The following is a 920,038-nucleotide window of genomic DNA, read 5'->3' on the forward strand; positions in this document are numbered from 1 at the left end:
GCCGGGACACAACGGCATCACCGCGTTCTTCGTCGACATGGACACCCCCGGCATCACCGTCCGGCCGCTGCGCACGATGCACGGCGTGGACGAGTTCGCCGAGGTGTTCTTCGACGACGTGGTGGTGTCCGCCGACCGGATGCTCGGCCGCCCGGGCGACGGCTGGCGCCTGGCGATGGACCTGCTCCCGCACGAGCGCTCCACCTGCTTCTGGCACCGGATCGCCCATCTCTACACGCGACTTGACCGCCTGCTGGCCGAGACGAGCGTCCCGGACGACGCCGAACTCGGCGCCGCCTACCTGGCGTTGCACACCGTCCGCTGCCGCTCCCACGGCACACAACGACGCCTGGCCGCGGGTGAGCGGCTGGGCCCTGAGACGTCGGTCGACAAGGTACTGCTGGCCACCGCCGAGCAACGGCTCTTCGAGACCGTGCGCGATCTCCTGCCCGGCGTACTGGAGTTGACGGACACGCCATGGCGCTCGGAGTACCTCTACGCGAAGGCGGCCACCATCTACGGCGGTACGGCGGAGATCCAGCGGAACATCATCGCGCGCCGACTGCTCGACCTGGGAAGGGAGTAGCCGTGGACGCCGCCGAACGGGACCTGCTCGCCGAGACGCTCCGCAAGACGATGACCGCGGCGTCGGGGCAGGCGCTGGACGCCGCCCTGACAGACCTCGGCTGGGCCGAACTGCTCGCCGAACAACCGGACATCGCGGTACCGCTCACCTTCCGCCTGCTCGGCGAGACGGGCGCCCACGCGCCGCTCCTCAACGACGTCCTGCTGCATGCGGCGGGCGGTGCGGTCGGCGGCACGCTGCCGCTGCCGTACACGGGCGGGACATGGGTTGTCTGGGAGCGCGACGACACTGCCGCCGGGACGACACTGGACACCGAACTGCCCCTGCACACCACGCACACCACGCACACGCGACCTCCCGTTCCGCTCGCCGCCGGCCGTGTCGCGCTCGGCTGGTGGCTGGTCGGGACCGGTCGCGCCATGCTCACGCTGGCTCGCCAACACGCCGTGGACCGCGTGCAGTTCGGCCGCCCGCTCGCCTCCTTCCAGGCCGTACGGCATCGGCTCGCCGAGACTCTCGTGGCGCTGGACGGCGCCGAGGCGACCCTGGTGGCCGCCGCCGACGATCTGGGCGCGCTGCTGGCCAAGGCGGCTGCCGGACAGGCGGCGCTGACGGCGGCCCGGCACTGCCAGCAGGTGCTCGGCGGGATCGGTTTCACCGCCGAGCACGATCTGCACCGGCAGGTGCGGCGGGCCATGGTGCTGGACGGACTGCTGGGCAGCGCACGGGAGTTGACGCGCGAGGCGGGGGCACTGCTGCGGGCCGGCGGGTCCGCGCCACGGCTCGTCCACCTGTGATCGACCGAGGAGTGACATCAGTGACCGATCTGTGGAGCGACCTGCTTTCCTGCCTGGCCCTCGACACCCGCCCCGATGGCGCGTTCGAGGGCCGGAACCAAGAACTCGGCTACCACCGCATCTTCGGCGGGCAGTTGCTCGCCCAGAGCATCCGTGCCGCCCAACTGGCCTGCCCCGACAAGGCGGTCAAGAGCCTTCATGTGCAGTTCGCGCGGGCGGGACGGCCGCAGGAGCCGGTGCGGTACGAGGTGACGCGTCATCATGAGGGCGGTTCCTTCGCCATGTTGACGGTGATGGCGCGGCAGACACAGGGAGTCGCTGCCGTGGCGGCCGTATCGCTGCACTCCCACGAGGAAGGTCCCGACCAGCAGATCGCGTTCCCGCTGCCTGCGGTGCCGGGGGCGGAGCACGACGTGGATCTCTCGCTGCTTCCCTGGGACACGCGGGCCGTCGTGGATGTGGACTCGCCGAAGTCGGAGCCGCCCGAGTACGACCTGTGGATGCGCACGCCGACCGTCGCCCCGGAGCTGGCCCCGGCGTTGACGGCGTACGCGAGCGACCTGAGCCTGATCGGAACGGCGCTCCGCCCGCTGGAAAGCGTCACCCAGCACGACTCGGGAACGGCGTTCTCCTCTGCCGTCACCGCGCACACGGTGTGGTTCCACCGCCCTTTCACCACGGACGAGTGGCTGCTCCTGCGCCATCAGAGCCCGCTGCTCGCCCACGGCCGCTGTTACGGCCGGGGCGATGTGCTCACCGCGCGGGGGTCCCTGGTCGCCTCGTTCGCGCAGGAGGCGTTGTTGCGTTTCCGTACGATCGCGTAGCCGCCCGTCTCCGCACGGCGCTCAGCGTTCAGCGTTCAGCGCATGACGGTGCCGCCGTCGACGTTGATGACCTGCCCGTTGATCCAGGCTCCCTCGTCGGACATGAGGTGGGCCACCATGCCGGCGACGTCGTCGGCCCGACCGTGCCGGGTGCTGCGGGTCCGGGCGAGCAGCGCCTCCAACAGGTCGGGTGCCGCGCCTTCTTGGATGGCCTGCGTCAGGATCAGGCCCGGCGCGACCGCGTTGGCACGGATGCCCGCCCTGCCCCAGCGGGAGGCGACATGGCGGGCGAGGACGTTGATGCCCGCCTTGGTCGCCGAGTACGCGGGGCGCGCGGCCTCGCCGGTGAAGGCCGCGATGGACGAGGTGTAGACGATCGCACCGCCGCCTCGGGCCAGGAGTTCGGGAACGGCGTTCCGGGTGACGAGCATGTGGCCCCGCAGATTGACGGCGAACGTCCGGTCCCACACCGCGAGGTCCATGTCGACGACGTCGGTGTCCTGGGAGACGGCGCCCATGTCGCCCGCGTTGATGTGCACGGCGTCCAGACCGCCGTACGTCCGCACGGTGGTCCGTACGAGTTCGCGGACCGAGGTCCCGTCGACGATGTCGAAGCCCACCGCGACCGCCTGGCCACCGGCGTCAGCAATGACCGAGGCGGTCCGCCGAGCTCCGTCGAGGTCGAGGTCGCCGACGACGACTCGCGCGCCCTCGTCGGCCAGCCGCCGGGCGGAGGCGGCCCCCAGCCCGGTGGCCGCGCCGGCGACGAGAACGACCTTCTTCTTCAAGCCTTCCACGCAGTTCCCTTCACTTCGCCCACTTCGCCCACTTCGCCAACGCTCTCCGCTACCGGCACCGGCACCGGCACCGAGAACTCGCCCGTTACGGCGCCGGTACCTCGATGACCGTGGCCGAGCCCATGCCGCCGCCCGCGCACATCGCGGCGACGCCGATGCCGCCACCACGGCGACGCAGTTCGTGCACGAGCGTGACCAGCATCCGGGCGCCGGTCGCGGCGACCGGGTGGCCGAGGGAGCAGCCGCTGCCGTTGACGTTCACGCGGTCGGGGTCGAGCTTGAGCAGTTTCACCGCGGCGACGGGCACGGCGGCGAAGGCCTCGTTGATCTCGAAGAGGTCGACGTCGGCGGTCGAAAGTCCGGCGCGGGCAAGGGCTTTGGGGATCACCTTCACCGGGGTGAGGCCCGTCTCGGCGGGGTCGGCGCCGATCGACGCCCAGGACCGGACGACGGCGAGGGCGGGCAGGCCCAGCCGGTCGCTGGCCACCACCAGAGCAGCCGCACCGTCGTTGGCACCGCCCGCGTTGCCGGCCGTGATGGAGAAGCCGTCGATCTCCGGGTGGAGCGGCTTGAGCGAGGCCAGTTTCTCCAGGCTCGTGGTGCGGCGGGGGTGTTCGTCGACGGAGAAGAGGCCGTGCGGTGTGTCGATGGGCACCAGCTCCGCGTCGAAACGCCCTTCGTCGATGGCGCGAATGGCGTTCTGGTGGGAGCGCAGGGCCCATGCGTCCATGTCGGCGCGGGTGAGTCCGGCCCGTACGGCGGTGTTCCAGCCGACCGTGATCGACATGTCCAGGTTGGGGGCGTCGGGCCGGTCGGGGTGCGTGGGCGGGCTCCAGGGTTCGACCCACTCCCCGTCGACGCGGAAACGCTGTTTCGGGGAAGTGGAAGCCGAGTTGACGCCGCCGGCGATGACGAGTTCGTCCATGCCCGCGCGGATGCTCGCCGCAGCGCTCTGCACGGCCGCGAGACCCGCGGCGCAGTGGCGGTTGTGGGCGAGGCCCGGTACGGCGGTGAGGCCGACGGTCAGTGCCGCGTGCCGGGCGACGACCCCGCCGCCGTAGAGGCCCTCGCCGAGGATCACGTCGTCGATCGCGTCCGGGTCGAGCCCGTCCGTGACGGCGGCTGCGGCAACGATGTGGTGGGCCAGGTCGAACGCGGTGGTGTCGCGCAGGGTGCCCTTGACGGCGGTGCCGACAGGGGTGCGCAGGGCGGACACGAGGACTGCTTCAGGCATGGGTGGTCTCCAACTCGGCCAGCAGGGTGCGGCGCAGCAGCTTTCCGGTCTCGGTCTTGGGGAGTTCGGCACGGAACACGATCGTGTCGGGGGTCTTGGAGGAGCGCAGTCGCTCCTTGACCCATTGGCGGACCTCCGCCGGGTCACCCTCGCCGACCACGACGGCGACGATCCGCTGCCCCCACTCGGGGTCGGGCACGCCGATCACCGCCGCCTCGACGATCCCGGGGTGGGCGACGAGAACGTCCTCTATCTCGGCGGGAGCGATGTTCTCGCCGCCGCGAATGATGGTGTCGTCGGCGCGTCCCTCGATGAACAGATAGCCGTCGGCGTCCAGTCGACCCCGGTCCCGGGTGGAGAACCAGCCTCCCCCAGCCCCAGGGGGCTGGGAGGTGCCCCCAACGTCCAGGGCACTGCGTCCGCCGTACTCGCCGGAGATCTGCTCCCCGCGCACGAACACGAGCCCGGTCTCCCCGGCAGGGGCCGGCTTTCCGTCGTCGGCGCGGATCTCGATCTCGACGCCGGGCAACGACCGTCCCACGGAGCCGAGTCGGTCCCGTACGGCCGGGTCGGACGCCGCGAGTGCCTCGCGGTGGTCGTCGGGCCCCAGCACGGCGACCGACGAGGTCGTCTCCGTCAGGCCGTACGCGTTCACGAACCCGGTGCCGGGGAAGATCTCCAGCGCCCGTTCCACCACCGGCCGCGGGGTTCTGGCCCCGCCGTAGGCGAGGCTCCGGAGCGTGGGTGTACCGGCGTCGCCGGCCGGGACCTCGGCGACGATGCGGGCCAGCATGGTGGGCACGACGAGTGCGTGTGTGACCTGCTCGCGGCGCGCGGTCGACAGCCACTCCCCCGCGTCGAACGCGGGCAGGTACACGAGGCGGCGGCCGGAGTAGAGGTTCGTGAGCAGGTTCATCAACCCGGCCACGTGGTACGGCGGAACGGCCACCAGCGCCGCGTCGCCCTCGCCCGCCGAGGCGAACTCCTGGGTGTTCAGGACGTAGGCCATCAGGTGTCGGTGGCGCAGCAGTGCGGCCTTGGGTTCGGCGGTCGTGCCGCTGGTGTAGAGGACCACCGCGACGGAGTCCTGGTCCAGGGAGTCCTGGTCCGGGGCCAACTCTGGTGCCTCAGCGTCCTCTTCGGCGCTGAGCAGGGCGTCGAGGTCGACGGGGCGCAGTACGAGGGCGTCGGGGTGACGGGCCAGGAGGCGGGCCAACTGGTGTTCGCCGAGGCGGTAGTTGAGGGGGATGAACGGGATGCCCGCCAGGGCGGCGCCGAACAGGGCGACCGGGTAGGCGAGGTGACTGGGGCTCAGATAGAGCACGGCCGGGCGGCCCTGGAAGCGGTGCGCGGCGGCGCGGGCGCGGGCGAGCAGGTCCGAGGCGGTCAGGGAGCGGCCGTTCGCCGTGACCACCGGTCGGTCGCCGCCCGAGGCCACCATCTCGAGAATCATGGTTATATTCATGAGAATGCTATTCTCGTCTCACTAGAGCGCTGTTCGCAAGAGAGGAAATCCTTGATGCAGATCAGTGGGAGCTCCGCGGTGGTCGTCGGCGGGGCGGGCGGCCTGGGCGAGGCCACCGTCCGTCGACTGCACGCGGCGGGAGCGAAGGTCGTCGTAGCCGATCTGGCCGATGAGAAGGGCAAGGCCCTGGAGCAGGAGTTGGGTGTGCGCTATGTGCGCACCGACGCCACCTCCGAGGACGATGTCCAGGCGGCCCTGGCCGAGGCCGAGTCGGCGGGACCGCTGCGGATCTCGGTGGACGCGCACGGTGGTCCGGCGAGCGGTGGCCGGCTCGTCGGCAAGGACGGCTCGCCCCTCGACCTCGCGGGTTTCCGCACGACGATCGACGTGTATCTCACCGGCGTGTTCAACGTGATGCGGCTGGCCGCGGCCGCCATCGCCCGCCAGGAACCGCTGGACGGCGGCCGGGGCGTCATCGTCAGCACGGCCTCGATCGCCGCGTACGAGGGCCAGATCGGCCAACTCCCTTACGCGGCGGCCAAAGGCGGGGTCGTCAGCATGACCCTGGTCGCCGCCCGCGATCTCTCCCCGCTCGGCATCCGGGTCGTCACGATCGCGCCGGGCACCTTCAACACACCGGCCTACGGCAAGGCGGGCGACCAGTTGGAGGCCTACTGGGGGCCGCAGATCCCGTACCCGAAGCGCATGGGGCTGCCGGTCGAGTACGCGGGTCTCGTGCAGCACATCGTCGAGAACGACTATCTCAACGGCGAGGTCGTCCGTCTCGACGGCGCCCTCCGGTTCCCGCCGAAGTAACCGGGATGAGTCAAGTGACGGGCGTGAGCGGGCAGTTGAAGGGCAAGGTCGCGTTCGTCGCGGGCGCCAGCCGTGGCATCGGCCGTACGGTCGCGGTGGCGCTCGCGGAGGCGGGTGCCTCGGTCGCCGTGGCCGCGCGTTCCGAGCGGGAGGGTCGGCTGCCCGGGACGATCCACTCGGTCGCGGATCGGATCACCGCGGCGGGCGGACGTGCCCTGCCGGTGCACTGTGACGTGAGCGACGAGGCGTCGGTCGACGCGGCCGTCGCCGCCACGGTCGCGGAGTTCGGCGGAATCGACATTCTCATCGCCAACGCCGGGGTGCTGTGGCTGGGCCCGGTCGAGTCGACGCCGCTCAAACGCTGGCAGTTGTCGCTGGACGTCAATCTGACCGGGGTGTTCCTGGTGACCCGGGCGGTGATTCCGCACGTACGGGCGCGTGGCGGCGGTTCGTTGGTGGCCGTGACGACCGGCGGGGTGGGCATGACGGACCGGGGCGCGAACGCGTACTGGGTGTCCAAGGCGGCAGTGGAGCGCCTCTACTTGGGGCTCGCCGCCGATCTGGAGAAGGACAACATCGCCGTCAACTGCCTTGCTCCGTCACGGGTGGTGCTCACGGAGGGCTGGCAGGCGGGTGGCGGGGGCCGGGAGATTCCGCCGGAGATGGTGGAGCCTCCGGAGGCGATGGCGCGGGCCGCCGTCCTGCTCGCGGGCCAGGACGCCACCGGGATCACGGGGACCGTCCAGCGCTCGGAATCCCTTGCCTGAACGGCAGTTGGCCTGCGGGCGACGCGGGACGCGCATGACTGTTCGGCATCTTCCGGGGCACTCGGGAGACAACGGCGCAGCCACCGGGATCACCGGTGGCTCGCCGTCTATCCGTAGGGGTTAACAGATGCTTGCATTCGTGGCGGCCGCACTCTTCTTCATCGCCTTCATCATCCGTGTCACCGAGACGTCGACCCAGATCGTCTTCAGCTCGACGAGCCTCATGCTGCTCGGGCTCGCCTTCCTCGCCGCGCACTCGGCCGGTGTGGGGTCCGGCTGGTCCGCCCGGCGCAGCAGCGGCCGTCGGCGCTGAGGAAGCGGCGCGCTCCCTCAGCAGCGCGCCTCCTTCGACAGCCGCCGACCGGTCACCGTCCGGCGCGTTCTCGCACCGCCGCACAGACCCCGCCGTCGACGAGAACGTCGATTCCGGAAACGAAAGCGGCCTCGTCCGACAACAGGAACGCCACCGCAGCCGCGACGTCCTCGGCCCGGCCCACCCGCCCGAGCGGCGTCTGCTCCACCAGAGCGGCCATGGCGGGCTGGGCCGAGGCCTCCTGCTGTCCCTGCGGGGTGTCGATGACACCCGGCGAGACGGAACAGACCCGGGCTCCGTACGGCCCGAGCCGCACCGCCTCCCGCCGTACGAACCGGTGCACCCCGTGCTTGGCCCACGCGTACGCGAGACCGGTGTTCTCCACCGCAGGCCCGAGGGCCGCGCGCAACCGGTCGAGAAAGTCGTCCCGGAGCGGATCGTCGAGGATCGCCGCTACGGCGGGATCGGCCTCCAGGTTGCCGAGGAGCGGGGCCATCGAGGCGAAGCACACCATCGCGGTCCCCTCGGTGGCGAGCGGGCGGAGTGCCTCGGCGAGGCGTGCGGTGCCGACGAGGTCGACCTCGAAGATGCGTCGCCAGTCGGCCATGGTGGGCGAGATCCCGGCGGCGTGGGAGACGGCTCTGAGAGAGCCCAATTCGGCTGCCCGCGCAGCGAGTTGGGTCAGTCCGGCCGGGTCGGTGACATCGAGGACGAACGGCTCGACCTCGATCTCGTCGTCCGCGGCGGCCAGTTCCTTCGCGGCGGTGGTCACGGCCGACTCGTCCCGGTCCACCAGCAGCACTATGTCCACCAGGTCGGTGAGCCGCCGCGCGCAGGCCAGTCCCATGCCACGCCCGGCCCCGGTCGCGATGCCTACGGTCCTCATGCTCCCTCTCCTCCCTGGCCCCACAACTTCTCCAGCCCCGGCTGCGCCACCCGGTCCACGAGTTCCACGAGCAGTCCGCTCGGGGCGCGCAGGAAGGCGAAGGGCGCGCCGCCGGAACCGGCCCGGGTCGCCTCGGTCGTGAAGCCCTGCCGGGTGAGTTCGGCCGCGTCCGCGGCCACGTCGTCGGACCAGTAACCGACGTGGTGCACACCTCCGCCGTCCACCGGCTCCCACAGCGTTCCCGGGACACGTCGGACGATCTCCAGTCGAGGCAGCGTCCGGGAGTACGCGCAGCTAATGTCGAGAACTGCGTTTCCGGTCGGCAGCGTCAGCGGAACCACCCCGCCGATCTCGGCACACCACTCGTACCCGAACGCGGCCGAGTACTCGGCCAGCGTCCCCTCGAAGTCCTCGACGACAAGCCCGAGATGGAACTGGTCCTCCGCCCTCACGACTCCCCCACCACCCCGGAAACGTCATGCTCACCCAGTCGGGGCGGCGGCCCGTACTCGGGCTCGTACCCCTCGACCCGCACGGGACTGCGCACCAGCCGGAAGTCCCCGGCCCTCACCACGGCCTCCGGCGTCGCCGCCAACGCCTGCGGCAGCGTCCGTACGGCAGCCGCCGGCACCCCGAGTGGGCGCAGCCGCGCCTCCCAGGCCACGGCGGTGTCGCCCGCCAGGGCATCCGTCACAGCGGCCAGCACCTCCTCGCGCCGCTCCGCGCGTTCGGCCATGGTGGGGAAACCCTGGACGCCCGCCTCGGTGGCGAAGGACTTCCAGAAGCCGTCGTGGGTGATGAAGAGCGCCAAGTAGCCCTCGGCGGTGGGAAAGAGCTGGGCCGGCACGTAGTAGGAGTGCGCGCCGAGCGGCAACCGACGTGGCTCCACGCCCTCGTTGAGGTAGGCGGAGGCGCGGTAGTTGAGCTGAGACAGCATCACATCCCACAAGGACACCTCGACTTGACCGCCGTGCCCGGAGACGATCTGGGCGAGGAGGCCCAAGGCAGCTGTCAGGCCTGAGGAGTTGTCGGCCGAGGAGTAACCGGGCAGCGTCGGCGGCGCGTCCGGGTCGCCGGTGAGGGCGGCGACTCCGGTGGCGGCCTGGACCACGTAGTCGAAGGCGGGCTCGTCGCCCGCCTCCAGTCCGTATCCGGTGAGCGCGACGCACACGATCCGGTCGTTCCACTTGCGCAGCACGTCGTACGTCAGGCCCAGCCGGTGGATGGCCGTGGGTTTGAGGTTGACGAGCAACGCGTGGGCGTCGGCGACGAGTTCGCCGAGCCGGGCCTGTCCTTCGTCGGTCGTGAGGTCGAGGCGGATGCTGCGTTTGCCGCGGTTGAGGCTGGCGAAGTAGGCGTCGCTCACCTGGCGGGAGATGTCACCGCCCGGCGGTTCGATCTTGGTGACCTCGGCGCCGAGGTCGGCGAGCATCATCGTGGCGTAGGGGCCGGCCAGCATGTGGCCGACCTCCAGGACGCGGATGCCGGCGAGCGGTCCGGCGGTCATCGCAGGTCCGCGGCGAGGGCGGCGAGCATGTCGCGGGTGCGGTACTTGGAGGCGACGAGTTCGTCGCGGTTGTCGCCGATGGGCAGCAGCCGTACGGAAAGGTCGGTGACCCCGGCGTCCGCGAACCGTTTGAAGCGGGCGGCAATGGCGTTCTCGTCGCCCGCCGCGCACAGATCGCCGATGTCGCGGGCGTCGCCGTACTCGAGAACGCGTTGGTAGTTCGGCGAGATCTCGGCCTCGCCGAGGATGCGGTTGGCGCGCTCGCGGGCCTCGTCGACCCGGTCGGGGCTGCACAGGCAGACCGGGATGCCCGCGACGATCCGCGGTGCCGGGCGTCCGGCGCTCTCGGCGGCCTTGGTGATGCGGGGGACGACGTGTTCGGCGACGGCGCGTTCGTCGGCCATCCAGAGCACGGTGCCGTCGGCCCGTTCTCCGGCGAGGCGCAGCATGACCGGGCCCAGGGCCGCGAGCAGGACCGGCAGCGGGGCGACGGGGGCGAGGGTGAGCGGGTTGTGGACGGTGAAAGTGTCGTTCTCGACATCGACCATGTCCGTTCCGCCGAACGCGGCGTCCAGGACGTCCAGGTAGTCGCGGGTGAGGGCGGCCGGTTTCTCGTACGGCAGTCCCAGCATGTCGCGGATGATCCAGTGGTGGGACGGTCCGAGGCCAAGGGCGAGCCGTCCGCCGGCCGCCGCCTGGGCCGAAATCGCCTGCCGGGCAAGGGCGATGGGGTGCTGGGCCTGCAACGGGACGACAGCGGTGCCGAGTTCGATCCGTTCGGTGCGTGCGCCCATCAGCGCGACCGCGGTGAGCGCGTCGAAGTCGGTCGGGATCTGCGGCACCCACACGGTGTCGAAGCCCGCCTTCTCGGCCCATGTCACGTCGTCGATCATCCGCGTGACCTTGCGGACCGAGTCCCCGCGTTCGGGCCCGATCATCACTCCGATACGCACGCTGCCTCCAGGTTTTCGGATCGCCGCCGGGTCATGGCGAGGTGACGGATGTCAGGGCGCGCATCTTGGCCACGAGGGCGTCGAGCGGTGTGCCCGTGGGGAAGACCGCGGCGGCTCCCGCCGAGAGCAGCTTCGGCACGTCGGCCGGCGGGATGGTGCCGCCCACCACGACGGCGATGTCCTCGGAACCCGTGGCGCGCAGTGCCTCGATCACGCGGGTGGTGAGCGCGAGGTGCGCGCCGGAGAGGATGCTGAGGCCGACGACGGCCACGTCCTCCTGGACGGCGACGGCCACGATGTCGTCGACGCGCTGCCGTATGCCGGTGAAGATCACCTCGAAGCCCGCGTCGCGCAGTGCCCGCGCGACGATCTTGGCCCCGCGGTCGTGTCCGTCGAGGCCCGGTTTGGCGACCAGTACGCGGGCGGTCATCAGAACACCACCGGCTGCTGGAACTCGCCCCATACCGCCTTGAGCGCGGCCACCAGCTCGCCGACCGTGCAGTAGGCGTTGGCGCAGTCGATCAGGATGGGCATGAGGTTCTCGGTACCTTCCGCGGCGCGGGCCAGTTCGGTGAGGCGTTGCCGTACGAGGGCCGCGTCTCGGGTGGCCTTGACGTCGGCGAGCCGTTTCAACTGCCGGTCACGGCCCTCCGCGTCGAGTTCGTACGTGGCGAGGTCGTGCGGGGGTTCGTCCGCGACGAAACGGTTGACGCCGACGACCGGCCGGGTGCCCGCCTCCACCTCGCGGTGCAACTGGTAGGCCTCGTCCGCGATGAGGGTCTGCAGATAGCCGTCCTCGATGGCGCGGACCATGCCGCCGTAGCGCTCCAGGTCGTCCATGATCTCGACGATGCGGGCCTCGGTGGCGTCGGTGAGCGCCTCGACGAAGTACGAGCCGCCGAGCGGGTCGGCGACCCGGGTAACGCCCGTCTCATGAGCGAGAATCTGCTGGGTGCGCAGCGCGAGTGTCGCCGACTCCTCGCTGGGCAGGGCGAACGGTTCGTCCCAGGCCGCCGTGAACATCGACTGGACGCCGCCGAGGACCGAGGCGAGTGCCTCGTAGGCGACGCGCACGGTGTTGTTCTGTGCCTGCGGCGCGTACAGCGAGGCGCCTCCGGCCACGCAGCCGAAGCGGAACATGGCCGCCTTGTCGCTGCCCGCCCCGTACCGCTCGCGCACGATGGTCGCCCAACGCCTGCGTCCGGCACGGTACTTGGCGATCTCCTCGAAGAAGTCGCCGTGCGTGTAGAAGAAGAAGGAGACCTGCGGGGCGAACTGATCGATCGTCATACGACCGCGGGCCAGCACCGTGTCGCAGTAGGTGACGCCGTCGGCGAGCGTGAACGCCATCTCCTGTACTGCGTTGGCGCCTGCGTCGCGGAAGTGCGAGCCGGCGACGGAGATCGCGTTGAAGCGGGGTACCTCGGCCGCGCAGAACTCGATGGTGTCGGCGATGAGTCGCAGCGACGGTTCGGCCGGCCAGATCCAAGTGCCCCTGGACGCGTACTCCTTGAGGATGTCGTTCTGGATCGTCCCGGTGAGTTTCGCCCGGGGTACGCCCGCCCGTTCGGCCGCCGCGACGTAGAAGGCGAGCAGGATCGCGGCCGTTCCGTTGATGGTGAAGCTGGTGCTGATCCTGTCGAGGGGAATGTCCTCGAAGAGGATCTCGGCGTCGGCGAGCGTGTCGACGGCGACGCCCACCCGGCCGACCTCCTCGCCCACTTCGGGGTCGTCGGAGTCGTAGCCGCACTGGGTGGGCAGGTCGAGCGCCACGGAGAGTCCGGTGCCGCCCTGTTGGAGGAGGTAGTGGTAGCGACGGTTGGAGGACTCGGCGGTGCCGAAGCCGGAGTACTGGCGCAGTGTCCACAGCCGTCCCCGGTAGCCGGTGGCGTAATTGCCGCGCGTGAAGGGGAAGTTGCCCGGCGCGGGTGGCTCGGCGGCGATGTCGTCGGGGCCGTAGACCGGTTTGAGGGGCAGGCCGGACGCGGTCCGGATGAGGTCGTCGCCCTGGGGCGGTGTGGGAGGCGTCATCGCAGGAGGTCCTTCATCACCTTTCCGGTGGCGTTCAGCGGCAGTTCCGTCAGGAACTCCACCGTCCGGGGCACCTTGAACCCGGCCATCCGGAGCCGGCTCCACTCGATCAACTCGTCGGCGGTCACCGGCTGTCGGAGGACGACGAAGGCCTTGCCGACCTGTCCCATCCGTTCGTCGGGGACGCCGATCACGGCGGCCTGGGCGACCGCCGAATGTTCCATCAGGAAGCCCTCGATCTCGGCCGGGTAGGCGTTGAAGCCGCCGACGATGAACATGTCCTTCTTGCGGCCGACGATCCTCAGGTAGCCACGCTCGTCGAGCGTGCCGAGGTCCCCGGTGTGCAGCCAGCCGTCCTCGTCGATGGCTTCGGCGGTGGCGTCGGGGTCGTTGAAGTAGCCGCGCATCACGCTGTAGCCACGGACCAACACCTCGCCGTCATCGGCGATTTGGACCTCTACGCCGTCGCAGGGGGTGCCGACAGTGGTGGCGATGTCCTCGAAGGAGTCGCCAGGACGGGTGGCCGTTGCTGTCCCCGCCTCGGTCAGGCCGTAGCCCGTCATGATCGAGGTGAAGGGCAGTTCGGTCATCACGCGGCGGACCAGCTCGACGGGGATGTCGGCGGCTCCGGTCACCGCAACTCGCAGTGAGGACAGGTCTCTTGTGCCGCGGTCGGTGAGCAGTGAGTGGTAGAGCGTGGGCGGGCCGGGCAGGACCGTCACCTTCTCGCGCTCGACCAGGTCGAGGACGGTGTCCACGTCGAAGACGGGCACGGGCAGGATGGTCATGCCGCGGATGAGCGACGCGACCATGCCCGCCTTGAAGCCGAAGATGTGGAAGAACGGGTTGACGATCAGATAGCGGTCGCCCTCCCGGACCCCGGCCAGGTCGCACCACTCCGCGTACAGCCGGAGTGTCTGGGCGTGGGTCATCAGGACGCCCTTGGGCCGGCCGGTGGTACCCGAGGTGAAGACGATGTCGCTGACCTGGTCGCCGGTCACCTTCCGCTCGAAGGGTGAACCGCTTGCCAGGAAGCCGGACTTGAGGTCGATCACCGGCACACCGGGCGGTGCTTTGAAGTCCAGGCCGAGGAAGCCCTCCTGGACGAGAACGGCCTTCGCACCACCGCGCACGATGATGTCGTGCGCCTCGTCCGCCTTGAACCGGGTGTTGACGGGCACCACCACACCGCCCGCGGTCATCAGACCGAAGGCGGCGACGATCCACTCGGCGGAGTTGGGCGCCCAGATCGCGACCCGGTCGCCCTGCTCCACCCCGGCCGACGCGAACGCACCCGCAGCCACACGCACCCGCTCGACCAGCTCGGTGAACGTGAGGCGGAGCGGGCCGTCCACCACGGCTTCGGCATCACCGAAGCGGTCGGCCGCGCTCAGCACCATCTGCGGGATGCTCTCCCAGGTCATACGCCGATCAACCGGGCGAGGTTGCCGCCCATGATCTTGGCCTGGTCGGCCTCCTTCATGCCCTGGAGCGCGTCGATGTAGGAGACCGGGTCGGCCAGCCCCTCGGGGTGCGGGTAGTCGGACCCGAACAGGACGCGCTCGACTCCGACGACCTCGGAGAGCGCGGCCATGTCCTCCTCCCAGAACGGGCTGATGTGGATCCGCTTCCTGACCTCCTCGACCGGGTCGCCCAGGAAGCCCTTCGGCTGCTTCTTGTAGGTGCTGCCCAGTTGGTCGAGGAGCGGCAGCAGCCAGGAAGAGCCGTTCTCGATGACCGAGACCTTCAGTTCCGGGAAGCGGAACAGGGCTCCGTGGCAGACCCAGGACGCGACCGCATCGGTGACCGGGCGCCACTCGGACATCATCCGGAAGACCTGCGCCTGGAACGGCGTCATCTCCTGGCTCTTGCCCTCCCAGTCGCTGGAGTAGCGCGAGTAGCCGCTGTCGGAGGAGTGCATGGCGACCAGCACGCCCGCCTCCTCGACCCGCTTCCAGAAGGGGTCGAACTCCGGCAGCGCGAAGGACCGCGATCCGCCGTAGCCCGGGACCGGGGCGGGCCGGATGAGAATCGCCCTCGCGCCGCGCTCCAGGCACCACTCCAGTTCGGCGATCGCCTTGTCCAGGATCGGCAGGCTGATCACCGGGGTGGTGAAAATGCGGTTCTTGTAGTTGAACTGCCAGGTCTCGTGCAGCCATTGGTTGAGGGCGTGCACGACGACATGGATCAGCTCCGGGTCGTCCCGCATGCGTTCCTCGACCAGGCTGGCGAGGGTCGGGAACATCAGGGTCTGCTGGATGCCCAGGTCGTCCATGAGCGCCAGGCGTGGGCCGGGCTCGCGGAACGCCGGGATCGACCGCATCGGCTCGCCGAACAGCTCCCGGTGGGACTTGCCCTCCGGGTTCCCCTCGCGGAAGTAGTCCTCCCACGCGCCGGGCCGGGCTACGACCTCGAAGGTGGGGTTGGGGATGTAGTCGCTGATCTGACCGCGGATGGCGATCTTCGTACGGCCCTTCACCTGCACGTACTGGATGGCGCTCGCGTACTGCTTGGGCAGGTACCGAGTGAGCGCATCCTCCGTCTCATACAGGTGGTTGTCCGCGTCGAACAGTGGATACGGCGGCACACGCGATGGCATGAGATTCTCCTTCGCAGATTGCGAGAATCATATTCTCACTCTTGATGGGCGGCAATGTCCTTGCGGAGAACGAACTTCTGGACCTTGCCGCTGGCGGTCCGCGGGAAGTCCTCGACGAGGTGCAGTTCCTCCGGCCACTTCTGGCGGGCCAGGCCCGCCGCGGCGAAGTGGGCGCGGAGGTCGTCGAGGGTGGGTTCGGGGTGACCGGGCCGCAGTCGCACGACGGCTGCCGCGTGCTCGCCAAGGCGGGCGTCCGGGGCGGCCACAACGGAGGCCTCGGCGACGGCCGGGAGGGCGAGGAGAACCTCCTCCACCTCCAGCGCGCCGATGTTCTCGCCGCCACGGATGATGACGTCCGCCTTGCGGTCGGTGATGGTGAGGTAGCCGTCCTCGTCGAACTCACCGATGTCGCCGGTGCGGTACCAGCCGTCCGCGTCGAAGGCCCGCTCGGTGAGGGCCGGGTCGGTGTAGCCGAGGCACAGGTCCGGGCCGCGGCTGAGGATCTCGCCGTCCTCCGCGAGCCGGATCTCCACTCCGGCCAGCGCGTCCCCGTCGGTGTAGAGCCGCTTGTCCTCGGGCGCCGTGTGGGCCGAGGCGGTGATCGAGGGGTGCTCGGTGCTGCCGTAGGCCCGGAAGACCGTGATGCCGAGGTCCGCGAGGCGTCTGGTCACCGCGTTCGGTACGGCCGCGCCGCCGAGGCCCGCGTACTTCATCCGGGTCAGGTGGCCGGGCGTGAAGTCGGGGTGGTCGAGGAGGCTCGTCATGTAGTAGGCGGCGCCGCCTCCGACAGTGAGGCCGTCGCGGGCCATCAACTCCAGGGCGAGGCCCGGGTCCCAGGTGTCGGCGAGGTTCACCGGGCTGCCGTCGAGGACGGGGATCAGGAAGGCGTTGACCATGCCGATGAAGTGGCCGACGGGTGCGGAGGTGAGCTGGTCACCGCGGTCCGGCGGGTAGCGGCCGGCGAGTTGGCGGGTCTCGAAGCCCAGGGTGCGGTGGCTGTGCACAACTCCCTTGGGGTCGCGGGTCGTTCCGGAGGTGAAGGCGATCAGTGCGGGCGCGGACGGGTCCGTCGGTATGACGCCGGGCAGCGGTTCGTCGGCGAGCAGCTCGTCGAAGTCCCGGCCCACGACGCCGACCGCGGGGATCTTCGCGCTCAACTCGGGGTCGTAGCGCAGGTGTCCGAAGCGTTCGGCGGTGACGAAGACCTTGGGCCGGACCGTGTCCAGGATGTAGCCGACTTCCTTGCGTCCGTAGAAGTGGACGATCGGCACCACGACCGCGCCGAGGAACGCCGAGGCCCAGAAGACGGCAGCGGCCTCCATCCAGTTGGGCAGTTGGAGCGCCACGACGTCACCGGGGCCGACACCGCGTTCGCGCAGTCCGGCGGCCAGTCGGCGGGCCGTCGACTCGACCTCACCGAAGGTCCCTTCCCAGGGGCGTACCGCCGAGTGCACGCGGAACACGGCCCCCGGGGCGGCCGTCAGTCCCCGCGTCAGCAGGTCACCGATCGTCTCACTGGTCCACCAGCCCTCCGCCTCATAGCGGTTGACGAGTTCAGCGGGGATCGTTCGCACGACAGGAACTTCCTCTCGTCATTGAGAATTGCACTCTCTCAGAGCGAGAAGGTAAATTCCATACATGGGACGAGACCACGGGTTCCACCCGGTGCGGATCACACGGATCATCCAGGAGACGCCCGACACACGGACGTACGTACTCGACGCGCCCTTCCCGTACCGGGCGGGCCAGTTCGTGACGATCAAGGCCTGTGGCACGCTGCGCAGTTACTCCATGTCCAGTTCGCCCGAGACGGACGCCGAGTTGATGACGACGGTGAAGCGGGTTCCGGGGGGCCTGGTGTCCAACTGGATGCACGACCATCTCGCACCCGGCGACATCGTCGAAACCACGTTGCCAGCAGGGGTTTTCTGTCTGCGGGAGGGCGACGAGGCAGGCGGTGCACGGGAGTTGGCCACACCGGTGGTGGCGTTCTGCGGGGGCAGCGGGATCACCCCGATCCTGTCGCTCGCCAAGTCGGCGCTGGCCGGCAGCGGGCGTCCGGTGCGGGTCCTGGCCGCCGACCGGGACGCCGGTTCCGTCATCTTCGGCGTCGCGCTGGGCGAGTTGGCCGTGCGGTACCCGGACCGGTTCGAGGTCCGGCACCATCTCGACGACCGGCAGGGGTTCGTCACCGCGGACCAGGTCCGGGAGTTCGCGGGCGGTGACCCGGACGCGGATTTCTACCTCTGTGGGCCCGCGCCCTTCATGGAGTTGGTGGAGAACGCGCTTCTCGCCCACGGAGTCGCCCCGGAGCGGATCTTCGTCGAGCGGTTCGCGCAGGCCGCCGCCGATCGCCCGCTCCAGGAGAACCCCGAGCAGGAACCCGAGGAACCTGCCGAACAGGACGGCACCCTCACGCTCGTGCTCTCCGGCAAGCGGCACACGCTCGCGCAGCGCTCCGGCGAGACGTTTCTGGAGAGCGCGCGTCGGGCGGGTCTGGCCCCGCCGTTCTCCTGCGAGGCGGGCAACTGCGCCACCTGCATCGCCCAAGTCACCGAAGGCGAGGCCAAGATGCGCGTCAACAACGCGCTCGACGACGACGAGATCGCCGAGGGCTGGGTCCTGACCTGCCAGGGCGAGCCGACCACCCCGCACGTCACTGTCGCATACGAGGACTGAGGCCATGGACGTAGATCTCGAACTCGACGAGGGCCTGGCGGTCGTCACCATCGACCGACCGCACGCCCGCAACGCCATCGCCCCCACCACCATGGACGAACTCGACAAGGCGCTCGACGCGGCCGCGGGCGCCAAAGCCCTGGTCGTCACGGGCGCCGGCGACCGGGCGTTCGTCTCGGGCGGGGACCTGAAACAGCTGAGTGCGATCCGGACCGAGGAGGACGCGATGGCCATGGCCCTGCGGATGAGGGGGATCTGCGATCGCATCGCGGCCTTCCCCGGACCGGTGATCGCCGCGTTGAACGGGCACGCGTTCGGCGGCGGCGCCGAGGTAGCGGTGGCCGCTGACATCCGGGTCGCCGCCGACGACATCCGGATCGGCTTCAACCAGGTCGCCCTGGCCATCATGCCAGCGTGGGGCGGCGCCGAGCGCCTGGCCCAACTGGTCGGCAAGGGGCGGGCGTTGATGCTCGCCGGTGCCGGGACCGTGCTCGACGCGGCCGAGGCCCAACGCGTCGGACTGCTCGAACTGGTGCTCCCGCGCGCCGAGTTCGCCGAGGGCTGGCGCACCCTGGCCAGATCCCTGGCGACCAATCCGGCGCGGGAGATCAAACGCGTGATGAGCGGAGCCGTCCCGGAGGAGGAGGCGGCCCGCGCCTTCGCCCGCCTCTGGGTGTCCGACGAGCACTGGCAGGCAGCGGAGAGGGTGATGTCCCGTGGGTGACACACGAGTTGGGGCGACTGGAGCGAGCGCCGACCTGACCGACGTACGCGCGGACACGGACCGTGCGGCGGCCGGCGACGGGCGGGTACGGGTCGAGTCGAGTCCGGTGGGGCCGATCGTACGGCCGCCGGACGCGAGCGATCTCGTCGTCCTGTATCTGCACGGGGACCGGCAGTTGTCGGGTTCGCCGGAGTCGGCGGTGGACCTCGCCGAGCGACTCGCCCTGCGGACAGGGGCAGTTGTGGTGTGCCCGCGGTACCGGTCGTCGTTTCCGGGGGCGTTGGACGACGTGCACGCCGTATACAGCTCGTGTCAGGCGCGTGGTCCGGTCGCGTTGGCCGGTGAGCGGTTGGGGGCCGGGCTCGCGGCCTCGCTGCTGGTGCGGCTGCGGGACATGGGGGCGCCGGAGCCGGAGTGTGCGGTGCTGATCTCGGCGCTGCTCGATCTGACGTTGGACGCGCCGAGTCTGCTGTTCAACGCGGCTGCCGATCCGGGCTTCGACATCGACGAACTCCGTTTGCACGCGGCCCGGTTCGCGGGCGGCGCCGACCGGACCAACCCGCTGCTGAGCCCGCTGCACGCCAATCTGCACGGGCTGCCGCCGATCCAACTCCTGGTCGCCGGTACCGATCCGCTGCTGGACGACTCGCTGTCGTTCGCCGCCCGCGCGGCCCACTCCGGTGTCACGGTGGATCTCCGGGTACGGCCGGACACGGTGAGTCTGCACCCGGAGAGCGTGACGGCGATGGCCGATTTCATACAGGCGTGGGCCCCAGCAGCACGCCCATGACATCGCGGATGATCTCGGGGTAGTCGGTCTGCTCCTCGTCGAGCATCCACTGCTGCTGGACCCCTTCGAGCATCGCCACCACGGCGGTGGCGGCGGCTCGGGGGGTCAGGCCGCTGGGTACGCGGTCGCCGTAGAGCGCGGTGAGGTGCTCGACGGTGTGGTCCTGGATCGACCGGTAGTAGTCGTGGCAGAACCGCTGTGCCTCGTCGCTGCCGGTGACGCCCTCGGCCACGAGAACGCTGTGTATCTGGGCGAGACCGGGGTTCTTGTGGTCGTAGGTGATGACCTCGGCGAGCAGACCGGGCAGGTCCTCGCCGGAGTCCGTGTGGAGGGCGGCAAGGTGTTCGCGGGCGAGGTCCTCGCGGAGCTGGACGAGGGCGAGGAGAAGCCGCTTCTTGCTCGGGAAGTAGTGCAGTACGCCCTGTCGGGTCAGGCCGGCGCGCTCGGCCACGGCGTCGATGGATGCCTTCTTGTAGCCCCGCTCGGCGAACACCGCCAGCGCGGCGACGAGGATCTCCTCATGTCGGGCCGTCGTCATTGAGCACCCCTTCCGCCACGGCAACACCCATGTGACATTACGGTTGCCGTCGCGATCGGGCGAGCCTTCCGGCCATAGCGGAACCATTGGCCGTACGGCGGCGCCGGGGCCGGTCGTCGCGGTCGGGAGGGTGTCGGGAGGGCGGGTGTACGCGGACCGGGCCGCCGGCAGCGGCAGCCGGGGCCCGGTGACGACACTCCGGACAGTGCCTTCTCACGCACCCCGGGACGGCGGCTCGAAGCCTGCGATGATCACGGCGTTCGTGTCGGCCGCGGCCTGCCGCAGGGGCTTGGCCCGCTCGTACGCCTCCGACTCGTACCAGGCTCGCGCGGCTTCGACGCTCTCAAATTCGAGAACGACGGTCCGGTTGCCGTGCCAGTCGCCTTCGAGGAGCTGCGGCCGGCCGTCGACCGCGAGGACGGAGGCGCCGCCCTGGGCCATCGACGGCCCGACCGCCCGGCTGTAGGCGTCCATCCCGGCCGGGTCCTTGATCGACTCGGTCAGGATGACGTACCCCTTGGGCATCCGGTTCTCCTCAGCTCACTGTGATCGCGCGTTCGGGGCAGCTGCCGATGGCCGTGCGGACCTGCTCCTCGTACTCGGCGGGGACTTCCGGGGTCAGCACCTCGGCGTATCCGTCGTCGGTCAGGTCGAACACCTCGGGGCAGATCGACCAGCAGATCCCGTGGCCCCGGCAACGGTCCGCGTCGACGACGGCCTTCATCGGGCGGACTCCTCGGCCTTCTCGGACGCCTCGGCGAGCGTGAACTCCAGGTTCAGATGGGTGAGTCCGCGCAGGATGTACGTCGGCAGGTAACGGAAGTTCCGCGCGTCGGCAGGGCCGTGCGCGCTCTCCGAGATCCTGATGTCCGTCGTACGGTCGAGGATGCGCTCGATGCCCACCCGGGCCTCGGCGCGGGCCAGCGGGGCGCCGGGGCAGGTGTGGGGGCCGCGGCCGAAGGCCAGGTGGTGGCGGGCGTTGGCGCGGGCCGGGTCGAAGACCTCAGGGTCCTCGAAGTGGCGCGGGTCGCGGTTCGCGGCGCCGTTGAGGACCATGAGCGTGGTGCCGGCGGCGATGTCGACGCCGCCCACCGTCGTCGGTACGCGGGACAGCCGGAAGTCGCCCTTGATCGGGCTCTCGGTGCGCAGCGTCTCCTCGATGAAGTTCGGGATGCGGTCGCGCTCGGTGCGCAACAGGAGCTGCAGATCGGGGTCTTCGGCGATCAGCTTGAGGGCGTTGCTCAGCAGCCGGACGGTGGTCTCCTGGCCGGCCGCGAAGAGGTTGGTGGCGACGCGGGCCACGTCGGCGATGTCGGGGGTCGAGCCGTCGGTGAACTTGGCGAGGGCCAGGCCGGTGATCACGTCCTCGCGAGGCTCGCGGCGGCGCTCCTCGACGTAGGCCGAGAACTGCCCGTACAGGTACTCCAGCGGCGAGTGCGCCACCTCGCCGTCCGTGCTACCGATGCCGCCCTGCGGCTGGTGTTCGAGGCCCTCCACGAACGAGTTGCGGTCCTCGTCGGGCACGCCCAGCAGATCGGCGATGACCCTCAGGGTGAAAGGACCGGCGAAGCCGCTGATGAAGTCGCCCTCGCCGCCCGCGAGATACGTGTCCAGCTGCGCGTCGGCGAGGTGCCACATCGACGCCTCGTTCTCCTTCAGGCGGCGCGGGGTGATCATCCGCATCAGCAGTCCGCGGTGGTCCGTGTGCAGGGGCGGGTCGAACGTCGGCAGTTGGTCGCTCATCGGGAGCTGGTCGCGGTACTGCTCGATCAGCGCGCTCACGTCGTCACCCTCGAGCGGGACCGGGAACCCGGGGAAGGGGCCGGTCACCGAGATGCAGGACGAGAACGTGTCGGCGTCGTTGAGGACCTGTATCGCCTCGTCGTACCCCGTCACCATCGTCACGTCGTGGTGGCTCTCGCGTTGCACCGGGCACTTCCCGCGCAGGGCCGCCAAGTAGGGGTAGGGGTCCGCGACGACTTCGTCGTCCTGGAAGAAGTCGATCGCCTCGAAGTCCTTCACGGTGTGCACGGTTCCCTTCCGTCACCAGTCTGACGACGAGCGACGATATCAATGTTCTCCGTTGGCGAGAAGCTCGTATTCACTTTCGTGGAACGGGAGTTGAGGATGCCGTCAGGCGCCCTTGGCCCATGTGGTCGAGGGCCGCGTCGGCCGCCGTCAGCACGGTGCCCGTCGGGGCACCCGCCGAGTCGGCGAGGTCGGCCAACAGCCTGACGTCCTTGCGCAGCAGCGGTCCGGCGCGCTCCGCGAGCCGGTCCAGCGTGCCGCCCGCGGCCTTCACCCGGTCGAGCGCGAAACTCGATCCGCTGCCGTGCAGGACGACTTCGGCGAGGGCACCACGGTCGATGCCGAACCCCGGCGCCAGAGCGAGTGTGTCAGCCGCGGTCGCCAAGTTGGCGGTGAACAGCAGGTTGTTGAGAAGTTTGGCGATCTGTCCCGATCCGAGCGACCCCATGTGGACGACGGGATCGCCGAACGTCTCGAACACCTTGCGGCAGTACGCGACCGTGCCCGACTCGCCGCCCGCCATCACCAGCAACCGGCCCTCGGCGGCGGCCTTTCCGCCGCCGCTGACCGGCGCGTCGACCACGGAGACGCCGTGCGCCTTGGCCCGCTCGGCGAGCCGCCGGCAGGTGTCGGGATGGACCGTGCTGTGTACGGCGATCACCCCGCCCCGGCGCAGACCTCTCAGCACGCCCTGTTCGCCCGTGACGACCTGCTCGACGTCGGCGTCGTCGACGACACAGACGCACACCAGGTCGCTGGCGGCGGCCAGTTCGACGGGGGACGTGGCCCGCTGTGCCGCGGTGTCCGCGAACGCGGCGAGGGTGCCCGGGCGGCGCGCCCAGAGCGTCGTGGCGAAGCCTGCCTCGACGATCCGGCGTGCCATGGGGGCGCCTTGGCTGCCCAGCCCGATGAATCCGACGCGCATCAGCGGGCCTCCTGATCGGCCGACTCGGGGGTGTTCTCGGACTCCGGCCCGGCTACGCCCTGAACCCCGGCGTCGGCCTTCGGCTCCGGTCGCCAGAACGTGCCCAGCAGTCCCCCGGTCGCCACCACGGCCGCGCCCAGCGCGATGCCGCCGCCGGTCCAGCCGGTCAGGTCGATGCCGGCCGCGTGGTCGACGGACCAGCGGCCGGGGCCCAGTACCGCGAGTGCCAGGGCGACGACGGCGAGCGTGAGGACGTACTCGTAGCCGTCCTTGAAGACGAAGAAGCCGTTGGGCCGGTGCGCGAGCAGTCCCGCGACCAGCATCACGGAGATCACGGCGGCGCAGGCCAGCGTGGTGAGGAGACCGAGGATCAGCAGGACGCCCGCGCCGACTTCGGTGAGCACGCTCATCCACGCCTGCAACACACCCTGTTTCAGGCCGAGTCCGGTGAACCAGCGGGCGGTGCCCTCGATGCGGCCGCCGCCTCGCCAGTGGTTGAGCCCGTGCATGATCATGATCAGTCCTACGGCCACGCGTACAAGCAGCAGTACCGCGACGTCGGCGTCACTCATCCGGCCCTCCTCGGGAGACGGTCGATCCCGTCGTTGTCGTATCCACCGTTCCCGGAGTCGTATCCACCGCTCTCGGATGCGAGAACGCACTCCTCGACGAAGGAGAGGATCTTCAGGTGGTATCCGGTGGCGGTGTGCCCGATGCTCAAGTTGTGGCCGCTGTCGGCCTGTTCGTCGGTGACGACCCGCGGGGAGTCGATGAACAGACTCGCGATGTCGGCCATGGCCTCGGGCCCGGAGCTCCACACGCGTTCGTGGTCACCGAGCGTGTAGTGGACGGGAATCCGTACGCGGGCGGCGACTTCGGGGAACTCCAGTGGCCAGCGGCGAGCCACGGTGGATTCGTACGGCGGCCCCGAGGACTGGATGCGCGGGGCGCCGATAACCTCGTCCGGGTACAGACGCGACGGCTCCCACAGCAGGTCGCGCAGGCCGGGTCCGGAGCGTCGCGGCACGGCCGGGTCGCGCCGACGGAAGTCGAGGATCTCGACGGCGCCGGGAGCGTGGTGGCGCCCGGTGCCGGCGATCTCCAGGCCGAGAAGGTCGTTCCGCCGTTCGTCGCCGGCCATGTGGACACCCAGGGCGCAGCCGATCGAGTGCGCCCAGAGGAAGAGTCCCGCTCCGCGCGGACGCGAGGCGAGCAGTCGCTCCACCGCCGCATAGGCGAGGTCGACGCGTCGCGCGGGAGACGCCATGGTCTCGCCGTGCGGAGCCGAACTGCCGTATCCCGGGCGGTCGATGGCGACGACCGTGAAGCCCAGTGCCGCCGCGGTGCGCAGCAGGGACAGCCGGGGCTGGTCCGGGTAGTCGAAGTAGCTCGACGTCACCGCTCCCCCGTGCAGGGCGACGACGACCGCGCGCGGTTCGGGGACCTCGCACAGCAGCCCCGACATGGGGATGCCGTCGACGTCGACGACGCGCGAAACGACCTCCGTCGTACGGGAGTTCATCCGTCCGCCCGGAAGAGGATCACGCCGCTCGGGGTGAGTCCGCCGCTGCTCGCCACCGCGACCCGCGCGCCGGGTATCTGGCGTGCCCCGGCCGCACCACGCAGTTGGGTGATGGCCTCGTGGACCAGTCCCATGCCGTGGGTGCGGCCGTGGGAGAGCTGTCCGCCGTGGGTGTTCAGTGGCAGTACGCCGTCCCGTGCGATGTTCTTGCCTCCGTCCAGGAAGTCCTTGGCCTCGCCGATGCCGCAGAACCCCAACCCCTCAAGCCAGGACAGGCAGTTGAAGGTGAAGCCGTCGTACAGTTCGGCCACGTCGACGTCTTCGGGGCGCAGCGCGGTGCGTGACCACAAGTGGGCGGACTGGCCTAGGACTTGGGGTTCGTGGGTGAGTGTGCTCTGGTCCCATTCGAGCCGTTCCAGGATCTGGGTCCCAACTGCCTCGACGAAGACGGGGGGTTGGGCGAGGTCCCGAGCCGCGTCCACCGCCGACACGATCACGGCGACCGCTCCGTCGCAGGGGACGTCACAGTCGTAGAGGCCGAACGGGGTGGTGATCGGTCGGGCGCCCAGGTAGTCGTCCATCGTCATCGGATCGCGGTAGACCGCCGTGGGGTTGAGTGCCGCGTTGGCACGCTGGTTGAGGGCGATCCAGCCGAGGGTCTCGCGGGGGGTGCCGTAGCGGTGGAAGTGGCGTTGGGCGTTCTGGGCGAGGGTGTGGGCGGCCGAGATCGCTCCGAACGGCTTCATCCAGCCGTCGAGTCGGCGCGGTGGGTCCTGCGCGATCCGGCCGCGGCGCACGAGTTCGCCGTACGACGCCTCCCAGACCGTACGGAAGCACAGCACATGGCGGGCCAGGCCGCCCGCGACGGCGAGCATCGCGGAGATGAGGGAACCGCCGGGACCGAAGGTCTCGCCGCCGCCGTTGTACCAGGTCGGTTCCAGGCCTAGGGCGGACTCCAGTGCGGTCACTCCGCCTTCGCCGAAGCCGCCGTAGGGGCCGGCACCGGGGTAGGTGGCGAGGCCGTCGATGTCGTCGACGGTGAGGCCGGCGTCGGCGATCGCGCCTTCGCAGGCCCGCACGGTCAGCGACAACGGCGGGACCATCAGGCGGCGGCCGATCTCCGACATGCCGATGCCGGAGATCGCTACCTTGTCCTCGAACTTCTCCGTGGTCACCATCGGCCGTACGCGACGGGCGAGTTGACGGGTGTCGACCTCGGCGAGCGGTAGGGGGTCCGTCGCCGGGCGGTCGCGGGCCGGGCGGAACAGGGGCAGCCAGGCGTCCTCGACCGGTTCGAAGACGACCTCCATCCGCATGCCCAACTCCAGCTCGTCCGGGGCGCATTGGACGGCGTTGGTGGTGAGCCGGACCCTGGGGTCCTCCTCCAGGGCGACCTGGGCCACGACGTAGGGCGCGGGCAGGCCGGGCAGGGCGAAGCGGTGGTTGACGGTGAAGCCGATCAGCGTCGCGTGGCCGGAGACGGCCCGGACGCCGATGTCGTGCCCGCGGCAGTACCGGCAGACCGGTTGCGGCGGGTGGATGAGGGCCGCGCAGGACCCGCACTCCGCCACCCGCAGCCGGCCGTCCGCGCCGGCGGTCCAGAAGAACTCGTTCTCCTCCGTGACCACCGGGCCGGGACGCTGATGATCCGTCATGTGCCGATCCGTGCCGTGGACTTGCGGACGGTGACGGGTTCGGCGAGGCGCTGTTCGTCGCAGACCTTCTGCAGTTCGGCGAGGGTCTCGTCGAGTCCGGCGCCGAGCCGCTTGCCTGGCGTGAAGGTCGCCGGGAGGTGGCGCATGCCCTGGATGACGCCGATGGTCTCGTAGTGGACGGCGCCTTCGGGGTCGCACGCGTAGTCGGGCATCCGGTCGAGTACGGCTGTCACCATCCGCTTGAACACCGTGCGGGCCACGTTGGAGCCGATGCAACGGTGGATGCCGAGGCCGAAGCTGCTGTGCCGGTTGCCCTTGCGTTCCATGTCGACCGTGTCGGGGTCGGGGAAGACCGACGGGTCCCGGTTGGCCATCGCCCAGGAGAGCCAGAGGCGTTCGCCCTCCTTGAACTCGGTGCCGGCGATCTCGCAGTCCGCGGAGAAGGTACGTCCGTCGCCGGGGGCCGGGGTGTAGAAGCGCAGGAACTCCTCGGTCGCGGAGTCCAGCAGGGTCTTGCGCTCGCTGCTGAGCCGGTCGCGTTCCCCGGGGTTCTGCGAGAGCCATTCGAGCGCGTGGGCGGTGAGCGCGGTGGTGGTGTCGAAGCCGCCGCCGATCAACAGGGCCAGTACGCCGAGGAGTTCGCCGTCGTCCGGGGTGCGGCCGTTGAGGTCGGCGCGGACGAGCGCGTCCACCAGGCCCGGGCGGGGCGCCTTGCGGATCCCCATGAGCTGGCCCATGAGGTCCATGCCCATCTTGCGGCTGAGGTCCAACACCCGTGCCCGGTCAGGGGAGTTGGGGGGCGTGTAGACGGAGGCGTGGGCCGGTTCGTTGTAGATGGTCCAGCGCTCGATCGGGATGCCCATCATCGCCAACGTCAGTACGGCGGGGACGATGTTGGCGAGGTCGTCGACGAAGTCGATGTGCCCGGACTCGATCTTCTCGTCGATGCTCGCGCGCACGACCTCGTCGACGAACGGGATCCAGCGCTGGATGGCCGCTGGCGACAGATACGGGTTGAGGGTCTGCCGGTAGTAGCGCTGGTCCGGCGGGTCCATCTCCAGGAAGCCGCCCTGGGCCTCGCTGGCGCGCGGCGGCGGGGGGATGGAGATGCCCTTGTAGCCGCGCCGTTCCCCTTTCACGTCATGGTCGTTGGAGAGGAACTCGGCGGACCTCGCGAGTTCGAAGACCTCCCGGTTGCCGCTGGCGACCCAGTGGCCGCCGTGGGTCTCCGTCCAGGCGATCGGGCACTGCCCGTGCAGCTCGTGGGTGATGTCCTCGAACCGGTCACGGTAGTCGGGTGTGTGCCGGTCGAAGTGCACCTGCGGGTGCTTGCGGCCGGCGTCGTCGTCGACGGCCGCGTCTTCCGTGGTCATGCGGAGTCCTCTCCTGCTCGGTGGATGAGGTGGGGGTCAGGAGATGAGGGAGATCGCCCGCTCCGGACAGGACAGGACCGCCTCGCGGACGGCCGCCTCCTGGTCGGCGGGGACCTCTTCCTCTACGACCGAGGAGTGCCCGTCGATCTCGCTGAGTTCGAAGGTGTCCGGCGCGCGCATCGCGCAGAGCGTGTGGCCCTGGCAGCGCTCCGGGTCGACTCGTACCTTCACGGTCCTTCCTTCCTGCCGTGGTGAATGCCGTAGTGACCGCCGTGGTGCCCGGCGTAGTCAACGGGTGCTGTGGCGTGGCTACTTGAGGTCGGTGAGGGACTTGCCGACGTCGGCCAGTGTCGGCGGCTTGCCGTAGTTGCCCTTGTACTTGTAGACGGGCGCGTCGCACCGGTAAGCGCCGTCAGTTGGCTTGAAGTCGGCGGGGACCCAGCCGGTGGTGGTGGCCTTCTCGACGTTGAAGCACTTCACGGGCTCGTCGGGCTTGGTCAGGTTCACCGGGGCCTGGAGGCCTCCCCCGGTCCACTCGGTCTGCTTCTCGGCGTTGGCGAGGACGCAACTGCGGGTCAGTTCCGCGCAGTCGCGGGCCGAGGTGGCGAACAGCAGCCAGGCGGAGAAGGCGTGCACGGCGGGCAGGGTGATCTGCGCGTCGGGCGCGTACTCCTTGAACAGGGCGACCATCTCCTTGGTCGCCGGGTTGTCGTCCGCCTTCTCCAGCGGGTAAGTCCCGTCGATGCTCGCGAAGTTGGTCTGCGAGCTCAGCGCGGTGTCGGCCAGCTTGAGGAACGCCGGGCCGTAGGCGTTGTTGTTGGCGTCGACCCAGTCGAGCTTGTAGTCGATGTTGGTGAGCGCCTGCTCCAGCTTCGCCAGCTGGGTGAAGTCCCCCAGGAAGACAAGGCCTTTGACCTTCTTCGTCTTGATCGACTGGGCGTACGGCGTCCAGTCGGAGACGCCCTGCGCGGGGTAGAGGTCGGAGTAGGTGACCTTGCCGCCCAGCGCGGTGAGGACTTCCTTGTCCTGGGCCGCGATGGCCTTGGTGACGGGTACGTCTCCGGTGATGATGCCGACGGCGCTCGCCGACGACGGGTACGCCTCCTTCAACAGCCAGGAGTAGTAACCCGTGTAGGGCGCGTATCCGGACGAGGCACCCTGCGTCATCACCTGAAGGTCGGCGCCGACCTCGGAGGTGACCTGGGCCGGGAACTCGGGGAGCAGGCACTTGAGTCGGGTCTTGACGCCGAGGCCGTCGAGCGCGGCGCCGCCGCCGACCTCGAAGAAGTCGGTGCGGCAGGCCTCGATCATCTGCTGGTTGACCTGCATGAGCTGGGCGTCGTGCGTCTCGGGCGTGATCTTGCGTCCGTTGATGCCGCCGGCGGCGTTGCACCAGGAGGTGAAGACCTTCGCCGCGTTCTCGAACTCCGGGTTCTTGGTGAAGCCGACGTCACTGAAGACGCCGACCTTGATCTCGGAGCTGGTGACGCCCTGACTGGCGACGGACTTGGCCGTCCCCTTGCCGCACACGGACTTCAGCGTGCCGAAGTCAGCGGTGGCCGTGTCGGCGGCTCCGGTGGTGGAAGGGCTGCTGGTGTCCGCGGACTTGGCGCGGCCGGAGCATCCGGCCGCAGCCGCGAGGGCCAGGACCAGCGCGGGGATGAGCAAGCGTCTCATCGGTTCTCCTCGTTGAGAATGAATCCCGCCGACAGGTGATCAGGTGACCGCGCCCGCCGCCTTGAGCGCGATGATGCGGTCCCAGTCCAGGCCCAGTTCGAGGAGGATCTCCTCGGTCTGGGCGGCGAACTCGGGTGCGGGCCCGAGTTGTGGGGCGTGCACGTCGAACTGCACGGGGCTGGCGACCAGTTCGAGTTCTCCGGCCTGCAGGAGGTACTCGTTCGCTCTGATCTGCGGGTCGTCGCCCACTTGCAGGGAGTCCTGCACCGGGGCCCACGGCCCGGCCAGGGTGGCAAAGCGACTGCTCCACTCCGCGAGGGTGCGGGTGGCGATGACCTCGCGCAGGATCTTGACGGCCTCGACCGTGTGGGAAACGAGGTTCTCGGCCGTGTCGAAGCGTGGATCGTCGGCGAGTTCGGGGCGGTCGATGTGCCGGCACACGTCGGCCCAGAACTTGCCGGGCTGCATCATGACGAACGCCAGATGGTGGCCGTCGGAGGTCTCGTACAGACCGGACAGGGGGTTGGTGACGGAGCCGTGGGTGCCGACGGGCGGCGGGAGCCAGGGCTTGCCGAGGTGCAGGGAGAGCGCGGTGGCGTGGCCCATCGCCCACAGTCCGCTGCCGAGCAACGAAACGTCCACGACCGAGGGTTCACCGGTGCGTTCGCGCTTCAGGAGCGCGGCCGCGATGCCGCCGGCGAGGTTGGTGCCGGAGATGGTGTCGCCGTAGGCGGGCGAGGGCGGGTTGATGATGCCGTCGGTGCCCTCGGGGGTGATGCTCGCGGCGGTGCCGGCGCGGGCCCAGAACGCCGTCATGTCGTAGCCGCCCTTGCGCGCTTCCGCTCCGCGCGGGCCGAAGGCGCTGCCCCGGGCGTAGATGATCTGCGGATTGACGGCACGGATGTCGTCGACGTCGATGCCGAACCGCTCCCGGTGACCGGGCAGGAAGCTGGTCAGGAACACGTCCGAGCGGCGGGCGAGGTCGTAGAGAACGTCCTTCCCCTCGGGGCGGGAGATGTCCAGGCCGAGGCTGCGTTTGCCGCGGTTGGCGTGCTCGACGTTGGGATTCGGGTCACCTTCGACACGCATCGTGCCGGTCTGGCGGAGACCGCGTTGCGGGTCGCCGGTAACGGCGTGCTCGACCTTGATGACGTCCGCTCCCCAGTCGGAGAGGACGGCTCCCGCCGAGGGCACGAAGCCGTACATGGCGACTTCGAGGACGCGGATGCCTTCGAGCGGCATCATGACCGGACCACGACCGCGAACGCCTTGTACTCCAGGAACTCCTCCAGGCCGGCCACGCCGCTCTCGCGGCCGATGCCCGACTGCTTGTAACCGCCGAACGGCACGTCGGCCGCGAAGTAGTTGCCGCCGTTGATGCTGAAGGTGCCGGTGCGGATCCGGCGGGCGAGCGCGATGGCCCGCTCGTCGTCGGCGCTCTGGATGCCGCCGGAGAGGCCGAAGATGGAGTTGTTGGCGATGCGGACGGCGTCGTCATCGTCGTCGTACGGAATCACCACGAGGACCGGGCCGAAGACCTCGTCCTGGGCGATCTCGCTGTCCGGGTCGACGTTGCTGAGGAGGGTCGGCTTGTAGAAGAAGCCGGGATCGATCTTCTCGCCGCCGGTAACGAGGTTCGCACCTGCGGCTACGGCCCTCTCGACCATGCCGTCGACCTTCTCGCGCTGGCGCTCGCTGATGAGCGGGCCCGCGAAGGTCTTGGGGTCGGCGGGGTCGCCGAGCGGGATACGGCCGAGGCCCGCCGCCACCATGGCGACGATCTCGTCGTGGTGCTCCCTGGGCACGAGCAGCCGGGAGGTGAGCGCGCACCCCTGCCCGGAGTGGGAGCAGATGGTGCCGGCCGCGAACATGGCGGCGGTGGCGAAGTCGGCGTCGTCGAGGACGATCATGGCGGACTTGCCGCCGAGTTCGAGGAAGACCTTCTTCACCGTGCGGCTCGCGGCCTCCATGATGCGGCGGCCGGTCGCGGTGGATCCGGTGAAGGTGATCATGTCGACGTCGGGGTGCGTGGTGAGCGTCTCGCCGACGTCGGCGCCGGAGGAGGTCAGGACGTTGACCACGCCGGGCGGTATGTCCGTGTGCTCGGCGATGAGTTGGCCGAGGAAGAGCGTCGTCAGCGGGGTGTCCGGGGCGCCCTTGAGGACGACCGTGCAGCCGGCCGCGAGCGCGGGTGCGAGCTTGGCCAGGGCGAGTTGGTTCGGGTAGTTGTAGGCGATGATCGCCGCGACGACCCCGGCGGCCTCCTTCTCCACCCAGCGCCGGTGACGTTGGCCGCGGCTCTCGGACTCGCCGAGCTCCTCGGTCAGCGGGTACTTGCGCAGCAGGTCCGCGTAGTAGCGCACCAGCTTGACGGGGTCGTCGAGTTGGGGGCCGTAGGTGAGCATGCGGGGCGCGCCGACCTCGGCGATGGTCAGCTCGCGCAGCTCTTCGACGTGGTCGGTGAGCGCCTGGTGCAGCTGGTCGAGACAGCGGATGCGCAGCTGTACGTCGGTGGACCAGGCGGTGGTGTCGAAGGCGGTGCGCGCCGCTGCTACGGCGGCCTCGGCCTGGGCGGTGGTGGCGTCCGGGGCGTGGCCGTAGACCGCGCCGGTGGCAGGGTTGAGGGAGGGGAACGTCCGCTCCCCCTCGACGAGTTGACCGTCGATGAGCAGGCGGGTCACAGCCGCACCACCTGTCCGCCGTCCACGCTGATGGTCTGGCCGGTGAGCCAACTCGCGTCGTCGGAGAGCAGGAACAGCACGGTGGGGGTCAAGTCGCCCGGCGTGCCCATCCGTTTGAGCGCCAGGGCCTGGGTCATCCGCTCCTGGAACTCGACCGGTACGACGGTGGCCGTGGCCTCGGTGTCGGTGGGGCCGGGGGCGATGCCGTTCACGCGGATGCCACGGCCGCCGAGTTCGGCGGCGAGGGACGCGGTGAGGTGGTTGATGCCGATCTTGGCCAGGCCGTAGTAGCCGCTCGCCATGTAGGCGGCGGCGGAGGACTGGTTGACGATCGCGGCGCCCTCCGTCAGGTGCGGGACGACGGCCCGGGTGACGTAGAGGGCGCCCATCAGGTTCACCTGGATGAAGCGGTTGAGGTAGTCGAGGTCGACGGTGGTCAGGCCCTCGCGCCGCATGCTGTGGTAGATCGCGGCGTTGTTGATCAGGTAGTCGATGCGGCCGAATTCGGCGACGGTGGCGGCGGCCAGCGCGTCGGCCGAGGCGGGGTCTCCGACGTCGACCTTGACGAAGAGCGCGGAGTCGAGTTCCTTGGCGACCCGCTGTCCCTGCTCCTCGTTGATGTCGGCGACCACGACCCGTGCTCCCTCGGCGGCCAGCGCCCGGGCGTAGTCCTCGCCGATTCCCTGTCCCGCTCCGGTGACGATCGCCACCTTGTCCTGGAACCGCATCCTGTTCTCCTCGCATGGATGGGCGGCTTGCTCCAATGAAGCGGAAACTACATTCTCCTTATACGCGAATCAACCATCCGGCAGCGAGAATGTCATCCTGACGACTTGCTGACAGCCCCACGGAGTTCGGCGAACAGCCCCCGCCTGCGTGGGACTTCCGGAAGCACCGGAGACGAGAATACGCTTCTCAGATCTGGAAGGGAGATTTTCATGATCGAGACGAAGGGGGTTCCGGCATGAGGACAGCCCTCGTCACAGGCGGCGGCTCCGGCATCGGACTGGCCATCGCACAACGCCTGGAGGCCGACGGTCTCCAGGTCGCCACCCTCGACCTCAATCCGTCCGACAGAGGCTTCTCCCGGAAGGCCGACGTCTCCGACCGGGCCCAGGTGGACGAGGCACTGACCGAGATCCGGGAGCAGCTCGGCCCGGTCACGGTACTGGTCAACGCGGCCGGGATGGAGGGGTACAAGCGCTTCGCCAACCTCACCTTCGAGGCCTGGCAGCGGGTCATCGACGTCAATCTGCACGGTGTCTTCCACTGCGTGCAGGCGGTGCTGCCGGACATGGTGGAGGCCGGCTGGGGCCGGATCGTCAACATCTCCTCGTCCAGCGCGCAGTCCGGCCAGCAGTTCATGACGCACTACGTGGCCGCCAAGTCCGCGGTCAACGGTCTGACCAAGTCGCTGGCCCTGGAGCTGGGCCCGCAGGGCATCACCGTGAACGCGGTTCCGCCCGGCTTCATCGACACACCCATGCTGCGCCGCTCGGAGGAGCGCCAACTGCTCGGCGGGACGGTCGAGGAGCACATCCAGCGCACTCCGGTACGGCGGGTCGGGCGCCCGGAGGACATCGCCGCGGCCTGCGCCTTCCTCACCTCCGAGGAGGCCGGCTACATCACCGGCCAGATCCTGGGCGTGAACGGCGGGCGGAACACGTGAGCGAGCAGAGCGAGCATGGCCAGCACGACGGACCCGGCGAGACGGCCACCGAGCACAGCGGGCACGGAGAGCACGGAGAGCACGGAGAGCACGGCTTGCATCACGGCACCACCGGCGACACCGTCGCCGAGAACGCCGTTCGCATCGCCCCGGTGCCGTACGACGACTGGGACCACGAGCTGTTCTCGGTCATCAACCATCCGCGGAAGCTGCCGCAGGCCAACGTCCTGGGGATCTTCCAGCGGCACCCGGCCCTGGCGCGGGCGTTCCTGACGTTCAACATGCACCTCAATACCTCGACTCTGCCGGTGCGAGTCCGTGAGCTGGCCGTCATGCGGGTGGCCTGGCGGCGGGGCAGCAGGTACGAGTGGGCGAGTCATGTCCTGATCGGCCGGAAGGTCGGGGTGACCGAGGCCGAGATCGAGGAAGTCCGTACGAACGCCGACACCTTGCTCAACCGGGCGGTGGACGAACTGGACACCGACTCGGGCCTGTCGGACGCAACCTACGCGGCGCTCGCCGTCGACCTGGACGAACGCCAGCTCATGGACCTGGTCTTCACCATCGGCGCCTACACGATGCTCACGATGGCCCTCAACACCTTCGGCGTGGAACTCGACCCTGCGATCTCGGAAGAGAACTTCAGTTTCCCAAAACGAGAATGGTATTCTCACAAGCGAGAGGGGTGATCCCATGCCACACTTCGCCAAGCCCGAGGCCGGGAGCTGGACCGAGAACTACCCCGAGCTGGGCACCAGCCCGGTCAACTACGAGGACTCCATCGACCCCGCGTACTACGAGGCCGAGAAGGAGGCGATCTTCAAGAAGACCTGGCTGAACGTCGGCCGGGTCGAGCAAGTGCCCAAGGTCGGCAGCTACTTCACGAAGGAGCTGGCCGTCGCCGACACCTCACTGGTGATCGTGCGGGGCAAGGACAAGGAGATCCGCGCCTTCCACAACGTCTGCCGCCACCGCGGCAACAAGCTCGTGTGGAACGACTTCCCGGGCGAGGAGGTCAAAGGCACCTGCCGCCAGTTCACCTGCAAGTACCACGCCTGGCGCTACAGCCTCGACGGCGATCTGACCTTCGTCCAACAGGAGAAGGAGTTCTTCGACCTGGACAAGGCGGACTACGGCCTCAAGCTGGTCCGCTGCGAGATCTGGGAAGGCTTCATCTTCGTCAACCTGGACCAGAACGCCCAGCCGCTCAAGGAGTACTTGGGCGAGTTCGCCAAGGGACTGGAGGGCTACCCCTTCCACGAGATGACCGAGGTCTTCACGTACAAGGCGGAGATCGGCAGCAACTGGAAGCTGTTCATCGACGCGTTCGCGGAGTTCTACCACGCGCCCGTCCTGCACATGAAGCAGGCCGTCAAGGACGAGGCCGACAAGCTCTTCAACGTCGGGTACGAGGCGCTGCACTACGAGATCCACTCCCCGCACTCGATGATCTCCTCCTGGGGAGGCATGTCCCCGCCCAAGGACCTGAGCATCGTCAAGCCCATCGAACGCGCCCTGCGCAGCGGCCTGTTCGGCCCGTGGGAGGCGCCCGACATCGAGGGCCTGGGCAACCTGCCGACGGGCCTCAACCCGGGCCGGCACCGCGCGTGGGGCAACGACTCCTTCGAGTTCTTCCCGAACATGACCCTGCTGATCTGGAAGCCCGGCTGGTACCTGACGTACCACTACTGGCCGACGGCGGTGGACAAGCACATCTTCGAGGCCAACCTGTACTTCGTGCCCGCCAAGACGGCGCGCGAGCGGCTGAAGCAGGAGCTGGCGGCGGTGACCTTCAAGGAGTACGCCCTCCAGGACGGCAACACCCTCGAAGCCACCCAGACGATGCTCAAGAGCCGGGTGGTCACCGAATTCCCGCTCTGCGACCAGGAGTTGCTGCTTCGCCATCTGCACAAGACGGTCGCCGACTACGTCAAGGAGCACACCGATGCTGCCCAGTGAGTTCGCGGCACTAGAGCCGTTCAGCGAGTGGGTCCTGGAGTCCGAGCGCGACCGCTACAGCAAGCGCCTGGCCAGCTCCATGGAGGAGATGCAGGCCTTCTACGACGCCGCGTTCCCGCTCCTCGAACAGGCCTCCGACCACCTCGACAAGTTCCCGCTCCCCGAACTCCCGGAGCAGGAGCGCAACTTGCTGCTGCTGATGTTCTCCCTGGTGAACGTGTCGTTCCCGGTCGAGGTCTGGAAGCAGGCCCGGGTGCCGGACAGCGGGGCCGCCTATATGGACCTCGTCGTCGAGCCGAAGGTCTGACCGGTCGTGCTCACGCTCAAGGCAGCGCGTGTACTGCACGTGGAGACGGGCGAGTTCGAGACGCCGGGCCTGGTGACGGTCGAGGGCGACCGCATCACGCCCGGCGGCGGCAAGGGCGGGAGCGCGGGCGAGAGCGAGGTTCTCGACCTCGGCGATGTGACTCTCCTGCCCGGCCTCATGGACATGGAGGTCAACCTCCTGATGGGCGGCCGGGGGGAGACGCTCGCGTTCTCCCCCGTCCAGGACGATCCCCCGCTGCGGATGCTCCGTGCGGTGGGCAACGCCCGGCGGACCCTGCGGGCGGGGTTCACCACGGTCCGCAACCTCGGCCTGTTCGTGAAGACAGGCGGCTATCTGTTGGACGTCGCGCTGGCGAAGGCCATCGACGCGGGCTGGATAGACGGCCCGCGCATCGTGCCGGCCGGGCACGCCATCACACCCACCGGCGGCCATCTGGACCCCACGATGTTCGCCGCGTACGCCCCCGGAATCATGCCTCTCTCCCTGGAAGAGGGCATTGCCAACGGCGTCGACGAGGTACGCAAGGCGGTCCGGTACCAGATCAAGCACGGGGCGCGGCTCATCAAGGTCTGCGCGTCCGGGGGCGTGATGTCCCACACGGGCACCCCCGGCGCGCAGCACTACTCCGATGAGGAACTGCGCGCCATCGTCGACGAGGCCCATCGGCGCGGACTGAAGGTGGCGGCCCACACCCATGGAGCCGACGCCGTCCGGTCGGCGGTGGAGGCGGGCATCGACTGCATCGAGCACGGCTTCCTGCTCGACGACGACACCATCGCGCTGATGGCGGAGCGCGGCACTTTCCTGGTGCCGACCACCGCTCTCATCGACGGGATGGACATGTCCCATGCCGCGCCCGAGCTGAAGGAGAAGGCCGCCGAGATCTTCCCCCGGGCGAAGACGGTGGTGGCCAGGGCCGGCAAGGCCGGTGTCCGGATGGCGCTGGGCACGGACGCGCCGGCGATTCCGCACGGCCGCGGCGCCCAGGAGCTGATCGCCCTGGTCGACCGCGGGATGACTCCCCTGGAGGCGCTCCAGGCGGCGACCGTCAACGCGGCGGAGCTGATCGACGCCGACGACCGGGGCCGTATCGCGGAGGGCCTGCTCGCCGATCTGATCGCGGTGCCGGGCAATCCGCTGGAGGACATCTCCGTGATGGCGGACGTCCGGTTCGTGATGAAGGGCGGGAAGGTGTTCCGCGACGAACGCCGCTGAGCCCAACGCCAAGACAGGACATGGGAGTTGGTCACACCGGCCCGTCGAGCGGCCGTAGCATCCGCAGGATCATCTCCACCGTGCGCTCGACGGGGCGGTTGCGGGCCGTGACCGTGGACAGGAGGGTGCGGGTCAGTACGGCGCCGAGGAGCATGTCGAACACGTCGTCCGGGTCCACGGCGGGGTCGACGCTCCCGGTCGGCGCGGCGCGCAGGATGTCCTGGAACTGCGGTCGCGCCGACACGCGCAGCAGCATCTCCGGCGGCCGGGGGCGGCTCGGCGTCTGGGAGTGCGCGAAGAGACCGGCAGCGGCGGCGCGGGCGGCCGGGGCGCCGAAGGCCGCCAAGTAGGCGCGGATGAACCGGCGGAGGTCGCGTCGCAGGTCCCCCGTCGGTTGGACGCTCAATGGGCTGAGCCCGGGGAACGTGGCTTCCTCGATCAGCTCGATGCGGGACGGCCAGCGGCGGTAGATGGCGGAGGCGTGGACGCCCGAGTGTTCTGCCACCGCCTGGATCGTCGTCGCGTCGAAGCCGCGCTGGACGAGGAGTTCGCGCGTCGCCGCGAGGGCCCGTTCGTTGATGCTCGTGTCCCGTGGACGGCCCGGGGCGCGGCGCGGTTCTGCCATGCCGTGATTGTAATGACCGGGCGGCGTACCGGTGTTGCCGCGTTCTCTCAATTATAGGAGACCGTCTTCTGTAATTACCGCTGTGTGGCTACAGTCCCGAAGGAGACGGACTTCGGAGTGCGGAGGAGAGTCTGATGCGTGCTGCTGTGCTGCGGGGCGGGAGCGTCGAGGCGCGGACCGTCGACGATCCGGTCCCCGGACCGGGCCAACTCCTCGTCCGTTCGCTGGCGTGCGGGATCTGCGCGTCGGATCTGCACTTCATGGACCATCCGGGGGCGGGCGCCGACGACGACAGCGGTATGTCGACGTACGACCAGGACGTCGACATCGTGATGGGTCACGAGTACTGCGCCGAGGTCGTGGACTACGGCCCCGGCACCGAGCGGCGGATCCCGGTCGGGACACGGGTGAGTTCGCTGCCCGTGCTGGCCACCCCGGCCGGCCGCAGGATCATCGGCCAGAGCCCCGAAGCACCGGGCGGGTTCGGTGAGTTGTTCCTGCTGACCGAGGCCATCACCCGGGTGGTGGTGTCGGACCTGCCGAGCGAGATCGTGTGTGTCGCCGACGCGATCTCGGTGGGCTGGTCGACGGCGTCCCGCGCCCAACTATCTTCTAGCGAGGCCCCATTGGTCATCGGCTGCGGGGCCATCGCCCTGTCGGCGATCGGCCGGCTCAAGAACCTCGGTGTCGGCCCCATCGTGGCGGCCGACCTCGTCGCGTCGCGTCGTGCGACCGCGCTGGCGATGGGAGCCGACGTGGTCGTCGACCCGGCCAAGGTCTCACCGTACGAGGCGTGGCGCAACGCGGCCGGTGGCCAGGCGAGTTGTGTCGTGTTCGAGTGCGTCGGCGTCCCCGGCGTTCTCGATTCGATCATCAAGGGCTGCGAGCGCGGTACCCGGATCTTCTCCGTCGGCGGTCCGCCGGAGGGCGACCATCTGCACACCCTGACCGCGAAGCGGAAGGGCATCAACATCCAGTTCGGGGGCGGCCCGTCGATGGACCACTGGGACGAGGCGTTCCGGGCGGTCTGTTCCGGCGGCCTCGATGTCGGGCCGATGCTCGGCCACACCGTCGGGCTCGACGGGGTGCCGGCCGCGCTCGACGCCGCACGGGACGCCAACGGCCCGGCCCGCATCATCGTCGTACCAGGGAGCTGAACACCCATGAGCGAGACTGACGAACTTGCCCAACTCCGCGCCACCGTCGAGACGTTGGCGGCGAAGGTGCGAGCCTTGGAGGATCAGGTCGAGATCACCCAACTCGTCGCGCAGTACGGGCCCGCGGTCGACAGCGGCTCAGGCGAGGCTGCTGCCGCCCTCTGGACCGAGGACGGCGTTTTCGACGCGATTCCCCATCTGCGGATGGAGGGCCGGGACGGCATCGTCGGCATGGTCCACGGCGCCGGGCACCAGAGTGTGATCCACAACGGCTGCGGTCACGTGCTGACCGCGCCGCACGTGGTCGTCGACGGCGACCACGCGACCGGCCGCAGCCACGCGCTCCATCTGCGCTGGGACACCGACGCGGGCCGGTTCTGGGTGTTCCAGGTCTCGGCCAACACCTGGCGCTGGGTGCGCACTTCGGAGGGCTGGCGCATCGCCGAGCGGGTCAACGCCAACCTCGACGGCACCGAGGGGCCACGCGCGATGCTGGCCTCGTCTTCCAACTCACTACACCTGGAGGAGAGTTGAAGATCGGGTTCATCGGGTCGGGCCGCATGGGGCAGCCGATCATCGAGCGCCTCGCGGCCGCGGGGCATGACGTCACCGTCCACTCCCGCCATCCGGAGACGCGCGCCAACACCGGTGCAGACGGGCCGAGTTCGGCCGACACGATCGAAGCGACCGTGCGCGATGCGGACGCGGTGTTCGTCGTCGTACTCACGGACGAGCAGGTGCGATCGGTGTGCCTCGGCCCCTACGGCGCCATCGCGGCCATGGCGGCGGGGTCGACGCTCGTCCAGCACACCACCTCCGCCCCCGAGACCGCCGGACTGCTCGCCGAAGCGGGCGCGGAGCGCGGTGTCCGGGTGTTGGACGCCGCGCTCTCGGGCGGCCCGCACGACATCGCCGCGGGCCGTCTCACCCTGTGGGTCGGCGGGGACGAGGCCCAACTGGAGGAGATGCGCCCACTGTTGGAGACGTACGCCTCGCCGGTCATGTTCGTGGGACCGGCCGGCAACGGTCAGCGGGTCAAGCTCGTCAACAACGCCCTGTTCGTGGCGCAGGTCGGTCTCGCGGTCGACGCGGTGCGGGTGGCGGGGTCGCTGGGGATCGACGAGAAGGTGATTCTCGCCGCGTTGCAGCACGGCAGCGGTGCGAGTCGGGCGCTCGGTGTCGTCGCGAGTGGCGGGTCGGTCGACTCGGTCGCGGTGCGACTGGCGGACCTGATGAGCAAGGACGTGGCCGTGGTGCGCGAGGTGGCGCGGAGCACCGGTGCGGACCTTGGAATCATCGGGGCGGTGCTGTCGTCGGACGCGGTCGAGAAGAAGGTTCTCCGCCGGTCGTCGTCATGACAGAGATTCCTGAACTCCCACCCCATGCAACCGAGTTGCTCTGAACACCCCGGAACAAGGAGTACGAAGTGGCTGAATCGCTCACGAGCAAGTACGGGCCGTGGGGTGTCATCGCCGGTGGGTCGGACGGGGTGGGTGCCGCGTTCGCCCACCGGCTGGCCGCCCAGGGGATGAACGTCGTGCTGGTGGCCCGGCGCCTGCCCGTGCTGGAGGCGTCCGCCGAGGAGATCCGCGCACGCTACGGCGTCGAGGTCCGGATCGTCGCCCTCGACCTCAGCTCGTCAACTGCCCTGGCGGAGTTGGAGGATGCGACCGCCGGGCTGGAGATCGGGCTGTTCGTGTACAACGCGGGCAGCGACGACCGTAGCGTGCCGTTCCTCGACAAGGACCTCGACACCCACCTCGGCCTGGTGCGGCGCAACTGCACCGCCGTACTCGAAGCGGCGTACCGCTTCGGTGGCCCGATGGTGGCACGCAAGCGCGGAGCCGTGGTCCTGGTGACCTCGGGCGCCGCGTGGGCGGGTGGCGCCACACTCGCCGCCTACGGCGCGTCGAAGGCGTTCGACCTGATCCTCGCGGAGAGCCTGTGGGCGGAGTGGAAGGACAGCGGGGTGGATGTCCTGGGGCTGGTGCTCGGCAGGACCGACACCCCGTCCCTGCGCCGGACCGAAGGTGTCCAAGGCGGTTCCTACGGTGGCAACTTGGCCGACCCCGACGACGTGGCCGCCGAAGCGCTCGACCATCTCTCCGACGGCCCGACCTGGATCTGCGGCAGCCCCACCCCGACCGGCGGTTCACCGTTCGGGGCGTTGAGCCGCCGTGACGCGGTGCTGGCGATGAGCCGGGGCGCGACCGCGCACAAGGATCAGTGACGGTCGCGGTCCGGCCCATCGAGCCGGCGGCCTACTGGCCCTTGATGCGTTCCTTCATGGCGTCGAGCTGCGTGAGAATGGGATATCCGCTCACGCTCAGCGCGTTCCCGTGTCCTGTCTCGTGAATGTCGAACACGGACTGGATGGCAGCGTAGAAGCCCTGGACGTCGAGGCTCTGGTTGACGGCCCGCTTCGCCTGACGGAGACCGAAGGACGGCATCCGGGCGATCCGGTGGGCCAACTCAAGGGCCTCGGTGCCCAGTTGTTCCAGCGGGACGACCTTGTTCACCATGCCGACCTTCTCCGCCTCCTCGGCGGTGACGGCTCGTCCGGTGAAGAGGATCTCCTTCGCCTTGCGCGGACCCAACTCCCAGGTGTGGCCGTGGTATTCGACTCCCCCGATGCCCATGTGCACGACGGGGTCGGAGAATTCGGCGTTCTCGGCGGCCACGATCAGGTCGCAGGGCCAGCAGAGCATCAGTCCGCCCGCGATGCACTTGCCCTGCACGGCGGCGATCGTCGGCTTCGGTACGTTGCGCCAGCGCAGGGTGTACTCCAGGTACCGGCGGGTCTCGGCGCTGTAGATCCACTCCAGGGTGATCTCCTTCGGCGCCGGCCAGCGGTCCTTCAGGTCGTGTCCCGACGAGAAGTGCTTGCCGTTGGCCTTCAGGAGAATGACCTTCACGTCCTCGTCGGCCGCGGCCCGGCTCCAGGCCGCGTCCAGGGCGTCGAGGAGTGCGCTGTTCTGCGCGTTGGCGACCTCGGGCCGGTTGAGGGTGATGATCCCCACCCGGCCGTCGACCTCGTACAGGATCTCGTCCATGCGTCTTGTCCTCTGTCGGCTCTGGGTGTCGGCTCTCTGGACCGACCGGCTCTAGCGGGGCAGGCCGAGGATGCGCTCGGCGATGATGTTGCGCTGGATCTCGGAAGTACCGCCGGCGATCGTCCCGCCGAAGCTGCGCGCATACCGCTCGAACCAACTGGCGTTGAACGTCTCCAAGTTCATATGGGTGTACGGCCCTGTCTGCACCGGGTGCAACAGCGCCTCGGCGCCGTGCTGTTCGAGGGCGTGCAGCTCGGCGCTCTGCGCGGCCTCGGAGCCGAGCAGTTTGAGCACCGAGATCTCCACCGGGTTCCGGTCGGGTCCGAGGAGCCGGTAGCCGAGCAACCGCAGTGCCTGGACGTCCATTTGGAGGGTCGCGTGCCACTCCTCGTCGCAGGCCGCGTCGTGGATCAGGGCGTCCATCCGCTCGGCGTAGTGCACCCACAGCAGGGTCCGTTCGTGACCGAGTGATCCGTTGGCCACGCGCCAGCCCTCGTTGAGGGGGCCGACGAGGTTCTCCTTCGGGACGTGGACGTCGGTGAAGAACACCTCGTTGAAGTCGAAGTCGTCCGGCGCGGCGATCGACCCGAACGGCCGCCGGACCAGGCCTTCGGAGTCGGTGGGGATGAGCAGGACGCTGATCCCCTTGTGCTTGGGGGCTTCCGGGTCGGTGCGGACGAAGGTGAGCAGGACGTCGGCGTCGTGCGCGCCCGAGGTCCACACCTTCTGCCCGTTGACGACGAAGTGGTCGCCCTCAAGCACCGCGCGGGTACGCAGCCCGGCGAGGTCGGAGCCGGCGCCGGGCTCGCTCATGCCGAGCGACGCGGTGATCTCGGCGCGCAGCAGGGGTAGGGCCCAGTCGCGTTTCTGTTGCTCGGTGCCGAAGGTGAGCAGTGAGGCCGCGATGATGTTGAGGCCCTGCGGGTTGAAGCTGTGGTAGATCCGGCGCCGGGACAACTCCTCCAGGTGGGCGACCACTTGGGGCAGCGTGGCGTTGCGGCCGCCGTACTCGGGCGGCTGGGCGGGCAGCAGCCAGCCCGCGTCGAAGAGTTTGCGCTGCCAGCGCCGGGCCCAATCCGGTATGTCCGCACTGGACTTGGAGCGGACCGTGGCCTCTTCCGGTGCGGGCAGGTGGGCGTCGAGGAAGTCGCTGAAATCGGCGCGGAACTTCTCGACCTCGGGGTCGGGGGCCAACCTCATACCAGCAGCGCCTTCCTGTGCTCGGACGCCGTACCGAGGAGCAGGTCCCCGGCCTTGGCCCGCTTGAGATGGATCTGCAGCTCGTTCTCCCACGTGTAGCCCATGGCTCCGAAGAGCTGGAACCCGTTCTGGAAACACACCCGTTGGCAGTCTCCGGCGGCTGCTTTCGCCATCGCTGCGGCCCGGCCGCGGCGCGGGTCGTCCTCGGCGATGGTGAGCGCGGAGAAGTAGGCGAGCACCTTGGCGCGTTCGATGGCTACGTACATGTCGGCGGCCTTGTGCTTCACGGCCTGGAACGAGCCGATGGGGACGCCGAATTGGTGCCGTTGCTTCACATGGGCGACGACCAGGTCGAGGATGCGCCGACAACTGCCGACCGTGCTGACCGCCAGGCCCATGAGTGCCAGATCCGGCACTCCGGAGACCAGGTCCGGCACGTCCACCCGGGCGACATGCAGGGTCGGATCGAACACCGACAACCGCTCGGGCGCAAGGTCCTTTCCGTCCCGTACGACCACGCCCTCGGAGGTGAGAATCGCGATCTCGTCGGCACGGTCTGCATCAAGGACGAACTTCCCCTCCCCGTCGAAGACACCGGTGCCCGAGCCGTGCGGAAGCCGTCCGGCCAGCGGCGCGAACCAGGTCGCCGTGGCGAGGAAGGGCGTCGGATCGGCGGCGTACCCCAACTCCTCCAGGACGATGGCCAGTTCTACCGGCGGGGCTTCGAGCCAGCCCAACTCCAGGTAGGTGTCCCAGAGTTGCTTCTCGGGCAACGACCGTGACCTGGTGACCGTTTCGCGGACCACTCGCTGGAGCAGCCGCTGTTCGTCGTCGAACTCAAACTCCATGCGCGACCTCCAGAAGGACCTTGCCGATGGCGCGTCGCCCCAGACTGAGGGCCTCGGCGACGTCGGCGAGCGGATACACGGCGTGGACACGGGGCCGGATCTTCCCGGCGGCGAACAGTCCGTGGAGTTCGGTGCGGGCGGCGACAAGGTCGTCCCGCCGGTGCCGCGCCCAGCCGCCGAGGTCGAAGCCGTGCAGGGTGACACCTTTGAGCATCGGGAGGTTGAGCGGGATACGCGGGATCTCCCCGCTCGCGAACCCCACGCTCACGAACCGTCCGCCCCAGCGCATGGCCCGCAAAGCCTCCTCCGCGTACGGCCCGCCGACGGGGTCGATCACGACATCGGCCCCGCCCGCGTCCCGCAGGCTCCGCTTCAGATCGTCGTACGGCAAGGTCAGCGACGCGCCCTGCTCGGCGCACACCGCCCGCTTCTCCTCCGTCGAGGCGACGCCGACGACCTCCGCGCCGAGCAGCGCGGCGAGTTCGACGGTCGCGAGGCCGACCCCGCCGGCCGCGCCGAGGACGGCCACCCGCTCACCGGGCTGTACCTCGGCAACCAGGCGGAGGGCGTCGAAGGCGGTGGCGTGGCTGACGCCGAAGGCCGCCGCGCGCTCGGTGGGGATGCCCTCGGGGATGCGGCTCAGTCCGGCCGGGCGGGCGGTGACGCGTTCGGCGAAGGCACCGACGAACATCGAGCCGAAGACCCGCTCGCCCTTCTCGAATCCGTTCGCGGACGAGGCGACCACACCGGCGAACTCGCTGCCGGGGGTGAAGGGCGGCTCCGCCTTCACCTGGTAGGCGCCGTCGATGACGAGGAGGTCGGCGAAGTTGACGGCGGCGTAGTGCACGTCGACCGGGATACCGCTCTCCGGCCCGGCCAACTCCCCGTCAGGTACGACCGGTTCGGGGATGTCCTCGACGACCACCGGGCCGCCGACGGCGTTGCAACGGGCGGCTCTCATAGCCGGGTCGTCGCGGCGAGTTCGGCCGCCTGGGCGGCCATCTGGAGCACGACGTCGCCGTAGTGGGCCATCTTCGGGTTGCCGCCCTCGCCCTTCATGTGCCGGGCGTAGCCACCTTCGAGGACCACGGCCATCTTGAAGCGGGCGAGGATCACGTAGTAGTCGATCTCGCTGACGTCGCGTCCGCTGACCTTGGCGTAGTGCTCCAGGAGGTCGGCGCGGTCGGGCATGCCGGTGTAGTCGACGTAGCCCTTCTGGGTGCGGTCCTCGTCGGCGTGCGGCCAGCCCATGACGACCCAGCCGAGGTCGAGCAACGGGTCGCCGACGGTGGCCATTTCGAAGTCGACGAGGGCCGCGAGCTTCGCGGGCGCGCCGTGCTGGAACATGACGTTGGCGAATTGGTAGTCGCCGTGGATGATGCCGGGTTCCCAGTGGGCGGGACGGTGTTCCCGCAGCCAGGCAGCGGCGTTCTCCAGGCCGGGTATCTCGCGGAACTTGAACTTGGCGAGGTGGGCGAGCCAGCGGTCGACCTGTCGGTCGTGGAAGCCGTCGGGGCGGCCGAAGCCTTCAAGGCCCTGGGCCCGCCAGTCCACGTTGCCCAACTTGGCTATGCCCTCGACGAGTTGGTACGCGAGGCCGGAGCGCAGGGACAGGTCGCTCAGGAACGGCTCGGGCCAGCCGTCGGTGTTCATCGGTGACCAGCCGTCGACGTGTGCCATGAGGTAGAAGCAGGAGCCGAGCACGCTCGTGTCGTCGCACACGGCGATCGCCTCGGGGTGCGGGACGTCCGTGCCGTTGAGCGCGTTGAGAACGCGGTATTCACGGAGCATGGTCTCGTTGCGCCCCGGCGGAACCTTCTCCGGCGGTTTGCGCAGCACCATGCTGCGGTCGCCGCGCCGGATGCCGTAGATGTCGTTGGAGGTGCCGCCGGAGATGTACGACGTCTCGACGGGTTCGCCGGGGGCGATGCCCTGGTCGTCCAGCCAGCGGGCGAGTGATTCCGTGTTCGCGAGCGTCACAGCAGGTCCTCCAACTGCTTCCGGGCCCATTCGCGGCGGGTGGGCAGGTGCTGGGTGGGCCACAGGCCGGGGGCGGCTTCGTAGCCGCGCAGGACGTCACGGGCGACGGTGATCTTGTGGACCTCGGTGGGGCCGTCGACGACCGCCATGACGGCAGCGCCGTTCCACATGTCCGCGAACGGCATTTCGTTCGACACACCGAGTGCTCCGTGCAGATGCATCGAGCGGTACACGAGGTCGTGCAGCACCTTCGGGGTGAGGAACTTGATGGCGGCGATGTCCTTACGGACCCGCTTGTAGTCCTGGTACCGGTCGATCTGCCAGGCGGTGTAGAGCACGAAGAGCCGGAACTGGGCGAGCTGGGCGTAGGAGTCGGCGAGGTCGGCGCGGACGAGTTGCTTGTCGGCGAGCCGTTCGCCCTGGGTCTCGCGGGACAGGGCGCGCTCGGCCATCATGTCGAGCGCCTTCTGGCTCTGGCCCACGACCCGCATCGCGTGGTGGACGCGGCCACCGCCGAGCCGGGTCTGGGCGATCGCGAAGGCCTGGCCCTCGCCGCCGAGCAGTGCGTCGGCGGGGACGCGGACGCCGTCGTAGGCGATGAGTGCGTGCATTCCCTCGTCGGTGGCCTCGCCCATGATGCCGAGGTGGCGCTCGATGCGGACGCCGGGGGTGTCGCTGGGTACGAGGAACATCGACATGCCCTTGTAGGGGCTGACGTCGGGGTTCGTCACGGCCATCACGATGACGAACTTCGAGGTGCGGGCGTTGGAGGAGAAGAACTTGCGGCCGGTGATGACCCAGTCGTCGCCGTCGCGTTCGGCGCGGGTGGTGAACATCGTGGGGTCGGCGCCGGCCTGCGGCTCGGTCATGGAGAAGCAGGAGAAGCACTCGCCCTCCAGCAGTGGTTGGAGGTAGCGCTCTTTCTGTTCTTCGGTGCCGTAGCGGGCGATGATCTCGGCGTTGCCGGTGTCGGGTGCGGCCGTGCCGAAGATGACGGGGGCCCAACTCGACTGGCCCAGGATCTCGTTGATGAGCGCCAGCTTGACCTGGCCGAAGCCGCGGCCACCCAGCTCGGGTCCGAGGTGCGGTGCCCACAGGCCCTCGTCGCGGACCTGTTGCTTCAACGCCCGGACTGTCGGGCCGAGTTCGCCGTCGAGCGGGTGGTACGCCCGGTCCGGATAGAGCAGGTCCAGTGGTTCCACGCGCTCGGAGCGGAACCGCCGGATCCACTCCAGTTTCTCCTCGAACTCCGGCTCGGTGGAAAAGTCCCATGCCATGTCAGACGAACCTCCTGCCAACCCGGACGGATGACGGCGAGAATATCATTCTCATCTCACGCAAGTAAGGGTCTCGAAACTTGCAGTGCGTCCTTCGGTAGGGGAAGCCGAGGTGTTACCGCTGAAGTGGAGTATCGTTCTTCATGTGACAGCTGTCCCCGAAGAACAACCAGCCTGGCGCCAGCGCGCCGTTGAGCGTTCCACCCGTGCCGCCAAGCTCCGCGCCGAACAACGGGTGCAGCGCTTCCTGGACGCGGCGCAGGAACTCATCGCGGAGAAGCGGACGACGGACTTCACCGTCCAGGAGGTCGTGGACCGCTCCAAACAGTCACTGCGCAGCTTCTACCAGCACTTCGACGGCAAACACGAGTTGCTGCTCGCCCTGTTCGAGGACGCGCTGTCCAAGTCGGCGGCGGAGATCCGCGAAACGGCCGGCTCCCAGTCGGATCCGCTCCAGGCGCTGCGGCTCGGCGTGAAGATGCTGTTCGAGCAGTCGCTCTCCAACCCCGGCGTGGAGCGCCCGCTGTTCAGCGACTTCGCTCTCCAACTCCTTGTGAAGCATCCGGCGCAGGTGGCGACCGCTCATCTCCCTCTGCACCAAGTGTTCACGGAGTTGGTCGAGCAGGCCGAGGACGCCGGAGTCATCCCCGCCGGCAAGCCTCGCCGTCAGGCCTCGATCCTGATGCAGACGGTCATGTTCGTCGCGCAGGGCAACGGAGTTCCGGCCGGCAGCCATGCGGCCCCGGTCACCGCCGAGGAGGTCTGGCAGTTCTGTCTCGGCGGCCTCTCGGGCGTCCCCGTACACAACTGACGAACGACTGACGGGCAGCCAACGAGTAGCTGGCACCGACCCCGACCGCCGGTGGCGCTCCCCGCACGTGGCTGGCGCAATTGACGCTCTCCATAGTGGAGAGTACGGTTCTCGCCCACCGGAACGAGAGGTGGGCGATGACCGAGCCGCTTCGACATGGAGTGCAGCGCTACCGGGTCGTGCAGTGGGCCACCGGGAACATCGGCGCCCGCACGATGCGTGCCGTACTGGAGCATCCGAACCTGCTCCTGGCCGGGGTGTATGTCCACACCCCGGCCAAAGCAGGCGTGGACGCAGGTGAGTTGAGCGGCGGCGGGTTCGGCACCACCGGGGTCGTCGCGACGCACGACATCGACGAGATCCTCGCGCTCGGCGCCGACTGCGTCCTCTACACTCCGCGCGCCTGTGATGTCGACGAGGTGTGCACGCTGCTCTCGTCAGGCGTGAACGTCGTGTCGACGCGCGGCGAGTTCCATCACGCGCCCAGCCTCGACCCGGTCACGCGGAAGCGGATCGAGGACGCGTGCGAGCGGGGCGGGACCTCGGTCCACAGCACGGGCAGCAGTCCCGGATTCATCACGGAGGCCCTGCCGCTCGCACTCACCTCGATCCAGCGGCGGCTCGACGCGCTGACGATCGACGAGTTCGCGGATCTTTCCCAACGGGACTCCCCCGGGCTGCTGTTCGAGGTGATGGGCTTCGGCCGATCCCCTGCTGAATTCGGCGAACAGCGCCTGGCCGGCCTGCGTGACAGCTTCGGCCCGTCGTTGCGGCTGCTCGCCGAGGCGCTCTCGACACCGCTCGACTCGGTGGAGGCGGTCGGCGAGGTGGCAACTGCCCGGCGCACCACGCGAATTGCCGCGGGCACGCTACCTGTGGGCACCGTGGCCGCACAGCGGATCACCGTGTCTGGTCTGCGCAAAGGCCAACCCCTGCTGCGGTTCCGGGCCAACTGGTACTGCACCACCGACCTCGACCCCGCCTGGGATCTCCGTGCGACCGGCTGGCATGTCTCGGTCGAGGGGGACGCACCGCTCGACGTCGATCTGAGGTTCCCCGTGCCCCTCGACCGGATGGCGGCGATGTCCCCGTCCTACACCGCGAACCGTGCGGTGAACGCCGTGCCGTTCGTCTGCGCGGCAGCCCCCGGAATCCGCTCCACGACCGACCTCCCGCAGATCGTCGCCGACCTCGGATGATGTCGGCGCGATCCGGGCCCGGAACGCGGACGCTCCCCACCGGCACGGAGACGACCCGGGCCCGAAACTCAGACCGTGCCGGCCTGCGCCGCGATCTCCGGCTCGCCGTCGTCCTCGATCGAGTACTTCAGGAAGTCGTCGACCATGCGGTGGAACAGCGTTGCCAGTTGCTGCAGTTCGTCCGTCGACCACTCCGAGAGGGCCATTTGCATGCCGCGCGCACCGGCGTCCCGGACACTGCTCACGGCTTTCCGGCCGGCCTCGGTCAGTTCGATCCGCTGGGCCCTGCGGTCGTCGGGGTCGGGCACGCGGGTGACGTAGCCGGACTTCTGGAGCTGCTGCACCGTCCGTGTCACATGCGAGGCCTCGACCCCGAGGCGATGCGCCAGCTCCCCCGGGCGCAGCGGGTCGGAGTCGGCGACCTGCCGCAGCAACGCCACCGCCGCGCGGTCCAGCGGCACACCGGCGAGGGCCATCAGCCGGTCGTGCTGGCGCGCTCGCGTGCTCAGGTAGGTGATCCGAGTGAGGGCTCGCTCGATCTCGGTCACCTCCGGGGAGGCGGGGGCGGTGGGGAGCGGTGGTGTGGACATGGGGCTCACTTTACCATGTTGTTGCGTAACTCAAGTAAATTGCTGTGCTCGTTTGCCACGGCTACTGCCGAGAGCCTACTTCTCCCGGTCTCCGGCAGTTCACAGTCGTGCGGCGCGCCGCTCGCGCCGTAGCAGCCAGGCCAGATACAGCCCGCCGCCCACGCCCGTCACCACGCCGACCGGCAGCAGGGCGGAGCCGGTGACGCGTTGGGTGGCCAGGTCCGCGGCGGAGACGAGGAGTGCGCCCGTCTGATCGCTCAGCGGCCGAGCAACTCCACCAGCCCGTCAGCCAGTTCGGTCCGCCAGCAGAGGTAGTCGTGACCGCCGTTGAACTCTCGGTAGGAGGCGTCGTGATAGCCGGCGGCGGCCAGCGTCTCGCGCAGTCGGCGGGCCGCGGGCAGGGCCACCCATTCCTGTTCGCCGAAGGAGAGCCGGAAACGGACCGGTAGCCGTGGGGTGTTGGCGAGCTGGCGGGTCAGCCACTCCGTGTCCGGGCCGACAGGCCACCAGAACGAGCCCGACTGGGCGAGGACGTTGCCGAACCGGTGCGGGGCAGAGACCGCCGCGTAGGCGGCGGTGAGACCGCCGAGGCTCTGCCCGGCGATCACCGTGCGGGCGGGGTCGTCCGTGACCGGCAGCCGCTCCGCCGCCCACGGCAGCAACTCGTCCGCGAGGAAGCCGACGAACTCGGGACGGCACGTCAACTCCGCCCAGCGGGTGCCCGCGTCCACGGAGTCGGGCAGTACGGCGGCGAGCGGCGGGACACGGCCGTCCGCGATGAGGTTGTCGAGCAGGTGCGCGAGGCCGAGTCGTGGCCCCCAGTGCTCCCCGTCGAGGAGGACGAGGACAGGTAGTTCCGACAACTCCTCTGCGGCGGCAGGCGGTTCGTAGAGCCAGACCCGCCGCTCGTCGCCGAGGTGTGCGCTCGCCACCTTGTGCTCGGTGAGGGTTCCGTGCGCGATCTCCCGCCGGGGCCCCCAGTCCACCGCACGTGGGGCGGCCGGGAGTTCGACGTACGGGACCGTCCCGCCGCCCCAACGGCGGGGCAGCGTGCGGGGGTTGAAGGGGTCGATACGACTCCGGGCGCGCAGCCACCGCCAGTACTCGGGCGTGGCCGGGTCGGGGCCGTCGCCCTCGTCGACGTAGAGGTCGTAGGTGCCGCGCCAGTCGTGGCGCAGGCGGAGCGTCCAGTGCCAGACATCCGTGTCGGGCAGGCGTTCCATCAGGTTGCCCTCGGGGGCGCGCGGGTCGCCGAGCTTGTTGGGCAGGACCTGCACGGCGCGGGTCTTCGGGCCGCCTCGCCACAGGAACGTCACGGCCAGGTGGTCGTCGCTGCCCAGCGGGTCGGGCGACACGAGCGGTGTGCCGCGTCGTCGTACGTCCGCCCAGAACTCCGCCACGCCGTCCGGCGCCGGCAGGACGGCCGCCGGTGTCGTGAGGCGGGGCACCGGGTTCGGCCTGGCCAGTCGTGGCGGGTGGTGCGGGGCGCCCCCTGGTGGTGGGGGCACGGACGCGGTCATGCGGGCGGACTCCTCCGACTGAACGACACCTTCCATTAGGCAAGCCTAACTTCGCCCGCTCGCGTGCTCCGTCCGGCCCCGCCCAGTCGCCGTGGTCAGCCTGTCACCAGAGCTTCTGGCTCGCGAAGAACCGCTCGAAGAAGTCCACCTTGGCCGCGTCCGCGAGGGCGAGCGTGCCGAACCGGTCGCCGAGTTCCATCGTGGTCGCGAAGCGGTGGTTCGCCGCGGGCCAGCGGGTGAGGCCGTGGCCGTTGGGGTCGCCGTGGGTCGCGAAGTTCACCACGTAGTCGGAGAGGGTGTCGGCGACCGTGCGGTCCGCGTCGGTCCAGGGCAGGTCCGTGGCGTAGAGGTTGTCGAAGATGTAGTTGATCTCCGAACCGTGGTAGGCGCCACGGGAGTTGGCGCCAGTAGCGGTCGGCGGGACGTGCTCCCAGTAGTACGTGAAGACCGGGCTCTTCGCCGTCTTCGCCCACTCCGCCGCCCACAGGTTCGCCGAGACGCGTGAGCCCTCGCGGGCTGAGGCGTTGCGGGCCTGGCCCGCCTCCGTGTCGGTGGTGGCGGGGTAGAGCTTCAGGAACTCGTCGGCGAGAGTGCCGTACTCCTTCTCGGCGGTGCTCTCGTAGTCCGCGAGCTTCACGGTCGGGCTCGGGGAGGCGCCGTTCTCGTCCTTGTTGCCGCCGGCCAGTACGGGCACGTCGTTCAAGTGGCCGCCCGCCAGGGCCTGTTCGTACGTCCACGGCTTGACCCAGCCGTCGAGGACCGGGCGGAACTCCGGCGGGTTGCCGTTCACCGGCCCGCTGACCGAGGTGTCGTTGGCGTTCTGACCCGCCATCAACTTGGTGCTGTCCAGAGCCCGGAGAGCGGTGAGCGAGGTGACGCCGAGTGCTTCGGCGTACGCGGTGCCCTGGCTCTCCGCTGTCTCCAGCGTGCGGTACGACGCTGCCAGCGCCGCGATCTCGGGGTCGCCGGTGGCGCGGGCGCCGGCGCTCTCGGAGATCGCGCCCTGGAACAGGCCCTTGGCGAGCGGGGAGTAGATGAGGTGCATCACCGAGGCACCGCCCGCCGACTGGCCGGCGATCGTCACACGGTTCGGGTCGCCGCCGAACGCGGAGATGTTGCGCCGGACCCAGCGCAGGGCCGAAATCTGGTCCAGGAGACCGTAGTTGCCGGACGCCCCGTGGCCGGACTCCGCGCTCAGCTCAGGGGTGGAGAGGAAACCGAACGCGCCGGTGCGGTAGTTGAGGGTCACCACGACCAGGCCCTTGGCGGCGAGTCCCGCGCCGTCGAAGCCCGGGTCGGAGGCGTAGCCGCCGGTGAACCGGCCGCCGTAGATCCAGACCAGGACCGGGCGCTTCTCGCGTGAACTCGCGGCGCCGGTCCAGACGTTGAGGTTGAGGCAGTCCTCGCTCATCGTGACCGAGGCCGAACCCATCATCTGCTGCGGGCAGATGTCCCCGAAGGTGTCCGCGACGCGCACGCCCGTCCAGGAGTTGGCCCGCTGCGGCGGACGCCAGCGGTTGGCGCCCGCCGTGGTCGCCGCGTACGGCAGTCCCTTGAACACGGTGACGCCGGAGACGAGGGAGGCCACACCGGACACGCGGCCGGTGTCGATCCGGAGCGGGCCGGTGAGCGGGGTTCCGGAGGTCGCGCGGTCCGCCGCGTCGACGCTCGTTCCCGTACCGACGAGTGCGGCCGTCGCGGCGACGGTCAGCGACCCGTTGAGGAAGGTCCGACGGTTCATGGCGTTCGAAAGCATGGGGGGCTCCCTGGTCTAGGTACTTGCGAACGTAAATTCCGCCGACCGGGAACGCCAACAATATTGTCAACTTCAGAGCGGATCCACAGCATGCTCCCGCAGCGGCCCCACGGACAGGCCCCGCGTCGCGCAGGTGTCGAGGATGCGGGGCACGGCGCCGAGCGTGGCGCGCCAACTGCCGGGTGCCGAGGTGCAGTCGGAGTCGTGCAGCAGAACGGTGCCGCCGCCGCGTAGGTCCTCGATGACCGTCCGGTGCACCGACTCGGCTGTGGCACGCGCCCGCCAGTCCTCGCCCCAGGCCGTCCACAGCACCGGCGTGAGGTCCAGGCGGCGGGCCGCGAGGTGGGCGGCGGTCGACATCACGCCATAGGGCGGCCGGAAGAGCCGTGGCGCACACCCGGTGAGGTCGCCGACCGTGTCGCGGGCGCGGGCCAGGTCGTCGTGGGTGGCGCGGGGGCTACGCAGCAGCAGCGGGCGGTGGAGCCAGCCGTGAACGGCGATCTCATGTCCGGCAGCGGCGATCTCGCGGACGAGACCCGGGGCGCGTACCGCCTGGTTGCCGAGGAGGAAGAACGTGGCGTGGACCCGTCGCTCGTCAAGCAGCCGTAGGAACAACGGAGTTGACAGGGGGTCCGGCCCGTCGTCGAAGGTGAGCGCCACGTGGTCCGGCCGGCCGCGACCGGAGAGGCGGGGCATGACGCGGTTGCGCAGCGGGCCGTAGGTGGAGAGGACGGGGGCGGCGTACGCGGCGGCGAGGACCGGGAGTGCGGGCAGGGCTGCGCGGGCGGTCGTGCGGAAGAGGCGGGTGGCGGTCATTGGGGGCGACCCTTCGTGGAACTCGCGGCGGACGCGGTGTGGACGCGCGGCGCGGCACAGGCGGGCGCAAGCAGAAGGCCTACGGTCGTCATGCTTGGCCCCCACCTCGCGCAACCCGCGGCGGACGGGGTGCGCGCGACAGCGGAGTTGCGCGGCGCGGCACACGCGGCCGTAAGAAGAAGGTCCACGGTCGTCATACTTGGCCCCACCTCGCACAACCCACGGCGGACGGGGTCCGCGCGGCAGCGGAGTTGCGCGACGCGGAACCCGCGGCCGAAAGAAGAAGGCCCACGTCGCTCATGCGTGGCACCCCTTCGTGTAACCCCCGTGGGGCCCGTGCCCCGCGTGGTGTGCGTGGCCCATGTCGTCGAGGTCGAGGTCCTGGCCTATCGCGTGCATCAGGCCCGGGCCCGCCTCGGTCGTGGCGACCGCCGTGCCGACCGCGCCCGCCCAGACCGCGCAGGCCAGGGCAGTGGTGGCCGCGAGCCGCCGGACGGTCGGACGGGTGGTCCGGCGAGCGGTGGGCTTGGGCGCGGACCCCGCAGTGAGTGGCGCGGCGGGAGCGACGCCCGCCCGGCAGATCATGGCCGTCTCGGCGGCCGGGCCCCGGTCCGGGCCGAGCGGCTCGTCCGCGAACAGGGCGAGGCCCGCCTCCCGTTGCACCAGCCCTCGCGGACCGTCGATCAACTCGCCCAGTACGTACTTGAGTTGGGCCGGGTCCCGGATCCACGCGGCGACGCCCGCCTCGTCCAGGGCGGCCGCGTTGGTCAGTCCGTGGCCGGGTATGCAGCCGTAGCTGGCGACGGGCAGGCCGGTGGCGAAGGCCTCCAGGGAGGTCAGACCGCCGGCGTTCTGGATGAGGACGTCGGCCGCGTGCATCAGGCCTGGCATGTCGTCGACCCAGCCGTGGACGTGTTCGATGCCGTCCGCGCGGAGCTGGTCGGCCAGTGTCTCGTTGCGGCCGCAGACCACGAGCGGTACGGCCGCGCCGCAGTCCCGCAGGTCCCGGGCGACCTGTCGGACCGGGCCCACACCCCAGGAACCGGCAACCAGCAAGGCCAGTGCGGCAGTTGAGGGCAGACCGAAGCGGGCGCGGGCCGCGGCGCGTTCCGGCGGGCCCACGGGGTGGAAGCGCGGGTCGGCCACCGGGCCGCACACGCGGACGTCGCGCGCACCGGCGGCCCGGGCCTGCGCGGCGGGCACGGCGTGCAGCGCGAGGTGGACGTCGACGCCGTCGGCCACCCACAGCGGATGCACCGAGAAGTCGGTGAGGTAGGTGAGGACGGGCACGGTCAGCCGACCGTCGAGCCGGAGGTTGCCCAGGACCCGGCTCGCACCCGGGTAGGTCGACACGACGGCGCCCGTGTCGGCGGGCAGGGCGCGCAGCAGCCGTTCCTCGGCGGAGCGCAGCAGCGCCTGCGCGACGCGGCCGCCGCCTCCGGCGCGCTCGGTGCTGCTGTAGATCCGCTGGTAGGCCCACGGCGCCCGGACGAGCAGGCCGTGGTAGCCGTCCCGCACGAACCGGCCGAGCCGGGCGGGCAGCACGTCCAGCAGGTCGAGCCGGTCGACCGTGAGACCGGCCGCCACCAGCCGCCGCTCCAGTTCGGCGGCGGCACCGTCGTGACCGGCTCCGACGCTCGCCGAGACGATCACGACACGCTCGGCCGCCAACGGACGGCGCACCGCATTTCCGAGGTGGGGCATGGGCTTCTTTCCTCCGCAGGTGGAGTGGAGCGGCGAAACTCTACAACATGTAGTAGATCCACTCGTACAACATGTAGTAGGTCGACGGGTAGGCTGTGACGCCGAGCGGTGAAAGGCGGTGGGGTGAACAGTGCACGACCGGAAGAGCGACGAACCCGGCGCGACATCCGGCAGGCGGGCGCGCGGTGAGCTGGAGAGCGGGGTTCTCGCCGCGCTCTACGGGGCCGACGAACCGCAGACCGCCCGCCAGGTCAGGGAGCGGCTGCCGGGAGACCTCGCGTACACCACCGTGCTGACGATCCTGTCGCGCCTGCACGACAAGGGGATGCTCGTCCGGCACCGCGCGGGTCGCGGGTACGCGTACGCGCCGGCCCGGGACGAGGCGACCCACACCGCGGAGCGGATGCGCTCGCTGCTGGAGCACGGCACCGACCGCGAGGCGGTGCTCACCCGCTTCGTCTCCGAACTCTCCGAACAGGACGAGCAGTTGCTGCAGCGACTGCTCGCCGGACACGACGGACCCCATCACGCCGACGGCACCGACCGCACCGGCGAAGGACCGTGAGCCGGTGCTGATCAGCGTGTACGTCCCCCTCCTGATCGCCATGGTCCTCGCGGTGTTCGCACCCCGCGCCGCCCGTCGACTGGCCCCGCGCCCGGCCGCCTGGTCGCTGGCCTCCGCCGCGCTGGTGGCGTCGCTGGGCTGGCTCGGCTCACTGGCGCTGCTCGCGTTCGCCGGGCTGGTGCAGATCCCCGAGGTCGCCGAGGAGGGACAGTGGTCGGTCGCGGCCGTGCGCGCCTCCGACCCGGTCCACCTCACCGTCGCCGGGGCCGCCGCGCTCACCCTCCTCGCGTCCGTCACGGGCCTCACCGTCGCCGCCGCCCGGCAGCTACGGCATCTGCGCTGGGCCCGCCGCGAGTGCCGACTGCTGCCCGGCGACACGGAGTTGGCCGTCCTGGACATGGAGTCGCCGGAGGCGTTCGCGCTGCCGGGGGCGCCCGGGCGGATCGTGGTGTCGAGCGGGATGCTGCGCTGCCTCGGTGACCGCGAACGCGAGGCACTTCTCGCCCACGAGCGGGCGCATCTGCGCGGCCGCCACCATCTCTTCCAGACCCTCTGGCGACTCTCCGCCGCCGTGAATCCTTTGCTACGACCGCTGTCCAACGCGGGTGGCTTCGTCCTGGAGCGCTGGGCCGACGAGGAGGCCGCGGTGCGCGTCGGCGATCGTACGGTCGTCGCCCACGCGGTGGGCCGGGCCGCGCTGGCCGGCTCGGCTAACCGTTCCCGCCCGGCACTGGCCGCGACCGGCGGAGCGGTGCCGCAGCGGGTGCGGGCGCTGCTCGCACCGCCTCCCCCGCGCCGGGCCCTGCCGTTCGTCGCGGGCGCCGCACTGCTCGTCGTGTGCTGCGTGAGCCTGGCCGACGCCGCGACCGACAGCGAGGAGATGATCGAGACGGCGCAGCGGGCGGCGTGCGTGACGACGGAGGCACGGGCCGTTTCGGCGCCATCGGGCCCGCAGCACGAGGTGTGCTGTGAACACAGACAACTGGACGGGCCCGCCCAACACCGCTGACCACTGGGCGGCACCGTCACAGCGTCGTCGGCGCCGGCCGGCCACCGCTGCGCCACCCGCCTCTCTCACCACTCCCCCGCCACCCCTGAACAGCGCCGATCGCAACATCCACCCGAAATACACCCGTGTTATCGTCGCCCTACCAATCGCCAGGAATCCTGTTGATCGACCCCGGCTATCGGGCGGAAGTCCCAGCCCCCTTCGCGCGCACCCCACGAATGGAACGGCATGTCTGTTCTGGCCCGGCCCGCGGTGGCCGCCCTCGCCGCCAAGTCCTTCCAGCGTCTCGCCGTGATGGCCGACCGGCGACCGAGCGGGCGCGGTTCCGCCACCTCCTCGCATCAGCGGTTTCCTGAATTCCCGCGCCGGACACGGGAGTTGACGATCCCGACCAGCATCGCCCCGGCGCGGGCCACGGTGTATCTGCCGGCCGGTGAGGGGCCGCCACCGCCGGTGCACGTGAACTTCCACGGCGGCGGCTATGTCGTACCGCTGACGGAACTCGACGACCCGCTGTGCCGTTTCCTCGCGGCGGAGGCCGGTGTCGTCGTGGTGAACGTCGACTACGTCGTCGCGCCGCAGCACCCGTTCCCCGCGCCGACCCGGCAGGCCTTCGAGGTGGTCCGGTGGATCGCGGAGCACGGCGGCGAGCAGGGCTGGGACGGCGACCGGCTCACCGTGGGCGGGCAGAGTGCCGGGGGCGGACTCGCGGCGGCGGTGGCCCGGCAGGCGCTGGAGGAGGGCGGGCCCTCGATCGCGCTCCAGGTGCTGCACTATCCGCCGCTGGACCTGGTGACCAGCGCGAAGGACAAGCGGTCCGCCATCGCCAAGCCGGTGTTGAAGCCCTGGATGGCCGAGATCTTCGACACCTCGTACGTCCCCGATCCGAAGGTGCGTGCCGACCGGCTGGTGTCACCCGCTCATCCGTCGGACACCGCGGACCTGAAGGGCATCGCCCCGGCCCTGGTCATCACGGCCGAGTACGACCTCCTCAAGGCGGAGGGCGTCGCCTACGCCGACCGGTTGCGGACGGCGGGCGCTCTGGTCGAGCACGTCGATGTCGCCGGCGCCGACCACGGCTACGACGGCCAGGACGACGAACGGGCCCTGCACTCCTACGCGCTGATCGCCCGTCAGGTGCGGGAAGCCGTGGGCACTGCCTGAACTCCCCTCCCTGACAAAGCACTTCGCCGACCGTCCCCTCAGACAGTCGGCGAAGTGCCGCTGGGTCACGCCGACGGCACCGGCTCCGGCAGCGTGAGGCCGAACTTCCCCGCCGCCTCGGTCAGTTCACGCCAGACCTTGGGCGCGACGGGGATGCCCTTCGTACCCCGCCCCTCGGCTACCGCCGCGCTGCGCTCGCCGGGGTAGAAGACGCCCTCGGCGCCGTCCGCGGGCGGCAGTTGCTTGAGGGTGGCCAGCGTTTCGTCGACCGCCGCGGTGAAGGCGGCCGGGTCGCCGAAGGCCGCCGGGTCGAGGGCGATGAGCAGGGCGTTCTGGCGGTGCTTGCGGCCCTGCGGGTCGTCCGAGTGGAACGCGGCGAAGATCGGCGCTCCGACCAGCACGCTGGTGAGCAACTCGAAGGCCAGGGACATCCCGGACCCCTTGACGCCGCCCAACGGCAGGGGCATGACGGCCAGTTCGGGGTCGGTGGTCGGGGTGCCGTCCGCGGTGGCCGCCGCGCCCTCGGGCAGCGGAGTGCCGCTCGCCTTCGCCTGGCGGATCTTGCCCAGCGCGATGGTCGCGGTGGCCATGTCGAGGAGCAGCGGGGCGTGGGCCTCGGCCGGTACGGCGATGGCGAGCGGGCTGGTCGCCACGGCGGCGCCCTTGACGCCGGTGTAGCCCATGTTGGGCATGCCGGAGACGTAGCCGATGCCGACGAGACCCTGCTCGGCGATCTTCGACACGTAGTAGCCGATGGCGCCGGTGTGGACGGTGCGACGGACTCCGACGGCGGCGACTCCGCTGATCCTGGCCCGGGTGACCGCCTCGTCGGCGGCGGCGCTGAGGGCCACCGGGCCGGGGGCGCGGTCGGCGTCAAGAACGGCCGCTGCCGGGGCAGTCGACTCGATCGTGATGTCGGCGTCGGCGTTGGCCACGCCCTTGGCCAGCAGCTCCAGATAGGCGGGGACGCGGGCGATGCCGTGCGAGTCGACGCCGCGCAGCGCGGCCCACACGAACACGTCGGCGGTGGTGCGCGCCTGCTCGGCGTTCAGGCCGCCCTTCTCCAGGAGTGCGGCGGAGAAGGTGCGCAGATCGTCGGCGGCGACAAGTACCTTGCCCGGCTTGGGCGTTGCGGTGTCGGACATGGTGGCGGGTGCCTTCCTGGTTCAGCGGGTGACGAGTACGTCGACGACGGCGGTGGTGCCCTCCGCCACGGCCTTGAGCGCACGCTCCAGCGCGGGGGCGAGGGCCTCGGGCGCGTCGACCGTCTCGGTGTGCATCCCGAACGGCTCGGCGAACGCGGCGAGTCGGGGCAGCCGGTGCAGATCGGTGCCGAGCCACTCACCGGTGTCGGCGGCGGCGCCCTCGGGGTAGAACCTGCGGTGGTTCATGTTCATCGACTTGTAGACGCGGTTGTTGAACACCACGATCAGCAACGGGAGTTCGTAGGCGTTGGAGGCGTCGTACGACGGGATCACCGGGTTGTACGCGAACGCGCCGTCGCCGATGGTGAGCACCACCGGGCGTTCCTGGGCGGCGAGTTTGACGCCGAGCGCGACCGCGATGCCCTGGCCGAGGCCGCCCTGGACGTAGAAGTACGAGTCGGGGTCGGCGGTTTGGACATGGCGCTTGACGACACGGCTGTGCGTGATGGTCTCGTCGACGACGATCCCGCCCTGGCCGTCCAGCAGCTTGCGCAGCGTCGCGGCGACGAGGACCGGGTCAACGCCCTCCGCCTGCGCCGCCTTTGCCTCGGCGGCGGCGATCGCGGCCTGTTCGTCGGCGTGCCGCTGCTCCTGGGCCGCACGGCGTACGGCGACGGCCGCTTCGTCGAGGTCCTTCGCGCGCTTGGCCAGCTGACGCAGGGTGTTGGCGACGTTCCCTTCCAAGTACTTGTCGGCGAACAGGACTTGGTAGACGACGTGCGGGCGCTGCGGCACCTCGTCGATGACGACGATCGTCGCCTTGGAGGGCCGGCGCGACGGCGGGTAGAAGGGGGCACGGCAGTTGACCAGAAGGATCAGGTCCGCCTCGTCCATCCACGGGCCGATGTCGCTGCCGGCGTGCAGCGGGTGGGTGCGCGGGAAGTTGCCGCAGACCGCCGAGTCGGGTTCGACGACCGGGATGTTCCACGCCTCGGCGAACGCGACGAGGGCCTCGAAGCCGCCCGCCTCGCGCCCGGCCGTCTCCGTGACGATGACCGGATTCTCGGCCTCGCGGATCAGCTGGGCGACAGGATCGACCTCTTCGGGCGAGCTGTGCGTCGAGCCGGGCGCGACGATCGACTTGGCCTCGCGTCCGTCCCACTCCTCCAGCAGGATCTCCAGCGGGACGTTCAGGTACGCCGGTCCCGCCGGGGCCCGCCAGGCCAGTTCCGCCGCCCGCGTCACCATCGTAGGAAGGGTGTGGACGCTGGCGGCCTCGTTGGACCACTTGGTGAAGGGCTGTGCGATCTGGTGCGGGCCGCCAACGATGGACAGGTTGCGGTACCACTGGCCGCCCGGGTCCTGGCCGGGGCCGTCGCCGTACGTGGTCGACTCCGAGGAACTGACCACCATCGGGACTCCCGCGAGCAGCGCCCCGTGCACCGCCATCGAGCCCTGGAGCAGACCGGGGGCCGCGTGCAGCAGGACACCCTGCGGCCGGCGCTTGACGAGGCCATAGCCGGTGGCCATGCCGACCGCGACGGTCTCGTGGGTGAGGTCCAGGTACTGCGGGCAGGGCAGTCCGTCGCGGTGGCGCCGGGCGAGGGACTCCCAGACGGGGGCCCACTCGGAGCCCGACGAGCAGAAGATGTAGTCGGCGCCGACGGCGTTGAAGGCGGTGACGAGAGCGTCGCCGCCGTCGGCGCCGGGGGTGTTGGTGATGTCGGTCATCTCTCGTGTTTCCTCAGCCCTCGATCGGCCAGTTCAGGACCTCGGAGATACCGCGGCCCATGATCCATTCAAGCTCCTCGGGCGTGAATTCCCAGTGCTTGGTGAACTGCTCGATCGTGTCGGTGTAGGTGATGCCGTGCCCGAGCAGCCGGGTGATGTCGGTGCCGTAGAAGCAGCGCTGCGGGCCCATCTTGTCGACCATCTCGCGGACGTACTTCTGGATGTTGTTGTTCGGGAACGGCTGCGTGGAGTAGCCCGGGAGCGCCGAGAGCTTCACGTAGATGTTCGGGTGGGCGGCCAGGTCGGCGGTCTCCGCGACCCAGTAGCCGATCGCGTCGTCGACGCAGCGGGCCATGATGCCCATGTGGTCGATGATGATCTTCAGCTCGGGGTGCTTGGCGGCGATCTCGCCCAACTCCCGCTTCCAGATGGGCGCGTGGACCATCGTCGGGACGCGGAGTTCCTCGGCGATCGGCCAGTACCAGTCGTTGGTGCCGTCGATCATCCAGTTGCGGTCCTGCGGCCGGTGGAAGGTGAGGCGCGTGCCCTTCACATGCGGGTTCTGCGCGAAGTCCGCCAGCATCGCCTTGCCCTCTTCGGGCTTGTTCTGCGGGATGCGCGCCATGATGCCGAAGCGGTCCGGGTACGCCTCGCAGGCCTCCAGGGCGTAGTCGATCCGGTCGCCCTCCCAGGACGGCGGCAGGATCAGGGCCCGGTTGACGCCGGCCTCGTCCATCAGCTCCAGGGCCTCTTCGTACGAGAAGGGGTCCTCGCGGTGTCCGTTGAGGCGGATGCGCTCCCGCGCTCCCGGGACCCAGGGGCGGTCCGGGGTCTCTTCCTTCCAGATGTGGATCTGCGTGTCGACAACGAACATGTCATGAGCTCTTTCTCTCGAAGGTCTTTACGGAAGGAACGCTAGGCGGGCGACAGGGCCTTGCCGAGCCCCGGGAGCGCAAGCAGTAGTTGCGCGAAACACCGCTGCACGCAGGGCATTCTCAGTGTGCGGACGGGGTGTCGAATACGGCGCCGACGATGTGCTCGGCGATCGCCATGGACGCCGTGGCGGCGGGCGAGGGCGCGTTGCGCACGGCGGTGATCCGGCCCACCTGATGGATGCGGAAGTCGTCCACGAGGGTGCCGTCGGGGTCCAGTGCCTGGGCGCGGACGCCCGCACCGCCGCGTACGACGTCGGAGACGCCGACACCAGGGACGTACAGCTTCGCGTCCTTCATGAAGGCCTTCGCGGACAGTGAGCCGCGGTACTCCTTGATGCCGGTCCGCCAGTGCTGGGCGGCCATCTTCCAGGAGCCGGGGTACGCGGCGAGTCCTGCGAGGTCCTTCAGGGAGAAGCGGCTGAGCTTGTAGCCCTCCCTGGCCAGGGCCAGGACGGCGTTCGGGCCGACCTCGACGGTGCCGTCGACACGCGGGGTGAAGTGCACGCCGAGGAAGGGGTAACGGGGGTCGGGCACCGGGTAGATGAGCCCGCGCACGAGGTTCGTGCGGTCCGGCTTGAGGAGCATGTACTCGCCCCGGAACGGGATGATCTTCGGTTCCCTCTTGTCCTGCGCCAATTTCGCCACGGCGTCCGAGTGGAGGCCCGCACAGAGGATCAACCGGTCGACGCGGACGCGTACTTGACCCGACGCGACCTCGATACCGCCGGGCACATTGGTGATCGACGTGACCGGGAAACCGAGCTTCACCTCGCCGCCGGAGGCCTCGATGTCCTTGGCGAACTCCCGGGCGATCGCCGGGTAGTCGGTGATCGCGGTGCGTGGCGAGTGCAGCGCCGCGATACCGCCCGCGTGCGGCTCCAGCTCCTTGATCTCCGCCTGGGAGATCCTGCGGAGTTCGGGCACGTGGTTGTTCCTGGCCCGCTCGTAGAGGCTGTCCATCCGGCCCAACTCGTCCTGGCGTACGGCCACTACGAGCTTGCCGATCTCGTCGTACGGCAGCCCGCGGTCCTGGCAGTACTCGCGCAGGATCCCTACGCCGCGTACGCACAGGTCGGCCTTGAGGCTGCCGGGCGCGTAGTAGATGCCGGCGTGTACGACACCGGAGTTGTGGCCGGTCTGGTGGACGGCGACCTCGTGTTCCTTCTCCAGGACCACGACCCGGGTGCCGGGGCGGCGCAGGGCGATCTCGCGGGCGGTGGCCAGGCCCACGATGCCGGCGCCGACGATGCCGATCGTCTCGTCAGCCATCGGCATCCTCCTCTCTGTCGTACCGAATCTCTGTCGTACCGACTTGCTCAGACCCCGAAGTGGATGGCAACGGTTTTGACCCGGGTCGAGAAGCGCAGGACCTCGTCGCCCTGCTCCTTGTAGCCGGTGCCGGAGTCGTGGAAGCCGCCGAAGGGCAGGTGGACGTCCCAGCCGGGGGTGGTCGCGTTGACCGCGATCTGCCCGCACTCGGCCTCGTCGGCGAAGCGGTACGCGGAGGCGAGGTCGCGGGTGAACACGGCGGCGGCGAGGCCGAAGTCGGAGTCGTTGACCGCGTCGACGGCCTGCGTGAAATCGTCCACGGCACGGACGGCGAGGACCGGTCCGAAGACCTCCTCGCGCCAGATCGCCGTCTCGGCGGTGACGTCGGCGAGCACGGTCGGCTGGACGAAGCAGCCGTGCGCGTGGTCGCCGTCGGTGTCCGCTTGGCCACCGGTGAGGACGGTGGAGCCCTGTTCCACGGCCCCCGCGAGATGGGCGAGGACGCTGTCACGCTGCTTCGGGCTGGACAGCGGGCACAGGGTGGTCGCCGGGTCGCTGCCCGGGCCGACCTTGAGGGCCTCGACCTCCGCGACCAGGAGGCGGGTGAACTCGTCGTACACCGGCCGCTCCACGACGACCCGGCTGGTGGCCGTGCAGCGCTGGCCGGCCTGACCGAACGACGCCGCTACGACGGTCTTCGCGGCGAACGGCAGGTCGGCGTCCTTGAGGACCACCGAGGCGTTCTTGCCGCCGAGTTCGCCCTGGAAGCGGACGTTGCGGTCGGCGAGGCGGCGCCGGATGCGGTTGCCCACCTCGTTGGAGCCGGTGAAGGTGATGGCGACGATGCGCGGGTCGTCGAGGAGCGCCTCCTCGATCTCGGCGGTGCGGCCGGTGACGACGTTCAGGACACCGGCGGGCAGACCCGCATCGTGCAGGGCGCGGGCGAAGTGCAGGCCCGACAACGGTGTCTCGGTGGCCGGCTTGAACACGGCCGCGTTGCCGGTGGCGAGCAGCGGGGCGAGCTTGCGGGCCGGGGTGATCAGCGGGTCGTTCCACGGGCTGATCACGAGGATCACGCCGATCGGCTCGCGCTGGGTGTGCACGCGGGTGTTCGGGCGGGCGTCGTGCAGGAGGGTGCCGTAGCCCTGGCGGGCCAGGCCCGCGTAGTAGTCGAGGAAGTCGGCGGCCTTGAGGGTCTCGCCGCGGGCCTCGGCGCCGGTCTTGCCGTTCTCGGCGGTGACGTCGGCGGCGATCTCCTCGACCCGGTCGCGGATCAGCCTGGCCGCCTCGGTGAAGACGCGGGCCCGTTCGAAGGGGCTGGTGCGCTTCCATACGGCGAAGCCGCGCTCGGCGTGGTCGTAGGCGCGGGTGACGTCCTTGGCGGCGAGGGCGGGGATGCGCGCGAGGGGGGTGCGGACGTCGGCGGGGTTCTGTACCTCGATCCACTCGCCGGTCGCCACCCACTCTCCACCGGAGAGGGTTTCCAGGCTTCGCATGAAGATCACTTCCTTCGTCCGCCGCGGTGCGGGTCCGCGGTCTGCACAGTCAGCGGCCACAACGGGCCGAATGCGACAACACACCATGTGAGGGCGATACCACCAGCCCCGCGCAGGCAGGCATTGCTTGCGCCGTGCGCAGGTCGGCGGCGGGTTGATCCGTGCTGGAATCGGCGGACCGGACGGCACGTTTCCGGCCGCCGGGAGCCGAGTTTCCGCTGAGGAGAACCAGACATGGCCTACGCAGTCATCGCCCGCTACTTCTGCGAGCCCGCCGACGAGGCCACGGTGCGGGCCGCGTTGCTGAAGGTGCGCGAGCTCACCCGTGCCGAGCCGGCGAACCTGGCGTACGAGGTGCACGCCGAGGCGGACGTACCGGGGAGTTTCGTGCTGTACGAGCAGTACGCCGACCGGGCCGGTTTCGACGCGCACAAGGCGGCCGAGCACTTCGACGAGCTGATCGTGCGGACGATCTGGCCGCTGCTGACCGACCGCAAGGTGACCTTCGCCGAGGTCCTCTGACGGATCCCGCCGGGAAGCGCGCCGCAGCGCTTCCCGGCTCGTCCGTCTTCCTCAGAACTCGTTGCCCCAGACATACCGGGCGACCGTCTCCACCAGCTCGATCTTCCGGCGCTGTTCCTCGGTGGTCAGCAGCGGCCGGCTCGCCACATCGGCGAAGCCCCGCGACGGCGCTACGGCCCCGTCCTCCAGGTCCTTGAACTCCCCCACGGCGTCGACCCTGGCCATCACCGTGTCGATGTCCTCCAGCGCGGGCACGGTCGCGTCGACGACACCCAGGCAGAAGTCACGGCCCTCCGGCAGGGCCTTGACCAGGGCGAGTTCGGCCGGGGTTCCCTGGTCGAACGGCAGGATCCAGCGGTCGGCGCCGATCGCGCCGTAGAGCTTCTCGGCACGGGCCCAGTCCACCGCGGCCGGGGCGACCGGGCCGGGGGCCACGCCGATCCGCACGCCCTCGGGGCGCTCGTCCAGGCGTACCGCGAGGGCGTCGACGGCGAGGGCGTCCTCAAAGGAGAGCGCGCCGGGGTCGGCCGGGTCGGTGGCCAACTGTCCCAGCAGAAGGGGGTTGTTGAGCTGGATCAGGCGTACACCCTTGGCGACCAGCGACTCGATCTCCGCAAGGATGATCTCCGCGAGCGCCTCCCCCAACTCCCGTGCGGAGGACGGGCCGAGGCCGGGCTGGAAGGTGGTTGCGGCGAGGTACGCGGGCGAGGGCAGCGAGACCTTCGGGGCGATCACCGTCAGCTCGGCGAGCCGTGCCACCCAGTCCGCCAGCAGCGGGCCGCTGGCCTTCGGCAGGGATTCCGCGACCCAGCGCACGAGCCCGTCGGCGTCGGTCTCGTCCGTGCGCCGGAAACCTGACACCCCGTCAAGGACCACGCTGCGGAAGTCTTCCCGGGGGAAGTCGCCGTCGGTGACGACGGTGGAGCGCAGCTTGCGCTGGAAGACGACCGCGTCCTTGACCGCCTGGAGTTCCGCCTCTTTCAGCGCCTCGGGGTCGCCCGCTGCGCGTGCGGCGATCAGCTCGGCGGGGCGGACCAGGCTGCCCTGGTGGTCGATGCGGTAGTTGAACGTGTCCGCCATGAGTTATGCGTCCTTTCCGGACGAGGCCGGCTTGCCCGCGACGCCCCAGGCAGCGAACTCGAGTTCGTAGCCGAGGGAGGCGAGGACCTCTTCGGCGATCTGCTGGTCCTCGTCCGCGGTGCCGCCCGCGATGCCGAGGCCGCCGATGATCTCGCCGTCCTTCTTGATGGTGAGGCTGCCCTCGGTGGCCATGATCGGCATGGCGGCGCCGGGGAGTTGGGAGAGCTGGGAGAAGAAGACCGGCTGGCTCTCCTGCCACTTCTTCAGCATGTTGCCAGGGCGCTGCATGATGGCCGCCGTGTACGCCTTGGCGCGGGCGATGTCCGGGGTGAGCGGGCGGGCGCCGTCCAGGCGGCGGATGGCGATGGGGAAACCGCCCGCGTCCACGACGGCGACGCTCACCGCCTTCCCGACCGACTGGGCGCGCTTGTGGGCGGCGTCGATGATCTCCTCGGCGGCGGCCAGGGTGAGGCTGCTCATGCTGCTTCCTTCGGTGCGGTGAGGGTGCGGCGCAGGTGGGCGACGGCGGCGTTGTACTTCTCCGGCGTCTCCCAGTACATGGAGTGCGGGGCGTCCGGGACGATCTCCAGGTGCGAGCCGGCCAGCAGTTCGTGGGCGCGGGTCACGGTTTTCACACTGAGCACCGCGTCCTTCTCGCCCGCGAGGAAGGCGACCTTGACGCCCGAGTCCCGGATGTCGTCCAGGGAAGGCCCGTTGGTGTCGAGGTTGCGCAGGTCCTGCATCCTGGCGACGTTGAACGTGCCCATCTGCTGGAAGAGGAAGGTGAGGTCGGCCCGCTCCTGCTGGAAGCCCTTCGTCAACAGGCGGTCGATGACCGGCAGTTTGACGGCTTCGGCACGGTCGGCGGCGGCGAGTTCCTTCAGCTCGGGGTGGCTGATGCCGCCCAGCGAGTGGCCGAGGACGACGGAGCCGACCCGCTCGGGCCGCAGCAGTCCGGCGCGCAGCGCGGCGACGGAGCCGATGGACTGGCCGACCAACATGACGTCGGTCAGGTCCTCTTGGTCCAGTACGGCGACGACGTCACCGGGGAAGTCCTGGCCGTCGAACTCGGGCATCGACGAGTCGGACTTGCCGAAGCCGCGCAGGTCAACGGTGACGACCGTGAACTCCTCGCGCAGCGCCGCCACTTGCTGCCACCAGGCGGCGTGGTGGCCGCCGCTGCCGTGCACGAACAGGATCGCCGGACCGCTGCCGTGGCGCTCGTAGTAGATGGAGGTGCCGTCGGAGTCGGCGATGGGCATGGGGATGAACTCCTGTACGCGCGGGATTAGTTGGGGCGGCGGCCGTGGAAGACGAGCTCGATCATGGTGTGGTCGGGGTCGTGGATGTAGCAGAACTTCGACTGGTTCTCGGGCCGTTCGATCGGCCGGGTGTGCCGGATACCCAGCTCCGTGATGTGGGCGAGGAACTCGTCCCAGTCGTCGACCTCGACGGCGAAGTGATAGGGCGCCATGCGCTCCATCTCCTCGACCGGCGTGAAGTGGAGGTCGAAGTTGCCGCGGGTCATCAGCACCACACGGGAGTTGGACTTGGGCATGATGCGCTTCATCCCGAAGACCTTCGTGTACCACTCGGCGGTCCGGTCGGGGTCGGTGGTGGGGAAGTTGACGTGGTGGATGTAGCGGGGTGCGCTGCTCATGACGGATTCCCTTCGCTGTGTACGGGGTTGGACAGGACGCCGATACCGCTGATCTCGATGTCCACGGTGTCCCCGGGTTCGAGTTGGCAGGTGGACTCGGCGCCCATCCACAGCACGTCCCCCGGGTGCATGGTGATGTGCTTGGTGAGTTCGACGATGTGGTCAAAGGGGTCGAAGACCATGTCGCCGGTGGCGAACGAGGCGCGGACCTCCCCGTTCACACGGAGTGTCGTGGTCTGCGCCAGGGCATCGACGTCGGTTTCTATCCACGGGCCCATCGGCTTGAACGTGTCGCTGTTCTTGCTGCGCCAGAACGAGCGGTCCTGGTGCTGCCAGGTGCGGGCGCTCACGTCGTTGCCGATCGTCCACCCGAAGACCGACTTGCGGGCCTCGTCGTAGGAGGCGTGCTTCAGGGTGCGGCCGATGACCGCGACGAGTTCGGGCTCGGCCTCGAAGCGGCCCTCGACCTCGGCCGGCTTGACGATGGGCGAACGGTGGCCGGTGAGCGCGTTGTTGGCCCGGTAGCCGACCTCGGGGCGGCTCGGGATCTCGGCGCGGGCGTGCGCGATGTGGCGCGGGTAGTTCATGCCGACCGCGTAGAACACGGGCGGGACGACGACGGGCAGCCACTGCGCGTCGGCGACCGGCACCGTGCCGAGGACCGAGGGGTCGCCGTCGAGGGGCGACTCGGACAGCAGCTCGATGTCCTCCTCGCCCACGCGGCCCCACACCGCCCGGCCGCCGACCGCAACTCGGGTGTATCTCATGGCGGTTCAGCCCGCCAGCAGGTGGGAGACGCGCTTGGTGATCAGGTAGGCGTCGAGGGCTTCCGGGCCGCCCTCCCTGCCGTAGCCGCTCTCCTTGACGCCGCCGGAGGGGGCTTCCGCGACGGACCCACCGCAGTGGTTGATGGAGAGGATGCCGGCCTCCAGCGTGTCGGCGAGCTTCTCGGCGGTGGCGGCGGACTCGGTGAAGCCGTAGGCGGCGAGGCCGTAGGGAAGGGAGTTGGCGATGGCGAGGGTCTCGTCCAGGTCGGTGAAGGGCACGATCGGGGCGAGCGGGCCGAAGGGTTCTTCGTGCATCAGCTGCGCGTCCGCCGGTACGTCGGTGAGGACGGTCGGGGCGTAGAAGTAGCCGTCGCGGCTGAGGCGTTGGCCGCCGGTGAGCACCTTGGCGCCGCGTTCGACGGCGTCGGCGACCAGGGTCTCGATCGCTTGCAGTCGGCGCTCGTTGGCGAGTGGGCCCATGGTGGTGTCGGCGTCGAGGCCGTCTCCTACGGTGACTTCCCGGGCGGCCTTCACGAACTCGGCGGTGAACTCCTCGACGATGCTCGCGTGGACGAAGAAGCGGCTCGGCGAGGTGCACACCTGGCCGGCGTTGAAGAACTTCGCCTGGGCCGCCTTGCGGGCGGACTTCACCGGGTCTGCGTCCGCGCAGACGATGACCGGGGCGTGGCCGCCGAGTTCCATCAGGGTGGGCTTCATGACCTCGCCGGCCTGGGCGGCGAGGAGCTTGCCGACCGGGACCGAGCCGGTGAAGGCGACCAGGCGGATCCGCGGCGAGGGGATCAAGTGGGCTGATACCTCGGCCGGTTCACCGAAGACGAGGTTGAGGACACCGGCCGGGAGTCCGGCGTCGGCGTAGCAGGCGACCAGCGCGGCAGCCGTACCCGGAGTCTCCTCGGACGCCTTGATGACGATCGAGCAGCCGGCGGAGAGGGCGGAGGACAGCTTGCGGTTGGGGCCGCCGACGGGGAAGTTCCACGGCACGAACGCGGCGACGGGGCCGACCGGTTCGCGGCGGACGGTGAGGACGGTGCCGGGTGCGGACGGGATGATCCGGCCGTAGGCGCGGCGGGCGTCCTCGATGTGCCAGCGCAGGGTGTCGGCGGTGCGCAGGGCCTCGGTGGTGCCCTCGCGGAGGGGCTTGCCCTGTTCCTGGGCCATGATCCGGCCGATGTCGGGGGCGCGTTCGGTGATCAGGTCGGCGGCGGCGTGCAGGATCGCGGAGCGCTTGGCGATCGGCGTGGCGCGCCAGACGCGGAAGCCCTCGGTGGCCGCGTCGAGGGCGCGGTCGAGGTCGGCGGTGGTGGCGAGCGGTACTTCGCCGATCACCTTCTCGGTGGCCGGGTTCACGATCGGGGCGGTCCGTCCGGTGCCGCCCTGGCACCACTCGCCCGCGATGTACATGCGGACGGCGGGGTAGCCGTGGTCGGAGGTCATGAGTCGGTGCCCTCTCAGGCTGGAAAGGCGGGAGTGGAGGTCAGGTGGCGGGGGCGTCCTGCTGGTCGCGGTTGGAGCGCAGGGCCCAGATGTGGTGCGGCGGGGTGGTCTCGTGGACGCGGGTCTCGTAGGTGTCGTCGACGCGGTCCATGTCCGCCGCGTACTCGACGCGCCCGCCGCACGGGGCGTGCAGGAAGCGGAAGACGTTCGAGCCGACGGTGTGGCGGCCGAGCTTGCGGGCCTCCCGCCAGCCGCGCTCGATCATGAAGTTTCCGCCTTCGATGACGTCGTCGAAGCCGGGGACCTCGTAGGCGATGTGGTTGACGCCGGCGCGGTCGGGACGGTGGCACAGCAGCACGGTGTGCTGGTCGTCGTCGCCCGGTGCCTGCATGAACACGCCCATCGGTTCGACGATGTCGGTGGGCCGGAAGCCGAGCCGCTCGGTGTAGAACGCGACGGCTTCCTCGCGCCCGGCCTTGACGATGTTCAGCGCGACATGGCACATGCGCAGCGGGAACGCCCGGGTCAGGGGTTCCAGCCCGGTGTTCCAGCGGTCGACGTTGCCGAGTGCGTTGGCCGGGCGCGGGGTGACGTCCGCGTCCTTCGGGCGGGCCAGCGTGAGTCCGACGCCGAAGCCGCTCTCGTCCACGGTGTGGTGGACGCCGTCGGCGCTCTCGTGGACCTTGCGGTCGCGGCCCAGCTCGGCGACCAGCCGGGCCAGCTCCGCCGGGGTGTCGACGCCCCACACGACCTCGCGGATCGTCGGGCCCGCCTCCACCGGCGGCGGCAGCAGGGGGCCGGGCACGGTGTCCAGATGGAGGGTCTGCCCGGTGAGGGTCTCGAAGACCGCGTGCTCCTCGGTCCGCTCCAGCAGGAACAGCCCGAAGTCGCCGAAGAAACGGACACACTCGTCTACGTCGTCGATCCCGTAGGTGACGGATTCGATTCTCTGGATTCCCATGGATGCCTCGTTTCGCGGGTCGCCCGGCGAGCCTAGGTTTCCGGTCGTGAAACCCTCAATGGTCCGGGCTCGTCTTAATTCGCAATCGTTTCTTGCGACCTGATCCGCCGGACCGGTCCTACGACTCGATGGCCGGAATGGGGTTCTGTGAGAACCATTCGGCGAGGAAGTCCAGGAACACGCTGACCTTGCGCGGGGTGGCCTGGCCGGGGCCGTAGATCGCGAACAGGGGGCGGTCGGGGACCGCGAGTTCGGGGAGCAGGACCTGGAGGGCGCCGGTCATCAGGTCGTCGTAGGCCGGGCGCTGGGGCAGCAGTGCGATGCCGCGGCCGTGGACGGCGGCCTTCTGGAGGGCGATGTACGAGTTGGACGAGAAGGCGATGTTCCGGATCTTGTGCAGGGTGGAGGCGTGACCGTGGCCGATGCGCCAGACCGGGTCGTTGACGTGGACGAGGCAGTCGTGGTGGGCCAGGCCGTTGGGTTCGGTGAGCGGGCCGCCGCGCTCCAGGTACTTCTCGGAGGCGCAGAGCACGAAGGGCAGCGAGGCGATCTTCTTGAGGCGGACGCTGGAGTCGCGCAGGTCGCGGGTGTGGAAGGCGACGTCGAAACCACTGTCCAGGAAGTCGTACGTCCGGTCGGACATGCCACCGAGCTCGAAGCGGACGTGGATCTTGGGGTGGGCGGCGGAGAAGGCGGCGATCGCGTCCCCGAGGTCCAGGCTGCCTATCCACTTCGGGCAGATGATGCTCAGGGTGCCCTCGGCGCGGTCGTGGAGGTGCGAGATGACGGCGTCCTCGGCCTCGATCTCTTCGAGGATGCGGGCCGCGAACTCGGCGTACTTCAGCCCCGGTTCGGTGAGGCTGACCGAGCGGGCGGTGCGGTTGACCAGGCGGACGCCCACCTGCCGCTCCAATTCGGCGACGTGGCGCGACACGAGTGAGCCCGACGAGCCCAGCTTCTTGGCGGCGCCGCTGAAGCTCCCGGCCTGTGCGACGGTGACGAAGCTGTGCATGAGGAGCAGTCGATCCATGATTCCTCCGGAGGCCCACGAGTGCCAGGGGTGGGCCCCGGCGGCGGTGCCGGTCGTACGTAAGGGTCCGGCGGATCCGGAAAATCCCCATAGCGGCTCTACCAGGATATTCCGGCACCGCGGCGGACGGGCGGCTCGGGACAGTGCGGGGACAGACACGCCGCCCACGCGGCTGTGTTACTTGGGGCAGTACTGGGGTGCCTTGCTCAGGTTGTCCTTCGTGACCAACAAAAGAGGAATGTTGGCAATCTTGTCAACCTTCTTCTTGGCCAGCAGACCGACCGCGTTCTTCACCGCGGTCTGTCCTATCGACATGGCCGAATTCGCCACGGTGGCGGAGAGGCGGCCGTCCTTGACGGCGGCCAGGCCCTCGGCCGTGCCGTTGGCGGTCACGATCTTCACGTCCTTCTTGCCGGCCGCGTCGAACGCCTTACGGGCCGCGAGGGCCATGTCCTCCGAGGCGACGAACGCGTACTGCAGGTTCGGGTGCGCCTGGATCATGTTCTCGGCCACGTCCTGCGCCTTCACCGGATTGAACATCCCTGGCTGGTTCGCGACCACCTTCGCGGTGCTCGGCAACGCCTTCGTGAAGCCGCCCACCATCAGGTCGGAGGCGGCACCGGGCGCACCCGCGATGACCCCGACCTGGACGCTCTTGCCGCCTGCGTCCTTCGCGATCCAGCCCGCGTCCAGGGCACCGAGCTTCCCCAGGTCGACGACGGCCGCGCCGAGGATGTCGTTCACGTCGCTGGTGGCCACGGAGGTCAGATAGATCGGTATGTTCGCGGCCTTCGCCTTGGCGATGTCGGCCTTCAACGCGTCCACGTTGACCGTCTGCACGATCAGCGCGCTCACGCTGCGCGAGGTCATGTCCTCGATGTTGGACAGTTCGGTGGTGGAATTCTGGTGCGAGTTGGCGGTGAAGACCTTGGCGTTCTCCGTCTTCGCCTCCTGCTCGACCGCTTTCTGGAGACAGCTGTGGAACTCGGTGTCACCGCCGTTGACGAACCCGAGGGTGACATCGCCGGAACTCCCGCTGCCGTCGCTCGTGCCACAACCGCTCAGTACGAGGGTGGTGCCGGCGAACGCGGCGAGCATTGCTCCGCGGGAACGGACCGAAATCCTCATGGCGTGTGTGCCGCCTTTCACGTTTCATGGGCGCTGTACGTAGCGGAAATCAATGACGTGCGGAACGTGCCTTGTGCATCTCGTTGGCGATGGCCGCGATGAGCAGCACCGCGCCGACGGAGACCGACTGGTAGTTGCTGGAGACCTGGAGCAGGTTCAGCGCGTTGGCGACCACCCCGAGGAGAACCACGCCGAGCGCGGTGCCGATGATCGTGCCGTAGCCGCCGGCCAGGGCGGTGCCGCCGATGACGACCGCGGCGACGGCCTGGAGCTGGAGCGAGAGTCCGCCGGTACCGGGGCTGCTGCCGCTGAGCCGGGACAGCAGCATCAGGCCGGCCAGGCCCGACAGGGCGCCGGTGAGGGCGTAGAGCGAGAGCTTGCGGGCGGTGACGTTGATACCGCTGAGCCGGGCCACGTGCTCGTTGCCGCCGATGGCGAAGGCATCGCGGCCGAACACGCTGAACCGCATGACCAGGGCGGTCGCCACCAGCACGAGGATCGCCACGACCAGCAGGTAGGGCACCCCGAGGATCTTGTTGTTGCCGAGGGCGAACATCTTGGTGCCGGTGGAGACGCTGACGCTGTTGAGCACGAGCAGGGCGACGCCGTCCAGCAGGGTGGCCGTCGCCAGGGTCGCCACGAACGGGGCCACGTTCGTGAACGTCACGACCACCCCGTTGACCAGACCGATCAGCGTGGCCAGCACGAGTGAGACGACGACGGTGAACGCGGTGGAGTGGCCGTGGGCCAGCAACTGCGCCCCGACCGCGGTCGTCACGGAGACATTGCTGCCCATCGAGAAGTCCATGCCGCCCGCGGTCATCAGCAGGGTGAGGCCGGCCGCGATCACGGCGACGACGCTGACCTGGCGCAGGATGTTGATGACGTTCGTGTCGGTGGCGAACGAGTCGGTCCGCAGCGAGGTGGCGACGATCACGACGATCAGGACCGCGATCAGCCCGGTGTGCGGGGCCCTGCGGAGTGCGGTCGGCGAGAAGCGGGGGCGCGCCTTCTCGGGCGGGTCCGAGACGCCTGGGGCGTCGGGAAGTGCCTTGACGCTCACTGCGGTTGACCTCCGAGGGCGGTGGCGACGAGTTCGTCGTGGGTGATGGTGTCGATGTCGTGCTCGGCGACAGTCCGGCCGGCGCTGACGACGACGACCCGGTCGGCGAGGCGCATGACCTCCTCGGCGGACGAGGAGGCGAGCAGTACGGCGACACCGCGCGAGGCGAGGTCGTCGAGGAGGGCGTGGATGTCGGCCATGGCCGCGATGTCGACCCCGTTGGTGGGGTCCTCCAGGAAGCAGGCGACCGGCTCGGTCTGCAGCCACTTGGCGAGCAGCACCTTCTGCTGGTTGCCCCCGGACAGCGCGCCCACGGGCGGGTTCCCGGCGAGGGAGACCACGCCGTAGCTGCGGCGCAACGGAGCGGCGCGGCGGGCGAGTTGAGCACGTCGGTGGGTGCGGCGGCGGGCGAAGCGGTCGCGGGCCAGCATCAGGTTCTCGTCCAGGGACAGCTCGGGGACCAGGCCGAGGGCCCGGCGGTCGCCGGTGACGCAGCGCAGGCCGCTGGCGAGCGAGGCGTGAACTCGGCCGAAGGGCACGGGAGTTCCGTCCACGGCGAGTCGGCCGGTGTCGGGGCGGCGGCGGCCGGAGAGCAGGTCGAAGAGGCGTGACTGCGCGTCCCCGGCCGGGCCGAGCACGGCGACGATCTCGCCCCTGCGCACCTCGACGGTGAAGTCCCGCACGGCCCGTCCGTCGGTGAGGTCGTGCACCGCGAGGCCGATCTCGACCTTGGGGGCGGGGCGTTGGGCTCGCTGCGAGACGACGTCCCGGCCGACCATGCTGCGTACGAGAGCGGCGGCGTCGAACTCGTCGGCCGGGGCGCTGCGTACGACCGCTCCGTCCCTCAGGACCGTGATCCGGTCGGCGACGGCCAGCACCTCGTCGATGTAGTGCGAGATGTAGACGACGGCCACGCCCTCAGCGCGCAGCGTGCGCACCAACTCCCTGATCTGGTGCGCCGCTTCGGAGCTCAGACAGGCGGTGGGCTCGTCGAGGACGAGGATGCGGCCGCCGCGGCGGACCTCGCGGGCCACCTCGACCATGGTCTGCTCGGCGACGGTGAGCGAGCCCGCGGTGCGTGTCACGTCGATGTCGATGCCGAGGGCCTCAAGTGCCTTCCTGGCCTCGGAGTTGACCGCCTTCCAGCGCACGGCGCCGCCGCGGGTCGGCAGGTCGCCCAGCAGCACGTTCTCGGCGACGGTGAGCCCCATCGCCAGCTCCCGGCGCTGGGGCACCGACGCGATGCCGAGCCGGCGTGCCTTGCGGACCGTAAGTCCGTGCTGCGCCTGCCCGTTGACCTCGACCGTGCCGGCGTCGGCCTGATGAACCCCCGAGAGGACCTGCACCAGCGTGGACTTGCCGGCCCCGTTCATGCCCATCAGCGCGTGGACCTCACCCGGGTGGAGGTCGAGGTCCACGCCCTTGAGCGCGGCGGCGCCACCGAAGCTCTTGGTGACCCCTCGGACGCGAAGTACCGCGTCTGTCCTCGGGGTTGTCACGGACGCGGCTCGGAGCCGTCGGTGCCGACAGAGCCGTCGGCGTCGTCCGAGGCGACACGGGCGTAGCCGCGGATGTCCGGGAACGGGGGTTCCTTGTCGGCCTGGAGGTCCACCTGGAAGGTGTTGAGGCACATGCCGAGCATGGTGAAGTTGCCGAGTGCGCCGATGGTGTCGACCAGGCCCTTGGAGCCGAAGTGCGCCAGCGCGGCGGCGAAGGTGTCGTCGGTGACGAAGTGTTCGTCGAGGATCTCGCGGCAGAACTGGTAGAAGGCCTGGTCCGCCTCGTTGTCGAAGACGGCCTCGCGCTTCTCGGCGATCGCCTTGACGACGGCCTCCGGGATGCCGGCCTCGATCGCCTGATGCACATGGGCGTTCCAGGAGTACTGCGCGTCCCAGTTGCGGGCGGCCATCAGCAGCGTGAGTTCGCTCAGGTGCTTGGGAAGGCTGGAGTCGAACCGGGCGAACGCGCCGAGCGATTCGGCCCGTTCGCACATCTCCGGGCTGTGCAGCCAGACCCGGAAGGGTCCGCGGACCGCGCCGCGCCGACCGGCGATACGGGCGGCCAGTTCCTGCTGGCGCTGGTCCATTTCCTCTTCGGTGAGAACGGGGAGCCTCATGGGGCCGATACCTGCCTTTTCTTTCCGGCGCGTTACGTGCACGAATCGGGAAGCCGTGCGACGCGAGCCGACGCTACAGCCGGGTTCGGCAACCTCACCCCTCCGGAAATGCAAGGTAAAGCTGCACGCCAGAGGGCACCCATTCGCCCGCGCGAGGCCTAACGTCATACGACGCAGAAACGTGTGAGCGGAAAGGAACTCCGGATGACCACGATCGTCAAGGTCGCGTCCGTGCCCGTGCTCGACCGGGGCGGTGCCGTCGTCACGACCCCCCTCGTCACGACGCCGTCGGCGGGCGGGGAGAACCTCATCACCAGTGGGATGAGCGTGTATCCGGTCGGTTCCGGGGCGCCGTTGCACTCGCACAACTGCGACGAGCACGTGACGATCCTGGAGGGCCGGGCGGAGGTGGTGGTCGACGGCGAGGTGACGAAGCTGGAGCAGTACGACACCACGTACGTCCCCTCGCCGATCCCCCACCTGTTCCGGAACATCGGCGACACCCCGCTGCGCATCCTCTGGGTGTACTCGTCGGGCTATGTGACCCGGACGTTCACGGAGACGGGCCGTACGGTGGAGCACTTGTCGGCGGAGGACCAGATGGGCTCGGACGACTAGGGCCGTCCGTAGACACCGACAAGCGAGGGTCACCTGACCAGCGGCACCCGCCGATCTGCTCCGCCGGACCGGGGGTCTCAGCGGAAGAGATCGGCGTTCTCCGCGGCCCACTGCCGGAACGGCCTGGCCGGGGAGCCGGTGACCCGCGAGACCGCGTCGCGCACTGCCAGCAGTTCGTCGTTGACGTCCCCGCCGGTGACATCGAGCACCGCGTCCGCGCCCTCGTCCCCGAAGACAGCGCTCATTCGGGCGTGCGCCTCCTGCCGGCCGATCTCGACGAAGGGCACGTCCCGCCCGAGTATGGCCGCGATGGCCTCGACCTGCTGCCGGGCCGTCACCGGCGCAGGACCGGTCAGGGCGTACGTCCGCCCCTGGTGGCCGGGCTCGGTCAACGTCACCCGTGCCACCGACGCGATGTCCGCGGGGTGGATCGTGGGCAGGCCGGTCTCCGCATAGGGCGCACGGACCGTCTCACCGGCGCGGATCGACGCCGCCCACATCAGCGCGTTCGAGGCGAACTGCGTCGGCCGCAGGATCGTCCAGGCCATACCGCTCTCCTTGAGCAGCCGCTCGACCGCCAGGTTCTCGGCGGCGGGACCCAGATGCGGATGGGTCTGGACGGTGATGGACGACACCAGCACCACGTGCTCCACACCCGCGAGCCGGGCCGCCTCGATGAGCTGAGCATCCGGGCCCAGGCGCGACACGAGGAACAGCGAGCGCACCCCGCCCAGAGCGCGTTCCCATGACTCCGGCTCGCCGAAGTCGCCCTCGGCAGCCTCGCCCCCTTCGGGGAACGTGGCCCGTTCGGCGTCACGGGTGAGCCCTCTCAACGGCCGCGCACCGCATGCGTGCAGCTCCCCCACCAGGGCGCTGCCTATGTTTCCGGTGGCTCCGGTCACGAGGATCATGAACGTGTTCCCTGTCGTCGGGTGATCAACTCGACGACACGCTAGAAGCTCAATCGCGCTTCAGGTCAAGGAGATTCCCGACGCCGGCCCCCGCATCCCCTGCGGTGGCCGACGTCCGGTCCTGCCTCTGCACACCCGGTCCTGCTAGTGGGTGCCGACCAACTCCTGCTCCACGCCGACCCGTTCGCCCTGCTTCGAGCTGCGCAGTGCCGCGATGCCGATGAAGACCATGGAGGACAGACCGGCGATGGCGAAGGACGTGAAGCCCCAGTCACCATTGCCCGAGGCCAGCAGCTGGCCGCCGAGCCACGGGCCGAAGACGGCTCCGAAGCGGCCCATGCCGGAGGTCCAACCGACCGCGGTGGCACGGTTGTCCGGGGTGGAGCGGATGGAGACGGTCGCGTAGATCATCGTCTGGGCGCTGTTGAGGAAGACGCCGGTGAGGAACACGACCAGCATCGTCACGGCCTGGTTCATGTGGACACCGAGCAGGAAGACGCCGACGGCGGTGAGCGCGAACCAGATCGCCGAGATGCGCGGGGCGCCGAAGCGGTCGGCGGCGCGGCCGGCGACGAGCATGCCCACGATGCCGCCGAGGTTGAACACGACCACGAACGTGAGGGCGTTGGCCAGCTCGTAGCCCTCGGCGCGCATGAGGGTGGGCAGCCAGGTGGCGACGCCGTACACGAGGAGGAGTCCGCCGAAGGAGGCGAGCCAGTACAGCAGGGTCTGGAGCCATTCGCCGCCGCGGAAGAGGGCGAGCAGGGCGTCCCAGCGGTCGGCCGCCGTCTTCTTGCCCGCCGCGGCGGGGAGTTGGACCTCGAAGCGCTCGGCGAGGGCGTGGGCCTCGTCGGTGCGGCCCTTGGCGACGAGGAAGCTCAGCGACTCGGGGAGGAGCTTCAGCAGCACCGGGACGAAGAGCAGCGGGAGGACGCAGACCCAGAAGGCGGCGCGCCAACCGACCGGCTCCACCAGCCACTTGGCCACGTAGGCGGAGAGGATGCCGCCCGCGTGGTGAGCGGTCATCAGCATGCCGATGGTGAGGGCGGTCCGGCCGCGCGGGGCGTAGTCGGAGACCATGCTGATCGCGGTGGGCAGCAGACCGCCGAGGCCGACGCCGGCGAGGGTGCGGCCGAGTCCGAAGACCTCGACGCTGCCCGAGACCGCGCAGATGCCGGACGCGAGCGAGAAGAGCGTCACGCAGCCGATCATCAGCTGCTTGCGGCCGATCCGGTCCGCGACCGTACCCGCGGTGAGGGCGCCCACCAGCATGCCGAAGGTGGCGTAGCTGCCGAGGTCGCCGGCCTGGTCCGGGGTGAGACCGAAGGTCTTCGTCTCCAGCAGGTGCGGCAGCACCGAGCCGTAGATGAACATGTCGAGGCCGTCGAAGAGGACGGCCAGCCAGCACAGACCGATGACCAGGAGGGCCAGTCTGCTGGCGCGCGCGGACACCGCGGGCGACGGGGATGAGGAGGGGGAGGAAGACATCGTTGGTTACCTCTCGTACTTGGTGCGCTAGACGCTAAGGAGCCACCCCCCGGATAGTCAACGTTTTTGTCAACAATCTCATCGACAATCGCGTGAGGGTGGCTCCGGCGGCTCTCGCGCGCCACTCAGTGGCTTCCGCGCACCGCTCAGCCGACCGGCGGAGTTCCGTGCGTGTGGAAGGACTCGATGGTCTTCAGGCCCCAGGCCTGCCCCTTCTTCCGCTCCTCCTCGGTCCAGGTGATCAGCGGCCAGTCGGGCGCCAGGACGAGTCGGGTGAGGGGGTTGCACAGCTCGATGCGGTTGCCGCCGGGCTCGTAGACGTAGAGGAAGAACGTCTGCTGGATGGCGTGCTTGTGCGGGCCCGTCTCGATGAACACGCCGGTGTCGATGGCGAGATCGGCCGCGCGCAGAATGTCCTCGCGGGTGTCGGTCGCGAAGGCGATGTGGTGCAGCCGCCCGGTCGAACCGGTCCAGTCCTCGGTGTAGACGACGTCGTACGACTTGTTCGTGTACGTCAGCCAACGCGCCGCGATCCGCCCGCTGTTGAGCCGGATCTGCTCCGTCGGCCGGGCGCCCAGCACCTGTTGCTGGAACTCGGCGCTCAACAGCACGTCCGCGGCAAGGAAGTTGATGTGGTCCAACCGCCGTACGCCGACACCCTTGTTGGGCTTGGCCTGCGGCTGGTTCTTCAGCGCCGGCTTCAGCTCGTCGGGGGCCTGGTAGTACTCGCTCTCCCAGTACAGGGCGTGCTCGTGGCCGTCCGGGTCGGTGGTGACGTAGAGCTTGCCGAGGCCGGGTTCGTCCTCGACCCACCTTCCGGTGCCGCCCGCCTCCTCGATCGCCTTGATACGGCGCTGGAGTGCCTCCTCGCTGGAGGTGCGCAGGGCGAGGCGGCCGAGGCCGGGCTGTTCGCGGGCGGTGAGGACCAGGCTGTGGTGCTCGTAGTCGTCGTAGGTCCGGAGGTAGACGGTGTCGCCGTCCTGGCCGTTGACGGTGAGGCCCAGGTAGTCGGTGAAGAAGGCGACACTGGCGTCCAGGTCCGGGGTGAAGAGCTGGGCGTGGCCGATATGGGCGATGTCACCGAGCGGCGGAGCCATCGTTGCCTCCAAGGGGGCGTGCGGGTGCGGGAGTCGGGGCGGTGTCGGTCGGTGCGGTGTCGGCGGGCCGGGGGAAGACCGTGCCGTCGAAGATCTTGCGTGCGGTGCGTACGACCGCGGTTCTGCGGACCACCGGGGCGGAGCCTGCGGATCCGGCGTCCACGCTAGTTTCGATGTCTAGGAATCCGCTGGGATGCTCGATGCGAATTCGGTCACTTTGTGCGGGTACCTCCGCGATGCCCTCCCCCACCCCGCCGGGGACGAGGAGCCCCGCCGCCACGCTCGCGGCGCCCAGGACGCCGATGGAAGTGTGGCAGCGCACGGGGATGAAGGTACGGGTCATGACCGCGCCGCCGTCCGTGGGCGGTGCCAGCAGGCTGAGCTTGGGGATCGTGGTGTGCTCGACGTCACCGAGGCCCATCAGCTTTCCCGCCGCCAGGCGGATCTCCCGTAGGCGGGCGGCGAGAGTGGCGTTCTCCTCCAGGTCAGTGGGCGTCTCGTACCCCGTGACGTCCAGTGCGGTGGCCGGGATCAGGACGACCGGCATGCCGTTGTCGACGCACGTCACCGCGGTGCCGGCGATCACGTCACGGACGCGGCCGGTCGGGAGGAGCGGGTTGCCGCCCTGCGGGAACTCGATCACCACCGGTGCCGCGGTGCCCGGCACGCCGGAGATCTCCGCGGTGCCGGTGTAGTCGACCCGCCCGCCCGGCGTGGGGAAGCTCGCGATCGCCAGTTCCCCGGTGTTGAGCATCCGGATGCGGACCGACGTCTCGCCGTCGACGGGGGCCACGAGCCCCCGCTCCACGGCGAACGGGCCGATGCCGGCGAGGATGTTGCCACAGTTCTGACGATCAGTCACCTCGGGCCGGTCGACCCCGACTTGCAGGAACAGGTAGTCGACGTCGGCCTCGGGGTCGGCCGAGGCGGAGACCACACCGACCTTGCTGGTGAGTGGGTGGGCGCCGCCCAGGCCGTCGATCTGGCGCGGGTCGGGGCTGCCCATGACCCGCAGCAGCAGGTCGTCGCGCTCGGCGGGATCGGCCGGGAGGTCCTCGGCCAGGAAGTAGGCGCCCTTGGAGGTGCCGCCGCGCATCAACATGCAGCACACCTCCGCGGGCCCGGTCACGACCCGGCTCCGGTGTACTCCTCGTACGACCGGTACTCGACGCCGAGTTGCTTGAGGGTGTCCCGCAACCCGTAGCGGTCCAGGCCGAGTTGACCCTCCAGGAAGGCGGCGCGGGTGGCGGCCTCCTTGGCCTCGCGGGCCTCGGACCTCTCGGCGGTCTCGCGGGCCTTCTCACGCGGGACGACCACCACTCCGTCGTCGTCGGCGACGATCACGTCACCGGGGCGGACCACCTGGCCGTCGATGGCGATCGGCACGTTGACCGAGCCGCCGGTGGCCTTGACGGTGCCCTGCGAGGAGACGGCGCGGGACCAGGCGGCGAAGCCCATGTCGCGCAGTTCCTGGGTGTCGCGGATACCGGTGTTGAGGACGACTCCACGTACCCCGCGCTTCTGGAGCGCGGTGGCGAAGAGCTCGCCGAACAGGCCGTCCGTGCACGGGGAGGTGGTGGTGACGACGAGGATGTCACCCTCGCCGCACTGCTCCACAGCCGCGTGGATCATGAGGTTGTCGCCGGGCCAGCCGAGCACGGTCACGGCGGTGCCCGCGACCCGAACTCCCTGCTGCACAGGGCGGATTGAGGGCCCGAGCAGACCGGTGCGACCCATGGCCTCGCTGACAGTGGCCACACCGAAGGCGGCCAGCGCCTCGACGTCCTCGGTAGCCGCCTTGGGGGGATTTGTGACGATCACGCCGCCCATGGTTATGCCAGCTCCTTCGCGATCTGCGGGTACGGGCGCATGTACGCCTCGGCCATGGTCTTGTGGGCCAGGCCCAGGTTCGGGCCGGCGTTGCGCTTGAGCTGGACGCCTCGGCGGACGGCCAGGTCGGTGTAGTAGTCCCACAGGTGCTGCTGGGCGCCGAGGCACTCCATCGCCTTGCGCTTGGTGTCCCAGACCTCGGTGATGTCGAGGAGGACCTCGGGCTTGAAGCCGCTCATCTCGGGCTGGTGCGGCTCGAAGTAGAAGACCGGCGGGGCGCCGATGATCTCGCCCTCGCCTGGATAGCCGATGGCCTGCGCCAGGACGCGGGCCTCCAGCGCCATCCGGTTGGCCGCCGGATGGTCACCGTTGTACGGGTCCTCGGTGGGGTGGGTGAGCACGACGTCGGGCTGCGTGGCGCGGTAGACCTCGACGAGTTTGTCGGTCAACTCGGCGGTGGCGACCAGGGGATAGTCACCGGCGTCGAAGAAACGGACCTCGGCACCGAGGGTGGCCGCGGCACGCTCGGCCTCGTCCCGGCGTATCGCCTTGATCTCGTCCAGCTTCTTGCCCTCGCGCCAGGCCTTGGCGGACTCGCCGCGCTCGCCGAAGGTCAGACAGGCGATGGTGACCTTCTCGCCGCGGGCGGCGGCCAGGGCGATGCCTCCGCCGGCCCGCCAGACGAAGTCCCCGGCGTGCGCCGTGACGACGAGTGTCGATCGTGGGGTGGCGGGCGCGTTGCCGTGCGTCATGACTCGAATCTCCTTGATGGACAGGTGTGCGCCCGCCCCCGGTGTGCCGCCGCGCCGCGCGTCAGTCGCGCAACGCCTCGATCACACTGGTGAGATGGGCGCGGACGGCCGCCTCGGCCGCCTGGGGGTCCCTGGCGGTGATCGCCTCGATCATCGCCAGATGCTGACTCAGGGACTGCTGCGGACGCCCCGGCCGCAGCGCCAACTGGAAGCGGTGACGCACCAGTTGGGCGTTGAGCCGCTCCAGCAGGGTCACGGCCGTCTGCTGGCCGGAGAACTCCCGTACCTTGTGGTGGAGTTCGCTGTTGAGTTCGGAGTAGGTGACCGGCTCGCCGTCGGCCACGGCCTTGGTCATGGCCCGGCCCAGGTCCGTCAGTTCGGTCAGCTGCTCGTCGCCGGCCGCGACGGCCGCCTTGGCCGCGCACAGTCCCTCCAGGACCATGCGGCACTCCGTGATGGCGACCGCTTCCTCCACGGTCACCACCCGCACCCGGGAACCCCGGTTGCGGATCCGCTCGACCAGTCCTTCGGCCGCCAGATCGATCAGCGCCGCCCGGATACTGGCCCGCGTCACATCGAACTGCTCGGCGAGCTCGTTCTCCACCAACCGCTGTGCCGGTGCCATGTCGCCCTGCAGGATCGCCTGCCGCAGCTGCGTGAGCGCATGCTGCTTGGCCTGCTCCCCGGTGCTCGGACGGGCTTCTTTCGGCATCGTTGCCCTCCCTGAGTGAGTGCCTGTCGAACCTAAATCTAGCCAAACAAGATTGTCAACAATTTTGTCCGCCGTATTGCACGCATGCTTCCGCCCATACTTACCGCAGACACGCCACTGCCCGCCCATGGACCGGCCATGGACGGGCAGTGGACAGCGGATTTCTACGATCTTCTCATGCTGTCTACGGCTTGTGACGGCTGCAGCTCATCGACTTGCCGTCCTTCGTCCCGCACCACTCCTGGTAGCCGGAGGTGAAGGAGCCGGCCCACTTGTAGTGGTCGTCGGGCAGCTTGTCGGGCGTGTAGGCACGGTAGTTGGCCGCGTCCTTCTTGTCGCCCGAGCCGTCGTAGGCGACGAGTTGCGGGTACGGGTAGACGGGCCGCGTGTACTCGACGGTGGCCGCGGCGCTACTGGCACTCGCGGAAGCCTTCGCACCTCCCCCTCCGAGCTGGCCGCCCGCCGGTCCCCCGGGCTCGCTGCCGCCGCTGGTCTTGGAGGCGATGACGGCGCCGGGGGTCTTGCCGGTCTCCCGCCAGTCGATCAGTTTGCTCAGCAGGTCGAAGTTGTCGGGCCCGTCACCGCCGCCGCAGTGGTTCACGCCGGGGAACAGGTACAGGCGGTAGAAGTCGTCGACCTCGTCCTGCCCCATGGTGTCGATCATGGCCTGGCGGTAGACGCGGGTACCGGTGGGCGGGATGTTCGGGTCGGTCAGCCCGTGCCACTGGATCAACTTGCCGCCTGCCTCATGGAACTTGGTGAGGTCGGGGTCGGTGGCGTCGTAGATCCCGGAGACCTCGCGCTGGTAGGCCTTGAAGATGTCCACGGTGAACAGCGACGCGTCGAGCTTCAGCGTGGGGTCCGCCTCCCACTTGCCGACCCACCGCAGGAACCCGAGCCCGATCCCGTACAGCTGCACCGAGCTCTGCCCCTGACCGGCCTTCGGGATGAACAGCCCCTCCCAGGCGGCCTCGGAGCCGTAGGGCTGGCCGCCCGTGTACAGATGGGTGCCGTCCGGGGCGGTCACACCCGCGTACGCCTTCCGCACGACGTCGACCTGTTCGGAGGTGAGACAGCTCGAACTGTCCTTGTTCTCGGCGCACTTGAGGCTCGCCGGATCGAAGGCGCAGGTCGCCGGATCCTGGATGAGGTCGTTGTTCAGCTTGGGGTCGGCGCACTTCGCCATGACGGCCTTGTGCAGCATGCCGAGCTTCGAGGCGGGCAGGATCGTCGAGCCGTCCGCGCGGAAGTCGATCGTGGAGAGGTACGCCTCCTGCATCGCGTTGAGCGCGGTCTGGTTGAAGGCCGGGGCGCCGACCAGGGCGGCACTGAAGTCGCCGGGGTAGCGCTGCACCTCCATCAGCGTCTCGCGCCCGCCGTCCGAGCAGCCGTCGTAGTAGGAGTACGTCGGCTCGGCGCCGTAGAACGACTTCGTGATCGCCTTGGCGGCGGTGGCGAAGGCGTGCTCGGAGCGGTAACCGAAGTCCACCTTCAGCTGTGGGTTCGTCGCCCAGACCTCGGCGGAGCCGCCGCCCATGCCCGAGGTGGAGACGTGTCCCTGGTTGTCCTGGCCGAGGGCGAAGGAGCCGTCGGTGACGGGGACGCAACCGGTGGAGGCGGCGGGCTGGGCGCTGACGCCGACCATGCCGCAGTAGCCGCCGCACCCCTCCTGGAGATAACGCTGCCGGTACGTCTGCGTCGGCAGCCGCAGTTCGAACTGGATCTGCGGGGCCACCGTGCCCTTGACGTCGCAGTACTCGTACACGTTCGCGTCGCCCTTGGCCACCACGCTCGCCGAGGCGACGGACGTCGCCGCGTCGTCGAGGGCGCCGAAGTCCTTCTGCAGCAGGTCGGCGCAGGAGATCTTCGGTTTGGTGACCGGCAGGTCCTTCCCGACGTCACCACCGGCGGTCACCCTTGTGACGCTCGCGCCCGCGTCGGCGTCCGCCGAGAACGTGTCGGGCAGCAGCGCGAGGCCGGTGACGAGGGCCGCGACGACGACGGCCACCAGGATGACGATCCTCGTCCGTTTCGACGAGTGGGCAGGACCAGGGCTCATGGTTTCAGCGTCGAGTGGACCCTGGCGGGAGGCCACCGCCGTGGGCCACATGGGTGACCCGCTCAGGCTTCGCGGTAGAGCGTGCTGAGCAGTTCCAGGACGGGCTGGGTGGCGGGGTGCGGGTCGTCCTTCCACCAGGCGAGCCGCACGGCGATGGGCTCGCCGTCGCGCACCGGGCGGTAGACGACTCCGGGGCGTGGGTACTGGTTGGCGGTCGACTCCGCGGTCATGCCGACGCTGCGGCCGGTGGCGATCACGGTGAGCCAGTCGTCCACGTCGTGGGTGTCCTCGGTGGCCGGGCGGGAGTCGGGCGGCCACAGGTCGGCGGTCGTGGTGCCGGTACGACGGTCGACGAGGAGGGTGCGCCCCGCGAGGTCGGCCAACCGGACCGAGCGGCGCCGGGCGAGGGGGTCGTCGGAGGCCATGGCGCACAGCCGCCGCTCCAGCCCGACGATGGCCGACTCGAACCGCCGGTCGTCCAACGGCCTGCGGACCACGGCGAGTTCGCAGGCGCCTTCCCCGAGTCCCGCGGTGGCCGAGTTGACGCGGACCAGGTGCAGGTCGGTCTCCGGGTGGGTCCGGCTCCAGCGGCGCTGGAAGGGCAGCGTGTGCCGGCCGAGCGCCGACCAGGCGTAGCCGACGCGGAGATGGGCGTGGCCGGAGGTGGCGTCCCGGACCAGGTCGTCGACCTCGGCGAGGACCCGCCGGGCGTGGGCGACCACCCGCAGCCCGGTGCCCGTCGGGGTCACCGATCGGGAGGTTCGCCTCAACAGCCTTACACCCAGGGCCTGTTCGAGCGAGGAGAGGGTGCGGGAGACGGCCGCCTGGGAGACGCCGAGCGCGACGACGGCGTTCTCGGTGACCTTCTCGACGCCGCCCTGGTCGGCGGTGTCGACGAGGGTGACGTTGGGCCGGTTGAAGGTCTGAAGGTAACTGTCTCTGAACGTGGGCCTCTTGCACAAATACCGGTACCAGGGCTTGAGTGCCTCGGCGGTCGCCGGGTCCTCGACGAGCGCGTCCACCCGGGCCCGCAGCTCGTTCATCTTCCGGTAGTCGGCGACCTCGGCCGTGCTCGCCGAGTCCGCCGCCCCGCCGCTCCCGGACAGAAACGTCCGCAGCAGCGCGGCACTTGTGGTCCAGCCGTCGTCGACCAGGTCCTCGGCCGCACCCCCACCGGCCACGTGCGCAAGGAAGTTGTCCCTACGACGCTGCTGCCAGCCGGGGCCGAGCGTCCGGGCGAACTCCGGATCGGTGCGCCGGTTGCCGCGTACGTCGACGGAGGACGGGGTGCGCTGGAACACGTACAACTGCTGTGCGTCGCGCCCGAGATGGGGCACGACCTGGATCGCGGTGGCACCGGTGCCGATGAGCCCGACGCGCTTGTCGGCGAGCCCGGTCAGGCCGCCGTCCGCGTCGCCTCCGGTGCAGCCGTAGTCCCAGCGGCTGGTGTGGAAGGTGTGACCCCGGAAGGTCTCCATGCCGGGGACGCCGGGCAGTTTGGGGCGGCTGAGCGTGCCGAGTGCGACGACGACATACCGGGCCCTGATGCGGTCGCCCCGGTCGGTGGTGACGAGCCACTCCAACTCGTCCTCGTCCCAGGTGAGTTCGGTGACCTGGGTCTGGAAGCACGCGTCGCGGTAGAGGTCGAAGTGGCGCCCGATCGCCCGCGCGTGCCGGCGGATCTCCTCCCCCGGCGCGTACTTCCACCCGGGGAGCTGGCCGACCTCCTCCAGCAGCGGCATGTAGATGTACGACTCGATGTCGCAGTGGATGCCGGGGGAGCGGTTCCAGTACCAAGTGCCCCCGAAATCACCGCCCTTCTCGATCACCCGGATGTCCTGGACACCGGCCTGGCGCAACCGTGCGGCGGCGAGCAGTCCGCCGAAGCCGCCGACGACGATCGCGACCTCGACCCGGTCGTCGAGCGGTTCGCGGGTGACGTCGATGTCGGCGTACGGGTGGTCCGCGTAGTAGCCGAACTCGCTGGTGGCGCCGCGGTATTGGGCGCTGCCGTCCGGACTGATACGCCGGTCCCGCTCGGCCCGGTACTTGGCGCGCAACGCCTCCGGGTCGAAGCCGAGGTCGGTGTGGGGGGTGACGGACATGCTGGTCCTCTCAGTCGTCGAGGGATGCGATGCGGTACGACGGAGCCCGACGCCGGTGTCCGTGGGGTGACCGGCGTCCGGGGCGGGACGGTCAGCGCCGCATGTGCCGACGCACCCAGGCGGCCTGTCCACCGTCGACGAGGAGGTCGGTGCCGGTGATGAACTGGGCCTGGGACCCGGTGAGGAAGGCCACCGCGTCGGCGATCTCGCCCGGTGTGCCGGTGCGGCGCGCTCCGCAGTCGTCGATCGTCTTGAGCATGTGCCCGCCGTGCGGCGACTCGGCCTCGGCCTTCGACATCGCGGTCGAAATGACGCCGGGGCTCACGGAGTTGATGCGGGCGCCGCGCAGGTTCCAGGCGAGCGCGGCGGCCTCCACGCGCACGTGGTTGGCGCGCTTGGCGACCATGTAGGCGCGCAGCGAGTCGTCGCCCACGGCGGTGACGACGGGCAGGGAGAGCAGTTCCTCCGCCGGGGCGGTCGCGAGGGCGGCTTCGTCCTCGGGGCTGAGCGAGGCGTAGTGCCCGGCCATGCTGGAGACGGCGACCAGCGCGGTGCCCCGCCCTGCCACCGCCTCGAAGGCGTCGATCACATGGACCGTGCCCAGCAGGTCGACCTCCAGGACCGTCCGCGCCGAGGCGATCGAGGCGGAGACCCCGGCGGTGTGCGCGACGGCGACGACCCGGCCCTCACCGGCCGCCGTCTGGGCCAGCTTCTCGACGGCCGTACGGTCGGAGACGTCGGTGAGGACGCCGTGCGCCGCGTAGCCCTCGGCGGTCAACGCGGCCACGGTCCGGTCGAGTTGGCCGCGTGAGGCGTCGGCGAGGAACAGGGTCCGGCCGCTGCCGATACGGCGTGCGATCGCCGCCCCCATGCCTCCGGCACCGGTGACCACGACGACGTCGCGGGGTTCCTCAGACGGTCGTAGCGCCATGGACGGCCTCCTGCCAGCTCGCTCCTGCCACGATGGCCTGTCGCCATACGCGGATCGCCTTGGGCGGCATACCGACCGCGAGAGCGCCGGTGAGCCGGTCGCCGGTGCGGTAGGCGGCCACGAACCGCCGCTCGCCCAAGTCCCCGTCCACCACGGCGACTTCGTCGTGGCCGCGCAGATAGCCGTAGGCCTGGATCTTCATGTCGTACTGGTCGGACCAGAAGTAGGGCACGGGCGCGAACGCCTTGCGTGCCTCCGAGTCGAGGAGGTTGCGCGCGGCTGCCATGCCCTGTTCGGCGGCGTTGGTGCGGTGCTCGATCCGCATCGACGTCTCGAACAGCGGGTTGTACCAGCGGGCGACGTCACCGGCCGCGTACACGTTCTTGGCGGCCTCGCAGTACTCGTCGCACACCACGCCGTCACCGACGGAGAGTCCACTGTCGGCGAGCCACTCGGTGTTGGGCAGCGAGCCGATCGCGACGAGCACCTCGTCGGCCTCGATCTCCTCGCCGGTCCCGAGCCGTACGCCCTCGTCGGTCACCTCGGTGACGGAGACGCCGGTGCGCAGCTTCACGCCGTGGTCCACGTGCGCCTGCGCCAGCACCTGCCCGACCTGCTCACCGACGGAGTGTGCCAAGGGCACGGGGGCCGGTTCCAGCAGGGTCACTTCAGCCCCCAGCCGCCAGGCCACGGCGGCGGCCTCCGCGCCGAGGAACCCGGCGCCGACCACCACCAACTTCCGCCCGGCACCGAGCCGTTCGCGCAGCGTCAGCGCGTCGTCGAGCGTGCGCAGCACATGCGCACCCTCGCCCGGCAGCCGCCGGGGCCGCACCCCGGTGGCGATGACGAGCCGGTCGTACGACACCTGCGCGCCGTCCGACAGCCACACCTCCTGCGCGGCCAGATCCAGCGCGGTCGCGGCGACCCCGAGACGCAGGTCGAGGTCGAGCCCGCTCAGGTCGGCCGGGGTGCGCAGGGCGACCCGGTCGGGTTCCCACTCGGCGGCGAGGACCTGCTTGGACAACGGCGGCCGGTCGTAGGGCGGATGGGGTTCTTCCCCTACGAGGGTGAGTGAGCCGGTGTAACCCTCGCGGCGGAGTGTCTCGGCCGCCGCGAGTCCGGCGGCCGAGGCTCCGACGACGACGATCCGGGTCACTGCTCCACCAGTCGGATGGCCGCGGCCGGGCAGACCGCCACGGCTTCCCGTACGTCGTCGAGGAGTTCGGCGCCGGGCTGGTCCTCCAGGAGGATCGCCACGCCGTCGTCGTCACGCTGGTCGAAGACGTCGGGGGCGGCGACCACACACTGTCCGGAGGCGACGCATTTCGGTTCGTCGAGTTCGACCTTCATGGTGTGTCCTCTGCTCTCTGTTCGTTCGTGTGGGGGGGTGGTCACCAGGCGACGGGCAGGCAGGCCACGCCGTAGGTCGTGCCGGTGCGGTCGAAGGCCAACTGCTCGACGGGGGCGGCCAGTCGGAGGGTCGGGATGCGGCGGTAGAGGGTGCCGTAGACGACCTGGAGTTCGAGGCGGGCGAGGTTCTGGCCGAGGCACTGGTGGGGGCCGTAGCCGAAGCCCTGGTGCTGGCGGGCGGAGCGGGTGATGTCGAGGCGGTCGGCCTCGGGGAACGCTTCGGGGTCCCAGTTCGCGGCGTGCAGGTCGAAGATCATGCCCTCGCCGGCGCGGATGGTGACGCCGCCGATCTCGATGTCCTCCTTGGCGACGCGGCGGACGCCGGTCTGCACGATGGTGAGGTAGCGGAGCAGTTCGTCGACCGCGCCGGCGATGACCTTGGGGTCGTCCGTGTCGCGTACCAGGGCGAGTTGGTCGGGGTTCTGGAGCAGGGCGAGCGTGCCGAGGCTGATCATCGTGGCGGTGGTCTCGTGCCCGGCGATGAGCATGGCGACGCCCATGTGGACGGCCTCGGTGCGGGTCATCTCGCCGTTGTTGACGCGCCCGGCCATCTCGGACAGCACGCCCTCGGCCGGGCTCTCCAGCCTGAGCCCGATGAGCTTGTCCAGATAGGCGGCCAGCGCGCCGCTCGCCGCCCGTGCCTCCTCGGGCGACGCGGCGCTGTCGAGCGCGATGCTGCTGTTGCGCTGGAAGAAGTCGTGGTCCTCGTACGGCACGCCGAGCAGGTCGGCGATGACCAGCGAGGGGACGGGCAGGGCGAGTGCGGTGAGCAGGTCGGCCGGGTTGGGGCCGGCCAGCATGTCGTCGATCAGCTCGTCGACGATCTTCTGGACCGGGGCCCGCATGGCCTCTATCCGCTTGACGACGAACGGCGCGTTGACCGTCCGGCGCAGCCGGGTGTGCTCGGGGGCGTCGGTGTTGGTGATCATCCGCGGGCTGCGCGGGGCGATCTCGGCGCGGTGCGCGTTGACGTAGGGGAAGCCGGTTTCCAGGTCGTCGTCGCTGACGCGGGGGTCGGTGAGCAGGGCGCGCTGATCGGCGTGGCGGGTGATCAGCCAGGGCGTGGTGCCGTTCCAGATGCGGACCCTGCTGATCGGTTTCCCGTCGCGCAGGCCGTGCACGGCGGGCGGCGGGGCGAGGGGGCAGCGCGCGTCCCGCTGCATCGGGTATTCGGGGACCGCCGCTGCCGCGTCGGGCGCGGTGTCGGTCAGGGTGTCGGCCATGTCTCTCCTCGGTGGTGGGGGGCTCTGCGTGGGGCGGAGCGCCGGGGTACTGGGATCGAGGCCTCGATGAGCACATGCAAACAGAGTGGGCTGACTCCTTCCGGTCAGTTTCCTGACAACAACCTGACGTGACCCAGATCACGTGGCGACACTGTTGCCATGAACCGGACAGAGATGTCAAGGAGTGTCAACTCAGTTGAATTGCGAGGGAGTTGAACGATCGTGACGCCATGGAACCGACTCGCGAGCGCAACGAAAAACGGGCGGCGCCACGTCACCGTGACACCGCTCGGCACCCCCGCTTCACGGGGTGTCCATATTTGCTCCGCGCATCCCGTGCAATTCCCCCGGCGGGGCGCTCACCGCTCGTCGGCCGCCCGCCCGAGCCAGTAGCCGAAGCCCCGGCGCGTGTGGATCAGGGGCGCGCCCTCCTGGTCCACCTTGCGGCGGAGGCGGGAGACGAGCTGTTCCATCGCGTTGTCGCCGCGGAAGTCGCCCCAGACGTACCGGCTGATCTGTTCCTTGGACAGCACCTTGTGCGCGTTGACGAGGAGGTGGCGCAGCAGCCGGTACTCGGCGGGCGTGAGGTCGAGGGTGTACCGGCCGCGCCGCGCCTGACAGGTGGTGTCGTCCAGGACCAGGTCGGCATAGCGCAGGGCGCCGTCCCGGCCGCCGCCCCGGCCACGCAGTAACACCTGGATACGGGCGAGCACTTCGGCGATCCGGAAGGGCTTGGTGACGTAGTCCCGCTCCCCCGCGCCCAGTTCGGGCAGCAGTTTGTCGAGGGCGTCCCAACCGGTGAGCAGGAGGACGGGCGGGCGGTGCGTGACGAGTCGGCGGCCCTGCGCGAGGGCGTCCATCTCGGGCAACTCGGCGTCGATGACGACCAGTTCGAACCGCTGCTCCGCGAGCCGCGACACCACCTCGGTGCCGTTCCCGGCCGTCCCGATGCGGTACCCCGCCAACTCCAGTGTCGTGGAGAGGAGTTCGGCGTTGTCCGGCTCGTCCACGGCGACGAGCAGATGCTGCCCGCCACCGCGGGCGAGTGATCGTGTCTCACTGATGCTGTCGTACGTGGACATGGGCGTCACCCTAGCGTCCTGCTTGCCTGACTCAAGCAATATACATTCGATTGCTTGACTCAAGTAAGTCAGATACGCTTGCCTAACTCAAGGAAGCCCGCTGTGAGGCCGGGCCGACTGGAGTCAGGAGCACAGCTGAGCCCTCGCTCACCAGAACCGGGGCCGCCTTGAGCGGAAGGCGGCCCCGCGCCGAACCCGTGGGGACGGGGGTCGGCGCCGTCCCGGACCCGGTCGCCGGCCACTCCCCCGGCTCGGCGCCGGGTCCGCGGACAAACCACCTCCCCACCTCGGGATGACCGGAGCGGACCTGCTGAGAACCAAGGAGTACGCCATGCGCGGCAGTGGTCTTGAAGGACGCGGTGTCGTCGTCACCGGGGCGGGGTCCGGGATCGGCCGGGCCGCAGCCCTCCAGTTCGCGCTCGCGGGTGCGGAGGTGCTGGTGGCGGACCTCGACCGGGCGGGCGCCGAGGGGACCGTCAAGGAGATCGAGCACGACGGCGGTCGCGCCGTACGCGTCGTCGGTGACCTGAGCGAGCCGGCGGTGGTGGACGAGGTGGTCGCCACCGCCGTCGACGCGTTCGGCGGGCTGGACGTGCTGGTGAACAACGCCGGGATCCTGGACCGGATGTCGGCCCTCGCGGACACCGACGACGCCGAGTCGGAGCGGGTCGTCCTGATCAATCTGACGGCGCCTTTCCTGCTGACCCGGGCCGCGCTGCCGCACATGCTCGCCGCCGGGCGCGGCGCGATCGTCCTCACCGCCGGCGAGGCAGGACTGCCCGGCAGCGCGGCGGGCGCCGCCTGTACCGCCGCCAAGCACGGGATCGTGGGCCTGGTGAAGTCCCTCGCCGTGATGTACCGGGGGCAGGGAATCCGCGCGAACGCCATCGCCCCCGGGGCCACCGCGACCGGCATCACCTACGACGTCGACGCGCGGGCCCACGGCCCCGGGGTGATCGGCCCCGGCCTCGTGCACTGCGACCGCATCGCCTTCCCGGAGGAACAGGCAGCCGCGCTCATCTTCCTCGCGTCCGACGCCGCCCGGCACATCACGGCGCCGTGCTGCCCGTCGACGACGGCTGGTGCGCCGTATGACGGGCACGCCGGGCTGTCGCCTCGGGCGGGTCAGAGTTGCCCAACGGTCGCCATTCGACGAGGACTTAAATGGCGTCAAGTTCCGGCCACGCGGGTCTCGACGCGAGCAGCGGCTTCGTGAGCGCTTCCCTCAGGCTCACGTGTGGTTCCCTCCGGCTCACGCGTGGTGTCCTCCAGATCGAACAGACTTGGATCTTGGCTGACGTGCTGCCTCAACCATTCCGTCGTCCGCCCGCCCGCGCCCGGGCCGATGCGCCTAACCTGATCTTCATGCGCGCTACCGTGCGGCAGGCGGCCCGGGCGACAGTCCAGCTGGTCGTGTCCGCCGCGATGACCTTCGGGTCGTACATCTTCGTCACCGTGCTCCTGATCACCGCGATCCTCACGGCCACGGTGGTCGGCGCGTTCATGCTGCCCGAGACGGTGCTGCTGATACGGCGGATCGCCGGGGCCAAGCGGCAGCAGGCGGGCGGGTGGACGGGCCGGAAGATCCCCGAGGCGTACCAGCCGCTCACCGGCACCGTGCGCGAGCGGCTGCGCACGGCGGTCCGCGACCCGGGCACGTTGACCGACTTCCGCTGGATGGTCGCCTACTACGCCTACGGCACGCTGCCCGTGCTGATGCTGCCGTTGTGGCCGCTGGGTCTGGTCGTCGACGGGGTGTGGTGCGGGCTGCTGCGCCGCCGGGCCGTCGTCCTGCCGTTGATCAGCCGGCTCGCGGACCTGGACGCCCACTGGTCCACCGTCCTGCTGAAGCCCTCACCGAAGGCCCAACTGGCCGTACGCGTCGAGGAGTTGACGCAGACCCGGGCGGGCGCGATCGCCGCGCACGAGGCCGAACTGCGCCGGATCGAACGCGATCTGCACGACGGCACGCAGGCCCGGCTGGTCTCGCTGTCCATGCGCATCGGGCTCGCCAAGCGGGCCTACGACCAGGACCCGGCGGCGGCGCGCAGGATGCTCGACGACGCGCAGACGCTGGCCGAGGAGGCGCTGACGGATCTGCGGCATGTCGTACGCGCCATCCATCCGCCGATCCTCACCGACCGCGGCCTCGTCGGCGCGGTGCGCGCGCTCGCCGCCAGCAGTGCGCTCTCCGTCACCGTGACCGTGGACGGGCTGACCGACGGACACGACGGGCCGCGGGCCCCGGCGGCGGTGGAGGCCGCCGCGTACTTCGTGGTCGCCGAGTCGCTGACCAACGCGGCCAAGTACAGCGGCGCCGACCGCGCCGACGTCCACCTCGCCCGCGCCCGCACCGGACTCCGCGTCCGGGTGCGCGACGAGGGCCGGGGCGGAGCCGACGAAGCGGGCGGATCGGGGTTGCTGGGTATGCGCCGCCGGGTCGCCGCGCTCGACGGCGGTGTGACTCTGACCAGCCCCGTGGGGGGACCTACCGTGATCGAAGTGGAGCTGCCGTGCGTCTGGTGAGTGTGGTTGAGGCGGAACTGTCGTGAGAGTCGTGATCGCCGAGGACAACGCCCTCCTTAGGGAGGGATTGGTCCTGCTGCTGACATCGGCCGGACACGAGGTGGTGGCCGTCGCGGGCAGCGGGCCCGAGGTGCTGCCCGCGCTGCTCGAACACCGGCCGGACGTGGCCGTGCTGGATGTGCGGATGCCGCCCGGTTTCCGCGACGAGGGTCTGCGGGCCGCGTTGGAGGCACGGGAACGGATCCCCGGGCTGCCGGTGCTGGTGCTGTCGCAGTACGTCGAGGAGTCGTACGCCGCCGAGCTGTTGGGCGTCGGGGCGAGCGGGGTCGGCTATCTGCTCAAGGACCGGATCGGCCGCGTGGACGAGTTCCTCGACGCGCTGGACCGGGTGGCGGCCGGCGGTACGGCGCTGGACCCCGAGGTGGTGACCGAGCTGCTCACCCGGCGCCGCAACTCACCGCTGGACTCGCTGACCCCACGTGAGCGCGAGGTGCTGAAGCTGATGGCGGAGGGCCACGACAACACGACGATCGCGGGGACCCTGGTCGTCACGGAACGCGCGGTCAGCAAACACATCGGCAACGTGTTCCTGAAGCTCAGCCTGCCGCCGAGCGACAGCGGGCACCGCCGGGTGCTGGCGGTACTGGCGTATCTGCGCAACGTGTGACGTGCGCGCCGCCGCTCTTCGCGCCCGGGGACGACAGCGGCGGCGGCGCGTACGCACACCCCGCGCCCCTGTCGCCGAACCACCCCCGTTCAGGCGAACCCACCCCGAAACACGCGTGCCACCGCGCCACCCCGTCGACACCTCTGCCGTGACCCCGCCACCGACGCCACTCCCCCACGTTCCACCCATGCTCGCCACCCCCGGCCCCCTCCCGCCGACCGCGCAGGACACCCAGTGGGCCTACGAGACCAAACAGGACGGCCAGCGCGTGCTGGCGTACCTCCCAGGCGACGGCAGCGTCCTCCTGCGCGCCCGCTCCGGGGAGGACATCACCGCCGCCTACCCCGAACTGCTCATCCTGGGCCGCGAGTTGGGCACCACCCCGGCGATCCTCGACGGCGAGGTGCTCGCCCTGGACGAACAGGGCCGCGCCGACTTCCAGTTGCTGCAAGGCCGGATGGGCCTGGCCGGATCACCGGCGCAGGCAGCGCGCCGAGCCGCCGAAACGCCCGTCCATCTCGTGCTGTTCGACATCCCCCACCTCGGACAGCCACTCCTCGCGCTCCCCTACGTCCGCCGACGCGCCGCGTTGGAGCAGCTCGGCCTGGACGGACCGTACTGGTCAACTCCCGCCGCGCTCACCGGACATGGGGCCGAGGCACTGCGAGCCACCCGTGAGCACGGGCTGGAGGGGCTGGTCTGCAAGCGGCTGGACTCGGGGTACGAACCGGGGATGCGTTCCCGCGCCTGGATCAAGATCCGCAACCTGCGCAGCGAGGACGTGCTGGTCGGCGGCTGGGTGCCCGGCAAGGGGCGGCTGACGGGTCTGCCGGGTGCGGTGCTGGTGGGGCAGCGCGCGGGCGGGCGGCTGCGGTACGTCGGCAATGTGGGCACCGGCTGGAGCGAGGCCGAGCGTGCCGAACTCGCCGTGCTGCTAAGGGCGGCCGGGACCGACACGTGCCCCTTCGACCCCGTACCGCCGGTGGCCGGCGCGCGCTGGGTGGTTCCCAGGCTGGTCGGCGAGATCCGTTACAGCACGCGCACCCGGGCCGGGATGCTGCGCCAGCCGTCCTGGCTGCGGCTGCGCCCCGACCTCGCGCCGGAGGAGTCGGCGGCGGACGTACCAGACTCCATGTCCGAGGATTTTCCGGACAGCTGAGGAAGTTGCGTAGATCAAGTATTGGGTCGCCCGTTACCGGAGTGACACCCCCACCCCTTGGCGCGTACATGAAAAGTCGGGATCATGAAAGCCCTTTCCCTCCACAGCCGTTGGGCTGCGCCGAAGAGGAGGACGCAGTGTCGTCCCAGAAATCCCGAACCCGCCGTACCCGGTGGTTCGCCGGTCTCGGCGGTGCCGCCGCCCTGGTCATCGCCTTCCCCAGCGCCGCCTTCGCCGCGCCGCCCACCGCGCTGCCCGCGAACGCCGAAGCCGCCGAGCAGACGTATCTGCCCGCCTTCGACTACGACACGGACGGCTGCTATCCGACGCCCGCGATCGGCCCGGACGGGACGATCAACGGCGGCCTGAACCCGACGGGTTCGCTCAGCGGCGAGTGCCACGACGCCTCGGATCTCGACAACACCAACAGCTACTCGCGCTACAAGTGCAACAACGGCTGGTGCGCGTACATGTACGGCCTCTACTTCGAGAAGGACCAGGCCGTCGCCAACTCCAGCATCGGCGGGCACCGCAACGACTGGGAACACGTCGTGGTGTGGGTACAGAACGGCACGATCCAGTACGTGTCGACGTCCAACCACGGTTCGTTCACCGTGCACGCGGCCTCCGACGTCCGCTTCGACGGCACGCACGCCAAGATCGTCTACCACAAGGACGGCATCGGCACGCACGACTTCCGCCTCGGGAACGCGAACGACGAGCCGCCGGAGAACGCCAAGCACACCTGGCAGTACCCGCCGCTCGTCGGCTGGAACGGCTATCCGGCGGGCCTGCGCGACAAGTTGAGCGCCTATGACTTCGGCAGCGCCAACTTCGGTCTCAAGGACGCGAACTTCGCGGCCCACCTCACGTCGGCCAAGCCGTCCGGAATCACGTTCGACCCGGCCGCCTGACCGAACCGTCCAGGGGGCACCATCGTTCTCAGGGCTCCCGGAGTCACCTCGACCCCGGGAGCCCGAGAGGACGGAACGTGGCAGCTGAACGCGGGATCTCGCGGCGGGCTCTCCTGATCGCGCTGGGCATCGCCGGGGCGACGGCGGTCCCGGCGGGTGCGCAGGGCCCGGCTCCCGGGAACGGATACACCATGCCCACCCTCGCCTTCGACGACCAGGTCGTCCAACGCCGCCTCGGCACCGTCTACGCGTCCGCGCTCGGATCCGTCTCCGGCGCCAACACCATCGGCGCCGACCGCGCGGTGTACGACAAGGCGGGCCTGCTCAGCTACCCGCCCGGCACCGTCGTCCGGGCGGGCGGCGGCTATCCCGCGCCGCAGCGCTGGACCCGGGACGCGGCCGTCAACGCGTGGAGCGGGGTGAGCCTGCTGGCGCCGGACGTCGGCCGCAACACCCTGTGGTCCGTGGTCGACCGCGCGCGGGACGGGTTCGTCGTCCAGCAGGACAACCAGTGGTGGGACCAGATCGTGTGGGTCCTGGCCGCGCACCACCACTACCTGGTCACCGGCGACCGCGACTTCCTCACCCGGGCCCACGAGACGTCCGCGCACACCCTCGCGGCCCGCCGCGCCCAGCACTTCAACCCCGCCTTCGGCCTCTTCGAGGGCCCGGGCTTCATGAACGACGGCATCTCCGGCTACCCCAGCCCGCCCGCCTCGACGTCCGTCCACTCCTCCTTCGTCCTGGACCACCCGCACGCGGCCACACTGATGTGCCTGTCCACCAACTCCCTCTACTACGGCGCCCATCAGGCCCTCGCCGCCATGTCCGAGGCCCTCGGCCACCCTGTACAGGCCGCGTCGTACCGCTCCGACGCGGAGCACCTGCGCGCGGCGATCGACAAGCACCTGTGGCGGGCGGACGCCGGGACCTACGGCTACCTCGTCCACGGCGAGGGCCCTCTCGCCGGACGCCTGGACACCTCCCAGGAGGGCGCGGGCCTGGCCCTCGCGATCCTCCTCGGCGTGGCCGACCCCGATCGCGCCGTCCGGATCCTCGACTCCACGCACTGGCAGCCGTACGGCATCGTCAACGTCTGGCCGCACTTCCCGCGCTTCGACGACCGTCGTCCTGGACGGCACAACGTGATGGTCTGGCCGATGGTCCACGGGCTGTACGGCCAGGCCGCCGCCGACGCGGGCCGCACCGAGCCGTTCGCCCTCGCCACCGACACCCTCGCCGGTCTGGTCACCGCGAGCGGCGGCTTCTACGAGCTGTACGACTCCGTGAGCGGCGCGGTCGACGGCGGCTGGCAGGGCGGCGCGAGCGGGCACGCCGACCACTTCGTGTCCCAGCCCGACCAGACCTGGTCCGCGACGGCGTATCTGCGCCTGATCCACGACGGCCTGTTCGGCCTGACGTTCACGGACGAGGCCCTACGGCTGAGGCCGTGCCTGCCGTCGAACTGGGGCGCGGTACGGCTGCGCGGGCTGCCGTACCGGGGCATGACGCTCGACGTGACGCTGAGCGGGGGCGGGAGCCGGGTGCAGTCCTGCGCGGTGGACGGGGTGTCGGGCGAACCCGTCGTGGCGGCGGACGGGCGGGGCCATCGCGCCGTCGACATCGTGCTGGCCTGAAAGTCCGGGCCCCAGGCCTCACTTGGTGAACCCATCCGTGCCCCCGCTACGTGTCCGGTGCAGTGCCCGCGGTGATCCCGTGGGCCCACCGATCGTCGACGGAACAGGAACGGATGGACTCGATGATGAGATCTTCAACCGCGACACGACTCCCGCTCGACCGTCCCGCCCGCTCGCTCACCGGACGCGGGCGCACGCTGGGCGTGGCGCTGGCCCTCGGCGCGTTGCTGGTGTCGGGCGCGACCATGGCGCTCGCCGCTCCGGCGGTCGCCGCGACGGGTGACATCACCTGCCCGTCCACGGACTGTGTGCGGATCGCACCGGCGGCCGGTGCCCCGGTCGCCATCGCCCCCGTCGACGCCGGCACGGCGTATCTGGCGTACTCGGGCGGCGATCTGCTCAAGCTCGACCTGGCCACCGGAGCGCTCACCACGGTCACCACCGGTCTGGGCAACCTCCGCGGAGTGGCCGTCGCCGACGGCAACGCGTACATCACCGCCTTCGACGGCACGCTTCAGCAGGTCAGCCTCGCCACGGGCGCCCGCCGTACCCTGGCCGCCGGTCTGCCCTCGCTGTTCGGCGTGGCCCGCTTCGGCACCACGACCTATGTCACCGACGGCAACGGAGAGATCGTCGCCGTCCCGGACGGCGGGACTGCGCACGTGGTGGCCACGGGGCTCGGCTTCTCCTACGGCCTCGCGTTCGACAAGGCGGGCTTCGCCTACACCGCCGACATGGGCCAGGGCCGCATTCTGCAGACGAACGTGGCGACGGGTGCGACGCGGGTGCTGGCCGGTGAGAGCTACGAACCCACGTCGATCTCGGTCGGCGGCGACGGCCTGGTCTACTTCATGGTCGGCGACGAGGTGAAGCGGGTGAACCCCGTCACCGGGGTGCAGTCCCATGTCACCAACTTCCGCGGGATCAACGGATTCAGCTTCTCGCTGGCGGCGTCCGGAGACGCGTACATGGCCGGTGGCGCCGGCGACGGGCTGTGGCGGATCTCCGGTCTGACCTCGCGCTGAACCGGTAGACACCTCGCCCGAGGGTCCGGGACACCGGAACCGTGAACGCCCTCGCGCACTCGTGGAGCGGGTCACCTTGCTCGCTCCACGAGCGCGCGAGCCCCTCGTCAGATGCGCGTGGTGCGACGGGTCTGAGTTGTGGGGTGTTGCGTCGGGGGACGTCCGGAAGGTCTATCGTGTCCGCATGTCCGTGCCCGAACTGATCCGTATCGTCTCCCGCGACTCGCCCATGGCGCTGGCCCAAGTGGAGCGTGTGCGCGCCGAGTTGGCCGTCCTTCATCCGCAGGTGCGCACCGAGGTGGTGCCGGTCAAGACGACCGGCGACAAGTGGATGGGCGATCTGGCCCTGGTCGAGGGCAAGGGGGCGTTCACCAAGGAGGTGGACGCCGCGCTGCTCGCCGGTGTGGCGGATCTCGCGGTGCACTGCGTGAAGGACGTGCCCGCCGACCGTCCGCTGCCCGCCGGTACGACGTTCGCCGCGTTCCTGAAGCGTGACGACATCCGCGACGCCCTGATCCACCCGGGCGGACTGACCCTCGACGAACTGCCGCCGGGCACCCGGATCGGCACCTCATCGGTCCGACGGGTCGCTCAACTCGCCACCACGCACTCGGAGTTGCAGTGCGTGCCGTTCCGCGGCAACGTCAACCGGCGGCTGGAGAAGCTCGCGGCGGGCGAGGCCGACGCGCTGCTGGTCGCGATGTCCGGCCTGGAGCGCATCGACCGGCTCGACGTGGTCAGCGAGGTGCTGTCCCCCGAGGTGATGATGCCGCCGATCGGTGCGGGCATCCTCGCTTTGCAGTGCCGCGAGGGCGACACCGAGGTCATCGACACGGTCAGCGGGCTCGGTCACCCGGAGACGCACCGGGAGGCGACCGCGGAGCGCATGTTCCTGCACGTCCTCCAGGGCCACTGCAACAGCCCGATCTCCGGGTACGCGCAGGTGGACCGGAGCGGTGAACTGTCGCTGCGCGCCTGTGTGTTCACCCCGGACGGCAAAACCCGGCTCAACGCCCACGAGTGGGCGGGGCGACTGGACCCGGCGACGCTGGGCACCTCGGTGGCCGTCGCGCTGCTGCGGCAGGGTGCCCGGGAGATCATCGACGGCATCCCGCACTGAGCAGGGAGCCTCGGGGGCCGGACCACACCTGGTCCCGGAGTCTCAGGGAGTGCCGGGCCCACGCCTGGTCCCGGAGGTTCAGGGAGTGCCCGGTTCCGCCTGGTCCCGGAGGAACTTGCTCACCTGGTGGGCCAGGCCGTCCCGCCCCGCACCGGCGGCGACGGCCGCCTCGCACAGACCGATGCCGCCCGCCCACAGGCGCCGCTCCGTCCACTCCTCCTCCACCCGCAGCTGGACCTGTACGTCCACCTGCTTCAGGGAGGCCTCGGGACCGGCCGCGTAGACGACGGCGGTGGCGCGGCGCAGCGGATGGACGTCGAAGCCCTCGATGAACTGCGAGCTGCGCCAGTCGATGAAGGCGCTCTCGCCGTCCGGGCCGACCCTGACGTCGATCTGACCGTCCTCCAGATGGATGCCGTAGTGCCGCGCGCCGCGGTTCTCGACGGTGACACGGAGCGTGAAGTAGGTCAGCCCTTCGGCCGCGTCGTCACGTCCACGTGGCGGCTCGGCAGCCGCCAGGCTGTGGACGCGGACACGCAGACCGGCATGTTCGTCGTACTCCTGCCAGTCCCCGACCACGTTCGGCTCGTACACGGTGCACCCTCTCGGCCTCAGAGAGCTGCTTCCTATCTGTGTGCTCAGCGCACTGTCAAATGAGCGGAATGCGCTGTGGCCAGCGTTTTCGCCCGCTTGATCACTGATCAAGCCGTGCGCAGCAAGAATCCGCTTTCCGGCCGTCGAATCCTGGTCAGGAGCGTGCCGCACATCACGTTCCGGACAAGATCAGCGGGCGAGCCGGCCGAGCAGGGAGGAGGCGGCCGCGATGCCCAGTGCGGCGGCCACCAGCAACACGGCGAAGTCGGTGCCCAGATGGGACGGGGTGCCGAGCAGCAGCCCGCGCAGCGCGTCCACTTCGTAGCTCAGCGGGTTCACCTTGCTCACCGCCTGCAGCCAGCCGGGCATGATCGCCACCGGGTAGAGGGCGTTGGAGCCGAAGAACAGCGGCATGGTGATCGCCTGGCCGAAACCCATCAGCCGGTCCCTGCTGAGCACGATGCCGGCGATGGTCATCGACAGACACGAGAAGAAGGCCGAGCCGAGGATCACGATCGCCCCGACGCCGATCAGCTTCAGCGGGTTCCAGGTCAGCGCGACTCCGAGGATCGCGGCGATGACGATCACGACGACGGCCTGGATCAGGGACTTCACCCCGGCCGCAAAGGCCTTGCCGGTGATCAGTGCCGAGCGCGGGGTGGGGGTGACGAGGAGCTTGTTGAGGATGCCGGCGTCCCGTTCCCAGATGATCTGGATGCCGTAGAAGATGGCGATGAACATCGCGGACTGGGCGATGATGCCCGGGGCGAGGTAGTCGATGTAGGGGATGCCGCCGGTGGGGATCGCCTTGATGCGGGTGAAGGTCTGACCGAAGATCAGCAGCCACAGGGCGGGTTGGACGGCGCGGGTGTACAACTCGGTGCGGTCGTGGCGCAGTTTCTGGAGTTCGACCGCGCACATCGCGATGACGCGGGCGGGCAACAGCCGCCATCCGGCCCGGGGTTGGGGCGGGGTCAGGAGAAGGTGCAGGTCGTACTCGGGGGCTGGGTCAGCCGACGCGGTTCGCGGTGCGGCGGGTGCTTCGGACATCGCGGAAACCTCCTGACTGGTCTTCGAGACCGCTGCCGGCTATGTCCCGGAAGACGTCCTCAAGGGTGGGCAGCGGATCGGTGGCGGGGGCGCCCTCGGCGCGGCGGCGTTCGCCGAGGCCCTCGCGGAGTTGCTCGGGGGTGCCCAGGGCGCGGATGCGGCCGCGGTGCATGAGGCCGACGCGGTCGCAGTACTGGTCGGCCTCGTCCATGTAGTGGGTGGTGACCAGGACGGTCATGCCGGTCGCCTCGCGCACGGCGTTGATGTGTTCCCACACGCTGGTGCGGGCGATCGGGTCGAGGCCGATCGTGGGCTCGTCCAGGATGAGCAGGCGGGGCGCGCTGACCAGGGCTTGCGCGAGTTCGAGCCGGCGGACCATGCCGCCGGAGTAGGTGTTGGCGAGCCGGTCGGCGGCGTCGGTGAGGTCGACCGCCCGCAGCGCCTGGGCGACGCGGGCTGCGCGTTCCTTGCGCGGCACGTCGAAGACGCGGGCGAAGAGAGCGACGTTCTCGCGTCCGGTGAGCCCACTGTCGGCGGACAGCTGCTGCGGGACGTAGCCGAGCATGCGGCGCACCGACATCTGTTCCTTGGCCGTGTCGCGGCCGAAGACGTGCACCATGCCCGCCGGGACCGGCAGGAGGGTGGTGATACAGCGGATCGCCGTGGTCTTTCCGGCGCCGTTGGGGCCGAGCAGTCCGAAGACCTCGCCCTCCCCCACGGACAGGTCGAGCCCGTCGACCGCGGTCGTCTCGCCGAAGGAATAGGCGAGCCGGGTACAGCTGACGGCCGCGGGCCGCCCGGTGGCGGTCGCGGTGGCAGTGGCGGTGTCGATGTCCGTGTCCGTGTCGATGTCCGGCGTCATGACTCCTCGGCCTCCTCGTGCAGATTGACGGCCAGCTGGCGCAGGGCCGGGAGCGCGGCGCGCAGCGCGTCCCGGTCCGCCTGGTCGAGACGGTCCACCTGGCCGCGGACAAGCTCCGCGCGCCGCGCGTGCCAGTCACTGAGGCGCGTCTTGGCCGCCTCGGTGAGCTGGAGGCGGGCAGCGCGCCGGTCGGCGGGGTCCGTCTCGCGGATCATGAAGCCGTCCCGGACCAGCTGGTTGACGAGCGTCGACACTGAGTTGCTCGCGAGGAACAGCTCCTTGGCCGCGTCCGAGATGCCGATTCCCGGCCGGACCTCGACCAGCCGCAGCAGCTCCACCTCCGCGCCGCGCAGTCGCGGCATGGTCATCTCGCTGCGCAGTCGCCTGCGGATCAGCCGCTGGACACCGACGAGCGCGTCGGCCAGCTCTTCCGGGAAGTTCTCCGTCTCCACCCTCGGAGATTACCTCTTTAGCAGAGGTAACTAACCCAAAAGGATGGTCAAGACACCTGCTCGGGAGGCAGCGGGACCGTTTCCGGTTGGACACTGGTGGAGACCGGTGGCCGCCGGTCCACGAGATCGGAACGCGACTGCCATGAACCACGACTGGAAACCGTCCCCCGGAGAACCCGACTCCGTCTCGACCCGTTCGGTGTTCGGCGCCCCCTGCTGGGTGAGTCTCACGAGCCGCGATGTGGACACCACGGAGGCCTTCTACGAGGCCGTCTTCGGCTGGAAATGGCGCTCCGCCAGTCTCGGCGACCGCTTTCGGATCGCCACGGCGAACGACATGCCGGTGGCCGGCCTCGCCGCGGTCGCCTCCATGTGGCAGGTCGCGGTGGCGTGGACGCCGTACTTCGCCGTGCCCGACGCCGATGTGGCCGCGGCCCGGGTCCGGGAGCGCGGCGGCACGGTCGCCGTGGGTCCGCTCTCCTTCCCGCCCGGCCGCGCGGCCCTGCTCGGCGACCGGGACGGCGCGACCTTCGGTATCTGGGAGGGCGACCTCATCCGCGGCTGGGAGACCTGGCGCCGCTCCGCCCCCGCCTTCGTCCGGTTGCGCACCCGCGACGCTTTCGACGCGGCGATCTTCTACGGCGAGGTCCTCGACTGGGCCTCGGCGGACCCGGCGAGCTGCGACGTGCAGTACGAGGGCGGCGAGGTCGTGCTGCGCAGCGGCGGGAACGTCGTGGCCCGCATCGAGTCGGGCGCGCTGGAGGCGGCCCCCGACCCGACCGTCCGCCCGCACTGGCAGGTCCACTTCTCGGTCTCGGACATCAGGTCCTGCGCCCGGGTCACGGAGGCGCACGGCGGGAGCGTCCTGCGGGAGAACGCGCACGAGGCCGTGCTCCGCGACCCGGACGGCGCCCGCTTCACGGTCACCTCCCGCAACGCCCCCTGACCTTCACCGCCGGGCCGGGCGCGACAACAGCACGAGACTGCGCGCCGCTACGGCCATCTCCGTGCCGGCCTTGTGTTCCGTCTCGTCCGGGGTGCCCTGCGGCTCGGCGGTGTCGATCAGGGTCGTCCAGCGCTCGCCGTAGGTGACGTCGGGCAGCCGGAAATCGACGGGCTCCCAGTAGCTGTTCAGCAGGAGCAGGAACGAGTCGTCGACCACGGGCCCGCCGTGCGGGTCGCGTTCGGCGATGGCGTCCCCGTTGAGGAAGACACCCACGCAGTGCGCGTCGGAGCGCTGCCAGTCCAGGTCTGCCATCTCACGCGCGTCGGGCAGCAGCCACACCAGGTCGGGCAGCGGCTGTCCCGCGTGTACGGCGGTCTCGCCGCGGAAGAACCGGCGCCGGCGCAGCACGGGATGGGCGGCGCGCAGCCCGATGGCATACCGCGTGAAGGCGGCGAGTTCGCGCTGTTCCTCGCTCAACTCCCAGTCGATCCAGGAGACTTCGTTGTCCTGGCAGTAGGCGTTGTTGTTGCCGCGCTGACTGCGGCCCAGCTCGTCGCCGTGGCTCAGCATCGGGATGCCCTGCGAAAGGACCAGCGTGGCAAGGAAGTTGCGCTGCTGACGGGCACGCAGTTCCAGCACGCCGGGGTCGTCGGTCTCCCCCTCGACCCCGCAGTTCCAGGACCGGTTGCTGCTCTCGCCGTCCCGATTCCCTTCCCCGTTGGTCTCGTTGCGCTTGTCGTTGTACGAGACCAGGTCGCGCAGCGTGAACCCGTCGTGGGCGGTGACGAAGTTGACGCTGGCACGCGGACGCCGACGGCTGTGCTGGTACAGGTCGGAGGAGCCGGTGAGCCGGGACGCGAACTCGCCGAGCGTGTGCTCGCCGCCCCGCCAGAAGTCCCGTACGGCGTCCCGGTACTTGCCGTTCCACTCCGACCACAGCGGAGGGAAGTTGCCCACCTGGTAGCCGCCCTCGCCCACGTCCCACGGCTCGGCGATGAGCTTGACGCGGCTGATCACCGGGTCCTGCTGGATCAGGTCGAAGAACGCCGACAGCCGGTCCACCTCGTGGAACTGCCGGGCCAGCGTGGCCGCGAGGTCGAAGCGGAAGCCGTCGACGTGCATCTCGGTGACCCAGTAGCGCAGCGAGTCCATGATCAGCTGGAGGACGTACGGGTGCCGCATCAGCAGGCTGTTGCCGGTGCCCGTCGTGTCGTAGTAGTGGCCCCAATCGCCGTCCACCAGACGGTAGTAGGAGGCGTTGTCGATGCCACGGAAGGACAGGCTGGGGCCCTGTTCGTTTCCCTCGGCGGTGTGGTTGTAGACGACGTCGAGGATGACTTCGAGCCCGGCGGCGTGCAGCGCCTTCACCATGGACTTGAACTCGGTGACCTGGCCCCCGCGTTCGCGGTGCGCGGCGTAGGCGTTGTGGGGCGCGAAGAAGCCGATGGTGTTGTAGCCCCAGTAGTTGGACAGCCCGCGGTCCTGGAGCACTCCGTCCTGCACGAACTGGTGTACCGGCATCAACTCGACGGCGGTCACCCCGAGTTGGGCGAGATGCTCGACGACCGCCGGGTGCGCGAGTCCCGCGTAGGTGCCCCGGAGTTCCTCGGGGACCTCCGGGTGGGTACGGGTCAGCCCCTTCACATGGGCCTCGTAGATCACGGTGTCGGCGTACGAGCGCCGGGGCGGACGGTCCTCGCCCCAGTCGAAGGCCGGGTCGGTGACCACGCCGAGCATGCCGTGCCCGGCGCTGTCACCAGGTGCCGGCCCGGCCGAACGCTCGTACAGCGAGGGGTCGTTGTCGATCTGGCCGTCCACCGCCCGGGCGTACGGATCGAGGAGCAGTTTCGCCGGGTTGCAGCGGTGTCCGGCGGCCGGAGCCCACGGACCGCGCACCCGGTAGCCGTAGCGCTGCCCCGGTCCGATGCCCGGCAGATAGCAGTGCCACACGAAGCCGTCGGCCTCGGTGAGCCGCACGTCCCGGTGGCTGCCGTCGTCGCCGACGAGGACGAGGTCGACGCGCTCGGCGACCTCGCTGAACAGGGCGAAGTTGGTGCCGTTCCCGTCGAAGGAGGCACCCAATGGATAGGGGTGCCCGCTCCACACGGACACCCCTTTCCTGCGCGGGCTCGCGGTCACCGGGCGTCCTCCAGGACGTCGCGCGTCGGGCGGGCCGGCGGGGCGGCCGGCACCTCGCGGGGAAGTTGGAGCATCTCCCGCAGGCGCGGCGCGGGCGTCCTCGGGACACGCGGGACGCGTTCGCCGCTGCGGGCCCGCTGCGAGAACCAGATGACCTTGCTTCCGGTGTCGGTGGCGCAGCAGCCCCAGCCGTCGCTCATCGCGGCGATCCGGGCGAGGCAGGCACGCAGGTCCTGGTCCGGACGGAGATCGCGGTCGTTGTCGCCGATGGCGGTGATCAGGTGCTGGCCGTTCCACCACAGCTCTATCGACGTGTGCTTGTCGGTGGCGCGCTCGTCGATGGCCCGCAGCAGCAGCTCGGCGCCGCGGCAGACGGGATTCACCAGGATCTCCAGGTCCCAGAGGCGGAGATGGGCGGCCAGGATGCGTCTGACCTGCCCGACCCGTTCCGGACTGACGTCCACATCGAGGTGGTAGTAGCAGGGCACTGCGGTCTTCATCTTCGTTGGCTCCCTACCGGCGAAGCTCGCGCTTCCCCTCGCCCTGCGGGGCCGGGGCCCCGAACACGAAGCGTGAGCAATGATCGCTTCTGAGTCAGCTCCAGAGTGCGAGCGCTAGGCCATTCGTGCAACACGAGCGACGGGTGAGGTAGTTGAAGAACCAACAAGACGCTTGGTCATCACCTGTGCACCATGAGTGAAAGCCTCGACTGCCGTGACGGAGCCATGACCCTCCGCGCACGGCCGCCACCCGACGGTCGGGAACCGCGGTCCGCCGAGGCGAAAGGTGAACAGCGCCATGCTGCTACCCGCCAAAGCCGAAGTCGCCCGCCACCTGCGGCGCTATCGGGCGTGGGAACGCGTGATGCTCGCATCGCCGGGCGACCGGACGGTACGGGCCACCTTCGAGGACTCGGGCTACACCTTGTGCGTGCTGCTGGGGAAACGCTGCGCGCGCGAGGCCGCGGAAGCCGCCGAACGCTATCTGCGCGGCGGCCAGAGCACGTACCAACAGGAGCAGAACGCCCGCCCCCGTACGACGGCCGTCGTGCACCGCGGGCCGCCGGTCGCCGTCGACCAGCGTTCCCCGGCGGGAAGGTAGTCCCCCTTCCGGCGCAGCCTGGACCCCGGCCGGGCGAACAACCCGGCCCCGAGCACGGCGGAGGTGAGACCCATGAACGCGACCCCGGCAGCCATCGGCCGCATTCCGGTACGTGACGTACGCCCGTCCGTGGACAGCGGCGCACGCCCGGCCAAGGCGGTGGTCGGCGAGACGTTCCAGGTCACCGCCACCGTCTTCCGCGAGGGCCACGACACGATCGGCGCCAACGTCGTCCTCTACGACCCGGACGGCCGCCCCGGCCCCTGGACCCCGATGCGCGAACTCGCCCCCGGCAGCGACCGCTGGGGCGCCGAGGTCACACCGACCGTGACAGGCCGTTGGTCCTACGTCGTGGAGGCCTGGGGCGACCCCATCGCCACCTGGCGCCGGGCCGCCCGCATCAAGATCCCGGCCGGCATCGACGTCGGCCTGATGCTGGAGGAGGGCGCGGAACTGCACGCCCGGGCCGCCACCGGGGTGCCCGAGGGCCCGGCCCGCGCCACGGTGCTGGCCGCGGCGGACGCGCTGCGCGACGACACGCTGGCGGTGGGGACACGGTTCGTGGCGGCGTTGACTCCGGGTGTGGAGGGGGTGCTGGAGGCCTGTCCGCTGCGGGAGTTGGTGACGGTTTCCGAGCCCAGGTCTCTGGTGGTCGAGCGGGAACGGGCGTTGTACGGCGCCTGGTACGAGTTCTTCCCGCGCTCCGAGGGCACGGCCGAGATCCCGCACGGCACCTTCCGTACGGCCGCACGGCGGTTGGACGGGATCGCGGCGATGGGCTTCGACGTCGTCTACCTGCCGCCGATCCATCCGATCGGGAGCACGTTCCGCAAGGGCCCGAACAACACCCTGTCGGCAGGGCGCGAGGACGTCGGCGTCCCGTGGGCGATCGGCTCGCCGGAGGGCGGGCACGACGCGATCCACCCGCAGCTGGGCACGCTGGAGGACTTCGACGCGTTCGTCGCGCGGGCCGCCGAGCTGGGCATGGAGATCGCGCTGGACTTCGCGCTCCAGTGCTCCCCCGACCACCCGTGGGTGGAGAAGCACCCGGAGTGGTTCCACCACCGCCCCGACGGGACGATCGCGTACGCGGAGAACCCGCCGAAGAAGTACCAGGACATCTACCCGATCGCCTTCGATCGGGACATGGACGGCCTGATCGCGGAGACCGTGCGCGTGCTGCGGCACTGGATGGACCACGGGGTGCGGATCTTCCGCGTCGACAACCCGCACACCAAGCCGGTCGTGTTCTGGGACCGGGTCATCGCGGAGATCAACGGCGCCGACCCGGACGTGATCTTCCTGGCCGAGGCGTTCACCCGTCCCGCGATGATGGCCACCCTCGCGCAGGTCGGCTTCCAGCAGTCGTACACCTACTTCACCTGGCGCAACACGAAGGAGGAACTCACCGAGTACCTCAGCGAGTTGTCGGGCGAGGCGGCTGCCTACATGCGGCCGAACTTCTTCGTGAACACCCCGGACATCCTCCACGAGTTCCTCCAGGAGGGCGGTCGACCCGCCTTCGAACTGCGCGCGGTACTGGCCGCCACGCTCTCCCCCACCTGGGGTGTCTACAGTGGCTACGAACTGTGCGAGAACGCCCCTCTCCGGCCGGGGAGCGAGGAGTATCTCGACTCGGAGAAGTACCAACTCCGCCCGCGCGACTGGGAGTCCGCCGAGCGGGATGGACATGGCATCGCGCCCTTGCTGGGCAGGCTCAACGACATCCGGCGCCGTCACCCGTCGCTGCACCGGCTCAGGAATCTCCGCTTCCACCGGACGGACAACGACGCGCTGATCGCGTACAGCAAGACCACGGGTGTGGACACGGTTCTGGTGGTCGTCAACCTCGACCCGCACCACACCCAGGAGGCCATGGTCTCGTTGGACATGCCGCAACTCGGCCTGGAATCAAACGAATCCATGTCGGTGTACGACGAACTGACGGGTGAGTCCTATCAGTGGGGCAGGACCAACTATGTGCGTCTCGAACCCGGCCGGGCTCCCGCGCACGTGCTCCACGTCCGGCGGTCCACTCAGAGCGGAGGGTCAAGAGCTTCATGACTGTCAACGAACCGGTCCACGACACCTTCGAGGACACTCCCGCCAAGGACCGGGACCCCGAGTGGTTCAAACGCGCCGTCTTCTACGAGGTCCTGGTCCGCTCCTTCCAGGACAGCAACGGCGACGGCATCGGTGACCTCAAGGGCATCACCGCCAAACTCGACTACCTCCAATGGCTCGGCGTCGACTGCCTCTGGCTACCACCGTTCTTCAAATCCCCGCTGCGGGACGGCGGTTACGACGTCTCGGACTACACCGCCGTACTCCCCGAATTCGGCGATCTCGCGGACTTCGTGGAGTTCGTGGACTCCGCCCACCAGCGGGGCATGCGCGTCATCATCGACTTCGTCATGAACCACACCAGCGACCAGCACCCGTGGTTCCAGGAGTCGCGAAAAGACCCCGACGGACCGTACGGCGACTACTACATGTGGGCCGACGACGACAAGCAGTACCCCGACGCCCGCATCATCTTCGTCGACACCGAAGCCTCCAACTGGACCTTCGACCCGGTCCGCAAGCAGTACTTCTGGCACCGCTTCTTCTCCCACCAGCCGGACCTCAACTACGAGAACCCGGCCGTCCAGGAGGAAATCCTGGCCGCCCTCCGCTTCTGGCTCGACCTCGGCATCGACGGCTTCCGCCTCGATGCCGTCCCCTATCTCTATGCGGCCGAAGGCACCAACTGCGAGAACCTGCCCGCCAGTCACGAGTTCCTGAAGCGCGTCCGCCGAGAGATCGACGCGATGTATCCGGACACGGTGCTGCTGGCGGAAGCGAATCAATGGCCCGAGGACGTCGTCGACTACTTCGGCGACTACCAGAGCGGCGGGGACGAGTGCCACATGGCATTCCACTTCCCCGTGATGCCACGGATCTTCATGGCGGTCCGCCGGGAGTCGAGGTATCCGGTCTCGGAAATTCTCGCCAAGACCCCGGCCATTCCCACCGGTTGTCAGTGGGGCATCTTCCTCCGCAACCACGACGAGCTGACCCTGGAGATGGTCACCGACGAGGAACGCGACTACATGTGGGCGGAGTACGCGAAGGACCCCCGCATGCGCGCCAACATCGGCATCCGCAGGCGCCTCGCGACCTTGCTGGACAACGACCGCAACCAGATCGAACTCTTCACCGCCCTGCTGCTCTCCCTCCCCGGCTCACCGATCCTCTACTACGGCGACGAGATCGGCATGGGCGACAACATCTGGCTCGGCGACCGCGACGCCGTACGCACCCCCATGCAGTGGACACCCGACCGCAACGCGGGCTTCTCCACCTGCGATCCCGGCCGGCTCTTCCTGCCGACGATCATGGACCCCGTCTACGGCTACCAGGTCACCAATGTCGAGGCGTCGATGTCGTCGCCTTCGTCGCTGCTGCACTGGACCCGCCGCATGATCGAGATCCGCAAGCAGAACCCGGCGTTCGGGCTGGGGTCGTACACCGAGCTCCAGTCGTCGAATCCGGCGGTGATCGCGTTCCTGCGTGAGTACGAGGACGATCTCGTGCTGTGCGTGCACAACTTCTCGCGGTTCGCGCAGCCCACCATGCTCGATCTGCGGGAGTTCGACGGCCGGCATCCCGTGGAGCTGATCGGCGGGGTGCGTTTCCCCGCCATCGGTGAACTGCCGTATCTGCTGACGCTCGCGGGACACGGCTTCTACTGGTTCCGGCTCTCGCGAGCCGCTCCCCGCATCGGCCGACGACTTTGAGGATGGGCCCGCGAAAGGACGCGTCATCATGCCGAAGACCGCACCCCTCCGACTGAGCAGCCCCGGCGTCGACAGGCCTCCGGCCACGCTCGCCGGGCTGCTGCGCGCATGGCTGCCCGGGCAGCGCTGGTTCGCCGGCAAGGACCGGCCGGTGGCCGACCTCGATGTGCTGTCCACGACGGAGCTGTTCCCCGGCTGCCTCCATCTGCTGGTCCGCGCCTCCCACACCGGGGTCCCCGCGCCGGTCGGCACTCCCCCGCCCGGCGACTGCTACCAACTCCTGCTCGGCGTAAGGGAGTACGTCTCGCCGCGTCTCGCCCGGGCCTACATCGGGCGGGTGCAGGAAGGTCCGTTGGCCGGGCTCGCGGTCTACGACGCGCTGCAGGATCCGCGGTCGGCGGAGCTGCTGTTGGAGCGGTTGCGGCATCCCGGTACGACGGGTCCCCTGCACTTCGAGGCGGACCCGTCAGTGTCCGTGCCCGCCGGGCTCTCGCCTCGGCTGCTGGGCGCCGAGCAGTCCAACTCCTCGCTGGTGTACGGCGATCGGTTCATTCTGAAGGTGTTCCGGCGCATCCAGCCCGGCGTCAACCCGGACCTGGAACTGCCGGGCGCGCTGGCCGCGCAGAGTTGTACCCGGGTGCCCGCGCCGGTGGCCTGGTTCCGGACGGCGGAGCCGCGGGCCGCGACGCTCGGTGTGCTCCAGCCGTTCCTGCCGGACGCCTCCGACGGCTGGGCGCTCGCGCTGCGCGCGCTGGCCGACGGTGCCGAATTCACCACCGAGGCCCATGAGTTGGGGCAGGCCACCGCCGAGGTCCATCTCGCGCTGGCCGCGGCTTTTCCGTCCGAGAGCGGTACCGGAAACGAACACACGGCGACCGCGATGACCGAACGGCTGGAGGCCGCCGCGCACGCCGTGCCCGCGCTGCGGCCGTTCGTGCCGGGGTTGCGGACCGCGTTCGGCGCGCTGGTCGGCCGGGATGCCGGGCCGCCCGCGCAGCGCGTCCACGGCGATCTGCATCTCGGGCAGGTGCTGCGGGCCGGACGCGACTGGTTCGTCATCGACTTCGAGGGCGAGCCGTCCAAGCCGCTGGCCGAGCGGCGCAGCGCGCAGTCCCCGGTGCGGGACATCGCCGGCATGCTGCGCTCCTTCGACTACGCGGCCCGGCAGCGCCGCCCCTGGCGCCCGGAGTGGGCCCGTCGCTGCCGCGAGGCCTTCTGCGCGGGCTATGCGGCCAGAGCCGGCTGGGATCCTCGCACCCAGCACGCCCTGCTGCGCGCGTACGAGACGGACCGCGCTGTGTATGAAGTGCTGTACGAGGCCAGACACCGTCCGGACTGGCTTCCCGTACCCATGGCGGCGATCGAGCGTCTCGCCGTCCGAGGAGGCTGAACTCCGTGGCCCTGCGCGACACTTCACCTCAGGAGGCGGGCGGTCCGTCCACGACCGCCGACCCGGACACGGGCGAATCGACCGAGCCCGCCGCGCCGGAGACCGGTGGCCCGGCCACGCCCGGCGTACCGGAGACCGGCGGCCGGACCCCGAGCCAGACACCGGGGACGAGCGGCTCGCCCACGGCATCCTCCGCACTGGACCCCGCCGACCGCGACCGCCTCCTCTCCGGCGCCCATCACGACCCGCACGCGCTGCTCGGCGCGCATCCGGTGCCGGGCGGGATGGCCTTCCGGGCGCTGCGTCCGTACGCCCGTGCCGTGAGCGTCGTGATCGACGGAACGCGCACCCCGCTCACCTCGGAGGGCGGCGGCCTCTTCTCCGGCGTACTCCCGCTCGACGCGATCCCGGCGTACACGCTGCTGGTGTCGTACGCGGAGGGCGACGAGCACGAGGTCCACGACCCGTACGCCTTCCTCCCCGCGCTCGGTGAACTCGACCTGCACCTCATCAAGGAGGGGCGGCACGAGGAGCTGTGGAAGGCGCTCGGCGCGGAGCCGATGACGCACGGCGGAGCAGCCGGCACCCGGTTCACCGTGTGGGCGCCGAACGCCCAAGGGGTGCGTGTCGCCGGGGAGTTCAGCTCCTGGGACGGTACGGCGTTCCCGATGCGGTCGCTCGGTTCGTCCGGGGTGTGGGAGCTGTTCCTGCCGGGTGTGGGCGAGGACGCGCGCTACAAGTTCGAGATCACCTCTCGGAGTGGCGAGCGCTTCCTCAAGGCCGATCCGATGGCCCGCCGTACGGAGGTGCCGCCCGCCACGGCGTCCATCGTGACCGCCTCGCACTACGAGTGGGGCGATGAGAACTGGCTCGCGCGGAGGACGGAAACCCCGGTCCATGAGGCGCCGTTCTCCGTCTATGAGGTGCATCTCGCCTCCTGGCGACGGGGATTGACGTACCGTCAGCTCGCCGTCGAACTCCCCGCCTACGTGAACGAACTGGGCTTCACCCACGTCGAGTTCATGCCGGTGACCGAGCATCCCTTCGGCGGCTCGTGGGGCTACCAGGTCACGGGCTTCTACGCGCCGACCTCCCGCCTGGGCACCCCGGACGACTTCAAGTTCCTCGTCGACGCCCTGCACCGGGCCGGTATCGGCGTGATCATGGACTGGGTTCCGGCGCATTTCCCCAAGGACGACTGGGCGTTGGCCCGGTTCGACGGGGAGCCGCTGTACGAGCCCGGGGACGCGCGGCGGGCCGAGCATCCGGACTGGGGGACGTACGAGTTCGACCTCGGACGGACCGAGGTGCGCAACTTCCTTGTGGCGAACGCCGTCTACTGGTGCCAGGAGTTCCACATCGACGGCCTGCGCGTGGACGCGGTCGCCTCGATGCTCTACCTCGACTACTCACGCGACTCGGGCCAGTGGACCCCGAACGTCCATGGCGGGCGCGAGGACCTGGACGCCATGGCCTTCCTCCAGGAGATGAACGCGACCGTGTACCGCAGGGTGCCGGGAGTCGTGACGATCGCCGAGGAGTCCACCGCCTGGGACGGGGTGACCCGGCCGACCGACACCGGCGGGCTGGGCTTCGGGTTCAAGTGGAACATGGGCTGGATGCACGACTCGCTCGACTACATGTCGCACGAGCCCGTCCACCGGAAATTCCACCACCACGAGATGACCTTCTCCATGGTGTACGCGTACAGCGAGAACTACGTGCTCCCCATCTCGCACGACGAAGTCGTCCACGGGAAGCGGTCGTTGGTGTCGAAGATGCCGGGCGACTGGTGGCAGCAGCGCGCCGACCACCGGGCGTATCTGGGCTTCATGTGGGCCCACCCCGGCAAGCAACTCCTCTTCATGGGCCAGGAGTTCGCCCAGGGCGCCGAGTGGTCCGAGTCCCACGGCCCCGACTGGTGGCTCCTCGACCCCGCCTACGACGCCGCACCCGACCACCGGGGCGTCCAGCACCTCGTCCGGGACCTGAACACGGTGTACCGCGCGACCCCCGCCCTCTGGCAGCTGGACACCCAACCCGCCGGTTTCCGCTGGGTTATGGGCGACGCGGCCGAGGACAACGTCTTCGCGTTCCTGAGGTTCGCAGCCGACGGGTCCCCGCTCCTGGCCGTCAGCAACTTCTCCCCGGTCGTGCGCCACGACTACCGGCTCGGCGTCCCGGACGACATTCCCGCGTGGCACGAGGTACTCAACACCGACGCCGCCGAGTTCGGTGGCAGCGGTGCAACCAACCCCTACCCGGCCAAACCGGAGGACGGCCACATCCGGCTCACACTCCCGCCGCTCGCGACGGTTTGGCTGACACCGGAGTGACAGGTGAATCGTAGCCAAAATCGGTAAGGGCACTTCCCGGTTCCCCTCACCAAACGCTCACACCTGGGCTACATTCGAGCACCGTCGATAACAGCAATGATCGGCAGAGTCACGCCCCGTACAACCCAGGAGCAGCGCATGCGCGACTTCGCCGTCGCTCCACCCCCCACCTCCACCGCCATCAACGGCGGCCTCGCCGACAGCATCTTCGAGACCGCGGTCCTCCATCCCACCCTTCCGCTGGTCGCCCGCAGGCCCGACCCGACCTCCACCGAGTGGGAGGAGGTGACGGCCGTAGAGCTGCGGGACGAAGTCGTCGATCTGGCAAAGGGGTTGATCGCCTCCGGGATCTCGCCGGGCAGCCGGGTCGCGATCATGGCCCGTACCCGGTACGAGTGGACCGTGTTCAGCCACGCCCTGTGGGCGGTCGGCGCCGAGGTCGTGCCGGTGCATCCGACATCCTCGCGCGAGCAGGTCGAGTGGATCCTGCGGGACGCCAACTGTGTGGCCGTGGTCGTGGAGGACGAGCAGGGCATCATGACGGTCGGTACGGTGTGTGCCGCGCTGCCGCTGCTGCGGCACGTCTGGCAGTTGGACTCCGGTGCCCTGGCCCAACTCGCCGAGCGGGGCACGTACATACCGCAGACCACCGTGGACTCGCTGCGCCGGATCGTGATGCCGGACTCGACCGCGGTCGTCGCCTACACCTCGGGCACCTCGGGCCGCCCCATGGGCTGCGCGCTGAGCCACCGCAGTCTCGCCAGCCCCTGCGACACGCTGCTCGCGGGCTGGTCGCACACGGTGGCGCCCCCGGGGGAACAGCCGGCCGTGCTGGCCTTCCTGCCCTTCTCGCACGTGTACGGGCTGATGATCCAGGGGCTGTGCATGCGCGGCGGCTGGCTGATGGCCCACGAACCGGAGATGACCGAGGCGGCGCTGGTGTCGGCGCTGCGCACGTTCCGGCCGACCTATCTGTACGCCGTGCCGTCGATCTTCGAGAAGATCTACAAGAACTTTCTCCGTACGGCCCAACAGACCGGCCGGGGCGCCCTGTTCGAGCGCGCCGCGTCGACCGCGAGGGAGTTCGCCGCGGCCGAGGAGAGACAGAGACTCGGCCGGGGCTCGGGTCCCGCCTTCGATCTGCGGCTCCAACACGCCGTGTTCGAGCGGACGGTGTACCGCAAGCTGCGCTCGGCGCTGGGCGGCCGGGTGGTCCGCGCGACGTCGGGCGGTTCGCCCCTGAACCGTGAACTGTCCTTGTTCTACTCGGGTATCGGCATCCTCGTGCACGACGGCTACGGCCTCACGGAGACCGCCGGCGGGATCACGATGCAGCCGCTGGGCCGGGAGAAGATCGGCACGGTGGGGCAGGCGCTGCCGGGCACGGAGATCCGGGTCGCGGAGGACGGCGAGATCCTGGTGCACGGCCCTTCGGTGTTCCAGGGCTACATCAACGACGAGCGGGCGACCCGGGCCGCGCTGCACGCGGGCTGGCTGGCCACCGGGGACATCGGGCGGCTGGACACCGAGGGGTATCTGACGATCACCGGCCGCAAGAAGGACATCCTCATCACCAGCAGCGGCAAGAGCGTCGCGCCGGCCGCTCTGGAGAACCGGCTGCGGATGCATCCCCTGATCCATCAGGCGGTGGTCGTCGGCGACGACCGTCCCTGTGTGGGGGCGCTGCTCACGCTGGACCCGGAGTTCGTGGCGCACTGGCGGGCCGGTCTCGCGCTGCAGAGCGACGCGCGGGGCCGGGAGGCGCGGGAGGAGAACGCGCTGCGGGAGGAGATCACCCGGGCCGTCGCGGCCGCCAACAGCCCTGTGGGGCGCGCCGAGTCGATCCGGGTGTTCCGGGTGCTCCCGCAGCCGTTCGACGTCGCGGGCGGGCTGCTGACGCCGTCGATGAAGCTGCGCAGGGACGCTATCGTGCGGCACTACGCGTTCGAGATCGACGCGATGTACCAGGCACGCGCACGTGTCCCGCAGCAGTCGGCGGAGGAGCAGCTCGCGGGCTGGGACGACGCGGACAACGTGTTCCGTTAGGGGCATGTCCGGCCGGGGGTCATTCCGGGCGGTGGGCGACGACCGCGAACATCGTCACGGACATGTGCAGCGCGCCGCGCTCGGCGGCCTCGGTGAGGTCGGCGTAGGCGCGGTCGCGCTGGGCCTCGGTCAGTGCGCCGCGGCGTACCGCGGACTCGCCGAGCATGCGGATCAGCGGCCAGGCCACCGACCGGTGGTCCTGGTGCAACGCCTGCGAGCCGCGGTCGTCGACGACGAGTCCGGCGGCGCTGAGCTGGCCGACGAGTCGGCGTCCCGAGTAGGGGTTGGCCGCGCTGGTGAGGGCGCCGGAGGTGAACGCGGCCGTGACCTCGGGGTCGCCCGGGTGCAGGATCGTGGTCGCCCAGTCGGTGTCGAGCAGGGCCACACGTCCGCCGGGGCGCAGCACGCGGGCCATCTCGGCGACGGCCTTGTCCGGTTCCGCGAGGTGCTGGAGCACCCGTTCGCACCAGACGACGTCCGCGGAGGCGTCGGGCACGGGCAGGGACAGCGCGTCGCCGTCCGTGAAGCGGGCCGGGCTGCCGGCCTTCGCGGCGCGTTCCTCGGCGACCGCGCGCAGTCCGGGGTTGGGTTCGACGCCGAGCGCCGACCCGTCGACACCGACCGCCGCGGCCAGTTCACGGGTCGTGGAACCTGTCCCGGCCCCGATGTCGAGGGCGCGTTCCCCGCTGCCCGGGGCGAGCGCCTCGTGCGCCCATGCGCGCAGTCGTCGTACGCCTGGATTGGCTTCCTGGATGTCGAGCGCGGCCACCAGCCGCGTCACATTGCCGGTGTCGATGTTCTGGGTGCGGAAGCCTGACCCCGGCTCGGGCTGAGTGTGCGACATGGCCAGCACTCTACGGTCCGGAGCGATCGCCGACTGATCGGTCAAAGGTCATTCAGGTACGCCATTTGTTCACGCGTCCGCGGCGTACGGACGGCGTCGGCGGGGCATGCTGGTGCCCACGCGTTCGTCTGCCTGCCGCGCTCAGCTGGCGGAACGGCTCCCGGCACGGTGGGATCGATGTGGTGCGAGGCAGCGATCCAGGGGCAGGCGTACGGCGTCGAGGCAGACCGCCTGGAGCCGCAGAAGGGATGAACACCGTGACACGACCGAGGATCCTGGTGGTTGGCGCAGGCTTCGCAGGAGTGGAGTGCGTTCGCCGTCTGGAGAGGAAACTGAACACCGACGAGGCGGACGTCACCCTGGTGACACCGTTCTCCTACCAGCTCTATCTGCCCCTGCTGCCCCAGGTCGCCTCCGGCGTCCTGACCCCGCAGTCGATCGCCGTCTCGCTGCGCCGCAGCAAGAAGTACCGCACCCGGATCATCCCGGGCGGCGCGATCGGTGTGGACATCAAGGCCAAGGTCTGTGTGATCCGCACGATCAACGACGAGATCGTGAACGAGCCCTACGACTACATCGTGCTCTCCCCCGGCAGCATCACCCGCACCTTCGACATCCCCGGGCTGACCGATCACGCCTTCGGGATGAAGACCCTCGCGGAGGCCGCCTACATCCGCGACCACGTCATCACCCAGCTGGACCTCGCGGACGCGAGCGACGACCCGGCGGAGAAGGCGTCGCGGCTGCAGTTCGTGGTCGTGGGCGGTGGTTACGCCGGCACGGAGACGGCCGCCTGTCTGCAGAAGCTGACGCACGCCGCGGTCAAGCGCTACCCCCGGATCGACCCGGGTCTGATCAAGTGGCACCTGATCGACATCGCGCCGAAGCTGATGCCCGAGCTGGGCGACAAGCTCGGCAAGAGCGCGCAGGAGATCCTCACCAAGCGCGGTATCGACATCTCCCTGGGAGTGTCCATCGCCAAGGCGGGGCCCGAGGAGGTCACCTTCACGGACGGGCGCGTGGTGCCCACCCGCACGCTGATCTGGACAGCCGGTGTGGTCGCCAGCCCGCTGATCGCCACGCTGGGCGCGGAGACGGTGCGGGGGCGGCTCGCGGTCACCTCCGACATGAACCTCCCGGGCCAGGACGGCGTGTTCGCGCTCGGCGACGCGGGCGCGGTGCCGGACGAGGCCAAGGGCGGGGACGGCGCGATCTGCCCGCCGACCGCGCAGCACGCCATGCGGCAGGGCAAGGTGGTCGCCGACAACGTGATCGCCACGCTGCGCAACCAACCGCTGAAGCCGTACGTGCACAAGGACCTCGGGCTCGTCGTGGACCTCGGCGGCAAGGACGCGGTGTCCAAGCCGCTCGGCATCGAACTGCGTGGCCTGCCCGCCCAGGTCGCCGCCCGCGGCTACCACTGGGCGGCACTGCGCACCGGCGTCGCCAAGGTCCGCGTGGCGACGAACTGGACGCTGAACGCGCTGGCCGGTGACGACTTCGTGCGCACCGGCTTCCAGGCCCGCAAACCGGCCACGCTGAAGGACTTCGAGTACACCGACTCGTACCTCTCGCCGGAGCAGGTGCGGGACCGCATCGAAGGGGCCAAGACCCAGGAGCCGTAGCATCGGTGTCACGGATCTTGAGGTGAACCTGGGGAGAGTACGGCGGCGTGAGGGCAGTGGGACGGGCGGCGTGGGCACGGGTGCGGTATCGCGTCGCGGCGTCCGATCCCGGACTGCTGCGGCTGACGGCCGGGCTGCGGACGGTGGCCTCGATCGCGCTCACGCTGATCGTGCTCTCCCTGGTGCGTGCCTCGGTGCCGCATCTCGTCGCCGGGGCGATGGCGGCGATGGTCTCCACGTTCGCCATCCGCGAGAAGCAGCGCGGGCAGCAGGCGGTGACGCTCGCGCTGGGGCTGCCGGTCGCGCTGGCCTCGGTGTCGCTGAGCGCGCTGCTGAACTCGCGGGTGGTCGCCGGTGACGTCTTCTTCGTCCTGCTGATCTTCGGCGCGGTCTACAGCCGCCGCTTCGGCGACCGCGGCACGGCCCTCGGTCTGATCGGCTTCCAGATCTACTTCCTGTCCCTGTTCGTCGGCGCGACCGTCTCCGCGCTGCCGCGGCTCTACGGCGTGCTCGGCGTGGCCTTCGTGTGCAGTGCGCTGGTGCGGTTCGCGCTGGTGCCGGAGACACCGGCCGGGACGCTGGACCGGTTGCGGCGGGCGTTCCGGGCGCGGTTCGCCCAACTCGTCACCGCGCAGCTCGCGTTGCTCGACGCGGGTCCCGATGACATGGAGAAGGCCCTCGACGACGTACGGGAGGGCACCGCGCGGCTGCACGAGACGGCGCTGCTGATCCAGGGGCGGCTGGAGGACGGGACCGCCGACGAGACGGTGGCGCGGCTCGTACAGCGGCGTATCGCCGACGCCGAGGTCGCCGCCGAGCGGCTCGGGCTCCTGCTGCTGACCGCGCGCAGCGCCGAGCGGGGTCACACGCTGACCCTGCATCTGCCGGGCGCGCCCGTGCCCGCCGGTGATCTACTGCCCCAGCGGGACGAGACGACCGACACACTGCGCCGCGATCTGGAGGCGCTGCGGCTGCTGGTCCTGCGGCCCGTGGGCGAGGACTCGGGCACCGGGCTGGCGCATGTGCGCAACCGGCTGCTGGGCTATCGCGAGGAGGAGAACCTGCCGCCCGCCTCGGACGCCGTGCAGGACGTGTTTCGGGGCATCGGCGAGGCCGGGCGTGCGGTGCTGGGGCTGCGGATCGCCGTGGACGGGCCGCAGGACGAGTCGGAGGACACGCCCGCGACGACCCGCTCGCGCGAGGAGCTGGACGCGGAGGACATCGCCATCGCGGGCAGCGAGGAGAGCGAGGCCGAGGACGCGGAACGCACCGGGCTGCGGCGGCCGACCACGCGCGCGGCCGTGCAGGTCGCCGTCGGATCCTCGCTGGCGATCATCGGCGGCGAGTTCCTGTCCAGTCAGCGCTGGTACTGGGCGGTGCTGACCTGCTGGATCGTCTTCATCAACACCTCGTCCACGGGCGAGATCCTCGTCAAGGGCTACCGGCGGCTGCTGGGCACGGTCCTGGGTGTGGTGGCCGGTATCGGCCTCGCGGGCCTGGTCGGGCATCACACCTGGACGGCGTTCGCGCTGGTGCTGCTGTTCATCTTCGCGATGTTCTACACGGCACCGCTGTCGTACACCCTGATGTCCTTCTTCGTCACCGCGATGCTGGGCCTGCTCTACACGCTGCTGCACACCTACAGTGCGTCGGTGCTGCTGCTGCGGATCGAGGAGACGGCCCTCGGCGCGGCCTGCGGGGTGGTCGCGGCGGCGCTGGTGCTGCCGGTGCACACGGACCGCCGTACGAACGAACTGCTCGGCACCGTGCTGCTGCGGCTCACGGACGTCACCGAGGCCGCCGTCGACCAGCTCAGCGGTGGAGCGGCGGCCGAACTGCTCGACAAGGCACGGGACTTGGACCAGGCGCTGGCCGATCTGAGCGCGTCCACGCAACCGTTGACGCACCCGATCACGCCGTTGCGGGCGCGCCGGGACACGGCGCGGTATGTCGTCGCGCTCCTGGAGACCTGTGCCTATCACGCGCGGTATCTGGCGGCGACCGCCGAGCTGCTGCCCACGCATCCGTCGATCGCGGCCGATCCCCGGCTGAGCGAGGCGGGGCGCCGGATCGTGCACAACATCGGGGTGATCGGCGCCCATGTCGCCGGCGGGGACGCCGTCGGTGAGATCGAGACCGGGCCGAGCATCGCGTCCCTGCTGCGGCCCGGGACGCCGGGGACCCCGCGCTACGGGCGGGTCACCGACCGTGTGCTGCGGCATCTGCAGCGCCTGGACGAGGCCGTGGTCGGCCTGGCCCGGCCGCTCGACGTACCGATCGCGACGCCGGTGAAGTGAACTCCGCGTGCCTGGGTAGGCGACGGACATGAGTGAAGTCGTGGACTCGGACGAACTGTTGCGGCGCATCCAGCGGGCCCGGGCCTTCGCCGCCCAGGAGGTGCAGACGTGCTCGCAACAGGGCGACGCCGTAAGGGAAGTGGCCTACGAGGTGGTCCTGCGGGTGCTGGACGAGATCGTGGCCCCCGGACGGCATGCCACGAAGTGAAACCGGTCACGCGACCGGTTGAACTGGGTACGAAATGCCCGTACATGGTTTACGGTTCATTCATACGTGGATACGGGGTCGACCTCACCGTCCCCCGAGCCACCGCTTACGGCCCTGGCTGGTCTCCCCCGTCCAGCCAGGGCTTTTTCATGCCCGATTCCGTCCCCCGAGGTGCCCGGGACGGCGGCAGCGGCTGAAATGGGCGTAGGGAGAATTCCGGATCCGCTGCCGGCGAGGAGCCCTGTGCCATGACCCAAGCGATAAAACTGCTGACCGCCCTGCCCCAGACCCAGCGCGAACGGCTGATGGAGCTCGCGCAGGAGGTCTCGTTCGCCGAGGACTCCCGGATCTTCGAGGCGGGCGGCACCGCCGACCGCTTCTGGGTCGTCCGCTCCGGCGCCGTCTCGCTCGACCAGCAGGTCACCCCGCAGCAGCGGGTCACCGTGGCCACGCTCGGCGCGGGCGACCTGCTCGGCTGGTCGTGGCTGTTCCCGCCGTACACGTGGGACTTCGGCGCGGAGGCGTTCAGTGCCGTGCGGGCCTACGAGTTCGACGCGGCGGCCGTGCTCGCCCTGAGCGTGGAGGATCCGCTGCTCGGGCTGTCCCTGGTCCGGATCGTCGCGGAGATCCTCGCGCACCGGCTGGCGATGACCCGGAGCAAGCTGATGGAGCACTACGCGAGCCATGGGCCCGTCTGAGCGCCCTCAGATGCGGTAGCGGCGCAGCGCCGGGACGGTGGCGGCCAGGGTCAGCATGATGACCACGACCAGGATGCCGCCGCCCGCGACCGCCGTACGGGGGCCAAATGCCGAGCCCGCCGTGCCGTGCAGGACGTCGGCGAGGCGCGGGCCGCCCGCCACGACGACGGTGAAGACGCCCTGCATACGGCCGCGCATCTCGTCGGTGGCGGCGGACAGCAGGATCGCCCCGCGGAACACCATGGAGACCATGTCGGCGACTCCGGCGGCGGCCAGGAAGACCACGCCGATCCAGAGATTGCTGCTCAGCCCGAACCCGGTGATGGCCACGCCCCAGGCGACGACCGCGCCGATCACCATCCAGCCGTGCCGGCGCGCCCGCGAGAACGTGCCGGAGAACAGTCCACCGACCACCGCCCCGATGGGAATCGCCGCGAACAGCATGCCGAGGGCGAGGCCCTCGCCGTAGGGCGCGTAGGTCTGGGCGGCGAGCTGGGGGAACAGGGCGCGGGGCATGCCGAAGACCATCGCGATGATGTCGGCGAGGAACGACAGCAGCAGCACCTTGTGCAGCGAGATGTAGCGGAAGCCGGCGGCGACCTCGCGCCAGCCCGCGCGGCGCGGTGTCGCGGACTCCAGGGGCGGCAGCGAGGGCAGCTTGACAACCGCCCAGAGCGTGACGCAGAGGGCCAGCGCGTCGATGAGATACAGCTCGGGCAGGCCGATGACCGGGATGAGGACGCCCGCGAGGAGCGGCCCGACGACCTGGCCCGTCTGCATGACGGTCGAGCCGAGGGCGTTGGCCGCGGGCAGCTGCTCGGCGGAGACCAGGCGGGCGATGGAGGCGTTGCGGGCGGGCGCGTTGAGGCCCCAGAACGCCTGCTGCAGCGCGAGCAGCACCATCAGCGCGGCCACCGAGTCGAGCCCGACGGCGGCCTGCACCCAGAACAGCACCGAGGTCACGGCTATGCCGCTGTTGGTGATCAGCAGCAGTTTGCGGCGGTCCATGCTGTCGGCGAGCGAGCCGCCCCACAGCGCGAACACGATGAGCGGCACCAGGCCGGCCATGCTCGCGGCGCCGACCCAGGCGGAGGAGCCGGTGATGTCGTAGATCTGCTTGGGTACGGCTACCGCGGTGAGCTGGCTGCCGACGGCCGTGACGATGGTCGAGGACCACAGGCGGCGGTAGGCGGGGATCTGCAGAGGGCGGGTGTCCATCGCCCAGCGGCGCCAGCCGCGCCGGGGGCCGGTCGCGGGTTCCTCGGCCTTCGCCGACTCCGGTTCGGTGCCGCTGTCGGTGCTCTCGCTGGTGTCCACTGGCTTCCTGATTGCTCGCTACATCTAATCGGCCGGGGTTCACTATCGCAGGAGCGGCTGTGGCTGCCGAATCCGCCGTCTCACGCACCGGCGGCGAGCATCGCGCCGAGACCGATCATCGTCGCGGCGACCAGGCCGTCCAGCACCCGCCAGGCCGAGGGCTTGGCGAGGAAACGGCTGAGCAGGCGGGCGCCGAAGCCGAGTGCGGTGAACCAGCACAGGCTGGCGCAGACGGCGCCGAGTCCGAAGGTCCAGCGCAGCGGGCCGCGGGCGGCGGCGATGGAGCCGAGCAGGAAGACGGTGTCCAGGTAGACGTGCGGGTTGAGCCAGGTCATCGCCAGACAGGTCAGGACGGCCCGGCGGCGCGAGCCGGTCGTCTCGCCCTCGGTCCGGAGGGCGGCGGGGCGGAAGACCCGGCGGGCGGCGAGCACGCCGTAGCAGAGCAGGAAGGCGCCGCCGATGAGCCCGACGGCCTTGAGCGCGCCCGGCCAGGCGACCACGACCGCGCCTACCCCGCCGACGCCCAGCGCGATGAGGAGCGCGTCGGACAGGGCGCAGATGCCGACCACGGCGAGGACGGCGTCGCGGCGGATGCCCTGGCGCAGGACGAAGGCGTTCTGGGCGCCGATGGCGACGATGAGCGAGAGGCCGGTGCCGAATCCCGCGGCGGCGGCGGAGAGTGCGTTGGTCACGCCCTCGACGCTAAGGACACCGGCATCAGGAGTACAGCTAAAGATTCTTACGTAACATTAGCGCTCGTGATGGTTTCGGAGCTGCCCCTCGATCAGGTGCGGACGCTGCTGGCGGTGGTGGACGAGGGCACGTTCGACGCGGCTGCCGCCGCGCTGCATGTGACACCCTCTGCGGTCAGCCAGCGCGTGAAGGCCCTGGAGCAGCGCACGGGCCGGGTCCTCCTGCTGCGCACCAAACCGGTGCGCACGACGGAGTCCGGCGAGGTGGTCGTACGCTTCGCCCGCCAACTGGCCCGCCTGGAACGGGACGCACGCGCCGAGCTGGGCATGAGCGAGGCGGGCGAACCGACCCGCGTATCGATCGCGGTGAACGCCGACTCGCTCGCCACCTGGTTCCTGGACGCCCTCACCCGCGTCCCGCGCGAACTCCGGGTCTGCTTCGAACTCCGCCGCGAGGACGAGGACCATACGGCGGCCCTGCTGCGCGAGGGCCTGGTCATGGCGGCGGTGACCTCGTCACCGGACGCCGTCCCGGGCTGCTCGGTACGTACGCTCGGGCGGATGCGCTATCTGCCGGTGGCGAGCCCGGAGTTCAGGGAGACGTATCTGGGCGACGGTCCGCTGCGGGACGCCCTGGCCGAGGTCCCGGTGATCACCTTCGACCGGCGGGACGACTTCCAGGACTCCTTCGTACGACGGCTGCGGCGGGGGCAGGGCGGCGCGAGTGCGGTACGGCATCTCGTGCCGACGTCGGAGGGCTTCGTGGCCGCCGTCGCCGCCGGGCTGGGGTGGGGCATGGTCCCGGAGATGCAGGCGCTGCCGCTGCTGGATGCCGGGCGGCTGGTGAACTTCGCGCCGTCGCGGTCGGTCGATGTCCCGCTGTACTGGCAGCAGTGGAAGTTGGACTCGCCTGCGTTGGCGGCGGTGGCGGAGGTGGTCGTGGGGGCGGCGACGGAGGCGTTGCGAGGCTGAGCGCGCCATCGGTCGTGTAGATGTGCGGCTCCGTTGCGGGGGGCTGTGTGTCGTTTTTCCGCTGCGGCGCCGTTGTGGCTGGTCGCGCCCACGCGGCGGAGCCGCATATCGACACAGTCTCGCGCCCCTTTAGGGCGCCTCCGCATCGCGGTGGAACTTGTGCGGGCTGCTCAGGGACGCCCGGACTTCAGCTGGGCGGCGGCGCTGTCCAGGAGCATCTCCAACGCCGTCGGATACGCGCTGTCGACCATGCGGGCCGCCAGGAGTGGAGCCGCCTCGGCGATGCGGGGGTGGGTGGTGCGGGGTAGACGGGCGTAGGTCGAGCGCCACATGGCCTCGTCGGCGCGGAGGGACGCGGTCGGGAGGGCCAGGGACGCGGCGTCCAACGCGGCGAAGGCCAGGGTCTGGTCGATGAACGCGTGGTAGATCCGTACGGTGTCGGGGAGGGGGAAGCCGGCTGTGCGCAGGACGTCCAGTACGGCCTCGTCGGCGGCCAGTTCGTTGGGGCGGCCGGTGACACGGCTCGCCGTCAGTTGGGCGGCCTGCGGGTGGGCGACGTACGCGGCGTGGATGCGCAGGCCGATCGCGCGCAGGTCGGCCCGCCACTCCCCCGTCGGCTCCCAGCCCCGCAGCGCCTGCCCGACCAGGGCGTCGCCGATGGCCAGGGTCAGCTCGTCCATGCCGCGGAAGTAGCGGTAGAGCGTGCTGGGGTCGGCGTCCAGGGCGAGGCCGAGGCGGCGGGCGGTGAGGCCCGCGCTGCCGTGTTCGCGGAGCATGCGCAGGGCCGTGTCGACGATCAGCTGCTCGGAGAGGACCGTGCCGTTCTTGGTGGGGCGGCGCCGTCGGCGCTTCTCCTCGGACACCACCGGTTTCGGCATCGCGGCCTCCCTGCACGTCCATACGCGTCCCTGCGCGTCCTTATGCCAACGCCATTGACCTTATCCGCGCGACCGGCGTTGTATCTCCGCCAGGGCCCGGTCGACTTTCGTGACTCTCTGTGGTGAAGGAGTTCTTGCCATGCGTGTACTGCTCGTGGGAGCCGGTGGTGTGGGTACCGCGGTCACCCGGATCGCGGCCCGGCGTCCGTTCTTCGACGCGATGGTGGTCGCCGACTACGACCTGTCGCGCGCGCAGGCCGCGGTCGCCGCGCTCGGGGACGCCGGCGCCCGCTTCCGTGCCGCGCGGCTGGACGCGAGCGACGAGGACGCCGTCGTAGCGGCACTGCGGTCGCACGAGTGCGACGTGCTGCTCAACGCGACCGACCCGCGCTTCGTCCTGCCGCTGTTCCGTGCGTCGCGGACCGCCGGGGCCAACTACCTCGATATGGCTATGTCGTTGTCCCGGCCGCATCCCGAACGGCCGTACGAGGAGTGCGGGGTCAAGCTCGGGGACGCGCAGTTCGCGGAGGCGGAGGAGTGGGAGAAGGCGGGTGCGCTGGCGCTCGTCGGGATGGGGGTGGAGCCGGGGCTCTCGGACGTGTTCGCGCGGTACGCGGCCGATGAACTCTTCGACGAGATCGAGGAGATCGGCATCCGCGACGGCGCGAACCTCACCGTCGACGGCTACGATTTCGCGCCCTCCTTCAGCATCTGGACCACGATCGAGGAGTGTCTGAACCCGCCGGTGGTCTACGAGGCCGACCGGGGCTGGTTCACCACCGAACCGTTCAGTGACCCCGAGGTGTTCGACTTCCCCGAGGGCATCGGTCCGGTGGAGTGCGTGAACGTGGAGCACGAGGAGGTGCTGCTGGTCCCGCGCTGGGTCGACGCGCGCCGGGTCACCTTCAAGTACGGTCTGGGCGGCGACTTCATCGAGACGCTCAAGACCCTGCACCTGCTGGGCCTGGACCGCACCGAGCCCGTCACCGTGCCGAGTGCTGCGGGGCCGACCGCCGTGTCGCCGAGGGATGTTGTCGCCGCCTGTCTGCCCGACCCGGCGACGCTGGGCGACCGTATGCACGGCAAGACGTGTGCGGGCACGTGGGTGCGCGGCACGAAGGACGGGGCGCCGCGCGAGGTGTACCTCTACCACGTGGTCGACAACCAGTGGTCGATGGCGGAGTACGGCTCCCAGGCGGTGGTCTGGCAGACGGCCATCAACCCGGTGATCGCCCTGGAGTTGCTGGCCACGGGCGCGTGGACCGGCTCGGGCGTGCTGGGCCCGGAGGCGTTCCCGGCCGGTCCGTTCCTGGACCTGTTGACGGAGTACGGGTCGCCGTGGGGGCTGCGGGAGCAGTGATCGCGCTCGATCGCGGGGAGCGGTGGGGAGTTGAGAGGGCGTCAATCGCCGTCGGAGGGCGGTCTGGAGTTGAGGCGTCGCCGATCTCCGCCCAGTGGAAGGGAGTTGAACGGGCTCCAATCCCCTTTCGCTGAACCAGAGTTGATCGGCCACCAATCCCCGTCCAACAGCCGCGAGTTGGGGGACCACCAGTTCCTGGCCGGTGTACGGGGGTCGAGCAGTCACCACCCCCCGCCCAGCGAACGCGAGTCGAGCCGTCACCGACTCCCGTCCAGTGGAGGTGAGTCGAGTTGCCGCTAATCCCCCTCCGGTGCCGCGGAGTTGGGCAGCCGCAACGTGAACACCGACCCCGCGCCGGGCTCGCTCGCCGCCTCGACCGTGCCGTCGTGCGCGGCGACCAGGTCTCGGACGATGGACAGGCCCAGGCCGCTGCCTCCCGTGCGGCGGCTGCGGGACTGGTCGGCGCGCCAGAAGCGTTCGAAGACGTGCTGGAGGTTCTCCGGCGCGATGCCGATTCCGGTGTCGGCGACGGTCAGGACGATGTCGTCGCCGTCGCGCCACGCGGTCACGGTGACGGTGCCGTCGGCAGGGGTGTGGCGCAGCGCGTTGGACACGAGGTTGCCGAGCACCTGGCGCATACGGACCGGATCCGCCTCCAGCCAGAGGGAGTTGTCCGTCCTGCCGGTGAGGGTGACCCCGGCCGCGTCGGCGGAGACGCGGTGGGCGGCGACGACCTGGTCGACGAGGTCCTCGACGCGCACCGGTTCGCGGTGCAGGCGCAGGGTGCCGGCGTCGGCGGCGGCGAGGTCCTGGAGGTCGTCGATGACGCGCTGGAGGACCATCGCCTCCTCGTGCAGGGAGCCGAGCAGCGCCGAGTCGGGTTCGACGAAGCCGTCCCGGGTGACCTCCAGCCAGCCGCGGATGTTGGTGAGGGGGCTGCGCAGTTCATGGGCGATGTCGCTGACCATGGCCTTGCGCTGGGCCTCCATGCGTTCCCGGCGTTCGGTGAGGTCGTTGAACGCCTCGGCCAGGATGCCGGTCTCGTCCCGGGTCTTCACCGGCACCCGGACGTGCAACTCCGGTGGCTGCTGGGCCGCTTCGGTCAGTGCGCGCAGGGGTCGTACGAGTCTGGTGGCGACGACGGCCGTCACCAGGACCGTGAGTGCCAGTACGGCCGCCGCCGCGCCGACGACCTTGGCCTTGTTCGCCGGGGAGACGTCGAAGCGGGGGGCGGTGGTGTCCCCGCCGCCCAGGAAGAGTTCGGCCACCGGCGCTACGTAGGGGTCGAGTTGGGCGCGGCGGGCGTTGTCGGTGCAGGCCTGCGCCTTGCGTATGTCGGCCGCGTCGCCCAACTTGTTGTACGCGCCCATGACGTAGCGGGACCCGAGGCTCTTGTCGGAGATGTCGACCCCGAAGTACGGGACCTTGAAGGTCAGGCCGCCCCGCACCAGGCAGGGCTGGGCGCTCACTATCAGGCTCTTCAACGCCTTGTTCTCGGTGGCGGTCGGGGTGTTGAGCTTCCCGTCGGCGCACGGCTCCGGCACAGAGTCATTGGCGTTGTTGCCGTTCGCGTCGGTGAGGACGGGACGTCCGCTCGGCGTCATCGTGATGGTCGTGTCGATTCCGCTCTGTCTGAAGCACGCCTGGCGGTCCTTGGCCAGCTTCGCCAGCCGGGCCCGCTCCTTCGCCGTCAGCCGGTACGGTCCGACGACCCGGGGGTCGAGACCGCTGAGCTGTGCGCCGGGTTCCGTGTAGGTGTCGGTGTGCAGGGGGTCGACGCTCGCGGCGGCGCGGGGCGGCAGGGAGGTGCCGTGCGGTGCGGAGTCGGCGATGAGGGCGCGGTCGGTGGTCGTGAGGGCGATGCGGCGGCCCATCTTCTTCGACAGTGCGCGGACGGTGGGCGCGACGCCCTTCCAGTCGGGGTGGGTCGCGGCGTATCCGCTGAGCTGCGCGAGGATGCGCATGTCGTCGGCGAGGTCCTGGCCCTGTTCCTCCCGGATGGCCCGGGTGGTGGTCTGCACCGCCAGCCAGGCCGTCGCGCCGACCGAGCAGAGCGCGATCAGCACGGTGGCGACCAGCAGCCGGACCAACAGCCGCTTGCGCAGCGGTATCCGGGGCCTCACGCGCGCCCGCCGCGCAGCTTGTAGCCGACGCCGAACACGGTCAGCAGCCGGACCGGGCGGCGCGGGTCGGCTTCGATCTTCTTGCGCAGGTTCATGATGTGGACGTCGACGGCCCGCTCCGTGGACGCCCGGTCCAGGCCTCGGGTGTACTGGAGCAACTGCCGCCGGGAGAAGACCCGTTCGGGCTCGGCGGTCATGGCGAGCAGGATCTCGAACTCGGCCGGTGTGCAGTCGACCGGCGCCCCGTCGCAGCGCACCTCGTGCCGTACCGCGTCCACGGACAGTCCCGCCGCCCGTACGACGGTGTCCTCCTGCCGGTCCTCGGTGGTCCGGCCGCTGCGCCGCAGGACCGTGCGGATGCGGGCCATCAGCTCGCGCGGGCTGTACGGCTTGGTCATGTAGTCGTCGGCGCCGAGTTCGAGGCCGAGCAGGATGTCGTCCTCGGTGGAGCGGGCGGTGAGCATCAGGACGGGGATGTCGTCGTCACCGCGCAGCACCCGGCACACCCCGAAGCCGTCGATCACCGGCAGCATGAGGTCGAGCACCACGAGGTCGGGTCTCAGTTTCCGGGCCGCCTCGATGGCGGCGGCCCCGTCGTGGACCACGGTCGCGGTGTGGCCTTCCGTCAGCAGGGAGCGTCGTATCAGCTCGGCCTGCATCTCGTCGTCCTCGGCGACCAGCACATGTGCGCACACCTGGCGGATCCTAAGCGGTCAGTGGTCGAGGGCGGCTGCGTCGCCCATGACGACGACGGGGTGCCGGGCCGGGTCCAGGGTGCGCAGGAGTTCCTTCATGTGGTCCTCGGCGATGCTGACGCAGCCGTGGGTGGGGCCGCCGTGGTCGACGTGGATCCAGATGCCGCCGCCGCGCGAGGCGCCGAGGGGGCGGGTCCAGTCGAGGGGTGAAGTGCCGGGCCGGCGGTTGTAGTTGATGGCGATCACGTAGTCGAAGGACCCGGCGAGGGGTTCGCCCTCGAAGCCGGTGCCGGGCGAGACGAAGCCCGACCCGTGGTCGTACGACAGCTTGGTGCCGGGGTCCTTGAGCAGTCCGCCCGCGTCGGTGAGCGAATAGACACCGATCGGCGAGCGCAGGTCACCGGCCATGTGGTGGTCGGACCAGCCCTTGAGCGCGTTGTGCGCCGCCCAACTGACGGTCTGCTCCCAGCCGTCGTCGGTGCGCTCGTACAGGGCGAGGGTGGAGAGGGGCGAGTCCTCGCCGCGGCCGGTGACCAGGACGACCTGTTCGGTGGTCGCCGGTATGCGGGCCAGCATCTTGGGCCCCACGCCCGGGAGTTGGCGGGGTGCCGCCTCTGCGGATATCTCCGACGAGGGCGACGGCGCGGACGAGGAGGCGGCAGGGGGAGCGGACGTGTGGTCCGTCGCCGCCAGGGCACCGCCGCCGCATCCCGTGAGGAGAACGGATGCGGCGACGAGTGCGACCGAGGGAATACGAGTGATCATGAGTCGACGATGACCGACACATGTGAGGAACTCGTCAGCTCCTACGGCTGGGTCGGCTTGCCTTTCGTGTAGAGCCAGGTGTGGAAGAGGGCATCCAGGCTTGTGCCCGATTTCCGCTCCGCCAGGCTGATGAACTGCGCCGTGGTTCCGTGGCCGTAGCGGTGTGCTCCCGCCCAGGCCCGAAGGATCGCGAAGAAGGTCTTGTCGCCCACGGCCAGGCGCAGTTCGTGCAGGGCCATGGCTCCGCGGGCGTACACGGGCGTGCCGAAGATGTTCGCGCCGCTGCCCGGGTCGCCGGGCGGGAACGCCCACAGGCCGTCGGTCGCCTTGCGGGCGTACAGGGCGTCGAAGGTCTGCTGGGCGGTCTTGCCGCCGTGCTGTTCGCTGTAGAGCCACTCCGCGTAGGTCGCGAAGCCCTCGTTGAGCCAGATGTCCTTCCAGGAGGTCAGCGACACGGAGTCGCCGAACCACTGGTGGGCGTTCTCGTGCACGAGGGTGCTGAGGTCCGGCGCCGAGTCGTAGATCGGCCGCCCCTGCGTCTCCAGGGCGTATCCGACGTCCGGGGCGTGGTCGACGATCGACCCGGCCGAACGGAACGGGTACGGCCCGAACAGCTTGCTCTCCCACTCCAGGACGGAGGGCAGCTTCTTCAACACGGGCGCGGCGGCGGCCACTTCACGGGGGTCGACGGCGTTGTACACCTTGATCCCGTCGCGGGTGGTGTACTGCTCCACCTTGAACTTCCCGACCGTCGCCGTCGCCAGATAGGCGGCCATCGGCTCCGGCGCGTGCCAGCGGAACGTGGTCTTCCCGTGCGCCGTCTTCTCCCCGAGGAGAACGCCGTTGGCGACCGCGGTGCGCCCCTGCGGGACCGTGATCGTGAAGTCGTACGACGACTTGTCCTTGGGGTGGCTGTTCGCCGGGAACCACGTCATCGCGCCCTGCGGCTCACCGGCCACGAAGGCGCCGTCGTCGGTGGCGATCCAGCCGTCCGCCGAGCCGTCCGGGTCGGTGACCTGCTCGGGGACGCCGTTGTAGGTGACGGTGACCTGGAACTTCTGTCCCTTGCGGACGGCCCGGCGCGGGGTGACGACGAGTTCCTGTCCGTCGCGGCGGTAGTCGGCCTTGGCGTGGTCGACGGTGAGGCCGGTGACCTTGAGGCCCTTGAAGTCGAGGTCGAAGCGGGTGAGCTTCTCGGTGGCGCGGGCGGTGAGGACCGCCTTGCCGTCCAGATGGCGACTGGTCGGGTCGTAGCGGAGCGTCAGGTCGTAGTGGGCGACGTGGTAGCCGCCGTTCCCGGAGAGCGGGAAGTACGGGTCGCCGACGCCGGCCGAGCCGATCGTCGTGGCGCCGGCGGGTGCGGCGGCCGCGAGCAGGGCCGTGAGGGCGACGGGGACGGTGGCGACGACGGCGCTGCGGCGGAGGACAGCGGTGCGTCTTGTGGACTGCCGTCTGAGGTGCGTCACATGCGCTCCTAGGGGTGAGGGGGTGATCATCCGTCTCAGAGACTAGGCCGCCCCCTGCCTCGGAATCCCTCTTGTTGAAGCAAACTTGTCGGGCGAGGCCGCCGAGCTTCGGTACGGACCGCCGCCGTAGTTAACCTGTATTCGTTCGCGACCGACGAGACCGTCCCGAAGCGAACCGTCCCGAAGCGAAAGGTGGAAACGCGGCTTGAGGTGTGATAGGTGACCGTTACCGCAAGCCGCAAGCCGCAAGCCGCAAGCCGCAAGCCGCAAGCCGCAAGCCGCAAGCCGCAAGCCGCAAGCCGCAAGCCGCAAGCCGCAAGCCGCAAGCTGATCGGTGTCGGGGAGCCGGCCGAGGGGCGATGCCATGATCGGTAGGGCACCACTCCGTGTGCCGGTGGGGCAGGACGCCCATCGGTGGAGCACCTTTCCCGGCGAGCGAACCCTCGTGGTGGCCGCCCGCACGGTCACGTCGACCGTCCGTGTCCTCGAAGCGCTCCCGGCACTGCTGCGCGGCGACCACCGTGTCACCGTCGTCTTCGCGCACGACCCGACCTCGGCCTTCGACTCCGGTGTCCTGGGTCTCCTGCACGATGCCGGGTGCCGTGTGCTGCCCTGGGAGCAGTTGGACGACATCGCTCCGGATCTCATCCTCTCCGCGAGCGAGAACATCGACGTACCGGAGGGCGACTGTCCGGTCCTCGTGCTGCCGCACGGCGTGGGGTTCCAGAAGTTCGTGCCCGACTCGCGCGGTCCGGGTGAGCGGTTGTCCGGTGTCGTCCCGGACGCGCTGCTCGAATCGGGCCGCGCTTGGCTGGCCATCTCGCATCCCTCGCAGGAGGAACAACTCCTCGCCACCCACCCGAAGATCGCCGGGCGCACCCTCCTGGTGGGCGATCCGTGTTTCGACGAACTGACGAACAGCGCGCCACTGAGATCGGCCTACCGGGAAGCACTGGGCGTCGCGGAACACCAGCGACTGGTCATGGTCAGCTCCACCTGGGGACCGACCTCCCTGCTGGGCACCCAGCCGGACCTTCCCGCCCGCCTCCTCACCCAACTCCCCTACGACAGCTACCGAGTCGGCGCGATCGTCCACCCCAACGTCTGGGCCGCGCACGGCTCTTGGACGCTCCGCACCCTTCAGGCGGCGGCCCTGGACGCGGGGCTGCTGCTGATGCCCGCGGTGCACGCCTGGCGCCCCGCCCTCGTCGCGGCCGACGTCGTCATCGGCGACCACGGGTCGGTCAGCCTGTACGGCGCGGCCCTGGGCACCCCGCTGCTGCTCGCCGCGTTCGGTGCCGACGCCGTTCCGGGTACGGCCGCTCACGCGCTGGGGGACCTGGCGCCCCGGCTGGACGCGCGCGGAGACCTGCGCACCCGGATCGAGGACGTCGTACGGGAGCACGAGCCGGAGCGCTACGCGGAGGTCACCGCACGGGCCTTCGCCGAACCGGGCCACGCGCCGGCCCGGTTGCGCACCGCCCTGTACCGCCTGCTCGGGCTGACGGAGCCCGCCTCGGAACCGCCGTATCCGCTCGCCGTGCCCCGCCCCGAGCCGGCCACCACGCCCGTCACCGCGTGGCGGGTGACCACCGACGTCCACGACGAGGACGGCGGGCCGACCGTCACCGTGACGCGCGTCCCGGCGGCCGTCGCCGGAGGCGGCGGTTCGGTGGTCGACGACTCCACGTCCTTCTCCCATCTCATGTGCACGGACGACGAACGCGACGGTCGGGTGTCCGCGAGTGCCTCGGTCATCGTCCGGCGCGGGGCCGAATCGACGACGCCGGGTGCGCTGCGCTGGGTTCGGGAGACGCTCGACCGGCTGCCCGGCAGTCTCCTGGCCGTGTCGGACGTACACGGGCGGACCTGCCTGGCGGGGTTCCGGGACGGACCGGTCGTGGAGGCGTCCGGCACCGGGGCACTCGGTGATCCGCAGCTTCTGGCCGCTGTCGTCTACGCCTGCTTCCGCGCGGGTCTCCCGCTGGACGACCGCGCGGTGACGGTACGGACGGGCGACCGGCCGGCCGAGGATGTCGTCCTGCGGGTCCGGCCGGACGCCCGGTGAAGGACCGCGCGCCTCAGTCGTCGGCGTCCAACTCCGCGATTCGGCGCCGCAGTTCCTCCGCCGCCGGGCTGCCCTCGCCGTCGTGGATCGCGAGCGCCTCGGTGAGGAAGCCGCGCACCACGTCCTTGTCGGCGCCGGTCCGCCGCGCGATGTCGGCGAGCCGCATCAGGGGGTCGGCCGCGTAGTGCAGCGCATCGCGCTCCCGCAGGATCGCGACCGCCTCCCGCAGCTCGCGGTCCGCCGCCGCGGTGTCGCCGAGACGATCGTGTACGGCTCCGATGGCGGCCAGCGCCCGGGCCGCCATCCGTACGTCCGGTTCCGCGTCGGCCAGCAGGGCGTCATGGGCCCGGTGCAGAGCGGTCAGCGCCTCGACGTCGTCGCCGCGGGCGTCCAGCGCGCAGCCGAGGAAGAACGCGGCGATCGCCGCGCCGCGGGTCTGTCCGGCCTGTTCGTTCAGAGCGAGGGAGCGTTCGTAGACGGCGACCGCGCTCTCGGGGTCGTACCTGTCGAGATAGCGGCCCTGGAACTCCAGTACCGAGGCGATGAGTTGGATGTCTCCGGCGGTTTCGGCGGCGGTGACGGCCGACTCCAGGGCGATGCGCGCCTCCTCGCGCCGGCCCAGGTCCAGGAGCGGACGGGAGAGCAGGCTGCGCAGCCGTGCCTCGGCGGCCGTGGCCTCGGTGATCTCGCCCGCTGTGGTGGCCGAGCGGGCCACGGCGACGGCCCCCGCCACGCCCAGCTCCAGGGACTCCCGCCACGCGTCGAGGTAGCGGCGGTTGAGGAACAGGGCCGTGAACGCCTCGGCCAACGGCCAGACCAGGGAGTTCCAGCCATGCCGGGAGGCGGCGCGCAGGACGCCCAGGATCGCGGCGCGTTCGGTGTCCAGCCAGCCGAGCGGGGACGGGCCGCCGACGGCGGCGAAGGGGTCGGTGACGTCGGCGAGCAGCGCGCTCAGGTCGGCGATCCGTAGCCGGTTCCTCTTGATCGCCCGGTCGGCGAGCGCGGCCAGTACGAGGTAGTGCGTGGCCACCCGCCCGACCAGTGCCGTTTCCTCGGTTGCGGGTTCTTCGTCCGTGGCCCGCTCACGCGCGTGCAGTCGGATCAGGTCGTGCATCGCGTACCGCTTGTCCGCCCTGCGCTCCACGAGGCTCGCGCTCGCGAGCACCCCGAGGAGCCGCTTCGCCTCCCGGACGTCGATGTCGGCGGCGACCGCGGCCACCCCTACGTCGAACAGTCCGGTCGGCAGCCACCCGAGCAGGCGGTGGAGCCGTGCCGCGTCGGGTGGCAGCAGTCGGTAGGAAGGTCCCAGGGCGGCGGACACGGAGAGCTCCTCGGCGGGCAGCGACAGTCCGGCCAACCGGTCCGTCTCGTCGGACAGTTCCTCCACCAGCTCGGCCACGGTCAGACCGTCCTCGGTCACCAGCCGGGCCGCCACGATCCGCAGGGCGACGGGCAGGCCGCCGCACAGGCCCACCAGGCGTTCGGCGCCCGCGCGGTCGGCGGCCACGGTGCCCGGTGGGCAGAAGTCGTCGAGCAGGGCCAGGCCGCCGTGCGCGTCGAGCGGTTTGAGGGCGATCAGCTGCGCGCCGTCCCTGACCGCGAGTTCGCCGAGTTTCGCGTGGGTGGTGACCAGCACCCCGCTGCCGGGTCCCTTCGGGATGAGCGCGCGCACGTGTGCGGGTTCGGCGACGTCGTCGAGGACGAGCAGGATACGGAGGTCGGTGGTGCAGGACCGGAACAGGTTGCGGCGGGCCTCGACCGTCTGCGGCATGGCGTCCTTGCCGACGCCGAGCGAGCCCAGGCAGGTGGCCAGCGCCTCGGAGACGTCCGAGACGGCGGCGGGCGCGGACCCCGACTGGTCACGCAGCGCGGCGAAGTCCACGTACAACTGGCCGTCCGGGTAGTCCTCTTGGACCAACTCCGCGAACCGATGGGCCGTCGCGGACTTCCCTACGCCGGAGACCCCCGCGACCACCCCGAGATCGACGGTTCCGGAACCGGCCCGCCCTGCGGTGAACACGGCGCGGAGCCGGTCGAGATCGCTGTGTCTGTTGACGAACTCATAGGTCAGGGCGGGTACTTGGTTCGGCCGGACCCGCACGCCCGGCGGCGGTGGTGCCGGAACCTCGAAGGTGACGTTGCCGGTGATGTGCGCGCCCTGGAGAGCGGGGCCGTGGTATACACATCCGCTGACCGAACTGACGTATGTGACCGGTGTGTCCGGTGCGAGTTCGGTGATCAGCCGGGCCAGTTCCCGTGCGGTGTCCGGGTCGTCCCGCAGGGTGTCCAGCAGTCGGTCGCGCAGTCGCTCCCCCACCCGCTCGGCGGCACGCTCGTCCCCGTCCGCACGGGCCCGCGTCAACTCGTCGCTCGCCGCCTGGAGTTCACCCTGTGGGTCCTGATCCGTACCGCGCCGCCGGAGCAACCGGGCGATTCTCAGCTTGGCCTGCTCCCACGACTCCGACACCATCAGCCCGGTCAGAGCCGTCACCGCCGTCGTCACGAACGCGGTCAACTCGGCGTCCACGGAACCCCCTTCGTGCCCAATGCCCCCGTGGGGCGACCGGTCCCACCGTAAGGAGATCTTGGCCGTTTGCACAGTCGAACTCGCCCGTATGGAGGCGGCCTTCCTTCCGGCAACCGGTGTGTCTACGTGTGCAGGGCCTTCTCCAGGCCGTCGATCACGGATGTTGTTGGCGGGGGAATCGTCGTTGTTCGTGTGTCGAAGCCGCCCTGGATCACGTCCTAGTGGCCGTCGGCCAGTTGCGAGCCGTGGATCTTGCGTACCGCCGCGATCCGGTCCTCGTACTTCCGCTTCAGCGCGGCCAGTTGGGCCGTCCGGTTCACGAACCGGACGGTCGCGTCCGGGTGTGCGGGCACGGACACCGTGCCGTGTGCGGTGGCGACCGTCCGGGTCGCGGCCGTTCCGCCGGACGAGGTGAAGGTGGAGGAAGAGGAGCCGCAGACTGCCAGGGTCAGCGCCATCGCGGTGGCGGCCACGGCGGTCAGCGGTCGGCGCGGGCGCGATGCCTTGGACTGTGGCGAGTTGGGCATGGGTGACCCAAAGTCGGTCGTGAGGAAGGGCGTTGGAGGAGGCCCGCGAGAGTGGAGACGGTACGACCGGTGGGCCGGGGCTGCGGACGAGACGGCGGCACAGTTGCGACGCCCGGCTGTGGGCCGCCAACCGCAGCGACCACCTGTGAGCCACTCCGCGCGAGAGCTCCAGGGGCGACGAGCCCGGCTCCAGGTCGTGTCCGCAAAGTCCCGTGGTCTGCCCGAAGGGCGGAACCCGCAGCGTCCGGTGCGCGCCCTGGGGTCCCCCGGCCCGAGGTTGGCGGAGTGCCGGGCGAAAGTCGTCGTACTGGACGTACTTGGGCTTTCGCCCGGTGCGGCGAGTGGGGGCACCGGCCTTGAGACAGTAGGAGCACGGCCCAGGAGTCGCGGGACAGGCGGGACTCTGCGGACACGGCCTAGCGGCCGGGCGCGGACAACTGCCTTTCCGGGGCCGGAGTTTCGCCGACCCGGTCGATGGCGCGCAACTCGTCGAGGCTGTCGGCGAGGGTGCGTCCCGCCAGCGCGGCGAGGACGGCCGCCTCGGTCTCGTCGGTGAGCCTGAGGAAGTACTCGGCCGAGTGGTTGGTGACCAGGCACTCCCGGGGCCCCTCCGGCCGGGGGGCCCACAGCGGCTTGTCGCCGATGGCCGAGCGGTAGATCTCCTCCAGCGTGATCCGGTCCGCCGGCCGGCCGAGGCGGACACCCCCGCTGCGGCCCTTGATGGACGTGACCAGAGAGTCCTGCACCAGCGGGACCATCAGCTTGCGCACCAGGCTCGGGTTCGTGTCCAGACTCCTGGCGAGCTGGGTCGAGCTGAGGACGGGACTGCCCTGCTCCTCGGCATGACCCAGCAGGAGCATGGCCTTCAGCGCGCTGGAGAACCTCACGTCCAGCATGCTCGTACCTCTTTCTTCCGCCGCTCGGTCCGGGTGACTCCCGACGCCTCCATATTAGCAACTCTTACAGTTGCACTTCCGCTCAAGGATATGTACTTTTCACTCATGCAGATTGCGGCCGTCCGAGGCACCTGCCCGTCTGCCGCACCAGCCCGGAAACCGACGGGCACACCACACGGAGAACCGGAGAACGCCATGAGCACCGAGACCGAGATCAGGCAGATCGTTTCCCGATACACCCGGGCCGCGGACCAGCGCGACGGCGAGGCGTTGGCACAGCTGTACGAGGCCGACGCGGTCGTCGAGGTCCACTACCACCGCGGCCCCGACGGGACGGAGCTGCTGGGCAAGCTCTCCGGCGGAGCGCAGATCGCGGCGGCCATGTCCACGGCCATGGCACCTCACCCGCCCCTGGGCTGGAGCCACCACACCACCTACGACCACCTGGTCTCCGTCGACGGCGACGAGGCCAGCATCGACACCCAGTTCATCACCTTCGACGTCGTCGGAATCAAGAAGCCCGAGGGCGGGTGGCCCGCCGGCACCTTCGGCGCCCAGGGCACCATCAAGCCGATCGAGTCCGGGTACTACCGCTTCTCCTTCCGCCGCACCGACGGCGTCTGGCGCATCAGCCACCAGGACGTCATCCACGACATTCCCTACGTCTACTGAGCGCCACGTCCTGCGACCAACCCCGCGGCGGCCGTCCGGCGTTCACCGGCCGGCCGCCGTCCCGCAGCCGCACAAACAAAGGCTCCGCCCACAAGGGCGGAGCAGGGCCTGCCCGACCCGACGGCTCCCCAGCGGCTCCACAACAACGGCACCCGACCAGGAGGCAGTCCCAGACATGGCGACACTTGGACTCATCGGCAGCGGCAACATCGGCAGCACGCTCGCCCGGCTGGCGGTCGGCGCCGGCCTGGACGTCGTACTCAGCAACTCCCGGGGGCCGCAGACGCTTTCCGGCCTCGTGGACGAACTGGGGCCGCGCGCCCGTGCGGCAACTCCCGTACAGGCGGCGGCAGATGGGGACTGGGTCGTCGTGACGATCCCCGTCGGCGCCGTAGGGGCGGTTCCCCGGGAGCCCCTCGCCGGCAAGACGGTCATCGACACCGGCAACTACTTCGCCCCGCGTGACGGCACCATCCCGGAACTCGAGGCACGGGAGCTCACCGACAGCGAACTGCTCCAGCGGCACCTGGCCGGGGCGCACGTCGTGAAGGCGTTCAACAACATCAACCACCAACACCTCGGGGCGTTGCCGCGCCCCGTCGACGCGGCCGACCGCACCTCCCTGCCGATCGCCGGCGACGACCCGGGCGCGAAGAAGCACGCCGCCGAGTTGCTTTCGCTGCTCGGATTCGACGCCGTGGACATGGGACCGCTCACTGAAGGCTGGCGCTCGCAGGTGGGCGCTCCGGTGTTCTGCGCGCCGTACTCGGTGACCAAGGACGACCGGTACAGGAACCAGCCGGCCGCTCCCGCCTCCGCCGCCGAGATCCGCGCGGCACTGGCGGCAGCACGCCGCTGAGCCACGAACGCCTGCCGAGCAGCGGTACTTGTGCTCACGACGGCTACTTACGCGTAGCCCTTTACGTGGTTTCCCCGAAGTCCCCGCCCGCCGGCACAGGGGCAGCGGACGCCTGACTCGGCCACGAGGGGCCACGCGCGAGTGAGGTCGGGCCCCGGAGTCGCCCGCAGGTGGCGGGCTACCAGGGAATGGCCCCGTCGTCCTCGAAGAACGAACCGGTCGGGCCGTCGTCGGGCAGGGTGGCGAGGCGGATCGCGGTGGCCGCGCCCTGCTCGGGGGTGCGGGGTCCGTGGAAGCCGGTGAAGTCGGTCGCGACCAGGCCCGGGCAGGCGGCGTTGATCAGGACGTTCGTGTCGGCCAACTGGCGGGCGTACTGCACCGTGACGGCGTTGAGGAACGTCTTCGACGGGGAGTAGGCCGCCATCACGGGGCCGATGTCGATGTCCGGGTCCGCCTGCCGGGTCAGGGAGGCGACGGCGCTGGAGATGTTGACGATGCGGGGCGAGGCCGAGCGCCGCAGGAGCGGCAGCATCGCGTTGGTCACCCGGATGACACCGATGACGTTGGTCTCCACGACCGTGCGGACCAGGTCGAGGGCGAGTGTGGTCGGGTCCTGGATCCATCCCGGGCCCATGTCTCCTGAGATACCGGCGTTGTTGACCAGGACGTCCAGACGCCCGGCCTGCCGTTCGACCAGTTCCGCGGCAGCGGTGACGCTCCGGTCTCCGGTCACGTCCAGCGGCACCCCGAACGCGTCCACCCCGGCGGCACGCAGCTTCTCCACGGCGCTCTCGCGCCTGGCCTCGTCGCGGGCTCCCACGCCCACGCGGTACCCGAGTGCGCCCAGCCCGGCCGCGATCTCGTATCCGATTCCCTTGTTCGCGCCGGTCACCAGCGCGGTCTTCGTTTCGCTCATGCCGTTGATGGTCACTCGCGGACGAGCGGCGCGGCCAACACCGATACGGTGCCCTGTCATACCCGGTGGGTATCACCCGGCAGATACGCTGTGGCCATGGACGCCCTGGAGACCCGCGAGTTGAGGTACTTCGTGGCCGTGGCCGAGGAACTCCACTTCGGCCGCGCCGCCGAGCGTCTCGGCATGGCCCAACCACCGCTGTCCCGGGCGATCCAGCAGCTCGAACGGCGCCTCGGCGTCCGCCTGTTGGAACGCAACCGCCGCGGAGTCGCCCTGACCGGCGCCGGAGAGGTGCTGCTGCACGAGGGCCGTGCGGCCCTCGACGCGAGCGCCGCCGCGGCTCGCCGCGCCCGTCGCGCCGGTGGCGCCGACCGTCCGGGCGGCCCCCGCGACCGCCTGGTGCTGGCGGTGAAGGCCGCCGCCTCCCACGAACTGCTGCGGAAGCTTCTCGACGCCTACATGTCCGAGCCCGGCGCCGCCGAGATCGAGGTGCTGCCGTGCGGCATGTGCGAGCAGCCGGAGTTGCTGCGCGACGGCCGCGCCGATGTGGCGCTCATGCACGCGCCGTACAACTCCCTCGCCGGGTTCGACACCGAGGCACTGATGTCGGAGGGACAGATAGCCGTCCTGCCCGCCGGGCACCCGCTCGCCGCACGCAGGACGTTGACCCTGGCCGACGTCAGCGACATCCCCGATCTTCCACCCGCCCGCTGGCCCAACGAGGGCATGTACCCACCCGGCCCGGGCCCCGAGATCCACGACCAGACACAACTGGCCCAGCTCATCGCCCTCGGACGCACCATGGCCGTCTTCCCCGAATCCGCCCGCTCCTGGCTCTGGGCCGGGCACACCGCCGTACCCCTCACCGACGCACCCCCTGTCGTCACCCACATCGCCTGGCCCGCACACAGCCGCTCCCTCGCCCTCGCCGGGCTGATCCGCACCGCCGTACGGCTATGACCTTCGGGGTGTCGCCGTAGCCGTCGATACGGGCGCAGGTGCGGACGAAGCCGTACGACTGGACTATTCGAGCGCGTTCGAATTCATTGCGAGCCCGCAGCCCGTCCCGAAATCTGTCGGTGCAGGGGAAGAGCCGGCCGTGGCCGACGCGATGGTGGAACAGGCTCAGAGATTCACCCACAGCTACGACGGCGACCAGATCAACGGCGATCACACGGAACGCGTCACCGCATCCGTCGCCAGCCGCACCACCGGCCTCGGGACCGATCATGACCATGAGGAGACACACGTGAGGAACACCGCGAAATCGTTGGCCGCAGCGTTAGCCGTCATGGCGGCGGCCGTCGCCACGGCCCTGGGCGTCACCGCCGCCCCGGCCTCCGCCGCCCCGGCCGGGGCGCAGTACGACACGGCCTGCAACGTCACCTACTCCTACATCTCGGCCGGCTCCCACCACGGCGCCGGCGAGGTGAACTACTGCCGGCTGTGGGGCGGCAGCATCGGCGTGCGTTCGGCACCCGGGTCCAGCACCCTTGTGGGCACCGTCAACAGCGCCAACATCAACTGGTTCCGGGGCGACGTACTGAGTCACACGTTCTGCTCCGGCAGCTACTGCAACGACGCCTGGGCCTTCACCGAGGCGGACAACGGCAACTGGGGCTGGGTGCCGGAGGTGTACTTCTCCAGCTCCAACACCACCTGGGACCCGAACCTCCGCGCCTGCGGCTCCGATCCGACTCTCTGCGCACCGTTCTAGTAGTGCTTCGTTAGGTTGTGGGCTGTCTGCGGCTGCTCCGGGGGCTGGGCAGGGGGCGTCCGCAGGTGGTGCAGGTACCGGTCCAGCACCTCAGCAGGTCCTGGAGAACGTCGAGGACCTGGTAGAGCGTCAGGCCGGTGTGCGGACTTTTGGGTCGAGCCGCCGGAGGGTGAGGAAGGCCTGAGCGGCGGTGACAAGGGTGACGTGGTGGTGCCAGCCGCGCCAGGTGCGGCCTTCGAAGTGGTCCAGCCCGAGGCCGTGCTTGAGCTCGCGGTAATCGTGCTCGATCCGCCAGCGCATCTTGGCCCACCGCACCAGGTCGGCGGCCGGTGTGGTGGCGGGCAGGTCCGATATCCAGTAATCCGTCGGAGTGTCCTGGCCGTCCGGCCATTCGACGAGGAGCGTCCGGACGGGCAGGACACCGTCCCAGCGGGTGCGGCCGCCGCCCGCCTCCTGAGCTGCGGCCAGGGACTGCTTGCCCGCGGGCCGCACTGTCAGCACCGCGAACCGTGAGGTCATCGTGCCTTTGCTGCCCTGCCTCCAGGTCACCTCGGTGAAGCGCTGCGCACCCGCCTGCGCTGCGAGGACGCAGACGGCTCGCGGTGGGGTGCGGTAGCGGGGAAGGGTGGGCGGCCCGAGCCCGCCGTAAGCGGGCTGGTGCGGCTCCACATCCTCCGGGTGGGCGACTTCCTTCCCGTTCAGGGCCAGGACATAGGACAGCCCTCGCTCCTGGAGACCGAGCCGGAACGGGGTGCTGACGCCGTAGCCGGCATCAGCGACCACGACCGGCGCCTTCAACTGCCAGTCCGCGAGTGTGTCCAGGAGGCCGAGCGCGAGACGCCACTTCTCCCGGTGCACCACGTCGTCGGGGACTCCTGCCCTGCGGCACCGGTCGGGCTCGTCCGTCCACTCACGCGGCAAGTACAACTGCCACTCCAACGGGCACGAGGCGGTGTCGGTGGCGGCATGGACACTGACCGCGACCTGGCAGTTCGCCCGTTTGCCGACCGCTCCGCAGTACTGGCGGGCCACCCCGGCCGACGCTGTGCCGCACTTGGGGAACGACACGTCGTCGATCACCCACACCTCGGGCCTGACAACTGCGGACAGCCGCTCGGCGATCCGCTGCCTGACCGGCAGCGGATCCCACGGCGACTGGTTCACGAACTGCTGCAGGGCCTGCATGTTCCCGTCCGGCAGACGCCCGGCCATCGGCTGGATCGACTTGCGCCGACCGTCCAGCATCAGCCCCCGCAGATAACACTCGCCCCACCGCCGCTGATCCCGCCGCGGCAACGACCCGAACACCTCGCCAACGAACTCCGCCAACTCACCCCGGAGCCGCTCCACTTCCCCCAACCTCACTCCGGGAAGCTGCCCACGATCAGCCAAGATCACCCAACGTAACGAAGCACTACTAGAACCCGCCCGACGGAACCGGACACCAGCGGCAAAGGCCGCGGCGCATCGGCGCCGCGGCCTTTCCGGACGGACGGTGACCGTACACCGCGACCGCACCGCGTCCGCCTCGACGACATGCGTCAGGCGCCTCTACACCTCGATGTGCCACCCCATGATGATCGTCCGGTCGCGCGGCAGGCCGAAGTGCTCGGCGGCGTCGGCCGTGATGTGGGAGGTGGCGATGAACAGCCGTTTCCGCCAGGGAGCCATCGTCGGTGCCGGACCGCGCCGGAGCTCGATCGTCGACAGGAAGTAGGACGCCTGGTCGAGCAGCAACGGGCCCTCGGTGTCGGCCGGGTCGAGCATCGCCAGCGTGCCGGGCACGTCCGGTGTCTCCATGTAGCCGAACCGCGCGGTGACGTGGACGATCCCGTCGTCGGCGTACCCGAGGCCGTCGACGACGATCCGCCGGTCGGCCGGTACGCGGGGCACCGGCTCGGTCTCGATGGAGAGGATCACGACCTGCTCGTGCCGCACATGGTTGTGTTCCACGTTGGCCCGCATGGCGAGCGGCGCCGTCTGCTTGCCCCGGTTGAGGAACACCGCCGTGCCCGGGACCTGGAGCACCGGCCGCTCCCCGCTGCGGAGTTCGTCGACGAACTCGCGCAACGAGCCCTCGTGGTCCGCTCGTTCGGCGGTGACGACCTCACGGCCGCGCTGCCAGGTCGTCATGACGGTGAACGCGGTGAGACCGATCAGCAGCGGCAGCCACGCGCCGTGCACGAGCTTGGTCAGGTTGGCCGCCACGAACAGCAGGTCGACGCAGAGCAGCAGGGTCGCGCCGGTCGCGATCAGCCACACCGGGGTGCCCCATTTCGCGCGGGCGACGTAGAAGAACAGCAGCGTGGTGATGGTGATGGTGCCGGTGACCGCCATGCCGAACGCGAAGGCCAGCGCGGCGGAGCTGCGGAACGCGAAGACCAGGGTGAGGACCGAGACCATCAGCAGCCAGTTGATCCAGGGGACGTAGATCTGGCCGATGGTGGACTCGGAGGTGTGCGCGATCCGCAGCCTCGGGAGGTAGCCGAGCTGGGCCGCCTGGGAGGCGACCGAGTACGCGCCGGTGATCACGGCCTGCGAGGCGATCACTGTGGCCGCCGTGGCCAGCAGGACCATCGGCCACCGTCCCCAGTGGGGCACGAGCAGGAAGAACGGGCTGCTGATGTTGGCCGGGTCGTCGAGGATCAGCGCGCCCTGGCCGAAGTAGCTCAGGACGCAGGCGGGGAAGACGAGGAACAGCCAGCCGCGCGTGATGGCCCGGCGGCCGAAGTGCCCCATGTCCGCGTAGAGCGCCTCCGCGCCGGTGACCGCGAGCACGACCGCGGCGAGCGCGAAGAAGGCGGTGCCGAAGTGGCCGAAGAGGAAGCCCAGCGCGTAACTCGGCCACAGCGCCCGGAGGATGGCCGGGTGATCGGCGATCCCTACGACGCCGCACGCGCCGATGGACACGAACCAGAGGATCATGACCGGCCCGAACACCCGGCCCACGGCCGCGGTCCCCCGGCGCTGCACCAGGAACAGCAGCACGATGATCACCGCGGTGACGGGCACGACCGCGTCGTCCAGCGACGGTTCGACGACCTTGAGCCCCTCGACCGCGGACAGCACCGAGATCGCCGGGGTGATCATGCTGTCGCCGAAGAACAGCGACGCGCCGAAGATGCCCAGCGCGGTCAGCACGACGGCGGCCCGTCCACCTCCCTGCGAACTCCACCGCCGCACCAGGGTGATCAGCGCCATGATGCCGCCCTCGCCCTCGTTGTCGGCGCGCATCGCCAGCAGCACATAGGTGACCGTGACGATGACCATCACCGACCAGAAAACCAGGGACACCACCCCGTACACGTTCTGCGTGCTGACCGGCACCGGGTGCGGATCGCTCGGGCTGAACACGGTCTGGAGGGTGTAGATCGGGCTGGTCCCGATGTCACCGAAGACCACGCCCAGCGCACCGATGACGACCGCGAGCCGTACCGCGTCCCGCGCGCTCGCGGGACGGGCCTCCGGCGGCCCCGACCCGGCTGCCCCCTCCGCCGCTGCCCCGTCCCGACCGTCGGCCATGGTGTTCCTCCTCCTCGCGGACCGCGATGCCGCGGGCCCGGTGCATCGGGGCGGACACTACCCATGCACCTGCCGCTACCCATGCACCGGCACGCTCGCCCGCAGGGGCACGCCCCCGCGCCGCAGGCCGCGTCGCCAGACACCCTCGTCCAGGCCGGGTCACGCCGCGTCGCTCCTCCCCCGCTCCCCACCCGGACGTAGGCTCGCCGCACCACCGCCACCCGAGGGAGCCCCGCCCGTGACCGTCCGAGTGCGCCGTGTCTACGATCCGCCCGAGCCGCAGGACGGTGTGCGCGTCCTGGTCGACCGGCTGTGGCCGCGCGGCCTGTCCAAGGACGCGGCCCGGGTCGACGAGTGGCCCAAGGCCCTCACCCCGTCGACCGAACTGCGCCGCTGGTACCACGCGGGCGAGGGCTCCTACGACGAGTTCAGCAGCCGTTACGAAGCCGAGCTCGCCGAGCCCGAGGCGGCTCAACTCCTGCACACCTTGCGGAACTTGGTCCGGATGGGACCGGTGACCCTGGTGACGGCGGTCAGGTCGCCGGAGCAGAGTCACGCCTCGGTGCTGGCCCGCCTCCTGGAGGGGTGAGGAGACGGGCCGCAGGGCCGACCGAGTACCGCTAGGCCGTCTGCTTCGCCGCCGCGCGTCCCGCCGCCCGGCCCGAGAAGAGACAGCCACCCAGGAACGTGCCTTCGAGGGCGTTGTAGCCGTGCACGCCACCGCCGCCGAAGCCGGCGACCTCGCCCGCCGCGTACAGTCCGGCGATCGGCTTTCCGTCGGCGGCCAACGCCCGTGAGTCCAGGTCCGTTTGAATGCCGCCGAGCGTCTTGCGGGTCAGGACGTGCAGCTTGACGCCGATCAGGGGTCCGGCCGCCGGCTCCAGGATGCGGTGGGGGGTGGCGACCCGGCCGAGGCGGTCACCGATGTAGCGGCGGGCGTTGCGGATGCCCTGGACCTGGGAGTCCTTGCTGTAGGGGTTGGCCATCTGGAGGTCGCGGGCCTCGATCTGGCGGCGCACGACGGCCGCGTCCAGGAGCGGCTTGTCGGTCAACTGGTTCATTTTCTCCACCAGTTGCTCCAGATTCCCGGCGGTCACGAAGTCCGCGCCCTTGCGCAGGAACGCGTCCACCGGACCGGGGGCGCCCTTGCCGAGCAGCCGGTCGCGCAGCACCGCCTTCTTGTCCTTGGCGGTGATGTCGGGGTTCTGCTCGGAGCCCGACAGCGCGAACTCCTTCTCGATAATCTTCTGCGTGAGGATGAACCAGGAGTGGTCGTGCTCCGCCAAGTCCGCCGTCGTACGCAGGTACTTGAGGGTGTTGAGGGTGTCGTAGCCCGGCAGGCACGGGTCGGGCAGGCGGCGGCCGAGGGCGTCGAACCACAGGGAGGACGGGCCGGGCAGGATGCGGATGCCGTGGCCGGGCCAGACCGGGTTCCAGTTCTGCAGGCCCTCGGTGTAATGCCACATGCGGTCACGGTTGACGAGTCGTACGCCCGCCTCGGCGCTGATGTCGAGCATCCGGCCGTCGACGTAGGCCGGGACGCCGGTGACCATCTCGGCGGGCGGGGTGCCCAGGCGCTCGGGCCAGTACTCGCGGACGATGTCGTGGTTGGCGCCGATGCCGCCGGTGGTGACGACGACGGCCTGCGCGGTGAGTTCGAACGCGCCGATCGCCTCGCGGCTGGAGGAGACGCCCCGGGCCGCGTTGTCCTCGGCGAGGACCGTGCCCCGGACGCCGCGCGCCTCGCCCTCCTCGACCACCAACTCGTCCACCTGGTGGCGGTAGTAGAAGGTGAGCAGTCCGTCGCGGGCGGCCTGCCTGGCGTAGTTCACGAAGGGTTCGACGACTCCGGTACCGGTGCCCCAGGTGACGTGGAAGCGCGGTACGGAGTTGCCGTGGCCGTGGGCGCGCAGGTCGCCGCGTTCCGCCCAGCCGACCGTGGGCAGCAGCTTGATGCCGTGCCCGTCGAGCCAGGTCCGCTTCTCACCGGCCGCGAACTCGACGTAGGCGCGCGCCCAGCGCACCGCCCACGAGTCCTCGTCGTCGACGCGGTCGAAGCCTGCGCTGCCCTGCCAGTCGCTCCAGGCGAGGTCGAAGGAGTCCTTGATGCCGAGGCGGCGCTGTTCCGGCGAGTCGACGAGGAACAGGCCGCCGAAGGACCAGAACGCCTGCCCGCCGAGGTTGTTGGCGTTCTCCTGGTCGACGAGCGCGACCCGGCGTCCCCGGCTGGTCAGTTCATGGGCCGCGACCAGACCGGCCAGCCCGGCTCCGACGACGATGACGTCCGCATCCATGGCGACCGTTGCCTTTCTCATTCGAGGCCGCGGCTGCCGTCCGTCAGCAGCGCGGTGAGTAGTTGCTTGAGCCAGACACGGGCGTGCTCCACGTCCTTGTCCAGCAGCAATTGGGTGGTGACTCCGTCGTACGCGGCGATCACCGCGTGGGCGGCGCTGTCGACATGGTCGAGCACAGTGGGCAGTTCGAACCGGCCGGCCGCCAGGGCGAGCCGATCGGCGATCACCGCGCGCAGTCGCGCCCGGTGGTCGAGCAGGCTCTGCGCGACGGCCGGGTCCCGGGCCGCGTGCACCAGGAAGTCCGTCTTGACCAGGAGCCAGTCCAGGTCGAGGAGGAGCACGTCGGTGACCCGGTCCACAGCGGCCGGTACATCGAGGTCCGGTCCGTCGAGGGCGAAGGCCTCGGACACCTGGTCCGCGATCAGCTCGGCCCGCTCCTGGTAGAGGGCGAAGAACAGCTCGTCCAAGCTGTCGAAGTTCGAGTAGAAGGCGCCTCTGCTGTAACCGGCGGCTTCACAGACCTCCTCGATGGAGACCCGGCCGTATCCCTTGGCGGCGAACACCGCGAACGCGGCGGCCAGGAGGTTGGCCCGTGTGCGGACACGGCGCCTGGTCACACGCTTGGGCGTCACCTCAGTCGCCATGCCCGGACCTCCAGTCGATACGCGAATGTATCCGATACACCGATGTATCGAAAGAGCGGAGTTCGCATGGGAACAGATATTCGAATAAGGAGTACGCTGGTCCCATGACCGCGCACCACCTCCAGCCCTCCCTCTTCGACCAGACCGACCAGCTCCGCCTCGGCCCCCTCCACGGGATACGCCGTACGACACTGGGGCTCGGCGCCTGGATCGACGTACTGCCCGGCTGGCTCGGCGGCGCCGACGCCCTGTTCGAGGAGCTGGCCACCGAGGTGCCGTGGCGCGCGGAGCGCCGTCAGATGTACGACCAGGTCGTGGCCGTACCGCGACTGCTCGCCTACTACGGCGCCGACGACACGCTCCCGCACCCGGTACTGGCCGAAGCCCGGGACGCGCTCTCGGCTTACTACGCACGGGAGTTGGGCGAGCCCTTCACCACGTCCGGACTCTGCTACTACCGCGACGGCCGGGACAGTGTCGCCTGGCACGGCGACCGGATCGGGCGGGGTGCCCGCGAGGACACGATGGTGGCGATCCTCTCCGTGGGCGCACCCCGTGATCTGCTGCTGCGTCCCGTGCGCGGCGGCGAGTCGGTGCGGCGCCCGCTCGGGCACGGCGACCTGATCGTGATGGGCGGCTCCTGTCAGCGGACCTGGGAGCACTGCGTCCCCAAGACCACCCGCGCCTCGGGACCGCGCATCAGCGTGCAGTTCCGCCCGCACGGCGTGCACTGAGGCGGAGAGGCGGCCGCTTCGGATGCGCGCGGGGGCCGCCCCCGGCGGACGGCGCCGGAGGCGGCTTCCCCCGCGCGAGCCGTGGTCATCCGCGTCTGGTTGGCTGTCCTCGTACAGGGCACCACCTCACGAGGGACGATCATGCGGGCAGATGTACGCCAAGTCGCCGACGGCACCTACCTGGTGCACGGCAGCAACACCAACTGGGTGATCCTCACGGAGGGCGACGCGGTCACGCTGGTGGACACCGGGTACCCCGGGGACCGGCAGCTGGTGCTCGACTCCCTTGAGCAGGTGGGGAGTTCGGCGAAGGCCGTCACGGCGGTGCTGATCACCCACGCCCACAACGACCACCTCGGTTCCGCGGAGTACCTGCGCGACACCTACGGCACACCGGTGTACCTGCACGAGGCCGAAGTGCCGCACGCCCGCCGGGAGTTCCTGCAACAGGTGACCGTCGGGGACGTGCTGAAGAACATCTGGCGTCCGGGAGTGCTGCCGTGGCTGGTGCACACGATCCGCGTCGGCGGCACCGAACAGCATCCCCTCGCCACCGCCGAGGCGTTCCCGGGTGCTGGCGGCCCGCTCGACCTGCCCGGTCGGCCCGTCCCCGTGCACACCCCCGGCCACACGAGCGGGCACTGCGTCTTCCATCTCCCGGAGCGCGGGATCGTGATCTCCGGAGACGCGCTGGTGAGCGGCCACGCGACCTCCCGGATCAAGGGGCCGCAGCTGCTGCCCGACATGTTCCACCACGAGCGCGACCGGGCCGTGACCTCGCTGGACATCCTCGAAGCGCTCGACGCCGACACCCTGCTGCCCGGCCACGGCCCCCTGCACACCGGTCCGGTCCGTGAGGCGGCGCAGCGCGCCCGCGAACACGCGCTTTAGGGTCACCTCATGGCACTGCAGATCAACGCGACCAATCCGGAGCATCCGGTCCTCCTGCTGGAACTGCCCTGGGACGTTCCCCTGGAGGAGTGGCCCGACGAGTACCTGGTGCCGCTGCCGCGCGGCATCTCCCGCCACGTCGTGCGCTACGCCCGCGCCGGCAGCGAGGTCATAGCCGTCAAGGAGCTGGCGGAGCGGCCCGCGCTGCGCGAGTACGAGCTGCTGCGCGACCTGGACCGGCTCGGCATCCCGGCGGTCGACCCCCTCGCGGTGGTCACCGGGCGCGTCGACACCGCCGGCGAGCCGCTCGAGCCGGTGCTGATCACCCGGCACCTGGGCGGCTCGATGCCGTACCGCTCGATGTTCGAGACGACGCTGCGCCCGGCCACCATGCACCGGCTGATGGACGCGCTCGCGGTGCTGCTGGTGCGGCTGCACCTGGCCGGGTTCGCGTGGGGCGACTGCTCGCTGTCGAACACGCTGTTCCGGCGGGACGCGGGCGCCTACGCCGCGTATCTGGTGGACGCGGAGACCGGCGATCTGCACCCCACGCTGAGCAACGGGCAGCGGGACTACGACCTCGACCTCGCCCGCGTCAACATCAGCGGCGAGCTGCTCGACCTGGAGGCGTCCGGGGCGCTGCACCCGTCCGTCGACCCGATCGAGTTCGGCATGGAGATCTGCGCCCGCTACCAGAGTCTGTGGGAGGAACTGACCCGCGTCTCGGTGTACCCGGCGGGCAAGTACCACTTCATCGAACGCCGGATCCGGCGCCTGAACGAACTCGGCTTCGACGTCGCCGAGATGCAGATCGAGCACTCCTCCAACGGCGACACGGTCACCTTCGTCCCGAAGGTCGTCGACGCGGGTCACCACCAGCGTCAACTCCTGCGCCTGACCGGCCTGGACGCCGAGGAGAACCAGGCCCGGCGGCTGCTCAACGACCTGGAGTCCTGGATGGCCACCCAGGACGACTACGCCCCGGGAGATCCCCTCGCCGCCCGGCCCGAGGTGCTCGCGCACCGGTGGGTGCGGGACGTGTTCCGGCCCACCGTGCGTGCCGTACCGCTCGAACTGCGCGGCGCGATGGATCCGGCCGAGATCTACCACGAGCTGCTCGAACACCGCTGGTACATGTCCGAGCACGCCCAGCACGACATCGGCCTGGACACGGCGGTCGACGACTACCTCACGAACATCCTGCCGAAGGCCCGCGAGACCCTGGAGCCGACGACGCCGGAGTGACCCGGATCAGCCTGCGGCAGGCGGGGCTGTGGTGCCGCGGACGACGAGGTGGGGCGCGACGACCTGCTCCCCGTCCGGTACTGCCTCGCGGTCCAGGCGGGCGATGGCGCGGCCGACGGCGAGTTCCGCCAGCCGCGGAACGTCCTGGGCGACGGTGGTGAGGTCGATGTGGGCGAGCCGGGACAGGCTGGTGTCGTCGAAGCCGACCACGGAGATCTCCCCGGGGACGGACACCCCGGCCCGCAGGAAGGTGTCGAGGACACCCGTGGCGCAGCGGTCGTTGAAGGCGAGGACCGAGCTGGGCCGGGTCTTCTCCGCAAGCAGGGTGCGGGCGGCCCGGGCGCCGTCGTCCTCGGTGAGCCCGCCGGGCAGCACACGGACGTGGCCGTCGAGGCCGTGGCGGTGCATCGCGGTGCGGTAGCCGCGGCGGCGGTCGGCGGCGCCGGGCGCCTTGCCGCCGTCGATGTGGGCGATGGCCCGGTGGCCGAGCGCGACCAGGTGGTCCACGGCCTGCCGGGCGCCCTCGTCGTCGGCGGTGCGGACGACGTCCACGGCGGGTGGGGCGGGCCGTAGCCGCCGGGCCACCGAGACCACCGGCACCTGGGTCGCGAGGTGGGCAAGACGGGCGGCCGGGACCTCGGGGCCGAGCAGGACGAGGGCCTCGCACCGGTCCGCGAGCAGCGCCTCCACGGCCTGCCGCTCACCGCGCGTCGGGGCGACCGCGCTGAGGGCGACCTGGTAGCCGGCGGGTTCGGCGGCGGCATAGATGCCCTCCACCAGGTCGGTGTGGAACGGGTGACGCAGCCCGAACTGCACGCCGAGCAGGCGTGAGCGGTTGCTGCGCAGCACCCTGGCCCGGGTGTCGGGCCGGTACCCGATCTCCTCGGCGGCCTTGAGCACCCGCTCGCGAGTGGTCGCGCTCGCGCCGTAGGCCCCGCGCATCACGATGGAGACCAGCGCGACGGACACGCCCGCCCGGGCCGCGACATGGGCCAGGGTGGGCCGCTTGCCGTCGGGGACCGCGGGGATGGTCGGCACGGTGGTCCTTCCGGTCGAGGTGGCGTTCCGTTCGGGGAGGGTAACCGCTCCCAAGGTGCTGGTCCGAAGGTACTGCAACGTTCTAGAAACCTGCCCGGCGAGGGCTTGACACGGGAATCCAGTAGTGGGGTACTACTGCCATCTAGAACGTTCTAGAAGAGGGCGAGCAGTCATGTACACGTTGGCGGTCTGTGCCGAGATGGTCTTCCGGGATCTGCCGATCCACGAGCGGGCCCGGCGCATCCACGAGGCCGGTTTCCAGGTCGAGATCTGGGACTGGACCCGGCACGACCTGGACGCGCTCACGCGGACCCCGGCCGAGTTCTCGTCGATGACGGGCTACATCCGGGGCAGCCTCACCGACGAGGCGGGCGCCGCCGAACTGCTGCGCACCGCCGAGGAGTCGGTGAAGGCCGCCGATCAACTGGGCTGCCCCCGGCTGAATCTGCACGGCACCGGCCTGGACTCCGAGGGCCTGCCGGTGGTTCCGGTGACCGGCGAGCCCACCGGCGCGATGTGGATCGCCGCCCACCACACCCTGACCCGCCTCGCCGAGCTGGGCGAGAGCAACGGGGTCACCTTCACACTGGAGAACCTCAACGCCGCGGTCGACCACCCGGGCGTCCCGTTCGCGACGGCCGCCGACACCCTGGCCCTGGTCAAGGCGGTGGACCGGCCGGGCCTGCGGATGAACCTGGACCTGTACCACGCGCAGATCGGCGAGGGGAACCTCATCGAACTCGTCCGCAAGGCCCACGAGTTGGACCTGATCGGCGAGATCCAGGTGGCGGACGTACCCGGCCGCCAGGAGCCCGGCACCGGCGAGATCAACTACCCGGCGATCGCCCGCGCCCTCGCCGACATCGGCTACGACGGCACCGTCGCGATGGAGGCCTGGGCCTCGGAGAGCGAGAGCGAGCGCGCCCTGGACCGCTTCCGCACCGCCTTCACGGTCTGACCCGCCCCGGCATCACACGCCCCCAGGGAGAACGCCCATGACCACCCAACTGCCCCTCGCCATCGGCCTGGTGGGCGCGGGCCGCATGGGCTCCTTCCATGCCGAGACCCTCGCCCGCCGCCTGCCCGGCGTCCGCCTCGCCGCCGTCGCCGACCCGGCCCCGGGCGCCGCACGGCGCCTGGCCGACCGGCTCGACTGCCCGACGGCGTACACCGAGATCGGCGACCTGTTCGCGGATCCGGAGGTCGCCGCGGTGGTGATCTCCACACCGGCCCGCACCCACGCGGACCTGGTCGTGGCGGCGGCGCGCGCGGGCAAGGCCGTCTACTGCGAGAAGCCGATGGCGACCACGCTCGCGGACGCCGACCGCGCCATCGCGGCCGCCGCCGAGGCGGGCGTACCGCTCCAGGTCGGCTTCAACCGCCGCTACGACGCCGGGTTCCGGGCCGCGCACGACAAGGTGGCGGCGGGCGCGATCGGCACCCCGCAGCTGCTCCGCTCACTCACCCGCGACCCGAAGCTCGCCGACCCGGCCCCCATCCCGCCGTGGACAATCTTCCTGGAAACCCTCATCCACGACTTCGACACCCTGCGCTACCTCAACCCCGGCTCCGAACCGGTCGAGGTCTTCGCCATGGCCGACGCCCTGGTCCGCCCCGACTTCAAGGACCGAGGCCTGCTCGACACGGCGGTCGTCACGATCCGCTTCGACAACGGCGCCCTCGCCACCGCCGAGGCCAACTTCCAGGCGGTCTACGGCTACGACGTACGCGGAGAGGTCTTCGGCTCGGCGGGCATGCTGACGATGGGCGACATCCGGCGCACCCATCTGACGTCCTACGGCATAGACGGCATCGCGGCCGAGACCGTCACCTACGACCAGGACCTGTTCCACGAGGCGTACGTCGCCGAGCTCGCCGACTTCGCCGAGGCCGTCCGCGCCGACCGCACCCCGTCGGCCACCGGGGAGGACGCGCGCGCCGCGCTGACGATCGCGCTGGCGGCGATCCGGTCGGTGGAGAAGGGGGTCCCGGTACGCATCGAGGACGTCCTGGCCGAGGCCAACTGACCGACTTCTACTGAGGGTTCAGGAAGCCGGCACCACGGCCACCGGGCACTCCGCGTGGTGCAGCACCCCGTGCGCGACCGAGCCGATCCGCGCGCCCACCGCCGTACGGTGGGCGCGCCGCCCGACGACCATCAACTGGGCGCGCCCCGCGACCGACAGCAGCACCTGCCCCGCGCTGCCGATCTCCACGTGCTCGACCACCGGCACATCGGGGAAGCGCTCCCGCCACGGCTCCAGCGCCTCGGCCAGCCCCTTCTTCTCGTACGGCTCCAGGCCACCGGCCTCGTCGAGGAGCCGCATGGAGCCGGGGCTGTAGGCGAACACCGGCGGCAGGGTCCACGCCCGTACGGCCCGGACCGTCGCTCCCCGCGCCGCCGCCGTCTCGAAGGCGAAGCCCAGCGCGGCGGCGCTGTCCTCGGGGTCACCGTGCTGGCCCACGACGATCTCGCGCCCGGCGGCCTCCTCGGCGGCTTCGTCCCCGGCGCGCACGAGCACGACGGGCCGTACGGAGTCGGCGATCACCTGCTGCCCGACGGAACCGAGCAGGAACCCCACGACGGGACCGTGGCCGCGCGAACCGAGGACCAGCAGTTCGGCGTCGGCAGCGGCGGCGGTCAGCGCGTCGACGGGGTCGCCCTCCAGGACGTCGGTGGTGATGTCGAGACCGGGGTGGCGTTCGGCGACCTCCCGGGCGGCCTCGTCGGCCGCGTCCCGCACCCAGCGGTCCTGGGTCTCCCGGTCCCCCGCGTCGAGGGCCTCGTGCTCCTCGTACCGCCAGACATGCACGACACGCAGCGCCAGCCCCCGCCGTACGGCCTCGCGGCCCGCCCAGGCGAGTGCGGCGAGGCTCTCCGCCGATCCGTCGACGCCTGCGGTGATCGGTCGTGTCATGCGGTGGCCTCCCGGTGGTGCGGTCACGTGCGTCGGGCCCAGTCTTCACTACGGTGCCCGCATGACCTTGGAGTGGGAGCAGGTAGTGGTGGACGCGGCCGACCCCGTCGCGCTGGGACGCTGGTGGGCGGAGGCCCTCGGGTGGGTGGTGGTGGGTGAGGAGACGGACGAGTTCGAGATCAGGCCGGAGCCGGAACGGCTGCCGGGGCTGCTGTTCGTGCCGGTGCCCGAGGGCAAGACGGTCAAGAACCGGCTGCATCTGGACTTCCGGCCCGACGACCAGGAGGCCGAGGTCATCCGGCTGCTGGCGCTGGGCGCGCGGACCGCGGACGTCGGGCAGGGCGAGGAGTCGTGGGTGGTGCTGATGGACCCGGAGGGGAACGAGTTCTGCGTGTTGCGCTCCCGGCGCCCCTGAGGCCCCCGTCTCGGGTGTAGCGGAGCGCCGCGCGGCGATCGACCATACGATGGTGGGGAGCCGGCGCGGTGACAACGGCGCCGCCGTGCCGTGAAGCCGACCACTCGGGGTGGGAGACGTATGGCACAGGCCGCCGAAGCCGCGCGGACCGTCATCATGACCGTGGACGACGATCCGGGAGTCTCCCGTGCCGTCGCCCGTGACCTGCGGCGGCGCTACGGCGAGTCGTACCGGATCGTGCGCGCGGAGTCCGGCGAGTCCGCGCTGGACGCGTTGCGTGAGCTGAAGCTGCGCGGGGATCTCGTGGCCGTGATCCTGGCCGACTACCGGATGCCGCAGATGAACGGCATCGAGTTCCTGGAGCAGGCCCTCGACGTCTATCCGGGTGCGCGCCGGGTGCTGCTGACCGCGTACGCGGACACGGACGCGGCGATCGACGCGATCAACGTCGTGGACCTCGACCACTATCTGCTGAAGCCCTGGGACCCGCCGGAGGAGAAGCTCTACCCGGTCCTGGACGACCTCCTGGAGGCCTGGCGGAACAGCGACTACCGGCCCGTCCCCGCCACGAAGGTGGTCGGACACCGCTGGTCGGCGCGCTCCTCGGACGTGCGCGAGTTCCTGGCCCGCAACCAGGTGCCGTACCGCTGGTACTCCGCCGACACCCCGGAGGGGCTGCGACTGCTGTCCGCCGCCGGGCAGGACGGGCAGCGACTGCCGCTCGTCATCACCGCCGAGGGGAACGTGCTGGTCGAGCCGGAGGCGACCGAACTGGCCGCCGAGGTCGGGCTCGCGACCACACCGACGGCCGACTTCTACGACCTCGTCGTCATCGGCGGTGGCCCTGCCGGACTTGGCGCGGCCGTATACGGGGCCTCGGAAGGGCTGCGGACCGTTCTCGTCGAGCGGTCGGCCACCGGTGGGCAGGCCGGGCAGAGTTCCCGCATCGAGAACTACCTCGGGTTCCCCGACGGGGTGTCCGGGGCTCAACTCACCGACAGGGCACGGCGGCAGGCCGGAAAGTTCGGCGCCGAGATCCTGACCGCCCGCGAGGTCACGGGACTTGAGGCCAACGGGTCAGCGCGGGTGGTGCATTTCGCGGACGGCTCGACGGTCGCCGCGCACGCCGTGATCCTGGCGACCGGCGTGTCGTACCGGCAGTTGCAGGCGCCCGGCACGCCCGATCTGACGGGCTGCGGGGTCTACTACGGCTCGGCGCTGACCGAGGCGGCCTCCTGCCAGGGGCACGACGTGTACATCGTCGGCGGCGCCAACTCGGCGGGCCAGGCGGCGATGTACCTGGCCCGGGGCGCCAAGTCGGTGACGCTGCTGGTGCGCGGGCCCTCGCTGGCCGCGTCGATGTCGTACTACCTGATCCAGCAGATCAACGAGGCCGAGAACATCTCCGTGCGCACCGGCACGGTGGTCGACGCCGCGCACGGCAGCGACCATCTAGAGCAGCTCACCCTGCGCGACACCGAGAGCGGGACGACCGAACTCGTCGACGCGCAGTGGATGTTCGTGTTCATCGGCGCGGCCCCGCTGACCGACTGGCTGGACGGATCGGTGCTGCGGGACGAGCGCGGGTTCATCCTGTCCGGACCGGACCTCAGCGCGGACGGAAAGCCGCCCGCGAGCTGGGAGTTGGACCGGGCGCCGTACCACCTGGAGACCAACATTCCCGGCGTGTTCGTGGCGGGCGACGCGCGCGCCGAGTCCGCGAAACGCGTCGCGTCCGCCGTCGGAGAGGGAGCCATGGCCGTGATGCTCGTCCACCGCTACCTGGAGCAGTCATGAGCGGGCAGGTGCTGCCGTGCAGCCCGCAGGAGATCGGCACGCTGTTCCTGTTCGAGAAGCTGACGCCGGAGCAGCTCGGCCGGCTGTGCTGCGACGGGCAGGTGGAGCAGTTCGAGGCCGGTCCCGTCTACACCGAGGGTGACCCGGCCACCTGCTTCTACGTCATGATCGAGGGCACCGTCGTGCTCTCGCGCCGGGTCGGCGGCGACGACGTGGAGGTCGCCCGGACCTCGCAACGCGGGGTGTACACGGGCGCGATGCAGGCCTACATCGGGGACCGGGTGCAGCAGGTGTACCTCAACTCGATGCGGGTGACGGAGCGGACGCGGTTCTTCGTGCTGCCCGCCGAGACCTTCGCGGCCATCATGAGCGAGTGGTTCCCGATGGCGGTGCATCTGCTGGAGGGGCTCTTCTTCGGCCAGAAGAGCAGCCAGTTGGCGATCAGCCAGCGTGAACGGCTGCTGGCGCTGGGCTCGTTGTCGGCCGGGCTGACGCACGAGCTCAACAACCCCGCCGCCGCTGCCGTCCGGGCCACCTCCACGCTACGCGAGCGGGTGGCGAAGATGCGGCACAAGCTGCGCGTCATCTCCTCCGGCCCGTACTCGCGGGAGGACCTCGCCAACCTCATCGACATCCAGGAGCGCACGGCCGAACGGGTCGCCAAAGCCCCGTCGTTGAGCCCCCTGGAGGCCTCCGACCGCGAGGACGCGCTCACCGACTGGCTCGACGACCACGGCATCATGCAGGCCTGGCAGATCGCGCCCGTCTTCGTACAGGCCGGTCTCGACATCGACTGGCTGGACCAGGTCGCGGCGGCCGTGGACGAGGACGTCCTCCAGGCGGCGGTCGGCTGGCTCAGCTACACGGTCGAGACCGAGCTGTTGATGACGGAGATCGAGGACTCAACGACCCGGATCTCGAACCTGGTCGGCGCCGCCAAGCAGTACTCGCAGCTGGACCGCGCGCCCTACCAGGTCGCCGATGTGCACGAACTCCTCGACAGCACCCTGCTGATGCTCGGCGGGAAGACCGGCGACCGGATCAAGGTCGTCAAGGACTACGACCGTACGCTCCCGAGGATCCCGGCCTACCCGGCGGAGCTCAACCAGGTGTGGACCAACCTGATCGACAACGCGGTCTCCGCCATCAACAGCGCAGGCGGGGAAGGCACGTTGACGGTACGGACGGCGCTGGTGCGCGATCAGCTGATGGTGGAGTTCCGTGACACGGGGCCCGGTGTGCCGCAGGAGATCCGCAGCCGTATCTTCGATCCGTTCTTCACCACCAAGCCGGTGGGCGAGGGCACGGGGCTCGGTCTGGACATCTCCTGGCGGATTGTCGTCAACAAGCACCACGGCACCCTCCAGGTGGAGTCGGTGCCGGGCGACACCCGCTTCCAGGTCCTGCTTCCCCTCACCGCCGCCGACAACGAGACGCCCGAGGAGTCCGCATGAGCGACATCGCCGGAATCGACCCCACCGTCCCGCCGAGCGGCGCGGGTTGCGTGGAGTGCGACGCGGCCGACGGCTGGTGGTTCCATCTCCGGCGGTGCGCGCAGTGCGGTCACATCGGCTGTTGCGACGACTCCCCCGCCAAGCACGCCACGGCCCACCACCAGTCCACGGGACACCCGTTCATCCAGAGCTACGAACCCGGCGAGGACTGGTTCTGGAACTTCACCACCTCCGAGCTCTACGACTCCGGTCCCGAACTCACCGCCCCGGTGAGCCACCCGAAGGACCAGCCGGTGCCGGGCCCGGCGGGACGGGTGCCGGCGAACTGGGCCGAGACACTGCGCTGAACCGGCGTGCCACCGGGCGGAAACCGTCGCCCGCCCGGTGGCCAGGTGCGTTGTCAGTGGCGCGTGCCAGGATGGGAACGTGTCGCACTCCGTAGCAGCAGCGCCCCTCATCGGCCGGGACGAGGAACTCGCCCGCCTCGCCGGTGTGCTGGAGCGCGCCCGCGCGGGTACGGCGGGAGCGGTGCTGGTCGCCGGGGACGCGGGCGTCGGCAAGACACGGGTCCTGGACGAGGCGGCGGTCCGGGCGGCGGGCGCGGGGATGACCGTGCTCACCGGGCACTGCGTCGACCTGGGTGACGTAGGTCTGCCGTATCTCCCCTTCACCGAGATCCTCGGTGTCCTCGCCGACGACGAACGCTTCGCCGCCGCGCTGGCCGCGCATCCGGCGGTCGACCGGCTGCTGGGCGCCGGTTCGGACGCGGCCCGGGACGCGGGCGGCCGACTGCGGCTCTTCGAGGGCATCGCCGGACTCCTCGCCGACCTCTCCGACATCGCTCCCCTGCTCCTGGTCCTGGAGGACCTCCACTGGGCCGACCAGTCCTCCCGCGACCTGCTCCGCTTCCTCCTCAGCCGGGGCATCCTCCAGCGCCCGGCGGGCGGGGCACCCACCCACCGTCTCGCGGTGCTCGCGTCGTACCGCGCGGACGACCTCCACCGTCGCCATCCCCTACGGCCCCTGCTGGCCGAGCTGGTGCGGCTGCCCGCGGTGGAGCGCCTGGAGCTGCGGCCCATGGGGGACGCCGAGGTCGCCCGGCTGGTGCGCGCGCTGCGCACGGGTCCGGTGCCGGACGGCACGGTCCGCCGGATCGTCGAGCGCGCCGAGGGAAACGCCTTCTACGCCGAGGAGTTGCTCGCGGCGAGCGACATGGAGGCGGGCGGGGTGCCGAGCGGTCTGGCCGACGTCCTGCTGATCCGTTTCGAGCAACTCTCCGACACCGCCCAGCAGGTGCTGCGCACCGCCGCCGTCGCCGGACGCCGGGTCGAGTACGACCTGCTGCGGGACGCGGTCCGGCTCCCCGAGGACGAGCTGGAGTCGGCGCTGCGCGAGGCCGTCGAGCGGCAGCTCCTGGTCCCCGGGCGCGGTGACACGTACTCCTTCCGGCACGCCCTCGCCCGCGAGGCGGTGTACGCCGATCTGCTCCCCGGTGAGCGCTCCCGCCAGCACGGCGCGTTCGCCCGCCTCCTCGCCTCACGCGGTCACCCCGCCGAGAGCGCGGCGGAACGCGCCCACCACTACCGCGAGAGCCACGACCTGGCCGAGGCGCTGGCCGCCTCCCTGGAGGCCGCCGACCACGCCCAGCGGGTGGGCGCACCCGCCGAGGAGCTACGGCAGTTGGAGACCGTCCTCGATCTGTGGTCGTCGGTCGACCCGGCCGCCCGGCCGGCGGGTGAGGGCATCGACAGCGTGACCCTCACCCTGCGCGCCTCGGCCGCCGCCGCGCACGCCGGGGACGCGCACCGCGCGGTCTCCCTCACCCGCTCCGCGCTCGCCGGGATCGGCCAGGACACGGACTCCGAACTGGCCGCCCGGGTCCGCTACACGCTGGCCGGCAACCTCATGGGCGTCGACAGCCTCACGGCCGCGTTTGAGTACAGCAGCGAGGCCCTGGCGATGATCCCCGCCGAACCCCCCTCGCGGACCTGGGTGTGGGCGGCGGCCACACATGTACTGACGGCGCGTCAGATCGGCGACGACGAGACCGCCCTGCGGGTCGCCCGCCAGGCCCTGCGCACCGCCGAGGAACTCCAAATGACCGACGCCCGGGCCGACTTGCTGATCTCGCTGGCGACGCTCGAAAAGGGCGGCCGGCGCACCCGGGAGGGCCGGGAGCGGCTCGCGCAGGCACGCGAGCTGGCCCGGCAGGCCGGGCACGCGCCCGTGGAGATGCGCGCCCTGTTCCACCTCGCCATCGGCAGTTTCGAGTCCGGGGACCTGGAGGAGTCGCTGCCCTGGCTCGCCGAGGGATTGGACCGGGCCCGTCGCGCCGGGCTGCTGTCCTCGCCGTATCCGCTGGAGATGCGCTATCTCCAACTTCTGGTGCTGTACACGCTGGGCCGCTGGGACGAGTGTGTGAAGGCCGCCGAGAGCGACGCTGACGTGCTGCCGCACGCGGGCGGTTTCACCATGGGACCGGCGCTGTATGTGGCGCTGGCGCGCGGTGACTTGGGGGCGGCGGAGCGGGCCCGGGCCCTGCTGGACGGGCCGTTCGACTGGATGGCCGCGATGGTGGCGGGGATCGCGCTCATCGACGCCGCCGCCTTCGAGGGCGACCCGGAGGCGGCCGTGGAGCGGATGCGTACCGCGGTCGCCGCGCTCACCGACGACTCAGGGTGCCGTCCCGACCTCACGGTCCGGCTCGCCGCCCTCGCCCTGGCCGCGGTCGCCGACAAGGCCACGGCGCTACGGCTGACCGGTGACGAGACAGGCGTGCGCCGCTGGACGGACACCGCGACGGAACTCGTCGAGCTCGCCCGGTCCGTGGCCGGCGCGGGCGGCGCCGCCCGACCCCAGGGTCCGGAAGGACAGGCGTGGCTGGCCCGCGCCGAGGCCGAGTGGACAAGGGCGGCCACGGGACCGGACACGGAGGCCTGGGAGAAGGTGGTGGCCGCGTTCGACTACGGCGATGTCTACGAACGGGCGCGCTGCCAATTCCGGTTCGCCGAGGCCCTGTTGGCGGCCAATCGCCGTGAGGAGGCGGCCGCCCAGGCCCGTGCGGCACGGGAGACGGCCGCCAGGCTCGGCGCCGCTCCCCTGCTCGCACGGTTGGACGCGCTGATCCGCCGTGGCCGCCTGGGCGAGCAGGCGCCGGACGCCGGGGACCGCCCCTCGCCGCTGACGGCCCGCGAGCGGGAGGTGCTGCGGCTGCTCGCTCTTGGCCGCAGCAACCGCCAGATCGGCGAGGAGCTGTTCATCACCGGCAAGACGGCGAGCGTCCACGTCTCCAACATCCTCGCGAAGCTGGGCGCCGCGAGCCGTACGGAGGCGGTGGCGATCGCCTACCGGCAGGGGCTGATCACCCCGGAGGCCACGGCGTCCGGCTGAACCTCACGGCACTGAACATAACTTCACTGAACGTCACTTCGCGCAGTCGAGGCTCTTCAGGTCGACCGCGTCGGCCATGGCCGCCATCCCCTTGTCGTTGGGGTGGATATGGTCGCCGCCGTCGAAGAAGGGAAGCATCCTCTCCTGGTCGTAGGGGCTGCGGAGGATGTGATCGAAGTCGGTGACGGCGTCCAACTCCCCGCTGCTCCTGATGAATTGGTTGACCTCCTGGCGTACGGCCTCGGCCGCCGGGTCCCATTCGGGCCAGCCCTTGAACGGGCCGACCGTGGCGCCGACGACACACTTACCGGCCGCGTGCGCCCGGTCGATGATCTCGCGGTAGCCGGCGATCAGGTCCTGGGCGGTGACGCCGGAGTGGGCCTTGAGGTCGTTGACGCCTTCGAACAGGAACACCGTGCGGACGCCGGGATGGGACAGGACGTCACGCTGGAGCCGGTTGAGCGCGCTCTGTCCGGCGCCGTCGGCGAGAACCTTGTTGCCGGATATCCCTTCGTTGGCCACACCCTTGACGGTCGTGTCGGACTTCTGGAGCCGTCGGGCCAGGTAGTCCGGCCAGCGCCGGTTGAGGTCCGACGTCGACGCCCAGCCGTCCGTGATGGAGTCGCCGAGCGTGACCACCGCGCCGATGCCCGCGCTCGGCCGTACGGAGACGGCGTCGAGGTAGTACCAGGAGCCGGTGGTGTCGGTCCAGGCGGTGGCGCCCTCCTCGCCGGTGTGGTCGCCCTGGGTGGCGTACGACGTCTGCATGGCCATGCCGTGGCCGGTCGCCGGGCCCGCCGCGTCCGGGGAGTGGATGCTGACCACCAGGTTGGTCGCGGCGGGCACCTTGCCGGGGAGCGGGTCGCTGTAGGCGACCGCGCCCGCGGGGATCGTGACCGACTTCGCGCCGTCGAAGGTGAGCCTCCGGTTGGAGCCGGGGACGAGCGCGGCGCCCGTCCGCTGCACACCGGCGTAGACGTCGTCGAAGGTCAGCGGCCGGTCACCGAAGGCGTTGGAGAGCCGGATCCGCAGATCGCCGCCCGCGACACTGGTGTGCACGATCAGGCGGTAGCTGCGGTCGGCGACGCCGTCGCCCAGGTGGTCGGCGCTCGCTCCCCAGGTGATGACGGATGTCGGGCTGTTCAATGCCTTCACCTGTGTCGGTGCCTGGGGTTGCGCGTGTGCGGGTCCGGCCTGGAAGGCGGCGGCGAGCAGGAGGAGTGCGGCCGTACGGCGCAGTCGTGCCCGTCCGGCGCTCACCGGGCGAGGTCCTTCAACGTGACGGATCCGCCGGGCTTGACGGTCACGGTGCGGGTCTTTCCGCCGTAGGCGACGGTCGTGGTGCGACCACCGACGCTGCGGATCTTCGCCTCGGTGGGTTTGCCGTTCTTCCAGCGTAGGTCGACGACGAAGCCGCCGCGGACACCGGACCCGGTGATCGAGCCGGACTCGGCCCAGGCGTCCGGGAGGGCGGGCAGGAGTTCCACATAGCCCGGGCGGGAGTACAGGAGCATCTCGGTCACGGCCGCCGGGGTGCCGAAGTTGGCCTCGATCTGGAAGATGCCGCGGCCCTGTTCTACCTCGTAGATGTCGAAGAGGTTGAAGGCGGTGCCGTTGCTGCCGTTCTCGGACGGGCGGAGGTTGTTCACGACCAACTGGTAGGCGTTGTCGGCGTTCTTGAGGCGCGCCCAGCACAGGCTGCGCCAGGCGTTGGCCCAGCCGAAGCTGTTCATGCCGCGCGCGGTGAGCAGGGCGGTGGCACCGTCGACGATGTCCTTCGGGGTGGAGCCGTCGGGGCGGATGCGGTCGCCGGGGAACAGGTTGATCAGCGGGGAGAGGTGGCGGTGGGTGGTCTCGCCGAGGTTGTCGGGCGACATCCACTCCTCCAGCCAGCCGGACGTCGGGCTCACCTCGGGCAGGTACAGCCGCCTGCGCAGACCCGAGATCGTGTTCGCGAACCCGCTGTCCCGCTTCAACTCCGCGGAAGCCGCCGCGTAGTTGCCGAAGAGGGTCCACACCACTTCCTGGGCGTAGGTGTTGCCCCTGCCGTCCTGCGGACCCTGCTCCGGTGACCAGTCGTGGTCCGCGACCAGTACCTCCTTCCCGTTGTCCAGGGTGGTGGTGATCAGCCGCGCCTCCCAGAACTCGCAGGCGCCCTTGAGGAGGGGGTAGATCTTCTCCAGGTGGGTGCGGGAGTGCGTGAACTCGTAGTGCTCCCAGAGGCTGTTGGACAGCCAGGCGTTGCCCGCCGGGTGCCACCACCAGCCCAGTCCGCCATAGGGGTTGGTGGAGAAGGCGACGGTCCAGCCGGCGACCTTCCCGCTGGTGTTGCGGAAACGGTTGCGGGAGTCCTGGAAGAGCCGGTGGGTGAGGTCGGTCCAGGACGACAGCTGGTCGACGCAGTAGTCGGTGAAGGCGTCGAAGGACGAGGACAGTCCCACCCGGTCGGCCATCCAGTAGTTCATCTGGATGTTGATGTCGGTGTGGTAATCGCCCATCCAGTCCGGGTCGTTGCCGTCCAGCCACAGCCCCTGGAGGCCCATCGGCAGGCTGCCGCGCGAGCCGGAGACCATGAGGTAGCGGCCGAACTGGACGTAGGCGGCTTCGAGTTCGGGGTCGGGGTCGCCGCTCGTGTGGCGTGCCTGGATCCGTTCCCAGGTGTCCAGCGCGCGCTGGTCGTCGGACGACGTGCCGAGCGAGAGCTCGAACGTGCCGAACGCGGCCCGGAAGTCGGCGACATGGGTGCTCAGCAGGGTCGCGGCCGAGTGCTGGGCGGCGGCGCGGACCTTGCTGCGGGCGAGCTTCTGCGGGTCGAGCTTGGGGTCGCGGAAGCCGCGGGCGGCGTCCGGCGCGTAGTTGCTGCCGCCGCTCACCACCACGGTGAGGTCCTTGCACCCGGAGAACTCGATGTGCGCACCGTTCACGGTGACCTTGCCGCCACTGCCGTACGCGGTGACGGCGGCCCCGTACTTCAGGCCGTTGGCGAACTGTCCGCCGAAGGAGACCGCGGCGGCCTCGCCGTGCGTTCCCTCCAGCGTGACGGTGCCGGTGTAACGCCCGCCTCCGCTCTGCGAGAAGTGGAGGACGATCGCGTCGTCGGGGCTGCTGGCGAAGACCTCCCGCCGGTACGTCACCCCCGAGCGGACGTACGACGCGCCCACCACGCCCCGGTCGAGGTCGAGGGTGCGGCGGTAACCGTTGACGGCGCCCAGGTCGTGGTCCGGGATGTCCACGGTGAGCCGGGCGAGCAGGGTGAGGGACCCGAAGTCCGCGCGGCCGTAGGGGAATTGGCCGTCGGAGTCGAGGGTGCCGTTGAGTCCACCGGTCCAGATCGTGGCGTCGGTGATCAGGAGGACCTCGTGGCCCGGGTCGTTGCTGGCGAGGGCGCCGAGCCGGCCGTTGCCGACGGGGAGGCCCTGTTCGATCATCGAGGTGTCGCCGGCGGGCGCCTGCCACCACAGGGTGTTGCGTGAAGTACCGCTGTCGTACGCGGTGTTGGTGGGCCGCTGGGGTGCGGCCGAGGCGGTGAAGGCCGGCAGGCCGGCGAGGGCGCCGGTGGCCGCGGCTAGGGCGAGCAGATTGCGTCTGGGCAGGTCGGGCAGTGCACTGGACATGGCGGTCTCCGCAAAGGTCGGCTCAGGAGGAGGAGTTGGGCACGTCGATCCGGTCGATGTCCGGCGCGTAGCCCGAACCGCTGTCGAAGGTGATCGTGTTGGCGCCCGCCTTCAGGGACACGGGCACGCTGACCGTCCCGACGGTCCCCCAGTCGCCGGTGGACGGGAACTTGTGGCTGGTGGCGCCGTTGCCGTTCGAGGAGACGCTCGCCGAGCGGGAGTCACCGCTGACGTAGGCGATCTTCACCTGGTAGGTGCCGGCCTTGGCGGCGACGACGTTGTTGATGGTGAGCTTGCCGCCGACGTAGAGGTTGCCCACCTTCTTGCCGCCGGAGCAGGCCGAGCAGTCGGCGATGTTGGCGTTGCCGCTGAGGGTGTTGGTGGCGGCCTCGGCCTCGTCGCCGGTCAGGGTGACGGCGCTGCCGCGCGGGGTGACGGTGAAGAGGCGGGAGCCGTGGGCGGGCAGGGCCTGGGTCACCTTGTTGGTGTAGGAGCCGAGGTCCTCATGGTTCCAGAGGTCACGCACGGCGGCCTTGCCGGTGAAGCCGAGGGTCGTCCAGTTGGCGGAGACGGCGGCGGGGGCGTCGGAGAGGTTGAACAGGGCGACGGTGTAGGTGCCGTTGGGGTTCTTCGCGGCCCACACCTGCTGGGCGTCGGACGGGGTGACCGGGCGCGCGGGCGGCGCGTCGCTCTGGTCGACGCCGATGACCTCGCGGTTGGTCAGCAGGGAGACGCCGTAGTCGTCGAGCTTGGTGAGGTCGTCACCGGTGAACAGCGGGGACTTGGCCACGGCCCAGAGGGTCGCGTAGCTCTGGCGCTCCGCCTTCGTCAGGCCGTCCATCGCGCCGTTGCCGACGTCGAGGGAGTCGAGGTCGTTCCAGCCGCCGGGGCCTGCCAGGCTCGTCCAGGCCGGGGTGTCGTCCCAGCGGTCGTCGACCGAATTCTCCCAGGTGACAAGGGTGTTGCAGTAGCACTCGACGTCGGTGTCGATGCGCCAGCCGTTGGAGTACTTCTTCCAGTCGGCGGCGTGTCCGTAGTCGAGGGACCAGGAGAGTTCCAGGTGGATGGGGCGCCCGATGGCGGTGATGGCCTTGTTCCAGGCGGCCACGTCGGCAACGTTGTCGTACTGATCACCGCTCTTGCCCGAACCCGGGCCCACCCCGTCGAGCTTGAGGTAGTCGTAGCCCCAGTCGGCGATCAACTGGGCCTGCGAATCGATGTACTTCTGCGTGCAGGGGCGGGAGAAGTCGAGCTTGTACGAGCTGTCCCAGCCGTTGGTGGTGCGCAGGTCGCTGTAGACGATGTCGGCGGTGGTGCAGCCGTCGGCGTTCCAGATGGGCGTCTTGCCGCTGTTGTAGGCCTCCTTCTCCAGGCCCGCCGGCAGATAGATGCCGGCCTTGAGGCCCTTGGAGTGGATGCGGTCGGCGACGGCCTTCATGCCGCTGGGGAAGCGCTTCGGGTCGGCTGCCTGGCGGCCGTACTGGTCGTACTCGGGCTTCCAGCTGTTGTCGCGCCACCAGCCGGCGTCGATGTTGATGTGGTCGTAGCCGTACTTCTTCAGCTTGCTCGCGAGCGCGTCGGTCTGCTTGTTGACGTTCGCCTCGGTGAGGTAGCTGTAGTCGCCGTCCGGGTTGAGGCCCGGGTACTTGGACGACTGCATGCTCCAACTCGACCAGCCCATATAGGGCTTGGCCGCGACAGCGGTAGCGGTGTCCGCCGTGGGGGTGGCCGCCTCCGCGGCGGGGAGGTAGGTGGCGAAGCCGGCGGTGAGGGCCAGGACCACCGTGGCTCTCAGGGCGCGGACAGGCGTGAGGGAGTACATCGTCGGGCTCCTCGTGCGGGTAGGAGTGTGCGGGGCGGGGAGTGTGCGGGTGGGGTGTGAGCGTGCGGCTAGGTGTCCGATCGGATGAAGGACTGGATCGCGGTGGCCGCGGCGCCGCGCGCCCACTCGTCGAAGGGCAGGGGGCGGGTGTGTACGTCGCACCGGGCGGCGGAGCCGAAGGCGGCCTCGGCGAAGGAGTCGCGGATCTGCTCGGCGAACAGGTCGTAGGCGGCCAGGCCCTCGCCGGAGATGATCACGCGTTCGGGGCCGAACAGGTTGACCACGGTCGCGATGCCCCGGCCGATGGCATCACCGGCCCGCGCGTACACCTCGCGCGCTCCGGCGTCGCCCCGGTGGGCGAGGGCCAACGCCTCGGCGGTGTCGGCGACTTGGACGCCGGTGACCTCGCGGACGCGGGCGACGATCGCGGCGTCCCCGGCGATCGCCTCGACGCAGCCATGGTTGCCGCAGTGGCACAGCGGCCCGGCGGGGTCGACAACCACATGCCCGATCTCACCGGCCACCCCGTGGGCCCCCGCGACGACCTGGCCGTGCACGACCAGTCCGCAGCCGATGCCCGCGCCGACGGTCACCACGGCGAAGTCCGTGAGCCCCGCGCCGGCGCCGAACCACTGCTCGGCGACGGTCAGCGCGCGCACGTCGTTGTCGACGGTGACCGGCAACCCCGTTGTCATGGCGGCCAGTTCGGCCAGGCGTACGTCACGCCACTCCAGGAACGGCGAGTAGCGGACGACCCCTTCGCCGCGGTCCACGTCACCGGAGACCGCGAGGCCGAGGCCGAGCACCTGGATGCCCAGGTCGTCCGCCTCGGTGCGGAGTTCCTGGGCCAGGTCCGCGATCGACGACAGCACCGCCTTGGGGTCGTGGTCGGTCAGCGGCACATGGCGGGCGACCCGGATCCGGCAGCACAGGTCGGCGAGGACGCCGATGATCTCGTCGCCGGTCACCTTGACCCCGATGAACAACGCGCGCCCGCCGTCGACCCGTACGAGGTTGGCGGGCCGTCCGAGCGCCGGGGGCGCGTCCTGGTCGGCACCCTCCGCCAGGTACCCGGCCTCCATCAGCGGCCGGACCGCCTTGGTCACGGCGGCCGCCGACAGTCCCGCCCGGCGGGCCACCTCAAGACGGGTGAGGGGGCCGTGGGACAGCACGATCGTGAACACCTGTGAGACGGCGGGGGTATGAGCCGGGAACGACTCGGTACGGGAGATCGAGCGCATGGCGGGAACCTAGATCCCTTCTTTTCCGTCGTCAATAAAAGAAGCAGGATTTGTCGAAGGCAAGTTGTGAGTCGCCTGAGCGGAGTTGATGCCTGCCGAGGCCTCGTTGTCAGTGCCGGGCGGCACAATCGCCGTATGACGACGATCGACTGGTCCGAGCTGACCCACGCCTACGGCAGCGCCGAGGACATCCCAGGCCTGTTCGCGCGCCTCGGTGGCGCCGAGGACGAGGCCGTGTGGCAGGAGCTGTGGGGCTCGCTGTGCCACCAGGGCTCGGTGTACGACGCGAGCTGGACGGCGCTGCCCGTGCTCACCGACATCGCGCTGGGCCGGGCGCCGGGCGGGCCGATACAGGCGGTCACCATGGCCGGGCTGATCACCACGGACCCGGACGAGGAGTGCCGGGCGCGGTACGCGCGTGAGATAGGCCAACTGCTGGACGTGGCAAGGGTGTTGCGCGCCGATCCGGGACAGGACGCGCACACCTTCGTGTACCTCCAGATGGCCGTGCTCGCCTTCGAGGGCGGCGACGGGGTGTGGGCCGAGGCGCTGGAGCGGATCAATGCCGAGGAGTACGACCTCGAATGCCCCGAGTGCGAGGAGGGCCTGTTCGTCGCCTTCGGCTCGTACGGCGTCTTCACCTCGGCCGGTGACTACGTGACCGGCACGGGCGAGGAGAAGGAGGTGGACACGGAGGGGCGGACGGAGCTCGTACCGGCCACGCCCGATCGGCTCGACGGCATCGGTGCGCGCCTGCACGGCGAGGCGGTCGAGTTCGGGCAGACGGAGGTGGCGCGGGCGTTGACGTACGTGTTCGGGAGGGCCAGTTGTCCTTCCTGCGAGGCCGAGTTCACCGTCTCCGAAGAGGTCGAGAAGCAGTGGATCTGAGGCCCGAGCGCGTCCGGGTGCCCCGCTCGGGGCAGGGCACCCGGAGGCTCATCAGTGCCTGGCGGGAGGGGTGTCGGCGACCGTGACGTTCACGGCGGCCCAGGCCTTGTCGACGGTCTTGTACGCCGCGCTGTTCGCGCCGTAGAGGTCCGCAGCGGCCTTCAGCGTCGCGAGGCGCGCGTCGTGGAAGTCGGTGGTGGACACCATGTAGCGGGTGAGCGCGCGGTAGAAGATCGCCGTGGCCTTGGTGCGGCCGATGCCGGTGACGGTCGAGCCGTCGTAGGTGGGCGAGTCGTAGGCGAAGCCGCCGATCGTCTTGCGGCCGCTGCCCTCCGCGAGGAGGTAGTAGGCGTGCGAGGAGACTCCGGAACCGGCGTGCACCTCGGCGTCGTACGTCTGCGGCGACCAGTAGTCGATCGTGCCCTCCAGCTTGTCGAGGGAGGGGTGGTCGAGACGGCGTAGGAACTTCTGGGCGAGGCCGAGCTTCTCACCGATCAGGTAGTTCGGCGGGTTCTTGGCGTTGTTGGCGCTGAACTCGACGTTCGAGCCGAAGATGTCCGCGAGGGACTCGTTCAGGGAGCCCGCCTCGCCGTACTGATTGCCGTCCGCGTCGACACGGGTGGGCTCCAGCTTCGCGGTGGCGTCCACGACGCCGTGGGTCAGCTCATGTCCCGTCACGTCGAGGACGACGAGCGGCTTCTTGAACATGTCCCCGTCGCCGTCGCCGTAGAGCATGCAGCCGCAGGTCGAGTCCCAGAAGGCGTTGGCGACCTTGTTGCCGAAGTGGACCATGCCGCGGGCGGCCTTGCCGTTGTTCGCTATGCCCTTGCGGCCGAAGGTCTTCTTGTAGAAGTCCAGGGTCTTGGTGATGCCGTACTGGGCGTCGACGGCGGCGCTGTCGCGGTGCGAGACGGCGCCGTTGCCCCACTTGTCGTTCGTCGTCGTGAACTTCTTGCCCTGCGCGAAGTTCTCCAGTTCCTTCCCCTTGGCGTCGCGGGTCTCGGTGCCCCAGCGGGTCGGATCCTTGAGGAGGTAACTGGTGCGTGCCGTACGGGTGGTGGTCAGCGGCACCTTGCCGACGAAGAGCGAGGTGCCGGTACCCGAGGCGGTGACCGGGTAGTGGACCGCGCGCGTCGCGGCCGCGACTCCGGTGAGGGACTTCGGCTGTACGACCGTGCCGGTGGCGGGGTCCAGGGTCTCGCCGCGCTCGCGCAGGGTGTCGAGCAGCTTGGGCGAGAGGAACTCGTCGCTGTCGGGGGTGTTGCTGCGGACCTTGCCGGTGACGGCGTCGATGACGACGGTCCGGGTGCCGGCGGCCTCGGCGGTGGTGCTGTCGGTGACGGGTACCCGATAGGCGAGGGCGGCTCCCCCGTCCCGGGCGTCCACCACGAGTTCGGCGGTGCCCGCGTCTCCCTTGGCGACGGTGGCGGCCTTCGTCTCGGCCTGACCTGCCGTCAGCTCGGGCCGCGTGGTGGCAGGCCTGACGCTCTGCTCGGCCGCCCGGGTGACGCCGGTGTAGGCCAGGCCGTGGGACAGATGGACGACGAGGTCGCCGCCGAGGACCGGCATGCCCTGATGCGTGCGTATGAAGCGCACATGCCGGGCGCCCTCGGGGTCGATCAGCACGTCCTGGGCCCGGAGTTCATCGCCCCGCGTGACACCTGTCGCCGACGCGTGCGCGAACGCTGCGGCACGCGCGGCCGTGACGACGGACGCGGCCGTAGTACTGGTGCCGGTGCCGGTCGACGTCTCCGCGCGATCCGTCCCCGTGGCCGGTCCCGCGTAGGCCGTTCCGGCCAGCCCCGTGGCGGCCGTCGTCACCGCGACGGCGATCGCCAGGCTGCGTATATGGGGTCCACGCATGGATGAGGGCTCCTCCGTACGAAAGCGGCCGGGATCACCAACCGCCTTGAGACAGGGCGCGGTTGAACGCACCGCACCCAGGGGGCTGGTCGGGCCCCGGACCGAAACCCTCACCCATCCACCATGTACATGTAAAGCCGAAATGAACGGTTTTCGAACCTTTCATGGCAATACTTTGCGCATCCGCATCGCTCAGTGATCAGCGAATGACCAACTGTGCGTCAGCTGTGGAGATGTGACGGGGCGCGAGAAGGTTGCCTCGCCCGACTGTGATCGATCTCGCAAACAGAGAAAAACGGGAGAGAACCGGATGGTCTCAAGAACGGTGCGCAGGGCCACGGCGTCGGCGGTGGCCCTGCTGACGCTCACGGCGGTACCGGCGCATGCCGCGACCCACGAGTCGGACACCACGAGAACCAGCAGCACGGCACCACTACCGGCCCCGAACACGGCCGCGCTTCCGGCCCCCGACATGGCAGGCCTCCGTGCCGTGCTGCGCACGCTCACGGCACAGGGTGCGCCGGGTGCGATCGCCCGCATCGACGACCACGGCACCGTCCGCACGGCCGCCGCGGGCATCGACGACCGTACGACACGCCGGGCCATCGGCAACGCCGACCGCTTCCGCATCGGCAGCGTCACCAAGTCGTTCTCGGCCGTCGTCCTGCTGCAACTGGTCGACGCCCACAAGCTGAACCTGGACGCCTCGGTCGACCGCTACCTGCCGGGCCTGCTCCCCGACAAGCGGATCACCGTGCGCCACGTGCTGAGCCACCGCAGCGGTCTCTACGACTACACGAACTCCATGTTCGCCGGCTCGGTCTCCGGCTTCGAGGCCGTACGCAACAAGGTCTTCACCTACCGGCAGTTGGTACAGCTGTCGCTCCGGCACGCGCGCACCAACGCGCCGGGCGCCGCCTACTCGTACTCGAACACCAACTTCGTGGTCGCCGGGATGCTCATCGAGAAACTGACGGGCCACTCCGTCGGCACCGAGTACCGGAAGCGCGTCATCGAGCCGCTCAAGCTGCGCGACACCTTCTACGTCCACCCGGCCACGAAGATCCCGGGCCGGCACGCCCACGGCTATCTCACCCCGGACCGCGCGGGCGCACCGCTCGTCGACGCCACCGACCAGACGGTCTCCTGGGCGCAGAGCGCGGGCGCGGTCATCTCTACCACCCGCGACCTGAACACCTTCTTCTCCGCGCTGCTCGGCGGCAGGCTCACCTCCGCCGCCCAGCTCGCGCAGATGGAGCGGTGGACCCCGGTCAACAGCACGACGCGCTACGGGCTCGGACTGCGCCGCCGCGATCTGTCCTGCGGTGTCTCCGTGTACGGGCACACGGGCGCGGTCCAGGGTTTCTACACCTACTCCTTCACCTCGAAGGACGGCCGCCGCAGCCTCACCGCGCTGGCCAACACGTCCAACAACGGCACGGTGCTGAACACGATGGCGGGCACCCTGGAGTCGGCGTTCTGCGGCAAGAGGACGAAGGCGATCCCGAGCTCACCGCTCACGGGCCGCGACTCCCACGTCACCGAACGGAACGTGGCCTACGAGGACATCGCGCCGGGGGTCGTACGGGACTGAGGACGCGGTGCGCGGTAGGGGTCGGGGGCTGAGTCGGGGGCGAGGTCGGGCAGCCTCGCTTTCCGACCCTCCCCGCCCTCGCTCCGGCCCCCACCGCGTCCTGCGGGAACCCTCGCGCGCCGACGGGACGTTGAGTGGAGGACGAAGTCCCCCACCGGGGAAGTTCCCTGGGGAAGTCCCCCACCGGGCACGAACAGCGAGGGCGGTGCCATGAACGAGCTGGTGCCGGGCGGCAATCTGCCCCTTCCGGGCGGCGCCCTGAGCCTGCGGGTGCCCGGCCCCTTCGACGTGTCGGCGCTGATCACGGACGAGAGCGGCAAGGTCGGCGGCGACGCGGACTTCGTGTTCTACAACCAGCCGACGGCGCCCGGAGCACGGCTGCGCGACGGCACTCTGGCCATCGACCCGGCCCGGCTGCGCACCGGCGCCGCGCGGGTCACCGTCGTCATCAGTCCGGCCGAGCCCGGCACCCCCTTGGGCCGCCTGCCCGCCCCCACCCTCCATGTGACCGACACCGGCGGCCGACCCCTCACCCGCTTCACCCCACCACACCCCCGGCGGGAGACCGTCCTGCTCCTCGCCGAGCTGTACCGACGCGGGACCGGCTGGAAGCTGCGTGCACTGGGGCAGGGGTACGCCGACGGACTCGCGGGGATCGCGCGGGACTTCGGCGTGGACATCGCCGAGGACGCGACTCCCGCGCCGGCACGAGGGGCGGGAGCGAGAGCCGGAGGGACCGGCGCGGGAGGTGCGGGCTCCGCCACGCCCCGCCCGACACGGGACGCCTCCCCTGCCGCCGCCGCCACCAACCGCACCGACCCCACCAGTTTCCTTGCCCTCGCCAACTCGGCCCGCGCCGGCGCCGGTTCACCGCCCGTCTCCCTCGACCACCGACTCACCGCCGCCGCACAAGCTCACGCCTCCGCCATGGCCGCCGCCGGGCACCTCAGCGTCGAGAGCCGAGACGGCACGTCCGTGTACCAGCGCGTGATCCACGCCGGTTACACCTACCTCACCGTCGGCGAGCACCTGGTCTCCGGCCTGCGCACCCCCGCCGAGGTCGTCGACTACTGTCTGCGCACCGAACGCGCCCGCCGGACGCTGCTGGAGCGGGTCTTCACGCACGCGGGTCTCGCGCAGGCCGTCGATCCCCGCTCCGGTGACATCTACTGGACGGGGTTGTGGGCAAGACCGCTCACCGCGGGCAACCTGGCCCAAACGGCGGACAGGGTCGTCGAGTCGACCAACGCGGAGCGCGCCAGGGCCGGGCTGCGCGCACTCGCCGTGGACCCGCTGCTGGCCGCCGCCGCGCAGGCGCACAGCACCGACATGGTGGCCCGGGCCTTCTATTCGCACACCTCCCCCGACGGCTCGCAGCCCTGGGACCGGGCCGCCGCCGCGGGTGCGCGCAGACGCACGATCGGCGAGAACATCGCGTGCGGTCAGCGAACGCCCGCCGAGGTCGTCGAGGACTGGATGAACAGCCCCGGCCATCGCGCCAACATCCTCAAGCCGGACTTCACCCACATAGGCATCGGCTTCGCGGGCGGCGGACAGATGGGGACGTACTGGACGCAACTCTTCGGCGCCTGACCGCCGGGGAGAGTCACCCGCTCCACGATCTTGGCGGAATGAGATCTTCCGGGTCAGGATGCCCGCATGAAGGGTGATCTGTTTTCCAGTGAGCACATGGTGCAGCCGGCCACCGCGCCGGGCATGACCGTCGAGAATGCCAAGTGCATCAGGTACGCGGTCAACGGCGAGATGCTCGCCCGCCAGGGGGCGATGATCGCCTACCGCGGCAATCTCCAGTTCGAGCGCAAGGGCCAGGGCGTGGGCGGCATGCTCAAGCGCGCGGTCACCGGTGAGGGTCTGCCGCTGATGGTGGTGCGCGGGCAGGGCGAGGCGTGGTTCGCGCACGAGGCGCAGAACTGTTTCGTGGTCGAGATCGACCCCGGTGACGAGTTCACCGTCAACGGCCGCAACGTGCTGTGCTTCGACGCCTCGTTGTCATACGCGATCAAGACGGTGAAGGGCTCCGGCATCGCGGGCGGCGGCCTCTTCAACAGCGTCTTCACCGGGCAGGGCAAGCTGGGTCTGGTCTGCGAGGGCAACCCGCTGGTCATACCGGTCTCGCCGCAGTACCCGGTGTTCGTCGACACGGACGCGGTGGTCGGCTGGTCGGCCCACCTCCAGACCTCGCTGCACCGTTCGCAGTCCATCGGCTCGATGCTGCGCGGCGGTTCGGGCGAGGCCGTCCAACTCATGCTCCAGGGTGAGGGGTTCGTCGTCGTACGACCGAGCGAGGAGACCCCGCAGAAGGCGCAGCAGCACTGAGGGTCATCGCTGGATGCGTCGCGCACTCCGAAACGTGTTGACCTGCGTGTCCTTTACGAGTCAGGGTCGAACCGGCACGGGTCACCTGTCCCCGTGCCGGAAGGATGACTGCCTTGATCGGCATCTCGGAGATCGAAGCCGCCGCCGAGCGGATCGCCGGACACGTCGTACGCACCCCGACCCTGCGGAGCTTCGGGCTCTCCGAGCTGCTCGGCGTCCCGGTCACGACGAAGCTGGAGCTGTTGCAGCGCACGGGTTCCTTCAAGGCGCGCGGTGCGACGGCGAAACTGCTGTCGCTCGGCGAGGCCGAGTTGGCGGCCGGGGTGGTGGCGGTGAGCGGCGGCAATCACGGGATCGCGCTCGCGGTCATGGCGGCGGCGCTCGATGTGAAGGCGACCGTGGTCATGCCGCGTTCGGCGCCGGCGCGGTCCGTCGCACTGGTGGAGGCGGCGGGCGCGTCACTGCGGCTGACGGACGACATGCCGAGCGCGTTCGCTCTGGTGAACCGGTTGCGGGACGAGGGGCTGACCCTGGTCCACCCGTTCGACGACCCGGTGGTGATCGCCGGACAGGGCACCGTGGGGCTGGAGTTCGCGGAGGACGCCGGTGAACTCACCGACGTCCTGGTCAGCATCGGCGGCGGCGGCCTGATCGCCGGCGTCGCCGCCGCCCTGCACGCCCGGCGCCCCGGAATCCGGGTCTGGGGTGTGGAGACCGAGGGTGCCGTGGCCATGTCCGCGGCGCTCGCGGCGGGCCGTCCGGTGCCGGTCACCCCCTCGTCGATCGTGACCACGCTCAGCGCGCCGGCCGTGTCGCAGCTGACGTACGACCATGTGTCGGCCCTCGTCACCGAGGTGCTGACCGTCCCCGACCGGGAGGCCGTGCAAGGCTGCCTCGACCTCGCCGAGCACGCCAAGGTGTGGACCGAGCCCGCCGCCGGCTGTCTGCTGCCCGCCGCTCGACAGGTGCTGGAGCGGGTCGGCGACGGCGCCCGGCTCGGCCTGGTGGTCTGCGGGGGCAACGCGACCGTCGGGGAGATCGCGGCCTGGTCGGAAGGCTTCGGATTGCGCTGACTTCCCGTCAACTCTCTTCGTGCACAGGATCGTTGACAGGCTCGTGGACAGATCCCTTGACTACGTTGTCGACAAAGACCCGTGTATTCATGGTCTTCACGCCTGCGTTTACCGCCGGTTACCACCAGGTAGGGCGCCGATATTCCACCGCGGAAGCCCCCCTGGCGAATTCACCCGCCCCGGGACACGAGCGCCGACCTGGGACCTCCCCGCGACTCGATTTTTGTCGCACACCTGCTCGCCGCCGTTGAATAAAAGGCAAGAAACTCCGGGGAATTGGGCTTCCTTTGAACGCAGCCCAGCACATCCACCGTACTTCTGTGAAAGGTGAGAGCCAGGGGTTCAGCAAGGGATGGCCATGGTCGAGACGCACGTCTCCGCACACGAGTCGGTCGCCGGCAGATACCGGCCCATGGAGGTCGCGCACCGCGAGACCAACCGTGTCTCCTGGTACGGCGAGGACATGATCGACGAACGCCCCTGCCTCCTCACGCAGGTGACCCTCCCCGCCGCCCCGGACGGGGAGAGCGCCGGCCGGATCACCGCCGGCATCCGGCGCACCACCGACGTCATGGTGCTGCTCTGCCCCACCCGGGTCGCGCCGGTCGTCGACGCCGTCGAGGAGGCCGGCACGCTGTGGACCGTCACCGACTGGATCGACGGCACCCCGCTCGGCCAACTCCTCGCCCAGCAGGGCACGTTCCACTACGTCCGGGCCGCCCGCATCGGGCTCGAACTGCTCGACATCCTGGAGTCCGCGCACAGCGAGGGCATCACGCACGGCGAACTCAGCCCGGGCCAGGTGTTCGTGCGGGACCGGGGCGGGGTCGTCCTCACCGGCTTCGGACTCGCGGGCGCCACCCTCGCGCCGCGGATCACCGCGCCGTCGTACGCCTCGCCGGAACAGGCCAGGGACGAGCGCATCGGTCCGGCCGCCGACCTGTGGGCGCTGGGCGCGATCCTCTACACGCTGGTCGAGGGACACCCGCCGTTCCGCGACCGGGGCCGCCCCGAGGCGACCATGAAGGGCGTCGACCGGCTCCCGATGCGCGGCCCGTCGCGCGCCGGGCCGCTGGCGCAGGTCGTGCAGGGGCTGCTGCGCAAGAACTCCCGGGAGCGGCTGACCCGCCCGGTGGTCCGCGAGTCCCTCACCCGCATCCTGAACGACGACCCGTACGCCGACCGCGAGGCGGTCCCGCTGCCCCGGTTGCGGCGGGCCTACGACGCCGTGCGCGGGGCGGGGACCACCTGGAGCGGCCGAGGCATGGCCGCCGGGACCGCCCTCGCCGTCGGCACCGTCACGGTCGCCGTCCTCGCCGCCACCCACCAGCTGCCCGGCACCGAGACCTCGGCGGCGGGCTCCCCCTCGCCGCTCCCGTCCGCCTCCGCGTCCGCCTCGGTCAGCACCCCCGGCGAGAACGTCGACGGTCACGCCTACTCCCCGTCCGCCACGCCGTCGCCCACATCCCCCGCCTCGCCGTCCCCTTCCGTGTCCGCCTCGCCCTCCGTGACCGCGTCCCCCTCCCCCACCGCCTCGGCGCTGCCGGCCGGCTTCCGGGTGTTCAAGGCGTCGCAGGGTTTCTCCGTCGCGCTCCCCAAGGGCTGGAAGGTGCTGGAGACCCAGACGGCGTCCGACGCCTACCGGGTCACCTTCGGCGCCACGGGCGACCCGCGCACGCTGGCCGTGACGTACAGCACACAGGCGGGCCCGGACCCGGTCGCCATCTGGCGTGACGACGTCCTGCCGGGACTGAAGCAGACCGAGGGTTTTCAGCAGATCGGCGACATCCAGGCCACCACGTACCAGGGCGACAAGGCGGCCGACCTGGAGTGGTTCTCCGGAACCGACGACGACCGGGTGCGTACGCTCGGGCGCGGGTTCCTGATCGGCGGCGGGCGCAGTTTCTCGCTACGGTGGACGACGCCCGCCGACGAATGGAACGACGCGGCCAACCGTCAGGCCCTGCAGACCTTCTTCAAGACCTTCCGGCGGGAATCGAACTGACGGCACGGGCCGCGCCGCGAGGGCCGGGCGCTCAAACCAGCGGCAATGGGTGGATATAGGCTGCCTGTTCGCACCATGCCTCATCACAAGCCCAGGAGAGTCCGCCTTGACCGTAGTGATCGACCAGGCCGAGACGTCCTTCACCGCCCTCGACGACGCCGGCCTCGTCGCCCGGGACGCGCACGAGTTCGGAGCCTACGCCCGCACCGGCGGCTGGGCGTTCGGCCTCAAGGTGGCGCGCAGCGTCCGGCCCGGCGGGCAGAGCGCGGACGAGACGTCCAAGGTGTCCGCGAAGGAGTTCGCCGAACTCGCCGACTGCTCCCCCGAGCGCGTCATGCGCTACTACAAGGCCTGGGACCGGGCCGCGGACGACGGTCTCGTCCCGCACTTCGAGGAACTGGCCCCCGGCCAGGAGGTCGAACTCCCGGACGCCGACGTGTGGTTGAACTACTACGTCTCCCGTTCCAGCGCCACCTCGGAACGCGGCACCGCCATCTCGGAGGCCGCCGAGGCCGAGGGCATCCGCCCCACCAAGGCGCTGGAGGTCGCGGAGAACCCGACCGCGCTGCGCGCCGCGATCCTCGCCGACCCGTCCACCGCGCGGGCGGCCCGCCAGGCCCTGCTGGACCGCGTCCGCGAGGACCCGGAACTCCAGTCCGAGCTGGCCCGGGACGTCGTACGCACCGACGACCTGAAGAAGGCGGTGGCGACGGAGAGCCGCTCGGCGGACCGGATCGGATACGTCCGCCAGATCGCCGAGTCGGGCCAGATCAAGACCCCCGCCGGCCAGACCGTCGACGCGCCTGTCGACCTGCGCCAGGAGGCCGAGCGGCACCTGTCGCTCCTCGACGAGCTGGAGGACGGCGAGGACACCGGCGGGTGGGCCACCGAGGCCTACGACACGATGAAGAACCTGGTCGTCGAGGCGGTCGAGGCCGACCCCGAACTGCGCGTCCAGGAGAAGCGGACGAAGTTCTACAGCAGCCTGCAGAAGGCCACGAAGGCGTTCGAGGAGCTGACCTTCGACGACGCCCAGGACTTCTACGAGGACGACATGGTCCAGCGTCTGGAGGAGCTCCAGCAGGCCATCGACAGCTGCCTGAACGCGCTGCGCAAGACCACCACTCCGGCTGAGTAGCCGTACTCATGTAGCGAGTTGGGCCTTCGGACACGATGGGGCTCCCCACGACAAGGGAGCCCCATCGTGTCCGTTCTTCCCTCCGCACCGCGGCGCCGTCTGCCCGCCGCCATGGTCGCGCTGGTGGTCGTCGGCATGGCCCTCTCCGCCTGGCAGCCGCACGACCGCACGACGTGGTTCCTGGAGACCGTGTGGGTCTTCGTCGGACTCCCGGTGATCGTCCTGACCTGGCGCCGCTTCCCGATGACCGGCCTGCTGTGCTGTCTGCTCGCCGCGCACGCGCTGGTCCTCGCCGTGGGCGGCCACTACACGTACGCGGAGGTACCGGCGGGCGACTGGGTCCGCGACACCTTCGGCCTCAGCCGCAATCCCTACGACCGTCTCGGCCACCTCATGCAGGGCTTCGTACCGGCGGTCCTGGTACGGGAGTTGCTCACTCGCACCTCCCCCCTGCGCGGCAGCCGCTGGCTGGCGCCGCTCACCGTGTGCGCGTGTCTCGCCTTCAGCGCCCTGTTCGAGCTCTTCGAGTGGGCGGCGGCCGTGATCGGCGGACACGGCGCGGACGCGTTCCTGGCGACCCAGGGGGATGTGTGGGACACGCAGTGGGACATGTTCTGCGCGCTGATCGGGGCCACGGTCTCGGTGCTGCTGCTCAGCCGCGTCCACGACCGGCAGATGGCGCGGCTCGGTGTCGTCAGCTCGTATATCGGTGCCGTGCCCACAGCGGCAGTACGAACCAGCACAGCAGGTACCAGGTGACGACCCCCGCGACCAACCAGGGCACATACGCGTCGTGGGTCGCGACCCGGAGGACTAGCAGCAGCGCGGAGGTCATCGTGGCGAGCAGCAGGACGAGGCCGACGAAGGTCAGCCGGGACGCCCAGCGCACCGCCTGGGGTTTCACGCTCCGGCCGGAGACCACGCGGTGCAGGGATACCGGGCCGATCAGGGCGCCGGTGGCGGTGGCGCCGAGGACGACGGTGACGAGGTAGAGGACCTGGTTCGCGTGCTCCAGCTGCGCGTACTTCGGGGTGAAGACGACGGTGAGGAGGAACCCGAACAGGATCTGTACGCCGGTCTGCGCGACCCGGACCTCCTGGATGAGCTCGCCCCACATCCGGTCCGCCCGCTCGTCCTCGGACTCGTCGCGCCCCGTCCGTCGATCTTCCTCCTGGGTCATGCGGTCCGTGTAACCGGACCGCCGACCTTTCAAACGGAGGACCGTTCCAACGAAACCTGGGGCCTACCAGCGGCTCTCCACCTGGTCCTTGATGCGGCGGTCGTAGAGGTCCCGGATCGCGGTGAGCGTGTCCTCGGAGAGGGCGGGCAGCTTGGCCGCCGCCGCGTTGGCGCGGGCCTGTTCGGGTGAGCGGGCGCCGGGGATCACCGTGGTGACACCGGGCTGGTCGATGATCCAGCGCAGGGCCAGCTGGGCCGGGGTGTACCCCTCCGGGGCGAGCGCGGAGAACTCGGCGGCGGCCTCGACACCGGTCGTGTAGTCGACGCCGGAGAAGGTCTCGCCCTGGTCGAAGGCCTCGCCGTGCCGGTTGTAGGTGCGGTGGTCGTTCTCCGGGAAGACCGTGTCCTTGGTGTACTTGCCGGACAGCAGGCCCGACGCGAGCGGCACGCGCGCGATGATGCCGACGCCCGCCTCCTGGGCGGCCGGGAGCACCTGGAGCAGGGGCTTCATGCGAAAGGCGTTGAGGATGATCTGCACGCTGGTCACGTTCGGCCGGGCGATCGCGGTGAGGGCTTCCTCGCAGGTCTCGACGCTGACGCCGTATCGGGCGATGCGCTCCTCCGCGACCAGGGTGTCGAGGGCGTCGAACACCTCGTCCGAGGAGTAGACCGCCGTGGGCGGGCAGTGCAGCTGCACGAGGTCGATACGGTCGACGCCGAGGTTGCGGCGCGAACGGTCGTTCCACGCGCGGAAGTTGTCGAGGACGTAGTTCTCCGGGATCTGGTCGACGCGGCGGCCCATCTTCGTCGCGACCAGGACATGCAGATCGGGCCGCCCGCTCAGGAAGGCGGCGATGGTCTGCTCGCTGCGCCCGTCGCCGTACACGTCGGCCGTGTCGAAGAAGGTCACCCCCGACTCCGCCGCCGCCTCCAGTACGGCGAGGGCTTCCTTGTCGTCGACGTCTCCCCAGTCGGCGCCCAGCTGCCAGGTGCCGAGACCGACGACGGACAGCTGCTGATGCGACCTGCCGATTACACGTTCGTCCATGCCCTCAGTCTGTCATCCGCCACTGACATGCGCGGATCGGGCTCCGCCGGGCCGCGACCTGTGAATCTTTCACTCACACGAGTGAACCCATTCGACAGGATGCCTACTCGTGTCAACACACACCTAGCGTGTGCGCGTGACCGATCATGTGGCGAACAACCTCCAACCGGGGAACGGCAGTTCCGCTCCCTGGACCCGTCGCGGCTTCCTCCTCTCGGCGGCGGCCCTGGCCGCCGTACCCGTACTCCTGACGGCCGATCCCGCCGTCGCGGCGGCCGAGCTGCCCGACTTCCCGGCCGACGTCGACCTCTACCGCTCGGCATACCGGAACTGGGTCGGCGAGATCACCGCCGACGGCCTCTGGGCGTGTGCGCCGACCGACGCCGACCAGGTGGTCTCCGTCGTCAACTGGGCCTGGCAGCACGGCTGGCGGGTCCGCCCCCGCGGCTCCTCGCACGGCTGGTCACCACTCACGATCGAATCCGGTACGACGTCCGACGCGCCAGTACTGCTGGTCGACACCGCCCCGCACCTCACCGGCCTGACCCTGGACTCCGCCTCGGCCGTGCGGGCCGGCACCGGGATCACCCTGGAGGCGCTGCTCACCTTCCTGGAGGGCCACGGCCTCGGTCTCACCGCCTCCCCCGCGCCCGGCGATCTGACGCTCGGCGGCGCCCTGGCCATCGACGCGCACGGCACGGCCGTACCGGCGCACGGCGAGCAGCGGACCGCCGGGCACACCTTCGGGTCGCTCAGCAATCTGGTGCTGTCGCTCACGGCGGTGGTGTGGGACACGGACACCGGCGCGTACGTGCTGCGGACCTACACCCGCGACGAGGCGGACTGCGCGGCGCTCCTCGCGCATCTGGGGCGTGCGCTGGTCACCGAGGTCGTGCTGCGGGTCGGGGCGAACGCCAACCTGCGCTGCGTCAGCCGTACGGACATCCCGGCCACCGAACTGTTCGGGGCCCCCGGCTCCGGCGGGCGGACCTTCGCGAGCTTCCTGGACGCGTCGGGGCGGGCCGAGGCGATCTGGTTCGCGTTCACCGAGTTCCCCTGGCTGAAGGTGTGGAGCGTCGCACCGACCCGGCCGCTCATCTCGCGGCACGTCACATCGCCGTACAACTACCCGTTCTCCGACAACGTGCCGACGCTGATCGCGGATCTCGTCGGGCGGATCCTGTCCGATGCGGCGTGGTATCTGGCGCCGGTGCTGGGCAACGCCCAACTCGACGTGGCCGCCCTGGGGTTGACGACGACACTGTCGGCGGACATCTGGGGTCCTTCGAAGAACACGCTGCTCTACATCAAGCCGACGACCCTGCGCGAGACCGCGAACGGCTACGCGGTGCTGACCTCGGGGGCCCAAGTGCAGCGCGTGGTCCACGAGTTCACCGAGTTCTACCAGGAACGGCTCACCGCCTACGCCGCACTCGGCCGCTTCCCCGTCAACGGCACCGTCGAGATCCGGGTCACCGGCCTCGACCACCCCGCCGACACCGAACTGGCAGGCGCCCGCGCCCCGTTGCTGTCCGCACTGCGGCCGAGCACCGAGCACCCGGAGTGGGACACGGCGATCTGGCTGGACGTCCTGACCCTGCCCGGCACGCCGTACGCGGAGGAGTTCCTAAGGGAGTTGGAGCAGTTCCTGTACCGCTCCTACGACGGCACCGATGCCCTGACCCGGGTCGAGTGGTCGAAGGGCTGGGCCTACACCGAGCAGGCCGCGTGGAGCGACGAGGAGGTGCTGGGCACGGCGATCCCGGGCTCGTTCGGGGAGTCGGTGTGGGGGCAGGCGGCGGGGACCTTCGACCGGCTGGACCCGCACGGGGTGTTCGGGAACGCCTTCCTGGACCGGCTGTTCGGGTAGCACTGACTAGGCTGTCTCCGGGTCCTTGAGCTGGGGAGAGTTGTGAGCAGTTGGTCGACCGCCTTGACGAAGGCGGGCATCACCGATCCGCGACTGCGGCGAGCCTACGACGCCCAGCGCGGGATCGTGCGCAAGTACGCGCTGCACGAGTACGTGGCGGTACGGCTGTTGCTTCCGGCGGAACTGCATCCACCGGTCGTCGCCGCGGTGGCCTACATGCACGCGACCGACGAACTGATCGACACCGGTGCCGTGGACGCGCGTACGGCGGCCCTCGCCTCCTGGGACGCCGAGACCACGGCCGCCCTGGAGAGCGGCGAACAGCCCGGCCAGGACACCCTGTTGGCGCTCTGGGACACCACGCGCCGTCGCCCGCACATGGCGGCCCGGGTGCGCGCCTTCCTCGACGGCGCTCCCGTCGAGGCGAGTTGGACCGGCTTCGAGACGGAGGCCGACTTCCAGGCGTACGTGGACGGTTACTCGCTGCCCGGCCTGATGCTGACCGCGTCGCTGCTCGCACCGGCCGACCCCGACGCGTACGAGTCGTACGTCAAGGGCTGCCGGGACCTGATCGAGGGCTGGCAGCGCAGTGACTTCCTCGCCGACCTCTGCGAGGACGCCGACAACGACCGCATCGGCATCCCACGGGACGAACTCGCCCGGCACGGGCTGAAGTTCGAGGACCTGCGCAGCAAGTCACCGGCGTGCGTACCGGCGTTGGACCACGTGGTGCGGGCACAGGCCGACCTCGCGGAGACCACGCTCGCCGACTGCCGTACGCTTCCCGCGCTTGTGGCGGCGGAACACCGGCCGTTCCTCGACGCGTTGATCGCCGTCCAGGAACTGCGGCTCGGCGCGGTGCGACGCGAAGGGGGCAGGGTTCTGCTGCACGACACGGGTCCCGCGACGTTGGCCACGCTGCGGGTCCTGGCCCGGCAGTACCGCAAGGCGCGCCGCTACGCCTAGGGCGTCAAGTGCGCCTGCACGGTGGGCCCGTAGCGGTCCACGATGGTGTCGATCGCGGTGGCGCGCAGCCGGGTGCCGCGGGCGATGCCGTACATGACGCCGAGGCCGAGCAGGGTCGCGACGGCGAGTTCGGCGCGCAGGGCGGGGTCCGGGCCGGACAGGCGCCCGGCGAGGCGATCGACCACCTGCGCGCGGAAGTTGACGCGCAGGATGTCACCGTGGTCGCCCTGGAGGGGAGCGAACGCGATCCGCAGCAGCGGGTCGGCGCCGCGCTCGCGCTGGCTGACGAGGACGTGCCGGACCATGTGGCGGCCGAGGCCGTCGAGCGGGGCGTCGAGGAGGTCCTCGGCGTCGGTCTCGAAGGACATGACGCGGGCGAAGAGGGCGTCCTTGTTGCCGAAGTACTTGAGGATCAACGGCGCGCTGACACCGGCGCGTTCGGCGACGGCCTTGAGGGTGATGTCGGCGTGCGCGTTCCGCGCGAGGAGATAGCGGGCGGCTCTGAGGATGGCCGCCTTGGTCGCCTCGGCGTCCCGGCGTACGGGCGGGGATGCGGTGGGTGGCGTGGTGGGTGGAGGGGTGCTCACGGCCCTCATGCTCCCTCCAGCGCCTGGTCCCGCGCGCCCTCCGTGCGGTCCCCGGCGCGCCGGGTGTCGCCGGAGACGGGGTCGCCCGGGATGGTCAGTGCCGCCGCGCTCGCCACCAGGGCGATCACGCCCGCGATGCCGAACGCCATCAGGTATCCGTGCAGCGTAGGCAGCGGGAGCCCGCCGACCAGGCTGGTGTGGTGCACCAGTACGGCGGCCACCACGGCGCTGGAGACGGCCTGGCCGATGGTGCGCATCAGGACGTTGACCCCGTTCGCGGACGCGGTCTGGCCGGCCGGGACGGCACGCAGGATGAGCGTGGGAAGCGCCGAGTAGGCGAAGGTGGTGCCGCTGGCCACGATCGTCGCGCCCAGGATGATCGTCCACAGGTCACGGCTGTAGGCGATGCGCACCACATAGCCCAGCGCGATGATCACGGCTCCGAGGGCGAGCGTGATGCGCGGACCGCGGGCCGCCGAGATCCGGGCCGAGACGGGTGAGAGCAGCAGCATGGTGATGCCGCCGGGCAGCAGGCACAGCCCGGTCTGGACGATGGACAGTCCCAGCCCGTACCCGGTCGCCTTGGGCGCCTGCACCAGCTGGGCGGTGACGAGGGAGTTGGCGTAGAACGCGAAGCCGGTCAGCAGGGCCGCCACATGGGACAGACCCACCCGGGGCCGGGACACCAACCGCAGGTCCACCAGCGGGAGTTCGGTACGCAGCTGCTGCCACCACCACAGGCCGAACACGACGACCGTGGCGAGGAAGAGCCCCAGGATCCGCGGACTCCCCCATCCCCACTGACCGCCCTGCGACACCCCGAGCAGCAGACACACCAGTCCTGCGGCGAGTCCCAGCGCGCCGAGCACGTCGAAGCGGCCCGGCTCCCGGACGGGCGACTCGCGCACCGCCCACCAGATCCCCCACACACCGATCGCACCGAGCGCGCTGGTCGCCCAGAACATGACGTGCCAGTTGGCGTACTGCACGATCAGCGCCGCGAGCGGCAGTCCGAGCGCGGCGCCGATACCGACCGTGGAGCTCATGAACGCCACCGCGCTGCCCCGGCGCTCCGGCGGCAGTTCGTCCCGCAGGATGCTGATCGACAGGGGTACGACGGCTGCGGCGGCGCCTTGCAGGGCGCGGGCGAAGATCAGGACGCGGATGTCGGAGGACAGGGCGCACATCACCGAGCCGACGGTCATCAGGCCCAGGGCGCCGGTCAGGACCCGCCGCTTGCCGTACATGTCGCCGGCCCGGCCGAGCACGGGGGTGAGGACGGCGCCGGAGAGCAGGGTCGCGGTGACCATCCAGGAGACGGCGCCCGCGGAGGAGTGGGTCAGCCGGGGCAGGGACGGCAGCAGCGGGACGACCACGGTCTGCATGACCGCCATGAGGATCCCGCCGAACGCCAGCACCGGAACGGTGAGCCGGTCCCGCAAGGGGCTCCGCCCGGCGAGGCTGCCGGACGGGTCGGGTATCGGGACGGGCTGGCCCATGGGCACTCCAGCTGGCATGAAAAAAGAAGGTGAATGACTATTCACCCTAACTGGTGAATAGTCATTCACCCAACCTTCCCAGGCCGCTCGCGGAAGCCGAATCGCTCCCGGAGGGTGCCCTACTTGCGGGAGGCGAGCGCCCGCGCGTGCACGGTCCGCGCGACCTTGGGACCGAGCCAGCGCTTGAACCGGCGCAGCGCCTCCAGCCGTCCGGCCGCCTTGTCGAGGCCGTAGTACACCTGCGGCGGGACGTAGGGCAGCAGGGGTGAGTGGCGCTGGCCGAGCAGGGCGAACATGCGGTGCGGGGGCAGGTGGATGTAACGCTGGAGGTTCTCGTACCACTGGGCGCTGTAGCGGGCCGCGCTCTGGATGGACAACAGGGCGGACCTACGCCGCTGTTCGTAGGCGGCGAGGGCCTGCGGCAGCTCGGTGTGGTCGCGCAGGGCGTTCGCCAGCGCGATGGCGTCCTCCAGGGCGAGGGTGGTGCCGGCGCCGATGGAGTAGTGGGTGGTGTGGGCGGCGTCGCCGAGCAGGACGAGGTTGTCGCGGTGCCAGGTGCGGTTGGTGAGGGTACGGAAGTTGAGCCACTGGGCGCTGCCGTCGGCGGAGGCGCGGCCGATCAGGGAGTGGCCGTCGAGGAGGTCTGCGAAGAGCTTCTCCAGCAGGGCGAGTCCGTCGGCCTCGGCCGCGGTGTCGAGGCCGAGTCCGGTCCAGGTCTCGGGTGCGCACTCGATGACGCAGGTGCTGCCCTCGGGGCCGAACGCGTAGCCGTAGCACCAGATCCAGCCGTGGTCGGTCTCCACGAAGGCGAAGGTGAAGGAGCCGAAGACCTTGCTGGTGCCGAGCCAGATGTACTGGTTGCGGCCGGGCTTGAGTTCGGCGCCGAAGTGGTCGGCGTGCCGGGTGCGGAGCGCGCTGTTGACGCCGTCGGCGGCCACGATCAGATCGGCGTCGGGGAGGTCGTCCGCCGTCACCTCGCACTCGAACTCCAGCCGTACGCCCAGAGTTCGGGCCCGTTCGGCGAGGATCTTGAGGAGTCGGTGGCGGCCGATGCCGTGGCCCTCGTCGCCGGGTTGAGTGGTCGTCAGATCCCGGATGCGGGCAACGCCGTCGCTCCAGCGCACCGAGTGCTCGTCGACGGCCTGCGCGGACTCCGGGTCGTACTCCCGGAGTTGGTCGAGCAGACCACGCCAGTACGTCACGCCCCAGCCGTAGGTCGAGCCCTCGGCGTTGCGCTCGTAGACGGTGATGTCGTGGGACGGGTCCTGACGCTTCAGCAGGATCGAGAGATACAGACCGGCGGGCCCGCCTCCGACACAGGCGACCTTCACGCGCACACCCCTGGAGATTACTCAAAGTGGTCAATTGGAACCGCAGAGTAGCAGCCCGAGGGCGCAAAGAAGTCCCATCGGCCTCCGGACTCCAAGGCCGATGGGACGCCTCGGTCAGGCGAGAGGCTTACGCCTCGGCCGTGGCGCACTCCGGGTGGCCCCAGCCCTTGGGGTTCTTGCTGATGGGCTCGCCGGCCGCGTATGCGCGACCGCACAGGCAGCGGCCGGGGAACTTGGCCTTGATGGTGCGGGAGGCCGAACTCGCGCTCTTCCGGGGCGACTTGGCGCCACCCGCGCGGGCGGGCTTCTTCGGGGTGTCGGGCGAGGGGGGCGGTTCCGGGGAGCCGAGGTCGCTGCCTGCGGGCTCCTGGACGATGGCCGCCTGGCTGGCCGCACGGTCGGCGAAGTCGTTCAGCGGGTCGCCGTCGACCTGGTGGGCGGGGACGTAACGGAACTCGACCGAGCGGCCGCCGAGGAGTTCGTCGATACGGACGACCAACTCCTGGTTGGCGACGGGCTTTCCGCCCGACGTCTTCCAGCCGTTGCGCTTCCAGCCCGGCAGCCAGGTGGTGACCGCCTTCATGGCGTACTGCGAGTCCATCCGGATCTCCAACGGTACGTCCGGTGCGGTCGCCGTCAACAGGCGCTCCAGCGCGGTGAGTTCGGCGACGTTGTTGGTGGCCTTGCCGAGCGGTCCCGCCTCCCAGCGGGCCGGGCTCTCCTTGTCGTCCGAGACGACCCACGCCCAGGCGGCCGGCCCGGGATTCCCTTTCGAAGCCCCGTCGCACGCGGCCACCACACGTTCACGCATGCGCCCGATCATGCCATGACCGCGCGACGGGCTCCGCGACACCCCGGGCGAGCTCCCGCCCGGCGAACAGGGCAAGGCTCCGTCGGTCACCCCTTCCCCCTCGACCGGGAGAACGCGGCCCGGCCGTGGACCGTATCCGAAGATCTCCTCCGCCGGCCCTCTACGCTGCGCGCATGACCACGCGACAAGAGCAATGGGCACGGGTGCGCCGCCACTTGTGGCGACCGCCACGTCCCCATGGGGAGCAGCCGCGCGAGCGCGTGGTCGGGCCGCTGGAACTCTTCTACGACCTCGTCGTGGTCGTGCTGGTCGCGCAGGCCGCCCACCATCTGTCCGGGGAGCTCGACTGGCACGGACTGGGCCTGTTCGCCGCGGTGTTCGCGCTGGTGTGGATCGCCTGGTTCAACGGCAGCCTGCACCACGAACTGCACGGGCACGAGGATGCGCGCGGCCGGAGCATGTTCCTGCTGCAGATCCTCGTGCTCGTCCCGCTGGGCGCGTTCATCCCGGATGCGGGCGCCGAGCACGGGACCGCGTTCGCCGTGGACGCGGGGGTGCTGTTCGCGGTCCTGGCGCTGTTGTGGCTGCTCGCCTCACGCGGTGACACGCCCGAGTTCCGGCGCCCCAGCATGCTGTACGTGGCGGGGACGGCGGCCTGCGCGGTCGTGCTGGCGGCGAGCGCGGCGCTGCCCGCCGACGCCCGCGTGCTGACCTGGGGTGTCCTGGCCGTCGTCTACCTGGTCGGGTTCGTGTTCGTCATCGCGCGAGCCATTCCGGAAGAGGTGGTGGCGCTCAGCGTGACCGCCGCGCTCACCGAACGGTTCGGGCTGTTCATCATCATCGTGCTCGGCGAGAACGTGACCGGGGTGGTCGACGGACTGGCCCACGAGCCGACCAACGCGCTCACCCTCACCGTCGGGCTCGTCGCCGTGGTCGTCGGATTCGGCGCGTGGTGGACCTACTTCGACTTCGCGGGACACCGGCTGCCGAGGCCCACGCGCGCGTGCGCCCTGCGGTGGATGATGGTCCATCTGCCGATCACGGCCGCGGTGGCCGCCATGGGCGCCGCGATGGTCGGCCTCGTCGAGCACGCCCACGACAGCCGGACCCCTGCCGCCACGGCCTGGGTGCTCTGCGGGGGCGCGGCCGTCGTGCTCTGGGCGACGATGGTGCTCGCGGCGTCCCTGCGCCACTGGAACGAGAACCTCGGGCTCTACCGCCCCCTGGCCCGCACCTGTGTCGCCATGGCCGTCCTCTGCCTGGGCGTCGGCGCCCTGCGGCCGGCTCCGCTCGTTCTCGGCCTGGCGCTCGTCCTGCTCTTCGGCATCCCCTGGGGAGTCGCCGTGGCCAACCGCGTGGCCAACTACCAGGAAGAACCGGCCACATGACCGCACACCGGTGTCAGGGCGTCGAGGGCCGCGTCTCGGTCCAGTCGACCATCAGCCGACGTTCGGCGAAGTACCAGTCGCCGCCCTGCTTGGTGAACTCGTCGAGGTAGCGGATGGAGGCGATCATCAGCGTGCGCTGCCCGGATCCGTCGACCCCGATGTGATGGGCCAGGCAGTAGCTCTCGCCGGTCGCCCGGTCGTCGCCGTCCAGGGAAATGGTGCTCTGGCCGTTGAAGTGCGTGGTCGCCCGGTAGACGTTGAGGTTGTCGAACACCGGGGCCAGGGACTCACGCCCGTGCAGGGTCTGTGTCGGCTCGGCGGCGGTGGCGTCCATGAACACCAGGAAGCGGGTGTCCTCGGTGAACAGGCTCATCTGGCCCTTGGCGTCCCGCCGGTCGGCGCAGTGCGCGTAGGCGTCGATCAACTCGCGGATGGCGAGTCGGTCGGCGGCTTCCCGAGGTGAGATCTCGGTGTGCGAGGCCATGGCTTTCCCTTTCGCCGCACTATTTGACACATGTATAAAATCACTCGCCGTGGCAGGGTGCAACGACAACCCCCGGAGGGCAGACCACTGAGCAACCGGATCGATCCGCGCATCACCCGCACGACCCGCGCCTTCGAGGAGGCGATCGTCGACCTGGCCGGCCGACGGCCCGTCTCACAGATCACCATCGGCGAGCTGGCCGACCGCGCCGGAGTCACCCGCGCCACGTTCTACAACCGCTACGACTCCCCGCTGGACCTGCTCATCCAGGTGCTCCACGACGACCTGGAGCGCGGCCACCGCCGGGAGGCCGAACACCGTGCACAGGGCGGGTACTCGGCCCACGAACTGCTGCGGATGTCCACGGCGGAGGTGGCCGACCACGTCGAGCGGTACCTGCCGATCTACCGGCACGCCCTCGACGACCCCGCCGACAGCGGTGTCTACGACGCGCTCGTGCGCCACTTCAGCGACTACGCCGTGACCTTCATGGCCGACGGCGACCACCCAGGCCTGCCCGGGGCCAACCGGCGGATGATCGCGCAGTTCATGGCGCACGGCTTCGCGGGAGCCATCAGGGCATGGCTGAAGGACCCGTCCGTCACGAAGGACGACATGGTCGACGCGGCCGTCGCCTGCGCACCCGCCTGGTGGGCGGGCGACGGCAGTTGACGAACGGCCCGCTCGGCTAGACGTCCGTCATCGACGGCATCTCGCCCTGCGTCGTGGTCATGTCGATCACCGAGAACGAGGCGCCCTGCGGGTCGCTCAGCGCCGCGAACCGTCCGAAGGGGCTGTCCATGGGACCGAAGCGCAGCACGGCACCGAGCTTGGTGGCCTTGGCGATGGCGTCGTCGCAGTTGTCGACGGTGAAGTAGACGTTGACGTACGACGGCACCTCGGGCGGGAACTCCTCGCCCATCTTCATCCGGCCCAGGACCGTGTTCTCACCGAGGTTGTAGACGCGGAAGTCGACGTTGTCGTCTTCCACCTGCTGTGCCGAGTACGAGAAGACCGCCGGGAAGAACCCGTCCGCCTTCTCCGGTTCACGGGTGAACACCTCGGCCCAGGCGTAGGCGCCGGGCACGCCCGAGGCCTCGAAGCCCTCGTGGGTGCCGCCTTGCCAGATCCCGAAGACCGCGCCGCTGGGCTCACTGGCCAGGCACATCGTGCCGAAGTCGCCGACCTGCATCGGCTCCATCAGCACCTGCCCGCCGTTCTCCCGGACCTTCGCCGCCGTGGCCGCCGCGTCCGGTGACGCGAAGTAGAGGCACCACTGCGACTGCCCCTCCGCTCCGGGCATCGGCGGTACGACGGCCGCCACGGCCTTCCCGTCGACGTAGGCCTGCGTGTAGTTGCCGTACTCCGACGACGCGTCGCCGAAGGTCCAGCCGAGGACGTCGCCGTAGAAGCTCTTCGCTCCCTCGACGTCGCTGAACATCGCGTCGGCCCAACAGGGCGTTCCCTCAGGTTGTACGGCCATGGCTGCGGCCCTCTCCGATTGGTGGGGTGTCGTCCGGTTTCTCACGCTAGTCACCCGGGGAGCGGGGCGCGCGCCGAACGCCGAGGTCCGTTCCACACTGGACGTATGGCGGATACGACGACGATGCGCGCGTGGGCCGTGACCGAGCCGGGGCCCGTCGAGGGAGGCTCACTCCAGCTCGTGGAGAAGCCGGTGCCCGTACCTGGGGATGACGAACTCCTCGTGCACGTGCGCGCGTGCGGGGTGTGCCGGACCGATCTGCATGTCACCGAGGGGGATCTGCCGGTGCACCGGCCCGGGGTGACTCCGGGCCACGAGGTCGTCGGCATGGTGGCGGGGCTCGGGGCGGCGGTGACCGGCTTCGCGGTCGGCGACCGGGTGGGCGTCGCGTGGCTGCGGCACACCGACGGCACGTGCGTGTACTGCCTGCGCGGGGCCGAGAATCTGTGCCCGCGCTCCGAGTACACCGGCTGGGACGCGGACGGCGGCTACGCGGAGTACACGACCGTTCCGGCCGCGTTCGCCCACCGACTCCCCGCCGGCCTCGACGACGTGGCCCTGGCGCCCCTGCTGTGCGCCGGGATCATCGGCTACCGCGCCCTGCGCCGGGCCGCACTCCCGCCGGGCGGGCGGCTCGGTCTCTACGGCTTCGGGGGCAGCGCCCATCTGTGCGCCCAGGTGGCGCTCGCCGAGGGAGCCACCGTGCATGTACTGACCCGGGGCCTCGCCGCGCAGCGGCTCGCGCTGGAGCTGGGGGCGACCTCGGCACGCGACGCGTACGAGGCGCCCCCGGAACCGCTCGACAGCGCGATCCTGTTCGCGCCGGTCGGCGATCTCGTGCCGGTGGCCCTGCGGGCGCTCGACCGGGGCGGTGTCCTCGCGGTCGCGGGCATCCATCTCAGCGACACACCGCCCCTGAACTACGAGCACGAGCTGTTCTACGAGCGGGAGTTGCGCAGCGTCACCTCCAACACCCGTGCCGACGCACGGGAGTTCCTCGATCTGGCCGCCCGGCACGACGTGCGCGCGACCACCCACACCTATCCGCTCTCGCGGGCCGCGGACGCGCTGACGGATCTGAAGGCCGGTCGCTTCGACGGGGCCGCGGTGCTGGTGAACGACCTCAACAGGTAGGCGGCGCACGGGGGTTCCCGGACGCCTACCGCAACGGCAGTTTCCAGTACCTGCTGATCGCGGCCGACCGGGTCCGACTCTCAGCGCCCGGCGATCATGGAGGCCGCTTCCGGGAGACCGGGCACCGGGTCCAGGACGTCCAGCGTGCCGTGCGCCCGCAACAGGCGCACGGTGCGCGGGGCGCACACCAAGGCGAACCCCGCCTCGAACTCCCGCACCCGGCGGCGGAAGCGCAGGACCAGGTTGAGGCCGGTGGAGTCGATGAACGTGGTGCGCCGCAGATCGACGACGTACGCGGGCGCGCGCAGGGCGACGACGGAGTCCATCCACTCGCGCAGCGGGCCGGCGGTCGCGAGGTCGAGGTCGCCGTGCAGATCGACGACCAGCAGGCCGTCCCGCGCGCCCAGCAGGGCGTGTTCGCCGGGTGCGGGCCAGGCCGGGGTGGGCACCGGCTCCAGGCTTGTGTCGTGCAACAGGCCGTTCTCGGACAACAGGCTGTTCTCGTGCAAGGTGTTCCGTCCCCGTTCCGTGCCTTTCGCCCGCGGGCGCGCGATCCGGCGCGGGTCCGTGCGGCGGCTTCGACATCCCCGCACCGCACGAGCCCGCGCCGGAACTCCCCCCGAGCGGCTCCCCCTTGAACCGTGGGTACCAACTGTTCTACCTTCGCCACATGGTCGGGGCATCAACGCCCGCTCATCAGCGACACAACGAGCGGGCAGCAGTTGGGCCAGGTGATCCGGAATGCGTCCGCACCTCGCCCTGATCGAGGACGAACCCGATTTCGCACTGATGTGCCGTTCATATCTGGAACGCGAGGGATTCACCGTCACCTGGGCCATGGATGCCCGCGCCGGCAAGTCCGTCCTCCACGAGAGCCGCGTCGATCTCGCCGTCCTCGATCTGGGCCTCCCGGACGGCAGCGGCCTGGAACTGCTACGGGCGCTGCGGTCCACGAGCCGCCTCCCGGTCATCGTGGTCACCGGGCGCGGCGCGGAGGCCGACCGCGTGGCAGGCCTGGAGATCGGCGCCGACGACTACCTGGTCAAGCCGTTCTCCCAACGGGAGTTGGTGGCCCGCATCCGGGCCGTACTGCGCAGATCGCAGCCGCCGGAGATCCCCGCCGTCCTCCAGATCGGCTCGCTGCGGATCGACACGGCGGCCCGCCAGGCGTCGGCCGACGGCGTCCTCCTGACGCTACGGCCCAAGGAGTACGCCCTGTTGGAGATGCTCGGCGAGGCACCCGGCCGGGTGTTCTCCACGGAGCAGGTGCTGGAACGGATCTGGGGTGCCTCCTGGCAGCAGCCCGCGACCGTGATCGAGCACGTGTACCGCCTGCGCGGCAAGCTCGCGGCACTCCCCACGCCCGCACCCCGGATCACCACGGTCCGCGGCTACGGCTACCGCCTCGACCCCTGAGAGTCGCCATGCCGCCCCTCGCCGCCCCGGACTTCCGGCTGCTCTTCGACGCGTCGCTTTCCCCGCTCCTGATCCTCAGTCCCGACTTCACCATCGTCGAAGTCAACCGCGCGTACCTCGGCGCCACCCGTACGGAACGCACGATTGTCGGGCAGCGGATCTTCGACGTCTTCCCCGACAACCCGGACGACCCCTCGGCCGACGGCGTCGCCAATCTGCGCCGCTCACTGGAGTCGGTGGTGGTGACGGGCCGCAAGGACACGATGGCACTGCAGCGCTACGACATCCCCGGCGGCGAGGCGGGCACCTTCGACGAGCGGTACTGGAGTCCCGTCAACTCCCCCGTCCTGGACGCCGAAGGACGCGTCACGCACATCATCCACCGGGTCGAGGACGTCACCGACTTCGTGCATCTGCGCCGGGTCGGCCGGGAGCAGGAACGCGCCGCAGCCGAGGCGCAGATGCGGGCGGAGGGCATGGAGATCGACCTGTTCGTCCGGGCCCGGGAGATCCGAGAGGTCAACGACCAGCTGAGCCGCGCCAACGCCGAACTCAACGCTGCGGGGCGGCAGTTGCGGGAGGATCAGCGGGCCAAGGACCGGTTCATCGCCACGCTCTCGCACGAGCTGCGCAACCCGCTCGCCGCCGCCACCGCGGCCGTGGAGTTGCTCGCGCTCGACCTGCCGGAGTCCGGCCGTCCCGCACTGTCCGTCCTGGAACGGCAGTTGGGCACGCTGGTCCGCATGAGCAACGATCTCCTGGACGGGACAAGGGCGTTGACCGGACGTCTGGAACTGGTGCCCGAACGGGTAGACGTGCGGTCCGTGGCCGAGGCGGCGTGCGCCGATATCCGGAGCCTCTTCGGACACGAGGAGCGCATACTCCAAGTCACCGTGCCGGACAAGCCCGTTGTGGTCGACGGGGACCGGCTGCGGCTGGCGCAGGTGCTGACGAACCTGCTGTCCAACGCGCTCAAGTACACCCCGCCCGGCGGGCGTACGGAGGTCCGCCTCGCGATCGACGAGGGCCAGGCCCGGCTCACGGTCCAGGACGACGGCATCGGTTTCGAACCCGCCCAGGCCGAGGACCTGTTCGGGGTGTTCACCCGCGCGGCCCCGGCGGGCCCCAACACACCCGAGGGCCTCGGCCTGGGGCTCGCGGTCGCCCGCACGGTGGTCGACCTGCACGGCGGCCGGATCAGCGCGCGGAGCGAAGGCCCCGGCAAGGGAGCAACGTTCACAGTCCTCCTGCCGCGGGCGGACGAGGATGCTCCGGAGCCGCTACGGCCGTCCGCGCTGTCTCGCCCCCGGCGCCAACTGGCCATCCTGATCGTCGAGGACAACACCGACCTGGCCGCGACCTACCGCACCCTCCTGGAGCGCCAAGGTCACCACGTCACCGCCGTGCACACCGGCGCGGACGCGCTCACCGCGACCGAGTCCGACGTCTTCGACGTGGTCCTGTGCGACCTGGGCCTGCCCGACACCGACGGCTACACGGTGGCCCGTACGGTCCGCGCCCGCCCGCACGGCACCCGGCCGCGCCTGATCGCGGTCTCCGGCTTCAGCCAGGGCACCGACCGCTCGCTGTCCCGGGCGGCCGGCTTCGACGCCCATCTCACCAAGCCGCTCCCGCTGACCGATCTGCTGGAGTTTCTGGAGAGTTCCGAGTAGTCGGGCGTCTTCCGCCTTCCGTCCGGCTGTGCTTGCCTGAGCGGGCCGTTTTCCGGTGCCGGGGACGGGAGTTGCCGTATGCGGAAGCCGTGGATCGTGGGTGTGGTGCTGGCCGCGGTGCTGCTCGGCGCGTGCACGGACCCGGCGTCCGGGCCCGAGGTCGCGCCACCCACCCCGTCCGTGCCGACCACCACCCAACGACAGGCGCCGGTCTCGCCGAGCAGTGCTCCGGTGGTGAAGTCCGCGCCCCGGGTTCTGTACCTCGGGGACTCCCTCGCCATGGAGAGCCAGAACGTCCTCGGGCGTGAATTACGCGGCCAGTTGGACGCGACGTACACGAGCGCCCCGTACTCGGGGACCACACCGTGCGACTACCTGGAGGGCACCAAGGAAGGCTCGCTGGTCCCGGACGCGGACAAGGCACCCGCGCTGGTGCGTTCACTGCACCCGGACTTCGTTGTGCTCCAGTTCTGGGGCAACGCGTGGGGCTACACGCCCTGCATGGACGGGATCACCTACGCCGCCGACCGGGAGGCGTACTTCGCGCGGTACAAGGCCGACGTCAAGAAGCTCACCGCGCAGATCGCGACCGCCGGGGGCGCCCAACGGCCCACGATCGTCTGGGTGTTGCAGGGGCCCGACCCGATCACCCCCGAGCGCGTCCGGGCCGTGAACGGGCTCTACGAGTCGGCGGCCAGGTCCACCGGCGACCTCGTCGCCGACGCCGGGAAGACCGTGAGCCCGGCCGGAACCCGGTACACCTGGACCCAGTACCTCCCCTGCACCGCCTACGAACGCGCCCACCCCGACTACTGCACCCAGCCGGCCAACGGCCGCACCGCCCTGCACCTCGACTCGGACTACCTGCACTTCTGCCTGGCGCCGACAACCTCGACGCCCAAGCCGTGTCCGGTCCCCTCCCCCGGCATCCTGCGGATCGCTCGCGAGATCACTCGGGTGATCGGCGCTCAGACCCCAACTCCGTCTCGATGAGCCGATTGAGGTGCCGGCGGGCGTCCTGGGTGCTCAACGGCGGTGCCTGGCGCAGCCGTTGGAGGGCGAGGCCGTCGGCGAGGGCGGCGAAGCGGACCGTGAAGCCGTCGAGGTCATCGGCGTCGAACTCGCCGTCGGTGACGCCCCGTTGGGCCAGTGCGCGGATCTGCTGGTGCCAGGTCTCGTAGCGATGGGCCTGGCCGCCGCTGAAGGCCGCGTCCGTGCCCTGCTCGCCCGCGTTCCAGTAGTCGAACCACATCCGCCAGTGCCGGTCGGTGTCCTCGGTGAACAGCGCGTCGACGAGCAGCCGTAGCGCCTCGGCCCCGCTCGTCGCCTGCTCGGCCGCCTCGCTCAACTCGGCGTAGTAGCGCTCGATATGGAGAACCATCGCCTCGGAGAGGATCTCCTGCACGCTGCCGAAGTGGTAGGTGACGGTGCCGACGGAGACCCCGGCCGCCGCCGCCACGTCCCGGACGCCGACCGCGGCGTAACCGCGTTCCGCTATCAACGGGACGGCCGCCTCGACGATGAGCCGGCGGCGCACCTCGGTGGGCTGCCGGGTGCGGTCGGCGGCGGCGACGGCGCGACGCGGGGACTTCGCGGCCGGCTGCTTGGCGGCCGTCATCCCGACGTCCTCGGGGTGGTGCGGTGCCATGCTCGCTCGGCCACTGTCTCTCCGTTCGCCCGTGCTTCGACGCGACTGTCCATGACGAAGTCCGCGGCCGTGGCGCACAGCTCCGTCCGCGCCATGATCTCAGCGTCGTAGTCGTCCCCGCGGCGCAACCGGATCCGCCACTCCGACACGGCGTTCGCGGACAGCGGGTCGTCGCCCCGGATGCGGTACGTCTCCCGCGCGCTCTCCTCGTAACGCAGCCCGTCCGGATACGTCCGCGATCCCCCGTAGTTGGGGTCGACCTCCAGCGTCCACTCCCCCTTGGCGACATCGTGTGTGACAAGCCGCTCGGGGGTCGGCTCGGCGGGCCGGTCGTAGGTCACGTCGAGCGGCATCGCCTGCTCGGGCTCCTCGAAACGGATCGGCGGCTCGTCCCCGGCTTCCCGCACGGGCAGTTCTACGGCGCTCTCGGCCGGGACGATCCGCAACTCGCCGCGCTCGCCGTGCGGCCAGACCCACGGCCAGTACGCGTCGGAGACGGCGAGGCGGATGCGGTGGCCGGGCGGGACGGCGTAGCCGATGCCGGTCAGCTCGAACTCGACGTCCTCGTACGTCCCCGGTGTCCACTCGACGGCCCGGTCACGGCCGTGCCTGCTCAGCAGGTTGAGCACGCCGCGCGTGACGAGCGTGGACGAGCCGTCCGGCGCCACGTCGCACAGGCGGGCGATGACGTGGGCGCGCGGGGTGCTGCTGTCGAGGCGGAGCCGGACGCGCGGGCGGCCGAGGATCTCGACGCGTTCGGTGAGCGGTTCGGAGTCGAAGCAGACCGAACGGCCGTCCTCCTCGCGCTGGTCCGGCGGCAGGTCGCTCGCATTGCCGAAGGGGAAGAAGCGACCGGCGTCGAGGCCGGTGTGCTGCGGGGAGCGTACGAGGACGGGTTCCGCACTCGCACCGAGGGGACGTGAGTCCCAACTGACCTGCTGGCTCGGCCATTTGGCGTCACCCACCCAACGGCCGGGCAGCACGTCGTACGACGTCGCCGGCGGGACCGGGTCGGTGATCCAGGCCCGCAGCAGGGGCTCGTCCATGGCTCCCGTGTCGATGCCCTTGAGGTGCTGGTCCCACCAGCGCAGGGTCTCCTGGAGGAAGCCGATCGCCGGGCCGGGCGGCAGGCCGCGGTCGGGGTACTGGTGCGACCAGGGGCCGACGATGCCCCGGACGCGGTCCTCGGGCAGGTGCTCGACGAGCCGCAGCACGGCGTCCCGGTACGGGTCGTTCCAGCCGCCGACCGCGAGGACGGCCGCGTCGATGGCGGTGTAGTCCTCGCAGACGCTGCCGTGCTTCCAGTAGGCGTCGCGCTGTTGGTGGTCGAGCCAGGTGTGCAGGAAGGGTTCGAGGGCGTCGAGGCGCTCGCGCCACATCGGCACCCAGCGGTCCGCACCGACGCTCACCGGGTCCGGCGGCCGGGAGGCGAAGGCGAGCATGGTGCCCGCCCAGGCGAGCATGTCGATGCCGAGGACGGCGCCGCCCGTGTAGTGGACGTCGTTGTCGTACCGGTCGTCGGTCGAGCAGACGGTGACGATCGCCTTGAGCGGTTCGGGGGCGAGGGCGGCGATCTGGAGGGAGTTGAAGCCGCCCCAGGAGATGCCGAACATACCGACCTTGCCGGTGCACCAGGCTTGCGCGGCAAGCCAGTTGACGACGTCGACGCCGTCGGCGAGTTCCTGCGCGTCGTACTCGTCGCCGGGCAGGCCCTCGCTGTCGCCGTGGCCCCGGATGTCGACGCGGACGGAGGCGTAACCGTGTCCGGCGTACCAGGGATGACGCTGGGCGTCGCGGGGCGCGGTCCAGTCGCTCTTGCGGTACGGGAGGTATTCGAGCAGCGCGGGCACCGGGTCCGACTCGGCGTCGACCGGCCGCCAGATGCGGGCGTGCAGCCGGGTCCTTCCGTCCCGGGTGGGGATCCAGACGTCCTCGCGGACGACCTGGCGCTCGAACTGTTCGCGGTACTTCACAAAGCTCCTTCTGCCACGGGGGCGTTGAGGGGGCGCCAGCGCCGGACGCGGTGGCCGTCGGTGCCGTGCTCGGTCCAGATGTCGTCGCCGTCCGCCGCGTCGGCCCAGTCGGCGGTGTCGTCGGCGTAGGGCTGCGCGTCGGGGTCGGGTTCGAGGGCGGCGGCCATGAGCTGGCGGGTGTAGGGGTGTTGAGGGTCGGCGAAGACGGTCTCCGTCGGGCCCTCCTCGACGACGACTCCGTGCCGCAGGACGACGACCCGGTCCGCGATGCCCCGTACGACGGCCAGGTCGTGGCTGATGAACAGGCAGGCCAGGTCGCGCTCGCGGCGCAGGTCGTCGAGGAGTCGGAGCACGTCGGCCTGGACCGATACATCCAGGGCGGTGGTGATCTCGTCGGCGATCAGGACGTCCGGCTCGCCCGCCAACGCCCGTGCGATGCCTATGCGTTGGCGCTGGCCGCCGGAGAGCTGTGCGGGCAGGCGGTCGGCGAGGGCCGGGTCGAGGCGTACGTCGGCGATGAGCTGGCGTGCCCGCTCGGTCGCCTCCGGGCGGTCGGCCGCCGTGCCGAAGAAGCGCAGGGGGTGGCGGACCGCGTCGCCCACGGAGCGGCGGGGGTTGAGCGAGGTGTCGGCGTTCTGGAAGACGAGCTGGACCCGGCGGCGCAGGGACAGCGGTCGCTGCTGTGCCGGCCGGGCCAGGTCGCCGTCCGCGTGTTTCATGGTGCCGCCGGACGGGGTGCGCAGACCGGCCAGGCTCCACGCGAGGGTGGACTTGCCGCTGCCCGACTCGCCGACGAGGGCGAGGACTTCGCCGCGCCGGACGTCGAAGGAGACGCCGTGCACGGCGCGGGTGCTGCCGTAGTCGATGGTGATGTCCTGTGCGGACACGGCCACGGGGGCGTCCGCGGGGACCTCTGCCCTGGGCCTGACCTCCCGCTCCCCCGCCTCGCCGACGACCGCGAGCCCGATGTCGTCGAGGCGCGGCACGCTCGCCAACAGGCGCTTGGTGTACGGGTCTTGGGGCTGGGCGAACAGCTGCCTGGTGGGCGCCGACTCCACCACGCGCCCGGACCGCAGGACGGTCACCTCGTCGGCCATGTGTGCGACGACGCCGAGGTCGTGGCTCACCAGGACGGCGGCGAGGCCGAGTTCGTCGCTCAGGGCGGCGATCAGGTCAAGGACGCTGCGCTGGGTGATGACGTCCAGGCCGGTGGTCGGCTCGTCGAGGACGAGGACCTTGGGGCGGGCCGCGATGGCCATGGCGATGGCGACGCGCTGCTGCTGGCCGCCGGACAGCTCGTGCGGGTAGCGGCGGGCCAACTCCGCCGGGCGCGGCAGCCGGACCTGCTCGAGGAGGTCGACGACGGGGACGTCACCGCCCGCCTCCGCGATCTGCCGTCCGATGCGCATGGAGGGGGTGAGGGCGTGGCCGGCGCTCTGGCCGACCATGGCGACCGTTCCGCCGCGCAGCAGTCGCAACTCCCTTGCGGGCAGGGCGAATACGTCGGCGCCGGCCACCTGGACCGAGCCTCCGGTGATCCGCGAGCCGTGTCGCAGATGGCCGAGCAGGGTCGCGGCGATGGTCGACTTGCCGCTGCCGGACTCACCGACGAGGGCGTGGGTCTGCCCCTCGGCGACGTCCAGCGACACCTCGTGCACGACGTGGACGTCCTGGCCGCCCGAACGGTAGGCCACGGACAGCGAGTTGACGGACACGATCGAGGCCATCAGGAGCCCTCCCTGATCCGGTCGACGCCCCACGCCTTGGACAGGCCGTCGGCCGCGAGGTTGAGCCCGACCACGAGGGTGGCCAGGGCGATGATGGGGGCGATGCTGGCCATCGGGACGACGGTGATGGCGGTGCGGTTCTCGGCAACCATCAGGCCCCAGTCGGGAGTTGGCGGGTCGGCGCCGAAGCCGAGGAAGGACAGCGAGGAGATCAGCAGCACGACCCAGGAGGCCCGCATCGCGAACTCCACGCACACCACGTCGGTGATGTTCGGCAGGATCTCCCGGCGCAGGATCGACCAGGTGCTCTCACCTCGGGCGCGGGCCGCGGTCACGTAGTCGGCGGGGACGACCGCGAGGGCGGCGCCGCGGACGACACGGACGACCTGCGGGACGTAGACGATCGCGACAGCGAGGACGATGACCGCGGGGCCGGTGCCGAGGGCGGTCACGACGACGAGCAGGGCCAGGACGGCGGGGATGGACAGGATCGCGTCCAGGACCCGGCCCAGTACGTCGTCGAACCAGCCGCCGCGCAGTGCTGCGGCGCAGCCGATGACCGTGCCGAGCGCGACGGTGATCAGCGTCGCGGTGACGGAGATGCCGAGCGCGTACCGGCCGCCGTAGAGGACGCGGGTGAGGACGTCCCGGCCGTACTGGTCGGTGCCGGCCCAGTGGCTCCAACTCGACCCGAGGAGGGCGTGGTCGGCGTCGTTGGCGATGGGGTCGTAGGAGGTGAGGAGGGGGGCGAGCAGGGCGATCAGGACGTGCACGGCGACGATCGCGAGGCCGATGACGGCGGTGCGGGAGCTGGTCAGGGTGCGCCAGGCGCGGGCGGTGCGGGCGCCTCGTACGGTCGTCGGCGGGACGGTGTCGAGCGTGGTCATCGGGTCCTCCCTCGGGTGCGGAGCCTGGGGTTCAGGGCCATGGTGGCCAGGTCGGCCGCGAGGTTGCAGACGACGTAGACGACCGCGCTGATGAGGGCGATGGCCTGGATGGTGGGCAGGTCGCGGTTCTGTACCGAGGAGAGCATCAGCTTGCCGATGCCCGGGTAGTTGAAGACGTTCTCGACCACCGCGACCCCGCCGACCAGCCAGGCGACGTTGAGCGCGATGACGTGCAGGGTGGGCAACAGGGCGCTGGGCAGGGCGTGTCGGGTGACGACCCGCCAGGTGGAGAGGCCCTTGAGGCGGGCGGTGGTGACGTACTCGGTGGCCATCACGTCGATGACCGAGGTGCGGGCCATGCGGACGATGTACGCGGCCATCACCACGGCGAGCGCGAGGGCGGGAAGCCATACGGCGGGCAGGAGTTGGGAGACGGTGGCGTCGGGGCCGTAGAGGACGACCGCGGGGAACCACGGGAGGGCGACCGAGAAGCACAGGACGAGCACGGTGGCCACGACGAACTCGGGGACGCTCATGCCGACGAGGCTGACGGTGGAGATGACGTGGTCGGGCCAGCGGTCGCGGTAGAGGCCCGCGAGGATGCCGAGGACGATCGAGCCGGTGACCGCGAAGAGGACCGTGACGACGGCGATCAGCGCGGAGTTGCCGAGGTACATGGACACTTCACCGCCGACGGCCTTGCCGGAGACGAGGGAGGTGCCGAAGTCGCCGTGCAGGGCGCCCCACACCCAGTCCCAGTACCGCTCCCAGGCCGGCCGGTCCAGCTTCAGCTTCTCGCGCAGGGCCGCCACGGCGTCCGGGGTGGCGTCCTTGCCGAGGATCTGGGTGGCGACGTCGCCGGGCAGCGCCTGGACGGCGAGGAAGACGAGGATGGAGGAGAGGAAGAGGGTGCCAACTGCCGCCGCGATACGGCGGGTTATGAAGGAGAGCATGGTCAGGCTCCCTTCAGGCCGATGTTGAGGTAGTCGAACTCGAAGCCGTGCTCGGCGTATCCGCGTACCTTGCGGGAGATGCCGACGAGCCGGTCGGCGAACATCGGGGTCATCGCCCCGCCTCTCTCGATCACCAACGTCTGTGCCTCGCCGTAGAGTTCGCGCCGTTTGGTGTCGTCGATCTCGGCACGGGCCTTGTCGAGCACCGCGTCGAAGGTCTTGTCGGACCAGGCGGTCTCGTTGTAGGAGGAGCCGCTGCGGAAGATCTGGGTGAAGAGCTGGTCGACGGGCCGGCCGGTGAACCAGTAGGTGGCCATCAGCGGCTTCTTCATCCAGATCTGCGTGTAGTACGAGTCCGCGGAGGCCGTCTTGACCTTGATCCGGATCCCGGCGCGCTTGGCCGAGTCCTGGTAGGCGAGTGCCATCGGCGTGAACAGCGGGTCGTAGGAGGAGGTGTAGAGGTCCATCGCCAGGCCCTCGTGGCCCGCCTGTTTCAGCAGGTACTTCGCCTTCTCCGGGTCGTGCTTGGGGTGCGCGGAGATGTACGCGGGGTCGCTCGGCGGTACGGGGTTGTCCCAGCCTGGGGTGCCCGCGCCCTGGAGGGCGACCTTGACGACGTGCTCGGGGTCGTAGGCGAGCTTCATCGCCTGGCGGACGCGGACGTCGGTGAAGGGCTTCTCGGTGGTGAGCATCGGGAGGACGTACCACTGGGCGTTCTTCACGCGGGCGATGGTGGCGCGGTCGGAGGCGGCGACCACGCGGGCGGTCGCGAAGTCGAGGTTGGTCTGCGAGAGCAGGTCAACCTGCCCTGCCAGCAGGGCATTTGAGCGGGCCGACATGTCGGCGACCGAGTAGAAGGCGATCGCGTCGAGGACGGGGCGGCCCGCGAAGTGGTCCTTGTACGCGGTGACGCGGCCGGGGCCCGCCGGTGCGAACGACTCCAGCTTGAAGGGGCCGGTGCCGATGCCGGTGCGGCCGATGGACTTCGCGCTGCCGTCGGGGATGACGTAGCAGTTGTAGTGCGTCAGCAGGCTCGGGAACTCGGCGTTCGGGCTCTTCAGCGGCACGACGAGGGTGTGGGCGTCGGGCGTGCCCAGCTTCTCCGGGTCGATCAGCGGGGCGAGCACCGCGGCCTGCGGGGACGCCGTCGCCTTGTCGAGGATGTGACGCAGCGTGTAGGCCGCGTCGGCGGAGGTGAAGGCGCGGCCGTTGTGGAAGGCGACACCCTTGCGGAGGCGGAAGGTCCAGGTGCGGGCCTTGGCGTCGGTCTCCCAGGACTCGGCGAGGTCGGGGGCCAGCTCACCGTTCGCGGCGACGCGGACGAGCCGGTTGTAGAGGGCGCCCAGGTACTCGTATGCGGACAGCGAGCTGGCCGGGTCGAGGGTCTCGGCGTCGGAGGCGGGCGGCCGGGCGATGCGCAGGGTGCCGCCGCGGTCGGGGGCGCCCTTCGCGGCGGCGGCCGGCAGGACGGGGGCGGCCTCCGCCCCACTGCAGCCGGTCAGCAGCCAGGACCCGCCGAGCGCGGCGGCCGAGGCGACGCCCGCGGCGAGCACCGACCGGCGGCCCGGGTGGTGGATGTCGGACATGTACCGACCGTCCTTGTCGCTATTCGTTCAGCTATTCGTTCAGCGGAACGATTGAGTGAAGTTGGTGAACGATAACCAGGGGATGGTTTCCCGCCAACCCTTTGGCGGCGGAAATTAACGTCCGAAACGCACTGGTTACCCGGAGAAGGCGCGCAGGGGCCGCGTCCCCCGCGAGGACGCTCGGTCAGCCGGTGGTCTCGCGGGCCCAGGGCAGCAGCGCCCGCTCCGCGAGGACGACGACGTAGAAGAGCAGCACGCTCATGGCACTGAGCAGGGCCATGGCGGCGAAGGCGAGCGGGGTGTCGGCGTTGCCGCCGGAGGCCACGATGACGTAGCCGAGGCCCTGGTCGCCGCCCGCGAACTCGCCGACGACCGCGCCGACGACGGCCAGGGTGACGCCGAGCCGCAGGCCGGTGAAGACCTGGGGCAGGGCCCAGGGGATGCGGAGTTTGCGATAGGTCTGCCAGCGGGACGCGGTGAGCGAGTGCGCCAGCTCGGTCAGCTCCAGCGGAACCGAGGTCAGCCCGGCCATCGTCGAGACGACCACGGGGAACCAGGCGAGCAGCGCCACCATGAACACCTTGGGGGCCGTCCCGAAGCCGAGCCAGACCACGAGGAGCGGTGCCACCGCGATCTTGGGTACGGCGTTGACGGCGACCAGGAGCGGCATGACCGCGCGCTCCACGCCACGGGACGCGGTGAGCAGCACGGCGGTCGCCAGTCCCGCGCCCACCGCCAGCCCGAAGCCGACGGCCGTCTCGGTGAACGTCTGCCAGCTCTGCCGGAGCAGATAGCCGGGCAGCCGGTCGAAGGCGTCGACGACGTCGGCCGGCGAGGGCAGCAGGAATGGCCGGATGTCGAAGGCGACGGTGATCAGCCACCACCCGGCAAGGGCGCACACCGCCGCCAGGACCGGCGGTCCCGCCGCGAGGACGCGTCTCACGCGGAGGGCCTGCGGCCGATGGTCGAGTAGGTGAAGTGGCCGCGCAGCACGAGCCGGGGGTCGGTGACCAGCCGGCTCAGCTCGTCCAGCTGAGCCTCGGTCATGCCGGCCGCCAGGAAGTCCTCCCGCGCCTGCGCGATGTTCGCGCCGATCAGCAGCGCGCCCGCGGTGCCGCCCGGCCAGGACCGGGAGTGGATCGCGGTGTCCACGTCGGTCAGGCCCGCCTCCAGCATGGCGGCGGGCGCGCGGCCCGCCCAGGTGGGGTCGTTGCCGTGGGCGGGCAGGACGCGTTCGACGAGCAACTCGTGGTAGCGGTCAACCAGTTGGGCGGCCTGCGGGCTGGGGGCCGCCAGCACCAGTTTGCGGAAAGTCGTCTCGAAGTCCTCCACCACCAGCGCGCCACCGGGGGCGAGCGCTGCCGCAAGCCTCCGGAGCACGGCCTCCCGCCCGGGCAGATGCAGCAGCACCAGCCGGGCGTGGATCACGTCCCACGGCCCGTCCGGCACGGGGTCGTTCTCCAGGTCGTGCACCAGCACGTCGTACGGCGGACTCGGCGGCAGATGACGGGTGTTGACGTCGGTGGCCAGCACCCGCCCCGTGGGTCCCGCCGCGCGGGCGAGCCACGCGGCGATGCTGCCGCCGCCGGCCCCGGTCTCCAGACAGCGCAGGCCGGTCAGATCGCCCAGGGACGACAGCCGCGAGATCGTGAACTCGTCGAGGATCGCGGGGAGTTGGCCGTGCCGGTCGGCGGCCTCCGGGTGGTCGTTGTCGAAGACGTACGAGAGCGGGGTCTCCACGGCCGTCAACTCGTCTTCATGGCGGCGAAGTCGACGACGTCCTGCGGTGTCATCCCGGGCTCGATGACCCCGGCGTTCTGGAGGCTGGTGAGGGCGCGTTGCATCCGGTCCTGGGTGATCAGGCCGATGTTCTCCGTGCCCTCGGCGGTCACGGACGGTGTCATCAGCTTGATCTCGGAGGCCGCGGCGGTGGCGTCCGTCTCCGGGTGCTTGGCGTGCAGCAACTTCCCGGCCTCGTCGGGGTGTTGGATCGTGTACTTCAGCCCCTTGAGCAGGGCGGCGCGGAAGCGCTTGACCAGGTCCGGCTGCTTCGCGGCGATGGAGGCCGTGGTGACGGTCGCGTTGCCGTACAGGTCGGGCAGGTAGGTGCTGTAGGGGAACACGACGACATGCTTCGACCTGGCCTGCACGGTGGCCTTCTCGATGGTGGGCCGACCGATCAGGAACGTACTGAGCGCGTCGGCCTTCCCGCTGGCGAGCGCCGGGCCCAACTGGACGGGCTGGACGGCGATCCAGTGGATTCCGGTCGAGTCGATACCGGCGAGCTTGGCGTAGCCGGGGAAGAGCAGCTGGTTCACGGAGTTGGCGGCGGCCGCGATCCGCTTGCCCTTGAGGTCCTTCGGGGTGGTGATGCCCGAGCCCTGCATCGCCATGATGGAGACGAGGGTCCGCTGGTGGATGGCGAGCACGGCGCGGAAGTCGCGGTAGGCCGTGGAGTTCTTGGCGCCCGCGGAAATCATCGCGCCCGTGAAGTCCAGACTCGTGAACTGCGCTTTTCCGGAGGCGAGGGTCTTGAGGTTCTCGCCGGTGGCCTTTCCGAGTTCGATCTGTACGTCGATTCCGGCATCCCGGAAATAGCCCTTCTGCTCGGCCACCCAGGCGAAGGCGTCCCGTCCCGCCGCACCGAACGCGGTGACGTAGGTGACGTGGTCCTTGGCCGAACTTGTGCTCTTCGGGGACGAGTTGGAGTCACAGGCCGCGGCGGCCAGTAGCGTGAGCGTCGCGCAGAACACCGCGGTCGTACGGTACGAGCGGATCATGCGACCTCCCCGGAGGGGGAATGGGTGGGGGGACGGCGGCACTTGGTGGGGCGTTATCGCCGGGGTCGCGATCCGAGAAAGCGTACGCGCGCATGTCACAATCCAGCAGAGCGATTTTCGGTACTCCGCGCACGGCGGCCGACGGGAGTCGACGCGTGATCCAACTACGGGGCGTGTCCAAGGAGTTCGCGCATCGACGGGGTTCCGTCGAAGCGCTTCACGGCATCGATCTGGAGGCGGACGACGGTGAGTTCGTGGCGGTCGTCGGGCGTTCCGGTTGCGGGAAGTCGACGCTGCTGCGGCTGATCGCCGGGCTCGTACCGCCGACGCGGGGCGAGGTGCTGATGGGTGGCCGTGCCGTCACCGGGCCGCGCCGCGACTGCGCCGTCCTCTTCCAGCGCCCGGCGCTGCTGCCGTGGCGGTCGGTGCTGGACAATGTGCTGCTGCCTGCGGAGATCTCCGGCGAGCGGAGCGACGGCGCACGGAAACTGGCGCTGCGACTGATCGAGACGATGGGCCTGGACGGCTTCCAGCGCCGCCTGCCGCACGAGCTGTCCGGCGGGATGCAGCAGCGGGTGGCGCTGTGCCGGTCGCTCATGCAGCGGCCCCGGGTACTGCTGATGGACGAGCCGTTCTCCGCGCTCGACGCGCTCACCCGGGACGAGTTGTGCGCCGAGTTGCAGCGGACGCACCGCGAGCATCCGTCCACCGTCGTCCTCGTCACCCACTCCGTGGACGAGGCGGTCATGCTCGCCGATCGGGTGGTCGTCCTCACTCCCCGGCCCGGCCGGATCCGTACGGTCCTCGACATCACGCTGCCCCGGCCGCGCACCCGCGCCGAGGCCGGCCAGGCGGAGCAACTGGCCCGCCGGGCGGCCGAGTTGCACGCGCTGCTGCTCGACAGCGAGAGCTGATCCCGGCCACCCCGTCCGGTCTGGCCGTCACTCCCCCGCGAAGGCCTTCTCCAGCGCGGCGAGGTCGAACTTGCCCATCGCCATGAAGGACTCGGTGGCGCGGGCGACCTTCGCCGGGTCCGGGTCGGTGATCATCTCGATGAGCCGGGTGGGGACGACCTGCCAGGACACGCCGAACCTGTCCTTGAGCCAGCCGCACGGGCCGGGCTCGCCGCCGTCGGTGAGCTTGGTCCAGTAGTAGTCGATGTCCTCCTGGTTCTCGCACGGGATCTGGAAGGAGACCGCCTCGGTGAACTTGAACTCCGGGCCGCCGTTCAGCCCGACGAACTTCTGGCCGAAGGCCGTGAACTCCACGGTGAGCACCGAGCCCGCCGGCTGCGGGGCGCCCTCGCCGTAGTGGCTGACGCGGCCGATGCTGGAGTTCTTGAAGATCGACACGTAGTGGTGGGCGGCTTCCTCGGCCTGGCCGTCGAACCAGAGGCACGTGGTGAATCCGTCGGCGGGTGCGTCGGTGGTCATGAGCTCCTCCATGGGCTCCGGGGGCATCGAACACGGTCATCTGTATCGACTGGGGCGAGCCGCGAAACTCATCGGTCGGGGCCGAACAATCTCCCGTGCGGTCTCGCGCCCCAAAGGGGCGCGGGGCTGTATCGATATGCAGCTCCGCTGCGGGGCGCGACCAGCCCCCACCCGCCCTCAGTTTCATCCACCCGCCCCCAGCAGAGCACTTACGCTCCGTTTCTATGACGTCCTCCCAGCCAGACCGCGTCCACCCCTTCCGCATCGACATCCCCCAGTCCGACCTGGACGACCTCCACACCCGCCTCGACCGCACCCGCTGGCCCGACGAGCTCCCCGGCACCGGCTGGGCGTACGGCGTGCCGGCCGGGTATCTGCGGGAGCTGGTCCGGTACTGGCGGCACACGTACGACTGGCGTGCGGCCGAGGCGGAGCTGAACGCGTGGCCGCAGTTCACGACCACCATCGACGGGTCGAACGTCCACTTCGCGCACATCCGCTCCCCGGAGCCGGACGCCACCCCGCTGATCCTCACGCACGGCTGGCCGGGCTCGATCGTCGAATTCGTGGACATCGTGGGCCTGTTGACCGACCCGGCGGCCCACGGCGGCGACCCCGCCGACGCCTTCCACGTGGTCGTACCCAGCATCCCCGGCTTCGGACTGTCCGGACCGCCGGCCGACACCGGCTGGGAGGCGGGCCGGATCGCGGACGCCTGGGCCGAGTTGATGCACCGGCTCGGCTACGAGCGGTTCGGCGCGCAGGGCGGCGACTGGGGCTCGGCGATCACCCGCGAGCTGGGCCGCGCCCACCCCGACCGTGTCATCGGCGTCCATCTCAACCTGTTGCCGGGTGCGCAGGCACAGACCGAGCCCACCGCCGAGGAACTGGCCCAACTCGCCCCCGAGGAGCGGGCGGACGCTCTGGAGTCCTGGCGCCGCTGGTCCGCCTGGTCGCGCGAGGGCACCGGGTACGCCGTCCTCCACGCGACCCGCCCGCAGACCCTGGCGTACGGCCTCACGGACTCGCCGGTCGGCCAACTCGCCTGGATCGTCGAGAAGTTCAGGGAGTGGACGGACTCGGAGGAGCTGCCCGAGGAGGCCGTGGACCGGGACCGGCTGCTCACCAACGTGATGCTGTACTGGCTGACGGGGACCGCCGGTTCGGCCGCCCGCATCTACTACGAGCGGGCCCACGCCACCGGCGCCCGGGCCGCCGCGCCCACCCTCCCCTCGACCACCCCCACCGCGCTCGCCGTCTTCCCGGCCGAGATCCAGATCCCGCTCCGCCACAAGGCCGAGCGCACCGAGAACATCGTCCGCTGGACCAAGCTCGACCGGGGCGGCCACTTCGCCGCGATGGAGGAACCGGACCTGCTGGCAGCGGACGTACGGGCCTTCTTCCGGCAGCTGCGGGAGAAGGGCGTCGGCTGACCCGTCTGCTCATGGCGAATCTGCTGAGGGCCAAGAAATCCCCAGGCCGGGGCGTTGTCGGCCGACAGTGGAGACAGGTCACGACACCTTCGACATCCTCGACAAGGAGTGCCCATGTCTCCACTCACGGCCGGTTTCGCACCGGCCCTCATGCCACGCGCAGAGGAGGGCGACACCCCGTCCTCCCGCTTCGACGACCACCTCGCCGCCCAGCTGCTCGGCCAGCGGATCGTGTTCCTCGGCACACAGGTCGACGAGGTCTCCGCGAACCGGGTCTGCGCCCAGTTGCTGCTCCTGTCCGCGGAGGACCCGCGCACGGACATCAGCCTGTACATCAACAGCCCGGGCGGCTCGGTGACGGCGGGCCTCGCCATCTACGACACGATGCAGCTGATCCCGAACGACGTCTCGACGCTGACCATGGGCTTCGCGGCGAGCATGGGCCAGTTCCTGCTCAGCGTCGGCACCCACGGCAAGCGCTACGCGGTCCCCCACGCCCGGGTCATGATGCACCAGCCGTCGGCGGGCATCGGCGGCACCACCGCCGACATCGAGATCCAGGCGGAGAACCTGGACCACACGAAGAAGACCATCGAGCGCCTCACCGCACAGCACACCGGCCAGAGCGAGGAGACCATCCGCCGCGACGGCGACCGCGACCGCTGGTTCACGGCGGAACAGGCCAAGGAGTACGGCATGGTGGACCGGGTCGTCGCCTCGCTGGACGACGTGCGCCCGGCCGCCTCGAAGCGACGGATGGGGCTCTGACATGGGGACGTACACGATTCCGAACGTCGTCGAGCGGACCCCGAACGGCGAGCGTTCCTACGACGTGTTCAGTCGGCTGCTGTCCGAGCGGATCATCTTCCTCGGTACCGAGATCGACGACGGCGTCGCCAACGTCGTCATCGCGCAACTCCTCCATCTGGAGTCGTCGTCCCCGGAGAGCGAGATCGCGATCTACATCAACTCGCCCGGCGGATCGTTCACTTCACTGATGGCGATCTACGACACGATGACGTACGTCCAGTCCCCCATCTCGACGTTCTGCGTCGGCCAGGCCGCGTCGACGGCGGCCGTACTGCTGGCCGGCGGGGACCCCGGACGGCGGTCCGTCCTGGAGCACGCGCGGGTGCTGCTCGGCCAGCCGGCGAGCGGCGGGCAGCGCGGCATGGTCTCCGATCTCGCCCTCCAGGCGAAGGAGATGGTGCGGATCCGCTCCCAGGTGGAGGAGGTGCTGTCCCGGCACACCCACCACGACATCGCCACGCTGCGCGCCGACATGGACCGCGACAAGGTCTTCACCGCGCAGGAGGCCGTGGCGTACGGCCTCGCCGACGAGGTGGTCGGCCGACGCCTCGGCCCGCTCTGAGCGGCGCCGTCAGGCGGCGACCAGGCTGAGCTGTCCGTTGTACGGCGAAGTGACCCTGCCCTGACGCCTGTTGCGATGCCGGCCGAGTTCGTCCCCGGCCAGCGACAGCAGGTCGCCGAGGTCGAGACCGAGGGCGTGGGCGGCGGCCGCGATGACCTCCGAGGAGGCCTCCTTGCGGCCCCGCTCCACCTCCGAGAGATACGGCATGGAGATCCGGGCGGCGTCGGCCACGTCCTTCAACGTGCGCTCCTGAGCGAGGCGTTCGCGCCGCAGGACGTCACCGACCAGGTCGCGCCACAGGGGCTCCTTGGGCCCGGGCACCTGCGGCTCCGCCCGGCGAGGGGCCGGTTCGTGCGGGCGCAGCGGAATCACGCGGGCTTGGTTCGGCGCTTGGTTGCTCACCCCCTCAGACTAAAAGCCTTGGACGTGAGGGCAAGAGATCAGCATTCTGCCCTGGGGGGAATCGCCGAGACGAAAGGGTGCCGGAACGGTGCTGCGCGACACGTTCGACACGGTGGCCGAGCGCTACGACCGGGCCCGCCCCCGGTATCCGCGCCCCCTGGTCGACGAACTGGCCCGAACATCAGACCTCGGACCGGACAGCCGGGTCCTTGAGATCGCCCCCGGCACCGGCCAACTCACCGTCCCGCTCGCCGAGTTCGGCTGCCGGCTGACCGCCGTGGAGCTGGGACCGTCGATGGCAGCGGTGGCCCGGTGCAATCTGAGCGCGTTCCCGCGGGCGGACGTACAGGTCGCGGACTTCGAGCTGTGGGAGCCGCCGGCCGAGCCGTTCGACCTCGCGGTGATCGCGACGGCGTACCACTGGCTCGATCCCGGGACGCGGGTGGCTAGGGCGGCACGCGTGCTGCGTCCCGGCGGGACGTTCGCGGTCGTCACCACGCACCATGTGGCGGGCGGCACCCAGGAGTTCTTCGACCGGATGCAGCGCTGCTACGAACGCTGGGACCCGGCCGCCCCGCCCGGCTTCCGGAGTCCCACCGAGGACGAAACGGCAACGGACACACGGGAGTTCGTGCACTCCGCGCACTTCGAGGACGTCACGGTGTGGCGCGGCGCGCAGGAGATCACGTACACGACCGACGAGTACCTCGACGTCGTGCTCACGTACTCGAACCATCTCGCGATGGCCGAGCCCTCACGCCAGGGACTGCTGGCCTGTCTGCGGGAGCTGCTGGAGACGCGGCACGGCGGCCGGGTCACCAAGCGGTACTTCCACGAGCTGATCACGGCCACCCGGAACAGTGCGTGATCTCCTAGCGGTCCTCTCCGCCCAGGTGCACCACGGCGCGCACCCGCTTGCCGACCGGCACCCGTTCCACGCTCACCTGGGCGGCCAGGGCGTGCACTATCTCCAGGCCGTGGCGGCCGATGCGCTCGGGGTCACGGGCGAAGAGCCTGGGCAGGGCGACGCTGCTGTCGCACACGGACACCGTCACCGAGGTGTCCGTGCCCTCCAGTTCCAGGATGTACGGCCCGTTGCTGTGCCGGTCCGCGTTGGTGACCAACTCGCTGACCACCAGGAGCAGTTCACCGTCGGACTGGTCGTCGATCGTGGCGCACCACTCGGTTCTGAGCTGTTCGAGGAACTGGTGGGTGAAGTGCCGGGCATCGGAGATGCAGCCCGGTTCGCCGGTGTAGTGCGCCGCCCGCCGCAGCGGTTCCACGGGCACGTCGAAACGAGTCGGTATCACTACCCCGTCCCGGTGGTCGATCATGCGTGTCTCTCTCGGAAGGCGGCACTGCCGGTCGCTGTCGCATCAGTGCTCGTACCCAGCACCACGCCCGGCACTCCCCCCGATCAGAGTGACGGTGAAATCGACCCCGACGAAACCGGCGCGCTGACGGTGGACGCCGACGTCGTGGTCGTGTCCGAGGCGAGCGATGCGGGTGGGGACGACGAGGCCGAGGAGGCGGAGGAGGCTGCCGACGACTCCGTGGACGGCGGCTCGGAGGACGGGGACTTCGGGCTCGACGGGGACTCCGAACTCGGCGACGAGGAGGACGGCGCGCTCGACGTCGGCGGGCACGGGCTGGTGGACGTGCCGGGCGTGCCCGGCGTACCGGGGGCCGTGGAGGCGCACGGCGACGGGGAGTCGGAGGACGGTGAGGTCGGCGGGGACACGGTCACCGAGGGGCTGGCGGGGTTCACCGGCGCCGGGGTCTTGTGGTCGTGCTTGCCCGTGTCGCCGTGGTGGCGGCCGAACCAGTGGCCGTTGTGGGGGTCGTAGATCACGAAGATGTTGATGATCTGGGGTGCGGGGGTGACCACGACGACGTTCTGCGGCCGGTACGACGACCAGGTGTCGCCGGTCCGCTTCGGGGTGGACTGCTGGGCGACGGGCGGCGACAGGGGGTTGCCGCAGGCGCAGCGGACGCGGGGCACGCCGTGGTTGTCGACGAGGACGGCGGTGCCTGCCTGGAGGACGGCCTGGTAGCTGGTGGCGGCGCCGTCGCGGTAGCCGTGGTTGGTGACGCGGGTGTCCATGCGCAGCTGTACGGGGGTGAGTGAGCGCAGATACGCGGGAACTCCGGCGGGCTGGACGCCGACGACGGACGCGAACGCCTGCTTCTTCGACGGGGCCGCGTTCAGGGCCTTGATCTGCTTCTCCACGTCACAGCTGGCGACGTTCTGGGTGCCGCCGTAGAGGCCGGGGGCGCCGCCGTCGACGCCGCGTACCGCGTTCGCCGGTTCCGAGGCGCTGGGTGAGGCGGAGACGGGCGGCGCGGAGTTCTCGGTGGCGCTGGACTCGGTGAACGGGTCGGGGCCGGTCTTGGCCGCGGACTGGAGGAAGACCTCGCCCTTGCTCGCGGTGTTGCTCGAACCGCCGTCGGACCGGGTGAAGACGAGGCCCAGCACAACGGCGGCCACCACGACGGCCGTGAGGATCGCGACGCGCGGCACCGACTTCCACCAGGGCCGGTGCGGCTCCGGCGCCCCGGCACCGCCGCCGCCCGAGGGCTGCGAGGGCGGGCCCGAAGGCGGCTGGGAGGGTCCCGACAGCGGGCCGGAGGGCGGTCCGGTGGGGCGGCCTGAAGACGGAGGTTCGACGCTCACGAGCTCTTCTTCCCGACGCGGGTGACAGCGGCACTCGTACCGATTCATGCCGCTTTATCCACAACGAACCCATTGTGTGCTCGGGTCATGGTCCGCCCGCAAGCCGACGCGGACGGCCCTCCCGGCGGGCGCGGTCCCCGACCGCTGCTTAGCGTGGCCGTGTGACCCTCAGAACCCCCTCTGACCAGGCAGTAGCACGCCACGGCTGGCTCCAGGCGCTCGGCACGGTGCTGGCCGGACTGCTCGGCATGGGCCTGGTGTCCGCGCTGGGCCTGTGGGCGGCGGGCGCGACGGACCTCCCGGACGGCGCGTTCCCCCGGGTCGTCACGGCCACGGTGGTGACGGCCGTGGGCGGCACCGTGAAACTCTCCGGGAACGCGGGTTCCCTGGCCGACACCAAGGCAGGCCTGACCGTCATCCCCCTCTCGGTCACCCTGACCGGCGCCCTGGTGACCGCGGCGGGTTTCCTACGGCCCCTGCGGCACCGAGCGGTCGCCTCGGGCGCGGAACTGGCCGGCTGGGCCGCCCGTATCGCCGTCCTGTGGCTGCTCGCCCTGATCGGACTGGCCTTCGGCGCACGCCAGAAGTTCTCGATCTCCCTGGGCACCGGAACCCTGGGCGACATCGGCGACCTGATCGGCGCCTCGCCCGAGGTCGGCTTCGAGGCGGACGTACCGCAGACAGCGCTGTTCGGACTGCTGTGGCTGGCAGGGGTATTGGTGCTGGCCCTCCTGGTCTCCCCCGGCGCGCCCCTCCCCGCCCGCCTCCTCCGCTTCCACGCGTCGGTACGCCCGTCCGCGTACGCCGTGGTGACCCTCCTCCTGGCCTACGTCGCGCTCGGTGTCGTCCTGGCCCTGGCCGCGGCGGCGACCCGCGGCAACTCCACCCAGACCTTCGCCCTGATCCTGCTCGGCATGCCCAACCTGGCCTGGCTGGCCCTCACGATCGGCCTGGGCGCCACCTGGAACGGCCGGGTCGAGGGCCCGTTCGGCCTGCCCGTCCCGCGCATCCTGAGCGAGGTCCTGCGCACCCCGGACGTCTCCACCCTGAACCTGCGCTCGCTCGCCGCCCAGGACAACGGCGTGTGGTGGCTCCTGGCGGCCAACGCAGTCTTCCTCCTGTCCGCAGCATTCCTGATGGCCGCCCGCTCCCCGGCCCACGTCCGCGCCTGGCAGCACGCCGTCCACCTGGCGATCGCCTTCGCCCTCGCCGTCCTCATGATCTGCCTCGTCGGCCGCGTCTCCGCCCACTACGGCCTCTCCCTGCTCGGCATCGGCGACGTCGGCGGCGGCCTGTCCGGAGACCTGTTCCTGAAGCCCGAACTGTGGTCGGCAGTGGGGCTGGCAGCGCTGTGGGGCCTGATCGCGGGCTTCCTGGGGGCGCTGCTGGCGAGACCGGTGCACCGGCGGGGCGAGGTCGAAATTCCCGCACAGTCGCAACGCCCGGCGTGAAAGTGTGCGCGACATGCCACTGACTCTCGAAGACCGCCTGACCATCACGGAGTTGATCGCACTGCACGGCCACCTGGTCGACGAGGGCGAACTCGACCGCGCCGCCGAGGTGTTCACCCCGGACGTCGAGTACGACCTCACCGACTTCGGCCAGGGCACACTCACGGACCTCACTCAACTCACGGACGCGTCCCTGGCGTTGGGCGCCGGGAATCCGGTCGCCCATCACGTCACCAACGTAGTGGTGGAGGAGCTGGCGGACGGCCAGGTCCGGGTGCGGTCGAAAGGGCTGGGCATCAGGACGGACGGCTCGTGCGGATCGGTGACGTACGTGGACACGGTGGTGCGGGTGGGGGCGGGTTGGCGGATCGCGCGGCGCAAGATCACGGCACGACGCGTACCCCTCAACGGTCTGACGCCGGGCACTGCAGCGCCCCTTTAGGGGCGCGGGGCTGTATCGATTTGCGGCTCCGCCGCGTGGGCGCGACCAGCCCCAACGCGCCTGCAGACGAATCACTTCAGTCACGCCGCCTAAAGACCGGCTCGGCCCACCGGGGCGGCGCAGGCGGCCCCTCATCCCGCCCCCGAGCCACCGCCACCCGCCGGTCCACCTCGGTAGCCGCATGCCCGACCTCACCCCCGCGCAACTCCGTCACAAACGCCAGACAAGACTCGTACCGATCATCAGGACTCTTCGCCAACGCCTTCGCGAAAACCCCGTCCACATGCCCCGGCAGATCACCCCGAGCCTCACTGACCGCCGGCGGCAAGTCGTACTGGTGGGCCCAGAGGAGCGCCATGTCATCGTCCCGCCGAAACGGCGGCCGCCCCGCCAGACTCTCGTAGACGACGCACGCGAGCCCGTACACATCGCACCGCCCGTCGACCGGCCGCCCGGAGATCTGCTCGGGCGCCACGTAGTCGAGCGTGCCGACGAACTGCCCCACGGTCGTGAACCCGGTCAGGGAAAGGGACTTCTTCGTCAGGCCGAAGTCGGTCAAGTACACGTGCTCCGGGTGGTCGCTGTCCGTGCCGCGGGCCACGAGGATGTTGCCCGGCTTCACGTCCCGGTGGACGAGCCCGTGTTCGTGGGCCGCGTCCAGCGCGGACGCGACCTGCGTGGCGATGCGCACGGCCGTAGGGAGCGCCAACGGGCCTTCCCGGTCGAGGAGATGGCGCAGGTCGCTGCCGGAGACGTAGCGCATCGCGATGTACAGCACGCCGTCCGTCTCGCCCGCCTCGAAGACCGGCACGATGTGCGGGTGGTCGATCGCGGCGGCGACCCGGGACTCGTGGGTGAAACGTTTGCGGAAGGTGTCGTTGCGGGCGAGTTCGGGGGCGAGGAGCTTGAGGGCGACCGTGCGGTCGAGGCGGAGGTCGTGGGCGCGGTAGACGACAGCCATGCCGCCGCGGCCGATCTCGTCCTCGATGCGGTACCCGGCGATCTGCTGCCCGATCAGCTCGGAAGGGCGGCCGGAGAAGAGGCTCGCGTCACGGGCCATCGGGGCTCACGACCTGGGTGGGGGCGTGACCGGCGTCGGCCGGTTCGGCGCGGGGTCCGTCGTCCGAGGCGTAGGTGCTGAGCCGGGTGCCGTCGCCGTACACCCAGCGCTCGTGGTCGGCGTCGTAGAGCCAGACGGATTCGCCGTCGACGACCACGCCGATCCGCAGGCCCTTGGTGCGGGCCTCGAAGGACGCGCCGTCCAGGCCGCCGCCCACGAGGTCCTCCACCGCGCTGCGGTAGCGGGTGAGGGCCTGTTCGGCGCGGGCGAGCAGTGGGCGTGGGTCGGCGGTGCGGGTGAGGGGGCCACCTGCGGCCGGCGGGTCCTGGGAGACCGAGATGAGGTGGCGGCCGTCGACCCACGCGGACCAGCCGTTGGAGCACAGGGCGTGCGCCCAGTCGCCGCGTCGCTCCAGCAACTGGACCGGGAGCAGCGCGTCGAGCGGCACGGTGGGGCGGGCGGGGTCCGGGGCCCCCCAGGCGGGCATCCCGTGCTCGGGGACGACATGCGTGGGCCGGAAGCCAGGGGTCGTCATGATGGCGCCCCTACTTCCGCATCACGGCGGGTTCGTGCCGCCGTAGCAGCCGGGACACCAGGAGGCCGAAGAGCAACGACAGCACGACCAGCATGCCCATGTTGAGCAGCCACACCCCGGCCGAGTGCCGGAACATCGGATCGCCCGTCAGCTCGCCCGGCACGATGCGGGCCAGCCCGATGGTGCCGGCCATCCCGCCGAGCGCCCACCGGGAGGGAACGAGCCAGGAGAGCTGTTCCAGGCCGGGAACGCCGTGCAGCTTCAACAGGGCGCCACAGAACACCACTTGGACGATGGCGAGCAGCACGAGCAGCGGCATCGTCACCTCCTCCTTGCGTACCGTCGCGGAGACCAGCAGCCCGAGCATCATCGCCGTGAACGCCAACAGGGCGACGGCTACGGTGATTTCGATCAGGGGTGGCATCAAGACCCCTTTGCCGCGTGGCGCGTTGAGGTCGACACCGAAGAGACCGACCAGCGTGAGCACCACGGCCTGCGCCACGGTGATCGCGCCCAGGACGACGACCTTGGAGAGCAGATAGGCCGATCTGGACAGGCCGACGGCTCGCTCGCGCCGGTAGATCGCGCGTTCCTTGACGAGTTCGCGCACGGCGTTGGCCGCGCCGGTGAGCACGCCGCCGACGCACAGGATGAGCAGCGCGTTCATCGCCGTCTCCTGGGTCAGCTCGCTCCCGGCGAGTGCGCGGGCCATCGCGCCCATGACGAACGGCAGCGCGATCATGATGACGAGGAAGGTCCGGTCGGCGGCGAGGGCCGCGGTGTAACGGCGGACCAGGGTGCCGAGTTGTGCGCTACGGCTGCGGGGCCGGGGCGGCGGGGCCACGGCGACCGGGGCGGAGCCGAGCAGGTGGGGCTGCGCGGTCGAGTTGCGGATGTACTGGCGCTGGACGGGTGATTCCGCGAACTCCCTTGCCCAGTCCCGGTCTTGATCCCGTTCGAAGGCTTCGAAGGCCTCCGGCCAGTGCGCGAAGCCGAAGAAGGCGAGGGCGTCGTCGGGCGGCCCGTAGTAGGCGACCTTGCCGCCGGGCGCGAGCACCAGGAGCCGGTCGCACACGTCGAGGCTGAGGACGCTGTGGGTGACGACGATGACGGTACGGCCGTCGTCGGCGAGGCCGCGCAGCATGTGCATCACCGAGCGGTCCATGCCCGGGTCGAGTCCGGAGGTCGGCTCGTCGAGGAAGAGCAGCGATGGCTTGGTCAGCAGCTCCAGGGCCACACTGACGCGTTTGCGCTGGCCGCCGGAGAGACTGTGCACGGGCTGCGCGGCCCGCTGTTCGAGGCCGAGTTCACGGATGACCTCGTCGACCCTGGCCCGCCGTTCGGCCTTGGCGGTGTCCTGGGGGAAGCGGAGTTCGGCCGCGTAGGACAGGGCGCTGTGCACGGTCAGTTGGGCGTGCAGGATGTCGTCCTGCGGGACCAGGCCGATGCGCTGGCGCAGTTCGGCGTAGTCGCGGTAGAGGTCGCGGCCGTCGTAGAGGACGGTGCCGCGGTCGGCGGGGCGCTGGCCGGTGAGCGCGTTGAGCAGGGTGGACTTGCCGGCGCCGCTCGGTCCGACGACGGCTAGCAGACATTTCTCGCCGACAGGGAAGGACACCTGGTCGAGAAGGACCTTGCGGCCGCGGTCGACAGCGACCGTGAGGTCCTGTACGTCGAGGGAGACCTCCCCGGTGTCGACGTACTCCTGCAACTGGTCGCCGACGAGACAGAACGCGGAGTGCCCGATGCCGACGATGTCCCCCGGCCCGATCGGGGCGCGGGCGACGGGCTGGCCGTTGAGGTAGGTGCCGTTGTGGCTGCCGAGGTCGACGATCTCGTACGTCCCGTCGGGCATGGCCCGCAGTTCGGCGTGGCGGCGGGAGACGATCAGGTCGTCGACGACGAGGTCGTTGTCACCGGCCCGGCCGATGCGGACGGTGCGGCTGGGCAGCGGCCGTACGGTGGTCGGTTGCCGGAAGGTGCCGGTGAGGGCGGGCATGGAGACGGCCGAGGGGCGTTCCGGGGCCGGGGCGGGCCGGTCGGCCAGGACCAGGCACGGGCCGTCGGCCGGATTGCCGAAGCGGATCACGCTGCCGGGGCCGACACCCCAGGCGTGGACGCGGCGGCCGTCGGCGTAGGTTCCGTTCGTGCTGTGCTCGTCCTCCAGCGTCCAGTGGCCGGCGTCGGGGCGCAGGACCGCGTGGTGCCAGGAGACGCGGGCGTCGTCGATGACGATGTCGCTGAGGGGGTCGCGGCCGACGTGGTAGTCGCGGCCCGGGGTCATGACCGTGGAGCCCGATTCCGTCTCCAGGAGGAGTTCGGGCGCAGTCGGCACGTTCGGCCGCTCTGACATGACCCGAATTCTACCGATTCGTTCACCTGTGCGCCCGGTCAGCGGTCAGGGGTGCGCGATGGCCGACACGTGTCAGGCGACGGGGACGACCAGTGCCGGAACGGTCCGCTGCATCCGGAGGGCGTCGACCGACTCGGCGAGCAGCTCGTACTCGGTGGTCTCGTCGTTGATGGCGATCTGCACCAGCCGCCCGGCCGCCAACTCGTAGGCGACCTGCTCCTGTTGACCGACATCACGGGACCAGGTGCGTAACGCCCGGGGCACGTCGGGGGCCGTGTCGGAGACCGGTACCAGGGCACCCCTGGGGAAGCGCGGGTTCTCCGGTTGCGGGTCGAGCCGGTCGGCCATCCACACCGCGCGGTCCCGTAACCACCACAAGGCGAGTGCCAGGGTCGGCGCACGGTAGGTTCCCAGAGGCACCCCGACGCGCTGTCCGCCGCAGGTACCGTACGCGGTGACATGGCACAGGAATTCGTCGTGCACGATCACTCCCCCGTCGCGTGTCGATTGCCGGTCGGGCCTCGCTTTCCATGCGGCTCTGCTGGCGGCTCGGGTGGCTCAGTAGCTGCGCACGATGGCGGATTTGCCTCGTGAAGCTATGCCCTAGCATTCGGGAAGTTATGCCCTAGCAGACGAGTATGTTCACTCCTGAAACACTGTCACCACGACTTTTTAGCCACTCTCTTGGCATATTCACAGCCTCCGTTGGCCGAAAAACATCGGAGCCCGTTGTGCGGTGTTCTCCCGCCGTCATTACCCGAGGGGTAATCGACGCTTCCCGCGCGCTCCGGCAGGGTGGAGTCACCGGGTCGCCAGTCCTCGGATCCGGCCCCTGACCAGTACGAACGACCTCGCTGGAGGCTGATTCACCATGTCCGTGAACACCGACCGATACGAGAGTGCCGTCGCCCGCTACTTCGAGGCCTGGAACGCGGGCGAACCGGAGGCGCTGGCGAAGGCGGTCGCGGCTGCCTGGTCCGCCGAGGGTACGTACACCGACCCGCTGGCGGCAGTCACCGGCCACGCGGAGATCGCGGGGCTGATCGCCGGGGCGCACGAACAGTTCCCGGGGTTCGCCTTCCGTCCACTGGGCGCCGTCGACGGGCACCACGACACCGCGCGCTTCGGCTGGGAGTTGGTGAGTGAGGCCGACGGGGCGGCGCCCGTCGCCGGTTTCGACGTGATCACGCTCGACGGGGACGGCCGTATCCGCACCGTGCTCGGTTTCCTCGACCGGGTACCCACAGGGGCCTGAGGGCCGGCGTCCGCGCGATGAGTTCTCCCGCTCGGGACAGTCTCTTCTACGGCAGACCACCCCGAGCGGAGGACACCTCATGAGCACCGGCACCCCGTTGAACGAGGAATTCACCGCCGAATTGATCAAAAGCCCGAACGACGGCGGCTGGACCTATCTCGTCTGGCCCGAGTCCGTCGCTTTCTTCGGCACGCGCGGTCTGGTCAAGGTCCGCGGCACGATCGACGGACACCCTTTCCGCAGTTCGTTCATGGCCCTCGGCGACGGCACCCACAAACTCCCCGTGAAAGCCGATCTTCGAAAGGCGATCGACAAAGGCGAGGGCGACCAGGTCACCGTACGACTCGACGAACGGCTCAGCTCCCAGTACTCCAGCCGTAGATCGTGATCTTGATGTCTGGGATGCGGCCTGTCGCTGGTAATGGCTGGTGCGGGACCGGGCTTGTGGCGGCGTCGCCGGTCGGACCAGCCGAGCCGGTGAGCTGCGTCGTGGACCGGCTGGACGACGAGCGTGATGAGCAGGCGCTGGATCTCGTTGCAGGACAGCGGTACCAGGTCGGCAGGTCCGGGACGGCGGGTGTGTTCGTCGGCACGGATGACGGCGAGGAAGGCGTGGGCGAGCATGGCGAGGGTGACCCAGCGAGCCCAGGAGGGGTAGCGGCGGAGCTGGTGCTCGTCCGGTCCGGCCAGGCTCTTCTCACTCTGGAAGGTCTCCTCCACCCGCCGCCTGGAACCCGCGACCCGCACCAGGGTCGTCAGGGGCACGGGCCGGGGCGAGTGGCAGCGGTAGTGGGCGAGTTCGCCGGTGGCGCGGTTGCGGCGGATCAGCAACTGGTGGTGGCCCGGGCCAGGGTCGGCCAGGTCGATGACCGCCCGGTCGTGGAAGCGGTGCCCCTTCGCGCCATGTCCGGCCGAGAGTTTCTGCCAGGCCCGCTTCGGCAGCCTCGCTGTCAGGGCATCCGCGCGGAACTTCCCCGCGCCGGTGGGGACTTCGGCCGAGCAGGCAACCGCGAGGACGTAGCCGATGCCGTGTTCCTGCAGAGCCGTGCGGAGTTTCGGGTTGCCGCCCTAGACCTCGTCCCCGGCGACCCGGCCGACGTGGTGTCCGGCGTCCAGGAACCGCTCGATCGTCGTGCGGGCCAGTTCCGGCTTGGTCGCGAAGACGGTGTCCTCGCCGAGTCCCGCGGCCCGGCACCGGTCCGGGGCGCACGTCCACGAGCGCGGGATGTACAGCTCCCGGTCCACCGCCGCGTGTCCGCGCGCGCCCGCGTAGACGAGGTAGACCGCGACCTGGGAGTTCTCGATCCTGCCGGCCGTGCCGGTGTACTGGCGCTGGACAGCGACGGTGCGAGTCCCCTTCTTCACGTCGCCGGTCTCGTCGACGACCAGCACCGCGGCCTCGTCATGGAGGTGGCCCGCGGGCGGGGTTCATACCGGGCGAAGCGGCCCGCGATCCGGCCCGTGGCCACCTCGAACGCCTCGCGCCAACGGGCGGGATCTATGCTGTGACCTGCGGCCGCCGTCTCGTCGTTGTCCACACAACTCACGATGATCAACGGTGGCCGTACCCGTCTCCGCACCCGCCCCTACACAGCACCTGAGGATCACGCGGTGGCCGTGCCGTACCCGGCCGCGACACGCCGCCCGATCGCCGCCCGTCAACGGTTTCGTCGAAGAGCCCGTTCCGACCTGGTGGGTGGGGTGGGGTGGGTTCAGTCTCGAGCGCCGATCGTATGGCCAGTGGCGTGGAACAGACCCATCGGCAGCGCACCGACGGCCATGCCGAGCAGCGCCCAGCCGGGATGCCGCACTGGATGCGCGCCCCAAAGACACAGCCCGGCAAGCGCCAGGCCCGACCAGCCGGCGAGCACGTTGACCACCGGGGAGGATCCGAACACGGTCGGGAACCGTTCCGCCACGATGCCCTTGGCGAAGTGAGGGTACGCGTTGGCAGCCAGCATGCCGGCCAGGAACGCGAGCAGTATCGCCTGCCACATGCCAGTCTCCATCCCGTTTCCGTGGAATCTGTTGACCCTAGAATCGGACCTATGGCTCCGATTAGAGGATACGGACTGATCACTCCGGTTGCAAGGAGTGGCCGATGACCACCGCCCGGCCCCTGCGCGCCGACGCGCAGCGCAACCGCGCACGGGTGCTGGCTGCGGCAGAGCGGGTCTTCGCGGATCGGGGTACGGCCGCCTCGACCGAGGAGGTTGCCCGCGCAGCGGGCGTCGGTGTCGGTACCGTCTTCCGGCATTTCCCGAGCAAGGAGGCGTTGCTGCAGGCACTTGTCGTGGAGCGCCTTGCCCGGGTCGCCGCCGACGCCCGCGAACACGCCGCATCGCCGGATGCAGGGGCTGCCTTCTTCGACTTCTTCACCGCCGCCGTCCGTGGCTCGGCCACCAAACTCGAACTCGTGGACGCACTGGCCGAATTGGGCATTCACCCGAACGAGGCCGTCGCGTCGGTCGCCGAGGAGCTGACCGAAGCCGTGGCCGCTCTACTGCAGCAGGCGCAACGGGCAGCGGCGGTACGCATGGACATCGGAGTCAGGGAGGTCATCGCGCTGCTCGCCGGCGCCTCTCAAGCCTGCCGGTACGCTCCCGACGACCGGCCGCTGGTCGTCATTCTCGATGGCCTGCGCGTTCCGAGCACCCAGTAGCGCCCCCGCAGATCTGCTGCTGGGCTGTCAGGCACGGGAAGTCACAGAGCCGAAGATCTCAAAGTACGGCCGTCCTACCACCAGCAAGATCACGATCTACAGCTGGAGCACTGGCCAGGGCCTCTTCGCGGTACCGCCGCGGCGCCACCCCGACCGCCCGCTTGAAGGCGTTGCTGAAGGCGCTCTCGGAGGTGTAGCCGACGGAACGGGCGAGCGCGCCGACCGGGGCGGTGTCCTGCCGGAGGGCCCGGGCGGCAAGATTCATCCGCCAGTTGAGCAGGTAGGTCAGGGGCGGCACACCGGCCGCCTCCTTGAACCGTACGGCGAACGTGGTGCGGGACATCGCGGCGGCCCGGGCCAGCTCCTCCAACTGCCAGGGGTGGGCCGGGTCTCCGTGCATCAGGCGCAGCGCGGGGGCGAGCCGTTCGTCGGCGAGGGCGCGCAGCCAGCCGGGCGGCAGGCCGTCCGCGTCGGTCAGGCAGACCCGCAGCACCTGCACGAACATCAGCTGCGCGAGCTGCGCCGAGACGAACTCGACCCCGGCCCTGCGCATGCGCATCTCGGCCGCCAACTGCCCGATGAGCCACCGCAGTACACCCGCCTCGGGCGAGTCGGCCCGTACATGGACGAGCTCCGGCAGCGCCCGCCGCAGCAGGTCGCCGCGGTCGCGGCTCAGGTCGATGTGCCCGGACACGCAGGCGACGTCCACCGTGTCACCCTGCCCGAGCCTGCCCATCCGGGTCACCGGGTCCATGACGACGTCCGCGGAGTCGGTCGGCGCGACGCCGGGCCGACTGCACAGGGTGTACGGCTGGCCGCCGTCGGAGATCACGACATCCCCCTCGGCGAGCTTCAGCGGTTCGCCGCCGTCGCGGACCAGCAGACAGCCGCCCTGCACCACGGCGTTCACCTTCAGCCGATCGCGTCCGCGCAGCTCGATGGCCCAGTCGCCGCCGGCCGTGAAACCTCCGGAGAACACGCTGCGGGCATCGGCGACGGCGAGGGCGTCGGACAGGGGATCCACGGTCATATTCGAACTATCACGCAAGTTATGCGGATTCTCAAGTATTCATCGTACGGATCGGTCGTCCTACGGTGGTCTCAACAGCTCAGCTGATGAGGAGAGAGCACACATGACCAGCACCGCACAGCAGCCCCTGAATTCCGGCTTCGGCGCCGCGTCCACCGCCGAGGAGGTGATCAAGGGCATCGACCTGACCGGCAAGGTCGCGATCGTCACCGGCGGCTACTCCGGCATCGGGCTGGAGACGGCCCGGGTACTGCACGGCGCGGGCGCCCACATCGTCGTACCGGCGAGGGACGTGGAGCGGGCCAGGACGGCGCTCGCGGTCCTCCCCGGAACCGAGGTCGAGCACATGGACCTGCTGGACCCCGCGTCCATCGACGCCTTCGCGGAGAAGTTCCTGGCCTCCGGGCGCCCGCTGCACCTCCTGGTGAACAACGCCGGGATCATGGCGACCCCGCTGGCGCGGGACGCGCGCGGGTACGAGGCGCAGTTCGCCGCCAACCACCTCGGGCACTTCCAGCTGACCACCCGGCTGTGGCCGGCACTGGTCGCGGCGAACGGCGCGCGGGTCGTCGTGCTGTCGTCGCGGGGCATCCGCTTCGCCGGGATCGACTTCGACGACGTGCAGTTCGAGCACCGGACGTACGAGCCGTTCCTCGCCTACGGCCAGTCCAAGACGGCCAACGCGCTGTTCGCCGTGGAGGTGGACCGGCGCGGACAGGCGCAGGGCATCCGCGCCTTCGCCGTGCACCCGGGCCTGATCATCGACACCGGTCTGGTCAAGCACATCGACCCGGCGATGCTCCAGGCCGCGGGCGCGCTCGACGGCGAGGGCAAGCCCATCCGCGACCCCGAGCGCCAGTTGAAGACCGTGCAGCAGGGCGCGGCCACCAGCGTCTGGTGCGCGACCAGCCCGCAGCTCGACGGTCTCGGCGGGGTCTACTGCGAGAACGTCGACATCAGCCCGCTGGTGGCCCCCGAGAACGAGACCGCCTGGGCCACCGGGGACACCATCCCTGGGGTGCTGTCCCGCGCCGTGGACCCGGAGGCGGCGGCCCGTCTCTGGGAGGTCAGCGAGCAGCTCGTTACGGCCTGACGATCGCGTCGATGCGGGCCAGCTCGTCGGCGTCGAAGTCCAGGTTGCGGGTGGCCGCGACGCTGTCCTCGATCTGCTGCGGGCTGCTCGCACCGACCAGCGCGGAGGTCACCCGGCCGCCGCGCAGCACCCAGGCGAGGGCGAGCTGGGCGAGGGTCTGACCGCGCCCCTTGGCGATGTCGTCGAGGGCGCGGAGCTGTCCCACCAGGTCCTCGGTGACGGAGTCCGAGTTCAGGAACGGGCTGTCGCTCGCCGCCCGGGAACCCTCCGGGATGCCGTCCAGGTAGCGGGAGCTGAGCAGCCCCTGCTCCAACGGCGAGAACACGATCGACCCGACCTGGAGTTCGTCGAGGGCGTCGAGCAGGCCCTCGTCCTCGGGGCGGCGGTCGAGCATCGAGTAGCGCGGCTGGTGGATGAGGAGCGGGGTGCCCAGCTCGCCGAGGATGCGGGCGGCCTCCCGGGTCTGCTCCGCCGAGTAGTTGGAGATGCCGACGTAGAGCGCCTTGCCCGACTGGACCGCGGAGTGCAGGGCGCCCATCGTCTCCTCCAGGGGAGTCTCCGGGTCCGGGCGGTGCGAGTAGAAGATGTCGACGTAGTCCAGGCCCATCCGCTTCAGGCTCTGGTCCAGCGAGGACAGCACGTACTTGCGCGAACCCCACTCGCCGTAGGGGCCGGGCCACATCAGATAGCCGGCCTTGGTGGAGATCACCAGCTCGTCGCGGTACGACCCGAAGTCCGCCTTCAGCGCCTCGCCGAGGGCGGACTCGGCGGCGCCGGGCGGCGGGCCGTAGTTGTTGGCCAGGTCGAAGTGGGTGACGCCGAGGTCGAAGGCGCGGCGCAGGATGGCGCGCTGGGTGTCGACCGGGCGGTCGGGTCCGAAGTTGTGCCACAGACCGAGCGAGATCGCGGGGAGTTTCAGACCGCTGCGTCCGGTGCGCCGGTAGGGCAGGTCCGCGTAACGGTCGGGGTGTGCGGTGTACAACGCGACTCCAGAGGGGTTGGCACACGGGATACCGGTTCCAGGGAACCGTCACCCACTCTGTCCGACCTGCGGGCAGTGGTCCAACAGAAGAATCCGATGGAATTCAGCGGCTACGCTTCTCAATCATGGAACTGCGTCATCTCCAGCATTTCATCGCCGTCGCCGAGGACCAGCACTTCACCCGTGCGGCCGAGCGGCTGATGGTGTCCCAGTCGGGCCTGTCGGCGTCGATCCGCGCCCTGGAGCGGGAGTTGCAGACCCCGCTGTTCGTGCGCACCACCCGCCGGGTCACGCTCACCGAGGCCGGCCGGGCGCTGCTCGGCGAGGCTGAGCGCATTCTGGCGCAGGTCCGGTCGGCGCACGAGGCGGTCGCCGCGGTGCAGGGCGTCCTGCGCGGCACGCTCGCGCTGGGCACCGAGCAGTGCATCGCCGGGGTGCATGTGGCGGGGCTGCTCGCCGCGTTCCGGCGTCGGCATCCCGATGTCGAGATCCGGCTGCGGCAGGCGGGTTCAGGGGCGCTGGCGGAAGAGGTCGCGGCCGGGCGCCTCGACCTGGCCTTCGCCTACCGCACCCAGGCGGACACCGACCAGTTGCGCTCGGTGTCGCTCTCCAGCGAGCCGATGACCGTGCTGTGCCATCCCAGCCACCGGCTCGCGGAGACGGGTGCGGCGGTGACTCCGGACGACCTCGGCGGCGAGGTCTTCGTCGACTTCCACCCGGACTGGGCCTCGCGCCGCACCACGGACGCCGTGTTCGCCGCGGCGGGCGTACGACGGACGGTCGCGCTGGAGGTCAACGACGTGCACAGCCTCCTCGACCTGATCGACGAGAACCTCGGCATCGCGGTGGTCCCCCAGCATTTCCGCCACAAGCGCGAACCCCTCACCGCACTCCCCCTCAAGGGAACCGGCGAGGAGGTGTACGAGACGGTGGCCCTGCTCCCGCCTCCCCAGGCCACCAGTCCGGCGGCAAGGGCGCTCATGACGCTCCTCGAAACCGGGACTCCGGCCGCATGAGCGACGGCGATGCGCGAAGGTGGTCGTATGCATGCCAACGACATCCTCATTGACGCGTACGGCCGCATCCAGGAAGAAGTCCATGCCGCCCTCGACGGCCTGACCCCGGACCAACTGCACGCACGCGTGGCCGCCGACGCCAACTCCATCGCCTGGTTGATCTGGCATCTCACCCGCGTCCAGGACGACCACGTCGCCGACGCCGCGGGCCTCGACCAGGTGTGGCTGACCCAGGGCTGGGAGAAGCGCTTCGGGCTCGACCTGCCGGCCAAGGACACCGGGTACGGCCACACCTCCGCGAAGGTCGGCAAGGTGCGCGTCGAGTCGGCCGGGCAACTGACCGGGTACTACGACGCCGTCCACGACCAGACGCTCGCGTATCTGCGCGGGCTGGTCCCGGAGGACTACGAGCGGATCGTGGACGAGCGCTGGGATCCGCCGGTCACGTTGGGCGTACGACTGGTCAGCGTCCTGTCCGACGATCTCGAACACGTCGGACAGGCCGCGTATGTACGCGGGTTGCTTCAGAGCGCGGAGGCGTAACCCGGCAGGACGACGTCCTCGATGAGGGCCTTGCGCTCGTCGTACGGGATGAACGCGCTCTTCAGGGCGTTGACCGTGACCGTGCGCAGGTCCTCGACGCTCCAGCCCGCCTCGTCGACCAGGAGGGACATCTCGCGCGTCATCGTCGTACCGGACACCAGTCGGTTGTCGGTGTTGAGGGTGACGCGGAAGCCGAGGTCCTTCAGGGCGGTGATGGGGTGCTCGGCGATCGAACTGGCCGCGCCCGTCTGGAGGTTGGAGGTCGGGCACATCTCCAGCGCGATACGACGGTCCCGCACCCAGCCCGCCAGGCGGCCGAGCTTGCCGTCGACGATGTCCTCGGTGATACGGACGCCGTGGCCGATGCGCTGGGCGCCGCACACCTGGAGGGCCTGGTGGATGCTGGGCAGCCCGTGCGCCTCACCGGCGTGGATCGTGAACGGCACGCTCTCGCGGCGCAGGTGCTCGAAGGCGGCGAGGTGGTCGGCGGGCGGGAAGCCGTCCTCGGCACCCGCGATGTCGAAGCCGACGACACCGGCGTCCCGGAAGGCCACCGCGAGATCGGCGGCCTCGCCGACCCGGTCGAACATCCGCATCCCGCACAGCAACGTCCGCACCTGGACCGGTGTCCCTGCCGCCGCGGCCTTCGCCATACCGGCCGCGAGCCCCTCCTGGACGGTCTCGACGACCTCGGCGAGCGTGAGTTCACCGCTGGTGTTCAGCTCGGGGGCGTAGCGCACCTCGCCGTAGACGACACCGTCGGCGGCCAGGTCGAGGACGTACTCCTCGGCGGTGCGCAGCAGGCCCTCGCGGTTCTGCATCACGGCGAGGGTGTGCTCGAAGGTGGCGATGTAGCGCACCAGATCACCGGAGTTGGCGGCGTCGAAGTACCAGGCGGCCAGCTCGTCCGGGTCGGTGGTGGGCAGCGTGTGCCCGACCGATTCCGCCAGCTCCACCACGGTGGCGGGGCGCAGACCACCGTCGAGGTGGTCGTGCAGGACGGCCTTGGGGAGCCGGCGGAGGGTGTCGACGTCTATGCGCGTAGATGACATGTGCGGTGGTTCCTCGGTCGTCGTTCGGAAGGCGGGATGAGGGGTGCGGGGTGCGGGGTGCGGCAGCGCGAGGGGTCAGGCGGCGGGCTGGAGCAGGTCCCAGCGGTTTCCGTACAGATCCTGGAAGACGGCGACGGAACCGTACGGCTCGTGGCGTGGCTCCTCCAGGAAGGTCACGCCCGCGGCGAGCATGCGGGCGTGGTCGCGGGCGAAGTCCTCGGTGTGCAGGAAGAACCCGACCCGCCCGCCGGTCTGGTCACCGACCCGGGCACCCTGGTCCTCACCCTTGGCACGGGCCAGCAGCAGACCGGTCCCGGAACCGTCCGCACCGGGCGGAGTCACAACAACCCAGCGAGAGCCGTCGGGGCGAGCCGCATCCTCGACGAGACGGAAGCCGAGGGCTTCGGTGTAGAAGCGGATCGCCTCGTCGTAGTCGTCGACGACGAGGGTGACCAGGGCGATACGGCTCATCGGGGGTCTCCGTGCGGGTTCCGGTCGGTGGATTGACGTGGGATTGACGGGTGAGGTTATACGTAAAACTTCGCTCGCGCCAGTCGGATTCGGAGGGGGTTGAGGAGGGGGTGGGGCGGCGGGGCTTTCGGGGTGTCGGAGAGGTGCGGGCGGCTGCGCGAATAGGCAGGTCAGCGGGGTGCTGGTGAGACAGCGCGTGGGCTTGGAGGGCTCGGCGGGCACGCGGGCGGATGCGCGGGGTCCGCAGAGGGCGGCGGACACCGGGTGGGCACGAGCTCCGCCCGACAGTGGCGTAGGGCGGATACGCGGGGTCGGCGGGACGTGGCGGATACCGACCGGGGTCGGTGGCCTCGGCCGCGGCTCCCGACATCGGCGACCCGAGCGGCTTCACCGATGCTCGTAGACTCGTGGCGTGGCATTCACGAGCACCCCGCACTACTGCTTCCTGTAACCGGAAGGCGTTGAGGGCGAGGCCGGACGGCGTCGCCCTCCTTGGTGTGCCTGCTGCGTGAACCGCATCTCCGGCGCTGCCCGTTCCTGCTTGAGGCAGCGACGTTCCGAGCGCGCGTACAGGCACGGTCTCTTCCCTTCGCCCTTGCCTGGAGTGCCTTGTGCCTACGTCGTCTCCCCCTGCCCTCGATCTGTCCCTCGACCTGCTGCGCTGGGTGGGTGTGCGACGCGTGAGGGCGCATCCGCCGGAGGGGAGACCACACATGGGCGATATTCCGATGCACGAGTCAGGAGACGTACGAAAGGCCTGGGGTCGGATCACCGCCTGGCTTGAGCGGAACGACCCTGAAGCATTCGCTGCGCTCGGCGGCCCGGGTAGTGAGACAGCCATTTGGGTGCCTATAGCCGCAGAACGAGACGGTCTCCACGGAACGTTCCTGAACACGCTCAGCGGAACCGTCGGAACGTGGGCTGAAGCACACGGTCCCGAGGAGGGCGTATGCGCCTCGTTGTTCGCTTTCCTCCAAGAGACAGCGGACCAGCTGGAAGGGGCCTCCCCAGGAGACTGGAGAGGCCCCGGCAAGACTGCTGGACCCCGGAATCTCGATCCCCGCCCGGAAGACGAGCCGATACGCCTCTGGGCAGGCGCCAACGGCTATCTCGTAAACGATCGTGGTCGTATCCCTGGGACCATCCGCGAGGCCTACGAGGCATCACGAAGGTGAGCGCCGGTCCGTCGGCGCGCAGCCGCTTATCGCCGTCGGACCGGGTGACCATGCGGCAGCACGGTCATGCCGTAGGGCCCGGATGAGCCATGGGTACACCGGGATCAGGTTCGGGACCACCTGCCAGCCGTTGACGATCCACACCAACCGCCAGTACCGGTCCACCCGGGGATCGTGTGCTTCTTCGAACTGCCGGGCCATCCAGTCCCGGAATTCCGCGTCAGGGGTACACGCCAACACCTCGGCGAAGCGGTGCACGAGGTCGTCGATGACGGGAGCGCCCCCGTCGCCGAGCGGGTCGATACCCGACTCCATGGCATCGGCCACCTTCTGCCGGGTGAACTCCATCAGTTCCTCGCCGACCTCGCTCTCGATGTCGAGCGTGCGTCCGGCGGCCTGGCGTACGGCAGTCCGGCGCAACCGGGCCCGGAAGTCCTCGTCGCCGATCAGCTCGGCGAGTTCCACCCAGGCGGTGACCTGCTCGCTGGACGGATCGTCAGGGAGGTCGGGCGTGGCAGCGCGAACCATGGCCGCCGCGGCCGGGTCCGCATCCGCTGTGCCGAAGGAGCCCTCCACGAAATCGTCGATCAACCGTCGGCGTTCCTCGCCGGACAACTGCGTGAGCCTGTGCACGAGCTTGATCTCCTCGGGATCGAACCCGTATCCGGCCACGGCTCGCAGAACGCTCCGACGCAGTTGCAGCATCCGGATCTGCACGTCCATGGCGTCAGCGTGCACGGAGGCGACTTCCGCCACCGAGAGCTCGCGGTCCAGCACCCGTTGAATCGTGGCCAGGTCCATGCCCAGCTCACGCAGTGTGCGCAGGAGTTCCAGACGAAGCAGTGCGTCGAGGTCGTAGAGCCGATAACCGGCGGGACTTCGAGTGGTCGGCGCCACCGCCCCCGAATCGGAATAGAACCGGATGGTCCGCACGGACAAGCCGGTTCGCCGGGCGAGTTCCCCGATCGAGTAGAGGGTCGTGACGTCCATGTCCCCCACTCTGCGGTCTCCACTCACTGGAGACTCAAGGCCGTTCCCCGCCGTCCCCGACCGAGACGGCTTCCGAGTTGCCGGACTTCACGCCTCCCCGGACTCCAGCAGGTCCCGCAACACCCGCTCGTCATCAGGACTGAGCTGAGCCACGAACCGGGCGAGCACCGTCTCCCGATCCCCGTCCCGGTCGAGTTCCGTGTGCATCCGCCGCGCGGTGAGCCCCTGCGCGTCCTGCACCGGAAAGTAGGCGTAGCCCCGCCCTTGACGCCGCCGATCGACGACACCCTTGTCGTGCAACCGGGTCAGGATCGTCGTCACCGTCGTACGGGCCAGGCCGGTGTCGAGGCTCAGCTGTACCTCGCCAGGGGTCTGCGGGTCACCGGCGGCCCAGAGGGCGGCCATGACGGTGGCCTCCAGCTCACCCGCCGGTCGGCGTTCGTCCTTCTCGTCGGCCATGGGAACGATCCTCACCCCGTCTTCGTCTACAGTTCAGTAGACCGTCTACAGAATTGTAGTCACTCGGGTGCCGTCTCGTCACCGCGCCCGTGTGCCCATTTCCGCCCGCCCATTATGGAAGGGACCGTCGACGATGACCGCAGGGCTTCGCACACTCATCCCCCCGCGCGTGTCGACGAGTTTCCACGCGATACCGGCGCTCCGTCTCCGCCCAGCTCCTACGACGGAAGAGCGCCACGATGTGTCCCCACCCATCCGGGATCCCCGCCAGGTTTCCCTCCGTACCCCGCCTGCTCGCCCTGCTCCGCCGCCATCTGGGCCGGGCCGTCGCCGTCACGTACCTCGCCGCTGCGGTGCTGCCGGGCCCCGGCCTGTGGCTCCGCCACCCGCATGCGACGGGCATCGCCGAACTGCCCCTGCGGACGCCCCAGTTGCTCCTCGCCCTGGTCCTGTTCGGCGCCGGCCTCCAGGTGCCGCTGCATGAACTGCGGATGCTTCTACGGCGCCCCGCCGCCCTGCTCGCGGGCCTCGCCCTGCACATTCTGGTGCCGCTGCTGATCGTCCCCGGAGTGGCTCTCGCGCTGCGGCTGTCGCCGGACCACGACGGCGGCAGCGGCATGGTCGCCGCGATGATCCTCGTCGTCGCCATGCCGGTGGCCGCCGGAGCGACGGTGTGGACCGCGAAGGGGGACGGCGACCAGCCCACCGCCGTCGGCCTGGTGCTCGCCTCCACCCTGGTCAGTCCGCTCACCGTCCCGCTCACCCTGGCCGTCCTGTGCCCACTGCTCCAGGGCGACTACGCGGGCAGACTCGCCGTCGCCGCCCACTCGGCCGGGGACGCCTTCGCCCTCACCTCGGTCGTCCTGCCGTGCGCGGCGGGCATCCTGTGCCGAGTCGTGCTGCCCCGGCACGCACGGGACAGACTCATCGGGGTGGCCGTCCCCGCCGCGCTCCCGGGCTCGCTGCTGCTGACGTACGTGAACGCCAGCGGGGTGCTCGGTCCCTTCCTGCGCCATCCGCGCCCGGTCCTCCTGCTGGCCGCGCTGGGCGTCGCCGCGACGGTGTGCGGGCTGTCCTTCACGCTGGGCCGGGTGGCCTCACGGGTGCTGCGCCTCGACGCCCGGGCCGGCGCCTCGGTGACGCTGGCCTGCGGAATGAACAACAGCAGCGCGAGCGCGGTGCTGATCACGACGACCCTGCCCGACCGCCCGCACATCCTGCTTCCGGTACTGGCGTACGGACTCCTGCAGAAGGTGGCCGCCGGACGGGTGGTCCGCATAGGACAAGAAACAAACCCGGCGACGAACCCGGCGACGACCCCCGCGCAATAGCCGGACCGAGGGGCCGAAGCGCCCTCCGAACCCGGCCGCGACAGGCTGGAGATCACGTCGGGCCCGCCCCCGACGACGCCACCCCCAACCGACCACCGCCGTACAGGAGTTGAGCCCCATGTTCTCCGAGCTGCCGAAGTCGACCGGAGCCCCGGCCCATCAGAACGTCACCTTCCCCAGCGCCGGGGGCACCGCCCACGGCTGCCTCGCGCTGCCGCCGTCCGGGAGCGGACCGGGCGTGATCGTCATCCAGGAGTGGTGGGGCCTGACCGACCACATCGCCGACGTGGCCGACCGGCTCGCCCAGGAGAGCTTCGTCGCGCCCCGACCTCTACGGCGGGAACGTGGCGCACGAGAGCGACGAGGCCCTCCGGATGATGCCGGCCCTCCCGGTCGGCCGCGGTGTCGAACTGCTCTCCGGCGCCGTAGACCACCTGCTGTCCCTGCCCGAGGTCAACTCGGACACGGTCGGCGCGGTCGGCTTCTGCATGGGCGGCGGCTTCGTCCTGTACCTCGCCGCGGCCGACCCCCGGGTCAGCGCGGCGGTGCCGTTCTACGGCGTGATCCAGGGCGAACTCCCCGACTTCTCCGGCCTGAAGGCACAGACCCTCGGCCACTGCGGCGACCCGAACGTGGGTTGACGTCGACACCCTCGGGCCAAGGTCCTAAGCCCCCGGCCCGAGGTGCCGCGCGGACGGCGCCGGTAGCGTCCCGGGCATGAAGATCACCGTGCCGCCCCGCGGCCCCGAAGAGCGCAAGCGTGACGTGCTGGCCCGGCTGGAGCGGGAGTTGGACATCTGGGTGGCCTCGGCGGACGCCGACGGGCTGCCCTGTCTGGTGCCGCTGTGGTTCCTCTGGGACGGGCGGTCCGTGTGGCTGTCCACCCGGGCCACGAACCCCACGGGCCGCAATCTCAGCGCCGGGCGGCGGACCCGGCTCGCCCTCGCGGACACCAGGGACGTCGTGCTCATCGACGGCGAGGCGACGGCCTTCACCGCCCAGGACGTCCCGTCCGCCGCGGTCGAGGCCTTCCACGCGAAGTACGGCTGGGATCCTCGCGAGGACCGCGCGCCCTATTCGTTCTTCCGGGTACGGCCCGTCGCCGTCCAGGCCTGGCACGAGGTGCGCGAGCTGCCCCAGCGCCATCTGATGCGGGACGGCGCCTGGGTGGTCTGAGCCCCTCCGTCGGTCAACCGGCCTTACGGTGCAGCTCGTTGAGGCGGACCAGCTCGTCCTCCGTGAGCCGGATCGCGCCGGTGGCCACGTTCTCGGTGAGGTGGTCGGGGTTGCCCGTGCCGGGGATCGCGAGGACGTGCGGACCCTGGGCGAGGGACCAGGCGAGGCGGATCTGGGCGGGGCTGGCGTCGTGGGCGTTCGCGATGGCCAGTACCTCCTCGTCGTGGGCGGTGGTGGCGCCCTGTGACCCGGCGTCGCCCGCGATGGCGAAGAACGGGACGAAGGCGATGCCCTGTTCCCCGCAGATCCGCAGCATCTCTTCGGTGTCGGGGCTGGAGGAGTCGAGCCCGAACCGATTCTGCACGCTCACCACCGGAGCGATCTCCTGTGCCTCGGCGAGGTGCCGCGGCTCGATGTCGGAGAGCGCGAGGTGCCGGACCAGTCCCTCCTCGCGGAGTTCGGCGAGGGCACCGAAGTACTCGGCGATCGAGTCCTGCCCCATTCGGCGGAGGTAGACCACGTCGAGGTGGTCGCGCCCCAACTGCCGCAGGTTCTCCTCGACATGGCCGCGCAGGTCGTCGGGGCGGGCCGAAGTGCTCCACTCCCCCGCGTAGTTCCGGAAGGGACCGACCTTGGTGGCGATCACGAGGTCGTCCGCGTAGGGGGCGAGCGCGGAGTTGATGAGCTCGTTGGCGGACCGCAGGGACGAGAAGTAGAAGGCGGCCGTGTCGATGTGGTTCACACCGAGCTCGATCGCCCTGCGCAGCACGGTGATCGACCGGTCGCGGTCGCTCGGCGTGCCGTGATGGAAGGCGGCGCTGCCCGTCAACCGCATCGCGCCGAAGCCGATGCGGTTGACGGTCAGGTCGCCGAGTTGCCAGGTGCCCGCTGCGGCCGCGGTGATCTTCTCAGAGGTCATCAGCGGAGTTTCGCACACACGTGCCGCGCGGCCGTCCGCACTTTACGGATACGTGTAGCTGTTCAGGGAGTTGACCGCGGAGGCCGGGTCACCGAGGTCGTAGCGGTCCACGGCAAGGAAGTTGGGCTTCTTGCGGGCGGCCGGCTGGCAGAACCGCTGGGCCCGGTCGAGGACCTTGGTGTTGTCGGTCTGCGCCGTCCCGGCGATGGTGGCATCGCGGAAGTGGTTCATGACGAACAGCGGGCGGAACCCCGAATAGGTCTGCGTCAGCGGGACGTTGAGGTCGCTGCCGTACCAGCGGCTGTAGCAGGACCAGTCGGAGGAGCTGGCGCCGGAGCCCATGGACCAGTAGTTCTCGACGGTCCAGTCACGCTGGTACATCACGCCGAAGCTGTCCCGGGTCAGCCCGGCGGACTCGTCGGAGGCGCGGCTGTGGTCGGTGAAGATCAGCAGCCGGTGGTTGGCGGCGATCAGGTCGGCCATCTTCGGCCAGCCGTTCTGCCGTACGCCGGTCTGGTCGGGGCGGTAGAGCACGTCGTACAGGCCGTTGACGCGGGCGAGTTCGCTGCGCAGGACGCCCGGGTCGACGTAGTCCTCCAGGAAGACGGTGACGAACTGGTCGGGGTGCGTCCTGAGGAAGTCGACCATGCGCTGGAGGTCGACGTTCAGGGCGACCGGGCTGCTGACCAGGGTGCAGCTGTCGTGGCAGAGGATCGCGCCGTCGGAGGTCTGGTGGATGTCCAGCATGAACCCCCGTACGCCGTCGGAGAGTTGCTGGTTGATGCCGCGTGACTGGTTCGGGAAGAAGTTCACGAAGGGCGGGGCGAAACCGCCGTCGACCCCGTTGGCGTAGGCGTTGTGCGCGGTGAGGAACGTGACCTGGTCCAGGGTGCGTTGATCCTGGGCCGGGATCGGCTTGGTGGGTGAGGTGATCGGCGTGAGGTACCAGGAGGCAAGTCCGCCGGAGGAGCCGATGGCCAACTGGGCGGGGTAGTTGGCACCGGAGGGCTTGGCGGCCACGGTCAAGTAGCTTTCCGCGCCCGGGACTTTGAGCGTGTACTGGTCGCCGCCGGTCGGGGTGATCTGCCAGGCCGCGTCGGCGCTCGTGCAGGCGATGGTCTTCGCCTGGCTGCCCGAGCGGCCCAGACAGCTGCCGGCCGTGTCGGTGCTCTCCAGGACGTACGACGATCCGCTCGCCCGGAGACTCCACTGCTGGTGGTCCTCGTTGCCCTTGGGGTTGTGCTGCTCCACCGCTCCCCCCTTGTCGGCCGCGTTGAGCCCGGTCGTGGCGCTCTGGACGTAGTAGGTACCCGGAGCGGGGACCGCGTCGGCGGCTCCGGCCGGTGGAGCGACGATCGCCGCCGACAGCGCGGCGGCGACGGCGAGCAGGGCGTGGGGGGTTCGCATGGGTGCCCTTCGGTTCGAGTGTGGTCAGGCTCATGACACCGAAAAGGTGATCGGGCCACACCCAAGCGCCTATGGTCTGAACCAGTCAAGAGGGGCGACCGGTCGACGGAGTGAACGGCGAAGGGCGAGACGCGGTCAGCGTGATTCCCTCAACTCCCGCCAGGCCAGGTAGTGATCGAGGAGGGTCTCCTCCAACGGCCGGTAGTCGATGCCGAGTTCCTTCACACCGCGCCGGTTGTCGACGGCGAACCTGATCCCGAGGTGCTTGCGGATGTAGTCCTGGGTGAGCCCGAACGCCGGGCCCAGGACGCGCACCGGCCAGTGCGGGAGGCCGTGCCGGGGCAGCCGGTAGTCGCGCGGGAAGCGTTGCCGCAGTGCGCGGGACATGTCGAGGAAGGACGCCATCCGGGCGGCCGCGACGATGTAACGGCCGTGCGCGTCAGGGTTTTCCGCCGCCGCGATGTGCGCGCCCGCGACGTCCCGCACATCGGCGACGGTGAAGCTGAAGTCGGGTGCCCCGTAGAAGAAGTAGCCCTTGAACAGCTCGTCGAGGAGGAACAGGCTGCCGGAGTCGGAGGCCGGGGTGAGTGAAGGGCCAAGGATCAGGCCGGGGTTGACGGAGACCAGGCGCCAACGGGTCTGCGTCTGTTCCGCGTCCCAGGCGGCTCGTTCGGCGACCGTCTTGGCGTAGTGGTAGGGGTTGTTCTCGACCGTGCTGGTGGTGTTGAAGTAGTCCTCGGAGAGGATTCCGTCCTTCATCGCCAGTACGTCGACGTAGTCGCCGAAGATCGCGCCGACCGTCGAGGTGAACACCAACTTCTCGACCGTGGGCGTGCGTTCGATGCCGGCGAGGACGTTCCGGGTGCCGGTGAGCGTGGGGTCGACGACGTCCTTCTGGCCGTCCTTGATCCTCTCCGGCATCAGGAACGGCGAGGCCACATGGAAGACGACCCGGCAGCCGTCCATCGCCGCGTCGAAGGAACCGTCCGCGAGCAGATCGGCCTCGAACAGCTCCAGCGCGCCCGGGAATTGGGCCCCCATGGCCCGCAGCGGCGCGACCTTCGCCTCGTTGCCGAGGGACCGCACAGTGGTGTGCACCCGGTAGCCACGCTCCAGCAACTGCCGGACCAGATGGCTCCCGACGAAGCCACTCCCGCCGGTCACCAACACCGTCTCGCCGCCGACACTCATCCCTGGCTCCGATCACCGTGGCATCCAGCGCGCACGCTACAACGGTGATCGGTACCGGGTCAGCGCTTCGGTCGCTACGGCTCTCAACTCCCGGCCCCCGTATAGGCGGCCGTGGTCCGGTCGGCCGCCTCGCGGGCCGCCGACTCGTCCTCGCCGCTCGCCACGTTCGCCGCGAACCACGCCTCGCTGCTCGCCGTGACGAAGCGGCGGCCCTCCTCGGACGCCAGCCAGGCCATCGCGTCTTCGGGCTTCACGGGACTGGTGCCCGACAGGTTGCCGTCGAGCCCGAGAAGGATCGAGTCCCAGCCGACGCCCACCGCGCCGGGTCCGAACTCGGCCCACTTCGTGTCGTCGACGTGGGCGATGTGCTCCAACTCGAAGCGCGTTCCGTCGCCCTCGGGCGTCAACCGCAGCTCGATCCAGCTGACTTCGCCGCCGAACTCCCAGGTAGCGAAGAAGCTGTTGGGCGGGTCACAGCGCTCGACGGTGCCGCCCGCGTTGCCCTGGAGCTGGTACTTCCCGCCCAGCCGCAGCTCGCCGCTGACCGGCAGGAACCAGCGCGGGATGCGCTCGGGGTTGGTGCAGGCGTCCCAGACGTCCTCGACCGGTGAGCCGTAGGTCTGACCGATGGTGATCACGCGGGCCTCGCCGGCCATGAAGTCGCGTCGACCGACCGTGCGGCTCACGGAGTTGATCTGGTGGGTCACGTCGATCATGGGGTGCTCCTCGACTCGTCGGGGCTGTCGTCGTCGGCCTCGCGGAGCCGGCGCTCGCGCTTGCCCCGGGCCAACTCGGTGGCCAGGGCGTCCAGATGAGGGGTCCAGTAGCGGCGGAACCGGTCGAGCCAGGCGTCGATGTCCCGCAGTGGCTCGGAGTTGACCGCGTAGAGGCGCCGGGTGCCGTCCGGCCGTACCGTCGCGAAACCGTTCTCCCGCAGCACCTTCAGATGCTGGGAGACCGCGGGCTGCGTTATCCCGAACTCGCGCCGGACGGCGTCACTGACCGTGCCGGCGGGCTGCTCGCCCTCGGCGAGCAACTCCAGGATGCGGCGGCGCACGGGGTCTCCGAGCACATCGAAAGCGTGCATGTGCCCAAAAGTATCACCGGTCGCTTATATAAGCGACCGGTGATAGAGGAGGGTGCCGGTCAGACGAGCGGCTTCTCCAGCAGGGCCTTGCGGTGGCTGAACGTCTCGATGGAGTAGCGGCCGTGGTAGTTGCCCATGCCGCTCTCGCCGACGCCGCCGAACGGCAGGTCGGAGACGGTGAGGTGGGCGAGCGGGAGGCCGTAGCCGATGGCGCCGGAGGAGGTCTCGGCGGCGATCCGGGCGCGGGTGTCGTCGGAGTCCGTGAAGACGTACAGGGCGAGCGGCTTGTCGCGGTCGGTGATGAACGCGATCGCCGCGTCGAGGTCGGGGACGGTGACGATCGGCAGGATCGGGCCGAAGATCTCCTCCGCCATGACGGGCGCCTTCGGGTCCACGTCGGCGAGGACGGTCGGCGCGATGTACTTGTCGCTGCGGTCGCTGCGCCCACCGACCACCACACGGCCGGAGTCGAGCAGTCCGGCGAGCCGGTCGAAGTGGCGTTCGTTGACGATCCGGCCGTACTCGCCGGAGGTCTGCGGGTCCGCGCCGTAGACCTTCTCGACCGCGGTCACCAGCAGGGGTTCGAGCGCGGCGGCGGTCTCCGGGTCGGTCAGGACGTAGTCGGGGGCGACGCAGGTCTGGCCGGCGTTGAGGAACTTGCCGCGCGCCAACCGGTCGGCGACGACGGCGAGATCGGCGTCGCGGTCGACGAACGCCGGTGATTTGCCGCCGAGTTCGAGGGCGACCGGGGTCAAGTGCTCGGCGGCGGCGCGCAGGACGATACGGCCGACGGCGCCGTTGCCGGTGTAGAAGATGTGGTCGAAGTGCTCGGCGAGCAGAGCCGTGGTCTCGGGGATGCCGCCCTCGACGACGGCGACCGCGTCGGTGTCGAGGTAGGCGGGCAGCAGCCGGGCGATGGCGGCGGAGGTGGCCGGTGCCATCTCGCTGGGCTTGACGACCACCGCGTCGCCCGAGGCGAGCGCGCCGACGACCGGGGTCAGCAGAAGCTGGAGCGGGTAGTTCCAGGGGGCGATCACGAGGACGACGCCCAGCGGGTCGTACTGCGTCCAGGCCGTGGCGTCCGTGCCGAGGTGGGCCGGTACGGGGGCGGGCTCGGGGCGCAGCCAGTCCTCAAGGTGGTCGAGGGTGTGGTCGATCTCGCGGATCGTGAAGCCGATCTCGGTGCGCTGGGACTCGGCGGCACTCTTGCCGAGGTCGGCGTGGAGGGCGGCGGCGAGGTCGTCACCGTGCTCGGTGAGCAGGTCGCGCAGGCGGCGCAGCTGGGCGGTGCGCCATTCCACGGGCTTGGTGCGGCCGGTGCGGAAGGTGGCGCGCAGCCGGGCGACGATGTCGGCGGGCTGCTCGGGGCTGGACTGGTTCACGGTGCCTCGCTGCTGGTGCGTGGGGGTTCTGGACGGTCAGGTGTATATAGCAACCATTCATACACCGGGAAAAATTCCGGTGCAGCCATGGTCACCCTCCGCCTCCCGGCTGTCACATGCGGACGAGTTCCCGGCGCCGGCGTTCCAGGTACCCACGCTCGGCCGCGCTCGCGGTGCGGGCCATGGCCGCCTCGTACTCCCGTACCGCCTCGGAATCGCGGCCCAGGCGGCGCAGCAGATCGGCGCGCACGGCGTGCAGGACGTGGTACTCGCCGAGGTCCAGCGCCTCCACGAGGTCGAGGGCCTTGCGCGGACCGTCGACCTCGGCGACGGCGACGGCCCGGTTCAGGGCGACGACCGGGCTCGGGGCGACGGCCATCAGCTGGTCGTAGAGCTGGAGGATCTGTCCCCAGTCGGTCGCGTCCGCGGTCGGTGCGTCACTGTGTACGGCGTTGATCGCGGCCTGGATCTGGTACGGCCCGGGGTTGTTGAGCCGCAGGCACCGCCGGACGAGTGACTGGCCGTCGGCGATCAGCTCGCCGTCCCACCGGTCACGGTCCTGTTCAGGCAGCGGCACGAGCGCACCGTCCGCGCCCTCCCGCGCGGCCCGGCGCGACTCGATGAGCAGCATCAGCGCGAGCAGGCCCATCACCTCGGGCTCGTCCGGCATCAGCTCGGAGAGGAGGCAGCCGAGGCGCAGGGCTTCGGCGCACAGCTCGGGCGAGTCCGTGTAGCCCTCGTTGAAGATCAGGTAGACGACGGCCAGGACGCCCTTGAGCCGGTCGGGAAGGTCGGCGTCGCGCGGCACCCGGTACGGGATCCCGGCGTCGCGGATCTTGGCCTTGGCGCGGACGAGGCGTTGGGCCATCGTCGGTTCGGGCACCAGGAAGGCGCGGGCGATCCGGGCGGTGGTGAGCCCGCCGAGCAGTCGCAGGGTGAGCGCGACCTGGGCCTGGGTGGCGAGCGCGGGGTGGCAGCAGGTGAAGATCAGTCGGAGCCGGTCGTCGCGCACGGGTCCCTCCTCGGCGGGCGCGTCGGACGCGTACAGCAGGGCGGCCTCGCTGTGCCGGGCCTCCCGCGACGACTCGCGGCGCAGCCGGTCGATCGCGCGGTTGCGTGCGGTGGTGATGATCCACCCGGCCGGGCTCGGCGGCACGCAGGTCTCCGGCCACTTCTGTACGGCCGTGGTGAAGGCGTCCTGGACCGCTTCCTCGGCGAGGTCGATGTCGCCGAGGAAGCGCACCAGGACCGAGACCGCCCGCCCGTACTCGGCACGGAAGACGGCCTCGATGTCGGTGTCGAACGGCATCAGTCCTCGGCCGTGTTCATGAAGGGGCGCACCTCGACGGGCAGTGTGGTGGCCCAGGTCGCCCGCTTCCCCCACTCCAGGGCCGCGTCCAGGTCGGCCGCCTTGATCAGGCAGAGCCCGCCCAGATACTCCTTGCCCTCGGCGTACGGCCCGTCGGTGATCAGCACGTCGCCGCCCTTGGGCCGCAGCACGGTGGCCGTCTCCGGCCCGTGCAGTCCGCCGGCGAAGACCCAGGCGTCGGCGGCCTGGAGTTCGTCGTGGAAGACCTCCAACTTGCGGCCGATCTCCGCCAACTCCTCGGGCGAGGGCATCTGTCCATCAGTCGGGGTGATCACACTGAGCAGGTAGTGCGGCATGACGTCCTCCATGGCGTAGGGGGATTCTCCAACCCTCTGGGGGTTCTCTCACCTCCTACACGAACGCCATGGCGCCGGATCGACACCGCGCCTCAGCTTGATTCCTGATCCTCGCGCGTCCGATGTCGCCGTGTTGCCGCTTCGTGAGCCGCGAGTGCTTCGCGGTCGCCGAAGAAGGCAGGGCCCCAGTCCGCCGGAAGGTCCTGGACCACCAGGGCAATGGCCTCGTCCGCTGCGGCCGCTGGGCCTACAACCTGGTTCCGGTGCGGACCGGCGACCGAGTAGGGGCCGCCGTAGGCGGGATGAACGTAGGGAATGCCCCAGGACCACGGATTCTCCGTGCAGCGGCTGAAGTGCAGCTCTCCCATACTGGCCCAGGGAAACCAGCGCCGCAGGCGAGGTTCCCCGTAAGCCGCTTCCAGCAACTCGGCTTGCGCACGTCCATCGTCACGCGCTGCCTGCCACCCTGCTTCTACCGCCGCTTCGGCTGCCGCATCCCCACTCATGCCCCCTGTCCTGCCTGGGCCCGCTCAGGACACGGGCAGGATTTTCTCCGCGGATCCGTCCATGGCGTCGTCCCCGGTTCCCTCCGCCGGGTCCTGGTCGAGCGCCGCCGTGAGCCGAGCAAGCAGCCGTACAAGGTCGCCTTGGTCGTCGATCGCGTCCAGGAGCCGGGTCTGGTCGGCCAGCAGGCGGTGGGCCGCGCGCTGGTGGAGGGCACGGCCGCGGGCGGTGAGGTGGAGGAGGACGCGGCGGCGGTCGGTCCGGTCGGGGCGGCGGTGGACCAGGTTGTCGGCGACCATCCGGTCGACCAGTTTGGTGAGGCTCGGCGCCGGCATCAGGACCTGGTCGGCGATCTCGGTCATCGGGTGGCCCTTGCCGTCGGCGATGACCGACAGGACGCGCCACTGTTCGACCGAGCAGTTCTCCTCGGCCAGCACGGCGGTCATGCGCAGGCCCAGCCGCCGCTCGGCGTGACTCAGCAGGTGGGCGAGGGCCGGCGACGGTACGGACGACATTGCCGCTGTCCTTCCGGTAGGTCTACTGTGCGGTTCAGATTACGAGCCTCTGCGAGGGCGCCGGGGCCGGGCCCGGTTTCCGTGCCCTCATGCCCTCACGGAGGTGGTCTGGTGCATCCCCTGCCGCCCGGGCGGATCAGCGGCCCGGTCAAGACCTTGGTCGTGGCACTGGTCGTACCACTGCGGGGCCCGGCGGGCGTCTTCGGCCCGTCCTGCGAACTGGCCGCGCAGCTCGCCGTGGAGGAACTCAACGCCGTAGGCGGTGTGTTGGGCCGCGAGGTCCGGCTGATCGTGGTGGACGGCGGTGCGTCGGCGGAGCAAGTGGCCGCCGAGGTCGAGGTGTTGGTGTCGATGCGAGCCGTCGACGCGGTGGTCGGCTGGCACACCTCGGCGGTCCGCAAGGCGCTGGTGCCGCGCATCGCGGGCCGGGTGCCGTACGTCTACACCGCGCAGTACGAGGGCGGCGAGCGCACCCCGGGCGTCTTCCTCACCGGCGAGACCGACGCGGCCCAACTCCGGCCCGCCATGCGGCTGTTGGCGGAGGAGACCGGCGTGCGGCGCTGGTGCACGGTGGGCAACGACTATGTGTGGCCGAGGGTGACCGCCCGCGCCGCGCGCCACTACGCCCGCGAGTGCGGCGGCCGGGTGCAGGGCGAGGCGTTCGTGCCGCTGGGGACGTACGAGTTCGGGCCGGTGCTGCGGCGCGTCGAGCGGTGCGAGGCGGACGCCGTCCTGATGCTGCTGGTGGGCGACGACGCGGCGCGCTTCAACCGGGCGTTCGCCGCGCACGGGTTGCACCAGCGGTGTCTGCGGCTGAGCACGCACATGGACGAGAACATCCTGCTGTCCACGGGCGCGGAGGCGACCGAAGGTCTGTGGGCGGCGGCCGGTTACTTCGAGACCCTCGCCACCGCCGAAAGCCTTGATTTCAGCGGGCGTTACGCGGCCCGCTTCGGCGTGGAGGCTCCCGTCGTGGGCAGCCTCGGCGAGTCGTGTTTCGAAGGCGTACGACTGCTCGCGGCCCTGGCCGAGCGGGCACGGTCGCTCGACGTGGGCGCCATGTGCGCGGTGGACGGCACCGTCTCGTACGAGGGCCCGCGAGGCGTACTGCGTCTGCACGGCAATCACCTCCGCCAACGGCTGTACCTGGCACGGGCGGACGCCTTCGACTTCGACATCGTCGCCCAACTCTGACCTTCCCACCTGCTCCGACCGAGAGTACCTTCCCTCAGGAATAGTTTCCACAGGAAGCATCGATTAAATCTACGCGCGTCGCCAAAAGAATTTTGAAAGCCCTTCCATTTAAAGCAAGTGAAACGGTCGGGAAACAATTCGGCGTGACTCTTCCGTCCAACTCCCCCGGGCCGTCCGGGAGATGACCCACATCCGTGGAAGAGGGAAGTGTCGTGACGGAGATCGTCGACAAAGAGGCGCCGGCAACGGCTGCCGGACGGACCTACAACGACTGGGCGAAGAACGACACGCTGGAGGACTACTCGCTGCGCTACGCGCCGAAGTCCTTCCGCCGCTGGACGCCGTACGTGGTGGCCACCACCGCTCTCGGCGGTATCGCGTACCTCGCCGACTTCGCCATCGGCGGTTCCATCGCGATCTCGAACGGCTTCTCCAGCGCCATGGTGGCGATCCTGGCGGCGGCGGTGACGATCTTCCTCACCGGCATCCCGATCTCGTACTACTCGGCCAAGTACTCCATCGACATGGACCTGTTGACCCGGGGCGCGGGCTTCGGCTACCTCGGCTCGACCCTCACGTCGGTCATCTACGCCAGCTTCACCTTCATCTTCTTCGCCCTAGAGGGCTCGATCATGGCGCAGGCGTTGGACCTGGGCCTGCACATCCCGCTCGCCGTCGGCTACTTGATCTGCTCGCTGATCATCCTGCCGCTGGTGATCTACGGCATGACCGCGCTCTCCAAGATGCAGGTGTGGACGCAGCCGGTGTGGCTGGTGCTGATGGTCGCGCCGTTCGTGTCCATCGCGATCCAGGAGCCGGGCAAGTTCTCGCAGTTCACGCACTTCGCGGGCAACTCCCCCACCGGTTCCAGCATCAGCATGCTCGGCGTCGGCGCGGGCGCCGGTGTGGCACTGTCCCTCATCGCACAGATCGGTGAGCAGGTCGACTACCTGCGCTTCATGCCCGACAAGACCCCCGAGAACGCCAAGAAGTGGTGGGGCGCGGTGCTTTCGGCAGGACCGGGCTGGGTCGTCCTCGGTGCGGCCAAGCAGATGGGCGGCGCGTTCCTCGCCTTCTACATCGCCGGCAGCGTGGGCCTGGCCAAGGCCAACGAGCCCATCCAGCAGTACGTCCACGGCTTCAAGACCTTCGCCGCGCCGGTCGCCCTGGGCCTGGCCACGTTCTTCGTGATCCTGTCCCAGGTGAAGATCAACTCGACGAACGCGTACTCCGGTTCGCTGTCCTGGTCGAACTTCTTCTCCCGTCTGACACACCGTCACCCGGGCCGCGTGGTCTACATCTTCCTCAACGTCGGCATCGCCCTGGCCCTCATGGAGGGCGGCGTGTTCGGCTTCCTCAACACGGTGCTCGGCTTCTACTCCAACGTGGCGATCGCCTGGATCGGCGCGGTCGTCGCCGACCTGGTCATCAACAAACCGCTCAAACTCAGCCCGTCCTACATCGAGTTCAAGCGCGCCCACCTCTACAACTTCAACCCGGTCGGCTTCGGCTCGATGCTCATCGCGTCGGCGGTCTCCATCGCCGCGTACTTCGACGCGTTCGGCGACTACGCCAAGGCCTACTCCCCCTTCATCGCCCTGTTCCTGGCGATGGTCCTCTCCCCCCTGTTCGCGTACCTCACCAAGGGCAAGTACTACATCGCCCGCCTCGACGACCTGGCGGAGCCGCTGCTCGACGCGGACGGACTCCCCTCGGCCGTCATCCTCAACTGCACCGTCTGCACAACGGACTTCGAGCGCCCCGACGTGGCGAACTGCCCCTTCCACTCCGGCCCGATCTGCTCCCTGTGCTGCAGCCTGGAGAAGGACTGCCACGACTCCTGCAAGAGCGCTCCCGGCGCCGCGGGCCCGGTAGACCTGGTGATGCCCGCCGTACGCTCGGCGGACTGATCCTCGCGCGCGTTCCCACCGCTGCGGCCCGTGTCCCACGACACGGGCCGCAGCGTCACGGGTGGCCGCCCCGCCCGATCGGCAGAATCACCCCCATGACCTCCCACTTCCTCGTCTCCCGTGCCCGACACCTAGCGGACGACCTCCTCGCCCCGCACGCCGAACAGGTCGACCAGGAAGGCGTCCCGGCGAGCCATATCGAGGCGATCAAACGCTCCGGTCTGCTGGGCGTGAGCGCCCCCGTGGCCTACGGCGGCTCGGCGGCCCCCGGCGCGGTGGCGAGGGAGACGGCGGAGATCCTGGCCGGGTCATGCTGCTCGACCTGGTTCGTACAGACCCAGCACCACACCCCGGTCATGACACTGGCGAAGAGCGAACTGCCGGTACGGGAGCACCTGTTGGGCCCACTCGCGCGAGGCGAGCTGATGTCCGGGGTGGCGTACGCACACCTGCGGGCGTTTCCCCGGATCCCGGTGCGGGTGACACGCGAGCGGGGCGGCTGGCGGTTCGACGGGACGGTGCCCTGGTACACGGGCTGGGGCCTGAACGACGTGATGCTGCTCGCGGGGGTGACGGACGCGGACGAGGCGTTGTTCGCGTTCACGGAGGCACGGGAGCAGGAGGGACTGCGGCCGTCCGACCCGATGCGCCTGGCGGCACTCACGGCGTCCCGGACGGTGTCGCTGGAGTTGGCCGGCCTGTGGCTGCCCGAGGATTCGGTGGCGCTGCGCGTGCCGTACGCGGAGTGGGCCAAGACCGACCGACCGAAACCGACGAACGCGTCACCGGCGGTCTTCGGCGTCGCGGCGGCGGCCCTCGCACTGCTGGACGAGGACACGTCCGGCCCGATCCGCACGCGGCTCGACAACGTACGCGAGCAGGCGTACATCCTGGCCGAACACCCCGTACCGCATGACTGCTTGGAGGAGCGGCTGTCGCTCAGGACGCAGGCGTACGAGGTCCTCATGACGGCGACCACGGCCGCGGTGGTGGCCGGCGGCGGCCGGTCGCTGTCCTTGACGAGCAGGGCCCAACGCCTCGCGCGGGAGGCTCTGTTCCTCCTGGTTCAGGGCCAGACGGCGGAGTCGAGACGGGTCCACCTGAAGGCGCTGGCCGACCGGCCGTAATTCGGTTGACCCGGTCACGGAGCAGCGCTGCACTTGGGCGGGACACCACGGGAGGTGGTGCCGGTATCGGGGAGGCAGCGGCAGCGATGGAGATCCGTCCCACGACCGACGAGGACCGTGACGTCTTCGTCGACACGGCCCATGCCGCGTTCGGGCTCTTCCCGGAAACCCCGGTCGAGGGCGGCGGGCTCTGGTGGTCGGCGCTCGAAATGGACCATTGCATGCTCGCCCTGACCGCGGACGGGCGACCGGTCGGTACCGCGGCCACGCACCCCTTCGAGCTGACCCTGCCCGGTGAGACCCTCGTCCCCGCCCCCGGGGTGACCGCCGTCGGCGTCCTGCCCTCGCACCGGCGCCAGGGCGTGCTCAGCGCGATGATGCGGCATCAGCTCACCGAACTGCGGACCCGCGGGGAGTTCCTCTCCGTGCTGCTGGCCTCCGAGGCCCCGATCTACGGCCGGTTCGGCTACGGACCGGCGACCTACACGGGGCGGCTGACGGTACAGCGCCACAAAGCCGCTCTCGACCTCCCTCGGGCACACAGCACGGCCGACGGCCGAGCGACCGGCTCGGTCGAGGTGCTACGTCGTGCCGAGTGCGGCAAGATCCTGGAAGAGGTCTACGACCGGTACCGCCGCGCCCAGCCCGGCGCGCTGTCCCGGCCGCACCGCTGGTGGGCTCTGCGCGCGGGGCAGCCCCCGATCTCTCCGGCGCCCCGCTACATCGCCCTTCACCGGGACGCCGACGGTGTGCCGGACGGGTACGCCAGCTACTCGATCGGCGAGAAGCAGACCTTGACGGTCGACGAGACCATCACCACCGACGACGCGGTCTTCACGGCCCTGGCCCGGTTCGTCCTCGGCCACGACCTGGTCTCTCAGGTCGTGTTCAAGCACGTCCCGCCCCAGCATCCGCTGCGCTGGCAACTCACGGACTTCCGCGCCGCCGAGGTGGGCGGCGACACGGACTGGCTGTGGGTGCGGCTGCTGGACGTCCCGCGTGCGCTGACCGCACGCGGCTGGTTCACGGACGGCGAGCTCGTCCTCGCCGTCGACGACCCGTTCCTGGACTGGCACGGCCGCTACCTGCTGACCGTCCGGGACGGCAAGGCCGAGTGCGTCCCGACGGGCCGGGAGCCCGATCTGTCCCTGGACGTACGCGACTTGGGCTCGCTCTACCTCGGCGGTACCGCCCCGAGCACACTCGTGCGGGCCGGACACATCCGGGCCCACCGCCCGGACGCGACCACCCGCGCCGACGCCCTCTTCCGCACCGACCGCTCCCCGCACTGCCTGCACTGGTTCTGACCACGCGCCGGCCCACACAGATCAACCGGCGAACGGCACCTGTGCCGCGGAAGCCCGCCGCTCGCCGACCGGGTGCTGCCACACGCCCTCCGCCGCGAGCCTCGGCAGCACGCCCTCCCCGAACCAGTAGGCCTCCTCCAGGTGCGGATACCCGGACAGCACGAACTCCTCGATGCCCAGCGCCGCGTACTCCTTGATCCGCTCGGCGACCTCCTCATGGCTGCCGACCAACGCCGTCCCCGCCCCACCCCGCACGAGCCCGATCCCGGCCCACAGGTTGGGATGGATCTCCAGCCCGTCCCGGCTGCCACCATGCAGCGCGAGCATCCGCTGCTGCCCCTCGGACTCGCTCCGCGCCAGCCCGGCCTGCACCGACTTCACGGTCTCGGGGTCGAACCCTTCCAGCAGCCGGTTCGCCTCGGCCCACGCCTCCGCGGACGTGTCACGCGTGATGACATGCAGCCGGATACCGAACCGGATCGTCCGCCCCTCCTTGGCCGCCAGCCCCCTGATCCAGGCGATCTTCTCGGCCACCTGAGCCGGCGGCTCGCCCCAAGTGAGGTACACGTCCACATACTTGGCGGCGATCTCCCCCGCGATCGGCGACGATCCCCCGAAGTAGACCTCGGGCACGGGGTCGGGCAACCGCGCCAGCTTCGCGTCCTCGACACGCAGATGCTCACCGGCCACATCGACGGTCTTGCCGTCCCACAACTGCCGTACGATCTCCAGGAATTCGCCGGTACGACGGTAGCGGTCGTCCTTGTCGAGGAAGTCCCCGTAGGCCCGCTGCTCGTGGCTCTCGCCGCCGGTGACGACGTTGAGGAGCAGCCGTCCGCCGGTCTGCCGCTGGAACGTGGACGCCATCTGCGCGGCGAGCGTCGGTGAGACGAAGCCGGGCCGGAAGGCGACCAGGAACTTCAGGCGTTCGGTGTTCTGGCTGACCATCGCGGTGGTCAGCCACGCGTCCTCGCACCAGGCACCGGTGGGCGTGAGGGCACCCACGAAGCCGAGGTCCTCCGCCGCGCGGGCGATCTGGCTCAGGTAGGCGACCGTCGGCGGCCGGTCCCGTCCGGAGGCGGTGGCGGGGGTGCCGTGACCGCCGCCCACGACATGGCGGCTGTCCCCGTTGGTGGGGAGGAACCAGTGGAAGGTGAGGGACACGTGGGGTCTCCGATCCGGTCTGACCTGTGGGTGGGTTAGAGGAGGCCGTGGCGGGGTGGCCTGGTGCCGTTGAGCACGTAGCGGCCGATGTGCTGGATCTTCCAGCGGGCCGGGTCGTGCAGCGTGTGGGTGCGGGCGTCGCGCCAATGCCGGTGCAGGTTCAGCGAGTTGAGGGCCGAACGGGTTCCCGACACCTCGAACAGCGCGCCCGCCACCTCCACTGCGGTCTGCGCCGCGTGCACCTTGGCCGCCGCGACCGCGATGGAGGCCTCCGCCGCCGAGTCGTCGTCGAGGTCGGCGCGCGCCGCGTCCACGGCCCGGGCGGCCTGGATCAGCAGGGCCTCGGACGCCCTTACCTGGATGGCGAGTTCACCGAACCGCTGGATCAGCAGCGGGTCCTCGGCGGCGGTCTCGACCCCGCTCTCGAACCAGGGGCGGCTCTTCGTCCGGACGAACTCGGCGGCCTCGGCCAGCGCTCCCCCGGCGATCCCGGCATCGATGGCCGCGTGCAGCAACTGGGCCACCGAGCCGTGGAGTTGAGGGCCTTCGAAGGTGAGGTGATGGGGCAGCACACGGTCGGCGGGGACGGCGACCGCCTCCAGGCGGACGGTGCCGCTGGCCGTCGTACGCTGGCCCATTCCGTCCCAGTCGTCGACGACCGCGACTCCCCCGGCGTCGCTCGGGACGTAGGCGACATGGAGGTTGTCGTCCTCGGTGCGGGCGAGGACGGGGATCCAGTCGGCGAAGAGGGCGCCGGTGGAGTAGTGCTTGACGCCGGTCAGTCGGTACGAGCCGTCGGGCTGTCGGGTCAGGCGGGTGCGAATGTCCTGGACGTGTTTGGTGCCGGCCTCCGACTGGGCGTTGCCGAAGCGGCGGCCGGCGAGCAGTTCGGTGAAGAAGAACTTCCGCTGGTCCGCGGTGCCCTGACGCCGGATCACATTGACGTAGGCGAAATGGCTCTGCGGGATCTGGGCGAGACTGCCGTCGGCCGAGCCGAGCAGGCGGAAGATCTCGGCAAGGGTCTGCGCGCTCACGTCGGCGCCGCCGTGCTCGGCGGGCACGGTGACGGCGAGCAGTCCGGAACCGGACAGCCGGTCCAACTCGGCGCGCGGGAGCCTGCGTTCGGTGTCGCGCGCCGAGGCTCCGGCCCGGAACTCGTCGGCGAGCGCGGCGGCGAGGGCGAGGGCCTCGGCGTCGTCCGCGATCACATGGGCGGTCGCACGGGCAGGCTCATGGGCGGTCATGGTGGTCAGCTCGCCGCGGCCAGCAGCGGGGTGCGGCCGAGCGCGGCCGAGAACTGGTCCACCACCTGCGTGAGCGCCTCGGTGGTGGCCGGGGCGACGGTGAGGGAGCCGTCCTCGTGGGCGGTGATGTCCTTGTCGAGGGTGAACCAGCCCTGGACTATATGGGCCGCGCCCATGGAGTTCAGCACCGGGCGGAGCGCGTAGTCGATGGCGAGCACATGTGCGGTGGACCCACCCGTGGCGAGCGGCAGCACGGTCTTGCCGGTGAGGGCGTACTGCGGGAGCAGGTCGAGCAGCGCCTTGAGGACTCCGGAGTAGGAGGCCTTGTAAACGGGGGTGCCTACGACCACTCCGTCGGCGCGGGCGAACAGCTCGGTGGCCTCGACGATGGCCGGGTGGCGGAAGTCCGCGCCGAGCAGGGCCTCGGCGGGGATGGTGCGCACGTCGAGCGGGATCACCTCGTGGCCCTGGGCGATCAGCCGCTTGTCGAGGTGCCGTAGAAGCCGGTTGGTGCGGGAGGAGACGGAGGGGCTGCCGGAGACGGACAGGACGGTGGCCATGGGTCCTCTTTCGGGGAGGTGGGGCGCCCGCGTGCGGCGGGCGCCCCTGGGCTGGCGGGTCAGGAGTACCAGGTGGGTTCGGGCAGTTCGCCCTCGAGGACCCAACGGCCGACCTCGCGTCGCTTGTAGGCGACGGGGTCGTGCAGGGTGTGGGTGCGGACGTTGCGCCAGAACCGGTCCAGGCCCTCGGAGGTGGCGGTGGAGCGGGCGCCGGTGACCTCGAAGATGCGGTTGCCGATCTCCAGGGCGACATCGGTGGCGCGTGCCTTGACGGCGGCGACCCGTACCTCGAAGTCGCCGCGTGTCTTCTCGGTGACGGCGTCGGGGTCGTCGTGCAGTGTCTGTCCCTCGGCGGCGACGGTGTCGGCGAGGGCCTCGACCGCCCAGAGTTTCGCGGTGAGGTCGCCGTAGGTGTCGATGACGTAGGGCTCGTCGACCGCGCGCTCGTAGCCGCCGTGCAGCCAGGAGCGGGTTTTGGTGCGGGTGTAGGTGGCGGCGGTCTCCAGGGCGCCGACGGCGATGCCCAAGTAGAAGTTGACGAAGACGAGTTGGATGGTGGGGACGTTGAGCGTGTTGTACGTGCGCGGCCGGAATTCCTTGTCGACGTAACCGGCCGCCGAGGACCACGGGGTACGGACGCCGTCGAGGATGACGCCACCGCTCTCGGTGAGGCGTTGGCCGATGTTGTCCCAGTCGTCGAGGAAGGTCAGGCCCTCGCTGTCGGAGGGCACGATGGCGAAGACGTGCTGGTCGGTGCCCTCCAGGACGCCTTCGAGGACGGTGACGTCGGAGACCTTGCTGCCGGTGGAGAAGGATTTGCGGCCGGTGAAGACGAGGTCGTCGCCGTCCTCGGTGACGGTGACGTCCTTGTCGCGCGGGTTGACGGCGCCGCCGAAGAACCACTGGTTGCGGGCGGCCTCGGCCTCGACGTGCTCCCACTGTTCGCGGGTACCGACCAGGCGGGCGGCCCAGTTCCAGAGGTAGTGGTAGCCGAGGAGTTGGCCGATGGAGCCGTCGGCCTTGGCGATCTCGCGGACGACGCGGTAGGCGGTGGGCCACTCCTGGCCTCCACCGCCGTGCTCCGTGGGGCCGAGCAGGGTGACGAGGCCGGAGTCCTTGAGGAGTTGGACCTCGGCATACGGGGTGGCGCCGGCCCGGTCACGGGCGGCGGCGTCGGTGTCGAGGAGGGCGGCGACCTCGGCGGCGCGGGCGATCCAGTCCTGGGCGGACCGCGGGGCCGGGCGGGTCTGCCAGTCGGCGGGCGTGACGGTGCTCATGCGGGTGTCCTCTTTCGCAGTGGGGTGCGATCAGGCGTGCACGGAGACGGACTCGGTCTCGCCGTCGGGGAGTTGGGCTTCCAGTTCACGCACGAGGGGCAGCACCCGCTTGCCGAAGTACTCCACCTCCTCGTGGTAGTGCAGAAACCCGAGCAGGAGAAGGTCGACGCCCAACTTCCGGTAGGCGACGATCCGTTCGGCGATCTGCTCCGGAGTGCCGATCAGTCCCGTACGGAAGCCGTCGTTGTACTGCACGAGGTCTTCGAACGTGGAGTCCTGCCACATGCCCTTGCCGTCGGCCGAGGACTGTCCGGCCTGCTTCACCGCGGCGCCGAAGCCTTCGACGGCCTCGTGGTCGGCCTTGGCGACGATCTCGCGGAGTGTGTCGCGGGCCTCGGCCTCGGTGTCCCGGGCGATGAGGAAGCCGTTGAGGCCGAACTTCGGTGCGGTGCGGCCGACTTGGGCCGCCGAGCGGCGTACGTCGGCGAGCTGCTCGGTGACGCCGTCGAAGTCCTTGCCGTTGGAGAAGTACCAGTCGGAGACACGGCCGGCCATCGCGCGGGCGGCGGTGGAGTTGCCGCCTTGGAAGATCTCCGGGTGCGGTCGTTCGGGGGTGTTGAGGGGCTTGGGCTTGAGGGAGAAGTCGCGCAACCGGTAGAAGTCACCGGCGAGTTCGGTGTGGTCCTCGGTCCAGATCTGGCGCAGGGCCTGGATGAACTCCTCGGAGCGGCGGTAGCGCTCGTCGTGCTCCAGCCACGGCTCGCCGAGCGCGGTGAACTCGCCCTTGAACCAGCCGGACACGACGTTGACGGCGAAGCGGCCGTTCGACAAGTGGTCGGCGGTGGCGCCGAGTTTGGCAAGGACGCCCGGGTGCCAGAGGCCGGGGTGGACGGCGGCGATGACCTTCAGGCGCTGGGTGGCGAGGAGCAGGGCGAGGCTGAAGCTGGTCGACTCGTGCTGGAACTCGGCACCGTAGCTGGCCATGTAGCGGACCTGGCTGAGCGCGTACTCGAAGCCGTTGTTCTCGGCGAGGACCGCGAGTTCGCGGTTGTACTCGTAACCCCAGTCGGTGCGTTGCTCGATCTTGCTGGTGACGAGTCCCCCGCTGACGTTGGGGACCCAGTAGGCGAATTTCACGGGCGCTGCGGGCATGCGGAACTCCTGTTGCGGAATGCGTTTTTGGGCACGCCGAATTCCGGGCACGCGGGACGACATGCGAAAGGGCGGAATTCAGGCGGTGCGGGAGAGAAGGCGGCGGATCACAGGACGGAGGTGACGGGGATCAGGCCGCGGTGCAACAGGAGGCGCTGGAGACGCGCGCGAGGTCGACATGGCGTCGCCGCGTGAGGTCCAGTCGCATCATCATGCCGTCGATCGTGGCAGCCGCCTGTGGGGACCGTCAAGGAAAACCCGACCGGTCTCGTATCGCGGACCATTGAATTTCACGAAGGTGTGACAGGGAAACCCTTGAACAGCCGGGGAAATCGGCCGCATTCTGCGGGCATGCGGACCGAACAGCTGGAATACATAGCGGCCGTGACCCGGCTCGGCTCCCTGCGCCGGGCCGCCGAGGAACTGCGCCTGTCGCAGCCCGCGTTGAGCGAGACGGTACGCAATCTCGAACGCGAACTCGGCGTCGATCTCCTGGAGCGCAAACGGTCCGGCGCGACGATGAGCGCGGAGGGCCGGGAGCTGCTGCCGAAGATCGTCGACGTGCTGGACGCGGTGGACCGGCTGCGGGCGGCGGCGGGCGAGCAGCACCGGATCAGTCGCATGGTGCGGGTGGGGACGGTCAACGCGGCGACCGTGCCGCTGCTGCTTCCCGTCGTACGGGAGTTCCGGGCCTCGCATCCGCTCACGCAGGTCGAGGTGGTCGGCGCGCAGCAGACGGACATCCACCGGGCGCTGACGGAGGGCGGGTTCGATCTCGGGCTGGTCAATCACCTGGACGGTGACGACATGCCGGCCGAGTTCGAGTCCACCGAGTTGCTGTCCGGGCTGCCGGTGGTGTGCATGCGCCCCGACAGCCCGTTGGCGTCCCGGCCGACGGTCAGTGTGGACGACCTACTCGCCGAGCCGCTGATCGGTATGCGTTCCGGCTATGTGATGCACCGCTATGTCCACCGGCTGCTCGATGGGCGCGGGCCCGTTTTCGCGTACTCGACCGACGGCGCGGAGATGGGCAAGCTCATGGTCGCGGAGGGGCTCGGGGCGACGGTCCTGCCCGACTTCAGCGTGGTGGGGGACCCGCTGGAGCGGCTCGGCGCGATCACCTACCGCCCGATCGCCGGCGACACGGCCCGCGTCCTGCTGATGCTGCGCCGCCGCCGCGCGGACTCCGTACCGCAGGCGGCGGGGGATCTGCACGAGGCGTTCGTACGACGGGCACGGGAGCTGAGCGGAACGCCCGCCTGAGGGCCGGAGCCGGTGGACGTCGCCTGAGGCGATAGTCGTCTCGCCTGAGGCGTTGGCCGGACGGTCGATCAGTCCTCGTCGCCCATCGGAACGACCACGAGGAACGCGTCGGACTTCAGGTCCATGACGACGCTGGCGGGCTCGCCCTCGGCGCGGCGCCGGGCCGCGAACTCCTCGGCAGGCCATGATCCGCGCGGAGCCCCCGCCGAAAACCGCTTCAACACCTTCGCGCCCATGTCCGCAGACACCTCCAGCATCGTTCCTCGGTTCCCCATGGGGACCGTCGTGCCTGTTCACCTGCCCCCGATCGACGCCAACATGCCAAGTTCGTTCGGCGGCGGGACGGCGCCGGGAGCGCGTACACCCGTCGGGTGACAGCCGCATCCGCCGGGCGCGCCGGACCGGAAGCACCTCACGACCCCCTTCCCCGTCTCCCGGAGTGCGCCCCATGAACGTCTCGGTCGCCCTGTTCACCGCTGACCTGCGCCTGCACGACCATCCCGCGCTGCGCGCCGCCGCCGAGGCCCGCCGGACGATCCCGCTGTTCGTCCGCGACCGGGGTGTGACGGACGCCGGGTTCGCCGCGCCCAACCGGCTGGCGTTCCTCGCCGACTGTCTGCGCGACCTCGACGCCGGCCTGCGGGAACGGGGCGGCCATCTGGTGATCCGGTCCGGTGACGTCGTCGACGAGGTGTGCAAGGTGGCCGCCGAGACGGACGCCGACGAGGTCCACATGGCGGCCGACGTCAGCGACTACGCGCGGCGGCGCGAGCAGCGGCTGCGGCGTGCGCTGGAGGCGGAGGGGCGGCGGTTGCACGTCCACGACACCGTGACCACGGCCGTCGCCCCGGGCGCGGTGACCCCGACCTCCTCGGATCACTTCGCGGTCTTCACGCCGTACTTCCGCCACTGGTCCGGGCAGCACCTGCGCGCCCCGCTGACCGCACCGCGCACTGTGTGCGTCCCGGACGGTGTCGGTTCCGAGGAACTCCCCTCCCGCACCAGCATCGTTGGGCTGTCGCCGGGCCTGGCGACCGGCGGGGAGACCGAGGGCCGCAGGCTGCTGAGCCGATGGCTGCGCAACGGCATCAGCGAATACGAGAACCTGCACGACGCCCTGGCCGCAGACGCAACCTCCCGCCTCTCACCCCATCTCCACTTCGGCACCCTCTCCCCCGTCGAACTGGTCCATCGCGCACGGCAGTTGGACGGACCGGGCGCCGAGGCCTTCGTACGACAGCTCGCGTGGCGCGACTTCCACCGCCAGGTCCTGGCGGCCAGGCCCTCGGCCGCGACCGCCGACTACCGTACGAAACACGACCGTTGGCGGTCCGCCCGCACGGCCCGCGAGGACATCGCGGCCTGGACGGAGGGCCGTACCGGCTATCCGCTGATCGACGCGGCGATGCGCCAACTGCGCCACGAGGGCTGGATGCACAACCGGGGACGCCTGCTGACGGCCAGCTTCCTCACCAAGACGCTCTACGTCGACTGGCGTATCGGCGCCCGGCACTTCCTCGATCTGCTGGTCGACGGTGATGTGGCGAACAACCAGCTCAACTGGCAGTGGATGGCGGGCACCGGCACCGACTCGCGCCCCAACCGGGTCCTCAACCCCGTCACGCAGGCCAAGCGGTACGACCCGGACGGCGCGTACGTCCGTCGTTGGGTGCCCGAACTCGCCGAGCTGGACGGCCCGTTGGTGCACGAGCCATGGAAACTCAGGGGACTTGAGCGTGCGGCGCTCGGCGACTATCCGGACCCGATCGTCGAACTCGCGGACGGGCTGGCGCGGTTCAGGCGAGGTCGGGCAGGTGACTGAGGCCCGCTGTCAGTGCCGCTCCGCGTACGTCCCGGACACGATGCCCACGGCGTCCGCCAGGGTGGTCGGCCGCAGCGCGCCCCGCGCCGAGGTGCCGGACCAGCCGGGACCGGCCAGCACCACCGAGGGCTGTCGTCGGGCGCCCTTCACTCCCCAGTGGATGTCGGCGAGGTGCCGGGCCAGCGCCGGGCTCGCCGTGGAGCGCGCCTGTGCCCACAGGACGACGGCCGCCGGGCCCAGCCGACGCACCGCCGTAGTGAGGGCCTCCGCGGGTACGGCGGCGCCGAACATCCTTGTGGGCAGGCCGAGTTCACCCAGTGCGGCGTTGAGCGCCTCGATGGGGAGGGTGTGTTGTTCGCCGGGCACGCAGGCCAGGACGACGGGAGAGACGACGGGAGAGACGTCCACCTGCGGCCCGGAAAGCGGGGTGCGTCGGCGCAGGGCCGTGGAGACCTGCCAGGACAGCAGGTGCTCCACCTCGACGTAACGGTCCCCGGACGATGCCCACTTGCGCCCCACCGCGTGCAATGTCGGCACCATCACCTCCTGCCAGGCGACGACGGTGCCGTACTGGCCGACGGCATCGGCGAGTTGACGCTCGACGGCGGGCGCGTCGAGCCGGACGGCGGCGCGCGCCAGGCCGCGGCACTCCTGGCGCACGTCCCCGAGGGGCAGTGCGCCGGGGGCCTGTGACTTCCGGTTCCGTACCGGCACAGGCTCCGCGGGCGAACCGGCGCCCCTCTTCGCCACCTGCGCCGCCTCGGCCGGCGGCACGCCCGACGAGGTCAGCCGGCACATCGCCTCCAGCAGTGCCACGTCCCGCGGGGTCCAGCGTCGGTGCCGTCCCTCGGCGCGGACCGCGGGCCCGATGCCGTAGCGACGCTCCCAGGACCGCAACGTGGTCGGCGCCACGCCCAGCCGACGGGCCAACGCACCGGTCGTCAGGGGCACTTCGGCCGCTGACGGACACGCGGCATCTCCACCTGCGGGCATTTCGCTCATCCGGCGACTATACGACGCAGAATCGACGCGAGTTGTTGGCCTTGATCCCTTGCTCCCACGATGACCGGACAGTCGCCGTCCGACCCGTGAGGAGCCGTAGCCATGAGCCCGCAGACCGGCGCCGTCCGCCCGCGCCCGGCGGCGCAGTCGCTCACCGACGAGGAGCTGGCCAGGGGGCTGGTGGCGGGCGACGAGGATTGCCTGGCCGCCGCGTATCACCGCTGGTCGCCGCTGGTGCACAGCCTCGCGCGGCGCTCGCTGGGCGACGTCAAGGAGGCCGAGGACGTGACGCAGGAGGTGTTCCTCGGGGTGTGGCGCGGGCGGCGGGGTTTCCGTCCCGAGCGCGGCACGATCGGCGGCTGGATCGTCGGCATCACCAGGCGCGGGATCGCCGACGCGCTGTCCGCCCGTACCCGTCGCCTGCGTCTCGTGACCGCCGCGGGTTCGTCGCTCGTCCTCGCCGAACCGGCCGCCCGGAAGCCCGAGATGACCCTCGATCGCGTCCTCGTCCTGCACGAGCTGGCCAGGCTGCCCGCACCCCAACAGCGGGTCCTGCGGCTGACGTACTACGAGGACCTCACCCAGACCCAGATCGCGCGGCGCACCGGCTGGCCCCTCGGCACGGTCAAGAGCCACGCACGACGTGGCCTCCACCAGTTGCGAAGCCGCCTCCAGGACGACGAACAGGCTGACCACTACACATAAAGGCGAAATAAGAGCATTATGGAGATAAGCGGCTATTGCCGCATACCGCATCGGACGCGGTCAGGCCAGCGAAGTCAAAGGAGACGAGTCATGGCCAACGCCTCGCACACCAGAGGTGACATAGCGAGCCACCCTGATGTCTCCGAAATGCAGGCGCGCTACGCCCGCATGCTCGGTGGACGCGATGTGGCGCTCGTGGACGGACCGGTGTTCCTGCTCGGTCTGTACTGCGCCGCATCCCCGTGGATACTCCACTACACGACGAGCCAGCCCGCGCTCGTGCCGCACAACCTGATCGTCGGCATCGCGATCGGCCTGCTGGCCCTCGGGTTCACCAGGGCGCCGGAACGCATGTACGGTCTCAGCTGGGCGATGAGTGCCCTGGGTGTCTGGATGATCGTCTCGCCGTGGATCGTCGGCACCAACCCCGACAAGGGCGTCATCCTGAACAACGTCATCATCGGCGGACTGGCCGTGCTGCTGGGCCTGGTGTGTGCCGGTACGGCGGCGAAGAGCACCCCCAAGCCATAACAGCCCGCGAAGGGAAGGCACGCCGGCGCCGGTCCACGGACCGGTACCGGCGTTTGCGCGTGTCCTTTCAGTGCTTCGGTACCATCCACGGCGCCTGCGAGAGGGGGCTGCCGGTTTCAAGGACGGTCTTCAGGTTGGACAGCACCGCCGGCCAGCCGCCGGACACGTCGGACAGCTCGCCCTCGTCGGCGAGGTCCTCGTGGGTGACGGTGAGGCGCACGATGTCCTCGTGCCGCCGGATGTCGTAGGTGACGCGGGAGTACGTGTCCTCCCGGCCCTCGTTCTCCGGTGAGGTCCAGGTGGTCACCAGCCGGGTCGGGCGCTCGCTCTCCACCACCGTGCCGACGACGTCGGCGATGCCGGAACCGTCCGTGCGCACATGTTCCCAGCGGGAGCCCGGCCGCCAGTCGGACACGTTGCTGTGGCCCCAGTAGGCGGCGGTCAGGTCGGCGTCGGTGAGCGCGTCCCAGACCTTTTCGGGGGTGCTCGCGATGTAGGTGACGTAGACGAATGTCGGCTTGTCGGTCATGGCTTCCTCGGCTCGTCGCTTCAGGGCCCCGAGTGCGCGCAGTCGCGGGCGCTCGAACTTGTCGATCCAGCGCTCCTGCATCTCGTGCAGCGGCACCGGATTGAGGTAGTGCAGCTTCTCCCGCCCGCGCCGCACCGTGCTGACCAGGTTGGCGGCCTCCAGGACGGCCAGATGCTGGGTCACCGACTGACGGGTCATGTCGATACGCCCGCACAGTTCGCCGAGCGTCTGCCCGTTGTCCTCGTGCAGCCGGTCCAGCAGGCGCCTGCGGGTCTCGTCGGCCAGGGCCTTGAAGACCGCGTCCATCCCTAAGTCGTGCTCTTCGGATCGCACACTCAACGTTATGCAGGCAGTTACCTGCATGTCAAGGTGGACGGCTTCGCCCGATTCATTCCGGTCTTTCATTCCGGTCTACGACACCTCAGCGCAGGAACGCGCCCAGTTCGCGGCGGTGCGCGGCCACCCAGTCGTGCGCGGCCCGGATGTCCTCCACGACCCCACTCGCCCGCAGTCCGACCATGCCCCGTTCGCCACGCTCGGCACCGGCCGAGATACCTCGCCGGCACCGGTCCTGCCACCACAGCACCGTGTCGAGAAGCCGGTCGGTGTCGCCGAGTTCATCGAGGCCGTACGCCTCGCGGATCAGCGCGATCCGGCGGGCGGCTTCGGGTACGTCGGTGATCCCCGGGCCGAGGTCCAGGTACTGCCAGCAGACGTGGGCGACATCGTGGACGCGCTCACCGGGGGCGGCGAGGTCCCAGTCGACGAAGGCCAGCGGCTGCCACGCGCTGTCGTAGACGGTGTTCTTGGGTGCCAGGTCGTTGTGGCAGACGACGTCCTGGTCACCGGCCTGCGGTGTGCCGTGCGTCAGGTCATGGAAGGCGCGCACGAGCCGTGCGACGCGGATCAGGGTGTCGTCCGTGCGGGCGGCGGACCGTTCGTCGGGGGTGACTGCCGCCCGGCCCTCGATGTACCGGAACACTTCCCGCCCTCGCTCGTCCGTGCCGAGCAAGCGCGGTGCCCCTGACCAACCGCGCCGCTCGAACAGGGCGAGCAGCGCTGTGACGTACCGCGACCGTTCCGAGGGCGTGCGGCGTACGGTCTCTCCCACCCGTACGACCTCGTTGATCGCTCCTCCACCGAGCGCCGACTCCTCCACCTGGCCCGCCTCCCCGGAATCGTCCGACCGCACGAGTATCGCTCGCCGCTGATCGACTCCGATGACACCGCCAACAATCCAGGGATCTGCGGTGAGTTGGCGCACGAGCTGGCCAACAGTGCCGGTAAAGCACGCCTGTTGGACGAGCGGGCGCCCGTGGACACCGTTCGGGTGGTGCCCGACGGGCGCTCCGTCGTCGGCATCGCGGGTGACGTGCCGACCTCGACCTGGTAGGTCAACTGCCGCTAGGCACCTGCCGGTTCCGTGTCCGGGGCCGCTTCCACGAGGTACTCCTCCGTGATCTCCTTCGGGCCGAACGGCCACACCTTCTCGAAGCGGGCCCAGATCACGAACGCCACACAGCCCAGGGCGAGCCAGGCCAGGGACCACTCGATGGGGTGGCGGCCCGGGGAGTTCTTGTCCGCGTAGCCATAGATCACGCACCAGCCGACGAAGGCGACGATGCTCGGCACGGGGTAGAGCCACATGCGGTAGGGGCGGCGCAGGGTCGGCTGGCGTTTGCGCAGGACCGTGAGGGCGATGATCTGGGCCAGTGCCTGGACGATGACCATCACCGTGGTGAGCAACTGGATCAGGGTCGCCAGGTCGGTGTGGCGGCCGATGAGGAAGCCGATCGCCGTGATCACGCCCATCGTGGCGAGGCCCAGCATCGGGAAGCGGTGCTTGGGGTGGAGCTTGGCGTAGGGGCGGAAGAAGACGCGTTCGCGGGCCGCGTCGTAGGGAACCCGGGAGCCGCCGAGGAGACCGGTGAAGACCGAGGCGAAGGCCGTGATGAGGATCAGGACGGTGACCGTGTCGGCGGCGCCCTTGCCCCAGGTCTTCTCCAGGACCGCCGAGGCCACCGAGGTGGAGGCGATGTCGTTCACGTTGGTCATCCGGTGCCAGTCGATGACGCCCAGCGTGCCGATCTGCAGCATCAGGTAGATCGCCATGATGCCGACGATGGAGAAGAGGATCGAGCGAGGCAGGGTGCGACCCGGGTCCTTGATCTCGGCACCCATGTAGGCGGTGGTGTTGTAGCCGAGGTAGTCGTAGATGCCGATCGTGAGGCCGCCGGCGAAGCCGAGCCAGAAGTGGTCGCTGCCCAGGTCGAAGGCGTGCGCCGGGTAGGTGAAGGCGAGGTGCGCGCTGAAGTCGCTCGCGGCGGCCACGATGACCAGGAACACCGAGGCGATCATGACCGCCCACATCACGGCGGTGATGCGCGCGATGTTCTCGATGCCGCGCCACAGCAGAAGGATCACCACGGCGATGACGCCGAGGCCGATCAGGTCGCCGGACGTCTTGCCCAAGTCCGGTGCCAGATAGCCGAGATACTGCACGAAGCCGACCACGCCGGTCGACATGATCAGCGGGATGAAGAGCATCGCCGTCCAGACGAACAGGAACGGCATCAGTCGGCCCGTGCGGTACTGGAAGGCCTGGCGCAGATAGACGTAGCTGCCGCCGGAGCCGGGCATCGCGGCGCCCATCTCGGCCCACACGAGTCCGTCGGCGAGCGCGAGGATCGCGCCCGCGACGAAGCCGATCACCGCCTGCGGACCACCGAACGCGGCGACCATCAGCGGGATCGTCACGAACGGACCGATGCCGCACATCTGGCTCATGTTGATGGCGGTGGCCTGGAAGAGGCCGACGCGGCGGACGAACCCGCCGTCTGGGGGCGGACTACCGGACATGGAGGCTCCTGAGGGTGTGCGTGACCGGGGAGAAGGGGGGTGCGGCGTGCGGGCCGGTATCCGGTGGCTGACTGGGCGATAAAGTTAAGGAGCCTTACTAGACTCGTCAAGAGGCTGTCCAGGATGCCGGAGAATGATGCGATGCCCGCCAGTGACGCCGTGGAGCGACCGGACCAGCCCTGGAGCCGGCAGCGGCTGCGCAGTACCAACGCGCGGCTGCTGCTCGACCGGCTGCGCACCGCAGGTGCCGCATCCCGCGCCCAACTCGCCCGCGACACAGGCCTGTCGAAGCCCACGGTCTCCAGCGCGCTCGCCGCCCTGGAGGAGGCGGGGCTGGTCCACGAGGTCGGCACACAGGCCCCGGAGCGCGGCCGGACCGCCGTGCTGTACGCCCCCGATCCGTCCGCCGGATACGCCCTCGGGATCGACATCGGCCGCAGCTGGCTGCGGGTCGCGGTCGCCAATCTGGACGGCGAGGTGGTGGCCCGCGCGGACGTCCGCAACCGGGCCCGCAGCTCGGGCGCCATGGCCGAGCTGGTGGTCGCCACCGCCCACCAGGTCGTCGCGAACTCCGAGGTCGAACCGGCCGCGGTCGTCCACGCCGTGGTGGGCACGCCGGGTGTCTACGACGAGCAACGGCGCCGGGTGCGGTACGCGATGCATCTCCCGGGCTGGGGCCGGGCCGGACTGTTCGACCGGATGCGGGAGGAGCTGGGCGTCCCGCTGGAGGTGCACAACGACGCGAATCTCGCGGCGCTGGGCGAGTACACGTACGGCGTCGGCGCGGGCAGCCGGCTGTTCGCGTACATCATGATCGGCACCGGTCTCGGGATGGGGGTCGTCAGCGAGGGGCGGCTGTTCACGGGGGCGCACGGCGGGGCCGGGGAGATCGGGTTCCTGCCGTGGCCGGGGCAGCAGAAGCCGGAGACGCTGGAGGACGCGGTCTCCGGGGTCGCCGTCGTGGAGGCCGCCCGCAGGTTCGGCATGAGCGGGCAGCAGCTCACCGCGAAGGCCGTGTTCGACGCGGCCCGGCAGGGAAACGCCGCCGCGATCAAGGCAGTTGAGCTGGAGGGCGAGCGGATCGCGCACACGGTGGCGGCTGCCGCGGCCGTCCTCGATCCGGACCTCGTCGTCCTGGGCGGCGGTGTCGGACACAGCGTGGATCTGCTGCTGCGCCCGGTGCGGGAGAACCTGCGCGCCCTCACTCCGCTCCGGCCGAAGATCGTGCCCAGCGCGCTGGGCGAGGACGCGGTGCTGCTGGGTGCCGTGGCCACCGCGCTCGGCACCGCGCGGGACCTGGTGTTCGAGCGTCACTCGGCATCCTGAGCAACTCACCCACGGACACAGGTGTTTGACAGACATCGCCCAGCGCCCTACCTTCTGGTGCGGTTAGTAAAGCTTCCTAACTTGACGAGGCTGGAGACCGCCGTGTTCCACCGCCCCGCCGTTCCCCCACTCCTCAGAGGCCGTCTCGCCACGGCCGCGGTCGCGCTCGGCCTGCTGGGCACCCTGACCACCAGCGCGTGGGCGGGGGCCCGGGAGTCGTCCCCGCCGCAGCGCGCGCAGCTCCCGGCGACCGCCGTACGCTCGACCGCCGGGACCGCCACCCCGCTGTCCGGCTACGCGATCCAGTCGTCGGCCAAGGTCACCGACTCCGCCGCGGCCGTCTCCTCCCCCGGCTACCAGGCGACCGGCTGGCACCCGGCGGGCGCCCGCTCGACCGTCCTCGCGGCCCTGATCGCCGACGGCGTCTACCCGGACCCCTTCTACTCGACCAACCAGCAGAAGATCCCGAAGGCCGACTTCCAGGTGCCGTGGTGGTACCGCAGCGACTTCACGGTCACGGACCCCGGCAAGCGCACCTACCTCGACTTCAGCGGGGTGATCTCGGCGGCCGACGTCTACGTCAACGGCAAGCGGATCGCCACGGCCGCGGACGTCAACGGGGCTTACACACAGCACGAGTTGGACGTCACCTCGCTCGTCCGCTCCGGCACGAACACAGTCGCCTTCCGCATCCGGCCGAACGACCCGAACAAGAACCTCACCATGGGCTGGATCGACTGGCTCCAGCCGCCGCCCGACGAGAACATGGGCATCGTCCGTGACGTCCTCGTCCGGCGCGGCGGCCCGGTCGCACTGCGCGACGCACATGTGGTGACGAAACTTGCCGTGCCGTCGCTGGCCAGCGCCGACCTGACGGTCAAGGCGCAGGCGCGCAACGACTCGAACGCGCCCGTCACGGCGCGGGTCCGGGGCAGCATCGGCAGCACGGCCTTCGAGAAGACCGTCTCCCTCGCCGCACACGAGACGAGGACCATCACCTTCGGCCTCCACCTCACCTCCCCCAAGGTCTGGTGGCCCGCGGGCATGGGCGGCCAGCCGCTCTACGGCCTCGACCTCACCGCTTCCGTGAACGGCGCCCCCTCCGACACCACGCACCAGACCTTCGGCATCCGTGATGTCCAGGCCCCATTGAACTCCGACGGCGCCCGCCAGTACCGCATCAACGGCCGCAAGTTGCTGATCAAGGGCGGCGGTTGGTCACCGGACGAGTTCCTGCGCTGGGACAAGACCTACGTCGAGGACCGCCTGAAGTACGCCCTCGACCTGGGCCTGAACACCATCCGCCTCGAAGGCCACATCGAGCCGGACGAGTTCTTCGACCTGGCCGACCGCTATGGCATCCTCACCCTCCCCGGCTGGGAGTGCTGCGACAAGTGGGAGGGCCAGGTCAACGGGGACGAGCGGGGCAACCCGTGGACCGCCGCCGACTACCCGGTCGCCAAGGCGTCGATGACCGCCGAGGCCGCCCGGCTGCGCGACCATCCGAGCGTGATCTCCTTCCTCATCGGCAGCGACTTCGCCCCCGACGCGAGGATCGAGAAGACGTACCTGGACGCCTTGAAGGCCGCCGACTGGCACACTCCGGTGGTCGCCGCCGCGTCAGACAACTCATCCCCGGTCAGCGGCAGTTCGGGCATGAAGATGACCGGCCCGTACGACTGGATCCCGCCGAACTACTGGTACGCCAAGCGCGAGGGCGGCGCCACCGGCTTCAACTCCGAGACCAGCGCGGGCCCCGACATCCCCACCCTCGACACCCTGCGCCGCATGATGACCCCGGCCGAACTGGCCACCCTCTGGAAGGACCCGAGCGCCAAGCAGTACCACCGCTCCCCGTCCTCCACCTTCAACACCCTCAAGCTCTACGACAACGCCCTCACCGGCCGCTACGGCCCACCGACGAGCCTCACCGACTACGTCCGCAAGGCGCAGCTGGCCCAATACGAGAACGTGCGGGCCCAGTTCGAGGCGTACGAACGCAACGCCACCGACGCCTCGAAGCCGGCGACCGGAGTCGTCTACTGGATGTTCAACAGCGGATGGACCTCCCTGCACTGGCAGTTGATGGACCGTTACCTCGACCAGGGCGGCGCCTACTTCGGCGCGAAGAAGGCGAACGAGCCGCTGCACATCCAGTATTCGTACGACAACCGCTCGGTCGTCGTGGTGAACAACCGGAACGCGTCGGCACGCCAACTCACCGCTCGCGCAACGCTGTTCAACACCGACGGCACGAGGAAGTACGACAAGAAGGTGACCGGGGTGAAGGTCTCCGGCGGCGGCGCGCACAGCACCGCGCTCACCCTGCCCTCGCCCTCATCCGTGAGCGGACTGTCGACGACGTACCTGGTACGGCTGACGCTGACCGACGCGTCCGGCAAGGAGGTGAGCCGGAACGTGTACTGGCTCTCCAGCAAGCCCGACACGCTCGACTGGGCGCACACCGACTGGTATTACACGCCGACGACGAGCTACGCCGACCTCAAGGGGCTCAACTCGATGGCGCGGGCGCCGATTTCGGCGACGGCGTCGACCAAGGCCGACGCGCACGGCATGTCGACCACGACGGTCACGGTGCGCAACGCCGGGACGGGCAAGAGTTCGGGGAAGGGCTCGGGGAAGACGCCTTCACTCCTCACCGACGTCCATCTCGTGGACTCGGCGGGCAAGCCGGTGCTGCCGGTGGAGTGGTCCGACAACGACGTGAGCCTGTGGCCCGGGGAGTCGGTGACGCTGACGGCGACCTATCGGACGGCGGATCTGCACGGGTCGGCGCCACGGGTGCGGGTCTCCGGGTGGAACACACCGGAGCGGACGATCCCCGCACGGTGAACACGTAAGCCCCGTAAACCGGTGGGGCCCGGCCGCCGCCGGGCCCCACCGGTCGTCGTCAGCTGACGTTGAGCGCCGTGTCGTCGATGACGAAGGACGTCTGGAGGGTGGACCCTTCGACGCCGGTGAATTTGATGGTCGCGGTGGTGCCGGCCAGGGAGGAGACGTCGAAGGACTTCAGGACGTATCCGGAGGCCGCGTTCAGGTTGGAGTACGTGGCCAGGGTGGTGGAGCCGGCGGTGACCGTCAGCTTGTCGTAGGCGGTGCTGGTGGTGGTCTCCGCGGTGTCGATGTGCAGATAGAAGCTGAGGGTGGCGGAGCAGCCGGACGGGATGCTCACCGACTGGGACAGGGTGTCGGTGGTGGCGGTTCCGTAGCCGTCCAGCCAGGCCTTGTACGAACCGGTACGGGCGGCCTCGCTGCTGGACGTGGTGATGACGCCGCTGCTGGCGGTCCAGGTGGTGTTGCCGGACTCGAAGCCCGGGTTGCCGAGCAGCTGGGCGGCGGTGCAGGTGCCGTCGCCGCCTCCTCCACCACCACCGCTGGTGCCCTCGCCGGCCAGCCACGCGGTGGCGTTCAGGGCCAGAGGTGCGTTGGTGGCGCCGGTGTCGTTCCAGCCGTCGTAGAGCGTGTTGCCGGACTGGCCGGTGCCGTCGTCGACCGGTGAGGTGTCGCCCCAGAAGGCGACCCGGCCGCTGCCGAAGGTGCTGGTGGCGAAGAAGGCGCCGGTGTTGCCGGAGTAACCGCTGCGGTAGAGCAGGCCCTTGACCGTGGAGTTGTCGGCGGGCTTCAGGGTGGCCGTCGTGCCGTCGGCGATCAGGCTCTTGGTGACCGTGCCGAAGGAGCCGTGCAGGACCGGGTCGGTGCTGTCGCTGATCGCGGCCGGGTAACCGGAGCTGATGTCGAGCGTGTCGATGGAGAAGCCGAACGGGTCGGTCGAGTCGACGCTGTTGTTCGTCATCAGGTCGTTGAAGATCTCGACCGCGTCGTAGCCGTCGCTGTTGCGGTCGGCGCCGGTGTGGTCGGAGATCATGAAGAGGCCGCCGCCGTTCTTGACGAACGTCATGATCGCGGTCTTCTCGGCCGTCGTGAACAGCGTGTTGGGCTCGGGCAGGACCAGCGTGTCGAAGTTCGACAGGTCGGTCGTCGACGAACCGCCGTACGTCAGCGCGCTCGTGGCGGTCTTCAGGCTGTAACTGCCGGTCTTCTGCAGGGCGACGCCCCACGAGGAGAGTGCCCCGGTCCAGTCCGTCTCGGCGGACGGGGAGGAGTCCTGGGACAGCGGGTCGGGCTTGCTGGTGGAGATGATCCAGTCCGCGTTGCCCGCCTCCTCGGCGTGGCCGTCGTCGAACAGGACGCGGTGCGTGGTGGCCGCGTGTGCGGGCGTGGCCGTGGTGGTGACCTGGAGGGCGGCCCCCGTGACGAAAAGTCCCAGGCCGGCGAGGGCGGTGGTGAGTCTGCGGCGGGATCTTCTGGATCCAAGCATCCGACGAACCTCCATGAGGGGATGGGGAAGGGTGCGGTGCGGGCGCCTGATCTGCGCGCGTAGAACGGTAGTTGGGGAGTTCTACACGCGTTGAACGATTGAAAGGTACATGGCATATAGGGGTGGTGAACAGAAAGTCCCGGCAATAACAGGCAACAGAACTCCGGCGGACTGCCTTGGCATCCAGCGGGCACATGAAGAGAGCAGGACTAACGACAAAGAGGGGCGGAGATGGAGATCTCGGGCATCATCAGTGCCATCATCATCGGCATCATCATTGGCGTGCTGGGACGGCTCGTCGTCCCTGGGCGCCAGCACATCGGCGTGCTGCTGACGATCGTCGTCGGCATCGTGGCCGCGCTGATCGGCGCGGCGATCGCATCCGGCCTTGGGGTCGCCGACACCAAGGGCATCGACTGGATCGAGTGGCTCATCCAGATCGGCCTGGCAGGGGTCGGCATAGCCGCGCTGGACCGGTCGAGGGCGCGCCGCTGAGCGGGCGGCGGGACGTGCGTCGCGGGTGAGACGCGGGACATGCGTCACGGGTGAGACCGGGCGGCGGCCGGCTTCTGCGGGCCTGCCGCCCGATCCCCCGTTTCCCGCGCCCGCACTCCTCCTCACTGCTCCTCACGACTCACGGCGAACCCCCGTCACCACGCATCACTCCGCTCGTCGGGCCGTAGACCCGCAGTCGGTTGAACCGACTGCGGGTCTACGGCTCGTAGATGTACGGCGTGGTCGTGGTCAGCGGGGAGAACCCGAGGCGTTCGAGGATGGGACGGCTCTGGTCGGAGGCGTCGACCTGGAGGTAGCGGTAGCCGCGGTCCGCGGCGATACAGGCGCGGTGGGCGATCAGCGCGCGGTAGATGCCACGACCCCGCCAGGCCTCGACCGTGCCACCACCCCATAGGCCGGCGAACCGGGTGCCGGGGACGAGTTCCATCCGGGCCGCGCTCACCGGTTCGTCACCGGCGAGGGCCACGACGGCGACAACTGTGTCGGGTTCGGCGGCGAGTTGGTCCAGCAGGCGGGCGCGCAGCCGGCTGCTGTCCGTACCGAAGGCCTTCTCGTGGACGTCCGCCACGAGGTCGACGCCGGCGCGGTCGGTGGCGGGCAACAGGCGGATCCCGTCGGGCAGTTGGGCGTCAAGGGTGAGTGCGGAGACCTCGCCGATCATCAGCGTCTCCTGCGGCTCGGACGTGAACCCGGCCGCCGTCAGCCGCTGCCCGAGATCCTTCGGCAGGTCATGGCCGTAGAGCTTCCACTCGAAGTCGCGGCCGAGTTCGGTGAAGTACGCGACCTGCTCGGCGATCGCCGCGTCGGCGCCGGCCTCGTCCAGGTCCGACCACAGCACACCGTTCCACCCATGTACGTCGGCGACATGGCGCACCACTCCCCCGACCCGCTCGACGCGGGCCCCGGGGCCGTCGGGTTGGGCACCTTCGCGCAGTTCGCGGTCGTGCAGGGCGAGTACCGTGGCGTGATCCATGCGGCCACTTGAACATCCGCGGGCGGCCCCGGCAACGGGATTACGAGCCCCGCACCGGCGCGTCCGCCCGTACCGCCGCCAGATACGCGCTCAGCCGGTCGCGGTTGCGGGCCAGACAGTCGATGCGGGCCTGGATCCGGTCGACGTGGTCGCTGAGCAGGGCGGCCGTCTCCGGGGACAGGCAGTCGGCCGGGACATGGATCTCGTCCGGGCCGGAGAGATACGGCAGGATCGCGCGGATCATCTCGGTGGTGAGCCCCGAGTCCAGCAGGCCCCGGATCTGCTGGACGTCCCGGACCGCGGGTTCGCCGTAAAAGCGGTAGCCGTTCTCGGTGCGGTCGGGGTGCAGCAGGTCCTGTTCCTCGTAGTAGCGCAGCAGGCGGGTGGGGACGCCGGTGCGGCGGGAGAGCTCGCCGATCTTCATGACTGCCTCACGCCTGACTCCAGGGGCTCGCTTGCCTTCACACTGATGTGAGGGTTCGACCATGGTCCCATGACCGCCGCATCCCCGGCCAAGGGCACCGCTCTGCCCTGGTCCGGGCTCCTCGCCCTGTCCACGGCCGCCTTCACCGCCGTCCTGACCGAACTGCTCCCCGCCGGGCTGCTGCCCCGGATGGCACCGGCCCTCGGCGTCTCCGAGGCGCGGGTCGGCTTTCTGGTCACGGGGTACGCGGTCGCCTCCTTCCTGGCCGCGATCCCGGTCACCGCGGCCCTGCGCGGGCTGCCGCGCCGCCCGGTCCTCGTCGGTACGCTGCTGGGCTTCACCTGCGCCAACGCGGTGGTCGCGCTGTCGCCGTCGTACACCGTCACCTTCGGCGCCCGACTGCTGGCCGGGGTCATGGGCGGCACCATGTGGGCGATGCTCGCCGGGTACGCGGCCCGGATGGTGCCGGTCGAGCGGCGCGGCCGGGCCATCGCGATCGTGCTCGCCGGAATCACCCTCGCCCTCTCCCTGGGCGTGCCCGCAGGCACCGCGCTGGCCGGGGCGGTCGGCTGGCGCACGGCATTCGGCATCCTGGCCGGGCTCGCGGTGCTGGTGGCGGTCTGGATACGACTGCGGGTCCCCGCCATTCCCGGTGAACTCCCGGGCGCACGCGTGCCGTTGAGGCGCGTCGTCATGCTGCCCGGGATTCCCGCCGTCCTGTCGGTCACGCTGTTCCTGCTGCTGGGTCATCAGGTGATGTACACGTACGTCGCCCCGTTCGCGGCACACACCGGCTACGGCCGTACGGACATCGTGCTGCTGGTGTTCGGGGTCGCCACGGTCGTCGGGATCTGGGCCACCGGGGTGCTCGTGGACCGGTGGGCGCGGCCCACACGGTTGGGCGCGATGACACTGCTCGTGGCAGTCATGTGTGTGCTTGGCCTATGTGGCCACTCACCTGTACTTCTGCTCGGTTCGGCCGCCATGTGGGGAGTCGCCTTCGGCGGGGCACCGACGCTGATCCAGACCGCACTCGTCAACGCCTCCGGCCCCGAACACGCCGATGTGGCAACGTCGTTGCAGACCACGGTGTACAACGCGGGCATTGCCGGGGGTTCGTTCACCGGTGGGCTGGCTCTGTCGGGGTGGGGCGCGGGGGCGTTGCCCTGGACAGCATTGCCATTGATCGCGGGCGCGCTCGTCACGGCCCTGCTGGGGAGCCGATACGCCTTTCCGGCGACACCGATGGAGGCCGAGAGGCACGTCAACTCGCCCTGTTCATAGGGGTGATGCCCCTTGGGCCACCAACCGGCGCCGATGTAAGCGCCCCAAAGGGGCGCGGGGAACTGCGCGACCAGCCCCCACCGGCCCGCAGACGTACAACAACGGAGCACGCCGGACCCGCCTTCTTACCCCTCCCCGAAGTAATGCCCCGTCTCAAGATCAGCGATCAATCCAACCTCACCCGGTTCCCACCCCGTCTGCTTACGCGTCACCGTGCTCGACGCCGGGCAGTCCAGCGAGGCGACGAGGCCAAGGAAGCCGAAGTGACCGACGGCCTCCTCGGCGGGCACACTTCCCGTCGGGACACCGAGTCGGCGAGCGATGACCTCCGCGATCTCCCGGAGCGGCACCGCCTCGTCCCCGACCGCGTGGTACTGCGACCCCGCCGGCGCCGACTCCAGAGCCCACCGGTACAGCCGGGCCGCGTCGAGCCGGTGCACGGCGGGCCAGCGCGCGCTCCCGTCGCCGACGTACGCCGACAAGCCCTTCTCCCGTGCCACGGCGATGAGTTGGGGGACGAACCCCTTGTCGCCCACGCCGTGCACGGACCGGGGCAGCCGGATGACCGACGACCGCACCCCGCGCTCCGCCAGCGCGACCGCCGCGATCTCGGACGGCTGCCGGATCGCCGAGAACGACCCGGGGTCGACGTGGTCCTCCTCCGTCGCCACCCTCCCGTCACCGAGCCCGGGCGTGCCCGAGGTGACCACGAACGGCTTGTCGGTACCGGCGAGTTGCTCACCGATCGCCTCGATGGCGCGCAGGTCGGTGGCGCAGTTGGCGGCGAAGTCCGTGAAGTCGTGGATGAACGCGAGATGGCAGACCCCGTCCGCCGCCGCGGCGCCCCCGCGCAGACTGTCGAGGTCGTCGAGCGAGCCCCGGTGCACGGCGGCCCCCACGGCCGTCAGCGCCTCGGCGGACGCGTCCGAGCGGGCCAGTCCGGTGACCGTGTGCCCGGCGTCGAGCAGTTCACGGACCACGGCGGAGCCGATGAACCCGCTGGCGCCGGTGACGAAAACACGCATGGTGCGTTCCTTCGATGAAGTGGGTGCGGAACGGTGCTGTGCGATGCGGCGTTCCGCTGTGTTTCCATCGTGGTCGGGGCCCGGGTTCCCGGTCCAAAGCCTGTTTCGCATGGCGCAATACGGATCAGGCATCACCACAGTTCACAGGGGTACACAGCCGAAGACTCCCCGATCCCGCGCCGTACACTTCGGGCATGACGGAACTGCCTCCCGCGCCCGATCTCGAACTGCGTCTCGTGCGGTACTTCATCGCCGTCGCCGAGCAGCGTCACTTCGGCCGCGCCGCCGAGGCTCTGCACATCACCCAGCCCTCGCTGAGCCGTCAAGTCCGGCGCCTGGAGGAGCAGTTGGGGGCCCGGCTGCTGGACCGCACCCCGCAGGGCACCCGGCTCACGGAGGCCGGGGAGGTGTTTCTGCCGCGCGCAAAGGCGTTGTTGCGCTCCACCGCCCAGGCCGCCGCCGAGACCCGCGCCGCCGCGGAACCCAGCCGCCTCACGGTCGGCTACATGGCGAACCTCTACGTCACCCCGGCCGTACGCGAGGTGCGGCGCCGGCATCCGGACGCCGATGTGCACGTCGTGCATCTGGCCTACGACGATGTGCGCGCGGCCCTGCTGGAGCGGCGGGCTGACGCGGTGGTGGGCCGACTGCCCTTCCCCACCGACCAGTTGGACGTCACGGTCCTCTACGACGAGCCGCGCATCCTGCTCGTGCCGCTGGACCACCGGCTGGCCGGCAAGGAGTCCGTCACCCTGGACGACATCGCCGACGAGCCGCTGCCCCAGACGCCCGGCGCGGACCCGGCGTGGAGCGCGTTCTGGCGTATCGACCCCCGGCCCGACGGCCGCCCGGCACCCGGTGGTCCGGTCATCCGGGCTCTGGAGGACAAGTTCGAGTTCGTCGCCGACGGACAGGCCGTGGCCATCACGGCCGGTCTGCAACCCGGCCAGACGATCCGCCCCGACATCATGGCGATCCCCCTCCACGGCGTCGAACCGAGCCATGTCGCCCTCGCGACCCGCTCCGGCGAGCACAACCGCCTGCTGTCCGCGTTCCGGAAGGCGGCCCGCGCACTCCTCAAGGCACCGGCGGAGCAGACTGAGGAACACCCCTACGGTTCCTAGGAGTTGGCGTCCTCCGCTCTTGTCCGCGGGACCTCTCCGCGATGATCTGCCCGACCCGGTCGTGCCGGACGACGGAGGCCCCACCGGTCGTGTACCCGGTGGGGCCTTCCGTTCCGGCGCAGGTGCTGGGGTCAGCGTCCCGCCCTGGGGCGGTAGCGGCGGTACAGGGCGGCGCCGCTCAGGAGGAGGGCCGCGCTCGCGGCGGCGGCCGGGATTGTGTTGTCAGCACCTGTGTGGGCGAGCGACGCCTCGGCGGCGGGTTGGGCGGGGTTGCCCTCCACCTCCGTCACCGGTCGTGGCCCCGGGTGCGGCTTCGACGGCGTGGGCGGCGCCGGGGTCGGCCGCGTGGGGTGGTGGGGATGGTCGCCCGAGGTGTTCTCGGAGTGGTTGCCCACGGTCGGGTTGCCGACGCCGACCACGCTCACGGAATTGCCGCTCAGGTTGACGGGGAGGTGGATCGGGAGTTGCACTCCGTTGCCGGAGAGCAGGCCCGGCGAATCCTTTTCGCCGCCCTGTGCGACGGCGCCGCCGCGCGGTCCACCGGAGCTCTTACCGCCGCTCCGCTTCCCACCGCCCGCTTTCGCGCCGTCTTCGTTGGCGCACGTGTTCCCTGCGGCGGGATTGAGGAGCCCCACCACGTTCACGGTGTTCCCGCACACGTTGACCGGCACGTGCACCGGGAGCTGAATGGTGTTGCCGGACACCACCCCGGGCGAACCGGCCGCAGCGCCGTCCGCGCCGGAGTCGGCGAACGCCGGCATCGCCACAGCCATCGCACCGGACGCGGCCGCGACGGCGATCACACCGTTTCGGGCAACCCGTTTCATAGGTTCCCTGCCTTCCAGAGATGTAGCGGGCACACACCCGCACCGAATAAAACGCGGGCGCACCATCCGAGTTATGGCTTATCGGCCTTTCACTCCATCGAGCGTCACGGTTATCGAACTACTCATAACGACTCCTCATCGGTCAGATACCACACGGGTCGGAAACCACTAATAGGAAAACCCCTTAGGCCTATTGAAGGGGCGCAGAATACGGCACCGATCAGCACTCCGCCCGCCGGGAGGCGGGGCCCGTGAGGCCCGCTTATCGTGATCGAAGGCGCTGGTCACGGCGCGTTCTTGGAGGCATTGATGCTGGCCAGGCTGTCATCGCGGCCCGCGTTCCGGCGGTGCGCGTTCACCGGGGTCCTCACGCTGGCACTGCTCGGCGCGGGGCTGCCCGCGCTCGCCACGGCCGCCGACGGGCCGCAGGCCGACCTGTCCCGGTTCTACCGGCAGAGGGTGAAGTGGGCCGCGTGCAAGGACCCGGACGCGCCCAAGGACCTGCAGTGCGGGAAGGTCAGCGTCCCGCTCGACTACGCGAAGCCCGGCGGTGGGACCCTCGATCTCGCGCTGGCCCGTTACCGGGCGACCGGGAAATCGAGGGGGTCGGTGCTGCTGAACTTCGGCGGTCCTGGTGGCGCGGGTGTCCGTGAACTCGCCTCGGACGGCAAGGAGTTCATGGATCTGACGAACGGCTACGACGTCGTCACCTTCGATCCGCGCGGCGTCGGCCAGTCCTCTCCGGTCAGTTGTGGCGAGGGCACCGACCAGGGCTCGGGCGCGGTCGACGAGGACGCCACCGAGAGCAGTGATCCGAAGGTCGTCCTCAAGCAGTTGCGGATGGCTGCCGCGACCTGTGCCAAGTACTCCGGCCCCGTCCTGCCGCACATCGGCACGGTCAACGCCTCCCGGGACCTGGACGTGATGCGCCAGGCCCTCGGCGACAAGAAGCTCAACTACCTCGGTTTCTCCTACGGAACGCGGCTCGGCGCGGTGTACGCGGCCCAATTCCCCAAGAAGGTGGGCCGGTTGGTGCTCGATGGCGTCGACACCCTCACCGAACCGCTGTCCGAGCAAGGGATCGCGGGCGCCGAAGGACAGCAGACGGCGCTGGAGGATTTCCTCAACTGGTGTGTGCAGGACATCGCTTGTCCCTTCGGGACCGACGCGCGATCGGCGCCGGACCGGGCCGTACAGCTCGTCCGCTCGCTCGACCAGGACCCGGTGCAGACGGACTTCGGCGACCCGTTCTCCGGCCAGGACCTGGTGGGCTCCATCAGCCAGGCGCTGTACAGCAAGCAGATGTGGCCGACGCTGGAGCGGGCCATCGCCTCGCTGGTGGAGGACGGTGACACGCGAGCCATCATGGCGTTCTCGTCGGGCGGCACCGGCCTGCCCGGCCTACCCGGTCGGCGCGGGAGCGGCGGGATCGTCGACGCGCAGGACGTCCCGCTCGACAACCTCCCGGCCGCACTGATGGCCATCAACTGCGCCGACGACCCCGACCGCCCCACCGCCGAGCAGATCACCAGGAACCTGGACGGCCTGCGCGCCCAGTACGAGGAGGCCTCTCCGGTCTTCGGCCGTTACCGGCTCACCGAGGTGCTGATGTGCTACGGCCGTCCCCGGGGCACGGACTACATCCGCGACGACGTCAAGAACGTGGGCTCGCCGAAGATGCTGCTCGTCGGCACCCGGGGCGACCCGGCGACGCCGTACCGCTGGACCGTGGAGACGGCCCAGCGGCTCGGTTCCTCGGCTGTGGTGCTCGACAACAAGGGTGAGGGCCACACTGGTTACGCCTCTTCCAAGTGTGTACACACCAAGGTCAACGACTTCCTGCTGTACGGCTCGCTGCCGCCCAGCGGAAGTTCGTGCCAGCCGGACACCGCCGAGGTCCCCTGAGGGGCCGCTCAGCCAAGCACGATCTCGGGCTTGTAGAGGTCCATCCAGAGCGCCAGGTCGAGGGCGCGTTCCAGGCCGCGGCGGCCCGCCTGGGTGCTGATGGGTGTGTCTCGGTGGGCGGCCTGCCGGAGCCGCTCGCGGTCGACGAGGTCGAAGACCGGGTGGGAGGGCCGGGCGAGGAGGTCCTTGGCGTGGTCCTGGAGGGCGACCGCGTACTTGGGGTCCTGGGTGGAGGGGTACGGGCTCTTGACCCGGTCGTAGACGGACTTCGGGAGGACGTCCGCGGTGGCCTCCCTGAGCAGGGTCTTCTCCCGACCGTCGTAGGACTTGAGGGCCCAGGGCGTGTTGTAGACGTACTCGACGAGCAGGTGGTCGCAGAACGGGACGCGGACCTCCAGGCCGACGGCCATGCTCGCGCGGTCCTTGCGGTCGAGCAGGATGCGGACGAAGCGGGTGAGGTGGAGGTGGCAGATACGCCGCATGCGGTACTCGAAGTCGCTTTCCCCGTCGAGGCGTTGGATGCCGGCGACGGCGGTGCGGTAGCCGTCCGCGATGTACGACTCGGTGTCCAGGGCCTTGGTCAGGTCGGGGCGCAGTACGTCGGCGTCGTCCCCGAAGTGCTGGCCGAAGCGCACCAGCCAGGGGAAGGTGGCGGCGCGGCGGGCCTCCTCGTCGAAGAACTGCAGGTAGCCGCCGAAGACTTCGTCGGCCGACTCGCCGGACAGGGCGACGGTGGACTGGTCGCGGATGGCGCGGAACAACAGGTAGAGCGAGGAGTCCATGTCGCCGAAGCCCAGGGGGAGATCGCGGGCGCGGAGCATCTTCGCGCGGACGTCGAGGTCGGCGAGGGCGTGTACGTCGAGCAGGATGTCCTGGTGGTCGGTGCCCGAGGCGCGGGCCACGTCGTGGACGTAGGGCGTGTCGGGGGTGCCGCGCAGTTCGTCGGCGACGAAGTTCTCGTTCTGGCCGACGAAGTCGACGGCGAAGCTGCGCACCTTCTCGCCGTGCTCGGCGAGTTGGCGGGCGGCGATCGCGGTCATCGCGGAGGAGTCGAGGCCGCCGGAGAGCAGGGTGCAGCGGGGTACGTCGGCGACGAGTTGGCGGCGCACGATGTCGTCGAGGAGGGTGCGGACGTGGGCGACGGTGGTGTCGCGGTCGTCGGTGTGCGGGCGGGTCTCCAACTGCCAGTAGACGCGGCGCCGTTGGCCCGAGCGGGAGACGGTGACGACGGTGCCGGGCTCGACCTCGTGCATGCCGTCCCAGATGGCGTGTCCGGCAGTCTTGATCATGGTGAAGAGTTCGCGCAGGCCGTCCAGGGTGACCCTGGCGCGGGCCAGCGGGTTGGCGAGAATCGCCTTCGGTTCGGAGCCGAACAGGACGCCGTCCGGGGTCGGTTGGTAGTAGAAGGGCTTGATGCCCATGCGGTCGCGGATCATGACCAGTTGATCACGGCGGCCGTCCCAGATCGCGAAGGCGTACATGCCGTTGAGGCGTTCGGCGACCGCGTCGCCCCATTCGAGATAGCCGCGCAGCACGACCTCGGTGTCGGAGTCGGTGGTGAACCGGTGTCCCCTGTCGGCGAGTTGGCGGCGGAGTTCGGTGAAGTTGTAGGTCTCCCCCGAGTAGACGAGCGCGACCGTGCCGTCCGCCGTGTCGACGGTCATCGGCTGCCGGCCGCCGGGCAGGTCGATGATCGCGAGTCGGCGGTGTCCGAGGGCGGCGGGACCCTGGACCCAGGTGCCGCGGTCGTCCGGGCCTCGGCAGGCCATCGTCTCGGTCATTGCATCCAATGTCGCGGCCTCTGTGCGCAGTTCACGGTCGAAGGAGACCCAGCCGGTGATGCCGCACATGCGTTACCTCCTGCGTCCGGTCCGCCGGTCGGAGGTCACTCACCTGCGTCTTTCCCTGTGTGACCCACACCCGCCGAACCAGTTGTATCGAGCACCTACATGACGAGCGTGTGGCACACCCACAGGGCCGGTCAACATGCCCGTAACCTGAACGGCCGCTCCGACCCCGCGTTTTCGGCCGCGCTTTGCGCACCCGAGATCCACGGATCGGGTCTCCACCGGGTGGTTCTCGTCAGGAATCGGCCACGGGCAAAGAGTTGCTCAACAACCGCGAAGCGCCCGGACGTTCAGAACTCCACCGGGTCCCGCACGATCGGGCAGGTCATGCAGTGCCCGCCACCCCGGCCGCGTCCCAGCTCGGCGCCGACGATCGTGATGACCTCGACGCCGGCCTTGCGCAGCAGGGTGTTGGTCTGGGTGTTGCGGTCGTAGGTGAAGACCACGCCCGGCTCCAGCGCGACCGCGTTGTTGCCGCTGTCCCACTGCTGACGCTCCGAGGCGTAGACATCGCCGCCCGTCTCCACGATCCGCAGTTCGGGCAGGCCGAGTGCCTTGGCGACGACGTCGGTGAACGGGGTCGAACCCTCGTCGACGATGTCGATCCCGGGTGCCTTGTCGCCGGGGCGCAGGGAGAAGGTGTGGACGGCGTCCATGATGGTCGGGTACAGGGTCACCAAGTCGCGGTCGGCGAAGGTGAAGACGGTGTCGAGGTGCATCGCGGAACGCAGCTTCGGCATACCGGCCACGACGACGTGCTCGGCGGCACCGAGATCGAAGAGCGCCTTGGCGACTTGGGTGATGGCCTGCCGCGAGGTGCGCTCGCTCATGCCCATGAGGACCACGCCGTTGCCGACGGGCATGATGTCGCCGCCCTCGAACGTGGCCTGCCCCCAGTCGAGTTCGGGGTCGCCCCACCAGACGACGGAGCCCGCGAAGTCCGGGTGGAAGGTGTAGATCGCCTTCATCAGGAGGGTCTCGTCGTGCCGGGCGGGCCAGTAGAGCGGGTTGAGGGTGAGACCGCCGTAGAGCCAGCAGGTCGTGTCGCGGGTGTAGAGGGTGTTGGGCAGGGGCGGCATCAGGTATTCGCGGACTCCGGTCGACTCGCGGACGAGGGCGACGTAGTCGGTGCGGTAGTCGTCCGGGAGGTCGGTGGTGGCGAGGCCGCCGATCAAGTACTTGGCCAGTTCGGCGGGTTCGAGGCTCTCCAGGTAGGCGCGGGTCGCGTCGACGATGCCGAGGCCGACCTCGTTGGCGACGATCTTCCGGTCCAGGAGCCAGTCCTTGGCGGCGGGGATCGTCATGGTCTGGGCGAGCAGTTCGTGCAACTCGATGACGTCGACGCCGCGTTCGCGGAGTTTGTTGACGAAGTCGGCGTGGTCGCGCTGGGCGTTCTCGACCCACATCACGTCGTCGAAGAGCAGGTCGTCGGAGTTGGTCGGGGTGAGCCTGCGGTGGGCCAGTCCCGGTGCGCAGACCAGGACCTTGCGCAGTCGGCCGACCTCGGAGTGGACGCCGTACTCATGTCGGTCCACGGTGTCTTGAGTGGTCACGGTGCACGCACCTTTCCGGAGGTCGGAGGCGAGGTCAGAGGCTGATCCAGCCCAGTGCCAGGGCGATGATCCCGACGACGGCGCCCGCGACGGAGACGGCGAGGATCACCAGTTCCCGGGCCGAGAAGGGCGAACGCCCCTGTTCCCTGCGGGCCTTGACGAACAGGAAGGTGGCCGGCGCGTAGATGATGAGCGAGACGAGGAGGTACTTGAGTCCGGCCGCGTAGATGAGGAACGCGGTGTAGACCGTGGCGAGCACGGCGACCACCAACTCGCCGCGCCCCGCGCGAGTTCGGGTGAGCGCGATCCGTACGGCGAAGCCCGCCGCGAGCAGGAACGGGATCAGCGTCAGTGAACTGGTCAGGTCCAGTGCGAAGTTGAAGGCGTCGTCGGAGAAGTAGGTGACGACCAGCACGAGTTGGCTGAGCAGCGTGGTCATCACGAGTGCGGGGACGGGCACGTCGGCCGCTGTCGACTTCTTCAGGAAGCGCGGCATGTCGTCGTCCTTGGCGGCCACGAACAGCACTTCGGCGGCCATCAGTGTCCAGGCGAGATAGGCCCCCAGCACGGAGACGATCAGCCCGACGCTGACGAAGACCTTCCCCCAGGTGCCCACCACGTGCTCCAGCACGCCGGCCATGGAGGGCTGCCGCAGTTCGGCGATCTCGCCCATCGGCATCAGGCCGTACGACACGATCGTCACCGACGCGAAGACGGCGAAGACGCTGAGGAAGCCGAGGACGGTGGCGCGTCCGACGTCCTCGCGGCGCTTGGCGTGCCGGGAGTAGACGCTGGCACCCTCGACGCCCAGGAACACGAAGACGGTGGCCAGCATGGTGCCCTTGACCTGCTGGAACAGGGAGCCCGCGTAGTCGGCGCCGCCGAAGTTCTCGGCGAAGACATGGGGCTTGAGGTAGAAGAGCGCGAGGACGACGAAGACGAGGATCGGCACGACCTTGGCGACGGTGACGATCCGGTTGATGGCCGCCGCCTCCTTCACACCGCGGCTGATCAGCAGGAAGAAGAGCCACAGTCCGACCGAGGAGAGGACCACCGCGAGGACGGTGTCGCCCTCGCCGAGCGAGGGTGCGATGGTGCCGATCGTCGACATGATCAGCACCCAGTACGTCACGTTGCCGACGCAGGCGCTGGCCCAGTAGCCGAACGCGGCGAAGAAACCGAGGTATTGACCGAACCCGGCCTTGGCGTAGGCGTAGACACCGGCGTCGAGGTCGGGTCTGCGGACCGCGAGGGTCTGGAAGACGAAGGCCAGCATCAGCATGCCCGTGCCGGCGACGGCCCAGGCGATCAGGGCGCCGGCCACGCCCGTCTCCTGCGCGAACCGGCGCGGGAGCGAGAACACCCCGGCCCCGACCATCGAGCCGACGACCATGGTGGTCAGCGTCGGCAGGGTCAGTTTGGCGGTGGAGGTACCGGTGTCAGTGGTGGCGGCTTGCGTCACCCGAGGGACGTTAGCAACCAATTATCCGATTTGCCTGGCGGGCTTCCCCCATATGCCCCGTCCGTCATTCGGCCCTATCGTGCTGTTATGGAGCACGCACTGAGTCCCGCCACGCTTACCGAACTGCGGCGCCCGCGCCCCTACCCCGCGGTCTCCGTGCTCACCCCGACGCATCGTCGCGAGCCCGACAACGCCCAGGATCCGGTCCGGCTGCGCAATGTGCTGGCCGAGGCCAAGAAGCAGCTGGAGGCCGATCCCGCGGTCCCCCGGGAGCGGCGCATCGACGTCTCCCGGCAGCTCGACCAGGCCCTCGCCGAGGTCGATCTGGCGCACGCCGAGGACGGACTGGTGATCTTCGCCGCGCCGGGTGAGCACCAGGTGTGGTCCCTCGCCAGGTCCGTGCCGGAACGTGTGGTGCTCTCCGACACGTTCCTCACCCGCAACCTCGTCTCCGCGCAGGCCTCCGAGCGGCCGTTCTGGGTGCTGTCGCTCGCCGCGGACCGCGTCACGCTGTGGAACGGCGGAGTCGACCGGGTCGTCGAGGACCACACCGGGGGCTTCCCGCTGACCCGCGACCACCGGGACAACTTCGACGCCGAGCGCCAGGAGCGGATCGGCGACATCCCGAGCACCTTCCGCGACGAGGACACCCGCCACTTCCTGCGCGAGGCCGACACCGCGATGGGCAGGATCCTGCGCGAGCACAGGCGTCCGCTCTACATCACCGGCGAACAGGCCGCCCTGTCCGCACTGGACGAGGTCGGCAGCGCCACCAAGGGCGCCGCGCACATCGCGCACGGCGGCCTCGCGCACGGCACACCCGACGCCGTGTGGCAGGCCGTACGGCCGCTGGTCGACGCCGAGGCGCTCAAGAGCACCGTCGGCGTGGCCCGCGAGCTCGAATCGGCGCGCGGGCGCAAGGAGTTCGCGGCCGGCGTCGACGAGGTCTGGCAGAACGCCCGCGAGGGCCGGGTCCGGCTGCTGGCCGTCGAGGAGAACTACCGCGTCACGGTCCGCGACGACCACGGCGACCATCTTGTCCCGGCCGACAGCGACGACCTGGACGCCCGCGAGGACATCGTGGACGAGATCGTCGAACAGTGCCTGGAGACAGGCGCCGAGGTCCGCTTCGTCCCCGACGGCACCCTGACCTCCGCCGACGGCATCGCGGGCGTGCTGCGCTACTGAACCCACCTCGCTGCGGAGTCCCGCACATTCCGGAGGCCCCCTCCCCCTACGGCGTACGCTACGGCGTGATCGTCGACGTAGAGGGAGTGCACACGTGGGAGACCTGCTGGGCGTGGCCGTACTGGGTGCGGGACACATGGGAGCCGACCACATACGACGCGTCGACCAGGTGGTGAGCGGCGCCAGGGTCGCCGCGGTGGCGGACCCGGACACCGATCGTGCCAAGGAGGCGGTGGCCGGTCTGGACGCGGTCACGGTGCACGAGGACGCCGTGGCCGCGCTCGACGCCCCCGGAGTCGCGGCGGTGCTCATCGCCTCACCGGGTCCCGCACACGAGGAGGCACTGCTCGCGGCCTTCACGCGCGGGCTGCCGGTGCTGTGCGAGAAGCCCATGGTGCCCGACTCCACCGGAGCACTCCGGGTGGTGGAGGCGGAGGCACGGCTCGGGCGCCGGCTCGCACAGATCGGGTTCATGCGGCGCTACGACGCGGAGTACCAGCAGCTCAAGTCCCTGCTGGACAGCGGCCAGTTGGGGCGTCCGCTGATGCTGCACTGCACCCACCGCAATGTGTCGTCGCCGCCCTACTTCACCTCGGCCATGCTCATCGACAGCTCCGTCTCGCACGAGATCGACGCGGCCCGCTGGCTGCTCGGCCAGGAACTCACCGCGGTGACCGTGCTCAGCCCGCGTTCGTCGGCGAACGCCCCACAGGGCCTGCTCGACCCGCAACTCGTCCTCTTCGAGACCGACGGCGGCGCCCTCGTGGACGTCGAGGTCTTCGTCAACTGCCGCTTCGGCTACCAGGTGCGCTGCGAGGCCGTGTGCGAGGCGGGCAGCGCCCGGATCGGCGACGACCACACGATGGTCGTCACCACACGGGGCAGCGCCCACGAGGACGTACCGCTCGACTACCTCGTGCGCTTCGCGGACGCCTACGACCGCGAGGTGCAGTCCTGGGTCGACGCCACCCGGCAGGGCCTGGTCACCGGTCCGAGCGTGTGGGACGGCTACGCCTCCTCCGCGGTCGCCGAGGCCGGGGTCCGGGCGCTGGAGAGCGGCGGCCGGGTGGCCGTGGAGCTGGCCCCGCGCCCGGACCTCTACGCCGACGTCAGTCGCTGACACCGGAGTTGCGGGTCGCCGTCAGCCGCTGACGCTCGCCGCGCCCGACTCCAGGTGCCCGGTGAACCGGCGCGACCAGGTCGCGTCGGAGTCGACGGTGACCGTGAAGTCGTACCAACCGCTCTGGTACGCCACGGCGTTGAAGAAGTCCTCCGTCGACGCGCCCGCGGCGACCGTGTAGGTCCACGGTCCGTCGCCCCGGTAGTGGTTGGAGGTGATGGTGAACTTCACCGACGCGGAGCCCGAGTTGACCATCTTGAAGTAGATCGCGAGCTTGCCGGTGCCCGACTCGACGGCGTAACGGGTGCTCACCGCAACGGACTTGCCCGCCTTCGTCGCGTCGCCCTGGAAGCGGCGCAGGAAACGGTTGGGGCCGACCATGGAGAGGTCGTACGTGCCGCTGCCGTAGCCCGTACCGATGTTGAAGTAGTCGGTGGCGGTGCCGCCCGGGTCGACCGTGTACTGCCAGGGCGTGGTGTCACGGTAGGCGTTGGGGTGGATGGAGAAGTGAGCGGCGCTCTTGGCCGCGCCGCCCTGGTTGGTCATGGCGAACCACGCGAGGATCTTGCCGCTCGCCCCGAACTCCAGGTGATCCAGGTACCCGTTGGGCTGGTACGGCAGCGCGCGGGCGGGCCGCGTGCCGGTCTCCTGTGTGGGCAGGGCGTTGTTCGTCGGCACCGGGTTGGGCAGCGGGCCGCAGGTGGAGAGGCCGATGACACTGGTCGCGGGGAGTGCGACGGAGCCGTACACCGGGTTCGCGAAGTCGAAGACTCCGGTCAGGTCGCCGCTGACCTTGCGGCGCCAGGTGCTGATGTTGGGGCAGGTGGCGGGCTTGCCGAGGGAGGTGGTCCAGGTCTCCAGGAAGCGCAGGACCGAGGTGTGCTCGAAGACCTCGGAGGAGACCCAACCGCCGCGTGTCCAGGGCGAGATGACGATCATCGGGACACGGAAGCCGAAGCCGTAGGGGACGCCGTTGAGGAACTCGCCGTCCGTGCCGGCGGGCGGGACGGGTGGCGGTACGTGGTCGAAGTAGCCGTCGTTCTCGTCGTAGTTGAGGAACAGGACGGTCGAGTCGAAGACGTCCGGGTCGGCGGCGAGGGCCTGGTAGACGAGGCCGATGAAGTGGGCGCCGTCGCCGGGCGGGGCGTAGGGGTGCTCGGAGAAGGCCTGGTTGGGGACGACCCAGGAGACCTGCGGGAGGGTGCCCGCGAGGACGTCGGCCTTGATGGCGGCGGCGATGTCGTCGGGGGTCGAGCCGGTGGTGGCCGGGACGGAGGCCATGCCGCGGTCGTAAAGGGGGCTGCCTGCCTTGGAGTTGGTGAAGTTCTTGAAGTAGGCGCAGGCGTTGTCGCCGTAGTTGTCGGCCGCGTTCTGGTAGACCTTCCAGGTCACTCCGGCGTTCTGCAGTGCCTCGGCGTAGGTCTGCCAGGTCAGGCCGGACTCGTCACCGCCGTCGTAGCTGGAGGAGTCGACCTTGCCGCTCCACAGATAGGTGCGGTTGGGGCCGGTCGCGCTGAGCGTGGAGCAGAAGTAGGCGTCGCAGATGGTGTAGTTGTCGGCGAGCGCGTAGTGGAAGGGGATGTCGGCGCGGTCGAGATAGCCGAGCGAGCGGATGTTGCCCACGCCCGAGACCCAGTTGTCGAGGCGGCCCTTGTTCCACGCGGAGTGCTGTGAGGACCAGGAGTGCGGCAGGTCGCCGTTGCACTGGGCGAGGGTCTCGCCGTCCTTGCCGCCCGCGGCCGGGGTGGCGCTCAGCTTCCACGGGTACTGACGGCCGCCGCCGTTGGGCTGGTTGAAGACCGGATAGCCGCCGCCGAGGGTGATGCCGCTGCGGTCGTCGAAGCCGCGCACGCCCTTCAGGCGCCCGAAGTAGTGGTCGAAGCTGCGGTTCTCCTGCATGAGGATCACCACGTGTTTCACGTCCGAGATCGTGCCGGTGGCCGCCTGTTGGGCCGCGATCGCGGGCCGTGCGCCGGTGCCCGTCGCCATGCCCGCCGCCACGGTCGCACCGAGCCCCACGAAGCCTCTTCGGCTGATCGGTGTCATTCGCCCCACCCTCGTCACGGGCGTGCCCGAGCGGCACACCGCGCGCAAGGGTGCACGGGGTGATCGCCAAGGTCCATACCGGGACGGTGAGATGGAGGTGAACAAAAGTCAAAGTCGGCTCCAGGATGCCGAGTTGCCGTCAAACGATTCCGAACAGGGCGCTCAGCCCCCGGTCGACGACCGCATCCATGTCCTCCTGCCCGGTGGCCACCACGTCGTAGGTCCGCAGCAGGAAGCGGCGCAGTTCCGGGGTGTGGAAGTGGAGCAGGGCGAGTCCGAACGGTGAGTGGAACTCCAGCACCGTACGGGCCCGGCCGCACGGCCACAGGTGCACGTCACCGCCGCCGGCAGGCCTGCGCAGCCCCTCCTCCAGCAGCGAGCGGGCGAAGGTCCAGGTGACTCCGTCGCCGTCGAGGGACACCTCGGGCGGGAAGTCGAGGTGCACGGCCAGCGGGTCCGAGGCGAGGTAGCGGAGCGTGGCGGCCACGGGGATCTCCGTGTCGTCCGCCGTGATCAGCCGGGCTCGGGTGGGCTGTTCGAGGGTGATGTCCATGGTCGGTCTCCACTGCGGGTGTGAGGTCGGCCGGATTGCCGTGTGCCTGTACGACCTCGCAGGTGCCCTTTGCATTACGCGGAACCCCGAATGAATTGATGTGACCTGCGTCACTCTACCGCCGAAGGGTGGGGCTGGTGGTGAATTCGTTGGCGGTGGGGCTGGTGATCCCGGTGAGGTGACCCCATGGACGGGACCGCGGGACAGGCTCGCCGGGCGCGATGGCGCAGGTCGGCGGTGCTTGCGGCCCTGATGCTGGCCGCCTTCACCTTCAACACCGCGGAGAACCTGCCGATCGGGCTGCTGGAGCTCATCGCCGCGAGCCTGCGGGTCTCCGTACCGGCGGTCGGGTTGCTGGTCACCGGTTACGGCGTGACGGTGGCCGTCGCATCCGTGCCACTCGCCCACGTGATGCGGGGTGTGGCCCGACGCCATGTGCTCACGACACTGCTGGCGGCGCTGGTGGTGTCCAGTGTGGTGGCGGCGCCGGCCACTTCGTACGGGCTGCTCCTCGCGGCACGGCTGCTGACCGCGCTGGCCCAGGCGTTGTTCTGGGCCGTGCTGGGACCGGTCGCGGTGGGCCTGTTCGCACCCGGGGTCCGTGGGCGGGTCCTCGGGGCGCTGTCCGTCGCCGGTTCGCTCGCCCTCGTGCTCGGTGTGCCGGCCGGTACCTGGCTGGGCCACCGCGCCGGCTGGCCGGTACCGATCGCCGTACCGGCGGCTCTGGGGCTCGTCTCCCTGGTGACGATCGCCGCGCTCCTGCCCACCTCGCGTCCGGACGAGGAGCAGGCCGCCTACGGCACCCGTCCGGACGCCCGTCGGTTCGCAACCGTACTGGCCGCGGGGACCCTGTCCGCCACCGGGGCGTTCACGGGATTCACGTACATCGTGAAGTTCCTCGGCGAGGTGAGCGGGTTCGAACAGGACACCGTCAGCGTCCTGTTGGTGGTGTTCGGCGTTGCGTGTCCGGCCGGGGTGACCGTCACCGGCGCGGTGCTGGACCGCTTCCCGCAGGCAGCGCTGACGACGGCCGTCGCTGTACAGGCGGTGGGCATGCTCGGCCTGTACGCGGTCGGTACCGAGCCGGTGGCGGCGGTGGTGTTCCTGGTGCTGATGGGCGGCGCGCTCGGTCCGGTGTTCATGACCGCCCAGAACGCGATGCTCCACTGCGCACCGGGCCGCACAGACCTCGCCCTCGCGGCCAACTCCGGTTCCTGCAACGCCGGAATCGCGGCAGGCGCCGCCCTCGGCGGCCTCGTCCTACGGTTCGCCGATGTACGGGACACGTTCCTCACCGGCGGACTGCTGACGGCCGGAGGCTGCGCGGTGCTGCTTGGCGCGGAGGGTGTCGCGTCGCGGGGGTGCTGCGTCGCGGGCCAAGGACCCCCGGACAAGGCCTAGTTGAGGAGACCGGCCGGCCCGACCGACCCACTCTCGCCCGAACGGGCGCCACATCCACCACGACGGCCGCTGACCAGCCGGGCCTGCACGCACCATCACTCGGCACGCAGGCGCTGCGTCACGGACCAACACCCGCTGCACAAGGCCGAGTTGGAAACCCCGGCCGGACCTACCGACGGAGGCTCACTCCTGTGCGGACGCCGCACCCGGCGTATGGGAGTCGAGCGCGGCGAGCCGGAGAGCAGCCCCCACACGGGTGATCGCTTCGGACGGTGGGTGCGGAAGGCGGGCCAGGAGCAGGCGGCGTTGTTCCTGAGGGCCGCCGCGTACCGGCAGGACGCGGACGCCCGGTGGCACGGCAGGGGCGAGGGAGCCGGTGACCGTGGTCAACCCGCAGCCCGCTGCGACGAGTTGGAGCTTGGCCAGCCAGTCGCGGGCGGTGTGGACGATCTCGGGCCGCTCGTCCAGCCCCGGCCACACCCCCATGAGCCGGTCCTCGCCGGAGGAGATGCTCGCGATCCAGCGCTGCCCGCGCAGGTCGGCCACGTCGACGTAGTCGCCCCGGGCCAGCGGATGCGTCGCGGGCACCGCGAGGTACAGCGGGCGCTCGGTGAGCGTGCGCAGCACCAGCGGCGGGGATTCGGTGTCCGGCGGCCGGAACGGCGGCGCCGACGCGAGCAGGGCCAGGTCGAGACTCCCGGCTCGCAGGGCGCGTACCAGTGCCGGGGTGCCGCCCTCCCTGCTGACGACGTGCAGGTCCGGGTCGCTGCGCCGCAGGGCGGCCAGGGCGCGGGGCAACAGGACCGCTCCCGCGCTGGGGAACCAGCCCAGGCGGACGGTCGCGGCCTCCGTGGGCAGGCCGGACAGTTCGCGGGCGGTCGCGTCGATCTCGTCGAGCACGACTGTCGCCCTGCGCATGACGATCCGGCCGGCCGGGGTCAGCCGTACGCCGTCGCGGCGCCGTTCCAGCAGTTCAGCGCCCGCGACGCGTTCGATCGCGGCGATCTGGCGGGACACCGCGGACTGGGTGTAGCCCAGTGACGCGGCGGCCGCGGTGAAGGTTCCCTGTTCGGCGACCGCGCGGAAGACCCGCAACGCGGTGAGTGACACATGCGTGAAGTCCATGACGATCACGCATGCTAGCGGTGCGTAACTCTCGTTGGACGCACACCCCACCGGTTCCTACCGTGGCAGTCATGAACGTTTCGCGCATCGCCCTCGTCACGGGCGCCAACCAGGGACTCGGCCGCGCCCTCGTCGAGGGGTTGGCGGCCCACATGGGTCCCGACGACATGGTCCTGCTCACCGGACGCGACGAGCAGCGGGTCACGGACGCGGCCCACGAGGTCGCGCACCTGCCCGGCACGCGCAGCCGGGTCGAGGGCCGGGTCCTTGACGTCACCGACACGGACGCCATCGCCGACCTCGCCGACGATCTCCGGCAGCGCTACGGCGGGGTCGACATCGTGGTCTCGAACGCCGTGGCCCGGGTGCTGCCCGGGGAGTCGCAGGCGGCGCGCGCCGACGAGTTCATCGACGTGTCCAACACCGCCACCCACGCGATGCTGCGTTCCTTCGGCCCCGTGCTGCGCCCGGGCGGCCGGTTCCTCGTCGTGGCCAGCAGCCTCGGCACCCTCGGGCATCTCGACCCCGCGCTGCACGACCTGTTCGACGGCGCGAGCCTGGACCAGGTCGAGTACGCCGTCGAGTCCTGGCGCGGCGCCGTCCACCACCGCACCACGGCCGAGGCGGGCTGGCCGCTGTGGCTGAACGTGCCCTCGAAGGTGGCTCAGGTCGCCGCCGTCCGCGCGGTCGCCGCGGAACGCCGCGAACACGACCTCGCGACGGGCACGTTGGTCGCCTCGGTGTGCCCGGGCATGGTCGACACCGCCACTTCCCGCCCCTGGTTCAGTGACTTCAGTCAGGCCCAGTCCCCGGCCGAGGCAGCGGGCGCCGTGCTCGACCTCGTCTTCGCCGACCACGTCGACCCCACCCACTACGGCGAGTTGGTGCGCTTCGGCAAGGCCCTGGACTGGTACGGCGGTACCCCGCCGGTGGAACAGGACCGGCTGATCACACCGTGACGGCAGCGGCTCGCGGGTGACGAGGCTGCCCGGCGCTCTACGCTCATCCCAGTCCGGGCAGGCTCCGCACCTCCCCGATCCTCAGGAACCGGGCCAGGAGCAGGAACACCAGGGCCATCGCGGTGCCACCCGCGGCCAGCGAGAGCGCCGGCGCCCAGGAGGCCGAGGCCAAGGTCTCGTCGCAGACACGGGCCAGGAGCCATCCGGCGCCGACGGCGCCGACGGCGGCCGCGGTCAGTTTCGCGTAGGTGCGACAGATCCGGCGTCCGTCGAGCAGCCCTTCCGTACGGCGCCGCAGGCGCAGCGCGGTCAACAGCAGACCGATCGCGTACGACAGGGCATAGGCACCGGCCATCCCCGTGACCGCCCAGTTCGCGGGCAACAGGAAGTGGCACGCCGTGGCGAGGCCGATGTTGATGCCGCCGATCCACACCGCCATCCGGAACGGCGTACGGGTGTCCTCGAAGGCGTAGAAGCCCCGGAGCAGGAGGTACTGCGCGGAGAACGGGATCAGTCCCAGGCCGAAGGCCTGCAGCATGTGGCCCAGCGGCGCAGTGGCCGAGGCGTCGGCGGAGCCGTGGGCGAACAGGAGTTGGGCCGTCTGCGGGCCGAAGGCGAGGAAGAAGAAGGCGGCCGGGACGATGACGACACCGCTGACCCTCAGCGCGCGGGACAGGTCGGCCCGCAGGTCGTCGAGGCGGTGTTCGGCAACGGCCCGGCTCATGCGCGGGAGCAGTGCCGTCACGAGGGAGACGGTGACGATCGACTGGGGCAGTGTCCAGATCTGCTGGGCGTAGCTGTAGGCGGTGTATCCGACTCCGTCGCGGGGACGGGCGGCGTCCGCGTCGGAGGCCAGCCGGGTCACCACCGTGCTCGCCGCGAGGTTGGCCAGCACGAACAGCAGGGTCCAGCGTGCGGCGCCGACGCTCTTGCGCAGCCCGGTGCCGCGCCAGTCGAACCGCGGGCGGAACCGGAACCCGGCCGCGAGGGCGTAAGGAACCAACGCGAGTGCCTGGACGGCCAGCGCGATCGTGGTCCCGAGGCCGAGCAGCCGGACCTGGGCGCCCGTGATGTCCGAGACCTGTTCCGGCGCGGTCAGCAGCCCGAGGTAGAGGCCGAACATGGTGATCAGGACGAGGTTGTTGAGTACCGGGGTCCACATCATGGCGCCGAACCGGCTCCGGGCGTTGAGGACTTGGCCGAAGATGCTGAAGACGCCGTAGAGGAAGATCTGTGGCAGCAGGAAACGGGCGAACACCACGGTCAGTTCGAAGGCGTCGTGCGTGGCGGGTGTGTCGTGCTGGTAGATGGAGATGATCTCCGGGGCGGCCCAGGTGGCCAGCGCGGTGCCCGCGCCGAGGACGCACAACACCAGGGTGACCAGGCGCTGTTCGAAGGCCGCCCCGCCGTCGGGGTCCTCGGCCCGGGCACGGACCAGTTGGGGGACCAGGACGGAGTTCAGCGCGCCGCCGATCAGCAGGAAGTACAGGCTCGTCGGCACGGTGTTGGCCTGGTTGTACGTCGTGGCCAGCAGTCCGGTGCCCAGTGCGGCGCCCTGCAGCACCATCCGTATCAGTCCGGTGGCGCGCGACACGATGGTTCCCGCCGCCATCAGCGCGGTCGAACGCAGCAGTCCCCCACCGCCTTTGGGCTTCGTCTGCGCGGCGTGCCTGCGTCGTGTCGGTAACCGGTCCGAACGCTCGCGCGAGCTCTCCTCGATCATGCGGACAATCTACGATCCCGTGTTGTCGGTGCCGACCCCGCGGTCGGCACCGACAACACGGTTACCTGTCAGGAGACTTGAACTGATGATCCCCGAACTACCGAACTACGACGGCTGATTCACGGGGTGAGCTGCCACTGCTCGATGTAGCCGACGTCGAGTGCCGCGCGGTCCTGTACCCGCAACTTCCAGGTGCCGTTGACCGGTTGGGCGGAGGCGTCGACCGTGAAGGTCTGGTCGACGTTGTCGGCGGAGCCGCCGGAGCGGTTCAGCAAGGAGTAGACGGTTCCGTTCGGGCCCACGAGGTCGACGGTCAGGTCGCCCCGGTAGGTGTGGACGATCTTGACGTAGACCTGGGTGGTGGCCGACGCGTTGCCGTCGCGGCCGGTGACCGTGATCGGGGACTCCACGGCGGCGGCGTTGTCGGGGATGTCGACGCGGGTGCCGCTGGCGTAGATGTTGGCGATCCGCCAGGTGAAGGCGGCGGTGGCGGTCGCGCCCGTGTCGTCGGTGACGGTCACCGTGACGTCACTGCTCCCGAGGGTGGTCGGGATCCCGGAGATCAGGCCGGTGCTGCTGATGGTCAGTCCGTCCGGCAGTCCGGTGGCCGAATAGGTCAGGCCCGCACCGGAGTTGGTGGTGTACGCGTCCGTCTGCAGGGACACGGACTGTCCGACTCCGCTGATCTGACCGGCGATCGGGGCCACGTTGACGCCGAGCGCGATCCGGCTTCCCACGTTGATCGCCGCCCACGCGTCGGCCACGGCGAGATAGGTCGGGCTGTACGCGCCGAAGAGGTCCGCGGCGGCCTGCAGGGTCGCGGTGCGGGCACCGGCGTAGTTCGTGGACGAGGTCATGTACGTGGAGAGCGCCCGGTACCAGACCTTCTGGGCGTTGTCGATGCCGATGCCGGCGACGGGCACACCGTCGTAGGTCGGGCTGTCGTAGGCGACCCCGTTGACGGTCTTCGCGCCGCTGCCCTCGGACAGCAGGTAGAAGAGGTGGTTCGCCGGGCCCGAGGAGTAGTGGACGTCGACGCTGCCGAGCGTCGAGCTCCAATAGTCGCGGGAGGCACCGTCCTTGGAGGGCTTGTCCATGTAACGCAGCGGTGTGCCGTTGCCGTTGATGTCGATCTTCTCGCCGACCATGTAGTCGGGGACGTCGGCGGGCAGGTTCTCGTGGAACTCCACCGCGGCGGCGAAGATGTCCGAGGTCGCCTCGTTGAGGCCGCCCGACTCGCCGGAGTAGGTGAGGCCCGCGGTCGCGGCGGTGACGCCGTGGCTCATCTCGTGCGCGGCCACGTCCAGTGCGGTCAGCGGGTGGGTGTTGCCCGAGCCGTCGCCGTAGGTCATGCAGAAGCAGGTGTCGTCCCAGAACGCGTTGACGTAGTTGTTGCCGTAGTGGGCCCGGCTGTAGGCGGCCACGCCGTCGTTGCGTATGCCGTTCCGCCCGAAGACGTCCTTGTAGTAGTCCCAGGTCGCCGCCGCGCCGAACGCGACGTCCACGCCCGCGGTCTGCCGGTTGCTCTGGGTTCCGTCACCCCAGACATCGTTGTCATCCGTAAACAGGGTGCCGGTGCCGGAGGTGCCCTGGTTCAGGTCGTAGGTGCGGTGTCCGGCGCGGTCGCCGTCGACGAGCTGGTACGTCGAGCCGGAGAGCGTGGTGCCGAGCGGGACGGATCCGTTGAACTGGCCGGTGCCGGTGCCCGTTTCGATGCCCTGGTACTGGAAGACGGCCTTGCCGGAGTCCGCGTCGGTGATCACATGGAGTTCGCTGGGCGTGCCGTCGTCCTGGAAGCCGCCGACCACAGCCTCCCAGGCGAGGACGGGCTTGGCTCCGGCGGCCCAGACCACGAGCCGCGGGGCGCCGTCGAGTTGGGCCTTCTCGCCGCCCGCCTTGGACGCTGCCGCGAGCGCCTTGGTCTTCACCGTCGCCGACGCCACGTTCGGGGTGATGTCCGCCAGGGTCAGGTCGGCCTTCGCGGCCTTCGTGACCGTGAGGCGGCCGCTCTTGGCGTGCACGACCAGGTCGCCGCCGAGGACGGGCAGCCCGGAGTACGTCCGCTCGTAGCGGGTGTGGGTGGTGCCGTCGGCGTCCTGGCTGACGTCCTTGACGACGAGCTTCTCCTTGGCCCCGAGGCCGAGGGTCTTCGCGGTGTTCTTGACCGCGGCGCCCGCGCTCTTGAGGAGGGCGGCGTGCTTCGCCGGCGACAGGGCGGCCGGCGCCGCCGCGGCCCGGGGGGTGGCCAGGATCTTCGCGGGGGTGGCGTGCCCGCTGGGAGCGGCGGAGGCCGCGCCGGTCTGCATACCGGCGGCCAGCAGGGTGCCGATCGCCGTGAGCACGAGGGCGGCGGTGTATCTGGGGTGGTGCGGATAACGGTCAAGCCGGGTCAAGGCGTTCTCCTTATGTGGGGTGGTCGGACTCGGTGGAGTCCTGGAGAGCGGGTCGGGCCGGGATACGGCCGTCCGGCGGCGCGCGGGTGCGGGGAGGAAGGGTGAGGAGGAAGTGAACGCTCGGTGAGCGTGGTGCTCAGCAGCGTGGCATCACGCCCACAGGATTGTCATGGCTATAACAAAGCAACGGCTCAAAATGACCGTTGCGAACTGCGGATCACTCGCTTGAGCAACACTTTTCAGCCTCACGCCGGGCGCGGACGCCACGCGGGAACATCGGGCCGTCGAACAGGTGGTTGAATGTCGAGCCGGAGGGGTAATCAATCCCTCAACTTGCGTACGGCGTCTACGACTTGCCCCACCAGGATAGCCACGCCACGAGCGCGGCACCAGCCGCCCGTGAAGACGCTGGCATATGCCAGAAGCACCACCGGATCGTGTGTTGCCAAATCCCTTACAGGGCGTCGCAGCCTGTGCGACAGTCGTTACCGGTCCCTCCATCCGCCTTGGTCGTACCGTCCCCGCATCGGAGTGCGTCATGCCGTCCCATCTCTCTGCGGACCGCCCCGCCGTCCAGCCGCCCGCGCGCGGCTCGGTCGACGCGCTGATATCGCAGGCGCGGCGGCTCATGGGTGACGTGGACGCCGTACGGCGGGGCGCGCAGCATGACGGTTCGGACCCTCGCGAGCGGTGGCAGCGGGCGCTGTGCGATCTGGCGCTGCATCAACTCAACGATCTCGACGAGCACTTGGCCCAGTTGCGGGACGGCCCGCCGCCCGTGCCGGCCACCGCGGAAGCGCCGCTCGTCCCAACTGCCGTACCGGACACGCCTCGTGACGACTCGCTGCTCAGCCGGGTCGGCAGCGCGGAGTGGGATCTGCTGACGGACGGGGCGAGTTGGTCCGGGGAGCTGTATCAGATCCTCGGCCGCGATCCGGCGGCTCCTCCGCTCACCCTCGACGAACTGCCGTCGCTGGTCCTCGACGAGGACCGCCCGAGCCTGACCGCGATGGTCACGGACTGCCTGATCGACGCCAAGCCCATAGACGGCGAGTTCCGGATCGTGCGGCCCGACGGCGCCGTACGGACCGTGCACATGATGGGCGAGCCCGTGCTCGACGCCGACGGTGGCACCGCCTCGATGTGGGCGGTGCTGCGGGACGTCAGCGAACTGCGCCGCAGCCAGCGGACGGTGAGCGAGACCCGTGACTCGCTGCAGCTCCACCGGCACCACGCGCAGACCGAGCGCCGGCTCGCGGTCGAGTTGCAGGAGGCCGTGCTGCCGCCGTGGCGCGGCTCCCTGCGGCTCCCGCACCAGGGGCCGGAGACACTCGACCTGGCCGCCCGCTATCTGCCCTCCTCCACGAGCGCGCTGATCGGCGGCGACTGGTACGACGCCATCCAACTGTCCGACGGCGCAACACTGTTGAGCGTCGGTGACCTCACCGGACACGGTGTCGCCGTCACCTCGGGCATGGCGATGCTGCTCGGCGCGCTGCGCGGTATGGCGATGGCGGGCACCGAACCCGGTCAACTGATGTCCTGGCTCAACCAGTTACTCGACGCCACCGTGCAACCGGCCCTGGGCAGCGCGGTGTGCTGCCGCTACCGCCCCGAGACCCGCACCCTTGCCTGGGCGCAGGCAGGACACCCCGCCCCGCTGCTCTTCCGCGACGGGACGGGGCGCATGCTGAGCGCGCCGGACGGCGTCCTGCTCGGCGCCACCTCGGGAGCGGCCTACGGACAGGCCGAGGAAACCCTCGAAGCGGGCGACGTCCTCCTGCTGCACACCGACGGACTGGTGCCGGAGCACAGTGGAGAGGCCGCCGTGCGCCAACTCCTCGACCTGGCCCCGCGGTTCGGCGAGGCGCGCACCGCACAGGACTGCGTACGGATGGTCGTGGAGGAGTTCGGCGACACCGAGCGCGCGGACGACGCGTGCGTGCTCATCGCCAGGACGACCTGAGAGGGAAGCGGCTGTACGAACTCCTTGTGCGGAAGGAGCCGCACAAACCCCTTATGCCTGGGCGCTGTTGCCGCCCCTGGCCCTGGGGGTCTTCGACTGTGTCTTCGGCAGCGCGAGTTTGATCTCCTCCCGCAGTTCGTGGATCCTCGGATAGCCGGCGTACTGGGCGGTCAGCCGGTACATCTCGCGCAGCCGGTCCCAGGTGCGGTGGGAGGAGTTCGAGCCCATCGCCGCCAGCGCCAACCGCGCGTACCTGTCCGCCTGTTCGGGGTCGTCCGCGATGAAGCAGGCCGAGGCCATCGACAGGAAGTCGAAGATCTTCGACCGCTGCCGTCCGTCGACCCGCAGCGCCAGCGCCTTCTCCGCGAAGTACTGGGCGTGCACGGCCGCGCCGGGCTCGTGCTCGGCCAGGGTCCGGTAGGCCAGGGCCTGCATGCCGTAGAGGTCCTCCTCCCTGAACGTCTGCATCCAGCTGGGGGGCGGTACATCGCCGCGGTCGGAGACGAAGAGGTCCTCCGCCTGGCCGAGGGTGCGGCGCATGGCCTGGCCCTTGCCCATCGACGCCTGTGCCCAGGCCTCGATGGTGTAGAGCATCGCCTGGGTGCGCGGCAGCACCTCGTCGCCGGAACCGGTCTTGGCGAGTTTCATGAGATCGAGCGCGTCGTCGGGCCGGCCCAGGTGCACCATCTGGCGAGCCGCCCGTGAGAGCGCCTCCCCGGCGCGGGGCCGGTCGCCACCCTCACGGGCCGCGTGGGCGGCGATGACGAAGTACTTCTGGGCCGTGGGTTCCAGGCCGACGTCGTGCGACATCCAGCCCGCGAGTACGGCGAGATTGGCGGCGACGCCCCACAGGCGCCGCTGCACATCGGCGGGGTGCCGGTAGGCGAGCATGCCGCCCACCTCGTTGAGCTGTCCCACTACGGCCTTGCGTTGCAGCCCACCGCCGCGGGCCGCGTCCCAGGCGCGGAACACCTTGACTGACTCCTCCAGTTCCTCGATCTCCTGCGACCCGATGGGGGCGGCCTCGTAGCGGTCGAACCCAGCGGGGTCGGCGTGCAGGGGATCGTCGAACCGGGGAGCGTCGGCGGAAAGAGTCGGATCGGAGTGCAGCCATGCGTACATGGCGCTGCTGAGTGCGGAGCCTGCGGCGAGCGCGGCGCCCGCGCCCACCAAGCCGCGTCGGTTGAGCATGAGGTCCATTCCCGTGAATTCGGTGAGGACCGCAGCTGTCCGTTCGGGCGCCCACGGCACACCGTCGGGATGTTCCACACTCCCGTCGTCGGGCCGTTTTCCCGTACGCCCGTGCCGGACCAGACCGAGGTCCTCGATGGTCACGACACGGCCGAGTCGCTCGGTGAACAGAGCCGCCAGCACCCTCGGCACCGGATCGCGCGGGATCTCTCCCGTGTCGATCCAACGCCGTACCCGCGAGGTGTCGGTCGACAGCTGGGGGTGGCCCATGGCCGCCGCCTGCCGGTTGACCCGCCGCGCGAGTTCGCCCTTGGACCAGCCGGCCAGGCCGAACAGGTCCGAGAGACGGGAGTTGGGTTGTCCGTTCACGTCAAGCCCCCAGGTTCTCGGCTGACTTGAACATAGCCCGGTGCGCCTTGCCGGGCGACTATTCGCCAGGGTTCGCCAGGGTGCGCCAGATGGTGTGCCACTGCGCATCTGGTGTCAGGTAGGAACGCGCCACCCCGACCCGGTCACCGAGGGACACTCCCCAGGGTGCACCTGCGGAACCGGGCCGGGAGCGCGCTTGCTTGGACAGGCACTGCAGGCACACGAAGGGATCTGTATCTCCCATGTACACAGCATCGTCCTCCGTGTCCGCCCCGCCCCGGTCGCTGCACCCCCGCCCGGGCGCCGGCGGCCCCTACCTCGACCCGGCGCGTCCGGCGGCCGGCCCCGTGCTCGGTGCGGGCAGGCCGCGGCGCGTTCCGGGGCTCGGCACCCAACCGCTCAGCGGGAGACTCGACTTGTCCGGCCCTCAGGGCGCCCAACTGCGTACGGCGATCGCGTCGGTGCACCGGATCTGCCCGGAGTTCGCTCCGGTGCAGGTGCTACGCCGCAACGGGCGCTCCGTGCTTCTGGTCGGAACGACCGGACGCAGCACGGCCGTTGCGAAGTGTTTACTGGACCACTCCCCCGCGTGGGCCGAGCGGATCCGGCACGAGATAGCGGCCTACCGCTCGTTCGTCCGGCACCGCCCGCCGGTGCGGGTGCCGCGGCTGATCGCGGCGGACCCGGACAACTGCACGCTGGTCATCGAGCGGATGCCGGGCCGGGTCGCGGCGCTGCACCGGCACCCGGCGGAGGCCCCGCCGCGGGCGGACATCCGGGCGGCGCTCGGCGCGATCTGCCGGCTGAACGCCTGGCGGCCACCGGCGGGCACGTTCGACGCCCCGCTGGACTACGCGGCCCGGATCTCCCGCTTTCACGAGCTGGGGCTGCTCACCGACCGGGACATGGGAGACCTCCAGAAGCTGCTGCACGGCATCGCGCACTCGGCGGGCCGCGGCGGGATGGGCCAGTTCTGTCACGGCGACGCCCTGCTGTCCAACATCCTTCTCTCACCGGCCGGTCCAGTGCTGGTGGACTGGGAGCACGCGGGCTGGTACCTGCCGGGCTACGACCTGGCGACGCTGTGGGCGGTCCTGGGGGACGCGCCGGTGGCCAGGCGGCAGATCAGTCAGATCGCGCAGTCGGCGGGACCGGCTTCGCGTGACGCGTTCCTGGTGAACCTGATGCTGGTACTGACCCGCGAGATCCGTACCTACGAGATGGCCGTGCAGCGTTCGATGCACGACTCGACCCCGGCGGCACCGGGAGTGGTGGCCCACCCGGGTGCTGCGCCGTCCGGCGAGGAACAACGGCTGCTGCTGAGGCGGCTGCACGACGACTGCCAGATGGCCCGCCGGGCCGTGCGTGCGGCGGTCGGCACTCGCTGACGGGGACGAAGGTCCGCGGTGCGCCCTGCAGCGGCGCACCGCGGACCTTCGTGTGTCCGCCCGCCATATGGCCGACCTCTATGTGTCCGGCCCACATGTGACTGTCCGGGCCCCGCCACACTCCCCCATTGGTGTACTCCACTGACGCCCCGCAGGCCCGAAAGCCGCCGCCACGAAACTCCTCGCAGCCCCCGTTGACATGGGAAATCACCTTCCTCTGGGCATGATTGACGGATCGTCGGCCAGCCGGTACCACTGACGCACGCCCGGCCCCGCACGGTTCAGCACACCCCACCGTCCCAGGAGGCTGCATTGCGAGGATCCTCGACCGACCCCAACCGCTCTCCCGGACACAGACGCGCGCGCCGATCCCTCGGCGCGCTCGCCACCGCCGCCCTGCTGCTGCCCCTGCTCGGCGCGGCCCCCGCGGAGAGCCCCACCGACTCCTCCGCCGCCACCCTCCAGCGGGCGTTCGCGTCGGCGTCCGCCGAGTACCACGTGCCGCGGACGGTGCTGCTGGCCGTCTCCTATCTCCAGTCCCGCTGGGACACGCACGGCGGAGCGCCGAGTGTGACCGGCGGCTACGGCCCGATGCACCTCACGGACGCCCGCACCGCCCTCGCCGCGACGGAGCACCTGAGCGAGGGCTCCGAGGACCCCCGTGGCGACAGCGCCCGCGCTGCCCTGCACCCCACCGCACAGATCCCGGCGGACTCCCAACTCCCGGCCCGGCTCAGGACGTTGACGAAGGCGGCCGAACTGACCGGCCTTCCGGCGACCGACCTCCGTACCGACGAGACCGCCAATGTGGCCGGCGGCGCCGCCCTGCTGGCCGACGCCCAGAAGGGTCTCGGCGAGCCGCTGAGCACGGACCCGGCCGAATGGTACGGCGCGATCGCGCGCTTCTCCGGCGCGGACGACACGGCGACTGCTGCGGCGTATGCCAACGATGTCTACGACGTGATCCACTCCGGCGAGGCGCGCACCACGGACGCCGGGCAGCAGGTCGCGCTGGCCGCCCAGCCGGACCTCGCGCCCGACACCGCGCAGCTGAGGGAGACCGGGCTGCGCACGGTCTCCGCCGGCGGTACCGAGTGCCCCAAGAAGGTGTCCTGCGAGTGGATCCCGGCGCCGTACTCCCAGTTCGGGGACGACGACTACGGCAACCACGACCTGGGCGACCGGCCCGCGTCGCAGAGCATCAAGTACATCGTCATCCATGACACGGAAGGCCAGTGGGCCGGTGTCCTGAACCTGGTCCAGGACCCCACCTATGTGTCGTGGAACTACACGATCCGCTCCACCGACGGTCTCATCGCCCAGCATGTGAAGGCCAAGGACGTGGCCTGGCACGCGGGCAACTGGTACATCAACGCCAAGTCGATCGGCATCGAGCACGAGGGCTTCCTCGCCGCGCCGGACGCCTGGTACACGGAGGCGATGTACCGCTCGTCGGCGCGACTGGTGAAGTATCTGACGAAGAAGTACGGCATCCCGCTGGACCGGCAGCACATCCTCGGCCACGACAACGTGCCGGGCCCGACCACGTCCACGATCCCCGGGATGCACACGGACCCGGGCCCGTACTGGGACTGGGCGCACTACTTCGCCCTGCTGGGCCACTCCTTCAAGCAGACCGCCAAGAAGAGCGGCGGTCTGGTGACGATCCGCCCCGACTACGCCGCCAACCAGCCGGTGTACACGGGCTGCGTCACCGCCGGCCAGGCGTGCGCGGCGCACGGGTCGAGCGAGGTCCGGCTGTACTCCGGGCCCGGCGAGACCTACCCCCTGATCAAGGACATCGGCCTCGGGACGACCCCGACCACCGGGGTCAACGACCTCTCCTCACGGGTGTCCACCGGTCAGCAGTACGCGGTGGCCGACCGCTCCGGGGACTGGACCGCGATCTGGTACCTGGGTCAGGAGGCCTGGTTCAAGAACCCGAAGAAGCAGCCCACCGCGGTGAAGGCGGCCGGTCTGGTGGTGACGCCAAAAGAGGGTGTGGACAGCGTCCCGGTGTACGGCCGCGCCTACCCGGAGGCCTCCGCCTATCCGACGGGAGTGCCCGCGCAGGCGATCTCCCCGCTGCCGTACAAGCTGCTCAAGGGCCAGAAGTACGTGGTCGGTGACAAGGTGCCCGGCGAGTACTACTACGCGGTCACCTTCACCACCGACTCGCACAAGGTCGTCGTAGGGAAGGATCTCTACTACGAGATCCAGTACGGCCACCGGGTGGAGTTCGTGCGCGCCACCGACGTGACGGTGGAGCGATCCAGCCGGTAGGCAGTCGCCTCAGCCCTGCTGGAACAGTTCCGCCGGGAGCGGTTTCAGCAGGGCGTAGAGGTCGTCCGTGATGGGGCGGTCCCAGGCGGCGATGGTGACCAGGACGTTGTCGCTGCGGTCGAACTGGACGCAGGAGATCCGGCTCTCGGAGAGCTTGAGTCGGCGCACGATCAGCAGGTTGTCGCCCTGCATCACCGGCATGTCCTCGACGCCGACGACGGTCACCTCCTCGTCGTTCTCCAGCGCGAGGAGCAGTTGCGCGACCTCGAACGGGATCTCGTCCTCGGCGACGTCGCGGGCCGGGGAGCCCTCCGGGAGGTTGCCGATGACCATCGCGGGGCCGCGGCCGCCGAAGAGGTCGTAGCGCAGGAAGACACCCTGGCAGCTGCCGTCGGGAGCGGGCAGCAGGCCCGCGCCGAGGTTACCGGGCCAGTCGCCCGGATCCATGGCCAGCACATCGAATTCGGGGCCGGCGGGGGTGGCGCTGCGGCGGCGGAGGAACGACATGTCGCAATGGTACGGGGTGCCGTCCGGCAGTGGAGCCGTGGTCATGTGCCGGGTGCGGATCGTTGTTCGGGTGCGGCGCCGTGGGGGCTGGGCGCGCCCGCGCGGCGGAGCCGCAAATTGATACAGCCCCGCGCCCCTAGGGGGTTCAGCCCGCCGTTGGTTGAATCAGTGCCGTTTCCAGGCCCGTGCGGTCCGTGCCCAGTTTTCGGTAGGCCGCTGACAGGAGGCGCACTGCCGTCTGTTCGTCCGTGTCGAGTTCTACGGCGATCTCGTGGTCGGTGCTGCCGTGGGTAGCCAGGGTCGCGGCAGCACGTTCTCGGGACGTGAGGGTGTCGGTTTCGGTGCTGTGGAGGCGGCGGGGGCGTAGGCCTGCTGCTGCCAGTTCGGAGCGGGCTGTGTCGGCCAGGCCGTCGGCGCCGCATTGGACGGCTGCGTCGAGGCCTCGGTAGAGGTGGTCGCCGGCTTCCCTGGACCGGCCGGCGCGGCGGAGTTCGGTGCCGAGGGCGACGAGGGCGCAGGCCAACTCGTAGGCGGCCGGGGAGCGTTCGAGGTGGGTGACGGACTCTTCGAGGAGTTTGCTGCGGGCCGAGCCGGAGGAGACCTCGGCGGCGATGCGCAGGGCCTGGCCGATCGCGGACGGGGTGCCGAACTGGCGGGCGCGAGCGACCGCTTCGTGCGCGGTGGCGACCGCGCGCTCTGGGGTGTCGTGGCTCTCGGCGCGGGCCAGGTGGAGCTGCCAGGGGCACCACGCGGGGTTGCGGATGCCGCGCGGGTCCAGGCGGCGGCCCGCGGAGGCCAGCTCGGCGGCGGCCTCCTTGGCGAGACCGCGGGCCAGGAGCAGTTCGCCGTAGACGGTCTGGGCGTCCGGGAAGACGACGGCGGCCGGGAAGGGCTCCGCGAAGGCGTGGTCCTCGGCGAGTTGGGTGGCCTCCGCGACCCGGCCGCGGGCCAGCAGGACCTCGATGAGGATGCCGGTGCCGTACCAGTAGACGGGGGTGCCGGGTCCGACGCGTTCGGCTAGGCGCAGGCCCGCGCGGGCGAAGTCCTCGGCCTCGGCCAGGCGGCCGCGCCGGTAGCGGAGGTAGCCGAGGAAGGTGTAGCCGAAGGACAGGTGCGCGCCGCGCCAGCCCTGTTGTTCGAAGTCGGCGATGCCGGTGGCAAAGAGTTCCTCCGCGCGGCCCGGTCGGTCGCAGTACATGAAGGTGAGGGCGACCAGCACCGGCACCTCGAAGCCGCGGTCGGCCTCGGCCCAGCCGAGGCCACCACTCAATGCGCGTTCGGCATGGTGGAGGGCCACATGTGCGGGTTCACCACGGAGTACGGCGTCCCAGGTGCGCAGGCCGACGATGTACCGCTCGGTGAGGTCGCGGCCCTTGAGGCGGTCGGCGAGTTTGGTGAGGCGGCGGGAGCGCGAGGGGTGGTCGGGTTCGTCGGCGCGGAAGGCGTCCCACATGAACTGCTCGGAGAGCATGCGGAGTTTGACCCGGGCGTCGTCGGTGACGCGGATCTCGCGGGCGAGGGTGTCGGAGGCCTCGGCGAGGCGGTCGCTGTGGGCGAGGACCTGGGAGAGGCGGTAGACGATGTTCTGCCGCAGGCCGGCGTCGCTGATCGGCTCTTCGAGGGCGGCCCGAAGGTGGTTGACGGTGGTCGCCGGCTCGGTGAGCAGGGAGGCGCTGCCCAGTTCGTACAGGACGGCGGCCCGGTCGTCGAAGGGCGGGGGTTCGCGCAGAGCGCGGGCGAGGTAGCTGCGGGCCGTGTCGGGGGCGCCCGCGCGCAGGATCTCGCCGGCCGCGGCACGGAGTTGCTGGACGACCCAGTTGTCGCCGTCGGGGTGGGTCTCCATGAGGTGGCGGGCGGCGGCGGAGGGACCCTGGCCCTCGTTGATGACAGACCAGGCGGCCTGGCCGTGCAGGGCCACGCGGACGCCGGCGGGGATGGCCCGGTAGACGGCGGTGGCGATGAGCGGGTGGACGAATTCGAGGGTGCCCGCGGCGGTGAGGGTGGCGGTCAGGATGCGGGCGCCGCGCAGTGCGTCGACGGCGTCGGCGGCCTCCTCGTGGCCGAGTCCGGCGACGGCGGCGGCGAGCATCGGATGGGGTTCGGTGCCGAGGACCGCGCAGGCCCAGGCGAAGCGGACGGTCGAGGTGCCGAGGCGTTCGAGGCGGGTGGTGAGGCCGCTGCCCTTGACGGCGGCGGCGAGGTCGCGCAGTTGGTGGGCCCCGGCCTCGGTGGGGTTCAGGCCGCGGTCGTGGATCTTGGCGGCGAGTTCGACGGTCTCGAACGGGTTCCCGGCGGTGACCGCCCAGCACTCGTGGCAGAACGCGTCGTCGGCGTGCTCGCCCAGCGTCTCCCGCACCAGGTCGGCGACGGCCGCGACACTGAGCGGTTCGAGGTCGAGAGGGCGTCCGCCGGCCCGGCCGGGCAGCCCCCTGAACGACTCGGCGTGGTCGGGGAGTTCGTCGGGCCGGTAGGCGACCACGACCAGCAGCGGGAGTTGTTCGGCGCGGGGCGCGAACGCGGCCAGCCAGCCCAGGGATTCGGGGTCGGCCCAGTGCGCGTCGTCGAGGACGAGGACCATCGGGGCACGGTTGACCGCGAGGTGGGTGAGCACCCAGTCGAGGCCGTCACGCAGACCCTGCTGGTCCGGCGGGGAGCCTTCGGTGGGGGCGCACAGGCCGAGGGCGGGGCCGACGATGTCGTACCAACTCCCCAGCGCGGTACGGAGATCGGCGTCGGCCGAACCGGCGAACTGGGGTTGCAGCAGCTGTCGGGCGACGTGGAAGGCGACGCGCTGTTCCTGGTCGCCGCCCCGCGCGGAGAGCACGGTGCAGCCCTGGGCGGCGGCGCGGCGACGTACTTCGGTGAGGAGGGTGGTCTTGCCGATACCGGCCCGTCCCGCGAAGGCGAGCAGGGCACCGCGCGGCCGGTCGCCCGGTTCGGCCCCGTCCGTGCGTAAGCCGGTGAGTGCGCCCAACGCCTCGTCCACGGCGGCGAGTTCACTCTCCCGTTCGAAGAGTGTCCTTCTGCTGCGTGCGCTCCGCTGTCCCATCCCATACCCCCTGCCACGGTGGTGCGCCCGCGCGGGGAGCGAACGCGCACCGTGAGCTACAGGGACCTCAGCGTACGCTTCCCGAGGGTCGCGCGACCCGCTAGTCGGCGAAGGCGTACCGGCCGGTTTTCCTGTGTCGTGCGTGACGACGGGCGACGAGGGTTTCGCGGGTGAACTGCCGTTCTTGGACCCCTTGGTGGGGCCGGGCACCCCGTTCCGAATTGTTCACGGAGTGACTGCCGGGGACGCTGGAGGACGGCGTGCGCGAGCCGCACGCGCTGCTGGTCTCGACGGCTGGTACCGACAGCAGACCGACGGCACGGACCTTGATCCGCAAGGGAGTTGGACCCGAGGGCTGACGGTTCGCGTCGGACGGCGACAGTGTCGAGGCCCGCGATACCACCCAACGGCCCTTCGCCGCACCGACGTTCCACTGGTCGCTCCGCGGCCGCCGGCCGCAACGCCTCATGGACGGACCTCATTCCTCCAACGCCGTCGGCGGCACCACCGCCACCGGACTCGCCGCGTGCAGCAGGACCGCCTGAGTGACCGATCCGATCAGACGGGCCGGGGACAGCAGACGGCGGCGATGGCGGCCCACGACGACCAACTCGGCGTCCTTGGAGGCGGCGACGAGGTGACCGGCCGCGTCACCCGGGGCTACGTACGGCTCGGTGCGGACGTCCGGGTGGTGTTCGCGGTGCGGGGCGAGGAGGGACTCGGTGAGGGTGCGGGTCTCGTTCTCGATGTCGTCCTGGTCGATGACGGGCGGGACGAGTTCACCGGGGGACGCCCAGGCCTGCGGCGGCCACGGGTAGGCGGCGACGACCTGGAGGCGGGCTCCACGCCGGGCTGCCTCGGCGAAGGCGAAGGAGAGGGTGATCTCGTCGGGGCTGTCCACGTGCAGGCCGACGACCACTCGGGGTCCGGGCTCGGCCGGAGGCGCATCGTGCACCTCGCGCCCGGGCCGAGGCACGACGACGACCGGGCAGTCGGCGTCACGGGCGGCGGCCATGCCGTTGGAGCCGAGCAGCAGGCTGGCGAAGCCACCGCGACCTCGGGAGCCGAGCACCAACAGCTGTGCGCTGGAACCGAGTTCGGGCAGTACGGCACCCGGAGCGCCGTGGAGCCCGAGGTACTCCACGACAGGCCGGTCGGCCTGCCCTTCGACATACGTACGGACCTGCTCGAGCACCTCGTCCGGGTCCGGCGGCCCGGCGACCAGGACACCGGGCGGGGTCCAGGCGGCGGCGTACTGCCACACATGGACGACCCGCAACGGCGCCCCGCGTCCACGGGCCGCGTCGAGGGCCCAGTCCAGGGCGCGCAGGCTGTCGTCCGAACCGTCGACCGCCGCGATGACCGGCAGGGTGCTCATGGGTTCCTCTCCTCCGGAGTAACGGGACTTTCCTCCGCTGCCAGCCTGGCTCAGGCGTCGGCCCCGCAAGGGTTCCCAAGGTCGCGTGTCCGGAAAATCAGGCGGGACACCCTTCCACGGTGGTGACGGCGATGGCGACGAGTCGGCGTTCGCGGCCCAGGGCCCGGTCGAGGAGGCGCACCGGGCGGTACATGAAGAAGCGTCGCCTCATCATCTCCTGGACGCGGGCGGTCTCCGCCGGATCCAGGAGCCTGGCAGTCGCCCGCACCGCGGGTACGCCGACGGGGACGGCGCCCTTCATGTCGCACGGCGCGATGGTCACCTGAGGGTTGTCGCGGATCCGCTTGACCTTCCCGGTCTCCGGCGGTGTCAGGACGTAGAGGGTGTCGTCCTGTACGAGGCAGCCGACCGGGGTGGGGACGGCCTGGCCGTTGCAGCGGAAGGTGGTGAGGCTGACGTAGCTGCCCCTGCCGATGCGGTCGAGGGCCTGGTCGAAGTCGCTGCGCGGGGTGGTCATGCGGGTCTCCAGGGCTAGCGGGTTTTCCGGGGGCTAGCCGGTTTTCCAGGGGCTAGCGGGTTTTCCGGTCGGCGAGGGCACGGGCCGTGCGCGCGGCCTGCTCCTCGACGGAGGACCGGGTGTTCCAGCGGCCGGGCAGCATGTCCTGCTGCTGGAACAGAGCCAGACCATGGGCTGCCGCGGCCACCTGGACGAGCAGTTCGAACGCCTCGTCCGGGTCGGGGGCGAGGCGGCTGGTGACGGGCATCAGGTCGTCGTGCAGGGCACCTCCCGCCGTGGCCAGTTCGGGGTGCCGGCTCTTGTCGAGACCGGCCAGGAAGGTGATGTCGAAGAGGGCGCGCTCCTCGGCGGCGAACCGTACGTAGGCGGTCGCGAAGGCCGCCAGCTGCTCGACCGGGTCCGAGTGCGCGGCCAGCGCGATGCGGTAGCGGCGCCGCTGCTCCTCGTAGCCCTTCAGAGCCAGCGAGGCCAGCAGTGCCTCCCGGTCGCTGAAGTGCTTGTAGGGGGCCGACACGCTCACCCCGGCTCTCCGGCACGCCTCGGCGAGGGTGAACCCGTGCGGGCCGCGCTCGCCGACCAGGGCGAGGGCCGCCTCCTCCAGCGCGTTGCGCAGATCTCCGTGGTGGGTGCCGGTGGGGCGCCGTTTGACTGCCATGCCGACAAGGTTAACACTATTAACCATAGGTGAATGGCATTCACCTTCGGCGCGACCGTCTAGTCCCCGTACGACTTCTGGAGGAACCGATGACCGGATCGAACCCCGCGCACTGGACAGCCCGAGCCATCCCCGACCAGCACGGCCGCACCGCCGTGATCACAGGTGCCAACACCGGCATCGGATTCGAGACGGCCAAGGCGCTCGCCCTGCGCGGAGCAGAAGTGGTCCTGGCGGTACGGGACACCGACAAGGGCAAGCGCGCGGCGGAGGAGTTGACTCTCGTCGCGCCGACCGCGCGGGTGCACGTCCAACGCCTCGACCTGAGTTCGCTCGCCTCGGTCGGCGACGCGGCCGGCGAACTAAGAGATGCCTACGCCCGGATCGACCTGCTGATCAACAACGCCGGCGTGATGTACACCCCGCACCGGACGACCTCGGACGGCTACGAGCTCCAGTTCGCAACCAACCACCTGGGGCACTTCGCCCTGACCGGGCTGCTGTTGGACCTGCTGCCGCCCTCGTCCGCCTCCCGCGTCGTCACCGTCAGCAGCGCGGGCCACCGCATGGGCGGCCCGATCGATCTCGACGATCTCGACTGGCGCAGCCGCCCGTACGACCGGACCGCCGCGTACGGGCACTCCAAGCTGGCCAACCTGCTGTTCACCTACGAGCTCGACCGCAGGCTGCCCGCCGGCGGGCCGCTGGCCGTCGCCGCGCATCCCGGCGGCGCCGACACCACCGGCTCCCGGAGCGCGATGTCGCACTCCTCCGCCCTCACCCGCACGGCCTTCGCGGCGATCCGACCGCTGCTCCTCCAGTCCCCCGAGAGGGGAGCGCTGCCCGTGCTGCGCGCCGCGACCGACCCGGGCGTACGGGGCGGCGAGTACTACGGCCCACATGGATTCCAGCAGAGCAAGGGCTACCCCAAGGTGGTCCGCTCCAGCCCGCAGTCGTACGACACGGAGCTGCAGCGCCGCCTGTGGGCGCTCTCCCAGGAGATGACCGGTATCGCGTTTCCATCAGGCACGCAGCCCGGCCGCCACTCTCACGAGTAAAGGCCGGGCTGCCGATGAGTGTGCGCACTTCCCGCGATGATTCGCCGGGGAACCTGCACCTTCAGGTGAGGTCGAACTCCCCTTCCCGCGCCCCCGACACGAACGCGCCCCATTCCGCGGGCGTGAAGATCAAGGAAGGGCTTTCCGGGCGGCCACTGTTGCGCATCGCGATAAATCCCTCGACAAAAGCGATCTGGACATCCCCCCGTCCACGGCTGCCTGAGTGCCAATCGGCGTCACTGAGGTCCAGCTCCGGCTTGTCCCAGCCCGCAAGCGGGTGCTGCTGGATGGTGCTCTCGGCCACGTCCGTGCTCCTCCCGATTCGTCGTCCGCGGCCAGCCTAGCGATCGGTTTCTGATGCCAACAGGCCACGTGAGGGGGACCTTTCAGGAGGCGGGTGGTTCGCTGCCCACGAGCCACATCGAGAAGAACTGCGATCCGCCGCCATAGGCGTGCCCGAGAACCCGTCGAGCACCCTCCACCTGGTGTTCTCCGGCCTGGCCGCGCACCTGAAGGGCAGCCTCCGCGAAGCGGATCATGCCCGAGGCGCCGATCGGATTGGTGGAAAGCACACCCCCTGACATGTTCACGGGAAGGTCGCCGTCCAGCTCGGTCACTCCCGATTCGGTGAGCTTCCACCCCTCCCCCTCCTCGGCGAATCCGAGGTTCTCCAGCCACATGGGCTCGTACCAGGAGAACGGCACATACATCTCCACGGCGTCGATGTCCCGGCGCGGATCGGCGATCCCGGCCTGCCGGTACACGTCGGCGGCGCAGTCCTTGCCGGCCTGTGGCGACACACAGTCTTTTCCGGCGAACAGTGTGGGTTCGCTACGCATGGCGCCCCCATGCATCCAGGCCGCCGGACGTGGTGCGCGAGCCGCCCCTGCCTGGTCGGTGAGCACCATCGCGCACGCACCGTCCGAGGAGGGGCAGGTCTCCGAGTACCGGATCGGGTCCCACAGCATCGGCGAGGCCTGGACCTTCTCCAGGGTGATGTCGTGCTCGTGGAGATGCGCGTAGGGGTTCTTCAGCGCGTTGCGCCGGTCCTTGTACGCCACCAGGGAGCCGACCGTGTCGGGCGCCCCGGTGCGCCGCATATAGGCGCGCACGTGCGGCGCGAAGAACCCGCCCGCGCCGGCAAGTAGCGGCTGCTGGAAGGGAATCGGCAGAGACAGTCCCCACATGGCGTTCGACTCGGACTGCTTCTCGAAGGCCAGCGTCAGAACCGTGCCATGCACACGGGCCGCGACGAGATTCGCGGCGACGAGCGCGGTGGACCCGCCCACCGACCCGGCGGTGTGCACCCGCAGCATGGGCTTCCCTACGGCGCCCAGCGCGTCGGCGAGATACAGCTCGGGCATCATGACGCCCTCGAAGAAGTCCGGCGCCTTCCCGATGACCACGGCGTCGATGTCGGCCCACGTCAACTCGGCGTCGTCCAGCGCCCGTTGAGCCGCCTCCCGCACCAGCCCCGCGATCGACACGTCCCGCCGAGCGGCGACATGCTTGGTCTGGCCGATCCCTACGACGGCCACGGGCTCCTTGCTCATCGCGGATCCCCTTCGAGTACGGCGACCAGGTTCTGTTGCAGACAGGGGCCGGAGGTGGCGTGGGCGAGGGCCCGGTCGGACTCGCCCCGATGGATACGGGCCGCGGCCTCCCCGATGCGGATCAGCCCGGCGGCCATGACGGGATTCGCGGCGAGGGCACCCCCGGACGGGTTGACGCGCACGTCGTCGCCAAGGCGCAGCGCCTTGCGCAGAACGACCTCCTGCGCGGTGAACGGCGCGTGCAACTCGGCGGTGTCGACGGGCCGTTCGAACGCCCCGGCCTTCTCGGCGGCGAGCCGCGTGGACGGCGAGTCGGTCAACTCCCGTACACCCAGCCCGTGCGCCTCGATCCGATGGTCGATCCCCCTGATCCAGGCGGGCCGTTCGCACAGCTCGCGGGCCCGGTCCCCGGCCGCGAGGATCACGGCGGCGGCACCGTCACCGACCGGCGGACAGTCGCCGGTGCGCAGCGGTCGTACGACATAGCCGCCCTGCGGCACCGAACCCCGCACCTGCGCATGGGAGTTGGCGCTCGCGTCGGTCCGGCTGCGGGCGGCCACGGCGGCGAGCGCGGGCTCGTCGGTGTCGCCCGCGTCGATGAGGGCCTGGGCCTGGAGGGCGGCGAGCGCGACGGAGTCCGGCCAGAGGGGGGCGACGTAGTAGGGGTCGAGCTGTCGGGTCAGAACGTCGCGCACCGAGCCCGGGGACGACTTGCCGTACGAGTAGACGAGCGCGGTGTCGGCGTCGCCGGTGAGCAGCTTGGTCCACGCCTCGTAGAGCGCCCAGGCGCCGTCCATCTCGACGTGCGACTCGGAGATCGGCGGCCAGGCGCCGACGCCGTCGAGAGCGAGGGTGAAGGAGAAGGCACGGCCGGCGAGGTAGTCGCTGGAGCCGGAGCAGGTGAAGTCGATGTCGGCGGTTTTCAGCCCGGTCTGTTCGAGGACGCCGTGCAGGACCGGCATCAGCATCTCCACCTCGGAGAGCTCGTCGGTGGTCCGCCGGTGGTCGGTCTGCGCGAAGGCGACGACGGCGATCTCCCGTATCGCAGCGGCTCCTTGCATCACAGCAGCTCCTTGTAGACGTCGTAGTCCGCGTCGGGCTCGCCGGTCGGCCGGTAGTGGTCCGGATACCGGCCCCCCTCGCTCCACAGCGCCTCGACGCGCAACCCCATGCGCACCTGGTCGTACGGAATCCCGCCGATGCGCCCGTGCAGCGCGAGGTCCGCACCGTCGAGGGCGATGTGCGCGTAGACGTACGGCACCTCTATGTCGAGGTTCTTCGCCTTGATGTTGACGATGCAGAACGTGGTGACTGTGCCGCGCGGACCCACTTCGACATGTTCCACTGTGGCGACACCACATGTGGGACACGCACCCCTCGGCGGGACGTACACCTTGCGACAGGAGGGGCAGCGCTCGCCGACGGTCCGTTGTTCGGAGAGCGCGTGGATGTAGTCGGTCTGGGCACGGCCGGGCGAGTAGATGTAGTCGAGGCGCGCGGGGGCCACGATGCCGGTGACCATGTCCTCGAACTCACCGGTGTGGGCGGCGGGTTGATGTCCCTCGTCGCCGCCTCCTTCACCTTCTCCCTCGTACGGTTCGAAGCAGGCGATGTCCGTGATGGCACCAGCGCGTTCCTCGGCCCAGCGGACGCGGACGCGCATACCGGTGCGGACGGCATCGGGGCCGGGAGCGTCCAAGGCATGCAGGAGGGCGGTGTCGGCACCGTCGAGCCGGACCAGCACCCAGGCGAAGGGGGTGCCGAGGGGCTGACCGCGCCGGGGCTCATGGTTCCAGGCCCAGGTGGTGACCGTTCCGGTGGCGGCGACCTGGACGAGATCGCGGATCTCCTCAGCGGTGACGGGGTCGTACTCGACGGGAGGGACGAGGGTACGGCCGTCTCTGGTCTTCACGCCAAGGACAACGCGCTCGCGCAACCCGGTGAGGAACGCGCTCTGGATCGGGCCGAGGGAGCGGGTAAAGGGAAATTCGAGGACGAGGGGAGCTTTAAGCACTTCGGGCACGGCATTCTCCTAACTGAACAGTTGGGGCCGAGCACTCCCACCCAGGGGCGCGGGGAACTGCGCGACCAGCCACAACGAACCCGCAGACAAAAGCGGACCGACCAGCAGAACGCCTACGCCCGCTTATAAACAGGCGCCCGCTTCTCCGCAAAGGCACGAGCCCCCTCCTTCGCATCAGCAGTATCGAAGATCGGCCAGCCGCGTTTGAGTTCAGAGGCGAGCCCATCCGTCTCAGACTGCTCGGCGGTCTCGTACACCGACGCCTTCACCGCTTCAACCGCCAACGGCCCACACGCATTGACAAGTTCGGCAATCTCCAGCGCCTTGTCGAGGGCAGTCCCGTCAGGCACAACATGCCCGACCAGACCGATATCCGCCGCCTCCCGCGCGCTGTACGGCCGCCCGGTAAGCAGCATCTCCAAAGCATGAGTACGCGGAATCTGCCGCTGAAGCCGCACAGTTGACCCCCCGATCGGGAACAACCCACGCTTCACCTCGAACAACCCAAAGGTCGCCGACTCCCCTGCAACCCGAATATCGGTCCCCTGCAAGATCTCCGTACCGCCGGCCACGCAGTACCCCTCGACAGCCGCGATCACCGGCTTGCGGGGCCGGTGGTGCCGCAGCATCGCCTTCCAGTGCAGATCCGGGTCAGCCGTGAGCCGATCCCGGTACTGCTGCCCCTCCATGGCTTTGCCGGCCAGGGCCTTGAGATCCATCCCCGCACAGAACGCACCCCCCGCCCCGGTCAGCACGATCGACCGGATCGCGTCGTCCGCGTCGGCCTCGACCCAGCCGTCGTACAGCCCGACCAGCATCGGCAACGAGAGCGCGTTCTTGGCCTCGGGCCTGTTGAGCGTGAGCACCAGCGTGGCGCCTTCGCGCCGCACGGTCAGGTGTTCCGTACCGCCCATTGCCGTCCTCCCGTCGCCGTACCGCCTCCGGAACGAGAACAGGTTGCAGGAGGCGCCCTGCCAGTACAAGGGGTTTCTGACACTCAGTCAGATTTCTTCTGCGCGGACCCTTCACAGTTGTCGCGCCCTTTGCTCTGATGACCGGCGAACCGACGTCAGGAGGAGTGGTGGAGTACAACATTGCCGACCTGTTCGAGTCGGTCGTCGACGTGGTCCCGGACCGCGAGGCGCTCGTGTACATCGACCACCCGGGCACGGGCGCGGAACGCCGCCTGACCTACGCGGAGTTGGACGCCGCCGCCAACCGCATCGCCCATCACCTGATCGCCGCCGGGATCCGTCCGGGTGAGCACCTCGGGCTGCATCTCTACAACGGCATCGAGTACTTGCAGACGGTGCTGGGCTGCCTCAAGGCGCGGGTTGTCCCAGTCAACGTCAACTACCGCTACGTAGAAGAGGAGTTGGTGTACCTCTACCGGGACGCCGATCTCGTGGCGCTGGTCTTCGACACGGAGTTCACCGAGCGGGTGGCGGCCGCGCTGCCGCGTGCGGAGCAACTGCGGCACCTGGTACGAGTGGGAGCACCGCAGGCTGACGGACCGGACGTACCCGCCGTGGCCTTCACGGACGCGGAGGCCACCGGGTCTCCCGGGCGCGGGTTTCCGGCGCGGTCGGCGGACGACCAGTTCATCATCTACACCGGCGGTACGACCGGGATGCCCAAAGGTGTGATGTGGCGCCAGGAGGACCTGTTCTTCTCGGGGCTCGGCGGCGGTGCGCCGACCGGCGAACCGGTGCGGAAACCCGAGGAGTTGGCCGAGCGGGTCGCGGCCGGCGGGGCCGGGATCACGTTCTTCCCCGCTCCTCCGCTGATGCACGGCACGTCCACGCTCACGGCGTTCATCGGCTTCAACTTCGGCCAACGCATCGTGATCCACCGCAAGTTCGTGCCGGAGGAGGCGCTGCGGACCATCGAGAGGGAGAAGGTCACCAGCATGTCCCTGGTCGGCGACGCGATGCTGCGCCCGCTGATCGACGCCCTCAACGGGCCTATGAAAGGCACCGATTGCTCGTCGATGTTCAGCGTCTCGTCATCGGGCGCGATCATGTCGGAGACGGTGCGCAGGCAGTTCCAGGAGCTGCTCCCGAACACCATGCTGCTGAACAACTACGGCTCGTCCGAGTCCGGCTTCAACGGCACGGCCACGGCCGACTCGGGGGCCGGACAGTCCTTCCGGATCCGCGTCAACTCCCGTACCCAGGTGGTCGATCCGGCCACGTACGCCCCGGTCGCCGTCGGTGAGATCGGTCGGGTCGCGCAGTGCGGTCACGTACCGCTCGGCTACTACAACGACCCGAGGAAAACCGCCGAAACCTTCTTCGAGAAGGACGGCCAGCGGTGGGTCCTGCTCGGCGACATGGCGACCGTGGACGAGGAGGGCGTCGTCACGGTCCTCGGCCGCGGCTCGCAGTGCATCAACACCGGTGGGGAGAAGGTGTATCCGGAGGAGGTCGAGCAGGCGCTCAAGTCGCATCCGGATGTCTACGACGCCCTGGTGGCCGGGGTGCCGGACGTGCGGTGGGGCAACCATGTGGCAGCCGTCGTACAGCTGCGGGCGGATGCGGTACGGCCGTCGCTGGACGAGATCCAGACGCACTGCCGCACCCACCTCGCCGGGTACAAGATCCCGCGCCAGCTGGTGTTCGCGGAGTCCATCCAGCGGTCTCCGAGCGGCAAGGCGGACTACCGGTGGGCGCGGGAGGTGGCGGTCGCCGCAGATCAGTGAGTCAACAGTGGGTCAACGCGCAGGCCCGATTGAACTGACGGTAGCGTGCGGCCGTACCGATGGTGACGAATCTGGTGGCCCGGGCCAGGTCCGCTGTGCCGTCACCGGGCTCAGCACGGAAGGACGTTCGGGTGCCGCTCTTCACTCGCTCTCACCCACTGCCGGATCAGAAGGCCTCTGGGGAGACCGACCCGACAGCGGCGACGGAGGCCGCCACACCACCCGAACCACAGGACCCACCCGAGCCACGCGACTCGGACACGACCGAGGGCCACGGTTCAGTGGACGCGAACGAGGCACGGGAATCGGCCGACGCGAACGAGCCGCCGGAATCGGCCGACGCAGCCGATGCGGCTGACGCGGCTGGCTCTGTCGGCGCGGATGGATTGGCCGAAGCTCGCGAGTCGGCCAAGCCCGCCGAGCCTGCTGAATCCGCCGCACCCACAGGGTCCGACGAGTCCCCTGAACCCGCGCAGGCCGCCGAGGACGCGGAGTCCGCCGAGCGCGTAGAGCCCAGCGAGGTCGAAGAGCCCGCTGACTCCGCCGCGCCCGTTGAGTCCACGGCGCCCAGCGAATCCTCAGATTCCGGCGAGTCCACGGAATCCGCAGACCTCACAGATTCTGCCGAACCCGGCGAGGCCGCAAAGACCGGCGCCCCAACGGAATCCGCCACGCCCGGCAAGCCTCCGGAATCCGCCGCATCCGCCGAGACCACTGACCCCGCAAAGTCAGCCGCTCCCGGCGAGACCGCCATGCCCGCGGAGTCCGCCGCGCCCGGCGACCCCACCGACCCCACCGAGCGATCCTCCCAACTCCCCCTCCACGCGGGGCTGTTCGGCTGGCGCCACCGTTACCCCCGTACCGCACGTGCCGTAGGGGTGGGCACAAGCGTGCTGGCCGGTGCGTTGCTGCTCGTCGCGATGGTCGTGCCCGACCGGCTCGACCGGATGACGTTCCAGTCGTTCCTCCGACTGCCCGTGGAACTGATCGTCCTCGCGGTCGTGCTGCTCGCACTGCCGTCGCGGGCCCGGCGGATCACCGCCGTCGTGCTGGGTGCGTTCGTCGGGCTGTCCGCCGTGCTGAAGTGCCTCGACATGGGCTTCTACGAGACCTTGGCCCGGCCGTTCGACCTGGTCTTCGACTGGGTTCTGCTGAGCGACGCGGCGGACTGGATGAAGGACTCGTTCGGTCGCTCCGGCGAGGTGCTCGCGATCATCGGCGTGATCCTTCTGCTGCTCGCCGTGCTCGCCGGCAGCGCGCTCGCGATGGTGCGGCTCGCGGACGTGATGGCCAGGCACCGCCCCACGGCCGTACGCACCACACTTGTCCTCGGTGTCGCGTGGATCATGTGCTTCACCCTGAGCGTGCAGGTCGGCGGAGTCACCCTCGCCACCAAGGGCTACAGCCAGTTCCTCAGCAACCGTGTGAAGTACGTCCGCGACGGCCTCGGTGACGCCGACGTCTTCAAGAAGCAGCTCACCGTCGACGCCTTCGCGAAGACCCCGCCCAACCAGTTGCTGACCGGCCTGCGCGGCAAGGACGTGCTGTTCACCTTCATCGAGAGCTACGGCCGGGTCGCGCTCGACGACCCGACGATGGCGCCGGAGATGGACAAGACGCTCACGGCGGGCGACGCCCGGCTCAAGGCGGCCGGCTTCTCGTCGCGGAGCGCCTGGCTCAGGTCGCCGGTGACGGGCGCCGGCAGCTGGCTCGCGCACTCGACGTTCCTGTCCGGCCTGTGGATCAAGAACCAGCAGCGGTACCGGACCGTCACGACCAGCACCCGCGCGACGCTCACCAGCTACTTCCAGAAGACCGGCGCCTGGCGCACGGTCGGCATCGTCCCCGGTGTGCGCAAGTCCTGGCCCGAGGGCAAGTACTTCGGCCTCGACAACATCTACGACTCCACCCATCTCGGCTACAACGGCCCGTACTTCAGCTGGACGCCGGTGCCGGACCAGTTCAGCCTGGAGTCGTTCGAGAAGCTGGAGTACGGCAAGAAGAACCGCGACCCGATCATGGCGGAGATCATCCTGGCCTCCAGCCACAACCCCTGGTCGCCCATCGCCCACACGATCCCCTGGAACCAGCTCGGCGACGGCACGATCTTCAACCAGATCAAGAAGGAGGGCACGAACCCGACGGAGGTCTGGAAGAGCGCGAAGCGTGTGCGCACCGAGTACCGCAAGGCCATCCAGTACTCCGTGGACAGCCTGACCCAGTGGGTCCAGCGCTACGGCAACAAGAACACCGTCCTCGTCTTCCTCGGCGACCACCAGCCCGTCCCGACGGTCACCGGGGGCACCGCCGACCGGGACGTGCCGATCACGATCGTCGCCCACGACCCGAAGGTGCTGGACAAGATCTCCAGCTGGGGCTGGACGGACGGGCTCAAGCCCGCCGACAGCGCACCGGTGCTGGGCATGGACAAGTTCCGGGACCGCTTCATGACGGCCTACGCGAAGTGAGCCTCACCCTTTGAGGAACGCTTCGAGCGCCGCGAGAAACTCCTCCGGCCTGGCCTCGTGCACCAGATGCCCCGCGTCGACGGTGACCACCCGGGCACCGGGAATGCGCTCGGCCAGGACCGTGACCCACTCCTGAGGAACCCCGCTGGTGGGGCCACCTGCAATCACCAGCGTGGGCATGGTGATCCGCCCCATGTGGTCCCACCACATGGGGTTGGGGTCGTTGGCCTGCGCGTCGGAGGCCTCGATCATGGCCCAGTCGAACGGCAGCTCCCCCGCCGGGCGTTCGGTGGGCGACCGAGGCGGATCGAAGGGAATCGGCGCGGGCACATCCTCGAGGACCAGCCTCCGTACGACCTCGGGGGCCTCCTGCGCGAGCAGATACGCGACCATGCCGCCGAGGGAGTGTCCGACGACGTCGGCGCGTTCGATGCCGAGCGCCGCGAGGAGGGCGCGGATGTCGTCGCGCATCGCCGCGTAGGCGTAGGCGTCCGCCGTGGCTCCCGGCTCGGTGCCCGGCCAGTCACTGACCCCGTGGCCGCGTAGGTCGGGGGCGTACACGCGGTGCGGGACGGGGCCGGTGGCGAGCTGTTCGGCGATGGGCGTCCAGTCGGTGCCGTCGGCGCCCCGGCAGTGGAGCAGAAGGACGGGCGGCGCCTCTTCGGGGCCCCAGGCTCGGTAGGCGAGCGTGATGCCGTTCGCCTTGACGGTGCGGATCTCGGTGTCCATGCCAGGAACGTAGCCGGTGCGCCGCCGGGTCATCCGCCTGCTCTGCCGAGGGCAGAGACGCTCCGAGAAAGTGCGGGCAAACCTCTTGCCCCAGCGGTCAGTTGACTGGATTACTGATCCCACACACGTCGACCGAATGATCGGTCGCCTGAAATGGCACGATTGATGGAGGGGTGCGCCCATGGCCGACGCGGCGGAGCTGCTCGACTCGGGGGAACAGCTCGACCAGCACGCACTCAGGACACTGCAGTTGGAGCGGCTACGCGCCTCCCTCCGGCACGCCTACGCGAACGTGCCCTTCTACCGTCGGTCCTTCGACTCGGCCGGAATCCACCCGGACGACTGCCGCGCGCTCTCCGACCTCGCCCTTTTCCCGTTCACCACCAAGGTGGACCTGCGCGACAACTACCCGTACGGCATGTTCGCCGTCCCCGAGGACCGTGTCCGCCGTATCCACGCGTCGAGCGGCACCACCGGACGCCCCATAGTGGTCGGCTATACAGAGAACGACCTTTCCATGTGGGCGGACGTGGTGGCCCGTTCCATCCGCGCGGCGGGCGGACGGCCCGGGGACAAGGTGCATGTGGCGTACGGCTATGGGCTGTTCACCGGTGGTCTGGGCGCCCACTACGGTGCCGAGAGACTGGGCTGTACCGTCATCCCCGCGTCCGGCGGTATGACGGCACGCCAGGTGCAGATCATCCAGGACTTCAAGCCCGAGATCATCATGGTGACCCCGTCCTACATGCTCACGCTTCTCGACGAGTTCGAGCGGCAGGGAGTCGATCCGCGCGGCACCTCCCTGCGGGTCGGCATCTTCGGGGCGGAACCCTGGACCGAGCAGATGCGGCGGGAGATCGAGCAGCGGTTCGCGATCGACGCGGTCGACATCTACGGGCTGTCGGAGGTGATCGGTCCCGGTGTCTCGCAGGAGTGTGTGGAGACGAAGGACGGGCTGCACATCTGGGAGGACCACTTCTTCCCGGAGGTCGTCGATCCGATCACCGGTGAAGTCCTGCCCGAGGGCGAGAAGGGCGAGTTGGTGTTCACCTCGCTCACCAAGGAGGCCATGCCGGTGATCCGTTACCGCACCCGGGACCTGACCCGTCTCCTTCCCGGCACCGCCCGACCTGCTTTCCGCCGCATGGAGAAGGTCACCGGCCGCAGTGACGACATGGTCATCGTGCGCGGGGTGAACCTGTTCCCCACCCAGATCGAGGAGATCGTCCTGCGCACCCCGGGCGTCGCACCCCACTTCCAGCTCCAACTCACCCGCGAGGGCCGCCTGGACGCCCTCACCGTGCGGGCCGAGGCTCGCCCCGACGCCACTCCCGAGACCCGGGACGCGGCGGCCCGCGCCATCACCACGGCGGTGAAGGACGGCATCGGCGTCTCCGTCACGGTCGAGATCGTGGAACCCGAGACACTGGAGCGGAGCGTGGGCAAGATCCGGCGGATCGTGGACCTGCGGACGGCCTGAGACGACTCCCCCAGCCGAAAGCCCCGCCCGATAGGCGCAGTTACCCCAACCCCAGCAGTTCGGCCAGATTCCCACCCAGCACCCGGTCACGCACCTCGCCCGGAGCCGTGACCCGTTCCACCGTCGTACGTGCCACGACCGGGTCCCCGTAGGGGGCGTCCGAGCCGAAGAGGGTGCGGGTGGGAAGTTCATGGATGGCCCGGCGGACGGCGAAGACGATGTTCGCGGTGGAGAGTTCGAGGTGGAGGTTGGGGACGGCGCGGGCCAGTTCGATGGCCGACATCCAGTGTGTTCCGGCCAGTTGGCTGATCACCAGCGGCACCTTCGGGTAACGGGCGGCCAGTTGGGCGAGGGTGCGCAGGTCTGCCGCGGTGGTGGGCGCGAAGCCGTGGACGACGACCGGTAGTCCGGCGTGGTCGTCGGCCGCCCGGAGCACCGGCTCGACCAGGGCCGCCTGGTTCGGGGGCGGGGCGAGTTCCCCGATGCCGTACAGCCCGCGGCCGATCACCTCCCGCTCCACCCGGGCCGCGGTCTCGGCGTCGGGACGGCCGAGGGGGACGGATCCGAAGCCGAGGAAACGGTCGGGGTGTGCGTCGAGTGCCTCGTCCAACTCCCGCATCGCCAGGGCGAATCCGTCGTTGCCGGTACCGCCGGCCAACGCCCGTTCCAGCACACCCGTTTCGCCGCGGAGGGAGTCCAGGTCGGTGGCCCGTTCCGGGTGCGCGCGGGTGGGGAACAGCACCGTGCGGTCCACACCCGCGTCGTCGAGTGCCGACAGGTGGGCGTCGAGCGGGTCGTGGACATGGCTGTGGGCGTCGAGAATCACGTGCGTCTCCCTGAGCGTGCTGGCGGCCGCCCGGCGGAATGCCGGTGGCGGAGGCCAGTGTTGATCCCTGACACCGTGGGAAGGTCAAGTGGCAGAGGAGCGCGAGCCGGTGCTGATCGGGGAGCTGGCCGAGCGGACGGGCACCAACGAACGGCTGCTGCGCCACTACGAACGGACGGGGCTGTTGCGACCCGGGCGGCTGCCCAACGGCTATAGAAAGTACGCCGATTCGGACACCGCCGCTGTACTCCGCATCCGCGCGCTGCTCGCGGCCGGGCTGCCCACCCGGGTCATCCGGCACGTCCTGCCCTGCACCACGGACGAGGCTGCAGTTCAGCCGTGCCCGGGTGTACTCGACGCGCTGCGCGACCAGTTGAGCGCCCTGGACCGCCGGGCCGCCGAACTCGCCGCAGCCCGTGAGGTGTTGAGCGACACCATCGCCGCAGCGGAAGCGCGTACGGCTGCGACTCCCGGTTGACAGCTCGACAGGCAGCCCTCAGACGCCGAACCGCTCCCGCAACTCCCGCTTGAGGATCTTCCCGCTGGCGTTCCGCGGCAACTCGTCCACAAACTCGACCCGCTTCGGCGCCTTGAAGTGAGGGAGCTTCTCCCGGGCATGGTCGATGAGTTGGGCCTCGGTGACCTCGCCGCGTGGAACGACGATCGCCGTGACGGCCTCGATCCAGCGGTCGTCGGGGAGGCCGATCACGGCGACCTCGGCGACGCCCTCGTGGGTGTGGAGCACGTCCTCGACCTGGCGTGAAGCGACCAGTACACCACCGGAGTTGATGACGTCCTTCACCCGGTCGACGACGGTGAAGAAGCCGTGGGCGTCCCGTACCGCCAGGTCGCCGGAGTGGAACCAGCCGTCGCGGAAGGCCGCGGCGGTCTCCTCGGGCTTGTCCCAGTAGCCCTCGCACAACTGCGGTGACCGGTAGACGATTTCGCCGGAGGTGCCGTCGGGAACGTCCTTGCCGTCCTCGTCGACCACGCGCGCATCCACGAAGAGAACCGGACGGCCGCAGGAGTCCAGCCGGCCCTTGTGCTCGTCGGGGCCCAGGACCGTGGCCAGCGGGCCGATCTCGCTCTGCCCGAAGCAGTTGTAGAAGGCCAGCTTGGGGAGCCGCTCGCGCAGCCGCTCCAGGACGGGTACCGGCATGATCGACGCGCCGTAGTACGCCTTGCGCAGGCCGCTCAGGTCGCGGGTCTCGAAGTCGGGGCGGTTCGCCAGGCCGATCCAGACCGTGGGCGGGGCGAACAGGCTGTCCACGCGCCCGGCCTCGATCAGGTCGAAGAGCCGGTCGCCGTCGGGCGCGTCGAGGATGGTGTTCGTCGCCCCGACCGCCAGGTACGGCAGCAGGAACACATGCATCTGAGCCGAGTGGTACAGCGGCAGCGAGTGCACCGGCCGGTCCCCCGCGCTCAGATCCAGAGCGGTGATCGCGCTCAAGTACTCGTGCACCAGCGCCCGGTGAGTCATCATCGCGCCCTTGGGCAGCGCGGTCGTGCCCGAGGTGTAGAGCAGCTGCACCAGGTCGTCGGTGCGCGGCTCCGGCCCGTCGTACGGCGACGCCGACGCGAGCCGGTCAAGCAGCGAGCCGTCCGCGTTCCGCAGGGGCAACGTCCGTACGTCGTCGGGGAGTTGACCGGCGAGGTCGGGGTCGGTGAGCACCAGCGTGCTGCCGGACTGGCCGACGATGTACGCGAGGTCGTCGCCGGTGAGGTTCTGGTTGACCGGTACGTGCACGAGGCCCGCGCGGGCACAGGCCAGGAAGCCGATCAGATAGGCGTCGGAGTTGTGGCCGTAGGAGCCGACCCGGTCGCCCGGCGCGAGGCCCTGGTCGAGGAGCACGCTCGCCGCGCGGGAGACGGCGTCGTCGAGCTCCTCGTACGTCCAGGAGCGCTCGCCGTAGTCCACCGCCACGCGTGCGGGAGTGCGCCGGGCACTGCGTCGCAGTACCCCGTCAACCGTGCTGCCGTGTCCGGGCGTCATGACACATGATCCTCGGGCCGCCACCCGGGCAGGTCAAGCGGGCTGGTCGGGGTGGCCGGGTGGGCCCGCCCCACATGGACCGAGACCACATGGACCGAGACCACACCTCCCCCCATCAAGTGCCCGCGCCACCCACATGTGCCGCACTCACACAGGCCGCGTCCGCCCCTCCCAGTACGGATCGCGCAGCCGCCGCTTGTACAGCTTGCCGTTGGGGTCGCGGGGCATCTCGGTGATGAAGTCGATGCTCTTGGGCCGTTTGTAGCCGGCGAGTTGCTCGGCGCAGTGGTCGAGGAGGGCGGTGGCGAGGGCCGGGCCGGGCTCGTGGCCGGGGGACGGTTCGACGACGGCCTTGACCTCCTCGCCCCACTCGTCGTGCGGGATGCCGAAGGCCGCGGCGTCGGCGACGGCGGGGTGGGCGAGGAGCGCGGACTCGATCTCGGCCGGGTAGATGTTGACGCCGCCCGAGATGATCATGTCGATCTTGCGGTCGCGGAGGAAGAGATAGCCGTCCTCGTCGAGAATGCCGAGGTCGCCGACGGTGAAGAAGTCGCCGATGCGGTTCTTCTTCGTCTTGGCCTCGTCCTTGTGGTACGCGAAGCCGCCGGTGCTCATCTTCATGTACACGGTGCCGAGTTCACCGGGCGGGAGCCGCTTGCCGTCGTCGTCGAAGACCGCGAGTTCGCTGATGGGCCAGGCCTTGCCGACCGTGCCGGGCTTCTTCAGCCAGTCCTCGGCGGTCGCGAAGGCACCGCCGCCCTCACTGGCCGCGTAGTACTCCTCCACACTCTGGCCCCACCACTCGATCATGGCCCGCTTCACATGGTCGGGGCACGGGGCGGCGCCGTGGATGGCGTGCCGCATGGACGAGACGTCGTAGCGCGCCCGTATGTCCTCGGGGAGGGCGAGGAGGCGGTGGAACTGGGTCGGGACCATATGGGTGTGGGTGCACTTCTCGCGGTCGATGAGGCGGAGCATCTCCTCCGGGGTCCACTTGTCCATCAGGACCAGGCGGTGCCCTATGTGCAGGCTCGCGCCCGCGAACTGGAGGACGGCCGTGTGGTAGAGCGGCGAGCAGACGAGGTGGACGTTGTCGTCGAACGGCTTGATGCCGAAGATGCCGAGGAACCCGCCGAGGTACGCCGATTCGGGCGGCCTGCCCGGCAGGGGCCGGCGGATGCCTCGGGGGCGGCCGGTGGTGCCCGAGGTGTAGTTCATGACCCAGCCGAGCGTGCGGTCCGTGGGCGCCGACTCCGGTTGTCCGTCGAGGAGTTCGGCGTACGGCCGGAAGCTCTCGACCGTGCCGACCGCGTACCGGTGGGTGGCGGGCAGGCCGGCCTCGTCGGCGGCCTGGCGGGCGGGCTCGGCGAACCGCTCGTGCGCGATGAGGACCTTGGCGCCGGAGTCGGCGACGATCCAGGCGATCTCGGGTGCGACGAAGTGGTGGTTGACGGGGACGAGGTAGAACCCGGCCTGGGTGGCGGCCAGATGGGCCGTGAAGAACTCGACACCATTGGGCAGCACGACCGCGAAGGCGTCGCCGCGTTCGAGTCCGGCGGCGCGCAGACCGTGGACGAGCTGGTTGGCGGCGGCGTGCAGGCGTCCCGCCGTCCACACCTCGCCGTCGGGCGCGACGAGGACCTCACGGTCGGGGTCCTGAGCAGCCTGGGCCCAGAAGCCGGCGGGCGGTGTGCTCGCACCCTGTGTGGCCGCCCCACGTGTGGTCTTGCCCTGTGCGGTCTCGCCCTGTGTGGTCTCGCCCTGGGTGCTCACTGGCCGCTCCTTCCGGCGATGCGGTTGATGCGGTCGACGGCGTGCTCGAAGCCGCGGGTGAGGTCGTCGAAGACGGCCTGGACACTGCGTTCGCTGTTCATGCGGCCGACGATCTGACCGACCGGGGTGCCGAGCAGCGGGTCGACCTCGTACTTCTGGATGCGCGAGACGGCCTCGGCGACCAGCAGTCCCTGCAGAGGCATCGGGAGGGTGCCCGGGCCGTCCGTGTCGTCCCAGGCGTCGGTCCACTCGGTGCGCAGTTGGCGGGCCGGTTTCCCGGTCAGGGCGCGGGAGCGGACGGTGTCGCCGGACCCGGCGGCGAGCAGTTTGCGGGTCAGGGCGGGTGAGTGCATATCGGCTTCTGTGGTGGTCAGCCACAGGGAGCCCAGCCACACACCTTGGGCGCCGAGACTGAGCGCGGCGGCCACCTGCTGTCCGCTGCCGATGCCTCCCGCGGCGAGCACCGGCAACGGGTCCACGGCCTCGACGACCTCGGGCGTGAGCACCATGGAGGCGATCTCGCCGGTGTGGCCACCCGCCTCGTAGCCCTGGGCCACCACGATGTCGATGCCGCCCTCCGCGTGCTTGCGGGCGTGCCGGGCGCTGCCCGCGAGCGCGGCGACGAGCACGTTGTGGTCATGGGCGCGGGCGACGACGTCGGCGGGCGGGGAGCCGAGGGCGTTGGCGAGCAGTTTGATCGGGTAGTCGAAGGCGACGTCGAGCTGGTTGCGGGCGACCTGTTCCATCCACCCGGTGATGCGCCAGCCGGACACCTCGCCCTGGGCGAGTTCGGGCACGCCGTACTTGGCCAGGGTCTCGGTGACGAACTGCCGGTGCCCTTCCGGGATCATCGCCTCGACCTCGGCCTCGGTGACGCCTTCGACCTTCTTCGCCGGCATCACGACGTCCAGGCCGTACGGCATCCCGTCGACGTGCGCCTCCAGCCAGTCGAGGTCGTGCTTGAGGTCGTCGGGGGCGGTGTAGCGGACCGCGCCGAGCACTCCGAAGCCGCCGGCCCGGCTGATGGCCGCGGCGACGGCGGGGAACGGCGTGAAGCCGAAGATGGCGTGCTCGATTCCCAGTTTCTTGCTCAACTCCGTCTGCATGGGCGCAGAATGCCGCACTCCTCCGGACGACGGAAGGCCTTTTCTGATGCTCCGTCAGATTTTCCTGACAGCTGGATCCATCACGCCGTGAGTACGGGCCGGACGGAGGACATCACTCCCCCGCCTCCAGGACCGCCATCGCCGCGTTGTGCCCCGGCACCCCGCTCACACCCCCGCCGCGCACCGCGCCCGCCCCGCACAGCAGGACGTTCGCGTGCCGGGTCTCGACGCCCCAACGGCCGGTGTCCTCCTGGGCGTAGGGCCAGGTCAGCTCGCGGTGGAAGATGTTGCCGCCGGGGAGTCGGAGGTCGCGTTCCAGGTCGAGCGGGGTCTTCGCCTCGATGCAGAGGCGGCCGTCCGCGTCGGTGGCCAGGCAGTCCGCGAGGGGTTCGGCGAGGTGGTTGTCCAACTGGGCCAGCGTCGCCTTCAACAGCTCGTCCCGTACGGCCTCGTTGTCCCGCTCGAACAGCCGCGCCGGGGTGTGCAGACCGAAGAGCGTGAGGGTCTGGTAGCCGTCCTCGACGAGGTCACGCCCGAGGATGCTCGGGTCGGTGAGCGAGTGGCAGTAGATCTCGGAGGGCGGTGCGGCGGGCAGCGAACCGGACGCGGCCTGGGCGTGTGCGGCGGCCAGTTGGTCGTAGCCCTCGGCGATGTGGAAGGTGCCGGCGAAGGCCTCGCGCGGGTCGACGGAGGTGTCACGGAGCCTGGGCAGCCGCTTGAGCAGCATGTTCACCTTGAGCTGGGCGCCTTCGGCGGGCGCGGGCGGTTCGTCGCCGGTGAGGGCGGCCAGTTGCTGTGGCGAGGCGCCGACCAGGACGTGCCGGGCGGCTACGACGCCTTCGCCGTCGGCCGTGCGGTAGGTGATCTCGGCGGCGCGTCCGTCCGTGTCGATACGGAGGGCCTCGTGCCCGGTGGCGAGTACGGCACCTGCGGTGCGCGCGGCGGTGGCCAGGGCGTCGGTCAGCGCGCCCATGCCGCCGACCGGCACGTCCCAGGCGCCGGTGCCGCCGCCGATGACGTGGTAGAGGAAGCAGCGGTTCTGCGCGAGCGAGGGGTCGTGGGCGTCGGCGAAGGTGCCGATGAGGGCGTCGGTGAGGACGACGCCCCGGACCAGGTCGTCGGTGAAGTTCTCCTCGATCGCGACGCCGATCGGCTCCTCGAAGAGCATCCGCCAGGCGTCCTCGTCGTCCACGCGGCGGCGCAGCTCGTCGCGGCTGGGCAGCGGTTCGGTGAGCGTGGGGAAGACCCGCTGCGCGAGGCGGCCGGTCGTGCCGTAGAGCCGCTGCCAGGCCGCGTACTCGCGGTCGCCGCCGGTCAGCCGGGCGAAGGCATCGCGGGTGCGGCGCTCGCCGCCGCCGACGAGGAGGCCGGTGGGGCGTCCGTCGCGTTCGACGGGGGTGTACGACGAGATGGTGCGCCCGCGGATGCGGAAGTCGAGGCCGAGGTCCCGCACGATCTTCTTGGGCAGCAGGCTGACCAGGTACGAGTACCGGGACAGCCGTGCGTCGACCCCGGCGAACGGGCGCGTCGACACGGCGGCGCCGCCGGTGCCGTCGAGGCGTTCCAGGACGAGCACGGAGCGCCCGGCCCGGGCCAGGTAGGCGGCGGCGACCAGGCCGTTGTGGCCACCGCCGACGATGACGGCGTCGTACGTCCGGTGTCCGGGTCCCTCGTGTGCAGGCATGGTTCTTCGTAACACGAGGTGATCTAGGTCGGCCAGAGGGGGGACGGGCGCCCTGCCCTCAGTGACCGCCGGGCGCCCGCCCCTGCCGTAGCACCGCCACCCGGCGGTACAGCTCGACCGCCTCGGCCGACCGGCCGAGCTGTTCCAGGCAGTGGGCCTCGTCGTTGCGGCTGGCGAGGGTGTCGGGGTGGTCCGGGCCCAGGACGCGCTCGCGGGCGGTGGCGACCCGGCGGTACTCGGTGAGGGCGTCGGCCCAGCGGCCCAGCCAGCCGAGGCCCACGGCGACCTCGCGGCGGCTGACCAGGGTGTCGGTGTGGTCCGCGCCGAGGACGCGCTCGCGGATCGCGCACACGTCACGGGACTCGGCGAGGGCCTCCTCCCAGCGGCCGAGGCGCCCGAGGTTGACGCCGAGGCCGTGCCGGGCGCGGAGGGTCTCGGGGTGGGCGGGGCCGTGGACGCGGGTGCGGTCGTCGATCAGGTCGCGGTAGAGCTTGAGGGCGTCGGCGCTGCGGCCGAGCCGCCCGAGGCTGATGCCGACCTCGTAGCGGGCGGCGAGGGTGTCGGCGTGGTCGGGACCGAGTGCCTGTGCACGGGCCTCGGCGACCTCGCCGTAGGTCTGCAGGGCCTCCGGCCAGCGGCCCAACTGTCCCAGCGCGTACGCCACTTCGTAGCGGGTGACCAAGGTGTCGGGGTGGCTGGGGCCCAGTACGCGGGCGCGGGCGGCGGCGACCTCGCAGGCCATGCGGTACGAGTCCTCCAGGCGGCCGAGCCGGCTGAGGTTGAAGGCGAGGTTGTGGCGGCAGCGCAGGGTGTCCGGGTGGTCGGGGCCCATCGTGCGTTCCCGGGCGGCGAGTACGGAGATGTACACCTGGTGTGCGTCGAAGTGGCGGCCCAACTGGCCCAGGACGTACGCCATTTCCTGCCGGGCGGCGAGCGTGTCGGCGTGGTCGGCGCCCAACGCCCGTTCCCTGGCCCGCGCGACGTGGGTGTACTCGTGCAGGGCGTCGGCGGCGCGGCCGGTGCGGCTGAGGGTGAAGCCGAGTTCGTAGCGGCTGGCGAGGGTGTCGGGATGGTCCGGGCCCAGCAGGTGCTGCCGTTCGGCGGCGACCGCGCGATGCACCTCGCCGGCCTCCGCCCAGCGGCCCAACCGCCCCAGACTCAGGCCCGCGTTGTGGCGTCCGGCCAGGGCGTTGAGCACCTCCGTGGGCGGTGCGGACGGTGACTCCGGCGCGGTTTCCTCGGCGTGGCCGGTGGTCGGGCGGGCGATCCACTCGCCGGTGAGTCCGGCTCCGGCGTCCGGTGGAGTGGTGCGCAGTCCGGCGCCGGTCGCCTTGTGCCCGGTGGTCATCCCGCGCGTCCAGGACGGCAGGCGCACCTCGCGGGCGTCCGGCTCCGACCCCGGCTCGGACACCGCTCCGGACGGGCGCAGTTGGGGCTGCGGGGTCACAACGGTCGGTACGTACAGGGGTGTCGTACGGCCCAAGGTGATCCGGCGGCCCAACTCAAGGGCGTCGTGCGGACGTTGTTCCGGGAGCTTGGCCAGCAGGTCGAGGATGGCCTTCTCCAGGTACTCGGGCAGTTCGGGCCGCTCGGCGCGCGGCGGGCGGGGTGCGTTGTCGCGGTGGCCGATGAGGATCGCCCAGGCGTCGCCCAGGTCGAACGGCGGTGCCCCGGTGGCGAGTTCGTACAGCACGCAGCCGAAGGAGTAGAGGTCGCTGCGCTGGTCGACCTCGGTGCCGCTGATCTGTTCCGGCGACATGTAGTGCGGGGTGCCCATCGCGATGCCGGTACCGGTGAGGCGGGAGGTGAAGCCGATGTCGGCGCCGAGGCGGGCGATGCCGAAGTCGCAGATCTTCACCGTGCCGTCGGTCAGCCGCATGATGTTCGCGGGCTTCAAGTCCCGGTGCACGATGCCCTGTTGGTGGCAGTAGGCGAGGGCCGAGGCGACCTGCTCGGCGACGTCGACGACGTCACCGACGGGCAGCGGCCGCTGCTTGTTGTCCTCCAGGAGCTGGCTGAGATTGCGGCCGTCGAGCAGCTCCATCACCAGGTAGAGGACGCCGTCGGACTCGCCGAAGTCGTGGACGACGGTCACCCCGCGGTGCTGCAGCCCGGCCGCCACCCGGGCCTCCCGCCGGAACCGCTCGCGCAGGACGCGGGTGAACGACTGGTCGTGGTGCGGGTTCAGCGGCTTGAGGCACTTCACGGCGACCTGCCGCCCCAGTGACTCGTCCCGCGCACGCCACACCTCGCCCATGCCGCCGCGCCCGATCAGATCGAGCAGCCGGTAGCGGCCCTGGATCAGTCTGCTGTCCCCCATCTCCCGCGATCGCCCCCGTCAGTGTTCGTCCCGCCCTCCCCTGGCTCGTCCAGTATGGCGAGCGATCGTCCGACTTTGTACGGGGCAGGCCGCGAGCCGGGCCGAGCCGTGACACGGTACACAGGATGTGCCTGGGCGGGTGGTGCCGACGCACATGTGCGGGGACTCAGCGCAACAGGGTGCCGGTGGCGTGGAGTTGCCGGGTGACGGTGGTGGGTGCGGGGGTCGGTTTGTCGGGGCCTCGGGGCTGGTCTGCCGTAGAACTGACGGGCGTACGGCGGCAGGGAGACGTACGGCTGGTGCGCCACGCGCCGTCGGAGCGCCTCGCGCGCCGGGAAGAGCCGAATGTGTTCGGCCCGGAATGTAAAGCGTTTCGAACCTCGCCGAAGTGATTGACGCTTCCGGACGCTGCGGCAAATGGTTTCTCTTCAGGTGGACCCGAAGCGCGCAGGAATGCCGAACGGCGCGCTGTGGATCGGCGTGAAAACTCGCACCGGGCGGGCACCACGGGGCGGGTTGTCACACAATCGTGGGGAGAATCTTGTGACCGAGTGGATATTGGCATTCGACGCCGACTGCCGATTCTGCGAAGAAGTGGTGGACCGGGTTCGTGTGTCCGTCGACGGCACGTTGACCACCGCGGGCCTCACGGAACCCCGTATTCGCGACCTGCGCGTGCGTGCGCTGGGGGAAGGGGCCGAGTGGGCGCCGACCCTGTTGGCGGTCGACGGCGACCGGGTGCGGGCCTGGACCGGAACCGCGCTGTCCCTCCGCCTGGCGCGGCTGTTGGGGCCCTCGGACTCGCTGCGGGTGGTGCGTGCGCTCCGCGACCTCGATGTGCTGCGGCCGCCGAGCCGTCGAGGAATCCTCAAGGCCGTCCCGGGGCTTGCTCTGGGAACGTTCCTGGTCACCGGTGGCCTGGCAGCCTCACCCGCGCAGGCCGTGACCCGCGCCAAGGGCGGTAAGGCCTCGCGATGGGTGAAGGCCAACCTCGACCGACTGCCCTCCGGCTACGCCGAGTTCGCCTCCTACCCCGCGGACTATCGGCGCGCCATTTACGGCGCGCTGTCCGCTTCGGCTCGGAGTGATCTGTGGGTGGCACATTTCGCGAACTACCGGAAGACACACCCCGGTCTGTCGGCCGAACAGTCCGCCGTGCTGGACGACGCGACGCGCTCGGCACCGCAGATCATCGCGGGGCGCCGGCAGGAAGCAGCCGCCGAAGCGCTGGAGACGGCGGCTGTGGCGGCGTTCGGCGAGAGCGAGGCGCGGGCGATTCTCATGACGCTGGGCCCCGCCGACACACAGAGTGCGGCGCCTCGGAGCGATCAGAGCGCCCAGGTCCTCGACTGCAATTCCCAGTGCGCGGGGACCGGAAGCTGCGACACCGTCTGCTATGCCTCACCGTTTTACTGCAACTGGACGGACCGCGGCTGCGGTCCACTGTGGCTGGGACCGTGCAGCGGGTTCTGCATCTGAGGCCACCCCTATCGGGCGCCGTCCACGGTACCTACGGCGGTACCTACGGCGACCGCGCCTCCGACATCGTTGTCGGAAGCGCGGCCCGCCCGAGGCGCGGCCCTACGGGATGTGGATGTGGCAAGCCCCGAGGGGGCACCGGACGCCGGGGAGTGCGATCGCCCTACGGCGTGTAGAGGGCGTCACTGCCGTACAGCTGCCTGGTGAACGCGGAGACATCGGCGCTGCGGTTGGTGCCGTCGAGGTTGTACGTCAGGAAGACGCCGTACCCCTCGCTGACCGTGCGGGCGGCGAGGGAGGCGGCCGTGCTCTGTGAGGTGCCGCCGATCTGGACGGCCGCCGGTGACAGCTTCGACTTGGGCAGTGCGATTCCGGGGACCTGCCAGCTGCCGTAGTACGGGTTCCAGGCGTAGTCGAACTTGGAGGTGACGTCGACGCCGCCGTAGGACAGGCGCGACGCGGCCGGGCCGATGTTGTAGAGGCTGATGATCTTGCCGGGCATGTTGGCGCGCAGTGCCGACACCAGGTACACAAACGAGCTGGCGTTGGGCTGGGCGGTGCCGTTGTTGCCGTAGTCGGCGTACTCGTCGTCGAAGTCGATGCCGTCGAGGCCGTACTTGGTCACGGTGTCCGACAGCTGCTTCGCGAATGTCGAAGCCGTCTGCTGGGACGGGAAGTTGGCGAAGCCGGAGCCCTGGTGGTTGCCGAGCACCGAGAGGACGACCTTGATGCCCTTCTGCTGCAACGGCCGTATCTGCGTGGCGGCGTTGTCGAGGACGCTCTGCACGTTCGGGTTGAAGTACAGGGTCCCCGCCTTCGTGCCCGCGTCGTAGTTGATGTTCGCGGCGAAGATCACGGCGATGTCGAAGACTTGGGCTCCGCCGTTGGCGAGGGTGTATTTGCCGACGTTCAGCATGCTGTTGTTGTTCACCTCGACGTACGCCACCGAGGTCGGTCCCTGTTTCGCGGCGGCGGGGGCCGCTGCCGCGCCGTTCGTGGCGGTCGCGCCCAAGGCGAGTGCCGCCATGGTCGAGAGCGCGAGCGCGGCCGTCCGTATTCTTCTCCGTACCGGAGTGAACATCGTTGATCGGTCTCCCATCGCATGGAGCGGCGCCCGCCTGCTCGCGAGCGCCGAGTGGGTTCCCCCGCCCCTTCCGTTCCCGGGACCGAATCCCCGGAACCATGCGAGAACCCTTCCCGACTCCACGCAAATGGCGCCGCAACTCCGAATCCGGGCAAGGGAGTTACCGGAAAGCTACGCTGCCGCGCTGCCCAGGCCCCGCGACCGACAGAACCCACGGACTAACGCCGCACCCTCGGCATCCCCAGTCCGATCCACGAGATGATCTCCCGCTGGATCTCGTTGTTGCCGCCGCCGAAGGTGAAGATCACGGCGGAGCGGTAGCCGCGTTCCAGTTCGCCGTGCAGGACGACACCCGCCGAGCCCTCCTTCAGCGCGCCGGCCGCGGCGACGATCTCCATGAGCCAGGCGTACGCGTCCCGGCGGGCCTCGGAGCCGTAGACCTTGACGGCGGAGGCGTCCTGCGGGGTGAGGGTGCCTTCCTGGACGGCGTTCACCATCTGCCAGTTGAGGAGTTTCATCGCGTCGAGCCGTGCGTGGGTGCGGGCGAGGAGGCGGCGGACCCAGGGGAGGTCGACGACACGGCGGCCGTCGGCGAGTTTGGTCTCCATGGCCCAGTGCTGAACGTCGTGCAGGGCGCGGATCGCCATGGTGCCGTGGGCGGCGAGGGTGACGCGTTCGTGGTTGAGCTGGTTGGTGATCAGGCGCCAGCCCTGGTTCTCCTTGCCGACGCGGCGGGTGACGGGGACGCGGATGTTCTCGTAGTAGCTCGCGGTGGTGTCGTGCGAGGCGAGGGTGTTGATCACGGTGCAGGAGTAGCCGGGGTCGGCGGTCGGTACCAGGAGCATGGTGATGCCCTTGTGCGGCGGGGCGTCCGGGTCGGTGCGCACGGCGAGCCAGACCCAGTCGGCGGTGTCGCCGTTGGTCGTCCAGATCTTCTGGCCGTTGACGACGTACTCGTCGCCCTCACGCACAGCGCGCGTCTTCAGGGCGGCCAGGTCCGTGCCCGCCTCGGGCTCGCTGTAGCCGATCGCGAAGTCGATCTCGCCGGAGAGGATCTTCGGGAGGAAGTACGCCTTCTGCTCGTCCGTGCCGAACTGCATGATCGTCGGGCCGACGGTGTTGAGCGCCATCAGCGGCAGCGGTACGCCCGCCTGCGCGGCCTCGTCGAAGAAGATGAACTGCTCCATCGGCGACAGCCCGCGCCCGCCGAACTCCTCGGGCCAGCCGACGCCGAGCCAGCCGTCCGTGCCGAGCCGGCGGATGGTCTCGCGGTAGAAGCGCTTCTGGGCGGCGGGGTCCTCGTAGCGGGAGTAGGCGTGGTCGGGCACCAACTCGGCGAAATAGGCGCGCAGTTCGGTGCGCAGCCGCTGCTGCTCGGGCGTGTATTCGAGATGCACGGCGCCTCCAGGCTCCCCAAGGCCGGTCCTGACGGCGCACACCGTAGAACGTGTTCCAGAAATAGGGAATGGCGAGGCGGCAACACCCCTGAAGTGGGCATGAATGCGCGTCAGTTGAGCGTGGCCATGAACTCCGTGCACGCCCGCGCGCACTCCCGGCACGCCTCCGCGTCCGCCTCGGCACCCGGCTGCGCGTCGAGGACCTGCGCGCACTCCAGGCAGACGAGCAGACACCACTTGGCCTGGAGGCGCAGGGCGGACTCGTCCTGGCGGTTCTGCTCGGCCAGCATCCGGCAGGTCGCGTCGCACACCTCCGCGCACAGCAACGCCTTGCGTCGTACGAGTGCCTCGTGGTCGGTGGCGTCCGGATCGGAGCCGCTGACGCGCAGCACACAGGCCCGCGCACACGCGGTGCAGGCCTGTGCGCAGGCGAAGCGGTCCTCCAGAAACCGGACGAGCTCCTGCTGCGTGGTCATCGCTGTCACACGGTCCGGGTTGCCGCCGGCGCCCATCGCAAACCCGGGCACGGCGGGCGTCCGGGGTGCGCGGGATCCCGGCGGTCAGTACGGTGCTCTCCAGGTGTTCGACCTTGGACACGAGCAACCGCGCACGTCATCGAGGGGTTGAGGCGGCATGGCCGGCAAGAAGGCGACAAAGCTGCCGCGCGAGAAGTACGAGACCGAACTGCTGCGTCTGCAGACGGAGTTGGTGAAGCTCCAGGAGTGGGTGCGGGCCGAGGGCACCCGGCTGGTGATCGTCTTCGAGGGGCGGGACGCGGCGGGCAAGGGCGGCACCATCAAGCGGGTCGCCGAGCACCTCAACCCCCGTGTCGCCCGGATCGCCGCCCTGCCGAAGCCGACCGACCGCCAGCGCACCCAGTGGTACTTCCAGCGGTACGTCGAGCATCTGCCGGCCGCCGGGGAGATCGTGCTGTTCGACCGCTCCTGGTACAACCGGGCCGGCGTCGAGCGGGTGATGGGCTTCTGCTCCAAGGAGGAGTACCAGCTCTTCCTGCGCCAGTGCCCCATCTTCGAGCGGATGCTCGTGGAGGACGGGATCGTGCTGCGCAAGTACTGGTTCTCGGTGAGTGACGCCGTGCAGCAGGACCGGTTCCGGCGCCGGCTGGAGGATCCGCTGCGGCGCTGGAAGCTCTCACCGATGGACCTGGAGTCCATCACCCACTGGGAGGACTACTCGCGGGCCAAGGACGAGATGCTGGTGCACACCGACATCTCCGAGGCCCCCTGGTACGTGGTCGAGAGCGACGACAAGCGCCGGGCCCGGCTGAACATGATCGCCCACCTGCTCGGCTCGCTCCCCTACCGCGAGGTGTCGCCCCCGGTCCTCGAACTCCCGCCGCGCCCGCCGGCCACCGGCTACGAACGCCCGCCGCGCGATCTGCAGACGTACGTCCCGGACCACGCGGCGAGTCTCTGAGCCGGACGGTCGAGGAGCACCATGTCCCCCAGCCCGGGCGGGCGCGCCCTGGAGTGGCGGCGCCTGACGCCCGGAATCGCCGCGCTGGCCGGATACCGGCGTTCATGGCTGCGCGGCGATCTGCTGGCCGGAGTCACGGTGGCCGCGTACCTCGTCCCGCAGGTGATGGCGTACGCCGGAGTCGCCGGCCTCCCGCCGGTCGCCGGCCTGTGGGCGATCCTCCCCGCGCTCGCCCTGTACGCCGTCCTTGGCTCGTCCCGGCTGCTCTCGGTCGGCCCCGAGTCGACGACCGCGCTGATGACGGCGACGGTCGTAGGCCCGCTCGCCGCGGGCGACCCGGCCCGCTACGCCACCCTCGCCGCCGCCCTCGCGATCACGGTCGGCCTGCTCTGTCTCGTCGCGTGGGCGGTACGGCTCGGCTTCGTCGCCGATCTCCTCTCCCGCCCGGTCCTGATCGGCTACTTGGCGGGCGTGGCCCTGATCATGATCGTGGACCAACTGCCCAAACTCACCGGGGTGTCGACGACAGGTTCAGCCTTCTTCCCCCAACTCTGGTCGTTCCTACGGCACTTGGGTCAACTCCACGCGCCCACACTCCTGTTCGCCGCCGTCACGCTCACGTTCCTGTTCACGGTGGCCCGCATGTCCCGGATGGTGCCCGGCCCGCTGCTGGCCGTGGTGCTGGGCACGGCGGTCGTAGCCGTCCTCAACCTCGACGACCGCTACGGCATCAAGGTGATCGGCCACGTCCCGGCGGGACTTCCCACGCTCGGCCTGCCCGACCTCACCCAACTCCCCCACCTGGTACTGCCCGCGCTCGGCGTCCTGCTCGTCGCCTACACCGACTTCATCCTCACCGCGCGGGCCTTCACCGGCGGCGAGGAGGACGAGGGCCCGGGGCTCGACGCCGACCAGGAGTTCCTGGCCCTGGGCGCGGCCAATCTCGGCGCCGGTGTCCTCCACGGCTTCCCGGTGAGCAGCAGCGCCAGCCGCACCGCGCTGGCCTCCTCGGCGGGCGCCCGCAGCCAGGCGTACTCACTGATCGCCGGAGCGGTCGTCCTGGCCGTCCTGCTCTTCCTGAGCCCCCTGCTGTCCCGCACCCCCTCGGCGGTCCTCGGCGCCCTCGTCGTCTACGCGGCCGTCCGCATGATCGACCTGTCCGGCTTCCACCGCCTGGCGAGCTTCCGCCGCCGCGAACTCCTGCTCGCCCTCGGCTGTTTGACCGGAGTGCTGGCCCTGGACATCCTCTACGGCGTGATCGTCGCCGTAGGCCTGTCGGTGGCCGAACTCCTCACGCGGGTGGCCCGTCCGCACGACGCCGTCGAGGGCCTGGTCCCCGGAGTGGCCGGCATGCACGACGTGGACGACTATCCGCAGGCCCGCACGATCCCCGGCCTGCTCGTCTACCGCTACGACTCGCCGCTCTTCTTCGCCAACGCGGAGAACTTCCGCCGCCGCGCCCTGGCCGCCGTAGCCCAACAGGCCGTCCCCGTGCGCTGGTTCGTCCTCAACGCCGAGGCCAATGTCGAGGTGGACATCACCGCGCTGGACGCGGTCGACGAGCTCCGGCGCGAACTCGCCCACCGGGGCGTCGTGTTCGCCCTCGCCCGGGTCAAACAGGACCTCCTCGACGACCTGGAGGCGTACGGACTGGTGGAGTCCGTCGGCACGGACCACATCTTCCCGACCTTGCCCACGGCCGTGGCCGCGTACCGGGAATGGAGCAGTGCGCCTGATCAGGGGGCGGCGGGGTCGGTGACGTAGCGCCCGTTCTCGGCGTGGAGACAGTGGCCACGTGGACGCGAAAGACCGCCGCTCGGCGGACGGTTTCGCCGAGCGTCGGGTGACCGGCGTGACTGCGTCGCCGAGCGGCGGTCGCCGCGCCTGTCGGGGATCTGGGGAGCGCGGCGCGAAGCGGGTGGACAGGTGGGCAGGCGGGCAGATGAAGGAGGCGTGGCGTCGTGTACCGGCGTCAGCCGGCCGCTCGTGCTGCGGTGACCGCGGTGCGGGCCGCGTGTTCGACCGTGGCTATGCCGCCTGTCATCGACGTGTTGCCGTCGGAGAGGACCGCGACGAGGTAGTGGTGGGTTCCCGAGGTGACCCGTCCGACGCTGTTGATGTCCCACAGGTCGGTGGTGCTGCGCTGCAGCCAGCCGTTCTTGAGCGCCCACCCGGAGTCGGAGGCCGCCGACACGCCCCACGACTGCCCGGCGGCGATGCGGGTCATCAGCGTACGGATGTAGGTCCGGGACGCCGTGGTGAGCGCGGGCTCGCTCGCGGACGAGGTCCCGGCGTCGGCGAACACCGCGCGCAACAGGCGGATCTGGTCGGTCACCGTGGTGCGCGTCAGTCCCCACCTGCCGCCGGTCCCGCCCACGGTCGAGGACAGCCCGAGACGCTTGTTCACCGCCTCCAGGCCGGGCGCCAGGCCGATCCGCCGCCAGAGCGCGTTGGCCGCGTCGTTGTCGCTGCGCTCGATCATCGCCTCGGCCTGGGTGCGCTCCTGCTGAGTGAGGCCGTGTCCGGCGTCCTGCGCCTGGAGGAGAAGCGTGGCGAGGATGTCCACCTTGATGATGCTGGCCGTGTCGTACGGGACGTCGCTGCCCCGCACCTGCGGCTTGCGGTCGGGGTGGTCCAGGTCCAGCACGGCGGTCGTCACACGCGCCTCGCTCCGCGCAGTCGCCGGCGTGGTGCCGGCTGCCGCGGCCGGACCGACCCCACCGGCCGTGACCAGGCTGGTCACGAAGCCGGTGAGAAGCACCGCGCAGAAGCCGGCACGCCTGCCGCGTCGGCCGGGCATCCTCGCGTTCCGCGTGGTCGGTCGGGGGTTCGGGCGGTACGGCATACGGCCTCGGTTGTTCGGGGACACGGACCTGTGAACGTAGACGAGGCAGCGGTTCCGTGACGTGACCGGTGCCACGAAAAAGCCCGAACCGCCCATTTTGTGAAGAGAGCCACAACTCCAGGACCGGCCCGCACCTGGCCGGGGCGGCCCGACCCGGCCACCATCGGCACCCCGCATCCGATGGCCGCGACGATCAGGAACGCCACTCCCCTCACCACCCCCGAACTCCCGAACCGGCGGGCGGCGCACATCGGATAGGTTAGGCTTACCTAAGATAGCGGAGATACTTCCTCCGGTTCTTGTTGTGCGTGTTCGCAGCGGCGGGCCCCTGACACGGCGGGCGCTCCGGCGAACACTCCGAGCCTCCCCTCCCAAGGATCCCCATGCGCCTGCCGCCCGCCATCCCCGCGTCTCACCTGCCAGGTCGCCCGTGAGCGTCCTGACAGGGTTCGCACCGCGAGGGCTGAGACCCGGGAAGGGCGTGGCGCGGCCTCGCCACACGATCGTGCTCGGCACGGGACTCGCCCTCCTCGCCCTGCTGTTGATCGCCGCGACGGGGCTGAGCCTGGTGGTGGGCTCGGGTCACGTCGCGCTGCACGACGTCGTCGACGGCGTGTTCACCCCGGACCGGTCCGTGCGAGGACAGCTCGTCATCCAGGAGGTGCGGCTCCCGCGCACCCTGGCAGGGCTGCTGGCCGGTGTGGCCCTTGGGCTCGCCGGCACCGTGATCCAGGGGCTGACCCGCAATCCGCTCGCCGATCCCGGTCTGCTCGGCGTCAACGCGGGCGCGGCCGTGTTCGTGGTCTTCGCCATCAGCGTCCTGTCGCTGACCGAGCCCGGCCAGTACATCTGGTTCGGCTTCCTCGGCGCCTGTCTCGCCACCGTGCTCGTGTACGGGATCGGCAGCCTCGGCCGCGAGGGAGCGACACCGGTGAAACTGGCACTCGCCGGCGCCGCCACCACGGCCGTGCTCTCCTCCATGACCAGCGCCATGCTCCTCACCGACAGCCAGACCTTCGACCAGTACCGGTTCTGGCAGGTGGGCGCCCTGGCCGGCCGTGACATCGATGTCCTGCGGCAGGCGCTGCCGTTCGTCGTCGTCGGCGGTCTCCTGGCCAACGCCATGGGGACCCGGCTCAACGGGCTCGCCCTCGGCGACGACGTGGCCCGCGGACTGGGCCAACGGCTTTCCACCACACGGGTGTTGGGCGCCGCCTCGGTCGTGCTGCTGTGCGGGGCCGCGACCGCCGTGGCCGGCCCGCTCGGCTTCGTGGGCCTGGCCGTGCCGCACGCCGCGCGGCTGGTCACCGGGCCGGACTACCGCTGGATCCTGCCGTACAGCGCCTTGCTCGCGCCGACCCTGTTGCTGCTCGCGGACGTCGTCGGACGTGTCGTGGCGCGGCCAGGCGAGGTCCAGGTCGGCGTGGTGACCGCGGCCCTGGGCTGCGTCCCCTTCATCCTCCTCGTCCGCCGCTCCGCACGGGCCGCACTGTGAACGGCCTGGACACGATGGCGGAACAGCCAACCGCGGCGGAGGCGGCGGCCCGTCTGGGGCGGCTGCGACGGCACCGCACGCGCCGCTTCGGCGCGGTGTGCCTCGCCCTCTCCCTCGCCGTCCTGACGGCCCTGCTGGTGTCGCTCTGCACCGGTGACATCGCGCTGCCGGTGGGGGACGTCTGGGACACACTGCTCGGCGGGGGCGACGCCGGAAGCCGGTTCGTCATCGTCGAACTGCGCCTGCCGCGCGCCCTGTTGGCCCTGCTGGTCGGGTTCGCCTTCGGTCTGTCGGGGGCCGTGTTCCAGGCCCTGCTGCGCAATCCGCTGGCCAGCCCGGACGTCATCGGCGTCAGCTCGGGCGCCGCCGCTGCCGCCGTACTGGCCTCAATGGTCTACGGCGTCAGCGGCATCGCGCTCTCGGGTACGGCCCTGGTCGGCGCCCTGGCGGCAGGGGCCGGCGTCTATCTGCTGGCCTGGCGGCGCGGCATCAACGGCCAACGCCTCGTGCTGATCGGCGTGGGCGTCGGCACCGGCCTGTCGAGCATCGTGTCGTACCTGATGACGCGCTCGGAGGTCACGGAGGCACAGAGCGCCTTCGTCTGGCTGGCGGGCAGCCTCAACGGCCGTTCCTGGCCGCAGTTCTGGCCCCTGTTCGGTGCAGTGACGGTGCTCGCGCCGCTCACTCTCCTCGCCTCCCGGGCCCTGCCCACCCTCCAGTTGGGCGACGGCACGGCGGCGGGCCTCGGGGCCCGGGTGGAGCGCGACCGGCTCGTCCTGCTCGGCTGCGCCACCGCGCTCGCCGGAGTGGCTACGGCCGCCGCGGGCCCGGTCGGGTTCGTGGCGTTCGTCAGCCCGCCCATCGCCCGGCGCCTGCTGCCCGGACACGGAGCGGCCCTGCTGCCGGCCGCGCTCACCGGCGCGGCACTGGTCGGGCTGGCCGACCTCGCCGGTCAACACGCCCTGCCGCACACGCAGTTGCCGGTCGGACTCGTCACCAGCGTCGTCGGAGCGCCGTATCTGCTCTGGCTGCTCGCGCGCGCCAACCGCGTCGGACAGGGCGGCTGACCGTGCGCCCAGCCGACCTCCCCCGCTCACCCGGTACCGACAAGGAAAAGACGATGACCTCCTCCCACACGCTCCAGGCAAGGCAGTTGAGCCTCGGCTACGGCGAGCGCGAGATCGTCTCCCGTCTCGACCTCGCGCTGCCACCCGGACGGATCACGGTCGTCGTCGGCCCCAACGCCTGTGGAAAGTCGACCCTGTTGCGTGCGATGGCCCGCCTGTTGCCGCCCCTGGCGGGATCCGTCCTGCTCGACGGACGCGACATCCACCGGACGCCGACGAAAGAGGTCGCCGCCGCGCTCGGTGTCCTGCCGCAGTCACCGGTGGCACCCGATGCCATCGTCGTCGCCGACCTCGTCGGCCGGGGCCGCTACCCGCACCAGGGCTGGTTCCGCCGCTGGACGCGGGCCGACGACGAGGCCGTCGCCGCCGCGATGCTCGCGACGGACGTCCTCGACCTCGCCGACCGGTCCGTCGACGAACTCTCCGGCGGGCAGCGCCAGCGCGTGTGGATCGCCATGGCACTGGCCCAGGAGACCGACGTACTCCTCCTCGACGAGCCGACCACCTACCTCGACATCAGCCACCAACTCGACGTCCTGGACCTGCTCACCGACCTCAACCGGGCCCGGGGCGTCACCCTCGCCCTGGTCCTGCACGACCTCAACCTCGCCTGCCGCTACGCCGATCACCTGATCGCGATGAAGGCGGGCCGCATCGTCGCCGAGGGGCCTCCCGGCGACATCGTCACCGCATCACTTGTCCACGAGGTCTTCGGACTCCGCTCGGCGGTCATTCCCGACCCGGCGTCCGGAACGCCGATGGTCGTCCCCCTCGGCCGCCACCACGTCACGCCGTCCGCCTGACGACGTACCGCACTGCACTGAACCAGACGGTCCACCGCACAGAAAGAGCCACCATGTCCCCGGACACCAAGTCCCCCCACTCTCCCGCCCTGCACCCTTCCCCGCTTCGCTCCGCCCTCCGCACGCGCAGAACGTGGCGTGCGCTGACCGGCGCCCTCGTCCTGACGCTGCTGGGCACCGTCGCCGCCTGCGGCTCCTCCTCGGACGGCGCCGACTCCGGGTCCGCCGCGCAGTCCTCGACGTCCTCGTCCGCCGGGGCCTTCCCCGCGAAGGTCGCCACCAAGTTCGGTACCGTCACGGTGAGTTCGCAGCCCAAGCGGGTCGTGGCGCTGGGCTGGGGCGACGCCGAGACCGCCCTCGCGCTCGGCGTGCAGCCGGTCGGCGAGAGCGACTGGCTCGCCTTCGGCGGCGACGGCGTGGGCCCCTGGGCCAAGGGGATGTACGACAAGAGCCCCGAGAAGATCGGCACTCTGGAGCCCGAGTACGAGAAGATCGCGGCGCTCAAGCCCGACCTCATCCTGGACGTCAAGTCCAGTGGCGACCAGACGCGTTACGACACCCTGAGCAAGATCGCCCCGACCATCGGGGTGCCGAAGGGCGGCGACCAGTACAAGATCTCGTGGCAGCGGCAGACAACGATGGTCGCGCAGGCACTGGGTCTCGCCGCCGAGGGCAAGAAGCTGATCTCCGACACGGAGGCGAAGTCCGCGGCCGCCGCCAAGGCCCACCCCGAGTTCAAGGACAAGACCATCACGGTCGGGTCCCGCACCTCCAGCGGCTGGGGCGCCTACGTCAAGGGCACGGCCCGCATCGACTTCGTCCAGGCACTCGGTTTCCGCAACAACCCGAAGGTCGACGCCAAGGCGGGATCAGCGTTCTCCGTCCCGGTCTCCGAGGAGAACCTGGAGCTGCTGAACGCCGACCTGATCGTGATGGCACCGATCGGGGTCAAGGCCACCAAGATCACGTCCGATCCGCTGTACAAGTCCCTGCCCGCGGTGAAGGCGGGCCACTCGGTCGTCTTCGACGACCCGAACCTGAGCCAGGCCTTCGCCACGAACACGGTCCTGTCGGTCGGGTACGCGCTGGAACACGTTGTCCCGCTGTTCGCGAAGGCGCTGACGCAGACGGGCTGACCGGCGGTCCGGGCCACACCGTCTCGGGACGTGGCCCGGACCTCCATGAGGGTCGAGCACGGCCCCGGGATGCTCGCGGAGTCGGTCAAGGCCGGGATGCTCACGGAGTGAGTTGGTCAAGGCCGGGCGGGATGGGCGAGGTCGCGTCGCCAGGAACGGTCTACCGCGCGAACCGGCCGGAACGCGGGGCGTCGAGATCTCAGATCTCCATCAAGTCGGGTCGAGACCTCCATGAAGTCGGATGGGCACGTCATCCGCCCGCCGCAGCCTCGACCTCGACCTCAGCCTCCCAGCGCAACAGGTCCCCCGGCTGGCACTCGAGCACGTCGCAGAGCGCCGCGAGCGTCGCGAAGCGCACCGCCTTGGCGCGGCCGTTCTTGAGTACCGCCAGGTTGGCGGGGGTGATCCCCACCCGGTCGGCGAGTTCGCCCACTGACATCTTCCGCCTGGCCAGCATCACGTCGATGTCGACGGCGATCGGCATCAGATCACCTCGTCCAACTCGGCCTGCATCTGCGCCGCTTCGACGTCGCGCGCGACGGCCTGGACGAGCAGCATCCGCAGCACGAGCACGATGAGCGCGACGCCCAGGATGGCCACGCCGACCCCGCCCATGATGAGGGTCACGCCGGGATCGTCCCGCTGGCCCGGAGCGTTGACGGCCGTGACCGCGAACCACACGAGGGCAGCCGCCACGATCGCGCCGATCACACCGTCCACGTACCGGAAGGCGACGTCGGAGAACACGGTGCCGCGTCGCACCATCGTCACCAGCCGCCATACGCAGACCAGGGCGACCTGGACCGACACCATGCCCAGGATCGTGATCACGCGCAGCGCGGTCAGCGGCAGCGACCCGTCCTCGGGATCCTTCCCACTGATCAACGCCCACAGCATCAACGTCTGCACGAACACGGTGCCGACGAGCACCACCACGAGCACGGCGCGCAGCGCACCCACTGTCAGCTTTCCCACGACTTGCCCTTCCATCGACCCGCGATAGAAATCTATCGATATTCGATAGGTCAGGCAAGGGTCGGGACGACGTTGGGGCTGGTCACGCAGTACAGGCTCGACTCGCACCGCACGGCCTCCGACTTCTGGCCTCCGACCTCCCCAACAGAAGTCAGCCCCCTGGCCGTTGCGTTGTCAGTACGGCGGCGCGAACCGCCACTTCGGCAGCGAGGTCGAGCCGGTCAGCGCGCCGGTCCCCTACGCGAAAGCCGACGGCACGACCGGCACCGACCTGCACCTCAGCAAGGACGGCCAAGCCGCCTTCGCCGCCGACATTTCCACCGCCGAGCTCCGGGTCCTGCAGGCCACGCAACGCCCGTTCGACGCCGACTCCTTTGCCTACCCGACCGCGGCCGCTCCCTGGAAGACGATCCCGACATGGGGCCTGGTCGCAGGCCCGGACAAGACGATCCCGCCGGCTTGCCAGCGCTGGATGTACAGCCGCGCGAACGCCCGCAAGATCGCCGAAGTACCGCGCTCGTCTCACGTCGTGATGATCAGCCACCCCAAGATCGTCGCGGGCCTCATCACGGACGTCGCCAAGGCGGCGATGGGGAACCGTCCCGCGGGTACGAGCGTCCAAACGGGCATGCATCTAGGTTTCCGACTGCGGGAGGCGACCGCCGAGGACGCCGACGTCCTCGCGGACGTGCACACCCGGACCCGGACCGCGTACTACACCGCGGGCGGCATGCCCGAGGAAAAGCTCGCCGACCCCAGTGCATGGAGGCAACGGCGCGACGCCTGGGCACGGGTACTGGCCACGCCGACGCGCGCCACGCAGGTCGCGGAAGACGCGGACGGGACGGTGGTCGGGCTGCTCACTGCCGGGCCACCGCACCACGACGACCTGGACGCCTCGACCCACTACGAGCTGTACCAGATCGGTGTACTGCCGCACGCCTGGGGACGTGGGGTGGGTGGGGCCCTGCACCGGGAGTTCGTCGCGCTGACCGCGGCCGCCGGCTGCGCCGAGGGCGTACTGGAGTGCTGGGCGCCCAACACTCGCGCACAGAGCTTCTACGCCCAGAACGGCTGGCGGCCGGATGGAACGCGCCGTCCAGGACCGCTGGACCATGACTACGTCCGGCTGCGGCTGAAGCTCGTACCTCCCAACTCCTGAGCGGGACTGACTCGACGGCCCGCAGCAGGCAGGGGGGACATAGCCGCGCGAACCTTCTGGATCTTTACGTACCGGACAACTCGCGTGACCGCCTGTACGTCATCTCCCCACGCTCACCGCCCAAGGTCAATCGCAGGGTCGGCTGGTCAGGGTCGGAGGCATGACGTCGCTCCTTGCCGACAGTGCCTTCGACTCGCTCCGCCCCGACGCCGTGCGCGACCAGGAGGCGCTGCGCCTACGGACTATCGCGCGCCCCGGTCAGGCGCAAACAGTTGACCGAACTCACCGAGCAGACCTGGCAGTTGATCTGTTGCTCATCGCTGGTTCTGGTCGCCGGTGTGGATGCCGAGGCCAACGCCGTGGGCAAGCCGTCGGCCAGTGCGCTGGTGGTGGGGATCGAGGAGGTCTACCCGCACTGCCCCAAGGCGCTCCTGCGCGGCGCCGCTTGGAAGCCGGAGCAGTGGCTGCCGACCGACGCCCAGCCGACCTCCGCCGAGGTGACGTCGGCCCAGCGGAGGATGCCGGTGCTGACGATCGCCGACATCGAGCAGGCGGAGGCGGACTCGCTGAAGTACCGGTACGAGTAACGGGCCACCCCGCGCTTCCACAGCCACCAGCGAGACCGCGCCGATCACGACTCCAGACAGGCCCTAGCTGTATCGAAAGTAGATCTTGGCCGTGAGGTGATCTTGGCTTGTGGCGCGTGGAGATCTGACGGACGAGCAGTGGGCCGTGCTGGAGCCGCTGTTGCCGAAGGGCACGAAGCCCGGCCGCCCACCGGTATGGCCCCGGCGGCAGCTGATCGACGGCATACGCTTCCGCGTCCGTACCGGCATCCCGTGTCGGGATGCCCAAGGAGTACGGGCCGTGGGGCCTGGCGTACGGCCTGTTCCGCCGCTGGCAGCGCAACGGCACCTGGCAGCGCATCTTCACCCAGCTCCAGGCTCGGGTCGACGTGCAGGACCTGATCGCCTGGGACCTCAACGTCGACTCCACCGTCTGCCGGGCCCACCAGCACGTCGCTGGGGCGAGGAAAAGGGGGAACTGCAGAAGGGAACCGCCCGGCGGCGTCACCACCGAGCTCGACGACCACGGCCTTGGGCGCTCGCGCGGCGGACTGACCACCAAGCTGCACCTGGCCGTCGAGCAGGGCCAGAAACCAATGTCCCTCGTGATCACCGCCGGGCAGCACGGTGACTCCCCGCAGTTCGAGGCCGTCCTGAGCCGCATCCAGGTGCCGCGGCTGGGCACGCGGTCGAGTGCGGTATCAATCGCCTCAAGAGGCACCGGGCCGTGGCCACGAGGTACGACAAGCTCGCGGTCCGCTACGAAGCCACCGTCCTCGTAGCAGCCATCAACGAGTGGCTGTGACCTGCGATGTCACGTCAGACTATGGCGTGCCACGGCGAGAAACTCCGCCTTGAACGGCTCCAGGCGCTCGGCCAGACCCCCCTCGTCACGCTCCTGCCAGACCGCTTGATTGAGGGCGCGGCCGTAGGCGGTGGTCGGTGAGTGAAGGCCAGGGGCACACAGCAACTCGATGCTCTTCTCGGCTATTCGAAGACCGTCCATCGCCGGCCTCGCCGTCACATACCAGTCATCACCGACCCCCCATTGATACGGCCGCGCATGCGCCACGCCCTCAGCCTCCAGCGCGCACCGAATGAACTCCAGCATGGTCCTGATCTGCTCGGCACGCCGCTCTTCCTCCCGTACCGCAGCTCGCCTTTGTTCTTCAGCCCGGTCAGCTGTCCGTTGCGTCGTGCGCTGGGTCAGATACGTCAACGCACCACCTACAGCCACACCGACCATCGAAATCACGGGGGTCCACACGTCTCCTGCCACGGCCGACTACTACCAGTACCTGCCCATCGACCGCTGCCGATCTTGCGAGACAGGCATATCTGCCCAGATATCGAGCCACCCCAAGACCCACTTCCGATACATGCCATAGGTCTTCTGCAGGGCGCGGGTGTGGACGAGCACCACTTTCGGAGTAGTGATCTTCACTGCCCACCCACTACCGAGCTTGCCGATCGCCAACCCCGGCCCAGCCGGGGTTGGTGATCGAGTCGCTCGCCTGCCGGCGATCCGCAAGGTACGGGCCGAGCGGTGTCCTGGCCGACAGCTTCTGTCATGTGCTGACGGCCTGGCGGGCAGGCCCTACTTCAGGTGCCTGCCGTAGAACCGGAACGCGTCCTCCGACTCGAACCACGGGGTGCCGGTGTGTCCGCCCAGATTGGCGTGCAGTGTCTTCTCCTTGGTGCCGAAGGCGTCGAACAGGTCCAGGGCCCGCTGCCGGGGGTTGCCTTCGTCGTCCCACTGCAGCAGGAGCAGCAGCGGAATGGTGACCTGCTCGGCCGCCTCGCGCTGGGCGCGGGGCACGAACCCACCGGCGAAGAAGCCGGCGGCCGTGATGCGCGGGTCGGTCACCGCGAGGCGGATGCCGAGGGCGGTCCAGCCCGAGTAGCCGACCGGGCCGCCGATCTCGGGCAGCGCGAGGACGGCGTCCAGAGTGGTCCGCCATTCCGGGGCCGCGTTCTCGACCAGCGGGCCGACCAGAGACTCGAAGATCTCGTCGGTCGGCTCACCGGCCCGCATCGCCCCGCCGAGGTCGGCACGAAGCTGTACGTCGGTGGCGGAACGGGGCCGGTCACCGCAGCCGGCGGCGTCGATGGTGACCGCCGCGTAGCCGGCCGCCGCGGTGGCCCGGGCCCGGGCCACCAGCCTGGGCTGCGCCTTGGGCAGGCCGTTGTTATGGGCGATGAGGATCAGCGGGGCCGGCGCGGTGGAGTCGGGCGTCCACAGGGTGCCGGGGATCTCGCCGAGGGTGAATTCGCGCTCGAGGACGCCGTCGTCGAGGCGCTGCTCGGAAGTGAAATGCATGGTCGTGCCTTTCGGGAGGGCTCAGAACGGCGCTCCCGGACGACCTATCGCCCGACCGTGACCCCGGAGGAGAGCACCCATGTGGTTGATGTGTTCACGGGTACCACCTCCTCGTTCTCTCGCACGGCCTCCCGCAAGTTAGCAGTGGTCTCCGTGGCACACCAACAGGTTTTCGCAGCGGCTCCGTGACCGGCACCGCCTCACCCCACACCGGACGCCGCATCGCACAGAGGACACGGCCCTACTCCTCGTCGCCGGCAGCGGTCAGCTCGACCTCCGTCACGCCGTCGTTCTGGAACAGTTCGGACGTCAACTGCCCCGCGTCGGCCGCCCCTTCCAGCCGCAACAGCACCCTCGCGGCCGGATCGGCACGCTCGGGCAACCGGTCGACCTTGACCTCCTGAATACGAAACCCCCTCCGCGTGCACGTCTCCATCAACTGCGGCAGCAACGCCGTCCCGGTCCGATAGGTCAGCCGTACCTCGAACGACCCCGGATCGGCGCCGGGCATCATGTGCGCGAAGACCAGCGGATATCCGCGTACGACGAGAAAGTGCACGGCGGTGGTGGCCAGCGCGAGGATCGGCAGACCGCCACCGCAGGCCATGCCCACCGCGCAGGTGAGCCAGATGGTGGCGGCGGTCGTCAGCCCTCGTACCGCGTCCCGGCGCACGAAGATCAGGCCGCCGCCGATGAACCCGATCCCGGAGACGATCTGGGCCGCCACGCGGGACGGGTCGAAGGAGACGTTGTCCAGGCCGAGGACGTTGGTGAAGCCGTGCTGGGAGACCTCCATCATCAGCGCGCTGGCGATCCCGACCAGCGTGTGCGTGCGCAGCCCGGCGCTCTTCTGCTGCGCCGCCCGCTCCCAGCCGATCAGGGTCGACAGCAGCAACGCCAGCCCCAGTTCGGCGAGTTGACGCAGCCCCTGCCCATTGCTCACGTCCCACAACGGGACCGCGAGTCCGACCACGCGGCACCTCCCTTACGGCTCCTTGCCCGACAGTGCCTCTACCCGGCAGGCCGGAACCATGCCCACCCGACAACTTCCCGACCGACAACTTCCACCTCCTTGACAATATTATTTGTCGGCTGGATCCTGGAGTGGCACGCACACAGGCCCGCACGCACACCGACACCCGAGGAACCGCCATGCGCACCCTGATCAGCACCGCCTTCATCTCCCTCGACGGCGTCATGGAGGCCCCGGGCGGCGAACCCGGCTACCGCAACTCCGGCTGGACCTTCAAGGAGGTCGAGTTCCTGCCCGAGGCGTTCGACATCAAGGGGCGTGAGCAGGAGGAGTCCACCGCGATGCTGATGGGCCGCGCCAGCTACGAGGCGTTCAGCCCGGTGTGGCCTGACATGGAAGAGTTCGCGCACTACAAGACGCTGCCGAAGTACGTCGTCTCCACGACGCTCACCGACGACCGGCTCGTGTCGAACTGGGGCGAGACCGCCATCCTGCGCGACCTCGACGAGGTCGCCGCCCTCAAGGAGACCGAGGGCGGTCCGATCATCGTCCACGGCAGCGCGGCCCTCAACCACGGCCTCGCGGACGCCGGTCTGATCGACCGCTACCACCTGCTGGTCTTCCCGCTGCTGCTCGGCGCGGGCAAGCGCCTGTTCCCGGCCACCGACAAGGACACTCAGAAGCTGAAGCTGGTCGAGCACGCGGTGTACGCCAACGGCCTGCAGCTGAACGTCCTCGACGTCGTCCGCTGACCCCGTTCCGGGAACCGTTCGTCCCGGTCAGACGCCGAAGGACCGCGAGGGCCTTGAGAAACCTTGAGGCAGACCTATTCCAGACCTTGACGAGGAGTCGCTACGACTCCGCGCTGTCGCCGCACGAGCTCTTGGCTACACCTCACGCCACTCACCCAGAGGGTCGGCCGCCCGCGTCCGCATGAAGTCGCGCACCAGGTTCCACGCCCGATCGACATCCAGGACAAAGTCGCCCGTGAACGCGGCGAGGCCGTCCATGACCGGGACTTCGACCTCGACACCCGAGGGCACGGTGCCGTCTCCCACAAGTAGAGACATCCGCCCTGTGTCCCTCATCAGGTGGACCACCGCGTGATCATCTCGGAAGGCCAGGGTCAGCACCGGGAAATCCCTGTTGGGCGACCGGACCTCGACATACCCCTGCCCACGGGAACGCAGGTCGTTGAAGCGGTCTGCCAGATCCCGCACCTCTGAACGTCTCTCCACCGGATGGAACCGTCCCGATTCCGGCGACGTCGCCGCCCACACCACGCTCATCCAGCCCCTCTTCCCCACCCAGGCCATCGCCCACGATCCAGGGCCACGCTCCCACGCTCCACCACGACACGACCACTGGGACCGGGACTGGAACTGAGGCTGGGGCGCATGATCGGGTTTCCAGCCCTTGTAGCAACATGGTCAGCTCAGCTCCCAGTACATCTCGGGAGCCGGTGTCGGGTCTTCGCTCGTGTCCCAGGTCTGGATCGGGTGGCCGGGGTCCACGTACGGCCCGTAGATGGTCAGTTCAAGGCGTCCCGAAGTGATGCGCCCGTCGGTGAAGTGCCACTGCTGGCCGGTGCTTTGGTCGCACGTCGCCACCGTCATCCTGACGCCGCCGTGATCGGCGTCGGTCGTCATGCACCGCCCGTCGCTGGTGACAAGCTCACCCTGGGCGCTGCTCCGCCAGAGCTGGTTGCTCGCCTGGCCGCACGTGGCGGTTTCGACGGTGCCGCCACTAGCCGCCATGCACAGTCCGGCGTAGACGCCCTGGGTCGCCCGGATGTGCGTCCCGGTTGAAGACTTGCGGGGTGCGCTCTGCCGGACCTTGGGTCGGTCGGACGACCCGCTGCTCTCCGTGCTCTCCGTGCTCTCCTTCGGGTGGGCCTGGTTCGAAGGCGGCGGCGTGGGCGTCGACTCGCGCGAGGACGTAGGAGTGGCGGACGTAGGAGTCGTAGAGGACGCCGGAGTAGTCGCATCGTCGGGAGTCACGGCGGTGGATTCCGAAGTGCGCAACGGAGACGCCAAGTCGTAGTCCCTGATGTCACTCGGGACGAACAGCACCACGACAGTGACGATCACTCCGAGCACGGCGACAACCGTCCCCATCGCCGCGAATTTTTCCGCCGTCCCAAGAGAACTCTGCGCGATCCTCCAGCCCGAGAATGCCATGACAGCCAGCACTGCCACCAAGAGAATGACAATCAGCGTTGTCCGAGCCACCGGTTCCCCCACACCCCGAAACCACACCCCGAAATCGCAGAACCATGAACCGTTGTGAAGACGCTATGTCGAGGTGTTGAGTTCCCACCACCGTGGACCAGCGAATCTACGCTCGGCGACGCGGCACGGGGCGTAGGAAAGCCACACAGTTCTGGCCAATGGTTGACGCAATTCGCGAGCCGTTCCTTACCGCCAAAACTGTCGCCTCACCGACATCCCGACCTGGCACCGGACTCCTGCCCTGAGTAGCCTCGGCGACATGCGGATCTCTGTTTCCTCGGACATGGACGAACCCGTGGCCCGTTCCCTCGTCGCCGAGTTGCGCGGCCGGGGCCACGAGGTGGTGGCGTACGGGGCGTTGCGGCCCGGGGACGACCCGCAGTGGGCGGTCTGCTCGGAGGCCGCGGCCCGCGAGGTCGCCGCCGGGACCTCGGACCAGGCGGTCGTGTGCTGCTGGACCGGTACGGGCGCGTCGATCGCCGCGAACAAGGTGCCCGGCGTACGGGCGGCCCTGTGCACGGACGCGTACACGGCGGACGGCGCGCGCCGCTGGAACGACGCCAACGTCCTTGCCCTCAGTCTGCGGCTGACGTCCGAGCCCCTGCTCAAGGAGATCCTCGACGCCTGGTTCACGGCGGAGCCCAGCGCGGACGCCGACGACCGGGAGAACGTGGCCCGCGTCGGCCGACTCGACCTGAACAGGCCTGTGTCGTAGGCGAGTTCGGGCAAGCACACTCTCACCGCAGGGGTCATCGCCCTCGCCGAACCGGCCGTTCTCGGGCTCCGGTTCGGTTTTTTTGTTTCCTCCCGGCGCATGATTTATTTCCGGCAGGGCACTCGGATGCCTGGAGGTCGATACATATGTTTCCCCTGATCCTTGTTCTTCTCCTTGCACTGCTTCTTTTCGGTGCGGGATTCGCCATCAAAATTCTTTGGTGGGTCGCAATCGTCGTTCTCGTCCTGTGGCTGCTGGGATTTGTCGCCCGTTCAACGGGTTCCGGCGGTAACCGAGGGCGTTGGTACCGCTGGTAGGAGATAAATCACCGGTCTCTCCCTTCACCCGCAATAAAGTGAGGTTTATACATGGCTGACAACATGTGGGACTACCAGGCCGAGTCGGGCCACCAGACCGGTACCGATCTGACCGGATTCAAGGTCGAGGCGAGTGACGGCTCGATCGGCAAGGTCGACAAGCACTCCGAGGACGTCGGCGCGATGTACATCGTCGTCGACACCGGTGTGTGGATCTTCGGCAAGCACGTACTGCTGCCCGTCGGCACGATCGCGTCCATCGACGTGGCGGGGCGGACGATCCACGTCGGCCGTACGAAGGAAGAGATCAAGAACTCCCCGGAGTTCGACAAGGACAAGCACCCTGGTGACGCCGGGTACCACGAGCAGGTCGGCGGCTACTACGGGCATCCGCGCGCCTGATCGGTGTTCCGCGGTTCAACAGGGTGGTGGGCACCGGCAGTTCGGCCGGTGCCCACCACCCTGTCGTGCTACCCCCGTAGACTGCCGGAGCGGTGACCGCCGTCCGCCTTGTCACCGTGTGCCGTGGACGTCTCCTGGCCCGGCCCGACAAGGATCGAGGTGGCGGCGCGATGAGTACGGCCACCACCGGTGATCCGTTCGTGCACCCCGCGCTGTTCTACCGGGGCGAGCAGCAGTACACGGCCGGTACGGTGCCGTTCGTGCGGGCCGGGCTGGCCGCCGGGGAGGCTGTCGCGGTCGCCGTTCCCGGACCCCACCTCGAACTGATCAAAGCCGGCCTCGGGTCGAGCGCCACCAACGTACGGTTCCTCGACATGACCGAGGTCGGCCGCAACCCGGGGCGGATCATCCCCGGCGTGCTGCGGGCCTTCGCCGACGCCCACGGCGACCGCGGCCGGGTGCGGATCATCGGGGAGCCGATCTGGCCGGGCCGTACCGCCGTCGAGTACCCGGCGTGCGTCCAGCACGAGGCGCTGATCAACTCCGCGTTCCAGGATCGCGAGGTGACGATCCTCTGCCCGTACGACGCGGACCGGCTGGAGGCCGACGTGCTCGTCGACGCCCGCGCCACCCACCCGGTCGTCATCGACGAAGACACCCGACTGCCCAGCCCCGCCTACGATCCGCAGCGCGTGATCGCCCGCTACAACGAGCCGCTCCCCCGTCCACCGGGCGCGGCCTCGATCTCGTTCGACGCGGCAGAGCTCCCCAAGTCCCGTTATTTCGCGGTCCAGGAGGCCGAGCGGCTGGGCCTGGCGGGCGTACGGCTGCAGGATCTGACGTTGGCCGTCGCGGAGTTGACCACCAACAGCGTGCTGCACGGCGGCGGTTCGGGGACGCTGCGGATCTGGGCCGAGGACGAGCGGATCGTCTGTGAGGTGTGGGACCACGGCCGTCTGTCGGATCCGCTGGCCGGCCGACGACCGGCGTCACGCGACCAACCCGGCGGACGCGGCCTGCTGTTGGTGCACTACGTCGCCGATCTCGTCCGCGTCCATACGGCTCCGGACGGCACAACCATCCGTTTCTACCTGGCCCGTTGACGTCCTAGGGGCGGGTCGTCGGCGGTGTCCAGGCCGCTTCGGCGGCTTGCGCGGTGGGGTGGGTGGTGAAGACCTGGTCCAGTCCGACCATCTGGAAGATGCGGCTGATGTGGTCGGGGACCGCCGCCAGGGAGATGCCCGCCCGGGCGGCGAGCGCGTGGTTGCGGGCCGCGAGCAGGGCGGTGATGCCGCTGGAGTCGCAGAACGTGACGCCGGTCAGGTCGACGACGAGCTGCGAGCCGTCCTGGAGCGCCAACTCCGGGAGGAGTTCACGCACTTGGGCGGAGCTGTCGTAGTCGAGTTCCCCGGTCAGCTCGACGACGGGCCCCGCGGGCGTGGTCCGGGTGCGGATGGCGAGTTGAGTCACGGCTGCTCTTCGCTGGTGGGTCGGGGCACGTTGATGGCGAGTACGGCGGTGTCGTCGTCGACGCCGGTGCCGAAGGTGTCGAGCAGGTCGCGGATCGCGGCGACGGTGTCGGAGGCGGTGGTGGGTGCCAGGGCGCGGACGAAGTCGAGGAGGGCCTCGTCCCCGTAGCGGCCACCGCCCCTGGTGCCGTCCGGGTGGGCCTCGGTGAGGCCGTCGGTGTGCAGCAGCAGGGTGTCGCCCGCCGCCAAGTGCACGGTGGCGGTGGCGATATGGGCGTCGGACAGGACGCCGATGAGCTGTCCGCCGGGGGTGTGCACATGGTCGGCACTGCCGTCGGCGCGCAGCAGCAGGGCGGGCGGGTGGCCGCCGCTGGCCAGGGTGATGCGGAAGCCGCCGCGGTCGCCCTCGGGGGTGAGCAGGCCGAAGACGACGGTGCAGAACCGCGGGTCGTGGCCGTTGTACTCGTGGTGCAGGACGGTGTTGAGGTTGCCCAGGACGGCGGCCGGGTCGGGGTCGTAGACGGCGGCGGCGCGCAGCGTGTAGCGGGCCAGCGAGGTGACGGCCGCCGCCGCGGCGCCCTTGCCGCAGACGTCCCCGAGGAACAGCCCCCAGGTCCCGGCGGAGAGGGGGAAGAGGTCGTAGAAGTCGCCGCCGACCATGTCGGTGGAGGCGACGTGGTAGTGCGCGGCCACGTCAAGTCCGGGCACGTTCACCAGAGTTGGCGGCAGCAGGGTCTGCTGGAGGGTGGCGTTGAGGCGTTTGAGTTCCTCGCGTTCGAGTTCCGCCTCCTTGCGGGCGCGCAGCAGTTCCGTCTCGTAGGCGCGGCGGTCGCGGGCGTCGAAGACGGTGGTGCGGATCAGCAGCGGTCGGCCGTCGCCGCCGGTCTTGACGGTGGAGGTCACCAGCACGGGCAGCCGGGTGCCGTCGAGGGCCTTGAGTTCGAGGGCGATGCCGCTGACCTCGCCCTGCATCCGCAGCAGCGGGCCGAAGTGGGTCTCGTGGTAGAGGCGGCCGCCCACGGTCAGCAGGTCGGAGAAGGTCCTGCGGCCCACCAGGTCGCCGTGGTCGTAGCCGAGCCAGTCGAGGAGCGTGGTGTTGATCTTCGCGATGGTGCCGTCCAGCAGTGTGGAGAGGTAGCCGCACGGCGCGTGTTCGTACAGGTCCTCGGCGCTGTCCTCCAGGAGCGCGGAGAACATCGCGTGATCGTCGCCGGGGTGTTGTGGACGTGGCTGATCGACGCTCTCGCTGTCGCCGCTCGCGCTCATCAGCGCCCGGCTCGGACGAAGTCGGTGATCGCGGCGGCCGTTTCCTCGGGCGCGGCGAGCTGGGGGCAGTGCCCGGTCGCGTTCAGGGTGACCAGGCGGCTGCCCGGGATCCGGGCTCGTACGAAGGCTCCGACCTCCGGGGGCGCGATCGCGTCGGCGGAACACTGGGCGACCAGCGTGGGCACGCCGACCTCGGCGAGGTCCTCGCGGTTGTCGGAGAGGAAGGTGACGCGGGCGAAGACACGGGCGATGTCGGGATCGGCGCGGCAGAAGCTGTTGGTCAACTCCTCGCCCAGTTCCGGGCGTTCGGGGTTGCCCATGATCACCGGTGCCATGGCGCCCGACCAGCCCAGGTAGTTGGCGTCCAGCGACTCCAGCAGCTCGTCGATGTCCTCGGCGCTGAACCCGCCGCGATAGCCGGTGGCGGGATCGTCGACGAAGCACGGCGAGGGGGCGAGCAGCACCAGCCCGGTGAACGCCTCCGGCTCGCGGGCCGCGGCCAGGACGCCCATCATCGCGCTCACGGAGTGCCCCACGAACGTCACCGGGCCGAGCGCCAGTTCACGGCAGATCTCCAGCACGTCCTCGGTGTAGCCGTCCAGCGTGGAGTGGCGCTCCGGGCTCCAGGCGGACGGATCGGAGCGTCCGGCGCCCACATGGTCGAAGAGCACCACGGTGAAGTCGCGTTCCAGGAGCGGTACCACCAGCCGCCACATGTGCTGGTCGCACCCGAAGCCGTGCGCCAGCATCACGACCGGCCCACCGGCGCGGCCCGACACCGTCACATGGTTCCTGCTCCGCGTACTCATGCGGCACATCCTCACAGACCGCCTGCTTGTCCACCCGCCGCGCGCACCCGGTACCGACGTCTCAGGGCTGCTTCGGCTTGCCCAGGGACCAGCCGGACACGTCCGTGAGCCGGCCTCGCCACAGGGGCATGACGGCGGTCCCGCCCCCGCCGACGACGCCCGTGGCATCGCGCAGATGGATCCACTGCGGCAGCCGTTGCGGGCCTGGTCCGCCCTGCTTGTCCTCGACCGCCTCGTCCACCTGCTGCGGGAACCGCTCCAGCAGATGCGCGCCGGGGCCGTCCATCCCGTGCAGGCTGCGCGCCCAGTCGGTGGTCCATGCCTCGTGGGAGATGAGATCGCCGTAGAGGAAGGCGCCTGAGACGGTGAGGGTGATGGGCAGGGCCGCTTCCGCGTCCTGGCCGATCAGCCGTACCAGCATCTGCAGTTGGAGGTCGGGAACGGGCTCCGTCACGATCGGTGCGGCGGGCTGGCGCAGGGGGTCGTGGTCGGTGCTCGTGGTGCTCATGCGGGGTGGTCCTTCCGGTGCCGCGCGAAGGTGAGTCTGTCGGGCGGAGGGATCAGGTGGGCAGGAGGCCGGTGCGCAGCTTGGCGAGGGTGCGGTTGAGCAGGCGGGAGATGTGCATCTGCGAGAGGTTCAGTACGCGGCCGATCTCCGCCTGGGTGAGCTCCTGGCCGAAGCGCATCTCGATGATGGTGCGCTCCCGCTCGTCGAGCTGTTGCAGCAGCGGGCCGAGCGTGTGCAGGTCCTCGAACAGCTCCAGCGCCGGATCGTCGTCGCCCATCGTGTCCGCGTACTTGGGCGCGCTGTCGGCCTCGTCGTCGCCGCTCGGGGTGTCGATGGAGCCGGCGACGTAGCCGTTCGCGGCGACCAGACCCTCGATGATCTCGTCCTCGCTCAGCTCCAGATGGGCGGCGAGTTCCTTCACCGTGGGAGTACGGCCCAGCTCGGTGCCGAGGGTCTCCTTGCTCTTCGCGAGGTCGACCCGGAGTTCCTGGAGGCGCCGGGGGACGTGCACGGCCCAGGTGGTGTCGCGGAAGAACCGCTTGATCTCGCCGAGGATGTAGGGGATCGCGAAGGAGGTGAACTCGACCTCGCGGGTCAGGTCGAAGCGGTCGATGGCCTTGATCAGACCGATCGTGCCGACCTGGATGACGTCCTCCATGTCACCGCTGCCCCGGTTGCGGAACCGGCGCGCGGCGAAGGACACCAGCGACAGGTTCATCTCGATCAGCGTGTTCCGCGCGTACTGGTACTCCTGGGTGCCCTCCTCCAGCTCCTGGAGCCGGTCGAGGAAGATCCTGGACATCACGCGCGCGTCCTTGGGAGCGACCTTGGCCCCGTCCTCGATCCACGGGAGGTCGTCCACGACATCCGGTGTTCCCACGCGGACAGGAGCAGTTGCTTCGAGCGTCTTCACGGAGGAAGCCACGATGCCGCCTTAACTGGAGAACAGGACGAACGTCGCGTGCCCCCTTCGGGCACAACCATGTCTCCCCGGACCTCACAATTCCGCAGCCGACCTGAAAACCTGCCCCGCCGACCCTCGCCGACACGAGAAGTGCGCGCACTTTCACACCACTTCAGGGGATCTTCACACCACTTCGGCGGTGCTACGACGATGCCGGGTGCCGGGGTTCACAGGCGGCGCCAGCGTGCCGAGGCGAACGAGAAACCGCCGAACAGCACCAGCCCGACAGCGACGGCGACCAGCAGCCACGGCCCCGCCGGAGTGTGCGCGAAGGTGCGCAGGGTGGCGTCCATGCCCTTGGCCTGGTGCGGGTCGAAGCGGATGGCGGCCACCAGCGCGAACACACCCACCCCGGCGAAAACGACACCGCGCGCCACACCGCCGCCCACACCGAGGGCGGTGACGGCCTGCCGTACCCGGCGGCTCATCTTCCCGGTCTCCAGCTTCCGCAGGAAACGCCGCATCACCGCACGCACCGCGAGGGTCGCACCGACTCCGATCAGGACGCAGCCGGCGATGCCCACCAGCACCTGACCGCCCGGCAGTTTCAACGCCGAGGCGGTCCAGTCCTGCGACTTCGCGTCACTGCCGGACTGCCCGCCGGTCCCGGCGGCGAAGGACGCCGTACCCCAGCAGACGAAGCCGTAGAACACGGCGCGGCCGGCGTTCATCAGGCGTGAACCGACCTTGTTCTTGGGCCCGTTCGCCAGCAGCGCCTCGGACGCCCGCCAGATCGCCATACAGCCGAAGCCTACGACGAGCAGCCACAGCATCCACTTCCCGAAGGGCTGCGCCGCGACCTGTTGCAACGCGCCCTGCCGGTCCGCCTCCCGGCCTCCGCCGCCGAACGCGATCTGCAGGGCGAGCGCGCCGACGAGGACGTACACGACACCGCGTGCGACGAATCCGGCGCGCCCTGTGACGGACAGCGCCTGCTTGCCCTCGGCCTCTCCCGGGGCGTGACTGCGGGCGGTCGAACTCGCCCTCCGGAGGCCCCACTTGTGCGTGTGCGACGAGGTCATGGTGCCTTTCCTGGAAATGCTGGGCGGCCTGGACGTGGACGCACGGTGCGCGTCCCGTACTGTCGCGTGCCCCCGGTGGAGGCTTCGATGTGCGCCGCGGGGGACGGTCTCGTCCGATCACGCAACAAAGGCCTCTCACAGCTGTTACTTTCGCTTTCAAGATCCCCGGATCTTCCGTCCCCTCCCCCACCCACACACCCCGCGGCGAGGCCCCCATGCCCAACTCCCCCTCCGTAGACCGTGCGAGCGGACGTCACCGCAAGAGCAGAACGATGAGTCCGGCGCTGCGCCGTGCCGCCGTCATCGTGGTGACCGCCCCCGTCGCCGGGACGATCCTGTTCGGCACCTCCGCCTTCGCCGCCGAGCGGACCGTCTCCACGACCGCCACGCTCGACCCCGCCGAGCAGAAGATCGCGGACAACCTCGACACCCGCGTCCAGGACGTCCGGCTGGGCAGCACGTTCAGCGGTGTCGTCATCGACTCCCAGTCCCGGACGGCCGTTTGGGGCCATGACGCGAGCACGGCGCTGATGCCCGCGTCCAACACCAAGCTCGCCACGTCGACCGCCGCGCTGACGGTCCTCGGCCCCGATCACCGCTTCACCACGAAGGTCGTCTACGACAACGGCACCCTCACCCTGGTCGGCGGCGGGGACCGCACGCTGACCACCGCCGACCTCACCGCCATGGCCACAACTGCCGTAGCGGGACTGAAGAACGCGGGCCTGACCTCGGTGAAGGTGGTGGTCGACGACAGTCTCTTCCCCGCGCCCACCCTCGCCACCGGCTGGAACGACGGCTACTACCCCGACTCCATCGCTCCGGTACGGGCGTTGGTGGTCGACGGCCGCCACGTCACGGACACGTCCCTGGACGCCGGCCAGATCTTCGCGAAGCTCCTCGCCAAGCAGGGTGTCACCGTCACCGGGAGCGTCGCGCACGGCACGGCCGGCACCGGGGCCGTCCCCGTGGCGCAGCACGAGTCCGCCGCGCTGTCGGCCGTCGTGGAGCACATGCTCAAGGTGAGTGACAACGATATCGCCGAGACCCTGCTCCGGATGACCGCGCTGGCCGCCGGCCGGCCGGCCACCTTCGAGGACGGCACGGCGGTCGTACGCCAGGTGCTCACCCGGTACGGCGTGTCCCTGGACAACTTCGAGATCCACGACGGCAGTGGGCTGTCCCGCTCGAACCGCATCCCGGCCCAGACCATCGCCGACATCCTCCACCTGGCCGACGACCCCGCGAACGGCCCGACCCTGAAGTTCATCGTGGACGGGCTGCCCGTCGCGGGTGAGGCGGGTTCGACGCTGGGCCCCGAGTGGGGCCGCTTCGACACCGCGGACTCGCAGTGCGCCGTCGGAAAGGTCAGTGCCAAGACGGGCACGCTCACCGGCGCGATCGCGCTGAGCGGACTGACGAAGGCGGAGGACGGGCGCTGGAAGATCTTCTCGTTCATCGAGAACAACTCCACCGCCGCCCCGGACGCCACCAAGGACGCCCTCGACGGCCTCGCCGCGACGGTCAACGGCTGCTGGGTGTAAGCAGCGGCGGTGGCGGAGGGACCGACACGGTCCCTCCGCCACAACCATCCGATTGACGTAACGACAAATCGATTCGCCGGGTGATCGCGGTGGCATTCAGCCAACCGCGCAGGTCAGTACGGCAGTCTCGGTGGGGCAATCCTGGAGCGGCTCTCCGCCCGGTCGACAGAGACCGGCGGCGGCAGCTCCAGCACCGTTTCCTCCCCTGACCAAGGAGTTCCCTTGCGTTTTCGTCGTACGGTGATCAGCGCCCTCGGTTCCGCCGCCCTCGTGCTGACCTCGCTCGGCACGGTGGCCGCCGCGAGTCCCGCCGCGGCCGGCCCCTGCGGTTTCTACGAGACCGGGTCCGACGCCTTCTACCGCCACTGCACCACCGACGGCTCGCAGGTCGTCATCAAGGTGGAGGTCGCCCACGCGCGCGACTACGAGCGGTGCGTCGCCCACGGCACGACCTGGCTGGGCTCCGCCCGCAAGATCCAGGGCGCGCACTACGCCGGGCGCACCTGCTGACACCGGTCGACGTACTGCGGCGGTGACGTCACCTGTTGCCAGGTGACGTCACCGTGGTGCGTCACAGCGCCGCGGTCGTCCCCTCGCCGGAGCCGCTGCCCGCGAGCCACTGGTCCCAGCCGAGGTTGAAGTCGGCGTAGCCGTTGTCGGCCGGGGCCTTGCCGCGGGGCGAGCCGGTGATGGTGATGGGGTCGCCCTGCTTGACCTGGCCGTAGAACCACTCGGCGTCCGACAGGGACAGGTGGACGCAGCCGTGCGAGCCGCGGGCGCTGCCGCTGCCCGGGTTCGGGTCGCCGGTGGAGTAGTGCACGTAGGTGCCGGACTGGGTGAGGTGGATGTCCCAGGGCAGCGTCAGGTCGTAGTAGTTGGCGCTGCCCTTGTCGCAGCTGATGCCGACGCTGCAGGAGGTCATGTGGACCTTCTTCTGCTTGTCGATGACGGCCATCGTGCCGTCCCACGTCGGGTACTCGGCGCTGCCCGCGTTGATCGACAGGGTGCGCACCGCCGCGCCGTTCTTGGTCACCTTCATGGTGTGGTTGGTGACGGAGACGTCCGCGCGGACGTCGTCGCCGATCTTGAAGGTGTGCGTGTAACTGTGCACGCCGTAGCGGCCGTTGCCATTGCTGACGCCCTTCATGTCGGCGTCGATCTTCACCGTCGTGCCGGAGGGCCAGTACGTCTTGGGGCGCCAGTCGACGCGCTTGTCGCCCATCCAGTGCCAGGCCCCGAGCACCGACTGCGAGGCGCTGACCTTCATGTGCTTCTCGACCGTGGCCCGCGCCGTGGAGGACACCGGGTTCGTGAAGATCACCGAGATCGGCATGGCCACACCGACCGTGGTGCCCGTCTGCGGGGTGATCGTGTCCAGCAGCATCGGCGGGCCCAGGGGCTTCGTCGGCGACGGAGAGGCGGTCGCACTCGCCTTGCCCGACGCCTTCGCGTCGTCGCCGCTCGCCTTGTCGCTGCCACCTCCGCCGCAGGCACTCGCGCCCACCAGCACCGCACCCGTGACGAGTGCGATCCCTATGCTGCCCTTGCGCCGTCCCACGACTTGCCCCACTCTCTAGCTCCTCGACCCTGACGGGCCCGACTCATTGTCAGACAGCGACAGAGGGGGCGTCAGTTGCGTGCCGCGTGTAAAACGTGTCTCAAGACTCGGTACGCACCGAGTGATCGGTCACGACGAGCGCCCCGCGCCACCGGCTGCTGTCCCCCCGGCCGCGACTTCTGTCGCCGCCCTGGCGTCTACCACGAAAAAGTCCAGGTATGCCGACCGTCCGACGGTCATTGGGGGAACAGTCCGACGGTCATTGGGGGAACCGCTCCGGACGGAAGTCCGCGAGCGACTCGGCCCTCCCCCCGCCGAGGATCTCCGCGGCGAGCAGCCGGCCGAGCACCGGACCGAGTGTGATGCCGCTGTGGGACACGGCCTCGTAGTAGCCCGGCACGGACGGCACCGCTCCCACCGAGGGGAAACCGTCGGCCGGGATGGGCCGGAAGGCCACCCGTGTCCGTGCGATGCGGGAGTCGGCGAGTTCGGGGACGGCGCGCCACGCCAACTCGTGGAGCAGTCGCGCGAGTTCCGCCGGTTCTTCGCCCGTGTCGATGAGTGCGTCGATCTCGCGGCTGTGGAGGACCATCGACGTGTCCGAGTCAGGCCGGATCTCGATGTGCGGGGCGTGCATGGCGCAGTGGATCGGGACGGCTCGGGCGCAGTCGATCCGGGTGACGATGCCGGGTTCCCGGCGCATCGGCAGGTGCCGTGCGACGAGCCCGGCGATCTGGGAGGCACCCGGGCCCGCCGCGTTCACCACGAGGTCCACGTCGAGACGGCTGCCGTCGGACAGCGCGACGTTCCGGACGCTCCCGTCGGCACCGGTCCCGATGTCACGGACCTCGGTGTCGGACCGTAACTCCCCGCCTGCTGCGACGACTTGGCCGACCAGACGGCCGACGAGATGACGTCCGTGGACCCAGGCCTCGTCGGGGTAGAGCAGGACGGGAACCTCGTCGGGCAGTGCGAGAGCGGGTTCGAGGCGGCGGCGCACCTCGGCCCCCGTGGACACCTCGACCCGGTAGCCCCAACTCCCCAGCAGCTCAGCGGTCTTCAGGAACTTCGCCTCGACCGCGGGATCGTCCGCCCAGCGCAGGTGGCCGCCGGGATACCACCAGGAGTCCGGCCCGATGATCCCGGCGAGTTCGCGGTGCGCCGCCATGCCCGCGACGTTCAGGTCGAAGTAGGACCTGCGTACGGTCTTGTTGCTGGCGTTGACCCACGAGAAGGACCAGTCGGTGACGCCCTCGCCCGGTCGGCCCGCGTCGATGAAGACCACTTCGGCACCGCGCCGGGACAGGTTCCAGCCCACGCAGGCTCCGACGATGCCCACTCCGATGACGGCGACACGTCGAGGCCGCTCCGCTGACCCGGTTCCCATGAACGCCCCCTTCCCGGATCGCGGGCGGACTGAACTCCCGGCGTTCACCCGGGCCCTGCACAATCGCCGCTGTGACGATCGCCAAGGGCGCTCCGCCGCCCCCGCGCACCACTCCCGTCGCCCTTGCCCGGGGCTTCCTGACGGGTGGGGTGATCGGGGCGTCGCCGGCCGCTTTTGTCGTCGGCTGCGTCATCGAGAGCGTGCCGCTGTGTGTCGTGGGTGTGGGCCTGCCCGTGGTCTACGGTCTGCTGTTCTTCCTCGCCGGGATGCCGAGACGTGCCCGGGAGGCGGCCATCCCGCCTCGCACGGCTCTCGCGCGGATCGAGGGTCTGGCGGCCGTCGGGGGTGAGGCGACGAGCGACGTGGCGGTCGAGTTCGACGTCACGGTCACGCCGGACGACATACCGGCGTACCGCGTCGAGTTCACGCAGCACATCAACCTCGTCGACCTGTCCGACTACCGGCCCGGCGGCGTCGTGGTGGTCGAGTATCCGCCGGACCGGCTGTGGCGGGTGCGGATCGTGAAGCGGCCGACACCGGAGTGGGAGGAGCGGGCGGCCGGCGCCCGGATCGACTCGGTGCCGGGTCCTGCCGTGGTGAGCGAGCCCACCCAGGGCTGTGCCGTCGGCTGCGTCACGCTGCTCGCTCTGCTGCTCGCCGCGGCAGCCGTGATCCTGCTGTTCCGCGCCGATCTGTTCGACCGGGACACCACCGCGCGACCGTCCCCGTCCGGCCGGCCCTCCGTCTCCTCCACGTCGTCGACCACGATCGTGTCGTCGGCGTCCGGCACGGTCACCCTCGGCCCCGGCCAGTCGTTCCTCGACAAGGGTGAACTGCGCCGCGCCGTCGGCTCGTTGGCCAAGGGCGAGGACACCGCACGGGCGCTCACCGTCGTCGTACAGGAACGCCTGCTGTCGGTCGTGTTCGCGCCCACCGGCACGCAGGCCGCGCGGTTCGACCCGCACTCCGTGCCCTACGAGCGTTTCCCCGCCCTGGTCGAGGAGGCCAGGTCCACCCTCGGTGTCCGCTCCCCGGAGACCTGGCAGATCACCGTCGACGGCCTCACCGGTTCCCTCTCGATCCGGGTCGGCGTGACCGGCCGTGACGGTGCGGCCTCGCTGGAGGCGGACGGACAGGGCAAGGTCGTACGGCGCACCCCGGCTGGCTGACCGCGCTGCGATCTGTCTCCTGCCGGGTAACAACTCAGGCCGGCCGGAAGGCCAGCACCGCGTTCTGGCCGCCGAAGCCGAACGAGTCGCTGACGGCCAGCGAGACCTTGCCGGTTCTGGCCGTGCCGCTCACCAGGTCCAACTCGGCCTCGTCGAGCGGGCGTTGGAGGTTGGCCGTGGGTGGGGTGGTCGCGTGGAAGACGGTCAGGGCGGTGAGCGCGGCTTCGATCGCTCCGGCGGCGCCCATGGTGTGGCCGGTGACTCCCTTCGTCGAGGTGACGGAGGGGCGGCCGGTCAGGAGCCGTTCGATCACCGCTCCCTCGACCCGATCGTTCAACTGGGTGCTGGTTCCATGGGCGTTGACATGGTCGACCTCGACCGGTGAGGCATCGGCATCCGACAGCGCGCGGCGCAGGGCGAGTTCGGCGCCCACTCCCTTCGGATGGGGCGCCGTCTGGTGGTGGGCGTCGGCGGACGCGCCGTGACCCGCGAGTGTCGCGTAGCGCCGGACACGGCGGGCGGCGGCGTCCGGGGCGCGTTCGAGGACGAGCACACCAGCGCCCTCGGCCAGGACGAATCCGTCGCGGTCCGCGTCGAAGGGGCGGGAGGCCGCCGCCGGTTCCTCGGCACGCCGGGAGAGGGCTCCCATACGGGCGAAGGCTGCCGAACAGAGCCTGGTCACCATGGCGTCGGCGCCGCCCGCGAGCGCGATGTCGCAGGCGCCCGAGCGGAGCAGATCCACGGCGATGCCTATCGCTGTGGCGCCCGAGGCGCAGGCCGTGCCCGTGTGCAGGTTGGGCCCGCGGGCGCGCAGGTCGACGGCTATGTGGCCGGCCGCCATGTTGGGCAGAAACATGGGCAGCGCGAGCGGGGAGACCAGGCCCGGCCCCCGCTCCCGCAACCGGTCCTGCTGGTCTGCGAGGGTGGCGACACCCCCGGCGGCCGAGCCCATGACCACGGCGACCCGGTCGCCGTCCCAGGTCTCCGGTGTCAGCCCGGCGTCACCGACCGCCTCCCGCGCCGCCGCGAGGGCGAGGAGTGTGCAGCGGTCGATGCGCCAGTGCTGCACTCCCGGTACCAGAACGGCCGGGTCGAAGGTGGGAACGCGGCAGGAGAAACCGGCGGGCAGCCCTTCCAGTTCCGGGTCGTCCATGGCTGTCGGACGGCCCGAGCAGACGCGTTCCCAGGTCCGTTCGCGCCCGATGCCCGCCGGGGTGACCAGGCCGATCCCGGTCACCACCACGTCCGGCCGGCCGCCGACCGCCGTCACGACTCCGCCTTCAGCTTTTCGACCAGGTCGACGGTCTCCCGGACGGTGAGGGTGCCCACGGCCTCGGAGTCCTCCAGGGGTACCTCCCACTCCTCCTGGAGGGTCAGGAACAGTTCCATCACGGCGAGGGAGTCGAGGCCGAGGTCGTCGTAGGAGGCGTCCGGCCGGACGGTGTCGGCGGGTACGTCGAACTTGCCGCTCAGTGTGGTCACGAGGTGGTCGTAGACGGCAGACATGAATCGAACTCCTTCTGTGTGGCGCGGGGTTGGGGTGTGTGCCGTACGGGTTTCGCCTCGGGCCACAGCATGGCGATCGAGCCCCAGGTCAGGCCGCCGCCGAAGGCCGTGAGCAGAGTGCGGGCGCCCGGCCGTACGGCGCCGCGGGCGGCGGTGTCGGCGAGGGCGAGGGGAAGGGAGGCCGCCGCGGTGTTGCCGACCTCGCGCAGGTTTCCGTGACAGCGGGTCGGCGGGATGCCCAGCCGGTCGGCCACGGAGTCGAGGATGCGTTGATTGGCCTGGTGCGCGACGAAGGCGGCGACGGAGTCGGTGGACCAGCCGGCCCGGTCGAGGACCGTCCGCGAGGAGGCGGCCATCTGCCGCACGGCCCGGGCGTACACCTCCCGGCCGCGCATGCGGAAGTAGCGTTCCTGGCGCGGCAGTTCGTCGGCGTACGGCGAACTGGAGCCGCCCGCGGGGATGGTGATCAGGTCGCTGCCCGTGCCGTCGCTGCCGAGGTCGAAGTGGACCAGGGCTCCGGGGTCCCGTCGGTCTCCTCGCATCAGGTACGCGGCGCCCGCGCCGTCGCCGAAGATGACGGCGGTCTCCCGGTCGCGCGGGTCCACGATCGTCGAGTACGTCTCGGCCGCGACGAGCAGCACGCTGTCGTACGCACCCGCCAGGAGCATCGCCGAGGCGACGGCGGCCGCATAGACGAAGCCCGAGCAGACGGCCGCGAGATCGAATGCCGGAGTGCCGGTCATCCCGAGCCGGGCGGCCAACTCCGGTGCGGTGGCCGGGCATCGGCGGTCGGGGGTGGTGGTCGCCAGGATCAGCAGACCGGCGTCATGCGCGCCGGCAGACTCCAGCGCTCCGCGCGCGGCGGCCACCGCCAGATCGCCGGTCGACGTGCCCGGGCGGACACGATGGCGGCTCTCGATTCCGGTGCGGGCGCGGATCCACGCGTCCGAGGTGTCCAGGCCTTCACGCACGAGTTGTTCGTTGCTGATCCGGTCGGGTGGCAGAGCCGCCCCCAGCCCGGTGATAACCGCGGCGCCGGTCACTGCGCCGGCCCACCGCTCGCGAACAGGGCCGCCACGACGTCCTGTTCGGCCATCGGAGCCCTCGACCGACCGTCCGGCGGCGCGCATCCGTCCAGGAGGACGGCGAGATGTGGGTGTACGGCGTCCAGGGCGCGGTCGCGTTCCCCGTGCACGCGGAGGGCGTCCGAGGCGGTGAGTGATCCGTTCTCCAGGTGCCAACTCAGCGTCTGTTCCAGTGACTTCAGGGCGTAGAGGGCGTGGAGGGCGTGCAGTGCCGGGAGGTGGGGTGCCTGGTCGGTGTCGGTGTCGGTGTCGGTGGAGTCGGCCTCGGCGACCGCTTCCGCGAACGCATGGAGCAGCAGGCGCTGTTGGTGTGCGTCGGCGAGTGTGACGAGGTCGGGGAGCAGCGGGTTCCAGGTCTCGAAGGCGGTCTTCTCCTCCACGGGGACGCCTTCGACACGGCTGCGCAGTTCGGTGAGGAGGCCGCGTTCACGGAGGAGCGCCAACGCCAACGCCCCATCTGGGGACACCAGTTCGCCCACCGTCGCCGGGACCGGGACCGTGTGGGTGAGGTCCTCGACGAGTTGCTTTCCCGCGTCCAGCCGGATGAGGAGGTTGTCGCCCGCTGCGGCCTGGTACACCTGCGCCAGGCCCTCGTACTCAAGGAGCCGGTTGACGGTCAACAGGCCCTGGGCGCCGGCCCGTTCGCGGCACACTCCGGCCGCCTGCTGCAGGATGCGGGTCGCGGCGACCTTGGTCAGGGCCTGTTCGCGGCTGACCGAGGCCCAGGGCGCCCACACCGGACGCTGCGCCTCGGAGAGGTCCACGGGGGCGCTGCGCTGTCGTACGTACTGTGCCTTGATCCGTACGACGAGGAAGCTGCACGCGTACACCTCGGCGAGAACGCCGTAGAGGGCGTCCTGCTGGGTGCGGTAGTTCAGGACCGGGAGGTCGGTGCCCAACCGGCCCATGCTCAGGCGGTGTTGGCTGTGGCGGATGCCGATGGTGACGGCGGCGCGGGCTGCCGCGGTGAGGGCGGCCGCGGCGCCGGTGGAGGCGTTGGAGGAGACCGAGAGGGAGCGCACCAGGCGTCGGTCCGGGTCGCCGAGGGGGTCGGAGAACTCGCCGTCGGGACCGATGGAGGCGTCGTCGCGGAGCCAACCGTCGTAGGGGACGCGGGTGTTGTCGAAGGTGACGAGGCCGTAGTTCAGCGGGACCGAGGTGGTCTCGGGGAGTTCGGTGATGTGGATGCCGTCCGTGATGCGGTCGACGTCGCGGACGCGGACCGCGAAGGGGAACACCCCGTGCTCCTGGTCGGCGAGGAGGAGGCGGGCGTAGACGATGGCCATGTGGGCGCGGCCCGTGCCGGCAACGTGGGACATGAACTTGGCCGCGGCGGGGTCGGGGGTACGTAAGCTGAACTCCCTTGTGGCGGGGTCGAATCGGGCCTCGGTGCGGGTGGCGAGGTGGCTGTTGCCGCGGCCGACCTCGGTGATCATGATGGAGCCGAAGGTCTCGTGCCGGTCGACCTCGTCGATCAGCGGGTCCAAGTAGGCGCCGGGCCTGCCGAGTTCGGTCATGGCGGCGACGCACACCGCGTACTGCACGGTGCCGGCGAGGAACAGGGGTGGGTCGACGGTGGCGGACCATTCCAGTACGGCGAGGAGTCGGGCCGGATCGTGCTGCAGCGCGTTCGCTCCGCCCACCCACTCCCCCAGGGCGCGCAGCCGGTCGTAGGTCCTGGCGTGGCGTTCGGGGCCACAGGGCGGTGCGGACCGTTTGAACGGCGGGGTGTCGAGCAGGCCGTCCAGGGCGTCGACGTCGGGGTGGTTGTCGCCGTGGAGGAGGCGCCGGAGCGGGTGAGCGGTCTCGGTGGCCGCCTGGTCGGCGGTCATGCGGCGGGGGCGGCGCGCAGCAGGGCGCGCCGGGCCTGGCCGTCCTCGATGGCGAAGACGAGGGCGGGGCGGAAGGCGTGCAGATCGATGCGGACCTGGCTGCAGTCCTGGCCCGCCTGCTGCACCCGGACCTCGGCGCTCAGCGGGATCTTGTCGTCCTCGGCCGGGCCGGTGCGGGTGAACGTGCCGGTCAGGAGGGTGGGCAGCGGGAACACGAACCGGCTGAACTCGAAGGCGCTGGCGTGCATCACGGCGTAGTAGGGGGGATGACCGGTGGGTGGGCGCCAGATCTCCGACACCGCCCAGGTGACGAGTTGGATCGACGCCTCGATGAGGAGCATGCCGGGTACGTGCTGCTGGTCGGCGGTGTGGTCCCTGAGCATCTCGGTGTCGTTGACGACGGCCAACTGCGCCTGGAACGCGTCACCTTCGACGTGTGCGTCGCCGATGAGGACGTTGTCGCGGCTGTGCTTGAGGACGCTGTGCCGGGGCACGGCGTTCGGCGGCCGGCCCTCCGGGAGCACGGCCGCGCCGTACGCCTTGAGGAGTTCGGAGGTGAGGTCGCTCCACTCGGTGTCGTCGACTCCGAGTCCGGGGCGGATGCGCAGGGGGCTGTCCTGGTCGGGAGGTCGTCGGCGCAGCCGGTCGCGGAGTTGGGCCGCCGTGGTGAAGTCCGGCTGGACACTGGCGTGTTGGAAGGACTCCCCCACGACCCACTGGTGGAGGGGCTCGTCGTCGTTAGTCTCCGGTGTGGTCGTCTGATTCGTCGTCATGTGTCGTACCTGCTCTCACAGTTGGATGCGTGTACGGGTCAGGCGGCGAACGGCGAGGCGGGCTTGGGGATTCCGGCGAGTCCGCCGTCCGGCACGGACACCCCGCCGTCGCAGACCAGGGCGTGTCCGGTGACGGACGAGGCGGCGGGCGCGGCCAGGAAGAGCGCGGCGGCGGCGACTTCCTCGGGCGTCAGCCAACGGCCTTGCGGTACATGGCTCATGAGCCAGTCCGACAGCGGCGCGTGCTGCTGCATCGGCTCGGTCATGTCGGTGCGCACCCAGCCGGGGCACAAGGCGTTGACCCGGATGCCCTGCCGGGCCCAGCCGACGGACAGCGAGCGCATCAGGGAGAGTTGGGCGGCCTTGGTGACGGCGTACGCCTCCATCGCCGGTGTGGCGATGAGCCCGGCCACGGACGACACCAGGACGACGGCCGCCTTCGGTGAGGCGGCCAGGTAGGAGTGGGCGGCGCGGCACAGGTCGACGGTGGCTCCGATGTTGACGGCGAGCAGCGGGTCCCACTCGGCGGAGCCGCTCTCGGCGAAGGGGACCAGGTACGAGGTGCCGGTGTCGTCGGCGGGGAACACGCTGGCGTTGTGGATGAGGATGTCGAGGCCGCCCAGCCCGGCGGCCGCCTCGTCGACGAGACGTGCGGCCGTCCCGGAGTCGGCGAGGTCTCCGCACGTGAGCACGGTCTGGCGCCCGAGCTTGCGCACCTCCTGCTCGGGGTCGTGCAGCGCGTCTGTGCTGCGGGCCGCGAGCGCGATGTCCGCCCCGGCCTCCGCGCAGGCGACCGCGACGGCACGGCCGATGCCACGGGAGGCGCCGGTCACCAGGACGCGGGCGCCGTCGAGGCGGAAGAGGGAGGCGAGGGGGCCGAGAGCGGTGGTGTCGGTGGGGTCAGCGGAGTTGGCGGAGTCGACGAGGGTGGACGTGAGGGGCTCGGTCACAACTGGGCTCCTTCGGTGCGGGGAATCGCGGTGCGAGCGGCTTTGGTACGAGGGTTTTCGGCGCCGAGGACATCGGTGCGGGGGATTTCGGCGCTGGGTCCTTCGGCGCGAGGTGCGTCAGCGCGGGGGGCGTCAGCGCGGGGGGCGTCAGCGCGGGGGCCCTCGGTCCGGGGCCCTTCCGTGCGAGGTGCTTCGGCGCGGGGGACTTCCGTGCGAGGTGCTTCGGCGCTGGGCGCTTCCGCGCTCGGCGCTTCCGTGCGAGGTGCCGGGACGGCGCCGTGCTGCTGTGCCCCGGTCCAGGTCAGGACCGTGCTCCCCCAGGTCAGACCGGCACCGAACGCCGTGACGAGCACCCGGCTGCCGGTCCGCAGTCGCCCGTCACGATCCGCGCTGGCCAGGGCGTACGGGAGGGAGGCCGCGCCGATGTTGCCGACCTCGTGCCCGACGATGACCACGCGGTCCTCGGGGACTCCGGCGTCGACCGCGGCGCGGCGCAGCAGCAGGGGGTTGGGCTGGTGGGAGACCAGCAGATCAACGTCCGTCAGGCGCAGGCCACTTCGGTCCAGGGCGTCGCCGAGGACCTCCGGGAAGATCCGCAGGATGAAGTCCCGTACGGCCCTCCCGTCCATGTGCACCTTGTGCCGTCGGTCGGCGAGGGTCCGCGGGGAGGCGGGCAGTCGGCTGCCGCCGGCCGGGATGAGGACGTCGCCCGCCGCGGTACCGTCCGACCCGAGCCGGATCGGGGCGAAGCCCGTCCCGCCCGGAACGGGCCCGAGGATCGTCGCCGCGGCTCCGTCGGCGAACAGCACCGCCGTGGCCCGGTCGGACGGGTCGACGAAACGGGAGTAGACCTCGACGCCGACCACGGCGGCGTAGCGTTCGCCGGTGCCGGCACGGAGCCAGTCATGGGCGACGCGGGCTGCGAACAGCCAGCCGGAGCAGGCCGCCGCCACATCGAAGGCGACCGCCCGGTCCGCGCCGACCAGGGACTGGACCCGGCACGCGGTCGACGGTCCCAGTTCGTCGGGGGTGGAGGTGGCGAGGACGAGCAGCCCGAGCGCGGAGGCCGGGAGACCGGCCGCGGTGAGCGCCTTGCGTACGGCTTCGGCGGCAAGGTCGGAGGCTGCCTGCTCGGGCTCAGCCACATGTCGCCGGAGCACACCGGTGCGCTGGACGATCCAGTCGGGGTCCACACCGGCCGCCTCGGCGACCTCGTCGTTGGTCAGGATGCGCTCGGGTAAGCACGTGCCGGTGGCGAGGACGCCGATGCTCGGCGCTGGGGACACCGTGTACCTCCAAATGGCAGGCGGGGTTGGCGAGTTCGCCGGTTTCCGCTGGCACGGCCGGCTTCCGCCAGATTGCCCGCCGGGCCGGAGGTCCAGCAGGGCGCGAAGGAAGGCGTCGAAGCACTCGCCGAATTCGCTTTACACCCCCCGCGATTCCGAACACTCCGATTCACGCTGATCCACGCCGATTCGCCCCGGGGCGCCGGTACAACACACCGGAATGTCGGGCGTGTTGAATCCGGCTCGCGTGAACTCCCAAACCCTCTACCGTCATTGACGGTGCCGAATTCTCCACCGCGTGGGAAATGCCGTCCATTTGTGTGTGCCGGGGCGGGAGTTGTGTGTGGGCGAGCAGCAGGTCTATTTCCGGGCCGGAACGCCACCCATCACGCTGTACGGCAGGATCGTCACCACCACGGACGGCAGTTCCTCCAGCGCGCGGGCGATCCGCTCGGCGGTGCCGCCGTGCAGCAGGCGGCCGAGCACCGTGGTGTAGGTGCGGCGCGCGATGAGCAGGGTCAGCGCGGTGTGGCCGTCGGCGGTCTCGCGGACGGCGAGTTCGGCCAGCGCCCGCTCCAGTCGGCGGTCCGGGCAGTCGACGACCTCCAGCGGGACATCGGTGGTACCTACGGCCTCCCACCGGGCCACCAGATGCCGGGCGCGCACCGCGTCGACCGCGATGTGTACGGCCCGCACCTCGTCGGGCCTCAACTCATGGGCGTAGCGCAGGGCGTGGAAGACGGCCGGGTCGACGGCGTCGACGAGGACGCACACCACATGGCGCCGGTGTCGTGGCCGGTCGGTCTGTCCGGCGGGCGGGAGTGACTCGACCTCGGCGGCCTCGGCGCGGTATTCGCGGTTGATGCGGATCAGTGCCCACACGCCGAGCGGGAAGACCACGACGACCAGCCAGGCGCCCTCGGTGAATTTGGTGACGGCGAAGATGAGCACCACGAGCGCCGATACGACCGCCGCCGTCGCGTTCACCGCGATCTTCCAGCGCCTGCCGGGTTCGCGTCGGCGTGCGTGGTGGACGGTCAGTCCGGCGCCCGCCATGGTGAACGCGGTGAACACCCCGATCGCGTACAGGGCGACGAGCCGGTCCACGTTGGCGTCGGTCACCAGCAGCAGCGCGAGGGCGACGACGGCGAGCGTGATGATGCCGGTGGAGAAGGCGAGTCGGTGTCCGCGCCGGGTCAACTGCCGTGGCAGGAAACGGTCTTCGGCGACGAAGCTGGCCAGGTAGGGGAAGCCCGTGAAGGGCGTGTTCGCGCCGGTGTAGAGGATCAGCGCGGTGGCGAGCTGCACGAACACCAGCCCGGCCGTGCCGAACGGACCGCTGCCGAAGACGAGTCGGGCCTCCTGCGCGATCACGGTCGGCGTGCCGTCGGTGTACGGGACGGCGTGGGTGAGGTGGGCGAGACCGGACACGCCGAGCACGAGGACGCCCAGGACACAGCTCATGGTGACGAGCGTGCGGCGGGCGTTGCGGCCCTGCGGTTCACGGAAGACGGAGATGCCGTTGGAGATCGCCTCCAGGCCGGTGAGCGAGGAGCCGCCGTTCGCGAACGCGCGCAACACCATGAACAGCGACGCCCCGTACAGCCACCCGTCCCCCGGTGTGCCGAGCGGCACGACACCTTGCGCGTGGACGTCGGCGTGCGGCAGATCCCCGAACGCCCAGCGGGCCAGGCCCACGGCGAGCATCAGCCCGACCGCGGCGATGAAGAGGTACGCGGGCACGGCGAACACCCGCCCCGCCTCCCGCAGGCCGCGCAGATTGCCGTACACCAGAATCAGTACCACCCCTGCGCTGACGGGGAGTTGGAGGTGGTCGAGGCCGGTCCAGCCGTTGCCGACGAGGTGGGCGAGCGAGATGAGCGCGTTCGTGCCGGCCGAGACCTGGACGGCGACCGTCACGACGTAGTCGACGAGCAGCGCGACGGCGGCGATCTGGGCGATGTCGGGGCCGAAGTTCTCGCGGGCGACGACGTAGGAGCCGCCGGCCCGCGTGTAGATCGTGACGACGTCGCTGTAGCAGAGCGTCAGCAGCACCAGGATCAGCAGGATCGCGCCGGTCACCGGCATCAGCAGGGTGAAGGCGGCGACCCCGACCACGGGCACCAGGACGCGCAGCATCTCCTCGCTGCCGTACGCCGACGAACTGACGCAGTCCGAGGCGAGGACGCCGAGCGCCGTCCGGTTGTCGAGCTTCTCCTGTTGGATGCGGCCGGTGACCAGGGGCGGACCCAGCAGCCGGCGCTTGAGACGGTAGGAGAGCGGCTCGGGCAGGAACCCGGGTGGCGGCTCGGGCGCCTGGGAGCGGTCGGACGCGTCCGGTGCGGGTACGGCGGGGTCGGTCATGGTGCCATCACACCCGGACTCGCGACAGCACCGGCCGAGGATCACCCGTCAGGCCCCTGAACTGCACCCGGCCGGGCGGACGGTGGCCCTTCGGATGCCGTCGGAGCCCCAGCCGTGGTCAGAAACCGGCCGCCCGGGCGGTCGTGTACACCTCGGCGGCCACGTCCTTGAGTTCCTGTGCGTCCCGCGCGGCCCACGAGACGTCGACCAGGAACTCGTCGAGGCCGATCTCGGCGTACGCCATCAGATCGCTGACGATCTGCTCGACGTCGCCCTGGAAGGGCCGGCGGTCCGGTCCCTCGTAGCGCTTGGGGGTGTAGTCCGGGTTCACCCGCACCACGGTCCGCAGCGGCCTGGTCCGGCCCCGCTCGGCGGCGAGGTCCTGCAACTGGCGCCAACTCCCGGCCACTTGGGCGGGTCCGTCGGCGTACGGCAGCCAGCCGTCGGCGTGGTCGACGAGCCGGCGCATCGCCCGCGGGGAGTTGGCCGGCACCAGGACGGGGATCGGCCGGGCCGGCTTCGGCCCGACCACGGCCGAGGCGATCCTCGTGATCCGGCCGCCCTCGTAGACCACCGGGTCCGGGCCCCATACCGCCCGGCACACCTCGAACACCTCGTCCATGACCTTGCCGCGCTCCTGGAACGGGCGGATCCCGGCGGCCGCGTACTCGTCGAGGGACCAGCCGCTGCCGAGGCCCGCGACCACCCGGCCGCCGCTCGCCGCGTCCAACGTGGCAAGTTGCTTGGCGAGTTGGAAGGGGATGTGCAGCGGGGCGACCAGTACGGCGGTGCCCAGTTCGACCCGCTCGGTGGCCGCCGCCGCGAGGGTCAGCGTGACCAGCGGCTCGGCCACGCCCCGGTAGGCGTCGGGCCAGGGCAGACCCGGGACGCCGTACAGCGGCTGGGTCCGAGGGTCCGGGAACAGCGCGCGTTCGTACACCCAGAGGCTGTCGTATCCGATGTCCTCGGCGGCGCGGGCCACGTCGGGCACGTCCTTGCCGAGGTTGTACTGCCGGTTCTGCGGGAGTCCGATGCCGAGCCGGGTCGTCATTCCGACGCGCTCCTCTGTCGTGTGTGGTTGCGCGATCAAGTCAACGTCGTCGTGCTGGAGTTGGGGAGAAGGCGGACGGGCCCCGGCGGGTGACGCGCGGGTGGCGGCGCCGCGCGTCACCCGCCGGGGAACGAGTCAGTGCTGGTTGACCGCCGAGGCCCAGTCGAAGTTCACGCCCATGTCGGAGTACATCTTCGAGTAGCCGACGAAGCAGTTGAACGTCGTGACCTTGCCGTTCTTCAGGTACCAGAAGTCGGCGGTCGGCGCGTCGACCTTGTGGCCGTTCCCCTTGACGACGCCGCCCGTGGGGGCCTGGAGTTGCCCGTCGAACGTGCCCTGGATCGACAGCTCGATGCTGACGGTGTCGCCGTTCACGGTGATGCGCTTGAGGTCACGGTGGACATTGGAGAAGAGGCTCTTCATGTACGGCAGCACGCTGCCGAGCGCCTCGCCCCGGTATGCCTGGCCCGCGACCATGTCGTTGAAGACGCCGTCCTTGGTGAAGCTGTTGACGAAGGTCGGGACGTCGATGTGGCTGCCCTCCGCCACGTAGTAGTCGCGCAGGACGATCGCGAGGTTGGCCTTCTCATGCTTCGTCAGGTGGCGGTCGGTGAGCGGCAGCTCCGCCAGCTGGCGGGCGGTCAGGGTCGGAGCGGCCGTACTGCTCTGGGCCGCCGCCTTGTCGTGGGCCGGGCTCGCGGCCTGTGACGGCACGGCGGCGATGGAAAGACCACCCACCACAGCTACAGCGGCCGCGATGGTGATCGACTTCCGGCTGATCAGCTTCATGTCGTTTTCCTCCAGGTTCGCGCTCGGGATCCGAGGTCCGTCGTACGGTCTCGACCCCTCACGCTCTCTAAGTAAATCAAACGCTCGCTTGACTTTATGAACGGCAGCGCAAGCTGTCAAGCCACTGTTTGAATTGTGTGGTCCGTGGCCACGGAGGGGTGCGCCTCGACCGCGAGGGGACTGTTGACAATGAACTCAAGCAACTGCTTGAGTACAAGCTATGACCAGGGTGGAGAAGACGGACCTACGCCGCGAGGCCGGTCAGCGCACGCGGGACGGCCTGCAGTCGGCCGCTCTGGAGTTGCTCGCGCAACGGGGCCAGGAGGGCGTGACACTCCGCGAGATCACGGATCGCGCCGGAGCCAACGTCGCCGCGGTGAGCTACCACTTCGGGTCGCTGAAGGCACTGTGCGAATCGGCGATCGAGCACGCGTTGGAGCAGTATCTGGACGCGCAGATGGCGGCACTCGACTCCCTGAGCCCCACCGCGACGCTCCACGAAGTGGCGGCGGCGTTCGCCGGGCCGATGATGCGCGCGTTCGTGGCCGGTGGACAGGACCTGGCCGTGATGCGGACCGTGGCACGCGTCGGCATCGAACCGCCCCAGGGGTGGGAGCGGCTGACCGCCAAGTTCGACAAGAGTCGCCGGGATGCCCTCCGGGTGCTGAAACCGAACATTCCCGGGGTCGACGAGGAGGAGCTGATCTTCCGTACGCGCTGCGCGGCCGGCATGTTGAACTGGCTCGCCCTGGCCCCCATCGGCGCCGAACTGGCCACCATGTCCGCCGAGCAGCTCGAACGGCAGCTGGTCCCCGTGGTGGCCGGGGCGTTCCGCGGGGACGCCGCCGGACCACCCGCTCCGCGGCCCTGACCAGGGCGGAGCGCTCGGCCGGGGTCACGCGGCCGAGGCGTCTCCGGGCTTCGGTTGGACGGGGCACACGCCGACGGGAGTCGGGTGGGCCGGGTGGTCGAGGGCGCTCGGGGAACCGTGAGTCGGCGTGGCGCGCGTGCCGCTGTCGTCGTCCGACGGCGGGGTGAAGGCGACGTCCAGGCGGGTCAGTCCGCGGAAGTTGAGGCTGCGCTGCCACTTCGGCGGCTCGGCGGTGTCGAGACGCAGGTCGGGGAGGCGGGTGAGGAGCGCCTCCAGGACGATCGTGCCTTCCAGCCGGGCCAGTGCCGCGCCGAGGCAGAAGTGCGGACCGTGTCCGAAGGACATGTGCCGTCCGCCGGGCCGTTCGAAGTCCAGCACATGGGGATCGGGGAACACGGCAGGGTCCCGGTTGGCGGCGCCGCACACAAGGAGCACCGTCTGCCCTTCGGCGATGGTGCGGCCCGCCAGGTCCAGGTCGTGCCGGGCCCGGCGCAGCATGAGCTGGACCGGGGCGTCGTAGCGCAGGAGTTCCTCGACGGCGGCGGGCAACAGGTCCGGCCGTTTGCGCAGTTGCTCGGCCGCGTGCGGGTGGTGGAGGAGGGCGAGGGTGGCGTTGCCGATGAAGTGGGTGGTGGTCTCGTGGCCGGCGATCAGCAACAGGGCGCAGTTGGCGAGGAGTTCGTCGGGGTCCTGGTCGGTGTTCGCGGCCTGTGCGGTCACCAGGGCGCGCAGGCTGTCCGGGGCCGGTGGGTTTTCCGGGCCGGTGAGGAGCCCGCGGAAGTAGGCGAGCATGTCGGCCATGCTCTGTGAGGCCTCGCGGTTGCGGTCGGCGTCGAGCCGGGAGTTGCCCATGGCCTCGGCGATCGGCTCGGACCAGGCGGTGAGGGCGGAGCGGTCCTCCTGCGGTACGTCGAGGAGGTCGCAGATGATGGTCAGCGGCAGCGGGCGGGCGAGGGCCGCGACGATGTCCATCCGCCCGGTCGGTGCCGCCTCGTCGATGATCCGGTCGACGGCTTCGAGGATCCGGGCGCGGAGTGTCTCAACTGCCCGCGGGGAGAAGGCTTTACTGATCAGGCCCCGCAGCCGTGAGTGGTCCGGGGCGTCGTTGTAGAGCATCTGTCGGCTCAACACCCGGGCCAGCGGCCGCAGTTCCTCGGACACGGCGTCGAGGTCGGGATAACGCACCGAGGACAGCGCCGGGTTGCCCGTGGCGCTGCTGACGACCCCGTGCCCGGTGGCGATCCAGGCGCTCAGGTGACGGTCCCAGAAGAGCTCGTCCGTGTTCCGCAGCTCCTCGTAGAAGTCGTAGAGGCGCTCTTGGACCTGGGGCCGGAAGGCCGGCAGCAACGAAGTTGTGGTGCGCATCGCGCAAGGCTAGATCAGGTACGGACATAAGGGAGTTGCCGTTCCGGAAACAGGTTGTGCCGGTTCGCTTCGCTCGTCACCGGCACGGTCACGGGAGGCGTTTCTCGTCGGCTCCCCCGAAGCGCGTCTCGACGGTCGCGGCGACGACAGCCGCGGAGACCGCCAAGAGACCTGCCACTAGCGGCAGTTGGACGGTCACGCCCGTCAGGGAACCGGCCAACGCCGTTCCGGCGGACCCGGACGTGATCTTCAGGGCAGCGACCCAGATGAAGACCTGGCCGCGCGCTCCGCTCGGCGCGTACTCCGTGCGGGCCGCGAGGGTGGAGGCGAAGAAGAAGGCGTTGAGGATCCCGGTGAGCGCGTACGCCGAGGCGGTCACCGCGAAGGCCGGGCTCGCGGTGACGGTGAGGAGGCCGGCCACGACGCCCAGGGCGAGGTGGCGCATCAGCCGGCCCGGGTCGCCGGTGAGCGGGAAGACCATGACGGCTATGGACCCGGTGAGATTGCCGAGGCCGTAGGCGGCGGTCAGTACGGCCGCGGTGGCCGGTTCGGTGCCGAGGATCTTCGTCAGGTGGACCGCGGTGATCGGCAGGGCGGCGACGCTCAGGGCGACGATCATCGTCAGGTAGACGGTGCGCCGAAGCGGGCCGCTGCGGGCGATCAGCGCGAGGGTCGCTCCCGGCTTGAGGATCGCCGTCCGGTCGCCGCCGTGCGACGGCGCGGTGAACGGCAGCAGCAGGACTCCCCCGGCCGCCGTGGCCGCCCCCACCGCGAGGGCGAGTGCCGCCGCGGTGGGCGAGACCCAGCCCGAGAGCCCGGCCACCAGGGACGGGCCGACGGTGCCCCCGATGCCGTAGGTGGCCACGTCCCAGCCCTGGGCCCGCCGTTGCGTGCGCAGGCCCGGTCCTACGATGGCGGGCAGCCGACTGCTGATACCGCCGGTCAGCAGCGGCCCGCAGGTGCCGGCCGCGGCGAGCAGCAGCCCGGTCACCGCGGCGGGTGCGTGGCCGAACGTCAGCACTCCCCCGGTCAGCGCGATGGCGTAGAGCAGGCAGGCCGTGGCGATGACCTTCCGGCCGTCGCGGGCGGTGTCCAGGGGCCGTGCGACGAAGGGGCCCAGCAGATGCGGGGCGGTGATGCACGCGCCGAGCACCCCGGCGAGCGTCCCGGAGCCACCGGAGGAGGTGACGAGCAGAACGACGGCGACCACGGCGCCGCCGTCGGCGGTGCGGGCGAGGGCCGCGGCGACGACGTAGCGCGCCAGGCCGGTGCCACCCTTTCCCCCCTTGCCGCCCTCTCCACCCTTGCCGGACGGAGGCGGGGCGTCCCACACCCTCGGTGTGCTTGCTATGTGGTGCTCACCCATGGTGGTTGGCGCTCAGGAGGTGAGTCCGAGGGCGTCCAGCGCGGCGACGACCTCCTGGCGGGCGGTCGCGTCCAGCCCACGCAGGGGACGCGGCAGGTTCGGCTCTTCCGTCAGGCCGAGGTGGGAAGCGGCGGCGGAGATGACGCGCAGGCTGCCGTGACGGCGGAAGAGGACCCACAACGGTTCGAGCCGGCCGGACAGTTCGACCGCTTGGTCCGCGTGGCCGGTCTGCGCGGCGCGGGTGAGGGCGAGGGCGGTCTCCGGGAAAGTACCGCCGAGGACCGAATACCAGGCGTCGCAACCGGAGTTGAGGCCGCGGGCGGCCGTCCAGTCGCCGCTCACCCCGATGGTGACGGTGTCGGGGATCAGCGCGCGCAGCGCGTCGACACGGAGCGCGGCCTCGCGCGGGTCCTCGGGCACACCGGGGATCTTGATCGAGCCGACGTTCGGCAACTGCGCGATACGGCCGTGCAGTTCGTCGGTGAAGTGGACGTGCGTGGTGCCCGGGTTGTCGTAGACGCACAGCGGTACGGAGAGTTCGCGGGTGACGTCCTCGTAGAGCCCGAACACCTCTTCCTCGGTGAGGAGTTGATACGTCATCGGGGCGAGCAGCACTCCGGAGGCACCCGCGTTCTGGGCGTCCTCGGCCAGCTCCAGCACCTGCGAGGTGCGCAGCGCGCCGATACCGACGATGACGGGGGTCCCGTCGGCGGCATCGACCGCGATCTTCGCGGCGTGGGCGCGCTGTTCCCGGGTGAGGTAGGCGTAGTTGCCGGTGGAGCCGAGCGCGCCGATGGAGTCCACACCGGCGGCGGCGAGTCGGGCGACGAGCGCCGCGTACGCCGTTTCGTCGATGCCCTGCTCGCTGGTGGGTGTGAGGGGGAAGGCGCTCAGGCCACGGAACATGATGGCTCCTTGAGGGGGTGGGACGAGTCGGTGCGATGAGGGGCGGGGAATGCGTGATGGTCAGGTGGCCTTCGAGTGCAACTCCGCGACAGCGGCGGCGAGTTCGGCCGCGAAGGCCTCGGCCTGCGGTTCGGTGAGGGTGGCGGCGGTGACCCGGATCGCGCCTTGGTGGGCGGCCGGATCCGGCGCGAAGAGGTGACCCGGCCGCACCGCCCAGCCCCGCCGCGCGAGGTCCGCGACGGCGGCCCGTCCGTCGACGTCGAGTTCGACCCATACGTTCAACCCGTCGGGTCGGTACGGGACTTCGATGCCCTGGGCGCGCAGCCGCTCGACAAGTAGGCCGCTGCGCCGGGCGTACAACTCGCGGGCCCGTTCGTGGAGTTCGTGGACCCGGGGATCCAACAGGAGTTCGCGGGCGGTGTGTTGCAACAGCCGGCTGACCCAGGTGGTGCCGGCGCTCAGCCGTGCCTCCAGGCGCGCGGTGGTCCCGGCATCGGCGGCGACGAGGGCGAGCCGCAGATCCGGTCCGAGGAACTTGGACACGGATCGCACCAACGCCCAGCGTGTACTGCCCGGCGGGGTGACCCGGTGGTACGGCCGCGCGGAGACCGCCGAGAAGTGGTCGTCCTCGATCACGAGAACCTGGGGATGCCGCGCGAGGATCGCCCGTAGGTCGGCCGCCCGTTCCTCGGTGAGACTCGCACCGGTCGGGTTGTGGGCGCGGGGAGTGCAGACGACCGCGCGGGCACCGGCCGCCAGTGCCGCGCGCAGCGCGTCGGGGCGCATGCCGGCGCCGTCGACCCGGACGGGCGCGGAGCGGTAGCCGCCCAGTCGCAGGGTGCCGATGCTCGCCAGGAAACAGGGGTCCTCGATCGCGACCAGATCCCCGCGGGTGAGGTGGGCGTTCAGCAGCCGCTCGGTGGCGTCCACCGCTCCGTGCGTCACCAGCGTGCGGAACGGCTGCTCGATGTCCTCGGCGAAGTCGGCGCGGGCCCAGGTGTCCAACTCGGGGTCGATCGCGGGCGCGCCGTACAGCGGCGGGCTGTACTCCCCGCGCCGGGCGGCGCCCAGGAGGTCGGGCAACAACAGCGGGTCGGGGTTACCACTGGCCAGGTCGACGCAGTCACCCCCGGCACCGACGCCCTCCCGCGCGAGCTGCGGCACCGCCGCCACCACCGTGCCGCCACGCCCCCGCGTCTCGGCCACGCCCGCTTCGACGAGCCGCCGGTACGCGAGGGCAACCGTGTTCCGGTTGACCCCCAACTCACCCGCGAGCACGCGCACCGGGGGCAGGCTCGCCCGCGGCGCCAACTCGCCCGAGGCGACCTGGTCCCGCACACTCCCCGCGATCTCGGCCGCGGTGGTGCCCTTGATGCGCACGTGATCAACTCCGCCCGTACAGAGACATTCGTCCTATGCCAAAGATTGTCCTAGGCCAAACATACGGCATGGGTGGGGGGCGCATGTTCATGTGTCGCGAGGTCGGTGTCGCGAGGCCATTTGTCGCGAAGTTGGGTGTCGCGAGGTCGGGGTGCGGACAAGGGCCGACCACGCCTCGGCCGGCGATGCCGGTACCGCTACGGTGTGCGCGTTGCCGCGCCGGATATGAGAACCGGATACGAGAACCGGATATGAGAAAACGTGGGGACCCATGCCCTTGAGCCAACCCCGGAGACTTCCCGTGTGGCCGTTCGCGGTCGGGGGCTCGGCACTCGCCCTGGCCGTCCTCGTGGCGGTCGGCACCTGGGTGTACGGCGTCTACCGCATGTCGGACCCCGTGCCGCCCGTCCTTGGCGCACGCGTGGAAGGCGGGACGATCGTCGTCAAGTTCCCCGTCTGCCCCACGGACGTGATCCAGCGCGTGGAGGTCACGAACTTCGACGACGACACCAGCGCGAATCCGCACATCCTGTGGTGGGCCGCCACCCCCACGACGCCATCGGCCAAGAAGGGGATCGCCAGGCTCTGGTCCGGCGAGGGGTTCGAGCGCCACGCCCCGGAACCGGCCCGGTCCGCCGTCCCCCGCAACCTCGACATCGGGTACGTGGATCCGTCGGGCGACGGCCGGGACGGCGTCTTCACGCTGCGCACGATATCCACGGCGAGACTGCAGGCCGGACAGTACTGGACCGACGACGGACCCAAGACCGCCGCGCAGATCGATGCCCAACTCACCTGCCACCGGGGCGGTTGAGGAGGCGACGCCCTGGCTCAGGACGCCAGTTCCGCTACGGCGCCAGGGTGCGCAGGACGTCGAACTCGTTGCCCTCGGGGTCGGCCCTGACCACCCAGTTCCGGTCAGAGCCCTGGCCCACATCGGTCGTGGTGGCGCCGAGGGCGAGCAACCTGGTCACCTCGTCCTCGGTACTGCCGTCGATCGGACTGACGTCGAGGTGAAGTCGGTTCTTGACGGTCTTTCCCCCGGGCACCTGGATGAACTGCAGGGTGGGCGGCATCTGACGGGCCCGCACATCCTCGACGGTCGGCACCCAGGAACCGATCTCGACCTTGCCCTCGCTCCGGTCGGTCACCTTGAAGTCCAGGACCGCGCACCAGAACGCCGCGAGCCGCTCCGGATCACGGCAGTCGACGACCAGCTCGGAATCCCGCACAGCACTGGAACAGCGGCCTGCGCTGGAAGTTCCCTTCCGTACCCGTCATCGACATAGTCGTGCTCGAGGTGAAGACCGAGCACATGCCGCGTCTGTGACAGATGCCGCGGCCTTCAGCGGCTGCGTTGAGGCGTTGCGAGGGGCCGACGTAGTTGTGGGCGGTCTGGCGGGCCGCCGTCGTTGGTCGGCCCGGAGGCGGCAGGAATGGCGCATGAGCCGGACGGTGATCCGACGGGCACCAGGCGCGCCCATGAGCGTCGCAGCTCGTGACCTTCGCTCCCGCAAGGTCAATACTTCCCATAAGGGCTCCCCCGCCGCCCCTCGCCGACCAACTCCAGAGACCTGACAGCCCGTCATCAAAGTCAGCATTGAGTCAGCATCAGCCCCGCCGGAACCCACTTCCGACCGCCACGAGCCGCCGAGATCAACAACCGACACGCCCCCTCCCTGACCAGCAAAGGCACAGCTCAGGGGCACATATACCAGCCTTGCCAGGAGGTATTCATGAAGATGCTGATCAACGTCTCGTAGTTTGGTGCGGCCGCAGGTCAGGGCCATGCTAAAGCGCGTTGGAGAAGGCTGTGATCTGGGCATTTCACTTGTATGCGTGGGGTGTTGAGGGCTGAGCCGCTGTGGGTGGAGACGTTCACGGGGCTACGGATGACGCAGTTCGCGCGGTTGCTGAAGGTGGTGCGGGAGCGGGGGTGGCGGTCTACTACCGCACGATCCTCACCATGCGACAGCTCGCGCCGTTGTTCGGGGTCTCGCCGGCGACGGTGTGCAGGGTCATCCAGCGGCTCGGCCCACTGCTCGCGAACGTGCGGGTCATCATCGACGCCGACACCCGCCTGGTTGTGGCCACCGCCCGTCCGGCCCCGGGCAACAAGGCCGACGCCCAGGTCTGGCGCGGCTCCGGTCTTCATCCCTCCAGTCCCGGACCTCTGCATCGGTCCACTCGCCGGGAAGTGCCCGTCCCGCAACAACGATCTGAAACCACCTGCGCTCCCAGAGGGCCGAGTGTTTGAGCAGGCCCATCAAGGACAACGAGCTCACCGTCGGCGTCATGCGGGCACCCACGTCAGAGACACCGTCGAGTTTCCTCAGCAGATCGGCGCGCTGCTTGTCGAGAAAGCCACAGAGGGCCTCGCGCTCGGTAGCGGTCGAGAACTGATTGGCTGTCATGTCCCGGACGCTACCGGACCATGAGGGCAGATCCCCGACCGGTGCTGCTGGTAGCTATCCAGCACGAAGATCACGATCTACAGCTGAATCACCAGGAACCCTTGATTCGGCCTCATCCGATATCGAAGGGCGGCAGCTCAGCCAGGTTCGCAATGGCAGCCGGCGGGAAGTCCGGCCATGAATTCGGCGCGTCTTGGTTCAGGTTGCGCAGGTGCTTGTCTATGAAGTTCTGAGCATTGCGCAGGACCTTGATTGTGGTGGCGGCATCGATGGCACCGTCCTGGAGCGCTTCAGCGAGTTCGTCGAGGTCCAGCACTTCGTAGCGCCGACTGGCTGGGGGGACGATGATGTCCAGGTAGAGGTCATGGACTGCCAGCCGTTTCGGACCCACTTCCTCCAGTTCGACCAGATCGATGTACCAACCGCCTTCGAGCGCGTCGACGAAGGTGACTGGCCTGGTGATCTGTATCCCTTCGTCGGCGATGACGAAGCAGCGATCGGTCGTGGGCCGGCCGGGAACCTGCCACGGAGGAAGGATCTCCATGTCGTAGGCCACGATGTTGTCGCGGGTGCGCACACCGGAGCACCATTGCCCAGTGCGGTGGTGGACACGTACATCTTCCAGGACCATGAATCGCAGTATGACTGCGGCGGTCACGTGCCGAGGAAGACGTAGCCGCGCTTGTCATAGCGAGTGGCGACCGCGCGGTGCCGCTTCAGGTGGTTGCTCGCCCGTTCGACGGTGTTGCGTTTCTTGTACCGCGACGAAGTGCGGGCGAGAGAGGCGGTGGAGATCCCAGAGCGAGGCGAGGCGGTCACAGTGCGGTGACGTCGGTGCGCCGGTTGTCCGGCTTGAACGGCAGCGTGGTGACCGTCGCCCGGATCTCCCGCTGCGGGGTGCCCGGTCGGCCCCACAGGACGGCGACCTCCGTGCCGGGTGCCGTGTGCGCCGGGTCGAGTACGCACAGGGAGATCATCGCCCGCAGCGTCGGGCTCACGGTGCGGCCCGTGGCCACGCCCACCGGATCGCCCGACACCAGCACCTGGTCGAAGTGGGGTCCGCGACCACGGGGCAATTCCATCTGGTCGGGCAGTTCGGTCTCGCTCAGGAGCGAGGTGAGGACGCCGGCGACGTCCTGCTCGTTCCAGCGCAGACCCACCAACTGCCTTGCGGGTACGCCCCTTTCGGCATCCCGGACGAGTGCGTCCCGGCCGATGAAGTCACGGTCGGGGACGCCCTTGCGGAACCCCCAGCCGAGTTCGCCCGGCTTGCGGAAGTAGTCGGTCACCCCGCCCACCGGGACGAAACTGCCGGTCGGCACACCCTTGCGAAACTGCCTCGGCGCACCCGGCGTGAGGATCGACGCCGGCAGATAGTCAAGGCCGTTGGTCGCGATCCCGGCCTCGATGTGCTGAACAGGTTGGGCGCGGAAGCCCAGTTGACGGATGCCGACGTCCTGGCCGCTCGCCACGACCGCCGCCCAGATCTCGTTGGCGTGTTCGGTGGGCCCGTGCAGCTCGTACCCGAGTTCGCCCGAGATCCCGGTGCGCAGGACCCGTACCGGGACCCCTTCGACCGTCGACATACGGCTGCGGCTGAAACCGATGTCGCGGAGATCGTCCCCCGTCAGTTTCTCCAACGTGGCCAGGGACGCCGGACCTTGCACGCCGAAGATGAACCGGTCGGCGCTGATGTCGGTCGCCGCCGCATCCCAACCGCCGAGGCTCAACTGCCACAGCAGCCAGTCGCAACTGCCCGCGGTGTAGACGAACTCCTCGGGGCCGAGTCGGCACAGCACGCCCTCGGAGGCGATCCAGCCGTTCTCGTCGAGCTGCACATGGTGCTTGATCTGCCCGGTCTCGAAACGGGACAGGTCCCGCATCCCCAGCCGGCTCAGGAACGCGAGCGCCTGCGGGCCGTGCACCTTGACCTTGTGCAGCGAGGTCCAGTCACCGACGTAGCACGAGCCGACGTGGGCGGCGCTCTCCTCGACCCAGTCCGCGTACTCCTCGGGGAGCAGGATCTGCGCGAAGCGACCGTAGGTGCCCCGTGTGTTGCCCTCGTCCTGGGCCGCGGCGGCCGGGCTGAACATCGCCGGGCGCTCGGTGACGAACGGTGCGTCGTTCAGCCGGAGGACCGCTTCGTAGGTACTGCGCTGTTGTGAGAGAAGGTCCATTTCACTCTCCGTCGAGTGGCCGTCGTCCAGGGTGTCGTCCGGAGCGGCACCCTTGTGCTAGATCGATTAAGTCGGACCGTAACAGGCGTTTCGGGGCGGGGCGAGAGTCGTGACACACCGGTGATCGGTCCCACGGCGCAAGCAATGCGGAACTTCCGCGCAACGCCGGGTTGTTCAGGATCGGCGGGGCCCGCGCCGTCGTACTGGCAGATGCAGCAGGTCCGTGCCCAGCACCGTCGATCCGCCGAAGTCGGCCCGGCGTGCGCTGTCGCGGAGCAGCCGTCGCCAGGTCGCGTCGGAGACCACGGTCTGCTGGCCCGGGCCGAGGTGGGTGGCGACCAGCGTTCCCGCGTTCGACTCGGCGGCGATCCGGCCGAGTTGGGCCACGTCCGTGTGGGTCGAGAGGATGTGGTCGATCAGCGCTTGGGGCAGGCCCAGGCTCGCGAGCCCCGCCGGGTAGAGGGCTTCGTGGACCAGGACGTCCGCCCCTGCCGCGAGCGTGATGATGTTCGGGGTCGGCGCGGTGTCGCCGGAGAAGACGACGCTGCCGTGGTCGGTGTCGAAGCGGTAGGCGTAGGCGGGGAAGACCGCGCCGTGCGGGACGAGGACGGCGGTGACCTTCATGTCGTCGTTCTCCATGACGGTGAACGGCGCCATGGTCGGCGCGGAGTTCGTCGCCGAGGCGCCGGCGCCGGACGGCGGCAGTATGTCGTGGACGTGCAGCAGGGTCGCGGGGTCGATCCCCGCGTGCTCGGTCATGAAGAAGGTCGGCGAGGCCGCGTACGCCTGACCCGCCAGCTTCGTCATCTCGACGGTGCCCGGCACGATCCCGGGAGCCCCGGCGACGGTCGACGCGATACCGGCGGAGCCAGGGCCGTAGACCTCGATCGGGCTCTGGAAGCCCTGCGCGCCCGAGGCGCCCGCCGACAGCAGCGGGAACGAGTAGTAGTCGACGATGTGGTCCGCGTGCAGGTGGGTCAGGAAGATCCCGGCCAGCGAGGGCATCGACAGTCCGGCGCGCAGATACTGGGTCACCGCTCCGCGACCGCAGTCGACGACATACGTTCTGCCGTTCACCGTCAGCGCCGACGAGATGCCGTATCGGGTGGCCAGGGGCGGTGGCCCGCCGTTGGTGCCAAGTAGCGTCAGGGACAGGCCCGTTCCGGAGGGCGCGGATCCGGTGTTCGTCGCCGCCGCGGCCTGCTCGGCGCCGAGCAGTGGTACGGCGACGGCGGCAGCGGCGGACGCCGCCATCGCGCCCAGCATCGTCCGGCGGGACGTCGGTTCACCCAGGGGTTCGCACATGAAGAGACAGCTCCTTCGCGGCTCGATTCGCGTTGCCACAGTGGCCACACCGAGCACGACTGTCCATCAGTCGGTACAAAATATGAGTTCCCTTGACGAACTGTAAGATTTCGCACCGCGCAAGTGTCGGCGGATGTCAGCGGCCGATCGTGGGAATCGGGTTCTCCGCGAACCACTGTGCGAGGTAGTCCAGGAAGACCGTGATCTTGCGCTGGGTACCCGGCCCGGGCCCGTGGATCGCGTAGAGCGGCCGGTCGGGTGTCGCCAGGTGGGGCAGCTGGACCTGCAGGGCCCCGGAGACGAGATCGTCGTAGACGGACCGCTGCGGCAGCAGGGCGATGCCGCGACCGTGGACGGCCGCCTTCTGCAGGGCGATGTAGGAGTTGGACGAGAAGGCCACGTTGCGGATCTTGTGCAGCGTGGAGGTGGGGCCGTGTCCGATGCGCCAGACCGGGTCGTTGACGTGCACCAGGCAGTCGTGGGCGGCCAGATCGTTGGGGTGGGTCAGGGGGCCGTGTTCGTCGATGTACGTTTTCGACGCGCACAGGACGAAGGGCAGCGAGGCGATCTTCTTCAGCCGGACGTTGGAGTCCCTGAGGTCCCGGGTGTGGAACGCGAGGTCGAAACCGCCGTCCAGGAAGTCGTAGGTCCGGTCGGACATGCCTCCCAGTTCGAACCGGATCTGGATCTTCGGGTACGCGGCGGAGAACGCGGCGATGGCGTCCCCGAGGTCCAGGCTCCCGATCCACTTCGGGCAGATGATGCTGAGCACGCCCTCCGCCCGATCGTGCAGATCCGCGATGTTGGAGTCCTCGGCCTCGATCTCCTTGATGATGCGGGAGGCGAACTCGGCGTACCGCAGGCCCGGTTCGGTCAGGCTCACCGAGCGGGCCGTGCGGTTGACCAGCCGGACGCCGACCTGCCGCTCCAGCTCGGCGACATGCCGTGACACGAGGGATCCCGACGACCCCAGCGCTTTGGCCGCGCCGCTGAAACTGCCGAGGTCGGCAACGATGACGAAACAACGCATGAGAAGCAGACGGTCCATGGCGGTCCTCCGGTCGTCCACGGCACCGGTGTCCCTCCGGACCGCGTCGAACATGGGGCGATGCAGTTGGGCGGAGCCGTCTCGCAGGCGGCGAACCTGGACGGCGCACGATGACAGAGCGGAAGACCGTCGGGGTCACATCGGCCAACACGCCTACCATCACTATATCGATCTAGTAAAGGTAACAGAACCCACTCGCGACCGCGAGGCCCGAGCTGCGGGCTTCGACCGAGCCCGGCCCACGGGGCGCGAGGCGGACCAAGGGAACTCGCCCAGGAACGAGTCGGATCACATCCGCGGCAACCAACGAACAACCGGCTTCCGGCTTACGCACGCGCGGACGGTGCTTCGGAGTCCCCGGCAGCCTCGCCACAAGCCCTTGGGGAGACCGCGGCCCGTGCGCGACTCGCAAACTTAACTTGTTGCCGATGCGCTTCCGCGTACCTGCCGGCGTGCACACACTTTCGGCCATTGACGGGAATGGGTCCGCGAACTGGGCCTTTGTGGCAGGCAGGGGTTGACGATGCAGCTCGTGATCACCGCTCGGCACTCGGTTCGGACGCGGAGGAACGATCCGTCGAAGGGCTCGGCGTCCTCGTGGCTCCGAGTCGGGAGTCTTCGGCTACCGGACGACCGCGCGATCCGAATCGGTCTGCGGTCTTTGTGATCAACGAGCGGTACGTGGACGAGGGCGCCTCGGTGGCCTCACCGGGCCACGGTCCGCTCCGCGATCAGGTTCAGGTGTGAGGTGCCGCCGCGGCTCAAGCCACGGCCCAGGGCCCGAACGCACTCGCCTCGTATTTCTCCGCCCACGCAGTGACGGTGGGCGGTTCCAGACACCACCGACGTCCGCTCAAGGCAGTGCGGACGCTCGGCCATGGAGGCATAAGCAATGGCGCTTATCAGAAAAAACTGGCTGGCCTCGTGCACGGCTGTGTTCGCCGCGTCGGCGATGCTGGCAGGTTGCGGCAGCTCCGGCTCCGGCTCGAGTTCCGGCTCCACCACATCGGGCAAGGACAGTTCCGCATCGGGGCTTGCCAAGGCCGAGAAGAACGTGGCGGCCCTACAGGCCATCGCCAAGACCTACCCCGTGCCCACCGCGAGTGTGGCGGGCGTGGACAAGTTCAAGGGCCGCAAGGTCTTTTACATCCCGATCGTCCAGCAGGTGCCCGCCTTCGTCGCCACAGCCGGGTCGACGAAGCAGGCGCTCTCCAAGGCCGGCCTCTCGCAACAGGTGTGCGACGGCAAGGCCCAGCCGACCGCGATCGCCTCCTGCGTCCAGCAGGCGATCACCGCGGACGCGGCCGGGATCATCCTGGACGCGATCCCCTACGGCATGGCGCAGAACGCCCTCGACGCCGCGAAGGCCAAGGGCATCCCGATCGTCATCGCGGACCAGAACCCCCCGGCCGGAGTCAAGAACAGCAACCAGGTGAGCTATGTGCCGGGTGCGAGTTCTCAGCCCACCGCGATGGCCTGGTGGATCATCGCCGACTCCAAGGGCAAGGCCAATGTGATCATCGCGCAGAACGCCGACAGCCCCACAGCGCTCAAGATGGTGGCCGACTCGCTGCCGATCTACAAGAAGTACTGCCCCGGCTGCAAGGTCACGGTCAAGCAGATCACCGCCTCGACGCCGGCCCTGCTGGCCTCGAAGGCGAGTTCCAACGTGCTGAGCAACCCGAATGCCGACTACTACTACACCGAGTTCGAGGACAGCCTCCAGCCCACCCTCCAGGGCGTCCAGCAGTCGGGGCGTTCTTCGAGCATCTCCGTGTCCACGGCGGCCGGCACGGTGAACGGACTGGGCCTGATCAAGAGCGGTTCGGTCAAGGCCGTCGTGGCCGCGGACCAGCTCTACATGGGCTACGGCGTGACCGACGAACTCCTGCGCATGATGACCGAGTCCGGGCCCATCGACGAGGCCCAGCCCATACGGCTGTTCACCAAGCAGAACATCGGCAGCATCAAGGTGACGGCCGCGGCCCAGGCCTCGGGTGAGTGGTTCGGCGACGGTTCCTTCCAGGCGGACTTCGCCAAGCTCTGGGGCATCGGGTGACGAACGAGGCGCACACCGTGAGCGCCGGTTCGCGGACCGACCCGCCGGACACGGCACCGCGCCATCGTCTCGAAGTGGCCGAGCTGTCCAAGGCGTTCGGCTCGACCCGGGCCCTTCGCGAGGTCCATCTGCGGATCGCCCCCGGGGAACTGCACGGGCTGGTCGGCCAGAACGGGTGCGGGAAGTCCACCCTCGTCAAGATCCTCACGGGCGTCTACGCACCCGACCCGGGAGCGTCCATCGCGGTGGACGGGCGGCAACTGGCGCTGCCGGTCCGCCCGATGCAGCAGCGCGAGGCGGGAGTCTCGGTCGTCCATCAGAACAGCGGACTGGTGGACGACCTGACGGTGTGGGAGAACGTGCGGCTGGGGCACTACCGGGCAGGCCGGCTCTCGCGGCGGATCAACCGCCGCGAGGAGCAGCGGGCGACCGAGCGGGTCCTGGCCCGGCTGGACCGGCCCCTGGAGGTCGGCCGTCAGGTCGGGCAGCTCTCGGCGGAGGACCGGGCCGTGGTCGCCATCGCCCGGGCGGTGCAGGACCACCGCCCGGGGGGTGGGCTGATCGTCTTCGACGAGTCGACACGGGCGCTGGGCAGGTCGGCGCGGGCCCGTTTCTTCGAGCTGGTCCGGTCGCTCGTGGACGAGGGCACCTCGGTCCTGCTGATCTCACACCAGCTGGAAGAGGTCGTCGAAGCGACCGACCGGGTCACCGTGCTGCGCGACGGCGCCGTGGTCGAGGCGGGCCTGCCCACGAGCGAGGTGGACGAGGTCTCGCTCACCCGCATGATGCTCGGACGTCATCTCGTCACGCACCGGCGGGTCGGGAGCCAGGTCAAGGACGAGGTCGTCGCCTCGGCGCGGGGTCTCGCGGTCGGTCCGGTGACCGGGCTCGACCTCGACGTCCGGCGCGGCGAGATCCTCGGACTGACCGGGCTGATCGGCTCGGGATTCGTCGAGACGGCCGAGGCACTGGCGGGCGCACGCCCGGCCGACGCCGGCACGCTGTCGGTCCACCGGCGCGAGCTCGCGCTGGACCGGAAACGTGGCTGCACCGAGGAGTTCGTGGACGCGGGGGTGGCGTTCGTACCCGAGCGCCGCCTGGAGGCGGGGGTGGCCGGCGAACTCTCGGTGGCGGACAACCTGACACTGCCACGCGTGCGCGGCCGCGGCAGTCGGCTGCGGACCGGCTCCGCGTGGCAGGCCGAGGAGACCGCCGCGATGATCGCCAAACTCGACATCCGGCCCCCGCACCCGCAGGCGCCGGTCCACACACTGAGCGGCGGCAACCAGCAGAAGGTCCTGTTGGGCAAGTGGCTGGCCGGCGCACCGAACCTGCTGGTGCTGCACGAACCGACACAGGCCGTCGACGTCGGCGCCCGCCACGACATCATCGACGCGGTCCGGGAGGCGGCGCGGGACGGCTGCGGAATCGTCCTCGCCTCGATCGACCCCGTCGACCTCGCCGTGCTGTGCGACCGGGTGCTGGTGTTCCGCGACGGCCGGGTCGCCAAGGAGCTGAGCGGCGAACTGGAACAGGACGCCATCGTCCAGGCGGTCTTCGGCGACGACACACAACCTCAAGAAAAGGGGCAGGGAGACTGATGGACGTCACCAGCCGGCAAGACACCGACACACCCCCTGCCGAGCCGAAGGCGGCACCGGCCGGGAAGCGGACATCGGTCTCCGCCCTTGCCGGGCAATTCGCGTCGCGCTACTCGGTGATCGGCATCTGGGTGGCCATGATCGCGGTGTACGCCGCCGCGGAACCGGGGGTGTTCCTGACCAAGGGCACCTTCCAGACCATCTTCGGCTCCCAACAAGCCCTGGTGTTCCTCACCATGGCCCTGCTGTGCACCGTCTGTGTCGGGGAGTTCGTGGACCTGTCGGTCCCGGCGGTCTTCGGGTTCTCCGCCACGATCCTGCCCGTTCTGGTCGTCGAGCACGGATGGGGAGTGTGGCCGGCGGCGTTCGTGGCCGTCCTGGGCGCGATCGTGGTCGGCGTGGTCAACGGCCTGCTCGTCGTCGTGGTCGGGGTGAACACCATCGTGGTGACCCTGGGAATGGGCACCTTCCTGGGCGGCATCGCCCTGTGGCTGTCGCACCTCAACACGGTCAGCGGTCTGCCGACCGGGTTCGGCAAGATCGCGTTGTACTCCGTGGGCGGACTGCCGATCTCCTTCTACTACGGCGTGGTGCTGGTGGCCGGCTTCGCCTATCTGCTGGCGTTCACACCACTGGGCCGCCATATCCGCTTCGTCGGAGCCAACAGAGAGGTCAGCCGGCTCTCCGGCATCCGCGTCAACCGGATCCGCTTCGGCTCCTTCGTCGCCTCCGGCGCCCTGTGCGGTGTCGGCGCGGTCATCTCCGTCGCGGCCCTGGGCGGCTACAACCCCACCACCTCCGACACCCTGCTGCTGCCGGTCTTCGCCTCGGTCTTCCTCGGCACCGCGATCGTCCTGCCCGGACGCTTCAACCCGATCGGCACCTTCGTCGGTATCTACTTCCTGGCGACCGGCATCCTCGGGCTCCAACTGCTGGGTCTGGAAGCGTGGGTCTCCTCGGTCTTCTACGGAGGTGTCCTGGTGGCAGCGGTCACCATCTCGACCTTGCTGCGCCGCCGCGGTCCGTGACCGGCCCGCCGGCACCAGCAGGCAGGCACCTAACATGGCCGGTGTGAGGATGACTGCGACGGACCGGCGACAACTCATCACGCGGGCTGCGGGTGAGCTGTTCATCGCGCGCGGCTACGCCGGTGTCTCCATGGAGGACGTTCTGACGGCGGTGGGGGGCTCCAAGGCGACCCTCTACCGCTATTTCACCGACAAGAGCGCCCTGTTCCGCGCGTCCGTGGAGGCGCTGTGCGACGAGTGGTCCCAGCCGCTGCACACGTTCACGCCGGGCAGCGAGAACCTCACGGACACCCTGGTCGCGCTCGGTGAATACTTCGCCGGCGTCGTCCTCACACCCGAGGCGATCGCCCTGCACCGCCTGGTCACCTCCGAAGCCGTACGCATTCCCGGGCTCGGCGAGGTCTTCGCCGAGCACGGGCCGAACGCGGGCCACGCGGTGCTCGGGCGCTGTCTGCAACAGGCCTGCGACGACGGGCTGATCAAGGTCGAGGACCCGGTGCGAGCGGCGGAACAGCTCTACCAGGCCATGCTCGGCCACGCCCAGATGCGACTGCTGACGGATGCGCCGGTCAAGCTGACCGACGCCGAGGTCCATGCGTCCATCAACGAGGCGGTACGGGTCTTCCTGCACGGCGTCTCCGTCGACCCGGTCTGACCTTCCCCGGTGGAGCCCGCCGTACCCGGCACATGCCTTGCCCTCGAAGCGTACTGGACCGTACAGTACGGTCGCCCGAGTGTCAGGCATGAAGGGACGGCCGATGCCGACGACGACGATCCGAGCCGAACATGTGGGAAGCCTGCTGCGCCCCGAGCAGCTGCTGGCGGCGCGCGCCGCACGCGAGCGCGGCGCACTCTCCGACAAGGAGCTGTCGGAGCTGGAGGACCAGGCGGCGACCGCCGCGGTGAAGCTGCAACTGGACGCCGGGATACAGGTCTTCACCGACGGCGAGGTGCGCCGGGACGACTTCATGGCCTCGGTGGTGGAGACGGTCGGCGGGCTGACAGCCGCCGAGGAGTCATCGGCCCGTCCACGCTGGATCCGTGACAGTGACGGCGCCGAACTCGAAGGCGACGTCGCGTCGGTGGCCATCACGGAGCCCCTGTACCGGCGGACGCCGCTGTCCCTCGCCGAGGCGCGCTGGCTGTCCGGGAACGCACCGGGGCCGTACAAGATCACCATGGCCAGTCCGACAATGGTGGCGGGCTTCTGGCGGCCGGGGATCTCGGACGGCGTCTATCCGACCCGGCAGGACGCGGTGGCCGCGCTGGCGGACATCTACCGGCAGGACATCGCCGAACTGATCGACACCGGGGTCTCCTGGCTGCAGCTCGACTCGCTCGCCTACTGGGCCAACATCGACCCCGAGGCCGCCCGGATGCGCCGGGTGACGGACCTGGAGGGGCATCTCTCCCACATCATCGACACGGACAACGGCCTGATCCGGTCCGCCCGTTCACGGCGCCCCGGCATGACCGTGGCCATGCACTTCTGCCGGGGCAACATGCGCAGCGCCTGGTCCGCCCAGGGCGGCTACGAGCCCATCGCCGAGCGGGTGTTCGGCGAGGTCGAGGTCGACCGCTTCCTCCTGGAGTACGACACGGAGCGTTCCGGTGGGTTCGAGCCACTGCGCTTCGTGCCGCCCGCCAAGACCGTCGTCCTCGGGCTGGTGTCGTCCAAGGTGGCGGAGTTGGAGTCGGTGGACACACTGCGGCGGCGCATCGACGAGGCCTCGCAGTATCTGCCCCTGGAGCAGCTCGCCCTCAGTCCGCAGTGCGGGTTCGCCTCGACAAGCCAGGGCAATCTGCTGACCGTCGACGACCAGCGCCGCAAGCTGGAACTCGTCGCCGAGACGGCACGGCTGGTCTGGGGCTGACGGCGGAACACCGCCCCGGGGCCCGATGTGGCGGGCCGGCCCTCGGGGGCCGGGGCGGGCGGGGCCCAAGGCACCGTAGCGGCCAGGGGCTGGGAGCCGTGGCGGCCGGGGCAGGTGCCGGGGCAGGCGAGGGCTCGGGCTCGGTAGCAGGTAGGGCTCAAGCGCCACAGTGGCCGGGGGCTCGAGCGCCGGGGTGAGCGGGTACTCAGACACCGCGGCCGGCGGGTACTCAGACGCCGGGGCGGGCGACGAGCCGTTGGTGCGGCTTCGCGTCGTAGGGCGAACCGTTGGACGCGATGGTCAGCAGCCGCTCCGCCTTCAACTCGGTTTCCTGCCACTCCCGTTCGGGGTCCGAGCCCCAGGTGATGCCCGCTCCGGCGCCGAAGTTGAGACGCTGCCGGGCCCGGTCGATCCAGAACGTGCGGATGCCTACGGCCAGTTCGCCGGTGCCGCGATCGGCGTCGACCCAGCCGATGCCGCCGCAGTACGGCCCGCGCGGCGCGGTCTCCAGGGCGGCGATGATGCCGAGGGCGCTCTCCTTCGGGGCGCCCGTGACGGATCCTGGCGGGAAGGTGGCCGCCAGCAGCTCGGGCCATCCTGCTCCGTCCCGCAGTTCTCCGCGCACCGTGGAGACCAGGTGGACGAGGCCGGGATGGCGTTCCACCGCGCACAGGTCCGGCACGGTGACGCTGCCGGTGGCGCACACGCGCCCGAGGTCGTTGCGGACCAGGTCGACGATCATCACGTTCTCGGCGTGGTCCTTCTCCAGCAGATCCGCCTCGGTGCGCCCGGTGCCCTTGATGGGGCCCGACTCGATCAGGCGTCCCTCGCGGCGCAGGAAGAGCTCGGGGGAGGCCGTGGCCACCTCGACTCCGAGGCTCGGCAGTCTGATCAGACCCGCGTACGGCGCGCGGTGGCGCGCCGCCAACCGGTCGGCCAGCGCCTCGATGTCGGCATCCGCCGCCAGGGGCGCCGACAGTACGCGGCAGAGGTTGGCCTGGTACACCTCCCCGCGCGCGATGTGCTCACGGATACGCCGCACGCCCTCCATGTAGGTGTCGCGATCCAGCGACGTGGCCCACATCCCGGGCGCGGGCCCGTCCCATCGGGCACCTCGGACGGGGTACTGCGCGGCGGGTCGTACGTCCCGGAAGCGGGCGCAGGTCAGACGCCCTTCGAAGTCGGCCACGACGGCCCAGAAACCCTCGGAGTCGAGCGCGGCGGGGTCATGGGTGACGTCGATCAGGCCGGTCGCCACCCGGTCGCCGAGCCGGGCCAGCGGCGGGAGTTGCATCATGTCCGGCACCTTTCCTGAGCGCGGACGAACAGCGCGGGTACGCGGCACCACCCTGGGCGCCGACCGCCCGACTCGCTTATGCGGGTACGGTCTTGGGCACGGCGTTCCACTCGGCCGCCCGGAGCGTGTTGACCATCAGCATGGCGATGGTCATCGGACCGACCCCGCCCGGTACGGGCGTGATACGGCTGGCGATGCCGTCGAGTTCGGCGACGCGGACGTCACCGGTCAGGCCCTCGGGCGTGCGGTGGATGCCGACGTCGATCACGGTCGCGCCGGGCTTGACGTGCTCGGGTCCGACGAGACCCCGTACTCCGGTGGCGACGACGACGATGTCGGCGGGGCGGGTGACGGCGGCGAGGTCGGCGGTGAACTCGTGGGCGACCGTGACGGTGGCGCCACGCCGCAGCAGCAACTGGGCCAGGGGGCGGCCGACGAGTTCGCCCCAGCCGACGACGGCGACGCACGCGCCCCTGAGCTCGATGCCTTCGGCGTCGAGGAGTTCGATGACACCGCTCGGGGTGCAGGGGCGCAACCCCCGTTCCCCGCGCGCCAGTCGGCCGGCGCTGGCCGTGGTCAGACCGTCGACGTCCTTGGCCGCGGGGATCCGGTCGATCAGGGTCGCGGCGTCGAGATGGGCGGGCAGGGGCAGTTGGAGGAGGATGCCGGAGACCTCCGGGTCGGCCGCCAACTCGTCGATGACCGCGGCGACTTCGTCCCCGGAAGCGTGCCGGGAGAGGTGCCGGTGGAAGTCGCGCATGCCGGCCTCGCGGATGGCGCGGCGTTTGGCGGCGACGTAGACGGCGCTGGCCGGGTCGTCGCCGACCAGGACGGTCGCCAGCCCGGGCACCCGTCCCGAGGCCGCGGCCACGGCGACCCGTTCGGCGACCCGGGCCCGGATGTCACGGGCGATCCGGGCCCCGTCGATGGTGGTTGTCATGATGGCGAACCGCTTTCTGCTGGTGAACGCTTCACCCGGTGAAGAGGACCGTGTACCGAGGTCTCGGACGACCGACCGCCGCTGTACGGCACCGGGGCCGGGGCGGCGGTGAGGACCGGGAGCCGAATCGCGCGCGACGCGGGGACTCGCCGCGTCCGCCGCCCCGGGTGACCCGGCGCTCGACAGGACCGTCGGCCACGAGGCCGACCTGGGTCCCGGTCGGGGCACGTGGGACGAGAGGGGGTTCAGGCGAAGACGATGGTGTGCTTGCCGTTGCGGATGACCCGGTCCTCGGCGTGCCACAGCACCGCGCGGGAGAGGACCGCGCGTTCCACGTCGGCGCCGCGCCGGGTGAGGTCGCCGGCGGTGTGGGCGTGGCTGACGCGCACCACGTCCTGCTCGATGATCGGGCCCTCGTCGAGGTCCTCGGTGACGTAGTGGGCGGTGGCACCGACCAGCTTCACGCCGCGTTCCTTGGCCTTGGCGTAAGGGCCGGCGCCGATGAAGGCGGGCAGGAAGGAGTGGTGGATGTTGATGATGGGCACGCCGACGCGCTCGATGAAGTCGCCGGAGAGGATCTGCATGTAGCGGGCGAGGACGACGAAGTCGACGTTGTCCTTGAGCAGCCGCAGGTGCTCCGCCTCGGCGGCCGACTTGTCCGCTCCCATGGACGGGACGTGGAAGAAGGGGATGCCGAACGACCGCACCTCCTCCGCCGTGTCCGGGTGATTGGAGATCACCATGGCGATGCTGACCGGGAGTTGACCCTGGCGATGGCGCCAGAGCAGGTCGAGCAGGCAGTGGTCGGACTTGGAGGCGAAGATCGCCACCCGCTTCGGCACCGACATGTCGCGCAGCGTGTAGCTGAGGCCGTACGGCTTCACCAACTCCTTGTCGAAGTCGGCGCGCAGGCCCGGCAGTTCGGCCCGCAGACCGTCCAGTCCGAACACCGTGCGCTGGAAGAAGGCGCCGCCCTGCGGGTTGTCGGAGTACTGGTCGAGGGAGACGATGTTGGCGCCGTGCCGGCCGAGCACCGAGGTCACGGCCGCGACGATGCCGGTGGCGTCGGCGCCCTGGACGATCAGCGACGCCTGATGCCCCGCTCCCCCGGTCTTCCGGGCGGTGGCGGTGGGGGCGGCCTGCGTGACGGTCATACGAGGTTGTCCTTCCTGAACTGGGCGATCCACTCGGACGTGGCCCGCAGGCCGCCGAAGGTGTAGAAGTGGATCTTTATGTCTCCGTGGCGGGCCGGGTCGTGGCCGTCCGCGAGCGCGCGCAGGAACTTGTCGGGGCCGGCGGTGCCCATCAGGTTGGTGATGGACAGGCCGTACTTCTTGGCGATGGAGGCGCTGGTGCCGACGCCGAACCGGGTGGCGTAGGACATCAGGCGCCGTACGCCGGCCGGGCCGGGGACGCCGATCCGGACGGGGAGGGTGATGCCCTCCGCGCGGACCTTCTCCAGCCAGGCCAGGACGGGATCCACGTCGAAGCCGAACTGGGTGATGACGCTGCCGTCGAGTTCCTGCCCGGCGATGGACGCGCTCTTGTCGCGCAGCGCGGACCACAGCGCGTCCCCGGCGATGTCCGGGTGGCCTTCGGGGTAGCCGCTGATGCTGACGTGCCGGACGCCGTACTCCCCCAGCAGTCCCGTCTCGATCAGGGCGAGCGAGTCCTCGTAGGGGCCCTCGGGGCGGGTGGGGTCGCCGCCGACGGTGAAGACGTTGGCGCAGGTGCCGTCGGCCCGGAGTCCGGCGAGGAACTCCTCGAACTCGGCCTGCGAACCGAGCCGGCGGGCGGAGATGTGCGGTACCGGCACGAAGCCGAGGCGTTTCACCGCCCGGGACGCCTCCAGGCGCATGGCGAGGTTCTCGTTGCCGAGAAAGGTGACGTTGATGCGGGTGCCCTGCGGGATGGAGTCCCGGGCCTCCTCGAGCTTCGGGACGTCCTTGCCTGTCATCTCCAGGGAAAAGTCCTCCAGCAGCGATGTGCTCACCGCCGCCGAGGCTGTGCTGAGGGGGTTCATCGTGCTCCTTGTCGATAGGGAAGGGGGGCCGCGGGGCGCGTGGCCCGACCTCGGCAGGGTGGGGGCGGCGGACGGCCGGACGCGTGACTCCGCCTCCGGCCGCCTGCCGTGGGTGATGCCGAACAGCTCCGGCGACGTCCCCGCGCCCCAGAGGGGCGCGGGGCGGTGTCGATGTGCGGCTCCGCCGGCTGGGCGCGCCCAGCCCCCACAGACCCGCAGACGAAAAGCCGGCCGCGCGGAGCGCTACGCGTTACGCCGGTACTCCGTGCGCGCGTGCCGGTCGAACGGGCTGACCTGAACGGTGGCGCGGATGCGCGGGAACCCGAGGTCGGCCTCGGGGTCGGTACCCAGGCCCGGGTGCTCGCCCCAGACCACAGTGACCTCGGTGCCGGGCTCGGCGTGGGCGGAGTCGATCAACGTCTGTGCCAGGACGGTGCCGACCGGGTCGATCGACGCGGTCTGCATGGTCGCGCCGACCAGTCCGGCCGAGGTCTCCACCCGGTGGCGGGCGTAGGTGAGGACGAAGCCGGGATCCGCTCCCCCGCCGACCACCCGGCGCACGTCGTCGGCGTCGAACACCAGCGTGACCTTGGTGCGGCGGGGCTCGTCCTTCGCCTTGAGCAGGGCGTCGCGGCCGTGGAAGTCGTGCCCGAAGTGGATCAGCTTGCCGTAGCCCAGCTCGTACGGGGAGACGTAGTAGTCGGCGATGTCCTCCGAGAAGTAGCTGCCGTTGAGGGGACGCTTTCCCTCGATGCCGAACAGGGGCAACCAGGCGCGGTATTCCGCGAGTTCGGGGTCCGCGTAGATACCCGGGACCGGCGAGGGGATCCAGCCGCTCTCCACGCTCGGCGTGGTGTACGCCAGCGCGCCGACCTGCACCAGGCCCAGCGGCTCACCGGCCTTGAGGAACGCCTCGTGCACGTACCCCGCGTGCTCCCACGGGCCGATGAACTCGTAGCCAGCCTGCCCGGCCATGCCGTGGCGCAGCGCCTCGAAGGAGCGGCCGTCCAGGGTGACCGGCGTCGAGTGGAAGAACTTGGTCTCCGGCAGCGGCCCGCCGAAGACCTTCTCGATCAGCTCCAGCGCCAGCGGACCCTGGATCTGGTAGCGGAACAGCTTGGGGTCACCGCCGCCGGGACGGAAGGCGGAGGACGTGTCGGTCTCGAAGGCGACGTCGTAGCCGCCCTTCTCCGCGTGGTACTGCACCCAGTGCTGGGCGGCGGGGACACCGCTGAGGAGGTACTTGTTCTCGGCGCGCCGGGCGAGGATGCCATCGGTGACGATCTTGCCGTCCCGGGTGACCGGTACGTACTGCTTGGCCTGGCCGATCGCGAACTTCTCGAAGTTGTTGGCGCCGTACTCGGCGAGCACGCGGGTGGCGTCGGGGCCCTCGATCCACAGGTCGTACATGTGGTGCGAGAGGTTGAGCAGTGCGACGCCCTCGTGCCAGGCCGCCTGCTCCTGACGCCAGCCGGCGTACTCCCGCTCGACCACCTCCGGGGTCCACGGCTCGGCGTTCGGCTGCCACAGCAGACCGATGGGCGAACCGGCCTTGTCGATGCCGTCCTGAAGACTGGGGATTGCCATTGCGGCTCCTCTCAAAGCCATCTCCCTGAAGTACTAAATCGATCTAGTGACGCGGCTCGTCACAATCGACATATTCAGGGAGGAAAAGGGGATCGCTAGAACGATCTAGCGCAAGCTAGCAGACGGGTTTGGAGCTTGGCGAGACTCGTGCAGGACCTTTCTGCACTGGCTCCGCACGACGATCTCCGACTCCGAGGGCAGGCGGTCGCCCGCCCAGGCGGCGGTCACACACACCGCGTGCAGGCTGGAGCGGACGTCGTGCACGCGCACGCAGAACGCGCCGGCCGCGGCGGCCAGCGCGGACACCGCCGCGGTGGCCGCGTCACGGTCGCCGGGCGCGGAGTCGATCCCCGCCCGGTCGCTCAACGCGGCACCGATGAAACGCTTCCTGGACGCCCCCACCAACACCGGGAACCCGGCGGCACGCAGGGTTGGCAGATGCGTGAGGAGTTCCCAGTCGTGGGCCGCGCGCTTGGCGAACCCGAGTCCGGGATCAATGATGATGCGCCCCGGATCGATTCCGGCCGCGGTGAGTGCCTCGACGCGGCGCAGCAGTTCGGAGGTGACGTCGCCGACGACGTCGCCGTAGACCGCGTGGCGGTCCATCTCACGGCTGGGCGCACGCCAGTGCATCGCGACATACGGCACCTCGGCCGCCGCGACGACGGCGGCCATGGCGGGATCCGCCAGTCCGCCGCTGACGTCGTTGACCATGCACGCGCCGGCCTCGATCGCGGCGCGGGCGACCGCCGCGTGCATGGTGTCCACACTGACGGCCACCTCCGCGCGCACCAGTTCCCGCACCACGGGCACCACGCGGGCCAACTCCGCCTCCACCGGGACGGGTTCGGCTCCCGGCCGAGTGGACTCGCCGCCCACGTCGACCAGGTCCGCGCCCTCCTCGGCGAGCCGCAGGCCCCGTTCCACGGCCTGTCCGGTCTCGGCGTACCGACCTCCGTCGGAGAACGAGTCCGGAGTCACGTTCAGGATGCCCATCACCAGACATCGGTCGGGCTGCGGGAGCCCCGCCGGGCCTCTCGGGGGTGGTTGCGCGAACGCGCATCTCATGTCGATCATCGGTCGAACGACCTCCTCCGCCTGCGGGCCGTACGCCCTGCGAGCTGGAAAAGCTAAATCGATATAGCGAACACGTTACAGCGGATCGCTAAATCGTTCTAGTCCTTGGCGGTTCAATTTCGTCGTCTGTCATCCGACGCCGCCCCTCGACGTGGGCGCAGCGGTCGTGACCGACCAGAGCGCTGCGGCGCCAGACACCGGACGTGTCCCGCAACCGGATCTCGTCGCGATGGGCGACCACGTCGCCGACCGGCTCGGCGCGCAGCCGGGCGACCACATATCCGGCCGCCAGACCGGTGATGTCACAGACCACCCCCATGGGCAGCAGCGAGCGCGTCTCGGCGATGGCGTCGTCCTCCCCCGCGCGCATCACCACGCGGATATGCGGCGCGACACCGTGGGCGGCGATGGCCACGGCCACGTTGTCCAGGTCGTCGGAGCCGACGGCGGCCAGCGCCCTGGCGTGACCGATGCGCAGCCGTTCCAGTACATGGCGGTCGCCGCCGTGACCGTCCATGACGGGAATGCCGAGGGTGCGTGCCAGCCGCGCGGTGGCGGCCTGCGGGTCGCGTTCGACGCCGACGACGGGGATGCCCAGTGCGCGCAGCTCGACGCAGAGCCGCATGCCGACCTGGCCCATTCCCACCACGATGACGTGCCCCGCGCGGGGCAGGGTGCGCGGACCGATCAGCCCGATCAGGCGCGGACCGAGCATCCGCTCGACCACTCCGGCGGTGAAGAAGGCGGTGAAGGCGACAGTGCTCAGCATCGCGAGGGCGGCGAAGATCTGGTAGGCGTGAGCATCCGGTGGCGCGGCGGCCGGACCGACGCCGGCCACTACCCGGGCGGCCTCGAACAACGCCTCGGACGGGCGATGCCCGAACGCCGTGAGCCACACCCAGTCGGCGGCGAGTACGACGAGCATCGCGAGCATGCCCAGGACGAGCAACCGGGTGCCCGGGTCGTGGGAGCGCAGCTGGAACCCGACCCACCTTCTGCGGTACCGGCGACGCCACTGCCCCGGCAGGGCCGATTCCTCTGCTTCCAGGACGCCGTCCCGCTCTCGGACGACCTGGACACACCCTCCACGCCGGCGAGCGGCGACGAAGGAAGGATCCAGGCACGGGCCGGCCAGTGACGGCGCCGCGAGGTCCGCCGGCGAGGTCACATCGCACTGCGGCAGGAGGCGCGCGAGCTCGTCGGCGATCGTGCGATCGAAGATCGTGACGATCAGAGGAACGTCGGGCGCGACGTGTGCGACGGCCAGCGCGTAGCGCAGGGCCGCGACGTCGTCGTGGAGCAGTACGGCCACGCCCGCCGGCCGCGGGGCCAGCGCCGCGCGCAGTTCGGGGTCACGTGGACGCGGAAGGTGCCGCACCGCGTCGGACGAGGCGTGCAGGGCACCGCACACCCGGCCGGCCAGGTGCGTGTCACCGATGACGACGTACGAAGGCACGGGGCCGTGATGCGTGTGACGCGTTGGGTTCGAGGTCATGGGGTCGACGTCCTGCCTTGAGGGATGACGGTGAGCCGGTCGGCAGCCGACCGGCTGGAGCCCGTCCGGGGAGCCGAGCCGGTCATCAAGTGACCTTCGGCCGGCGGTGATCGTCGAGGATCATCGATGAGGGAGCCACGGCCGGCCCACCGGTGGCGCCGCGGCGTACCCTCCCCCTCGCCCGTCTCTTCAAGACGGCTCGACGCGACGACGCGAGGGCACAGAGGGACGCGGAGCTCCCGATACGGGCCCGCTTCAGGCTCCTGATCCCCGCCGCGCCGTACCGTACGGTTCAGTGCCGTACGAAGCAAGGCAATTCGATCCGACAGAACCGGCGCACTCGGCATCCCGCAGCCGCCCGTGCTTCGGCTCCCGTCGGCCTCCCTACAATGAGTGAACGCCGTGTCGCTGGGACTCAGGTGCACACGACAACGTCAGCAGGGGTGATGGGGACTTCCAGAAGAGTCACGCTGAACGACGTGGCGGCGGCGAGCGGTGTTTCTCGCGCCACCGTCAGTTTCGTTCTCAACGACGACCCTCACCAGACGATCTCGGCAGCCACCCGCGACCGGGTGAAGGAGGCGGCCCGAACGCTCGGCTACGTTCCGCACGGCGTGGCGCGAGCACTGCGAGAAGGAACCTCGCGGGTCGTCGTCCTGAACATCGATGCGGGCATGGAAGGCGCGTACTCCCGCAGCTACATCCACGGACTCGACGCGGAGTTGGCCGCCCACGACCATGTCCTTCTGGTCCGACACGGCCACCACACCGCGCAGTCCATCCAGCAGGTTCTCGACGTCATCGTCCCCCGCGCGGTGATCCGCTTCGGCGAGACGTACCTCACCGGTCACGCACTCGACGACATGGGAGGCGGCTGGCGCAACGGTCTCGCCGCCCACACCGCCCTCCAACTCCGCCACCTCGTCGACCGCGGCCACACCCGCATCGCCGTGGCCCTGCCCGACACCGAGTCACCGCTCGCCGCGACCCGCCTGCGCTTCGTCGAGCACGCCGCGCAGAACCTTGACATCCCCACTCCCGTCTCCTTCATCGCCCCCCATGACCGGCCCGCCAGCGCCGACGCCGTCAACGCGTTCCTCTCCCGAGCCCCCGAGGTGACCGCGATCGCCGGCTTCAACGACGACGTGGCCCTGCGCGTCCTCACCGCCCTGCGCGACCTGGGCCGGCGCGTGCCGGACGACACGGCCGTGATCGGCTTCGACGACAACGGCTACGGCGAACACGTCATCCCCTCCCTGACCACGATCAACGTCGACGGCGAGGCCCACGGCCGGCTCAGCGCCCGGCTCGCCCTGGGGCTCGACACCAGTGGTCTGGAGCCTCCGCCCGCGCGGGTCGTCGTTCGCGAGTCGGCCTGACGGGGCGGGCCACGGTTTCGGCGCAGCCGTCCCGTCGTGGTGAATGCGGTCTCCGTCGCAGGGCGGGGGTCCGCATCATGACCGTGCGCCGTACGGTTCACCGGCCGGAGGACCTGGGCCGCTCTTGCCGGCGTGGGCGAGCACTGCCCAAGGCCCGTGGCCGGGCTCGGCTTCGCGCGCACGCGTTCACGCGTTCACGCGTTCACGCCCGAGAACGTCGGCTGTGATCACTGCCGGCACCGTTTTCCACTGACGCCGAAGGCCTCCTGAACACCTCGGCGAAGACCAGCGCCCGCCGGGTGTGCGTGGGGTCCAGAACAACCGTCGGGACTCCCACACGGCTTCCGTCCGTCCGTCGACCATCCGCTCCAGAAAATCCGCGCACGGCCCTTGAGTGCGCCAGAGGTGTACCGTACCGTACAGTTCACCTCGCCGACGGAGGCCGGGACCTTCCCCCCTCCGACATGCCCGTCCGGGCCGCACCCACCAGCCGCGACACCCCCGAGCCGGGTCACTCACGACGCCAGGCGCCGCAAACGGCTTCGCCCCGCCGCCACAACGGCCGGCCCCACGCCCTTGCCGCCGCCTCACCTACGCATCGCGACGACATGGAGAAACCGATGGCACACCTCGAAGACCAACTCCAGGCGGCCGGAGGCCCGTTGGGCCTGCTGCGCAGCGGCCGTTCCGGCGCCTACCCGTTCCCGATCAAGGCCGAGTTCACCAACTGGCGTGACGAGCAGGAGAGTTGGCGCAACTCGGCGGCGCTGATGGACCTGTCCCACCACATGACCGACCTCACCGTCCAAGGACCCGACTGCTACCGGCTGTTGGCCGATGTCGGCGCGAACACCTTCCAGGGCTTCGGCCCGATGAAGGCCAAGCAGTTCGTCGCGGTCAACCACGACGGCTACATGATCGGCGACTGCATCCTCTTCTGCCTCGCCGACAACCACGTCCGCCTCGTCGGCCGCCCGCCGGCGCTCAACTGGGTCCAGTTCCACGCCGAGACCGGCGGCTACGACGTCACCCTGCGCCGCGACGAGCGCACCGCGCAGAACCCGAACGGCCGCGAGTTCTTCCGACTCCAGCTCCAGGGCCCGCACGCCTCGGCGATCTTCGAGAAGGTCAACGGCGGGCCCATGCCCGACATCCCGTTCTTCAGCATGGGCAAGTTCAACATCGGCAAGCACGAGGTCACCGCCCTCAACCACCGCATGTCGGGCTTCCCCGGCCTGGAGTTCTTCGGCCCCTACGAGTACATCGACGACGTCCGCGACGCCATCCTGGAAGCCGGCGAGCCCTTCGGAGTCCGCCAGATCGGCGGCCGCGCCTACGCCTCCGTGGCCACCGAGTCCGGCTGGATCGCCAACACCGTCCCCGCCGTGTACTCGGGCGACAGCATGAAGACGTATCGCGAATGGCTCGGCGTCAGGACCTTCGAGGCCAACCTCTCCCTCGGTGGCAGCTTCGCCTCCGACCGCGTGGAGGACTACTACGTCACGCCCTGGGACCTCGGCTACGGACACATCCTCAAGTTCGACCACGACTTCATCGGCCGCGAGGCCCTGGAGCGCCGGAAGGGTGAGAAGCACCGCCGCAAGGCATGGCTGGCCTGGCACCGCGACGACGTCGCCCGTGTCTTCGCCTCCCAGTACGAGCAGGGTGACCGACGCTTCAAGTACATCGAGATGCCCGCCGCCTTCTACGCCGCCTCCCAGTTCGACCGCGTCGAGAGCAACGGCCGACTCGTCGGCCTTTCGACACTGTGCAGCTACACCGCCAACGTCCGCGGCTGGATCTCCGTCGTCATGATCGACGACGACGTGCACTACGGACAGCAGGTCGAGCTGGTCTGGGGCGAGCCCGACGGCGGCTCCGCCAACCCCACCGTCGAACGCCACTCCCAGACCACCATCCGCGCCACCGTCACCCGCAGGCCCTTCACCGGCGACAAACGCTGACAACGGCCGACTACGGCATCTCCCCCGCTCCCGAGCCCGTCCGCGGAAGGCTCGCAGGGCACGGCAGGGCGGGGCACCAGGCAGGCGGCTCCCGCCTGGTGCCCCGCCCGCACTTCCCCAACACCCCTCCCCACACCTGCGGGAGCACTCGCCCCGACGCAGAGACGGGACACCCATGACGCACCTGGATCCACTCCCCGGACAACCGGTCTCCGCGTTCGACACCAAGCGAGCCGAGTACGCCGCGCGCGAGCCGCTGATCGCCATCGGTGAAGACCCCGACCGAGAAGGACCGAGCACCATCTCCTGCCCTTCCGGGGCACGGTCCACGTCGGGTACATCCCCGCCGCGAACGGCCGGATCACCGGACTGTCCAAGCCGGCACGGCCGGTGGAGGTGTACGCGCGCCGACTCCAGATCCAGGAACGCCTCACCGGCCAGATCGCCGACGCCCTGATGAGCATCCTGGACGCACGCGGCGCCATCGTGGTCGTCGAGGCCGAGCACATGTGCATGTCGGCCCACGGCATCCGCAAGCCGGGGGCCAGGACGACGACCTCCGCCGTACGAGGCCAACTGCGCAGGTCCGCGACGCGCGCCGAAGCGATGAGCCTCATCCTGGCTCGCTGACGACAGCGCCCGTGACCAGTGAGCGGGCCCGCCACGAAGTCAGCCTGCCGCACCGGGATTCGCCTTGAGCGACCTGCTGGTGGACTGTGTCCTGCACGGTCCGTGGAAGTTGTGCCGGACACGTGGATCGCACAGTGGGGACGGTTCATCCCGGACGGGTTGCGGAAGCCGGCGAGGCCGTTGAAACCGTCGGCGTGAGCGCGGCCGCAAGGGAGCCCAGGGAGGGCTTCGCCACCTGGCCGACGGCCTCCTCGACGCCTTCGGGCGCCCTGCGGCCCGCCGTTCGACGCAGCTGCCGGCCGCACCCTTGACTTGGCCGATCAGCCATCCGTATCGCAATAGAGGGGCGCGGTGTCCGCGTTGTCCTTGGTCACCAGACGGGCATCGATGTGTTCGATCTTGTCCTTCTCCTCCCCGCGCAGCAGAGCGAGCGTGTGTGTCACCGCCAGCTCTCCCAAGTCCTGGACCGAGTTGGAGACCGTCGCCGCGAACTTCCCGTCCTTGAGCGCGGCGAGTCCCTGATCGGTGCCGTTGACGGTCACGATCTTCACGCTGTGGCCGCCCGCCGCATCGAACGCCTGCCGCACACCGAAGGCCATGTCCTCGTTGGCCACAAACGCGTACTGGAGGTCGGGGTGAGCCTGGATCATCTTGGCTGCGGCAGCCTTGGCCGTCGCCCGGTCGAACATGCCCCGCTCGTCCCCCACCACCCGCACGTTGGCTGCCAGGTTCTTGGTGAATCCGTCGACCATCAAGTTGGACGATGTACTCCCGTCGCCGGAGATGACACCGGCCTTGACCGGTTTTCCGGCGGCGTCGTCGTCGACCCATTGGGCGTCCAACTTGCCTATCCCGGGAAGGTCGCTGATGACGGCTCCAAAGATCTTGCTGTCGTCAGAAGGCGTCACCGCGATCAGAGCGATAGGTATCTTCGCTTTCTGCGCTGCGGCGATGTCGGCGTCCAGGGCGCTGGCGTCCACGCTGAGCAGGATGATGGCGTCAACCTTGTGCGCGATCATGTCCCGCACGTTGCGCAGTTCCGCGGACTTGCTCCCGTTCGAGTCGGCGGTCCGCAGTTTTGCCAGGTTGTTCGACGTGGTCTTCGTGACCGCCGTCTGTAGGCAGGTGTGGAACGAAGTGGTGCCGCCGTTGATGAACCCTAGGACGACAGGGCCGGTGGTGTGGGCGCTGCCGGTGGGATCCAGAGTGCATCCGGTTGCCAGGAGGCCGAGGCCAACGGCGGTTGCGAGCAGTCGTCTGCTGGATACGGGCATGAGAAGGGAGCCTTTCTGCTGCGCATGACGTCGGTGTCGAGGCAGACAGCGCTGGGCTGTTGCAGGGGAACCCTGCGATGGGGGACGAGGTAAGGGATCGTCGTCGCCGAGGCAGATGATGGTGATGCGGATCCGGGCGAGGGTGAACAGTCGGCTTGACGAGGCTCAGACGGGTCGCGGGATGGGCGTGTATTGCCCAGCGGGGCCGATTGGGCGGTGGCGCGGCTGTGGCGGAAGCCGAGGTCGGACACTCCGCGGTTCTGACGCCCAGACACTCGTGCCCCGCACCACGTCGGCGGCGGTACTTCGGGTTCCGCGTAGGCATCGCCGGTCAGCACCTGCACGTGCACGAAGCCAGTGCCGGCCAGGCCGATCGACGCGCACTTCATCGTCGCGCTGACCACGTGACCCGAGCCGTCGGCATCGAAGGCGATGGACACCCTCGCGCCCAGTTCCGCCCCTTTGATCTTGCGCAAAGCGATGCCGTCCTGAAGCGCGGCCGTTCTCACGAGGCTCGCTTTCGTCCGACGTTCGCCCAGCCATAAAACTGGAACGTTCCAGTGACAACGCAGAGAAACCCTTCTCTGCGTGATTGACGTGGTGGAGACCGGGGCAAAATTCTTAGCCGAATTTGGCCCAGGCGGAAGTTAGCAGGGTGAATCTCTGGATGGCGAGGGCACGGTAACGCAATCTTTGCTTGCGTTCTGCGCATGCTTGCGCACCCGTACCGCACCACCCGCCAGGGAAGCCGACGTTGCTCCGCCAACAACGCCTACGCCACCCCACGCAGGGCCATCCCCTGAGGAGAATCCGGGGAGTACGAGCGGCTTTGGGGAGCGCTGGGGTCCTGCCGCGCTCGATGCACCGGACGGCATCGCCCACCGCGCATGGGGCGCAGCACGTCGCCACCGTTGCCTGGAACCAATGGCAGCGCGCAGATCGAACCGATGATCAACTTTGTTCCCGGCTCATCCCTCCACAAGCGAACCGGCTCTCGGCCGCGGCTGTGCGACAACCCATCGGGTCAACAGCCGGGGCGAGGCATTTCGTCATGGCGTGGAGGATGGTGGTCATGGACATCCGGCAGCTGGAGTACTTCCTCGCGATCGTGGATCACGGAGGTTTCAACCGGGCGGCCTCGGCCCTGTACCTTTCGCAGCCGTCGCTTTCCCAGGCTGTTCAGGCGCTGGAGCGAGACCTGGGGAGCAGTCTGTTCCATCGGATCGGCCGCCGGGCGGTGCTCACCGAGGCGGGCACGGCGTTGATCGAACCGGCGCGGGCGGCCGTACGCAGCCTGGAGACGGCCCGCGCCAGCGTCACGGCCGTGCACGAACTGCGCGAGGGGCGACTGGACATCGCCGCCATGCCGTCCCAGGCGGTGGAGCCGCTGACCACGATGATCAGTGCGTTCACGGGCCGGTATCCCGGGGTGTCGGTGAACATCCGGGCCGCCTTCACCTCCCGCGATGTCGTCGACATGGTGCGCACCGGCGCCGCCGAGCTGGGGCTCCTGGCGACGTCGGGGCCGCTCACCGACAAGGAGGTGATCTCGCATGCCGCCGGCGAGCAGCGTTTCGTGCTGGTCACCCCTCCGGACGGGCCGTTCCCGGCGGGCCGGCCGGTCGCCTGCGAGGAGCTGGCCGAGCAGCGGCTGATCGTCGGGCAGCGGGGCACCGGGATGCGGGCGTACGTGGACGGGCTGCGCGAGCGTGGCATCGGCTTCAGCATTGCGGTGGAGACCGAACACCGGGTGGCCATTCTTCCGCTGGTGCTCGCGGGGGTCGGGCTCGCCGTGGTCACCGAGTCCTGGCGCACGACGGCCGAACAGGCCGGCGCACTGGTGCTCGACATCGAGCCGAAGACGACGCTGCGGATCGCGTTGGTCAGCCGCCGCGCGGAGCAGTCCCCAGCCGTCCGCACCTTTCTGGCCTGTGCATTTGATGCCATCCAGCACTGATAGGGCAGCCTTATAAGGCAGATCGGCAGAGCGTCTTGGACGGTCCCACGGCCTAGTTGCTGCACTGGGCACATGACCCACCACCACATCGCACTCATCCCCGGCGACGGCATCGGAGCCGAGGTGCTGCCCCCCGCCCGACAGGTCCTGGACACCGTCGGCGCCCGCCACGGCTTCGGCTTCTCGTACACCTCCTACGACTGGTCCTGCGAGCGGTACGTCCGCGAGGGCGCGATGATGCCCGCGGACGGGCTCGACCAGCTGCGCGGCAAGGACGCGATCCTGCTCGGCGCGGTCGGCTACCCGGGCGTGCCGGACCACGTCTCGCTGTGGGGGCTGCTGATCCCGATCCGCCGCGGCTTCCGCCAGTACGTCAATCTGCGGCCGATCCGCGTCTTCGAGGGTGTCGACAGCCCGCTGCGCTCCGCCGCGGCCGGTGAGGTGGACTTCGTCGTCGTACGCGAGAACGTCGAGGGTGAGTACAGCGAGATCGGCGGCCGGCTGAACCGGGGCTTCCCGGAGGAGATGGCTGTACAGGAGGCGGTGTTCACCCGTGCCGGGGTGACCCGCGTCCTCGACTACGCCTTCGAGCTGGCCGCACGGCGCACGGGGCAGCTCACCTCGGCCACCAAGTCCAACGGCATCGTGCACACCATGCCGTTCTGGGACGAGCTGGTCGCCGAGCGTGGCGCCGACCATCCGCAGGTGACCTGGGACCAGGAGCACATCGACGCCCTGGCCGCCAAGTTCGTCCTCGACCCGGCCCGTTTCGACGTGGTCGTCGCGTCCAACCTCTTCGGCGACATCCTCAGCGACCTGGCCGCCGCCGTGGCGGGCTCCATCGGCATCGCACCGGCCGCCAACCTCAATCCGGAGCGCGAGTTCCCCTCGATGTTCGAGCCGGTCCACGGCTCCGCGCCCGACATCGCCGGGCGCGGCATCGCCAACCCGCTCGGCGCGATCTGGTCGGCCGCCATGATGCTCGACCACCTCGGCCACCCCGAGGCCGCCAAGGACGTCACCGACGCCATCGCCTCGGTGCTCGCCAAGACCGACGTCCGCACCCCCGACCTCGGCGGCAGCGCCACGACCACCGAGTTCACGGAGAAGCTCCTCGAACTCCTCTGACCGAATCTCCGCAAGGCCGTGGGCGGCACGGACGACCGCGCCCCGGCCCCCGGCGATCCCCTCCCAAAGGGCCCCGAACAGTCCACAGGACCAGTTCGGAGCTCCGCCGACAGACGAGCCAGGCTGTACGCGGCGTACGGCTCGACTCGTCTGCCGCCCCGCTACATCCGGCGGAATCCCTTGATGTCCGGGAACGGCGGATCCTGGTCGGCCTGCAGGTCCACCTGAAAGACGTTCAGGGCCATCGCGAACATCGAGAAGGTCCCCAGAGCGGCGACCAGGTCGACCAGCCCGGGCTCCCCGAAGTGCTCAAGTCCGGCGGCGAAGGTCTCGTCGCCGACGAAGTGCCCCTCAAGTGCCTCGGACGCGAAGCGGTGGAGGACTTCCTCGTCCGGGCTGCTGAACCGCGGCTCCTCCCCGCGGGCCAGGCGTTGCAGCGCGGCCGGGTCCACCCCGGCGTCGATCGCCTTGGCCAGGTGCGCGTTCCACGAGTGCTGCGCGTCGAAGTGGCGGGCGGCGACCAGCAACGCCAACTCCCGCAGTCGCAGCGGCAGTGAGGACTCGCGGAGACAGTACGTACCGAGTGCTTCCAGGTGTTCGCCGAGCGCGGGGTTGCGCAGCCACACCAGGAAGGGGCCGCCGACGGCCCCGCGACGGCTTCTGATCCGCTCTCCGAGTTCAGTCTGTTCCGGGTCGGTCCCGGTCGGTGCTGACAGACGCATGTTCGTCTTCTCCTTCGTGTCTGGTCTTTCGTGTCCGGGCCGGAGCGCCGGCTAGAACTCCTCGTGGCTTTCCGGGTCGAAGCCGATCCGGACGCGGGCGCGGTCGCCGATGCGGGCGAGTTCGTCCGCGGAGAGTTCGAAGCCGAACACGTCGAGGTTTTCGCGCCGCCGCGTCGGATCGCCCGACCGGGGAAGCGGGACCGTGTCGAGCTGGAGGTGCCAGCGCAGGATCACCTGGGCGGGGGTGACCCGGTGAGCCGCCGCGACGGCCCCGATTGCGGGATCCTGGACCAGTCCGGTGCCGCGGCCGAGAGGGCTGTAGCTGAGGGTGGCGATGCCCTTCTCGGCGTGTACGGCGCGCAGTTCCTCCTGCGGGAGCTGGGGGTGCATCTCGATCTGGTTGACGGCGGGCAGCACCCCGGTCTCCTTCTCCAGTCGGTCCAGGTGCTCGGCGGTGAAGTTGGACACTCCGATCGAGCGGACCAGTCCCTCCTCGCGAAGCCTGATCAGCGCCTTCCAGGAGTCGACGTACTTGTCCAGGCGCGGCAGCGGCCAGTGGATGAGGTAGAGGTCGACGTACTCCAGGCCGAGCCGGCCGCGGGACTCCTCGAAGGCGGCCAGGGTCGCGTCGTAGCCGTGGTGGCGACCGGGGAGTTTGGTGAGGACCCGGATCTCCTCACGGGGGACTTCGGCGGCGGCGACGGCCCGGCCGACGCCGCCCTCGTTGCCGTAGACGGCGCCTGTGTCGATCAGCCGGTACCCGATGCGGAGGCCGTGTGCCACCGCCTCCTCGGTCCGGGCGTCATCCAGGGGAGCGGTGCCGAGGCCGAGGGCGGGGATGACGCCGCCGTCGTTGAGGGTGCGGAGCGGGACGGGAGACACAGGGGCACATTTCCTTCTGCTGTACGGGGGTGTACGTACGGGGCTATGAGTGAGCGGCCACCGAGGCGCGGTCGGCGGGGAGGGTCACCGGGGTCTGCTCGTTGAGACCGTGGCGCGGGATCCGCGGAAGCCACAGCAGGCCGATGGCCGCGGCGGCCAGCCCCAGGCCGATGAGGAGCAGCATGAGCAGGGTCGGCGAGAAGGCCACCAGGGCGGGAGTGAGCAGGCCGAACCCGGCCATGCAGTAGCGGGCCATGCCGTAGGTGAACCCCTGGGACGTGCTGCGGATCTCGGTGGGGAAGATCTCCTGGGTGAAGATGCGGTACATGCCGTCACCGGCCCAGCTTCCGGCGACGGTGTTGAGGATGAAGAGGGCGGTCAGGGACGCCACGGAGAAGTTGCCCAGGATGGCCACCAGGGGGCCGACCACCAGGGCGACCAGACCGAGGGCGAGGCACACGGTGCGGGACTTGGTGTCCGCGAAGCGCTGCAGCAGGAGCGCGATCACCAGACCCACCACGAAGGTGACCGTTCCGATCGTGCTGAAGACCTGCATGGTGGAGTGCCCGAGGTTGACGATCAGGTACGGGCCGAACTGCGTCAGCGTGTTCGGCATGATGCCGCCGATGACGAAGAACAGGGTGGTGGCCAGCAAAGCGGTCCCGTGCGGCTTACGGAAGGCCTCCTTCAGCTTCCGCGGCCCGGTCGAGTTCTTCTCGGCGCGGCTCTTCAGCCAGGCCGACGACTCTGCTACACCGCGGCGCAGGAACCACACGATGACCGAGACCACCAGAAGGTGGCCGAACAGCAGCCGCGCGCCCAGACTGCCCGCATCCGCAACGAAGTTGGAGATGACCAGGGAGACCCCGACGCCCGTCATCAGCAGCGTCTGGGAGTACGCCACCGCCGCACCCTGGCGTCCGGGGGGCGCCTCCTCGGCCACCAGGGCCAGCGAGGCCGGGATGTCGGCACCCATCGCGAGACCGGTGACGATGACGCCGGCGAACAGGACGGCCTGGTTGGGGGAAAGGATGACGATCAGCGCGCCGAGGGCGTAGATCACCAGGTCGGCGGAGTAGATCACCCGGCGTCCGAAGAGGTCACCGAGACGGCCGCCGACAATGGCCCCGGTGGAGAAGCTCAGGGTGAGTGAGGCGCTGAGCGCGCCGACACTCCAGGCGCTGAGTCCGAGCTGCTTCTGCAACAGAATGACGGCCATGGAAAGGCTCACCATGGTCGCGCCTTCGAGATAGGAAGCCATGCCGCCGAGAGTGGCTATGTACCAGGGGCGGGGCGAGCTCTGGTCCTTGGGCATACTCGCTGATTCCTCACTACGTTGTGGGGTCTTCGAACCTGACCGGGGACGGGCCACACGGGAAAACATTCGGAGTTCGACGAGCTTTCCGCTCAGGCAGGGCAAGCAGTATGCCCACCGCCGTAATGCGCGGAATATCCGCTGAATGCTTTCGCTGGAATTCCTCGCACAGGGTCTGTGCGGGGCCACCCGGCGAACCTCGTTGTGGTGGCGCGGCGCTCACGGGCTCGTCGGCGGCTTCCCGGGTAAGCGGTCCGCGGCCAAATGGGCCGGGTAGGGAGACCGTGCCACCCCCGACGCGACGGACGCAAGAATCCGGTAACGCAAGATGTGCGTACGGAAATCGACAGGAGGTGGCCGCAGAGGGCTTGCAGCCGACGCCGACAGTCGCCGACCCAGAGGCATTCGTCCCTGCTCAGCGGCATCGCGAGCGATCGGTGAGGCACCCGCAGGAACCCGCCGACGGCCCGCCTCGCCGCCTCATCAGGATCCCCTATAGCGAACATAGGGGATCGTCATTCCCCTGGTCTTGCTGGTTCCCCGCCGCGAATGGAAGAGTTCCCACCGATACCGGGGAATCCCGGCTCGACCCTTGCACAGGAGCCTTGAGATGACGGACGCGAGCACCATCCTTCGACTGGACCGATCCCGTCGGGATGCCATGCTCGGCGCGGATGGCGAAGCCCTGGCGGCGCTCCTCGACGACGGAGTGGTCTGGATACACGGAAACGGCAACATCAACACCAAGGAAGAAATCCTTGATTACATCGGGAACGCCCGGACCAAGTATCTGTCGATCGAGCGCACGGAGGAGGACATCCGTTTCCTGGGAGGGCTGGCTTTCATCAGCGGGGTCGAGGACATGAAAGTGGAGGTGGCGGAAGGGGTCTTGGCCCTCCGTAACCGTTTCACCGTCGTATGGGAACCGGCCGGCGAAGAGTCGAAGATCATCAACTGCCAGTTCACCTCGATGCGCGAGCCCGCTCTGCAGCAGAAGAAGGCGTAGCAGCGGATTCGGCCGGCTGACGTCCCGGCCGGCTTCAGTCTCGCCCGGAAAGACCAGGAGTCACCTTTGAACTCGTCCGCATCAGGGAATCTGCGGGTCGGTGTCGCCAAAGTCGACATCACACCCGAGGACCTGACCAATCTCAATCCGCTGGGCGGTTCGTTCACCGGCGTGCACGACCCGATCCACCTCCGGGCGCTCGTCCTCGACGACGGGGCGCACGAGGTGGCCCTGCTGTCGGCCGATCTGATCGAGGCCGGCGACATGACGCCGGTCCGCGAGCGGATCGAGCGGGAACTCGGCATCCCCTTCGACCACATCGTCATCACCGCGACGCACACCCACAGCGCCCCCCGGATCGGCCTGGTGTCCCCGGGGGCGCTCGCGCACGGGGGACCTCCGGAGTCGGACACCTACTCCGCCTGGGTGTACGACAGGATGATCGGCGCGCTGAAGGAGGCCAGGGCGTCGTCCCAGCCGGCCCGGTTCGGCCTCGGCAAGGGGACCGCCGATGTCAACGTCAACCGCGACGAGTACATCGCGGGCAAGTGGTCCATGGGCGTCAACCCCGACGGCCCGTCGGACAAGACCGTCTGGGTGCTCAGGTTCGAGACCCTCACCGGCGACCCGATCGCGGTGCTGCTCAACTACGCGGTGCACTCCACCGTGGTGCTGGGCACGGAGGAGGTCAGCGCCGACCTCGCGGGGGCGGCCACCGCGTATGTCGAGCGGCACCTCGGCGGCGGTGTCGTGGCGTTGTGGACCCTCGGGCCGGTGGGCGACCAGTCGCCCCGGGTCTCCCTCGGCAAGCTGCGGGGCGCCACCGACGACGAGCGGGTGTTCGCCTACGAGGCGATGGCCGCCCAGGGACTGATGGTCGGCGCGGAAGCCGTACGGGTGGCGGGCGGGATCCGGGAGTTGACCTCCACGGTCCGCATCGGCGCGGCGGAACGGGTGCTCGCCTGTCCCATGAAGGAGGGCGTGGACGTGATGGAGGACATGATCCAGGAGAAGGTCGACTCGGTTGACCTGCGACTGGGCCTTGTCACCCTCAACGAGGTCGCCCTGGCCGGCGTTTCGGGTGAGGTGGTGACCGACATCTACCGGCGGCTCCAGCGGGAGTCCCCCCTCGCGAACACCCTGCTGATCTCCATCGCCAACGACCGCATCGGCTACCTCGCCGACGACCAGTCGTACGCACGCAACACCTTCGAGGTCAACGGCTGCCCCATCGTGCAGGGGTACGCCGAGACCGGCATCGTCGACGGTCTGGTCGGCATGATCAGGGGCACGCTGCGGTGACCGGGTCCCAACTCGCGGCCGGCGCCGGCAAGTCGGTCATCGACCTTCCCCCCGATGTCTATCCCCTGGACGGGTTCACCGGCGAACACGACAGCCTGCACGCGAGGGCGGTCCTTCTCGACGACGGGTCGCAGCGCATCGCCCTCGTCGTGGTCGAGCTGACATCGATTCCCGAGGACGCGGTGCGCGAGCTGCGGGAGGCCGCCGCCACGGCCGGCCGCCTCGCGGGCGGCAACACCGTCGTGTGCGCGAGCCACACCTTCTCCGCACCGCATCTGCAGGCGGCGGGAGCGGGCGGGCGGAGCGACGCCCTGCTGCGCGAGGCCGTGCGGGACGCCGTGGTCCGCTCAGTGGCCGAAGCCCGGCGGACCATGCGGCCCGCCCGGGTGGGCTTTGGTCGCGGCACGTGCGGTGTCAACGTCAACCGGGACGTCCTCACCACGGACGGCTGGTGGCTCGGCGCCGATGAGAGCGGCGTGTCCGACAAGAGCGTGGGCGTCGTCCGTATCGAGGACGACGGGGGGCAGCCGCTGGCGATCCTGATGAACTACGCCGTCCAGTCCTCCGTCATGAACGAGTCGCGCACGCGGACGGGCGAAAGGCTCGTCACCTCGGATCTGGCGGGCGCGGCCTGCCGCCATGTGGAGGAGTCCTACGGGGACGGGGCCGTCGCCCTCTTCCTGATCGGCGCGGCAGGCGACCAGGCCCCGTTCCTCACCGCGAACCGGTATGTCGCCCACAAGGACGGGGCGTACACGAGGGCCGACGTCCACGAGGCCGGTCACCTGCTGGTGGACCTGCTCGGCGAGCGACTGGGAGCCGAGGCGGTCCGGGTGAGCGAGGGGATCCGGTGCACCGGTACGGGCGGGGGTCTGCGGGTCGTCAACACCGGCACCACCGTCCACGCGCAGGTCGCGCCCGCCCGTATGCAGGACCTGCGCCCGGTGCGGAACTACCCCTTCCGGCCGGACGGCAAGGCGGAGGTACCGATCGACGCGGTGCGGATCGGGGACATCGTGCTGGTCGGCCTGCGGGCGGAACTGTCCAGCGCGACCGGCCTCGGCATCAAGGAGGACTCCCCGTTCGCGGGCACCCTCGTCATGACGATGGCCAACGGAGCGGCCAAGTACATGGCGGATGCCGTGAGTTACGACCGCAGCACCTATGAGTCGATGAACTCCCGCTATGCGCGCGGATCCGCCGAGGCCGTCGCGTCGAAGGTCGGTGAGATCCTGGAGGAACTCCGCGGCGACGGCCTCTGAGTGCCTCTCGCGAGGCCCGCGGTGCTGCGTCAGGGTGGGGTCCTCGGTGGTGTGTCAGAGCGCGCCCAGCGCGGCACGCAGTTCGCCGCGCAACCACCGCAGCCCGGGATCCGCGTTGCGGCTGGAGTGCCACAGCATCGACTCGGTGAAGCGCGCCCCGTCGTACCCGGGCACCTCCCGGATGGTGAAGCCGCCGGCCCGCGAGGCCCGCTCGGCGACCCGCCGGGGAAGCAGCGCGACCAGGTCGGTGTCCTGGACGAGCCAGGGCAGGTTCGCCCACTCGTCGGTCAGCACCGCGAGCCGCCCCTGCACCCCCAGCCCGTCGATGAGCCGGTGCGCGACGGTCGGCGTGCCCGACCTGCGGCTCACGCCCGCGTGCCGGAGTCCGGAGAGCACCTCGGCCGTCAGCTCGGCTTCCGCCGCCACCGGGTTGCCGGAGTCCAGCAGGCAGACGAAGTCGTCGCTGAACAGCTTCTCGCTCTCGGCCGGGACGCTGAAGCTCAGCGGGGCGATCACCAGATCGGCCTCCAGCAGGTCGCGCTCCGCGAACCCGTCCTTCAACGCGCAGAACTGGATCGACAAGGCCGGCGAACCACTGCCGAGGCGGGCGTTCAGAGGGCGGCCGATCACACTGGTCGCATAGCCGGAGCAGGAGATCAGAAAGCGACGTTCGCTGGTGAAGGGGTCGAAGCCGGCACGGGTCCGGAAGACGCTCTCGGCCGCCGTGAGCACCTCGGCCACCAGCGGGAGCAGCCGGTGCCCCAGCGGTGTCAGTTCGTAGCCGGCGGCGCCCCTGACCAGGAGCTCGTCGTCGAAGTAGCGGCGCAGCCGGGCCAGGTAGGCGCTCATGGTGGGCTGACTCATATGGCACCGCTCGGCGGCCCGCGTCACATGGCGCACCTCCAGCAGCGCGTGCAGCGGCGTCAGCGCGTTCATGTCGAGACCGCCGAGATCCATGCCGCCCCTCCGCGACTGCCCCGGCGCTCCTGCCGAGGTCAACAGGAATGCTAAAGCCCCAGGCTATGGCCGTCGCCCGGGAAGGTCGTCAGCCGCTTCGACAAGGCGAGGAAGGGCCGGCTGGTACGGGCCGTCTGCGGGCGCGCTGACGCAGCCATCCAGTGAGCCGGGCGAGGGACGATGAGCAGGACCGCGGTGGCCGCAGGCGCGGGGATCCGGTGCGGCAGGACGGGCATGACGACCACTCGCCGACGGCGGTCAGCGACCGGGCTCCGGCCAGGACGGCCGCTCCAGCCGTGCACAGCAGGGCGCTCAGCCACATGATCGCCGGCGTCGTGCCTGTACTGCCTTCCGGGGCAAGAACGAACTACTGGACGTGACCGGGCGTCACAGGGGAACCCGACGAACCCCGTTCAGGCAATGCCCCTGGCCACAACCCGTGTCGGCGACACTCGGCGAACGGCCGACTCAGCCCCGCCGAACACGAACATCGACCCCTGTTCAGCCCTGCGGCACGAGGCGGCCTGACGCCTCGTCGAGGCGTCGGTTCTCGGCGTCGGTCAGCGCGAGTTCGGCAGCCGCGAGGAGCGCAGGCAGCTGCGCGGCGCTACGTGTGCTCAAGATCGGCGCGACCACAGTGGGCCGGGCCGCGAGCCATGCCAGGGCCACTGTCGAGATCTGCGCCCCGCGTTCCTGCGCGATCTCGTCCAGCGCGTCGAGGACCGGAGCGCCGCGCTCGTCGGCGTACTGCGCCGCCGGAGAGAACCGGCTACGAACGTCGTCGCGCTCCAACCGGTGCTTGCCGGTGAGGAATCCCGAGGCGAGCCCCCGGTAGGGGACGGTGGCCAGCGCGTGGTGCAGGGCGACCGGCATCAGGTCGGCTTCGAAGCCGCTGCGCTCGACAACGTTGTAGTGCGGCTGAACAGCGACGGGCGGATGCAGCCCGTTCCTGGCTGCCACGTCCATCCACTCGGACACTCTCTTGCCGGAGAAGTCGGACAGGCCGATATGGCGGATCATTCCGGCGTCGACCAGTTCGGAGAACGCCGAGGCGGTCTCTTCGAGGGGGACGCCCTGGTCGTCGAAGTGCGCGAAGTACAGATCGATCCGGTCGGTGCGCAGCCGCCGCAGAGAAGCCTCAGCCGCGCGTCGGATGTTCGTCGCGCCCAGGCCTGGATACGCGGGGTGCTTCCCGACCTTCGTGGCGATGACCATCGCATCACGGGCTCCGGAGGTCTTCAGCCAGGAGCCGATGATGGATTCCGAATCGAATCCGGCGATTTCCTGCACCGGCGGCCGGTAGGAGTCCGCGGTGTCCAGAAAGTTGCCGCCACCAGCCCGGTACGTGTCGAGCAGTCGATGTGATTCCCGGGTGCCGGCCTTCATGCCGAAGGCCGTCCCACCGAGCGCCACGGGGAACACCGAAAGGTCGGTCGAGCCCAGGGGACGGCGAGTTTCACGCATGGTCGATACTCCTGAAATGTCGAACTCCGTGTGGGGGGTCGGCCGACGTCTGTCCGGGCGTGAACCAGAGCCCCACGAGTGGGCGGTCACATGCCGCCGAGCTCGTGGGGGGGCGGATCCGGAATTGTCCGTCTGCTGGCCGTGGCCATTCGAATGCGGCCGTGGGGGCGGCACAAGGCGGCCTCAGGCGGTACCGCCGACGCGGCCCTGCCTACCTCTTACGTGGAACGGAGCCCGCTGACTGGCGCTGGCCTTACCTGGACCGTAAGGCCATGACGGCATGCTCCGAAAACCCCGCTCTGCCTGCGGCAGCGGGGACGCGGAGTCATTTCTTCTTGGGACGCTCGCACCATCCGGCCGAGTCATCGCCCACGGTGCCGACGTTGACCACTCCGGAATGGTGGGCCCAGACGGCAGCACGGGAGCCGGCACGCAATGAGATCGGCGATTCCGATTCCACGATGCCTCCCTGTCGCTGCGGCGGCCGACGAGGGCCGCGGGTCTGTGAGACCTCAGCTTGGTCAGCTTCGGCCTCCGTGTCCAGCGGGTGAACGAGTTCGGCCTTCGATCGACCGCAATCTAAGGTTGTACGCAACGACGGGACGGTTTCGTCCCAGGCGTACTACCGTCCTCGCTGTGGTGCGCGGGCTCCAACTGGCGCTGGCGTTCGGACGCACCCACCGCAGGCGTACGGCCTGCCTTCCTGATTTCTGAGCCGTGATCGGCTCCCCTCTCTCCTCTCATCAGCTGTGCCGCTGCACGCCCGCGGCCTGATGCCGCTTCGTAGCGCCGACGAACCCGGGGCCGCGATCTCGTCCGCCCGCATGCCACGACCCGCGTGGGAAAGGAACAGCCCCAATGACCATCACGGCCGACTCGGTACGCACGCTGGAGAGAACCCGCATCCAGGCCATGCTGGCCAACGACGTCGCCTGTCTGCGTGAGCTCATCAGCCCGCAGTGCTCCTACGTTCACACGACGGGCAGGCTCGACACAGGTGAGTCCTATCTGGCGAGTCTCGGCGACGGCCTCTTTCGGTATGAGGACCTGTCGGTCTCCGATCAGTCGGTCACACTGCAAGCAGCCACGGCTGTCGTCGTGTACCGGCTCTCGGCGCGCATCGTGATCGACGCCGAGCCCGTGGTGTCGGAGAGCCGGTGTACCGCGGTATGGGCGGAGCGGCACGACGGCATCCAGGTGATCGCCTTTCAGGCGACCCCCGTGAAGCCGTAGTCGGCACACCGCGGCGCGCTTCGTGAAAGCGGCTACCACGTGGCGATCGACTTACCGTGCCCGGCCTCGATCCGCAGGTGCAACTCGCAAGCGTGCTGCACCTGTTCGCTCATCCGGGCAAAACAGGTACCACCGACGACAGGCTCGAACTGCTCACAGGAGGCTATTGCCTTCGAGTAAACGTTGACTTAATCTGGCTGTCATATCGTAAGGAGGCGGAGAATGGTTGCGAGCAGCAGCTCTGTGCTGAATCAGAGGCCGCGCCTGCCTGCCGCGTAGAACCCTTCGCCGCGCAGTTGTGCCCCACTTAGTCAGGAGCGGGCAAATACAGCTGCGTCTGGGCGTCGCGCAGTCAGCCATGGGAATGCCGCTGATGCGGCAATGGTTTGTGGCGCGACAGCTTTCATGCATACCCGCGGGTTACCCACGCGATGGCGCGCATCCGTGCGCGACCGAAGACACAGGTCAGAGCATCACGTCGACGGCCAGTAGATTGCCGCCGATATTTTCTCACTTGCGTGGGCGATGATTCATCACCCCAACCCGGGGGATTACACGCGCGACGACGTACATTCACATGCGATTGAACACACAGGGCCGCTCATTGTGGCTCCAAGTGTCTCAACGCGCACTGTCAGTATTGTGTCGTCGCGCATATGGAGCCGCATGTGCTTGTCAAAGAATGATGCGACCCCTTTTCCGATCTAGGCGTACAACGCGGTACAGCAAAGGCCTCGGACAAGTGACAGATACAGAGTCAGCGCGCTACTCAAAACGCGCAACCATACTCGGCGCAATGGCGTCGTACCTCGACGGCACGACGTCGGTCAGCGTCGGCGTCTCGATCGTTCTGTTCAACTCGGTCTTCCACCTGAGCCCCTGGATGATCGGCGTACTCGTCTCCGGATTCCAGTTGGCGTTCGCGGTCGGTGCGATCGTCGGAGGCCGGCTCGGGGACGTGTTCGGCCGGCGGGCGGTCTATTCGGCCGATCTCCTGATCTGCGCAATGGCGATGCTCGTCATCATCATCGCGCCGAACCCGGCGGTGCTGGTCGTCGGCTTCGTGATCACCGGGCTCGCACTCGGAGCCGACATACCCGCCTCTGTCGCCCTGGTGTTCGAGGAGGCGAGTGCGGGCCGTCGCGGATCGGCCGTCGCCATGAGCCAGGTGTTCCTCTTCTCGGGCGTGGTCCTCACCCAGTTCATCGGTATCGGCGTGTCGGACATGGGCGGTCTCGGCGCTCGCCTGCTCTTCGTCCACCCCATGGTCGTCTCGCTGATCGTGTGGTTCCTGCGCCGGGAGATGAAGGAGTCGCCGGCCTGGGAGCAGGCCAATGTGACCGTCGATGCGCGGGCGCGGAGGAAGCGGGATCTCCGGCTGCTGCTCAGGAAACCCTACGGAAGCGCGCTCATCGCGATCACCGTGTTCTACGTCTTCTCCTCCGTGTCCGGCAACATCACCGGGCAGTACAGCACCTACCTGATCACGACGATCTCGAAGTCGACGGTGCTCACCGCGACGATCGTGTCCGTCGGGACGACACTGCTGCTCATCGCGGCGGGCGTCGCATTCCAGCGGCTCGTCGATCGCACCGCAGCGAGGCGGGTGCTGTTCATCCTCGGCACCGCGCTCACCGTCGTGGGATCCCTCGTTCCCATCGCAGCCGGATTCAGCCTCTGGTCGGTCGTCGTGATGCTCTGCGCGACCGGGGTCGGCTTCGCATGGGCGGGAGAAGGCCTGTTCCGCGTGTGGACCCAGGAGATCTTCCCGACCGAGATCCGCAGCACCTCGCAGGGCCTGACCTACGGCATCGGCCGGTTCGCCATCGCCGGATACGGCGTGTTCGTACCGGCTCTCGCCGCCAACGGCCCGACCGCGCTGATGGTGGTCATGGCGGCCTGCGGCGCGGTCACGGCGGTCCTCGGGCTCCTGTGGATCCCGCAGCTCACGCGTGCCAGGCCCGTCGCACGCCCGGCCGGGGCCCCTCTTCTGCTGTCGAGGGCCAGAGGGTAGACCCGGCGATCACCGACCATCCTCGTCGGCACGCACACCGACAGCACACCTTCCCTACCGCAGGAGACACGTATGTCCCGTCCCAATCCCACCTACACCCTCGAAGAGATCCAGAAGGAACCCGATCGCGACTTCCCCCGGTTCGTTCGCGACGACGCCACCCGGCTGGGAGAGATCACCGTCGGCATCATCCTCGAATGGGGCGTGAACCTCTGCGTCGACGTCCACATCGGAGACGAACTGGCGTACCGGGCGCAACTCGGTACCACCGGGCAGTTCAACGCCGACGTCATCCGGCGGAAGATCCTGACGGTCAACAAGTTCGGCCACAGTTCGCTGCTCGCACGACTCAAGCGCGACGCCGATCCGAGCTTCGGCAGTGAACTCCCGGAGGAGTACGTCGTCGCCGGCGGCAGCATCCCCATCTTCGTCGACGGTGTGCTGACGGCGACCATCTCCGCCTCGGGCGAGGAGGACGCCCTCGATCACGAGGTCATCGCCGAAGCGCTCGACCGGTTCGCGGCGGAGCGCAACTGAGCGCCTCCGGGCCGGGTGGCGGGACGTCCCGCCACCCGGCCCGGAGCATCGCCCAACGAACAAGCCGCCCCATGAGAGGTGCGCAAGGAATGAACATCGCAATCGCCGAGCAGGTCATCGGCGCCTGCGTGAAGCAGTCGGCCCGAATCGGAAAGCCGGTCGCGGCCGTCGTCGTCGATCTCGAAGGCCGGGTCGTCATGGCACGCCGCGCGGACGGCGTTCGAGACCTCGTCCTGCAACTCGCCACCTCGAAGGCGTACACGGCGGCGATCATGGAGCGTCCGACCCTCCTTCTGGAGCAATGGGCACACCTCACCCCCGACACACTCGCGCGGTTGTCGTCGCTCAGCCCCTATCCGATCATGACGGGCCCCGGAGGGTTCGTGATCAAGCGGGACGACCGTCTGCTGGGTGCCTTCGGGGTGTCCGGCGCTCGCGGAGACGAGGACCAGGCCATCGGCGACGCGGTGCTCGACGAACTCGGTTTCGAGACAGATTTCGCCGCGTTCGACTGACTTCGGCCAAGACCAAAGAAGAAGGAGCTCATAGTGTCCAATACCTACCAGCCGGTCCTGATTTCCCATCAGGCCGCACTTCAGATCGTCACGAACGTGATCGCCGAGGGCTCGCGGCGCGGGCTGCGCCTGGTGGCGACGGTGGTCGATCCGAGCTTGCAGGTCGTCGCGTTCTGCCGCGCGGACGGTGCGAACCCTCTCAACGCGGGTTCGAGCCGACGGGCGGCGAAAACGGCGTGCGCGGACGACCGGCCGAGTGGCTGGATGAGCGACCACGACGCCATCGTTCTCGCGCTCGCCGCGGGCAACGAGGAGACCAACATGCGCGGCGGCCTGCCCATCCGGTTCGACGGCGTCGTGGTCGGCGGTCTCGGCGTCGGCGGCGCGGCTCCCGATGACAACGTGGCGGTGGCCCGGGCCGCGTTGTCGAGTGTCGACGCCGATGACCCGATGTCCGTGGCGTGACGCACAAGACGCACAAGGCCCACAAAAGGAAGAAGGAGCACACACGCATGGCGCCCATACGCAGAGCGATCGCCTCGACCGGGCTGGAGGTGTTTCCCGTCAACCTCGGCGGTACACCCTTCGGGCGATCGGCGGACCGACAGCAGGCGTTCGAGGTTCTGGACGCCTACCGCAGCGCCGGGGGGAACTTCCTCGACACCGCCGACGGCTACGGTGACGGGGCATCCGAGAGCGTCATCGGCGCCTGGCTGACATCCCGAGCGGCCCACGACGAATTCGTGATCGCGACGAAGGTCGGCAAGCACTCGCAACTGCCCGGCCTGCGGCGCGAGAACATCCTCGCCGCCGTCGACGCCTCACTCAGGCGCCTCGGCAGAGATCGCATCGACGTCTACTACGCCCACTACGACGACGAGAGCGTTCCTCTCGCGGACGTCGCCGGGACGTTCTCGTCCCTCGTGGACGCGGGGAAGATCGTGAGCATCGGGGTGTCGAACTTCCGTGCCGAGCGAGTCGAGGAGTGGCTGCGGATCGCTCAGGAGGAGCATCTTCACGCCCCCGTGGCGATCCAACCCCACTACAACCTCGTTGAACGTGCCTACGAAGGCGAACTCGGGGCGGTGGCCGCCAAGCAGGGACTCGCCGTCATGCCGTACTGGGCACTCGCGTCGGGATTTCTGGCCGGCGTCGTGAGGAACGCCGCCCAGGCGGAGAAGCACAGCGAGTTCGCGGCCCGCTACCTCGGCGAGCGCGGCGACCGCGTCCTGGAAGCGCTCGACACCGCGGCCTCGAACCATCACGTCACGCAGTCCACCGTCGCACTGGCGTGGCTCATAGCCCAACCGACCGTGACAGCCCCCGTGGCCGGCGCCCGGACACCGGAACAGGTCGCAGGACTCGTCGAGGCGGCAACGCTCGATCTCACCCCGGAGGAACTCGACGCGCTCTCGGCCGCCTCACGCTGAGTCGCCCCCGCGAGTATCGAGGGACCCCCCGGGACACCCACACAGAAGGAACGAAGGTTGAACTCCACACCGCCCAGGAACGACGTCATGCGCTGGGGTGTCGTCGGTACCGGATACATCGCCAACACGGTGTTGCCCGACATGATCGCGACCGAGGGCCTCGCCGTCACCGCGGTGTGCTCGCGTGACGCGGGCAGGGCTGCCGCGTTCGCTCAGAAATGGTCCATTCCCAGGGCGTTCGACGACCCGGATGCACTCTTCGCGGATCCGGACATCGACGTCGTCTACGTGGGAACACCGGTGAGTACGCACTTCCCCCTCGCGCGGGCGGCTCTCCTGGCCGGCAAGTCCGTTCTCGTCGAGAAGCCGTTCACGCTCGACGCGCAGGAAGCCAGGGAACTGGTCGCGCTCGCCCGGTCGCGGAACGCCTTCCTCATGGAAGCGACGTGGACGCGCTTCAACGCGGTCGTCAAAGCCGCTACGGAACACGTCGCGAACGGCGTGATCGGTGACGTCCGCACCGTCACGACCAACTTCGGTCGCAACCTGGATGCCGCCCACAACGCGTGGCGCGCCGAGCTGGGCGGAGGAGCGCTTCTGGATCTCGGCATCTACAACGTCGCGCTCACCCATCACTTCCTGGGCGGTGCGCCGATCCGGATCAGCGCGTCGGGGACGTCCGCGGACGGCTTCGACACATCCTGTGCCGCGACCATGGAGTACTCGGAGGGCCGGTTCGCACAGCTCTCCTGCTCGATGACCAGCTGGCTTCCCCAGCACGCGGTGATCGGTGGTACCGCCGGTGCCATCACCCTCCCGGGCTTCGTGAACCCGTGGACCTACGAGCTCGCGATCGGCGACGACCGCGAGACCGTCACGATCCAGCCGGAGGGGGCCGGATACACCCCGATGTTCCGGGCGGTGACCCGCGCCGTCTCCGGCGGACACCCGGAGGCGGCCGAGAACCCCCTCGAAGACACGGTTGCCGTCATGGAGAGCATCGACGCCATCCGCCGTCAGGTGCTCGCGGGCGGCGCCGCCTGAGCGCGGCGCACGAACCCGGCCGGACAGATCCACGTGGACCGAACGACCATGGAGCAGCAGCTGTGCATCAGACAGCGAAGTCGACCGCGCCCATCGCGGTAACCGACCTCGGAGCCGTACGAGGCGCCTCCACCGCACAGCCGGGTGTCACGGTCTTCCGCGGCATCCCTTACGCCGCGAGCACCGCCGGTGAGAATCGATGGCGCCCACCGCAACCGGCCACGCCCTGGTCGGGCGTGCGGGACGCGGTCCGATTCGGCCCGGTCTGCCCTCAGAACGGGGGGCCCGGGACGCTCCCGATGAGCGAGGACTGCCTCGCCGTGAACGTATGGACCTCGGGGGTCGACGACGAACGGCGGCCCGTCCTGGTGTGGATCTACGGCGGTAGGTTCATCTCCGGACACGGAAGCGACCCGACCTTCGATGGTACGGCGCTCGCGTCGACCGGCGTGGTCGTCGTCACCCTCAACTACCGCAGTGGAGTCTTCGGCTTCCTCGCGACCGGCGAGCTCCTGGACGAGTCGATCGCGGGAGGCGGCGCCGCTGCGGGCACCGTGGGCAACTACGGCTTGCTCGATCAGATCGCGGCCCTGCGGTGGGTACGACGCAACATCGCCGCATTCGGTGGCGACCCCGGCCGCGTAACCGTCGCCGGGCAGTCCGCCGGTGCCGCATGCGTGATGGACCTCGTCTATTCGCCGCTGTCCCAGGACCTCCTGCACGGCGCCATCGCGGAGAGCGGTGCCCTTCACCCGGGAGACCCCTCCCTCGACTTCGTCGCCGCGTCGTACCGGCGCCGCGACGACGCCCTGAGCCAGGGCGAGGAGTGGATGCACAAGCACGGAGTCAACACCCTGGCCGAGTTGCGTGAGCTGCCCGTGGAGCAACTGCTCGTGGGCAACGACGCGGACGAACCGGGGCCGGGTGGTCATCGTCCCCCGTTGTTCCGACCCGTGCTCGACGAAGTGGTGCTCCGGCGAACGTACGACGAGTCGCTTGCGGGAGCTCACCACCGCGACATCCCGGTGATCACGGGCGGCAATCTCGACGAAGACGGAGCATCGCCACTGCCGACGACCACCCTGGCGCACTACCTTGAGCACGCGCACACGGTGTACGGGGAGATGAGGGAGGAGTTCCTCTCACTGTTCCCCGCGCAGAGCGACGAAGAGGCGCGTACGCGCTGGAACGAGTCGGCACGCGCGCACTCGCGTTCATCGACCTATCTCTGGGCGGAGGCATGGTCGCGAGCCGGCGGGACCGCGCCGCGCACGTACTACTGGACGCACGCTCCGGCCGGGCACGACGCCGGCGCGCGGGGGGCGTTTCACGGATCGGAGATCTACTACGTCTTCAACAGCCTGGCGGCGAATCCCGAAAGGCCATGGACGCACAACGACCGTACGATCGCCGGGGTCGTGTCGTCGTACATCTCGAACTTCCTCAAGACGGGCGACCCCAACGGCGGCCACCTGCCCGTTTGGCGGCGGTTCGACGGTGCGCCGCTGACCATGGAACTCGGTGACGCGTTCAGCCCCCGGGCGGTCGCGAGCGCGACCGAACTGGATTTCTTCCGGCGCTTCTTCGCCGCGCGCCCCAAGCGGTGACGACAAGGAATCGACGTGGCGCTGGTCGTGCTGGCCTCGGGTTGGCTCAACACGCATGTCTCCCACGCCATGCGGGAGTTGATCGCTGAGCGCGCATGGCTGAGGTGTTCCTGCCACCCGCCTACTCGCCCGGCCTCAACCCCGTCGAGGGCGTGTGGGCGCACGTAAAACGCGGCCTGGCCGACCTCGCAGCCGTCGCCCTCCCTCGACCGCGACATCCGCACAGCGGAGGCGCCGGGCCCGGTGCGCGTCCGACCCAGCCCACGCGGAGGGCGGCGGCCGGGACGATCCACTCCGTCCCGGCCGCGGTGAGCCGGCGGGTTTCCTCGGTGGGATCTGGCATCGGGGGCCATTTCCCTCCGGCTTCGCTGATCTTTCGTCTACCGGGCGCGGTCGTCGAGCAGCTCGATGATGCGGTCGGTGACATCCGACTCGGCGATCCGGGGGAAGACCCGCCCGATCGAATTGCGGTGGGCTGCGGCATCGAAATCCGAGACCGCGTCGACGGCGACACTGACGTTGTAGCCGAGGTCGAATGCGGACCGGGCGCTCGACTCGACGCCGGAGCTGGTGGAAACTCCGCCGAACACCAGTTGCGTGATGCCGCGTTGCCGAAGTTCCGAGTCGAGCTGGGTTCCGTGGAAGGCGCCCCATCGGAAGGTGGGGATGACAAGGTCATGCAGCTGGTCGGCGAACTCATCGATGATCTCGGCGAAGTCGGGACCAGGGGGCTCCGGCAGGTCGAGGTCCTGCTCGACTCGGCCCGGAGCCGGGCCCCCGATCGCCACGAGGATCACCGGTAGTTGGTGCCGCTGAAAGGCAGCGGCAAGCTTGACACACCGTGTGACCACCTCGTCTCTCGATTGCGGGGCAAGGGGCAGGCGGAGTACACCCTTCTGCATGTCGTTGAGGACAAGGGCGGTCCTGGTATCGAGCTTGCTGATGGTCACCGGAAGGCTCCGTATCGGTATGTGTGGCGGGACTGCCGGACCGAGCGGCACGGGGGCATCACTGCGGGATCAGGCGGACCCTCTCCCACCCGCCTGGGGTGTAGGTGCAGCTGACGATCCCGCCGTGGGGTTCGGCCTCGGTCACGCCGCGCCCGTCGATTCTCAGGTAGGCGCCGGGGAACGCGGCCGAGCCGATGAGGAACGTGCCGTCGGCCTGCTCCTCCAGCCGGAACTTCGCCCACTCGCCGACCCCGTACTGGCAGTTGACTGTGCCTCCAGAGCTGTCCGAGGCGAACGGGGGCGCGCCGTGGGCATCCATGCGGAGGTAGACGTCGGGGAACGAGACCGAGGCGATCGTCACTGCGCCGTCGTCGTCAGCGTCCGAGATCTCGAAAATCTCCCACGGCGCGATCTGGTACTGGCAGTTGACCGTCCCGGAGCCGTCATCGGCCTTGCTGGTGACCTCCCGCGCATCCATGCGGAGGTAGATGCCGAATTCGGCGGACTGAATCACTACGACAGGCATGGTGGTCTCCTCTGGTCACTGAGCGGGTGCCGCTATGGAGCGGCGAATGGCGTCCATGGTGCGCATCACGGCGATCGAGTCCGCGAGCGGATTGGTGCCGAGTTCGGTCAGTCCGGTCTGTACGGCTTCGCTCACCTCGCGGAACATCGGGACCCAGCCGGCCCCTTCGAGTTCGACGTTGAACAGCTCCCGGTGTTCGCGGATCAGTTCATATGACCTTGGGTTCAGGAAGGTCGGGCCGATGACGATCTCGCCCTCGGTACCGCCTATCCGGGCCACTGGGGACATCCGGCTGATCATGCTCACGGCCAATTGGGCGAAGCGGGAGTCCGGATAGCCGAGGTAGGCGGCGGCGGTGAGCTCGAATCCCTCGGGCGAGAGAGCGCCGCGGGACTCAATACGGGTCGGAGGGCCGAGCACGTGGTGAGCCAAGGCCACGTTGTAGCAGCCCAGGTCGTAAAGGGCACCGGCGCCGAGAGCGGGGTTGTAGGCGTTGTGGTGGGCCGGCAGGCGCAGCCCGAAGTCCGCGTGCAGGCTGACCACCTCGCCGATCGCCCCGTCGCCGATGAGTTTGCCGACCGCGCGGATCGCCGGGTTGAACCGGGTCCACATGGCTTCCATCAGGAACCGGCCGTGTTCGCGAGCGAGGTCCGCGAGTCCGGCGGCCTCGTCGGCGTTCAGGGTGAAGGGCTTTTCGACCAGGGTGTGGAATCCGGATTCGAGCGCGAGGCGGGCGAGCGGTGCGTGCGTGCTCGGCGGGGTCGCTATGTAGGCGAGATCGAAACCGCCGTCGGCGAGCAGCGTTTCGTAACTCCCGTAGTGGCGGGGGATGCCCCACCGGCCGGCGAATTCTGCGGCACGCTCGGCGTCTCGCGAGCCGACCGCCACCACCTCGACGTTCTCGGTGCGTTGGAGGTCCGGCATCGCGGTCTGGGCGAGGTAGCCGGTGCCGAGGACGGCCCAGCGGGTTCGAGTTTGCATGGATCTTCTCTTTTCAGGTGAAGCGGCAGCCGGCCGGGTACCACGAGCTGCATGGCCGACCCGGTGGGGATCGTCGGCACGGTGCTTGGCCGGAAGGCGTTCGTCCAGGTGCGTCCGTTGGCGTGTGAGCGGGCTTCACCAGGCCCGTTGGTCCGCCATGAGCCGGCGGTGCAAGTCGAGCCTCGGCGGCTCCGCGGCCGGGATGGGACCGAAGCGGTCGCCGATCTCCATCGTCGCCGGGGCCGCTGGATCGGCCGGCACCCACTGCGGCAGTGCCGGTCCGTTGGGGTCGCCGGTGGCGGCGAAGTTGACGACGTACCGGGATACCGTCTCGGCGATCCGGTGGTCTTCCGCCGTCCATGGCCGGTCGGTGGCGTAGAGGTTGTTCAGGAAGTAGTTGATCTCGGATCCGTGGTAGGCGCCTGCGGATTCCGCGTCCGGCCCCGGTGGTACGTGCGTCCAGTAGTAGGTGTAGACCGGGCTGCGGGCGTGTTTGGCCCATTCGGTGGCCCAGAGCCAGGTGGAGGTGCGCGCGTGGTCGCGGGCGGCTTCGCTGGACTGCCGACCGGCTTCCGCGTCGGTGGACGCGGGGTACAGGGCGAGGTAGTCGTCGGCGCTGTCGCGGAGGTGGCGGCGGGCGGAGGCGGTGTACTCCGCCAGGCTGACGTGCGGTTTCGGGGAGGCGCCGTCCTCGTCCTTGTTGGTTCCGGTGATGACGGGGATATCGGCCTGCGTCCCGAGGGCCAGCGCTTCGGCGTAGCTGTGGGGGAACACCCAGCCGTCGCGGACCGGCCGGAACAGCGGAGGCTGGTGTCCCCCTCCGGCCTGGTCCGCGTCATTGCCGCGCAGCAGGTCCCGCAACGGAAGGGCACGCAGTTCTTCGAGCGTCGCGACGCCGAGGTCCTGGAGATACCCGGTTCCCTCGGCTTCGGCCTGCTCCCGGGTGCGGTAGGAACTGGCCAGGTAGGCCAGTGACGGGTCGCGCGGATGGCGAGCGCCGCTTTCGGCGATGGCACCGTGGAACAGTCCCCGCGCAGGCGGCGAGTACATCAGGTCCTGGACACAGGCACCGCCGGCGGACTGGCCCGCGATCGTCACGCGGTCCGGGTCTCCGCCGAATGCCGCGATGTTGTCCCGCACCCAGCGCAGGGCGGCGATCTGGTCGAGCAGGCCGTAGTTGCCGGAACTTCCGTGCTCGGATTCCTCGCTGAGCTCGGGGGTGGCCAGGAAGCCGAGTACGCCGAGCCGGTAGTTGAGCGTCACGACCACCAGCCCGGCGCCGGCGAGCGCGGCTCCGTCGTACAGGGGCTCGGAGCCCGCGCCCATGATGAACCGGCCTCCGTGAATCCACACCAGTACCGGAGTGCGGTCCGAGGGTTCCGCTGCCGTCCACACGTTGAGAGACAGGCAGTCCTCGCTCATCCGGAGCTTCTGGCCGCGGGGCGTCTGCGGGCAGACCGGACCGAAGTCCGCGGCGTTTCGCACGCCTGTCCACGGCGCGGGCGGCTGCGGCGGACGCCATCGCAGCGGACCGCTGGGAGCCGCTGCATAGGGGATCCCCTTGAACACGGTGACGCCAGGCAGCTCGGCCGGGGTACCGGCAACCAGGCCCGACTCGGTCGGAACCGGCTGACGGTTGAGAGGTTCACTCATCAAGATCGGAATTTCTTTCGTCAACGACAGGTATCCGCGACGGGAGAACCGGACCGGTGGCCGTCGTGGCCCCGTGCCGGCAGACAGGACGACACCAGTCGCGGCCCTGAACCGGAGCCGACTGGCTGCTGTCCCTTTGAATGGCGCATCCGAACGCCAGAAGTGGTGCCCCACGGGGCACCGGTTCGACGAGGGTAAAGTGTCTGAGCCCGTCGTGGACATTCCCTCCGCGCAATCTAAGGATGAGCAGAGACCTCAGGTTCTCAAGGCGAAACTGTTGACAGCGACGTCACGTGTTCGTAACCCTCTGACTCAGCAGGGCATACGGCCCCGCAGGCTGCCGAGCAGGGGAGGGACATGATGACGGGATCGCTGGTCACAGGTCACGCCCCACGCTGCGCACGGCCCGGCCCCGAGGGTCGTGCCGACGCGGCAGGACGCCCCCGCTGCGGAGCCGGAAGGCCGGCGGGCGACGACTCGGCCGGATGGTGCGAGCGGCCCAAGTGGAAACAGGGCAGCGTGTTCACCCCGCTCCCTCGCGCACGACACGGACTGACACCACCCTGCTGATCCGGGTAGGGCCCGTGTTGCCAGGAACCGGGTTCCGCGTTCCACACCACGCTTTCGCGGCGACCGCCGGGTAACTCCTCCGTTCACCGCGACTTGCAGCCCACCCGATGAGGTCGAACGCTGTCTCGGGCCCACCCGCGACAGCCGAGCAGTGTTCTCCTCATATCCGCGGGTCCCGGCTGCGGGTCGCGGCCGATCATAAAGCCTGGCTTTTGAGGAGTTGTGCTCACCCGAGGATTCGGCGTATCTCCATGTTGACCGATTTGTCGGCCTTCTCCATCATCTCGGCAGGACGGCCCTCGGTATGAACGCCGACCGTACGCAATCCCATCTGCCACTTGACGCCTACCGGGTCAGCGGCGGCAAATACCTAGACACCGCCGACGCCCCTCCACCGGAGGGAGACAAGGCGCACGGGCCGGATTTCCTCACCCAGAGATACCGGTCGGAACACGACGGCGCCGCGAACCGCTCTCCGCCAGCGCGTGCACGGTGGCACAGCTGCCGACCCTGCTCGCGGCAGCCGGCCTCGGACCGACCGAGGCCGGGAGCAAGCGCCTTGACGAGGTGGTCAGACCACCTCGTCGGGCACCACTGACTGGGCCATCCCCCGGTCTCCTTTAGTACATCAGCTACATCAGCACCTGCAAATCATGATCAAGGAGTGGAATCAACGATGCTTCCAAGATCGAACCGCAAGCCCGTATGGCCGATTGCCGTCGGCGCCATGGCCCTGATGGCCCTCAGCGCGTGCTCCGGAGGCGGGGCGGTGGGCGGCACCAAAGCGTCCTCCGGCGCCAAGCCGACCACCCTGACCATCGCGGTGAACTCGGCGCCGGCCAGCTTCGACCCGTCGCGCGCGGACAACGGCAACGGCCTGTACCCGATGCAGCTCGCTTACGAGCCGCTGATCAAGCAAACCGGCAACGGTACCTATTCGCCGGGGCTGGCCTCCTCGTGGCGCTACCTCGGTGAGGGCAACACGCGCTTCCAACTGACCATCCGCAGCGGCGTCAAGTTCTCCGACGGCTCACCGGTCACCGCGCAGGCCGTGGCCGACTCGATCAACTACTTCACCACCGGCTTCGGCCCGACCACGGGCAACCTGGCGGGCGTGAAAGTCACCGCCTCCGGAGCCGACACGGTCACCCTGACCAGCAAGACGGCGAACCCGGAGTTCCCGCTCCTGCTGTCCCAGAACTTCCTGGCGGGCGACATCATCAGCCCGGACGGCCTGAAAGCGAAGAGCTCGCTGACCAGCAAGCCGTCCGGCGCGGGCCCCTACATCCTGGACTCCGGCGCGACGGTGTCCGGGGAGCACTACACGTTCACCGCCAACCCCGCCTACTACGACAAGTCGAGCGTCCACTACAAGAAGGTCGTCATCAAGGTCATCGCCGACCAGACCGCTGAGCTGTCGGCCCTGCAGACCGGTCAGGTCGACCTGATGTTCGGCTCGGCGCAACAGATGCCGACAGCCAAGTCCGCAGGACTGACCGTCACCAACACCGGTCCCACGCAGTGGAACGGGGTCTTCCTGCTCGACCGCGAAGGGACCAAGACCAAGGCCCTGGCCAGCCCGCAGGTCCGCCAGGCGCTGAACTACGCCGTGGACCGGTCCGGCATCGCCAAGGCCGTGTACGGTGCGCTCGGTTCGGCCACTGGCCAGCCGACAACGAAGGGCTTCGACGAGTACGTGCCGTCGCTGGCGAACTACTACACGTACGACCCGGCCAAGGCGAAGCAGCTGCTGGCCCAGGCCGGCTACCCGAACGGCTTCTCCATGCCCCTGACGTACACGTCGTTCGATCCGCAGACCAAGCAGATGGTGCAGGCGATCGCCCAGCAGTGGGCCGCCATCGGGGTCAAGGTCAAGCTGGTGTCATCAGCCAGCTACCCGGCGATGTCCACCAACATGTACCGGGCCGGCGCCCTGTCCGTGGCGTGGAACGGCCAGCCGATGTTCCTCCAGGTGGGCGTGCTGTGGTCGGCCAAGGGGGGCCTCAACCCCTACCACGCCACCGATGCCTCGTTCCTGAGCAAGTTCGCCCAGGCCTCGAAGGCCTCGCAGTCCCAGCTTGCCGCGCAGATGGCCGACGTCGCCGCGGTCGCGGTCAAGCAGGCGTACACCGTCCCCGTCGTCCAGATCGACGCGGTGGTGTTCTCCCACGGGGTCAACGGCATCCCGAGCCAGCTGCCCGGCGCCCATCTCAACGTCGTAGAGCTGCATCCGTAATGCCGACCCTGATAGCTCGGCGCCTCGCCCTGTCGGTCCCGCTGCTCGTCATGGTGACCGCGGTGACGTTCGTGCTGGAATCGCTGGTCCCCGGTGACACCGCTCGCGCCCTCATCGGAGCGAGCGGGTCCACCGAGGCCTACAACAAGCTTCGGGACCAACTCGGCCTCGACAAGCCCCTGTGGTCGCAGTACGGCCACTACCTCGACAACCTGGTCCACGGGAGTCTCGGCACGTCCGTCTTCACCGGCCAGCCGGTTTCGGCGACGCTGAACCAGCGGCTCCCGGTCACGCTTTCCCTGGTGCTGCTGGCCACCGTGTTCGCCGCGGTGGTCGGAATCCTGCTCGGCGTGGTCAGCGCCGTGCACGGCGGAGTGCTCGGGCGTTTCGTGGAAGCACTGTCCCTCGTCGGCCTGGCTCTTCCCGGATTCTGGGTGGCACTGGTCCTGGTCGAGGTGTTCGCTGTCGTGCTGCGCGCCTTTCCCGCCACCGGCTACATCTCGCCCACGCAGTCGTTCGGCACTTGGCTGTGGGCACTGTGTCTGCCGGTCACCGCACTCGGACTGGTCGGCATCGCAAGTATCGCGAAGCAGACCAGGGACTCCATGAAGGACGCACTGGCCAGCAACTACATCCGCACGCTACGGGCCAACGGCATCCCGCGCCGGTCCATCATCTGGAAGCACGCGCTGCGCAACGGCGCCATTCCCGTGGTCACCGTGATCGGGCTGGCGTTCGTCAGCGCACTGAGTGCCTCGGTGTTCATCGAGGCGGTCTTCGTGCTCCCCGGGCTCGGCAGCCTCGCCGTCAACGCGACCAACCAGCACGACATACCGGTCATCGAAGGGGCGGTGCTGTACTTCACCGTTCTCGTCGTCATCGTGAACCTGGTCCTGGACGTGTTCTACGGGTTGCTCAATCCGAAAGTGAGACACCAGTGACCACCCAGACCGTCCATGCCGAGCGGCCGGGCGCGCTCGCCGCCGGCGCCTTCCTGCGGCGAGTCGCGCGAAAACCGCTCGGCGTGATCAGCGCCGCCTATCTCCTGCTGCTCGCCCTGGCCTGCGCACTGGCCTCAGTCGTCGCCCCCTATCCGCCACTTGCGCAGAAGCTCGACCAGGTCCTGGCCACCCCGAGCTCAGCCCACCTGCTCGGCACCGACGAGCTGGGCCGTGACGTGCTCAGCCGGCTGCTGTACGGCGGCCAGGACACCCTGCTCGGTGTTCTGGAATGCGTTGCGGTGCTGCTGGTCGTCAGCCTGCCCGTCGGCCTGGCCGCCGGCTACCTGGGCGGCTGGACCGACCGGGTCGTCAGCAACGTGACGGACCTGATGCTCTCGGTGCCCACCATCGTCGTGGCCCTCGCGGTCCTGTCGGTGTTCGGCTCCTCGATGACGGTGGCGATGATCACTATCGGCATCCTCGGCTCCGCCGGAGTCATCCGGGTCATCCGCAGCGCGGTCATCGCGGTGCGCGAGGAGCTGTACGTCGCGGCGGCCCGAACGTCCGGGGTCACCGACCCTCGGATCGTCAGCCGCCACGTACTGCCCCGCATCGCCGGCCCCGTCATCGTGCAGACCTCGCTGTACGCCGGGATCGCGCTGGCACTGCAAAGCGGTCTGGCGTTCCTCGGCCTGGGAATCCAGTCCCCGGCCCCGAGCTGGGGCGGGATGGTGGGGGAAGCCTCGGACGCCATCAACCAGGACCCCTGGCTGCTGGTCCCGAGCGGCGGCATCATCGCGCTCACCATCATGGCGTTCGGCCTGGTGGGCGACGCGGTGCGGGACGCGGCCGTGGAACGCTGGTCCGGGACCGCGCAGAACGGGCGCCCAGCGGCGCCGCGCACACGCCCGGCGGAGGTCGCCGCGCCGGATTCCCTGGACGCCACCGAACCGGGTGCGCTGAGCGTGCGGGGACTGACCGTCGAGTTCGACACGCCGGAAGGTCCGGTCACGGTGGTCGACGGGGTGTCCTTCACCCTGCGTCCAGGTGAGGTGCTCGGCCTCGTCGGCGAGTCCGGCTGCGGCAAGTCCGTCACCTCGCTGTCCCTGCTGGGCCTGCTGCCCGAAAACGGACGGATCAGCTCCGGGCACGTCATGTCGGGCGGCCGGGATCTCGCGGCGATGACCGAACGCCAGCTCACCGATGTCCGCGGCAGCGAGATCGCGATGGTGTTCCAGGAGCCGATGTCCAGTCTCGATCCGTCGTTCCGCGTCGGCTCCCAGCTGGTGGAGACGATCCGCGCACACGAGAAGCTGTCACGGCGTGAGGCTCGCGAAAGGGTCCTCACGTTGCTGGAGCAGGTCCGCCTGCCGGACCCCGCGGACGTCTACCGCCGCTACCCGCACGAACTGTCCGGCGGCATGGCGCAGCGGGTCTGCATCGCCCAGGCGCTGGCCACCGGGCCCCGCATCCTTGTCGCCGACGAGCCCACCACCGCCCTCGACGTGACGGTGCAGGCCGAAATCCTCGCGCTGCTGCGCACCTTGCAGGCCGAGACAGGCATGTCGGTCATCCTCGTCACCCACGACTGGGGGGTCGTCGCCGACCTCTGCGACCGCGCCGTCGTCATGTACGCGGGCCAGATCGTGGAGGAGGCGCCGATCCGCAGCCTCTTCCACCACCCGCACCATCCCTACACACTCGGCTTGCAGGAGTGCAATCCGGAGCGCTGGAGCGGCACCGGTGAACTACCGGTCATCCCGGGCATGGTGCCGCCCCCGGCCCGCCGGCCCAAGGCCTGCTGCTTCGAGCCGCGCTGCAGCCTGGCCGGCCCGGAATGCACGCGCGAACCGATCCCGCTCCTCAGCACAGCACCGGACGACGACGGGCTCCACCAGGTCCGATGCGTCAACTGGCAGAAGGTTCAACCGGCGAGGACACCATGACAACGAACTTGCTCTCGGTCCAAGGACTGAGCGTCGACTACCACGTCGGCCGGCGCCACGTATGCGCTGTCGAAGACGTCAGCCTCGACGTCGGAGCCGACGAGACCGTCGGCCTGGTCGGCGAATCCGGATCGGGCAAGACCACGATCGCCCGCGCGGTGCTCGGCCTGGCCAAGGCCCGTGCGGGCACCATACGTTTCGATGACGAGGACATCACGCATGCCGGCAAGTCGCAGCGGCGCCGGCTGAGCAGGGACATGCAGGTGGTCTTCCAGGACCCCTACGGCTCCCTCAGCCCCACCCGAACAGTCGCGCAGACGCTGACCGAGCCGCTGCTCGCACACCGGATCGCGTCCGGGCAGACCGCACACGACCAGGCGGCCGACATGCTGGCCCGGGTGGGCCTGGAACCTGACGCACTGCGCCGGTACCCCCGGGAGTTCTCCGGCGGGCAGCGCCAGCGCATCGCGATCGCTCGGGCCCTGATGCCCTCGCCGCGCCTGGTCGTCTGCGACGAGGCCGTCAGCGCGCTCGACCTGTCGGTCCAGGCCCAGGTCCTCAACCTCCTGCGGGACCTCCAGCGCGAGTACCGGCTCGGCTACCTGTTCGTCGCCCACAACGTCTCCGTCGTGCGCCACATCTCGGACCGTATCGTCGTCCTCTACCGCGGCACGGTCATGGAATCCGGTCCGGCGGAAGCCGTCTGCACCAAGCCCGGACATCCGTACACCCGCGCGCTGCTGCAAGCGGTCCCGGTCGCCGACCCGGACCGGCAGGCCGCCCGGCGGGCAGTCGCGACCCCCGCCGAGCATGTCTCGGCGCCCCCGACCGGTTCCGGCTGCCCCTTCGCCGCGCGATGCCCCCACGTCATCGACGCGTGCCGGCGCGAACGCCCGCCGCTCGTGGCGGCGCCAGGAGGAACCCAGGTCGCCTGTATCCGGGCAGAGGAGTTGGCCGGGTATTCACCTCCCGGGTGAAGGACACCGCAGCGGATGCACAACTCCTGCTGCGGCCACACCGCCAACGCCGAGGCCTCCGCGCCGATCCGTACCGCGGAGGTTCCTCAGCGCCGATCGCACGGAAGCCCATGTGGCACTCAGGACCTGCCGTACCGGCTGTGCCGCCGGGAGCACGGACTCCTCCACCCGACGGTCGGTCGCACCGCCGAAGCCGTTGACGTCGACGACGGCGATGGCGGTCGCCTTGTCGATGGCCCGGGCGCGGACGGCGCAGGCTGCGAGGATCTCGTCGGCCGTCTCAGTGGTGAGTGACATGCTGGTGCCGTGCCCGGACTCCGCGCCCAGTTCCAGCAGAGCGAGGTAACCGAAGACGCCCATGCGGTAGTTGAGCGTCACGACCACGAGCCCCTTCTTGCTCGCCAGAGCCGCCCCGTCGAACTCCGGCTCACCGCCATGCCCGACCAGGAAGCGTCCCCCGTGGATCCGGACCAGCACCGGGCGCGGATCGGGTGAAGGGGCCGCGGCGGGCGCCAGCGGTTGTCGCCGGCCGTGGACGCGGCGTAGCGGATGCCCTTGTAGACAGTGACCGAGGCCGGCTAGGACACCACTCCCGTCACCTGGCGGTGCTCGGTCCGAACGGGAAGGCTGGGAGCTGTCATGTGATCACTTCCGCCAGAAGGCGGCATACCGCTCACCGAGACCGTCGAGGAGTACGGGATAGTCGTGGTCGGCCCCCGCCACCACGTGGTACTCGTGCTCGACCCCGAGCGTGGCGAGCCTCTCATCCATCTCACGGACGACGCCGACCAGGCGCTCGTCCCGGGAGCCGACCATCAGCCGGACCTTCGAGTGGTTCCTGATCTCCGGGGAGTTGGCGAGAAGCAGCGTCCAGGGGCTGACCGCGTCGTAGTACGCCTGATCCCCGAAGAACGTGTTGGCGACCCGCTCGTCGGGCTCCAGCGAGAGGTCTTTCAACAGGGGCGGAGCGATGGCTGACACCCGGCCGAAGATCTTGGGGTACTTGAAACCGATGTGGAGTGCGCCGAAGCCTCCCATCGAGAAGCCCTCGATCGTTCTGGCCCACGGCTCGGGGATCGTCCGGTAGGTGGCGTCGACATGGTTGACCAGGTCACCGGCGATCGTCTGCTCCACCGGGCGCGCGCCGTCCTTGGAGTCGACGTACCAACCGATGGGCAGGGCTTGCGGCAGCACCACGATGGTCGGCGGCATGGCGCCGACGCGGATCGCGGCGTCGATCCGCTGCACCGCGGCGCCGCCCTGGCGGGCGTTGCCGAAGCCGCCGTGCAGCCAGTAGACGACCGGGAAGCGGGCATCCGGATCGTCTTCGTAGGCGGGCGGCAGGTAGATCTGGTAGCTGCCCTGGAGCTCCCCCTTGCCGCGGTCGCGCGATCCCTGTGGGTAGAGGCCGAACCGGGTGAGCTCCTGGTCCTCCTGGACGGTGTCGATCCACTGCTGTTCGAAGACGGCGAGTTCTTCCGGGGTGTATTCCGGGATGTGCTCTGGGGTGTGTGCGGTGGGCGCGGTCATGTATGCGGTCCTTGTTCTTCACCGGTGGGGGTAATAAGGGCGTGGTCTTGCCGGAGGCGGTTGTCGGTGCCCGGATGTGGGATGCCCGGGTGCCGGGCATCGTCGGCTGTGCGGTCGGAGTTCTTCGTGGGTCTCGGGATCGTGTCCGATACGGCCTCGTGGGCGCGGGCGACGGCCAGTACAGCCGGGTCCTCGACCAGGCCGTTCCCCCGGTCGAGAGGGCTGTCGGCCACGGTGAGGATGCCGTGCTCGGCGTGCACGGCCCGCAGATCGTCCTGCGGGTACGCGGGGGTGCATCTCGACCTGGTTGAGCGCGGGCGCCACGCCGGTCTCCCGCTCCAGCCGCCGGACATGTGCCGCGGTGAAATCGGACACCCCTATCGAGCGGACCAGCGCCCCCTCACGGAGTCTGATCATCGCCCGCCAGGAGTCCGGGTAGCGGTCCATCAGCGGCAGGGGCCAGTGGATGAGGTACAGGTCGACGTAGTCGAGGGTCAGCCGTCGGCGGCCCTGCTGGAAGGACGCGGGAGTCTCCTCGAAGCCGTGGTCCCGTCCGGGCGGCTCGGTCAGGACACGGATCTCCTCTCGGGGGACTCCCGCAGTGGCGACGGCCAGGCCGACGCCCTGCTCGTTGCGGTAGGCAGCGCCGGTGTCGATGAGGCGGTAGCCGGCCCGCAGGGCGTGCCGGACGGCGTCCTCTGACTGTGCGTCGTCCATGGGCGCGGTGCCCAGACCGATGGCGGGAACGATATGGCCATCGTTCAACGTACGAAGCGGTACAAGCGGTGCAGGGGGCATGTGAAGGACTCGATCCGCTGGATTACGCGGGTCCCGGTGACGGCGTGCCCAATGCACGGGGGAACGTCGTGAGGCGCGCGAAGGGGCGGCGATTGCGATCCTCTGGACAGCCTGTCGCCTAACGACGTCACCCGCCGAAACACCACGGTGTTGCGGACTTGACGTTCTGCGGGCTGCTGCCCAATGGATCGGCTAACTCCATCCGAAGGCGTGGCGAATGACCGGGACACCGGACGCACACCGAGGCGAGCGAAGGAGACAAGCCGGTCGGGTATGCACGGACATCCCCTTCCTTCAAGGTGGTGACGCAGATCTTGTGACCGAAAAAACCGTAGCAGCAGCCTGAGCACGCGTTCAACCACGTCAGCGGTGCTTGGCTTCCACTTCGCGCATCCTTAGTTTTCGTCGCACTCCCGGCGGACTTCATTCCCGGGTACGGACAAGCGTGTCAGCCGCTATCACTGTTGCGTCACGTCTGTAATCGGCTCCGCACTGTTCCGCGATGCACCGAACTTCACGGCCACAGCACGCATCCAGGACAACGGCGGACAAGGGTCACCCCGCATCCGTCGGTAGCGCCATACCTCTCGATCCGGGCACAGCCGCTCCTCCTCTTCAACGACCCGGCGCCCGTCGCATGCGCGGCAGCGGGATGCCGTCAACGTCGTAGTGCAGGCCAGGACATGGAAAGCAATCGACCCGAACAATTTGTTCAGCGAGAAAATACGCGATCTGACCTGCGGAAATAAAGAGCGGCAGACGAGCCGGGCCATACGCCGATTACCGTCCTTGACCTCCTCGCGAAGCCTCAGGTGATTCAAAACAGCTTCTTCTTGAGTTTCACGACAGAGCCCCTCCCCCATCACTACAGCACCGAGTAGCCACGCATCACCCATCCCCGCACCCCGCCGCACTCACAAGTAGCCAGCCAGCCGCGCCTGTGAGCGTCCGAGCCCGTGACCTTCACTGCCACAAGGTCGATACTTTCCACAGAGGCCCTCCCGCCTACCCTCGACCGACCAACTCCAGAGACCTGACAGCCCGTCATCAAAGTCGGCATTAAGTCAGCATCAGCCCCGCCGGAACCCGCTTCCGACCGCCCCGAGCCGCCGAGATCGACAACCGACACAACCCCTCCCTGACCAGCAAAGACACAGGTCAGGGGCACATATGCCAGCCTTGCCAGGAGGTACTCATGAAGATGTTGATCAACGTCGCGGAGACCGTGGTCACGGACGCGCTGCGGGGCATGGCGGCCGCCCATCCCGAGTTGACGGTGGACGTCGAGAACCGGGTGATCGTACGGCGGGACGCGCCCGTGGCCGGGCAGGTCGGGCTTGTTTCGGGTGGCGGGTCGGGGCACGAGCCGTTGCACGGGGGGTTCGTCGGGCCGGGGATGTTGTCGGCGGCCTGTCCCGGTGAGGTGTTCACGTCGCCGGTGCCCGATCAGATGGTGCGGGCCGCGGCCGCCGTGGACAGTGGGGCCGGGGTGCTCTTCATCGTGAAGAACTACACGGGGGACGTCCTCAACTTCGACATGGCGGCCGAGCTAGCCGAGGACGAGGGCATCCAGACCGCCAAGGTGCTGGTCAATGATGACGTGGCCGTCACCGACAGCCTCTACACCGCGGGTCGACGCGGAACCGGCGCCACGCTGTTCGTGGAGAAGATCGCCGGTGCCGCCGCGGCCGAGGGGCAGCCACTGGACCGGGTGGCGGCGATCGCCCGGCAGGTCAACGAGAACTCGCGCAGCTTCGGCGTCGCGCTCAGCGCCTGCACCACCCCGGCCAAGGGCAGCCCCACCTTCGATCTGCCGCCGGGCGAGCTGGAGTTGGGCGTCGGTATCCACGGCGAGCCGGGCCGGGAGCGGCGGGCGATGATGACCTCCGGCGAGATCGCCGACTTCTCCGTCCACGCGATCCTCGAAGACATGACACCGCGCAACCCCGTCCTGGTCCTGGTCAACGGCATGGGCGCGACCCCGCTCCTGGAGCTCTACGGCTTCAACGCCGAGGTGCACCGGGTGCTCGCCGAGCGCGGGGTCGCCGTCGCCCGCACACTGGTCGGCAACTACGTCACGTCCCTCGACATGGCGGGTGCCTCGGTCACCCTGTGCCAGATCGACGAGGAACTGCTGCGGCTGTGGGACGCGCCGGTGAAGACGCCGGGACTGCGCTGGGGCATGTGACCCGGCGGCACCTCCGGCCAACTCACCCACCACGCAAGGAGATTCCGTGCTCGACGCCGACTTCTTCCGCCGTTGGATGACGGCGACCGCCGCCTCCGTCGCCCGCGAGGCGGGACGGCTCACCGACCTCGACTCACCCATCGGCGACGCCGACCACGGCGCGAACCTGCAACGCGGGTTCACCGCCGTGACCGCCACCCTGGAGAAGGAGGCGCCGGACACCCCGGGCGCCGTCCTCGTGCTCGCCGGACGCACGCTCATCTCGACGGTCGGCGGCGCGTCGGGTCCGCTCTACGGCACGTTGCTGCGCCGTACCGGCAAGGCGCTCGGGGACGCGGTCGAGGTGAGCGAGGAGGAGTTCGCCGTCGCGCTGCGCACCGGGGTCGACGCGGTCATGACCCTCGGGGGTGCCGCGCCCGGCGACAAGACCATGATCGACGCGCTCGTCCCGGCGGTCGACGCGCTCCCGGACGGCTTCGCCGCGGCGCGGGCCGCCGCCGAGGAGGGCGCCGTGGCCACCACCCCCTTGCAGGCCCACAAGGGCCGGGCGAGCTACCTCGGCGAGCGGAGCATCGGGCACCAGGACCCGGGCGCCACGTCCTCGTCACTGCTGATCGCCGCACTCCAGGAAGCCGCGACCGCGGAGGCCACCGGTGAGTGACGAGAAGCTGGTGGGCATCGTGCTGGTGTCGCACAGTGCGGAAGTCGCCGCCTCCGTGGCCGAGTTGGCGCGGGGACTGTCCGGCTCGGGCACCTCGGTACCGCTCGCCGCCGCCGGCGGTACCGAGGGCGGCGGGCTCGGCACCAGTTCCGAACTCATCGCCGCGGCGGCCGCGTCCGTCGACCGCGGCGCCGGAGTCGCCGTCCTCACCGATCTCGGCAGCGCCGTACTCACCGTGAAGGCCCTCCTCGCCGAAGGCGACGAACTCCCGGCCGGCACGCGCCTGGTGGACGCCCCGTTCGTCGAGGGCGCGGTGGCCGCGGTCGTCACGGCGTCGACGGGAGCGGACCTGAACGCGGTGGAGGCGGCGGCTGCGGAGGCGTACACGTATCGCAAGGTGTGAGGCGGGGCGTAGGGGAGGGTGTGGGGCAGGGACATAGCGGGAGCCGACGGGCGAACGGCTGGCGGCGGCTGGCGGCGAGCAACACGAGAGGGAGCCGGGCCGCAGGCCGCAGGCCGCAGGCCGCAGGCCGCAGGCCGCAGGCCGCAGGCCGCAGGCCGCAGGCCGCAGGCCGCAGGCCGCAGGCCGCAGGCCGCAGGCCGCAGGCCGCAGGCCGCAGGCCGCAGGCCGCAGGCCGCAGGCCGCAGGCCGCAGGCCGCAGGCCGCAGGCCGCAGGCCGCAGGCCGCAGGCCGCAGGCCGCAGGCCGCAGGCCGCAGGCCGCAGGCCGCAGGCCGCAGGCCGCAGAAGCCTTGGGCCGGTCGCCTGCGGCGAAACCCGCTGGCCCGAGCCGCCAGACCCAGCCCCAGCCACCGGACCGAGCCCCAGACCGAACCGCCCGCCCCTCCCCCACCCGGCGACGCCGCCCGCCCAAGCACGCCAACGCCCCCGGGCCGGGACGCACTCGCCCCAGCTCCAGCGCCCTGCCCTGCCCTGCCCTGCCCTGCCCCAAGCCGCACTCCCCCTACAGCACCTAAGAAACCCCACCCGCCGCAACCACCAGCGCCAAGCGCAACGCCTCCGCTACTTCGGCCGCCGCCAACGCCGACCCCGGCGCCACGTCCGTCACCACCCCCGGCGCCTCATCCGTCACGCCGCCCTCGCTCGCGCGCCGCCAGGCGAACCGTTCCACCGCCGCGCGCAGTGCCGCGTTGAGCATCGCCGCCTGGATCATGGGTCGTAGGTCGTCGGCCGGTAGGCCCGCGCGGTGGGCCAGGGCCTGGGCGAACGCGGGTTCCGCCTCGTCGTAGGTCTGGAGCCAGATCGCGCGCAGGCCCGGTTCCGTGCGGGTGAGGCGTACCAGTGCGGTGCCGGTCGCGCCGTCGGGGCCGGTGGCGGCGAGGACGCCGGTCGCGAGGGCCTGGTCGAAGAGTTCCTCCAGGGCCTGGCCGGGCGGCCACTCCCGCAGCCGGGCGGCGATCACGTCGATACCGGCCGAGAAGAGCGGCCGTACGCAACTCTCCTTGCTGGGGAAGTAACGCCACACGGTGCGCGCGGAGACGCCGACCGCCTGGCCGATCTGTTCGCCGGTGGTCGCCGTGACGCCCTGGGCGACGAACAGCTCCACCGCGGCCCGGGCGATCTCCAGGCGGATCTCGGTCTTGCGTGCCTCGGTGAGAGGCGGTCGTCCCGTGCGTCCGCTGGGTGCGGTCATCAGTTCCCCTCCGGCTGCGGTCGTGACCTCCCGGAATTCTCCCTCATGACATGACTCCCTCACGACTTTATGTCACTCGAAGACATTAAGTCGTATGGTGAGGGGAACGCACAACGGAACAGGAGCACCTCATGACCAGTGGACTCGACGGACGCAGCGTCATCGTCACCGGAGCGGGTTCGGGCATCGGGCGTGCCGCCGCCCTGGCCTTCGCCGCGGAAGGCGCCAAGGTCGTGGTGGCCGATCTGAACGCCGACGGCGCCGAGGCGGTCGTCAAAGAGATCGAGCAGGCGGGCGGCACCGCCGTCGCGGTCACGGGCGACCTGAGCGAGCAGGCGGTCGTGGACGAGGTGGCCGCGACCGCCGTGGAGCGGTTCGGCGGGGTCGACGTGCTGGTGAACAACGCGGGGATCATGGACCGCATGTCGGCAGTGGCGGACGTGGCCGACGCCGAGTGGGACCGGGTCATCCGGGTGAATCTGACCGCGCCCTTCCTGCTCACCCGGGCCGTACTGCCGCACATGCTGACGGCGGGCCGGGGCGCGATCGTGAACACCGCCTCCGAGGCCGGCCTCCGGGGCAGCGCGGCGGGTGCCGCCTACACGGCCTCCAAGCACGGGGTCGTAGGCCTGACCAGGTCCCTCGCCGTCATGTACCGCAAGCAGGGCATCCGCGCGAACGCCATCGCCCCGGGCGCCACGGCGACCAACATCTCCATGGACGCCGACCGCACCGCCCACGGCCCGGCGACGCTCGGCCCGCACTTCGTCAACATCGGCAAGCTGGCCCAGCCCGAGGAGCAGGCCGCCGCGATCGTGTTCCTCGCCTCGGACGCGGCGAGCAACATCAACGGCGTGATCCTGCCCGTCGACGACGGCTGGTCGGCGGTCTGACGACTCCGCCCCGGAGTGCTCGGCGGGCTGCGCCCTACGACCCTGGACGCTCAGCAGCGCCCTGCACGAAGAGCCGCGCCAACCGCTGCCCCGTCTCCACCGCCGCGGCATGATCCTCGATGGGCTTCACCTGCGAGTCCTTGAACACGATGTAGGTGACCCCGGCGCCCGTCCCGCCGCCGCGCGGGTCGGTGCGGATGCCCAGGCCCTTGGCCGTGGCGTACGACGCCTCGCCGATGATGTCGTGCGGACCGACGTCTCCTACGACGGCGTACTGCACCCGGTCCCGGTAGACGACGGCGGCGACCGAGCCGCCGCGGACGCCGTGGTCGCGGTGGTTCCATAGGGCGCTCGCGGCGGGGACCACGATGTACGGGAGCTGTTCGGCGTTCAGATAGCGGCCGTCGGACTGCTGGAACGCGGTCATCGAGGAGAAGAGCGGGTCGGTGCGCGCGTTGCAGCGGGCGCCGGCCTGACCGTCGCAGTCGATGTCCATGTCCGCCTTCCAGAAGACGGCCTCCTTGGTGCCGCAGACCGGGATCGTCGCGCGCTCCCCGTCGTCGCTGCGGTACCGGCCGCGCGAGACGGGGGTGCAGTCACGCACCTTGGCCAGCAGGTCGGCGGCGCGGACGTCCCCCTCGCGCAGCGCCGCGGGCCCCGACTGGGGTCGGACGAAGGCGACGGGTGCGGCGGGCAGTGTGGTCGGGGCGAGCAGGGCGGCGCTGGCCGCGGCCAGCGTCAGCGACTGGACACGCACGATAGAGGACCCTCTCCTGGGGGATCTGACGGACACTCAGCCCACCCTGGTACCGGTCCGATCGAGCGGCCACCGGTAGGGGGCCGGACGGTGCACGGCACACCCCGAACACGCGACGCCGCCGGGGACCTGACCCCGCGTCACTCCCGACGGGGACCGGGGACCCGAGCCCGTGTCGGCTCCGGCCACCCGGCCGCCCGCGCCGGCGCGGGATCAGCGACGACAGCGTTCCGCGCCACCGGCATGAACTGCCCATTCCCAAGGGCGAGTTCAGCCGTGAGTGCCTCAGCATACGTAACCCCCGTGACCGGTCGGCAACGGCGCCCCTCTTGATGCGGTCGCATCACCCGGGTCATATTGGTCCGGACCTTTTCGTCATGTGGTGCCCGCGCAATGCCGGGAGGCAGAAACGTGCGACGCGTCCGTGCCACCCCCGCCCTCCTCCGTTCCGCCCGCGCTCTCCCCCGTACGGTCCTGGTCTGCGCCGCGCTCCTGCTGCTCGCCTCCTGCGCCACGAATGTCGAGGAGGACGGCCACGCCCCCGGCGCCCCGGCCGGAGTCACGGCGGCGGCGGGGAGCGCGACCAGCGTGCACGTCATGTGGGACGCGGTGACCGCGAACCCGGGCATCGACACCTACGAGATCTATCGGGGCACCACGAAAGTGAAGGAAGTACCGGGTTCCGAGCACATGGTGGATGTCACCAGGCTCACGCCCGCCACCATGTACGCCTTCACCGTGCGGGCCCGGGACACCGACGGCCGCCTGGGTCCACGCAGCCGGGAGGTCCGGGCGCGGACACCGGTCGCCGTCGCGGCGGACCACTCGGCGCCCACCCGTCCGAACGCACCGCAGGGCCGGGTCATCGGCAGCCGGGCGGTCCAGTTGTCCTGGGGCGGCTCGACGGACGACCGGGGTGTGGTGTCGTACGACATCTATCAGGGCGGGGCGAAGATCCACAGTGTGGGCGGAGCCCAGACCGCGACCGTGGTCACGGGGCTGCGGCCGAGCACGCGCTACTCCTTCACCGTGCGGGCGCGGGACGCCGCCGACAATCTCTCGCCCGCGAGCACGACCGTCCCGCTCACCACCGCGCCGGGCAGTGACGACGGGGAGGGCACCGCTCCCACGGAGTTCCGCGCGACCACGCACCGGGGCGACGACGGGGCGTACTACATCGACCTGTCCTGGGTGCCGCCGCGCACGGACGGGGTGGTCACGGAGTACCAGATCCGCCTCGACGGACAGCCGGCCACCTCGCTGGTCTGGGGCGGGACCGCGCCGCGCGATCACGCGAAGTACAGCTTCTACGCGGGCCGGGACGCCGGGGTCAGCCATCGGGTGCGGCTCAGGGCGCGGTTGCCGGACGGTACGTGGGGAGGGTTCTCGGCGGAGCGGACGGTGACGACGGGCGGTACCGGTACCAGTACCGCGACGCCGTAGGGGATTCTCGCGACGACTCCGGTACCGCTTGCGGCCAGGCCGACGAGAAGAACGAAGAGTGTCATGAGACAGCCGGTGAGAACGGCCGGCCCGGCTGCGGTCAGGGATGGGTTTATCACGGTTTCCCCAAGAGTCACCTAACGGATTTCTCCCGCTTTAGCCTTGCAACCGGGGATCTGACGGGATGTTCGACCTGTACAAGGACGAACGCCGTTGAACGGGGGACTGCGGGTGCTGGACGACCAACGTCCGGATGCGCTGGAGGAGTTGACGCACCGCTTCAGGGCGGCGATGACGATCAGTCGACTGGCCCCAGCGCTGAAGATGGATCCGTTGCCGCTGTTCCGGCTCCGCCAACAGGCACGGGATCGGGGGAAATGATGAGTGACTGGTACTGGCAGCAGTCCGAAGAGGACAGAAGGACAGCCATCGCCGCGGCGGACCGGCTGGCCGACGGACTGAGTTCGGGCTGGCAGCCGCAGGAGATGCCGGCGCCGTTCCACCTGCGGCCGGGCGAGGGCTGCTTCAGCCAGGAGAACACCCAGGTTCTCCAGTATCTGGAGGGCGACGGGACGTACACGCACACGTCCGCCTCCGGATCGGGCGCCATCGGCGTCGCCCTGGTCGTGGGCAGCATGCTCGGCAATCACGCCCGTCGTCAGCGGGCGGCGGCGGAGGCCGCACCTCGCATGCGGGTGGTCGACGCCGGCCGCATGTATCTCACGAACCGCCGGTTCTCGGTACAGGGGCAGCATCAGTGGATCGACCTGTGGTTCGAGGACATCCGGATGTCCAGCTGTGACGGGGCCTCGGTATTCCTGACCATGGGGAGCATTCCGGCGGTCGCGCTGCGCGTCTGGCCCGCTCCGTACCACTTCGCGCTCTTCCGCTGGCTGGCCCACGACGAGATCATCCGCTCGTCGGCGCCCACCCCACCGGCACCGGCACAGCCCAGGCAGCCGCCCGCGATAGGCCCCGGCCACCCCGACGGGCGACCCGACGGCCGGTGAGCGCGTCCCCGGACTTCGCACGGTGGGCAGCCCGCCACGGGATCCTCCGGTCCGTCGCCGCTGCCCACCCCTGACGGCGCCTCACCCCTGAGCCGGACGAAGGAATCCGTCACCTGCCCGGTCCCCGTCCGCATGCGGGACCGGCCGGGGGCGCGTTGGCTTCCTTGGAGGCAGCACGGCCGTTTCCCGATCCCGGCGGCGCAAGGGATGTTCCGCCAACCGTGCCGCCGGAGGGCAGTCCCATGCGCACTTTTCAGCTACTACTACGCTCCGGCCTGACCGTGACAGCCGCCGCCGCTCTTCCCCTCGCCCTGACCGCCGGAACCGCCGGCGCGGCGTCGGGGATCTCCGTGAGCACGACCGGGACCACCGTCTCGGTCACGACCAGCGCGTGCTCCCAGAACCGCACCACCGGCGTCTGGGGCACCGGCTCGCTCCTGACCAGCAGCCAGGGGAGCTTCGCCGAGGGCCGGAAGGCGACCCTGGCGGGGACGAGCGTCAGCCAGTCCACCGCCTGGACCAACGTCACCCCGGGCACCTACACGATCATCGTCATGTGCCAGAACGTCAGCACGCCCGCGGGCACCCAGTCCGTGATCGTGTCCAGGTCCACGACCCCCACGGCCACGGCCTCGCCCACCCGCGGCGTCATGGGCGGCCTCGGCGGGGCCACCAAGGACTACGGCCCCCTCACCCTGGCGGCGGGCGGCGGTCTGGTCACCGTCGGCGTCCTCGCGACGGCCTGGTTCCTGCGCAGACGCGCGAAGCCGTACCGCCTCTGACCGTGCCCGACCACGAGGGGCCGCCCGACGCCGGGCGGCCCCTCCCCCATGGCCTACGGCGGCCCGTCCCCACACCCACACACACGCCCCCCACGCGCTACGACAGCTCGGCGAACTCCTCGATCGCGTGCGTCAGCCACTGCGTCCAGAAGGTCTCCAGGTCGATGCCGGCGCGCAGCACTAGGTGCTGGAGCCGGTCCTGGGGGCTGTCCCGGCCGGGTGGGAAGTCGCGCTTCTCGATCTCCTCGTACTCCGCCAACTGCCGTTGGTGCAGGGCGAGATGACGGCGCAGGTCGGTCTCGATGCCGTCCGTGCCGACGACCGCCGCCGCGCGCAGCCGCAGCAGCATCGTGTCGCGCAGCGGCTTGGGGTCCTGGGAGGACGCGGTCCAGCGGGCCAGCTCGGCGCGGCCCGCGGGCAGGACCTCGTACTGCTTCTTCTGGCCGCGGGCCGGCTGCTCCGACGCAAGGGCCCTGATCTGGCCCTCGGCCTCCAGTTTTCCCAGCTCGCGATAGATCTGCTGGTGCGTAGCCGACCAGAAGTAACCGATCGACCGGTCGAAGCGCCGGGTCAGTTCGAGACCCGAGGACGGCTTCTCCAGAAGGGCGGTGAGGATCGCGTGCGGGAGTGACATGGAGGTCATCCTAGGGACGGGCCTCGGGCCTCAGAGGGCGGCCGCGACCTCGGTGCCCTGCTTGATGGCGCGCTTGGCGTCGAGTTCGGCGGCCACGTCGGCACCGCCGATGAGGTGCACGGTGCGGCCGGCGGCGGTCAACTCGTCGTAGAGGTCGCGGCGCGGGTCCTGCCCTGTGCACAGGACGACCGTGTCGACCTCCAGGACGGTGCTCGTGCCGTCGACGGTGACGTGCAGGCCTGCGTCGTCGATCAGGTCGTACTGGACGCCCGGGACCATGGTGACGCCCCGGTGCTTGAGTTCGGTGCGGTGGATCCAGCCGGTGGTCTTGCCGAGTCCGGCGCCGACCTTGGTGGCCTTGCGCTGGAGGAGGTGGACGCTGCGCGGCGGGGCAGGGCGCTCGGGTGCGGTGAGGCCGCCGGGGGCCACGTAGTCCATGTCGACGCCCCAGGCGCGGAAGTACGTCGCCGGGTCCTCGCTCGCCTTGTCGCCGCCGTCCGTGAGGAACTCCGCGACGTCGAAGCCGATGCCGCCCGCGCCGAGGATCGCGACGCGGTCGCCGACGGGGACGCGGTCGCGCAGGACGTCGAGGTAGCCGACGACGCTGGGGTGGTCGACTCCCGGGATGTCGGGGGTGCGCGGGGTGACGCCGGTGGCGACGACCACCTCGTCGAAGTCGCCCAAGTCCCCTGCCGTCACAGGGGTGTTGAGGCGTACGTCGACTTCGTGCTCGTCGAGCCGGGTGCGGAAGTAACGCAGCGTCTCGTCGAACTCCTGCTTGCCCGGGACCTGTCGGGCGACGTTGAGCTGTCCGCCGATCTCGCTCGCGGCGTCGTACAACGTCACCTGGTGGCCGCACTCGGCGGCGGAGACCGCGCACGCGAGTCCCGCCGGACCCGCACCGACGACCGCGACGCGTTTGCTCAACCGCGTTGGGGCGAGGACGAGTTCGGTCTCGTGGCAGGCGCGCGGGTTGACCAGGCAGGAGGTGATCTTGCCGCTGAAGGTGTGGTCGAGGCAGGCCTGGTTGCAGCCGATGCAGGTGTTGATGGCGGCGGAGCGGTCGGCCGCCGCCTTGGCGACGAAGTCCGGGTCGGCGAGCATCGGGCGGGCCATCGACACCATGTCGGCGTACCCGTCGGCAAGCAACTGCTCTGCCAACTCAGGGGTGTTGATGCGGTTGGTGGTGACGAGCGGGATCGAGACCGCACCCATCAGTTTCTTCGTCACCCAGGTGTACGCCCCGCGCGGCACCGAGGTCGCGATGGTCGGGATGCGGGCCTCGTGCCAGCCGATGCCGGTGTTGATGATGGTCGCCCCGGCGGCCTCAACTGCCTTGGCCAGCATGACGACTTCGTCGAGCGTGGAGCCGCCCGGCACCAGGTCCAGCATCGACAGCCGGTAGACGATGATGAAGTCCTCGCCGACCGCCTCGCGCACCCGGCGCACGATCTCGACGGGGAAGCGCGTCCGGTTCTCGTACGAGCCGCCCCAGCGGTCGTCGCGGTGGTTGGTCTGCGCGGCGATGAACTCGTTGATGAGGTAGCCCTCGGAGCCCATGATCTCGACGCCGTCATAACCGGCCTGCCGGGCGAGGCGGGCCGCGCGGGCGTAGTCCTCGACGGTCTGCTCGACCTCGTCGTCGGTCAGCGCGCGGGGCGGGAAGGGGCTGATCGGCGCCTGGACGGCGCTCGGCGCGACGAGGTCCTGGTGGTAGGCGTACCGCCCGAAGTGCAGGATCTGCATCGCGATCCGCCCGCCCTCGCGGTGCACGGCGGCGGTGATCTCGGTGTGCTGTTCGGCCTCGGCGTCGGTGGTGAGCTTGGCGCCGCCCTCGTACGGCCGTCCGGCCTCGTTGGGCGCGATGCCGCCGGTGACGATCAGGCCGACTCCGCCACGCGCGCGTGCCGCGTAGAACTCCGCCATGCGCTCGAACCCGCGCTCGGCCTCTTCCAGGCCTATGTGCATGGAGCCCATGAGGACGCGGTTGGGCAGTGTGGTGAAGCCCAGGTCGAGCGGGTTCAGCAGGTGGGGGTAACGGCTCATCGGGGCCTCCGTGCGCGGTGTCGTGCCTCTTTTGTAGAGGACACGGAGGCGGTTATGCAACTAGTTGCACAATCGAGGGCGGGTGAGCTTGCTCGCCTTACGCGGCCTCCCCCCGGGGCCCGCAGCCCTCGATTCACCGATTCACAGGGATTTATTACCGGTTCTTTATCGCCCGCCCCCCAGAATCACAGGCAGGCGTGCCGGTGGGATGCCGCGCGCGCGTGGCCTAGGGAGCGAGCCGTGACGCACGATCCTGAGCACGAAGCCGGCGACAACGCGGCGATACCTCCGATGCCCGACCACGCACCCGAGATGGAGGTGCTCACCGGACCCGGTGGCGCGGAGCGTGACTACGGTCTCGCCCTGCTGTGGCGGCAGCGGTCGCGGCGGGCCCGGGCGGTGATCGCCGTGGCCACCGTGGGGGTACTGGCGCTCGGCGGGACCGTCGCCTACGCGGCGACCTCGGGGAGTTCGGGCAACGACGCGCTGCCCGCCGCCGCGGGGACCCCGTCCGGATCGCCCTCGCCCGGTGGACCCGGCTCCCGGCACGGGGGCGGGATGTGGTTCGGGTTCGGCGTCGGCGGCACGGCCGTGCACGGCGAGGCGACGGTCAAGGACAGCACCACCGGCAAGTGGGTCGTACGGATCTGGCAGCGCGGCACGGTCACGAAGGTGGACGGCGACCATGTCACCGTGAAGAGCGACGACGGCACCTCGTGGACCTGGACCGTGGGCTCCGGCGCCACGGCCCAGGGCGCCGCCGCTCTCAAGAAGGGTGACACGGCCTCCCTGACCGGCACCCGCTCCGACAGCGGCACCCGGACCGCCGACCGGGCCTTCACGGGCGCCTTCGACCGCAAGGGCCCGGGCGACCGCCCGAGCGGGTTCCCGAGCCGCGGCCATGCGTGGGAGCACGGCGGCGGTGGCCCGAACGCCTCCCCCAACCCGTCCGACGGCGCCCCGAACCCCGCGCCGAGCCCGTCCGGCAGCGACGCTACGACCTGACCGGCGCCCACTCCGACTCCCGCACCGGCGACGGAACTCTCCACGGGCACGTTCGACCGCGAGGACCAAGGCGACCGACGGGGCGGACGGGGCGCCCGCGGCCCCTGGGGACACGGCGACCGCGCCCCGAGCCCCGCCCCGTCCGCCGGCGGCGCTATGCCCCGACCGCCCCCACTCCCCTGACCCCGATCACCACATTCGCGTACAACTCCTCGGAGTAAGCCGACCGTGTCTCCAGTCCCGCGCTGGTGAACGCCTCGACGGCGGACGGGAGTTGACGTTCGCTCGTCTCGACGAGCAGGCAGCCGCCGGGGGCGAGCCAGTCGGGCGCCCCGGTGGCGACCTCGCGGAGTATGTCGAGGCCGTCGGTGCCGCCGTCGAGGGCGACCAGCGGTTCGTGCTCGCGGGCCTCGGCGGGCAACAGGCCGACCTCGCCGGTGGGGACGTACGGGACATTGGCCGCGAGGATGTCGACCCGGCCGCGCAACGCGTCGGGCAGCGCCGCGAACAGGTCGCCCGCGTGGACCTGTCCGCCGTAGGGAGCGACATTGCGGCGGGCACAGCGCACGGCGGCGGGGTCGATGTCGGCGGCGTGCAGTTCGACCCGGCCGAGGGCCGCGGCGAGGGCCGCGCCGACCGCGCCGCTGCCGCAGCACAGGTCCACGACTACGGACGCGTCTGGGGCGTGCGCGAGGGCCTGTTCGACGAGGAACTCGGTACGGCGGCGGGGCACGAACACGCCGGGTTCCACGTCGATGCGCAGGCCGCTGAACTCGGCCCAGCCGACGACGTGTTCGAGGGGAAGGCCGGCGACCCGGCGGTCCACCATGGCGGCGAGTTCGTCCGGGGTGCGCGCGGCGGAGAGGATCAGTCGCGCCTCGTCCTCGGCGAAGACACAGCCCGCGGCACGGAGCGCGACGACGACGGAGGCGGGGGAAAGAGAGGGCATGAGAGCCGAGGGCCTTTCGGGAGGTAGCCGAAGGGCGCTCTCGCGGTCACCTACTGACGGTGATCCGAGCTGTCCTGAGGTGAGAGCACCCGGCCTGACACAGCGGAAATGGGTCTCACCTCCAGGGAGTTCAAGGCCGGGAACGTCCACGACCGGAGAGCAACAGTACCCGAACCACCAGGCCCGCGAGGGGCCTACCCCCTGCCTGAGTTGTACTCTGCAACAACCAGGAGATCGAGGGAGATTCCAGTGCGAGCGGACCGGGCAGTGGAGACCATCCAGCGCGAGATGACGACCTTCGCCCGGCGCGCCCGGGCCTCGGCGCGCCGGCTCCACCCCGAGCTGTCGCTGGTGTCGTACACCCTGCTCGGTCATCTGGAGGAGCAGGAGGGCTGCCGGGCCACCGACCTGGCCGCGCACTACGCCCTCGACAAGTCCACGGTCAGCCGTCAGGTCGCCGCCCTGGAGCGCGCCGACCTCATCGAGCGCCGCCCCGATCCCGAGGACCACCGCGTCCAGGTCCTGCACCTCACCGCCGCGGGCCGCCGGATCCTCGCCCAGGTCACCGAGAACCGCCAGGCCGCCTTCCGCGAACGCCTGGCGGACTGGCCGGAGGAGGACCTGACCCGGTTCGCCGCCTATCTGGAGCGCTACAACACGTGGCCGGGCGGAACCGAGGACGGCGACTGAGCCGCCGCCCCCTTCGGTTCTACGACCGTTTCCACAACCGGTTCTACGACACCCCGACGGATCGCGTCTGGGCGAGGTGCTCCGGCGCCCGTGCCGCGAGGAACGCGGTGGTCCGGCGCAGCCGGAAGCCCAGGGACTCGTACAGCCGTATGGCGGAGGCGTTGCCCGCGCCGGTGTGCAGGAACGGGGTCTCGCCGCGTTCACGGATGCCGTGGGCGACGGCCAGGATCAGGCGGCTGGCGAGGCCCTCGCCGCGGGCGGCGGGGTCGGTGCAGACGGCGCTGATCTCGGTCCAGCCGGGCGGATGGAGCCGTTCGCCGGCCATGGCGACGAGGGCGCCGTTACGGCGGATGCCGAGGTAGGTGCCGAGTTCGACGGTGCGGGGCAGGAAGGGGCCGGGCCTGGTCCGTGCCACCAGGTCGAGCATCTCGGGGACGTCGGCGGGGCCGAGGAGGACCGCCTCCGGGTCCGGCGCGGCGGCCAGCCCGTCGTCCACCATCTGCACACCGTCCATGTCGAGGGTGATCTCCCAGTCCTCCGGGATCTGCCCCCGACAGCCGAAGAGCGTGATCTCGGCGCCGGGGCCGGCGAGCGTGGCCACGTCCGCCCAGTCGTCGGCATCGGGCTCATCGGGCAGGGCCAGCCACGGAGACACGTCGACCGGGTAGCGCAGGACCCGGCCGCGCCGCTCGGCGAAGTGCGCGTGCGGGCCGGTGAGGGCGGCGCGGGCGGGGTTGTCGAGAACGCGCTCGTCGGACGTGCTCATGCGCCGACGACCTCGATCACGATCTTGCCGCGGGCGTGACCGTCCTCGACGGTGCGCAGGGCCTCGCCGGCCCGGTCCAGCGGGAAGGCCCGCGTCACGTGCGGGTCCAGCTTGCCGTCGACCACGAGCTGCGCGACCGCGTCGAGGACGGCTGCGTTGCGGGCGCGCTCGACGCGGGCGCCGCCGAGCTTCTCGACCTCGGGGGCGGGGGCTCCGGCGGTGACGAGCTTCGTGCGGTCGGTGAGGAGGCCGGCGGCCTCGGCGAGCACCTCGCCGCCGACGAGGTCGTAGACACCGTCGACGCCGTCCGGGGCGGCTGCGCGCACCCGTGTGGCCAGGTCCGGTCCGGACGGGACGTGGCGGGCGCCCAGCGACTCCACCAGGTCCTTCTTGCCCTCGCTCGCCACGCCCACGGCGCGCAGTCCCAGCGCGCGGGCGATCTGCAGGGCCGCCGAGCCGACGCCGCCGCCCGCGCCGGTGATCAGCACGGTCGCGCCGGCGGGCAGGTCGAGCTGGTGGATGCCGTCGTACGCGGTCGCCGCGGCGACGGGCAGGGTGGCGGCGTCCTGGAAGGACAGCTCGGCGGGCTTGTGCGCGGCCACCGTCACGGGCAGCAGGGCGTACTCGGCGTATCCGCCGGCCACGGTGGATCCGAACACCTCGTCGCCGACGGCGAATCCGTCGACTCCGGCTCCGATCTCCCGTACGACTCCGGAGGCCTCCTGGCCGAAGACCGCGGGGAACGTGCGTGAGTCGGTCTCGCCGGGGCGTCGGTAGCCGGTACGCACCTTCCAGTCGACCGGGTTCACCCCGGCCGCGGTCACCGCGACGAGGACTTCACCGGGGCCGGGACCGGGCCTGTCGACCTCGACGAGCGCCTCGGTCTCGGGTCCCCCGTAACGCGTGAAGACGTACGCCTTCGGCATCTGGTCCCTCACTCTCCTTCGCAGTCACCGGATCACCGGTGGTCACGTGTGGTCACCACACCAGCACGGCCGGCGGTTGTCGGCACTCGAGCCGCATTGAAGACCAAGGTCGATCCCCGGGCCGCTATTCCCCGGCGCGGGGAGAGTTCATACGGCCGCAATGATCGTCGAGCACCCTCGGACCTGGGCATACCTCGTGGACGCGTACCGTTGAAACGAGAAACCACTGATCACGCTCGCCCGGCGGACCCGCGCCGCGGCGGCCTGGAGGCTCCACCCGTATGCACGTCACCCGAGGCTTCACCGGACGCCCCCGTGTCCCCGACGCCGGCCTGCCGCCCGGTCAGTACGACGCGGGCGACGACTGGCCCGTGCTGTCCGCCGAGGTCACGCCGGACCTGGCACCGGCCGACTGGACGTTCCGCGTCGACGGACTGGTCGAAGAGCCGCGCACCTGGGACTGGACGCAGGCCCACGAACTGCCCGCCTCGGCCTACGAGGGTGACATCCACTGTGTGACGAGCTGGTCGAAGTTCGGGGTGCGGTTCGGGGGCGTCTCGCTGGACGCGTTCTTTGATGTGGTGCGGCCCCATGTGTCCGCCACACATGTGGTCGCGTATTCGCAGACCGGGTACACCACGAACCTCCCGCTCGAAGACGTGACCGGCGGTCGCGCCTGGATCGCGTGGGAGTACGACGGCAGGCCGCTGCCCGCCGAGCACGGTGGCCCGGCCCGGCTGCTGGTGCCGCACCTGTACTTCTGGAAGAGCGCCAAGTGGATCGCGGGCCTGCGTCTCCTCGACCACGACGAGCCCGGCTTCTGGGAGCAGAACGGCTATCACGCCCGGGGCAACCCCTGGGAGGAACAGCGGTACTCCGGTGACTGACACCTTCGCGCCCACCACCAGGTTCGCGGTGCCGGGACGCATCGCCGTGAGCAACCGCGCCGCCGCCGTGTGGCAGACCGCCACGCTCACCGAGATCCGCCGGGAGACCCCGCACGCCTCTACGTTCCGCTTCGCGGTGCCCGGCTGGGCCGGCCATCTGCCCGGCCAGCACCTGATGCTGCGACTGCGGGCCGAGGACGGTTATGTGGCGCAGCGCCACTACTCGATCGCCTCGCACCCGGACGACGCCGGGCATGTGGAGCTGACCCTGGACCATGTCGAGGGCGGCGAGGTGTCGGGCTGGTTCCACACGGTGGCCGAGCCCGGTGACGAGGTCGAGGTGCGCGGCCCGCTGAGCGGCTTCTTCGCCTGGCCGGGCGACCGGCCCGCGCTGCTGCTGGGTGCCGGTTCCGGGGTCGTACCGCTGATGTCGATGCTCCGGCAGCATCGGGCGCGGGACCTGTCCGTACCGCTGCGGCTGGTGGTGTCGGCGCGCAGTCCCGAGGAGTTGATCTACGCGCGGGAGTACGGCGCGGAGACCACGGCCGTGTTCACGCGCAGTGCGCCACACGGTGTGCCAGTGGGACGTATGGCCGCCGCACATGTGGCGCCCCTCCTGGCCGAGCAGCCTGCTGGTGGGTGGGAGGCCTATGTGTGCGGCTCCAACGGGTTCGCCGAGCATGCCTCACGGCTGCTGGTCGAGGCGGGCCAGCCGGTGGACCGCATCCGCATCGAGCGCTTCGGCTGAGGATCGGCTCGGTGACACGCGGCCTCCCGGCCGATCCACTCGGCTCCGGTTGAGGGAAGTACCTCGGAGGGGGTACGACTGCTGTGTGGACGCTCGCATGCGTGCGCGGTGTCGAGGCGGCGGCGGACCGGCCCCACAAGGGGCTTTTGGCCTCGCGGTTCCTCGGCTCCGGTGACGGCGAGGAGGTCGGCATGCGGACCGGAGTGCGGAGTGAGCACGGAGGGCACAATCCGCTGCGCCGCCGGTCGGATGTCGTGGAGGTCTGGACGGCGCTGGCCGTGACGCTCCTGCTGTTCGTCGGCGCTCCCCTGGCCGGCGCGGCCGCGGGGCTGTGGGCCCACGACCAGGCCCGGACGATCGCCGCGACCCAGCGGGCCGACCGTCATCGCGTCCACGCGAAGGTGATTGGCAACCTGCCCGCCGCACTCCCCTCGGTCGAGGAGAACCGCCCGCGCAGCTTCCCGGTGACGGTGCGCTGGACGGAACCGGGCAAGGGAGCGCGTACGGCCACGGTCGCGGTCCCGGCAGACACGGGGCGCGGTGACGTGGTGGACGTCTGGCTCGACGCCAAGGGCCGCAGTGTCTCCCCGCCACCGGGTGAAGTGGCCGTCTGGCAGCACACGTTGACCGTCGGCATCTGGTCGGCGAGCGGTGTGGTGGGCCTGGCCCTCCTCGCGCGCACGATGACCCGACGGGTCGCGCTGCGACACCGGTTGGCCGAGTGGGAACGGGACTGGGCGCTCACGGAACCGCAGTGGACCCGACGGCGGGCGTGAACACGACGGGCTGTGACGGGCGCCGCAGGCGTGGCACACCACCCACGATCACCCCGACCGGCCGATCACCTCAACACCCCACGACCGCAAGCTGGTTGACCCACCGCCCCCGCAACCCGCCCGCAGCCCTACACCCCCCGCTGCATCCGCCGGGCAACCCGCCCATGGTCCCGCAGCACATCCCCCAACGCGGCCAGCACCGGCTCGCCCCGCTCCACCAGCACCCGCCCGCCCACAACGGTCGTCCACGCCCGCGCGGGCCCGCACCGCAGCCACGCCTCGACCGGGTCGCTCAGCGCCCCGGCCAGCGCGACCTCGTGCAGGTCCCAGACCACCAGGTCGGCACACGCGCCCGGCCGCAGATGCCCCAACTCGTCGTCCCGGCCCAGGCAGCGCGCCGAACCCCGGGTGGCGATGTCGAGGGCGTCCCGCGCGGTCATCGCACCGGGCCCGCCCCGGTACCGGCCCAGCAGCAGAGCGCCCCGCGTCTCCATCCACAGCGAGGCATGGTCGGTCGAGGCGGAGCCGTCGCAGCCGATACCCACCGGCAGACCCAGCTCGCGCATCTCCTTCACCCTCGCCGTGCCGCCCCCGATGAGCATGTTGGAGCTGGGGCAGTGCGCCACACCGACGCCCGCGGCAGCGAGGCGGCGCAGTTCGTCGTCGTTCGGGTAGATGCAGTGCGCGACCCACGTGCGGTCACTCATCCACCCGGTGTCCTCGAAGTACTCGACGGGCCGGCAGCCGTAGGTCTCCAGGCAATAGGTGTCCTCGTCGCGGTCCTCGGCGAGATGGGTGTGCAGCCGTACGTCGTACCGCTCGGCGAGTTCCGCGGTCGCCGTCATCACGTCCTTGGTGACCGAGAACGGCGAGCAGGGGGCGAGCGCGACCCGGATCAGCGCGCCCGGTTCCGGGTCATGGTGGGCCTTGATCAGCCGCTCACTGTCGGCCAGCACCTCGTCGGTGCTCTGTGTGACGCTCCTCGGCGGCAGTCCCCCGTCCTCGACGGACCGGGTCATCGAGCCGCGGGTCGCATGGAAGCGGAAGCCGATGTCACGGGCGGCGCGGATCTCGGCGTCGACCAGGTAAGGGCGTGGATGCACATAGAGGTGGTCGGAGGATGTGGTGCAGCCGCCCATGAGGAGTTCCGCCATACCGACGTACGCGGACACGTAGGCGGCCTCCTCGTCGAGGCGGGCCCACAGCGGGTAGAGCGTGGTCAGCCAGTCGAAGAGAGTGCCGTTGACGGCGGGGGCGTAGGAGCGCGTGAGGTTCTGGTAGATGTGGTGGTGCGTGTTGATCAGACCCGGGGTGACGAGCCGCCCGGTCGCCGAGACGGTCGTAGCGGCATCAGGTTCGGATCCTCGCGCGCCGACGGCGGTGACCCGACCACCCGTGACGGCGACCCAGCCGCCCGGGATCTCCCGCTCACCGTCCACGACGAGCAGTTCGGCGTCCTTGACCAGCAGATCCACGGCAGACGACATGCCGACAGGGTAGGCGCGGGGCGCCGCAAAAGCCTGGCGAGTCCTCCGATGTCACACGTACGGTGTGATCATCCGCACCCATACTTCACAAAGGCGGTCACCGATGGCCCTGTTCGACCTTCCGCTCGACGAACTCCGCGACTACCGCAGCGATTCCGCCGAGCCCGAGGACTTCGACGCCTTCTGGTCGAAGACCCTCCAGGAGGCCCGCGAGCATGATCTGGACGCCCGCTTCGAACCGGTCGACACGGGACTGTCCACGGTGAAGGTGTACGACGTGACGTTCGCCGGGTTCGGCGGTCACCCGGTGAAGGGCTGGCTGCGGCTGCCGGCCGACGCGGCCCAACCCCTGCCGCTGGTCGTGGAGTTCGTCGGTTACGGCGGTGGGCGCGGTCTTCCGCACGAGAACCTGCTGTGGGCCTCGACGGGCCGCGCGCACTTCGTCATGGACACGCGCGGGCAGGGCAGCGCGTGGGGCGGTGGCGGTGGTACCCCGGACCCGGTGGGCGGCGCGCCCGCGTACCCCGGCTTCATGACCCGGGGCATCGACGCCCCCGAGAACTACTACTACCGCCGGGTGTTCACGGACGGCGTGCGGGCCGTCGAGGCGGCTCGTTCGCACCCGTTGGCCGATCCGACGCGCACGGTGGCGGTCGGCGCGAGCCAGGGCGGCGGCATCACCATCGCCGTGGGCGGGCTGGTCGGGGACCTGGCCGCAGTCGCGCCGGACGTACCGTTCCTGTGCGACTACCCGCGCGCCGCGACCCTCACGGACCGCGACCCGTACCGGGAGATCGGCAACTATCTGAAGACCCATCGTGGCCGCACCGAGGATGTCCTGCGCACGCTCTCGTACTTCGACGGCGTCCACTTCGCGTCCCGGGGCCGCGCCCCCGCCCTCTTCTCGACCGCCCTGGAGGACCAGACCTGCCCGCCGTCCACGGTGTTCGCCGCGTTCAACGCCTGGGCGCACGAGGACAAGAAGATCGAGGTGTACGACTTCAACGACCATGAGGGCGGCGGCCCTTACCAGGAGGCGACCAAGCTGGACTGGCTGCGGTCGTACGTCTGAGGAGTGCCCACATGACCATGGCCACCGGTGAGGCCGCCGAGCGGTTCGTGCGCGTCTGGGCGCGGGGCTGGGCGGCGCACGATGTGGACGCGTTGCTGGAGCTGTACGCCGAGGACTGCGTCCACCGCTCGATGCCGTTCCGCGAACCGCACCGGGGGCGGGCCGAGTTGGCCGCTTATCTGCGCTGGTCGTTCGAGGCCGAGCGGGTGGGTGAGGTGCGGTTCTCGGCGCCGATCGTCGGTCAACACGGCCTCGCGGTGGCCGAGTTCAGGGTGCTGGCCGAGGAGGACGGTGAGCCGTCCACGCTGGCCGGATGTGTCTTCGTGCGCTTCGACGGCGACGGCCTGGCCGTGGAGACCCGCGACTACTGGCACGCGGAGGCGGGGCACCGGGAGCCGACCGGCACCTTGTTCCTGAACTGAGCGTACGGCGCCTTCCGGTCAGTCCGACCAGTCGGTATGTTCAGGACGTCCGGGCCGCAGCGTCGCGGCCCGGGCGTCCGGCACACCACGGAGGCCCCATGTCCGAGCACCAGCCAGCCGTCGACGGCCACTGCGACCCCCGCTTCACGGCGGTGCGCACGGCGTTCGAGGAGAACTTCCGGGACCACGGCGAACTGGGCGCCGCGGTGACCGTCACCGTGGGCGGCGAGACCCTGGTCGACCTGTGGGGCGGTTGGGCCGACGCGGCGCGGACCCGCCCCTGGGAACGGGACACGCTGGTCAACGTGTGGTCGACGACGAAGGGCCCGATGGCCCTGTGCGCCCACATCCTCGCCGACCGCGGCCTGCTCGACCTCGACGCCCCGGTGGCCACGTACTGGCCGGAGTTCGCCGCCGCGGGCAAGGAGAACATCCTCGTACGACACCTGCTCTCGCACCGCGCCGGACTGGCCGGTCTGCGCGAGCCGCACTCTCTCGCGCAGCTCTACGACTGGGAGTTGACGACCGAGCGGCTCGCGGCGATGGAGCCCTGGTGGGAGCCGGGGACTCGGTCCGGGTACCACGCGATCACCTACGGCTTCCTGGTCGGTGAAGTGGTGCGCCGCGTCTCGGGGTTGCTGCCGAGCGCGTTCCTGGAGCGTGAGGTCACCGGTCCGCTCGGGATCGACTTCACCATCGGGCTGCCGGAGAAGGAGGCGGGGCGGGCTGCCGAGTTGCTGCATCCGCCCGTCGCGTCGGCGAGTGAACAGGCCGCGATCTTCAGCCAGTTGGCGCCCGCCGCCATCGCCGCGCTGACCAACCCGGTCGCGGGCGCGGCCGAGGCCAACACCCCGGAGTGGCGCGCCGCGGAGATCCCGGCCGCGAACGGCCACGGCACCGCACGCGCGATCGCCGCGCTCTACGGCGTCTTCGCCGGGCGCGGAACCCACGACGGCCACCGCGTCCTCTCCCCCGAGGCGGTCGAGCGGGTGCGCGAGGGGCAGGGCAGCTGCCGCGACCTGGTGATCGGCGCGGGCTTCGCACACGAGACGGAGGTCGGGCTCGGTCTGTGGCTCAGCGGCCCGAACGGATCGTACGGTCCCAACCCGAGGGCTTTCGGACACGACGGCTTCGGCGGCTCCTTCGGTCTGGCCGACCCGGAGGCGGGGGTGTCGATGGGCTATGTGATGAACCGGATGGGCGCTCATATCGCCGACGACCCACGGAAGATGGGCCTGATCGACGCCGTGTACGGCGCGCTGTGAGGAGTGATCGGCGCGGGTCGGTTTCGGCCTAACTGCCCTGCCGCTCTTCCCTGGTGGTTTAGACCAATGCTAGATCTGGTCGCGCAACGAGCCCGCACGGCTACGAATTGTCACCGGTTCCACCATCAGTCTTGTCACCAACAGGAGGCGCGGCATGGCCCGCACCACCCCCCACGACCACCCGACCGCCGACGACCAGCCCCTCTACGGGAGGGTCGCCACCCAACTGCTCGGCGAACTCCACGACGGCACCATCCCGCCCGGCGAACGCCTGCCCGGCGAACGGCAGTTGGCCGAGCACTTCCAGGTCAGCCGGGAGACCGTACGGCAGGCGCTGGAGGTGCTGCGCAGGGACGGCCTGGTCGCCACCGACCGGCGCGGCAGCCACGCCACCCTGGCCGGGCAGCCCGTCGAGACCCCTTCCTCCCTCACCTTCCCGGTCGGCGCCCGCAGCACGGACCCGACCGGCTTCGACCGGGCCACCGTGACCTGGGAGACTCCCCCGCCGGACCACGCCGAGGCCCTGGGCATCGCCCCGCACCGACCGACGCTGGTGCACCGTTACGCGTCCGCGGCGGCCGACGGGAGTGGACTCCGTACGGCCGTCACGTCCTTCTCGGCGGTGGCACTGGCCGAGGTGGAAGAACTGGCCCGCTACCGCGACCGCGCCGACGGCTCCGCCGCCGCCCAACTCCGGCGCACCTACGACTGGATGCGCCGGGCCGGTCTGACCCTGCACCACCGGGACGCCATCACCCAGGTCGCGAACGCACCCTCGGTGCGCGTGACCCGCCGCGTGCACGACCAGTACGCGCGCCCGCTGGAGATCACCGATCTGGTGGTGGAGGCCCACCAGGACGCCCTGATCTATGAGTTCACGCTGCCCTCTGCGGCCGGCTGAGCCGGGGGCTCGACACGGTAGCGCGCGGCGGGTCCCAACTCGCCGCGCGCCAGCCTGACTTAGGCGCTCGTGAGCACGACGAGCTTTTGGGTCGCCCGGGTCATCGCCACGTAGTGGTCGACGGCTCCCTCGATGCCCTCGCCGAACTGCTCCGGGTCGAGAAGGACGACCAGGTCGAACTCAAGTCCCTTGGACAGCTCGGGAGTCAGCGCCCGGACACGGGGCCTCGCCCGGAAGACGTCCTTCTCGATCTCGGCCGTACCGATGACACAGCCGATGCCGTCCATGTGCTCGGCGAGCCAGATGTCGAGGACCGACTCCAGGTCGGAGGTGGGTCCGTGGACGACGGGGATGCCACTGCTGCGGATCGAGGTCGGCACGTTGGCGTCCGGGAGCACGGCACGGATGACCGGCTCGGCCTCCGTCATGATCTCTTCCGGGGTGCGGTAATTGACGGTCAGGGAGGCGAGGTTGATCCGGTCGAGGCCGATCCGCTTCAGCCGTTCCTGCCACGACTCGGTGAACCCGTGCCGGGCCTGGGCGCGGTCACCGACGATGGTGAAGCTGCGGGACGGGCAGCGCAGCAGGAGCATCTGCCATTCCGCGTCGGTCAGTTCCTGTGCCTCGTCCACGACGATGTGCGCGAACGGCCCGGCCAGCAGGTCGGGTTCGACGGCGGACACCTGTGCGGCCTCGTCGATCAGCGCGTCCCGTAGGTCCTTTCCGTGGAGCATGCCCATCGCGCCCTCGCTCTCGTCGATCTCGACGTTCTGCAGCAGGCTGTCGATGACGTCGGTCCGGCGCGCGTGTTCGGCGACCACGGCGGCTTCCTGCCGACGCTTGCGGCGCGCCGACTCCGGGTCGCCGAGCCGTTGCCGTGCCGCGTCGAGCAGCGGCAGGTCGGACACCGTCCAGGCCTGGGCGTCCGCGCGCTGCAACCGCTGGACCTCGTCACGGCTCAGCGAGGGGGCGCACTTGCGCAGGTAGGCCGGTACGGTCCACAGGTCGCCCACGAGGTCGGCCGCCTCCAGCAGCGGCCACGCGCGGTTGAAGGCGGTGAGCAGCTCCCTGTTCTGCCGCAGCGAGCGCCGGAGCTGCTCGGGCGTGACCTGCCCGTCCTCCCCGTCCCGCGGCGAGGCGGTGTCGTCGTGCTTGTCCACCAGGATCGTGAGCAGCTCCTGCCAGACCTGCTCGCGCCCCTCGTTGTGCGGGGTGCCGGGTTCGGCCGCCTCGAACGCGACCGCCCAGTCCTCGGCGCTCAGCCAGATGTCGGACCAGTGGGTGGTGACGTTCATGCCCTTGGTGGGCGGCTCCTCGTAGAACCGCACGGCGGGCTCGATCGCCCGCACCAGCTGCACGGACGACTTCAGGCGGGCCACCTCCGGATCGGCCTCGACGACCGCGGCGGCGCCCTCGGTGACAAGGTCCCGCAGGATGCAGGTCTGCACGCCTTCCTCGCCGAGGCTGGGCAGGACGTCGGCGACGTAGTCCAGGTAGGGCCGGTGCGGACCGACGAACAGCACGCCGCCCCTGCGGTGACCGAGGCGCGGGTCGGAGTAGAGGAGGTAGGCGGAGCGGTGCAGGGCGACGACGGTCTTGCCGGTGCCGGGGCCGCCGTCGACGACCAGCGCGCCGCGTGATCCCGCGCGGATGATGGCGTCCTGGTCGGCCTGGATGGTGCCGAGCACATCGCGCATCCGGCCCGAGCGGTTGCCGCCGAGGCTGGCGATGAACGCGGACTGGTCGTCGAGCGCGGCGTGCCCGACGAAACCGTCGGCGGTGAAGACCTCGTCCCAGTAGTCGCTGATCCGGCCGCGCGTCCAGCGGTACCTGCGGCGGCTTGCCAGGCCCATCGGGTTGGCGTGAGTGGCGCCGAAGAACGGCTCGGCCGCGGGCGAGCGCCAGTCGAGCAGCAGCCGTCGGCCCGTGCTGTCGGTGAGACCGAGCCGTCCGATGTACACGGGCTCGGATGTGTTGGTGTCCACCATGTGGCCAAGACACAGGTCCAGGCCGAAGCGACGTAGGGTCCGCAGCCGTGTGGTGAGCCGGTGGATCTCCGTGTCCCGGTCCATCGCCGCCCGGCCGATGCCGCCGGGTGCCCTGCGCTCGGTGTCGAGCTGCTCGGTCAGTTCCGCGATCGACCGGTCGAGGCTCTCCGCGATCGCCGCGAAGTGCTGCTCGTCGGCGGCGATCAGCGCCGGGTCGGCCTTGGCGGCGAGCCGGTCGGGAAGGTCGAAGGCGCTGGTGGTCAGGGGGTTCACGGCATCAATTCCGATCTGAGGTCGCTCACGGCCCGGCGTGCGGCTGGGCGTGGGGACCGGTGCGTGCGGTTTCTCGTGTGCTCGGTTCGGCCGGTTCACGCGTGCGTGGACCGCCCTTCCCCGCTGACCATGTCGTGGAGCATCTTCGCGGCCACCGTCGTACCGTCGGTGCGGAGCAGGCCGGCCACGGTACGTGCCCGTTCCCGGACCTCGGGCGCCAGGACGGTGGTGAGCGCGGCCGACAGCGAGTCGTAGGTCGGCGTCGGACCATCATGTGCCACGCCGATGCCCAGCTCGGCCACCCGCGCCGCCCAGTATGGCTGGTCCACGATCTGCGGTACGACCACCTGTGGCGCGCCGGACAGCGTGGCCGCCGTCGTGGTGCCCGCGCCGCCGTGGTGCACGACCGCGGCCACCCGGCCGAACAGCGCCTGGTGGTTGACCTCGCCCACGCCGAAACAGTCGTCCCGGTCGTCGATCGGGGCCAGGTCCGCCCAGCCGCGGCCGAGGACGACACGGCGGCCCTGCGCGCGGACCGCTTCGACGGCGATCCGGGCGGCGTCCGGCGAGGTGCGCAGGGCCATGCTGCCGAAGCCCACGTACACCGGTTCCGCACCGGCCCGCAGGAACGCCTCCAGATCCGCCGGGAGCGGGCGCTCGTCGGGCAGGATCCACGACCCGGTCACCGCGAGGTCGAGATCCGTCTGGTCCTGCCACGGGAACAGGTCCGGGTCCGAGGCCAGCCACGGCCGCTCGGTGAACGCGTGGTCGCGGACGTTGTCCACCGGCGGCAGACCGATCTCCGCCCGGTGCCGGTTCTCCGCCTCGCGGTACAGCGCGTTCACCCGCTGGGCGTCCTCCTCCCACAGCACCTTGATGTCGGTCTCCTCCGGCGAGGACTGATGGCCGGGCCGCGACAGCGGCCGGTGCTTCGACGACGGCAGACCGGCCGTGTGGAAGCAGGCGAACACGTAGTGGATGCCCAGTTTCTCGGCCACCGAGCGGGCGCCGGTCGGCATCAGGCCGCTCGCCAACAGCACGTCACACCCCTCGGCCGCCGGCAGCAGCGTCTCGTACCGGGCGGCGACCAGCTCGGGCGCGAGCCGGAACGCGGTCGCCGCCGACGGCGGCTTCGCCCCGGTCACCACCGAGCGCACCGACGGACCGAGCGGCACCAGCGGCACACCCGCCCGGGCCAGCAGCTCCACGAACTCCTCGTCCGGCGGCGCGGCGACCCGCACCTCCGCGCCGAGTTCCAACAGGCGCGACGCGAGTCCCGCCACGGGTTCGACATCCCCGCGCGATCCCCACGTCGTCAACAAAACACGCATTCCGCGACTCCCGTTTCCGCAGGTCATGCCCTCAGGCCGGACATTCTGCGGCACGACGGGGGCCTTGCCGCAAGCCCCCCGGTGCGCTATACGTTAAGAAGGGAAGAGGAGTGAGTACGCCTCCCTTTCCGCCCTCCCCCACAAACCTCGCGAAGTCCGCGGCGAAAAAACCCGCCTGCCGATGTCGAGATCCCGCGCCCGGCTCCGTCCCCGAGGTGAACGCGACCACAATGGGTCGCACGAGCACCGAGGAGAACGACCATGGCCAAGTACCTGCTCCTGAAGCACTACCGCGGCGCTCCCGCCGCCGTGAACGACGTCCCCATGGACCAGTGGGCACCCGAGGAGATCACGGCCCACATCCAGTACATGAACGACTTCGCGGCCCGGCTGGAGAAGACCGGCGAGTTCGTCGACAGCCAGGCGCTCTCCCCCGAGGGGACCTTCGTCCGCTACGACGGTGAGGGGCGCCCGCCGGTCACCGACGGCCCGTTCGCCGAGACCAAGGACGTCATCGCCGGCTGGATGGTGATCGACGTCGACTCCTACGAGCGCGCGGTGGAGCTGGCCGGTGAGCTGTCGGCCGCCCCGGGTGCCGGTGGCAAGCCGATCCACGAGTGGCTGGAACTGCGCCCGTTCCTGGGCGTCCACTCCACCGTCACGGACACGGAGTGCACCTTTAAGTGAACGAGGTCCTGCTGAGGAGCCTCACGCCGAGTGTGCTCGGGATCCTCGTCCGCCGCGGAGCAGATTTCGCGGCGGCCGAGGACGCCGTACAGGACGCGCTCGTCGAGGCGGTCCGGGTGTGGCCGGACGATCCGCCGCGGGATGCGAAGGGCTGGCTGGTAACGGTGGCGTGGCGGCGGTTCCTGGATGCGACGCGGGCGGAGACCGCCCGCCGTAGGCGCGAGGACCTCGTGGAGGAGGAGCCGGCTCCCGGGCCCGCGCCCGCCTCGGACGACACGCTCCAGCTCTACTTCCTGTGCGCGCACCCGAAGTTGACGCCGTCGTCGGCGGTCGCGCTCACCCTGCGTGCCGTCGGCGGGCTCACCACGCGCCAGATCGCGCGGGCCTATCTGGTGCCCGAGGCGACGATGGCGCAGCGGATCAGCCGGGCCAAGCGCACCGTCTCCGATGTGCGCTTCGACCAGCCCGGCGATGTGGCGACCGTGCTGCGCGTCCTCTACCTGGTGTTCAACGAGGGCTACTCCGGCGATGTCGACCTCGCCGCCGAGGCGATCCGGCTCACGCGGCAGCTCGCCGCCGCGATCGACCACCCCGAGGTCGCGGGGCTGCTCGCGCTCATGCTGCTGCACCATGCCCGGCGCACCGCCCGGACCGCGCCGGACGGCAGCCTGGTGCCGCTCGCCGAGCAGGAACGAGGCCGGTGGGACACCACGTTGATCGCCGAGGGCGTCACGATCCTCCAAGTCGCCCTCGCGCGCGACCGGTTGGGCGAGTTCCAGGCCCAGGCCGCGATCGCGGCGCTCCACGCGGACGCGCCCACGGCCGAGGAGACGGACTGGGTGCAGATCGTCGAGTGGTACGACGAACTCGTCGGCCTGACCGACAGCCCGATCGTCCGCCTCAACCGCGCGGTGGCCGTGGGTGAGGCGGACGGCCCGCGCGCCGGTCTGGCCGAACTCGCAGCACTGGAGGACTCGCTGCCCCGGTACACCGCGGTGGCGGCCTACCTCCACGAACGCGACGGCGACCTGAAGACGGCGGCCAGGCTGTACGCGGAGGCGGCACTCAAGGCGCCCAACCTCGCCGAGCGCGACCACCTGACCCGTCAGGCCGCCCGGCTCAACGCGGGCCGGAGTCGCTGACGGGGCACGCTCACTCCCACTGGTACTGCAGGTACTTGCCGTCGAGGGTGATCACGACCCGGTCACCGGCGGGGTCGGGCACGCGGCTGACGTCGAGGCGGAAGTTGATGGCGCTCATGATGCCGTCGCCGCACTGCTCGTGGATCAGTTCCTTGATGGTGGGGCCGTAGACCTGGATGACTTCGTAGAGCCGGTAGATCGTCGGGTCGACAGGTACGGCCGCGTCCAACGCGCCCCGGGTCGGCTGGAGTTGGAAGGCGAGGGCGGCGTCCTCGCCGAGTTCGAGGAGGGCCGCGGCCGTCGCCGCCTCGTCCTTGGACATGGGGTGCTGGCCCAGCAGGGCCGCCGTTGTCCACGCGAGCGGCCGGCCCACGGCCTCCGCCAACTGGGCCCATGTGACACCGGTCTTGACCTTGGCCTGACGCACCGCTTCGCCGGCTTCACCCTTGCTGAGCATGGACAACTCCGTTCCCGGACAGCACTCTTGCCCCCACGCCCTCAGCGTAGGAGATCACCCAGGCCGCGACAATGGCGCTGTCCCGCACCAAGTGCGGCCGTACAACAGACTCCAGGACTCCACGGACCCATACTGCGGACATGACCCACATCGACGTACAGCAGATCGAGCGGGCGAACGCCATCGAACGCACGCCGGTCGTCTTCGTCCACGGTCTGTGGCTGTTGCCGAGCAGTTGGGACCGCTGGGCGGCGCACTTCGAGCAGGCCGGGTACGCGCCGGTCTCCCTGTCCTGGCCCGACGACCCGGAGACGGTCAAGGAGGCCAACGAGCACCCGGAGGTCATGGCGGGCAAGACGGTCGGCCAAGTCGCCGACCATCTCGCGGAGTTGATCGGCACGCTGACCCGTAAGCCGGCGATCGTCGGCCACTCCTTCGGCGGACTGCTCACGCAGATCCTCGCCGGGCGCGGACTCTCCGCCGCGTCCGTGGCGATCGACCCGGCGCCGTTCCGGGGCGTGTTGCCCCTGCCGATCTCCGCGCTGCGCTCCTCCGCACCCATCCTCAGCAACCCCGCCAACCGCAATCGCGCGGTCCCCCTGACCTACGACCAGTTCCGCTACGGCTTCGCCAACGCCGTCGGTGAGGAGGAGGCACGGGAGCTGTACGAGACGTTCGCCGTGCCCGCGCCCGGTGCCCCGCTGTTCCAGGCGGCCACGGCGAACCTCAACCCGTGGACAGAGGCGAAGGTCGACACCGAGAACCCCGATCGCGGCCCGCTCCTGATCATCTCGGGCGAGAAGGACCACACCGTGCCCTGGTCGATCGCCAACGCCTCCTACAAGAAGCAGCTGCACAACAAGGGCGTCACCGAGATCACCGAGATCAAGGACCGGGGCCACGCCCTGACCATCGACCACGGCTGGCAGGAGGTCGCGGACACCGCCCTGTCGTTCGTGCGCCGCTACGTGTGAACTCCCGTACGGCCTGTCGTGGCGGCGCAGGACAGGACGATCGCACCCGACCTGCTCACGAAGGTCATCAAGTCGGCGGCGACAGCGACCGGTTGAGAACCGCCACGGCTACGGCAGCCGTCGTGCCGCGATCATGCGGACACGGGGGCTGCCGTCGCCGCGGTGCCCGAACTCGGGCAGGGCGTGGAGGTCGACTTCGAAGCCCGCCCGCTCCAACTCCGGCCGGACGTAACCGAGTTGGAAGTCCCGGTAGTACATGACGAAGGGCGGTCGCCAGACGGCGTTGCGTACCTTCATCACCGCGTCGAAGCCGGACAGCATCCAGTACGCGGGGGTCGTGGGGCGCGGCGGTGCGACGACAGGGAAAGCGAAGCAGCCGCCGGGCCGCAGTACGGAGTGGACCTGGGCGAACAGTCCCGGCAGTTCGCTGGGCAGGAAGTGGCCGAACGCCCCGAAGCTCACCACCAGGTCGAAGGCCGAAGTGAACGGCAGCGCCCTGGCGTCGCCGCGTACCCATGAGATGCGGGGCCCGCCGCTCTTCACCCGCTCCCGTGCGACCTCGATCATGCCCGTGCTGAAGTCGACGCCGGTGACGCTCTCTTGGCACACCTTCGCCAGCACCTCGACGCCCGCACCCGTACCGCAGCACACGTCGAGTCCGTCGTCGAAGGGACCGATGCGTTCCAGCATCGCGGCGACCGCGTCGAGCAGCGCGGCCGGTGTGCGGAACGGGGTGTGGTCGAACTTGGGCGCGAGGAGGTCGTAGCCGTGCTCGACGGACGACAGGGCCTGGACGGCGAGTTCGCGCAGACTGGGGCCTTCGGGGCTGAACATCCGGGTCAGCCTAGGGCAACGCGCTGCTTCAGGATCGCCAGAACGCGCTCGCACCAGCGCAGGTTCTCCTCCTCGAAGGTGATCCCGGCCATGAGGGTGAGGTACGGCCCGATACGGTCGGCGTCCCGGAGGTACTCCTCCTCGGTCCGGCCGCCGAGCAGACGGTCCCGTACCCGCTCGTAGCGGTCGAGCTTGCCGCCCGCCCACGACCTGCGTTCCTCGATCAGTTCGCGGGTCACGGCGGGGTCGGTGCCGTCCATCGCCTGGATCTTGATGAGGAGTTCGTCGCGGATGGCGGTGGGGCGCCGGGGCGGCTCGGCGGCGAAGGTGTCGAGGTCGCGGCGGCCGGCCTCGGTGAGCGTGAACATCCTTTTGTTGGGCCTGCGTTCCTGCTGTACGACCCGTGCCGCGATCAGTCCGTCCTGCGCGAGGCGTTCCAGTTCGCGGTAGAGCTGCTGCGGTGTCGCGGGCCAGAAGTTGGCCAGCGACACGTCGAACACCTTCGCCAGCTCGTAGCCCGAGGCCTCGCCTTCCAGGAGGGCCGCGAGGACCGCGTACTTGAGGGACATGTGGACACGCTAACAGCCGTTGATTAGTCTCATCCACACCTACTCAACTAATTGACTATGAGGTGAGCCGATGCGTGCGTTCCGTGAGGCGGTCGAGGCGCAGGACATGGACGCCGTCGAGGCGCTGCTGGCCGAGGACGTGGTCTTCACCAGCCCGGTCGTGTTCAAGCCGTACCCCGGCAAGGCGATCACCGCGGCGATCCTGCACGGGGTGGCGCGGGTCTTCGAGGACTTCCGGTACGTCCGGGAGATCGGTGACCCGGACGGCAGCGACAGCGCGCTGATGTTCGCCGCGCGGGTCGGCGACCGCGAGCTGACCGGGTGCGACTTCATCCACGTCAACGAGGAGGGCCTGATCGACGAACTGACGGTCATGGTCCGGCCGTTGTCGGGGGCGCAGGCGCTCCAGGCGGCCATGGGTGCGCAGTTCGAGCGGATCGCGAAGGAGGCGGAGGCGCGGCTCGGGTGAGCCCTTCGGCTTGGATGAATCCCTCGGCTCGGGTGGGCCCCGCGCCTCCGCCTATCCCTCACGCGACGGTCAGCGTGAGCGCGCCCGTGTAGGTCTGGCCCGGCGTGATGGCCGTGGCCGTCCCGTCGACCGTCAGCGTGACCTTCTTTCCCCGGGACGCCTTGACGGTCGCGTCGGCGGCGAGGGCGAGCCGGGTCAGGTAGGAGGTGCCGGTGACGGTCCAGGTCGAGCCGCTGTTCAGCTGCACGATCGCGCCGTTGTTGACGGCGGCCTGGGCGGTGTTGGTGACGATGCCGAGCTCGTAGAAGGTCGACGCGTCGATGCTGGAGATGCGGTGCTTGGCGGTTGACGCGGAGATGACGCCCTCGACACTCGCGTGCTCGAAGGTGAGGACCATGTTCTTGCCCTTGCGCATGCCGTTGTAGAAGTCGCCCTTCAAACCTATGGAGTTGAAGGTGGCCGCACCGTCGGTGGTGTGCACGGCGGTCGGGTCGAAACTTGCGTCCTTCGCCGGGTCGCCGGTGGGCTCGGTGTAGACGCCGATGTTCATCATCTTGCCGTTGACGTTGACCGGGCCCGGGTCGTCCAGCTCGATCATCTGGAGGATGATCCCGTCGCGCGGGTTGAGCCGTGCGCCCTGCGAGCCGTCGACGCTGATCGTGGTCTGCTGGCCCTTGTTGAGGAAGGTGGCCCGGTCGGAGTTGATCACCGTGCCGCCGTCGAGGGTGAGTTGGCCGGCGCCGAAGAACATATAGCCGAAGTGCCCGGAGTTCACGACGGTGTTACGCGCCGGGATCGACGCCAACTCAGCCTTGGACAGCCCGAGTTCCAGCTCGGTGTTGAGCGCGGCGACGGCGGCCCTGGTGCTGTCTCCGTAGTGCACGACCGCGGCGGGGCCCGCGATGATGGTCGCGTAGCTGCCGACGTCGAGCCGGGAGCCGAGCACCCGCACGGTCGCGTCGCCGATGGCGTAGGTGCCGTAGCCGTACTCCCCCGTGTTGCCGAAGTGACTGTTGATCGCGGTCAGCTTGAGCCCGCTGCCGCCCTCCACCGACAGGGCACCCCAAGTCTCCGAGAACACGGTCGAGTTGAGGTAGGTGGCCTTGCTGTTCTTGCCGATGAGGTTGGTGGCGCGGACGTTGCCGTCGAGGCCGAGCATCCAGGGCACGGACTCCATGTACGGGGTTTCCACGGTGGCTTGGTAGTCGGCGGGCAGTACGCCGTTGCGGGCGCGGAGGACGGAGTCCTTGACGATGACGTTGGCACCGTCGTTGGCGATGACGGCGGTGCGGACGACTCCCTTGTTGTCGATCCGGGCTCCGTCCACGACCAGCGTGGTCGAGGAACCGTCGCCGACGACTGCGGCGCCGTAGCCCGCGAAGTCGCAACGGCCGTTGCCTGTAAGGGAGATGGCGGGCCGGTCGAGTGTGTAGGTGGTGTCCTGGACGTAGACCCCGTCGAAGCACTCGCCGGTCGAGGTGATCGACACGTTCTTCGCGTAGGCGTCGGTGAGCTTGCCGCCGAGGACGGCCGCGAGGACGGACTTGTCCTTGACCACGCCGTCGCCGTCGACGTACACCGCCTGCCGGAACGGAAAGGTGAGCGTCTCGTACGTCACCTCGTTGGCGGCGGAGACGGTCAGGACGACGTCGCCCCGGTAGGTGCCGGCCTGGATCAGGGTGGCCGTTCCGCCGGTGGCGGTGAGCAGTTGGCCGGTCTCCACTCCGTCGACGGTCAGGGAGAGGCTGGAGCCGTCCGGGGCGGCGATCGTGCCGCCGTCGGCGATGGACAGCTCGCTCACGCGGGTGGTCGCGGAGACCGTGTACGTCTCACCGGAGGCGACCGAGATCCGCGTGCCCGAAGCCTTCGTGGCCTTGGCGGCCGTCGGCGCGGCGGTGGCGGACACCGCCGGAACCAGTACGGCTCCGGCCGTGGCGGTACCGGCGATCAGGACCGAGCGTCGGGTGATCAGCGTCATTGCTTGCCTTCCCAGGGATCGATGCGCCGTTGCGCAGTGTGACCGGCAGGCCGTCGAACGCGGGGTGCGGACGGCCCGGCGGAGGCACCGAAGGTGCGCACGAGGGAGTGAAGCAGCCATGAGAACCAGGGAATAGGCAGGCGGCACACACATATGGGAGTCCGATGCCTCGGATCAGGCGGACCATTTCATGGCGGTCACACAGAGTTGTCATAGCGGGTGTGTTCCCGAACTCACGACGGCGAGGCGGGCGGCTCGCCAGCCGTCCACCTCGCCGTTTCACGCGCCCCGATCAGCTACGCCGGGGCGATCATTCCCGCCGACAGGTCGATGTCGGCCCCGCACAGGCCTGGCATCGCGAGCATCGCCACCAAAGCCTGCGCGACCTCGTGCTCCTCGACGAGCCGGCCGAGGGCGGCCCGGGAGGCGAAGTCGCGTTCGGCCTCGGCGACGGTGCAGCCGGTCAGTTCGGCGGTGAGTCTGAAGTTGCGGTCCATGCGCGGCCCCTGAACCGGGCCCGGGGAAAGGGAGTTGACCGCGATCCCCTGCGGGCCGACCTCCCCGGCGAGGGTCCGGGTCAGGCCGAGCAGCGCCATCTTGGAGGCGGTGTACGGGGTGCGGTTGAGCAGCGGTCGCTTGCCGCTCACCGAGGCCACGTTGACGATGTCACCGCGCCCGGCCGCGAGCATCGGCGGCAGGAAGGCGCGGCACATCAGATAAACGCCCCGGACGTTGGCGGCGAACACGTCGTCCCACTCGTCCGGCTCGATGTCGACCAACGGCCGTACGGGACCGGCGACTCCGGCGTTGTTGACGAGCAACGACACGTCCTCGTCGGCGAGTTGGACGACCAAGGCGTCGACGGCCGCCGGATCGGAGACGTCACACACTCCCGTACGGGCGTGCCCGCCGTCCTTCTCCACCTGTGCCGCCGCGTCCGCGAGCGCCGTCTCGTTGCGGCCGACCAGGATCACCCGGGCCCCGGCGTCCGCGAGGGCGAGCGCGAAGGCGCGCCCCAGCGGCCCGCCGCCACCGGTGACCAGCGCTGTACGGCCGACCAGGGTCATGGAGTGTTCCACGGCAGCTCGTCGCCCGCGGCCTTCGCCGCCCGTACGTCACCGGAGCGAGCGTGTCCCTCGAACAGCTCGACGCGGGCCGCCCGCCCGCACAGCCGGCCGAGCAGTGCCTGGGAGTCGGTGTCGGTGACCTCCTGGTAGGTCACCGTCTTGAGGTACTTCCCCACCCACAGGCCGCCGGTATAGCGCGCGGCACCACGTGTGGGCAGCACATGGTTCGTGCCGATGACCTTGTCGCCGAACGACACACAGGTGCCCTCGCCCAGGAACAGGGCGCCGTACTGGGTCATCCGCTCCAGCGCGAGGCGCGGTTCGGCGGTCAGGACCTCCACGTGCTCGAAGGCGAACTCGTCGGCGAGGGCGTACACCTCGTCAAGGGTGTCGACGACGTGGACCTGGCCGTGGTCGCGCCAGGCGGGCCCGGCGAAGTCGCGGGTGGGCATGGCCGGCAGGAGGCGTTCCACCTCGGCGATGGTCTTCTCGGCGACCTCGCGGGAGGTGGTGATGAGGACAGCCGGGGAGTCCGGGCCGTGCTCGGCCTGCGAGAGCAGGTCCACGGCGCACACGAACGGGTCGGCCTCGTCGTCGGCGAGAACGAGGATCTCGGTCGGCCCGGCGAACAGGTCGATGCCGATCTCCCCGAACAACTGCCGCTTGGCCTCGGCGACATAGGCGTTCCCGGGCCCGGCGATCAGATTGACGGGCCGCATCGTGTCGGTGCCGACGGACATGGCGGCCACCGCCTGTACCCCGCCGAGCAGCCAGATCTCGTCCGCGCCGGCGAGATGCATGGCGGCGACGGTGGCGGCCGGGATCTCGCCGTGGATGGGCGGCGTACAGGCCACGACCCGGGGCACGCCCGCGACCTTGGCGGTGACGATGGTCATGTGGGCGGAGGCGGTGAGCGGGTAGCGGCCACCGGGGATGTACGCGCCCGCCGCCTGGACGGGAATGTGCTTCTGCCCGAGCCGCACACCCGGCAGCGTCTCCACCTCGAACTCCCGCAAGGAGTCGAGCTGGTGGCGCGCGAAGGTGCGTACCTGCTCCTGGACGAAGCGGATGTCGTCGATGACCTGCTGGGGCACCGACGCGATGATCTTCTCGACCTCCTCGTCCGTCAGCCGGAAGGAGTCGGGGCTCCACTTGTCGAACTTCTCGGAGTAGGCGCGCACCGCCTCGTCGCCGCGCGCACGGATGTCCGCGATGACGCCGGTCACGGTCTCGCGCACCTGGGCGAGCGAGGCGGTCACCTCCGACTTGGGCACGGCGTGCTTCAGGATCGTTGCCACAACTGCGGCCTTTCTGCGGGTGGTTCACGACAGAGGGGATGCCGGACGAGGGGGTCGGACGGAGGTGTCAGACGGGAGGCGCCAAGAACAGCACGTCGGGGTCGTTGAACTGCTCCTTGGCCACCGACTCGCTCATCGGGTCGGCGGTGCCCCACTGGTCCTGGGTGATCGGGTCGTCGACGTCATGCCGGCCCGGGTGCCACAAGTCCTCTTCGAGGACGGCGAGTTCGGTCGTGTACTCGACGGTGTTGCCGTGCGGGTCGTGGAAGTAGGAGAAGGTGTTGTCGCCCGCGAGATGCCGCCCGGGCCCCCAGGTCAGCCGGGTCCCGGCACGCAGCGCCCGCCCGGTGCCGCGCATGTACTCCTCGACCCCACGCATCTCGAACGAGGCGTGGTGCAGGGAGACATGAGGCCCCCGGGCGATCGCGAAGGAGTGGTGCAGCGGGCTGCACCGCAGGAAGTACATGAGGTCGCCCATGTGCGTCGAGTACAGGGTGTCGGTGAGCCGGAACCCGAGGTGCTGGACGTAGAAGTCTCGAAGCCCTTCCGGGTCCTGGGAGTTGACCACGCAGTGGGAGAGCCGGACCGGGATCGCCTCGCGCTCCTCGATCTTGCGGTGAGCACGGGTGGCGACGTCCGCCGAGACCTCGACGACCCGCCCGTCCGGGTCGAAGAACCGGAAGCCGTAGCCCCCGCCCGGGCTGTCCAACACACCAGGCTCACCGAGGAGTTGAATCCCTGCCCGCCCGAGCCGCCCATGCAACTCGTCAACCGCAGCAGGCGATACGGCCCCGAAGGCGACGAGGTCCATCCGCTTCCGCTCGTCCTCGCGGATGCGGACGATGTACTGCTCGGGGCTGCCCTCGGCGGCGAAGAAGGCGACCCCGCTGTCGTTGGCGACCTCGGTCAGGCCCCAGGTGGTGCCGTAGAAGGCGCGCTGGCGGGCGAAGTCCGGTACGGCCAGGTCGACATGGCGCAGATGGGTGATGGGCTGGAAGGTCACTGTCCGCTCCTGACGGTGTTGCGCTGGTGGCCCAGGCCGGTGATCTCGGACTCGACGACGTCGCCGGGCTTCAGGAAGACGCCCCAGTGCGCGCCGTTGCCGGCCGGGGAACCGGTGAGCAGGAGGTCGCCGGGGCGCAGGGTGGTGGTCGTGGAGACGTACGCGATGAGCCGGGGGATGTCGAAGATCATGTCCTTCGTCGACTCGTCCTGGCGGACAACTCCGTTGTGGCGCAGGGTGATCCGCAGGTCCCCGGGGTCTCCGACGAAGGCCGCCGGTACCAGGAAGGGCCCGGTCGGCAGGAAGGTGTCGGCGTTCTTGGCGCTGAACCAGTCGGTGCCGATGGCCTTGAGGTCGGGCCGGTAAAGGCGGTCGCGGGTGGTGAGGTCGTTCGAGATCGTGTACCCGGCGACGTACTCCATCGCCTCCTCGGCGGCGATGGTCCTGCCCGCCTTGCCGATGACGAGGGCGAGTTCGAGTTCCCAGTCGTGCTGTTCGCCGAGCGCGGGGAGCACGATGTCGTCGTAGGGGCCGCTGATCGCGCGCGGGGAGCCGAGGAAGACGTACGGCACTCCGTTGCGGGCGCGCTCGTCCATCATCGACTCGGCGTCGGCGCGGGCCTCTTCGGGGGTGGCGCCGTGCACGCTCTCCTTCTCGGCGGCGACCAGATCGACCACGTGCTTGCGGTAGTTAGCGCCGCTCTGCAGGATCAGGCCGGGCTCGAACGGCGTCAGGACGCGCAACGCGGCCAGCTCGTGCCAGGTCCCCTCGGTGGACCGGGCCAGGTCTTCGAGCCGGGGCAACCAGCTGTCCCACTCGTCGACGAGCGCGCGGATCGACGGCACGAGGTCGGAGAGATCGCGCACGCGGACGCCGGTGATCAGGCCGGGGAAGCCCGCCTCACCGGAAGCACCGGAAGCGAACGTGCCGAGCGCGAAAGGTCCGGCATGGGTGGGCAGTGGATCGGGCACGGCGCTCTCCTCGTACGGGTGGGGGCTCGCCCTCGACGCTAGGCAGCCCGGGGACCGGGCGGAAATGGCGATCCGCGATGCCTGCCATCACCGGCCCGCCGGGCACACACCCGCTCCTCCATCACCGGCCCGCCGGACACCGCCCCGCGCCTCCAACACCGGCCCACCGGACGGCTGAACCGCTGGTCCATCGCCGTAGGGGATGCATGACGTCCCCCTTGCCGATGCCTCGATCCGTTGACCGTGCATCGACCGCCCACGCAGGCTCGGAGCACCCACTTTCCCGAGGAGAAGCCCGAGGAGAAGAGCGTGATAGTCGAGCATGCCGAGCTGACCGTCGAGGCGGGTCGGGAACGGGAGTTCGCGGAGGTGTTCGGCAAGGCCCGTGAGGTGCTGGCCGAGGCCGACGGGTTCCGCTGGGCCGAGCTGCTGCGCGGTGCGGAGCGGCCGACGACCTTCCTCCTGCTGGTCGGCTGGGAGTCGATCGAGGCGCACAACGTCGGCTTCCGGGAGTCCGATGCCTTCGCGCGCTGGAGGGCCCTGGTCGGACCGTTCTTCACGGAGCCGCCGACCGTCGAGCACTTCCATGAACTCGGCGACCGCTTCTCCGGCTGACCCCCCACTTCTGTCTACGTTCGCAAGGATCGCCCATGCCCGTACAAAAGGTGCTCGTCGTCGGCGGCGGCATTACCGGAAGCGTGCTGTGTCTCGCGCTCGCCCAACGCGGCGCCGAGGTGGAGCTCGTCGAGATCTCTCCGCAGTGGTTCGGTGTGGGCCATGGCATCACCCTTCAGGGCAACGCGCTCAAGGCGTTGCGTTCCGTGGGTGTCCTGGACCGGGTACTGGCCCGGGCGGTGCCGTTCGACCTCATGCGGCTGCGCCGCGCCGACGGCGGGCTGCTCATCGAGTTGAACACCCCGCACACCGGTGGCCCCGAACTGCCGTCCACCGCAGGGGCGTTGCGCTCGGATCTACAGGACGCGCTGTGCGACGCGGTGCGCACGCACGGGGTGCGGGTCCGTCTCGGGCTGAGTGTGGAACGGCTCGACCAGTCACCGGACCATGTGGACGTGGCCTTCACGGACGGTACGACCGGTCGCTACGACCTCGTCGTGGGCGCCGACGGCATCAACTCGGCGATGCGCGCGCTGATCGGCATCGACGCCAACCCCCGTCCCGTCGGCATGTCGATCTTCCGGGTCGTCGCGGAGCGCCCCGCCGAGATGGACTGCGCCGAGGTGTACTACGGCGGCCCCCGCTTCAAGGCCGGCTACAGCCCGATCTCCGCCGACCAGTGCTACGCCTACCTCCTCGACGAGAACCTCGACACCACCCTGATCGGCCCCCGCGCCCCGCTCGATCTGCTGCGCGAACGCGGTGCCGGGTACGGCGGCACCTGGGGCAAGATCCTCGCCTCGCTGCCCGACGACACGGCGGTGGACTACCGCTGGATCGAGGCGATCCTCGTCGACGAGCCCTGGCACCGGGGCCGCGCGATGGTCATCGGCGACGCCGCGCACGCCTGTCCGCCGCTGATCGCGCAGGGTGCCGCAATGTGCATGGAAGACGCCGTGCTGCTCGCCGAGTTGGTGACCGGCGACGAACCGACCGAGAAGGCCCTGGACCATTTCATGGCCCGGCGGCTGCCCCGCGTCCGGATGGTCCTGGAGAACTCCCTCCAGCTCGCCGACTGGGAGATCCACCCGGACACCCCCGACGCCGACCCGGCCCGGATCATGTCGGAGACCCTGGACAGCCTGACGGCGGCGGCGTGACCGGCTCGCCCGTGGTCGACTTCCACGGCCACCTCGCCGTCCCCGCCGCCGACGCCCTGGTCGCGGGCACCCCGGGTCTCGCCACCGAGCTGGCGGCCGAGCAGCGCGCCCACTCCCCCGCGTCCATGGCCGCCAACCGCGCCCAACTCCAGCGCCTGGCACCAGAGTTGACTGACGTCACCACCCGCCTCGCGGACCTCGACGCGATGGGCGTCGACATCCAGGTGGTCGGTCCGATGCCGATGCACCACTACTGGGCGGACCCCGACCTCGCGATCCACCTCGCCCGCACCGTGAACGCGGCCACGGCCGCCCACTGCGCCACCGCACCCGACCGCCTGTACGGCCTGGGCACCGTCCCGCTCCAACACCCGGACCTGGCCGTCGCGTTGCTCGACCAGGCGGTCAACGGCCATGGCCTGTACGGCATCAGTGTCTCCACGACGGTCGACGGCCGCGAACTCGCCGACCCCGCCCACGACGTGGTGTGGCAGCGGGCCGAGGAGCTGGGCGTGGTCGTCTTCGTGCACCCCTGGGGCTGCTCCCTCGGCGCACGCCTGGCCACCAACTACCTGGGAAACACGGTCGGTCAGCCGGTGGAGACGACGGTCGCGCTGTCGCAGCTCATCTTCACCGGCGTCCTCGACCGCTTCCCGCGCCTGAAGCTGGTGGCGGCGCACGGCGGCGGCTATCTGCCGACGTACATCGGCCGTTCGGACCATGCCTGGCAGGTACGGGAGGACGCGCGCGGCTGCGCCGAACCGCCGAGCGCCTATCTGCGCCGGATGTGGTTCGACGCGCTGGTGTACACCCCGGGCGCGCTGCGTCACCTCGTCGAGGTGGTGGGCGCGGACCGGGTCGTCCTCGGGACCGACCATCCCTTCGACATGGGTGTGGAGGACCCGGTGGCCCGTCTGGACGCGGCCGGTCTTGCCCCGGCCGACCGGGCCGCCGTCGCCGGGGGCAACGCCCTCGACCTGCTGCTGAAAGGACGTACCCGATGACCACCGCCGCCCTCGGGCCGATCGAGGAAGAACTCGCCAAGGCCCGTTCCGCCTACCGTAATTGGGGCCGCTGGGGCGATGACGACGTGCTCGGCACGCTGAACTTCATCGACGACGCGATCCGCGCCCACGCGGTGGGCCTGGTGCGGCGCGGGCGGTCCTTCTCACTCGCCCAGGAGTTCAACGAGTCGGGCCCGCAGCGCGGTTTCCGCGGCCGTATCAACCCGGTCCACTACATGAAGGACACCGGCTCCGACGCGGCCGCCGGGACCCAGGGTTTCCCGCACGGTTTCGGCGGAGCCGACGACCACGTCGTGATGCCGTTGCAGGCCTCCACACAGTGGGACGGGCTGGGCCACATCTACGACAACAAGCAGGCGTGGAACGGCCGTCCGTGCACCATCGTCAACGGCGACGGCGACTCGGTCACCGGCATCGAGCACATGAAGGAGGCCTTCACCAGCCGCGGGGTCCTCCTCGACGTGGGCCGCGCGGTCGGCGACGAGCACGGTGAACTCCCGGACGGATTCCCCATCTTGGAGGAGCATCTGCGGGCCACGATCGAGGCGCAGGGCGCGACCAGTTCCGTACGGCGCGGCGACCTGGTCCTGATCCGCACCGGCCAACTCGGCCGCGTACGGCGGCTCGGCGCGTGGGGCGGTTACGCCGCCGGTGACGCGCCCGGCCTCTCCTTCACCACTCTCGGCTGGCTGCACCGCACGGAGATCGCGGCGATCGCCTCCGACACCTGGGGACTTGAGGTACGGCCCTACGAGTTCCCACAGCCCGCGATGTCCCCGCTGCACCAGATAGCGATCCCCAACATGGGCCTCCCGCTGGGCGAGATGTGGGACCTGGAGGCGCTGGCCGAGGACTGTGCGGCCGACGGTGTCCACGAGTTCCTGCTGGTCGCCGCGCCCCTGCCGGTGACCGGCGCGGTGGGCGCCCCCGTCAACCCGATCGCGATCAAGTGAGCCCGCCCGTGACTGCATTCAATCGGGGGATGACCCCCGAACCCCCACACCGGAACCGTTTCTCCGGCACCCTCCACCTCCCCGACGACGAGGACTTCGAGACGGCGTGCTTCGGTCGGGTCTTCAATGCCCGCCGCCCGTCGGACCGTTCACCGGCCGCCGTCCTGATGGCCGAGTCCGAGCAGGACGTGGTGGAGGGCGTACGGCTCGCCCTCGAACGCGGCTGGCAGGTCGCCGTCCGTTCCGGCGGGCACAGTTGGGCCGCCTGGTCGGTGCGTCAGGACGCGCTGCTGATCGATCTCGGCGGCTTCCGCGAGATGGCGTACGACCCGGGGACCGAGATCGTGACGGCGACGCCCAGTGTGAAAGGCGGCGACGAACTCAACCCGTACCTCGGGGAGTTCGGCCGTTTCTTCAACGGCGGACACTGCCCCTCCGTGGGCATCGGCGGCTTCCTGCTCCAGGGCGGGCAGGGCTGGAACGCGCGGGGCTGGGGCTGGGCGGCGGAGAACATCGTGGCCATCGATGTCGTCACCGCCGAGGGCGAGTTGGTGCGCGCCGACGAGACACAGCACAGCGATCTGTTCTGGGCGGCACGCGGCGCGGGCCCGGGTTTCTTCGGCATCGTGACCCGCTTCCATCTGCGCACCCGCCCACTGCCGCGGTACCTGGGCCACACCGTGCACGCCTATCCACTCGACCTGTTCGACGAGGTCATGACCTGGCTGCACGGCATGCACCACACCGTCTCCGACCTGGTCGAGATCGTCGCGCTCACCCAGACACCGCCCGACCTGGACGAGCCGGTGCTGCTGGTCACGGGCGTGTCGATGACCGACACCGCAGACGAAGCCGCCGAGGCGCTGGCGCCACTGCACGCCAACCCGTACGCGGACCGGGCGCTGTTCCGCGTGGAGGCCCAACAGACCACGCTCGCCGAACAGTTGGCGGGTCAGCGCATCGCCAACCCCGAGGGCCACCGTTACCTGGTCGACAACGCCTGGCTGACCGGCGGTGCCGACGAGGTCGTACCGGCGATCCGCAAGGCGTTCACCGAGCAGCCCACCCGGCAGACCTTCACCATCTGGTTCTCCATGGCCCCGCTCCGTCAACTCCCCGACATGGCCTTCTCGTTGCAGACGGAGATCTACTGCGCCACCTATGTCATCCACGACGACCCGGCACGGGACGCGGAGTTGCGCGCCTGGCTGGACAGCGCGATGGCGGACATGCAGCCGGTGACCGCCGGCCAGTACCTCGGCGACTCCGACTTCACCGTGCGGCAGTTGAGGTTCATGGGCGACGAACAGTGGCGGCGACTGAGGGAGATCCGGGCCGCCTACGACCCCAAGGGCCTCTTCGCCGGCTACCTCAGCACGGGGGCCGTCACCAACACCAACCACTGGGAGCAGTGAGCGATGCGTTTCGCGACATACGAGTTCGAGGGCGTGGAGCGCGCCGGGGTCGTCCGGGACGGCACCATCCATCCGCTGCCCGAAGGGATCACCGTACTGACCCTGTTGGAGCAGGACGTGCTGCACGCGGCAGGTACCGAAGCGCTGCGCAAGCCAAGCGACTTGACGGTGGATCAGGTCCACCTACTACCTCCCCTCAAGCCGCCGTCCATCCGGGACTTCGTCGGTTTCGAGGCGCACATCGAGGGGGTCTCCAAGTCCCTGGACGGGCTGGAGCACGTGCCCGAGGAGTGGTACCGGGCACCCAACTTCTACTTCACCAACCCCCATGCCGCGTACGGCGCACACGACAACGTGCCTGTCCCCGCCGGCTGTTCGGTGCTCGACTTCGAGTTGGAGGTCGGGGTGGTCATCGGCCGCAGCGGACGTGACCTCACGCCCGAGCAGGCGCGCGAGCACATCGTCGGCTACCTGGTCTTCAACGACTGGTCGGCGCGCGATCTGCAGAAGCCGGAGAAGAACCTCGGGCTCGGTTTCTCCAAGGGCAAGGACTTCGCGAACACGCTCGGCCCCTGCCTGGTGACCGCCGACGAGGTCGAGGACCGGCGCGACCCGGACGGCTTCCTGGACCTGGAGATGACCGTCACCCTGAACGGTGAGCTGATCGGCCGCGACACCCTCGCCAACGTCTCCTGGACCTTCGAGGAGATGATCGCCTACGCCTCCCGGGACACCTGGGTGCGCCCCGGGGACGTCCTCGGCTCGGGCACCTGCGGCTGGGGCGCACTGGCCGAGTTCTGGGGGCGGGTCGGCGAGCGCACCCCGCCGCCGCTCCGGCCGGGCGACGAGGTGACGCTCACCGTGGAGCGCCTGGGCACCCTCTCCAACCGCGTGGTGCCCGGCCGTACGGATGTGTATCTGCCGCGCGCCCGCAAGCGCGGCCGGACCCCTCGGCCATAGAAGCGTCGGAAAAGCTTCCGACCTGCACACATCCAGGGATCCGATGGCAGCTATCGGATCCCTGTGACTTGTCCCCCGGCCCCTTCCTCGGCGGGAATCCGGTCGTTACGCTCCGGTTTCACCGAGCTTCAACGACGCGGCCGGAAGGACACACGCATGGGTCTGGGAGCAATCGACCTGAATCTTCTGGTGGCTCTGGAAGCCCTCCTGGAGGAGAAGAACGTCACCCACGCGGGGGTGCGGCTGTCCACCAGCCAGTCCGCGATGAGCGGCTCCCTGGCCCGGTTGCGGCGGCACTTCAACGACGAGCTGCTGGTGCGGGTGGGCCGCGAGTATGAGCTGACCCCGCTTGCTGAGCGGCTGCTGCCGGTCGTCCAGTCCTCGCTGCACAAGGCGGAGGAGGCGCTGTCGCTGACCAGGCACTTCGATCCCTCGCGCAGTCGGCAGCGGTTCTCGGTCGTGATGTCCGACTACGTCATGACCGTGTTCATGGAGCCGCTGCTGCGCGCCCTCGCGCAGGAGGCCCCCGGTATCCGGATCGACTTCCACCCGATCGTCATCGGGCAGCTGGAGACGGAGACGCATCTGCGCTGCCACGACCTGATGATCGTGCCGCTCGGCTATCAGTTGCCGGGCGTCAGCGAGACCGTGATGCACGACCGGTTCGTGTGCATCGTCGACCCGGACAACCCTCGGCTGGTGGACGGGCGGCTCTCGCTGCGCGACCTCGCGGAGATGCCGCACGCGGCCTGCCTCATCGGCAAACTCACGCCCGCCGACCGGCAGTTGGAGACTCTCGGCATCACTCCCCGGGTGCAGGTCAGCACGCCTGGCTTCAACGTGCTGCCGTTCCTGGTGGGCGGCACCGACCTGGTCGCCGTGGTGCCCGAGCGGCTCGCCCGGCGCTACGAGGGCTTCGCGCGCTGCGCGGTCGTACCGACGCCCTTCCCTGACGTGCCGCTGGTGGAGGCCATGTACTGGCACCACAACCGGCACGGGGACCCGGCGCACCGGTGGCTGCGGGAGACGGTCCGCAAGGTGGCCGCGTCGCTCGACGACCCGGTGGTGGGGTCGCTGGACGAGCCCGTGGTACGGGAGATCGCCGGTGCGGATGCCACCCATGCCCATCGTGCGTTTCCGGAGCTGACCCCGGCTTCCTAGCGTGGTCGGGAGACAACCCGTACTCCCCTGGAGGAACCGTGAGCCGCACGCGTCTGGCCGGTCGTACCGTCGTCGTCACCGGGGCCGCGCAGGGCCAGGGAGCCGCCGAGGTCGCGGCCGCCGCCCGGGAGGGAGCGACGGTGATCGCGACCGACGTCCTGGACGAGGCCGGCGAGAAGCTGGCCGTGTCATTGAGTGGCGAGGGGCTGGACGTCCGATACCGGCACCTGGACGTGTCGTCGCCTGACGACTGGGCGGACCTCGCTGCTTCCCTCACGGAGGTGCACGGCCTGGTCAACAACGCGGGCATCGCCGTGCGCGCCCGCCTCGGTTCGGTCGAACTCGCCGACTGGAACCGGGCGTTCGCGGTCAACACCACGGGCGCGCTGCTCGGCATCCAGGCGCTCACCCCGCTGATGCCGACCGGTTCGTCCATCGTGAACGTCGGTTCGGTCGCCGGTCTCACCGCACATCACGCGGTCGCGTACACCGCGAGCAAGTGGGCGCTGCGCGGCCTGTCGAAGGTGGCCGCGCTGGAGCTGGCCCCGCGCGGCATCCGTACGAACGTGATCCACCCCGGCTACATCGAGACCCCGTTGATGGCCTCCGCGAACCCGGTGTTCGTCCAGGCCCACCTGTCGCTGACCCCGCAGGGCCGGGCGGGCACGGTCGACGAGGTGGCGCCGCTGGTCGTCTATCTGTTGTCCGACGAGGCGTCGTACGTCAACGGCGCGGAGATCACGGTCGACGGCGGGTACGCGGCGCACGGTGGGGTGAAGGCGATCACCAACGCCCTCGACGCCACGTGACGGCCGGCGTCCTGGGCGACACCGGCCGTCGTGGGTGAAGAGCTGAGCGCTTACTGGTCGGTGCGGTCGGTGCGGAGGTTGGCGGTCAGCCGGTTGATGCTCTTGACCGCGAGTTCGGCGAAGTTGGAGCGGGCGACGATGGCGGTGGTCTCGCCGTGCCGTCGGACGCTGCGCAGGTCGCGCTGGACCTGGCGGGAGAGTTGGTGGAGTTCGCGTTGGGCGGTGTCGAGCCGCTGCTCGGCGGCGCTTCGGGCCTGTCGGTGCTCCCGTCGGGTACGGGGAGTGCCGGTGCTCGCGGGCGAGGTCTCGGTGGGCATGTCGGTGCTCGCTTCCGTGGTGGTGGGTCGCGTCGCCGTGAGGGGGCGGACGCCGACGGTGTCCAAATAGGCTTCTACAGCGGGGAGTTCGGCGGTGTCGACCACGGCTGCGACGTATCCGTCCGGGCGGACGAGCACCCACTGCCCGGCGGACAGTCCGTAGGCGCTCTGGACGCGGTCGCCGCTGTCGACGATGTCTCCCCGGGTGCCGATGGTGTGGATGTGCAGGCCGGGGCGCGGTGCCGGGGCGGAGGCCTCGTCGACGTCGTGGCCGAGGAGGGTCCAGTGGGGTCCTTGGAACAGGCTGAACAGGCGGGTGGGGAGGCCGCCCGCGCCGGTGACGGGCGAGTCGGGGGCGCGGTCGCCGGCCAGTACGCCCTTGTCGCGCGCCGAACTGTGCAGTGACAGGGGCGAGTTCAGGTAGCCGAGGTCGAGCTGGCTGACCTCGCGGCCCCGGTGGATGTCGCGGTTCTTGGCCGCTTCGAGCAGCTTCTCGGACAGGCCGAGGACGGCTTGGGCGATGGGCCGGCGTTCCTGCTCGTACGTCTCCAGCAGGGAGTCGGGTGCGCCGCCGAGGACGGCGGCGAGCTTCCAGCCGAGGTTGTAGGCGTCCTGGACACTGGTGTTGAGGCCCTGTCCGCCGGTCGGCGGGTGGCAGTGCGCGGCGTCGCCGGTCAGGAACACGCGCCCGCGCCGGTAGGTGTCGGCCAGCCGGGCGTTCATCTGGAACGCGGAGGCCCAGGACACGGAGCGGATCACGACGTCGTCGCGGCCGGTGCGTTCGCGGAAGAAGGCGGTGAGTCCCTCGGCCGAGAGGTCCAGGTCGACGTCGAAGGGGACGGGGGCCTGGAGTTGGAACATGTCGGTGCCGTAGAGCGGGCACATCGAGACCTGCCCGGCGGTGTCCTCGCCCCACCGGTGCCAGGCGTCCGCCGGGACGCCGTCGACGTACACGTCGGCCACGATCGCCCGCACACCGAGGGTCTTGCCGGGGAAGCCGATCCCGAGCGTCTTGCGGACGAAGCTCGATCCGCCGTCGGCACCGATCAAGTACGTTGCCCGTACGGCCTGTTCGCCGTCCGCGGTGGCGATGCGCGCGGTGACACCGTCGCCGTCCTGGTCGAAGCCGACGAGTTCATGGCCGTAGTGCGGGGCGTGCCCGAGTTCGGCGAGGCGTTCGCGCAGCCGGCGCTCGGTGAGGAACTGCGGGACGAGCAGGGGTATTTGGTAGGGCTCCTCGGGCGTCGGCTCGGACATCTCCACGCCGGCCTGGTCGACGGGCCCGGAGGGGGTGTAGACGCGCTGGACGGGATACTCACCGCCGGAGGCGACGATCTTGTCGATCACGCCGAGGTCCTCGAAGACCTCCTGGCTGCGGGGCTGGATCCCCTTGCCGCGGGAGCCGACGAACGGGTGCGGTGCCTTGTCGATCAGCAGGAAGGCGATGTTCCTGCGGGCGAGGTCGAGGGCGAGGGTCAGACCGGCCGCGCCGGTGCCGCAGATGATGACGTCGGTGTCTGTGGTGGGGGACATGGCTCCAGGCTCCTTGGGTGATTCCGGTACGAACTGCAGGACGGTCGGGGCGGGTTCAGGGCACCAGGACGGTGCGTACGCCCGGGACCTCGGGCGCGTTCCACGCGCTCTCGACGTCGGCGAGGGGTACCGCCTGCGCGGTGACCGCGATGCCGCCGCTCTCGATCTCCTCGACCAGGGACGGGAGTTCCTCCAGATACGTCCTGGTGGACACGGCGCCCTGGCCGTTGCCCTGGAGGCGGAAGTTCGCCGAACGCAGTGCCACTGACGGGAGTTCGATGCTCGGGCCCGCCATGGCGCCGATCTGGATCCAGTTCAGGGCGCGGCTGCGGTCGGCACGGGCGCGCAGCAGCGCCATGATCGCGTCACCTGCGGGCTTGCCCCACAAGTAGTCGATGACCAGGTCGACTTCGGCGGCCTCCTTGGCCAGCTCCGTCGCGGTGGCGTCGGCGTCGTCGGTGAGCGCGACGGTCGCATCCGCACCGAGACCGGCCAGGGTCGCCAGCCGGGCCCGGTCACGTCCGGCGCCGACGACCCGACCGGCGCCGAGCCGCTTGGCGACCTGGACGGCCATCTGTCCGGCGTTGCCGGTGGCACCCAGGATCAGCACCGACTGCCCTGCCTCGATCGGGACACGGCGGCGCAGCGCCACCCAGGACGACATGGCCGGGTTCATCCCGGCGGCGATCTTCACGACGTCCGCCCCGTCGGGCAGCGGGATGCTGTGCCGGCTGTCGATGACGGTCCGGGTGGCCATCGGGCCGACCAGTTCGTCATCGGCGACGAAGTACACCAGGCTCCCGTCCGCACGCCGGCCGACCCCGTCGACGCCGGGGACCAGCGGCAGCTTGCCGGTGCTCGTGTAGTGGTTGCCCGACGCGCCGGTGCGGACCCGGGGGTGCAGGCCCACGGCGAGGACATCGACGATCTCCTGGTCCTCGTCGGTCGGCGCGGGCAGATCGAAGGACTCGTAGCGGGGCGGGGTGCCGAACGAGCTGACGACGGCGGCGCGGATGTCCATGGCTGCTCTCCTCGGATGCGATGCGCGGACAAAGGATTTGGTACGCGACACAAAGGGTTTAGTTTGCGTCGCGAAGGTTTTAGTTCGTGACACCAATCAAATTAGTAGGTGCCGCGTACCTTTGCAAGTAGGATCGGGAGGTGACTTCATCCCACGACATGCCGCCCCCGCCCGCACCGTCGCCCCTGCCGTCGTCCGCAGACGAGGATCTCGGCCTGGTGGACGGTCTCGCCCAGCTGTCGTTCCTGGTGCAGAGCGCCCTGGCCGAGATCGCGGGGCAGCACGACCTGTCGGTCGTCCAGACCCGGATGCTCGGGATACTGCGGGACCGGGAGCCGACGATGAACCAGCTCGGCCGCCACCTCGGCCTCGACAAGTCCTCGATCACGGGACTGGTCGACCGGGCACAGCGCCGGAGTCTGGTCACCCGCACCGTCAGTTCCGTCGACCGGCGCTCGTTCCAGGTGTCGATCACCGACACGGGCCGACAGCTCGTCGAGCAGGTCGCCGCCGAGTTCGCCGAGCGGATCGAGAGGTGTGTCGAGCCGCTGGCCGAAGCCGACCGGCACCGGCTGTCGCGGATGGCGACGCGGATCGTGACCGCCGACGCCCACGACCGTGGCATCGACCTGCGCACCGATCCCCGCTGACCGGACTCCGTCAGACGGAGCCGCCCGGCACCGTCACCACGTGCTTGCCCACGACGCCGCCGCGCTCGAACGCCTGGTGTGCCGCGGCGATGTCCGCGAGCGGGTAGACACTGTCGATCACCGGGCGCAGCGCGCCCGAGGTGACACGGTCGGCCACATCGCGCAGCACGGGGGTCTCGGGGTTGGCGCTGAAGGTACGGATGCGGCGGGAGCCGTGCACGCTCGACGCGGCGATCGCCGCGATCGCGGACGGGGACAGTCCGACGGTGACCATCCGGCCGCCCTTGGCCAACCGGCCGCGGTAGCAGTGCAGTTCCGTGCCGACGGTGTCGACGATGACATCGAACGGCCCGATCCGGTCCGAGGTGGTGGAACCGTAGTCGAGGACCTCGTCGGCACCGAGCTCGGTCAGGAGCTTGGCGTGGCGGTCGCGGGCCAGCGCGGTCACATGGCCGCCCATCGCGTGCGCCAACTGCACAGCCTCGCCGCCGCCGCACGCAACCCGGCCCAACCGCCGCGTTCGTACGAGCCGGAGGAGGTACCCGACACCACGCTACGACTGCTGCACGGCATGACCGCACCCGCTCTGGTTATCGGCCGTTTCCTGGACGTACTGGCCTGGAACCCGCTCGGCGGCGCCCTGCTGGGCGACTTCACCCGCCAGCCCCAGAAGGAACGGAACATGCTGGCACTGTTCCTGCACCCCCAGGCCGACCGGACCTGCCCGAACCGGGCGGCCACCGTCGCCGAGCTGATCGGGATGCTGCGGACGCACGTCGCCGCCGACCCCGGCCACCCCCGCGCCGTCGAACTGGTCGGCGAACTCGCCGTCCGCAGCGACGAGTTCGCCGCCCTGTGGGCCCTCCACGACGTGGAAGAACCAACCCGCGGCCAGATGCGCCTCAACCACCCCCGGGTCGGCGAACTCAACCTGGACTGGGACGCCTACCCGATACCGGGCAACCCGGGCCCCGCACTCATGGTCTGCACCGCAGCCGAGCACAGCCTCGACGCCGAACGCCTCCAACTCCTCGCCGGCCTGCTCGACGCCCACTGAGCACGGCTTCGGTCAGCCGCCCAGCCGGAGTCCCGCGAGCCAGACGTCGGGCGTGCCGGATGCCGGTTCCTCGGCCGCCAACCGGGCGAGGATCTGCCGTGCGCGGTGCAGGAGTGCGAGGGCGGTCATCGGAACCTCCGGTGTCGTAGGGCACTTTCACCCCACCGACGAACAGCCCCTACGCGGATCGACACTCCGCGAGCCGCCGCTCCAGGAACCTGCGTTCCGCCGCGTTCTCCACCAACTCCAGCGCCTGTTCGTACGCGCCGGCCGCCTCCGTCGTACGGCCGCTGCGGCGCAGCAGGTCTGCGCGGGTCGCGGGCAGCAGGTGATAGTCGGCCAGTTCGCCCGACCGCTCCAACTCGGCCACCAACTCCAGTCCGGCGTCAGGGTGTTGGGACATGCCGACGGCAACGGCCCGGTTCAGGCGCACCACGGCGGAAGGCACGAAGCGCTCCAACTCGCCGTACAGGCCCGCGATATCGGCCCAGTCGGTCTCCTCGGCGGTGGGCGCGGTGGTGTGGCAGGCGGCGATGGCGGCCTGGATCTGGTACGGCCCGGGGCGGCCCCGGCGCAGCGCGGTCTCCAACAGGGCGGCGCCCTCGTCGACTTCGGCCCGTTCCCATGCCGTACGGTCCTGGTCCTCCAAGGTCACCAGCTCCCCTGCCGCGTCCACGCGCGTGCCGCGGCGAGCATCGTGAAGCAGCAACAAGGCCAGCAGGCCCAGCACTTCGGGCTCGTCCGGCATCAGGCGGGCCAGCACACGGGCCAGGCGGATCGCCTCCGCGCACAGGTTCGTCCGCACCAACTCGGCGCCGGACGTGGCCGCGTAGCCCTCGTTGAAGAGGAGGTAGACCACCCCCAGTACGCCGGTCGTCCGCTCGGGCAAGAGATGCGCGGGCGGCACCCGGTACGGGATACCGGCGTTGCGGATCTTCTTCTTGGCTCGCACGAGCCGTTGCGCCATGGTCGCCTCGGGGACGAGGAACGCGCGGGCGATCTCAGGCGTGGTCAGGCCCGCGAGCGTGCGCAGGGTCAGCGCGACCCGGGCCTCGATGGGCAGCGCGGGGTGGCAGCAGGTGAAGACCAGTCGCAGCCGGTCGTCCTCGACTCCGCTGTCGTCACCGTCGTACTCCGGGTCGTACGGTCCCTCGTCCCGCCCCAGCACCGCGACCTCCCGCAGTTTCGCCGCTCCGACCGCCTCCCTGCGCAGGACGTCGAGGGCGCGGTTGCGGGCCGTCGTGGTCAGCCAGGCGCCGGGGCGGCGCGGGATGCCGTCGCGCCGCCACCGGTCGAGCGCCTGGGCGAAGGCGTCCTGCGCGCACTCCTCCGCGAGGTCCCAGTCTCCGGTCACCCGGATCAGGGTGGCGACGACCTGGCCCCACTCCTCACGGAAGGCGGCGGCGACCGCCTCCTCGACGTCCGGCACGTTCACTCCCAGACCGGCCGCACCTCGACCGAGCCGCCGTCGGAGGCGGCCGGATGCATGGCGGCCAGGGCGATCGCCTCGTCGAGATCCGCGACGTCGATGAAGGCGATGCCGGCGAGGTATTCCTTGGTCTCCGCGAACGGGCCGTCGCTGAGCAGCACTTCGTCACCCCGGACACGCACGGTGGTGGCGTCCGTGGCGGGCCGCAACCGTGCGCCTCCGGTGACCCGGCCCGCCCGCGCCTCCTCGAAGTAGGCGGCGAAACGCGGGGCGTCGGCATGCTCCGCCGGGCTCTGCTCCTCGTCCCCGACCGGGGAGCAGAACAACAGGACGTACTTCATCACGCCTCCTTCAGGGACACGGCGTGCTCGTGGGTGATCAGCCGGCGCAGGCCGAGGTCGCGGTAGCCGGTGGTCACGCGCAGCGTCTCGTCGAGCGGGGTGCCGTCGGTGCGGGTGCCGGTCAGCCGCACGAGGGAGTGGGCGAAGCCGATGCTCTCGTCCACCTGGATGCACAAGTCCCGCACCTCGCGGGTCACCGGGCCGGTGACCGACGCGAACAGGTCCTGCATCGCCTTGCGGTGCGCGTCGAGGCCCTGCCGCTCCTGGCCGTCGGCGAGGTGGAAGACCTCGGCACGGGGTGCGTAGCAGGCCAGCGCGCGATCGACGTCCCGCTCACGGAGAGCCTCGGTCAGTTCGGCGTCGAGCGCGCGGATCTCGGCCTCGGCGTCCTCGTCGTCCCAGAACCTGCGGACCTCCATGGCTCCGATGGTCGCCACCGGGTGCTTCGCGGCGGCCTCGACGGCTTCTTCCAGGGTGTCGCACTCCAGGATGTCGAATCCGGCGACGTACTCCTTGGTCTCCGCGAACGGCCCGTCGGTACGCAGCACTTCCCCGCCGCGCACCCGCACGGTGACGGCGTCGCCGGGCGAGACGAGCCGGTGACCGTGCAGCCGTACATTGCGGTCGCCCAGCTCCTCCACCCAGGGTTCCACGGGTGCCATCCCGGAACCGTCGGCAGTGTCGTCGCCACACACGAGCAGCATGTATTTCATGGGTCCTCCCGGTCCTCGATGAGCTTCCTACACCCCACCGACGAACGCGACCGAGCCGGATCGACACCGCGCGAAGAAAAAAACACACATCCAAAAACCACGCATCCAGAAACACGGAGAGGCCGGGGCACCGGCCCCGACCTCTCCCCTACGACCCGTACGACTTACCTGCTACGCGGTGGCGGCCTGCACCGACGGCTCCCCCGCCCCCACAACCGCGCGCTCGGTGTTCTTGCGGACCAGCAGCAGGGTGACCACCGCGCCCAGCAGCGAGGCGCAGCCGCAGATCACCACGCCGACGGCCATGCCGTGGCCGAGCGCGGTCTGCGCGGCGGCCTTGGCCTGCGCGCTGCCCGCGTTGACGACGGCGAGCGGACCCGCCGCCTTCTCCATGCCGGCGTCGGCCCCGCTGAGCTTTCCGACGAGGGCGGACGACGCGAGGCTCATCGCGATGGTGGAGATCACGGCCGGACCGAGTCCCTGCCCGAACTCGCGGACCAGGCTGGTCGCGCCGCTGGCCATGCCGGTCATGTTGATCGGTACGGCGTTCACGGCGGCGGAGGTCAGCGAGGACACCACGCAGATGAAGCCGATGCCGAGCAGCAGCACCGGGCCGATGAAGGCGGCCAGGGAGGTGGTGGTGATGGGCAGTGCGGCGATCCAGAACTGTCCGGCGGCCATGGGCAGCAGCCCGCCCATCAGAAGCCAGCGGGCGTCGATCTTCGTGAGCATCCGGCTGAGCACCGGTGCCAGCAGCAGCGGGATCAACTGAAGGATCACGAACGGCATTCCGGCCCGCAGCGCGCTCAGGTGCATCACCGCGCCGAGGCGGATCGAGACGCAGTAGGCGGTGCCGATGAAGCCGAACATACCGGCCAGCGCGACGACGGCCGCCGCCGCGAAGGACGGGATCTTCAGCAGGTCGAGGTTGAACATCGGCGAGGCCGCGCGGGTCTCCGCGACGACGAACCCGGTGAGTGCGACGGCCGCCAGGGCCAGCGAGCCGACGATCGCCGCGCTGCCCCAGCCGCGGTCGCCGCCCTCGATGATGCCCCAGAGCAGGGCGGTGAGGCCGACGGCGATGGTGATCTGCCCGGGCCAGTCCAGCGCGCGGCCTTCGGGCGCCTTGGAGTCGGTGACGAGCTTCCAGGAGGTGACCGCGACGACGAGACCGAGGACGACCGGCGGCACGAACGCCCAGCGGAAGTCGGCGACCGTGGCGAGGATCCCGGAGGACAGCGGGCCGAGCGCGGAGGCGAGGGAGATGGACAGCGCCCAGGTGGAGACGGCTTTCGCCCGGTCCTTGCCGTCGGGTGTGGCCGCCGCGATGACCGCGAGGGAGCTGGGGAACAGGGCGGCGGCGCCGATGCCGGCCAGGGCCTGCCCGGTCCACATCATGGTGATGTTCTGCGAGGTGGAGTTGAGGAGTTCACCGAGCGCGAGGACGAGCCCGCCGAGCACCAACAGCCGCTTGCGTCCGAAGAGATCGCCCACCACACCGAAATTCAGTTCCAGAATCGCGGTGGGGAGAATGAAGGCCGAGGTGACCCAGGCGACTTGAGAACCCGACGCACCGAATGCGGCCTGAATTTCTCCGTTGATGGGCGAGGGAACGGTAATGCACAACTGTGCCGCCGCGACCGCGAGACAGCACGCTATGAGCGTTCCGGGGTCCAGTCTTTTCAAGGAGGTCGAATCCGTCATCGTGCGTGCCCTCACTCTGCGTTTTTCTCTATGAGTTCGATGAGATTTCCCTCGGGGTCACGGACCCAGGCCATGCGCACGCCGGGTTCGGGGGACGGCCCGGGTGCCATGACCTCGCCCGCTCCATGGGCCACCAACGCGCCGTGGACGGGGTCGAGTTCGGGGGTGGTGACCGCGAAGTGCCCGTATCCCTCGGTGAGGGCGGCGGTCAGCGGGTCCGGCGCGCGAAGGCCGGGTGCGGAACCGGGTCTGGCGAGCAACTCGATGCGCCAGCCCCGCGGATGCTCCAGGACGACACCGCGCAGACCGGGCCCTTCGAGGCGGAACTCGAAGACGATCTTGAGCCCGAACGCGCCCTGATACCAAGCGACTTGGGCAGCAAGATCCCTCACGTTGACGCCAACATGGTCGAGTCGGGTGGTCACGGCGGATCAGCCCGCCATCGCGCTGTCGCCGCCGTCGACCATGAGGTTGGCGCCGTTGACGAAGGCCGCCTCGTCGGAGCAGAGGAAGGCGGCGGCCCGCGCGATGTCCTCGGGCTGCCCCACCCGCCCGACCGGGATGCGCGCCTCCAACTGGGCCTTGGGGCCTGCCGGATCGTCGAGGAAGGGCGCGGTGGCGGAGGTGCGGGTCATGCCGGGCGCGATGGTGTTGACCCGGATGCGATGCGGGGCGCCGGCCGCGCACAGGTGCAGGCTCATCGCCAACACCCCACCTTTGGCGGCCCCGTGGGGCACCATCGGCATGAACGGCGCCCCGCGTACGGCGGCCACGGACGCCACGTTGAGAACGGCCCCGCCACCGCGTGCGATCAAATGCGGCCAGGCGGCCTGGGTGCAGAAGTAGGGGATGTCCAGCTCGTTCTTGATGGTGAAGTACCAGTCCTCGGCGGGCATCGTCCCGAACGGGCCGTTCCGCAGCGCGGAGGCGTTGTTGTAGAGGATGTCGATCCCGCCGAAGGCCGCGATCCCGGCCTCGATCCACTCCCGGGCACCGCCCTCGGTGGACAGGTCCACGGGTGCGAGGGACCGCATGATTCCGCCGGCCTTTTCGACGAGTTCCACGGTCTCGGCCGCGCTGTCCGCGTCGATGTCACAACCGAATACTTCAGCACCCTCCGCAGCGAATACCAGCGCCGCGGCCCGCCCTATTCCAGCCCCCGTTCCACTGATGAAAGCGATTTTCCCGGCCAGTCGACCCATGATTGCCAAGTCCCTTGTCCCGTGCCGCCGTGGTGCGGTGGTGGCAGCGTAGGTACGGCCATTGGCGAGAACAAGAAATGGGTCAACGAAGGGCCATCGGGGGTTCGTATGGCTGGTATGAGGCGGGAAGCCGGAAACTCCTCACAGGTTCACGGCAGGATGTCCCCATGAGCACCGACGACCAGTCCCGGCTGATGCGCGCCAACCAGGCGAACTGGGACGCCCGCACCCCCGTCCACCTCGCCAGCCGCTTCTACGGCCTCGACGGCGACCCGGACCCGGCCCGCTGGTTCGCCGCCTTCGAGTGGGACGACCTCGGCGAGCTGACCGGCCGTGACGTGCTCCACCTCCAGTGTCATCTCGGCACGGAGACCCTCGCGTTCGCACAGCGCGGGGCGCGTGCCACGGGCCTCGACTTCTCCGAGGCGTCCGTCACGGCCGCGAACGACATCGCGGCGAAGGCGGGCCTCGACGTCGACTACGTACAGGCGAACGTGTACGACGCCGTGGAGGCGCTGGGGCAACGGCAGTTCGACGTCGTGTACACCGGCAAGGGCGCCCTGTGCTACCTGCCCGACCTATCACGCTGGGCGGACACGATCGCCCAACTTCTGCGCCCCGGCAGCCTGTTGTACATCGTCGAGTTTCACCCTCTCCTCAACTCCCTCGGCCCGAAGCCGACTCCGGGCGAAGGACCGGAACTCCTGCTGCGCCACGACTACCTGGGCGGCGGGGGCCCGGTGCACCGGGACGCGACGTTCACGTACACCGACGGCCCGGCCGTGGCCGGCGCGACCGACAGCTACGAGTGGATGCACGGAATAGACGAAGTCATCAACGCGTTGACGACAGCGGGACTGAACATCCGGCGCCTTCGCGAGAGCGACGAACTGCCGTGGCCGCGCTGGCCGCAGATGGTCCGGACCGAGACCGGCTGGTGGCGACTGCCCGAGCCCCGGATCCCCCTCCTGTACGGCCTCCTGGCGAGTCGCTGAGCCCTACGTCACACCCAGAACCGCACCGGGTGTGCTACGGTGCGGTCAGCACTTGTGTACGCCCCGTTGTGGGCGCCGGTGCAGATCTGATGTCACCTTCGCCGAACAGCCCGTCGATCTCCGACCGGCACACCGGCTTCTCCACACCACTTCGTGACCGGCGTCTTTCTGCCGTACCCGAGGTGATGTTCCCCGCCGCCCCGAGGAGCGCTCATTCGCCCTCCGCCTGCGGCTTCTCCCCCTTCCTTCCGCATGACACACCACAACCACATGCACTCGTCCTTGAAAGGACCACCCATCATGACCACCACACTTGAACCCCCAGTACAGGAACAGCCCCGCATCCAGAACGCCACCGGTGTCCTCGACATCGACGGCAACGGGAAGGGGCACCTGCGAGCGCTGAACTGCCAGCCCTCGCCCACCGACCTCCAGGTCTCCCCCGCGTTGATCCGCCGTCACGGCCTGCGCAAGGGCGACCTCGTGGAAGGCGTCCGCGGCGGGCAACGCGCCCTGACCGAGGTCGCGTTCGTCAACGGGCACACGCCCGCCGAACTCCGCGGCCGACGCCACTTCCGCGACCTCACCCCGCTGCACCCGCGTGAGCGGCTGCACCTCGAACACCCGGCGGCCGGCCTGACCGGACGCGTCGCCGACCTGATCGCCCCCGTCGGCAAGGGCCAGCGCGGCCTGATCGTGGCCCCGCCCAAGACCGGCAAGACCGTACTGCTCCAGCAGATCGCGGCAGCCGTCGCCGGCAACCACCCCGAGGCCCGCCTCATGGTCGTGCTGCTCGACGAGCGGCCCGAGGAGGTCACCGACATGCGGCGCTCCGTGCGCGGCGAGGTGTACGCCTCCACCTTCGACAAGGCCCCCAAGCAGCACATCGCGCTGGCCGAGCTCGTGATCGAGCGGGCCAAGCGGCTCGTCGAGGCGGGCGAGGACGTAGTGATCCTCCTCGACTCACTGACCCGGCTGTGCCGAGCACACAACAACGCGGCCGCTTCCGGCGGCCGTACCCTCAGCGGCGGCGTCGACGCGACAGCGCTGATCGGCCCGAAGAAGTTCTTCGGCGCCGCACGCCTGGCCGAGGAGGGCGGCTCCCTCACCATCCTCGCCACCGCACTGGTGGAGACCGGCTCCCGCGCCGACGACTTCTACTTCGAGGAACTCAAGAGCACCGGCAACATGGAACTCCGCCTCAGCCGCGACCTGGCCTCCCGCCGAGTCTTCCCGGCCATCGAGATCACCCCGTCCGGCACCCGCCGAGAGGAACTCCTCCTCACTCCGGCCGAGTTGACGGCAGTACGGGGCCTGCGCCGAGTCCTCCAGAACAGGGACGCGCAGGGCAGCCTGGAAACCCTGCTGGAGCGCATGCGAGAGACCCCGGACAACGCAACGTTCCTACGCCAGATCCAGCCCACGCTCCCATCAAACTGACCTGGGCTTCGTTTCCCCAGGGGCGCGGGGCTGTGCCGATTTGCGGCTCCGCCGCGTGGGCGCGACCAGCCCCCACCGACCCGCAGACGAATGACCGCCAACCCAGCGGAGCGCTAGCGCATCCGGGTGCAGACGAACCCCGCTCGGCCCGGCCAACACCCTCCACGGCGTCTCCGTTCCTACGTTTGCGGTATGACAATCGGATTCCCATCCCGGACCGCTGTGTCGGCCTGCGCCCTCTGCCTCGCGGGCGCCCTCGCGTTCACCCCCGTCGCGGCGGCAGCCCACACCGGGTCGGATCCCGGCAGAGCAACACCACCACCCACACTCCTGAACCGCCCCGACACCCAGGTCCGCCCACACCCCGGCACACCCCAGGTCCCAGACATCTCCGCCCTGTCATGGCTAGTCGCCGACGCCCACACCGGCGAAGTCCTCGCCGCCCACGACGCCCACCGCAAACTCCCACCCGCCAGCACCCTGAAGACCCTGTTCGCCCTGACCGTCCTCCCCGCACTCCCCGGAGGGATCCGGCACCGAGTGAGCGAACAAGACCTGGCAGGCATCGGCGAAGGCAGCAGCCTGGTCGGAGTCGAGGAGGGCCACACCTACCGCGTAGCCGACCTGTGGCGCGGAGTCTTCCTCAACTCCGGCAACGACGCCGTGCACGTCCTCGCCTCCCTCAACGGCGGCTGGGACACCACGGCCACCCGGATGCAGGCCAAGGCACGGGTCCTCGGCGCGCTCGACACCCACGTCATCTCGCCGGACGGCTACGACACCGACGGCCAGGTCTCCTCCGCCTTCGACCTCGCGGTGTTCGGCCGGGCCGGACTGCGCAACGCGGACTTCGCTCGCTACTGCTCAACCGCCGAGGCCCAGTTCCCGGGCAAGGGATCGTCGTACGGCATCCAGAACACCAACCGCCTGCTGACCGGCAACGACGGCGTGGAGCCGTATCCGGGGCTCATCGGCGTCAAGAACGGCTACACCACGCACGCCGGCAACACCCTTGTCGCAGCGGCGCGTAGAGGTGGGCGCTCGCTCGTCGTGACCGTGATGAACCCTCAGGCGGGCGGCGGCTTCACCGTGTACGAGGAGGCGCGCGAGCTGCTCGACTGGGGGTTCGCGGCAGCCGGGCGGGTCGATCCGGTGGGGTCGCTGGACGCGTTGCGGGCCAGGCCGAGGCCGGGTCCCGCGGCCGTACCGGTGGCTGCGGCGGCCGTAGCGGACGAGGGTCCGGGCTGGGCCGAGACCGCGGCGATCGTGGCCGCCGCGGTGCTGGGCGCGGGCGCGGTGGTGGCCGCGATGCGGTTCAAGATCAGGCGGCTCCCGCCGGTCTGACCCGTCGGCAGCCACAGCAGCAGGCCGAGTGTGACCCAGGTGTACGTGTTGCTGCCGAGGAAGCCGTCGATGCCCGAGGCGTCGTCGAACCACAGCCACACCACACTCGTGCACATCACCGCGTAGAGGGCGCCCGCGATCCGCGGGTGCCCTGCGCGGACGAGTACGGCGAAGGCCGGCAGCAGCCACACGAGGTGGTGCACCCAGGTGATCGGGCTGATCAGACACGCGGTCAGCCCGGTCAGCGCGAACGCGGCCGTCCAGTCCCCGACGACGATCGCACGGCGCGCTCGCACCGCCCAGACGGCCAGGACAAGCACGACGACCGTCGCCCACAGTGGGCGGCCCGTCTCGCCGAGCCGGGCCAGGACTCCTTGCAGGGACTGGTTGGAGACGTAGTCGAGGCGGCCCACCCGGGTCGTGTCCCACAACGCGTCGGTCCAGTAGAACTTCGACGCGTCCGGGACCACCAGGGCCGCAAGCCCGGTCGCCCCGAGCGCCACAGCCGTCGCCACCGCGGCGGCTTTCCAGCGTCTGGCCAGCAGCAACAGGGCGATGAACAGCGCCGGCGTGAGCTTGATCGCGGCCGCGAGTCCGATGCCCACGCCCGCCCAGCGGCCCCGGCCGGTGGAGAGCAGCCAGCCGTCGCCGAGGACGAGGGCCAGCAGCAGGAGGTTCACCTGCCCGAAGCTGAAGGTGTCGCGCAACGGCTCGAACAGCGCCAGCCCGCAGGCCACCAGCGCCCACCCGAACCAGCCGTAGCGCCGCCACCCGGGCCCGGCCAGGATCCGAAGCACTACGCCGAGAGCCGCCAGGTTGAGCACCAGCGCGCCGACGATCGCGGTGCCGAGCCCGACGTACGCCATCGGGGCCATGCTGACGGCGGCGAACGGCGGGTAGGTGAAGCCGTACGTCGTCCCCGGCACCTGATAGTCGTAGATCCGGCCGCCGTGGTGGAGCCAGGTGTGGACGGTGCCGTAGTAGACGCGCAGGTCGAACCAGTCGCGGAGCAGTGGGACGGTCGCCGTGAAGGCGGTGACGACGGCGACGACGGCCAGTACCAGGAGGACGCGGCCGCGGTCGGTGGTGGGTGTTCTCATGCCGTACGTCCCAGGGCTGGGGCCTCTGCCGCCTGGCGGGCCTGCCAGAGGACGACGATCGCGAGGACGCCGCCGGAGACGGCCAGCACGAGTTGGCCGATGTCGGCGGGGCCGCCGCTCGGGAGGACGGCGAGGGCGAGAACACCGGTCACGGCGGCCACCCGGTGTCGTACGGACGTGCTCGGCGCGGCGGCGGCGATGAGGAAGAGGCCCCACAGGGCGTACCAGGGGCGGATCGCCGGGCCGAAGGCGGCGACGACCGCGAGGCTCAGGCCTAGGGCGTAGACCGGGCTGGGGCGCAGGCGGAACCATATGGCGAGGATGGCCGCGCCGGTGACCGCGAGCCCGAAGGCGTGCCAGGCCGGGACGGCGAAGGGCGCGAGATCGCTGCCGAGGTGTTTCAGCAGGGCGCCGGTGGCGCGGCCGAGCAGGCTGGTGAGGGCCCAGTTGTGCGCCGAGACGGGTGTGTCGAGGGCGCCTATCCAGCCATAGCCCGTGCCGGCTACGGCGGTTGCCGCGACCGTGGTGGCGGCGGACGCGACGACGGTCGTCGTGACGGCCTTGGCCGGGCGGTGGCCCGCGCGGATCTGGAGGAGCACGACCGCGGCGAGACCGAGTGCGGCCGGTGCCTTGACCAGGGCAGCGAGCGTGACGAGTACGGCGCCCAGGATCGGCCAGCGGCCCAGGGCGGCGACCAGGCCGATACCGAGCAGCCCGAGCATGATCGCGTCGTTGTGGGCGCCCGCGACGAGGTGGAGCAGGACGAGCGGGTTGAGGGCGCCGAGCCAGAGCGCGGCGGCCGGGTCGGCGCCGCTGTGCCGGGCGAGCCGGGGCAGCGCGGCGGCCATCAGGCCCACTCCGAGGAGAGCGACGAGCCGCATCCCGAAGAGCCCGGCGGGGAGTTCGCCGCGAGTCAGTCCGGAGAGTGCCGAGGCCATCGCGAGGAACACCGGGCCGTACGGCGCGCCGGTGTGCTGCCACAGCGGGGCGACCTCGTCGGCGAGGGGGCCGCCGAGCGCGGCCGGGCCGTGCGCGTAGACGTCCATGTGGGCGTCGACCATGGCGCCCTGCGCGAGATAGCTGTACACGTCCCGGCTGAACAGCGGCGGTGCGAGCAGCAGCGGGGCCGCCCACACGGCGAGGACCAGGAACAGGGAGCGCGGGGTGGGTGGTTCGGCGCTGCGGACCAGCTTGCCCAGCAGCAGCCAGGCCGCTATCAGCAGGACGACACCGAAGTAAACCCCGACCAGCCCGAGCGCCGCCTGCACGGAGGCCGGCGAGAAGAGGTCCGCGGCCGGGAGCGCTCCGGCCGTCTCACCGCCCAGGGCGAGCACGGCGGTACCGGCCAGGCCGAGTACCTGGCAGCGGCGGAGATCGACGGGAAAAGCCATGGCCAACACTCGCCAAGCGTGTCAACGCCGGATGGCGGGAAAGCGACGTGCCGCTCTCCGTGCGGCGGCCTGCGCATGACCTCCGTGTGATCGGGCCTCGGTACCGGTGAATTCGCCGTGCCGTCAGAACACCGACACCCCGGTGAGGGTCGTGAAGCGGTCCAGGGCCGCGACCCCGGCGACCGAGTTCCCCCGCTCGTCGAGTCCCGGGCTCCACACGGCGAGGGTGCAGCGGCCGGGGACGATCGCGATGATGCCGCCGCCCACTCCGCTCTTGCCGGGCAGGCCCACCCGGTAGGCGAACTCACCCGCCGCGTCGTACGTCCCGCACGTCAGCATCACCGCGTTGACCTGCTTGGCCTGGGTGAGGGTGAGCAGCCGGCTGCCGTCGGCGCGGCTGCCGTGCCGGGCCAGGAAACCGGCCGCGAGGGCGAGGTCGGCGCAGGACGCCATGACGGAACACTGCCGGAAGTACTGGTCCAGGAGGACGGGCACCTCGTTGTCGATGTTGCCGTAGGACTTCATGAAGTGGGCGAGGGCCGCGTTGCGGTCACCGTTCGCCGACTCGGAGGCGGCGACGTCCTTGTCGAAGTCGAGGGACGGGTTCCCGCTCTCCGCACGCAGGAAGGCCAACAGCTCTCCGGCCGCGTCTCCGGTACGGGTCTGGAGCCGGTCGGTGACGACGAGCGCGCCCGCGTTGATGAACGGGTTGCGCGGGATGCCGCTCTCGTACTCCAGCTGGACAAGGGAGTTGAAGGGGTTGCCGGAGGGCTCGCGGCCCACGTGCTCCCACAGTTCGTCGCCCTCGCGGGCCAGGTCGAGGGCGAGGGTGAAGACCTTGGTGATGGACTGCGTGGAGAACGGCTGCCGCCAGTCCCCCACGCCGTACACCGTGCCGTCCAGCTCCGCGACGGCCATGCCGAAGCGGCGCGGGTCGCAGGCCGCGAGCGCCGGGATGTAGTCGGCGGCCCGGCCACGGCCGGGCATCCGCTCGATCTCACCGGCGATGCGCTCCAGGACCGGCTGGAAGGTCATCGATGGGGACATGATCACCATTGTGCCTCCGGGCGGGTCCTGGTGCGCGTGGGCATATCAGACGGCGGGGATCAGACGGCTACGGGTCCACTGCCGGCCAGGACCTCGGGCCGCAGCAGGGCGGCGAGCGTCTCGGCGGGCAACAGGCCCTTCTCCAGGACGAGTTCGGCCACACCCCGGCCGGTGGCGAGGGCCTCCTTGGCGATGTCGGTGGCGGCCGTGTACCCGATGTGCGGGTTGAGCGCGGTCACCAGGCCGATGGAGTTCTCGACGCTCGCGCGCAGCGCCTCGGTGTTGGCGGTGATGCCGTCCACGCACCGCTCGGCGAGGGTGAGGCAGGCAGCCCGCAGATGGGTGATGCTCTCCGACAGCGAGTGCAGGATGATCGGCTCGAACGCGTTGAGCTGGAGCTGTCCGGCCTCGGCGGCCATGGTGATGGTGACGTCGTTGCCGATCACCTCGAAGGCGACCTGGTTGACGACCTCGGGGATCACCGGGTTGACCTTGCCGGGCATGATGCTCGAACCGGCCTGAACCGGCGGCAGGTTGATCTCCCCGAGCCCCGCACGCGGCCCCGAGGACAGCAGCCGCAGATCGTTGCAGCTCTTGGAGAGCTTGACGGCAACGCGCTTGAGCACACCCGACATCTGCACGAACGCCCCGCAGTCCTGCGTGGCCTCGACCAGATTGGCCGCCGTCACCAACGGCAGCCCGGTGATCTCCGAGAGATGCCGCCGAGCCGACTCCGCATACCCGGCAGGTGCGTTGAGTCCGGTCCCGATGGCCGTGGCCCCCAAGTTGATCTCATGGATCAACTGGACTGCCTCGTCAAGACGTTGACGATCCTCGTCAATCATGACCGCGTACGCCGAGAACTCTTGACCGAGCGTCATCGGCACCGCGTCCTGCAACTGTGTACGGCCCATCTTGAGCACGTCACGAAACTCAACAGCCTTACGGGCGAAGGCGTCCTGCAGTACAGACATTGACGCGATCAACCCATGTACGGCGAAGACGGTCGCTATCTTGACGGCGGTCGGATACACGTCATTGGTCGACTGACCGAGGTTGACGTCCTCGTTCGGGTGCAGGTACTGGTACTCACCCTTGCCGTGCCCGAGCAACTCCAACGCCCGGTTCGCGACAACCTCGTTGGCGTTCATGTTGGTAGAGGTACCAGCCCCACCCTGGACGACGTCCACGACGAACTGGTCATGCAGCTTCCCGTCCCGGATCTCCTGGCAGGCGGCGACAATCGCGGCGGCCTTCTCAGGCGCCAACAGCCCGAGCTCCTCATTGGCGCGAGCGGCGGCTTCCTTGACGGCGGCGAGAGCATTGATCAAGTGCGGATAGATGGAGATCGGCGTCCCGGTGATCGGGAAGTTCTCCGTGGCCCGCAGGGTGTGAACACCCCAGTAGGCATCACCGGGTACATCCCGATCCCCGAGCAGATCATGTTCGCGACGGGTAATGGCAGACATGGGTCCCTCTTCCAACAGCGTTCAGTTGTTTTTTAGGGGCGCGGGGAACTGCGCGACCAGCCACGACGGACCCGCGCATCCCCACAACCGATCTAGGCACACGCAGAAAACGGCAACACCGGATCCAAAGCCCGCACTGGCCGAACACAACCCACCGACTCGCCGCCACCGAGCAACGGCTCCCCCGCAAACTCGGTGAGCAGCCCCTCCTCAACCCCGGCCCGAACAAGCGCAGCCGCAGCGACAGGCACCCGCGCCCGATTGGCCCCGTCCGACACCTTCACAGCCACCGCCCGCCCATCAGGCAACGCAGCAACCTGAACCCCTTCAAAGCCGTCCTTGGCCAACAGCCCCGGCACGGCCCGCATCAACGCGGCCACATCCCGCCCCGCCCCGGACGCCATCTCCGCGTAGTCACGCATCGCATCGGCAACCCGAGCCTCAGGCGTACCCGGCGCCGCACTCACGATCCGCGAGACGCCCCGAGCAAGACCATGCAGGGAGATGGAGAACAAAGGAGCCCCGCACCCATCCACACTCACCCGAGCGATCCGCTGCCCGGTGAGATCCTCGACGATCTCCGCGATCGCCTGCTGCAACGGATGCGCGGGATCGAGATAGTCGTCGAGCGACCAACCATTGAGCTTCGACACATACAACATCGCCGCGTGCTTCCCGGAACAGTTCTGCGCAAGCCGGGACGGCGCCCGCCCTTCACGCACCCAGGCATCCCGCACGACCGGATCGAACGGCAGGTCAGGAACGTTGCGCAAGGACTCCTCGGTGAGCCCGGCGAGTTCAAGGATCCGCCGAGCCCCGGCAAGGTGACGTTCCTCGCCGGAGTGACTGGCGGCGGCGAGCGAGAGCAGCTCACCGTCGAGCGGCAACCCGGCCCGCACCATGGCGACGGCCTGCACCGGCTTGATGGCCGAGCGCGGATAGAACGCCGCCTCGATGTCGCCGATCTGGAGTTGAACCTGTCCGTCGCCATCGAGGACGACGACGGAACCGTAGTGGATGCCCTCGATCATTCCGCCGCGTATGAGGTGGGCGACGGGTGCGTGGAGGGGTTCACGGATGAGGGGTGGGTCCGCGAGGGAACTGCTGTACATCATTGCCTGTCGGGGTCAGGACGACGTGGGTCTCACGCGTCGGGTGCGGTGGAGGACGTGCTGGCCACGCGGCGGCGGACGGCGAACCATCCGGCGACCAGCGCGGCGGCGATCAGCGGCAGACAGAGCACGGTGGTGCGTCCGGCGCCGCCGTCGGCGTACATGAGGACCAGGACGGAGGCGAGGAAGGCCAGCGTCACGAGTTCGGTCCAGGGAGAGCCCGGCAACCGGTAGCTGGGGCGGGAGAGTTCGCCCTTCTCGGTCTTCCGCCAGAAGAGGAAGTGGCAGAGCATGATCATGCCCCAGGTGGAGAGGATGCCGATCGCCGCGAAGTTGAGGACGATCTCGAACGCGTCCGCCGGGACGACGAAGTTGAGGCCGACGCCGAGGACGCAGATGCCGCTGGTGAGCAGGATGCCGCCGTAGGGGACCTGGCTGCGGCTCATGACCGAGGTGAACTTGGGGGCGGAGCCGGACATCGCCATCGAGCGGAGGATTCGGCCGGTGGAGTACAGACCGGAGTTGAGCGAGGACATGGCCGCGGTGAGGACGACGAGGTTCATGACGCCGCCGGCCGCCGGGATACCGATGTTCGACAGCACGGTCACGAAGGGACTCTGGCCCGCGCTGTACTTGTTCCACGGCAGCAGCATCGAGAGCAGGACGACCGAGCCGACGTAGAAGAGGCCGACGCGCCACATGATCGAGTTGATCGCCTTGGGCATGATCTTCTCGGGGTTCTCGGTCTCGCCGGCGGCGACGCCGACCAGTTCGACGGAGGCGTAGGCGAAGACGACGCCCTGGATGATCAGGAGCATGGGCAGCAGGCCGTTGGGGAAGATGCCGCCGTTGTCGGTGATCAGGGACGGGCCGGGGGTCGTGCCGTCGACCTGGTGCTGGGTGACCAGCAGGAAGATGCCGATGAGCATGAAGACGACGAGCGCGCTGACCTTGATGATCGCGAACCAGAACTCCAGCTCGCCGAACATCCGCACCGAGATCAGGTTCACCGTGAGGACCACGGCGAGGGCGATCAGGGCGATCACCCACTGGGGGATGTCGGAGAACATGCTCCAGTAGTGGGTGTAGACGGCGACGGCGGTGATGTCGGCGATGCCGGTGGTGGCCCAGTTCAGGAAGTACATCCAGCCCGCTATGTACGCGCCCTTCTCGCCCAGGAATTCGCGGGCGTACGACACGAAGGCGCCGGACGAGGGCCGGTACAGGACGAGTTCGCCCAGGGCGCGTACGACGAGGAAGGCGAAGAGGCCGCAGACCGCGTACGCGATGAACAGGGAGGGGCCGGCGTCGGCGAGGCGGCCGCCGGCGCCGAGGAAGAGGCCGGTGCCGATCGCGCCGCCGATGGCGATCATGTTGACGTGCCGGGACTTCAGGGACTTGCTGTAGCCGGCGTCTCCGGCGTCGACATGGCCGGATCGTTTCTGCACGCCGTCTTGCAGGGACTGCTCGCTGCCGTGCAGGGACTGCTCGCTCACGCCTCGGGTCCGCCTTCCGTGGGGGTGTTCGTGCGCGCGGGGCGCACGATGTCGGTGAGGGTCGTCTCGACCCGGTCGAGGTGGTGGGACATGGCCTCGACGGCGTCCGGCTCGCTGCCGTCGATCAGCGCCTCGACGATCGCCCGGTGTTCGCGGTTGGACTGCTCGCGCCGGCCGCCGAGTTCGTTGAGGAACGCGGACTGGCGGGCCAGCGCGTCGCGGATCTCCTCGATGACCCGGCGGAACACCGGGTTCTGGGCGGCCTCCGCCACCGTGAGGTGGAAGAGGGTGTCCATCGCGACCCACGCGGTGGTGTCGGTCTCCCGTTCCATACGGTCCAGGAGGTGGGCCAGGTGGTCCAGGTTCTCCGGGGTGCGGCGCAGTGCCGCGTACCCGGCGACCGGGATCTCGACGTGGCGGCGCACTTCCAGCAGGTCGCTGGCCGCGTAGTCGCCGAAGGTGGGGTCCTCCACGGCGTTGGCCACCACGAAGGTGCCCTTGCCGGTCTTGGAGACGGTCAGCCCCATGGTCTGCAGGGCCCGCAGGGCCTCGCGGAGCACGGGCCTGCTGATCTCCAGGGTGCGGCAGAGCTCCGCCTCGGAGGGGAGCTTGTCGCCGATGGCGTAGTCGCCGCGCTCGATGGCGCCGCGGAGGTGGACAAGCACCGCTTCCATGGCGCTGACGCGCCGCGGCCCGACTCCACCTGTCTGGCTGTCTGACAGGTTCACGGACGTGATCCTGCGGGTGACGGGACAGTGCTGTCAAGCGATCGGAAAAGAAAGATTCAGCGGGCGCGAAGCCTGAAAATCCGGCTTCACGCCCGCTGTGATGATCGTCCGTGCGGTGTCAGTGACTTTCAGCTGTTGAGCACACCCGTGCCGAGCAGCCCGAACAGCAGCAGACCGATGATGATCCGGTAGATCACGAACGCGTTGAAGGAGTGCTTCGCGACGAACTTCAGCAGCCAGGCGATGGAGCCGTAGGCGACCACGAAGGACACGATCGTGCCGACGGCCAGCGGAGCGGCGCCCACGCCTGCCCCGAGGGCGTCCTTCAGCTCGTAGATGCCGGCGCCGGTCAGCGCGGGGATGCCGAGGAAGAAGGAGAGCCGGGTCGCGGCGACGCGGTCCAGGTCGAGGATGAGACCGGTGGACATGGTGGCGCCGGAGCGTGAGAAGCCGGGGAAGAGCAGCGCGAGGATCTGTGAACTGCCCACCAGCATCGCGTCCTTGAACGTGACGTCGTCCTCACCGCGCTTGTGCCGGCCCATCTGGTCGGCACACCACATGACACCACTGCCGACGATCAGCGAGGCGGCCACCACCCACAGCGAGCCGAGCGGCCCGTCGATGAGCGGCTTGGCGGCCAGGCCCACGATCACGATCGGGATCGTCGCGTAGATCACCCACCAGGCGAACTTGTAGTCGTGGTGATAGCGCTCCTCGCGGTTGCGCAGGCCACGGCCCCACGCGGTCACGATCCGCACGATGTCCTTGAAGAAGTACAGGAGCACGGCGGCGATGGCGCCGACCTGGATGACGGCCGAGAACGCGACGACGGAATCGTCGTCCACGGGGATGTTCATCAGCCCCTCGACGATCTTCAGATGGCCGGTCGAGGAGACCGGAAGGAACTCGGTCACCCCCTCGACGACTCCGAGGACGGCGGCCTGACCGACGCTGATGACGCTCATGAGATCCAGTTCTTGGGAGTTGGTCGACAGTGCTGTAGACAATAGCCCTGGGAGCGGTCCTGCCCGGGCGCGGGAGCCGCCCGACCTCTTACGCCCACAGGGCCTGCGCGATCGACACCCCGACAAATGCCGCACCGAGGCCCGCCATCACGCTGCCGACGACGTTGGCGGCAGCGTAGAGCCCCGCCCCTGTCTCGGTCAGCCGCAGTGTCTCGTACGAGAAGGTCGAGTACGTCGTCAGGGCCCCGCAAAGCCCTGTCCCGACGAGGAGTTGGAGCTGCGAACCCGCCGCACCGGCGGACACCGCACCGGTCAGCACACCGAGAACCAGACAGCCGGAGACGTTCACCGCGAAGGTGCCCCAGGGGAACACGGTGTCGTGCCGGGTCTGCACCGCGCGGTCGGTGAGATAGCGGAGCGGGGCACCGACCATGGCTCCCGCGACGACCAACACCCAGTTCACAACGACCTCTTACCCTTCCGGTCCGATTCACCGGAGTCGTCCGCGCGGCCCGCATACCGGATGACCTCGCACTCGTCGAGGATCACGAGCCCTTCGTCGACGAGTTCGTCGAGCTGCGGCAGGAACGCCCGTACGCGCTCCTCGGTGTCCACGATCACGATCGCCACCGGCAGGTCCTCGCTGAGCGACAGCAGCCGCGAGGTGTGGATCAGGGAGGAGGCGCCGAAGCCCTCGATGCCCCGGAAGACGCTGGCACCGGCCAGCCCGGCCGCGTGCGCGCGGTGCACGATCTCCGTGTAGAGGGGCTTGTGGTGCCAGGTGTCGTTCTCGCCGATGAAGACGGTCACGCGCAGGGCGCCGCCGGTCAGTCTGGTCATCGCTGCCTCCGCTTCAGGACACGACGGGCCGTCGTCGCCCCGAGCCACACCGCCGTGAGCGCCGCGATCAGGGTCGCGGCGAGATAGGCCAGCGCGGTGCGGGGATGGCCCCCGTCGACCAGTTTCTGGATGTCGACGGCGTACGTCGAGAAGGTCGTGAACCCGCCGAGCACGCCGGTGCCGAAGAACGGCCGCACCAGCCGGTGCGCGGCCCACACATCGGTGATGACCACCATGAACACGCCTATCACTGCGCACCCGACGACGTTGATCCCGAAGGTCGTCCAGGGGAAACCGCCGCCCTGCGCGGGCCACCAGAGCGAGGCCGCGTACCGGGCCACGGCCCCGATCGCGCCGCCGAGCGCGACCACCGCGACGACGGGTCCCTGACCGCGCCAGACGGACGGACGCGGCGCCTGGGACCGGGCGCGAAGGCTCTCGGCTTCGGGGGCTGACATGGTCGTACGTCTCCTACTCGTCGGGGGCCCTGGGGGCACACGCCACTACAAGTAGGGACCGTTGGCGGCACCTCTGCCGCGGTTCGGGTACGGCGGGCCCCACCGCCGCGCCGCGAGAGGTGATCACGGCCGGGCATCAGGGTAACGCCGGGGGCGGGCCGGGGTCACTTCGGGGCGGGCGGCTCGCACAGCGCGATCCCGCGCTCCCACACGCTGCCCAGCACCAGGTGCCCGGCGGCCTCGCACACGCTGGTGGCCATCCGGTACGACGAGCCGCGCGCGGCGAGGTGATGGACGACGGCTCCGTCGTCGTCGAATGCCATGGCTCCGATCGTGCCGGTGGGCCGGAAGGGCATGCGCACGGCGACACGGGCCGCGGCCTGCCGTACGGCGGGTGAGGCCCGGTGGAGCAGTTCGAGCGGTGCGACGCGCGGGCCGGCCAGCGCCACCCAGATCGGCCCGTCCGGGCCGCCGCGCCAGAGGTTGTCGGGCATTCCGGGGAGGTCGTCGACGAAGGACTCGCTGCGGCCCGCCTTCGGTCCGGTGAGCCAGTAACGGGTCAGCCGGCGGGCACCGGTCTCCGCGACCACCAGGAAGGACTCGTCGGCGCTCGGGGCGAGCCCGTTGGCGAACTGGAGTCCGTCCAGGAGGACTTCGGGACTGTCGGCGCCGGGTGCGAGGCGCAACAGCCGTCCCGTGCCGGTGTGTTCGACGATGTCGCCGATCCACCGCTCCAACGGGTGGCGGAGGCTGAAGACGGTGAAGTACACACTGCCGTCCGACTGCGCGACCACGTTGCTGCCGCCCCGCAGCGGCACCCCCGCCACCGAGTCGGCGAGGACGCGTACGGTTCCGTCCGCCAAGTCGACGCGCAGCAGCCCGCGTTCCGCGTCGCACACCAACAGACCGTCGTCCGGGAGGAGTTCGAGGCCGAGCGGCCTGCCGCCGGTGTCGGCGAGGGTCTCCACCCGGACCGCCTCGGGGTCGCTCAGTCCGTCGAGGCGGAGGATGCGGCCGTCCTCGACGCCGGTCAGCACCCGGCCGCGGGCGTCGGCCACCACGTCCTCCGGGCCACGGCCGCCGATCGCGACGTAACGGCGGGCGAGCAGGGCGTCAGGTCGGTCATCGGGGCGGTCCACGAAAGCCTCCACGGTTCGGTCCGGCGCGCGTACGCTTGCTGTTCTTCCCGGTCGTCGCGGCGCTCGGTCACGTTTGCCGAGCGTATTGCCGGTGACCCGGATCCCGCTGCCGGTCGGCGAGAAGGGGGCCCTCATGCCATGGACGGCCACCCACCGTGCGGGACGTCCCCGGTGAGACGGGTGCGCGAGCTGTGGCAGGGCCTGGGACTGGCCGAACTCAACCGGCGCGGGCGGGAGTTGGAGCTGCTGCACCGGGCGATGGGGTTCGCGACGCTCGCCCTGGTCACCCTCGCACCCCTGCTGATCGTGGTGGCCGCGGCCGATCCGATCGGGCACGGCGGGTTCGCGCTGTGGCTGGTGGACGGCATGGACCTGTCCGGCCGCTCCGCCCGCGCGCTCACCGACGTGTTCACCCCACCCCGCAAGGTCATCGGTGCCACCAGCGCGTGGAGCGTGGCGCTGCTCGCGCTGTTCGGGCTGTCCTTCGCGTCGAGCGTGCAGAGCGGCTACGAGCACGTGTGGCGCCCGACCGACGCCCCGTGGCATCGCGTCTGGCGGCGCCAACTGATCTGGCTGGTCATGCTGATGGGCTACCTGTACGCGCAGGTGCAGACCCGCAACGTCCTGGAGGGCACGCCCCGCATCCTGCTCAGCATGGCGGCCGGCCTGCTGTTCTTCTGGTGGGGCCCGCACTTCCTGCTCAACCGCCAGATCCCCTGGCGCTATCTGCTCCCGGGCGCGCTCGCCACGATGGCGGGCCTGGTCGGCCTGCGCTGGTTCTCGTACCTGGTGTTCACCCCGCTCCTGGTCACCAACGCGGTCAGCTACGGCCCGGTCGGCACGGTCCTGGTGGTGGAGTCCTGGCTGGTCGGCGTGGGCTTCGTGCTCTACGGCGGCGCGCTGGTCGGCAGGCTGCTGTGCGAGCGGTTCGGGGACCCGGAGGCGGCGTTCCGCACCGAGCCGGAGACTCCGGAGGGTACGGACGCCGAGCAGGAGGAACCGCCGACGCGTTCCCGGCAGGACAAGGTGTGAGGTCCGCCGGGACCCGAGGCGGGGCCGGGTCTACCAGCCCTTCTCGAACATCCGGGCCACCTCGGCGATACGCACCTCGTCGCGCCGGTAGTAGGTGCGCAGCCGGATCCGCCGCACACGCAACACGCCCATGCCCGCGAGGAGTTCGAGGTGGGTGTCGGCGACCTGGCGGGACACGCCCAGTTTCGCCGCCACGGCCTCCGAGGTGACACCGACCTCGGGGATCCACTGATGGTCCGGGAAGTGGGCGGCCGGATCTCTCAGCCACTCCAGGATGTCCAACCGTCGCTGACCTGCCGGAGTCCTCAGCATCTCGTGACCCTCCGTCCTGCGCGCCGCTTGCCGCGTGCTCCCACTCTCCCGCAGCCCGGCCCGCCGCGTCCCCGACTCGGTGACCCTTGTCCGGGACCGAACGGTCCTGTTCGACAGGGCCGATCGGCCCTGGGGCAAGGGGCAACAGGCGGGACGCGGCCACACGGACGTGACCTGGCGGCGGCTCCCGAGGCCGGTGATGGCCGAACCGCATCGCCGTAGCCGAACAGAACCGCACGCCGAAGGACCGCGCGCCCGGAATGAGAACGTCCCCCTCCACCCGCGGCTCGCGGCTCGCGCGGGCGGAGGGGAGTTCCGCTCAGCCGTCGAGTCGTACGACCCGTACGGCTCCGGCGGGCACCGCGAGACCGCCCGCGGCGCGTTCGCCGGTCAGCAGCTCGGTGCCGTCGGTGCCGAGCGGCACCTTGACGTCCGAGGTACTGTGGTTGATCGCGAAGAGGAAACTGCCCAACTCGCCTTCCCTGCGCACGACTTCGACGTCGTACGGCAGGTCGGCGCGCGGCGCGATCCGGGCGTCCTCGGTCGCCCAGCCGAGCAGGGCGTCCAGGCCGTGGGCGTCGAGCCGGGTCGACACGTACCAGGCGGTGCCCTCGCCGAGGCGGTGCCGGGTGACGGCGGGGTGGTCGGCGGTGAGGCCTTCGGCGTACGTCCACACGGTCTCGGCACCGTTCGGGACGACGAACTCGGTCCAGACGTCACCGGTGAGTTCGGAGCCGTCCGGTCCGGTGATCCGCACCTGTTGGCCCGCCAGGAGTGGCGAGAACTCCTCCACCGTCAGGCCGAGTACGTCCCGCAGCGCGCCGGGGTAGGCGCCCTCGTGGACGGCGTCGTGCTCGTCGACGATGCCGGAGAAGTAGGAGACGACGAGGGTGCCGCCGTTCTCGACGTATCGCTCCAGGTTGCGGCCGGCCGCCTCCGTCATCAGATACAGCGCCGGTACGACGACAAGGGGATAGGCCGACAAGTCGGCTTCCGGGTGGGCGAAGTCGACCGTGAGGTGACGGTCGTAGAGGGCCTCGTAGAAGGCGTCGGCGCGCTCGCGGGCGTCGTGGTCCTCGCTGGGACGCCACGCCAGTTTCTGCGCCCACCACGACTGCCAGTCCCATACGACGGCCACGTCGGCCTGCGTGCGCGTGCCGCGTATCTGGCCCAAATCCTCGACCGACGCGCCGAGTTGGACGACCTCGCGCCAGACGCGGGTCTCCGTGCCGCCGTGCGGGAGCATCGCGGAGTGGAACTTCTCGGCGCCGCGCCGGGATTGACGCCATTGGAAGAACATCGCGCCGTCCGAGCCGCGTGCCACGTGGGAGAGGGCGTTGCGGGCCATCTGGCCGGGGGCCTTGGCGGGGTTGCGGGGCTGCCAGTTGACGCCTGAGGTGGAGTGCTCCAGGAGCAGCCACGGGGCACCGCCCGCCACCGAACGCGTCAGGTCGGCGGCCATCGCGAGGTTGACGTGGGTGCGGCGGCCGTCGGTGATCAGGTAGTGGTCGTTGGTGACGAGGTCGACCTCGCGGCCCCAGGCCCAGTAGTCGACGGACTCGCACTGGCTGAGGGCGGTCATGAAGTTGGTGGTGACCGGGATGCCGGGCGCGAGGCGGTGCAGGATGTCCCGTTCGGCGACGAAGTTCTCGCGCATCGTGGCGTCGGCGAACCGCGAATAGTCCAGCGACTGGGCCGGGTTGACGGCGGTCGGGGTGAGTCGCGGCGGGTTGATCTGGTCGAGGTCTCCGTAGCGCTGGCCCCAAAAGGCCGTCCCCCAGGCCTCGTTGACCCCGTCGACGCTCTCGTACGTCTTGGTCAGCCACCGGCGGAAGTGGGCGGCGCAGGAGTCGCAGTAACAGGCGGAGACGGGGACGCCGTACTCGTTGAAGACGTGCCAGAGCGCGAGGGCGGGATGGTCGCCGTAGCGCTCGGCGAGTTGGGTGGTGATGGTCGCGGCGGCGGCGCGGTAGTCGGCGTTGCTGTGGCAGATCGCGCCGCGTGAGCCGAACTCGTAGCGGGTGCCGTCGGCGGTGACGGGCAGGGCCTCGGGGTGGGCGCGGTAGAACCAGGCGGGCGGCGAGACGGTGGGCGTGCCGAGGTCGACGCGGATGCCGTTCTCGTGGAGGAGGTCGATGATCCGGTCGAGCCAGCCGAAGTCGTACACACCCTGCTCGGGTTCCAGCAGCGCCCAGGAGAAGATCCCGATGCTCACCATGGTGACGCCGGCCTCCCGCATCAGCCGGACGTCCTCCGGCCAGACGCTCTCCGGCCACTGCTCGGGGTTGTAGTCCCCACCGAAGGCGAGGCGGGTGAGGCCCCTGGGTGTGGTCTCCGGCATGGATCTCTCCCGTAGTCGATCATTTGGGAACGTGCACACAGCGCGCCCAAGGGCGCGACCCCTACATAACCGCACGCCCGCGACCGCTGACAAGTGTCCTTGATGTTTCTCTGCTGTGAACGCTCCCATACCGGCGCTTCTGGCCCAGGGCCCGGGAGCCGTAGAGTCTGGACCATGAGCAATACGGGGGGTCGGCGCAGACCACCGACGATCCATGACGTGGCGCGTGAGGCCGGTGTCTCGCGGGGCACGGTGTCGCGTGTCCTCAACGGCGGGCACTATGTGAGCCCGGCCGCGCAGGAGGCCGTCAACGCGGCCATCCGCAGGACGGGTTACGTCGTGAACCGGCACGCCCGGTCACTGATCACGGGGCGTTCGGACTCGGTCGGTTTCCTGTTGACGGAACCGCAGGAGAAGTTCTTCGAGGACCCGAACTTCAACATCCTGCTGCGCGGCTGCACACAGGCACTGGCCGCGCACGACATCCCGCTGCTGCTGATGCTGGCCGGCACCGAGGACGAGCGGCGGCGCATCACGCGGTACATCACCTCCGGCCACGTCGACGGGGTGCTGCTGGTCTCCAGTCACTCCGGGAACCCGGTGGCGGAGGAGCTGAGCGAGGCGGGCGTACCGCTGGTCGCGTGCGGCAAGCCGATCGGGCTCGGTTCCAAGATCAGTTATGTCGCCGCCGACGACCGGGAGGGCGCCCGTGACATGACCCGGCATCTGCTCTCCCTGGGCCGCCGCCGCATCGGCACGGTCACCGGGCCGCTGGACACTCCGGGCGGTGTCGAGCGCCTCGCCGGTTACAAGGAGGTGCTCGCCGAGGCGGGCATCGAGGTGGACGAGCGTCTCGTCGTCTCCGGCGACTACAGCCGGCTCAGCGGCGAGAAGGGTGCCGAGCGGCTGCTCGCCCAAGTCCCGGACCTGGACGCCGTGTTCGTCGCCTCCGACCTGATGGCGCGGGGCGTGCTCACCACGTTGGAGCGGGCCGGGCGGCACGTACCGGAGGACGTGGCGGTCGGCGGCTTCGACGACTCCCCCGCCGCACTCGCGTCCAGCCCCGAACTCACCACGATGCGGCAGCCCTTCGACCGGATCAGCGCGGAGATGGTGCGGGTGCTGCTGGCGCAGATCGGGGGCGAGGACACGGCGGCGGTGATCCTGCCCACGGAGTTGGTGAAGCGGGAGTCGACGTGAACGGACGGGCTCTCGGGGGGAGTTGAGGGGGCGATCCGCAGACGCGCCCCCTCCCCTCCTCGCGGTCAGGCGGACGGGTTGACGATCACGTCAGCCGTGTTGTTCGCGCTGTTCGGGTCGAAGACGGTGGGCTTGTCGGCGTGGGCGTGAACGATGACGTGGCCGGTCGCATCGGGAACGACCCGGTTGATGCGCAGCTGGAACGGGAAGCTGACGTCCGTGCCGGACTTGACCCAGATCGGCAGGGAGCAGGCGAAGTGGCCGATGGTCGAGTCGTCGCCCGGCGAATGGGCACCGCTGCAGTGTTCGGGCACGGTCGTGGCGGTGGTGCCCTCGGGGAGGTAGTAGTCGACCACGGCGACCGGGTCGCCGGAGCCGGCGTTGGCGACCCAGGCCGGGCCGTCGTTGGTGAATCGGATGGCGGTGGTGACGGTGTCGCCGGCCGCGCCGCTCACCTCGGTGCCGTGCGCGGCGAAGTCGGCGGTGTTGGCGGCCTCGATGCTCCAGGCGCGGCCGTTGTCCGAGCTGTCGAGGTCGGTGATGCCGTCGACGGGCTCGACGTCGTAGTCGAACCGGTCGAAGAGCGCGTGACCGTTGACGGTGAGCCGTAGCGGCGCGGGCAGTTCCACGGTGGCGCCGGGTGCGATGTCGGTGTCGAAGGTGCAGGTCGCGTGGGTCATGGGCATGTATGTGCCGTCGGCGTCCGGCTCGGTGTAGGTGCACTGCGGGTAGCGGGTGACGACGTCGAGGCCGTACGTCGCGTACATCTGCACGGTGAAGCCGTGGGCGGTCTCGTTGCCGGTGTTGGTGATGGCGAACGGCACGGTGAGGTCGGTGCCGGGTGCGACGCCGGTCATGTCCTGCGGGGCGGCGGTGCCGAGGTCGGGGCCGGAGCGGACGGTGACGGGGGTCTGATAGCCCTCCGGAGCGGTGAGTGTGCCGTCGGGTCCGCCGGTGGCCTGGGCGGAGTACTCGATCGTGCCCTGCGCTCCCAGGGCGGCTCCGGCGACGGCTCGCACCTTGAGCTGCACCTGTGCGCTGTAGCCCGTGGGCACGTCCCCGGTGTCGCACACCGCGACGGTGCCCGCGCCGTTCGGCGTGCAGGTGTCGGGCCAGACCACCTCGGCGACCCCGGCGAGCCCGGAGACGTCGACGGTCAGGTGTCCGTCCGTCACCGTGAAGTTGTCGTTGTCGTGATACAGACCGAGCGCCAGCGTCCGGTACTGCGCCGTACCGCCGTCCGGAGCGACGGTCACCGTCTGGTCGTACGGCACCTGGATCCACAGTTGGTCGGTCTGCGGTTCGTCGTCGGCGAAGGCGGCCCCGCTTCCGAGACCGGAGAGGACCAGCGCCCCCACGGCCCCGGCACAAGCTCCGCGACGCAGTAGACGCCCTACGGAGACTGAACTCATGACATCCCCCAGTTGAGACAGCAGAGAGCCCGGCAAATGAGAAGCACCGGGCGGGAGTTGGACCCTCCTCCGGGGCGGATGGTTGTAGGGGGGACGCACGTGGCCCGCCGTGTCGGTACGCCGACAGCCGGCCACGGCGGCGGGAGGCCGCGCTTCCACTTCCGATGCCGAGTTCGACGGTGCCATCCGGTCAGGATTGAAGAAGCCCTCACGCCTCCCCCGCCCTAGCCTGAATTCACCGGCGAAATCCGCCGGACCCCGCTTCTCGGAGGAGCTCGCCATGACCGAAGGACTGAACACGATCATCTACCCCGTCAAGGACCTCGACGCCGCGAAGGCCCTGTTCGGCGCGCTGCTGGGGGTCGAGCCGTACGCGGACGAGCCGTACTACGTCGGCTACAAGGCCGCCGGGCAGGACGTCGGTCTCGACCCGAACGGGCACGCCAAGGGCATGACCGGACCGGTGCCGTACTGGACCGTGGACGACATCCGGACACGGCTCGCGGCCATGGTGGAGGCGGGGGCCGAGCTGGTGCAGGACGTCCAGGACGTCGGCGGCGGCAAGCTCATCGCGTTCGTGAAGGACGCGGACGGGAACTTCGTCGGGCTCACGCAGAATCCGGCCGCCTGACGCCGATGCCGTACCGGCCGTCACACCCGAGCCCGCTACTTGCACATGCACTAGTTGCGCACTCAATAAATGACCGGATCAGTGTTACCGTGCGGGTATGGCAGTCAAGACGGCCGGCGCCCGGCAGCTAGAGGAACAGTGGCGGGACATTCTCTCCGTGCACGCGCGGACGATGTGCGAGATCGACCGCGTACTGCACCCGCACGGCCTGGGCGCGAGCGACTTCGAGGTGCTCGACATGCTCGCCTCCGAAGCGCCGGAGGAGGGCGACCACTGCCGGGTGCAGAATCTGGTCGGCCGGGTCCATCTCAGCCAGAGCGCGCTCTCCCGTCTCATCGGACGGCTGGAGAAGGACGGCCTCGTGGAGCGCTCCGTGTGCGTCGAGGACCGACGCGGGGTGTGGGTCGCCCTGACGCGCAGGGGCCGCGACCTGCACACGGAGGTGCTCCCTCTCCAACGGGGCGTCCTGGTGCGGATGTTGGACGACGACACCCAGGGCTGATCGCCTCCCTGACAGCTCAGCGCAGCAGATCCCGTACGGCCGCGAAGGCCGCCTCGACCGTCGCCGGGTCGGCGCCGGGGCGGGCGAGTGCGCTCATGGGGATCGGGGTGACGGAGGGCAGCCCGCCGTAGGGGGTCAGGCCGTCCGGAGACGTGCCGAACGCGGCGAGCAGCGCGACACCCTGTCCGGTGCGGGCGATGTCGAGGACCCCGGCGAGATAGCCCGCGTCGCCGACCACCGCCGCGGGGACGCCGTGCGCGGCGAGGGTGGAGATCGCGCGGCGACGGATCGCGCACGGGTCCTCGATGGCGACCAGCGGGACGGGCGCGGGCGCGGCCGGTCGCTGCCAGCCCGGCGTGGCGTGCCAGGTGAGCGGGAGACCGCCGACCGGTGTGCCCTCGGTGGCGGCGGCCTCGGTGACGTACACCGCGACGTCGACGCTGCCGCGTTCCACGGCCTCGACGAGGCGGGCCGAGCGGTCGATGCGGAAGCGGACCCGGCAGCCGGGCCGCACCTCCTGGACGGCGGCGGTCAGCCGTGGCAGGAACTGGTCGGCCGCGTGTTCGGTGGAGCCGATGGTGACGGTGTCGCCGTCCACGTCCAGCAGCGTGCGTACGGCCTCGTCGTGCACGGCGAGGATGCGACGGGCCTGTTCCAGGAGCAGTCGCCCCTCGGGCGTGAACCGGGTGCCGCGCCCGTCCCGCTCGACGATCGGCCGGCCCAGCGTCTTCTCCAGCCTGCGCACATGCTGGCTGACCGCGGACTGGCTCAGGGCGAGGGCCCGGGCCGCCCGGTGGAAGCCGCCGCAGTCGGCGATCGCGGTCAGGCTGCGCAGGGCCACGATGTCGAGGACAGGTTGGGGCATGCCGGTGACGGTAGCCGTTCCACGTATCGATCCGCATCGATCGTGATAACTGATCGATTTCGATGCGGAATCATCGTTGGACGCGATCGGTCGTGGCCGGTCATGATGGGCGCATGCTGCACACGACCGCTTTCGCTGCCCTTCTGACGCAGCGCCGAGTCATTGACTTCGGCGTGGCGTGCAGCGCGCGCTGTCGTTGACCCACCGCCTTTCTGCGGCGCCCTTCCCGAGTTCTCGCTGATCACGTCCGCCCTGCGCACTGACACGTGACGGCGGCTCCGGCCTGCTCACTTCCTCCCCCCTTGCTCAATTCCCCTCCCCTTTCCCCTCGTTGGGAGTTGTCACCCCATGCCCTCTTCCTCCGTCTCGTCCTGGGACGAACCCGAAGGCCTCGCCGCGCGCGGCACGTTGATCGTGCTGGCCGGGCGGGGCGAACACGGCGGTGTCTACGAGCGGTTCGGCCGCCGGCTCGGCTTCGACGCCTACCGCGTCCGCGCCCTCGGCGACCCGACCGCCGAACCCGCCGTACTGGAGCAGGCCGCCAAGCTGCTCGCCGACGAGTCGCTGCCCGGCCCGAAGGTGCTGGTCGGTTCCGACACGGGCGCGCGCTACGCCCTTCAGCTCGCCGCCGAGCAGACCGCGGGCGTCGACGCACTGATCCTGGCCGGGCTGCCCACCGGCGCCTGGACAGCGGGCAGTTGGGAGGAAGAAGCCGCGGCGCGCACCGCCTGCCCGACCCATCAGGGGCGGCTGACCAACGACCCCGACTTCCGGCGCGGCGCCATCGGCGAGACCCCCGAACCGCCCGAACCGCGCCTCGACCTGGTGCGCGTCCCGGTCCTGGCCCTGCACGGCAAGGACGACACGGTGAGCCCGCTCGACCGGGCATTGAGCCTCTACGACGGTCACCCGGGCGTGCAGACGGTCGTCTTCCACAGCGGTCGGCACGACGTCCTCAACGACGCCCTGCACCGCACCGCCGCCGCCACGGTCGTCCTGTTCCTCGAACGGCTCCGGCTGGCCCCAGCGGCATCGGCGACCTCCGAAGTCCGCGAACTGCCCCTGATCGCCGAGGTGTTGACATGAGCAGCCGCGTGACGACCACGGTCACCGAGCTGGCCGAACTCCTCGGCTCCGAGCGGCCGCCCGTGCTGCTCGACGTCCGCTGGGCGCTGGGCGATCCGCACGGCCGCGATCACTACGCGGACGGTCACATCCCGGGCGCGGTCTACGTCGACCTGGACACGGAGTTGGCCGCACCGGCGAGCCCCGAGGGCGGCCGACACCCGCTTCCCGACCTCACCGAACTCCAGGAATCCGCCCGCCGTTGGGGCATCGGAGACGGCCGGTCCGTCGTCGTCCACGACGACGGGGGCAACACGGCCGCCGCCCGCGCCTGGTGGCTGCTGCGGTACGCGGGCGTCACCGAAGTGACGCTGCTGGACGGGGCGTTGGGCGCCTGGCGGGCGGCGGGGCTGCCGCTGGAGTCCGGGATCCCCGCCGATCCTGCGCCGGGTGACGTCGTGCTCCGCGCGGGTGCGCTGCCGACCACCGATGCCGACGGGGCCGCCGAACTCGCCGTGTCCGGGCTGCTGTTGGACGCCCGCGCCGGTGAGCGCTACCGGGGCGAGGTCGAGCCCGTGGACCCGCGTGCCGGACACATCCCGGGAGCCGTGTCCGCGCCGACCGGGGAGAACCTCGCGGCGGACGGGACCTTCCTGGCACCGGAGTTGCTGCGCAAGCGGTTCGAGGAGCGGGGGGCCGGGGACGCGGCGCGCATCGGCGTGTACTGCGGGTCCGGGGTCACCGCCGCCCATCAGATCGCGGCGCTGGAGATCGCCGGGTTCGAGGCCACCCTGTTCCCCGGTTCCTGGTCCGCCTGGTCCGCCGATCCCGCGCGCCCGGCGGCGACGGGAGACCGGCCATGACGACGAAACCACTGGACGCGGCGGTGCTACCGCAGCAGAAGGAAGTCGTGCCCGCGCCGTCCACCCGGGTCACCATCCGCGGCATCGCGAAGGTCAACCGCCTTTTCACCGTGCCCCGTTCGGTGCGCCGGGCCGCCGGACCGGTCGGCCTCGTGCTGCTCTGGTTCCTGACCTCCGCCACCGGGGTGCTCCCCGAGTCCGTGCTGGCCTCCCCCGTCGACGTCATCCGCCAGGCCGTGGACCTGACGAAGAACGGTGAACTCCCGCACGCCATCGCCGCGTCGGGCCGTCGCGCCGCCATCGGGTTCCTCATCGGCGCGACCGTCGCGCTGGTCCTTTCGCTGGTGGCCGGGCTGTTCCGGCTCGGTGAGGACGTCATCGACTCCTCGATGGGCATGTTCCGGGCGATCCCCTGGGTGGGGCTGATCCCGCTGTTCATCGTCTGGTTCGGCATCGAGGAGACCCCGAAGATCGCCCTGGTCGCGCTCGGGGTGACGTATCCGCTGTACTTCAACATCTACGGCGGCATCCGCTCCACCGACGCCCAACTCGTCGAGGCCGCACGGATGATGGGGCTCGGCCGGTTCGGGCTGATCAAGTACGTGATCCTGCCGAGCGCGCTGCCCGGGGCACTCGTGGGCCTGCGGTACGCACTGTCCACCGCGTGGCTGGCGCTGGTCTTCGCCGAGCAGGTCAACGCGGACGCGGGGCTCGGCTATCTGATGAGCAACGCCCAGCAGTACTTCCGTACGGACGTCATCGTGCTGTGCCTCGTCGTGTACGCGCTGCTCGGTCTCGCCTGCGACTTCGCCGTACGGATCCTGTCGCGCCGGTTGCTGACCTGGCGGGCCAACTTCGAGGGTGAGGCGTAGACATGGCCAACTCCGTTGAGATTCGGGGGCTTTCGCGGGCCTTCGACGGCAACACCGTCCTGCACGATCTCGATCTGGACATCCGTGAGGGCGAGTTCGTGGCCCTGCTCGGGCACAGCGGCTGCGGCAAGTCGACGCTGCTGCGGATCCTCGCCGGGCTCGACGACGAGATCGGCGGCGAGGTGACCGTGCCCGCGCGACGCAGCGCGGCCTTCCAATCGCCGCGGCTGCTGCCCTGGTTGAAGGTGTGGCGCAACGTCGTGCTCGGGCTGCCGGGGCGTCCGGACCGGGCACTCGCCCTCAAGGCGCTCGACGAGGTCGGCATCGCCGAGCGCGCGACCGTATGGCCCAAGACACTGTCCGGCGGTCAGGCCCAGCGGGTCTCGCTCGCCCGCGCCCTGGTCCGTGAGCCCGAACTCCTGTTGCTGGACGAGCCGTTCGGCGCGCTCGACGCGCTGACCCGGGGCAAGGTGCAGGCGCTGGTCGCCGAGCTGTGGCGGCTGCACGGGTGCGCGATCCTCCTGGTCACCCATGACGTGGAGGAGGCGCTGCTGCTCGCCGACCGGGTCCTGGTGATGGACGAGGGCCGTATCGCCCACGAGGTGACCGTCGACCTGCCCCGCCCCCGTGATCTGACCGCCCCCGAGTTCGTGACCCTGCGCGCCCGCCTCCTGAACTGGCTCGGCGTGACCCGCACTTTGGAAGGAACCCCCTCGTGATCCGCAGAATCGCCGCCGCGACCCTGAGCCTGACCTCCCTGCTGGCGTTGAGCGCCTGCGGCGCCGACTCCTCGGCGGACACCTCCGCCGGCGGCCAGGTCACCCTCACCATCGGCGACCAGGCCAAGACGCTCCAGACGATCATCGCCGCCTCCGACGCGCTCAAGGGCGCCAAGTACAAGGTGAAGTGGGCCGAGTTCCAGGGTGCGGCCCCGCTCTACCAGGCCGTGCAGGCAGACGCCGCCGACACCGGGTACTCAGCCGACCTGCCCGCGCTCCAGGCGCTCAGCGGTGGCGTCAAGATCAAGAACATCGCCGCCCTCAAGAACGACGGCACGCACGTCGGGATCGTCGTCCGCAAGGACTCCGGCATCGACAGCGTGAAGGACCTCAAGGGCCAGAAGGTCGTGGTGTCCTCGGCGAAGGGCAGCATCTCGGAGTATCTGCTGGCCAACGTCCTCAAGCAGAACGGGCTCAACTACAAGGACGTCAAGGTGCAGTACCTGCTGCCGACCGACGCGCAGGCCGCCTTCGCCTCCGGCAAGGTCAAGATCTGGGCGACGTTCGGCGTCTACCAGGCCGTCGGCCTGGAGCAGGGCGGCAAGCTCCTCGTCGACGGCGCGGACGGCCGGGTCAGCGGCTACGGCTTCATCAACGCCTCCGAGAAGGCCCTCGCCAACTCGGCGAAGAAGACGGCCCTTTCGGACTTCCTCCAGCGGCTGAGCACGGCGCTGAAGTGGACCAGCACCCACCAGGACGCGTACGCGAAGGCCATCGAGCAGCGCAACGGCGCCGATGCCACGGTGGCGAAGACGCTCGCCTCGGCCGCCTACAGCCAGGTGCTGCCGATCACGTCGGACGTCAACACGACCGTCCAGCAGGTCGCCGACCTCATGAACAGCATCGGGGTCCTCGACCCGAACGTGGACGTGGCCAAGTCCGCGGACACCTCCCTGCTCAAGTGACCTTTCCTGTTTAGGAGTTCGCTCATGCCTGTCGAGTTCATCAGTGCCGTCCACACCGACTCCGGGGCCTCGGGTCCCGCCGCCGCGAGCCGTACCGGGTTCGACGTCGACCACCTCCGCAAGTACGCCCGAGCGCTCGACGACGGCGGCTTCGACCACACCCTGGTCGCCTATCACTCGGCCTCGCCCGACGCCTTCCAGATCGCCCAGTTCGTCGCCACCCACACCGAGCGCGTCCGCCCGATCCTCGCGCACCGCCCCGGCGTCATCTTCCCGACGCACGCGGCCCGCGCCCTGGCCACGCTGGACCGGATCAGCAACGGCCGGCTGACGCTGCACATCATCTCCGGCGGCAGCGACGAGGAGCAGCGCCGGGAGGGCGACTACCTCAACAAGGCGGAACGGTACGAGCGTTCGGACGAGTACATCCAGATCCTGCGCAAGGTGTGGGAGGCCGACGGTCCCGTCTCGCACGAGGGCAAGTACTTCACGTTCGAGGGCTACTACTCCGACGTGAAGCCGGTGAACGGGCTCGTCCCGATCTCCGTCGGCGGCTCCTCCCAGGACGCGTACCGGGTGGGCGGGCAGCAGGGCGACATCTTCGGTCTGTGGGGCGAGCCGCTCAAGGAGACGGCCGAGCAGATCGCCGCCGTCAACGCGGTCGCGGACGCCGCCGGGCGCCCGCATCCCCGTATCTGGGTGTCGTTCCGCCCGATCATCGCGCCCACCGAGGAACTCGCCTGGGAGAAGGCGCACCGCACCCTCGGTGTCCTCAAGGACCAGGCGAAGAACACCGAGTTGCTCCGCCACTACCGCACCACCGGCCGCCCCGCGAACGTCGGCTCCCAGCGTCTCCTCGACATCGCCGAGCGCGGCGAGGTCCAGGACCGCTGCCTGTGGACCGCCCCCGCCGTCGCTACCAACGCCGCGGGCGCGTCAACTGCCCTTGTGGGCACGCCCGATACGGTCGCCCAGGCCCTCCTCGACTACGTCGACATCGGCTGCGATCTGCTGTCGATCCGCGGCTACGACCCGCTCAACGACGCGATCGACTACGCCCGGCACGTGCTGCCGCTGGTCCGCCAGGAACTCGCCCACCGGGCGACGACCTCACAGGCCGCCTGAACCACTCCCCCTCCCTGATTGCGAACTCCCCTATGGAGACCCCGTGTTGTTCCGTAGCACCCTGCGGGCGTCCGCCGCCGCCCTCACCCTGCTCCTGCCGTTCGCCGCCGCCTGCGGAGGCGACGCGAGCGCCGACTCCTCGTCCGACGTCTCCTCCGTGACCCTCAAGGTCGGCGACACCGGCTGGAAGGTCAGCGAGGCCGTCCTCAAGTACGCCCACCTCGACGACACCCCGTACAAAGTGAAGTGGAATCTCTTCCAGGGCGGCGACCTGCAACTCCAGGCCATGCGCGCCGGAGCACTGGACCTGGCCTCCTCCAGCGAGATCCCGCCCATCTTCTCGGCCGCCGACGGCAAGCCCAACTTCAAGGTCGTCGCCGTCCAGCGCGGCACCACCCTCAACCAGGAAGTCATCGTCCCCAAGGGCTCCAAGGTGACCGACATCGCCGGCCTGAAGGGCAAGAAGGTCGGCTACGTCCAGAACACCACCGCCCACTACTTCCTCTACGAGCTGCTGAAGCGGGCCGGGTTGACGTGGTCCGACATCGACGCCAAGCCGCTGCTCCCCAACGACGGCCTCGCGGCCCTGAACGGCGGCTCCATCGACGCCTTCGCCTCCTACGGCACGTCGGTCATCACCGCCCACCAGCAGGGCGCGACGACGGTCGGCTCCGGGGCGGACATCCTCTCCGGCAACTTCCTCTGGTCCGCCCGCGACAGCGTCCTGAAGAGCCCCGCCCAACGGGCCGCCGCGGCCGACCTGATCGCCCGGATCTCCAAGGCCTACGCCTACGTCCGCGACGGCCACGAGGACGGCTTCGCGAAGGTCACCGCCGAGGCCACCCACCAGCCGGTGGCGCAGGCCAAGTCGGACCTGGTCGCCGCGCAGAAGCAACGGTCCACGCAGGCCAGGACGGTCGGCGCCGACACGATCGCCTCCCAGCAGAAGGTGGCCGACGCCTTCACCGAACTCGGCGCGCTCAAGAAGCACTTGGACGTGAAGTCCTTCTGGACCACCGCACTCAACTCCGACCTGAAGAAGGCCCTGTGACCGCCCGCATCGCCGAACTGGCCGCAGGCTACGACCAGTCCGGCGCCTTCCCCGCCGACTCCCTCCGCATCGCCCACGAGGCCGGACTCCTCACCGCGACCATCGGTGAGCAGTACGGCGGCAGGGGCGCCCGGGTCGAGGAGAGCGCGCGGATCCTCCACCGGATCGGCCAGGGCGACCCGTCGGTGGCCCTGATCGCGGCGATGACCCTCAACACGCACGCGCGGCAGGCCGTACAGCCGCACTGGCCCGAGGAGTTGTACGCGCGGATCGTCAAGGAGTCCTTCGAGCGACCGGTGCTCGTCAACCACGCGCGCGTGGAACCGGAGTTGGGCTCCCCCGCGCGCGGCGGCCTCCCTTCGACGCTGGCCCGTCGCACCTCGGACGGCTGGTCGCTGAGCGGCACCAAACGCTTCGTGACCGGCGCGGAGGGCCTGGACTGGTTCCTGGTGTGGGCCACCACCGACGAACCCGAGCCGCGCGTCGGCACCTTTCTGGTGCCGGGCAGCTCCCCCGGTATCGAAATCACCGGCCGCTGGGACCAGTTGGGACTGCGGGCCAGCGGCAGCCACGACGTGACGTTCCGGGACGTGGAGATCCCGTACGAGCACGTCATCGGCATCGGCCCACACGGCGCGTCGGCCGAGCAGGACAACCGGGCGGGCGCCGCGCTCCATCTCCCCCTCGCCGCCCTCTACTTGGGGGTGGCACGGGCGGCCCAGTCCTTCTTCCACACGTTCGCCCACGCACGCGTGCCCGCCAACCTCGGTCATCCGGTGGCCCGTACGGAACGCTTCCGCAGGACCGCCGGGGAGATCGAGGTACTGCTGGCCGCCGCCGAGCACCTGGTGTTCGACGGGGCCGCCCGGGTGGACTCCGACGACTCCTCGTACACCCCCGAACAGGCCCTCGGTGCAAGGGTATTGGCCGACCGGCACGGTGTACGGGCGGTGGAGCTGGCCGTACGGCTGCTCGGCAATCCGGGGCTCGCGCGGGGCAATCCGCTGGAGCGGCACTTCCGGGACATCCAGTGCGCGCCCGTGCACGCACCCCAGGAGGACATCTCCCTGCTCGCGATCGGAACAAAGGCGTTGAACCCGTAACTCGCCTGATGACGGACCCCATGTCGGCACGCACAGTGAAGGTACGGAACCGGTGACCACAGCTCCCCCCACCACCCCCACCGCCGCCGCCCGGCTGCTCGGTCTGCTCGCCCGGGATCTGCCGCCCGACCAACTGGCCACGGACCCGCGCACGTTGGCCGCGCACACCACGGACCGTTCGGGCACCCGGCCGGACGGTGTCCCGCTCGCCGTGGTGCACGCGCGGCGGACCGAGGACGTGACCGTCACGCTCCGGCACGCGAACGCGCTGCGTGTGCCGGTGGTGCCGCGTGGTGCGGGCACCGGTCTGTCGGGCGGGGCGTCGGCCGGTGAGGGCGTGCTCGTGCTGGACCTGTCCGGCATGAACCGCATCCTCGAACTGTCGGCCGACGACCAGCTCGCGGTGGTCGAACCGGGCGTGATCACCGCCGAGTTGGACCGGGCGGCGGGTGAGCACGGCCTGCGGTACGCACCCGATCCGGCGAGTGCGGCGATCTCCACGATCGGCGGGAACATCGCGACCAACGCGGGCGGGCTGCGGTGCGCGAAGTACGGGGTGACGCGGGACAGCGTGCTCGGTCTGGAGGCCGTCCTCGCCGACGGGACGGTGGTCACGACCGGCCGCCGTACCGTCAAAGGGGTCACCGGTTACGACCTCACCGCGCTGCTGACCGGCTCCGAGGGCACGCTTGCCGTCATCACCTCGGCGACGCTGCGGCTGCGTCCGGTGCCGGTGGCGACCGCGACGCTGGCCGCCTACTTCGACTCGTTCGAGGCGGCGGCCGAGGCGTCGTACGCGATCGGGCGGGCCGGGGTCGTACCGGCGCTCGCGGAGCTGCTCGACGGGCCGGTGCTGCGGGCCGTCGATCCGGCGTTGGGCGAGCGCGGGTCGGCGCTGCTGCTGGTGCAGTGCGACGGGGCGGGGGCGGCCATCGAGGCGGAGCAGGTCGCACGGGTGCTGGCACCGATCGCCACGAGCGTGGAGACCACCGCCGACCCGGTCGAGTCGGAATCCCTGCTCGCGGCCCGCCGACTGGCCCTGCCCGCGCTGGAGCGGCTGGGCCGGCCGCTGATCGAGGACATCGCCGTGCCCCGATCGCGGCTCGCGGAGGCGGTCCGCGAGATCCGCGCCATCTCGGCCCGCCACGACGTGCCGGTCTACACGCTCGCGCATGCCGCCGATGGCAACCTCCACCCGATCATCGTGGTCGATCCGGCCCTGGACCGGCTGCCGGACGCGGCCTGGGAGGCGGCAGGCGAGATCTTCGCGCTGGCGCTGCGGCTCGGCGGGACGCTGACCGGCGAGCACGGTGTGGGCGTGCTGAAGCGGCAGTGGGTGGCGGACGAACTCGGGCCCACCGCCCACGCGTTGCAGCGCCGACTGAAGGAGGCCTTCGATCCCCGGGGCATCCTCAACCCCGGCAAGACCCTCTGAGGCGCCACGGATCGGATACCGCCGAACGGGTGAGGGCGAGTGATCCGGGGGTGGTGCGGGAGCACGTGCGTTTGGCATGTGCCTCGACCGCCGTCCGAAGTCATCACTCGTCGTGACCGACAACGGGTAGCTCTACGCACGGAATGTGACGGACGGCAGCCGTCCCGTCATCCGTGCGACAGGAGAGAAGGCACCATGTCGGTCGACACCGGTACCGCGCCCGAGGCGGGCGCCGAGGAGCGGGAACAGCAGAGCCTCGGTACCGCCGCGGCACGCACTCTGGCGACCACGACCAAGTCCGCACCCCAGATGCAGGGCGTCAGTTCACGCTGGCTGACCCGCATGCTGCCCTGGGTGAACGTGCCCGGCGGCACCTATCGCGTCAACCGCCGACTGTCCTACACGCGGGGCGACGGACGGGTGACGTTCGTGCAGACCGGCGCACAAGTGCGGGTCGTCCCGGCCGAGTTGAGCGAACTCCCGCTGCTGCGCGGCTTCACGGATTCCGACGCGCTCGGCGCACTGGCCGAGCGGTTCGAGCAACGGGAGTTCGCACCGGGCCAGTTGATCGTGGAGGCGGGCCGCCCCGCCGACCAGGTGTTCCTGATCGCGCACGGCAAGGTGGAACAACTCGGGGAGGGTCCCTACGGCGACGAGGCGGTCACCGGCCTGCTGGCCGACGGCGACACCTTCGGCGGCCAGGCGCTCGCCGACCCCGACGGCAGCTGGGAGTTCACGGCCCGCGCGGCGACGGCCACCACGGTGCTGGCGCTGCCGCACTCGGCGTACCAGGCCGTCGCGGAACGACACCCGGAGCTGAGCGCGCATGTCTCGTCGGTGGGTTCGGACGAGCACGGCCCGGTCAACCCGTTCGGCGAGGCGGCGATCAACCTCAGCGCCGGACACGTCGGCGAGCCGGATCTCCCGGGCACGTTCGTGGACTACGACCTCGCCCCGCGCGAGTACGAACTCAGCGTCGCCCAGACCGTGTTGAAGGTGCACAGCCGCGTCACCGACCTCTACAACCAGCCGATGAACCAGACCCAGCAGCAACTCCGGCTCACCATCGAGGCCTTGCGCGAGCGGCAGGAGAACGAGCTGGTCAACAACCGGGACTTCGGGCTGCTGCACAACGCCGACTACGACCAGCGGATCTCCACCCACTCCGGGCCGCCGACCCCCGACGACCTCGACGAACTCCTCAGCATGCGGCGCGACACCCGCTACCTGTTCGCCCATCCACGGGCGATCGCCGCGTTCGGCCGCGAGTGCAACAAGCGGGGCGTCTACTTCAGCGGCATCGACGTCGGCGGCCACCATCTGCCCGCCTGGCGCGGGGTGCCGCTGCTGCCGTGCGGCAAGATCCCGGTGAGCGCGTCCCGTACGTCGTCGATCATCGCGATGCGCACCGGCGAGGACGACCAGGGCGTGATCGGCCTGTACCAGACAGGCATCCCTGACGAGCTCGAACCGGGCCTCAACGTACGGTTCATGGGCGTCAACGAGCAGGCGATCATCTCCTACCTGGTGAGCACCTACTTCTCGGCTGCCGTCCTGGTGCCGGACGCGATCGGCATCCTGGAGAACGTCGAGATCTCCCGCCGGGACGGCAACTGACCCCGACACAGGCCTAGTTCAGGAACGCGTCCAACCGTGCCGCGTCCGGCGCCGTCGCCGGGCCCGACGCGGTGACGGCCAGGGCGGCGCCCGCGTTGGCCCGGTGAGCGGCGGCCACCGGGTCGAGGCCCTGTGCGAGGGCGGCCATGAACACACCGGTGTGCGCGTCGCCCGCGCCGTTCAGGTCTACGGCATCCACGGCGAACCCGGGGACGGCGACCAGGCGTTCACCCTGGCGCAGGAGACATCCGTCGGGGCCGGTACGGACGAGCACCGAACCGCGCCCCAAGCGGGATTGGAGGACGCGGGCAGCCTCGGCCGGGTCGTCGACACCCGTGAGCAGCGCGGCCTCGCGGGCGTTGCAGCTCCACCAGTCGGAGCGGGCGAGCAGCAACTCCACAGCCTCAGCGGGGATTTCGTGGACCAGCGGCCCCGGGTCGGTGACCACCATGACCCCCGGGTCCAGTCGGGGCAGGAGGTCGAGCAGGGCGGTGCGGTTGCTGTCGTGGAGCAGGCTGTATCCGGTGACGTACACCAAGTCGCCTGCCCTCGGCCGGAGTTCGGCCAGGTCGGCGGAGGTGAGGGCGGCCTCGGCGCCGGGGCTGGTGACGAAGGTGCGCTCGCCTTCCGCGTCGACTAGGCAGACCACGAAGCCGGTGTCCTCGGAAGTCCGCGGTGCGAGCAGGACGTCGATGCCCTCGGCGTGCAGCGCGGCGCGGGACCGGTCACCGAAGGGGCCGGTGCCGTGCGCTCCGGCATAGGTCACCGGAAGTCCCTGGCGGGCGGCGGCTGCCATGACGTTGAAGCCGCCGCCCGGGGTGCGTTCGGTGCGGGTGGCGAGGACGTCACCGCCGCGCTCGGGGAGTGCGGGAATCTCAAGAACCAGGTCGACGACGACATTACCGAGGTGCCACAGCCTGCCGCTCACGGCCGGACCCGGAGTTCGAGCAACGCGGCGGCCGTCGCGTCCAGTTGGAGCTTCGGGTTGACGCGTGCGAGCGTCTCCCGTGCGTCGGCCGGAAAGGCGTCCACGCCGTGGCAGGCGCCGCCGACGGCACCCGCGATCGCGGCGATGGTGTCGCAGTCACCGCCGACGGACGCGGCGAGCAACGCGGCCCGCCACGGGTCGTCGGGGAAGGCGGCGAGTACGGCGAAGGCGGCGGGCACCGACTCCTGTGTGGCGAGACTCGTCCCGACCAACGCGTAGACCCGCTCGCAGAGTTGGGCCTCGGTCAAGCCGCGCACCAGCTCGGTCGCCCAGACGATCCGTTCGGCGACGTCGGCGGCGGCCACCCAGTGTCCGCGCCCCGCCGCCAACCGGGCCGCCGACACGGCCAGTTCGACCGCCTCGGGAACCGACGCCCCGTCAACTCCCGCGCTCACCGCGGCGGCCACGGCCGCGGCACCGGCGAGCGCGACCCCGGTGTTGTGGGTCAGGCTGCTCGCCTCGACCACCCGGTCCACCAACTCGGCCGGGTCGGCGGCCGACACCGCGATGCCCACGGGGGCGATCCGCATCGCCGCGCCATTGGTGGTGCCGTCGCGCCCCACCTCGTCGACCGGGGTACCCGCGAGGACGAGTTCCACCGCGCGCTTGGTGGACGGTCCGAGGAGGTCGAGCGAGCCGCGGGCCCGCATGTCGTCCTCCCAGGCGACCAGGCGCCGGGCGAGTTCCGCCGGGTCGACGCGGCCCTTGCCGTCGAGGAGCAACTCGGCGAGGAGCAGGGCCTGTTCGGTGTCGTCGGTGACGGCACCGGCCGGCATCCCGGCGGCGAGGGGATGGTCGGGGTCGGCAGGGTGGAAGCCGGTCAGGAACGGGCCGTAGCGTGCCGTGATCTGCGGGCGGGAGAGCATTTGGGTGGGCATGCCGAGGGCGTCCCCGAGGGCGAGCCCGTGGAGGGCTCCGGTGGCGCGGCTCTGGAGGGTCATGGGTACTTTCCGGGGCAGAGGGCGGCTGCTGCTGGGCTGCGGGTCAGCCGAATTCGAGGGTCAGTTGGAAGTGGTCGGGGTCGAGGAGGCTCACGACATGTTCGACGAAGGAACCGTCGGCCGCCCGGCTGGTCCGCCGCGTGTCGAGGAACCAGTCACCCGCCTCGCGGCGCAGCAACTCCGCCTCCCGCCCGTCGATCCGCCGCCCGCTCACCCGCTGCTCACCGTGGTCGGGCCGCAGCCCGGCCCGCAGCATCACCTCGGTCAGCGACTCCTGCCCGAGCCCACGCGAGGGCAGTTCGCGCACCCCGGGGACGGGCGGCAGAAAGCTGCGCTCGTACGACACGACGACCGCGTCCGCGGCCAGTTCCCGTATCCGCTCCACGCACACGAACTCGGTGCTGCCCAGGGCGAGTTGACGGGCGAGTCGCTCGTCCCGCCGGGCGTCCACGCTGAGGGTCCGGACCCGGGTGTCGATGCCCTGGGTGGCCAGTGCGTGGGCCCAGCCGAGGCGGTCGTCGAGGGGGCGGCCGTCGAAGAGGACGTAGGAGCCCTTGCCGGTGTGGGTGGCGATCAGTCCGGCCTCGCTGAGTTCGGCGAGGGCCGCGCGGACGGTCGTACGGCTGACTCCGAAGCGTTGGGCGAGGGCGTGTTCGCCGGGGAGTTGCTCGCCGGCGGGGCGGTGGCCGCTGCGGATTTCCTTGGCGAGGACGTCGGTGATGCGCTGGTGTTTGAGCCGAACGCCCGTCATGACGTCTCCCCGACCGCCTCGGCGACGGTGACCACCCGGATCAGGGGCCGGTAGAGGTCCATGACGTGCAGGGCTTTGGCGTGGGACTCGTCGTCGACGCCCGCGCAGGCGTCGGAGACAACCAGTACCTCAACTCCCGCGTCAGCGGCGGCGAGTGCCGTGGACAGGACGCAGCAGTCGGTACTGACTCCGGCGAGGACCAGGCGGCCGGTGGGGCCGACGCGTTCGGCGAGTTCGGGAGTCCATTTGCCGAAGGTGGGCGCGTCCACCAAGTGCCGTGCCCGCGCGGCGAATTCGTCGGTCAGTTCCCAGAGCGGGGCGTCCGCCGGCTGGAGGGCGAAGGGCCACTGGTCGTAGTAGGCGCGCCAGGCGCCGGTGGGCTTCTCCGGTGCCACGAAGCGGGTGAACGTGACGCGTTCACCGAAGGCCGGCAGCAGTCGTCGTACGCCTGTCGCCGCCTCGGCGAAGCGGGGCGTGGCCCAGGGACTGTCGGGTTCGGCGAAGACGCGCTGCATGTCGATGACGGCGAGGTGGCCGGGTGCGGTGGTCATACGGCGGGCACCGCCTCCGGGCTCGGGGCCTCGGCTTCCTGCCGCTGGACGCGGGCGCGGCCCAGCGCGAGCGTGCCGAGGAAGCCGAGGGCGAGGGCGGCCAGGACGCCGAGGTTGGCGTAGGCCCAGGAGCCGGACTTGCCGCCGAGGCCGAACGGGTCGAGCAGATAGCCCTGCCAAGTCAGCCAGCTGGCGGCCGTGTTGGTGACCAGGCCCCAGCCGATCGCGGTGGCGGCGAGGGTGAGGAGGAGCGGGGTGAGCGCCACGTCGCCGTAGCGGCCGGTCGGGCGGAAGAGGTCGACCTCGTCGTAGTCGCGGCGGCGCAGGACGAGGTCGGCGAGCATGATGCCGCACCAGGCGGCGATGGGGACGCCGAGGGTGGTGAGGAAGCCCATGAACTGGCCGAGGAAGTCGTCGGCGAAGAACACGATGTACACGGAGCCCGCGATCATCAGGACGCCGTCGACGAGCGCGGCGAGGTAGCGCGGTACCCGGAGTCCGGCCGACAGCAGGGCCAGGCCGGAGGAGTAGATGTCGAGGACCGCGCCGCCGACCAGACCGAGGACGGCCACCACGGCGAACGGGACCAGGAACCAGGTGGGCAGGATCGTCGTCAGCGCGCCGATCGGGTCGGCGGCGACCGCCTTGTTCAGCGTGCTGGAGGAACCGGCGAGCAGCAGGCCGAAGACCAGCAGGAACAGCGGGGCGACGGAGGCACCGAAAGTGGTCCAGCCGATCACGCCTCTGCCGGACGAACTCCGGGGCAGATAACGGGAGTAGTCGGCGGCCGCGTTGACCCAGCCGAGCCCGAAGCCGGTCATCATGAAGACCAGCGCGCCGATGAACTCCTGGGCGGAGCCCGCCGGTACGGCGCTGACCGTGCTCCAGTGGATGTGGTCGGCGACGAGCGCGATGTAGACGATCGTGAGAACGCCGGTGACGACTGTGATGACCGTCTGGAGCCGCATGATCAGGTCGAAGCCCATGACTCCGCCTACGACGGTCAGCGCGCCGACCAGGATCAGTGCGACCACCTTGGTCTCGGTACCGCCGCCCCAGCCGAGCCTGCTGAAGACCGTCGCGGTGGCCATCGTGGCGAGGGCGGTGAGGACAGTCTCCCAGCCCACGGTGAGGATCCAGGAGATCACCGACGGCAGCCGGTTGCCGCGCACGCCGTAGGCGGCGCGGCTGAGGACCATCGTCGGCGCGGAGCCGCGCTTGCCGGCGACCGCGATGAAGCCACAGAGAAGGAAGGAGAAGACGATCCCGATCACGCCGGCGACGAGCGCCTGCCAGAAGGAGATCCCGAAGCCGAGCGCGAAGGCACCGTAACTCAGGCCCAGGATCGAGACGTTGGCCCCGAACCACGGCCAGAACAAGGTGCGTGGGGTGCCTTTGCGTTCGGCGTCGCCGATCACGTCGAGGCCGTGTGTCTCGACCTGGAGCTGCCGGGACTGGGAAGTCTGGGAGGAGTCCGCCATCGTCGACCTACCTGTCTAGACGTGTTTAGGCGAGGCTAGGTGTGGAGGTGACGGGCGTCAAGGGGAGGCGTGGGCGCGTCAGTGGCAGTCGCCGTGGCGGCCGAGGGTCTCCACGGGGGTCGCGCCGGGGCGGATCCACTGCGGGACGGGACGGCTGGTCCCGCCCCAGGTGGCGTTTCCGTCGGCGTCCGAGCGCCAGTACCAGCAGGCGTCGCGGCCGGGCGGGTAGCCCTCGGGGGTGTCCTGCCACGCCTCGCCGCGGCCGTAGGGCGTCATGTCGAGCAGGGCGAGGGAGCCGTTGACCGGTTCGTTGCCGCGGCCCGTCGTGGAGTAAGTGAGGAACACGCGGTCGCCGTCGCGCAGGAAGGCGAGGATGTGTCCCATCCCGCCGCCGATCGGCGCGTCGAGGCCCCGCACCGAGTACCAGGGCTCGGTGTAGCCCATGAACTCGACGTAGGGAGCCACCTCGTCCCACGCGCCCGTGGTCAGGACTGCGTACGAGACACCCCGGGCGTTGAGGTAGACGGCGTCCTTCATGTGCCAGGCCGTGGTGGTGCAGCCCTCGCACTGGCCCTGGTGCGGTGCGTGGTCGTGCCACATGTGCTGGTACACCACAAGTTCGTCGTGCCCCTGGAACAGGTCGAGGAACGGTACCGGTCCGTCGGCACCGATGACCTCGACCTTCCCGTCGAGCTCGACCATCGGCAGCCGCCGCCGGGCCGCGGCGATCGCGTCGCCCTCACGGGTGTGCGCCTTCTCGCGGACCAGCAGCTCGTCGCGCGCCGCGTTCCAGGTGGCGATGTCCACGACGGGCGGCTTGCCGGGGAGGTCGCTGTTCGCAGTGCCGGGTGTGGTCGTCATGAAGTCCTCCGTGGTGTCGTTTCGGAGTTGTTCCGGGCAGCGTCGTACGACGTGGTACAGCGCTCACCGGATCAGACTCCGGGTGCGGCCGAAACTCATCGCGGCGGGCAGGACGTCCGCTGCGGGTGCCCACATATGGCGGCGCCACATGTGCCGGCGCCACATGTGGGCACACCCCACTGTTCCGCTCACCGGCACAGCACGCGACATGTCGACGACCCGTCAGCAGGCTGTTCCCATCGGTCGGGGCGTCACGCGTACCGCGCACCACGTGGGCCGCCCTTCCGCACTCTCGAAGGGGGCCGCCATGGAGTCGTCCGGAGCACGTCAGCAGTACGGCGGGGCCGCCCGCGCTCGCCGGCGAACGCTCCCCCGCGACCCGTTGGCCTTGCTCAGCGGGGAGTTCGACGGGGTTCACGACGTGTGGCGTTCGGCCGCGGGCACGGTGTGTGTGGCCGGGCCGGAGTCCGCCCGGGCAGTGCTCGGCAACCGCGAGGCGGCCGTCGTCGAGACCTCCGACTTCTACCGGACCCGGCACGGCGACTTCGGGCCCCGTGCCGCGCAGATCCGGATCGGGCGCGCGGCCCGCGCCCTGATGCTCCGTCATCACTTCGCACGGCGAGCGGAGTTGCCCGGCCTGGTCGCCGAACTCCTCACCCCCAGCGCCATATGGCCCGACGCCGGAAACCTGCTCGTACTCCGCCATCTGCGAGACGTCCTGCTGCACCGCGACGCACCGCCCCAACTGCACGTCACCGTCGAGCAGATCGTGCACCGGGCGGTCCTGGCGGGCGCGCGGCGACGTCACTCGCCGGCGTCCCGGCTGCTCTTCCGGCGCCGCGCGCTGAGCGTGCTGCACACCGAAATACGCGCCCGGCAGCGGGAGTTGGGCGGTTCACGCGAGCCACGTGATCTGCTCGACGTCGTCGTGGGCGAGAGCGAGCCCGGGGCGGACCCTAGGGATCTCGCCGAGGTGTATCTCTCCTTCCTGTTCGCCGCCGTCGGCTCGGTCGGCTTCGCGCTCGGCTGGTCGGTGTATCTGCTCGGCACCCATCCCGACTCCCTTGCGGCGGAGCCGAGTTGGACGGTGCGGGAGACCTTGCGGCTGTGGCCGGTGGCGTGGCTGTTCGCGCGGACGCCGAGCCGGGTGCTGGAGCTCGGCGGGACGGAGGTCACCCCGCGCGACCGACTCGCCGTATGCACCTACCTGGTGCACCGGCATCCCGGGTACTGGGAGCGGCCGGACGAGTTCGTGCCGGAGCGCTGGGCGGAGGGCGCGCCGGACGCGGCGTATCTGCCGTTCGGGCACGGGCCGCACACCTGCGCCGGGGCGACCGTCACCATGCGGCTCCTCGAAGACCTCGTCCAACTCATCACCCATGACCGGCAGTTGTCGGTCACCCATGACGGCGCCGGTCCTCAGGTGGGCCCGGCGCTCGCTCCGCCGCGTTTCACCGCGGTGCTGAGCGCCCGCACCGGCTGTCCCGGAAGGAGGTGAACGCGCATGCGCGCCCTGTATCTCAAGGCGAAGTCGGTCCTCAACATCCGAGGCCAGTACGAGTACTTCTGGTACCTCTACCACCACATCTGACCGGCCCGGCGCGGGGAGCCGCCGCACGGTCGGCGCCCCGCGCCCCACGAGGGGGAACGTTCACGATGACCACTCCGCAGCACCCCGAGGACTTCCTGCGTCTCATGCGGATGCGCAGCGCGACCGAGGACGGGATCTTCTGGGTCGACGACACCCGGCTCGGTGTGTTCGAGCCGGAGGCGGCGCGCCATGTCAGCGCCACGAACTGGCGCCGGTTCGTGATGCACGACCGGCTGATCGACATGGTGCGGCGGCGGCACAGTCCCGAGGTGCGGTGGAGCCAGGTCCGTTCGGCGTGGCTCACCCAACTCCACACGCTCGCCACGGCGGAACACCACGGCAGCCTGATCGACCGCATGGAGCGGATCATCGACGAGCGGCTCGGCGAGGACGTCGACCTGGTGATGCTCACCCAGGACGTGGCGTTGCGGTCCATGCTGCCGGTCGCGTTGACGGGCCTCACCTCGGGCGAGGCCGATCTGGTGCGCCGGGACCTGGAGATGAAGCTGCTGCGGCTCATCTCGCCGGATCCGGGCGGGACTTGGCATCATCTGCGGTTCATCGTCGTACAACTGCGGTCCGGTCTTGTGGTGCGCCGGGTGCTGCGGCAACGCGCGCACGGGAAGCGGCGGCGGGAGCCGGATCTCGCGGATCCGTTCGTCGACATGCTGCCCGAACTCGGTATGGACCGCGCGCTGGATGTCGTAACGGCCGTACTGACCGCGATCGGTGGGCCGCCGGGCACCGCCGCCGCGAGTCTGCTGTACGAGTTCGTCCGCAACCCCGAGTGGCAGGAGCGGCTCACCGAGGAACTGTCCGCCGTGGACCCGGTGGAGTTCCGTACGGCCCCCACGCACGCGGCCCCGGTGACGCACCGGTTCGTGAAGGAGGTGCTGCGGCTGTGGAGCCCGCCGTTGCTGCTGGTCCGGCGCAACCACTTCCCCTTCGACTTCGGCAAGACCCGGCTGGAGCCCGGTGATTGGTATCTGCTGAGCCCGCATCTCATCCACCGTGACGAACGGGTCTGGAAGCAGCCGGACGTCTTCGACCCGGACCGTTTCCTGCCGGGCGCGCCGCACGGTCCGGCGGACCGGACCTGTTATGTGCCGTTCGGCTGGGCGCCCAAGAAGTGCGTCGGCGCCAACATCGGGACCGTCCAACTGATGGGCCTGTGCCAGCTGTTGTGCACCCGGTACCGGCTGGCCGTCGACCACCCCGAGAAGCTCTCGATGGCGCTGCGCTTCGCGCCGGTGCCGGAGGACTTCCGGGGGCGTCTCGCCCTGCGCTAGCGAAACCTCCTGGGCGTCCGCTCGTTGAGCCTGCGTCTCGGAACTCCCGCGAAATTGTCCGTGATCCGTAACAGGCGGATCCTTCCCCGCCTTTACGCCGTCCTGACGAGTGCACGGAGTCGATCAAACAGGACAAGGGCAGGGCTGACATGGCGCGGCACGGTGGGCGGGGTTGGTACGGGCGGGTACTCGCGGCGGCGGTCGGTGTGACCGCGGTGGCGGCGGCCACCTCGGTGTGGACCGCGCAGGCCGGTGTCGTCGACCGGGGCGCCGGGGCCTCGCGTCCCTCCGCCGGGAGTTCGGGTCCCGCCCGGATCACCACCGTGTCCGAGGAGATCGTGCACGCCTCCGACAAGGGCGCCCACGCCGTCAACATCACGATCGACGACGGGCCGGACCCGACCTGGACGCCGGAGGTACTCCAAGTCCTCAAGGGGTACGGGGTCAAGGCCACCTTCTGCATGATCGGCCCCGAGGCCGAAGCCCACCCCGACCTGGTCAAGGCGGTCGTGGCGGCCGGGCACCGGCTGTGCGACCACACGGTGTCGCACGACACCACGATGGACAAGAAGTCCGAGGCCTACCAGTCCCAGGAGATCCTGAACGCCGCGAGCATGATCACCAAGGCGTCCGGCGGTGTCCGGCCGGAGTACTACCGTGCGCCGGGCGGCGCCTTCACGCCGTACAGCCGGCACCTCGCCGCCTCGCAGGGGATGCGCCCGCTGGGCTGGAACGTCGACTCCAAGGACTTCGAACTCCCCGGCACGGACGCCATCATCGCCACCGTCAAGTCCGAACTGTCCAACGGGCCGACGATCCTGTTCCACGATGCCGGCGGCAACCGCTCGGAGACCGTGGCCGCGCTGCGCGAGATCCTGCCGTGGCTGAAGCAGCAGGGCTATTCGTTCGGATTCCCCGTGCGCTGAACAGGGGCGTGCTGAACAGTGCGCTCCATTGGCGTTCGCCGTATTCCGGGTGACGAATGTGTGTGGGAAATGTGGTAACGACCCGCGAGGTGGCGGTATTTAAGCGTGTGGGTGCCGATTCGCGCTGCTGTCGGTTCCCTATCAAGGCTTGCGGCGATATCAGACGTGCAGTAACTACGTGATACATGAACCTGTTCAACCGTGCTGCGCCCCTCCGCCGCTCGGCGCCCCCCGCCGTCCCGCAACGCCCCGCCGCCCCACCGGCCTTCACCTCCTCCGGCCTGCCCGATCCCGCCCTGGCCGAGCTGACCGGAGAGTGGATGATCGACCCCGCGCACAGCCGGATCGGCTTCTCCGTCCGGCACGCGATGGTGACGACCGTGCGCGGGTCTTTCGCCGAATACAAAAGCCGGCTCTACTTCGACGGCCGCAACCCCGCCCGTTCGCGGGCGGAGATCGTGGTGTCCACCGGCAGTGTCGACACCGGTGTGGAACAACGCGACGGCCACTTGGTCGGCCGTGACTTCCTGGACTCCGCGACGTTCCCGCAGATGCGGTTCGCCAGCACCGCGGTGCAAATGGCGGGCAACGATGTCTATCGCATGCTCGGCGACCTCACCATCAAGGACGTCACCCGTCCCGTCGTCCTGGAACTCACCTATATCGGTCATGTCACCGACCCGTTCGGCTACGAGCGCGCCGGTTTCGACGGCACCACCACCATCGACCGCTCCGACTGGGGTCTGACGTACAACTCCCGGCTGGCCGAGGGGGGCGCGATGGTGAGCGAGAAGGTGCGGCTCCAGTTCGACATAGCGGCGATCCGGACGGTGCCGGCCGCCTGACGGAACGTTTGCTCGCCCGGACGCCGTGTCGCTGCGTGCCGGGCGAGTCATGAGTTTCCGGTCGTTTCCCGGTCGCTTCCGCTCCGCGCGGCCCGCTACGGGGTGACGAGCCGGCCGCCGACGATCGTCTGGACGGGGTTCAGATCGCGCAGGGCGTCGCTCGGGCAGCGGGCGGGATCCTGGTCCCAGACGGTGAGGTCGGCGAGGCGCCCCGGGCTGAGCGTGCCGCGCAGATCCTGATCGCCGCACAGACGGGCCGCGTTGACGGTGTGCAGGGTGAGGGCCTCGTCGTAGGTGATGGCGTGCTCGGGGCCCTTGACGCCGATGACGGTCTGGCGGGTGGTCATGCCGTAGACGGAGCGCATCGCGCCGAACTGACCGACGGGGAAGTCCGATCCGGCGCTGACCTGGGCGCCCAGGTCGATCCAGCCGCGGGCGGGGAAGAGGCGGGCGACGCGTTCCGGGCCCCAGAAGCCCTCCTCCACCTCGGCGGTGTCGTGCAGCAGCGGCTGCTGGATGGTGACGGGGATGCCCAACTCGACCGCGCGGGCGCGCTGTTCGGGTCCGGCGAGCCCGCCGTGTTCCATCACCAGGGTGCCGGCGGGCAGGCCGGGGTTGCGGGCGAGGACCCGCTCGTAGACGTCCAGGAGGGTGCGGACCGCGCGGTCGCCGTAGGCGTGGGTGCCGACCCGCCAGCCGCGCCGGACCACGGCCTCGACGGCCTCGACCAGCGCGTCGGGCTCCCAGCTCAGCGTCCCGGAGAAGGCGTGGTCACAGGCGTACGGCTCCTCGGTGGCGCCGGCTTCGAGGCCGCCGTCGAGCCCGAACTTCACGCCCCACACCCGCAGCCACGGGTCGGAGCCGTCACGCCAGTCCTCCATGACGTCGAGGAGGTCCTCCACCTGGGCCGCGCTGGTCATGCCGAGCGCCGAGATCAGGGCGCGGATCCGGATGCCGAGCGCTCCGGCCTCGCGGGCGGCCAGGAGGACGGCGTAGTCCTCGGGGCTGACCGCGCAGTCGCGTACGGTGCCGATGCCGGTGGCGGCGTACTGGGCGGTCGCCAGGCGCAGCCCGTCGATGCGCTGGGTCCGGTCGGGACCAGGGATCAGACGCTCGACGAGTCCCATGGCGTTGTCGATCAGCCTGCCGTTGAGCCGGCCGTCGGCGTCGCGGCCGATGACACCGCCCGGCGGTACGGGGGTGTCATCGGTGATGCCCGCCAGGCGCAGCGCGTAGCTGTTGACGATGTCGTTGTGGCCACCGCGCTTGACCAGGACCGGGTGCCGGTCGGTGGCCCGGTCGAGTTCGGCCGCGGTGGGCATACGGCGCTCGGCGAGGTTCAGTTCCTGCCAGTTGGTGGTGGTGCGGATCCACTCGCCCTCGGGGGTCACCTTCGCGCGTTGCCGGATCAGGTCGAGGAACTCGGGGATGTCGTGGGCCTGGTGGACGGGTACGTCGTGCGCGCCGAGCGCGGCGTAGATGAGGTGGGTGTGGGTGTCGTCGAAGGCGGGCAGCACCGTGGTACCGGGCAGGTCGTGGACGATGGTGTGCGGGCCCACCCAGTCGTCGAGTCCGTTCGGGTCTGGCGAGAGGGCGGCGATACGGTCGCCCCGCACGGCGAGCGCCCGCTGGGGCGCCTGGCCGGGCACCAGGGTGTGGATCGCTTCGGCCCGGATCACCAGGTCGGCTCCGTGATCAGCCATCGTTCTCTCCCGCTTCCTCAGTCACATCCGCTGACCAGGCTTTTGTACGGGCGGATAGGTGTTTCACACATTTTTGGCGTCTTTGATCGCAGGAAATACGTCACTACTGAGACTCAGATCGAGATCATGCGCCAAGTGATCGACGAAGCCGACTGACAGCCCGCTGCCGCGGTTCCTTCTCGGACCCGCGACACACCGACCGTCATTGACAAGCCGATTCCGTACCGGTTGTCATGAACACATGCCGACATATCCGGGGCCCCGACACACCCGCCTCACGCGCCTCACGCGCCTCACGTGCCGATCCGCCTGCCCCGCCCTCGGCTCCGGTTGTGGTCCGTTCCTGGACTCGCCGTGGAAGTACGGTCATTGACCGGGCGCCGCGAGCTGCTCGACACCGCCCGGGCCGAGTTGACGAACCGTCATGGAGTGCTTCTCCACGGCCCCGCGGGGATCGGCAAGTCCGTGCTGGTGGCCGCCCTGATGGCGTCCTCGGCCGCTCATCTCCAGCCGTCCGGAACGGTGTTGCACTGCTCCCCCGCCGAGGCGGACGCGCGTCTCCCCTTCGCCGGGCTCGTCGACCTGTTCGCACGGGTGCCGGAGAGCTGCCTCGCGACCTTGGCACCCGAGCCCCAAGTGGCTGTGCGGGCAGCCCTGTTGCGCGGCGAGCCACCGATCGAACACCGTGACCGGCTCGCGCTCCGTGTCGCCGTTCTCGACGTACTGGGCACCCTCGCCGCCACCGGCCCCGTACTGCTGGTCCTCGACGGCCTCCAGTGGCTCGACGAACCGACCGCCGAGGTGCTGGCCTTCGCCGTACGGCGGGTCGAGGGCCTCGACGTACGGGTGGTGGCCGCCGAGCGGGTGGCCGAGGACGAGCAGCCCGAACGGCCGCACTGCTGCCCGTCCGGCACCGTCGAACTGCCCGTTCCGCCCCTGACGGACGACGAGATCACGCAGCTCCTCCCCACCGACCTGCCACCGGCGGTACTGCGGGCCGTCCAGGACACCGCCGCCGGAAACCCGTGGTACGCCCGGGAGTTGGGGCAGGCCGCCCCGCGCGACGGAGCGGCCGTCGGTCTCGGCCGGCCCCTGCCCGTACCGCGCCGGCTGCGCACCCTGCTCCTGGAACAGGTACGCGCACTGCCCGAGTCCGCGCGCCGCACCCTCCTCGTCGCGAGCGCCGCCGCCCGCCCCACCCTCACGCTGCTGCGCGCCGCCGGACTCCACGACCCCGCCGCCGACCTCGCACGGGCGGAGCGGCTCGGGGTCGCGACCGCCGACGCCGAGGGGACCGTACGCTTCCGGCATCCGCTGGTCCGGGCCGCCGTGTACGCCGATGCTCCGGAGCACGACCGTCGGGAGGCGCACGCGCTGCTGGCCCGTCCGGTCACCGAACCCGTGGAGCAGGCACGGCACTTGGCGCTCGCCCACCCGTACGAGGACGAGGCCACCGCCCGCACGCTGATGTACGCGGCCGAGTACGCCCGTCGCGACGGCGCGCCCGACGCCGCCTTCGAGTTGGCCGGGCTCGCGGCCCGGCGCACACCAGGCGACCGTCCCACGGAGCACGCCGACCGACTCCTCATGGCGGCCGAATACGCCTGTGACGCCGGGCAGTTGGAGGAGGCGGGGCAGGCGGCCGAGACCGTGCTCACCGGGTCGGGCTCCGCGCGGCAGCGGGTGCGGGCGCGGCTGGTCCTGTTGCGCAACGCCGGGCAGGCGTTGAAGGGTGCGCAGGCCCTGATCGAGGAGGGGCTCCGGGACGCGGACGGCGATCCGGAGGCCGAGGCGTGGTTGCACCACTGGGCCGCTGTACGGGGCCTGCTGTGCGGGGAGTTGGAGGACGCCGCCCGGCATGCCCGGCGCGCCGCGCGGCAGGCGGCCGTGGCCGGTGACACGGACACCCGGATCGGTGCGCTCGCCACCCTCGCCCGGGTGCGCTCGCTGGGCGGTGAACCGGTCGCCGCCGACGTCGCGTTGGAGGAGGCGCTCGCACTGACCGGTGGCGCCGACGCCGGGCCGGAGAGCTGGGGGCTGATCCGGATGCGGGCGATCCTCGCCCTGGACTCCGACAAGGTCACCGAGGCCCAGGAGAGGGTCGCTCAACTCCTCACGGAGATCGGGGAGTTCGCGGGGGTCGAGGAGGTCATGGCGACCTTGGTGGCGCTCACCCGGATCCAAGTACGCGCCGGACACTGCCGGGAGGCGCTGACCACCGCCGCCCGCTGCACACGCGCCGTGGCCGAGACCGGCGTACAGGCCGCTCCGGCGCTGTACGCGGCGGCGCTCGCGGCGACGGCGGGCGGGACCGCCGACGAGGCGCGGCACCTCGCCGAGCAGGCGGTGCGGGCCTCGGAGGCGGACGGCGACCGGCTGTTCCTGCTGCGGGCGCTCGCGGTGCTGGGGCAGGCCGAGTTGCTGGCCGGTGACCCGCGTGGGGCCGCCGCCGCGGTCGAGGCGCTGCAACGCGTGAAGGAACTCGGCGCGGCCATGTCCGCCGCCGATCCGCCCCTGCTGCACTGGTACAGCGATCTGGCCGAGGCCCTGGTCGTGCTGGGCGAGACGGACGCGGCCGGGGCCGTGATCGACGAGGCGCGCAGGCGGGTGTCCGTCGATGCGCCCGGCAGCGTACTGGCGGCGCTGGAGCGGGCGGAGGGGCTGCGCGAGGCGGGGCTCGGCCGGGCGAAGGAGGGGGCGGTACGGCTGCGCGCCGCCGTGGACCGGTTGCGTCAACTCCCGTTGCCCATAGACCTGGTGCGTGCTCTGATCGCGCTCGGCGCCGTCGAGCGCCGGGCCCGGCACCGGAACGCGGCACGGACCGCCCTCGGCGAGGCGCTGGAGACGGCGACGCGGATCGGCGCCGTTCCGCTGGCGGCGCGGGCCAGGGACGAACTGGCGCGGCTGGAGGCCGGTGACCGGGACGGCGAAGGGCGGCCCGAACTCACGCCCACGGAAGCGCGGGTGGCCGAACTCGTCGGCGGCGGGGCCACCAACAGGGAGGTCGCCGCGGAGCTGTTCATCAGCGTCAAAACGGTGGAAGGCACGCTGTCGCGGGTCTACCGCAAGGTCGGGGTCCGCTCGCGCACCGCGCTCGCCCATGCCATGGCGGTCGCCGTCATCGCGTCCGGCGCGGCGACCGTGAGCGTCGGCGACGACGACCAACAGCAGCTCACGACACCGGCGGTGACGGTCAGTCAGCCCGGCCGGGTCCGGACTCCCCGCGCACTCGGAAACCGCCGCTGACCTGTCATCCGCGGTTCACGTGACATGCGCAGTTAACACACAACGCAAGGGTTCCCCCGCTTATGCGGGTGGGGCCGGTGTTCCTACGGTGAAGCCGTTCCCCTTCCGGGACGCCAACCCCCCACTCCTCGGAGGACCTCAGTGACGTCACGACTGAAACTGGTCGGTCTGGTCGCCGTACCGGCTCTGCTCGCCGCCGCCGTCCCCACCGCCTACGCCGCCGCCCAGCCGCACACAACTCGCGCCGCCATCGCGGGAGATGTCCTCAAGGGCCTGAACCACGACGCGGCCCGCACCGGCGCCGTCTCCGCCGCCAAGCGCATATCGGTGGCCATCAGCCTGACCCCGAGAAACGACAAGGGCCTCGACACCTTCATCGCCAACGTCAGTAATCCGCGGTCGAGTTCGTACGGCCACTATCTGACGAAGGCCCAGTTCGCGGCCCGGTTCGGCCGGACCGACGCCGAGGTGAAGCAGGTCAAGGACTTCCTGCGCGCCCAGGGTCTCACCGTCGGCAAGGTCCACTCGGGGAACCTGCTGGTCGACGCCAGCGGCACCGCCGCGCAGTTGGAGAAGGCGTTCGGCACCAAGCTGTCGACGTGGAAGGACGCCAAGTCGGGCCGCGCCTTCTACGCCAACGAGACCGCGCCGACCCTGCCGACCGGCATCGCCGGCCTGGTCAGCGACGTGACCGGCCTCAACAACCGCGCCCAGCTGCACCACCAGGGGTCCGCCAAGGTCAACCCGCACAACGGCCCCGGCGGCGGCTACACCCCGGCCCAGATCAAGGGCGGCTACAACGTCTCCAGCACGTACACCGGCAGCGGCCAGAAGATCGCGCTGCTGGAGTTCGACGGCTTCGCGCAGTCCAACATCACCAAGTACGACACCAACTACAGCCTGGGCTCCCCCACTCCGACGGTGTCGAAGGTGGACGGCGGTTCCGGCGCGCTCGGTGACGGTCAGGTCGAGGTAGAGCTGGACATCGAGGTCCTGCACGCGATCGCCCCCAAGGCCAACGTCACGGTCTTCGAGGGCCCGAACTCCGACGCCGGTGAGGTCGACACCTACCAGGCCATCGTCGACAGCGGCATCCCGACCACCTCGATCAGCTGGGGCGCGTCCGAGAGCCAGCGCACCACCTCCAACATCAACGCCGTGGACGCCGTCTTCAAGGCGGGCGCGGCCGAGGGCCTCGGCTTCTACGCCGCCTCCGGTGACGACGGTTCGGACGACGCGGGCGACGGCACCACCACCGTCGACTACCCGGCGAGCGACCCGTACGTCACCGGCGTCGGCGGCACGACGCTGACCGTCACCTCCGCCAACGCGTGGAGCAAGGAAACGGCCTGGTCGGGCGGTGGCGGCGGCAAGTCCTCCGTCTTCAAGATCCCGAGCTGGCAGACCGCGGTGCAGAAGACCGCGGGCGGCGGCTACCGGCAGGTTCCCGACGTGTCGGCGCTCGCGAACCCGAGCCCCGGTGTCTCGATCTACTCGCAGGGCAGCTGGGGCACGGTCGGCGGTACCAGCGCCGCCGCGCCCGAGTGGGCGGCCTTCGGCGCGCTCTACAACCAGCGGGCCGCGGCGGCCGGCAAGGCCAACCTCGGCTTCGCCAACCCCTCGCTGTACACGGCGAGCGGCACCGGCTTCCACGACATCACCAGTGGCAGCAACGGCGCCTACTCCGCCGCCACCGGCTGGGACTTCACCAGCGGTTGGGGCTCGTACAACGCGGCGACCCTGGAGACCAAGCTGCTCGGCTGACCGCCGATGGCTGAACTCCGGTGCCAGTAGCTGAACACCGATGAATGAAGCGCGGGCCGGGAGTGATTCCCGGCCCGCGCTTCGCCTCGCCTGACCTTCGTCGCCCCTGGCTTTCGCTTCGCCGGACCTTCGTCTCGCCTGGCCTTCGTCTCACTTGAACTTGGCCTTGCCGGGGCCCTCTTCGACGAAGCTGCGCATCCCGCGCTCACGGTCCTCGGTCGCGAACAGCCCCGCGAACCACGTGCGTTCGACGGCGAGCCCGGTCTCGATGTCCGTCTCCAGACCGGTGTCGATCGCTTCCTTCGCCGCGCGCAACGCGATCGCCGGACCCTGCGCGAGCTTCGCCGCCCACGCGTGCGCCTCGCCGAACACCTCGGCGGCGGGGGCGAGTCGATCGACGAGACCCAGCGCGAGCGCCTCGTCCGCCTTGACCATCCGACCGGTGAAGATCAGGTCCTTCGCCTTCGACGGACCGATGAGCCGGGCCAACCGCTGCGTGCCACCCGCCCCCGGAATCAACCCGAGCAGAATCTCCGGCTGCCCCAACTTCGCGTTGTCCGCCGCGATCCGGAAATCCGCGCACAACGCCAACTCACAACCCCCGCCCAGCGCATAGCCCGTGATCGCCGCGACCACCGGCTTCGGAATACGCGCCACCGCCGTGAACGACTCCTGCAACGCCCGCGACCGCACGACCATCGCCGCATGGTCCATCCGCTGCATCTCCTTGATGTCCGCGCCCGCCGCGAACACCTTCTCCCCGCCGTAGATCACCACCGCCCGCACATCCTCGCGACGGCTCGCCTCCTCGGCGAGCGTGCGCAGGCCGTCCTGGGTGGCGACGTCCAGCGCGTTCATCGGCGGCCGGTCGAGCCGGATCGTACCGACGCCCTCGGCGACCTCGAAGTGCAGTGTCATGGCCCGCCTCAGCCGTCGTAGTCGACGGCGAGTGTGTCGGACACGGGGAAGGTCTGGCAGGTGAGGACATACCCGGCGTCGACCTCGGCGGGTTCGAGGGCGTAGTTGCGCCGCATGTCCGCGGTGCCCTCGGTGACCAGCGCGCGGCAGGTGCCGCAGACGCCGCCCTTGCAGGCGAAGGGCAGGTCCGGGCGGGTCTTCTGGGCGCCGTCGAGGATCGAACTGTCCTTGTGCAGAGCGGAGTTGGTGGTGCGGCCGTCGAGCGTGATGCGCACCTGGCTGACGGGGCCGTCGTAGGCCTTGTCGATGTGTTTGTTCGTCCGCACGGGTTCGTCGTCGGCGTAGAACAGTTCCTGGTGGACGCGTCCGGCGGGGACGCCGAGGCCGGTGAGGACCTGTTGGGCGTCGCGGACCATGCCGTGCGGGCCGCACAGCCACCAGTGGTCGGCGGTCTCCACGTCGACGAGGGCGTCCACGAGCGTGGTGAGCCGGTCGGCGTCGAGGCGGCCGGAGAGGATCTCCGCCTCGCGCGGCTCGCGGGACAGGATGTGCGCCAGCTGAAAACGGCCGGGGTACAGGTCCTTCAGGTCGGCGAGGTCGTCCGCGAACATCACGGTGTCGCTGCGCCGGTTGCCGTAGAAGAGCGTGACGCGGGAGCGGGTGTCGGCGGCGAGGACGGATTCCGCGATGGACAGCATCGGGGTGATTCCGGAGCCGGCGGCGATCAGGACGTGGTGGCCGGGGAGGGTCAGGTCGGGGGTGAAGGCGCCGGTGGGGGCCATCACCTCGACGGTGTCTCCGGGGCTTACGTCGTTGACCAGCCAGGAGGAGAACAGGCCGCCGGGGACGACGCGTACGCCGATGCGGGGGCGGGTCCCCGCCGGTGAGCAGATGGAGTACGAGCGGCGCTCGTCGCGTCCCTCGACCTCACGACGCAGCGTGAGCGACTGACCGGGCCGGTACGCGAACTCCTCGGCGAGGTGCTCGGGGATGTCGAAGCTGATGGCGGCGGCGTCCTCGCACAGCGACTCGACGGCGGCGACCCGCAGGACGTGGAAGGCCGGCCGGCGACGCGCCGGGCGGGCAGGGGTGGTCGGGGCCGGGGCGGTCACTGGTCCACCGTCCTTTCCACGAGCGGGAGTTGGAGGCTCGCCACGGGGGCGGGCCGGAGGCTTGCCACGGGCGGGAGTTGAGAACTCACCGCAGGCGGAAGGTGGGTGCTCGCCGCGAGCAGGCGTTGGGGGCTCGCCATCAGATCTCCTTGACGTACTCGAACGGCTCGCGGCAGGCGCGGCACCGCCACAGGGCTTTGCAGGAGGTCGCGGCGAAGTGCGAGGTCTCCTCGGTGTCCGTCGCCCCGCAGCGGGGACAGGGCACCGTACGGCGGGTCGGTGACAGCGTGAGCACCAGCGGGCCGCGCGGGGCGGCACCGGGCGGTGCGATGCCGTGTTCGGCGAGTTTGGCGCGGCCGGCCGGGGTGATCCAGTCGCTGCTCCAGGGCGGGGTCAGGACCGTACGGATCTCCACGCGCGCGTAGCCGGCGTCCCGCAGCCGTGCGGCCACCTCGGCGCGCATCTCCGCCATGGCGGGGCAGCCGGAGTAGGTGGGTGTCAGGCTCGCGACGACCGTGCCGTCCTCGCTCAGCTCGACGTCGCGCAGTACGCCGAGGTCGGCCAGCGTGAGCATGGGCATCTCGGGGTCGGGCACCTGCGCGGCGATGTGCCGGGCGCGTCGCGCGTCGAGCAGGGTGGTCACCATGTCGCCTCCGGGTGGGCGCGGGCCACGCTCTGGAGTTCGGCCAGCAGCGGGGCCAGGTGTTCGGTGCGGTCGCCGTCGCGGCCGTGTCCGGGAACCGGTACCACCTCGGGCAGGACGAGCCCGGCGGCGTCGGTGACCTGGCGGAGCACGGCCAGGACCTCGGTCCTCAACTCACCGTCGTCCACGAAGAGTTCGTCCACGTACGGCGCGATGGCGGCCAGCGCGTCCCGCGTCCGCCGTTGCGACTCCTCCGTGCCGTCGCCCAGCCGGACGACCCACTCGGCGGCGTACTGGCGGTGGTACGCAAGCTCCTTGACGCCCTTGGCGGCGATGGCGGCGAGCACGGGGTCCGATGCCGTGTTGGCGAGTCGCTCGAAGAGGGCCAGTCGCCAGGAGGACAGCACCAGGAGTCGGGTGACGGAGAACGCGAAGTCTCCGTTGGGGAGTTCGGCCAGCCGTACGTTGCGGAAGTCGTCCGCGTCACGGAAGTAGGCGTACGCGTCCTCGCCGCGTCCGGTGCCGTCGACCTGACCGGCACGCGCGTAGAGCAGACGGGTCTGGCCGAGCAGGTCGAGCCCGATGTTGGCCAGTGCCACCTCCTCCTCCAACTCCGGGGCGGCGGTGCACCATTGGGCCAGCCGCTGCGCGCTCACGAGGGCGTCGTCGCCAAGTGCCAGACAGAACGCGGCCAGTCGAGCGCTGTCCGTCCCGTCCGGCACCGTCTGGTCGATGCCGTGCAGCGGGTCCTCGAAGCCGGTGCCGAACGCCCAGCGGGCGTCGGTGTCGTCGTGCCCCTCGACCAGGGACAGATAGACGTGGTCGTCACTCATTCCCTGCTCCTAGATGTGGGGGACGTCGTCGGGGATGTCGTAGAACGTGGGGTGGCGGTAGACCTTGTCGGCGCTCGGCGCGAAGAACGGGTCCTTCTCGTCACGGGTCGAGGCGGCGATGTGCTCCGAGCGCACGACCCAGATGGACACCCCCTCGTTGCGCCGCGTGTACAGGTCGCGGGCGTGGGTGAGCGCCATGGCGTCGTCGGCGGCGTGCAGCGAGCCGACGTGGACGTGGTTCAGGCCGCGCTTTCCGCGGACGAACACCTCGTACAGGGGCCAGTCCCGCGTCATGCCGCCGCTCCTTCGGTTTTCTGCGTACGGGCGGTCTGCTGTGCACGGGCGGCCTGCTTGGCCGCGTGCGCGGTGGCCGCCTCCCGGACCCAGGCGCCCTCCTCGTGGGCGGCCCGGCGGCGGGAGACCCGCTCCACGTTGCGCGGTCCGTCGCCGCTGATCACGCGCTGCAACTCGGACCAGTCGGGGGTGCCGAAGTCGTGGTGACCGCGGTCCTCGTTCCAGCTCAACTCCGGGTCGGGCAGGGTGACTCCGAGCTTCTCCGCCTGCGGGACCGTCATGTCGACGAAGCGCTGACGCAGTTCGTCGTTGCTGTGCCGCTTGATCTTCCAGGCCATGGAGCGCGCCGAGTTGGGCGAGTCGTCGTCGGGCGGGCCGAACATCATCAGCGACGGCCACCACCAACGGTCCACGGCGTCCTGGACCATGGCCCGCTGACCGTCCGTGCCGCGCATCAGGGTCAGCAGCAGCTCATAGGCCTGGCGCTGGTGGAAGGACTCCTCCTTGCACACCCGCACCATGGCCCGCGCGTACGGCCCGTACGAGCAGCGGCACAGCGGCACCTGGTTGCAGATCGCCGCGCCGTCCACGAACCAGCCGATCACGCCGACGTCGGCGAAGGTCAGCGCCGGGTAGTTGAAGATCGACGAGTACTTCTGCCGGCCCTCGACCAGCGCCTCGGTCAGCTCCGCGCGGTCCGCGCCCAGGGTCTCGGCGGCCGAGTACAGATACAGTCCGTGTCCGGCCTCGTCCTGCACCTTCGCGAAGAGGATCGCCTTGCGGCGCAGGGAGGGCGCGCGGGTGATCCAGTCGCCCTCCGGCTGCATCCCGATGATCTCCGAGTGCGCGTGCTGCGCGATCTGTCGGATCAGGGTCTTGCGATAGCCGTCGGGCATCCAGTCGCGGGGCTCGATCCGCTGGTCCTTCGCGATCGTGGCATCGAACTGCTCCGAGAGCCGCGCTTCGGTCCAGCCGGCGGCTGACGCCTCCGTGCCTGTGCTAGTCATCGACACACCACCTTCCCTACCGACCATTCGTTCGGTACCTAGTCTGATGGGTTTCCCCCGGCGAGGCAAGACCTGCCGAGTGAATGGCTGGTCACCGCCCCTCGAACGACGGCTCCGCCCGCGCCAGAAACGCCGCTACGGCGGCCCGATGGTCCCGTGTGGCCCCCAGCCGCTCCTGCGCCGCCGCCTCCCGTTCCAGCACGGTGGCGAGGCCGGCAGCGGGCGCGTCCCGCAGCAGCGCCTTGACCTCGGCGTAGGCGGCGGTGGGCCCGGCGGCCAGCCGCTCGGCCAGGGCCAGCCCCGCCGCGGCGGCTTCGCCGTCCGGCACGACCCGGTGCACCAGCCCCCACCGCAGCGCGTCCTCCGCGCCGAACCGATCGCCGAGCAGCATCAGCGCGGCGGCCCGCGACGGACCGACCGCCTGCGCCAGCGAGCCACTCAGCCCACTGTCGGCGGCCAGCCCGATCCCGGTGAACGCGGTGGCGAACCGAGCGCTCTCGGCCGCGACGCGCACATCCGCGCAGAGCGCCAGCCCGAGCCCGGCCCCGACGCACGCGCCCTCGACGGCCACCACCACCGGCTGGGTCAGCGCGTGCAGCGCCTCCACGAGCGGGTTGTACTCGTCGCGCACGCAGGCGAAGGCGGCATCGGGCCCGTTCTCCAGCGCCCGGGCGTGCTCCTTGAGGTCCTGCCCCACGCAGAAGTGCCTGCCCTGCGCGGTGAGCAGCACGGCACGAACCGCCGTCCCCCCACCGCCCACCTGGCGTACGGCGGCCGACAGCCCGCCCCGCAGGGAGACATCGAGCGCGGGCCTGCGCAGCTCGATGGTCGCGACACCGGCGTCCAGGCGATAGCCGACGCCGTCCGAGGATTCGCTCACTGCCACGCGTAGAACCCCTGTCCCGTCTTTCGGCCCAGCTCACCGCGTGCGACCTTGTCGCGCAACAGCTGTGGCGGTGCGAAGCGCTCACCGAGGGTGGAGTGCAGGTACTCGGCGATGGCCAGACGTACGTCGAGACCGACCAGGTCGGTCAGGCGGAGCGGTCCCATGGGGTGCTTGTAGCCGAGGCTCATCGCGTCGTCGATCGCTTCCGGCTCGGCGACTCCTTCCTCGACCATGCGGATCGCCTCCAGGCCGAGCGCCAGTCCGAGGCGGCTGCTGGCGAAGCCGGGCGAGTCCTTGACGGTCACGTCCTTCTTACCGAGGGCGTGCGTCCAGTCGAGAGCGGCACTGACGGCGGCGGCCTCGGTGTGCGGAGCGACGACGATCTCCACGAGCGCCGAGGCAGGCACCGGGTTGAAGAAGTGCATGCCCAGGAAGCGGCCGGGCCGGGTGAGCACGGAGGCGAGTTCGGTGACCGACAGGGAGCTGGTGTTGGTGGCCAGCACGGTCGTCGCGCCCACCGCCCGCTCGGCCGCCGCGAGCACGCGCGCCTTGAGTCCGGCGTCCTCGGGCACCGCCTCGACGACCAGATCGGCGTCGGCGGGCAGCCCGTCGACCGCGTCCGCCATGGTGACGCGGGCGAGCACCTGCTCGGCGGGTTCGCTGAGCAGGCCCCGCTCGGCGGCCCGCTTCAAACCGGTGGCAACGCGGTCCAGCGCGGCGGCCGAAGCGGCCTCGCCGCTCTCCACTACGGTCACGGACGAACCGGCGGCCGCGAACGACTGCGCGATACCGGCGCCCATCCGGCCGCCGCCGATCACACCGACAACTGCGGGCGCGGAGTGGGGTGTTGGGCTCATGATCGGCTGCTCCTCTGCTCCAAGCCTCTTTTGTCCAAGAAGCGAGTCATACGGTCCTTCTTGTCCTGCCCCTCGAAGAGCACGGCCTGCGCGAGGTCGTCGGCGACCGGGTGGGCGCCGGGCGAGTCGACCACGAGCTTGGTGAGCCGAAGGGCCGTGGCCGACGAACGGGCCATCCGGTCCAGCAGCGCGTGCGCCTCGTCCAGCAGCTTCTCCGCCGGTACGACGTCGATGACCAGCCCGGCGGCCAGGGCTGCCGCCGCGTCGAGGTTCCGCCCGGCGAGCAGCACCTGCTTGGCCACGGACTCGCCGACCAGCTCGGGCAGCCGCCAGCAGGCACCGGCCGCGGCGAGGATGCCGAGCCCGGGCTCCGGGTTGCCGAAGACGGCGTCCGGTCCGGCGATACGCAGGTCGCAGGCGTACGACAGTTCCGCACCGCCGCCCAGCGCCCAGCCGTCCACCGCGGCGAGAGTCGGCATCGGCAGCCGGCGTACCCGCTCGAAGAGTCGGCTGTTGATGCCCTGGAGGGCTTCGTCCCGCCCGCGTGCCAACAGTTCGGCGATGTCGGCGCCGCCCGCGAAGATTCCGCCGTGCCCGGTGAGCAGGAGGAACTTGGGGTCCTGCTCCAACTGGTCGCAGACGGCGTGCAGTTCGCGAATCATCAGCCCGCTGATGGCGTTGCGGGCGTCGGGTCGGTGCAGGGTGACGACCAGCCGGTCCTCGCGGTCCTCGACGAGGAGGGTCTCGTAGTCGCCGGTGTCGGAGGCCCTCAGGCCGGTGCCGGGGGCGGTGTCGGTGCCGGGGGCGCTCATATCCGCTCCACGAGCATCGCGACGCCCTGCCCGACCCCGACGCACAGCGTGGCCAGGCCCCGGCTGCCGTTCTCGCGCTCCAACCTGCCCAGCAGCGTGAGCAGGATACGGGCGCCGGAGCACCCGAGAGGATGGCCGAGTGCGATGGCTCCGCCGTCGGCGTTGACCTTCTCCTCGTCCAGCTTGAGGCGGCGCGTGACGGCGAGGGCCTGCGCGGCGAAGGCCTCGTTCAGCTCGACGGCGTCCAGGTCGCCGGTCCCCCAACCGGCGCGGGCGAGAGCCTTCTCGGTGGCAGGAACCGGGCCCAGACCCATGATGTGGGGCTGCACCCCGGCCGAGGCCGAGGTGACGATCCGCGCCCTCGGGGTGAGTCCGTGGCGTCGGACGGCCGCCCCGCTCGCGACGACCAGCGCGGCGGCGCCGTCGGACAGCGGTGAGGAGGAACCGGCGGTGACGATGCCGCCCTCGCGGAAGATGGTGCGCAGCGAGCCGAGCTTCTCCAGCGTGGTTCCGGGTCGCGGGCCCTCGTCCCGTGTCACCTCGCCGTCCTTCACCGCGACCGGCACGATCTCCCGGTCGAAGCGGCCCGACTCCTGGGCGGCGACGGCCCGTTGATGGCTGCGCAGCGCGAACGCGTCGGACTCGGCGCGGGTGATGCCGTCGAGCTCGGCGACCTCCTCGGCCGTCTCGCCCATCGTCAGGGTCTGCTGGGCGGCGAAGCGCGGATTGGTGAAGCGCCAGCCGAGCGAGGTGTCGTGCACCTCCCCCGGTTTGGCCCACGGGGTGCCGGGCTTGGCCATCACCCAGGGGGCACGGGTCATGGACTCCACGCCGCCCGCGACGACGAGGTCCGCCTCTCCGGCGCGTATCGCCTGGGCGGCCGAGGCGACGGCGGTCAGGCCGGAGGCGCAGAGCCGGTTGACGGTGTAGCCGGGCACGGTGTGCGGCAACCCGGCCAGCAGTACGGCCATCCGCGCCACGTCACGGTTGTCCTCGCCGCCCTGGTTGGCGGCGCCGAGGATCACCTCGTCGACCTCCTCGGCCGGGATTCCGGCCCGCCGGACCGCCTCGCCGACGACCAGAGCAGCGAGGTCGTCGGGTCGTACGGAGGCGAGGGCCCCGCCGTAGCGGCCCTGCGGGGTACGGGCCCCGTCGATCAGATAGACCTCGTCGGAGGACAGCTCAGGCATCGGTGGTCTCCTCGGCGGGGGCGGGCCGGCGTGACTGGAGGGTCGCGAAGCGGCCGGTGACGAACGCGGGGTCGGACAGGGTGGCGCTGGCGGCCGGGTTGGCGGCGCTGCCGTGGAAGTCGCTGAACGCGGCGGACTGGTTGACGAAGACACCGCCGGTGAGGTTCTCCGAGAGGTGCACGCCCGCGTCGAGGGCGGCCAACTCGGCGGCGTCCAGCACCAGTTCACTGGTGGAGTGGACGGCGGCGGTCAGCGCGCCGTGCGCCCGCACCGTCTCGCGCAGGATCCGCAGACTGTGCTCGGTGGAGTCGGTGCAGATGACGAACGACACCGGCCCGAACCACTCCCGGGTGTACGCCTCCCGGTCGCCCTCGGCGTCGAGGCGGGCGATCAGTGGCGTACGGACGACGGCCTTCGGGTACTCGGGGTGTTCGACGGCCGCCGACGCACGCACCGTACGACCGACCGACGCGGCCTGCTCCAAGCGGTCCCGCACGCCGTCGTTGACGATCGCGCCGAGGGTGCCGGCGGCGCGGGCGGGGTCGCCGAGCAGTTTGTCGAGCGCGGCGCCGAGGTCGGTGGCGAACTCGTCGGCGCTGCGCGGGCCTTGGTCGGTGGTGATGCCGTCGCGCGGGATCAGGAGGTTCTGCGGGGTGGTGCACATCTGGCCGCTGTAGAGGGCCAGTGAGAAGGCGAGGTTGCCGAGCAGGCCGCGGTAGTCGTCGGTGGAGTCCAGGACAACGGTGTTGAGGCCGGCCTTCTCCGTGTGGACGAGGGCCTGGCGGGCGTTGGTCTCCAGCCAGTCGCCGAACTCCGTCGAGCCGGTGAAGTCGATGATCCGGACGTCGGGGTGCAGCGCGAGGACGGCGGCGCTACGGCCCCCGGGCTCCTCGGCGGCGAGGATCACGAGGTTCGGGTCGAAGCCCGCCTCGGCCAGTACCTCGCGGGCGACGCGCACGGTGATCGCAAGGGGGAGGACGGCGCCCGGGTGCGGCTTGACCACGACCGGGTTGCCGGTGACCAGGCTGGCGAACAGGCCCGGGTAGCCGTTCCAGGTCGGGAAGGTGTTGCAGGCGATGAGGAGCGACACCCCGCGGCCGACCGGGGTGAACTTCTTGTCCAGGACCTGCGGGCCGCCCTTGCGCTGCGGCTTGCTCCAGCGGGCCGTGCCCGGGTGCCGCTTCTGCTCGGCCCAGGCGTAGGCGACGGCCTCAAGACCCCGGTCCTGGGCGTGTGGGCCGCCCGCCTGGAACGCCATGACGAAGGCCTGCCCGGTGGTGTGCTGCACGGCGTGCGCGATCTCGAAGCTCGCCGCGTTCAGCCGGGCCAGGATCTCGGCGGCGACTCCGGCACGGGTGTCGGGGCCCGCGTCGCGCCAGGGCCCGGTGGCGGCCAGGGCGGCGGCCACCGCCTCGTCCGGCGCGACGCGGGGGTAGGAGATGCCCAGCTCGAAGCCGTACGGCGAGGTCTCGGCGGCCGACACGCTCCCGTCGCCGGGATGCCCCGCCAGCTCGACATGCCCACCGAGCTGTTCCTGGAAGGCGCCCTCGCCGTTCTTGGCCGCGTCCTCGCCGTAGACCGACTTGCTGGGTGACTCCGGATACGGCGTCCAGTGGTCACGCGTGGCGGTCGCGGCGACCGCCTGTTCCAGCAGGGCGCGATGGCGCGAGAAGAAGTCGGGCAGCTCGGAGCTGGTCTGAAGCATGCATTCCACCTCTTGACAGGCAGTGGTGTTGCTGGATTACTTGGCCGTGACGCACGCTAACCGAATGTTCGGTCGGTCCACAAGGTGGTGGAAAATGACGCAGGCCGCTGAGCCGGCCTCCGGTCCGACGGCGAGGATGTTCGCCGCGGACGAGGCGTCCCGGGCTCTCGGGATGGAGCTCGTCGAGCACGGCGCAGGGACCGCCGTGCTCCGTATGACCGTGACCCCGGCCATGGTCAATGGACACAAGATCGCCCACGGCGGCTACCTGTTCCTGTTCGCCGACTCCGCCTTCGCCTGCGCCTGCAACAGCCACGGCCCGGTGACCGTGGCCGCCGCGGCCGACATCGACTTCGTCGCCCCGGCCTACGAGGGCGACGTCCTGGTGGCGACGGCGACGGAGCGCACCCGGTTCGGCCGCAGCGGCATCTACGACGTGAGCGTGCTGCGCGGCGACCAGGTGATCGCGGAGTTCCGCGGCCGCAGCCGCACGATCAACAGCGCGAAGACGAAGGAGTCTCCATGAGCAGCGATCTGACAGCCCCTGCGGCCTCACCGGTTTCGACACCCGTGAGTACGCGCCTGGGGGAACCACTCCCCGACGGGTTGCTGGACGCCGCCGAGCGCCTGAGCCGCGAGGAGCTGCGCGAGCACCAACTCGGCCTGCTCCAGGCCACGTTGAGGCACGCCTACGACAATGTGGAGCTGTACCGGAGGAAGTTCGACGAGGTCGGCGTCAAACCCGACGACTGCCGCACCCTCGAGGACCTGGCCCGGTTCCCCTTCACCACCAAGGCCGACCTGCGGGACACGTACCCCTTCGGCATGTTCGCCGTCCCCATGGACCAGGTCCGCCGTATCCACGCCTCCAGCGGCACCACCGGCCGCCCCACGGTCGTCGGCTACACAGAGAACGACATTTCCATGTGGGCCGACGTGGTGGCCCGCTCGATCCGCGCGGCCGGCGGCCGGCCCGGCCACAAGATCCATGTGTCGTACGGCTATGGGTTGTTCACCGGTGGTCTGGGCGCCCACTATGGTGCCGAGCGCGCGGGCTGCACGGTGATCCCCGCCTCCGGCGGCATGACCGCACGCCAGGTGCAGATCATCCAGGACTTCAAGCCCGAGATCATCATGGTCACCCCGTCCTACATGCTCACCCTCCTCGACGAGTTCGAGCGCCAGGGCGTCGACCCGCGCACCAGCTCCCTCAAGGTCGGCATCTTCGGCGCCGAGCCGTGGACGGAGGAGATGCGCCGCGAGATCGAGGAGCGCATGGACATCAACGCGGTCGACATCTACGGCCTGTCGGAGGTGATCGGCCCGGGTGTCGCCCAGGAGTGCGTGGAGACCAAGGACGGCCTGCACGTGTGGGAGGACCACTTCTACCCGGAGATCGTCGACCCGCTCACCGACGAGGCGCTGCCCGACGGCGACAGCGGCGAACTGGTCTTCACCTCCCTCACCAAGGAGGCCCTGCCGATCATCCGGTACCGCACCCGCGATCTGACCCGGCTCCTCCCCGGCACGGCCCGCCCCGCCTTCCGGCGCATCGAGAAGATCACCGGCCGCTGCGACGACATGATCATCCTGCGCGGGGTGAACGTCTTCCCCAGCCAGATCGAGGAGATCCTGCTGCGCACCCCCGCCGTCGCCCCGCACTTCACGATCCAGCTCAGCCGCCGCGGCCGCATGGACCACATGACGGTCCGCGCCGAGGCCCGCCCGGGCGCCACTCCCGAGCAGCGGGAAGCCGCCGCGGCGGCGATCGGCAAGGGCGTCAAGGACGGCGTGGGCGTGACCGTCGGGGTGGAGATCGTCGATCCGGAGACCCTGGAGCGCTCGGTGGGCAAGATCCGCCGGGTGAAGGATCTGCGGGAGCAGTGACCTCCGAGGCGGTTCCGTCCGGCGTGGCCGCCGGCCTTGTCACAATGGACCGGTGACCAGGACACCTGTGCAGAACCCGGCCGGCCGCCACGGCCGTCCCGCCTACGACCGCGACTCGCTGCTGGAGATCGCCGTCGTGGTCTTCAACGAACGCGGCTACGACGGCACCGGCATGGAGGAACTGGCCAGGCGCCTGGGCCTCAGCAAGTCGAGCATCTACCACCATGTGTCCGGCAAGGAGGAACTCCTCGAACTGGCGGTGAACCGCGCCCTGGACGCCCTCTTCGCCGTACTCGACGAGGAGGAGAAGCGAGCCCAGGACCCGGAGGGCGGGTCGTCGGAGAGCACGGCGACCGCCCGGATGAAACGTATCGTCCACCGCAGTGTCGAGGTGCTCGCCGCCGAACTGCCGTACGTGACCTTGCTGTTGCGTCTGCACGGCAACAGCGAGGTCGAGCAGCGGGCGCTCGCCCGGCGCCGTGAATTCGACCATCGGGTGGCCGAGTTGATGACCCGGGCGGCGGCCGAGGGCGGCATACGGGCGGACATCGACCCGCACCTCGCGAGCCGACTGCTGTTCGGCACCGTCAACTCCCTCGTGGAGTGGTACCGCCCGGACCGCGACCTGACCGTGGCGACGCTGGCCGACGCCCTGACGACCATCCTCTTCGACGGCCTGCACGGACCCGCGACGAGTTGAGGGACACGACGGACCCAACTCCCCTCCCCCGCAAGCCACATGACCGGCCCGAGTACGATGATCGGCAGTTCGGCCCGATCCCCGTGCCGCCCGCCGCGATGGAGTTGCCATGACGACCGACCCCCAGCCGGCAGCGCGGATCGACACCGGCAAGGCGCATCCCGCGCGGGTCTACGACTGGCTGCTCGGCGGCAAGGACAACTACCCGGTCGACGAGGCCGTGGGCGAGAAACTGCCGCCCGAGGCGAAGGACGCGGCCCGGCAGAACCGCGCGTTCATGCACCGCGCGGCGACCTGGCTCGCCGGCGAGGGCATCGACCAGTTCCTGGACATCGGCACGGGCATCCCCACCGCGCCCAACCTGCACCAGATCGTCCAGCGGACGGTGCCGACCGCGAAGGTCGTCTACACCGACAACGACCCGATCGTCCTGCGTCACGCCGAGGCACTGCTGGTCAGCCACGCCGACGGGGTCACCGACTACATCCAGGCCGATGTGCGCGAGCCCGAGCACATCGTCGAACACGCCCGCCACGTCCTGGACTTCACCCGCCCGATCGCCCTCTCGCTGATCGCGCTGATGCACTTCATCCCGGACGAGCAGGACGCCCACGGCATCGTCCGCAATCTCGTCGCCACCCTGCCGTCCGGTAGCTACCTGGTCCTGTCCCACGCGGCGTCCGACCTCTACCCCGAGCTCGCCGCCCAGGTCACCGCCGAGTACGCCAAGGGCGGCATCAAACTCGGCTTCCGCACCCGCCCCGAGGTGGCCCGCTTCTTCGACGGCCTCGACCTGGTGGCGCCGGGCCTGGTGACGGCGACGGAGTGGAATCCGCCGGCGTCGGAGGACGCTCCGGAGGGCAGCGGGATCTATGCGGCGGTGGCGCGGGTCCGCTGAAACCGTCAGGCCGTATCGGCGCGCGCGGCCGGCGCCTCCTCGTGGAGTGCGCGCGCGGACGCTATGAGCTTCGTGGCGTCGGGTCCCCACATCAGGCGGATGACATAGCGCTCGAACAGTGGCCGCTGCATCAGATACGCGATCGACAGGAACGCCTTGCTCGCGAGGACGGACAGCGCCCCCTTGACCCGACCGACGCCCATCGACTGACGAGCCTTGCCTGATACCGCACCCGTCATCGGGAACGAGGGGAGGACGTTGATCAGCAGCAGCGGGATCAGCCGCTGTCCATAACCGCAAGCATACGGTGGAATCGCTCAATTCCCGGGCGGGAATTCGGTGGGCAAACGGGTTCCTCGACCCTGACCGAGAAGGAGGGGCAAGCATGGCGAACAGCGCACTCCTGGTGATGGACGTCCAACGGGACATCGTGGCCATGGCCGACGACGGTTCCGGCTATGTGGCGCGCCTGCGCAGGGCGATCGACGGTGCCCGGGCTGCCGGTATCCCGGTGATCTACGTCATGATCGCGCTACGGCCGGGCGATCCGGAAGTCAGCCCCCGCAACAAGGCGATGACAGACGTCGTGCGGGCCGGCCTGTTCACCGAGGGTGCTCCTGGCACCGAGATCCATCACGACGTCGCGCCCCAGCAAGGCGACGTCGTGGTCACCAAGAGGCGGGGGAGCGCGTTCTCGGGCAGCGACCTCGACCTGGTGCTCAGGGCTCGCGACATCGACAGCCTGGTTCTCACCGGCATCGCCACCAGTGCCGTAGTGCTGTCCACCCTGTGGCACGCCATTGACCTGGACTTCGGCCTCACCGTCCTGGCGGACGCCTGCCTCGACACCGACCCCGAGGTGCACCGGTTCCTCACCGAGAAACTGTTCCCCCGGTGGGCGGATGTCGTCGCCGTCGAGGACTGGCTCAAAGCCATCGCACCGCGATAACGGGAGGTCGTCCGAACCCTCGTGAGCCTCCCGTGGCCAGAGGCGTCGCTCATCCCGTGAGGTCTGCTGGACGCCCTCAGTAGGCGGTATTGGTCTGCCAGACCACTCCGGTGTCGGTCGCGATGACCATGTTGCCGGTCTCCAGCACCTTGAGGGTCGCCCCGGCAGCTTGCGTGTTGCTGGCCCACAGCGCCTGGTGCTGGGCGCTGTAGACCACGAAGTTGCCGTCCTCCTGGAACTCGGCGGTGTTTCCCGTGCCTTGGGTCTGGCTCGCCCAGTGGGCCGTTCCGGACGCGTCGTAGAGCACCAGGTTGCCGTCCGGCTGCATGATCAGTTTCGACCGCACGGTCTGCACGACCGTCCCGGCCTCGAACGTGAAGGGGGCCTTCACCACCACGGCGTCGGCCAAGTGGCTGGAGCTCGTGCTTGAGGCCGACGGCGAAGGAGAGGCAGAGGGAGACGCCGTCCCCCCACTCGCGGACGGGGTGGCCGACACCTGCGCGGCGCGACCGGCGCTTGCGGACGGCGTGCCGTGCGTGGAAGCCGAGTTCTTGCCGTTGTCCTTGTCGTCGAGGGTGTGGAGCAGGAGCAGCCCCGAGCCCGCGACGACGACCAGCGCGGCCGTGCCGATGGCGGCCCACAGCACGCGCCGCCCGCGCCCGCTTCGGGTGCCTCCACCGTCCGTGTGCGGGGTGGGACCGGTTCCCGCCGGATGGGCGCCGTACATGTCCGCGGTGTGAAGCCGTGTCGGGTTGTCGTGGCCCGGGTTCGGCACGAGGAGGGTGGCGGATTGGGTGCCTTTGACGCTCGCAGCCGCCTGCGGGGCGACGGCCGTCGCCGCGTCCGAGGCGCCGGCCGACACACCGCCCCCTTGGCCGACGACGGTCGCGGCGCGTTCGCGATCCGCCAACGAGCCGACGGCCAGGGCCCGTTGGTAGGCGGGGTGGTGGACCAGATCGACGTCGGCCCGACAGAGTTCGACGATGCGCTGCGGAGTGGGGCGCAGGGCGGGGTCGGTCTGCGCGCAGGCCACGATCAGCTCGGCGACCCCCGCGTCCACGCCCCGCAGGTCGATCTCGCCGTGCACCGAACGGTAGGACACCGCCGCGAACGGCCCGTCCCCGTACGGCGGGCGGCCGGTGACGGCGAACGCCAGCGTGGCCCCGAGGGCGAACACGTCCGCGCCCGGACCGGTCTCGCCGCCCATGATCGTCTCCGGTGCGATGAACCCGGGGCTGCCGAGCGCACCGCCGACCTGCGTCAGGTTGGACGTGCCGGTGGTCCTGGCGATGCCGAAGTCGATCAGCTGGGGGCCGGTGGCGGAGAGAATGACGTTGTGCGGCTTGAGGTCCCGATGCCACACGCCCCGGACGTGGATGGCCTCCAGTCCCTCGGCGAGGGCGGCCAGCATGACCCGGGCCAGGTCGGCGGGGAGCGGTCCGTTGGTCGCGACGGCGGCGTGCAGTGTGGGTCCCGGTACGTACTCGGTGGCCAGCCAGTACGGCGGTGTGTCCAGCTCCGCGTCGATGAGCGACGCCGTGTACGCGCTGCGGACCGTGCCCAAGGTCTCCACCTCGCGGCGGAACCGGCTGAGGGCGTGTTCGTCATGGCGGAGGTGGTCGTTGATCACCTTGACGGCGGCGGGACGGCCGCCCGGCGACCGCGCGAGGTACACCCTCCCCATCCCGCCCTCGCCGAGTCTGCCGACCAGACGGTAGCGACCTATGTGAGATGGGTCGGAGTCATCGAGCGAAAGCACGGGACATGTCCTCCTTGCGTGGAACCGCCAGTCACCGGATCCACCGTGAGGTCAACTCGGCTGTGCTCCAACCCCGTTGCCCGGCGGGGGTGCGACACCAGTCCTGGGACGACACGTCCGGACCGGACCCCGACATAGTAGAGGGAACAACTGCCCGGGACTCACCGGACGCGCTGTTCCGGAGCGCTCTGGAGGTCTTCGTGCAGGTGCACGAGGAGCCAGTCACCGTCGGGACGGGCGCGTCGCAGGACCGCCGTGTTGCGGGCCAACTCCGGTGGGTCCGCACGGAATTCGACCCGCAGCCAGTAGCGGGCCACGGCCAAATCCCCGAAGACGTCGACGACTTGCCCGTACGCCGTGAGGCCGGTCTCGGCGGGGCCGTCGTCGGGGGTGGGACGGGCATCCCGGACGCGGTTCAACTCCGTTCTGCCGCAGATGAGTTCGGGGGTCGCCGAGTCCCAGATGGTGGCCTCGGGATGGAGGAAGGCGTCGATGCGCGCACGGTCGCCCGCGGTGTAGCCGTCATACATGCCCGTGATCACCGTCCACACCTCGGCGAGGTCGGCGGAAGCGCCTCCAGGTCGGGCGCCGTGGTCGGCTGCGGGAGGGGCGGAACGGGGCGGTGGAGCGGTCATAGAGGTTCCTTGGGTGGGGTGTTCGTGCCGGGTCAAGGCAGGACGACGAGGTCCCGGGGTGTGCGGTTGAGGCGCTCGCCGCCCTCCTCGGTGCAGATCACGATGTCCTCGATCCGCGCTCCGTACCGGCCGGGCAGATAGATGCCGGGTTCCACGGAGAAGGCCATGCCCGGTGCGAGCGGGAGCGGGTTGCCGGTCACGATGTAGGGCTCCTCGTGGCTCTCCAGGCCGATGCCGTGTCCGGTGCGGTGGATGAAGTGCGGCCCGTATCCGGCGTCGGTGATGAAGTCCCGCCCGACGGCGTCGAGTTGACCGGCGGTGATACCCGGCCGGACGGCATCCGTCTGGGCGCGTTGGGCGCTCAGCAACACGTCGTACAGCCTGCGGAACTCGGCGGGCGGCTCGCCCACCGTGTACACCCGGGTGGAGTCGGAGCAGTAGCCGTCCAGGGTCGTACCGCCGATGTCGACCACCACCGGGTCGCCGGGGCGGATCGTGCGGTCGGAGAGTTCGTGGTGCGGGCTGGCGCTGTTCGGGCCGGAGCCGACGATGACGAAGTCGACTCGGACGTGCCCCTCGGCGATGATCGCGTCCGCGATGTCCCGGCCGACCTCGCGTTCGGTACGGCCGGCCCGCAGCCACTCCCCCATACGGCTGTGCACCCGATCGATGGCCGCACCGGCCCGGCGCAGGGCGGCGGCCTCCTGCGGGGTCTTGCGCATCCGCAGCCCGTTCAGCACCTCTCCGGCCAACTCCTGCCGGACATCCGGGAGTTGGGTGCGGAAGGCGATGGTCTTCTCCGCCCACATGCGGTTGTCGACGCCGACGCGGGCGGTGTGGGCGGGCAGCCGGGCCGCGACGAGGGCGTAGGGGTCGTCGGTCTCGTCCCAACCGGTGATCTCGATGCCGAGGTCTCCGGCCGGGGACGCCCGGGCGGCGAGTTCCTCCAGGGCCGGGACGAGGAGGAAAGGGTCGCTGTCGGTCGGCAGGACCAGGCAGGTGAGCCGCTCCAGCGGCAGGGCGTCGTAGCCGGTCAGGTAGCGCAGGTCGGCGCCGGGCGAGATCAGCAGGGCGTCGAGACCGGCTCGGGCCGTGGCCTGCCGGGCGCGGTCGAGGCGGTCGGCCGGGTACAGGTCCGCGAGCGGTTCGGCGGGGTGGTCGTCTTGAGGCATCGGGGCGTCGGGCATCGGCTCTCCGTGAAGTGGTGTGCGGGTGGGGGCTGTTCCCCGGTGGGCCGTCCGGCCCCGCTCAGGCGGCGTACAACCGGCAGGCCACGCCCCCGGCGATCAACTGCGGCTCCTCGCGGTCGCAGCCGTCGAAGGCCTGGGGGCAGCGCGGGTGGAAGCGGCAGCCGCTCGGCGGGTCGGCGGGATCGGGTACGTCGCCGGGGAGTTCGGCGGGCAGCACTCCCGCCCCGTCGGGTTTCGGTACGGCGGCCAGCAGTGCCCGGGTGTAGGGGTGGCGCGGGTCGGCCCAGACCTCGGCGGTGGGGCCGGTCTCCACGATCCGGCCGAGGTACATCACGGCGATCCGGTCCGCGATCAGCCGTACGACGGACAGGTCGTGGCTGATGAACAGCAGCCCGGCGCCCGACTCGACGGCCAACGACCGCATCAGCGTGGCCACTTGGAGCTGCGCGGAGGCGTCGAGCGCGGAGATCGGTTCGTCGCCGACGAGGAGTCGGGGGCGGGCGGCGAGCGCGCGGGCGATGGCGATGCGCTGGCGTTGGCCGCCGGAGAACTCCTGCGGGTAGCGCTCGGCAGCACTCGCCGGCAGCCCGACCCGGGTCAACAGGTCCTCCGGGGTGGTGGGTTCGGCCGCAGACTCGCCTCGCCCGGCCGCCGTACGGATGCCGTCGGCGATCTGCGAACCCACCCGGCGCCGGGGGTTGAGGGAGCCGTAGGGATCCTGGAAGACCATCTGGATGCCGGTCAGGGCGAGTTCGCGGCGGCGCACTCGCAACGGCCGTACCGGAGTGCCGTCGTAGGTGATCCGGCCCTCCGCCGGTGCGGTGAGGCCGCAGACCGCGCGGGCCAGCGTCGACTTGCCGCAGCCCGACTCGCCCACCAGGCCCACGACTTCACCCGCCCGCACCTGGAGGCTGACCCCGGCGACGGCGCGGGTGGGTGGTGCGCCCGGCCGGTGGTACTGGACCACGAGGTCGTCGACCGAGAGGAGGGGGGCCGTCGGGTCGGGGGTCATACGGTGCTCCTTCCGGGGAGCGCGTCCAGGAGCGTGCGGGTGTAGTCGTGTTGGGGGTCGGTGAGGACCCGGCCGCGCGGTCCTGTCTCGACGACCAGGCCGTGGCGCATCACGCTCACCTCGTCGGCGATCGCGGACATCACGCCCAGGTCGTGGGTGACGAGGAGGACGGCGAGGCCCAGGTCGTCGCAGAGGCCGCGCAGCAGCCGCAACACACCTGCCTGGACGGTGACGTCGAGGGCGGTGGTCGGTTCGTCGGCGATCAGGACCTTCGGTTCGCAGGCCAGCGCGATGGCGATGGCGATGCGTTGGCGCATGCCGCCGGAGAACTGGTGCGGGTAACGGCCCAGCGCCTCACGGGGGTTGGGGATGCGGACCTGCGTCAGCAGATCGACCGCCCTTTCCTTGGCCGTCTTCCGGTTCAGCTTCAGGTGGTGGCGCAGGTGGTCGGTGAGCTGGTGTCCGATGCTGAGCATGGGGTGCAGGCTGGTGGACGGGTCCTGGAACACCATGCTCACCGATCGCCCCCGCAGCACCGCGAGTTGACGGGGCGTCAGGGTCAGCAGGTCAGTGCCCTCCAGCTCGATCCGGCCGCCGGTGCGGGCGCCGGGCGGCAGCAGGCCGAGGGTGGCGAGACCGGTCATGGTCTTGCCCGAGCCGCTCTCCCCCGCGAGCCCGTGGATACGGCCCGGTTGCAGCGCGAGGTCGACGCCGCCGAGGATGCGCGCGCCGCCCAGGTCGAGGGTGAGGCCGCTGATCCTCAGTACGTCCACGGTGTCGCCGTCGGTCATCCCACACGCTCCTTCTCCGCGCCGATCGTGCGGGCGGTGCCCGGGTCGAGGGCGTCCCGGAGAGTGTCGCCGAGGAAGTTGAAGGCGAGGACGACGGTGAGGATGGCCAGACCCGGGAAGACCCCGATCCACCACTTGTCGAACTGCTGCGTACCGTCCGCCACCATCGCGCCCCACTCAGCGGTCGGCGGTTTCGCGCCGAGCCCGAGGAAGGACAGCCCGGACAGCAGCAGCGTCGCGGTGCCGATGTCGAGGGTGGCCAGGACGAGCAGCGGCCCGAGGACGTTGGGCAGGATGTCCACGCGCAGCGACCGCCAGGCCGAGAAGCCCAACAGCCGTCCGCTGAGCACGAATTCACGGTTCCGCAGGCCCATCACCAGGCCCCGGGTGACGCGGGCGTACGACGGCCAGGACACGACCAGGACGGCCAGCACCGCGTTCTGCAGGCTGGCGCCGAGCGCGGCGGCGACCACCATCGCCAGGATGACGGTGGGGAAGGCGAACACCAGGTCCGCGATCCGCATCACGGTCTCGTCCACCCAGCGTCCGAAGAACCCGGCGCAGGCCCCGAGCACCCCGCCGACCAGCAGCGACATGGCCACCAGCAGGAGCGCCAGCGGGATGGAGACCCGGGCGCCGTACAGCACGCGGCTGAGCACGTCCCGGCCCAGCTCGTCGGTGCCGAACCAGTGTCCGGCACCGGGGCCGGTCAGCCGGGGCAGGTTCTGGGCGAGGGGGTCGTGCGGGGCGAGCAGGGGGGCGGCGACCACGATCACCAGCCAGATCAACGCGACCAGGCCGCCCGTCACCGCGAGCGGTCTACGCCAGGCGGGCGGCAGCCGTCGTAGGAGACTGAACCTCACTGGACCCTCACCCTCGGGTCGATCACGCCGTACAGGACGTCCACGGCGAGGTTGACGGTCAGGTAGACGAGGCCGACGACCAGGCCGACGCCCATCACGGCGGGGAGGTCGAGGGTGGTCGCGCTGCGGTAGGCGTAGGCGCCGAGGCCCGGCCAGGCGAAGATCGACTCGACCAGGACGGTGCCCGAGAGGAGGGCGCCGAAGGCCAGTCCGGCGACCGTGATGACGGGGACGAGGGCTGCCCGCAGGACGTACTGGAAGAGGACCGTGCGGGCGGGCAGGCCCTTGGCTCGGGCCGCGCGGACGTAGTCCTGGTTGAGGACCTCCAGTACGGCGGAGCGGGTGAAGCGGGTGAGGAGGCCGACGGTGTAGGCCGTCAACACCAGTGCGGGGAGGGCGAGATGGCCCACCGCGCTCCAGAACACCGGCCACTGTCCGGCGAGTGCCGCGTCGACCGTGTAGAGGCCCGTGACGTGGGGCGGGGCGGTCATGCCGGGGTCGAGGCGGCCGCTGCCCGGTGCCCAGCCCAGGCGGTAGAAGAAGACGTAGAAGGCGAGCAGCGCCAGCCAGAAGGTCGGCACCGAGACTCCCAACAGGCTGACGACACGCAGGAGTTGGTCGGTGAGGCGGTCCCGGCGCAGTGCCGCCACGACGCCGAACGCCACGCCCACGATCAGGGAGACCACGATCGCGGCGCCGGCGAGTTCCAGGGTGGCGGGGACGGCCGTGGACAGGTCGGTGAGGACCGACTGGTGGCTCTGCTGGGACTCGCCGAGGTCGCCGTGGAGAAGGTTGCCGAGGTAGGTGACGTACTGGACCGGCAGTGGCTTGTCGAGGCCGTAGTGGTGGCGGAACTGCGCGACGATCGCCGGGTCGCCGATCGCCCGCTGGCCGAGGTTGGCCGCCGCCGGGTCGCCCGGGACCAGGTTGGTGAGGACGAACGTCACCAGGGTCACGCCGAGGGCGAGCAGGAGGGCGGTGGCGGTACGGCGGAGGAGGAAACGGGCGAGGGGGTGACGGGCGAGGAGACGACGGCGGCCGGGGAGGGGGCGGGCGCCGCCCTTGACGCCCGTGCCCTCAACGCCCGCGCCCTTCCCGCCCGTTCCCTTACTTGGTGCCCAGCGCGGCGACATCGATCGTCCATACGGGGTTGTAGGCGACGCCGGTCACGGACGCGGCGGAGACGGTGTTCCGGCTGGGCTGCATCAGCGGGATGAAGGGGCCGTCGGTGTTCATCTTCGTCTGGATCTGCTCGTACAGGGTCTTGCGGGTGTCGTCGCCGATCGTCGTCGCCGCCTTGTCGCCGAGCGCGGTGAGGGTGGGGTCGGCGCCGGCCTTCCAGCCCGCGCGCAGGCCGACCAGGTTGCCGGGCAGGAAGGTCAGGTAGTCGCTGGGGTCCGGGTAGTCCGGGCCCCAGTACCAGAGGCCCAACTGCTCTTTGCCGTTGCGGTAGTTGTCGAGTTCCGTGGTGGTCGGCGCGGGGGCGAGCGTGACGGTGATGCCGACCTCCTTCAGCTGGGCCTGGACCCGTTCGGCGAGCGTCTGGAGGGACAGTCCGTCGACGGTCAGGTCACTGGCGTAGCCGAGGGTGACGGAGGGCTTGGCGATACCGCTCGCCTGGAGCGCGGCCTTCGCCCCGGCGAGGTCGCGACCGGTGGCCTCGGAGGCGGGCAGCGCGCCGAGGAAGGTCGACGGGATGATCCCGGCGGGCTGGACGGAGCCGGTACCGGCGAGCGAGAGCAGGCTCTTGTAGTCGATGCCCTTGCGTACCGCCTCCGCGAACTTCGCGTTGGCTGTCGTACTGCTGACCTTGGTGTTCCGGTTGAGCAGCAGGAAGATCACGTCCGAGGACGCGCCGCTGTCCACCTTGAGTCCGCCGCCGAGGCCGCTGACCTGGTCGGAGGTGAGGTCGAGGGCGATCTGGCTGTCGCCGCGCTGGACGTTCAGCTTCTGGGTGGGGGCCTGGACGTTGCGCAGGACGATCTTGTCGTAGGTCGGCTTGTCGGAGCCGGTGTACTTGGGGTTCTTGGTCAGGACGACCTGGGTGTTCGTGTTGAACGAGGTGAGGGTGTACGGACCGGAGCCGGCCGACGTGGTGTTGAGGTACTTCTCCGCCCCGTCCGTCGAGGTCGCCGAGCCGCCGTGGGCCTGGACCGTCTTCGCGCTGAGGATGCCGAGCGCGGGGTTGGGGAGGATGAAGGGCAGCGCCGGGTTCGCCTTCTTCGAGGTCAGGGTGACGGTGGAGGCGTCGGTCTTGGTGACCGTGACGCCGTCGAGCAGGAACGACGGGTTGCCCTTGAGCGCGATCACCCGGTTCAGCGAGAAGACGACGTCATCGGCGGTGACCGCGCTGCCGTCCGCGAACTTCGCGCCCGCGCGCAGGTGCAGGGTGAGCGTCTTGCCGTCCGCGGACTGCTCGTACGAGGAGGCGAGGCCCGGCACCGGCTTGGTGACGTCGGAGCCCTTGAAGGACAGCAGCGTCTCGTACAGCGCCTTGTCCACGATCTGCCCGGTCGGCTCGAACTCACGGCCCGGGTCGGCGGTCTTCAGGTTGAACGACGTGTCGACGACCAGGGTCTTGCCGGCCGAGGATCCGGAGGCGCTCGTACCGCCGGAGCAGGCGCTCAGGGCGAGCGCCGCGACCGCGACGAGAGGGAGTGCCACCGGGTACGACCCGGCACTGAATCTGGGCATGCGTGCCTCCGTGGGCAAGACAGAGCGGGGCGGAGCGGAAGAAGGCCGTGCGGGTACGGGCGGATGTGGGTGGATACCGGGAGGGGACCTGGACGATTCGCCGTTAGGGTTGGCTGAAACTAACCAGGACTCTCGGTGCACGGGACCGGCGCGAGACGAAATGCAACGGATGGGCGCGAACATGGAAGATCTGTCGACCCCGGAGACCTCGGGCGAGCGCCGCTCTGGACGGATCGGCATCGGTCTTGCCCTGGATTCGGTGCATTTCAAGATCCTCGACGTGCTGCGCACCCAGGGCCGTATCTCCGTCGCCGCCCTCGCGGAACGCGTCGGCGTCTCCCGCGCGAACGCCTACACCCGCCTCGAAGCCCTCCGCGCCGACGGCGTGATCAACGGCTTCAGCGCCCGCGTCGATCACAACCGGGTCGGTCTTGAGATCTGCGCCCTGATCTTCGTCACGGTCCGCCAGGAGCTGTGGAAGCAGTTCCGCACGGCGCTCGCCCAGATGCCGGAGGTGGAGTACTGCGCCGTCACCACCGGCGAGCACGACGCCATGATCCAGATCCGGGTGGCCGACGTCACCGCCGTCCACCGCCTGGTCACCGACCGGCTGTCCACCATCCCGGCGGTCCGCGCGACCGAGACCGTGATCATCCTCGACGAGGTGCTGCGCCGTCCCTACGTCCTGCCGACCACGTCCCGCTCCACGGACTCCGCGGCCGGCAACCCCCAAGACGCCCCCGGAACAAGCCAGTTCGGGATGACCCGGTTCATCCGGGCCGCCGAGGGACGGGCCGATCTGCAACGCGCTTCCGAGCCGGAGGACTGACGGGGGCGGCGAACGGTTTCCCGTCGGGGCTGCGGAAGGGCGCGCCGCCGCGTGAGACGGTGGGCGCGACCTCAGGGGCCGAAGCCCGCCCTGCCGGACACCGAAGCCCATCCCGACCATCGGCATCTCGTCCTCGATCGACCCCGGCAACTACGGCCACGAGGACACCGCGAAACTGATGGACCAGGGCGGCAGCATCGCCCAGATGCTCGGCATCGGGGCGGACGGGATCGGCGGTACGGCGGACGACGTGGACGTCGACTTCACCACCGACTCGTACACCCCGCAGGAGCCGTTCACCGGGTTCGAGGACACCCTGAACACGACCGCCCGGGGGTACAAGCCGCGGGCTCGGCTGAGCACCCGCGCGAAGGCTTCCTCGCCCACCCTTCCGAAGGTGGGCGAGGAGGCCGCGCCGCGTTCGGCCCGGGGCATTGTCAGTGGTGGGAGGCAGGATGGGAGTCATGACAACTCCTGCAGCTGTGATCGTGGATGCCGCCGCCTACGCGCAGGCGGTCGAGGACGCGGTGAAGGCGTCGGCCGCCTATTACGCCGCCGGTACCTCCGCGCTGGACGACGACTCCTACGACCGGCTGGTGCGCGGTATCGCCGCGTGGGAGGCCGAGAATCCCGACCAGGTGCTGCCCGACTCCCCCACCGGGAAGGTGGCCGGCGGCGCGGTCGAGGGCGATGTCCCGCACACGGTGGCGATGCTGAGCCTGGACAACGTGTTCTCCCCGGAGGAGTTCACCACCTGGACCGCGTCGGTGGCCCGAAGAATCGACCACGAGGTCACGCGGTTCAGCGTGGAGCCGAAACTGGACGGCCTGGCGATCGCGGCCCGCTACACGCGCGGACACCTCACCCGGCTCATCACCCGGGGCGACGGTACGGCCGGGGAGGACGTCTCCCACGCGATCGGCACCATCGAGGGCCTGCCGCAGGAGCTGGCCGAGCCGGCCACCGTCGAGGTGCGTGGCGAAGTCCTCATGACCACCGCCCAGTTCGAGCACGGCAACGAGGTCCGCACCGCGCACGGCGGCCAGCCCTTCGCCAACCCGCGCGGCGCCTCCGCGGGCACGCTGCGCGCCAAGGAGCGCGCCTATACGGTGCCGATGACGTTCTTCGGCTACGGCCTGCTGCCCCTCCCGGACACCGAGGCCGAGCTCGCGGCACGACTGCCCGAGCTCGCCCACAGCGAGCTGATGACCCAGGCCGCCGCCTACGGGTTCAACACCACGGCCACCACCGCCGTGCCCGGTATCACCGCCGACACGGTGGAGGAGGTGCTGGCCCGGGTGCAGGAGATCGCCGCGCTGCGCGCCCAACTGCCGTTCGGGATCGACGGGATCGTCATCAAGGCCGACCTGGCCGCCGACCAGCGGGCCGCCGGGTCGGGGACGCGGGCCCCGCGCTGGGCGATCGCCTACAAGCTGCCCGCCGTGGAGAAGATCACCCGGCTGCTGGAGGTGGAGTGGAACGTGGGCCGCACCGGCATCATCGCCCCGCGCGCGGTCCTGGAGCCGGTCGAGATCGACGGCGCCACCATCACCTACGCAACGCTCCACAACCCGGGCGACACCACTCGCCGCGATCTGCGCCTGGGCGACCATGTCATGGTCCACCGCGCGGGCGACGTGATCCCCCGCATCGAGGCCCCGGTCGCGCATCTGCGTACCGGCGAGGAACAGCCGATCGTGTTCCCCGAGGTGTGCCCGCGCTGCGGTTCCGGCATCGACACCAGCGAACTGCGCTGGCGCTGCGAGCAGGGCCGCAACTGCCACCTGGTCGCCGCCCTGTCCTACGCCACGGGCCGCGACCAGCTCGACATCGAGGGCCTGGGTCACACCCGCGTCGTCCAGCTCGTCGACGCCGGTCTGGTCGCCGATCTCGCCGACCTGTTCGCCCTCACCCGGGAGCAGCTCCTGGGCCTGGAGCGGATGGGCGAGACCAGCACCGACAACCTCCTCGCCGCGATCGACACGGCCAAGGGGCAGCCCCTGTCACGGGTGTTGTGCGCGCTCGGGGTGCGCGGGACCGGCCGCTCCATGTCCCGCCGTATCGCCCGCTACTTCGCGACCATGGACGAGATCCGTGCCGCCGACGCGGAATCGATGCAGCGGGTCGACGGCATCGGCACCGAGAAGGCCCCCTCGATCGTCGCCGAACTGGTCGAACTCGCCCCGCTGATCGACAAACTCGCCGCCGCCGGCGTCAACATGACCGAGCCCGGCGCGACCCCGCCCGCACCCGTGACGGACGACGCCGCTGCCGACGGTACGGAAGCCGGGGCCACGGCCGACGACGGGCCGCTGGCCGGGATGACCGTGGTCGTCACGGGCGCGATGACCGGCCCCTTGGAGAAGCTCAGCCGCAACCAGATGAACGAACTCGTCGAGCGCGCCGGTGGCCGTTCCTCCTCCAGCGTCTCGAAGAAGACCACCCTGGTCGTGGCCGGTGAGAACGCGGGCTCGAAGCGGACCAAGGCCGAGACCCTCGGCATCCGCCTCGCCACCCCGGACGAGTTCGCGGCCCTGATCGCGGAGTACCTCAACTGAGGCCCTGTGTAAGGGGGGTTCCGCGCGGGGGAAGGCGTCCCGCATGGAGTGTTCCGCAGCTCACAGTCCCCGAAGGGACATGAGCGGGAACAACTGGGCCGGGTCGCCCGTTCATCTACATGTGGCTGCGGAGGGGACAGTGTCCCCGGGCCTCACCTATAGCCCATGGGGACGATCGTCCGGCTGAAGCCCCATGGAGCCCCTCGCCGAGAGGCGACCACCCTCCGCACGCCACCCTGTACGGCCCCGGCTGGTCTCCCCCGTCCAGCCGGGGTCTTCTTTCACTCCAAGGAGCGACCTCGCGCACTCCGCGGCAGGGGCAGAATGGACGCCACACAGCCGCTGCGGATGGGGAGTTCATGGACACGCGTACGTTCGACGCGCTGACGGAGTCGATGAAGAGCGCGTACGTCGCGGGTCTCAGCGAAGGCGCCGTGCCCCGCCCGGTCATCATGCCGCTGGTGCGCGGCGAGTTGGTCGGCCTGATCTGGCTCCGTCCGGTCAAGTCCGGCGAGGACGCGCTCACGGCGATCGCGTCGCTGTCGAACATCGCCGCGGCGGCGAACGCCGACGAGATCGTGCTCGCCTGGGAGACCCAGGATGTGGCCACCACCTGCGAACTCCCCGCCGACGACCCGTCCCCTTGTCTCAACATGGTGCACGCCACGAAGGACGGCCACACGCTCCACCAGTTCCCGTACACCGAGGACCCGGCCTCGACCGAACCGCAATGGCAGCCGTCCCCGGCTCCCCAGCCCGACGGCAAGCTGCTGCCGCCCGTCCAGGCCGCGGTCGACTACGCCTTCACTCCTCTTGAACTGGACCATCCCTCCCCGTTCGGCGTCACGGTTGTCCTGATGGAAGAGGACGGCTACAACCTGCGCCTGACCGAGGCGTTCGCCTTCTGAGTCGCCGAGTCGCCGAGTCGCGATGACCGAGGCGCGTCGGATTTCCGGGCGGGCTGCCTCACCGGCTGCTTCCCCACTCCCAACCTTCCCGACCTCAACCTTCGGCTAATCACGGATTGCCGTTAAAGAAACGACACAGTTCACGGAACGGCGGCTCCCCACGCCCACCCCGGGCCTACGCTGTGCCCGTGACCAGTGTTGACGTCGCCCCCGGACCCGCCGCCGAGAGCGGTCCCGAGCCGCGCACCCAGTCCCTGATGCTGACCTTCTTCGGCGTTCATGTGCTGGGGCGGCCCGTCGCCGTGTCGTCGGGCAGCGTGATCGCCGCCCTGGGGCGGGTGGGGAGCACCGAGGAGGCGGTGCGGACCACCCTGAACCGGATGGTCAAACGCGATCTGCTGGAGCGTCGCCGCCAGGGCCGGAAGACGTACTTCGCGCTGACGCCGCACGCCGTGCAGGTGCTGACGGACGGCAAGGACCGCATCTGGCAGACCGGCGCGGTGAACCGGAACTGGGACGGGCGCTGGACGATGGTGGGCTTCTCGCTGCCCGAGGCGTGGAGCCGTGAACGGCACGATCTGCGCTCCCGTCTGATCTGGGCGGGCTTCGGCCTGTTGCAGAACGGCCTGTGGGTGGCGCCGGCGCCGGTCGACGTCCGCGAGATGGTGGCCGGGCTCGGCCTGGAGCCGTATCTGCGGGTGTTCCGCGCGGAGGTGGAGTCGCCGACCGACGTCCGTGAAGTGCTGGAGCAGGCCTTCGACGTGCCGGCCATCGGCGCCCGGTACCGCGCGTTCCTGGACCGCTGGGACCGCACCGACCCCCTGCCCGCGGCGACCTCCGGCGACGACCTCGCGGGTCAACTCCTGCTGCACACCGACTGGTTGGATCTCGTACGACGGGACCCGCATCTGCCCGCCGAGCACCTCCCCGGAGACTGGCCCGCCGCGCAGGCGGAGACCGTGTTCCGCGGCCTGGCCAGCCGCTGGGAGCGCCCGGCGGCGCGCGCGGCCGCACGTCTGCTGGACACCCTGACGCTGGACTGATCCACCGGCACGGACCCGCTCGCGTCCACACCTGGCTCCCGCACGTCCCCACACGGACTCCGCACGTCCCCACGCGGACCTCACGCGTCCCCACGCGGACCTCACGCGTCCCCATGCGGACCCGTCTGCCTCAATATTGGTCACTCTCTTGACGGCCATGAAAAAAGAGCCCTACATTCGCACCGCTCTTCCAACTCGCACGACCAGATCGCCCGCCCAGCACGCACGTCCGACTCGCACGTCCAGCACGCTCCCCCACTCGGTCCCCATTCGACTCGCGGAGCCGCCGCCATGCCCCGACCTCGTCTCTCGACCCTCGCCGCCGCCTGCGCGACCGCCCTCGCGACCGCCCTGATCGGCCCGGCGACCGGCGCCCACGCCACGACCGCCGGTCACTACTCCGGCACGCTGGCCGACGGTGCCACCTGGATCGCGGACACACCCGAGCAGTGGAACGGCACCCTGCTGCTGTTCAGCCACGGCTACGGCCCGACCACCGCCGCCGACGCCCCGTCCCCCGCCGCGAGCCAGGCCCTGCTGAACGCCGGTTACGCCCTCGTCGGCTCCTCCTACGACCCGAACGGCTCGATGTGGGCGCTCGATTCGGCCGAGCGGGACCAGTTCGCCACGCTCACCGCATTCCGCCGGCAGGTCGGCGCACCCACCCGGGTCATCTCGGTGGGTCAGTCCATGGGCGGCCTCGTCAACGCGCAGATCGCCCGGGACGGCGCCGGCCGCGTCGACGGTGCGCTCGGCCTGTGCGGCCTGATCGCGGGCGGTGTCGATCTGGGCAACTACCAGCTGGACGCCGAGTACACCCTGGCCACGTTCTTCGACCCCGCCGACGCCGATGCCTTGGTGAACCTCGACAACCAGGCCGACGGCGCCGCCCTCGCCGCCCGGCTCACCACGGCCGTGCAGACGGCGCAGCTGACTCCGGCGGGCCGGGCCCGGATCGCCCTGGCCGCCGCCTACCTCAATCTGGCCGACTGGGCCCCGGGCCAACTCCCGCCCGCGCCCGGTGACTTCGCGGCCCAGGAGCAGCAGCAGTACGCATGGCTGGCGCAGGGCCTGCTCAGTTTCATCATCCCGGCGCGCTGGTCGGTGGAGCAGTCGGCCGGAGGCAACACGTCCTGGAACAAGGGCGTCGACTACGCCGGGCTGCTGCACAAGTCCGCCCACGTCAAGCAGGTCGAGGCGCTCTACCGCGACGCGGGCCTCAACCTCCGCACCGACCTGAACCGGCTCACCCGGGGCGCGGACATCACCGCCGACCCGGCCGCCGTAGCCCGTCTGGAGCGGACCTCGACCGCCGGGCAGGGACTGGCCGTTCCACTCCTGGACCTCCACACCACCGCCGACCAACTGGTGCCCGTGGAACAGGAGTCGGCGTTCGCCGGACGGGTGCGCGCGGCCGGTGACTCTCGACTCCTGCGGCAGGCCTACGTGGCCCGCCAGAGCCACTGCAACTTCACCACCGCCGAAGTGGTCGCCGGTCTGCACGCCGTGGAACACCGATTGGACACCCGGCACTGGGGCGACTCCGCAACCGCCGCTCAACTCCAGCGCAGTGCAGACGAGTTGGGCCTCGACGGCGCCGCCTTCACCGACTACCGGCCGAGCCGCCTGACCGGCACCCGCTGATCCCCAAGCGTTCTCTCCCTGTCCCTGGCCCTCTCCCCGTCCCCAGCTCGCGCGCCCCAGGAGCCCTCCGTGTCAATGACGACCGAACCCTCCACCAGAACAGCCACCGGCCCCGGCCTCACGACCGGCACCCTGGTCGCCGGTCTCCTCGCCGTCTGCCTCGCCCAGATCGGCCTGGCGATACCGGCCACGCTCAACGGGCTGTTCCAGTCCGACCTGCACCCGGTGGGCTCCCAACTCACCTGGATCTCCGACGCGTTCCTGCTCCCGGTCGCCGTACTGGAACTGACCTTCGGCCTGCTGGGCGACCTCTTCGGCCGCAAGCGGCTGCTGGTCGGCGGCGCCGCGCTGCTGGCGGTCGGCGAGTTGACCAGCGCCACCGCCTCCGGCGTCCACCAACTCTGGGCCGGGCAGGCGCTGGCGGGCCTCGGCGCCGCCGCCCTGTTCCCGACCTCACTGGCCATCCTGGCCGCCGGCACCACCTCACCCGCACAGCGCGCCCGGGTCATCGCGATGTGGGCGGCCCTGCTCTCCACCGGCGGATTCCTCGCCCCGCTGCTCGGCGGCGTCACCGCCACCTACGGCTCGTGGCGCTGGTCCTTCGTCGTGGTCACCGCCGTCGCCGTGGCGAGCGTCGCGGTCAGCGCCCTGTTCGTGGTCAACTCCAGCGCGCCGGAGGGCCGTTCACTCGACATCGCGGGCCAAGTGACCATCGGCCTGGGCCTGTTCGCCCTCCTCTACGCCATCATCCAGGGCCCTACGGACGGCTGGGCCTCGCCCTCGATCGTCATCGCCTTCGTCCTGGCGGCCGTGTTCCTCGCCGGCTTCGTCCTGGCCGAGAAGCGCGCCAAGTCCCCACTCCTGCGCCTGGATCTGTTCGGCAACCGTGCCTTCGCGGTGGCCTCGGTCGTGGCCGTGGTGGGCATGTTCGCCTTCCTGGGCACCGCCTACTCCGTCAGCATCCGGCTCGGCCCGGTGCAGGACCAGGCCCCGATGCGGACGGGCCTCGCCTTCGTCCTGCTCAACGGCATCACGCTGGCGATGCTGCCGGTGACGGAACGGCTGCTGCGTACGGTCGCGCCAGGTCTCCTGCTGGGCTCGGGGCTGCTGTTGATCGCGGCGGGCGACTACCTGGCGGCCACACTGCCGATCACCGACACCGCCTTCACCTCGCTGATCGTGCCGCTCGGTCTGGTCGGCCTGGGCTTCTCGGTCACCGTCACCTCGATCACGGCGACGGCCGTCAACACCGTGCCGACCCACCTGGCCGGCATGGCGAGCGCCACCACCAACCTGCTCCGCGACTTCGGCTTCACCCTCGGCCCGGCCGTCATCGGCGCCGTCGCCCTCAGCCGCGCGGCCACCAGCTTCTCCGACTCCCTGCACGACTCCGCCCTGCCCCAGGCACTGAAGGGCGCCGGCACGGCCGTACTCGAAGAAGGCGGTCCGCTCGCGGTGAACGGCGCCTCGGAGGCCTCGCCGAAGCTGGCCGACCTGCATCCGCTCGCCATGGACGCCCTGGGCCACGGCTACTCGATCGGCTTCGTCGTCTGCGGTACGGCCGCGCTGTGCTCGGCGTTGCTGGCGCTCGTCACCCTCCGCGGCCGTGCCGCTGCACATGGCGATGCCGCTTCACTCGACGCTTCCACGGAAACGGAACAGGAGCAGGCGTAGTCCCACGAGGGAGTGGGCGAGCGAACTCCCCGCGGGTCAGCGGCTCTTGCGGACCCTTGCCGCCGCGCGGGCCTCCGCCGCCTTGCGGGCCTCGGCGGTCTTCCGGGTCTCCTTGCCCGCGCGGCCCGGGCGGGTGCCCATGCCGCGGAAGGGAGCGTTGCCGGTGCTGGTCTTCGTCTCGGTCGGCGGGCGTTTGGCGCCGGTGATGGCGGTCAGCTTCTCCTCGCCCGAGCGGACCTGGGTGATGATCGGGCGGATACCGGCGTCGGACATCATCCGGTTCACGTCGCGCCGCTGGTTGGGGGTGACCAGGGTGACCACGCTCCCGGACTCGCCGGCGCGTGCCGTACGCCCGCTGCGGTGCAGGTAGTCCTTGGCGTCGGCCGGCGGGTCGACGTTGACGACGAGGTCGAGGGCGTCGATGTGGATGCCCCGGGCGGCGACGTTGGTGGCCACCAGCACGGTGATCTCGCCGTCCTTGAACTGGCCGAGCGTGTGCGTGCGTTGGGGCTGCGACTTGCCGCTGTGCAGGGCGGACGCGCGGACGCCGCTGGCCCGCAGATGCCGGGTGAACTGGTCGACACCGGCCTTGGTGTCGAGGAACATCAGCACCCGGCCGTCGCGCGCGGCGATCTCGGTCGCCGTCGCGTACTTGTCGGCGGCGTGGATGTTCAGGACGTGGTGTTCCATCGTCGTGACCGAGCCCGAGGCCCGGTCGACCGACGCGTGCACCGGGTCGTGAAGGTGGTCCTTGACCAGCTGGTCGACGTCGCGGTCGAGCGTGGCCGAGAAGAGCAGCCGCTGTCCGTCGGTGGGGATCTGCCCCAGGAGCTCCGAGACCTGCGGCAGGAACCCCAGGTCGCACATCTGGTCCGCCTCGTCCAGCACGGTGATCCGCACGTGGTTCAGGATGCAGTCCCGGCGGGACACCAGGTCGGTCAGCCGCCCCGGCGTCGCGACGAGCACCTCGACGCCGGTCCGCAGTTGCGCCTGCTGCCGATTGATCGACAGCCCGCCGACCACCGTCGCCAGCCGTACGCCCATCGTCCGCGCGTACGGCTCCAGTGCGTCGCTGACCTGCTGGGCGAGCTCCCGGGTCGGCACCAGGACCACGGCCAGCGGCCGCTTCGACTCCGCCCGCCGGCCTGCGAGCCGTACCAGCAGTGCCAGCCCGAAAGCAAGCGTCTTGCCGGAGCCGGTGCGCGCCCGGCCGAGCACATCGCGCCCGGCCAGCGCGTCGGGCAGGGTGGCCGCCTGGATCGGGAAGGGCTCCGTCACCCCGAGGCCGGTCATCGTCTCGACCAGCTCGGGCGGCAGCCCGAGCTGGTCGAAAGAAGCGGCCGGCGGCTTCGCGTTCATGGGGAACCTTCCTCAGTCCTGTGCCCGCAACGGCGCCGGGGCCCGTACCCATCGGTACGGGCCCCGGCGGCGTCGAAGCGTGCTCCCATTTTACCAGCGCGGCTCCAGGACGCCCGCCGACGAGGACCATGTGGCGGATCGCGGTCGGGGAGCGCCTGCGCGCCAGTAGGCTGGGGCAGCTGCACCACCCCACCAACACCCCTTCCCTCAAAGGGAGATGGCCTGCAGCGGTCGATTCGTCTCATTGCGTGAGGATGAAGCAACAGGTGCTGATAGCGGGCCGGTACCGGCTGAACACGACCATCGGGCGCGGCGCGATGGGCGAGGTCTGGCAGGCGTACGACGAGATGGTCAGCAGACCGGTGGCCGTCAAGCTCCTGCACTCGCAGAACTCCGAGCCCACCGCCACCGCCCGCTTCCGCCTGGAGGCCCAGACCGCGGGCCGGCTCAGCCACCCCCATGTGGTCGGCGTCCTCGACTTCGGCGAGCAGGAGGGCCGGCTGTTCCTGGTGATGGAACTGGTCCAGGGCGACAGCCTCGCCTACGTGCTCACCCAGGCGGGCTCCCTGCCTGCCGAGGAGGTCGCCCGTATCGCCGCCCAGTCGGCCGCCGGACTCGCCGCCGCCCACCAACAGGGCATCGTGCACCGGGACATCAAGCCCGGCAACCTTCTGCTCGACGCCGACAGGTCGGTGAAGATAGGCGACTTCGGCATCGCGCAGTTCATGAACGACCCCAGTGGAGCACTCACCGCGACCGGCCAGATCGTTGGAACCAGCCTGTACATCGCCCCCGAACGCGCCCTCGGCCAGCCTGCGGGACCGCCGTCCGACGTCTACTCGCTGGGCTGTGTGCTCTACCAACTCCTCACCGGACAGCCCCCGTTCAGGGCCAGCAGCCCCATCGCCGTCCTCCACCACCACCTCGACACAGCCCCCGTACCACCACGCGAACTCGGCGTAGGACTGCCGCCCGCCTTCGAGAACTATCTACTCAGTCTTCTCGCCAAGCGCCCCGAGGACCGTCCTACGGCGCACCAGGTGGCCGAGTGGTTCGCGTCCGGCGCCTGGAGAGGGCGTCCCGAGCCTCTCCCGGCAGCCGCACCGCGCCCCGAGCCGGAGCCACGGGCGACCGCCGCGTGGGATGCGGCCGCGAAGCCCCGGCCGAGCGCGGCTCCCAGCCCTGACTCCAGCTCCGGCCCCGGCTCCGTGACCACGTATGCCTTCCCTTCCTCCGCCACCGTCGGCAGCACGGCTCCGGCCCATCGGACCCGGCGTCGGCAACGAACGGGGGGCCGCGCCGTCGCCGCAGGCCGGTCGAAGACAGTGGGCACGGTCGCCGCCGTGCTGATCTTCCTCGGGGCGCTGCTGGTCGGGTTGGCCTGGTTCTCCCCCGACCACAGCTCGGCGGACACCCCACCGACGGATCCGCCCGGCAGCACGAGTCCCGCCACGGTCACGCCGTAGGTTCACGCCCCGCGCAGGCGGGCCTCGCGGCGGGTGTGCGAGCGGCGGCCGGTGAGGCGCCACAGGACGCGGGCGGGCAGTGGTGCCTTGGTGAGGAGTGTTTGCTGCTCCTCGGGGGTCGCCACTGCCATCAACGCGCTGAAGGCGCGCAGCAGATGCTTCTTCTCGATCTTCGCCAGGCTGATCTCGCCGAGTTCCTCCCATTCGGCGACGGTCAGATGTTCGGCGGCCAGCGGCAGGATGGTGTTCTCCTCCTCGTCCATGTGCGCTGTCAACACCGCGCCCAGTTCGGCGAGTCGGTCCGCGACCTGCCCACAGAGGGGCTGCCGGGGATCGGCGGCCAGTTGGTCCAGCGCGCCGGTCACCTGCGTGACCAACTCCTCCAGCCGGTGGTGCTGTTGCTCCATGCGCGCGATCGTCTCGGCCTGCCCGGCGGTCCGTGCCGCGAGCCGGGGCCAGAGGAACTCGTCCTCGCTGACGTGGTGGGCTTCCAGTCCCATGAGCATGAACCGGACCTCGTCGACGACCAGTTCGGCCCGCGCGGTGTCGCCGGGCCGCAGTCCGCGTACCAACTCCGGTAGCTCCGCGCATGCTTGGCGGAACGTGCGATGCACGACCACCATGTCGTGGACGTCCGGCTTCGAGGTGACTACCTCAGACATGGTGCTCCCTAGCCCTTGCTCAGCTGGTCGTGGAAACGGTGGGCCAGGTCCGTCAGCTCTTCCGCGTTCCGCGCGGTCTGCTGGAGGTCGATGAGCACCTCGTCGGTCCCGGCCGCGTGCGCGGCGAGCAGGTAGTCCGAGACCTGAACGACCGTTCCCCGGTGCGGCACGGCATCGTTCGGTGCGTCCTCGGCCGTCACCGCGGGGTTCACCCGGACCACGGTGCGCAGGGCGTCGGGGTCACGTCCGGCTACCTCCGCGATCTGCCTGATCTGGCTGATGACGTAGGCGAGTTGGGGCACCGGCAGCGCCACCCCGGCCCAGCCGTCCGCGCGGCGGCCGATGCGTTCCAGGGTGGCCGGGGTGAAACCGCCCAGGAGCACCGGCGGGCGGGGGCGTTGCACGGGGAGCGTCTCGATGTGCGCGCTGGGGATCGTCCACAGAGCGCCCTTGTGCTCGGCCGACGAACCGGACCAGACGTGGTCCAGGACGTCCAGGATCTCTTCCATCCGTGCCCCGCGCCCCCGCCACGGCACACCGATGGCCTCGTACTCGTCGGACGACCAGCCGAGCCCGAAACCGATGTCCAGCCGCCCCTCGCTGAGGATGTCGACGGATGTCAGTGACCGGGCCAGCAGGAGCGGGGAGTAGAAGGGCGCATTCAGCGTGCTGGTCCCCAGGCGCATCCGCCGGGTGGCGTGGGCCAGGAAGGACAGCGTGGCGATGGGGTCCAGGAAGGTGCGGTACTCCTCCGGTACGGGGCCGCCGCCGGGATAGGGGTCGCGGGGCGCTGTCGGGACAAGGGCCCGGTCGCCCACCCACAGGCTGTCGTAGCCGATCGCTTCGGCCGCGGTGGCGAACCCGGAGATCGTGGCGGGGTCGGTGAACGATCCGTACTGGGGAGCGCCCAGACCGATCTTGAGCGTGTCTGTCACTTGTTGGTCACCTGTTCGAGGAGATGCCGAGGCAGCGGGAAGTCGTACGGATTCCCTACGGCTGCGGTGCGTTCTCGGATCACCGTTCCGGACACGGATCGACATTCGGTCGACGGCGTGTGAACAGGCTCAGCGCTGCGCGGCTTCCCGTCGCAGGCGGTCGCTCACCTCGTACACATGCTGGGCGGCGGCGATGTTCACCTCGGCCCGGTCCGAGCTCAGCACGGTGAACAGGCGGGCCACCTCCTGGAGGAAGCAGGCCGGGCTGTTCGGATCGTCCTCCGCGCCGGCGACGGCCTCCGACTCGGCGAAGAACCCGACGGCCTCCGCGGGCCGCCCCCGGTCGGCCAGTACGACCGACAGAAGCCGAGTGGACATGAAGAGCGTCACCCGGTCGTCGACGGCGCGCGCACGCCGGATCGCCTCGCGCAGATCGGTTTCCGCCGCTGTCATATCGCCGCGGATGAAGCCGAGCCAGGCCCGGATGTGCCGGGTCTGCGCCCGCAGCGCCGGGTCGTCGCCCAGGTCGGCCGCCGTGACCGCGTGGTCCGTGACGCGTTCCAGTTCCCGCTGATGCGCGGGTCCGGCGAACAGTCCGCTCGACGCGATCACCGACAGCGCGGCGACGACGCTCCGCACGGCGTCCGGGATGTCGCGCAGCACCCGGGAGAACACCGATACCAGCAGCGTGTGCTCGGCCAGCAGCCAGCTACGCGCCTCCTCGGCGTCGGCGAACCGCAGTCCGGTCAGTGGCACCGAGAAGAGGTGGATGGCGAGCGAGCCGGCCTTCTCGGTCGCGTTCATGGCCTGGAACAGGGTGGCCTGGAGGAACGTCGTCAGCCGCACCAGCGCCGCCTCGCGCTCGGCGACGGGATCCTCGCGGTCGGCACGGCGGGCGGCGAACGCCCGTACCAGATCGTGGAACCGGTAGCGGTCGGCCGAGTGCGGCTCCAGCAGACCGGCCTCCAGCAGCTGCTCCAGTTGTTCCTCGGTCTCCTGTTCCGGCTGGTCGAGCAGGGCCGCCGCGACCGCGACCGGGAAGTCGGCGGCGTCGAGCAGCGCGCACAGGCGCATCGCCCGGGCCCGGTCGGGGGCGAGCGCCCGGTAGCCGACCTGGAAGGTGGCCTCCACCGACATGCCCCCGGCCCGCAACTCGTCGAGCTGGTGCTCCTCTGCGCGCAGCCGCAGCAACTGCGCGCCGAGCCCGCGTCCGGGGCGGGCCGCCGTACGGGCCCCGATGATGCGCAGCGCCAACGGCAACTGCCCGCAGGCGCTGACCAGTTCGAGGGCGAGCTCCGGGTCGGCGGCGATCTCGGCGTCACCCGTGAAACGGCCCAGCATGGCCACCGCCTCCTGCTGATCGGGCACCGGCACCTCGAAACGCGTCGCACCCGGCGGTACGAGCGACCGGTGCCGGGTCGTGATCAGCGCGGAGTTGCCGGGGGTGCCCGGGAGCAGCGGTGTCACCTGGGCGGTGTCGTAGGCGTTGTCCAGGAGCACCAGGATCCGGCGGTCGGCGGTCAGGGTGCGATAGGCACCGGCGCGGGCGGTGGGCGTCGCGGGGATCTGGGCGGCGGGCATGCCGAGCGCGAGGAGGAAGTCGACCAACACGTCGGCGGGATCGGTGGGTTGACCGCCGTCGCCCCGCAGGTCCACATAGAGCTGCCCGTCGGGATAGTCGCCGCGCAGGCCGTGGGCGACGCGCAGCGCGAGCGCGGTCTTCCCCACGCCGCCGATCCCGCTGAGCACCGCGAGCGCAACCGCTTCCCCACTGGGCCGCAACGCGATCCGGAGCCGCTCCCGCAACCGCTCCCGGCCGACGAAGTCGCCCGGTGCCGGGGGGAGTTGCTGCGGCCGGGCGACGGACGGGGCCTCCTCGACCCGCGTGGTCGCGGACCGGTCGGCTTCGGAGGCGGCGCCTGATGCGACGGGCTGTCCCTCGTCGCCCGACCGGGTCGCGATATCGCCTACGGCGTCCGCGGACGCCGTAGGACCGGTCGAGGCAGTGGCACCGAACGACGGTGCGGCACCGGCGAGTTGCCCCGAGGGGCGTGACTCGACGGGGTCCGGGTCGGCGCCGCTGAGAATGCGTGACTGCAGTTCGCGCAGCTCCGGCCCGGGGTCCATGCCCAGCTCGGCCACCATGGTCTCGCGGGCCGCCGCGTAGACCGCCAGGGCCTCGGCCGTCCGCCCGGCGTGGAACAGCGCACGCATGCGCAGCGCGTACAGGTCCTCCCGCAGCGGATGGTCGGCGATCAGCGAGGTCAGTTCCGTCGCGACACGGGCGTGTTCGCCCAGTTCGTCGGCGCAACTCAGCTGCGCCACCTGGGCGTTCAGCCGTAGATCCACGAAACGTCGGCGGTGTCGCCGGGCGTAGGGGCCGGGCACGCCGGACAGTGGTTCCCCCGACCAGAGCGCCAGCGCGGTGTCGAACACGCGCAGGGCGGGGCCGGTCCGCCGGGCGGCCCGCAGTTCCTCGCCGTCACGGACGAGCCGTTCGAAGCGCAGGGCGTCGACGGCCTGTTCCGGGATGTCGAGCTGGTATCCGCCCTGCGTGGTTTCCAGTCGGGACCGTTCCTCGCCCAGGGAGAGGCGGATGCGGTAGACGTACGTCTGCACCGAGCGCACCGCGTTACCGGGCGGCTCTTCCCACAGCGCGTCGATGAGGTGGTCGAGGCCGCACTGGCGGCCTTCGCCGAGCAGCAGCCGGACCAGAACGGCACGCTGCAGAGGGCTGCCGAGATCCAGCACCCGCCCGCCGTGGCGAGCGCTCAGTGGCCCCAGCAGCCCGAACTCGTACCCTTGCACCGCTGTTGCCACGCACGGAGTCTATCGGGCACCGCTCGCGGCCCGCCCGCCCGGGCATCCCGGGTCAGCCGCGGCGCAGCATCATGACGACGGCGACGATGACGATGATGAGGACGACAGTACCGATACCTATGTACACGGGTTTCTCTTTCCTTCGGGGAGCGGCACCTCTGGGTGCCGCGGAAAACCGGGTACCCCCGAAAGGGCCCTTCAGCCGTCGTTAAAAAGGAACGGGGACACCGACGCTCCCCCGAACTGCCGGTGCCCCCGTTCCGCTCACGTCGGATCAGCGGCGGTACGCGCCGCAGTGGAGGGCGTCCTCCACTGCGGCTGCCATGGCCTGCTGACCCTGGGCGTTGGGGTGTGCGGGTGCGGCCGGGGCCGTCGCGACCAGGGGTTCGATCCAGCGCTCGCCGACGGGCTTGCACATGTCGTGTCCCACCGTCGGGGTGTAGGTGTCGACGTACCCCGCGCCGTGCGCCGACGCCTGGGCCGCGATCATCGCGTTGAGCTTCTTCTCGGTGTCCCGGAGATAGGCGAAGTCACCGGCGGCGAGCGGTACGGCGGAGCTGGTGCAGCCGACGCCGTCGTCCGGGAACAGGTCGGGATAGCCGACCATCAGGACCTTGGCGTGCGGGGCCCGCTCCCGGACGGCGTCCAGCGCGGCGGCGATCCTGGGGGCGATGTCGTCGACGCGCTGTGCCAGCCGGTCGGTGCCGTCGCTCGTGAAGAAGGTCTGGCAGGGACTGCCCGTCGGGTCCTTGGACGTCAGTCCGGCGCAGGTGGCCAGGTTGGTGGAGAAGCCGAGGTCGTTGCCTCCGATGGTGAGGGTGACCACGTCCGTGTCCGCGCCGAGTGCGTCGAGCTGCGGCGCTTGCGTGCCCTGCGGTCCGGCCAGGGCCGTCGTCGTGGCGCCCGAGCAACTGACGTCGGTCACCTGCCAGTTCCTCGCCGCCGCGAGGAGGGACGGGTAGTTCTGGTCGGATCGCGCGCAGGTGGCGTCGACCTGGGTCGGTATGCCGGGTCCGGAGGCGTAGGAGTCGCCCAGCGCGACGTAGTTCACGGTGTGCGTGGTGCGCGCGGTGGGTGTCGAGGCGCTCGCCGCCGTCGCTCCCGCGGCGGACAGGGCCATCGCGCAACACGCCACCGTGGCGCCTCGCAGCAGGCCTCGCCGGCCGGAAGATCTCTTGGTCTGCTTGTTCAAGTCCATCCATTCATCGGGCCCCTGAAGCGCGCTTCGAGTCACTCGTCGACCCGTTCATCAAGTCGTTCATCGAGTCGCTCCGACAACAGCTGCCAGGTGCGGGGGCGTTGTGCTCGCTAAACGACAAACGGCGTACGCACCAAGGAGGTTCACTCATGGGCGCGGGGTACTTTCCAGCCGTTGCCCGTCCAACGCGAGGCGGAGCCCTACTGGTTGTGACTGCGCCGGAGGTGGGACTCGGCGTAGGCGTGGGCCCGGAAGGCGAGGACAGGGTCGTCGGAGAGCTGGATGCCGGGTGTGACGCGGGTGGGGTTGAAGGCCTGGGTGTTCCAGGGGTCCTGGTCGTCGGCGGGTGCGGTGATCTCCAGGCGGCCTGCGGTGAACTCCCTGCGGTGGTCGGGCCAGACGGTGCTGGGGTCGTGGGTGGGGTCGTCGGGTTCGGCGCGTTGGATGCGCAGGTCGAACGCCACGGATTCGTGTTCCAGGCGCCGGTGCAGTTCGTCGGTCAGGTAGTGGGCGGTACGGGTGGCCGCCTCGGCGGCGGTCAGGGCGGCGCGTCCGGCCTCCGGTTCCCAGCGGTACCGCACGGGCCGCCGGACACCGGCCGCGTCGACCCAGATGAAGGCATGGATGGCCCAGTAGGCGGCGGAGGCATAGCTGACGGGGATGGGCGGCTGCTGCGCGACGGCTTCGGCCAGGTGGGGATGGGCACCGATGAACGCGTGCACCCGGGCCAGGTCGGGCCGGCGGGTCACGGGGTCGGGGCGCAGGGCCTCGGTCAGCTCCAGGAACTCCTTGGGCGTCGAGGCGACGAACCGGGGGACGGTGAGGGCGACGAGGTCGGTGTCGCTGCCGTCGTGCAGGTGGAAGCGGGTGGCCATGCCGCGGGTGACCGGGGCGGTGTCGGGCGTGTGCGGATTTCCCTCGGAGTTCGAGAACCGTACGGTGACCGGCACCGGGCGCGTCTGGAGATGCGCCGCCGTGGTCAGGGCGGCCGCGGCTCCGGTGGGCGTGAAGGTGCCCCGGAATCCGGCGCCCCGGGCGCTGGACCTGCGGTATCCGGGATGCCTCCCGCTCATCCGCTCCATGCTGTCGACAACCCGGACGGCCAGGGTCTGGTCTGCGGAACTGGTTGACATGTCATTCCTTGGGAAACGAACGAATCACGGAGCCTGGGCAAGGCGTGCGGGGACGGACCGCCCTCGGAGGAGCCCTTCGCCGGACTCCTCGGAGGGCTCCTCGCATTGCGGTCTACGAGCCGCTCCGGGACCCGGTTCACTCGTTGCCCGGGTCGGTTGCCGGGATCGGTAATCGGGATCGGTAATCGGGATCGGTAATCGGGATCCAAAGCGTCCCGGTAATGCGGAGGCTGGTCCTGGCCGCCGAATTATTGGGAATCGCATCTGCCACGGTCGGAAGATCCCGGTAAAAGGGAATTACACGGAGGCGGAAAGAGGACTCCGGCCCACTGTGCTACTGGTCAACGATGCCGGCCCGGACCGTTCAGCACTCCGGTGAAACCCGCAAGCAGGGAAGGGTTGTCGGAGAGCCATGCCTGCACATGGTCCGCCCCGATCGCGCCGCTCGGACCGGACTTGAAGTAGGCGTCCAGCTTGTCCAGCAGGGCGCCCACCGCGCGGCGGGCCAGCGGCTCACGCACCCGGTCGAGGGCCTGGCCCGCGCGGTCCATCCACATCCGCGCGTCGTCGGACGCCGACGGGGTCGGTGGGCCGAACGTCGCCACCGCCACCAGGCCGACCGCGGACATGGCCCTGCGGTCGAGCGGCGCCGTAGGGCTGTCCCAGACGCCGGCGAAGATCGTCCGCGCGTCCGAGAAGCGACCGCCGTAGAACGCCAGTGTTCCGCGCAGGATGGCGGCCGCTGCCCGGAGGTCGTCCGCGCTCAGGTCGTCCGCGAGCCGGATCAGCTCCGAGAGCCGGTTCTCGGCCGCCTCGACCGCTCCCCGCGCCATGTCCAGGCACACGATCCTGAGCGCGGCGTACGCGTACTGACCGCGCGCGCCGATGGAACGCAGGATGCGCGCCGCCTCGGTCCAGTGCGCGCGGGCGTGGTCGCGGAGGCCGGCGCTCTCCTCCGCGTCGCCCCAGAGCGTGAGGGTGCACGCCCTGGCGAAGTCGTCGCCGGAGGCGCGTGCCGCCGCGGCGGCGGCCCGGCCGTGGCCGCGGGCGCCGTCGATGTCGCCGATCTGGAGGCAGTACGTCGTCCAGTTGGTCAGGAGGATCGCCCGGTCCCAGTGGAACTCGGTGCCCGCGACGCCCTGTTCGGCCCGTACGAAGAGTTCCGCTACATCGTCCCGCCCGGTCAGCATGGCGTGGAGCGGCTCGTAACAGGGCCCCAGGACGGCGAGTTGAGGGTTCTTCGCCTGGCGCCAGGCCGTCTTGAACCGGTCGATGAAGTGGCCGCCCTCCGCGTACCGGCCGACGACGTGGTTGAGCCAGACGAGCCATGCGAGGGCGTAGAAGAGTGCCCGCTCGTCGTCTTCGGTGGGCTCTTTCCCGTCCCCCGCGTCGTAGGAGAGCAAGGCGCGTTGGAGGCGGTCGATGCCTTCTTCCTCACGACCGCTGATGATCCAGTAGCTGCCCCGCCGCGCTTCCAGGGACAGGGCCCGAGCTGTTCTCGACCGGGCCATCATCAGATCCGAGGCGGCCCTGATGTTGGCGGATTCCGCCGTGTGCCGCCTGATCAACTCCCCCTGTTCGCCAGGTGTGTTGACGTCGGTGCACTCGTGCACGAAACGCAACGCCCAGGCCATGAAGCGTTCCTCCGCCTCGGCGGCCCTGCCTTCGGTCCGGAGCCGGTCCAGCGCGTACTCGCGGACCGTCTCCAGCATCCGCAGCCGGCTTCCGTCGGGCGTCGAGACGGTGAACAGGAGGGATTTGTCGACCAGTTGGGCCAGCACTTGCAGGATCTCGTGGCGGTCCACCCCGGGGCAGTCCGCCTCGGGAGGGAGGATCGCCGTCTCCGCGAACTCGACGGAACAGCCGCCGACATACAGGGCGAGTTCCGTCAACACCCGCTGCTCGGTGGTGTCCAGGAGTGCGTAGCTCCAGTCGAGGACGGCGCGCAGGGTGCGGTGCCGGGCGGGAGCGGTCCGCTTCCCCTTGGCCAGCAGGGCGAAGCGGTTGTCGAGGCGGAGTTCGATCTCGCGCACCGGCAGCAACCGTACGTGCGCGGCGGCGAGTTCGACCGCGAGGGGCAGTCCGTCCAGCCTGCGGCACAGCGAGCGGATGTCGTGCAGCGCCGGCTCGTCCGCGGTGAAGTCCGGGTCGATCATGACGGCGCGGGCGCTGAACAGTTCGGCGGCTTCGCCGTCGGGCATCGGCGCCAGGGGGTACAGCGTCTCACCCGCGACGGCGAGCGGCGCTCGGCTGGTCGCCAGGACGGCCAGCGCGGGGCACCGGCCGAGCAGGACCGCCACGAGCGGGGCGACCGTGTCGAGCAGGTGCTCACAGTTGTCGAGCACGAGGACCGCCCGCCGTCCGGCGAGGAACGAGGTGAGCCGGTGCACATAGTCGTGCGGCGGCTGGTCCGGCCGCACCGAGGCGTCCGACAGGCCCAGGGCTCCGGCGATCGCGGCGAGGACACCCGCCGCGTCGGCCGAGGCCAGATCGACCCACCACACACCGTCGTACGAGGACTGCGCCGGCACACAAGCCTCAAGCGCCAGGCGGGTCTTGCCGACACCACCGGGTCCTACGACGGTCACCAGCCGCTCGCGGTCGAGGGCCGCGCGCAACCCGTCGAGCTCCTCGGCGCGGCCGACGAACGGGCCGAGGGGGTGGTCCGGACCGCCGTCGCCGGGCGTCGGAAGGGAGTTGGGGCGAGTCGAGGACAGTCGTACGGAGTCCGCGGTCGCCGTTCCTCGACGCGGATCGCCTGCCGGCGCCGGCGCACCGGGGCGAGGGTCACGGGCCCGTATCGCGTCGTGCAGGGAGCGCAGTTCGGGGGAAGGGTCGGCGCCCAGTTCGGAGCTCAGGAGTCGGCGGCCCGATTCGTACACGTCCAGCGCCTCGGCCTGGCGCCCGCAGCGGTGCAGGGCGAGCATCAGGCGGGCCCGGGACCTCTCCCGCAGCGGTGCGGCGGCAACGAGTGCCGTCAGTTCGGGGACCAGTTCCGCCGCGCGGCCGAGCTCGAGACCCGCGGCGCCCGCGTCCTCCTGTGCGCTCAGGCGCAGTTCCTCCAGGCGCAGCCGTTCGGCGTCGAAGACCCGGCCCTTGAGACCGTCCAGTGCGCGGCCCCGCCACAGCGCGAGTCCCTGCCGCAGGACGTCTTCCGCCTGCCGGTACGCCCCCGCCGCCAGGTGGTCGCGGCCCTCGCGGACCGTCGCCTCGAAACGGACCGTGTCGAGCTGGTCCTCCGGTTCCAGGACGAAGCGGTATCCCCCGTGCTGCGACCGCAGCCGCCCGTCCTGGTCCCGGGTCGCGAGTGCCGCGCGCAGTTTCGTCACCTGGACCTGGAGGGCGTTGACCGGGTCCTTCGCCTCGCGGTCCTCCCACAGCTCGTCGATGAGGGTGTCACGGTGGACGACCGCTCCCCCGGCCAGCAGCAGCCGGCCGACGATCGCGCGGGAGACGGCGCCCGGAAGAGCGACGGCACCGCTCCCGTCGGCCAGCTCCAGGCGGCCGAGCAGTCGCAGATCCAGGGCGTCGTCGTTCATGTGTCAGCCTTCAACAGCGGTTCCGATGCCCGAAACCGGGGTTCCGAGTATGTCGATGACCGTACGCGGCGGACGCCGGTTACCCGCAAGGGGCACTGGTACCCGTTGGGTACTGTTGCCGCATGACGAAGACATCGGGCCTCTGCGACGACCCCAAGAGCGTCTACTCCGCCGCATGTCCCTGCCGCGACATGCTGGACCTGCTCGCCAACAAGTGGAGCGCTCTCGCCCTGGGCGCCCTGGAGGACGGGCCACAGCGCTTCGGAGCCCTCCGCGGCCGACTGCAGGGCGTGAGCCCCAAGGTCCTCACCCAGACACTGCGCCGCCTGGAGGACTACGGCCTGGTCGACCGGGAGATCTACGCGGAGGTCCCGCCCCGGGTCGAGTACAGCCTGACCCCGCTCGGCAAGGACGCCTGCGCCCCGCTCTCCCATCTGCGCAGCTGGGTGGAGCAGAACATAGACCGGTTCCCGGAAGCCGCCTGACTCCGTGCCCCACACTTTCCGGGACTCGTCACAGCCGCCCCGCCTCACTGGTTCCTAAGTCCCTACGGTCGCCCACCTCAATAGTTTCCTTTGGGAAGTAGACTCCCTTGATGGTTACTACCTCCCGATAGGTACCGTGCGCGTCGTGGCCGCCGATCCTCGTCGGCCCACCGCACGAGTCGAGGAGATCCATGATGAGCGAGACCTGGAAGTCGACGACGATGCCCGCCGTCGCCTATCTCAAGAGCCTGCCGATCGACGACGCCGAGAGCCTGGTGGACGTCGAACTGCCCGTGCCCGAGCCGGGTCCGCACGATCTGCTGGTCCAGGTGGAGGCCGTCGCGGTCAACCCCGTGGACTACAAGGTCCGGCAGAGCAACGACCCGGGCGGCGAGCCCAAGGTGCTCGGCTGGGACGCCGCCGGCACGGTCGTCGCGGTCGGTGAGCTGGTGGAGCTGTTCGAGGTCGGCGACGAGGTCTTCTACGCCGGCGCGATCGATCGGCCGGGCACCAACTCCCGCTTCCACACCGTCGACGAGCGCATCGTCGGCCACAAGCCCCGCACGCTCTCCTTCGCCGAGGCGGCGGCGCTGCCGCTGACCTCCCTCACCGCGTGGGAGGGCCTGTTCGCACGCCTCGGCCTGCGCGAGGGCGCTGCGGAGGAGACCGGCACCCTGCTGGTGACCGCGGCGGCCGGCGGTGTCGGGGCCATGGTGGCTCAGCTGGCACGGGCCCTCACCGGCCTGACCGTGATCGGCACCGCCTCCCGCCCGGAGACCGTCGAGTTCGCCCGACGTATGGGCGTGACACATGTGGTCGACCACCATCGTCCGCTGCCGGCCCAGGTGGCCGAGGTGGCGCCCGGTGGGCTCGACCACATCTTCGGCACCGCCGGCACGGACCGGAACCTCGCCGCGTACGCCGAGATGCTCAAGCCGTTCGGAGGACTGGTCGCCATCGACGACTTCGGTCCCGTGGAGATCGGCCTGCTGAAGGCGAAGAGCATCTCCTTCCACTGGGAACTCATGTTCACGCACTCGCTGTTCCGCACCCCGGGCCAGGTGGCGCAGCACCACGTCCTCGACCGGGTCGCCTCGCTCGTGGACGAGGGCGCCTTGCGGACCACGGCCACCCAGGACCTCGGCACGATCAACGCCGCGAACCTCCGTGAGGCGCACCGCATCCTGGAGTCCGGCAGCACCATCGGCAAGGTGACGCTCAGCGGATTCTGAGCCCGCTGTGAACCTCCTTCTTCTCCGCCCCGTTTACAGGGCGGAGAAGGCGAGGCCTTCTCGTAGCCATCGAAAGGTGACGGGCATGCAATTCACGAGGTTCACGACGGAACAGCGCATAGGCCATCTGCTCAGCTGGGCAAACGAATGGAATGGAACGACGCGGGGACGAAGTATGTGGGCGTACTCCCTGAGTCTGGGGGGTTCTCATGCGCTTCTCAACGATTGGGTCAACAACGAGAGGCTCATGGATCTCCTCACCCCGGAGGAGCGAAGCGCGATAGACGCGGCACGCCGACGGGCGACGCGACGTGAGCCCGCTGTGCAGCGGGGGGCTCGGTGATTCCTCACGCCGTCCGTCGAACCGCGTGAGCGGTGGGCGGCACGGCCGCCGGTCATCCCTGCGCAACAACCGACCAGTTGCCCGCAGCGACTGACCTTAGGATGTTCCGGTGTTCAATCGGCTTGAGGTCAACGTGTTGCCACCGGGCCCCCGTTGGGCTGCCCAGTTGCGGTTGCGGATCGACGGCGAGGAAGTGGTGGCGGAGGCGGTTGGAGAGGGCGGCCGCGGCCCGTTCGTGGCGCAGGCGCTGCCCACCGACGGTCACGGTGCCCTCTGGGCGATCGGCGAGGGGCGCCGCGCAGTGCTCGGCGAGCCCGAGTGCACGGGCGGCTGCTGTGGCCGGCTGTCCGTGTTCGTGCGGCGCAACGGCGGGGTCGTGGAGTGGTCCGACTGGCAGGTGCCTACGGACCAGGTACGGCTCCCCGCGTTCTGTTTCGACGCCGATCAGTACGACGCCGAACTGGCCCTGGCAGTCAGCTCTTTCGGCGTTGCCCCTCTCGACCGGTGCCCGCCACGGACAGCGCGCGGCTGACCGTTCGCCGCGACGGTGACGGAACCTCGGCCGCACAGACATGACACAGGACCCGGCTCAGCGAAACCCTCTCCCGAAGGGCGCGCTCACGGGGTGTACCCCCGCTCGGCCAGCGCGGTTCGGAGGGCCCTGAGGGCAAGGTGGGTACGGGACTTGACCGTGCCCGGAGGTATGCCCAGCGCCTGCGCCGTGCGGGCCACGGACTGGTCCAGGAACTCGACGTGGACGAGGATCTCGCGATGCTGCAGCGTCAGGTCGGCCAAGGCCTCGCGCACGACCTTCTTGGTGAGGGCCGATTCCGTGGACTCCGGACCGGGCAGGTCGTTCAGCGCGGTGTCGACCGTCTCCGGGGGTCGGGCCTTGCGGGCGCGGTAGCCGTCGATGACGAGGTTGCGGATGACCGTGACGAGCCACGGCCGTATGCCCTCGGCCTCGGGATCGAGGATGTCGGCGTTCTGCCAGGCCCGTAGGACGGCCTCCTGGACCAGGTCCTGGGCCTGGTGGCTGTCGCCCCGGAGCAGTCCGGTGGTCATCCTCAGCAGGAACACACCGTGTTTGTCGTAGACGGCGCGGACGAACGCCTCGTCGCGCGCCGTGTCACGGGTTCCGCCGGTCCGGTCCCGTTGTGAGCCCCGGATTGCTGTGCTGTGCCTCATTGCCACGTTCCCCCAGCGCGCCGTGGGCGATCCACGGCGCACCAATTCGTTGAAAGCTGAACGGAGCAACCTTCAGGGGGACCTCTTGCCGGCGGCTTGATGTCCGCTTGCCCGGCCCACGTGGGCGAGGACAGTCGGGGGAAAGGTGCGGGAAAGGGCACGACTACCGGCTACCGGCTACGCGTACATCTCGCACAGACGGGAGCCGGCGTTCCGGTTCCCCTCAGGAGCCGGCCGCCCCCGGGATCTCCGCCAAGGCGGCGCGGACCGCCGCTTCCCGCAGTTCGGGGAGTTCGCCGGACCAGTCGCCCAGCAGCTCCTCGACGGGCAGTGTCCGGACGGCGGCGAGAGTGGTGCGCAGCCCGTCCACGTCCGCCGCGCAGGCCGGACACTCCCGTACATGGCTGCCGACGCGCACCGTGTCCGTGGGATCGAGGGCCGCCACGGCATAAGCGGCCAGTTCGGGCATCTCCTGCTCGCAGTTCACCGCAGGTCACCGCTGTTCCGGAGCGACGTTGTGGTTGTTGACGCGGAACAGGTTGCGCGGGTCGTAGCGCCTCTTCAGGACACGCAGCCGCTTCAGGTCGGCGGCGGTGAACACGTTCTCGGCCCGGTCGTCACGACCGGCGAAGTTCGTGTACGCGAGCCCCGTGGACCAGGGGCTCATACGCTCGACCATCCCGCCCAGCATCGCCATACCGGCCTCGACGACCTCCGGCGGCCCGACGGTCGCTCCCCACACGTTGAACACGGCATCCCGGGCGGCGACGGGGCTCGCCCCGGCCGGCCGCTCGGCCAGCGCCCCGCCGAGGTGCCTGATCTCCAGCACCGTGACCAGGCCACCGGCGGCCAACTGGGCGCTCTCCACAAGGGATTCGACGGCCTGGGCGGGCAACTCGGCCAGCAGGGCGCCCTGTTCCTCGTACGAGAAAGGATCCGCCGGATCGGTGTGCACGAGGGCGTACGCGCCGTAGGGATGGCGACCGATCGTGTCGACAACCCCCGCGCCGATGGCCCGGAAGGGCGCGATGAGCTTCTCGGCCTCCTCGTCGGAGCCGAGGTGGGTCACCCGGACGTGGGCGAGGAAGCGGCCGCGCAGCGGTTCGGGGATCTGCGGGACCGGCGGGAAGTTGAGCAGCGCCACGGAGCAGGTGAAGGAGTCGGGCGCCTCGCGGACCACCTCCGGGAAGGCGCGGAGTACGGCCTCGACGTCCTCCGCGGGGAAGTGGATCCCGCCGCCGTAGAAGGAGGTCACGGGGAAGAGCCCGATCTCCAGCTCGGTCACGATTCCGAAGTTGCTGCGTCCGCCGCGCAGGCCCCAGAACAACTCCGGTTCCAACTCGGCGGAGACGCGCCGCAGTTCACCGTCCGGCGTGACGACCTCGATCGCTACGACGTGGTCGGCGGCCCAGCCGTAGGACCGGCCCAGGAACGGGCTGAGGCCGCCGCCGAGGGTGAAGCCCACGACTCCCACCTGCGGGCTGGACCCGTTCAGCGGGGCCAGGCCCGCCGCCTGGGCGGGCTCCACCACGTCCGCCCAGAGCGCGCCCGCGCCCACCCGGGCCACGGCACGCTCGGCGTCGATCTCGACCGTGCGCATCGCACCTGTCGTGACGAGCAGGAAGTCGTCCTCGGCGGGGAACGGCTGGTGGCCGGTGGCCATGACCCCGACGGGTATGTCGTGCGCGGCGGCGAAACCGACCGCGGCCCGCACATCCGCGGCCGTGGCCGCCGCGACAACCAGACAAGGCCGCTGCTGCGAACGCAGGTTGAACCCCGCGATCGCCCCCACGTAGCCCGCGTCGTCCGGGGCGAACACGGATCCCCCGATCCGGCCGGCCAGCTCGGTGACGGTGTCCTCTCCGAGAACGATCCGCCCCTGGTACTCGGTCATGGTGCTGTGCCTTTCGTCGGAGAACTGGCCCTGGCCGACGGTCACTTGGGCGAGCGAGGGACACCATTCCGCGACGCGACGCGACGCGGCACAACACGACACGGCGACGGAGGCATCCCGGCGGACCAGGCGCCGTCTGGTCGCTGCTACGGCGCGCACGCCTAAGAGGTTCACTGTCCGCGTACGGTCTGCCGCCGGCCGTGGTCGAGGGCCGGGGCTTGGTCGGGATCGAGGTCGGAGGCGGAGTCGGGGTCAGGGTCGGGATCGAGGTCGGGATCGCTCAGCTGAAGGCAGCGAGCACGGAGGGGGCGTCGGAGAGCCAGTCGCACGCGTGGTCCGGCCCACCGGGGCCGTTCGAGCCAGGCCCGTGGGCCCGGTGGTAGGTGTCCAGCCGGTCCAGCAGCAGACCCACCGCGTGCCGGGCGAGCGGTTCCAGCAGTCCGGCGTGCGTCTGGCGCCCCCGGTCGATCCAGGCCCGCACGTCGTCCCGGGCGGTGGGACTCGGCGGACCGAACATCGCGAGGACCGCCAGGCCGACGGCCGCGACCGCCCTGCGGTCGGGCGGCGCCGCCGGACAGCACCAGACACCGAGGAAGAGGCGCTCCGCGTCCACGAAGCGACCGCCCCGGACCGCCAGCACTCCACGCAGGTTGGCCACGGCCGCCCGGAGATCGTCCGCGCTCAGTTCGTCGGCGAGCCGGCTGACGTCCAGGAGCCGCTGCTCGGCCGGGGCGAACTCGCCCTCGGTGATGTCCAGGCAGACCAGCCTGAGCAGCACATACGCCCAGCGGGTGCGCGCCCCGACGGCACGCAGGATCCGGGCCGCTTCGGCCCACTGCTCGCGGGCCCGGGCGCGGAGGCCGTCACTCTCGTCCGCGTCGCCGCAGAGCGTGAGGGAGAAGACCCGGGCGAAGTCGTCGTCGGCCGCGCGGGACGCCGCCACGGCGATCAGACCGTGGTGCCGAGCCCCCTCGATATCCCCGTGTTGCAGGCAGTAGGTCGACCAGTTCGTCTGCAGGACCGCCCGGTCCCAGTGGAATTCCGTGCCCACCACGGCGGCCTCCGCGATGGCGAAGCGTTCCTCCACGTCGTCGTGCCCGTTGAGCATCGCGTGCAGTGCCTCGTAGCAGAGGCCCAGGACGGCGAGGTCGGGGTTCTTCGCGTGCTGCCACGCCGCCTTGTGTCTCTCCACATAGGAACTGGCTTCCGTGTGGTGTCCGCCCACGTGGTGGAGCCAGGTGAGCCAGGCGATCGTGTGGAACAGCGCCCACTCGTCCTCCTCGGTGGGCTCCCCGATGCGCTGTCCCGCCGTCGCGTCGTACGCCTGCAGACTGCGCTGGAGCCGATCGATCCCCTCTTCCTCGCGACCGCTGATGAACCAGAAGTAGCCCAGCCGCGCCTCCAGCAACAGCGCCTCGGCCGACCTGGACCTGGCCGTCATCAGGTCCGATGCCGCCCTGATGTTGGCGGCCTCCTCGGTGAGCCGCCCGGCCCACTCCCGCTGGTCACGGGAGGAGATCCCCGCACTGCCGTCACGGACGAAGCCCGCGGCCCACGTCATGAGGCGCTCCTCGGCTTCCGGCGCCCGGCCCTCCTCCCGGAGTCGGGTGAGCGCGTACTCGCGGACCGTCTCCAGCATCCGCAGTCGGTTCCCGTCGGGTGTGGAGACCGGGACGAGGAAGGACTTGTCGACCAACTGCCCCAGCACATGGAGCAGTTCGGCACTGTCCGCCCCGGGCATCGGAGCGACCGCTTCCACGAGTCCGAGCGAGCAGCCGCCTACGTAGAGGGCCAGTTCCGTCAGCAGCCTCTGTTCTGTGGTGTCGAGGAGGGCGTAGCTCCAGTCGAGGACGGCGCGCAAGGTGCGGTGTCTGGCCGGCGCGGTGCGCTCCCCCTTGATCAGCAGGGTGAAGCGGTTGTCGAGGCGGGCCTCGATCTCGCGCACGGTCAGGAGCCGGATGTGCGCGGCGGCGAGTTCCACCGCCAGCGGCAGCCCGTCGAGCCTGCGGCAGAGGCGACGGATGTCGTGCAGCGCGACCTCGTCCGGGGCGAAGGACGGGTCGATCATGGCGGCGCGGGTACCGAACAGGTCCGCGGCCTCCTCGTCCGGCATCGGCGCCAGGGGGTAGAGCACCTCGGCCGCGACCTCCAGCGGTGCTCTGCTGGTGGTCAGGACGGTCAGTCCGGGACACCGGCCCAGGAGCGTCGCCACGAGTGGGGCTACGGCGTCGAGCAGGTGCTCGCAGTTGTCGAGCGTGAGGACGGCCGACCGTCCGGCCAGGAACGAGGCGAGCCGGTGCACATAGTCGTGCGGCGGCTGGTCCGGCCGGACGGAGGTGTCGGACAGGCCGAGCGCGGAGGCGACCACCGCGAGGACGTTCGCGTCGTCGGCCGGGGCCAGATCGACCCACCAGACGTTGCCTCGGGACGGCTGGACCAGCGCGCACACTTCCAGTGCCAGGCGGGTCTTGCCGACACCTCCGGGTCCCAGTACGGTCACCAGCCGCTCGCGGTCGACGACCTCGCACAGCGCGTTCAGCTCCTTGCGCCTGCCGACGAACGGGCCGAGCGATCCGTTCAGATTGCCTTCGCCGGATGCCGGCCGGACCTCCGTATGCGGCGAAGCCGACCGGACCTCCGTACGCGGCGAAGCCGGCCGGTCGGACAGGGAGGCCGCCCCTTCGAGAGACGGGCTGTGCCCCTGGAGAGACGGACCGTGCCCTTGCCGGGACAGGTCGTGTCCTTGGAGAGACGGACCGTGCCCTCGTAGAGACAGATCGTGCCCCTGGAGGAACGAATCGTGCGCTCGCAGAGACAGATCGTGCCCCTGAAGGGACGGATCATGGCGGAGTATCGCGGCGTGCAAGGAGCGCAGTTCCTGTGAGGGAGCGGCGCCGAGCTCGGTCTTCAGGAGCCGGCGGCCCGAGTCGTAGACCTCCAGGGCTTCGGCGAACCGCCCGCACCGGTAGAGCGCGAGCATGAGACGGGCCCGGGCCCGCTCGCGGAGCGGTGCGAGGGTCAGCAGGGCCTGCAGCTCGGGGATCAGCTCCTTCGCCCGACCGAGTTCGAGGCCGGCGGTGGCGGCGTCCTCCAGAGCACCCAGCCGCAGATCCTCGAGGCGGGTCCGCTCGGTGTCGAAGCCCCGTCCCTCCAGGCCATCCAGGGCGCGGCCACGCCACATCGACAGTCCCAGCCGCACCTCGCTCTCGGCCTTCTCGTACTCCGCCGCCGCCAAATGGTCACGGCCTGCCCGGACCGCGGTCTCGAAGGCGGGCACATCGACCTCGTCCTCGGGTCCCAGGACGATCCGATAGCCGCCGTGGCCGAACAGCAGACGGGCCTCCTCGCCCCGCGCCGCGAAGGCGGTACGCAGCTTGGCCATCTGGACCTGGAGCGCGCCGACCGGGTTCTTGGTCCCGCGGTCCTCCCACAGCTCTTCGACGAGGGTGTCGCGCTGCACGACCGCCCCGTGGGCGAGCAACAGCCGTCCCACGATCGCCCGGGACACGGCGCCGGGAGGGACGACCGCGCCGTTGGCGGTCTCCAGCTCCAGGCGGCCGAGCAGTCGAAAGCGCATGACCGCCATCCTGCCGTGGCCGGCCGAAAGCCCCGCAGGGCCCGTCGGCGCGTCGCGAGTGACCTGTCCGACGTCCTTTGCCGTGAACCGGTCGACGTCCCTGTGTCGTGAACCAGTCGGCACCCCTGTGTCGTGCACCAAGCGTCGTGAACCAAGTAGTCGGACGCCCCGTAGCCGTCTACGTTCACCGCCTTCGACGGGGCACCAGGAGCGGAAATGATCCGGAACATCGTCCTCTTCAAGCTCAATGACGGTCTCACGCGCGTTTCTCCCGCGGTGACGGAGGGATTCGAGCTCGTGAAGAACCTCGACCGGGAGATCCCGGAGATCCGGCAGTGGGAGGTCGGGTGGCATGTCTTCGACGAGACGCCCGCCTCCTACGACTTCGCCCTGAACAGCCTCTTCGACGACACCGCCGCCTTCCAGCGGTATTTCAACCACCCCGCGCACCTGGCCGCCATCGCCCACTGGATGCACCACGCTTCCTGGGTGGTCGTCGACATGCACATCTAGGGGCTCCACATCCGGGGGCTCGTAGGGGCGCGGGTGTCGGCCGAAGTGGCGGGCCGAACGCCCTGCCGCCAGGCTGACGGCAGACGTACCGACAGGCAGAACGGACAGACGCACAAGGGGACTGGTTCGACATGCAGATCGATCTGACGGGACGCACCGCCCTGGTGACGGGCTCGACGCAGGGCATCGGCGCGGCGATCGCCGCCGGACTGGCGCGCTCCGGCGCCCGTGTGGGGGTGAACGGCCGGAACGAACAGCGGGTCGCGGAGGGGGTGGCGCGGCTGGCGACGGAGGTACCCGACGGGGACTTCGCTCCGGTGGCCGCCGACGTGGCGAACGAGGAGGGCGCGCAGCGCGTTCTGGAGGCGCTGCCGGAGGTGGACATCCTGGTCAACAACCTGGGCATCTTCGGCTCCGCCGACCCGTTGGAGATCAGCGACGAGGAGTGGCGCCGCTATTTCGAGGTGAACGTGCTGGCCGCCGTACGACTGACCCGCCTGTACCTGCCGGGCATGACGGAGCGCGGCTGGGGACGGATCCTGAACATCGCCAGCGACTCGGCGGTCGTCATCCCGGCCGAGATGATCCATTACGGCATGTCCAAGACCGCGCTCCTCGCCGTCGGCCGCGGCTTCGCGAAGCAGGCGGCGGGCACGGGGGTGACGGTCAACTCGGTCATCGCCGGCCCGACCCACACCGGCGGCGTCGAGGACTTCGTCTACGAACTCGTCGACCGCGACCTGCCCTGGGACGAGGCCCAGCGCGAGTTCATGCGCAAGCACCGGCCGCAGTCCCTCCTGCAACGGCTGATCGAGCCCGAGGAGATCGCCCACATGGTGGTCTACCTCAGCTCCGACCAGGCCTCGGCCACCACCGGCGGAGCCCTGCGCGTCGACGGCGGATACATCGACTCGATCCTGCCCTGACACCCTCAACTCATAGTCGCCGCACGCACTTCACCGCCCAGAACTATGGTGTCCCACCACATGTGCCGCTGACGTGCCCCTTCCTACCGTGTGCCATCACGTACCCGTCCCCACGGCACACAAGGAAGTGGCGCACATGGCCTCAGCACCCACCGCTCCCCCACCCCCCGCCAACCTCAAACGAATCGTCGCCGCCAGCCTCATCGGCACCACCATCGAGTGGTACGACTTCTTCCTCTACGGCTCCGCGGCCGCACTCGTCTTCAACAAGCTGTTCTTCCCGGACTCCGACCCGCTCGTCGGCACCCTGCTCTCCTTCCTGACCTACGCCGTGGGTTTCGCGGCCCGCCCGCTCGGCGCCCTCGTCTTCGGGCACTACGGCGACCGGCTCGGCCGCAAGAAGCTGCTGGTGCTGAGCCTGCTGCTGATGGGCGGGGCCACCTTCGCGATCGGGCTGCTGCCGACCCACGCGACCGTGGGAGCGGCGGCGCCGGTCCTGCTCACCGCGCTGCGCCTGGTGCAGGGCTTCGCCCTCGGCGGCGAGTGGGGCGGAGCCGTCCTGCTCGTCTCGGAGCACGGGGACGCACGCCGCCGCGGCTTCTGGGCGTCGTGGCCCCAAACAGGCGCGCCCGCAGGGCAGTTGCTCGCGACGGGAGTGCTGTCCCTGCTCACCGCCGTCCTGTCGGACGATGCCTTCGGCAGCTGGGGCTGGCGCATCCCGTTCCTGCTCTCCGGCGTCCTGGTCGCCGTCGGTTTGCGGATTCGTCTGTCTGTCGATGAATCCCCTGTCTTCCAGGAGGCGTTGGCCCAGGCGGAGGCCCGCAAAGCCGCCGCCCGGACAACGTCCCGCAGCACCGCCCCCGAGCAACTCCCGCTCGTCTCCGTACTGCGCCACCACTGGCGCGACATCCTCGTCGCGATGGGCGCCCGCATGGCGGAGAACATCAGCTACTACGTGATCACCGCCTTCATCCTCGTCTACGCGACCACCTCGGCCGGCGTCTCCCGGCAGACGGCGCTGAACTCCGTACTCATCGCCTCCGCCGTGCACTTCGCCGTCATCCCGGCCTGGGGCGCGCTGTCGGACCGGATCGGACGCCGACCCGTGTATCTGCTGGGTGCGGTCGGCATCGGGCTGTGGATGTTCCCGTTCTTCTCGCTGATCGACACCGGCGACTTCGGCAACCTGGTCCTCGCCGTGACCGTCGGCCTGGTCCTGCACGGCGCGATGTACGCACCCCAGGCCGCCTTCTTCTCCGAGATGTTCGCGACCCGGATGCGCTACTCCGGCGCGTCCATCGGCGCCCAGTTCGCCTCGGTCGCGGCGGGCGCCCCGGCCCCGCTGATCGCCACCGCTCTGCTGGCCGACTACGACAGCTCGACGCCGATCGCCCTGTACGTGATCGCGGCGGTGGTCCTGACCCTGATCGCGGTGGGAGTGGCCAAGGAGACCCGGCACCGCGATCTGACCGAGATCGAGTCCACCACCGGCGACCGGCCCGCGACCACTCCTGCGACAGACACAGCGAGTACGACGGACGCCGCGGACGCCCGCACCGCCTGATCACCATGCGCCGCACCGGCCCTCGTACGCCCCGCGCCTACGAGGGTCACGGCTGCACCGAACCCGCCAACCGCCGCAGTCTCAGGGCGAGTTGAATCTCCAGAACGCGCCCCGGTTCCTGCCAGTCCGCACCGAGCAGCCGGCCCACCCGCTCCAGCCGTTGGGCGACGGTGTTGACGTGGACGTGCAGGTCGTCCTTCGTCCGGGCCGGGCTCATGGCACACGCGAAGTAGGCGTCCAGCGTGCGCAGCAGATCCGTACCGCGCCGCTCGTCGTACCGCACGAGTTGCCCGATGGTCCGCTCGACGAAGCCTCCGATGTCCCGATCCCCGGCGAGCAGCAGTCCGAGGAAGCCGAAGTCCTCGGCGGCGGCACCGTCTCCGCTACGGCCCAACAGCCGCAGGGCGTCGAGGCAGCGGCGCCCTTCCTCGTAGGCGGCGACCACGGCATCGGGCCGGGCGGCGGGTTTCTCAACGGGGGCGGAGGCGCCGACGGTGACCGCTTCATGGACCGCCGCTCCCAGGTGGGCGGCGGTACGCCGGGCCAGGTCAGTGGCGGTGTCGCCGGGGTCCAGGGGCAGCAGCAGAACCGTGCCACCGTCGCGGGCGGCGGCCAGTCCGTGCCGGGTACCGGCGAGGTGCGAGGCGGCGGACCACAGGCGTCTGCGGGCGGCGGCCGCCTGGTCGGCGTCGGCTGCGGTTCCGTCGAGCCGGGCGGCGAGGACGACATGGGTGGTGTCCAGGTCGGCGTCCAGCCTGGACGCACGCTCCCGCAGCAGGCGCGGGTCGCGGTCGCGGGCGTCGAGCAGGTCGTCCAACAGCTCGCCGCGCACGCGCTGTTCGGCCTCGGCGGCGGACCGTCGGGCGAGCAGCAGCAGGGAGGTGACCATGGCGGCGCGCTCCAGGGTGCGCTGGTCGACGGGGTCGAGGCCGGGGTGTCCGCGCAGCACGAGCGCACCGAGCAGTTCGCCGCCTGCGGCCACGGCGGCGATCCAGTCGTCCCGGTGCCGCACCGCGTGCCCTTCGACGCGGGACGCTTCCAAAGCCTTCGTGGGCGCGGTGTCGATCTCGGTGAACTCGACTGCTCCGTCGAGGACTTGGGAGACCGCGGCGGCGACGTCATGGACTCCACCGCCGCGCAGGACGAGCTCGGCGAGCCGGTCGTGGATGTCCGACGCACGCTCGATGACTCCACTGCGGTCCTGGATGATCTCGTTGGCACGCTCCAGCCCCGCGAGGGCCGCGCGGGTCTCGGTGAGCAGGTTCGCGGTGTCGATGGCGGCCGCGGCGAGCGCGGCGAAGGAGCCGAGCAGCGCGATCTGCTCCCGCTCGAAGACCCGCGCCCGCCGGTCCGCCGCGAACAGGACACCGATCACCCGGTGCCCGAGCATCAGCGGCACCCCGAGGATCGCCACCAGCCCCTCGTCCCGTACCCCGGAGTCGATGCTGAGGGTGTGCTGGAAGCGGTCGTCCTTGAAGTAGTCGTCGGTGACATACGGCCGTGCCGTCTGGGCCACGAGTCCGCCGAGCCCCTCACCCATGCCCAGCCGCAACTGCTGGAAGCGGGCCGCGACCGACCCCTCGGTCACCCGCATGTAAGTGTCGCCCCTGGCCGGGTCGTTGAGGCTGAGGTAGGCGATGTCGGTGCCGAGCAGCGACCGGGCACGCTGGACGATCGCCTGCAGTACGGCGTCCAGGTCGCGCAGTCCTGCGAGGTCGTGGGCCGTCTCGAAGAGCGCGGACAGCTCGGCCTCGCGCCGTCGGCGTCCCTCCAGCTCCGCACGTACGCGCAGCGCGAGCACCTTGGCGTGTTCGAGCCCGGCGATCGCCTCGGCCGGTCTTCCGTCGGCGCGGGCGAGCAGCACCGGCTGCTCGTAGGCGTCGGCGGAGGCGCCCCGGGCCAGCAGTTCGAGGAACGGCGCCTCGGCACTGCTCTGTTGCGCTGCGGCACCGGTGACGGTGGCGGAACGCTCGGCGGACTGCACGTGATCGCTCGACATGCTCACAGGATTCCCCATCGCCGGGCCGGCCGGTCAGGCCTGTGGATAACTCGAAAAACGCCTGCGCACCGGGTGCTTCAGTGCGCGGTCCACCCGCCGTCCAGCACCAGCGAGGTGCCGGTGACGAAGGACGCGTGCGGGCCGCACAGATAGGCCACGGCCTCGGCGACCTCCTCCGGTTCGATGAGCCGTTTGACCGCGCTGTCCTGCAGGAGCACCTCGGCCAGCACACGTTCCTCGGGGATGCCGTGCGCCTGCGCCTGGTCGGTGAGCTGGCGCTCGACCAGGGGGGTGCGCACATAGGCGGGGTTCACACAGTTCGACGTGACGCCATGGGGTGCGCCTTCGAGGGCCGCGGTCTTGGAGAGTCCCTCCAGACCGTGTTTGGCGGCCACATAGGCGGACTTGAAAGCGGAGGCGCGCAGCCCATGGACGGAGGACACATTGACGATCCGGCCCCAGCCCTGCCCGTACATGTGGGGCAGGGCGCCGCGGATGAGCCGGAAGGGCGCCTCCAGCATCACGGTGAGCACCGTGTGGAAGACGTCGGGCGGGAACTCCTCGATGGGGCGGACCAGTTGCAGCCCGGCGTTGTTGACCAGGACGTCCGTGCCGGCGGCGGCCTGCTCTGCTGCGTCCAGGTCGGTGAGGTCGAGCACCTGCGGCTCGACGGTGCCCGCGAGGCCCTGCGCCTGCTCGGCGAGCACCGCCAGTCCCGGGGCGTCCAGGTCGACCGCTCTGACCTTGGCCCCGGCGGCCGCCAGCCGCAACGTGCAGGCACGGCCGATACCGCCGGCGGCACCGGTGACGAGGGCGGTCCGGCCGCCCAGGTCGAGGAGAGAAGCGGCGTGGGGTCCCGGGAGAGCGCTGGGCACGGTCATGTGGCGAGCCTAGACAGCGCCCCCGCCTCGCCACATATGGGCCAAGCACATACTTCAGTCGGAACTCGTGGTGTCAAACCATGTGGGTGCATCAGCCAGGGTCTGCTTGATCCGGAACAACTGGTGATCACTGAGCTCGGGCAACGCATCCAGCTCGAACCAGCCGACCTCCAGCGACTCGTCGTCGTTCACGGCCGCTTCGCCGCCCACCGCCCGGCACTGCAGCGTGATGTCCATGAACTGGCAGGCATCACCGTTGGGATAGCTGATCGGTCCCCCGGCCTTCACCATGACGACCCGTTCCGCGACGCACTCGACGGCCGTCTCCTCGAACACCTCGCGCACCGCGCAGACCGCGGGCTGCTCACCGGGCTCGGGAATGCCGGAGGGCAACGCCCACTCGTGGTTGTCCGCCCGCTTGCCCAGCAGGATGCGACCCGCGTCGTCGAAGACAACGGCGCTGACCCCGGGAAGCCAGAGCAGTTGATGCCCCGCGGAGGCACGGATCGTACGGATGAAATCAGGAGTAGCCATGCTCCGACCCTAACGGGACGATCCATGGCCACTCCACGAACTGCCGTGCGCACGGCGGGCGTACAGCAGGCGTACGGCTACACGTCGCCCGCGCGCCGCCCGCGCACACCGGCGGCGACCGCCCAGCCGAGGCCGGCCGCGGCGATGAGCACCAAAGCCATCTCGGGGAAGATGCCGAGCTTGGTGGCCGGGGTCTCCGAGGAGCGCAGCGGCACCTTCTGGACCAGGGAGTCGGCCACGAACATGCCGGTCTTCTGGGTGATCTTGCCGTCCGGCATGATGATCGCGCTGACGCCGCTGGTCACCGGGACGGTGACGGTCCGGCTGTGCTCGACCGCGCGGACCCGGGACATGGCGAGCTGCTGGTAGGTCATCTCGCTGCGGTCGAAGGTCGCGTTGTTGCTGGGCACGGAGATCAGCTGGGCGCCGTCGGTGACCTCGGAGCGCACGGCCCAGTCGAAGGCGGCCTCGTAGCAGGTGACCAGGCCGATCTTGGCGCCGTTCATGGTGAACACGCCCGGCTTGGTGCCCCGGCTGAAGTCCTGGCGGACCATGCTGGTCCAGTTCTTGTTGATCGCCCCGAGCAGCGAGCGCATCGGGAGGTACTCGCCGAACGGCTGGATCTGCCGCTTGTCGTAGGTGTCGGTCGGGCCCTTCACCGGGTCCCAGAGGATCTGCTCGTTGTAGAGCTTTCCGCCCCGTTCGACGACGCCGCCGACCGAGATGGGAGCGCCGATCGCCTTGGTCGCCGCGTCGATGTCGGCGTACGCCTGGGCATCGGCGAAGGGATCGACGTCGGAGGAGTTCTCCGGCCACAGGACGACATCGGGCTTCGCGACCTTGCCCGCCTTGACCTTCGCGGCCAGCCGCAGGGTCTCCTTGACGTGGTAGTCGAGCACGGCACGCCGCTGGGCGTTGAACTCCAGCCCCGCGCGCGGGACGTTGCCCTGGATGACCGCGACCGTCGTGGTGCCGTCCTCGGCCTTGTCGCTGACCAGGGACCGCGCGGCCACCGCGCCCACCACCGGTACGGCCACGCTCAGCAGCGCCACGGCCGCGGCGGACCGCCGTACGACACGCGTACTGCGGCTCTCCAGGGCCAGCCGCACGATCTCGTACAGGCCGAAGCCGCACAGGACGACCGCGAAACCGAGGACCGGGGTACCGCCCACCGCGGCGAGCGGCAGGAAGACGCCGTCCGCCTGACCGAACGCGATCTTGCCCCAGGGGAAGCCGTGGAAGGGCACACGCGCGCGTACCGCCTCGCCGGCGATCCACAGCGCTGCCGCCCACAGCGGCCAGGCGGGCAGTTTCGACACCGCGGTGATGGCCGCGCCGACCAGCGCGACGAAGATCGCCTCGACCACCACCAGGGCGATCCAGGGCCCGGGGCCGACCTCCACGCCGGTCCACACGAGCAGCGGCAGCAGGAACCCGAGGCCGAAGAGATAGCCCAGCCCGAGGCCCGCCTTCCAGCTGCGGCCGCGCAGCACCCACCCGAAACAGGCGAACGCTGGCAGCGCCAGCCACCACAGGGTGCGCGGCGGAAAACTGACGTAGAGCAGCACTCCGGAGAGCGCGGCTACGGCGGCCGGGACCAGACGGACGAGGCGGGCGAGGCGCGATGCGGGCGCGGCCTGTGGCTCCAGCTGGTCCGACTCGTCCACGGAAGTTGCGGTGACGGTCACTCGGGGAGTGTACGGCGGTCGACCTCGGCGCCGACAGCGCGGTCCGGACGGCAGCGCAGGGCACTGAGCAGGACCGCAGCCGCATCGTTCCTGCGCAACTCGTCCACAAATCGGTCATCAGCCGTTACGGTGTGCCGGAGCCCCTGTCGTGCGGTCGGTCCAGGCCAGGACGGCCGGGGCGGTCACGGGTCGGGGGCGGCCCGGTTCAGGGGGCGGCGGGGTGGGTTCCACGGGGATGACGTCGGCGACCGGTCCGGACGCCGACAGTGAGAGACGAAACGTTTCGGACGCGGCGGGCATCGTGGTGCTCGGATCGTGTGCCGCGTGGGCGCTGATCACCGCCGCCATGCACGACGGCCGACCTGAGGGAGTGCTGCTCGCGGTCCTCGCGGTCGCCGCCGGTTACGCCTCGGGGCGGATCTCCGGGGCGCTGGTGCCGGTCGCCGCGCCCTGTGTGGGGGCGCTGGCCGGGCTCGGTCTGGCGTTGGCCGAACCGCATCTCGCCCCGGGCCCCCAGTTCGCCGTCCCGCTCGGCCACGCCGGTGCGACCGCGGCCCTGCTGACCCTGGCCGTGGGTGCCGCGTGCTGTTCCGCTTGGGCCGCCTCGGCTCCGGCGCTGCGACTCGCGCTGTGGCTGCTGGCGGCCGGGATCACGCTCACCGCGGCCGTCCTGGGCTCGGTCACGGGACTCGTCCTGTGTACGGCGGTACTGCTGAGTTCGCTCGCCGCCGGCCGGATGCGGCACCGCGGTCTCGGCATCGCGGGCCTGGGGCTGGCCACGGCGCTGGCGACGGGCGTGACCTGGGCCGTCGCCGGAAACGTCCTCCCGGAGGGGCTGACCGAGTCCTTGGAGGGCCAGCTCACCCCACACCGGGTCCAGCTGTGGCAGGACGCCCTGCACATGGCGCACCAGGACTCCGCCCTCGGGGTGGGCCCCGGGCGCTTCGGAGAGCTGAGCAGCGCGGCGGCCGAGGCGCTGTTGCCGGACGGCAAACCGCACTCCGCGCCGCTTCAGCTGGCGGCCGAGCAGGGAATCGTCGGCGTGCTCCTGCTGGCGGCGGCCTACGGCTGGGTTCTCCACTCGCTGTGGCGCACCACCCGCCCCACCCCGATCGCGCTCACCACGGCCGCCGCGCTGACGGGACTCGCGCTCGTCGCCTCGGTCGGCGACGCGCTGAGCTTCACCTCGGTGTCGGTCGGCGCGGGTTTCCTGGCCGGGCTGGCCACGGCCCACCCGATCGCCGACGACGCCTCACGCACCGCGCCGGACGTACACGCGCGTGGCGATCGACTGGCCCCGTGACGGGCAGGGAACGGGTCAGAGCACCGCGCCGGTCTTGGGCGGCGCCAGCCGGTCCGTGATGATCCGTACGGCCGCCTCGGCGTTGTCGACGGTGATCGTGAACGTGTGCCCGTCCCACAGCCGCAGGACGATGCCCTCGCCACGCCGTACGACGACGGCGGTGCCCTTCTCGGGCCGCCAGCGGTAGCCCCAGCCGCCCCACTGGCGCGGGGTGACGTGCGGGGCGAACTCTGCGCCCGCGACGCTCGCGAGGGGGATGCGGCGGCGCGGCAGACCGATGTGGCCGCAGCGCACTTCGAGGGACTCCGTGTCGACCTTCAGGCCGACGTGCACGAAGGCGAGCGTGCCGAACAGCATGAGCAGTCCGGCCGCGATGCACCCGACGACGGACATGGCGAGCGGGGCGATGCCGGACGTCCAGGTGGAGTCCACGGCCAGCTCGATGCCGAGCGCCATGCAGGCGGCACCGGCGAGCGCCAGCAGCCACTGGAACCGGTTCGTCGCGCGTCCGGTCCAGATCTCGGTCTGCGGGAAGGTTTCGTCGCGGGGGTGGTCCCTCATGCCTACGAGACTACTCAGGTTTCGCTGCGCGGGTACGGCGTTGCGGAGGGTGACCGTTTTGTGGGGCGACACGGTGGACGCACAGGATCCGGTGCGTCGCCGGTGCTCAGTGGGCGGGCGTGACGGCCCGCAGGAGTCGGCCCTCGGCGTAGACCGAAGCGGCTGCGGGCAGCGCGCCCTCACGGCCGTTCAGGAGCACCGTCACGGTGCCGTCGGGCAGCGCCTCGGGGGCGGGCTTCTCACCGATCCGGCGCAGCGCCTGGGCGGCCACCGCGTCGGCGGAGCCGTGCAGGACGAGCGGCGGGCGGTCGGGGCGCTGCACGGCGGCGCGGATGCGTTCGGCGACCAGTTCGTAATGGGTGCAGCCCAGGACGACGGTCGTTACATCGTCGGGGGTCAGCTCGGCGGCAGCGGCGACGGCGGCGTCGATGGCCGGCTCGTCCCCGTGTTCCACGGCTTCGGCCAGTCCCCAGCACGGGATCTCGGTGACCGGGACGCCGTCGGCGAAGTCCTTGATGAGGCCGCGCTGGTAGGGGCTGCCGGTGGTGGCAGGAGTCGCCCAGATCGCGAAGGGGGTGCCGCCCGCTGCGGCCGGCTTGATCGCCGGGACCGTGCCGATGACCGGGATACCGGGCTCCAGGCGGTCACGCAGGGCCGTGAGGGCGTGCACGGTCGCGGTGTTGCAGCCGATGATCAGGGCGTCGGGCCGGTGCGCGGCGGCGGCCTCGGCGACGTCCAGCGCACGCCCCGTGACGTCTTCCGGAGTCCTCGGTCCCCAGGGCATGCCCTGGGGGTCCAGGGAGAGCACGAGATCCGCGTCGGGGCGCACCCGCCGTACCGCCGCGGTGGCCGCCAGAAGGCCGATTCCGGAGTCCATCAGCGCGATCTTCACCCGGCCACGATAGACGATGGCCTCTGTGGATCCGCCGCCGTGGGGCAGACTGCGCCCGTGAGCGCCATCGTGTGGATCGCCGCCGGATCACTCGCCGCCTGGCTGTGGCTGCTGCTCTGTCAGGGCTTCTTCTGGCGCACGGACATCAGACTCCCGGCCCGTACCGACCCCGACACCTGGCCGCAGGTCTGCGTGGTCGTCCCGGCTCGCGACGAGGCCGCCGTACTCCCCGAGAGTCTGCCCTCGCTCCTCGCCCAGGACTATCCCGGGCGGGCGGAGATCTTCCTTGTCGACGACGGCAGTTCGGACGGCACCGGGGAACTGGCCCGCGAGCTGGCGTCCCGGTACGGCGGGCTGCCGCTGACCGTGGGCTCCCCCGGAGAACCGCCCGCGGGCTGGACGGGCAAGCTGTGGGCCGTACGGCACGGCATCGGTCTGGCACGCGCGCGTGAGCCCGAGTACCTGCTGCTGACGGACGCCGACATCGCGCATGCCCCGGACAGCCTGCGGGAGTTGGTGGCGGCGGCCCGAACCAGCGGCTTCGACGCCGTGTCGCTGATGGCCAGGCTGCGCGTGGAGAGCCTCTGGGAGCGGCTCGTGGTGCCGGCGTTCGTCTACTTCTTCGCGCAGCTGTATCCGTTCCGCCGGATCGGCCGGAAGGGAGCACGCACCGCAGCGGCGGCGGGCGGTTGTGTCCTGCTGCGCACCGACGCGGCCGAGCGGGCGCGGATCCCGGACGCCATCCGGCAGGCGGTGATCGACGACGTGGCGCTCGCGCGGGCCGTCAAGGGCGGCGGCGGTCACATCTGGCTGGGGCTCGCCGAGCGGGTGGACAGCGTGCGCCCCTATCCGCGGCTGCACGACCTGTGGCGGATGGTCTCGCGCAGCGCGTACGCCCAACTGCGGCACAACCCGCTGCTCCTCCTGGGTACCGTCCTGGGCCTGGCGCTGGTGTATCTCGTGCCGCCGGTGGCCCTGTTCACCGGCCTGGCCATGGGGAGTACGGCGACCGCGGTCCTCGGCGGTCTCGCGTGGCTGGTGATGACGGGGACGTACCTCCCGATGCTGCGCTACTACGGGCAGCCGCTGTGGCTCGCTCCCCTGTTGCCGTTCACCGCGTTTCTTTACCTCCTGATGACCGTCGATTCCGCGGTGCAGCACTACAGGGGACGCGGTGCGGCCTGGAAAGGCCGTACCTACGCGCGTCCCGACGCCGTCGTCGGCGACGAGGGCTGAGCACTCACTTGCGACCTGGGGTCCAGTTCATGCCCCACCCGTAGACGCGGTCGACGGTCCGCTGCGGGCTGACCCCTCGGTCGGGGACGAGGTAGCGGACCTCGCGCTGGACGACGAGATCGCCTCCGGTGTTGGTGATCAGGGCGAGCGCGCACACCGTGGAGGGCACCGTGCATTCGTCGAGGGAGAAGTCGATCGCGGCGCCGTGCTGCGGCTGGAGGGTGACCGTGGCGTGCAGGTCGGCGAAGGAACGGGCGCCTTCGTAGATGGTCACGAAGACCAGGATGCGCCGAAAGTCCTTGATGTGGTCCAGGTTGACGGTGAGGTTCTCGCCGCTCGCCGAGGCGCCGGTGCGGTCGTCTCCGTCGAGGTGGATGTACGGGGGGCGCTGCAGGGAGCCGTACGCGTTGCCGAGGGCCTGGACGACGCCCTTGCGGCCGTCGGCGAGTTCGTACAGGGCGCACAGGTCGAGGTCGAGGTCCGCGTGCATCGCGACCGCCCGGCCGCGCTTGCTGCCCCAGCCGGAGAACTGCTTGCGCACCTCCCAGTTGAGGTTCACGCGCATGGCGCCCGAGGTGCCGCCCTGCTTGGTCAGGGAGACCGAGGGGGCCGCCTTGGTCAGCGTCACCTTGGAGAGCCGCACGGGGGTCGACGACGGGGGTGGGTTCACCGGGGGCGCGACCGGAGGAGGAGGCATGGTCACGGGCGGCTGGACCGGCGGCGGCAGATTCACAGGCGGCCCCGAGGGCGGCGCCATGTTCACCGGTGGTCCGGCCGGCGGCGGCATGGTCGCGGCCGGTGCCGCCTGCTGGGGCTCGTCCACGGTGATGCCGAAGTCGGTCGCCAGGCCTACGAGTCCGCTGTCGTAGCCCTGGCCGACGGCCCGGAACTTCCAGGCGCCCTGGCGGCGGTAGAACTCGCCGAGCACGAAGGCGGTCTCGACCGTCGCGCCCGTGCTGTCGAAGCGAGCGACCGGGATGTTCTGTCCGGCGTCCTGGACTTCGATGTACAGGTCGGGAACCCGGCCGAACGTCCCGCCGTCGGCGGAGGCGGCGAGGACGATGCGGTCGACGGCGGGCTCCACGCGCGCGAGGTCGACGAGCAGGCTGTCGGTCACCTTCCCGTCGGCGTTGCCCTTGCCCTCGTGGCGGACCGCGCCGGAGGAGTGCGTCGGCTGGTTGTAGAACACGAAGTCGCCGTCGGAACGGACCTTCCCGTCGACCAGAAGCAGGGCCGAGGCGTCCGCATCCGGGACGCCGGGTCCGGGCCGCCAGCCCAGTTCGACGCGCAGTGCCGTCGTCGGCACCGGAACATTCGATCCCTTCGGCATCGACATGTCTGCCCCCTCACGTGTCACCGTGCCAGGACACGCCCCGGCAGCCCATCGGGTGTCTACCCACAACCTATTCCCCGGGGCGGCGAACGCCCATGAGGGGCGCGGCTACACCGTCGGCCAACCCGCTGGTAACCCGCCGGGAACTAGGCTTTTACCCGATCCGAACACAGGTCGATGCCCTTTTTTGCCAAGTTCGCTCGCATTGGGGATCCCATGCCACTGCCGACACGGAAAACAACCCTCTAATCGGTCTCCCCAACCAGCACATCGTGGGCTTAACTTATGTGCCATGACCTCCCCCCGCTCCACTTATGGCGGCGGCTACTACTCCGCCTCCTTCCCGGACACTCCGATCTACGACTCCCTCGTGGCCGAGCGGGGGACCCCGCAGATCGCTCCGATCCGGGTCCCCGCCGCCTACGACATGCCGGGGAGCAACCTGCCGGCGCTGCCGTCGGCACTGCCCGCCCTCCCGGCGGGTCCCTCGCAGAACTACGGCTATCCGCAGGCTCAGCAGCCCGCCCCGCTGCAGCAGGCGCCCGCCGCGTACATCCCGCAGCAGGCCCCGCCGCGCGGCTACCCCGGGCAGCAGCAACAGCAGCCGCGTCCGATGGCGGCTCCGGCCGGCTACGAGGCGATGCGTCCGGCGGCGCCCCGACCCGCCCCGGCGCCGTACCAGCAGGACCCGTACAACAACCAGCAGCAGTACCGCGGCGGTTACTGATCCGCACCCTGCGTTGTCGGTGCCGACTGGCACGATGGAGCGATGGGGAATGCGGAGCTGCGGTCGATCCACGTTCATCCGGCCAAGGCACTCCGGGGTTTCTCGCCCCGGGAGGCTCTCGTGGAGCCTTGGGGGCTGGCCGGTGACCGACGCTGGGTGCTGATCGACGACGGGGGAAAGGTCGTCACGCAACGCGAGCACCCGCGTCTCGCACTGGCCGCCGCCGAGCTTCTGCCCGGCGGGGGTGTTCGTCTGTCAGCGCCCGGCCGTGACCGGCTGACCGTGCCCGTTCCGGAGCCGGTCACCACCGTGGCGATGGAGATCTTCGGCACCAAGGTCGACGCGGTGCCCGCGCGGGACGCCGCGCACATCTGGTGCAGCGACTATCTGGGCCTCGGTGTACGTCTTGTCCACATGGACGATCCCGCCACGCGCAGGTCGGTGGACCCGGACTACGCGCTTCCCGGTGAGATGGTCAGTTTCGCCGACGGCTATCCGCTGCTGCTGACCTCCGAGGCGTCCCTCGGTGCCCTCAACTCCCTTATTGCGCAGGGGGATCACGCGGCCGAGGGGCCGCTTCCGATGAACCGGTTCCGGCCCAATGTGGTCGTCGCGGGCACCGCCGCCTGGGCCGAGGACGACTGGTCGGGCCTCGCGATCGGCGAGGTCGCCTTCCGGGTCGCGAAGAAGTGCGGGCGCTGCGTCGTGACCACCACCGACCAGGGCAGCGCCGAGCGCGGCAAGGAGCCGTTGCGCACGCTGGCCCGGCACCGCCGTATCGGCGGCAAGCTCGTCTTCGGGCAGAACCTGGTGCCCCGTTCGACCGGCACGATCCGCGTCGGTGATCCGGTCCGGATTCTCGCGTAGGCGGAGTTGTGCCCGAGAGCGCACGAGGTTCCGTCGAAGAGCGCGCGAGGCGGGAACCCTCCCCGTGGGCCCGGTCGTTGAGATCCCGTGAGAAGTTCATGAGAGGCCCGGTGAGAGGTGATTTCGCTCTCTCTTTGCCGGGGCTCTTGGGTGAACGGCCACGCCTGGAGTTATCACGGAGCGGGAAGGGGGTGCGGGACGGTGGGAGCAATCAGGGGTGTGTGGCGTTGGCGGCACAATCCGCTGCGTCGCGCGACCGATCTGGTCGAGGCCTGGCTGGCCCTCGTGGTCCTGCTGCTGGTGCTGGTCGCCGCACCCGTGATCGGTTCGCTCGTCGGCGTGATCGCGCAGAACACCCTGCAGCAGTCGGTCCGGGAGCAGCGCGCGGACCGGCACGCCGTGACGGCCACGGTGGTCAAGAAGCTGAAGGGGGCCGAGATCGACCCCGACCCCGACTCGGCCACCGCGCGGGACATCCGCAGCAAGGTCCTCGCCGACTGGACCGCCCCGGACGGCACCGCCCAGCACGGCGCGGTGATGGCGAGCCTCAACACCCCGCACACGGGCGACCACTTCAGGCTCTGGACGGACCAGCGCGGACACATAGTGGCCCGCCCGCTGGACTCGGCCACGGCGACGACGCATGCCGTGCTCGCCGGGCTCGGCGCGGCGCTGCTGACCGCCGGGCTCGTCGACAGCGGCAGACGGTTCGTGCTGTGGCGCATGGTCCGTCGCAGGTACGCCCGTTGGGACCGGGCATGGGAGCGGGCGGGCCCGGACTGGGGCCGGACCGGCACCGGCAGCTGACAGCCTTCCAACTCTGGTCAACCCACCGCCCGCACGCACGCTACGGTGGACCGGCGAAGGCTTCGGCATCAACCCGCGTACCACGAGGTGGGGGCACAGCAGCGCCATGGCACAGGGCACGGTCCAGGTGACGCACACCGGTACATCGAGGTGGCGGCGCCGCACAGGTGAGTACGCGTCGCTCGCCGCCGCCCTGGAGGCCGCGGCCGAGGGAGACGTCCTCACCGTCGCTCCCGGCACCTACCGGGAGAACCTCGTCGTGGCGCGGTCGGTGACCCTGCGCGGCCCCGAGGGGTCGCCCGGCTCGGTGCGCATCGCGCCCCTGGACGGCGTGCCGTTGACCGTCCGTGCCTCGGCGGTGGTCCAGGACCTGCATGTCGAGGGCCAGGACTCGGCCGCGCCCGCGCTCCTGGTCGAGGACGGCGCACCGGAGTTGACGGACCTTCGGATCGTCACACGGTCCGCGTCCGGCATCGAGGTGCGCGGCGGCGCCCGCCCCACCGTGCGGCGCTGCACGGTCGACAACCCGGCCGGCATCGGGATCGCCGTACTCGACGGCGGTGGCGGGGTGTTCGAGGAGTGCGAGGTCGTCTCGGCCGGCCAGGCGGGCGTCGCGGTCCGCGGCGGCGGTCACCCGCGCCTGGAGCGCTGCCGTATCCACCACGCGTCGGGGGTGGGTCTGTCCGCGACGGGCGAGAACTCCGCGCTGGAGGCGGTGGGTTGTGAGGTCTACGAGACGCGGGGCAGCGGCGTCCAGATCACCGGCCGCGCCACCGCGCACCTCACCGACTGCGATGTGCACCGTACGGCCGCGGACGGCGTCACTCTCGACACCGACGCGGTGCTGACCCTGGCCGACTGCCGTATCCACGACATCCCGGAGAACGCGGTCGACCTGCGTTCCCGTTCCGTCCTGACGCTGACCCGGACGACGGTGCGTCAGTTCGGGCGCAACGGCCTGTCGGTGTGGGACCCGGGCACCCGCGTGGACGCCAACCAGTGCGAGATCTTCGACAGCACGGGCGACTATCCGGCGGTGTGGGTCAGCGACGGCGCGACCGTCGTCCTCGACTCCTGCCGGGTGCACGACGTACCGGACGCGCTGTTCGTCCTCGACCGCGGCTCGCGCGCGGACGTCGTCGACAGCGATATCTCCCAGGTCCGTAACACGGCCGTGTCGGTGAGCGACGGCGCGACCGCGCAGCTCGACGACTGCCGGATCCGGGACGCGGCCACGGGCGCGTGGTTCCGCGACCACGGCAGCGGCGGCACCCTCAACAACTGCACCGTGGACGCCACCCAGACCGGCGTGATCGTCACCAAGGGCGCCGACCCCACCATCGAGCGCTGCACGGTCGACTCCCCCGCCGAGGCGGGCTTCTACGTCTCCGCGGGCGGCCGGGGCACGTTCCAGGGCTGCCGCGTGACGGGCAGCGGCGGCTACGGCTTCCATGTGATCGACGGCTGTCGTACGACGCTCAAGAAGTGCCGTACGGAGCGGTGCGCGCGCGGCGGTTACGAGTTCGCGGACGCCGGTCCGGACGCGGGACCCGGCACGGGCCCCGTCGTCGAGGACTGCACCAGCGACGAGAGCGGCCTGAAGCCGCCCACCGCCCATGAGACGGCCGTGGAGACGGCGAGCCAGTCGACCAGCGTGCTGGGCGCGATCCCGCCCCAGCGCACGGCCGAGCAGGACCCGCTGATCCCCGCGACGGACCCGGAGAAGGAGTCCCGCTCCTCCAAGGACGTCCTCGGTGAACTCGACGCGCTGGTCGGCCTGGACAGCGTCAAGCGCGAGGTGCGCGCCCTCACCGACATGATCGAGGTGGGCCGCCGCCGCCAGCAGGCCGGCCTCAAGGCGGCCTCCGTCAAACGGCACTTGGTCTTCACCGGCTCCCCCGGTACCGGCAAGACGACGGTCGCCCGGCTCTACGGCGAGATCCTCGCCTCGCTCGGGGTCCTGGAGAAGGGACACCTCGTCGAGGTGTCCCGGGTCGACCTGGTCGGCGAGCACATCGGCTCCACCGCGATCCGCACCCAGGAGGCCTTCGACAAGGCGCGCGGCGGAGTCCTGTTCATCGACGAGGCGTACGCCCTCTCTCCGGAGGACTCGGGACGCGACTTCGGTAAAGAAGCCATCGACACGCTCGTGAAGCTGATGGAGGACCACCGGGACGCGGTCGTGGTGATCGTCGCGGGCTATACGGCGGAGATGGAGCGGTTCCTGTCCGTCAACCCCGGTGTGGCCTCCCGTTTCTCACGGACCATCACCTTCAGCGACTACAACCCCGAGGAACTGCTCAGGATCGTCGAGCAGCAGGCCGAGGAGCACGAGTACCGGCTGGCCGAGGGTGCGTCCGAGGGGCTCACGAAGTACTTCACGGCGATCCCCAAGGGCGCCGCGTTCGGCAACGGCCGCACCGCGCGGCAGACGTTCGAGGCGATGGTGGAGCGGCACGCGAGCCGGGTCGCCCAGTTCGAGGAGCCGAGCACGGACGACCTGACCCTGCTCTACGCGGACGACCTGCCCGAGCTGCCCTGAGGCGGCACTTCGGGCCGCAGCCGGGCCAGCAGCCGCTCGCGTTCCTCGGCGAACGCCGGGTCGGCCTGGTAGTCGGAGTGGCCGAGGATCGGCGCGGGCAGCGGATGCCGTGCCGTGCGGCCGTATTCCAGCGGGTCCTTGAGGGGTGGTTCGTGGTCCACCTCGGGACCGCAGTCGGCTGAGACGCGCACCGGGCCTCCGATGGGGTCGGTGAGCCGGTACAGATTGCGCCAGCAGTCGACCTCGCGGTGTAGTCGGGTCAGCGCGGCCGGTCCGAAGTGGGCCGGGAACCAGCGGCCGTAGAGGCGCTCCAGGGGTGAGCCGTAGGTGAGCAGGGCTACTCGTTTGCGTTGGGCGGGCTTGAGTTGCCAGGCCGCTGCTGCGGCGAGGACGCTGCCCTGGGAGTGGCCCGAGATGACGAGTCGGCCGCCGGTGGCGCGGGTCCAGGTGGCCATGCGCCAGGTCAGGTCGGGTACCGCGCGCTCGGCGTAGCAGGGCGGGGCGAAGGGGTGGGCGGCGCGCGGCCAGAAGGTGCCGACATCCCAGAGGATGCCGATCGTGCGCCGCGCGGAGGCGTCCTTGTAGGCGCGCCTGCCCCAGGTGACGAAGAGTATGAAGCCGAGCCCGATCAGCCAGGAGCCGAGGCCCTGTGAGGTCTGGGCGGCGCCGTGCACGAAGGCGTGGCCCTCCTCGCCGGCCCGCGACGGTGTCCTGTCGGTGGTGAAGGCGCCGACGAGCGCTCCGGCGCCCAGGAGCAGGGTCGCGGTGGAGGTGACGGCGACGAGGAGGGGGCCGCGGTCGGTGAGCGTGGCCATCGCGCGCGTGCTCGCGATCCGGGCGGTGCGCGCCCGGTCCTTGCGCCCACCCGGGTAGTCGCGCGCCACCGCGGCCAGTTCGCCACGGCGCAGCCGCCAGGTGCGGTGGCCTAGTCCGGCGCAGAGGACGAGGACGACGATCAGCAGCGCCGGGATCACCGAGGCCTGCCAGGTGAGCAGGACGGGCGGGCCCGCGATGGACGTCCCGGTGCCGTCCAGCCAGTCGGAGACCCGCTGCGAGACCCCGCCGGACATCACGCCGCCCAGGGCGCAGGCCAGCATCGCGACGGCCGGTCCGCCGAGGCCACCCATCGCGGCGCGCGGGTCGGGGTGGGTGCGGTGCAGGAAGTGGGCGACCACGGCGAGGGCGATCACCAACAGGCCCTGGATCAGGGCGATTCCGCCGAAGGCCGGGTCGCCCGGCAGCCGCCCGGACGACTGCCAGCCCGGGCGCGACCAGCCGGCGTACAGCAGGGCGAGGGCGAGCAGCAGGAGGGCGCCGAGCGGCAGGCGTCGGACGAGACGGCGGTCCAGGGCCTGGTCGAGGCGGTTCTCGCTGCGGCCGCGGCGGCACACCACGTAGACCACGACGAACGCGAGGCCGGCGAGTGCGGTCTCCAGGAGTGTGCCGAGGCGGGCCAGCGGGTCGGAGCCGTCGGGTCCGCGGTCGAAGTGGGCCGCCGAGACGGTGACGGCCGCGGCGACCGTGAGGAGGCCGGCCGCCGTGTGGGCGGCGCGGAGTCGGGCGACCAGGCGGCGGCCGTACCAGAAGCCGGGGCGGCCCAGGGAACTGCGTTCGGGCTCGTCGTCGGGCTCGGCTCTGCGGGGCATCGGCTGCTGGGACTCGTACTCGCTCCAGGTGCGGCGGGAGAGGTACCAGAGGAGGACGGTGAGCGCGGTCGGCACCAGGGCGGCGAGGGCGAGGCGGCGGCCGGGGCGGCTCCACCAGCTGTCGTGCGACATCGCGGGCGACAGGAAGCCCAGCCAGGTGTGCCGTTCGGCGCACGCGCGCGTGCCGGCGCACTGCCAGGCGGCGAGGTCGAGGGCGACCTCGCAGGCCGCGGCGACGAGCAGCACGGTCAGGGTCAGTCCCGCGAGGCGCACCAGGAGGCCGTAGAAACGGACCGTTCGTTTCCGGTCGCGGGCGGTGGGGCGCATCCAGTGGGCGAGGTTGACGACCATGAAGGGCAGGAGCAGCAGCCACAGGGCGCGGGTGCCGTTGCCCGAGGTGAGGTTGCACCAGACGTAGGCCTCGCGGATCGGTCCCTCGCGCTGGTCGGCGGGCCGGGACTCGGCGTCGACGTCGGCGGTGCGCCGGAAGACGGCGGCCGTGTCGTCGCCGGTGATCCGCACCGTGCGTGGATCGCCGAGCATCTCCTCGGGTGTGGCGCCGCCGACTCCGTGGACCAGGAGTTCCAGGGCGGGTTCGGTCTCATCGAGCCGTCCGGCCAGGCTCTTCGCCTCGCTCGTGACGGCGTGTTCCTGTACACGCTCCACTGTTCGCACATCCCCCGTGACGCACTGTCTGCCTGTGTCCGTGTGCACTCCAGGATCGTCCTTTCCGGCGCGTCGCACACGCCCCGTCACCGAATCTCCCCCGATCGGTGTGACACGCGAGCGACGGATGATGACTGAATGACATGTGCGCGTCGGGACAGGCGGTGGCGCGGTGCTTGCGGGGGCGTGCGAGTATTGGGGCGTCCGCGCACCGCAGCCGGGAAGAATGTCCTGGTCGGGGCGGGCGCGCGGGCAGTGTGACGGGTTGCGGCGAAAGGACCGGAGCGTACGTGAGTGAGAATCAGAACCTCCTCGCGGAGCAGCGGCGCGCCCTGATCCTCGACGAGGTCCGGCGCCGCGGTGGCGTCCGTGTCAACGAACTGACCCGCAAGCTCGGCGTGTCGGACATGACCGTGCGCCGCGATCTCGACGCGCTGGCCCGGCAGGGCGTCCTGGAGAAGGTGCACGGCGGGGCGGTCCCGGTCGTCGAGGCGAGTACGCACGAGCCGGGCTTCGAGGCGAAGTCGGGGCTGGAGCTGACCGCCAAGGAGGACATCGCGCGGGCGGCGGCGGAGTTGGTGGCGCCGGGTACGGCGATCGCGCTCTCGGGCGGTACGACGACGTACGCGCTCGCGCATCACCTCCTCGAGGTCCCCGATCTCACCGTGGTCACCAACTCGGTGCGGGTGGCGGACGTGTTCCACGCGGCGCAGCGCACCTCCGGGCAGCGCCAGGGCGCGGCGACGGTCGTGCTGACCGGCGGAGTGCGCACCCCCTCCGACTCGTTGGTGGGTCCGGTGGCCGACCAGGCGATCGCGGCGCTCCACTTCGACATGCTGTTCCTCGGTGTGCACGGCATATCGATCGAGGCGGGTCTGTCGACCCCGAACCTCGCCGAGGCCGAGACCAACAGGCGGCTCGTGCAGTCCGCGCGGCGGGTCGTGGTCGTCGCCGACCACACCAAGTGGGGGACGGTGGGCCTGAGTTCGTTCGCCGCGCTGGAACAGGTGGACACGCTGGTGACGGACGCGGGGTTGCCGGCCGAGGCGCGTGCGGACATCGCCGAGCATCTACGGCTCGTGGTGGCGGGCGAAGGCGTTGACGGGGCAGACATCTGACAGGGTGTCAGCTATCGTGACCTTGCCCCGGTCAACTTCCCTTATCTGTCAAGGGGGTTCGTGTCCATGGCCAACCATCTGCGGCCCGTCGGGCTCGACTTCATCGATACCGCTCCCGTTCGTCTGGTCTTCGCGCAGGAGATGGCAGCAGCGCCGGAAGCGGTCTTTCACGCCCTGAACGACGATGTGCCGGGGTGGGCGGAATGGTTCTCGGCCGTCAGGAGTGCGCGGTCCGTCGACGACGGGGCGGGGCGGGATGTTCGGCTCAGCGGTGGCGGGTACTTTCGCGAGACGGTGATCGCGGCGAAGTCGGCGGAGGTGTACGCGTATCGGGTCGACGTCACCAACGCGCCGGGGGCCCGTGCGATGGCTGAGGAGTGGCGGCTGACCCCTGCCGGGGGTGGGACGCGGGTTCAGTGGACGTTCGCTGTGGATGGGACGGCGGTGTTCAGGGGGGTTGTGCGGGTGGCTCGGCCTGGGTTGGGGCGGGCGTTCAAGGGTGCGGTGAAGGGGTTGGATCGGCGGTTGAAGCGTTAGTCGTGCCGCGATGTATGTCGGTTGTCTGCGGCGCCGTCGTGGCTGGTCGCGCAGTTCCCCGCGCCCCTGAAGGGGCACCTCTCCACCGGTGTTCATCAACTCAGGTCTGCCAGACTCCCGTTGCCAAGAGCGAGGTGATCGCCTTGCTGTACGGGGTGATGTCCAGGCCCTGTTCCGCGAGCCAGGCGTCCGAGTAGTACTTGTCCAGGTAGCGGTCGCCCGGATCGCACAACAGGGTTACCACGCTGCCCTGTTGGCCGGTTGCGACCATTTCGGCGATGATTTTGAGGGCGCTCCAGAGGCCGGTGCCGGTGGAGCCGCCCGCCTTGCGGCCGATGGCTTGTTCCAGGGCTCTTACGGCGGCGACGCTGGCCGCGTCCGGGACCTTCATCATGCGGTCGATCGCGCCGGGGACGAAGCTCGGTTCCATACGGGGGCGGCCGATGCCCTCGATGCGGGAGCCGCAGTCACGGGTGACGTCCTGGTCGCCGGTGGTCCAGCCCTCGAAGAAACAGGAGTTCTCCGGGTCGGCGACACAGACGCGGGTGTCGTGCTGCATGTAGTGGACGTAGCGCGCCAGGGTCGCGGAGGTACCGCCGGTACCGGCCGTGGCGACGATCCACGCGGGCTCCGGGAAACGCTCCAACTCCAGCTGGCGGAAGATGGATTCGGCGATGTTGTTGTTGCCGCGCCAGTCCGTGGCCCGCTCCGCGTAGGTGAATTGGTCCATGTAGTGGCCGCCGGTCTCCACCGCGAGGGCGGCCGACTCCTCGTACATCTTGCGCGGGTCGTCCACGAAGTGGCACTGCCCGCCGTGGAATTCGATCAGGCGGATCTTCTCGGCGCTGGTCGTGCGCGGCATGACCGCGACGAAGGGGACCCCGATCAGTTTGGCGAAGTACGCCTCGGAGACGGCCGTGGAACCGCTGGACGCCTCGATCACCGGGCGGGTGGGCCGGATCCAGCCGTTGCAGAGGCCATAGAGGAAGAGGGAGCGGGCGAGGCGGTGTTTGAGGCTGCCGGTGGGGTGGGTCGACTCGTCCTTCAGGTAGAGGTCGATGCCCCAGCGCTCGGGGAGCGGGAAGCGGAGCAGGTGGGTGTCGGCCGAGCGGTTGGCGTCGGCCTGGACCTTGCGGACGGCTTCTTTCAGCCAGCTCCGGTAGGCGGCGTCGCTGCGGTCGACGTCGAGGGTGGCACCGGTCAGGGCCTGTGGGGTGGTGCTCACGGCGGGGCTCCTTACGCTTCGCGCCGACGGCGCCTCGCGCGGCCGACGTCTCGATCATATGCACCTTCGGCACGCTTCTCACCTGCATAAATGCGCCTTTGGGCGCCTCAAAGACATCCCTGGGGCAAGGGCACCAACAAGGCATCGGCAGGCCGCCAGTAGCCCGCCAGCAGGTCTTCGGCGAGCATTCGGCGGGCTTCCGGCCGGGGCGCGGGGGCGCACTCGTGCGAGTGCTCCGGGTACTCACCGTGACCGGGTCGTACGTACTGGTGCTCGACGCCCGTGGCGGGCAGACTGCACCGGAGCGGGACGAACGTCCTGAACGGGGGCGCACACTGGATCACAGAGGTCCTGGACCAAGGGGGCGGGGAAGCATGGCGGAGCCGGAGTTCACGGCCACGGGCGTGCGGATCGGGAAGCGGCTGCGGTCGCTCACGCGGGCCGGACAGGTCCGGATCAATGACGGCAGGCTGGAGTTGCTCACCAGTTACGGCAGCGAGATCGACAGCGCGCCGGTGCAGGCGGTGCGTGCGTCGAAACCCTGGTTCGCTCCCGAGGACAGGGCGCTGGCCGACCTCAACGGCAACAGGTATCTGTTGACCCTCGGCGAGCAGGACCCCGCACCCGGGCAACCGGGTCCGCCTGCTGCGCGCCGGTTCATCGAGGCTGTGCGGAAGGCGGCGGGGCGGGGCGGCTGACAGGCGCCGTGGCGCTGTGGCGCCTCGGATCCCGCTTCCTAGAGCGGCTGATCCATGTCGTGGAGCGGTCGGTTCGTGGTGGGGAGGGGCTGGCTCGTGGGAGGGAGCGGCCGGCTCTGTGGTGGGGGGCGCTCGGCTCTGTGGTGGGGCTGACCGCAGTATGGACCGGCTGATCCGCGCCATTGATGGGCAGCCGCCGGCCGCGAGTTGCGGGATCGCGGCCCCTGAGCCACTCTGGTCTCACGTCACTCTGGGTTTACCGGCGATAACGCTGCGAACCAGCCCGCCGGACACAACAGCAGGCGGCCGTTCTCCGACCACTCTGCTGGATCCGAACTCCGTGTTCTTCCGGACCTCAGTCGGGGAGTCGCAGCCGTGATCAGTCACCCAAGCAGGCACTGCACGGTGGAGCTCCAAGCCCTGCCGTCGCGGATCGGCCAGGTCCGCAGAATCGTATCTGCGCAATTGCGCTACTGGCATCTGGACCCTCTGATAGACCGGGCCGCGCTCGGTGTCACAGAGCTCCTGACCAACGTCCACCGGCATGCCCAGCCCGACAAGACGTGCGTCGTCGAGATCGAGCTGGTGCTCGACCAGCTCATGGTCTCGGTGCACGACCACGATCCCCGGCTTCCGGTGGTCGGTGACATCGACGAGGTCTCCCCTACGGCCACTTGTGGGCGTGGACTCGCGATGGTCGCCGCGGTGAGCGAGAACTGGGGGGTACGGCCGGACGGTGAGTCCGGGAAGGTCGTGTGGTTCGCGCTCAGTGCGGCTACGCCCGCGCCGGCGACGGCGACTGCGACGCCGGGTCGTTCACCGCGCCGTACGGCGGTGGAGAAGCCCGCGCACCGGTTCGTCACCGAGGTCGAGCACCCGGTTGACGGCCACCGGCCCCAACACGCTCCCGCCCGGTCCGCCGTTGCCGGTTGATCGGGCGGTGATTCGTTGCTTTTGGTTCGGTCGCCTTCGGGGCGCTGCTGTGCTCGATATGCGCCTACCGGCGCGTGGCGGTGTCGAGAGCCCCACCGTGCTCGGCGCTGCGCGCCTCCGCGCGCCCCCAGAGGGGGCACCCCCACAGCCTCTCGACACCGGCGCGCCCCTACGGCTCCCTCTCGGCCGTCCACGTGGGGACAGCCCGACTTGGTGGGCCCTCGCCGTTTGTTTGGGTGGACGCCCTGCACTTGTCCACCGGTGTCTTGTCACTCTGTGGCGATCGCCCGGAGTACGTCCAGCCGTGCTGCCCGGCGGGCTGGGCGTAGGCCCGCGAGTGCTCCTGCGGTTACGCCGACCAGGGCCACCACCACTAGCTGTACGGGCGGGAGCGCGAAGGCGAAGGCGCTGTCGCTGGCGCCGTCCGAGGCCTTGACCAGGACCCAGCCGAGGAAGGCGCCCAGGGCGAGTCCGCCCAGGGTGCCGAAGGCGGCGACCAGGACCGACTCCCAGCGGACCATCGCCCGGAGTTGGGAACGGGTCTGACCTACTGCCCTCAACAGGCCCAGTTCGCGGGTGCGTTCGTGGATCGCCAGGGTGAGTGTGTTGGCGATGCCGAGTAGGGCGATCAGGACCGCCAGGGCCAGGAGGGCGTAGACGAGGGTCAGCATCATGTCTATGCCCCCGGCTGAGGACTGTGCGTATTCGTGGCGGGTCTGGACTTGTGGGTTGCCGTAGTGGGCTGCGATCGATTCGACTGCGGCTTTGCCTTTGGCCGTGCTCACGCCCTCCTTGAAGGAGACGGCCACGAGCGTGTCCGAGTCCTGGGTGCGGTGTGGGGACCAGGCGGCGCGGGTGATGACGTAGTCGCCGGCGAGTTCGGACCGGCCGTAGATCGCGCGGACTGTGAAGGTCTTCTTCTTGCCGTCGGCGAAGGCCAGTTGGGCTGTACTGCCGGTGGTGAGGTGTTGGCGGTCGGCTTCCGTTCTGGTGATGGCGATGCCGTCGGTGCCGAGGGAGCGGAGGGAGCCCTGGACCGTGCCGAGGTCGAAGGTGCGGGCGAGGGCGGTGGGGTCCGTGACCGTCAACGCCCGTCCCTTGCCGTCCACTTCGGCTACTCCGCGGCCGAGTCCCACTGCCGTGTCCGCTTCGGGCAACTTGCCAATGGCTCCGGCCAGTTCGGGGCTCAGGCCGCTGCCGCCCGCGCCGAAGGAGGGGGTGCTGACGGCTACGTCACCGGCGAAGGACCGGGACACCGTCTGGTCCATCGTCGCCTTCAATGAGGCGCCGAAGACGGTGAACAGCGACACCACGGCCACGCCGATCATCAGCGCGCCGGCGGTGGCGGCCGTCCGGCGGGGGCTGCGCAGGGCGTTGCGTCGGGCCAGTCCGCCGGTGACGCCGCGCAGTCGGTCCAGGGGGCTGCCGAGGACGCGTACCGCCGTGGAGGAGGCGACGGGGCCGAGGACCACGAAGGCGGCCAGGGCCAGTACCGCCCCAACTCCCGCCAGCAGCAAGGACGGTGAGATCAGTACGCCGGTGAGGGTCACGGAGACGGCAAGGAGCGCGAGGGCCATTCCCGTTACCGCTCGGACGCGGGAAGCGCCGGACTGGTCCACGGCCGTCTCGCGCAGCGCCGCGAGGGGTGCGGTGCGGCCCGCTCGTACCGCCGGCATGAGTGCCGAGCCGAGGCAGACGATGACGCCGACCGCGAGTGGCAGGACCATGGAGAGCGTTGTGATCACCAAGTCGCCGTCGGGGAACGGGAATCCGATGGCCGGGAACAGTGCCTTCAGTCCGGCCGCGATGCCGATTCCGCCCGCCAGTCCTGCGGCGGATGCGGCGACTGCGACGACGCTCGCCTCAGTGACCGTGGCTGAGGTGACCTGGCGGCGGGAGGCGCCGAGGGCTCGCAACAGGGCGTTCTCGCGGGTGCGTTGGGCGATGACGATCGCGAAGGTGTTGTGGATGGAGAAGGTCGCGACCAGCAGGGCGATGCCGGAGAACACCAGCAGGAACGTGGTGAAGATGGTGAGGAACTGGGACGCGATCATGTCCGTGTTCTCCCGGGCCGACTGTTGGCCCGTGATCGCCTGAACTCCCTTGGGGAGGATGGGAGTCAGCCGGTCGACCAGTTGCGTCTGGCTGATGCCGGGGCCGGCGCGCACGCTGATGCTCGACGCCTCGCCGGGCTTGGCGGTGAGGCACTTCTCGGCGTCGGCCTGCGTCATGCCGGTGAAGGTCACCTGGGCCATGCCGTCCTCGCCGCCGAAGGTCGCGAGGCCGACGATCGTCACCTTGACGGGGTCGGGCGTGCGCAGGGTCGTCGTGTCGCCGATCTTCAAGTGGCCTTTGTCGGCGGCACCTCGGTTGATGACAACCTCGCCCGGCCTGGCCGGAGTTCGGCCTTCCGCGAGGCGGTACGGGTTGAGTTTCGGGTCGGTGATCCAGTTGCCGGCGAGGGTGGGCGGGCCCTTGCCGCCGATGGCCTCGCCGTTGGCGCCGACGAGTTGGCCCGCGCCCTGGATGCTGGGGGCGGCGGCCGCGACGCCGGGGACGTGCTCGACGGACTTCACCAGGGCCGTGTTCACCGGTTGCCGAACTCCCTCGCTCTCGCCCGGTGTTGTGATGGCGTCGGCGCTGCGCACCACGGCGTCCGTGCCGCTGGTCGCGTCGCCGAACATGGTGTCGAAGTTGGCGCGCAGGGTGTCACCCATGACGAGGGTCCCGGCGAGGAAGGCGACCCCGAGGAACACGGCGAGGAACGTACCGGCGAAACGCCTTTTGTGAGCGCGCAGGGAGGACAGGCTGAGGCGGGCGGAGGCGTTCATGACCTCACGTCCTCGAAGGCTTTCAGGCGGTCCAGGACCTTTTCGGCCGTGGGGGAATCCATACGGTCCACCAGGCGGCCGTCGGCCAGGAAGACGACGTCGTCGGCGTGGGCGGCGGCGACCGGGTCGTGGGTCACCATCACGACCGTGCGGTCCGTCTGCTGTACCGCGCGGCGGAGCAGGCCGAGGACCTCGCCGCCGGAGCGGGAGTCGAGGTTGCCGGTCGGCTCGTCGGCGAAGACGACCTCCGGGCGGCCCGCGAACGCCCTTGCCACGGCGACGCGTTGCTGCTGGCCGCCGGAGAGTTCGGAGGGGCGGTGGTGGAGGCGGTCGCGCAGGCCGACCACGTCGACGAGCGCGTCGATCCACTCCTGGTCGCCCCTGGCCCCGGAGAGGTCGAGGGGCAGGGTGATGTTCTCCGCGACGGTCAGCGTCGGCACCAGGTTGAACGCCTGGAAGACGAAGCCGACGCGGTCGCGGCGGAGGAGGGTGAGGCGGCGGTCGTCGAGTGAGCCGAGTTCCGTGTCGCCGATGTACGCGGCGCCCGAGGTGAGTGTGTCGAGGCCGGCCGCGCAGTGCATCAGGGTGGATTTGCCGGAGCCCGAGGGGCCCATGATCGCGGTGAAGCGGCCGGCCGGGAAGTCGACGCTCACTCCGTCCAGGGCTCGCACGGCGGTGTCGCCGACGCCGTACACCTTGACGGCGTCGACGACCCGCGCGGCCGTGCGGGTGGTGGTCGCGGTGGTCATGCCGGGCCGCCTCCCTTGCCTGCGGTGCGGCCGAACTGCTCGTCCAGGACGGAGAGGCGGCGCCAGTACTCGTCCTCGTCGATCTCGCCGGAGGCGAAGCGGCGGCCGAGGACGGCGAGCGGGGAGTCGCCGGTGGGGCGGGGGTCGGCCATCGCGCGCCACGGCCCGCCGCGCCCGATCCCGCGACCGCGCCGGACAGTGCGGCGCAGGACGGTCACCACGCCGACCACCACGGCCGCCCAGATCAGCGGGAAGAACAGGACCCACGGGCCGGGGCCGCCACCGTTCCAGTTCGCCAGAGTCTGCATGTCGATTCATCTCCAAGTGGTCCGGAGCCCGGAGGGGGCTTCCTGTGATGTCTGGTGATGTATCGAGACTGGCTCCGGGGAGGGGTCCGGGTCGTCGTACGGCCAGCGGCAGTGCGGGTACCTCCCGGGGAGTACGCGCGGGCGTTCCGGCTGCTCCGTAGAGTCTCGACTTCTGTACCTACTAGTATGTACAGTCCGTGCATGAGCACCCCGGAGCGACTGATCGAGTCCACCCGCGAGCTGCTGTGGGAGCGCGGCTACGTCGGCACCAGCCCCAAGGCGATCCTGGAGCGCGCGGGCGCCGGGCAGGGCAGCATGTACCACCACTTCAAAGGCAAGCCGGAGCTGGCGCTGGCCGCGATCCGGCGGACGGCCGAGGAGTTGCGGGCTACCGCCGAGGGAGTACTCGACGGGCCGGGCACGCCGTACGAGCGGATCGAGGCGTATCTGCGGCGCGAGCGGGATGTGTTGCGCGGGTGTCCGATCGGGCGGCTGACGATGGATCCCGACGTGATCGCCAGCGCCGAGCTGCGGGAACCGGTGGACGCGACGCTCGACGCGATCCTGGAGCGGCTCGCCGGGATCGTCGAAGAGGGCAAGGAGCAGGGGCAGTTCGGGCCGGAGCTGGACGGCGAGGAGATCGCGGCGACGATCCTCGCGACCTTGCAGGGCGGTTATGTGCTGGCCCGCGCGTCGGGGTCACCGGCCGCCTTCGACGCAGGCGTTCGGGGGCTGCTCTCCCTGCTCTCGCCCGTGAAATCCCCCTCCAACTCCCCCTCCTGAGGAGGCACTTGATGCACGCCATGCAGTACGAACTGACTCTGCCCGCCGACTACGACATGGGCATCATCCGGGGCCGGGTCGCGCGGGTCGGGCATCTGCTCGACGAGTGGGACGGGCTCGGCGTCAAGGCGTATCTCCTGCGCGAGCGCGGGGTGCACGGTTCGCCGGTCAACCAGTACGCGCCGTTCTATCTGTGGAACACGGTCGAGGGCATGAACCGCTTCCTCTGGGGCGGCGCGTTCCAGGGGCTCGTCAACGACTTCGGTCGGCCTGAGGTGGTGCGGTGGTCGGGCCTCGCGTACGAGGAGGGCGGCGCCTCGGGTTCCCGCGCCGCGGTCGCGGTACGGCGGCGCCAACGGATACCGGAGGGTGGGGAGTTGGCCGCCGTCATGGAAGAAGCGGTGGGCGAGACACGGCAGTTGGCCGGGGCGGACGGTGCGGTGTTCGCGGCGGCGGCCGTCGACCCGCACAGCTGGGAGCTGGTCCACTTCTCGCTCTGGGAGCAGGACACGCCGAAGGCGGAGGGGGACGTGTTCCAGGTGCTGCATCTTTCGGCGCCGGGGCGGGGCGCGTTGCCGCGAGCTCGGCAGTGGTGACCCGCTCTCGTCGGAGCCGGTCGGCGAAGGCCGGCGAGGGACCGCTATGTTCGACGCGAACATCGAACATGTGGAGCTCGTGTGCAGACGACAGTGGAGCCGCCGAGAGCAGCGGCGGAGGCGGAGGTCACGGCAGCCGGGTGGCCGCGGTACTGGCCGCTTCTGTTGCTGGGGGCGGCCGTCGTTCCCGGGCTGCTGCTCTTCTCCGTCGGGCGGTGGATGGACTCGCCGGCCGTGCAGGCATGGCGGACCGTGTGTCTCGCCATCACCACGCAGGCGCTGCCCTTCCTGCTGCTGGGTACGGCGCTGTCGGGGGCGATCAACGCGTTCGTGCCGGCGCGGGTGTTCACGAAGGTGCTGCCCAAGCGGGCCGCGTTCGCCGTGCCGGTCGCCGGGATGGCGGGGGTCGTGCTGCCGGGGTGCGAGTGCGCGTCCGTGCCGGTCGCCAACAGCCTGATCGGGCGCGGGGTCACCCCGGCCGCCGCGTTCGCGTTCCTGCTCTCGGCGCCCGCGATCAATCCGGTCGTACTGACGGCCACCGCGATCGCGTTCCCCGCCAGCCCGGTCATGGTGCTGGCCCGGTTGCTCGCCTCGCTCGCGACCGCCGTGGTGATGGGCTGGCTGTGGCTCTGGCTGGGGCGTGAGGAGTGGCTGCGGCCGGTCGCGCGGCACACCGGGCACCGGCCGGGGCACAGCCGCTTCACGGAGTTCCGGACCGGCTTCCAGCACGACTTCCTGCACGCGGGTGGGTTCCTGGTCGTCGGGGCCATGGCGGCAGCGACCTTCAATGTCGCCGTACCGCGCTCCGTGCTCGACACCTTCGCCGGTTCGCCCTGGCTGTCCGTGCTCTTCCTGGCCGCGCTCGCGATCATCCTCGCGGTCTGCTCCGAGGCCGACGCATTCGTGGCGTCCTCCCTCACAGGCTTCTCCCCCACAGCCCGGCTCGCTTTCATGGTCGTAGGCCCCATGGTCGACCTGAAGCTGATCGCCCTCCAGGCGGGCACGTTCGGGCGGGCCTTCGCGGTCCGCTTCTCCGCCGCCACGACGGTCGTCGCGGTGCTGTCCAGCGCGCTGATCGGAGCCGTACTGCTGTGAGACGCCCCCTCCAGGTGACCCTGCTCGTCCTCAGCGGCCTGGGCCTGCTGCACGCCTCGCTCTTCACCGACCTGTGCCTGCGGTACGTCAAGCCGAGCATGCGCCCGATGCTGGTCGTGTCCGGCTTCCTGCTGATCCTGCTCGGCATCGCGGAGGCGTGGTCACGACGGAAAGCGGACGGAGGTGACGACCACGCGGGCCACAACCACTCCAAGGTGCCCCGTGTCGCCTGGCTGCTCTTCCTCCCCGCACTCAGCCTCCTCTTCTACGCCCCGCCCGCCCTCGGCGCCTACACCGCCTCCCGCGCCGCGACCAAGGCCGTCCCCGTGCAGGACGCCTTCGACCCGCTGCCCGCGACCTCGCCGCTGCCGATCACCCTGACCGACTTCACCACCCGCGTGCAGCAGGACCGCAAGCGGGCCATCAAGGGCCGGACCGTCCAGATGACCGGGTTCGTCACGCCCGACAAGGGCAGCACCTACTGGGACCTGACCCGGATCATGATCTCGTGCTGCGCGGCGGACGCCCAGTCCATCAAGGTGCGGGTCTACGGCATTCCGGCCCTGGCCGCCAACACCTGGGTGACGATCACCGGGACCTGGCACGCGAGCGGAACCCTGGGGACGAGTTCCGCCCGCGCCGCGCTCGACGGCGTGACCGTCGAGAAGGTCGCCAAGCCGGTGAACGCCTATCAGGACGCCCTGCCGTTCGCGACCCCACGCTGAGGCCAGACCACTGAGCCAAGCCGCTGAGCTAGGCCACCGAGATGTCCACGGAGGGGCGCAGTTTCGCCGCTGCGGCCAGCGCCTCGTGCATGGGATGGGTGTCGAAGGCCTCCAACAGAGCTCCGTCCGCCGGGAGTTCGGACGCCGGGTAGGCGATCTGCTCGTAGGCCGCCTGGAAGCGCGGGCCCCAACGCCGGGCGCCCAGACGGGCCGTGCGGGAGCAGTTGTCGACCATGTAGGCCACGTCCCGTGCGTGCATGTAGGGCAGCAGGGAGTCGACCGCCTCGATGACGGACTCGTTGACGATCTCGGACCAGGGGTGGCCGCGCTCGGCGAACTCGTCGACCTGGGCGGTCATCGTCGCCACGAACACCCCGGCGGTGAACGGCTCGACGGGCAGGGCCCGTTCGGCCCGGAGCGCCCGGACCTCCGCGCCCACGGCCCACATCGGTGAGCCGCCGATCCCGCTCATCTCCCGTGCCCCGAGCCGCCGTTCGGCCAGGACGACGCTGCGCAGCTCGGTGCCGTCGGCGACCTCGTCGTAGATCTCGGCGACGATCTCGCGGGCGGGACCGTAGGTCGCCGAGTACGCGCGGTCGAAGATCTCCCGTCCGGCCGGGTCCAACTCCTCGCGGACGGTGCGGAGTCCGGCCTGGGAGATGGTGCGGGCGATGGGTCCGGTGACGTTCTCGCAGGAGCGCTCGTACGCGGTCACCGCGTCGTCGCCGGCCAGACGGCAGCGCGTGAACAGGCTCTCGACGATGCCGTGGACGGCGCCGAGCAGGATGGCGCGTTCGCCCACGATGTCGGAGCGGTACTCGCTCTCCAGGGTGGTGCGGAAGGTGTACGGCGAGCCCAGCGCGACCGACCAGCCGAGCGCGCGATCGGTGGCCTTGCCGTCGGGGTCGGCGTGGACGGCGTAACTGCTGTTGATGCCCGCGCCGTTGATCTCGGCGCCCTGTTCGTAGAGCCGACGCACGGAGTCGCCCATGCCCTTGGGACAGACCGCGATCACCCCGTGCCCCGGCGGGAACTCCCCACCCGTGGCCCGGAGATGACCGAGCAGGAAGCCGTGCGAGAGGCCGATGGTGGCGCCGGGCTTCAACGCCCCGAAGATCTCCTCGTGGTGGGCGGCGAGAGCGGCGTCCGCGATCAGCAGGATCACCAGGTCGCTGTCGGCGGTGACCGCGAGCCAGTCGCCGAGCGTGCCGTCCTCCTCGGTGAAGCCGTGCGCACGCGCGTCGGCCGCGGATGCCGAGCCAGGACGCAGGCCGACACTCACGCGGATGTCCGTACCGGCGAGTGAGTCGCGCAGGTTGCGGGCCTGGGCGCGGCCCTGCGGGCCCCAGCCGATGACGCCGATGCGGCGGACGCCGGCGAAGGCCTCGGGGAGCAGCGGGAAGAGGTGCCGGCCGCCGCGCAGGATGGTCTCCGTGCCGCCGGGCACGTCCATCGCTTCGAGGGCGAAGACGGCGGAGGTGTACGTGGTCGAGGTCATGGTGGAGTTGTAGGCTCCGGGCGAGTGTTGCAGCAAGCGCAACTTGCGCAGCGGGCTGTTGCGCGAAGCGAAAGGGCCAGGTCACGGTATGCGGGACGACCATCGGGAACTACGGCTTTTCCTGCACCTGGCGCAGACGCTGAACTTCGGGCGGACCAGTCTCGACTGCCATGTCAGTCCGGCGACGCTCACCCGGACCGTGCAGCGGCTGGAGGCCGGCCTCGGACACCGGCTCTTCGACCGCGGTGCGCGCGGGGTCTCCCTCACCGCGGAGGGGCACCGCTTCCGTGAATACGCCGTCCAGGCAATGGAGTTGTGGCGCACCTACCGCGAGGAGCATCCCGACCCGGCCGAACTCACCGGCCGTCTCACCCTGTTCGCCACGGTGACCGCCTGCCAGGCCCTGCTGCCCGACCTGTTGGCGCCGTTCCGGGCCGCGCATCCGCAGGTACGGCTCGATCTGCGCACCGGTGACGCGGCGGCGGCGCTGGCCCGCCTCGACGAGGGTGAGGCCGACGTGGCGGTCGCGGGCATCCCGCCCCGGCTGCCGGAACCCCTGGTCAGCCGGACGGTCACGGTGACCGAACTGGTCCTGGTCACCGCGCGCGACCGTCCCGACCCGCATCTCGACGGCCCGTTCGTCCTCCCGCACCGGGGCCTGGTCCGCGAGGCGGCCGACCGCTGGTTCCGCACCCGGGGCACGACACCGGACGTGGCCTGTGAACCGGACGGCCACGAAGGCCTGTTGACCCTGGTCGCCCTGGGCTGCGGGACAGGCGTGGTGCCCCGCCTCGTCCTGGAGAACAGCGCCGTACGGGAACGGCTGGCGGTGATCCCGGCGGACCCACCACCGGAGCCGTTCCCGATCGGGCTCTGCGTACGACGAGCGGATCTGCGCCGCCCACTGGTGTCGGCCTTGTGGAGCCTAACGGCGCCATAGGGCACCAGGCTGTGCTGCAGCGCCCCGAAAGGGGCGCGGGGCTGTATTTGATTTGCGGCTACCGCCGCGCGGGCGCGCCCAGCCACAACGGCGCCGCACCAAACCGACGACGCACACCCCGCTGCTCCCAGCGGAGCGCCTAGTCCAGATCAACCGGCCCGTCGTTCTTCTTCTCGTCCTTCTTCGCCTGCAACTGGAGCAGGTTCTTGACCTCGTCGCCGGGTCGGCGACCATCCGGGTCCGCTCCGCTCAGATTCCCCCGCACCGAGTCCAGAATCGTCAGCCCCTGCGAGACAAGGCCCGCGGCGATCTCGCCGAGACCATCCGCCCCGTTGAGGACGTTGACATTGGCCCCCGCAAGACCCCCCGCCGCTTCCTTCACGATCTGCGGCAGCTGATCGATCAGCATCCGGTCGAGCGCTACGCGGTCGTACGACGCCGCCGCCTCGGCCTGGATCTTCATCCGGTCCGCCTCGGCGATCGCGAGCAGCTTGATCCGCTGGGCCTCCGCCTCGGCCGGCTTGACGATCTCGGCGACCAGCTGCTGCTGGCGCAACTCGGCCTGGCGCTGGGCCAGTTCGGTCTGCGCGGCGAGCACTTCCTGCTGGGCGTGGGCCTGCGCGAGCGGTCCGGCCTGCGCGGCCTGCGCCTGGGCACGGTCCACCTCGGCCGAGTACTCGGCCTTGACGACCGCGGTCTGCCGGGCGTACTCCGCCTGGTTGCGGGCCGCGACCTGCTCCGCCTCGACCGAGGCCTGGGTGGCCTGGGCCTGGGCGATCTGGGCCTGCCGCTGGATGGCCGCCTTGTGCGGCGCGGACATGGCCTCGATGTAGCCGACCTCGCCGTCGTCGATCGACTGGATCTGCAGCGAGTCCACGATCAGGCCGATCTTCGCCATCTCGACCTTTGACGTGTCCAGCACCTCGGCGGCGAGCTTCTGCCGCTCCGTGACGATCTCCTCGACCGTCATCGAGCCGATGATGGACCGCAGGTGACCGGCGAAGATCCGGCCGGTCAGCACCGACATCTGGTCCTGGTCGGAGAGGAAGCGCTGCCCCGCGTTGATGATGCTCTCGGTGTCGTTGCCGACCTTGAACGCGATCACGGCGCGGACGTGCAGCGCGATGCCCTGCCTGGTCACACAGGTCTCGGTGACCTCGGCCTCGCACATCGACAGCGTGAGGAAGCGGGTCTTGCGGAAGACCGGCAGCACGAACTTTCCGTGCCCCGTGACCACTCGGAACGGCGCGCCCCCCAGTCCCCGCCTGCCACCCGAGATCAGCATCGCCTCATCGGGGGCGGGAACGCGGTAACCGAACATTCTGGTACTCCTCACTCAGCGCCGGCGGGGTCCCCGCCCAGCGCGTCCAATGGATCCACCCACTTGATGACGTGGACCTCACGACTTCCTCGCGACTCGATCACGAGTACGGTCGCCCCCGTGGGCAGAGGATCGTCCGACCAGGCGAGGAAGGTCTCGGAGCCGCCTCGGACGCGCACCAGGATCTCGCCGGGGCCCGCGCTTCCGCGGGTCGCGATGATCACCTGCCCCGTGCATCCGATCACGGGCTCATCCTGCGGCATCACACGCCGCCCTCCATCCTCTGGCCTTAGGTTTCCGACGATAGACCTACTCTGCCCCGGCTCCCAACGGGCTCGTCGATTCCTTCCGTCACGTACCGTCCGAACGGTCAGGAAAGGGCCGCCAGCGGATCGTCGAGCACCGGCTGCCACGCCAACTCGGCTGCCCCGACCAGGCTGTTGTGGTCGAGGGTGCAGGCGAGGATCGGCACGCCCCCGCTCTGCCCCCACAGGCTCCGGTCGGCGACGACCGCGCGCAGCCGGTCCGGGTCGGCGTCCAGGAGGGTGCGGTGCAGTCCGCCGAGGATGATCCGGTCGGGGTTGAGGATGTTCACCAGCCCGGCGAGACCCAGCCCGAGCCGGTCGATGAGGGCTTCGGCGGCGTTCCGGACGGTCGGGTCGTCGTAGTGGTGGCGGATCAGCTCGTTGGACTCCTGGAGCAGGGACACCTCGGGGCCGGGCTCACGACCGGCCGCCGTGAGGAAGGCGAGCGGGTCGGCCTCGACATCGAGACAGCCTCGGCTGCCGCAGTAGCAGGGGCGCCCTTCGGGGTTCACGGTAAGGTGCCCGACTTCGAGCGCCAGGCCCGAACTCCCGGTGTGCAGACGCCCGTCGAGCACCAGCGCGCCGCCGACACCCCGGTGTCCGGTCGCCACGCACAGCAGGTCCCGGGCGCCGCGTCCCGCGCCGTGCCGGTGCTCGGCGAGCGCGGCGAGGTTGACGTCGTTGCCCGCGAACGCCGGTCCGGTGAGGCCGGCCGCGCGCACGCACTCGGCGAAGATCCGCCGCACCGGCGCGCCTGCGGGCCAGGCCAGGTGGAGGGGATTGAGCGCCAGTCCTTCGGGCTCGGCCACGGCGGACGGTACGGCGAGCCCGGCGCCGACGCATCGCCGGCCGGTCTCGCGCAGCAGGTCGGCACCGGCCTGGACGACCGAGCCGAGCACCTTCGCCGGGTCTGCGTCCACGGCCTCGCAGCCGGGCGCGGTCGCCACGATCTGGCCGCCGAGTCCCACCAGTGCGGCGCGGAAGCCGTCTGCGTGTACCTGGGCTGCGAGGACTACGGGTCCGCCCTCGGCCAGTGCGAGTCGGTGCGAGGGGCGGCCCTGCGAACCGGCTGCCGCGCCGGGCCTTGCGTCGACCCTGATCAGGCCCAGGGCCTCCAGCTCGGCGGCCACCGCGCCGGCCGTCGCCCGGGTGACCCCCAGTTCGGCGGTGAGTACGGCGCGGGTGGGGGCGCGGCCGGTGTGCACGAGCTCCAGGGCGGGGCCGAGCGCTCCGCGGCCCCGGTCCAGTCGCGCCCTGGAGGTGGTTCCATCCCCCGCCGGCCGGGGGTCCGCCTTGCCGCTCATGAGGGCGAGTCTCCCATGATCCGTAGAAAGAGCCGTCGGGGGTCGTGTTCACAGTGACGGCCGGTGGGGGCTGGTCGCGCCCACGCGGCGGAGCCGCATATCGATACAGCCCCGCGCCCCTTCGAAACGCACCCCCCGCTCAGAAGCCACTGACCCGCAGCGTCACGTTCAGTCTCCCCCTCAGCCCCAACTCCCCCGGCCCCGTGCCCTCGTACACCCTCGGCACCCCGTGATACGCCAGCCTCGACGCGCCCCCGAACACGAACAAGTCGCCGCTCCTCAACTCGACGTCCGTGTACGGCCTGGTGCGGGTCTCGGCGTTGCCGAAGCGGAAGACGCAGGTGTCGCCGAGGCTGAGGGACACCACGGGGGCGTCGGAACGCTCGTCGGCGTCTCGGTGCATGCCCATGCGGGCGTCGCCGTCGTAGAAATTGATCAGGGCGATGTCGTACGACGCCGTCGGCGCCCCCAGTGTGTCGGTGACCGCCCGCTGCGCAAGGTCGTCGAGCCAGGTCGGGAAGGGTTTCACCGGGGTGCCGTCGCCGTCGGTCGCCGTGCGGGAGTAGGCGTACGGGTACCAGTGCCAGCCCAGGCACACCTGTCGGGCGGTCATCGTGCCGCCGCCGGGGGTGCGGACGGTGCGCAGTCCGGCCGGGGGCCCGGCCCACTCGCGGCAGGCGGTCAGGAGGTCGCGCTGGCGGTCCGGGGAGAGCCAGTCCGGCACGTGCACCGCGCCCGGCGCGATCTCCGTACGAACTCTCGGAAACAGCTCGGCGTCCATGGCCCCATCCTGCCCCGACCGGCCACGAGCTGGCACTCGGTTAGCCTTGGCGCACGATGGACGACCATATCGACCGAATGACGACTCCGTGGGGCGAGCGCGCCCTGGCCCGCTTCCCCGAGGACCCGCGCGACCAGTTGCGTGCCTGGGACGCCTCCGACGAATACCTTCTGCGGCATCTCGCGGAACAGGACACCCCGCTGTCCGGCACGGCGGTGATCTTGGGCGACCGCTGGGGCGCCCTGACCACGGCCCTCGCGGAGCACGGTCCGGTGCAGATCACGGACTCGTTCCTCACCCAGGAAGCCACCAAGGCGAACCTCGCCCGGGGCGAGGTCGACGCGGGTTCCGTACGGCTGCTCACCACCCAGGATCCGCCGCCCGAGCGGGTCGATGTCCTGCTGGTCCGGGTGCCCAAGAGCCTCGCGCTGTTGGAGGACCAGCTCCTGCGGCTGGCGCCCGCGGTGCACGCCGACACCGTCGTCGTCGGTACCGGGATGGCGAAGGAGATCCACACCTCGACGCTGAAGTTGTTCGAGCGGATCGTCGGCCCGACCCGGACCTCGCTGGCCGAGAAGAAGGCCCGGCTGATCTTCTGCACTCCACGGTCGTCGGCAGCACGTGGCACCAACCCCTGGCCGCACAGTTACGCCCTGCCCGACGGCATCGGCGTGGTCTCGGGACGGACCGTGGTCAATCACGCGGGTGTGTTCTGCGCCGAGCGCCTCGACATCGGCACGCGTTTCCTCCTCCAGCATCTGCCCTCAAGTCGTGGGCTCGGCAAGGTGGTTGACCTCGGGTGCGGCAACGGTGTCGTCGGTACGGCGGTGTCGTTGGCCGATCCGGAGGCCGAAGTCCTGTTCGTGGACGAGTCGTTCCAGGCTGTCGCCTCGGCGGAGGCCACCTACAAGGCGAACGGCGTTCCGGGACAGGCCGAGTTCAGGGTCGGGGACGGGCTGGTCGGAGTCCCGGCCGACAGCGTGGACCTCGTGCTCAACAATCCGCCGTTCCACTCCCACCAGGCGACGACCGACGCGACGGCCTGGCGGATGTTCAGTGGGGCCCGGCGCGCGCTACGGCCGGGTGGCGAGCTGTGGGTGATCGGCAACCGGCATCTCGCCTACCACGTGAAACTGAAGCGGCTCTTCGGCAACAGTCAACTGATCGCCAGCGACGCGAAGTTCGTGGTCCTGAAGGCCGTCAAGCGCTAGCCCGACCGTCCGCCTGCGCCGAGCACGCCGATGATCCGGGCCACCGCCTCCGCCATGGCCTCCCGTCCCACGCTCAGGTACTTGCGGGAGTCGACCGCCTCGGGGTGTTCGGCGAGGAACGCGCGGATCGCGCCGGTCATCGCCTGGTTGAGGGCCGTGCCCACGTTGACCTTGGTGATGCCGCCGGCGACGGCCGCGGTCAGTTCGTCGTCGGGGACTCCCGAGGAGCCGTGCAGGACGAGGGGGACGTCCAGGGTCACGGTGAGCCGCTTGAGGAGGTCGTGGTCGAGGGTGGCCGTACGGGTGGTCATGGCGTGGGAGCTGCCGATGGCCACGGCGAGTGCGTCCACGCCGGAGTCGGCGACGAAGGCGCGGGCCTGGGTGGGGTCGGTGCGGGCGCCGGGTGCGTGGGCGTCGAGGGGCGGCTCGCCGTTCTTGCCGCCGACCTGTCCCAACTCGGCCTCGATCCACAGGCCTTGGGAGTGTGCCCAGTCGGCGGCGGTGCGGGTCGCGGCGAGGTTCTCGGCGTAGGGCAGGCGGGCCGCGTCGTACATGACGGAGCTGAACCCGGCGTTGTGTGCCTGTCGTAGCAGGTCGTCGCTCTGGACGTGGTCGAGGTGCAACGCGACGGGTACGGCGGCCCGTTCGGCGGCGGCGACGGCCGCGCGGGCGAGCGGGAGTAGGCGGCCGTAGCGGAACTTGACGGCGTTCTCGCTGACTTGGAGGACGACGGGGGCACCGGCGGACTCGGCGCCGGCGATGACGGCCTCGACGTGTTCCAGCGTGATGATGTTGAAGGCGGCGACCGCGGAGCGGGTGGTGGCGGCGCGGGTGATGAGTTCGCCGGTGGTGACGAGGGGCACGGCCTGTCCTTTCCAGTCCTGGAGTACCGGGGCTTCAGGGGGCGAGGATCACCGAGCGGGTGAGGTGGCGCGGGCGGTCGGGGTCCAGGTCGCGGTGGGCGGCGACGGCGACCGCGAGGCGCTGGGCGCGGACGAGTTCGGCGAGCGGGTCGAGGCCGCCCTCGAACCACAACCCGCCGGTGGCGCCCACCTGTTGGGCGAGTCCCTCGGGCGCCTCGCCGAGCATCCAGGTGGCGGTGCCGTGGGTGGTGATGCTGATCGGGCCGTGTCGGTACTCCATCGCCGGGTAGGCCTCGGTCCAGGAGAGGGAGGCCTCGCGCATCTTCAGCCCGGCCTCGTTGGCGAGGCCGACCGTCCAGCCGCGGCCGAGGAAGGTGAACTGCGTGCAGGCGACGAGCTGTTGGGACAGTTCGGCGGCGAGCGCGGTGCGGGCGTCGGCGACCACGGCGTCGGTGTGCAGGCCGAGGTGGGCGCGGAGCAGGGTGACCGCGGTGGTCGCGAACCGGGTCTGCACGACGGAGCGTTCGTCGGCGAAGTCGAGCACGACCACCTCGTCGGCGGCCGTCATGACGGGTGTGTGCGGGTCGGCGGTGATCGCGGTGGTGCGAGTGTGGCCCTTCAACTCCCGCAGGAGTTCCAGCACTTCGGTGGTGGTGCCGGAGCGGGTGAGGGCGAGGACCCGGTCGTACGTCCGACCGTGCGGGAACTCCGAGGCGGCGAAGGCGTCGGTCTCGCCCCGGCCCGCTCCCTCGCGCAGGGCGGCGATCGCCTGGGCCATGAAGTACGAGGTGCCGCAGCCGACGATCGCGACCCGCTCCCCCGGCGCCGGGAGCACGTCCCGGTATCGGGACGCCTCCGCCGCGGCGCGTATCCAGCACTCGGGCTGACTGTTCAGCTCGTCCTCGACATAGGTCATGCCGTACCCCTCCCCGTTGATGCTTGTTCCTGCAAGATATAGCGAGTTTTCAAGCACAATCAAGCAAATTCGGTGAGGATGGTGTGCGCTAGGGTCGCCGGAGAATCGAGGAACGGAGAGTGCGGATGTCGCGCGACGCCCGCTGGAAGGCGCTGCTGGAGCTGCTCGTCGAGCGCGGTCGGCTCGACGTCGAGGAGGCGGCTGTCGACCTCGCGGTGTCGGCCGCGACGATCCGCCGTGACTTCGACCAACTCGCCGAGCAGCAGATGCTGGTGCGCACCAGGGGCGGCGCGGTCGTGCACGGGGTGTCGTACGAACTGCCGTTGCGCTACAAGACCGCCCGGCACGCCTCCGAGAAGCAGCGCATCGCCAAGGCGGTGGCCGAACTCGTCGCGCCCGGCGAGGCGGTGGGCCTCACCGGCGGGACGACGACCACGGAGGTGGCCCGCGCCCTGGCCGTACGCGGCGACCTCACGTCCGGAGCCTCCGGATCACCGGCGCTGACCATCGTGACCAACGCGCTCAACATCGCCAACGAGCTTGCCGTACGGCCCCAGTTCAAGATCGTGCTGACCGGCGGGGTCGCGCGACCGCAGTCGTACGAACTCGTCGGGCCGCTCGCGGACGGGGTGCTCTCGCAGATCACCGTCGATGTGGCGGTGCTCGGTGTGGTCGCCTTCGACGTGACGCACGGCGCGGCGGCCCACGACGAGGCGGAGGCCGCGATCAACCGGCTGCTGTGCGAGCGCGCCGAGCGCGTGATCGTCGCGGCCGACTCCAGCAAGCTCGGGCAGCGGGCGTTCGCCCGGATCTGCTCGGTGGAGTCCGTGAACACGCTGGTGACGGATGCGGGGGTGGGGGCGGACGTGGTGCGGCGGTTCGAGGAGGCGGGGGTGCGGGTCGTCGCCGTGTGACGGCCCGCCCCCGGCCCCGGACACCCGATCAGAGCTTGCTCAGTATGTGCCTCAATGCTTGGTCAGGACTTCGAAGCGCAGGTGGGTGATGTCCGGCGACTCGCGCGTCCAGAGCCGGCGGAGTTCGACGGGACCGCCGAGGTGGTCGAAGAGTCGCTTGCCCGCGCCCAGCAGCACGGGGACGAGCATGATGTGCACCTCGTCCAACAGACCGGCGTTCAGGGCATGTTGGGCGACGCTCGCACCGTGGACCCCGACGTCCCCGCCGGCGGCGGTCTGCTTGGCGCGGGCCACCGCGGCCTCGATGCCGTCGGTGACGAAGGTGAACACGTCAGGGGCGACGACGTCCGCCGGATCGGGGGCGTGGTGGGTGAGCACGACACAGGGGACCTTTCCCACCGGCCCGCCGTCGCCCCAGCCGCCCTCGCCTTCGCACAGGTCGTAGGAGTGCCGGCCCATGAGGACGGCGCCGACGCCGTCGGCCATCTCGGCGAGGACCTTGGCGTCGGCGTCGTCCATTTCCTGAACCCAGCGATGCAGGCGTTCGCCGCCGACGCCGAGGGGGTTGGCGCGGGTGTCGTCCGGGGCGGTGATGAAGCCGTCCAGGGACATGGACATTCCTGAGATCACTTTGCCAGTCATGTCAGGTAGACCGTCCGCGCCGCCCGAACTCATCGCCTGAGCGGTTCGCGATCCGTCAGCCGAAGGCCTTGACGGCTTGGTAGTACGTCCAGGCCGTGCTGTTGCAGGTGGTCGCGACGGCGCTGCTGTAGCCGGCGCAGACGCGCTTGAGGTCGTCGTAGAAGGCGCTGTCGAGCCGCGACTTGTTGGCGCTGAAGGCGTTCGCGGCCTTGTAGTTGCGGTAGCCGAAGTCGTGGCGGGCGCAGGAGGTGGCGAAGGGGAAGCCGAAGGGGTTGTCGGGCGAGTCGGAGCAGTAGTCGGTGGACCAGTCGAACGCGTAGGCGGACCAGGCGGTCCGGTTGGCGCGGGCCGCGGTCCAGAGGTTGTAGCTCGACGCGCTGGTCTGGGTCCAGCCGGCGAGGACCTGGGGCTTGTCGGCGGGGGCGGCGGGGGCGGCTGTCGCGGTGGCGACGACGGCTACCAGAGCCAGAGTTGAGGCGGCGAGACCGGTGGCGAGTCTGCGGTGCATCCAACACCTCCATGAGACCGCGATCCGCCCGTCGGATCGCAGGTCCATGACAAGATGATTTACGCGTTGCCCCCCTCTTCACACCGCATGTGTCCCAATGACCCGTTGACTCTCGGACATACCAGGGGTGCGGGACATGAACCCCACGGGAGGTACCGGCAGAGGGGATGCTCAACACCCCTGCTGCCGGCCGGAGTTGACGTTCAGGACGGGGTGAGGGGCAGGTCGTCCGTGAAGGCGTTGACCGGTTGGGCGATGTTCCGGGTGCCGTGGACGTTGAGGGCAGCCGCAGCGGTTCTCGTGCCGAGTGCGCCCTGTGTGTGCCAGGTTCCGGTGACGGCCAGCCAGGTGTTGGCGGGCGGGGCAGGGGTGCCGTACATGTGCACCTTGACCGTCTGGGCGTCCGCCGCGCAGCAGGTGAAGATGATCCGGGTCAGGTCCCAGCCGCCGCCCCGGACGGGGGTCGCGAAGCCGGTCATCTCGACGCTGCGGCCCTTGATGGCCAGCTCCTTGTCCTGCTGGACCCGGGTGGTGAAGTCCGTGAGGGTCATCGGCAGGGGTGAGGTCGCGGGCAGTGCGGCGAACCGCTTCTGCTGCTTGACGGCCTCGCTGCCCGCGTGGGCCGCCGTGTAGGCGCCGAGGGCGGGCGGGGCGTAGAAGAGGAGGCTGAGCGCGGGGAGGAAGAGCAGCCAGGCGATGCGGGGGGCGGTTGAGTGGTCGTGGCCGTGGTCATGCCCGGGCTCGTGCCCGTGGTCATGTCCGGGGTCGTGTCCGTGGTCGTGCTTCTCCTCGCCCGCCGAGCCGCGGTCGAGTGCCGCGTGGGCCAGGCCCAGGAGCAGCAGGAGGGCGCCGGAGATGATCAGGAGCGGGCGCAGGCCCTCCTTGACGTAGCGCAGGTAGAGGTCGGTGAAGAGGGCGGTGTGCAGCAGGCCCAGGCCGGTCAGGACCAGGAGCAGTACTTGGGCGGTGCGCTTCACAGCAGGGCGCCTCCGATCAGGACGCTGGCGGCCACGGCCACGACGGTGGTCGCGGTGGAGAAACGCACCGCGAACGCCCGGCCGAAGGTGCCCGCCTGAAGGGCGATCAGCTTCAGGTCCACCATGGGGCCGACCACCATGAAAGCCAGCCGGGCAGTGGGCGAGAAGCCTGTGAGTGAGGCCGCTACAAAAGCGTCGGCCTCGGAGCAGACCGCGAGGACGACGGCGAGCGCGGCCAGGAAGAGCACGGACAGCCAGGGCGAGCCGGAGAAGGTGTCGAGGACGGAACGCGGGACGGTCACGTTGAAGGTGGCCGCCGCCATGGCACCGAGGACGAGGAAGCCGCCCGCGTGCAGGAAGTCGTGCTGGAAGCCGAGCCGGAACTCGGTGAAGCGGCTGTGGCCGGGCTGATGGCCGGTGTGCCGTACGACCGGGCGCAGCCACTCCTCACGTCCCAGCCAGAGCCAGAGCCAGCCCATGACGGCGGCGGTGGCGAGCGAGGCCAGGAGCCGGGCCAGCACCATCGCGGGGCTGCCCGGGAAGGCGACGGCAGTGGCGGTCAGCACGATCGGGTTGATCGCGGGCGCCGAGAGCAGGAACGCGAACGCGGCGGCCGGGGTGACGCCCCGGCGGATCAGGCTGTTCGCGACGGGCACGGACGCACATTCGCAGCCCGGCAGGACCACGCCCGCGATGCCCGCGACGGGTACGGCGAGCGCGGCCCGCTTGGGCAACACCTTGGTGAACAGGTCAGCCGGGACAAAGGCGTTGATGGCCCCGGACAGCGCGGTGCCCAGAAGGAGGAAGGGCAGCGCCTGCACGGTGATGGCCAGGCAGACGGTCCGCCAGGCCGCCACGGCGGGGTCGTTCAGCCAGGGCGTGCCCGACAGGGCGAGGACGGCCGCCGCCAGGCCGAGCGCGAGGGCGAACGCTGTCGTGGGCGGGAGTCTGCGAAGAGCGCGGCGCCGTCGCTCGGGTGGATGGACGACGGCCGGGATCGCCGCCTCCGTCACATCAAGCAGCTCATCCGTTTTTGGCATATTTGCTCCGAATGTCTGATGTTGTGACAGAAGATAGTACGGTTCTCGCGTGATCAGCCGACTGTCCGTCAGCATCGTCCGCGCGTGTCTGCGTGAAGGCACCGGCGGGAGTCCCACTGCGGTACTGGACGAGACACCGTTGAGCGACGACGAGCGGTGTCGGGTGCCGGTGCTGGCGGGGACGTCGCACGCCGTGTTCGTGTCGGTGCGCGGGTCCGAGGTGGCGCTCCGCTTCTTCACCGCAGGGGGCGAGCTGCCCGCGTGCGGTCACGGCACGGTCGCCGCCCTGGCCTTCCTCGCGGCACGCGCCGGAGGCTCGGAGTACCAGGGCGTCCTGCGCGCCGCCGGGCGTTCGTTCGCGGGCCGGGCCGTACGGGAGGGGGCGCGGTTCCGTGCCGTCTTCGAGCCGGGCCCCGTCGAGCTGCGCGAGCCGACCGCGGACGAGTGCGCGCTCGTCCTGCCCACGCTGGGCGTCGCCCCGGGCGCGTTCACCGCGGGTGCCCGGGTGGCCTCGGTCGGGCGGGCACGTCTGCTCGTCCCGGTCTCCTCGCGCTCCGAACTCGCCGCGCTGGCCCCGGACTTCGAGACTCTGCGCGCGGCCTGCGACCGGTTCGGGCTCCTCGGCTGCTACGTCTACTCGGTGCCGACGCCCGCCGGGCGGATCGCGGCGCGGATGTTCGCCCCGTCGATCGGTGTCCCGGAGGACATCGCGAACGCCAACAGCACCGCGTGTCTCGCCGCCGACCTGGCCGACCGGGGTGTCACCGAGATCGCCGTCGACATGGGCGACTCGCTGGGCAGCCCGGCCACGATCACGGCGAGCGCACGGCCCGTGGTGCGGGTGGGTGGTGTCGCCGAAGTCGGCGCTGCCGTACGGGAGTTGACCGGCTAGCGGGCCCGGACCCGTTCCAGTACGTCCCTGATCAGGTCTGCGCTGATGGTGAAGTGGCCCCGGGCGATCTCCTCGGCGCGTTCCGGCTCACCCGCCGCGATGGCCTCGTACAGGGCCTTGTGGTCCTCGCCGCCCTGGTGGAAGTGGGTCTGTTCGCCCTTGCCCCAGGGTTCGACCGGGAAGCCGAGGCTGATGCGGGCCAGCAGGTCCTGGCTGAGCATGACGATCTGGGGGTTGCCCGTGGCTTCGCGGACGGCCCGGTGGAAGGCGCTGTCCGCGGTGTGCGCGGCGCGCTGGGTGCTCGCGGAGAGGTAGGCGGACAGAGCGTCCCGCATGGGTTCGAGGTCCTTGGCGCTACGGCGTCGGGCGGCCGTCGCGGCGACCATGCCCTCGACCAGGCCGCGCAGGTCGAAGAGTTGCTCGAACTCCTCCCAGCGGGGCAGCAGGGTGTGCCGGACGGCAGCGGCCGTCGACTCGGTCCAGCTGTCGCGGACGTAGGTCCCGCCGTTGCGCCCGCGCCGGATCTCGACCACGCCCACGGCCTGGAGCCGGGCGACCGCCTCGCGCACGGTCGGGCGGCTGACCCGGAGCAGGCCGGTGAGCTCACGCTCGGCCGGCAGCCGTTCGCCCGGCAGGAAGTCGCCGACGGCGATCGCGGTGAGCAGCCGGTCGGACACCTCGTCGACCGCCGAGGCCACCCGGACCGGGCGCAGCGCGGAGGACGGGGAACCGCCTAGGAGGACACGGTCGAGGACGCGTGAGAACTCGTCGCCCGCTTCGGATGCCTCAGGTACGGATGTCAGCTGTCCTCCCCCTTCAATGCCACTTCTGTAAACGCGGGCGGGCCACGTGAACGCGCCGTTACGTCTTGCCCAGCCCCCGCTAAAAGGTCTTGTGCGCTGACCTTTTACCCAATCACCATCACAGCCATCCGTCACTTCCTTTTCCATTTCCGCCACTGGCCGGTTCGCATCCGGCCCGTCTGGGAGGCCCTCGCGTGGCGATTCCCGAACCGAATCACACCGGCACCGTCGACTTCAACGGCCATTCGACCTGGTACCGGATCACCGGCGAGCCCGGCAGGACGCCCCTGGTCGTCCTGCACGGCGGACCAGGCGCCGGTCACAACTACACGCTCAGCATCGCGGGCATCGCCGAACAGGGCCGCCAGGTGGTGCACTACGACCAGCTCGGCACCGGACTGTCCACCCATCTGCCCCACGAGGGCGCCGACTTCTGGACCGTCCAGCTCTTCCTCGACGAACTCGACACTCTGCTCAAGGAGTTGGGCATCGCCGATGCCTACCACCTCCTCGGCCAGTCCTGGGGCGGCATGCTCGCCGCCGAGCACGCGGTACGCCGGCCGGCCGGGCTGCGCGGGCTGGTCATCGCCAACTCCCCCGCGTCCATGGAGCTGTGGCTCGCGGCGGCGGCCGAACTGCGGGCCCAGCTTCCGCCCGGCGTCCAGCGGACCCTGCTCGCCCACGAGGCGGCCGGGACCACCGACCACCCCGACTACCTCGCCGCCGAGCAGGTCTTCAACGAACGCCATGTGTGCCGACTGAACCCCAACCCGCCCGAGGTGCAGGCGACTTGGGAGAACATCGCGGCCGATCCGACCGTGTACCACACGATGAACGGGCCGAACGAGTTCCATGTCGTCGGCACCATGAAGGACTGGTCCGTGATCGACCGGCTGCATCTGGTCGAGGCACCGACCCTGCTGGTCTCCGGCCGGTACGACGAGGCGACTCCCGAGACCCTGCGCCCGTTCGCCGACCACATCCCCGACGTGCGCTGGCACATGTTCGAACACTCCAGCCATATGCCGCACGTCGAGGAGGAGGAGCTCTACCTCCAGGTCGTGGGCACCTTCCTCGACTCCACCGACTGATCACCCGGTCGCCCCAACACCCCTTCCCCCGACGGGAGTTCCCTGGATGTCCCGCAGTACGAGACGAGGCGCGTTCGCCGCCGCCACCGTCGCCCTCGCCCTGACCACCGCCGCCTGTTCGTCCTCCGACAGCGGCTCCTCCGACCCGACCACGTCGTCGTCCTCGACGGCGGCCGGCACCTCCGCGTTCCAGCCGCAGCACAAGGGCGGCACGCTGAAACTGGTCGCCCACGCGGCGGCGGGCAGCCTCGACCCGCAGGTCAACTACACGCTCCAGTACTGGCAGTTGTACCAGTCGATGTACGACGGGCTGCTGTCGTTCAAGAAGGTCGGCGGTCAGGAGTCGTTCACGGTCGTCCCGGACCTGGCCGCGGCGATGCCGAAGGTCACCAACGGCGGCAAGACGTACACCTTCACGCTCCGCAAGGGCATCACCTTCTCCAACGGCAAGGCGCTCACCACCGACGACGTGGTGGCGTCCTTCCAGCGCATCTTCAAGGTCTCCAGCCCCACCGCGGGCACCTTCTACAACGGCATCGTCGGCGCCGCCGCCTGCCTGAAGACCCCCGCGTCCTGCACCCTCAAGGGCGGTGTGACCGGCGACGCGAAGGCGAACACGGTCACCATCAACCTGACGGCGCCGGACTCGGAGTTCCCGTACAAGCTGGCCGTCCCGCACGCCAGCATCGTGCCGAAGGACTCGCCGACGAAGGACGCGGGCACCAAGCCGCTGCCGACGACCGGCCCGTACATGGCGGCCTCGTACGACCCGAACCGTGAGCTGAAGCTGGTGCGCAACCCGCACTTCAAGGAGTGGTCGCGGGAGGCCGAGCCGCAGGGCTACCCGGACGAGATCGACTACACCTTCGGGCAGACCGTCGAGTCCGAAGTCACCGCCGTCGAGAACGGCCAGGCTGACTGGATGTTCGACGCGCCGCCCGCCGACCGGCTCAACGAGATCGGCACCAAGTACACGTCCCAGGCGCATGTGAACCCGCTGACCGCGTTCTGGTACGCGACACTGAACGTCAACTCGGCCCCGTTCAACAACAAGTTGGCGCGGCAGGCCATCAACTACGCCGTGGACCGGTCGGCCGTGGTGCGGCTGTACGGCGGCACCAACCTCGCCTCCCCCGCGTGCACGATCCTGCCGCCCGGCTTCCCTGGGCACGTCGACTCGTGCGACTACACCAAGGGCGGCGGCAAGACCTGGACGGCCGCCGACCTCGCCAAGGCCAAGGCGCTGGTGAAGCAGTCAGGTACGGCGGGGCAGGCGGTCGGCATCGTCACCCAGGACGACGACGTCAACAAGTCGATCGGGCAGTACCTGCAGAGCCTGCTCACCCAGCTCGGCTACAAGGCGACGCTCAAGCCGCTGTCGGCGAACATCCAGTTCACCTACATCCAGAACACCAAGAACAAGGTCCAACTCGCCCTGACGTCCTGGTACCAGGACTATCCGGCGGCCTCGGACTTCCTCAACGTGCTGTTCTCCTGCGCCGCGTTCCACCCCGGCAGCGACTCCAGCATCAACATCTCGGGCTTCTGCGACAAGAGCGTCGACGCGAAGATGCAGACCGCGCTGAAGACGGCGCAGACCGACCCGACGGCGGCGAACAAGCAGTGGGGCGCGATCGACCAGTCGATCATGCAGCAGTCGCCAGTCGTCCCGCTGATCAACCCGAAGATGATCGACTTCACGTCGAAGCGCCTGGGCAACTACCAGTTCAGCAAGCAGTTCTACATGCTCGTCGGCCAGACATGGGTCAAGTGACCACCGCCGCCCCCGAGTTGGCCACCGTCGAGGCCCGGCGCTCGCCGGGCCCCTGGCGGACCGCCGGCGCCGACCTGCTGCACAACAGGTCGGCGCCGGCCGCGGCCGTCGTCCTCTTCCTCGTCGTCCTGGCGACCCTGTGCGCACCGCTGTACGCGCACCACATCGCCCACACCGACCCCTTCCAGTCCCATGTCTCCGGCACCACGGTCGTCGACGGGAAGACCGTGCCGGTACTCACCCCGAGCAGCACCGGCCTCGGCCTCGGCGTCACTCCGATCGGCCCGACCTGGGACCCCGCCCACTACTTCCTCGGCGCCGACAACCAGGGCCGCGACGTCATGGCCCGGCTGCTCTACGGCGGCCGGACGAGCCTGTTCATCGGGTTCACGGCGGCGCTGCTGACCTGTGCCCTCGGTACGGTCGTCGGCGTCGTCGCCGGATACGCGGGCGGTGTCGTCGACGCCGTCATCTCCCGTGTCCTGGACGTCATTTGGGCGTTCCCCGTGTACCTGCTGGCGATCTGCCTCTCGGTCGTGCTCCTCACCGACGGGCTCCACCTCGGCCCGCTCACCGTGGAGGCGGGAAGCCTTTGGCTGCCCGTCGCGATCATCGCGGCGATCTATGTGCCGTACATCGCGAGGCCGTTGCGCGGTCAGGTGCTGGTGCTGCGCAACAAGGAGTACATCCAGGCGGCCATCGGCTCCGGGGCACCGACGGTGCGCATCCTGCGCCGCGAGGTGCTGCCCAACGTCCTGCCGACGGCGATCGTCTTCGTCCCCCTGATGACCGCACTCGCGATGCTCACCGAGTCGGCGCTGTCCTTCCTGTCCGTCGGTGTCCAGCCGCCGGACGCCAGTTGGGGCACGATCATCGAGGACGGACTCGGGCTGCTCTACACCCGGCCCGCCGTGACGATCGCGCCCGGCCTGCTGATCGCGCTGACCACGGCGGCGCTCAACGTCCTCGGCGACGGCGTGCGCGACGCGCTCGACCCGGGCGCCCGACTGCGCGGAGGGGTGTGACGCTCATGCTCCGGTTCATCGTCAAACGCTTCGGGTCCGCCCTGCTGGTGATGTTCGCGATCAGTGTGCTGGTCTTCCTGATCTTCTTCGCCACACCGGGAGTTGACCCCGCCGCGCGCATCGCCGGGCGCAACGCCGACCCGGCCACGCTCGCCCAGGTCCGGCACTCCTTCGGCCTCGACCGCCCGATGCCCATCCGCTACTTGCTGATGATGCGGCACCTGCTGATCGACCGTGACCTGGAGTCGTTCGTCAACCGCGGCTCCCGTGTCATCCCGCAGATCGTGCAGGCCACCCCGGTGACCCTGTCGCTCGTCATCGGCGCCGCGCTGATCTGGATGGCCGCCGGCATCATCATGGGCACGGCCGCGGCGGCTCTGCGCGGCAAGGCGGCCGACCCGCTGATCATGCTCGTCGGTGTGGTCGGGGTCTCGCTGCCGGCCTACTGGCTCGGCGAGGTCGTCAACCTCATCACCCAGAAGCAGCTGCACAGTTCGGTCTTCTCCTGGGTGCCACCGCCGGGCTACGTCGACCTGAGCCACGACCCCGGCCAGTGGGCCCTGCACCTGCTCTTCCCCTGGCTGACCCTCGCGCTGCTGTACGCCGGGATCTACGCCCGGCTGCTGCGCGGCGAGGTCGTCAGCGCCCTGAACGAGGACTACGTCCGTACCGCGCGCGCCAAGGGCCTCTCCGAGCGGCGCATCCTGATCCGGCACGCCCTGCGCTGCTCGCTGATCCCGATCGTGTCGCTGTTCGGCCTGGACTTCGGCGCGCTCGTGGGCGGCGCCGCGTTGCTCACCGAGGTCGTCTTCGGCCTCCCCGGCATCGGCAAGCTCACCTTCGACGCCCTGCAGAACCTGGACCTGCCCGTGATCATGGGCACCGTCCTGTACGCGGCGTTCTTCGTGGTCCTCGCCAACGCGCTGGTGGACATCCTGTACGCCCGACTCGACCCGAGGGCCCGCCATGCCTGACCAACCCCTGCTGGACGTACGTGACTTGAGGGTGTCTTTCCGCACCCGCCGAGGCTCCGTCACCGTGGTCGACGGCCTGTCCTTCTCGGTGTCGCCCGGTGAGATCCTGGGCGTGGTGGGCGAGTCGGGCTCCGGCAAGAGCGTCTCGATGCTCGCCGTACTGCGCCTGCTGACCAGTCCGAACGTCACCGTCGAGGGCGAAGTCCGGTTCCGTGGCCGGGACTTGCTCGCACTCCCCGACAAGGAGATGCGGGCGGTACGGGGCCGGGAGATCGCCATGGTCTTCCAGGACCCGATGACCGCGCTCACCCCCGTGTACACCGTGGGCTGGCAGATCGCCGAGCAGATCCGGGCGCACGAGAAGGTGTCCCGCAAGGAGGCCCACACGCGTGCCGTCAGCCTCCTCTCCGATGTCGGCATCCCCGACGCGGCCTCGCGCGCGAACGCCTACCCACACGAGTTCTCCGGCGGCATGCGGCAGCGCGCGGTCATCGCGATGGCCCTGTCCTGCGGCCCCGCGCTGCTGATCGCCGACGAGCCGACCACGGCGCTGGACGTGACGGTCCAGGCTCAAATCCTGGATCTGATGCGGGAGTTGAACGCACAGGGTTCGGCCGTCGTCCTCATCACCCACGACATGGGCGTGATCTCGCAGATCGCCGACCGGGTCCTGGTGATGTACGGCGGCCGGGCGGCCGAGGAGGGGCCGCGCCGGGCGGTGTTCCACGGACCGCGGCACCCGTACACCTGGGGGCTGCTCGACTCGGTACCGCGCGTCGGCGGGCCCAGGCTGCGGCGGCTGCCCACGATCGCGGGGATGCCGGTGGCGCCGGGAAGTCTGCCCGAGGGGTGCGCGTTCGCACCTCGGTGCCGGCTGCGGCACGAACGGTGCGAGGAGCGGCCGGCTCTGTCGATCGGCTCGGCCGGCACCGACTTCGGCTCCGGTGCCGACGCGCACCGCGACGCCTGCTGGCTGCCCGACGACGACCGCGCCTCGCTGCGCCTGACCTCCCGGTCGGCGGCGACGGACGTACCGGACCTGGAACGAGAGGCGACACCGTGAGCGCGTCAACAACATCGGCAGAGGTGCTGCTGCGCGCCTCGGACGTGACCAAGCACTACCCCCTGCGTGCCGACGGGTTCTCCCGGCACCGCAAAGTACTCCGTGCCGTGGACGGTGTGTCGTTGGAGGTGCGCGGCGGGGAGACGCTCGGCATCGTCGGCGAGTCGGGCTGCGGCAAGTCCACGCTGGGCCGCTGTCTGGTCCGGCTCACCGAACTCACCGGCGGTCGGGTCGAGTTCGACGGCCGGGACATCAGCACGCTGTCCACGCGCCGACTGCGTCCCGTACGGCCGGGGATGCAACTGGTGTTCCAGGATCCGCAGGCCTCACTCAACCCCCGCCGTCGCGCCGGGGACATCGTGGCGGAGCCGCTGCTCGTGCACCGGTACGGCGACGGGGCCGCCGTGCGCCGTCGGGTCGCCGAGCTCTTCGACGTCGTAGGGCTGGCGGCGGCCCATCTGGACCGGTATCCGCACGAGTTCTCCGGCGGGCAGCGGCAACGCATCGGGATCGCGCGGGCGTTGGCGACCAACCCCAAGCTGATCGTCGCCGACGAACCGGTGTCCGCGCTCGATGTGTCCATCCAGGCGCAGGTGTTGAACCTGTTCGCCGATCTGCAGGAGGAGTTCGCGCTCACCTACGTGTTCATCGCGCACGACCTCGGGGTGGTCCGGCATGTGTCGGACCGGATCGCGGTCATGTATCTCGGTGAGATCGTCGAACTCGGCGAGACGGAGGCCCTGTACAAGGAGCCGGCTCATCCGTACACGCAGGCGCTGCTGTCGGCCGTACCGGACATCGACGACGGCACGTTCACCGATGAGGTCGCCCGGGAGCGGATCGTGCTCACCGGTGAGGTGCCCAACCCGGTGGACAAGCCGACGGGGTGCCCGTTCCGGACTCGCTGCCCGTACGCGCAGGAGCGCTGTGCCGTGGAGCGGCCCCGGCTGACGGTGACGGCCTCCGGGCGGCACACCGCCTGCCACTTCCCCTTGGTCGACTGAGGGTACGGAGGGCGGACCCTGCATGATGGCCCGTATGCACCTCCGCATCGACGCCGTCGACCTGCCCGGCCGTACCTTCCCCGCCCCCGCCGACAAGCCCTTCTCGACGTACGACGACGTCCATGTCGCCGTACAGCGCCGGGACCGGCCGGCCGAACTCCTCGACCCGCAGCCGGGGGACGCCGCGTCCGCGACCTGGACGCTGGAGTGCGCGGCGGAGGCCACGCCGGACGGCATCGTGGTCACCGGGCCCTATGTGCAGCACCGGATGGGTCTGCGGTTCGTCTATCTGTCGTGGGGGACGGTCGACGCGGCCGGTGTCTTCACGATGTTCCGGCGCGCCAAGCTCATGCTGGACTCGGTGCCCGAGGACGTCCTGGCCGCCGCCGCGGCCGATGGTCTGCTGGTCGGGCGGCTCGGGCTGACCGACGCGAACGGCGGCCCGTTGTGCGCGCGGGTGGATCCCCCGCACATCACCTGGACCGCCGAGCGCGTCGTATAGCGCCCGTCAGGACGCCGAGTCCTTCTTGTTCGTCGCCAGCCGGTACGCCTGGGTCGGGGTCATCGCGACGCCGTTCAGGCTGACCGTCTTGTACGTGCTGACCTTGGCGCAGGACTTCGACTGGTCGGCGGTCGAGGCCTGGGCGTTGGAGGTGGCCGCCTTGGTGTCGGCGGGGGCCGGGGACGAGGTGGCGCCGGGGTACGTCGTGCCGCTGGGCCAGTCCGTGCCGATCACCAGGGTCAGGCCGGTGCTGGTGCCCTGCTTGAGGTGCGAGGAGGAGAGGCCGATCGCGTTCGCCACCGTCTGGGCCTGGGCCTTCTGTCCGGAGCCGTAGGTGAGGGTGGTCGTGGTCGCGCTGACGCCGGCGTTGCCGGTCGTGGTGTCGGAGCTGAAGCCGCCGTTGATCAAGGAGGTCGCGACCGTGGAGGCGCGCCCGCTGATGCTGGTGCCGTTCTCCACCGTCACGGCGATCTGCGCCGCGGGTACGACCGCCGCCGTGGCGGTCGCGGTGGCCGCCGAGGACTTCTTCCCGGCGGACGTGGTCAGCGACTGGTCGTTGGCGATGGTCGCGAACAGGCTCTTCGCCGCCGTCGCGGGCACGACCCGGTCGGCGTTGTCCGGGTCGGCGCCGGTCTGCATCGTGGTGAACGTCATGCGCTTCGTGGGGACCTTGTCGAGGTCCGCGGCGAGCCCGATGAGCTTCTTGACGGTGCCGAGGCCCGTGTCCACGGTGAGCGCCTTGGTGGCGGCGTCGGCGAGGTTGTAGACCGCCGTGGGGTCGGTGAGGGTGCCGGCGCTCTTGAACTTGCGGATCATCGCGCTCAGGAACAGGTGCTGGGAGACCGTACGGCCCAGGTCGCTGCCGTCGCCGAAGCCGTGCCGGGAGCGGACGAACTCGAGCGCCGCGGTGCCCTTGAGAGTGTGGGTGCCCTTGGCGAGCTTCAGGTGCGAGTAGGTGTCGTAGACGTCGGCGTTCACGCACACCGAGACGCCGCCGACCGCGTCGGACATCTTCACCACGCCGGAGAAGTCCATCTGCACGAAGTGGTCGATGGTGATGCCGGTGAGCGCGTGCACGGTCTTGACCTGGCACTCCTGGCCGTACTGCAGCGCGCTGTTGATCTGGCCGTAGTAGCCGGCCGTCGACTGGCCGCTGCCCGTGTCCTTGCAGGCGGGGACCTGGGTCATGGTGTCGCGCGGGATGCTCATCACGGTGGCGTTCGAGCGGTCGGCGGAGATGTGCACCACCATCTCGACGTCCGCGTTGCCGTTCCCGGACTGCACACCGGTGGTCGAGCAGCCGCCGCCGAGCTTGCAGTCGGTCGCGCTGGACCGGGCGTCGCTGCCCATCACCAGGAGGTTGATCGGCGTACGGCCGAAGGCGTCGGCCTTCTCCTTGCCGCCCGCGCCGTCGTCGATCGGGACGCTGTTGATGTTGCCGTTCAGGTGCTCGTAGAACCACCAGCCGACACCCGCGGTCGCCATGATCACGACCGACAGGGATATCGCGCTGAACTTCAGCACCCGCCTGCCGCGCGGAGCTTGCTTGACGCGGCGGCGCGAGGCGGTGCGGCCGCGCGCGCGGGATCCGCCGCGCGGGGCCTGCCGGGCCGCGGCGCGGGAGGCGGCCCGGCCGCCGGTGGGCAGCGGCTCGTCCGCCTCCCCCGCACGCGGTCTGGGCACCCCTCGTGTGCGGCTGCGCGTGGCGTGTCCCACGGGGCCCTCCCCGAGGTCGGTCATCTGGCACTCCCACGTACGGTCGGGCCGTTCAGGCCGTTCGATGCTGCGGCCAGGGGCGCGCGGCCGTGTCGGGTCGGGCGAGGCAGGGTTCCCACCTCTCTTGCGTGGTTGCGCAATATAACAATCTCAGATGAGAACTCCGCAGGGCCTTTCTCATTTACGGGATATCCTTTTACGTCAAACTCGGTCAACTGATCGGAATCCGTGCGGTGGTGATGGTCATCGGGGTACCGGTCACGGCGATGAGGTAGAAGCGGGGATGCGACCCGCCCGGCACCCGCCGGACCCCTCCGGGCGGCTTCACGTCGTACGTCGCGGAGGCGTGCGGGGCGAGGGTCGCCGGTCCGTCGGAGGCGGTCCACCAGTCGGAGGCGCCCTGTCCGAGGCGGCTGGCGAAGTGGAGGGTGAGCCGGGTGCCGGTGATGTTGACGACCCGGACCGCGAGACCGGTGATGTCCCGGTGGCCGGCCCGCTCCGCGAAGCTCGGTGTGACGTTCATCCGCAGCGGCGGCGCACTGACCGCGGCAACCGTCGCGCACACCACGGCGGGTGTGACGAGCGCCACCGCGAGGACGGCCTTGGCCCGGTGGCCGGTCAGGTGCGGGATGCGGGGCTGCCAGGCCGAGGCGAACGCGGAGGCGGGGACGGTGGCCGCCGCCGCGAGCCACAGCGGGGTCATCATCAGGAAGTAGCCGTCCTGGGACCGGGTGGCCAGATAGAAGCTCAGCCAGGGCAGCACGGTGATCGCCGGGCCCAGCCGTCGCACGAAGAGCAGCGTGGCGGCGAGCAGGCCGAACAGGAGCAGCAGGCTGCCGTAGGAGTAGTAGTCGAGGTTCCTGCTGCCCGCGGTGAAGTAGTACGAGATCCCCATGAGGCCCTGGCCGTGCAGGATCGCCTTCTGGGTGAGCGGGAGCAGGAGGCCGTGCAGCCACGTGGAGAAGTCCTGGGTGGCGAAGTAGGCGTTGATCGCGGCCCAGGTGAGGGCGGCGATGCCGGTGTAGCGGGCGAGCATGCCGAGGGCCAGCCGGGGGCCCAGGTCGCCGCGGCGGACGGTGTAGAGGCCGATGATGAGGAACGGCGCGAGGAACCAGGCGAGTTGTTGGGTGGCGCAGGCCGCGCCGAGGCAGAGGGCCTGGGCCGCTCCGGGGAGTCCGAGCCGGCCGCCGGCGCCGGTGTCGGGCCAGCGGACCACCACCGGGATGAGCAGCGCCAGGGCGAGGACGGCGGGGTACCCGGAGTAGGCGTAGCCGGGCAGGAAGCCGAAGCCGAGGCACACGGTGGTGGCGCCGGAGCGCCAGGGGGCCGGGAGCAGCCACCACAGCAGGACGGCGCCCGCGAGCAGCGCGCCGGTGGTGACGAGGGTGGCGGCGGCCGTCGAGTGGAGCACGGCGTGGACGGGGGCGGCGAGCAGCGCGGTCAGCGGCGGATAGCCGTACGTGTAGTCGGCACCGCCCGCCATGGTCTTGGTGATGCCGACGGACGAGGAGTCGAAGAGCCACGGCCAGGGCTGGCCGTAGACGGGGTGTCCGTGCAGGATCTGGCTCGCGGCCTGGGCGGTGAGCACGCCCTCGTCGGTGCCCGCGTGGTTGAGCCAGTAGCCGCACAGCACCAGCACGACGGCGAGCAGCAGGACGCCGGCGTCCACCCGGGTCAGGGCGTGCCGGGTGCGTGTGGTGAGGGCCAGGACGCCCGCGACCAGGATCCCGGCGTAGCAGACGGAGATGATCCCGGCGACGTCCGGACGGGATGTCATCGCCCTGGTCCAGGCGTCACGGGTGCCGATGAACAGGCTGATCGCGGCGATCAGCGTCATCCCCCGGTGCAGCTGCTGCGGCGCCTCAGGTCCGGTCGTGAGCGGCCGGGCCCACCGCGGCCCCGCCGTGGCGGGCGCCTCGCCCTGCCTCGACCGGAGACCACCGCCGGCACGGGGACCGTCATCCATGGCGTCCTTCTCCTCGCTCCGTCCCCGTCGGTCGGCAGTTCGCTCCGGGGGCAACCTCCACTACACGTCGTAGAGGTGAAAGGAGCCGCCGAGGTTCACCGGCGGAAGGAAAGAGCTGGGGAAGAAAGTGCTGACGTGCAGGGTGGGTTGACGCATCGGCCCAGGTCGGGCGAGGTCCGCCGGGTCAGCTCGCGCGCATCGTCCGGATCACTCGGCGTCGGTGGTGAACCTGTCGGTGCCCAGCACGGTGAGGAGGGCGAGTTTCTGGTGGCTCTCCGTACCGGGGGTGGCCGTGAAGATGAGCAGCGACTGGCCCTGGTCCGGCTCCAGGAGGAGTTGGCAGTAGAGGTCCAGCCGTCCGACCTGGGGATGGACGAACCGCTTGGTCTCGCTCCAGCGCAGGCCCACCTCGTGCCGTTCCCACAGCCGGGCGAACTCGTCGCTGGTGCGGCGCAGGACGTCCGCCAGGCCGGCCGCAGGGGAGTTGGGCCCGTTTCGGGTGACGGCCGTGCGCAGCAGAGCGACGTTGGTCCGGCTGTTGTCGTCGTGGTCCTCGGGGTCGTAGCGCGCACGCTCGGCCGGATCGGTGAACCAACGGTAGGTCGCGCTGCGGGAGTTGCCGGTGTACCGGGTCTGCTCGCCGAGCAGCGCCACGGCGGACGGCGTCTGCAACAGCGTCTCCCCCAGCGGGCCCATGACCTGCGCGGTGGTGTCGGCCAGGCCGTCCATCACCCGCATCAGCCCGGGGCTCACATGCTGAAGTCGTAGGTCACGATGGGCAGTTCGGTACCCGCCGAGCAGGAACAGGTGATCGCGCTCGTCCGGGGTCAGCCGCAGGCCGCGGGCGATGGCCGCGAGCATCTGCTCCGAGGGCTGCGGCCCGTCGCCGCGCTCCAACCGGGCGAAGTAGTCGGCGGACATCGTGCACAGCTCGGCCACCTCCTCGCGGCGCAGCCCCGGAGCGCGCCTGCGCTGCCCGCGACGCAGCCCGACGTCCTCCGGTTGCAGAGCGGCGCGCCGGGTGCGCAGGAAGGTGCCGAGGGACGAGCGGTCGAACGTACGGTCCATGGTCCTCATCGTCGGCCATCCGGCTCGGCTCAGCCACGACCTGGCATTCAGTGGTTGCGGAGGTCCTTCCGGCGCCCGAGGCGGGGCGAGTTCACTGGCGATGCGATCACCGGTCGCCGTTGACCCATAGCAACACCCCACTCACCACGGAGCCAAGTCCCATGACCAGCATGCCCAGTTGGACCGCCGCCGACCTTCCGGACCTGACCGGCCGTACGGTGGTGATCACCGGGGCCGGCCGTGGCCTCGGCCTGATCACCGCACGCGAACTCGCCCGCGTGGGTGCCCGAGTCGTCCTGGGGGTGCGCGACACCGGCAAGGCCCGCGGTGCCGTCGCCGGTCTGCCCGGCACCTTCGAGGTCCGCCCGCTCGACGTGTCGGACCTGGCCTCGGTACGCGCCTTCGCCGGTGCCTGGTCCGGCGACCTCGACCTCCTGATCAACAACGCCGGCGTGATGGACATCCCCGCCGCGCGCACCGCCGACGGCCTCGACCTACAGACGGCCACCAACTACACCGGCCCCTTCCTACTGACCGCCCTGCTGCTCGACCGCATCACCGACCGCGTCGTGCACGTCACCAGCGAGCTGCACAAGCAGGGCAGGCTCGACCTGACCGACCTCGACTGGCGCACCCGCAAACACAACGGCATGCAGGTCTACCGGGCGTCGAAGCTCGCGGTCGTCCTGTTCTCCCTCGAACTCCAGCGCCGACTGACCGCCGCGGGCAGCCCGGTCCGCTCGGTCCTCGCCAGCCCGGGCATCGCCCGCACCTCGCTGGCGGCCCACTCCCGCTCGAACGTCGTCAACCGGCTCAGGTTCCTCACCAACGCCCCCGAGCGCGGAGCCCTGTCGATCCTCTACGCCGCGACCCAGGACGTCCCCGGCAACTCCTACGTCGGCCCGGACGGCCCGGGCGGCTTCCGGGGCTTCCCCGCCCTCCGCAAACCGGGCAAGGCGGGCCTCGACCCGGCCCTGGCGGGCCGCCTGTGGGACGCGACCGCCGACCTCGTCGGGGCGGTCGCCCGATGAGCCACCCGGAACGGACCGTCGGCCTCGGCGAGATCCGGGAGTGCCTCAGCACCGCTGCCCGAGTGCCTCAGCACTGCTGCTCGTACTGGAGCCCGGCGTACCGCCCGGCGGCGAGGTCCTCCCGTGTACCGACGATCAGGTTCATGGTGAACACGTCGTAGTCGATCGCCTGCCCGGCCACCTGCGCGAAGAGCACGAGATCGTCGACGTCCGGTGCCATGTCCCACGGGTCTGAGTGTCCGCCGAGCCGCACGCAGACACCGGGGCGGTGCCCGCCGAAGGCCAGGTCGAGGACGGCTTCCTCGAACCCGTCCAGCGCGTCCTCCGGTCCGTCCTCCCGACCCTCCGCGTCCAGGAACGCGCGGGTCTGCGGGCCTCCTTGCCACTCGCCGTCGAAGGTCAGCCCGGGCACGGGGTACAGGGTGCGCGGTTCGTAGACCCTGGACCGCACGTCCGCACCGTCGAGTTCATACGTCGCGGAGCGCTCCGTGGTGGGTACTCCCGCGGGTATGTGGAGCACCACGGACGACTCCGGCGGATACTCGATCTCGGTGAAGAGCAACAGGTGCCCGTCGACGGGCAGTTCGATGTCCAGGGCGCCGGGTGGCAGGGCGGCGCAGTCGACGCTCAGCACCAACGGCTCCCTCCCGTCGGGCCAGTTCACCCCGTCCGGCAGCGCGGGGAGTCCGCCCGCCCGCGCGGCGGGACGGGCGTTCTCCCGACGAGCCTCGGGCACCTCGTTGTACGGCACCAGGTAGAGACACGGCCGCGCCTGGTCCATCAACTCCCGTACGACGGGGGTGGGTACGCCGTATGTGGCGGCCGTCTCCAGGAGGAGTGGTTCGTCGATCGATGTCATGCCCGGGATCGTGCCATGGGCCACTGACAGGCCGCGGACCCTCTTCCACGGGTCAGCCGATACGTGTTCCCGCGCCGCCGACCCGGACACGGGGGTCGCCCGCGCGCAGCGTCACGGTGAGTTCGCCGGGGCGGCCCAGGTCCTCGCCCTGGTGCAGGGTGAGGACGATGTCCTCGGGGACCAGGCCGAGTTCACGCACGTACGCACCGAACGCGGCGGCTGCCGCCCCCGTCGCCGGGTCCTCGACGACGCCGCCGACGGGGAAGGGATCACGGACGTGGAAGACGGTGGCCGACTCGCGCCACACCAACTGGACGGTGGTCAGGTCCAGTTGGTGCATCAGGGTTTCGAGGCGGGCGAAGTCGTAGGCGAGATCGGCGAGTCGGGCACGCGTCGCCGCCGCGAGAACGAGGTGGCGGGCACCGGCGAAGGCGATACGGGGCGGGAAGGCGGGGTCTAGATCGGTGCTCGGCCAACCGAGCGCGGCGAGCGCCTCGTCGAGGTCGGCGCCGGTGATCTCCTCGACGTGCGGTTCGACGCTGGTGAGTGTGGCCCGGAGCGCCCCGCCCTCGTCGGCCACCTCCACCGGCACGATGCCCGCGCGCGTCGCGAACACCAGGTCCCCCGGGCCCACCCGCTCGGCGAGCGCCACGGCGGTCGCGACGGTGGCGTGCCCGCAGAACGGCACCTCGGCCCTGGGGCTGAAGTACCGGATGCTGTACGCCCGCCCCTCCTGACCGCCGAGGCCCTCCGGGGGCGCGGACAGGAACGCGGACTCCGAGTACCCGAGCTCGGCGGCGACGGCCAGCATCGCACTGTCGTCCAGGTCGGCGGCGTCCAGGACGACACCGGCGGGGTTTCCGCCGTCGGGGTCGCTGGAGAAGGCGGTGTATCGCAGAACCTCGGGCTGTGGCGCACGCGTCGTCATGGCTGTGGCAACCGGGGCGGGCCTACGGCCATTCCCGGAGGTGAGCGGTGGCGGATGGGGCGCGTTATGGCAATCACCAAGTCACCGTCGCCCACGCGATGTTGCACGACCCGCAGGCGCAGCGAGCGACACTCCGCTCAAGTTCCGCGTTCAGTCGAGCTCCCCGGTCCGAGGCGGCGGCGACGTGCTCGCTGTCGGCAGGTCGCTCCGCAGTAGCGGGCCGGGCGGCCGGTGGACCGGGCCTGGAGCCTCGCCCCGCACTCCTCGCACCGCGGCGCCGCGTGAAGTGTGCCGGGCGCGTCACGAAACACCCGCCCTTCCGTGACGGATACGGGACTCCGCAGGCTCTCCAGCGCCAGGCGCGCCATGCGGGAACCGCCGTTCCGGTCGCGGTGTGCGGCCCATGTCGTCGCGCATCCGACGGTGAGCGCGGCGACATCGTCCGCGCTGACATCGGCGCGGACCCCGCCGGCCCGCTGGGCCGCGCGGAGCAGTTCATCGAGCGCCTGGCGGAACCGTCGCGCCGACGCGGCCAGGCTGGGGCGCGGCCAGCTGGTTTCCGTGGTCAGGGCGTCGCAGACGTGCTTGCACCCATGGGAGGTGTCGACAACGTCCAGCAGGAAGCCGAAGAACGCCGCGACAGGCTCGGTGCGGGCCGCCCATCGCCGAGCGATGTCCACCTGGTTGTCGATCTGCTGGACGAGTACGGCCTCCAGCAGGATCTCCTTGCTGGGGAAGTGCCGGTAGACGGTGCCCGCGCCAACTCCCGCCTGCCGTGCGATCGCGCCGAGCGAGACGTCCAGGCCGTGCTCGTCGAACGCCCGCGAAGCGACGGCGAGCACCTTCGCGCGGTTACGGCGGGCATCGGACCGACCGACGTCATGGGGAGCTGCGGTCATGTCACGTAATCCCTTGTCCGTCGGACTCAAGCGGGTGCAGCATTCCACATCGTCCCCGGGCCGAGTTCAACCGTGCCCACCGACAACCCCGAGGCGGAGGACGACATGACCACTGACCGCTTGATCGTCGTGACCGGGGCGACCGGCCGCCAGGGCGGCGCCACCGCGCGTCGGCTCCTGGCGGCCGGCAGACCGGTGCGCGCACTCGTGCGGGACACGGGCGCGCCTGCCGCCAAGGCACTCGAAAGGGCCGGGGCCGAGCTCGTCCGCGGCGACTTCGACGACTCGCGGGGTCTGCCTGCGGCGCTGGAGGGAGCAGCGGCGCTGTTCGCGGTACCGCCCGTGGCATTCGGGCCGACCGGCTCCGACGCGGAGCGGGAGTTCGCCCGGGGCCGGGCACTGACCGATGCCGCGGCGGCCGTGGGCGTCGAGCACGTCGTGTTCACGGGTGTGGCGTCCACGCCGGGGCGTCCTGGCGGCTCCGAGGAGAAGAAGCGCGTCGAGGACTACCTGCGTGAGCGGATCCGGTCGGTGACCGTGCTGCGCCCGGTTCGGTTTATGTCGAACTATCTCGGTTCGACACCCATGGGTCTCGACGGCATCTCCGGCGGTGTGCACCGGCACGTCTTTCCGCGGGACGAACCTGTCCAGATCATCGCGGTGGAGGACATCGCGGAGTTCGCCGCGCTGGCGTTCGACCAGCCGGACCGGTTCGCGGGGCGGAGTCTGGAGCTCGCCGGGGACGCCCCCACTCCGGCCGAGGCGGTTGCCGCGATCAACGAGGTCACCGGTGCCGCGGTGCGCTACGAGCAGATCACTCACGCCGAGGCCGCCGCGCTCCACCCCGAGATCGCCCGGGTCCGGGATCGCTGGGCAGCCGGATCGCGCTGGCACGCCGACATCGAGGCGCTGCGCGTGATCCATCCCGGACTGCGTACGCTCACGGACTGGCTCGCCGAATCCGGCGCCGCCCTGCTGCGGAAGCGACTCCTCCACACCGCGTAGTGCCGCAGCCGTGGGTGGTGATCCTGGCGGTGGGGCGGGTCCGGGCACGCGTGCGGCCACCGATGATCGTCGTTGTCCGTGAGGACGAACGAGGACTCGGTGACCGCAGGTCACAGCGGAGATCCCGGCCGTCGGCGGGGTGACCGGCGACGAGGTCCGCGGCGGCAGCCCGAACCCGCGGGAGGCCCTGGAGGAGTGCGGCCCGGGCGATGTGCTTGCCGTGGCCCGCTCGGCCGAAGTCGACACCAGGGCAAGGGAGTTCCGCGCCGACTGCTCACCGTGTTCCGTCCCTCCCGTGGGAATGGTTCAGCGGGGTGTCTTGACGTACATGTACGGAGCGGAGACGTAGGTGCTGTGGTGATCGGCGGCGCGCAGGGCCGCGGTGAGGCGTTCGCGTGGTTTGAGGCCGAGGTGGGCGGTGGCGTGCAGGGCGCCGAGAGCCAGGTCGTCCCCGGAGCCCACGGCGGCGTATCCCTCGACGGGCTCGCCGACTTGATAGTCACCGTGGATCTCGAAGAGACGGCCGTGAACGCCGACGAGGAAGACACCCGCCTGTTCCTGCTCGGAGTCCTTGCGGGCCCAGCCGCCGTCCTTGAGGCAGGTTCGGACGGCGTTGATGAAACCCGTGGTCATGAACCGGGCTAGGTCGCCTTTGGGATGGGGGGCCTCGAACGCGTGGTGCAGGAGCTGGCCCATACGGAACGAGGTGGTGAAGCCGAGTACATAGGGGCCGTTGGTGAAGACCTTCGGATCGCGCCGGATCGTGAGCTGCGACCCGCTGCTGCCCGCGGAGTCTCCGGCGATATGGACACGCCCGCGATGGACCAGACCGACGATGACGGTCAAGTCACCACCTCCAGGGACTTGTTGGGTCCTTGTCGACTTGCATGGTGCATGGACCCGTTCTGCCCTCCGCCCGGGCGGAGCTACCGATTCCGCAAGGAGAGGAGAGGGGAGTCGAGTGAGGGTTGATGAGAGCGTTCGACGAGAGGGAGGCCAGGAGCGCGTCGCCTACGACGTCGGCTGCCCGGCCACATCGTCAGCCCGCCGACAGCTCGGTCGCGGTGAAACGCTCGAAACCCGCGTGGTACGCCGTGCCCTGCGGGTCGGTCGCGCTGTAGTGGAAGGCGGCCACACCGCAGCCCCGGGCGTCGAAGGCCGCGCCGGTGTACGAGGCGACCGAGGTACCGTTGACGGCGAGCCCCACCTTGATCCGGCCCTGGCCGGCGGCGGAACAGGTCATCGACATGTCGATCTCCCGCCGGCTCGCCAGCTTCAGGCCCACGTCCGCGAGGTCGACCTCGACGACCCTGTCGTGCTGGAACTTTCCCTTGAACCTGAACTCCCGCACGATCAACGCCTCCTGATCAGTCGTCAGATAGGTCGCCCAGCGGGAACCCTTCGCGTAGTCCCCCGAGCCGTTGCACCACAGTCCGACCCCGCCCTCGCCCCCGTACCACTCCGTCTGGGTGCTCAGTCGTACCGCGAACGAGGACGGCTCGAAGGGCGCCTGCGGCCACACCTCCAGCTCCGGACCGGGATCCACCAGCATGGTCCCGCCCTGGTGCGTGATCCTCGCCAGGGCCGGGTCCTTGTGCGACCAGTCGCCCGAGTCGGTCAAGTCGTCGGTGTACGAGAGGAGTTGGGATCTCGCGGAGCCCGAGCTGTGCGGCTGCGGGCCGCCCTCCGTCGCCGATCCGCCCGAGGTGGTGCTGAGCACGACGGCGAGCAGCACCGCCACAGCGGCGCTGCCTGCCGCGAACCCCCACAGCCGCAGCTGCTTGGCGCTTCTGCCGGAGCCCACGTCACCGTTCCCGGTTCGCGGGGGCGGTGGGGGTGCCGTACGCGACTCCGTCCGCACACCCGCCGGTGCCGCCCCCGCCCCCGCAACCCCCACCGCCTCCGCCGCCTCCGCGAACCGGGTGACTAGCTGGGCGGCGGTGGGACGTCGCGCCGGGTCCTTGCGCAGACAGTCGGCGATGACCGAACGGACCGGCTCCGGCACCGCCGTGAGATCCGCGTCGCCGTCGCACACGGCGACGAGCACCTCGTAGTCGCTCTCCCCCGCGAAGGGATGCCGCCCGGTGGCCGCGAAGTACAGCGTGCCGCCGAGGGAGAACACGTCGGAGGCGCCGGTGACCTGGAGCGACCTGGCCTGTTCGGGCGACATGTACGCGGGCGAGCCGAGCACACCGCCCGGTGTGGTGAGCGCCGACTCGTGCGAGCGGTCGTCGCGGGCGATACCGAAGTCGATGATCCGCGGTCCGTCCGGGGAGAGCAGGATGTTGGACGGTTTGATGTCCCGGTGCACGACACCCACCCGGTGCACCTGCGCCAACGCGTGCGCGACGGCCAGCGCGAGGGACTGGAGCCGCCCGGAGCGCAGCGGGCCGGTGGTCTGCACATGCTGGTGGATCGTGGGGCCCGGGACGAACTCGCTGATGATGTAGGGGTGTTGCCCGGACAGGTCGGCGTCGAGGACCCGCGCCGTGGCGAGTTCACCGACCCGGCTCGCCGCGCCGAACTCCCGGCGTACGCGGGCGAGCGCGACCTCGTCGTACTCCTTGCCCGGCAGCAGGAACTTCACCACGGCCTGCCGCCCCGCCCCGTCCCGGGCGAGCCACACGACACCTTGCCCGCCCTGGCCGAGCACGCGTTCGCAGACGTATCCGCCCACCGACAACCGCTTCTGCGGATCCATGCCCCCGCCCCCAGCCCCGCCTCCGGTTCATGGCTGCCCGTCAGCGTATCGGCAACGCCGCGCCCGGGCAGGCCCCTTGACCGGGTCTCCCGCAGGCGGAAGTCGGGCTCGCGAAGGCCGAGGTCCAACTCCCCCTTTCCGCGGGACACTTCCCATTGATTGGCGCGTCCGAATGGGCTGCCAATCAACTGACGGCCCGGTGAACTCGGTGCTGTGGGGGAGGTCGTCCCGCGTTCCCCTGGGGGGAGGGAACGCGGGACGCTCGGCCGGCCCACGGTTCCGCGGGTGACGTCGTAGATGGTCGTAGACGGCCGTAGAGGGGGGCACGGCATGGGGCGTCCGGAGAGTCCGCTGGATCCCGCGGCCGGGCCGGTGCAGCGGTTCGCGTACGCGTTGCGTCAACTGCGCCGGGAGGCCGGGGGGATCACCTATCGGGCGATGGCCGAGCGCGTCGACTTCTCCGCGGCCACGCTGTCGGAGTCGGCGGCCGGTGAACGTCTCCCGTCGCTGGCCGTCGTCCTCGCGTATGTACGGGCCTGTGGCGCGGACCCCGGTGAGTGGGAACGGCGTTGGCGGGAGGCGTCCGAGGAGGAGGCCGGGCGGCCGGCCGAGGACGAGGAGGGGGTCGCCGCGCCGTACCGGGGGCTGGCGCGGTTCGAACCGGGCGACAGCGGCCGTTTCTTCGGCCGGGACCAACTGGTCGCCGATCTCGCGGAGTTGGCGCTCGACAACCGGTTCGTGGCCGTCGTCGGCACCTCGGGCAGCGGCAAGTCGTCCCTGTTGCGGGCCGGGTTGGTGCCGGCGCTGCGCGGCGACGCCTGGCCGGGTATCCGCCCGTCGGCCGTACGCATCCTCACGCCCGGCGAGCATCCGGCGCGTACCCACGCCCGGGCGCTCGTCCCCGCCGAGACCACGGGGGACGGGGACACGTGGGTGATCGTGGACCAGTTCGAGGAGGTCTTCACGCTCTGCCAGGACCCCGCCGAGCGCACCCGCTTCCTCGACCGGCTGCTGACGGCCTCCCGGCCCGACGGCGGACTGCGGGTGGTGATCGCGGTACGCGCGGACCTCTACGGCCGGCTCGGCGAGCACCGCGGTCTCGCGGACGCGCTGCGCGGTGCGAGCCTGCTCGTCGCGCCGATGAGCACGGACGAACTGCGCGAGGTCGTCGTGAAACCCGCCGCCGCCCAGGGCCTGACCGTGGAGCGCGCCCTGACCGACCGGATCGTCGCGGACGTGTCCGACCGGCCCGGCGGACTCCCGCTGATGTCCCACGCGCTCCTGGAGACCTGGCGCCGCCGCCGCGGCCGCACGCTGACCGTCAAGGGGTACGAGGCCGCCGGCGGCGTCCGGGGCGCGATCACCCAGACCGCCGAGGACCTCTACGGCAGCCTCTCCCCCGAGGAGGCCGCGCTCGCCCGCCGGGTGATGCTGCGGCTGATCGTGCCGGGCGAGGACAGCGACGACACCAGCCGCCCCGCCCACCGCGCCGAACTCGACGCGGGCGGCACCGTCGACACGGCCGTCGTCCTCGACCGGCTGGCCCGGGCCCGGCTGATCACCCTCGACGACGACACCGTCGACCTCGCCCACGAGGCGCTGATCACGGCGTGGCCGCGACTGCGCGAATGGATCGACCGCGACCGTGAGGTGCTGCGACGGCACCGGCTACTCACCGAAGCGGCCCTCGCCTGGGAGCAGTTGGACCGGGACGCCGGTGCGTTGTACCGGGGGGCGCGGCTGACGGCGGCGGAGGAATCCATCAACGCGCTCGGTGGTTTCACCCAACTCGCGCCGTCGGAGCGGGAGTTCCTTGCCGCGAGTGTCAGGGCGCGGGACGCGGAACAGCACGTGACGGCTCGTACGGCTCGCCGACTGCGTTCTCTGGTCGCGGGGTTGGCCGTCCTGCTCGTGCTGGCGGTCATCGCCGCCGGGCTGGCGTTCACCCAGCGGCAGAGTGCCGTCACCGCGCAGCGCACGGCGCTGTCCCGGCAACTCGCCGCCCAGTCCGCGGCGTTGCTGGACACCAACCCGGACCTGGCCGCGCTGCTCGCGGTCCAGGCGTATCGCACGAGCCGCACCGTCGAGGCCGTCGCCGGCCTCTACACGGCTGCCGCCCTGCCGCTGCGCTACCGCCTCACCGAACACAGCGCCCAGGTGTGGTCGGTGGCGTTCAGCCCGGACGGGCGCACGCTGGCCACCACGAGCGACGACGGGACCGTACGGCTGTCGGACACGGCCACCGGCCGGATCCGGGCCACGCTCACCGACCCCGACGGTGTGCCCGTGGCAGTGGCGTTCGCGCCCGACGGCCGGACGATCGCCGTCGGCGGGGAGGGCGGTGTCCAGGTCTGGAACGTGGCCTCGGGCACGGTCCGCGCCAGGTTCCCCGGCCAGGGCATGGTGTTGGCGGTGGCGTTCAGCCCCGACGGCCGTACGATCGCGGCCGCCGAGGACGCGACGGTGAGCCTGTGGGACGTGGCCTCGGGGAAGACCCGCGCCACGCTCACCGGCCACACCGGACTCGTCTGGTCGGTGGCGTTCAGCCCGGACGGCCACCTCCTGGCCACCGGCGGCGAGGACCGCACCGCGCGCCTGTGGGACGCGGCCACCGGCCGCGCGCTGGCCACGCTGACCGGCCACACCGGACCCGTGCGGTCCGTGGCCTTCGCACCCGACGGACAGACGCTCGCCAGCGGCGGGTTCGACAAAACCGTCCGGATGTGGCCGGTACGGTCCGTCACCGTCGCGGGCGACGGCCAGGCCGTCAAGCTGCACGAGAGCCACATCCTGCGTACCGGCCAGACCGGCCCGGTGATGGCGGTGGCGTTCAGCCCGGACGGCCGCACTCTGGCCAGCACCGGGAACGACAAGACGCTGCGGCTGACGAACCTGGCCACCGACGAGAGCCGGACCATCACCACCGGACACACGGACTCCGTCACGTCGGTGGCGTTCAGCCCGGACGGCCGCACCTTGGCCACCGGCAGCGAGGACAGCACGGCACGGCTGTGGCAGCCGGACAGCGGGCAGGCCCGTGCCATTCTCAACAGCCGTACCGGGCCCGTCCGTTCGGTGGCCCTCAGCCCCGACGGCCGTACCTTGGCCACGGGTGGCGACGACGGGAGAACCCGTCTGTGGAACCCGGCCACCGGAAAGCTCCGGGCCACGCTCGCCGGTCGCACCGCGGCCGTACGGTTCGTGACGTTCAGCCCGGACGGCCGCACCCTGGCCACGGGCAACGTCGACGGGACCGTACGTCTGTGGGACGTGCGCACGGGGGCGTCCCGCCGGATTCTGCGCTACAGGGCCAACGTCTGGTCGGTCTCCTTCACCCCGGACGGCCGGAGCCTGATCGCCCGTTACGACGACGGCGAGTTGCGGCAGTGGAACACGACCACCGGCAAGGGGCGCTCCCTCACCACCCGGCACACCAAACCCGTGTGGTCGGTCGCCGTCAGCCCCGACGGTCACACCCTGGCAACCGGCGCGTACGACAAGACGATCCTGCTCCAGGACCTGGCCACCGGCACCACCCTGGCCACCCTCACCGGCCACACCAGCACCGTCAAGGCACTCGCCTTCAGCCCCGACGGGCGGACCCTCGCCAGCAGCGGCGAAGACCGCACCGTACGGCTGTGGAACACCGACACCGGGAAGCAGCGGTACGTGCTGACCGGCCACGGCGACCAGGTGTGGGCGGTGGCCTTCAGCGCCGACGGCCGCACGGTCGCCAGCGGCAGCGACGACGGCACGGTACGCCTGTGGGACGCGGCCACCGGACGGCTGCGGGCCACCCTCACCGGACACACCGGTCCCGTACGGTCCGTGGCCTTCAGCCACGACGGCCGCACGCTGGCCACCGGCAGCAGCGACGGGACCGCCCGGCTGTGGAACCTGGCACTGCTCGACCCGAAGGAGTCCGTCGACAAGATCTGCGCCGCCGAGCACCGCGGCTTCACGCCGCTGGAACGGGCCACCTACCTCGGCGGCCGCCGGGACACGGCCTGCCCCAGTTGATCGTTCGGTGCCGGGTGCCCGGTCGAGGTCTGTCGGGCGGGCACCCGGGCTGTCCGAACTGCGATCACTTCTTGACGACGGACTCCACCCAGCTGATGAAGTTCGCCGTCGAGTCGCCGGTGCGCTCGGCCATGGTGTGCGCCATGGCCCACACGGTGGCGAAGTCGACATCGCGGACGCCGTAGTTCAGCAGGGCCAACTGGAGGTTGATCTCAGTGGTGTTGGCCGTGTCGCCCTGCATGATGCCGGTGCGGATGCGCCAGTGCGGCGCCACCTGCGACCGCCGGTAGCCGTCGAAGGCGGGCGAGATGAAGTACAGCGGGTTGTACGCGTCGCCCCGCCAGAGGATGTCCTTGCCGACGCTGTCCTTCTGGGCGAAGTCACTGTCGTACGCCGCGGAGCCGTAGGCGGAGTTCCAGTCGGAGTACGTGGCGTACGTCGTCTCGTTCGCCTTGATGACGTCCCGCGTGAGCGGCGCGAAGTGCGACGGGGCGTTGAGGCCCATCGCGAAGACGCTGTTCTCGCCCTGCCCTCGGGAGTACCCGTCGAACGCGCCGACCGGCTTGTTCGCGGTCTTCTGGCTGTTCACGAAGCCTTCGAGGCCGGACACCGTGGCGGTGTTGGTCGTGGCGTCGTAGGTGACCCAGGTGCTGTCGGTGTTGAGGTAGGCGATGTAGTCGGCGACCGTCGCGTACGTCGTCGAGGTCCCCGTCTGGCCCGATCCGGGCGGGCCGCCCTGGGTGGTGATGGTGTACGGGAAGGTGTTGTCGGACAGGAAGTTGTTCAGCGAGGTGGTGATCACCCCGATCAGGTGGTCGTAGTAGCTGCCGGACAGGTAGGTGCCGCTGCTGGACTCGGTCAGCCGCAGGCGCCTGCCGTGCTCGTCGCGCAGGCCCAGGCGGTTGAGGTACTTGGGCCAGGCCTTCGCGAGGTCCTTCGAGTAGGCGCTGGTCCACGTGGTGGACGCGCGCGTACTGGTGGAGGCGAACTGGCCCATGTTCCACTCGTAGGACAGGTTGGCCTCGGCGAGGTTGGTGATCGGGCACCAGGCCATGACGCCGGCGACCGCGTCGCTGAGCGGCCGGCCGTGCGCGTCCTCCATCGCCGCACCGATCGTGCGCAGGTACGGGTCGAAGAGGGGGCTGTCGCCGGAGGTGCCCGCCACGGTGTCCTGGGCGCCGCCGCCGCTCATGCCGAACAGGACGATGTCGTCCGTGCTGCCGGGCAGGACGCTGCGGTTGTAGCGGAGGAAGCGGATCGCGGCCTTCAGGTCGGTCACGCCCCAGGGCGCCGCGTCGGAACGGGTACTGGTCGAGCTGTTACGACCGCGCAGTCCCGGCCACACGTAGATGAGGCCGGCCTCCAGGTACTCCGACACGCTGGTGTAGCTGTAGGACGTGGCGGGCGCCTGCTGGGCGTAGCCGGGGGTGTTGACCGGGATCACGATCGGCGCCGTGTGTCCCGAGTACTGGCCGACGGTGCCCTTCCGGTTGATCTTCGCGGTGTACGTGGTCCCGTCGCTGTTCGCGGTGGCCGTCAGATAGGCGCCCGGCACGTAGATCGACAGGTTCTCGTAGTCCGTCGCGGCCGGGTTCGTGACGTACACCTTGCCGACCTGGTAGTACACGTCGTTGGTCGCGTCGTACGACCAGGCGGTGGAGTCGAACTCCAGCGAGTACGCCGAGGACGTGCTCGACGAACTGCTCGACGACGAGGTGGCGGCGAACGCCGTGCCCGCCGTGCCCTCGGCGGTTCCGATCGCGGCCAGGGCCGCGACGCCCGTGGCGCTGCGGATAACCGTTCTGCGGTTCATGTCCACCCGTGGACCTCCTTGTACAACGAATTGCGTGGTCACAGCCGCGCCTGGGCACCACCCCGGCGGCACCGCGGGCACGTCAGGCTGTGCGGCTCATACAAGTGCCCGACTGTAGGTGGAGCTCCTGAGCCGCGGCCCATAATTGTTAACAATTTTGATGATTATTTTGTTAGAAGGAATTTCGCCGCGGGATACCCGCCCGGTACGCCACGAAGGGCGAGGTATGCGAGCGGCCAAGTCGCCGCCGCCCGGGCCGTGTTGCTCTCCCTGAGCCCTGTCGCCTCGTGGCGGGTGCGCCTCACTGACGCGGTCGAGCCAAACCGGGTCGCCGAATCCACCACAACCTCTCTCCACGAGCACCACCCCGTCCACATCAAGGAAGTGGGACGGTAACGGTCGGCCACAGGAATGCCACAGGCGAAGGAGCCCCCGGTCGCAGAAGCCGTATCGGAGCCTTCCTGCCCCCGCAGGCGCGAAAGGGCCAAGTCCCCCTGTCCGGCGGCCACTTCCCACCGCACATCAACGACCACCAAAAGCCCCCTGCACCCCTCGCACAATCGAAAGGCGCCTGACGTGAGCGCTCCCGCCCTTTGTGGAATCCCCGTGCGTCATCTCGCGACAGCCCTGACCGCCTCCGCGTCCGCGCTGGCACTCACCGCGTGCGGCGTCATCGACGGAGTCGGCGGAAGCGACAGCTCCGCGTCTCCGAAGAAGGGCGACGACATCACGGTGGGACTGCTCCTGCCCGACAGGGACACCGCACGCTTCGAGAACTTCGACCACCCCGTCATCACGAAGGAGGTCGCCGCCCTCACCAACGGCAAGGGCAAGGTCGTCTACGCCAACGCCGACGCGAGCCAGGACAAGCAGAGCGCGCAGTTCCAGCAGATGGTGGACCAGAAAGTCGACGTCATCCTGGTGGACGCGCTGGACTCCAAGGCCATCGCGCCGGATGTCCGGAAGGCGAAGGACGCCGGCATCCCCGTCATCGCCTACGACCGGCTCGCAGAGGGCCCGATCGACGCGTACGTCTCGCACGACAACGAACTCGTCGGCGAGATCCAGGCCCGCGCCATCATCGCGGCGCTCGGCAGCAAGGCGGCATCCAGCAAGATCGTCATGATGAACGGCGACCCCGCGGACACCAACTACGCGAAGTTCAAGAACGGCGCCATCGGCGAACTGAAGAACCGGGTCGTCATAGCCAAGGAATACGACACCTCGAAATGGTCGCCGGCGGTCGCCGAGGCGAACATGAAAAAGGCGATCAAGGCCGTCGGCCTCGACGACATCGCCGCCGTCTACGCGGCCAACGACGGCCTGGCGGGCGCCGTCATCAAGGCGCTGAAGGACGCGGGCGCCACCAAGATCCCACCGGTGACCGGCCAGGACGCGAACCTGGACGCGGTGCAGCGGATCGTCTCGGGCGAGCAGTACATGACCGCGTACAAACCCTTCCCGGAAGAGGCCACCCGCGCCGCGGAGATGGCGGTGTACAAGGTCCAGGGCCGCGACATCCAGTTCGACTCGCTGACCCGCGACACGGCCGACAGCCCCACCGAGAAGAAGATCCCCACGATGCTGGTACCGGTGGTCGCCCTCACCAAGGACAACATCAAGGACACGGTGATCGCGGACGGCATCTACACCGTCAAGGACATCTGCACCCCGAAGTACGCGGCGGACTGCGCCGCGATCGGCCTGAAGTAACAGCCACCGACCGGCAGGTAGCCGCCACCGACCGTCGCAGGGGACGGCCGACAGGGGAACGGCGGACGAGTTCCGCGGTTCCCTCAGGCGGTCCCTCGCGGTCTTCGGAGCGACAAGGCCAAGAAGCCGCACACGCCAAGCGCTGCGGACGACGCCCGACAGCCCACCCCTCGGCGCCCTTGTCCCAACGTCCCGTTCCCACCTAGCCTGACGACGGCTTCATCTTCGCCGGCTGGGTCGTCCGCATCCCCGCCATCAAGGAACAGACCGGCGCCTCCGCCAGTACCCTCGGACTCGCCCTCCTCGGCGTCTCCGCCGGCGCCGTCATCACCATGATGCTCACCGGCCGCCTCTGCCACCGCTACGGCAACCACCAAGTCACCGTCGTCTGCGCCGTGTTGCTGTCCCTCAGCGTCTCCCTCCCCCCGCTCACCCACTCACCCCTCACCCTCGGCCTCGTCCTGCTGATCTTCGGCGCGGCCTACGGCGGGATCAACAACCCACAAACACAAAGATTCCGCCTCCCCGCGCAGGTTCCGCGTTATACAGGGGCCTGCTACAGCTGGCGGTTTCCGCAGCTCAGCGCCCATCAAGCGCAGCCAAAGCAGGCGCCTTCTAAGCGCTTGGCCACAGGTTCGAGTCCTGCCGGGGGCGCTTCGCTACACCCCGTGTTTCCGCAGGTCAGGTCGGCTGTAGGGCTCACCGATGGCACTTCCTCTCGTTGCGCGTTGCTCGCGTCAAATGAGCGATGACGTCGACCTGTTAGCGCCCATCGATCGCGCCGCCGACGAGATGCCCGAGGCGGTCGCCCGGCTCATCAAGGCGTATTCGGCAGCTGGATACACGGTGGAGACGGCCCAACAGACCCCTACCTACAGCCGGTTGAACGTCATCGATCCGTCCACCGGATCACAAACCAAGGTGGAACTCGTCGCAGAATTCCTCCGCCATGCGCCCGTCCCCTCCGAGCTCCGTCCTGTGCTCCACCGTTACGACGTCGCCGCCGGCAAAACCGGCGCCCTGTTCACCCGGGCCGAGGCCCGCGACGCCATCGATGTCGACGGCCTGCTCAAGACCGGCTACAGCCGTGAGCGGCTGATCGAACTGGCCACACAGAACGACGCCGGATTCGACCGTCGAATGTTCGCCAACGCCCTCCGCCGTGTGCAGCGCTACACCGACAAGCAATACGCCACCTACGGCCTCGGCACCCAGGCAGCCGCCGCGCTCCGCCAGCAGTTCAACGACTGGCAACAGCAACTCACCCAGCCCGAATCCGACCAAGATCGCTGAGCCAGAGTGAAATCCTCCTGCGCCAGGCAGCGTCGGCTGGGGCGATCCGGCGCGTCGTCTGAGCCACGCCGCTGAATCGCCGCCGACGGAAATCAGGTCGGCCACGGCCCGCAGAACGGCGCGGCTTTCGGCCTCCGGGAGGTTCCTCGACACCTGCTGGGTGTACTCCCGGATGACATCGTGCGGTCGGAAACGGCGTGGTCCGTCGGGGGACTGGATTACGACGGCCAGATGAGCGGTGAGCAGTTCACCCACCGCCTTGGGGGTGACCGCCGGGACAGGACGGCTCAAGCGCCCTGGCGACCCTGTCCGCGCAGGTCAGGGTTTCGGCACGGGCCAGGACGCGTTCACCACCTCACGACCGCTCAGGTACCCCGGCGGGCTCGCTCGACGATCTCGTCCTCCGTGAGCGGCACATCGTGGTGACTGAGGCAGATCAGCACCTCGATCTTGCTGAATCCGGTCCCCTCGCCTGCGGCGTTGAACATGCCGGCCTTGAGACCGGCGAGGTTGTCGAGGACCGCGTTCCGCGCCTGGGCCATGGTCTTGGCGGCCTCGATGTGCGCGGGTTGGGTGAGTCGGCCGATGAACTGGTTCACGGTGTTGCCCAGCGCCTGGTTGTGGATCCCCCTGGGGAGCTGTGAGGCGAGGACTATCCCGAGTCCGTACTTGCGTATCTGGCGGATGAGTTCGACGGTGCTGTCCGTACTCGGATTCGATGCACCGGAGGGCACGAAGTTCTGCGCCTCGTCCATCACCAGCAGCCCGCCCAGGGCACGGTCGCCGACCGGGTGTGCCCTGAACCATGAGAACAAGGTCGCCTGGAGGCGGCTGACGAATTGGGCCGGTCCGTCGCCGGACAGGCCGATGAAGCTGATCACCGAGATACGGGCGGCCTTCCCCGGCGACGGGATCAGGAGCATGCCGGGATCGGCGGGTGCGCCGGACTCCCCGAACAGCGGGTCGGTCTCCATCGCGGCTTCCAGCGTGTCCGCCATCTGAACCGCGAAGCGACTCGTCCTGCTGTTCACGATGTCGCTCGGAGGCTCGGCGAGCAGCTCGACGAAGCCGGCCAGGGTCTTGCCGCCGTCGCGCGCGTACCGTTCGAGAGCACGTTTGAGGACCCCCAGCTGCTGGGTCGCGCGAGCGCTGCTGCCGCGTACACCGGCATGTGGCGCGAGTGAGGTCACGGTCGACCTGACCAGACGGGGGAAGTCGTCCTCGTCGTCAAGGACGGGACCGAAGTCGGGAAGCGGGTAGAAGGAGATCGGACGTCCCCGGTTCAGACCCGGTGTCCACACCACCACTTCGACATCCGCGAAATAGCGTCGGGCCTCGCGCTCATGGTCGTCCGTCCAACCCTTCGGTGGGCGCGACCAGGGGTCGCCGAGCCGTGCGAGGTCGTCGTTCGGATCCAGCACGATCACCGAGACGCCGCGCAGAGCGCACTGCTCCACAAGCCGCTTGATCAGGACCGTCTTGCCCGATCCCGCCGCGCCCACCACCGCGGTGTGCATCCGGAGTCGTTCCATGGGTATCGCGAACGAACGGCCGCCCCGGACCGTGGTTCCGACGACGATTTCGGTACGAGCGGCCTCGGCGTCCTCCGGTATGCCCGCCGCATCCGCCGCCACCCTGGAGCCGACTTCCGTGGTCGCGATGCCGAGATGCTGCCGTAAGTCTCCCAGCACCGGCGCGAAGATCTCGATGTGGGAAGCGGGGCGCTCCTGTCGCAGCCATTCGTCCAGGCCTGACGTACGGTCGTCGAACATGGCCCGAAGGGCGGCCAGGGTCCGGAGGTCGGCGGCGCCGATCGGCAACGACACCCCGCCCCGCGCCTCGAAGTCGTCCTTGATGTCCTTGGTCCTGGGGCCGCTCGGGTACGGCATGTTCCGCAGCAGAATCAGCCGGCGGCTCGCCAGGTCGGCCGTCAGGCCGGCCTCCACGGCCGCGTTACGGATCCGGTTCTGGGCGGCGATGGCGTTGTTCGCGGCGATCGCCCGGAAGGACCAGTGGAATTCGTTCTCGCTGGCCTCGTCCACGACATAGCGCAACCGGGCGTGCAACGCCGCCTTGCGGCCGAAGTCGGTCTCGATGGAGAACCGCGTCTCGTCGGCGCCCAGTTCCCTGAGCAGACTCCGCAGCCCCGCGCCCAGCAGAGCGGGCGTCAACCCGTCCTCGGTCGTGGGGTCGAGCGGCCCGAGGTCGTCCGCCTCGGCACGGAGCTTGTCGAAGGACTCCGTCAGGGTGCTCAGGTTGACGGCCCTCGCCGGTGCGGGCGGTGCGGCTGCCGTGGGCTCCGCGCCTGCCAGGGAGGTCAGTTCGGCAACCGTGCCGGTCTGCAGACACGCCTCGATGTGCTTCTGGACTCGGATGAGCAGCCGCCGTGCGGTGTAACGGTGTGGGGCTTCGGCCAGCGCCGCCGAGGTGACCGGCCAGGTGGGATACCGCGGAGTGAACCCCATCGACTCGAAGTAGGCCCGAAAGCGGCTGCTGACGATGGCGGCGGCGGTGGCCTCGTCGGGAATCGCGCCGAGCGTCGGCAGAACCTCGAACCGGTCCAGGGCGGACCGGACGGCCGCCCGGGAAATCTGCTCCCAGGTGTCCTCGTGGCACGCCACGACCATCAGGGTCCGGCGGGCTTCCTCCCGCAGTTCCATCAGGCCGGTGGCGATCTCACTGCTCAGCCGCTTCGCGGCCCGGCCCTCGCCGGAAGGGGCCGACGTCAGCGACGACGTCTCCGCGGCGGACACCAGGGTGTCGAGCTGGTCGAAGGCGAACACCAGCGGTCCGACCAGGGCGAACAGGCGCGTCAGATCGCGGAGGACGAGTTGAGCCGGTCGCCCGCCCGGCGACATCCCCCAGGCGGCGCGCTTGTCCCCGTCGTCGTCGTTGAGCGCGAAGTAGGCCCTGCCGATCTCCACGGAATCGCCGGTGGAGGCTATGAGCGCCAGCGCGCGGGCCGTGTCCGCGGCCTCGTTGCCCACCTGCCGGTCGATGGTCCGGATCCCCCGAACGAACGCATCGACATGGGTGCGCGTCAACTCGCGCCGGCCAGTGACGGCGGTATGGGTATCCGTGTCGAGGCGAGCCCGGCGCGAAAGCTCGTCGAGCAGGCGAATCAGTTGTTCCTGGCCTCCCTCGTCCTCCCGGTAGAGACTGTCGACGAGACTGTCGGCGGCGCTCTCCCAGAAGTTTCGGCCGGTGACGAGCTTGACGTAGAAGAAGGAGCCGCCGCGCTCCTGGATCTCGTGGCGGGTCCAGCCGAGCAGATGCGTCTTGCCCGAACCGCTCTCGCCACGCACCACGGTCGCAACCGGCGAGTGGGCGCGCTCGACGGCGCTCATCGCCCTCCCCAGCCGCCGGAATACCTCAGGATGAAGGCCGTCGACGTGGTAGGAGGTCACCGGTGTCCAGATCTCTTCCTGGGTCAGCGCGGTGTTGATGTACAGCGTCTCCAGGGCGGCGAGTTCCCCGTTCACGCCGGTCCGATCCGCAGGAGGTGGCGGGGTTCGCCGCCGATGTCGACGGCGGCTCTGCGGTCCTCGTCGCTGAGCGTGCGCTGGTTGAGCTCGCTCATCAGCTGTACGTCGGGCTGCTCGATCATCCGGTCGAGTTCGGCGTCGACGGCCCCTCGCGGCAGATTCTCGAGCCATGGGCGCAGCGCCGACAGTCTGACCCAGCTGCCCGGTTTCCGGCGGACGGTGAGTTCCGTGTAGGCCGCGCGGATCCAGTCCTCGACGTCGGGCTGGAAGAACTCGCCGAACTTGGTGCCGGAGCGGGCCAGGTACTGTCCGACGTTGTCCAGCACCGCGTAGAGCACCCCGGCCGGAAACTTCGCTCCGTCCGGACGTCCGGCCACCAGAGCGGACTCGCACCAGGTCCGGCCCGCGGACGTGAGCTGGTGCGTGTTGACCGCACCGGGCTTCCTGGTCACGATCCGCTCGGCATCCTGGTTCACTCGCCGTCGCACCGCCGCGGTGATCTCCAGGCCGGCGAGTTCGCGCAGTTCACGGTTGGTCACCGGCCGTGCGACCACCATCAGGGCGAACAGCGATGCATGATCCCGTACAGTCAACTCCGTTGGCACAGTACCCCTCCTCGATGAGCCGAAATCCGGTCAAATGTCGAACCCCCGCCTGGGCACCAGTTCCACCCGGCCGGTCATGCTGGACAACTCGCCCATGACGGTGATCACCTGCCGTTCCCGATGCGCGGTGATCGCACGGTCGTACGAGGCCTGGTCCGGGAGCCGCACCCAGACGGCCCGCCGGACCAGTTCGGCGTGCTCGGTGCGCAACTCACCGCGGACCTTGATCCGCCACCGGTCGTTGCCGGAGGAGTCGTCATGCAGCCCCTCGACCACACCGGAGACCGTCGCGGCACCGGTGGCGTTGAGGCCGCGAAGCCGCAGGGACGCGGCGTGCAGAAGCGATCCCGAGGTCTCCGGGAACGCGACGACGCGTGACGGCACATCAAGTGGCTGCGAGCGCGCCCACCGGAAGCCGATCTCGAAGGGCTCGCTCCGGTCGAAACCGGAGAGCTCACTGAGCGCCTTGCACAGATCCGCGGAGACACCGGCCGTGACGGTCTCGTCGAAGGCCGCGGGCGCGTCCGCCGCTACGGCTGCCTGGGCCGCGCTCACCGCCTCGAGCATCTGGACCAGCACGGCCCGACCGGTGACCTGCTCCCCGCTCGGCGTTCGGGCCGTCGCGTCCGCCGCCACCCGGATCTCGACGACGTAGCTCCCGGCGCGGGAGGGGCCGAGTTCGGCTGCGTGCAAGAGGTCGCCCACCACGCCCGGTTGCCGGCCGGCGAAGGCGAAGTGCGGACCCTGCACGACGGTGCGCGCCGCCGCCGTCAGGAGGTTGCGGACACCCAGCACCGTCTGCGTACCCAGAAGCAGCGAGGTGTAGCCGGGGTCGTGGCCGGTGGGAAACGTCCGGAAGGACTGCTTGTCCAGTTGCGGTCTGGCGATCTCCAGGGCGATGTCGCTCACCGGCCGGTCCTCCAGCGCGCACAGACAGCGCAGGATCTCCCGTAATCGAGGGTCGTTGTCGCCCATGCCGTCGCGAGCGGGTACCAACACCTCGTAGTCGCCCGGGTGTTGCCACACACTCGCTCCGCGCCAGCCTTGTGGATCCCGCTCCCAGCCCGTTTCCGCCAGATAGCTGGCGATGTCGTCGACCTTCAGCGGAATCGTCATCGGTCCCCTACCAGTCGGACTGCGTCTCGGTGAGCCGGCGCAGTGAGGCGGCGGTGAGCACGTTCGCTGTCGGAACTCTGACCGGACGCCATCGGTCACGGTCGGGGTTCTTGATCGGCTCCTCGGCGCGAAGCGAGACGAAGTAGCCAAGGTGGCGGAGCAGTACACCGTCGGTGCTCATGGCCGCGTACGCCTGGTTGTCGGCGGGGACGCAGATGACGAACAGAAACCGGGGCACGGTGAAGTCGGGACCGGCGAGCTTGTTGAACTGCCGCTCGTTGAGCCCGCGGAAGTTCAGGTGGCCGGACGACACGGACGGCTTCGACCATGTCTTGATCTGAGCCTCGACAGTGGGTGACAGCGTCCGTCCGTAGCGGCCGGTGGCGCGGAACCCGAGGTCGACCCCGTCCGCGTCGAGATCGCCTTGCAGGACGATCAGGCCTGCCGCAGAGGCCAGCACACGGACGTAGTCTTCGCCGAACTTGCCCTGATGCTGCTTCGCATCGAGCACGAAAGCCCCCCAATGTCCCCCTACTGTGGCACACAGTAGTCAGAACCTTACGGCACGCGCTAACGGCTGTCAGGGCCCCAAAATGGACCTTCCGACAGGCCTGCGAAACGATGGCCGGCAGGCAGCTGTTCATCCCCGATGCGATGTAGGGGCGGGCCTCCGCTCCGGCCGGGTACGGACGATGCTGTGGTTGCCGCCTATGGCTCGTTCTCCCGTTCGGGAACGACGAACCTCGCCCCTGCTCAACGCAGTTATGTGTCCTAACAACTCTGCGCCTGACCTCACGTACGGATCAGGTCGAGTCCGTACACCACTTGCCAGAACGCGAGCCCGAGCAGCCCTCCGGTGGAACGGAAGTACGGGAAACCCTGAACGGACACCACGGCTCGGATAGCCTCGTCAATCCTGGGGGCCGAACTGACGTACGGCGCACATCACTTCGGGGGATCCGTGTCAGAACAGCGGCCGGTGCCACCGGGCTTGGCAACGAACGAGGCCGCCGCGCTGCGGCAGACCGGTGCCTCACCCCTGCGCCTGGGCGACCCGGACCACATCGGCCCCTATGCGCCGCTGGCCCTGCTCGGCAGCGGCGGTATGGGGCGCGTCTACCTCGCACGTCCGGCGGACAGCAGTGCCGGTCTGGCCGCGGTGAAGGTGATCAGGCCGGAGTACGCGGACGATCCCGGCTTCCGGCGCCGGTTCGAGCGTGAGGCGTCGGTGCACGAACGCGTCAGCACGTCGCACACACCGAGACTCTGTGGCACGGGCTTCCAGGACGAGTTGCTGTGGATGGCCACCGAGTACCTCCCGGCGCTCGATCTGGCGCATGCCGTACGTGAGCACGGTGCCCTGGAGACGGCCGCAGTATGGCGCCTGGTCGCGGAACTGGGGCAGGCACTGGCCGACCTCGCCGCCACGGGGATCGTGCACCGGGATCTGAAACCGTCCAACGTGCTGCTGTCCGTCGGAGGCGCGCATGTGATCGACTTCGGCATCTCGAAGGCCATCGACGCCAGCACGATCACCGGCACGGGTGTCCGGGTGGGAACTCCGGCCTACATGTCGCCGGAACACCTGAGGACCGGCAGATCCGACACCGCGTCGGACGTGTTCTCACTCGCCGGAACGCTGGTGTACGCGGCGGTGGGGCGCGCCCCGTTCGGCGACGGTACGGGAGTCGACGTGATGCACCGGGTGGCGTTCGAGGAGCCGGACCCCGAGCTGATCGCCGAGATCTCGGCGGCGGACCCGGCGCTCGGCTCGCTGCTGACCGCCTGCCTGGCCAAGGAGCCCGAACAGCGGCCCACAGGGCAGGACTTGATCGACACGGCCGGCGAACGAACCGAAACGACCGTGTGGCCCCAGCCGCTGGCCGACCAACTGCTGGCCCGGCAGCGGGCGTACGAAGTGCTGTACCGCCTCCCCGTCGCACCCCAAGCCCGATTACGGTCTCCGGACGAACGGCCGATGGCGATGCCGCCGTCTCCGGCCGGGCCGGACGGCCGACCTGGTCCGCCCGTTCCCGAACCACTGGTGGTGGCCGCCGATGCCGCCACCGGCATGCCATCGGCGCGCCCTCCGGAGGGCAAAGTCCCTACCTGGGCACGGAAGAAGTCGGTACGGGCAGTCGCCGTGGGCATCGCCGTCTGCGCGGTGGCCGCAGGGGTCTTCATGGTCAGTGGCCACGACGCCCCGCCCGCCGCTTCCGCCCCGGGGTCCGCCACGACGACCGGCCGCACCGTGCCCGGTGGCACCGCCTTCTCACCGATGCCCGGGGCTTCGGACGCGAGGGCCGCCTCCGGCAAGAGCGTCGACGGCGCCGCGAACCCCGACGGCGCGGCCACGCACCCCGAGGACTCCGGCTCCGCCGCACCGGCGGTGCAGGGCACTCCCTCCGCTCCCGATGCCGATCCCAGCGCCTCGGCCGACGCGACTCCCTCCTCGTCCCCGAGCAGTCCGCCCACCACCGAGCCCGCGACCCCGGCCTGGATCTCGGACTGCACGTACTACCGCGGCAACGGACGCACGCGCCTGGGAGACAGCGGCAAGCGTGTGCTGCAGGTGCAGTGCATGCTGACGAAACGCGGATACGGCGTCGGGAGCACAGGCGTGGACGGCGACTTCGGTGCCGGAACCGAGTCGGCGGTGCGGAGTTTCCAGAGCGACAAGCTGCTGGACGCCGACGGCATCGTGGACCGCGAGACCTGGCTCGCCCTGCGCAGCGCGGAGTGATGCCCGTGCCCCACCCGCGCAGTGCTGGACAGGGGCGGCTCGGTCGCCGGATCCGGCCCGGTCAGGCCGGGTGGTACCTGCTCCCGAGCCACCCATGCTGCGACCACCTGGGCGTCGCACCGGCCACCCGCGGCTTCGACGTGGCGTGCATCGGCGAGGACAGCATCGACCGGACATCCTTCGGCCACGGCGACCCCGCCCGCTCGGCCGGCCACTTCAGTCGGGGGTGATCGGTTCGCGATGCCTGACGATCGGATGGATGAGGTCGTACAGCACGAAGTTCCGTCCCGCCCTCGGGATCATTCAGCGGGGTGTCTTGACGTGGGGGTACGGGGCGGAGACATACGTGCTGTGATGATCTGCGGCGCGCAGGGCGGCGGTGAGGCGCTCGCGCGGTTTGAGTCCGAGCTCGGCGGTGGCGTGCAGAGCGCCAGGTCGTCCCCGGAGCCCACAGCGGCATACCCCTCCATGGGCTCACCGACTTGATAGTCGTCATGGATCTCGAAGAGACGACCGTGGACACCGACCAGGAAGACACCTGCCTGTTCTTGCTCGGAGTCCTTGCGGGCCCACCCACCGTCCTTGAGGCAGGCTCGGACGGCGTTGATGAAGCGCGTGGCCATGAAACGGTCGAGGTCGCCCTCGGGGTGCGGGGCCTCGAATGCGTGGTGCAGCAGCCGGCCCATACGGAACGAGGTCGTGAATCCAAGTACATAGGGGTCGTTGGTGAAGACCTTCGGGTCACGACGGATCGCGAGCTGTGACCCGCCGCTGCCTGCCGAGTCTCCGGCGAGATGAGTGCGCCCGCGATGGACCAGGCCGACGATGACGGTCAAGTCACCACCTCCAGGGACTTGTTGGGTCCTTGTCGTCCTGCATGAACCCGTTCTGCCCCCTGCCCGGGCGGAGCCACCACTTCCACGAGGAGACCTGAAGGAGCGTTGATGAGGGCGCGACGGCCACGGGTGCCGTCGCATCGGTGGTGCGTGGAGCCGCCGTCGGTCGACCCGACCCGACGTGAGACCGGTTGTCCCGGCCGATCTCCTGGCCGTCACCATCGCCGTGGTAGGTCGACGAGCCGGCGGACACGCCCGTCGGATCATGCCGCTCCGGATCCGGCCGTCGAGGCCCCCGAGATGGTCCACGGGCAGCGCCCGGGGCGAGCCGTGCCTCGCCCCGGGCGCCCGCCAACCCCCTTGCCCTGGGCGCGACCCCCGCCTAGCCTGATTTTGTGCCGCAAATAAACAAACTCCGAACGCACAACGCCGTGCCGGGCACCCCCACCGACCTCACCCGGCTCCGGATCACCCTCACCGCGTTCTTCGCCCTCGACGGCTTCATCTTCGCCGGCTGGGTCGTCCGCATCCCCGCCATCAAGGAACAGACCGGCGCCTCCGCCAGCACCCTCGGACTCGCCCTCCTCGGCGTCTCCGCCGGCGCCGTCATCACCATGATGCTCACCGGCCGCCTCTGCCACCGCTACGGCAACCACCAAGTCACCGTCGTCTGCGCCGTGTTGCTGTCCCTCAGCGTCTCCCTCCCCCCGCTCACCCACTCACCCCTCACCCTCGGCCTCGTCCTGCTGATCTTCGGCGCGGCCTACGGCGGGATCAACGTCGCGTTCAACAGTGCGGCGGTCGACCTGGTCAGGGCCATGCGGCGGCCCATCATGCCCAGCTTCCACGCCGCGTTCAGCCTCGGCGGCATGGTCGGCGCCGGGCTGGGCGGACTGGTCGCCGGGTTCCTGACCCCGACCCAACACCTGTTCGGCCTCACCGTGATCGGTCTGCTCGTCACCGCCGTGGTCGGCCGCGAGCTGCTGCGTCTGAAGCCCCCGGCACTCCCTGAGAACGCGCCGAAGGCCTCATCGAAGGAGGAGGCCGCGCCCCGCCGCCTCACCCCCCGCACCCGCGGCCTCGTCTTCACCTTCGGCCTGATCGCCCTCTGCACCGCCTTCGGCGAAGGAGCCCTCGCCGACTGGAGCGCCCTCCACCTGGAGCAGGACCTCGACGCCACCGCCGGCGCCGCCGCCATCGGCTACTCCTGCTTCGCACTCGCCATGACCGCAGGCCGACTCACCGGCACCCGGCTCCTCGAACGCCTCGGCCGCACCCGCACCCTCGTCTCCGGCGGCACGGTCGCCGCCCTCGGTATGCTGCTCGGCGCCCTCGCACCCACCCTGTGGGCCGCGGTCCTCGGCTTCGTGATCACCGGGCTCGGCCTCGCCAACCTCTTCCCCGTCGCCGTCGAACGCGCCGGCACCCTCGCCGGCCCCGACGGCGTCGCCATCGCCTCCACCCTCGGCTACGGCGGCATGCTCCTCGGCCCACCCGCCATCGGCTTCATGGCCGACTGGTACTCCCTCCCCGCCGCCCTCACCAGCGTCGCCGCCCTCGCCGCCGTAGCAGCCGTCATCGGATTCCTCACCCGGCACGCGGCAGAGAACTGACGCACGGCGGAGGACCGATGCGCTGATGAACGGTGCTTGGCGCAGGGCTGATTCCACGTCACCGGCCGCAGCGAACAAGCCAACGAGCGGTCCGAGAAACGCAGTTGATGCCGACGTGGCGCATGAGTCGAGCCACGGGGGAATAACGTGGGTGTCCACGGCCGATCTTCGACGGTTCCGTGGTTCTCACCGCCGTACGCACAGGAGCTTCCATGACCGAAGCGGCAGACAACTCCGAGCAGGATCCGCTCGCCAGGTTCGACACCACCGTGCCGCAGTCGGCGCGGATCTGGAACTACTGGCTGGGAGGCAAGGACAACTACGAAGTGGACCGTGTCGCCGGTGACGCGTTCCGCGAGATCTTCCCCGGGATAGAGACCGGAGCCCGGGCCGCCCGCTACTTCCTCGCCCGCGCCGTCCGGCATCTGGCCACCGAGGAGGGCATCCGACAGTTCCTGGACATCGGCACCGGACTGCCCAGCGTGGACAACACCCACGAGATAGCCCAGCGGGTGGTCCCCGAGTGCCGCATCGTCTACGTCGACAACGACCCGCTGGTGCTGGCCCACGCCCGCGCGCTGCTCACCAGCTCCCCGGAAGGCGTCACCAACTACGTCGACGCCGACCTGCGCGACCCGGCCACCATCGTCCGCGAGGCCGGCAAGACACTCGACTTCGACAAGCCCGTCGCCCTCATGCTGATGGGCATCCTGGGCCACATCGAGGACTACGACGAGGCGCGCTCGATCGTACGGCGCCTGGTGGAGGCCCTGCCTTCCGGCAGCTACCTCGTGCACTACGACAGCACCGACACCAGCGAGGCCTACGTCGACGCCATCCGCCAGTACAACGAGGGCGGTTCGATCCCGTACATCCTGCGCAGCCCCGAGCAGATCGCGGGCTTCTTCGAGGGGCTTGAGCTGATCGAACCGGGCGTCGCGTCCTGCTCCCGCTGGCGTCCCGACGACAGCGCCTGGGGCCTGCCCGCGGAGGTCCACCAGTACGGCGGTGTCGCCCTCAAGAGCTAGCGCCTGTCAGGCAGTTCACGTCTCCTGAAGGATGCGATGCAGGATCGTCGGAGTCTCCTCCGGCGATTCCGCCTCCACCACCAGGCGGTTCATGACGTCCCAGTAGCACTCGATCTCGGTCGGCCGGTCGGGGTAGAGGGCGGTGACCCGCTGTTCCAGGTAGACCATGTCGGGCAGCCGGCCGCCGGGCAGCCGCAGGATGGTCACCGGTCCGGCCTCCCCCGCGTGCCCGCCCGCGAGGAACGGCATCACCTGGACGGTGACCTGCGGCAGCCGGCAGATCTCGATGAGATGCCTCAACTGGCCCCGCATCGTGCCGATCCCACCCACCGGGCGACGCAGCGCCGCCTCGTCGATCACGGCCCACAGCTGTGCCGCCGGCCTCCGGCGCAGAATCCGCTGCCGGGTCATCCGCAGCTTGACCCGCCGGTCGAGTTCCGCCCCGCCGGCGCCCGCGTGGGCGAGCCGGAGGGAGGCGCGCGCGTAGTCGGGGGTCTGCAGCAGGTGGGGAACACGCTGGACCTCGAAGCAGCGGACGAGACTCGCCGCCTGTTCGGCCCCGAGGTAGGCCCGCGCCCAGGTGGGCACCACATCGTTGAAGTGCTGCCACCAGGCAGGGGAGTTGGCCTCCTCGGCCAGGGCCAGCAGGGTGGCGCGCTCGGCCTCGTCCGTGACGCCGTAGAGCGTGAGCAGGTCGGCCACGTCGCGCGGCTTGAAGCGGTGGCGGCCGGCCTCCAGTCGGCTGATCTTGGACCGGGAGGCGCGGATGGCGTCGCCCGCGGCCGACCGGGAGATGCGCCGCTCGTCGCGCAGTGCCCGCAACCGCGCGCCCAGCACCAGCCGTGGCACGACAGGTCCGGCCGACAGCCCGTCCAGCGGCGTGGTTAAGACCTCGTCGAAACCCATGTCGGAACCCATGCGCAACTCCCTGCGGTGAACGGCCCTTGCACGCCCGCTACTTGCCCCATCCGCGAACGCTGAAGCCAGTCATCCTAGAGGGCCGAGGGGCACACGATCTTCACGTTGCGGGAATGATCTATACCTTTACGGCCAGGCCGACACGCAGGCATTTCCTATACGATTTTTCTCACAGCCGGGCCACGCAAGAGACGCGGACGGGAGCCCTGAGAGTCACAAACTCCCTACCCAGCGCACCTGTTCGTGCCGCAAGTCTTGACGGGCGCAGGTTCCTCCCCCACGATCGCCGCATCGATTTCCTATCTGATTCCTATCCGAATCCGCAGGGGTGGGCCATGCGCTTCCCAACCAGATCTGTCCTGCCCGGAGTTGTCGCCGTCGCGCTGCTGGCGACGGGGACAGCGGCCTGTACCTACAAGAACTCCGATGCGCAGTCCGGCAGTCAGGCCGCGCCGGCCGCCCGGACCGGCGCCGGCGCCGACCTCGTGGACGGCTCCCAGACCAAGGTCGCCCTCGTGCCCGGCGGCGCCCACCCGTACTTCCAGCCCTGGAAGACCGCGGGTGCCGCAGCGAAGAAGACGTACGGCCTCGGAGCCGTAGCCTTCGACGAGACGGCGGAGTGGGACCAGCAGAAGCAGAACAACCTGCTGTCCACGCTCGCGGCCCGCGGCTACAACGCGTTCGGGGTGTTCGGCGTCTCCCCCACCGACATCAACTCGACCTTCGCCGACCTCAAGTCCCAGGGTTTCCCGGTGGCTTCGCTGGGGTCCTGCCCGGCCGGCGACAAGGACGACGCCGACTTCTGTCTCTCCACCGACGTCCAACTCGCCGCCTACAAAGCCGCGAAGGCGGCGATCGCGGCCATGGGCGGCAAGGGCACCCTGGTCCACCTCACCGGCAACAACGTAGACGCCAATACCCAGTTGAGGATCAAGGGTGTCACCCAGGCCGTGAAGGAGTCGGGCGGCAAGGTCAAGCTCCTGCAGACCATCACCGACATCGACACGGATCTGCAGACCGCGCAGAAGGCGGTGTCCGACCTGATGGCCGCAAAGGGCAGTCAGATCACGGGCATTGTCGCCACCGCCTACAACCCTGCCGTCGCCGCGGCCGACGTCGTCAAGTCGTCCGGCTCGAAGGCGAAGGTCATCGCGATCGACGACGACGCCAAGATCCTCAGCGGCATCAAGCAGGGCACGGTCACCGCCACCGTGGTCCAGAACCCGGTCGGCCAGGCCGAGATCGGGACCTGGGCGCTGGCGCTGCTCCAGACGAAGCAGTGCACGGTGCGCTCTCCCGGTGTGGAGGTGGACTCGGGTTCGTTCGTCGTCACCAAGGCGAACGTCGCCGGGTACGACAAGGCGCGGCAGGCGAAGACCGCCGAACTGAAGAAGCAGTTCGCCGACAAGATCCTCTCCTGCGCCTGACGGCCGAACACCACTGATGACGGGCTATCGCCGACTACTGCCGGCCAACCCCCACGACAGAAACCGGAATTGCTGAATGAGCAGCAGCATCATCACGGCCGCGACCGCGAGGCTGGTCGACATCGCCGTCGAGCAGGACCGTACCGACGCGGTGCAGTCGTTCGTCAAACAGGAGACGGTCCTGGTCGGCCTGGAGACGGCCGACGGCCTCGCGGGCACCGGCTACTCCTACACGATCGGCACCGGCGGCAGCTCCGTACTCGCCCTGCTGCGCGACCACTTGCTGCCCGCGCTCGTCGGACAGGACGCCCGCAACATCGAGGCGCTGTGGCAACGGCTGTTCGCGCTGACCCGCTCCACCACCACCGGAGCCATCACCTCACTCGCCCTCGCCGCAGTCGACACAGCCCTGTGGGACGTGCGCTGCAAACGGGCGGGCGAACCGCTGTGGCGGCTGGCCGGCGGTCACCGTCAGGAGGTGCCGGTCTACGACACCGAGGGCGGCTGGCTCCATCTGAGCGCCGAGGAACTGGTCAAAAGCGCCCTGCGCGCACAGGAGTTGGGCTGGGCGGGCGTCAAGATCAAGGTGGGCCGGCCGCACCCCGCCGAGGACGCCGAACGCCTGCGCGCGGTCCGCGAGGCAGTCGGCCCTTCCCTGCACATCATGACCGACGCCAACCAGTCCCAGACGGCATCCTCCGTCCTCCGGCTCGCCGCCGCGCTGGAACCGTACGACCCGTACTGGCTGGAGGAGCCGCTGCCCGCCGACGACATCAGCGGGCACGCGCGGCTCGCAGCGGCGACCCGCATCCCCGTCGCCGTCGGCGAGTCCATGTACTCGCTCATGCAGTTCCGCTCCTACCTGGAGGCCGGTGCCACGTCCGTCGTGCAGGTCGACGCCGCGCGGATCGGCGGCATCACGCCGTGGCTGAAGGTCGCGCACCTGGCGGAGAGTCACAACGTCGCGGTCTGCCCGCACTTCCTGATGGAACTGCACGTCAGCCTCGCCGCCGCCGTACCGAACGGCCAATACGTCGAGTACATACCGCAGTTGAGGGCGGTCACCCGCACCGAACTGACCATCCGCGACGGGAAGGCCGTAGCCCCGGACTCGCCGGGCATCGGCATCGACTGGGACCCGGACGCGCTGGACGACCGGAGGGTGGCATGACGACCTCGATCAGCCCGCCGGACACCGTCCCGGAGGAGAAGACGGCCACCCACCGCATGCCGTTCTGGGTCAACCAGCGACTCGGCCTGCTGGTGCTCGTCATCGCGCTCAGCGTCCTGTTCGGCGTGCTCCGACCGGCCTTCCTGGACCAGCAGTTGGTGCTCTTCCCGCTCCTGCGGGACGTCGCCACGCTCACCGTGGTCGCACTCGCGCAGATGGTCGCCCTGTCCGTGGGCCACATGAACCTCGCGGTCGGCCGCATGGCAGCCTTCGGCGCCATGTTCGCGGGTCTCGGCTACGACCGTCTCGGCGTCCCGATGCAGGTGGGGCTGCTGATGTGCCTGGCCGCCGGGGCGGCCATCGGCGCGGTCACGGGCTGGCTCATCGCCCGTACCGGAGTGAGCTCCTTCGTCGTCACCCTGGCCATGGACTTCGCCCTCCTGGGCCTGGTCTCCCTCATGTACTCGTCCCTCACCGACGACGCCGCCTTCACCACCCACCCCTCCGGAATCGACGCCCTGCGCTCCTACTCCCTCGCCGACATCTGCGCGGGCCCCATCTGCGGCTCCCCCGCCGTCCCACAGATCGCCCAGTTCACGGTCCTCGCGATGCTCGCCCTCGGTTTCCTCTACGGCTGTACGCGCATCGGCCGTGAACTGCTGCTCACCGGCGCCAATCCGGCCGCCGCGGAGCTGTCCGGCATTCCCACCGGCCGCCGGGTCCTGCTCGCGCACACGCTGTCGGGGCTGCTCGCGGCGCTCGCCGGGTTCATGGCGGCGGCCGGCACGGGTACGTTCCGCGCCTCCATCGGCGACGACTTCATGCTGCCGTCCTTCCTGGGCGCGGTACTCGGCGGCACCCTGCTCACCGGCGGGGTGGTGTCCGTGCTGGGCACGCTGCTCGGCACCGCCCTGGTCGGCGTGATCCGCAAGGGCCTCGACCTGCTCGGCGTGGGCCTGGAGAGCCTGAACATCTATCTCGGCTGTGTCCTCCTGCTGGCCCTGTCGGCCGACCGGATCCGCACAGTGGTGTCCTATCGCAAGGTGGTGCGCTCCACATGAACCGCTTGAACGTGACGCTGGGGCAAGGGAGTTGGGGCGGCTCGGCGCTGCGCCGGTTCTCCCGTTCCACGGCGGCGATGCTGCTGGGCGTGGTCGTGGTGGGATACGTGGCGCTGGGCATCGCCTCGTCGGGCTCCTTCTTCGAGGGCCCCTCGGTGCGGGTCTTCCTCCAGTACCTGGCCACTCCCATTCTCATCGGGCTGGCCCAGATGGTGGCGCTCTGCGTGGGTCAACTCAACCTCGCCGTAGGCGCGTTGGGCGGCTTCACCGCATGCCTGATGGGCGTCCTCATGGCCGACCACGGGGTGCCCGCCGGAGTCGCCGTGATCGTGGGCCTGCTGACGGCGACGGCCATCGGGCTGGCGACCGGTGTCGCCATCGTGGGCACCCAGATCAACGGGTTCATCGTCACCCTCGCCACGATGACGATCCTCCTGGGCGCGCAGTACCGGCTCACCGGCACCCGTACCGTCGACGGCTACTCGCGCACGCTGCGCGACTTCGGCACGGCGGCGCCGCTGAACATCCCCCTCGTCTTCGTCACCGCGCTCGTTGCGGCGGCGCTGCTGGCCGCGTTCATGTACCGCACGGTCGCGGGCCGACGGCTCCTCGCGGCGGGCGGCAACCCGCTCGCGGCCCGGCTGTCCGGTATCTCCACCGACCGGCAGATCGTCGCCGCGCACACGCTGTCCGGGCTGCTGATCGGCGTGGCCGCCGTGACCGCCACGGCCTCCCTTCCGGGCGTCAACCGCAGCGTCGGCGGTGACTGGCTGCTGCCGAGCTTCGCCGCGCCGATCATCGGGGGCGTGGCGCTGACCGGCGGTTCAATCGCCGTGCTGGGCACGGTACTTGCGGCTTTCGTGACCCGGCTGATCGACGCAGCGCGCGCCCAGTTCTCGCTGGACCCGAGCTGGGTGAACCTGCTGATCGGCCTGGTCGTGCTCGGTACGGTCGCCGGTGGCCGGCTGCACCAGACGCGCCTGGAGAAGTCCGCGACGACCGACGGCGCCGTCCTGCCGCAGACCGGAGGTGCCCAGTGAGCGGCACGGTTCTTCTCGAATGCCAGGACCTGGTCAAGGTCTTCCCCGGTGTCCGGGCCCTGGACGGCGTAGGGCTACGGCTGACCGCCGGCAGCGTGCACGCGCTCCTCGGCGAGAACGGCGCCGGCAAGTCGACCCTCATCAAGGTCCTCACCGGCGTCCACTCCCCCGACGGCGGCAGGCTCACCTGGAACGGCCAACAGGTCCATCTGCGCTCGCCGTTGGAGGCGACACGGACCGGCATCGGTGTCGTCCACCAGGAACGCAACCTGATCCCGGGATTCTCGGTGGCGGAGAACATCACCCTGCAGAACCCGCCCTCCCACCGCGGCCTGGTCGACCGCGAGGCGATGACCGCACCGGCCGTCGCCTGCCTCGCGGAACTCGGCGTCGACCTCGACCCGCAGCGCCCGGTGCGTGAACTGTCCGTGGCGCAACAGCAGTTGGTGGAGATAGCCAAGGCCCTCTACACCGAGAGCCGGGTCCTCCTGCTCGACGAACCGACCGCGTCCCTCTCCCCGCAGGAGACGGAACGCCTCTTCGAGGTGATCCGGCGACTGGCCGCCCGAGGCGCCTGTGTCGTCTTCGTCAGCCACAAGCTGGAGGAGGTCTTCGAGGTCTGCGACACGGTCACCGTGCTGCGCGACGGCAAGTCGGTCCTGGAGTCCTCTCCCCTCCCCGACCACACCCACGACGACATCGTGGGCCTCATGGTGGGCCGCGCCCACGCGGCGACGGAGATGCGCCCCCGCACAGTCGATCCCACCGCTACCCCAACTCTCGTACTGGACAAGGTCTCCACGGCCGGCGGACACCGTGACATCAGCCTGGAGGTCCGGCCCGGCGAGATCGTCGGCCTGTACGGACTGGTCGGCGCCGGGCGCAGCGAACTGGTCAAGGCGGTGCTGGGCCTGGACCGCATCACCGGCGGTGAGGTCCGCGTCCACGGCAGTCCGGTCCGCATCACCTCGCCCCGCCAGGCCCTGCACGAGTACGGCATCGGGTACGTCACCGAGAATCGCAAGGAGGAGGGCGTCTTCCTTGAGCAGCCCATCGTCCGCAACATCACGGTGACGGTGTGGAAGCGGCTCGCCAAGGCACTCGGGTTCGTCTCGGCGCGCGAGGAGCGGGACGTCGCGCAGGATCTCGTCGACCGGCTCGGCATCCGGGTCTCGGGGCTCGGGCAGAACGCGGGTGAGCTCTCGGGCGGGAACCAGCAGAAGGTCAGCCTCGCCAAGTGGCTTGCCGCGGATACCCGGTTGCTGGTCATCGACGAGCCGACGGTGGGCGTGGACGTCCGCACCAAGCGCGCCTTCCACGAACTGATCTGGGACCTGGCCCGCGACGGCCTGCCCATCCTCCTCATCAGCAGCGACCTCGCGGAGATGGTCACCCTCGCCGACCGCATCGTCGTCATGACGGACCACCGCATCCGCGGCGAACTCGACAACGACCGCGACTACGACCGCATGAGCGGCCGGGTGATCCGCCTGATCCACGACCGTACGGTGCGCGCGACACCCTGAACCCCAGCCCCTGGAACGGCCGTTCACGCTACAGGGGGCTGGAAGGCGGACCCTCGCCGTCCTCGATCTGCCGTTCCAGGCTGCGCGTCAGGTGCTCCGTCATCGCCTCGGCCGCCCGTTCCGGGTTGCGGCGCAGAACGGCCCGTACGATCCGCTCGTGCTCGGCGACGGTGGGGCCCCAGGCGCCAACCACCTTGCTGAGCCGGAAGATGTGCAGATGGGCGTGGAGCCGTTCCACCGCGTCCGCCAGCAGTGGTCGGTGCGCGGCCTGTCCGATCGCCTCGTGGAAGCGCTGGTCGAGGGCGGCGAAGTCGCGGTACGACGCGTACCGTTCGTTCGGACTCGGGTGGGCCTGCATCTCCTCGACGATCCGCTCAAGGCCGTCGAGTTGCGCTTCGGTCGCGTTGACGGCGGCCAGCGCGGCTGCCTTCGGCTCCAACAGCAGCCGCATTTCGAAGAGTTCGTCGAGACCCTGGCTGGTGAGCAGCTGCGTGGCCCGGTATCCGGAGAGCGCCCGCTTCACCACCAGGCCGTCGGACTCCAGCCGGGCGAGCGCCTCCCGTACGGGAGTTGGCGAGACCTTGAGGGTGCGGGCGAGGGCTTCGATGCCGACGCGGGCGCCGGGGGCGATCTCGTGGTCCATGACCATCGCCTTGATGCGCTCGTACACACTGTCCGACAGCGCCTGCCGGACGGGCGGCGCAGTCCGCTCGTCACCCTCGCCCTCGTCCGGGACCCCGGCCGCGGAAGGACTGTGCGGCGGCATCCCGACTCCCTCTCAAGGCACTTGGCGTTCCCGACAGTTTACCCAGGTAGACGGGTTGAGAGAGGGTCGCCCGCAGAACATCGCCGACTGGTTCGGCCCATCACCCCGCCTCAGCCGCGACCGTCGCCGCTCCCCCGCTCTTCTCGGTCAGGTCGAGGCTGCTGCGCAGACTGACCGGCTTCAGCAGGATCGCGGCGACCACCGCGAGGACGGCCGCACCGGCCGAGAGGAGGAAGATCTGGGCGGTGGCGTCGCCGTACGCGACACGGATGATCTCCTGTACGGCGGCGGGCTGCGCGGAGACGTCAGAGGCGGAGCCCGTGGTCCGCAGTCCCGCCGAAGCGAGTCCGTGGGCGATCTGGTCCTGGACGTGCCGGGCGAGTACGGCGCCGAGGACGGAGACGCCGATCGTGCCGCCGAGGGAGCGGAAGAACGACACCGTGGAGCTGGCCGCGCCGATGTCCTTCAGCGGCACGGTGTTCTGCACGACGAGCACCAGGTTCTGCAGCGTCATGCCGACACCCATCCCGACGCACAGCATCGCCACGCCCAGCAGGAGCATGGGCGTCTTCGAGTCGATGGTGCCGAGCACGGCGAACCCGACCGTGAGCAGGACGGCGCCGGTGATGATGAACGGCTTGATCTTCCCGGTCCGGCTGATCAGCCGCCCCGCGACCGTGGAGGCGACGAGAATGCCCGCCATCATCGGAATCGTCAGCAGGCCCGCCTCGGTCGGGCTGTGTCCACGGCTGAGCTGGAAGTACTGGCTGAGGAACACCGCGGCACCGAACATGGCCGTACCGACGGCGAGGCTGCCGACGATCGCCAGCGCGGTCGTGCGCTGCTTCACGATGTGGAGCGGTACGACGGGTTCGACGGCCCGCGACTCCACCCACACGGCCGCGCCGATCAGCACGAGCCCGCCGGCCACCATGACCCCGGTCTGCCACGAGCCCCAGCCGAAGGAGTTGTCGACGAACGACACCCACACCAGCAGCACGCTGACACCCGAGGCGATGAGGGTCGCCCCCAGGTAGTCGATCTTGACGTTCTCACGCCGGAGGACGGGAAGGCTCAGCGTCCGCTGGAGCATGAACAGCGCTACGGCCGCGATCGGCACGCCGATGAAGAAGCACCACCGCCACCCGAGCCACGAGGTGTCCACGATGACACCGCCGAGCAGTGGCCCGCCGATGGTCGACGTGGCCGTGACACTGCTCAAGTAGCCGCTGTAGCGGCCGCGTTCGCGGGGCGGGATCATCGCCGCGAGGGTGATCTGGACGAGAGCCTGCACACCGCCGACGCCGACACCCTGCAACGCCCGCGAGGCGATGAGCTGCCCCGCGGTCTGACTCACCCCGGATGCCACGGCACCCAGCACGAACACGCCGATGGACACCTGCACGAGGGTCTTCTTGCTGAACAGGTCGGCGAGCTTGCCCCAGATCGGTGTCGTCGCCGTGGTGGTGAGAAGCGTCGCGGTGACGACCCATGTGTACTGCGTCTGCGACCCGTGCACCGCCCCGATGATCTTCGGCAGCGCGCTGGAGACGACCGTACTGCTGAGCGTGGAGACGAACAGCGCGAGCAGCAGCCCACTGAGCGCCTTCAACACCTTCCGCCGGGCCGCGGGCGATATGTCCGACGGACTCGACTCATTCACTGCCGCGCTCATCAGACGGACTCCAAGGCACCTGTTCGCTATACGCCATGTATAGCGACTTCGGCTCACCATACATGGCGTATAGCGGCGGGAAACAGTGCCCATGTGCCGCTGGCGCTCGCTGTTCGCATGGCGACCACGCCCTTGACCGTCACGCCCGCCGCCGACGCGATCCCGCTGCCCGGGGCCGCGCCGGTGGTCGCTCCGCAAGCCCCGGGGAGCGACCGCCGACGGCCCGGGACTCACCGTCATGACGCCTCGGAGCCCACCCCCTGCCGCTCCTTCAGCCAGGTCACGCTCTCCGCCACCAGGTCGAAGATGTCGGCCCCTTCAGCGATCCCGTCCGCCTCGATGATGTGTACCCGGATCGTGTCCCGGCCGGCGTCGAGCGCGTCCGCCAGGGCCACCGAGCCCTGGCCGGCGGCGACTTGGGGTTCACCGCGTACGGCCGGGCCGTCCTTGACGTGGACGAGTTCGACGCGTTCGCCGAGCCTGGCCACCACGTCGGCGGGGACCTGGCCGGCGGTCTGGGCCCAATAGAGGTCGACCTCGGCGACGATCGACGGGTCGAGGGCGTCCCACAGGACGTCGTAGCCGTAGCGGCCGTCGTCGAGGGGGGTCCACTCCCAGTAGTGGTTGTGGTAGCCGACCCGCAGGTCGTGGGCGGCTGCCGCCTTGGCCAGGGCGTTGAGGCGGTCGGCGTACCGGCGAACTCCCTCGGCCGAGACCAGCGCGTCGCGGGTGAATCCGGGGAGTGCCTCGGGGGTGGAGGCGATGGCGATGGGCACGCCCGCTTCGGCCATCTCCTCGAAGAACCAGCCGGGGTCCTCCGCGTCGGGCAGTCGGGCGTGGGTGGAGGAGACGGTGAGGCCGGCGGCGTCGATGTCGGCCTTCAGGGAGCGGGCCTCGGCCAGGCGCGCGGCACGCGTCAGTTCGGTGCGGCCGAGGCGGAAGGGCTCCACCGCGGTCACCCCGAGGCCGGCGATCCTGGCCAGCGTGGCGGGGCGGTCCTCCAGGACGTTCATCAACGTGTAGAGCTGCAGGCCGATGTCCGGCATGCCAAGGTCCAATCTGTCGGGGCCACTTGGTCACTTCACCGTCACTTCACCGCGCCTGCGGTGAACCCGGTGATGAGGAAGCGCTGGAGGAGGAGAAAGCCGGCGACCACGGGGACGGACACGACCAGGGAGGCGGCCATGACCTGGTTCCAGTAGACGTTCGCCTCGGTGGAGTAGGCCTGGAGGCCCACGGCCAGGGTGCGGGTCTGTTCGGTGGTGAGGACCGAGGCGAAGAGCACTTCGCCCCAGGCGGTCATGAAGGCGTAGATGCACACGGCGACGATTCCGGGGGTCGCGGCGGGCACGATGATCTGCAGCAGGGTGCGCAGCGGTCCGGCGCCGTCCACCTTCGCCGCCTCGTCGAGGTCGCGCGGCACCGTGTCGAAGTAGCCGACCAGCATCCACACGGCGAACGGCAGGGAGAAGGTCAGGTAGGTGACGATGAGTCCGGTGCGGGTGCCCACCAGGTCGGTGCCGAGGTTCTGGTCGGCGTAGACGAACAGCAGGTACAGCGGCAGCAGGAAGAGGATGCCGGGGAACATCTGGGTGGCGAGCACCGCCCCCTTGAAGCTCGCGCTGCCGGGGAACGTCCAGCGGCTCAGCGCGTACGAGGCGAAGATCGCCACCAGCACCGACAGCACCGTGGCGGACACGGCCACGACGAGCGAGGTGACGAAGTACTGGGCGAGCGGCACGGTGTGCCAGATGTCGATGAAGGACTGGATCGTCGGCGACGACGGGAACCAGGTGAACTCGCCCTGCACGTCGGGGAGCGTCTTCAGCGACGAGGCCAGCATGACGTACAGCGGGGCCGCGACGAACACCGACAGCAGGGTCAGCGTGACGTACCGGAAGGCCCGGTAGCCCGGGGTGTCATGATTCATGGCCGGTCCTCCGGGTGAGAGCGAGATAGCAGGCGCTGACCAGAGTCAGGAACAGCAGGAGCAGCACGCTCATGGCCGAGCCGAGGCCGAAGTTCCAGGTGGCGAACGAGCTTTGGTAGATGTGCACGGAGATCAGGTCCCCGGCCGGCGGCGCCGAGCCGCCGAACAGGATGTACGGGGTGCTGAAGTCGTTGAAGGTGTGCAGGAACATCACGAGGACCAGCACCTTGTTGACCGAGGACAGCAGCGGCAGGGTGATCATCTGCAACTGCCGCCACGGGCCCGCTCCGTCGATGCTCGACGCCTCGTAGACCTCGCCCGGTATCGCCTGCATGCCGGCCATGAGGATCAGGAAGGCGAAGGGCCACATCCGCCAGATCGCGACGACGCACTCGGCCCAGAAGGCGTTGTGGCCGATCAGCCAGAACGGGTTGGAGTCGATCAGCCCGAGCTGCCCGAGCAGGTGGTTGAGCATGCCGTTGTCGCGCTGGAAGATGAAACGCCAGGTGATGACCGCGGTGTACGCGGGCAGTGCGTACGGCACGAGGAACAGCGTCCGCAGCAACCCCCGGCCGCGGAAGGCGCGTTGGAGTGCGAGCGCCGCCGCCATGCCGACGATCCAGGCCCCGGACAGGACCACGGCCGTGAAGCCGAGGGTGACGAAGAAGGACTGGGCCAGGGCCTTGCCGGTGGGGCCGTCGAAGTCCAGGACGATCCTGAAGTTCCCGAGGCCGGCGAAGGGCGCCTCCCACCAGTGGCTGATCTGGTACTGCGTCACCCGCAGGCCGCTCATCGCCACGCCGAGCACGATGGGCACGAAGTGGATCAGCAGTTCCAGGGCCAGGGCGGGGAGCAGGAAGGCGTACGGGATCCAGCGGCGGCCGCGCGCCCGGAAGCGGCTGCCGCGCGTGGGCTGTTTCGGTGTGTCCGGGGTTCCGGGGCTCTCGCGGGTCCCGGAAGGACTGATGACTGCCATCGTCCTGCTCCTAGCTGCCGGCTTCGAGCTTCTGGTCGGCCGCGGCCATCTCGCTCTTGATCGTGGCCTTGCCGGGCTGCTTTCCGGTGGCGGTCTGCGCGGCGAAGGAGTTCATGGCCTGGCCGACCAGGGTCTCGAACTGGGCCTCTTCCGCAATCTGCGGAAGCGGTACGGACCGGGCGGTGAGCGTCTGGCGGGCCACGGCCAGCGCCGGGGTGTCGAACGCCGGGTCCTTCGCGTCCGTGACCGAGGGGAGCGACCCGTAGGCCTTGTTGAGGATCACCTGTTCCTTGGCGCTGGTCAGGAACTTGACGAACTGGGTGGAGCCGTCGAGGTTCCCGGTGTTCTTGAAGACGGCCACGTTGATGCCGCCGACGAACGAGCCGATGTCCTTGCCGCCCGCGACCGCCGGGTCCTGGGCAGGCACCGGGACGACGCCGTAGTCGGCCGTCGTCATCTTGTACTGGCCCAGGGCCTGGCCGGCCGACGACTGGGCGAGGATCATCCCGGCCTTGCCGGAGGCGAAGTTCTGCATGAGGGCGACCTTGTCGGTCATCTCGGCGTCGGACGGGTTGACGATGCCGTCCTTGCCGATCCAGGACAGCCACTGGTCGATTCCGTCGACCATGCCCGTGTCATCGAACTTCGGGGTGTGGCCGCTGAAGACCTTGGCTCCGTGCTGGGTGCCGAGAATGAACGCGAAGTGCGCGGCGAACGAGGACGCGGCGCCCTGCAATCCGAGGCCCCACTGGTCTGTCTTGCCGTCGCTGTTGGTGTCCTTGGTGAGCTTGTGTCCGTCGGCGACGAACTCGCTCCAGGTCTTCGGCGGTGAGGTGATGCCCGCGGCCTTGAACAGCTTCTTGTTGTAGAAGAGTTCGTACGAACTGGTGTAGAGCGGCAGGCTTGCCGGGTCCTTGCCGACGGCGCCGGTGGACTTCAACGCCGTGGGCAGGAAACGGGATTCGCCGCCGACTTTGGCCAGCAGTTCCTTGTCCCACGCGACGAAGGCTCCGGTCGCCTGGAGTGACGCGGACCAGGTGTTGCCGATGTTCAGTACGTCGGGGCCCTTGCCGCTGGTCGTCGCCGCGAGGATGCGGTTGAGCAGGTCCGCCGACGGGATGACCTCCAACTTGACCTTCACGCCCGTCTGTTGGGTGAACTTGTCGATCTCCGGCTGGAGGATCTTCTTGTCCGCGTCGAGGCTGGTGCTCTGGTTTGACGCCCAGTAGGTGATGGTTTTGTCACCGGAGGCGGAACTGGAGCCGCCGCCGCACGCTGTGACACCGGCGCCTGCCAGCATCGCCGCAGCCGCGAGCGCGACTGCACGGGTTCTGCGCTGCATGAGTTTTCCTCTCAAGGACGTACGAGATCGATGGGGGTGGTGCACGGGATCGGTGCCGACGTGCGGGGCCGGAGAGGTTCAGGCGGAGACGGACTGCGGGAGGGCCGCGGGCGCGGGCCGCTCGGCGCGGCCGGTGATGGCCCGGGCTCCGGCGGCGAACGTCGACTGCTCGATCGCTTCCAGCACTTCGAGCACGTGCAGCGCGAACTCGCCCGGGACACGAAGTGGTTGACCGCGCAGGGACTCGACGAGGTCGTTCACGCCGTGACCGCGGAAGGGACCGGCTTCCGGGTCGCGGGTGGGCGGGATGACCGGGGGGAGTTCGGACCAGTCCGTGTCCGTACGGCGCTTGATGAGGACCGGGGCGTCGTGGCGGTTCGGGTCGGGGATGTTCAGGGTGCCCTCGGTGCCGTAGACCTCGATGTGGGGCAGGGTCATGTCCCAGATGTCGAAGCTGTAGAGGGTGGAGACGATCGCGCCGGATGTGGTGCGGAGGATCGCGGCGACGGTCGTGGGGACGGTGACCTCGACCTCGTCGACGACGCGGTTCGGGGTGGTCACGGTGATCCGGGGGCTCGGGATCGTGCTGGTGCCGACGACTTCGGCGACGGGTCCGAGCAGGTTGACCAGGGCGGCCACGTGGTAGGGGCCCCAGTCGAGGGTCGGGCCGCCGCCGGGCTGGAAGAAGAAGCCTGGGTTGGGGTGCTTGGCCTCGACCTTGGACGAGCGGACGAAGGACGTGGCGGCGAAGGGCGTGCCGATCAGGCCGCCGTCGACGGCGGCGCGTGCCGTCTGGCCCGCCGTGCCGAGGAACGTGTCGGGGGCGCCGGCCAGGACGCGCCCGGCCGCCTCGGCCTGTGCGAGGTTCTCGCGGGCCAGGGTGACCGTCGCGGCGAGCGGTTTCTCGCTGTAGACGTGCTTGCCCGCGGCGAGCGCGTCCCGGGTCACCTCCCAATGGGCCACGGGGGGCGTGATGTTGACGACGACGTCGACGTCCGGGTCCGCGTAGAGCTCGGCGGGTGTGCCGTACGCGGGGATGCCGTGCTGCTCGGCCTTGGCGCGGGCCCTGCCGACGTCAATGTCGGCGATCCTGATGATCGGCAGGTCGCCGTACCAGGCAAGGCCCCGGGCGTAGGCGTCGAAGACCATGCCGGCGCCGACGACGCCGATGCGTGCGCGAGGGGTTGATCCATTCACCGTGTCTCCCAAGTCGCGGTCGAGCGGAGCGAGTCCGCCGGTGGATGAGACCGGACGTGCGAGACACGACGGAAGGTAGCGGCGACGGTGAGAGGCGGTAAAGGCCGCCGGTTCGCTGGGCGGACCGCCCCGCTCAGTGGGTGGTGCGCGGGCCCAGGAAGCGCCCGATCCCGTCGGGCGAGAGCAGGTGCTCGATGCCCAGCACCATCGCCCCGACCATCGCCGCGTCCCGCCCCAACTCGCTGCGAGTGATGGACAGTTCACGGGTGGCGAGCGGCAGGGCCTGCCGGTACACCACGCCCCGCACCGCGGAGAGCAGGTCGTCGCTGGCCTCGACGATCTCTCCGCCCACGACGACGTGCCGCGGGTTCAGCATGTGGATGCACAGGGCGATCACCTCGCCCAGCGTGACCCCGGCGGCGCGCACCGCGTGCAGCGCGTCCGGCAGACCGTCGCGCAGCCGTGCCAGGAAGTCCCGCATCGCGGCACCGTCCTCCGCCACGTCGAGGCGCGGTTCACCGGTCGCCACCAGGCGCCGGGCGAGCGCCGCGGTGGACGCCACCGCCTCGACGCAGCCGGCCTTTCCGCACCGGCACACCACCTCCTCGGCACCCGGGACACGGATGTGCCCGATGTCTCCGGCCGCCCCGTCGGCGCCCCGGTGCAGCGTCCCGTCGGCGAGCACGAACCCGGCGCCGATACCGGCGCCGACGGTCACGAACAGCACGGGCAACTGCTCGGGCGGCACCGTCCGCGCCTCGCCGAGCGCCATCAGGTTGACGTCGTTGTCCACCAGGACGGGGCAGCCGAGCTCGCCCCCGAGCCGCTCGGCCACCGGGAAGCCGTCCCAGCCCGGCATGATCGGCGGACGGACGGCCATCCCGCGCGCCACGTCCACCGGACCCGGCAGTCCGACGACCAGGACGCGGGGCCGGTCCGCCGGGACCTTCGCCTGTTCGAGCAGGTCGGCGAACTGCTCCACCAGAAGGTTCACGGTGCGCTCCGGGCCCTCGGCGAGCGGCCAGGGGACGACCGTGTCGGCGAGCACCCGCTGGGTCAGGTCGGTCACCAGGCAGCGCGTCGAGAAGGTGGTGAGGTCGGCGATGAGCACGACACCCGCGTCCCCCGCGAGGCTCAGCCGCAGCGCCGGCCTGCCCCTTCCCCCGCCACCGGCGTCCTCCCCGTGCAACAGGCCCGCGTCCACCAGATCCTGTACGTGCGTGTGGATCGAGGACCGCGAGAGCCCGGTGAGCCGGGACAGGTCCAGGCGATGCGCCGCCTCGCCGGCCGCGATCAGCCGGGCTATCTGGCTGCGCACCGCGTCGGGATGACGGCGCGAGCCGCTGCCCGGTGCGCCCAGTCGTGCTGCCACGCTCACTCCCCCTGGAAAGGCCGACGCCACCAACGGACGATTAATATTCCAGAAACGACAATATTCAAAGGGCTTTCCTGACAGAAGTATGCCTCTTACTGTTGGTCGCGGATGAGACCGGAACAGCGAGCTCCCGTACGGCACCTGCCGAAAGGATCTTGCATGGCTGCCCCGACTGGGCACACCACACGCGTCACCGAAACCCCTCTACGACACCCCCGCATCCCGCGCCCACGGGTCGCCGTCCTCGGCGCGGGCATGATCGCGGGGGTCCACGTCCGCAGCGCCCGCGCGGCCGGCGCCGACGTGGTCGGCGTCCTGGCCTCCTCACCCGAGCGGAGCCGGGCGGTCGCACACGACTGGCAGCTCGACGTCGGCTATCCGGACGTCGACGCCGTCCTGAACGACGACCGCGTCGACGTGGTCCACATCTGCACGCCCAACCACCTCCACGTCGCCCAGGCGCGCGACGCGCTGCTCGCGGGCAAGCACGTCGTCTGCGAGAAGCCGATCGCCACTTCGGCGGCCGACGCCCGGTTGCTCGCCGACACCGCCGCGGCCTCGGGCCTGATCGCCACCGTGCCCTTCGTCTACCGCTATCACCCCATGGTCCGCGAGCTGCGGGCACGGGTAGCGGCCGGTGACTTCGGCCCCTGGCAGTTGCTGCACGGTTCGTATCTCCAGGACTGGTTGCTCCCGCCGGAGAGCACCAGTTGGCGGGTGGACCCGGTGGCCGGCGGCCCGTCGAGGGCTTTCGCCGACATCGGCTCGCACTGGTTCGACCTGGTGGAGTGGGTGGCCGGGGTCCGGATCGCCGAAGTGCTGGCCGAGACCGCGACGACGGTGGCCGAACGGCTCGACGCCGGGGGTCCCACGTTCTCCGGTGCGCCGCTCGCCGGTTCGGTACGGGTCCCGGTCACCACGGAGGACGCGGTCGGTGTGCTCGGGCGGACGACGGACGGGGTCCTGGTCTCCGCGACCGTCTCGCAGGTCTCGGCCGGCCGGAAGAACCGGCTGTGGTTCGAACTCGACGGCGCGGACGCCAGCGCCGTCTTCGACCAGGAACTGCCCGAGTCCCTGTGGCTCGGCTACGGCAACCGCACCGAGACCCTGGTCCGCGATCCGACGTCCAACACCCGTGAGGCGGCCCGGCTCTCCCTCGTACCCGCCGGACACGCCCAGGGCTATCTGGAGTGCTTCGAGAACTTCGTCAAGGACACCTACGCGGCTCTGCGCGGCGAGACCCCGGAGGGACTGCCCACCGTGCTCGACGGTGCACGGTCCGCGCACCTGGTGGACGCGGTCCTGGCTTCGGCGGACCGGCGTGCGTGGACGTCGGTTCCTGGATAGGCGGCGCGCATGAACCACGATCCCCGGCTGATCAGCGCGCGTCGACCACGATCCCCGACTGGCCGGTGCGCGTGGACCACGGCCCTCGGCCGGTCGGCGCGCGTGGACCGCTGTCCCCGACCAGCCGGCCGGCGCGAACCACAGACCTCGACCGACCGACGCGTGCGGCTCCTCTCCCGGGCTGACCGGCGCAGGTGACTCCTAGCCCCGGCCGCCCTCCCCCACCCCTCCCACCGAAGGACCCGCGCCATGAAGCTCGGATTCCTGACCGCCTGCCTCCCCGCCCTGTCCCTTGACGAGATCGCCCACTGGGCCGCGGCCGAGGACTACCAGACCCTCGAAGTCGCGGTGTGGCCGAACACCGGTGGCCGCGACTTCGAGGCCTCCCATCTCCCGGTGGCGACCTTCTCGCAGGCCGACGAGGACGCGACCCGCGAACTGCTGGGCCGTACAGGCCTGGAGATCAGCTCGCTGGCCTACTACGAGAACAACCTGCACCCCGACCCCGCGACCCGGGAGGCGATCAGAACCCATCTCCGGCACGTGATCGACGTGGCGGCACGGCTGGGCGTGGAGTCGGTCGGCACCTTCATCGGACGCGATCCGGGGCTCTCCGTCGTGGAGAACCTGCGCGAGGGCGAGAAGGTCCTCCCCGAACTGGTCGCCTACGCGGCGGATCGCGGCGTCAAGATCGTGATCGAGAACTGTGTGATGGAGGGCTGGCACCCCGACGGATATCCGGGCAACCTCGCCTACTCCCCCGAGCTGTGGGAGTGGATGTTCGGGCTCGGCTTCTACCTCAACTGGGACCCCTCGCACCTCACTTGGATCGGCGTCGACCCCCTCACGACGATCGAGCCGTACATCGACCGGATCATCCACACCCAGGCCAAGGACGTCGAGCTCTTCCCCGCCAAGCGCGACCGGTTCGGCTTCTTCGGGACCGTGCACAAGGGCGACAACCCCTGGGAGATGGGCTGGTGGCGCTACCGGGTGCCCGGTCTGGGCGAGGTGGACTGGCGCCGTGTCGTCGACCGCTTCCACGAACTCGGCTACACCGGCACCGTCTCCGTGGAACACGAGGACCCCGTCTGGTCCGGAACCGAGGACAAGGTGAAACAGGGCCTGCGCATCGCCCACCGGACACTGCGCCCCCTCGTCGGTGAGCAGGCAGTCGTGGAACGAGACATCCAGGCCCCCTGAACGAACCCGTGAGGCGGGGTGGTTCACAGGTGACCGTGAACCACCCCGCCGCCGGACGGAGAGCCGTCGCTCAGCTGCCGTTCCGGCACCTGGTGATCGAGCTGCACCCCCGGGAGTAGCTGTTCGCGGTGGGCGAGTTCAGGGTCGTGTCGTAGTTCCAGTCGGCGCCGCGGTCGGTGGCCGGGTCGTAGGTGATGCGGGTCTGGGCGTGGTGCGGGTTGGCCACGAACTGGTCGTACTGGAACGTGATCGTGGACGGCACGAGGAAGCCCCGGTTGTAGCGGGCGGTCATCGTGTAGATGCGGGCGCCGGTGATCGCCCAGTTCGGGATGTGTCGGACGTACGCCCACTCGTTCTGCGTGTGGTAGTGGTTGTAGAGGTCCGTGTTGCTGCGGATCTGGTCGGGGACGTACAGCGCGTTGCGCGCGTACGCCGGGTCGATCGTGTAGACGAACGTGCGGGCGGTGATCGTGCCGCGGAGGCAGCGTTCCATGAGGTAGGGGCCGATCCCCGGAAGGATCGCGTAGGCGACGAGCCGGCCCGTGGAGCACTGGTTGTTCAGGGCGATGGAGGCCAGGTTGTTCACGCCCTGGCTGCGCGCGAAGTCCTCGGTCACGCCCAGCGTTCCCGAGGTCGAGATGTACTCGCTGTTCAGGGAGCGGTCGCCCTGGACGTGGGACACGATGTCGGAGTTGGTGCCCCGGGACCAGAAGCCGGTGTTGAAGATGCCCTGGTTGTTGTCGGCGATCGGGGCGCGGGAGTCGCCGCGGTACAGGGTGGCCGGCATGGCCGCCTCCGCCACGATGTCCCGGTTGTGCAGGGTGGGACAGCTCGACCCGGAGGAGGACGCACCCGAGGACGGGCCGCCCGGGCACGGGTAGGTCTGCGCCTGGGCGGTGGCCAGGGGGCCGAAGAGGGTGGCGATCAACGCCAGCACGGCGGAGGTCACGACGGACGCGATCGTGTGCTTCGCGCGGCGGGAATCTCCGGGTCCGCGGGTCGGTGCGGCGGCGGTATGCGGATGCGTTCCCCTCGTGGGGGGCTCCGTGACATCTGGGTTGCGCATGGCTCTGATCTCCAGGTTCCGGGTGCTCGCTCAGCACTTGCGCAACCCAGACTGCGCACCCGGGAGTTGATTCGACATCCCCTTCCATCAGGGAAATCAACTCTTATGGCCCGTTTTTGCACCCCGCCGACACGTCGGTCGGGGTACCTGGACCCCCGTCACATCAGCGGCAGGCGGTTCGCGCTGAGGGCCAGCACCACCAGGGCCGCGTCCTCGGGGCGTCTGGGGTCGCGGCCGGTGAGTTCGGCGAAGCGGTTGAGGCGTTGCTGGATGGTGTTGCGGTGGCAGTACAGGGCGGCGGCCGTGTCGGCGACGGAACCGGTGCCCGACAGGTGCGTCTGAACGGTCTCCAGCAGCCGGTCCACCTCCGCCGGAGGAGCTCCCGCGTGCAGGCCGCCGAACACGTCGGCCGCGAGATCCCGGCCGAGGTCCCCGGCCCGGTGGACCAGGACGTCGAGCCAGCTGTCCTCCAGGCGATGCGGGTCGGTGGCATCGGTCGGGAGCACGCGGGCCGTGGCGGTCGCCAGCGTCACCGCACGGGGCAGTTCGGTCAGCCCGGTCACCACCGAGGAGACACCGCACGGCGTCCCCTGAAGCTGTGCCAGCACCGCTTCCCGGGTCAGTCGGGGGCTCAACTGGACGACGAGGACCATGTCCGAGGCGACCGCCTGCTGTTGCAGCGGGGCACCGAGACCGCGGAGGGCGTTCGCGACCCCGCGCAGCGACGCTTCGCCGCCTCCAGGCGTGACCGCGCACAGGAAGTGCCCGGACACCTGGAACCCGAGCGCCCGCGCCGCGTCCTGCACCACGGTCGGGTTGCGGCCGTCACTGTCCAGGAGCCGGCTGAACCACAGCCGCCGCTCGTCCTCCGTCCGCCGCCCCATCTCCAGCACGGTGCGCTGGTAGGCGGTCATGATGCCGGTGACGTGGTGCTCGACCGCCTCCCACACGTAGTAGGCGGAGTTGACCAGCTGTGCCCTGCCCTCGTCGCCCGCGCGCCGCACCAGCGCGGCCCACACGACCCGGAAGTCCACGCGCGCGGCCTGGAGCAGCGCGTCCAGCGGAACGCCCTGCCGGGCGCGCTGTTCGCCGACCCGCTCGGAGACACCGGCGATGTGTTCCGGCACCGGCAGCCGCGCGACGGTGCGCAGCAGCACCTCGAACGCCTGCCAGGCGCTGTCGCGGAACTCCTGCGGGGAGACCAGCTCCGAGTAGGAGGCGCGCAGCGGCCCCACGTACTCGGCCCATTCGTCGACCAGGCTGTCGATCTCCTCCAGGCACTGGCGGGCCAGCGCGACGACATGCGGGTCCGGCGGGGGCAGCGCGGAGGGCGAGGGCGGAGTGTGCATGTGCTCCATCCTGGCCTGCTCCTCCCTGCCCGGCAGCAACGGGTTCAGCCCCGTACGCGGACGACCTTCCGGTTGACGAACTCGCTCATGCCGTACGCGCCCAGCTCCCGCCCCACACCGGAGAGCTTGACCCCGCCGAAGGGCAGGTCCTCCTGGGTGCCGGAGGGCCCGTTGATCGAGACCATGCCGACGTCGAGTGCGTCGGCGACCGTCTTCGCGGCGTCGAGGTCGCGGCCGAACACGACACTGCCCAGGCCGTACGGCGTGTCGTTGGCGAGGCGAATCGCCGTCGCGGTGTCCGGGACCCGGTGGACGACCGCGACCGGGCCGAAGATCTCCTCCCGGTACGCGCGCATACCGGGGGTGACGCCGGTGAGGACGGTCGGTTCGACGAAGGCTCCCTCACGGGCTGGCCGCCTGCCTCCGGTCACCGCCGTCGCGCCCTTCGCCACCGCGTCGTCCACCTGCGCGATGACGGTGCGGGCGGCCTCCTCGGAGGAGAGGGGTCCGAAGGAGACGCCGTCATCGGTGGGTTCCCCGACGGTCAGGGCCCGCACCGCGTCGGTGAACGCGTCCAGGAACCGGTCGTAGACGGAGTCGACGACGATGAACCGCTTCGAGGCGGTGCATGCCTGTCCGGCGTTGCCCATCCGGCCCTCGACGGCCGCGCCGACGGCGGCTTCCAGGTCGGCGTCGGGCAGGACGACGAAGGGGTCGGAGCCGCCGAGTTCGAGGACGTACTTCTTGAGGTGACGGCCCGCGACCTCGCCCACCGCGCGCCCGGCCCGCTCCGAGCCGGTGAGCGACACGCCCTGGACCCGCGGGTCCGCGATGACACGGGCGACCTGCTCGTTGGTGGCGTACACGTTGACGTACACACCGGCCGGCAGTCCGGCCGTCCGCATCATGTCCTCGATGGCCTGCGCCGACTCGGGGCAGTTCGGGGCGTGCTTGAGGACGATCGTGTTGCCGAGGACGAGGTTGGGCGCCGCGAAGCGGGCCACCTGGTAGTACGGGTAGTTCCACGGCATGACGCCGAGGAGCACGCCGAGTGGTTCGGACCGTACGACCACGTCGTCGCCGCCGCGGATGTCGAGCCGCTGGTCGGCGGCGAAGTCCGGGCCGTGCTCCGCGTAGTACGCGAAGATCGCGGCCGACAGGTCCACCTCGCCCAGTGCCTCGCGGGTGGTCTTGCCCATCTCGCGCGTGATGATCGCGGCCAGTTCCTCGCGCCGCTTCTCGAACTCCCGCGACACGGCGAGGACGAGTTCGGCGCGCTCCTTGACCGGACGTCGCCGCCAGTCGGTGAACTCCGCTGCCGCCGCCTCGACCGCGCGGTCGACCGTGGCGTCGTCGGACGTCGGATACCGCCGCACGAGCCTGTTCGTGGCCGGGTCGACGATCTTGTATTCCGTCATGTGTCTTCCGTCTTCCTTCCTTCGCGGAGCCGAGGTGGATCAGCCGAGGTGGAGAAGCGTCCGCAGGTCCTCGCCCGCCCGGATCCGCGCGAGGAGTTCCGGCTCGGCCGCGTCCGACAACTCCGCCTGCCGTACTACGGCGGCCAGTGCGCCCGGCGGCAGGGCGATCACGCCGTTGGCGTCGCCGAGGACGATGTCGCCCGGCGTGACACGGACGCCGCCGATGTGCACGGGCACCTGGTGCCGCCCGCCTTCGCCGTCCAGCCGCTTGGTGGTCAGGCAGCTGGTGCCCCGGGCGTGCACCGGCAGGCCGGAGTGCGGATCCGTCAGCGCGTCCACGTCGGTCACCACGCCGTCGACGAGGATGCCCGCGGCGCCTCGCGCTCGCGCCGCCGCGACCGTGACGGCGCCGATCGGCGCGTGGGTGTGGTCGCCGCGCATGTCGACGACCAGCACCTCACCGGGGCGCAGCGCGACGAGCGCGCGGTTGACCGCCGTGGCGTCCGGAGCGTCGAGGGCGAGCGTGGCGGCCGTACCGGCCATCCGACGCGGCTGCCCGAGCCGTCGTACGGCCGGATCGACGAAACCGTCTTCGAGCAGGTGGCCGAGGGTGGGGAGGTCGACATGCGTGAGGCGCTCCAGCAACTCCGCTTGCCCGAGGGCTACTTGACCTGTCGCCGTGACGCTCACCGCTCCCCCTCCGTGCGGACCACCGCGACGCAGTCGATCTCCAGGGTCACGCCCCACAGCCCCACGCACACCGTCGTCCGCGCCGCCCGGCGGTCGGCGAAGTACGTCTCGTAGACCTTGTTGTAGGGCGTGAGTTGGTCCGGTGAGCTGAGGTAGGTGTTGACCTTGACGACGTGGTCGAGGTCGGAACCGGCCGCGTGGAGGACGGCTTCGAGGTTGCGCAGGGTCGCGTGGACGTCGTCCTCGAAGGTGCCGGTAGACGTTTCCGGGGCGGCGGGTATCTGGCCCGTGGTGAAGACGAAGCCGCCTGCGGACGTCGCCTGGACATAGGGGCCTACGGCGGCGGGGACGCCCGGCGGCGACTCGATCCGCGTGATCCCGCCGACGCTCGTACCGCTGCTCATGCGACGGCCCCGATCGGGCGGCCGGCGGACCTGGACGCCAGGCCCGGCTCGTCGATGTCCCCGAACCGGGTCTCGGCGAGCAGGAACAGGGCCAGCAGGGACAGGGTCGCCGCGCCGAGGACGTACCAGGCGATCGAGGAGCTGTTCCCGGTGGCCGTCAGCAGCCACGCGGTGATGGCGGGCGTCGCCGCGGACCCGAGCAGGCCCGACAGCATGTAGGCGACGGAGAGGCCGGAGTACCGCACGTGGGTGCCGAAGAGTTCGGCGAGGAAGGTCGCGATGGGGCCGTAGTTGGCGGAGAAGGCGAGCATCATCAGCGCGTAGGCGACGAAGACGAGGGGTGCCGAACCGGTGTCCAGCAACCAGAAGAACGGGAAGGCGAGGACGGCCTCCGCCGCGATGCCGGCGTAGATGACGGGCTTGCGGCCGACCCGGTCGGACAGCCGGCCGAAGTACGGGATGGCCACGAAGGCGACGGCGCAGGACACCATGACCGCCCACAGCATCAGGTTCTTGGAGTGTCCGAGGTCGTTGGTGCCGTAGCTGACGCCGGAGGCCACCATCAAGGTGAAGGTCGAGCCCGTGGAGAGCGTCGCGACACCGCCGAGGAGGACCTGGCGCCAGTACCGGCGCATCAGGGCGACGAACGGGATCTTCGCCTTGGCGCCCTCGTCGCGGACGGCCTTGAAGGACGGCGTCTCCTCGATGTGCAGCCGGATGTACACGCCGATGCCGACCAGGAGCGCCGAGGCGAGGAAGGGGATCCGCCAACCCCACGAGTACAGCGCGTCGTCGCTCGTGGTGGAGGCCACCAGCAGGAACGCCCCGTTGGCGAGCAGCGTCCCGATCGGCACACCGATCTGGACCATGGAGCCGAAGAACCCGCGTCGATCGGCCGGCGCGTGCTCGACGGTCATCAGTACGGCGCCGCCCCACTCGCCGCCGAGCGCGAGGCCCTGGATCACCCGGAGGCCGAGCAGCAGCAGGGGCGCGGCCACGCCGAGGGTGCCGTAGCCGGGGACGAGGCCGATGGCGAAGGTGGCCACGCCCATCGCCGTCAGGGAGATCAGCAGCATGGACTTGCGGCCGAGCCGGTCCCCGAAGTGACCGAAGAGCACGGCGCCCACCATGCGCGCCAGATAGGCGGAGGCGAAGGTCAGGAACGACAGGATCGTGCCGACGGCCCCGTCGAACTCGGGGAAGAACACCTTGCCGAACACGAGCGCGGATGCGGTGCCGAACAGGAACAGGTCGTACCACTCGACCGTGGTGCCGACCATGCTGGCGAGGGAGATCCTGCGCATCTTCGTCGCGTCGAGCCGGCTGTCCGGGATCGGCGGGGAGGCGGGAGCGGTCATGGGGACTCCGGTCTGAGCAGAGGAAGCGGTTGGGTGCTGTGCGGGCGCCATCGGGTCGGCCCACCGTGCATCGACCCCTTCACCGGCCACAAGGAGCAGAAGCACACCGCCACGGGCCGTCGACTGTGCAGATGACCAATGCGCCACGTCGCACCACGAAGACTGGATGAAAACTTCGTGTTACGGAGCCTGGCCCCGCATCCACCTCTGTTCATCTGCACATCGCTGCGGCCGTATCCGGGGGCCTTTGCCCCGTGTTTCCGGCCGCCCCGAAAGCAACACTGACCGGGCAACCGCGGCCTCAAGAGAAGGAACACACACCCGATGGCGAACGTCGCACCCGAGTCTCCCGAACCCTCCGAGCGCCCCCTGTCCGCCGGCCATCTGCTCGTCGCGCAGCTGGAGCGCGAAGGCGTACGGCGGGTGTACGGCGTCCCCGGCGAGTCCTTCCTCGACGTCCTCGACGGTCTGCACGACTCGCCGATCTCGACGGTCGTCACCCGGCACGAGGGCGGCGCAGGCTTCATGGCACTGGCCGAGGGCAGGCTGACGGGGCTGCCCGGGGTCGCGATGGTCACCCGGGGTCCGGGCGCCGCGAACGCCTTCATCGCCGTCCACACCGCGTACCAGGACGCGACCCCGATGCTGCTCTTCGTCGGCCTGGTCCCGGTGCCCGACCGGGGCCGGGAGTCCTTCCAGGAGTTCGACCTCACCGGGTGGTTCGGCAGCACGGCGAAGAAGGTCGTCATGCTGGACGACCCGACCGCCGCCGCCCGTGTCGTCGCGGAGAGCGTCCACGTGGCGCGGAGCGGTCGGCCGGGCCCCGTGGTGATCGGCCTCCCCGAGGACGTCCTCACCCTGCCCGCGGGCACCTCCCGCCCGGTCCAGCCGCTCGCGGTGCCCAGGCCCCGCGCCGCCGAGGCCGAACTCAAGCAGCTGGTAAGGCGGTTCGAGCACGCGCGGCGCCCGCTGATCGTCGTAGGAGGCGAGGGTTGGAGCGCCGAGAGCGGCCAGGAACTCATGCGCTGGGCGACCCGCCACTCGATCCCCGTCCTCGCCGACTTCCGCGCCTACGACGCGGTCCCCCACGACCTCCGAGGCACGGGTGCCTACGCCGGTTCACTCGGCTACGGCCGTGGCGACCACGCCGCCCGGCTGCTGGACGAGGCGGACCTCACCGTCTTCCTCGGCGCCCCTCGCGGCGACGTGCTCAGCGACGGATACACGCGGGGTCTCGACTCGGAGACGGTGCTCGTCCTGCCCGGCGACGCACAGGGCCACAGCGGGCGCATCGACCAGTTCGTCTCGGCCCACGCACCGTCCTTCGTCCTCGACCTGGTCACCACGCCCGCGTCACCGGATGCCGACGTCGCCTGGTTCAAGGCGGCCGGGGAGGCACACGCGCACTTCTCCACTCCCGCACCCGAGCCGACGGCCTCGGACGACGACACCTACGTCGACCTCACCGCGGTCATGAGCGTGCTGCGCGAGGAACTCACCCCCGACACCGTCATCACCTACGGCGCCGGAAACCACGCCCTCTGGCCGGCCCGCCACCTTCCGCACCGCACCCCGGCCTCGCTCGTCGCCCCCCGCAACGGCGCGATGGGCATGGGCATACCGGCCGCCGTCGCCGCCTCGCTGGTCTTCCCGGGACGCGAGGTCGTGTCGGTCGCGGGCGACGGCTGCTTCCTGATGAACGGCCAGGAACTGGCCACCGCCGTGGGTCACGGCGCCGTCTTCGTCGCCCTGGTCGTCGACAACGGCTGCTACGCGACGATCCGCGAACACCAGGAAGGCGCCTACCCCGGCCGCCCGTCCGGCACCCGGCTCACCAACCCGGACTTCGCGGCATGGGCCCGCTCGTACGGCGCGTACGGCGAGACGGTGACCTCGCACCACGGCTTCCGCGAGGCGTTCCGCCGCGCCCGCGCGAGCGGACTCCCGGCCGTACTGCACCTGATCCAGGACCCGGCGGTCCGCGCCCCGGCGACCGCCGCCTGAGCCCCCGACTCCCCCTCCCACAACCCCCGACAGGACGTGATCATGAGCACCCCCGACGCCACCCTCTTGAAGGACTTCGCGACCCTCTCCGCCTTCGGCGCCACCCCCGCCGGCGGAGTCGACCGTCAGGCCGCCACCGCCGCCGACGGAGAACAGCGCGCCTGGCTCCACCAGTGGCTCACCGCCCGCGGCGCCGAGGTCCGCTACGACGGCGTCGGCAACCAGTTCGGTCTCTTCACCGTCACGCCGGGAGCCCCGTACGTCCTCACCGGCTCCCACCTGGACAGCCAGCCGCTCGGCGGCCGTTACGACGGGGCGTACGGCGTCCTGGCCTCGGCGCACGCCGCGCACCGGGCCGTGCGGCAGTACGGCGACTCCGACGCCGCACCGAAGTACAACGTGGCGGTGGTCAACTGGTTCAACGAGGAAGGCTCCCGCTTCAAGCCGAGCATGATGGGCAGCGCCGTGTTCACCGGAAAGCTGCCGGCCGACACCGCCCTCGCGACGACCGATCCCGCGGGCACCACCGTCGAGACCGCCCTCCGCGAGATCGGCACGATCGGCGACTACCCCGGACCGGACGTGGCGGCATACGCCGAGATCCACATCGAGCAGGGTCGCGACCTGGAGAACAAGGGGCTCACCATCGGCCTGGTGGACGCCACTTGGGCGGCACGCAAGTACCAGGTGGTGGTGCGCGGCGAGCAGTCGCACACCGGATCCACGATCATGGCGGACCGGCGCGACGCCCTGTTCGGTGCCTCGCTCCTCGTCGTGGCGGTACGTGAACTGGCCGAGCAGAGCACGGACTTGCCGCTGCACACCTCGGTGAGCGAGATGACCGTCGAGCCCAACTCCCCTGTCGTGGTGGCCCGCGAGGTGCGTATGCATGTCGACCTGCGCTCGCCCGACGAAGCCCTGCTCGACGCGGCGGCCAAGAAGCTGGCCGAGTCGATCCCGGGCATCGAGGAGCGCGCGTCGGTCTCCATCGAGCAGGTACAGACGCACGGTTGGGGCGTGGCACCGTTCCCCGCGGCCGGTGTCGAACTCGCCACCCGCGTCGCCGACGAGCTGGGGCTCAGCCACCAGACCATGATGACCATCGCCGGCCACGACTCGGTCAACATGAAGGACATCGCGCCGTCGATCATGCTGTTCGTGCCCAGCATCGAGGGAATCTCCCACAACGAGGGCGAGTTGACGGACGACCACGACATCAGCGCGGGCACCGATCTTTTGACCGAGGTGGTCGGTCGGCTCATGTCCGGCGCCCTGGACGGCACACGATGAATCAAGGGAGGGCGGTCAAGTGGCCTGCTCCGGTGGTGGAAGAGGGATGAGCTGCTCGGTCCAGATGGTTTTGCCGGTGCGGTTGTAGCGCGTTCCCCATCGCTCGGTGAGCTGGGCGACGAGGAACAGACCGCGGCCGCCCTCGTCGAAGACGCGGGCGCGGCGGAGGTGTGGGGCGGTGCTGCTGCTGTCCGAGACCTCGCAGATGAGGTTGTCGTCATGGATGAGCCGCAGTCGGATGGGCGGCCGGCCGTAGCGCATGGCGTTGGTGACGAGTTCGCTCACCACCAGTTCGGTGGTGAACGCCTCCTCCTCCAGGCTCCACAGGGCGAGTTGGTCGTGGACCCGCTTGCGTGTCTCGGCGACGGTGGCCGGATCGCTGGGCAGGTCCCAGGAGGCGACATGGTCCCGGTCGAGGATTCGGGTACGGGCGAGCAGCAAGGTGATGTCGTCGCCGCGGGGTTCGGGGCTCAGCGTTTCCAGGATGTCGTCGGCCAGTGTGTCGAGTGACGCGGCCGCCCGCTCAAGGGCATGACGAAGGTCGCGGAGTCCCGCGTCGGTGTCGTGCGTGCGGGTCTCCAGGAGCCCGTCGGTGAAGAGGGCGAGCAAACTCCCTTCGGCAAGGGCGAGTTCGGTCACCTCGAAGGGCAGACTCCCCAGGCCGAGCGGGGGGCCGACGGGCAGGTCCACGACGCTGCCGGCGCCGTCCGGGGAGAGCAGCACCGGAGCCGGGTGGCCGGCCGTCGCCATGGAGCAGGTGCCGGCGACCGGGTCGTAGACGGCGTACAGGCACGTGGCACCGACGTCGCCGGGGAGGTCTCCGGTGGCGTCGGGGTCCTGGTCGTCCGCCGTGTGGGTCACGATGTCGTCGAGATGCGTGAGGAGTTCGTCGGGCGGCAGGTCGAGGTCGGCGAGGGTACGCACCGCTGTGCGGAGTCGGCCCATGGTCGCCACCGCGTTGATGCCGTGACCGACGACATCACCGACGACGAGGCCCACCCGCGCGCCGGGCAGCGGGATCACGTCGAACCAGTCGCCGGCCGCCTGATCGCCGCTTCCCGCCGGCAGATAGCGGGCGGCCGTCTCGACGGCCGGGTGCACGATCGGTCCGTGCGGCAGCAGGTTCCGCTGGAGGGCTAGCGCTATCGCGCGTTCGCGGGTGAACCGACGGGCGTTGTCCAGGCAGACCGCGGCCCGTGCGACCAGGTCTTCGGTGACGGCCAGATCGTCGAGGGCGAAGGGCTCGCGTGAGGTGGCGGACCTGATGAACAGCGCCACCCCGAGGACCGTGCTCCGGGTGCGGATCGGCAGTGCGATCAGTGAGTGCGTCCCGAGTGACTCCGTGAGCGCCGCCGGAAGGTGTTCCTCGGCGAGCCAAGGGCCGATCTCCTGGGGTTCGACTTCGCGCAGCACCGCACTGCCGTCGGCGAGGCACTGGGCGACGGGTGAGGACGGGGCATGCCGGTACGTCCTTCCGGGGCTCGGCCCGGTCCCGGACGGCCACGGAAACACCGACCGGTGGGCCGCGCGGCGCAGCACGGTGGGACCGAGCGGGTCGGCGGGCGCGGGCAACTCGCCGCCGAAGACCGGTTCCAGCAGGTCGACGCTGACGTGGTCGGCGAAGCGCGGGACAGCAACCTCCGTGAGTTCCCTGGCAGTTGCCACGATGTCCAGGCTGGAGCCGATACAGGTCCGGGCCTCGCTCACCAGGGCGAGCCGCTCCCGGGAGGCGTACTGCTGGGAGTAGTCGGAGGCCGCCCAGCCCACCGCGTGTACCCGGCCCGCCCCGTCGTCGAGTGGAAAGATGTCGACGGCCCAGGCGTGCGCCTTGGGTTCGCCCGGGAGTCTGACGAACGGCTCGGTGAACTCCGGCTTCCCGGTCCGGGCCACTCGGAGGATCCGCCGCTCCACCTCCTCGGACACGGTGTCGTCGACGAGTTCGGTCGGCCGTCGGCCGCGGACTTCGTCCTCCGAGATGCCGATTGTCCTCAGCATCTCCGCGTTTCCGTGCAGCACCCTTGCGTCGCGGTCGTACACGACCAGAGGAGCGGGATGCTGTTCGAACATCCAGCGCATGAGCGAGTCGTCCGAGGACACACCCGACACCTGGCCGGAATCGACCGTCACCAGGTACGCCGCCTCCCGATCCGCGTCGAGCAGGGGGCTCAGCTGCAGGTGCGCGTCCAGGTGCCGGCCGTCGCGGTGCAGCATCGCGCCGTCAGCGGTGACCAGGTCGGCCGCCGACCTGCCGATGACCTGTGCGGGGGTGTAGCCCAGAAGGGATTCCGCCCCGCTGCTCCAGTACGTCACCCGGCCGGCTCGGTCCGTCACCGCGACAGCGGCGGAGGTGTCGACAGGGGCGCCGACGAGCGGGCCGATCTCCTGGCCGGATCCGTCCATGGCGTTTCTTACCCTTCTCCCGCATAAGCGGGCAATATCCACCATGGGCTCGGGGTCATCGGATGGCAAGGCGACCCTGCCCACAAGCGGCTGCGGCCGGGGCGGAATCAACCCCGGACGCGGGTGAGCGGGTGGCGCCTCGCGCGTCGGTCCGGTGTTCCGGGCGACTCGGGTGCCGGAACTCGCACGAACAGGAGCACGGCGCCGATGCGGGCGCAGGTGACGATGCCGTCGAGCCAGTAGTCGGCGGCGGTGGCGACGACGACCAGCAGTGTCAGCAAGGGGTGCAGCAACCAGAGCCAGCGCAGACGGCCGCGGGTGGTGACGATCAGTCCGACGGCGACCGCCACGGCACAACCGACGTACAGGGACGGCATCGCCCCGTAGTCGTCCGGCAGGGTCCCGGTGGGCGGCCCCGTCCCGGCCGGTATGCGGGGCGGCGCCATCGGCAGCAGCAGGTGCAGGACGAGGGCCACGCCGGCCGGCCCGGTGAGGGCCCGCCGGATCCAGACGTAGCGAGCGGGGTGCCGTCGGTACATCCAGACCAGGAAGACGACGGTCACCGGCACGTGCACTGCCGCGTAGCAGGTGGTGGCCGCGTGCACGAGCGGGTCGCTGTGCGACAGGGCGCGCTGGAGCGTCTCTTCGCCGGGCAGACGCAGGATCCGTTCCAGGTGCCGGACGTCGTGGGCGTTGCGGTGGGCCGCGCCCGGACTTCTCTCGCCGGCCCACCCGTCCAGCTCGTAGGCGAGGAACAGGCCCGCCGCCAGGAGCAGTTCGCGGATCGGCGACGGACGGGAGACGGCTACGGGGGCCTTCGCCTGCCCGCCTGCCCATAGGGACGAAGCCATCGCGAAGAAGCCCTCCATGACGAAGTGGTCGGGGACCGTGCCCCCGTTGCCCGGGCTGCCGTCGGCCGCACCGGCGCCGCCGTCCACGTCCGACGCGACGCAGGCGATCATATGGCATCGAAATGCAATACGCCTACGCGATGCCAATTGACATCGATTGACAAATGGCAGTTGAGTGCCACATTGTTTCGAGGTCACCTTCCCCAGCCGTCGCGTATCCGTGGAGGACCCCACCCATGAGTCAGAGCGTCACCTCGAAGCCAGAAGGAGCGAAGGCCGCACCGCCCCGGCCGGGCCCGGGGCGGCTGCGCGGCCACCCCTGGCTCTCACTCGTGGTCGTCGCGATCGGCGTCATGCTGGTGGCCCTGGACGGCACGATCGTCGGCATCGCCAGCCCAGCCATCCAGAAGGATCTGGACGCGTCGCTCGCGGACATTCAGTGGGTCACCAACGCCTACCTGCTGTCGATCGCCGTCACCTTGATCGTCATCGGCAAGCTCGGCGACCGCTTCGGTCACACGAAGATCTTCATGGCCGGCGCCCTCGGCTTCATCGCCACCTCCGCCGGGATCGGCCTGTCCGGCGACATCAAGGTCATCATCGGACTGCGCGTCCTCCAGGGCGTCTTCGGCGCCATGCTCCAGCCCACGGCCCTCGGCATCATCCGCGCCACCTTCCCGGAGGAGAGGCTCAACACCGCCATCGGGATCTGGGGCGCGGTCGTGGCCGCCTCCACCGCGGCGGGACCGATCGTGGGCGGACTGCTGGTCGAGCACGTCAGCTGGCAGGCGTGCTTCTACGTCAACGTCCCCGTCGGGATCGTCGCGATCGTCATGGGCGCACTGTTCCTCAAGGAGACGCATCTCGACCGTGAGGCCAAGTCCTTCGACGTCCCCGGCATCGTGCTGCTCTCCGCCACCCTCGCCTTGCTGGTGTACGGCGTGATCAAGGCTTCGGACTACGGCTGGGGCGATGCGAAGACGCTCGCCCTGTTCGGCGGCGCGGCCGTCGCGTGCGTGCTGTTCGTGCTGCGCGAGTCCCGCACGAAGGAACCGCTGCTGCCGTTGCGTCTGTTCCGCTCCGTGCCGCTGGTGGCGGGCACCCTGTGCGTGCTGATCCTGGCCTTCGCCCTGTTCGGGGTCATGTTCTATCTGACGTTCTACTTGCAGAACGTGCATGGCCTCAGCGCGGTCGACGCCGCCACCCGGATGCTGCCGCTGACCGGCCTGATGGTCGTCGCCTCCCCGATCTCCAGCAAGCTCATCGACCGCTTCGGCCCGCTCCCGCCCATCGCCGCCGGTATGGCGCTGACCACCGTGGCGATGTTCGGACTGTCCACGCTGGACCTCGGCTCGGGCACCAACGCGACCGTGGTCTGGCTCGCGATCCTGGGCCTCGGTCTGGCACCGATCATGGTCGGCGCGACCGATGTCATCGTGGGCAACGCCCCGGTCGAGCTGGCTGGTGTGGCGGGTGGTCTGCAGTCCACCGCCATGCAGGTTGGAGGCGCTCTGGGCACCTCCATCCTGGGCGCGGTGATGTCCGCCAAGATCGACAACGTCTTCGCCTCCCGGTGGACCGACGCTCACCTCCCCGCCCTCAGCGACGCCCAGCTCGACCAGGCGAAGGAGGCGGTCTCCGTAGGCGTGGCCCCGGTGCCGTCGGGCACGCCCAAGTCCGCGGCCGAGCTGATCACCCAGGTCTCGCACAGCACCTTCATGGACGGCCTGCACAACGCCCTCGTCGTCACCGGCTCGGTCGGCGTCGTCGGCATCCTGATCGCCCTGCTGATCAGGCGCGGCCGGAAGGTCGAAGGGGCGGCCGTCCACATATGACAGCGGGTCCGCGCATCGCGGGCCTGCTCTGAACGCGGGAAGCGCGTCCGTTCCACGGCGAGCGGACGGAGGACGGACAGCCTGACTTCCCGCGCGGCCGGGGCCCTCGTGGGGACGGTGGGCCCCGGCCCCTGTGGCAGACTCCCAGGAAAAATGAGGCAGGAGGTACGAGGTGGCGGTCGACCCGAGTTCGGTGTCCAGCCTGCGGGAGCGCAAGAAGCTCCGCACCCGGTACGCGATCATCGACACCGCCGTCGGCCTGTTCCTCGAACGGGGTTACGACGAGACGACCGTCGCCGAGATCGCCGAGGCCGCCGAGGTCGCCCCGCGTACCTTCTTCCGCTACTTCGCCACCAAGGACGAGGTCGCCCTCGACCTGGTCACCGAGGCCGACGAGAAGGTCCTCCTCGCCCTGGAGACCCGCCCCGCCGACGAACCCCCGGTCACCGCACTGCGCAACGCCACACGCACGACCGTGGAACAGCTGAGGGAGAGCAACGACGGCACCGACGAGCTGTGGCTGCGGACCCAACGGCTTCTGGAGAAGTCACCGCCCCTCCTCGCCGCCTACCTCCAGCGCGCCAAGTCGATCGAGAACCGTATGGCCCGTTGCCTCGCCACCCGCGAAGGCGTGGATCCCGACACCGACATGCGCCCCACCCTCGCGGTCAGCATCGTCGGTGCCGCCCTGCGCGCCGCCGAACGGCAGTGGTCCACCCTGCCCGGCGCCACCCTGGACGACCTCCTCCACCTCCGCGACCTCGCGCTGGACATCCTGCAAGAGCCTCTCGACCGCCACTGGACCTAGGGCATCTCGGGGTCCCCGGCAGGGCCGGGTCAGGTCGCCTCGCTCTCCGCACGGTCCAGTTGCTTCAGCTGCTGGGTGCGGAACCGGCGGGCCCGGATGCGCAGCGCCCATGAGGACAGCGCCACCGCGAGGATCAGTGCCGCGCCGTTGACCAGCGGCGATGCCCACAGCGGTGCGCCCAGCAGCACCAGGCCCGAGGAGACGAAGGCCAGGAAGAGCACGGCCACGAACAGACCGGGCACGTTCTGCCTGCCGGGTGTGAAGGCCGTGGAGCCCAGGAACACCGCGGCGAAGATGGGCAGGAGGAGGCTGTTCGCCGCCCCGGAGGCGGTCGCCGAGCCGAGTTGGCCGGTGAGTACGACGCCCGCGACGCCGGCCAGGGTGCCTCCGAAGGTGAAGGCGGCGATCCGGAACAGGCCCGGCCGGATGCCGGTGAGGGCCGCGGCCCGTGGGTTGGCGCCGACCGCGCGGAGCTTGCGGCCGACGGGCAGGTAGCGGAGCACCAGTGCCGTGACGAGCATGCAGACGATGCCGTAGTAGACCGAGAGCGGCAGTCCGAGGGTCTCCGTGCGGACCATCGACGTGACGGCGTGCGGGACGGTCAGGATGTCAGCGCTGTTGCTGTAGGCGAGGCCGACGCCGCTCAGCAGGGTCGCCATGCCGAGCGTGGCGACGAACGACGTCACCTGAAGTCGCTCGACGATCAGGCCGTTGACCAGGCCGACGACGGTGGCGGCCAGGATCGCGACGACCACCGCGAGCGGGGTCGACAGCCCGTCGTTCGTGGTGAGGCCGGCCACCAGGATGTTCGCCATCGAGATGTTGGCCGCGACCGAGAGGTCGATGGAGTCGGTCAGCAGCGGGATCATCACGGCGAGACCGCCGATGATCACGGGCGTCTGCTGGTCGAGGGTGGATTTCACGTTGTCCCAGGTCGCGAACTCCTCGGGCCGGGCCAGGCTGAAGACGACCAGTGTCAGCACGAGCAGCAGGAGCAGGCCGTACCGGCCGAGGCGGTGCGACAGGACGCCGACGCCCGCGGAGCTGGGCTGGTGACGTCGCGGAGCGGCGCTCGGCGCGCTCGCTCGGATCGGGGCGGTCATAGCGTTCCTCCGTATGCCATCTCGGTCAGCAGGTCGGCGTGGAGTCGGGACGCGTCGAGTTCACCGACGACCTGCCCTCGCCGCATGATCAGCGCGCGGTCGCACAGGTCGACCATTTCCTGGAAGTCGGTGGTGATGACCAGGGCCGCGGTGCCCTTGGTCTCGCACTCCGAGCGGATCTCCTCGTGGATGTCCGCCTTGGCGCCGACGTCGACGCCCGCCGACGGTTCGTTCAGGACGATCAGACGGCGGTCGAAGCCCAGCCACTTGGCCAGCAGGATCTTCTGTTGGTTTCCGCCGCTGAAGGTGGAGACGTCACGGTCGGCCAGGGGCGGCGACACCCGGAACGTGTCGAGCAGCCGACGGCAGGTCGATTCATCGGCCTTCCCGCGCACCGGGCGCCACCACGGTCCGGGCGGGCTCATCAGCATGTTCTCCGCCGCGGTGAGGGAGGCGGCGAGGCCCTCCGCCCTTCGGTCGGCCGGGACGAATCCGATCCCGGCCGCCAGCGCGGCGCGCACACCGCTCGGGTGGTACGGACGCCCGTCGAGACTGAGGCTGCCCCCTTCGGGAGCCAGGTCTCCGACGAGGGTCCGGCCGACCGCGAACTGACCCGCGTCGGCCAGCCCGCACAGACCGAGCACCTCACCTTCGTGGAGGGTGAGCGAGACCGGTCCGAAGCCCCGGCCGCACAGATCCTCGACGGTCAGCCTGGCGGATCGTGACGAGCGCGTCCCTTCCCGCCGTACCGCCTTCGCCGAGGCGTCGCCTCTGCCGGTGATCAGGCGGATCAGCTCCGCCTCGGACAGCTCCTCCGCGGTACGCACCGCGACGGTTCGTCCGTCCCGGAGGACCGTCACCCGGTCGCAGACACGGAGGACGTCCTCGCTGCGGTGGGTGATCAGGACGCAGGCCACCCCGTCGGCGCGCAGTCCGGCCAGGAGGTCGAAGAGTTTCCTGGCCTGGCGGGCTTCGAGGTAGGCCGTCGGTTCGTCGAGCACGATGAGCCGGGCACCGTGGGCCAAGGCCCGGCACACCGCGACCAACGTCTGGTCGGCGAGCGGCAGTTCACCCACGGGCCTGGTCACGTCGCACTCGAACCCGAGGCGGTCGACCACGGCCTGCGCCGCCGCCACGGTGGCCGACTCGTCGATCAGCCCGGCGCGCCGGACGTACCCACTGGACAGAGCGATCGTGTCCGCGACCGAGAACTCCGGGAAGAGTCCGAGATCCTGGTGGATGAAGGCGAGACCCGCTCCCCGGCGCTCGCCGGGGCCTCCCGAGGCGGGCTCCCCGAAGAAGCGCAGCTCGCCGTCGTCGGGGCGTTCGACGCCGGCCAGGAGCCGTACCAGCGTCGACTTGCCCGCGCCGTTCTCCCCCAGCAGGCCGTGGATCTCACCGGCACGGACCTGGAAGTCCACTCCGGCGAGAGCCGTCGTCGGGCCGTAGACCTTGCGCAGGCCCACCGCGTCGACCGCCGGCTCCGCGACGGAACTGCCGCTGGGCAAAGCGCCGTTGAGCGGGTTCTCACTGGTCATGTCAGTTCCTGACCCCGAGGACCGCGTCCTTGAGCGAGACGTTCCAGGCCTTCTCGTACGGAGACAGCCAGTCGTTCGCCTTCAGCTCGGCCGCCGTGATCGACGCGTAGTCCGGAGCCGAGGAGTCCTGCTTCGTCCAGTACGTGATCGGCAGCCGCAACGCGTCCTGCGCCAAGGGCTTCTCCCCCTGGGCGATCCGGCTGACCTGGTCGATCGCGGCAAGGGCCAGCATCGCCTCGGGATGGTGCACGACCACGGGCACCTTGCCGTCCTTGAGGAGCTGGATGCTGCCCGGCCCGGCGGTGTTGACGATGAGCTTGGCGTCCCGGTCGCGGGAGGCGCTGATGCCGTTCAGCGCACCCGGCAGCGGCGCGGACCCGTTCGGCCACAGCACGTAGTCGACGTCGGGGTCCGCGGCCAGGGCGGCGGCGACGCTGCTCTGCGTCTTCGTGGGGTCGATGAAGACGTCGGGGTTGAACTGGACGCTCTTCGTCGAGCAGCCCGAGCAGCCCTTGAGGTACTTCTCGGCCGCCGGGACATTGGCGTCGCTGAAACCGGGTGCGCTGACCACCAGGGTCTTCGCCTTGCCGTTGCTCTGCGCGACCGCCCAGGCCGCGAGGAGCGCTTTCTGGACTCCTTCGGCGGCGGGAACGTATGCGTCGAAGCCGCCACCGCCCGACGTGTCCTGGTGGATGCCGACGGTGTGGATGCCCTGGGCGCGGGCCTTGGTCAGCGCGGGGGCGATCCAGGTGGCCGGGACGACGGGGGCGACGATCGCGGTGGGCTTGTAGAGGATCGCCTGCTGCATCGCGGCCAGCGCGCCCTGCTGAGTGGGGGTCGCGGCCTGGAAGACCTTCACGTCCCAGCCGAGCTTCGGACCGATCTTCTCGATCAGATGCGTCTGATACACGGGACTGCCCACCGGGAACGCGTACACCACCGCCACCTTGATCTTCTTGCCGGCGGGCAGTGCGCTGGGGGTGGGCATGTCCTGTGCTTTCCATGCCACGAGCTTGTCGGCGGCGACCGTCCCGAACGAGGGACCCGTCACCGCGCCCTTCGACGCCTCGTCGAGCAGCGCTCGCGACTGCGACACGTAGTCGCCGCCCCCGCCGGTCGCGCCGGCGACCGCCGTATCTGCCTTGCCGGACGAACATGCGGCCAGCGTTGCCAGCGCCAGTGCGCCGACCAGTGACCTTGTCGGAGTGATACCGCGAGACGCCCGTCGATTGCGGGCCAGTGGTTGTACGGCGACCTTCATGTACCTCTCCTGCCTCGTCGCAGGTGGAATGAGCCTGACTGAGATGTCGTCTCCATGGAGGTCACGTGACGTCGGTGGGGGACCACGTGACGCCGATGACGATAGGGGTAACCCACCCAAAGAACAACACTTCTACGTCGCCATAGCATTATTTGTTTCGCATTGGGCGACGCCACGGCAGCTACCGATACAGGTAGCACGGAGGTGACAGAAATGATCAATAACAAGTTCACGTCAGTCGTTCATAAACAACGGACTGATTGTTCGAGAAATGGCCGGGCCGCCGGGTTCCGCACCGTCCGCACAGTCATCGCGACACGGAGGAACCCAGCGGCCCGCCTTACCTGTCACCCGCCCCCGGCTCAACCGTGCGGGCCGCCCGCGACGTACAGGACCTGCCCGGACACATAGCCGGCGGCCTCACCGGCGAAGAAGGACACCGCGTGGGCGACGTCCGCCGGTGTGCCGCCGCGGGACACCGGGATCGTGCTGATCACGGCCTTCTTGAAGTCCTCGAACTCGATGCCCAGCCGCGCCGCGGTGGCCACCGTCATCTCCGTCTCGATGAAACCCGGGGCGATGGCGTTGGCGGTGACACCGAACTTGCCCAGCTCGATCGCGAGGGTCTTGGTGAACCCCTGGAGACCGGCCTTCGCGGCGGAGTAGTTCACCTGTCCTCGGCTGCCCAGGGCCGAGACGCTGGAGATGTTGACGATCCGGCCCCACCGCGCCTCGGTCATGTACCGCTGGGCCGCACGGGTCATCAGGAAGGAGCCGCGCAGATGGACGTTCATCACCGCGTCCCAGTCCAGTGCGCTCATCTTGAACAGCAGGTTGTCCCGGGTGACACCGGCGTTGTTCACCAGCACGGTCGGCGCGCCCAACTGCTCGGCCACCCGCTCCACACCCGACTGCACCGCCTGCTCGTCGGCGACATCGACCCCCACCGCCAGGGCCCTGCCACCGGCCTGTTCGATCTCGGTCACCACCGGCTTGCAGGCGGCCTCGTCGAGGTCCAGTACGGCGACCGCGAAACCGTCCTGCGCCAGACGCCGGGCCACAGCGGCGCCGATTCCGCGGGCCGCGCCGGTGACGACGGCGACGCGTTCGTCGGGGGTGCTCATATCGGCCCACCTGCCGGGTCGGGAATCAGGTGGACGCCGGGCTCCGAGTCCCGGACCCGGCGCTTCGGTCGGAGTCGGGTTCAGTCCCCGATGCGCGCGACCAGACGCGCGTCCAGTCCGCCCTTCGAAAGACGGGCGAGACCCGTGCCGATCTCCTCGAAGGCGATCGTCTCGGTGACCGGGCTCAACTCCCCGGTGGCCATCAGCTCGTACACACCCCGCTGCGCGTCCGGGGAGGCGCCCAACGCGCCGACCAGGGTGACCTGCTTCATGATCAGCGACTTGGTACTGATCGTGGTCTCCAGCGCCGCCATACCCGGGAGGACGACCCGCCCACCACGCTTGACCGTGTCCACGGCGGCCGCTGTCGTCGTACCGGCACCGGCGAAGTCCACGATCACGTCGAGCTGCTCGTCCGCCAGTTCCCGGATGTCGGTGACGATCCGCTGGGCACCGGACTCCCTGGCCAGCGCCCAGACGTTCTGGTTGCGGGTGGCGACGTAGACCTCATAGCCGAGGAGGACCGCGATCCGGGTGGCGAGCTGGCCCAGACCGCCGAAGCCGATGATGCCCACCTTGTCACCGGGTTTGGCCTGGCCGACGCCGACCAGGGCGTGGTAGGAGCAGGCGCCTGCGTCCGCGCCCACCGCGGCGTGCTCCCAGCGGACGCCCGTGGGAATGCGGATCAGGTCCTGGGCGCGGGCCAGCATCTTGGGGGCGTAGCCGCCGTCCCGTTCATGGCCGGGCATGGACGCGTAGGTGAGGAAGACACTGACCGAGTCACCGGTCTTCCAGTCGGTGACGCCCTCGCCCACCTCGCCGATCACACCGGCGATCTCGTGGCCGAGGGTGATCGGGTTCTTGCTCCCGTGGCGGGGCCAGTTCTCGTCCTCCAGCATGCCGATGTCGGAGTGACACAGACCGGCGGCCTTGACGTCGATCACTACTTCGCCCGGGACGGCGACGGGTTCCGCCACCTCGTTCAGGACGAGGGGCTCATGGACCGCGGTGAACTGCCATGCCTTCATGCGCGCAGCGCTCCTTGTACGAGTACGGATCACGAGTACGAATCACGAGTACAGACAGGGATGGAAACGGATGAGAACCGATGAACGAGTGCTAGCGGATGGCGAGTTGCCCGGTCAGCGCGGCAACCCCATGCCCCGCGCGACGAGGTTGCGCTGGATGTCGCCGGTGCCGCCGGCGATCACGCCCATGATCGAGGCGCGGAGACCTTCCTCGAAGTAGCCGTCGCCGACCGCGCCTTCGGCCCCGTGGTGGTGGAGGGCGTCCGGGCCGAGCAGGGCGACAGCGGTGGCGTTCAGGTTCTCGGCGAGCTCGGTCGCGGAGATCTTGGCCATCGGCGCCTCCTTCCGCGCGCCGTCGCCGGAGGCCATTGCCTCGACCGCGGCGTTGACCAGGGCGCGCGCCGCCTGGAGCCGGACGGCCAGGCGGCCGATCTCCGGTCGCAGGTCGGCCCTGCGCCTCGGCGGCACCAGTTCCGGGTGCTCGGACACCAGCCGCACGAGCCGGTCGAACGCCCGGTGGGCCTTCATGACACTGGCGCCGATCAGGACCCGCTCGGCCGCGAGCGCGACGCTCAGCGCCGCCCACCCCTTGTTCTCCTCGCCGATGAGCCGGTCCTCGGGGACGAAGACGTCGTCCCAGAAGGTCGTCGCCGACACATCGCCGCCGAGCGAGTGGTGCCGCTGGACGGTGATGCCCGGGGAGTCCAGGTCGACCAGGAACAGGCTGATCCCGGCGTGCGGCGGGGTGGCCTCCGGTGCGGTCCGGGCGGCGAGCACGATCAAACGGGAGTCGGGCACGCAAGTGCCCCACAGCTTCTGGCCGTTGACCCGCCAACCGCCCGGCACCCGGTCCGCGCGAGTGCGCAGCGAAGCCAGGTCGGAGCCCGCGCCGGGCTCGGAGTAACCGAGCGCGACGGACAAATCGCCGCGCCGGATCTCCGCAAGCAGCAGGTCCCGCAGCCCCGGTGGCCCGGCCTTGATCAGCATCGGTGCGATGGAGTTGATGCCCATCCAGATGTTGCCGACCGGTGGGTCGCTGTAGGCGATCGCCTCGGAGAAGGCCGCCGCCTCGGCCGTACCGAACCCGCCGCCGCCCAGTTCGAGGGGCCAGCCGACACCGATCCAGCCACGGTCCCGTAGTACGGCACGCGCCGCGTCGTCCCATGAACTCAGGCCGGCCGGGGGCCCGTTCGTCCACGGCGCGAACGCGTCGAGGACCTCCCGGCGTATCCGCTCCGCGTCCGGGCCCAGGTCGAAGTCCGGCAACCGCGCGCTCTCGTCTAGGAGTTGGTCCCCCACACCCGTCGTTCCAGCCGTCGCCGACAGTACGGCCAGATCGGCGTGGGCCCGGCGGAACAGCCAGGGTGCCTCGTGTTCCTCGAAGTAGCCGACGGCCGCCAGCGTGTGATGTCCGTAGAACTGGAGTTCGGCCAGGGTTCCGGTGACGAACTCCAGGTGGATCTCCGCCGCCGTACGCCACTGCTCATCGCCCTTGCCGAGCAGGACCATGGCGTGGTCCAGGAGCCGCCGGGCCGCGGTCAGCGCGGTCTCGACGTCGACGAGCCGGTGGGACACCGCCTGAAAGGAGCCGATCGGCCTGCCGAACTGCTCGCGCTGGCAGGCGTGTTGGACCGCGAGCTCGTGGGTGCGCCGTACGGCCGCGACGGCGCGGGCGGCCAGGCCGGTGCGCCGCAGCAGGAGCAGGTCGGGGTGGTCCTCCAGCTTGGCGGTCCACTCCGGCGGCCCGGACAGCCGCACCTCGGACCAGGCCGGAACGGCCAGTCCGGGCAGGGGAGTTACGACGGCATCCGCCAGGGCGTGCCAGGCCAGCAGGCCGGCCTCCTGGTCGACGGCCAGGACGTGCGTGGCGGCGGTCCCGGCCTCCAGATGCCGTACGACGGTCTCGCCGTCCTCCCGGCCCCGCGCCACATGGGCCAGCACCGGGCGGAGGGTGCCCTGGGCGATCTCGCGGACAGCCGAACCGTGGCCCCGGTCCTCCAGTACGCCCGCCGCGAGCGCGGTGTCGACGACGGGCAACGGGCAGGCGACGCGGCCGAGTTCCTCCTGTACGGCGATCGCGGCGGGGGTGAGTTCGCGGCCGGCGAGGTCCGTCCAGCCCTGTCTGGCGGCGACCGCCCACAGCGCGGTGACGTCACCGGTTTCGGCGGCCGTGGACGCCGGCCAGTGGCGGGAGCACTCGCCGCGCACGGACTCGCGCAGGGCGTCCAGGTCCGCGGCGTCCATGCCGCCCCAGGAAGCGCCGGATGTGTGGGCCGGCGTCTTCCCGTCCGGTCGTTGTCGGTTCATGGTTCTCCTCGTTCCGGCGCGGTCGGGCCGACCGGATGGTTCCGGTGCTGCCAGGCCTGCCGGTTGGTTCCGGTGCGGTCAGGCCTGCCGGATGTCGAGCCGTCCGGCCTCGCGGTCGGACCTCAGCTGGGTCTTGAGCACCTTGCCGCTCGGGTTGCGCGGCAGCAGCGGCACCACGGCGATGTGGCGCGGGTGCTTGTAACGGGCGAGGCGCTCCGCGCACCACTCCACGAGTTCGGTGGGCGTGGGCGGGTCTTCCTCGACTCCGGCGACGACGACTGCGAGCGGGGTCTCGCCCCACTTCTCGTCGGGTACCGCGATCAGCGCGACCTCGCGGACCTTCGGGTGGGCGGCGAGGACGTTCTCCACCTCGGCGCAGTAGATGTTCTCGCCGCCGGAGATGATCATGTCCTTCTTGCGGTCGACGATGTAGAAGTAGCCGTCCTCGTCCTGCCGCCCCAGGTCGCCGGAGTGCAGCCAGCCGCCCCGGAACGCCTCCGCCGTCTCGGCCGGTTTGTTCCAGTAGCCCGCCATGACCGCAGGGCCCCGGTAGACGATCTCGCCGATCTCACCGCGCGGCACGTCGTTCAACTCGTCGTCGACGACGCGGACTTCGACGTTGGCCAGCGGGGTGCCGACCGAGCCGATCCGGCTCAGGGCCTCGTCGCCGCGGAGCATGGTGACGATGGCGCTGGACTCGGTCTGCCCGAACGCCGTCTCCACCGAAGCCGTGGGAAACGCGCCGATGAGCTTGCGCAGGAACGTCGTCGTCGCCGGAGCCGCGCCCCAGGCGACGCGGCGCAGCGCCGACAGATCGCGTTCGGCGATGCCCGGTACGGCGCAGATCAGTTCCCACTGGGCGGGGACGAAGAAGCAGGACGACACGCGTTCCCGCTCCAGCAGGTCGACCACGCCCGACGGATCGAACCCGCCCGACGGGAGGACGACGATGCGTCCGCCGCGCATGAGGGTGGGCAGCATCCCGGACAGTCCGGCGATGTGGAACAGCGGGGTCGCGGCCAGCCACACCTTGTCGTCCGGCGGGAGGCCGAGGTGCGTCATGACGCTGAACGCGTGCATCAGCAGGTTGTGGTGGGTGAGCACGGCGCCCTTGGGACGGCCGGTCGTGCCCGAGGTGTACATGATGAAGGCGGGGGTCCGCTCGTCGACCGGCGCGCCCTCGTAGTGCGGCGACGTCGAGCGCAGCGCCTCTTCGTAGTCCTCGCCGGAACCGTCGTGTTCGGCCCCGAACACCAGACAGGGTCCGGTGTGCCCGGCTTCCTTGCGTGCCTGGTCCATCGTCTGCGCCAGCGCGTCCTGTACGACGACGGCTGCGGCACCGCTGTCCTGGAGGACGTAGGCGATCTCGTGGGCGACCAGCCGGAAGTTCACCGGGACGCAGATCGCGCCGAGCCGGCCGGTGGCGAAGTAGGCCTCCAGGACCTCAAGGGTGTTGAACCCGAGCACGACCACACGGTCGCCGGGGCCCACCCCGCGGTCGCGCAGGGCGTTCGCGAGGCGGTCGACTCGCTCGTCGATCTCGCCGTACGTGCGCTGGGCGCCCGCGCAGCGGAAGGCGATCTCGTCGCCGACCGTGCGGGCGTGCCGGGCCAGTTGGTCGGCCAGGGTCATGCCGCGGCCCGGCAGTTGTGGTGTCGTGCCGGTCGTGCTGTCGGACATCGTCGTGCTCTCCCTGTCGGACATCGTCGTCCCCTCCGGAGCGTGGGCACCGGAGCCGGTCACAGAGCGGTCATGCCGCCGTCGATGAGAAGGTCCACACCCGTGAGATAGCCCGCCTCGTCGGAGGCCGCGAACACGGCCAGCGACGCCACGTCCTCGGGGGTGCCCATCCGGGTCGCGATCAGCGAACGGTCGATCAACTCCTGCTCCGCGCCCGGGTGTTTGGAGAGGTAGTTGCGGTCGACGACGGGGGTCTTGATGGCGCCGGGGCTGATCGTGAGGGCGCGGATCCCGTGCGGGGCGCCGTCGGACGCGACCTGGCGGGTGAACGCCAGCACCCCTCCCTTGGCCGCGCAGTGGGCGGCGAATCCCTGGCCGGGGGTGGCGACGTACGCCGACGTCGACGCGGTGTTGATGACGACTCCGCCGCGTTCGGCGAGGTGGGGCCAGGCGAACTTCGTCACGTAGAAGACGAGGTCGAGTTCGTTGCGCATGGCGTACCGCCAGTCCTCCACCGAGAGGTCCGGCAGCGGCGCGAAGCGGGGTGAGGAGGCGTTGTTGAAGACCACGTCGATCCGTCCGTGGACGGCGGCCGACTCCTCGACCCAGGTGCGCGCGGCCTCCGGGTCGCCGAGGTCCACCGGCGCCATGCCGGTCATCTTGGCGCCGGTCTCCGCCACCAGTTCGACCGTCTCGCGGTTGCCGTCCTCGGAGAGGTCGCAGCCGATGACCAGTGCGCCCTCCTGGGCGAACCGGACGGCTGCGGCGCGGCCCATGCCGCTCGCGGTGCCGGTGATGAGGGCGACCTTGCCCTCAAGGCGTCCGGTCATCGGCCGGCCTCCTGACTCGTGTCGGCCACGGCGGCCGGGAGGAGCTCCGGGTCCTCGGCGAAGAGCAGGTGCCCGCGGCCCGGGAAGGTGCGCAGCTCGGCCTGCGGAATCGCCTTCTGCCATGCGGCGGCGTGCGGCAAGGGACTCACCTGGTCCTCCTCTCCCCACAGCAGCAGTGTCGGCGCGGTGATCCGGGCGAGGGTGTCCGCCAGCTCGGGGTCATGGGGGCCGGACATGATCCGGGTGCGCGACACATGCTCGCGCTCACGGGTCGCCCGGAACTCGGGGTCCGGCCCACTGGGGAAGCGTCCCTCGAAGATCCGCGGGTCGGTGGTCATCAGGGCGAGGCGTTCGGCGGGGCTCATCGAGGCCAGATCTGGCACCACGCACTCCGGGACGTCCATGCCCCAGGGCGCCCCCAGGACCAGGCGGCTCACCCGCTCCGGGTAGCGCGCCGCGAAGTGGGCCGCCCGCCATCCGCCCAGCGAGTGGCCCACCAGGACCGTCCGCTCGATGCCGAGTGCGTCGAGCACGTCCAGGGTGTGCCGGGCCACGTCCTCCCGGCTGCTGATGGGAGGTTCGAGTTCGGTGGATCCGTAGCCCGGCAGGAGCGGTGCCACGACGCGGAAACGGTCGGACAGGGCCGTCAGGAAGTCGAGGCCCTCCACGATGCCGCCGCCGTGCAGATGGACGAGCGGTTCGCCGGTGCCGTCCACGCGTACCTCCGTGGATCGCCCCCGTACGTCGATGGTGGTGCCGGCGAGGGTCATTCGTCCACCGCCTCGCGGACCGCCGGGATGACGTGCTCGGCGAAGGCGTCCAGCGTGCGGGTGCCCTCCTCGGCCGTCATGTCGCCGAACGGGATCATGAGAACGAAGTAGTTCGCGTGCCCGCGCCGCGCCTGCTCGACGTAGTAGTCACGCACCTGCTCGACGGTTCCCGCGACCGCCATACCCGATTCCAGGGGGTCCTGGTCGAGCACGGCCTGGGCGACCGGGTTGTCCATGGCGGGCAGTTCGGTCTGCAGGTGCGGCGGAACGTTGCCGCGAGCCCGCGTGATCGACTCCTGGTAGTAGGACCAGGCGCGGCGGAGGGTCGCCTTGGCCTCCGCCTCGGTCTCCGCGATGACGACCGACTGGGTCTGGCCGATCAGCGGGTCCTTGACGTGCGGGTTCTGGTGACCGGGCACCTCCCGGCTGGCGGCGCGCAGCTCGTCGTAGCGTGCCCGCGCGGCGGCCGTGACGGGGCCGGTGGTCACGAAGTTGTGCCCGCCGCGCCCGGCGACCTCGATGTTGCCGGCCGTCCACAGCGGCGGGTAGGGGTGCTGGACGGGCTCGAAGGGGAGCTTCATCTCCATGAAGTCGTAGAAGGTCGAGTTCTCGCTGGAGATGATGCCGGTCTCCCACGCCTCCAGCAGCATCGCGGAGATCTCCTTGGCGCGTGCCCCTGCCTCCTCCGGGTCGTGGCCGAACTGGAGGTGCTCGAACTTGGTGATGCCCTTGCCGAGCCCGAGTTCGAGCCGGCCGTGGGAGAGCACGTCCAGCATCGCCAGGTCCTCGTAGACACGGACCGGGTGGTGCAGTGGGAGACAGACGACCGTGGGGATCAGCTTCAGCCGTGTCGTCTCACGGGCCAGTGCGGCCAGGAACACCGACGCGGACGGGGAGGCCGAGAGGCGGTGGCCGTGGTGCTCGGCGAGGTGGAATCCGTAGAAGCCGGCCTCCTCGGCCCGCTTGAGGAAGGCGATGCGGGATTCGTAGAGGGCCTCGACGCCCTGGTCGCCGCTCATTTCGATGTGATCGAAGATCCCGAACTGAATGGGCACGGGTTGCTCCTTGTGTTCGAGGCGGGTGCTCAGCCCTGGCCGTTGCGGAAGGACTTCGGCCAGATCCCCTGCTTGCCGGGGGACAGGATCCCGTTCGGGTCGACGGCGTCCTTGATCCTCTCCACGAACCGGAGATAGGCGTTGTCGCCGAAGCTGTACTGCGCCTGCGCGAGATCCATGTTGGCCAGGTGGGCCCGGTACTCGCCGAAGCCCTCGCGTCCGGCGTCCTCGACCACGCGTCGGCACACCTCGTAGCCGCGCTCGGTGTCGGACGAGTTGAGCACGTCGAAGATCACGCCGAACACGTGGATGTAGCTGCGGGAGTTGATCAGGACGGGGTTGGCGAAGTAGTCGAGGCCCATCTCCCGCTCGATGAAGTTCTTCAGGAGGGTGTGCAGCCGGAAGGCCTCGTTTCCCTCCAGGGGTGAGACCAGGCCCGTGCCGGTGTGGGCACCCGCGTCGGTGCCGTACCAGCGCAGGAAGCTGAGCCACTCCAGACTCGGTGCGCCGCCGAGCACCCGGTCCGGGAAGCTCTCCAGGCCGGCGATGTCCTCCGGCGCGTGCTTGGTGAAGAGCACCCGCCCGCCCTCGATCTGCCCGATGGCAGCGGTGATCTTCTCTATCTTGTGGTCCGTGACCGCGTTGTCGTCCCACAGCGCGCCGTGCACGATCCAGCGGCCGATCCCCAGGTCGCCCGCGATCTGGTCGACGACGTGGTCCGGGGTCGGCCCGTCACCCTCGTACCAGCGCGACCGCTCTCCGGTGATCGACGCGAGGGTGAGGGTGTTGTACATGACCGGGACGCCCTCGATCGTCCGGTCCATGCGCAGCCGGCGCATGGTGTCCATCAGCGGAACGAGATCCGCCTCGCGCGGGACGTGCATCCAGAACGGCGCGTACACCTCCGGCTTCGGCATCAGCCAGACGCCCATCTTCACCACGACACCGAAGTTGGACTGCATGAACAGCGGGTCGAGAGTCGGGCCGAGGCCACGCCGGTAGAGGTGCCAGGCCTTGCTGCCGGGCAGGGCGCCCATGCCGGTGCGCAGCACCTCGCCGTTGGCGAGGACCACCTCCATGCCGCAGGGGGCCTGGAAGTCGGCGCCGTAGGGGAGATAGGTCGTGCCGTGCTCCAGGGAGTTGCCGATCACGCTCCCCCAGCCCAGGTCCGTGGTCGACACCATCAGCTTGTGTCCGCCGGCCTCGATGGCCTCGTACAGCTGGGACCAGGTCACGCCGGGTTCTACGACGGCGTAGCCCATCTCCTCGTTGATCTCCAGGACCCGGTTCATGCGGCGCAGGTTCACGACCACGGAGCCCTGCACCCGGGGCGAGCTGCCGCCGAGGCCGTTGTTGCGTCCGGTGGAGGTGGTCCAGATCGGGACGCGCTGCTCGTTGGCGATGCGCAGGATCGCCTGGATCTCCTCGACGGACCCCGGCTGGACGACTCCCGAGGCCTCGAACTGGGGCCAATCCCGGTGCCAGAACGGGTCACGGAACTCCAGGGCGTCCTCACCGGTGAGGACATGTGCGTCACCGACTACGGCTCGGAATGCGTCAAGGGCCTTTTCGAGCTCTCCGCTCGACAGACCTGCGGGGACTACGGTGGTGTTCAACTTGCCTCCGTCCCGCGCGGCACCGACTCTGTCGCGGAGGTGCGACATCGGCCAGGCGGCTCTGCGCGTACACGTCGTTGTGATGGAAAAGGCCCCTGAACAGGACCGTAACGTCTTAGAATGACAATGTCACGACTGTCGTCGCAGATTTGTTTAGCTTTTCTGGGGTTCCGGACCCGGTGTACGGACCACGTGGGCGCGCAGCTCCGTTCCGGTGTCGTCGACCCAGCCCTTGGACGCGGCGAACGCCACCATCGCGTCGAAATCCCGCGCCCGGTCCGGGTCGCCCTCGCGGGCGCAGGCGGCGCGCAGCTCCCGGACCGACACCCACGCGTGCGTGGGTGACTGCAACCGCGCCAGCGGCGCCGCGATCCGGTCGAACTCCTCGTCGGGGGCCTCGCCTGCCACCTCGACACTCAACCGTTTGAGGTCGTCGGCATCGCGCACCTCGCAGTGCCGGCGGCCGACCTCCACATGGACAATCATGCGACTCTCCTCGCCGTGCGGGCGACCGGAGTTCCCCTGTCGCCTGCGGGCCTCTTCCGGCTCATCCGGCGCCGGTCAGCGTCACGCCGCCGTCGACGACGAGCTGCTGTCCGGTCAGCCAGCCGGCGTCCTCGGACAGCAGGAACGCGACGACGCTGCCGATGTCCTCGGGAACGCCCAGCCGCTTGAGCGGGTAGGCGGCGGCCACCTCCTCCTCGCGCCCCTCGTACAGGGGAGCCGCGAACCGGGTCTTCACCACGGCGGGGGCGACTTCGTTGACGCGGACGGACGGGCCGAGCTCCACCGCGAGCTGCTGGGTGAGATAGGTGAGCAGCGCCTTGCTGGAGCCGTAGACGCCCATCCCGGGCGCGGGGCGGAGTGACGTACCCGAGCCCACGTTCACTACGGCGCCGCCGTGCTCGCCCATCCAGGCCCGGTGCGCCTGCTGCACCCAGGACAGGGCGGCGACACAGTTGACCTCGATGATCTTCCGTACGGCGGCGAGGTCCACCTCGACGAGCGGCCCGAAGATCGGGTTGATGCCCGCGTTGTTGACCAGGAAGTCCAGGCTGCCGAAGGTCTCGACCGCGCGCTTCACGGTCTCCGCCTGGTGGTCGGGGTCGTCGGCCTTCCCGGCGACGCCGAGGGCGTGTTCGGGGCCGCCGAGCGAGGCGACGGCCTCGTCGAGCGCCTCCTGCTTCCTGGCGGTGACGACGACCTTGGCGCCCTCGTCCACCAGACGCTGGGCGATACCCAGCCCGATCCCGCGGCTCGCTCCGGTGACGACGGCCGTCCGGCCCGTGAAGCGTCCCGTCATGTCTTCCTCCTCCTCTTGTCTCTTCTCGACTCTTCTCGCAGGTCCGCGTAGCTCTTCTCGCGGTCCGCGGAGTCCTAGCCCAGCCGCTCGACGATCATCGCCATGCCCTGGCCGCCGCCGACGCACATCGTCTCCAGGCCCACCTGCTTGTCGTGGTGCTGAAGGGAGTTGATCAGCGTGCTGGTGATCCGGGCGCCGGTCATGCCGAAGGGGTGCCCGATCGCGATGGCGCCGCCGTTGACGTTGAGCCGGTCCTCGTCGATGCCCAGCTCCCGGGCGGACGGGATGACCTGTGCCGCGAAGGCCTCGTTGATCTCGACCAGGTCGATGTCGCCGATGCCCATCCCCGCGTTGGCGAGTGCCTGGCGGGTGGCCTCCACGGGGCCGAGGCCCATGATCTCGGGCGAGAGGCCGGTCAGTCCGGTGCTGACGATGCGGGCGAGCGGGGTGATGCCGAGCTGCCGCGCCTTCGTGTCGGACATGATCACGACGGCCGCCGCCCCGTCGTTGAGGGGACAGCAGTTGCCCGCGGTCACGGTGCCGTCCGGCCGGAAGACGGGCTTGAGTTCACTGACCGCTTCCACGGTGACCCCGGGTCGGGGGCCGTCGTCCCGGCTCACCACCGTGCCGTCGGGGAGGGTGACCGGGGTGATGTCCTTGGCCCAGAAGCCGTCCGCGATCGCCTTCTCGGCGCGGTTCTGGCTGCGTACCGCGAACGCGTCCTGCTCCTCGCGTCCGATTCCGTACAGCGCCGCGACGTTCTCGGCGGTGTGCCCCATCGCGATGTACACGTCGGGCAGCGCCCCCTCCTCGCGCGGGTCCGTCCAGGTCCGGCCCTCCGAGGCGATCTCGTCGGTCCGCGCCCTCGCGTCGGCGAAGGCCGGGTTGAGGGCGTCGGGACGCAGGTCGGAGTACTCGGGGCCGCCATAGCGGCTCACGGTCTCGACTCCGGCAGAGATGAAGACGTCGCCCTCGCCCGCCCTGATCGCGTGCAGTGCCATCCGGGTGGTCTGGAGACTGGAGGAACAGAAGCGGTTGACGGTGGTGCCGGGCACCTGGTCGAGACCGGCGAGCACGGCCACGATCCGGGCCATGTTGAACCCCGAGACACCGGACTGCTGACCGCAGCCCAGCATGAGGTCGTTGATGTCGCCCGGGCCGAGCTGCGGGACCTGGGCCAGCGCCGCGCGCACCATCCGCACGGTCAGGTCGTCGGGGCGTATGTCCCTGAGCGACCCCTTGAAGGCTCGGCCGATGGGAGAACGGGCGGTGGCGACGATGACGGCTTCGGTCACGGAGACTCCTAGAGAGGCGAAACGCTGCGGCTGGAGACCCGGCACACGGGGCCGCTCCAGATCCGAGGCACGGCCGGCAACCGCGACCGCGCTGTGCATCCGGTGAGCACCCTACTCTTCACGAAACACTTTTGGAACGCCACGCGCGATTTCGTTAAACATAGAGTCGCCGCCCTCCATGTTTCCCCAAGCCCAGCAACGTCACAACCCCCATCACGGCACCCCAGACCGAGCGGATCTCCGAAAGCACCGACGGCGATCTGTTACACGTTCCGGGCACTCCCCTAAGATGGGACCCATGGTGGACACCGAGAACTCACCCAAGCCGACCTCCCTGGCCATGGACCTGCTGGGCGACTTCGACCGCACGGGCGGCCGGGAGATCCGGCTGAAGGCCCTCGTCGCACTGGGCGAGGAGCTCGACATCTCCGGCCCGGTGATGCGGGTCACCCTGGCCCGGCTGCGCGAGCGCGGCTGGTTCGACGTACGACGCGAGGGCCGGGAGTCGATCTACCGCTTCACGCCGACCGCCCTCCAGGCACTCGACGAAGGACGCCGGAAAATCTTCCGCGATCCGACCGCACCCTGGAACGGCGAGTGGTCGATGGTCATCTACACGGTGCCGGAGAACGACCGCCAGACACGCGACGACTTGCGCAAGAAGCTGGCCTGGCTCGGCTTCGGCTCGCTCGCCGCCGCCACCTGGGTCTGCCCCCACCCCCGCCTGGACGCGGTGGCCAACACCGCGGCCCTCCTGCCCACCGCCCGGCTCACCCTGCTCACCACCCGCACCACCGGCCTGCCGGCCGACCGCGCCATGGCCGCCCAGTGCTGGGAACTGGACGAGATCGCCGCCGACTACGCCGAGTTCGTACGACGGCTGCGCACCGGCCACGGGGACTTCCGGGCCCGCACACTCGACGCCGGCGCAGCACTGGCCGAGCGCGTCCGGCTCGTCAACGCCTACCGGCATGTCGTCCAGCGGGACCCGCAGCTCCCGACGGAGCTCCAGCCGCCCGGCTGGACCGGCGACGAGGCGCACCGGCTCTTCATGCAGGCCCACGAGGCGCTCGCCGCCACGTCGACCGATCTCTACGCGAAGGCCGCCGCCTCATAATAAATAACACCTCTATGGTGGCAGCCGTAATGTTATTATACATTGCTCCTCGAAGCCTAGTGGTCGAGGAGTTACGACATGCCCCACTACGAGTGCATTTCTGTTGAGACCGAAGACCGCGTCACCACGGTCACCCTCAACAGGCCGCACAAGCGCAACGCGATGAGTCCGCAGCTCAATGACGAGATGCTGGACGCTCTGACCCGCCTGTCCACGGACGGCGGGACGGACGTCCTGGTCCTCACCGGCGCGGGGGAATCCTTCAGTGCCGGAATGGACCTCAAGGAGTACTTCCGGGAGACCGATCACGACCCGGTCCTCGCCGACAAGGCACGCTGGACCATGCGGGAGTGGTCCTACAACCGGCTGCGTTTCTTTCCCCGGGTGACCATCGCCGCCGTCAACGGCTGGTGCTTCGGCGGCGCCTTCATGCCCCTCATCTCGTGCGACCTCGCGATCGCCGCGGACGAGGCACGGTTCGGGCTGTCCGAGGTGAACTGGGGCATCCTGCCCGGCGGTCTGGTCACCCGGGACATCGCGATGGCGCTGGGCTACCGGGACGCGCTGTTCTACGCGCTCACCGGCGACACCTTCGACGGCCGGCGCGCTCAAGAGATCGGGCTCGTCAACAGCTCGGTGCCCAGGGAGGAGTTGGGCGAGGCGGTCCGCGAACTCACGGCCAAGCTCCGCAAGCTCAACCCCGAGGTGCTCCGCTCCACGAAGGAGACGTTCCGGCACGCGGCGACGATGAACTACGAGCAGGCCACCGACTATATGGCGGCCAAGTCGGCCCAGTTGCTGACGCGCGACCGCGAGGACGGCCGGCAGAAGGGTCTGTCGCAGTTCCTGGACACCAAGGAGATCAAGCCGGGGCTGGCGCCGTACCAGCGGACGGACTCCGAGGCCTGAGGCGAGAGGAAGGCCGGCAGGGTGGTCTCGGCCCCAGCGAGATCGGTGCGGTGCAATGCAGAAGAGCAACGTGATCAGGAGAGCAACCGGTGGACTGTTGCATGAGTCCACCGCCGTGCCACAGTCACACCGACGCGCGGACCACGACCCGGCCGGGCACGGCAGCCAGTCCCTCCGTGTCGATGCCGAGGGCACCACGGGCGGCGATCCGTCCGAGGACTTCGGCGTCGATGTGGACGGTGGTGAGCGCGGGCGTGGGCAGGGAGCCGTACTCGGTCTCGTCGAAGCCCATCACCGCCATCTCCTCGGGCACTCGCACCCCGAGGTCGCGCAGGGCGGTCAGGCTGCGCAGCGCTATGTCGTCGTCGAAGGCGGCGAGCGCCGTCACCTCCGGGTGCGCTGCCAGAAACGCCTCGACGGCGACCGCGCCGGCTTCCCGGGGCCGCGGCACGACCAGCCGTTCCAGGGGCGGAAGATCCAGGCGCCGGGCGGTCTCCCGGGCGAATCCGAGGCGAGCCTCGGTGAGCGGGAAGTCATGGTCGGGCATGGCCATCGCGATCCTGTGGTGCCCCCGCTCGGCGAGGTGGCCGATCTGCAGGGCCGCGTTGGCGGCGAACCCGTTGTCCCAGTCCTCCTCGATGGGCCCGTGGCCCCGCATGTAGACCTCGCCCAGCCTGAACACTGCCCGCGGCACGATGGCGTCGATGATCTTCTGCGTCGCCTCCGGCGCGGCGTGTCCGTGCCGGACGAGCAGGACGTGGTCGTACTGGGCCAGTTCCTCGTCCAGGCCACGGACGTAGCTGCGGGAGAAGTTGCCCTCGATGCCCCAGTCCACGTTGAGCACGACGATGCGCGACGAGCCTTCGCGCAGCGCACGGGCGATCCCGTGCGGGACGTAGCCCAGATCGCGGGTCGCTTCCATGACCCGTTCCCGTGTCGCGCCGGAGATCGTCTGCCGTGGGTCGTCGTTCAGCACGAAACTCACGGTCGCCCGCGACACCCCGGACGCCTCGGCCACATCGCTCAAGGTCACCCGGCCGGAACGGCCCATATCGGCGTACTCGCTGTCCGTAGGTCGGCGCGCCCCGTTCACGAGCGGCGTCACCGAAGCAGTATCCGATCCCTAGAGCGATTGAGCGCCAGAGGACAGCACTTCGGTCCCGGAAACCCGGCCGGCACCGCGGCCCTCAACAGCCTTGGGTCTACGACGACTTGGCCCGCCCGCACCGCTCACGTGGACGGCGTGTGCCCGAACGTCGACTCGTAGTCGCGCCGGAACTCGCTCGGCAGGAACTCGTCCTCCAGCTGCCGCACGCGCTCGGTACCGGTGAGGGACGGCAGCGGTGCCGCGCCCCAGGGGCTCGCGGCTACTTTCCGCGCCCAGTCGTCGAGGGCCGGTGTCCCCTGCTCCCGGAAGGCGTGCAGCAGTTCCCATGCGGCCTGGAGACCGGACTTCGAGGCCAGCACCGGGAAGAGCGCGATCCGCAGGCCCAGGCGCTCGTACTCGTCAAGGGTGGGCCCGGGGCCCTCGCCTCCCCATACGGTCATCACCGGTGCCGGGATGCGCTCGCACGCCTCCGCGATCTGCTCGGGCGTCTGGAGGGAGTTGAGCCAGACGAAGTCGACTCCCCCGTCCTCCACGTAGCGGACACAGCGCCGGACGGCCTCCTCGAAGCCGCCGTCCTCGGCGCCGATGGCGTCGCACCGCGCGCAGATCGTGAACAGCGGGTCCAGTTCGTCGCGGGCGCGTACGGCGGCCCGGTATTTGCCGACGGCCTCGTCCACCGAGACGAGTCGGCGTCCCGCGTCGGTACCGGACTTCTTCGGTGCCTCCAGGTCCTCGATCTGCACCGCGGCCGCGCCGGATCGGACCAACTGCCCCACCGCGAAATACACGTTCACCGCGTTGCCGTAGCCGGTGTCCCCGTCCACCAGGACGGGAATGTCGGCGTGCCCGGCGACGCGGCCGGCGTGGACCGCCATGTCGTTCAGGCCGAGGACTCCGACGTCCGGCGCGCCGTACAGGAACGCCGCCGCCTGGGAGCCGGCGAGGAAGAACGCGTCGTAGCCCGCGCGTTCGGTGATGGCGGCGTCCATCGGGCTGAATCCGCCGGGTACGACGGTCAGGCTCTCGCGGGCCAGCACGGACCGGAACAGCTCGCGCTTCTGCGTCGCCGATCGCACTGTCGGCTCCTTTCGTCCAGGCAGAACCTCAGGGTTCAGATCGGGTAGGTGGGGGCCGTCGGGCTCGCCGTCACCCACTGCCAGTGGGTGAACTCGTCGAGGTTCCAATGGCCGCCGTGCCGGCCGCCGTTGCCCGAGCCGCCCAGGCCACCCATGGGGATGTGCGCGGCGTCGTTGATCGTCTGTCCGTTGACGTGGACCATCCCGGCCCTGATCCGCGCCGCCACGGCGAGGCCGCGGGCGAAGTCCCTGGTGTGCACGGCGGCGGAGAGGCCGTACTCGCTGGCATTGGCGAGTGCCACCGCGTGGTCGTCGTCAGTGAACGGGGTGACCGCGATGACGGGGCCGAAGATCTCCTCGGTGAACGCGGGGGACGTGGGAGCCACGTCGGCCAGCACGGTGGGGGTGAAGAAGGTGCCGGTCCGGACGCCCCCCGAGACCAGTCGCGCACCCGCCGACACTGCTTCGTTCACGATCTTCTCCACGCGGGCGGCCTGGTCCTCGGTGATGAGTGGGCCGATGTTCACGGCCGGATCCGCCGGGTCGCCGACGCGCAGGGACTCGGCCTTGGCGGTGATCTTCTCGACGTAGGCGACGGCGAGGCTCTCGTGGACGAGGTGGCGGCCGGTGGCCATGCAGATCTGGCCCTGGTGGAGGAAGGATCCCCAGGCCGCGTTGTTGACCGCGGCGTCGAGGTCGGCGTCGTCGAGCACCAACACCGGGTTGTTCCCGCCCAGTTCGAGCACCGCGCGCTTGATGAGCGCCCCGGCGGCGGCACCGACACGGCGCCCGGCGGCCGACGATCCGGTGAACGAGATCACCGGGACGCGGGGGTCCGTGACCAGCGCCTCGCCGGTCTCCGGGCCGCCCGGAACGACGTGCAGCACACCTGCCGGCAGCCCCGCCCGTTCGAAGATCCTGGCGATCACCGCGCCGCCCGAGAGCGCCGCCTTCGGGTCGGGCTTGAGCACCACGGCGTTGCCGAGGGCCAGCGCGGGTGCGACGGAGCGCAGCGCAAGCAGGAGCGGGGCGTTCCAGGGGGAGATCACGCCCACGACGCCGACCGGGATGCGGCGCGCCATGCTGAGCGTTCCCGGGGTGTCGTGCGGGAGCAGCTCCCCCGTGGGGTGCTCGGTGAGCGATGCCGCCGAGGAGAGCTCGTCGAGCGACTTCGTGACCTCCTGCTCGGCCTTCCCCCTGGTGCTGCCCGTCTCCGCGATCAGCGTCGACACCACCTCGGCACGGGCCTCGGCGAGGGCCCCGGCCGCCGCCAGGAGCACCTGCCTGCGGTGCGTGGCGGGGCTGAGACCCCACTGGGGCTGCGCACCCGCGGCCACGGCGCACCCGCGGTCGATGTCCGCGGGGTCACCGAGGCCGATCGTGCCGACCAGCGATCCGTCCGCCGGGTTGTGCACCTCCCGCTCACCGCCGGATGGGATGCGCCACCCGTCGGAGAAGATCAATCCCTGGAGCGAGTTCAGGTTCAGGGCGGACATGTGGGCTCCCCTCTCGGCGTACGGTCCCACGCTAAGATCCACCGCGCCCCGCCGCCTTGGGCCCACTGCGCCAATCTGTTCCCGCTGTTTCCTACACGGTGTCGGATGCGATCATGGTGCGGGGCCCGTTCACGGGCGCGGGTCAACGGGCCGTCCCGGGCCGGACCCAGGGCAAGGAGGCCGCTCATGGACATCGACGCGACGGTGGAACACCTCGCCGAGCTGCTCGAACGCCCGCTGGTGCTGTACGACGTCGATCTCAACGTGGCCGCCTACAGCGCCCATGACGCGGACGTCGACGAGGCCCGCCGGCTGACGATCCTGTCCCGGCGCGGCAGCACCACGGTCCGGGACATGCTGCGCGCGTCCGGCGCCGCCCACGCGTCGGCTCCGGTGCGGCTGCCGGCGGCGGACGGGGTTCCCGAGCGGGTCGCGGTGGCGGTGCGCCACGACGGCCAGTTGTTCGGCTACCTGGTGTGGGTCGAGCCCGGCGCCGCGAGCGAAGTACCGGGCGCGGTGGGCGAGTTGGTCGACCGGTTCGGACCGGACCTCGGGCGGCTGCTCGCGGTGCGGGCACTGGACAACCAGGAGAGCCGGCTGCGGGTGCGGATGCTCGTCTCGGACCTGGTGTCCGACGACGCGGCACGACGCGTCGAGGCCGCCCGTGTCCTGGTGGCCGACGGCGTGCTGCCCTCGGCGGCGGAGTACACGGGGCTCGTGATCGTCGCTCCCGGTGTCGGCGGCTCGTCGGCCGCGCAGCGGCGCACCGCGCTGGAGTCCGCGCTGGCCGGACTCGCCCGGTCGATGCGCGAGGCGGTCGCCGGTGCCGTGATCGGGGACCGGGCCGTGGCCGTCCTCGCCCACGGTCCGGGCCGGTCCCCGGCGCCGGGTCGGCCGCCGGCCCGTGACGGGGTGCTGCTCGGCATGGGTGCCCCGGTGCACGAACTGTCCGACACGGTGTCGTCGGTGCGGCAGGCCCGGCTCGCCGTACGGGGAGGGGAGCTGGACCCCGGCCGTTACGGTCCGGTGGTCTCGTGGGACGACCTGGGCCTGGACCGGCTCCTGCTGCAACTGCCGTTGGAGCGGCTGACGGTGGAGGACCTCCCCGCGTCGGTCGCCCAACTGGTCGACCCGGCGTCCGGCCCCGATCTCGCCAACACCCTGGACGTCTACCTGGACTGCGGAGCGGACGGCCAGGAGACCGCGCGACGCCTGATGATCCACCGCAGCACGCTGTACTACCGGCTCGACCGCGCCCGCAAGGTCACGGGCGCCGACCTGCACGACGGCGCCGTCCGCAGAGAACTGCACACAGGACTGCGTGTCGCACGGCTGGCGGGGATCCTGCCGCCGGCGCCCGCCCTCTGAAGGAGTACACGGTCCGGAGCACGTGACGGGAGCGGCGGCGCCAGGACCGGTCGCCCGCGCTCCCCTGGGCCGACCGGCTGCTCCCTCGCTCCCTCGCGTACGCACGCTCCACGTTCCCCCGGCCCGCGCGGTCCTCCCTCGCTCCCTGCACTCTCCGACACCGTGTCGGAATTCCCGCGCCCCAAGTGGTCCACCGCATCCGATGTGCCCGCCCCCGAGCCTGGCATTGACTCCGAGAGACACAGATCTCGCAGGGTCCAGGTCCGTAGGAGCACATATGACCACCTCAGTACCGGCCGACACTCCCGACGCCCTCGCCGGGGCGGGTGGCGCCGTCGCCGACATCGGCGGCGCCACCGGCATCCTGACCGGAGACCAGTACCGCAAGAGCCTCGACGACGGCCGCGAGGTGTGGCTGTCGGGCGAGCGCGTGGACAACGTGGCCACGCATCCGGCCTTCCGCGGCGTCGTCGACGAGTTCGCGCGGCTGCTGGACCTGCGCCACTCCCCCGAGCACGTCGAGCTGTCGACCTTCGTGTCGCCGGAGACCGGCAACCGCGTCAGCCAGGCGTACTCGATGCCGTCCACGCCCGAGGAGCTGCGCGCCAAGTTCGCGGCCAGCGAGTGGTGGATGCGCGAGAGCCTCGGCCAGCTCGGCCGTTCGCCCGACTTCATGTCGAACGTCGTCGTCGGTCTGCGCGACTACGCGCCCGAACTCGACGCCGCCCGGGAGGGGTTCGGACAGCACGCCGTCGACTACCACCGCTACGCCAGCGAGCACGACCTCGTGCTCACCCACGCCCTGGGCGACCCCCAGATCGACCGCAGTGCGGACCCGCTCGTGGACGACACCTTGTCGCTGCACATCGTGGACGAGACCGCGGACGGTGTCATCGTGCGCGGCGCGAAGCAGCTCGCCACCCTGGCCCCCTTCTCGCACGAGGTCCTTGTCTATCTCAACGGCGTGACCGCCGCGCGCGGAGCCGAGAAGTTCGTGCTCTGGTTCGCGCTGCCGATGAACGCCCCCGGCCTGAGGATCCTCTGCCGTGAACCGTTCAGCCTGGACACCGAGGGCCACACGCATCCGCTCGGACGTCGCTTCGACGAACAGGACGCGATGCTGTTCTTCGACGACGTGCTCATCCCCTGGGACCGGCTGTTCCTGCGCGGCGACAGCATGACCGCGATCAAGGGGCTCGTCCGCATCAACGCGTGGAGCCTGCAGAGCACCCACATCCGCTTCCTCCAGCGGCTGCGCGTGTTCGTCTCCGTCGCGAAGATGGTGGCCCACTCGATCGGCGTGGACACCTTCCGCGGCATCCAGGAACAGCTCGGCGAACTCATCTCGTACGCCGAGACCCTGGAGTTGGGCATCATCGGCGCCGAGGCGGCGGCCGAGCGCACGCCCGGCGGTCTGCTGGCCCCGCGCGTCAGCTACGGCCTCGGTTTCTGGTCGGCCGGCGTCTCGGCGCGGGTGGCCGAGATCCTCCGCCAGATCGGCTCCTCGGGGCTGATCATGCAGCCCAGCGAGGCCGACCTCGCCTCCGAGCTGCGCCCGACCCTCGAGACGTACATGCGCGGCCACGACATCGGCGTGGACGAGAAGTCCCGGCTGTTCCGCATCGCCTGGGACCTGGTGGGCTCCGGATTCGGCTCGCGGCAGGAGCTGTACGAGTACCTGCACCGCGGCGAGCCGGGCGCCGGCCGGACCCGGCTGTGGCGCTCGTACGACAGCTCGGCCGTCGACGCGCAGATCCGCGACCTGATCTCCCGCCCCTGAAACCCCTTGTAAGGAGCCCCCGTTGATCATCGACGTCCACGGGCATGTCACCGCGCCCGACTCGCTCTACGTGTGGAAGTCCGGCCTGCTGTCGCACCGCGGCGCGCACGGCGTACGGCCACCGTCCGTCAGCGACGACCTGCTCCGCGAGGCCTGGCAGGCCCCGAACCCGAGCTTCGGCCACGTCTCCCACCTCGACCACCTCGACGAGGCCGGGATCGACATCCAGCTGATCTCGCCGCGGCCGTACCAGATGATGCACAGCGAGCAACCCGCCCGTATCGTCACGGCGTTCACCGAGGCGGTCAACGACGCGATCCACCAGTCCGTCCAGCTGTTCCCGGACCGGCTGCGCGGTATCGCCGGCCTGCCGCAGACCCCGGAGACGGACGTCGCCGAGTGGACGAAGGAGCTGCGCCGGACCGTCACGGACCTCGGTTTCGTCGGGGCGCTGCTCAACCCCGACCCGTACGAGGGCACCCGCACACCCCCCGCGCTGGGCGACCGCTACTGGTACCCGCTGTACGAGGCGCTGTGCGAGCTCGACGTGCCCGCGGTCATCCACTCCGCCGGGTGCCGGCCACCGACCCGCGAGCCCTACAGCCTGCACTTCATCCAGGAGGAGACGGTCGCCGTCTGGAGCCTGCTGTCCTCCTCGGTGCTGACCGACTTCCCGGACCTGAAGATCGTGGTCTCGCACGGCGGCGGCGCGATCCCGTACCAAGTCGGCCGCTTCCAGCCGGACTTGGTGCGCTCCGGGGGCGGGTCCTATGTCGACCGGCTGCGGCGGCTGTGGTTCGACACCTGCCTGTACACGCAGGACGCCATCGAGCTGCTGATCCGCACGGTGGGCGTGGACCGCTGTCTGTTCGGCACGGAGAAGCCCGGCACCGGCTCGCAGATCAACCCCGCCACCGGCGGCTGGTTCGACGACATCCACACCCTTGTCGACGGCATCGAGTGGCTCAGCGACGGGGATCGCGAGGCGCTCTACGAGAAGAACGCCGTCTCCCTGTTCCGGATCTGACGGAGGATCACATGGCTCGCATTGTCACGGGGATCGGCTCTTCGCACGGCCCCCAGCTGAAGATGGCACCGGAGTTGTGGCACGTGCGCGGCACCGCCGACCGCCGCAACACCTCCCTCGACTTCCGGGGTGAGACGTACACGTTCGCCGAACTGGCCGCGCTGCGCGAGGACTTCACGGACCAGTGCACGGCCGAGGTCCAGACACGGCGCGCGGCCTCCTGCCAGAGCGCCCTGGACGATCTCGGCCGGCATCTGGAGAAGGCCGACGTGGATGTGCTGGTCATCGTCTCCAGTGACCACAAGGAGGTCTACGACGACGAGTTGCTCCCGGCGTTCGCCGTCTACTGGGGCGACGAGGTGGCCCATGTGCCGTTCACCCAGGCGCAGTTGGACGCGATGCCGCCCGGCCTGGCGGAGGCCGCCTTCGGGGATGTGCCCGACCACCTGATCACCCGGCCCACCGCCTCGGCGCTGGCCCGGCACCTCATCGAGGAGACCGTCGGTTCCGGCTTCGACACGGCCGCCTCCAAGCGGCTGCCCCCGGGCGACTACGCCAACCACGGCATTCCGCACGGCTTCGGCTTCATCTACCAGCGGATCCTGGGCGAGACCTCGGCGGTGCCGTTCGTGCCGGTGTTCGTGAACACCTTCTACGAGCCCAACCCGCCGACGGCCCGGCGCTGTGTCGCCTTCGGCCAGGCTCTCGCCGCCGCCATCGCCTCCTTCCCCGAGGACATACGGGTCGGTCTTGTCGCCTCCGGCGGTCTGTCGCACTTCGTCGTGGACGAGGAACTCGACCAGCGCTTCCTCACGGCCCTGCGGGACGGGGACACCGCCGCCCTGACGAAGTTCACCCCCGAGGAGATGCGCTCGGGCAGCTCCGAACTCCGGAACTGGATCACCGTAGCCGCTGCCGCGAACATCGCCGGACTGAGCGTGAACTCCGTGCGCTACGAGCCCTGTTACCGCACCGAGGCAGGCACCGGCAACGCGATGGGCTTCGTCACCTGGAGCCAGGCATGACGACCAACGCCCTTACGGACAGCGCCGATCCACTGGTCCTCAAGCAGCTGCGCGAGCTGGACGCCTGTGCCGTCTCCGACGCGCTGGACTCGCTGGGCCTGCCCGGTGCCGTCACCGGTATCGCTCCGATGTGGGCGGCACCGGGCGTCACGGTCGGCCGGGTCCGCACGGTCAAGGCAGTTCCGGTCGGCACCGACGGCCCCAGCACCCACATCGCGTCGCCCCTCGTGGCCGTCGCGGGAGCCGGTGACGTGGTGGTCGTCGACAACGACGGCCGGACGGATGTCTCCTGCTGGGGCGGGCTGCTGGCCGAGGCCGCGACCGTCCGCGGTGTCGCGGGTGTCATCGTGGACGGCGCCTGCCGTGACGTGCAGGAGTGCGAGCAGCTCGGTCTGCCGCTGTTCGCCCGAGCCGCCGTGCCGGTCAGCGCCCGTGGCCGGATCGTCCAACAGGCCATGGACGTCCCCGTGTTGATCGGCGGCGTGAGCGTCGAGCCCGGGGACTGGCTGGTCGCCGACCGGAACGGGCTCGCCTTCATCCCCAGCGCTCGCCTCGACGACGTCATCGCCGCCGGCCTGCGGATCGTGCTGCGCGAACGCCTCATGGGCGAGGCAGTCCGGTCCGGGCGCTCGGTCGTCGACGTCATGCACGACTCGCAGTTCACCGCCGCCCGCTTCCAGGAGCCGACCCCATGACCGACCTCACCGACTGGTCCGGCCTCTCCACGGCCACCGTCTCCGACGCCCTCGACCGTCTCTCGCTGCCCGGCTCGCTGCACGGTCTGGCGCCCCTGGGCCCCGGGCAACGGCTGGTCGGCCGCGCCTTCACCGTGCGCTACCAGGCCGCGGGTTCCCCGCCGGGCACGGTGGGCGACTACCTCGACGACGTGACGCCCGGCCAGGTCGTCGTCCTCGACAACTCCGGCCGTACGGACGCCACCGTGTGGGGCGATATCCTCACCGCCGTCGCCCACCGGCGCGGGGTGGCGGGGACCGTCATCGACGGCGTCTGCCGCGACACCCACCGGGCACTCGGGCTCGGCTACCCCGTTTACAGCCGGGGCCGGTTCATGCGCACCGGCAAGGACCGCGTGGAGGTGGCCGAGGTCCAGGGACCCGTCACGGTCGGCGGTGTGCAGGTGCGGCCGGGCGATCTGCTGATCGGCGACGAGGACGGCGTGGTCGCCGTGCCCTGGGACCGCGCCGAGGAAGTCCTCGGTGTCGCACGCGAGATCGAGCAGCGGGAGGCCGGCATCCTCGCCGCCGCGCTGGAGGGCGCCACCATCGCGGAGGCGCGGGCCCGCTACGGCTACCACCTCCTGCAACGGAGGTCGTCATGAGCGCCCTCGACGCCGGTGAACTGAAGGAACTGCTGGACCTCGGCTCGGCCACCGCCTACGAGGCGTCCGGACTGCCGTGCGCCCTCCCGCCGGTGTTCCGGCCGGCCTGGGCGGGCGCACGGTGCGTGGGCACCGCCCTGCCCGTCGCCGCGGCACCGGGCGACAACCTGCCGCTGCACTGGGCTCTTGAGGCGGCGGTTCCGGGCGATGTGCTCGTCGTCGACGCCGGCGGCAGCGAGTACGGCTACTGGGGCGAGGTCCTCGCCGCCTCCGCCCTGGCCCGTGGTGTCGTCGGGCTGGTCATCGACGGTGGCGTGCGCGACACCGACCGGCTGCGCGAGCTCGGCTTCCCCGCGTTCTCGACGTCGGTCTCCATCCTGGGCACCGGAAAGTCCTGGCCCGGCCGCGTCGGCAGCCCGGTCCAGTTGCGGGGCCACCGCGTGGCACGCGGCGACCTGGTCGTCGCGGACGCTGACGGAATCGCCGTACTGCCCGCCGCCGAGATCCGGCGCGTCCGGGACGCGGCCCGGTCCCGCGCCGCCAAGGAGGACCAGTACATGGCACGGCTGCGCGACGGCGCCCTCACCCTCGACCTCTACGGCTTCCGCGAACTGGGACAACCGGAGGACCACCGATGACCACCACACCGTCCACCACCGCCCCCTCGCCCCCGCAGGCACAGAGCCTCGCCGAGTTGGAGGACGCCTTCCGCGCCGCCGCCGGCCGCTTCGCCTCGGGCGTGACCGTCGTAGCTCTGCGCGGGCCCAGCGGCCTGTACGGCCTCACCGCGACCTCCTTCGTGTCGCTGTCGCTGCGCCCGCTGCTGGTGTCGGTGTCGGTGAACACCGGCAGCGCCCTGCTGGACGAGGTGCGTGCCGCCGGTTCGTTCTCCGTGAACGTGCTGGGCCAGGATCAGCAGGCCGTGTCGAAGTACTTCGCGACGCGCGGCCGAGGGTTCAGCCAGGACGCGTTCCCCGGCATCCCGAGCCACGCCGAGGTCACCGGCGCGCCCGTCCTGGACGGCAGTCTCGCCTGGTTCGACGCGACGGTGGAGGCGATCCTTCCCGCCGGCGACCACGAGACCCTGGTCGGGACCGTCAAGGCCGCGGGCCGTCGCGACGGCGAACCCCTCGTCTACTGGTCCGGCGGCTACCGGCGCCTGGACCCGACGGATCCCGGTTCCCCCGACGACCGCATCGCCCCGCTGTCGGCCGCCCTGTCCGAGCAGTTGAGCGCCTCGGGCCTGTCGCCCGCGGACCTCATCGACGCCCAGCTCGCGCTGGAGCCGGTGGCCGCCGAACTCGCCGCGTTCCGCCACGACCCGGAGACTCTCGCCGCGTTGCGCGAGACCATGCACCGCGCCCACGCGGCGGCGGGAGACCCCGAGGCGTTCACCGCCGAGGCTGTGGCGTTCCACACCGCGCTCGGCCGGGCCAGCGGCAATCCCGCCATCCGCGCGGCGCTCGACACCCTGGTCCACGCCCGGCACCGGCACTACGCGGCCGGCACCGACGAAGCGGCCACCGCCCACACCAACACCGCGCATCAGCTGATCTACGACGCGATCGCCCGGGGCGACGCCGAAGCGGCCCGCGTGGCCATGACGGACCACCTGGCCGTCGTACGCACCGGTCTGCGCCAGGCCCGGCCCACGACCGGCGACTGACCGGATCGCACATCCGCCACCAAGAAGCAGCAGTGAAGCAGCAGGAGGTTCTCCGCATGAGCGGAACCGACACACCCGTCCGGCTGGAGGCCGTCGAGGCGGACGGCCAGCCGGAGGTCACCCCCGGACTCCGGTCTCTCTACCGCGGGTTCGAGGAGGAGTTGCTGGTCCCCCTGTGGACCGAGATCGGCGACCTGATGCCCGCGCACCCGCGGTCCAGGGCCGTACCGCACCTGTGGCGCTGGGACCGGCTGCGGGAACTCGCGGGCCGCGCCGGGGAGTTGGTCCCGGTGGGCCGTGGCGGTGAGCGCCGGGCGATCGCCCTGGCCAACCCGGCGCTGGGCGGCCGTCCTTTCGCAACTCCCACTCTGTGGGCGGCGATTCAGTATCTGATGCCGGGTGAGGACGCTCCGGAGCATCGCCACACGCAGCACGCCTTCCGTTTCGTCGTCGAGGGCGAGGGCGTGTGGACGGTCGTGGACGGCGACCCGGTGCCCATGCGGCGGGGCGACTTCCTGCCTCAGGCGGGCTGGAACTGGCACGCCCATCACAACGCCACCGCCGAGCCGATGGCCTGGATCGACGGCCTGGACATTCCTTTCCAGTACGTCGCGGAGGCCCAGTTCTTCGAGTTCGGCCGCGACCGGATCAGTGCCGCGGAGCGGACCACCCCCGACCGCTCACGGTCGGAACGCCTGTGGGGCCACCCCGGACTCCGCCCCGTCTCGGCCGGTACGACGGCTCCCGGCTCACCGCTGCTGGCGTACCGCTGGGAGCACACGGACCGGGCCCTGGCCGACCAACTCGCCCTGGAAGCAGAGAGGTTCGGGGCAACGGTCGAGCCCGGCCACGCGGCGGTCCGCTTCACCGACCCGGCGACCGGAGCGGACGTACTGCCCACCATCCGGGCCGAGATGCACCGGATCGCACGCGGCGCGCAGACCGCCCCGGTGCGCGAGACGGGCTCCTCGGTCCACCAGGTCTTCGACGGCTCCGGCACCGTCACCGTGGGCGAGCAGACCTGGTCGGTCACGCGGGGCGACCTGTTCGTCGTCCCCTCCTGGGAACCCTTCTCGGCGCGTTCCGAAGCGGGAGCCACCGACTCCGACTCGGGCTCCCTCGACCTCTTCCGTTTCAGCGACGCGCCCGTCTTCGAGGCGCTCCACCTCCACCGCACGCACACCGAAGGAGCCGCCCGATGAAGCTCGCCACCCTCCGCACCGACGGCACGACCAGGGCCGTCCGGCTCGACGGCGACGTGCTGATCGACCTCGGGGACTCCGACCTCGGCACGTTCCTGGCCCGGCCGGACTGGTACGAGCGCGCCAACAACGCGACTACGGCCGGTACGACGACGTATCCGGTGGCCGGCGCCGACTTCGCGCCCGTGGTGCCCCACCCCTCCAAGGTGGTGTGCGTAGGACTCAACTACCGCAACCACATCAAGGAGATGGGCCGCGATCTGCCCGAACACCCCACGCTCTTCGCGAAGTTCGGGGACAGCCTGATCGGAGCGGGCGACGACATCGCACGACCGGAGGAGACCTCCCAGTTCGACTGGGAGGTCGAACTCGCGGTCGTCATCGGCAAACCCGTCCGCCGGGCCACACCGGCCACGGCCGTGGAGGCGATCGCGGGCTTCACCGCGCTCAACGACATCACCTGCCGCGACTGGCAGTTCCGCACCCGCGAATGGCTCCAGGGCAAGATGTGGGACTCCTCGACGCCCGTCGGCCCCTACCTGGTGACGCCGGACGAACTGCCCGGCGGTGTACGCCCGGTACTCGACGTACGGCTTGAGGTGGACGGCGAGGTCATGCAGTCCGACTCCACCGGCGACCTGCTCTTCGACCCCGTGGCGCTCGTCGAGTACGTCTCCACGATCGTGCGGCTCAACCCCGGGGACATCATCGCCACCGGCACTCCCGGCGGAGTCGGCCACGCCCGCAAGCCCCCGCGTTTCCTGCTGGGCGGCGAGAGTGTGGTGGCGAAGGTCGCGGGGATCGGCCGGCTCGACAACCGGGTCGTCAAGGAGGGCCAGGTCCGATGAGCCGATCCCTCGCGGACACGCGCCGCTGGATGCGGGAAGGGACCGAACTCCTCGTCCACGCCACGACCCGGCTCGACGAGGCGGCGTACGACGCGCCCTCGCTCCTCCCCGGCTGGTCCCGCAAGCACGTGGTGGCGCATGTCGCCGCCAACGCGGACGCGCTGGCCAACCTGGTCCACTGGGCCGCGACCGGTACGCCGACCCCGATGTATGCCTCCCCCGAGGAACGCTCGACCGGCATCAGGGAAGGCGCCCGACAGCCCGGCACACGCCTGACGGAATGGCTCCGCCTCTCCTCCGACGCCTTGGAGAAGGCGATGGACGAACTGGACGACACCCAGTGGGCGTCGCGCGTCCTCACCGCACAGGGCCGTACCGTCGCGGCCACCGAGATCCCGTGGCTGCGCTCGCGCGAGGTGTGGGTGCACGCCGTCGACCTCGGCGGCGGAATCGACTTCACCGCCCTGCCCGCCGATTTCCGCACCGCGCTGTGCGACGACATCGTGACCAGACGCGGGGGCGCCCCAGGGCCTGAGGTCGTCCTCCGGCCGACCGACGTGCCCGCTCGCTGGTATCTGCCCGGCGCACCGGACACGGCCGGGGAAGCGATCACGGTCACGGGCCCTCTCGCCGAGATCACCGCCTATCTGGCCGGCCGACCGCATGGCACGACGGCGGTCGGATCGACGGCGGTACCGGTCCTGCCGGCCTGGCTGTGAGCACCAGGCGGGCAGTACCGAGTCGTCCGGCCCCGGAATCGAGCTACGAACCGCTCCCGGCGACAGGAGGCGTCGGGAACCCGCCGACCGCCTGCTCATAGGCGTGCGCGACGCGCAGCACGGTGGCGTCGTCGAAGCGCCTGCCGGTGATCATCAGGCCGGCCGGAAGGCCGTCGACCAGGCCGGTCGGCACGCTGCACGACGGATGGCCGGTCACGTCGAAGGGCGCGGTGTTGCCGACCATCGACAGCGCGGTGTGCAGGTAGTCGGCCAGGGGGATGTCGGCGGGCGGGATCTCCTTGGCCGTGTAGGGGACGGTGGGCATGACCAGCACGTCGTACCGGGCCAGTGCCTCGTCGTAGGCCGCGCGGACCTCGGGCAGGAGGCGGCGGGCCATGCCGTAGTACTTCCCGCCCCCGGCCTCGAAGGTGTAACGGCCGGACAGGCCAACGAGTTTGACGGTCTTGGAGAGGGTGGCGCCGCGGTCGACGCGGCCCTGCGCGTAGTGGGCGATCAGCTCCGGGTCGTAGAAGTCCTCGACGTTCATGCCGTAGGCGTTGCCGTCGAGCATCTGATACGCGGCGCCCTCGGTCGCGATCACGTTCCACACGTGGAGGGCGTCCAGGTGCCAGGGGATCGACACCTTCTCCACGGTGAGTCCGGCCGAGGCCAGTACGTCGATCGCGGCGTGGACGGCCTCGTCGACGCCCGGGTCCGACACCGGCGTGCCGAAGCCCTCCGTGACCACTCCGACGCGCAGGCCCGTGGCGGGCTCGGTGAGGGCGGCCAGGTAGTCCACCGGTTCGATCGCGTCGGGCTGGCGCGGGTCGAAGCCGTCCACGCCGGCCAGGACGCTCAGCATCGCGGCCGCGTCGGCGACGGTGCGGGTCATCGGGCCCACGTGGTCGATGGTCCGCTCGATGGGGAAGGCACCGGTGTAGGGCACCAGGCCATGGGTGGGCTTGTGCCCCACGATGCCGCAGAACGCGGCCGGCATCCGGATCGAGCCGCCCTGGTCGCCGCCGAGGGCGAGGTCGACCTCTCCGGTCGCCACGAGCGCGGCACTGCCGCTGGACGAGCCGCCCGTGTTCCGGCTCTCGTCCCACGGATTGCGCACCGGCGCCGGGTGCGAGGTGAAACTGGCGCCCGAGAAACACAGGTCCTCGCACACCGACTTGCCCGCGATCGTCGCGCCGGCGTCGAGCAACCGCCGTACGACGACGGCGTCTTGGCGCGGGACGAAGCCCTCGACCGTCCGCGAACCGTTCATCATCGGCACGCCCGCGACCGCGATGTTGTCCTTCACCGCGACCGTACGACCGGCCAGCGGGCCCTCCGCCGACTCGCTGACCGAGGTCTTCACGTACCAGGCGCCCAGCCGGTTCTCGTCCGGAGCGGGCGATGTCCAGGGGCGGTCAGGGGCGGTGGGAGCCGTGCGTTCGTAGAGCCGCTCGACCGCTTCCGAGGCGGCGAGGGAGCCTGCCACCGCGGGCGCGAACTCCGCCAACTCCTCGGCGGACAGGCCGAAGTGGAAGTGCTTGTCGATCGCCGCGAGGCGGGCGGCGTCGGGTACGGGGAGTGAGGACAAGGGAGGGCTCCTTTTCAGCTGGACACGCATCAACCTAGAACATCGCGCCAATAGGTCAATACTTATTGACGTAACTTCGCGGTTAACCGCACCGGGCCGGGTAGGGCTGGGCCGACCGGATCGGCAGGGCTACAGCGAGACCGGCCGCAGCCCGGTGCCGGTCGCCTCGGTGACGAAGAGGTCCTGGGTGACCCGGCCACTGTCGTCCAACGTGACGGTGCCGCGCGGGAGTTGGAAGCTGCCGGGACGCATCGCCTCGGCGATCAGCCGCGGTTCGTCCGCACCCACCCGGCGCGCGGCGGACCACCAGATGTGCGCCGCCTCGAAGACCGACTCGCTCAGCGTCGACAGCGGCGGGGCCCAGCGGCCGTACGCCTCCCGGTAGCGGTGCAGCAGTACGGCGTTGCCGGGCGACGCGAGTTGCTCGACGTAGCCGGAGACGGCGTACAGGCCGGGCGCCGCGTCGGCTCCCACGTGCTCCAGAGTGGACTCGTCCATGGCCGGTGCGAGCGTGACGCACCGCTCGCGCAGACCCATCGCGTGGCACTGGCGCTCGAACGCGGCGGCGTCCGCGCCCACGAACGTGGACAGCACGATGTCCGCGCCCGAGGCCGTCACCGCGTCGATGACCCGGGTGAAGTCGCGGGTGCCCAGTGCGGCGTACCGCTCCCCCACCACCCGCGCGCCCGAGCGCGGCAGGATGCGACGGGCGGCCGCGTGCGTGCTGCGCGGCCAGCAGTAGTCGTTGCCGGCCAGGAACCAGCGCTTTCCACCGGCCGCCCGCATCAACGGTCGTACGGCTGCTGACAGTTGATCCTCGTGGTGCTCGCCGAGCTGGACGCGCAGCGGGCCGGTGCCACCGCCCTCGTTCATGTGCGGCTGGATCAGGAGCACTTCGGTCCCGGCGAGCGCCCGTGAGACCGCGAAGTAGGTGGCGGAGGTCGTGGCGACGAGGATCGTCCGGCAGCCGGACCGGACCAGTCGCCGGGCCTCGGCGACACCGACCGCCGGGTCCGAGGCGTCGTCCCCGACCACCAGCTCCACCGGCCGGCCCCGCACCCCGCCCTCCGCGTTGATCTCCTCGACGGCGAGCATGGCCATGTGGTCCGTCGCGGCCCCGAACATGCTCCCCAGGCCCGACTTGCTGTTCAGCAGACCGAGCCGCGCGTTCGGATTCGGCGCGGACCCGCGACCGGCCGGCAGGCCGCGGCGGCGCATCAGCCACTCCAGCCCGGCCTCGTCGAGTTCGGCGAACAGCCGGACCCTCGTTCCGCCCCGGTCGGCGTCGAACCGCAGTTTGATGCGGCCCCGCCAGGGCTGGTCGTGCACGATCTCGATACGGCCGCCCTGCCCGGCGTGGCCGCGTGCGTTCCCGTGTGCCGGCGACGGTGGCCGTACCTCGGTGATCCGGCCGATGATCTCCACCTGGTCGGCGACCGGGCCGCCGAGCGGAGCGCCCATCCGCACCACCGCGCCCGCCGCGACCCGGTCGCACACGGCGTCGAAGACCCAGCCCGCACCCGCGCCCGCGCCGAACAGGCCGAACGTCGTGACCGGCGATGCCTCGGTCCATTCCTCGGCGGGCAGCAGGAGTGCGGCCATCACGTCACCTCATGCGGTCATCCGGCGGACCGGCTGTCCTGGACGTCGGGGTCGGTGGTCGCGGCCTCCGTCGCGGTGGCGGCGCGCCCGGCGTCGGCGAGCGCTCCCTGGAACAGCGCCTGCAACGTCGCGATGACGTCACGCGCGGGGCCGGCCGGGTCGATCGAGTAGTGCCGGAACCGGCCCGCCTTCCGCTCGGTCACCAGGCCGGCGGCACGCAGGACACGCAGATGGCTGGAGACTCCGGTACGGCCGATGCTGGTGATCCGCTCCGCCAGCTCCCCCACGGTGCACTCCTCGCGCTCTGCCAGTACGCCCAGGATCTGGCGGCGTACGGGGTCGGCGAGCGCGTCGAACGCCAGGTCTGCGGGCACCTGTGTTCGCCCCCTCCATAGGTCAGCGACGGTTGACATGTGCCAGCGTAGTCGAGGGTCCGGAATCGCTGTGCGGAGCCGCCCGTGCGGTCGTGACACGCAGGTCGGCCCGGCGTATCTCCAGGACCTCCCGGTACGGCAGCACAGTCCAGCGGTCGTCGGGCTGCGGAATACCGCTGGAGGCTACGACCACCCGGTCCTCGTCGACCCGGTAGCGCAGCCGGAAGAAGTCGGGGCCGCGCCGCCTGCTGACCTCGGACTCCGGGTCCTCGTCGGCGTACGCGTACAGGGCGTCCTCGGTGAGCAGCAGGCAGTTGAGGCTGGCGTAGGCGGCAGCCCGCTCCCGGACGTCCGCCGCGGCCCGGGCGAGCGCGTCGACGGGGCCCGTCTCCCGCAGCAGGGTCAGCACGCGCAGGAAGTACCGCTCGGAGTCGGTGCTCCCGGCCGCCCTCAACAGCAGTTCAGGAGCGATCAGTTCGTCGAGTGTGTCGTACGGCGTGAAGTACCCGTTGTGCGCGAAGGCCACGGTGCCGACCGTGAACGGGTGGGTGTTGCCGGGGACGACCGGCAGCCCCGGGCTCGCCAGCCGCAGGTGCAGCAGGGCGGCGTCGGTGACCGTGCCGGTTAGGGTCCGCCCCCAGAAGTCGGTCTCGGCGGCGGGCTCAATTCCCTTGACGACCAAGGGGCTTGACCCGCTCCCCTGCCCGGCGGCGATGCCCCAGCCGTCACGGTGCTCACGGCTCAGCTCGGTGAACGGCCCGACCAGACCGTCCAGCGCGGTGTCGAGCGGCAGGGGGGCGCGGGTGACCACGCCGAGCAGGCGGCACATGCCGGTTCGCTCCTTCTCTCACATTGCTTAGGGTTCTTCTCGTACGCCGGTGTCAGGCGCGACGCGCTTCCAGCCACGAAGCGAGCCCGGACAGCGCGGAGTTGACGGCGATGAAGCAGGCCGCCGCGACCAGGTAGGTGGACAGCACGGCGTGGTAGTACTCGCCCAACACCTTTGCCTGGTGCAGGAGTTCGAGGTAGCTGACCACATAGCCCAGCGTCGAGTCCTTGAGCAGCCGCACCAACTGGCTGACCAGGGCCGGGCTCACCGCCCGCAGCGCCTGCGGAACGACCACGCCCGACATGGTCTGACGGTGTGTCATACCGAGGCTGTACGCGGCCTCCGTCTGTCCGCGCGGCAGGCTCAGCACCCCCGCCCGGAAGATCTCGGCGACGACGGCCGCGTTGCCCAACACGATGGGGATCACCAGCTGCCAGAAGACGGGGAACGTGAGACCGACTCCGGGCAGCCCGAACAGGAACACGTACAGCAGGAGCAGCAGCGGGACGGACCGGAACAGTTCGACGTACGTCCGGGCGAGCGCGCGTGTCGGCCGGTTGCGGGCCAGCCGGCCGAGCGCCACGAGGCCGCCCAGCGGGAAGGCGAGCGCGGCGGCGACCGCGGTGACCAGCAGGGTCTGGCCCAGCCCGGACAGCAGGAAACGGATGATGGGCCACTCGCCGAACATCCGCCACTGGTCGGCGTCGAGCTGCCCGTGCGCGGCGAACTGCCGTACGGCGAAGGCGAGTAGGGCGGCGAACACGGCCAGGGAGACGGCCGTCGCGATCCTGATCCGGCGCCGGGCGCGCGGTCCGGGCGGATCGAAGAGGAGATGGATGTCGTCGTGCCGCGCTTTCGTGAGCGGCTTCATCGGACCACCGCCAGCTTCCGTTCCACGCGCCCGGCGACGAGGCCGGACGTGAGGGTGAGGGCGACGTAGACGATCGTGGTGAGGGCGAAGCTGGTGAGCGGCTGGTCGTAACGGAGTGTCAGGAACTCGGCCTGGCCGGTGAGTTCGGCGACACCGACCGCCGCCGCCAGTGAGGTGCTCAGCGCGCAGCCGATGAAGATGCTGCCCAGCGGCTGCACCATCGGGCGCACGGCCTGCGGCAGGATCACATGGCGCAGACACTGCCCGAAGCCGAGTCCGAGCGCCCGGGCGGCCTCGGCCTGTCCGCGCGGTACGGCACGTACCCCGGAGCGCACGACCTCGCACACGAACGCGGCCCAGTACAGGGCCATCGCCGTGGTCACGGTGGCGAACAGCGGGTACAGCAGCCCGAGATCGGGCAGTCCGAACACGAAGAGCACGAGCAGGACGAGGAGCGGGATGTTGCGGAAGACCGCGACGTACCCGGCGCCGAACGCCCGCAGGGGTGCCACCGGGCAGATCCGCAGCACGGCGACGACGAGGCCGCCCGCGACCGCGCCCGTGAAGGTGAGCGCGGTCATGGCGAGCGTCAGCAGCAGCCCTCGCCCCAACTGCCCGGCGATGGCGTCGACATGGGTGAACATGGGGTCGGTCAGCTGCCCTCGACCGAGCCGATCACCGGCGGCTTGGGCGCGGCACCGGTCACGGCGGTACCCAGCGTCGCCTTCCACAGCTTCGCCCACGCGCCACTGGCCTCGATCTTCTTCAGCCAGGCGTCGACGAACTTCTTCATCTCCGGGTCGGACTTCGGCGTACCGATGCCGTACGGGTCGGTGGTGAAGGGCTGTCCGACCACCTTGACCGACGGGTCGCGGTACTGCGTGCCGACGAGGATCGCCTGGTCGATCACGTAGGCGTCGGCGCGGCCCTGCTTGACGGCCTGTACGCACTGGCTGTTGCCGTCGAAGAGGATCACCTTCGACTTCGGGGCGAAGTCCTTGATGTCGTTGGCCGCCGTCGAACCGCTCTGCGTGCAGACCGTCTTGCCGTTGAGGTCGCCCACCGACGTGATGCCGGTGTTGGCCTTCTTGACGAGGATCGCGTCGCCGGAGGAGTAGTACGGCCCGGCGAAGTCGACCTTCTTGGCCCGCTCCGGAGTGATCGAGTACGTGGCGAACACCGTGTCGACGGTGCCGTTGCGCAGCAGTTGCTCACGGGTGGCCACGCTGACCTGGACCAGCTTGGTGCTGTTCTTCCCGGTGATGTACTTCGCGAGCATCGCGGCCAACCCCGCGTCGAATCCGGTGAGTTTGCCGGTGACGGGGTCCTTGAGCGAGAAGAGCGCGGAGGTGTCGGTGCCGCCGACGATCAGCGTCCCGCGCTTCTTGATCTTCGCCATGAGGCTGCCGGCCGGTATCTGATCGGCGGATGCGACGGGGGCGGCGGCGAGGATCTCGTCGTAGGTCTTCGAGGCGTCCGCGGCGGCGGAACCGGACGAACCGGAGGCGGCCGGCAGGGTCGAGGACCCGCCGCAGGCGGTGAGGGTCAGGGCGAGCGCGGCCGTGGCGGAGGCGGCACCGAGGGCACGGCGGGGCCGGGACAGTCTCATCGGGCGGAATCCCTTTCGTCATTGCGCGAATACGGGGAGAGGAGCGGCGAATACGCGGTGCAGCGAATACGGGGTGAGGCGGTTGCCGAACTCAGTGGCTCCGATGGTCTCGATGGTCTCGATGGCTTCAGTGGCTGAGGACCTTCGACAGGAATTCACGGGCCCGTTCGGTGCGGGGCGCGTCGAAGAATTCGTCGGGGGTGGCGGTCTCATGGACGCGCCCCTCGTCGAGGAACACCACTCGGTCGGCGACCCGTCGCGCGAACCCCATTTCGTGGGTGACGACGAGCATGGTCATCCCGTCGACCGCCAGTGCGGCCATGACGTCGAGCACCTCGCCGACCGTTTCCGGGTCCAGTGCCGAGGTCGGTTCGTCGAAGAGCAGCACCTGCGGGTCCATCGCCAACGCCCGTGCGATGGCGACCCGTTGCTGCTGCCCGCCGGACAACTGCGCGGGCCGGGCGTCCGCCTTGTCGCCGAGTCCGACCCGGTCGAGGAGCTGCCGGGCCCGCTCGTCGGCCTCCCGACGGGAGAGTCCCCGCACGCGGATCGGGGCGAGGGTGATGTTGTCGAGCACGCTGAGATGCCCGAAGAGGTTGAACGACTGGAAGACCATGCCCACCCGGGCCCGCAGCCGCGCGAGTTCGCCTCCCTCGTCGGGCAGCGGAACGCCCGCCAGACTGATCACTCCGGAGTCGACGGTCTCCAGCCGGTTGACGCACCGGCACAGCGTCGACTTCCCGGAACCGGACGCACCGAGCAGGACGACTACCTCGCCGGAGTGGATGTCCAGGTCGATGTCACGCAGCACATGGTTTTCCCCGAAGTGCTTGTTCACTTTTGCTATACGTACGAGAACCTCAGGCACGCGATCAGCATCGTCGGCTCCGCTCTCGGGCGTCCAATTCGAATGTCACCCGGAATTAATAAAGGCTCTTTATGCTTGCCCGATGTACGACCCCCGACAGTTGCAGGTCCTGGCCGAGGTCGCCCGCACCGGCACCTACACGGCCGCGGCCGACGCCCTCGGCTACACGCAGCCCGCGATCAGCTATCAGATGCGGATGCTGGAGCGGTCGGTCGGTGCGCCGTTGGTCACCCGTCGCGGCCGGGGCGTTCAACTCACCCCGGAGGGACGGGCGTTGGCCCGCCACGCGGGAACGGTGCTGGCCGCGCTGCGCACCGCCGAGGACGAACTGGCCGCGCTGACCGCCCCCGAGGCCGGCCGGGTCCGCCTGGCCGCGATGCAGAGCAGCTGCGTCAGCCTGGTCCCCCGCGCACTGGGTACCCTCCGCCGGACCCGTCCGGAGCTGGAGGTCACGGTGACCCAGGCCGAGTGCCGTGTCTCGCACGGTCTGTTGCTGGAGGGCGCGGTCGAGCTCGCGGTGCTGTGCGACCTGGATTTCAGGGAGCTGGACTTCAGGGAGAAGGAAAAGGAGAGGGACAGGGAGCGGGACTCGGAGACGGGCAGGGAGACGGGGACGGGCAGGGAGACGGGGACGGGCGGGGAGACGGAGGCGGACCGGTCCGACAGCGCCGTCGGCCCGCCCGACAACACGGGCGACCCGTCCGTGACCGTGGACCCCCGTCTGCGCCGCGTCCCGCTGCTGACCGACCGCCGCTGCGTCCTGCTCCCGGCCGACCACCCGGCCGCCGCCTCGCCCACGGTGTCGTTGGCCGACCTCGCGGGCGAACGCTGGGTGCTGGAGTCCGGCCGTACCCGTTTCCTGGCCGCGTGCCGGGACGCCGGGTTCGTGCCCCGGATCGCCGCCACCGCCGACGACCAGCTGACCCTGCACAGCCTGGTCGCCAACCGCATCGGCCTCGCGGTCATGAACGAACTCGGCGTGACGGCCCACTTCGACCCCCGGGTCGTCGCCCGCCCCCTCGCCGACTGGCCGGTCCGCCGGGTCTTCGCCCTGCTCTGGCCGGACACCCTCCGCATCCCCGCGGCCGCCGCCCTCCTTCACGCACTGCGCGACACGGCCCGGTCGACGAACGACACAACCGTGCCGCCGTGACGGAACGCCCAACGACCCAGGTGGTGCGGGCCGTTTCCTGGCAGTCGGGCATGCCACCAGGCGTCGTAGCCGAGCGTCCACCGCGCATGCGCGCGGACCAGCCGAGATCCCCGCCGTGTTGAGGAACTCATGCCGGCGTACGCGGTCCCGCCCGGATCCCGTCCCCGCAATCGAGCACTCCGGTTACCCTCCGAGGCCGCTCTTCAAGATGTGCGCCAGAACCGTTTTGACACCGCTCGGGGATGCTCGGCTCCCTTCTCGGTGTCCTGATGGTGGCTGTCCTCCGGCCCGGGGCAAGGCCGTTCGTCCTCGGCTGCTGATGACTCCCGCAGACCACCGAGCGCCAGGAGCGTCATCGCCACCGCGGCCCCCACCGCCACGCCGAAGCCGCTGTGTGGACCGCCCGTGTCGACCACGCGTCCCGCGACCGCCGCGGCGGCTGCCGATCCTGCGGCGCTTGCGGAGTTGCCCCAGGTGAACGCCTGGGTGAGGACAGGGCGCGGGACCGACGACTGGGTGAGGAGGGAGGTGAGGATCAGCAGGACCGGGACAGCGAGTCCGGTCAGAGCGAGGGTGGCGCCGATCGCGAGGGGCGCGTCGAGGACGGTCAGCGGAAGGCTCGCGAGGGCGAGGCAGGCGGCGGCTGCGACCAGGTGGCGCTGGGGTGAGCCGCTGTGTCGCCAGCCGCCGTAGGCCCAACCGCCCACCAGATTGGTGCAGTTGGAGGCGAAGTAGAGCGGCGCTGCCGCGTCCGGTGTGCCGCGACCGACGGCGTATGCGGCGACGGACACCTGCATCGCGCCGAAGAACACGCCGAGTGTGAGGCCGAGCGCGGCCTGCCGCAGGAACGCGGAGTGGAGCAGGGCGCGTCCGGCGTGCCGGCGTTCGGCGTGGCCGGTGAGGGGCGGTGTGGTGCGGCGCTGGGCGGCGAGGACGAGTCCGCCGCCGACAACGAGCGCGGCGGCGAGCAGCACACCGGCGCCCGGGTGACCTGCCGCACCGAGGACACTCACCAGGGCCGGGCCCGCCAGGTAGGACACGCCGTTGGCGAGGGCCTCCAGGGCGAAGGCGGTGGGCAGCGCGGCCGCCCGTTCGCCGGACAGCAGGGCGGACCAGCGAGCGGCGGACAGGGCGGCGAGCTGGGGCAGTGTCGCCCCGACGAGCGCTCCGGCGACGAGGTCCGGAACGGCGCCGGCGAGCAGCAGCGCCACGGCCCCGGCGTGGGCGACCAGCGCGCAGGGAACCACCCGCGTCTGCCCGAACCGGTCGACCAGACGCCCGATCTGGGGCCCGGCGACGGCATCCGCGACAGCGAATCCGCCGGTGACGAGGCCCGAGGCGGCATACGACCCGGTGCGTGCGTGCACCAGCCAGACGATGCCGATGCCCGTCATGGCGATGCCCAGACGCCCGACAGCAGCGGGGAGGAAGAAGGCCGCGGCACCCGAAGTGCGCAGCAGGGTACGGTAGTTCGCCGAAGCCGAAGGCACGGCGCATCCCTTTCGCCGCCCGGCGGGACGCACCAACGGGGTCGTCGGCGTCCTGATGTGCCGACCTGTGGCTGCGCCTGGAGCCGTCCAATGGTGGCGTGGAGCGGGGACGCGCACCCCACGCCGACTCCATCACCGGGCAGATGTCATGTGACAGCTGATGATCTCCTTGAGAGTAGAGGAACGGCACGCAGAAATGAACAGAGGAGTGCCTCAGCGCATGCCGGGGTCTCGTGCGATGTTCCAGCAGGCGTCAGTGGAACTACGCGATCGCACACGGCAGTTCGTGTCGATCGCACAGCCGGCTCTGGGCACGTCCCATGCCCAACGGGGCGCGATCACGGCCCAGTTGCGCGAGACCGACTACCAGGAGGCCACGGCCGCCTGACAGGCCGCCGCGCCCACCCTCCACGTGGCCAGGGGACCAGGTGCCGGCTCAGGTCGTCGGAGGGTGAAAGAGGGAGTGACCACCCAGACCGATCAGGCACATGCCGGCCCAGTCGTAAGGGCCCAGTTCGGGGTAGGTGTCGCGGAGGGTGCGTTGAGCGTGACGGAGGGCGGAACTAGGCGTCCGGCCCAGGGAGATCGAGGGGAGGATGGCGGCACCCACCTGTGCGGAGGACCAGCTGTTGATGTGGCCGATGCCCGCGACAACGGTCTGGGCCCGGCCCAGGACTCCGCCGACGGCCAGGCTGAGGGGGTCACGGCCGAAGCGGCTGGCCGCGGTGCCGGTCCAGCAGCCGTTGAGGATCAGCAGTCTGGGCAGGCGGAGGCCGGCAAGCAGGTCGAAGGTGACAGCCAGTGGGCCGAGCGTGGTCGTGCCTGCGGCCTCCCCCAGACCACTGAGGTAGAGGAGTGCGGCGGACGCAAGGTCCTCGACGGGGCCCAGGGCGGTGAGTTCGTGGTGGGATCCCGGCCATGCGGAGAGGGCGGCGAACTCGTCCGCATGACCGTTGAGCGTGGCGTCCAGGACGCTGATCGCGCGCGCGACCGTCGCATCGGGAAGGGCGCCGGTGTCCGCACGGGTCCGGTACAGCATGGTCTGGGTGCGCAGGCTCGGGGTGAGCGTCACTTCGGCGACGTCGAGGAGGCAGACCCCCTCGCGTCGTAGCGCGCCGTAGGGAAGTTGCCACAGCCGCAGGTCGGGGCTGAGCAGCAGGGACACCGGACGGTCCACGGTGCCGTGCCATACGGCGTCGTGGGGCAGCAGGAAGCGGCCCAATGCCTCCCAGGTGCGGACGCTGACGCCGTACTCGGGCAGCGGTTCGCCCGCGGTGAGCAGCTCCATCAGCTCCGCAAGCTCGGCGGGAGCGGTCTGCCGGACGCTGTGCCAGGCGCCTCGCCGGACGCGGGAAACCACGGAGGACCACCAGCCGTCAGGGCCCTTGCCGACCTGGACGAGGACCACGACGTCGGCCAGCTCATCGGTCTCGGTCGGGGAGGGCAGCCGACCGGGCGGCGTCGGGGCGTGGTGGCCGGCAGGCGGTACACGGTCGCCGGCGAGGGCGGCGTGCACCGCGCGGGCCGCCCGGAACACCTCCTCGACGCGCTCGGGGTCGTTGCTCGACGGCAGCCGCGAGGAGAGGGTCGGGGAAGGGGGTCGGCCGAGCTCGGCACGGTTTTCCAGAAGGTGGTCCAGGACGTCGGAGCGGCCGAGCTCGACGATGCGGGCGACGTCCTCGTGCCGCTGTGCGGCCGCATGGGCCATCAGCGCCCCCGCGTAGACCTCCTCCCGCTGCTCCTGGAGCGCCCAGCGGTTCTCGGGCCGGGTCAGCCGGTCGCGCTGGAGGTCGGCGCAGGCGAGGGCGGTACGACTCACCAACAGACGGAGGGCTTGCGGGAGTTCGGCGTCTCCTTCGAGGCGCAGCAAGTCGTGCAGGGCGTACCAGGTGCGGGTGAGGTCGCGGGACTGTTCCCGGGTGGCGATGCCGAGGGCGGCGGTGAGGTGCGCTGCGGCACGGTCCATGTCGCCGTGGGACATGATCAGTCGGCGTCCCGTATGGCGGTTCCAGCGGGCCGCCTCCAGGGTGCCTTTGCTCTCGTAATGGGGACGTGCCCGCTCAAGGACCCTGCCTGCCTCCTCCCCCTCGCCCAAGGCCTCCAGGACTTCGGCCTGTTCGAGGAGGACTTGACCGTGGATACGGTGGAGGCGCAACTTCTCGCTCTCCTCGGCCAGTTCGCGACTGAGGGCGAGCGCCTCGGGGAGACGGTCCAGCAGGCGCAGTGCCGCGATGCGGGCGACCCGGACGACGCGTACGTTGACGTTCGAGCCGCTCTCGCGGAAGCAGTCCTCGGCCTCCTGGTACATGGCGAGGGCGGACGGGAAATGTCCGACAGTGATGTCCATCCGGGCGTGGGCCAGCGCGATCTGCCCCCGCAGGTTCGGGGAGTCCTCCTTCCCCCGTAGCGCCTGAGCTCGTTCCCGTGCGTCGTCCAGAAAGGAGTAGGCGCTCTCCAGATGCCCCCTCAGCCGTTCGGTGGTCGCCCGCTGGAGCAGGGACTGGGCCCGGGCCTGTGCCACACCCGGCGCTCCCTGGAACTGCTCGGCGACGGCGAGGGAGCGGTCGCTGAAGACGACGGCCGACTCATAGGCGCCGGACGGCTCGCACAGCGCGGCACGGGCACGCCAGGCGGTGACGTGGTACTTGGCGTTGGCGGGTACCAGCGGGCTGCCGAGCTGTTCCATGTTCCAGGCCTCTGCCGCGAGGAAGGCCGCGCACAAGCGGTACCGTTCCGCGAGGAATCTCGTCCTCTCCAGCAATGCCTCACTGTCACCGGCACGTTGCGCGGCGGCACGGGCGGCGAGCAGCAGCCGCAGGGCCTCGGCCCGATGGGTCCCCTTCCAGGCGCGCTCGGCAAGGACGTCGTAATGGCGGCCCAGTTCCGCCCAGTTGGACTCGGCGAACAGGGCGTCGGCATGTAACCGCTCGTGTTTCTCGACCAGTTCCGCCAGTTCCGCTTCCGGTGAAGCTGACGAGCGGGTGGCCGCCGGGAAGGAGAGGGCCGTGGCCGGGTCCACCATCCGGTCCGTCAGGTTTGCGCGCACAGCGCGTGCCATCATCACTCCATGACGTCCCGTCACTCTGCGGCTCTGGTGGTGCGGTTCGCGCCCACCGTATCGGCTGGTGAACGCGAGGACCTGCTGGAGCGCCTGCGCCGAGCCGGCTCCCCCGCACGCATGAGTCCCGCCGACCTCGACCACCGCGCGTTGCCCGACCTCACCCGCAAGGTGCTCCGGGCCGTACTGCTGGACTCCGCCCACCACTTGGACGCCAAGGACCTGCCCCATCTGAGTCAGCTGGTCCGGGACTGGGTGCGCGACACGGACGACAGCGCGGCAGCGAGCGGTAACGCGCAACTCGTCACAGCGGACGGACGATCGGTCTCTGTCGACGGCCAGGTACCGGACGACGCCTTCCCGGAGCTCGCGGAGAGCGCTCGGCGTACGAACGGTCCTGACCGTCTCGGTTGGAACGGGGCAGCCTGGTCGGAAACTCCGCCTGGCAGCGGAGGGGAAGCGGGGCCGGGCGCTGTGTCAACCGAGTCGGGGCCGCGGTCGGAACCGTTGCGGGTGCTGGCGGTGGCCGACGAGTGGTTCTCCCGACGGGGTGGGATCAGCACGGTCAACCGGGAGTTGTGCGTGGCGCTGGCGGCGCTGGACGGCGTCAAGGTCTGGTGCCTGATCGCCGGTTCGTTCTCCGCGGACGAGCTGCTGGATGCCGCCCAGGCGAACGTGACCCTTTTGGAGTCGCCGACGACTCACGGGCTGCGGAAGGGGCAGACACTGCTGCGTCCGCCTCGGCTGCCCGACGAGGACAAGCCGGATGTCGTCATCGGGCACGGCCAGGTGACCGGAGCCTATGCGCTCGCCCTGGTCGAGGACGTCTACAAGAGCGCGTGCCACTTCCACTTCGTGCACACGGAGCCGGATCTCCTCGAATGGCTCAAGTTGGGGCGGGACGACGATCCCGCGTCGCGCGCCGAAGAACGCTCTTGGAGCGACTGGCAGTTGGGCGGCAGGGCCACGCGGACCGTCGGTGTCGGTCCGGTCCTGTTCAGGATGCTCGACCGGGATCTCCCACGCTCCGCCGCACCTCCCCTGCGACTGGATCCAGGCTTCGACCCTTCCCCGACCCCTCCTCCCGAAGACCTGCGGGGAAACCCGCTGATCACCCTGATGGGCAGGTTGGAGGACGGGGACACCAAGGGCGTCGCTCTCGCCGTTCGGGCCACGAACCGAGCCCTGTGGCTGCGCCAGGACATCAAGCGCGTCGACCTGCTGCTGCGGGGAGTGCGCAAGGGCGAAGGCAGGGGCCTCCACCAGGAGTTGACAGGTTTGGTGACCGAGCCGCGCCTGAAGCTGCTGCCCCGCAACTACACCACCGACCGGGCGCAACTGGACCATGACCTCGGGCGGGTGTGGCTGGCGCTGATGCCGTCGCTGGCCGAGGCGTTCGGCTTGGTGGCCTCGGAGCACATCCGGGCGGGAATCCCCTGTCTCATGAGCGCTGACAGTGGCGTGGGGGAACTGATCACGGACGTGGCGCCCGACCTAGCGCGCCATGTGCTCCTGCCCGTCACAGGTCGCGAGGGGGACGAAGAGCTGTGGGCCCACCGGATCGCAGAGGTGATCGCCCATCCCGACGAGGCACTTGTCCGGGCCCGCCGCCTGCGCAACGCCATGGCTCAGGCGCGCAGTTGGGACGACGCCGCGCGACAGCTGCTCGACGCGGCCCGTACGGCGCTCGCCGACCGCGGGTGATCGGGGTTCCCCCTGGGGGTCACATCACCCGGGCCACTACGGCACGGCGCGGAACGCCGCGGCGGTGACATCACGGGCCAGGGTCGCGCCATGGAAGCCGTACGTACGGATGGAGTCGACACGTAGGACGAGACAGAACCGTTCCGTGGCATCCAGCCGGGCGGCCAGGTCCCGCCAGGAGGTCATCAGGTAGTGCACGGCGGCGTGGTTGGCGAGGGACGTCTGACCACTGACCAGCACGACCGGCCGTTGGGCGCCCGGCGGGACGAACTTCGCGACCAGCGCGTGCTCCTGCTCACCGCGGTCCCACCCGAACACCTCGCCGCCGACCTCGATGGCCATCGAGAGGCCCGGTGCGCCGAAGGGATGAACGGTCACGCCAGGCAGGTTGTGGCGGAGATGACCGCCTGTGCGTACGTTCGATCCGTTCTCGGGGCTTCCGATACAGAACTCCACGGACGTTCCGTTGCTGCCGCGGAACTCGTCGCTGGACCGCATCGTCACCTCGCAGCCCTGCTCGGCCGCGAGAAGCGCGGCCTTCAATACAGCCTGTACGTCCCGGTGCTGGGCCGTGCCGGGCGCGTCCCATTTGTTGTTCATGACGACGATGCACGGATCACCCGGCACGATGCCGAAGAAGCCTGCCTTGCGGCTCAGGACGCGCCGTCTGGCGTGACGCTGCCACAGCCACACCGTCCCGCCACTGAGCATGCTGGTGACAAGGCCGATCACCACGTTCAGGACAATGCCCGTCACGCTGCGCCCTCCCCCGGCCGGTACTTCATGATGCCAGCCGACGGCCCATGCAGACAGATCACTGCGTTCTGGGCGATACGCCATGACCGCTCACCACGGTGCCGGTCCTCCACGCCGTGGTCGCTGGTTCGACCGCTGCCCGTCCGTCAAGTCACTTGGGTACGGCCTGCGTTCGCTCACCCGCCACCGTGCCGTCGTCCGGACGCGCTGTCGCGTTGGGCCGTCAGCCGGCCGCTCGTGCTGCGGCGACCGCGGTGCGGGCCGCGTGTTCGACCGTCGCTATGCCGCCTGTCATCGACGTGTTGCCGTCGGAGAGGACCGCGACGAGGTGGTGGTGTGCTCCCGAGGTGACCCGTCCGACGCTGTTGATGTCCCACAGGCCGGTGGTGCTGACTCGGCGGCTCGCCGACTGCCCCGACCTGCCGATCACCGTTACGCCGGTCCCCCACGATCAAGTCGAGCCGGCCAATGGTCCCCCGTCCGGGGTCGGGGAGGCTCACACCCGGGGTCGGCCGGCTTCACGGGAGAATCGGGCCGACGGACTCGGCCAGCTCGTCGGCCGATTCAGGGGTCAGGCGGTAGAACCCTTGAAGACCGACGGCGCGCTCCAGGCGGCCGTCCACGACGTGCTTGAGACCTCGGGTCTGGCCTCGGCGGTTTCGCCAGGTGAGCCGTGCCAGAAGGTCGCCGGGGAGGGGCCGGTCCAGGCGTACGGGGCTCGCGTCCACGTGCACCGCCGCGGCGCCACAGCCGCCGGCGCCGAGCATCGACCAGTCGTCGTGGCCGGGGAACGGCGAGTCCTGCCAGGTCGCGGGGGCGGTGCCGCAGCACTCGCGCCGCTCCCTGTCGGTCACCCGCATCCGGCTGACCACGAACACCGTGCCCCTGTTGACGTGCAGCGCGTACACCTCGTCCCCGGCCTGGGCGCCGGACCAGGCGGGCAGCGAGGTGTGGACGCCGCTGAAGGCGACCGGAGGGCGCTCGCCCACGCGGCCGGCCTTCCGCAGGGCGTGGCATGTGTCGTGGGTCCACAGGACGGTGAAGGCATCAGGCATGTCCGTGATCCTACGAACGGGCACTGACAACCGCCCGGGACGGCACTTCACTACGATTGCGGGGAATCCTTCAGCCCGCGTCGGCGGGTGGCGTGCACGCCCGAGACCTGGACGCCGACAAGGCAGAATCGGCCGTGGAGAGGGCGGGCGAAAAGCCCAAAGCCTCCTCGCCGGAGCGGGGAGGAGGGTGGTTCGGCCATGGCGGAGACCGAATCACCCGCGCCGCCCCGTACCCTTCGTGGTGTCCACGGCGTCACATAGCGGGCGCCAAACCACTGGAGGCAACACCAAGTGCTGATCGCTCAGCGTCCGTCCCTGACCGAAGAAGTTGTCGACGAGTTCCGCTCACGGTTCGTGATCGAGCCGCTGGAGCCGGGCTTCGGCTACACCCTCGGTAACTCCCTGCGTCGTACGCTCCTGTCCTCGATCCCGGGTGCGGCGGTCACGTCCATCCGGATCGACGGTGTGCTGCACGAGTTCACCACCGTGCCGGGCGTCAAGGAAGACGTCACCGACCTGATCCTCAACATCAAGCAGCTCGTCGTCAGCAGTGAGCAGGACGAGCCTGTCGTGATGTACCTGCGCAAGCAGGGCCCGGGTCTGATCACCGCCGCCGACATCGCGCCCCCGGCCGGTGTCGAGGTGCACAACCCCGACCTCGTCCTCGCCACGCTGAACGGCAAGGGCAAGCTGGAGATGGAGCTGACCGTCGAGCGCGGTCGCGGCTATGTCTCCGCCGTACAGAACAAGCAGGTGGGCCAGGAGATCGGCCGTATTCCGGTCGACTCCATCTACAGCCCCGTGCTCAAGGTCACGTACAAGGTCGAGGCGACCCGTGTCGAGCAGCGCACCGACTTCGACAAGCTGATCGTCGACGTCGAGACCAAGCAGGCCATGCGCCCGCGCGACGCCATGGCTTCTGCCGGTAAGACCCTGGTCGAGTTGTTCGGTCTCGCCCGCGAGCTGAACTTCGACGCCGAGGGCATCGACATGGGCCCGTCCCCCGTGGACGCCGCCCTTGCCGCCGATCTCGCCCTGCCGATCGAGGAGCTGGAGCTCACCGTTCGGTCGTACAACTGCCTCAAGCGCGAGGGCGTCCACTCGGTGGGTGAGCTTCTGGCGCGTTCCGAGGCGGACCTGATGGACATCCGTAACTTCGGTGCGAAGTCCATCGACGAGGTCAAGGAAAAGCTGGCCGGCATGGGCCTCGGTCTCAAGGACAGCCCGCCCGGAATGAACCTGACCGCTGCCGCCGACGCCTACGGCGCCGACGACGTGGACGCCGGTTTCGTGGAGACCGAGCAGTACTGAAACGCCGCGCCGCGCCGGCCGTGGTTCCCCTCTCCGGACGGAGAGGGGAACCTCCGCGTTGTTCCCTGTCTGAGTGAGTGCCTCGGCCGGCCGAGGCACTCACTGCCGTCCTGGTCGCCCGCCGTACAGTGACCCGGCGGGGGTCTGATATATCGCTGCTATGCGCACTGAATACAACCCGGCTCGGCTCGACCCGTTCGTGGTCTACCGCCTGCTCACCTCGACCGTCGTTCCGCGCCCCATCGCCTGGGTCTCGACGGTCTCCGCCGACGGCGTCGACAATCTCGCTCCCCACTCCTTCTTCACCGTCTCGTCGGTCGCGCCGCCCATCGTGCAGTTCACCTCGGTCGGCCGTAAGGACTCGCTGCGCAATGTCGAGGACACCGGGCAGTTCGTCGTCAACCTCGCCCCGGAGTCGCTCATCGACGAGGTGAACAAGACCGCGACGGACTTCCCGGAGGGCGTGAGCGAGTTCGACGCCGTGGGAGTCGAGCGCGAGGCCGGCGCGCGGGTGAAGGCACCGCGCGTCGCCCGTTCCCCCGTGGCGCTGGAGTGCGAGCTGCACAGCACGCTCCGGCTGGGCGATTCCACCGTGGTCTTCGGCCGGGTGGTCCACCTCGCGATCGACGAGACCGTCCTGGTCGACGGCCACCCCGAGATCACGAGGCTGCGCCCCTTGGCCCGCCTGGGCAAGGACGAGTGGGGCACCCTCGGCGAGGTGCTCGACCTGCGCCGCATCCGCTACGCCGACTGGCCCGCGTCGGGTTGAGTCGGGAGGGCGTCCCTCCCGGAGCCGATGCCTCAGGCAAAAGACCTGGTCAAAGCCCCGATGCCCAACCCACCGTCCCGCCCACGGCATATAGTCGGCCCATGCAAGACACTGGGCGGATGGAGCCGACGCCCCGCAGGAACCTGCGCGAGGAGCAGAAGATCCTCACGCACCGCCGACTGCTCGACGCGGCCGTCACGGTGTTCACCGAGACGCCGTTCCTCGAGACGCGGATGGAGGACATCGCCCAGGCCGCGGGGGTGACACGGGCCACGGTCTACGCCCACTTCCCCGGCAAGGCCGAGATCGTCGACGCATTGGTGGCGCGTGTCTACGGCGTGATGGGCGAGGCGTACGCCGACCTGGCCGCGCTGCCGCGCTGGACCCGCGCCGACATCCGCAGCTGGCTGGACGAGGCCGCGGCCCGCTGGCGCGAGATGGCGCCGGTCCGCCGCGTCGCCAACGCGGCGGCCCCGGCGGCGCTCCGCAGTCTCGGCGAGGGCCGGGTGCAGTACGTCGAGGCACACGAGCGCTACGTCGCGATGCTGGTCGAGCCCCCGGAGCGTTGGCGGGGCGTGGATCCCGCGGAGGCTCGCCAACGCGCGCTGATGGCCGTACTGCAGACGGAGTCGTTCCTCGCCGCCTGGATCGCCGTGGAGTGGCCGCTGGAGACCGCGGACCCCCTGCACCTGCTGGCCGACTCCCTCTGTCATCTCCTCGCCCCCGCGCTGGAGAACGACAGCGCCGTCGCCTGACCACAGGCCGCACTGACGGACGGGCCGACGGAGCCGGGACCGACGAGGTGTCAGCCGGTCAGCATCTTCGTCAACACCGCGCGCTGCACCGGGAGTACCTCACCGTGCAGCGCGCGCCCCTTGTCCGTGAGGGTCACGCGGACGCCCCGCCGGTCCTCCGCGCACATGCCGCGCTCGACGAGACCGTCCTTCTCCAGCCGGGCGATCAGGCGGGACAGGGCGCTCTGACTGAGGTGGACGCGCTCGGAGATCTCCTGGACACGGAACGCGTCGCAGTCGCCGGACAGGACGTCCAGCACCTCGAAATCGCTGCCGCACAGGCCGTGTTGGTGCAGCGCGCGGTCGAGTTCGCACTGGGTGCGGGCGTGCAGCGCCAGCATCTCCCGCCACTGGTCCACGAGCGCCTGCTCGGCCTTCTTCGCCGCCATGACAGCGCACCGTAGCAGAGAAACAAGTTTGTTGCATCGGAATTAAATGCCCTTGCATTCGATGCACACGCATGTAGTCTCTGCGGCATGACCTCTCCGCTCTCCCCTCCCGCGGCCCCCTCCCCGGCGGTTCGCTGGACCCCCCGGCTGTGGGGCACCCTGCTGGTGCTCTGCGCCGCGATGTTCCTCGACGCGCTCGACGTGTCGATGGTCGGTGTCGCCCTGCCCTCCATCGGCTCCGAACTCGACCTCTCCACCTCGACGCTCCAATGGATCGTCAGCGGCTACATCCTGGGATACGGCGGGCTGCTCCTCCTCGGCGGCCGGACCGCCGACCTGCTCGGCCGACGCCAGGTCTTCCTCGTCGCCCTGGGTGTCTTCGCGGTGGCCTCGCTGCTCGGCGGCCTCGTCGACTCGGGCCCGCTGCTGATCGCCAGCCGCTTCATCAAGGGCCTGAGCGCGGCCTTCACCGCACCGGCCGGACTGTCGATCATCACGACGACCTTCGCCGAGGGCCCGCTCCGCAACCGCGCCCTGTCCATCTACACCACCTGCGCGGCCACCGGCTTCTCGATGGGCCTGGTCCTCTCCGGCCTGCTCACGGAGGCCAGTTGGCGCCTCACCATGCTGCTGCCCGCGCCGATCGCGCTGCTCGCCCTGCTCGTCGGCCTGAAGCTGCTGCCGCGCAGCGAACGCGAGAAGGACCACAACGGCTACGACATCCCCGGCGCCGTCCTCGGCACCGCGTCGATGCTGCTGCTGGTCTTCACCGTCGTGCAGGCACCGGAGGCCGGCTGGGCATCGGCCCGAACTCTTCTTTCCTTCCTGGCAGTTGCCGTCATGCTGACCGTCTTCGTGTTCGTCGAGCGGCGCTCCGCGGGCCCGTTGATCCGGCTCGGGGTGCTGCGCTCCGGCAACCAGATCCGCGCCCAGCTCGGCGCGATGGCGTTCTTCGGGTCGTACGTCGGCTTCCAGTTCCTCGTCACGCTGTACATGCAGTCGCTGCTCGGCTGGTCCGCGCTGCACACGGCGCTCGCGTTCCTGCCGGCCGGTGCGCTGGTGGCGGTGTCCTCGACGAAGGTCGGCTCGATCGTCGACCGGTTCGGTACGCAGCGGCTGATCGCGACGGGCTTCGCACTGATGGTCGTCGGGTACGCGCTGTTCCTGCGGATCAGCCTCGATCCCGGGTACGCCGCGGTGATCCTGCCGTCGATGCTGCTGATCGGCGCGGCCTGCGCGCTGGTCTTCCCCTCGCTCAACATCCAGGCCACCAACGGGGTCGACGACCACGAACAGGGCATGGTCTCCGGGCTGTTGAACACCTCGGTGCAGGTGGGCGGCGCGATCTTCCTGGCCGTCGTCACGGCCGTGGTCACCGCGCACGCGCCCGCGCAGGCCACCCCGCAGGCTGTGCTGGACAGTTACCGGCCGGGGTTGATCGTGGTGACGTTCATCGCGCTCGCCGGGTTGCTGATCACGCTGCCGGGGCTGCGCAGCCGGCGCACCCAGGAGTCCATCGTCGTCGCCAAGTCCACTGTGACGGAGGCGGAAGCGGAGCGGGTGGCGCTGCGCGACTAGGGGGGCGCCTCCCTGAGGGTGCGCCCGGCGGAGCCGATTGCTCCGTCGGGCGCGCCCGTGTGAGACTTCCGGGATGACGATGAACGGGGCACGGCGGACGCAGGCCGAGCGGGATGCGATGACCGTCGAGATCGGGTACGCGCTGGTCAGCGCGGCGTTCGTCGCGGCGGTGCTGTTCGGGGCGGTCGCCGGGCCGGCGCTGCTGTTCCAACTGCCGGGCACCGTAGAGACGTTGCTGGTGCGCGGGGCACTCGTACTCGTGCCGGTCGTGTTCCTCGTCCGGGTGGCGACCGTGCTGTACCGGTACCGGCAGGGCGCGGCTCAGCCCAGCCAGCCGGGGCGTACCAACCCCGACTCGTAGGCCAGCACGACCAGTTGGGCCCTGTCCCGGGCGCCCAGTTTCACCATCGTGCGGCTGACATGGGTCTTCGCGGTCAACGGGCTCACCACCAGGCGGCGGGCGATCTCGTCGTTGGAGAGGCCGATGCCGACCAGGGCCATCACCTCCCGTTCCCGCTCGGTGAGTCGGGTGAGGGCGTCGGCGGTCGCGGGTTCCTTGGAGCGGGCCGCGAACTCGGCGATGAGACGGCGGGTCACCCCGGGCGACAGCAGCGCGTCGCCCTCGACCACCGCCCTTACGGCACGCAGGAGTTCCTCCGGCTCGGTGTCCTTGACCAGGAAGCCGGAGGCGCCCGAGCGGATCGCCTCGAAGACGTACTCGTCGAGTTCGAAGGTCGTCAGCATGACCACCTTCACGTCCTTCAGCCCGCCGTCCCCGGTGATCCGGCGGGTCGCGGCCAGTCCGTCGAGCAGCGGCATGCGGATGTCCATCAGGACGACATCGGGGCGCAGTTCACGCACTGCGCGCACGGCCTCCTCGCCGTCGGACGCCTCGCCCGCCACCTCGATGTCCGGCTGCGCGTCCAGCAGCGCCTTGAATCCGGCCCGGACCAGCGCCTGGTCGTCGGCGAGCAGTACCCGGATCACCGGTCGTCCTCCTTCGGCGTGACCTTCAACGGCAGTACGGCGAGCACCCGGAAGCCGCCGTCGGGGCGCGCGCCCGCGTCGATCGTGCCACCGAGCGCCGTGGCCCGCTCCCGCATCCCGGCCAGCCCGTTGCCGCTGCCCCCGGCGTCCTCGCCGGTAGCGGGCCCATCGTCGTCGATACGCAGCCGTAGCGCGCCGCCTTCGTGCCCGATGTGCACGCGCGCGTGCCGCGAACCGGAATGGCGTACGACATTGGTGAGGGCCTCCTGGACGATGCGGAAGGCGGCCAGGTCGGTGTTGGGCGGGAGGCGGGGCGGTGTTCCGTCGACCGCGACAGTAAGGCCGGCGCTCGCCGCCTGCTGCACCAGTTCGGGGAGCCGGTCGAGGCCCGGGGCCGGGGCACGCGGGGCGTCGCCCGGGGCGCGCAGGGTGTCGAGGACCTGGCGGACCTCGCCGAGCGCCTCCTTGCTGGCGGCCTTGATGGTGGTGAGGGCCGTGCGGGCCTGCTCGGGGTCGGAGTCGAGGAGCGCGAGGCCGACGCCCGCCTGGACGTTGATGACGGAGATGCTGTGCGCGAGGACGTCGTGCAGTTCGCGGGCCATCCGCAGCCGTTCCTCGTCGGCACGGCGCTGGGCCGCCTGGGCACGCTCGGCCCGGTCCCGGGCCCACTGCTCGCGGCGGGTGCGGGCCAGTTCGGAGATCGCGGCGATGGCCACCACCCAGGTGGCGACGGCCAGTTCACGACCCCACGGCATGGCGTGGTCGTGCTGCGGGGGCAGCCAGCGGTAGAGCCAGTGCGCGATCAGGAGATGCGCCACCCACAGCACACCGAGCGCGCTCCAGGCGGCCCAGCGCCGACCGGCGACGACCGCGCTGAAACAGCCGATCGCGACGGGCAGGAAGACGGGGCCGTACGGATATCCGGCGCCGAAGTAGGCCACGGTGGCCAACACGGTGCCGAAGGCCACCCACACGGGGTACCGATGACGCCACAGCAGCAGCACCGATCCGACGACGAGCAGCACGCGCGCGTAGAAGTCGAGGTGAACACGGTCGGGCTGGCTGTGCGAGGCGAAGGTGCTACCGCCCAGCACGAACACGGTCACCAGCAACGTGGAACGCCACGGCCACCGCGCCGACTCACCCCACGGCGGTCCGTGACGCCACCATGGCGGTCCCCCACCGCCAACCCGCTGCTCATCCATGCACGTCACGCTAGACGCCGGTCGCCACCGGGGTCGTCAGCTGAACGGGGTGATCACACATACTCCCCGGGGAGTACAGCGCCCCGAAAGGGGCGCGGGGAACTGCGCGACCAGCCCCCACCGGGCCCGCAGACAAAGAACCACGCACCCAGCCGAGCCCTCACACGTCCGCGAGCCCCACCCCAAACGCAAGCCGTCGTACCCCATGCCGAAAGAACGCCTCCCGCTCCTCCACCACCCGGCGGAACTGGCCGAAAAGCTCAAAGCTGATCAGCCCATACAGCTCAGCCCAGGCAGCCACCAGAGCCACGGCCACCGCAGGCGGAAGGTCACCGGCGAAGTCCGCAACCATGCGCTCCGCCTCGGGGTGGAGATCCGCCGGAAGCGGGGGCTCGGTCAGGGTGCCGGCCCGGTGGGCGTCCCGCGCGATACCGATGAGCAGGAGGGCAACGCGGGCGGCCGGAGGAACGGTGGTCTCGGGAGCGACATACCCCGGCACCGGCGACCCGTAGATCAACGCGTACTCATGCGGATGCGCAAGCGCCCACCCGCGTACCGCCTCGCACACACCAACCCACCGCCGCAGCGGACCCACGTCCGCAACCTCGGCGTGAGCCACCTCCGCGGCCTCCCCGACGGAGTCGTACGCATCGATGATGAGAGCGGTCAGCAGCTCGTCACGGCTGGGAAAGTACCGATACAGCGCGGAGGAGACCATGCCCAGCTCACGCGCCACGGCACGCAGCGACAGCTTCGACGCACCCTCCGCGGCGAGCTGTCTGCGCGCCTCGTCCTTGATGGCCGCGGTGACCTCGATCCGGGCTCGGGCGCGGGCGCCTTGTGTGGTGCTCATACGAGCCAGTGTGGCACGGAAACAGAGCAGCGCACACAAACAAGAGCAGCGAACAAAAAAGAGAGCACTGCTCTTGCATTGGATCGCCGAACCGATGCAGACTGTTCCCGAGAGCGAGAGCAGTGCTCACAAAAGCGAGCCGCGCTCTCCACAACCCAGGAGTCACCATGACCACGCACGTCCAGAAGCCCGGCTGGTTCACCGTGAACATCCTCAACCGCACCGTCGCCTGGCTCACCCGCCGCGGTCTCAGCGTCTGGGGTTCACGCGTGCTGGCGGTCCGCGGCCGTAAGAGCGGGGAATGGCGGACCACCCCGGTGAACCTGCTGACGGTGGACGGGCAGCAGTACCTCGTCGCCCCGCGCGGGCACGTCCAGTGGACGCACAACATGCGCGCGGCGGGCGGCGGCGAGCTGCGGCTCGGCAAGAAGGTGGACGCGTTCACCGCGACCGAGGTCACCGGCGACGACAAGGTGCCGCTGCTGCGCGCCTACCTCAAGCGGTGGAAGGCCGAGGTCGGGGTGTTCTTCGGAGGAGTCGGCCCGGACTCCTCCGACGACGAGCTGCGCCGGATCGCCCCCGACCACCCGGTGTTCCACGTCACGGTCAGGAGCTGACCTCGCCCTCCATGGGCTCCGTCGGCTCCACGCGCTCCACCGGTTCCGCGTTCCTTCGGTCGATCGCGGTCAGCGCGCGCTGTGCCATCGGATGGCTGCGGACGAGTTCGCCCAGCGTCGTCGAGCCCCGGGTGATGTCCATGAAGGCCTTCCAGGCCGGCCGGAAGCCGGTCAGGGCGGCGTGGAAGAGACCGGGGCGCTTCTCGAAGATCGCCAGCATGCTCTTGCCGACGCTCATCTCGACGCCGAGCCCCGCCTTGATCGCGAACGCGTAGTTCAGCGCCTGGCGGCGGGTGTCCACGGCGTCGTGCGCCTCGGCGATCCGGACCGCCCACTCTCCCGCGAGCCGTCCCGACCGCAGCGCGAACGAGATGCCCTCGCGGGTCCACGGCTCCAGGAGTCCCGCCGCGTCGCCGCACACGAGCACACGCCCGCGCGACAGCGGTGAGTCGTCCGCCCGGCAGCGGGTCAAGTGCCCGGAGGAGATGCTCGGTTCGAAGCCGGCGAGGCCGAGGCGGGCGATGAAGTCCTCCAAGTACCGCTTGGTGGCGGCTCCTTCACCGCGCGCGGAGATCACCCCGACCGTGAGCGTGTCGCCCTTGGGGAAGACCCAGCCGTAACTCCCGGGCATGGGGCCCCAGTCGATGAGGACCTTGCCCTTCCAGTCCTCGGCGACCGTCTCCGGCACCGGGATCTCCGCCTCCAGGCCCAGGTCGACCTGGTCGGTCTTGACCCCGACGTGCGCCCCTATGCGGCTGGCGCTGCCGTCGGCGCCGACGACGGCCCGCGCGAGCACCGTCTCGCCGCCCTGGAGGACGACCGCGACCGTACGCCGGTCCGGCACCGCGGAGCCGTGCTGCTCGACTCGTGTCACTGAGACGCCCGTGCGCAGCTCGGCGCCCGCCTTCTGGGCGTGCTCGACGAGCTGCTGGTCGAACTCGGGCCGGTTGATCAGCCCGAACAGCATCTGCCGGGACCTGCGGGTGCGCGTGAACCGCCCGTTGTTCGAGAAGGTTATGGCGAACACCCGGTCCTTCAACGGGAGTTCGAAGCCGGGTGGGAGGGAGTCGCGGGAGGGTCCGATGATGCCGCCGCCGCATGTCTTGTAGCGGGGCAGCTCGGCTTTCTCCAGCAACAGCACGCGCCGTCCCGCGACCGCCGCCGCATAGGCGGCCGAGGCCCCCGCGGGTCCCGCACCCACCACGACGACGTCCCACACCCGCTGTTCGTCGTCCGCCGAAGAGTTCTCGCTGCTCACGATGGTCTACTGCTCCCGATCAAGCCGCTGCCGCACCTGTCCCCCGCATCCTACGGCGGACATCGCCACAGACCGCTGTGGGAGGATCGACGGCATCATTCGTACAACGTCGCACCCACAAGGAGCGTGCCCATGTCGTCGCATCCGGTCGCCGAGACCGTCGCCTCGTTGATGCCCAGGGCAAGAACTGAGCTCACCGAGCTGGTGGCCTTCAAGTCGGTGGCGGACTTCGACCAGTTCCCGAAGAGCGAGAGCGAGGGCGCCGCGAACTGGGTCGCCGACGCGCTGCGCACCGAGGGTTTCCAGGACGTGGCCCTGCTCGACACCCCGGACGGCACCCAGTCGGTCTACGGCTTTCTGCCGGGCCCGGAGGGTGCCAAGACGGTTCTCCTGTACGCCCACTACGACGTGCAGCCCCCGCTGGACGAGGCCGGCTGGACGAGTCCCCCGTTCGAACTGACCGAGCGCGACGGCCGTTGGTACGGGCGCGGTGCCGCCGACTGCAAGGGCGGCGTGATCATGCACCTGCTCGCGCTGCGCGCCCTGAAGGCCAACGGCGGTGTCCCGGTGCACGTCAAGGTGATCGCCGAGGGCTCGGAGGAGCAGGGCACCGGCGGTCTGGAACGGTACGCGGAAGAGCACCCCGACCTCCTCGCCGCCGACACGATCGTGATCGGCGACACAGGAAACTTCCGGGTCGGGCTGCCCACAGTCACCTCGACCCTGCGCGGTATGACCCTGGTGCGCGTGCAGATCGACACCCTCGAAGGCAATCTGCACTCCGGCCAGTTCGGCGGCGCCGCGCCCGACGCGCTGTCCGCGCTGATCCGTGTACTGGACTCGCTGCGCGCCAAGGACGGCTCCACGACGGTCGACGGGCTCGCCGCCCAGGCGTCCTGGGACGGGCTGACGTACGAGGAGGAGCAGTTCCGCCAGGACGCCAAGGTGCTGGACGGCGTCGAGTTGATCGGTTCGGGTTCGGTCGCCGACCGTATCTGGGCCCGCCCGGCCGTCACGGTCCTCGGCATCGACTGCCCGCCGGTCGTCGGCGCCACCCCGTCCGTGCAGGCCGGTGCCCGCGCGCTGGTCAGCCTGCGCGTCCCGCCGGGCGTGGACGCGGCCGAGGCGACCAAGCTGCTCCAGGCTCACCTGGAGGCCCACACTCCGTGGGGTGCCCGTGTCCGCACCGAACAGATCGGCCAGGGCCAGCCGTTCAGCGCCGACACGACCAGCCCGGCGTACTCGGCGATGGCCGAAGCGATGGCGGTCGCCTACCCCGGCCAGGAGATGCAGTACGCCGGCCAGGGCGGCTCGATCCCCCTGTGCAACACCCTCGCGGCCCTCTACCCGCAGGCGGAGATCCTCCTCATCGGCCTCAGCGAGCCGGAGGCCCAGATCCACGCCCTCAACGAGAGCGTGTCCCCTGAGGAGTTGGAGCGGCTCTCGGTGGCGGAGGCGCTGTTCCTGCAGAACTACGCGGCCAACTGAGCCTTCGCCGTGCCACTTCGTCCCCGTCCCTGACGAGGAGTCGATGAACGTCCGTCGGACGACGGGGTGGCTGTGGGGATGAGCATCCGGCTCCAACTCGGCTTTGGCTGACGGAGGATGAGGGTATGGCTCCTACCTCACGCCTCGTCGTCCACAGTGACATCGCCACGACCCTCGCCCTCCTCTCCGATCACGAACTCGCGGAGCTGGTCGAGGCCGGCACACCCCTGGGCACCGGCGTCGGTGGTCGCTCCGCGCTGATCGAGGTGGACGGCAGAAAGGTGTTCGTGAAGCGGATGCCGCTCACCGATGTGGAGCGGCGGCCGGAGAACGTCCGGTCCACGGCCAACGTGTTCGGGGCGCCCGCCTACTGCCACTACGGCATCGGCGCGGTCCCCAGCGCCGGTTTCGGTGTCTGGCGCGACCTGGCCGTGCACGAGATGACGACCAACTGGGTGCTCTCCGGCCGCTTTTCGGGCTTCCCGCTGCTGCACCACTGGCGAGTGCTGCCCGACCGGGAGCAGTCACTGCCCGACGAACTCGCCGACGTGGAGCGGAACGTGGCCTACTGGGGCGGCGGACGTGAGCACATCGAGGCCCTGCGCACGGCGTCCGCGAGCCTGACGCTGTTCATGGAACACCTGCCGCACACCCTCCACGACTGGCTCTCCGCCCAGCTGCGCAGCGACGACGCCGACACCGTCTGCGCCCTCGTGGAGCAGGGCCTCGAAGCCGTCACCGGCTTCCTCCACGAGCACCAACTCACCCACTTCGACGTCCACTTCAGGAACATCCTCACCGACGGACAGCAGCTCTACCTCGCCGACTACGGCCTCGCCCTCTCCCCGCGTTTCCGACTCGCGCCGGACGAACGGGACTTCTACGACCGTCACCGGCACTACGACCGCGCCTACGCCTTCTCCTACCTGGTGCACTGGCTCGTCGTGGACCTGTACGGCTACGGCCCGGACGAGCGCCAGGAGTTCATCCGCGCGTGCGCCGACGGCAAGCGCCCCGAGGGCATCCCCGGAACCGCCGCCGGGCTCATCTCCCGGTACGCCCGACTCGGCGTGACGGTGGGCGAGTTCAACCGCCGTCTGTGCGACGAGAGCAGGCTGACTCCGTACCCGTCCGCCGAGGAACTCGGGCTCGGCTAAAGCAACTCCACGCTCTCGGCGTAGTGGCAGGCGACCGGGTTGCCACCGCCCCGGTCCACCAGCGCCGGCGCCTCCTCGACGCACGACGTCCGTTCGCTGTCGGTGAGTTGGTTCGCGAACTTGGGGCAGCGGGTGCGGAAGCGGCAGCCGCTGGGCGGGCGGACCGGGCTCGGGACGTCGCCCTGGATGGTGATCCGTTTCCGGGCGCGTTCCTTGCGCGGGTCGGGCAGCGGGATGGCGGAGACCAGGGCCTGGGTGTACGGGTGCGCGGGGCGGGCGAACAGCTGCCGGGCCGGGGCGATCTCGACCAGTCGCCCCAGGTACATGACGGCCACCCGGCCCGCCACGTGGCGCATCACCGACAGGTCGTGCGCGACGAACAGGAAGGACAGGTTCAGTTCGCTCTGCAGGTCCATCAGCAGGTTGAGGACGCCCGCCTGGATCGACACGTCGAGCGCCGACACCGGCTCGTCGAGGATGATCACCTTCGGGTGCAGGGCCAACGCCCGTGCGATACCGATGCGTTGGCGCTGTCCGCCGGAGAACTCGTGGGCGAAGCGGTTGCCGTGCTCGGGGTTGAGTCCGACCAGCCGCAGGAGTTCGCTCACCTCGCCGCCCGCCCCGGATCCGTACCGGCCGTGGATGCGCAGCGGCTCGGCGACGATCTCGTGGACGGTCATCCGCGGGTCGAGGGAGGCGTACGGGTCCTGGAAGACGATCTGCAACTCCCGCCGCAGCGGCCGCATCTGACGTCTGCTCAGCTCGGTGAGTTCATGCTCGCCGTAGCGGACCCGGCCGGAGGTGGCCCGTTCCAGGCCGAGGACGGTACGGGAGATCGTCGTCTTGCCCGAGCCCGACTCCCCCACCAGGCCCAGGGTCTCGTTCTCGTGCAGGTCGAAGGAGACCCCGCACACGGCGTGTATGTCGCCGACGCGGCGGCGGACGACGCCCTGGGACATCACCGGGAAGTGCTTGACCAGGTCGCGGACTTGGAGGACCGGTGCGCCGGTGCCGCCGTGGCCGGGCAGCGGCGGCAGGGGGGTGGCGGCCTGCGCGGGCGCGGTCATACGGCGTCCTCCTCGGGGTTCGTGGTGGCGGCCGACTCGGCGAAGCGGGCCAGGGCCTCGGTGTCCGCGCCGACCGCGTCGAAGACCTGACCTGCGCCGGTGTCGACGAGTTCGTCGGCGAAGTGGCAGGCGCTGAGGTGGAGGTCGCCCCCGGCTCTGCGCAGCGCGGGTTCGTCCGTGTCGCACACGTCCCGGCGCATCGGGCAGCGGGGTGAGAAGGGGCAGCCCGGTGGCAGGTTGAGCAGGCTCGGCGGTGAGCCGGTGATGGGGGTGAGCCGTTCCTCCTCGCGGTCCAGGCGGGGCAGGGAGCCGAGCAGGCCCAGGGTGTAGGGCATGCGCGGGGTGTAGAAGATGTCCTCGACGGAGCCGGTCTCCACGATCCGGCCCGCGTACATGACCGCGACCCGGTCGGTGTGGCCGGCCACCACACCCAGGTCATGGGTGATGAGGACGAGCGCCGCCCCTGTCTCGGCGCGGGCGGTCTCCAGGGCTTCGAGGATCTGCGCCTGCACGGTGACGTCGAGGGCGGTGGTCGGCTCGTCGGCGATGATCACGTCCGGGTCGTTGGCCATCGCGATGGCGATGACGACGCGCTGGCGCATACCGCCCGACATCTCGTGCGGGTAGTTGTCGACGCGCCGCTCGGGGCTCGGGATGCCGACCGTGCCGAGCAGTTCGATCGCGCGTTTTCGGGCGTCCTTGTGCTTCATCCCGGGGTTGTGGCGGAGCAGGGTCTCCTCGATCTGATAGCCCACGTTGTAGACGGGGTTGAGGGAGGTCATCGGGTCCTGGAAGATCATCGCGATGCCGCTGCCGCGCAGGTCGGACAGGCGCGCGTCGGACAGGCCGAGCAGCTCCGTGCCCTCGAAGCGGACCGAGCCGCGCACCTTGGCGCCGGTCGGCAGCAGCCCCATCACGGCGAGGGCGGTGACCGATTTCCCGGACCCCGACTCGCCGACGATGCCCAGCGATTCGCCCCGGTCGAGCCGGTAGCCGACGCCGCGTACGGCCCGTACCAGCCCGTCCTCCGTGGCGAACTCCACGCTGAGGTCCTCGACTTCGAGCACGGCGGACGTCACGGGGACCTCCCGTACTCCATGACTCGTGGTCGTCACTGTCGCACCCTTTGCTGCCGGGGATCGAAGGCGTCGCGCAGTCCGTCGCCGATGAAGTTGATGGTCAGCGCGATGGCGATGATGAACGCGCCGGGGATGTAGAAGAGCCAGGGCCGGGTGTCGACCGCGGTCTGGGCCTGGGAGACCAGCAATCCCAGTGAGGTGTCCGGGGGTTGGACGCCGAAGCCCAGGAAGGAGAGCGCGGTCTCGGTGAGGATGCCGGTCGCCACCAGGATCGTCGCGTTGACGATGATCGGGCCCAGCGCGTTGGGCAGCAGATGCCGGAAGATGATCCGCGCGTCCGAGGCACCCAGCGCCCGCGCCGCCTCGATGAACTCCTTCTCGCGCAGCGACAGCACCGAGGAGCGCACCACCCGGGCCACGTACGCCCAGGTCAGTCCCGCGATCACGATGGCGATCCAGTACCAGGAGCCGCCGGTGCGCGAGGAGATGACCAGGGCGATCGCGAACAGGGGCAGCGTCAGCACCAGGTCGGCGATGCGCATCATGACCGCGTCGACGATGCCCTTGTAGAAGCCGGCGACGGCTCCCCAGATCGCACCGAGCAGGGTGGAGCCGAGCGCGATCATGATGGCGATCTTCAGCGAGGTCTGGGTGCCGCGCATGACCTGGGCGTAGCCGTCGTAGCCCGAGGAGTCGGTGCCGAACGGGTGCTTCAGGGAAGGGGGTTTGGAGTTGTCCTCGGTGTACTTCTGGTACGAGTAGTGCCACAGGTGCGGGCCGATGAACGCCCACAGGATGATCAGCACGAACACGACCAGGCTGACCATCGCGGCCCGGTGCCGCACGAAGCGGCGCAGCACCAGCTGGGTCTGGGTGCGCTGTCGTACGGTGAACTCGTGTTCGCCACGCGGTAGTTGGGTGCCCGCGGACCCCGGTGCCTCGATGTCAGTCATAGCGGATCCTCGGGTCGAGTACGGCGTAGAGCAGATCGGCGATGAGGTTGAACCCGATGACGACGACGGCGGAGAGCAACAGCCAGGCCATGGTGCGGTAGACGTCGAGCGTGGTCGCCGCCTGGACCAGCATCTCGCCCATGCCGTGCCACTGGAAGATCGTCTCCGTGATCACCGCGCCGCCCAGGATGATCGCGATGTCGAGCGCGGTGACGGTGGCGAGCGGGATGAGGGCGGTGCGCAGCGCGTGTCGTGTCATCACCTTGCCGCGCCTGAGGCCCTTGGCGCGGGCGAGCCGTACGTAGTCGCTGTTGAGGACCTCCAGCATGGAGGCGCGGGTGTAGCGGGTCCAGGACGCGAAGGAGACCAGCGCGAGGGTGATGGTGGGCAGGATGAGGTGGCCCACGTGATCGGTGAACTGGTTCCAGGTGGTGTCGACTTCGAGGTACGGCGACTTCTCGCCGATGGTGCCGAGGAACTGACTGCCGGTCTTCTGGTTGAACCAGATGCCGGCCTGCTTGAGCAGGACCGCGAACCAGAACACGGGCATGGCGAGGAAGAGGAAGCCGAAGAAGGTGATCGTGTAGTCGGCGGTGGAGTACTGGCGGATGGCGCTGAACACGCCGAAGACGACGGCCATGATCAGCGCGAGGATCATCGCGGCGGCGACCAGCGTGATGGTCACCTTGAACCGGGTGAACAGGTCGTGCCCGATGTTCAGGTTGGCCTGTACGGACGGGCCGAAGTCGCCGTGCAGGACGCCGGTGATCCAGTTCCAATAGCGTTCCATGACCGGCTCGTTGGCGTGGATGTGCCGGGCGAAGGCGGCCACCGCCGCTTTGCTGGGCGCGGGTTGTCGTGAGGTGGCGAAGTTGGCCACCGGGTCCCCGGAGTTGATGACGACCAGGAACACGATGAACGTCGAGATGATGAGGACGGGGATGGAGACGAGGATGCGGCGCACGGTGTAGGCGAGCATGCGGTCTTCTCTCGGAGGCCGGCGGGTCGAGGATGCCGTCCGGGCCGGGCCCGGCCCCGGTGTGGACCGGGGCCGGGCTCGACGGGCGTGCCGGTGGAGCTGTTCCCTCGGGCGGTGGGCTACTTCTTCAGGCCCCACGTGCCGGTGTTGTAGGCCGGACCCACGTTGGTGGAGTTGTTCCGCATGTTCACGAACCGCGTCTGCGTCGCGAAGAACGTCGGCTTCTGGTAGAGCGGCAGCACGTAGGCGTCGTTGACCATGAGCTGATCGGCCTGGTTGAGGAGGGCCGCGGCCTTCGTCGCGTCCGTCTCGCCCACGGCCTGGGAGATCAGGGCATCGGCCTTCTTGTCGCTGTAGCCGCCGTAGTTGCCGCCACCGCCGGTGAACCAGTTCTGCTGGGCGCCACTGCTCGGGAACGGTGCCGCGACCCAGGCGAAGACGATGATGTCGTACTGGTGCCCGGCGAGGACCGTACCGAGGTCGGCGGCGCCGATCGGCTTGATCGTGACCTTGATGCCGAGGCTCGCCAGGTTGCTCTGCAGGATCTGGCACTCACTCTGCCGGATCTGGTTGCCGGTGGTGTAGCGGCAGTTGAAGGGTCCGACGGTCTTGCCGTCCGGTGTCTTCAACGCCGTGCCCACACCGGTGAACTTGGCGGCCGTGAGATACGCCTTCGCCTTGGTCAGGTCACCCGACCCCTGACCGGTACCGGTGACCACGTCCTTGTAACCGGCCTGCCCGGGAACGAAGTTGTGGTTGCCGAGCGGCTTCACGGACGGGTCGAACTGGCCGACCGTCTTGGCGATGATGTCCTTGATGTTGATCGCCGTGAACATCGCCTGCCGCAGCGCCAGATACTTCCCGAGCACCGGGTTGTGCAGGTTCAGGTCGAAGTGCTCCCAGGTCAGCCCGTTGCCGATGGTGTACGTGACACCGGGAATGTCCTTGACCTGGTTGACCAGGTCGACCTCGGGCTGCGGATAGATGCCCTGAACCTCGTTGTTCTTCAGGGCCGTCGGCTCCTGGGTGGCGTCCGAGATCACCTTGAAGATCAGCCGCTGGAGCGTCGCCTTCTTCGCACCGGTCCACTTGGGATCGGGCACGTAGGTGGCGTGGTCGTTGTCGACCCACTGCTGCATCTTGTAGGGGCCCGCCGTGGGGTACTTGGTGGGCGGCGTCTTCAGGAAGTACTGCCAGGCCTGCGCCATCTGGGCGGCCGTCATGGCGGTGGCGTCACCGGCCTTGGCGCCGGAGATCTTCTCCGCGGTGTGGGCCGGATAGAGCGGATAGCCCGCGCCGAACAGGGACTTCCAGTCGGAGTACGGCTGCGACATCACCATGGTGAGGGTCTTGCCGTTGTCGGCGGGCGTGAGGGACTTGATCCGGTCGTAGCCCGCGGTGCTCTGCGGCAGACAGCCCTTGGTCTGCGTGGAGTCGCTGGCGGGCGGCGGCGGGCAGTCCTTGCCGTTGTTGGTGCGCCAGTAGTAGATGAAGTCGTCGGCGGTGATGGGCGTCCCGTCGTTCCACGCCGCCTTCGGGTTGATCTTGTAGACGATGGTCTGCGGGCTGGCGCTGGTCTGCGTCGCCGAGGTCACCAGGTCGGTGTTGAGCGCGACGGTGAAGTCCGGCTGGGGTATGAACACCTGCGGCAGGACGACCTCCAGGGCCTCCCCGTTCTCGAAGGTGTTGCCGTTGACGTCCTGGACGTTCCACTGCTGGATGTTCTTCTCCAGCACATAGGTGTACGTCCCGCCGGACTTGGTGGTGGCCGAGTTGCAGGTGTTGGCCTTGCCCACGGTGTTGCAGGACGTGAGCCCGGCCGAGCTGCCCTTGCTGGAGTCGCCGCCCCCACCGCCGCTGCTGCAGGCGGTGAGCACCAGGACGAGCCCGGCGGCGAGCGTGAGGGCCCGGGTGAGGGCCGAGGATGGCACGCGCATGTTCCTCTCCTTCGACCGGCGAAATGTCCGGTCCCATAGAGGCGGCCGACGGCCGCGAGAGAACTGAGCTGCGCAAAGACGTTAGGGCTCGGATGTTCCTTCTTCACGTTCTTGTTCATACCGGGAAGGCGACGATTCACCCTCGCTTTGTTATCGGAATCCTCCACACCCCGCAAAATCGCCAGGTGGTGTCCCTGGTATAGCAAAGCCCCGTCCAACATCGTTGATCAGAGCGCAAATTGACGCCCCGTCAGCCAAGTGGTACGCCCGCCTCCAGATAGAGCGCGGCGCCACGTTCACGGGCCCTGAGCGCCCAGCGCAGCCGCTCGTAGCGGACCGGCGGCAACAGGTCGGCGGCCTCCTGCTCGGTGGCGAAGCACCAGCCGCGCAACTCCGGTCCGGGCAGCAGCAGCCGGTCGGCCACGGCGGCGTCCAGCCGGCCGCCGTCGAAGAGGAGGCGCAGCCCGCCGTAGCCGGGTGGTGCGGGCGGTTCCCAGTCGACGACGAGCAGCCGGGGTACGTCGTCGAGCACGATGCCGGTCTCCTCGGTGACCTCGCGCATGCCGGCCCGGGCGGGTGCCTCGCCGGGTTCGACGACGCCGCCGGGGAACTCCCAGCCGGCCTTGTAGGTGGGGTCGACGAGCAGCACGCGGTCCTGTTCGTCGAAGAGGAGCACCCCGGCCGCGAGGGTCTCCGAGGTGGGCTCCGGGGTCTGCACGATGTCGCAGACGGGCACGGCACCGCTGCCGACGGCGCCGGCGATCCGGGCGGCCGTCTCGTACGGGGTGAGCGCGCTGGTGTCGACGAGATGGGCGTCGGCGGTGAGCCAGGAGCCGAGCGCGGCGCGGTACGACTCGATGTGGTCGTAGGCCCACTGGCGGGTCCGGATCTCGCCGTCAGGGAGGTCCGGTGGGACCTCCCGGTCGGCTATTCGCTCGCGCAGGATCGTTTCCGCCGGAGCGAGGAGGACATGCCGGACCGTGACCCGGCGGGCCGCGAGACCGCCGAAGATCTCGTCGCGGTACTCCTGCCGCAGCAGGGTCATGGGAACGACAAGGGTCCCGCCGAGCTCGCCGAGCATGGCCGCCGCCGTGTCGATCACGAGCCGCCGCCACATCGGCAGGTCCTGGAAGTCGCCGACCTCTGCGAGGTGCTTGGGCGGGAGCAGATACGGAAGTGCTCCGCCGATGACCTCGGGGTCGAAGAGCGTGCTGTTCGGGATCAGTTCGATCAGTTCCCGTGCGGTGGTGGTCTTGCCTGCACCGAACGCGCCGTTGATCCAGACGATCACGGACAGTTCCCCCTCTTCTGTTGGCCCCCTGAGGCTTGCCCGTTCCACCCTGCCACGGAAACCAGCCGCAGTTGAGGGCGTACATACGACGGCGCCGGTGCCCCCTCCGACGAGGCACCGGCGCCGCACACTTACGACGGGTATCAGCTGTTCTGTCCCAGGACCCCTTCGTCGGCGGCGAAGCTGCCGTCGCTGACGAGGTGATCCATGGCACCCACGGTGTCCTTGACGTTGAGATCGCCGAGCACCTCGTGGTCGTGGGAGTGCGACGGGGAGATCGCGGCGACGACGAACCCGGTGGCGAGGGAGGCGATGGCCAGCATGCTGCGCTTCTTCATGCCCCGTTCAACTGACGAAGCGCGCCGGGGTCACGCCCGGACGGCCCGCCGGATGGAACCCGCGCCGCCCCGTGCCCGTCGTACGAGGTCCACGGCCGCCTCGGGCCACTGCGGATGGTCGAAGGTGAACCCTTCGGCCAGCAGCCGTCCCGGGACGACCCGGCGGCTCTTCAGGAGGAGTTCGGTGTCCGAGCGCAGCGCGAGGGCACCCAGTTCCGCCATCCACTTCGTGGCGGGCAGCCCGACGGGGACGCCCCGAGCGGCGCGCAGGACGCGCATGAAGGCCCGCTGCGGAAGCGGTTCGGGGGCGGCGAGGTTCACCGGCCCGGCGATGTCGTCCCGGTCGACGAGGAACTCCACCGCGCGGACGAAGTCCTGGTCGTGGATCCAGGAGACGTACTGGGCACCGCCCGCGACCGGCCCGCCGAGCCCGAGCCGGACCAGTCCCGACAGGACGTCGAAGACACCGCCCCGGTCGGGGCTCATCACCATGGCGGCGCGCAGGGCGACCTTGCGGGTGTGCGGGGTGTCGGCGCGCTCCTGCGCGCGTTCCCAGTTCTTGGCGATCTCGACGCTGTACGACCAGTAGTCGGGTACGTCGGGTTCGGCGCCGCCGATCACACCGGTGGCCTCGTCGTTGGGGGCGTCGTAGCGATGGGCGTAGACGGTGGCGGTGCTCATCTGCAGCCAGACGTGCGGCGGGCTCGCGGCGGCGGAGATCGCCTCGCCGACGACCCGGGCCGAGTGCACCCGCGAGTCCATCATGGCCTTCAGGTTGGCGGGGGTGTAGCGGCAACTGACGCTGCGGCCCGCCAGGTTGATGACGACGTCGCTGCCGTCGATCTCCCGGGCCCAGGTGCCCAGGTTCTCGCCGTCCCACCACACCTCGCGGTCGCGCGACGGCCGCCGGGTCAGGACGACGACCTCGTGACCGGCCTCGGTCAGGGCGCGATCGAGGATCGCGCCCACCTGTCCCGTGCCACCGGGAATGACGATCTTCACCGGGCTCCCCCTTCTGTCGGGAGGGAGCCTAGCGCAGAAAGTTGAACGCGTTCAAAACGTGCGCGATGGAAAGTCGAACAATAAATACGCAACTCTTCCAACAGAGTTCGACACGTCCTACCGTAATCGCGCACATGGCATGCACAGGAAGTGATCCCATCTTTCGCGAGTCCGGAGGAACGTAATGACGCGTCACCCCCACACCCGCACGACCCGCCGAAGAGTGGTCGGAGCGCTCGCCGCAGGCCTGTTGTGCACGGCGGGCCTCGCCGCGCCGGCCGTGGCCGCACCCGCACAGGACCCCGTCTCCCCCACCCTGGCCGACGGTCAGGCACTCACCCCTCCGATGGGTTTCAACAACTGGAACTCCACCAACTGCCGTGCCGAGTTCAACGAGTCGATGGTCGAGGGCATCGCGGACATCTTCGTCAACAAGGGCCTCAAGGCGGCCGGTTACCAGTACGTCAACCTCGACGACTGCTGGGCCCTGCCGAACCGCGACGCCGACGGCAAGCTCGTCCCCGACCCGGTCCGCTTCCCGCACGGGATCAAGGCGGTCGCGGACTACGTGCACTCCAAGGGGCTCAAGCTCGGCATCTACACCAGCGCGGGCACGAAGACGTGCAACGACGCCGGCTTCCCCGGCGGCCTGGGCCACGAGTACAGCGACGCGCAGCAGTTCGCCGACTGGGGCGTGGACTATCTCAAGTACGACAACTGCAACAACCAAGGCGTGGACGCCAAGTTGCGCTACAACACGATGCGCGACGCCCTGAAGGCGACCGGTCGGCCCATCGTCTTCAGCATCTGCGAGTGGGGCGAGAACAAGCCCTGGGAGTGGGCCGCGGACGTCGGACATCTGTGGCGCACGACCGGTGACATCAGCGACAACTGGGGCTCGATGCTGTCGATCCTCAAGCAGAACCTGCCACTTGCCCCCTACGCGGGACCCGGCCACTGGAACGACCCGGACATGCTGGAGGTCGGCAACGGCGGCATGACGGACACCGAGTACCGCTCGCACTTCTCCATGTGGTCGATCATGGCCGCACCTCTTCTCATCGGCTCGGACCTGCGCACGGCGACCCCCGCGACCTTCGACATCCTCGACAACAAGGAGGTCATCGCGGTCGACCAGGACCCGCTGGGCAAGCAGGGCAACGTTGTCACGTCCGAGGGTGGACGCTGGGTCGTCGCCAAGGAGATGAAGGACGGCAGTCGTACGGTCGCGCTCTTCAACGAGTCCGGCAGCGCCCAGCGCATCGCCACGACCGCCGCGGCCGTAGGCCTCCCGAACGCCCACGCGTACGCCCTGCGCGACCTGTGGCAGCACAAGAGCTACAACACCGCGGGCGCGATCTCCGCGGCCGTCCCGGCCCACGGCACGGTCCTCGTACGGGTCTCGGCCGACCGGCACGCGCTCAAGAACCCGCCGGCCGTCGAACTCGGCCTGGACAGCGCTCCGTTGATCCAGGCGGCCACCTCGACCCCGCTCACCACGACGGTCACCGACCTGGGCCGCACGACCGCCGAGCATGTCTCCGTGAGCCTGACCGGGTCCACGGGCTGGAAGGTGCGGGCCAAGTCGTCGACGACCGCGAAGGCCGTACGGACCGGCAAGTCGCTGCGCACGAAGTGGACGGTCACCGCTCCGGCGGGGACGCCGACGGGGTCGTACGACCTGACGCTCAAGGCGAGTTACCGCTCGCCAAGTGGCACCCGCGTCAGCAGCACCCTGCCGTTCACCGCGTCCGTGGTGGTGGCACCACCCTCGGGGACCTCGTACCTCGGCGATCTTCCCTGGATGTCAACGGCCAATGGATACGGGCCCGTTGAGCGCAACACCAGCAACGGGGAGAGCACCGCGGGGGACGGTCATCCGATCACCCTCGGTGGAGTGGTGTACGCCAAGGGACTTGGTGTGCACGCCGAGAGCGACGTCGAGTACTACACCGGGAAGGCGTGCGAGAAGGTCACCGCGGACGTCGGTGTGGACGACGAGAAGGGCGCCAACGGGACCGTCGCCTTCGAGATCTGGGCGGACGGTACGAAGGTCGCCTCGACCGGCGTCCTCACCAACGCGATGCCCGCCCAGCCGGTCACGGCGGACGTGACCGGCGCCCAGGTGGTCCGACTCGTCGTCACCGACGGCGGCGACGGGATCGACTCGGACCACGCGGACTGGGCGGACGCTCAACTCACGTGCTGAACACGGCACTTCGCACGTCACGGAGCGAAGGTCGCTGAACGAACGTTTCGGCCAAGTCGGTTGCTCACACCCCGGCCGAGGTCGCGCTCGCCCGCCCGGCGAGCGCGGCCGCGGCCGCTCCCACCAGCCCGGCGTCCGTGCCCATCTGAGCCGGCGTCACCGTCAGCCGCTGCACGAAGGACAGCGTCGCGTAGTCGCTCAGCGCCTTCCGCAGCGGCGTGAACAGCACGTCACCCGCCTTGCCGACTCCCCCGCCGATCACGGCGATGTCGATCTCGACGAGGGTCGCGGTGGCCGCGATACCGGCGGCGAGGGCCTGCGCGGCCCGCTCGAAGGAGGCCACCGCGATCGGGTCACCGGCCCGCGCGGCGGCGGCGACGGCCGCGGCCGAGGCATCGCCGTCCGGGCCCGGCCGCCAGCCTCCCTCGACCGCCCGCCGGGCGATGTTGGGACCACTGGCGATCCGCTCGACGCAACCGCGCGAACCGCACGGGCAGGCGTCGCCGTCCAGGTCCACGCTGATGTGGCCGATATGGCCCGCGTTGCCGGTCGGCCCGGGGTGCAGCTGCCCGTTGAGGACGAGGCCGCCGCCGACTCCCGTGGAGACGACCATGCACAGCGCGTTGGCGTGCCCGCGCGCGGCGCCCTGCCAGTGCTCGGCCGCCGTGATCGCCACGCCGTCGCCGATCAGCTCGACGGGCAGGTCACCGGCCGCCGCGCGCACCCGCTCGACGAGCGGAAAGTCGCGCCAGCCGGGCACGTTGACCGGGCTCACGGTGCCGGCGGAGGCGTCCACGGGACCCGCGCTGCCGATGCCGAGGGCGCTCGCGCGGGACCACGAAGGTGATGCGGTGAGCTCCGCGAGCACCTCCTCCACGGCTCGCATCACGGTGTCGCCGTCGTCCTGCGAGGGCGTCGGGCGCTGTGCTCGCACCAGGATCTTGCCGTGGCCGTCCACCAGCGCCCCGGCGATCTTGGTGCCGCCGATGTCGAGCGCGGCCACGAGGTCGGTGTGCATCAGTGTCAGATCTCCCCGTCAAACATGAGAACCACCAGAAGGTGAGTTGGGCCGGTCTCGCGGTGGGGGCGCAGGCCGGAGATATTCGGTGGACAGTCTCTCTCGCATATGACAACGTTGTCCAGGCTCTATGCTCGACGCCACATCCTCATACAAACCCATGGACCTATGCATCCCCCGTGGACGACAGGACAGGACAGCGCATCGTGCCAGAGACCGCCCGCCGCCCCGAGAACCGCTACGGCAACCGTCCAACTATGAAGGACGTGGCCGCACGCGCGGGTGTCGGCCTGAAAACGGTGTCTCGTGTGGTGAACGGCGAGCCGGGCGTCACCCCCGACACCGAGCGCCGGGTCCAGGAAGCCATCGACGCCCTCGGCTTCCGCCGCAACGACAGCGCCCGCGTCCTGCGCAAGGGCCGCACGGCCAGCATCGGCCTCGTCCTGGAGGACCTCGCCGACCCGTTCTACGGCCCGCTCAGCCGCGCCGTCGAAGAGGTCGCCCGCGCGCATGGTGCCCTGCTCATCAACGGCTCCAGCGCCGAAGACCCGGACCGCGAGCAGGAGTTGGTGCTCGCGCTGTGCGCCCGGCGCGTGGACGGCCTTGTGGTGATCCCGGCCGGCGACGACCACCGCTATCTGGAGCCGGAGATCAAGGCGGGCGTCGCGACCGTGTTCGTGGACCGCCCGGCCGGGAAGATCGACGCGGATGTCGTCCTGTCCGACAGCTACGGCGGCGCGCGCGACGGCGTCACCCACCTCATCTCCCACGGCCACCGGCGCATCGGCTTCATCGGCGACATGCCCCGCATCCACACGGCCGCCGAGCGACTGCGCGGGTACCGGGCCGCCATGGAGGACGCGGGCATACCGGTCGAGGACGCGTGGATGTCCCTCGGCGTGACAGACCCGGTCCGGGTGCGCCGGGCGGCCGAGGAGATGCTGACCGGTCCCTCCCCCGTCACCGCGATCTTCGCCGGCAACAACCGTGTGACGGTGACCGTCGTCCGGGTTCTCGCCGAACAGTCCCGCCGGATCGCCCTGGTGGGCTTCGACGACTTCGAACTCGCCGATCTGCTCCAGCCGGGGGTGACGGTGGTCGCGCAGGACGCGGCGACGCTCGGGCGTACGGCCGCGGACCGTCTCTTCCGACAGCTGGACGGCACGCTGATCGCGCCGGAGCGGATCGAGCTGCCGACGAGGCTGATCACCCGGGGCTCGGGCGAGCTGCCGCCGTCGGACTGAGCGGCGGGTGAACCCCCCTGTGGGCGACCGTACGTTGGAGGCCCTGGGGCTGGCCGGGGCGCCGCGCGAGGATCCCCTCAGCTACCCGGGTGTGTGGCCCACGGAGTCCGGACTCCTGGTCGGCGACCGCCTGTTGCCCCTCGACGACCACCCCCCGTACGCGAACCGCACCCCGGTCCTCGCCATCGGCTCCAACGCCTGCCCCGGCCAACTGCGGCACAAGATGGCCGAGTTCGGGATCACGTCTCCCGTCCCGATGCTGAAGGTACGGGTCACGGGTGTGGACGTCGGTGTCTCCGCGCATGTGAGCCGCGTGGGGTATGTGTCGGCGTCGCCGGTCCACGCGCCCGGTGTCGTACGGGAGTTGTTCGTGACGTGGTTCGACGCGCGGCAGCTCGCGGTGGTGGACGCGAGTGAGGGGGCGTACGACCGGCCATTGCTGCCCGAGCCCCAATGCCATATCGAACTGGGCTCAGGCGAGTTGTTGCGGGGCGTGTACGTCTACGTCAACCGGCATGGCGTCCTGCACGACGGCACGGGAGTACCGCGTCGGCACCCGGGCGAGCGGGCGCTGCTCACCGAACTGCTGGGTAGCTCGGCGGCGTTGAGAGCGTTGTTCGGGCGGACGCCGGAGGAGTTCTGCGAACGGGCGCGGGCCGACCGGGAGTTGTGCGAGCGGGGTACGAGGCTGTTCCGGGAAGAGGGGCTCGTGACGATGTCGGGTCTGGAAGGCTGAGCGACCATTCACGCACCTCGCCGGCCTAGTGCCAGATCCAGGCCCCGATGAGGGCGAGGCAGCCGGCGAGGAAACCCAGCGCGGTGGCCAGTTGGAAGCGGGGCGTTCCGTCCCGGGGAACCCTGAGCGCCTCCATCGGCTCGTCGGTCCGCTGGAGCGCGATGTAGTCGGCTGCGCCCACGGTCACGGCACTCAGCGCCTCGGACGGCTCACCACCGGGGGCGCAGCGGAAGGAAGTCGGCTCCCCCGGTTCCACCATGGCTGTCAGTGTCGGGCTGGAGCACCAGGCGATCTTCAGTTGCAGCCGATGAGGGCCGACCGGCAGGTCGAAACGCAAGGTTCGTCCGCGGCCGATCAGGCCGACCTGGGTGTCGTCGATGAACACCTTGTAGCGCCGGAACTGATCACGGCCACCGTCCGGTGCCCTGGACACCACGATGGTGCCCTGCTCCTGCTGATCCGCGTCTGTGGCTGGCACGTTGTCCACCACCATCACCTCATGCGATCGATTCCGGGAATTCTGACAGTTCCCAGAGAGACTTCAACAGACCGGCAGCCCCGGAATCGGCTCGTCGTTGTCCCCGCCCTTCAGGTAGACGTCGCTGACATAGACGTTCGTGTTGCCGCTGTCATCGTCCGTCTTGGCCCACCAGACGTTGGTCCACTGACCGTACGTCTCGCGGCGGCCCAAGTTCTGTTGGCAGTAGAAGTAGTTGGTGCCCGCGCCGAGCACGCCGACCTCGGTGCCGGACGCGGTGTAGGACTTGGCGCTGCGCCACACCTGGCAGTTGTACTTGCCGCCGCCGATGGACTGACAGACGGACGCGGGACTGGAACTGGGCGTGGCTCCGCCCGTCGCGGGGGCGCCACCGCCGACGCTTCCGCCGCTGGAGGACGTGGACTTGCTCGGGGCGACGGTGAGATCCTGCCCCGCCGCCGTGCTCTCTCCCTTGCCGGTGTGCTGCTGCGTCGGCGCCTGGGTCCTGTCGCCGCCCTGCTCGGTGGGCTTGGGGTCTGCCGAGCGGTCGGCGTCCGTACGTCCACTGGGCGAGGCGGGGCCGACCCCGGCCTGAGGTGAGGCGCTGGGCTGCGAAGTGACCGTGCTGTCACCGGAGTCGACCATGCGGGCGACGACCACTCCGGCACCGGCGAGGACTGCCACTACGGCAGCGGCGGCTATCAGGATGCGGGCCTTGCGGCGGGGTGCGGCCGACGGGTGGGTCATGGGATCGGTCGGCAGGGAGGGGTCGGGCGCGGGGGTCACGGAGGCCACGGGGGCCACCGGAGCGAGGGGCGGGCCGAAGCCTTGGGGTACGAATGTGGGAGTTGGCGTGGAAGGGGGCGTGGCAGCGGACGCGAAGGCATCCGAACCCGGTCGCTCGGAAGAGTCGGGGCCCTGCTCTCCCGCTCCGCGCAGGCCTGCCGCACCCGCCCCGTACGCAGCTGCTCCAAGTCGCCCTGGCGACCCAGCTGTTGACCCTCCTGATCCGGACCGCCCCGAGGCGTCGCCCGCGGCCTCCTCCGGTCCCGCTCCCTCGGACGAACCCTCGGTCCCCGGCCCACCGCCTCCGGCCGGCTCGTCAGTGCCGAAACCCAGCCCGGCTGGAGCCGAATGGTGCCCAGCCCCGAGACCCTGCCCGCTCTCCGCAGGCTCAGCGGCGCCCGCGCCCCGGACCCCAGCCCCAGCCCCAGCCCCAGCCCCAGCATCGGGATCGGGATCGGGATCGGGATCGGGATCGGTACCTGCCGGCACCGCCCCCGCTCCCCCAAGTCCCGCCGCCCACAACTCCGTTGGATCCTTCGACTCCGTCGACGCCTTCGGTTCCGGAACCCCCGCTCCCGGCCCCGCGCTCCCACTCCCCCGCGACTCCACCGCTCCGAACCTCGGCGGCACCGCAGGGATCCCGCCCCCGGTCGACCGCAGCACAGACGTAGGCAAATCCACCCCCGGCGCCGCCGCAACCCTCTCCAACAACTCCCGCGCCGAATCCGCCCCCGGCCGCAACTCCGCCCGCTTCTCCAACAGTTGCCGCAGAACGGGCCCAAGTCGGCCCGCCCGCCGGGGTTCCGGCAGCGGCTCGGAGACGATCGCCGTGAGGGTGGAGTACGTGGACGTGCGGCGGAACGGCGACGCACCCTCGACCGCCGCGTACAACGTCGCGCCCAAGGCCCAAACGTCCGACGCAGGGCCCGGGTCCGCGCCCTGCGCCCGCTCGGGGGCCAAGTAGTCCAGGGAGCCGATGAGTTCACCGCTGCGCGTGAGGTGGGTGGCGGAGCCGTCACCCGGGTCGTCCATCGTCGCGATGCCGAAGTCCGTGAGGACGACCCGGCCCGAGCGGTCCAGGAGGATGTTGCCCGGCTTCACATCGCGGTGCAGGACGCCCACGGCGTGGGCCGCGGCCAGCGCCTCCATCACCTTCGCGCCGATCCCGGCCGCCTCGCGCGGATCGATCGGGCCGCGCTCCGCCAACACGTCGTCCAGGGACGGACCGTCGATCAACTCCATGACGATCAGCGGGCGTCCGTCGACCTCGGCGATGTCGTGCACGGCGACCACGCCGTGATGGCGGACCCGCGCCGCCGCCCGCGCCTCGCGCTGCATCCGCAGGCGCAGGTCGGCCAGTTCGGGTCCGTGGGCGTCGGTGAAGGTGCGCAGTTCCTTGACGGCGACCTCGCGGCCGAGGACCTCGTCGACGGCCCGCCACACGACGCCCATGCCACCGCGCCCGAGTCGGTCCACGACGCGATAGCGCCCGGCCAGCAATCGGTCGACCTCGTCCACGCGTCCGCTCTCCCCCGAAGGCACCGCCCGCTCCGTCCCTGTGGCCCATCCATGAATGCCGTACAGCCTACGGGGCGGCAGTGACAACAGAAGCCGGCGCCAACACCTGTGACAGGTCCACTACTTGGCGGACGCCGTGAGGTCGCCCCGGCGCGGCGCCGCGAAACCCTCCAGGTCCATCCGGGTCAGTCCGGTCGCCCTGGCCACCTCGGCGATGTCGAGTGCCCCGCAGTCCAGGCCGCGCAGCAGATAGCCGCTGAGGGCCTTGGCGGTGGCGGGCTCGTCCATGACGTCGCCGCCGGCGTGGTTGGCGTAGCGGGCGAGACGCGCGGCGGCTTGTTCGAAGCCCTCGCGGTAGAAGGCGAAGACGGCCGCGTAGCGGGTGGGGATGTGGCCGGGGTGCATGTCCCAGCCCTGGTAGTACGCGCGGGACAGGGCCCGCCGGGTGAGGCCGTAGTGCAGCCGCCAGGCGTCGTGGACCTTGGCCGTGGGACCGACCGGGAGGACGTTCGTCGAGCCGTCCGAGACACGCACCCCCGTGCCCGCCGCCGCGACCTGCATGATCGCCTTGGCGTGGTCGGCGGCCGGGTGGTCGCTGGCCTGGTAGGCGGCGGAGACGCCGAGGCACGCGCTGTAGTCGAAGGTGCCGTAGTGCAGGCCGGTGGCGCGGCCCTCGGCGGCCTGGATCATGCGGGCGACCGTGGCGGTGCCGTCGGTGGCGAGGATGGACTGGCTGGTCTCGATCTGGATCTCGAAGCCGATCCGGCCCCGCTCCAGCCCGTTCGCCTTCTCGAAGGCCTCCAGGAGGCGCACCAACGCGGTGATCTGTTCGGCGTACGTGACCTTGGGGAGGGTCAGGACCAGCCCCTCGGGCAGGCCGCCGGCCGCCATGAGCCCGGTCAGGAAGATGTCGAGGGTGCGGATGCCCCGGTCGCGCACCGGCGCCTCCATGCACTTCATACGGATGCCCATGTAAGGCGCCGCCGTGCCCTTCTCGTACGCCTCGGCGATGAGCCGGGCCGCACGGGCGGCGGCCTCGTCCTCCTCGGCGTCGGGGCGGGGGCCGTAGCCGTCCTCGAAGTCGACGCGCAGATCCTCGATGGGCTCGCGTTCCAACTTGGCCCGCACGCGCGCGTGGACGGGTTCGGCGAGTTCGTCGGAGAGGCCCAGGACGGCGGCGAAGGAGGCCGCGTCGGGGGCGTGTTCGTCGAGGGCGGCGAGGGCCCGGTCGCCCCAGGAGCGGATCGTGTCGGCGGCGAAGACGTCACCGGGGACGTAGACCGTGTGGACGGGCTGCCGGGTGCCCGGGTCGCCGGGGTAACGGCGCTCCAGTTCGGCGTCGACCGGTGCCAGGGAGGCGCTGATCTCCTCGCTGATCGCGCCCGCGAGGCTCGTCGCCACCTTCTCCTGCTCGCCCTGACCCATCCCACACCCTCCAGTTTTCCGCTCTACGGAATCAACAATCCGTAGAACGAAGTTATCCATGGAGCTTCCCGCCGGTCAACACCCTGTCCACGCCGTGAACCCGGGGCATTCACTCCCGCCCCGAGGCCCTCTTCCGCCCAGCGCCTCGCCCCTTCATCCTGACTCGCAAGGGGAGGGGATGCACATGCCGACTGTCAGAACGGTGACGCGGCGCGCGGGGCTCACCACGCTACTGGCGGCCGCCGTGGCCCTGCCGCTGATCGGAACCGTCCGCTCCACCGCCGCCGCCCGGCACGACACCCGCCTGCTGGACGTCATGACGTTCAACCTGCGCTACGCGAGCACCGACGAGCCCAACAGCTGGAAGGACCGCCGCCCGGTGATGCGCGACCTGCTGCTCCGCGCGGCCCCCGACATCATCGGCACCCAGGAGGGCCTCTACGCGCAACTCCAGGACATCAAGCAGGACCTGGCACCGCACTACGACTGGATCGGCGGCGGCCGCAAGGGCGGCAGCTTCGACGAGGAGACGGCGATCTTCTACGACACCCGCCGCCTCGCCCCCGTCGAGTACGACCAGTTCTGGCTCTCCGACACGCCCGCCGTGATCGGGTCGAACACCTGGGGCGGCGCCCACCCGCGCATCGCGACATGGATCCGCTTCCGCGATCTCGGGGACAAGGAGCGGCAGTTCTACGTCCTCAACACCCACCTGGACAACGCGAGTCAGTACGCACGCGAGCGTGCCGCCACGCTCATCGCCGAACGCCTCGCCCGCCTCGACCGCTCCCTGCCGATCGTGGTGACCGGCGACTTCAACACCGCCGCGCACACCACCGCCGTCTACGACACGATGCTGGGCGCCGGCCTCAAGGACGCCTGGGACGCGGCGGCCGGGCGCGGGCTGTCGTACGGCACCTTCCACGGCTACCACGAGCTCCTCCCGGACGGTGGCCGCATCGACTGGATCCTGGTCACCCCGGGAGTCACCGTGCACCGGTCGGCCGTCGACACCTACGCCGAGAACAGCCAGTTCCCGAGCGACCACCTGCCCGTGCGGTCCACGATCAGCCTGGGATGAGCGGCTCGGGACACGCGAAGGCTCCCGCGACCACGTGGGTCACGGGAGCCTCGTACAACCTCAAAGACATCAGCCCTTGCGGGAGTTGACCTCTTCGGTGAGCTGCGGGACGACGTCGAAGAGGTCGCCGACGACGCCGTAGTCGACGAGGTCGAAGATCGGGGCCTCGGCGTCCTTGTTGACGGCGACGATGGTCTTCGAGGTCTGCATGCCCGCGCGGTGCTGGATCGCGCCGGAGATGCCGTTGGCGATGTAGAGCTGCGGGGAGACGCTCTTGCCGGTCTGGCCGACCTGGTTGGAGTGCGGGTACCAGCCGGCGTCGACGGCGGCGCGCGAGGCGCCGACAGCCGCGCCGAGGGAGTCGGCGAGGGCTTCGATGATCGCGAAGTTGTCCGCGCCGTTCACCCCGCGGCCGCCGGAGACGACGATCGCGGCCTCGGTCAGCTCCGGGCGGCCGGTCGACTCGCGCGGGGTGCGCGCGGTGACCTTGGTGCCGGTGGCCTTGTCCGAGAAGGTGACCGCGAGGGCCTCGACGGTGCCGGCGGCCGGAGCGGCCTCCACGGCGGCCGAGTTCGGCTTCACGGTGATGACCGGGGTGCCCTTGGAGACCCGGGTCTTGGTGGTGAAGGAGGCGGCGAACACCGACTGCGTGGCCACGGGGCCCTCGTCACCGGCCTCCAGGTCGGTGGCGTCGGTGATGATGCCGGAGCCGATACGCACGGCTAGCCGGGCGGCGATCTCCTTGCCCTCGGCGGAGGACGGCACCAGAACGGCGGCCGGGGAGACGGCCTCGACGGCGGCCTGGAGGGCGTCCACCTTCGGTACGACGAGGTAGTCGGCGTACTCGGCGGCGTCGTGCGTGAGCACCTTCACCGCGCCGTGCTCGGCGAGCGCGGCGGCGGTGTTCTCCGCACCGGCGCCGAGGGCGACCGCGACGGGCTCGCCGATACGGCGGGCCAGGGTCAGCAGCTCAAGGGTGGGCTTGCGGACGGCGCCGTCCACGTGGTCGACGTAGACGAGAACTTCAGCCATGGGGATGGTCTCCTGCGTGCTTGCGAAGTCTGGAAGTCTGAGGGGCGGTAAGCGAGTTGGGCCTTGGCCCGTGGGCCTTAGATGAACTTCTGGCCCGCGAGGAACTCGGCGAGCTGCTTGCCGCCCTCGCCCTCGTCCTTGACGATCGTGCCGGCGGTGCGCGCGGGGCGCTGGGCCGCGGAGTCGACGGCGGTCCAGGCGCCTTCGAGGCCGACCTCGTCGGTGTCGATCTCCAGGTCGGAGAGGTCCCAGGCCTGAACCGGCTTCTTCTTGGCGGCCATGATGCCCTTGAAGGACGGGTAACGCGCCTCGCCCGACTGGTCGGTGACCGACACGACGGCCGGCAGGGAGGCCTCCAGCTGCTCGCTGGCGGTGTCGCCGTCACGGCGGCCCTTGACGACGCCGTCCGCCACGGAGACCTCGGAGAGCAGCGTGACCTGCGGGACGCCCAGGCGCTCGGCCAGCAGGGCGGGGATCACACCGGCGGTGCCGTCGGTGGAGGCCATGCCGGAGACGACCAGGTCGAAGCCGGCCTTCTCGATCGCCTTGGCCAGCACCAGGGAGGTACCGATGACGTCGGTGCCGTGCAGGTCGTCGTCCTCGACGTGGATCGCCTTGTCGGCGCCCATGGACAGCGCCTTGCGCAGGGCGTCCTTGGCGTCCTCGGGACCTACGGTCAGGACGGTGATCTCCACGTCGTCGTCCGAGTTCTCGGAGATCTGCAGCGCCTGCTCGACCGCGTACTCGTCGAGCTCGGAGAGCAGACCGTCCACGTCGTCCCGGTCGACGGTCAGGTCATCGGCGAAGTGCCGGTCGCCAGTGGCGTCGGGCACGTACTTCACAGTGACAACGATCCTCAAGCTCACGCCGGCTCTCCTACTGCATCGTCATTTTCGGCTGCCTACTTCCAGGCAGCATAGGCGCCCTGAACGGCCGTTCCCGGTGGGGGCGACCGGTGCTCCGAGCGAAATATTACTCGCCAGTACGCACTCCTACGCTCCCCCAAGGGGTGCCCGCTAAGCAAGCGCTTTGAACTGTGACCTGTGCAACGCAGCGTAATCGGAACTCGACGCTTCCGCAGGGTGGCCCGTCACCCACCCGGAGTGGCCTCAGTCACGCAGCCCGTTGAAGCGTCCCTGGTGGTAGAGGAGCGGGCGGCCGGTGCCCGCGTGGTCACCGAGGACGACCTCGGCCAGGACGATGCGGTGGTCCCCCGCGGGCACGCGCGCGACGACCCGGCACACCAGCCAGGCGAGCACACCGTCGAGGATCGGCACGCCCTCGGGACCCTCGCGCCAGGCGGTCGGCGCCCCGAACCGGTCGGCACCGCTGCGGGCGAAGGTGGCCGCCAACTCCTCCTGGTGCTCGCCCAGTACGTGCACGCCGACATGGTCGGCCCCGGATATCGCGGGCCAGCTGGAGGCGCCGGTGCTGATCCCGAAGGACAGCATCGGGGGCTGCGCGGAGACGGAGCTGAGCGAGGTGGCGGTGAAGCCGACCGGGCCGTTCTCACCGCGCGCGGTGATCACCGCCACACCGGCCGCGTGCTGCCGGAAGACGGAACGCAGCAGGTCGGGAGAGGCGTGCTGAGGAGTACGGGTGCCGAGGTCGGGCGTGGCCGTCATGGACGTGTCCTTCTGCGGAGGGGACGAGCGGGGTCCGTGGCTGCTCAACAGCCCGGACAGCGCGCGCTCGCGGTGCGGGCGAGGTCGACGTGCACCCGCCCGAAGAGAAGGAGTTCCGAAGGCATACGGTCAGGTTGACGATAGGTGGTGCGCACAGTCAAGTACGTTCCGGCATATGGGAGATGGCTCACCGTCGTCGTCACAACCGTCAAACCGCCTCACCCAGAGCCGCGATGACATCCGCCTTGCGGGGGAGGCCGGTGGCACGCCGGACGACCCGCCCCTCGGCGTCGAGAACGAGCACAGTGGGGGTCTTCAGGATGTCGAGTTCCCGTACGAGGTCCAGATGGTCCTCGGCGTCGATCTCGATGTGGCTCACGCCGGGGACCATGCCGGCCACCTCACCCAGCACCCGGCGCGTGGCCCGGCAGGGCGCGCAGAAGGCGCTGGAGAACTGCACCAGGGTGGCCTTCTCGCCGAGGTCGTCGCCCAACTCGGCGGCGCCGAGCCGTTTTCCGCCGTCGCGCCCACGCACGCGTACTCTCCCGCTCCGCCGCCGATGCAGCACTCCGTAGGCGCTCGCCACCGCGAGCACCACCACGCACACCACAAGTCCGGTCATCGAATTCCCCAGCGTTCACGAGACTGCAAAGATTCCCGGCACCACGAATCCTTTCCGTTGCGGAATCCTTGATTCATGGACATCGACGTAAGAGGACCGCGCTTCGGGGCGGCCCTGACGACCGTAGTACTGGCGGTCGTGCTGATCACCGGCAGCTTCTGGCTGCTGGCCTGGCAGACCCTGGCGTTCGCGCTGGGCGCGGCGGGCGGCGTGGGCCGTTCGCCGTACGGCTGGCTCTTCCGGAAGGCCGTACAGCCCCGGATCGGGCCGCCGACCGAGTTCGAGTCACCCGAGCCGCCGCGGTTCGCGCAGGCGGTCGGCCTGGTCTTCGCCGGGATCGGACTGGTCGGTTTCGGCCTGGGCCCCGACTGGCTGGGGCTCGCGGCGACGGGGGCCGCGCTGGCCGCCGCGTTCCTCAATGCCGCGTTCGGGTACTGCCTGGGCTGCGAGATGTACCTGCTCGTGCGTCGAGTGACCGTTCGCGCACAGTAAAGGAAACTTAAAAGCCCGAGGTGGATCAAGCGATGGACGTGACGAGGATCTCGCCGTTCTGCGGCACGAGGACTGGCCAGTCGTTCGTTCTTGGGGCACGATCTGCGCAATGCCGTAAACCTACGGCTGCGTAACTTTCCCGCCCGGAGAACCCCTTCCAGGCAGAGAGAAGGGTCCACCCCGTCCATGGCTGAGCTTGTCTACCGCCCCGTCATCGGTCTCGCCCAAACGCTGTTCAAGGCCTGGGACCTCAAGATCGACTGCAAGGGGTCGGAGAACATTCCGCGCTCGGGCGGCGCCGTGCTGGTCAGCAATCACATCAGCTACCTGGACTTCATCTTCGACGGTCTCGCCGCCCTGCCGCAGAAGCGCCTGGTGCGCTTCATGGCGAAGGAGTCGGTGTTCCGGCACAAGATCTCGGGCCCGCTGATGCGCGGTATGAAGCACATCCCGGTGGACCGCAAGCAGGGTGAGACGGCCTATCAGCACGCGCTGGAGTCGCTGCGGTCCGGTGAGATCGTCGGCGTCTTCCCCGAGGCGACGATCTCCCAGTCCTTCACCCTGAAGAGCTTCAAGTCGGGTGCCGCGCGCATGGCCCAGGAGGCCGGCGTCCCGCTGATTCCGATGGCGCTGTGGGGTACCCAGCGCCTGTGGACCAAGGGCCACCCGAAGAACTTCAAGCGCAGCCACACCCCGATCACCATCCGGGTCGGCGAGCCGGTGGAGGCCCCGCAGGACCAGTACGCGGGCGCGATCACCCGCCGTCTGCGCGAGCGCATCCAGGAACTCCTCGAAGCCGCCCAACGCGCTTATCCGGTACGCCCGAACGGCCCGGACGACACCTGGTGGATGCCGGCCCATCTCGGCGGCACGGCACCGACCCCGGAAGAGGTCAAGGCGGCAGAGGCTCGCTGAATCGTCACGCCGGGGCGTGGACGGTGATCCGCGCCCCGGGGCTGAACTTCTCCAGCAGCTCGGCGAGTTCGGCACCGGCGCGCTCGACCTCGGCGACCGGCATCGGCGCCAGACTCTCCAACAGGAAGACTGCGGCGGTCGTTTCCTCCGTGAGCCTGGTGCGCGGCCCCTGCCGCCAGTTCCACCGACGGCACGTGACACCAACAGCGTCCCGCCACACCACCTCGCCCGCGTCGGGATGCTCGACGACCTCCTCACCACCCGCGACGGTCACGAACTCCTCGTCCCCGGCGGCCCGTTGGAGCGTCATCGCGCCCTGAATACGGTCGGTGTCCTCACCACCCACGGGGATCAAGTGGGCAACGCTGATGGTGTTGTAGAGATCGACCAGCACATTGATCCGGGGCAACCCGCCCTCGGAAAGCGCCCTCTTGGCCAGCGCCTCCGCCGAGTTGCGGGTCCGCGACGGCTTCGACCCGAACGCCGTGTACACCTCGCGCCAGGCCACCATGTGCGGGTCCTCGTGCGGGGCGCGCCCGTCCAGCCGTACGGCGAGACGGCGGGCCGCGTCGTCGAGGAGCGCCGAACTCGCTTCGGTGCTCGGCCCGTTGACCAGTCCGGTCGCCTCGATCGCCACGTGGGTGAACCCGGGGGCTAGGGCGCGGACTTCGTCGGACACGGTCAGGGTGAGGGTCATGTTCTGCCTCAGATTGCGGTCGGGAGTGTCTGCCACAGGTGCGACCGGTCGGGGGCGGCCTTCAGAGCGCTCAGCACGACCGGGTGCGGTTCAGCGTACAGGACCGGATAGTCCAGCTCATTGAACTCAGGATCAGGCACGAAGGCCAACTGCTCGCCGTCGAGGGAGAACTGCGCGTCCACGCCCGGCTTGTTGCCGCGCGGATCCTGCCGGTGCCAGGCCCCGTTGAACCGCACGGCGACCAACCCGTGGACCACGTCGAACTTCTGGTAGCAGAACGCCGTCGGGATGTCCTCGACCCGCAGCAGCGCGGCCAGCGCGTGCGCCTTCGCGTAGCAGATGCCGGTGCCCCGCTCCAGGACGTCGGAGGCCCGCCAGGTGACGCGCGGATCACCGGAGTCCTGCGAGTGCGGGATGGTGTCGCGGACGAACTCGAACGCCAGCCGTGCATAGCCATACGAATCCGCGGCACTTCTGGCCAGCCGCGCGGCTGTCTCCCGCACGAGGGGATGCTCATGATCAACGGCCTCGTCGGCAGCCAAGTACGCGGACAGGTCAGAGGTGTTCTGGATCAGCTCCATGACCGCAGAGCATAGGAAAGCGATCACCCGAGAGTCAATGACTTTTCAGGTGACCGCATACCTATGCACAACGCGACTCAACCCAGCTCCACGCCGCCAGGCCTAGCGGGCCATCTCCTCCTTGAGCGCCGCCACGAACGCGTCCACGTCGTCCTCGGTCGTGTCGAAGCCGCACATCCAGCGGACGTCTCCGGCGGCCTCGTCCCAGAAGTAGAAGCGGAAGCGCTTCTGAAGGCGTTCGCTCACGTCGTGCGGGAGGCGCGCGAAGACGCCGTTGGCCTGCACCGGGTGGAGGAGCTCCACGCCGTGCACCGCGCGGACGCCCTCGGCGAGGCGCTGGGCCATCTCGTTGGCGTGGCGAGCGTTGCGCAGCCACAGGTCCTTGGCGAACAGGGCCTCCAACTGCACTGATACGAAGCGCATCTTGGAGGCGAGCTGCATGGACAGCTTGCGCAGGTGCTTCATGTGGCTGACGGCGTCCTGGTTGATGACGACGACCGCCTCGCCGAAGATCGCACCGTTCTTCGTGCCCCCCAGGGAGAGGATGTCGACGCCGACCGCGTTGGTGAACGTCCGCATGGGGACGTCGAGGGAGGCGGCCGCGTTGGCTATCCGGGAGCCGTCGAGGTGGACCTTCATGCCGTGCGCGTGGGCGTGGTCGCAGATCGCGCGGATCTCGTCCGGCGTGTAGAGGGTGCCGAGTTCGGTGCTCTGGGTGATCGAGACGACCTGCGGCATCGCGCGGTGCTCGTCGTCCCAGCCGTAGGCCTGTTTGTCGATCAGTTCGGGTGTGAGCTTGCCGTCGGGGGTGGGCACCGTGAGAAGTTTCAGGCCGCCCATCCGCTCGGGGGCGCCGCCCTCGTCGACGTTGATGTGGGCGCTCTCGGCGCAGATCACCGCGCCCCAGCGGTCGGTGACCGCCTGGAGGGCGACGACGTTCGCGCCGGTGCCGTTGAAGACCGGGAAGGCCTCCGCCGTGGCGCCGAAGTGGCTGCGGATGATGCCCTGGAGGTTCTCCGTGTAGTCGTCCTCGCCGTAGGCGACCTGGTGGCCGCCGTTGGCGAGGGCCAGGGCGGCGAGCACCTCGGGGTGGGCGCCGGCGTAGTTGTCGCTGGCGAAGCCGCGGATCTCCGGGTCGTGGTGGCGACGGGCGTCGGTCTTCGGAGGGTTCACGGCTTCTCGGTCAGCCACAGACGGTTTCCGTTCACTTCGGTGGCGGGCTTGTCCCAGACGCCGGCGATGGCCTCGGCCAGGTCCTTGACGTCGGTGAAGCCCGCGAACTTCGCGTTCGGGCGCTCGGCGCGCATCGCGTCGTGCACCAGCGCCTTCACCACCATGACGGCGGCGGCGGAGGTGGGGCCGTCCTCGCCGCCGGCCTTGCGGTACCCGTCGGCCATCGCAAGGGTCCAGGCCTCGGCGGCCGCCTTCGAGGCGGAGTACGCGGCGTTGCCCGCCGTGGGCTTGCTGGCGCCCGCCGCGCTGATCAGCAGATAGCGTCCGCGGTCGCTGCGCTCCAGGCCGTCGTAGAAGGCCAGGGAGGTGTGCTGGACGGTGCGGATGAGGAGCTTCTCCAGCAGGTCCCAGTCGGCGAGGTCGGTGTCGGTGAAGGTGGCGCTGCCGCGCCAGCCGCCGACGAGGTGGACCAGGCCGTCGACGCGGCCGAAGTCCTTCTCGATGTGCTCGGCCCAGTCGCGGGTCGCCTGCGGGTCGAGCAGGTCGACGGTGTCCCCTACGACGGTTGCCCCGCCGTGCGCGTAGCGGGCCGCGTCCACGGCCTCCGCCAGGCGTTCGGGATGCGCGTCCGCGCCGACGACGGTCGCGCCCGCCTCGGCCAGCCGCAGCAGCACGGCACGGCCCGCGGGCCCGCCCGCTCCGGCCACCGCGATCACCGCGCCGTTGAGCGCCCCGTTCCCCATGGTCCTCGCCTCCTGAGCCACTTCGGTGCTGCGGTCGCTCACGCGGCGATCCGCTCGGCGTTCTCCGCCGTGATGCCCCGGGTCGACGCGATCACGTTCTTGAGCTTCTTGGAGAGTGCCTCATAGAACATGCTCAGCGGAAACTCGTCCGGAAGCACGTCATCCACGAGTTTCCGCGGCGGCTGGCTCAGGTCGAGGGCGTCCGGGCCCTTGGCCCAGCGGGAGCCCGGGTGCGGGGCGAGGTAGGTCGCGACCAGCTCGTAGGCCTTGAACCAGTGGACGAGCTTGGGGCGATCGATGCCCGCGCGGTAGAGGTCCTCGATCTCGGCGCACAGTTGGTTGGTGACCTCGGGGGCGCGCTGCCAGTCGATGTGCAGTTTGTTGTCGGTCCAGCGGACGACGTCGTGCTTGTGCAGGTAGGCGAAGAGGAGCTGGCCGCCGAGTCCGTCGTAGTTGCGGACGCGCTCGCCGGTGACCGGGAAGCGGAACATGCGGTCGCAGAGGACCGCGTACTGCACGTCACGGGCCTGCGGGACGCCGTCGGCCTCCAGCCTGACGGCCTCCTTGAAGGCGGTGAGGTCGCAGCGCAGCTCTTCGAGGCCGTACATCCAGAACGGCTGGCGCTGCTTGATCATGAACGGGTCGAAGGGCAGGTCGCCGTGGCTGTGGGTGCGGTCGTGGACCATGTCCCACAGGACGAAGGCCTCTTCGCAGCGCTTCTGGTCGTCGACCATCGTGGCGACGTCCTCGGGCAGCCGCATACCCAGGATGTCCACGGCGGCCTCGGTGACCCGGCGGAAGCGGGCGGCCTCGCGATCGCAGAAGATGCCGCCCCAGGAGAACCGTTCCGGCGCCTGCCGTACGGCGATGGTCTCCGGGAAGAGGACGGCCGAGTTGGTGTCGTAGCCGGACGTGAAGTCCTCGAAGGTGATGCCGCAGAACAGCGGGTTGTCGTAGCGGGTCGCCTCCAGCTCGGCCAGCCAGTCGGGCCAGACCATGCGCAGGACGACCGCTTCGAGGTTGCGGTCCGGGTTGCCGTTCTGTGTGTACATCGGGAAGACGACCAGGTGCTGGAGTCCGTCCCGGCGGTTGGCGGCGGGCTGGAACGCCAGCAGCGAGTCGAGGAAGTCGGGCACCTGGAAGCCGTCGGCCGCCCACTGCCCCAGGTCCCTGACGAGCGCTGCGTGGTACGCGGCGTCGTGCGGGAGCAGCGGGGAGAGCTCCTCGACGGCGCCCGTCACGCGGCGTACGGCGGACTCGGCCTCCGCGCGGCCCGGGGCGGACTCGGCCGCGAAGTCGATCGACCCGTCCTTGGACTGCCATGGCCGGATCCGCTCCACGGCATCCTTGAGCACGGGCCATGCCGGATGCTCCACCACCCTGGTCATGAGAGGAAGCCGCTCCTCAGAACCCACCTGCACAAGAATTTCCGTCATGTCCCATCCTCCACGGGAGAACCTCGCGTATGGACACCGTATGCGTTCATGGTTTCCCCTAGCAAGGCGGACCTCCGCAAATTATCCTGCACCCTCTGTCCGTCACCGCCTTTTTTCCTGCCGGACACAAAGAAGGCGATTACTTCCGCCGTGGCGGGGTAGGCAGGCGATCCCAGGCTTCCGGGGGTCGGTTTCGGTCAATGGCCGCCGGACTCGCCCACGGCCGGGTGACGGCATCGGGCCGTACGCTCCAGGTGGACCCCGTCCGTCACCCCCGATCCCCCGTGCACGCGCGGGTCCCATCGCCGGGCCAGGCCGTTAGGCTGCGGCTCTGCCGCGTGGACGCCGGTGTCCGGCCGCGCCCACGCGCGCGTGCCGAGCCGCCGCGACGGAAGCGAGTTGAACCTTGAACTTCCTTACCATCGGTCACCGCGGAGTCATGGGTCTCGAACCCGAGAACACTCTCCGTTCCTTCGTCGCCGCCGAGCAGGGCGGCCTCGATGTCATCGAACTCGATCTGCATCTGAGCAAGGACGGTGCCCTCGTCGTCATGCACGACGCCGACGTGGACCGTACGACCGACGGGACCGGGCCGATCGCCGAGCGGACCCTCGGCGAGCTGCGCACCCTGGACGCGGGACGCGGCGAGCGCGTGCCCGTCTTCGAAGAGGTACTGGACGCGGTCAAGTCGCCGATCCAGGCCGAGATCAAGGACCTTGCGGCGGCACGGGCGCTGGCCGAGGTCATGCACCGGCGGAACCTGGTCGAGCGGGTCGAGGTGTCCTCGTTCCACGACGAGGCGATCGCCGAGATCGCCCGCCTGGTGCCCGGCGTGCGGACCGCGCTGATCGCCGGCCGCTTCGGCCCCGACGTGGTGGAACGCGCCACCGAGGCCGGTGCCGAAACGGTGTGCCTCAACATCCGCAGGCTCACCCTGGAGGTCGTCGAGGCGGCCCGCAAGGCGGACCTGAAGATCATCGGCTGGGTGGTGAACACACAGGACCAGCTGCGGCTCGTACGGGCCCTGGGGCTGGACGGCGCGACGACCGACTACCCGGAGATCAAACGCACGGGCCGCTTCACGGCATAGCGGACCGAACAGCCGACCGAACGGCCGTAAGAATCAAGCGAGTTCCTTGACCAGCAGCTCGAACTGCAGGTCCTCGCGCTGTGGAACGCCGAACCGCTCGTCGCCGTACGGGAACGGGGTCATCCGGCCCGTACGGCGATAGCCCCGGCGTTCGTACCAGGCGATGAGGTCGTTCCGTACGGAGATCACGGTCATGTGCATCTCCCGCGCACCCCAGGCCTCCCGGACCGTGCGCTCCGCCTCCGCGATGATGACCTTGCCGAGGCCGGCGCCCTGGAGTTGCGGGCTGACGGCGAACATCCCGAAGTAGGCGTGCGCGCCCCGGTGTTCGAGCTGACAACAGGCAACTACCCGGCCCTCGCGCTCCACGACGAGCAGTCGGCTGTCGGGCGACTTGATGACCGCCAGCACGCCCTCGGGATCGGTCCGCTGCCCTTCGAGGATGTCCGCCTCGGTGGTCCAACCGGCCCGGCTGTCGTCACCCCGGTAGGCCGACTCGATCAGCACGACCAAGGCGTCCACATCAGCGTCGGTGGCGTCGCGGAAGGTCAGTCCGGTGGCGGCGGTGTCCATGGTGCACAACTCCGATCAGGGCGCGGCTCAGGCAGAGACGAGGGTAACGCGGCCCCGACGACTAGGCTCCGGCCGCATGGTGCACGTACTGAGCAGCCGCATCCTGCTGCGCCCCACCGATCCCGACCGCTCCCGCGCTTTCTACGGCGAGCAACTGGGCCTGCCCGTCTACCGTGAGTTCGGCACAGGCACGGAACGCGGAACCGTCTACTTCCTCGGCGGCGGGTTCCTGGAGGTCTCCGGCCGCTCGGACACCCCGCCCTCCCCCGCCGTACAGCTGTGGTTGCAGGTCCCGGACGCGGGCGCCGCGCACGAGGAGCTGCGGGCGAAGGGCGTCGAGATCGTGCGGCCGCCGGTGCGGGAGCCCTGGGGGCTGGTGGAGATGTGGCTCTCGGATCCGGACGGGACGCGGATCGTGCTGGTGGAGGTGCCGGCGGATCATCCGCTGCGGTACCGGCCGGGGATGTAGGTCTACGGCGGCTGCCGCGCCCTTCCCGGCCGGATGGCCGGGGCTGCCGCCCGGGCTTAGCGTGCTGGAAGGGGAGCTTTCTGCGGAAGGAACGCCATGAAGCTCGACAGGCCGGTGACCGGCGGGCCCTGCTGGACCGAGCTCGGGACCAGCGATCTGGAGGCGGCCAAGCGGTTCTACTCGGACGTGTTCGGCTGGCGTCCGGAGACCGATCCGCGGCCGGAGGCGGGCGGTTACACGGTCGCGCACATCGGGGACGCGGCGGTCGCCGCGCTGACCCCGCTGTTCCAGGAGTCGCAGCCGGTGGCGTGGAACGTGTCGTTCGCGGTCGCGGACTCCGACGCGACGGCGGAGAAGGTACGGGCCGCGGGCGGAACCCTCCTGATGGAACCGATCGACGTGTTCGACATCGGGCGCTTCGCGGTCGCCCTCGACCCGGGCGGCGCCGCGTTCCAGATGTGGCAGGCGCGGACCTTCCCGGGCGCCGGGCTGTTCAACGCGCCCGGCGCGCTGGGCTGGGTGGAGTTGCTGACACGGGCGCCCGAGCGGGCGGAGAGCTTCTACACGACGGTGTTCGGCTGGACCGTCCGCCCCTCGGAGCACTACCCGCAATGGGGCATCGACGGCGCCGACTTCGGCGGCATGATGACGATGGACGAGAAGTTCCCGCCGGAGGTGTCCTCGCACTGGCTTCCGTACTTCGCCGTGTCGGACGTCGACGCCACCGCCGCATCGGCCACGGAGGCGGGCGGCACGGTCCTCATGGAGCCGACGTCCATCGGCGACGTGCGGCGGATCGCGGTGCTGCGGGATCCGCAGGGGGCGATGTTCGGGGTGTATGCGGCGGGCGACGAGGAGCGCTGAGCCACCCGCCCGCATCCCGTCCTCAGGCCAGCGGCGTCACCGTCACCGTGTCGATCACCGGTGCGTACGCGGAGCGTTGGCCGTACTGGTTCCTGGAGTGGCCGTCGTGGTCCGGGAGTTCGTCCGCCGTGAAGGTGACGGTGTTGGTGCCCTGGTCGAGAGTGACGGGGACGGCGAGGTCGTGGAAGTTGTTGAAGTGGAAGGTGGTGGGGAACAGGACGCGCCGTGGGACGGCCCCGTTGACCGCGATGTCCGCGTGGCGGCAGACCGGGTCCGGGTTGTAGTGGGTGGCCGGTGCCTGCTCGCCGTTGGAGTAGCGGATCGTGAGCGCGTGCCGGCCGGCCCGCTCCGCCGTCACGGTGAGCGTGAGCGTGTTCGCGGGGCCGCCTCCGATGCCGTCGACCGCCTTGCCGCCCGTGGCGAATGTGTGGGCACTGGTGACCCGGGCGGTGCCCGTCGTGGCGCCTTCCTCGGCCGGGTGCGTCGAGGTGGTGAGGAGGCCGTGTGAGGCGCCCACCTGGAGGCGGTCCAGGACGAGCTGGTCCGAGGTGCCGGTGACGGTGATCTTGTTGACGCCTGCCATGAGGAACAGGGGAACGGGGGATCGTTCAACAATCCTCACGTCACCTCCGCCGACCATCCCCTCGTTCTCGCCACCAACCATCCCCACGTTCTCTCCGTTGATCGTCAACTCGCCCTCGCCGGGGCCGATCCGATCGACGGTCACGGTCGCCTCCCCGTCCTCCGCCGCGTGCACCCAGAAGGTGGCGGTGCCACCACGCGGCAGTACGACGACACCGGGACCGGACGCTCCACGCCGCCCGTAGTCGACGCGAGCGCCACCGCCCAGCACCGCGAACTCCGCGTCGTACAGCGCGGGCGCGGTCACCTGGTCGTCGCGCAGGGCGAGGTCGAGTCGGTCGATCACCGCGTCGCCCCTCGTGACGCCGAGGTCATGGTCCTGCGCGGCGAGGGTGATCGTGTGAGCGCCGGCGGTCAGCTCGACCTGTGTGTCGGTGTGGCCCCACACCGCCCACTTGTAGCCGAGCGGCAGCCGGAGTTCCTGCGGGTGGCTGCCGTCGACCCGGAGGAAGACATTCGTGGGCCCCTGCTCGCGCACCGCGTCGGCCAGGTTGTAGGAGTTGGCGAAGACACTCACGTCGTACGTCCCGTCGCGCGGGACGTCCACGGAGAAGACGAGCACGCCGTCGGAGCCGGTGCGGAGTCCGCCCACGTGGTAGCCCGTCGAGCCGGCGAACTTGTCGACGTCGGACGGGGATCCCTCGGGCCCGTTCAGGGAGTGGCCGTCACCGATGTAGGCCACGTCCTCCGCCTGGTACGAGCGCCGCCAACCGACCGAAGGCGCCGGCGCCACCGCCCCGTTGCGGCCCGGGGACAGGATCACCTGGTACGCCGACATCGCGTCCAGGTCGGTCAGACGCAGCGTCACTTTGCCGTCCACGACGGGGAGTTCGTGATCGGCGAGCCTCAACGGCTGTGCGGAGGCGCCGACTTGGCCCGTCCAGGGGATCTCCAGGAGCCGCGCGTGGACGGTCGTACCGAAGACTTCGGGGTCGACGTGCTCGAACGCGACGTCCGCCGATCCGTCGGTGCCGCCGAGCAGCAGCCGTGCCTGCCGCTTGGCGCGGTCGAGCGCGGCGACGCCCTGGAGCGTGTACTGGACGTTGGGGTGGGGCGCGGCGACCTGGACGGTGTTGCCCGTGAACTGGCCGTAGGCGTTGAACAGCCACCACTGGCCGTTGCCCTTGTTGGCCTCCACGACCGAGTCGTTGAGGTTGCCGTCGATGTTCCAGTACGCCATGTCGGCGTCGACCTTGGACTCCTCGATCGCGGCGATCCACTGGATCATCTGGCCCGGGACGGACAAGTGGTAGTTGTGGGCGTACTCGTTGAGGTTGACGGGGAGCGGGCCGATGCCCAACTCCCGCTCCAAAGCACGGTACTTGGCAACGCTCGTGCGGATCTCGTCGGGCGAGGACAGCTCGTGCCAGGTGATGACGTCGGGCAGTACGTCCTCGGCCTTGGCGAACTCCAGGAAGCCCCTGATCTCGTCGTACAGGAGGCAGGTGTTGGGGCCGGCGATTCGGGCGCCGGGGTCGAGTTCCTTGATGAGGCGGTAGAGGTCCCGCCAGGCGGCGAAGTAGCGGGCCGGGTCGGTGCGCCAGGAGACCTGGTCGTAGCTCCACTCCCCCGTGCCGAACATGTTGCCCTCGGGCTCGTTGAACGGGACGTACACGACATTGGACTTGTACGCGCCGAGCGTCAGCACCTGGTCCACCTGGCGGCGGACGCGGGCCGTGAAGTCGGCGAGGCGCTCGGCTCCGGTGTCGCCGGGCCATTCGTAGGGGAAGCCGCGGTAGATGTCGGTCATGTAGACGTAGACGTCCTGGCCGCCCGCCTCGACGAAGGGGCGGAGGATCTCCAGGGCGTCGGCGCCCGGGTGCTGGGTGCCGTCCTGGGCCTTGGTGGAGACCGTGCGGACGTACATGCCCTCGACGGCGTTGCGGCTGGGGACGCCCTCGCCGTACAGGCCGTAGAGCGTGCCGCTCGCGCCTCCGTGGAAGGGGCCCGTGTCGGTGCCGAGGTCGATGGTGAGCTTCCCAGCGGTGGGGGCGGTGGAGGCTGCGGCTGCCACGGCATCAATTCCTTGTTCGACATGTCGTACGTCAGTCGGCGTCCCGAACCGGCTTGATCGAACGTAGGGAGATCACGCGACTCGCGTCAACGGTCCGTCGGCGCCCGTGTACGGCGGCTCAGACGCGCAGCATGCCCAGTCGGCCTTCCAGCTGGACCAGCAACTCGCCGAGCAGGGAGGCGAGTTCGCCCTGTCCGGGGGTGTCCAGGCCGGCGAGCACGGTCGTCTCGTAGGCGAGCTGCTCGGGCAGGATCGCGTCGACGAGGTCGCGGCCGGCGTCCGTGAGGCGGACGTGGGCGACGCGGCGGTCCCGGGTGTCGCCGCGGCGCTCGACAAGGCCGCGTTCGGTCAGCAGCTTGAGGCGCTTGGTGACGGCGGCGCCCGAGGAGAAGGTCTCCCGGGTCAGCTCGCTCGGTGTCAGTTCGCGCCCGGTGCGGCGGAGCGCGCCGAGCAGGTCGAACTCGGGGCGGCTGAGCCCGGCCCGGCGCAGCGGCGCGTCCTCGGCCTGCTGGAGCAGGGCGGCGCACCGGTTGATCCGGCCGATGATCTCCATCGGGCCGGTGTCGAGGTCGGGGTGCACGGTCTGCCACTGCCCGACGACGGCGGCGACGGTGTCGTGCCGGGCCGCTCCCGGAGCGGTGGGGCGGGCCGCGCCGTCCACCGGCCGTCCATTGGTTGCCGTCATCCCCGTACGCCCTCCGTCGTCCTGCCCGTGCGCCGATCCCCGGTCGGCCAGGAGTGCGACTCCCGGCGTCGTACCGTCGCGGCGAGCGTACGGTGTCCGGACTGTTCGGCGAGCACGACCCGCTCCTGCGGCAGGGCGCGCTGCCACCACTCGCCGGACGCGGCGTCGGCGGTGGCGCGCAGTTCGACCAGCGCGGCGGCGAGCGTGCGGTGCGCGGAATCCAGGGTCCCGCGCGCGGGCGTCGGTTCCGCCAGCAGGCGCACGGCCCGCTCACGGGCCCGTTCCACCCCGGTCAGCGCCTCCTCGATACGGTCGGTCGCGCGCCGGTTCGTGACGACGGCCGCGGCGACGAGGCCCACCAGGGCGCCGACCAGGGTGTCGACGATCCGCTCGGTGATCAGCTCACCGGAGTGCTGTGTCCGGGCGAACTCCGTGATGAGCAGCGCCATCGGGGTCACACAGACGCTGCCGAGCCAGTAGTTGCGGGCGATCAGCGCCTCGGCGCCGAAGTTGAGGGCGAGGCAGCACAGCACGAGCGCCGCCGGGTGGGCATGGGCGAGCGGGGCCACCGCGGCGAACACGAGCACCCCGGCGAGATTCCCGACGACCCGCTGCACTCCCCGGCCCCAGGTGAGGGTGATGTTGGCCTGGTAGAGGGAGGCGGCGGTGACGAGGGCCCAGTAGGGGCGGCCGACACCGAGCGCGAGGGAGGCGTATCCGGCGAGCGCGCAGCCGAGCGCCGTCCGCAGCACGAGGGGGGTGAGCGGACCGAGCCTGGTCCACAACGGGCGCGCGGGGGCGGCCGGTTCGGCGTCCACACCGAGGAGTTCGTCTTCTACGGCGCCTGCCGGGACGTCGGTCTGTGGGACCGGTGCCCTGCCGCGCAGTTCGCGGGCCCAGGCGCGCAGCCGCTGCGGGTCGGCGTCCCCGGGCGCGGCGAGCGCGACCTCGGCACGGACGAGGAGGCGCTGGAGGGCGCGTCGGGGCGCGGTACGGGTGCCGGTGGCGAGGAGGGCCTGCCATGCGGCGTGCACGGCGGCTGCGGCGGCGGCACGCGCGCGTGGATGGTCGTCGTCGGCACGCGCGCGTGCAGGGCTTTTTTCGGTGCCGTATGCGGCGGCGTACGCGGCCACGGCGTTCAGGGCCTGGGCGGTGGCGCGGCGCTCGGGGCCGTAGGGGCGGACGAGGGCGGGGCCATGCCGACGAGCCAGGCCCAGGCGCCCGCGGCGGTGGCCAGCGCGATGTGGGCGGGGACCTGGCCGAGTGCCTGCGGTGCGAAGAGCGAGGCGGAGCTGATGAAGGTGAGGACCACGTTGCCGGGCGGGCCGATCCGGGTCGCGTCGCACAGGCCCTTCTGTACGGCGGCCAGGGCGGCGCCGACCGTGACCAGGACGAGGGTGTTCGTGGTGAGCGAGGCCGTGACCAGAGCGACGGCGAGACCGGCGATCATCCCGAGCACCACCCAGAGCAGGGCGCGGGCCCGGGCGGCGTACGGCTTGTTGTGGGCGTAGAGCGCGCACAAGGAGCCGGCCATCGTGTACATCGCCAGGTCGAGGCGGCCGAGGGCCAGCAGGGTCAGGTTGGGCGGGGCGACCGAGGCGACCACGCTGAGCGCGGGCTTGAACCAGATGTCCGAGGGCCGGCCGAGGCGCAGCACACCGGTGAGCGGGAGGCGCCGGACGCGCGGGGTGGGGACGGGGGTCGCACTGCTCATGGGAAATAAGTTTAGCAGGTATTTTACTCGTGAAACATTTCCGCCAGGCATGCCCCGGGGCGCCACTGACCTGCCGCGCGCCGCAGAGTGCTCCCCGTGTACACCGTTGCGCTCGATTGCGCCCCGTGCGGCACGGGCATCCTGTGACCGAACGTCGACGGAGAGCGATATCCGGGGCGGAACGGGGGACGCGCGTGCATGGTGGACCGGCTTCGTCCGGCTGGCTCCTGGTCGCGCTGTGCGCGGCGACCGGGGCCTACTGCCTGTTGCGGATGCGCAGCCCCGTCGAGGAACAGCGCCGGGCCGCGGGCGGCGAGGCGCTGATGGGCTTCGGGATGGCCGCGATGGCCGTACCGGCGGCGGTGTTCACCCCACCGGCGTGGGCGTGGCCCGGCTACGCGGCGGTGTTCGGCGCGGCGGCGCTGCGCGCCCTGTGGTCGGCGCGCAGGAGCCCGCACCACGTGCACCACCTGCTGGGCACCGCGGCCATGGTCTACATGGCGCTCGCGATGGCCGCGTCGCCCGCGCACCACCACGAGCACGGCGACTCCGGAGTCCCGCTCGTGACGGGCGCGTTGCTCCTCTACTTCGTGGGATACGTGCTGCTGTCGGGAATCCGGCTGGTGCCCGTCACCGGAACGGTGGGCGGCGGCGCGAGCGTCGGTTGGGGCGATCGGCCGGAGTTGGCGCGGGCGTGCCGGTTGTCGATGGGGATCGGCATGGTCGCGATGTTGCTGACGCTCTAGGCAGGACCGGCGCGGCGGTACGAAATCGTGGTCTGCGTCACTTTGCCGTGACAAGCCGTACCCCTGATCACCGCGGCGCTCATAGGGTGCTCCCATGATGGTCCCCGCAGCACTGTTGCTGCTCGGCGCCTTGGCCGCCGTTGTCGCCCCACGGCTGCTCGCCCGGGCCGACTGGCCGGACCATGAGCCGGTGCTCGCGCTGTGGGTGTGGCAGTGCGTGGTCGCGGCCGTACTCCTGTGCTGCGCCCTGTCGATGACGCTCAGCGCCGCCGCCGCATGGCAGGCGGTGCGCGGCCATGTGTTCGCCAACGCCCCGCACGCGGTCGTGGACGCCTATCCCCTTGTGGCGAACGGGCCTTGGGCCGCCACGACCGCGGTGACCCTCGCGTGCGGCGGGGCGTGGACCGCGGCGATGCTGGTCCGCGAGGTCGTACGGGCCCGGGCTCGACGTCGGCTGCGAAGGGCCGAACTCCTCGTGCGCGCCCCGGTGTTGCCCGGCGAGGAGCCCGGTGCCGAGCCGCTGGTCATCCTGGAGGGGGAACGGCCGGACGCGTGGTGGATGTCCGGCGCCGCGCCCCAACTGGTCATCACCACGGCCGCGTTGAGGCGCCTCAAGGGACGGCAGTTGGACTCGCTGCTCGCGCACGAGCAGGGGCACGCACAGGCCCGGCACGACTGGCTCCTGCACTGCTCGGGCGCGCTTGCCAACGGGTTTCCGCAGGTGCCGGTGTTCGCCGCGTTCCGGGACGAGATGCACCGGCTGGTCGAACTCTCCGCCGACGACATGGCCTCCCGGCGCTTCGGCCGGCTCACGACCGCGCTCGCGCTGGTCGAACTCAACGAGGACCGTGGGGTGTTCGGGCCGTGCCCCACCCCGCACGCCCATGTTCCGCATCGGGTGAACCGGTTGCTCACTCCCCCGGACCGGCTCACGGCGATGCGCCGGCTGGGCCTGACCGCGACGGCGGCGCTGGTGCCGGTGGTTCCGGTGCTGGTGGCATTCGTACCGGGGTTGCGGGCGCTCGGCTGAGGAGGGGCCGAAGGCCGACCGGGAAGGAGTCACGGAGGATGCCGCCCCGGGGCGGAGTTGGCTCCGCGCACCACGAGTCGGCGAGGATCGTTCCATGCGCTACCCGCTCCACCCACCCCGCCCGACTCTCCGACAGACCACCATCACCCTCGCCCTGTGCTCCGCGCTGCTGCTCACCCTGGTCGCGGTGGAGTGGCGCCCACTGATCGACGTCGACGGGCGGATCGCCCGGACCACACACCGCTGGGCGGTCGAGGACGAGGGACTGACCCACACCTTCCGCATCCTGACGGACTGGGTTTGGGACCCACTGACCCTGCGCCTTGTGTGCGCGGCGGCCATGGTCTGGCTTGTGTGGCGCCGTTCGGCATGGTGGACGGCTCTATGGCTGGCGGCCACATGTGCGCTCGGCACACTGTTGCAACAGGCACTCAAGGCACTGGTCGCCCGCCCCCGCCCGGTATGGCCCGACCCCGTCGACTCGGCCCATTACGCCGCCTTCCCCTCCGGACATGCCATGACCGCCACGGTGGTCTGCGGCCTGCTGCTGTGGCTGCTCCACGACCACGGCGCCGGGCGCGCTGTGTGGCGTACGGCCATGGTTCTGGCCGTGATCTCCGTGGCGGGTGTGGGGCTCACCCGTGTGTGGCTGGGCGTGCACTGGCCGTCGGATGTGCTGGGCGGGTGGGTTCTGGGGGCGTTCGTGGTGGCGGTGGCCGTCGGGGCGTACGAACGGTGGCGGGTGTGAGCGCGGGCGGGCGGCGACATCGGTATGTCGGTCCGGCGGAGTTGCTGACCGCTGTGCGGCCGGGTGCGGAGGGCCGGGTCGTACGGTCGGCCGGGGATCTGAACGCCTGGCTGGCCGGACGGGAGAAGGCCGAGTTGGCCGAACCCTTCACCTTCGTCGTCGATCTGGACGGACTGCTGCGGCTGGCACCACGCCGGAGTGAGCATGTGGCGTGTGCCGGGGGCGCCGATGTGCTGGGTGCGGGCGAGATGGGATTCGAACAGGCAGCGGGGCTCTGGGAGGTCCAGGAGGTCAGCAACCAGTCCACCGGCTACTGCCCGCACCTCGACTCGTGGCTCGCAGTGGCACGCGCACTCGACCTGGCCGGTATCGGCCGTCCCCCGGGTTTCACGCACGCCGTGGTGTTCCGGCGCTGTGAAACGTGCCGGGAGATCAGCATCGTGCGCGAGGGCGATTTCGTCTGCGTGTTCTGCGGATGCGACCTTCCCGCCGACTGGAATGCGGCTGCGTAAGATCACCGCATGAATGCCGTCCTCTTCGACTTCTCCGGAACCCTCTTCCGCATCGAGTCCACCGAGTCCTGGCTGCGTGCCGTGTTGCGTGAGACCGGGATCGCGCTGCCCGAACCGGAGTTGGTCGAGGCGGCGCGGGCGCTGGAGTCGGCGGGGGCGATGCCGGGTGGGGCACAACCGGAGCAACTGCCCGAGGAGTTCGCCGAGATGTGGGCGATCCGGGACGAGAGTTCCGCGCTGCACCGGGCCGCGTACACCGGCGTCTCGCGTCAAGTCCCGCTCCCCGACCCGGCGTTGCACGACGCGCTGTACGACCGGCACATGACGCCGACTGCGTGGACGCCGTACCCGGACACGGAGGACGTGTTGCGGACCCTGCACGAGCGCGGGATCGGCGTGGGTGTGGTCAGCAACATCGGCTGGGATCTGCGGCCGGTGTTCCGCGCGCACGGGCTCGACCCGTACGTGGACGCGTACGTCCTGTCGTACGAACACGGCATCCAGAAGCCGGACCCGCGACTGTTCAGCGTCGCCTGCGAGGTCCTCGGCGTCGATCCGAAGGACGTCCTGATGGTCGGCGACGACCGGCGGGCGGACGGCGGGGCGACGGCTCTGGGATGCGGGGTGCACTTCGTGGACCACCGGCCGGTGACGGAGCGGCCGGACGCTCTGCGGCCGGTCCTTGAGCTGGCCGGTCGGGGACAGCGGGGACAGCGGGGACAGGGCGAGCCTCGGGGCTGACCCGGTCAGTACAACGGGAGCACCCTCGGAACAGGTGGCGGGAGCACCCTCGGGTCAATCGTCAATTACAGATTGACGATTGGGGATCGTCAATTTAAAGTTGACGCATGAGCCCACTCGACATCAGCCTCGCCGACCTGATCGCCCGCCTCGACGAGGAGCTCCCCGGAGCCAACGAACTGACCCGCATCAGCGAAGCGCGGCTGCGCGCCCAGACCCTGTCCGACCTCGGTGACCAGCTCATCGACCACTACGTGAGCAAGGCCAAGCAGGTCGGCGCGTCATGGACCGAGATCGGCGACGCCATCGGGGTGTCCAAGCAGGCCGCCCAACAACGCCACGCACCCGGCCCGTTCGAGCGGTACACGAACCTCAACCGGCACAGCATCGTGCTCGCACAGGAAGCCGCGCGCACGCACAAGCACGACTCCATCGGCACCGAACACCTCCTGCTCGGCCTGCTCGGCGAACCGAAGGGCCTGGCGTACGAGGTACTGGTGGCGAGGACCGAGTCGGAGCAGCGCATCCGCGACGCGATCGAGGAAGCGCTGCCGCCGGCCGGTGAGAAGGCGCTGCGGGGTCACATCCCGTTCCGGCCGGAGAGCAAGGAGGCCATCGACCAGGCCCGTCGCGCGGCGGCCGACCTCGGCCACGACTGGGTCGGCACGGAACACACGCTGCTGGGCCTGATCCGCGTCGAGGAGAGCCCGGCCGCGCGGATCCTGCGCAACCTCGGCTTCACGCCGGACGAGTTGCAGGAGGCGGTCGAGGCCGGGATCGCCAACAGGCTTGCCGGGCGCGGCAAGTAGCGGCGAAGCGTTCAGCAGTGACGCAGCGAAACGAAACGATCGGCGGCCGTGCCGGACCGGCCGACGCGGCCTCCCCATCCGTCAACGCACGCCGACGTACGTCAACTCAGCCGACTCAGCTCTGATAGCCCTCCACCTCGGACTCCGGCCGCACCCGCGCCTCGTCCGGGTTCTCCCCGAACTCCGTCTTGGCGCGACGCTGGCGCAACAGGTCCCAGCACTGGTCGAGTTCGCGTTCCAGTTGCCCGAGCCTCTGATGTTCCGTGGCGCTGTCGATCGCGCCGGACGCGACGGCCTCCCGGAGCTTGCGCTCGTCGTCGACCATCTCGTTGATCCGCGCGAAAATCCGCTGGTCCTGCTCCATGCCCGTGCGCCTCCTCGGCTCGACACCCGTGCCCACTCTAGGGACGGTTCACGTGCCGTGCGACAGATGTGCGAGAAGGCGGCGCCGGGCGCCGGGTCAAAAGTCGCCCAGGGAAACCATTGGGCGGAAAAGGAGCCGTCCGCCTGAGACGATCCCCCGTGTCGCCCCAGACGGACGGCAGCATGCGCCGGACCCCCTCGACGGGAGACCCGGACGTCCTGAGTATAGTTGGCTGATAGCCAGTCAACGCAGGAGTTACAGCATGTCCCCGCGCAGCGCCTCGGTCAATGAAGAGTTGCGCAGGCGTTCCCGGGAACGGCTCCTGCACGCGGCCGTGGAACTGGTCAGTGAGCGCGGTTACGAGGCCACGACCTTGGGCGACATCGCGGACCGGGCCGGTTCGGCGCGCGGACTGGTGTCGTACTACTTCCCCGGAAAACGCCAGCTCGTCCAGTCCGCCGTGCACCGGCTGATGCACCGCACGCTGGAGGAGGCCCTGGAGCGCGAGCCCCGGACCGACGACGGGCGGGAGCGGATGGCGCGGGCCATCGACGCGATCCTGGGCCTCGCCCACGACCGGCCCGTGCTGATGCGCCAGCACATGGCGGGACTCCTCCAGGGCGAGGGCTTCGTCTCGTGCCCGGAGCAACGGCGCCTGTCCCAACTCCTCGGCGACACCATCGCGCGGTACGGATCGGGGAACGTCCCCTCCGACTACCCCATGCTGCGCGCACTGCTCATGGGCGCGGTCTACGCGGCGCTCGTGCCCGGGGTGCCGATGGCGATCCCGGTGCTGCGCACGGAGTTGTTCGAACGGTACGGACTCGACTGGGAGTTGGGGATCCCGCCGGAGGCCAGAGCGCGGGCCGGAGCGGTCGACACGGACCTGTCGCGGTTCTTCGCGACGGACGACAGGTCCACGCCCGCCCCCCTGCCCGCACCCCAACGCCCGGCCGACGACCGCCCGACCGAGCCCTCCGACGTGTAACGGCCTTGCTCAGCGCCGGGCATGACGAGGCGTCAGAAACCCCGCGTCCCGCGCCTGCGAAATGAGCCGAAGGGACCGGCGCCGACTGTGCCCGGTCGCGCACATCACCGCGAGGACGGGATCGACGCCCTCCTCCTGCGCGGCGCGGTACTCCTGCGCGATCTGCCACCGCCCCTCGATGCCACGCGGCCAGGCCGGCCGCGCCCGGCGCGCGCCGCCCGACTCCGACTCCTCCCCCGTCTCCGGCGACTCCAGCCCGCACGCCTCGAAGAGCGGACCCTCGATCCAGTCGGCCAGCACCGTCAAGTCATCGAGGGACAGGGCCGGTTGGGCCCGTACGTCCTCGACGGAGACCTGCTGCTCGGACACCACGGCGAGCGCGTCGACCCGGGCACCGTCGGGGAAGGCCAGCCGGACGTGGAACCACGAGGTGGCGCCGTCGTGCTCCTGAACTTCCCACGCGGGCCACACGGACACCGCACCGTCCGCCGGGGAGCGATCGGAAAGATTAACAAAGGATGCTTCTAGCACATACGCAACGTAACCGCATGATCACATTCCATACGAACGGACACGCGCGCTCCCAGCGCGTACGGATGCGTTCGGCACCCTGTCAGCGGAGCACCGGTGGTGCGATCCTGGAGTCGTCAGTGGTCTGGCGAATCAGCGTTCTCCTGTGTGCCTGACGGGTGAGGAGTTCCGCCGTGCTGCGTGTCGCCGTCGTCGGCTCCGGGCCGAGCGGGGTCTACACCGCCCAGAGTCTGGTCCAGTTGGAGCCCGGGGTACTGGTCGACGTCCTGGACCGACTCCCGTGCCCGTACGGTCTGGTGCGCTACGGCGTGGCGCCGGACCACGAGAAGATCAAGTCGCTGCAGAACAACCTGCGCGCGGTCCTGGAGCACGGGCGGGTGCGGTTCCTCGGCGGGGTGCTCGTGGGGCCCGGCGGACTGCCGGCCGCGCGGCTGCGGGAGCTGTACGACGCCGTCGTGTACTGCGTGGGCGCCGCCACCGACCGCCACCTGGGGATTCCCGGCGAGGAATTGCCGGGCAGCTGGTCGGCGACCGAGTTCGTCTCCTGGTACAGCGCCCACCCGGACTCCACCGCCGACGGTTTCGTGCTCGGCGCGCGTGCGGCCGTCGTCATCGGCGTGGGCAATGTCGCCGTGGACGTCACGCGGATACTGGCGCGCGGCGCGACCGAGCTGAGCCGCACCGACATCCCGCAGGCCGCCCTCACCGCACTGGCCGCCAGCGGGATCACGGACATCCACATGGTCGGCCGGCGCGGCCCCTCGCAGGCCCGCTTCACCACCAAGGAGCTTCGCGAACTGGGCGGCCTCCCGGACACCGAAGTGACCGTGGATCCGGCCGAGTTGGCGCTCGACCCGGGCTGCCTCGACCTCGCCGCCCTGCCCGCGGGCCAACGCCGCAACGTGGAGGCGCTCCGCACCTGGGCGCACCCGCCCACCCGCGACACCCCACGCCGTATCCACCTCCGCTTCTTCCTCCGCCCCGTCGAACTCCTCGCCGACGCGGGGCACGTGGGCGCGGTCCGCTTCGAGCGCACTGCACCGGACGGGCAGGGCGGAGTGGTCGGCACGGGTCAATTCGAGGAGATCGAGGCGCAGTTGGTGCTGCGCTCGGTGGGCTATCGCGGGGTGCCGCTGGACGGGCTGCCGTTCGACGCCGCGCAGGGCACCGTGCCGCACCGGGCGGGCCGGGTCGTACGCGAAGGACGGACCGTGCCCGGCGAGTACGTGGCCGGCTGGATCAAGCGGGGCCCGACCGGTGTCATCGGCACCAACCGACCGGACGCCAAGGAGACGGTGACGTCCCTGCTCGCGGACGCCTCCACGCTCGTGGCGAAGGAGCTGTCCGAAGATCCCCTCGCCGTGCTGCGGGCGGAGGGTGTCGAGCCGGTCGAGTGGGGCGGGTGGGAGGCCATCGAGCGGGCCGAGGCGGAGTTGGGGGCCTCGCTCGGGCGGGGTGGTGTGGTCAAACTGCCTGACTGGGACGCCCTGCTGGCGGCGGTACGTGGGGCGCACACATAACGGCGTGCGGAGCGCACGCGTAGCAGCTGGGCATGACACACAGCGGCAACAACCCAGAAATCAACAAACTGTTCAAGGCGCTTACGGTCTCGTTCTGTTCGCATGTTCTCTCCCCCTTTCTCCCTCTCCGCCGCTCAGGAGTGCCCATGGCCACGACCACACCCGTGCATCCCGTCGACGAGGTCCCACCCGTACGGCAACTGGCCGCCTTCGGGCTCCAGCACGTGCTCGCGATGTACGCGGGCGCGGTCGCGGTGCCGCTGATCGTGGGCGGGGCGATGAAGCTGTCGGCCGCCGATCTGGCGTATCTGATCACCGCGGACCTGCTGGTGTGCGGCATAGCCACGCTCATCCAGTGCATAGGTTTCTGGCGGTTCGGCGTGCGGCTGCCGATCATGCAGGGCTGTACGTTCGCCGCGGTGTCGCCGATGGTGCTGATCGGTACGACGGGCGGCGGACTGCCCGCGATCTACGGGTCCGTAATCATCGCGGGGCTCGCCATCGCGCTGCTGGCCCCCGTCTTCGGCAGGCTGCTGCGCTTCTTCCCGCCGCTGGTCACCGGCACGGTGATCCTGATCATCGGCCTGTCGCTGCTGCCGGCGGCGGGCAACTGGGCGGCCGGCGGGCAGGGCGCGAAGGACTTCGGTGAGCCGAAGAACATCGCTCTCGCCGCGTTCGTCCTCGCGGTCGTCCTCGGTGTGCAGCGGTTCGCGCCGGCCTTCCTGAGCCGGATCGCGGTGCTGATCGGCATGGCCGTGGGGCTTGTGGCCGCGGTGGTGTTCGGGTTCACGGACTTCAGCGGGGTCGGGGACGCCGACTGGGTCGGCATCAGCACGCCGTTCCACTTCGGTACGCCCACCTTCCACGCCTCGGCGATCGTGTCGATGCTGGTGGTGGCGCTGGTGACGATGACCGAGACGACCGGTGACCTGATCGCGGTGGGCGAGATGACCGACCGCAAGATCGAGCCGCGTTCGCTCGCCGACGGGCTGCGCGCCGACGGCCTCTCCACCGTCCTCGGCGGCATCTTCAACACCTTCCCGTACACGGCGTACGCCCAGAACGTCGGCCTCGTCGGCATGACCCGGGTGCGCAGCCGCTGGGTCGTCGCCGTCGCCGGCGGCATCCTGGTCGTCCTCGGCCTGCTGCCCAAGCTGGGTGCGGTCGTCGCGGCGATACCGGCGCCGGTGCTCGGCGGCGCGGGCCTGGTCATGTTCGGCACGGTCGCCGCGAGCGGTCTGCGCACCCTGACCCAGGTCGACTTCAAGGACAACCACAACCTCACCGTCGTCGCCGTCTCGGTGGCCGTGGGCGTGCTCCCGGTCGGGGTACCGACGATCTACGCGCAGTTCCCCGACTGGTTCCAGACGGTGATGAACAGCGGCATCAGCGCGGGCTGCCTGACGGCGATCGTGCTGAACCTGCTCTTCAACCACCTTCCGGCGAAGGGCAGTTCACCCGCGACCGCCCCGTCCGCCGCCGTGCAGGAGCCGGCCGCCTAACGCAGCAGTCCGGCGGGGACCGTCGCGGCCAACACCCCGTACCCCGCCGGGTTGAGATGCAGCCAGTCGCCGACCTGGAGGGCCAGGAGCAGTCGGCGCGGGTCGGCGGGGTCACGTACGGCGCGGTCGAAATCGAGGACCGCGTCGAAGCAACCAGCCGTGCGGATCCAGGAGTTGACGACCTGACGGGAGGACTCGCGTTCGCCCGCCGGGTCGTCGTACGTGTTGCCGCCGAAGGGGAGCAGGGTCGCACCGTAGACGCGGATGCCCTGGGCGTGGGCGCGGACGACGATCTGGCCGTAGGCAGCCAACAGGTCTTCCGTTAGCCGGTGTTGGGCGGCGGGGGTCGCGACCGCGGTGCCGATGTCGTTGACGCCCTCGAAGACGATGAGGCGGGTGACTCCGCTGCGGGAGAGGACGTCGCGGTCGAGGCGGGCGAGGACGTTGGGGCCGAGGCCGTCGTTGAGGACGCGGTTTCCGCCGGCGGCCTGGTTCAGGATCGCCACGGCGCCGGTGTCGGGGTGGGTGCGGAGGCGGTCGTAGAGCTGGTCCGGCCAGCGGTCGTTGGCGTTGGTCGTGGAGCCCCGGCCGTCGGTGAGCGAGTCGCCCAGGATCGCTACGGCCCTGGTGGCGCGCGGGGCCAGGACCTCCACGTCGCTCAGCAGATACCAGTGGTCGACCGGGGTCGCCCCGGGCAGCAGGTCCTGGTCCTCGGTGTGGTCGCCGGTGCGGAGGTACGACGTCGTGCGCGAGCCGGGGTGCGAGGTGAGCGCGAGCGAGGGCTGGCCCGTCGCCAGGTAGGTCGTCACGGTCAGGACGGACGCGGGACGCAGGTCCAAGTCCAGTGGGTCGGAGACCAGTTGGGCACCGACGGGGACGGTCGCCGATCTGCGTCCGGCGAAAGTGACCGGGATGCTGCTGCCGGGCACGATCGCGCTCGCTCCCGCCTTGCCGTCCTGCGGGAGGGCCAGTGTCACGGCGGTGAGCGGGAGCGGTGTGTCGCCGTAGGCGTTGGAGAAGCGCAGGCGCAGCTTCCGGCCGCCGGTGGTGACGCGGAGTGTCTGGCGCAGGGTGGTGTCGACCAGGACCGACCTGGTTCCGGTGAAGGGTGCGGGTGGGAGATTGCCGGGCTCGGTGAGTTGAGGCATCGCCGTCCAGGTCGTCACCCAGTGCGCGACAGCAGGCGCCGAACTCCCCTCGGCGCGTGCGGGGTTGGTGGCGACCAGGGCCGACAGCGCTGTGGTTGTGGTGGCGACGATCGCCGTCCGTCTCGTTGGCTGCACAGAACCGGCCTTCCTCGGCTGGGAGTTGAGGGCGAGGATGCGCGCCGGAGGTGACGGCGCGCACCCTGAACGGGGTCAACCGACCGTGCAGGCCGTCCCGTTGAGCGTGTAGGCCGTCGGCGCCGCGCTGTTGCCGGTGTGGTTCGCCTGGTAGCCGATGGTCACGCTCGCGTTGGGGGCGATCGTGCCGTCGTACGAGACATTGGTGGCCGTCACCGTGCCGGAGGCCGGTGTGTAGGTGGCGCCCCAGCCGTTGGTGATGGTCTGGCCGGCGGGCAGCGAGAAGCCCAACTGCCAGCCGTTGACGGCATTTGTACCGGTGTTGGCGATGGTCACGGAGGCGGTGAGGCCGGTGTTCCAGGCGCTGGTCGTGACGGTCACCTTGCAGGGGCCGGTCGAGGGCGGGGGTGTGGTGCCGCCGCCGGTCAGGCCGAAGAAGGTGAGGACGCGGGCGCCCATGCCGTAGGTGTAGAGGTTGTGGGTGACACCCTGGAGGCTGATCGCCTCGACGGGGGCCTGGTCACCGGTGGCGCCGTAGCGGGTGCGGGTCCAGCCGGTCGCCGGGGTGTCGGTGGCGGCCGGGGTCTGGCTGACGCCCTGCACGTTGGTCCACTGTTTGATCTCCTCGCCGAAGTTGGGGTAGCGCAGCGTGTCGTCCGCGGTGCCGTGCCACAACTGCATGCGAGGGCGCGGGCCGGTGTAGCCGGGGTCGGCGCCCCGGACCAAGTCGCCCCATTGCTGCGGGGTTTGGATGACCGTGCCGTTCGCGCAGGCCGTGTTCCACTCGGAGCCGTCGGTGGTGGCGAAGCAGCCGAACGGTACGCCGGCGAAGGCGGCGCCCGCCGCGAACACGTCGGGGTAGTCGCCGAGCAGGACGTTCGTCATCATCGCGCCGGAGGAGATGCCCAGGGCGAAGACGCGGGAGGTGTCGGCGGAGTAGGTGCTGGTCACCCAGTCGACCATGGACTTGATGCCGACCGGGTCGCTGCCGCCGTCGCGGTGCAGGGCCTGGGGCGAGGAGACGTCGAAGCACTTGCTGGCCCGGGTGACCGACGGGTAGACGACGATGAAGCCCAACTGGTCGGCCAGCGAGGCGTATTCGGTGCCGGAGTACATCGCCGGGCCCGATCCCCCGCAGTAGTGCACGGCCACGACGATCGCCGGGTGCGCGGTGACGGCGGCCGGGACGTACACGTACATCTGAAGGTTGCTCGGGTTGGTGCCGAAGCCGGTGACCTCGGTGAGGGCGGCGGTGGGGACGGCCTCGGTGCGGGCGGTGGCCGGGGGTGCCATGAGGGTCAGGGCCGCGAGTAAGGGCACCAGCGCTCCGAAGAGGGCGACGAGTACCGAACGCGGCGGTTTTCTCGATGACTTGAGGGTGTCGGCGGCTGTGGGGCGCACGTCATCGTCCCTTCCTGATCGCGGCTCGTGCGGCATCTTTCGGGGAGAACAATCGGCATCGTGACATGGACATGGGTGCCATGGAAGCGCTCCCACGCTTCGAATAGTTTCTGCACAAACGTTGACTAGAAAGCGCTTGCACCCTACGTTCCGTTCAGAAGTGTGACCGCGCGATCCTTCATGGTGCACATCGTTCACGTACACGATCACCCCATCCCCTCGAAGGGACGCACCCGCATGCGTACTCGAAGATCAGCTCTGGCGGCGACCGCTCTCGCCGTAGCGGCTGTGCTCGCGCTCCCCCGGTCCGCGTCGGCGGCCGACTCCTCGCCGGTCGGTTTCGGTGCCGGGACGACCGGTGGCGGTAGCGCCACGGCGGTCACGGTGTCGACGCTGGATGCCTTCAAGTCGGCCGTCACCGGCAGCAGTTCGAAGGTGGTCAAGGTCAACGGCCTGATCTCGCTGAGCGGTCAGGTCGACATCGGGTCCAACACGACGGTGCTGGGCGTCGGTTCGGCGTCCGGGTTCACCGGTGGCGGGCTGCGGCTGAAGAAGGTGACGAACGTCGTCGTCCGCAACCTCAACATCAGCAAGCCGGTCGCGCCCGCCGACGGCATCACCGTGCAGGCCTCGACGCAGGTGTGGATCGACCACAACGCCTTCTCGTCCGACCTCGACCACGGCAAGGACTACTACGACGGCCTGCTCGACATCAGCCACGCCTCCGACTACGTCACCGTCTCCTGGAACACCTTCAAGAACCACTACAAGGGCTCGCTCGTCGGCCACAGCGACAACAACGCGAGCGAGGACACCGGGCATCTGCGGGTGACGTACCACCACAACTGGTTCGACCAGGTCAACTCCCGTATCCCCAGCCTGCGTTTCGGCACCGGGCACTTCTACGACAACTACGTCGTCGGCGCCGAGACCGCCGTGCACTCGCGCATGGGCGCCCAGATGTTCGTCCAGAACAACGTCTTCCGCGACACGGAGGTCGCCGTCACGACGAACCGGGACAGCGACGTGGACGGCTACGCCAACCTCAGCGGCAACGACCTCGGTGGAGCCGCCACCGAGATCTCACAGGTCGGCACGTTCACCAGCCCGCCGTACAGCTACACCGCCGAGCCCGCCTCGACCGTCGTCGCCTCGGTGACGTCCGGCGCGGGCACCGGAAAGCTCTGACCACTCCCCCACCTCGGAGAAGGAATCGGGACATGACTTCTTCCGTACGACCGCGCGTACTGACCGGCGGGCTGGCCGCCTTCGGCCTCTCCGTTGGCATGATCATGGCATCCGGCACGCTCTCGCCTGCCAGTGCCGCCACCTGGCCCACCGCGAGCGGCAGCCAGGCGGTGACCTCGACCATCTCGGTCTCCGGCACCAAGGACTACGGGATGCTGCGCCTGTACGGCAGCGGCGACCTGGGCACGGGCAGCCAGGACGAGGACCAGGGCCCCATCCTGGAGCTGGCCGCCGGTGCCGTCGTCAAGAACGTCATCATCGGCTCGCCCGCCGCCGACGGCATCCACTGCCTGGGCAGTTGCACGCTGCAGAACGTCTGGTGGGAGGACGTCGGCGAGGACGCGGCGACCTTCCTCGGCTCCTCTTCGTCCAACGTGTACACCGTCTCCGGTGGTGGCGCGAAGGAGGCCAGCGACAAGGTGTTCCAGTTCAACGGCGCGGGGACCCTCAACGTCTCCAACTTCGCGGCGCAGACCTTCGGTACGTTCGTCCGCTCGTGCGGCAACTGCAAGACGCAGTACAAGCGGACGATCAACCTCAACACCATCGAGGCCACCTACAAGGGCAGCCGGATCGTCGGCATCAACACCAACTACGGCGACAGCGCGACCCTGAAGGCGATCACGATCGTCGGGGACACCAGCAAGAAGATGATCCCCTGTCAGAAGTACATCGGGAACAACACGGGCGCGGAACCGACGACCAACGGCACGGGCGCGGACGGGACTTACTGCAAATACGCGTCCACGGACATCACGTACAAGTGAGCCCCCCACGGTGACGGCGGCCGTACGAAGCGTCCCCGCACGATGCTTCGCACGGCCGCTCCGGCACGAACTCAGCCCGACGGCACGGCCGTTGACCGCATGCCGAGCCACTGCTCGGCGTCCCAGGCCTCGAACCGCTCCACCTCGGTGAACCCCAACTTCGCCGCGAGGCGCATCGAACGGGCGTTGGCGGTCTGGGTGGTGAGCACCACCGGCTCGCCGGGAAGGACGCCGTCGATCCAGCCGAGCGCCGCCGCGCACGCCTCGGCGGCGTACCCGAACCCCCACGCCCGCGGCAGGAACAGGTAGCCGAGATCGACCATCCCCGCAACAGCCGGGCGATGGTGCTCCGGTGTTCTCCTGAGCAGGAGTTGGCCGATCATCGCCCCGTCGAGATCGACGACGAGGCTCCCGGGCCACCGCTCGGGCACCTCGGGCGTCGTGCGCTCGAGTTCGTCACGCGGGCGGGGACCGCCGAGGTAGGTGTGCGCCTCCGGCGAGGCGAGCAGTTCGATGAACGTCGTACGGTCCCGAGCCTCGGACCCACGGAGCACGAGCCGCCCGGTTCCGATCGGCTCGGGCGGCCAGGTCGCGAGTCCCAGATCATCCATCCGCGCACGCTAACAGACACTCACAGTCAAACCCGCTGAACGAAGCGGCTTATGCCGCGTTTCCCAGCGTGTTCGCGATCAACTCCCGCCGGTGGCGGGTGTATGCGGTGCGCAGGGCGGGGCCCGGCCAGTCGGTGGGCAGGAGTTCGGGGGGCAGGACCGGGTCGGCGAGCAAGTGCCGTACGGCGGCGGCCAGTACGGTGAAGCGGTCGGCCGGGCGGTCCGTGGTCGCGGCGATCTGGGCGAGCAGGGCCTCGGCCGTCTTCGCCCAGGCGTCAAGTGGCCACAGGTTCCCGGCCAGTTCGCGGGCGGGTTCCTCGGGGCGGGTGGTGAAGTGCCGGGCGACCGCGCCGAGTTCGTCCGGTCGGGGCCGTAGCAGATTGGCCGGGCGGAGCCAGACTCCCTCGCGGAGTTCGGCGAGGCGGAGGGCGGTCAACTTGCCGCGCAGGTCGGCGCGTTCGGCGGGGCCACGGCCGGTCGCGGTGACGACGGTCATCTCCCAGTCGCCGCTCCAGGGGCGGGTCTCGGGGTGTACGGCGGTGTCCTGGCGACGCTGGCGTTCCAGCAGGCGGTCACTGAGCCGGTAGACCGCGTCCGTGGTGCGCAGATCGCCGGCGGCCACCATCCGGCTGAGCGCGGCCCGCAGGGTGGAGCCGGCGACGCCGAGGGGTTCGACGGCACGGAGGAGATCCCGTACCGGCAGCTCGGGCGGATGCGTGCCCAGCAGCAGGCTGAGCACGACCGACCGCGCGGACAGCGGGCGCAGGCCCACCTCTCCGGACCCTTCTGACACGTTCATCCGCATGGCCTCGTACTCTACGTGGCAGTTCTCGTGTTACATCATTGATGCGATCGCATGAATAGTGCAACACTGGCCGTATGGCCCAGACACTCGCGCACATACCGCCACTGCCGCGGAACGCCACGCACGACGTCACCAACCAGCCTCCGCCCCTGACCCCCTACGACGCCTCCGAGGACGCGGCCCTGCTGGAGGGGCTGCGCCGGGAGGGTGCCGGCTGGGCCGAGGAGGACGTGCGGCGGCTCGGTCGGGCGGCGGGCGGCGCGGAGGCGCAGGAGTGGGGTGAGCAGGCCAACCGGCACGAGCCGGAGCTGCGTACGCACGACCGCTACGGCAACCGGATCGACGAGGTCGAGTTCCACCCGTCCTGGCACCGATTGATGGGCGTCGCTGTCGCCGAGGGGCTGGCGGGAGCACCCTGGGCGGACGAGCGCCCGGGCGCCCATGTGGCCCGTACGGCAAGGGGGTTGGTGTGGGGACACACCGATGCCGGGCACGGCTGCCCGACGTCGATGACGTACGCCGCCGTCCCGGCCCTGCGCGCCCAGCCCGAACTGGCCGCGGTCTACGAGCCGTTGCTGACGAGTCGGGTGTACGACCCCGTCCTGCGCGTGCCCACCGAGAAGCGCGGGCTGCTGGCCGGGATGGGAATGACGGAGAAGCAGGGCGGCTCCGACGTCCGTACCAACACCACAACAGCCACCCCCACCGCCGAACCCGGTGTGTACACACTGCGCGGCCACAAGTGGTTCACGTCGGCGCCGATGTGCGACGTGTTCCTCGTGCTGGCACAGGCGCCTGACGGACTGTCATGCTTCCTGGTGCCGCGGGTACTGCCCGACGGAAGCCGCAACACGTTCCGTATCCAGCGGCTGAAGGACAAGCTGGGCAACCGTTCCAACGCGTCCTCGGAGCCCGAGTTCGACGGGACCGTCGCCTGGCTGGTCGGCCCCGAGGGGCGCGGCGTCAAGACCATCATCGAGATGGTCAACTGCACCCGCCTGGACTGCGTGATGATGTCGGCGACTCTCATGCGCAAGACGCTCGTCGAGGCGGGTCACCATGTGCGGTACCGGTCCGCGTTCGGCGCGCGGCTGCTCGAACAGCCGCTGATGCGCAACGTGTTGGCCGATCTGGCGCTGGAGTCGGAGGCCGCCACGACGCTCACGCTACGGCTCGCGGGTGCGGCCGACCGCTCGGTGCGCGGGAACGGCGCCGAGTCGGCGTTCCGCCGGATCGCCACCGCCGTCGGCAAGTACTGGGTCACCAAGCGCGGCCCGGCCTTCACGGCGGAGGCCCTGGAGTGCCTCGGCGGCAACGGCTATGTCGAGGACTCGGGCATGCCCCGCCACTACCGCGAGGCGCCTCTCCTCTCCATCTGGGAGGGCTCGGGGAACGTCAACGCCCTTGACGTACTACGGGCGTTGAGCCGGGACCCCGGCCCGGCGGAGGCGCTGTTCGCCGAACTCGCCCTGGCGCAGGGCGCGGACGCCCGCCTGGACACGGCCGTGAGCCGGTTGAAGACCGGATTGAGCACGGCTGCGGAGACCGGCGCCCGCCGCCTGGTGGAGCAGATGGCCCTCGCCCTCCAGGCCTCCCTCCTGGTACGGCACGCCCCCGCCGCGGTCGCCGACGCCTTCTGCGCGACCCGGCTGGGCGGCGACTGGGGGCACGCCTTCGGCACCCTCCCCGACTCGGCCGACCTCGACACGATCCTGGCCCGCGCGCTGCCCGAAGAAGGCTGACCCTCGGTCACCCCCCGATTCCGCTTCGTTGTCAGTGGCGTGGTGCAGACTCGCGATGAGTTGGCACTGCGCCTGGGGAGGACAACGTGTTCACGGGGATCGACGAGGTCGACTGGGCCTCACTGCGACATGCGTACGGCAGCGCGGAGGACGTGCCCGGACTGCTCCGGGGACTGGCCTCCACGGACCCCGTCGAGCGGGCGGGCGCGCTCGACGGGATGTACGGCGCGGTGCACCACCAGGGGATCGTGTACGACTCGACGCTCGCCTGCGTTCCGTTTCTGTTCGCGCTCGTCGCCTGCGAAGAGGTCGCGGACCGGGGCGGGTTGGTGGAACTTCTGGTCGGCATCGGACGCGGACACGCACCGGAGGAGAGCGCGGAAGCGGGTGACGGGTCCGGGGCGGCGGACGCAGCCGTCCGCGCGGGCGCCGAGGTCTTCGCCGTACTCCTCGGGGACCGGGACTCCGGCGTACGCCGGGCGGCGGCCGAAGCGCTCGTCCGGTTCCTGGACCAACCCGCGCGCGTGCTGGGCCTGTTGCGACAGCGGATCACGATGGAGCGCGACGACCGGGTCCTGTTCGCCCTCACCGAGAGCGTGGGCCTGTTCGTAAGGCAGCATCCGGCCCACGCCCCCGAGGCGCTGGACATCCTGCTGATGCTCGGCACTCCGCCGTACGACCCCGGTCTACGGCTCGCTGCGCTCGGCCAACTCGCGGGCTGCGCGCCCGATCTGCTCCCCGCCGACCTGGTTCCGACCGTCGTCGAGCTGCTCGGGGAGCGGTCCGAGCAGCGCCGTTCGGGTCGCTTGACGCGCGACGATCCCGACGGCCCGGGCCCGGACACGCTCGCTGGACGGTTACGGCGACTGCGGCCCTCGGACGAGGAGGGCGCGCTGCTGCTGCGTACGCTGCACACGGCGCTCGGCGGGCGGGTGGGCGACCGGATCGCCCTGCTGGAAGGGCAGTTGACCAGTCCGGACGCGGCCGACCGGTGCAACGGGGTGTGGATGTCGGCGGGGTTGTTCCGCGAGTGGCGGGCCGACTACGCGGTGCCCGTCGAGCTGATCGGCGAGCAACTGGACGCGGGGGCGCGACCGTTGCTCGGTACGGCGGTGTCGGACCGGTTGCGCGACGCGGCTGTGTCGGTCCTGGGCGATCTCTTCCACCTGGCCGCGCCTGCCGCCGACCACCTCAACACGCTGGTGACCGCACGCCCCGACCTGTGGGTGCAGCGTTGGGAACGCCGGGCACCGACCCTGGGCGGCCCGCTCAAGGCCCTTGCCCGCAGCGGCGATCCACGGGCGACACCGGTGCTGGCCCAGGTGCTCGCGCAGCCGGTCGTACCCGTCGATCTGGGGCGCGTGATCGTCCACCTCGGCCCCTCCGCCGCACCGCTCGCCCCGGCGCTACGACAGCTGCTCGGCCGGGTGCCCCTCGATTCCGCCGAGGCGTACGACCGTGCCGTACCGCTGCTGTCGGCGCTGACCGCGCTCGCCGATCGGGAGGCGGTGCCCGAGGTGTTGCGGTTGGTGCGCGGGATGGCGGACGGGGTGCGGTCAAGGCCCCGGGTGGTGGAGTCGGCGGTGCGGGCGCTCGATGTGTTCGGGGGTGGTGCGCAGGGGGTCGTGCCGGTGCTGCGGGGGCTGTTGGAGTCCGAGTGCGCGGGGGTGGCGGCGGGTGCGTTGTGGTCGGTGGAGGGGGATGCGTCGGCCGTACTGCCGGTGTTGATACGGGAGTTGGCGGGGCCGGACGCGGTGCGGCGCCGGGCTGCCGCGGAGGTGTTGGCTCGGCTGGGGGCGTCCGCGCGGGGTGCGGTGCCCGGGTTGTCGCGGCTGGTCGAGGCGGAGTGCGTGTGGGAGCGGACGGCGGGCGCGTGTGCGCTGTGGCGGGTCACCGGGGAGGTGGAGGGGGTGCTTCCGGTGCTGCGTTCGGCGTGGGGGGAGCATCCGGGTGTGCGGGGCGTCATTGCCGCGTGTCTGGTCGACATGGGTGCGGCCGGGGCGCCGCTGTATGACCTGGTGGAGGCTGAACTCGCCGTGCCACGACGGCATTTGGTGCGGTCGGGCGGGCACGGGAGCCAGGACGTTCTGGAGGACGAGCGGTTGCTGGAGGTGTGCCGGGAGGTGCGGGTGGGGTGAGTCGGGGCGCGTCCGTGCGACAGGCATGACGAGAGCCCCTGTGCGCATGCGATCCGCGTACCAGGGGCGCTCGTGACGCCGTGCCGGGCGCTCAGCCCGTCTTGCGCCCCCACAGGGGGCCGAAGCGTGCCCATTCCTCGTCCCACTGCTCCATGCGCCGGCGTTCGAGCCGGATGCGTAGGGCTCGGGCGCTGACGAAGGGGACGGCCGCCGCGCCCACGCCCAGGAGGGTGCCGATCAGTACGGCCCGCAGCTGGGCCTGTGAGGCGGTGGCGGGCTTGGTGACCAGGTGGCCCTGCGGGTCGGTCCATACGGTCACCGGGGTGCCTATCGCGCTACCGGAGGGGACGCGTATCTGGCCGGTGTGCGAGGAGCCGTCCACGGCCGTCCAGCGGACCTTCGCCCAGACCGGTTCACCGCTCGTCCTGCCGGAGTTCGCCGGGGCGGAACCGGGCACGTCCTGGACCACGAGGGCCACCACGGGTTTCCAGTCGACGCGTTCCTGGGCCAGCTCGTCCTCGACGGACTGGGTCGCCGTCAGACCGGCGAGCACCCCGGCGAGGACGGTGATCAGCCAGGCGCCGAGCACGATCCACGATTCCACCGCATCGGCACGGCGCTTGAGCGGATTCCGCCGCCAGCGCCACAGCCACACCTTCGGACCTCGGAACGCCATCGAAGGCATCCTCCTCATGAACGCACTCACCTACCGAACCGCCCTCCCATACGGGAGACGTCTGCTCGATGCTCACGACGAATACCCCGACTCGACGTTCCCATGGCTGCCGGGCCTTCCGCAGGCGCTTCGCGCGAGGCCCCTCGCGGAACTGCCCCTGGAGCCTGTAGCGCCTCCCTGACCTGCGGTGATGCCGGTTCCAGGGGTGACTGTCAGTGGTGGGGTGCAGACTGGCCGGTGATGGGGGCAAAGTCGCCAAAAACGCAGCGGAGGTGACCGGCATGACGGAGGTACTGCTCGCGGTGGGCACGCGAAAAGGCCTGTTCATCGGGCGTAGGCGGGGTGGAGTCTGGGAGTTCGACGAGAGTCCGTACTTCAACGCGCAGGCGCTGTATTCGGTCGCCGTCGACACCAGAGGCCCCGCACCGAGATTGCTGGCCGGTGGTGACAGCTCTCACTGGGGTCCGTCCGTGTTCCACTCCGACGACCTGGGCCGCACCTGGGCCGAGCCGGCGCGGCCCGCGGTCAAGTTCCCGAAGGACACGGGGGCTTCGCTGGAGCGGGTGTGGCAGCTGCACCCGGCGGCAGCCGAGCCCGACGTGGTGTACGCGGGCACGGAGCCGGCCGCGCTGTTCCGCTCCGAGGACCGCGGCGAGAGCTTCGAACTCGTCCGCCCCCTCTGGGAACACCCCACGCGTTCACGGTGGGTTCCGGGCGGCGGCGGAGAGGGACTGCACACGGTCCTGACCGACGAGCGCGACCCGCGGGCCGTGACGGTCGCCGTCTCGACGGCCGGGGTGTTCCGCACGGGCGACGGGGGCGAGAGCTGGGAGCCGTCCAACTCCGGTGTCTCCGCGGTGTTCCTGCCGGATCCGAACCCGGAGTTCGGCCAGTGCGTGCACAAGATCGCGCAGGACGCGGCGACCCCGGACCGGCTGTACCTCCAGAACCACTGGGGTGTGTACCGAAGCGACGACGCGGGCGCGCACTGGACGGACATCGGCGAGGGCCTGCCGTCCACGTTCGGCTTCGCGGTGGCGGCCCACCCCCACCGCGGTGACACGGCCTACGTCTTCCCGATCAACGCCGACGCGGACCGGGTGCCCGCCGAGCACCGGTGCCGGGTCTTCCGTACGGCGGACGCGGGCCGGAGTTGGGAGCCGTTGTCGGCGGGGCTGCCGTCCGAGGATCACTACGGCACGGTGTTGCGCGACGCGATGTGCACGGACGGCGCGGACCCGGCGGGCGTGTACTTCGGCAATCGCAACGGCGAGGTGTTCGCGTCCGACGACGACGGGGACAGCTGGCGGCAGTTGGCGTCGCATCTCCCGGATGTGCTGTGCGTGCGGGCGGCGGTCGTCGGGTGAGGGCGCGAACTCCGTTGCGGCGAGGCTTCGTTCACACGCGCCCACGGTTCGGTCGTTCTCGGTCGGGCTTCGAGCACCGGTTGATCGCCGGGCCCTGTACGGCAGTAGGGTGACGCCCGTGGCACCACGACCGTTGCATGAGATTGTCGAACCGGGCTGGGCGAAAGCCCTGGAACCCGTGGCCGGACGCGTCGCCGGGATGGGGGACTTCCTGCGCGCGGAGATCACCGCCGGGCGCACCTATCTACCGGCCGGACCGAATGTCCTCCGAGCCTTCCAGCAGCCCTTCGACGACGTCCGCGTCCTGATCGTCGGACAGGATCCGTATCCGACTCCGGGGCACGCGGTGGGGCTGTCGTTCTCGGTGGCTCCCGAGGTACGTCCGCTGCCGCCGAGCCTGCTCAACATCTACCGGGAGCTGAACACGGACCTGGGGCTGCCCCAGCCGTCCAACGGCGATCTGACCCCGTGGAGCCAGCAGGGCGTGCTGCTGCTCAACAGGGCGCTCACCACGGCCCCGCGCAGTCCGGCCGCGCATCGCGGCAAGGGCTGGGAGGAGGTCACCGAGCAGGCGATACGGGCGCTGGCGGCGCGCGGCAAGCCGCTGGTGTCGATCCTGTGGGGCCGTGACGCCCGCAACCTGCGCCCGCTCCTGGGCGACCTGCCCTCGGTGGAGTCCTCGCACCCGTCCCCGATGTCGGCCGACCGCGGCTTCTTCGGCTCCCGCCCCTTCAGCCGCGCCAACGACCTGCTGGTCCGGCAGGGAGGACAACCGGTGGACTGGCGTCTGCCGTGACGGTTCCGGGGGACGGTTCACCGGATGACGTGGGCAGATTCCTCGCCGTGGACTCGGGAGGCTCCGGGCTCCGTGTCGTCGTGGGCGAGGTCGGTGGCAGCCGGACCTCGGCTCCGCTCTCGTCCGGGGAACCCGTTCGGACCGGTGCCCGTGGCATCGATCCCGGGCATTTCATGGAGCAACTGGCGCCCATGGTGCGGGTGTTGGCCGAAAAGGTCGCAGTCGGCGAGTTGAGTACGGCGGTGATCGGAGCCGCCGGGCTCGCCACCCTCGGGGACGGGTTGCGGGCCGAGTTGCCGGGGGCGCTGGCCCGGGAGTTCGGGGTGCGGACCGTCGCGCTCGCCGCTGATGCCGTCACCGCTTATGCGGGCGCCCTCGGGGCGCGCCCCGGTGCCGTGGTCGCCGCCGGTACCGGAATGATCGCGATCGGCACCGATCTCACCAGGTGGCGAAGAGCCGACGGTTGGGGACATCTGCTCGGCGACTGCGGTGGCGGGGCGTGGATCGGGCGGGCCGGGTTGGAGGCGGCACTGCGGGCGTACGACGGGCGGGACGGTGGATCCGGGGCCCTGTTGAGCTGTGCCGAGGAGCAGTTCGGGGCGATGGCGGGCTTGCCGGGCCAGGTGTATCCGCGGTCGGACCGGCCCGCCGTAATCGCCGCTTTCGCGCCCCGAGTCGCCGAGTGCGCCGCGGACGACCCGGTGGCGGCCGGCATCCTGCGCGCCGCCGCCCGGCACATGGCCGAGTCCGCCGTCGCGGTCTGTCCGGCCAGCGGCGAGCCCCACGTCGCGCTCACCGGTGGCCTGTTCAAGATGGGCGAGCCTCTCCTCGTACCACTGCACGAGGAGTTGGCGAAACGGCTGCCGCATGCGCGGGTGGTTCCGGCGGCGGGTGATCCGCTGGACGGTGCCGTGCGGATCGCGCGTGATCTTGCCGCGGGCGCGCTCGCGCTGCCGTGTGACGGCGTGATGCTGTCCGTGGTGAGCCCAAAGGGATTCCGTGGCGAGCCCAAAGGGACAAGGTGATCGCTTCTGATCCGTACGTAACTCATCAGACAAAACAGGACGGATACCGCTCACCTGCACCCTCCCCGAACAGGGGAGCCCAGGAAGCCAGTAACATGCCTCGCCATGAGCTCCCCCACTGGGCCCGCGTCCGGCCTGCCAGTACGAATGCCGCGACCTCGCCAGCCCGGGCGGCACCGCCGACCCGAGCAGCTGGCGGCTCCCGAGGGCGCGCCCGCGCTGGTTCTGGCCGTGCCGGGCACGCCCAGCGCCGCCACGCGCAGCCTCGCCGAGGAGGTCGTGAGCATCGCGCGCTCCGAGCTGCCCGGTCTCGACGGCCGCATCGGTTATCTCGACGGGGACGACTCCGAGTTCCCCACGCTGACGTCCGTGCTCGCGCACGCCGCTGAGGAGCGCACCGCACGCTTCGAGCAGGCCAGGGCCGCCGGTGCCGACGTCAAGGAGCCCGACGGGCCGGTGGCCGTCGTGGTGCCGCTGCTCGCCGGCCCGGACAGCGCGCTGCTGCGTCAGGTCCGCCAGGCCGTCATGGACAGCCGTGTCGCGGCCGACCTGACCGATGTGCTCGGCCCGCACCCGTTGCTCGCCGAGGCGCTGCACGTGCGGCTGTCCGAGGCGGGTCTGGCCCGTGCCGACCGCGCCCGGCTGTTCACCGTGGCGACCGCCGCGGACGGCATCATCCTCGCGTCCGTGGGCGGCGAGGAGGCCGTGCAGGCGGCCGGGATCACCGGCATGCTGCTCGCCGCGCGTCTCGCCGTGCCGGTGATGGCGGCCGCTCTGGACCAGGAGGGTTCGATCGCGGCCATCGCGGAGCAGTTGCGCGGGTCGGGTTCGCAGCAGCTGGCGCTTGCGCCGTATCTGATCGGCCCGGAGATCGACCCACGTCTGCTCCAGGCTGCCGCCGCCGAGGCCGGCTGTGCCGCCGCCGAGGCGCTCGGCCCGTACCCGGCGATCGGCAAGCTCGCGCTCGCCAAGTACACGACGGCGCTGGGCATCGCCCCGCCGCAGGTGCAGGGCGCGCCGGTTCGCTGACCCGACCGGCACGTGTAACGCCGTAGCGCCGAAAGGGCCCCTCCTCACGCGGGAGTGGGCCCTTCGGCATGCATGCCTGACAAACGCGTCGGATTCAGTCGAAGATCACGCAGGACGCGGCGGTCACCTTGATCGAGCCGCTGCGGCGCGGGACACCCGTCGCGGGGTCGACGGTGAACCAAGTCACGTCGCCGGAGCGCTCGTTCGCGACGTACAGGTGACCGTCAGCCTCGGTGAGCGCGCGCGGCCAGTGGCCCTCGCAGGGGACCGTGCCGACCAGCCGGAGCCCGTCGCCCTCGACGGCGAGCGCGGAGAGCACGTCCTCGCCGCGGGTCGCCGTCCAGACGAAGCGGCCGTCCGGCGAGGCCACGATGCCGGAGGGGTAGGCGGCGTCACCGTCCGGCGGGCCGGGCAGAACCGGCACCTCGGTCAGCGGCTTCAGTGCGCCGCTCTCGGTGTCCCAGCGGCAGACGGTGACGGTCGGGGTGAGTTCGTTCAGGACATAGGCGTGGCTGCCGTCCGGGTGGAAGGCCAGGTGGCGGGGGCCCGAACCGGGTCGTAGCGCGATCTCGCGGTGCAGTACGGGGCGGCCGTCCTCCAGCGTGCACACCCGCACGGAGTCGGTGCCGAGGTCGACGCTGACCGCCCAGCGACCACTCGGGTCGGGCTGGATCTGGTGGGCGTGCGGACCCTGCTGGCGCTGCTGGTGCGGGCCGGAGCCGGTGTGCCGGAGCTGTCCGGAGGGGCGGTTCGCCAGGGTGCCGTCCGGGTGGACCGGTACGGCGGTGACGCTGCCGGAGCCGTAGTCGGCGGTCAGGACGTGCCCCGCGAACAGGCTCAAGTGGGTCGGTCCCGCGCCGCCGACGCGCACCGGCGGACCGAGCGGCTCGGGCTTGTCGCCGTTCACGCGGTACGCGGCCACCGCGCCCACGGCCGTCTCGCTGACGGCGTAGAGCGTGTCCCCGTCGGGTGCCAGGGCGAGATACGAGGGGTCGGGGACGCCGTCGACACTGCTCAGGACGGTCAGCGCGCCGCTGTCCGCGTCCACGGCCGCCGCGACGACACCCGGGCCGCCCGCCGCCGTGAACGACCCGATGAAGGCCCGCCGTCCCCGCCTGTCGCCGTCTGCCACCGCTGTCCCCTCTCGGTCAGTGCCGTCCGGGGTGACGGTAGCAGCCGATCATGACCGGTCTAGACCAAATCCCGGAGCTTTCTGCGCACGGCCGTACGGGTCTCGCTCCCGTACCGGCTCACGTCTCGCACCCGTACCCGCTCACGCTCCGACGAGCCGCGAACCGGACCGTGCGCGCAGGGGTTCGGCGAGGTCGGCGAGGGCGCGTTCCAGGCCGTGGAGGTGGGCCAGCGCGGGCTCCGCGGGTGGCCGGGCGGATGTGGCCGTGAGGTGTGACGCGTCGCCGTCGGTGAGCGCCTCGACCGCGGTCTCCACGCGCCAACAGGCGGCGGCGAGGCGGGCGTCGTGGGAGGCCTCGGGGTCGGCGGCCACGGCGACGAGGCCGCGGATCTCGCGGGCGCAGTCGTCGAGCAGGGCGAGCACCCGGCGGGCCCTGCCCTTGCGGCCGAGCATCGGGTTCAGCGGGTGCACGAGGGGCGCGACGGACAGCCGTACCCGGCCCAGGAGTTGCTCCAGCTCGGCGACGCGTCCGGCGGGGTCGGCCGTCGCGGAACCGGCGAGGCGCGCGGCGGCCTCGGCGGTGCAGGTGTGGACGCAGCGCAGGGCGCGTTGGATCCAGGCGTCGGTGGTGGTGTGGGTGGTCACCGGGAGCACGAGGAGGACGGCCAGTACGGCACCGAGCGCGCCGACTCCGGTCTCCGCGAACCGCAGAGCCAGCAGGCCGGGGTTCAGGACGCCGAGGAGGCCGTAGAGCAGCTCGGCCATCAAGGTCACCGAGAGCATCATCCAGGTGTAGGAGACGGCGGCCGAGTAGAAGATCACGAAGACGCAGGCGGCGACCAGGAGCGCGGTGGGGACGGGGGCGCCGTGGACGGGGACGGCGACGAGCAGGCCCAGGGCGATGCCGAGGACCGTACCGAGGACGCGGCGGAAGCCGCGGACCACGGTCTCGCCGCGTGAGGCGGTGTTCACGAAGATCCACCAGGTGGCGCCGACGGCCCAGTACCAGCGCTGCCCGGACACCAACTGGCCCACCACGAGGGCGAATCCGGCACCGGCGGTCGCCTGGACCGCCTGCCGGGTGGTCACACGGGCCAGGCCGCGAGCGGCAGTCGGTGCGGGTACGGCGGTCGGGGGCAGTCGGCGTTCGTAGCACCAGAGGCCGAAGCGGACCGCCGCCGCGGTGAGGACGGAGAGGACAACTGCCGTGTAAAGAGCGGGTAGTTGGTCGCTGGTCGCGTGCAGGAACTGCGCCACGAAGAAGGTCATGAACGCGAAGACGCCGAGGCTGTGGCCGCGCGGTCCCCAGCGGCGGGCGTAGACGCCGACGCCGACCACGGCGAGGAAGGTGAGGTCGCGGGCGACGGGGTGGTCGTGCAGTTCGGCCGCGGCGGCGAGCACCGGCAGGCCCACGCAGGGCAGCAGCGCGGTGGTGACGGCCTGCCCGCGCACCGTGGGGTCCGTCACCGTGAACAGGGCGAGCAGCGCGGCGAGACCGCCGGTGACGGCGCCCGCGAGGGACTGTCCGGTCAGCCCGCAGACGACGACCGCGAGGCCGATGCCGAGGACGGCCCGAGCGGCGAACCGCAGCCGCGCGCACCCCGGGTCCGGAGCCACGAACACCCTTTTCAGCACTGCTTCCCGCCCCCTGCGATCGCCCCTGGACACCGGCCGAACACCGGCATGAAAAAGGCGCCGCGGAGGTCCGCAGCGCCATCGACATGCCCATGAGAGCATCATCGAGGCGAGTGGCTCAAGTGGCTCGCGATGAGGTGTGCCATTGGCGCAGTCGCCTTGCGCAGGGCCATTGGTACAGTTTTTTGTCATGAGCGTGGACGAACTCGACACCCGCATCCTCAGGCTGCTTCTGGAGCAGCCGCGTACCAGCGTGCGCGAGTACGCCCGGCTGCTCGGCATCGCGCGCGGCACGCTCCAGGCGCGGCTCGACCGGCTGGAGCGGGACGGGGTGATCACCGGTACGGGCCCTTCCCTCTCCCCCGCCGCGCTCGGTCACCCGGTGCTCGCGTTCGTGCACATCGAGGTCACCCAGGGGCATCTCGACGAGGTCGGGGACGCGCTGGCCGCCGTACCGGAGATCGTGGAGGCGTTCTCGATCACGGGTGGCGGGGATCTCCTCACTCGGGTCGTGGCACGGGACAACGGCCACCTGGAGGACGTGATCCAGCAGCTGATCAGCCTGCCGGGGGTGGTCCGTACCCGGACCGAGATGGTGCTGCGCGAGCGCGTCCCGCACCGCCTGCTCCCGCTGGTGGAGTCGATCGGCCGCGCGGCCGGGAAGTGACCCTTGGCATCCTGAACCCATGAGCAACCTCGGCGACCGATCGGTCATCTTCGATCTCGACGGAACACTCGTGGACAGCGAGCCGAACTACTACGAAGCCACCCGGCAGACCCTCGCCGAGCACGGCGTCCCGGACTTCACCTGGGCGCAGCACGAGCGCTTCGTCGGCATCAGCACCCAGGAGACCCTCGTCCTCCTGAAGGAGCGCCACGGCCTCAAGCCGCCGGTGGAGGAGCTGCTCGCGGAGACCAACCGCCGTTATCTCGCGCTGGCCCGGGCCGCCACGCGCGTGTACCCGGAGATGCGGAAGTTCGTGGAGCTGCTCGCGGCCGAGGGGGTGCCGATGGCGGTGGCGTCGGGTTCGTCGCCGGAGGCCATCGAGGCGATCCTGACGGGCACCGGGCTCGACGCGTCACTGCGGACCGTGGTCTCGGCGGACGAGGTGGCCCACGGCAAGCCCGCGCCGGACGTCTTCCTGGAGGCCGCGCGCCGGCTGGGGGCGGCTCCGGCCGACTGTGTGGTCCTGGAGGACGCGGCTCCCGGTGCGGCGGCGGCACACGCGGCCGGGATGCGTTGCATCGCCATCCCGTACGTGACCGCGCAGGCCGACGCTCCCGAGTTCGCGTCGGCGGGGCTGCTGCTGCGGGGCGGGCAGGCGGAGTTCAACGCGCAGGGGGCGTACGACTGGCTGGCCTGACACCTGGGGCCGCCGCGAGAAGGGGACCGTCGGAGAAGCCTCGCGGGAAACCCGAATGCGCCCGCTTGTTCGGTTCTGGGAGCATGCCGGAATGATCGACCGACTCGAACCGCTGGTCATCCGGCACACGTTCCGCGTCCCCCTCCCCACGACTCCCGTGGGTGAAGGCGCCACCGCTGCGCGGCAGTTCGACGCCGTGCTGCTCTCCGTGGGCTTCAAGCTCTCCGCGGACCTACTGGAACGGCTGTCGGGGCTGTCCGGGGAGACAGTCGTCGGCATCGCCGTTCGCACGCTGGGGACCGTCCGCGAACTGGTCGGCGATCACGTGCAGCACAACGCCTACTTCTTCGACTTCCCGGCCAACGTGCCCGACACCGTGGACTTCTGGATGTCGTGTGTCGCCGAGGCGATCCAGGACAAGGAAACCCCGGCCTCGACGCTCAAGCAGCTGCGGAACGGCGTGGTGAACCTCCTCAGCCTGCCGACCTACGGCAGGTACCAGCACACGTACGCCGAACTGCTCGCCGCGCACGACGAGTTGATCGCGGCGGCGGGCGACCGGCTCACGGTGATGCACGCGGGCGGCGAGCTCGCCGACGAACTCACCGCGCTGTACCTGGCGTTGGCCGGGAGCACCACGCCTCTGGGCGAGGAGCACCGGCATGATCTGCTGACCCTGGCCGAGCGATGCGCCGAAGGGCCGCAGCCCGAGGTGATCCCGGTCCGGGAGAACCGCGCGCTCGTCAACCAGGCCCGCCTGAACGTGGGTTCGGAGCTGCTGGTGGACACCGTCACCGATGTACTGCGGCTGGCCTGTGCCCTGTCGGACGGCGATGTGACGCTGGTGGAGCCGACCCGTTTCCGGTCGCTGTCCCGTCCGGTGCGGCGGGCGCTGCTCGCGGCGCTGGACTCGGTGGTCGCCGCGTCGCCCGCCAAGCTCGCCGACGTGGGTGTGCGCCGCGAGGCGTGGAAGCGGCTCGGCGAGCGGCTGCACCCCCACGAGTACCCGCGGTGGCCGTACGCCGCCGAGGTGTTCGCGGTCGCGCGGGGTGAGGTGAAGGCGCCCTCGTTCGACAGCCGGGTCGAGGAACTCCTCGCGGAGAACGACCTGTTGGGCGCGGTGGAGCAGCTGAAGTCCGCGCCCGGCAAGCTGTTCCGCGCGCTGGACCGGCTGCTGCGCACGGCGCTCACGCAGGAGGAGCGGGACGCCGTGGTGGCCGCCGCCGAACTGGTCGCGCCCGACGTGTCCGGCCGGGTCGTGCTGTCGGTGCGCGAGCATCTGCACAACAGGGCCCGGGAGACCGGGAAGTTGCGGGTCTTCGTGAACCGGCGTGGCCGGGCCTGGGTGATCGACGACGAGCGGTCGGTCGTAGGAGCGGTGGAGCGGGAGCGGCTGATTGGCGCGCTCGATGACGAGACGAGGCGTCGACTGCCTTCTCCGGAGCGGCTGTTGGTCGATCCGGAGGTGCTCGATGTGGCGTTGCCGTTGAGCGGGAAGGCGACGGCGGCCGGGCTCGGGGTGCTGCCGCGTGGGTCCCTCTCCATGATCGAGGGCGAGTTGCTGCGTTTCTTCGTGTATTGGAAGGAGAGGGCGCAGCGGACCGACTTCGATCTGTCGGCGCTGATGCTGAACGCCGACTACTCGACGAACACATGGCTGTCGTACACCTCCCTCACCGAGGCCGAGGGCGAGCACTCCGGTGACATCGTCGAAGCTCCGGACGGGGCCTCGGAGTTCATCAACCTGCGACTGGGCGCCGTGCGCGGTGCGTTCGTCGTGCCGCAGGTCAACATCTTCGCGGGCGAGGGCTTCGAGGAGGTCGAGGAGTCGTTCTTCGGGTTCATGCTGCGTGAAGGTGAGCAGCGGGGGCGGCCGTTCGAGCCGCGTACCGTGCGGATGAAGTCGGAGCTGCGCGGTGCGGGCCGGGTCGCGCTGCCGCTGGTGTTCCTGCGCGGGGACGACGGTCGCTGGCGGGCGAAGTGGCTGCACCTGTACCTCAAGGGCAGTCCGTCGGCGAACCGGGTGGAGGAGAACCGGGTGACGGTGGCCAACCTGCTGCGCGGCATCGTGGAGCGGGAGCAGCTCACGGTCCGGCATCTCGTCGAGCTGATGAGCGGGGAGGGCACGACGGTGACGCTGTGGGACGGCGAGGGCGTCCCGGAGGGTGGTCCGGTCACCTACATCGGTCTGCGCCGCCCGGACGAGCTGCCCGCGGGATCGCGGGTCGTGACTTCCGAAAATCTGCGCGACTTGATCCCCGCCTGACTGGTAGCGTCGGCTGCGGTGAGGCCATGAACGGGCTTCCTTCTCCGCTGCCTGCGGGCATTCAATCCAGTCCGTTCGCTTTCCTCGCCCTCGACGTTCCGTGAGGGGTGCCCCAGGGCGCCCCTCACGTTCTCTTTCTGCCAAAACATCGCTTCACGGACTTGTGGGACAATCCTCTATGCGCGGACGAAAGGCCACTTCAGTGAGCGGAACGAACGACGGGTCCGACTACGGCAGCCTGCGGCTCGACCGCAGCGGTCAGGCCGAGGCCTTCGACGCCATCGGGGACCGGTACGACGAGGCCTTCCCGCACAAGGAGGGCCAGGTCGGCGCGGGTGAGTGGCTGATCGAATCCCTCGCGCCGGGCGCCCGCGTGCTGGACCTCGGCTCCGGCACGGGTGTGCCGACCACCCGGCAGCTGGCCGACGCGGGCTTCGAGGTCGTCGGCGTGGACTTCTCCGCCCGGATGGTGGCGCTGGCCCAGGGATACGTCCCCACCGCCACGTTCCACCAGCTGGACCTCGCGGACCTGCGCCCGGGCGGCCCGCGTGACCTGGACCGTTTCGACGGTGTCGCCGCGTTCTTCTCCCTGCTGATGCTCCCGCGCGCGGAGATCCCGCTCGCTCTGCGCACGATCCACCACCTGCTGCGTCCGGGCGGCCTGTTCGCCCTGTCGATGGTGGAGGCCCATGTGGACGACTTCGCGATCCCCTTCCTCGGTCACACGATCAGGGTCTCCGGCTATCTCCTCGAAGACCTGCACAAGATCCTCGACACGGCCGGCTTCGAGATCGTGAAGGAGACCTCCTACACCTACGCCCCGGCGACCGCCGACGTCCCGCCCGAGGAACAGGTCTTCCTCTGCTGCCGACGACGCGACTGAGGCCGTAGCACCGACACGGCGGCCGCCCGGCCGCACCAGTGACGGGACGAAACGTGTGACGGAGCAACCCACCCCCCGCGAAGGCCCCGCCGGAACCGCCCGGCGAGGCGCCTCGTCGAGCGGCCCGGCAGCCGTCGTACCGCTCGGCCGGACGCCTGTGCGGCAGCTGGACCGGCTCCAGTACCTCGATGTGGCCACCCGGCGGATCGCCCGCGGGATGGACCTGGACGAGACGCTGCGGGAACTCCGGTGGGCGGCGGTACCCGCCTTCGCGGACGCGATCGTGATCCATCTGCACGATCCCCTGCCCGTCGGGGACGAGAGGTCGGCGACGCCCGTCGTCCTGCAGCTGCACAGCATCGACCGCGCGCCGGAGGCCAGGTCCGCGCTGCTGATGCCGCACGCCGAGTACGCGAGCGTGGCGGAGCGGGTGCAGCCGACGCTCGACGGCCGGCTCGCGAAACTGCTCCTGGCCGGGCGGCCGGCCTTCGGCGACGTATCGGACATCGGCCCCGCGGTGGCCGAACTGCTCGGCCCCGCGGCGAGCGCGCGCGGCACGCTGCCGCCGGGCCGCCGGCTCATCATCGCCCCGCTGCACGGCCGCCACCACGTCATGGGGACCGTCGTCCTGCTGCGCCGCCCCGACCGTTCCGCGTTCACCGCCGACGATCTGCTCGTCGCCTCCCAGCTCGCCACCCACACCGCCATCGGCGTCCAGAAGGCAGTGATGTACGGCCACGAGGCATCCGTGGCCGACACCCTCCAGCACACGATGCTCCCGTCCTCGCTGCCGGAGCCGACCGGCATCCAGCTGGCCAGCCGCTATCTGCCCGCCTCGAAGACCGCGCAGGTCGGCGGCGACTGGTACGACGCGATACCGCTGCCCGGCAGCCGGGTCGCGCTGATCGTCGGCGACGTCATGGGCCACTCCATGACCTCCGCCGCGATCATGGGCCAGCTGCGCACCATCGTGCAGACCCTCGCCGGCCTCGACCTGCCCCCGCACGAGGTCCTCCACCACCTCGACGAACAGGCCCAGCGGCTCGGCAGCGACCACATCGCGACCTGCCTGTACGCGATCTACGACCCGATCTCGCACCGCCTGCTCATGGCGAACGCCGGCCACCCGCCCGCCGTACTGCTGCGCCCGAACGGCCACGCCGAGGTCCTCCAGGTCCCGCCGGGCGCACCGATCGGCGTCGGCGGCGTCGTCTTCGAGTCCGTGGAGATGCCCGCGCCCACCGGCACGACGCTCGTCCTGTACACCGACGGCCTGGTCGAGTCCCGCGACACGGACGTGGGGACCGGCGTCGAGGCGCTGCGCACCCACCTCCAGTCCACCCCGCACCGACACCGCCGCTCCTCGCTGGACCGGCTGTGCGACCGGATCCTCACCGCGCTGGCGCCGGGCCCCCGCGACGACGACATCGCGCTGCTCACCGCCCGCTTCGAGGGCTTCCCGCCGGACAGCGTCGGCTACTGGCACCTCGACCCCCACCCCCTCACCGCGGGCCAGGCCCGCCGGCTGACCCGCAGGGTGCTGCACCGCTGGGGCCTGGACGCCCTGCTCGACACCACGGAACTCCTGGTCAGCGAGGTCGTCACGAACGCCGTACGGTACGCCTCACGCCCCATCTCGCTACGGCTGCTGCGCACCGACGTGCTGCGCTGCGAGGTGACCGACGACTCGCCCCAGGTACCCCGGATGCGGCAGGCGGCGCCGGGTGACGAGGGCGGCCGGGGTCTGTTCCTGGTCGACCGGCTCGCCCAGCGTTGGGGGGCGACGCGGTTGAGCACGGGGAAGGTGGTGTGGTTCGAGCAGCAGATGCCGAAGGGTCAGTAAAGACCTCTCGCATCAAGGGAGTTGGCGTTCAGACCACGGGCGTTGATGCTCAGACCGGCCCAACTCCCGTACCGCCCTTGAGGCGTTCGAGGTCGGAGGGGCGGACCTGGATCACGATGACGGCGATCAGCGCGGCGACGACCGTGAAGATCGCGGCCATCACGAACGCGGCCGAGACCCCGGCGGTGAGCACGTGATCGCCCCAGTTGCCCGGGAGTTGACCAGTCCGCTGGAAGCGGATGCGTTCGGCCGGAGTCGCCCGGGACAGGAACGCGGGGATCTGATCCTTCGCCTCGTTGCGGCTGGCCGTGCCGAACATCGTGACCAGGATGGACAGTCCCAGTGAACCGCCCACCTGCTGCATGACGTTGAGGAGTCCGGAGGCCGCGCCGGTCTCCTGCACGGGCACGTCGGAGAGCGCCATCAGGGTCAGCGAGACGAACTCCATGCCCATGCCCAGGCTGAACACCAGCATCGGGCCGAGGACACTGCCCAGGTACGTGGAGTCGACGTCCGTCAGCGTCAGCCAGGACAGCCCGCCCGCCGCGAGGATCGCGCCCACCACCATGAACGGCTTGGGGCCGTAGGTCGGCAGGAACCGCGAGGCCAGGCCCGCGCCGACCGCGATCACGGCACTGACCGGCAGGAAGGCGAAGCCGGCCATGAGCGGGCTGAAGCCCAGCACGTCCTGCACGAAAAGCGTGAGAAAGAAGAACATGCCGAAGATCGCGGCGGAGAGGCAGAGCATGATGCCGTAGGTCCCGGCGCGGTTGCGGTCGCGGAACATGTGCAGCGGGGTGATCGGCTGCCGGGAGCGCCGCTCGACCAGGACGAACAGGGCGAGGACGACCACGGCCGAGCCGAACGAGGCCAGGGTGAGCCCGTCGCTCCAGCCCTCCTGCGCGGCCCGGATGAAGCCGTAGACCAGCAGCACCATGCCCACGGTGGAGGTGAGCGCGCCGGTGATGTCGAAGTGGCCCGGGTGGCGTTCGGACTCGCGGATCCAGCGCGGGGTGGCGAGGACGATGAGCAGTCCGATGGGCACGTTGACGAAGAGCACCCACCGCCAGTTCAGCCACTCGACGAGGATCCCGCCCATCAGCAGCCCGATCGCTCCGCCGCCGGCCGAGACACCGGCGAAGACCCCGAACGCCCGGTTGCGTTCCGGTCCTTCGCGGAACGTCGTGCTGATCAGGGCGAGCGAGGTCGGGGAGGCGATGGCACCGCCGACGCCCTGGAGGGCGCGTGCGGCGAGGAGTTCACCGGAGTTCTGCGACAACCCGCCGAGCAGGGAGGCGAGTACGAAGAGCAGCACCCCGAACACGAACACCCGCCGCCGCCCGAGAATGTCCCCGGCCCGCCCACCGAGCAGCAGCAGGCCGCCGAAGGTGAGGGTGTACGCGTTGACGACCCACGCCAGGCTGGTGGTGGAGAACCCCAGCGAACTCTGGATGTGCGGAAGCGCGATGTTCACGATGGTGATGTCCAGGACCACCATCAGCTGACAGGACGCGATGACCAGCAGCGCCATCGTGCTGCCGCCACCGCCGGATTCCCGGGTGGTGGGCTGCGCTGCGGAGGCTTGCCGAGGACTGCTGCTCATGGCGGATCGCACTCGCGAGAGGTAAGTGAACGGTTCCGTCCACTAGATACTCACCGTTCGACCGTACGCCCGCCCTTAGCTCCCCACCACTCGATCATCACAGGCCCAGGCGCTAGGTTCACACATGACAGGACATGGGGAGAAGCCATTGGTGGCCGCGAACGTCCACTCCGGTGTGCACCGGTCCCCGGCAGGGCGCGGATGCCGTGGAGCACGACTCGACCAACTCGACGTCCGCAGCACACTCAACGCCTGGGCCGGAGAAGCGACATGACCAACGTCGACGTACACCAGCACCTGTGGACCCCCTCGCTGGTGACGGCGTTGCGCGCCCGCCGCGAACCGCCGTTCCTGGACGGCTGGACGCTCTTCCTGGACGGTGAACCGCCCTTCGAGATACCGCCCGCCGACCACGACCTCGCCCGGCGCGCCGAACTCGCCGCCGCCGACGGTCTCGACCGGGTCCTCGTGTCGTTGTCCGCCCCGATCGGCGTGGAGTGGCTGCCCGAGGCCGAGGCACGGCCCCTGCTCGACGCCTACCACGACGGCGTGGCAGCTCTGCCCGAGCCGTTCGGGGCCTGGGCGGCCGCCTGCGTACGGGACATCGACGCGGACGCGACCGCCAAGGACCTGGACCGGGGCTTCGCCGGGCTCCAGCTCCCCGCCAACTCCCTTGCCGACGCGGCCGGTTACGCCCGCTGCGCATCGCTCCTCGATCTGCTCGAAGAACGCGACCTCCCGCTCTTCGTCCACCCGGGGCCTGCCGTGGGCGACTCGGCGGACCCCGCCTGGTGGCCCGCGATGGTGCCGTACGTCCAGCAGATGCACGCCGCCTGGTACGCCTTCCGCGCGTTCGGCCGACCGCGTCATCCACGCGTGCGCGTGTGCTTCGCCCTGCTGGCCGGACTCGCCCCGCTGCACGGCGAGCGAATGGCGGCCCGGGGCGGACAGCAACAGGAGGACGACCCGGGCGTGTTCGTCGAGACGTCGTCCTACGGCCCGACCGCCGTCCACGCGATCGTGCGCGCCCTCGGCGTGAACGCCGTGGTCCAGGGCTCGGACCGGCCGTACGCGGAGCCGCCGCGTTATCCCGGCCATGGGCTGGGCGGAGCGGCGGCCTACGCCTTTCGTATCGCCAATCCGCGACGACTCCTCACCGGGGAAGGCTGAGTGACGGTCAGTCAGTTCGCCGCGTTCATCAGGTCGAGCGCGCTCTGTTGCCGGGCTGCGTCCGTGGAGTCCAGCGGTCCGGCCCAGTGCAGCCCGTACGCGTCGAGGGAGTTGCGGTCGCTCGCGTACGCGGCGTCGGCCTGGCGTTTGATGTAGGTGGTGTAAGGACGGTCGGCCAGGCGGGAGTTGAAGGCGCCCAGACCCCGGACGTACGCGCCCTTGAAGGACGGACCGTCGCCACCGCAGCCACTCGCCTCGCACGGTTCCCGCAGGATTCCACCGGAGTTGAGAGCCGTCGACGTGGTCGAGGCATCCCCGATCTGACGGCCGGTGGTGAGAAGAGCCGAGTCCCCGGTCGCGCGATACAGCTCCGACAGACCGCCGAGCAGCACGCCTTGGTTGTACGACCACGTCGTGTCGCCGTTGTTGCCGCAGGTCGCCAGGTTGATGCCGTCGTTGACCAGATGGGAACCGTTGATCATGCCGGTGCCCTTGAACCACGACCACTCGGCGTTCGCCCGGCCCAGATACGTCGTGTCGCCCGCGATGCGGTTGTGCAGAGCGGCGTTCAGCTCCAGGTAGAGGGAGTTGGCGATGGCGTTCTTGTAGGTCTTCGCCGTGCTCCACCACACTCCCCCGCCGCACGTGTTGTCCCAGTACCGCGCCATGTAATCGGCGTCCGCGCGAGCGGTGTTGAGGTAGCGGGAGTCGCCGGTGAGGTCGTACGCGTCGACCCAGGCCAGCCCCCACCAGCCCGTGTCGTCGATGTAGTCGTTGGTGAAGTTGCCGCCCTGCGCCGAGAGGTTGCGGTCGTAGGTGTTGGCGATCGCGTACTTGTAGCTGGCCATGCCGGTCACGCGAATGTTGTCGATCAGGGCGGTCAGGGCGTTGGCCGAGTTCCACCAGCCGGTGGTGTCGAACAGGCCGGTGCCGAGGTTGTACGACTGCATCAGCGCTGTGGCGGCGGCAGTTGGGCGGCTGCCCGCGTTCCACGTCGTACGGGCCCACGCCGTACAGGCGATCTCGGCCCGGTCACCGGCCTTGCCGCAGGCGCGCAGGGCACCTACGCCGAGGGCGTTCCAGTCGTCGACGTTGTACATCAGGGTGCGCCAACCTCCTTGCCCCGCAGGGATGGTGGTGTCGCCGAGCTTGCTGCCCGAACTCCAGGTCCGGCCGCCGTCGAAGGAGCGGTCGAGCCAGACCTCGTCGCCGGGGCTGCCGTTGGTGATCGAGGCCCAGCCCATCGCGTCGGTGTCGTCGAAGTGCAGGGCGATGCTGCGGGAGTAGATGCTCCCGCTCACCGGCTGGCGGTCGCCCGGGGACAGGGCCGGGTCGCGGGCGTCGCAGTACTTGTTGCAGATCGACGCCTGGGCGGCGGCGGTCGCGACGCCGGTGGACACCGGCATGAACAGGGCCAGGGCGGCGATCAGACCGGTCCCAACTCTCCAGATGCTTCGTGCTGTTGAGGTCATGCCGGCTCCATGGGTGTGGGGGGATACGAGCGGTCAGCCCAGGCGCCACTGCTGGTTGGCGCCGCCGTTGCAGGACCAGAGTTCCAGCGCGGTGCCGTTGACGTTTCCGGCCGCCTGGTCGCCGCCGGTGACGTCGAGGCAGAGGCCCGACTGGGTGCCGGTGATCGTGCCGTTGGGGTTGACGCTCCACTTCTGGTTGGCGCCGCCGTTGCAGCCGTAGAGCTGCACCTTGGTGCCGTTGCTGGTCTGGTTGTTGTAGGCGTCCAGGCACTGGGTGCCGCCGTAGAGCCGGAGTTCACCGGCGGCGGTGATGGTCACGGCCTGGTTGGTGCCGCCGCCGCAGTCCCAGATCTCGATCTTGGTGCCGGGGGTGGTCTCGCCGTTGTAGGCGTCGAGGCAGCGGTTGGAGGAGGCACCGATCAGCGGGTGGGTGCTGCCGACGCTGGTGCCGCTGCCGACGGAGACCCGGTACATGACCGAGCCGTGGCCGGGGACGCTCGCCGAGATGGAGCCGCTCGTGCTGCTGACGACGTGCGACCAGAGGTTGTTGAGCTTGTACGAGGACGCCGAGGGGAGGCCGGCCGCCGTCGCGGAGGTGGTGATGGTGGCGGCGGAGGAGTTCTCGTTGAAGAGGACCACCGAGACGTCGCCGTTGGCGAGGGGCTTGGAAAGTACGTGCAGGCCACCGGAGTTGGAGATCTCGGTGCCCTGCTTGCCCAGGGAGTCCTGGTCCACGGCGATGACGTCCTTGTTGCCGTAGAGGGAGAGCGTGGCGGCGGTGGCCTTGCGCAGGTCGGTGCCGGCGATCAGCGGTGCGGCCATCTCCGACCAGAGGCTGAAGTGGGAGCGGTCCTCGGTGAACGACATGCCGTTGCCGACTTCGAGCATGTCGGGGTCGTTCCAGGCGCCCGGCTTGGCGTAAGCGGCGAGTTTGACGTTGGCCTTGTAAATGGACACCACCGTCGAGAAGTTGACGTTGATGTCGTCGGTCGTGCGCCAGCTGTTGCCGACGCCCGCACCCCAGGTCCACACGTCGGCGAGGCCCCAGTTGCAGAGGCTGTAGACGATCGGGCGGCCGGTATTGGCGAGGGCGTCGCGCATCGCCGTGTAGCGCTGCTGGTCGGGCACGTTCTGGTGGTTGCAGTTGTCGTACTTGAGGTAGTCCACGCCCCACGCGGCGAAGCTGTTGGCGTCCGTCTGCTCATGGCCGAGGCTGCCGGGGTAGCCCGCGCAGGTGGCGGTACCGGCACTCTCGTAGATGCCGAGCTTGAGGCCCTTGCTGTGGACGTAGGCGGCGGTGCCGCTGATGCCGTTCGGGAACTTGACCGGATCCGGGACAAGTTGACCCGCCGCGTTGCGGGCCGAGGTCATCCAGCAGTCGTCGATGTTGACGTACTGATACCCGGCGTCCTTCAGCCCGGAGGAGACGAGGTAGTCGGCGGTCTGCTCGACCAGTTGCTCGGTCACGTTGCAGCCGAAGGCGTTCCAGTCGTTCCAGCCCATCGGGGGCGTCTTGGCGAGGCCGTTGTCGAGGGCCTGCGCGGGCGGCGCGGCGCGCAGCACCAGCAGGGCCGGGACGAGGGCCAGCAGCAGCACCATCGTGAGGGCAGCGCTCAAACGTCTCTTGAAGGGTGACGGAACGGTCATGTCGAGGTCTCCTGATTCGCCGTGTGGGGCCGGTCGAACTCACCTTTGGAAACGTAACCATCGTGAAGGTTCCAACAGCAGAGCTGCATCGTCAATGGTCCGGACCAAAATGCCCCGGGCGTGAACTACCCGTGCCGTCAGATGCGTTGACGACCTCAAGAGTCGATGACAACGTTTCCATCGCACCGGCATCCACCCGCACCCATCGACTCATGACTCGGAGGCCTCCATGTCGCTGCGTCCCTCCCGGCGCGTGATGATCGGTTCCGGCCTGGCCGCCCTGACGACGACGGCCGCCACACCCGCTTTCGCGGCCGAACGCCCAAGCTCCGCACGAGCGTTGTCCCGCGCCAAGGCCGCGTACGCCGCGCTGAGACGACACTTCGACGCGACCGACGGCTCCGGGCTGGTCCGCGAGCAGATCCCGGCGGCGGCCGGCGACACCCCGTACTCGTACGAATGGCCCTTCTCGCAGGTGCACATCGCCGCGCTCGATCTCACCGTCGTGGACGCGGAGTTCGAGCCTGAGCTGGCAAGACGGGCGGCGGCACAGGAGCATCACTGGAACGCCGGCGGCGGGACGACCAAGCTGCCCGGATACGCCTCGTACCCGGTCGCGCCGTACGGGGCGGGCGGGGACATGTTCTACGACGACAACGAATGGGTCGGGCTCGCGAAGGTCCAGCGGTATCTGCAGACCGGGGACACCGGCGCGCTGGCCCGCGCGAAGGAGATCTTCGCCCTGGTCAGGTCCGGTTGGGACACCGACAGCAGCCATGCCGCGCCCGGCGGGGTCTTCTGGACACAGGCCGACTGGAGCCACGACCGCAACACCGTCTCGAACATGCCGGGCGCCCAACTCGCCCTACGCCTCCACCAGATCACCGGCGAGGCCGACTATCTGGACTGGGCCAAGCGCTTCCACGACTGGACGAACGCGCATCTCCAGAGCCCAACTGGCCTTTACTGGGACCACCTTGACCTGCAAGGGACGATCGAGAAGACCGTCTGGTCCTACAACCAGGGTGTGCCGGTCGGCGTAGCCGTGCTGCTGTACGAGGTCACCCGGGACCGCGCCTATCTGCGCCAGGCGGAGCGGGTTGCCGCCGCCGCGTACGCCTACTACGTCACGCAGGGGCGGCTGTTCACGCAGCCCGTGTTCTTCAACTCGATCTTCTTCAAGAACCTGCTGCTCCTGGAGTCGGTGACCGGGAAGGACACCTACCACCGGGCGATGGCCGACTACGCCGACCAGGTGTGGGACACGATGCGTGATCCCGGCACCGGCCTCGTGCACTTCGACTCGGCCGGTGGCACCCAGGCGATCCAGCAAGCGGCCCTCGTGCAGCTCTACGCCGTACTCGCCTGGCCGCGCGCCAAGTGGCGGACGCTGTACTGACGTTACGGGTGTCCGATCTCCCCGGTGCCGCGCGCGATCAGCTGCACCGGGAGGACGGTCCGGTGGGAGGGGCTGTCGTCGCCGTCGATGCGGTCCAGCAGAATGTGGGCCGCCCTGCGGCCGAGTTCCTCGGTGTCGGAGGTGACGACGGTGACCGGGGTGGGCAGCATGTCGGCCAGCTTGAAGTCGTCGAACCCCACGACGGCGATGGAGACTTGGAGGTCACGGCAGGCCCGCAGCACGCCCTCGGTGAGGAAGCCCGTGGTGGAGAAGACCGCGGTGGGCGGGTTCGCGGAGGTGAGCAGGGCGCGGGTGGCTGCCTCGGCTTCCTCGGTGGTGCCGCGGCGCAGGGTGACGACCAGCTTGTTGTCGGGCTCGATGCCACTGCGGCGCAGGGCCTTGCGGTAGCCGCGCAGCCGACGGCCGGTGCTGTAGTACGAGGGCGCGACGAGGATCGCGATGCGGCGGTGGCCCTGGTCGACGAGGTGCTGGGTGGCCTTGTGACCGCCGTCCTCGTTGTCGACCAGGACGACGTCGGCCTCGGCGCCGGTGGCCGGCCGGTCGACGAAGACGATGGGCACGTGGTCGTGGCCGTTGATCTCGTTCAGGAAGGCGTGGTCGCCCTGGTCGGGGACGATGATGAGCCCGGCGACCCGGCGGCCGATCAGCTCGCCGACGGCCCGGCGTTCGACCTCGGGATCCTCGTCGGCCGTGCTCAACAGGACTGCGTAGCCTGCCTCGTTGGCGACCTCGACGGCGGCCTTGGCGAGGGAGGCGTAGAACGGGTTGGTTAGGTCGCCGAGGAGCAGCCCGATGGTCATGGAGTTCTGGCCTGGGCGCAGGGAGCGCGCGATCTCGTTGCGCTGGTAGCCGATCGCGGTGATCGCCGCGTTCACGCGCTCGGCCGTCTCCTCGCGGACCGTGCCGATGCCGTTGACGACGCGGGAGACGGTGACGACGGCGACTCCGGCCCGCTCCGCGACGTCGCGCATCGTGGGCCTGGTGTTCTGGCGGTGCGGGGGACGACTGCTCACGTGAGTTGAAGACCAACCTTCCATCGCGTACCGGGGCCGGGACCGCCCTCAGGATACGTATCGGGTCCCGGCCCGCCGCTCGGCCCGGGACGCTAACCGTTGTTCTTGATCACATCGTTGATCTTGTCGGTCATCGTCTGGAGGTCGGAGAGCGGCTTCTTGCCGTTGAGGATGTCCGGCCAGTAGGCGGTGATCAAGTCATTTGACTGGCTGGCCCACTGGGTGGTGAAGCGCACGCCGATGGTGGTCGGGGTGTTCAGTCCCGCCTTGACGGTGGCCGCCACGGTCGTCTGCCCGGCCTTGTCGAGGGCGCCGAAGTAGGCGTTCTGGGCGGAGAGATAGGCCGGGGCGGCGACCGGGGAGTCGGGCAGCACCTTGGTCCACACCGTGGAGTCGAGGTACTTGAGGACCTTGAAGGTGGCGTCCGCGTTCTGGGTGTACGACGGGGTGCAGATGCCCACCGCGTCGTAGAGGGTGGCGGGCTTGGTCACCTGGGGCAGGGGCGCGAAGCCGTACTTGATCTTCGGCTTGTCGGTGAGGAAGCCCGCGGCCAGCCACTGACCGCTCCACAGCATCGGGATCTGTCCGGCGGCGAACAGGCCCTGCTGGTTGCTGATGTCGTAGCCGGGCGGCGCGATGGCACCGCTCTTGATGCCCGCCACGACCTTGCTGACGCCTTCGGTGTACGTCGCGTCGATGGTCGTCTTGGTGGGCTGGTGCACGTTGTCCGCGAAGGGCTTGCCGCCCGCCGACAGGGCGTACGTGCTGAGGGAGAACGGACCGTCCGTGGAGGTCAACGCGTCCGCGACCAGGCCGTACTTGGCGCCCTTGGCGTGGAGCTTGGCGGCCGCGTCGAACATCTGGTCCCAGGTCCAGCCGGCAGCGGGCACGGTGATGCCGGCGGCCTTGAAGGCGTCGATGTCGTACCAGATGCCGTAGGTGTTCAGCAGGGACGGGACGCCGCCTATCTTGCCGTCGGCGGTCTTCCAGTTCTTCATCGTCGACGAGACGAAACTGCTCGCGCCGAAGTCGCTGGAGCCGGAGAGCCGGGAGGCCCAGTCGGTGAGGAGGCCCTGGCTGGTGTATTGCTGCTCGGTGTCGTTGCCGCACCAGAACAGGTCGGGGAGCTTCTTGGCCTGAGTGAGGGCCGCGAGCTTGTCGCTGTAGTTGCCGTTCGGGGTGTCGACGCGCTTGACCGTGATGTTCGGGTCGTGGAAGCCGGTCAGGGCCTGGTCGATGGCCTTGTTGGTGGCGGCGGACTCCCAGGTCATGAGGGTGACCGTGGCCTTGCCGTCCGACTGCTTCCCGGACGAGCCGCCGCAGGCCGCCGTCGCGAGCAGTCCCCCCGCCGACAGCAACACTCCGGCGCAACGGATCCATCGTTTCATCGTGGCCTCCTGATACCTGGCTGGCATACGGCTCGTAGGTGGGTCGGGGTCGGGGTCCAAATCGGCGCAGGTCAGCGCTGGTTGACGGTGCCCAGGGCGCTCAGGCCCTGGATGAAGTAGCGCTGGGCGACGAAGAACACGATCAGCGGCGGAAGCATGTAGAGCAGGTTGGTGGCCATGTAGAGGTTCCAGTCCGGGGTCTGTCCGGCGAACTGGGTGACGAAGGAGGCCATGCCCACGCTCAGCGGCCACTTCTGGGACGAGTACAGGTAGATGAGGGGGTTGAGGTAGTCGTTCCAGGACATCTGGAAGGCCAGGATTGACATCGTTATCCAGGCAGGCTTCGTGATCGGCAGCATCACGCTGAAGAAGATGCGGGCGTGTCCCGCGCCGTCGACCTTCGCCGCCTCGTCGATGGAGTGCGGGATCGACAGGAAGTACTGCCGGGCCAGGAAGATGAAGAGCGGATTGCCGCCGAGGAAGGCCGGGACGATCAGCGGCAGCCAGGTGTCGTACCAGCCGATGTCCTTGAAGAGCTGGAACAGCGGGATGATGCCGACGACCGGGGGCAGCAGCATGCTGCCGACGAAGACGTAGAACCACACCTTGCGGCCGGGGAAGCGCAGCCGGGCCAGGGCGTAGCCCGCCATCATCGAGGTCATCACCCCGCCGATCACCGAAAGGCCGGTGATGACAAGGGAGTTGAGCAGCAGGCGCGGGAAGTGGATGACCTTCGGGCCGTCGATGAAGTTCTTGAAGTGGAACTCGTGCGGCAGCAGTTTCGGCGGGACCTCGAAGACCGCCGACGGACCTTTCAGCGCGACGGTGAGCATCCACAGTATGGGCAGGATCATCACCGAGCTGATCAGCAGCGCGGTCGCGTACCAGGATGCCTTGCGTACGGCCCTGCGGGGCGGCTTCGTCGGTGGGGCGGCCGGTGTCGGCGCGGCCGTCGGCGCCCTGGTGACGTCAGGAGACGTGGTCACTGTAGGTCCAAATCGACGAGAAGCGGGCGGTGGCGGCGATCACGACGACGATGACGAGGAAGAGCACCCACACCTGGGCGGAGGCGTAACCGAACTGGGAGACCTGCCCGAGCCGGGGGAAGCCGTTGTCGTAGATCGACAGCATCAGGGTCCTGGTGCTGAACCCGGGGCCGCCCTGGTTGTCCGGCGAGAGGATCTTCGGCTGGTTGAACGCCTGGAGGGCGGTCACCATCTGGAGGACCACCTGCAGAATCATGATCGGGCTGATCAGCGGCAGGGTGATGCGGAAGAACACCGTGCGCGGGCCCGCGCCGTCGAGCCTGGCCGCCTCGTACAGCTCCGTGGGGACCGCCTGGAGCGCGGCGAGGAAGATGATCATCGTGGAGCCGACGCTCCACAGCATGACGATCACGATCGACGGCATCGCCGAGTCGTCCCCCGACAGCCACTCGCTGGTGGGCAGGTGGAGCCAGCTCAACACCTGGTTGGCCAGGCCGACTTGGGGGTTGAAGACAAACTTCCAGAGCGTGATCGTGGCGACCACGGGCAGCACGACCGGCAGATAGCACAGGGTGCGCAACAGGCCGACGCCCCGCATCCGCTGGTTGCAGAACACCGCCAGGGCCAGCCCGATGGCCAGCGACAGCGGCACGTACAGGACGACGAGCAGCAGCGTGGCGCGCACCGACGGCCAGAAGGACGGGTCGGTGGTGAACATGCGGTGGAAGTTGTCGAGGCCGACGAACTTGGGGTCCGTCAGGCCGTTGTACGTCGTCAGCGCGAAGTACGCGGACCGGAACAGCGGGTAGACGACGAACGCCGTGAAGCCGATGAGCGCCGGCGCCAGGAACACGTACGCGGCCAGGGTGTCCGAGGACCTCTTGGGCGATCGTCGCCAAGGTCGTCCGAAGCGGCCCGGACTCCCCCGGCCGGGCGGCCTGTCCACGGGCGGTACGGCGGTTCGCGTCTCTTGGTGCGGAGCGGCTGTCACACGCGCTCACCTTCTTCCTCCGAGGAGTTGACGATCACTCGGATCGCGCGGACCCGACCGTCTGGTGGTCGTCGGCTCGCTCAAGGTAACGTTTCCATTCCCTGGCGATCACACCGTGGCGCACGCCACATGAGGGAGTCAAGAGGCGCGATGGTAACGTTTCCCGGATCAACATCCGGAACAGTGTGGGCAGTTCCGGAGTCGCTGAGCATGCTGGGGCGGCGGCTGGCCGGCGAGTTGCGGGGTGGTCCGGCGGGGGAGATCGTCGAGCGGTGCCTGCTCAATACGTGGGCTACGGCGATGAGTTGGGGGGCGTTGGCGGGCGGGGTGTCGAGCGGCCCGGCGCACGGGTTGGCGGGCGGGGTGTCGGACACGTCGTCGGAGGTGTTCGTGCAGACCGGCGACATTCCGGCGATGTGGCTGCGGGACAGTACGGCGCAGGTCCGTCCCTACCTCGCCGTGGCCACGGACCCGGAGGTCGGCGACGTCCTGGTCGGTGTCTCGCGCCGGCAGATCCGCTGCGTACTCCTGGACCCGTATGCCAACGCCTTCAACGACGGCCCCACCGGCGCGCACGGCGAACCCGGCGATCTGCCCACGCCGGGCGACTGGGTGTGGGAGCGCAAGTACGAACTCGACTCGCTCTGCGCCCCGTTGCAGCTCGCGTACGCGATCCGGCGGGCGACCGGCCGCGAGGATCATCTCGACGAGGCGTTCCACCGCGCCGCCCGGCTGATCGTGCGGTTGTGGCGGGCGGAGCAGTCCCACGCGCACTCGCCCTACCGGTTCGTCCGGCCGTCCGGCCCGTTCGCCGGTGACAGCCTGCCTCTCAACGGCCATGGTGCGGCGGTCGGTTGGACCGGGATGAGCTGGTCGGGCTTCCGGCCCAGCGACGACGCGTGTGCCTACGGCTATCCGGTCCCGGCCAACGCGCTGGCGTCGGCGAGTCTGCACGGGCTGGCGGAGCTGGCGGCGGCGGTCTTCGACGACACCGAACTCGCCCATGAGTGCTGGCGGTTGGCCGACGAGATCGACGCCGGGATCCTGGCGCACGCGGTGACCGAGATCGATGGTGCGGCCGTCCTCGCCTACGAGGTCGACGGGCTCGGTTCGGCGCTGCTCTGCGACGACGCGAACCTTCCGAGTCTGCTGAGCCTCCCGCTGAGCGGCTGGTGCGCTCCCGAGGACCCGCTGTACCGGGCCACGCGGCGCTTCGCGCTCTCCGAGGCGAACCCTTCTTATTTCAGCGGGAGTTACGCGTCCGGTGTCGGCAGTACGCACACGCCGGACCGCCACATCTGGCCGCTGGCGATCGCCACCGCCGGCCTGACGGGCGACGCGGGTGAGGCGGCGCGAGCCCTGGAGACCCTGGCCGCCACCACCGCCGGTACCGGCCTGATGCACGAGAGCTTCCATGTCGACGCGCCGGGCCGGTTCACGCGGGAGTGGTTCGGCTGGGCGAACGCGATGTTCTGCGAACTCGCGCTGGAGGTGTGCGGGGGCGGGGTGCGGCATTTCTTTCCGGTGCATCCGCGGGCGTTGCCTGGTGGGTCGGGGGCGGGGGGCGGGGCGACGTGATCCGGCGGTGGCTGTGGGGGTCGGGTGTCGACGGTGCGGCGTTGCGGTCGAGGGCCATCGTCGGCGGTGTGGTACTCGGTCGAGCGAGTAGAACGACGGTGGCTAACTCACGTTGTCGTCGCCCGGGACTTCAGCGAGCGCCACCACGTAGCACCACACGACGCCACGAGGCGTCTACCGGTCAGACGGGATCGGTGAACGAGACCGGCTTGCCGGTGGCGCGGGCATATGCGATCTCCCTGCTCGTGGACTCGCCGACATACCCGCCGGGGCTGACGACCAGAACCCGGTCAGCCAAGTCGATCTTGCGCAGGTGGAGGGCGTCCAGCGCGGCCTTCTGCTCGTTGGTGATCAACTCGTCCGCTTCGCCTGGCGCGACGACGATGACACCTGCGAAGGTCAGTTCACGGTTCGCCGCACGCATCTCGTCCACGAACCGGGCAGAGCCGCAGATGCAGACAATCTCAGGTCGGTCGGGCACGGCTCAGTCCTTCGGTCGAACGGGAAACCGTCGGTGTGCACGTCGACATCACAGACAGGCACACCAGCCAGCAGTTTAGGTAGCGAGATGGACACCACGCGGGTTCACCGTCGCACCGTCGCAGGCGGGAGGCGCGGCCCGTACTGGAAATGGCGCTGCTCGTGTCGGTGGATCCCGCCGCCCGCACAGACCGTACGGCTCGCGCTGGACGGCGGGACACCCGGTGGCGTCGAGCCGCTCGACTGGCTCTCCACCACCGCACCTCGTCGCTGGCGGTCCGGCCCAAAGACACCCTCGTCTACGACTGGGCCGAACCCTGGGGAGCGACGCCCCTGGCCGTCCAACCTCAGGGAGCGATGGTCAGACTGCCGTAGTCCGAGAGGTTGGTGAGGTTGACCTGGCTCAGGGTGGTAGCGCCGGTCGTGCTTCCCGGCATCACGATGTGGCTCAGAGCCACGCCCGAAATGGGCGCGCCGGGAAGGCCGTTGACGCGTGCGGCGGTCGTACCGGCGTTGCGGACGCGGACGTTGGAGATCGTGACGCCGGTGACCGGGCCGATGCCCGCCGTGCTGCCGGTCATCATGGCGAGCCACGTCCGGTTGCCGTCGTTGCTGAAGCTGAGCCGTTCGATGTCGATGTCGTCGAACTTGATGTTCGTCGCGGCCGCCGTGCCGTACTTGTGGTGGACGCCGATGCCGACGGCCGCGTCGTAGACGACGACGTGCTGGAAGGTCACCTTGTTCTGCGACTCGTAGACGCCCTGGCCGACCTTGACGCCGTAGCAATAGGTCCAGGAGACAAGGTCGTTGAAGGTGACGTTGTCCAGCGGGCGGGCGGTGCCGGGGACGCTCTTGTAGATGTCGGCGACGTCGGGCCAGGTCTTGGTGCTGAACGGGTCGTCGAGGCCGATGCCGATCGCGTGGTCGACGGTGACGTTCGTGGACTCCATGACGTCGATGCCGTCGTTCTCGCCCATGTCGAACCTGTTGAACAACTTGATGTTGCGGAAGGCCAGGTCCGAGGAGCGCAGCGGGATGACCGCCCAACTGCTGGACTCCCGGAAGGTGATGCCGTCGACGGTGAAGCCGCTCGTGTAGATCGGGGCGAGGAGGTTCACGCCGAGGTTGGAGGGCGCGAGCGCGGCCTGGCCGTTGCCGTCGATGATGCCGCGGCCGTAGATCTTGATGTTCGTCGAGGAGTACCGGGTGGAGATGAACCAGGTGAGATCGCGGCCCTGCGAGGTCTTGTGTCCGGTCACCACATAGTGGCTGGCCTCGCCCGTGTAGCGGAGGACCGCGCCGGGGGCGAGGTAGAACGCGAGGTTGCTGCGCAGGTAGAGATTGCCGAGGGTGTAGACGCCGGCCGGGACGTACACGATGCCCTGCGTGCCGTTCGCGGAACCGTACGCGGCGGCGTCATTCAGGGCGTTCTGGAAGGGAGTTGTGGCGTAGGCGCCGGTGTTCGGCTGGGCCGAGTAGGGCGCGCTCTGCACGTTGAAGATGCCGGTGCCGCTGGTCGCCGGGCGGTTGGTCTCGGCGGGGTCGGCGGCGATGACCAGGTTGGGGCGGCCGTCGAGTTTGACGATCAGGTACTCGTCGTTCTGGACGGTGAAGGTGAGCGTCGGGCCGCTGACGGTGCCCGTGATGCCCAGTTTCTGCGGGCTGATGCTGTACGAGCCGATGGCCGTGTTGTTGACCTTGGTCACGGAGATGGTGGCGGTGCCCGTGCCCAGGGCGAGTTGGGCGATGTCGTACCCGGTGTACTTGGTGACGGGCACGGACGTGCCGTTGACCGTCAACTTGTAGTCGGTGGAGGCCGGGTAGATGGACGGGACCGGGTACGCGGACACCGTGCCCGCCGCGGCCTGCGCGGACTGCGGGGCGCCGAGGAGTGCCGCCACGCCGAGCAGGAGCGCGGTCAACACCAGGGCCAGCGGGCGCAGTACGCGGTTCTCGGTTCCGTCGGCCGCGGTCAACAGCCGTCTGTCGGCCGCGATCAACGGCCAACTCATCGACGATCTCATCCGGGGTCCTCCTGTAGTCACATCGGTGGGGGCACGTTAGACGGGATGGAAACGTTGCCAGTGACATGACCACACTAATGGTCTGGACCGCGGACGCCTATGTGCTGTGCCGGGTCGGCGTCACTCCCTTGTCACCTCAGGACGAACCTCCGTCGCCCGGGACTCAACTCCCGCAAACAGAACGGCGATCCCTCGGTCCGCTCCCGAATCGCTGCCATATTCGAGAACCACTTCGGAGGTGGCTGTGACGCTAGAGGCGACGACATCCCTGACGGCAGTGACACCCTCGGCGGACGCCACCGCCGGACGCATCGGCGATCTGGAACACCGTCGGGCGCAGGTTGTGGCCACGGCCGCGCCGAGAAGACGCGGTGCTCTCGGTGCGCGGGAGCGGATCGAACGGCTGCTGGACGCGGGGTCGTTCGCGGAGACCGGCGGGTTCGTGCGGGCCAGATCCCTCGGTGACGGCGCCCAACGCCCGTATGGCGACGGGGTCGTGACCGGGTACGGCACGGTCGACGGACGGCCGGTCTGCGTCTTCGCGCAGGACTCGACGGTCTTCGGCGGCAGCATGGGCGAGGCCTTCGGCGAGAAGACCGTGGCCCTCATGGAGCTCGCCCTGAAGACCGGCTGCCCGGTCGTCGGCCTCAACGACTCCGGCGGCGCCCGCATCCAGGAGGGCGTCAACTCCCTCGCCCTCTACGCCGAGTTGGTGCGCCGGAATGTGAAGGCATCCGGAGTGATCCCGCAGATCTCCGTCATCCTGGGCCCGTGTGCGGGCGGTGCCGCGTACTCCCCCGCCATCACCGACTTCACCGTGATGGTGGACGGCGCCTCGCACATGTTCGTCACCGGCCCCGACGTCATCGAGGCGGTCACCGGCGAACGCACCACCGCCGAGGAACTGGGCGGCGCCCGCACCAGCAACTCCGTGAACGGCAACGCCCACTTCCTCGCCGCCGACGAGGAGGACGCGCTCGACACCGTACGCGATCTGCTGTCGTACCTTCCGGCCAACAACCTTGAGCGGCCACCGGAGTTCACGCCCGGATCGGTGGCCGACGGGGCTCCGCTGGACGCGGTCGTGCCCGACCGGCTCGGTCAGGCCTACGACATGCGGGACATCCTGCACGCGGTCGTCGACGACGCTGAACTCCTGTACGTCCAGGAGCTGTTCGCGCCGAACATCATCTGTGCGCTGGCCCGGGTCGAGGGGGCGAGTGTCGGGGTCGTCGCCAATCAGCCGCTGCACCTCGCCGGTGTCCTCGACATCGACGCCTCCGAGAAGGCCGCGCGGTTCGTACGGTTCTGCGACGCGTTCGGCATCCCGCTGCTGACCTTCGCCGACGTCCCCGGCTATCTCTCCGGCGTCCGCCAGGAGCGCGGCGGCATCATCCGGCGCGGCGCCAAACTCCTCTACGCGTACGCCGAGGCGACCGTCCCGAAGGTCACCGTCGTCGTACGCAAGGCGTACGGCGGCGGATACGCGGTGATGGGCTCCAAGCATCTCGGCGCCGACCTCAACCTCGCCTGGCCCACCGCCCGTATCGCGGTCATGGGCGCGGAGGGTGCCGTGGGTGTGCTGCATCGGCGTGAACTCGCCGCCGCGGCCGACCCCGAGGCGTTGCGGGCCGACCTGGTCGCCGCGTACGAGGCCACGCACGGGACGCCGTACCTCGCCGCCGAGCGCGGGTACGTCGACGACGTCATCGCGCCGCGCGACACCCGCGCCCATGTCAGCCGCGCCCTGCGCGCCCTGCGCGGCAAGCGTGCCCCGATGCCCGAGCGGCGACACGGCAACATCCCGCTCTGACCGCTCTGTTCACCCTCTCCAGCTCTCCAGCTCTCCAGTCGACACCGCGTCGTACCGCGATGTGAGGAGCCCCGCCCGATGGACAGCCGCCGCCCCCCGCTCGCCCCCGCGTACCGGACTCTGCCCGAGTACGTGCGGCACTGGGCCGAACTCACCCCGGACCGGCGGGCGTTCACGTTCGTCGACCACCCCGCCCCCAACTCCCGCGGCGTGCACCGCACGCTGACCTGGCAGCGCCTGGATCTGCGCGTGCGGGCACTGGCCGCCCGGCTCGCCGAGCACGCCGAACCCGGGTCGCGGGTAGCCGTGTTGTGCCCACAGGGGACGGACTACATCACCGGCTTTCTGGCCGCGCTGACGGCCGGGATGGTCGCCGTTCCGCTGTATCCGCCCGGTCTGCCGGGGCAGGGCGACCGGCTGGTCGGGGTGTTGGGCGACGCGCGTCCGGCGGTCGTGCTGACCGCCGGCCGGGCTCTGGAGGAGGTGGCGGACTTCTGCGAGCGCGCGCAGGTCACCGTCCTCGCGGCGGACCGGGTCCCCGACTCCGCCGCCCTCAACTGGCGGGCACCGGCGCCGGATCCGGCCGCGACCGCCTACCTCCAGTACACCTCCGGCTCCACCCGCGCTCCGGCCGGCGTGGAGATCACGCACGCGAACGTCGTCGCCAACGCCCGCCAGGCGCTTGCCGCTTACGGCGCCGACACGCACCAGGTGACCTGCGTGGGCTGGTTGCCGCTCTACCACGACATGGGGTTGGTGCTGAGCGTCGCGGCCCCCGTCGTACGGGGACTGCTGTCGGTGCTCATGGACCCGGCCGCGTTCCTGCACGAACCGGCCCGCTGGCTACGGCTGTTGGCCGCGCATCCGCGGGCGCTGAGTGCCGCGCCCAACTTCGCCTACGACTACTGCGCCTCCGCCGTCACCGGGGCGCAGAAGGAGGGGCTGCGGCTGGACGGGGTCGCCGCGCTGATCAACGGCAGCGAACCCGTCCGGCCCGGCACCGCCGACCGTTTCCAGGCCGCGTTCGCCGCGCAGGGGCTCGCGGCGGAGGTCCACTGTCCGTCGTACGGGCTCGCCGAGGCCACCGTCTTCGTCAGCGCCGCCCGACCCGGCCGACCGCTCGGCCGGTTCGCCCTCGACCGGGACTCCCTCGCCGCCGGGAAGGCCCTGCCCGCTCGGCCCGAGGACCCGCGAGCCGTGCTCCTTGCGGGCTGCGGTACGCCAGTTGGGCAGCGCGTGCGCATCGTCGATCCGGTCGCCCATGCCGTGCTGGCCGAGGGGGAGGTCGGGGAGATCTGGGTGCAGGGTCCCAATGTGGGGCGCGGCTACTGGAACAACTCGGCGCAGACCGAGCGCGTCTTCGGCGCCGTGCTCGGCGAGGAGGCGCCGGGCAGTTGGCTGCGCACCGGCGACCTCGGGACCGTGCTGGAGGGGCAGTTGATCGTCACCGGTCGCCTCAAGGACCTCATCGTCGTCGACGGCCGCAACCACTACCCGCAGGACGTGGAGGCCACTGCCCAGGACGCCCATCACGCCGTACGACGCGACCGGCTCGCCGCGTTCGGGGTGCCGGGCGGCGCGGGCGAGCGGGTGGTGGTGGTCGCCGAGCACGCGCGTACGACCAGCATCGCCGACATCGACGTACCCGCCCTGACGCAGGCCGTACGCGCGGCCGTCTCCGCCCGGCACGGGCTACGCCTCGCCGACGTCATCCTCGTCGCACCCGGCACGGTCCCCCGGACCACCAGCGGCAAGGTGTCGCGCGCCCTGACCCGCACCCGGTACCTGGAAGGCGCCTACGCCGCGGAGACCGCGGTATGACGGCCGCCGACACGAGAACGCTGCTGCGCCGCCGGATCACCGAACGGGTCGCCGAGTGGAACAACACCCCTGTCGAGGACGTCCCGTTGGACCGACCGCTGGCCGACCTCGGCATGTCCTCGCGGGAAGCGGTGGTGCTGGCGGGCGAGTTGTCCTCGCTGACGGGACACGAGCTGCCCGCGACCCTGCTCTGGGAGGCGCCGACCGTGGACGCGCTGGTGGATCGGGTGTGCGGTACGGCCACGCGAACTGCCGTACCGGAGGCCCCTGTTGCTGTGGCGCCGGGCGAGCCCGTGGCGGTCATCGGGGTCGGCTGCCGACTGCCGGGCGGGGTGCGCGGACCGGCCGACTACTGGCACTTACTCATCGACGGTGTCGACGCGATCGGCCGCGTCCCCGAGGACAGATGGGCCGATTTCACAGCGTTCCCACCGCCAGAAACTCCTCTGTACGGCGGCTACTTGGACGACGTCGCCGGGTTCGACGCCGACTTCTTCCGCATCACCCCGCGTGAGGCGGCGGTGATGGACCCCCAGCAACGCATCCTCCTGGAGGTCGTCCGCGAGACCCTCGACCACGCCGCCGTCCCCGCACCTTCCTTGGCGGGTACGGCCACCGGCATCTACGTCGGTGTCTCGGCCCCGGAGTACGGACAGCTCACCGGCGCCGACGCGAACGCCGTCGACCCGTGGGCACCGGCGGGTGCGGCGCTCAGTGTGACGGCGGGCCGACTGGCGTACGTACTGGACACCCGTGGGCCCAACATGGCGGTGGACACGGCCTGTTCGTCCTCCCTGGTCGCCGTGCACCAGGCCTGCGTCAGCCTCCGCACCGGCGAGACCGACACCGCGATCGCCGCCGGAGTCAACGTCCTCCTGTCCCCCGTCGTCGGTGTCGCCTTCGAACGGGCCGGCGCCCTCGCCCCGGACGGCCGCTGCAAGCCGTTCGCCACCACGGCCGACGGCATCGGACGCGGCGAGGGCTGTGCGGCGGTGCTGTTGAAACGGCTGTCCGACGCGGAACGGGACGGCGACCGTGTGCTCGCCGTCATCCGCGCCACCGCCGTCAACTCCGACGGGCGCTCGAACGGCCTGCTGGCCCCCAACCCAGCAGCCCAGCAAGCCCTGTTGGTGACCGCCTACGCACGAGCCGGACTCACCCCGGCCCACATCGACTACATCGAGGCGCACGGCACCGGCACGCCGCTGGGCGACCCAATCGAGGCGGGCGCGCTCGGGGCGGTGCTGGGCGAGGGACGTGACCCCGAACAGCCGTTGCTGCTCGGCTCGGTGAAGGGAAACCTCGGCCACCTGGAGTCCGCGGCCGGCATCACCGGCCTGGTGAAGGCGGTCCTCGCTCTCCACCACGACCTCGTCCCACCGTCGCTGCACGGCAACACCCTCGACGACGCACGACTGCGCGTCGTCACCGAGCCCGAACCCTGGCCCCGCTACGGCGGTACGGCCACCGCCGGCATCTCGGGCTTCGGGTTCGGCGGCACCAACGCCCATGCGGTACTGGAGGAATGGCGGCCCGCGCTCCCCCTGCCGGAAGAGTCCACCGCGCGCCTCCACCTCCTCTCCGACGTCGACACCGAGCGGGTCCGCGACACCGCGTCCCGTCTCGCCACGTGGCTCCGCACGCCCGAGGGGAGCGCCGCCCGCCCCGCCGATGTGGCGCGCACCCTCGCGGGACGGGTGGGACGCGGACCCGTACGTGCCGCGCTCGTCGCGGGCGGTCGGGGTGAACTGGCCGAAGCGCTGGGCGCGTTGGCGCGAGAAGGCGGTCCGGATGCGCGGGTGGTGACCGGTGACCGTGATCGCGTGGGGCCCGGTCCAGTATGGGTGTTCTCCGGGTACGGCAGCCAGTGGACCGGCATGGGCCGCCAACTCCTCCTGGAGGAACCGGCCTTCGCCGCCGCCGTGGAGAAACTCGACGCGCGGCTCTCCGACGTGTTCGGCTTCTCCCTCCACGAGCACCTGACCTCCGCCGGGGAACTCGACCGACTGAACGTCTCCCAACCCGTCCTGTTCGGCGTCCAGTTGGCACTCGCCGAGCTGTGGCGGTCGTACGGCGTCGAACCGGTCGCCGTGATCGGCCACTCCCTGGGCGAGGTCGCCGCCGCCGTCTGCGCGGGCGCGCTGGATGTGGCGGACGCCGCTCGGGTCGTCGCCGTACGGGCACGGCTGCTGGGGCGGTTGCACGGGGGCGCGATGGCCGTCGTAGACCTGGCCGACGGTGAACTGGCCGCCCTGGAACGGGACTTCCCGGGTGTGGCCGTCGCCGTCCATTCCTCGCCGCGGCAGAAGGTCGTCACCGGTGACGAGATGGCTGTTGGCCGGTTGGTGCGCCGGTTGGAGGAGCGAGGGCGTGCCGCTCGGGCCATGCGGGTCGTCGGCGCCGGGCATTCGCCTCAGGTGGAGCCGTTGTTGCCGGAACTGGTCGAGGCCCTCGCCGACGTCAGGGGGCGGTCGCCACGTATCCCCGTGTACTCCACCGTCCTCGACGACCCGCGCGGCGCCTGCGAGTTCGACGCCGGCCACTGGGCCGCCAACCTGCGTCGGCCGGTGCGCCTGGACCGGGCCCTCGGCGCCGCCGCGGCCGACGGGCACACCGCCTTCGTGGAGATCGCGCCGCATCCGGTCCTGGCCCGGTCCATCGCCGACAACGTGCCCGGTGCCCTCAGCGTCGGCACACTGCGCCGCGATGCGGGCGGATCTGCCGCGTTCTTGAGGGAGTTGGGGTCCTTGTACGCGGCGGGACTGGAGCTGCCCCTCCCGTCCGGCCGGGTCATCGACCTCCCCGCACCGCGCTGGCGGCACGTCCGGTACTGGTGGACCGACGGCCGAACTCCCGTCACTGCGCCCGCCGCACACCGCTGGGCCGAGCCCGCCCCGGCCGCCGGAGACTCGGTGACCGCCCGCGTCAGCCACCACATCTCCGCCGTCACCGGCCACCCGGCGGCCCGCATCACCCCGACCACGGCCCTGACCGACCTCGGCCTGGACTCCCTCATGGCCGTCCGCATCCGCACCGCCCTGCAACGCGACTTCGGTGTCGAGCTGCACCTGCGCGATCTGTTCGACGCCGGCACGGTCGCCGAAGTGGCGGACCGGATAGGGCAGTTGACCGACCCGCCGTCCCCGCTCCCTCCGCTCTTCCTGTTCCACGCCGCCGGTGGAACCACCGACGTCTACCGCGCACTCGCCGAACGTCTCGGTGAGGACCGGGCGGTGCACGGACTGGACCGGATCGAGGACGCCCACACCGTCTCCGAGAAGGCCCGCCGCTACGCCGAGGCGATCGCCGACGCCCATCCCAACGCGCCCTGCGTGCTCGTCGGTTGGTCCTTCGGCGGTTTCGTGGCGCAGGAGACGGCTCGTCAACTCACCGCCGCCGGGCGGGAGGTCGGACTCGTCGTGCTGATCGATTCCGTACGCCCCCTCCCCCAGCCCGACCGCACGCCCGCCGACCGCATCCGCGCGCATCTCATGGGCTTCGCCCAGCACGTCGCCGACACCTACGGGGTCCAACTCCCCGTGCCCTACGACGATCTCGTGGCGTTGGACGACGACCACGAGCGCATCGACCTCGTGCTGCGCACCCTGCGCGGAGTCGTGAAGGTGCCATCGGCCGCGTTGCAGCATCAGCGTGCCTCGTACCTGGATCTGCGGATCGGCGAGGCGCATCAACCGGGCCGGTACGAGGGGCGGGTGGTGCTGTACCGGGCCACCGAACCGGCTCCGCACACCGTGCGTGACCCGGCGTACGAACGGGACGACGACGCGCTCGGCTGGGACGAGGTGTGCCCGCGTCTGACGGTCGTACCGGTGGCGGGGCATCACCTGTCGCTGCTCGACCCGCCGTGCGTCGACGAGATCGCCGCCCATCTGCGGCGGGTGCTCGCCTTGCCGGAGGGACCCGCCGAACCAGCCTGAGGAGCCGCCATGCCGCACCACCACCCCCACGGGATATCCCGCCGCGCCGTCACAAGGGCCACCGCGGCCACGGGACTTGCCGTCCTGTTCGGTGCCACGGCCTCCGTAGGCCGGGCTCGCGCCGCGACGCAGATCTCGGCGCGCACGTTCGACGTGTCCGTGTCGTCGCCCGCGCTGGGCCGCAGCGCGCCGGTGCGGCTGATCCTGCCGTCGGACTTCGACGCGCAGCCCGGGCGGACGTATCCCGTGCTGTATCTGCTGCACGGGGCGCACGACGACTACACGTCCTGGACGCGGGAGACGGACATCGAGGCGTTCACCGAGGGCCGGGACCTGATCGTGGCGATGCCGGACGCGGGGCCGACCGGCATCCCGAGCGCGTGGCGGGACGGTCCCGACTACGAGACCTTCCAACTCCAGGAGGTTCCGGCGCTGTTGGCCCGTGACTACCGGGCGTCCGGTGTGCGGGCCGTCGCCGGGGTGTCCACCGGGGGCTACGGCGCGATGGCGCACGCGGCCCGTCACCCTGGCGCGTTCACCGCCGCCGCGTCCTACAGCGGCATCCTCGACACCACGGCTCCCGGGGTGCCCTCGCTGGTGGACGCCATCGTGGCCCGCGAGAACCTGGCGCCCCGCACCCTCTGGGGCAATCCCCTTCTGGACCTGCTGACTTGGCAGGCGTTCAATCCGCGCGCCCGGGCCGTCGGACTGCGCGGGACACCCTTGTACGTGTCCAACGGCAGTGGTGTGGCCGGGGGTTCGGGCGACTGGCTGCCCGAGGCGCTGGAGAGTCTGCTGTGGCCCTCCGCGCACAGTTTCACCGGCTTTCTCGCGCTGCTCGGCATCCCGGTCACCACGCACTTCTATTCGGGAGGAGGTCACAGCTGGGCTTACTGGAAAGGGGAGTTCACCACCTCGTGGCCGATGCTCGCCGGTGCGCTGGGGCTGCCGGAGTGATGTCGGTGCAGCCGGGGCACGGAACGGAGCGCAGGGGACGACCGTCCAACACGGGACGTCCCCCTCGTCCCACGGGCAACAGTCCGTGGGCGAGCCGCCTCCGGGGGAAAGGAGTGTCCGTCGTGGCTGTCCCCACCCCGCGCGGAGTACCCACCGAGCCCGAGACCGCTCTGGTTCCGCCCGACCTGGCCGAGCTGCTGCGCGCCCAACTCGCCGCCGTCTCGAACGAGGTGGAGGAGGTGGTCCGCAGAGAGGTCCCCGAGTACGCGCGGCCGGCCGACGGCACCTATCGCGAGAACCTCAGATCCGGGGTGGTGCAGGCGCTCACGCTGTTCGTCGACCACATCGCGGACCCGCACGGCCAGAACGCCGCGATGGCGGCGGCGTACTACGCCGAACTCGGGCGCGGCGAGGCCCTGGAGGGCCGCAGTCTGGAGGCGCTTCAGTCGGCGATCCGCGTGGGCGGGCTGCACGCCTGGCGGCTGATGGGCCGCACGGCGGAGGAACTCGGCCTGGATTCGGCGGTGGTGGCCGCACTGGGCGAGCTGGCGTTCCGGACCGTGCACGAGGTCGCGGAGGCGGCCGCCGCCGGATACGCGGAGGCGCAGTCGCGCAGCACGGACGAGGTCGAGCGGCGGCGCCGCCGACTGCTCGAACTCCTCCTGGGCGAGGGACCGGTGGCCCAGGAGGCCTTGCAGGACCTGGCGCACAGCGCGCGGTGGCGGGTGCCCGCGCGGGTCGCCGTCATCGCGCTGGCCGGCCCCGCGGACCCGCACGCGGAGGACCGGCCGCCGGCGATGCCGGGCGCGCTGGCCGACATGGAGTCCCGGCCACCGCGCGTGCTGGTGCCGGACCCGGAGGGCTACGGCCGGTTCGGCGGGCGGTCGTTCGTCCTCGGCCTGGGCGGCCGTCCGGCGGCGATCGGTCCCACGGTGCCGGTCGTCGAGGCCGCGCGGTCCCTGCACTGGGCCACGCGGGCGTTGGGGCTGATGGGCCGCGGGGTGCTGCCCCGGCAAGGTGTGGTGCTGTGCGCCGACCATCTGTCGACGCTGCTGCTGCACAGCGACGAACCGCTGCTCGCCCAGCTGGAGTTACGGGCGCTCGCGCCGCTCGACGCCGCGTCCGAGGGCCAACGCCCGCGGCTGGCCGAGACGTTGCTCGCCTGGCTGCTCAGCGGCAGCAACGTCCCCGATGTCGCCGCCCGGCTCCACATCCACCCGCAGACGGTCCGCTATCGCCTGCGCCAGTTGGAGAAACTCTTCGGCGCGTCCCTGCACGACCCGGGAACCCGTCTCGATCTGATCCTCGCGCTGCGTTCGGCGGATTTACGGGAGGGCGATCGCGACTCACGAGGCAGTGACCGAGACTCACGGGGCGACAAAAACAGAGAGAGTTTCTGAATTCCCGTCCATAACACCGGGAACAGGAACGCGAATACCTTCGGGACAGTCCTTTCCACAGGCGCTTCACGCGCCCCACCCTCAAAGGATTCCCATGCGTATTCGCTTATGCCTCGCCGCGCTCTCGCTGGTCGGCGGAGCCGGGCTCGCCACCCTCTCCGCACCCGCCGCATCGGCCGCCACCTGCTCCGACCTCGACGTCGTGGCGGCTCGCGGCACCTTCGAGCCGGGCACACTCGGCCTGATCGTCGGCGACCCGGTGTACTCCGCACTCCAGAAGAAAATCACCGGAAAGACGCTCTCCAGCTATGCGGTGAACTATCCCGCCGACCTTTCCCTCACGTCCGCCGCGACGGGAAACCTCGATGTGGTGAACCACGTCAACGCACAAGCGACGGCCTGCCCCAATCAGCGTTTCATTCTCGTCGGCTATTCGCAGGGCGCGAACGTCGTCGACAACTCCATCGGAATCAGCAGCGACGGTGCGGTGGTCGGCAGCCCGATCGTGGCGACCATCCCCGCCGCGGTGGAGCCGAAGGTCGCCGCGGTACTGCTGTTCGGCAACCCGATCCGGGCCCTCGGCAAGAGCGTCACCGGCACCTATCAGAGCCGCACCATCGACTTCTGTGCCAACGGTGACCCCATCTGCCAGAACGGCGGGACCGACGTCCTCGCGCACCTCGGCTACACCTCCGACGCGGACGCGGCGGCCACGTTCGCCGCGGGCAAGGTCTGAGCCGTAGCGACGCTGCAGGGCCCGGGAGTTGATCCTCCCGGGCCCTACTGATGCGCGGGGAAGGCTACTTGGGCGACAGGGCGAACGCGGCGAGACTGCTGGAAACCGCCTCGGGCCGGCCGTTGTTCTGGACGGGTGCCGCGGTCAGTACGTCGAGGTGCTGGTAGCCGGGGGCGATCACGGGATGCAGGTCGGCCGGGATGTGGTCGGCGAGCAGTCCGTCGCCCGCGAGCACGGTGAGCGTCGGGTTGGCGGTCAACCCGCCCGGGTGGACGAGGAGTTGCTTCACCTGCGGCGAGGTGGCCAGCTCGATGTCGGTGACCAGCTTCGTCGGGAAGTACTGCTCGGTGAAGTCCAGCGGCTGCTCCCCCATGCTGCGGGCCAGCTCGTGGATGTCGGTGACCTCCTTGGAGGCGTTGGTGAACGGGGTGCCGTCGGCCGACCGGTACCCGGGGTCGTCGGCCGCGCCGACACGGTCGTAATTGCGCCAGGTGTACAGCGGACCGTGCGGCTGGGCCGGGATGGCCTTGTACTCGACGCCGACGATCTGCGACTGGTCCGAACTGCCGTTGGCGACAGGGAAGTTCTTGTCGACGATCGGGCCGCCGTCGAAGAAGCCGACGCTGCTCTGCAGGAACGCGAGGGGCACGGAGTTGTCGTCCATGAGGGACCCGAGCACCGCGTCGTTGGTGAGCCGGAAGTCCTTCACCGCGGGTGAGCCGGTGAGGAAGGTGGCGGTGTCCTTGGAGAACAGGAAGCGGTTCGTCGCCTCGATGTTGACGTTGGAGGGGAGGTAGGACGGCAGGTCCGCCTCGCCGTCCGGGTTCTGTACGGCACCCAGGCCGGCGATGGCGAGCAGGGTCATCGTCTCGGGGTTGAGCAGCACGGGCGCGGACAGCGAACGGGACAGCACGCCGCTGTCGAGCCCGGCCTGGACGACCGCGTAACCCAGCCCGATATCAGGCAAGTTGGTGTCGTCCGGGATGCTGCCGTTGAGGTCCGTCAGGTCGGTGGAGATCGTCGTGTCGAGGGCGAAGTACCCGGCGCACTGGTTCTGCCCGGCGTCCGCCGTGGTCGCGGGGTTGCCGTCGAAGTCGGCGGCCGCGAAGTACCCGGTGATGACGCCGCCGAGCGAGTGGCCGCCGCACAGCACCTTGTTCTTGCGCAGGGTCGGGTCGGGCAACTCGGCCGTGAGCAGGTCGTATTCGTCCCGTACGGTCTGCTGGATGCCGAGCTTGGCCATCCAGCCGAGCTGGTCGTTGCCGACGAACCCGGCGAAGGTCCGGCCGCCGACGGCCTTGCCCCGGTAGTAGTAGTCGACGGCCGTGTGCTGGTCGCCCGAGGCGATACCGGTGGGATCCTCAAGGCAGTTGGAGCGCCGGTCCAGGGCCCAGAACTCGATGTGCCGTCCCTGCGCGGCGGCTTGGGCGACCGTGTCGCGGGCGACGCTGTCGAACGCACCGGCGCCCTCCAGGATGCCGGGCTGGGCCACGAGGATCCGGTCGGCGTCGGCCGACGCGCTCGGTCCGTCGGCGGCGCGGTAGCGCAGATACGACAGCCAGTCGCACGCCGCCGGACGGGCGCCGAACGACTGCGGTAACGGCGCTTTCACCCGCACCACCGACTCGACCACACCGTCGGCGGGATGCGTCGACGCGACCGAGGTCTCGGTGCGGGCGCTCTCGCCCTGGGCCTGTGGAGCGGCGGCGGTGAGCGCGCCGGCGGTCAACAGCGCCGCCAGCGCGGCACCGCGCCACGTACGTCCCGCGTTCGCGGCTCCGCGCCACGAACTTCCTTTGCTGCGACTCGTGTTCATGGCCGGACCGTAGGACGGTCGAGGCCACGGGATCAGGCGGTGCTCACAAGAACGCAGCGCACGACCGCACCCTTGTCACCTGCTCGCAGAGGCAGCGAACGAAGTGTGGTCAGACATCCTTGATCGTCGCGGTGACGGGCGTGCCGGTCTCCACCGTACGGCTGACCGTGCACAGCCGGTCGTGCGAGACGGTGACCGCCCGGGGCAGGATCGCGCGGGCCCGGTCCCCTGCCTCGCCCTCCGGGAAGCGCACGGCGAAGGTGACCGCCAGGTCGGTCATCCGGTTGCCGAGGTCGTCGCTGACCTTGTTGCCGGTCACGGTGACGGTGAACCCGTCCGGCTCCGCGTGCCGTGTGGTGGCGACGTCGACGTCGGCCGCGGTGCAGCCGCCGATCGCGGCGAGCAGCAGCTCGACCGGGGTGAACTCGGTACCGCCGCCGACGGCGGTACCGAAGTCGATGGTGCCGCCGCGGGCGTTGGTCGCGGTGAAGCGGCCGGGGGCGGTGCGGTCGACGGTTACTTGGCGCAGGGGGTTGTCGCTCATGGTGGGGATCTTGCCAGAGAGCCGTGGGCAGGTCCCCGCAAGGTTTCCGCAAGGCCCGTGCAAGCCTTCCGTCCGCCGCGGGGGGCAGGACGCCCGGCAGGAGGGTCCGCCCGGGCCCGTACGGACAACGGGGGAACATCATGTCGGCGTTGAGCCCAGGTACAGATCCATCGGGTGTCGAACGCGAGTGGCTGACCTTGGTCGATCGCAAGACGGTCCTGGTCGTCGTCCACACCTTGGCCTATGGAAAGCGACTGGTCGACGTCCTGTCGCTGTTGGAGGCCGACTTCAGGATCCAGGTGGTGTTCACCGCGCCGCCGCACGTCTTCGGCGACGAAGTCCCGCCGTTTCTGCGGAAGTTGGGAGGAGCGGTACTGCCGTGGAGCGAGGCCGTACGGATGACGTTCGACCTCGCGTTGGCAGCCGGCCCGCGGGGAGTGGAAGAGATCTCCGCTCCCTTGCTGACGCTGCCGCACGGGGCCGGATACCTCAAACGGTGGAACACGGGGCCGCACAAGGGCGTCGCCGGGCTGCGCAGACAGGACCTCGCGCCCGGGGGGAAGCTGCCAGCCGCCGTGGCCGTACCTCATCACGCGGAGTTGTCCGTGCTGGAGCGGCACTGCCCCGAGGTACTGCCGCTCGCGCATGTGATCGGGGATCCCGTCCACGACCGGATCGTGGCGAGCCTGCCGTTGCGCGCCGCCTACCGGCGGGCGCTCGGTCTCGCGGACGGGCAGCGTCTGGTGGTCGTCGCCTCCACCTGGGGAGCGCGATCGTCCTTCGGCCGGTTCGAGGCGTTGCTTCCGCGTCTCATGGCCGAGTTGCCCGTCGGACGATTCCGCGCGGTCATCCTCGTCCATCCGAACGTGTGGTCCGGGCACGGTTCTTGGCAGGTGCGCGCCTGGCTGGCGCGCTGTGCCCGGCTGGGCGTCGCGCTGCTGGCGCCCGAGGCCGACTGGCGGCCTCTCCTCATCGCCGCGGACCACGTCATCGGCGACCACGGTTCCGTCACCATGTACGCAACCCTCACCAACGCCCCCATTCTGCTGGCGAGTTCACCGGAACGGGAGATCAACCCCTCCTCTCCGGCCGCCGCCCTCGCCCTGACCGCGCCCGCGCTCTCGCCCACCCACCCGCTGGTCGCCCAACTCGACTACGCCACCGCCGAATACCGGCCCGAGGAGTACGCGGCGATCGCCGCGCGCATCACCTCGGAACCAGGGCGGTTCAACCGGAACATGCGTCGGCTGATGTACCGGCTGCTGGGCCTTGGCCAGCCCGCACACGAACCGGAGACCGTCCCCCTGCCGGAACCTCCCGGCCTGGACACCTGGGCCGGCGGCCGACGGGAGGTTCCGGCGTGAGGCATCTCGTCACCGTCGCCCTGCGCCGGGCCACGGCTCCGACGGCACCCCGCCCCACGTCCCCGCCGCGACGGGAGGACACAGCCTCCGTCCTGACACTCCGGGGCACCTCGGCCGGACGCGTCTACGCCTTCACGGCCCTGGCCGGTTTCGCGAGGACCGCCGGGGCGTCCGACACCGACGAGCACTTCGCGGTCGACGCCGACGTCTGCCGCGAACGCCGCCTGTTGAACTGCGCGGACGTTCTGTACGCGAGCCGGGCACGGCGGTCGGCTGAGGCGGTGTGCTGGCTGACGGGCGTCACCGCCGCGTTTCCCGGCTGTCGGCTCGCAGCGGCGCCCTTGGCCGAAGGCGGCTGGGCCGTACTCGACAGCGTGAGCCGGAGAGCCGTCTTCGTGGGCCTCCGCGTTCCCGGGGATCGGCCACTGTTGGCTTCCTGTCTGCACGCCTGGCTGGTGGCGGGACATGAGGTGGCGGTCCTTCAGAACATCCATGTGATGCACGGGACGTAGGATTCCGGTCCCGTCACGACAGTCCTGGCACGGCGCCCGTCAGCGCAGTCTGCGGGCGTCGGCCTGGCTGGTGATCTCGTACAGGGCGAGGGCCCGTGCGTGGAGGTGCCCGGCCGCCGTGTCGTCCCCTCGCTCCCGGGCGCTGTCGCCGAGCATCTCCAGGGTGCGGGCCTGCCAGTGCAGGGCGCCCGAGGCGGTGAACGTCTCAAGGGCCTCACGCATCTGGGCCGTGCCCGTGGTGTGGTCTCCGGCGCGGGCTCGGGTACGGCCGAGGAAGGCGAGGGCCCGAGCCGCGTCGTGCGGGTCGGACACGGCCAGAAGACCGTTCCGGGCCAGGGTGAACGAGGTGACGGCCCGGTCGAGGTCCTGCTCGGCGAGCGCGATCTCGCCGAGCAGAATCCTCGCGAGGGCCACCCCGCGCGGGTATCCGCACTCCGTCCACGTCTCCACCGCACGATCGAGGTCGGCCACCGCCTCGGGGAACCGGCCGCTCTCGAAATGGCATCCGCCCAGGCCCAGCCGTGCCTGTCCCTCGTCCCGTCGGTCACCGGCCTCCCGGGCCGCCCGTAGCGATGCCGTGTACCACTCGACGGCTTCTTCGGTACGGCCCGCGGCGGCCAGGCCGATGGCTCCGGAGTTGAGCATCTGCCGTTCGGCTTCGTGGTTTCCGTCGCTGCGGGCGGCGGCCAGCCCGATGCGGTGCGCCTCGATCCACAGGTCGTAGTGGCGCAGGCGGAGGAACAACGGCCACATCGCGTCGACGAGTTGCCAGGCGGTGGCGTGCCAGTCACGTTCGGCGGCCAGGCGCAGGACCGCCATCAGATGGGTTCGCCTGGAGTCCAGCCAGCCGAGGGCACCGACGTCGTCGTCGAAGGGCACGGGGAGGTGGTCGGCGTACGCGTAGACGCGTGGCAGGGTGAACTGGATGGGTGTGATGCGCTGTTGGGCCTCGGTGGCGGTCCGCAGATACCAGTCGGTGACGCGGCGCTCGGTCCGTTCGCGGTCCGTCGCGGTCTGCGTCGCTGTGGCACGGTCGTGGGCGTGCACCCGGACGAGATCGTGGAAGCGGTATGTGTCCGGCCCGATGTCCTCCAGCATGTTGGCCTCGACGAGTTCGCCCAGCCTTCGCTCCGCCCACGCCGGTGGCTCCGCACAGGCCGCGGCGGCGGTGCGCACGTCGAAGGTGGGCACCGGCAGCACGCCGAGTGCGCGGTAGAGCCGGGCGGGCTCCGGACCGAGCACCCCGTACGACGCGTCCAGCGCGTTCTGCACCGTCCCTTCCCCTTCCACTTCCAGCACGGCCAGCCGGTCCTGGTCCGGGGTGAGCGCGTCGGCGAGGGCGGCAACGGGCTGCCCCGGACGCGCGGCGAGCCGGGCGGAGGCGAGACACACGGCGAGCGGCAGTCCCGCGCACAGAGAGACGATCTGGCGGACCGCGGAGAGTTCACCGGCGACGCGGTCCGCACCGGCGCCCCGGATGAACAGCTCCATACCGGCTGCGGCGCCGAGCGAACCGAGTCGGTGGAACCCGGCCCCGTCCATGCCCAGCCCGGTCAGCCTGTGACGGCTCGTGACGACGACGAGCCCACCGCTTCCGCCCGGTAACAACGGCCGGATCTGTGCCGCGGTGAAGGCGTTGTCCAGCATGACCGCGATCCGCAGGTGCGCGGTCACGGAACGCCACAGGGAGGCCTGTTCGGCCAGATCGCCGGGCACCGAGGAGATTCCGAACCCCCGCAGGAACTGACCGAGGATCTCGCCCGGGTCCGCCGGAACGCTCGCGACGTGTCCGCGCAGATCCGCATACAACTGCCCGTCGGGAAAGGCCGGTTCGTGGGTCCGCAGCCACCGGGTGACGAACGTCGTCTTGCCGATGCCGGCGGGCCCGTTCACCACGATGAGCGACTGGGCGGCAGTGCCGTCGGCGCGCCCCTTGAACAGCCGGTCCAGAGCCGCGTGTTCCTCCACCCGGTCGGTGAAATGGTGCGGGACCGGAAGGAGTTGACGGGGTGTCGGTGGCCGCGAGGGCGGCGGGGCCTGGATGTGGATACCGCCCTGGACGTCGTGTGCCTGGACGGTGGGACCGTACAAGTGGGCGTCGCCGCCGATGACGTTGCCGTCCCGGCCCCGGTCTTCCTCCCGTGCCGCAGACATGCGCCCGTCCTCCCCGGCCGTGTTCCGCTGTGCCGATCAGACGCGTCCTACCCCTGTCCGGGTCCGGACGATCCGGGGGACGACGAAGAAGACCCTGGACAGAAACGATTCAGCCAGCGCGCGGGCACCCCTGGAAACACTCCCGCCTTCCTGTCATGCTCATTCCTCCGTTACCAAGTCCATACCCCGCCGCCATGTTCGCCGAGTGGCTCTGAACCGCGGGAGGCGCTGGTGGAATTCGAGGTACTGGGCCCAGTGGGCCTTCGAGTGAACGGTCGGCGCGTGGAACTCGGCTCCGACAAGGCCCGGATCCTCATGGCGTCGATGGCGCTGACGGCGGGCCGTCCGATCGCGCTGGACACGCTCATGGACCGGCTGTGGGACGACGAACCGCCGCCGCATGCACGTGAGAACGTGCACACATACGTCTCAAGGATCCGCAGACACCTTCGGCTGGTCGACCCCTCCTCGACGGGTGCGGCCCGCATCATCACCCGCGCTCACACCTACACACTGGAGACCGCCCACGCGGCCGTCGACTGGGATCGGTTCCAGCGCCTCGTGGCACAGGCCGGCACCCTCGTGTCCGCAGGCGATCACGATCAGGCAGCCGCCCTCCTCGACCGGTCGGAGCAACTCTGGCGGGGCGAGGCACTGGCAGGTCTGCCCGGGCTGTGGGCCGAGACCGTACGCAGGACGCTGACGGAACGCCGTCTCGGTGCCACCGTCTCCCGGATCGCCGTCCTCCTGCGACTGGGCCGATTCGCGGGCCTCACCGCCGAGTTGACCGCTCTCGTCGAGCGGTACCCCGGCGACGAGACGCTTGCCGGCCAGTTGATGCTGGCGTACTACGCCACCGATCGCTACACGGAAGCCCTCCGCGTCCATCAGGAGATCCGCCAGCTCCTGATGACACAGTTCGGCTCCCGTCCGGGCGTAGAACTGAGACGCATCCACAGCGGAATCCTCGATCGCGCTCCGGTCGGCGATCTCATCAGTGGCGACGGCACGGCGACCCGCTTACCCGCCCGCACCGCCACGGCACCACACCCCGCACCCGACCGAACCCTGCCCACGTCTGCGCGCCCGCCCCGGAATCTCCCCCATCAGCCTCCCCTCGTGGGCCGCCGCCCGGAACTGCGGGCACTCGACGCAGTGGTCGAGACGACGCCGGAGGACGGCGCGCTGGTCAGCCTCGAATCCGTCAGCACGGTCAGTGGCATGGCGGGGGTCGGGAAGACCGCGCTGGCGGTACACAGCGCCCGCCGGGTCGCCGCGAAGTTCCCCGATGCACAGCTCTACCTGGATCTTCGCGGGCATTCATCCGTCGGGGAACCTCTGGATCCCGACACGGCCCTGGCCACGCTCCTACGACTGCTCGGCGCGCCCGCGGAGACCATTCCCCTCGAACTCGAAAGCCGCAGCGCCCTGTGGCGGACGATGCTTGCCGAGCGGCGGGCCGTCATCGTCCTCGACGACGCGGTGAGCGCCCATCAGATCCGTCCCCTGCTGCCCGGCGGCTCCCCGTCCTTGACCATCGTCACCAGCCGACGTCACCTCACCGGCCTGCCGCACGCCCGGCACATTCCGCTCGACGTGCTGCCCGACGACGACGCCGTCGCCCTGTTCTGCGCGTTCGCGGGCGTGGAGCGCGCCCACGGAATCGACGAAATCACCCGGATCGTCCGACACTGCGGTGGCCTGCCGCTCGCGATAGAACTCGTGGCGAGCCGCTTCCGCGCCCACCCTTCGTGGACGCTCACCACATTGGCCGACCGCCTCGCCCGTCCAGAGGGCCGACTGGACGAGATCAGGGACACGGACCAGGACGTAGTGCGTGTTTTCGACCTCATGTACCGGACCCTGTCCGCGGAAGACCGTACGGCGTTCCGTCGCCTCAGCCTGCACCCCGGCCAGGACTTCACCGCGGAGGCAGCCGCCGCCATGCTGGACGTGCGTCCGGTCGTCGCGGAACGCGTCCTTGAGTCGCTCCTCGCCGCGCACACTCTTCGCGAGCCGACACCCGACCGCTACCAGTACCACGACCTGCTGCGGGAGTACGGCCGTTCGAGGTCCGCCATCGACGACAGCGAACAGGAGCGGTCCGGCGCCCTGCGCCGTCTGATCGATTTCTACGCGTCCGCCACCGACCGTGCCGACCGCCTCGCCTATGCCCGCCGCACCAGACCCGGCCTGCCTTGCACCCCGCCCCGCGGTGGAACGCCGCACTGGTCCGACGCCGACGCCGCGCGATCGTGGCTCGCCGCCGAACACACCAACTTGTTGGCCGTGGAGGCCTGCGCCCGTGGCCAAGGGCAGCCGGAAATCGCAGCACGGCTCGCCTACGCCATGTCCGGTTTCCTCAACGCGGAGTGCCACTGGAATGACGCGCACACCGTCCTCCGCCCCGCCGCGGACCACTGGTCCCGGACCGGCGACTCGGCCGCCCTGTGTCGCACCCTGTCGCAGCTGAGCGCCCTGCACGCGCACACCGGCCGCTACCCGGAAGCCACCGAAACCGGAGAGCGCGCCCTGGAGATCGCCCGCAGGACAGAGGACGTGGCCGCGGAGGCAGAGGCCCTACGGACTCTCGGCACCCTCAACTGGCACCTGGGCGAACACCGGACAGCCCTCGTCCTCTTTCAGAAGTCGTTCAGCCTGACGGCCTTGTCCGGCGACCCCTGGGACAGAGCACGCGGATACAACAACATCGCGGTGTCCCTTTTGTTCCTCGGAGAGCACGACAGGGCGCGTGAGCATTTCGAGAAAGCGCTTACGGGATTCACCGAGACAAGCGACTACACGGCACTGGGGAAAGCGCTTAACAACCTCGGCGACCTGGACATGAGAGTCGGGGAACTGGAATCCGCTCGACGCTCTTTCGAGAAGGCGCTCTTCTACTTGGAGCAATCAGGAAATCGTCACGACAGGGCAACCGTACGCGGAAGTCTGGCCGATGCGCTCACCGAGTCGGGCGACACGAATGCCGCATTAATACTGTACCAGGAAACCCTCCTTGAATTCAGGTCCCTCGGCGATCAGAAGAGCCAGGCCGACACCCTGATCGGACTGGGCGAGGCCCACCGCAAGGCGGGAGACACGGCAGAAGCGGTTTGCCACCTCTCGGACGCGCTCGACCTCGCCGAACACATCGGCGCGACCCATCAGCAGGCGCAGGCTCAACGACGGTTGGGGCAGGCCCATTTGACCGCGGGGCGCCTCGTCTCCGCGAGCCATCACCTGGAGATCGCCGTCGCCCTGTCCGCACGCATTCATGACATGGACGAAACAATTCAAGCAATGCACGCGCTGAGCGAGGTGCGATCGGCCTCCGGTGACCTCGCCGCCTCACGGGAACTGCTTGAACGGGCGCTCGGTATTACAAGAAACCACACCCCGGCGAAGGGCGTGCAATAAGCAACCGCTTGGCATGTGTTACCGCGAAAGTGAAAGCGGCGGAATGCACAAACATCTCCGCCTCGGGCGCACCGATGCCCGAACGGGCATCCGAACCTGTTAGGTTGTGCACGTAAATTAACAGGAACGACCAAAAGGAACTTCCGCGCGTGCACATATCGACACTAAAGAGGTCCGGGATGGCCCTCTTCGCCATGGCGGCTCTCGCTCTGGCAGCACCCCACGCAATGGCCGCCGAATCCGCTCCGACCACCAAGGTCGTCGCAGTCGTCGCAGTCACTGAGCTCGACCCGGATCGCTGCATAATTATCTAGATCGGGGCACAATCGATCATTTGGGGTGCCTGGTCCGGTGGGGGCAGCACGCGTGCTGCCCCCACCGGACGGTTCAGGAGACCTGTGAGGCGTCGACCAGGACGACTCGGTGGTTGTACTGGATCGTGTAGTACTTGGCCGCGCCGGTGACATAGGTGTCGCCCGAGACGAAGAAGTCGTCGGCGCTGACCGGCGGTTGGGTGGCGACGTAGGCCTGGCCCGCCGGGAAGGCGTAGACGGTCAGGGGCTTCTGGGTGGACGGGGACAGGCCGGAGGGGTACTCCGACGCCTGCGGGTAGCCGGAGCCGTACAGGGCCGCGGCCTGGTCGCCGGAGTGGAGGACCGTGGCGCCGGGCGCGGCACAGGTGTTGACGCCGCGTGGGTTGTGGAACCACACCTTCGCGCCGCTGAACCAGATGGCGGTCCAGTCGCCGTCGACGTCGGCGACCACGAACTGCTGGCCGGCCTGGACGGTGCTGCCCCAGTCGTGGATCGAGTCGGTGCCCGCGCTCGCGCCCGGGTGGATGGCCGGGTCGGCGAACAGGGGCGCGTCCGCGCTCGGGGCGGTGCGCACCGGAAGGAAGTTGGCGGGCGCGGTGTTCTCGGTGCACTCGGTGGTGGCGCCCGTGGGGTCGTCGGCCGGGCAGACCTGGACGGTCTGTTCGTTGGTCGCGAACTCGGGGCTGATGGTGACCGCCGAACCCACCCTCGGGACACGGCGGGCGGCACTGTCCGCGTGCGCGGCCCTCGTCGGGGCGACCATGTCCATGAACGCGGTCCAGTCCCAGTACGGGCCGGGGTCCCAGTGCATGCCCCGCACATAACTGTCCTGCGGGCCGGGCACGTTGTCGTGGCCGATGATGTGCTCGCGGTCGAGCGGGATGTCGTACTTCGCGGCGAGGTACTTCACGAGATCGGCCGTCGCCCGGTACTGCGCCTGCGAGTACCAGGTGGCACCGTGCGCGGCGTAGCCCTCGTGCTCGATGCCGACGGAGTGCATGTTGAACCAGTAGTTGCCGGCGTGGAACGCGATGTCCTTGGTGTGCGTCATCTGCGTGACGGCCGCGTCCGAGGCCCGCATGACGTAGTGCGCCGAGTCGCCGGACCCCGCCGTCTGGAACGTCTTGATCGCGGCGTCGTACGACGACTCGGTGTCGTGCAGGACGATGTACTTGATCTGTACGCCGTCGTCCGGCCGGCCCGCCACCTGCCCGTTGGAGGCGGCCGCGGCGAGGAAGGTGCAGTCGACCGTGGGCGGGCACTCGGTGTCGGTGGCGGTCACGGCGGCTTTCAGCTTCAGCTCGGACAGTTGCCGCGTCTCAGGGTGGACCGCACGCTGCGCCACGAGGTGAACGCGCTGTCCGTCGATGGTGGTACGCGAGGCGCCCGAGGACACGGTCTTGAAGACACGGTCGGCGAAGAGCTGCGCGGCCTTCCTGTCCGACGACTGGCTGTACTTGGCCACCGCCCCGTACCAGTCGGCCGGATCGGCGGAGCTCTTCCCTTTCAACTCCCTCTGGTACGAGGCGAGCAGGGCGGCACCGGCGCGGATGTTCTCGCGGTCGTCGGTACGCAGCTTCGCCGCCGGGATGTCGGTGAGGTCGGCCGCCGCGTCGAGGGTGTGCAGGGCCGGGTCCGCCGTCAGCGCGGCGAGGTCACCTCGGCCGACGGCACCCGTCGCGCCCCCGGACACCATCTTGGCGGTGACGTCCGTCAGGTTCATCGGGCCGTATCCGCCCGAGGTGTTGTAGTGCCCGTCGTGGTCGTCCCACTGCGACTCCTGGTACGACACGGCCAGGAGCACGGGCAGCGGTACGCCGAACTCCTTGGCCGCGTCAGCGAAGGAGGCCTGCCGGTCGGCGCCCGGGGTCTGCGCGGCCTGCGCCGTCGACGGCAGAACGGCGAAACAGCCCGCGGCGACGGCGCCGCCGGCCAGGATCGCGGCCAGCGTCTTCCGGGGTGATCTTCTACGCGAGGATTGCTGCAAGGATCTTCCCTTGTACGTAGTGCCCTGATGTGTGGGTGGTGCTTGCTTGATGTGCATGGAGTGCCCTGCCGCAGACGTGCGGGGCGACGCCTGCCCGAACCACTATGCGGAAGCTTCCACCATCACCGGGCGGACTTCACAACTCCCGTATGCCGCAGGCGAGTCGGTTCGTGTACGGCGTGGCGGAGGTGCTCACCAGCTGATCTACGAGCCGACCTCGCTCGGCGAGGGGGGCACCGGCGGCAACGTACCGAAGTCCGTTTCAGGGGGCGGATAATCGGCGCTGTTCGGCCGTGGGTCACGCTATTCTGACCCGGCAGTCCACCCTGGACTGTCCGGCCCTGCGGCGGGCCAGGTTCCTCCTGACCCGTAGATGTGGGTGCGGTGTGAGCGAGCAGAACGGCGTCGAAGCGGAGCTGGTCGATCTCCGGGCCGTCGGTCCGGCGGAGATCCTCACCGTCGACACGCCAGTCCTGAAGGCATCGATGCGTCGTCTGCTGAGACGGATCGACGATCCCGCGAGCAGCATGGGCGGATACAACCCGCAGCGCGACGAATAGCCCGGGTGCCTGGCCATGCGTGTCGACACCCAACAACATCGCCTCGCGGCGGCCGACCACCGTCAACTACTGCGCGGACAGGGCGGCCCGGACGCGATCGCGCTGCTCAACGCCGGTGAACGCAGTTGGCGGCTGCTGCTGTTGCGAGCCCTGGCGGACGCCACCGCCCCGTCCGCCGACCTGCCGACCGGCCCGTTGCCCGCGCTGCAGGAGGGCTGGCACCTGCTGACCCGCGCCTGGGCGACCGCCCCCGGCGCGGTGGAACGGCTGCTGCTGTACCCGCCGGTCGGCACCTGGGCCGCGCACACGCTGCGCCGGGTGCGTGACACGGTGCAGGGCGAATCCCCGCTGTGGGCCGAGACCGGCCACCTGCACGCGGTCGCCGCGTCCGCCGCCGTCATGGCCGGGCTCGACTTCCGCACCCGGGTGCCGGTCCGTGCGGGCTGGGCAGTGCTCCCCCGTCTCGGCGGCGCCCGGGTCGCGGCGGCCGACGGACCGTGGGCCGCCGTAGAGGTGGAGTCGACGGCCGGTGTCGTGCGGGTCGGCCCGGTGGCGGTGGGGGCAGCGGGGTGGCACGGGCTGCGGGAGTTGCGCGCCGAGGGCTGCACCCTGCTGCTGGACGACATCGACCCGTATCGGGGGCTGCGCGAGCCGCGCGCGCCCGAGCCCGTGGACACGGCCGACCGATGGGCCGAACTGTTCGCCGGGGCCTGGGAGTTGCTGCTCCGGGACGACCCCGAGGGCGCGGCGGGCGCGGCAGCCGGACTGCGCTCGGTGGTGCCTCGGCCCCGGTCCGAGCGGTACCGCCCGCGCAGCGCCTCTTCGGGCGACGCCTTCGGATCCGTACTGGCTTCCGAACCCGACGACGCCGAGCAGTTCGCATGCACGCTCGTGCATGAGTTCCAGCACCACAAACTCGGCGCCTTCATGCACCTGTTCACCCTGTACGACGACGGCGGCACCGAACGCTTCTACGCGCCCTGGCGCGACGACCCCCGGCCACTGGGCGGACTCCTCCAGGGGGTCTACGCGTTCTTCGGAGTCACCCGCTTCTGGCGGGGGCGGCGCGGGGCGGCGGCGGAGTTCGAGTACACGCTGTGGCGGGAGCAGACGCTCACCGCGCTGGACGGCATCCGCACCGCGCGACGGCTCACCCCCCTGGGACGGGAGCTCGTCGACGAGCTGACGACATGCCTGACGGCCTGGCGGGAGGAGGCGGTGGGAGTCAGGGCCCGGGATGCCGCAGCCCTGGCGGCCGCCGATCACCGGGCCACCTGGCGGGCGTATCACGTCCAGCCCGGATCCGATGCGGTGGCCCGGATCGCCCGGGCCTACGACCCGGCCGGGAACACGCCGCTCGTGCTGCCGCCGGACGAGGGCGTGGTCGTACCGGGCAAACCGTGTCGCGGTCTGGATACCCGGGCGGTGCTGTTGCGGCGGTCGCTCGTCGAAGGTGACGCGGCCGGGCGGGCCGTGGAGGGAGCGCGTCCGGAGGATGTCGCTCTGGTGACGGGTGACCACGACACGGCTCGCGCCCGCTTCACCGAGCGGGTGCTGCGCGGACCGGACCCGGACGCCTGGTCCGGACTCGGTCTGGCGCTGCGTGCGCAGGGCCATCCGGCGGCCGAAGTCCTGCTGAGGCGGCCGGAGTTCGTGATGGCCGTGCACAGTGCGCTCGGGCACAACACGGATCCCGTGCGGCTGGCCGCCGCGTTCCGGCACTGACCCCGGGTCACCAGGGCAACGAAACGGATCTCCGGCACCGCTCCCAGGTCACAGGGGCAGCGGGTCGATGAAGCAGTTGGCGCGTGCCCAGCTCTCCAGGTCGCTCGTCGCCGGGTGTTCGAGGCCGAGCCGCTCACGCATCGCGGCCAGGGTCTGGCCGTGCTGTTCCTCTCCCTCCTCGTCGCGTGCCAGCTCGCGCAGGTCCAGTGCTCTGTTGGCCGCCACGGTCAGCGTCGAGGGGTGCATCTCGCCGAGCACCTCCGTCGAGTGCTCCAGGGTCTCCGTGCCCAGTTCCAGGGCCTCCTGGTGGCGCCCGAGTCCCGCCAGGTCACTGGCCAGGTTGGTCGCCACCACCATGGTCAGCGGGTGCCGTTCGCCGAGCTTGTCGCACATCGTGGCGTAGGCGGCGCGGTCCAGTTCGTGGGCCGCTTCGAGCCGTCCGTCCATGCGGGAGGTGATCGCCAGATTGGCCTGGGCCGACACCGTGTGCGGGTGTTCGTCGCCGAAGACGCGCCGGTACCGCTCCAGCGATGCCTCGGCCAGTTCGCGGGCCCGGTCCAGATGCCCGGTGTAGCGCAGGTCCACGGACAGGCCCAGGGCGGCGGCGATCGTGTCCGGGTGTTCCGGCCCGAACCGCGCTTCCATGATCACCAGTACCTGCTCCGACAGGTCCAGGGCGGCTTCGTGGTCACCCGCCTTCCGCCGGGCCACCGCGAGCACCCGCTTGGCGTGCAGCACGGCCGGGTTGTCCTCGCGCAGGTGGCGCACGTACTGGCTGACGACCTCCTCCTGGCGGTTGCGCGCGTGCTGGTACAGGCCCAGTTCGCGCTCGTCGATGGTGAGGCCCACCCGGGTCAGCAGGGTCTGTTCGTGCTCCGCGCCCAACAGTGTCTGCTTCAACTCCCAGGTGGTGCGGTCCAGTTCGTAGGCCTCCCGGAAACTGCCGACCAGCCGCAGGGCCACCCCGAGGTTGTGCGCCGCGTTCAGGGTGAAGGGGTCGTCCTCGCCGAAGGCGATGGTCGCGGTGTCGAAGACACGGCGGCTCTGGTCCAGCGCCTTGCGGAAGTCGCCCTTGACGCGCAGGTCTGCGGCGACCGCGCCGATGGCGTCCAGTTGGCTCTCCCGGGCCTCGACCGCGCGGGTCGGTGCCGAGGGAGTGAGGGCCTCATGGGCGTTCAGCGTGGCCTCGTTGATCTGTGCGGCCTCCTCGTAGCGCCCCATGCTGAAGAGGATCCAGCCGAGCCACCAGGCGAGTTGCAGAGTCTTCTCGTCATCGGTGCCGAACAGCTCGGTGGCGGCTCGGTGCGCCTCGCGGGTGAACTGCAGAGCACTCTCGTGGTCGCCGAAGCGCTGGAGGTACTTCGCCGTGTTGAACACCAGGTCGCGCACCCAGGGGTCGGTCGAGTGGATGGCGTCGGAGGCCACGACATGGGGGTACAGCTCCGAGTAGCGGTCCCAGTGCGCGTTCGCCTCCGGGTCTCGGGGATCGGCCGAGGCGAGCAGCGACTGCGCGCCGAACCGCATGCGTTCCCGTTCTCTCGGGGTCATCCGCTGGGCCAGCACGATCTGCACGAGGCGGTGCATGTGCAGCGAGTTGTTGCGGGGGTCGATGCGGGCCAGCGAGAACCGCTTGATCTCGCGGATCGCCCGCCCCAGACGCATCGGGTCGGCCAGCGCGGCGTCCAGCTCCGGCGAGATCGTGCCGTGGTGGACACCCGAGAACAGCGAGCGGGGAATCGGCTCGGCCGCGAAGTACGAGCACACCTGGAGCAGGTGCAGCGCCTCGGGGTTGGTGTGCTCGACCCGGTCGAGGGACACGTTCCACGCGGTCGCGACGGACTCCTGGTACAGGTTCGGCGCGCCCTCGAAGAGCAGATCGCTGCGCTTCTCGTTGAACAGGCGCAGGTATTCCTGCGCGGGCATGCCGGTCTGGGCCCGCCAGGCAGCCGCCTGCTCGATCGCGAGCGGCAGATCGCCGAGGGCCTCGGCCAGCAGGTCGGCGTCCTGCGGTGACAGCTCGGGCCCGCGTTTGTTCAGGAGCGCGATGCTCTCCGCCCGTTCGAAGACGTTCACTTCGAGGCAGCCGGCGATGTCCTCCCACTGCGGGTTGCGGGAGGTGATCAGGACCGCGCCGTGCTGCGAGTTCGGGAGATAGGGCGCGAGTGTCTGCGCGTTCTCCGCGTTGTCGAAGACCAACAGCCAGCGGGTGTACGGCACTCCGCGGCGCAGCGCGTCCAGCGCCCGGGCCATGGTGGAGCTCGCGTCGCCGTCGGCGTCGACACCGACGCCGAGCCGGCCGGCCAGGTGGGAGAGGACGTTGACGATGCCGGGAGTGTGCTCGCTGGGCACCCAGCACACCAGGTCGTAGTCGGCCTGGTGCTCGTAGACGTACTCGATGGCGAGCTGGGACTTGCCGATGCCGCCGAGCCCGTACATCGCCTCGGGGAGGACCGCGGTGGGCTGGCGTTCGGCGGCCAGCCGTTCGGCGAGTTCGTCGAGCAGCCGTTCGCGGCCGGTGAAGTTGGGGTTGCGCGGAGGGACGTTCTCCCAGACCGCCGGTGACGGTCCCTGGGAGTGGCGACGTCGTGTCGAAGGCGTGGTCGAACTCTGCGGCGGCTCAGCGACGCTGGACATGGGGTCCCCCTCGGATCCGTTGCTCGCCCCTGGCGGAGGCGATGCCGTTCCCGGGGCCGTTCCCCGGCCGGGCGGTGCGCCGCCCACGCGGTCCAGCCGTCCGCGACGTCATGACGCGTCGCCGTAGACGAGGACGGGCAGATTGTCCGGTGTGTCGAAGATGACGACGAACTGACGGTTCCAGGAAGATCCGACGTCCGCGGGACCGTCGTCATCGTCCTGTCCGAACTGGCGTACGTCGAGACGTCCTTCGGCCATGATGCGCCGGTGGAGGGCGGCGAAGTCCGGCTCCGCGCGCTCGTGGTGGCGCCACATCACGAGCGGAACGCCGTGCCTGAGGGCCATGCTGACCTCGCTGCGGCCGGCGTCCGAGTCGGGTTTCCCGGTCAGCACTCCGGCGACCGGTTCGGCCGCGACCGTGTCCGGCTGGTCCAACGAGCTGACCTGGAACAGCAGTTGACCCGTGGCCCGGTTGGTCCGCTGCCAGTGGTCCTGCCACACCGCGCGCCAGGTCCTGTTGTGCAGGCGGTCCAGGCTGTGCACGACCAGCGGGAAGGACACCGCCGCCTGGGGCAGCCCGCCGGAGGCGATCAGCTTGTCGGGATGGTCGATGAGGTCGAGCGGCAGGATGTACTCGATCTCGACCCGGTCCTCGGGAACCCCGTAGACCTCGCGCAGAGCGCGGAAGGACGCCTCGACCCGGTCGGACAACCGGGTGAGCCGGATGACCCGTTCGGCGAGCGGCATCGGCAGCCGCCGCCAGGCGGCGGGCTGAGGACGGCACTGGAAGTAGAACGACACGGTCCAGCTGTCGGGGTCGTTGTTCGGATCCGGGGCCAGTTCGACCAGCAGCCGGGCCGAGGTGGAGGGTCGCACGGGTGCTCCGACCAGACCGGCCCGCAGGCGGTCCACCTGAAGTGCGTAGCCGCGGCCGCTGTCCTGGGCCTCGGTCGACGTCCCCGTCTCGGCCAACGGGCCTCTGGCGATGTCCAGTTGTACGGCCCAACGCCGGCTGTACTGCCAGATGGTGTCCGCGGTGAAACCGCCCACCGCGCTTGCCAGCAGTCCCAGGAACCGCAGGGCCGCGGGCAGTTCCTCGCCGTCCGTGCCCTCGCAGACCAGATGGACGAACGCCTTCCACGGCTCGTCGCAGTGCGCGGGCATCGCCGGGTCCGCACCGTTCGTGAAGGCCCGGGCGTAAAGAGCGGACACCCGGTGGCCGTTGAGGTCGTCCTGGACCAGTTTCCGCAGGGCTTCACGGAGTCCGAGCCAGTCGGGGGACCCCATGGTCTCCAGGGCATGGAACTCCTCGGCGAGGTAACGGAGTTCACCGATGCCGGACTCGTCGTGGGCGTACGACTCCGCGTAGACGTCGACCAGAGCGGCAAGTCGTTCGGGGTGCGGGGCGAGCCGGTCCACCAGCGCGGCGAGCAGGAACTCGCGGTCGAGGAAGGTTATCTCCGGTTCCTGGACCACCTCCGGCAGGAGCCGCGCGAACAGCGCGTGCCTGGCGTCCCACTCCCGTAGCGGCTCGGCCCGCTCAAGCCACCGGCGGATGGCGGACAGCACCTTGCGTCGGCTGTGGGCCTGCCCCTGCCCGCGGTCCCGCCAGTGCCCGTGGAACCCCGGGTCCGCCAGCAGCCGGGCTGCCGGAAGGACGCTGAGTCGACGGACGTTGCCCTGGTCGTTGCCGACGACGACCCCGATCACCGCACGCTGTCCGTCGACCAGCACGGCGGCGCCGGAGATGCCCTGCCAGCCGTCCGGGACGTCGGGGGCGTCCTCGGCCGTGACCTCGACCGGGCGCATCTCCGAGCGGCTCAGGTTGGCCGGACGTAACCGGCCGCCGCTCTGGTGCACGTTGTAGGCGTGCCGCTCGGTGTGGAGAAAGGCCGGGAAGCCGAAGATCGTGAAGTCGACGATGTCCGAGCCGGGCCAGCCCAGTCGGGGCAGGGACCGGGGATCGGGCGGCCGCCACCCGGAGCCGGTCACCACCAGGAGGGCGGCGTCCAGGCCGGCTTCGGCCTGCTCGCCCCCACCCTCGTCGCGGGGTGCGGGCGACCCGCTCCACACGACCTCGCAGCGATGCCAGGGCCAGTAGCCCGGAGCGTTTCCGCACCGGACCTCGATGACCACCTCCCCGACGTGGGGACGCTCCCTCGGCCACAGCACATGGGACGCGGTGAGGATCAGGTCCTCGTCGAGCAGCCAGCCGGACCCGTGCCCGACCACCTGTCCCCCGGCGTCCGTCAGACTGATCTCGACCAGCCGGTCCGGGGTGCCGTCGGCACCCGGCGCGGCGCCGAGGTGTTCGTCCTCCGCCGGACCGCCACGGTGCGGCTCGGGCGGAAGGGCCGGGGACACCGCGTCACCCAACCGTGTCGCCGGTAGGGGGCGGCGCACTGTTGCGGGACCGGCCTACGTCGTCCGTGACGTTGAGCGTGCCGCGCGGCTTGAGCGAGACCACCAGCCGGGTGGCGGTGCGCCGGGTCCACGAGCGGCCGGCCTTGGCCGTCACGTACCAGCTCACACCCCCCTCGACGCTGTCGCTCCGCTCGGCCTCCACATCCAGCTCGACGCTGATGTCCTGAACACTGAACCCGATGGCCTTGCCCACCCCTTGGCGCTGCGCGGCCTCCAGGTCCTGCCGCAGCGACTCGATGGCCTCGGTCAACGTCAGCCGTCGCACGTTCCGCCCCATTCGGCCCCCCTCCGAAACGCCCACGCGTGTGCCAAGGTCTCATGCGGGTCGGCAGCGCGTGGCCTGTTCAGCACACAAAGTCTGCATCGTCGTTTTACCCAGAGGGCGCAAGGCTGACGCTCGGCTCGGGGCCGACGGGAAGTGACCCCGACGCCGGCTCGTGCGACGGCCTCACGCGAGGAACGACAACCGGACCGTCCTGTTGGGGTTGTCGCGATTCGTATCCGCCAAACTCCGTTGGGGCGAATCCACTTCACCCGCGTTCGGAACATGAGCGGTCGATGCAACCGCACCATGACCACCTCCTGGCTCCAGGATTCTCCCGTCGGCCCTGCCCTGTGGCCGGGCAGCGACATCGACACGAAGCCACGGTGGCTGCGGCGGTCCGCCCTGGAACCTCCCGCGGGGCTAATGTCCGTCGGGTGAGTACAGACGATGCGAACCGGCGCTGGACACGGTCCATGCCCGAGGCCTACGAACGCCACCTGGTGCCGGTCTTCTTCCGGCCCTTCGCCGTCGACCTGGCCGCCAGGGCGGCAGCGCTACGGCCCCGCACGGTCCTGGAACTCGCCGCCGGAACCGGGGCGTTGACCTCGGCCCTGCTCACCGCGGTACCCACGGCCACGGTGGTGGCGACCGACCTCAACGAAGCGATGGTCACCGCAGGATCGGCACGGGAACCCCGTGCGGACTGGCGGCAGGCGGACGCCCAACACCTGCCCTTCGAGGACGACAGCTTCGACCTCGTCGTGTGCCAGTTCGGGGTGATGTTCTTCCCCGGCAGACCCGCCGCCTACACCGAGGTGCGCCGGGTCCTGGCCCCGCGGGGACGGTTCTTGTTCAACAGCTGGGGCCCGCTGGCCTCACACGGATTCGGGGCCGCCTTCCAAACCGCCCTGGAACAGTCCATGCCCGACGGAGCACCCCCGTTCCTGAAGGACGTGCCCCACGGCTACTCCGACCCGGCCGTCGTCACCGCGGACCTGGTGGCCGCCGGACTGACCCTGGCCACCGCCGAGGAGATCACGCTGGAAGGCGTCGCGGAGTCGGCAGCCTCCATCGCCACCGGGTTCTTCACCGGCACACCGGTGAGCGCCGCCGTGCAGGCCCGCGAAGACGCGCAGGCCCTCCAGGCCACCGTCACACAGAAGATGACGGACCAACTCGGCACCGGCCCCGTGACGGCACCGATGACCGCGACCGTCTACACAGCGCACCAGTAGGCAGAACCCTCCCCTCTTCGGAGCCCACGGCCATCGGCTTGGAGAGAGGCGGCCTGAGCGGAACTCTGACGCGGAACCTCCGCACCGGCCGGCAGCCGAGGAGGAAGCGTCGCCGCGCAGCCCTGATCGCGACGTGCCGAGCCCTGCCCAGCACAAGGGTTTGTGGGCCGCGATTGAAACCGTTCAATGCCCTCGCATCCACCTCGCGCACCGACTCCGCCCGGAGTGACGGCGAAGTAGCCCTGTCACGAAAACAGTTGCACGACGATTGACCCCGGCATCACCAGGCTCTACGTTACCCACGCCTCTCATATCTGAATCGATTCATCCCATTCCGTGCGAGTGAGGAGCCGTAATGATCAGCAGGAGGAACATGCTCGCGGGCGCGGTCGCCACGGTGGCAGCAGCGACCATCGACGGCGTACCGACGGTACCGGCGATGGCCGCGCCGGCATCCAGACAGACGCAGGCAGAGACACAGACGCTGCGCGACGGACTGCGCGTCACGGCGCCGACCGTGGAATACGTCCAACACCCGCTGGGGATCGACGCACAACGGCCCCGGCTGAGCTGGCCGTTGGCCTCCGACAGCGTCGGTGTGCGCCAGAGCGCCTATCAGATCCGCGTTGCCACCACCGCGTCACGTCTGTCCCGCCCGGACGTCTGGGACAGCGGAAAGGTCACGTCCGGCGAGTCGGTCCTCGTGTCCTACGGAGGTCCCGAACTCAAGCCCCGGACGCGCTATCACTGGTCCGTACGCGTGTGGGACGCCGACGGGCAGGTTTCCGACTGGAGCGCTTCCTCGTGGTGGGAGACCGGACTGATGGACGCGGGGCAGTGGAGCGCCGACTGGATCTCCGCACCGGCAGGCCTCGTGGACGCGCCGTCCTTCGAGGGCGGTTCCTGGATCTGGTTCCCCGAGGGCGATCCGACCAACAGCGTTCCTGCGGCCACCCGTTGGTTCCGCCGTACCGCCCAACTGCCCGACGGAATCACGTCGGCCACGCTCGCCATCACCGCGGACAACGTGTACGCCGTCTCCCTGAACGGGGTCGAGGTCGCCCACACCGATCTCGACACGGACAACGAGGACTGGAAACGCCCGGCGGTGATCGACGTACTGGCGCGCGTGCGGGCCGGCGACAACGTTATCGCCGTCGCCGCCACCAACGCGACCGAAGGCCCGGCGGGGCTCGTCGCGGTGCTTGTCGTCCGGACCGCCTCCGGTGAGCAGAAGGTGTTCACCGACGCCTCATGGAAGGCCACCAATCAGCAACCAGCCGACGGATGGCGGGAGTTGGAGTTCGACGACGGGGGCTGGCCATCGGTCCGGGTGGCAGCGGCCTGGGGCAGCGGACCGTGGGGACGCGTCGTCCCGGTGTCGTACGCCGTCACCCAACTGCGGCATGAATTCCGGCTGCCGCGTCGGAAGGTCTCCCGCGCGCGCCTGTACGCCACGGCGCTCGGCCTGTACGAGAGCCACCTCAACGGCACCCGAGTGGGCGTCGACCAGCTCGCCCCCGGCTGGACGGACTACCGCACCCGAGTCCAGTACCGGACGTACGACGTCACCGAACTCCTACGACCCGGCACCAACGCCATCGGGGCGTATCTGGCACCCGGCTGGTACGCCGGCAACGTGGGCATGTTCGGGCCCGGTCAGTACGGCCAAGTCCCGGCGCTTCTGGCCCAGTTGGAGGTGGAGTACGCGGACGGGACGAGCGAGCGCGTTGTGTCGGGCGCCGACTGGCGGGCCGCCGCGGGGCCGATCGTCGCCGCCGATCTGCTCAACGGCGAGACGTACGACGCGCGCAAGGAGACTCCCGGCTGGACCTCGCCCGGCTTCGACGACACGGGCTGGCTCGACGTACGAGGCATGGGGGGCGTCGGCGAGATCGGTCCCGACCTGATCGTCGCGCAGGTGGACGGTCCGGTGCGGGTGGAGCGGGAGCTGACACCGAAGAGCGTGACTCAACCCAAGCCCGGCGTCTACGTGTTGGACCTGGGCCAGAACATGGTCGGCTCGGTGCGGCTGCGCGTGTCGGGTGACGCGGGGACGGCCGTCCGGCTCAGACACGCCGAGGTGCTCAATCCCGACGGCACCGTCTACACCGCGAACCTGCGGACCGCGGCGGCGACCGACACGTACACCCTCAAGGGCGGCGGAAAGGAGGAGATCTACGAGCCCCGCTTCACCTTCCACGGTTTCCGGTACGTCGAGGTGACCGGATTCCCCGGCACGCCCTCGGCGAAAGCCGTCACCGGCCGCGTCATGCATACGTCCGCCCCCTTCACCCTCGACTTCGAGACCGACGTTCCGATGCTCAACCAGCTGCACCACAACATCACTTGGGGCCAGCGCGGCAACTTCCTCTCCGTTCCGACCGACACACCGGCGCGCGACGAGCGCCTGGGCTGGACGGGAGACATCAACGTCTTCGCGCCCACGGCCGCGTACACGATGGAGTCGGCGCGCTTCCTGTCCAAGTGGCTCGTCGATCTTCGGGACTCCCGTACCGGGGAGGGCGCGTTCACGGACGTGGCACCGATGGTCGGCACGGTCGGCAGCGGCACGGCCGGCTGGGGCGACGCGGGGGTCACGGTCCCCTGGTCCCTCTACCAGGCGTACGGCGACCGCCAAGTCCTCGCGGACGCCTGGCCGTCCGTCCAGTCCTGGCTGGCGTACCTGGAGAAGAACAGCGACCGACTGCTGCGCCCGGACCAGGGATACGGCGACTGGCTGAACGTCGAGGACGAGACCCCCAGGGACGTCATCGCCACCGCGTACTTCGCGCACAGCGCCGACCTCGCGGCCCGCATGGCCGGGGAACTCGGCACGGACACCGCGCCCTACCTCGATCTCTTCGAGCGGATACGAACGGCCTTCCAGGACGCCTACGTCACCTCCGAGGGCAGGATCAAGGGCGATACGCAGACGGCCTATGTCCTGGCGCTGTCGATGAACCTGCTGCCGGACACGTCGCGGAAGGCCGCCGCCGACCGGCTCGTCGCCCTGATCGAGGCCAAGGACTGGCACCTGTCGACAGGATTCCTCGGCACTCCCCGGCTCCTGCCCGTCCTGACCGACACCGGCCACACCGACGTCGCCTACCGCCTCCTACAACAGCGTTCCTTCCCCAGTTGGGGCTACCAGATCGACCGGGGCTCCACCACGATGTGGGAACGCTGGGACTCCATCCGCCCCGACGGCAGCTTCCAGGACGCGGGCATGAACTCCTTCAACCACTACGCCTACGGCTCGGTGGGCGAGTGGATGTACACGAACATCGCCGGCATCTCGGCGGGCCGGCCCGGCTACCGCGAGATCGTCATCCGCCCCCGCCCCGGCGGAGCCGTGACCACCGCCCGCGCCACGTTCACCTCGGTCTACGGCCCTGTCTCCACCCGTTGGCGGCAGCGGTCCGGCCGGTTCACGCTGACCTGCGCGGTGCCGCCCAACACGACCGCGGAGGTGTGGATCCCCGCGTCCACCCCGGACGCGGTGACCCGCACGCACGGGACGTACCTGCGCCAGGAGGACGACTGCGCGGTCTATCGGGTCGGCTCGGGCACCCACCGCTTCACCACCTGATCAAGGCGGTACGGCTGCCCGGAACGGTCACCGGCCGGGCAGCCGGGGCTGCAGCCAAGGATCGGGACCGGCATCAAGACCCCGCAAGAAAGGTGAGCCGCACCTTTCGCTCAGGGTTGTCCCTGTTCGTATCGACCAGACACACTGACTGCCACGTCCCCAACTCCAGCCGTCCGCCCACCACCGGCAACGTCGCATGCGGCGGCACGAACGCCGGGAGGACATGGTCGCGGCCGTGCCCCGGACTGCCGTGGCGGTGCTGCCAGCGGTCGTCGGCGGGGAGGAGAGTGTGCAGGGCGGCGAGGAGGTCGTCGTCGCTGCCGGCGCCCGTCTCCAGGATCGCCACGCCCGCCGTGGCGTGGGGGACGAAGATGTTGAGGAGGCCGTCCCGACCGGTCGCCGCCCCCTGGAGGAAGGCCTCGCAGTCGCGGGTCAGGTCCATGACCCGCTCCCTGGAACCGGTGGCGACGTTCAGGACGCGGGTGGTGAAGGCAGCTGACATGCCTCCCATCCTGGCCTATCCGCCGGGTTCCACGCCCCGTCGATCGCCCGGCCTGTGATACGAGGGGTCCAGTACGCGAGACACCGTTGACCGTGGCACGCCATCTGACCTATTTTCGGCCGCATGTTGCGTTCAGTTCTGCTCACCACGCGCGGTCACATCGACCTGCTGCGGGTGGCCTCCGCCGCGTGTCGCCGCGGCTGCTGACGTCTTCTTCCGCCCCACCTCTCTTTTCCCGCACTCCGCCGTGCCCGTGCACACCGTCGTGACATGGCGGCGTTGAGGCGTACCCCCCTTCTCACCGGACGCTCTCCCCCACCCGTGGAGCACCCATGAGCATCAGCCATGCCCCGCCCGACTCTTCAGGGCCGGATATTTCTCCTATATCAGGCTCGACGAAGACCGATACGGACGATCTCTCCTCCCTCGATCTCGTCCCCCTCCTCCCCACCTCATCGCGACGCACCCGCGTCCCCCGCTGGCTGCGTCGCACCACCGGCCCCCTCGCACTGCTCGCGCTCTGGCAACTCCTCAGCAGCACAGGCGTGTTGACCTCCGATGTGCTCGCCTCACCCGGGCGGATCTCCCGGGTCGGCTGGGATCTGATCGACAGCGGTTCGCTGGCCTCGGCCATGACCACCTCGCTCCAGCGGGTCGCCATCGGACTGTTGCTGGGTACGGTCATCGGCACCGGACTCGCCCTCGTCTCCGGTCTGTTCAGGGTCGGCGAGGACCTGGTCGACGCGCCCGTGCAGATGCTGCGGACCGTCCCCTTCGTCGGGCTGATCCCGCTGTTCATCATCTGGTTCGGCATCGGCGAGGCTCCCAAGGTCGCCATCATCACGCTCGGTGTGACCTTCCCGCTCTACCTCAACGTCTACGCCGGAATCCGGGGCGTGGACAGCCAGTTGATCGAGGCCGGGGAGTCGCTCGGGCTGTCCCGCTGGGGGCTCGTACGGCATGTGGTGCTGCCGGGCGCGCTGCCCAACGCGATGACCGGGCTGCGCTACTCCCTCGGTATCGCCTGGCTGGCGCTCGTCTTCGCCGAGCAGATCAACGCGGACGCCGGTATCGGCTTCCTCATGGTGCAGGCCCGGGATTTCCTCCAGACCGACGTGATCGTGGTCTGCCTGATCGTCTACGCCTTCCTCGGCCTGCTGGCCGACTTCCTCGTCCGCACCCTCGAAAGGCTGCTGCTGCAATGGCGACCGACGTTCACGGGCCGGTGAGCCCGCAGGCGGCGACCTCCTCGCCGGTGACCACGCAGGCGGTACGGGTCGAGGGGCTGACCCGCTCCTTCGACGGTCGCGCCGTCATCGACAAGCTTCAACTCGACGTGCAACAGGGCGAGTTCGTGGCGCTGCTGGGCCGCAGCGGCTGCGGCAAGTCCACGCTGCTGCGCATCCTCGCCGGGCTCGACCGGGACATCGAGGGCACCGTCCTCGTGCCGCGCCGCAAGGCCGTCGCGTTCCAGGCGCCCCGACTGATGCCGTGGAAGAAGGTGTGGCGCAACGTCCTGCTCGGACTGCCCGGCAAGCCCGAACGGGCCGTGGCAGAACGGGCGTTGGCGGAGGTCGGGCTCGGGGATCACTCCGACGCGTGGCCCAAGACGCTGTCCGGCGGTGAGGCGCAGCGTGCCTCGCTGGCCCGTGCGCTGGTGCGTGAGCCCGATCTGCTGCTGCTCGACGAGCCGTTCGGCGCGCTCGACGCGCTCACCCGTATCAAGGCCCAGCGGTTGGTGGGCGAGTTGTGGCAACGGCGGGGCTGCGCCGTCCTGTTGGTGACCCACGACGTCGAGGAGGCCGTGCTGCTCGCCGACCGGGTCCTGGTGATGGACGACGGCGTCATCGCGCACGAGCAGCGCATCGACCTCGACCGGCCGCGCGACATCACCGATCCCCGGTTCGCCGAACTCCGCGCCGGACTCCTGGAACGCCTCGGCGTCGACACCGCCGCCGAAGCCGCCTGAACTCCCCCACGCGTCAACCCAGTTACCGAGACCAGTTACCGAGAACGGACTCCCCCCTCATGCGACGAAGCCTCGTTCCCGCCGCCCTGTTCCTCCCCCTCACCCTCCTGCTCACCGCCTGCGGCGGGAACTCGGCCGCCGAGACCTCCACCGGCACCGACGGCAAGGGCTCCCTCACGCTCAACGTCGGTGACCAGAAAGGCGGTTCGGAGGCGGTGCTGCGGGCCGCCGGTGAACTCAAGAACCTGGACTACAAGATCAAGTGGTCCACGTTCACCTCCGGTCCGCCTCTCCTGGAAGCCGTCAACGCCAAGGCCGTCGACATCGGCGCCGTCGGCAACACCCCGCCGGTGTTCGCGGCGGGCGCGGGCTCCAAGATCAAGGTGGTGGCCGCCTCGCACGGCAACTCCCAGGGCGAGGCCATCCTCGTACCGAAGGACTCCAAGCTGACCTCGCCCGAGCAGCTCAAGGGCAAGTCCATAGCCGTGGCGCAGGGTTCGTCCGCGCACTTCCAGCTGATCGCCTCCCTCAAGGCGGCCGGGCTCACCCTGAGCGACGTCAAGGTCAAGTACCTCCAACCGGCCGACGCGCTGGCCGCGTTCACCAGCGGCAAGGTGGACGCGTGGACGGTCTGGGACCCGTACACCTCGCAGGTCCTCCAGGCGAAACAGGGCCGCATCCTGACGACCGGTCAGGGGCTGGTCAACGGGCTCAACTTCCAGGTGGCGGCGCCCTCCGCGCTGGGCGACAGCAAGAAGGCCGCGGCCATCAAGGACTATCTGGCACGGCTGCGGCGCGCGCAGGACTGGGTCTACGACCACCCCGACGCGTGGGCCAAGGTGTGGGCGAAGGACACCGGGCTGCCGTACGCGGTGGCGCTGGCCTCGGTGAAGCGGACGAACGCCTCCCGTATCTCGGTGGCCGTCGACAAGCCGCTGATCGCCTCCGAGCAGCAGATCGCGGACACCTTCACCAGCCTGAAGCTCATCCCGCGCAAGGTCGACTTCGCCGAGTTCGTCGACACCCGCTTCAACGGCAGCCTGCCGGCCTCGACGACCGCGCCGCGCGTCTACAAGGAGAAGTGACATGACCGTGCGTCTCCACTGGTTCCTGCCGACCGGCGGCGACGGCCGTACGCTCGTCGACCGGCACGCCTACGGACCCAACCGCGCGGGAGCGGTCCGCGGGGTGCGCTCGCCGGACATCGAGTACCTCGCCCAAATCGCCAAGGCGGCCGAGCAGTTGGGCTTCGAGGCGGTGCTCACGCCGACCGGCACCTGGTGCGAGGACGCCTGGCTGACCACCGTCGCGCTCGCGCAGCACACCGAGCGGCTGAAGTTCCTGGTGGCGTTCCGGCCCGGGGTGATCTCGCCGACGCTCGCCGCGCAGATGGCGGCGACCTATCAACGCCTCACGCGTGGGCGGCTGTTGCTCAATGTCGTCACCGGTGGCGACTCGGCCGAGCAGCGGCGCTTCGGCGACCGTCTCGACCACGATCAGCGGTATGCCCGTACGGACGAGTTCCTGTCGGTCGTCCGAGGGGTGTGGCGGGGAGAGCCGTACGACTTCGACGGTGTGCACTACCAGGTGGAGGGCGGGCTGACGGCGTTGCCGCCGGACCCGGTGCCACAGGTGTTCTTCGGTGGGTCGTCGGCGGCGGCCGGGCCGGTCGCCGCCCGACATGCGGACGTGTATCTCACCTGGGGAGAACCGCCCGCGCAGGTCAAGGAGAAGATCGACTGGATTCGCGGGCTCGCCGAGCGGGAGGGGCGGGACGTGCGGTTCGGGGTGCGGCTGCACACCATCTCGCGGGACTCGTCGGCCGAGGCGTGGGCGACCGCGAACCGGCTGCTCGACGACCTCGACGCCGACACGATCGCCGCCGCGCAGGTGGCGCTCGGGCGCAGCGAGTCGGTGGGCCAGCAGCGGATGCTGGCCCTGCACGGCGGTTCGCGGGCCGAGTTGGAGATCCATCCGAACCTGTGGGCGGGGGTCGGTCTCGTCCGGGGTGGGGCGGGCACCGCGCTCGTGGGCAGCCATGCCGAGGTCGCCGACCTGATCGAGGAGTACCACTCGCTGGGTGTCGAACACTTCGTGCTCTCCGGGTATCCGCATCTGGAGGAGGCGTACTGGTTCGGCGAGGGCGTGATTCCCGAGCTGGCGGCGCGTGGGCTGGTCGAGGGAGCGGCGCGGGCGGGGGTGCCGTTCCTCGTGGGGAGCGGGCGCTGAGCGCGGGAAGATCCATGGCCGCGGTGCTGTTCGTACAGGCGTGAACAACACGTGTGAGGTCGACGTGGTCGTCATAGGCGCCGGGCAGGCGGGTCTGGCCGGCGCCTATCACCTGCGGCGCACCGGTTTCGAGCCGGAGCGCGACTTCGTGGTGCTGGACCACGCGCCCGCGCCGGGCGGGGCCTGGCAGTTCCGGTGGCCGTCGTTGACGTACGGCAAGGTGCACGGGATGCACGCGCTGCCGGGCATGGAACTCACGGACGCGGACCCGGCCCGCCCGTCCGCCGAGGTGATCGCCGAGTACTTCGCCGCGTACGAGCGGGCCTTCGACCTGCGGGTACGGCGGCCGGTGGATGTGAAGGCGGTACGGGAAGGCGAGGGTGGCCGGCTGCTCGTCGAGACGTCGGACGGTACGTGGTCGACGCGGGCGGTGATCAACGCGACCGGCACCTGGGACCGGCCGTTCTGGCCGCGCTATCCCGGTCAAGAGACCTTCCGGGGGCGGCAGTTGCACACCGCGCAGTACCCGGGGCCCGAGGAGTTCGCCGGGCTGCGGGTGATCGTGGTGGGCGGG

823 protein-coding genes, 1 tRNA gene and 12 pseudogenes (2 of these 836 running past the window's edge) are annotated in these 920,038 nt (G+C 70.2%); 366 read left to right on the forward strand and 470 right to left on the reverse strand.

Features of this window, described 5'->3' with window-relative positions; all coding sequences use genetic code 11:
- The 3 genes in view from OG588_RS02025 to OG588_RS02035 are tightly spaced (at most 20 nt apart) and all read left to right on the forward strand, a layout consistent with a single transcriptional unit that may run on beyond the window.
- A protein-coding gene (locus OG588_RS02025) for an acyl-CoA dehydrogenase family protein (protein ID WP_405945749.1) crosses the window boundary here: on the forward strand, positions 1-586 show its 3' portion. Its footprint begins 530 nt before the window's first position; 586 of the gene's 1,116 nt are visible here — the last part of the coding sequence; its start codon lies beyond the left edge, outside the window; it ends in the stop codon at positions 584-586.
- A 2-nt stretch (positions 587-588) separates the two neighbouring features.
- Positions 589-1,383 (forward strand): acyl-CoA dehydrogenase family protein, encoded by a 795-nt coding sequence (locus OG588_RS02030; protein ID WP_405945750.1) that lies wholly within the window; start codon positions 589-591, stop codon positions 1,381-1,383.
- A gap of 20 nt (positions 1,384-1,403) precedes the next feature.
- Positions 1,404-2,207: an acyl-CoA thioesterase domain-containing protein gene (locus OG588_RS02035; protein WP_366095189.1), complete on the forward strand. Its 804-nt coding sequence runs from the start codon at positions 1,404-1,406 to the stop codon at positions 2,205-2,207.
- Positions 2,208-2,242: 35 nt separating this feature from the next.
- Here the strand turns inward: OG588_RS02035 and OG588_RS02040 are convergent, their stop codons facing one another.
- From OG588_RS02040 to OG588_RS02050, 3 genes are all read right to left on the reverse strand, one after another.
- Positions 2,243-3,004 (reverse strand): SDR family NAD(P)-dependent oxidoreductase, encoded by a 762-nt coding sequence (locus tag OG588_RS02040; RefSeq protein ID WP_405945751.1) that lies wholly within the window; start codon positions 3,002-3,004, stop codon positions 2,243-2,245.
- A gap of 85 nt (positions 3,005-3,089) precedes the next feature.
- A complete protein-coding gene (locus tag OG588_RS02045) occupies positions 3,090-4,238 on the reverse strand; it encodes a thiolase family protein (RefSeq protein ID WP_405945752.1) in 1,149 nt (382 codons plus the stop codon).
- Positions 4,231-5,691: a class I adenylate-forming enzyme family protein gene (locus tag OG588_RS02050; protein WP_405945753.1), complete on the reverse strand. Its 1,461-nt coding sequence runs from the start codon at positions 5,689-5,691 to the stop codon at positions 4,231-4,233. The genes OG588_RS02045 and OG588_RS02050 overlap by 8 nt, the downstream gene beginning before the upstream one ends.
- 66 nt (positions 5,692-5,757) lie before the next feature.
- On the opposite strand from OG588_RS02050, the gene OG588_RS02055 reads away from it, so the two are divergent.
- From OG588_RS02055 to OG588_RS02065, 3 genes are all read left to right on the forward strand, one after another.
- On the forward strand, positions 5,758-6,519 hold the full coding sequence (locus OG588_RS02055; RefSeq protein WP_366095185.1) for an SDR family NAD(P)-dependent oxidoreductase: 762 nt from the start codon (positions 5,758-5,760) through the stop codon (positions 6,517-6,519).
- A gap of 5 nt (positions 6,520-6,524) precedes the next feature.
- A complete protein-coding gene (locus OG588_RS02060; protein ID WP_405945754.1) occupies positions 6,525-7,286 on the forward strand; it encodes an SDR family NAD(P)-dependent oxidoreductase in 762 nt (253 codons plus the stop codon).
- 127 nt (positions 7,287-7,413) lie between these two features.
- Positions 7,414-7,599, forward strand: coding sequence for a hypothetical protein (locus tag OG588_RS02065; RefSeq protein ID WP_328685609.1), 186 nt, complete (start codon positions 7,414-7,416; stop codon positions 7,597-7,599).
- Positions 7,600-7,651: 52 nt separating this feature from the next.
- On the opposite strand, the gene OG588_RS02070 is transcribed toward OG588_RS02065, so the two are convergent.
- Genes OG588_RS02070 through OG588_RS02110 form a run of 9 tightly spaced genes read right to left on the reverse strand, consistent with a single transcriptional unit; the run spans position 7,652 to position 17,149 of the window.
- Positions 7,652-8,485, reverse strand: a complete 834-nt coding sequence (locus OG588_RS02070) for an SDR family oxidoreductase (RefSeq protein WP_405945755.1) — start codon at positions 8,483-8,485, stop codon at positions 7,652-7,654.
- Complete coding sequence (locus OG588_RS02075; RefSeq protein WP_405945756.1) at positions 8,482-8,937, reverse strand: VOC family protein; 456 nt, start codon at positions 8,935-8,937, stop codon at positions 8,482-8,484. The genes OG588_RS02070 and OG588_RS02075 overlap by 4 nt, the downstream gene beginning before the upstream one ends.
- Positions 8,934-9,992, reverse strand: a complete 1,059-nt coding sequence (locus OG588_RS02080; protein ID WP_405945757.1) for a CaiB/BaiF CoA transferase family protein — start codon at positions 9,990-9,992, stop codon at positions 8,934-8,936. The genes OG588_RS02075 and OG588_RS02080 overlap by 4 nt, the downstream gene beginning before the upstream one ends.
- Complete coding sequence (locus tag OG588_RS02085) at positions 9,989-10,945, reverse strand: LLM class F420-dependent oxidoreductase (protein WP_405945758.1); 957 nt, start codon at positions 10,943-10,945, stop codon at positions 9,989-9,991. The genes OG588_RS02080 and OG588_RS02085 overlap by 4 nt, the downstream gene beginning before the upstream one ends.
- Before the next feature lie 31 nt (positions 10,946-10,976).
- Positions 10,977-11,375 carry a cobalamin B12-binding domain-containing protein gene (locus OG588_RS02090; RefSeq protein ID WP_366095177.1) on the reverse strand — a complete coding sequence of 133 codons (399 nt, stop codon included), beginning with the start codon at positions 11,373-11,375 and terminating at the stop codon, positions 10,977-10,979.
- Complete coding sequence (locus OG588_RS02095; protein ID WP_405945759.1) at positions 11,375-12,976, reverse strand: methylmalonyl-CoA mutase family protein; 1,602 nt, start codon at positions 12,974-12,976, stop codon at positions 11,375-11,377. Before OG588_RS02095 ends, OG588_RS02090 begins: the two co-directional genes overlap by 1 nt.
- Positions 12,973-14,400 carry a FadD3 family acyl-CoA ligase gene (locus OG588_RS02100; RefSeq protein WP_405945760.1) on the reverse strand — a complete coding sequence of 476 codons (1,428 nt, stop codon included), beginning with the start codon at positions 14,398-14,400 and terminating at the stop codon, positions 12,973-12,975. Before OG588_RS02100 ends, OG588_RS02095 begins: the two co-directional genes overlap by 4 nt.
- A complete protein-coding gene (locus OG588_RS02105; RefSeq protein WP_033282959.1) occupies positions 14,397-15,575 on the reverse strand; it encodes an amidohydrolase family protein in 1,179 nt (392 codons plus the stop codon). Before OG588_RS02105 ends, OG588_RS02100 begins: the two co-directional genes overlap by 4 nt.
- Before the next feature lie 35 nt (positions 15,576-15,610).
- The gene (locus OG588_RS02110; RefSeq protein WP_405945761.1) at positions 15,611-17,149 is read right to left on the reverse strand and encodes an AMP-binding protein; all 1,539 of its coding nucleotides are present in this window, start codon (positions 17,147-17,149) and stop codon (positions 15,611-15,613) included.
- Positions 17,150-17,213: 64 nt separating this feature from the next.
- Between OG588_RS02110 and OG588_RS02115 the strand changes: the two genes are divergently transcribed.
- The 3 genes from OG588_RS02115 to OG588_RS02125 are packed head-to-tail and all read left to right on the forward strand — an operon-like array spanning position 17,214 to position 19,768.
- Positions 17,214-18,254: a 2Fe-2S iron-sulfur cluster-binding protein gene (locus OG588_RS02115; protein ID WP_405945762.1), complete on the forward strand. Its 1,041-nt coding sequence runs from the start codon at positions 17,214-17,216 to the stop codon at positions 18,252-18,254.
- A gap of 4 nt (positions 18,255-18,258) precedes the next feature.
- Positions 18,259-18,978, forward strand: coding sequence for an enoyl-CoA hydratase/isomerase family protein (locus OG588_RS02120; protein ID WP_405945763.1), 720 nt, complete (start codon positions 18,259-18,261; stop codon positions 18,976-18,978).
- A complete protein-coding gene (locus OG588_RS02125) occupies positions 18,971-19,768 on the forward strand; it encodes an alpha/beta hydrolase fold domain-containing protein (RefSeq protein ID WP_405945764.1) in 798 nt (265 codons plus the stop codon). The genes OG588_RS02120 and OG588_RS02125 overlap by 8 nt, the downstream gene beginning before the upstream one ends.
- Here the strand turns inward: OG588_RS02125 and OG588_RS02130 are convergent.
- From OG588_RS02130 to OG588_RS02195, 14 genes are all read right to left on the reverse strand, one after another.
- Positions 19,734-20,306 carry a TetR/AcrR family transcriptional regulator gene (locus tag OG588_RS02130; RefSeq protein ID WP_366095168.1) on the reverse strand — a complete coding sequence of 191 codons (573 nt, stop codon included), beginning with the start codon at positions 20,304-20,306 and terminating at the stop codon, positions 19,734-19,736. The genes OG588_RS02125 and OG588_RS02130 overlap by 35 nt on opposite strands.
- 213 nt (positions 20,307-20,519) lie before the next feature.
- The gene (locus OG588_RS02135; RefSeq protein WP_405945765.1) at positions 20,520-20,831 is read right to left on the reverse strand and encodes a DUF1330 domain-containing protein; all 312 of its coding nucleotides are present in this window, start codon (positions 20,829-20,831) and stop codon (positions 20,520-20,522) included.
- A 10-nt stretch (positions 20,832-20,841) separates the two neighbouring features.
- A complete protein-coding gene (locus OG588_RS02140; protein ID WP_366095166.1) occupies positions 20,842-21,030 on the reverse strand; it encodes a ferredoxin in 189 nt (62 codons plus the stop codon).
- A complete protein-coding gene (locus tag OG588_RS02145) occupies positions 21,027-22,337 on the reverse strand; it encodes a cytochrome P450 (protein WP_405945766.1) in 1,311 nt (436 codons plus the stop codon). Before OG588_RS02145 ends, OG588_RS02140 begins: the two co-directional genes overlap by 4 nt.
- Positions 22,338-22,407: 70 nt before the next feature.
- On the reverse strand, positions 22,408-23,259 hold the full coding sequence (locus OG588_RS02150) for an NAD(P)-dependent oxidoreductase (RefSeq protein ID WP_405945767.1): 852 nt from the start codon (positions 23,257-23,259) through the stop codon (positions 22,408-22,410).
- Positions 23,259-23,831, reverse strand: coding sequence for a DoxX family protein (locus tag OG588_RS02155; protein WP_405945768.1), 573 nt, complete (start codon positions 23,829-23,831; stop codon positions 23,259-23,261). The genes OG588_RS02150 and OG588_RS02155 overlap by 1 nt, the downstream gene beginning before the upstream one ends.
- On the reverse strand, positions 23,828-24,781 hold the full coding sequence (locus tag OG588_RS02160) for an alpha/beta hydrolase (RefSeq protein WP_405945769.1): 954 nt from the start codon (positions 24,779-24,781) through the stop codon (positions 23,828-23,830). The genes OG588_RS02155 and OG588_RS02160 overlap by 4 nt, the downstream gene beginning before the upstream one ends.
- On the reverse strand, positions 24,778-26,436 hold the full coding sequence (locus OG588_RS02165) for a thiolase C-terminal domain-containing protein (protein ID WP_405945770.1): 1,659 nt from the start codon (positions 26,434-26,436) through the stop codon (positions 24,778-24,780). Before OG588_RS02165 ends, OG588_RS02160 begins: the two co-directional genes overlap by 4 nt.
- A complete protein-coding gene (locus OG588_RS02170) occupies positions 26,433-27,809 on the reverse strand; it encodes a cytochrome P450 (RefSeq protein WP_405945771.1) in 1,377 nt (458 codons plus the stop codon). Before OG588_RS02170 ends, OG588_RS02165 begins: the two co-directional genes overlap by 4 nt.
- A 36-nt stretch (positions 27,810-27,845) precedes the next feature.
- Positions 27,846-28,040, reverse strand: coding sequence for a ferredoxin (locus OG588_RS02175; RefSeq protein WP_327406534.1), 195 nt, complete (start codon positions 28,038-28,040; stop codon positions 27,846-27,848).
- Between the two features lie 78 nt (positions 28,041-28,118).
- The gene (locus tag OG588_RS02180; protein ID WP_405945772.1) at positions 28,119-29,486 is read right to left on the reverse strand and encodes an ABC transporter substrate-binding protein; all 1,368 of its coding nucleotides are present in this window, start codon (positions 29,484-29,486) and stop codon (positions 28,119-28,121) included.
- A gap of 39 nt (positions 29,487-29,525) precedes the next feature.
- Positions 29,526-30,731, reverse strand: a complete 1,206-nt coding sequence (locus tag OG588_RS02185) for a CoA transferase (RefSeq protein WP_366095158.1) — start codon at positions 30,729-30,731, stop codon at positions 29,526-29,528.
- On the reverse strand, positions 30,728-32,167 hold the full coding sequence (locus tag OG588_RS02190) for an aldehyde dehydrogenase family protein (RefSeq protein ID WP_405945773.1): 1,440 nt from the start codon (positions 32,165-32,167) through the stop codon (positions 30,728-30,730). Before OG588_RS02190 ends, OG588_RS02185 begins: the two co-directional genes overlap by 4 nt.
- Positions 32,164-32,895 (reverse strand): SDR family oxidoreductase, encoded by a 732-nt coding sequence (locus tag OG588_RS02195; RefSeq protein ID WP_405945774.1) that lies wholly within the window; start codon positions 32,893-32,895, stop codon positions 32,164-32,166. Before OG588_RS02195 ends, OG588_RS02190 begins: the two co-directional genes overlap by 4 nt.
- Before the next feature lie 236 nt (positions 32,896-33,131).
- Between OG588_RS02195 and OG588_RS02200 the strand changes: the two genes are divergently transcribed.
- Genes OG588_RS02200 through OG588_RS02220 form a run of 5 tightly spaced genes read left to right on the forward strand, consistent with a single transcriptional unit; the run spans position 33,132 to position 37,338 of the window.
- Entirely contained in the window at positions 33,132-33,836 is a 705-nt protein-coding gene (locus tag OG588_RS02200) for an SDR family NAD(P)-dependent oxidoreductase (protein WP_366095156.1), read from the forward strand.
- Complete coding sequence (locus tag OG588_RS02205; RefSeq protein WP_405945775.1) at positions 33,833-34,525, forward strand: carboxymuconolactone decarboxylase family protein; 693 nt, start codon at positions 33,833-33,835, stop codon at positions 34,523-34,525. Before OG588_RS02200 ends, OG588_RS02205 begins: the two co-directional genes overlap by 4 nt.
- Before the next feature lie 4 nt (positions 34,526-34,529).
- Entirely contained in the window at positions 34,530-35,795 is a 1,266-nt protein-coding gene (locus OG588_RS02210; protein ID WP_405945776.1) for an aromatic ring-hydroxylating dioxygenase subunit alpha, read from the forward strand.
- Positions 35,782-36,102 carry a hypothetical protein gene (locus OG588_RS02215; RefSeq protein ID WP_405945777.1) on the forward strand — a complete coding sequence of 107 codons (321 nt, stop codon included), beginning with the start codon at positions 35,782-35,784 and terminating at the stop codon, positions 36,100-36,102. The genes OG588_RS02210 and OG588_RS02215 overlap by 14 nt, the downstream gene beginning before the upstream one ends.
- A gap of 6 nt (positions 36,103-36,108) precedes the next feature.
- The gene (locus OG588_RS02220; RefSeq protein ID WP_405945778.1) at positions 36,109-37,338 is read left to right on the forward strand and encodes an amidohydrolase family protein; all 1,230 of its coding nucleotides are present in this window, start codon (positions 36,109-36,111) and stop codon (positions 37,336-37,338) included.
- 31 nt (positions 37,339-37,369) lie between these two features.
- On the opposite strand, the gene OG588_RS02225 is transcribed toward OG588_RS02220, so the two are convergent.
- Complete coding sequence (locus tag OG588_RS02225; protein WP_366095152.1) at positions 37,370-37,963, reverse strand: TetR/AcrR family transcriptional regulator; 594 nt, start codon at positions 37,961-37,963, stop codon at positions 37,370-37,372.
- A gap of 134 nt (positions 37,964-38,097) precedes the next feature.
- Between OG588_RS02225 and OG588_RS02230 the strand changes: the two genes are divergently transcribed.
- The 4 genes from OG588_RS02230 (at position 38,098) to OG588_RS02245 (ending at position 41,350) form a co-directional block, all read left to right on the forward strand.
- Positions 38,098-39,120, forward strand: a complete 1,023-nt coding sequence (locus OG588_RS02230) for a zinc-binding dehydrogenase (RefSeq protein ID WP_405945779.1) — start codon at positions 38,098-38,100, stop codon at positions 39,118-39,120.
- Positions 39,121-39,126: 6 nt separating this feature from the next.
- Complete coding sequence (locus OG588_RS02235) at positions 39,127-39,654, forward strand: nuclear transport factor 2 family protein (protein ID WP_366095150.1); 528 nt, start codon at positions 39,127-39,129, stop codon at positions 39,652-39,654.
- The gene (locus OG588_RS02240) at positions 39,651-40,478 is read left to right on the forward strand and encodes an NAD(P)-dependent oxidoreductase (protein WP_405945780.1); all 828 of its coding nucleotides are present in this window, start codon (positions 39,651-39,653) and stop codon (positions 40,476-40,478) included. Before OG588_RS02235 ends, OG588_RS02240 begins: the two co-directional genes overlap by 4 nt.
- Before the next feature lie 68 nt (positions 40,479-40,546).
- Positions 40,547-41,350, forward strand: coding sequence for an SDR family NAD(P)-dependent oxidoreductase (locus tag OG588_RS02245; protein WP_405945781.1), 804 nt, complete (start codon positions 40,547-40,549; stop codon positions 41,348-41,350).
- Positions 41,351-41,381: 31 nt separating this feature from the next.
- On the opposite strand, the gene OG588_RS02250 is transcribed toward OG588_RS02245, so the two are convergent.
- Genes OG588_RS02250 through OG588_RS02275 form a run of 6 tightly spaced genes read right to left on the reverse strand, consistent with a single transcriptional unit; the run spans position 41,382 to position 47,478 of the window.
- Positions 41,382-42,173 (reverse strand): enoyl-CoA hydratase, encoded by a 792-nt coding sequence (locus OG588_RS02250; RefSeq protein WP_366095147.1) that lies wholly within the window; start codon positions 42,171-42,173, stop codon positions 41,382-41,384.
- A 51-nt stretch (positions 42,174-42,224) separates the two neighbouring features.
- A complete protein-coding gene (locus tag OG588_RS02255) occupies positions 42,225-43,373 on the reverse strand; it encodes an acyl-CoA dehydrogenase family protein (protein WP_366095146.1) in 1,149 nt (382 codons plus the stop codon).
- Positions 43,370-44,221 (reverse strand): acyl-CoA dehydrogenase family protein, encoded by an 852-nt coding sequence (locus OG588_RS02260; RefSeq protein WP_366095145.1) that lies wholly within the window; start codon positions 44,219-44,221, stop codon positions 43,370-43,372. Before OG588_RS02260 ends, OG588_RS02255 begins: the two co-directional genes overlap by 4 nt.
- Positions 44,211-45,182, reverse strand: a complete 972-nt coding sequence (locus OG588_RS02265; protein ID WP_405945782.1) for an NADPH:quinone oxidoreductase family protein — start codon at positions 45,180-45,182, stop codon at positions 44,211-44,213. Before OG588_RS02265 ends, OG588_RS02260 begins: the two co-directional genes overlap by 11 nt.
- On the reverse strand, positions 45,179-46,201 hold the full coding sequence (locus OG588_RS02270) for a phosphotransferase family protein (protein WP_405945783.1): 1,023 nt from the start codon (positions 46,199-46,201) through the stop codon (positions 45,179-45,181). The genes OG588_RS02265 and OG588_RS02270 overlap by 4 nt, the downstream gene beginning before the upstream one ends.
- Positions 46,198-47,478 (reverse strand): acyl-CoA dehydrogenase family protein, encoded by a 1,281-nt coding sequence (locus OG588_RS02275; protein ID WP_405945784.1) that lies wholly within the window; start codon positions 47,476-47,478, stop codon positions 46,198-46,200. The genes OG588_RS02270 and OG588_RS02275 overlap by 4 nt, the downstream gene beginning before the upstream one ends.
- 145 nt (positions 47,479-47,623) lie before the next feature.
- On the opposite strand from OG588_RS02275, the gene OG588_RS02280 reads away from it, so the two are divergent.
- Positions 47,624-48,289, forward strand: coding sequence for a TetR/AcrR family transcriptional regulator (locus OG588_RS02280; RefSeq protein WP_366095141.1), 666 nt, complete (start codon positions 47,624-47,626; stop codon positions 48,287-48,289).
- 137 nt (positions 48,290-48,426) lie between these two features.
- Positions 48,427-49,488, forward strand: coding sequence for a dihydrodipicolinate reductase (locus OG588_RS02285; RefSeq protein WP_405945785.1), 1,062 nt, complete (start codon positions 48,427-48,429; stop codon positions 49,486-49,488).
- 68 nt (positions 49,489-49,556) lie between these two features.
- On the opposite strand, the gene OG588_RS02290 is transcribed toward OG588_RS02285, so the two are convergent.
- From OG588_RS02290 to OG588_RS02315, 6 genes are all read right to left on the reverse strand, one after another.
- On the reverse strand, positions 49,557-50,078 hold the full coding sequence (locus tag OG588_RS02290) for a MarR family winged helix-turn-helix transcriptional regulator (RefSeq protein WP_398844363.1): 522 nt from the start codon (positions 50,076-50,078) through the stop codon (positions 49,557-49,559).
- A 99-nt stretch (positions 50,079-50,177) separates the two neighbouring features.
- Entirely contained in the window at positions 50,178-50,339 is a 162-nt protein-coding gene (locus tag OG588_RS02295) for an iron chelate uptake ABC transporter family permease subunit (RefSeq protein ID WP_405953037.1), read from the reverse strand.
- Positions 50,336-51,598: an enterochelin esterase gene (fes, locus tag OG588_RS02300; RefSeq protein WP_405945786.1), complete on the reverse strand. Its 1,263-nt coding sequence runs from the start codon at positions 51,596-51,598 to the stop codon at positions 50,336-50,338. Before fes ends, OG588_RS02295 begins: the two co-directional genes overlap by 4 nt.
- A 103-nt stretch (positions 51,599-51,701) precedes the next feature.
- Positions 51,702-53,354: a carboxylesterase/lipase family protein gene (locus tag OG588_RS02305; RefSeq protein WP_405945787.1), complete on the reverse strand. Its 1,653-nt coding sequence runs from the start codon at positions 53,352-53,354 to the stop codon at positions 51,702-51,704.
- A 72-nt stretch (positions 53,355-53,426) separates the two neighbouring features.
- On the reverse strand, positions 53,427-54,170 hold the full coding sequence (locus OG588_RS02310; RefSeq protein WP_405945788.1) for a polysaccharide deacetylase family protein: 744 nt from the start codon (positions 54,168-54,170) through the stop codon (positions 53,427-53,429).
- Positions 54,171-54,467: 297 nt separating this feature from the next.
- The gene (locus tag OG588_RS02315) at positions 54,468-55,874 is read right to left on the reverse strand and encodes a glycosyltransferase (protein ID WP_405945789.1); all 1,407 of its coding nucleotides are present in this window, start codon (positions 55,872-55,874) and stop codon (positions 54,468-54,470) included.
- 130 nt (positions 55,875-56,004) lie between these two features.
- Between OG588_RS02315 and OG588_RS02320 the strand changes: the two genes are divergently transcribed.
- The 3 genes from OG588_RS02320 (at position 56,005) to OG588_RS02330 (ending at position 58,612) form a co-directional block, all read left to right on the forward strand.
- Positions 56,005-56,439 carry a BlaI/MecI/CopY family transcriptional regulator gene (locus tag OG588_RS02320; protein WP_405945790.1) on the forward strand — a complete coding sequence of 145 codons (435 nt, stop codon included), beginning with the start codon at positions 56,005-56,007 and terminating at the stop codon, positions 56,437-56,439.
- A gap of 4 nt (positions 56,440-56,443) precedes the next feature.
- Positions 56,444-57,448 carry a M56 family metallopeptidase gene (locus tag OG588_RS02325; protein ID WP_405945791.1) on the forward strand — a complete coding sequence of 335 codons (1,005 nt, stop codon included), beginning with the start codon at positions 56,444-56,446 and terminating at the stop codon, positions 57,446-57,448.
- A 228-nt stretch (positions 57,449-57,676) separates the two neighbouring features.
- Positions 57,677-58,612: an alpha/beta hydrolase fold domain-containing protein gene (locus OG588_RS02330; RefSeq protein ID WP_405945792.1), complete on the forward strand. Its 936-nt coding sequence runs from the start codon at positions 57,677-57,679 to the stop codon at positions 58,610-58,612.
- Positions 58,613-58,677: 65 nt separating this feature from the next.
- On the opposite strand, the gene OG588_RS02335 is transcribed toward OG588_RS02330, so the two are convergent.
- The 5 genes from OG588_RS02335 to OG588_RS02355 all read right to left on the reverse strand — a co-directional run bounded on the left by OG588_RS02335 (position 58,678) and on the right by OG588_RS02355 (position 65,188).
- Positions 58,678-59,757, reverse strand: coding sequence for an Ldh family oxidoreductase (locus tag OG588_RS02335; protein WP_405945793.1), 1,080 nt, complete (start codon positions 59,755-59,757; stop codon positions 58,678-58,680).
- A gap of 21 nt (positions 59,758-59,778) precedes the next feature.
- A complete protein-coding gene (locus OG588_RS02340) occupies positions 59,779-61,488 on the reverse strand; it encodes a thiamine pyrophosphate-dependent enzyme (protein ID WP_405945794.1) in 1,710 nt (569 codons plus the stop codon).
- Between the two features lie 13 nt (positions 61,489-61,501).
- On the reverse strand, positions 61,502-62,362 hold the full coding sequence (locus OG588_RS02345; RefSeq protein WP_366095129.1) for an amidohydrolase family protein: 861 nt from the start codon (positions 62,360-62,362) through the stop codon (positions 61,502-61,504).
- A gap of 121 nt (positions 62,363-62,483) precedes the next feature.
- Positions 62,484-63,692 carry an L-2-hydroxyglutarate oxidase gene (gene lhgO, locus OG588_RS02350; RefSeq protein ID WP_366095128.1) on the reverse strand — a complete coding sequence of 403 codons (1,209 nt, stop codon included), beginning with the start codon at positions 63,690-63,692 and terminating at the stop codon, positions 62,484-62,486.
- Positions 63,693-63,739: 47 nt separating this feature from the next.
- Complete coding sequence (locus OG588_RS02355) at positions 63,740-65,188, reverse strand: aldehyde dehydrogenase family protein (RefSeq protein WP_366095127.1); 1,449 nt, start codon at positions 65,186-65,188, stop codon at positions 63,740-63,742.
- Between the two features lie 234 nt (positions 65,189-65,422).
- Between OG588_RS02355 and OG588_RS02360 the strand changes: the two genes are divergently transcribed.
- Positions 65,423-65,710: a putative quinol monooxygenase gene (locus tag OG588_RS02360; RefSeq protein ID WP_366095126.1), complete on the forward strand. Its 288-nt coding sequence runs from the start codon at positions 65,423-65,425 to the stop codon at positions 65,708-65,710.
- A 51-nt stretch (positions 65,711-65,761) separates the two neighbouring features.
- Here OG588_RS02360 and OG588_RS02365 read toward each other — a convergent pair whose 3' ends face one another.
- From OG588_RS02365 to OG588_RS02420, 12 genes are all read right to left on the reverse strand, one after another.
- Positions 65,762-66,790: a methionine synthase II (cobalamin-independent)-like protein gene (locus OG588_RS02365; protein WP_366095125.1), complete on the reverse strand. Its 1,029-nt coding sequence runs from the start codon at positions 66,788-66,790 to the stop codon at positions 65,762-65,764.
- Positions 66,791-66,793: 3 nt separating this feature from the next.
- Positions 66,794-67,270 (reverse strand): heme-binding protein, encoded by a 477-nt coding sequence (locus OG588_RS02370; protein WP_366095124.1) that lies wholly within the window; start codon positions 67,268-67,270, stop codon positions 66,794-66,796.
- The gene (locus OG588_RS02375) at positions 67,267-68,052 is read right to left on the reverse strand and encodes an alpha/beta hydrolase (RefSeq protein WP_366095123.1); all 786 of its coding nucleotides are present in this window, start codon (positions 68,050-68,052) and stop codon (positions 67,267-67,269) included. Before OG588_RS02375 ends, OG588_RS02370 begins: the two co-directional genes overlap by 4 nt.
- A 26-nt stretch (positions 68,053-68,078) precedes the next feature.
- Positions 68,079-68,450 (reverse strand): VOC family protein, encoded by a 372-nt coding sequence (locus tag OG588_RS02380; protein WP_366095122.1) that lies wholly within the window; start codon positions 68,448-68,450, stop codon positions 68,079-68,081.
- Positions 68,447-69,217 carry a fumarylacetoacetate hydrolase family protein gene (locus OG588_RS02385; protein WP_405945795.1) on the reverse strand — a complete coding sequence of 257 codons (771 nt, stop codon included), beginning with the start codon at positions 69,215-69,217 and terminating at the stop codon, positions 68,447-68,449. Before OG588_RS02385 ends, OG588_RS02380 begins: the two co-directional genes overlap by 4 nt.
- 6 nt (positions 69,218-69,223) lie before the next feature.
- On the reverse strand, positions 69,224-70,672 hold the full coding sequence (locus OG588_RS02390) for an NAD-dependent succinate-semialdehyde dehydrogenase (RefSeq protein ID WP_405945796.1): 1,449 nt from the start codon (positions 70,670-70,672) through the stop codon (positions 69,224-69,226).
- Between the two features lie 40 nt (positions 70,673-70,712).
- A complete protein-coding gene (locus tag OG588_RS02395) occupies positions 70,713-71,633 on the reverse strand; it encodes a VOC family protein (RefSeq protein ID WP_366095119.1) in 921 nt (306 codons plus the stop codon).
- Positions 71,634-71,751: 118 nt separating this feature from the next.
- Positions 71,752-72,663, reverse strand: coding sequence for a LysR family transcriptional regulator (locus OG588_RS02400; protein ID WP_366095118.1), 912 nt, complete (start codon positions 72,661-72,663; stop codon positions 71,752-71,754).
- Between the two features lie 177 nt (positions 72,664-72,840).
- Complete coding sequence (locus OG588_RS02405) at positions 72,841-73,791, reverse strand: sugar ABC transporter substrate-binding protein (RefSeq protein ID WP_366095117.1); 951 nt, start codon at positions 73,789-73,791, stop codon at positions 72,841-72,843.
- Between the two features lie 49 nt (positions 73,792-73,840).
- Positions 73,841-74,854, reverse strand: coding sequence for an ABC transporter permease (locus OG588_RS02410; RefSeq protein WP_405945797.1), 1,014 nt, complete (start codon positions 74,852-74,854; stop codon positions 73,841-73,843).
- On the reverse strand, positions 74,851-76,353 hold the full coding sequence (locus OG588_RS02415) for a sugar ABC transporter ATP-binding protein (RefSeq protein ID WP_405945798.1): 1,503 nt from the start codon (positions 76,351-76,353) through the stop codon (positions 74,851-74,853). The genes OG588_RS02410 and OG588_RS02415 overlap by 4 nt, the downstream gene beginning before the upstream one ends.
- The gene (locus OG588_RS02420; protein ID WP_366095404.1) at positions 76,350-76,940 is read right to left on the reverse strand and encodes a carboxymuconolactone decarboxylase family protein; all 591 of its coding nucleotides are present in this window, start codon (positions 76,938-76,940) and stop codon (positions 76,350-76,352) included. Before OG588_RS02420 ends, OG588_RS02415 begins: the two co-directional genes overlap by 4 nt.
- A 234-nt stretch (positions 76,941-77,174) precedes the next feature.
- Between OG588_RS02420 and OG588_RS02425 the strand changes: the two genes are divergently transcribed.
- Positions 77,175-77,588 carry a cupin domain-containing protein gene (locus OG588_RS02425; protein ID WP_019056999.1) on the forward strand — a complete coding sequence of 138 codons (414 nt, stop codon included), beginning with the start codon at positions 77,175-77,177 and terminating at the stop codon, positions 77,586-77,588.
- A gap of 77 nt (positions 77,589-77,665) precedes the next feature.
- Here OG588_RS02425 and OG588_RS02430 read toward each other — a convergent pair whose 3' ends face one another.
- The 14 genes from OG588_RS02430 to OG588_RS02495 all read right to left on the reverse strand — a co-directional run bounded on the left by OG588_RS02430 (position 77,666) and on the right by OG588_RS02495 (position 93,188).
- Entirely contained in the window at positions 77,666-78,499 is an 834-nt protein-coding gene (locus OG588_RS02430; RefSeq protein ID WP_405945799.1) for an NAD(P)H-binding protein, read from the reverse strand.
- Between the two features lie 144 nt (positions 78,500-78,643).
- Positions 78,644-79,987, reverse strand: coding sequence for an aromatic acid/H+ symport family MFS transporter (locus OG588_RS02435; RefSeq protein WP_366095113.1), 1,344 nt, complete (start codon positions 79,985-79,987; stop codon positions 78,644-78,646).
- 146 nt (positions 79,988-80,133) lie between these two features.
- Positions 80,134-81,084: a catechol 2,3-dioxygenase gene (locus OG588_RS02440; protein ID WP_405945800.1), complete on the reverse strand. Its 951-nt coding sequence runs from the start codon at positions 81,082-81,084 to the stop codon at positions 80,134-80,136.
- Complete coding sequence (locus tag OG588_RS02445; protein ID WP_405945801.1) at positions 81,065-82,213, reverse strand: 4-oxalomesaconate tautomerase; 1,149 nt, start codon at positions 82,211-82,213, stop codon at positions 81,065-81,067. The genes OG588_RS02440 and OG588_RS02445 overlap by 20 nt, the downstream gene beginning before the upstream one ends.
- The gene (locus OG588_RS02450; protein ID WP_405945802.1) at positions 82,210-82,914 is read right to left on the reverse strand and encodes a 4-carboxy-4-hydroxy-2-oxoadipate aldolase/oxaloacetate decarboxylase; all 705 of its coding nucleotides are present in this window, start codon (positions 82,912-82,914) and stop codon (positions 82,210-82,212) included. Before OG588_RS02450 ends, OG588_RS02445 begins: the two co-directional genes overlap by 4 nt.
- Before the next feature lie 2 nt (positions 82,915-82,916).
- Positions 82,917-83,666 carry a PIG-L deacetylase family protein gene (locus OG588_RS02455; protein ID WP_405945803.1) on the reverse strand — a complete coding sequence of 250 codons (750 nt, stop codon included), beginning with the start codon at positions 83,664-83,666 and terminating at the stop codon, positions 82,917-82,919.
- Between the two features lie 61 nt (positions 83,667-83,727).
- On the reverse strand, positions 83,728-84,378 hold the full coding sequence (locus tag OG588_RS02460; protein WP_405945804.1) for a GntR family transcriptional regulator: 651 nt from the start codon (positions 84,376-84,378) through the stop codon (positions 83,728-83,730).
- A 184-nt stretch (positions 84,379-84,562) separates the two neighbouring features.
- Positions 84,563-86,437: a tannase/feruloyl esterase family alpha/beta hydrolase gene (locus OG588_RS02465; protein WP_405945805.1), complete on the reverse strand. Its 1,875-nt coding sequence runs from the start codon at positions 86,435-86,437 to the stop codon at positions 84,563-84,565.
- A gap of 62 nt (positions 86,438-86,499) precedes the next feature.
- Positions 86,500-88,542 carry a LysR substrate-binding domain-containing protein gene (locus tag OG588_RS02470; protein WP_405945806.1) on the reverse strand — a complete coding sequence of 681 codons (2,043 nt, stop codon included), beginning with the start codon at positions 88,540-88,542 and terminating at the stop codon, positions 86,500-86,502.
- Positions 88,543-88,633: 91 nt separating this feature from the next.
- Positions 88,634-89,473: an SDR family oxidoreductase gene (locus tag OG588_RS02475; RefSeq protein WP_405945807.1), complete on the reverse strand. Its 840-nt coding sequence runs from the start codon at positions 89,471-89,473 to the stop codon at positions 88,634-88,636.
- Positions 89,454-90,629 carry an NAD(P)/FAD-dependent oxidoreductase gene (locus OG588_RS02480; RefSeq protein WP_405945808.1) on the reverse strand — a complete coding sequence of 392 codons (1,176 nt, stop codon included), beginning with the start codon at positions 90,627-90,629 and terminating at the stop codon, positions 89,454-89,456. Before OG588_RS02480 ends, OG588_RS02475 begins: the two co-directional genes overlap by 20 nt.
- Positions 90,626-90,823: a ferredoxin gene (locus OG588_RS02485; protein ID WP_266879421.1), complete on the reverse strand. Its 198-nt coding sequence runs from the start codon at positions 90,821-90,823 to the stop codon at positions 90,626-90,628. The genes OG588_RS02480 and OG588_RS02485 overlap by 4 nt, the downstream gene beginning before the upstream one ends.
- A 41-nt stretch (positions 90,824-90,864) precedes the next feature.
- Positions 90,865-92,106 (reverse strand): cytochrome P450, encoded by a 1,242-nt coding sequence (locus tag OG588_RS02490; protein WP_405945809.1) that lies wholly within the window; start codon positions 92,104-92,106, stop codon positions 90,865-90,867.
- A gap of 359 nt (positions 92,107-92,465) precedes the next feature.
- Positions 92,466-93,188 carry a response regulator transcription factor gene (locus OG588_RS02495; protein ID WP_405945810.1) on the reverse strand — a complete coding sequence of 241 codons (723 nt, stop codon included), beginning with the start codon at positions 93,186-93,188 and terminating at the stop codon, positions 92,466-92,468.
- A 331-nt stretch (positions 93,189-93,519) separates the two neighbouring features.
- Here OG588_RS02495 and OG588_RS02500 point away from each other — a divergent pair.
- From OG588_RS02500 to hemC, 8 genes and pseudogenes are all read left to right on the forward strand, one after another.
- A pseudogene (locus tag OG588_RS02500) lies at positions 93,520-94,283 on the forward strand (SDR family NAD(P)-dependent oxidoreductase).
- Positions 94,284-94,553: 270 nt separating this feature from the next.
- Positions 94,554-95,714: a histidine kinase gene (locus tag OG588_RS02505; protein ID WP_405945811.1), complete on the forward strand. Its 1,161-nt coding sequence runs from the start codon at positions 94,554-94,556 to the stop codon at positions 95,712-95,714.
- 22 nt (positions 95,715-95,736) lie between these two features.
- Positions 95,737-96,381: a response regulator gene (locus OG588_RS02510; protein ID WP_405945812.1), complete on the forward strand. Its 645-nt coding sequence runs from the start codon at positions 95,737-95,739 to the stop codon at positions 96,379-96,381.
- Between the two features lie 187 nt (positions 96,382-96,568).
- Entirely contained in the window at positions 96,569-97,540 is a 972-nt protein-coding gene (locus OG588_RS02515; RefSeq protein WP_405945813.1) for an ATP-dependent DNA ligase, read from the forward strand.
- Between the two features lie 137 nt (positions 97,541-97,677).
- Positions 97,678-98,454, forward strand: coding sequence for an NPP1 family protein (locus OG588_RS02520; protein WP_405945814.1), 777 nt, complete (start codon positions 97,678-97,680; stop codon positions 98,452-98,454).
- Between the two features lie 77 nt (positions 98,455-98,531).
- A complete protein-coding gene (locus OG588_RS02525) occupies positions 98,532-100,091 on the forward strand; it encodes an MGH1-like glycoside hydrolase domain-containing protein (protein ID WP_405945815.1) in 1,560 nt (519 codons plus the stop codon).
- A gap of 122 nt (positions 100,092-100,213) precedes the next feature.
- A complete protein-coding gene (locus OG588_RS02530) occupies positions 100,214-101,116 on the forward strand; it encodes a hypothetical protein (protein ID WP_405945816.1) in 903 nt (300 codons plus the stop codon).
- 184 nt (positions 101,117-101,300) lie between these two features.
- Positions 101,301-102,236 carry a hydroxymethylbilane synthase gene (gene hemC, locus OG588_RS02535; RefSeq protein ID WP_405945817.1) on the forward strand — a complete coding sequence of 312 codons (936 nt, stop codon included), beginning with the start codon at positions 101,301-101,303 and terminating at the stop codon, positions 102,234-102,236.
- Positions 102,237-102,314: 78 nt separating this feature from the next.
- Here the strand turns inward: hemC and OG588_RS02540 are convergent, their stop codons facing one another.
- The 4 genes from OG588_RS02540 to OG588_RS02555 all read right to left on the reverse strand — a co-directional run bounded on the left by OG588_RS02540 (position 102,315) and on the right by OG588_RS02555 (position 105,194).
- Positions 102,315-102,830, reverse strand: coding sequence for a hypothetical protein (locus tag OG588_RS02540; RefSeq protein WP_405945818.1), 516 nt, complete (start codon positions 102,828-102,830; stop codon positions 102,315-102,317).
- A gap of 189 nt (positions 102,831-103,019) precedes the next feature.
- On the reverse strand, positions 103,020-103,880 hold the full coding sequence (locus OG588_RS02545; protein ID WP_405945819.1) for an ABC transporter permease: 861 nt from the start codon (positions 103,878-103,880) through the stop codon (positions 103,020-103,022).
- The gene (locus OG588_RS02550; protein ID WP_405945820.1) at positions 103,840-104,742 is read right to left on the reverse strand and encodes an ABC transporter ATP-binding protein; all 903 of its coding nucleotides are present in this window, start codon (positions 104,740-104,742) and stop codon (positions 103,840-103,842) included. The genes OG588_RS02545 and OG588_RS02550 overlap by 41 nt, the downstream gene beginning before the upstream one ends.
- On the reverse strand, positions 104,739-105,194 hold the full coding sequence (locus OG588_RS02555) for a MarR family winged helix-turn-helix transcriptional regulator (protein ID WP_405945821.1): 456 nt from the start codon (positions 105,192-105,194) through the stop codon (positions 104,739-104,741). The genes OG588_RS02550 and OG588_RS02555 overlap by 4 nt, the downstream gene beginning before the upstream one ends.
- A 142-nt stretch (positions 105,195-105,336) precedes the next feature.
- Here OG588_RS02555 and OG588_RS02560 point away from each other — a divergent pair, with 142 nt between their 5' ends.
- On the forward strand, positions 105,337-106,140 hold the full coding sequence (locus tag OG588_RS02560; RefSeq protein ID WP_405945822.1) for a VOC family protein: 804 nt from the start codon (positions 105,337-105,339) through the stop codon (positions 106,138-106,140).
- A 3-nt stretch (positions 106,141-106,143) separates the two neighbouring features.
- On the opposite strand, the gene glgX is transcribed toward OG588_RS02560, so the two are convergent.
- Together glgX and OG588_RS02570 are read right to left on the reverse strand one after the other, a co-directional pair.
- Positions 106,144-108,279 carry a glycogen debranching protein GlgX gene (gene glgX, locus OG588_RS02565; RefSeq protein WP_405945823.1) on the reverse strand — a complete coding sequence of 712 codons (2,136 nt, stop codon included), beginning with the start codon at positions 108,277-108,279 and terminating at the stop codon, positions 106,144-106,146.
- Positions 108,276-108,779 (reverse strand): pep a2, encoded by a 504-nt coding sequence (locus OG588_RS02570; RefSeq protein ID WP_405945824.1) that lies wholly within the window; start codon positions 108,777-108,779, stop codon positions 108,276-108,278. The genes glgX and OG588_RS02570 overlap by 4 nt, the downstream gene beginning before the upstream one ends.
- A 298-nt stretch (positions 108,780-109,077) precedes the next feature.
- On the opposite strand from OG588_RS02570, the gene OG588_RS02575 reads away from it, so the two are divergent.
- The 6 genes from OG588_RS02575 to OG588_RS02600 all read left to right on the forward strand — a co-directional run bounded on the left by OG588_RS02575 (position 109,078) and on the right by OG588_RS02600 (position 118,931).
- Positions 109,078-109,380: a DUF5133 domain-containing protein gene (locus OG588_RS02575; RefSeq protein ID WP_366095088.1), complete on the forward strand. Its 303-nt coding sequence runs from the start codon at positions 109,078-109,080 to the stop codon at positions 109,378-109,380.
- A 72-nt stretch (positions 109,381-109,452) separates the two neighbouring features.
- The gene (locus tag OG588_RS02580) at positions 109,453-111,444 is read left to right on the forward strand and encodes an alpha-1,4-glucan--maltose-1-phosphate maltosyltransferase (protein ID WP_405945825.1); all 1,992 of its coding nucleotides are present in this window, start codon (positions 109,453-109,455) and stop codon (positions 111,442-111,444) included.
- Positions 111,441-113,159 carry a maltose alpha-D-glucosyltransferase gene (gene treS / locus OG588_RS02585; RefSeq protein ID WP_019057032.1) on the forward strand — a complete coding sequence of 573 codons (1,719 nt, stop codon included), beginning with the start codon at positions 111,441-111,443 and terminating at the stop codon, positions 113,157-113,159. Before OG588_RS02580 ends, treS begins: the two co-directional genes overlap by 4 nt.
- Before the next feature lie 28 nt (positions 113,160-113,187).
- Positions 113,188-114,549, forward strand: coding sequence for a maltokinase N-terminal cap-like domain-containing protein (locus OG588_RS02590; protein ID WP_405945826.1), 1,362 nt, complete (start codon positions 113,188-113,190; stop codon positions 114,547-114,549).
- Between the two features lie 5 nt (positions 114,550-114,554).
- Positions 114,555-116,885: a 1,4-alpha-glucan branching enzyme gene (glgB, locus tag OG588_RS02595; protein WP_405945827.1), complete on the forward strand. Its 2,331-nt coding sequence runs from the start codon at positions 114,555-114,557 to the stop codon at positions 116,883-116,885.
- A 138-nt stretch (positions 116,886-117,023) separates the two neighbouring features.
- A complete protein-coding gene (locus tag OG588_RS02600; RefSeq protein ID WP_405945828.1) occupies positions 117,024-118,931 on the forward strand; it encodes an AMP-dependent synthetase/ligase in 1,908 nt (635 codons plus the stop codon).
- A gap of 19 nt (positions 118,932-118,950) precedes the next feature.
- Here OG588_RS02600 and OG588_RS02605 read toward each other — a convergent pair whose 3' ends face one another.
- Positions 118,951-119,775: a methyltransferase domain-containing protein gene (locus OG588_RS02605; RefSeq protein WP_405945829.1), complete on the reverse strand. Its 825-nt coding sequence runs from the start codon at positions 119,773-119,775 to the stop codon at positions 118,951-118,953.
- A gap of 248 nt (positions 119,776-120,023) precedes the next feature.
- Here OG588_RS02605 and OG588_RS02610 point away from each other — a divergent pair, with 248 nt between their 5' ends.
- The 4 genes from OG588_RS02610 (at position 120,024) to OG588_RS02625 (ending at position 124,603) form a co-directional block, all read left to right on the forward strand.
- Complete coding sequence (locus OG588_RS02610; RefSeq protein ID WP_405945830.1) at positions 120,024-121,400, forward strand: NAD(P)/FAD-dependent oxidoreductase; 1,377 nt, start codon at positions 120,024-120,026, stop codon at positions 121,398-121,400.
- Positions 121,401-121,447: 47 nt separating this feature from the next.
- A complete protein-coding gene (locus tag OG588_RS02615; RefSeq protein ID WP_405945831.1) occupies positions 121,448-123,697 on the forward strand; it encodes an FUSC family protein in 2,250 nt (749 codons plus the stop codon).
- Positions 123,698-123,725: 28 nt separating this feature from the next.
- Positions 123,726-123,905, forward strand: coding sequence for a hypothetical protein (locus OG588_RS02620; protein WP_405945832.1), 180 nt, complete (start codon positions 123,726-123,728; stop codon positions 123,903-123,905).
- 248 nt (positions 123,906-124,153) lie between these two features.
- Entirely contained in the window at positions 124,154-124,603 is a 450-nt protein-coding gene (locus OG588_RS02625; protein ID WP_405945833.1) for a cyclic nucleotide-binding domain-containing protein, read from the forward strand.
- A 6-nt stretch (positions 124,604-124,609) separates the two neighbouring features.
- Here OG588_RS02625 and OG588_RS02630 read toward each other — a convergent pair whose 3' ends face one another.
- Positions 124,610-125,920: an MFS transporter gene (locus OG588_RS02630; protein WP_366094765.1), complete on the reverse strand. Its 1,311-nt coding sequence runs from the start codon at positions 125,918-125,920 to the stop codon at positions 124,610-124,612.
- Between the two features lie 80 nt (positions 125,921-126,000).
- Positions 126,001-126,612, reverse strand: coding sequence for a LysE/ArgO family amino acid transporter (locus OG588_RS02635; RefSeq protein ID WP_405945834.1), 612 nt, complete (start codon positions 126,610-126,612; stop codon positions 126,001-126,003).
- A gap of 69 nt (positions 126,613-126,681) precedes the next feature.
- Between OG588_RS02635 and OG588_RS02640 the strand changes: the two genes are divergently transcribed.
- On the forward strand, positions 126,682-127,584 hold the full coding sequence (locus OG588_RS02640; protein WP_405953038.1) for a LysR family transcriptional regulator ArgP: 903 nt from the start codon (positions 126,682-126,684) through the stop codon (positions 127,582-127,584).
- Positions 127,585-127,754: 170 nt separating this feature from the next.
- Here OG588_RS02640 and OG588_RS02645 read toward each other — a convergent pair whose 3' ends face one another.
- Positions 127,755-128,462: a TetR/AcrR family transcriptional regulator gene (locus tag OG588_RS02645; protein WP_405945835.1), complete on the reverse strand. Its 708-nt coding sequence runs from the start codon at positions 128,460-128,462 to the stop codon at positions 127,755-127,757.
- A 139-nt stretch (positions 128,463-128,601) separates the two neighbouring features.
- On the opposite strand from OG588_RS02645, the gene OG588_RS02650 reads away from it, so the two are divergent.
- Positions 128,602-129,822, forward strand: a complete 1,221-nt coding sequence (locus OG588_RS02650) for a saccharopine dehydrogenase family protein (protein ID WP_405945836.1) — start codon at positions 128,602-128,604, stop codon at positions 129,820-129,822.
- Positions 129,823-130,118: 296 nt separating this feature from the next.
- On the opposite strand, the gene OG588_RS02655 is transcribed toward OG588_RS02650, so the two are convergent.
- From OG588_RS02655 to OG588_RS02670, 4 genes are read right to left on the reverse strand one after another with little or no spacing between them, the layout of a single operon-like run.
- Complete coding sequence (locus OG588_RS02655; RefSeq protein ID WP_405945837.1) at positions 130,119-131,945, reverse strand: sensor histidine kinase; 1,827 nt, start codon at positions 131,943-131,945, stop codon at positions 130,119-130,121.
- Positions 131,942-132,640 (reverse strand): response regulator, encoded by a 699-nt coding sequence (locus OG588_RS02660; RefSeq protein ID WP_405945838.1) that lies wholly within the window; start codon positions 132,638-132,640, stop codon positions 131,942-131,944. Before OG588_RS02660 ends, OG588_RS02655 begins: the two co-directional genes overlap by 4 nt.
- 18 nt (positions 132,641-132,658) lie before the next feature.
- Positions 132,659-133,405 carry a L,D-transpeptidase family protein gene (locus OG588_RS02665; RefSeq protein ID WP_405945839.1) on the reverse strand — a complete coding sequence of 249 codons (747 nt, stop codon included), beginning with the start codon at positions 133,403-133,405 and terminating at the stop codon, positions 132,659-132,661.
- Between the two features lie 41 nt (positions 133,406-133,446).
- Positions 133,447-134,871, reverse strand: a complete 1,425-nt coding sequence (locus OG588_RS02670) for a M1 family metallopeptidase (protein WP_405945840.1) — start codon at positions 134,869-134,871, stop codon at positions 133,447-133,449.
- A 364-nt stretch (positions 134,872-135,235) separates the two neighbouring features.
- Between OG588_RS02670 and OG588_RS02675 the strand changes: the two genes are divergently transcribed.
- The gene (locus tag OG588_RS02675; RefSeq protein ID WP_405945841.1) at positions 135,236-136,939 is read left to right on the forward strand and encodes a hypothetical protein; all 1,704 of its coding nucleotides are present in this window, start codon (positions 135,236-135,238) and stop codon (positions 136,937-136,939) included.
- A 13-nt stretch (positions 136,940-136,952) separates the two neighbouring features.
- Here OG588_RS02675 and OG588_RS02680 read toward each other — a convergent pair whose 3' ends face one another.
- The 3 genes from OG588_RS02680 to OG588_RS02690 all read right to left on the reverse strand — a co-directional run bounded on the left by OG588_RS02680 (position 136,953) and on the right by OG588_RS02690 (position 140,889).
- Positions 136,953-139,466 (reverse strand): NB-ARC domain-containing protein, encoded by a 2,514-nt coding sequence (locus tag OG588_RS02680; protein WP_405945842.1) that lies wholly within the window; start codon positions 139,464-139,466, stop codon positions 136,953-136,955.
- 218 nt (positions 139,467-139,684) lie between these two features.
- Positions 139,685-139,993 (reverse strand): hypothetical protein, encoded by a 309-nt coding sequence (locus tag OG588_RS02685; RefSeq protein ID WP_405945843.1) that lies wholly within the window; start codon positions 139,991-139,993, stop codon positions 139,685-139,687.
- Positions 139,994-140,409: 416 nt separating this feature from the next.
- Positions 140,410-140,889 carry an RrF2 family transcriptional regulator gene (locus OG588_RS02690; RefSeq protein ID WP_405945844.1) on the reverse strand — a complete coding sequence of 160 codons (480 nt, stop codon included), beginning with the start codon at positions 140,887-140,889 and terminating at the stop codon, positions 140,410-140,412.
- Between the two features lie 195 nt (positions 140,890-141,084).
- Between OG588_RS02690 and OG588_RS02695 the strand changes: the two genes are divergently transcribed.
- Both OG588_RS02695 and OG588_RS02700 read left to right on the forward strand, forming a co-directional pair.
- Positions 141,085-141,561, forward strand: a complete 477-nt coding sequence (locus OG588_RS02695) for a nuclear transport factor 2 family protein (protein ID WP_366094752.1) — start codon at positions 141,085-141,087, stop codon at positions 141,559-141,561.
- Between the two features lie 175 nt (positions 141,562-141,736).
- Entirely contained in the window at positions 141,737-142,420 is a 684-nt protein-coding gene (locus OG588_RS02700) for an NADPH-dependent F420 reductase (RefSeq protein ID WP_405945845.1), read from the forward strand.
- 178 nt (positions 142,421-142,598) lie between these two features.
- Here OG588_RS02700 and OG588_RS02705 read toward each other — a convergent pair whose 3' ends face one another.
- The gene (locus tag OG588_RS02705; protein ID WP_405945846.1) at positions 142,599-143,336 is read right to left on the reverse strand and encodes an SDR family oxidoreductase; all 738 of its coding nucleotides are present in this window, start codon (positions 143,334-143,336) and stop codon (positions 142,599-142,601) included.
- Positions 143,337-143,432: 96 nt separating this feature from the next.
- Between OG588_RS02705 and OG588_RS02710 the strand changes: the two genes are divergently transcribed.
- Positions 143,433-144,296, forward strand: coding sequence for a LysR family transcriptional regulator (locus OG588_RS02710; RefSeq protein ID WP_405945847.1), 864 nt, complete (start codon positions 143,433-143,435; stop codon positions 144,294-144,296).
- A 139-nt stretch (positions 144,297-144,435) separates the two neighbouring features.
- Positions 144,436-145,053 (forward strand): hypothetical protein, encoded by a 618-nt coding sequence (locus OG588_RS02715; protein WP_405945848.1) that lies wholly within the window; start codon positions 144,436-144,438, stop codon positions 145,051-145,053.
- Positions 145,054-145,182: 129 nt separating this feature from the next.
- On the opposite strand, the gene OG588_RS02720 is transcribed toward OG588_RS02715, so the two are convergent.
- Entirely contained in the window at positions 145,183-146,418 is a 1,236-nt protein-coding gene (locus tag OG588_RS02720; RefSeq protein WP_405945849.1) for an IS701 family transposase, read from the reverse strand.
- Positions 146,419-146,604: 186 nt separating this feature from the next.
- Positions 146,605-148,575: a potassium transporter Kup gene (locus OG588_RS02725; protein ID WP_405945850.1), complete on the reverse strand. Its 1,971-nt coding sequence runs from the start codon at positions 148,573-148,575 to the stop codon at positions 146,605-146,607.
- Between the two features lie 238 nt (positions 148,576-148,813).
- Here OG588_RS02725 and OG588_RS02730 point away from each other — a divergent pair, with 238 nt between their 5' ends.
- Positions 148,814-149,164, forward strand: coding sequence for a DUF488 domain-containing protein (locus tag OG588_RS02730; protein ID WP_019057059.1), 351 nt, complete (start codon positions 148,814-148,816; stop codon positions 149,162-149,164).
- Positions 149,165-149,195: 31 nt separating this feature from the next.
- Here OG588_RS02730 and OG588_RS02735 read toward each other — a convergent pair whose 3' ends face one another.
- On the reverse strand, positions 149,196-150,869 hold the full coding sequence (locus OG588_RS02735; protein WP_405945851.1) for an FAD-binding dehydrogenase: 1,674 nt from the start codon (positions 150,867-150,869) through the stop codon (positions 149,196-149,198).
- Positions 150,870-150,886: 17 nt separating this feature from the next.
- A complete protein-coding gene (locus OG588_RS02740; protein WP_405945852.1) occupies positions 150,887-151,513 on the reverse strand; it encodes a TetR/AcrR family transcriptional regulator in 627 nt (208 codons plus the stop codon).
- Between the two features lie 104 nt (positions 151,514-151,617).
- On the opposite strand from OG588_RS02740, the gene OG588_RS02745 reads away from it, so the two are divergent.
- From OG588_RS02745 to OG588_RS02755, 3 genes are all read left to right on the forward strand, one after another.
- The gene (locus OG588_RS02745; protein WP_405945853.1) at positions 151,618-152,247 is read left to right on the forward strand and encodes an alpha-ketoglutarate-dependent dioxygenase AlkB; all 630 of its coding nucleotides are present in this window, start codon (positions 151,618-151,620) and stop codon (positions 152,245-152,247) included.
- A 141-nt stretch (positions 152,248-152,388) separates the two neighbouring features.
- On the forward strand, positions 152,389-153,138 hold the full coding sequence (locus OG588_RS02750) for an MBL fold metallo-hydrolase (protein WP_405945854.1): 750 nt from the start codon (positions 152,389-152,391) through the stop codon (positions 153,136-153,138).
- Between the two features lie 9 nt (positions 153,139-153,147).
- A complete protein-coding gene (locus OG588_RS02755; protein ID WP_405945855.1) occupies positions 153,148-154,383 on the forward strand; it encodes a DUF4032 domain-containing protein in 1,236 nt (411 codons plus the stop codon).
- A 6-nt stretch (positions 154,384-154,389) separates the two neighbouring features.
- On the opposite strand, the gene OG588_RS02760 is transcribed toward OG588_RS02755, so the two are convergent.
- Positions 154,390-155,421: a LacI family DNA-binding transcriptional regulator gene (locus OG588_RS02760; RefSeq protein WP_405945856.1), complete on the reverse strand. Its 1,032-nt coding sequence runs from the start codon at positions 155,419-155,421 to the stop codon at positions 154,390-154,392.
- A gap of 172 nt (positions 155,422-155,593) precedes the next feature.
- Between OG588_RS02760 and OG588_RS02765 the strand changes: the two genes are divergently transcribed.
- Positions 155,594-156,379 carry a TIM barrel protein gene (locus tag OG588_RS02765; RefSeq protein WP_405945857.1) on the forward strand — a complete coding sequence of 262 codons (786 nt, stop codon included), beginning with the start codon at positions 155,594-155,596 and terminating at the stop codon, positions 156,377-156,379.
- Positions 156,380-156,416: 37 nt separating this feature from the next.
- Positions 156,417-157,448, forward strand: coding sequence for a Gfo/Idh/MocA family oxidoreductase (locus tag OG588_RS02770; protein WP_405945858.1), 1,032 nt, complete (start codon positions 156,417-156,419; stop codon positions 157,446-157,448).
- A gap of 18 nt (positions 157,449-157,466) precedes the next feature.
- On the opposite strand, the gene OG588_RS02775 is transcribed toward OG588_RS02770, so the two are convergent.
- Positions 157,467-158,339: a universal stress protein gene (locus tag OG588_RS02775; protein ID WP_405945859.1), complete on the reverse strand. Its 873-nt coding sequence runs from the start codon at positions 158,337-158,339 to the stop codon at positions 157,467-157,469.
- Between the two features lie 61 nt (positions 158,340-158,400).
- Between OG588_RS02775 and OG588_RS02780 the strand changes: the two genes are divergently transcribed.
- The 5 genes from OG588_RS02780 (at position 158,401) to OG588_RS02800 (ending at position 165,395) form a co-directional block, all read left to right on the forward strand.
- Positions 158,401-158,754 carry a VOC family protein gene (locus OG588_RS02780; protein ID WP_398844183.1) on the forward strand — a complete coding sequence of 118 codons (354 nt, stop codon included), beginning with the start codon at positions 158,401-158,403 and terminating at the stop codon, positions 158,752-158,754.
- 120 nt (positions 158,755-158,874) lie between these two features.
- Entirely contained in the window at positions 158,875-160,551 is a 1,677-nt protein-coding gene (locus OG588_RS02785) for an FAD-dependent oxidoreductase (RefSeq protein ID WP_019057069.1), read from the forward strand.
- On the forward strand, positions 160,548-162,005 hold the full coding sequence (locus tag OG588_RS02790) for an ATP-binding protein (RefSeq protein WP_405945860.1): 1,458 nt from the start codon (positions 160,548-160,550) through the stop codon (positions 162,003-162,005). Before OG588_RS02785 ends, OG588_RS02790 begins: the two co-directional genes overlap by 4 nt.
- Positions 162,002-162,352 (forward strand): UBP-type zinc finger domain-containing protein, encoded by a 351-nt coding sequence (locus OG588_RS02795; protein ID WP_405945861.1) that lies wholly within the window; start codon positions 162,002-162,004, stop codon positions 162,350-162,352. The genes OG588_RS02790 and OG588_RS02795 overlap by 4 nt, the downstream gene beginning before the upstream one ends.
- 79 nt (positions 162,353-162,431) lie before the next feature.
- Positions 162,432-165,395 (forward strand): AAA family ATPase, encoded by a 2,964-nt coding sequence (locus tag OG588_RS02800; RefSeq protein WP_405945862.1) that lies wholly within the window; start codon positions 162,432-162,434, stop codon positions 165,393-165,395.
- A 33-nt stretch (positions 165,396-165,428) separates the two neighbouring features.
- On the opposite strand, the gene OG588_RS02805 is transcribed toward OG588_RS02800, so the two are convergent.
- The 4 genes from OG588_RS02805 to OG588_RS02820 all read right to left on the reverse strand — a co-directional run bounded on the left by OG588_RS02805 (position 165,429) and on the right by OG588_RS02820 (position 172,072).
- The gene (locus tag OG588_RS02805; protein ID WP_405945863.1) at positions 165,429-166,655 is read right to left on the reverse strand and encodes an SGNH/GDSL hydrolase family protein; all 1,227 of its coding nucleotides are present in this window, start codon (positions 166,653-166,655) and stop codon (positions 165,429-165,431) included.
- Positions 166,652-169,009, reverse strand: a complete 2,358-nt coding sequence (locus OG588_RS02810; RefSeq protein WP_405945864.1) for a glycosyl hydrolase family 95 catalytic domain-containing protein — start codon at positions 169,007-169,009, stop codon at positions 166,652-166,654. The genes OG588_RS02805 and OG588_RS02810 overlap by 4 nt, the downstream gene beginning before the upstream one ends.
- 22 nt (positions 169,010-169,031) lie before the next feature.
- Complete coding sequence (locus OG588_RS02815; RefSeq protein WP_405945865.1) at positions 169,032-170,831, reverse strand: alpha-galactosidase D; 1,800 nt, start codon at positions 170,829-170,831, stop codon at positions 169,032-169,034.
- A gap of 68 nt (positions 170,832-170,899) precedes the next feature.
- Positions 170,900-172,072: an ROK family protein gene (locus OG588_RS02820; RefSeq protein ID WP_405945866.1), complete on the reverse strand. Its 1,173-nt coding sequence runs from the start codon at positions 172,070-172,072 to the stop codon at positions 170,900-170,902.
- A gap of 135 nt (positions 172,073-172,207) precedes the next feature.
- Here OG588_RS02820 and OG588_RS02825 point away from each other — a divergent pair, with 135 nt between their 5' ends.
- On the forward strand, positions 172,208-172,960 hold the full coding sequence (locus OG588_RS02825) for a hypothetical protein (protein WP_405945867.1): 753 nt from the start codon (positions 172,208-172,210) through the stop codon (positions 172,958-172,960).
- 51 nt (positions 172,961-173,011) lie between these two features.
- Here OG588_RS02825 and OG588_RS02830 read toward each other — a convergent pair whose 3' ends face one another.
- Positions 173,012-174,823: a M4 family metallopeptidase gene (locus tag OG588_RS02830; RefSeq protein ID WP_405945868.1), complete on the reverse strand. Its 1,812-nt coding sequence runs from the start codon at positions 174,821-174,823 to the stop codon at positions 173,012-173,014.
- Between the two features lie 310 nt (positions 174,824-175,133).
- Here OG588_RS02830 and OG588_RS02835 point away from each other — a divergent pair, with 310 nt between their 5' ends.
- The 7 genes from OG588_RS02835 (at position 175,134) to OG588_RS02865 (ending at position 183,729) form a co-directional block, all read left to right on the forward strand.
- Positions 175,134-176,417, forward strand: coding sequence for a serine hydrolase domain-containing protein (locus OG588_RS02835; protein ID WP_405945869.1), 1,284 nt, complete (start codon positions 175,134-175,136; stop codon positions 176,415-176,417).
- Between the two features lie 210 nt (positions 176,418-176,627).
- A complete protein-coding gene (locus OG588_RS02840; protein ID WP_405945870.1) occupies positions 176,628-178,010 on the forward strand; it encodes a CAP domain-containing protein in 1,383 nt (460 codons plus the stop codon).
- Between the two features lie 66 nt (positions 178,011-178,076).
- Entirely contained in the window at positions 178,077-178,754 is a 678-nt protein-coding gene (locus tag OG588_RS02845; RefSeq protein WP_019057080.1) for an AIM24 family protein, read from the forward strand.
- A gap of 113 nt (positions 178,755-178,867) precedes the next feature.
- Positions 178,868-179,827: a threonine/serine dehydratase gene (locus OG588_RS02850; protein ID WP_405945871.1), complete on the forward strand. Its 960-nt coding sequence runs from the start codon at positions 178,868-178,870 to the stop codon at positions 179,825-179,827.
- A gap of 352 nt (positions 179,828-180,179) precedes the next feature.
- The gene (locus OG588_RS02855; RefSeq protein WP_405945872.1) at positions 180,180-181,832 is read left to right on the forward strand and encodes a protein kinase domain-containing protein; all 1,653 of its coding nucleotides are present in this window, start codon (positions 180,180-180,182) and stop codon (positions 181,830-181,832) included.
- Between the two features lie 115 nt (positions 181,833-181,947).
- Positions 181,948-182,970, forward strand: coding sequence for a hypothetical protein (locus OG588_RS02860; RefSeq protein WP_405953039.1), 1,023 nt, complete (start codon positions 181,948-181,950; stop codon positions 182,968-182,970).
- A 111-nt stretch (positions 182,971-183,081) separates the two neighbouring features.
- Positions 183,082-183,729: a DUF2238 domain-containing protein gene (locus tag OG588_RS02865; RefSeq protein ID WP_405953040.1), complete on the forward strand. Its 648-nt coding sequence runs from the start codon at positions 183,082-183,084 to the stop codon at positions 183,727-183,729.
- On the opposite strand, the gene OG588_RS02870 is transcribed toward OG588_RS02865, so the two are convergent.
- Together OG588_RS02870 and OG588_RS02875 are read right to left on the reverse strand one after the other, a co-directional pair.
- A complete protein-coding gene (locus tag OG588_RS02870) occupies positions 183,665-184,150 on the reverse strand; it encodes a DUF6328 family protein (protein ID WP_405945873.1) in 486 nt (161 codons plus the stop codon). The two genes, OG588_RS02865 and OG588_RS02870, sit on opposite strands and share 65 nt — an antisense overlap.
- 63 nt (positions 184,151-184,213) lie before the next feature.
- Positions 184,214-185,197, reverse strand: a complete 984-nt coding sequence (locus tag OG588_RS02875; RefSeq protein WP_405945874.1) for an aldo/keto reductase — start codon at positions 185,195-185,197, stop codon at positions 184,214-184,216.
- 136 nt (positions 185,198-185,333) lie between these two features.
- Between OG588_RS02875 and OG588_RS02880 the strand changes: the two genes are divergently transcribed.
- Both OG588_RS02880 and OG588_RS02885 read left to right on the forward strand, forming a co-directional pair.
- The gene (locus tag OG588_RS02880) at positions 185,334-187,067 is read left to right on the forward strand and encodes a cholesterol oxidase substrate-binding domain-containing protein (RefSeq protein WP_405945875.1); all 1,734 of its coding nucleotides are present in this window, start codon (positions 185,334-185,336) and stop codon (positions 187,065-187,067) included.
- Positions 187,068-187,109: 42 nt separating this feature from the next.
- Entirely contained in the window at positions 187,110-188,033 is a 924-nt protein-coding gene (locus tag OG588_RS02885; RefSeq protein ID WP_405945876.1) for a phytoene/squalene synthase family protein, read from the forward strand.
- On the opposite strand, the gene OG588_RS02890 is transcribed toward OG588_RS02885, so the two are convergent.
- The 4 genes from OG588_RS02890 to OG588_RS02905 all read right to left on the reverse strand — a co-directional run bounded on the left by OG588_RS02890 (position 188,030) and on the right by OG588_RS02905 (position 192,273).
- Positions 188,030-188,629 (reverse strand): TetR family transcriptional regulator, encoded by a 600-nt coding sequence (locus tag OG588_RS02890; protein ID WP_405945877.1) that lies wholly within the window; start codon positions 188,627-188,629, stop codon positions 188,030-188,032. The genes OG588_RS02885 and OG588_RS02890 overlap by 4 nt on opposite strands.
- Positions 188,626-190,119, reverse strand: a complete 1,494-nt coding sequence (locus OG588_RS02895; protein ID WP_405945878.1) for an MFS transporter — start codon at positions 190,117-190,119, stop codon at positions 188,626-188,628. Before OG588_RS02895 ends, OG588_RS02890 begins: the two co-directional genes overlap by 4 nt.
- Before the next feature lie 119 nt (positions 190,120-190,238).
- A complete protein-coding gene (locus OG588_RS02900) occupies positions 190,239-191,450 on the reverse strand; it encodes an FAD-dependent monooxygenase (RefSeq protein WP_405945879.1) in 1,212 nt (403 codons plus the stop codon).
- A 127-nt stretch (positions 191,451-191,577) separates the two neighbouring features.
- Positions 191,578-192,273 (reverse strand): ribonuclease H, encoded by a 696-nt coding sequence (locus OG588_RS02905; protein ID WP_405945880.1) that lies wholly within the window; start codon positions 192,271-192,273, stop codon positions 191,578-191,580.
- 161 nt (positions 192,274-192,434) lie between these two features.
- On the opposite strand from OG588_RS02905, the gene OG588_RS02910 reads away from it, so the two are divergent.
- The gene (locus OG588_RS02910; RefSeq protein ID WP_405945881.1) at positions 192,435-193,649 is read left to right on the forward strand and encodes a low temperature requirement protein A; all 1,215 of its coding nucleotides are present in this window, start codon (positions 192,435-192,437) and stop codon (positions 193,647-193,649) included.
- Between the two features lie 13 nt (positions 193,650-193,662).
- On the opposite strand, the gene OG588_RS02915 is transcribed toward OG588_RS02910, so the two are convergent.
- Positions 193,663-194,133, reverse strand: coding sequence for a nuclear transport factor 2 family protein (locus tag OG588_RS02915; RefSeq protein ID WP_405945882.1), 471 nt, complete (start codon positions 194,131-194,133; stop codon positions 193,663-193,665).
- A gap of 57 nt (positions 194,134-194,190) precedes the next feature.
- Here OG588_RS02915 and OG588_RS02920 point away from each other — a divergent pair, with 57 nt between their 5' ends.
- Positions 194,191-194,805, forward strand: a complete 615-nt coding sequence (locus OG588_RS02920; RefSeq protein ID WP_405945883.1) for a TetR/AcrR family transcriptional regulator — start codon at positions 194,191-194,193, stop codon at positions 194,803-194,805.
- 16 nt (positions 194,806-194,821) lie between these two features.
- On the opposite strand, the gene OG588_RS02925 is transcribed toward OG588_RS02920, so the two are convergent.
- Positions 194,822-195,616, reverse strand: a complete 795-nt coding sequence (locus OG588_RS02925; RefSeq protein ID WP_366094692.1) for a VOC family protein — start codon at positions 195,614-195,616, stop codon at positions 194,822-194,824.
- Between the two features lie 123 nt (positions 195,617-195,739).
- On the opposite strand from OG588_RS02925, the gene OG588_RS02930 reads away from it, so the two are divergent.
- Positions 195,740-196,750, forward strand: coding sequence for a zinc-binding alcohol dehydrogenase family protein (locus tag OG588_RS02930; RefSeq protein ID WP_405953041.1), 1,011 nt, complete (start codon positions 195,740-195,742; stop codon positions 196,748-196,750).
- Positions 196,751-196,830: 80 nt separating this feature from the next.
- On the opposite strand, the gene OG588_RS02935 is transcribed toward OG588_RS02930, so the two are convergent.
- Positions 196,831-197,259: an STAS domain-containing protein gene (locus OG588_RS02935; RefSeq protein ID WP_405945884.1), complete on the reverse strand. Its 429-nt coding sequence runs from the start codon at positions 197,257-197,259 to the stop codon at positions 196,831-196,833.
- Positions 197,260-197,491: 232 nt separating this feature from the next.
- On the opposite strand from OG588_RS02935, the gene OG588_RS02940 reads away from it, so the two are divergent.
- The 3 genes from OG588_RS02940 (at position 197,492) to OG588_RS02950 (ending at position 200,832) form a co-directional block, all read left to right on the forward strand.
- Positions 197,492-198,166, forward strand: a complete 675-nt coding sequence (locus OG588_RS02940) for a response regulator transcription factor (RefSeq protein WP_405945885.1) — start codon at positions 197,492-197,494, stop codon at positions 198,164-198,166.
- Between the two features lie 8 nt (positions 198,167-198,174).
- Positions 198,175-199,839, forward strand: a complete 1,665-nt coding sequence (locus OG588_RS02945; RefSeq protein WP_405945886.1) for an ATP-binding protein — start codon at positions 198,175-198,177, stop codon at positions 199,837-199,839.
- Between the two features lie 78 nt (positions 199,840-199,917).
- Complete coding sequence (locus OG588_RS02950; protein ID WP_405945887.1) at positions 199,918-200,832, forward strand: SGNH/GDSL hydrolase family protein; 915 nt, start codon at positions 199,918-199,920, stop codon at positions 200,830-200,832.
- On the opposite strand, the gene OG588_RS02955 is transcribed toward OG588_RS02950, so the two are convergent.
- From OG588_RS02955 to OG588_RS02995, 9 genes are all read right to left on the reverse strand, one after another.
- A complete protein-coding gene (locus OG588_RS02955; RefSeq protein WP_019057105.1) occupies positions 200,789-201,487 on the reverse strand; it encodes a TetR/AcrR family transcriptional regulator in 699 nt (232 codons plus the stop codon). The two genes, OG588_RS02950 and OG588_RS02955, sit on opposite strands and share 44 nt — an antisense overlap.
- On the reverse strand, positions 201,454-203,460 hold the full coding sequence (locus OG588_RS02960) for a CocE/NonD family hydrolase (protein ID WP_405945888.1): 2,007 nt from the start codon (positions 203,458-203,460) through the stop codon (positions 201,454-201,456). Before OG588_RS02960 ends, OG588_RS02955 begins: the two co-directional genes overlap by 34 nt.
- On the reverse strand, positions 203,457-205,187 hold the full coding sequence (locus tag OG588_RS02965; RefSeq protein WP_405945889.1) for a dipeptide ABC transporter ATP-binding protein: 1,731 nt from the start codon (positions 205,185-205,187) through the stop codon (positions 203,457-203,459). The genes OG588_RS02960 and OG588_RS02965 overlap by 4 nt, the downstream gene beginning before the upstream one ends.
- On the reverse strand, positions 205,187-206,074 hold the full coding sequence (locus tag OG588_RS02970) for an ABC transporter permease (protein WP_405945890.1): 888 nt from the start codon (positions 206,072-206,074) through the stop codon (positions 205,187-205,189). Before OG588_RS02970 ends, OG588_RS02965 begins: the two co-directional genes overlap by 1 nt.
- Positions 206,071-207,027 carry an ABC transporter permease gene (locus OG588_RS02975; RefSeq protein WP_329352469.1) on the reverse strand — a complete coding sequence of 319 codons (957 nt, stop codon included), beginning with the start codon at positions 207,025-207,027 and terminating at the stop codon, positions 206,071-206,073. Before OG588_RS02975 ends, OG588_RS02970 begins: the two co-directional genes overlap by 4 nt.
- A 2-nt stretch (positions 207,028-207,029) precedes the next feature.
- Positions 207,030-208,613: an ABC transporter substrate-binding protein gene (locus OG588_RS02980; protein ID WP_405945891.1), complete on the reverse strand. Its 1,584-nt coding sequence runs from the start codon at positions 208,611-208,613 to the stop codon at positions 207,030-207,032.
- Between the two features lie 184 nt (positions 208,614-208,797).
- Positions 208,798-209,556: an ABC transporter permease gene (locus tag OG588_RS02985; protein ID WP_405945892.1), complete on the reverse strand. Its 759-nt coding sequence runs from the start codon at positions 209,554-209,556 to the stop codon at positions 208,798-208,800.
- A complete protein-coding gene (locus OG588_RS02990) occupies positions 209,553-210,353 on the reverse strand; it encodes a class I SAM-dependent methyltransferase (RefSeq protein ID WP_405953042.1) in 801 nt (266 codons plus the stop codon). Before OG588_RS02990 ends, OG588_RS02985 begins: the two co-directional genes overlap by 4 nt.
- Positions 210,354-210,358: 5 nt before the next feature.
- Positions 210,359-211,393, reverse strand: a complete 1,035-nt coding sequence (locus OG588_RS02995; protein WP_405945893.1) for an ABC transporter substrate-binding protein — start codon at positions 211,391-211,393, stop codon at positions 210,359-210,361.
- 155 nt (positions 211,394-211,548) lie between these two features.
- Here OG588_RS02995 and OG588_RS03000 point away from each other — a divergent pair, with 155 nt between their 5' ends.
- The gene (locus OG588_RS03000; protein ID WP_405945894.1) at positions 211,549-212,307 is read left to right on the forward strand and encodes an ABC transporter ATP-binding protein; all 759 of its coding nucleotides are present in this window, start codon (positions 211,549-211,551) and stop codon (positions 212,305-212,307) included.
- Between the two features lie 27 nt (positions 212,308-212,334).
- On the opposite strand, the gene OG588_RS03005 is transcribed toward OG588_RS03000, so the two are convergent.
- Positions 212,335-212,838 (reverse strand): VOC family protein, encoded by a 504-nt coding sequence (locus OG588_RS03005; protein WP_405945895.1) that lies wholly within the window; start codon positions 212,836-212,838, stop codon positions 212,335-212,337.
- Between the two features lie 212 nt (positions 212,839-213,050).
- On the opposite strand from OG588_RS03005, the gene OG588_RS03010 reads away from it, so the two are divergent.
- From OG588_RS03010 to OG588_RS03020, 3 genes are all read left to right on the forward strand, one after another.
- Complete coding sequence (locus OG588_RS03010; RefSeq protein ID WP_405945896.1) at positions 213,051-214,259, forward strand: epoxide hydrolase family protein; 1,209 nt, start codon at positions 213,051-213,053, stop codon at positions 214,257-214,259.
- A 114-nt stretch (positions 214,260-214,373) separates the two neighbouring features.
- A complete protein-coding gene (locus OG588_RS03015; protein ID WP_405945897.1) occupies positions 214,374-215,027 on the forward strand; it encodes a ClpP family protease in 654 nt (217 codons plus the stop codon).
- Between the two features lies 1 nt (position 215,028).
- A complete protein-coding gene (locus tag OG588_RS03020; RefSeq protein ID WP_398843977.1) occupies positions 215,029-215,631 on the forward strand; it encodes a ClpP family protease in 603 nt (200 codons plus the stop codon).
- 9 nt (positions 215,632-215,640) lie between these two features.
- Here the strand turns inward: OG588_RS03020 and OG588_RS03025 are convergent, their stop codons facing one another.
- Positions 215,641-216,033, reverse strand: coding sequence for a helix-turn-helix domain-containing protein (locus tag OG588_RS03025; protein WP_405945898.1), 393 nt, complete (start codon positions 216,031-216,033; stop codon positions 215,641-215,643).
- Positions 216,034-216,121: 88 nt separating this feature from the next.
- On the opposite strand from OG588_RS03025, the gene OG588_RS03030 reads away from it, so the two are divergent.
- Positions 216,122-216,901, forward strand: coding sequence for a class I SAM-dependent methyltransferase (locus tag OG588_RS03030; RefSeq protein ID WP_405945899.1), 780 nt, complete (start codon positions 216,122-216,124; stop codon positions 216,899-216,901).
- Between the two features lie 4 nt (positions 216,902-216,905).
- Here the strand turns inward: OG588_RS03030 and OG588_RS03035 are convergent, their stop codons facing one another.
- Together OG588_RS03035 and OG588_RS03040 are read right to left on the reverse strand one after the other, a co-directional pair.
- Entirely contained in the window at positions 216,906-217,367 is a 462-nt protein-coding gene (locus OG588_RS03035; RefSeq protein WP_366094671.1) for an ATP-binding protein, read from the reverse strand.
- 83 nt (positions 217,368-217,450) lie between these two features.
- Positions 217,451-218,707: a DUF6777 domain-containing protein gene (locus OG588_RS03040; RefSeq protein ID WP_405945900.1), complete on the reverse strand. Its 1,257-nt coding sequence runs from the start codon at positions 218,705-218,707 to the stop codon at positions 217,451-217,453.
- 161 nt (positions 218,708-218,868) lie between these two features.
- On the opposite strand from OG588_RS03040, the gene OG588_RS03045 reads away from it, so the two are divergent.
- A complete protein-coding gene (locus OG588_RS03045; protein WP_405945901.1) occupies positions 218,869-220,158 on the forward strand; it encodes a streptophobe family protein in 1,290 nt (429 codons plus the stop codon).
- Between the two features lie 13 nt (positions 220,159-220,171).
- Entirely contained in the window at positions 220,172-220,600 is a 429-nt protein-coding gene (locus OG588_RS03050) for a nuclear transport factor 2 family protein (protein WP_405945902.1), read from the forward strand.
- A 76-nt stretch (positions 220,601-220,676) separates the two neighbouring features.
- Here OG588_RS03050 and OG588_RS03055 read toward each other — a convergent pair whose 3' ends face one another.
- From OG588_RS03055 to OG588_RS03070, 4 genes are all read right to left on the reverse strand, one after another.
- Positions 220,677-221,660, reverse strand: coding sequence for a serine/threonine-protein kinase (locus OG588_RS03055; protein ID WP_405945903.1), 984 nt, complete (start codon positions 221,658-221,660; stop codon positions 220,677-220,679).
- Positions 221,650-222,195: a hypothetical protein gene (locus OG588_RS03060; RefSeq protein ID WP_405945904.1), complete on the reverse strand. Its 546-nt coding sequence runs from the start codon at positions 222,193-222,195 to the stop codon at positions 221,650-221,652. Before OG588_RS03060 ends, OG588_RS03055 begins: the two co-directional genes overlap by 11 nt.
- A 10-nt stretch (positions 222,196-222,205) precedes the next feature.
- The gene (locus tag OG588_RS03065; RefSeq protein ID WP_405945905.1) at positions 222,206-224,545 is read right to left on the reverse strand and encodes an FHA domain-containing protein; all 2,340 of its coding nucleotides are present in this window, start codon (positions 224,543-224,545) and stop codon (positions 222,206-222,208) included.
- A 72-nt stretch (positions 224,546-224,617) separates the two neighbouring features.
- Entirely contained in the window at positions 224,618-225,028 is a 411-nt protein-coding gene (locus OG588_RS03070; protein WP_393039905.1) for a hypothetical protein, read from the reverse strand.
- A 388-nt stretch (positions 225,029-225,416) separates the two neighbouring features.
- Here OG588_RS03070 and OG588_RS03075 point away from each other — a divergent pair, with 388 nt between their 5' ends.
- Together OG588_RS03075 and OG588_RS03080 are read left to right on the forward strand one after the other, a co-directional pair.
- Positions 225,417-225,800, forward strand: coding sequence for a nuclear transport factor 2 family protein (locus OG588_RS03075; protein ID WP_405945906.1), 384 nt, complete (start codon positions 225,417-225,419; stop codon positions 225,798-225,800).
- 79 nt (positions 225,801-225,879) lie between these two features.
- On the forward strand, positions 225,880-226,188 hold the full coding sequence (locus OG588_RS03080; protein ID WP_405945907.1) for a DUF1905 domain-containing protein: 309 nt from the start codon (positions 225,880-225,882) through the stop codon (positions 226,186-226,188).
- Positions 226,189-226,203: 15 nt separating this feature from the next.
- Here the strand turns inward: OG588_RS03080 and OG588_RS03085 are convergent.
- Positions 226,204-227,213 (reverse strand): annotated as a pseudogene (locus tag OG588_RS03085) (IS701 family transposase); the annotation flags it as partial.
- Between the two features lie 299 nt (positions 227,214-227,512).
- Entirely contained in the window at positions 227,513-227,797 is a 285-nt protein-coding gene (locus OG588_RS03090) for a hypothetical protein (protein ID WP_405945908.1), read from the reverse strand.
- 104 nt (positions 227,798-227,901) lie between these two features.
- Between OG588_RS03090 and OG588_RS03095 the strand changes: the two genes are divergently transcribed.
- Positions 227,902-228,462: a TetR/AcrR family transcriptional regulator gene (locus OG588_RS03095; RefSeq protein WP_405945909.1), complete on the forward strand. Its 561-nt coding sequence runs from the start codon at positions 227,902-227,904 to the stop codon at positions 228,460-228,462.
- Between the two features lie 58 nt (positions 228,463-228,520).
- Here the strand turns inward: OG588_RS03095 and OG588_RS03100 are convergent, their stop codons facing one another.
- Entirely contained in the window at positions 228,521-229,492 is a 972-nt protein-coding gene (locus tag OG588_RS03100) for an AraC family transcriptional regulator (RefSeq protein WP_405945910.1), read from the reverse strand.
- Between the two features lie 103 nt (positions 229,493-229,595).
- On the opposite strand from OG588_RS03100, the gene OG588_RS03105 reads away from it, so the two are divergent.
- Complete coding sequence (locus tag OG588_RS03105) at positions 229,596-230,585, forward strand: oxidoreductase (RefSeq protein ID WP_405945911.1); 990 nt, start codon at positions 229,596-229,598, stop codon at positions 230,583-230,585.
- Here OG588_RS03105 and mgrA read toward each other — a convergent pair.
- The gene (mgrA, locus tag OG588_RS03110) at positions 230,575-231,567 is read right to left on the reverse strand and encodes an L-glyceraldehyde 3-phosphate reductase (RefSeq protein WP_405945912.1); all 993 of its coding nucleotides are present in this window, start codon (positions 231,565-231,567) and stop codon (positions 230,575-230,577) included. The genes OG588_RS03105 and mgrA overlap by 11 nt on opposite strands.
- 125 nt (positions 231,568-231,692) lie before the next feature.
- Here mgrA and OG588_RS03115 point away from each other — a divergent pair, with 125 nt between their 5' ends.
- Both OG588_RS03115 and OG588_RS03120 read left to right on the forward strand, forming a co-directional pair.
- Positions 231,693-232,583 carry a LysR substrate-binding domain-containing protein gene (locus OG588_RS03115; protein ID WP_405945913.1) on the forward strand — a complete coding sequence of 297 codons (891 nt, stop codon included), beginning with the start codon at positions 231,693-231,695 and terminating at the stop codon, positions 232,581-232,583.
- A 27-nt stretch (positions 232,584-232,610) separates the two neighbouring features.
- Positions 232,611-233,126, forward strand: coding sequence for a DUF664 domain-containing protein (locus OG588_RS03120; protein WP_405945914.1), 516 nt, complete (start codon positions 232,611-232,613; stop codon positions 233,124-233,126).
- Here OG588_RS03120 and OG588_RS03125 read toward each other — a convergent pair.
- Positions 233,108-234,178, reverse strand: a complete 1,071-nt coding sequence (locus OG588_RS03125; protein WP_405945915.1) for an adenosine deaminase — start codon at positions 234,176-234,178, stop codon at positions 233,108-233,110. The two genes, OG588_RS03120 and OG588_RS03125, sit on opposite strands and share 19 nt — an antisense overlap.
- Before the next feature lie 75 nt (positions 234,179-234,253).
- Positions 234,254-234,649: a VOC family protein gene (locus OG588_RS03130; RefSeq protein ID WP_405945916.1), complete on the reverse strand. Its 396-nt coding sequence runs from the start codon at positions 234,647-234,649 to the stop codon at positions 234,254-234,256.
- A 728-nt stretch (positions 234,650-235,377) separates the two neighbouring features.
- On the opposite strand from OG588_RS03130, the gene OG588_RS03135 reads away from it, so the two are divergent.
- Positions 235,378-235,824 carry a histone-like nucleoid-structuring protein Lsr2 gene (locus tag OG588_RS03135; protein ID WP_405953043.1) on the forward strand — a complete coding sequence of 149 codons (447 nt, stop codon included), beginning with the start codon at positions 235,378-235,380 and terminating at the stop codon, positions 235,822-235,824.
- On the opposite strand, the gene OG588_RS03140 is transcribed toward OG588_RS03135, so the two are convergent.
- Together OG588_RS03140 and OG588_RS03145 are read right to left on the reverse strand one after the other, a co-directional pair.
- Positions 235,813-236,814: a MerR family transcriptional regulator gene (locus OG588_RS03140; protein ID WP_405945917.1), complete on the reverse strand. Its 1,002-nt coding sequence runs from the start codon at positions 236,812-236,814 to the stop codon at positions 235,813-235,815. The genes OG588_RS03135 and OG588_RS03140 overlap by 12 nt on opposite strands.
- Positions 236,815-236,901: 87 nt before the next feature.
- On the reverse strand, positions 236,902-237,273 hold the full coding sequence (locus OG588_RS03145) for a BlaI/MecI/CopY family transcriptional regulator (protein WP_405836410.1): 372 nt from the start codon (positions 237,271-237,273) through the stop codon (positions 236,902-236,904).
- A 239-nt stretch (positions 237,274-237,512) separates the two neighbouring features.
- Between OG588_RS03145 and OG588_RS03150 the strand changes: the two genes are divergently transcribed.
- From OG588_RS03150 to OG588_RS03160, 3 genes and pseudogenes are all read left to right on the forward strand, one after another.
- The gene (locus tag OG588_RS03150; RefSeq protein ID WP_405945918.1) at positions 237,513-238,604 is read left to right on the forward strand and encodes a sodium-dependent transporter; all 1,092 of its coding nucleotides are present in this window, start codon (positions 237,513-237,515) and stop codon (positions 238,602-238,604) included.
- Positions 238,605-238,815: 211 nt separating this feature from the next.
- Positions 238,816-239,230: pseudogene (locus OG588_RS03155) on the forward strand (dienelactone hydrolase family protein); the annotation flags it as partial.
- A gap of 91 nt (positions 239,231-239,321) precedes the next feature.
- Positions 239,322-239,780, forward strand: coding sequence for a pyridoxamine 5'-phosphate oxidase family protein (locus tag OG588_RS03160; protein ID WP_405945919.1), 459 nt, complete (start codon positions 239,322-239,324; stop codon positions 239,778-239,780).
- Between the two features lie 13 nt (positions 239,781-239,793).
- On the opposite strand, the gene OG588_RS03165 is transcribed toward OG588_RS03160, so the two are convergent.
- From OG588_RS03165 to OG588_RS03210, 10 genes and pseudogenes are all read right to left on the reverse strand, one after another.
- Complete coding sequence (locus tag OG588_RS03165) at positions 239,794-240,699, reverse strand: aldo/keto reductase (RefSeq protein ID WP_405945920.1); 906 nt, start codon at positions 240,697-240,699, stop codon at positions 239,794-239,796.
- A gap of 42 nt (positions 240,700-240,741) precedes the next feature.
- Positions 240,742-242,106, reverse strand: coding sequence for an RICIN domain-containing protein (locus OG588_RS03170; RefSeq protein ID WP_405945921.1), 1,365 nt, complete (start codon positions 242,104-242,106; stop codon positions 240,742-240,744).
- Between the two features lie 135 nt (positions 242,107-242,241).
- Positions 242,242-243,297 carry an NAD-dependent epimerase/dehydratase family protein gene (locus OG588_RS03175; protein WP_405945922.1) on the reverse strand — a complete coding sequence of 352 codons (1,056 nt, stop codon included), beginning with the start codon at positions 243,295-243,297 and terminating at the stop codon, positions 242,242-242,244.
- An 83-nt stretch (positions 243,298-243,380) separates the two neighbouring features.
- Complete coding sequence (locus OG588_RS03180) at positions 243,381-244,013, reverse strand: SRPBCC family protein (RefSeq protein ID WP_405945923.1); 633 nt, start codon at positions 244,011-244,013, stop codon at positions 243,381-243,383.
- On the reverse strand, positions 244,010-244,384 hold the full coding sequence (locus OG588_RS03185; RefSeq protein ID WP_019057149.1) for a helix-turn-helix transcriptional regulator: 375 nt from the start codon (positions 244,382-244,384) through the stop codon (positions 244,010-244,012). Before OG588_RS03185 ends, OG588_RS03180 begins: the two co-directional genes overlap by 4 nt.
- A gap of 59 nt (positions 244,385-244,443) precedes the next feature.
- Positions 244,444-245,775, reverse strand: a pseudogene (locus OG588_RS03190) (aldehyde dehydrogenase family protein); the annotation flags it as partial.
- A gap of 103 nt (positions 245,776-245,878) precedes the next feature.
- Positions 245,879-247,075, reverse strand: coding sequence for an RNA polymerase sigma factor (locus tag OG588_RS03195; protein WP_405945924.1), 1,197 nt, complete (start codon positions 247,073-247,075; stop codon positions 245,879-245,881).
- Positions 247,075-247,431 (reverse strand): YciI family protein, encoded by a 357-nt coding sequence (locus OG588_RS03200; protein WP_405945925.1) that lies wholly within the window; start codon positions 247,429-247,431, stop codon positions 247,075-247,077. Before OG588_RS03200 ends, OG588_RS03195 begins: the two co-directional genes overlap by 1 nt.
- A gap of 92 nt (positions 247,432-247,523) precedes the next feature.
- Positions 247,524-247,937 (reverse strand): DUF6193 family natural product biosynthesis protein, encoded by a 414-nt coding sequence (locus tag OG588_RS03205; RefSeq protein ID WP_405945926.1) that lies wholly within the window; start codon positions 247,935-247,937, stop codon positions 247,524-247,526.
- Between the two features lie 24 nt (positions 247,938-247,961).
- Positions 247,962-248,450: a MarR family winged helix-turn-helix transcriptional regulator gene (locus OG588_RS03210; protein WP_405945927.1), complete on the reverse strand. Its 489-nt coding sequence runs from the start codon at positions 248,448-248,450 to the stop codon at positions 247,962-247,964.
- Positions 248,451-248,561: 111 nt separating this feature from the next.
- Between OG588_RS03210 and OG588_RS03215 the strand changes: the two genes are divergently transcribed.
- The 4 genes from OG588_RS03215 to OG588_RS03230 all read left to right on the forward strand — a co-directional run bounded on the left by OG588_RS03215 (position 248,562) and on the right by OG588_RS03230 (position 253,988).
- Entirely contained in the window at positions 248,562-249,644 is a 1,083-nt protein-coding gene (locus tag OG588_RS03215; RefSeq protein WP_405945928.1) for a substrate-binding domain-containing protein, read from the forward strand.
- Positions 249,645-249,856: 212 nt separating this feature from the next.
- Positions 249,857-251,554: a purine-cytosine permease family protein gene (locus tag OG588_RS03220; protein ID WP_405945929.1), complete on the forward strand. Its 1,698-nt coding sequence runs from the start codon at positions 249,857-249,859 to the stop codon at positions 251,552-251,554.
- 95 nt (positions 251,555-251,649) lie between these two features.
- Entirely contained in the window at positions 251,650-252,681 is a 1,032-nt protein-coding gene (locus OG588_RS03225) for an acyl-CoA dehydrogenase family protein (RefSeq protein ID WP_405945930.1), read from the forward strand.
- A gap of 86 nt (positions 252,682-252,767) precedes the next feature.
- Positions 252,768-253,988: a GNAT family N-acetyltransferase gene (locus tag OG588_RS03230; protein WP_405945931.1), complete on the forward strand. Its 1,221-nt coding sequence runs from the start codon at positions 252,768-252,770 to the stop codon at positions 253,986-253,988.
- 21 nt (positions 253,989-254,009) lie between these two features.
- Here the strand turns inward: OG588_RS03230 and OG588_RS03235 are convergent, their stop codons facing one another.
- From OG588_RS03235 to OG588_RS03260, 6 genes are all read right to left on the reverse strand, one after another.
- Positions 254,010-255,152 (reverse strand): LLM class flavin-dependent oxidoreductase, encoded by a 1,143-nt coding sequence (locus OG588_RS03235; protein ID WP_405945932.1) that lies wholly within the window; start codon positions 255,150-255,152, stop codon positions 254,010-254,012.
- 35 nt (positions 255,153-255,187) lie between these two features.
- A complete protein-coding gene (locus OG588_RS03240) occupies positions 255,188-256,396 on the reverse strand; it encodes an SfnB family sulfur acquisition oxidoreductase (RefSeq protein WP_405945933.1) in 1,209 nt (402 codons plus the stop codon).
- A gap of 5 nt (positions 256,397-256,401) precedes the next feature.
- Entirely contained in the window at positions 256,402-256,956 is a 555-nt protein-coding gene (ssuE, locus tag OG588_RS03245; protein WP_200709625.1) for an NADPH-dependent FMN reductase, read from the reverse strand.
- Between the two features lie 59 nt (positions 256,957-257,015).
- Positions 257,016-258,233 carry an acyl-CoA dehydrogenase family protein gene (locus tag OG588_RS03250; RefSeq protein ID WP_405945934.1) on the reverse strand — a complete coding sequence of 406 codons (1,218 nt, stop codon included), beginning with the start codon at positions 258,231-258,233 and terminating at the stop codon, positions 257,016-257,018.
- 30 nt (positions 258,234-258,263) lie between these two features.
- Positions 258,264-259,385 carry a dimethylsulfone monooxygenase SfnG gene (sfnG, locus tag OG588_RS03255; protein ID WP_405945935.1) on the reverse strand — a complete coding sequence of 374 codons (1,122 nt, stop codon included), beginning with the start codon at positions 259,383-259,385 and terminating at the stop codon, positions 258,264-258,266.
- A 130-nt stretch (positions 259,386-259,515) separates the two neighbouring features.
- The gene (locus tag OG588_RS03260; RefSeq protein ID WP_351305882.1) at positions 259,516-259,599 is read right to left on the reverse strand and encodes a putative leader peptide; all 84 of its coding nucleotides are present in this window, start codon (positions 259,597-259,599) and stop codon (positions 259,516-259,518) included.
- A gap of 137 nt (positions 259,600-259,736) precedes the next feature.
- Here OG588_RS03260 and OG588_RS03265 point away from each other — a divergent pair, with 137 nt between their 5' ends.
- Entirely contained in the window at positions 259,737-260,648 is a 912-nt protein-coding gene (locus OG588_RS03265; protein WP_405945936.1) for a LysR family transcriptional regulator, read from the forward strand.
- A gap of 68 nt (positions 260,649-260,716) precedes the next feature.
- Here the strand turns inward: OG588_RS03265 and OG588_RS03270 are convergent, their stop codons facing one another.
- Positions 260,717-260,905, reverse strand: a complete 189-nt coding sequence (locus tag OG588_RS03270) for a hypothetical protein (RefSeq protein ID WP_403594489.1) — start codon at positions 260,903-260,905, stop codon at positions 260,717-260,719.
- Positions 260,906-261,096: 191 nt separating this feature from the next.
- Here OG588_RS03270 and OG588_RS03275 point away from each other — a divergent pair, with 191 nt between their 5' ends.
- On the forward strand, positions 261,097-262,470 hold the full coding sequence (locus OG588_RS03275; RefSeq protein ID WP_405945937.1) for a cryptochrome/photolyase family protein: 1,374 nt from the start codon (positions 261,097-261,099) through the stop codon (positions 262,468-262,470).
- A gap of 9 nt (positions 262,471-262,479) precedes the next feature.
- Here OG588_RS03275 and OG588_RS03280 read toward each other — a convergent pair whose 3' ends face one another.
- Positions 262,480-263,472: a MerR family transcriptional regulator gene (locus OG588_RS03280; RefSeq protein WP_405945938.1), complete on the reverse strand. Its 993-nt coding sequence runs from the start codon at positions 263,470-263,472 to the stop codon at positions 262,480-262,482.
- Positions 263,473-263,574: 102 nt separating this feature from the next.
- Between OG588_RS03280 and OG588_RS03285 the strand changes: the two genes are divergently transcribed.
- Positions 263,575-264,177 carry a sigma-70 family RNA polymerase sigma factor gene (locus tag OG588_RS03285; protein WP_405945939.1) on the forward strand — a complete coding sequence of 201 codons (603 nt, stop codon included), beginning with the start codon at positions 263,575-263,577 and terminating at the stop codon, positions 264,175-264,177.
- Between the two features lie 90 nt (positions 264,178-264,267).
- On the forward strand, positions 264,268-264,708 hold the full coding sequence (locus OG588_RS03290; protein WP_405945940.1) for an SPW repeat protein: 441 nt from the start codon (positions 264,268-264,270) through the stop codon (positions 264,706-264,708).
- 67 nt (positions 264,709-264,775) lie between these two features.
- On the opposite strand, the gene OG588_RS03295 is transcribed toward OG588_RS03290, so the two are convergent.
- Positions 264,776-265,543 (reverse strand): ArsR/SmtB family transcription factor, encoded by a 768-nt coding sequence (locus OG588_RS03295; protein ID WP_405945941.1) that lies wholly within the window; start codon positions 265,541-265,543, stop codon positions 264,776-264,778.
- A 115-nt stretch (positions 265,544-265,658) separates the two neighbouring features.
- A complete protein-coding gene (locus OG588_RS03300) occupies positions 265,659-266,429 on the reverse strand; it encodes a phosphotransferase (protein WP_405945942.1) in 771 nt (256 codons plus the stop codon).
- Between the two features lie 63 nt (positions 266,430-266,492).
- Here OG588_RS03300 and OG588_RS03305 point away from each other — a divergent pair, with 63 nt between their 5' ends.
- Entirely contained in the window at positions 266,493-266,630 is a 138-nt protein-coding gene (locus tag OG588_RS03305) for a hypothetical protein (protein ID WP_405945943.1), read from the forward strand.
- A gap of 11 nt (positions 266,631-266,641) precedes the next feature.
- Here the strand turns inward: OG588_RS03305 and OG588_RS03310 are convergent, their stop codons facing one another.
- Positions 266,642-268,096 (reverse strand): APC family permease, encoded by a 1,455-nt coding sequence (locus OG588_RS03310; RefSeq protein WP_405945944.1) that lies wholly within the window; start codon positions 268,094-268,096, stop codon positions 266,642-266,644.
- A 141-nt stretch (positions 268,097-268,237) separates the two neighbouring features.
- Here OG588_RS03310 and OG588_RS03315 point away from each other — a divergent pair, with 141 nt between their 5' ends.
- A complete protein-coding gene (locus OG588_RS03315; RefSeq protein WP_405945945.1) occupies positions 268,238-269,422 on the forward strand; it encodes an ROK family protein in 1,185 nt (394 codons plus the stop codon).
- 102 nt (positions 269,423-269,524) lie between these two features.
- Positions 269,525-272,275: a glycosyl hydrolase 2 galactose-binding domain-containing protein gene (locus tag OG588_RS03320; protein ID WP_405953044.1), complete on the forward strand. Its 2,751-nt coding sequence runs from the start codon at positions 269,525-269,527 to the stop codon at positions 272,273-272,275.
- A 58-nt stretch (positions 272,276-272,333) separates the two neighbouring features.
- Here OG588_RS03320 and OG588_RS03325 read toward each other — a convergent pair whose 3' ends face one another.
- Positions 272,334-273,761 carry a hydrolase gene (locus OG588_RS03325; protein WP_405945946.1) on the reverse strand — a complete coding sequence of 476 codons (1,428 nt, stop codon included), beginning with the start codon at positions 273,759-273,761 and terminating at the stop codon, positions 272,334-272,336.
- Between the two features lie 231 nt (positions 273,762-273,992).
- Between OG588_RS03325 and OG588_RS03330 the strand changes: the two genes are divergently transcribed.
- The gene (locus OG588_RS03330) at positions 273,993-274,256 is read left to right on the forward strand and encodes a GlsB/YeaQ/YmgE family stress response membrane protein (RefSeq protein WP_266879694.1); all 264 of its coding nucleotides are present in this window, start codon (positions 273,993-273,995) and stop codon (positions 274,254-274,256) included.
- A 217-nt stretch (positions 274,257-274,473) separates the two neighbouring features.
- Here OG588_RS03330 and OG588_RS03335 read toward each other — a convergent pair whose 3' ends face one another.
- Together OG588_RS03335 and OG588_RS03340 are read right to left on the reverse strand one after the other, a co-directional pair.
- Positions 274,474-275,250: a GNAT family N-acetyltransferase gene (locus OG588_RS03335; protein ID WP_405945947.1), complete on the reverse strand. Its 777-nt coding sequence runs from the start codon at positions 275,248-275,250 to the stop codon at positions 274,474-274,476.
- A gap of 40 nt (positions 275,251-275,290) precedes the next feature.
- Positions 275,291-275,674, reverse strand: coding sequence for a MerR family transcriptional regulator (locus tag OG588_RS03340; protein WP_405945948.1), 384 nt, complete (start codon positions 275,672-275,674; stop codon positions 275,291-275,293).
- A gap of 69 nt (positions 275,675-275,743) precedes the next feature.
- Between OG588_RS03340 and OG588_RS03345 the strand changes: the two genes are divergently transcribed.
- The gene (locus OG588_RS03345; protein ID WP_405945949.1) at positions 275,744-276,958 is read left to right on the forward strand and encodes an MFS transporter; all 1,215 of its coding nucleotides are present in this window, start codon (positions 275,744-275,746) and stop codon (positions 276,956-276,958) included.
- A gap of 125 nt (positions 276,959-277,083) precedes the next feature.
- On the opposite strand, the gene OG588_RS03350 is transcribed toward OG588_RS03345, so the two are convergent.
- Positions 277,084-277,983, reverse strand: coding sequence for an SDR family oxidoreductase (locus OG588_RS03350; protein ID WP_405945950.1), 900 nt, complete (start codon positions 277,981-277,983; stop codon positions 277,084-277,086).
- Between the two features lie 194 nt (positions 277,984-278,177).
- Between OG588_RS03350 and OG588_RS03355 the strand changes: the two genes are divergently transcribed.
- Positions 278,178-279,107: a LysR family transcriptional regulator gene (locus OG588_RS03355; RefSeq protein WP_405945951.1), complete on the forward strand. Its 930-nt coding sequence runs from the start codon at positions 278,178-278,180 to the stop codon at positions 279,105-279,107.
- 131 nt (positions 279,108-279,238) lie between these two features.
- Here the strand turns inward: OG588_RS03355 and OG588_RS03360 are convergent, their stop codons facing one another.
- The gene (locus tag OG588_RS03360; protein ID WP_405945952.1) at positions 279,239-279,934 is read right to left on the reverse strand and encodes a chaplin; all 696 of its coding nucleotides are present in this window, start codon (positions 279,932-279,934) and stop codon (positions 279,239-279,241) included.
- A 309-nt stretch (positions 279,935-280,243) separates the two neighbouring features.
- Here OG588_RS03360 and OG588_RS03365 point away from each other — a divergent pair, with 309 nt between their 5' ends.
- Positions 280,244-281,839 carry an alpha/beta hydrolase gene (locus tag OG588_RS03365; protein ID WP_405945953.1) on the forward strand — a complete coding sequence of 532 codons (1,596 nt, stop codon included), beginning with the start codon at positions 280,244-280,246 and terminating at the stop codon, positions 281,837-281,839.
- Between the two features lie 8 nt (positions 281,840-281,847).
- On the opposite strand, the gene asnB is transcribed toward OG588_RS03365, so the two are convergent.
- The 3 genes from asnB to OG588_RS03380 form a co-directional block, all read right to left on the reverse strand.
- Positions 281,848-283,689 carry an asparagine synthase (glutamine-hydrolyzing) gene (gene asnB, locus OG588_RS03370; protein WP_405945954.1) on the reverse strand — a complete coding sequence of 614 codons (1,842 nt, stop codon included), beginning with the start codon at positions 283,687-283,689 and terminating at the stop codon, positions 281,848-281,850.
- Between the two features lie 287 nt (positions 283,690-283,976).
- Positions 283,977-285,239, reverse strand: a complete 1,263-nt coding sequence (locus OG588_RS03375; protein WP_405945955.1) for an arginine deiminase — start codon at positions 285,237-285,239, stop codon at positions 283,977-283,979.
- Between the two features lie 34 nt (positions 285,240-285,273).
- Positions 285,274-286,701, reverse strand: a complete 1,428-nt coding sequence (locus tag OG588_RS03380) for a basic amino acid/polyamine antiporter (RefSeq protein ID WP_405945956.1) — start codon at positions 286,699-286,701, stop codon at positions 285,274-285,276.
- An 87-nt stretch (positions 286,702-286,788) separates the two neighbouring features.
- On the opposite strand from OG588_RS03380, the gene OG588_RS03385 reads away from it, so the two are divergent.
- Both OG588_RS03385 and OG588_RS03390 read left to right on the forward strand, forming a co-directional pair.
- The gene (locus tag OG588_RS03385; RefSeq protein ID WP_405945957.1) at positions 286,789-287,889 is read left to right on the forward strand and encodes a chemotaxis protein; all 1,101 of its coding nucleotides are present in this window, start codon (positions 286,789-286,791) and stop codon (positions 287,887-287,889) included.
- Between the two features lie 94 nt (positions 287,890-287,983).
- Entirely contained in the window at positions 287,984-289,009 is a 1,026-nt protein-coding gene (locus OG588_RS03390) for a Gfo/Idh/MocA family protein (RefSeq protein WP_405945958.1), read from the forward strand.
- 21 nt (positions 289,010-289,030) lie between these two features.
- On the opposite strand, the gene OG588_RS03395 is transcribed toward OG588_RS03390, so the two are convergent.
- Together OG588_RS03395 and OG588_RS03400 are read right to left on the reverse strand one after the other, a co-directional pair.
- Entirely contained in the window at positions 289,031-291,055 is a 2,025-nt protein-coding gene (locus tag OG588_RS03395; protein WP_405945959.1) for a phosphocholine-specific phospholipase C, read from the reverse strand.
- Between the two features lie 139 nt (positions 291,056-291,194).
- Positions 291,195-291,608 carry an SsgA family sporulation/cell division regulator gene (locus OG588_RS03400; protein WP_405945960.1) on the reverse strand — a complete coding sequence of 138 codons (414 nt, stop codon included), beginning with the start codon at positions 291,606-291,608 and terminating at the stop codon, positions 291,195-291,197.
- Between the two features lie 252 nt (positions 291,609-291,860).
- On the opposite strand from OG588_RS03400, the gene OG588_RS03405 reads away from it, so the two are divergent.
- Positions 291,861-293,009: an MFS transporter gene (locus tag OG588_RS03405; protein WP_405953045.1), complete on the forward strand. Its 1,149-nt coding sequence runs from the start codon at positions 291,861-291,863 to the stop codon at positions 293,007-293,009.
- Between the two features lie 183 nt (positions 293,010-293,192).
- Here OG588_RS03405 and OG588_RS03410 read toward each other — a convergent pair whose 3' ends face one another.
- Positions 293,193-294,134, reverse strand: coding sequence for a LysR family transcriptional regulator (locus OG588_RS03410; protein WP_405945961.1), 942 nt, complete (start codon positions 294,132-294,134; stop codon positions 293,193-293,195).
- Positions 294,135-294,205: 71 nt separating this feature from the next.
- Between OG588_RS03410 and OG588_RS03415 the strand changes: the two genes are divergently transcribed.
- Positions 294,206-295,093, forward strand: coding sequence for an SDR family NAD(P)-dependent oxidoreductase (locus OG588_RS03415; protein ID WP_405945962.1), 888 nt, complete (start codon positions 294,206-294,208; stop codon positions 295,091-295,093).
- A 43-nt stretch (positions 295,094-295,136) separates the two neighbouring features.
- Here OG588_RS03415 and murJ read toward each other — a convergent pair whose 3' ends face one another.
- Together murJ and OG588_RS03425 are read right to left on the reverse strand one after the other, a co-directional pair.
- The gene (gene murJ, locus OG588_RS03420) at positions 295,137-296,816 is read right to left on the reverse strand and encodes a murein biosynthesis integral membrane protein MurJ (protein ID WP_405945963.1); all 1,680 of its coding nucleotides are present in this window, start codon (positions 296,814-296,816) and stop codon (positions 295,137-295,139) included.
- 119 nt (positions 296,817-296,935) lie between these two features.
- The gene (locus tag OG588_RS03425; RefSeq protein WP_405945964.1) at positions 296,936-299,209 is read right to left on the reverse strand and encodes a M4 family metallopeptidase; all 2,274 of its coding nucleotides are present in this window, start codon (positions 299,207-299,209) and stop codon (positions 296,936-296,938) included.
- Positions 299,210-299,747: 538 nt separating this feature from the next.
- Here OG588_RS03425 and OG588_RS03430 point away from each other — a divergent pair.
- Positions 299,748-301,175, forward strand: coding sequence for a PP2C family protein-serine/threonine phosphatase (locus OG588_RS03430; RefSeq protein ID WP_405945965.1), 1,428 nt, complete (start codon positions 299,748-299,750; stop codon positions 301,173-301,175).
- A 51-nt stretch (positions 301,176-301,226) separates the two neighbouring features.
- On the opposite strand, the gene OG588_RS03435 is transcribed toward OG588_RS03430, so the two are convergent.
- Positions 301,227-302,735: a hypothetical protein gene (locus tag OG588_RS03435; RefSeq protein WP_405945966.1), complete on the reverse strand. Its 1,509-nt coding sequence runs from the start codon at positions 302,733-302,735 to the stop codon at positions 301,227-301,229.
- A gap of 242 nt (positions 302,736-302,977) precedes the next feature.
- On the opposite strand from OG588_RS03435, the gene OG588_RS03440 reads away from it, so the two are divergent.
- Together OG588_RS03440 and OG588_RS03445 are read left to right on the forward strand one after the other, a co-directional pair.
- On the forward strand, positions 302,978-304,123 hold the full coding sequence (locus tag OG588_RS03440; RefSeq protein ID WP_405945967.1) for an aminoglycoside phosphotransferase family protein: 1,146 nt from the start codon (positions 302,978-302,980) through the stop codon (positions 304,121-304,123).
- Between the two features lie 312 nt (positions 304,124-304,435).
- Complete coding sequence (locus OG588_RS03445; RefSeq protein WP_405945968.1) at positions 304,436-306,406, forward strand: N-acetylmuramoyl-L-alanine amidase; 1,971 nt, start codon at positions 304,436-304,438, stop codon at positions 306,404-306,406.
- A gap of 9 nt (positions 306,407-306,415) precedes the next feature.
- On the opposite strand, the gene OG588_RS03450 is transcribed toward OG588_RS03445, so the two are convergent.
- From OG588_RS03450 to OG588_RS03470, 5 genes are all read right to left on the reverse strand, one after another.
- A complete protein-coding gene (locus tag OG588_RS03450) occupies positions 306,416-306,913 on the reverse strand; it encodes a hypothetical protein (RefSeq protein ID WP_026150557.1) in 498 nt (165 codons plus the stop codon).
- Positions 306,914-307,058: 145 nt separating this feature from the next.
- Complete coding sequence (locus OG588_RS03455) at positions 307,059-309,962, reverse strand: ATP-binding protein (protein ID WP_405945969.1); 2,904 nt, start codon at positions 309,960-309,962, stop codon at positions 307,059-307,061.
- Positions 309,963-310,440: 478 nt separating this feature from the next.
- Positions 310,441-311,340: a universal stress protein gene (locus OG588_RS03460; RefSeq protein WP_405945970.1), complete on the reverse strand. Its 900-nt coding sequence runs from the start codon at positions 311,338-311,340 to the stop codon at positions 310,441-310,443.
- Positions 311,341-311,437: 97 nt separating this feature from the next.
- Positions 311,438-311,857 carry a PPOX class F420-dependent oxidoreductase gene (locus OG588_RS03465; RefSeq protein WP_405945971.1) on the reverse strand — a complete coding sequence of 140 codons (420 nt, stop codon included), beginning with the start codon at positions 311,855-311,857 and terminating at the stop codon, positions 311,438-311,440.
- Positions 311,858-311,909: 52 nt separating this feature from the next.
- The gene (locus OG588_RS03470; RefSeq protein WP_405945972.1) at positions 311,910-312,512 is read right to left on the reverse strand and encodes a TetR/AcrR family transcriptional regulator; all 603 of its coding nucleotides are present in this window, start codon (positions 312,510-312,512) and stop codon (positions 311,910-311,912) included.
- 89 nt (positions 312,513-312,601) lie between these two features.
- Between OG588_RS03470 and OG588_RS03475 the strand changes: the two genes are divergently transcribed.
- A complete protein-coding gene (locus tag OG588_RS03475) occupies positions 312,602-313,570 on the forward strand; it encodes an oxidoreductase (protein ID WP_405945973.1) in 969 nt (322 codons plus the stop codon).
- A 61-nt stretch (positions 313,571-313,631) separates the two neighbouring features.
- Here OG588_RS03475 and OG588_RS03480 read toward each other — a convergent pair whose 3' ends face one another.
- The 5 genes from OG588_RS03480 to OG588_RS03500 all read right to left on the reverse strand — a co-directional run bounded on the left by OG588_RS03480 (position 313,632) and on the right by OG588_RS03500 (position 318,060).
- Positions 313,632-313,874: a DUF397 domain-containing protein gene (locus tag OG588_RS03480; RefSeq protein ID WP_329243513.1), complete on the reverse strand. Its 243-nt coding sequence runs from the start codon at positions 313,872-313,874 to the stop codon at positions 313,632-313,634.
- Between the two features lie 82 nt (positions 313,875-313,956).
- Positions 313,957-315,123, reverse strand: coding sequence for a thiolase domain-containing protein (locus OG588_RS03485; RefSeq protein ID WP_405945974.1), 1,167 nt, complete (start codon positions 315,121-315,123; stop codon positions 313,957-313,959).
- A complete protein-coding gene (locus tag OG588_RS03490; protein ID WP_405945975.1) occupies positions 315,120-316,184 on the reverse strand; it encodes a thiolase domain-containing protein in 1,065 nt (354 codons plus the stop codon). The genes OG588_RS03485 and OG588_RS03490 overlap by 4 nt, the downstream gene beginning before the upstream one ends.
- Positions 316,184-317,146 carry a Zn-ribbon domain-containing OB-fold protein gene (locus OG588_RS03495; protein ID WP_405945976.1) on the reverse strand — a complete coding sequence of 321 codons (963 nt, stop codon included), beginning with the start codon at positions 317,144-317,146 and terminating at the stop codon, positions 316,184-316,186. The genes OG588_RS03490 and OG588_RS03495 overlap by 1 nt, the downstream gene beginning before the upstream one ends.
- A gap of 113 nt (positions 317,147-317,259) precedes the next feature.
- A complete protein-coding gene (locus tag OG588_RS03500) occupies positions 317,260-318,060 on the reverse strand; it encodes a crotonase/enoyl-CoA hydratase family protein (protein ID WP_405945977.1) in 801 nt (266 codons plus the stop codon).
- Positions 318,061-318,227: 167 nt separating this feature from the next.
- Between OG588_RS03500 and OG588_RS03505 the strand changes: the two genes are divergently transcribed.
- Positions 318,228-319,847, forward strand: a complete 1,620-nt coding sequence (locus OG588_RS03505; protein WP_405945978.1) for an acyl-CoA synthetase — start codon at positions 318,228-318,230, stop codon at positions 319,845-319,847.
- A gap of 386 nt (positions 319,848-320,233) precedes the next feature.
- Positions 320,234-322,315: a sulfatase gene (locus OG588_RS03510; protein ID WP_405945979.1), complete on the forward strand. Its 2,082-nt coding sequence runs from the start codon at positions 320,234-320,236 to the stop codon at positions 322,313-322,315.
- 3 nt (positions 322,316-322,318) lie between these two features.
- Here OG588_RS03510 and OG588_RS03515 read toward each other — a convergent pair whose 3' ends face one another.
- Positions 322,319-323,044, reverse strand: a complete 726-nt coding sequence (locus tag OG588_RS03515; RefSeq protein ID WP_405945980.1) for an alpha/beta fold hydrolase — start codon at positions 323,042-323,044, stop codon at positions 322,319-322,321.
- A gap of 181 nt (positions 323,045-323,225) precedes the next feature.
- Here OG588_RS03515 and paaK (OG588_RS03520) point away from each other — a divergent pair, with 181 nt between their 5' ends.
- Entirely contained in the window at positions 323,226-324,524 is a 1,299-nt protein-coding gene (gene paaK, locus OG588_RS03520; protein WP_405945981.1) for a phenylacetate--CoA ligase PaaK, read from the forward strand.
- A gap of 40 nt (positions 324,525-324,564) precedes the next feature.
- Here paaK (OG588_RS03520) and OG588_RS03525 read toward each other — a convergent pair whose 3' ends face one another.
- Positions 324,565-325,350, reverse strand: a complete 786-nt coding sequence (locus tag OG588_RS03525) for an amidohydrolase family protein (RefSeq protein ID WP_405945982.1) — start codon at positions 325,348-325,350, stop codon at positions 324,565-324,567.
- 88 nt (positions 325,351-325,438) lie between these two features.
- Here OG588_RS03525 and OG588_RS03530 point away from each other — a divergent pair, with 88 nt between their 5' ends.
- A complete protein-coding gene (locus OG588_RS03530; RefSeq protein ID WP_405945983.1) occupies positions 325,439-325,828 on the forward strand; it encodes a MerR family transcriptional regulator in 390 nt (129 codons plus the stop codon).
- Positions 325,829-325,846: 18 nt separating this feature from the next.
- Here OG588_RS03530 and OG588_RS03535 read toward each other — a convergent pair whose 3' ends face one another.
- The 5 genes from OG588_RS03535 to OG588_RS03555 form a co-directional block, all read right to left on the reverse strand.
- On the reverse strand, positions 325,847-327,343 hold the full coding sequence (locus tag OG588_RS03535; RefSeq protein WP_405945984.1) for an acyl-CoA synthetase: 1,497 nt from the start codon (positions 327,341-327,343) through the stop codon (positions 325,847-325,849).
- 147 nt (positions 327,344-327,490) lie between these two features.
- Complete coding sequence (locus OG588_RS03540; RefSeq protein WP_405945985.1) at positions 327,491-329,116, reverse strand: acyl-CoA synthetase; 1,626 nt, start codon at positions 329,114-329,116, stop codon at positions 327,491-327,493.
- A complete protein-coding gene (locus OG588_RS03545; protein ID WP_405945986.1) occupies positions 329,113-330,222 on the reverse strand; it encodes an NAD(P)H-dependent flavin oxidoreductase in 1,110 nt (369 codons plus the stop codon). Before OG588_RS03545 ends, OG588_RS03540 begins: the two co-directional genes overlap by 4 nt.
- Before the next feature lie 112 nt (positions 330,223-330,334).
- Positions 330,335-331,906, reverse strand: a complete 1,572-nt coding sequence (locus tag OG588_RS03550) for a phytoene desaturase family protein (protein ID WP_405945987.1) — start codon at positions 331,904-331,906, stop codon at positions 330,335-330,337.
- Between the two features lie 58 nt (positions 331,907-331,964).
- Positions 331,965-334,226, reverse strand: a complete 2,262-nt coding sequence (locus OG588_RS03555) for a tetratricopeptide repeat protein (RefSeq protein WP_405945988.1) — start codon at positions 334,224-334,226, stop codon at positions 331,965-331,967.
- Positions 334,227-334,769: 543 nt separating this feature from the next.
- On the opposite strand from OG588_RS03555, the gene OG588_RS03560 reads away from it, so the two are divergent.
- Entirely contained in the window at positions 334,770-335,705 is a 936-nt protein-coding gene (locus OG588_RS03560) for a bacteriocin fulvocin C-related protein (RefSeq protein ID WP_405945989.1), read from the forward strand.
- A 163-nt stretch (positions 335,706-335,868) separates the two neighbouring features.
- On the opposite strand, the gene OG588_RS03565 is transcribed toward OG588_RS03560, so the two are convergent.
- The 3 genes from OG588_RS03565 to OG588_RS03575 all read right to left on the reverse strand — a co-directional run bounded on the left by OG588_RS03565 (position 335,869) and on the right by OG588_RS03575 (position 338,671).
- Positions 335,869-336,786 (reverse strand): endo-beta-N-acetylglucosaminidase H, encoded by a 918-nt coding sequence (locus tag OG588_RS03565; protein ID WP_366094577.1) that lies wholly within the window; start codon positions 336,784-336,786, stop codon positions 335,869-335,871.
- A gap of 221 nt (positions 336,787-337,007) precedes the next feature.
- Positions 337,008-338,186, reverse strand: coding sequence for an acyl-CoA dehydrogenase family protein (locus OG588_RS03570; protein ID WP_398847236.1), 1,179 nt, complete (start codon positions 338,184-338,186; stop codon positions 337,008-337,010).
- A 110-nt stretch (positions 338,187-338,296) separates the two neighbouring features.
- The gene (locus tag OG588_RS03575) at positions 338,297-338,671 is read right to left on the reverse strand and encodes a ferredoxin (protein ID WP_405945990.1); all 375 of its coding nucleotides are present in this window, start codon (positions 338,669-338,671) and stop codon (positions 338,297-338,299) included.
- Positions 338,672-338,819: 148 nt separating this feature from the next.
- Between OG588_RS03575 and ppk2 the strand changes: the two genes are divergently transcribed.
- Both ppk2 and OG588_RS03585 read left to right on the forward strand, forming a co-directional pair.
- Positions 338,820-339,623: a polyphosphate kinase 2 gene (gene ppk2 / locus OG588_RS03580; RefSeq protein ID WP_405945991.1), complete on the forward strand. Its 804-nt coding sequence runs from the start codon at positions 338,820-338,822 to the stop codon at positions 339,621-339,623.
- Positions 339,624-339,644: 21 nt separating this feature from the next.
- Complete coding sequence (locus OG588_RS03585; RefSeq protein ID WP_405945992.1) at positions 339,645-341,387, forward strand: SulP family inorganic anion transporter; 1,743 nt, start codon at positions 339,645-339,647, stop codon at positions 341,385-341,387.
- 208 nt (positions 341,388-341,595) lie between these two features.
- Here OG588_RS03585 and OG588_RS03590 read toward each other — a convergent pair whose 3' ends face one another.
- Complete coding sequence (locus OG588_RS03590) at positions 341,596-342,423, reverse strand: serine hydrolase (protein ID WP_405945993.1); 828 nt, start codon at positions 342,421-342,423, stop codon at positions 341,596-341,598.
- Between the two features lie 144 nt (positions 342,424-342,567).
- Between OG588_RS03590 and OG588_RS03595 the strand changes: the two genes are divergently transcribed.
- From OG588_RS03595 to OG588_RS03615, 5 genes are all read left to right on the forward strand, one after another.
- On the forward strand, positions 342,568-342,726 hold the full coding sequence (locus OG588_RS03595) for a hypothetical protein (protein ID WP_405945994.1): 159 nt from the start codon (positions 342,568-342,570) through the stop codon (positions 342,724-342,726).
- A 223-nt stretch (positions 342,727-342,949) separates the two neighbouring features.
- Positions 342,950-343,963 (forward strand): FecCD family ABC transporter permease, encoded by a 1,014-nt coding sequence (locus tag OG588_RS03600; protein ID WP_405945995.1) that lies wholly within the window; start codon positions 342,950-342,952, stop codon positions 343,961-343,963.
- Between the two features lie 14 nt (positions 343,964-343,977).
- Entirely contained in the window at positions 343,978-345,030 is a 1,053-nt protein-coding gene (locus tag OG588_RS03605; RefSeq protein ID WP_405945996.1) for a FecCD family ABC transporter permease, read from the forward strand.
- Between the two features lie 53 nt (positions 345,031-345,083).
- Positions 345,084-345,893, forward strand: coding sequence for an ABC transporter ATP-binding protein (locus OG588_RS03610; protein WP_398847251.1), 810 nt, complete (start codon positions 345,084-345,086; stop codon positions 345,891-345,893).
- Between the two features lie 53 nt (positions 345,894-345,946).
- On the forward strand, positions 345,947-347,029 hold the full coding sequence (locus tag OG588_RS03615; RefSeq protein WP_405945997.1) for an iron-siderophore ABC transporter substrate-binding protein: 1,083 nt from the start codon (positions 345,947-345,949) through the stop codon (positions 347,027-347,029).
- A gap of 250 nt (positions 347,030-347,279) precedes the next feature.
- Here OG588_RS03615 and OG588_RS03620 read toward each other — a convergent pair whose 3' ends face one another.
- Together OG588_RS03620 and OG588_RS03625 are read right to left on the reverse strand one after the other, a co-directional pair.
- On the reverse strand, positions 347,280-347,513 hold the full coding sequence (locus OG588_RS03620) for a helix-turn-helix domain-containing protein (protein WP_405945998.1): 234 nt from the start codon (positions 347,511-347,513) through the stop codon (positions 347,280-347,282).
- Positions 347,513-348,004 (reverse strand): DUF2975 domain-containing protein, encoded by a 492-nt coding sequence (locus tag OG588_RS03625; RefSeq protein ID WP_366094567.1) that lies wholly within the window; start codon positions 348,002-348,004, stop codon positions 347,513-347,515. Before OG588_RS03625 ends, OG588_RS03620 begins: the two co-directional genes overlap by 1 nt.
- A gap of 166 nt (positions 348,005-348,170) precedes the next feature.
- On the opposite strand from OG588_RS03625, the gene OG588_RS03630 reads away from it, so the two are divergent.
- The 3 genes and pseudogenes from OG588_RS03630 to OG588_RS03640 all read left to right on the forward strand — a co-directional run bounded on the left by OG588_RS03630 (position 348,171) and on the right by OG588_RS03640 (position 350,537).
- Positions 348,171-349,166 carry a GNAT family N-acetyltransferase gene (locus tag OG588_RS03630; protein ID WP_405945999.1) on the forward strand — a complete coding sequence of 332 codons (996 nt, stop codon included), beginning with the start codon at positions 348,171-348,173 and terminating at the stop codon, positions 349,164-349,166.
- A gap of 272 nt (positions 349,167-349,438) precedes the next feature.
- Entirely contained in the window at positions 349,439-349,753 is a 315-nt protein-coding gene (locus tag OG588_RS03635; RefSeq protein ID WP_405946000.1) for a hypothetical protein, read from the forward strand.
- Between the two features lie 109 nt (positions 349,754-349,862).
- Positions 349,863-350,537 (forward strand): annotated as a pseudogene (locus OG588_RS03640) (IS5 family transposase).
- Positions 350,538-350,546: 9 nt separating this feature from the next.
- On the opposite strand, the gene OG588_RS03645 reads toward OG588_RS03640, so the two are convergent.
- The 3 genes from OG588_RS03645 to OG588_RS03655 all read right to left on the reverse strand — a co-directional run bounded on the left by OG588_RS03645 (position 350,547) and on the right by OG588_RS03655 (position 353,025).
- A complete protein-coding gene (locus OG588_RS03645; RefSeq protein ID WP_405946001.1) occupies positions 350,547-350,987 on the reverse strand; it encodes a hypothetical protein in 441 nt (146 codons plus the stop codon).
- A 342-nt stretch (positions 350,988-351,329) separates the two neighbouring features.
- The gene (locus tag OG588_RS03650; RefSeq protein WP_405946002.1) at positions 351,330-352,052 is read right to left on the reverse strand and encodes an alpha/beta hydrolase; all 723 of its coding nucleotides are present in this window, start codon (positions 352,050-352,052) and stop codon (positions 351,330-351,332) included.
- Positions 352,053-352,293: 241 nt separating this feature from the next.
- On the reverse strand, positions 352,294-353,025 hold the full coding sequence (locus OG588_RS03655; RefSeq protein ID WP_366094565.1) for an MgtC/SapB family protein: 732 nt from the start codon (positions 353,023-353,025) through the stop codon (positions 352,294-352,296).
- Positions 353,026-353,204: 179 nt separating this feature from the next.
- Here OG588_RS03655 and OG588_RS03660 point away from each other — a divergent pair, with 179 nt between their 5' ends.
- Entirely contained in the window at positions 353,205-353,777 is a 573-nt protein-coding gene (locus OG588_RS03660; RefSeq protein WP_405946003.1) for a dihydrofolate reductase family protein, read from the forward strand.
- Positions 353,778-353,912: 135 nt separating this feature from the next.
- Here OG588_RS03660 and OG588_RS03665 read toward each other — a convergent pair whose 3' ends face one another.
- Positions 353,913-354,314 carry a hypothetical protein gene (locus tag OG588_RS03665; protein WP_405946004.1) on the reverse strand — a complete coding sequence of 134 codons (402 nt, stop codon included), beginning with the start codon at positions 354,312-354,314 and terminating at the stop codon, positions 353,913-353,915.
- Between the two features lie 141 nt (positions 354,315-354,455).
- The gene (locus OG588_RS03670; protein ID WP_405946005.1) at positions 354,456-355,142 is read right to left on the reverse strand and encodes a ricin-type beta-trefoil lectin domain protein; all 687 of its coding nucleotides are present in this window, start codon (positions 355,140-355,142) and stop codon (positions 354,456-354,458) included.
- 373 nt (positions 355,143-355,515) lie between these two features.
- On the opposite strand from OG588_RS03670, the gene OG588_RS03675 reads away from it, so the two are divergent.
- The 4 genes from OG588_RS03675 (at position 355,516) to OG588_RS03690 (ending at position 357,793) form a co-directional block, all read left to right on the forward strand.
- Positions 355,516-355,971 (forward strand): RpiB/LacA/LacB family sugar-phosphate isomerase, encoded by a 456-nt coding sequence (locus tag OG588_RS03675; protein ID WP_405946006.1) that lies wholly within the window; start codon positions 355,516-355,518, stop codon positions 355,969-355,971.
- A gap of 146 nt (positions 355,972-356,117) precedes the next feature.
- Positions 356,118-356,288: a hydrophobic protein gene (locus OG588_RS03680; protein WP_366094560.1), complete on the forward strand. Its 171-nt coding sequence runs from the start codon at positions 356,118-356,120 to the stop codon at positions 356,286-356,288.
- A gap of 51 nt (positions 356,289-356,339) precedes the next feature.
- Positions 356,340-356,690, forward strand: a complete 351-nt coding sequence (locus tag OG588_RS03685) for a PRC-barrel domain-containing protein (protein WP_366094559.1) — start codon at positions 356,340-356,342, stop codon at positions 356,688-356,690.
- A gap of 170 nt (positions 356,691-356,860) precedes the next feature.
- Positions 356,861-357,793, forward strand: a complete 933-nt coding sequence (locus OG588_RS03690) for an anti-sigma factor RsbA family regulatory protein (protein ID WP_405946007.1) — start codon at positions 356,861-356,863, stop codon at positions 357,791-357,793.
- Positions 357,794-357,797: 4 nt separating this feature from the next.
- Here the strand turns inward: OG588_RS03690 and OG588_RS03695 are convergent, their stop codons facing one another.
- The 6 genes from OG588_RS03695 to OG588_RS03720 form a co-directional block, all read right to left on the reverse strand.
- Positions 357,798-358,160 carry an STAS domain-containing protein gene (locus tag OG588_RS03695; RefSeq protein WP_366094557.1) on the reverse strand — a complete coding sequence of 121 codons (363 nt, stop codon included), beginning with the start codon at positions 358,158-358,160 and terminating at the stop codon, positions 357,798-357,800.
- The gene (locus tag OG588_RS03700; RefSeq protein ID WP_366094556.1) at positions 358,157-359,425 is read right to left on the reverse strand and encodes a SpoIIE family protein phosphatase; all 1,269 of its coding nucleotides are present in this window, start codon (positions 359,423-359,425) and stop codon (positions 358,157-358,159) included. The genes OG588_RS03695 and OG588_RS03700 overlap by 4 nt, the downstream gene beginning before the upstream one ends.
- Positions 359,425-360,234, reverse strand: a complete 810-nt coding sequence (locus tag OG588_RS03705; protein WP_405946008.1) for an alpha/beta fold hydrolase — start codon at positions 360,232-360,234, stop codon at positions 359,425-359,427. Before OG588_RS03705 ends, OG588_RS03700 begins: the two co-directional genes overlap by 1 nt.
- Positions 360,235-360,295: 61 nt before the next feature.
- Complete coding sequence (locus OG588_RS03710) at positions 360,296-360,742, reverse strand: hypothetical protein (protein ID WP_366094554.1); 447 nt, start codon at positions 360,740-360,742, stop codon at positions 360,296-360,298.
- 52 nt (positions 360,743-360,794) lie between these two features.
- Positions 360,795-361,670, reverse strand: a complete 876-nt coding sequence (locus OG588_RS03715; protein WP_366094781.1) for an RNA polymerase sigma factor SigF — start codon at positions 361,668-361,670, stop codon at positions 360,795-360,797.
- A gap of 203 nt (positions 361,671-361,873) precedes the next feature.
- Positions 361,874-362,728: a DUF1206 domain-containing protein gene (locus tag OG588_RS03720; protein WP_405946009.1), complete on the reverse strand. Its 855-nt coding sequence runs from the start codon at positions 362,726-362,728 to the stop codon at positions 361,874-361,876.
- A 272-nt stretch (positions 362,729-363,000) separates the two neighbouring features.
- On the opposite strand from OG588_RS03720, the gene dacB reads away from it, so the two are divergent.
- A complete protein-coding gene (gene dacB / locus OG588_RS03725; protein ID WP_405946010.1) occupies positions 363,001-364,272 on the forward strand; it encodes a D-alanyl-D-alanine carboxypeptidase/D-alanyl-D-alanine-endopeptidase in 1,272 nt (423 codons plus the stop codon).
- A gap of 222 nt (positions 364,273-364,494) precedes the next feature.
- A complete protein-coding gene (locus OG588_RS03730) occupies positions 364,495-364,782 on the forward strand; it encodes a DUF6355 family natural product biosynthesis protein (RefSeq protein WP_266879823.1) in 288 nt (95 codons plus the stop codon).
- Between the two features lie 61 nt (positions 364,783-364,843).
- Here OG588_RS03730 and OG588_RS03735 read toward each other — a convergent pair whose 3' ends face one another.
- On the reverse strand, positions 364,844-365,842 hold the full coding sequence (locus OG588_RS03735; RefSeq protein ID WP_366094551.1) for a L,D-transpeptidase: 999 nt from the start codon (positions 365,840-365,842) through the stop codon (positions 364,844-364,846).
- A gap of 247 nt (positions 365,843-366,089) precedes the next feature.
- Entirely contained in the window at positions 366,090-367,217 is a 1,128-nt protein-coding gene (locus OG588_RS03740) for an NAD(P)/FAD-dependent oxidoreductase (RefSeq protein WP_405946011.1), read from the reverse strand.
- Between the two features lie 71 nt (positions 367,218-367,288).
- Between OG588_RS03740 and OG588_RS03745 the strand changes: the two genes are divergently transcribed.
- Entirely contained in the window at positions 367,289-368,386 is a 1,098-nt protein-coding gene (locus tag OG588_RS03745) for a hypothetical protein (protein ID WP_405946012.1), read from the forward strand.
- Positions 368,387-368,420: 34 nt separating this feature from the next.
- On the opposite strand, the gene OG588_RS03750 is transcribed toward OG588_RS03745, so the two are convergent.
- The 10 genes from OG588_RS03750 to OG588_RS03795 form a co-directional block, all read right to left on the reverse strand.
- Positions 368,421-369,656, reverse strand: coding sequence for a beta-ketoacyl-[acyl-carrier-protein] synthase family protein (locus OG588_RS03750; RefSeq protein ID WP_405946013.1), 1,236 nt, complete (start codon positions 369,654-369,656; stop codon positions 368,421-368,423).
- Entirely contained in the window at positions 369,653-369,892 is a 240-nt protein-coding gene (locus OG588_RS03755; protein WP_317769549.1) for a phosphopantetheine-binding protein, read from the reverse strand. The genes OG588_RS03750 and OG588_RS03755 overlap by 4 nt, the downstream gene beginning before the upstream one ends.
- Positions 369,865-370,935, reverse strand: coding sequence for a beta-ketoacyl-ACP synthase III (locus OG588_RS03760; protein WP_405946014.1), 1,071 nt, complete (start codon positions 370,933-370,935; stop codon positions 369,865-369,867). Before OG588_RS03760 ends, OG588_RS03755 begins: the two co-directional genes overlap by 28 nt.
- Positions 370,932-372,809, reverse strand: a complete 1,878-nt coding sequence (locus OG588_RS03765; RefSeq protein ID WP_405946015.1) for an acyl-CoA dehydrogenase — start codon at positions 372,807-372,809, stop codon at positions 370,932-370,934. The genes OG588_RS03760 and OG588_RS03765 overlap by 4 nt, the downstream gene beginning before the upstream one ends.
- Complete coding sequence (locus OG588_RS03770; RefSeq protein ID WP_405946016.1) at positions 372,806-373,582, reverse strand: AfsA-related hotdog domain-containing protein; 777 nt, start codon at positions 373,580-373,582, stop codon at positions 372,806-372,808. The genes OG588_RS03765 and OG588_RS03770 overlap by 4 nt, the downstream gene beginning before the upstream one ends.
- A 38-nt stretch (positions 373,583-373,620) precedes the next feature.
- The gene (locus OG588_RS03775) at positions 373,621-374,532 is read right to left on the reverse strand and encodes an SDR family NAD(P)-dependent oxidoreductase (RefSeq protein WP_405946017.1); all 912 of its coding nucleotides are present in this window, start codon (positions 374,530-374,532) and stop codon (positions 373,621-373,623) included.
- On the reverse strand, positions 374,529-375,818 hold the full coding sequence (locus OG588_RS03780; protein WP_405946018.1) for a beta-ketoacyl-ACP synthase 3: 1,290 nt from the start codon (positions 375,816-375,818) through the stop codon (positions 374,529-374,531). The genes OG588_RS03775 and OG588_RS03780 overlap by 4 nt, the downstream gene beginning before the upstream one ends.
- 360 nt (positions 375,819-376,178) lie before the next feature.
- Positions 376,179-378,182, reverse strand: coding sequence for an APC family permease (locus OG588_RS03785; RefSeq protein ID WP_405946019.1), 2,004 nt, complete (start codon positions 378,180-378,182; stop codon positions 376,179-376,181).
- A 118-nt stretch (positions 378,183-378,300) separates the two neighbouring features.
- Positions 378,301-379,233, reverse strand: a complete 933-nt coding sequence (locus OG588_RS03790) for an LLM class F420-dependent oxidoreductase (protein ID WP_405946020.1) — start codon at positions 379,231-379,233, stop codon at positions 378,301-378,303.
- 135 nt (positions 379,234-379,368) lie between these two features.
- Positions 379,369-380,022, reverse strand: a complete 654-nt coding sequence (locus tag OG588_RS03795; protein WP_405946021.1) for a nuclear transport factor 2 family protein — start codon at positions 380,020-380,022, stop codon at positions 379,369-379,371.
- 220 nt (positions 380,023-380,242) lie between these two features.
- Between OG588_RS03795 and OG588_RS03800 the strand changes: the two genes are divergently transcribed.
- Entirely contained in the window at positions 380,243-380,893 is a 651-nt protein-coding gene (locus tag OG588_RS03800) for a TetR family transcriptional regulator (RefSeq protein WP_366094541.1), read from the forward strand.
- 24 nt (positions 380,894-380,917) lie between these two features.
- Here the strand turns inward: OG588_RS03800 and OG588_RS03805 are convergent, their stop codons facing one another.
- The 4 genes from OG588_RS03805 to OG588_RS03820 form a co-directional block, all read right to left on the reverse strand.
- Positions 380,918-382,258 (reverse strand): cytochrome P450, encoded by a 1,341-nt coding sequence (locus OG588_RS03805; RefSeq protein WP_405946022.1) that lies wholly within the window; start codon positions 382,256-382,258, stop codon positions 380,918-380,920.
- Positions 382,259-382,346: 88 nt separating this feature from the next.
- Positions 382,347-383,624, reverse strand: a complete 1,278-nt coding sequence (locus tag OG588_RS03810) for an MFS transporter (protein WP_405946023.1) — start codon at positions 383,622-383,624, stop codon at positions 382,347-382,349.
- Positions 383,625-383,636: 12 nt separating this feature from the next.
- Entirely contained in the window at positions 383,637-384,530 is an 894-nt protein-coding gene (locus OG588_RS03815) for a dihydrodipicolinate synthase family protein (protein WP_405946024.1), read from the reverse strand.
- Positions 384,531-384,590: 60 nt separating this feature from the next.
- Positions 384,591-385,910 (reverse strand): aminotransferase class I/II-fold pyridoxal phosphate-dependent enzyme, encoded by a 1,320-nt coding sequence (locus OG588_RS03820; protein ID WP_405946025.1) that lies wholly within the window; start codon positions 385,908-385,910, stop codon positions 384,591-384,593.
- A 301-nt stretch (positions 385,911-386,211) separates the two neighbouring features.
- Between OG588_RS03820 and OG588_RS03825 the strand changes: the two genes are divergently transcribed.
- On the forward strand, positions 386,212-386,724 hold the full coding sequence (locus tag OG588_RS03825) for a hypothetical protein (RefSeq protein ID WP_405946026.1): 513 nt from the start codon (positions 386,212-386,214) through the stop codon (positions 386,722-386,724).
- A gap of 34 nt (positions 386,725-386,758) precedes the next feature.
- Here OG588_RS03825 and OG588_RS03830 read toward each other — a convergent pair whose 3' ends face one another.
- Entirely contained in the window at positions 386,759-387,142 is a 384-nt protein-coding gene (locus OG588_RS03830; RefSeq protein ID WP_405946027.1) for a VOC family protein, read from the reverse strand.
- Positions 387,143-387,745: 603 nt separating this feature from the next.
- Here OG588_RS03830 and OG588_RS03835 point away from each other — a divergent pair.
- Positions 387,746-388,062 (forward strand): annotated as a pseudogene (locus tag OG588_RS03835) (transposase family protein); the annotation flags it as partial.
- Here the strand turns inward: OG588_RS03835 and OG588_RS03840 are convergent.
- The 7 genes from OG588_RS03840 to OG588_RS03870 all read right to left on the reverse strand — a co-directional run bounded on the left by OG588_RS03840 (position 387,971) and on the right by OG588_RS03870 (position 393,895).
- Positions 387,971-388,324 carry a DUF664 domain-containing protein gene (locus OG588_RS03840; RefSeq protein ID WP_405946028.1) on the reverse strand — a complete coding sequence of 118 codons (354 nt, stop codon included), beginning with the start codon at positions 388,322-388,324 and terminating at the stop codon, positions 387,971-387,973. The pseudogene OG588_RS03835 and the gene OG588_RS03840 sit on opposite strands and share 92 nt — an antisense overlap.
- A gap of 112 nt (positions 388,325-388,436) precedes the next feature.
- Positions 388,437-388,955, reverse strand: a complete 519-nt coding sequence (locus OG588_RS03845) for a DUF402 domain-containing protein (RefSeq protein WP_405946029.1) — start codon at positions 388,953-388,955, stop codon at positions 388,437-388,439.
- 23 nt (positions 388,956-388,978) lie between these two features.
- On the reverse strand, positions 388,979-389,143 hold the full coding sequence (locus OG588_RS03850) for a hypothetical protein (protein ID WP_405946030.1): 165 nt from the start codon (positions 389,141-389,143) through the stop codon (positions 388,979-388,981).
- On the reverse strand, positions 389,140-390,501 hold the full coding sequence (locus OG588_RS03855; protein WP_405946031.1) for a glycine cleavage T C-terminal barrel domain-containing protein: 1,362 nt from the start codon (positions 390,499-390,501) through the stop codon (positions 389,140-389,142). Before OG588_RS03855 ends, OG588_RS03850 begins: the two co-directional genes overlap by 4 nt.
- 174 nt (positions 390,502-390,675) lie before the next feature.
- Positions 390,676-391,806, reverse strand: coding sequence for an MBL fold metallo-hydrolase (locus tag OG588_RS03860; RefSeq protein ID WP_398843527.1), 1,131 nt, complete (start codon positions 391,804-391,806; stop codon positions 390,676-390,678).
- A gap of 136 nt (positions 391,807-391,942) precedes the next feature.
- The gene (locus OG588_RS03865) at positions 391,943-392,854 is read right to left on the reverse strand and encodes a LysR family transcriptional regulator (protein WP_366094529.1); all 912 of its coding nucleotides are present in this window, start codon (positions 392,852-392,854) and stop codon (positions 391,943-391,945) included.
- Positions 392,855-393,559: 705 nt separating this feature from the next.
- Positions 393,560-393,895, reverse strand: a complete 336-nt coding sequence (locus tag OG588_RS03870; RefSeq protein WP_366094528.1) for a hypothetical protein — start codon at positions 393,893-393,895, stop codon at positions 393,560-393,562.
- Between the two features lie 13 nt (positions 393,896-393,908).
- On the opposite strand from OG588_RS03870, the gene OG588_RS03875 reads away from it, so the two are divergent.
- From OG588_RS03875 to OG588_RS03895, 5 genes are all read left to right on the forward strand, one after another.
- A complete protein-coding gene (locus OG588_RS03875; RefSeq protein WP_366094527.1) occupies positions 393,909-394,913 on the forward strand; it encodes a substrate-binding domain-containing protein in 1,005 nt (334 codons plus the stop codon).
- Positions 394,910-396,514 (forward strand): sugar ABC transporter ATP-binding protein, encoded by a 1,605-nt coding sequence (locus tag OG588_RS03880; protein ID WP_405946032.1) that lies wholly within the window; start codon positions 394,910-394,912, stop codon positions 396,512-396,514. Before OG588_RS03875 ends, OG588_RS03880 begins: the two co-directional genes overlap by 4 nt.
- Positions 396,514-397,542 carry an ABC transporter permease gene (locus OG588_RS03885; protein WP_366094525.1) on the forward strand — a complete coding sequence of 343 codons (1,029 nt, stop codon included), beginning with the start codon at positions 396,514-396,516 and terminating at the stop codon, positions 397,540-397,542. The genes OG588_RS03880 and OG588_RS03885 overlap by 1 nt, the downstream gene beginning before the upstream one ends.
- Positions 397,543-397,591: 49 nt before the next feature.
- On the forward strand, positions 397,592-398,197 hold the full coding sequence (locus tag OG588_RS03890; RefSeq protein WP_398843536.1) for a TetR/AcrR family transcriptional regulator: 606 nt from the start codon (positions 397,592-397,594) through the stop codon (positions 398,195-398,197).
- 88 nt (positions 398,198-398,285) lie between these two features.
- Positions 398,286-399,416 (forward strand): cobalamin-independent methionine synthase II family protein, encoded by a 1,131-nt coding sequence (locus OG588_RS03895; protein WP_405953046.1) that lies wholly within the window; start codon positions 398,286-398,288, stop codon positions 399,414-399,416.
- A gap of 229 nt (positions 399,417-399,645) precedes the next feature.
- Here OG588_RS03895 and OG588_RS03900 read toward each other — a convergent pair whose 3' ends face one another.
- The 7 genes from OG588_RS03900 to OG588_RS03930 form a co-directional block, all read right to left on the reverse strand.
- Positions 399,646-400,713 (reverse strand): chorismate-binding protein, encoded by a 1,068-nt coding sequence (locus OG588_RS03900; protein ID WP_398843539.1) that lies wholly within the window; start codon positions 400,711-400,713, stop codon positions 399,646-399,648.
- A 76-nt stretch (positions 400,714-400,789) separates the two neighbouring features.
- Positions 400,790-401,653: a bifunctional 5,10-methylenetetrahydrofolate dehydrogenase/5,10-methenyltetrahydrofolate cyclohydrolase gene (locus OG588_RS03905; RefSeq protein WP_329352309.1), complete on the reverse strand. Its 864-nt coding sequence runs from the start codon at positions 401,651-401,653 to the stop codon at positions 400,790-400,792.
- Positions 401,654-401,898: 245 nt separating this feature from the next.
- The gene (purU, locus tag OG588_RS03910; RefSeq protein WP_329352308.1) at positions 401,899-402,807 is read right to left on the reverse strand and encodes a formyltetrahydrofolate deformylase; all 909 of its coding nucleotides are present in this window, start codon (positions 402,805-402,807) and stop codon (positions 401,899-401,901) included.
- Positions 402,804-403,676: a methylenetetrahydrofolate reductase gene (locus tag OG588_RS03915; RefSeq protein ID WP_366094521.1), complete on the reverse strand. Its 873-nt coding sequence runs from the start codon at positions 403,674-403,676 to the stop codon at positions 402,804-402,806. The genes purU and OG588_RS03915 overlap by 4 nt, the downstream gene beginning before the upstream one ends.
- Positions 403,677-403,919: 243 nt before the next feature.
- Positions 403,920-405,263, reverse strand: a complete 1,344-nt coding sequence (locus tag OG588_RS03920; protein WP_329352306.1) for an aminomethyl transferase family protein — start codon at positions 405,261-405,263, stop codon at positions 403,920-403,922.
- Positions 405,264-405,368: 105 nt separating this feature from the next.
- A complete protein-coding gene (gene folP, locus OG588_RS03925) occupies positions 405,369-406,340 on the reverse strand; it encodes a dihydropteroate synthase (RefSeq protein WP_405946033.1) in 972 nt (323 codons plus the stop codon).
- An 88-nt stretch (positions 406,341-406,428) separates the two neighbouring features.
- Positions 406,429-407,835, reverse strand: a complete 1,407-nt coding sequence (locus OG588_RS03930) for an NAD(P)-binding protein (protein ID WP_329352305.1) — start codon at positions 407,833-407,835, stop codon at positions 406,429-406,431.
- 446 nt (positions 407,836-408,281) lie between these two features.
- On the opposite strand from OG588_RS03930, the gene OG588_RS03935 reads away from it, so the two are divergent.
- From OG588_RS03935 to folE, 3 genes and pseudogenes are all read left to right on the forward strand, one after another.
- Positions 408,282-409,214, forward strand: a complete 933-nt coding sequence (locus OG588_RS03935; protein ID WP_366094518.1) for a LacI family DNA-binding transcriptional regulator — start codon at positions 408,282-408,284, stop codon at positions 409,212-409,214.
- A 620-nt stretch (positions 409,215-409,834) separates the two neighbouring features.
- On the forward strand, positions 409,835-411,178 hold the full coding sequence (locus OG588_RS03940; protein WP_405946034.1) for an aminomethyl transferase family protein: 1,344 nt from the start codon (positions 409,835-409,837) through the stop codon (positions 411,176-411,178).
- A 175-nt stretch (positions 411,179-411,353) separates the two neighbouring features.
- Positions 411,354-411,808 (forward strand): annotated as a pseudogene (gene folE / locus OG588_RS03945) (GTP cyclohydrolase I).
- 320 nt (positions 411,809-412,128) lie between these two features.
- Here folE and OG588_RS03950 read toward each other — a convergent pair.
- Positions 412,129-413,082, reverse strand: a complete 954-nt coding sequence (locus OG588_RS03950) for a sugar ABC transporter substrate-binding protein (RefSeq protein ID WP_398843548.1) — start codon at positions 413,080-413,082, stop codon at positions 412,129-412,131.
- Between the two features lie 1,072 nt (positions 413,083-414,154).
- Between OG588_RS03950 and OG588_RS03955 the strand changes: the two genes are divergently transcribed.
- Together OG588_RS03955 and OG588_RS03960 are read left to right on the forward strand one after the other, a co-directional pair.
- Positions 414,155-415,039 carry a LysR family transcriptional regulator gene (locus tag OG588_RS03955; RefSeq protein ID WP_405946035.1) on the forward strand — a complete coding sequence of 295 codons (885 nt, stop codon included), beginning with the start codon at positions 414,155-414,157 and terminating at the stop codon, positions 415,037-415,039.
- 72 nt (positions 415,040-415,111) lie between these two features.
- A complete protein-coding gene (locus OG588_RS03960; RefSeq protein WP_405946036.1) occupies positions 415,112-416,167 on the forward strand; it encodes a tartrate dehydrogenase in 1,056 nt (351 codons plus the stop codon).
- Positions 416,168-416,328: 161 nt separating this feature from the next.
- Here OG588_RS03960 and OG588_RS03965 read toward each other — a convergent pair whose 3' ends face one another.
- From OG588_RS03965 to OG588_RS03975, 3 genes are read right to left on the reverse strand one after another with little or no spacing between them, the layout of a single operon-like run.
- Positions 416,329-416,889 carry a carboxymuconolactone decarboxylase family protein gene (locus tag OG588_RS03965; protein WP_366094513.1) on the reverse strand — a complete coding sequence of 187 codons (561 nt, stop codon included), beginning with the start codon at positions 416,887-416,889 and terminating at the stop codon, positions 416,329-416,331.
- 51 nt (positions 416,890-416,940) lie between these two features.
- Entirely contained in the window at positions 416,941-417,771 is an 831-nt protein-coding gene (locus OG588_RS03970) for an aldo/keto reductase (protein ID WP_405946037.1), read from the reverse strand.
- Between the two features lie 43 nt (positions 417,772-417,814).
- Positions 417,815-419,086, reverse strand: a complete 1,272-nt coding sequence (locus tag OG588_RS03975) for an MFS transporter (RefSeq protein ID WP_366094511.1) — start codon at positions 419,084-419,086, stop codon at positions 417,815-417,817.
- 610 nt (positions 419,087-419,696) lie between these two features.
- Here OG588_RS03975 and OG588_RS03980 point away from each other — a divergent pair.
- From OG588_RS03980 to OG588_RS03990, 3 genes are all read left to right on the forward strand, one after another.
- On the forward strand, positions 419,697-420,092 hold the full coding sequence (locus OG588_RS03980; RefSeq protein ID WP_329257941.1) for a nuclear transport factor 2 family protein: 396 nt from the start codon (positions 419,697-419,699) through the stop codon (positions 420,090-420,092).
- Between the two features lie 66 nt (positions 420,093-420,158).
- Entirely contained in the window at positions 420,159-421,394 is a 1,236-nt protein-coding gene (locus tag OG588_RS03985; RefSeq protein ID WP_405946038.1) for a neutral/alkaline non-lysosomal ceramidase N-terminal domain-containing protein, read from the forward strand.
- Positions 421,391-422,656 carry a hypothetical protein gene (locus OG588_RS03990; protein WP_398843563.1) on the forward strand — a complete coding sequence of 422 codons (1,266 nt, stop codon included), beginning with the start codon at positions 421,391-421,393 and terminating at the stop codon, positions 422,654-422,656. Before OG588_RS03985 ends, OG588_RS03990 begins: the two co-directional genes overlap by 4 nt.
- A gap of 54 nt (positions 422,657-422,710) precedes the next feature.
- Here the strand turns inward: OG588_RS03990 and OG588_RS03995 are convergent, their stop codons facing one another.
- Positions 422,711-423,613 (reverse strand): LysR family transcriptional regulator, encoded by a 903-nt coding sequence (locus OG588_RS03995; RefSeq protein ID WP_366094507.1) that lies wholly within the window; start codon positions 423,611-423,613, stop codon positions 422,711-422,713.
- A gap of 501 nt (positions 423,614-424,114) precedes the next feature.
- The gene (locus OG588_RS04000; protein WP_366094506.1) at positions 424,115-425,077 is read right to left on the reverse strand and encodes an aldo/keto reductase; all 963 of its coding nucleotides are present in this window, start codon (positions 425,075-425,077) and stop codon (positions 424,115-424,117) included.
- Between the two features lie 858 nt (positions 425,078-425,935).
- Between OG588_RS04000 and OG588_RS04005 the strand changes: the two genes are divergently transcribed.
- The 9 genes and pseudogenes from OG588_RS04005 to OG588_RS04045 form a co-directional block, all read left to right on the forward strand.
- Positions 425,936-426,310: a nuclear transport factor 2 family protein gene (locus OG588_RS04005; protein ID WP_405946039.1), complete on the forward strand. Its 375-nt coding sequence runs from the start codon at positions 425,936-425,938 to the stop codon at positions 426,308-426,310.
- Between the two features lie 796 nt (positions 426,311-427,106).
- On the forward strand, positions 427,107-428,324 hold the full coding sequence (locus tag OG588_RS04010) for an MFS transporter (protein WP_405946040.1): 1,218 nt from the start codon (positions 427,107-427,109) through the stop codon (positions 428,322-428,324).
- Between the two features lie 72 nt (positions 428,325-428,396).
- On the forward strand, positions 428,397-428,861 hold the full coding sequence (locus OG588_RS04015; protein WP_329257923.1) for a heme-binding protein: 465 nt from the start codon (positions 428,397-428,399) through the stop codon (positions 428,859-428,861).
- Positions 428,862-428,950: 89 nt separating this feature from the next.
- The gene (locus OG588_RS04020) at positions 428,951-429,376 is read left to right on the forward strand and encodes a heme-binding protein (protein WP_405946041.1); all 426 of its coding nucleotides are present in this window, start codon (positions 428,951-428,953) and stop codon (positions 429,374-429,376) included.
- Between the two features lie 33 nt (positions 429,377-429,409).
- Entirely contained in the window at positions 429,410-429,841 is a 432-nt protein-coding gene (locus OG588_RS04025) for a heme-binding protein (protein WP_405946042.1), read from the forward strand.
- A 47-nt stretch (positions 429,842-429,888) separates the two neighbouring features.
- Positions 429,889-430,806: an aldo/keto reductase gene (locus tag OG588_RS04030; protein ID WP_405946043.1), complete on the forward strand. Its 918-nt coding sequence runs from the start codon at positions 429,889-429,891 to the stop codon at positions 430,804-430,806.
- 57 nt (positions 430,807-430,863) lie between these two features.
- Positions 430,864-431,850 (forward strand): Gfo/Idh/MocA family protein, encoded by a 987-nt coding sequence (locus tag OG588_RS04035; protein ID WP_405946044.1) that lies wholly within the window; start codon positions 430,864-430,866, stop codon positions 431,848-431,850.
- 62 nt (positions 431,851-431,912) lie between these two features.
- Positions 431,913-433,457: a carboxylesterase/lipase family protein gene (locus tag OG588_RS04040; protein ID WP_405946045.1), complete on the forward strand. Its 1,545-nt coding sequence runs from the start codon at positions 431,913-431,915 to the stop codon at positions 433,455-433,457.
- Positions 433,458-433,493: 36 nt separating this feature from the next.
- A pseudogene (locus OG588_RS04045) lies at positions 433,494-433,666 on the forward strand (transposase); the annotation flags it as partial.
- A 171-nt stretch (positions 433,667-433,837) separates the two neighbouring features.
- On the opposite strand, the gene OG588_RS04050 reads toward OG588_RS04045, so the two are convergent.
- The 4 genes from OG588_RS04050 to OG588_RS04065 form a co-directional block, all read right to left on the reverse strand.
- Positions 433,838-434,407 (reverse strand): isochorismatase family protein, encoded by a 570-nt coding sequence (locus OG588_RS04050; RefSeq protein WP_405946046.1) that lies wholly within the window; start codon positions 434,405-434,407, stop codon positions 433,838-433,840.
- A gap of 58 nt (positions 434,408-434,465) precedes the next feature.
- Entirely contained in the window at positions 434,466-434,933 is a 468-nt protein-coding gene (locus tag OG588_RS04055) for a hypothetical protein (protein ID WP_329352284.1), read from the reverse strand.
- A gap of 15 nt (positions 434,934-434,948) precedes the next feature.
- The gene (locus tag OG588_RS04060; RefSeq protein WP_329352283.1) at positions 434,949-435,914 is read right to left on the reverse strand and encodes a Gfo/Idh/MocA family oxidoreductase; all 966 of its coding nucleotides are present in this window, start codon (positions 435,912-435,914) and stop codon (positions 434,949-434,951) included.
- A 135-nt stretch (positions 435,915-436,049) separates the two neighbouring features.
- Positions 436,050-437,567, reverse strand: coding sequence for a carboxylesterase/lipase family protein (locus OG588_RS04065; protein WP_405946047.1), 1,518 nt, complete (start codon positions 437,565-437,567; stop codon positions 436,050-436,052).
- Positions 437,568-438,813: 1,246 nt separating this feature from the next.
- Here OG588_RS04065 and OG588_RS04070 point away from each other — a divergent pair.
- Genes OG588_RS04070 through OG588_RS04085 form a run of 4 tightly spaced genes read left to right on the forward strand, consistent with a single transcriptional unit; the run spans position 438,814 to position 444,237 of the window.
- Positions 438,814-440,373, forward strand: coding sequence for an ABC transporter substrate-binding protein (locus OG588_RS04070; protein WP_405946048.1), 1,560 nt, complete (start codon positions 438,814-438,816; stop codon positions 440,371-440,373).
- On the forward strand, positions 440,373-441,314 hold the full coding sequence (locus OG588_RS04075) for an ABC transporter permease (protein WP_329352280.1): 942 nt from the start codon (positions 440,373-440,375) through the stop codon (positions 441,312-441,314). Before OG588_RS04070 ends, OG588_RS04075 begins: the two co-directional genes overlap by 1 nt.
- Positions 441,311-443,260, forward strand: a complete 1,950-nt coding sequence (locus OG588_RS04080) for a dipeptide/oligopeptide/nickel ABC transporter permease/ATP-binding protein (RefSeq protein WP_366094494.1) — start codon at positions 441,311-441,313, stop codon at positions 443,258-443,260. The genes OG588_RS04075 and OG588_RS04080 overlap by 4 nt, the downstream gene beginning before the upstream one ends.
- Entirely contained in the window at positions 443,257-444,237 is a 981-nt protein-coding gene (locus tag OG588_RS04085; RefSeq protein ID WP_366094493.1) for an oligopeptide/dipeptide ABC transporter ATP-binding protein, read from the forward strand. The genes OG588_RS04080 and OG588_RS04085 overlap by 4 nt, the downstream gene beginning before the upstream one ends.
- Here OG588_RS04085 and OG588_RS04090 read toward each other — a convergent pair.
- The 3 genes and pseudogenes from OG588_RS04090 to OG588_RS04100 form a co-directional block, all read right to left on the reverse strand.
- Positions 444,223-444,753, reverse strand: coding sequence for a carboxylesterase family protein (locus OG588_RS04090; RefSeq protein WP_405953047.1), 531 nt, complete (start codon positions 444,751-444,753; stop codon positions 444,223-444,225). The two genes, OG588_RS04085 and OG588_RS04090, sit on opposite strands and share 15 nt — an antisense overlap.
- Before the next feature lie 129 nt (positions 444,754-444,882).
- A complete protein-coding gene (locus OG588_RS04095; protein ID WP_366094490.1) occupies positions 444,883-445,767 on the reverse strand; it encodes an alpha/beta hydrolase-fold protein in 885 nt (294 codons plus the stop codon).
- A gap of 158 nt (positions 445,768-445,925) precedes the next feature.
- Positions 445,926-446,565 (reverse strand): annotated as a pseudogene (locus OG588_RS04100) (aldo/keto reductase); the annotation flags it as partial.
- A gap of 1,195 nt (positions 446,566-447,760) precedes the next feature.
- Here OG588_RS04100 and dhaK point away from each other — a divergent pair.
- The 3 genes from dhaK to OG588_RS04115 are packed head-to-tail and all read left to right on the forward strand — an operon-like array spanning position 447,761 to position 449,817.
- Complete coding sequence (dhaK, locus tag OG588_RS04105; RefSeq protein ID WP_019057942.1) at positions 447,761-448,753, forward strand: dihydroxyacetone kinase subunit DhaK; 993 nt, start codon at positions 447,761-447,763, stop codon at positions 448,751-448,753.
- Positions 448,754-448,799: 46 nt separating this feature from the next.
- Positions 448,800-449,414, forward strand: a complete 615-nt coding sequence (dhaL, locus tag OG588_RS04110) for a dihydroxyacetone kinase subunit DhaL (protein WP_405946049.1) — start codon at positions 448,800-448,802, stop codon at positions 449,412-449,414.
- A complete protein-coding gene (locus OG588_RS04115) occupies positions 449,407-449,817 on the forward strand; it encodes a PTS fructose transporter subunit IIA (protein WP_317775044.1) in 411 nt (136 codons plus the stop codon). The genes dhaL and OG588_RS04115 overlap by 8 nt, the downstream gene beginning before the upstream one ends.
- A 569-nt stretch (positions 449,818-450,386) precedes the next feature.
- Here the strand turns inward: OG588_RS04115 and OG588_RS04120 are convergent.
- Entirely contained in the window at positions 450,387-451,067 is a 681-nt protein-coding gene (locus tag OG588_RS04120; RefSeq protein ID WP_405946050.1) for a TetR/AcrR family transcriptional regulator, read from the reverse strand.
- Positions 451,068-451,198: 131 nt separating this feature from the next.
- On the opposite strand from OG588_RS04120, the gene OG588_RS04125 reads away from it, so the two are divergent.
- Positions 451,199-451,960, forward strand: a complete 762-nt coding sequence (locus tag OG588_RS04125; protein WP_405946051.1) for an SDR family NAD(P)-dependent oxidoreductase — start codon at positions 451,199-451,201, stop codon at positions 451,958-451,960.
- A gap of 34 nt (positions 451,961-451,994) precedes the next feature.
- Here OG588_RS04125 and OG588_RS04130 read toward each other — a convergent pair whose 3' ends face one another.
- Positions 451,995-452,717: a glycoside hydrolase family 75 protein gene (locus tag OG588_RS04130; RefSeq protein WP_405946052.1), complete on the reverse strand. Its 723-nt coding sequence runs from the start codon at positions 452,715-452,717 to the stop codon at positions 451,995-451,997.
- A 411-nt stretch (positions 452,718-453,128) separates the two neighbouring features.
- On the opposite strand from OG588_RS04130, the gene OG588_RS04135 reads away from it, so the two are divergent.
- From OG588_RS04135 to OG588_RS04150, 4 genes are all read left to right on the forward strand, one after another.
- Entirely contained in the window at positions 453,129-454,160 is a 1,032-nt protein-coding gene (locus tag OG588_RS04135) for a fibronectin type III domain-containing protein (protein WP_405946053.1), read from the forward strand.
- A 213-nt stretch (positions 454,161-454,373) separates the two neighbouring features.
- Positions 454,374-454,541 carry a hypothetical protein gene (locus OG588_RS04140; RefSeq protein ID WP_405946054.1) on the forward strand — a complete coding sequence of 56 codons (168 nt, stop codon included), beginning with the start codon at positions 454,374-454,376 and terminating at the stop codon, positions 454,539-454,541.
- Entirely contained in the window at positions 454,538-455,170 is a 633-nt protein-coding gene (locus OG588_RS04145) for a hypothetical protein (protein WP_405946055.1), read from the forward strand. The genes OG588_RS04140 and OG588_RS04145 overlap by 4 nt, the downstream gene beginning before the upstream one ends.
- A gap of 242 nt (positions 455,171-455,412) precedes the next feature.
- A complete protein-coding gene (locus OG588_RS04150) occupies positions 455,413-455,952 on the forward strand; it encodes a hypothetical protein (RefSeq protein WP_405946056.1) in 540 nt (179 codons plus the stop codon).
- Between the two features lie 97 nt (positions 455,953-456,049).
- Here OG588_RS04150 and OG588_RS04155 read toward each other — a convergent pair whose 3' ends face one another.
- Positions 456,050-456,586, reverse strand: coding sequence for a PadR family transcriptional regulator (locus OG588_RS04155; RefSeq protein WP_266880090.1), 537 nt, complete (start codon positions 456,584-456,586; stop codon positions 456,050-456,052).
- 30 nt (positions 456,587-456,616) lie between these two features.
- A complete protein-coding gene (locus OG588_RS04160; protein WP_405946057.1) occupies positions 456,617-458,632 on the reverse strand; it encodes an FAD-dependent oxidoreductase in 2,016 nt (671 codons plus the stop codon).
- A gap of 240 nt (positions 458,633-458,872) precedes the next feature.
- On the opposite strand from OG588_RS04160, the gene OG588_RS04165 reads away from it, so the two are divergent.
- Positions 458,873-459,637, forward strand: coding sequence for a hypothetical protein (locus OG588_RS04165; protein ID WP_405946058.1), 765 nt, complete (start codon positions 458,873-458,875; stop codon positions 459,635-459,637).
- Between the two features lie 154 nt (positions 459,638-459,791).
- On the opposite strand, the gene OG588_RS04170 is transcribed toward OG588_RS04165, so the two are convergent.
- Positions 459,792-460,586, reverse strand: a complete 795-nt coding sequence (locus OG588_RS04170; RefSeq protein ID WP_366094480.1) for a putative protein N(5)-glutamine methyltransferase — start codon at positions 460,584-460,586, stop codon at positions 459,792-459,794.
- A 288-nt stretch (positions 460,587-460,874) separates the two neighbouring features.
- Between OG588_RS04170 and OG588_RS04175 the strand changes: the two genes are divergently transcribed.
- Positions 460,875-461,276, forward strand: coding sequence for a MarR family winged helix-turn-helix transcriptional regulator (locus tag OG588_RS04175; protein ID WP_405953048.1), 402 nt, complete (start codon positions 460,875-460,877; stop codon positions 461,274-461,276).
- 43 nt (positions 461,277-461,319) lie between these two features.
- Here the strand turns inward: OG588_RS04175 and OG588_RS04180 are convergent, their stop codons facing one another.
- Together OG588_RS04180 and OG588_RS04185 are read right to left on the reverse strand one after the other, a co-directional pair.
- Positions 461,320-462,042, reverse strand: a complete 723-nt coding sequence (locus tag OG588_RS04180) for a GNAT family N-acetyltransferase (protein WP_405946059.1) — start codon at positions 462,040-462,042, stop codon at positions 461,320-461,322.
- On the reverse strand, positions 462,039-462,968 hold the full coding sequence (locus OG588_RS04185; RefSeq protein ID WP_405946060.1) for an NADP-dependent oxidoreductase: 930 nt from the start codon (positions 462,966-462,968) through the stop codon (positions 462,039-462,041). Before OG588_RS04185 ends, OG588_RS04180 begins: the two co-directional genes overlap by 4 nt.
- Before the next feature lie 281 nt (positions 462,969-463,249).
- On the opposite strand from OG588_RS04185, the gene OG588_RS04190 reads away from it, so the two are divergent.
- From OG588_RS04190 to OG588_RS04200, 3 genes are all read left to right on the forward strand, one after another.
- Positions 463,250-463,855, forward strand: a complete 606-nt coding sequence (locus OG588_RS04190) for a sulfite oxidase-like oxidoreductase (RefSeq protein ID WP_405946061.1) — start codon at positions 463,250-463,252, stop codon at positions 463,853-463,855.
- A complete protein-coding gene (locus tag OG588_RS04195; RefSeq protein WP_366094476.1) occupies positions 463,848-464,603 on the forward strand; it encodes a ferredoxin reductase in 756 nt (251 codons plus the stop codon). Before OG588_RS04190 ends, OG588_RS04195 begins: the two co-directional genes overlap by 8 nt.
- A 101-nt stretch (positions 464,604-464,704) precedes the next feature.
- Positions 464,705-465,379 (forward strand): hypothetical protein, encoded by a 675-nt coding sequence (locus tag OG588_RS04200; protein ID WP_405946062.1) that lies wholly within the window; start codon positions 464,705-464,707, stop codon positions 465,377-465,379.
- Positions 465,380-465,507: 128 nt separating this feature from the next.
- On the opposite strand, the gene OG588_RS04205 is transcribed toward OG588_RS04200, so the two are convergent.
- Complete coding sequence (locus tag OG588_RS04205) at positions 465,508-466,866, reverse strand: 8-oxoguanine deaminase (RefSeq protein WP_366094474.1); 1,359 nt, start codon at positions 466,864-466,866, stop codon at positions 465,508-465,510.
- 103 nt (positions 466,867-466,969) lie between these two features.
- Between OG588_RS04205 and OG588_RS04210 the strand changes: the two genes are divergently transcribed.
- The 4 genes from OG588_RS04210 (at position 466,970) to OG588_RS04225 (ending at position 470,526) form a co-directional block, all read left to right on the forward strand.
- On the forward strand, positions 466,970-467,938 hold the full coding sequence (locus OG588_RS04210) for an acetylxylan esterase (RefSeq protein ID WP_405946063.1): 969 nt from the start codon (positions 466,970-466,972) through the stop codon (positions 467,936-467,938).
- Between the two features lie 17 nt (positions 467,939-467,955).
- The gene (locus tag OG588_RS04215; protein WP_366094776.1) at positions 467,956-468,360 is read left to right on the forward strand and encodes a nuclear transport factor 2 family protein; all 405 of its coding nucleotides are present in this window, start codon (positions 467,956-467,958) and stop codon (positions 468,358-468,360) included.
- Between the two features lie 98 nt (positions 468,361-468,458).
- Positions 468,459-469,625 carry a serine hydrolase domain-containing protein gene (locus OG588_RS04220; protein ID WP_405946064.1) on the forward strand — a complete coding sequence of 389 codons (1,167 nt, stop codon included), beginning with the start codon at positions 468,459-468,461 and terminating at the stop codon, positions 469,623-469,625.
- Between the two features lie 154 nt (positions 469,626-469,779).
- Entirely contained in the window at positions 469,780-470,526 is a 747-nt protein-coding gene (locus OG588_RS04225; protein ID WP_405946065.1) for a GntR family transcriptional regulator, read from the forward strand.
- A gap of 59 nt (positions 470,527-470,585) precedes the next feature.
- Here the strand turns inward: OG588_RS04225 and helR are convergent, their stop codons facing one another.
- On the reverse strand, positions 470,586-472,787 hold the full coding sequence (helR, locus tag OG588_RS04230) for an RNA polymerase recycling motor ATPase HelR (protein WP_405946066.1): 2,202 nt from the start codon (positions 472,785-472,787) through the stop codon (positions 470,586-470,588).
- 95 nt (positions 472,788-472,882) lie between these two features.
- A complete protein-coding gene (locus OG588_RS04235; protein ID WP_405946067.1) occupies positions 472,883-474,118 on the reverse strand; it encodes a glycosyltransferase in 1,236 nt (411 codons plus the stop codon).
- Between the two features lie 261 nt (positions 474,119-474,379).
- Here OG588_RS04235 and OG588_RS04240 point away from each other — a divergent pair, with 261 nt between their 5' ends.
- Positions 474,380-474,805 carry a YciI family protein gene (locus OG588_RS04240; protein ID WP_266880119.1) on the forward strand — a complete coding sequence of 142 codons (426 nt, stop codon included), beginning with the start codon at positions 474,380-474,382 and terminating at the stop codon, positions 474,803-474,805.
- Entirely contained in the window at positions 474,802-475,947 is a 1,146-nt protein-coding gene (locus OG588_RS04245; protein WP_405946068.1) for an RNA polymerase sigma factor, read from the forward strand. Before OG588_RS04240 ends, OG588_RS04245 begins: the two co-directional genes overlap by 4 nt.
- Before the next feature lie 10 nt (positions 475,948-475,957).
- Here the strand turns inward: OG588_RS04245 and cynS are convergent, their stop codons facing one another.
- Positions 475,958-476,404 carry a cyanase gene (cynS, locus tag OG588_RS04250; RefSeq protein WP_019057970.1) on the reverse strand — a complete coding sequence of 149 codons (447 nt, stop codon included), beginning with the start codon at positions 476,402-476,404 and terminating at the stop codon, positions 475,958-475,960.
- Positions 476,405-476,544: 140 nt separating this feature from the next.
- Here cynS and OG588_RS04255 point away from each other — a divergent pair, with 140 nt between their 5' ends.
- Positions 476,545-477,378, forward strand: coding sequence for an alpha/beta hydrolase (locus OG588_RS04255; RefSeq protein ID WP_366094467.1), 834 nt, complete (start codon positions 476,545-476,547; stop codon positions 477,376-477,378).
- 108 nt (positions 477,379-477,486) lie between these two features.
- On the opposite strand, the gene OG588_RS04260 is transcribed toward OG588_RS04255, so the two are convergent.
- On the reverse strand, positions 477,487-478,212 hold the full coding sequence (locus tag OG588_RS04260; protein WP_405946069.1) for a class I SAM-dependent methyltransferase: 726 nt from the start codon (positions 478,210-478,212) through the stop codon (positions 477,487-477,489).
- A gap of 5 nt (positions 478,213-478,217) precedes the next feature.
- A complete protein-coding gene (locus tag OG588_RS04265) occupies positions 478,218-478,781 on the reverse strand; it encodes a PadR family transcriptional regulator (RefSeq protein ID WP_405946070.1) in 564 nt (187 codons plus the stop codon).
- A gap of 70 nt (positions 478,782-478,851) precedes the next feature.
- Here OG588_RS04265 and OG588_RS04270 point away from each other — a divergent pair, with 70 nt between their 5' ends.
- The gene (locus OG588_RS04270; protein ID WP_019057974.1) at positions 478,852-479,250 is read left to right on the forward strand and encodes a nuclear transport factor 2 family protein; all 399 of its coding nucleotides are present in this window, start codon (positions 478,852-478,854) and stop codon (positions 479,248-479,250) included.
- Between the two features lie 58 nt (positions 479,251-479,308).
- On the opposite strand, the gene OG588_RS04275 is transcribed toward OG588_RS04270, so the two are convergent.
- The 5 genes from OG588_RS04275 to OG588_RS04295 form a co-directional block, all read right to left on the reverse strand.
- A complete protein-coding gene (locus tag OG588_RS04275; RefSeq protein ID WP_405946071.1) occupies positions 479,309-481,228 on the reverse strand; it encodes a hypothetical protein in 1,920 nt (639 codons plus the stop codon).
- A gap of 296 nt (positions 481,229-481,524) precedes the next feature.
- Positions 481,525-482,295 carry an SDR family NAD(P)-dependent oxidoreductase gene (locus OG588_RS04280; RefSeq protein WP_405946072.1) on the reverse strand — a complete coding sequence of 257 codons (771 nt, stop codon included), beginning with the start codon at positions 482,293-482,295 and terminating at the stop codon, positions 481,525-481,527.
- Positions 482,292-483,593, reverse strand: coding sequence for a histidinol dehydrogenase (hisD, locus tag OG588_RS04285; RefSeq protein WP_405946073.1), 1,302 nt, complete (start codon positions 483,591-483,593; stop codon positions 482,292-482,294). Before hisD ends, OG588_RS04280 begins: the two co-directional genes overlap by 4 nt.
- 67 nt (positions 483,594-483,660) lie before the next feature.
- Positions 483,661-484,596, reverse strand: coding sequence for a VOC family protein (locus OG588_RS04290; RefSeq protein ID WP_405946074.1), 936 nt, complete (start codon positions 484,594-484,596; stop codon positions 483,661-483,663).
- Positions 484,593-485,567: a fumarylacetoacetate hydrolase family protein gene (locus OG588_RS04295; RefSeq protein WP_405946075.1), complete on the reverse strand. Its 975-nt coding sequence runs from the start codon at positions 485,565-485,567 to the stop codon at positions 484,593-484,595. Before OG588_RS04295 ends, OG588_RS04290 begins: the two co-directional genes overlap by 4 nt.
- Positions 485,568-485,876: 309 nt before the next feature.
- Between OG588_RS04295 and OG588_RS04300 the strand changes: the two genes are divergently transcribed.
- From OG588_RS04300 to OG588_RS04335, 8 genes are all read left to right on the forward strand, one after another.
- On the forward strand, positions 485,877-486,182 hold the full coding sequence (locus OG588_RS04300; RefSeq protein WP_405946076.1) for an antibiotic biosynthesis monooxygenase family protein: 306 nt from the start codon (positions 485,877-485,879) through the stop codon (positions 486,180-486,182).
- Between the two features lie 35 nt (positions 486,183-486,217).
- Positions 486,218-487,342: an FAD-dependent monooxygenase gene (locus OG588_RS04305; protein WP_405946077.1), complete on the forward strand. Its 1,125-nt coding sequence runs from the start codon at positions 486,218-486,220 to the stop codon at positions 487,340-487,342.
- Positions 487,339-488,346 (forward strand): amidohydrolase family protein, encoded by a 1,008-nt coding sequence (locus OG588_RS04310; RefSeq protein ID WP_405946078.1) that lies wholly within the window; start codon positions 487,339-487,341, stop codon positions 488,344-488,346. The genes OG588_RS04305 and OG588_RS04310 overlap by 4 nt, the downstream gene beginning before the upstream one ends.
- Positions 488,343-489,320 (forward strand): cyclase family protein, encoded by a 978-nt coding sequence (locus tag OG588_RS04315; RefSeq protein WP_405946079.1) that lies wholly within the window; start codon positions 488,343-488,345, stop codon positions 489,318-489,320. The genes OG588_RS04310 and OG588_RS04315 overlap by 4 nt, the downstream gene beginning before the upstream one ends.
- Before the next feature lie 29 nt (positions 489,321-489,349).
- Entirely contained in the window at positions 489,350-490,735 is a 1,386-nt protein-coding gene (locus OG588_RS04320) for an FAD-binding oxidoreductase (RefSeq protein WP_405946080.1), read from the forward strand.
- 3 nt (positions 490,736-490,738) lie between these two features.
- On the forward strand, positions 490,739-491,695 hold the full coding sequence (locus OG588_RS04325) for a fumarylacetoacetate hydrolase family protein (RefSeq protein WP_405946081.1): 957 nt from the start codon (positions 490,739-490,741) through the stop codon (positions 491,693-491,695).
- Positions 491,696-491,851: 156 nt separating this feature from the next.
- Positions 491,852-492,856, forward strand: coding sequence for a LysR family transcriptional regulator (locus OG588_RS04330; RefSeq protein ID WP_405946082.1), 1,005 nt, complete (start codon positions 491,852-491,854; stop codon positions 492,854-492,856).
- A 38-nt stretch (positions 492,857-492,894) separates the two neighbouring features.
- Entirely contained in the window at positions 492,895-493,665 is a 771-nt protein-coding gene (locus OG588_RS04335) for an SDR family NAD(P)-dependent oxidoreductase (RefSeq protein WP_405946083.1), read from the forward strand.
- A gap of 50 nt (positions 493,666-493,715) precedes the next feature.
- Here OG588_RS04335 and OG588_RS04340 read toward each other — a convergent pair whose 3' ends face one another.
- Together OG588_RS04340 and OG588_RS04345 are read right to left on the reverse strand one after the other, a co-directional pair.
- Positions 493,716-495,515, reverse strand: coding sequence for an FAD-dependent oxidoreductase (locus tag OG588_RS04340; protein WP_405946084.1), 1,800 nt, complete (start codon positions 495,513-495,515; stop codon positions 493,716-493,718).
- Between the two features lie 55 nt (positions 495,516-495,570).
- Complete coding sequence (locus tag OG588_RS04345) at positions 495,571-496,536, reverse strand: zinc-binding dehydrogenase (protein WP_405946085.1); 966 nt, start codon at positions 496,534-496,536, stop codon at positions 495,571-495,573.
- A gap of 140 nt (positions 496,537-496,676) precedes the next feature.
- On the opposite strand from OG588_RS04345, the gene OG588_RS04350 reads away from it, so the two are divergent.
- Positions 496,677-497,186 carry a MarR family winged helix-turn-helix transcriptional regulator gene (locus OG588_RS04350; protein ID WP_405946086.1) on the forward strand — a complete coding sequence of 170 codons (510 nt, stop codon included), beginning with the start codon at positions 496,677-496,679 and terminating at the stop codon, positions 497,184-497,186.
- A 10-nt stretch (positions 497,187-497,196) separates the two neighbouring features.
- Here OG588_RS04350 and OG588_RS04355 read toward each other — a convergent pair whose 3' ends face one another.
- Positions 497,197-497,658 carry a zinc-binding dehydrogenase gene (locus OG588_RS04355; protein ID WP_405946087.1) on the reverse strand — a complete coding sequence of 154 codons (462 nt, stop codon included), beginning with the start codon at positions 497,656-497,658 and terminating at the stop codon, positions 497,197-497,199.
- Between OG588_RS04355 and OG588_RS04360 the strand changes: the two genes are divergently transcribed.
- Positions 497,635-498,243: an XRE family transcriptional regulator gene (locus OG588_RS04360; protein ID WP_405946088.1), complete on the forward strand. Its 609-nt coding sequence runs from the start codon at positions 497,635-497,637 to the stop codon at positions 498,241-498,243. The two genes, OG588_RS04355 and OG588_RS04360, sit on opposite strands and share 24 nt — an antisense overlap.
- Before the next feature lie 178 nt (positions 498,244-498,421).
- On the opposite strand, the gene OG588_RS04365 is transcribed toward OG588_RS04360, so the two are convergent.
- The 6 genes from OG588_RS04365 to OG588_RS04390 form a co-directional block, all read right to left on the reverse strand.
- Positions 498,422-499,678 carry an RNA polymerase sigma factor gene (locus OG588_RS04365; protein ID WP_405946089.1) on the reverse strand — a complete coding sequence of 419 codons (1,257 nt, stop codon included), beginning with the start codon at positions 499,676-499,678 and terminating at the stop codon, positions 498,422-498,424.
- Complete coding sequence (locus OG588_RS04370) at positions 499,675-500,013, reverse strand: YciI family protein (RefSeq protein ID WP_405946090.1); 339 nt, start codon at positions 500,011-500,013, stop codon at positions 499,675-499,677. Before OG588_RS04370 ends, OG588_RS04365 begins: the two co-directional genes overlap by 4 nt.
- Positions 500,013-500,675: a YciI family protein gene (locus OG588_RS04375; protein WP_405946091.1), complete on the reverse strand. Its 663-nt coding sequence runs from the start codon at positions 500,673-500,675 to the stop codon at positions 500,013-500,015. The genes OG588_RS04370 and OG588_RS04375 overlap by 1 nt, the downstream gene beginning before the upstream one ends.
- Before the next feature lie 222 nt (positions 500,676-500,897).
- Positions 500,898-502,430: an MFS transporter gene (locus tag OG588_RS04380; protein ID WP_405946092.1), complete on the reverse strand. Its 1,533-nt coding sequence runs from the start codon at positions 502,428-502,430 to the stop codon at positions 500,898-500,900.
- Positions 502,431-502,441: 11 nt separating this feature from the next.
- Positions 502,442-502,855 carry a VOC family protein gene (locus OG588_RS04385; protein ID WP_405946093.1) on the reverse strand — a complete coding sequence of 138 codons (414 nt, stop codon included), beginning with the start codon at positions 502,853-502,855 and terminating at the stop codon, positions 502,442-502,444.
- A gap of 6 nt (positions 502,856-502,861) precedes the next feature.
- Positions 502,862-503,632, reverse strand: a complete 771-nt coding sequence (locus OG588_RS04390; RefSeq protein ID WP_405946094.1) for an SDR family NAD(P)-dependent oxidoreductase — start codon at positions 503,630-503,632, stop codon at positions 502,862-502,864.
- Between the two features lie 167 nt (positions 503,633-503,799).
- On the opposite strand from OG588_RS04390, the gene OG588_RS04395 reads away from it, so the two are divergent.
- The 3 genes and pseudogenes from OG588_RS04395 to OG588_RS04405 form a co-directional block, all read left to right on the forward strand.
- Positions 503,800-504,627 carry a class I SAM-dependent methyltransferase gene (locus OG588_RS04395; protein WP_405946095.1) on the forward strand — a complete coding sequence of 276 codons (828 nt, stop codon included), beginning with the start codon at positions 503,800-503,802 and terminating at the stop codon, positions 504,625-504,627.
- A 300-nt stretch (positions 504,628-504,927) separates the two neighbouring features.
- Positions 504,928-506,067, forward strand: a complete 1,140-nt coding sequence (gene rho, locus OG588_RS04400) for a transcription termination factor Rho (RefSeq protein ID WP_405946096.1) — start codon at positions 504,928-504,930, stop codon at positions 506,065-506,067.
- Between the two features lie 192 nt (positions 506,068-506,259).
- Positions 506,260-507,075: pseudogene (locus OG588_RS04405) on the forward strand (D-alanyl-D-alanine carboxypeptidase family protein); the annotation flags it as partial.
- Positions 507,076-507,134: 59 nt separating this feature from the next.
- Here OG588_RS04405 and OG588_RS04410 read toward each other — a convergent pair.
- The 12 genes from OG588_RS04410 to OG588_RS04465 all read right to left on the reverse strand — a co-directional run bounded on the left by OG588_RS04410 (position 507,135) and on the right by OG588_RS04465 (position 519,156).
- Positions 507,135-508,511: a glycosyltransferase 87 family protein gene (locus OG588_RS04410; protein ID WP_405946097.1), complete on the reverse strand. Its 1,377-nt coding sequence runs from the start codon at positions 508,509-508,511 to the stop codon at positions 507,135-507,137.
- Complete coding sequence (mptB, locus tag OG588_RS04415; protein ID WP_405946098.1) at positions 508,508-509,902, reverse strand: polyprenol phosphomannose-dependent alpha 1,6 mannosyltransferase MptB; 1,395 nt, start codon at positions 509,900-509,902, stop codon at positions 508,508-508,510. Before mptB ends, OG588_RS04410 begins: the two co-directional genes overlap by 4 nt.
- Positions 509,903-510,025: 123 nt before the next feature.
- Positions 510,026-510,958 (reverse strand): glutaminase, encoded by a 933-nt coding sequence (locus tag OG588_RS04420; RefSeq protein WP_366094437.1) that lies wholly within the window; start codon positions 510,956-510,958, stop codon positions 510,026-510,028.
- Positions 510,959-511,008: 50 nt separating this feature from the next.
- A complete protein-coding gene (gene aspA, locus OG588_RS04425; protein WP_365989097.1) occupies positions 511,009-512,418 on the reverse strand; it encodes an aspartate ammonia-lyase in 1,410 nt (469 codons plus the stop codon).
- A 92-nt stretch (positions 512,419-512,510) separates the two neighbouring features.
- Positions 512,511-513,530 (reverse strand): asparaginase, encoded by a 1,020-nt coding sequence (locus tag OG588_RS04430; protein WP_405953049.1) that lies wholly within the window; start codon positions 513,528-513,530, stop codon positions 512,511-512,513.
- Positions 513,531-513,562: 32 nt separating this feature from the next.
- On the reverse strand, positions 513,563-515,026 hold the full coding sequence (locus OG588_RS04435; RefSeq protein WP_405946099.1) for an amino acid permease: 1,464 nt from the start codon (positions 515,024-515,026) through the stop codon (positions 513,563-513,565).
- Entirely contained in the window at positions 515,023-515,700 is a 678-nt protein-coding gene (locus OG588_RS04440) for a FadR/GntR family transcriptional regulator (protein ID WP_317775143.1), read from the reverse strand. Before OG588_RS04440 ends, OG588_RS04435 begins: the two co-directional genes overlap by 4 nt.
- 182 nt (positions 515,701-515,882) lie before the next feature.
- The gene (locus OG588_RS04445) at positions 515,883-516,719 is read right to left on the reverse strand and encodes an undecaprenyl-diphosphate phosphatase (RefSeq protein ID WP_405946100.1); all 837 of its coding nucleotides are present in this window, start codon (positions 516,717-516,719) and stop codon (positions 515,883-515,885) included.
- An 88-nt stretch (positions 516,720-516,807) separates the two neighbouring features.
- Positions 516,808-517,182: a fluoride efflux transporter CrcB gene (gene crcB, locus OG588_RS04450; RefSeq protein ID WP_405946101.1), complete on the reverse strand. Its 375-nt coding sequence runs from the start codon at positions 517,180-517,182 to the stop codon at positions 516,808-516,810.
- Entirely contained in the window at positions 517,179-517,559 is a 381-nt protein-coding gene (locus tag OG588_RS04455; protein ID WP_405946102.1) for a DUF190 domain-containing protein, read from the reverse strand. Before OG588_RS04455 ends, crcB (OG588_RS04450) begins: the two co-directional genes overlap by 4 nt.
- Positions 517,556-518,017 carry a fluoride efflux transporter CrcB gene (crcB, locus tag OG588_RS04460; protein WP_405946103.1) on the reverse strand — a complete coding sequence of 154 codons (462 nt, stop codon included), beginning with the start codon at positions 518,015-518,017 and terminating at the stop codon, positions 517,556-517,558. The genes OG588_RS04455 and crcB (OG588_RS04460) overlap by 4 nt, the downstream gene beginning before the upstream one ends.
- A 164-nt stretch (positions 518,018-518,181) precedes the next feature.
- Positions 518,182-519,156, reverse strand: coding sequence for an SMP-30/gluconolactonase/LRE family protein (locus tag OG588_RS04465; protein ID WP_405946104.1), 975 nt, complete (start codon positions 519,154-519,156; stop codon positions 518,182-518,184).
- 138 nt (positions 519,157-519,294) lie between these two features.
- Here OG588_RS04465 and OG588_RS04470 point away from each other — a divergent pair, with 138 nt between their 5' ends.
- On the forward strand, positions 519,295-520,188 hold the full coding sequence (locus OG588_RS04470; protein WP_266880195.1) for a ribonuclease BN: 894 nt from the start codon (positions 519,295-519,297) through the stop codon (positions 520,186-520,188).
- Between the two features lie 30 nt (positions 520,189-520,218).
- On the opposite strand, the gene OG588_RS04475 is transcribed toward OG588_RS04470, so the two are convergent.
- Positions 520,219-520,500 carry an ArsR family transcriptional regulator gene (locus tag OG588_RS04475; RefSeq protein ID WP_405946105.1) on the reverse strand — a complete coding sequence of 94 codons (282 nt, stop codon included), beginning with the start codon at positions 520,498-520,500 and terminating at the stop codon, positions 520,219-520,221.
- Between the two features lie 319 nt (positions 520,501-520,819).
- A complete protein-coding gene (locus OG588_RS04480) occupies positions 520,820-522,841 on the reverse strand; it encodes a beta-galactosidase (protein WP_405946106.1) in 2,022 nt (673 codons plus the stop codon).
- A gap of 174 nt (positions 522,842-523,015) precedes the next feature.
- Between OG588_RS04480 and OG588_RS04485 the strand changes: the two genes are divergently transcribed.
- Positions 523,016-524,041, forward strand: a complete 1,026-nt coding sequence (locus OG588_RS04485; protein ID WP_366094426.1) for a LacI family DNA-binding transcriptional regulator — start codon at positions 523,016-523,018, stop codon at positions 524,039-524,041.
- A gap of 65 nt (positions 524,042-524,106) precedes the next feature.
- Here the strand turns inward: OG588_RS04485 and OG588_RS04490 are convergent, their stop codons facing one another.
- The gene (locus OG588_RS04490) at positions 524,107-525,399 is read right to left on the reverse strand and encodes a hypothetical protein (RefSeq protein WP_405946107.1); all 1,293 of its coding nucleotides are present in this window, start codon (positions 525,397-525,399) and stop codon (positions 524,107-524,109) included.
- A gap of 334 nt (positions 525,400-525,733) precedes the next feature.
- Here OG588_RS04490 and OG588_RS04495 point away from each other — a divergent pair, with 334 nt between their 5' ends.
- Together OG588_RS04495 and OG588_RS04500 are read left to right on the forward strand one after the other, a co-directional pair.
- On the forward strand, positions 525,734-526,084 hold the full coding sequence (locus OG588_RS04495) for a VOC family protein (protein WP_019058020.1): 351 nt from the start codon (positions 525,734-525,736) through the stop codon (positions 526,082-526,084).
- A gap of 97 nt (positions 526,085-526,181) precedes the next feature.
- Positions 526,182-526,586, forward strand: a complete 405-nt coding sequence (locus tag OG588_RS04500) for a MarR family winged helix-turn-helix transcriptional regulator (protein WP_405946108.1) — start codon at positions 526,182-526,184, stop codon at positions 526,584-526,586.
- Between the two features lie 16 nt (positions 526,587-526,602).
- Here OG588_RS04500 and OG588_RS04505 read toward each other — a convergent pair whose 3' ends face one another.
- Positions 526,603-527,451, reverse strand: a complete 849-nt coding sequence (locus tag OG588_RS04505; RefSeq protein WP_405946109.1) for a LysR family transcriptional regulator — start codon at positions 527,449-527,451, stop codon at positions 526,603-526,605.
- Positions 527,452-527,799: 348 nt separating this feature from the next.
- Here OG588_RS04505 and OG588_RS04510 point away from each other — a divergent pair, with 348 nt between their 5' ends.
- From OG588_RS04510 to OG588_RS04555, 10 genes are all read left to right on the forward strand, one after another.
- The gene (locus OG588_RS04510; RefSeq protein ID WP_405946110.1) at positions 527,800-528,537 is read left to right on the forward strand and encodes an alpha/beta hydrolase; all 738 of its coding nucleotides are present in this window, start codon (positions 527,800-527,802) and stop codon (positions 528,535-528,537) included.
- A complete protein-coding gene (locus tag OG588_RS04515) occupies positions 528,534-529,379 on the forward strand; it encodes a sulfurtransferase (RefSeq protein WP_405946111.1) in 846 nt (281 codons plus the stop codon). Before OG588_RS04510 ends, OG588_RS04515 begins: the two co-directional genes overlap by 4 nt.
- On the forward strand, positions 529,376-530,251 hold the full coding sequence (locus OG588_RS04520) for an ABC transporter permease (protein WP_405946112.1): 876 nt from the start codon (positions 529,376-529,378) through the stop codon (positions 530,249-530,251). The genes OG588_RS04515 and OG588_RS04520 overlap by 4 nt, the downstream gene beginning before the upstream one ends.
- Before the next feature lie 2 nt (positions 530,252-530,253).
- Positions 530,254-530,970 carry an ABC transporter ATP-binding protein gene (locus OG588_RS04525; RefSeq protein ID WP_033278595.1) on the forward strand — a complete coding sequence of 239 codons (717 nt, stop codon included), beginning with the start codon at positions 530,254-530,256 and terminating at the stop codon, positions 530,968-530,970.
- On the forward strand, positions 530,967-531,935 hold the full coding sequence (locus OG588_RS04530) for an ABC transporter substrate-binding protein (RefSeq protein WP_405946113.1): 969 nt from the start codon (positions 530,967-530,969) through the stop codon (positions 531,933-531,935). Before OG588_RS04525 ends, OG588_RS04530 begins: the two co-directional genes overlap by 4 nt.
- 24 nt (positions 531,936-531,959) lie before the next feature.
- Entirely contained in the window at positions 531,960-533,060 is a 1,101-nt protein-coding gene (locus OG588_RS04535) for an LLM class flavin-dependent oxidoreductase (protein WP_405946114.1), read from the forward strand.
- A 43-nt stretch (positions 533,061-533,103) separates the two neighbouring features.
- Positions 533,104-534,111 (forward strand): ABC transporter substrate-binding protein, encoded by a 1,008-nt coding sequence (locus OG588_RS04540; RefSeq protein WP_405946115.1) that lies wholly within the window; start codon positions 533,104-533,106, stop codon positions 534,109-534,111.
- Positions 534,108-535,214, forward strand: a complete 1,107-nt coding sequence (locus tag OG588_RS04545) for an acyl-CoA dehydrogenase family protein (RefSeq protein WP_405946116.1) — start codon at positions 534,108-534,110, stop codon at positions 535,212-535,214. The genes OG588_RS04540 and OG588_RS04545 overlap by 4 nt, the downstream gene beginning before the upstream one ends.
- 52 nt (positions 535,215-535,266) lie before the next feature.
- A complete protein-coding gene (locus OG588_RS04550) occupies positions 535,267-536,649 on the forward strand; it encodes an FAD-binding oxidoreductase (RefSeq protein WP_405946117.1) in 1,383 nt (460 codons plus the stop codon).
- Between the two features lie 195 nt (positions 536,650-536,844).
- Positions 536,845-538,266: a family 2B encapsulin nanocompartment shell protein gene (locus tag OG588_RS04555; protein WP_405946118.1), complete on the forward strand. Its 1,422-nt coding sequence runs from the start codon at positions 536,845-536,847 to the stop codon at positions 538,264-538,266.
- A gap of 13 nt (positions 538,267-538,279) precedes the next feature.
- On the opposite strand, the gene OG588_RS04560 is transcribed toward OG588_RS04555, so the two are convergent.
- The 6 genes from OG588_RS04560 to OG588_RS04585 all read right to left on the reverse strand — a co-directional run bounded on the left by OG588_RS04560 (position 538,280) and on the right by OG588_RS04585 (position 543,839).
- Complete coding sequence (locus OG588_RS04560) at positions 538,280-539,194, reverse strand: PfkB family carbohydrate kinase (RefSeq protein ID WP_405946119.1); 915 nt, start codon at positions 539,192-539,194, stop codon at positions 538,280-538,282.
- Positions 539,191-540,195, reverse strand: a complete 1,005-nt coding sequence (locus tag OG588_RS04565; protein WP_405946120.1) for an ADP-ribosylglycohydrolase family protein — start codon at positions 540,193-540,195, stop codon at positions 539,191-539,193. Before OG588_RS04565 ends, OG588_RS04560 begins: the two co-directional genes overlap by 4 nt.
- 43 nt (positions 540,196-540,238) lie before the next feature.
- Positions 540,239-540,946 carry a GntR family transcriptional regulator gene (locus OG588_RS04570; RefSeq protein WP_405946121.1) on the reverse strand — a complete coding sequence of 236 codons (708 nt, stop codon included), beginning with the start codon at positions 540,944-540,946 and terminating at the stop codon, positions 540,239-540,241.
- Positions 540,943-541,497 (reverse strand): cysteine hydrolase family protein, encoded by a 555-nt coding sequence (locus OG588_RS04575; protein WP_405946122.1) that lies wholly within the window; start codon positions 541,495-541,497, stop codon positions 540,943-540,945. Before OG588_RS04575 ends, OG588_RS04570 begins: the two co-directional genes overlap by 4 nt.
- On the reverse strand, positions 541,494-542,978 hold the full coding sequence (locus tag OG588_RS04580; RefSeq protein ID WP_405946123.1) for a purine-cytosine permease family protein: 1,485 nt from the start codon (positions 542,976-542,978) through the stop codon (positions 541,494-541,496). The genes OG588_RS04575 and OG588_RS04580 overlap by 4 nt, the downstream gene beginning before the upstream one ends.
- A 78-nt stretch (positions 542,979-543,056) precedes the next feature.
- On the reverse strand, positions 543,057-543,839 hold the full coding sequence (locus OG588_RS04585; RefSeq protein ID WP_405946124.1) for a DUF899 family protein: 783 nt from the start codon (positions 543,837-543,839) through the stop codon (positions 543,057-543,059).
- Between the two features lie 307 nt (positions 543,840-544,146).
- On the opposite strand from OG588_RS04585, the gene OG588_RS04590 reads away from it, so the two are divergent.
- The 4 genes from OG588_RS04590 to OG588_RS04605 all read left to right on the forward strand — a co-directional run bounded on the left by OG588_RS04590 (position 544,147) and on the right by OG588_RS04605 (position 548,490).
- Positions 544,147-545,337 (forward strand): cytochrome P450, encoded by a 1,191-nt coding sequence (locus tag OG588_RS04590; RefSeq protein ID WP_405946125.1) that lies wholly within the window; start codon positions 544,147-544,149, stop codon positions 545,335-545,337.
- Between the two features lie 158 nt (positions 545,338-545,495).
- The gene (locus tag OG588_RS04595) at positions 545,496-546,719 is read left to right on the forward strand and encodes a cytochrome P450 (RefSeq protein WP_405946126.1); all 1,224 of its coding nucleotides are present in this window, start codon (positions 545,496-545,498) and stop codon (positions 546,717-546,719) included.
- 149 nt (positions 546,720-546,868) lie between these two features.
- Positions 546,869-547,645, forward strand: coding sequence for a polysaccharide deacetylase family protein (locus OG588_RS04600; RefSeq protein ID WP_405946127.1), 777 nt, complete (start codon positions 546,869-546,871; stop codon positions 547,643-547,645).
- 185 nt (positions 547,646-547,830) lie between these two features.
- Positions 547,831-548,490 (forward strand): YceI family protein, encoded by a 660-nt coding sequence (locus tag OG588_RS04605; protein WP_405946128.1) that lies wholly within the window; start codon positions 547,831-547,833, stop codon positions 548,488-548,490.
- Positions 548,491-548,585: 95 nt separating this feature from the next.
- Here OG588_RS04605 and OG588_RS04610 read toward each other — a convergent pair whose 3' ends face one another.
- Positions 548,586-550,193 carry an amidohydrolase gene (locus OG588_RS04610; protein ID WP_405946129.1) on the reverse strand — a complete coding sequence of 536 codons (1,608 nt, stop codon included), beginning with the start codon at positions 550,191-550,193 and terminating at the stop codon, positions 548,586-548,588.
- 354 nt (positions 550,194-550,547) lie between these two features.
- Here OG588_RS04610 and OG588_RS04615 point away from each other — a divergent pair, with 354 nt between their 5' ends.
- Entirely contained in the window at positions 550,548-553,439 is a 2,892-nt protein-coding gene (locus OG588_RS04615) for an AAA family ATPase (RefSeq protein WP_405946130.1), read from the forward strand.
- 141 nt (positions 553,440-553,580) lie between these two features.
- Positions 553,581-555,203: a protease pro-enzyme activation domain-containing protein gene (locus tag OG588_RS04620; RefSeq protein WP_405946131.1), complete on the forward strand. Its 1,623-nt coding sequence runs from the start codon at positions 553,581-553,583 to the stop codon at positions 555,201-555,203.
- A 150-nt stretch (positions 555,204-555,353) separates the two neighbouring features.
- Here OG588_RS04620 and OG588_RS04625 read toward each other — a convergent pair whose 3' ends face one another.
- From OG588_RS04625 to paaN, 12 genes are all read right to left on the reverse strand, one after another.
- Positions 555,354-556,121 carry an enoyl-CoA hydratase/isomerase family protein gene (locus OG588_RS04625; protein WP_405946132.1) on the reverse strand — a complete coding sequence of 256 codons (768 nt, stop codon included), beginning with the start codon at positions 556,119-556,121 and terminating at the stop codon, positions 555,354-555,356.
- An 8-nt stretch (positions 556,122-556,129) separates the two neighbouring features.
- Positions 556,130-557,233 carry a 1,2-phenylacetyl-CoA epoxidase subunit PaaE gene (gene paaE, locus OG588_RS04630; protein ID WP_405946133.1) on the reverse strand — a complete coding sequence of 368 codons (1,104 nt, stop codon included), beginning with the start codon at positions 557,231-557,233 and terminating at the stop codon, positions 556,130-556,132.
- Complete coding sequence (locus OG588_RS04635; protein WP_405946134.1) at positions 557,230-557,373, reverse strand: hypothetical protein; 144 nt, start codon at positions 557,371-557,373, stop codon at positions 557,230-557,232. The genes paaE and OG588_RS04635 overlap by 4 nt, the downstream gene beginning before the upstream one ends.
- Entirely contained in the window at positions 557,373-557,879 is a 507-nt protein-coding gene (gene paaD / locus OG588_RS04640; RefSeq protein WP_366099195.1) for a 1,2-phenylacetyl-CoA epoxidase subunit PaaD, read from the reverse strand. Before paaD ends, OG588_RS04635 begins: the two co-directional genes overlap by 1 nt.
- On the reverse strand, positions 557,873-558,709 hold the full coding sequence (gene paaC / locus OG588_RS04645; RefSeq protein ID WP_405946135.1) for a 1,2-phenylacetyl-CoA epoxidase subunit PaaC: 837 nt from the start codon (positions 558,707-558,709) through the stop codon (positions 557,873-557,875). Before paaC ends, paaD begins: the two co-directional genes overlap by 7 nt.
- A gap of 9 nt (positions 558,710-558,718) precedes the next feature.
- On the reverse strand, positions 558,719-559,003 hold the full coding sequence (paaB, locus tag OG588_RS04650) for a 1,2-phenylacetyl-CoA epoxidase subunit PaaB (protein ID WP_366099193.1): 285 nt from the start codon (positions 559,001-559,003) through the stop codon (positions 558,719-558,721).
- Positions 559,000-560,010, reverse strand: coding sequence for a 1,2-phenylacetyl-CoA epoxidase subunit PaaA (gene paaA / locus OG588_RS04655; RefSeq protein ID WP_405946136.1), 1,011 nt, complete (start codon positions 560,008-560,010; stop codon positions 559,000-559,002). Before paaA ends, paaB begins: the two co-directional genes overlap by 4 nt.
- A gap of 91 nt (positions 560,011-560,101) precedes the next feature.
- Positions 560,102-560,896: an enoyl-CoA hydratase/isomerase family protein gene (locus OG588_RS04660; RefSeq protein WP_405946137.1), complete on the reverse strand. Its 795-nt coding sequence runs from the start codon at positions 560,894-560,896 to the stop codon at positions 560,102-560,104.
- The gene (locus tag OG588_RS04665; RefSeq protein WP_405946138.1) at positions 560,887-561,753 is read right to left on the reverse strand and encodes a 3-hydroxyacyl-CoA dehydrogenase family protein; all 867 of its coding nucleotides are present in this window, start codon (positions 561,751-561,753) and stop codon (positions 560,887-560,889) included. Before OG588_RS04665 ends, OG588_RS04660 begins: the two co-directional genes overlap by 10 nt.
- Positions 561,750-562,565, reverse strand: a complete 816-nt coding sequence (locus OG588_RS04670) for an enoyl-CoA hydratase/isomerase family protein (protein WP_405946139.1) — start codon at positions 562,563-562,565, stop codon at positions 561,750-561,752. The genes OG588_RS04665 and OG588_RS04670 overlap by 4 nt, the downstream gene beginning before the upstream one ends.
- Complete coding sequence (locus tag OG588_RS04675) at positions 562,562-563,755, reverse strand: thiolase family protein (RefSeq protein WP_405946140.1); 1,194 nt, start codon at positions 563,753-563,755, stop codon at positions 562,562-562,564. Before OG588_RS04675 ends, OG588_RS04670 begins: the two co-directional genes overlap by 4 nt.
- Positions 563,748-565,460: a phenylacetic acid degradation protein PaaN gene (gene paaN / locus OG588_RS04680; protein ID WP_405946141.1), complete on the reverse strand. Its 1,713-nt coding sequence runs from the start codon at positions 565,458-565,460 to the stop codon at positions 563,748-563,750. Before paaN ends, OG588_RS04675 begins: the two co-directional genes overlap by 8 nt.
- A gap of 94 nt (positions 565,461-565,554) precedes the next feature.
- On the opposite strand from paaN, the gene paaI reads away from it, so the two are divergent.
- From paaI to OG588_RS04700, 4 genes are all read left to right on the forward strand, one after another.
- Positions 565,555-565,986: a hydroxyphenylacetyl-CoA thioesterase PaaI gene (gene paaI / locus OG588_RS04685; RefSeq protein WP_405946142.1), complete on the forward strand. Its 432-nt coding sequence runs from the start codon at positions 565,555-565,557 to the stop codon at positions 565,984-565,986.
- A complete protein-coding gene (paaK, locus tag OG588_RS04690; RefSeq protein ID WP_405946143.1) occupies positions 565,983-567,347 on the forward strand; it encodes a phenylacetate--CoA ligase PaaK in 1,365 nt (454 codons plus the stop codon). The genes paaI and paaK (OG588_RS04690) overlap by 4 nt, the downstream gene beginning before the upstream one ends.
- Positions 567,348-567,399: 52 nt before the next feature.
- Positions 567,400-568,047 carry a TetR/AcrR family transcriptional regulator gene (locus tag OG588_RS04695; RefSeq protein ID WP_405946144.1) on the forward strand — a complete coding sequence of 216 codons (648 nt, stop codon included), beginning with the start codon at positions 567,400-567,402 and terminating at the stop codon, positions 568,045-568,047.
- Positions 568,048-568,156: 109 nt separating this feature from the next.
- Positions 568,157-568,945: an SAM-dependent methyltransferase gene (locus tag OG588_RS04700; RefSeq protein ID WP_405946145.1), complete on the forward strand. Its 789-nt coding sequence runs from the start codon at positions 568,157-568,159 to the stop codon at positions 568,943-568,945.
- A 5-nt stretch (positions 568,946-568,950) separates the two neighbouring features.
- On the opposite strand, the gene OG588_RS04705 is transcribed toward OG588_RS04700, so the two are convergent.
- Positions 568,951-569,148, reverse strand: coding sequence for a hypothetical protein (locus OG588_RS04705; RefSeq protein WP_405946146.1), 198 nt, complete (start codon positions 569,146-569,148; stop codon positions 568,951-568,953).
- Between the two features lie 182 nt (positions 569,149-569,330).
- Here OG588_RS04705 and OG588_RS04710 point away from each other — a divergent pair, with 182 nt between their 5' ends.
- Positions 569,331-569,894 carry a cysteine hydrolase family protein gene (locus OG588_RS04710; RefSeq protein ID WP_405946147.1) on the forward strand — a complete coding sequence of 188 codons (564 nt, stop codon included), beginning with the start codon at positions 569,331-569,333 and terminating at the stop codon, positions 569,892-569,894.
- Between the two features lie 76 nt (positions 569,895-569,970).
- Here OG588_RS04710 and OG588_RS04715 read toward each other — a convergent pair whose 3' ends face one another.
- The 8 genes from OG588_RS04715 to OG588_RS04750 all read right to left on the reverse strand — a co-directional run bounded on the left by OG588_RS04715 (position 569,971) and on the right by OG588_RS04750 (position 578,838).
- A complete protein-coding gene (locus OG588_RS04715; protein ID WP_405946148.1) occupies positions 569,971-571,653 on the reverse strand; it encodes a protein kinase domain-containing protein in 1,683 nt (560 codons plus the stop codon).
- 161 nt (positions 571,654-571,814) lie between these two features.
- Positions 571,815-572,288: a DUF4440 domain-containing protein gene (locus OG588_RS04720; RefSeq protein WP_405946149.1), complete on the reverse strand. Its 474-nt coding sequence runs from the start codon at positions 572,286-572,288 to the stop codon at positions 571,815-571,817.
- A gap of 32 nt (positions 572,289-572,320) precedes the next feature.
- The gene (locus OG588_RS04725; RefSeq protein ID WP_405946150.1) at positions 572,321-573,475 is read right to left on the reverse strand and encodes a M24 family metallopeptidase; all 1,155 of its coding nucleotides are present in this window, start codon (positions 573,473-573,475) and stop codon (positions 572,321-572,323) included.
- Positions 573,476-573,536: 61 nt separating this feature from the next.
- Positions 573,537-574,490: an oligopeptide/dipeptide ABC transporter ATP-binding protein gene (locus OG588_RS04730; protein ID WP_405946151.1), complete on the reverse strand. Its 954-nt coding sequence runs from the start codon at positions 574,488-574,490 to the stop codon at positions 573,537-573,539.
- Positions 574,487-575,281 (reverse strand): ABC transporter ATP-binding protein, encoded by a 795-nt coding sequence (locus tag OG588_RS04735; RefSeq protein ID WP_405946152.1) that lies wholly within the window; start codon positions 575,279-575,281, stop codon positions 574,487-574,489. The genes OG588_RS04730 and OG588_RS04735 overlap by 4 nt, the downstream gene beginning before the upstream one ends.
- On the reverse strand, positions 575,278-576,144 hold the full coding sequence (locus OG588_RS04740; RefSeq protein ID WP_398850770.1) for an ABC transporter permease: 867 nt from the start codon (positions 576,142-576,144) through the stop codon (positions 575,278-575,280). Before OG588_RS04740 ends, OG588_RS04735 begins: the two co-directional genes overlap by 4 nt.
- Positions 576,141-577,277, reverse strand: a complete 1,137-nt coding sequence (locus OG588_RS04745) for an ABC transporter permease (RefSeq protein ID WP_405946153.1) — start codon at positions 577,275-577,277, stop codon at positions 576,141-576,143. The genes OG588_RS04740 and OG588_RS04745 overlap by 4 nt, the downstream gene beginning before the upstream one ends.
- A complete protein-coding gene (locus OG588_RS04750) occupies positions 577,252-578,838 on the reverse strand; it encodes an ABC transporter substrate-binding protein (RefSeq protein WP_398850772.1) in 1,587 nt (528 codons plus the stop codon). Before OG588_RS04750 ends, OG588_RS04745 begins: the two co-directional genes overlap by 26 nt.
- 181 nt (positions 578,839-579,019) lie before the next feature.
- Here OG588_RS04750 and OG588_RS04755 point away from each other — a divergent pair, with 181 nt between their 5' ends.
- Positions 579,020-579,667: an Lrp/AsnC family transcriptional regulator gene (locus OG588_RS04755; protein WP_405946154.1), complete on the forward strand. Its 648-nt coding sequence runs from the start codon at positions 579,020-579,022 to the stop codon at positions 579,665-579,667.
- A gap of 150 nt (positions 579,668-579,817) precedes the next feature.
- On the opposite strand, the gene OG588_RS04760 is transcribed toward OG588_RS04755, so the two are convergent.
- Positions 579,818-580,054, reverse strand: coding sequence for a hypothetical protein (locus tag OG588_RS04760; protein ID WP_405946155.1), 237 nt, complete (start codon positions 580,052-580,054; stop codon positions 579,818-579,820).
- A 77-nt stretch (positions 580,055-580,131) separates the two neighbouring features.
- On the opposite strand from OG588_RS04760, the gene ligA reads away from it, so the two are divergent.
- The 5 genes from ligA to OG588_RS04785 all read left to right on the forward strand — a co-directional run bounded on the left by ligA (position 580,132) and on the right by OG588_RS04785 (position 587,494).
- Positions 580,132-582,225 carry an NAD-dependent DNA ligase LigA gene (ligA, locus tag OG588_RS04765; protein WP_405946156.1) on the forward strand — a complete coding sequence of 698 codons (2,094 nt, stop codon included), beginning with the start codon at positions 580,132-580,134 and terminating at the stop codon, positions 582,223-582,225.
- A gap of 359 nt (positions 582,226-582,584) precedes the next feature.
- Positions 582,585-583,133, forward strand: a complete 549-nt coding sequence (locus OG588_RS04770) for a hypothetical protein (protein ID WP_405946157.1) — start codon at positions 582,585-582,587, stop codon at positions 583,131-583,133.
- A 182-nt stretch (positions 583,134-583,315) separates the two neighbouring features.
- Positions 583,316-584,176 (forward strand): PaaX family transcriptional regulator C-terminal domain-containing protein, encoded by an 861-nt coding sequence (locus OG588_RS04775; protein ID WP_405946158.1) that lies wholly within the window; start codon positions 583,316-583,318, stop codon positions 584,174-584,176.
- Between the two features lie 291 nt (positions 584,177-584,467).
- Positions 584,468-585,820 (forward strand): alpha/beta hydrolase, encoded by a 1,353-nt coding sequence (locus OG588_RS04780; RefSeq protein ID WP_405946159.1) that lies wholly within the window; start codon positions 584,468-584,470, stop codon positions 585,818-585,820.
- Between the two features lie 75 nt (positions 585,821-585,895).
- Positions 585,896-587,494 carry an MFS transporter gene (locus OG588_RS04785; RefSeq protein WP_405946160.1) on the forward strand — a complete coding sequence of 533 codons (1,599 nt, stop codon included), beginning with the start codon at positions 585,896-585,898 and terminating at the stop codon, positions 587,492-587,494.
- A 36-nt stretch (positions 587,495-587,530) separates the two neighbouring features.
- Here the strand turns inward: OG588_RS04785 and OG588_RS04790 are convergent, their stop codons facing one another.
- Positions 587,531-588,853 (reverse strand): DEAD/DEAH box helicase, encoded by a 1,323-nt coding sequence (locus OG588_RS04790; protein WP_405946161.1) that lies wholly within the window; start codon positions 588,851-588,853, stop codon positions 587,531-587,533.
- 254 nt (positions 588,854-589,107) lie between these two features.
- On the opposite strand from OG588_RS04790, the gene OG588_RS04795 reads away from it, so the two are divergent.
- Positions 589,108-590,319 carry a serine/threonine-protein kinase gene (locus OG588_RS04795; RefSeq protein WP_405953050.1) on the forward strand — a complete coding sequence of 404 codons (1,212 nt, stop codon included), beginning with the start codon at positions 589,108-589,110 and terminating at the stop codon, positions 590,317-590,319.
- A 2-nt stretch (positions 590,320-590,321) separates the two neighbouring features.
- Here the strand turns inward: OG588_RS04795 and OG588_RS04800 are convergent, their stop codons facing one another.
- The 6 genes from OG588_RS04800 to OG588_RS04825 form a co-directional block, all read right to left on the reverse strand.
- Positions 590,322-590,981: a hemerythrin domain-containing protein gene (locus OG588_RS04800; RefSeq protein WP_405946162.1), complete on the reverse strand. Its 660-nt coding sequence runs from the start codon at positions 590,979-590,981 to the stop codon at positions 590,322-590,324.
- Positions 590,982-590,989: 8 nt separating this feature from the next.
- Positions 590,990-591,916, reverse strand: coding sequence for a TIGR03619 family F420-dependent LLM class oxidoreductase (locus tag OG588_RS04805; RefSeq protein WP_405946163.1), 927 nt, complete (start codon positions 591,914-591,916; stop codon positions 590,990-590,992).
- Between the two features lie 129 nt (positions 591,917-592,045).
- Positions 592,046-594,736 carry a BTAD domain-containing putative transcriptional regulator gene (locus OG588_RS04810; RefSeq protein ID WP_405946164.1) on the reverse strand — a complete coding sequence of 897 codons (2,691 nt, stop codon included), beginning with the start codon at positions 594,734-594,736 and terminating at the stop codon, positions 592,046-592,048.
- A gap of 274 nt (positions 594,737-595,010) precedes the next feature.
- On the reverse strand, positions 595,011-595,934 hold the full coding sequence (locus tag OG588_RS04815) for an SGNH/GDSL hydrolase family protein (RefSeq protein ID WP_405946165.1): 924 nt from the start codon (positions 595,932-595,934) through the stop codon (positions 595,011-595,013).
- A 200-nt stretch (positions 595,935-596,134) separates the two neighbouring features.
- Positions 596,135-597,067 carry a catalase family peroxidase gene (locus tag OG588_RS04820; protein ID WP_405946166.1) on the reverse strand — a complete coding sequence of 311 codons (933 nt, stop codon included), beginning with the start codon at positions 597,065-597,067 and terminating at the stop codon, positions 596,135-596,137.
- A gap of 341 nt (positions 597,068-597,408) precedes the next feature.
- Entirely contained in the window at positions 597,409-600,606 is a 3,198-nt protein-coding gene (locus tag OG588_RS04825; RefSeq protein WP_405946167.1) for an AfsR/SARP family transcriptional regulator, read from the reverse strand.
- A gap of 122 nt (positions 600,607-600,728) precedes the next feature.
- On the opposite strand from OG588_RS04825, the gene OG588_RS04830 reads away from it, so the two are divergent.
- The 3 genes from OG588_RS04830 (at position 600,729) to OG588_RS04840 (ending at position 603,198) form a co-directional block, all read left to right on the forward strand.
- The gene (locus OG588_RS04830) at positions 600,729-601,091 is read left to right on the forward strand and encodes a winged helix-turn-helix transcriptional regulator (protein WP_405946168.1); all 363 of its coding nucleotides are present in this window, start codon (positions 600,729-600,731) and stop codon (positions 601,089-601,091) included.
- 194 nt (positions 601,092-601,285) lie between these two features.
- A complete protein-coding gene (locus tag OG588_RS04835; protein ID WP_405953051.1) occupies positions 601,286-602,323 on the forward strand; it encodes a zinc-binding alcohol dehydrogenase family protein in 1,038 nt (345 codons plus the stop codon).
- 452 nt (positions 602,324-602,775) lie between these two features.
- On the forward strand, positions 602,776-603,198 hold the full coding sequence (locus OG588_RS04840) for a hypothetical protein (protein WP_405946169.1): 423 nt from the start codon (positions 602,776-602,778) through the stop codon (positions 603,196-603,198).
- A gap of 86 nt (positions 603,199-603,284) precedes the next feature.
- Here OG588_RS04840 and OG588_RS04845 read toward each other — a convergent pair whose 3' ends face one another.
- The 4 genes from OG588_RS04845 to OG588_RS04860 all read right to left on the reverse strand — a co-directional run bounded on the left by OG588_RS04845 (position 603,285) and on the right by OG588_RS04860 (position 609,325).
- Positions 603,285-603,854 carry a sigma-70 family RNA polymerase sigma factor gene (locus OG588_RS04845; RefSeq protein WP_405946170.1) on the reverse strand — a complete coding sequence of 190 codons (570 nt, stop codon included), beginning with the start codon at positions 603,852-603,854 and terminating at the stop codon, positions 603,285-603,287.
- A 223-nt stretch (positions 603,855-604,077) separates the two neighbouring features.
- A complete protein-coding gene (locus OG588_RS04850) occupies positions 604,078-604,341 on the reverse strand; it encodes an anti-sigma factor family protein (protein WP_405946171.1) in 264 nt (87 codons plus the stop codon).
- Between the two features lie 6 nt (positions 604,342-604,347).
- Complete coding sequence (locus tag OG588_RS04855; RefSeq protein ID WP_405946172.1) at positions 604,348-605,907, reverse strand: FAD-binding oxidoreductase; 1,560 nt, start codon at positions 605,905-605,907, stop codon at positions 604,348-604,350.
- Positions 605,908-606,028: 121 nt separating this feature from the next.
- Entirely contained in the window at positions 606,029-609,325 is a 3,297-nt protein-coding gene (locus tag OG588_RS04860) for an AfsR/SARP family transcriptional regulator (protein WP_405946173.1), read from the reverse strand.
- 216 nt (positions 609,326-609,541) lie between these two features.
- On the opposite strand from OG588_RS04860, the gene OG588_RS04865 reads away from it, so the two are divergent.
- The 3 genes from OG588_RS04865 (at position 609,542) to OG588_RS04875 (ending at position 612,328) form a co-directional block, all read left to right on the forward strand.
- Complete coding sequence (locus OG588_RS04865; RefSeq protein ID WP_405946174.1) at positions 609,542-609,838, forward strand: Dabb family protein; 297 nt, start codon at positions 609,542-609,544, stop codon at positions 609,836-609,838.
- A gap of 131 nt (positions 609,839-609,969) precedes the next feature.
- A complete protein-coding gene (locus OG588_RS04870; protein ID WP_405946175.1) occupies positions 609,970-610,764 on the forward strand; it encodes an SDR family NAD(P)-dependent oxidoreductase in 795 nt (264 codons plus the stop codon).
- A 136-nt stretch (positions 610,765-610,900) separates the two neighbouring features.
- Complete coding sequence (locus tag OG588_RS04875) at positions 610,901-612,328, forward strand: MFS transporter (protein ID WP_405946176.1); 1,428 nt, start codon at positions 610,901-610,903, stop codon at positions 612,326-612,328.
- A 46-nt stretch (positions 612,329-612,374) separates the two neighbouring features.
- Here OG588_RS04875 and OG588_RS04880 read toward each other — a convergent pair whose 3' ends face one another.
- The 4 genes from OG588_RS04880 to lnt all read right to left on the reverse strand — a co-directional run bounded on the left by OG588_RS04880 (position 612,375) and on the right by lnt (position 617,430).
- Positions 612,375-614,327 (reverse strand): helix-turn-helix domain-containing protein, encoded by a 1,953-nt coding sequence (locus OG588_RS04880; RefSeq protein WP_405946177.1) that lies wholly within the window; start codon positions 614,325-614,327, stop codon positions 612,375-612,377.
- A 77-nt stretch (positions 614,328-614,404) separates the two neighbouring features.
- On the reverse strand, positions 614,405-615,208 hold the full coding sequence (locus OG588_RS04885; protein WP_405946178.1) for a 3-hydroxybutyrate dehydrogenase: 804 nt from the start codon (positions 615,206-615,208) through the stop codon (positions 614,405-614,407).
- A 54-nt stretch (positions 615,209-615,262) separates the two neighbouring features.
- Positions 615,263-615,742, reverse strand: a complete 480-nt coding sequence (locus OG588_RS04890) for an NUDIX domain-containing protein (RefSeq protein ID WP_200682306.1) — start codon at positions 615,740-615,742, stop codon at positions 615,263-615,265.
- Positions 615,743-615,819: 77 nt separating this feature from the next.
- Entirely contained in the window at positions 615,820-617,430 is a 1,611-nt protein-coding gene (gene lnt, locus OG588_RS04895; protein ID WP_405946179.1) for an apolipoprotein N-acyltransferase, read from the reverse strand.
- A gap of 235 nt (positions 617,431-617,665) precedes the next feature.
- Here lnt and OG588_RS04900 point away from each other — a divergent pair, with 235 nt between their 5' ends.
- On the forward strand, positions 617,666-618,733 hold the full coding sequence (locus OG588_RS04900) for an O-antigen ligase family protein (protein WP_405946180.1): 1,068 nt from the start codon (positions 617,666-617,668) through the stop codon (positions 618,731-618,733).
- Positions 618,734-618,748: 15 nt separating this feature from the next.
- Here OG588_RS04900 and OG588_RS04905 read toward each other — a convergent pair whose 3' ends face one another.
- Together OG588_RS04905 and OG588_RS04910 are read right to left on the reverse strand one after the other, a co-directional pair.
- Positions 618,749-619,294, reverse strand: coding sequence for a hypothetical protein (locus tag OG588_RS04905; RefSeq protein ID WP_405946181.1), 546 nt, complete (start codon positions 619,292-619,294; stop codon positions 618,749-618,751).
- Between the two features lie 106 nt (positions 619,295-619,400).
- A complete protein-coding gene (locus OG588_RS04910) occupies positions 619,401-620,186 on the reverse strand; it encodes a glutamate racemase (RefSeq protein ID WP_405946182.1) in 786 nt (261 codons plus the stop codon).
- Positions 620,187-620,255: 69 nt separating this feature from the next.
- Here OG588_RS04910 and OG588_RS04915 point away from each other — a divergent pair, with 69 nt between their 5' ends.
- Positions 620,256-621,422 carry a glycosyltransferase gene (locus tag OG588_RS04915; protein ID WP_405953052.1) on the forward strand — a complete coding sequence of 389 codons (1,167 nt, stop codon included), beginning with the start codon at positions 620,256-620,258 and terminating at the stop codon, positions 621,420-621,422.
- Positions 621,423-621,426: 4 nt separating this feature from the next.
- Here the strand turns inward: OG588_RS04915 and OG588_RS04920 are convergent, their stop codons facing one another.
- Positions 621,427-622,752 (reverse strand): TerD family protein, encoded by a 1,326-nt coding sequence (locus OG588_RS04920; RefSeq protein ID WP_405953053.1) that lies wholly within the window; start codon positions 622,750-622,752, stop codon positions 621,427-621,429.
- A gap of 295 nt (positions 622,753-623,047) precedes the next feature.
- On the opposite strand from OG588_RS04920, the gene OG588_RS04925 reads away from it, so the two are divergent.
- The 4 genes from OG588_RS04925 (at position 623,048) to OG588_RS04940 (ending at position 627,698) form a co-directional block, all read left to right on the forward strand.
- Positions 623,048-623,482 (forward strand): DUF6643 family protein, encoded by a 435-nt coding sequence (locus tag OG588_RS04925; protein WP_019058096.1) that lies wholly within the window; start codon positions 623,048-623,050, stop codon positions 623,480-623,482.
- Between the two features lie 42 nt (positions 623,483-623,524).
- Positions 623,525-624,349, forward strand: coding sequence for an MOSC domain-containing protein (locus OG588_RS04930; protein ID WP_405946183.1), 825 nt, complete (start codon positions 623,525-623,527; stop codon positions 624,347-624,349).
- A gap of 201 nt (positions 624,350-624,550) precedes the next feature.
- The gene (locus OG588_RS04935; RefSeq protein ID WP_405946184.1) at positions 624,551-625,156 is read left to right on the forward strand and encodes a hypothetical protein; all 606 of its coding nucleotides are present in this window, start codon (positions 624,551-624,553) and stop codon (positions 625,154-625,156) included.
- 106 nt (positions 625,157-625,262) lie between these two features.
- A complete protein-coding gene (locus tag OG588_RS04940) occupies positions 625,263-627,698 on the forward strand; it encodes a right-handed parallel beta-helix repeat-containing protein (RefSeq protein WP_405946185.1) in 2,436 nt (811 codons plus the stop codon).
- Here OG588_RS04940 and OG588_RS04945 read toward each other — a convergent pair.
- Positions 627,668-630,010 (reverse strand): hypothetical protein, encoded by a 2,343-nt coding sequence (locus OG588_RS04945; RefSeq protein ID WP_405946186.1) that lies wholly within the window; start codon positions 630,008-630,010, stop codon positions 627,668-627,670. The genes OG588_RS04940 and OG588_RS04945 overlap by 31 nt on opposite strands.
- Before the next feature lie 290 nt (positions 630,011-630,300).
- Here OG588_RS04945 and OG588_RS04950 point away from each other — a divergent pair, with 290 nt between their 5' ends.
- Together OG588_RS04950 and OG588_RS04955 are read left to right on the forward strand one after the other, a co-directional pair.
- Complete coding sequence (locus tag OG588_RS04950) at positions 630,301-631,128, forward strand: DeoR/GlpR family DNA-binding transcription regulator (protein ID WP_405946187.1); 828 nt, start codon at positions 630,301-630,303, stop codon at positions 631,126-631,128.
- A 66-nt stretch (positions 631,129-631,194) separates the two neighbouring features.
- Positions 631,195-631,665, forward strand: coding sequence for an SRPBCC family protein (locus OG588_RS04955; RefSeq protein WP_405946188.1), 471 nt, complete (start codon positions 631,195-631,197; stop codon positions 631,663-631,665).
- Between the two features lie 100 nt (positions 631,666-631,765).
- Here the strand turns inward: OG588_RS04955 and OG588_RS04960 are convergent, their stop codons facing one another.
- On the reverse strand, positions 631,766-632,890 hold the full coding sequence (locus OG588_RS04960) for a PLP-dependent cysteine synthase family protein (protein ID WP_405946189.1): 1,125 nt from the start codon (positions 632,888-632,890) through the stop codon (positions 631,766-631,768).
- Positions 632,891-633,264: 374 nt separating this feature from the next.
- Between OG588_RS04960 and OG588_RS04965 the strand changes: the two genes are divergently transcribed.
- Positions 633,265-633,588, forward strand: a complete 324-nt coding sequence (locus OG588_RS04965) for a hypothetical protein (RefSeq protein ID WP_405946190.1) — start codon at positions 633,265-633,267, stop codon at positions 633,586-633,588.
- 375 nt (positions 633,589-633,963) lie between these two features.
- Complete coding sequence (locus tag OG588_RS04970) at positions 633,964-634,521, forward strand: ATP-binding protein (RefSeq protein WP_266880358.1); 558 nt, start codon at positions 633,964-633,966, stop codon at positions 634,519-634,521.
- A gap of 269 nt (positions 634,522-634,790) precedes the next feature.
- Here the strand turns inward: OG588_RS04970 and OG588_RS04975 are convergent, their stop codons facing one another.
- Genes OG588_RS04975 through OG588_RS04985 form a run of 3 tightly spaced genes read right to left on the reverse strand, consistent with a single transcriptional unit; the run spans position 634,791 to position 638,409 of the window.
- Positions 634,791-637,352 (reverse strand): ABC transporter permease, encoded by a 2,562-nt coding sequence (locus OG588_RS04975; RefSeq protein ID WP_405946191.1) that lies wholly within the window; start codon positions 637,350-637,352, stop codon positions 634,791-634,793.
- Positions 637,349-638,101: an ABC transporter ATP-binding protein gene (locus OG588_RS04980; RefSeq protein ID WP_405946192.1), complete on the reverse strand. Its 753-nt coding sequence runs from the start codon at positions 638,099-638,101 to the stop codon at positions 637,349-637,351. The genes OG588_RS04975 and OG588_RS04980 overlap by 4 nt, the downstream gene beginning before the upstream one ends.
- Entirely contained in the window at positions 638,098-638,409 is a 312-nt protein-coding gene (locus OG588_RS04985) for an SHOCT domain-containing protein (RefSeq protein ID WP_405946193.1), read from the reverse strand. The genes OG588_RS04980 and OG588_RS04985 overlap by 4 nt, the downstream gene beginning before the upstream one ends.
- 201 nt (positions 638,410-638,610) lie before the next feature.
- Here OG588_RS04985 and OG588_RS04990 point away from each other — a divergent pair, with 201 nt between their 5' ends.
- From OG588_RS04990 to OG588_RS05005, 4 genes are all read left to right on the forward strand, one after another.
- Positions 638,611-639,192 carry a TetR/AcrR family transcriptional regulator gene (locus OG588_RS04990; protein WP_405946194.1) on the forward strand — a complete coding sequence of 194 codons (582 nt, stop codon included), beginning with the start codon at positions 638,611-638,613 and terminating at the stop codon, positions 639,190-639,192.
- 11 nt (positions 639,193-639,203) lie between these two features.
- Positions 639,204-639,788, forward strand: coding sequence for a DUF4865 family protein (locus OG588_RS04995; protein ID WP_405946195.1), 585 nt, complete (start codon positions 639,204-639,206; stop codon positions 639,786-639,788).
- 81 nt (positions 639,789-639,869) lie between these two features.
- A complete protein-coding gene (locus OG588_RS05000; RefSeq protein WP_026150609.1) occupies positions 639,870-640,883 on the forward strand; it encodes a permease in 1,014 nt (337 codons plus the stop codon).
- A complete protein-coding gene (locus OG588_RS05005; protein ID WP_405946196.1) occupies positions 640,880-641,608 on the forward strand; it encodes a TIGR03943 family putative permease subunit in 729 nt (242 codons plus the stop codon). Before OG588_RS05000 ends, OG588_RS05005 begins: the two co-directional genes overlap by 4 nt.
- 28 nt (positions 641,609-641,636) lie before the next feature.
- Here the strand turns inward: OG588_RS05005 and OG588_RS05010 are convergent, their stop codons facing one another.
- Positions 641,637-643,106: a ketol-acid reductoisomerase gene (locus tag OG588_RS05010; protein ID WP_405946197.1), complete on the reverse strand. Its 1,470-nt coding sequence runs from the start codon at positions 643,104-643,106 to the stop codon at positions 641,637-641,639.
- A gap of 88 nt (positions 643,107-643,194) precedes the next feature.
- Here OG588_RS05010 and ilvY point away from each other — a divergent pair, with 88 nt between their 5' ends.
- A complete protein-coding gene (ilvY, locus tag OG588_RS05015) occupies positions 643,195-644,046 on the forward strand; it encodes an HTH-type transcriptional activator IlvY (RefSeq protein WP_405946198.1) in 852 nt (283 codons plus the stop codon).
- A 139-nt stretch (positions 644,047-644,185) separates the two neighbouring features.
- On the opposite strand, the gene OG588_RS05020 is transcribed toward ilvY, so the two are convergent.
- From OG588_RS05020 to OG588_RS05035, 4 genes are all read right to left on the reverse strand, one after another.
- Positions 644,186-645,367 (reverse strand): flotillin family protein, encoded by a 1,182-nt coding sequence (locus OG588_RS05020; protein ID WP_019058116.1) that lies wholly within the window; start codon positions 645,365-645,367, stop codon positions 644,186-644,188.
- Between the two features lie 11 nt (positions 645,368-645,378).
- Complete coding sequence (locus OG588_RS05025) at positions 645,379-645,630, reverse strand: hypothetical protein (protein ID WP_019058117.1); 252 nt, start codon at positions 645,628-645,630, stop codon at positions 645,379-645,381.
- 107 nt (positions 645,631-645,737) lie between these two features.
- Positions 645,738-646,976 (reverse strand): ROK family protein, encoded by a 1,239-nt coding sequence (locus OG588_RS05030; RefSeq protein WP_405946199.1) that lies wholly within the window; start codon positions 646,974-646,976, stop codon positions 645,738-645,740.
- A gap of 139 nt (positions 646,977-647,115) precedes the next feature.
- Positions 647,116-647,757: an alpha-ketoglutarate-dependent dioxygenase AlkB family protein gene (locus OG588_RS05035; protein ID WP_405946200.1), complete on the reverse strand. Its 642-nt coding sequence runs from the start codon at positions 647,755-647,757 to the stop codon at positions 647,116-647,118.
- 77 nt (positions 647,758-647,834) lie between these two features.
- Here OG588_RS05035 and OG588_RS05040 point away from each other — a divergent pair, with 77 nt between their 5' ends.
- Positions 647,835-648,968, forward strand: coding sequence for a methyltransferase (locus tag OG588_RS05040; RefSeq protein ID WP_405946201.1), 1,134 nt, complete (start codon positions 647,835-647,837; stop codon positions 648,966-648,968).
- Here OG588_RS05040 and OG588_RS05045 read toward each other — a convergent pair.
- Together OG588_RS05045 and OG588_RS05050 are read right to left on the reverse strand one after the other, a co-directional pair.
- Positions 648,965-649,831, reverse strand: a complete 867-nt coding sequence (locus OG588_RS05045) for a ketose-bisphosphate aldolase (protein ID WP_405946202.1) — start codon at positions 649,829-649,831, stop codon at positions 648,965-648,967. The genes OG588_RS05040 and OG588_RS05045 overlap by 4 nt on opposite strands.
- Before the next feature lie 34 nt (positions 649,832-649,865).
- Complete coding sequence (locus tag OG588_RS05050) at positions 649,866-650,747, reverse strand: SIS domain-containing protein (RefSeq protein WP_405946203.1); 882 nt, start codon at positions 650,745-650,747, stop codon at positions 649,866-649,868.
- 125 nt (positions 650,748-650,872) lie between these two features.
- On the opposite strand from OG588_RS05050, the gene OG588_RS05055 reads away from it, so the two are divergent.
- Positions 650,873-651,661, forward strand: coding sequence for a DeoR/GlpR family DNA-binding transcription regulator (locus OG588_RS05055; RefSeq protein WP_366099515.1), 789 nt, complete (start codon positions 650,873-650,875; stop codon positions 651,659-651,661).
- Between the two features lie 51 nt (positions 651,662-651,712).
- On the opposite strand, the gene OG588_RS05060 is transcribed toward OG588_RS05055, so the two are convergent.
- The 4 genes from OG588_RS05060 to OG588_RS05075 all read right to left on the reverse strand — a co-directional run bounded on the left by OG588_RS05060 (position 651,713) and on the right by OG588_RS05075 (position 654,828).
- A complete protein-coding gene (locus tag OG588_RS05060) occupies positions 651,713-652,303 on the reverse strand; it encodes a dihydrofolate reductase family protein (protein WP_405946204.1) in 591 nt (196 codons plus the stop codon).
- A gap of 55 nt (positions 652,304-652,358) precedes the next feature.
- Positions 652,359-652,811: a phospholipase gene (locus tag OG588_RS05065; protein ID WP_405946205.1), complete on the reverse strand. Its 453-nt coding sequence runs from the start codon at positions 652,809-652,811 to the stop codon at positions 652,359-652,361.
- Positions 652,812-653,014: 203 nt separating this feature from the next.
- Complete coding sequence (locus OG588_RS05070) at positions 653,015-653,788, reverse strand: TIGR03943 family putative permease subunit (RefSeq protein WP_405946206.1); 774 nt, start codon at positions 653,786-653,788, stop codon at positions 653,015-653,017.
- Positions 653,785-654,828 carry a permease gene (locus OG588_RS05075; RefSeq protein ID WP_405946207.1) on the reverse strand — a complete coding sequence of 348 codons (1,044 nt, stop codon included), beginning with the start codon at positions 654,826-654,828 and terminating at the stop codon, positions 653,785-653,787. The genes OG588_RS05070 and OG588_RS05075 overlap by 4 nt, the downstream gene beginning before the upstream one ends.
- Positions 654,829-654,877: 49 nt before the next feature.
- On the opposite strand from OG588_RS05075, the gene OG588_RS05080 reads away from it, so the two are divergent.
- Positions 654,878-655,720, forward strand: coding sequence for a PhzF family phenazine biosynthesis protein (locus OG588_RS05080; RefSeq protein WP_405946208.1), 843 nt, complete (start codon positions 654,878-654,880; stop codon positions 655,718-655,720).
- Here OG588_RS05080 and OG588_RS05085 read toward each other — a convergent pair.
- Positions 655,717-656,418, reverse strand: a complete 702-nt coding sequence (locus OG588_RS05085; protein WP_405946209.1) for a FadR/GntR family transcriptional regulator — start codon at positions 656,416-656,418, stop codon at positions 655,717-655,719. The two genes, OG588_RS05080 and OG588_RS05085, sit on opposite strands and share 4 nt — an antisense overlap.
- Positions 656,419-656,717: 299 nt before the next feature.
- Here OG588_RS05085 and OG588_RS05090 point away from each other — a divergent pair, with 299 nt between their 5' ends.
- Genes OG588_RS05090 through OG588_RS05120 form a run of 7 tightly spaced genes read left to right on the forward strand, consistent with a single transcriptional unit; the run spans position 656,718 to position 663,956 of the window.
- Positions 656,718-657,614 (forward strand): proline iminopeptidase-family hydrolase, encoded by an 897-nt coding sequence (locus tag OG588_RS05090; RefSeq protein WP_405946210.1) that lies wholly within the window; start codon positions 656,718-656,720, stop codon positions 657,612-657,614.
- A gap of 46 nt (positions 657,615-657,660) precedes the next feature.
- Positions 657,661-659,388, forward strand: a complete 1,728-nt coding sequence (locus OG588_RS05095) for an ABC transporter substrate-binding protein (protein ID WP_405946211.1) — start codon at positions 657,661-657,663, stop codon at positions 659,386-659,388.
- The gene (locus tag OG588_RS05100; protein ID WP_405946212.1) at positions 659,376-660,413 is read left to right on the forward strand and encodes an ABC transporter permease; all 1,038 of its coding nucleotides are present in this window, start codon (positions 659,376-659,378) and stop codon (positions 660,411-660,413) included. Before OG588_RS05095 ends, OG588_RS05100 begins: the two co-directional genes overlap by 13 nt.
- A gap of 5 nt (positions 660,414-660,418) precedes the next feature.
- The gene (locus OG588_RS05105) at positions 660,419-661,387 is read left to right on the forward strand and encodes an ABC transporter permease (RefSeq protein WP_405946213.1); all 969 of its coding nucleotides are present in this window, start codon (positions 660,419-660,421) and stop codon (positions 661,385-661,387) included.
- Complete coding sequence (locus OG588_RS05110; RefSeq protein WP_405946214.1) at positions 661,380-662,450, forward strand: ABC transporter ATP-binding protein; 1,071 nt, start codon at positions 661,380-661,382, stop codon at positions 662,448-662,450. The genes OG588_RS05105 and OG588_RS05110 overlap by 8 nt, the downstream gene beginning before the upstream one ends.
- A gap of 23 nt (positions 662,451-662,473) precedes the next feature.
- A complete protein-coding gene (locus OG588_RS05115) occupies positions 662,474-663,454 on the forward strand; it encodes an ABC transporter ATP-binding protein (protein ID WP_405953054.1) in 981 nt (326 codons plus the stop codon).
- A 34-nt stretch (positions 663,455-663,488) separates the two neighbouring features.
- The gene (locus OG588_RS05120; RefSeq protein ID WP_405946215.1) at positions 663,489-663,956 is read left to right on the forward strand and encodes a DUF5990 family protein; all 468 of its coding nucleotides are present in this window, start codon (positions 663,489-663,491) and stop codon (positions 663,954-663,956) included.
- 6 nt (positions 663,957-663,962) lie between these two features.
- Here OG588_RS05120 and OG588_RS05125 read toward each other — a convergent pair whose 3' ends face one another.
- The 3 genes from OG588_RS05125 to OG588_RS05135 all read right to left on the reverse strand — a co-directional run bounded on the left by OG588_RS05125 (position 663,963) and on the right by OG588_RS05135 (position 668,715).
- Positions 663,963-665,696: an LCP family protein gene (locus OG588_RS05125; RefSeq protein ID WP_405946216.1), complete on the reverse strand. Its 1,734-nt coding sequence runs from the start codon at positions 665,694-665,696 to the stop codon at positions 663,963-663,965.
- 187 nt (positions 665,697-665,883) lie between these two features.
- On the reverse strand, positions 665,884-667,638 hold the full coding sequence (locus OG588_RS05130; protein ID WP_405946217.1) for a hypothetical protein: 1,755 nt from the start codon (positions 667,636-667,638) through the stop codon (positions 665,884-665,886).
- Positions 667,639-667,845: 207 nt separating this feature from the next.
- Positions 667,846-668,715, reverse strand: coding sequence for a helix-turn-helix transcriptional regulator (locus OG588_RS05135; RefSeq protein WP_405946218.1), 870 nt, complete (start codon positions 668,713-668,715; stop codon positions 667,846-667,848).
- Between the two features lie 152 nt (positions 668,716-668,867).
- On the opposite strand from OG588_RS05135, the gene OG588_RS05140 reads away from it, so the two are divergent.
- A complete protein-coding gene (locus tag OG588_RS05140; protein WP_405946219.1) occupies positions 668,868-669,737 on the forward strand; it encodes an SDR family NAD(P)-dependent oxidoreductase in 870 nt (289 codons plus the stop codon).
- Between the two features lie 67 nt (positions 669,738-669,804).
- Here the strand turns inward: OG588_RS05140 and OG588_RS05145 are convergent, their stop codons facing one another.
- The 3 genes from OG588_RS05145 to OG588_RS05155 form a co-directional block, all read right to left on the reverse strand.
- Complete coding sequence (locus OG588_RS05145; protein WP_405946220.1) at positions 669,805-670,596, reverse strand: DUF1963 domain-containing protein; 792 nt, start codon at positions 670,594-670,596, stop codon at positions 669,805-669,807.
- Between the two features lie 52 nt (positions 670,597-670,648).
- Entirely contained in the window at positions 670,649-671,524 is an 876-nt protein-coding gene (locus tag OG588_RS05150; RefSeq protein WP_405946221.1) for a PhzF family phenazine biosynthesis protein, read from the reverse strand.
- A 137-nt stretch (positions 671,525-671,661) separates the two neighbouring features.
- Positions 671,662-672,423, reverse strand: coding sequence for a TetR/AcrR family transcriptional regulator (locus tag OG588_RS05155; RefSeq protein ID WP_405946222.1), 762 nt, complete (start codon positions 672,421-672,423; stop codon positions 671,662-671,664).
- 105 nt (positions 672,424-672,528) lie between these two features.
- On the opposite strand from OG588_RS05155, the gene OG588_RS05160 reads away from it, so the two are divergent.
- Positions 672,529-673,428 carry an NmrA/HSCARG family protein gene (locus tag OG588_RS05160; RefSeq protein ID WP_405946223.1) on the forward strand — a complete coding sequence of 300 codons (900 nt, stop codon included), beginning with the start codon at positions 672,529-672,531 and terminating at the stop codon, positions 673,426-673,428.
- Positions 673,429-673,734: 306 nt separating this feature from the next.
- Here OG588_RS05160 and OG588_RS05165 read toward each other — a convergent pair whose 3' ends face one another.
- A complete protein-coding gene (locus OG588_RS05165; RefSeq protein WP_405946224.1) occupies positions 673,735-674,274 on the reverse strand; it encodes a hypothetical protein in 540 nt (179 codons plus the stop codon).
- A 193-nt stretch (positions 674,275-674,467) separates the two neighbouring features.
- The gene (locus tag OG588_RS05170) at positions 674,468-676,129 is read right to left on the reverse strand and encodes a serine/threonine-protein kinase (protein ID WP_405946225.1); all 1,662 of its coding nucleotides are present in this window, start codon (positions 676,127-676,129) and stop codon (positions 674,468-674,470) included.
- Between the two features lie 330 nt (positions 676,130-676,459).
- Between OG588_RS05170 and OG588_RS05175 the strand changes: the two genes are divergently transcribed.
- Positions 676,460-680,149 (forward strand): helix-turn-helix domain-containing protein, encoded by a 3,690-nt coding sequence (locus tag OG588_RS05175; protein ID WP_405946226.1) that lies wholly within the window; start codon positions 676,460-676,462, stop codon positions 680,147-680,149.
- A 64-nt stretch (positions 680,150-680,213) separates the two neighbouring features.
- Here OG588_RS05175 and OG588_RS05180 read toward each other — a convergent pair whose 3' ends face one another.
- Positions 680,214-681,962, reverse strand: a complete 1,749-nt coding sequence (locus OG588_RS05180) for an esterase (RefSeq protein ID WP_405946227.1) — start codon at positions 681,960-681,962, stop codon at positions 680,214-680,216.
- 606 nt (positions 681,963-682,568) lie between these two features.
- Between OG588_RS05180 and OG588_RS05185 the strand changes: the two genes are divergently transcribed.
- The 4 genes and pseudogenes from OG588_RS05185 to OG588_RS05200 all read left to right on the forward strand — a co-directional run bounded on the left by OG588_RS05185 (position 682,569) and on the right by OG588_RS05200 (position 684,968).
- The gene (locus OG588_RS05185) at positions 682,569-683,675 is read left to right on the forward strand and encodes a sugar ABC transporter substrate-binding protein (protein ID WP_405946228.1); all 1,107 of its coding nucleotides are present in this window, start codon (positions 682,569-682,571) and stop codon (positions 683,673-683,675) included.
- Between the two features lie 221 nt (positions 683,676-683,896).
- Positions 683,897-684,172 (forward strand): annotated as a pseudogene (locus OG588_RS05190) (MFS transporter); the annotation flags it as partial.
- 79 nt (positions 684,173-684,251) lie between these two features.
- Positions 684,252-684,326: transfer RNA gene (locus OG588_RS05195), tRNA-Arg, on the forward strand.
- A 90-nt stretch (positions 684,327-684,416) separates the two neighbouring features.
- A complete protein-coding gene (locus OG588_RS05200; RefSeq protein ID WP_405946229.1) occupies positions 684,417-684,968 on the forward strand; it encodes a nucleotidyl transferase AbiEii/AbiGii toxin family protein in 552 nt (183 codons plus the stop codon).
- 365 nt (positions 684,969-685,333) lie between these two features.
- Here the strand turns inward: OG588_RS05200 and OG588_RS05205 are convergent, their stop codons facing one another.
- From OG588_RS05205 to OG588_RS05220, 4 genes are read right to left on the reverse strand one after another with little or no spacing between them, the layout of a single operon-like run.
- Positions 685,334-688,450 (reverse strand): ATP-binding protein, encoded by a 3,117-nt coding sequence (locus OG588_RS05205; protein WP_405946230.1) that lies wholly within the window; start codon positions 688,448-688,450, stop codon positions 685,334-685,336.
- Positions 688,447-689,058, reverse strand: coding sequence for a hypothetical protein (locus OG588_RS05210; protein WP_405946231.1), 612 nt, complete (start codon positions 689,056-689,058; stop codon positions 688,447-688,449). The genes OG588_RS05205 and OG588_RS05210 overlap by 4 nt, the downstream gene beginning before the upstream one ends.
- Before the next feature lie 30 nt (positions 689,059-689,088).
- A complete protein-coding gene (locus tag OG588_RS05215; protein WP_405946232.1) occupies positions 689,089-690,174 on the reverse strand; it encodes a hypothetical protein in 1,086 nt (361 codons plus the stop codon).
- A 7-nt stretch (positions 690,175-690,181) separates the two neighbouring features.
- Complete coding sequence (locus OG588_RS05220; RefSeq protein ID WP_405946233.1) at positions 690,182-690,685, reverse strand: DUF4365 domain-containing protein; 504 nt, start codon at positions 690,683-690,685, stop codon at positions 690,182-690,184.
- 480 nt (positions 690,686-691,165) lie between these two features.
- Here OG588_RS05220 and OG588_RS05225 point away from each other — a divergent pair, with 480 nt between their 5' ends.
- Together OG588_RS05225 and OG588_RS05230 are read left to right on the forward strand one after the other, a co-directional pair.
- Positions 691,166-692,917, forward strand: a complete 1,752-nt coding sequence (locus OG588_RS05225; protein ID WP_405946234.1) for a protein kinase domain-containing protein — start codon at positions 691,166-691,168, stop codon at positions 692,915-692,917.
- On the forward strand, positions 692,917-693,147 hold the full coding sequence (locus OG588_RS05230; RefSeq protein WP_405946235.1) for a hypothetical protein: 231 nt from the start codon (positions 692,917-692,919) through the stop codon (positions 693,145-693,147). Before OG588_RS05225 ends, OG588_RS05230 begins: the two co-directional genes overlap by 1 nt.
- A gap of 69 nt (positions 693,148-693,216) precedes the next feature.
- Here the strand turns inward: OG588_RS05230 and OG588_RS05235 are convergent, their stop codons facing one another.
- Entirely contained in the window at positions 693,217-693,753 is a 537-nt protein-coding gene (locus OG588_RS05235; RefSeq protein ID WP_405946236.1) for a hypothetical protein, read from the reverse strand.
- Between the two features lie 431 nt (positions 693,754-694,184).
- On the opposite strand from OG588_RS05235, the gene OG588_RS05240 reads away from it, so the two are divergent.
- Both OG588_RS05240 and OG588_RS05245 read left to right on the forward strand, forming a co-directional pair.
- Positions 694,185-695,366, forward strand: a complete 1,182-nt coding sequence (locus OG588_RS05240; RefSeq protein WP_405946237.1) for an MFS transporter — start codon at positions 694,185-694,187, stop codon at positions 695,364-695,366.
- Between the two features lie 212 nt (positions 695,367-695,578).
- Entirely contained in the window at positions 695,579-696,394 is an 816-nt protein-coding gene (locus tag OG588_RS05245; RefSeq protein ID WP_405946238.1) for an SAM-dependent methyltransferase, read from the forward strand.
- A 15-nt stretch (positions 696,395-696,409) separates the two neighbouring features.
- Here OG588_RS05245 and OG588_RS05250 read toward each other — a convergent pair whose 3' ends face one another.
- Entirely contained in the window at positions 696,410-697,312 is a 903-nt protein-coding gene (locus OG588_RS05250) for a helix-turn-helix domain-containing protein (protein ID WP_398850832.1), read from the reverse strand.
- A gap of 335 nt (positions 697,313-697,647) precedes the next feature.
- On the opposite strand from OG588_RS05250, the gene OG588_RS05255 reads away from it, so the two are divergent.
- From OG588_RS05255 to OG588_RS05275, 5 genes are all read left to right on the forward strand, one after another.
- Positions 697,648-698,739 (forward strand): sugar ABC transporter substrate-binding protein, encoded by a 1,092-nt coding sequence (locus tag OG588_RS05255; RefSeq protein ID WP_405946239.1) that lies wholly within the window; start codon positions 697,648-697,650, stop codon positions 698,737-698,739.
- A 76-nt stretch (positions 698,740-698,815) separates the two neighbouring features.
- The gene (locus OG588_RS05260; protein ID WP_405946240.1) at positions 698,816-699,910 is read left to right on the forward strand and encodes a mandelate racemase/muconate lactonizing enzyme family protein; all 1,095 of its coding nucleotides are present in this window, start codon (positions 698,816-698,818) and stop codon (positions 699,908-699,910) included.
- Positions 699,907-700,971, forward strand: coding sequence for an ABC transporter permease (locus OG588_RS05265; protein ID WP_366099553.1), 1,065 nt, complete (start codon positions 699,907-699,909; stop codon positions 700,969-700,971). The genes OG588_RS05260 and OG588_RS05265 overlap by 4 nt, the downstream gene beginning before the upstream one ends.
- Entirely contained in the window at positions 700,968-702,011 is a 1,044-nt protein-coding gene (locus OG588_RS05270; protein ID WP_405946241.1) for an ABC transporter permease, read from the forward strand. Before OG588_RS05265 ends, OG588_RS05270 begins: the two co-directional genes overlap by 4 nt.
- A complete protein-coding gene (locus OG588_RS05275; RefSeq protein WP_405946242.1) occupies positions 702,008-703,537 on the forward strand; it encodes a sugar ABC transporter ATP-binding protein in 1,530 nt (509 codons plus the stop codon). The genes OG588_RS05270 and OG588_RS05275 overlap by 4 nt, the downstream gene beginning before the upstream one ends.
- Positions 703,538-703,565: 28 nt before the next feature.
- On the opposite strand, the gene OG588_RS05280 is transcribed toward OG588_RS05275, so the two are convergent.
- The 8 genes from OG588_RS05280 to OG588_RS05315 all read right to left on the reverse strand — a co-directional run bounded on the left by OG588_RS05280 (position 703,566) and on the right by OG588_RS05315 (position 712,795).
- Positions 703,566-704,303 (reverse strand): GntR family transcriptional regulator, encoded by a 738-nt coding sequence (locus tag OG588_RS05280; protein ID WP_405946243.1) that lies wholly within the window; start codon positions 704,301-704,303, stop codon positions 703,566-703,568.
- Between the two features lie 100 nt (positions 704,304-704,403).
- A complete protein-coding gene (locus OG588_RS05285; protein ID WP_405946244.1) occupies positions 704,404-705,978 on the reverse strand; it encodes an MFS transporter in 1,575 nt (524 codons plus the stop codon).
- Positions 705,979-706,214: 236 nt separating this feature from the next.
- Positions 706,215-707,024, reverse strand: a complete 810-nt coding sequence (locus tag OG588_RS05290; protein WP_405946245.1) for a sugar phosphate isomerase/epimerase family protein — start codon at positions 707,022-707,024, stop codon at positions 706,215-706,217.
- Between the two features lie 41 nt (positions 707,025-707,065).
- Positions 707,066-707,908 carry a carbohydrate ABC transporter permease gene (locus OG588_RS05295; protein WP_405946246.1) on the reverse strand — a complete coding sequence of 281 codons (843 nt, stop codon included), beginning with the start codon at positions 707,906-707,908 and terminating at the stop codon, positions 707,066-707,068.
- Positions 707,898-708,884, reverse strand: a complete 987-nt coding sequence (locus tag OG588_RS05300; RefSeq protein ID WP_405946247.1) for a carbohydrate ABC transporter permease — start codon at positions 708,882-708,884, stop codon at positions 707,898-707,900. The genes OG588_RS05295 and OG588_RS05300 overlap by 11 nt, the downstream gene beginning before the upstream one ends.
- Positions 708,885-708,894: 10 nt before the next feature.
- Positions 708,895-710,226, reverse strand: a complete 1,332-nt coding sequence (locus OG588_RS05305; protein WP_405946248.1) for an extracellular solute-binding protein — start codon at positions 710,224-710,226, stop codon at positions 708,895-708,897.
- A 78-nt stretch (positions 710,227-710,304) separates the two neighbouring features.
- Positions 710,305-711,423 carry a Gfo/Idh/MocA family protein gene (locus OG588_RS05310; protein ID WP_405946249.1) on the reverse strand — a complete coding sequence of 373 codons (1,119 nt, stop codon included), beginning with the start codon at positions 711,421-711,423 and terminating at the stop codon, positions 710,305-710,307.
- 133 nt (positions 711,424-711,556) lie between these two features.
- A complete protein-coding gene (locus tag OG588_RS05315) occupies positions 711,557-712,795 on the reverse strand; it encodes an ROK family protein (protein WP_405946250.1) in 1,239 nt (412 codons plus the stop codon).
- Between the two features lie 162 nt (positions 712,796-712,957).
- On the opposite strand from OG588_RS05315, the gene OG588_RS05320 reads away from it, so the two are divergent.
- Together OG588_RS05320 and OG588_RS05325 are read left to right on the forward strand one after the other, a co-directional pair.
- A complete protein-coding gene (locus tag OG588_RS05320; protein WP_405946251.1) occupies positions 712,958-714,145 on the forward strand; it encodes a Gfo/Idh/MocA family protein in 1,188 nt (395 codons plus the stop codon).
- 249 nt (positions 714,146-714,394) lie between these two features.
- Positions 714,395-715,348, forward strand: coding sequence for a sugar phosphate isomerase/epimerase family protein (locus OG588_RS05325; protein ID WP_405946252.1), 954 nt, complete (start codon positions 714,395-714,397; stop codon positions 715,346-715,348).
- Positions 715,349-715,418: 70 nt separating this feature from the next.
- Here OG588_RS05325 and OG588_RS05330 read toward each other — a convergent pair whose 3' ends face one another.
- The 6 genes from OG588_RS05330 to OG588_RS05355 form a co-directional block, all read right to left on the reverse strand.
- On the reverse strand, positions 715,419-716,297 hold the full coding sequence (locus OG588_RS05330; RefSeq protein ID WP_405946253.1) for a hypothetical protein: 879 nt from the start codon (positions 716,295-716,297) through the stop codon (positions 715,419-715,421).
- A gap of 275 nt (positions 716,298-716,572) precedes the next feature.
- On the reverse strand, positions 716,573-717,772 hold the full coding sequence (locus OG588_RS05335) for a PucR family transcriptional regulator (protein ID WP_405946254.1): 1,200 nt from the start codon (positions 717,770-717,772) through the stop codon (positions 716,573-716,575).
- Between the two features lie 35 nt (positions 717,773-717,807).
- Entirely contained in the window at positions 717,808-719,181 is a 1,374-nt protein-coding gene (locus OG588_RS05340) for an NAD-dependent succinate-semialdehyde dehydrogenase (RefSeq protein ID WP_405946255.1), read from the reverse strand.
- 39 nt (positions 719,182-719,220) lie between these two features.
- Entirely contained in the window at positions 719,221-719,871 is a 651-nt protein-coding gene (locus OG588_RS05345; RefSeq protein ID WP_405946256.1) for an RraA family protein, read from the reverse strand.
- On the reverse strand, positions 719,868-720,275 hold the full coding sequence (locus OG588_RS05350) for a RidA family protein (protein WP_405946257.1): 408 nt from the start codon (positions 720,273-720,275) through the stop codon (positions 719,868-719,870). The genes OG588_RS05345 and OG588_RS05350 overlap by 4 nt, the downstream gene beginning before the upstream one ends.
- Positions 720,272-721,633, reverse strand: a complete 1,362-nt coding sequence (locus tag OG588_RS05355) for an MFS transporter (protein ID WP_405946258.1) — start codon at positions 721,631-721,633, stop codon at positions 720,272-720,274. Before OG588_RS05355 ends, OG588_RS05350 begins: the two co-directional genes overlap by 4 nt.
- 324 nt (positions 721,634-721,957) lie before the next feature.
- Here OG588_RS05355 and OG588_RS05360 point away from each other — a divergent pair, with 324 nt between their 5' ends.
- Positions 721,958-723,637: a thiamine pyrophosphate-dependent enzyme gene (locus OG588_RS05360; RefSeq protein WP_405946259.1), complete on the forward strand. Its 1,680-nt coding sequence runs from the start codon at positions 721,958-721,960 to the stop codon at positions 723,635-723,637.
- Positions 723,638-723,679: 42 nt separating this feature from the next.
- Positions 723,680-724,927, forward strand: coding sequence for a M20 family metallo-hydrolase (locus tag OG588_RS05365; RefSeq protein WP_405946260.1), 1,248 nt, complete (start codon positions 723,680-723,682; stop codon positions 724,925-724,927).
- 15 nt (positions 724,928-724,942) lie between these two features.
- Here OG588_RS05365 and OG588_RS05370 read toward each other — a convergent pair whose 3' ends face one another.
- On the reverse strand, positions 724,943-727,327 hold the full coding sequence (locus tag OG588_RS05370; RefSeq protein ID WP_405946261.1) for a SpoIIE family protein phosphatase: 2,385 nt from the start codon (positions 727,325-727,327) through the stop codon (positions 724,943-724,945).
- 107 nt (positions 727,328-727,434) lie between these two features.
- Positions 727,435-728,289: a phosphatase PAP2 family protein gene (locus tag OG588_RS05375; RefSeq protein ID WP_405946262.1), complete on the reverse strand. Its 855-nt coding sequence runs from the start codon at positions 728,287-728,289 to the stop codon at positions 727,435-727,437.
- A 125-nt stretch (positions 728,290-728,414) separates the two neighbouring features.
- On the opposite strand from OG588_RS05375, the gene OG588_RS05380 reads away from it, so the two are divergent.
- Both OG588_RS05380 and OG588_RS05385 read left to right on the forward strand, forming a co-directional pair.
- The gene (locus OG588_RS05380; protein WP_405946263.1) at positions 728,415-730,013 is read left to right on the forward strand and encodes an MFS transporter; all 1,599 of its coding nucleotides are present in this window, start codon (positions 728,415-728,417) and stop codon (positions 730,011-730,013) included.
- 172 nt (positions 730,014-730,185) lie between these two features.
- A complete protein-coding gene (locus OG588_RS05385; protein WP_405946264.1) occupies positions 730,186-730,821 on the forward strand; it encodes a TetR/AcrR family transcriptional regulator in 636 nt (211 codons plus the stop codon).
- Positions 730,822-730,850: 29 nt separating this feature from the next.
- On the opposite strand, the gene OG588_RS05390 is transcribed toward OG588_RS05385, so the two are convergent.
- From OG588_RS05390 to OG588_RS05455, 14 genes are all read right to left on the reverse strand, one after another.
- Entirely contained in the window at positions 730,851-731,924 is a 1,074-nt protein-coding gene (locus tag OG588_RS05390) for an ABC transporter permease (RefSeq protein WP_405946265.1), read from the reverse strand.
- On the reverse strand, positions 731,921-733,462 hold the full coding sequence (locus tag OG588_RS05395) for a sugar ABC transporter ATP-binding protein (protein ID WP_405946266.1): 1,542 nt from the start codon (positions 733,460-733,462) through the stop codon (positions 731,921-731,923). Before OG588_RS05395 ends, OG588_RS05390 begins: the two co-directional genes overlap by 4 nt.
- A gap of 1 nt (position 733,463) precedes the next feature.
- Positions 733,464-734,723 (reverse strand): sugar ABC transporter substrate-binding protein, encoded by a 1,260-nt coding sequence (locus OG588_RS05400; protein WP_405946267.1) that lies wholly within the window; start codon positions 734,721-734,723, stop codon positions 733,464-733,466.
- A 362-nt stretch (positions 734,724-735,085) separates the two neighbouring features.
- Complete coding sequence (gene fabG / locus OG588_RS05405) at positions 735,086-735,847, reverse strand: 3-oxoacyl-ACP reductase FabG (protein WP_405946268.1); 762 nt, start codon at positions 735,845-735,847, stop codon at positions 735,086-735,088.
- 80 nt (positions 735,848-735,927) lie between these two features.
- Entirely contained in the window at positions 735,928-736,875 is a 948-nt protein-coding gene (locus OG588_RS05410; RefSeq protein WP_405946269.1) for a zinc-binding dehydrogenase, read from the reverse strand.
- Positions 736,876-736,989: 114 nt separating this feature from the next.
- Positions 736,990-739,182 (reverse strand): acyl-CoA dehydrogenase family protein, encoded by a 2,193-nt coding sequence (locus tag OG588_RS05415; protein ID WP_405946270.1) that lies wholly within the window; start codon positions 739,180-739,182, stop codon positions 736,990-736,992.
- A gap of 78 nt (positions 739,183-739,260) precedes the next feature.
- Positions 739,261-740,862 (reverse strand): long-chain-fatty-acid--CoA ligase, encoded by a 1,602-nt coding sequence (locus tag OG588_RS05420; protein ID WP_405946271.1) that lies wholly within the window; start codon positions 740,860-740,862, stop codon positions 739,261-739,263.
- A gap of 59 nt (positions 740,863-740,921) precedes the next feature.
- Positions 740,922-741,692, reverse strand: a complete 771-nt coding sequence (locus tag OG588_RS05425; protein WP_398844087.1) for an SDR family NAD(P)-dependent oxidoreductase — start codon at positions 741,690-741,692, stop codon at positions 740,922-740,924.
- Positions 741,689-742,462 (reverse strand): alpha/beta fold hydrolase, encoded by a 774-nt coding sequence (locus OG588_RS05430; protein WP_405946272.1) that lies wholly within the window; start codon positions 742,460-742,462, stop codon positions 741,689-741,691. Before OG588_RS05430 ends, OG588_RS05425 begins: the two co-directional genes overlap by 4 nt.
- Complete coding sequence (locus tag OG588_RS05435) at positions 742,459-743,517, reverse strand: LLM class flavin-dependent oxidoreductase (protein WP_405946273.1); 1,059 nt, start codon at positions 743,515-743,517, stop codon at positions 742,459-742,461. The genes OG588_RS05430 and OG588_RS05435 overlap by 4 nt, the downstream gene beginning before the upstream one ends.
- 29 nt (positions 743,518-743,546) lie before the next feature.
- Complete coding sequence (locus tag OG588_RS05440; protein WP_405946274.1) at positions 743,547-745,133, reverse strand: FAD-binding oxidoreductase; 1,587 nt, start codon at positions 745,131-745,133, stop codon at positions 743,547-743,549.
- A gap of 153 nt (positions 745,134-745,286) precedes the next feature.
- Positions 745,287-745,619: a hypothetical protein gene (locus tag OG588_RS05445; protein ID WP_405946275.1), complete on the reverse strand. Its 333-nt coding sequence runs from the start codon at positions 745,617-745,619 to the stop codon at positions 745,287-745,289.
- 61 nt (positions 745,620-745,680) lie between these two features.
- Positions 745,681-746,436, reverse strand: a complete 756-nt coding sequence (locus OG588_RS05450; RefSeq protein WP_405946276.1) for an SDR family oxidoreductase — start codon at positions 746,434-746,436, stop codon at positions 745,681-745,683.
- 74 nt (positions 746,437-746,510) lie between these two features.
- Positions 746,511-747,731, reverse strand: coding sequence for an acetyl-CoA C-acetyltransferase (locus tag OG588_RS05455; RefSeq protein ID WP_405946277.1), 1,221 nt, complete (start codon positions 747,729-747,731; stop codon positions 746,511-746,513).
- A gap of 298 nt (positions 747,732-748,029) precedes the next feature.
- Between OG588_RS05455 and OG588_RS05460 the strand changes: the two genes are divergently transcribed.
- Together OG588_RS05460 and OG588_RS05465 are read left to right on the forward strand one after the other, a co-directional pair.
- Complete coding sequence (locus tag OG588_RS05460; protein ID WP_363100066.1) at positions 748,030-748,848, forward strand: PaaX family transcriptional regulator C-terminal domain-containing protein; 819 nt, start codon at positions 748,030-748,032, stop codon at positions 748,846-748,848.
- A gap of 78 nt (positions 748,849-748,926) precedes the next feature.
- Positions 748,927-749,757: a p-hydroxycinnamoyl CoA hydratase/lyase gene (locus OG588_RS05465; protein WP_405946278.1), complete on the forward strand. Its 831-nt coding sequence runs from the start codon at positions 748,927-748,929 to the stop codon at positions 749,755-749,757.
- A 124-nt stretch (positions 749,758-749,881) separates the two neighbouring features.
- On the opposite strand, the gene OG588_RS05470 is transcribed toward OG588_RS05465, so the two are convergent.
- From OG588_RS05470 to OG588_RS05480, 3 genes are all read right to left on the reverse strand, one after another.
- Positions 749,882-750,862 carry a LacI family DNA-binding transcriptional regulator gene (locus tag OG588_RS05470; protein WP_405946279.1) on the reverse strand — a complete coding sequence of 327 codons (981 nt, stop codon included), beginning with the start codon at positions 750,860-750,862 and terminating at the stop codon, positions 749,882-749,884.
- Between the two features lie 125 nt (positions 750,863-750,987).
- Positions 750,988-751,941: an oxaloacetate decarboxylase gene (locus OG588_RS05475; protein ID WP_405946280.1), complete on the reverse strand. Its 954-nt coding sequence runs from the start codon at positions 751,939-751,941 to the stop codon at positions 750,988-750,990.
- A gap of 35 nt (positions 751,942-751,976) precedes the next feature.
- A complete protein-coding gene (locus tag OG588_RS05480; protein WP_405946281.1) occupies positions 751,977-753,437 on the reverse strand; it encodes an aldehyde dehydrogenase family protein in 1,461 nt (486 codons plus the stop codon).
- Positions 753,438-753,623: 186 nt separating this feature from the next.
- Between OG588_RS05480 and OG588_RS05485 the strand changes: the two genes are divergently transcribed.
- From OG588_RS05485 to OG588_RS05535, 11 genes are all read left to right on the forward strand, one after another.
- Positions 753,624-754,805, forward strand: coding sequence for a PucR family transcriptional regulator (locus tag OG588_RS05485; protein ID WP_398844065.1), 1,182 nt, complete (start codon positions 753,624-753,626; stop codon positions 754,803-754,805).
- Positions 754,806-755,082: 277 nt separating this feature from the next.
- Positions 755,083-756,585 carry a 4-hydroxyphenylacetate 3-hydroxylase family protein gene (locus OG588_RS05490; protein ID WP_405946282.1) on the forward strand — a complete coding sequence of 501 codons (1,503 nt, stop codon included), beginning with the start codon at positions 755,083-755,085 and terminating at the stop codon, positions 756,583-756,585.
- A gap of 22 nt (positions 756,586-756,607) precedes the next feature.
- The gene (locus OG588_RS05495) at positions 756,608-757,612 is read left to right on the forward strand and encodes an amidohydrolase family protein (protein WP_405946283.1); all 1,005 of its coding nucleotides are present in this window, start codon (positions 756,608-756,610) and stop codon (positions 757,610-757,612) included.
- An 11-nt stretch (positions 757,613-757,623) separates the two neighbouring features.
- Entirely contained in the window at positions 757,624-758,637 is a 1,014-nt protein-coding gene (locus OG588_RS05500) for a hypothetical protein (protein WP_405946284.1), read from the forward strand.
- The gene (locus tag OG588_RS05505; RefSeq protein WP_405946285.1) at positions 758,634-759,332 is read left to right on the forward strand and encodes an RraA family protein; all 699 of its coding nucleotides are present in this window, start codon (positions 758,634-758,636) and stop codon (positions 759,330-759,332) included. The genes OG588_RS05500 and OG588_RS05505 overlap by 4 nt, the downstream gene beginning before the upstream one ends.
- The gene (locus OG588_RS05510; RefSeq protein ID WP_405946286.1) at positions 759,329-759,976 is read left to right on the forward strand and encodes an RraA family protein; all 648 of its coding nucleotides are present in this window, start codon (positions 759,329-759,331) and stop codon (positions 759,974-759,976) included. The genes OG588_RS05505 and OG588_RS05510 overlap by 4 nt, the downstream gene beginning before the upstream one ends.
- The gene (locus tag OG588_RS05515) at positions 759,973-760,614 is read left to right on the forward strand and encodes a 4-carboxy-4-hydroxy-2-oxoadipate aldolase/oxaloacetate decarboxylase (protein ID WP_405946287.1); all 642 of its coding nucleotides are present in this window, start codon (positions 759,973-759,975) and stop codon (positions 760,612-760,614) included. Before OG588_RS05510 ends, OG588_RS05515 begins: the two co-directional genes overlap by 4 nt.
- Positions 760,611-761,642 carry a flavin reductase gene (locus tag OG588_RS05520; protein WP_405946288.1) on the forward strand — a complete coding sequence of 344 codons (1,032 nt, stop codon included), beginning with the start codon at positions 760,611-760,613 and terminating at the stop codon, positions 761,640-761,642. Before OG588_RS05515 ends, OG588_RS05520 begins: the two co-directional genes overlap by 4 nt.
- A 56-nt stretch (positions 761,643-761,698) precedes the next feature.
- Positions 761,699-762,844, forward strand: a complete 1,146-nt coding sequence (locus tag OG588_RS05525; protein ID WP_405946289.1) for a cupin domain-containing protein — start codon at positions 761,699-761,701, stop codon at positions 762,842-762,844.
- Positions 762,841-763,692 carry a fumarylacetoacetate hydrolase family protein gene (locus OG588_RS05530; RefSeq protein WP_405946290.1) on the forward strand — a complete coding sequence of 284 codons (852 nt, stop codon included), beginning with the start codon at positions 762,841-762,843 and terminating at the stop codon, positions 763,690-763,692. The genes OG588_RS05525 and OG588_RS05530 overlap by 4 nt, the downstream gene beginning before the upstream one ends.
- Positions 763,689-764,411, forward strand: a complete 723-nt coding sequence (locus OG588_RS05535; protein WP_405946291.1) for a maleylpyruvate isomerase family mycothiol-dependent enzyme — start codon at positions 763,689-763,691, stop codon at positions 764,409-764,411. The genes OG588_RS05530 and OG588_RS05535 overlap by 4 nt, the downstream gene beginning before the upstream one ends.
- A 43-nt stretch (positions 764,412-764,454) precedes the next feature.
- On the opposite strand, the gene OG588_RS05540 is transcribed toward OG588_RS05535, so the two are convergent.
- The 8 genes from OG588_RS05540 to OG588_RS05575 all read right to left on the reverse strand — a co-directional run bounded on the left by OG588_RS05540 (position 764,455) and on the right by OG588_RS05575 (position 772,131).
- Complete coding sequence (locus tag OG588_RS05540; RefSeq protein WP_405946292.1) at positions 764,455-765,999, reverse strand: amidase; 1,545 nt, start codon at positions 765,997-765,999, stop codon at positions 764,455-764,457.
- A 129-nt stretch (positions 766,000-766,128) separates the two neighbouring features.
- Positions 766,129-767,601: a substrate-binding protein gene (locus OG588_RS05545; RefSeq protein WP_405946293.1), complete on the reverse strand. Its 1,473-nt coding sequence runs from the start codon at positions 767,599-767,601 to the stop codon at positions 766,129-766,131.
- 17 nt (positions 767,602-767,618) lie between these two features.
- Positions 767,619-767,975 (reverse strand): ArsR/SmtB family transcription factor, encoded by a 357-nt coding sequence (locus OG588_RS05550; protein WP_405946294.1) that lies wholly within the window; start codon positions 767,973-767,975, stop codon positions 767,619-767,621.
- Positions 767,976-767,997: 22 nt separating this feature from the next.
- Entirely contained in the window at positions 767,998-768,804 is an 807-nt protein-coding gene (locus OG588_RS05555) for a class II glutamine amidotransferase (protein WP_405946295.1), read from the reverse strand.
- A gap of 52 nt (positions 768,805-768,856) precedes the next feature.
- Complete coding sequence (locus tag OG588_RS05560; protein ID WP_405946296.1) at positions 768,857-769,675, reverse strand: amino acid ABC transporter permease; 819 nt, start codon at positions 769,673-769,675, stop codon at positions 768,857-768,859.
- On the reverse strand, positions 769,672-770,319 hold the full coding sequence (locus OG588_RS05565; RefSeq protein WP_405946297.1) for an amino acid ABC transporter permease: 648 nt from the start codon (positions 770,317-770,319) through the stop codon (positions 769,672-769,674). Before OG588_RS05565 ends, OG588_RS05560 begins: the two co-directional genes overlap by 4 nt.
- Positions 770,320-770,327: 8 nt before the next feature.
- Positions 770,328-771,284 carry a glutamate ABC transporter substrate-binding protein gene (locus OG588_RS05570; protein ID WP_405946298.1) on the reverse strand — a complete coding sequence of 319 codons (957 nt, stop codon included), beginning with the start codon at positions 771,282-771,284 and terminating at the stop codon, positions 770,328-770,330.
- A 127-nt stretch (positions 771,285-771,411) separates the two neighbouring features.
- Entirely contained in the window at positions 771,412-772,131 is a 720-nt protein-coding gene (locus tag OG588_RS05575; RefSeq protein ID WP_405953055.1) for an amino acid ABC transporter ATP-binding protein, read from the reverse strand.
- 103 nt (positions 772,132-772,234) lie between these two features.
- On the opposite strand from OG588_RS05575, the gene OG588_RS05580 reads away from it, so the two are divergent.
- Positions 772,235-773,305, forward strand: a complete 1,071-nt coding sequence (locus tag OG588_RS05580) for a LysR family transcriptional regulator (RefSeq protein ID WP_405946299.1) — start codon at positions 772,235-772,237, stop codon at positions 773,303-773,305.
- A 203-nt stretch (positions 773,306-773,508) separates the two neighbouring features.
- Here OG588_RS05580 and OG588_RS05585 read toward each other — a convergent pair whose 3' ends face one another.
- Complete coding sequence (locus OG588_RS05585; protein ID WP_405946300.1) at positions 773,509-774,795, reverse strand: MFS transporter; 1,287 nt, start codon at positions 774,793-774,795, stop codon at positions 773,509-773,511.
- A 220-nt stretch (positions 774,796-775,015) separates the two neighbouring features.
- Here OG588_RS05585 and OG588_RS05590 point away from each other — a divergent pair, with 220 nt between their 5' ends.
- On the forward strand, positions 775,016-775,183 hold the full coding sequence (locus OG588_RS05590; RefSeq protein ID WP_405946301.1) for a hypothetical protein: 168 nt from the start codon (positions 775,016-775,018) through the stop codon (positions 775,181-775,183).
- Positions 775,184-775,231: 48 nt separating this feature from the next.
- Here the strand turns inward: OG588_RS05590 and OG588_RS05595 are convergent, their stop codons facing one another.
- Positions 775,232-777,856, reverse strand: a complete 2,625-nt coding sequence (locus OG588_RS05595; RefSeq protein ID WP_405946302.1) for a CHAT domain-containing protein — start codon at positions 777,854-777,856, stop codon at positions 775,232-775,234.
- A gap of 6 nt (positions 777,857-777,862) precedes the next feature.
- Between OG588_RS05595 and OG588_RS05600 the strand changes: the two genes are divergently transcribed.
- Positions 777,863-779,557, forward strand: coding sequence for a glycosyltransferase family 4 protein (locus tag OG588_RS05600; protein WP_405946303.1), 1,695 nt, complete (start codon positions 777,863-777,865; stop codon positions 779,555-779,557).
- A 36-nt stretch (positions 779,558-779,593) separates the two neighbouring features.
- On the opposite strand, the gene OG588_RS05605 is transcribed toward OG588_RS05600, so the two are convergent.
- From OG588_RS05605 to OG588_RS05615, 3 genes are all read right to left on the reverse strand, one after another.
- Entirely contained in the window at positions 779,594-780,313 is a 720-nt protein-coding gene (locus OG588_RS05605) for a hypothetical protein (protein WP_405946304.1), read from the reverse strand.
- A gap of 223 nt (positions 780,314-780,536) precedes the next feature.
- Positions 780,537-780,743, reverse strand: coding sequence for a hypothetical protein (locus tag OG588_RS05610; protein ID WP_405946305.1), 207 nt, complete (start codon positions 780,741-780,743; stop codon positions 780,537-780,539).
- Between the two features lie 88 nt (positions 780,744-780,831).
- Positions 780,832-781,368 (reverse strand): hypothetical protein, encoded by a 537-nt coding sequence (locus OG588_RS05615; RefSeq protein ID WP_405946306.1) that lies wholly within the window; start codon positions 781,366-781,368, stop codon positions 780,832-780,834.
- Between the two features lie 291 nt (positions 781,369-781,659).
- Here OG588_RS05615 and OG588_RS05620 point away from each other — a divergent pair, with 291 nt between their 5' ends.
- From OG588_RS05620 to OG588_RS05630, 3 genes are all read left to right on the forward strand, one after another.
- On the forward strand, positions 781,660-782,679 hold the full coding sequence (locus OG588_RS05620; RefSeq protein WP_405946307.1) for a DNA-directed RNA polymerase subunit alpha: 1,020 nt from the start codon (positions 781,660-781,662) through the stop codon (positions 782,677-782,679).
- A 160-nt stretch (positions 782,680-782,839) separates the two neighbouring features.
- Positions 782,840-783,448 carry a flavin reductase family protein gene (locus tag OG588_RS05625; RefSeq protein WP_405946308.1) on the forward strand — a complete coding sequence of 203 codons (609 nt, stop codon included), beginning with the start codon at positions 782,840-782,842 and terminating at the stop codon, positions 783,446-783,448.
- Between the two features lie 101 nt (positions 783,449-783,549).
- Positions 783,550-784,203, forward strand: a complete 654-nt coding sequence (locus OG588_RS05630) for a TetR/AcrR family transcriptional regulator (RefSeq protein WP_405946309.1) — start codon at positions 783,550-783,552, stop codon at positions 784,201-784,203.
- Between the two features lie 50 nt (positions 784,204-784,253).
- On the opposite strand, the gene OG588_RS05635 is transcribed toward OG588_RS05630, so the two are convergent.
- On the reverse strand, positions 784,254-784,631 hold the full coding sequence (locus OG588_RS05635) for a MarR family winged helix-turn-helix transcriptional regulator (RefSeq protein WP_078623290.1): 378 nt from the start codon (positions 784,629-784,631) through the stop codon (positions 784,254-784,256).
- An 87-nt stretch (positions 784,632-784,718) separates the two neighbouring features.
- On the opposite strand from OG588_RS05635, the gene OG588_RS05640 reads away from it, so the two are divergent.
- Positions 784,719-786,209 carry an MFS transporter gene (locus OG588_RS05640; protein WP_405946310.1) on the forward strand — a complete coding sequence of 497 codons (1,491 nt, stop codon included), beginning with the start codon at positions 784,719-784,721 and terminating at the stop codon, positions 786,207-786,209.
- Between the two features lie 73 nt (positions 786,210-786,282).
- Positions 786,283-786,570, forward strand: coding sequence for a DUF6332 family protein (locus tag OG588_RS05645; protein ID WP_405946311.1), 288 nt, complete (start codon positions 786,283-786,285; stop codon positions 786,568-786,570).
- On the opposite strand, the gene OG588_RS05650 is transcribed toward OG588_RS05645, so the two are convergent.
- The 3 genes from OG588_RS05650 to OG588_RS05660 all read right to left on the reverse strand — a co-directional run bounded on the left by OG588_RS05650 (position 786,531) and on the right by OG588_RS05660 (position 789,254).
- Positions 786,531-787,196, reverse strand: a complete 666-nt coding sequence (locus OG588_RS05650) for a response regulator (RefSeq protein ID WP_405946312.1) — start codon at positions 787,194-787,196, stop codon at positions 786,531-786,533. The genes OG588_RS05645 and OG588_RS05650 overlap by 40 nt on opposite strands.
- On the reverse strand, positions 787,193-788,401 hold the full coding sequence (locus tag OG588_RS05655; RefSeq protein WP_405946313.1) for a sensor histidine kinase: 1,209 nt from the start codon (positions 788,399-788,401) through the stop codon (positions 787,193-787,195). Before OG588_RS05655 ends, OG588_RS05650 begins: the two co-directional genes overlap by 4 nt.
- A 160-nt stretch (positions 788,402-788,561) precedes the next feature.
- Entirely contained in the window at positions 788,562-789,254 is a 693-nt protein-coding gene (locus OG588_RS05660) for a TetR/AcrR family transcriptional regulator (protein WP_405946314.1), read from the reverse strand.
- 167 nt (positions 789,255-789,421) lie between these two features.
- Here OG588_RS05660 and OG588_RS05665 point away from each other — a divergent pair, with 167 nt between their 5' ends.
- A complete protein-coding gene (locus OG588_RS05665; protein ID WP_405946315.1) occupies positions 789,422-789,871 on the forward strand; it encodes a nitroreductase family deazaflavin-dependent oxidoreductase in 450 nt (149 codons plus the stop codon).
- On the opposite strand, the gene OG588_RS05670 is transcribed toward OG588_RS05665, so the two are convergent.
- On the reverse strand, positions 789,861-791,129 hold the full coding sequence (locus OG588_RS05670) for a geranylgeranyl reductase family protein (protein WP_405946316.1): 1,269 nt from the start codon (positions 791,127-791,129) through the stop codon (positions 789,861-789,863). The two genes, OG588_RS05665 and OG588_RS05670, sit on opposite strands and share 11 nt — an antisense overlap.
- A gap of 132 nt (positions 791,130-791,261) precedes the next feature.
- Between OG588_RS05670 and OG588_RS05675 the strand changes: the two genes are divergently transcribed.
- Positions 791,262-792,617, forward strand: coding sequence for a dipeptidase (locus tag OG588_RS05675; RefSeq protein WP_405946317.1), 1,356 nt, complete (start codon positions 791,262-791,264; stop codon positions 792,615-792,617).
- A 125-nt stretch (positions 792,618-792,742) separates the two neighbouring features.
- Entirely contained in the window at positions 792,743-793,774 is a 1,032-nt protein-coding gene (locus tag OG588_RS05680) for a protein kinase family protein (protein ID WP_405946318.1), read from the forward strand.
- Here the strand turns inward: OG588_RS05680 and OG588_RS05685 are convergent.
- From OG588_RS05685 to OG588_RS05720, 8 genes are all read right to left on the reverse strand, one after another.
- Positions 793,771-794,841, reverse strand: a complete 1,071-nt coding sequence (locus OG588_RS05685) for an ABC transporter ATP-binding protein (protein WP_405946319.1) — start codon at positions 794,839-794,841, stop codon at positions 793,771-793,773. The genes OG588_RS05680 and OG588_RS05685 overlap by 4 nt on opposite strands.
- Positions 794,838-795,920, reverse strand: coding sequence for an ABC transporter ATP-binding protein (locus OG588_RS05690; RefSeq protein WP_405946320.1), 1,083 nt, complete (start codon positions 795,918-795,920; stop codon positions 794,838-794,840). The genes OG588_RS05685 and OG588_RS05690 overlap by 4 nt, the downstream gene beginning before the upstream one ends.
- A gap of 32 nt (positions 795,921-795,952) precedes the next feature.
- A complete protein-coding gene (locus OG588_RS05695) occupies positions 795,953-796,873 on the reverse strand; it encodes an ABC transporter permease (RefSeq protein WP_405946321.1) in 921 nt (306 codons plus the stop codon).
- Positions 796,866-797,852: an ABC transporter permease gene (locus OG588_RS05700; protein WP_366094369.1), complete on the reverse strand. Its 987-nt coding sequence runs from the start codon at positions 797,850-797,852 to the stop codon at positions 796,866-796,868. Before OG588_RS05700 ends, OG588_RS05695 begins: the two co-directional genes overlap by 8 nt.
- A gap of 119 nt (positions 797,853-797,971) precedes the next feature.
- On the reverse strand, positions 797,972-799,789 hold the full coding sequence (locus tag OG588_RS05705) for an ABC transporter family substrate-binding protein (protein WP_405946322.1): 1,818 nt from the start codon (positions 799,787-799,789) through the stop codon (positions 797,972-797,974).
- Between the two features lie 250 nt (positions 799,790-800,039).
- The gene (locus OG588_RS05710) at positions 800,040-801,080 is read right to left on the reverse strand and encodes an NUDIX domain-containing protein (RefSeq protein ID WP_405946323.1); all 1,041 of its coding nucleotides are present in this window, start codon (positions 801,078-801,080) and stop codon (positions 800,040-800,042) included.
- 143 nt (positions 801,081-801,223) lie between these two features.
- Positions 801,224-801,418: a hypothetical protein gene (locus OG588_RS05715; protein WP_405946324.1), complete on the reverse strand. Its 195-nt coding sequence runs from the start codon at positions 801,416-801,418 to the stop codon at positions 801,224-801,226.
- Between the two features lie 30 nt (positions 801,419-801,448).
- Positions 801,449-802,420, reverse strand: coding sequence for a TIGR01777 family oxidoreductase (locus OG588_RS05720; protein WP_405946325.1), 972 nt, complete (start codon positions 802,418-802,420; stop codon positions 801,449-801,451).
- Between the two features lie 184 nt (positions 802,421-802,604).
- On the opposite strand from OG588_RS05720, the gene OG588_RS05725 reads away from it, so the two are divergent.
- The gene (locus OG588_RS05725) at positions 802,605-804,629 is read left to right on the forward strand and encodes an NPCBM/NEW2 domain-containing protein (protein WP_405946326.1); all 2,025 of its coding nucleotides are present in this window, start codon (positions 802,605-802,607) and stop codon (positions 804,627-804,629) included.
- 64 nt (positions 804,630-804,693) lie between these two features.
- On the opposite strand, the gene OG588_RS05730 is transcribed toward OG588_RS05725, so the two are convergent.
- Positions 804,694-805,647 carry an ROK family protein gene (locus tag OG588_RS05730; RefSeq protein WP_366094365.1) on the reverse strand — a complete coding sequence of 318 codons (954 nt, stop codon included), beginning with the start codon at positions 805,645-805,647 and terminating at the stop codon, positions 804,694-804,696.
- Positions 805,648-805,826: 179 nt separating this feature from the next.
- On the opposite strand from OG588_RS05730, the gene OG588_RS05735 reads away from it, so the two are divergent.
- Together OG588_RS05735 and OG588_RS05740 are read left to right on the forward strand one after the other, a co-directional pair.
- A complete protein-coding gene (locus tag OG588_RS05735) occupies positions 805,827-806,891 on the forward strand; it encodes a LacI family DNA-binding transcriptional regulator (RefSeq protein WP_366094364.1) in 1,065 nt (354 codons plus the stop codon).
- A 7-nt stretch (positions 806,892-806,898) separates the two neighbouring features.
- Positions 806,899-807,627: a hypothetical protein gene (locus tag OG588_RS05740; RefSeq protein WP_405946327.1), complete on the forward strand. Its 729-nt coding sequence runs from the start codon at positions 806,899-806,901 to the stop codon at positions 807,625-807,627.
- 25 nt (positions 807,628-807,652) lie between these two features.
- Here OG588_RS05740 and OG588_RS05745 read toward each other — a convergent pair whose 3' ends face one another.
- From OG588_RS05745 to OG588_RS05755, 3 genes are all read right to left on the reverse strand, one after another.
- The gene (locus OG588_RS05745; protein WP_405946328.1) at positions 807,653-808,105 is read right to left on the reverse strand and encodes a hypothetical protein; all 453 of its coding nucleotides are present in this window, start codon (positions 808,103-808,105) and stop codon (positions 807,653-807,655) included.
- A 63-nt stretch (positions 808,106-808,168) separates the two neighbouring features.
- Positions 808,169-810,409: a serine/threonine-protein kinase gene (locus OG588_RS05750; RefSeq protein WP_405946329.1), complete on the reverse strand. Its 2,241-nt coding sequence runs from the start codon at positions 810,407-810,409 to the stop codon at positions 808,169-808,171.
- Between the two features lie 120 nt (positions 810,410-810,529).
- Positions 810,530-811,834: a DUF6986 family protein gene (locus tag OG588_RS05755; protein WP_405946330.1), complete on the reverse strand. Its 1,305-nt coding sequence runs from the start codon at positions 811,832-811,834 to the stop codon at positions 810,530-810,532.
- A 184-nt stretch (positions 811,835-812,018) separates the two neighbouring features.
- Between OG588_RS05755 and OG588_RS05760 the strand changes: the two genes are divergently transcribed.
- Positions 812,019-812,915 carry an endonuclease/exonuclease/phosphatase family protein gene (locus tag OG588_RS05760; RefSeq protein WP_405946331.1) on the forward strand — a complete coding sequence of 299 codons (897 nt, stop codon included), beginning with the start codon at positions 812,019-812,021 and terminating at the stop codon, positions 812,913-812,915.
- A 69-nt stretch (positions 812,916-812,984) separates the two neighbouring features.
- On the opposite strand, the gene OG588_RS05765 is transcribed toward OG588_RS05760, so the two are convergent.
- The 4 genes from OG588_RS05765 to OG588_RS05780 form a co-directional block, all read right to left on the reverse strand.
- Positions 812,985-813,947 (reverse strand): electron transfer flavoprotein subunit alpha/FixB family protein, encoded by a 963-nt coding sequence (locus tag OG588_RS05765; RefSeq protein ID WP_405946332.1) that lies wholly within the window; start codon positions 813,945-813,947, stop codon positions 812,985-812,987.
- 77 nt (positions 813,948-814,024) lie between these two features.
- Positions 814,025-814,813, reverse strand: coding sequence for an electron transfer flavoprotein subunit beta/FixA family protein (locus tag OG588_RS05770; RefSeq protein ID WP_262062823.1), 789 nt, complete (start codon positions 814,811-814,813; stop codon positions 814,025-814,027).
- Positions 814,814-815,056: 243 nt separating this feature from the next.
- A complete protein-coding gene (locus OG588_RS05775; protein ID WP_019062578.1) occupies positions 815,057-815,572 on the reverse strand; it encodes a flavin reductase family protein in 516 nt (171 codons plus the stop codon).
- 208 nt (positions 815,573-815,780) lie between these two features.
- Positions 815,781-816,194, reverse strand: a complete 414-nt coding sequence (locus OG588_RS05780; RefSeq protein WP_405946333.1) for a TlpA family protein disulfide reductase — start codon at positions 816,192-816,194, stop codon at positions 815,781-815,783.
- Positions 816,195-816,269: 75 nt separating this feature from the next.
- Here OG588_RS05780 and OG588_RS05785 point away from each other — a divergent pair, with 75 nt between their 5' ends.
- Together OG588_RS05785 and OG588_RS05790 are read left to right on the forward strand one after the other, a co-directional pair.
- On the forward strand, positions 816,270-816,686 hold the full coding sequence (locus tag OG588_RS05785) for a DUF4395 domain-containing protein (RefSeq protein WP_405946334.1): 417 nt from the start codon (positions 816,270-816,272) through the stop codon (positions 816,684-816,686).
- A gap of 186 nt (positions 816,687-816,872) precedes the next feature.
- Positions 816,873-817,601, forward strand: coding sequence for a 1-acyl-sn-glycerol-3-phosphate acyltransferase (locus OG588_RS05790; RefSeq protein ID WP_033278392.1), 729 nt, complete (start codon positions 816,873-816,875; stop codon positions 817,599-817,601).
- Between the two features lie 4 nt (positions 817,602-817,605).
- On the opposite strand, the gene OG588_RS05795 is transcribed toward OG588_RS05790, so the two are convergent.
- The 5 genes from OG588_RS05795 to OG588_RS05815 all read right to left on the reverse strand — a co-directional run bounded on the left by OG588_RS05795 (position 817,606) and on the right by OG588_RS05815 (position 822,231).
- Positions 817,606-818,298, reverse strand: a complete 693-nt coding sequence (locus OG588_RS05795) for a B3/4 domain-containing protein (RefSeq protein WP_405946335.1) — start codon at positions 818,296-818,298, stop codon at positions 817,606-817,608.
- An 8-nt stretch (positions 818,299-818,306) separates the two neighbouring features.
- Positions 818,307-818,879, reverse strand: coding sequence for a transglutaminase domain-containing protein (locus OG588_RS05800; RefSeq protein WP_405946336.1), 573 nt, complete (start codon positions 818,877-818,879; stop codon positions 818,307-818,309).
- Between the two features lie 102 nt (positions 818,880-818,981).
- On the reverse strand, positions 818,982-820,052 hold the full coding sequence (locus OG588_RS05805; RefSeq protein WP_019062584.1) for a low specificity L-threonine aldolase: 1,071 nt from the start codon (positions 820,050-820,052) through the stop codon (positions 818,982-818,984).
- Positions 820,049-820,795, reverse strand: coding sequence for an SDR family NAD(P)-dependent oxidoreductase (locus OG588_RS05810; protein WP_405953056.1), 747 nt, complete (start codon positions 820,793-820,795; stop codon positions 820,049-820,051). Before OG588_RS05810 ends, OG588_RS05805 begins: the two co-directional genes overlap by 4 nt.
- A 38-nt stretch (positions 820,796-820,833) precedes the next feature.
- Positions 820,834-822,231 carry a DUF6421 family protein gene (locus OG588_RS05815; protein ID WP_405946337.1) on the reverse strand — a complete coding sequence of 466 codons (1,398 nt, stop codon included), beginning with the start codon at positions 822,229-822,231 and terminating at the stop codon, positions 820,834-820,836.
- A gap of 406 nt (positions 822,232-822,637) precedes the next feature.
- Between OG588_RS05815 and OG588_RS05820 the strand changes: the two genes are divergently transcribed.
- Positions 822,638-823,321, forward strand: coding sequence for a glycerophosphodiester phosphodiesterase family protein (locus tag OG588_RS05820; RefSeq protein WP_026151273.1), 684 nt, complete (start codon positions 822,638-822,640; stop codon positions 823,319-823,321).
- A gap of 33 nt (positions 823,322-823,354) precedes the next feature.
- Here the strand turns inward: OG588_RS05820 and OG588_RS05825 are convergent, their stop codons facing one another.
- Positions 823,355-823,894, reverse strand: coding sequence for a GNAT family N-acetyltransferase (locus OG588_RS05825; protein ID WP_405946338.1), 540 nt, complete (start codon positions 823,892-823,894; stop codon positions 823,355-823,357).
- Between the two features lie 76 nt (positions 823,895-823,970).
- Between OG588_RS05825 and OG588_RS05830 the strand changes: the two genes are divergently transcribed.
- Positions 823,971-824,363, forward strand: coding sequence for a VOC family protein (locus tag OG588_RS05830; protein ID WP_405946339.1), 393 nt, complete (start codon positions 823,971-823,973; stop codon positions 824,361-824,363).
- Between the two features lie 96 nt (positions 824,364-824,459).
- The gene (locus tag OG588_RS05835; RefSeq protein WP_405946340.1) at positions 824,460-825,227 is read left to right on the forward strand and encodes a VOC family protein; all 768 of its coding nucleotides are present in this window, start codon (positions 824,460-824,462) and stop codon (positions 825,225-825,227) included.
- A 22-nt stretch (positions 825,228-825,249) separates the two neighbouring features.
- Here the strand turns inward: OG588_RS05835 and OG588_RS05840 are convergent, their stop codons facing one another.
- From OG588_RS05840 to OG588_RS05850, 3 genes and pseudogenes are all read right to left on the reverse strand, one after another.
- On the reverse strand, positions 825,250-827,883 hold the full coding sequence (locus OG588_RS05840; protein ID WP_405946341.1) for a cellulosome protein: 2,634 nt from the start codon (positions 827,881-827,883) through the stop codon (positions 825,250-825,252).
- Positions 827,884-828,001: 118 nt separating this feature from the next.
- Complete coding sequence (locus tag OG588_RS05845; protein WP_405946342.1) at positions 828,002-828,568, reverse strand: MarR family winged helix-turn-helix transcriptional regulator; 567 nt, start codon at positions 828,566-828,568, stop codon at positions 828,002-828,004.
- Positions 828,565-830,282 (reverse strand): annotated as a pseudogene (locus tag OG588_RS05850) (FUSC family protein). Before OG588_RS05850 ends, OG588_RS05845 begins: the two are co-directional and overlap by 4 nt.
- Before the next feature lie 194 nt (positions 830,283-830,476).
- Between OG588_RS05850 and OG588_RS05855 the strand changes: the two are divergent.
- The 6 genes from OG588_RS05855 to OG588_RS05880 all read left to right on the forward strand — a co-directional run bounded on the left by OG588_RS05855 (position 830,477) and on the right by OG588_RS05880 (position 834,868).
- Positions 830,477-831,028 carry a DUF5134 domain-containing protein gene (locus OG588_RS05855; protein ID WP_360073189.1) on the forward strand — a complete coding sequence of 184 codons (552 nt, stop codon included), beginning with the start codon at positions 830,477-830,479 and terminating at the stop codon, positions 831,026-831,028.
- 94 nt (positions 831,029-831,122) lie between these two features.
- On the forward strand, positions 831,123-832,058 hold the full coding sequence (locus OG588_RS05860) for a M56 family metallopeptidase (RefSeq protein ID WP_366094343.1): 936 nt from the start codon (positions 831,123-831,125) through the stop codon (positions 832,056-832,058).
- A 94-nt stretch (positions 832,059-832,152) separates the two neighbouring features.
- Positions 832,153-832,806, forward strand: coding sequence for a phosphatase PAP2 family protein (locus OG588_RS05865; RefSeq protein WP_405946343.1), 654 nt, complete (start codon positions 832,153-832,155; stop codon positions 832,804-832,806).
- Positions 832,794-833,318 carry a hypothetical protein gene (locus OG588_RS05870; RefSeq protein ID WP_405946344.1) on the forward strand — a complete coding sequence of 175 codons (525 nt, stop codon included), beginning with the start codon at positions 832,794-832,796 and terminating at the stop codon, positions 833,316-833,318. The genes OG588_RS05865 and OG588_RS05870 overlap by 13 nt, the downstream gene beginning before the upstream one ends.
- 9 nt (positions 833,319-833,327) lie before the next feature.
- Positions 833,328-834,059, forward strand: coding sequence for an HAD family hydrolase (locus OG588_RS05875; RefSeq protein WP_405946345.1), 732 nt, complete (start codon positions 833,328-833,330; stop codon positions 834,057-834,059).
- A gap of 107 nt (positions 834,060-834,166) precedes the next feature.
- Positions 834,167-834,868, forward strand: a complete 702-nt coding sequence (locus OG588_RS05880; RefSeq protein WP_405946346.1) for a Clp protease N-terminal domain-containing protein — start codon at positions 834,167-834,169, stop codon at positions 834,866-834,868.
- A 115-nt stretch (positions 834,869-834,983) separates the two neighbouring features.
- Here OG588_RS05880 and OG588_RS05885 read toward each other — a convergent pair whose 3' ends face one another.
- Positions 834,984-835,232 carry a DUF2630 family protein gene (locus OG588_RS05885; protein ID WP_405946347.1) on the reverse strand — a complete coding sequence of 83 codons (249 nt, stop codon included), beginning with the start codon at positions 835,230-835,232 and terminating at the stop codon, positions 834,984-834,986.
- 262 nt (positions 835,233-835,494) lie between these two features.
- Between OG588_RS05885 and OG588_RS05890 the strand changes: the two genes are divergently transcribed.
- The gene (locus tag OG588_RS05890) at positions 835,495-836,220 is read left to right on the forward strand and encodes a TetR/AcrR family transcriptional regulator (RefSeq protein ID WP_405946348.1); all 726 of its coding nucleotides are present in this window, start codon (positions 835,495-835,497) and stop codon (positions 836,218-836,220) included.
- Between the two features lie 9 nt (positions 836,221-836,229).
- Here the strand turns inward: OG588_RS05890 and OG588_RS05895 are convergent, their stop codons facing one another.
- On the reverse strand, positions 836,230-836,697 hold the full coding sequence (locus OG588_RS05895; RefSeq protein WP_405946349.1) for a DUF6214 family protein: 468 nt from the start codon (positions 836,695-836,697) through the stop codon (positions 836,230-836,232).
- A gap of 227 nt (positions 836,698-836,924) precedes the next feature.
- On the opposite strand from OG588_RS05895, the gene OG588_RS05900 reads away from it, so the two are divergent.
- Both OG588_RS05900 and OG588_RS05905 read left to right on the forward strand, forming a co-directional pair.
- Entirely contained in the window at positions 836,925-838,271 is a 1,347-nt protein-coding gene (locus tag OG588_RS05900; RefSeq protein ID WP_405946350.1) for an FAD-dependent oxidoreductase, read from the forward strand.
- 146 nt (positions 838,272-838,417) lie between these two features.
- The gene (locus OG588_RS05905; RefSeq protein ID WP_405946351.1) at positions 838,418-839,773 is read left to right on the forward strand and encodes a nucleobase:cation symporter-2 family protein; all 1,356 of its coding nucleotides are present in this window, start codon (positions 838,418-838,420) and stop codon (positions 839,771-839,773) included.
- Here OG588_RS05905 and OG588_RS05910 read toward each other — a convergent pair.
- Positions 839,770-841,056 (reverse strand): SGNH/GDSL hydrolase family protein, encoded by a 1,287-nt coding sequence (locus tag OG588_RS05910; protein WP_405946352.1) that lies wholly within the window; start codon positions 841,054-841,056, stop codon positions 839,770-839,772. The genes OG588_RS05905 and OG588_RS05910 overlap by 4 nt on opposite strands.
- Positions 841,057-841,131: 75 nt before the next feature.
- Entirely contained in the window at positions 841,132-842,457 is a 1,326-nt protein-coding gene (locus OG588_RS05915; RefSeq protein ID WP_405946353.1) for a PHB depolymerase family esterase, read from the reverse strand.
- A gap of 237 nt (positions 842,458-842,694) precedes the next feature.
- Between OG588_RS05915 and OG588_RS05920 the strand changes: the two genes are divergently transcribed.
- Positions 842,695-843,645, forward strand: a complete 951-nt coding sequence (locus OG588_RS05920; protein WP_405946354.1) for a polysaccharide lyase family 1 protein — start codon at positions 842,695-842,697, stop codon at positions 843,643-843,645.
- Between the two features lie 32 nt (positions 843,646-843,677).
- Positions 843,678-844,472, forward strand: a complete 795-nt coding sequence (locus OG588_RS05925) for a pectate lyase (protein ID WP_405946355.1) — start codon at positions 843,678-843,680, stop codon at positions 844,470-844,472.
- A 71-nt stretch (positions 844,473-844,543) separates the two neighbouring features.
- Here the strand turns inward: OG588_RS05925 and OG588_RS05930 are convergent, their stop codons facing one another.
- Both OG588_RS05930 and OG588_RS05935 read right to left on the reverse strand, forming a co-directional pair.
- A complete protein-coding gene (locus OG588_RS05930; protein WP_405946356.1) occupies positions 844,544-845,083 on the reverse strand; it encodes a GNAT family N-acetyltransferase in 540 nt (179 codons plus the stop codon).
- A gap of 49 nt (positions 845,084-845,132) precedes the next feature.
- Complete coding sequence (locus OG588_RS05935; protein ID WP_405946357.1) at positions 845,133-845,888, reverse strand: PaaX family transcriptional regulator C-terminal domain-containing protein; 756 nt, start codon at positions 845,886-845,888, stop codon at positions 845,133-845,135.
- A gap of 74 nt (positions 845,889-845,962) precedes the next feature.
- On the opposite strand from OG588_RS05935, the gene OG588_RS05940 reads away from it, so the two are divergent.
- Both OG588_RS05940 and OG588_RS05945 read left to right on the forward strand, forming a co-directional pair.
- Positions 845,963-847,630, forward strand: a complete 1,668-nt coding sequence (locus OG588_RS05940; RefSeq protein WP_405946358.1) for an acyl-CoA dehydrogenase family protein — start codon at positions 845,963-845,965, stop codon at positions 847,628-847,630.
- Positions 847,631-847,716: 86 nt separating this feature from the next.
- Entirely contained in the window at positions 847,717-849,768 is a 2,052-nt protein-coding gene (locus OG588_RS05945) for a HEAT repeat domain-containing protein (protein ID WP_405946359.1), read from the forward strand.
- A gap of 91 nt (positions 849,769-849,859) precedes the next feature.
- Here the strand turns inward: OG588_RS05945 and OG588_RS05950 are convergent, their stop codons facing one another.
- The gene (locus OG588_RS05950) at positions 849,860-850,444 is read right to left on the reverse strand and encodes a hypothetical protein (protein WP_405946360.1); all 585 of its coding nucleotides are present in this window, start codon (positions 850,442-850,444) and stop codon (positions 849,860-849,862) included.
- Positions 850,445-850,659: 215 nt separating this feature from the next.
- Between OG588_RS05950 and OG588_RS05955 the strand changes: the two genes are divergently transcribed.
- The 4 genes from OG588_RS05955 (at position 850,660) to OG588_RS05970 (ending at position 854,661) form a co-directional block, all read left to right on the forward strand.
- On the forward strand, positions 850,660-851,811 hold the full coding sequence (locus OG588_RS05955) for a WD40/YVTN/BNR-like repeat-containing protein (protein WP_405946361.1): 1,152 nt from the start codon (positions 850,660-850,662) through the stop codon (positions 851,809-851,811).
- A gap of 118 nt (positions 851,812-851,929) precedes the next feature.
- Positions 851,930-852,607: a uracil-DNA glycosylase gene (locus OG588_RS05960; RefSeq protein WP_405946362.1), complete on the forward strand. Its 678-nt coding sequence runs from the start codon at positions 851,930-851,932 to the stop codon at positions 852,605-852,607.
- Between the two features lie 47 nt (positions 852,608-852,654).
- The gene (locus tag OG588_RS05965; protein WP_405946363.1) at positions 852,655-853,632 is read left to right on the forward strand and encodes an N-acetylglucosamine kinase; all 978 of its coding nucleotides are present in this window, start codon (positions 852,655-852,657) and stop codon (positions 853,630-853,632) included.
- Positions 853,633-853,737: 105 nt separating this feature from the next.
- Positions 853,738-854,661, forward strand: a complete 924-nt coding sequence (locus tag OG588_RS05970) for a sirohydrochlorin chelatase (RefSeq protein ID WP_405946364.1) — start codon at positions 853,738-853,740, stop codon at positions 854,659-854,661.
- A 94-nt stretch (positions 854,662-854,755) separates the two neighbouring features.
- Here the strand turns inward: OG588_RS05970 and OG588_RS05975 are convergent, their stop codons facing one another.
- Both OG588_RS05975 and OG588_RS05980 read right to left on the reverse strand, forming a co-directional pair.
- Complete coding sequence (locus OG588_RS05975; RefSeq protein ID WP_405946365.1) at positions 854,756-855,793, reverse strand: lactonase family protein; 1,038 nt, start codon at positions 855,791-855,793, stop codon at positions 854,756-854,758.
- Positions 855,794-855,934: 141 nt separating this feature from the next.
- Positions 855,935-857,428, reverse strand: coding sequence for an FUSC family protein (locus OG588_RS05980; RefSeq protein WP_405946366.1), 1,494 nt, complete (start codon positions 857,426-857,428; stop codon positions 855,935-855,937).
- A 190-nt stretch (positions 857,429-857,618) separates the two neighbouring features.
- Here OG588_RS05980 and OG588_RS05985 point away from each other — a divergent pair, with 190 nt between their 5' ends.
- From OG588_RS05985 to OG588_RS06005, 5 genes are all read left to right on the forward strand, one after another.
- Complete coding sequence (locus OG588_RS05985; RefSeq protein ID WP_405946367.1) at positions 857,619-858,095, forward strand: Lrp/AsnC family transcriptional regulator; 477 nt, start codon at positions 857,619-857,621, stop codon at positions 858,093-858,095.
- A gap of 19 nt (positions 858,096-858,114) precedes the next feature.
- On the forward strand, positions 858,115-858,792 hold the full coding sequence (locus OG588_RS05990) for an HAD family hydrolase (protein WP_405946368.1): 678 nt from the start codon (positions 858,115-858,117) through the stop codon (positions 858,790-858,792).
- 91 nt (positions 858,793-858,883) lie between these two features.
- Positions 858,884-861,058 carry a hypothetical protein gene (locus OG588_RS05995; RefSeq protein ID WP_405946369.1) on the forward strand — a complete coding sequence of 725 codons (2,175 nt, stop codon included), beginning with the start codon at positions 858,884-858,886 and terminating at the stop codon, positions 861,056-861,058.
- 178 nt (positions 861,059-861,236) lie between these two features.
- Positions 861,237-861,941, forward strand: coding sequence for a class I SAM-dependent DNA methyltransferase (locus OG588_RS06000; RefSeq protein ID WP_405946370.1), 705 nt, complete (start codon positions 861,237-861,239; stop codon positions 861,939-861,941).
- 217 nt (positions 861,942-862,158) lie between these two features.
- Positions 862,159-863,784: a SpoIIE family protein phosphatase gene (locus OG588_RS06005; protein ID WP_405953057.1), complete on the forward strand. Its 1,626-nt coding sequence runs from the start codon at positions 862,159-862,161 to the stop codon at positions 863,782-863,784.
- Between the two features lie 49 nt (positions 863,785-863,833).
- On the opposite strand, the gene OG588_RS06010 is transcribed toward OG588_RS06005, so the two are convergent.
- Positions 863,834-865,315, reverse strand: a complete 1,482-nt coding sequence (locus tag OG588_RS06010) for an MFS transporter (RefSeq protein ID WP_405953058.1) — start codon at positions 865,313-865,315, stop codon at positions 863,834-863,836.
- Positions 865,316-865,657: 342 nt separating this feature from the next.
- Here OG588_RS06010 and OG588_RS06015 point away from each other — a divergent pair, with 342 nt between their 5' ends.
- Positions 865,658-866,557 carry an amidohydrolase gene (locus OG588_RS06015; protein ID WP_405946371.1) on the forward strand — a complete coding sequence of 300 codons (900 nt, stop codon included), beginning with the start codon at positions 865,658-865,660 and terminating at the stop codon, positions 866,555-866,557.
- A gap of 11 nt (positions 866,558-866,568) precedes the next feature.
- On the opposite strand, the gene OG588_RS06020 is transcribed toward OG588_RS06015, so the two are convergent.
- Positions 866,569-868,029, reverse strand: coding sequence for a glycoside hydrolase family 76 protein (locus OG588_RS06020; protein WP_405946372.1), 1,461 nt, complete (start codon positions 868,027-868,029; stop codon positions 866,569-866,571).
- Between the two features lie 33 nt (positions 868,030-868,062).
- Positions 868,063-869,676 (reverse strand): glycoside hydrolase family 27 protein, encoded by a 1,614-nt coding sequence (locus OG588_RS06025; protein ID WP_405946373.1) that lies wholly within the window; start codon positions 869,674-869,676, stop codon positions 868,063-868,065.
- Positions 869,677-869,905: 229 nt separating this feature from the next.
- Here OG588_RS06025 and OG588_RS06030 point away from each other — a divergent pair, with 229 nt between their 5' ends.
- Positions 869,906-871,075, forward strand: a complete 1,170-nt coding sequence (locus OG588_RS06030) for a glycoside hydrolase family 76 protein (protein WP_405946374.1) — start codon at positions 869,906-869,908, stop codon at positions 871,073-871,075.
- A gap of 2 nt (positions 871,076-871,077) precedes the next feature.
- Here OG588_RS06030 and OG588_RS06035 read toward each other — a convergent pair whose 3' ends face one another.
- From OG588_RS06035 to OG588_RS06050, 4 genes are all read right to left on the reverse strand, one after another.
- Positions 871,078-872,109, reverse strand: coding sequence for a LacI family DNA-binding transcriptional regulator (locus OG588_RS06035; RefSeq protein ID WP_398850896.1), 1,032 nt, complete (start codon positions 872,107-872,109; stop codon positions 871,078-871,080).
- A 92-nt stretch (positions 872,110-872,201) separates the two neighbouring features.
- Positions 872,202-873,497 carry an ABC transporter substrate-binding protein gene (locus tag OG588_RS06040; protein WP_399392467.1) on the reverse strand — a complete coding sequence of 432 codons (1,296 nt, stop codon included), beginning with the start codon at positions 873,495-873,497 and terminating at the stop codon, positions 872,202-872,204.
- Positions 873,498-873,568: 71 nt separating this feature from the next.
- Entirely contained in the window at positions 873,569-874,483 is a 915-nt protein-coding gene (locus tag OG588_RS06045; RefSeq protein WP_405946375.1) for a carbohydrate ABC transporter permease, read from the reverse strand.
- Positions 874,467-875,336: a carbohydrate ABC transporter permease gene (locus OG588_RS06050; protein WP_405856545.1), complete on the reverse strand. Its 870-nt coding sequence runs from the start codon at positions 875,334-875,336 to the stop codon at positions 874,467-874,469. The genes OG588_RS06045 and OG588_RS06050 overlap by 17 nt, the downstream gene beginning before the upstream one ends.
- 321 nt (positions 875,337-875,657) lie before the next feature.
- Here OG588_RS06050 and OG588_RS06055 point away from each other — a divergent pair, with 321 nt between their 5' ends.
- Positions 875,658-877,052 carry a glycoside hydrolase family 125 protein gene (locus OG588_RS06055; protein WP_405946376.1) on the forward strand — a complete coding sequence of 465 codons (1,395 nt, stop codon included), beginning with the start codon at positions 875,658-875,660 and terminating at the stop codon, positions 877,050-877,052.
- Positions 877,053-877,233: 181 nt separating this feature from the next.
- Here the strand turns inward: OG588_RS06055 and OG588_RS06060 are convergent, their stop codons facing one another.
- The gene (locus OG588_RS06060; protein WP_405946377.1) at positions 877,234-877,533 is read right to left on the reverse strand and encodes a hypothetical protein; all 300 of its coding nucleotides are present in this window, start codon (positions 877,531-877,533) and stop codon (positions 877,234-877,236) included.
- 346 nt (positions 877,534-877,879) lie between these two features.
- Entirely contained in the window at positions 877,880-879,556 is a 1,677-nt protein-coding gene (locus OG588_RS06065; RefSeq protein WP_405946378.1) for a glycosyl hydrolase family 28 protein, read from the reverse strand.
- A gap of 277 nt (positions 879,557-879,833) precedes the next feature.
- On the opposite strand from OG588_RS06065, the gene OG588_RS06070 reads away from it, so the two are divergent.
- The 6 genes from OG588_RS06070 to OG588_RS06095 all read left to right on the forward strand — a co-directional run bounded on the left by OG588_RS06070 (position 879,834) and on the right by OG588_RS06095 (position 890,221).
- Positions 879,834-881,369, forward strand: a complete 1,536-nt coding sequence (locus OG588_RS06070) for an acyl-CoA carboxylase subunit beta (RefSeq protein WP_405953059.1) — start codon at positions 879,834-879,836, stop codon at positions 881,367-881,369.
- Between the two features lie 78 nt (positions 881,370-881,447).
- Entirely contained in the window at positions 881,448-883,190 is a 1,743-nt protein-coding gene (locus OG588_RS06075) for a fatty acyl-AMP ligase (protein WP_405946379.1), read from the forward strand.
- Positions 883,187-887,128 (forward strand): acyltransferase domain-containing protein, encoded by a 3,942-nt coding sequence (locus OG588_RS06080; protein WP_405946380.1) that lies wholly within the window; start codon positions 883,187-883,189, stop codon positions 887,126-887,128. The genes OG588_RS06075 and OG588_RS06080 overlap by 4 nt, the downstream gene beginning before the upstream one ends.
- A 9-nt stretch (positions 887,129-887,137) precedes the next feature.
- Positions 887,138-888,085: an alpha/beta hydrolase gene (locus OG588_RS06085; protein WP_405946381.1), complete on the forward strand. Its 948-nt coding sequence runs from the start codon at positions 887,138-887,140 to the stop codon at positions 888,083-888,085.
- 122 nt (positions 888,086-888,207) lie between these two features.
- Entirely contained in the window at positions 888,208-889,485 is a 1,278-nt protein-coding gene (locus OG588_RS06090) for a PucR family transcriptional regulator (protein ID WP_405946382.1), read from the forward strand.
- A 94-nt stretch (positions 889,486-889,579) separates the two neighbouring features.
- Positions 889,580-890,221, forward strand: a complete 642-nt coding sequence (locus OG588_RS06095; protein ID WP_405946383.1) for a cutinase family protein — start codon at positions 889,580-889,582, stop codon at positions 890,219-890,221.
- 64 nt (positions 890,222-890,285) lie between these two features.
- Here OG588_RS06095 and OG588_RS06100 read toward each other — a convergent pair whose 3' ends face one another.
- Entirely contained in the window at positions 890,286-892,037 is a 1,752-nt protein-coding gene (locus tag OG588_RS06100; RefSeq protein ID WP_405946384.1) for a hypothetical protein, read from the reverse strand.
- Between the two features lie 109 nt (positions 892,038-892,146).
- A complete protein-coding gene (locus OG588_RS06105) occupies positions 892,147-892,581 on the reverse strand; it encodes an OsmC family protein (protein WP_405946385.1) in 435 nt (144 codons plus the stop codon).
- Positions 892,582-892,721: 140 nt separating this feature from the next.
- Between OG588_RS06105 and OG588_RS06110 the strand changes: the two genes are divergently transcribed.
- Both OG588_RS06110 and OG588_RS06115 read left to right on the forward strand, forming a co-directional pair.
- Positions 892,722-893,945: a hypothetical protein gene (locus OG588_RS06110; protein WP_405946386.1), complete on the forward strand. Its 1,224-nt coding sequence runs from the start codon at positions 892,722-892,724 to the stop codon at positions 893,943-893,945.
- Complete coding sequence (locus OG588_RS06115) at positions 893,942-894,457, forward strand: hypothetical protein (RefSeq protein WP_405946387.1); 516 nt, start codon at positions 893,942-893,944, stop codon at positions 894,455-894,457. The genes OG588_RS06110 and OG588_RS06115 overlap by 4 nt, the downstream gene beginning before the upstream one ends.
- Before the next feature lie 39 nt (positions 894,458-894,496).
- Here OG588_RS06115 and OG588_RS06120 read toward each other — a convergent pair whose 3' ends face one another.
- Positions 894,497-896,611 carry a tetratricopeptide repeat protein gene (locus OG588_RS06120; protein WP_405946388.1) on the reverse strand — a complete coding sequence of 705 codons (2,115 nt, stop codon included), beginning with the start codon at positions 896,609-896,611 and terminating at the stop codon, positions 894,497-894,499.
- Positions 896,612-896,893: 282 nt separating this feature from the next.
- Here OG588_RS06120 and OG588_RS06125 point away from each other — a divergent pair, with 282 nt between their 5' ends.
- Positions 896,894-900,028 carry an AfsR/SARP family transcriptional regulator gene (locus OG588_RS06125; protein WP_405946389.1) on the forward strand — a complete coding sequence of 1,045 codons (3,135 nt, stop codon included), beginning with the start codon at positions 896,894-896,896 and terminating at the stop codon, positions 900,026-900,028.
- Between the two features lie 387 nt (positions 900,029-900,415).
- On the opposite strand, the gene OG588_RS06130 is transcribed toward OG588_RS06125, so the two are convergent.
- Positions 900,416-902,329, reverse strand: a complete 1,914-nt coding sequence (locus OG588_RS06130) for an N-acetylmuramoyl-L-alanine amidase (protein ID WP_405946390.1) — start codon at positions 902,327-902,329, stop codon at positions 900,416-900,418.
- Between the two features lie 386 nt (positions 902,330-902,715).
- Here OG588_RS06130 and OG588_RS06135 point away from each other — a divergent pair, with 386 nt between their 5' ends.
- Together OG588_RS06135 and OG588_RS06140 are read left to right on the forward strand one after the other, a co-directional pair.
- Positions 902,716-902,889, forward strand: a complete 174-nt coding sequence (locus OG588_RS06135) for a hypothetical protein (RefSeq protein WP_405946391.1) — start codon at positions 902,716-902,718, stop codon at positions 902,887-902,889.
- 15 nt (positions 902,890-902,904) lie between these two features.
- Positions 902,905-904,614 (forward strand): HEXXH motif domain-containing protein, encoded by a 1,710-nt coding sequence (locus tag OG588_RS06140; protein ID WP_405946392.1) that lies wholly within the window; start codon positions 902,905-902,907, stop codon positions 904,612-904,614.
- A gap of 48 nt (positions 904,615-904,662) precedes the next feature.
- Here the strand turns inward: OG588_RS06140 and fxsT are convergent, their stop codons facing one another.
- From fxsT to OG588_RS06155, 3 genes are all read right to left on the reverse strand, one after another.
- Entirely contained in the window at positions 904,663-907,248 is a 2,586-nt protein-coding gene (gene fxsT, locus OG588_RS06145; RefSeq protein WP_405946393.1) for an FxSxx-COOH system tetratricopeptide repeat protein, read from the reverse strand.
- A gap of 108 nt (positions 907,249-907,356) precedes the next feature.
- Positions 907,357-909,612 carry a hypothetical protein gene (locus OG588_RS06150; RefSeq protein WP_405946394.1) on the reverse strand — a complete coding sequence of 752 codons (2,256 nt, stop codon included), beginning with the start codon at positions 909,610-909,612 and terminating at the stop codon, positions 907,357-907,359.
- 4 nt (positions 909,613-909,616) lie between these two features.
- A complete protein-coding gene (locus tag OG588_RS06155; RefSeq protein WP_405946395.1) occupies positions 909,617-909,949 on the reverse strand; it encodes a trypco2 family protein in 333 nt (110 codons plus the stop codon).
- Between the two features lie 461 nt (positions 909,950-910,410).
- Between OG588_RS06155 and OG588_RS06160 the strand changes: the two genes are divergently transcribed.
- On the forward strand, positions 910,411-911,172 hold the full coding sequence (locus OG588_RS06160) for a class I SAM-dependent methyltransferase (protein WP_405953060.1): 762 nt from the start codon (positions 910,411-910,413) through the stop codon (positions 911,170-911,172).
- A 355-nt stretch (positions 911,173-911,527) separates the two neighbouring features.
- Entirely contained in the window at positions 911,528-914,764 is a 3,237-nt protein-coding gene (locus OG588_RS06165; RefSeq protein WP_405946396.1) for an alpha-L-rhamnosidase, read from the forward strand.
- Between the two features lie 73 nt (positions 914,765-914,837).
- Here the strand turns inward: OG588_RS06165 and OG588_RS06170 are convergent, their stop codons facing one another.
- Positions 914,838-915,266: a secondary thiamine-phosphate synthase enzyme YjbQ gene (locus OG588_RS06170; RefSeq protein WP_405946397.1), complete on the reverse strand. Its 429-nt coding sequence runs from the start codon at positions 915,264-915,266 to the stop codon at positions 914,838-914,840.
- A gap of 123 nt (positions 915,267-915,389) precedes the next feature.
- Between OG588_RS06170 and OG588_RS06175 the strand changes: the two genes are divergently transcribed.
- The 6 genes from OG588_RS06175 to OG588_RS06200 form a co-directional block, all read left to right on the forward strand.
- Complete coding sequence (locus OG588_RS06175) at positions 915,390-915,473, forward strand: putative leader peptide (RefSeq protein ID WP_350495123.1); 84 nt, start codon at positions 915,390-915,392, stop codon at positions 915,471-915,473.
- 125 nt (positions 915,474-915,598) lie between these two features.
- A complete protein-coding gene (locus OG588_RS06180) occupies positions 915,599-916,495 on the forward strand; it encodes an ABC transporter permease (RefSeq protein ID WP_405946398.1) in 897 nt (298 codons plus the stop codon).
- Positions 916,468-917,235: an ABC transporter ATP-binding protein gene (locus tag OG588_RS06185; RefSeq protein WP_405946399.1), complete on the forward strand. Its 768-nt coding sequence runs from the start codon at positions 916,468-916,470 to the stop codon at positions 917,233-917,235. Before OG588_RS06180 ends, OG588_RS06185 begins: the two co-directional genes overlap by 28 nt.
- A 59-nt stretch (positions 917,236-917,294) precedes the next feature.
- Complete coding sequence (locus tag OG588_RS06190) at positions 917,295-918,320, forward strand: ABC transporter substrate-binding protein (RefSeq protein ID WP_405946400.1); 1,026 nt, start codon at positions 917,295-917,297, stop codon at positions 918,318-918,320.
- Position 918,321: 1 nt separating this feature from the next.
- Positions 918,322-919,464 carry an LLM class flavin-dependent oxidoreductase gene (locus OG588_RS06195; protein WP_405946401.1) on the forward strand — a complete coding sequence of 381 codons (1,143 nt, stop codon included), beginning with the start codon at positions 918,322-918,324 and terminating at the stop codon, positions 919,462-919,464.
- Positions 919,465-919,504: 40 nt separating this feature from the next.
- Positions 919,505-920,038, forward strand: partial view of an NAD(P)-binding domain-containing protein gene (locus OG588_RS06200; protein WP_405946402.1) — the beginning only. Its footprint extends 543 nt past the window's final position; only the first 534 of its 1,077 coding nucleotides appear in the window; its start codon is at positions 919,505-919,507; its stop codon lies beyond the right edge, outside the window.

It is taken from the genome of Streptomyces prunicolor, assembly GCF_045162825.1.
GTDB lineage: Bacteria > Actinomycetota > Actinomycetes > Streptomycetales > Streptomycetaceae > Streptomyces > Streptomyces prunicolor.

Bases quoted from the DNA above. Each gene is read 5' to 3' on its own strand.
- OG588_RS02045 (WP_405945752.1), bottom strand. From the start codon at position 4,238: ATGCCTGAAGCAGTCCTCGTGTCCGCCCTGCGCACCCCTGTCGGCACC.
- OG588_RS02050 (WP_405945753.1), bottom strand. From the start codon at position 5,691: ATGATTCTCGAGATGGTGGCCTCGGGCGGCGACCGACCGGTGGTCACG.
- OG588_RS02055 (WP_366095185.1), top strand. From the start codon at position 5,758: ATGCAGATCAGTGGGAGCTCCGCGGTGGTCGTCGGCGGGGCGGGCGGC.
- OG588_RS02060 (WP_405945754.1), top strand. From the start codon at position 6,525: ATGAGTCAAGTGACGGGCGTGAGCGGGCAGTTGAAGGGCAAGGTCGCG.
- OG588_RS02065 (WP_328685609.1), top strand. From the start codon at position 7,414: ATGCTTGCATTCGTGGCGGCCGCACTCTTCTTCATCGCCTTCATCATC.
- OG588_RS02070 (WP_405945755.1), bottom strand. From the start codon at position 8,485: ATGAGGACCGTAGGCATCGCGACCGGGGCCGGGCGTGGCATGGGACTG.
- OG588_RS02080 (WP_405945757.1), bottom strand. From the start codon at position 9,992: ATGACCGCCGGACCGCTCGCCGGCATCCGCGTCCTGGAGGTCGGCCAC.
- OG588_RS02090 (WP_366095177.1), bottom strand. From the start codon at position 11,375: ATGACCGCCCGCGTACTGGTCGCCAAACCGGGCCTCGACGGACACGAC.
- OG588_RS02095 (WP_405945759.1), bottom strand. From the start codon at position 12,976: ATGACGCCTCCCACACCGCCCCAGGGCGACGACCTCATCCGGACCGCG.
- OG588_RS02100 (WP_405945760.1), bottom strand. From the start codon at position 14,400: ATGACCTGGGAGAGCATCCCGCAGATGGTGCTGAGCGCGGCCGACCGC.
- OG588_RS02105 (WP_033282959.1), bottom strand. From the start codon at position 15,575: ATGCCATCGCGTGTGCCGCCGTATCCACTGTTCGACGCGGACAACCAC.
- OG588_RS02115 (WP_405945762.1), top strand. From the start codon at position 17,214: ATGGGACGAGACCACGGGTTCCACCCGGTGCGGATCACACGGATCATC.
- OG588_RS02120 (WP_405945763.1), top strand. From the start codon at position 18,259: ATGGACGTAGATCTCGAACTCGACGAGGGCCTGGCGGTCGTCACCATC.
- OG588_RS02130 (WP_366095168.1), bottom strand. From the start codon at position 20,306: ATGACGACGGCCCGACATGAGGAGATCCTCGTCGCCGCGCTGGCGGTG.
- OG588_RS02135 (WP_405945765.1), bottom strand. From the start codon at position 20,831: ATGCCCAAGGGGTACGTCATCCTGACCGAGTCGATCAAGGACCCGGCC.
- OG588_RS02140 (WP_366095166.1), bottom strand. From the start codon at position 21,030: ATGAAGGCCGTCGTCGACGCGGACCGTTGCCGGGGCCACGGGATCTGC.
- OG588_RS02150 (WP_405945767.1), bottom strand. From the start codon at position 23,259: ATGCGCGTCGGATTCATCGGGCTGGGCAGCCAAGGCGCCCCCATGGCA.
- OG588_RS02155 (WP_405945768.1), bottom strand. From the start codon at position 23,831: ATGAGTGACGCCGACGTCGCGGTACTGCTGCTTGTACGCGTGGCCGTA.
- OG588_RS02160 (WP_405945769.1), bottom strand. From the start codon at position 24,781: ATGAACTCCCGTACGACGGAGGTCGTTTCGCGCGTCGTCGACGTCGAC.
- OG588_RS02165 (WP_405945770.1), bottom strand. From the start codon at position 26,436: ATGACGGATCATCAGCGTCCCGGCCCGGTGGTCACGGAGGAGAACGAG.
- OG588_RS02170 (WP_405945771.1), bottom strand. From the start codon at position 27,809: ATGACCACGGAAGACGCGGCCGTCGACGACGACGCCGGCCGCAAGCAC.
- OG588_RS02180 (WP_405945772.1), bottom strand. From the start codon at position 29,486: ATGAGACGCTTGCTCATCCCCGCGCTGGTCCTGGCCCTCGCGGCTGCG.
- OG588_RS02185 (WP_366095158.1), bottom strand. From the start codon at position 30,731: ATGATGCCGCTCGAAGGCATCCGCGTCCTCGAAGTCGCCATGTACGGC.
- OG588_RS02195 (WP_405945774.1), bottom strand. From the start codon at position 32,895: ATGCGGTTCCAGGACAAGGTGGCGATCGTCACCGGAGCGGGACAGGGA.
- OG588_RS02200 (WP_366095156.1), top strand. From the start codon at position 33,132: ATGAGGACAGCCCTCGTCACAGGCGGCGGCTCCGGCATCGGACTGGCC.
- OG588_RS02210 (WP_405945776.1), top strand. From the start codon at position 34,530: ATGCCACACTTCGCCAAGCCCGAGGCCGGGAGCTGGACCGAGAACTAC.
- OG588_RS02215 (WP_405945777.1), top strand. From the start codon at position 35,782: ATGCTGCCCAGTGAGTTCGCGGCACTAGAGCCGTTCAGCGAGTGGGTC.
- OG588_RS02225 (WP_366095152.1), bottom strand. From the start codon at position 37,963: ATGGCAGAACCGCGCCGCGCCCCGGGCCGTCCACGGGACACGAGCATC.
- OG588_RS02230 (WP_405945779.1), top strand. From the start codon at position 38,098: ATGCGTGCTGCTGTGCTGCGGGGCGGGAGCGTCGAGGCGCGGACCGTC.
- OG588_RS02235 (WP_366095150.1), top strand. From the start codon at position 39,127: ATGAGCGAGACTGACGAACTTGCCCAACTCCGCGCCACCGTCGAGACG.
- OG588_RS02250 (WP_366095147.1), bottom strand. From the start codon at position 42,173: ATGGACGAGATCCTGTACGAGGTCGACGGCCGGGTGGGGATCATCACC.
- OG588_RS02255 (WP_366095146.1), bottom strand. From the start codon at position 43,373: ATGAGGTTGGCCCCCGACCCCGAGGTCGAGAAGTTCCGCGCCGATTTC.
- OG588_RS02260 (WP_366095145.1), bottom strand. From the start codon at position 44,221: ATGGAGTTTGAGTTCGACGACGAACAGCGGCTGCTCCAGCGAGTGGTC.
- OG588_RS02265 (WP_405945782.1), bottom strand. From the start codon at position 45,182: ATGAGAGCCGCCCGTTGCAACGCCGTCGGCGGCCCGGTGGTCGTCGAG.
- OG588_RS02275 (WP_405945784.1), bottom strand. From the start codon at position 47,478: ATGGCATGGGACTTTTCCACCGAGCCGGAGTTCGAGGAGAAACTGGAG.
- OG588_RS02285 (WP_405945785.1), top strand. From the start codon at position 48,427: ATGACCGAGCCGCTTCGACATGGAGTGCAGCGCTACCGGGTCGTGCAG.
- OG588_RS02290 (WP_398844363.1), bottom strand. From the start codon at position 50,078: ATGTCCACACCACCGCTCCCCACCGCCCCCGCCTCCCCGGAGGTGACC.
- fes (WP_405945786.1), bottom strand. From the start codon at position 51,598: ATGACCGCGTCCGTGCCCCCACCACCAGGGGGCGCCCCGCACCACCCG.
- OG588_RS02305 (WP_405945787.1), bottom strand. From the start codon at position 53,354: ATGCTTTCGAACGCCATGAACCGTCGGACCTTCCTCAACGGGTCGCTG.
- OG588_RS02310 (WP_405945788.1), bottom strand. From the start codon at position 54,170: ATGACCGCCACCCGCCTCTTCCGCACGACCGCCCGCGCAGCCCTGCCC.
- OG588_RS02315 (WP_405945789.1), bottom strand. From the start codon at position 55,874: ATGCCCCACCTCGGAAATGCGGTGCGCCGTCCGTTGGCGGCCGAGCGT.
- OG588_RS02330 (WP_405945792.1), top strand. From the start codon at position 57,677: ATGTCTGTTCTGGCCCGGCCCGCGGTGGCCGCCCTCGCCGCCAAGTCC.
- OG588_RS02335 (WP_405945793.1), bottom strand. From the start codon at position 59,757: ATGTCCGACACCGCAACGCCCAAGCCGGGCAAGGTACTTGTCGCCGCC.
- OG588_RS02340 (WP_405945794.1), bottom strand. From the start codon at position 61,488: ATGACCGACATCACCAACACCCCCGGCGCCGACGGCGGCGACGCTCTC.
- OG588_RS02345 (WP_366095129.1), bottom strand. From the start codon at position 62,362: ATGTTCGTTGTCGACACGCAGATCCACATCTGGAAGGAAGAGACCCCG.
- lhgO (WP_366095128.1), bottom strand. From the start codon at position 63,692: ATGGCTGACGAGACGATCGGCATCGTCGGCGCCGGCATCGTGGGCCTG.
- OG588_RS02355 (WP_366095127.1), bottom strand. From the start codon at position 65,188: ATGCGAAGCCTGGAAACCCTCTCCGGTGGAGAGTGGGTGGCGACCGGC.
- OG588_RS02360 (WP_366095126.1), top strand. From the start codon at position 65,423: ATGGCCTACGCAGTCATCGCCCGCTACTTCTGCGAGCCCGCCGACGAG.
- OG588_RS02365 (WP_366095125.1), bottom strand. From the start codon at position 66,790: ATGGCGGACACGTTCAACTACCGCATCGACCACCAGGGCAGCCTGGTC.
- OG588_RS02370 (WP_366095124.1), bottom strand. From the start codon at position 67,270: ATGAGCAGCCTCACCCTGGCCGCCGCCGAGGAGATCATCGACGCCGCC.
- OG588_RS02375 (WP_366095123.1), bottom strand. From the start codon at position 68,052: ATGCCCATCGCCGACTCCGACGGCACCTCCATCTACTACGAGCGCCAC.
- OG588_RS02380 (WP_366095122.1), bottom strand. From the start codon at position 68,450: ATGAGCAGCGCACCCCGCTACATCCACCACGTCAACTTCCCCACCACC.
- OG588_RS02385 (WP_405945795.1), bottom strand. From the start codon at position 69,217: ATGAGATACACCCGAGTTGCGGTCGGCGGCCGGGCGGTGTGGGGCCGC.
- OG588_RS02390 (WP_405945796.1), bottom strand. From the start codon at position 70,672: ATGACCTCCGACCACGGCTACCCCGCCGTCCGCATGTACATCGCGGGC.
- OG588_RS02395 (WP_366095119.1), bottom strand. From the start codon at position 71,633: ATGGGAATCCAGAGAATCGAATCCGTCACCTACGGGATCGACGACGTA.
- OG588_RS02400 (WP_366095118.1), bottom strand. From the start codon at position 72,663: ATGGATCGACTGCTCCTCATGCACAGCTTCGTCACCGTCGCACAGGCC.
- OG588_RS02405 (WP_366095117.1), bottom strand. From the start codon at position 73,791: ATGAGGATTTCGGTCCGTTCCCGCGGAGCAATGCTCGCCGCGTTCGCC.
- OG588_RS02420 (WP_366095404.1), bottom strand. From the start codon at position 76,940: ATGGACCAGCGCCAGCAGGAACTGGCCGCCCGTATCGCCGGTCGGCGC.
- OG588_RS02425 (WP_019056999.1), top strand. From the start codon at position 77,175: ATGACCACGATCGTCAAGGTCGCGTCCGTGCCCGTGCTCGACCGGGGC.
- OG588_RS02430 (WP_405945799.1), bottom strand. From the start codon at position 78,499: ATGATCCTCGTGACCGGAGCCACCGGAAACATAGGCAGCGCCCTGGTG.
- OG588_RS02435 (WP_366095113.1), bottom strand. From the start codon at position 79,987: ATGTCTTCCTCCCCCTCCTCATCCCCGTCGCCCGCGGTGTCCGCGCGC.
- OG588_RS02440 (WP_405945800.1), bottom strand. From the start codon at position 81,084: ATGGCTCCGCCGCTCGGTGACATCGCCCATATCGGCCACGCCCAGCTC.
- OG588_RS02450 (WP_405945802.1), bottom strand. From the start codon at position 82,914: ATGGGCGGCGTGATCGTCACAAATCCCCCCAAGGCGGCTACCGAGGAC.
- OG588_RS02455 (WP_405945803.1), bottom strand. From the start codon at position 83,666: ATGACGCACGGCAACGCGCCCGCCACCCCACGATCGACACTCGTCGTC.
- OG588_RS02460 (WP_405945804.1), bottom strand. From the start codon at position 84,378: ATGCCGAAAGAAGCCCGTCCGAGCACCGGGGAGCAGGCCAAGCAGCAT.
- OG588_RS02465 (WP_405945805.1), bottom strand. From the start codon at position 86,437: ATGAGCCCTGGTCCTGCCCACTCGTCGAAACGGACGAGGATCGTCATC.
- OG588_RS02470 (WP_405945806.1), bottom strand. From the start codon at position 88,542: ATGTCCGTCACCCCCCACACCGACCTCGGCTTCGACCCGGAGGCGTTG.
- OG588_RS02475 (WP_405945807.1), bottom strand. From the start codon at position 89,473: ATGGCGCTACGACCGTCTGAGGAACCCCGCGACGTCGTCGTGGTCACC.
- OG588_RS02485 (WP_266879421.1), bottom strand. From the start codon at position 90,823: ATGAAGGTCGAACTCGACGAACCGAAATGCGTCGCCTCCGGACAGTGT.
- OG588_RS02490 (WP_405945809.1), bottom strand. From the start codon at position 92,106: ATGGCCGACACCCTGACCGACACCGCGCCCGACGCGGCAGCGGCGGTC.
- OG588_RS02495 (WP_405945810.1), bottom strand. From the start codon at position 93,188: ATGTCCACGTACGACAGCATCAGTGAGACACGATCACTCGCCCGCGGT.
- OG588_RS02505 (WP_405945811.1), top strand. From the start codon at position 94,554: ATGCGCGCTACCGTGCGGCAGGCGGCCCGGGCGACAGTCCAGCTGGTC.
- OG588_RS02515 (WP_405945813.1), top strand. From the start codon at position 96,569: ATGCTCGCCACCCCCGGCCCCCTCCCGCCGACCGCGCAGGACACCCAG.
- OG588_RS02530 (WP_405945816.1), top strand. From the start codon at position 100,214: ATGATGAGATCTTCAACCGCGACACGACTCCCGCTCGACCGTCCCGCC.
- hemC (WP_405945817.1), top strand. From the start codon at position 101,301: ATGTCCGTGCCCGAACTGATCCGTATCGTCTCCCGCGACTCGCCCATG.
- OG588_RS02545 (WP_405945819.1), bottom strand. From the start codon at position 103,880: ATGTCCGAAGCACCCGCCGCACCGCGAACCGCGTCGGCTGACCCAGCC.
- OG588_RS02550 (WP_405945820.1), bottom strand. From the start codon at position 104,742: ATGACGCCGGACATCGACACGGACACGGACATCGACACCGCCACTGCC.
- OG588_RS02560 (WP_405945822.1), top strand. From the start codon at position 105,337: ATGAACCACGACTGGAAACCGTCCCCCGGAGAACCCGACTCCGTCTCG.
- OG588_RS02570 (WP_405945824.1), bottom strand. From the start codon at position 108,779: ATGAAGACCGCAGTGCCCTGCTACTACCACCTCGATGTGGACGTCAGT.
- OG588_RS02575 (WP_366095088.1), top strand. From the start codon at position 109,078: ATGCTGCTACCCGCCAAAGCCGAAGTCGCCCGCCACCTGCGGCGCTAT.
- OG588_RS02580 (WP_405945825.1), top strand. From the start codon at position 109,453: ATGAACGCGACCCCGGCAGCCATCGGCCGCATTCCGGTACGTGACGTA.
- treS (WP_019057032.1), top strand. From the start codon at position 111,441: ATGACTGTCAACGAACCGGTCCACGACACCTTCGAGGACACTCCCGCC.
- OG588_RS02590 (WP_405945826.1), top strand. From the start codon at position 113,188: ATGCCGAAGACCGCACCCCTCCGACTGAGCAGCCCCGGCGTCGACAGG.
- OG588_RS02600 (WP_405945828.1), top strand. From the start codon at position 117,024: ATGCGCGACTTCGCCGTCGCTCCACCCCCCACCTCCACCGCCATCAAC.
- OG588_RS02605 (WP_405945829.1), bottom strand. From the start codon at position 119,775: ATGTCGCACACTCAGCCCGAGCCGGGGTCAGGCTTCCGCACCCAGAAC.
- OG588_RS02610 (WP_405945830.1), top strand. From the start codon at position 120,024: ATGAACACCGTGACACGACCGAGGATCCTGGTGGTTGGCGCAGGCTTC.
- OG588_RS02620 (WP_405945832.1), top strand. From the start codon at position 123,726: ATGAGTGAAGTCGTGGACTCGGACGAACTGTTGCGGCGCATCCAGCGG.
- OG588_RS02625 (WP_405945833.1), top strand. From the start codon at position 124,154: ATGACCCAAGCGATAAAACTGCTGACCGCCCTGCCCCAGACCCAGCGC.
- OG588_RS02640 (WP_405953038.1), top strand. From the start codon at position 126,682: ATGGTTTCGGAGCTGCCCCTCGATCAGGTGCGGACGCTGCTGGCGGTG.
- OG588_RS02645 (WP_405945835.1), bottom strand. From the start codon at position 128,462: ATGCCGAAACCGGTGGTGTCCGAGGAGAAGCGCCGACGGCGCCGCCCC.
- OG588_RS02650 (WP_405945836.1), top strand. From the start codon at position 128,602: ATGCGTGTACTGCTCGTGGGAGCCGGTGGTGTGGGTACCGCGGTCACC.
- OG588_RS02665 (WP_405945839.1), bottom strand. From the start codon at position 133,405: ATGATCACTCGTATTCCCTCGGTCGCACTCGTCGCCGCATCCGTTCTC.
- OG588_RS02675 (WP_405945841.1), top strand. From the start codon at position 135,236: ATGATCGGTAGGGCACCACTCCGTGTGCCGGTGGGGCAGGACGCCCAT.
- OG588_RS02685 (WP_405945843.1), bottom strand. From the start codon at position 139,993: ATGCCCAACTCGCCACAGTCCAAGGCATCGCGCCCGCGCCGACCGCTG.
- OG588_RS02690 (WP_405945844.1), bottom strand. From the start codon at position 140,889: ATGCTGGACGTGAGGTTCTCCAGCGCGCTGAAGGCCATGCTCCTGCTG.
- OG588_RS02695 (WP_366094752.1), top strand. From the start codon at position 141,085: ATGAGCACCGAGACCGAGATCAGGCAGATCGTTTCCCGATACACCCGG.
- OG588_RS02700 (WP_405945845.1), top strand. From the start codon at position 141,737: ATGGCGACACTTGGACTCATCGGCAGCGGCAACATCGGCAGCACGCTC.
- OG588_RS02705 (WP_405945846.1), bottom strand. From the start codon at position 143,336: ATGAGCGAAACGAAGACCGCGCTGGTGACCGGCGCGAACAAGGGAATC.
- OG588_RS02710 (WP_405945847.1), top strand. From the start codon at position 143,433: ATGGACGCCCTGGAGACCCGCGAGTTGAGGTACTTCGTGGCCGTGGCC.
- OG588_RS02725 (WP_405945850.1), bottom strand. From the start codon at position 148,575: ATGGCCGACGGTCGGGACGGGGCAGCGGCGGAGGGGGCAGCCGGGTCG.
- OG588_RS02735 (WP_405945851.1), bottom strand. From the start codon at position 150,869: ATGGATGCGGACGTCATCGTCGTCGGAGCCGGGCTGGCCGGTCTGGTC.
- OG588_RS02740 (WP_405945852.1), bottom strand. From the start codon at position 151,513: ATGGCGACTGAGGTGACGCCCAAGCGTGTGACCAGGCGCCGTGTCCGC.
- OG588_RS02745 (WP_405945853.1), top strand. From the start codon at position 151,618: ATGACCGCGCACCACCTCCAGCCCTCCCTCTTCGACCAGACCGACCAG.
- OG588_RS02750 (WP_405945854.1), top strand. From the start codon at position 152,389: ATGCGGGCAGATGTACGCCAAGTCGCCGACGGCACCTACCTGGTGCAC.
- OG588_RS02755 (WP_405945855.1), top strand. From the start codon at position 153,148: ATGGCACTGCAGATCAACGCGACCAATCCGGAGCATCCGGTCCTCCTG.
- OG588_RS02765 (WP_405945857.1), top strand. From the start codon at position 155,594: ATGTACACGTTGGCGGTCTGTGCCGAGATGGTCTTCCGGGATCTGCCG.
- OG588_RS02770 (WP_405945858.1), top strand. From the start codon at position 156,417: ATGACCACCCAACTGCCCCTCGCCATCGGCCTGGTGGGCGCGGGCCGC.
- OG588_RS02775 (WP_405945859.1), bottom strand. From the start codon at position 158,339: ATGACACGACCGATCACCGCAGGCGTCGACGGATCGGCGGAGAGCCTC.
- OG588_RS02780 (WP_398844183.1), top strand. From the start codon at position 158,401: ATGACCTTGGAGTGGGAGCAGGTAGTGGTGGACGCGGCCGACCCCGTC.
- OG588_RS02785 (WP_019057069.1), top strand. From the start codon at position 158,875: ATGGCACAGGCCGCCGAAGCCGCGCGGACCGTCATCATGACCGTGGAC.
- OG588_RS02790 (WP_405945860.1), top strand. From the start codon at position 160,548: ATGAGCGGGCAGGTGCTGCCGTGCAGCCCGCAGGAGATCGGCACGCTG.
- OG588_RS02795 (WP_405945861.1), top strand. From the start codon at position 162,002: ATGAGCGACATCGCCGGAATCGACCCCACCGTCCCGCCGAGCGGCGCG.
- OG588_RS02810 (WP_405945864.1), bottom strand. From the start codon at position 169,009: ATGTCCAGTGCACTGCCCGACCTGCCCAGACGCAATCTGCTCGCCCTA.
- OG588_RS02815 (WP_405945865.1), bottom strand. From the start codon at position 170,831: ATGTACTCCCTCACGCCTGTCCGCGCCCTGAGAGCCACGGTGGTCCTG.
- OG588_RS02820 (WP_405945866.1), bottom strand. From the start codon at position 172,072: ATGCGCTCGATCTCCCGTACCGAGTCGTTCCCGGCTCATACCCCCGCC.
- OG588_RS02825 (WP_405945867.1), top strand. From the start codon at position 172,208: ATGACGACGATCGACTGGTCCGAGCTGACCCACGCCTACGGCAGCGCC.
- OG588_RS02830 (WP_405945868.1), bottom strand. From the start codon at position 174,823: ATGCGTGGACCCCATATACGCAGCCTGGCGATCGCCGTCGCGGTGACG.
- OG588_RS02835 (WP_405945869.1), top strand. From the start codon at position 175,134: ATGGTCTCAAGAACGGTGCGCAGGGCCACGGCGTCGGCGGTGGCCCTG.
- OG588_RS02840 (WP_405945870.1), top strand. From the start codon at position 176,628: ATGAACGAGCTGGTGCCGGGCGGCAATCTGCCCCTTCCGGGCGGCGCC.
- OG588_RS02845 (WP_019057080.1), top strand. From the start codon at position 178,077: ATGAAGGGTGATCTGTTTTCCAGTGAGCACATGGTGCAGCCGGCCACC.
- OG588_RS02855 (WP_405945872.1), top strand. From the start codon at position 180,180: ATGGCCATGGTCGAGACGCACGTCTCCGCACACGAGTCGGTCGCCGGC.
- OG588_RS02865 (WP_405953040.1), top strand. From the start codon at position 183,082: ATGGTCGCGCTGGTGGTCGTCGGCATGGCCCTCTCCGCCTGGCAGCCG.
- OG588_RS02870 (WP_405945873.1), bottom strand. From the start codon at position 184,150: ATGACCCAGGAGGAAGATCGACGGACGGGGCGCGACGAGTCCGAGGAC.
- OG588_RS02875 (WP_405945874.1), bottom strand. From the start codon at position 185,197: ATGGACGAACGTGTAATCGGCAGGTCGCATCAGCAGCTGTCCGTCGTC.
- OG588_RS02890 (WP_405945877.1), bottom strand. From the start codon at position 188,629: ATGAGGGCCGTGAGCACCCCTCCACCCACCACGCCACCCACCGCATCC.
- OG588_RS02895 (WP_405945878.1), bottom strand. From the start codon at position 190,119: ATGGGCCAGCCCGTCCCGATACCCGACCCGTCCGGCAGCCTCGCCGGG.
- OG588_RS02905 (WP_405945880.1), bottom strand. From the start codon at position 192,273: ATGATCGGGCGCATGCGTGAACGTGTGGTGGCCGCGTGCGACGGGGCT.
- OG588_RS02910 (WP_405945881.1), top strand. From the start codon at position 192,435: ATGACCACGCGACAAGAGCAATGGGCACGGGTGCGCCGCCACTTGTGG.
- OG588_RS02915 (WP_405945882.1), bottom strand. From the start codon at position 194,133: ATGGCCTCGCACACCGAGATCTCACCTCGGGAAGCCGCCGACCGACTC.
- OG588_RS02925 (WP_366094692.1), bottom strand. From the start codon at position 195,616: ATGGCCGTACAACCTGAGGGAACGCCCTGTTGGGCCGACGCGATGTTC.
- OG588_RS02930 (WP_405953041.1), top strand. From the start codon at position 195,740: ATGCGCGCGTGGGCCGTGACCGAGCCGGGGCCCGTCGAGGGAGGCTCA.
- OG588_RS02940 (WP_405945885.1), top strand. From the start codon at position 197,492: ATGCGTCCGCACCTCGCCCTGATCGAGGACGAACCCGATTTCGCACTG.
- OG588_RS02945 (WP_405945886.1), top strand. From the start codon at position 198,175: ATGCCGCCCCTCGCCGCCCCGGACTTCCGGCTGCTCTTCGACGCGTCG.
- OG588_RS02950 (WP_405945887.1), top strand. From the start codon at position 199,918: ATGCGGAAGCCGTGGATCGTGGGTGTGGTGCTGGCCGCGGTGCTGCTC.
- OG588_RS02955 (WP_019057105.1), bottom strand. From the start codon at position 201,487: ATGGCACCGCACCACCCCGAGGACGTCGGGATGACGGCCGCCAAGCAG.
- OG588_RS02965 (WP_405945889.1), bottom strand. From the start codon at position 205,187: ATGGCCTCGATCGTGTCCGTCAACTCGCTGTCCGTGGCCTACCGTTCG.
- OG588_RS02970 (WP_405945890.1), bottom strand. From the start codon at position 206,074: ATGACCACGCTCGACACCGTCCCGCCGACGACCGTACGAGGCGCCCGC.
- OG588_RS02975 (WP_329352469.1), bottom strand. From the start codon at position 207,027: ATGCTCTCCTTCATAACCCGCCGTATCGCGGCGGCAGTTGGCACCCTC.
- OG588_RS02980 (WP_405945891.1), bottom strand. From the start codon at position 208,613: ATGTCCGACATCCACCACCCGGGCCGCCGGTCGGTGCTCGCCGCGGGC.
- OG588_RS02995 (WP_405945893.1), bottom strand. From the start codon at position 211,393: ATGATCCGCTCGTACCGTACGACCGCGGTGTTCTGCGCGACGCTCACG.
- OG588_RS03005 (WP_405945895.1), bottom strand. From the start codon at position 212,838: ATGGAGGAGCTCATGACCACCGACGCACCCGCCGACGGATTCACCACG.
- OG588_RS03010 (WP_405945896.1), top strand. From the start codon at position 213,051: ATGACGTCCTCCCAGCCAGACCGCGTCCACCCCTTCCGCATCGACATC.
- OG588_RS03015 (WP_405945897.1), top strand. From the start codon at position 214,374: ATGTCTCCACTCACGGCCGGTTTCGCACCGGCCCTCATGCCACGCGCA.
- OG588_RS03020 (WP_398843977.1), top strand. From the start codon at position 215,029: ATGGGGACGTACACGATTCCGAACGTCGTCGAGCGGACCCCGAACGGC.
- OG588_RS03035 (WP_366094671.1), bottom strand. From the start codon at position 217,367: ATGATCGACCACCGGGACGGGGTAGTGATACCGACTCGTTTCGACGTG.
- OG588_RS03050 (WP_405945902.1), top strand. From the start codon at position 220,172: ATGCCACTGACTCTCGAAGACCGCCTGACCATCACGGAGTTGATCGCA.
- OG588_RS03055 (WP_405945903.1), bottom strand. From the start codon at position 221,660: ATGGCCCGTGACGCGAGCCTCTTCTCCGGCCGCCCTTCCGAGCTGATC.
- OG588_RS03060 (WP_405945904.1), bottom strand. From the start codon at position 222,195: ATGACGACCCCTGGCTTCCGGCCCACGCATGTCGTCCCCGAGCACGGG.
- OG588_RS03065 (WP_405945905.1), bottom strand. From the start codon at position 224,545: ATGTCAGAGCGGCCGAACGTGCCGACTGCGCCCGAACTCCTCCTGGAG.
- OG588_RS03075 (WP_405945906.1), top strand. From the start codon at position 225,417: ATGTCCGTGAACACCGACCGATACGAGAGTGCCGTCGCCCGCTACTTC.
- OG588_RS03080 (WP_405945907.1), top strand. From the start codon at position 225,880: ATGAGCACCGGCACCCCGTTGAACGAGGAATTCACCGCCGAATTGATC.
- OG588_RS03090 (WP_405945908.1), bottom strand. From the start codon at position 227,797: ATGTGGCAGGCGATACTGCTCGCGTTCCTGGCCGGCATGCTGGCTGCC.
- OG588_RS03095 (WP_405945909.1), top strand. From the start codon at position 227,902: ATGACCACCGCCCGGCCCCTGCGCGCCGACGCGCAGCGCAACCGCGCA.
- OG588_RS03100 (WP_405945910.1), bottom strand. From the start codon at position 229,492: ATGACCGTGGATCCCCTGTCCGACGCCCTCGCCGTCGCCGATGCCCGC.
- OG588_RS03105 (WP_405945911.1), top strand. From the start codon at position 229,596: ATGACCAGCACCGCACAGCAGCCCCTGAATTCCGGCTTCGGCGCCGCG.
- OG588_RS03115 (WP_405945913.1), top strand. From the start codon at position 231,693: ATGGAACTGCGTCATCTCCAGCATTTCATCGCCGTCGCCGAGGACCAG.
- OG588_RS03120 (WP_405945914.1), top strand. From the start codon at position 232,611: ATGCATGCCAACGACATCCTCATTGACGCGTACGGCCGCATCCAGGAA.
- OG588_RS03125 (WP_405945915.1), bottom strand. From the start codon at position 234,178: ATGTCATCTACGCGCATAGACGTCGACACCCTCCGCCGGCTCCCCAAG.
- OG588_RS03130 (WP_405945916.1), bottom strand. From the start codon at position 234,649: ATGAGCCGTATCGCCCTGGTCACCCTCGTCGTCGACGACTACGACGAG.
- OG588_RS03135 (WP_405953043.1), top strand. From the start codon at position 235,378: ATGCACGAGTCAGGAGACGTACGAAAGGCCTGGGGTCGGATCACCGCC.
- OG588_RS03140 (WP_405945917.1), bottom strand. From the start codon at position 236,814: ATGGACGTCACGACCCTCTACTCGATCGGGGAACTCGCCCGGCGAACC.
- OG588_RS03145 (WP_405836410.1), bottom strand. From the start codon at position 237,273: ATGGCCGACGAGAAGGACGAACGCCGACCGGCGGGTGAGCTGGAGGCC.
- OG588_RS03150 (WP_405945918.1), top strand. From the start codon at position 237,513: ATGTGTCCCCACCCATCCGGGATCCCCGCCAGGTTTCCCTCCGTACCC.
- OG588_RS03160 (WP_405945919.1), top strand. From the start codon at position 239,322: ATGAAGATCACCGTGCCGCCCCGCGGCCCCGAAGAGCGCAAGCGTGAC.
- OG588_RS03165 (WP_405945920.1), bottom strand. From the start codon at position 240,699: ATGACCTCTGAGAAGATCACCGCGGCCGCAGCGGGCACCTGGCAACTC.
- OG588_RS03170 (WP_405945921.1), bottom strand. From the start codon at position 242,106: ATGCGAACCCCCCACGCCCTGCTCGCCGTCGCCGCCGCGCTGTCGGCG.
- OG588_RS03175 (WP_405945922.1), bottom strand. From the start codon at position 243,297: ATGAGTGTCGGCGGCGAGACGGTGTTGGTGACCGGCGGGAGTGGCTTC.
- OG588_RS03180 (WP_405945923.1), bottom strand. From the start codon at position 244,013: ATGATCGACGTGACCCACCAGATCAACTCCGTGAGCCGCACGGTCGGT.
- OG588_RS03185 (WP_019057149.1), bottom strand. From the start codon at position 244,384: ATGCACGCTTTCGATGTGCTCGGAGACCCCGTGCGCCGCCGCATCCTG.
- OG588_RS03195 (WP_405945924.1), bottom strand. From the start codon at position 247,075: ATGCCGTTCGACACCGACATCGAGGCCGTCTTCCGTGCCGAGTACGGG.
- OG588_RS03200 (WP_405945925.1), bottom strand. From the start codon at position 247,431: ATGCCGCACTACCTGCTCAGTGTGATCACCCCGACTGATGGACAGATG.
- OG588_RS03205 (WP_405945926.1), bottom strand. From the start codon at position 247,937: ATGAGTGGGGATGCGGCAGCCGAAGCGGCGGTAGAAGCAGGGTGGCAG.
- OG588_RS03210 (WP_405945927.1), bottom strand. From the start codon at position 248,450: ATGTCGTCCGTACCGTCGCCGGCCCTCGCCCACCTGCTGAGTCACGCC.
- OG588_RS03225 (WP_405945930.1), top strand. From the start codon at position 251,650: ATGACCTCCCACTTCCTCGTCTCCCGTGCCCGACACCTAGCGGACGAC.
- OG588_RS03230 (WP_405945931.1), top strand. From the start codon at position 252,768: ATGGAGATCCGTCCCACGACCGACGAGGACCGTGACGTCTTCGTCGAC.
- OG588_RS03240 (WP_405945933.1), bottom strand. From the start codon at position 256,396: ATGACCGCCCATGAGCCTGCCCGTGCGACCGCCCATGTGATCGCGGAC.
- ssuE (WP_200709625.1), bottom strand. From the start codon at position 256,956: ATGGCCACCGTCCTGTCCGTCTCCGGCAGCCCCTCCGTCTCCTCCCGC.
- OG588_RS03250 (WP_405945934.1), bottom strand. From the start codon at position 258,233: ATGAGCACCGTCACGCCCGCCGACTGGCAGACCCGCCCGGCCCCGCGG.
- sfnG (WP_405945935.1), bottom strand. From the start codon at position 259,385: ATGCCCGCAGCGCCCGTGAAATTCGCCTACTGGGTCCCCAACGTCAGC.
- OG588_RS03260 (WP_351305882.1), bottom strand. From the start codon at position 259,599: ATGATGATGCGACTGGACCTCACGCGGCGACGCCATGTCGACCTCGCG.
- OG588_RS03265 (WP_405945936.1), top strand. From the start codon at position 259,737: ATGCGGACCGAACAGCTGGAATACATAGCGGCCGTGACCCGGCTCGGC.
- OG588_RS03270 (WP_403594489.1), bottom strand. From the start codon at position 260,905: ATGCTGGAGGTGTCTGCGGACATGGGCGCGAAGGTGTTGAAGCGGTTT.
- OG588_RS03275 (WP_405945937.1), top strand. From the start codon at position 261,097: ATGAACGTCTCGGTCGCCCTGTTCACCGCTGACCTGCGCCTGCACGAC.
- OG588_RS03280 (WP_405945938.1), bottom strand. From the start codon at position 263,472: ATGAGCGAAATGCCCGCAGGTGGAGATGCCGCGTGTCCGTCAGCGGCC.
- OG588_RS03285 (WP_405945939.1), top strand. From the start codon at position 263,575: ATGAGCCCGCAGACCGGCGCCGTCCGCCCGCGCCCGGCGGCGCAGTCG.
- OG588_RS03290 (WP_405945940.1), top strand. From the start codon at position 264,268: ATGGCCAACGCCTCGCACACCAGAGGTGACATAGCGAGCCACCCTGAT.
- OG588_RS03295 (WP_405945941.1), bottom strand. From the start codon at position 265,543: ATGGACGCGGTCTTCAAGGCCCTGGCCGACGAGACCCGCAGGCGCCTG.
- OG588_RS03310 (WP_405945944.1), bottom strand. From the start codon at position 268,096: ATGTCCGGTAGTCCGCCCCCAGACGGCGGGTTCGTCCGCCGCGTCGGC.
- OG588_RS03315 (WP_405945945.1), top strand. From the start codon at position 268,238: ATGCCCGCCAGTGACGCCGTGGAGCGACCGGACCAGCCCTGGAGCCGG.
- OG588_RS03325 (WP_405945946.1), bottom strand. From the start codon at position 273,761: ATGCTTGGATCCAGAAGATCCCGCCGCAGACTCACCACCGCCCTCGCC.
- OG588_RS03330 (WP_266879694.1), top strand. From the start codon at position 273,993: ATGGAGATCTCGGGCATCATCAGTGCCATCATCATCGGCATCATCATT.
- OG588_RS03335 (WP_405945947.1), bottom strand. From the start codon at position 275,250: ATGGATCACGCCACGGTACTCGCCCTGCACGACCGCGAACTGCGCGAA.
- OG588_RS03340 (WP_405945948.1), bottom strand. From the start codon at position 275,674: ATGAAGATCGGCGAGCTCTCCCGCCGCACCGGCGTCCCCACCCGCCTG.
- OG588_RS03345 (WP_405945949.1), top strand. From the start codon at position 275,744: ATGACCGCCGCATCCCCGGCCAAGGGCACCGCTCTGCCCTGGTCCGGG.
- OG588_RS03350 (WP_405945950.1), bottom strand. From the start codon at position 277,983: ATGCGTGTTTTCGTCACCGGCGCCAGCGGGTTCATCGGCTCCGCCGTG.
- OG588_RS03355 (WP_405945951.1), top strand. From the start codon at position 278,178: ATGACGGAACTGCCTCCCGCGCCCGATCTCGAACTGCGTCTCGTGCGG.
- OG588_RS03360 (WP_405945952.1), bottom strand. From the start codon at position 279,934: ATGAAACGGGTTGCCCGAAACGGTGTGATCGCCGTCGCGGCCGCGTCC.
- OG588_RS03365 (WP_405945953.1), top strand. From the start codon at position 280,244: ATGCTGGCCAGGCTGTCATCGCGGCCCGCGTTCCGGCGGTGCGCGTTC.
- asnB (WP_405945954.1), bottom strand. From the start codon at position 283,689: ATGTGCGGCATCACCGGCTGGGTCTCCTTCGACCGTGAACTGCGCACA.
- OG588_RS03385 (WP_405945957.1), top strand. From the start codon at position 286,789: ATGGAGCACGCACTGAGTCCCGCCACGCTTACCGAACTGCGGCGCCCG.
- OG588_RS03395 (WP_405945959.1), bottom strand. From the start codon at position 291,055: ATGACACCGATCAGCCGAAGAGGCTTCGTGGGGCTCGGTGCGACCGTG.
- OG588_RS03400 (WP_405945960.1), bottom strand. From the start codon at position 291,608: ATGGACATCACCCTCGAACAGCCCACCCGAGCCCGGCTGATCACGGCG.
- OG588_RS03405 (WP_405953045.1), top strand. From the start codon at position 291,861: ATGCTGGCCGCCTTCACCTTCAACACCGCGGAGAACCTGCCGATCGGG.
- OG588_RS03410 (WP_405945961.1), bottom strand. From the start codon at position 294,134: ATGGACTTCACGCATGTGTCACTCACCGCGTTGCGGGTCTTCCGCGCG.
- OG588_RS03415 (WP_405945962.1), top strand. From the start codon at position 294,206: ATGAACGTTTCGCGCATCGCCCTCGTCACGGGCGCCAACCAGGGACTC.
- murJ (WP_405945963.1), bottom strand. From the start codon at position 296,816: ATGATCGAGGAGAGCTCGCGCGAGCGTTCGGACCGGTTACCGACACGA.
- OG588_RS03430 (WP_405945965.1), top strand. From the start codon at position 299,748: ATGCCGTCCCATCTCTCTGCGGACCGCCCCGCCGTCCAGCCGCCCGCG.
- OG588_RS03440 (WP_405945967.1), top strand. From the start codon at position 302,978: ATGTACACAGCATCGTCCTCCGTGTCCGCCCCGCCCCGGTCGCTGCAC.
- OG588_RS03450 (WP_026150557.1), bottom strand. From the start codon at position 306,913: ATGTCGTTCCTCCGCCGCCGCAGCGCCACCCCCGCCGGCCCCGAATTC.
- OG588_RS03455 (WP_405945969.1), bottom strand. From the start codon at position 309,962: ATGGGACAGCGGAGCGCACGCAGCAGAAGGACACTCTTCGAACGGGAG.
- OG588_RS03460 (WP_405945970.1), bottom strand. From the start codon at position 311,340: ATGAGCACCCTGCCGGTCATCGCGGCGGTCGACGGTTCGGACGACAGC.
- OG588_RS03465 (WP_405945971.1), bottom strand. From the start codon at position 311,857: ATGACCACCCCGCGCAGCGACTTCGACCAGGCCCTCGACCGCATCGGC.
- OG588_RS03470 (WP_405945972.1), bottom strand. From the start codon at position 312,512: ATGGCAGTCAAACGGCGCCCCACCGGCACCCACCACGGAGATCTGCGC.
- OG588_RS03475 (WP_405945973.1), top strand. From the start codon at position 312,602: ATGACCGGATCGAACCCCGCGCACTGGACAGCCCGAGCCATCCCCGAC.
- OG588_RS03485 (WP_405945974.1), bottom strand. From the start codon at position 315,123: ATGAGCAAGGAGCCCGTGGCCGTCGTAGGGATCGGCCAGACCAAGCAT.
- OG588_RS03490 (WP_405945975.1), bottom strand. From the start codon at position 316,184: ATGCAAGGAGCCGCTGCGATACGGGAGATCGCCGTCGTCGCCTTCGCG.
- OG588_RS03500 (WP_405945977.1), bottom strand. From the start codon at position 318,060: ATGGGCGGTACGGAACACCTGACCGTGCGGCGCGAAGGCGCCACGCTG.
- OG588_RS03515 (WP_405945980.1), bottom strand. From the start codon at position 323,044: ATGGACACCGAGATCCGCACCGTCAAGGCGAACGGCATCACGCTCGCC.
- paaK (WP_405945981.1), top strand. From the start codon at position 323,226: ATGGCCGACGCGGCGGAGCTGCTCGACTCGGGGGAACAGCTCGACCAG.
- OG588_RS03535 (WP_405945984.1), bottom strand. From the start codon at position 327,343: ATGACGCCCGGACACGGCAGCACGGTTGACGGGGTACTGCGACGCAGT.
- OG588_RS03545 (WP_405945986.1), bottom strand. From the start codon at position 330,222: ATGCAGACGGAGTTGAGCAAGAAACTGGGAATCGAGCACGCCATCTTC.
- OG588_RS03550 (WP_405945987.1), bottom strand. From the start codon at position 331,906: ATGCCTGCACACGAGGGACCCGGACACCGGACGTACGACGCCGTCATC.
- OG588_RS03555 (WP_405945988.1), bottom strand. From the start codon at position 334,226: ATGGGGGACAGCAGACTGATCCAGGGCCGCTACCGGCTGCTCGATCTG.
- OG588_RS03565 (WP_366094577.1), bottom strand. From the start codon at position 336,786: ATGTTCACTCCGGTACGGAGAAGAATACGGACGGCCGCGCTCGCGCTC.
- ppk2 (WP_405945991.1), top strand. From the start codon at position 338,820: ATGGCCGGCAAGAAGGCGACAAAGCTGCCGCGCGAGAAGTACGAGACC.
- OG588_RS03585 (WP_405945992.1), top strand. From the start codon at position 339,645: ATGTCCCCCAGCCCGGGCGGGCGCGCCCTGGAGTGGCGGCGCCTGACG.
- OG588_RS03590 (WP_405945993.1), bottom strand. From the start codon at position 342,423: ATGCCCGGCCGACGCGGCAGGCGTGCCGGCTTCTGCGCGGTGCTTCTC.
- OG588_RS03605 (WP_405945996.1), top strand. From the start codon at position 343,978: ATGGCGGAACAGCCAACCGCGGCGGAGGCGGCGGCCCGTCTGGGGCGG.
- OG588_RS03610 (WP_398847251.1), top strand. From the start codon at position 345,084: ATGACCTCCTCCCACACGCTCCAGGCAAGGCAGTTGAGCCTCGGCTAC.
- OG588_RS03615 (WP_405945997.1), top strand. From the start codon at position 345,947: ATGTCCCCGGACACCAAGTCCCCCCACTCTCCCGCCCTGCACCCTTCC.
- OG588_RS03620 (WP_405945998.1), bottom strand. From the start codon at position 347,513: ATGCCGATCGCCGTCGACATCGACGTGATGCTGGCCAGGCGGAAGATG.
- OG588_RS03650 (WP_405946002.1), bottom strand. From the start codon at position 352,052: ATGCATTTCACTTCCGAGCAGCGCCTCGACGACGGCGTCCTCGAGCGC.
- OG588_RS03660 (WP_405946003.1), top strand. From the start codon at position 353,205: ATGCGCACCCTGATCAGCACCGCCTTCATCTCCCTCGACGGCGTCATG.
- OG588_RS03665 (WP_405946004.1), bottom strand. From the start codon at position 354,314: ATGAGCGTGGTGTGGGCGGCGACGTCGCCGGAATCGGGACGGTTCCAT.
- OG588_RS03670 (WP_405946005.1), bottom strand. From the start codon at position 355,142: ATGGGGACGGTTGTCGCCGTGCTCGGAGTGATCGTCACTGTCGTGGTG.
- OG588_RS03675 (WP_405946006.1), top strand. From the start codon at position 355,516: ATGCGGATCTCTGTTTCCTCGGACATGGACGAACCCGTGGCCCGTTCC.
- OG588_RS03680 (WP_366094560.1), top strand. From the start codon at position 356,118: ATGTTTCCCCTGATCCTTGTTCTTCTCCTTGCACTGCTTCTTTTCGGT.
- OG588_RS03685 (WP_366094559.1), top strand. From the start codon at position 356,340: ATGGCTGACAACATGTGGGACTACCAGGCCGAGTCGGGCCACCAGACC.
- OG588_RS03690 (WP_405946007.1), top strand. From the start codon at position 356,861: ATGAGTACGGCCACCACCGGTGATCCGTTCGTGCACCCCGCGCTGTTC.
- OG588_RS03700 (WP_366094556.1), bottom strand. From the start codon at position 359,425: ATGAGCGCGAGCGGCGACAGCGAGAGCGTCGATCAGCCACGTCCACAA.
- OG588_RS03705 (WP_405946008.1), bottom strand. From the start codon at position 360,234: ATGAGTACGCGGAGCAGGAACCATGTGACGGTGTCGGGCCGCGCCGGT.
- OG588_RS03710 (WP_366094554.1), bottom strand. From the start codon at position 360,742: ATGAGCACCACGAGCACCGACCACGACCCCCTGCGCCAGCCCGCCGCA.
- OG588_RS03720 (WP_405946009.1), bottom strand. From the start codon at position 362,728: ATGACCTCGTCGCACACGCACAAGTGGGGCCTCCGGAGGGCGAGTTCG.
- dacB (WP_405946010.1), top strand. From the start codon at position 363,001: ATGAGTCCGGCGCTGCGCCGTGCCGCCGTCATCGTGGTGACCGCCCCC.
- OG588_RS03740 (WP_405946011.1), bottom strand. From the start codon at position 367,217: ATGGGAACCGGGTCAGCGGAGCGGCCTCGACGTGTCGCCGTCATCGGA.
- OG588_RS03755 (WP_317769549.1), bottom strand. From the start codon at position 369,892: ATGTCTGCCGTCTACGACCACCTCGTGACCACACTGAGCGGCAAGTTC.
- OG588_RS03765 (WP_405946015.1), bottom strand. From the start codon at position 372,809: ATGACCGCCGACCAGGCGGCCACCGAGACCGCTCACCCGCTCCGGCGC.
- OG588_RS03770 (WP_405946016.1), bottom strand. From the start codon at position 373,582: ATGACGACGAATCAGACGACCACACCGGAGACTAACGACGACGAGCCC.
- OG588_RS03785 (WP_405946019.1), bottom strand. From the start codon at position 378,182: ATGACCGACCCCGCCGTACCCGCACCGGACGCGTCCGACCGCTCCCAG.
- OG588_RS03790 (WP_405946020.1), bottom strand. From the start codon at position 379,233: ATGACGACCCGGCTCGGCATCGGACTCCCGCAGAACCGGCAGTACAAC.
- OG588_RS03795 (WP_405946021.1), bottom strand. From the start codon at position 380,022: ATGAAGCTGATCAGCCGGAAGTCGATCACCATCGCGGCCGCTGTAGCT.
- OG588_RS03800 (WP_366094541.1), top strand. From the start codon at position 380,243: ATGACCAGGGTGGAGAAGACGGACCTACGCCGCGAGGCCGGTCAGCGC.
- OG588_RS03805 (WP_405946022.1), bottom strand. From the start codon at position 382,258: ATGCGCACCACAACTTCGTTGCTGCCGGCCTTCCGGCCCCAGGTCCAA.
- OG588_RS03810 (WP_405946023.1), bottom strand. From the start codon at position 383,624: ATGGGTGAGCACCACATAGCAAGCACACCGAGGGTGTGGGACGCCCCG.
- OG588_RS03815 (WP_405946024.1), bottom strand. From the start codon at position 384,530: ATGTTCCGTGGCCTGAGCGCCTTCCCCCTCACACCCACCAGCGAGCAG.
- OG588_RS03840 (WP_405946028.1), bottom strand. From the start codon at position 388,324: ATGACAGCCAATCAGTTCTCGACCGCTACCGAGCGCGAGGCCCTCTGT.
- OG588_RS03845 (WP_405946029.1), bottom strand. From the start codon at position 388,955: ATGGTCCTGGAAGATGTACGTGTCCACCACCGCACTGGGCAATGGTGC.
- OG588_RS03855 (WP_405946031.1), bottom strand. From the start codon at position 390,501: ATGGACCTTCTCTCACAACAGCGCAGTACCTACGAAGCGGTCCTCCGG.
- OG588_RS03860 (WP_398843527.1), bottom strand. From the start codon at position 391,806: ATGTGCGAACCCCTGGGTGAACCGACGTCCCGCCGGACGATGCTGGGC.
- OG588_RS03865 (WP_366094529.1), bottom strand. From the start codon at position 392,854: ATGGACCGTCTGCTTCTCATGCGTTGTTTCGTCATCGTTGCCGACCTC.
- OG588_RS03885 (WP_366094525.1), top strand. From the start codon at position 396,514: ATGGACGTCACCAGCCGGCAAGACACCGACACACCCCCTGCCGAGCCG.
- OG588_RS03890 (WP_398843536.1), top strand. From the start codon at position 397,592: ATGACTGCGACGGACCGGCGACAACTCATCACGCGGGCTGCGGGTGAG.
- OG588_RS03895 (WP_405953046.1), top strand. From the start codon at position 398,286: ATGAAGGGACGGCCGATGCCGACGACGACGATCCGAGCCGAACATGTG.
- OG588_RS03900 (WP_398843539.1), bottom strand. From the start codon at position 400,713: ATGATGCAACTCCCGCCGCTGGCCCGGCTCGGCGACCGGGTGGCGACC.
- OG588_RS03905 (WP_329352309.1), bottom strand. From the start codon at position 401,653: ATGACAACCACCATCGACGGGGCCCGGATCGCCCGTGACATCCGGGCC.
- purU (WP_329352308.1), bottom strand. From the start codon at position 402,807: ATGACCGTCACGCAGGCCGCCCCCACCGCCACCGCCCGGAAGACCGGG.
- OG588_RS03915 (WP_366094521.1), bottom strand. From the start codon at position 403,676: ATGAACCCCCTCAGCACAGCCTCGGCGGCGGTGAGCACATCGCTGCTG.
- OG588_RS03920 (WP_329352306.1), bottom strand. From the start codon at position 405,263: ATGGCAATCCCCAGTCTTCAGGACGGCATCGACAAGGCCGGTTCGCCC.
- folP (WP_405946033.1), bottom strand. From the start codon at position 406,340: ATGATCGACATGAGATGCGCGTTCGCGCAACCACCCCCGAGAGGCCCG.
- OG588_RS03930 (WP_329352305.1), bottom strand. From the start codon at position 407,835: ATGACCTCGAACCCAACGCGTCACACGCATCACGGCCCCGTGCCTTCG.
- OG588_RS03935 (WP_366094518.1), top strand. From the start codon at position 408,282: ATGGGGACTTCCAGAAGAGTCACGCTGAACGACGTGGCGGCGGCGAGC.
- OG588_RS03940 (WP_405946034.1), top strand. From the start codon at position 409,835: ATGGCACACCTCGAAGACCAACTCCAGGCGGCCGGAGGCCCGTTGGGC.
- OG588_RS03950 (WP_398843548.1), bottom strand. From the start codon at position 413,082: ATGCCCGTATCCAGCAGACGACTGCTCGCAACCGCCGTTGGCCTCGGC.
- OG588_RS03955 (WP_405946035.1), top strand. From the start codon at position 414,155: ATGGACATCCGGCAGCTGGAGTACTTCCTCGCGATCGTGGATCACGGA.
- OG588_RS03960 (WP_405946036.1), top strand. From the start codon at position 415,112: ATGACCCACCACCACATCGCACTCATCCCCGGCGACGGCATCGGAGCC.
- OG588_RS03965 (WP_366094513.1), bottom strand. From the start codon at position 416,889: ATGCGTCTGTCAGCACCGACCGGGACCGACCCGGAACAGACTGAACTC.
- OG588_RS03975 (WP_366094511.1), bottom strand. From the start codon at position 419,086: ATGCCCAAGGACCAGAGCTCGCCCCGCCCCTGGTACATAGCCACTCTC.
- OG588_RS03980 (WP_329257941.1), top strand. From the start codon at position 419,697: ATGACGGACGCGAGCACCATCCTTCGACTGGACCGATCCCGTCGGGAT.
- OG588_RS03995 (WP_366094507.1), bottom strand. From the start codon at position 423,613: ATGGATCTCGGCGGTCTCGACATGAACGCGCTGACGCCGCTGCACGCG.
- OG588_RS04000 (WP_366094506.1), bottom strand. From the start codon at position 425,077: ATGCGTGAAACTCGCCGTCCCCTGGGCTCGACCGACCTTTCGGTGTTC.
- OG588_RS04005 (WP_405946039.1), top strand. From the start codon at position 425,936: ATGACCATCACGGCCGACTCGGTACGCACGCTGGAGAGAACCCGCATC.
- OG588_RS04010 (WP_405946040.1), top strand. From the start codon at position 427,107: ATGGCGTCGTACCTCGACGGCACGACGTCGGTCAGCGTCGGCGTCTCG.
- OG588_RS04015 (WP_329257923.1), top strand. From the start codon at position 428,397: ATGTCCCGTCCCAATCCCACCTACACCCTCGAAGAGATCCAGAAGGAA.
- OG588_RS04020 (WP_405946041.1), top strand. From the start codon at position 428,951: ATGAACATCGCAATCGCCGAGCAGGTCATCGGCGCCTGCGTGAAGCAG.
- OG588_RS04030 (WP_405946043.1), top strand. From the start codon at position 429,889: ATGGCGCCCATACGCAGAGCGATCGCCTCGACCGGGCTGGAGGTGTTT.
- OG588_RS04055 (WP_329352284.1), bottom strand. From the start codon at position 434,933: ATGCCTGTCGTAGTGATTCAGTCCGCCGAATTCGGCATCTACCTCCGC.
- OG588_RS04060 (WP_329352283.1), bottom strand. From the start codon at position 435,914: ATGCAAACTCGAACCCGCTGGGCCGTCCTCGGCACCGGCTACCTCGCC.
- OG588_RS04065 (WP_405946047.1), bottom strand. From the start codon at position 437,567: ATGAGTGAACCTCTCAACCGTCAGCCGGTTCCGACCGAGTCGGGCCTG.
- OG588_RS04070 (WP_405946048.1), top strand. From the start codon at position 438,814: ATGCTTCCAAGATCGAACCGCAAGCCCGTATGGCCGATTGCCGTCGGC.
- OG588_RS04075 (WP_329352280.1), top strand. From the start codon at position 440,373: ATGCCGACCCTGATAGCTCGGCGCCTCGCCCTGTCGGTCCCGCTGCTC.
- OG588_RS04085 (WP_366094493.1), top strand. From the start codon at position 443,257: ATGACAACGAACTTGCTCTCGGTCCAAGGACTGAGCGTCGACTACCAC.
- OG588_RS04095 (WP_366094490.1), bottom strand. From the start codon at position 445,767: ATGACCGCGCCCACCGCACACACCCCAGAGCACATCCCGGAATACACC.
- dhaK (WP_019057942.1), top strand. From the start codon at position 447,761: ATGAAGATGTTGATCAACGTCGCGGAGACCGTGGTCACGGACGCGCTG.
- OG588_RS04120 (WP_405946050.1), bottom strand. From the start codon at position 451,067: ATGACCGCACCCAGCGGACGCACGGGACGACCGCCTCTCACCGAGGCA.
- OG588_RS04125 (WP_405946051.1), top strand. From the start codon at position 451,199: ATGACCAGTGGACTCGACGGACGCAGCGTCATCGTCACCGGAGCGGGT.
- OG588_RS04145 (WP_405946055.1), top strand. From the start codon at position 454,538: ATGATGAGTGACTGGTACTGGCAGCAGTCCGAAGAGGACAGAAGGACA.
- OG588_RS04150 (WP_405946056.1), top strand. From the start codon at position 455,413: ATGCGCACTTTTCAGCTACTACTACGCTCCGGCCTGACCGTGACAGCC.
- OG588_RS04155 (WP_266880090.1), bottom strand. From the start codon at position 456,586: ATGTCACTCCCGCACGCGATCCTCACCGCCCTTCTGGAGAAGCCGTCC.
- OG588_RS04160 (WP_405946057.1), bottom strand. From the start codon at position 458,632: ATGAGCCGTTACCCCCACCTGCTGAACCCGCTCGACCTGGGCTTCACC.
- OG588_RS04170 (WP_366094480.1), bottom strand. From the start codon at position 460,586: ATGCCCTCTCTTTCCCCCGCCTCCGTCGTCGTCGCGCTCCGTGCCGCG.
- OG588_RS04175 (WP_405953048.1), top strand. From the start codon at position 460,875: ATGACGACCTTCGCCCGGCGCGCCCGGGCCTCGGCGCGCCGGCTCCAC.
- OG588_RS04180 (WP_405946059.1), bottom strand. From the start codon at position 462,042: ATGAGCACGTCCGACGAGCGCGTTCTCGACAACCCCGCCCGCGCCGCC.
- OG588_RS04185 (WP_405946060.1), bottom strand. From the start codon at position 462,968: ATGCCGAAGGCGTACGTCTTCACGCGTTACGGGGGACCCGAGACCGAG.
- OG588_RS04190 (WP_405946061.1), top strand. From the start codon at position 463,250: ATGCACGTCACCCGAGGCTTCACCGGACGCCCCCGTGTCCCCGACGCC.
- OG588_RS04205 (WP_366094474.1), bottom strand. From the start codon at position 466,866: ATGTCGTCTGCCGTGGATCTGCTGGTCAAGGACGCCGAACTGCTCGTC.
- OG588_RS04210 (WP_405946063.1), top strand. From the start codon at position 466,970: ATGGCCCTGTTCGACCTTCCGCTCGACGAACTCCGCGACTACCGCAGC.
- OG588_RS04215 (WP_366094776.1), top strand. From the start codon at position 467,956: ATGGCCACCGGTGAGGCCGCCGAGCGGTTCGTGCGCGTCTGGGCGCGG.
- OG588_RS04220 (WP_405946064.1), top strand. From the start codon at position 468,459: ATGTCCGAGCACCAGCCAGCCGTCGACGGCCACTGCGACCCCCGCTTC.
- OG588_RS04225 (WP_405946065.1), top strand. From the start codon at position 469,780: ATGGCCCGCACCACCCCCCACGACCACCCGACCGCCGACGACCAGCCC.
- OG588_RS04235 (WP_405946067.1), bottom strand. From the start codon at position 474,118: ATGCGTGTTTTGTTGACGACGTGGGGATCGCGCGGGGATGTCGAACCC.
- OG588_RS04240 (WP_266880119.1), top strand. From the start codon at position 474,380: ATGGCCAAGTACCTGCTCCTGAAGCACTACCGCGGCGCTCCCGCCGCC.
- cynS (WP_019057970.1), bottom strand. From the start codon at position 476,404: ATGCTCAGCAAGGGTGAAGCCGGCGAAGCGGTGCGTCAGGCCAAGGTC.
- OG588_RS04255 (WP_366094467.1), top strand. From the start codon at position 476,545: ATGACCCACATCGACGTACAGCAGATCGAGCGGGCGAACGCCATCGAA.
- OG588_RS04260 (WP_405946069.1), bottom strand. From the start codon at position 478,212: ATGTTCAGCCCCGAAGGCCCCAGTCTGCGCGAACTCGCCGTCCAGGCC.
- OG588_RS04265 (WP_405946070.1), bottom strand. From the start codon at position 478,781: ATGTCCCTCAAGTACGCGGTCCTCGCGGCCCTCCTGGAAGGCGAGGCC.
- OG588_RS04270 (WP_019057974.1), top strand. From the start codon at position 478,852: ATGCGTGCGTTCCGTGAGGCGGTCGAGGCGCAGGACATGGACGCCGTC.
- OG588_RS04275 (WP_405946071.1), bottom strand. From the start codon at position 481,228: ATGACGCTGATCACCCGACGCTCGGTCCTGATCGCCGGTACCGCCACG.
- OG588_RS04280 (WP_405946072.1), bottom strand. From the start codon at position 482,295: ATGACCCTGGTCGGCCGTACAGCGCTGGTCACCGGTGGCGGCGGGCCG.
- OG588_RS04305 (WP_405946077.1), top strand. From the start codon at position 486,218: ATGCCCGTACAAAAGGTGCTCGTCGTCGGCGGCGGCATTACCGGAAGC.
- OG588_RS04315 (WP_405946079.1), top strand. From the start codon at position 488,343: ATGACCACCGCCGCCCTCGGGCCGATCGAGGAAGAACTCGCCAAGGCC.
- OG588_RS04320 (WP_405946080.1), top strand. From the start codon at position 489,350: ATGACCCCCGAACCCCCACACCGGAACCGTTTCTCCGGCACCCTCCAC.
- OG588_RS04325 (WP_405946081.1), top strand. From the start codon at position 490,739: ATGCGTTTCGCGACATACGAGTTCGAGGGCGTGGAGCGCGCCGGGGTC.
- OG588_RS04330 (WP_405946082.1), top strand. From the start codon at position 491,852: ATGGGTCTGGGAGCAATCGACCTGAATCTTCTGGTGGCTCTGGAAGCC.
- OG588_RS04340 (WP_405946084.1), bottom strand. From the start codon at position 495,515: ATGTCCCCCACCACAGACACCGACGTCATCATCTGCGGCACCGGCGCG.
- OG588_RS04345 (WP_405946085.1), bottom strand. From the start codon at position 496,536: ATGGACATCCGCGCCGCCGTCGTCAGCTCGTTCGGCACCCCGCCCCGC.
- OG588_RS04360 (WP_405946088.1), top strand. From the start codon at position 497,635: ATGGCCGCCCATCGCGTGCGCCAACTGCACAGCCTCGCCGCCGCCGCA.
- OG588_RS04370 (WP_405946090.1), bottom strand. From the start codon at position 500,013: ATGAAGTACGTCCTGTTGTTCTGCTCCCCGGTCGGGGACGAGGAGCAG.
- OG588_RS04375 (WP_405946091.1), bottom strand. From the start codon at position 500,675: ATGGCACCCGTGGAACCCTGGGTGGAGGAGCTGGGCGACCGCAATGTA.
- OG588_RS04380 (WP_405946092.1), bottom strand. From the start codon at position 502,430: ATGACGGATTCGACCTCCTTGAAAAGACTGGACCCCGGAACGCTCATA.
- OG588_RS04390 (WP_405946094.1), bottom strand. From the start codon at position 503,632: ATGGGTCGACTGGCCGGGAAAATCGCTTTCATCAGTGGAACGGGGGCT.
- OG588_RS04395 (WP_405946095.1), top strand. From the start codon at position 503,800: ATGAGCACCGACGACCAGTCCCGGCTGATGCGCGCCAACCAGGCGAAC.
- rho (WP_405946096.1), top strand. From the start codon at position 504,928: ATGACCACCACACTTGAACCCCCAGTACAGGAACAGCCCCGCATCCAG.
- OG588_RS04410 (WP_405946097.1), bottom strand. From the start codon at position 508,511: ATGAGAACACCCACCACCGACCGCGGCCGCGTCCTCCTGGTACTGGCC.
- mptB (WP_405946098.1), bottom strand. From the start codon at position 509,902: ATGGCTTTTCCCGTCGATCTCCGCCGCTGCCAGGTACTCGGCCTGGCC.
- OG588_RS04420 (WP_366094437.1), bottom strand. From the start codon at position 510,958: ATGGTGATCATGTCCCCATCGATGACCTTCCAGCCGGTCCTGGAGCGC.
- aspA (WP_365989097.1), bottom strand. From the start codon at position 512,418: ATGTCTGCCATTACCCGTCGCGAACATGATCTGCTCGGGGATCGGGAT.
- OG588_RS04430 (WP_405953049.1), bottom strand. From the start codon at position 513,530: ATGTACAGCAGTTCCCTCGCGGACCCACCCCTCATCCGTGAACCCCTC.
- OG588_RS04440 (WP_317775143.1), bottom strand. From the start codon at position 515,700: ATGGAAGCGGTGCTTGTCCACCTCCGCGGCGCCATCGAGCGCGGCGAC.
- OG588_RS04445 (WP_405946100.1), bottom strand. From the start codon at position 516,719: ATGAGCGTCATCAGCGTCGGTCAGGCCGCCGTCCTCGGAGTCGTCGAG.
- OG588_RS04455 (WP_405946102.1), bottom strand. From the start codon at position 517,559: ATGACCAGACTGACCGGCGGCGCCCTGCGCGTGACCGTCTTCATCGGC.
- crcB (WP_405946103.1), bottom strand. From the start codon at position 518,017: ATGTCAGCCCCCGAAGCCGAGAGCCTTCGCGCCCGGTCCCAGGCGCCG.
- OG588_RS04470 (WP_266880195.1), top strand. From the start codon at position 519,295: ATGGACGGCCACCCACCGTGCGGGACGTCCCCGGTGAGACGGGTGCGC.
- OG588_RS04475 (WP_405946105.1), bottom strand. From the start codon at position 520,500: ATGCTGAGGACTCCGGCAGGTCAGCGACGGTTGGACATCCTGGAGTGG.
- OG588_RS04480 (WP_405946106.1), bottom strand. From the start codon at position 522,841: ATGCCGGAGACCACACCCAGGGGCCTCACCCGCCTCGCCTTCGGTGGG.
- OG588_RS04485 (WP_366094426.1), top strand. From the start codon at position 523,016: ATGAGCAATACGGGGGGTCGGCGCAGACCACCGACGATCCATGACGTG.
- OG588_RS04495 (WP_019058020.1), top strand. From the start codon at position 525,734: ATGACCGAAGGACTGAACACGATCATCTACCCCGTCAAGGACCTCGAC.
- OG588_RS04500 (WP_405946108.1), top strand. From the start codon at position 526,182: ATGGCAGTCAAGACGGCCGGCGCCCGGCAGCTAGAGGAACAGTGGCGG.
- OG588_RS04505 (WP_405946109.1), bottom strand. From the start codon at position 527,451: ATGCCCCAACCTGTCCTCGACATCGTGGCCCTGCGCAGCCTGACCGCG.
- OG588_RS04510 (WP_405946110.1), top strand. From the start codon at position 527,800: ATGCCCTCTTCCTCCGTCTCGTCCTGGGACGAACCCGAAGGCCTCGCC.
- OG588_RS04515 (WP_405946111.1), top strand. From the start codon at position 528,534: ATGAGCAGCCGCGTGACGACCACGGTCACCGAGCTGGCCGAACTCCTC.
- OG588_RS04520 (WP_405946112.1), top strand. From the start codon at position 529,376: ATGACGACGAAACCACTGGACGCGGCGGTGCTACCGCAGCAGAAGGAA.
- OG588_RS04525 (WP_033278595.1), top strand. From the start codon at position 530,254: ATGGCCAACTCCGTTGAGATTCGGGGGCTTTCGCGGGCCTTCGACGGC.
- OG588_RS04535 (WP_405946114.1), top strand. From the start codon at position 531,960: ATGCCTGTCGAGTTCATCAGTGCCGTCCACACCGACTCCGGGGCCTCG.
- OG588_RS04555 (WP_405946118.1), top strand. From the start codon at position 536,845: ATGTCGGTCGACACCGGTACCGCGCCCGAGGCGGGCGCCGAGGAGCGG.
- OG588_RS04565 (WP_405946120.1), bottom strand. From the start codon at position 540,195: ATGACCCTCCAGAGCCGCGCCACCGGAGCCCTCCACGGGCTCGCCCTC.
- OG588_RS04570 (WP_405946121.1), bottom strand. From the start codon at position 540,946: ATGACGGGCGTTCGGCTCAAACACCAGCGCATCACCGACGTCCTCGCC.
- OG588_RS04575 (WP_405946122.1), bottom strand. From the start codon at position 541,497: ATGACCACCGCACCCGGCCACCTCGCCGTCATCGACATGCAGCGCGTC.
- OG588_RS04580 (WP_405946123.1), bottom strand. From the start codon at position 542,978: ATGGCGGACTCCTCCCAGACTTCCCAGTCCCGGCAGCTCCAGGTCGAG.
- OG588_RS04585 (WP_405946124.1), bottom strand. From the start codon at position 543,839: ATGACGACCACACCCGGCACTGCGAACAGCGACCTCCCCGGCAAGCCG.
- OG588_RS04590 (WP_405946125.1), top strand. From the start codon at position 544,147: ATGGAGTCGTCCGGAGCACGTCAGCAGTACGGCGGGGCCGCCCGCGCT.
- OG588_RS04595 (WP_405946126.1), top strand. From the start codon at position 545,496: ATGACCACTCCGCAGCACCCCGAGGACTTCCTGCGTCTCATGCGGATG.
- OG588_RS04600 (WP_405946127.1), top strand. From the start codon at position 546,869: ATGGCGCGGCACGGTGGGCGGGGTTGGTACGGGCGGGTACTCGCGGCG.
- OG588_RS04605 (WP_405946128.1), top strand. From the start codon at position 547,831: ATGAACCTGTTCAACCGTGCTGCGCCCCTCCGCCGCTCGGCGCCCCCC.
- OG588_RS04610 (WP_405946129.1), bottom strand. From the start codon at position 550,193: ATGGCTGATCACGGAGCCGACCTGGTGATCCGGGCCGAAGCGATCCAC.
- OG588_RS04625 (WP_405946132.1), bottom strand. From the start codon at position 556,121: ATGACACTGCACTTCGAGGTCGCCGAGGGCGTCGGTACGATCCGGCTC.
- OG588_RS04635 (WP_405946134.1), bottom strand. From the start codon at position 557,373: ATGGCGAGCCCCCAACGCCTGCTCGCGGCGAGCACCCACCTTCCGCCT.
- paaD (WP_366099195.1), bottom strand. From the start codon at position 557,879: ATGGTGACCACCCTGCTCGACGCGCGACGCGCCCGGCACATCGCCGCG.
- paaC (WP_405946135.1), bottom strand. From the start codon at position 558,709: ATGAGTGACGACCACGTCTATCTGTCCCTGGTCGAGGGGCACGACGAC.
- paaB (WP_366099193.1), bottom strand. From the start codon at position 559,003: ATGACGCGGGACTGGCCCCTGTACGAGGTGTTCGTCCGCGGAAAGCGC.
- paaA (WP_405946136.1), bottom strand. From the start codon at position 560,010: ATGACTAGCACAGGCACGGAGGCGTCAGCCGCCGGCTGGACCGAAGCG.
- OG588_RS04665 (WP_405946138.1), bottom strand. From the start codon at position 561,753: ATGAGCCCAACACCCCACTCCGCGCCCGCAGTTGTCGGTGTGATCGGC.
- OG588_RS04670 (WP_405946139.1), bottom strand. From the start codon at position 562,565: ATGAGCGCCCCCGGCACCGACACCGCCCCCGGCACCGGCCTGAGGGCC.
- OG588_RS04675 (WP_405946140.1), bottom strand. From the start codon at position 563,755: ATGCCTGAGCTGTCCTCCGACGAGGTCTATCTGATCGACGGGGCCCGT.
- paaN (WP_405946141.1), bottom strand. From the start codon at position 565,460: ATGCTTCAGACCAGCTCCGAGCTGCCCGACTTCTTCTCGCGCCATCGC.
- paaI (WP_405946142.1), top strand. From the start codon at position 565,555: ATGACGCAGGCCGCTGAGCCGGCCTCCGGTCCGACGGCGAGGATGTTC.
- paaK (WP_405946143.1), top strand. From the start codon at position 565,983: ATGAGCAGCGATCTGACAGCCCCTGCGGCCTCACCGGTTTCGACACCC.
- OG588_RS04700 (WP_405946145.1), top strand. From the start codon at position 568,157: ATGACGACCGACCCCCAGCCGGCAGCGCGGATCGACACCGGCAAGGCG.
- OG588_RS04705 (WP_405946146.1), bottom strand. From the start codon at position 569,148: ATGGGCGTCGGTCGGGTCAAGGGGGCGCTGTCCGTCCTCGCGAGCAAG.
- OG588_RS04710 (WP_405946147.1), top strand. From the start codon at position 569,331: ATGGCGAACAGCGCACTCCTGGTGATGGACGTCCAACGGGACATCGTG.
- OG588_RS04720 (WP_405946149.1), bottom strand. From the start codon at position 572,288: ATGACCGCTCCACCGCCCCGTTCCGCCCCTCCCGCAGCCGACCACGGC.
- OG588_RS04725 (WP_405946150.1), bottom strand. From the start codon at position 573,475: ATGCCCGACGCCCCGATGCCTCAAGACGACCACCCCGCCGAACCGCTC.
- OG588_RS04730 (WP_405946151.1), bottom strand. From the start codon at position 574,490: ATGACCCCCGACCCGACGGCCCCCCTCCTCTCGGTCGACGACCTCGTG.
- OG588_RS04735 (WP_405946152.1), bottom strand. From the start codon at position 575,281: ATGACCGACGGCGACACCGTGGACGTACTGAGGATCAGCGGCCTCACC.
- OG588_RS04745 (WP_405946153.1), bottom strand. From the start codon at position 577,277: ATGTCGCCGCGCTGGGCACCAAGTAAGGGAACGGGCGGGAAGGGCGCG.
- OG588_RS04750 (WP_398850772.1), bottom strand. From the start codon at position 578,838: ATGCCCAGATTCAGTGCCGGGTCGTACCCGGTGGCACTCCCTCTCGTC.
- OG588_RS04755 (WP_405946154.1), top strand. From the start codon at position 579,020: ATGGAAGATCTGTCGACCCCGGAGACCTCGGGCGAGCGCCGCTCTGGA.
- ligA (WP_405946156.1), top strand. From the start codon at position 580,132: ATGACAACTCCTGCAGCTGTGATCGTGGATGCCGCCGCCTACGCGCAG.
- OG588_RS04770 (WP_405946157.1), top strand. From the start codon at position 582,585: ATGGACACGCGTACGTTCGACGCGCTGACGGAGTCGATGAAGAGCGCG.
- OG588_RS04780 (WP_405946159.1), top strand. From the start codon at position 584,468: ATGCCCCGACCTCGTCTCTCGACCCTCGCCGCCGCCTGCGCGACCGCC.
- OG588_RS04785 (WP_405946160.1), top strand. From the start codon at position 585,896: ATGACGACCGAACCCTCCACCAGAACAGCCACCGGCCCCGGCCTCACG.
- OG588_RS04790 (WP_405946161.1), bottom strand. From the start codon at position 588,853: ATGAACGCGAAGCCGCCGGCCGCTTCTTTCGACCAGCTCGGGCTGCCG.
- OG588_RS04795 (WP_405953050.1), top strand. From the start codon at position 589,108: ATGAAGCAACAGGTGCTGATAGCGGGCCGGTACCGGCTGAACACGACC.
- OG588_RS04800 (WP_405946162.1), bottom strand. From the start codon at position 590,981: ATGTCTGAGGTAGTCACCTCGAAGCCGGACGTCCACGACATGGTGGTC.
- OG588_RS04815 (WP_405946165.1), bottom strand. From the start codon at position 595,934: ATGGACTTGAACAAGCAGACCAAGAGATCTTCCGGCCGGCGAGGCCTG.
- OG588_RS04820 (WP_405946166.1), bottom strand. From the start codon at position 597,067: ATGTCAACCAGTTCCGCAGACCAGACCCTGGCCGTCCGGGTTGTCGAC.
- OG588_RS04825 (WP_405946167.1), bottom strand. From the start codon at position 600,606: ATGAACGACGACGCCCTGGATCTGCGACTGCTCGGCCGCCTGGAGCTG.
- OG588_RS04830 (WP_405946168.1), top strand. From the start codon at position 600,729: ATGACGAAGACATCGGGCCTCTGCGACGACCCCAAGAGCGTCTACTCC.
- OG588_RS04835 (WP_405953051.1), top strand. From the start codon at position 601,286: ATGAGCGAGACCTGGAAGTCGACGACGATGCCCGCCGTCGCCTATCTC.
- OG588_RS04845 (WP_405946170.1), bottom strand. From the start codon at position 603,854: ATGAGGCACAGCACAGCAATCCGGGGCTCACAACGGGACCGGACCGGC.
- OG588_RS04860 (WP_405946173.1), bottom strand. From the start codon at position 609,325: ATGCGCTTTCGACTGCTCGGCCGCCTGGAGCTGGAGACCGCCAACGGC.
- OG588_RS04865 (WP_405946174.1), top strand. From the start codon at position 609,542: ATGATCCGGAACATCGTCCTCTTCAAGCTCAATGACGGTCTCACGCGC.
- OG588_RS04870 (WP_405946175.1), top strand. From the start codon at position 609,970: ATGCAGATCGATCTGACGGGACGCACCGCCCTGGTGACGGGCTCGACG.
- OG588_RS04875 (WP_405946176.1), top strand. From the start codon at position 610,901: ATGGCCTCAGCACCCACCGCTCCCCCACCCCCCGCCAACCTCAAACGA.
- OG588_RS04880 (WP_405946177.1), bottom strand. From the start codon at position 614,327: ATGTCGAGCGATCACGTGCAGTCCGCCGAGCGTTCCGCCACCGTCACC.
- OG588_RS04885 (WP_405946178.1), bottom strand. From the start codon at position 615,208: ATGACCGTGCCCAGCGCTCTCCCGGGACCCCACGCCGCTTCTCTCCTC.
- OG588_RS04890 (WP_200682306.1), bottom strand. From the start codon at position 615,742: ATGGCTACTCCTGATTTCATCCGTACGATCCGTGCCTCCGCGGGGCAT.
- OG588_RS04900 (WP_405946180.1), top strand. From the start codon at position 617,666: ATGACGTCGGCGACCGGTCCGGACGCCGACAGTGAGAGACGAAACGTT.
- OG588_RS04905 (WP_405946181.1), bottom strand. From the start codon at position 619,294: ATGAGGGACCACCCCCGCGACGAAACCTTCCCGCAGACCGAGATCTGG.
- OG588_RS04920 (WP_405953053.1), bottom strand. From the start codon at position 622,752: ATGCCGAAGGGATCGAATGTTCCGGTGCCGACGACGGCACTGCGCGTC.
- OG588_RS04925 (WP_019058096.1), top strand. From the start codon at position 623,048: ATGACCTCCCCCCGCTCCACTTATGGCGGCGGCTACTACTCCGCCTCC.
- OG588_RS04930 (WP_405946183.1), top strand. From the start codon at position 623,525: ATGGGGAATGCGGAGCTGCGGTCGATCCACGTTCATCCGGCCAAGGCA.
- OG588_RS04940 (WP_405946185.1), top strand. From the start codon at position 625,263: ATGGCACAGGGCACGGTCCAGGTGACGCACACCGGTACATCGAGGTGG.
- OG588_RS04955 (WP_405946188.1), top strand. From the start codon at position 631,195: ATGGCCAACCATCTGCGGCCCGTCGGGCTCGACTTCATCGATACCGCT.
- OG588_RS04965 (WP_405946190.1), top strand. From the start codon at position 633,265: ATGGCGGAGCCGGAGTTCACGGCCACGGGCGTGCGGATCGGGAAGCGG.
- OG588_RS04975 (WP_405946191.1), bottom strand. From the start codon at position 637,352: ATGAACGCCTCCGCCCGCCTCAGCCTGTCCTCCCTGCGCGCTCACAAA.
- OG588_RS04980 (WP_405946192.1), bottom strand. From the start codon at position 638,101: ATGACCACCGCGACCACCACCCGCACGGCCGCGCGGGTCGTCGACGCC.
- OG588_RS04985 (WP_405946193.1), bottom strand. From the start codon at position 638,409: ATGCAGACTCTGGCGAACTGGAACGGTGGCGGCCCCGGCCCGTGGGTC.
- OG588_RS04990 (WP_405946194.1), top strand. From the start codon at position 638,611: ATGAGCACCCCGGAGCGACTGATCGAGTCCACCCGCGAGCTGCTGTGG.
- OG588_RS04995 (WP_405946195.1), top strand. From the start codon at position 639,204: ATGCACGCCATGCAGTACGAACTGACTCTGCCCGCCGACTACGACATG.
- OG588_RS05010 (WP_405946197.1), bottom strand. From the start codon at position 643,106: ATGACCTCGACCACGTACACCTCCGCCGTCTTCGCCCTCGAAGCGATG.
- ilvY (WP_405946198.1), top strand. From the start codon at position 643,195: ATGCGGGACGACCATCGGGAACTACGGCTTTTCCTGCACCTGGCGCAG.
- OG588_RS05020 (WP_019058116.1), bottom strand. From the start codon at position 645,367: ATGTTCGGTTACCGCGTTCCCGCCCCCGATGAGGCGATGCTGATCTCG.
- OG588_RS05025 (WP_019058117.1), bottom strand. From the start codon at position 645,630: ATGCCGCAGGATGAGCCCGTGATCGGATGCACGGGGCAGGTGATCATC.
- OG588_RS05030 (WP_405946199.1), bottom strand. From the start codon at position 646,976: ATGAGCGGCAAGGCGGACCCCCGGCCGGCGGGGGATGGAACCACCTCC.
- OG588_RS05035 (WP_405946200.1), bottom strand. From the start codon at position 647,757: ATGGACGCCGAGCTGTTTCCGAGAGTTCGTACGGAGATCGCGCCGGGC.
- OG588_RS05040 (WP_405946201.1), top strand. From the start codon at position 647,835: ATGACGACTCCGTGGGGCGAGCGCGCCCTGGCCCGCTTCCCCGAGGAC.
- OG588_RS05050 (WP_405946203.1), bottom strand. From the start codon at position 650,747: ATGACCTATGTCGAGGACGAGCTGAACAGTCAGCCCGAGTGCTGGATA.
- OG588_RS05055 (WP_366099515.1), top strand. From the start codon at position 650,873: ATGTCGCGCGACGCCCGCTGGAAGGCGCTGCTGGAGCTGCTCGTCGAG.
- OG588_RS05060 (WP_405946204.1), bottom strand. From the start codon at position 652,303: ATGACTGGCAAAGTGATCTCAGGAATGTCCATGTCCCTGGACGGCTTC.
- OG588_RS05065 (WP_405946205.1), bottom strand. From the start codon at position 652,811: ATGCACCGCAGACTCGCCACCGGTCTCGCCGCCTCAACTCTGGCTCTG.
- OG588_RS05075 (WP_405946207.1), bottom strand. From the start codon at position 654,828: ATGCCAAAAACGGATGAGCTGCTTGATGTGACGGAGGCGGCGATCCCG.
- OG588_RS05095 (WP_405946211.1), top strand. From the start codon at position 657,661: ATGTCCCGCAGTACGAGACGAGGCGCGTTCGCCGCCGCCACCGTCGCC.
- OG588_RS05100 (WP_405946212.1), top strand. From the start codon at position 659,376: ATGGGTCAAGTGACCACCGCCGCCCCCGAGTTGGCCACCGTCGAGGCC.
- OG588_RS05105 (WP_405946213.1), top strand. From the start codon at position 660,419: ATGCTCCGGTTCATCGTCAAACGCTTCGGGTCCGCCCTGCTGGTGATG.
- OG588_RS05110 (WP_405946214.1), top strand. From the start codon at position 661,380: ATGCCTGACCAACCCCTGCTGGACGTACGTGACTTGAGGGTGTCTTTC.
- OG588_RS05120 (WP_405946215.1), top strand. From the start codon at position 663,489: ATGCACCTCCGCATCGACGCCGTCGACCTGCCCGGCCGTACCTTCCCC.
- OG588_RS05125 (WP_405946216.1), bottom strand. From the start codon at position 665,696: ATGACCGACCTCGGGGAGGGCCCCGTGGGACACGCCACGCGCAGCCGC.
- OG588_RS05130 (WP_405946217.1), bottom strand. From the start codon at position 667,638: ATGGATGACGGTCCCCGTGCCGGCGGTGGTCTCCGGTCGAGGCAGGGC.
- OG588_RS05135 (WP_405946218.1), bottom strand. From the start codon at position 668,715: ATGAGGACCATGGACCGTACGTTCGACCGCTCGTCCCTCGGCACCTTC.
- OG588_RS05140 (WP_405946219.1), top strand. From the start codon at position 668,868: ATGACCAGCATGCCCAGTTGGACCGCCGCCGACCTTCCGGACCTGACC.
- OG588_RS05145 (WP_405946220.1), bottom strand. From the start codon at position 670,596: ATGACATCGATCGACGAACCACTCCTCCTGGAGACGGCCGCCACATAC.
- OG588_RS05150 (WP_405946221.1), bottom strand. From the start codon at position 671,524: ATGACGACGCGTGCGCCACAGCCCGAGGTTCTGCGATACACCGCCTTC.
- OG588_RS05155 (WP_405946222.1), bottom strand. From the start codon at position 672,423: ATGACCGCAGCTCCCCATGACGTCGGTCGGTCCGATGCCCGCCGTAAC.
- OG588_RS05160 (WP_405946223.1), top strand. From the start codon at position 672,529: ATGACCACTGACCGCTTGATCGTCGTGACCGGGGCGACCGGCCGCCAG.
- OG588_RS05170 (WP_405946225.1), bottom strand. From the start codon at position 676,129: ATGGATCCGCAGAAGCGGTTGTCGGTGGGCGGATACGTCTGCGAACGC.
- OG588_RS05175 (WP_405946226.1), top strand. From the start codon at position 676,460: ATGGGGCGTCCGGAGAGTCCGCTGGATCCCGCGGCCGGGCCGGTGCAG.
- OG588_RS05180 (WP_405946227.1), bottom strand. From the start codon at position 681,962: ATGAACCGCAGAACGGTTATCCGCAGCGCCACGGGCGTCGCGGCCCTG.
- OG588_RS05200 (WP_405946229.1), top strand. From the start codon at position 684,417: ATGAGCGATGACGTCGACCTGTTAGCGCCCATCGATCGCGCCGCCGAC.
- OG588_RS05215 (WP_405946232.1), bottom strand. From the start codon at position 690,174: ATGACGATTCCGCTGAAGGTCGACGACATCGCCAGCTATCTGGCGGAA.
- OG588_RS05230 (WP_405946235.1), top strand. From the start codon at position 692,917: ATGCCCGTGCCCCACCCGCGCAGTGCTGGACAGGGGCGGCTCGGTCGC.
- OG588_RS05245 (WP_405946238.1), top strand. From the start codon at position 695,579: ATGACCGAAGCGGCAGACAACTCCGAGCAGGATCCGCTCGCCAGGTTC.
- OG588_RS05250 (WP_398850832.1), bottom strand. From the start codon at position 697,312: ATGGGTTCCGACATGGGTTTCGACGAGGTCTTAACCACGCCGCTGGAC.
- OG588_RS05255 (WP_405946239.1), top strand. From the start codon at position 697,648: ATGCGCTTCCCAACCAGATCTGTCCTGCCCGGAGTTGTCGCCGTCGCG.
- OG588_RS05260 (WP_405946240.1), top strand. From the start codon at position 698,816: ATGAGCAGCAGCATCATCACGGCCGCGACCGCGAGGCTGGTCGACATC.
- OG588_RS05265 (WP_366099553.1), top strand. From the start codon at position 699,907: ATGACGACCTCGATCAGCCCGCCGGACACCGTCCCGGAGGAGAAGACG.
- OG588_RS05270 (WP_405946241.1), top strand. From the start codon at position 700,968: ATGAACCGCTTGAACGTGACGCTGGGGCAAGGGAGTTGGGGCGGCTCG.
- OG588_RS05280 (WP_405946243.1), bottom strand. From the start codon at position 704,303: ATGCCGCCGCACAGTCCTTCCGCGGCCGGGGTCCCGGACGAGGGCGAG.
- OG588_RS05285 (WP_405946244.1), bottom strand. From the start codon at position 705,978: ATGAGCGCGGCAGTGAATGAGTCGAGTCCGTCGGACATATCGCCCGCG.
- OG588_RS05290 (WP_405946245.1), bottom strand. From the start codon at position 707,024: ATGCCGGACATCGGCCTGCAGCTCTACACGTTGATGAACGTCCTGGAG.
- OG588_RS05295 (WP_405946246.1), bottom strand. From the start codon at position 707,908: ATGAATCATGACACCCCGGGCTACCGGGCCTTCCGGTACGTCACGCTG.
- OG588_RS05300 (WP_405946247.1), bottom strand. From the start codon at position 708,884: ATGGCAGTCATCAGTCCTTCCGGGACCCGCGAGAGCCCCGGAACCCCG.
- OG588_RS05305 (WP_405946248.1), bottom strand. From the start codon at position 710,226: ATGCAGCGCAGAACCCGTGCAGTCGCGCTCGCGGCTGCGGCGATGCTG.
- OG588_RS05320 (WP_405946251.1), top strand. From the start codon at position 712,958: ATGGCTGCCCCGACTGGGCACACCACACGCGTCACCGAAACCCCTCTA.
- OG588_RS05325 (WP_405946252.1), top strand. From the start codon at position 714,395: ATGAAGCTCGGATTCCTGACCGCCTGCCTCCCCGCCCTGTCCCTTGAC.
- OG588_RS05335 (WP_405946254.1), bottom strand. From the start codon at position 717,772: ATGGAGCACATGCACACTCCGCCCTCGCCCTCCGCGCTGCCCCCGCCG.
- OG588_RS05340 (WP_405946255.1), bottom strand. From the start codon at position 719,181: ATGACGGAATACAAGATCGTCGACCCGGCCACGAACAGGCTCGTGCGG.
- OG588_RS05350 (WP_405946257.1), bottom strand. From the start codon at position 720,275: ATGAGCAGCGGTACGAGCGTCGGCGGGATCACGCGGATCGAGTCGCCG.
- OG588_RS05355 (WP_405946258.1), bottom strand. From the start codon at position 721,633: ATGACCGCTCCCGCCTCCCCGCCGATCCCGGACAGCCGGCTCGACGCG.
- OG588_RS05360 (WP_405946259.1), top strand. From the start codon at position 721,958: ATGGCGAACGTCGCACCCGAGTCTCCCGAACCCTCCGAGCGCCCCCTG.
- OG588_RS05365 (WP_405946260.1), top strand. From the start codon at position 723,680: ATGAGCACCCCCGACGCCACCCTCTTGAAGGACTTCGCGACCCTCTCC.
- OG588_RS05370 (WP_405946261.1), bottom strand. From the start codon at position 727,327: ATGGACGGATCCGGCCAGGAGATCGGCCCGCTCGTCGGCGCCCCTGTC.
- OG588_RS05375 (WP_405946262.1), bottom strand. From the start codon at position 728,289: ATGATCGCCTGCGTCGCGTCGGACGTGGACGGCGGCGCCGGTGCGGCC.
- OG588_RS05380 (WP_405946263.1), top strand. From the start codon at position 728,415: ATGAGTCAGAGCGTCACCTCGAAGCCAGAAGGAGCGAAGGCCGCACCG.
- OG588_RS05390 (WP_405946265.1), bottom strand. From the start codon at position 731,924: ATGACCGCCCCGATCCGAGCGAGCGCGCCGAGCGCCGCTCCGCGACGT.
- OG588_RS05395 (WP_405946266.1), bottom strand. From the start codon at position 733,462: ATGACCAGTGAGAACCCGCTCAACGGCGCTTTGCCCAGCGGCAGTTCC.
- OG588_RS05400 (WP_405946267.1), bottom strand. From the start codon at position 734,723: ATGAAGGTCGCCGTACAACCACTGGCCCGCAATCGACGGGCGTCTCGC.
- fabG (WP_405946268.1), bottom strand. From the start codon at position 735,847: ATGAGCACCCCCGACGAACGCGTCGCCGTCGTCACCGGCGCGGCCCGC.
- OG588_RS05410 (WP_405946269.1), bottom strand. From the start codon at position 736,875: ATGAAGGCATGGCAGTTCACCGCGGTCCATGAGCCCCTCGTCCTGAAC.
- OG588_RS05415 (WP_405946270.1), bottom strand. From the start codon at position 739,182: ATGAACCGACAACGACCGGACGGGAAGACGCCGGCCCACACATCCGGC.
- OG588_RS05420 (WP_405946271.1), bottom strand. From the start codon at position 740,862: ATGTCCGACAGCACGACCGGCACGACACCACAACTGCCGGGCCGCGGC.
- OG588_RS05425 (WP_398844087.1), bottom strand. From the start codon at position 741,692: ATGACCGGACGCCTTGAGGGCAAGGTCGCCCTCATCACCGGCACCGCG.
- OG588_RS05430 (WP_405946272.1), bottom strand. From the start codon at position 742,462: ATGACCCTCGCCGGCACCACCATCGACGTACGGGGGCGATCCACGGAG.
- OG588_RS05445 (WP_405946275.1), bottom strand. From the start codon at position 745,619: ATGATTGTCCATGTGGAGGTCGGCCGCCGGCACTGCGAGGTGCGCGAT.
- OG588_RS05450 (WP_405946276.1), bottom strand. From the start codon at position 746,436: ATGACGGGACGCTTCACGGGCCGGACGGCCGTCGTCACCGGAGCGAGC.
- OG588_RS05460 (WP_363100066.1), top strand. From the start codon at position 748,030: ATGGTGGACACCGAGAACTCACCCAAGCCGACCTCCCTGGCCATGGAC.
- OG588_RS05465 (WP_405946278.1), top strand. From the start codon at position 748,927: ATGCCCCACTACGAGTGCATTTCTGTTGAGACCGAAGACCGCGTCACC.
- OG588_RS05480 (WP_405946281.1), bottom strand. From the start codon at position 753,437: ATGTCCGCCCTGAACCTGAACTCGCTCCAGGGATTGATCTTCTCCGAC.
- OG588_RS05485 (WP_398844065.1), top strand. From the start codon at position 753,624: ATGGACATCGACGCGACGGTGGAACACCTCGCCGAGCTGCTCGAACGC.
- OG588_RS05490 (WP_405946282.1), top strand. From the start codon at position 755,083: ATGACCACCTCAGTACCGGCCGACACTCCCGACGCCCTCGCCGGGGCG.
- OG588_RS05500 (WP_405946284.1), top strand. From the start codon at position 757,624: ATGGCTCGCATTGTCACGGGGATCGGCTCTTCGCACGGCCCCCAGCTG.
- OG588_RS05505 (WP_405946285.1), top strand. From the start codon at position 758,634: ATGACGACCAACGCCCTTACGGACAGCGCCGATCCACTGGTCCTCAAG.
- OG588_RS05510 (WP_405946286.1), top strand. From the start codon at position 759,329: ATGACCGACCTCACCGACTGGTCCGGCCTCTCCACGGCCACCGTCTCC.
- OG588_RS05515 (WP_405946287.1), top strand. From the start codon at position 759,973: ATGAGCGCCCTCGACGCCGGTGAACTGAAGGAACTGCTGGACCTCGGC.
- OG588_RS05520 (WP_405946288.1), top strand. From the start codon at position 760,611: ATGACCACCACACCGTCCACCACCGCCCCCTCGCCCCCGCAGGCACAG.
- OG588_RS05525 (WP_405946289.1), top strand. From the start codon at position 761,699: ATGAGCGGAACCGACACACCCGTCCGGCTGGAGGCCGTCGAGGCGGAC.
- OG588_RS05530 (WP_405946290.1), top strand. From the start codon at position 762,841: ATGAAGCTCGCCACCCTCCGCACCGACGGCACGACCAGGGCCGTCCGG.
- OG588_RS05535 (WP_405946291.1), top strand. From the start codon at position 763,689: ATGAGCCGATCCCTCGCGGACACGCGCCGCTGGATGCGGGAAGGGACC.
- OG588_RS05545 (WP_405946293.1), bottom strand. From the start codon at position 767,601: ATGGCCGCACTCCTGCTGCCCGCCGAGGAATGGACCGAGGCATCGCCG.
- OG588_RS05555 (WP_405946295.1), bottom strand. From the start codon at position 768,804: ATGTGCCGCCTGCTCGGCGTGGTCACCCGCGCCCCCCTGCCGCTCGAC.
- OG588_RS05560 (WP_405946296.1), bottom strand. From the start codon at position 769,675: ATGAAGCCGCTCACGAAAGCGCGGCACGACGACATCCATCTCCTCTTC.
- OG588_RS05565 (WP_405946297.1), bottom strand. From the start codon at position 770,319: ATGTTCACCCATGTCGACGCCATCGCCGGGCAGTTGGGGCGAGGGCTG.
- OG588_RS05570 (WP_405946298.1), bottom strand. From the start codon at position 771,284: ATGAGACTGTCCCGGCCCCGCCGTGCCCTCGGTGCCGCCTCCGCCACG.
- OG588_RS05580 (WP_405946299.1), top strand. From the start codon at position 772,235: ATGTACGACCCCCGACAGTTGCAGGTCCTGGCCGAGGTCGCCCGCACC.
- OG588_RS05590 (WP_405946301.1), top strand. From the start codon at position 775,016: ATGCCGGGGTCTCGTGCGATGTTCCAGCAGGCGTCAGTGGAACTACGC.
- OG588_RS05595 (WP_405946302.1), bottom strand. From the start codon at position 777,856: ATGATGGCACGCGCTGTGCGCGCAAACCTGACGGACCGGATGGTGGAC.
- OG588_RS05600 (WP_405946303.1), top strand. From the start codon at position 777,863: ATGACGTCCCGTCACTCTGCGGCTCTGGTGGTGCGGTTCGCGCCCACC.
- OG588_RS05615 (WP_405946306.1), bottom strand. From the start codon at position 781,368: ATGCCTGATGCCTTCACCGTCCTGTGGACCCACGACACATGCCACGCC.
- OG588_RS05625 (WP_405946308.1), top strand. From the start codon at position 782,840: ATGCGCACTGAATACAACCCGGCTCGGCTCGACCCGTTCGTGGTCTAC.
- OG588_RS05630 (WP_405946309.1), top strand. From the start codon at position 783,550: ATGCAAGACACTGGGCGGATGGAGCCGACGCCCCGCAGGAACCTGCGC.
- OG588_RS05635 (WP_078623290.1), bottom strand. From the start codon at position 784,631: ATGGCGGCGAAGAAGGCCGAGCAGGCGCTCGTGGACCAGTGGCGGGAG.
- OG588_RS05640 (WP_405946310.1), top strand. From the start codon at position 784,719: ATGACCTCTCCGCTCTCCCCTCCCGCGGCCCCCTCCCCGGCGGTTCGC.
- OG588_RS05645 (WP_405946311.1), top strand. From the start codon at position 786,283: ATGACGATGAACGGGGCACGGCGGACGCAGGCCGAGCGGGATGCGATG.
- OG588_RS05655 (WP_405946313.1), bottom strand. From the start codon at position 788,401: ATGGATGAGCAGCGGGTTGGCGGTGGGGGACCGCCATGGTGGCGTCAC.
- OG588_RS05660 (WP_405946314.1), bottom strand. From the start codon at position 789,254: ATGAGCACCACACAAGGCGCCCGCGCCCGAGCCCGGATCGAGGTCACC.
- OG588_RS05665 (WP_405946315.1), top strand. From the start codon at position 789,422: ATGACCACGCACGTCCAGAAGCCCGGCTGGTTCACCGTGAACATCCTC.
- OG588_RS05675 (WP_405946317.1), top strand. From the start codon at position 791,262: ATGTCGTCGCATCCGGTCGCCGAGACCGTCGCCTCGTTGATGCCCAGG.
- OG588_RS05680 (WP_405946318.1), top strand. From the start codon at position 792,743: ATGGCTCCTACCTCACGCCTCGTCGTCCACAGTGACATCGCCACGACC.
- OG588_RS05685 (WP_405946319.1), bottom strand. From the start codon at position 794,841: ATGACCGCGCCCGCGCAGGCCGCCACCCCCCTGCCGCCGCTGCCCGGC.
- OG588_RS05695 (WP_405946321.1), bottom strand. From the start codon at position 796,873: ATGACTGACATCGAGGCACCGGGGTCCGCGGGCACCCAACTACCGCGT.
- OG588_RS05700 (WP_366094369.1), bottom strand. From the start codon at position 797,852: ATGCTCGCCTACACCGTGCGCCGCATCCTCGTCTCCATCCCCGTCCTC.
- OG588_RS05705 (WP_405946322.1), bottom strand. From the start codon at position 799,789: ATGCGCGTGCCATCCTCGGCCCTCACCCGGGCCCTCACGCTCGCCGCC.
- OG588_RS05715 (WP_405946324.1), bottom strand. From the start codon at position 801,418: ATGAAGAAGCGCAGCATGCTGGCCATCGCCTCCCTCGCCACCGGGTTC.
- OG588_RS05725 (WP_405946326.1), top strand. From the start codon at position 802,605: ATGACGCGTCACCCCCACACCCGCACGACCCGCCGAAGAGTGGTCGGA.
- OG588_RS05730 (WP_366094365.1), bottom strand. From the start codon at position 805,647: ATGCACACCGACCTCGTGGCCGCGCTCGACATCGGCGGCACCAAGATC.
- OG588_RS05755 (WP_405946330.1), bottom strand. From the start codon at position 811,834: ATGGGTCAGGGCGAGCAGGAGAAGGTGGCGACGAGCCTCGCGGGCGCG.
- OG588_RS05760 (WP_405946331.1), top strand. From the start codon at position 812,019: ATGCCGACTGTCAGAACGGTGACGCGGCGCGCGGGGCTCACCACGCTA.
- OG588_RS05765 (WP_405946332.1), bottom strand. From the start codon at position 813,947: ATGGCTGAAGTTCTCGTCTACGTCGACCACGTGGACGGCGCCGTCCGC.
- OG588_RS05775 (WP_019062578.1), bottom strand. From the start codon at position 815,572: ATGACGGCCACGCCCGACCTCGGCACCCGTACTCCTCAGCACGCCTCT.
- OG588_RS05780 (WP_405946333.1), bottom strand. From the start codon at position 816,194: ATGACCGGACTTGTGGTGTGCGTGGTGGTGCTCGCGGTGGCGAGCGCC.
- OG588_RS05785 (WP_405946334.1), top strand. From the start codon at position 816,270: ATGGACATCGACGTAAGAGGACCGCGCTTCGGGGCGGCCCTGACGACC.
- OG588_RS05790 (WP_033278392.1), top strand. From the start codon at position 816,873: ATGGCTGAGCTTGTCTACCGCCCCGTCATCGGTCTCGCCCAAACGCTG.
- OG588_RS05795 (WP_405946335.1), bottom strand. From the start codon at position 818,298: ATGACCCTCACCCTGACCGTGTCCGACGAAGTCCGCGCCCTAGCCCCC.
- OG588_RS05800 (WP_405946336.1), bottom strand. From the start codon at position 818,879: ATGGAGCTGATCCAGAACACCTCTGACCTGTCCGCGTACTTGGCTGCC.
- OG588_RS05810 (WP_405953056.1), bottom strand. From the start codon at position 820,795: ATGGGGAACGGGGCGCTCAACGGCGCGGTGATCGCGGTGGCCGGAGCG.
- OG588_RS05815 (WP_405946337.1), bottom strand. From the start codon at position 822,231: ATGACGGAAATTCTTGTGCAGGTGGGTTCTGAGGAGCGGCTTCCTCTC.
- OG588_RS05825 (WP_405946338.1), bottom strand. From the start codon at position 823,894: ATGGACACCGCCGCCACCGGACTGACCTTCCGCGACGCCACCGACGCT.
- OG588_RS05830 (WP_405946339.1), top strand. From the start codon at position 823,971: ATGGTGCACGTACTGAGCAGCCGCATCCTGCTGCGCCCCACCGATCCC.
- OG588_RS05835 (WP_405946340.1), top strand. From the start codon at position 824,460: ATGAAGCTCGACAGGCCGGTGACCGGCGGGCCCTGCTGGACCGAGCTC.
- OG588_RS05845 (WP_405946342.1), bottom strand. From the start codon at position 828,568: ATGACGGCAACCAATGGACGGCCGGTGGACGGCGCGGCCCGCCCCACC.
- OG588_RS05860 (WP_366094343.1), top strand. From the start codon at position 831,123: ATGATGGTCCCCGCAGCACTGTTGCTGCTCGGCGCCTTGGCCGCCGTT.
- OG588_RS05865 (WP_405946343.1), top strand. From the start codon at position 832,153: ATGCGCTACCCGCTCCACCCACCCCGCCCGACTCTCCGACAGACCACC.
- OG588_RS05875 (WP_405946345.1), top strand. From the start codon at position 833,328: ATGAATGCCGTCCTCTTCGACTTCTCCGGAACCCTCTTCCGCATCGAG.
- OG588_RS05880 (WP_405946346.1), top strand. From the start codon at position 834,167: ATGAGCCCACTCGACATCAGCCTCGCCGACCTGATCGCCCGCCTCGAC.
- OG588_RS05885 (WP_405946347.1), bottom strand. From the start codon at position 835,232: ATGGAGCAGGACCAGCGGATTTTCGCGCGGATCAACGAGATGGTCGAC.
- OG588_RS05890 (WP_405946348.1), top strand. From the start codon at position 835,495: ATGTCCCCGCGCAGCGCCTCGGTCAATGAAGAGTTGCGCAGGCGTTCC.
- OG588_RS05905 (WP_405946351.1), top strand. From the start codon at position 838,418: ATGGCCACGACCACACCCGTGCATCCCGTCGACGAGGTCCCACCCGTA.
- OG588_RS05920 (WP_405946354.1), top strand. From the start codon at position 842,695: ATGCGTACTCGAAGATCAGCTCTGGCGGCGACCGCTCTCGCCGTAGCG.
- OG588_RS05925 (WP_405946355.1), top strand. From the start codon at position 843,678: ATGACTTCTTCCGTACGACCGCGCGTACTGACCGGCGGGCTGGCCGCC.
- OG588_RS05930 (WP_405946356.1), bottom strand. From the start codon at position 845,083: ATGGATGATCTGGGACTCGCGACCTGGCCGCCCGAGCCGATCGGAACC.
- OG588_RS05935 (WP_405946357.1), bottom strand. From the start codon at position 845,888: ATGCGGATGAACGTGTCAGAAGGGTCCGGAGAGGTGGGCCTGCGCCCG.
- OG588_RS05940 (WP_405946358.1), top strand. From the start codon at position 845,963: ATGGCCCAGACACTCGCGCACATACCGCCACTGCCGCGGAACGCCACG.
- OG588_RS05950 (WP_405946360.1), bottom strand. From the start codon at position 850,444: ATGGCGTTCCGAGGTCCGAAGGTGTGGCTGTGGCGCTGGCGGCGGAAT.
- OG588_RS05970 (WP_405946364.1), top strand. From the start codon at position 853,738: ATGAGCTCCCCCACTGGGCCCGCGTCCGGCCTGCCAGTACGAATGCCG.
- OG588_RS05985 (WP_405946367.1), top strand. From the start codon at position 857,619: ATGAGCGTGGACGAACTCGACACCCGCATCCTCAGGCTGCTTCTGGAG.
- OG588_RS05990 (WP_405946368.1), top strand. From the start codon at position 858,115: ATGAGCAACCTCGGCGACCGATCGGTCATCTTCGATCTCGACGGAACA.
- OG588_RS05995 (WP_405946369.1), top strand. From the start codon at position 858,884: ATGATCGACCGACTCGAACCGCTGGTCATCCGGCACACGTTCCGCGTC.
- OG588_RS06000 (WP_405946370.1), top strand. From the start codon at position 861,237: ATGCGCGGACGAAAGGCCACTTCAGTGAGCGGAACGAACGACGGGTCC.
- OG588_RS06005 (WP_405953057.1), top strand. From the start codon at position 862,159: ATGGACCTGGACGAGACGCTGCGGGAACTCCGGTGGGCGGCGGTACCC.
- OG588_RS06010 (WP_405953058.1), bottom strand. From the start codon at position 865,315: ATGGCGCTGCTGGTCATCGCGTCCTGTCAGCTGATGGTGGTCCTGGAC.
- OG588_RS06015 (WP_405946371.1), top strand. From the start codon at position 865,658: ATGACCAACGTCGACGTACACCAGCACCTGTGGACCCCCTCGCTGGTG.
- OG588_RS06020 (WP_405946372.1), bottom strand. From the start codon at position 868,029: ATGACCTCAACAGCACGAAGCATCTGGAGAGTTGGGACCGGTCTGATC.
- OG588_RS06025 (WP_405946373.1), bottom strand. From the start codon at position 869,676: ATGACCGTTCCGTCACCCTTCAAGAGACGTTTGAGCGCTGCCCTCACG.
- OG588_RS06030 (WP_405946374.1), top strand. From the start codon at position 869,906: ATGTCGCTGCGTCCCTCCCGGCGCGTGATGATCGGTTCCGGCCTGGCC.
- OG588_RS06040 (WP_399392467.1), bottom strand. From the start codon at position 873,497: ATGAAACGATGGATCCGTTGCGCCGGAGTGTTGCTGTCGGCGGGGGGA.
- OG588_RS06065 (WP_405946378.1), bottom strand. From the start codon at position 879,556: ATGAGATCGTCGATGAGTTGGCCGTTGATCGCGGCCGACAGACGGCTG.
- OG588_RS06075 (WP_405946379.1), top strand. From the start codon at position 881,448: ATGGACAGCCGCCGCCCCCCGCTCGCCCCCGCGTACCGGACTCTGCCC.
- OG588_RS06080 (WP_405946380.1), top strand. From the start codon at position 883,187: ATGACGGCCGCCGACACGAGAACGCTGCTGCGCCGCCGGATCACCGAA.
- OG588_RS06085 (WP_405946381.1), top strand. From the start codon at position 887,138: ATGCCGCACCACCACCCCCACGGGATATCCCGCCGCGCCGTCACAAGG.
- OG588_RS06095 (WP_405946383.1), top strand. From the start codon at position 889,580: ATGCGTATTCGCTTATGCCTCGCCGCGCTCTCGCTGGTCGGCGGAGCC.
- OG588_RS06100 (WP_405946384.1), bottom strand. From the start codon at position 892,037: ATGAACACGAGTCGCAGCAAAGGAAGTTCGTGGCGCGGAGCCGCGAAC.
- OG588_RS06105 (WP_405946385.1), bottom strand. From the start codon at position 892,581: ATGAGCGACAACCCCCTGCGCCAAGTAACCGTCGACCGCACCGCCCCC.
- OG588_RS06110 (WP_405946386.1), top strand. From the start codon at position 892,722: ATGTCGGCGTTGAGCCCAGGTACAGATCCATCGGGTGTCGAACGCGAG.
- OG588_RS06120 (WP_405946388.1), bottom strand. From the start codon at position 896,611: ATGTCTGCGGCACGGGAGGAAGACCGGGGCCGGGACGGCAACGTCATC.
- OG588_RS06140 (WP_405946392.1), top strand. From the start codon at position 902,905: ATGCGTGTCGACACCCAACAACATCGCCTCGCGGCGGCCGACCACCGT.
- fxsT (WP_405946393.1), bottom strand. From the start codon at position 907,248: ATGTCCAGCGTCGCTGAGCCGCCGCAGAGTTCGACCACGCCTTCGACA.
- OG588_RS06155 (WP_405946395.1), bottom strand. From the start codon at position 909,949: ATGGGGCGGAACGTGCGACGGCTGACGTTGACCGAGGCCATCGAGTCG.
- OG588_RS06160 (WP_405953060.1), top strand. From the start codon at position 910,411: ATGCCCGAGGCCTACGAACGCCACCTGGTGCCGGTCTTCTTCCGGCCC.
- OG588_RS06165 (WP_405946396.1), top strand. From the start codon at position 911,528: ATGATCAGCAGGAGGAACATGCTCGCGGGCGCGGTCGCCACGGTGGCA.
- OG588_RS06170 (WP_405946397.1), bottom strand. From the start codon at position 915,266: ATGTCAGCTGCCTTCACCACCCGCGTCCTGAACGTCGCCACCGGTTCC.
- OG588_RS06175 (WP_350495123.1), top strand. From the start codon at position 915,390: ATGTTGCGTTCAGTTCTGCTCACCACGCGCGGTCACATCGACCTGCTG.
- OG588_RS06180 (WP_405946398.1), top strand. From the start codon at position 915,599: ATGAGCATCAGCCATGCCCCGCCCGACTCTTCAGGGCCGGATATTTCT.
- OG588_RS06185 (WP_405946399.1), top strand. From the start codon at position 916,468: ATGGCGACCGACGTTCACGGGCCGGTGAGCCCGCAGGCGGCGACCTCC.
- OG588_RS06190 (WP_405946400.1), top strand. From the start codon at position 917,295: ATGCGACGAAGCCTCGTTCCCGCCGCCCTGTTCCTCCCCCTCACCCTC.
- OG588_RS06195 (WP_405946401.1), top strand. From the start codon at position 918,322: ATGACCGTGCGTCTCCACTGGTTCCTGCCGACCGGCGGCGACGGCCGT.